General features: G+C 71.8%; 884 protein-coding genes, 10 tRNA genes, 4 pseudogenes and 1 riboswitch (1 of these 899 running past the window's edge). Of the genes and pseudogenes, 543 read left to right on the top strand and 355 right to left on the bottom strand.

The annotated features are described in order from the left end of the window. Positions 1 to 340: the beginning of a LamB/YcsF family protein gene (locus AC0HI0_RS34000; protein WP_480927565.1), read on the bottom strand. Its footprint begins 443 nt before the window's first position; 340 of the gene's 783 nt are visible here — the first part of the coding sequence; the start codon lies at positions 338 to 340; its stop codon lies off the left edge, out of view. A gap of 92 nt (positions 341 to 432) precedes the next feature. Between AC0HI0_RS34000 and AC0HI0_RS33995 the strand changes: the two genes are divergently transcribed. The 3 genes from AC0HI0_RS33995 to mctP all read left to right on the top strand — a co-directional run bounded on the left by AC0HI0_RS33995 (position 433) and on the right by mctP (position 3,146). Next, complete coding sequence (locus AC0HI0_RS33995; protein WP_480927564.1) at positions 433 to 1,131, top strand: GntR family transcriptional regulator; 699 nt, start codon at positions 433 to 435, stop codon at positions 1,129 to 1,131. 119 nt (positions 1,132 to 1,250) lie between these two features. Next, on the top strand, positions 1,251 to 1,511 hold the full coding sequence (locus AC0HI0_RS33990; RefSeq protein WP_480927563.1) for a DUF3311 domain-containing protein: 261 nt from the start codon (positions 1,251 to 1,253) through the stop codon (positions 1,509 to 1,511). Then, positions 1,512 to 3,146 (top strand): monocarboxylate uptake permease MctP, encoded by a 1,635-nt coding sequence (mctP, locus tag AC0HI0_RS33985; protein ID WP_480927562.1) that lies wholly within the window; start codon positions 1,512 to 1,514, stop codon positions 3,144 to 3,146. It abuts the gene before it with no gap. 7 nt (positions 3,147 to 3,153) lie between these two features. Here the strand turns inward: mctP and AC0HI0_RS33980 are convergent, their stop codons facing one another. The 9 genes from AC0HI0_RS33980 to AC0HI0_RS33940 form a co-directional block, all read right to left on the bottom strand. Beyond that, positions 3,154 to 4,059 carry an ROK family protein gene (locus AC0HI0_RS33980; protein WP_480927561.1) on the bottom strand — a complete coding sequence of 302 codons (906 nt, stop codon included), beginning with the start codon at positions 4,057 to 4,059 and terminating at the stop codon, positions 3,154 to 3,156. A gap of 10 nt (positions 4,060 to 4,069) precedes the next feature. After that, positions 4,070 to 5,053, bottom strand: coding sequence for a hypothetical protein (locus AC0HI0_RS33975; RefSeq protein WP_480927560.1), 984 nt, complete (start codon positions 5,051 to 5,053; stop codon positions 4,070 to 4,072). A 2-nt stretch (positions 5,054 to 5,055) separates the two neighbouring features. After that, the gene (locus AC0HI0_RS33970) at positions 5,056 to 6,036 is read right to left on the bottom strand and encodes a hypothetical protein (RefSeq protein ID WP_480927559.1); all 981 of its coding nucleotides are present in this window, start codon (positions 6,034 to 6,036) and stop codon (positions 5,056 to 5,058) included. Then, the gene (locus AC0HI0_RS33965; RefSeq protein ID WP_480927558.1) at positions 6,033 to 6,755 is read right to left on the bottom strand and encodes a nucleotidyl cyclase domain-containing protein; all 723 of its coding nucleotides are present in this window, start codon (positions 6,753 to 6,755) and stop codon (positions 6,033 to 6,035) included. The genes AC0HI0_RS33970 and AC0HI0_RS33965 overlap by 4 nt, the downstream gene beginning before the upstream one ends. Before the next feature lie 108 nt (positions 6,756 to 6,863). Further along, complete coding sequence (locus tag AC0HI0_RS33960) at positions 6,864 to 9,008, bottom strand: translocation/assembly module TamB domain-containing protein (protein WP_480927557.1); 2,145 nt, start codon at positions 9,006 to 9,008, stop codon at positions 6,864 to 6,866. A gap of 118 nt (positions 9,009 to 9,126) precedes the next feature. After that, complete coding sequence (locus AC0HI0_RS33955) at positions 9,127 to 9,915, bottom strand: amino acid ABC transporter ATP-binding protein (RefSeq protein ID WP_480927556.1); 789 nt, start codon at positions 9,913 to 9,915, stop codon at positions 9,127 to 9,129. 4 nt (positions 9,916 to 9,919) lie between these two features. Next, the gene (locus tag AC0HI0_RS33950; RefSeq protein WP_480927555.1) at positions 9,920 to 10,732 is read right to left on the bottom strand and encodes an amino acid ABC transporter permease; all 813 of its coding nucleotides are present in this window, start codon (positions 10,730 to 10,732) and stop codon (positions 9,920 to 9,922) included. 86 nt (positions 10,733 to 10,818) lie between these two features. Beyond that, on the bottom strand, positions 10,819 to 11,634 hold the full coding sequence (locus tag AC0HI0_RS33945; RefSeq protein WP_480927554.1) for an ABC transporter substrate-binding protein: 816 nt from the start codon (positions 11,632 to 11,634) through the stop codon (positions 10,819 to 10,821). A gap of 156 nt (positions 11,635 to 11,790) precedes the next feature. Then, complete coding sequence (locus AC0HI0_RS33940; protein ID WP_480927553.1) at positions 11,791 to 14,457, bottom strand: MGH1-like glycoside hydrolase domain-containing protein; 2,667 nt, start codon at positions 14,455 to 14,457, stop codon at positions 11,791 to 11,793. A 90-nt stretch (positions 14,458 to 14,547) separates the two neighbouring features. Here AC0HI0_RS33940 and AC0HI0_RS33935 point away from each other — a divergent pair, with 90 nt between their 5' ends. After that, positions 14,548 to 16,614, top strand: coding sequence for a hypothetical protein (locus tag AC0HI0_RS33935; protein ID WP_480927552.1), 2,067 nt, complete (start codon positions 14,548 to 14,550; stop codon positions 16,612 to 16,614). An 18-nt stretch (positions 16,615 to 16,632) separates the two neighbouring features. On the opposite strand, the gene AC0HI0_RS33930 is transcribed toward AC0HI0_RS33935, so the two are convergent. After that, entirely contained in the window at positions 16,633 to 18,045 is a 1,413-nt protein-coding gene (locus AC0HI0_RS33930; RefSeq protein WP_480927551.1) for a M20/M25/M40 family metallo-hydrolase, read from the bottom strand. Between the two features lie 452 nt (positions 18,046 to 18,497). On the opposite strand from AC0HI0_RS33930, the gene pdhA reads away from it, so the two are divergent. Genes pdhA through AC0HI0_RS33915 form a run of 3 tightly spaced genes read left to right on the top strand, consistent with a single transcriptional unit; the run spans position 18,498 to position 22,129 of the window. Then, positions 18,498 to 19,694, top strand: coding sequence for a pyruvate dehydrogenase (acetyl-transferring) E1 component subunit alpha (pdhA, locus tag AC0HI0_RS33925; RefSeq protein WP_480927550.1), 1,197 nt, complete (start codon positions 18,498 to 18,500; stop codon positions 19,692 to 19,694). Between the two features lies 1 nt (position 19,695). Further along, positions 19,696 to 20,718 carry an alpha-ketoacid dehydrogenase subunit beta gene (locus AC0HI0_RS33920; RefSeq protein WP_480927549.1) on the top strand — a complete coding sequence of 341 codons (1,023 nt, stop codon included), beginning with the start codon at positions 19,696 to 19,698 and terminating at the stop codon, positions 20,716 to 20,718. A 13-nt stretch (positions 20,719 to 20,731) separates the two neighbouring features. Continuing rightward, a complete protein-coding gene (locus tag AC0HI0_RS33915) occupies positions 20,732 to 22,129 on the top strand; it encodes a dihydrolipoamide acetyltransferase family protein (protein ID WP_480927548.1) in 1,398 nt (465 codons plus the stop codon). Here the strand turns inward: AC0HI0_RS33915 and AC0HI0_RS33910 are convergent. After that, on the bottom strand, positions 22,123 to 23,445 hold the full coding sequence (locus AC0HI0_RS33910; RefSeq protein ID WP_480927547.1) for a pentapeptide repeat-containing protein: 1,323 nt from the start codon (positions 23,443 to 23,445) through the stop codon (positions 22,123 to 22,125). The genes AC0HI0_RS33915 and AC0HI0_RS33910 overlap by 7 nt on opposite strands. Positions 23,446 to 23,519: 74 nt before the next feature. On the opposite strand from AC0HI0_RS33910, the gene AC0HI0_RS33905 reads away from it, so the two are divergent. Continuing rightward, the gene (locus AC0HI0_RS33905) at positions 23,520 to 24,422 is read left to right on the top strand and encodes a helix-turn-helix domain-containing protein (RefSeq protein ID WP_480927546.1); all 903 of its coding nucleotides are present in this window, start codon (positions 23,520 to 23,522) and stop codon (positions 24,420 to 24,422) included. A gap of 19 nt (positions 24,423 to 24,441) precedes the next feature. Here the strand turns inward: AC0HI0_RS33905 and AC0HI0_RS33900 are convergent, their stop codons facing one another. The 3 genes from AC0HI0_RS33900 to AC0HI0_RS33890 form a co-directional block, all read right to left on the bottom strand. After that, positions 24,442 to 24,810, bottom strand: a complete 369-nt coding sequence (locus AC0HI0_RS33900; RefSeq protein WP_480927545.1) for a VOC family protein — start codon at positions 24,808 to 24,810, stop codon at positions 24,442 to 24,444. Between the two features lie 66 nt (positions 24,811 to 24,876). Next, positions 24,877 to 26,091: an acyl-CoA dehydrogenase family protein gene (locus AC0HI0_RS33895; RefSeq protein WP_480927544.1), complete on the bottom strand. Its 1,215-nt coding sequence runs from the start codon at positions 26,089 to 26,091 to the stop codon at positions 24,877 to 24,879. Between the two features lie 7 nt (positions 26,092 to 26,098). Next, a complete protein-coding gene (locus AC0HI0_RS33890; protein ID WP_480927543.1) occupies positions 26,099 to 26,749 on the bottom strand; it encodes an SCP2 sterol-binding domain-containing protein in 651 nt (216 codons plus the stop codon). A gap of 97 nt (positions 26,750 to 26,846) precedes the next feature. Between AC0HI0_RS33890 and AC0HI0_RS33885 the strand changes: the two genes are divergently transcribed. Next, the gene (locus AC0HI0_RS33885; protein WP_480927542.1) at positions 26,847 to 27,560 is read left to right on the top strand and encodes a TetR/AcrR family transcriptional regulator; all 714 of its coding nucleotides are present in this window, start codon (positions 26,847 to 26,849) and stop codon (positions 27,558 to 27,560) included. 13 nt (positions 27,561 to 27,573) lie between these two features. On the opposite strand, the gene AC0HI0_RS33880 is transcribed toward AC0HI0_RS33885, so the two are convergent. After that, positions 27,574 to 28,386, bottom strand: coding sequence for a MaoC/PaaZ C-terminal domain-containing protein (locus AC0HI0_RS33880; RefSeq protein WP_480927541.1), 813 nt, complete (start codon positions 28,384 to 28,386; stop codon positions 27,574 to 27,576). Continuing rightward, positions 28,386 to 29,708 carry a 3-oxoacyl-ACP reductase gene (locus AC0HI0_RS33875; RefSeq protein WP_480927540.1) on the bottom strand — a complete coding sequence of 441 codons (1,323 nt, stop codon included), beginning with the start codon at positions 29,706 to 29,708 and terminating at the stop codon, positions 28,386 to 28,388. The genes AC0HI0_RS33880 and AC0HI0_RS33875 overlap by 1 nt, the downstream gene beginning before the upstream one ends. A gap of 84 nt (positions 29,709 to 29,792) precedes the next feature. Between AC0HI0_RS33875 and AC0HI0_RS33870 the strand changes: the two genes are divergently transcribed. Continuing rightward, the gene (locus AC0HI0_RS33870) at positions 29,793 to 31,070 is read left to right on the top strand and encodes an acetyl-CoA C-acetyltransferase (protein ID WP_480934451.1); all 1,278 of its coding nucleotides are present in this window, start codon (positions 29,793 to 29,795) and stop codon (positions 31,068 to 31,070) included. Between the two features lie 9 nt (positions 31,071 to 31,079). Here AC0HI0_RS33870 and AC0HI0_RS33865 read toward each other — a convergent pair whose 3' ends face one another. Continuing rightward, positions 31,080 to 31,706 (bottom strand): SIMPL domain-containing protein, encoded by a 627-nt coding sequence (locus tag AC0HI0_RS33865; protein ID WP_480927539.1) that lies wholly within the window; start codon positions 31,704 to 31,706, stop codon positions 31,080 to 31,082. Between the two features lie 132 nt (positions 31,707 to 31,838). On the opposite strand from AC0HI0_RS33865, the gene AC0HI0_RS33860 reads away from it, so the two are divergent. The 6 genes from AC0HI0_RS33860 to AC0HI0_RS33835 all read left to right on the top strand — a co-directional run bounded on the left by AC0HI0_RS33860 (position 31,839) and on the right by AC0HI0_RS33835 (position 35,817). Next, a complete protein-coding gene (locus tag AC0HI0_RS33860; protein ID WP_480927538.1) occupies positions 31,839 to 33,032 on the top strand; it encodes an AAA family ATPase in 1,194 nt (397 codons plus the stop codon). A gap of 226 nt (positions 33,033 to 33,258) precedes the next feature. After that, entirely contained in the window at positions 33,259 to 33,405 is a 147-nt protein-coding gene (locus tag AC0HI0_RS33855) for a hypothetical protein (RefSeq protein ID WP_015105690.1), read from the top strand. A gap of 452 nt (positions 33,406 to 33,857) precedes the next feature. Next, positions 33,858 to 34,232: an NYN domain-containing protein gene (locus tag AC0HI0_RS33850; protein ID WP_480927537.1), complete on the top strand. Its 375-nt coding sequence runs from the start codon at positions 33,858 to 33,860 to the stop codon at positions 34,230 to 34,232. A 232-nt stretch (positions 34,233 to 34,464) separates the two neighbouring features. Further along, a complete protein-coding gene (locus AC0HI0_RS33845; RefSeq protein ID WP_480927536.1) occupies positions 34,465 to 34,890 on the top strand; it encodes an Imm1 family immunity protein in 426 nt (141 codons plus the stop codon). Between the two features lie 176 nt (positions 34,891 to 35,066). Further along, positions 35,067 to 35,711 (top strand): GNAT family N-acetyltransferase, encoded by a 645-nt coding sequence (locus AC0HI0_RS33840; protein WP_480927535.1) that lies wholly within the window; start codon positions 35,067 to 35,069, stop codon positions 35,709 to 35,711. Then, positions 35,671 to 35,817: a hypothetical protein gene (locus tag AC0HI0_RS33835; protein WP_480934561.1), complete on the top strand. Its 147-nt coding sequence runs from the start codon at positions 35,671 to 35,673 to the stop codon at positions 35,815 to 35,817. The genes AC0HI0_RS33840 and AC0HI0_RS33835 overlap by 41 nt, the downstream gene beginning before the upstream one ends. A 1-nt stretch (position 35,818) precedes the next feature. Here AC0HI0_RS33835 and AC0HI0_RS33830 read toward each other — a convergent pair whose 3' ends face one another. Further along, complete coding sequence (locus tag AC0HI0_RS33830; protein ID WP_480927534.1) at positions 35,819 to 36,385, bottom strand: PIN domain-containing protein; 567 nt, start codon at positions 36,383 to 36,385, stop codon at positions 35,819 to 35,821. 3 nt (positions 36,386 to 36,388) lie between these two features. After that, positions 36,389 to 36,871 (bottom strand): helix-turn-helix domain-containing protein, encoded by a 483-nt coding sequence (locus AC0HI0_RS33825; protein WP_480927533.1) that lies wholly within the window; start codon positions 36,869 to 36,871, stop codon positions 36,389 to 36,391. Positions 36,872 to 36,968: 97 nt separating this feature from the next. Here AC0HI0_RS33825 and AC0HI0_RS33820 point away from each other — a divergent pair, with 97 nt between their 5' ends. The 4 genes from AC0HI0_RS33820 (at position 36,969) to AC0HI0_RS33805 (ending at position 42,378) form a co-directional block, all read left to right on the top strand. Then, positions 36,969 to 38,798 (top strand): NHL domain-containing thioredoxin family protein, encoded by a 1,830-nt coding sequence (locus AC0HI0_RS33820; RefSeq protein WP_480927532.1) that lies wholly within the window; start codon positions 36,969 to 36,971, stop codon positions 38,796 to 38,798. Positions 38,799 to 38,846: 48 nt separating this feature from the next. After that, positions 38,847 to 39,140, top strand: a complete 294-nt coding sequence (locus tag AC0HI0_RS33815) for a GroES family chaperonin (protein ID WP_480934450.1) — start codon at positions 38,847 to 38,849, stop codon at positions 39,138 to 39,140. 636 nt (positions 39,141 to 39,776) lie between these two features. Then, positions 39,777 to 41,513 carry a VanW family protein gene (locus tag AC0HI0_RS33810; RefSeq protein ID WP_480934449.1) on the top strand — a complete coding sequence of 579 codons (1,737 nt, stop codon included), beginning with the start codon at positions 39,777 to 39,779 and terminating at the stop codon, positions 41,511 to 41,513. A gap of 76 nt (positions 41,514 to 41,589) precedes the next feature. Beyond that, complete coding sequence (locus AC0HI0_RS33805) at positions 41,590 to 42,378, top strand: DUF1206 domain-containing protein (protein ID WP_480927531.1); 789 nt, start codon at positions 41,590 to 41,592, stop codon at positions 42,376 to 42,378. Between the two features lie 85 nt (positions 42,379 to 42,463). Here the strand turns inward: AC0HI0_RS33805 and AC0HI0_RS33800 are convergent, their stop codons facing one another. Both AC0HI0_RS33800 and AC0HI0_RS33795 read right to left on the bottom strand, forming a co-directional pair. Continuing rightward, a complete protein-coding gene (locus AC0HI0_RS33800; RefSeq protein ID WP_480927530.1) occupies positions 42,464 to 44,302 on the bottom strand; it encodes an acyl-CoA dehydrogenase in 1,839 nt (612 codons plus the stop codon). Positions 44,303 to 44,416: 114 nt separating this feature from the next. Next, positions 44,417 to 45,040 (bottom strand): response regulator transcription factor, encoded by a 624-nt coding sequence (locus AC0HI0_RS33795; protein WP_231904873.1) that lies wholly within the window; start codon positions 45,038 to 45,040, stop codon positions 44,417 to 44,419. Between the two features lie 521 nt (positions 45,041 to 45,561). Here AC0HI0_RS33795 and AC0HI0_RS33790 point away from each other — a divergent pair. From AC0HI0_RS33790 to AC0HI0_RS33770, 5 genes are all read left to right on the top strand, one after another. Next, positions 45,562 to 45,858: a hypothetical protein gene (locus AC0HI0_RS33790; protein ID WP_480927529.1), complete on the top strand. Its 297-nt coding sequence runs from the start codon at positions 45,562 to 45,564 to the stop codon at positions 45,856 to 45,858. 143 nt (positions 45,859 to 46,001) lie between these two features. Continuing rightward, positions 46,002 to 46,382, top strand: a complete 381-nt coding sequence (locus AC0HI0_RS33785) for a hypothetical protein (protein WP_480927528.1) — start codon at positions 46,002 to 46,004, stop codon at positions 46,380 to 46,382. Positions 46,383 to 46,396: 14 nt separating this feature from the next. Then, a complete protein-coding gene (locus AC0HI0_RS33780) occupies positions 46,397 to 46,843 on the top strand; it encodes a MarR family winged helix-turn-helix transcriptional regulator (protein ID WP_480927527.1) in 447 nt (148 codons plus the stop codon). Next, complete coding sequence (locus tag AC0HI0_RS33775; RefSeq protein ID WP_480927526.1) at positions 46,840 to 47,241, top strand: DUF5313 family protein; 402 nt, start codon at positions 46,840 to 46,842, stop codon at positions 47,239 to 47,241. Before AC0HI0_RS33780 ends, AC0HI0_RS33775 begins: the two co-directional genes overlap by 4 nt. A 74-nt stretch (positions 47,242 to 47,315) precedes the next feature. Beyond that, positions 47,316 to 47,723, top strand: a complete 408-nt coding sequence (locus AC0HI0_RS33770; protein ID WP_480927525.1) for a hypothetical protein — start codon at positions 47,316 to 47,318, stop codon at positions 47,721 to 47,723. 177 nt (positions 47,724 to 47,900) lie between these two features. On the opposite strand, the gene AC0HI0_RS33765 is transcribed toward AC0HI0_RS33770, so the two are convergent. The 3 genes from AC0HI0_RS33765 to AC0HI0_RS33755 form a co-directional block, all read right to left on the bottom strand. Then, positions 47,901 to 48,215, bottom strand: a complete 315-nt coding sequence (locus tag AC0HI0_RS33765) for a Uma2 family endonuclease (RefSeq protein ID WP_480927524.1) — start codon at positions 48,213 to 48,215, stop codon at positions 47,901 to 47,903. Between the two features lie 1,933 nt (positions 48,216 to 50,148). Next, complete coding sequence (locus tag AC0HI0_RS33760; RefSeq protein ID WP_480927523.1) at positions 50,149 to 52,377, bottom strand: KAP family P-loop NTPase fold protein; 2,229 nt, start codon at positions 52,375 to 52,377, stop codon at positions 50,149 to 50,151. A gap of 501 nt (positions 52,378 to 52,878) precedes the next feature. After that, positions 52,879 to 54,090, bottom strand: a complete 1,212-nt coding sequence (locus AC0HI0_RS33755) for a helix-turn-helix transcriptional regulator (RefSeq protein WP_480927522.1) — start codon at positions 54,088 to 54,090, stop codon at positions 52,879 to 52,881. A gap of 908 nt (positions 54,091 to 54,998) precedes the next feature. Between AC0HI0_RS33755 and AC0HI0_RS33750 the strand changes: the two genes are divergently transcribed. Then, positions 54,999 to 55,532: a bifunctional DNA primase/polymerase gene (locus tag AC0HI0_RS33750; protein ID WP_480927521.1), complete on the top strand. Its 534-nt coding sequence runs from the start codon at positions 54,999 to 55,001 to the stop codon at positions 55,530 to 55,532. Then, complete coding sequence (locus tag AC0HI0_RS33745) at positions 55,525 to 55,857, top strand: hypothetical protein (protein WP_480927520.1); 333 nt, start codon at positions 55,525 to 55,527, stop codon at positions 55,855 to 55,857. The genes AC0HI0_RS33750 and AC0HI0_RS33745 overlap by 8 nt, the downstream gene beginning before the upstream one ends. 288 nt (positions 55,858 to 56,145) lie before the next feature. On the opposite strand, the gene AC0HI0_RS33740 is transcribed toward AC0HI0_RS33745, so the two are convergent. Next, positions 56,146 to 56,216 (bottom strand) — tRNA-Gly (locus AC0HI0_RS33740). A gap of 38 nt (positions 56,217 to 56,254) precedes the next feature. Here AC0HI0_RS33740 and dcd point away from each other — a divergent pair. Further along, a complete protein-coding gene (dcd, locus tag AC0HI0_RS33735; RefSeq protein WP_480927519.1) occupies positions 56,255 to 56,842 on the top strand; it encodes a dCTP deaminase in 588 nt (195 codons plus the stop codon). 24 nt (positions 56,843 to 56,866) lie between these two features. On the opposite strand, the gene AC0HI0_RS33730 is transcribed toward dcd, so the two are convergent. After that, a complete protein-coding gene (locus tag AC0HI0_RS33730) occupies positions 56,867 to 57,874 on the bottom strand; it encodes a cation diffusion facilitator family transporter (RefSeq protein WP_480927518.1) in 1,008 nt (335 codons plus the stop codon). A 119-nt stretch (positions 57,875 to 57,993) separates the two neighbouring features. On the opposite strand from AC0HI0_RS33730, the gene AC0HI0_RS33725 reads away from it, so the two are divergent. Continuing rightward, positions 57,994 to 59,265, top strand: coding sequence for a hypothetical protein (locus tag AC0HI0_RS33725; RefSeq protein ID WP_480927517.1), 1,272 nt, complete (start codon positions 57,994 to 57,996; stop codon positions 59,263 to 59,265). 37 nt (positions 59,266 to 59,302) lie between these two features. After that, the gene (locus AC0HI0_RS33720) at positions 59,303 to 59,683 is read left to right on the top strand and encodes a phage holin family protein (protein WP_480927516.1); all 381 of its coding nucleotides are present in this window, start codon (positions 59,303 to 59,305) and stop codon (positions 59,681 to 59,683) included. 66 nt (positions 59,684 to 59,749) lie between these two features. On the opposite strand, the gene AC0HI0_RS33715 is transcribed toward AC0HI0_RS33720, so the two are convergent. Then, entirely contained in the window at positions 59,750 to 61,981 is a 2,232-nt protein-coding gene (locus tag AC0HI0_RS33715) for a (Fe-S)-binding protein (RefSeq protein WP_480927515.1), read from the bottom strand. Positions 61,982 to 62,111: 130 nt separating this feature from the next. On the opposite strand from AC0HI0_RS33715, the gene AC0HI0_RS33710 reads away from it, so the two are divergent. From AC0HI0_RS33710 to AC0HI0_RS33695, 4 genes are all read left to right on the top strand, one after another. Continuing rightward, entirely contained in the window at positions 62,112 to 62,444 is a 333-nt protein-coding gene (locus AC0HI0_RS33710; protein WP_480927514.1) for a DMT family transporter, read from the top strand. Beyond that, complete coding sequence (locus AC0HI0_RS33705; RefSeq protein WP_480927513.1) at positions 62,425 to 62,964, top strand: TetR/AcrR family transcriptional regulator; 540 nt, start codon at positions 62,425 to 62,427, stop codon at positions 62,962 to 62,964. The genes AC0HI0_RS33710 and AC0HI0_RS33705 overlap by 20 nt, the downstream gene beginning before the upstream one ends. Positions 62,965 to 62,987: 23 nt before the next feature. Continuing rightward, a complete protein-coding gene (locus AC0HI0_RS33700; RefSeq protein WP_480927512.1) occupies positions 62,988 to 63,560 on the top strand; it encodes a hypothetical protein in 573 nt (190 codons plus the stop codon). A 110-nt stretch (positions 63,561 to 63,670) separates the two neighbouring features. After that, positions 63,671 to 64,477 carry a DUF4097 family beta strand repeat-containing protein gene (locus tag AC0HI0_RS33695; RefSeq protein WP_480927511.1) on the top strand — a complete coding sequence of 269 codons (807 nt, stop codon included), beginning with the start codon at positions 63,671 to 63,673 and terminating at the stop codon, positions 64,475 to 64,477. Here the strand turns inward: AC0HI0_RS33695 and AC0HI0_RS33690 are convergent. Next, positions 64,474 to 65,037, bottom strand: coding sequence for a DUF5655 domain-containing protein (locus AC0HI0_RS33690; protein ID WP_480927510.1), 564 nt, complete (start codon positions 65,035 to 65,037; stop codon positions 64,474 to 64,476). The two genes, AC0HI0_RS33695 and AC0HI0_RS33690, sit on opposite strands and share 4 nt — an antisense overlap. A gap of 168 nt (positions 65,038 to 65,205) precedes the next feature. On the opposite strand from AC0HI0_RS33690, the gene dnaK reads away from it, so the two are divergent. From dnaK to AC0HI0_RS33670, 4 genes are read left to right on the top strand one after another with little or no spacing between them, the layout of a single operon-like run. After that, entirely contained in the window at positions 65,206 to 67,062 is a 1,857-nt protein-coding gene (gene dnaK, locus AC0HI0_RS33685) for a molecular chaperone DnaK (RefSeq protein ID WP_480927509.1), read from the top strand. Then, positions 67,059 to 67,718 carry a nucleotide exchange factor GrpE gene (gene grpE, locus AC0HI0_RS33680; protein WP_480927508.1) on the top strand — a complete coding sequence of 220 codons (660 nt, stop codon included), beginning with the start codon at positions 67,059 to 67,061 and terminating at the stop codon, positions 67,716 to 67,718. The genes dnaK and grpE overlap by 4 nt, the downstream gene beginning before the upstream one ends. A 17-nt stretch (positions 67,719 to 67,735) precedes the next feature. Further along, positions 67,736 to 68,905 carry a molecular chaperone DnaJ gene (dnaJ, locus tag AC0HI0_RS33675; RefSeq protein ID WP_480927507.1) on the top strand — a complete coding sequence of 390 codons (1,170 nt, stop codon included), beginning with the start codon at positions 67,736 to 67,738 and terminating at the stop codon, positions 68,903 to 68,905. Further along, entirely contained in the window at positions 68,902 to 69,330 is a 429-nt protein-coding gene (locus tag AC0HI0_RS33670) for a heat shock protein transcriptional repressor HspR (protein WP_480927506.1), read from the top strand. The genes dnaJ and AC0HI0_RS33670 overlap by 4 nt, the downstream gene beginning before the upstream one ends. Before the next feature lie 154 nt (positions 69,331 to 69,484). Here AC0HI0_RS33670 and AC0HI0_RS33665 read toward each other — a convergent pair whose 3' ends face one another. The 3 genes from AC0HI0_RS33665 to AC0HI0_RS33655 all read right to left on the bottom strand — a co-directional run bounded on the left by AC0HI0_RS33665 (position 69,485) and on the right by AC0HI0_RS33655 (position 71,908). After that, complete coding sequence (locus tag AC0HI0_RS33665; protein ID WP_480927505.1) at positions 69,485 to 70,588, bottom strand: FAD-binding oxidoreductase; 1,104 nt, start codon at positions 70,586 to 70,588, stop codon at positions 69,485 to 69,487. A 497-nt stretch (positions 70,589 to 71,085) separates the two neighbouring features. Next, a complete protein-coding gene (locus tag AC0HI0_RS33660) occupies positions 71,086 to 71,466 on the bottom strand; it encodes a VOC family protein (protein WP_480927504.1) in 381 nt (126 codons plus the stop codon). A gap of 64 nt (positions 71,467 to 71,530) precedes the next feature. Then, positions 71,531 to 71,908 carry a VOC family protein gene (locus tag AC0HI0_RS33655; protein WP_480927503.1) on the bottom strand — a complete coding sequence of 126 codons (378 nt, stop codon included), beginning with the start codon at positions 71,906 to 71,908 and terminating at the stop codon, positions 71,531 to 71,533. A gap of 166 nt (positions 71,909 to 72,074) precedes the next feature. Here AC0HI0_RS33655 and clpB point away from each other — a divergent pair, with 166 nt between their 5' ends. The 3 genes from clpB to AC0HI0_RS33640 all read left to right on the top strand — a co-directional run bounded on the left by clpB (position 72,075) and on the right by AC0HI0_RS33640 (position 76,343). Next, positions 72,075 to 74,657, top strand: coding sequence for an ATP-dependent chaperone ClpB (clpB, locus tag AC0HI0_RS33650; protein ID WP_480927502.1), 2,583 nt, complete (start codon positions 72,075 to 72,077; stop codon positions 74,655 to 74,657). 214 nt (positions 74,658 to 74,871) lie between these two features. Then, the gene (locus AC0HI0_RS33645; protein WP_480927501.1) at positions 74,872 to 75,567 is read left to right on the top strand and encodes a type III secretion system chaperone family protein; all 696 of its coding nucleotides are present in this window, start codon (positions 74,872 to 74,874) and stop codon (positions 75,565 to 75,567) included. Beyond that, positions 75,564 to 76,343 (top strand): SDR family NAD(P)-dependent oxidoreductase, encoded by a 780-nt coding sequence (locus tag AC0HI0_RS33640; protein ID WP_480927500.1) that lies wholly within the window; start codon positions 75,564 to 75,566, stop codon positions 76,341 to 76,343. The genes AC0HI0_RS33645 and AC0HI0_RS33640 overlap by 4 nt, the downstream gene beginning before the upstream one ends. An 11-nt stretch (positions 76,344 to 76,354) precedes the next feature. Here AC0HI0_RS33640 and AC0HI0_RS33635 read toward each other — a convergent pair whose 3' ends face one another. After that, on the bottom strand, positions 76,355 to 77,167 hold the full coding sequence (locus AC0HI0_RS33635) for a tetratricopeptide repeat protein (protein WP_480927499.1): 813 nt from the start codon (positions 77,165 to 77,167) through the stop codon (positions 76,355 to 76,357). Between the two features lie 115 nt (positions 77,168 to 77,282). Between AC0HI0_RS33635 and AC0HI0_RS33630 the strand changes: the two genes are divergently transcribed. Beyond that, on the top strand, positions 77,283 to 78,518 hold the full coding sequence (locus tag AC0HI0_RS33630) for a helix-turn-helix domain-containing protein (RefSeq protein ID WP_480927498.1): 1,236 nt from the start codon (positions 77,283 to 77,285) through the stop codon (positions 78,516 to 78,518). A gap of 69 nt (positions 78,519 to 78,587) precedes the next feature. On the opposite strand, the gene AC0HI0_RS33625 is transcribed toward AC0HI0_RS33630, so the two are convergent. Beyond that, positions 78,588 to 79,085 carry a hypothetical protein gene (locus AC0HI0_RS33625; RefSeq protein ID WP_480927497.1) on the bottom strand — a complete coding sequence of 166 codons (498 nt, stop codon included), beginning with the start codon at positions 79,083 to 79,085 and terminating at the stop codon, positions 78,588 to 78,590. 233 nt (positions 79,086 to 79,318) lie between these two features. On the opposite strand from AC0HI0_RS33625, the gene AC0HI0_RS33620 reads away from it, so the two are divergent. Genes AC0HI0_RS33620 through AC0HI0_RS33610 form a run of 3 tightly spaced genes read left to right on the top strand, consistent with a single transcriptional unit; the run spans position 79,319 to position 81,026 of the window. Continuing rightward, positions 79,319 to 79,672, top strand: coding sequence for a hypothetical protein (locus AC0HI0_RS33620; RefSeq protein WP_480927496.1), 354 nt, complete (start codon positions 79,319 to 79,321; stop codon positions 79,670 to 79,672). Beyond that, positions 79,669 to 80,601 carry a WXG100 family type VII secretion target gene (locus AC0HI0_RS33615; RefSeq protein WP_480927495.1) on the top strand — a complete coding sequence of 311 codons (933 nt, stop codon included), beginning with the start codon at positions 79,669 to 79,671 and terminating at the stop codon, positions 80,599 to 80,601. Before AC0HI0_RS33620 ends, AC0HI0_RS33615 begins: the two co-directional genes overlap by 4 nt. Then, positions 80,598 to 81,026 (top strand): hypothetical protein, encoded by a 429-nt coding sequence (locus AC0HI0_RS33610; RefSeq protein ID WP_480927494.1) that lies wholly within the window; start codon positions 80,598 to 80,600, stop codon positions 81,024 to 81,026. The genes AC0HI0_RS33615 and AC0HI0_RS33610 overlap by 4 nt, the downstream gene beginning before the upstream one ends. A 10-nt stretch (positions 81,027 to 81,036) precedes the next feature. Here AC0HI0_RS33610 and AC0HI0_RS33605 read toward each other — a convergent pair whose 3' ends face one another. Beyond that, complete coding sequence (locus AC0HI0_RS33605; RefSeq protein WP_480927493.1) at positions 81,037 to 81,603, bottom strand: hypothetical protein; 567 nt, start codon at positions 81,601 to 81,603, stop codon at positions 81,037 to 81,039. A 53-nt stretch (positions 81,604 to 81,656) separates the two neighbouring features. On the opposite strand from AC0HI0_RS33605, the gene pyrE reads away from it, so the two are divergent. From pyrE to AC0HI0_RS33575, 6 genes are all read left to right on the top strand, one after another. After that, positions 81,657 to 82,211 carry an orotate phosphoribosyltransferase gene (pyrE, locus tag AC0HI0_RS33600; RefSeq protein ID WP_480934448.1) on the top strand — a complete coding sequence of 185 codons (555 nt, stop codon included), beginning with the start codon at positions 81,657 to 81,659 and terminating at the stop codon, positions 82,209 to 82,211. Position 82,212: 1 nt separating this feature from the next. Further along, positions 82,213 to 82,902, top strand: coding sequence for a hypothetical protein (locus AC0HI0_RS33595; RefSeq protein WP_480927492.1), 690 nt, complete (start codon positions 82,213 to 82,215; stop codon positions 82,900 to 82,902). 63 nt (positions 82,903 to 82,965) lie between these two features. After that, positions 82,966 to 83,352: a DUF2784 domain-containing protein gene (locus AC0HI0_RS33590; protein WP_480927491.1), complete on the top strand. Its 387-nt coding sequence runs from the start codon at positions 82,966 to 82,968 to the stop codon at positions 83,350 to 83,352. Between the two features lie 206 nt (positions 83,353 to 83,558). Further along, positions 83,559 to 84,404, top strand: coding sequence for a hypothetical protein (locus AC0HI0_RS33585; protein WP_480927490.1), 846 nt, complete (start codon positions 83,559 to 83,561; stop codon positions 84,402 to 84,404). A 134-nt stretch (positions 84,405 to 84,538) separates the two neighbouring features. After that, on the top strand, positions 84,539 to 85,225 hold the full coding sequence (locus AC0HI0_RS33580) for a TrmH family RNA methyltransferase (protein ID WP_480927489.1): 687 nt from the start codon (positions 84,539 to 84,541) through the stop codon (positions 85,223 to 85,225). A gap of 25 nt (positions 85,226 to 85,250) precedes the next feature. After that, a complete protein-coding gene (locus tag AC0HI0_RS33575; RefSeq protein ID WP_480927488.1) occupies positions 85,251 to 86,336 on the top strand; it encodes a glycoside hydrolase family 76 protein in 1,086 nt (361 codons plus the stop codon). Here AC0HI0_RS33575 and AC0HI0_RS33570 read toward each other — a convergent pair. Both AC0HI0_RS33570 and AC0HI0_RS33565 read right to left on the bottom strand, forming a co-directional pair. Beyond that, on the bottom strand, positions 86,317 to 87,087 hold the full coding sequence (locus tag AC0HI0_RS33570; protein ID WP_480927487.1) for a sugar phosphate isomerase/epimerase family protein: 771 nt from the start codon (positions 87,085 to 87,087) through the stop codon (positions 86,317 to 86,319). The two genes, AC0HI0_RS33575 and AC0HI0_RS33570, sit on opposite strands and share 20 nt — an antisense overlap. Positions 87,088 to 87,099: 12 nt before the next feature. Further along, entirely contained in the window at positions 87,100 to 88,056 is a 957-nt protein-coding gene (locus AC0HI0_RS33565; RefSeq protein ID WP_480927486.1) for a LacI family DNA-binding transcriptional regulator, read from the bottom strand. A gap of 77 nt (positions 88,057 to 88,133) precedes the next feature. On the opposite strand from AC0HI0_RS33565, the gene AC0HI0_RS33560 reads away from it, so the two are divergent. Both AC0HI0_RS33560 and AC0HI0_RS33555 read left to right on the top strand, forming a co-directional pair. Then, on the top strand, positions 88,134 to 88,967 hold the full coding sequence (locus AC0HI0_RS33560) for a PfkB family carbohydrate kinase (RefSeq protein WP_480934447.1): 834 nt from the start codon (positions 88,134 to 88,136) through the stop codon (positions 88,965 to 88,967). After that, positions 88,964 to 89,584, top strand: a complete 621-nt coding sequence (locus AC0HI0_RS33555) for a nucleoside/nucleotide kinase family protein (protein WP_480927485.1) — start codon at positions 88,964 to 88,966, stop codon at positions 89,582 to 89,584. Before AC0HI0_RS33560 ends, AC0HI0_RS33555 begins: the two co-directional genes overlap by 4 nt. Positions 89,585 to 89,600: 16 nt before the next feature. On the opposite strand, the gene AC0HI0_RS33550 is transcribed toward AC0HI0_RS33555, so the two are convergent. Next, positions 89,601 to 90,242, bottom strand: coding sequence for a DedA family protein (locus AC0HI0_RS33550; RefSeq protein ID WP_480927484.1), 642 nt, complete (start codon positions 90,240 to 90,242; stop codon positions 89,601 to 89,603). 177 nt (positions 90,243 to 90,419) lie between these two features. On the opposite strand from AC0HI0_RS33550, the gene AC0HI0_RS33545 reads away from it, so the two are divergent. After that, positions 90,420 to 91,790 (top strand): FAD-binding oxidoreductase, encoded by a 1,371-nt coding sequence (locus AC0HI0_RS33545; protein ID WP_480927483.1) that lies wholly within the window; start codon positions 90,420 to 90,422, stop codon positions 91,788 to 91,790. A gap of 79 nt (positions 91,791 to 91,869) precedes the next feature. Here the strand turns inward: AC0HI0_RS33545 and AC0HI0_RS33540 are convergent, their stop codons facing one another. The 5 genes from AC0HI0_RS33540 to AC0HI0_RS33520 all read right to left on the bottom strand — a co-directional run bounded on the left by AC0HI0_RS33540 (position 91,870) and on the right by AC0HI0_RS33520 (position 95,675). Further along, a complete protein-coding gene (locus AC0HI0_RS33540) occupies positions 91,870 to 92,583 on the bottom strand; it encodes a DedA family protein (protein ID WP_480927482.1) in 714 nt (237 codons plus the stop codon). A gap of 9 nt (positions 92,584 to 92,592) precedes the next feature. Continuing rightward, a complete protein-coding gene (locus AC0HI0_RS33535; protein WP_480927481.1) occupies positions 92,593 to 92,787 on the bottom strand; it encodes a hypothetical protein in 195 nt (64 codons plus the stop codon). A 4-nt stretch (positions 92,788 to 92,791) separates the two neighbouring features. Beyond that, positions 92,792 to 93,943, bottom strand: coding sequence for an N-acetylglucosamine-6-phosphate deacetylase (nagA, locus tag AC0HI0_RS33530; protein WP_480927480.1), 1,152 nt, complete (start codon positions 93,941 to 93,943; stop codon positions 92,792 to 92,794). Further along, positions 93,940 to 94,854, bottom strand: a complete 915-nt coding sequence (locus AC0HI0_RS33525) for an ROK family protein (protein ID WP_480927479.1) — start codon at positions 94,852 to 94,854, stop codon at positions 93,940 to 93,942. Before AC0HI0_RS33525 ends, nagA begins: the two co-directional genes overlap by 4 nt. A 242-nt stretch (positions 94,855 to 95,096) precedes the next feature. Then, positions 95,097 to 95,675, bottom strand: a complete 579-nt coding sequence (locus AC0HI0_RS33520; protein ID WP_480927478.1) for a SigE family RNA polymerase sigma factor — start codon at positions 95,673 to 95,675, stop codon at positions 95,097 to 95,099. A gap of 66 nt (positions 95,676 to 95,741) precedes the next feature. On the opposite strand from AC0HI0_RS33520, the gene AC0HI0_RS33515 reads away from it, so the two are divergent. Beyond that, positions 95,742 to 96,026 (top strand): YciI family protein, encoded by a 285-nt coding sequence (locus tag AC0HI0_RS33515; RefSeq protein WP_480927477.1) that lies wholly within the window; start codon positions 95,742 to 95,744, stop codon positions 96,024 to 96,026. On the opposite strand, the gene AC0HI0_RS33510 is transcribed toward AC0HI0_RS33515, so the two are convergent. Both AC0HI0_RS33510 and AC0HI0_RS33505 read right to left on the bottom strand, forming a co-directional pair. Then, positions 96,023 to 96,940: an SDR family oxidoreductase gene (locus tag AC0HI0_RS33510; RefSeq protein WP_480927476.1), complete on the bottom strand. Its 918-nt coding sequence runs from the start codon at positions 96,938 to 96,940 to the stop codon at positions 96,023 to 96,025. The two genes, AC0HI0_RS33515 and AC0HI0_RS33510, sit on opposite strands and share 4 nt — an antisense overlap. Before the next feature lie 37 nt (positions 96,941 to 96,977). Then, the gene (locus AC0HI0_RS33505) at positions 96,978 to 97,916 is read right to left on the bottom strand and encodes an aldo/keto reductase (RefSeq protein ID WP_480927475.1); all 939 of its coding nucleotides are present in this window, start codon (positions 97,914 to 97,916) and stop codon (positions 96,978 to 96,980) included. 111 nt (positions 97,917 to 98,027) lie between these two features. Between AC0HI0_RS33505 and AC0HI0_RS33500 the strand changes: the two genes are divergently transcribed. Next, positions 98,028 to 98,855: a TIGR03620 family F420-dependent LLM class oxidoreductase gene (locus tag AC0HI0_RS33500; RefSeq protein ID WP_480927474.1), complete on the top strand. Its 828-nt coding sequence runs from the start codon at positions 98,028 to 98,030 to the stop codon at positions 98,853 to 98,855. A 49-nt stretch (positions 98,856 to 98,904) separates the two neighbouring features. Here the strand turns inward: AC0HI0_RS33500 and AC0HI0_RS33495 are convergent, their stop codons facing one another. Further along, positions 98,905 to 99,189, bottom strand: coding sequence for a DUF427 domain-containing protein (locus tag AC0HI0_RS33495; protein WP_480927473.1), 285 nt, complete (start codon positions 99,187 to 99,189; stop codon positions 98,905 to 98,907). 95 nt (positions 99,190 to 99,284) lie between these two features. Between AC0HI0_RS33495 and fbaA the strand changes: the two genes are divergently transcribed. Further along, positions 99,285 to 100,319 carry a class II fructose-bisphosphate aldolase gene (gene fbaA / locus AC0HI0_RS33490; protein WP_480927472.1) on the top strand — a complete coding sequence of 345 codons (1,035 nt, stop codon included), beginning with the start codon at positions 99,285 to 99,287 and terminating at the stop codon, positions 100,317 to 100,319. Between the two features lie 77 nt (positions 100,320 to 100,396). Here the strand turns inward: fbaA and AC0HI0_RS33485 are convergent, their stop codons facing one another. Both AC0HI0_RS33485 and AC0HI0_RS33480 read right to left on the bottom strand, forming a co-directional pair. Further along, positions 100,397 to 101,581, bottom strand: a complete 1,185-nt coding sequence (locus AC0HI0_RS33485; RefSeq protein WP_480927471.1) for a serine hydrolase domain-containing protein — start codon at positions 101,579 to 101,581, stop codon at positions 100,397 to 100,399. An 85-nt stretch (positions 101,582 to 101,666) separates the two neighbouring features. Further along, entirely contained in the window at positions 101,667 to 102,803 is a 1,137-nt protein-coding gene (locus AC0HI0_RS33480; protein WP_480927470.1) for a hypothetical protein, read from the bottom strand. Between the two features lie 313 nt (positions 102,804 to 103,116). Here AC0HI0_RS33480 and AC0HI0_RS33475 point away from each other — a divergent pair, with 313 nt between their 5' ends. Together AC0HI0_RS33475 and AC0HI0_RS33470 are read left to right on the top strand one after the other, a co-directional pair. Continuing rightward, positions 103,117 to 103,524 carry a DUF3151 domain-containing protein gene (locus AC0HI0_RS33475; protein WP_480927469.1) on the top strand — a complete coding sequence of 136 codons (408 nt, stop codon included), beginning with the start codon at positions 103,117 to 103,119 and terminating at the stop codon, positions 103,522 to 103,524. Between the two features lie 12 nt (positions 103,525 to 103,536). Further along, the gene (locus tag AC0HI0_RS33470) at positions 103,537 to 104,670 is read left to right on the top strand and encodes an FUSC family protein (RefSeq protein WP_480927468.1); all 1,134 of its coding nucleotides are present in this window, start codon (positions 103,537 to 103,539) and stop codon (positions 104,668 to 104,670) included. Here the strand turns inward: AC0HI0_RS33470 and AC0HI0_RS33465 are convergent. The 3 genes from AC0HI0_RS33465 to AC0HI0_RS33455 form a co-directional block, all read right to left on the bottom strand. Next, positions 104,667 to 104,915 (bottom strand): hypothetical protein, encoded by a 249-nt coding sequence (locus AC0HI0_RS33465; protein WP_480927467.1) that lies wholly within the window; start codon positions 104,913 to 104,915, stop codon positions 104,667 to 104,669. The two genes, AC0HI0_RS33470 and AC0HI0_RS33465, sit on opposite strands and share 4 nt — an antisense overlap. Continuing rightward, positions 104,915 to 105,553, bottom strand: a complete 639-nt coding sequence (locus tag AC0HI0_RS33460) for an HNH endonuclease family protein (protein ID WP_480927466.1) — start codon at positions 105,551 to 105,553, stop codon at positions 104,915 to 104,917. Before AC0HI0_RS33460 ends, AC0HI0_RS33465 begins: the two co-directional genes overlap by 1 nt. A 107-nt stretch (positions 105,554 to 105,660) precedes the next feature. After that, positions 105,661 to 106,338: a hypothetical protein gene (locus AC0HI0_RS33455; RefSeq protein ID WP_480927465.1), complete on the bottom strand. Its 678-nt coding sequence runs from the start codon at positions 106,336 to 106,338 to the stop codon at positions 105,661 to 105,663. Positions 106,339 to 106,424: 86 nt separating this feature from the next. Here AC0HI0_RS33455 and AC0HI0_RS33450 point away from each other — a divergent pair, with 86 nt between their 5' ends. The 6 genes from AC0HI0_RS33450 to AC0HI0_RS33425 all read left to right on the top strand — a co-directional run bounded on the left by AC0HI0_RS33450 (position 106,425) and on the right by AC0HI0_RS33425 (position 111,631). Next, a complete protein-coding gene (locus tag AC0HI0_RS33450) occupies positions 106,425 to 107,714 on the top strand; it encodes an adenylosuccinate synthase (RefSeq protein WP_480927464.1) in 1,290 nt (429 codons plus the stop codon). Between the two features lie 149 nt (positions 107,715 to 107,863). Beyond that, the gene (locus AC0HI0_RS33445) at positions 107,864 to 107,944 is read left to right on the top strand and encodes a putative leader peptide (RefSeq protein ID WP_148303519.1); all 81 of its coding nucleotides are present in this window, start codon (positions 107,864 to 107,866) and stop codon (positions 107,942 to 107,944) included. Positions 107,945 to 107,993: 49 nt separating this feature from the next. Next, the gene (locus AC0HI0_RS33440) at positions 107,994 to 108,818 is read left to right on the top strand and encodes an ABC transporter permease (protein WP_480927463.1); all 825 of its coding nucleotides are present in this window, start codon (positions 107,994 to 107,996) and stop codon (positions 108,816 to 108,818) included. Further along, the gene (locus AC0HI0_RS33435; protein ID WP_480927462.1) at positions 108,803 to 109,519 is read left to right on the top strand and encodes an ABC transporter ATP-binding protein; all 717 of its coding nucleotides are present in this window, start codon (positions 108,803 to 108,805) and stop codon (positions 109,517 to 109,519) included. Before AC0HI0_RS33440 ends, AC0HI0_RS33435 begins: the two co-directional genes overlap by 16 nt. After that, the gene (locus tag AC0HI0_RS33430; protein WP_480927461.1) at positions 109,503 to 110,492 is read left to right on the top strand and encodes an ABC transporter substrate-binding protein; all 990 of its coding nucleotides are present in this window, start codon (positions 109,503 to 109,505) and stop codon (positions 110,490 to 110,492) included. The genes AC0HI0_RS33435 and AC0HI0_RS33430 overlap by 17 nt, the downstream gene beginning before the upstream one ends. Further along, positions 110,489 to 111,631 (top strand): LLM class flavin-dependent oxidoreductase, encoded by a 1,143-nt coding sequence (locus AC0HI0_RS33425; protein WP_480927460.1) that lies wholly within the window; start codon positions 110,489 to 110,491, stop codon positions 111,629 to 111,631. Before AC0HI0_RS33430 ends, AC0HI0_RS33425 begins: the two co-directional genes overlap by 4 nt. Before the next feature lie 88 nt (positions 111,632 to 111,719). Here the strand turns inward: AC0HI0_RS33425 and AC0HI0_RS33420 are convergent, their stop codons facing one another. Together AC0HI0_RS33420 and AC0HI0_RS33415 are read right to left on the bottom strand one after the other, a co-directional pair. Beyond that, entirely contained in the window at positions 111,720 to 112,829 is a 1,110-nt protein-coding gene (locus AC0HI0_RS33420; protein ID WP_480927459.1) for a glycerophosphodiester phosphodiesterase, read from the bottom strand. Between the two features lie 155 nt (positions 112,830 to 112,984). After that, positions 112,985 to 114,541, bottom strand: coding sequence for a Na+/H+ antiporter (locus AC0HI0_RS33415; protein ID WP_480927458.1), 1,557 nt, complete (start codon positions 114,539 to 114,541; stop codon positions 112,985 to 112,987). On the opposite strand from AC0HI0_RS33415, the gene AC0HI0_RS33410 reads away from it, so the two are divergent. The 14 genes from AC0HI0_RS33410 to AC0HI0_RS33345 all read left to right on the top strand — a co-directional run bounded on the left by AC0HI0_RS33410 (position 114,540) and on the right by AC0HI0_RS33345 (position 127,518). Then, positions 114,540 to 114,830: a UBP-type zinc finger domain-containing protein gene (locus AC0HI0_RS33410; protein WP_480927457.1), complete on the top strand. Its 291-nt coding sequence runs from the start codon at positions 114,540 to 114,542 to the stop codon at positions 114,828 to 114,830. The two genes, AC0HI0_RS33415 and AC0HI0_RS33410, sit on opposite strands and share 2 nt — an antisense overlap. Before the next feature lie 774 nt (positions 114,831 to 115,604). Beyond that, entirely contained in the window at positions 115,605 to 117,584 is a 1,980-nt protein-coding gene (locus AC0HI0_RS33405; RefSeq protein WP_480927456.1) for a TRAP transporter permease, read from the top strand. Continuing rightward, positions 117,577 to 118,557: a TAXI family TRAP transporter solute-binding subunit gene (locus tag AC0HI0_RS33400; RefSeq protein ID WP_480927455.1), complete on the top strand. Its 981-nt coding sequence runs from the start codon at positions 117,577 to 117,579 to the stop codon at positions 118,555 to 118,557. Before AC0HI0_RS33405 ends, AC0HI0_RS33400 begins: the two co-directional genes overlap by 8 nt. A gap of 28 nt (positions 118,558 to 118,585) precedes the next feature. Continuing rightward, complete coding sequence (purD, locus tag AC0HI0_RS33395) at positions 118,586 to 119,842, top strand: phosphoribosylamine--glycine ligase (RefSeq protein WP_480927454.1); 1,257 nt, start codon at positions 118,586 to 118,588, stop codon at positions 119,840 to 119,842. Between the two features lie 166 nt (positions 119,843 to 120,008). Further along, complete coding sequence (locus AC0HI0_RS33390) at positions 120,009 to 120,461, top strand: hypothetical protein (RefSeq protein ID WP_480927453.1); 453 nt, start codon at positions 120,009 to 120,011, stop codon at positions 120,459 to 120,461. Further along, positions 120,448 to 121,050, top strand: coding sequence for a DUF3558 domain-containing protein (locus AC0HI0_RS33385; protein ID WP_480927452.1), 603 nt, complete (start codon positions 120,448 to 120,450; stop codon positions 121,048 to 121,050). The genes AC0HI0_RS33390 and AC0HI0_RS33385 overlap by 14 nt, the downstream gene beginning before the upstream one ends. Positions 121,051 to 121,060: 10 nt before the next feature. Then, positions 121,061 to 122,341 (top strand): PPE domain-containing protein, encoded by a 1,281-nt coding sequence (locus AC0HI0_RS33380; RefSeq protein ID WP_480927451.1) that lies wholly within the window; start codon positions 121,061 to 121,063, stop codon positions 122,339 to 122,341. Then, positions 122,338 to 123,111, top strand: coding sequence for an ESX secretion-associated protein EspG (locus AC0HI0_RS33375; RefSeq protein ID WP_480927450.1), 774 nt, complete (start codon positions 122,338 to 122,340; stop codon positions 123,109 to 123,111). The genes AC0HI0_RS33380 and AC0HI0_RS33375 overlap by 4 nt, the downstream gene beginning before the upstream one ends. A gap of 92 nt (positions 123,112 to 123,203) precedes the next feature. Beyond that, positions 123,204 to 123,719 carry an ESX secretion-associated protein EspG gene (locus AC0HI0_RS33370; protein ID WP_480927449.1) on the top strand — a complete coding sequence of 172 codons (516 nt, stop codon included), beginning with the start codon at positions 123,204 to 123,206 and terminating at the stop codon, positions 123,717 to 123,719. Between the two features lie 39 nt (positions 123,720 to 123,758). Then, on the top strand, positions 123,759 to 124,064 hold the full coding sequence (locus AC0HI0_RS33365) for a hypothetical protein (RefSeq protein ID WP_480927448.1): 306 nt from the start codon (positions 123,759 to 123,761) through the stop codon (positions 124,062 to 124,064). A 4-nt stretch (positions 124,065 to 124,068) separates the two neighbouring features. After that, the gene (locus AC0HI0_RS33360) at positions 124,069 to 125,244 is read left to right on the top strand and encodes a transglycosylase SLT domain-containing protein (protein ID WP_480927447.1); all 1,176 of its coding nucleotides are present in this window, start codon (positions 124,069 to 124,071) and stop codon (positions 125,242 to 125,244) included. Between the two features lie 9 nt (positions 125,245 to 125,253). Further along, complete coding sequence (locus AC0HI0_RS33355; RefSeq protein ID WP_480927446.1) at positions 125,254 to 126,423, top strand: pyridoxal phosphate-dependent aminotransferase; 1,170 nt, start codon at positions 125,254 to 125,256, stop codon at positions 126,421 to 126,423. A 62-nt stretch (positions 126,424 to 126,485) separates the two neighbouring features. Beyond that, complete coding sequence (locus tag AC0HI0_RS33350) at positions 126,486 to 126,662, top strand: hypothetical protein (RefSeq protein WP_480927445.1); 177 nt, start codon at positions 126,486 to 126,488, stop codon at positions 126,660 to 126,662. A 46-nt stretch (positions 126,663 to 126,708) separates the two neighbouring features. After that, positions 126,709 to 127,518 (top strand): potassium channel family protein, encoded by an 810-nt coding sequence (locus AC0HI0_RS33345; RefSeq protein ID WP_480927444.1) that lies wholly within the window; start codon positions 126,709 to 126,711, stop codon positions 127,516 to 127,518. On the opposite strand, the gene AC0HI0_RS33340 is transcribed toward AC0HI0_RS33345, so the two are convergent. Together AC0HI0_RS33340 and AC0HI0_RS33335 are read right to left on the bottom strand one after the other, a co-directional pair. Then, entirely contained in the window at positions 127,496 to 128,089 is a 594-nt protein-coding gene (locus AC0HI0_RS33340) for an HAD family hydrolase (RefSeq protein ID WP_480927443.1), read from the bottom strand. The genes AC0HI0_RS33345 and AC0HI0_RS33340 overlap by 23 nt on opposite strands. Further along, positions 128,086 to 129,105 carry a threonine aldolase family protein gene (locus AC0HI0_RS33335; RefSeq protein ID WP_480927442.1) on the bottom strand — a complete coding sequence of 340 codons (1,020 nt, stop codon included), beginning with the start codon at positions 129,103 to 129,105 and terminating at the stop codon, positions 128,086 to 128,088. Before AC0HI0_RS33335 ends, AC0HI0_RS33340 begins: the two co-directional genes overlap by 4 nt. A gap of 152 nt (positions 129,106 to 129,257) precedes the next feature. On the opposite strand from AC0HI0_RS33335, the gene AC0HI0_RS33330 reads away from it, so the two are divergent. The 7 genes from AC0HI0_RS33330 (at position 129,258) to purB (ending at position 135,705) form a co-directional block, all read left to right on the top strand. Further along, on the top strand, positions 129,258 to 129,776 hold the full coding sequence (locus AC0HI0_RS33330; RefSeq protein WP_480927441.1) for a SigE family RNA polymerase sigma factor: 519 nt from the start codon (positions 129,258 to 129,260) through the stop codon (positions 129,774 to 129,776). 17 nt (positions 129,777 to 129,793) lie between these two features. Then, the gene (locus tag AC0HI0_RS33325) at positions 129,794 to 130,540 is read left to right on the top strand and encodes a hypothetical protein (RefSeq protein ID WP_480927440.1); all 747 of its coding nucleotides are present in this window, start codon (positions 129,794 to 129,796) and stop codon (positions 130,538 to 130,540) included. 211 nt (positions 130,541 to 130,751) lie between these two features. Beyond that, positions 130,752 to 131,075 (top strand): DMT family transporter, encoded by a 324-nt coding sequence (locus AC0HI0_RS33320; protein ID WP_480927439.1) that lies wholly within the window; start codon positions 130,752 to 130,754, stop codon positions 131,073 to 131,075. 13 nt (positions 131,076 to 131,088) lie between these two features. Further along, positions 131,089 to 131,676, top strand: a complete 588-nt coding sequence (locus tag AC0HI0_RS33315; protein ID WP_480927438.1) for a TetR/AcrR family transcriptional regulator — start codon at positions 131,089 to 131,091, stop codon at positions 131,674 to 131,676. Positions 131,677 to 131,833: 157 nt separating this feature from the next. Further along, positions 131,834 to 132,364, top strand: a complete 531-nt coding sequence (locus tag AC0HI0_RS33310) for an RNA polymerase sigma factor (protein WP_480927437.1) — start codon at positions 131,834 to 131,836, stop codon at positions 132,362 to 132,364. Then, positions 132,361 to 133,266 carry a hypothetical protein gene (locus AC0HI0_RS33305; protein ID WP_480927436.1) on the top strand — a complete coding sequence of 302 codons (906 nt, stop codon included), beginning with the start codon at positions 132,361 to 132,363 and terminating at the stop codon, positions 133,264 to 133,266. Before AC0HI0_RS33310 ends, AC0HI0_RS33305 begins: the two co-directional genes overlap by 4 nt. A 1,008-nt stretch (positions 133,267 to 134,274) precedes the next feature. Further along, the gene (purB, locus tag AC0HI0_RS33300) at positions 134,275 to 135,705 is read left to right on the top strand and encodes an adenylosuccinate lyase (protein WP_480927435.1); all 1,431 of its coding nucleotides are present in this window, start codon (positions 134,275 to 134,277) and stop codon (positions 135,703 to 135,705) included. Here purB and AC0HI0_RS33295 read toward each other — a convergent pair. Genes AC0HI0_RS33295 through AC0HI0_RS33280 form a run of 4 tightly spaced genes read right to left on the bottom strand, consistent with a single transcriptional unit; the run spans position 135,702 to position 138,607 of the window. Continuing rightward, positions 135,702 to 136,127 (bottom strand): hypothetical protein, encoded by a 426-nt coding sequence (locus tag AC0HI0_RS33295; protein ID WP_480927434.1) that lies wholly within the window; start codon positions 136,125 to 136,127, stop codon positions 135,702 to 135,704. The genes purB and AC0HI0_RS33295 overlap by 4 nt on opposite strands. A 49-nt stretch (positions 136,128 to 136,176) precedes the next feature. Further along, positions 136,177 to 136,926, bottom strand: a complete 750-nt coding sequence (locus AC0HI0_RS33290) for an amino acid ABC transporter ATP-binding protein (RefSeq protein WP_480927433.1) — start codon at positions 136,924 to 136,926, stop codon at positions 136,177 to 136,179. Continuing rightward, on the bottom strand, positions 136,923 to 137,756 hold the full coding sequence (locus AC0HI0_RS33285; RefSeq protein ID WP_480927432.1) for an amino acid ABC transporter permease: 834 nt from the start codon (positions 137,754 to 137,756) through the stop codon (positions 136,923 to 136,925). The genes AC0HI0_RS33290 and AC0HI0_RS33285 overlap by 4 nt, the downstream gene beginning before the upstream one ends. Continuing rightward, a complete protein-coding gene (locus AC0HI0_RS33280; protein WP_480927431.1) occupies positions 137,753 to 138,607 on the bottom strand; it encodes an ABC transporter substrate-binding protein in 855 nt (284 codons plus the stop codon). The genes AC0HI0_RS33285 and AC0HI0_RS33280 overlap by 4 nt, the downstream gene beginning before the upstream one ends. A gap of 110 nt (positions 138,608 to 138,717) precedes the next feature. On the opposite strand from AC0HI0_RS33280, the gene AC0HI0_RS33275 reads away from it, so the two are divergent. After that, positions 138,718 to 139,605 (top strand): phosphoribosylaminoimidazolesuccinocarboxamide synthase, encoded by an 888-nt coding sequence (locus AC0HI0_RS33275; RefSeq protein WP_480927430.1) that lies wholly within the window; start codon positions 138,718 to 138,720, stop codon positions 139,603 to 139,605. 216 nt (positions 139,606 to 139,821) lie between these two features. Next, on the top strand, positions 139,822 to 140,541 hold the full coding sequence (locus AC0HI0_RS33270) for a DUF2334 domain-containing protein (protein ID WP_480927429.1): 720 nt from the start codon (positions 139,822 to 139,824) through the stop codon (positions 140,539 to 140,541). Here AC0HI0_RS33270 and AC0HI0_RS33265 read toward each other — a convergent pair. Continuing rightward, a complete protein-coding gene (locus AC0HI0_RS33265; RefSeq protein ID WP_480927428.1) occupies positions 140,463 to 141,074 on the bottom strand; it encodes an MBL fold metallo-hydrolase in 612 nt (203 codons plus the stop codon). The two genes, AC0HI0_RS33270 and AC0HI0_RS33265, sit on opposite strands and share 79 nt — an antisense overlap. Positions 141,075 to 141,187: 113 nt before the next feature. Between AC0HI0_RS33265 and AC0HI0_RS33260 the strand changes: the two genes are divergently transcribed. Continuing rightward, positions 141,188 to 142,315, top strand: a complete 1,128-nt coding sequence (locus AC0HI0_RS33260) for a trypsin-like serine peptidase (RefSeq protein ID WP_480927427.1) — start codon at positions 141,188 to 141,190, stop codon at positions 142,313 to 142,315. A gap of 33 nt (positions 142,316 to 142,348) precedes the next feature. Here AC0HI0_RS33260 and AC0HI0_RS33255 read toward each other — a convergent pair whose 3' ends face one another. Continuing rightward, the gene (locus tag AC0HI0_RS33255; protein WP_480927426.1) at positions 142,349 to 143,317 is read right to left on the bottom strand and encodes an NAD-dependent epimerase/dehydratase family protein; all 969 of its coding nucleotides are present in this window, start codon (positions 143,315 to 143,317) and stop codon (positions 142,349 to 142,351) included. A 162-nt stretch (positions 143,318 to 143,479) separates the two neighbouring features. Between AC0HI0_RS33255 and AC0HI0_RS33250 the strand changes: the two genes are divergently transcribed. The 5 genes from AC0HI0_RS33250 (at position 143,480) to purL (ending at position 147,767) form a co-directional block, all read left to right on the top strand. Then, positions 143,480 to 144,019 carry a hypothetical protein gene (locus AC0HI0_RS33250; protein WP_480927425.1) on the top strand — a complete coding sequence of 180 codons (540 nt, stop codon included), beginning with the start codon at positions 143,480 to 143,482 and terminating at the stop codon, positions 144,017 to 144,019. A gap of 137 nt (positions 144,020 to 144,156) precedes the next feature. Continuing rightward, positions 144,157 to 144,450, top strand: a complete 294-nt coding sequence (locus tag AC0HI0_RS33245) for a hypothetical protein (protein ID WP_480927424.1) — start codon at positions 144,157 to 144,159, stop codon at positions 144,448 to 144,450. Between the two features lie 151 nt (positions 144,451 to 144,601). Continuing rightward, positions 144,602 to 144,841: a phosphoribosylformylglycinamidine synthase subunit PurS gene (gene purS / locus AC0HI0_RS33240; RefSeq protein WP_360727202.1), complete on the top strand. Its 240-nt coding sequence runs from the start codon at positions 144,602 to 144,604 to the stop codon at positions 144,839 to 144,841. Further along, the gene (gene purQ / locus AC0HI0_RS33235; RefSeq protein WP_480927423.1) at positions 144,838 to 145,509 is read left to right on the top strand and encodes a phosphoribosylformylglycinamidine synthase subunit PurQ; all 672 of its coding nucleotides are present in this window, start codon (positions 144,838 to 144,840) and stop codon (positions 145,507 to 145,509) included. Before purS ends, purQ begins: the two co-directional genes overlap by 4 nt. Next, entirely contained in the window at positions 145,506 to 147,767 is a 2,262-nt protein-coding gene (purL, locus tag AC0HI0_RS33230; RefSeq protein WP_480927422.1) for a phosphoribosylformylglycinamidine synthase subunit PurL, read from the top strand. The genes purQ and purL overlap by 4 nt, the downstream gene beginning before the upstream one ends. Before the next feature lie 65 nt (positions 147,768 to 147,832). Here the strand turns inward: purL and AC0HI0_RS33225 are convergent, their stop codons facing one another. The 3 genes from AC0HI0_RS33225 to AC0HI0_RS33215 all read right to left on the bottom strand — a co-directional run bounded on the left by AC0HI0_RS33225 (position 147,833) and on the right by AC0HI0_RS33215 (position 150,461). After that, positions 147,833 to 148,624, bottom strand: coding sequence for a lysozyme (locus AC0HI0_RS33225; protein ID WP_480927421.1), 792 nt, complete (start codon positions 148,622 to 148,624; stop codon positions 147,833 to 147,835). Positions 148,625 to 148,737: 113 nt separating this feature from the next. Next, positions 148,738 to 149,535, bottom strand: coding sequence for a lysozyme (locus AC0HI0_RS33220; protein WP_480927420.1), 798 nt, complete (start codon positions 149,533 to 149,535; stop codon positions 148,738 to 148,740). An 80-nt stretch (positions 149,536 to 149,615) separates the two neighbouring features. After that, a complete protein-coding gene (locus AC0HI0_RS33215) occupies positions 149,616 to 150,461 on the bottom strand; it encodes an aldo/keto reductase (protein WP_480927419.1) in 846 nt (281 codons plus the stop codon). A gap of 157 nt (positions 150,462 to 150,618) precedes the next feature. On the opposite strand from AC0HI0_RS33215, the gene AC0HI0_RS33210 reads away from it, so the two are divergent. From AC0HI0_RS33210 to AC0HI0_RS33190, 5 genes are all read left to right on the top strand, one after another. Next, on the top strand, positions 150,619 to 150,834 hold the full coding sequence (locus tag AC0HI0_RS33210; RefSeq protein WP_480927418.1) for a hypothetical protein: 216 nt from the start codon (positions 150,619 to 150,621) through the stop codon (positions 150,832 to 150,834). Between the two features lie 26 nt (positions 150,835 to 150,860). Beyond that, positions 150,861 to 151,046, top strand: coding sequence for a helix-turn-helix domain-containing protein (locus AC0HI0_RS33205; RefSeq protein ID WP_480927417.1), 186 nt, complete (start codon positions 150,861 to 150,863; stop codon positions 151,044 to 151,046). After that, positions 151,046 to 151,702, top strand: a complete 657-nt coding sequence (locus AC0HI0_RS33200; protein ID WP_480927416.1) for a DUF5753 domain-containing protein — start codon at positions 151,046 to 151,048, stop codon at positions 151,700 to 151,702. The genes AC0HI0_RS33205 and AC0HI0_RS33200 overlap by 1 nt, the downstream gene beginning before the upstream one ends. An 11-nt stretch (positions 151,703 to 151,713) precedes the next feature. Continuing rightward, complete coding sequence (locus AC0HI0_RS33195) at positions 151,714 to 151,905, top strand: DUF397 domain-containing protein (protein WP_480927415.1); 192 nt, start codon at positions 151,714 to 151,716, stop codon at positions 151,903 to 151,905. Between the two features lie 72 nt (positions 151,906 to 151,977). Further along, positions 151,978 to 152,169 carry a DUF397 domain-containing protein gene (locus tag AC0HI0_RS33190; protein ID WP_480927414.1) on the top strand — a complete coding sequence of 64 codons (192 nt, stop codon included), beginning with the start codon at positions 151,978 to 151,980 and terminating at the stop codon, positions 152,167 to 152,169. Here AC0HI0_RS33190 and AC0HI0_RS33185 read toward each other — a convergent pair. Both AC0HI0_RS33185 and AC0HI0_RS33180 read right to left on the bottom strand, forming a co-directional pair. Further along, positions 152,166 to 153,122 carry a pentapeptide repeat-containing protein gene (locus tag AC0HI0_RS33185; protein ID WP_480927413.1) on the bottom strand — a complete coding sequence of 319 codons (957 nt, stop codon included), beginning with the start codon at positions 153,120 to 153,122 and terminating at the stop codon, positions 152,166 to 152,168. The two genes, AC0HI0_RS33190 and AC0HI0_RS33185, sit on opposite strands and share 4 nt — an antisense overlap. A gap of 5 nt (positions 153,123 to 153,127) precedes the next feature. Continuing rightward, the gene (locus tag AC0HI0_RS33180; RefSeq protein WP_480927412.1) at positions 153,128 to 154,174 is read right to left on the bottom strand and encodes a pentapeptide repeat-containing protein; all 1,047 of its coding nucleotides are present in this window, start codon (positions 154,172 to 154,174) and stop codon (positions 153,128 to 153,130) included. 247 nt (positions 154,175 to 154,421) lie between these two features. On the opposite strand from AC0HI0_RS33180, the gene AC0HI0_RS33175 reads away from it, so the two are divergent. Beyond that, positions 154,422 to 155,243, top strand: coding sequence for an SAM-dependent methyltransferase (locus tag AC0HI0_RS33175; RefSeq protein ID WP_480927411.1), 822 nt, complete (start codon positions 154,422 to 154,424; stop codon positions 155,241 to 155,243). A 93-nt stretch (positions 155,244 to 155,336) separates the two neighbouring features. Next, a complete protein-coding gene (locus tag AC0HI0_RS33170) occupies positions 155,337 to 157,496 on the top strand; it encodes a putative bifunctional diguanylate cyclase/phosphodiesterase (protein WP_480927410.1) in 2,160 nt (719 codons plus the stop codon). A 13-nt stretch (positions 157,497 to 157,509) separates the two neighbouring features. On the opposite strand, the gene AC0HI0_RS33165 is transcribed toward AC0HI0_RS33170, so the two are convergent. After that, on the bottom strand, positions 157,510 to 158,631 hold the full coding sequence (locus tag AC0HI0_RS33165) for an alcohol dehydrogenase catalytic domain-containing protein (RefSeq protein ID WP_480927409.1): 1,122 nt from the start codon (positions 158,629 to 158,631) through the stop codon (positions 157,510 to 157,512). A 68-nt stretch (positions 158,632 to 158,699) separates the two neighbouring features. Next, a complete protein-coding gene (locus AC0HI0_RS33160; RefSeq protein ID WP_480927408.1) occupies positions 158,700 to 161,312 on the bottom strand; it encodes a glycosyl hydrolase 2 galactose-binding domain-containing protein in 2,613 nt (870 codons plus the stop codon). A gap of 143 nt (positions 161,313 to 161,455) precedes the next feature. On the opposite strand from AC0HI0_RS33160, the gene AC0HI0_RS33155 reads away from it, so the two are divergent. From AC0HI0_RS33155 to AC0HI0_RS33140, 4 genes are all read left to right on the top strand, one after another. After that, positions 161,456 to 162,043, top strand: a complete 588-nt coding sequence (locus AC0HI0_RS33155; RefSeq protein ID WP_480927407.1) for a DUF3558 domain-containing protein — start codon at positions 161,456 to 161,458, stop codon at positions 162,041 to 162,043. 117 nt (positions 162,044 to 162,160) lie between these two features. Next, the gene (locus tag AC0HI0_RS33150; RefSeq protein WP_480927406.1) at positions 162,161 to 162,544 is read left to right on the top strand and encodes a transcriptional regulator; all 384 of its coding nucleotides are present in this window, start codon (positions 162,161 to 162,163) and stop codon (positions 162,542 to 162,544) included. 84 nt (positions 162,545 to 162,628) lie between these two features. Continuing rightward, a complete protein-coding gene (locus AC0HI0_RS33145) occupies positions 162,629 to 163,903 on the top strand; it encodes a PPE domain-containing protein (RefSeq protein ID WP_480927405.1) in 1,275 nt (424 codons plus the stop codon). Positions 163,904 to 164,013: 110 nt separating this feature from the next. Then, positions 164,014 to 164,820, top strand: a complete 807-nt coding sequence (locus tag AC0HI0_RS33140; RefSeq protein WP_480927404.1) for an ESX secretion-associated protein EspG — start codon at positions 164,014 to 164,016, stop codon at positions 164,818 to 164,820. Positions 164,821 to 164,866: 46 nt separating this feature from the next. Here the strand turns inward: AC0HI0_RS33140 and AC0HI0_RS33135 are convergent, their stop codons facing one another. Then, entirely contained in the window at positions 164,867 to 165,328 is a 462-nt protein-coding gene (locus AC0HI0_RS33135) for a hypothetical protein (RefSeq protein ID WP_480927403.1), read from the bottom strand. A 223-nt stretch (positions 165,329 to 165,551) separates the two neighbouring features. On the opposite strand from AC0HI0_RS33135, the gene AC0HI0_RS33130 reads away from it, so the two are divergent. Further along, positions 165,552 to 165,938: a sterol carrier family protein gene (locus AC0HI0_RS33130; RefSeq protein ID WP_480927402.1), complete on the top strand. Its 387-nt coding sequence runs from the start codon at positions 165,552 to 165,554 to the stop codon at positions 165,936 to 165,938. Between the two features lie 52 nt (positions 165,939 to 165,990). After that, a complete protein-coding gene (locus AC0HI0_RS33125) occupies positions 165,991 to 166,329 on the top strand; it encodes a hypothetical protein (RefSeq protein WP_480927401.1) in 339 nt (112 codons plus the stop codon). A gap of 45 nt (positions 166,330 to 166,374) precedes the next feature. On the opposite strand, the gene AC0HI0_RS33120 is transcribed toward AC0HI0_RS33125, so the two are convergent. After that, on the bottom strand, positions 166,375 to 168,357 hold the full coding sequence (locus tag AC0HI0_RS33120) for an alpha/beta hydrolase (protein WP_480927400.1): 1,983 nt from the start codon (positions 168,355 to 168,357) through the stop codon (positions 166,375 to 166,377). After that, positions 168,354 to 168,659: a hypothetical protein gene (locus AC0HI0_RS33115; protein ID WP_480927399.1), complete on the bottom strand. Its 306-nt coding sequence runs from the start codon at positions 168,657 to 168,659 to the stop codon at positions 168,354 to 168,356. Before AC0HI0_RS33115 ends, AC0HI0_RS33120 begins: the two co-directional genes overlap by 4 nt. Before the next feature lie 133 nt (positions 168,660 to 168,792). Between AC0HI0_RS33115 and AC0HI0_RS33110 the strand changes: the two genes are divergently transcribed. From AC0HI0_RS33110 to purM, 3 genes are all read left to right on the top strand, one after another. After that, on the top strand, positions 168,793 to 169,524 hold the full coding sequence (locus tag AC0HI0_RS33110; RefSeq protein WP_480927398.1) for a maleylpyruvate isomerase N-terminal domain-containing protein: 732 nt from the start codon (positions 168,793 to 168,795) through the stop codon (positions 169,522 to 169,524). A gap of 106 nt (positions 169,525 to 169,630) precedes the next feature. Further along, the gene (gene purF, locus AC0HI0_RS33105) at positions 169,631 to 171,163 is read left to right on the top strand and encodes an amidophosphoribosyltransferase (protein WP_480927397.1); all 1,533 of its coding nucleotides are present in this window, start codon (positions 169,631 to 169,633) and stop codon (positions 171,161 to 171,163) included. 19 nt (positions 171,164 to 171,182) lie between these two features. Beyond that, the gene (purM, locus tag AC0HI0_RS33100) at positions 171,183 to 172,256 is read left to right on the top strand and encodes a phosphoribosylformylglycinamidine cyclo-ligase (protein ID WP_480927396.1); all 1,074 of its coding nucleotides are present in this window, start codon (positions 171,183 to 171,185) and stop codon (positions 172,254 to 172,256) included. 52 nt (positions 172,257 to 172,308) lie between these two features. On the opposite strand, the gene AC0HI0_RS33095 is transcribed toward purM, so the two are convergent. Beyond that, positions 172,309 to 172,788: a hypothetical protein gene (locus AC0HI0_RS33095; protein WP_480927395.1), complete on the bottom strand. Its 480-nt coding sequence runs from the start codon at positions 172,786 to 172,788 to the stop codon at positions 172,309 to 172,311. Between the two features lie 188 nt (positions 172,789 to 172,976). Here AC0HI0_RS33095 and AC0HI0_RS33090 point away from each other — a divergent pair, with 188 nt between their 5' ends. From AC0HI0_RS33090 to arfB, 5 genes are all read left to right on the top strand, one after another. Continuing rightward, positions 172,977 to 173,843, top strand: coding sequence for a helix-turn-helix domain-containing protein (locus tag AC0HI0_RS33090; RefSeq protein WP_480927394.1), 867 nt, complete (start codon positions 172,977 to 172,979; stop codon positions 173,841 to 173,843). After that, a complete protein-coding gene (locus AC0HI0_RS33085) occupies positions 173,840 to 174,025 on the top strand; it encodes a DUF397 domain-containing protein (protein WP_480927393.1) in 186 nt (61 codons plus the stop codon). Before AC0HI0_RS33090 ends, AC0HI0_RS33085 begins: the two co-directional genes overlap by 4 nt. Before the next feature lie 102 nt (positions 174,026 to 174,127). Further along, on the top strand, positions 174,128 to 174,622 hold the full coding sequence (locus AC0HI0_RS33080) for a SigE family RNA polymerase sigma factor (protein WP_480927392.1): 495 nt from the start codon (positions 174,128 to 174,130) through the stop codon (positions 174,620 to 174,622). After that, positions 174,619 to 175,377 carry a hypothetical protein gene (locus AC0HI0_RS33075; RefSeq protein ID WP_480927391.1) on the top strand — a complete coding sequence of 253 codons (759 nt, stop codon included), beginning with the start codon at positions 174,619 to 174,621 and terminating at the stop codon, positions 175,375 to 175,377. Before AC0HI0_RS33080 ends, AC0HI0_RS33075 begins: the two co-directional genes overlap by 4 nt. Before the next feature lie 10 nt (positions 175,378 to 175,387). Beyond that, positions 175,388 to 175,816, top strand: a complete 429-nt coding sequence (gene arfB / locus AC0HI0_RS33070) for an alternative ribosome rescue aminoacyl-tRNA hydrolase ArfB (RefSeq protein WP_480927390.1) — start codon at positions 175,388 to 175,390, stop codon at positions 175,814 to 175,816. A 10-nt stretch (positions 175,817 to 175,826) separates the two neighbouring features. On the opposite strand, the gene AC0HI0_RS33065 is transcribed toward arfB, so the two are convergent. Further along, entirely contained in the window at positions 175,827 to 176,444 is a 618-nt protein-coding gene (locus AC0HI0_RS33065; RefSeq protein ID WP_480927389.1) for a TetR/AcrR family transcriptional regulator, read from the bottom strand. Positions 176,445 to 176,532: 88 nt separating this feature from the next. Between AC0HI0_RS33065 and AC0HI0_RS33060 the strand changes: the two genes are divergently transcribed. After that, on the top strand, positions 176,533 to 177,261 hold the full coding sequence (locus AC0HI0_RS33060) for an SDR family NAD(P)-dependent oxidoreductase (RefSeq protein ID WP_480927388.1): 729 nt from the start codon (positions 176,533 to 176,535) through the stop codon (positions 177,259 to 177,261). A gap of 514 nt (positions 177,262 to 177,775) precedes the next feature. Further along, the gene (locus AC0HI0_RS33055) at positions 177,776 to 180,856 is read left to right on the top strand and encodes an RNA polymerase sigma factor (protein WP_480927387.1); all 3,081 of its coding nucleotides are present in this window, start codon (positions 177,776 to 177,778) and stop codon (positions 180,854 to 180,856) included. 47 nt (positions 180,857 to 180,903) lie between these two features. On the opposite strand, the gene AC0HI0_RS33050 is transcribed toward AC0HI0_RS33055, so the two are convergent. Continuing rightward, on the bottom strand, positions 180,904 to 181,125 hold the full coding sequence (locus tag AC0HI0_RS33050; RefSeq protein WP_480927386.1) for a hypothetical protein: 222 nt from the start codon (positions 181,123 to 181,125) through the stop codon (positions 180,904 to 180,906). Between the two features lie 183 nt (positions 181,126 to 181,308). Between AC0HI0_RS33050 and AC0HI0_RS33045 the strand changes: the two genes are divergently transcribed. Further along, positions 181,309 to 181,614, top strand: a complete 306-nt coding sequence (locus AC0HI0_RS33045) for a hypothetical protein (protein WP_480927385.1) — start codon at positions 181,309 to 181,311, stop codon at positions 181,612 to 181,614. On the opposite strand, the gene AC0HI0_RS33040 is transcribed toward AC0HI0_RS33045, so the two are convergent. The 3 genes from AC0HI0_RS33040 to AC0HI0_RS33030 form a co-directional block, all read right to left on the bottom strand. Beyond that, positions 181,605 to 182,009: a hypothetical protein gene (locus AC0HI0_RS33040; RefSeq protein ID WP_480927384.1), complete on the bottom strand. Its 405-nt coding sequence runs from the start codon at positions 182,007 to 182,009 to the stop codon at positions 181,605 to 181,607. The genes AC0HI0_RS33045 and AC0HI0_RS33040 overlap by 10 nt on opposite strands. Continuing rightward, positions 182,006 to 182,812, bottom strand: a complete 807-nt coding sequence (locus tag AC0HI0_RS33035) for a hypothetical protein (protein ID WP_480927383.1) — start codon at positions 182,810 to 182,812, stop codon at positions 182,006 to 182,008. The genes AC0HI0_RS33040 and AC0HI0_RS33035 overlap by 4 nt, the downstream gene beginning before the upstream one ends. A gap of 113 nt (positions 182,813 to 182,925) precedes the next feature. Beyond that, on the bottom strand, positions 182,926 to 183,612 hold the full coding sequence (locus AC0HI0_RS33030) for a Crp/Fnr family transcriptional regulator (protein WP_231904865.1): 687 nt from the start codon (positions 183,610 to 183,612) through the stop codon (positions 182,926 to 182,928). A gap of 348 nt (positions 183,613 to 183,960) precedes the next feature. Between AC0HI0_RS33030 and AC0HI0_RS33025 the strand changes: the two genes are divergently transcribed. Next, positions 183,961 to 185,022 (top strand): NADH:flavin oxidoreductase/NADH oxidase, encoded by a 1,062-nt coding sequence (locus AC0HI0_RS33025; protein WP_480927382.1) that lies wholly within the window; start codon positions 183,961 to 183,963, stop codon positions 185,020 to 185,022. 69 nt (positions 185,023 to 185,091) lie between these two features. Here AC0HI0_RS33025 and AC0HI0_RS33020 read toward each other — a convergent pair whose 3' ends face one another. After that, positions 185,092 to 185,280, bottom strand: coding sequence for a DUF3073 domain-containing protein (locus AC0HI0_RS33020; RefSeq protein WP_480927381.1), 189 nt, complete (start codon positions 185,278 to 185,280; stop codon positions 185,092 to 185,094). A gap of 162 nt (positions 185,281 to 185,442) precedes the next feature. Here AC0HI0_RS33020 and AC0HI0_RS33015 point away from each other — a divergent pair, with 162 nt between their 5' ends. Further along, entirely contained in the window at positions 185,443 to 186,324 is an 882-nt protein-coding gene (locus tag AC0HI0_RS33015; protein ID WP_480927380.1) for a DUF8083 family protein, read from the top strand. Positions 186,325 to 186,558: 234 nt separating this feature from the next. On the opposite strand, the gene AC0HI0_RS33010 is transcribed toward AC0HI0_RS33015, so the two are convergent. The 5 genes from AC0HI0_RS33010 to AC0HI0_RS32990 form a co-directional block, all read right to left on the bottom strand. Continuing rightward, complete coding sequence (locus AC0HI0_RS33010; protein ID WP_480927379.1) at positions 186,559 to 187,731, bottom strand: MFS transporter; 1,173 nt, start codon at positions 187,729 to 187,731, stop codon at positions 186,559 to 186,561. 313 nt (positions 187,732 to 188,044) lie between these two features. Continuing rightward, the gene (locus AC0HI0_RS33005; RefSeq protein WP_480927378.1) at positions 188,045 to 188,626 is read right to left on the bottom strand and encodes an RsiG family protein; all 582 of its coding nucleotides are present in this window, start codon (positions 188,624 to 188,626) and stop codon (positions 188,045 to 188,047) included. Between the two features lie 60 nt (positions 188,627 to 188,686). Beyond that, a complete protein-coding gene (locus tag AC0HI0_RS33000) occupies positions 188,687 to 189,535 on the bottom strand; it encodes a beta-keto acid cleavage family enzyme (protein WP_480927377.1) in 849 nt (282 codons plus the stop codon). 38 nt (positions 189,536 to 189,573) lie between these two features. Then, entirely contained in the window at positions 189,574 to 190,665 is a 1,092-nt protein-coding gene (gene ygfZ / locus AC0HI0_RS32995; RefSeq protein ID WP_480927376.1) for a CAF17-like 4Fe-4S cluster assembly/insertion protein YgfZ, read from the bottom strand. Further along, entirely contained in the window at positions 190,662 to 191,096 is a 435-nt protein-coding gene (locus AC0HI0_RS32990) for a Fur family transcriptional regulator (RefSeq protein ID WP_480927375.1), read from the bottom strand. The genes ygfZ and AC0HI0_RS32990 overlap by 4 nt, the downstream gene beginning before the upstream one ends. A gap of 34 nt (positions 191,097 to 191,130) precedes the next feature. Between AC0HI0_RS32990 and AC0HI0_RS32985 the strand changes: the two genes are divergently transcribed. Then, positions 191,131 to 191,973 (top strand): aminodeoxychorismate lyase, encoded by an 843-nt coding sequence (locus tag AC0HI0_RS32985; RefSeq protein WP_480927374.1) that lies wholly within the window; start codon positions 191,131 to 191,133, stop codon positions 191,971 to 191,973. Between the two features lie 51 nt (positions 191,974 to 192,024). On the opposite strand, the gene AC0HI0_RS32980 is transcribed toward AC0HI0_RS32985, so the two are convergent. The 11 genes from AC0HI0_RS32980 to AC0HI0_RS32930 all read right to left on the bottom strand — a co-directional run bounded on the left by AC0HI0_RS32980 (position 192,025) and on the right by AC0HI0_RS32930 (position 201,022). After that, the gene (locus tag AC0HI0_RS32980) at positions 192,025 to 194,577 is read right to left on the bottom strand and encodes a glycosyl hydrolase family 18 protein (RefSeq protein WP_480927373.1); all 2,553 of its coding nucleotides are present in this window, start codon (positions 194,575 to 194,577) and stop codon (positions 192,025 to 192,027) included. A 110-nt stretch (positions 194,578 to 194,687) separates the two neighbouring features. Next, on the bottom strand, positions 194,688 to 195,569 hold the full coding sequence (locus tag AC0HI0_RS32975) for a 5-oxoprolinase subunit C family protein (RefSeq protein WP_480927372.1): 882 nt from the start codon (positions 195,567 to 195,569) through the stop codon (positions 194,688 to 194,690). Next, positions 195,566 to 196,171, bottom strand: a complete 606-nt coding sequence (gene pxpB / locus AC0HI0_RS32970; protein ID WP_480927371.1) for a 5-oxoprolinase subunit PxpB — start codon at positions 196,169 to 196,171, stop codon at positions 195,566 to 195,568. Before pxpB ends, AC0HI0_RS32975 begins: the two co-directional genes overlap by 4 nt. Before the next feature lie 103 nt (positions 196,172 to 196,274). Next, entirely contained in the window at positions 196,275 to 196,892 is a 618-nt protein-coding gene (locus tag AC0HI0_RS32965; protein ID WP_480934446.1) for a heme-binding beta-barrel domain-containing protein, read from the bottom strand. 266 nt (positions 196,893 to 197,158) lie between these two features. Next, positions 197,159 to 197,458: a DUF1416 domain-containing protein gene (locus AC0HI0_RS32960; RefSeq protein ID WP_480927370.1), complete on the bottom strand. Its 300-nt coding sequence runs from the start codon at positions 197,456 to 197,458 to the stop codon at positions 197,159 to 197,161. Next, positions 197,458 to 198,303 carry a sulfurtransferase gene (locus AC0HI0_RS32955; RefSeq protein ID WP_480927369.1) on the bottom strand — a complete coding sequence of 282 codons (846 nt, stop codon included), beginning with the start codon at positions 198,301 to 198,303 and terminating at the stop codon, positions 197,458 to 197,460. The genes AC0HI0_RS32960 and AC0HI0_RS32955 overlap by 1 nt, the downstream gene beginning before the upstream one ends. Before the next feature lie 31 nt (positions 198,304 to 198,334). Next, positions 198,335 to 198,772 carry a DUF4395 domain-containing protein gene (locus AC0HI0_RS32950; protein ID WP_480927368.1) on the bottom strand — a complete coding sequence of 146 codons (438 nt, stop codon included), beginning with the start codon at positions 198,770 to 198,772 and terminating at the stop codon, positions 198,335 to 198,337. Between the two features lie 105 nt (positions 198,773 to 198,877). Next, entirely contained in the window at positions 198,878 to 198,955 is a 78-nt protein-coding gene (locus AC0HI0_RS32945) for a putative leader peptide (RefSeq protein ID WP_408005351.1), read from the bottom strand. 66 nt (positions 198,956 to 199,021) lie between these two features. Then, entirely contained in the window at positions 199,022 to 199,459 is a 438-nt protein-coding gene (locus tag AC0HI0_RS32940; RefSeq protein ID WP_480934445.1) for a TlpA family protein disulfide reductase, read from the bottom strand. Positions 199,460 to 199,484: 25 nt separating this feature from the next. After that, positions 199,485 to 200,291 (bottom strand): LmeA family phospholipid-binding protein, encoded by an 807-nt coding sequence (locus tag AC0HI0_RS32935; RefSeq protein ID WP_480927367.1) that lies wholly within the window; start codon positions 200,289 to 200,291, stop codon positions 199,485 to 199,487. Beyond that, on the bottom strand, positions 200,288 to 201,022 hold the full coding sequence (locus AC0HI0_RS32930) for an alpha/beta hydrolase family protein (RefSeq protein ID WP_480927366.1): 735 nt from the start codon (positions 201,020 to 201,022) through the stop codon (positions 200,288 to 200,290). The genes AC0HI0_RS32935 and AC0HI0_RS32930 overlap by 4 nt, the downstream gene beginning before the upstream one ends. Positions 201,023 to 201,196: 174 nt before the next feature. Here AC0HI0_RS32930 and AC0HI0_RS32925 point away from each other — a divergent pair, with 174 nt between their 5' ends. The 10 genes from AC0HI0_RS32925 (at position 201,197) to AC0HI0_RS32880 (ending at position 210,532) form a co-directional block, all read left to right on the top strand. Continuing rightward, positions 201,197 to 201,949, top strand: coding sequence for a winged helix-turn-helix domain-containing protein (locus tag AC0HI0_RS32925; RefSeq protein ID WP_480927365.1), 753 nt, complete (start codon positions 201,197 to 201,199; stop codon positions 201,947 to 201,949). 33 nt (positions 201,950 to 201,982) lie between these two features. Next, complete coding sequence (gene mshD, locus AC0HI0_RS32920) at positions 201,983 to 202,864, top strand: mycothiol synthase (protein ID WP_480927364.1); 882 nt, start codon at positions 201,983 to 201,985, stop codon at positions 202,862 to 202,864. A 195-nt stretch (positions 202,865 to 203,059) separates the two neighbouring features. Then, positions 203,060 to 204,178, top strand: a complete 1,119-nt coding sequence (gene pstS, locus AC0HI0_RS32915) for a phosphate ABC transporter substrate-binding protein PstS (RefSeq protein ID WP_480927363.1) — start codon at positions 203,060 to 203,062, stop codon at positions 204,176 to 204,178. A gap of 34 nt (positions 204,179 to 204,212) precedes the next feature. Further along, on the top strand, positions 204,213 to 205,271 hold the full coding sequence (gene pstC / locus AC0HI0_RS32910) for a phosphate ABC transporter permease subunit PstC (protein ID WP_480927362.1): 1,059 nt from the start codon (positions 204,213 to 204,215) through the stop codon (positions 205,269 to 205,271). Then, a complete protein-coding gene (gene pstA, locus AC0HI0_RS32905; protein WP_480927361.1) occupies positions 205,268 to 206,182 on the top strand; it encodes a phosphate ABC transporter permease PstA in 915 nt (304 codons plus the stop codon). Before pstC ends, pstA begins: the two co-directional genes overlap by 4 nt. Positions 206,183 to 206,192: 10 nt before the next feature. Next, complete coding sequence (gene pstB, locus AC0HI0_RS32900) at positions 206,193 to 206,969, top strand: phosphate ABC transporter ATP-binding protein PstB (RefSeq protein WP_480927360.1); 777 nt, start codon at positions 206,193 to 206,195, stop codon at positions 206,967 to 206,969. Between the two features lie 248 nt (positions 206,970 to 207,217). After that, on the top strand, positions 207,218 to 207,577 hold the full coding sequence (locus tag AC0HI0_RS32895; RefSeq protein WP_480927359.1) for a hypothetical protein: 360 nt from the start codon (positions 207,218 to 207,220) through the stop codon (positions 207,575 to 207,577). Positions 207,578 to 207,605: 28 nt separating this feature from the next. Continuing rightward, positions 207,606 to 208,142, top strand: a complete 537-nt coding sequence (locus AC0HI0_RS32890; RefSeq protein ID WP_480927358.1) for a DUF3558 family protein — start codon at positions 207,606 to 207,608, stop codon at positions 208,140 to 208,142. A gap of 15 nt (positions 208,143 to 208,157) precedes the next feature. Further along, positions 208,158 to 209,738, top strand: coding sequence for a hypothetical protein (locus AC0HI0_RS32885; RefSeq protein ID WP_480927357.1), 1,581 nt, complete (start codon positions 208,158 to 208,160; stop codon positions 209,736 to 209,738). Further along, a complete protein-coding gene (locus AC0HI0_RS32880) occupies positions 209,735 to 210,532 on the top strand; it encodes an ESX secretion-associated protein EspG (protein ID WP_480927356.1) in 798 nt (265 codons plus the stop codon). The genes AC0HI0_RS32885 and AC0HI0_RS32880 overlap by 4 nt, the downstream gene beginning before the upstream one ends. A gap of 71 nt (positions 210,533 to 210,603) precedes the next feature. Here AC0HI0_RS32880 and phoU read toward each other — a convergent pair whose 3' ends face one another. The 5 genes from phoU to dusB form a co-directional block, all read right to left on the bottom strand. Further along, positions 210,604 to 211,269 (bottom strand): phosphate signaling complex protein PhoU, encoded by a 666-nt coding sequence (gene phoU, locus AC0HI0_RS32875; protein ID WP_480927355.1) that lies wholly within the window; start codon positions 211,267 to 211,269, stop codon positions 210,604 to 210,606. Positions 211,270 to 211,372: 103 nt separating this feature from the next. After that, positions 211,373 to 213,154: an LCP family protein gene (locus AC0HI0_RS32870; protein WP_480934444.1), complete on the bottom strand. Its 1,782-nt coding sequence runs from the start codon at positions 213,152 to 213,154 to the stop codon at positions 211,373 to 211,375. 2,064 nt (positions 213,155 to 215,218) lie between these two features. After that, positions 215,219 to 216,076 carry a GGDEF domain-containing protein gene (locus AC0HI0_RS32865; protein WP_480927354.1) on the bottom strand — a complete coding sequence of 286 codons (858 nt, stop codon included), beginning with the start codon at positions 216,074 to 216,076 and terminating at the stop codon, positions 215,219 to 215,221. Between the two features lie 225 nt (positions 216,077 to 216,301). Continuing rightward, positions 216,302 to 216,748 (bottom strand): hypothetical protein, encoded by a 447-nt coding sequence (locus AC0HI0_RS32860; RefSeq protein WP_480927353.1) that lies wholly within the window; start codon positions 216,746 to 216,748, stop codon positions 216,302 to 216,304. A 4-nt stretch (positions 216,749 to 216,752) separates the two neighbouring features. Continuing rightward, the gene (gene dusB, locus AC0HI0_RS32855; protein ID WP_480927352.1) at positions 216,753 to 217,889 is read right to left on the bottom strand and encodes a tRNA dihydrouridine synthase DusB; all 1,137 of its coding nucleotides are present in this window, start codon (positions 217,887 to 217,889) and stop codon (positions 216,753 to 216,755) included. Between the two features lie 322 nt (positions 217,890 to 218,211). Here dusB and AC0HI0_RS32850 point away from each other — a divergent pair, with 322 nt between their 5' ends. Beyond that, positions 218,212 to 218,424 (top strand): hypothetical protein, encoded by a 213-nt coding sequence (locus tag AC0HI0_RS32850; RefSeq protein ID WP_480927351.1) that lies wholly within the window; start codon positions 218,212 to 218,214, stop codon positions 218,422 to 218,424. A gap of 359 nt (positions 218,425 to 218,783) precedes the next feature. Here AC0HI0_RS32850 and AC0HI0_RS32845 read toward each other — a convergent pair whose 3' ends face one another. Beyond that, positions 218,784 to 219,269: a GNAT family N-acetyltransferase gene (locus AC0HI0_RS32845; RefSeq protein ID WP_480927350.1), complete on the bottom strand. Its 486-nt coding sequence runs from the start codon at positions 219,267 to 219,269 to the stop codon at positions 218,784 to 218,786. 194 nt (positions 219,270 to 219,463) lie between these two features. Here AC0HI0_RS32845 and AC0HI0_RS32840 point away from each other — a divergent pair, with 194 nt between their 5' ends. Next, entirely contained in the window at positions 219,464 to 220,945 is a 1,482-nt protein-coding gene (locus tag AC0HI0_RS32840; RefSeq protein ID WP_480927349.1) for an alkaline phosphatase family protein, read from the top strand. Here AC0HI0_RS32840 and lysA read toward each other — a convergent pair. Continuing rightward, on the bottom strand, positions 220,942 to 222,192 hold the full coding sequence (lysA, locus tag AC0HI0_RS32835) for a diaminopimelate decarboxylase (RefSeq protein ID WP_480927348.1): 1,251 nt from the start codon (positions 222,190 to 222,192) through the stop codon (positions 220,942 to 220,944). The genes AC0HI0_RS32840 and lysA overlap by 4 nt on opposite strands. A gap of 160 nt (positions 222,193 to 222,352) precedes the next feature. On the opposite strand from lysA, the gene AC0HI0_RS32830 reads away from it, so the two are divergent. Then, positions 222,353 to 222,428 (top strand) — tRNA-Lys (locus tag AC0HI0_RS32830). Between the two features lie 40 nt (positions 222,429 to 222,468). Here AC0HI0_RS32830 and AC0HI0_RS32825 read toward each other — a convergent pair. Further along, positions 222,469 to 222,765: pseudogene (locus AC0HI0_RS32825) on the bottom strand (tyrosine-type recombinase/integrase); the annotation flags it as partial. Positions 222,766 to 223,160: 395 nt separating this feature from the next. Continuing rightward, a complete protein-coding gene (locus AC0HI0_RS32820) occupies positions 223,161 to 223,745 on the bottom strand; it encodes a hypothetical protein (RefSeq protein ID WP_480927347.1) in 585 nt (194 codons plus the stop codon). Positions 223,746 to 224,045: 300 nt separating this feature from the next. On the opposite strand from AC0HI0_RS32820, the gene AC0HI0_RS32815 reads away from it, so the two are divergent. Then, on the top strand, positions 224,046 to 224,894 hold the full coding sequence (locus AC0HI0_RS32815; protein WP_480927346.1) for an exodeoxyribonuclease III: 849 nt from the start codon (positions 224,046 to 224,048) through the stop codon (positions 224,892 to 224,894). Between the two features lie 18 nt (positions 224,895 to 224,912). Here AC0HI0_RS32815 and AC0HI0_RS32810 read toward each other — a convergent pair whose 3' ends face one another. Then, positions 224,913 to 225,956, bottom strand: coding sequence for an FAD-dependent oxidoreductase (locus tag AC0HI0_RS32810; RefSeq protein WP_480927345.1), 1,044 nt, complete (start codon positions 225,954 to 225,956; stop codon positions 224,913 to 224,915). Positions 225,957 to 226,012: 56 nt separating this feature from the next. On the opposite strand from AC0HI0_RS32810, the gene AC0HI0_RS32805 reads away from it, so the two are divergent. The 5 genes from AC0HI0_RS32805 (at position 226,013) to AC0HI0_RS32785 (ending at position 235,385) form a co-directional block, all read left to right on the top strand. Continuing rightward, positions 226,013 to 226,567: a TetR/AcrR family transcriptional regulator gene (locus tag AC0HI0_RS32805; RefSeq protein WP_480927344.1), complete on the top strand. Its 555-nt coding sequence runs from the start codon at positions 226,013 to 226,015 to the stop codon at positions 226,565 to 226,567. Between the two features lie 72 nt (positions 226,568 to 226,639). Beyond that, entirely contained in the window at positions 226,640 to 227,872 is a 1,233-nt protein-coding gene (locus AC0HI0_RS32800) for a hypothetical protein (RefSeq protein WP_480927343.1), read from the top strand. A gap of 90 nt (positions 227,873 to 227,962) precedes the next feature. Then, complete coding sequence (locus AC0HI0_RS32795) at positions 227,963 to 228,523, top strand: hypothetical protein (protein WP_480927342.1); 561 nt, start codon at positions 227,963 to 227,965, stop codon at positions 228,521 to 228,523. Further along, a complete protein-coding gene (locus AC0HI0_RS32790; protein ID WP_480927341.1) occupies positions 228,523 to 230,529 on the top strand; it encodes a flotillin family protein in 2,007 nt (668 codons plus the stop codon). Before AC0HI0_RS32795 ends, AC0HI0_RS32790 begins: the two co-directional genes overlap by 1 nt. Further along, positions 230,526 to 235,385, top strand: a complete 4,860-nt coding sequence (locus AC0HI0_RS32785) for a DNA repair ATPase (protein ID WP_480927340.1) — start codon at positions 230,526 to 230,528, stop codon at positions 235,383 to 235,385. Before AC0HI0_RS32790 ends, AC0HI0_RS32785 begins: the two co-directional genes overlap by 4 nt. Here the strand turns inward: AC0HI0_RS32785 and AC0HI0_RS32780 are convergent. Further along, the gene (locus AC0HI0_RS32780; RefSeq protein WP_480927339.1) at positions 235,382 to 235,897 is read right to left on the bottom strand and encodes a hypothetical protein; all 516 of its coding nucleotides are present in this window, start codon (positions 235,895 to 235,897) and stop codon (positions 235,382 to 235,384) included. The two genes, AC0HI0_RS32785 and AC0HI0_RS32780, sit on opposite strands and share 4 nt — an antisense overlap. A 212-nt stretch (positions 235,898 to 236,109) precedes the next feature. Here AC0HI0_RS32780 and AC0HI0_RS32775 point away from each other — a divergent pair, with 212 nt between their 5' ends. From AC0HI0_RS32775 to AC0HI0_RS32765, 3 genes are all read left to right on the top strand, one after another. Then, positions 236,110 to 236,949 (top strand): oxygenase MpaB family protein, encoded by an 840-nt coding sequence (locus AC0HI0_RS32775; RefSeq protein WP_480927338.1) that lies wholly within the window; start codon positions 236,110 to 236,112, stop codon positions 236,947 to 236,949. Positions 236,950 to 237,113: 164 nt separating this feature from the next. Next, positions 237,114 to 237,941: a glutamate ABC transporter substrate-binding protein gene (locus AC0HI0_RS32770; RefSeq protein WP_480927337.1), complete on the top strand. Its 828-nt coding sequence runs from the start codon at positions 237,114 to 237,116 to the stop codon at positions 237,939 to 237,941. Positions 237,942 to 238,159: 218 nt separating this feature from the next. Next, positions 238,160 to 238,363: a cold-shock protein gene (locus tag AC0HI0_RS32765; protein WP_015105489.1), complete on the top strand. Its 204-nt coding sequence runs from the start codon at positions 238,160 to 238,162 to the stop codon at positions 238,361 to 238,363. Positions 238,364 to 238,579: 216 nt separating this feature from the next. Here the strand turns inward: AC0HI0_RS32765 and AC0HI0_RS32760 are convergent, their stop codons facing one another. From AC0HI0_RS32760 to AC0HI0_RS32745, 4 genes are all read right to left on the bottom strand, one after another. Continuing rightward, positions 238,580 to 238,888, bottom strand: a complete 309-nt coding sequence (locus AC0HI0_RS32760; RefSeq protein WP_480927336.1) for a hypothetical protein — start codon at positions 238,886 to 238,888, stop codon at positions 238,580 to 238,582. 199 nt (positions 238,889 to 239,087) lie between these two features. Continuing rightward, complete coding sequence (locus AC0HI0_RS32755) at positions 239,088 to 241,280, bottom strand: heavy metal translocating P-type ATPase (protein ID WP_480927335.1); 2,193 nt, start codon at positions 241,278 to 241,280, stop codon at positions 239,088 to 239,090. Continuing rightward, on the bottom strand, positions 241,280 to 241,489 hold the full coding sequence (locus AC0HI0_RS32750; RefSeq protein ID WP_480927334.1) for a heavy-metal-associated domain-containing protein: 210 nt from the start codon (positions 241,487 to 241,489) through the stop codon (positions 241,280 to 241,282). Before AC0HI0_RS32750 ends, AC0HI0_RS32755 begins: the two co-directional genes overlap by 1 nt. A gap of 43 nt (positions 241,490 to 241,532) precedes the next feature. Beyond that, positions 241,533 to 241,931: a hypothetical protein gene (locus AC0HI0_RS32745; RefSeq protein WP_480927333.1), complete on the bottom strand. Its 399-nt coding sequence runs from the start codon at positions 241,929 to 241,931 to the stop codon at positions 241,533 to 241,535. Between the two features lie 165 nt (positions 241,932 to 242,096). On the opposite strand from AC0HI0_RS32745, the gene AC0HI0_RS32740 reads away from it, so the two are divergent. The 5 genes from AC0HI0_RS32740 to AC0HI0_RS32720 all read left to right on the top strand — a co-directional run bounded on the left by AC0HI0_RS32740 (position 242,097) and on the right by AC0HI0_RS32720 (position 243,842). Continuing rightward, positions 242,097 to 242,339 (top strand): hypothetical protein, encoded by a 243-nt coding sequence (locus AC0HI0_RS32740; RefSeq protein ID WP_360941108.1) that lies wholly within the window; start codon positions 242,097 to 242,099, stop codon positions 242,337 to 242,339. Positions 242,340 to 242,539: 200 nt separating this feature from the next. Next, entirely contained in the window at positions 242,540 to 243,175 is a 636-nt protein-coding gene (locus AC0HI0_RS32735) for a ScbR family autoregulator-binding transcription factor (RefSeq protein ID WP_480927332.1), read from the top strand. Positions 243,176 to 243,570: 395 nt separating this feature from the next. Beyond that, a tRNA-Glu gene (locus AC0HI0_RS32730) sits at positions 243,571 to 243,643 on the top strand. A 13-nt stretch (positions 243,644 to 243,656) separates the two neighbouring features. Next, a tRNA-Asp gene (locus AC0HI0_RS32725) sits at positions 243,657 to 243,730 on the top strand. Between the two features lie 35 nt (positions 243,731 to 243,765). Continuing rightward, a tRNA-Phe gene (locus tag AC0HI0_RS32720) sits at positions 243,766 to 243,842 on the top strand. A 47-nt stretch (positions 243,843 to 243,889) separates the two neighbouring features. Here AC0HI0_RS32720 and AC0HI0_RS32715 read toward each other — a convergent pair. Next, entirely contained in the window at positions 243,890 to 244,630 is a 741-nt protein-coding gene (locus AC0HI0_RS32715; protein WP_480927331.1) for a protein phosphatase 2C domain-containing protein, read from the bottom strand. Between the two features lie 63 nt (positions 244,631 to 244,693). Between AC0HI0_RS32715 and AC0HI0_RS32710 the strand changes: the two genes are divergently transcribed. Next, positions 244,694 to 244,906, top strand: coding sequence for a helix-turn-helix domain-containing protein (locus AC0HI0_RS32710; protein ID WP_041315643.1), 213 nt, complete (start codon positions 244,694 to 244,696; stop codon positions 244,904 to 244,906). Next, positions 244,903 to 245,436 (top strand): Clp protease N-terminal domain-containing protein, encoded by a 534-nt coding sequence (locus AC0HI0_RS32705; RefSeq protein WP_480927330.1) that lies wholly within the window; start codon positions 244,903 to 244,905, stop codon positions 245,434 to 245,436. Before AC0HI0_RS32710 ends, AC0HI0_RS32705 begins: the two co-directional genes overlap by 4 nt. On the opposite strand, the gene yczE is transcribed toward AC0HI0_RS32705, so the two are convergent. Then, on the bottom strand, positions 245,405 to 246,043 hold the full coding sequence (gene yczE / locus AC0HI0_RS32700; RefSeq protein ID WP_480927329.1) for a membrane protein YczE: 639 nt from the start codon (positions 246,041 to 246,043) through the stop codon (positions 245,405 to 245,407). The genes AC0HI0_RS32705 and yczE overlap by 32 nt on opposite strands. A 53-nt stretch (positions 246,044 to 246,096) precedes the next feature. On the opposite strand from yczE, the gene yczR reads away from it, so the two are divergent. Continuing rightward, complete coding sequence (gene yczR / locus AC0HI0_RS32695) at positions 246,097 to 247,557, top strand: MocR-like transcription factor YczR (protein WP_480927328.1); 1,461 nt, start codon at positions 246,097 to 246,099, stop codon at positions 247,555 to 247,557. Positions 247,558 to 247,885: 328 nt separating this feature from the next. On the opposite strand, the gene AC0HI0_RS32690 is transcribed toward yczR, so the two are convergent. Further along, positions 247,886 to 248,131 (bottom strand): hypothetical protein, encoded by a 246-nt coding sequence (locus AC0HI0_RS32690; protein ID WP_480927327.1) that lies wholly within the window; start codon positions 248,129 to 248,131, stop codon positions 247,886 to 247,888. Next, the gene (locus AC0HI0_RS32685) at positions 248,128 to 248,769 is read right to left on the bottom strand and encodes a hypothetical protein (protein ID WP_480927326.1); all 642 of its coding nucleotides are present in this window, start codon (positions 248,767 to 248,769) and stop codon (positions 248,128 to 248,130) included. Before AC0HI0_RS32685 ends, AC0HI0_RS32690 begins: the two co-directional genes overlap by 4 nt. Positions 248,770 to 249,008: 239 nt before the next feature. Between AC0HI0_RS32685 and AC0HI0_RS32680 the strand changes: the two genes are divergently transcribed. Further along, positions 249,009 to 250,094, top strand: coding sequence for a S8 family peptidase (locus tag AC0HI0_RS32680; protein WP_480927325.1), 1,086 nt, complete (start codon positions 249,009 to 249,011; stop codon positions 250,092 to 250,094). A gap of 114 nt (positions 250,095 to 250,208) precedes the next feature. Here AC0HI0_RS32680 and AC0HI0_RS32675 read toward each other — a convergent pair whose 3' ends face one another. The 7 genes from AC0HI0_RS32675 to AC0HI0_RS32645 form a co-directional block, all read right to left on the bottom strand. After that, positions 250,209 to 252,335 (bottom strand): CHAT domain-containing protein, encoded by a 2,127-nt coding sequence (locus AC0HI0_RS32675; RefSeq protein ID WP_480927324.1) that lies wholly within the window; start codon positions 252,333 to 252,335, stop codon positions 250,209 to 250,211. Next, complete coding sequence (locus AC0HI0_RS32670; RefSeq protein ID WP_480927323.1) at positions 252,332 to 252,754, bottom strand: hypothetical protein; 423 nt, start codon at positions 252,752 to 252,754, stop codon at positions 252,332 to 252,334. Before AC0HI0_RS32670 ends, AC0HI0_RS32675 begins: the two co-directional genes overlap by 4 nt. After that, positions 252,751 to 253,314, bottom strand: coding sequence for an RNA polymerase sigma factor (locus tag AC0HI0_RS32665; protein WP_480927322.1), 564 nt, complete (start codon positions 253,312 to 253,314; stop codon positions 252,751 to 252,753). Before AC0HI0_RS32665 ends, AC0HI0_RS32670 begins: the two co-directional genes overlap by 4 nt. 111 nt (positions 253,315 to 253,425) lie before the next feature. Beyond that, entirely contained in the window at positions 253,426 to 255,678 is a 2,253-nt protein-coding gene (locus AC0HI0_RS32660) for an FtsX-like permease family protein (RefSeq protein ID WP_480927321.1), read from the bottom strand. 189 nt (positions 255,679 to 255,867) lie between these two features. Further along, positions 255,868 to 258,186: an FtsX-like permease family protein gene (locus tag AC0HI0_RS32655; RefSeq protein WP_480927320.1), complete on the bottom strand. Its 2,319-nt coding sequence runs from the start codon at positions 258,184 to 258,186 to the stop codon at positions 255,868 to 255,870. 313 nt (positions 258,187 to 258,499) lie between these two features. Further along, positions 258,500 to 259,177: an ABC transporter ATP-binding protein gene (locus tag AC0HI0_RS32650; RefSeq protein ID WP_480927319.1), complete on the bottom strand. Its 678-nt coding sequence runs from the start codon at positions 259,175 to 259,177 to the stop codon at positions 258,500 to 258,502. Then, entirely contained in the window at positions 259,174 to 259,707 is a 534-nt protein-coding gene (locus tag AC0HI0_RS32645; protein ID WP_480927318.1) for a PadR family transcriptional regulator, read from the bottom strand. Before AC0HI0_RS32645 ends, AC0HI0_RS32650 begins: the two co-directional genes overlap by 4 nt. 213 nt (positions 259,708 to 259,920) lie before the next feature. Between AC0HI0_RS32645 and AC0HI0_RS32640 the strand changes: the two genes are divergently transcribed. Next, positions 259,921 to 260,385, top strand: a complete 465-nt coding sequence (locus AC0HI0_RS32640; protein WP_480927317.1) for a CGNR zinc finger domain-containing protein — start codon at positions 259,921 to 259,923, stop codon at positions 260,383 to 260,385. A 24-nt stretch (positions 260,386 to 260,409) separates the two neighbouring features. On the opposite strand, the gene AC0HI0_RS32635 is transcribed toward AC0HI0_RS32640, so the two are convergent. Then, on the bottom strand, positions 260,410 to 261,615 hold the full coding sequence (locus AC0HI0_RS32635) for a DUF445 domain-containing protein (RefSeq protein ID WP_480934443.1): 1,206 nt from the start codon (positions 261,613 to 261,615) through the stop codon (positions 260,410 to 260,412). 80 nt (positions 261,616 to 261,695) lie between these two features. On the opposite strand from AC0HI0_RS32635, the gene AC0HI0_RS32630 reads away from it, so the two are divergent. Then, positions 261,696 to 262,868 (top strand): pyridoxal phosphate-dependent aminotransferase, encoded by a 1,173-nt coding sequence (locus AC0HI0_RS32630; RefSeq protein ID WP_480927316.1) that lies wholly within the window; start codon positions 261,696 to 261,698, stop codon positions 262,866 to 262,868. Here AC0HI0_RS32630 and AC0HI0_RS32625 read toward each other — a convergent pair. After that, positions 262,857 to 264,782 carry an NACHT domain-containing protein gene (locus tag AC0HI0_RS32625; RefSeq protein WP_480927315.1) on the bottom strand — a complete coding sequence of 642 codons (1,926 nt, stop codon included), beginning with the start codon at positions 264,780 to 264,782 and terminating at the stop codon, positions 262,857 to 262,859. The genes AC0HI0_RS32630 and AC0HI0_RS32625 overlap by 12 nt on opposite strands. A 73-nt stretch (positions 264,783 to 264,855) precedes the next feature. Between AC0HI0_RS32625 and AC0HI0_RS32620 the strand changes: the two genes are divergently transcribed. Beyond that, positions 264,856 to 265,266 (top strand): TFIIB-type zinc ribbon-containing protein, encoded by a 411-nt coding sequence (locus AC0HI0_RS32620; RefSeq protein WP_480927314.1) that lies wholly within the window; start codon positions 264,856 to 264,858, stop codon positions 265,264 to 265,266. Between the two features lie 18 nt (positions 265,267 to 265,284). On the opposite strand, the gene AC0HI0_RS32615 is transcribed toward AC0HI0_RS32620, so the two are convergent. Next, the gene (locus AC0HI0_RS32615) at positions 265,285 to 266,394 is read right to left on the bottom strand and encodes a methyltransferase domain-containing protein (protein ID WP_480927313.1); all 1,110 of its coding nucleotides are present in this window, start codon (positions 266,392 to 266,394) and stop codon (positions 265,285 to 265,287) included. Between the two features lie 113 nt (positions 266,395 to 266,507). Here AC0HI0_RS32615 and AC0HI0_RS32610 point away from each other — a divergent pair, with 113 nt between their 5' ends. From AC0HI0_RS32610 to AC0HI0_RS32590, 5 genes are all read left to right on the top strand, one after another. Continuing rightward, complete coding sequence (locus AC0HI0_RS32610) at positions 266,508 to 266,918, top strand: helix-turn-helix domain-containing protein (protein ID WP_480934442.1); 411 nt, start codon at positions 266,508 to 266,510, stop codon at positions 266,916 to 266,918. Between the two features lie 5 nt (positions 266,919 to 266,923). Continuing rightward, entirely contained in the window at positions 266,924 to 267,592 is a 669-nt protein-coding gene (locus AC0HI0_RS32605) for a hypothetical protein (protein WP_480927312.1), read from the top strand. Between the two features lie 107 nt (positions 267,593 to 267,699). Then, positions 267,700 to 267,993, top strand: a complete 294-nt coding sequence (locus AC0HI0_RS32600) for a DUF2516 family protein (protein WP_480934441.1) — start codon at positions 267,700 to 267,702, stop codon at positions 267,991 to 267,993. Further along, the gene (locus AC0HI0_RS32595; protein WP_480927311.1) at positions 267,987 to 268,649 is read left to right on the top strand and encodes an alpha/beta fold hydrolase; all 663 of its coding nucleotides are present in this window, start codon (positions 267,987 to 267,989) and stop codon (positions 268,647 to 268,649) included. The genes AC0HI0_RS32600 and AC0HI0_RS32595 overlap by 7 nt, the downstream gene beginning before the upstream one ends. A gap of 9 nt (positions 268,650 to 268,658) precedes the next feature. Further along, the gene (locus AC0HI0_RS32590; protein ID WP_480927310.1) at positions 268,659 to 269,204 is read left to right on the top strand and encodes a type 1 glutamine amidotransferase domain-containing protein; all 546 of its coding nucleotides are present in this window, start codon (positions 268,659 to 268,661) and stop codon (positions 269,202 to 269,204) included. Positions 269,205 to 269,235: 31 nt separating this feature from the next. Here AC0HI0_RS32590 and AC0HI0_RS32585 read toward each other — a convergent pair whose 3' ends face one another. After that, a complete protein-coding gene (locus tag AC0HI0_RS32585; protein WP_480927309.1) occupies positions 269,236 to 269,997 on the bottom strand; it encodes a MerR family transcriptional regulator in 762 nt (253 codons plus the stop codon). Between the two features lie 71 nt (positions 269,998 to 270,068). Here AC0HI0_RS32585 and AC0HI0_RS32580 point away from each other — a divergent pair, with 71 nt between their 5' ends. After that, positions 270,069 to 270,623 (top strand): YbaK/EbsC family protein, encoded by a 555-nt coding sequence (locus tag AC0HI0_RS32580; RefSeq protein ID WP_480927308.1) that lies wholly within the window; start codon positions 270,069 to 270,071, stop codon positions 270,621 to 270,623. A gap of 1 nt (position 270,624) precedes the next feature. On the opposite strand, the gene AC0HI0_RS32575 is transcribed toward AC0HI0_RS32580, so the two are convergent. The 9 genes from AC0HI0_RS32575 to AC0HI0_RS32535 all read right to left on the bottom strand — a co-directional run bounded on the left by AC0HI0_RS32575 (position 270,625) and on the right by AC0HI0_RS32535 (position 278,871). Then, positions 270,625 to 271,698, bottom strand: a complete 1,074-nt coding sequence (locus AC0HI0_RS32575; protein WP_480927307.1) for an LOG family protein — start codon at positions 271,696 to 271,698, stop codon at positions 270,625 to 270,627. Next, positions 271,617 to 273,116: a neutral zinc metallopeptidase gene (locus AC0HI0_RS32570; RefSeq protein ID WP_480927306.1), complete on the bottom strand. Its 1,500-nt coding sequence runs from the start codon at positions 273,114 to 273,116 to the stop codon at positions 271,617 to 271,619. Before AC0HI0_RS32570 ends, AC0HI0_RS32575 begins: the two co-directional genes overlap by 82 nt. Beyond that, the gene (locus AC0HI0_RS32565) at positions 273,116 to 274,048 is read right to left on the bottom strand and encodes a hypothetical protein (RefSeq protein WP_480927305.1); all 933 of its coding nucleotides are present in this window, start codon (positions 274,046 to 274,048) and stop codon (positions 273,116 to 273,118) included. Before AC0HI0_RS32565 ends, AC0HI0_RS32570 begins: the two co-directional genes overlap by 1 nt. Positions 274,049 to 274,171: 123 nt before the next feature. Continuing rightward, positions 274,172 to 275,047 (bottom strand): formyltetrahydrofolate deformylase, encoded by an 876-nt coding sequence (purU, locus tag AC0HI0_RS32560; protein ID WP_480927304.1) that lies wholly within the window; start codon positions 275,045 to 275,047, stop codon positions 274,172 to 274,174. Between the two features lie 12 nt (positions 275,048 to 275,059). After that, positions 275,060 to 275,794: a maleylpyruvate isomerase family mycothiol-dependent enzyme gene (locus tag AC0HI0_RS32555; RefSeq protein ID WP_480927303.1), complete on the bottom strand. Its 735-nt coding sequence runs from the start codon at positions 275,792 to 275,794 to the stop codon at positions 275,060 to 275,062. A gap of 93 nt (positions 275,795 to 275,887) precedes the next feature. Further along, on the bottom strand, positions 275,888 to 276,928 hold the full coding sequence (locus tag AC0HI0_RS32550) for a CU044_5270 family protein (RefSeq protein WP_480927302.1): 1,041 nt from the start codon (positions 276,926 to 276,928) through the stop codon (positions 275,888 to 275,890). Further along, on the bottom strand, positions 276,921 to 277,460 hold the full coding sequence (locus AC0HI0_RS32545; protein WP_480927301.1) for an RNA polymerase sigma factor: 540 nt from the start codon (positions 277,458 to 277,460) through the stop codon (positions 276,921 to 276,923). Before AC0HI0_RS32545 ends, AC0HI0_RS32550 begins: the two co-directional genes overlap by 8 nt. Before the next feature lie 131 nt (positions 277,461 to 277,591). Then, the gene (locus AC0HI0_RS32540) at positions 277,592 to 278,395 is read right to left on the bottom strand and encodes a class I SAM-dependent methyltransferase (protein WP_480927300.1); all 804 of its coding nucleotides are present in this window, start codon (positions 278,393 to 278,395) and stop codon (positions 277,592 to 277,594) included. Then, a complete protein-coding gene (locus tag AC0HI0_RS32535) occupies positions 278,374 to 278,871 on the bottom strand; it encodes a DUF2505 domain-containing protein (RefSeq protein ID WP_480927299.1) in 498 nt (165 codons plus the stop codon). Before AC0HI0_RS32535 ends, AC0HI0_RS32540 begins: the two co-directional genes overlap by 22 nt. Here AC0HI0_RS32535 and AC0HI0_RS32530 point away from each other — a divergent pair. Next, positions 278,858 to 279,988: a UDP-N-acetylmuramate dehydrogenase gene (locus AC0HI0_RS32530; RefSeq protein ID WP_480927298.1), complete on the top strand. Its 1,131-nt coding sequence runs from the start codon at positions 278,858 to 278,860 to the stop codon at positions 279,986 to 279,988. The genes AC0HI0_RS32535 and AC0HI0_RS32530 overlap by 14 nt on opposite strands. Positions 279,989 to 280,106: 118 nt before the next feature. Then, on the top strand, positions 280,107 to 281,063 hold the full coding sequence (locus AC0HI0_RS32525) for a chymotrypsin family serine protease (RefSeq protein ID WP_480927297.1): 957 nt from the start codon (positions 280,107 to 280,109) through the stop codon (positions 281,061 to 281,063). 403 nt (positions 281,064 to 281,466) lie between these two features. On the opposite strand, the gene AC0HI0_RS32520 is transcribed toward AC0HI0_RS32525, so the two are convergent. After that, positions 281,467 to 282,198, bottom strand: coding sequence for an SDR family NAD(P)-dependent oxidoreductase (locus tag AC0HI0_RS32520; protein ID WP_480927296.1), 732 nt, complete (start codon positions 282,196 to 282,198; stop codon positions 281,467 to 281,469). 79 nt (positions 282,199 to 282,277) lie between these two features. Here AC0HI0_RS32520 and AC0HI0_RS32515 point away from each other — a divergent pair, with 79 nt between their 5' ends. From AC0HI0_RS32515 to AC0HI0_RS32490, 6 genes are all read left to right on the top strand, one after another. After that, entirely contained in the window at positions 282,278 to 283,423 is a 1,146-nt protein-coding gene (locus AC0HI0_RS32515; RefSeq protein WP_480927295.1) for a L,D-transpeptidase, read from the top strand. Between the two features lie 177 nt (positions 283,424 to 283,600). Further along, positions 283,601 to 284,389, top strand: coding sequence for an alpha/beta fold hydrolase (locus AC0HI0_RS32510; protein WP_480927294.1), 789 nt, complete (start codon positions 283,601 to 283,603; stop codon positions 284,387 to 284,389). Continuing rightward, on the top strand, positions 284,386 to 285,639 hold the full coding sequence (gene mshA / locus AC0HI0_RS32505) for a D-inositol-3-phosphate glycosyltransferase (RefSeq protein WP_480927293.1): 1,254 nt from the start codon (positions 284,386 to 284,388) through the stop codon (positions 285,637 to 285,639). Before AC0HI0_RS32510 ends, mshA begins: the two co-directional genes overlap by 4 nt. After that, positions 285,636 to 286,118 (top strand): type III secretion system chaperone family protein, encoded by a 483-nt coding sequence (locus AC0HI0_RS32500; RefSeq protein ID WP_480927292.1) that lies wholly within the window; start codon positions 285,636 to 285,638, stop codon positions 286,116 to 286,118. The genes mshA and AC0HI0_RS32500 overlap by 4 nt, the downstream gene beginning before the upstream one ends. A gap of 97 nt (positions 286,119 to 286,215) precedes the next feature. Further along, positions 286,216 to 287,088: a DUF4349 domain-containing protein gene (locus AC0HI0_RS32495; protein WP_480927291.1), complete on the top strand. Its 873-nt coding sequence runs from the start codon at positions 286,216 to 286,218 to the stop codon at positions 287,086 to 287,088. A 415-nt stretch (positions 287,089 to 287,503) separates the two neighbouring features. After that, positions 287,504 to 289,066 carry a 4-coumarate--CoA ligase family protein gene (locus tag AC0HI0_RS32490; protein WP_480927290.1) on the top strand — a complete coding sequence of 521 codons (1,563 nt, stop codon included), beginning with the start codon at positions 287,504 to 287,506 and terminating at the stop codon, positions 289,064 to 289,066. Between the two features lie 471 nt (positions 289,067 to 289,537). Here the strand turns inward: AC0HI0_RS32490 and AC0HI0_RS32485 are convergent, their stop codons facing one another. Next, a complete protein-coding gene (locus tag AC0HI0_RS32485; protein ID WP_480927289.1) occupies positions 289,538 to 290,050 on the bottom strand; it encodes a GNAT family N-acetyltransferase in 513 nt (170 codons plus the stop codon). Positions 290,051 to 290,524: 474 nt separating this feature from the next. Here AC0HI0_RS32485 and AC0HI0_RS32480 point away from each other — a divergent pair, with 474 nt between their 5' ends. Then, entirely contained in the window at positions 290,525 to 290,713 is a 189-nt protein-coding gene (locus AC0HI0_RS32480; protein ID WP_480927288.1) for a hypothetical protein, read from the top strand. Between the two features lie 232 nt (positions 290,714 to 290,945). Continuing rightward, positions 290,946 to 291,695: a phosphoglyceromutase gene (locus AC0HI0_RS32475; protein ID WP_480927287.1), complete on the top strand. Its 750-nt coding sequence runs from the start codon at positions 290,946 to 290,948 to the stop codon at positions 291,693 to 291,695. Positions 291,696 to 291,708: 13 nt separating this feature from the next. Here the strand turns inward: AC0HI0_RS32475 and AC0HI0_RS32470 are convergent, their stop codons facing one another. After that, positions 291,709 to 292,338 (bottom strand): DNA-binding response regulator, encoded by a 630-nt coding sequence (locus tag AC0HI0_RS32470; protein WP_480927286.1) that lies wholly within the window; start codon positions 292,336 to 292,338, stop codon positions 291,709 to 291,711. Positions 292,339 to 292,404: 66 nt separating this feature from the next. On the opposite strand from AC0HI0_RS32470, the gene AC0HI0_RS32465 reads away from it, so the two are divergent. From AC0HI0_RS32465 to AC0HI0_RS32405, 13 genes are all read left to right on the top strand, one after another. Next, a complete protein-coding gene (locus tag AC0HI0_RS32465) occupies positions 292,405 to 293,214 on the top strand; it encodes an oxidoreductase (protein ID WP_480927285.1) in 810 nt (269 codons plus the stop codon). A 108-nt stretch (positions 293,215 to 293,322) separates the two neighbouring features. Next, entirely contained in the window at positions 293,323 to 294,516 is a 1,194-nt protein-coding gene (locus AC0HI0_RS32460) for a sensor histidine kinase (RefSeq protein ID WP_480927284.1), read from the top strand. Next, positions 294,513 to 295,193 carry a response regulator transcription factor gene (locus AC0HI0_RS32455; RefSeq protein WP_033436599.1) on the top strand — a complete coding sequence of 227 codons (681 nt, stop codon included), beginning with the start codon at positions 294,513 to 294,515 and terminating at the stop codon, positions 295,191 to 295,193. The genes AC0HI0_RS32460 and AC0HI0_RS32455 overlap by 4 nt, the downstream gene beginning before the upstream one ends. 27 nt (positions 295,194 to 295,220) lie before the next feature. Then, the gene (locus tag AC0HI0_RS32450; RefSeq protein WP_480927283.1) at positions 295,221 to 296,243 is read left to right on the top strand and encodes a Ppx/GppA family phosphatase; all 1,023 of its coding nucleotides are present in this window, start codon (positions 295,221 to 295,223) and stop codon (positions 296,241 to 296,243) included. 376 nt (positions 296,244 to 296,619) lie between these two features. Then, positions 296,620 to 297,522, top strand: coding sequence for a hypothetical protein (locus AC0HI0_RS32445; RefSeq protein ID WP_480927282.1), 903 nt, complete (start codon positions 296,620 to 296,622; stop codon positions 297,520 to 297,522). Then, positions 297,519 to 298,304, top strand: coding sequence for a sugar phosphate isomerase/epimerase family protein (locus AC0HI0_RS32440; protein WP_480927281.1), 786 nt, complete (start codon positions 297,519 to 297,521; stop codon positions 298,302 to 298,304). The genes AC0HI0_RS32445 and AC0HI0_RS32440 overlap by 4 nt, the downstream gene beginning before the upstream one ends. Before the next feature lie 40 nt (positions 298,305 to 298,344). After that, the gene (locus AC0HI0_RS32435; protein WP_480927280.1) at positions 298,345 to 299,265 is read left to right on the top strand and encodes a proline dehydrogenase family protein; all 921 of its coding nucleotides are present in this window, start codon (positions 298,345 to 298,347) and stop codon (positions 299,263 to 299,265) included. Between the two features lie 8 nt (positions 299,266 to 299,273). Then, positions 299,274 to 300,080: a thioesterase family protein gene (locus AC0HI0_RS32430; RefSeq protein ID WP_480927279.1), complete on the top strand. Its 807-nt coding sequence runs from the start codon at positions 299,274 to 299,276 to the stop codon at positions 300,078 to 300,080. Between the two features lie 52 nt (positions 300,081 to 300,132). Then, positions 300,133 to 300,945 (top strand): pyrroline-5-carboxylate reductase, encoded by an 813-nt coding sequence (gene proC / locus AC0HI0_RS32425; RefSeq protein WP_480927278.1) that lies wholly within the window; start codon positions 300,133 to 300,135, stop codon positions 300,943 to 300,945. A gap of 120 nt (positions 300,946 to 301,065) precedes the next feature. After that, on the top strand, positions 301,066 to 301,275 hold the full coding sequence (locus AC0HI0_RS32420) for a helix-turn-helix domain-containing protein (protein WP_015105423.1): 210 nt from the start codon (positions 301,066 to 301,068) through the stop codon (positions 301,273 to 301,275). Positions 301,276 to 301,400: 125 nt separating this feature from the next. Further along, positions 301,401 to 301,502: a 30S ribosomal protein bS22 gene (locus AC0HI0_RS32415; RefSeq protein WP_015105422.1), complete on the top strand. Its 102-nt coding sequence runs from the start codon at positions 301,401 to 301,403 to the stop codon at positions 301,500 to 301,502. 223 nt (positions 301,503 to 301,725) lie between these two features. Next, positions 301,726 to 302,763, top strand: coding sequence for an NAD-dependent epimerase/dehydratase family protein (locus AC0HI0_RS32410; RefSeq protein ID WP_480927277.1), 1,038 nt, complete (start codon positions 301,726 to 301,728; stop codon positions 302,761 to 302,763). Between the two features lie 20 nt (positions 302,764 to 302,783). Further along, a complete protein-coding gene (locus AC0HI0_RS32405) occupies positions 302,784 to 303,821 on the top strand; it encodes a lysophospholipid acyltransferase family protein (RefSeq protein WP_480927276.1) in 1,038 nt (345 codons plus the stop codon). Positions 303,822 to 303,826: 5 nt separating this feature from the next. Here the strand turns inward: AC0HI0_RS32405 and AC0HI0_RS32400 are convergent, their stop codons facing one another. The 4 genes from AC0HI0_RS32400 to AC0HI0_RS32385 form a co-directional block, all read right to left on the bottom strand. Next, on the bottom strand, positions 303,827 to 304,225 hold the full coding sequence (locus tag AC0HI0_RS32400) for a hypothetical protein (RefSeq protein WP_480927275.1): 399 nt from the start codon (positions 304,223 to 304,225) through the stop codon (positions 303,827 to 303,829). Next, positions 304,218 to 305,108 carry an HAD family hydrolase gene (locus AC0HI0_RS32395; protein WP_480927274.1) on the bottom strand — a complete coding sequence of 297 codons (891 nt, stop codon included), beginning with the start codon at positions 305,106 to 305,108 and terminating at the stop codon, positions 304,218 to 304,220. The genes AC0HI0_RS32400 and AC0HI0_RS32395 overlap by 8 nt, the downstream gene beginning before the upstream one ends. A gap of 39 nt (positions 305,109 to 305,147) precedes the next feature. Continuing rightward, positions 305,148 to 306,230, bottom strand: coding sequence for a DUF5667 domain-containing protein (locus AC0HI0_RS32390; RefSeq protein WP_480927273.1), 1,083 nt, complete (start codon positions 306,228 to 306,230; stop codon positions 305,148 to 305,150). Positions 306,231 to 306,339: 109 nt separating this feature from the next. Further along, a complete protein-coding gene (locus AC0HI0_RS32385; protein WP_480934440.1) occupies positions 306,340 to 306,939 on the bottom strand; it encodes a sigma-70 family RNA polymerase sigma factor in 600 nt (199 codons plus the stop codon). Positions 306,940 to 307,155: 216 nt separating this feature from the next. Here AC0HI0_RS32385 and AC0HI0_RS32380 point away from each other — a divergent pair, with 216 nt between their 5' ends. The 20 genes from AC0HI0_RS32380 (at position 307,156) to AC0HI0_RS32285 (ending at position 323,999) form a co-directional block, all read left to right on the top strand. After that, positions 307,156 to 308,625, top strand: a complete 1,470-nt coding sequence (locus AC0HI0_RS32380; protein WP_480927272.1) for an AMP-binding protein — start codon at positions 307,156 to 307,158, stop codon at positions 308,623 to 308,625. Positions 308,626 to 308,647: 22 nt separating this feature from the next. Continuing rightward, a complete protein-coding gene (locus tag AC0HI0_RS32375) occupies positions 308,648 to 308,884 on the top strand; it encodes a glutaredoxin family protein (RefSeq protein ID WP_480927271.1) in 237 nt (78 codons plus the stop codon). A 73-nt stretch (positions 308,885 to 308,957) separates the two neighbouring features. Then, a complete protein-coding gene (locus AC0HI0_RS32370; RefSeq protein WP_480927270.1) occupies positions 308,958 to 310,448 on the top strand; it encodes a molybdopterin-dependent oxidoreductase in 1,491 nt (496 codons plus the stop codon). A 76-nt stretch (positions 310,449 to 310,524) separates the two neighbouring features. After that, the gene (locus AC0HI0_RS32365; protein WP_480927269.1) at positions 310,525 to 311,175 is read left to right on the top strand and encodes a fasciclin domain-containing protein; all 651 of its coding nucleotides are present in this window, start codon (positions 310,525 to 310,527) and stop codon (positions 311,173 to 311,175) included. A gap of 358 nt (positions 311,176 to 311,533) precedes the next feature. Next, complete coding sequence (locus AC0HI0_RS32360) at positions 311,534 to 312,304, top strand: redox-sensing transcriptional repressor Rex (RefSeq protein WP_480927268.1); 771 nt, start codon at positions 311,534 to 311,536, stop codon at positions 312,302 to 312,304. Positions 312,305 to 312,383: 79 nt separating this feature from the next. After that, a complete protein-coding gene (locus AC0HI0_RS32355; protein ID WP_480927267.1) occupies positions 312,384 to 313,706 on the top strand; it encodes a glutamyl-tRNA reductase in 1,323 nt (440 codons plus the stop codon). Next, on the top strand, positions 313,703 to 314,644 hold the full coding sequence (hemC, locus tag AC0HI0_RS32350) for a hydroxymethylbilane synthase (protein ID WP_480927266.1): 942 nt from the start codon (positions 313,703 to 313,705) through the stop codon (positions 314,642 to 314,644). The genes AC0HI0_RS32355 and hemC overlap by 4 nt, the downstream gene beginning before the upstream one ends. A 14-nt stretch (positions 314,645 to 314,658) precedes the next feature. Beyond that, positions 314,659 to 316,191 carry a bifunctional uroporphyrinogen-III C-methyltransferase/uroporphyrinogen-III synthase gene (locus AC0HI0_RS32345; RefSeq protein WP_480927265.1) on the top strand — a complete coding sequence of 511 codons (1,533 nt, stop codon included), beginning with the start codon at positions 314,659 to 314,661 and terminating at the stop codon, positions 316,189 to 316,191. Positions 316,192 to 316,252: 61 nt separating this feature from the next. Further along, positions 316,253 to 317,230 (top strand): porphobilinogen synthase, encoded by a 978-nt coding sequence (gene hemB, locus AC0HI0_RS32340; protein WP_480927264.1) that lies wholly within the window; start codon positions 316,253 to 316,255, stop codon positions 317,228 to 317,230. After that, on the top strand, positions 317,227 to 317,778 hold the full coding sequence (locus tag AC0HI0_RS32335) for a hypothetical protein (protein ID WP_480927263.1): 552 nt from the start codon (positions 317,227 to 317,229) through the stop codon (positions 317,776 to 317,778). The genes hemB and AC0HI0_RS32335 overlap by 4 nt, the downstream gene beginning before the upstream one ends. 42 nt (positions 317,779 to 317,820) lie before the next feature. Continuing rightward, positions 317,821 to 318,420 carry a hypothetical protein gene (locus AC0HI0_RS32330; protein WP_480927262.1) on the top strand — a complete coding sequence of 200 codons (600 nt, stop codon included), beginning with the start codon at positions 317,821 to 317,823 and terminating at the stop codon, positions 318,418 to 318,420. A 182-nt stretch (positions 318,421 to 318,602) separates the two neighbouring features. Then, the gene (locus AC0HI0_RS32325; RefSeq protein ID WP_480927261.1) at positions 318,603 to 319,142 is read left to right on the top strand and encodes a hypothetical protein; all 540 of its coding nucleotides are present in this window, start codon (positions 318,603 to 318,605) and stop codon (positions 319,140 to 319,142) included. Next, positions 319,139 to 319,516: a hypothetical protein gene (locus AC0HI0_RS32320; protein WP_480927260.1), complete on the top strand. Its 378-nt coding sequence runs from the start codon at positions 319,139 to 319,141 to the stop codon at positions 319,514 to 319,516. The genes AC0HI0_RS32325 and AC0HI0_RS32320 overlap by 4 nt, the downstream gene beginning before the upstream one ends. Before the next feature lie 21 nt (positions 319,517 to 319,537). Continuing rightward, the gene (locus AC0HI0_RS32315) at positions 319,538 to 320,155 is read left to right on the top strand and encodes a hypothetical protein (RefSeq protein WP_480927259.1); all 618 of its coding nucleotides are present in this window, start codon (positions 319,538 to 319,540) and stop codon (positions 320,153 to 320,155) included. Further along, a complete protein-coding gene (locus AC0HI0_RS32310) occupies positions 320,152 to 320,703 on the top strand; it encodes a hypothetical protein (RefSeq protein ID WP_480927258.1) in 552 nt (183 codons plus the stop codon). The genes AC0HI0_RS32315 and AC0HI0_RS32310 overlap by 4 nt, the downstream gene beginning before the upstream one ends. Next, on the top strand, positions 320,703 to 321,158 hold the full coding sequence (locus AC0HI0_RS32305; protein WP_480927257.1) for a hypothetical protein: 456 nt from the start codon (positions 320,703 to 320,705) through the stop codon (positions 321,156 to 321,158). The genes AC0HI0_RS32310 and AC0HI0_RS32305 overlap by 1 nt, the downstream gene beginning before the upstream one ends. Before the next feature lie 12 nt (positions 321,159 to 321,170). After that, complete coding sequence (locus AC0HI0_RS32300) at positions 321,171 to 321,503, top strand: hypothetical protein (RefSeq protein ID WP_480927256.1); 333 nt, start codon at positions 321,171 to 321,173, stop codon at positions 321,501 to 321,503. A gap of 11 nt (positions 321,504 to 321,514) precedes the next feature. Continuing rightward, complete coding sequence (hemL, locus tag AC0HI0_RS32295; protein ID WP_480927255.1) at positions 321,515 to 322,804, top strand: glutamate-1-semialdehyde 2,1-aminomutase; 1,290 nt, start codon at positions 321,515 to 321,517, stop codon at positions 322,802 to 322,804. Then, entirely contained in the window at positions 322,801 to 323,427 is a 627-nt protein-coding gene (locus AC0HI0_RS32290; RefSeq protein WP_480927254.1) for a histidine phosphatase family protein, read from the top strand. The genes hemL and AC0HI0_RS32290 overlap by 4 nt, the downstream gene beginning before the upstream one ends. Further along, positions 323,424 to 323,999, top strand: a complete 576-nt coding sequence (locus tag AC0HI0_RS32285) for a TlpA disulfide reductase family protein (protein ID WP_480927253.1) — start codon at positions 323,424 to 323,426, stop codon at positions 323,997 to 323,999. Before AC0HI0_RS32290 ends, AC0HI0_RS32285 begins: the two co-directional genes overlap by 4 nt. Positions 324,000 to 324,041: 42 nt before the next feature. On the opposite strand, the gene AC0HI0_RS32280 is transcribed toward AC0HI0_RS32285, so the two are convergent. Then, on the bottom strand, positions 324,042 to 325,004 hold the full coding sequence (locus AC0HI0_RS32280; protein WP_480927252.1) for a M64 family metallopeptidase: 963 nt from the start codon (positions 325,002 to 325,004) through the stop codon (positions 324,042 to 324,044). Between the two features lie 155 nt (positions 325,005 to 325,159). Between AC0HI0_RS32280 and AC0HI0_RS32275 the strand changes: the two genes are divergently transcribed. The 4 genes from AC0HI0_RS32275 (at position 325,160) to AC0HI0_RS32260 (ending at position 330,032) form a co-directional block, all read left to right on the top strand. Next, positions 325,160 to 325,939 (top strand): cytochrome c biogenesis CcdA family protein, encoded by a 780-nt coding sequence (locus AC0HI0_RS32275; protein ID WP_480927251.1) that lies wholly within the window; start codon positions 325,160 to 325,162, stop codon positions 325,937 to 325,939. Continuing rightward, complete coding sequence (gene resB, locus AC0HI0_RS32270; RefSeq protein WP_480927250.1) at positions 325,939 to 327,477, top strand: cytochrome c biogenesis protein ResB; 1,539 nt, start codon at positions 325,939 to 325,941, stop codon at positions 327,475 to 327,477. The genes AC0HI0_RS32275 and resB overlap by 1 nt, the downstream gene beginning before the upstream one ends. Next, entirely contained in the window at positions 327,478 to 328,440 is a 963-nt protein-coding gene (gene ccsB, locus AC0HI0_RS32265) for a c-type cytochrome biogenesis protein CcsB (RefSeq protein ID WP_480927249.1), read from the top strand. A 101-nt stretch (positions 328,441 to 328,541) separates the two neighbouring features. Beyond that, complete coding sequence (locus tag AC0HI0_RS32260) at positions 328,542 to 330,032, top strand: MinD/ParA family ATP-binding protein (protein WP_480927248.1); 1,491 nt, start codon at positions 328,542 to 328,544, stop codon at positions 330,030 to 330,032. 83 nt (positions 330,033 to 330,115) lie between these two features. Here AC0HI0_RS32260 and AC0HI0_RS32255 read toward each other — a convergent pair whose 3' ends face one another. Beyond that, entirely contained in the window at positions 330,116 to 330,292 is a 177-nt protein-coding gene (locus AC0HI0_RS32255; RefSeq protein WP_480927247.1) for a hypothetical protein, read from the bottom strand. Positions 330,293 to 330,344: 52 nt separating this feature from the next. Beyond that, positions 330,345 to 330,563 carry a BldC family transcriptional regulator gene (locus tag AC0HI0_RS32250; protein WP_231904860.1) on the bottom strand — a complete coding sequence of 73 codons (219 nt, stop codon included), beginning with the start codon at positions 330,561 to 330,563 and terminating at the stop codon, positions 330,345 to 330,347. 150 nt (positions 330,564 to 330,713) lie between these two features. Here AC0HI0_RS32250 and AC0HI0_RS32245 point away from each other — a divergent pair, with 150 nt between their 5' ends. Then, the gene (locus tag AC0HI0_RS32245; protein ID WP_480927246.1) at positions 330,714 to 331,181 is read left to right on the top strand and encodes an Lrp/AsnC family transcriptional regulator; all 468 of its coding nucleotides are present in this window, start codon (positions 330,714 to 330,716) and stop codon (positions 331,179 to 331,181) included. Between the two features lie 29 nt (positions 331,182 to 331,210). Then, on the top strand, positions 331,211 to 331,459 hold the full coding sequence (locus tag AC0HI0_RS32240) for a DUF4229 domain-containing protein (protein ID WP_480927245.1): 249 nt from the start codon (positions 331,211 to 331,213) through the stop codon (positions 331,457 to 331,459). Positions 331,460 to 331,463: 4 nt separating this feature from the next. On the opposite strand, the gene AC0HI0_RS32235 is transcribed toward AC0HI0_RS32240, so the two are convergent. From AC0HI0_RS32235 to AC0HI0_RS32225, 3 genes are all read right to left on the bottom strand, one after another. Next, positions 331,464 to 331,793: a hypothetical protein gene (locus tag AC0HI0_RS32235; RefSeq protein WP_480927244.1), complete on the bottom strand. Its 330-nt coding sequence runs from the start codon at positions 331,791 to 331,793 to the stop codon at positions 331,464 to 331,466. After that, the gene (locus tag AC0HI0_RS32230) at positions 331,790 to 332,134 is read right to left on the bottom strand and encodes a PadR family transcriptional regulator (protein ID WP_480927243.1); all 345 of its coding nucleotides are present in this window, start codon (positions 332,132 to 332,134) and stop codon (positions 331,790 to 331,792) included. The genes AC0HI0_RS32235 and AC0HI0_RS32230 overlap by 4 nt, the downstream gene beginning before the upstream one ends. Before the next feature lie 87 nt (positions 332,135 to 332,221). Then, positions 332,222 to 333,226, bottom strand: a complete 1,005-nt coding sequence (locus AC0HI0_RS32225) for an ADP-ribosylglycohydrolase family protein (protein ID WP_480927242.1) — start codon at positions 333,224 to 333,226, stop codon at positions 332,222 to 332,224. Positions 333,227 to 333,294: 68 nt separating this feature from the next. On the opposite strand from AC0HI0_RS32225, the gene cds1 reads away from it, so the two are divergent. Both cds1 and AC0HI0_RS32215 read left to right on the top strand, forming a co-directional pair. Further along, positions 333,295 to 334,341, top strand: a complete 1,047-nt coding sequence (gene cds1, locus AC0HI0_RS32220; protein ID WP_480927241.1) for an L-cysteine desulfhydrase Cds1 — start codon at positions 333,295 to 333,297, stop codon at positions 334,339 to 334,341. Positions 334,342 to 334,444: 103 nt separating this feature from the next. Further along, positions 334,445 to 334,816, top strand: a complete 372-nt coding sequence (locus AC0HI0_RS32215; RefSeq protein WP_480927240.1) for a hypothetical protein — start codon at positions 334,445 to 334,447, stop codon at positions 334,814 to 334,816. Between the two features lie 67 nt (positions 334,817 to 334,883). On the opposite strand, the gene AC0HI0_RS32210 is transcribed toward AC0HI0_RS32215, so the two are convergent. From AC0HI0_RS32210 to AC0HI0_RS32195, 4 genes are all read right to left on the bottom strand, one after another. After that, entirely contained in the window at positions 334,884 to 335,756 is an 873-nt protein-coding gene (locus AC0HI0_RS32210) for a 1,4-dihydroxy-2-naphthoate polyprenyltransferase (protein ID WP_480927239.1), read from the bottom strand. 49 nt (positions 335,757 to 335,805) lie between these two features. Next, a complete protein-coding gene (locus AC0HI0_RS32205; protein ID WP_480927238.1) occupies positions 335,806 to 337,020 on the bottom strand; it encodes a hypothetical protein in 1,215 nt (404 codons plus the stop codon). Between the two features lie 126 nt (positions 337,021 to 337,146). Further along, the gene (menE, locus tag AC0HI0_RS32200; RefSeq protein ID WP_480927237.1) at positions 337,147 to 338,517 is read right to left on the bottom strand and encodes an o-succinylbenzoate--CoA ligase; all 1,371 of its coding nucleotides are present in this window, start codon (positions 338,515 to 338,517) and stop codon (positions 337,147 to 337,149) included. A 16-nt stretch (positions 338,518 to 338,533) separates the two neighbouring features. Then, complete coding sequence (locus tag AC0HI0_RS32195; RefSeq protein WP_480927236.1) at positions 338,534 to 339,445, bottom strand: 1,4-dihydroxy-2-naphthoyl-CoA synthase; 912 nt, start codon at positions 339,443 to 339,445, stop codon at positions 338,534 to 338,536. 162 nt (positions 339,446 to 339,607) lie between these two features. On the opposite strand from AC0HI0_RS32195, the gene menD reads away from it, so the two are divergent. Beyond that, the gene (gene menD, locus AC0HI0_RS32190; protein WP_480927235.1) at positions 339,608 to 341,227 is read left to right on the top strand and encodes a 2-succinyl-5-enolpyruvyl-6-hydroxy-3-cyclohexene-1-carboxylic-acid synthase; all 1,620 of its coding nucleotides are present in this window, start codon (positions 339,608 to 339,610) and stop codon (positions 341,225 to 341,227) included. Between the two features lie 56 nt (positions 341,228 to 341,283). Further along, positions 341,284 to 342,780, top strand: coding sequence for a M1 family metallopeptidase (locus AC0HI0_RS32185; RefSeq protein WP_480927234.1), 1,497 nt, complete (start codon positions 341,284 to 341,286; stop codon positions 342,778 to 342,780). A gap of 228 nt (positions 342,781 to 343,008) precedes the next feature. Here the strand turns inward: AC0HI0_RS32185 and AC0HI0_RS32180 are convergent, their stop codons facing one another. Further along, positions 343,009 to 344,238, bottom strand: a complete 1,230-nt coding sequence (locus AC0HI0_RS32180) for an isochorismate synthase (RefSeq protein ID WP_480927233.1) — start codon at positions 344,236 to 344,238, stop codon at positions 343,009 to 343,011. Between the two features lie 12 nt (positions 344,239 to 344,250). Here AC0HI0_RS32180 and AC0HI0_RS32175 point away from each other — a divergent pair, with 12 nt between their 5' ends. Genes AC0HI0_RS32175 through paaE form a run of 6 tightly spaced genes read left to right on the top strand, consistent with a single transcriptional unit; the run spans position 344,251 to position 348,414 of the window. Then, the gene (locus tag AC0HI0_RS32175; protein WP_480927232.1) at positions 344,251 to 344,733 is read left to right on the top strand and encodes a DUF3592 domain-containing protein; all 483 of its coding nucleotides are present in this window, start codon (positions 344,251 to 344,253) and stop codon (positions 344,731 to 344,733) included. Positions 344,734 to 344,775: 42 nt separating this feature from the next. Then, complete coding sequence (paaA, locus tag AC0HI0_RS32170) at positions 344,776 to 345,720, top strand: 1,2-phenylacetyl-CoA epoxidase subunit PaaA (RefSeq protein WP_480927231.1); 945 nt, start codon at positions 344,776 to 344,778, stop codon at positions 345,718 to 345,720. Next, the gene (paaB, locus tag AC0HI0_RS32165; protein ID WP_447004590.1) at positions 345,717 to 346,001 is read left to right on the top strand and encodes a 1,2-phenylacetyl-CoA epoxidase subunit PaaB; all 285 of its coding nucleotides are present in this window, start codon (positions 345,717 to 345,719) and stop codon (positions 345,999 to 346,001) included. Before paaA ends, paaB begins: the two co-directional genes overlap by 4 nt. After that, positions 345,998 to 346,879: a 1,2-phenylacetyl-CoA epoxidase subunit PaaC gene (paaC, locus tag AC0HI0_RS32160; RefSeq protein ID WP_480927230.1), complete on the top strand. Its 882-nt coding sequence runs from the start codon at positions 345,998 to 346,000 to the stop codon at positions 346,877 to 346,879. Before paaB ends, paaC begins: the two co-directional genes overlap by 4 nt. Next, positions 346,876 to 347,379, top strand: a complete 504-nt coding sequence (paaD, locus tag AC0HI0_RS32155; RefSeq protein WP_480927229.1) for a 1,2-phenylacetyl-CoA epoxidase subunit PaaD — start codon at positions 346,876 to 346,878, stop codon at positions 347,377 to 347,379. Before paaC ends, paaD begins: the two co-directional genes overlap by 4 nt. Next, the gene (gene paaE, locus AC0HI0_RS32150) at positions 347,380 to 348,414 is read left to right on the top strand and encodes a 1,2-phenylacetyl-CoA epoxidase subunit PaaE (protein WP_480927228.1); all 1,035 of its coding nucleotides are present in this window, start codon (positions 347,380 to 347,382) and stop codon (positions 348,412 to 348,414) included. Between the two features lie 20 nt (positions 348,415 to 348,434). Here the strand turns inward: paaE and AC0HI0_RS32145 are convergent, their stop codons facing one another. Then, the gene (locus AC0HI0_RS32145; RefSeq protein ID WP_480927227.1) at positions 348,435 to 349,328 is read right to left on the bottom strand and encodes an IS982 family transposase; all 894 of its coding nucleotides are present in this window, start codon (positions 349,326 to 349,328) and stop codon (positions 348,435 to 348,437) included. Between the two features lie 94 nt (positions 349,329 to 349,422). Between AC0HI0_RS32145 and AC0HI0_RS32140 the strand changes: the two genes are divergently transcribed. Further along, positions 349,423 to 350,055, top strand: a complete 633-nt coding sequence (locus tag AC0HI0_RS32140; RefSeq protein ID WP_480927226.1) for a hypothetical protein — start codon at positions 349,423 to 349,425, stop codon at positions 350,053 to 350,055. Positions 350,056 to 350,062: 7 nt separating this feature from the next. Here AC0HI0_RS32140 and AC0HI0_RS32135 read toward each other — a convergent pair whose 3' ends face one another. Next, entirely contained in the window at positions 350,063 to 350,887 is an 825-nt protein-coding gene (locus AC0HI0_RS32135; RefSeq protein WP_480927225.1) for an inositol monophosphatase family protein, read from the bottom strand. 155 nt (positions 350,888 to 351,042) lie between these two features. On the opposite strand from AC0HI0_RS32135, the gene AC0HI0_RS32130 reads away from it, so the two are divergent. The 20 genes from AC0HI0_RS32130 to AC0HI0_RS32035 all read left to right on the top strand — a co-directional run bounded on the left by AC0HI0_RS32130 (position 351,043) and on the right by AC0HI0_RS32035 (position 372,765). Continuing rightward, positions 351,043 to 352,146: a glycosyltransferase family 4 protein gene (locus AC0HI0_RS32130; protein WP_480927224.1), complete on the top strand. Its 1,104-nt coding sequence runs from the start codon at positions 351,043 to 351,045 to the stop codon at positions 352,144 to 352,146. Positions 352,147 to 352,162: 16 nt separating this feature from the next. Further along, a complete protein-coding gene (locus tag AC0HI0_RS32125; protein WP_480927223.1) occupies positions 352,163 to 353,272 on the top strand; it encodes a glycosyltransferase in 1,110 nt (369 codons plus the stop codon). A 148-nt stretch (positions 353,273 to 353,420) separates the two neighbouring features. Beyond that, a complete protein-coding gene (locus AC0HI0_RS32120) occupies positions 353,421 to 354,125 on the top strand; it encodes a demethylmenaquinone methyltransferase (protein WP_480927222.1) in 705 nt (234 codons plus the stop codon). A 155-nt stretch (positions 354,126 to 354,280) separates the two neighbouring features. Next, positions 354,281 to 355,558: a geranylgeranyl reductase family protein gene (locus tag AC0HI0_RS32115; RefSeq protein WP_480927221.1), complete on the top strand. Its 1,278-nt coding sequence runs from the start codon at positions 354,281 to 354,283 to the stop codon at positions 355,556 to 355,558. Between the two features lie 347 nt (positions 355,559 to 355,905). Then, on the top strand, positions 355,906 to 356,271 hold the full coding sequence (locus tag AC0HI0_RS32110; RefSeq protein ID WP_480927220.1) for an NADH-quinone oxidoreductase subunit A: 366 nt from the start codon (positions 355,906 to 355,908) through the stop codon (positions 356,269 to 356,271). 12 nt (positions 356,272 to 356,283) lie between these two features. Continuing rightward, positions 356,284 to 356,832: a NuoB/complex I 20 kDa subunit family protein gene (locus tag AC0HI0_RS32105; RefSeq protein ID WP_480927219.1), complete on the top strand. Its 549-nt coding sequence runs from the start codon at positions 356,284 to 356,286 to the stop codon at positions 356,830 to 356,832. 79 nt (positions 356,833 to 356,911) lie between these two features. Continuing rightward, positions 356,912 to 357,595, top strand: coding sequence for an NADH-quinone oxidoreductase subunit C (locus AC0HI0_RS32100; RefSeq protein ID WP_480934439.1), 684 nt, complete (start codon positions 356,912 to 356,914; stop codon positions 357,593 to 357,595). Continuing rightward, complete coding sequence (locus AC0HI0_RS32095) at positions 357,592 to 358,980, top strand: NADH-quinone oxidoreductase subunit D (RefSeq protein WP_480927218.1); 1,389 nt, start codon at positions 357,592 to 357,594, stop codon at positions 358,978 to 358,980. The genes AC0HI0_RS32100 and AC0HI0_RS32095 overlap by 4 nt, the downstream gene beginning before the upstream one ends. Continuing rightward, entirely contained in the window at positions 358,977 to 359,729 is a 753-nt protein-coding gene (gene nuoE, locus AC0HI0_RS32090) for an NADH-quinone oxidoreductase subunit NuoE (protein ID WP_480927217.1), read from the top strand. The genes AC0HI0_RS32095 and nuoE overlap by 4 nt, the downstream gene beginning before the upstream one ends. A gap of 12 nt (positions 359,730 to 359,741) precedes the next feature. Continuing rightward, positions 359,742 to 361,040: an NADH-quinone oxidoreductase subunit NuoF gene (gene nuoF, locus AC0HI0_RS32085; protein ID WP_480927216.1), complete on the top strand. Its 1,299-nt coding sequence runs from the start codon at positions 359,742 to 359,744 to the stop codon at positions 361,038 to 361,040. Next, positions 361,037 to 363,490, top strand: coding sequence for an NADH-quinone oxidoreductase subunit G (locus AC0HI0_RS32080; protein WP_480927215.1), 2,454 nt, complete (start codon positions 361,037 to 361,039; stop codon positions 363,488 to 363,490). Before nuoF ends, AC0HI0_RS32080 begins: the two co-directional genes overlap by 4 nt. Next, the gene (gene nuoH / locus AC0HI0_RS32075; protein ID WP_480927214.1) at positions 363,487 to 364,848 is read left to right on the top strand and encodes an NADH-quinone oxidoreductase subunit NuoH; all 1,362 of its coding nucleotides are present in this window, start codon (positions 363,487 to 363,489) and stop codon (positions 364,846 to 364,848) included. Before AC0HI0_RS32080 ends, nuoH begins: the two co-directional genes overlap by 4 nt. After that, positions 364,835 to 365,371, top strand: coding sequence for an NADH-quinone oxidoreductase subunit NuoI (gene nuoI, locus AC0HI0_RS32070; protein WP_480927213.1), 537 nt, complete (start codon positions 364,835 to 364,837; stop codon positions 365,369 to 365,371). The genes nuoH and nuoI overlap by 14 nt, the downstream gene beginning before the upstream one ends. Then, positions 365,368 to 366,201, top strand: coding sequence for an NADH-quinone oxidoreductase subunit J (locus AC0HI0_RS32065; protein ID WP_480927212.1), 834 nt, complete (start codon positions 365,368 to 365,370; stop codon positions 366,199 to 366,201). Before nuoI ends, AC0HI0_RS32065 begins: the two co-directional genes overlap by 4 nt. Then, positions 366,198 to 366,374, top strand: a complete 177-nt coding sequence (locus AC0HI0_RS32060) for a hypothetical protein (RefSeq protein WP_480927211.1) — start codon at positions 366,198 to 366,200, stop codon at positions 366,372 to 366,374. The genes AC0HI0_RS32065 and AC0HI0_RS32060 overlap by 4 nt, the downstream gene beginning before the upstream one ends. Further along, positions 366,371 to 366,670 carry an NADH-quinone oxidoreductase subunit NuoK gene (gene nuoK, locus AC0HI0_RS32055; protein ID WP_015105349.1) on the top strand — a complete coding sequence of 100 codons (300 nt, stop codon included), beginning with the start codon at positions 366,371 to 366,373 and terminating at the stop codon, positions 366,668 to 366,670. The genes AC0HI0_RS32060 and nuoK overlap by 4 nt, the downstream gene beginning before the upstream one ends. Positions 366,671 to 366,680: 10 nt before the next feature. Then, positions 366,681 to 368,612 (top strand): NADH-quinone oxidoreductase subunit L, encoded by a 1,932-nt coding sequence (gene nuoL / locus AC0HI0_RS32050; RefSeq protein WP_480927210.1) that lies wholly within the window; start codon positions 366,681 to 366,683, stop codon positions 368,610 to 368,612. Next, positions 368,609 to 370,174, top strand: coding sequence for an NADH-quinone oxidoreductase subunit M (locus tag AC0HI0_RS32045; RefSeq protein WP_480927209.1), 1,566 nt, complete (start codon positions 368,609 to 368,611; stop codon positions 370,172 to 370,174). The genes nuoL and AC0HI0_RS32045 overlap by 4 nt, the downstream gene beginning before the upstream one ends. 1 nt (position 370,175) lies before the next feature. Then, positions 370,176 to 371,744 carry an NADH-quinone oxidoreductase subunit NuoN gene (gene nuoN, locus AC0HI0_RS32040; protein ID WP_480927208.1) on the top strand — a complete coding sequence of 523 codons (1,569 nt, stop codon included), beginning with the start codon at positions 370,176 to 370,178 and terminating at the stop codon, positions 371,742 to 371,744. A gap of 67 nt (positions 371,745 to 371,811) precedes the next feature. Further along, on the top strand, positions 371,812 to 372,765 hold the full coding sequence (locus AC0HI0_RS32035) for a polyprenyl synthetase family protein (RefSeq protein WP_480934438.1): 954 nt from the start codon (positions 371,812 to 371,814) through the stop codon (positions 372,763 to 372,765). A 14-nt stretch (positions 372,766 to 372,779) separates the two neighbouring features. Here AC0HI0_RS32035 and rarD read toward each other — a convergent pair whose 3' ends face one another. Then, positions 372,780 to 373,706 (bottom strand): EamA family transporter RarD, encoded by a 927-nt coding sequence (gene rarD, locus AC0HI0_RS32030; protein WP_480927207.1) that lies wholly within the window; start codon positions 373,704 to 373,706, stop codon positions 372,780 to 372,782. A gap of 195 nt (positions 373,707 to 373,901) precedes the next feature. Here rarD and AC0HI0_RS32025 point away from each other — a divergent pair, with 195 nt between their 5' ends. Further along, positions 373,902 to 376,196 (top strand): sunset domain-containing protein, encoded by a 2,295-nt coding sequence (locus AC0HI0_RS32025; protein WP_480927206.1) that lies wholly within the window; start codon positions 373,902 to 373,904, stop codon positions 376,194 to 376,196. Positions 376,197 to 376,365: 169 nt separating this feature from the next. Here the strand turns inward: AC0HI0_RS32025 and AC0HI0_RS32020 are convergent, their stop codons facing one another. From AC0HI0_RS32020 to AC0HI0_RS32005, 4 genes are all read right to left on the bottom strand, one after another. Then, the gene (locus AC0HI0_RS32020) at positions 376,366 to 377,418 is read right to left on the bottom strand and encodes a 2-oxoacid:ferredoxin oxidoreductase subunit beta (RefSeq protein WP_480927205.1); all 1,053 of its coding nucleotides are present in this window, start codon (positions 377,416 to 377,418) and stop codon (positions 376,366 to 376,368) included. After that, entirely contained in the window at positions 377,415 to 379,316 is a 1,902-nt protein-coding gene (locus AC0HI0_RS32015; RefSeq protein WP_480927204.1) for a 2-oxoacid:acceptor oxidoreductase subunit alpha, read from the bottom strand. The genes AC0HI0_RS32020 and AC0HI0_RS32015 overlap by 4 nt, the downstream gene beginning before the upstream one ends. Before the next feature lie 228 nt (positions 379,317 to 379,544). Then, positions 379,545 to 380,306 (bottom strand): enoyl-CoA hydratase, encoded by a 762-nt coding sequence (locus tag AC0HI0_RS32010; RefSeq protein ID WP_480927203.1) that lies wholly within the window; start codon positions 380,304 to 380,306, stop codon positions 379,545 to 379,547. 61 nt (positions 380,307 to 380,367) lie between these two features. After that, positions 380,368 to 380,808, bottom strand: a complete 441-nt coding sequence (locus AC0HI0_RS32005; RefSeq protein ID WP_480927202.1) for an Lrp/AsnC family transcriptional regulator — start codon at positions 380,806 to 380,808, stop codon at positions 380,368 to 380,370. Positions 380,809 to 380,883: 75 nt separating this feature from the next. On the opposite strand from AC0HI0_RS32005, the gene ddaH reads away from it, so the two are divergent. Both ddaH and AC0HI0_RS31995 read left to right on the top strand, forming a co-directional pair. Then, positions 380,884 to 381,762: a dimethylargininase gene (gene ddaH / locus AC0HI0_RS32000; RefSeq protein ID WP_480927201.1), complete on the top strand. Its 879-nt coding sequence runs from the start codon at positions 380,884 to 380,886 to the stop codon at positions 381,760 to 381,762. 737 nt (positions 381,763 to 382,499) lie between these two features. Then, positions 382,500 to 382,643, top strand: coding sequence for a hypothetical protein (locus tag AC0HI0_RS31995; RefSeq protein ID WP_480927200.1), 144 nt, complete (start codon positions 382,500 to 382,502; stop codon positions 382,641 to 382,643). 171 nt (positions 382,644 to 382,814) lie between these two features. Here the strand turns inward: AC0HI0_RS31995 and AC0HI0_RS31990 are convergent, their stop codons facing one another. Beyond that, positions 382,815 to 383,852 carry a LysR family transcriptional regulator gene (locus tag AC0HI0_RS31990; RefSeq protein ID WP_480927199.1) on the bottom strand — a complete coding sequence of 346 codons (1,038 nt, stop codon included), beginning with the start codon at positions 383,850 to 383,852 and terminating at the stop codon, positions 382,815 to 382,817. A 241-nt stretch (positions 383,853 to 384,093) separates the two neighbouring features. Between AC0HI0_RS31990 and AC0HI0_RS31985 the strand changes: the two genes are divergently transcribed. The 4 genes from AC0HI0_RS31985 to htpX are packed head-to-tail and all read left to right on the top strand — an operon-like array spanning position 384,094 to position 386,426. Continuing rightward, positions 384,094 to 384,513, top strand: a complete 420-nt coding sequence (locus AC0HI0_RS31985; RefSeq protein WP_041315569.1) for an NADH-quinone oxidoreductase subunit B — start codon at positions 384,094 to 384,096, stop codon at positions 384,511 to 384,513. Then, the gene (locus AC0HI0_RS31980; protein ID WP_480927198.1) at positions 384,510 to 385,079 is read left to right on the top strand and encodes an NADH-quinone oxidoreductase subunit C; all 570 of its coding nucleotides are present in this window, start codon (positions 384,510 to 384,512) and stop codon (positions 385,077 to 385,079) included. Before AC0HI0_RS31985 ends, AC0HI0_RS31980 begins: the two co-directional genes overlap by 4 nt. Beyond that, positions 385,072 to 385,548 carry a 4Fe-4S binding protein gene (locus AC0HI0_RS31975; protein WP_480927197.1) on the top strand — a complete coding sequence of 159 codons (477 nt, stop codon included), beginning with the start codon at positions 385,072 to 385,074 and terminating at the stop codon, positions 385,546 to 385,548. The genes AC0HI0_RS31980 and AC0HI0_RS31975 overlap by 8 nt, the downstream gene beginning before the upstream one ends. A 20-nt stretch (positions 385,549 to 385,568) precedes the next feature. Then, positions 385,569 to 386,426, top strand: a complete 858-nt coding sequence (gene htpX, locus AC0HI0_RS31970; protein ID WP_480927196.1) for a zinc metalloprotease HtpX — start codon at positions 385,569 to 385,571, stop codon at positions 386,424 to 386,426. On the opposite strand, the gene rfbA is transcribed toward htpX, so the two are convergent. Both rfbA and AC0HI0_RS31960 read right to left on the bottom strand, forming a co-directional pair. Further along, a complete protein-coding gene (gene rfbA, locus AC0HI0_RS31965; RefSeq protein ID WP_480927195.1) occupies positions 386,423 to 387,295 on the bottom strand; it encodes a glucose-1-phosphate thymidylyltransferase RfbA in 873 nt (290 codons plus the stop codon). The genes htpX and rfbA overlap by 4 nt on opposite strands. Next, the gene (locus AC0HI0_RS31960; RefSeq protein ID WP_480927194.1) at positions 387,292 to 387,783 is read right to left on the bottom strand and encodes a YajQ family cyclic di-GMP-binding protein; all 492 of its coding nucleotides are present in this window, start codon (positions 387,781 to 387,783) and stop codon (positions 387,292 to 387,294) included. The genes rfbA and AC0HI0_RS31960 overlap by 4 nt, the downstream gene beginning before the upstream one ends. Before the next feature lie 123 nt (positions 387,784 to 387,906). Here AC0HI0_RS31960 and AC0HI0_RS31955 point away from each other — a divergent pair. Both AC0HI0_RS31955 and AC0HI0_RS31950 read left to right on the top strand, forming a co-directional pair. Further along, positions 387,907 to 387,987: transfer RNA gene (locus AC0HI0_RS31955), tRNA-Tyr, on the top strand. A gap of 195 nt (positions 387,988 to 388,182) precedes the next feature. After that, entirely contained in the window at positions 388,183 to 389,115 is a 933-nt protein-coding gene (locus AC0HI0_RS31950) for an HNH endonuclease (protein WP_480927193.1), read from the top strand. Here the strand turns inward: AC0HI0_RS31950 and AC0HI0_RS31945 are convergent. Both AC0HI0_RS31945 and AC0HI0_RS31940 read right to left on the bottom strand, forming a co-directional pair. Then, positions 389,108 to 389,419: a hypothetical protein gene (locus AC0HI0_RS31945; RefSeq protein WP_480927192.1), complete on the bottom strand. Its 312-nt coding sequence runs from the start codon at positions 389,417 to 389,419 to the stop codon at positions 389,108 to 389,110. The genes AC0HI0_RS31950 and AC0HI0_RS31945 overlap by 8 nt on opposite strands. 141 nt (positions 389,420 to 389,560) lie before the next feature. Next, a complete protein-coding gene (locus AC0HI0_RS31940; protein ID WP_480927191.1) occupies positions 389,561 to 389,803 on the bottom strand; it encodes a hypothetical protein in 243 nt (80 codons plus the stop codon). Between the two features lie 271 nt (positions 389,804 to 390,074). Between AC0HI0_RS31940 and AC0HI0_RS31935 the strand changes: the two genes are divergently transcribed. Then, on the top strand, positions 390,075 to 390,611 hold the full coding sequence (locus AC0HI0_RS31935; protein WP_480927190.1) for a hypothetical protein: 537 nt from the start codon (positions 390,075 to 390,077) through the stop codon (positions 390,609 to 390,611). Here AC0HI0_RS31935 and AC0HI0_RS31930 read toward each other — a convergent pair. After that, positions 390,597 to 391,403, bottom strand: coding sequence for a GNAT family N-acetyltransferase (locus AC0HI0_RS31930; RefSeq protein WP_480927189.1), 807 nt, complete (start codon positions 391,401 to 391,403; stop codon positions 390,597 to 390,599). The genes AC0HI0_RS31935 and AC0HI0_RS31930 overlap by 15 nt on opposite strands. A gap of 22 nt (positions 391,404 to 391,425) precedes the next feature. On the opposite strand from AC0HI0_RS31930, the gene AC0HI0_RS31925 reads away from it, so the two are divergent. The 7 genes from AC0HI0_RS31925 to AC0HI0_RS31895 all read left to right on the top strand — a co-directional run bounded on the left by AC0HI0_RS31925 (position 391,426) and on the right by AC0HI0_RS31895 (position 396,424). Beyond that, the gene (locus AC0HI0_RS31925) at positions 391,426 to 392,193 is read left to right on the top strand and encodes a PhzF family phenazine biosynthesis protein (protein WP_480927188.1); all 768 of its coding nucleotides are present in this window, start codon (positions 391,426 to 391,428) and stop codon (positions 392,191 to 392,193) included. Positions 392,194 to 392,368: 175 nt separating this feature from the next. Beyond that, positions 392,369 to 394,972, top strand: coding sequence for a putative bifunctional diguanylate cyclase/phosphodiesterase (locus tag AC0HI0_RS31920; protein WP_480927187.1), 2,604 nt, complete (start codon positions 392,369 to 392,371; stop codon positions 394,970 to 394,972). Between the two features lie 74 nt (positions 394,973 to 395,046). After that, positions 395,047 to 395,122 (top strand) — tRNA-Thr (locus AC0HI0_RS31915). A gap of 46 nt (positions 395,123 to 395,168) precedes the next feature. Then, positions 395,169 to 395,241 (top strand) — tRNA-Met (locus AC0HI0_RS31910). A gap of 79 nt (positions 395,242 to 395,320) precedes the next feature. Continuing rightward, positions 395,321 to 395,485 carry a 50S ribosomal protein L33 gene (gene rpmG, locus AC0HI0_RS31905; protein ID WP_015105301.1) on the top strand — a complete coding sequence of 55 codons (165 nt, stop codon included), beginning with the start codon at positions 395,321 to 395,323 and terminating at the stop codon, positions 395,483 to 395,485. Between the two features lie 73 nt (positions 395,486 to 395,558). Next, positions 395,559 to 396,008, top strand: coding sequence for an FAS1-like dehydratase domain-containing protein (locus AC0HI0_RS31900; RefSeq protein ID WP_480927186.1), 450 nt, complete (start codon positions 395,559 to 395,561; stop codon positions 396,006 to 396,008). Further along, positions 396,005 to 396,424, top strand: coding sequence for a MaoC/PaaZ C-terminal domain-containing protein (locus AC0HI0_RS31895; RefSeq protein ID WP_480927185.1), 420 nt, complete (start codon positions 396,005 to 396,007; stop codon positions 396,422 to 396,424). Before AC0HI0_RS31900 ends, AC0HI0_RS31895 begins: the two co-directional genes overlap by 4 nt. Before the next feature lie 103 nt (positions 396,425 to 396,527). On the opposite strand, the gene AC0HI0_RS31890 is transcribed toward AC0HI0_RS31895, so the two are convergent. The 3 genes from AC0HI0_RS31890 to AC0HI0_RS31880 all read right to left on the bottom strand — a co-directional run bounded on the left by AC0HI0_RS31890 (position 396,528) and on the right by AC0HI0_RS31880 (position 399,124). After that, entirely contained in the window at positions 396,528 to 396,938 is a 411-nt protein-coding gene (locus AC0HI0_RS31890) for an MmpS family transport accessory protein (RefSeq protein ID WP_480927184.1), read from the bottom strand. Between the two features lie 163 nt (positions 396,939 to 397,101). Then, the gene (locus tag AC0HI0_RS31885) at positions 397,102 to 397,728 is read right to left on the bottom strand and encodes an MmpS family transport accessory protein (protein WP_480927183.1); all 627 of its coding nucleotides are present in this window, start codon (positions 397,726 to 397,728) and stop codon (positions 397,102 to 397,104) included. Positions 397,729 to 397,879: 151 nt separating this feature from the next. After that, positions 397,880 to 399,124 (bottom strand): pyridoxal phosphate-dependent aminotransferase, encoded by a 1,245-nt coding sequence (locus AC0HI0_RS31880; protein WP_480927182.1) that lies wholly within the window; start codon positions 399,122 to 399,124, stop codon positions 397,880 to 397,882. A 184-nt stretch (positions 399,125 to 399,308) separates the two neighbouring features. Between AC0HI0_RS31880 and AC0HI0_RS31875 the strand changes: the two genes are divergently transcribed. The 5 genes from AC0HI0_RS31875 (at position 399,309) to rplA (ending at position 402,086) form a co-directional block, all read left to right on the top strand. Further along, a tRNA-Trp gene (locus AC0HI0_RS31875) sits at positions 399,309 to 399,381 on the top strand. Positions 399,382 to 399,425: 44 nt separating this feature from the next. After that, on the top strand, positions 399,426 to 399,839 hold the full coding sequence (gene secE / locus AC0HI0_RS31870) for a preprotein translocase subunit SecE (RefSeq protein WP_480927181.1): 414 nt from the start codon (positions 399,426 to 399,428) through the stop codon (positions 399,837 to 399,839). 75 nt (positions 399,840 to 399,914) lie between these two features. Next, positions 399,915 to 400,784 carry a transcription termination/antitermination protein NusG gene (gene nusG, locus AC0HI0_RS31865; RefSeq protein ID WP_480927180.1) on the top strand — a complete coding sequence of 290 codons (870 nt, stop codon included), beginning with the start codon at positions 399,915 to 399,917 and terminating at the stop codon, positions 400,782 to 400,784. A gap of 78 nt (positions 400,785 to 400,862) precedes the next feature. Continuing rightward, entirely contained in the window at positions 400,863 to 401,297 is a 435-nt protein-coding gene (gene rplK / locus AC0HI0_RS31860) for a 50S ribosomal protein L11 (protein ID WP_184689328.1), read from the top strand. Positions 401,298 to 401,369: 72 nt separating this feature from the next. Continuing rightward, complete coding sequence (gene rplA, locus AC0HI0_RS31855; RefSeq protein WP_480927179.1) at positions 401,370 to 402,086, top strand: 50S ribosomal protein L1; 717 nt, start codon at positions 401,370 to 401,372, stop codon at positions 402,084 to 402,086. 79 nt (positions 402,087 to 402,165) lie between these two features. Here the strand turns inward: rplA and AC0HI0_RS31850 are convergent, their stop codons facing one another. Further along, a complete protein-coding gene (locus tag AC0HI0_RS31850; RefSeq protein WP_480927178.1) occupies positions 402,166 to 402,930 on the bottom strand; it encodes a hypothetical protein in 765 nt (254 codons plus the stop codon). A 260-nt stretch (positions 402,931 to 403,190) separates the two neighbouring features. Here AC0HI0_RS31850 and rplJ point away from each other — a divergent pair, with 260 nt between their 5' ends. From rplJ to AC0HI0_RS31760, 18 genes are all read left to right on the top strand, one after another. Then, positions 403,191 to 403,745: a 50S ribosomal protein L10 gene (gene rplJ, locus AC0HI0_RS31845; protein ID WP_480927177.1), complete on the top strand. Its 555-nt coding sequence runs from the start codon at positions 403,191 to 403,193 to the stop codon at positions 403,743 to 403,745. A 60-nt stretch (positions 403,746 to 403,805) separates the two neighbouring features. Further along, a complete protein-coding gene (rplL, locus tag AC0HI0_RS31840; protein WP_480927176.1) occupies positions 403,806 to 404,192 on the top strand; it encodes a 50S ribosomal protein L7/L12 in 387 nt (128 codons plus the stop codon). A gap of 400 nt (positions 404,193 to 404,592) precedes the next feature. After that, the gene (locus tag AC0HI0_RS31835; RefSeq protein WP_480927175.1) at positions 404,593 to 405,669 is read left to right on the top strand and encodes an ABC transporter ATP-binding protein; all 1,077 of its coding nucleotides are present in this window, start codon (positions 404,593 to 404,595) and stop codon (positions 405,667 to 405,669) included. Positions 405,670 to 405,719: 50 nt separating this feature from the next. Beyond that, positions 405,720 to 406,451: an MlaE family ABC transporter permease gene (locus tag AC0HI0_RS31830; RefSeq protein ID WP_480934437.1), complete on the top strand. Its 732-nt coding sequence runs from the start codon at positions 405,720 to 405,722 to the stop codon at positions 406,449 to 406,451. Between the two features lies 1 nt (position 406,452). After that, positions 406,453 to 407,292 carry an MlaE family ABC transporter permease gene (locus AC0HI0_RS31825; protein WP_480927174.1) on the top strand — a complete coding sequence of 280 codons (840 nt, stop codon included), beginning with the start codon at positions 406,453 to 406,455 and terminating at the stop codon, positions 407,290 to 407,292. A 37-nt stretch (positions 407,293 to 407,329) separates the two neighbouring features. Then, on the top strand, positions 407,330 to 408,670 hold the full coding sequence (locus tag AC0HI0_RS31820) for an MCE family protein (protein WP_480927173.1): 1,341 nt from the start codon (positions 407,330 to 407,332) through the stop codon (positions 408,668 to 408,670). Beyond that, positions 408,667 to 409,695: an MCE family protein gene (locus AC0HI0_RS31815; protein ID WP_480927172.1), complete on the top strand. Its 1,029-nt coding sequence runs from the start codon at positions 408,667 to 408,669 to the stop codon at positions 409,693 to 409,695. The genes AC0HI0_RS31820 and AC0HI0_RS31815 overlap by 4 nt, the downstream gene beginning before the upstream one ends. Beyond that, positions 409,692 to 410,717, top strand: a complete 1,026-nt coding sequence (locus AC0HI0_RS31810; protein WP_480927171.1) for an MCE family protein — start codon at positions 409,692 to 409,694, stop codon at positions 410,715 to 410,717. The genes AC0HI0_RS31815 and AC0HI0_RS31810 overlap by 4 nt, the downstream gene beginning before the upstream one ends. Before the next feature lies 1 nt (position 410,718). Beyond that, entirely contained in the window at positions 410,719 to 411,888 is a 1,170-nt protein-coding gene (locus AC0HI0_RS31805; protein WP_480927170.1) for an MCE family protein, read from the top strand. Continuing rightward, a complete protein-coding gene (locus AC0HI0_RS31800; protein ID WP_480927169.1) occupies positions 411,885 to 413,093 on the top strand; it encodes an MCE family protein in 1,209 nt (402 codons plus the stop codon). Before AC0HI0_RS31805 ends, AC0HI0_RS31800 begins: the two co-directional genes overlap by 4 nt. Further along, a complete protein-coding gene (locus AC0HI0_RS31795; RefSeq protein WP_480927168.1) occupies positions 413,090 to 414,319 on the top strand; it encodes an MCE family protein in 1,230 nt (409 codons plus the stop codon). Before AC0HI0_RS31800 ends, AC0HI0_RS31795 begins: the two co-directional genes overlap by 4 nt. Positions 414,320 to 414,334: 15 nt before the next feature. Then, positions 414,335 to 414,841, top strand: a complete 507-nt coding sequence (locus tag AC0HI0_RS31790; protein WP_480927167.1) for a hypothetical protein — start codon at positions 414,335 to 414,337, stop codon at positions 414,839 to 414,841. Between the two features lie 16 nt (positions 414,842 to 414,857). Next, a complete protein-coding gene (locus tag AC0HI0_RS31785) occupies positions 414,858 to 415,835 on the top strand; it encodes a hypothetical protein (RefSeq protein ID WP_480927166.1) in 978 nt (325 codons plus the stop codon). A 1,638-nt stretch (positions 415,836 to 417,473) separates the two neighbouring features. Beyond that, a complete protein-coding gene (gene rpoB / locus AC0HI0_RS31780) occupies positions 417,474 to 420,956 on the top strand; it encodes a DNA-directed RNA polymerase subunit beta (RefSeq protein WP_480927165.1) in 3,483 nt (1,160 codons plus the stop codon). A gap of 113 nt (positions 420,957 to 421,069) precedes the next feature. After that, positions 421,070 to 424,966, top strand: a complete 3,897-nt coding sequence (locus tag AC0HI0_RS31775) for a DNA-directed RNA polymerase subunit beta' (RefSeq protein WP_480927164.1) — start codon at positions 421,070 to 421,072, stop codon at positions 424,964 to 424,966. A 310-nt stretch (positions 424,967 to 425,276) separates the two neighbouring features. Next, a complete protein-coding gene (locus AC0HI0_RS31770) occupies positions 425,277 to 425,807 on the top strand; it encodes a hypothetical protein (protein WP_480927163.1) in 531 nt (176 codons plus the stop codon). 287 nt (positions 425,808 to 426,094) lie between these two features. Continuing rightward, positions 426,095 to 426,877: a L,D-transpeptidase gene (locus tag AC0HI0_RS31765; protein ID WP_480927162.1), complete on the top strand. Its 783-nt coding sequence runs from the start codon at positions 426,095 to 426,097 to the stop codon at positions 426,875 to 426,877. Further along, a complete protein-coding gene (locus AC0HI0_RS31760; RefSeq protein WP_480927161.1) occupies positions 426,874 to 427,602 on the top strand; it encodes a choice-of-anchor P family protein in 729 nt (242 codons plus the stop codon). The genes AC0HI0_RS31765 and AC0HI0_RS31760 overlap by 4 nt, the downstream gene beginning before the upstream one ends. Before the next feature lie 47 nt (positions 427,603 to 427,649). Here AC0HI0_RS31760 and AC0HI0_RS31755 read toward each other — a convergent pair whose 3' ends face one another. The 5 genes from AC0HI0_RS31755 to AC0HI0_RS31735 form a co-directional block, all read right to left on the bottom strand. Beyond that, positions 427,650 to 428,084 (bottom strand): hypothetical protein, encoded by a 435-nt coding sequence (locus AC0HI0_RS31755; RefSeq protein WP_480927160.1) that lies wholly within the window; start codon positions 428,082 to 428,084, stop codon positions 427,650 to 427,652. Then, the gene (locus tag AC0HI0_RS31750; RefSeq protein ID WP_480927159.1) at positions 428,081 to 428,527 is read right to left on the bottom strand and encodes a hypothetical protein; all 447 of its coding nucleotides are present in this window, start codon (positions 428,525 to 428,527) and stop codon (positions 428,081 to 428,083) included. The genes AC0HI0_RS31755 and AC0HI0_RS31750 overlap by 4 nt, the downstream gene beginning before the upstream one ends. Positions 428,528 to 428,650: 123 nt before the next feature. Continuing rightward, on the bottom strand, positions 428,651 to 428,947 hold the full coding sequence (locus AC0HI0_RS31745; RefSeq protein WP_480927158.1) for a TFIIB-type zinc ribbon-containing protein: 297 nt from the start codon (positions 428,945 to 428,947) through the stop codon (positions 428,651 to 428,653). A 38-nt stretch (positions 428,948 to 428,985) separates the two neighbouring features. Next, positions 428,986 to 429,855: a phosphotransferase family protein gene (locus AC0HI0_RS31740; protein ID WP_480927157.1), complete on the bottom strand. Its 870-nt coding sequence runs from the start codon at positions 429,853 to 429,855 to the stop codon at positions 428,986 to 428,988. Between the two features lie 54 nt (positions 429,856 to 429,909). Further along, a complete protein-coding gene (locus AC0HI0_RS31735) occupies positions 429,910 to 430,389 on the bottom strand; it encodes an LppU/SCO3897 family protein (protein ID WP_480927156.1) in 480 nt (159 codons plus the stop codon). A 425-nt stretch (positions 430,390 to 430,814) separates the two neighbouring features. Between AC0HI0_RS31735 and rpsL the strand changes: the two genes are divergently transcribed. The 39 genes from rpsL to truA all read left to right on the top strand — a co-directional run bounded on the left by rpsL (position 430,815) and on the right by truA (position 456,080). After that, positions 430,815 to 431,189: a 30S ribosomal protein S12 gene (gene rpsL, locus AC0HI0_RS31730; protein ID WP_030473471.1), complete on the top strand. Its 375-nt coding sequence runs from the start codon at positions 430,815 to 430,817 to the stop codon at positions 431,187 to 431,189. Then, complete coding sequence (gene rpsG, locus AC0HI0_RS31725; RefSeq protein ID WP_360738675.1) at positions 431,189 to 431,659, top strand: 30S ribosomal protein S7; 471 nt, start codon at positions 431,189 to 431,191, stop codon at positions 431,657 to 431,659. The genes rpsL and rpsG overlap by 1 nt, the downstream gene beginning before the upstream one ends. Before the next feature lie 99 nt (positions 431,660 to 431,758). Further along, entirely contained in the window at positions 431,759 to 433,861 is a 2,103-nt protein-coding gene (gene fusA, locus AC0HI0_RS31720) for an elongation factor G (protein ID WP_480927155.1), read from the top strand. A gap of 136 nt (positions 433,862 to 433,997) precedes the next feature. Then, positions 433,998 to 435,191, top strand: coding sequence for an elongation factor Tu (tuf, locus tag AC0HI0_RS31715; protein WP_480927154.1), 1,194 nt, complete (start codon positions 433,998 to 434,000; stop codon positions 435,189 to 435,191). 327 nt (positions 435,192 to 435,518) lie between these two features. Continuing rightward, on the top strand, positions 435,519 to 435,824 hold the full coding sequence (gene rpsJ / locus AC0HI0_RS31710; protein ID WP_003938093.1) for a 30S ribosomal protein S10: 306 nt from the start codon (positions 435,519 to 435,521) through the stop codon (positions 435,822 to 435,824). A gap of 28 nt (positions 435,825 to 435,852) precedes the next feature. Continuing rightward, entirely contained in the window at positions 435,853 to 436,503 is a 651-nt protein-coding gene (gene rplC / locus AC0HI0_RS31705) for a 50S ribosomal protein L3 (protein WP_015105264.1), read from the top strand. 2 nt (positions 436,504 to 436,505) lie between these two features. After that, positions 436,506 to 437,192 carry a 50S ribosomal protein L4 gene (gene rplD / locus AC0HI0_RS31700; protein WP_480927153.1) on the top strand — a complete coding sequence of 229 codons (687 nt, stop codon included), beginning with the start codon at positions 436,506 to 436,508 and terminating at the stop codon, positions 437,190 to 437,192. Continuing rightward, a complete protein-coding gene (gene rplW, locus AC0HI0_RS31695; protein WP_015105262.1) occupies positions 437,189 to 437,488 on the top strand; it encodes a 50S ribosomal protein L23 in 300 nt (99 codons plus the stop codon). Before rplD ends, rplW begins: the two co-directional genes overlap by 4 nt. Positions 437,489 to 437,510: 22 nt before the next feature. Next, positions 437,511 to 438,347 (top strand): 50S ribosomal protein L2, encoded by an 837-nt coding sequence (gene rplB / locus AC0HI0_RS31690; RefSeq protein ID WP_015105261.1) that lies wholly within the window; start codon positions 437,511 to 437,513, stop codon positions 438,345 to 438,347. Positions 438,348 to 438,365: 18 nt separating this feature from the next. Beyond that, on the top strand, positions 438,366 to 438,647 hold the full coding sequence (rpsS, locus tag AC0HI0_RS31685) for a 30S ribosomal protein S19 (RefSeq protein ID WP_015105260.1): 282 nt from the start codon (positions 438,366 to 438,368) through the stop codon (positions 438,645 to 438,647). A 36-nt stretch (positions 438,648 to 438,683) separates the two neighbouring features. Then, positions 438,684 to 439,085 carry a 50S ribosomal protein L22 gene (rplV, locus tag AC0HI0_RS31680; protein WP_096497127.1) on the top strand — a complete coding sequence of 134 codons (402 nt, stop codon included), beginning with the start codon at positions 438,684 to 438,686 and terminating at the stop codon, positions 439,083 to 439,085. Then, on the top strand, positions 439,085 to 439,906 hold the full coding sequence (gene rpsC / locus AC0HI0_RS31675; protein ID WP_480927152.1) for a 30S ribosomal protein S3: 822 nt from the start codon (positions 439,085 to 439,087) through the stop codon (positions 439,904 to 439,906). Before rplV ends, rpsC begins: the two co-directional genes overlap by 1 nt. Positions 439,907 to 439,909: 3 nt before the next feature. Then, positions 439,910 to 440,329, top strand: coding sequence for a 50S ribosomal protein L16 (gene rplP / locus AC0HI0_RS31670; RefSeq protein ID WP_015105257.1), 420 nt, complete (start codon positions 439,910 to 439,912; stop codon positions 440,327 to 440,329). Beyond that, positions 440,329 to 440,577: a 50S ribosomal protein L29 gene (rpmC, locus tag AC0HI0_RS31665; RefSeq protein ID WP_360738655.1), complete on the top strand. Its 249-nt coding sequence runs from the start codon at positions 440,329 to 440,331 to the stop codon at positions 440,575 to 440,577. The genes rplP and rpmC overlap by 1 nt, the downstream gene beginning before the upstream one ends. Beyond that, positions 440,574 to 440,858, top strand: a complete 285-nt coding sequence (gene rpsQ, locus AC0HI0_RS31660; protein WP_015105255.1) for a 30S ribosomal protein S17 — start codon at positions 440,574 to 440,576, stop codon at positions 440,856 to 440,858. Before rpmC ends, rpsQ begins: the two co-directional genes overlap by 4 nt. A 66-nt stretch (positions 440,859 to 440,924) precedes the next feature. After that, on the top strand, positions 440,925 to 441,293 hold the full coding sequence (gene rplN / locus AC0HI0_RS31655; protein ID WP_033436721.1) for a 50S ribosomal protein L14: 369 nt from the start codon (positions 440,925 to 440,927) through the stop codon (positions 441,291 to 441,293). Positions 441,294 to 441,295: 2 nt separating this feature from the next. Then, the gene (gene rplX / locus AC0HI0_RS31650; RefSeq protein WP_015105253.1) at positions 441,296 to 441,610 is read left to right on the top strand and encodes a 50S ribosomal protein L24; all 315 of its coding nucleotides are present in this window, start codon (positions 441,296 to 441,298) and stop codon (positions 441,608 to 441,610) included. Next, on the top strand, positions 441,610 to 442,173 hold the full coding sequence (gene rplE, locus AC0HI0_RS31645; protein ID WP_480927151.1) for a 50S ribosomal protein L5: 564 nt from the start codon (positions 441,610 to 441,612) through the stop codon (positions 442,171 to 442,173). Before rplX ends, rplE begins: the two co-directional genes overlap by 1 nt. Before the next feature lie 2 nt (positions 442,174 to 442,175). Further along, on the top strand, positions 442,176 to 442,361 hold the full coding sequence (locus tag AC0HI0_RS31640; RefSeq protein WP_015105251.1) for a type Z 30S ribosomal protein S14: 186 nt from the start codon (positions 442,176 to 442,178) through the stop codon (positions 442,359 to 442,361). A gap of 114 nt (positions 442,362 to 442,475) precedes the next feature. After that, the gene (gene rpsH, locus AC0HI0_RS31635) at positions 442,476 to 442,874 is read left to right on the top strand and encodes a 30S ribosomal protein S8 (RefSeq protein ID WP_015105250.1); all 399 of its coding nucleotides are present in this window, start codon (positions 442,476 to 442,478) and stop codon (positions 442,872 to 442,874) included. A gap of 16 nt (positions 442,875 to 442,890) precedes the next feature. Further along, positions 442,891 to 443,430: a 50S ribosomal protein L6 gene (gene rplF, locus AC0HI0_RS31630; RefSeq protein ID WP_480927150.1), complete on the top strand. Its 540-nt coding sequence runs from the start codon at positions 442,891 to 442,893 to the stop codon at positions 443,428 to 443,430. A 1-nt stretch (position 443,431) separates the two neighbouring features. Further along, positions 443,432 to 443,845, top strand: a complete 414-nt coding sequence (gene rplR / locus AC0HI0_RS31625) for a 50S ribosomal protein L18 (protein WP_480927149.1) — start codon at positions 443,432 to 443,434, stop codon at positions 443,843 to 443,845. A gap of 34 nt (positions 443,846 to 443,879) precedes the next feature. Next, complete coding sequence (rpsE, locus tag AC0HI0_RS31620; protein ID WP_121224926.1) at positions 443,880 to 444,485, top strand: 30S ribosomal protein S5; 606 nt, start codon at positions 443,880 to 443,882, stop codon at positions 444,483 to 444,485. 3 nt (positions 444,486 to 444,488) lie between these two features. Next, a complete protein-coding gene (rpmD, locus tag AC0HI0_RS31615; protein WP_015105246.1) occupies positions 444,489 to 444,674 on the top strand; it encodes a 50S ribosomal protein L30 in 186 nt (61 codons plus the stop codon). Further along, the gene (gene rplO / locus AC0HI0_RS31610; RefSeq protein ID WP_480927148.1) at positions 444,671 to 445,114 is read left to right on the top strand and encodes a 50S ribosomal protein L15; all 444 of its coding nucleotides are present in this window, start codon (positions 444,671 to 444,673) and stop codon (positions 445,112 to 445,114) included. The genes rpmD and rplO overlap by 4 nt, the downstream gene beginning before the upstream one ends. Positions 445,115 to 446,533: 1,419 nt before the next feature. Beyond that, positions 446,534 to 447,139 (top strand): LysE family translocator, encoded by a 606-nt coding sequence (locus AC0HI0_RS31605; protein ID WP_480927147.1) that lies wholly within the window; start codon positions 446,534 to 446,536, stop codon positions 447,137 to 447,139. Between the two features lie 332 nt (positions 447,140 to 447,471). After that, entirely contained in the window at positions 447,472 to 448,782 is a 1,311-nt protein-coding gene (gene secY, locus AC0HI0_RS31600) for a preprotein translocase subunit SecY (RefSeq protein ID WP_480934436.1), read from the top strand. Next, positions 448,782 to 449,333 (top strand): adenylate kinase, encoded by a 552-nt coding sequence (locus AC0HI0_RS31595; protein WP_480927146.1) that lies wholly within the window; start codon positions 448,782 to 448,784, stop codon positions 449,331 to 449,333. Before secY ends, AC0HI0_RS31595 begins: the two co-directional genes overlap by 1 nt. Positions 449,334 to 449,383: 50 nt before the next feature. Next, positions 449,384 to 450,157, top strand: coding sequence for a type I methionyl aminopeptidase (gene map / locus AC0HI0_RS31590; RefSeq protein ID WP_480934435.1), 774 nt, complete (start codon positions 449,384 to 449,386; stop codon positions 450,155 to 450,157). Positions 450,158 to 450,233: 76 nt separating this feature from the next. Continuing rightward, positions 450,234 to 450,683, top strand: coding sequence for a DUF1707 SHOCT-like domain-containing protein (locus AC0HI0_RS31585; RefSeq protein ID WP_480927145.1), 450 nt, complete (start codon positions 450,234 to 450,236; stop codon positions 450,681 to 450,683). Further along, positions 450,680 to 451,024, top strand: coding sequence for a DUF1707 SHOCT-like domain-containing protein (locus AC0HI0_RS31580; RefSeq protein WP_480927144.1), 345 nt, complete (start codon positions 450,680 to 450,682; stop codon positions 451,022 to 451,024). Before AC0HI0_RS31585 ends, AC0HI0_RS31580 begins: the two co-directional genes overlap by 4 nt. A gap of 324 nt (positions 451,025 to 451,348) precedes the next feature. Beyond that, entirely contained in the window at positions 451,349 to 451,570 is a 222-nt protein-coding gene (gene infA / locus AC0HI0_RS31575) for a translation initiation factor IF-1 (protein ID WP_005166804.1), read from the top strand. A 58-nt stretch (positions 451,571 to 451,628) separates the two neighbouring features. After that, entirely contained in the window at positions 451,629 to 451,742 is a 114-nt protein-coding gene (gene rpmJ, locus AC0HI0_RS31570; protein WP_010148647.1) for a 50S ribosomal protein L36, read from the top strand. A 215-nt stretch (positions 451,743 to 451,957) separates the two neighbouring features. Then, positions 451,958 to 452,338, top strand: a complete 381-nt coding sequence (gene rpsM, locus AC0HI0_RS31565) for a 30S ribosomal protein S13 (protein WP_480927143.1) — start codon at positions 451,958 to 451,960, stop codon at positions 452,336 to 452,338. Positions 452,339 to 452,372: 34 nt separating this feature from the next. After that, on the top strand, positions 452,373 to 452,780 hold the full coding sequence (gene rpsK / locus AC0HI0_RS31560) for a 30S ribosomal protein S11 (RefSeq protein WP_015105236.1): 408 nt from the start codon (positions 452,373 to 452,375) through the stop codon (positions 452,778 to 452,780). Between the two features lie 23 nt (positions 452,781 to 452,803). Next, on the top strand, positions 452,804 to 453,409 hold the full coding sequence (rpsD, locus tag AC0HI0_RS31555) for a 30S ribosomal protein S4 (RefSeq protein ID WP_015105235.1): 606 nt from the start codon (positions 452,804 to 452,806) through the stop codon (positions 453,407 to 453,409). Between the two features lie 149 nt (positions 453,410 to 453,558). Beyond that, a complete protein-coding gene (locus AC0HI0_RS31550; RefSeq protein WP_480927142.1) occupies positions 453,559 to 454,611 on the top strand; it encodes a DNA-directed RNA polymerase subunit alpha in 1,053 nt (350 codons plus the stop codon). A 57-nt stretch (positions 454,612 to 454,668) separates the two neighbouring features. Continuing rightward, the gene (gene rplQ, locus AC0HI0_RS31545) at positions 454,669 to 455,232 is read left to right on the top strand and encodes a 50S ribosomal protein L17 (RefSeq protein ID WP_480927141.1); all 564 of its coding nucleotides are present in this window, start codon (positions 454,669 to 454,671) and stop codon (positions 455,230 to 455,232) included. Between the two features lie 56 nt (positions 455,233 to 455,288). Then, positions 455,289 to 456,080: a tRNA pseudouridine(38-40) synthase TruA gene (gene truA / locus AC0HI0_RS31540; RefSeq protein WP_480927140.1), complete on the top strand. Its 792-nt coding sequence runs from the start codon at positions 455,289 to 455,291 to the stop codon at positions 456,078 to 456,080. Positions 456,081 to 456,085: 5 nt separating this feature from the next. Here the strand turns inward: truA and AC0HI0_RS31535 are convergent, their stop codons facing one another. After that, the gene (locus AC0HI0_RS31535) at positions 456,086 to 457,099 is read right to left on the bottom strand and encodes a lysylphosphatidylglycerol synthase transmembrane domain-containing protein (protein ID WP_480927139.1); all 1,014 of its coding nucleotides are present in this window, start codon (positions 457,097 to 457,099) and stop codon (positions 456,086 to 456,088) included. Next, a complete protein-coding gene (locus AC0HI0_RS31530; RefSeq protein WP_480927138.1) occupies positions 457,096 to 457,833 on the bottom strand; it encodes a PIG-L deacetylase family protein in 738 nt (245 codons plus the stop codon). Before AC0HI0_RS31530 ends, AC0HI0_RS31535 begins: the two co-directional genes overlap by 4 nt. 49 nt (positions 457,834 to 457,882) lie before the next feature. On the opposite strand from AC0HI0_RS31530, the gene AC0HI0_RS31525 reads away from it, so the two are divergent. Then, positions 457,883 to 458,971: a glycosyltransferase family 4 protein gene (locus tag AC0HI0_RS31525; RefSeq protein WP_480927137.1), complete on the top strand. Its 1,089-nt coding sequence runs from the start codon at positions 457,883 to 457,885 to the stop codon at positions 458,969 to 458,971. A gap of 608 nt (positions 458,972 to 459,579) precedes the next feature. Here the strand turns inward: AC0HI0_RS31525 and AC0HI0_RS31520 are convergent. The 3 genes from AC0HI0_RS31520 to eccE all read right to left on the bottom strand — a co-directional run bounded on the left by AC0HI0_RS31520 (position 459,580) and on the right by eccE (position 463,410). Next, entirely contained in the window at positions 459,580 to 461,136 is a 1,557-nt protein-coding gene (locus tag AC0HI0_RS31520; RefSeq protein ID WP_480927136.1) for a S8 family peptidase, read from the bottom strand. A gap of 253 nt (positions 461,137 to 461,389) precedes the next feature. Next, the gene (locus AC0HI0_RS31515) at positions 461,390 to 462,118 is read right to left on the bottom strand and encodes a hypothetical protein (protein WP_480927135.1); all 729 of its coding nucleotides are present in this window, start codon (positions 462,116 to 462,118) and stop codon (positions 461,390 to 461,392) included. After that, positions 462,115 to 463,410, bottom strand: coding sequence for a type VII secretion protein EccE (eccE, locus tag AC0HI0_RS31510; RefSeq protein WP_480927134.1), 1,296 nt, complete (start codon positions 463,408 to 463,410; stop codon positions 462,115 to 462,117). Before eccE ends, AC0HI0_RS31515 begins: the two co-directional genes overlap by 4 nt. Before the next feature lie 172 nt (positions 463,411 to 463,582). On the opposite strand from eccE, the gene eccB reads away from it, so the two are divergent. The 3 genes from eccB (at position 463,583) to AC0HI0_RS31495 (ending at position 466,761) form a co-directional block, all read left to right on the top strand. Next, positions 463,583 to 465,217, top strand: coding sequence for a type VII secretion protein EccB (gene eccB / locus AC0HI0_RS31505; RefSeq protein ID WP_480927133.1), 1,635 nt, complete (start codon positions 463,583 to 463,585; stop codon positions 465,215 to 465,217). A 63-nt stretch (positions 465,218 to 465,280) separates the two neighbouring features. Then, positions 465,281 to 465,631, top strand: coding sequence for a hypothetical protein (locus tag AC0HI0_RS31500; RefSeq protein ID WP_480927132.1), 351 nt, complete (start codon positions 465,281 to 465,283; stop codon positions 465,629 to 465,631). Positions 465,632 to 465,639: 8 nt separating this feature from the next. Beyond that, a complete protein-coding gene (locus AC0HI0_RS31495) occupies positions 465,640 to 466,761 on the top strand; it encodes a WXG100 family type VII secretion target (protein WP_480927131.1) in 1,122 nt (373 codons plus the stop codon). A 78-nt stretch (positions 466,762 to 466,839) separates the two neighbouring features. Here AC0HI0_RS31495 and mycP read toward each other — a convergent pair whose 3' ends face one another. Together mycP and eccD are read right to left on the bottom strand one after the other, a co-directional pair. After that, positions 466,840 to 468,276 carry a type VII secretion-associated serine protease mycosin gene (mycP, locus tag AC0HI0_RS31490; RefSeq protein ID WP_480927130.1) on the bottom strand — a complete coding sequence of 479 codons (1,437 nt, stop codon included), beginning with the start codon at positions 468,274 to 468,276 and terminating at the stop codon, positions 466,840 to 466,842. A 5-nt stretch (positions 468,277 to 468,281) separates the two neighbouring features. After that, the gene (eccD, locus tag AC0HI0_RS31485) at positions 468,282 to 469,676 is read right to left on the bottom strand and encodes a type VII secretion integral membrane protein EccD (RefSeq protein WP_480927129.1); all 1,395 of its coding nucleotides are present in this window, start codon (positions 469,674 to 469,676) and stop codon (positions 468,282 to 468,284) included. Between the two features lie 256 nt (positions 469,677 to 469,932). Here eccD and eccCa point away from each other — a divergent pair, with 256 nt between their 5' ends. After that, positions 469,933 to 473,937, top strand: coding sequence for a type VII secretion protein EccCa (eccCa, locus tag AC0HI0_RS31480; RefSeq protein WP_480927128.1), 4,005 nt, complete (start codon positions 469,933 to 469,935; stop codon positions 473,935 to 473,937). 120 nt (positions 473,938 to 474,057) lie between these two features. Here eccCa and AC0HI0_RS31475 read toward each other — a convergent pair whose 3' ends face one another. After that, positions 474,058 to 474,735, bottom strand: a complete 678-nt coding sequence (locus AC0HI0_RS31475) for a hypothetical protein (protein WP_480927127.1) — start codon at positions 474,733 to 474,735, stop codon at positions 474,058 to 474,060. 488 nt (positions 474,736 to 475,223) lie between these two features. On the opposite strand from AC0HI0_RS31475, the gene AC0HI0_RS31470 reads away from it, so the two are divergent. The 11 genes from AC0HI0_RS31470 (at position 475,224) to AC0HI0_RS31420 (ending at position 485,403) form a co-directional block, all read left to right on the top strand. Further along, positions 475,224 to 477,011: a type VII secretion-associated protein gene (locus tag AC0HI0_RS31470; RefSeq protein WP_480927126.1), complete on the top strand. Its 1,788-nt coding sequence runs from the start codon at positions 475,224 to 475,226 to the stop codon at positions 477,009 to 477,011. A gap of 22 nt (positions 477,012 to 477,033) precedes the next feature. Then, a complete protein-coding gene (locus AC0HI0_RS31465; RefSeq protein ID WP_480927125.1) occupies positions 477,034 to 477,462 on the top strand; it encodes a hypothetical protein in 429 nt (142 codons plus the stop codon). Between the two features lie 154 nt (positions 477,463 to 477,616). Then, positions 477,617 to 477,934 carry a WXG100 family type VII secretion target gene (locus AC0HI0_RS31460; RefSeq protein ID WP_480927124.1) on the top strand — a complete coding sequence of 106 codons (318 nt, stop codon included), beginning with the start codon at positions 477,617 to 477,619 and terminating at the stop codon, positions 477,932 to 477,934. Between the two features lie 82 nt (positions 477,935 to 478,016). After that, on the top strand, positions 478,017 to 478,304 hold the full coding sequence (locus tag AC0HI0_RS31455; protein WP_480927123.1) for a WXG100 family type VII secretion target: 288 nt from the start codon (positions 478,017 to 478,019) through the stop codon (positions 478,302 to 478,304). A 395-nt stretch (positions 478,305 to 478,699) separates the two neighbouring features. After that, positions 478,700 to 479,143 (top strand): 50S ribosomal protein L13, encoded by a 444-nt coding sequence (rplM, locus tag AC0HI0_RS31450; protein WP_015105213.1) that lies wholly within the window; start codon positions 478,700 to 478,702, stop codon positions 479,141 to 479,143. 14 nt (positions 479,144 to 479,157) lie between these two features. Beyond that, on the top strand, positions 479,158 to 479,742 hold the full coding sequence (rpsI, locus tag AC0HI0_RS31445; RefSeq protein ID WP_480927122.1) for a 30S ribosomal protein S9: 585 nt from the start codon (positions 479,158 to 479,160) through the stop codon (positions 479,740 to 479,742). Positions 479,743 to 479,861: 119 nt separating this feature from the next. After that, a complete protein-coding gene (gene glmM, locus AC0HI0_RS31440; RefSeq protein WP_480934434.1) occupies positions 479,862 to 481,196 on the top strand; it encodes a phosphoglucosamine mutase in 1,335 nt (444 codons plus the stop codon). A gap of 23 nt (positions 481,197 to 481,219) precedes the next feature. Then, complete coding sequence (locus AC0HI0_RS31435; protein WP_480927121.1) at positions 481,220 to 481,540, top strand: hypothetical protein; 321 nt, start codon at positions 481,220 to 481,222, stop codon at positions 481,538 to 481,540. A 172-nt stretch (positions 481,541 to 481,712) separates the two neighbouring features. Then, positions 481,713 to 482,015 (top strand): hypothetical protein, encoded by a 303-nt coding sequence (locus tag AC0HI0_RS31430; protein WP_480927120.1) that lies wholly within the window; start codon positions 481,713 to 481,715, stop codon positions 482,013 to 482,015. Further along, on the top strand, positions 482,015 to 484,936 hold the full coding sequence (locus tag AC0HI0_RS31425) for a WXG100 family type VII secretion target (protein ID WP_480927119.1): 2,922 nt from the start codon (positions 482,015 to 482,017) through the stop codon (positions 484,934 to 484,936). The genes AC0HI0_RS31430 and AC0HI0_RS31425 overlap by 1 nt, the downstream gene beginning before the upstream one ends. Next, positions 484,933 to 485,403: a hypothetical protein gene (locus AC0HI0_RS31420; RefSeq protein WP_480927118.1), complete on the top strand. Its 471-nt coding sequence runs from the start codon at positions 484,933 to 484,935 to the stop codon at positions 485,401 to 485,403. The genes AC0HI0_RS31425 and AC0HI0_RS31420 overlap by 4 nt, the downstream gene beginning before the upstream one ends. Positions 485,404 to 485,808: 405 nt before the next feature. Here AC0HI0_RS31420 and AC0HI0_RS31415 read toward each other — a convergent pair whose 3' ends face one another. Beyond that, positions 485,809 to 486,642, bottom strand: a complete 834-nt coding sequence (locus AC0HI0_RS31415; protein WP_480927117.1) for a dienelactone hydrolase family protein — start codon at positions 486,640 to 486,642, stop codon at positions 485,809 to 485,811. 134 nt (positions 486,643 to 486,776) lie between these two features. Here AC0HI0_RS31415 and glmS point away from each other — a divergent pair, with 134 nt between their 5' ends. From glmS to tsaE, 5 genes are all read left to right on the top strand, one after another. Further along, a complete protein-coding gene (gene glmS, locus AC0HI0_RS31410; protein ID WP_480927116.1) occupies positions 486,777 to 488,639 on the top strand; it encodes a glutamine--fructose-6-phosphate transaminase (isomerizing) in 1,863 nt (620 codons plus the stop codon). A gap of 96 nt (positions 488,640 to 488,735) precedes the next feature. After that, positions 488,736 to 490,136 (top strand): NAD(P)H-hydrate dehydratase, encoded by a 1,401-nt coding sequence (locus AC0HI0_RS31405; RefSeq protein ID WP_480927115.1) that lies wholly within the window; start codon positions 488,736 to 488,738, stop codon positions 490,134 to 490,136. A gap of 53 nt (positions 490,137 to 490,189) precedes the next feature. Continuing rightward, a complete protein-coding gene (gene alr, locus AC0HI0_RS31400) occupies positions 490,190 to 491,290 on the top strand; it encodes an alanine racemase (protein ID WP_480927114.1) in 1,101 nt (366 codons plus the stop codon). Continuing rightward, the gene (locus AC0HI0_RS31395; protein WP_480927113.1) at positions 491,287 to 492,390 is read left to right on the top strand and encodes an alpha/beta fold hydrolase; all 1,104 of its coding nucleotides are present in this window, start codon (positions 491,287 to 491,289) and stop codon (positions 492,388 to 492,390) included. The genes alr and AC0HI0_RS31395 overlap by 4 nt, the downstream gene beginning before the upstream one ends. 11 nt (positions 492,391 to 492,401) lie before the next feature. Further along, positions 492,402 to 492,839 (top strand): tRNA (adenosine(37)-N6)-threonylcarbamoyltransferase complex ATPase subunit type 1 TsaE, encoded by a 438-nt coding sequence (tsaE, locus tag AC0HI0_RS31390; RefSeq protein WP_480927112.1) that lies wholly within the window; start codon positions 492,402 to 492,404, stop codon positions 492,837 to 492,839. Between the two features lie 73 nt (positions 492,840 to 492,912). On the opposite strand, the gene AC0HI0_RS31385 is transcribed toward tsaE, so the two are convergent. From AC0HI0_RS31385 to AC0HI0_RS31375, 3 genes are read right to left on the bottom strand one after another with little or no spacing between them, the layout of a single operon-like run. Beyond that, positions 492,913 to 494,253: an acyl-CoA synthetase gene (locus tag AC0HI0_RS31385; RefSeq protein WP_480927111.1), complete on the bottom strand. Its 1,341-nt coding sequence runs from the start codon at positions 494,251 to 494,253 to the stop codon at positions 492,913 to 492,915. Positions 494,254 to 494,287: 34 nt separating this feature from the next. Next, positions 494,288 to 494,593, bottom strand: coding sequence for a thioredoxin family protein (locus tag AC0HI0_RS31380; RefSeq protein ID WP_480927110.1), 306 nt, complete (start codon positions 494,591 to 494,593; stop codon positions 494,288 to 494,290). Next, positions 494,581 to 494,952 carry a MerR family transcriptional regulator gene (locus AC0HI0_RS31375; RefSeq protein ID WP_480927109.1) on the bottom strand — a complete coding sequence of 124 codons (372 nt, stop codon included), beginning with the start codon at positions 494,950 to 494,952 and terminating at the stop codon, positions 494,581 to 494,583. The genes AC0HI0_RS31380 and AC0HI0_RS31375 overlap by 13 nt, the downstream gene beginning before the upstream one ends. A 71-nt stretch (positions 494,953 to 495,023) precedes the next feature. Between AC0HI0_RS31375 and tsaB the strand changes: the two genes are divergently transcribed. Genes tsaB through tsaD form a run of 3 tightly spaced genes read left to right on the top strand, consistent with a single transcriptional unit; the run spans position 495,024 to position 497,198 of the window. Continuing rightward, on the top strand, positions 495,024 to 495,698 hold the full coding sequence (gene tsaB, locus AC0HI0_RS31370; protein WP_480927108.1) for a tRNA (adenosine(37)-N6)-threonylcarbamoyltransferase complex dimerization subunit type 1 TsaB: 675 nt from the start codon (positions 495,024 to 495,026) through the stop codon (positions 495,696 to 495,698). Positions 495,699 to 495,709: 11 nt separating this feature from the next. Continuing rightward, positions 495,710 to 496,153: a ribosomal protein S18-alanine N-acetyltransferase gene (gene rimI, locus AC0HI0_RS31365; RefSeq protein WP_480934433.1), complete on the top strand. Its 444-nt coding sequence runs from the start codon at positions 495,710 to 495,712 to the stop codon at positions 496,151 to 496,153. Further along, positions 496,146 to 497,198 carry a tRNA (adenosine(37)-N6)-threonylcarbamoyltransferase complex transferase subunit TsaD gene (tsaD, locus tag AC0HI0_RS31360; RefSeq protein ID WP_480927107.1) on the top strand — a complete coding sequence of 351 codons (1,053 nt, stop codon included), beginning with the start codon at positions 496,146 to 496,148 and terminating at the stop codon, positions 497,196 to 497,198. Before rimI ends, tsaD begins: the two co-directional genes overlap by 8 nt. Positions 497,199 to 497,463: 265 nt before the next feature. Here tsaD and AC0HI0_RS31355 read toward each other — a convergent pair whose 3' ends face one another. Together AC0HI0_RS31355 and AC0HI0_RS31350 are read right to left on the bottom strand one after the other, a co-directional pair. Continuing rightward, complete coding sequence (locus AC0HI0_RS31355; RefSeq protein WP_480927106.1) at positions 497,464 to 497,883, bottom strand: helix-turn-helix domain-containing protein; 420 nt, start codon at positions 497,881 to 497,883, stop codon at positions 497,464 to 497,466. A 308-nt stretch (positions 497,884 to 498,191) separates the two neighbouring features. Then, on the bottom strand, positions 498,192 to 501,131 hold the full coding sequence (locus tag AC0HI0_RS31350; RefSeq protein ID WP_480927105.1) for an AfsR/SARP family transcriptional regulator: 2,940 nt from the start codon (positions 501,129 to 501,131) through the stop codon (positions 498,192 to 498,194). 99 nt (positions 501,132 to 501,230) lie between these two features. Here AC0HI0_RS31350 and AC0HI0_RS31345 point away from each other — a divergent pair, with 99 nt between their 5' ends. Continuing rightward, positions 501,231 to 502,094, top strand: coding sequence for an NAD(P)-dependent oxidoreductase (locus AC0HI0_RS31345; RefSeq protein WP_480927104.1), 864 nt, complete (start codon positions 501,231 to 501,233; stop codon positions 502,092 to 502,094). A 47-nt stretch (positions 502,095 to 502,141) separates the two neighbouring features. Here AC0HI0_RS31345 and AC0HI0_RS31340 read toward each other — a convergent pair whose 3' ends face one another. Then, a complete protein-coding gene (locus AC0HI0_RS31340; protein WP_480927103.1) occupies positions 502,142 to 503,659 on the bottom strand; it encodes an alkaline phosphatase D family protein in 1,518 nt (505 codons plus the stop codon). A 298-nt stretch (positions 503,660 to 503,957) separates the two neighbouring features. Between AC0HI0_RS31340 and groES the strand changes: the two genes are divergently transcribed. Then, positions 503,958 to 504,251, top strand: a complete 294-nt coding sequence (groES, locus tag AC0HI0_RS31335; protein ID WP_158844728.1) for a co-chaperone GroES — start codon at positions 503,958 to 503,960, stop codon at positions 504,249 to 504,251. A 91-nt stretch (positions 504,252 to 504,342) separates the two neighbouring features. Continuing rightward, positions 504,343 to 505,965, top strand: a complete 1,623-nt coding sequence (gene groL / locus AC0HI0_RS31330; protein WP_480927102.1) for a chaperonin GroEL — start codon at positions 504,343 to 504,345, stop codon at positions 505,963 to 505,965. Between the two features lie 229 nt (positions 505,966 to 506,194). Here groL and AC0HI0_RS31325 read toward each other — a convergent pair whose 3' ends face one another. Then, positions 506,195 to 506,491 (bottom strand): WhiB family transcriptional regulator, encoded by a 297-nt coding sequence (locus AC0HI0_RS31325; protein ID WP_360940659.1) that lies wholly within the window; start codon positions 506,489 to 506,491, stop codon positions 506,195 to 506,197. A gap of 189 nt (positions 506,492 to 506,680) precedes the next feature. On the opposite strand from AC0HI0_RS31325, the gene AC0HI0_RS31320 reads away from it, so the two are divergent. The 5 genes and pseudogenes from AC0HI0_RS31320 (at position 506,681) to AC0HI0_RS31300 (ending at position 511,065) form a co-directional block, all read left to right on the top strand. Further along, positions 506,681 to 507,703: a MerR family transcriptional regulator gene (locus AC0HI0_RS31320; RefSeq protein ID WP_480934432.1), complete on the top strand. Its 1,023-nt coding sequence runs from the start codon at positions 506,681 to 506,683 to the stop codon at positions 507,701 to 507,703. Positions 507,704 to 507,746: 43 nt separating this feature from the next. Further along, entirely contained in the window at positions 507,747 to 508,646 is a 900-nt protein-coding gene (locus tag AC0HI0_RS31315; RefSeq protein ID WP_480927101.1) for a hypothetical protein, read from the top strand. Positions 508,647 to 508,726: 80 nt separating this feature from the next. Beyond that, a pseudogene (locus AC0HI0_RS31310) lies at positions 508,727 to 509,322 on the top strand (response regulator transcription factor). A 234-nt stretch (positions 509,323 to 509,556) separates the two neighbouring features. Further along, on the top strand, positions 509,557 to 510,129 hold the full coding sequence (locus tag AC0HI0_RS31305; protein ID WP_360731249.1) for a sigma-70 family RNA polymerase sigma factor: 573 nt from the start codon (positions 509,557 to 509,559) through the stop codon (positions 510,127 to 510,129). Further along, the gene (locus AC0HI0_RS31300; protein ID WP_480927100.1) at positions 510,130 to 511,065 is read left to right on the top strand and encodes an anti-sigma-D factor RsdA; all 936 of its coding nucleotides are present in this window, start codon (positions 510,130 to 510,132) and stop codon (positions 511,063 to 511,065) included. Positions 511,066 to 511,229: 164 nt separating this feature from the next. Here the strand turns inward: AC0HI0_RS31300 and AC0HI0_RS31295 are convergent, their stop codons facing one another. Then, positions 511,230 to 511,679: a DUF5319 domain-containing protein gene (locus AC0HI0_RS31295; protein WP_480927099.1), complete on the bottom strand. Its 450-nt coding sequence runs from the start codon at positions 511,677 to 511,679 to the stop codon at positions 511,230 to 511,232. Positions 511,680 to 511,747: 68 nt separating this feature from the next. Between AC0HI0_RS31295 and guaB the strand changes: the two genes are divergently transcribed. From guaB to AC0HI0_RS31280, 3 genes are all read left to right on the top strand, one after another. Then, positions 511,748 to 513,259 (top strand): IMP dehydrogenase, encoded by a 1,512-nt coding sequence (guaB, locus tag AC0HI0_RS31290; protein WP_480927098.1) that lies wholly within the window; start codon positions 511,748 to 511,750, stop codon positions 513,257 to 513,259. Positions 513,260 to 513,304: 45 nt separating this feature from the next. Then, positions 513,305 to 514,438, top strand: coding sequence for a GuaB3 family IMP dehydrogenase-related protein (locus AC0HI0_RS31285; protein WP_480927097.1), 1,134 nt, complete (start codon positions 513,305 to 513,307; stop codon positions 514,436 to 514,438). Between the two features lie 205 nt (positions 514,439 to 514,643). After that, entirely contained in the window at positions 514,644 to 516,356 is a 1,713-nt protein-coding gene (locus tag AC0HI0_RS31280) for an FAD-dependent oxidoreductase (protein ID WP_480927096.1), read from the top strand. A 1-nt stretch (position 516,357) separates the two neighbouring features. On the opposite strand, the gene AC0HI0_RS31275 is transcribed toward AC0HI0_RS31280, so the two are convergent. Next, positions 516,358 to 516,684: a hypothetical protein gene (locus AC0HI0_RS31275; RefSeq protein ID WP_480927095.1), complete on the bottom strand. Its 327-nt coding sequence runs from the start codon at positions 516,682 to 516,684 to the stop codon at positions 516,358 to 516,360. Positions 516,685 to 516,785: 101 nt separating this feature from the next. On the opposite strand from AC0HI0_RS31275, the gene AC0HI0_RS31270 reads away from it, so the two are divergent. Together AC0HI0_RS31270 and AC0HI0_RS31265 are read left to right on the top strand one after the other, a co-directional pair. Then, entirely contained in the window at positions 516,786 to 517,745 is a 960-nt protein-coding gene (locus tag AC0HI0_RS31270; protein WP_480927094.1) for an MBL fold metallo-hydrolase, read from the top strand. Next, positions 517,742 to 519,199 carry an FAD-dependent monooxygenase gene (locus tag AC0HI0_RS31265; RefSeq protein ID WP_480927093.1) on the top strand — a complete coding sequence of 486 codons (1,458 nt, stop codon included), beginning with the start codon at positions 517,742 to 517,744 and terminating at the stop codon, positions 519,197 to 519,199. Before AC0HI0_RS31270 ends, AC0HI0_RS31265 begins: the two co-directional genes overlap by 4 nt. On the opposite strand, the gene AC0HI0_RS31260 is transcribed toward AC0HI0_RS31265, so the two are convergent. Continuing rightward, positions 519,180 to 520,532 (bottom strand): cytochrome P450, encoded by a 1,353-nt coding sequence (locus tag AC0HI0_RS31260; protein WP_480927092.1) that lies wholly within the window; start codon positions 520,530 to 520,532, stop codon positions 519,180 to 519,182. The genes AC0HI0_RS31265 and AC0HI0_RS31260 overlap by 20 nt on opposite strands. Next, on the bottom strand, positions 520,532 to 521,323 hold the full coding sequence (locus tag AC0HI0_RS31255; RefSeq protein WP_480927091.1) for an SDR family NAD(P)-dependent oxidoreductase: 792 nt from the start codon (positions 521,321 to 521,323) through the stop codon (positions 520,532 to 520,534). Before AC0HI0_RS31255 ends, AC0HI0_RS31260 begins: the two co-directional genes overlap by 1 nt. Positions 521,324 to 521,499: 176 nt before the next feature. Here AC0HI0_RS31255 and AC0HI0_RS31250 point away from each other — a divergent pair, with 176 nt between their 5' ends. Next, positions 521,500 to 522,084, top strand: a complete 585-nt coding sequence (locus AC0HI0_RS31250) for a TetR/AcrR family transcriptional regulator (RefSeq protein ID WP_480927090.1) — start codon at positions 521,500 to 521,502, stop codon at positions 522,082 to 522,084. On the opposite strand, the gene AC0HI0_RS31245 is transcribed toward AC0HI0_RS31250, so the two are convergent. Beyond that, entirely contained in the window at positions 522,081 to 523,526 is a 1,446-nt protein-coding gene (locus tag AC0HI0_RS31245; RefSeq protein ID WP_480927089.1) for an aldehyde dehydrogenase family protein, read from the bottom strand. The two genes, AC0HI0_RS31250 and AC0HI0_RS31245, sit on opposite strands and share 4 nt — an antisense overlap. Positions 523,527 to 523,572: 46 nt before the next feature. Between AC0HI0_RS31245 and guaA the strand changes: the two genes are divergently transcribed. Next, complete coding sequence (guaA, locus tag AC0HI0_RS31240; RefSeq protein ID WP_480927088.1) at positions 523,573 to 525,138, top strand: glutamine-hydrolyzing GMP synthase; 1,566 nt, start codon at positions 523,573 to 523,575, stop codon at positions 525,136 to 525,138. A 151-nt stretch (positions 525,139 to 525,289) separates the two neighbouring features. Here guaA and AC0HI0_RS31235 read toward each other — a convergent pair whose 3' ends face one another. Both AC0HI0_RS31235 and AC0HI0_RS31230 read right to left on the bottom strand, forming a co-directional pair. After that, positions 525,290 to 525,493, bottom strand: a complete 204-nt coding sequence (locus tag AC0HI0_RS31235; protein WP_480927087.1) for a hypothetical protein — start codon at positions 525,491 to 525,493, stop codon at positions 525,290 to 525,292. Further along, on the bottom strand, positions 525,486 to 526,697 hold the full coding sequence (locus AC0HI0_RS31230) for a PspC domain-containing protein (protein WP_480927086.1): 1,212 nt from the start codon (positions 526,695 to 526,697) through the stop codon (positions 525,486 to 525,488). Before AC0HI0_RS31230 ends, AC0HI0_RS31235 begins: the two co-directional genes overlap by 8 nt. A 110-nt stretch (positions 526,698 to 526,807) precedes the next feature. Here AC0HI0_RS31230 and AC0HI0_RS31225 point away from each other — a divergent pair, with 110 nt between their 5' ends. Next, a complete protein-coding gene (locus AC0HI0_RS31225) occupies positions 526,808 to 528,208 on the top strand; it encodes a PspC domain-containing protein (RefSeq protein ID WP_480927085.1) in 1,401 nt (466 codons plus the stop codon). Next, a complete protein-coding gene (locus tag AC0HI0_RS31220; RefSeq protein ID WP_480927084.1) occupies positions 528,205 to 528,870 on the top strand; it encodes a response regulator in 666 nt (221 codons plus the stop codon). Before AC0HI0_RS31225 ends, AC0HI0_RS31220 begins: the two co-directional genes overlap by 4 nt. A 30-nt stretch (positions 528,871 to 528,900) precedes the next feature. On the opposite strand, the gene AC0HI0_RS31215 is transcribed toward AC0HI0_RS31220, so the two are convergent. After that, positions 528,901 to 529,794 carry a LysR family transcriptional regulator gene (locus tag AC0HI0_RS31215; RefSeq protein WP_480927083.1) on the bottom strand — a complete coding sequence of 298 codons (894 nt, stop codon included), beginning with the start codon at positions 529,792 to 529,794 and terminating at the stop codon, positions 528,901 to 528,903. A gap of 75 nt (positions 529,795 to 529,869) precedes the next feature. Here AC0HI0_RS31215 and AC0HI0_RS31210 point away from each other — a divergent pair, with 75 nt between their 5' ends. Next, positions 529,870 to 530,793: a DMT family transporter gene (locus AC0HI0_RS31210; RefSeq protein ID WP_480927082.1), complete on the top strand. Its 924-nt coding sequence runs from the start codon at positions 529,870 to 529,872 to the stop codon at positions 530,791 to 530,793. Positions 530,794 to 530,976: 183 nt separating this feature from the next. After that, positions 530,977 to 531,387 carry an SsgA family sporulation/cell division regulator gene (locus AC0HI0_RS31205; RefSeq protein ID WP_015105167.1) on the top strand — a complete coding sequence of 137 codons (411 nt, stop codon included), beginning with the start codon at positions 530,977 to 530,979 and terminating at the stop codon, positions 531,385 to 531,387. A 316-nt stretch (positions 531,388 to 531,703) separates the two neighbouring features. On the opposite strand, the gene AC0HI0_RS31200 is transcribed toward AC0HI0_RS31205, so the two are convergent. The 6 genes from AC0HI0_RS31200 to AC0HI0_RS31175 form a co-directional block, all read right to left on the bottom strand. Further along, on the bottom strand, positions 531,704 to 533,290 hold the full coding sequence (locus AC0HI0_RS31200) for a serine/threonine-protein kinase (protein WP_480927081.1): 1,587 nt from the start codon (positions 533,288 to 533,290) through the stop codon (positions 531,704 to 531,706). Between the two features lie 115 nt (positions 533,291 to 533,405). After that, the gene (locus AC0HI0_RS31195; RefSeq protein WP_480927080.1) at positions 533,406 to 534,725 is read right to left on the bottom strand and encodes a serine/threonine-protein kinase; all 1,320 of its coding nucleotides are present in this window, start codon (positions 534,723 to 534,725) and stop codon (positions 533,406 to 533,408) included. Positions 534,726 to 535,085: 360 nt separating this feature from the next. Continuing rightward, positions 535,086 to 535,904 (bottom strand): hypothetical protein, encoded by an 819-nt coding sequence (locus AC0HI0_RS31190; RefSeq protein WP_480927079.1) that lies wholly within the window; start codon positions 535,902 to 535,904, stop codon positions 535,086 to 535,088. 159 nt (positions 535,905 to 536,063) lie between these two features. Beyond that, positions 536,064 to 536,795 carry a hypothetical protein gene (locus AC0HI0_RS31185; RefSeq protein WP_480927078.1) on the bottom strand — a complete coding sequence of 244 codons (732 nt, stop codon included), beginning with the start codon at positions 536,793 to 536,795 and terminating at the stop codon, positions 536,064 to 536,066. A 299-nt stretch (positions 536,796 to 537,094) separates the two neighbouring features. Continuing rightward, positions 537,095 to 538,060, bottom strand: a complete 966-nt coding sequence (locus AC0HI0_RS31180) for a hypothetical protein (protein WP_480927077.1) — start codon at positions 538,058 to 538,060, stop codon at positions 537,095 to 537,097. Positions 538,061 to 538,259: 199 nt separating this feature from the next. After that, entirely contained in the window at positions 538,260 to 538,580 is a 321-nt protein-coding gene (locus AC0HI0_RS31175; protein ID WP_480927076.1) for a hypothetical protein, read from the bottom strand. 64 nt (positions 538,581 to 538,644) lie between these two features. Between AC0HI0_RS31175 and AC0HI0_RS31170 the strand changes: the two genes are divergently transcribed. After that, positions 538,645 to 539,712, top strand: a complete 1,068-nt coding sequence (locus tag AC0HI0_RS31170; protein ID WP_480927075.1) for an arginase family protein — start codon at positions 538,645 to 538,647, stop codon at positions 539,710 to 539,712. On the opposite strand, the gene AC0HI0_RS31165 is transcribed toward AC0HI0_RS31170, so the two are convergent. Beyond that, positions 539,681 to 539,950 (bottom strand): chorismate mutase, encoded by a 270-nt coding sequence (locus AC0HI0_RS31165; protein WP_480927074.1) that lies wholly within the window; start codon positions 539,948 to 539,950, stop codon positions 539,681 to 539,683. The two genes, AC0HI0_RS31170 and AC0HI0_RS31165, sit on opposite strands and share 32 nt — an antisense overlap. Positions 539,951 to 540,181: 231 nt before the next feature. Between AC0HI0_RS31165 and pcrA the strand changes: the two genes are divergently transcribed. Beyond that, positions 540,182 to 542,500 carry a DNA helicase PcrA gene (gene pcrA, locus AC0HI0_RS31160; RefSeq protein ID WP_480927073.1) on the top strand — a complete coding sequence of 773 codons (2,319 nt, stop codon included), beginning with the start codon at positions 540,182 to 540,184 and terminating at the stop codon, positions 542,498 to 542,500. Here the strand turns inward: pcrA and AC0HI0_RS31155 are convergent. Next, entirely contained in the window at positions 542,463 to 543,806 is a 1,344-nt protein-coding gene (locus tag AC0HI0_RS31155; protein ID WP_480927072.1) for an MFS transporter, read from the bottom strand. The two genes, pcrA and AC0HI0_RS31155, sit on opposite strands and share 38 nt — an antisense overlap. Before the next feature lie 54 nt (positions 543,807 to 543,860). On the opposite strand from AC0HI0_RS31155, the gene AC0HI0_RS31150 reads away from it, so the two are divergent. After that, entirely contained in the window at positions 543,861 to 544,274 is a 414-nt protein-coding gene (locus AC0HI0_RS31150; protein ID WP_480927071.1) for a winged helix-turn-helix transcriptional regulator, read from the top strand. A gap of 322 nt (positions 544,275 to 544,596) precedes the next feature. On the opposite strand, the gene AC0HI0_RS31145 is transcribed toward AC0HI0_RS31150, so the two are convergent. Both AC0HI0_RS31145 and AC0HI0_RS31140 read right to left on the bottom strand, forming a co-directional pair. Continuing rightward, on the bottom strand, positions 544,597 to 545,355 hold the full coding sequence (locus AC0HI0_RS31145) for a M23 family metallopeptidase (protein ID WP_480927070.1): 759 nt from the start codon (positions 545,353 to 545,355) through the stop codon (positions 544,597 to 544,599). Positions 545,356 to 545,613: 258 nt separating this feature from the next. Beyond that, positions 545,614 to 546,645: an alpha/beta fold hydrolase gene (locus tag AC0HI0_RS31140; RefSeq protein ID WP_480927069.1), complete on the bottom strand. Its 1,032-nt coding sequence runs from the start codon at positions 546,643 to 546,645 to the stop codon at positions 545,614 to 545,616. Between the two features lie 99 nt (positions 546,646 to 546,744). Between AC0HI0_RS31140 and AC0HI0_RS31135 the strand changes: the two genes are divergently transcribed. The 7 genes from AC0HI0_RS31135 to purH all read left to right on the top strand — a co-directional run bounded on the left by AC0HI0_RS31135 (position 546,745) and on the right by purH (position 555,549). Then, positions 546,745 to 548,379, top strand: a complete 1,635-nt coding sequence (locus AC0HI0_RS31135; protein ID WP_480927068.1) for a hypothetical protein — start codon at positions 546,745 to 546,747, stop codon at positions 548,377 to 548,379. A 370-nt stretch (positions 548,380 to 548,749) separates the two neighbouring features. Beyond that, positions 548,750 to 549,919 carry an ADP-forming succinate--CoA ligase subunit beta gene (sucC, locus tag AC0HI0_RS31130; RefSeq protein WP_480927067.1) on the top strand — a complete coding sequence of 390 codons (1,170 nt, stop codon included), beginning with the start codon at positions 548,750 to 548,752 and terminating at the stop codon, positions 549,917 to 549,919. 2 nt (positions 549,920 to 549,921) lie between these two features. Beyond that, entirely contained in the window at positions 549,922 to 550,812 is an 891-nt protein-coding gene (sucD, locus tag AC0HI0_RS31125) for a succinate--CoA ligase subunit alpha (protein ID WP_480927066.1), read from the top strand. 175 nt (positions 550,813 to 550,987) lie between these two features. Then, on the top strand, positions 550,988 to 551,644 hold the full coding sequence (locus tag AC0HI0_RS31120; protein ID WP_480927065.1) for a DUF5336 domain-containing protein: 657 nt from the start codon (positions 550,988 to 550,990) through the stop codon (positions 551,642 to 551,644). Between the two features lie 103 nt (positions 551,645 to 551,747). After that, positions 551,748 to 553,277, top strand: coding sequence for a cell division protein PerM (locus tag AC0HI0_RS31115; RefSeq protein WP_480927064.1), 1,530 nt, complete (start codon positions 551,748 to 551,750; stop codon positions 553,275 to 553,277). A gap of 56 nt (positions 553,278 to 553,333) precedes the next feature. Then, complete coding sequence (purN, locus tag AC0HI0_RS31110; protein ID WP_480934431.1) at positions 553,334 to 553,969, top strand: phosphoribosylglycinamide formyltransferase; 636 nt, start codon at positions 553,334 to 553,336, stop codon at positions 553,967 to 553,969. Then, a complete protein-coding gene (purH, locus tag AC0HI0_RS31105) occupies positions 553,966 to 555,549 on the top strand; it encodes a bifunctional phosphoribosylaminoimidazolecarboxamide formyltransferase/IMP cyclohydrolase (protein ID WP_480927063.1) in 1,584 nt (527 codons plus the stop codon). Before purN ends, purH begins: the two co-directional genes overlap by 4 nt. A gap of 51 nt (positions 555,550 to 555,600) precedes the next feature. Here purH and AC0HI0_RS31100 read toward each other — a convergent pair whose 3' ends face one another. Then, on the bottom strand, positions 555,601 to 556,383 hold the full coding sequence (locus tag AC0HI0_RS31100; protein ID WP_480927062.1) for a hypothetical protein: 783 nt from the start codon (positions 556,381 to 556,383) through the stop codon (positions 555,601 to 555,603). 192 nt (positions 556,384 to 556,575) lie between these two features. On the opposite strand from AC0HI0_RS31100, the gene AC0HI0_RS31095 reads away from it, so the two are divergent. From AC0HI0_RS31095 to AC0HI0_RS31080, 4 genes are all read left to right on the top strand, one after another. Continuing rightward, complete coding sequence (locus AC0HI0_RS31095) at positions 556,576 to 557,253, top strand: hypothetical protein (RefSeq protein WP_480927061.1); 678 nt, start codon at positions 556,576 to 556,578, stop codon at positions 557,251 to 557,253. A gap of 67 nt (positions 557,254 to 557,320) precedes the next feature. Continuing rightward, on the top strand, positions 557,321 to 558,895 hold the full coding sequence (locus AC0HI0_RS31090; protein WP_480927060.1) for a DNA polymerase Y family protein: 1,575 nt from the start codon (positions 557,321 to 557,323) through the stop codon (positions 558,893 to 558,895). Then, positions 558,895 to 559,056, top strand: a complete 162-nt coding sequence (locus AC0HI0_RS31085) for a hypothetical protein (protein WP_480927059.1) — start codon at positions 558,895 to 558,897, stop codon at positions 559,054 to 559,056. Before AC0HI0_RS31090 ends, AC0HI0_RS31085 begins: the two co-directional genes overlap by 1 nt. A 1-nt stretch (position 559,057) precedes the next feature. Then, the gene (locus AC0HI0_RS31080) at positions 559,058 to 562,354 is read left to right on the top strand and encodes an error-prone DNA polymerase (protein WP_480927058.1); all 3,297 of its coding nucleotides are present in this window, start codon (positions 559,058 to 559,060) and stop codon (positions 562,352 to 562,354) included. A gap of 292 nt (positions 562,355 to 562,646) precedes the next feature. On the opposite strand, the gene AC0HI0_RS31075 is transcribed toward AC0HI0_RS31080, so the two are convergent. Next, a complete protein-coding gene (locus AC0HI0_RS31075; protein WP_480927057.1) occupies positions 562,647 to 563,066 on the bottom strand; it encodes a hypothetical protein in 420 nt (139 codons plus the stop codon). Between the two features lie 180 nt (positions 563,067 to 563,246). Next, a complete protein-coding gene (locus tag AC0HI0_RS31070; RefSeq protein WP_480927056.1) occupies positions 563,247 to 563,807 on the bottom strand; it encodes a dihydrofolate reductase family protein in 561 nt (186 codons plus the stop codon). A 64-nt stretch (positions 563,808 to 563,871) separates the two neighbouring features. On the opposite strand from AC0HI0_RS31070, the gene AC0HI0_RS31065 reads away from it, so the two are divergent. Next, positions 563,872 to 564,435: a TetR/AcrR family transcriptional regulator gene (locus AC0HI0_RS31065; RefSeq protein ID WP_480927055.1), complete on the top strand. Its 564-nt coding sequence runs from the start codon at positions 563,872 to 563,874 to the stop codon at positions 564,433 to 564,435. Here the strand turns inward: AC0HI0_RS31065 and AC0HI0_RS31060 are convergent. From AC0HI0_RS31060 to AC0HI0_RS31045, 4 genes are read right to left on the bottom strand one after another with little or no spacing between them, the layout of a single operon-like run. Continuing rightward, on the bottom strand, positions 564,432 to 564,725 hold the full coding sequence (locus AC0HI0_RS31060) for a DUF3017 domain-containing protein (RefSeq protein WP_480927054.1): 294 nt from the start codon (positions 564,723 to 564,725) through the stop codon (positions 564,432 to 564,434). The genes AC0HI0_RS31065 and AC0HI0_RS31060 overlap by 4 nt on opposite strands. A gap of 20 nt (positions 564,726 to 564,745) precedes the next feature. Continuing rightward, positions 564,746 to 565,603 (bottom strand): bifunctional methylenetetrahydrofolate dehydrogenase/methenyltetrahydrofolate cyclohydrolase, encoded by an 858-nt coding sequence (locus tag AC0HI0_RS31055; protein ID WP_480927053.1) that lies wholly within the window; start codon positions 565,601 to 565,603, stop codon positions 564,746 to 564,748. Positions 565,604 to 565,626: 23 nt separating this feature from the next. Further along, positions 565,627 to 566,562, bottom strand: a complete 936-nt coding sequence (locus AC0HI0_RS31050) for a DMT family transporter (protein ID WP_480927052.1) — start codon at positions 566,560 to 566,562, stop codon at positions 565,627 to 565,629. Beyond that, complete coding sequence (locus AC0HI0_RS31045; protein ID WP_480934430.1) at positions 566,555 to 567,709, bottom strand: MFS transporter; 1,155 nt, start codon at positions 567,707 to 567,709, stop codon at positions 566,555 to 566,557. The genes AC0HI0_RS31050 and AC0HI0_RS31045 overlap by 8 nt, the downstream gene beginning before the upstream one ends. A gap of 173 nt (positions 567,710 to 567,882) precedes the next feature. Here AC0HI0_RS31045 and AC0HI0_RS31040 point away from each other — a divergent pair, with 173 nt between their 5' ends. From AC0HI0_RS31040 to AC0HI0_RS31015, 6 genes are all read left to right on the top strand, one after another. After that, positions 567,883 to 568,392: a YbaB/EbfC family nucleoid-associated protein gene (locus AC0HI0_RS31040; protein ID WP_480927051.1), complete on the top strand. Its 510-nt coding sequence runs from the start codon at positions 567,883 to 567,885 to the stop codon at positions 568,390 to 568,392. Next, positions 568,389 to 568,706, top strand: a complete 318-nt coding sequence (locus AC0HI0_RS31035) for a WXG100 family type VII secretion target (protein ID WP_480927050.1) — start codon at positions 568,389 to 568,391, stop codon at positions 568,704 to 568,706. Before AC0HI0_RS31040 ends, AC0HI0_RS31035 begins: the two co-directional genes overlap by 4 nt. Positions 568,707 to 568,730: 24 nt before the next feature. Continuing rightward, positions 568,731 to 575,147: a WXG100-like domain-containing protein gene (locus AC0HI0_RS31030; RefSeq protein WP_480927049.1), complete on the top strand. Its 6,417-nt coding sequence runs from the start codon at positions 568,731 to 568,733 to the stop codon at positions 575,145 to 575,147. Continuing rightward, entirely contained in the window at positions 575,110 to 575,580 is a 471-nt protein-coding gene (locus AC0HI0_RS31025) for a hypothetical protein (RefSeq protein WP_480927048.1), read from the top strand. Before AC0HI0_RS31030 ends, AC0HI0_RS31025 begins: the two co-directional genes overlap by 38 nt. Then, the gene (locus AC0HI0_RS31020; RefSeq protein WP_480927047.1) at positions 575,577 to 577,085 is read left to right on the top strand and encodes a TNT domain-containing protein; all 1,509 of its coding nucleotides are present in this window, start codon (positions 575,577 to 575,579) and stop codon (positions 577,083 to 577,085) included. Before AC0HI0_RS31025 ends, AC0HI0_RS31020 begins: the two co-directional genes overlap by 4 nt. A gap of 83 nt (positions 577,086 to 577,168) precedes the next feature. Beyond that, positions 577,169 to 579,883: a TNT domain-containing protein gene (locus AC0HI0_RS31015; RefSeq protein ID WP_480927046.1), complete on the top strand. Its 2,715-nt coding sequence runs from the start codon at positions 577,169 to 577,171 to the stop codon at positions 579,881 to 579,883. Positions 579,884 to 579,921: 38 nt separating this feature from the next. Here AC0HI0_RS31015 and AC0HI0_RS31010 read toward each other — a convergent pair whose 3' ends face one another. Then, positions 579,922 to 580,509 carry a pentapeptide repeat-containing protein gene (locus AC0HI0_RS31010; RefSeq protein WP_480934429.1) on the bottom strand — a complete coding sequence of 196 codons (588 nt, stop codon included), beginning with the start codon at positions 580,507 to 580,509 and terminating at the stop codon, positions 579,922 to 579,924. 167 nt (positions 580,510 to 580,676) lie between these two features. Here AC0HI0_RS31010 and AC0HI0_RS31005 point away from each other — a divergent pair, with 167 nt between their 5' ends. Both AC0HI0_RS31005 and AC0HI0_RS31000 read left to right on the top strand, forming a co-directional pair. After that, positions 580,677 to 581,666: a malate dehydrogenase gene (locus AC0HI0_RS31005; RefSeq protein ID WP_480927045.1), complete on the top strand. Its 990-nt coding sequence runs from the start codon at positions 580,677 to 580,679 to the stop codon at positions 581,664 to 581,666. Between the two features lie 61 nt (positions 581,667 to 581,727). Further along, on the top strand, positions 581,728 to 582,543 hold the full coding sequence (locus tag AC0HI0_RS31000; protein ID WP_480927044.1) for an inositol monophosphatase family protein: 816 nt from the start codon (positions 581,728 to 581,730) through the stop codon (positions 582,541 to 582,543). Here the strand turns inward: AC0HI0_RS31000 and AC0HI0_RS30995 are convergent. Then, positions 582,540 to 583,445, bottom strand: a complete 906-nt coding sequence (locus AC0HI0_RS30995) for an NAD-dependent epimerase/dehydratase family protein (RefSeq protein ID WP_480927043.1) — start codon at positions 583,443 to 583,445, stop codon at positions 582,540 to 582,542. The genes AC0HI0_RS31000 and AC0HI0_RS30995 overlap by 4 nt on opposite strands. Before the next feature lie 79 nt (positions 583,446 to 583,524). On the opposite strand from AC0HI0_RS30995, the gene AC0HI0_RS30990 reads away from it, so the two are divergent. Further along, positions 583,525 to 584,202: a TetR/AcrR family transcriptional regulator gene (locus AC0HI0_RS30990; RefSeq protein ID WP_480927042.1), complete on the top strand. Its 678-nt coding sequence runs from the start codon at positions 583,525 to 583,527 to the stop codon at positions 584,200 to 584,202. Here AC0HI0_RS30990 and AC0HI0_RS30985 read toward each other — a convergent pair. From AC0HI0_RS30985 to AC0HI0_RS30960, 6 genes are all read right to left on the bottom strand, one after another. Then, positions 584,199 to 584,390 carry a DUF1918 domain-containing protein gene (locus AC0HI0_RS30985; RefSeq protein ID WP_480927041.1) on the bottom strand — a complete coding sequence of 64 codons (192 nt, stop codon included), beginning with the start codon at positions 584,388 to 584,390 and terminating at the stop codon, positions 584,199 to 584,201. The two genes, AC0HI0_RS30990 and AC0HI0_RS30985, sit on opposite strands and share 4 nt — an antisense overlap. A 105-nt stretch (positions 584,391 to 584,495) precedes the next feature. Further along, entirely contained in the window at positions 584,496 to 584,894 is a 399-nt protein-coding gene (locus AC0HI0_RS30980; RefSeq protein ID WP_480927040.1) for a bacteriophage spanin2 family protein, read from the bottom strand. A gap of 40 nt (positions 584,895 to 584,934) precedes the next feature. Next, positions 584,935 to 585,891 (bottom strand): ABC transporter ATP-binding protein, encoded by a 957-nt coding sequence (locus tag AC0HI0_RS30975; RefSeq protein ID WP_480927039.1) that lies wholly within the window; start codon positions 585,889 to 585,891, stop codon positions 584,935 to 584,937. Next, positions 585,888 to 586,685, bottom strand: coding sequence for an ABC transporter permease (locus AC0HI0_RS30970; protein WP_480927038.1), 798 nt, complete (start codon positions 586,683 to 586,685; stop codon positions 585,888 to 585,890). The genes AC0HI0_RS30975 and AC0HI0_RS30970 overlap by 4 nt, the downstream gene beginning before the upstream one ends. Next, positions 586,678 to 587,391: an ABC transporter permease gene (locus AC0HI0_RS30965; RefSeq protein WP_480927037.1), complete on the bottom strand. Its 714-nt coding sequence runs from the start codon at positions 587,389 to 587,391 to the stop codon at positions 586,678 to 586,680. The genes AC0HI0_RS30970 and AC0HI0_RS30965 overlap by 8 nt, the downstream gene beginning before the upstream one ends. Positions 587,392 to 587,507: 116 nt before the next feature. Next, positions 587,508 to 587,822, bottom strand: a complete 315-nt coding sequence (locus AC0HI0_RS30960; RefSeq protein WP_480927036.1) for an ArsR/SmtB family transcription factor — start codon at positions 587,820 to 587,822, stop codon at positions 587,508 to 587,510. A 79-nt stretch (positions 587,823 to 587,901) separates the two neighbouring features. Here AC0HI0_RS30960 and AC0HI0_RS30955 point away from each other — a divergent pair, with 79 nt between their 5' ends. Beyond that, positions 587,902 to 589,095 (top strand): MFS transporter, encoded by a 1,194-nt coding sequence (locus tag AC0HI0_RS30955; RefSeq protein WP_480927035.1) that lies wholly within the window; start codon positions 587,902 to 587,904, stop codon positions 589,093 to 589,095. Here the strand turns inward: AC0HI0_RS30955 and AC0HI0_RS30950 are convergent. After that, positions 589,035 to 590,648, bottom strand: coding sequence for a protein kinase domain-containing protein (locus tag AC0HI0_RS30950; protein ID WP_480927034.1), 1,614 nt, complete (start codon positions 590,646 to 590,648; stop codon positions 589,035 to 589,037). The genes AC0HI0_RS30955 and AC0HI0_RS30950 overlap by 61 nt on opposite strands. A 122-nt stretch (positions 590,649 to 590,770) precedes the next feature. After that, a complete protein-coding gene (locus tag AC0HI0_RS30945) occupies positions 590,771 to 591,352 on the bottom strand; it encodes an HhH-GPD-type base excision DNA repair protein (protein ID WP_480927033.1) in 582 nt (193 codons plus the stop codon). A gap of 127 nt (positions 591,353 to 591,479) precedes the next feature. Between AC0HI0_RS30945 and AC0HI0_RS30940 the strand changes: the two genes are divergently transcribed. The 3 genes from AC0HI0_RS30940 (at position 591,480) to AC0HI0_RS30930 (ending at position 592,498) form a co-directional block, all read left to right on the top strand. After that, complete coding sequence (locus tag AC0HI0_RS30940) at positions 591,480 to 591,743, top strand: hypothetical protein (protein WP_480927032.1); 264 nt, start codon at positions 591,480 to 591,482, stop codon at positions 591,741 to 591,743. Positions 591,744 to 591,907: 164 nt separating this feature from the next. Beyond that, on the top strand, positions 591,908 to 592,243 hold the full coding sequence (locus tag AC0HI0_RS30935) for a hypothetical protein (RefSeq protein ID WP_480927031.1): 336 nt from the start codon (positions 591,908 to 591,910) through the stop codon (positions 592,241 to 592,243). 24 nt (positions 592,244 to 592,267) lie between these two features. Then, a complete protein-coding gene (locus tag AC0HI0_RS30930; RefSeq protein ID WP_480927030.1) occupies positions 592,268 to 592,498 on the top strand; it encodes a hypothetical protein in 231 nt (76 codons plus the stop codon). Positions 592,499 to 592,651: 153 nt separating this feature from the next. Here AC0HI0_RS30930 and AC0HI0_RS30925 read toward each other — a convergent pair whose 3' ends face one another. The 3 genes from AC0HI0_RS30925 to AC0HI0_RS30915 form a co-directional block, all read right to left on the bottom strand. Next, positions 592,652 to 593,632 (bottom strand): Fic family protein, encoded by a 981-nt coding sequence (locus tag AC0HI0_RS30925; protein WP_480927029.1) that lies wholly within the window; start codon positions 593,630 to 593,632, stop codon positions 592,652 to 592,654. An 820-nt stretch (positions 593,633 to 594,452) separates the two neighbouring features. Beyond that, positions 594,453 to 595,208 carry a hypothetical protein gene (locus AC0HI0_RS30920; RefSeq protein WP_480927028.1) on the bottom strand — a complete coding sequence of 252 codons (756 nt, stop codon included), beginning with the start codon at positions 595,206 to 595,208 and terminating at the stop codon, positions 594,453 to 594,455. 244 nt (positions 595,209 to 595,452) lie between these two features. Beyond that, positions 595,453 to 596,631: an LLM class flavin-dependent oxidoreductase gene (locus AC0HI0_RS30915; protein ID WP_480927027.1), complete on the bottom strand. Its 1,179-nt coding sequence runs from the start codon at positions 596,629 to 596,631 to the stop codon at positions 595,453 to 595,455. Between the two features lie 513 nt (positions 596,632 to 597,144). Here AC0HI0_RS30915 and AC0HI0_RS30910 point away from each other — a divergent pair. Beyond that, the gene (locus AC0HI0_RS30910) at positions 597,145 to 597,852 is read left to right on the top strand and encodes a ParB N-terminal domain-containing protein (RefSeq protein ID WP_480927026.1); all 708 of its coding nucleotides are present in this window, start codon (positions 597,145 to 597,147) and stop codon (positions 597,850 to 597,852) included. A gap of 168 nt (positions 597,853 to 598,020) precedes the next feature. Here the strand turns inward: AC0HI0_RS30910 and AC0HI0_RS30905 are convergent, their stop codons facing one another. Next, positions 598,021 to 599,124, bottom strand: coding sequence for a J domain-containing protein (locus AC0HI0_RS30905; protein WP_480927025.1), 1,104 nt, complete (start codon positions 599,122 to 599,124; stop codon positions 598,021 to 598,023). Between the two features lie 121 nt (positions 599,125 to 599,245). Between AC0HI0_RS30905 and AC0HI0_RS30900 the strand changes: the two genes are divergently transcribed. Together AC0HI0_RS30900 and AC0HI0_RS30895 are read left to right on the top strand one after the other, a co-directional pair. Then, a tRNA-Gly gene (locus AC0HI0_RS30900) sits at positions 599,246 to 599,319 on the top strand. Positions 599,320 to 599,415: 96 nt separating this feature from the next. Continuing rightward, positions 599,416 to 599,673, top strand: a complete 258-nt coding sequence (locus AC0HI0_RS30895; protein ID WP_480927024.1) for a Prokaryotic metallothionein — start codon at positions 599,416 to 599,418, stop codon at positions 599,671 to 599,673. A gap of 18 nt (positions 599,674 to 599,691) precedes the next feature. Here AC0HI0_RS30895 and AC0HI0_RS30890 read toward each other — a convergent pair whose 3' ends face one another. Both AC0HI0_RS30890 and AC0HI0_RS30885 read right to left on the bottom strand, forming a co-directional pair. Beyond that, a complete protein-coding gene (locus AC0HI0_RS30890; protein WP_480927023.1) occupies positions 599,692 to 600,168 on the bottom strand; it encodes a hypothetical protein in 477 nt (158 codons plus the stop codon). A 108-nt stretch (positions 600,169 to 600,276) separates the two neighbouring features. Continuing rightward, positions 600,277 to 601,083: a metal-dependent hydrolase gene (locus AC0HI0_RS30885; RefSeq protein WP_480927022.1), complete on the bottom strand. Its 807-nt coding sequence runs from the start codon at positions 601,081 to 601,083 to the stop codon at positions 600,277 to 600,279. 136 nt (positions 601,084 to 601,219) lie between these two features. Between AC0HI0_RS30885 and AC0HI0_RS30880 the strand changes: the two genes are divergently transcribed. The 17 genes from AC0HI0_RS30880 to yhjD all read left to right on the top strand — a co-directional run bounded on the left by AC0HI0_RS30880 (position 601,220) and on the right by yhjD (position 614,755). Then, the gene (locus AC0HI0_RS30880; protein ID WP_480927021.1) at positions 601,220 to 602,440 is read left to right on the top strand and encodes an NADP-dependent isocitrate dehydrogenase; all 1,221 of its coding nucleotides are present in this window, start codon (positions 601,220 to 601,222) and stop codon (positions 602,438 to 602,440) included. Positions 602,441 to 602,513: 73 nt separating this feature from the next. Beyond that, positions 602,514 to 602,993: a hypothetical protein gene (locus AC0HI0_RS30875; RefSeq protein ID WP_480927020.1), complete on the top strand. Its 480-nt coding sequence runs from the start codon at positions 602,514 to 602,516 to the stop codon at positions 602,991 to 602,993. 36 nt (positions 602,994 to 603,029) lie between these two features. Next, positions 603,030 to 603,263 (top strand): hypothetical protein, encoded by a 234-nt coding sequence (locus AC0HI0_RS30870; RefSeq protein ID WP_480927019.1) that lies wholly within the window; start codon positions 603,030 to 603,032, stop codon positions 603,261 to 603,263. 133 nt (positions 603,264 to 603,396) lie between these two features. Further along, positions 603,397 to 603,708, top strand: a complete 312-nt coding sequence (locus tag AC0HI0_RS30865) for an SH3 domain-containing protein (protein WP_480927018.1) — start codon at positions 603,397 to 603,399, stop codon at positions 603,706 to 603,708. Between the two features lie 61 nt (positions 603,709 to 603,769). Further along, a complete protein-coding gene (locus AC0HI0_RS30860; RefSeq protein ID WP_480927017.1) occupies positions 603,770 to 605,086 on the top strand; it encodes a cytochrome P450 in 1,317 nt (438 codons plus the stop codon). 7 nt (positions 605,087 to 605,093) lie between these two features. Continuing rightward, positions 605,094 to 605,315 carry a hypothetical protein gene (locus AC0HI0_RS30855; RefSeq protein ID WP_480927016.1) on the top strand — a complete coding sequence of 74 codons (222 nt, stop codon included), beginning with the start codon at positions 605,094 to 605,096 and terminating at the stop codon, positions 605,313 to 605,315. 11 nt (positions 605,316 to 605,326) lie between these two features. After that, positions 605,327 to 606,130 (top strand): exodeoxyribonuclease III, encoded by an 804-nt coding sequence (locus tag AC0HI0_RS30850; protein WP_480927015.1) that lies wholly within the window; start codon positions 605,327 to 605,329, stop codon positions 606,128 to 606,130. A gap of 34 nt (positions 606,131 to 606,164) precedes the next feature. After that, positions 606,165 to 606,473, top strand: a complete 309-nt coding sequence (locus AC0HI0_RS30845; protein WP_480927014.1) for a nucleotidyltransferase family protein — start codon at positions 606,165 to 606,167, stop codon at positions 606,471 to 606,473. Then, a complete protein-coding gene (locus AC0HI0_RS30840) occupies positions 606,463 to 606,618 on the top strand; it encodes a HepT-like ribonuclease domain-containing protein (RefSeq protein ID WP_480927013.1) in 156 nt (51 codons plus the stop codon). The genes AC0HI0_RS30845 and AC0HI0_RS30840 overlap by 11 nt, the downstream gene beginning before the upstream one ends. Beyond that, positions 606,615 to 606,809, top strand: a complete 195-nt coding sequence (locus tag AC0HI0_RS30835; protein WP_480934428.1) for a HepT-like ribonuclease domain-containing protein — start codon at positions 606,615 to 606,617, stop codon at positions 606,807 to 606,809. Before AC0HI0_RS30840 ends, AC0HI0_RS30835 begins: the two co-directional genes overlap by 4 nt. A 149-nt stretch (positions 606,810 to 606,958) precedes the next feature. Further along, entirely contained in the window at positions 606,959 to 607,255 is a 297-nt protein-coding gene (locus AC0HI0_RS30830) for a hypothetical protein (protein WP_480927012.1), read from the top strand. Then, positions 607,242 to 607,532 (top strand): chorismate mutase, encoded by a 291-nt coding sequence (locus tag AC0HI0_RS30825; RefSeq protein ID WP_480927011.1) that lies wholly within the window; start codon positions 607,242 to 607,244, stop codon positions 607,530 to 607,532. The genes AC0HI0_RS30830 and AC0HI0_RS30825 overlap by 14 nt, the downstream gene beginning before the upstream one ends. Before the next feature lie 112 nt (positions 607,533 to 607,644). Continuing rightward, entirely contained in the window at positions 607,645 to 609,366 is a 1,722-nt protein-coding gene (locus tag AC0HI0_RS30820; protein WP_480927010.1) for a TIGR03767 family metallophosphoesterase, read from the top strand. 116 nt (positions 609,367 to 609,482) lie between these two features. After that, the gene (locus AC0HI0_RS30815) at positions 609,483 to 612,002 is read left to right on the top strand and encodes a bifunctional FO biosynthesis protein CofGH (protein WP_480927009.1); all 2,520 of its coding nucleotides are present in this window, start codon (positions 609,483 to 609,485) and stop codon (positions 612,000 to 612,002) included. A gap of 161 nt (positions 612,003 to 612,163) precedes the next feature. Next, the gene (locus AC0HI0_RS30810) at positions 612,164 to 612,487 is read left to right on the top strand and encodes a hypothetical protein (protein WP_480927008.1); all 324 of its coding nucleotides are present in this window, start codon (positions 612,164 to 612,166) and stop codon (positions 612,485 to 612,487) included. 162 nt (positions 612,488 to 612,649) lie between these two features. Then, a complete protein-coding gene (trpS, locus tag AC0HI0_RS30805) occupies positions 612,650 to 613,696 on the top strand; it encodes a tryptophan--tRNA ligase (RefSeq protein ID WP_480927007.1) in 1,047 nt (348 codons plus the stop codon). Between the two features lie 60 nt (positions 613,697 to 613,756). Then, positions 613,757 to 614,755 carry an inner membrane protein YhjD gene (gene yhjD / locus AC0HI0_RS30800; protein ID WP_480927006.1) on the top strand — a complete coding sequence of 333 codons (999 nt, stop codon included), beginning with the start codon at positions 613,757 to 613,759 and terminating at the stop codon, positions 614,753 to 614,755. Positions 614,756 to 614,768: 13 nt separating this feature from the next. Here yhjD and AC0HI0_RS30795 read toward each other — a convergent pair whose 3' ends face one another. Next, positions 614,769 to 615,116 (bottom strand): hypothetical protein, encoded by a 348-nt coding sequence (locus tag AC0HI0_RS30795; protein ID WP_480927005.1) that lies wholly within the window; start codon positions 615,114 to 615,116, stop codon positions 614,769 to 614,771. A 25-nt stretch (positions 615,117 to 615,141) separates the two neighbouring features. Continuing rightward, a complete protein-coding gene (locus tag AC0HI0_RS30790; protein ID WP_480927004.1) occupies positions 615,142 to 615,366 on the bottom strand; it encodes an SCO4848 family membrane protein in 225 nt (74 codons plus the stop codon). A 60-nt stretch (positions 615,367 to 615,426) separates the two neighbouring features. Here AC0HI0_RS30790 and AC0HI0_RS30785 point away from each other — a divergent pair, with 60 nt between their 5' ends. Together AC0HI0_RS30785 and AC0HI0_RS30780 are read left to right on the top strand one after the other, a co-directional pair. Beyond that, complete coding sequence (locus AC0HI0_RS30785; protein ID WP_480927003.1) at positions 615,427 to 616,710, top strand: D-alanyl-D-alanine carboxypeptidase family protein; 1,284 nt, start codon at positions 615,427 to 615,429, stop codon at positions 616,708 to 616,710. Positions 616,711 to 616,724: 14 nt separating this feature from the next. Beyond that, on the top strand, positions 616,725 to 616,898 hold the full coding sequence (locus AC0HI0_RS30780; protein WP_480927002.1) for a hypothetical protein: 174 nt from the start codon (positions 616,725 to 616,727) through the stop codon (positions 616,896 to 616,898). Positions 616,899 to 616,961: 63 nt separating this feature from the next. On the opposite strand, the gene AC0HI0_RS30775 is transcribed toward AC0HI0_RS30780, so the two are convergent. From AC0HI0_RS30775 to AC0HI0_RS30740, 8 genes are all read right to left on the bottom strand, one after another. Beyond that, a complete protein-coding gene (locus tag AC0HI0_RS30775) occupies positions 616,962 to 617,744 on the bottom strand; it encodes a succinate dehydrogenase iron-sulfur subunit (RefSeq protein WP_480927001.1) in 783 nt (260 codons plus the stop codon). After that, positions 617,744 to 619,495, bottom strand: a complete 1,752-nt coding sequence (gene sdhA, locus AC0HI0_RS30770; RefSeq protein ID WP_480927000.1) for a succinate dehydrogenase flavoprotein subunit — start codon at positions 619,493 to 619,495, stop codon at positions 617,744 to 617,746. Before sdhA ends, AC0HI0_RS30775 begins: the two co-directional genes overlap by 1 nt. 22 nt (positions 619,496 to 619,517) lie before the next feature. After that, complete coding sequence (locus tag AC0HI0_RS30765; RefSeq protein WP_480926999.1) at positions 619,518 to 619,928, bottom strand: succinate dehydrogenase hydrophobic membrane anchor subunit; 411 nt, start codon at positions 619,926 to 619,928, stop codon at positions 619,518 to 619,520. 2 nt (positions 619,929 to 619,930) lie between these two features. Next, positions 619,931 to 620,353 (bottom strand): succinate dehydrogenase, cytochrome b556 subunit, encoded by a 423-nt coding sequence (gene sdhC / locus AC0HI0_RS30760; protein WP_480926998.1) that lies wholly within the window; start codon positions 620,351 to 620,353, stop codon positions 619,931 to 619,933. A gap of 209 nt (positions 620,354 to 620,562) precedes the next feature. After that, positions 620,563 to 621,828, bottom strand: coding sequence for a toxin glutamine deamidase domain-containing protein (locus tag AC0HI0_RS30755; RefSeq protein WP_480926997.1), 1,266 nt, complete (start codon positions 621,826 to 621,828; stop codon positions 620,563 to 620,565). 55 nt (positions 621,829 to 621,883) lie between these two features. Further along, positions 621,884 to 642,244, bottom strand: coding sequence for a toxin glutamine deamidase domain-containing protein (locus AC0HI0_RS30750; protein ID WP_480926996.1), 20,361 nt, complete (start codon positions 642,242 to 642,244; stop codon positions 621,884 to 621,886). Between the two features lie 44 nt (positions 642,245 to 642,288). Beyond that, a complete protein-coding gene (locus AC0HI0_RS30745; RefSeq protein WP_480926995.1) occupies positions 642,289 to 643,962 on the bottom strand; it encodes a hypothetical protein in 1,674 nt (557 codons plus the stop codon). 17 nt (positions 643,963 to 643,979) lie between these two features. Further along, positions 643,980 to 644,483 (bottom strand): YbaB/EbfC family nucleoid-associated protein, encoded by a 504-nt coding sequence (locus AC0HI0_RS30740; RefSeq protein WP_480926994.1) that lies wholly within the window; start codon positions 644,481 to 644,483, stop codon positions 643,980 to 643,982. Positions 644,484 to 644,925: 442 nt separating this feature from the next. On the opposite strand from AC0HI0_RS30740, the gene AC0HI0_RS30735 reads away from it, so the two are divergent. The 7 genes from AC0HI0_RS30735 to AC0HI0_RS30705 all read left to right on the top strand — a co-directional run bounded on the left by AC0HI0_RS30735 (position 644,926) and on the right by AC0HI0_RS30705 (position 653,207). Further along, on the top strand, positions 644,926 to 646,059 hold the full coding sequence (locus tag AC0HI0_RS30735; protein WP_480934427.1) for a BMP family lipoprotein: 1,134 nt from the start codon (positions 644,926 to 644,928) through the stop codon (positions 646,057 to 646,059). Between the two features lie 84 nt (positions 646,060 to 646,143). Then, the gene (locus AC0HI0_RS30730) at positions 646,144 to 647,706 is read left to right on the top strand and encodes an ABC transporter ATP-binding protein (RefSeq protein WP_480926993.1); all 1,563 of its coding nucleotides are present in this window, start codon (positions 646,144 to 646,146) and stop codon (positions 647,704 to 647,706) included. After that, entirely contained in the window at positions 647,706 to 648,773 is a 1,068-nt protein-coding gene (locus AC0HI0_RS30725) for an ABC transporter permease (protein ID WP_480926992.1), read from the top strand. Before AC0HI0_RS30730 ends, AC0HI0_RS30725 begins: the two co-directional genes overlap by 1 nt. A 73-nt stretch (positions 648,774 to 648,846) precedes the next feature. Then, a complete protein-coding gene (locus AC0HI0_RS30720; protein ID WP_480926991.1) occupies positions 648,847 to 650,112 on the top strand; it encodes an ABC transporter permease in 1,266 nt (421 codons plus the stop codon). Next, entirely contained in the window at positions 650,105 to 650,506 is a 402-nt protein-coding gene (locus AC0HI0_RS30715; RefSeq protein ID WP_480926990.1) for a cytidine deaminase, read from the top strand. The genes AC0HI0_RS30720 and AC0HI0_RS30715 overlap by 8 nt, the downstream gene beginning before the upstream one ends. Beyond that, positions 650,503 to 651,777: a thymidine phosphorylase gene (locus tag AC0HI0_RS30710; RefSeq protein ID WP_480926989.1), complete on the top strand. Its 1,275-nt coding sequence runs from the start codon at positions 650,503 to 650,505 to the stop codon at positions 651,775 to 651,777. The genes AC0HI0_RS30715 and AC0HI0_RS30710 overlap by 4 nt, the downstream gene beginning before the upstream one ends. A gap of 77 nt (positions 651,778 to 651,854) precedes the next feature. Continuing rightward, entirely contained in the window at positions 651,855 to 653,207 is a 1,353-nt protein-coding gene (locus tag AC0HI0_RS30705) for a hypothetical protein (RefSeq protein ID WP_480926988.1), read from the top strand. Between the two features lie 66 nt (positions 653,208 to 653,273). Here the strand turns inward: AC0HI0_RS30705 and AC0HI0_RS30700 are convergent, their stop codons facing one another. Continuing rightward, a complete protein-coding gene (locus tag AC0HI0_RS30700; protein ID WP_480926987.1) occupies positions 653,274 to 654,575 on the bottom strand; it encodes an apolipoprotein A-IV repeat region-like domain-containing protein in 1,302 nt (433 codons plus the stop codon). A gap of 398 nt (positions 654,576 to 654,973) precedes the next feature. Between AC0HI0_RS30700 and AC0HI0_RS30695 the strand changes: the two genes are divergently transcribed. Continuing rightward, a complete protein-coding gene (locus tag AC0HI0_RS30695; RefSeq protein WP_480926986.1) occupies positions 654,974 to 656,038 on the top strand; it encodes an adenosine deaminase in 1,065 nt (354 codons plus the stop codon). 56 nt (positions 656,039 to 656,094) lie between these two features. On the opposite strand, the gene AC0HI0_RS30690 is transcribed toward AC0HI0_RS30695, so the two are convergent. The 5 genes from AC0HI0_RS30690 to AC0HI0_RS30670 form a co-directional block, all read right to left on the bottom strand. Next, positions 656,095 to 657,306 carry a primosomal protein gene (locus AC0HI0_RS30690; RefSeq protein WP_480926985.1) on the bottom strand — a complete coding sequence of 404 codons (1,212 nt, stop codon included), beginning with the start codon at positions 657,304 to 657,306 and terminating at the stop codon, positions 656,095 to 656,097. A 66-nt stretch (positions 657,307 to 657,372) separates the two neighbouring features. Continuing rightward, complete coding sequence (locus AC0HI0_RS30685; protein WP_480926984.1) at positions 657,373 to 657,903, bottom strand: YbaB/EbfC family nucleoid-associated protein; 531 nt, start codon at positions 657,901 to 657,903, stop codon at positions 657,373 to 657,375. Further along, the gene (locus tag AC0HI0_RS30680; protein ID WP_480926983.1) at positions 657,900 to 658,280 is read right to left on the bottom strand and encodes a hypothetical protein; all 381 of its coding nucleotides are present in this window, start codon (positions 658,278 to 658,280) and stop codon (positions 657,900 to 657,902) included. The genes AC0HI0_RS30685 and AC0HI0_RS30680 overlap by 4 nt, the downstream gene beginning before the upstream one ends. A gap of 4 nt (positions 658,281 to 658,284) precedes the next feature. Further along, positions 658,285 to 659,442, bottom strand: coding sequence for a C40 family peptidase (locus AC0HI0_RS30675; RefSeq protein ID WP_480926982.1), 1,158 nt, complete (start codon positions 659,440 to 659,442; stop codon positions 658,285 to 658,287). 1 nt (position 659,443) lies between these two features. Further along, positions 659,444 to 659,767 carry a hypothetical protein gene (locus AC0HI0_RS30670; RefSeq protein ID WP_480926981.1) on the bottom strand — a complete coding sequence of 108 codons (324 nt, stop codon included), beginning with the start codon at positions 659,765 to 659,767 and terminating at the stop codon, positions 659,444 to 659,446. Positions 659,768 to 659,926: 159 nt separating this feature from the next. On the opposite strand from AC0HI0_RS30670, the gene AC0HI0_RS30665 reads away from it, so the two are divergent. The 5 genes from AC0HI0_RS30665 (at position 659,927) to AC0HI0_RS30645 (ending at position 662,912) form a co-directional block, all read left to right on the top strand. After that, positions 659,927 to 660,463 carry an SMI1/KNR4 family protein gene (locus AC0HI0_RS30665; RefSeq protein WP_480926980.1) on the top strand — a complete coding sequence of 179 codons (537 nt, stop codon included), beginning with the start codon at positions 659,927 to 659,929 and terminating at the stop codon, positions 660,461 to 660,463. Between the two features lie 66 nt (positions 660,464 to 660,529). After that, a complete protein-coding gene (locus AC0HI0_RS30660; protein ID WP_480926979.1) occupies positions 660,530 to 661,120 on the top strand; it encodes a type II toxin-antitoxin system antitoxin SocA domain-containing protein in 591 nt (196 codons plus the stop codon). Continuing rightward, positions 661,117 to 661,695: a Fic/DOC family protein gene (locus AC0HI0_RS30655; protein ID WP_480926978.1), complete on the top strand. Its 579-nt coding sequence runs from the start codon at positions 661,117 to 661,119 to the stop codon at positions 661,693 to 661,695. The genes AC0HI0_RS30660 and AC0HI0_RS30655 overlap by 4 nt, the downstream gene beginning before the upstream one ends. Positions 661,696 to 661,707: 12 nt before the next feature. Then, entirely contained in the window at positions 661,708 to 662,535 is an 828-nt protein-coding gene (locus AC0HI0_RS30650; protein ID WP_480926977.1) for a carbohydrate kinase family protein, read from the top strand. A 65-nt stretch (positions 662,536 to 662,600) separates the two neighbouring features. Beyond that, complete coding sequence (locus AC0HI0_RS30645; RefSeq protein ID WP_480926976.1) at positions 662,601 to 662,912, top strand: AraC-like ligand-binding domain-containing protein; 312 nt, start codon at positions 662,601 to 662,603, stop codon at positions 662,910 to 662,912. Between the two features lie 285 nt (positions 662,913 to 663,197). Here the strand turns inward: AC0HI0_RS30645 and AC0HI0_RS30640 are convergent, their stop codons facing one another. Genes AC0HI0_RS30640 through AC0HI0_RS30625 form a run of 4 tightly spaced genes read right to left on the bottom strand, consistent with a single transcriptional unit; the run spans position 663,198 to position 667,163 of the window. Further along, positions 663,198 to 664,064 carry an aldehyde dehydrogenase family protein gene (locus AC0HI0_RS30640; protein ID WP_480926975.1) on the bottom strand — a complete coding sequence of 289 codons (867 nt, stop codon included), beginning with the start codon at positions 664,062 to 664,064 and terminating at the stop codon, positions 663,198 to 663,200. After that, positions 664,057 to 665,484, bottom strand: coding sequence for an aldehyde dehydrogenase family protein (locus AC0HI0_RS30635; protein WP_480926974.1), 1,428 nt, complete (start codon positions 665,482 to 665,484; stop codon positions 664,057 to 664,059). The genes AC0HI0_RS30640 and AC0HI0_RS30635 overlap by 8 nt, the downstream gene beginning before the upstream one ends. 3 nt (positions 665,485 to 665,487) lie before the next feature. Further along, positions 665,488 to 666,453, bottom strand: coding sequence for a deoxyribose-phosphate aldolase (gene deoC / locus AC0HI0_RS30630; protein WP_480926973.1), 966 nt, complete (start codon positions 666,451 to 666,453; stop codon positions 665,488 to 665,490). Between the two features lie 56 nt (positions 666,454 to 666,509). Beyond that, the gene (locus AC0HI0_RS30625; protein WP_480926972.1) at positions 666,510 to 667,163 is read right to left on the bottom strand and encodes a DUF1707 SHOCT-like domain-containing protein; all 654 of its coding nucleotides are present in this window, start codon (positions 667,161 to 667,163) and stop codon (positions 666,510 to 666,512) included. 224 nt (positions 667,164 to 667,387) lie between these two features. Between AC0HI0_RS30625 and AC0HI0_RS30620 the strand changes: the two genes are divergently transcribed. Continuing rightward, on the top strand, positions 667,388 to 667,744 hold the full coding sequence (locus tag AC0HI0_RS30620) for an effector-associated constant component EACC1 (RefSeq protein WP_480926971.1): 357 nt from the start codon (positions 667,388 to 667,390) through the stop codon (positions 667,742 to 667,744). Here AC0HI0_RS30620 and AC0HI0_RS30615 read toward each other — a convergent pair. The 3 genes from AC0HI0_RS30615 to AC0HI0_RS30605 all read right to left on the bottom strand — a co-directional run bounded on the left by AC0HI0_RS30615 (position 667,741) and on the right by AC0HI0_RS30605 (position 670,428). Further along, positions 667,741 to 669,810, bottom strand: coding sequence for a caspase, EACC1-associated type (locus AC0HI0_RS30615; RefSeq protein WP_480926970.1), 2,070 nt, complete (start codon positions 669,808 to 669,810; stop codon positions 667,741 to 667,743). The two genes, AC0HI0_RS30620 and AC0HI0_RS30615, sit on opposite strands and share 4 nt — an antisense overlap. A 64-nt stretch (positions 669,811 to 669,874) precedes the next feature. Continuing rightward, positions 669,875 to 670,027: a DUF397 domain-containing protein gene (locus AC0HI0_RS30610; RefSeq protein ID WP_480926969.1), complete on the bottom strand. Its 153-nt coding sequence runs from the start codon at positions 670,025 to 670,027 to the stop codon at positions 669,875 to 669,877. Then, positions 670,024 to 670,428 (bottom strand): DUF5753 domain-containing protein, encoded by a 405-nt coding sequence (locus AC0HI0_RS30605; RefSeq protein WP_480926968.1) that lies wholly within the window; start codon positions 670,426 to 670,428, stop codon positions 670,024 to 670,026. The genes AC0HI0_RS30610 and AC0HI0_RS30605 overlap by 4 nt, the downstream gene beginning before the upstream one ends. 286 nt (positions 670,429 to 670,714) lie before the next feature. Between AC0HI0_RS30605 and AC0HI0_RS30600 the strand changes: the two genes are divergently transcribed. Next, positions 670,715 to 670,960, top strand: a complete 246-nt coding sequence (locus AC0HI0_RS30600) for a hypothetical protein (protein WP_480926967.1) — start codon at positions 670,715 to 670,717, stop codon at positions 670,958 to 670,960. Here the strand turns inward: AC0HI0_RS30600 and AC0HI0_RS30595 are convergent. Continuing rightward, positions 670,921 to 676,254: a trypsin-like peptidase domain-containing protein gene (locus AC0HI0_RS30595; protein ID WP_480926966.1), complete on the bottom strand. Its 5,334-nt coding sequence runs from the start codon at positions 676,252 to 676,254 to the stop codon at positions 670,921 to 670,923. The genes AC0HI0_RS30600 and AC0HI0_RS30595 overlap by 40 nt on opposite strands. Before the next feature lie 11 nt (positions 676,255 to 676,265). On the opposite strand from AC0HI0_RS30595, the gene upp reads away from it, so the two are divergent. Continuing rightward, on the top strand, positions 676,266 to 676,889 hold the full coding sequence (gene upp, locus AC0HI0_RS30590; protein ID WP_480926965.1) for a uracil phosphoribosyltransferase: 624 nt from the start codon (positions 676,266 to 676,268) through the stop codon (positions 676,887 to 676,889). Between the two features lie 7 nt (positions 676,890 to 676,896). Here the strand turns inward: upp and AC0HI0_RS30585 are convergent, their stop codons facing one another. Further along, positions 676,897 to 677,745, bottom strand: a complete 849-nt coding sequence (locus AC0HI0_RS30585) for an NAD(P)H-binding protein (protein ID WP_480926964.1) — start codon at positions 677,743 to 677,745, stop codon at positions 676,897 to 676,899. Between the two features lie 223 nt (positions 677,746 to 677,968). Between AC0HI0_RS30585 and AC0HI0_RS30580 the strand changes: the two genes are divergently transcribed. After that, a complete protein-coding gene (locus tag AC0HI0_RS30580; protein WP_480926963.1) occupies positions 677,969 to 679,252 on the top strand; it encodes a glycoside hydrolase family 18 protein in 1,284 nt (427 codons plus the stop codon). Positions 679,253 to 679,421: 169 nt separating this feature from the next. Here the strand turns inward: AC0HI0_RS30580 and AC0HI0_RS30575 are convergent, their stop codons facing one another. Then, on the bottom strand, positions 679,422 to 680,015 hold the full coding sequence (locus AC0HI0_RS30575) for a TetR/AcrR family transcriptional regulator (RefSeq protein ID WP_480926962.1): 594 nt from the start codon (positions 680,013 to 680,015) through the stop codon (positions 679,422 to 679,424). A 74-nt stretch (positions 680,016 to 680,089) separates the two neighbouring features. On the opposite strand from AC0HI0_RS30575, the gene AC0HI0_RS30570 reads away from it, so the two are divergent. The 4 genes from AC0HI0_RS30570 (at position 680,090) to AC0HI0_RS30555 (ending at position 682,920) form a co-directional block, all read left to right on the top strand. Further along, on the top strand, positions 680,090 to 680,296 hold the full coding sequence (locus AC0HI0_RS30570) for a type II toxin-antitoxin system VapB family antitoxin (protein WP_015105038.1): 207 nt from the start codon (positions 680,090 to 680,092) through the stop codon (positions 680,294 to 680,296). Between the two features lie 372 nt (positions 680,297 to 680,668). Further along, entirely contained in the window at positions 680,669 to 681,052 is a 384-nt protein-coding gene (locus AC0HI0_RS30565; RefSeq protein WP_480926961.1) for a type II toxin-antitoxin system death-on-curing family toxin, read from the top strand. A 528-nt stretch (positions 681,053 to 681,580) separates the two neighbouring features. Next, a complete protein-coding gene (locus tag AC0HI0_RS30560; protein ID WP_480926960.1) occupies positions 681,581 to 681,964 on the top strand; it encodes a MerR family transcriptional regulator in 384 nt (127 codons plus the stop codon). 47 nt (positions 681,965 to 682,011) lie between these two features. After that, the gene (locus AC0HI0_RS30555; RefSeq protein WP_480934426.1) at positions 682,012 to 682,920 is read left to right on the top strand and encodes an aldo/keto reductase; all 909 of its coding nucleotides are present in this window, start codon (positions 682,012 to 682,014) and stop codon (positions 682,918 to 682,920) included. A gap of 53 nt (positions 682,921 to 682,973) precedes the next feature. On the opposite strand, the gene AC0HI0_RS30550 is transcribed toward AC0HI0_RS30555, so the two are convergent. Both AC0HI0_RS30550 and AC0HI0_RS30545 read right to left on the bottom strand, forming a co-directional pair. Beyond that, complete coding sequence (locus AC0HI0_RS30550; protein ID WP_480926959.1) at positions 682,974 to 683,528, bottom strand: RBBP9/YdeN family alpha/beta hydrolase; 555 nt, start codon at positions 683,526 to 683,528, stop codon at positions 682,974 to 682,976. Between the two features lie 78 nt (positions 683,529 to 683,606). Beyond that, positions 683,607 to 684,056 carry a flavodoxin family protein gene (locus AC0HI0_RS30545; protein ID WP_480926958.1) on the bottom strand — a complete coding sequence of 150 codons (450 nt, stop codon included), beginning with the start codon at positions 684,054 to 684,056 and terminating at the stop codon, positions 683,607 to 683,609. A gap of 304 nt (positions 684,057 to 684,360) precedes the next feature. On the opposite strand from AC0HI0_RS30545, the gene AC0HI0_RS30540 reads away from it, so the two are divergent. Next, positions 684,361 to 684,684 (top strand): hypothetical protein, encoded by a 324-nt coding sequence (locus AC0HI0_RS30540; protein ID WP_480926957.1) that lies wholly within the window; start codon positions 684,361 to 684,363, stop codon positions 684,682 to 684,684. A gap of 40 nt (positions 684,685 to 684,724) precedes the next feature. Here the strand turns inward: AC0HI0_RS30540 and AC0HI0_RS30535 are convergent, their stop codons facing one another. The 3 genes from AC0HI0_RS30535 to AC0HI0_RS30525 form a co-directional block, all read right to left on the bottom strand. Then, complete coding sequence (locus AC0HI0_RS30535) at positions 684,725 to 686,335, bottom strand: phospho-sugar mutase (protein ID WP_480926956.1); 1,611 nt, start codon at positions 686,333 to 686,335, stop codon at positions 684,725 to 684,727. Beyond that, positions 686,332 to 687,135: a purine-nucleoside phosphorylase gene (locus AC0HI0_RS30530; RefSeq protein WP_480926955.1), complete on the bottom strand. Its 804-nt coding sequence runs from the start codon at positions 687,133 to 687,135 to the stop codon at positions 686,332 to 686,334. Before AC0HI0_RS30530 ends, AC0HI0_RS30535 begins: the two co-directional genes overlap by 4 nt. 742 nt (positions 687,136 to 687,877) lie before the next feature. Beyond that, a complete protein-coding gene (locus AC0HI0_RS30525) occupies positions 687,878 to 689,539 on the bottom strand; it encodes a serine/threonine-protein kinase (RefSeq protein WP_480926954.1) in 1,662 nt (553 codons plus the stop codon). Between the two features lie 116 nt (positions 689,540 to 689,655). On the opposite strand from AC0HI0_RS30525, the gene AC0HI0_RS30520 reads away from it, so the two are divergent. The 7 genes from AC0HI0_RS30520 (at position 689,656) to AC0HI0_RS30490 (ending at position 698,156) form a co-directional block, all read left to right on the top strand. After that, positions 689,656 to 691,428, top strand: coding sequence for a methylmalonyl-CoA mutase family protein (locus tag AC0HI0_RS30520; protein ID WP_480934425.1), 1,773 nt, complete (start codon positions 689,656 to 689,658; stop codon positions 691,426 to 691,428). Further along, positions 691,425 to 693,596, top strand: coding sequence for a methylmalonyl-CoA mutase (gene scpA, locus AC0HI0_RS30515; RefSeq protein WP_480926953.1), 2,172 nt, complete (start codon positions 691,425 to 691,427; stop codon positions 693,594 to 693,596). Before AC0HI0_RS30520 ends, scpA begins: the two co-directional genes overlap by 4 nt. A gap of 7 nt (positions 693,597 to 693,603) precedes the next feature. Next, on the top strand, positions 693,604 to 694,617 hold the full coding sequence (gene meaB, locus AC0HI0_RS30510) for a methylmalonyl Co-A mutase-associated GTPase MeaB (protein ID WP_480926952.1): 1,014 nt from the start codon (positions 693,604 to 693,606) through the stop codon (positions 694,615 to 694,617). Positions 694,618 to 694,657: 40 nt separating this feature from the next. Further along, the gene (locus AC0HI0_RS30505; RefSeq protein WP_480926951.1) at positions 694,658 to 694,960 is read left to right on the top strand and encodes a hypothetical protein; all 303 of its coding nucleotides are present in this window, start codon (positions 694,658 to 694,660) and stop codon (positions 694,958 to 694,960) included. Positions 694,961 to 695,158: 198 nt separating this feature from the next. Next, the gene (locus AC0HI0_RS30500) at positions 695,159 to 696,325 is read left to right on the top strand and encodes a M20 family metallopeptidase (RefSeq protein WP_480926950.1); all 1,167 of its coding nucleotides are present in this window, start codon (positions 695,159 to 695,161) and stop codon (positions 696,323 to 696,325) included. Then, complete coding sequence (locus AC0HI0_RS30495; protein ID WP_480926949.1) at positions 696,322 to 697,593, top strand: amidohydrolase; 1,272 nt, start codon at positions 696,322 to 696,324, stop codon at positions 697,591 to 697,593. Before AC0HI0_RS30500 ends, AC0HI0_RS30495 begins: the two co-directional genes overlap by 4 nt. A 305-nt stretch (positions 697,594 to 697,898) precedes the next feature. Then, entirely contained in the window at positions 697,899 to 698,156 is a 258-nt protein-coding gene (locus tag AC0HI0_RS30490; RefSeq protein WP_480926948.1) for a hypothetical protein, read from the top strand. On the opposite strand, the gene AC0HI0_RS30485 is transcribed toward AC0HI0_RS30490, so the two are convergent. Next, positions 698,137 to 699,873 carry a glycerol-3-phosphate dehydrogenase/oxidase gene (locus tag AC0HI0_RS30485; protein ID WP_480926947.1) on the bottom strand — a complete coding sequence of 579 codons (1,737 nt, stop codon included), beginning with the start codon at positions 699,871 to 699,873 and terminating at the stop codon, positions 698,137 to 698,139. The two genes, AC0HI0_RS30490 and AC0HI0_RS30485, sit on opposite strands and share 20 nt — an antisense overlap. Positions 699,874 to 700,059: 186 nt before the next feature. On the opposite strand from AC0HI0_RS30485, the gene AC0HI0_RS30480 reads away from it, so the two are divergent. Next, complete coding sequence (locus tag AC0HI0_RS30480) at positions 700,060 to 700,800, top strand: MIP/aquaporin family protein (RefSeq protein ID WP_480926946.1); 741 nt, start codon at positions 700,060 to 700,062, stop codon at positions 700,798 to 700,800. Between the two features lie 19 nt (positions 700,801 to 700,819). Further along, the gene (gene glpK, locus AC0HI0_RS30475) at positions 700,820 to 702,325 is read left to right on the top strand and encodes a glycerol kinase GlpK (protein ID WP_480926945.1); all 1,506 of its coding nucleotides are present in this window, start codon (positions 700,820 to 700,822) and stop codon (positions 702,323 to 702,325) included. Positions 702,326 to 702,369: 44 nt separating this feature from the next. Here glpK and AC0HI0_RS30470 read toward each other — a convergent pair whose 3' ends face one another. Beyond that, entirely contained in the window at positions 702,370 to 703,773 is a 1,404-nt protein-coding gene (locus AC0HI0_RS30470) for an NAD(P)H-quinone dehydrogenase (RefSeq protein ID WP_480926944.1), read from the bottom strand. A gap of 117 nt (positions 703,774 to 703,890) precedes the next feature. On the opposite strand from AC0HI0_RS30470, the gene AC0HI0_RS30465 reads away from it, so the two are divergent. Next, a complete protein-coding gene (locus AC0HI0_RS30465; RefSeq protein WP_480926943.1) occupies positions 703,891 to 704,340 on the top strand; it encodes a gamma-glutamylcyclotransferase family protein in 450 nt (149 codons plus the stop codon). Positions 704,341 to 704,446: 106 nt separating this feature from the next. Here AC0HI0_RS30465 and AC0HI0_RS30460 read toward each other — a convergent pair whose 3' ends face one another. From AC0HI0_RS30460 to AC0HI0_RS30415, 10 genes are all read right to left on the bottom strand, one after another. Continuing rightward, the gene (locus AC0HI0_RS30460; protein ID WP_480926942.1) at positions 704,447 to 705,250 is read right to left on the bottom strand and encodes a hypothetical protein; all 804 of its coding nucleotides are present in this window, start codon (positions 705,248 to 705,250) and stop codon (positions 704,447 to 704,449) included. 39 nt (positions 705,251 to 705,289) lie between these two features. Then, positions 705,290 to 706,090, bottom strand: coding sequence for an ESX secretion-associated protein EspG (locus tag AC0HI0_RS30455; RefSeq protein ID WP_480926941.1), 801 nt, complete (start codon positions 706,088 to 706,090; stop codon positions 705,290 to 705,292). Then, complete coding sequence (locus AC0HI0_RS30450; RefSeq protein ID WP_480926940.1) at positions 706,090 to 707,367, bottom strand: PPE domain-containing protein; 1,278 nt, start codon at positions 707,365 to 707,367, stop codon at positions 706,090 to 706,092. The genes AC0HI0_RS30455 and AC0HI0_RS30450 overlap by 1 nt, the downstream gene beginning before the upstream one ends. A gap of 28 nt (positions 707,368 to 707,395) precedes the next feature. Then, positions 707,396 to 707,722: a transcriptional regulator gene (locus AC0HI0_RS30445; RefSeq protein ID WP_480926939.1), complete on the bottom strand. Its 327-nt coding sequence runs from the start codon at positions 707,720 to 707,722 to the stop codon at positions 707,396 to 707,398. Between the two features lie 190 nt (positions 707,723 to 707,912). After that, a complete protein-coding gene (locus AC0HI0_RS30440; RefSeq protein ID WP_480926938.1) occupies positions 707,913 to 708,482 on the bottom strand; it encodes a DUF3558 domain-containing protein in 570 nt (189 codons plus the stop codon). A gap of 21 nt (positions 708,483 to 708,503) precedes the next feature. Then, positions 708,504 to 708,944 carry a GNAT family N-acetyltransferase gene (locus tag AC0HI0_RS30435; RefSeq protein ID WP_480926937.1) on the bottom strand — a complete coding sequence of 147 codons (441 nt, stop codon included), beginning with the start codon at positions 708,942 to 708,944 and terminating at the stop codon, positions 708,504 to 708,506. 11 nt (positions 708,945 to 708,955) lie between these two features. After that, on the bottom strand, positions 708,956 to 709,201 hold the full coding sequence (locus AC0HI0_RS30430) for a hypothetical protein (protein ID WP_480926936.1): 246 nt from the start codon (positions 709,199 to 709,201) through the stop codon (positions 708,956 to 708,958). Then, positions 709,194 to 709,787, bottom strand: a complete 594-nt coding sequence (locus AC0HI0_RS30425) for an HAD family hydrolase (RefSeq protein ID WP_480926935.1) — start codon at positions 709,785 to 709,787, stop codon at positions 709,194 to 709,196. Before AC0HI0_RS30425 ends, AC0HI0_RS30430 begins: the two co-directional genes overlap by 8 nt. After that, entirely contained in the window at positions 709,784 to 710,176 is a 393-nt protein-coding gene (locus AC0HI0_RS30420; RefSeq protein ID WP_480926934.1) for a DUF1707 SHOCT-like domain-containing protein, read from the bottom strand. The genes AC0HI0_RS30425 and AC0HI0_RS30420 overlap by 4 nt, the downstream gene beginning before the upstream one ends. Before the next feature lie 10 nt (positions 710,177 to 710,186). After that, a complete protein-coding gene (locus tag AC0HI0_RS30415; protein WP_480926933.1) occupies positions 710,187 to 711,950 on the bottom strand; it encodes an acetyl/propionyl/methylcrotonyl-CoA carboxylase subunit alpha in 1,764 nt (587 codons plus the stop codon). 116 nt (positions 711,951 to 712,066) lie between these two features. Here AC0HI0_RS30415 and AC0HI0_RS30410 point away from each other — a divergent pair, with 116 nt between their 5' ends. Beyond that, complete coding sequence (locus AC0HI0_RS30410; RefSeq protein ID WP_480926932.1) at positions 712,067 to 712,738, top strand: hypothetical protein; 672 nt, start codon at positions 712,067 to 712,069, stop codon at positions 712,736 to 712,738. A 646-nt stretch (positions 712,739 to 713,384) separates the two neighbouring features. Here AC0HI0_RS30410 and AC0HI0_RS30405 read toward each other — a convergent pair. Together AC0HI0_RS30405 and AC0HI0_RS30400 are read right to left on the bottom strand one after the other, a co-directional pair. After that, positions 713,385 to 714,722, bottom strand: a complete 1,338-nt coding sequence (locus AC0HI0_RS30405) for a dicarboxylate/amino acid:cation symporter (protein WP_480926931.1) — start codon at positions 714,720 to 714,722, stop codon at positions 713,385 to 713,387. A gap of 177 nt (positions 714,723 to 714,899) precedes the next feature. Next, a complete protein-coding gene (locus AC0HI0_RS30400; RefSeq protein ID WP_480926930.1) occupies positions 714,900 to 715,505 on the bottom strand; it encodes a Maf family protein in 606 nt (201 codons plus the stop codon). Between the two features lie 94 nt (positions 715,506 to 715,599). Here AC0HI0_RS30400 and AC0HI0_RS30395 point away from each other — a divergent pair, with 94 nt between their 5' ends. Then, on the top strand, positions 715,600 to 716,046 hold the full coding sequence (locus tag AC0HI0_RS30395; protein WP_480926929.1) for a hypothetical protein: 447 nt from the start codon (positions 715,600 to 715,602) through the stop codon (positions 716,044 to 716,046). 73 nt (positions 716,047 to 716,119) lie between these two features. Here AC0HI0_RS30395 and AC0HI0_RS30390 read toward each other — a convergent pair whose 3' ends face one another. Continuing rightward, on the bottom strand, positions 716,120 to 716,335 hold the full coding sequence (locus AC0HI0_RS30390) for an acyl-CoA carboxylase subunit epsilon (protein WP_480926928.1): 216 nt from the start codon (positions 716,333 to 716,335) through the stop codon (positions 716,120 to 716,122). Next, complete coding sequence (locus tag AC0HI0_RS30385; protein WP_480926927.1) at positions 716,332 to 717,963, bottom strand: acyl-CoA carboxylase subunit beta; 1,632 nt, start codon at positions 717,961 to 717,963, stop codon at positions 716,332 to 716,334. Before AC0HI0_RS30385 ends, AC0HI0_RS30390 begins: the two co-directional genes overlap by 4 nt. Positions 717,964 to 718,135: 172 nt before the next feature. Between AC0HI0_RS30385 and AC0HI0_RS30380 the strand changes: the two genes are divergently transcribed. Genes AC0HI0_RS30380 through AC0HI0_RS30365 form a run of 4 tightly spaced genes read left to right on the top strand, consistent with a single transcriptional unit; the run spans position 718,136 to position 720,949 of the window. Next, positions 718,136 to 718,918, top strand: coding sequence for a biotin--[acetyl-CoA-carboxylase] ligase (locus tag AC0HI0_RS30380; RefSeq protein ID WP_480926926.1), 783 nt, complete (start codon positions 718,136 to 718,138; stop codon positions 718,916 to 718,918). A gap of 33 nt (positions 718,919 to 718,951) precedes the next feature. Next, a complete protein-coding gene (locus AC0HI0_RS30375; protein WP_480926925.1) occupies positions 718,952 to 719,482 on the top strand; it encodes a PH domain-containing protein in 531 nt (176 codons plus the stop codon). Then, positions 719,469 to 720,398: a hydroxymethylglutaryl-CoA lyase gene (locus AC0HI0_RS30370; protein WP_480926924.1), complete on the top strand. Its 930-nt coding sequence runs from the start codon at positions 719,469 to 719,471 to the stop codon at positions 720,396 to 720,398. Before AC0HI0_RS30375 ends, AC0HI0_RS30370 begins: the two co-directional genes overlap by 14 nt. Further along, the gene (locus AC0HI0_RS30365) at positions 720,395 to 720,949 is read left to right on the top strand and encodes an N-acetyltransferase family protein (RefSeq protein WP_480926923.1); all 555 of its coding nucleotides are present in this window, start codon (positions 720,395 to 720,397) and stop codon (positions 720,947 to 720,949) included. Before AC0HI0_RS30370 ends, AC0HI0_RS30365 begins: the two co-directional genes overlap by 4 nt. A 26-nt stretch (positions 720,950 to 720,975) precedes the next feature. Here the strand turns inward: AC0HI0_RS30365 and AC0HI0_RS30360 are convergent, their stop codons facing one another. Then, positions 720,976 to 721,386: a DUF6069 family protein gene (locus tag AC0HI0_RS30360; protein ID WP_480926922.1), complete on the bottom strand. Its 411-nt coding sequence runs from the start codon at positions 721,384 to 721,386 to the stop codon at positions 720,976 to 720,978. Between the two features lie 240 nt (positions 721,387 to 721,626). On the opposite strand from AC0HI0_RS30360, the gene AC0HI0_RS30355 reads away from it, so the two are divergent. From AC0HI0_RS30355 to AC0HI0_RS30340, 4 genes and pseudogenes are all read left to right on the top strand, one after another. Further along, positions 721,627 to 722,082 carry a YbaB/EbfC family nucleoid-associated protein gene (locus tag AC0HI0_RS30355; RefSeq protein ID WP_480926921.1) on the top strand — a complete coding sequence of 152 codons (456 nt, stop codon included), beginning with the start codon at positions 721,627 to 721,629 and terminating at the stop codon, positions 722,080 to 722,082. Continuing rightward, positions 722,079 to 722,387, top strand: coding sequence for a WXG100 family type VII secretion target (locus AC0HI0_RS30350; RefSeq protein ID WP_480926920.1), 309 nt, complete (start codon positions 722,079 to 722,081; stop codon positions 722,385 to 722,387). The genes AC0HI0_RS30355 and AC0HI0_RS30350 overlap by 4 nt, the downstream gene beginning before the upstream one ends. Before the next feature lie 16 nt (positions 722,388 to 722,403). Next, entirely contained in the window at positions 722,404 to 725,064 is a 2,661-nt protein-coding gene (locus AC0HI0_RS30345; protein ID WP_480926919.1) for a TNT domain-containing protein, read from the top strand. Beyond that, positions 725,061 to 725,309: pseudogene (locus tag AC0HI0_RS30340) on the top strand (hypothetical protein); the annotation flags it as partial. The gene AC0HI0_RS30345 and the pseudogene AC0HI0_RS30340, both read left to right, overlap by 4 nt. Before the next feature lie 118 nt (positions 725,310 to 725,427). On the opposite strand, the gene AC0HI0_RS30335 reads toward AC0HI0_RS30340, so the two are convergent. Continuing rightward, the gene (locus AC0HI0_RS30335) at positions 725,428 to 726,702 is read right to left on the bottom strand and encodes a sensor histidine kinase (protein WP_480926918.1); all 1,275 of its coding nucleotides are present in this window, start codon (positions 726,700 to 726,702) and stop codon (positions 725,428 to 725,430) included. A 1-nt stretch (position 726,703) separates the two neighbouring features. Then, entirely contained in the window at positions 726,704 to 727,369 is a 666-nt protein-coding gene (locus tag AC0HI0_RS30330) for a response regulator transcription factor (RefSeq protein ID WP_480934424.1), read from the bottom strand. Between the two features lie 38 nt (positions 727,370 to 727,407). Here AC0HI0_RS30330 and hisN point away from each other — a divergent pair, with 38 nt between their 5' ends. Beyond that, positions 727,408 to 728,184 (top strand): histidinol-phosphatase, encoded by a 777-nt coding sequence (gene hisN, locus AC0HI0_RS30325; RefSeq protein WP_480926917.1) that lies wholly within the window; start codon positions 727,408 to 727,410, stop codon positions 728,182 to 728,184. A gap of 33 nt (positions 728,185 to 728,217) precedes the next feature. On the opposite strand, the gene AC0HI0_RS30320 is transcribed toward hisN, so the two are convergent. From AC0HI0_RS30320 to AC0HI0_RS30310, 3 genes are read right to left on the bottom strand one after another with little or no spacing between them, the layout of a single operon-like run. Continuing rightward, entirely contained in the window at positions 728,218 to 728,763 is a 546-nt protein-coding gene (locus AC0HI0_RS30320; RefSeq protein ID WP_480926916.1) for a GtrA family protein, read from the bottom strand. Between the two features lie 36 nt (positions 728,764 to 728,799). Beyond that, positions 728,800 to 729,318: a GtrA family protein gene (locus AC0HI0_RS30315; protein WP_480934423.1), complete on the bottom strand. Its 519-nt coding sequence runs from the start codon at positions 729,316 to 729,318 to the stop codon at positions 728,800 to 728,802. A 35-nt stretch (positions 729,319 to 729,353) separates the two neighbouring features. Continuing rightward, positions 729,354 to 731,645 (bottom strand): sigma-70 family RNA polymerase sigma factor, encoded by a 2,292-nt coding sequence (locus AC0HI0_RS30310; protein WP_480926915.1) that lies wholly within the window; start codon positions 731,643 to 731,645, stop codon positions 729,354 to 729,356. 146 nt (positions 731,646 to 731,791) lie between these two features. Here AC0HI0_RS30310 and AC0HI0_RS30305 point away from each other — a divergent pair, with 146 nt between their 5' ends. Next, entirely contained in the window at positions 731,792 to 732,625 is an 834-nt protein-coding gene (locus AC0HI0_RS30305) for a GGDEF domain-containing protein (protein ID WP_480926914.1), read from the top strand. Positions 732,626 to 732,709: 84 nt separating this feature from the next. Here AC0HI0_RS30305 and AC0HI0_RS30300 read toward each other — a convergent pair whose 3' ends face one another. Genes AC0HI0_RS30300 through AC0HI0_RS30290 form a run of 3 tightly spaced genes read right to left on the bottom strand, consistent with a single transcriptional unit; the run spans position 732,710 to position 734,624 of the window. After that, positions 732,710 to 733,336 carry a hypothetical protein gene (locus AC0HI0_RS30300; RefSeq protein ID WP_480926913.1) on the bottom strand — a complete coding sequence of 209 codons (627 nt, stop codon included), beginning with the start codon at positions 733,334 to 733,336 and terminating at the stop codon, positions 732,710 to 732,712. Further along, on the bottom strand, positions 733,333 to 733,980 hold the full coding sequence (locus tag AC0HI0_RS30295) for a hypothetical protein (protein ID WP_480926912.1): 648 nt from the start codon (positions 733,978 to 733,980) through the stop codon (positions 733,333 to 733,335). Before AC0HI0_RS30295 ends, AC0HI0_RS30300 begins: the two co-directional genes overlap by 4 nt. Further along, positions 733,977 to 734,624, bottom strand: a complete 648-nt coding sequence (locus tag AC0HI0_RS30290; protein ID WP_480926911.1) for a hypothetical protein — start codon at positions 734,622 to 734,624, stop codon at positions 733,977 to 733,979. Before AC0HI0_RS30290 ends, AC0HI0_RS30295 begins: the two co-directional genes overlap by 4 nt. Before the next feature lie 202 nt (positions 734,625 to 734,826). Here AC0HI0_RS30290 and AC0HI0_RS30285 point away from each other — a divergent pair, with 202 nt between their 5' ends. The 6 genes from AC0HI0_RS30285 (at position 734,827) to AC0HI0_RS30260 (ending at position 740,216) form a co-directional block, all read left to right on the top strand. After that, complete coding sequence (locus AC0HI0_RS30285; RefSeq protein WP_480926910.1) at positions 734,827 to 735,231, top strand: GntR family transcriptional regulator; 405 nt, start codon at positions 734,827 to 734,829, stop codon at positions 735,229 to 735,231. Continuing rightward, positions 735,228 to 736,103, top strand: coding sequence for an ABC transporter ATP-binding protein (locus tag AC0HI0_RS30280; RefSeq protein WP_480926909.1), 876 nt, complete (start codon positions 735,228 to 735,230; stop codon positions 736,101 to 736,103). The genes AC0HI0_RS30285 and AC0HI0_RS30280 overlap by 4 nt, the downstream gene beginning before the upstream one ends. After that, positions 736,100 to 737,122, top strand: a complete 1,023-nt coding sequence (locus AC0HI0_RS30275; protein WP_480926908.1) for an ABC transporter permease — start codon at positions 736,100 to 736,102, stop codon at positions 737,120 to 737,122. The genes AC0HI0_RS30280 and AC0HI0_RS30275 overlap by 4 nt, the downstream gene beginning before the upstream one ends. A 142-nt stretch (positions 737,123 to 737,264) precedes the next feature. Beyond that, complete coding sequence (locus tag AC0HI0_RS30270; protein ID WP_480926907.1) at positions 737,265 to 738,452, top strand: 5-(carboxyamino)imidazole ribonucleotide synthase; 1,188 nt, start codon at positions 737,265 to 737,267, stop codon at positions 738,450 to 738,452. Positions 738,453 to 738,469: 17 nt separating this feature from the next. Next, a complete protein-coding gene (gene purE, locus AC0HI0_RS30265; RefSeq protein WP_480934422.1) occupies positions 738,470 to 738,937 on the top strand; it encodes a 5-(carboxyamino)imidazole ribonucleotide mutase in 468 nt (155 codons plus the stop codon). 115 nt (positions 738,938 to 739,052) lie between these two features. Beyond that, on the top strand, positions 739,053 to 740,216 hold the full coding sequence (locus AC0HI0_RS30260) for an acyl-CoA dehydrogenase (protein ID WP_480926906.1): 1,164 nt from the start codon (positions 739,053 to 739,055) through the stop codon (positions 740,214 to 740,216). A 179-nt stretch (positions 740,217 to 740,395) separates the two neighbouring features. Here the strand turns inward: AC0HI0_RS30260 and AC0HI0_RS30255 are convergent, their stop codons facing one another. The 4 genes from AC0HI0_RS30255 to AC0HI0_RS30240 all read right to left on the bottom strand — a co-directional run bounded on the left by AC0HI0_RS30255 (position 740,396) and on the right by AC0HI0_RS30240 (position 743,160). Next, positions 740,396 to 741,808 (bottom strand): hypothetical protein, encoded by a 1,413-nt coding sequence (locus AC0HI0_RS30255; RefSeq protein ID WP_480926905.1) that lies wholly within the window; start codon positions 741,806 to 741,808, stop codon positions 740,396 to 740,398. Further along, positions 741,781 to 741,930, bottom strand: coding sequence for a hypothetical protein (locus AC0HI0_RS30250; protein ID WP_480926904.1), 150 nt, complete (start codon positions 741,928 to 741,930; stop codon positions 741,781 to 741,783). Before AC0HI0_RS30250 ends, AC0HI0_RS30255 begins: the two co-directional genes overlap by 28 nt. A 422-nt stretch (positions 741,931 to 742,352) precedes the next feature. Then, entirely contained in the window at positions 742,353 to 742,832 is a 480-nt protein-coding gene (locus AC0HI0_RS30245) for an SRPBCC domain-containing protein (protein WP_480926903.1), read from the bottom strand. Continuing rightward, a complete protein-coding gene (locus tag AC0HI0_RS30240; RefSeq protein ID WP_480926902.1) occupies positions 742,822 to 743,160 on the bottom strand; it encodes an ArsR/SmtB family transcription factor in 339 nt (112 codons plus the stop codon). Before AC0HI0_RS30240 ends, AC0HI0_RS30245 begins: the two co-directional genes overlap by 11 nt. A gap of 141 nt (positions 743,161 to 743,301) precedes the next feature. On the opposite strand from AC0HI0_RS30240, the gene AC0HI0_RS30235 reads away from it, so the two are divergent. Next, complete coding sequence (locus tag AC0HI0_RS30235; protein ID WP_480926901.1) at positions 743,302 to 743,700, top strand: DoxX family protein; 399 nt, start codon at positions 743,302 to 743,304, stop codon at positions 743,698 to 743,700. Positions 743,701 to 743,768: 68 nt separating this feature from the next. Here AC0HI0_RS30235 and AC0HI0_RS30230 read toward each other — a convergent pair whose 3' ends face one another. The 3 genes from AC0HI0_RS30230 to AC0HI0_RS30220 all read right to left on the bottom strand — a co-directional run bounded on the left by AC0HI0_RS30230 (position 743,769) and on the right by AC0HI0_RS30220 (position 747,270). Then, positions 743,769 to 744,464, bottom strand: coding sequence for a TIGR03089 family protein (locus tag AC0HI0_RS30230; RefSeq protein ID WP_480926900.1), 696 nt, complete (start codon positions 744,462 to 744,464; stop codon positions 743,769 to 743,771). Positions 744,465 to 744,507: 43 nt separating this feature from the next. After that, a complete protein-coding gene (locus AC0HI0_RS30225) occupies positions 744,508 to 745,668 on the bottom strand; it encodes an LCP family protein (protein ID WP_480926899.1) in 1,161 nt (386 codons plus the stop codon). A gap of 117 nt (positions 745,669 to 745,785) precedes the next feature. Next, positions 745,786 to 747,270, bottom strand: coding sequence for an LCP family protein (locus tag AC0HI0_RS30220; protein ID WP_480926898.1), 1,485 nt, complete (start codon positions 747,268 to 747,270; stop codon positions 745,786 to 745,788). Between the two features lie 211 nt (positions 747,271 to 747,481). Here AC0HI0_RS30220 and rfbB point away from each other — a divergent pair, with 211 nt between their 5' ends. After that, entirely contained in the window at positions 747,482 to 748,471 is a 990-nt protein-coding gene (rfbB, locus tag AC0HI0_RS30215) for a dTDP-glucose 4,6-dehydratase (RefSeq protein WP_480926897.1), read from the top strand. Continuing rightward, positions 748,471 to 749,361 carry a dTDP-4-dehydrorhamnose reductase gene (gene rfbD / locus AC0HI0_RS30210; protein ID WP_480926896.1) on the top strand — a complete coding sequence of 297 codons (891 nt, stop codon included), beginning with the start codon at positions 748,471 to 748,473 and terminating at the stop codon, positions 749,359 to 749,361. The genes rfbB and rfbD overlap by 1 nt, the downstream gene beginning before the upstream one ends. Positions 749,362 to 749,404: 43 nt before the next feature. Here the strand turns inward: rfbD and AC0HI0_RS30205 are convergent, their stop codons facing one another. The 8 genes from AC0HI0_RS30205 to AC0HI0_RS30170 all read right to left on the bottom strand — a co-directional run bounded on the left by AC0HI0_RS30205 (position 749,405) and on the right by AC0HI0_RS30170 (position 760,309). Then, entirely contained in the window at positions 749,405 to 749,845 is a 441-nt protein-coding gene (locus tag AC0HI0_RS30205; RefSeq protein WP_480926895.1) for an Imm1 family immunity protein, read from the bottom strand. Between the two features lie 444 nt (positions 749,846 to 750,289). After that, positions 750,290 to 750,475 carry a DUF397 domain-containing protein gene (locus AC0HI0_RS30200; protein WP_480926894.1) on the bottom strand — a complete coding sequence of 62 codons (186 nt, stop codon included), beginning with the start codon at positions 750,473 to 750,475 and terminating at the stop codon, positions 750,290 to 750,292. Next, positions 750,457 to 751,308, bottom strand: coding sequence for a DUF5753 domain-containing protein (locus tag AC0HI0_RS30195; RefSeq protein ID WP_480926893.1), 852 nt, complete (start codon positions 751,306 to 751,308; stop codon positions 750,457 to 750,459). The genes AC0HI0_RS30200 and AC0HI0_RS30195 overlap by 19 nt, the downstream gene beginning before the upstream one ends. A 181-nt stretch (positions 751,309 to 751,489) precedes the next feature. After that, the gene (locus AC0HI0_RS30190; RefSeq protein ID WP_480926892.1) at positions 751,490 to 752,581 is read right to left on the bottom strand and encodes a glycosyltransferase family 4 protein; all 1,092 of its coding nucleotides are present in this window, start codon (positions 752,579 to 752,581) and stop codon (positions 751,490 to 751,492) included. After that, a complete protein-coding gene (locus AC0HI0_RS30185) occupies positions 752,574 to 755,066 on the bottom strand; it encodes a glycosyltransferase (protein WP_480926891.1) in 2,493 nt (830 codons plus the stop codon). Before AC0HI0_RS30185 ends, AC0HI0_RS30190 begins: the two co-directional genes overlap by 8 nt. 47 nt (positions 755,067 to 755,113) lie before the next feature. After that, positions 755,114 to 755,509 (bottom strand): CU044_2847 family protein, encoded by a 396-nt coding sequence (locus AC0HI0_RS30180; protein WP_480926890.1) that lies wholly within the window; start codon positions 755,507 to 755,509, stop codon positions 755,114 to 755,116. A 1-nt stretch (position 755,510) separates the two neighbouring features. Beyond that, on the bottom strand, positions 755,511 to 759,389 hold the full coding sequence (locus AC0HI0_RS30175) for an nSTAND1 domain-containing NTPase (RefSeq protein ID WP_480926889.1): 3,879 nt from the start codon (positions 759,387 to 759,389) through the stop codon (positions 755,511 to 755,513). 8 nt (positions 759,390 to 759,397) lie between these two features. Beyond that, the gene (locus tag AC0HI0_RS30170; RefSeq protein WP_480934421.1) at positions 759,398 to 760,309 is read right to left on the bottom strand and encodes a glycosyltransferase family 2 protein; all 912 of its coding nucleotides are present in this window, start codon (positions 760,307 to 760,309) and stop codon (positions 759,398 to 759,400) included. Positions 760,310 to 760,335: 26 nt separating this feature from the next. Here AC0HI0_RS30170 and AC0HI0_RS30165 point away from each other — a divergent pair, with 26 nt between their 5' ends. The 4 genes from AC0HI0_RS30165 (at position 760,336) to AC0HI0_RS30150 (ending at position 763,956) form a co-directional block, all read left to right on the top strand. Further along, a complete protein-coding gene (locus AC0HI0_RS30165; protein ID WP_480926888.1) occupies positions 760,336 to 761,385 on the top strand; it encodes a glycosyltransferase in 1,050 nt (349 codons plus the stop codon). Between the two features lie 67 nt (positions 761,386 to 761,452). Beyond that, positions 761,453 to 762,577, top strand: a complete 1,125-nt coding sequence (locus AC0HI0_RS30160) for a glycosyltransferase family 4 protein (protein WP_480934420.1) — start codon at positions 761,453 to 761,455, stop codon at positions 762,575 to 762,577. Positions 762,578 to 762,647: 70 nt separating this feature from the next. Then, a complete protein-coding gene (locus AC0HI0_RS30155; protein WP_480926887.1) occupies positions 762,648 to 763,091 on the top strand; it encodes a DUF4396 domain-containing protein in 444 nt (147 codons plus the stop codon). A gap of 10 nt (positions 763,092 to 763,101) precedes the next feature. Continuing rightward, positions 763,102 to 763,956 (top strand): glycosyltransferase family 2 protein, encoded by an 855-nt coding sequence (locus tag AC0HI0_RS30150; protein ID WP_480926886.1) that lies wholly within the window; start codon positions 763,102 to 763,104, stop codon positions 763,954 to 763,956. Between the two features lie 189 nt (positions 763,957 to 764,145). On the opposite strand, the gene AC0HI0_RS30145 is transcribed toward AC0HI0_RS30150, so the two are convergent. Continuing rightward, positions 764,146 to 765,036 (bottom strand): DNA-3-methyladenine glycosylase family protein, encoded by an 891-nt coding sequence (locus AC0HI0_RS30145; protein ID WP_480926885.1) that lies wholly within the window; start codon positions 765,034 to 765,036, stop codon positions 764,146 to 764,148. Further along, positions 765,029 to 766,108: a mannose-1-phosphate guanylyltransferase gene (manB, locus tag AC0HI0_RS30140; RefSeq protein WP_480926884.1), complete on the bottom strand. Its 1,080-nt coding sequence runs from the start codon at positions 766,106 to 766,108 to the stop codon at positions 765,029 to 765,031. Before manB ends, AC0HI0_RS30145 begins: the two co-directional genes overlap by 8 nt. A gap of 159 nt (positions 766,109 to 766,267) precedes the next feature. Here manB and AC0HI0_RS30135 point away from each other — a divergent pair, with 159 nt between their 5' ends. Beyond that, a complete protein-coding gene (locus AC0HI0_RS30135) occupies positions 766,268 to 766,651 on the top strand; it encodes a hypothetical protein (RefSeq protein ID WP_480926883.1) in 384 nt (127 codons plus the stop codon). A gap of 125 nt (positions 766,652 to 766,776) precedes the next feature. Here the strand turns inward: AC0HI0_RS30135 and AC0HI0_RS30130 are convergent, their stop codons facing one another. The 4 genes from AC0HI0_RS30130 to AC0HI0_RS30115 all read right to left on the bottom strand — a co-directional run bounded on the left by AC0HI0_RS30130 (position 766,777) and on the right by AC0HI0_RS30115 (position 770,517). Beyond that, positions 766,777 to 767,316, bottom strand: coding sequence for an NUDIX hydrolase (locus AC0HI0_RS30130; RefSeq protein ID WP_480926882.1), 540 nt, complete (start codon positions 767,314 to 767,316; stop codon positions 766,777 to 766,779). Beyond that, positions 767,313 to 768,680, bottom strand: coding sequence for a coenzyme F420-0:L-glutamate ligase (locus tag AC0HI0_RS30125; RefSeq protein WP_480926881.1), 1,368 nt, complete (start codon positions 768,678 to 768,680; stop codon positions 767,313 to 767,315). The genes AC0HI0_RS30130 and AC0HI0_RS30125 overlap by 4 nt, the downstream gene beginning before the upstream one ends. After that, complete coding sequence (gene cofD / locus AC0HI0_RS30120; protein ID WP_480926880.1) at positions 768,673 to 769,638, bottom strand: 2-phospho-L-lactate transferase; 966 nt, start codon at positions 769,636 to 769,638, stop codon at positions 768,673 to 768,675. The genes AC0HI0_RS30125 and cofD overlap by 8 nt, the downstream gene beginning before the upstream one ends. 126 nt (positions 769,639 to 769,764) lie before the next feature. After that, positions 769,765 to 770,517, bottom strand: coding sequence for a site-2 protease family protein (locus AC0HI0_RS30115; RefSeq protein WP_480926879.1), 753 nt, complete (start codon positions 770,515 to 770,517; stop codon positions 769,765 to 769,767). A 271-nt stretch (positions 770,518 to 770,788) separates the two neighbouring features. Between AC0HI0_RS30115 and AC0HI0_RS30110 the strand changes: the two genes are divergently transcribed. The 3 genes from AC0HI0_RS30110 (at position 770,789) to AC0HI0_RS30100 (ending at position 774,555) form a co-directional block, all read left to right on the top strand. Then, entirely contained in the window at positions 770,789 to 771,097 is a 309-nt protein-coding gene (locus AC0HI0_RS30110) for a WhiB family transcriptional regulator (RefSeq protein WP_360730873.1), read from the top strand. A 108-nt stretch (positions 771,098 to 771,205) separates the two neighbouring features. Continuing rightward, positions 771,206 to 773,956, top strand: coding sequence for a glycosyltransferase family 2 protein (locus AC0HI0_RS30105; RefSeq protein WP_480926878.1), 2,751 nt, complete (start codon positions 771,206 to 771,208; stop codon positions 773,954 to 773,956). Then, the gene (locus AC0HI0_RS30100) at positions 773,953 to 774,555 is read left to right on the top strand and encodes a hypothetical protein (RefSeq protein ID WP_480926877.1); all 603 of its coding nucleotides are present in this window, start codon (positions 773,953 to 773,955) and stop codon (positions 774,553 to 774,555) included. The genes AC0HI0_RS30105 and AC0HI0_RS30100 overlap by 4 nt, the downstream gene beginning before the upstream one ends. 455 nt (positions 774,556 to 775,010) lie before the next feature. Here AC0HI0_RS30100 and AC0HI0_RS30095 read toward each other — a convergent pair whose 3' ends face one another. Next, complete coding sequence (locus tag AC0HI0_RS30095; protein ID WP_015104952.1) at positions 775,011 to 775,457, bottom strand: metallopeptidase family protein; 447 nt, start codon at positions 775,455 to 775,457, stop codon at positions 775,011 to 775,013. A 126-nt stretch (positions 775,458 to 775,583) separates the two neighbouring features. Here AC0HI0_RS30095 and AC0HI0_RS30090 point away from each other — a divergent pair, with 126 nt between their 5' ends. From AC0HI0_RS30090 to AC0HI0_RS30065, 6 genes are all read left to right on the top strand, one after another. Next, on the top strand, positions 775,584 to 775,943 hold the full coding sequence (locus tag AC0HI0_RS30090) for a DUF3499 domain-containing protein (RefSeq protein ID WP_480926876.1): 360 nt from the start codon (positions 775,584 to 775,586) through the stop codon (positions 775,941 to 775,943). Positions 775,944 to 776,021: 78 nt separating this feature from the next. Beyond that, entirely contained in the window at positions 776,022 to 777,374 is a 1,353-nt protein-coding gene (locus tag AC0HI0_RS30085) for a phosphomannomutase/phosphoglucomutase (RefSeq protein WP_480926875.1), read from the top strand. After that, the gene (locus AC0HI0_RS30080) at positions 777,371 to 777,577 is read left to right on the top strand and encodes a Trm112 family protein (RefSeq protein ID WP_480926874.1); all 207 of its coding nucleotides are present in this window, start codon (positions 777,371 to 777,373) and stop codon (positions 777,575 to 777,577) included. Before AC0HI0_RS30085 ends, AC0HI0_RS30080 begins: the two co-directional genes overlap by 4 nt. A 6-nt stretch (positions 777,578 to 777,583) precedes the next feature. Then, positions 777,584 to 778,660 carry an SIS domain-containing protein gene (locus AC0HI0_RS30075; RefSeq protein ID WP_480926873.1) on the top strand — a complete coding sequence of 359 codons (1,077 nt, stop codon included), beginning with the start codon at positions 777,584 to 777,586 and terminating at the stop codon, positions 778,658 to 778,660. A 13-nt stretch (positions 778,661 to 778,673) separates the two neighbouring features. Continuing rightward, positions 778,674 to 779,885 carry a mannose-6-phosphate isomerase, class I gene (manA, locus tag AC0HI0_RS30070; protein ID WP_480926872.1) on the top strand — a complete coding sequence of 404 codons (1,212 nt, stop codon included), beginning with the start codon at positions 778,674 to 778,676 and terminating at the stop codon, positions 779,883 to 779,885. 71 nt (positions 779,886 to 779,956) lie between these two features. Next, positions 779,957 to 780,877 (top strand): cation diffusion facilitator family transporter, encoded by a 921-nt coding sequence (locus AC0HI0_RS30065; protein WP_480926871.1) that lies wholly within the window; start codon positions 779,957 to 779,959, stop codon positions 780,875 to 780,877. 346 nt (positions 780,878 to 781,223) lie between these two features. On the opposite strand, the gene AC0HI0_RS30060 is transcribed toward AC0HI0_RS30065, so the two are convergent. Beyond that, on the bottom strand, positions 781,224 to 782,747 hold the full coding sequence (locus AC0HI0_RS30060; protein ID WP_480926870.1) for an amino acid permease: 1,524 nt from the start codon (positions 782,745 to 782,747) through the stop codon (positions 781,224 to 781,226). Positions 782,748 to 782,939: 192 nt separating this feature from the next. On the opposite strand from AC0HI0_RS30060, the gene AC0HI0_RS30055 reads away from it, so the two are divergent. After that, complete coding sequence (locus AC0HI0_RS30055; protein WP_480926869.1) at positions 782,940 to 784,211, top strand: glutamate mutase L; 1,272 nt, start codon at positions 782,940 to 782,942, stop codon at positions 784,209 to 784,211. Here AC0HI0_RS30055 and AC0HI0_RS30050 read toward each other — a convergent pair. After that, entirely contained in the window at positions 784,208 to 786,640 is a 2,433-nt protein-coding gene (locus AC0HI0_RS30050) for a hypothetical protein (RefSeq protein ID WP_480926868.1), read from the bottom strand. The two genes, AC0HI0_RS30055 and AC0HI0_RS30050, sit on opposite strands and share 4 nt — an antisense overlap. An 83-nt stretch (positions 786,641 to 786,723) precedes the next feature. On the opposite strand from AC0HI0_RS30050, the gene ahcY reads away from it, so the two are divergent. From ahcY to AC0HI0_RS30035, 3 genes are all read left to right on the top strand, one after another. Next, positions 786,724 to 788,187, top strand: coding sequence for an adenosylhomocysteinase (gene ahcY, locus AC0HI0_RS30045; RefSeq protein ID WP_480926867.1), 1,464 nt, complete (start codon positions 786,724 to 786,726; stop codon positions 788,185 to 788,187). A 125-nt stretch (positions 788,188 to 788,312) separates the two neighbouring features. Next, positions 788,313 to 789,650: an SNIPE associated domain-containing protein gene (locus AC0HI0_RS30040; protein ID WP_480926866.1), complete on the top strand. Its 1,338-nt coding sequence runs from the start codon at positions 788,313 to 788,315 to the stop codon at positions 789,648 to 789,650. A 4-nt stretch (positions 789,651 to 789,654) separates the two neighbouring features. Beyond that, positions 789,655 to 790,224 (top strand): DUF2510 domain-containing protein, encoded by a 570-nt coding sequence (locus tag AC0HI0_RS30035; RefSeq protein WP_480926865.1) that lies wholly within the window; start codon positions 789,655 to 789,657, stop codon positions 790,222 to 790,224. Positions 790,225 to 790,234: 10 nt separating this feature from the next. On the opposite strand, the gene AC0HI0_RS30030 is transcribed toward AC0HI0_RS30035, so the two are convergent. Further along, entirely contained in the window at positions 790,235 to 791,203 is a 969-nt protein-coding gene (locus AC0HI0_RS30030; RefSeq protein ID WP_480926864.1) for a hypothetical protein, read from the bottom strand. Positions 791,204 to 791,342: 139 nt separating this feature from the next. On the opposite strand from AC0HI0_RS30030, the gene AC0HI0_RS30025 reads away from it, so the two are divergent. The 7 genes from AC0HI0_RS30025 (at position 791,343) to secA (ending at position 802,241) form a co-directional block, all read left to right on the top strand. Continuing rightward, positions 791,343 to 791,984, top strand: coding sequence for a dTMP kinase (locus tag AC0HI0_RS30025; RefSeq protein WP_480926863.1), 642 nt, complete (start codon positions 791,343 to 791,345; stop codon positions 791,982 to 791,984). 185 nt (positions 791,985 to 792,169) lie between these two features. After that, complete coding sequence (mtrA, locus tag AC0HI0_RS30020) at positions 792,170 to 792,847, top strand: MtrAB system response regulator MtrA (RefSeq protein ID WP_015104936.1); 678 nt, start codon at positions 792,170 to 792,172, stop codon at positions 792,845 to 792,847. 10 nt (positions 792,848 to 792,857) lie between these two features. After that, positions 792,858 to 794,585, top strand: a complete 1,728-nt coding sequence (gene mtrB, locus AC0HI0_RS30015; RefSeq protein WP_480926862.1) for an MtrAB system histidine kinase MtrB — start codon at positions 792,858 to 792,860, stop codon at positions 794,583 to 794,585. 73 nt (positions 794,586 to 794,658) lie between these two features. After that, on the top strand, positions 794,659 to 796,401 hold the full coding sequence (locus AC0HI0_RS30010) for an LpqB family beta-propeller domain-containing protein (protein ID WP_480926861.1): 1,743 nt from the start codon (positions 794,659 to 794,661) through the stop codon (positions 796,399 to 796,401). Between the two features lie 84 nt (positions 796,402 to 796,485). Beyond that, positions 796,486 to 797,121, top strand: a complete 636-nt coding sequence (locus tag AC0HI0_RS30005) for a ComF family protein (protein ID WP_480926860.1) — start codon at positions 796,486 to 796,488, stop codon at positions 797,119 to 797,121. Between the two features lie 429 nt (positions 797,122 to 797,550). Continuing rightward, complete coding sequence (hpf, locus tag AC0HI0_RS30000) at positions 797,551 to 798,255, top strand: ribosome hibernation-promoting factor, HPF/YfiA family (RefSeq protein WP_480926859.1); 705 nt, start codon at positions 797,551 to 797,553, stop codon at positions 798,253 to 798,255. A 1,106-nt stretch (positions 798,256 to 799,361) separates the two neighbouring features. After that, positions 799,362 to 802,241 carry a preprotein translocase subunit SecA gene (gene secA, locus AC0HI0_RS29995; RefSeq protein WP_480926858.1) on the top strand — a complete coding sequence of 960 codons (2,880 nt, stop codon included), beginning with the start codon at positions 799,362 to 799,364 and terminating at the stop codon, positions 802,239 to 802,241. 120 nt (positions 802,242 to 802,361) lie between these two features. Here secA and AC0HI0_RS29990 read toward each other — a convergent pair whose 3' ends face one another. Then, positions 802,362 to 802,700, bottom strand: coding sequence for an Rv3235 family protein (locus AC0HI0_RS29990; protein ID WP_480926857.1), 339 nt, complete (start codon positions 802,698 to 802,700; stop codon positions 802,362 to 802,364). Positions 802,701 to 802,751: 51 nt separating this feature from the next. Between AC0HI0_RS29990 and AC0HI0_RS29985 the strand changes: the two genes are divergently transcribed. Continuing rightward, positions 802,752 to 803,165, top strand: a complete 414-nt coding sequence (locus AC0HI0_RS29985) for an HAD-IA family hydrolase (protein WP_480934419.1) — start codon at positions 802,752 to 802,754, stop codon at positions 803,163 to 803,165. 394 nt (positions 803,166 to 803,559) lie between these two features. Here AC0HI0_RS29985 and AC0HI0_RS29980 read toward each other — a convergent pair whose 3' ends face one another. Further along, entirely contained in the window at positions 803,560 to 804,303 is a 744-nt protein-coding gene (locus AC0HI0_RS29980; protein ID WP_480926856.1) for a TrmH family RNA methyltransferase, read from the bottom strand. Between the two features lie 286 nt (positions 804,304 to 804,589). On the opposite strand from AC0HI0_RS29980, the gene AC0HI0_RS29975 reads away from it, so the two are divergent. Genes AC0HI0_RS29975 through AC0HI0_RS29965 form a run of 3 tightly spaced genes read left to right on the top strand, consistent with a single transcriptional unit; the run spans position 804,590 to position 807,130 of the window. Beyond that, a complete protein-coding gene (locus AC0HI0_RS29975) occupies positions 804,590 to 805,246 on the top strand; it encodes a phosphotransferase (protein WP_480926855.1) in 657 nt (218 codons plus the stop codon). Between the two features lie 10 nt (positions 805,247 to 805,256). Further along, the gene (locus AC0HI0_RS29970) at positions 805,257 to 806,642 is read left to right on the top strand and encodes a WS/DGAT/MGAT family O-acyltransferase (RefSeq protein WP_480926854.1); all 1,386 of its coding nucleotides are present in this window, start codon (positions 805,257 to 805,259) and stop codon (positions 806,640 to 806,642) included. After that, complete coding sequence (locus tag AC0HI0_RS29965) at positions 806,639 to 807,130, top strand: DUF6912 family protein (RefSeq protein WP_480926853.1); 492 nt, start codon at positions 806,639 to 806,641, stop codon at positions 807,128 to 807,130. Before AC0HI0_RS29970 ends, AC0HI0_RS29965 begins: the two co-directional genes overlap by 4 nt. A gap of 6 nt (positions 807,131 to 807,136) precedes the next feature. Here the strand turns inward: AC0HI0_RS29965 and AC0HI0_RS29960 are convergent, their stop codons facing one another. After that, a complete protein-coding gene (locus tag AC0HI0_RS29960) occupies positions 807,137 to 807,505 on the bottom strand; it encodes a VOC family protein (RefSeq protein WP_480926852.1) in 369 nt (122 codons plus the stop codon). A gap of 37 nt (positions 807,506 to 807,542) precedes the next feature. Here AC0HI0_RS29960 and pruA point away from each other — a divergent pair, with 37 nt between their 5' ends. Next, positions 807,543 to 809,168, top strand: a complete 1,626-nt coding sequence (gene pruA, locus AC0HI0_RS29955) for an L-glutamate gamma-semialdehyde dehydrogenase (protein ID WP_480926851.1) — start codon at positions 807,543 to 807,545, stop codon at positions 809,166 to 809,168. A 60-nt stretch (positions 809,169 to 809,228) separates the two neighbouring features. Next, positions 809,229 to 809,528 (top strand): hypothetical protein, encoded by a 300-nt coding sequence (locus AC0HI0_RS29950; RefSeq protein ID WP_480926850.1) that lies wholly within the window; start codon positions 809,229 to 809,231, stop codon positions 809,526 to 809,528. An 18-nt stretch (positions 809,529 to 809,546) separates the two neighbouring features. Here the strand turns inward: AC0HI0_RS29950 and rsgA are convergent, their stop codons facing one another. Beyond that, positions 809,547 to 810,554 (bottom strand): ribosome small subunit-dependent GTPase A, encoded by a 1,008-nt coding sequence (gene rsgA, locus AC0HI0_RS29945; protein WP_480934418.1) that lies wholly within the window; start codon positions 810,552 to 810,554, stop codon positions 809,547 to 809,549. Between the two features lie 2 nt (positions 810,555 to 810,556). After that, positions 810,557 to 811,822, bottom strand: a complete 1,266-nt coding sequence (gene aroA, locus AC0HI0_RS29940; protein ID WP_480926849.1) for a 3-phosphoshikimate 1-carboxyvinyltransferase — start codon at positions 811,820 to 811,822, stop codon at positions 810,557 to 810,559. Positions 811,823 to 811,906: 84 nt separating this feature from the next. On the opposite strand from aroA, the gene AC0HI0_RS29935 reads away from it, so the two are divergent. After that, positions 811,907 to 812,668: an SOS response-associated peptidase gene (locus AC0HI0_RS29935; RefSeq protein ID WP_480926848.1), complete on the top strand. Its 762-nt coding sequence runs from the start codon at positions 811,907 to 811,909 to the stop codon at positions 812,666 to 812,668. Next, on the top strand, positions 812,665 to 813,282 hold the full coding sequence (locus tag AC0HI0_RS29930; protein ID WP_480926847.1) for an alpha/beta hydrolase family protein: 618 nt from the start codon (positions 812,665 to 812,667) through the stop codon (positions 813,280 to 813,282). The genes AC0HI0_RS29935 and AC0HI0_RS29930 overlap by 4 nt, the downstream gene beginning before the upstream one ends. A gap of 20 nt (positions 813,283 to 813,302) precedes the next feature. Here AC0HI0_RS29930 and ybaK read toward each other — a convergent pair whose 3' ends face one another. Next, a complete protein-coding gene (gene ybaK / locus AC0HI0_RS29925) occupies positions 813,303 to 813,779 on the bottom strand; it encodes a Cys-tRNA(Pro) deacylase (RefSeq protein WP_480926846.1) in 477 nt (158 codons plus the stop codon). 237 nt (positions 813,780 to 814,016) lie between these two features. Here ybaK and AC0HI0_RS29920 point away from each other — a divergent pair, with 237 nt between their 5' ends. Next, on the top strand, positions 814,017 to 814,628 hold the full coding sequence (locus tag AC0HI0_RS29920; RefSeq protein ID WP_480926845.1) for a sigma-70 family RNA polymerase sigma factor: 612 nt from the start codon (positions 814,017 to 814,019) through the stop codon (positions 814,626 to 814,628). After that, on the top strand, positions 814,625 to 814,909 hold the full coding sequence (gene rsrA, locus AC0HI0_RS29915) for a mycothiol system anti-sigma-R factor (protein WP_480926844.1): 285 nt from the start codon (positions 814,625 to 814,627) through the stop codon (positions 814,907 to 814,909). The genes AC0HI0_RS29920 and rsrA overlap by 4 nt, the downstream gene beginning before the upstream one ends. A 113-nt stretch (positions 814,910 to 815,022) precedes the next feature. On the opposite strand, the gene AC0HI0_RS29910 is transcribed toward rsrA, so the two are convergent. Continuing rightward, a complete protein-coding gene (locus AC0HI0_RS29910) occupies positions 815,023 to 815,097 on the bottom strand; it encodes a 50S ribosomal protein bL37 (protein ID WP_096498094.1) in 75 nt (24 codons plus the stop codon). Positions 815,098 to 815,264: 167 nt separating this feature from the next. Between AC0HI0_RS29910 and AC0HI0_RS29905 the strand changes: the two genes are divergently transcribed. Beyond that, entirely contained in the window at positions 815,265 to 816,743 is a 1,479-nt protein-coding gene (locus AC0HI0_RS29905; protein WP_480934417.1) for a histidine kinase N-terminal domain-containing protein, read from the top strand. Between the two features lie 133 nt (positions 816,744 to 816,876). Here AC0HI0_RS29905 and AC0HI0_RS29900 read toward each other — a convergent pair whose 3' ends face one another. Together AC0HI0_RS29900 and AC0HI0_RS29895 are read right to left on the bottom strand one after the other, a co-directional pair. Next, on the bottom strand, positions 816,877 to 817,131 hold the full coding sequence (locus AC0HI0_RS29900; RefSeq protein ID WP_015104912.1) for a WhiB family transcriptional regulator: 255 nt from the start codon (positions 817,129 to 817,131) through the stop codon (positions 816,877 to 816,879). A 269-nt stretch (positions 817,132 to 817,400) separates the two neighbouring features. Then, on the bottom strand, positions 817,401 to 818,345 hold the full coding sequence (locus AC0HI0_RS29895; protein ID WP_480926843.1) for a diacylglycerol/lipid kinase family protein: 945 nt from the start codon (positions 818,343 to 818,345) through the stop codon (positions 817,401 to 817,403). A 254-nt stretch (positions 818,346 to 818,599) separates the two neighbouring features. On the opposite strand from AC0HI0_RS29895, the gene AC0HI0_RS29890 reads away from it, so the two are divergent. From AC0HI0_RS29890 to AC0HI0_RS29880, 3 genes are all read left to right on the top strand, one after another. Then, on the top strand, positions 818,600 to 819,001 hold the full coding sequence (locus AC0HI0_RS29890; RefSeq protein WP_480926842.1) for a hypothetical protein: 402 nt from the start codon (positions 818,600 to 818,602) through the stop codon (positions 818,999 to 819,001). A 128-nt stretch (positions 819,002 to 819,129) separates the two neighbouring features. Next, a complete protein-coding gene (locus tag AC0HI0_RS29885; protein WP_480926841.1) occupies positions 819,130 to 819,873 on the top strand; it encodes a S1 family peptidase in 744 nt (247 codons plus the stop codon). Between the two features lie 234 nt (positions 819,874 to 820,107). Then, positions 820,108 to 820,884, top strand: a complete 777-nt coding sequence (locus AC0HI0_RS29880) for an SAM-dependent methyltransferase (RefSeq protein WP_480926840.1) — start codon at positions 820,108 to 820,110, stop codon at positions 820,882 to 820,884. Between the two features lie 143 nt (positions 820,885 to 821,027). Here the strand turns inward: AC0HI0_RS29880 and AC0HI0_RS29875 are convergent, their stop codons facing one another. The 3 genes from AC0HI0_RS29875 to AC0HI0_RS29865 all read right to left on the bottom strand — a co-directional run bounded on the left by AC0HI0_RS29875 (position 821,028) and on the right by AC0HI0_RS29865 (position 822,613). After that, a complete protein-coding gene (locus AC0HI0_RS29875; protein ID WP_480926839.1) occupies positions 821,028 to 821,393 on the bottom strand; it encodes a DUF5684 domain-containing protein in 366 nt (121 codons plus the stop codon). Between the two features lie 136 nt (positions 821,394 to 821,529). After that, positions 821,530 to 822,018, bottom strand: coding sequence for an N-acetyltransferase family protein (locus tag AC0HI0_RS29870; protein ID WP_480926838.1), 489 nt, complete (start codon positions 822,016 to 822,018; stop codon positions 821,530 to 821,532). Next, on the bottom strand, positions 822,011 to 822,613 hold the full coding sequence (locus AC0HI0_RS29865; protein ID WP_480926837.1) for a histidine phosphatase family protein: 603 nt from the start codon (positions 822,611 to 822,613) through the stop codon (positions 822,011 to 822,013). Before AC0HI0_RS29865 ends, AC0HI0_RS29870 begins: the two co-directional genes overlap by 8 nt. 112 nt (positions 822,614 to 822,725) lie before the next feature. On the opposite strand from AC0HI0_RS29865, the gene AC0HI0_RS29860 reads away from it, so the two are divergent. Further along, positions 822,726 to 823,508 (top strand): MrcB family domain-containing protein, encoded by a 783-nt coding sequence (locus tag AC0HI0_RS29860; protein WP_480926836.1) that lies wholly within the window; start codon positions 822,726 to 822,728, stop codon positions 823,506 to 823,508. Next, positions 823,498 to 824,361: an aminoglycoside phosphotransferase family protein gene (locus tag AC0HI0_RS29855; protein WP_480926835.1), complete on the top strand. Its 864-nt coding sequence runs from the start codon at positions 823,498 to 823,500 to the stop codon at positions 824,359 to 824,361. Before AC0HI0_RS29860 ends, AC0HI0_RS29855 begins: the two co-directional genes overlap by 11 nt. 54 nt (positions 824,362 to 824,415) lie before the next feature. On the opposite strand, the gene AC0HI0_RS29850 is transcribed toward AC0HI0_RS29855, so the two are convergent. The 4 genes from AC0HI0_RS29850 to AC0HI0_RS29835 all read right to left on the bottom strand — a co-directional run bounded on the left by AC0HI0_RS29850 (position 824,416) and on the right by AC0HI0_RS29835 (position 828,611). Next, the gene (locus tag AC0HI0_RS29850) at positions 824,416 to 825,162 is read right to left on the bottom strand and encodes a lasso peptide biosynthesis B2 protein (RefSeq protein WP_480926834.1); all 747 of its coding nucleotides are present in this window, start codon (positions 825,160 to 825,162) and stop codon (positions 824,416 to 824,418) included. After that, positions 825,144 to 826,970, bottom strand: a complete 1,827-nt coding sequence (locus AC0HI0_RS29845) for an albusnodin/ikarugamycin family macrolactam cyclase (protein WP_480926833.1) — start codon at positions 826,968 to 826,970, stop codon at positions 825,144 to 825,146. Before AC0HI0_RS29845 ends, AC0HI0_RS29850 begins: the two co-directional genes overlap by 19 nt. A 4-nt stretch (positions 826,971 to 826,974) precedes the next feature. Next, on the bottom strand, positions 826,975 to 827,166 hold the full coding sequence (locus AC0HI0_RS29840) for a lasso RiPP family leader peptide-containing protein (RefSeq protein WP_480926832.1): 192 nt from the start codon (positions 827,164 to 827,166) through the stop codon (positions 826,975 to 826,977). A gap of 257 nt (positions 827,167 to 827,423) precedes the next feature. Further along, positions 827,424 to 828,611 (bottom strand): ROK family protein, encoded by a 1,188-nt coding sequence (locus AC0HI0_RS29835; RefSeq protein WP_480926831.1) that lies wholly within the window; start codon positions 828,609 to 828,611, stop codon positions 827,424 to 827,426. Positions 828,612 to 828,887: 276 nt separating this feature from the next. On the opposite strand from AC0HI0_RS29835, the gene AC0HI0_RS29830 reads away from it, so the two are divergent. The 3 genes from AC0HI0_RS29830 (at position 828,888) to AC0HI0_RS29820 (ending at position 831,324) form a co-directional block, all read left to right on the top strand. Continuing rightward, complete coding sequence (locus tag AC0HI0_RS29830) at positions 828,888 to 830,423, top strand: NsdA family TPR-like regulatory protein (RefSeq protein WP_480926830.1); 1,536 nt, start codon at positions 828,888 to 828,890, stop codon at positions 830,421 to 830,423. 183 nt (positions 830,424 to 830,606) lie between these two features. After that, a complete protein-coding gene (locus AC0HI0_RS29825; RefSeq protein ID WP_480926829.1) occupies positions 830,607 to 830,900 on the top strand; it encodes a hypothetical protein in 294 nt (97 codons plus the stop codon). A gap of 43 nt (positions 830,901 to 830,943) precedes the next feature. Beyond that, entirely contained in the window at positions 830,944 to 831,324 is a 381-nt protein-coding gene (locus AC0HI0_RS29820; protein WP_480926828.1) for a hypothetical protein, read from the top strand. Between the two features lie 1,178 nt (positions 831,325 to 832,502). Here AC0HI0_RS29820 and sodN read toward each other — a convergent pair. Then, entirely contained in the window at positions 832,503 to 832,916 is a 414-nt protein-coding gene (gene sodN, locus AC0HI0_RS29815; protein ID WP_480926827.1) for a superoxide dismutase, Ni, read from the bottom strand. 79 nt (positions 832,917 to 832,995) lie between these two features. On the opposite strand from sodN, the gene AC0HI0_RS29810 reads away from it, so the two are divergent. After that, positions 832,996 to 833,316 (top strand): S26 family signal peptidase, encoded by a 321-nt coding sequence (locus AC0HI0_RS29810; protein WP_480926826.1) that lies wholly within the window; start codon positions 832,996 to 832,998, stop codon positions 833,314 to 833,316. 51 nt (positions 833,317 to 833,367) lie between these two features. On the opposite strand, the gene AC0HI0_RS29805 is transcribed toward AC0HI0_RS29810, so the two are convergent. Then, on the bottom strand, positions 833,368 to 833,964 hold the full coding sequence (locus AC0HI0_RS29805) for a dTDP-4-dehydrorhamnose 3,5-epimerase family protein (protein ID WP_480926825.1): 597 nt from the start codon (positions 833,962 to 833,964) through the stop codon (positions 833,368 to 833,370). Between the two features lie 287 nt (positions 833,965 to 834,251). On the opposite strand from AC0HI0_RS29805, the gene AC0HI0_RS29800 reads away from it, so the two are divergent. Both AC0HI0_RS29800 and AC0HI0_RS29795 read left to right on the top strand, forming a co-directional pair. After that, positions 834,252 to 835,436 (top strand): NAD(P)-dependent malic enzyme, encoded by a 1,185-nt coding sequence (locus AC0HI0_RS29800; protein ID WP_480926824.1) that lies wholly within the window; start codon positions 834,252 to 834,254, stop codon positions 835,434 to 835,436. 225 nt (positions 835,437 to 835,661) lie between these two features. Next, complete coding sequence (locus AC0HI0_RS29795; protein WP_480926823.1) at positions 835,662 to 838,841, top strand: sensor domain-containing protein; 3,180 nt, start codon at positions 835,662 to 835,664, stop codon at positions 838,839 to 838,841. Between the two features lies 1 nt (position 838,842). Here the strand turns inward: AC0HI0_RS29795 and AC0HI0_RS29790 are convergent, their stop codons facing one another. After that, positions 838,843 to 839,556 (bottom strand): hypothetical protein, encoded by a 714-nt coding sequence (locus AC0HI0_RS29790; protein ID WP_480926822.1) that lies wholly within the window; start codon positions 839,554 to 839,556, stop codon positions 838,843 to 838,845. A gap of 74 nt (positions 839,557 to 839,630) precedes the next feature. After that, on the bottom strand, positions 839,631 to 841,151 hold the full coding sequence (locus AC0HI0_RS29785; protein WP_480926821.1) for a bis-aminopropyl spermidine synthase family protein: 1,521 nt from the start codon (positions 841,149 to 841,151) through the stop codon (positions 839,631 to 839,633). Positions 841,152 to 841,269: 118 nt separating this feature from the next. On the opposite strand from AC0HI0_RS29785, the gene AC0HI0_RS29780 reads away from it, so the two are divergent. The 4 genes from AC0HI0_RS29780 to AC0HI0_RS29765 are packed head-to-tail and all read left to right on the top strand — an operon-like array spanning position 841,270 to position 844,583. Continuing rightward, the gene (locus AC0HI0_RS29780; RefSeq protein WP_480926820.1) at positions 841,270 to 842,310 is read left to right on the top strand and encodes an ABC transporter ATP-binding protein; all 1,041 of its coding nucleotides are present in this window, start codon (positions 841,270 to 841,272) and stop codon (positions 842,308 to 842,310) included. Continuing rightward, positions 842,303 to 842,962 (top strand): ABC transporter permease, encoded by a 660-nt coding sequence (locus AC0HI0_RS29775; RefSeq protein WP_480926819.1) that lies wholly within the window; start codon positions 842,303 to 842,305, stop codon positions 842,960 to 842,962. The genes AC0HI0_RS29780 and AC0HI0_RS29775 overlap by 8 nt, the downstream gene beginning before the upstream one ends. After that, positions 842,959 to 843,678, top strand: coding sequence for an ABC transporter permease (locus AC0HI0_RS29770; RefSeq protein WP_480934416.1), 720 nt, complete (start codon positions 842,959 to 842,961; stop codon positions 843,676 to 843,678). The genes AC0HI0_RS29775 and AC0HI0_RS29770 overlap by 4 nt, the downstream gene beginning before the upstream one ends. A gap of 20 nt (positions 843,679 to 843,698) precedes the next feature. Next, complete coding sequence (locus AC0HI0_RS29765) at positions 843,699 to 844,583, top strand: ABC transporter substrate-binding protein (RefSeq protein ID WP_480926818.1); 885 nt, start codon at positions 843,699 to 843,701, stop codon at positions 844,581 to 844,583. 488 nt (positions 844,584 to 845,071) lie between these two features. On the opposite strand, the gene AC0HI0_RS29760 is transcribed toward AC0HI0_RS29765, so the two are convergent. Next, positions 845,072 to 845,872: an IclR family transcriptional regulator gene (locus AC0HI0_RS29760; RefSeq protein WP_480926817.1), complete on the bottom strand. Its 801-nt coding sequence runs from the start codon at positions 845,870 to 845,872 to the stop codon at positions 845,072 to 845,074. 67 nt (positions 845,873 to 845,939) lie between these two features. Between AC0HI0_RS29760 and AC0HI0_RS29755 the strand changes: the two genes are divergently transcribed. The 7 genes from AC0HI0_RS29755 to hutI all read left to right on the top strand — a co-directional run bounded on the left by AC0HI0_RS29755 (position 845,940) and on the right by hutI (position 854,220). Then, positions 845,940 to 846,419, top strand: coding sequence for a SigE family RNA polymerase sigma factor (locus tag AC0HI0_RS29755; RefSeq protein ID WP_480926816.1), 480 nt, complete (start codon positions 845,940 to 845,942; stop codon positions 846,417 to 846,419). Continuing rightward, positions 846,416 to 847,420: a hypothetical protein gene (locus tag AC0HI0_RS29750; RefSeq protein ID WP_480926815.1), complete on the top strand. Its 1,005-nt coding sequence runs from the start codon at positions 846,416 to 846,418 to the stop codon at positions 847,418 to 847,420. The genes AC0HI0_RS29755 and AC0HI0_RS29750 overlap by 4 nt, the downstream gene beginning before the upstream one ends. Before the next feature lie 82 nt (positions 847,421 to 847,502). After that, positions 847,503 to 849,008 (top strand): histidine ammonia-lyase, encoded by a 1,506-nt coding sequence (gene hutH / locus AC0HI0_RS29745; RefSeq protein ID WP_480926814.1) that lies wholly within the window; start codon positions 847,503 to 847,505, stop codon positions 849,006 to 849,008. Then, positions 849,008 to 850,651: a urocanate hydratase gene (gene hutU / locus AC0HI0_RS29740; protein ID WP_480926813.1), complete on the top strand. Its 1,644-nt coding sequence runs from the start codon at positions 849,008 to 849,010 to the stop codon at positions 850,649 to 850,651. The genes hutH and hutU overlap by 1 nt, the downstream gene beginning before the upstream one ends. Further along, positions 850,644 to 851,819, top strand: coding sequence for an allantoate amidohydrolase (locus tag AC0HI0_RS29735; protein WP_480926812.1), 1,176 nt, complete (start codon positions 850,644 to 850,646; stop codon positions 851,817 to 851,819). The genes hutU and AC0HI0_RS29735 overlap by 8 nt, the downstream gene beginning before the upstream one ends. Further along, positions 851,816 to 853,081 (top strand): formimidoylglutamate deiminase, encoded by a 1,266-nt coding sequence (locus AC0HI0_RS29730; RefSeq protein WP_480926811.1) that lies wholly within the window; start codon positions 851,816 to 851,818, stop codon positions 853,079 to 853,081. The genes AC0HI0_RS29735 and AC0HI0_RS29730 overlap by 4 nt, the downstream gene beginning before the upstream one ends. Continuing rightward, the gene (hutI, locus tag AC0HI0_RS29725; protein ID WP_480926810.1) at positions 853,078 to 854,220 is read left to right on the top strand and encodes an imidazolonepropionase; all 1,143 of its coding nucleotides are present in this window, start codon (positions 853,078 to 853,080) and stop codon (positions 854,218 to 854,220) included. The genes AC0HI0_RS29730 and hutI overlap by 4 nt, the downstream gene beginning before the upstream one ends. 191 nt (positions 854,221 to 854,411) lie before the next feature. Here hutI and AC0HI0_RS29720 read toward each other — a convergent pair whose 3' ends face one another. Continuing rightward, positions 854,412 to 854,777, bottom strand: a complete 366-nt coding sequence (locus AC0HI0_RS29720) for a hypothetical protein (protein ID WP_480926809.1) — start codon at positions 854,775 to 854,777, stop codon at positions 854,412 to 854,414. Beyond that, positions 854,750 to 854,995 carry a hypothetical protein gene (locus AC0HI0_RS29715; RefSeq protein WP_480926808.1) on the bottom strand — a complete coding sequence of 82 codons (246 nt, stop codon included), beginning with the start codon at positions 854,993 to 854,995 and terminating at the stop codon, positions 854,750 to 854,752. The genes AC0HI0_RS29720 and AC0HI0_RS29715 overlap by 28 nt, the downstream gene beginning before the upstream one ends. Before the next feature lie 356 nt (positions 854,996 to 855,351). Here AC0HI0_RS29715 and AC0HI0_RS29710 point away from each other — a divergent pair, with 356 nt between their 5' ends. Further along, on the top strand, positions 855,352 to 855,654 hold the full coding sequence (locus tag AC0HI0_RS29710; RefSeq protein WP_480926807.1) for a hypothetical protein: 303 nt from the start codon (positions 855,352 to 855,354) through the stop codon (positions 855,652 to 855,654). 114 nt (positions 855,655 to 855,768) lie between these two features. Here AC0HI0_RS29710 and AC0HI0_RS29705 read toward each other — a convergent pair whose 3' ends face one another. Together AC0HI0_RS29705 and AC0HI0_RS29700 are read right to left on the bottom strand one after the other, a co-directional pair. Further along, a complete protein-coding gene (locus AC0HI0_RS29705; RefSeq protein ID WP_015104865.1) occupies positions 855,769 to 855,951 on the bottom strand; it encodes a DUF6104 family protein in 183 nt (60 codons plus the stop codon). Positions 855,952 to 855,957: 6 nt separating this feature from the next. After that, the gene (locus AC0HI0_RS29700; RefSeq protein ID WP_480926806.1) at positions 855,958 to 859,653 is read right to left on the bottom strand and encodes a multifunctional oxoglutarate decarboxylase/oxoglutarate dehydrogenase thiamine pyrophosphate-binding subunit/dihydrolipoyllysine-residue succinyltransferase subunit; all 3,696 of its coding nucleotides are present in this window, start codon (positions 859,651 to 859,653) and stop codon (positions 855,958 to 855,960) included. Positions 859,654 to 860,126: 473 nt separating this feature from the next. Between AC0HI0_RS29700 and AC0HI0_RS29695 the strand changes: the two genes are divergently transcribed. Together AC0HI0_RS29695 and AC0HI0_RS29690 are read left to right on the top strand one after the other, a co-directional pair. After that, on the top strand, positions 860,127 to 860,486 hold the full coding sequence (locus tag AC0HI0_RS29695; protein WP_480926805.1) for an ArsR/SmtB family transcription factor: 360 nt from the start codon (positions 860,127 to 860,129) through the stop codon (positions 860,484 to 860,486). Continuing rightward, positions 860,483 to 860,968, top strand: coding sequence for an SRPBCC family protein (locus AC0HI0_RS29690; RefSeq protein WP_480926804.1), 486 nt, complete (start codon positions 860,483 to 860,485; stop codon positions 860,966 to 860,968). The genes AC0HI0_RS29695 and AC0HI0_RS29690 overlap by 4 nt, the downstream gene beginning before the upstream one ends. 545 nt (positions 860,969 to 861,513) lie before the next feature. On the opposite strand, the gene AC0HI0_RS29685 is transcribed toward AC0HI0_RS29690, so the two are convergent. The 6 genes from AC0HI0_RS29685 to ald all read right to left on the bottom strand — a co-directional run bounded on the left by AC0HI0_RS29685 (position 861,514) and on the right by ald (position 869,605). Further along, entirely contained in the window at positions 861,514 to 865,263 is a 3,750-nt protein-coding gene (locus AC0HI0_RS29685; protein ID WP_480926803.1) for an ABC transporter ATP-binding protein, read from the bottom strand. A 104-nt stretch (positions 865,264 to 865,367) separates the two neighbouring features. Further along, positions 865,368 to 866,243 carry an ABC-2 transporter permease gene (locus tag AC0HI0_RS29680; protein ID WP_480926802.1) on the bottom strand — a complete coding sequence of 292 codons (876 nt, stop codon included), beginning with the start codon at positions 866,241 to 866,243 and terminating at the stop codon, positions 865,368 to 865,370. Then, the gene (locus AC0HI0_RS29675) at positions 866,243 to 867,505 is read right to left on the bottom strand and encodes an ABC transporter ATP-binding protein (protein ID WP_480926801.1); all 1,263 of its coding nucleotides are present in this window, start codon (positions 867,503 to 867,505) and stop codon (positions 866,243 to 866,245) included. Before AC0HI0_RS29675 ends, AC0HI0_RS29680 begins: the two co-directional genes overlap by 1 nt. A 47-nt stretch (positions 867,506 to 867,552) precedes the next feature. Further along, entirely contained in the window at positions 867,553 to 867,954 is a 402-nt protein-coding gene (locus tag AC0HI0_RS29670) for a hypothetical protein (protein WP_480926800.1), read from the bottom strand. A gap of 2 nt (positions 867,955 to 867,956) precedes the next feature. Then, positions 867,957 to 868,139 (bottom strand): hypothetical protein, encoded by a 183-nt coding sequence (locus AC0HI0_RS29665; protein WP_041315353.1) that lies wholly within the window; start codon positions 868,137 to 868,139, stop codon positions 867,957 to 867,959. 359 nt (positions 868,140 to 868,498) lie between these two features. Then, on the bottom strand, positions 868,499 to 869,605 hold the full coding sequence (gene ald, locus AC0HI0_RS29660) for an alanine dehydrogenase (protein WP_480926799.1): 1,107 nt from the start codon (positions 869,603 to 869,605) through the stop codon (positions 868,499 to 868,501). 221 nt (positions 869,606 to 869,826) lie between these two features. Further along, positions 869,827 to 869,918, top strand: a riboswitch (glycine riboswitch). Between the two features lie 116 nt (positions 869,919 to 870,034). Here ald and gcvH point away from each other — a divergent pair. The 3 genes from gcvH to AC0HI0_RS29645 are packed head-to-tail and all read left to right on the top strand — an operon-like array spanning position 870,035 to position 872,231. Then, on the top strand, positions 870,035 to 870,415 hold the full coding sequence (gcvH, locus tag AC0HI0_RS29655) for a glycine cleavage system protein GcvH (RefSeq protein ID WP_480926798.1): 381 nt from the start codon (positions 870,035 to 870,037) through the stop codon (positions 870,413 to 870,415). Positions 870,416 to 870,420: 5 nt separating this feature from the next. Further along, the gene (locus AC0HI0_RS29650; RefSeq protein WP_480926797.1) at positions 870,421 to 871,785 is read left to right on the top strand and encodes an L-serine ammonia-lyase; all 1,365 of its coding nucleotides are present in this window, start codon (positions 870,421 to 870,423) and stop codon (positions 871,783 to 871,785) included. Positions 871,786 to 871,832: 47 nt separating this feature from the next. Continuing rightward, positions 871,833 to 872,231, top strand: a complete 399-nt coding sequence (locus AC0HI0_RS29645; protein WP_480926796.1) for a hypothetical protein — start codon at positions 871,833 to 871,835, stop codon at positions 872,229 to 872,231. A 57-nt stretch (positions 872,232 to 872,288) separates the two neighbouring features. Here AC0HI0_RS29645 and AC0HI0_RS29640 read toward each other — a convergent pair whose 3' ends face one another. From AC0HI0_RS29640 to AC0HI0_RS29630, 3 genes are all read right to left on the bottom strand, one after another. Further along, entirely contained in the window at positions 872,289 to 872,774 is a 486-nt protein-coding gene (locus tag AC0HI0_RS29640) for a glutathione peroxidase (RefSeq protein WP_480926795.1), read from the bottom strand. A 320-nt stretch (positions 872,775 to 873,094) separates the two neighbouring features. Continuing rightward, positions 873,095 to 875,017, bottom strand: a complete 1,923-nt coding sequence (locus tag AC0HI0_RS29635; protein ID WP_480926794.1) for an ABC1 kinase family protein — start codon at positions 875,015 to 875,017, stop codon at positions 873,095 to 873,097. A gap of 382 nt (positions 875,018 to 875,399) precedes the next feature. Then, positions 875,400 to 875,753 (bottom strand): SSI family serine proteinase inhibitor, encoded by a 354-nt coding sequence (locus AC0HI0_RS29630; protein WP_480926793.1) that lies wholly within the window; start codon positions 875,751 to 875,753, stop codon positions 875,400 to 875,402. A 228-nt stretch (positions 875,754 to 875,981) separates the two neighbouring features. Here AC0HI0_RS29630 and AC0HI0_RS29625 point away from each other — a divergent pair, with 228 nt between their 5' ends. Then, on the top strand, positions 875,982 to 877,289 hold the full coding sequence (locus AC0HI0_RS29625; RefSeq protein ID WP_480926792.1) for an MFS transporter: 1,308 nt from the start codon (positions 875,982 to 875,984) through the stop codon (positions 877,287 to 877,289). On the opposite strand, the gene rdmE is transcribed toward AC0HI0_RS29625, so the two are convergent. Together rdmE and AC0HI0_RS29615 are read right to left on the bottom strand one after the other, a co-directional pair. Further along, on the bottom strand, positions 877,286 to 878,848 hold the full coding sequence (gene rdmE, locus AC0HI0_RS29620) for an aklavinone 12-hydroxylase RdmE (protein WP_480926791.1): 1,563 nt from the start codon (positions 878,846 to 878,848) through the stop codon (positions 877,286 to 877,288). The two genes, AC0HI0_RS29625 and rdmE, sit on opposite strands and share 4 nt — an antisense overlap. A 26-nt stretch (positions 878,849 to 878,874) precedes the next feature. After that, on the bottom strand, positions 878,875 to 879,894 hold the full coding sequence (locus AC0HI0_RS29615) for a Gfo/Idh/MocA family protein (RefSeq protein ID WP_480926790.1): 1,020 nt from the start codon (positions 879,892 to 879,894) through the stop codon (positions 878,875 to 878,877). Between the two features lie 175 nt (positions 879,895 to 880,069). On the opposite strand from AC0HI0_RS29615, the gene AC0HI0_RS29610 reads away from it, so the two are divergent. Together AC0HI0_RS29610 and metX are read left to right on the top strand one after the other, a co-directional pair. After that, positions 880,070 to 881,401: a bifunctional o-acetylhomoserine/o-acetylserine sulfhydrylase gene (locus AC0HI0_RS29610; RefSeq protein WP_480926789.1), complete on the top strand. Its 1,332-nt coding sequence runs from the start codon at positions 880,070 to 880,072 to the stop codon at positions 881,399 to 881,401. 46 nt (positions 881,402 to 881,447) lie between these two features. Beyond that, positions 881,448 to 882,530 carry a homoserine O-acetyltransferase MetX gene (gene metX, locus AC0HI0_RS29605; protein ID WP_480926788.1) on the top strand — a complete coding sequence of 361 codons (1,083 nt, stop codon included), beginning with the start codon at positions 881,448 to 881,450 and terminating at the stop codon, positions 882,528 to 882,530. Between the two features lie 84 nt (positions 882,531 to 882,614). Here metX and AC0HI0_RS29600 read toward each other — a convergent pair whose 3' ends face one another. Then, a complete protein-coding gene (locus AC0HI0_RS29600; protein ID WP_480926787.1) occupies positions 882,615 to 884,183 on the bottom strand; it encodes a cellulose binding domain-containing protein in 1,569 nt (522 codons plus the stop codon). A gap of 80 nt (positions 884,184 to 884,263) precedes the next feature. Then, the gene (locus tag AC0HI0_RS29595; RefSeq protein ID WP_184689941.1) at positions 884,264 to 884,764 is read right to left on the bottom strand and encodes a hypothetical protein; all 501 of its coding nucleotides are present in this window, start codon (positions 884,762 to 884,764) and stop codon (positions 884,264 to 884,266) included. 181 nt (positions 884,765 to 884,945) lie between these two features. Here AC0HI0_RS29595 and AC0HI0_RS29590 point away from each other — a divergent pair, with 181 nt between their 5' ends. From AC0HI0_RS29590 to AC0HI0_RS29575, 4 genes and pseudogenes are all read left to right on the top strand, one after another. After that, positions 884,946 to 886,079, top strand: coding sequence for a sensor histidine kinase (locus AC0HI0_RS29590; protein ID WP_480926786.1), 1,134 nt, complete (start codon positions 884,946 to 884,948; stop codon positions 886,077 to 886,079). Further along, entirely contained in the window at positions 886,076 to 886,723 is a 648-nt protein-coding gene (locus tag AC0HI0_RS29585; RefSeq protein ID WP_480926785.1) for a response regulator transcription factor, read from the top strand. The genes AC0HI0_RS29590 and AC0HI0_RS29585 overlap by 4 nt, the downstream gene beginning before the upstream one ends. Before the next feature lie 63 nt (positions 886,724 to 886,786). Beyond that, on the top strand, positions 886,787 to 887,464 hold the full coding sequence (locus tag AC0HI0_RS29580; RefSeq protein WP_480926784.1) for an alpha/beta hydrolase: 678 nt from the start codon (positions 886,787 to 886,789) through the stop codon (positions 887,462 to 887,464). After that, positions 887,461 to 888,318: pseudogene (locus tag AC0HI0_RS29575) on the top strand (acyltransferase family protein); the annotation flags it as partial. The gene AC0HI0_RS29580 and the pseudogene AC0HI0_RS29575, both read left to right, overlap by 4 nt. Here AC0HI0_RS29575 and AC0HI0_RS29570 read toward each other — a convergent pair. From AC0HI0_RS29570 to AC0HI0_RS29555, 4 genes are all read right to left on the bottom strand, one after another. Continuing rightward, on the bottom strand, positions 888,289 to 890,475 hold the full coding sequence (locus tag AC0HI0_RS29570; protein WP_480926783.1) for a phospholipase A2: 2,187 nt from the start codon (positions 890,473 to 890,475) through the stop codon (positions 888,289 to 888,291). The pseudogene AC0HI0_RS29575 and the gene AC0HI0_RS29570 sit on opposite strands and share 30 nt — an antisense overlap. Positions 890,476 to 890,576: 101 nt before the next feature. Continuing rightward, a complete protein-coding gene (locus AC0HI0_RS29565) occupies positions 890,577 to 890,777 on the bottom strand; it encodes a hypothetical protein (RefSeq protein WP_480926782.1) in 201 nt (66 codons plus the stop codon). A 104-nt stretch (positions 890,778 to 890,881) separates the two neighbouring features. Then, positions 890,882 to 891,844, bottom strand: a complete 963-nt coding sequence (locus AC0HI0_RS29560) for a pentapeptide repeat-containing protein (RefSeq protein WP_480926781.1) — start codon at positions 891,842 to 891,844, stop codon at positions 890,882 to 890,884. A 30-nt stretch (positions 891,845 to 891,874) separates the two neighbouring features. After that, the gene (locus AC0HI0_RS29555) at positions 891,875 to 892,459 is read right to left on the bottom strand and encodes an SACE_7040 family transcriptional regulator (protein WP_480926780.1); all 585 of its coding nucleotides are present in this window, start codon (positions 892,457 to 892,459) and stop codon (positions 891,875 to 891,877) included. A 191-nt stretch (positions 892,460 to 892,650) separates the two neighbouring features. Between AC0HI0_RS29555 and AC0HI0_RS29550 the strand changes: the two genes are divergently transcribed. The 4 genes from AC0HI0_RS29550 to AC0HI0_RS29535 all read left to right on the top strand — a co-directional run bounded on the left by AC0HI0_RS29550 (position 892,651) and on the right by AC0HI0_RS29535 (position 898,269). Next, positions 892,651 to 893,445, top strand: coding sequence for an SGNH/GDSL hydrolase family protein (locus AC0HI0_RS29550; protein WP_480926779.1), 795 nt, complete (start codon positions 892,651 to 892,653; stop codon positions 893,443 to 893,445). 139 nt (positions 893,446 to 893,584) lie between these two features. Beyond that, a complete protein-coding gene (locus AC0HI0_RS29545) occupies positions 893,585 to 895,189 on the top strand; it encodes a carboxyl transferase domain-containing protein (RefSeq protein WP_480926778.1) in 1,605 nt (534 codons plus the stop codon). Between the two features lie 5 nt (positions 895,190 to 895,194). After that, a complete protein-coding gene (locus AC0HI0_RS29540; protein WP_480926777.1) occupies positions 895,195 to 897,111 on the top strand; it encodes an acetyl/propionyl/methylcrotonyl-CoA carboxylase subunit alpha in 1,917 nt (638 codons plus the stop codon). A 3-nt stretch (positions 897,112 to 897,114) separates the two neighbouring features. Continuing rightward, positions 897,115 to 898,269 (top strand): acyl-CoA dehydrogenase family protein, encoded by a 1,155-nt coding sequence (locus AC0HI0_RS29535; RefSeq protein WP_480926776.1) that lies wholly within the window; start codon positions 897,115 to 897,117, stop codon positions 898,267 to 898,269. Here AC0HI0_RS29535 and AC0HI0_RS29530 read toward each other — a convergent pair. Further along, positions 898,255 to 899,280, bottom strand: coding sequence for an NAD(P)H-dependent flavin oxidoreductase (locus tag AC0HI0_RS29530; RefSeq protein WP_480926775.1), 1,026 nt, complete (start codon positions 899,278 to 899,280; stop codon positions 898,255 to 898,257). The two genes, AC0HI0_RS29535 and AC0HI0_RS29530, sit on opposite strands and share 15 nt — an antisense overlap. After that, positions 899,277 to 899,897, bottom strand: coding sequence for a flavodoxin family protein (locus tag AC0HI0_RS29525; RefSeq protein ID WP_480926774.1), 621 nt, complete (start codon positions 899,895 to 899,897; stop codon positions 899,277 to 899,279). Before AC0HI0_RS29525 ends, AC0HI0_RS29530 begins: the two co-directional genes overlap by 4 nt. 65 nt (positions 899,898 to 899,962) lie before the next feature. On the opposite strand from AC0HI0_RS29525, the gene AC0HI0_RS29520 reads away from it, so the two are divergent. Both AC0HI0_RS29520 and AC0HI0_RS29515 read left to right on the top strand, forming a co-directional pair. After that, positions 899,963 to 900,559 carry a TetR/AcrR family transcriptional regulator gene (locus tag AC0HI0_RS29520; protein ID WP_480926773.1) on the top strand — a complete coding sequence of 199 codons (597 nt, stop codon included), beginning with the start codon at positions 899,963 to 899,965 and terminating at the stop codon, positions 900,557 to 900,559. Between the two features lie 125 nt (positions 900,560 to 900,684). Next, positions 900,685 to 901,191 carry a hypothetical protein gene (locus AC0HI0_RS29515; RefSeq protein ID WP_480926772.1) on the top strand — a complete coding sequence of 169 codons (507 nt, stop codon included), beginning with the start codon at positions 900,685 to 900,687 and terminating at the stop codon, positions 901,189 to 901,191. Positions 901,192 to 902,053 lie beyond the last annotated feature (862 nt).

The following is a 902,053-nucleotide window of genomic DNA, read 5'->3' as shown; positions in this document are numbered from 1 at the left end:
CGTGCGGCTTCACGTAGGACACCCGTGTCCCGGCGGCCCGCGCACAGGCGTCCAACCCGCCCAGTTGGTAGAGCACGTCCGCGGTGAGTTCCGCCGGCGGGACGTCCACGAACCGCCGCCCGAACCCCGCGAGATCCCGGTACCCGACGTGCGCCCCGACCGCGACGCCCGCCGCAGTGGCGGTCTCGCACGTCCGGTACATGATCGACGGGTCGCCGGCGTGGAACCCGCACGCCACGTTCGCGCTGGTCACCAGGCCCAGCAGGGCCGCGTCGTCGCCCACCGACCAGCGGCCGAAGCCCTCGCCCAGGTCTGCGTTCAGGTCCACGGTCCGGGTCACTGGACCCACCTCCCTCCCCGTGCGTTCAATGTAGGGATTGTTCAACAATCCCTCAATACTCCGTTTGACTTGTAGGGCACTAGACTCGCGCCATGACGAGCGTTGACGCCGAGGACTGGCTCCGGGCCCTGGCCAAGGACCGGGCCGACATCGACCGCTCCAGCACCGCCGAGCGGGTCGCCGACAAGCTCCGCACCAGCGTCCTGGACGGCGACATCAAGCCGGGCCGGCAGCTCAACGAGAAGGCCCTGGGCGACGTCCTGCGGGTCTCCCGCAACACCCTGCGCGAGGCGTTCCGCCTGCTCACCCACGAGCGCCTGCTGGTGCACGAGTACAGCAAGGGCGTGTTCGTCCGAAAGCCCGACCGGCACGACATCGTGGACCTCTACGCCGCCCGCCGGATCATCGAGATCGGCGCGCTGCGCTGCTGGCCGCACGCCGCGGACAAGGTCCGGCGCCCCGTCCAGGAGGCCGTCGACCTGGGCCTGGCCAGCGCGGAGCAGCAGGACTGGACGACCGTCGGCACCGCGAACATCCGGTTCCACCAGGCCATCACCGGCCTGGCCGGCAGCACCCGGCTGGACGAGGAGATGCGCCGCCTGCTGGCCGAGCTGCGCCTGGCCTTCCACGTCATGGGCGACCCGCGCGGCTTCCACGAGGAGTACCTGCCGCTCAACCGCCGGATCAGCGCGCACCTGCTGCGGGACGAGCCCGACGCGGCCGAACGGGCGCTGGCCGACTACTTCGACCGCGCCGAGCGGCACCTGGTGACCGGCCTGCGCGGGGAGTGAAAAACGGTCACGATTCCACTACGCAACCGGTCGGCAACCCACCGGACACCGTGACGGCCGTCCCCTCCCGGGCCTAGCATCCTGCGACACCCAGTCATCAGGGCCGCACGGAGGGCCACATGCCTCGAAAATCCAGCCTGCGCTGGAGCAACTGGAACCTGCTGCTGCTGATTCCGCTGCTCATGCTCGTCACGCCGTGGTTCAACTTCGACGGCCCGCGGCTGTTCGGTCTGCCGTTCTTCTACTGGTACCAGTTCGCCTGGGTACCGGTCGGCGTGGTCTGCGTCGGCCTCGTCTACGTGATGACCAGAGGTGAACCGGTCGTGAAGGACAAGCCCGACCTGCTCGGCGTGGACGACCTGGACGAGGGGGCGAAGTAGATGCAGTGGACCGAGTTGGTCGTGTTCAGCGCGCTGTTCCTGCTCGTCACCGTCCTGGGCTTCATCGCGGCGAAGTGGAAGTCGGGCAACACCCTCGACCACCTCGACGAGTGGGGCCTGGGCGGGCGCAAGTTCGGCTCGTGGATCACCTGGTTCCTGGTCGGCGGCGACCTGTACACCGCGTACACGTTCGTCGCGGTGCCCGCCCTGGTGTTCGGCGCGGGCGCGACCGGGTTCTTCGCGCTGCCCTACACGGTGATCCTCTACCCGATCGTCTTCCTGCCGCTGGTCCGCATGTGGTCGGTGTCGCGCGTGCACGGCTACGTCACGCCGGCCGACTTCGTGCGCGGCCGGTACGGCTCGCACTGGCTGGCGCTGATCATCGCCGTCACCGGCATCGTCGCGACCATGCCGTACATCGCGTTGCAGCTCGTCGGCCTCGAAGCGGTGCTGCGCACCATGGGGCTCAACGGTTCCGGCATCGCCGGTCACGCGCCGCTGCTGATCGCGTTCCTCATCCTGGCGCTCTACACCTACCAGTCCGGGCTGCGCGCGCCCGCGCTGATCGCGTTCGTCAAGGACACGCTGATCTACATCGTGATCCTGGTGGCGGTGATCTACCTGCCGAGCAAGTTCGGCGGCTGGGGCGCCATCTTCGACACCGCGCAGGCCAAGTACGACGCGACGCCCGCCAAGTCCGACGGCATCCTGCTCACCGGTGCCAACCAGCTCCAGTACGCGACGCTCGCGCTGGGTTCCGCGCTGGCGCTGTTCCTCTACCCGCACTCGCTGACCGGGATCCTCGCCTCGCGCGGCCGCAACGTCATCAAGCGCAACATGGTGGCGCTGCCCGCGTACTCGCTGCTGCTCGGCCTGCTGGCAATGCTCGGGTTCGTGGCGATCAGCGCGGGCGTCACGCCGATCACCAACCAGGCCACCGGCCGCCCCGACACCAACACCATCATCCCGGTGCTGTTCGGCGCGGAGTTCCCGTCCTGGTTCGCCGGGATCGCCTTCGCCGCGATCGGCATCGGCGCGCTGGTGCCCGCCGCGATCATGTCCATCGCGGCGGCGAACCTGTGGACCCGCAACATCTACAAGGAGTACGTGAAGAAGAACGCCACGCCGGCGCAGGAGGCCAAGCAGGCCAAGCTCGCCTCGCTGGTGGTGAAGTTCGGCGCGGTCGCGTTCATCGTGTTCATCGACCCGCAGTTCTCCATCGACCTCCAGCTGATCGGCGGCGTGATGATCCTCCAGACGCTGCCCGCCGTGGCGATCGCCCTGTACACCAGGTGGTTCCACGTCTACGGGCTGGTCGTCGGGTGGGTCGTCGGCATGGGCTGGGGGATGTACCTGCTCTACGACATCCCCAGCGCGGACGGCAAGCGCCCGCACTTCGGCGGCTCGGCGCTGGCGCTGGACAAGCTGTCGCTGCTGGGCTGGCACCCGTTCGCGGGCTCGACCGTGCAGATCTACGTCGGCATCGTCGCCGTCGTGGCCAACCTGGTCGTCGCCGTGCTCGTCACGCTGATCGCCAAGCAGCTGCGGGTGTTCAACGGCACCGACGAGACCTCGGGCGAGGACTACCACGTGGACGAGGACAGCCCCCGGGTCAGGCCGGTGGCCGCGCACTGAACCGGGATCAGGGCCGCAGCACCAGGGCGGCCGCGCCGACGAGTCCCGCCTGGCCGCCCAGCCGGGCGGGCTCGACCCGCAGACCGTCCAGGTAGGACAGTCCACAGTGGTCGGACACGGTCCGCCGGATCGGGTCGAACAGCAGGTCTCCGGCCTGCGCCACGCCGCCGCCGACCACCGCCAGGTCCAGGTCGCACACCGCCGCCGTCGCCGCGATGGCCAGGCCGACCGCGCGCCCGGCCCGCTCGAACGCCGCCCGGGGCAGCTCCTGCCCGGCCAGCGCCGCCGCCGCGAGGTGCGCCGCGTCCGCCTCGTCCGGGCCCTGCCACCCCTGCCGGCGCGCCCAGTCGACCATCCTGGGCCCGCCCGCGACGGTCTCCGCGCAGCCGCGCCCGCCGCACGTGCACGGCTCGCCGTCCGGCTCCACCACCACGTGCCCGACGTGCCCGGCGTTGCCGGTCCGCCCGCCGAACGGCCGCCCGCCCAGCACCAGCCCGCCGCCCACCCCGGTCGACACCACCAGGCCGACCATGAACCGGCTGCCGCGCCCCGCACCCTGCCAGTGCTCGCCCAGCGCCATGCACGCCCCGTCGCCGGCCAGCTCCACCGGGACGCCCGGCACCAGCGCGGCCACCCGCTCACGCAGCGGGAATTCCTGCCAAGCGGTCACGTTGATCGGGCTCGCGGTGCCGCGCGCGGCGTCCACCGGCCCGGCGCAGGCGACGCCCACCCCGGCGACCAGCTCGCCTTCGAGCACCTGCCCGACCACGTCGGCGACCGCCCGCCAGACCGACTCCGCGTCGTCGGCGGGCGTGGCCACCCGGACCGCCCTGCGCACCGCGCCACCGCGGTCCACCAACCCGCCGGCGATCTTGGTGCCGCCCACGTCCAGTGCCAGCACCAGGTCCGTCACCCGGCCAACCCTAGGTGACCCCGAACTTGTGGCCGCCGAACAGGTCGCCGTCCACCCGCACGGTCGAGTCGGTGATGATCACGCCGTGCGTCCCGGTCCGCTCGGGCGGCGGCTCGACCAGCGGGAAGCCCGCGACGCGCCCGGCGGGCAGCCACACCGCGCGTGCCGCCTCGGCCGGGTCGGCGAGTTCGCGCAGCAGGTCCAGCGCCGCCGGCAGCTCGTGCGCGACCGGCCGGTGGTCGGCGTTGAGCGCGGCGGCCAGCCGGTCGACGTGCGCCGGATCCGCGCCCGCCACGCCGATCCGCACCCGGAACACCCAGCCCCGGTAGCGCGCGGCGGCGTCCCGGTAGAGCGGCGCGGCCTGGACCGCGAACGGCTCGGCGGCCAGCTCGACCGGTGCCGCGTACAGCCCGCCGGTGCGGAACACGGTCGGCGTGGCCAGCCGGTCGTACTGGCCGGCGACCCGCTCCAGCAGGGCCCCGAAGTCCGGCCGCACCCAGTGCGGGCGCAGCTCGACGGCCAGTTCGGCGTCACCGAGCAGGCCGGGCAGCGCCGCCGGGTCGGACCACAGCGGCGGCACGGCCAGGTAGTACCGCACACCGGCGTCCGGCCGGGCAGGCGCGCTGAACACGGCCCGCTTGCGCAGCAGCACCTCGGCTCGCACCGCCGGCGGGTCGTACTCCTCGGCCGTCACGTGCGCCGGCACGTCCAGCAGCCGGGCGAGCGCCGCCTCGGCCGCCGCCACCGCCCGCTCGCGCTCGGGCCGCCGCACGGTGCCCGCGATGCTCACCTCGGACCCGCGCCGGCGGACCTCGTGCACCACGCTCGGGTCCCCCGCGCACAACCGCCCCAGGTAGGCCGCGTCCTCTTCACGCGCCCGGTGCAGCCGCTGCACCGCCGACCCCTCGACGTACCCGACCAGCCGGTCCAGGTCGACGGTGGCCGTGACCCGGACACCGAACCGCACGGTCCAGCCCTCGGCGGTCCGGGTCACAGCTACCACTGGACCGCCGCGCGGTCCTTGATCAGCGCCGTGCTGCCGGAGCCGTCACGCAGCACCACGCCCGCTTCGTCATCCGATACGACTTCGTACATCACTCCAGGTTCGGCGTGTCCGAGAAGGTCGTTGTCGGCCGAGAATGCCTCCGCCGGGTACTGCACCGTGACGCGACGCGACGCCCCGTTCGGGGTTTCCCCCGGAACGCCGTGTCCGAACGTTTCCCGGAGCGGGATGCTCTTCCCCGTGACGCCTGCCTCGATAGCCTGTCTCAGCGCGTTGTGCACGGCTTCCCGCATCGCCTTGATGGGCTCCATTTCGATGGCGCCCGAGTAGCCGGGGTCGCCCCGGAACAGCGAGCCCATCCAGCGCAACACCACGCCGATCGGGAGTTGCCTGCGCCAGAGGGTCCAGCCCAGGTAGAGATCGTGTCCGAATGCGAATACCGACACGTACGAGTAGTACTTGCCGAGCGAGATGTGCAGCATATTGCGCACTCCGCGCACCGGTGGCCCCACGTCGACGCGGCGAGGCGACACTCCCACCGGAGTCCGCCGGTCGACCGTCAGCGAGCGCCAGACCACGCCGTACGCGGTGTCCGCGAGGTCGGCTTGGCCGTCCAGCAGAAGGTTCCAGTCGCTGAGCACGTCCACCTCGGGGACGAACAGGACCACGACGAGCCACATCAACGGCCCGACGATGGCCACGGCCAGGAGGAGCCCGCTCAGGAGCCCGGCGAAGCCACTGCCCGTGCCATTCGCCGCAACGACCGCGACGGTCATTCCCACCCCGACCAGGAGGGAAAGCACAGCCGAGGCGAAGCCGATCAGCAGGGAGCCGAGGATGGCCCGCTTGAGGATGCGCCTGGCATCCGCACCGTTGACCACGTCGTTCAGCCTGACCTCGACCTCGCCTGCCTGTCGAAACAGCAGGCGTTGGCCGATGTAGGTCTCGTTCTGCCCGGTGGGAGCTGGTATCACGATCCGTCAGAGTAATTGTACTTGTCGCCGCCGAAAAGGTCACCGCCGATTTTTATGTCCGATCCGGTGATGCTCACTCCACCGGACCCGCCTTCAGGGGGTGCTTTTTCCGCAGATTTGCGGAATTGCGAGGAATGGGGCGTGGTATGTCCCGGAACGTGCAGCCAGGCGCGTGTTTCGGTTTCCTTCTCGCGCACCTGGACCGGGGTGAACAGGTCCGGGTCGATGCCCCGGTGGCCCTGGCTGACCACGTCCTCGTAGAAGTGGTCGGACACCAGCAGGGCGATCGTCGCCGTGGGCGGCGCGGCGGCCAGCGCCTCGCGCAACGGCGTCGACCCGAGCAGCCGCGCCAGGTGCGTCTGCGGACGCCCGGTCGTGCCGTAGTCGTCCACCAGCAGGTCCCCGGCGTGCACCGCCACCCGCACCCGCAGCCGCACGTTCTCCGCCGCCTGCCGGTTGTGGTGGCGCAGGCCCTCCGCCAAGTGCCCGAGCAGCGGGTGGATCAGGTTCCGCTTCGGGAACTCCGGCGGCACGATCACCACCATCTCGTCGCCCGCGGTCTCCGTGGCGCACAACGCCCACGGGATGCCGCTGGCCTCGAACGCCTCGCGCAACTCGCCGAACAGCACCCGTCGCGACTCGACCACCGCGTGGTTGTCCCGCTGCCCGGACCCCTCCAGGTCGACCGCGAGCAACGCGCGGTGCACCGGTGTGGCCATCCCCGTCCCCCTGTTCACCGCACGTCGGTGGGTTCGTCCGGTACCCCACCACCCGATCGTCCGATGTGGAATCCCCCGATCCGGCACTTCCCGCCCGCAATCCGGCGGTCAGCGCTTGAGCATCCGCGTCAGGCCCGCCGCGACCGTCGTGGCCAGCACCCACCCGGTGACGATCAGCCCGGCCGCGATCCACTGCGACGCGCCTTCGGTCTGCCACCGGTTCTTGTTGCCCAGGTCCACGATCGGCACCACCAGGTCGATCGTGTACAGCCAGGCGTCGAAGTGCATCCGGTCGTCGGCGTTGATCACCTCCAGCGGCTTGCCGACGGTGAACCAGAGGCTGCCGAGCACCCACGACACCACCAGCCACGCCAACGCGCGGGCCGGCCGGTACCCGTAGCCGACCATGGACCGCTGCAGCCAGCTCCACAGCAGCACCAGCGGCCCCAGCCACCGCCTGCCCTCGGCCACCGCCCGGTAGCGCAGCCGCTGCTTCTCCACCAGGACGGTCGCCGCGTGCTCGTCGTTGCCGCCGGCCCGCAGCATCTCGGCGAGCTGGTCGTAGGGACCGGGCCGGTACGTGCGCCGCGTGGCCTGGCGCAGCCAGCGCAACCGGCGCTCGATCTCCCGGTCGTCGCGCAGGTCGATCGGGTTGCGCAGCGAGTCGTAGCGGAACTCCTCCAGGTCGATCCAGCCGGTGGCCGACCAGAACGTCTCGTTGTCGTCCAACGACGTGCAGCGCACCTGGCGCAGCGTGACGTCCCCGCGCGGCGGGCTGATCGGGGTCAGCACGAGTTCCTGCACCTGCATGCCGAGCAGGTTCAGCGCGTGGCTGTCGAGCTTGTCGCCGAGCACCGCGCCCGCGAAGTTCGCCATCCGGCCGACCTGCGCCCGCCGGGCCCGCACGCCGCCGTGCGCCACGAACTCCTTCGCGCCGCCCGCGCAGATCAGGTCGCGGCCGATCACCGCGCCGCCGACGTCGAGCGACGGCTTGCCCGCCGGCATGTGCCGGTAGCGGCCGGGCCGGGTGATCCGGCTGCCGCGCAGGTCGAGGTTCGCGCCGATCTGCACGCCGCGCAGCTCCAGCCCGCCCGCCACCTCGACCTCGCGCAGCGTGAGGTTGCTGCCGATGTGCGACCGGTTGCCCAGCAGCGCGTCCGCCCGGGGGTTGTCCACCGCGGACCCGTCGAGGGTCAGGCTGCCCTTCACCTGGACGTCGACCATCCGGATCTGGCCGCGCACCTGCGCCTGGCGGGCGATCACGTCGCCGCCGATCCGCGCCCCGTCCAGGTGCAGCGCCCGGCCGTGGCCGGTGGGGTCGGTGCCCTCGGGCGGGTTCAGCGCGTCGAACCGGCCGCCGGACAGCGACAGCGTGCCGCCGAGCGCGGCGTTGACCATGCGGACCGTGCCCGCGCCGGTGAAACCCCGGTCGAGGTGCACGTCCCCGGCGACGGTGATCCGGTCCAGCACGACGGTCGAGGACGGGTCGGCGTGCGGGTCCAGCGCGGCGTCGACGTCCTCGCGGCCGTCGGACGCGGTCGCGCCGCGCAGGGTGAGTTCGGCGTCGACCCGGGCGCTGGCCAGCAGGACCGTGCCGCGGATCGCGGCGTTGCTCAGCAGCAGGCTGCCGCCGACGTGCGCGTTGGTGCCGAGCACCGCGTAGCCGCCGGGGTTGTCCAGCACGCCGCCGGAGAAGTTGCAGTAGCCGCCGACCTGGGCGCTCGCCATCCGCAGCTCGCCCACCACGGACACGCCCTGCGCCAGCAGCGCGCCCGCCAGCTTCACCCGGTCGGCCTGCACCGCCACGCCGCCCGGCACGCGCAGCGCGCTGCGGCGCAGCGACAGCGACGCGGCGATGTCGGCGTCGGTCAGGTCCACCCGGCCCTCGACCGTGCTGCCCTCCAGCGACACCTCGTTGGCGCTGCTGAGGTTGCGGGCGCGCAGGCCGGGCAGCCGGCAGTCCGCGAACTCGACCCCGGCCAGCCGGGCCTGCCGCAGGTCCGGCGGCTCCTCGAACCGGCAGCGGACGAACTCCAGCAGGTAGCTCAGCTCCACCCCGCGCAGGTCCAGCGGCCCGGTCAGGAACCGGTCGACCACCCGGATCACCGGCGGCACGTTGGGCCTGCGCCGGGGCAGCAGCCGCCCGCCGTCCGCCTCGCCCACCCCGCGCAGCACGTCGGCGGCCGGCATCCAGTGGGTGCGCGGCGGGCTGGGGTCGAACACGTCCAGCCCGCGCGCCCCCGTCTCGGTCATGTGATCGACAATGCGGGTTCGGCGGCGGCTCCCGCAAGCAGATCAGCGCAAATGCTCCGTTCGCGGCCCGCGATCTTCCCGGGTCCCGGGCGGCCGCGGCGTCGCGCGGCGGGCGCGGTCAGTCGCCGGGACCCTGGTGGGTCGGGTCCAGCACGCGGGCCAGGAACGACTGGGTGCGCTCGTGCTGGGGGTCGCCGATGACCTGCGCCGCCGGCCCCTCCTCCACCACGTACCCGCCGTCCATGAACAGCACCCGGTCGGCCACCTCGCGGGCGAACTGCATCTCGTGCGTGACGACCAGCATGGTCATGCCCTCGTCGGCGAGCTGGCGCATCACGCCCAGCACGTCGCCGACGAGTTCGGGGTCCAGTGCCGAGGTCGGCTCGTCGAACAGCATCACCGACGGGTCCATGGACAGCGCCCGCGCGATCGCCGCCCGCTGCTGCTGCCCGCCGGACAGCTGCGCCGGCATGGCGTTGACCTTGTCCGACAGCCCGACGCGCTCCAGGTTGCGCAGGGCGATCTCCTGCGCCTGCGCGGGCGGGCGCTTGAGCACCTTGCGCTGCGCCACGGTCAGGTTGTTGAGCACGTTGAGGTGCGAGAACAGGTTGAACCCCTGGAACACCATGCCGATCCGGGTGCGCACGGCGTCGATGTCGACGTCCGGGTCGGTCAGCTCGACGCCGTTGACCACGATCCGCCCGGCGGAGGGCTCCTCCAGCAGGTTCACGCACCGCAGCAGCGTCGACTTGCCCGAGCCGGACGGCCCGATGATGCACACCACGTCACCGCCGCGCACCGCCAGGTCGATGCCCTTGAGCACCTCCAGCGGCCCGAACGCCTTCTTCAGCCCGGTGACCTCGACGGCCAGGCCCGGCTCGGCGGAGCCTGCGACTTCCTCGGACATCGCCCTACACCCCCGTCGATTCCGGCGTGCTCAGCTTCTTGCCGCCGGTCTGCCGCTCCAGGTACCGCGAGAGGTGGCCCAGCGGCAACGTGATGATCAGGTAGCACATGCCCGCGATCAGCAGCGGCGTCAGCGACGGCGACCGGCTCAGCGTCTCGCGGCCGAACTTGGTCAGCTCGTACTCCGCCGCCGTCAGCCCGACCACGGAGATCAGCGACGAGTCCTTGGTCAGCATGATCAGCTCGTTGGTCAGCGGCGGCAGGATGATCCGGAACGCCTGCGGGATCACCACGGTCGCGAGCGTGCGGCCCTGGGACATGCCCAGCGACCGGGCGGCCTCGATCTGGCCCTTGGGCACGGCCTGGATGCCCGCCCGGATCGTCTCGCCGATGTAGGCGCTGCCGACGATGCCCAGCGCGAGCCCGGCGGTGGAGTTGATGTCGAACTTCAGGCCGAACGCGAGCGGCACCGCCACGCTCAGCGCGACGAACACCAGCAGGGCCGGCACGCCGCGGAAGAACTCGATGTAGATGGTGGCGATCCAGCGCCACGGGGCGACCGGCGACAGCTTCATCAGCGCCAGCAGCAGGCCCAGCCCCAACCCGATCGCGAACCCGAACGCGCTGTAGATCACGGTGTTGACCAGCGCGGTCGAGATGACCGTGGGGAACATCTTCTGCGCGGTTTCGAGGTCGAAGAACGACTGCTTGATCTCGCCCCAGTCCGCGAGGAACGCGATCAGCAGGACGAGCACGATCAGGAGCGCGTACTGCGCGCGGCGGAAGGCGATCGCCCGCCGTCGTTTGGACATGGCCATGTTCGGGGCCTCTCGCGGGAGGGTCGGGCCGGTTCGGACAGGGGACGGGGCCGGTGTCCGTGAACACCGGCCCCGCGGTCAACCGGTCACTTCTTCTCCGGCTTCTTGCCGAACCACTTCTCGTAGATCCGGTCGTAGTCGCCGTTGTCCTTGGCCGTCTTCAGGACCGCGTCGATCTTGGTCTTCAGGGCGGTGTTGCCCTTCTTCAAGCCGATGCCGTAGGACTCGCCGGTGGCGAACTCCTTGGTCACCGCGGTGTCCGGGTACTCCTTGATGTAGTCGTAGAGCACGCCGTTGTCGTTGATCGCCGCGTCGACCGCGCCGGTCCGCACGGCGGTCTCCATCAGCGGCAGGTCCTCGAACTGGACGACGGTGTAGCCGTTGGCCGCGGAGTTCTTGTTGGCGTACTCCTCGCCCGTGGTGCCCTGCTGGACGCCCAGCCGCTTGCCCTTGAGGTCGGGCAGGTCCTTGAGCCCGGAGTCCTTCTTGACCAGCAGCGCCTGCGAGGCGTCGAAGTACGGTTCGGAGAAGTCGATCGCCTTCTTGCGGTCCTCGTTGATGGTCATGCCGGCCGCGGCGACGTCGCACTCGTTGGTGGTGAAGACCGTGCCCGAGGTGATGTTCTCGAACGGCGTGTCGAAGATCTCCTGCGTGACCTTGAGTTCCTTGGCCACCAGGTCGACCAGGTCCACGTCGAAGCCGACGGTCTTGTCGCCCTCGGTGTACTGGAACGGCTTGTAGGACAGGTGCGTGCAGGTGACCAGCTTCCCGCTCTTGACCAGGGTGATTCCCGACCCGCTGTCCTGAGGGGTGCCGGTGTCGACCTTGGTCGCGCACGCCGTCGCGGCGAGCGCTAGGACGGGCAGCATGGCGAGCACAGCGTGCCTGGTACGACGGGCCACGGCGTCACTCCTCGTAACTGTGTCGGTCGAGTGTCCGGCATACTGCCACTTGGGTGACGTGGTGCACAGCACGTCCGTGTTACAGCCCGAAGTGGCGCACGAATCTTGCGTCACACCGCCCACCAGGCCGCAATATGTTCAGGCGTTTGGTCCAAATCACCCAACAGCTGCGCCGCCGGCGCCCGTTTGTCGACGATCCGTCAGCAGGCTCGCCACCAGGGCGGTCCACCCGGTCTGGTGCGTCGCGCCCAGGCCCTCGCCCGTGTCGCCGTCGAAGTACTCGCTGAAGGTGACGTGCTCGCGCCACAGCGCCGAGTCCGTCGACTCCACCCGCTTGCCGTCGGCCGGGCGGCGGCCGTCGTGGTCGGGCAGGAACAGCGACACCAGGCGGCGGACCAGCTCGTCCGCCGCCCGCCCGGCCGTCACGTGCCGCTGCGAGCGGGTGGGAAGTTCCACGTGGAACCGACCGCCGTGGAACGACTCGACCGTCCGCAGGGCCTCCACCAGCAGGGCGTTGGTCGGGAACCAGACCGGGCCGCGCCAGTTCGAGTTGCCGCCGAACATCGGCGTGCGGGATTCGCCCGGTTCGTAGCCCATCCGGTGCTCCTGGTCCGCGACCTGCACCTCCAGGCCCTCCCGGTGCGCGGCGGACAGGCTGCGGATCCCGTGCGGTGACAGGAACTCGCCCTCGTCGAACATCCGGCCGAGCACCCGGCGCAGCTTGTCCTCGTCCAGCACGGCCAGCAGCACCCGCCCGTCGCGCCTGGTCAGGAAGCGGCCGAGTTCGGGGCGGCGGGCCAGCAGGTGCTCCAGCCGCTGCGCGAACCCCGGCAGCTCCTCGAACACCCACGGCTCCAGCACCGCGCAGGCCAGCACCGGGATCAGGCCCACCATCGACCGCACCCGCAGCGGCTGGGACTCGACCGAGCCGTCCGGCAGCCGGCGCGAGGCCACGTCGTAGCAGAAGCCGTCGGTCTCGTCCCAGATCCCGCGCCCGCCGGAGCCGAACCGGGTGGACGCCTCGGCGATGCTCAGGAAGTGCTCCACGAACTTCGTGGCCACGTCCTCGTACGAGTCGTCGTGCCGGGCCAGCTCCAGCGCCATCCGCATCAGGTGCAGGCTGTAGGCGGCCATCCAGGACGTCGCGTCGGACTGCTCCAGCCGCCACTGGCCGAGCATCGGCTCGGACCGGTTCACCGGCCCGATGTTGTCCATGCCGAGGAACCCGCCCTCGAACAGGTGGCTGCCGTCGGCGTCCTTCCGGTTGACCCACCAGGAGAAGTTCAGCAGCAGCTTGTGGAAGACCTTGGCCAGGAACTTGCGGTCCGGGTCGATCGCGAACACCTGGAGCGCCGCCCACGCGTGCACCGGCGGGTTCACGTCGCCGAACTCCCACTCGTAGGCGGGCAGCTGGCCGTTGGGGTGCATCAGCCACTCGCGGCACAGCAGCAGCAACTGCTCCTTGGCGAACGCCGGGTCGACCCGGGCGAACGGCACGGTGTGGAACGCCAGGTCCCACGCCGCGAACCAGGGGTACTCCCACTCGTCGGGCATGGAGATCACGTCCGCCACGTCGAAGTGCCGCCAGTGCGCGTTGCGGGCGTGCGGCGACCGCCGCGACGTCGGCGCGGCGGGCTGCGCCGGGTCGCCGTCGAGCCACTCCCGGGTGCGGAAGCGGTAGTGCTGCTTGGTCCACATCAGGCCCGCCAGCGCCCGGCGGACCACCTTGTCCCGCACCGGGTCCAGGTCGGTCCGGTGGAACGCGTCGGCGTCCGCCCGGCGTTCGTCCACAGTGGACTGGAAGGACGGGCCGAACGCGTCGGGGTGGCCGTCGCCCGCGACCAGCCGCAGCCGGACGGCCACCGCCTCGCCGGGCTCGACCGGGTCGAACGAGTACCAGGCGGCGGCCTTCGTGCCGATCCCGCCCTCCTCGTCCGGACCGGTGACCCGGCACGCCTTGGCGTCGCCGCGCACCACGTACCGGTCGATGCCGTCCTTGGTGTGCGGGGCCGGGTTGTCCGCCGCGTCGAACAGCTCGACCTCGTTGGTCTCGTTCTCGGTGACCAGCAGCGTCGGCGTGCCCTCGACGTGCAGGGTGTAGCCGCCCAGCGCGCCGTGCTCGGCGGCGATCCGCCGCCAACCGCCCTTCGTGGACGCCTGCAGCCGAGGCCGGCGGTCGTCCCGGCCCCACGCCCACGTGTTGCGGAACCACAGCTGCGGCAGCAGGTGCAGCGGCGCCGGGTCCGGGCCGTGGTTGGTCGCGGTGATCTCGACGCAGATGTCGGTCGGCGACGCCTTCGCGTAGGTGACCTGGACGTCGAAGAACCGGTTCTCGTCCAGCACGCCGGTGTCCGACAGCTCGGGCTCGCGCCCCTCCCGCCCGGCGTTGGTGGCCAGCTCGCGCAGTTCGCGGTACGGGAACTCGGCCTGCGGGTAGCGGTAGACGACCCGCATCCACGAGTGCGTGGGCGTGCCGTCGGTCACCCACCAGTGCTCTTTGACGTCCTCGCCGTGGTTGCCCTCCTCGTTGGCCAGGCCGAAGTAGCGCTCCTTGAGGATCGGGTCCCGGCCGTTCCACAGGGCGAGCCCGAGGTTGAGGAACCCGTGCACGTCGCAGATGCCCGCGATGCCGTCCTCGCCCCAGCGGTAGGCGCGCGACCGGGCGTGCTCGAACGGGAACGACGTCCACGCGTCGCCACCCGCCGAGTAGTCCTCCCGGACCGTGCCCCACTGCCGTCCGGCCAGGTAGGGGCCCCACAGCCGCCACGGCGAAGTGGGCGCGTCGGACTCCGCCAGCCTCGCCTGCTCCCGTTGCTCGTCCACCGGGCCAGTGTGCGGCATCGATCCAGTAAGTCGGGTTACCGGCGGGTTGTCGTCACACCGGGAGGTGCTGTTCGGGCAGCATTTCCCCTCATGGTGGAGCACAGACCGTGGCGTGACGGCACCGACGGCCGCGAACACGTGCTCGCGCGCGTCGTGGACGAGGTGTGGACCGACGACGGGTTCCGCGCCGCCGCCGTCGCGGCCGACCTGACCAGCCAGGACCTGCTGGAAGCGGCCCAGGAGTCGCGGGACGCGGTGTTCGTGGCGGCCAAGGCGGAGGAGCTGCGCTACCGGGCGTCGGTCGGCCCGTGGTGGGGCAACGCCTACGCGCGGGTCTGGACCCTGGTGGGCTTGCTCACCGTCACCGGCGTCCCGGTCGCGGTCACGGTCTATCAGCTGTTCGCCGTCTTCCTGCTCGACAGCCACGCGTTGGGGGCCACGCCGATGCGGCTGATCTCCGGCTCGATGCTGGTGATCGTGGCGGCAGGCGCGGTGCTCGGGGCGTTCATCGGCAGGGTGTCGTGGGGGATGGCCGCGCTGGTGGCACCCCTTCCGCTGGCGGCACTCGTGGTGGTGGCCGTGAACGCGTCCACGGTGCTGGTGTACGCCGTGCTGGTCGCGGTCGCCGCCTCGGGTGCCGTGGCCTGGGGGTTCATCCACGCCGTCGTCGCGGCGTGGTCGGGTTCGACGGCCGACATGCGGGACCGCTTCCAGGCGTGGACCGTGGTCCTGCGGCGCGACGGAGTGCTGCCGGTGCTCTACGCGCGGGTCAACGAGGCCACCGAATCCGTCTACTCGACCAGGCTGACCGTGCGCGAGGCGTCCGCGCTGCGCAGCGTCGACCAGGTCCGGATGCACGTCGCGACCCCGGCCGCCGTCGAGCTGGCCCGGCTGCTCGGCCAGTGGGGCGGTGGCAGCTTCGCCGTCGCCGGCGCGCGCGGGGCGGGCAAGACCAACCTGCTGCGGGCGTTCCGGGCCGGCCGGTACCGGGAAGCCGACCGCTTACCGGACCTGGCCGTGCTGGTGTCCGCGCCGGTCGACTACCTGCCGCAGGAGTTCCTGCTGCACCTGTTCGCGGAGACCTGCGAGGTGGCCATCGCCCACCTGCCGGCCGCCGAACCGCAGCGCGGCCTGGCCAAGCTCCGCCGCAAGGCCGTGCCGCCCCGGCTGGTCGCCGCCGCGAAGGAGAACCTGCTGGCGATCAACTACGTCCGCTCGGTCAACCACGAACTGGCCGGCAAGGGCGGCTACTTCGGGCTGGAGCTGAGCGGGAAGCGGGCGACCACGCTGGCCGGCCGCGCGTTGAACCACCCCGAGCTGGTCAAGCGGTTCCGGGAGTTCCTGTCGCTGGCCGTGGCCGAGCAGACCGCGTCGGCCGAGCGCGCCGACCGCAAGCCCGGCCGGGTGATCATCGCGGTGGACGAACTCGACCGGATCGGCACCGGCGAGCCCGCCCGGCGGTTCCTCAACGAACTCAAGGCCATCTTCGACGTGCCCGGCTGCCACTACCTGGTCTCGGTCTCCACCGAGGCCCAGCACGACTTCGACCTGTCCGGCATCGGCCTGCGCAGCGTGTTCGACAGCTCCTTCGACGAGGTGGTCCGGGTCGACTACCTCGACTTCGACAACGCCAAGAAGCTGCTGCGCCGGTACGTCCTGGGCCTGTCCGAGCAGTACCTGGCGCTGGCCTACGCGTTCTCCGGCGGCCTCGCCCGGCAGCTCGTGCGCACCACCCGCGCGATCGTCGACCTCGGCCGCGACCACCCGGACCGGCCCATCGAGGAGGTGGTGGGCGCGATCGCCGACGCTGAACTGGACCGGGCCCGCCGGGGCACCGCCGAAGCCCTCACCACCGTGGACGACCGGGCCGGCGCGACCGCGTTCCTGCGCCTGCTCGACGAACCCGCACCCACCGCCGACCGCGTCCTCAACGCCTACCAGGGCTTCTCCGCGCAGGTCGGCGAGCTGCGCGACCTGCTCGGCGCGCGCATCCGGTTCCTGGAGACCGCGCGGCGGGTGTTCACCGCCGAGTTGGACGAGGCGCGCACCCGGGCCGCCGACTTCGACCGGCTGGCGCGGGCCCGCCGGCACATCGGCAGCAACCCGGCAGCCGGCCTCGCCCTGCTGGCGGACCTGCGCGCGGACCCGGCCCGGTGAGCCGGGCCCGCGAGGGGCTCAGCGCCGGGTGTGCGCGTCCAGCACCACGGCCACGGCCTCGGTGATCCGGGCCGCGTGGCCCAGGTGCAGCCACTCGTCGGGCACGTGGCAGTTGCTGTCCGGCCCGACCGCGCCGGTCACCAGGAACTGCGCGTCCGGGTAGGCGTCGTGCAGCAGGCCCATGAACGGGATCGAGCCGCCCAGCGACACGGTCCGCCACGGCGCGTCGAACACCTCCTTGCCGACCACGTCGAGCGTCTCGCGCAGCCACGGCGCGAGGTCCGGCGCGTTCCAGCCGTCCGCGTGCTCGACCCGCGACAGCTCCACGACGGCCCCGTAAGGCACGTCCGTGGTCAGCAGCCGCTCGACCGCCGCGACGGACGCCTTCGCGTCGGCCGTCGGCGGCAGGCGGAAGCTCAGCACCAGCGTGGTGAACGGCCGCAGCACGTTGCCGGCGTCCTCCGGGGCGGGCAGGCCGTCCGCGCCGGTGATCGACAGCGTCGGCCGCCAGCCCGCGTTCAGGCCCAGCTCGACCTCGTCCGAGGTGACCGGCCGGACGCCGGGCGCCCACGGCACCGAGGAGATCTGCACGCCCGGCGCGCTGGCGATCGCCTCGCGCACCTCGGCGACCCGGTTCTCCGGCACCTCCACGTGCATCTCGCGGATCAGCACCTCGCCGGTCGCCGAGTCCTCCAGCCGGTCCAGCAGCTGCCGGGCCACCCGGAACGAGCTGGGCACGATCCCGCTGGCCATGCCCGAGTGCAGGCCGCTCTCCAGCACCCGCACGGTCAGCGTGGCCTGCGCGAGCCCGCGCAGCGACGTGGTCAGCCACATCCGCTGGTAGTCGCTGCCGCCCGAGTCCAGGCAGACCACCAGCGACACCTCGCCCAGCGTCGGCCGCAGGTGCTCCAGGTAGGCGGGCAGGTCCGGGCTGCCGGACTCCTCGCCGGTCTCCAGCAGCACCACGCACCGCGCGTGCGACCCGCCGGCCGCCCGCACACCCTCGATCGCGGCGATCGCGGCGTACCCGGAGTAGCCGTCGTCGGCCGCGCCCCGGCCGTAGAGCCGGCCGTCCCGGACGACCGGCGTCCACGGGCCCAGCCCCTCGGACCAGTTCGCCACCGGCGGCTGCTTGTCCAGGTGCCCGTAGAGCAGCACGGTGTCGGTCGCGTCCCCGGTCGCGGGCACGTCGACCACCAGCAGCGGCGTGCGCTCGGGGAGTTCGACCACCTCGATGGTCGCGCCCGGCAGGTCGCGCCCGGCCAGCCAGCCGCGGACGTGCTCGATCGCGGCGGCCAGGTGCCCGTGCTCGGCCCACGCGGGGTCGAACGCGGGTGAGATCGCGGGCACCGCGACCAAGTCGGACAGGCTCGGGAGGATCTCGTCGTCCCAGAGGCCACGGACGGTACGGGTCAGCACTGAACGGTCCACTCCCCGATACTCGCACGCGCGCCGGCGGTACCGGGTGGTGGACAAGCCCCGGGCCACCGATGGTCGGACGTCCACGGGTGCCCGGCCGGCGGGACCGGTCAACCCCCGAGGTCGCGCGCGCACGACTGCGCCAACCGGGTGTGTCCGGAGGCGTACGGACTGTCGTTAACGATCGGTAACCGGGACAGTCCCGTCCGCTGTACGAACGGCCTAATCGGACTGCCGAAGATTGGCCTTCCTACCGTTGTGCCTGTTCAGGAGCGTGCGGGCACCATCACAAACTGGGACGGGACTCACCATCCCGGGTGAACGCGTGTCAGGATGTGGATGAGAAGGACCGCCAGCGCCGACGGTTGCCCGACCACCCTCACCAGGGGGCGGCGACTGGCGGTGCCGCCGCGCATGGTCGTCACGAGCGACTTGGCGGCCTCGTAGACGAGGAGTAAGGCGCAATGTCGTCCCCAGAGAAATGGACGCAACCGGGGCCGGACAGCCCGCCGGCCACGGCCGCCACCCCGACCGCGGAACAGGTGATCGCAGGCTTGCGAGCGACGGACGAGGGCGGGGCCGACCTGGTGCAGCTGCTCACCCCCGAGGGCGAGCGGGTCACGCACCCGGACTTCGACATCGACATCTCCGCCGAGGAGCTGCGCGGGCTGTACCGCGACATGGTGCTGGTGCGCCGCGCGGACCGCGAGGCCAACGCCTTGCAGCGCAAGGGCGAGCTGGGCCTCTGGGTGCCGCTGCTCGGCCAGGAGGCCGCGCAGATCGGTGCGGGCCGCGCGCTCCAGCCCCAGGACATGGCCTTCCCGAGCTACCGCGAGCACGGCGTGGCCTGGTGCCGGGGCATCCAGCCGCACGAGATCCTGGGCATGTTCCGGGGCACCGACAACGGCTCGTGGGACCCGGTGGAGCACCGGTTCCACCCGTACACGATCGTCATCGGCAACCAGGTGCTCAACGCCGCCGGCTACGCCATGGGCCAGAAGTTCGACGGCAAGGTCGGCGACGACGCCGACAGCGAAGCCACCATGTGCTTCTTCGGCGACGGCGCGACCAGCCAGGGCGACGTGCACGAGGGCTTCGTCTGGGCCGCCGTGTACGACGCGCCCCTCGTCTTCTTCTGCCAGAACAACCAGTGGGCCATCTCCGAGCCCACCGAGCGCCAGTCGCGGCTGCCCCTCTACCAGCGGGCGCGCGGCTACGGCTTCCCCGGCATCCGGGTCGACGGCAACGACGTGCTGGCCACGCTCGCCGTCTCGCGCTGGGCGCTGGAGGAGTGCCGCCAGGGCAACGGCCCGATCCTCATCGAGGCGTTCACCTACCGGATGGACGCGCACACCACCTCCGACGACCCGTCCCGCTACCGGCTCTCCGACGAGCTGGAGCTGTGGAAGCTCAAGGACCCGATCGAGCGGGTCAAGGTCCACCTGGTCAAGCAGCAGTGGGCCGACCAGGAGTTCTTCGACTCGGTCGAAGCCGACGCCGAGCAGCTCGCCATCACCATGCGCGAGCACTGCGTCAACCTCCAGACCCCGCCCACCGAGCGGATGTTCAGCAACGTCTACGCCGAGGGCAACCCGGTGCTGGACGCCCAGCGCGACGAGTTCCTGGCCTACCACGCCGGATTCGCGGGAGGTGAGCACTGAAATGGCTGCTCCGACGATGGACCGACGCACCTCCGACGCCACCGCCCCGGTGCAGACGCTGACCATCGCCAAGGCGATCAACAACGGCCTGCGCGCGGCGATGGAAGCCGACCCGAAGGTCCTCGTGATGGGCGAGGACGTCGGCAAGCTCGGCGGCGTGTTCCGGATTACCGACGGTCTCCAGAAGGACTTCGGCGAGCAGCGGGTGCTGGACACCCCGCTGTCCGAGTCCGGCATCATCGGCACCGCCGTGGGCCTCGCGATCCGGGGCTACCGGCCGGTGTGCGAGATCCAGTTCGAGGGCTTCATCTTCCCCGGCTTCGACCAGATCGTCAGCCAGGTCGCCAAGCTGCACTTCCGCACCCAGGGCAAGCTCAAGCTGCCGATGGTGATCCGGGTGCCGTTCGGCGGCGGCATCGGCGCGGTCGAGCACCACTCCGATTCGCCCGAGTCGTACTTCGCGCACACCGCCGGCCTCAAGGTCGTGGCGTGCTCGAACCCGGCCGACGCCTACTGGATGATCCAGCAGGCGATCGACTCCGACGACCCGGTGCTGTTCTTCGAGCCCAAGCGGCGCTACTACGAGAAGGGCGAGGTCGACACGACGGTCGCCCCCGCGCCGCTGCACTCGTCCCGCGTGCTGCGCACCGGCACGGACGCCACGGTCGTCGCGTACGGCCCGATGGTCCGCGTCTCGCTCGACGCCGCCGCGGCGGCGGCCGAGGAGGGGCGTTCGCTGGAGGTCGTCGACCTGCGCACGCTGTCCCCGCTGGACCTCGCGCCGGTCTACGACTCGGTGCGGCGCACCGGCCGGCTGGTCGTGGTGTCCGAGGCGCCCGGCGAGTCGTCCATCGCCAGCGAGATCGCGGCCAAGGTGCAGCAGGAGTGCTTCTACTCGCTGGAAGCGCCCGTGCTGCGGGTGACCGGTTTCGACACGCCGTACCCGCCGTCGAAGTTGGAGGAGGAGTTCCTCCCCGACCTCGACCGGGTGCTGCACGCCGTAGACCGCTCTCTGGCCTGGTAAGGGGACCGCCGCGATGCCGCAGTTCAAGCAATTCCCCCTGCCGGACACGGCGGAGGGGTTGACCGAGGCCGAGATCCTGACCTGGCACGTGGGTCCGGGCGACGCGGTCAAGGTCAACGACATCATCGTGGAGATCGAGACCGCCAAGGCGGCCGTCGAGCTGCCCTGCCCGTGGGACGGGGTGGTGACCGAGCTGCTGGTCCAGGTGGGCCAGACGGTCGAGGTCGGCGTCCCGATCATCACCATCGACGTGGACCCGTCCGGTGCCGCCGCGCCGGCCGCGCCGGAGACCAACGGCGTGGCCGCCGAGGGCGAGGGCCGGGTGGCCAACCTGGTCGGGTACGGCCCGAAGTCCGGTCCGGCCAAGCGCCGGGCCCGCCGCGACGCCCCGGCTCCCGCTCCCGTGGCGGCCTCCTCGGTCGCCGTGGCCCCGCCGCCCCCGGTCGTCACGGCCCCGCCCGCGCCGGTCGCCCCGCCCGCTCCCGTCGCGCCCCCGGCTCCGGCCCCGGTCGCGCGGCCGGGCGGGTACGTGCCGCCGGCCAAGCCGCCGGTCCGCAAGCTGGCCAAGGACCTGGGCGTGGACCTGCACGGCCTGGCGGGCAGCGGTCCCGGCGGGGTCATCACCCGCGAGGACGTGGAGCAGGCGCTCACCGCGCCGGCCCCGGTGGCGGCCACCGCGGCGCCCACTGCGGACGCCGGCTACCCGGCGGGCGCGCGCGAGCGCCGGGTGCCGATCAAGGGCGTCCGCAAGGCGACCGCGCAGGCGATGGTGGACAGCGCGTTCACCGCGCCGCACGTGACCGAGTTCCTGACCGTCGACGTGACGCCGATGATGGAACTGCGCGCCCGGCTCAAGGGCAGCGCGCAGTTCCGCGACGTCAAGCTCACCCCGCTGGCGTTCGCGGCCAAGGCCGTGGTGCTGGCGACCCGCCGCACGCCCGACGTGAACGCGACGTGGGACGCGGCGGCCGGCGAGATCGTCTACAAGGACTACGTGCACCTGGGCATCGCGGCCGCCACGCCGCGCGGCCTGGTCGTGCCCAAGGTCCGCGACGCCGACCGGATGTCGTTGCGGGAACTGGCGATCGCCCTGGACGAGCTGGCGACCGTGGCCCGTGACGGCAAGACGTCCCCGGCGGACATGATGAACGGGACCATCACCATCACCAACGTCGGCGTGTTCGGCGTCGACACGGGAACCCCGATCATCAACCCCGGCGAGTCCGCGATCCTCGCCCTGGGCGCGATCAAGGACATGCCGTGGGTGGTGGACGGCCAGGTGGTGCCGCGCAAGGTCTGCCAACTGGCGCTGAGCTTCGACCACCGCGTGGTCGACGGCCAGCAGGGCTCCCAGTTCCTGGCCGACGTCGGCGCGCTCCTCGCCGACCCGGGCGTCGCGATGACCTACTGATCGACCGCACCCGCCGCGGTGCGACGCCGGGCACCTTCGGGTGTCCGGCGTTTTTTCATGCGCCGCAACGCTTCCGCGAACTCCTCGGGCCGCACGTCGACCACGCTCAGCTCGGCTTCGGCGGCCACCACGCCGTCCGCCTCCAGCACGCAGTCCGCGAACCGCGCGCCGTCGAGGTGCAGCCGGATGTGGGTCAACCGGCTGCCGGCGAACCTGATCGTGCTGCGCTCGGCGTCCAGGGAGCGCAGCACCACCGACGACCCCCGGCCGCCGGCCGGCGGGTCGACCGGCGCGGTGTCCACCCCGGAGAAGTCCAGGGTCGTCCCGCGTACCGCGCACCCGGTCAGGTCGATTTCGGATTCGGTGAGCCGCGCGCCGCCGAAGTCCAAGAGGTCGCCGCTGAACTCCGCGCCGGTGAACGACAGCGTGCAGTGGCGGGCGGTGATCTCGGCGAACGACGTCTCGCCGGCCGCGAACCGCGCGCCCCGGAACGTCACGCTGCCCCGGAAGGTCGCGTCGCGGAAGTCGGTCAGGTCGCCGTGGAACGTGGCGTTGTCGAACACCTGGTCGCCGGTGAAGGTGTGGCCGGAGAGGTCGAGGTTCTCGAACTCCACGCCCCGGAAGTCCATCCGCAGGACGCGTGATTGCCAGTCCTGGCCGAGCAGGGTGGTGATGATCGCCTGGCGCACCTCGCGCTCGGTGCGGTCGTCGCGGGGGTAGGGCGTGCGCAGGTAGCCGCACAGCACGTCCACGCAGGTCTGACGCTGTTGCGGCCAGTCCGTCGCCAGGCCCGCCATCGCGTACACGCCCGCCAACCGCACCGCGAAGCTGTCGTGCCCGAGCTGTTCGGCGGCCTTCCCGTAGCGCTCGTTGAAGAACTTGGTGGACTCGCGTTCGTCCTGGCGCGTCGCGATGGTGTGCGCGGCCTCCGACACCTGCTGCTTGCGGTAGGCGACCGCGAGCGCGACGACCGCGCCCAGCCCGCCCACCACCGCGAGGCCGATCTTGAGCAGGTCGAGCAGTTCGGCCGTGGAGAAACTGGCCGCCGAGGGCAGCGAAGGCCGACCGAGCAGCCAGAACAACCCGAACCCGGTCGCGCCCGCGAGGACGACGGCCAGCAGCAGCCACCGGACCACGGCCCACGCCATCGAGCCGCGCGCGCCGTCGGCGCGGACCCGTTGCCCCGGCTCCTCGTAGACGTCCTGGCCCGACCACACCCGGAACGCGGAGCGGGCCAGGCGCCAGGCCGCGAGCAGGGTGAGGAAGGCCAGCAGGGCCGGCCAGTACGCGTCGAACAGCCGCAGCGCCTCGTGCACGAGGGGTGATGCTGCCGGATGATCGCCGAAAAGAGGTTGAAGTTCCAGTAACTGGAGAGTTCAAGGTGGTCCCCGTGACGCACTACTCGATCGGCCAACTGGCGCGGCTGACCGGCCTGTCCACCCGGACGATCCGGTTCTACTCCGACTCCGGCCTGATCCCCGTGGCGGGGCGGACGGCGGGCGGGTTCCGCACCTACGACCTCGACGGGTTGGCGCGTCTCAAGCTCGTGCGGACACTGCGCGACCTGGGCGTCGACCTGCCCACCGCGCAACGGGTGCTCGCACGTGAGGTGTCCGTGGCCGAGGTGGCCCGGACGCACGCGGAGGCCATCGACGCGCAGATGCGCACGCTCCGGCTGCGCCGGGCCGTGCTGCGCGTGGTGGCCCGGAACGGGGAGGTGGAGGCGGTGCACGAGTTGGCGAGGCTGTCCGAGGAGGAGCGCCAGGCGATCCTGGACGACTTCTTCGACGAGGTCTTCGGCGGTCTGGACATGGAACCGGCGTTCCGCGACCGGATGCGGTCGGCGAAGGTGGAACTGCCGGACGACCCCACGGCCGAGCAGCTGGAGGCGTGGGTCGAACTGGCGAACCTGGTGCGCGACCAGGACTTCCGCGCGTCGATCCGGCGGATGTCCGTGCGGCACCAGGAGTTGCGCGCGCAGGGCGTGGACATGTCCGGTCCGGGGCCGGAGCAGATGGCGGCGTTCCAGTACGCGATGGACCAGGCCGCCGAGGCGCTGGCGGCGGGCGTCGAGCCGGGGTCGGCCGAGGCCGCGCGGTTCGTCGCGCGGATCGACGCGAAGTGGCAGGAGGTGCCGAACCTGCCGAGCGGCCCGGAACTGGCCCGCTGGCTGGGCGAGTTCGGCGACCCGAGGTCGGAGCGCTACTGGATCCTGCTCGCGATCATCAACGGCCGGCCGCCGGTGCCCGACACCTCGTCCCAGCGCACCTGGCTGGCGGCGGCCATCCGCTGAGCGGCCGGTGCCGGAGCGGTCAGTGCCGGACCAGGCAGAACGGGTGGCCCGCCGGATCGGCGAACACCCACCAGCCGTCCGGCGAGTCGTCCAGCAGGACGCCGCCCGACCGCAGGACCTCGGCCTTGCCCAGGCCGAGGTCCGCGACGGTGATGTCGAGGTGGAACTGCTGCGGCCGGGTCGAGTCGGGCCAGGTGGGCGGCACGTGGTCGGCCACCCGTTGGAAGCACAGCACCCCGTTCGCGGTGTGCAACGTCGACCAGTCGGGGTCCAACGACCACCCGCGCCCCGGCACGTCCACCTCACCCCCGAGGATCCCCCGGTAGAACTCGGCGAGCGCCTTGGGCTCCGGACAGTCCAGCACGACGCACTGCAACGTCCCGATCATGCCCGCGACCCTAACCGGGGCGGGGTCGTCCGCGCCCGGAAAAGACCCCGCCCCACCGTGATCGACTCACTTGATGTGGATGCCGGAAATGGCCCTGGCCACCACCAACCGCTGGATCTCCGACGTCCCCTCGAAGATGGTGAAGATCTTCGCGTCCCGGTGCATTCGCTCGACCGGGTGGTCACGGGTGTAGCCGGCACCGCCGAGGATGTGGATCGCGCGCTCGGTCGCCCAGACCGACACCTCGCCCGCCTTGAGCTTCGACATCGAGCCCTCGCCGGCGGTGAACGGGACGTTGTTGCGGCCCATCCACGCCGCCCGCCAGACCAGCAGCCGGGCCGCGTCGATCTCCATCTTGACGTTCGCCAGGTCGAACGCGATCGACTGGTTCTCGATGATCTTGCGGCCGAACGCCTCGCGGTCCTTCGCGTACTCCAGCGAGTACTCGTAGGCCGCCCGCGCCACGCCGACCGCCATCGCGCCGACGGTCGGCCGGGTGGTCTCGAAGGTGGCCATGGCCGCCTGGCCGCCCGCCCGCTGCCCCTCCCGCGCCCGCGCCAACCGCGCGTCCAGCCGCTCCTTGCCGCCCAGCAGGCACCGGCCCGGCACGCGCACGTCGTCCAGGAACACGTCGGCCGTGTGCGACGCCCGCATGCCGTGCTTCTTGATCTTGCCCGGCGACGACAGGCCCTTCGTGCCCGGCGGCACGACGAACCCGGCCTGGCCGCGCGACCCGAGCGCGGGGTCCACCACCGCGGTCACCACGTGCACGTTCGCGATGCCGCCGTTGGTCGCCCACGCCTTCTGGCCGTTGATCACCCACTCGTCGGTGGCCTCGTCGTACACCGCGCGGGTGCGGTAGCCGGCGACGTCGGAGCCCGCCTGCGGCTCGGACGCGCAGAACGCGGCCAGCTTCGGCTCGTCCTCGGTGCCGAAGCACTCCGGCACCCACTCGGCGAGCTGCTCGGGCTCGCCGGACGCGAAGATGCCCGCCGCCGCGAGCCCGGTGCCCATCAGCGCCAGCGCGATGCCGGCGTCACCCCAGAACAGCTCCTCGGTGGCGATCGGCAGCGACAGCCCGATCGGGTCGGCGAACCAGGTGGCCAGCGCCTCGAACCCGTACAGGCCGATCTTCGCCGCCTCCTGGATCACCGGCCACGGGGTCTCCTCCCGCTCGTCCCACTCGGCCGCCGCCGGGCGGATGACCTCCTTCGCGAACCCGTGCACCCAGTCCCGGAGGTCTACCTGGTCCTCGTTCAGCTCCAGCGAAAAGCCGCCCATGTGATCCTCACGCTTTCGGGATGTCGAACAGGCTCATGAACCCCGCCGCGAAACCGAGGTCCCCCTTGACCTTCAGCTTGCCGGTCATGAACAGCACGGGGGCGGACGCGTTGCCGGTGGCCAGCTTGAGGAACTCGACCGGACCCAGCGTGACCGTCGCGCGCGACTCGCGGGTGGCGCCCTTGTTGATAGTGCAGGCCGCGTCCTCGATGATCGCCTCGTACACGTCGTGTCCGCCGTCGCCGAAGCCGCCGGACAGCCGGAAGTGCACCACGGCACGAGTGGCGCCCGCGCGGTCGCTGCGGAAGTGGACCTCCATGCGCCGGAACACCTCGTCGAGCACCCGCTCCCGCAGGCCGGGGCGACCGGTGACGGCGTCGATCTGCTCCTTCGACGCGCGCGAGATGATCCGGGCGAAGTTCTGCGGGTCCATCCTGGCCAGGTCGAGGTCGGCACCCCCGTCGGCGAGGTCGCCGAGCGCGCCGAGCAGGTCGGCGAACTCGTCCTTGCCGAGCTTCTTCGGGTCGATGCCGCGCGCGATGACGTCGATGTCGACGTCCTTGAGCGCGGGGTCCCCGGGATCGACCTGCTTGAGCGTCGAGATCAGCTCCTGCGGGCCGAGCTTCGCGATCGCCTCGGTGGTGAGGTCGACGGTCATGGTGGCACCTCCACTACCTACTCGTAGGTAAGACTACTGGTGAGTAGGTAGTGCGGCAAGGGGTCCGATAATCTTGTCCCAGCCTTCAGGGGGTGTGATGCACGCAGAACAGCCGGTCCGCACCGGTCGGGCCAAGAGACTGCCGCGCGCGGTGCGCGAGCGGCAGATCCTGGACGCGGCCGTGGACGTCTTCTCGCGGCTGGGGTTCCACGCCGCGTCGATGGACGAGATCTCCGAGGTCGCGGGCATCTCCAAACCCATGCTGTACGCCTACCTGGGCTCCAAGGAGGAGCTGTTCGCCACCTGCATCCGGCGCGAGGCCACCCGCATGATGGAGGCCATCGCGAACGGCGTGGAGGCCGACCAGCCGCCGGACGTCCAGCTGTGGAGCGGCCTGCGGGCGTTCTTCGGGTTCGTCGGCGGCAACCGGCCGAGCTGGCAGGTGCTGCACCGGCAGGCGTCCTCGCAGGGCGGTCCGTTCGCCGCGGAACTCGCCGACATGCGCGGCCGGGCGATCAGCCTGGTGGCGGCGCTGCTGGTGCACTCGGGCGAGTTCCCCGACGTGCCCCGGGCGGGTGACAAGGAGGCCGAATCGCTGGCCGCCGCCCTGGTCGGCGCGGGCGAGTCGCTGGCCGACTGGTGGCTGGACAACCCCGAGGAACCCGCCGGCGTGGTCGCCGCCCGGCTGATGAACCTGGTCTGGATGGGCTTCGGCGACCTGGTCGCGGGCAACGTCTGGCACCCGCCGACCCGACGGGCGCCCGAACCGCCTGAACCGCCGGAGGAGCCCGGGGCCGCGAAGCTGCCCTGATCCCGGCGCGGTCCTAGCCGCGCAGCTCGCCCTCCAGGTGGGGGCGGTGCGACCACAGCGCGAACCGCCACCCGTCACCGGTCGGGGAGGCGGAGAAGTCGACCGACCCCGGCAGCGGGATCGGGGCCTTGAAGCGCACGTCCACCGCGCAGGCGTCCGGCAGCCTGCCCTCGAACGCCGCCACGCAGCGCGCCTTCGACCACATCCCGTGCGCGATCGCCCGGGGGAAGCCGAACGCGCGCGCGGTCAGCGCGTGCAGGTGGATCGGGTTGCGGTCGCCGGACACGGCCGCGTACCGCCGGCCGGTGTCGCCGGGCACCCGCCACCGCCCGGTCGGCGCGGGCGGCTCCGGGCGCTCGCCCGAGGACTCGCCGGACGACCCGCCGCTCCCGCCGTCGCGCCGGAGATATGTCGACACGTCGACCCAGACCTCCTCGCCGTCGACCGACGCCGTCGAGCGCACGTCGAACTGCTGCCCGCGCTCGTGCGGGCGCAGGTTCGCCAGCGACACGCGCACGTCCAACGGCTCGTCCGCGCGCAGCGGCCGGGTGCGGGTGATCCGGTTCGCCACGTGCACCAGGCCCGGCAGCGGGAACGGGAACCCGCGCCCGGTCATCAGCTCGACCTGGGCCGGGAACGCCAGCACGTGCGGGTAGGTCAGCGGCAGCTCCTCGCCCACCCCGAACCCGCAGACCTGGCCGTAGGCGGCGAGGTGGGCGCGGTCGACGGTGGTCCGGAACGACTTCTCGGCGGTGGGTAGCGCGGACCCGCGCCGGGTGAACCCGGTCAGCGCGGCCTTCGCGTACAGCCAGGTCAGGTTCGCCATCACGCCCCCAGCAGGCTCTGCCCGCAGACCCGCACGACGTTGCCGTTCACGCCCGCCGACGCGGGGTGGGCGAACCACGCGACGGTCTCCGCGACGTCCACCGGCAGCCCGCCCTGGGACAGGCTGTTCATCCGCCGCCCGGCCTCGCGGATGAACAACGGCACGGCGGCGGTCATCTTCGTCTCGATGAAGCCGGGCGCGACCGCGTTCGCCGTCGTGCCGGTGCCCTCGACCTGCTCGGCCAGCGCGTCCACCAGGCCGATCACGCCGGCCTTGGTGGTGGCGTAGTTGGTCTGGCCGACGTTGCCCGCGATGCCCGCGATGGACGAGACGCCGACGACCCGCCCGTTCGGCCGCAGCACGCCGCCGTCGAGCAGCGCCTGGTCGACCCGCTCCTGGCAGGCGAGGTTCACCTGCACCACGGCGTCCCAGCGCTCCTCGTCCATCCGGCCGAGCGTCCGGTCCCGGGTGATGCCCGCGTTGTGCACGACGACGTCCACGCCGCCGTGCCGCTCGGTCAGGTGGCCCGCGATCCGCGCGGGCGCGTCGGGCGCGGTGATGTCGAGCTGGAGGGTCGAACCGCCGATCCCGTTGGCGACGGCGGCCAGCTCGGCGCCCTGACCGGGCACGTCGAGGCACACGACGTGCGCGCCGTCGCGGGCCAGCACCCGGGCGATGGCCGCGCCGATGCCCCGCGCCGCGCCGGTGACCAGCGCGACCTTGCCCGCGAGCGGCGTCGACCAGTCGTCGGGGGCCTCGACCGGGCCCGCGCCGATCCGGATCACCTGGCCGGACACGTACGCCGAGCGCCCGGACAGCAGGAACCGCAGGGTCGACTCGACGTTGCCCTCCGCGCCCTCGGCGACGTAGACGAGCTGCGCCGTGCCGCCGCGCTTGAGTTCCTTGCCCACGCTGCGGGTGAAGCCCTCCAGCGCGCGCTGCGCGATCCGCGAGGCGGCCGACGCGGGTGGCGTGCCGAGCACCACGACCCGTCCGCACGGGCCGAGCGAGCGGATCACCGGGTGGAAGAAGCCGTGCAGGTCGCGGAGGTCTTCGACGCGCTCGATGCCGGTCGCGTCGAACACCAGCGCGCCGGGCCGCCCGGCGCTGTCGGCCGTGGCGGCGGTGACGTCCAGGCCGGTGGACGCCAGGGTCGCGCGGACCGGCTCGACCAGCCGTCCCCGGCCGCCGAGCAGCACCGGGCCGTCGAGCGCGGGGCCGGCGGGCGTGTGCCGGCGCAGCGGGTGGGGGTCGGGCAGGCCGAGCTTGCCGACGACGAACCGTCCGATCCCGGACCTGGCGAACGACTGGTAGCGATCCATGCGCACATCACACTCCCTACTCGATAGTAAGTCTACTGATGAGTAGGTAAGATGGTCGTCACACGACCGCACCTGGAGGACGACATGGCCGACATCCGGAGGGTTGCCGTCCTCGGCGGCAACCGCATCCCCTTCGCCCGTTCCGACGGCCCGTACGCCGTCGCGTCCAACCAGGACATGTTCACCGCCGCGCTCGACGGCCTGGTCGGCCGCTTCGCGCTGCGGGGCGAACGCCTCGGCGAAGTGGTCGGCGGCGCCGTGCTCAAGCACAGCCGGGACTTCAACCTGGTGCGCGAGTCGGTGCTGGGCAGCGCGCTGTCGGCCGAGACCCCCGGCTACGACCTCCAGCAGGCGTGCGGCACCGGGTTGCAGGCGGTGATCGCGGTGGCGAACAAGATCGCGCTCGGCCAGGTCGAGTCCGGCATCGCGGGCGGGGTCGACACCACCAGCGACGCGCCCATCGGCGTCAACGAGGACCTGCGCGGCGTCCTGCTGGAGTTCAACCGGGCGCGCGGCGCGGTGGCCAGGCTCAAGGCGGTGGCCAGGTTGCGGCCCGGGCACGTCGTGCCCGACATCCCCCGCAACGGCGAACCGCGCACCGGCCTGTCCATGGGCGAGCACGCCGCCATCACCGCGCGCGAGTGGGACATCGCGCGCGAGGAGCAGGACGAACTGGCCGCCGCCAGCCACCGCAACCTGGCCGCCGCGTACGACCGGGGCTTCTTCGACGACCTGGTGACCCCGTTCCAGGGCCTGACCCGCGACCAGAACCTGCGCCCGGACTCGTCGGTGGAGAAGTTGGCGAAGCTCAAGCCGGTCTTCGGCCGGGGCGAGGGCGCGACCATGACGGCGGGCAACTCCACGCCGTTGAGCGACGGGGCGTCCACGGTGCTGCTGGCGAGCGAGGAGTGGGCGGCGGCCCGCGGCCTGCCGGTGTTGGCGTACCTGACGTTCACCGAGACCGCGGCGGTCGACTACGTGCACGGCGGCGAAGGTCTGCTGATGGCCCCCGCGTACGCCGTGCCGAAGATGCTCGCGCGGGCCGGCCTTTCGTTGGGGGACTTCGACTTCTACGAGATCCACGAGGCGTTCGCGTCGCAGGTGCTGGCCACGCTCAAGGCGTGGGAGGACGCGGACTTCGGCAAGGCCAGGCTCGGCCTGGACGGCCCGCTGGGCTCCGTCGACCGCGCGAAGCTGAACGTCAACGGCTCGTCCCTGGCGGCCGGCCACCCGTTCGCGGCGACCGGGGCGCGAATCGTGGCCACGCTGGCGAAACTCCTGTCCGAACGCGGCTCGGGCCGGGGCCTGATCTCCATCTGCGCGGCCGGCGGCCAGGGCGTGACGGCCATCCTCGAACGCTGACCGGCCCGGCTAGCTGAGCAGGACCCAGGTGGCCGTGCAGCGGACCGTCACGACGATCTGCTGCGCCTCCAGGTTCAGCTCGTCCATCCGGGGCCCGTCGCCGACCGAACCGCCGTAGGCCGCCATCGCGCGCCCCGGCGACGCCTCCGCCGCCCACGCCTCCCCGTCGCCGTCCGAGATGCGCAGCAGCGATCCCAGCCGCGCGCCCAACGCTTCCGCGTACCCCTCGGCCCGCCGGCGGTTGTCGGCCACGGCCTCGCGCTGCGCCTCGCGGATCGCGTCGGCGTCGTCGGCGAGCTGCCAGCTCGGCCCGTTCAGCCACGTCGGCTCGGCGGCGACCAGCGTCGCCAGCACGTCGTCGAGCTGGGTCAGGTCGTCGACGCGCAGCACGTACTGCTGCGCCGCGCGGCTGCCCGCCCGCTGCTGCCCGTCCCAGTTGTCGTGCACGTTGAGCTGCCGCGAGCGCACCTCCACGCCCGGCCGTTCCAGCGCCGGTTCGACGGCCGCGACCCGCCTGGTCAGCAGGTCCACCGCCTCGTTGCGGGTCGTGCCCACGGTCTCGAAGTTCACCTGCACCTCGGCCCGGTCGGCGGTGCGCTCTACCTTGCCGGTGCCCTTGGTCACGACTTCAGCCACGGGGCCCAGCCAACCCGCCCACCGGAGCATGCGCAACGATAAGCAGATCTAGTCAATTCACTAGACAACCGGATACGACGGGACACGCGCCGAGTATTGGATCCGCCGTAGACACCTCGATACCGTCCGAGGATGGACCCGGTCCGCAACCCGTTCGCCCCCGGCGCGGGGCAGCGCCCGCCCGAACTCGCCGGGCGGGACAAGGAACTCGGCGCGTTCGACGTCGTCCTCGAACGGGTGGCGCGGGGCCGGCCGGAGCGCAGCCTCGTGCTCACCGGCCTGCGCGGCGTCGGCAAGACCGTGCTGCTCGGCGAGTTGCGCTCGATGGCGGTCAAGCGCGGGTGGGGCGCGGGCAAGATCGAGGCGCGGCCGGAGGCGGGGCTGCGCCGCCCGCTGTCGGCCGCGCTGCACCGGGCGATCCGGGACCTGGCCGTGCGGCACCGCGCGCCGGACCGGGTGGAGGCCGTGCTGGGCGTGCTGAAGGCGTTCGCGCTGCGCGCCAACCCGGACGACGCGAAGCTGCGCGACCGCTGGCAGCCGGGCATCGACGTGCCCGCCGCGCAGGGCCGGGCCGACTCCGGCGACATCGAGATCGACCTGGTGGAGCTGTTCACCGAGGTCGCGGAGCTGGCGCAGGACGTGGGCACGGGGGTCGCGCTGCTCATCGACGAGATGCAGGACGTGCCGCCGGACGACATCTCGGCGCTGTGCGCGGCCTGCCACGAGCTGTCCCAGTCCGGTGCGCCGCTGGTCGTCGTCGGGGCCGGGCTGCCGCACCTGCCGGCCGTGCTGTCCGCGTCCAAGTCGTACTCCGAGCGGCTGTTCCGGTACGTGCGGATCGACCGGCTGTCCCGGGAGGACGCCGACCGGGCGGTGCTCGCGCCCGTGGAGCGGGAGGAGGCGGGCATCGCGGAGGAGGCGCTGGACGCCCTGTTCGACGCCTCCGGCGGCTACCCGTACTTCATCCAGGCGTACGGCAAGGCCGCGTGGGACGCCGCGCCCGCCGACCCGATCACGCCGCTGGACGTCGCGGTGGCCGCGCCGGAGGCGGACGCGGAGTTGGCGGTGGGGTTCTTCGGGTCGCGCTACGAGCGCGCCACGCCCGCCGAGCGGGAGTACCTGCGGTCGATGGCGGAGCTGACCGACGGCAAGGACGCGGGTGTGAACACCGCGCAGGTCGCCGAGCACCTTGGTCGCAAGCCGTCGTCGTTGTCGCCCGCGCGGGACAGCCTCATCAAGAAAGGGCTGGTCTACAGCGCGGAACGCGGCCAGATCGCGTTCACCGTGCCGCACTTCGGGCGCTTCCTGCTCGGGCGCGAGGACTGATCCGGGACTGCGCTGCGCTCCCCGGCGGGCACGCTGGGTGGCGGTCTTCGAGCTGTCCGGTCTAGCTAGGTGTCTGCCAGGCGAATCGTAGGGGCCGTTCAGGTAGCGACCGGAGATTCATCGGTATGTGCCCCACCTCACCGGATAATCGGGTGCTTTTGCTGCTCGGAGGGTGCATACTTGAGGCACACCACCGAGAGAGACCGTTGAGAGGGATGAACCCCCGATGAACTTCACTGCGAAGCTCCGCGCTCGTCGTGTCGAGGCTCGCAACCGCAAGGCTGTCGCCCGTGCGATCGAGATGGCGCCCACCCCGGCGATGCGTCACGAGCTCATGGCGATCGCGCAGTCCCAGGTGACCACCCTCCGCTGAAACCTCCGCGCTGAGCCGGCAACCCGATCGACACCGGGTACACGCCCCGCCGGCTCGCGCGCGTGGCGAAGGGGGAACGTCGAAGGCCCTGTCGCACCTCCCGCGCGACAGGGCCTTCGACTATCGTCGAGCCAGTTGAAACGTGATCTGTGTCACACTCGATAGGGGGTGTAACAGTCCACGATCGTGTCTCGATGTTCCTGGTGACCCCGCGATGCTGTCGGACCCCCGACCTGGCAGCACCGCGGGGTTTCCCATATCTCCCCCGACTGCTCTTCGCTAGGACATGTCCGGACTACTTGGACGTGGCAGAGCCGGTCCAGGTGTCGTCCTGTCTACGGGCACGCCTCATCATCACTATCCCCCTGAATGTGTCTTGTCCCCCATGGACACCATCCATGGTGCCACCGGGGTACGACAGTTTTTTGAGGGTTTGCTGAGAGCATGGGCCGATGAGCCTCCCGCTCTTGGTGGTTGACGCCGCAAATGTCATCGGATCCGTGCCCGACGGCTGGTGGCGCGACCGCGCCGCAGCGGCCGAAAAACTGCGAAACGCCCTGGTGGAAGTGGGTGCGCAGGGGGTCCCGGGGTTCGCCACCGGACCGCTGGAGGTGGTCCTCGTGGTGGAAGGCAAAGCCCGCCACGTGCAGTCGATACCCGGCGTCCGTGTGGTCTCCGCCACGTCCTCCGGAGACGACGCCGTGGTCGATGTAGTCCGTTCCGAAGCCCCCGACCGCCTTACTGCGGTCGTAACGGCGGACCGCGAACTCCGCCGCCGGGTCACCGAACTCGGCGCGTCCGTCCTGGGTCCACGTTCCGTGCGCTGACGACCCCGCTCCGCAACAATGCGACGCAGGCCACACCCCTTCTCGGAGATACCCGGGCACGCGCAGGTTCCGCGTTTTCCCAGTGCCTTCCGCGCCACTTCTTCGCGCTCGCCGAACGCCCGTCGAAGGCGACCGGACCGCGCGCGGACTTCGGCATCACGCAGAAGCCCGGCCCGCCCGTCCGCCGTGCGAGGCTTGCCCGCCGGCCGACCACGAGCTGCCGAGGAGAGGGATGGGCTTCACCGCGACCTGGGTCGTCTACGACCCGGCGGAGGTACCCGAGGACGGCGACCTGTTCGCCGAAACCCCACAGGACGTGGACCGCCTGGTCACCCTGCTGTCCGACCCGAACGCGGGGGCCGCGATGGTCGTCCACGCGCACCGGCCGCCCGTGGTGTCCGAGTTCAGCGGCAACGTGGTCCCGGACCACCTGCTGTGGGCACTGGTCCACGGCGGCTTCGGCTACCTCGTCCACCACGACGCCGACCACACCCCGTGCGCGCTCGTCGGCGACCCGACGTCCGCGCCGCACCACTACGACTACACCGACTTCGAGGCGGGCACCGGCGTCCCGCTAGCCCTGTTCGCCCGTGCCCTCAAGGAGTTCCTGGCCACGGCCGAACGTCCAACCTGCGTCGAGTGGCGGGAAACCGACTAGCGGCGGTGGTCCTCCGGTTGCGGCGAGGCCCCTGTCGATCGCCCGTGGACGGACGGGGGTCGGCTCAACACCGGTGGCACAGAGTTGGTGCCAGGCCCAGCGTCCTGCTTGCCTGCCGACTCGGCGTGCCCACCGTGACCATCCGTAGCCGGGGCAACGCAAGCCGGAATTGTCGGATGCCGTTGTTACGTTGCCCCGCCAGGCAAAGCAGCGTGAGGGGAGCACCAGTGGTACAGGTGGCACTGCGGTTGATCGAGGACACGGACCTCGACACGTTGTTCGACCAGATGCGTGACCCGGAGTCGGTCCGGATGGCTGCCTTCACCGCCGAGGACCCCGACGACCGCGAAGCGTTCGACGCCCACATGTCGAAGTTGCGGACCTCTCCCGACATCACCCTGCGCGCGGTGACCAGTGACGGGCGGCTCGTCGGCAGCATCTCCAGCTTCGTCATGGAGGGCGACACGGAGATCACCTACTGGATCGACCGTTCGGCGTGGGGACGAGGGATCGCCAGTCGAGCCCTCACCCTGCTCCTGGAGACGGTTGCGGTCCGGCCCGTGTACGCCCGCGCCGCCGCCGACAACCCCGGATCACTCAGGGTCCTGCAGAAGGCGGGCTTCGTGATCATCGGCACCGAGATCTCCTACGCCCCGGCACGGAACGCCGAAATCGAGGAAGCCGTCCTGCGTCTCGACCGGTCACCAGGCCGGTCCTCGGCGGTCTCCCAGTCGACGGGAGCGGGAGCACCGGGTGCGGGGTCTCGTGTTGACTGTCGGTGTGACGTCGGCAAAGCGCCGCGCGAGGGTTCGCGCACCTGAACTCGTCGGTCGTGGCTGGCTCAACACCGGCGGGCAGGAGGTCCGCCTCAAGGACCTGCGCGGCAAGGTCGTCCTGCTCGACTTCTGGACCTTCTGCTGCCAGTAGGTCAACTTCTCCAATCGGGGAGGTCCTGCCGGCACGTCGCCGCGAACCTGGCGCATCCGTGTCCCTCGCCGGCGAGCACGTCCAGCAGGTCACCCACGGATCGTGGATGCCGTCGGTAGCGGGACACCTGTCGCCGCAACGACGAGTGGATCACGTTCGGGTACAAGTCCAGCTGATCCAGCAGGAAGTCGTCCTGATGTACGGCCGTGAGGTTGTACGGTCGGAGCGCGCCTTCTGGGAAGTCCTTCAGGTTCTCCGTCACGAGGACTTCGGCGCCGCCCCGGACCGCTGCCGCCAGGACGTGCCGGTCCTTGGGGTCGTTCTCCATCGAGTCGATCAGGTGCTCGTAGCCGAGGACCTTGGCATCGGGGAAGTGGGCGGTCATCTGGTCGATGCGATGGGCCACCTGGCTTGCGGTCGCGCCGCGCTTGCGCAGGTTGCGGTCGAGTTCGGTGAGCACCCCCGCCGACCAGAGCGGTCGGAAAGCCCCGCACTCGGCGACGCTCAGGAGCGTGTCGCACAGGTAGGGCTTGAGCAGCACACAGGTGTCGAGGAAGACGGGGAACAAAGATCACCTGTGCTCGTCCATCGGCATCCGCTCGAACGGAGTGTCCAAGGGCAGGTCGTACAAGCCGTCGTCCTCGCCGTCCCGGACCATCTCGTCCAAGCCGACCGCGCGTGCGCGGCGCGCGCGGTCCCGGTACGCGAGCAGGTCCGCCAGCAGGATCCGGCGATGGCGGTTCGGCTGCTCGTACGGGATCTCTCCCGCTTCCAGCAGGCGCACCAGCGTCGGCCGGGAGACCCCCAGCAGTTGCGCGGCCTCGCTCGTGGTCAGCACGGTGTGCTGGGGGGCCACTGTGATCGCCAGCCCCTGGGACATCGCGGTCACGACGCTGCGGAGCACGTCGAACACCTCGGACGGCAGGTCCAGGCGAGTGCCGTCCGGTGCGAGCAGAGCGGCGGTCCCCGGGCGCGCCAGGGCTGCGACCCAGGACGACAGCGCTTCCGGCTTCGTCGGCGGCAGCAGCGTGCGTTCCCCCACGGTGGCTGTCATGTTCCCAGGCTAGCGCAAAACGAACAAAACGAAAGCAGTGTCATTCACATGGTGGACGCCGAAATACCGGCAAGTGGACCTGGTGTTCACTTCCGATGTGACGACCGCACACCGACGCCGTGCCCGTGTCCGCGCCCCCGAACTCGTCGGCCGCGCCTGGCTCAACACCGGCGACCGGCCCGTCACCCTCGCCGACCTGCGCGGCAAGGTCGTCCTGCTCGACTTCTGGACCTTCTGCTGCATCAACTGCCTGCACGTCCTGGACGAACTGCGCCCCCTCGAAGCCGAGCACCCGGACGTCCTGGTCACCATCGGCGTCCACTCGCCGAAGTTCGTCCACGAAGCCGACGCCGACGCGCTCAAGGCCGCCGTCGAGCGCTACGAGGTGCACCACCCCGTCCTGGACGACCCCGACCTCACCACCTGGCAGAACTACGCCGTCAAAGCCTGGCCGACGCTCGTCGTGGTCGACCCCGAGGGCTACGTGGTGCACGTCGCCGCCGGCGAGGGGCACGTCGACGCCCTGCGCCAGATCGTCGGCGAACTCGTCCGCGAGCACGAGGCCAAGGGGACGCTGCACCGCGGTGACGGTCCGTACGTCCCGCCGGCCCCAGCCGACACCGAACTCCGGTTCCCGGCGAAGGCCCTGCTCACGCCCACCGGCACGCTCCTGGTCAGTGACTCCGCCCACCACGGTCTGGTCGAGCTGGACACCGACGGCGAAACCGTCCTGCGCCGGATCGGCACCGGCGAGCGGGGGCGTCGCGACGGCCTCGCACCGACCTTCTCCGAGCCCGCCGGCCTCGCGCTGCTCCCGCCGCACGTCGCCGCCGCGGTCGGCTACCACGTGGTGGTCGCCGACACGGTCAACCACCTGCTGCGCGGCCTGAACCTGGACACCGGCGAGGTCACCACCGTCGCGGGGACCGGCGAGCAGTGGCGCGACGGCGCGACGGGCGGGCCCGCGCTCGACGTCGACCTCACCAGCCCGTGGGACGTGGCCTGGTGGGAGCCCGCCGGGGGCGTGGTGGTCGCGCTGGCCGGCAACCACACGCTCGGCCTGTTCGAGCCGCTGGACCAGCGCGTGCAACGGCTCGCGGGCACCACGGTCGAAGGGCTCGCCGACGGCCCGTTCGCCGACGCCTTCTTCGCCCAGACCTCCGGCCTGGCCGCCGCCGGCGACCGGCTCTGGCTGGTCGACTCCGAGACCTCCGCCCTGCGCTACCTGGAGGACGGCCGGGTGCACACGGCCGTCGGCAAGGGCCTGTTCGACTTCGGCCACCGGGACGGCGAGGCCGACCAGGCGCTCCTCCAGCACCCGCTGGGCGTGGCGGTGCTGCCGGACGGCTCGGTCGCCGTCGCGGACACCTACAACGGCGCGGTCCGCCGCTACGACCCGGCGACCGGCGAGGTCGGCACGGTCGCCGCGGACCTCGCCGAGCCGTCCGACGTGCTGTTCGTCGACGGCGAACTGGTCGTCGTCGCCTCCGCCGCGCACCGCCTGGAACGGCCTGTCGCCCCCGGCACGAAGGTGCTCGGCGAGGCGCACAAGGTGCGCCGCCCGCCGACCGCGCTGGCCCCCGGCGACCTGGAGCTGACGGTGGTGTTCACCCCGCCGGCGGGTACCAAACTGGACGACCGCTACGGCCCGTCCACCCGCTTGGAGATCACCAGCTCGCCGCCGGAGCTGCTGGCCGCCGGCGCGGGCGCGGGCACGGACCTGACCCGGTCGCTGCGCATCGCGGAGGGCTTCACCGAGGGCGTGCTGCACGTCGTGGCGCAGGCCGCGAGCTGCACCGACGACCCGTCCGTGGAGCACCCCGTGTGCAAGCTCACGCGTCAGGACTGGGGTGTTCCGGTCCGCATCAGTGCGGACGGCCCCCACCGGCTGCCCCTGATGATGGGCGGGCTGGACGAGGGCGCCTGACGCGGCACGTAGACTCTGCTGGTGCCCGATGTCAAGCTTGAGATCCAGATGCTGCACGACCGCGTCATGGTGCGGATCTCCCCGGAGGACGGTGAGCGCCGCAGCAGCGGCGGCATCGTGATCCCGGCGACCGCGCAAATGGCCAAGCGCCTGGCTTGGGGCGACGTCCACGGCGTCGGCACGAACGTGCGACACGTGAAGGTGGGCGACCGGGTGCTGTTCAACCCGGAGGACCAGTACGAGGTCGAGGTGCAGGGCGCGACCTACCTGGTGCTCCGGGAACGGGACGTGCACGCGATCGCGAGCGAGCGGACCGACCACAGGTCCGGTCTCTACCTCTGAACCACCCTGAAGTGACCACCCAGAAGTGATCGACGCGTGACGCCGGTCGGGTAAGCAGTCCCGGGAACTTGCGGAGAGGCAAGAGGGGGAGCGGTGCCGGAGAACCAGCGACCGGAGTACGACGCTGAGCGGACCAGGGCGTTCGAGCCCGTCCGCCCGTCGGGCACCGCTTCGGAGCGCACGACGCAGATCGCCGCGTCCTCGGTCCAGGAGGCCGCCTGGCCGACCGAGGACGCGTGGCCGCAGGAGGAGCCGGACGAGCCGGCCCCCACGCCGTCGAGGCCGTCGTCCGGGCCGAGCGCCGACCCGTCGGACGCGCGGTCCTCCGCCCCGACGGTGCGCAACGTGCCGCCCTCGGACGCGACCCGGATCCTGTCCGACGAGTCGACGCGCAACCTCACGCCGCCCGACGCGATCACGCACAAGCTCACCCCGCCCGCCGAGCCCGCCCGGACCCCGGTGCCGGCCGCCGAGGAGACCCGGGCGATCCCGCCGGTCGACGCGACCCGGGCGTTCCCCGCCGGGAAGGTCTCCGAGAACGCCCGCGCGGACAACCCGCGCAACCCGACGCCGTCGGAGGAGACCACGGTCTTCGCCGCGCCGGTGTCCGCGCCCGAGGCGACCGTGCTCGGCCCGATGATGGTCGACGAGGAGACCGAGGCCGAGGAGACCGACCAGCGCCGCAAGAGTCGCCGCAAGCTGATCATCGTCGCGGCGGGCGTGCTCGGCTTCCTGGCTGTGCTCTACGGCGCGGACATCGCGCTGTCCAGCGGGAACGTGCCGCGCGGGGTCACCGTGGCGGGCGTCGACGTCGGAGGGATGAGCCACAGCGCCGCCGAGCAGAAGCTGCGCGACCAGATCGGCCCGCGCCTGGCGCAGCCGGTGAAGACCCAGGCGGGCGACGTGAGCACCGAGTTCGACCCCAAGGCCGCGGGCCTGGAGCTGGACTGGAACGCCACCCTGGACCGCGCCGGCGACCAGCCGTTGTCCCCCGTCACCCGGGTGACCTCGTTCTTCACCTCGCGCGAGGTCGGCATCGCGACCCGCAGCGACGGCGCCAAGCTGACCGCCGCGCTGGAGGCGCTGCGCGCCAAGACCGACCACGACCCGGCCGAGGGCACCATCCGGTTCGAGGGCGCGAGCCCGGTGGCCGTGGACCCGAAGCAGGGCCAGAAGCTGGACGTGACGGCCGCGTCGGAGAAGCTGCTGGCGTCCTGGGCGGACGGCGGCACGGTCGACCTGCCGGTCGGCACGACCCCGGTGAAGACGACCAAGGAAGGCGTCCAGAAGGCGCTCGAAGAGGTCGCCAAGCCCGCCACCGCCGCGCCCGTGCTGATCAAGGGCGAGGGCAAGGACGCGACCCTCACGCCCGAGCAGCTCGCCGCGACCCTGGTGTTCGAGCCCGCCGAGGACGGCGGGCTTACCGCCAAGGTCGACAACAACAAGGTGATCGAGGCGGCCGGCCCGCAGCTCAAGGACACCGAGAAGGAGGGCAAGGACGCCGAGATCGTGTTCGACGGCGGCCGGCCCACCGTGAAGGAGTCCGTGGACGGCCTGGGCGTCGACTGGGACAAGTCCCTGGCGACCTTCCTGGACGTGCTCAAGAGCAAGGACAAGCGCGAGATCAAGGCGGAGTACAAGCACACGCCCGCCAAGGTCACCACCGAGCAGGCGAACAAGATGGGCATCAAGGAGGTCATCGGCGAGTTCCAGACCGGTGGCTTCGCCGCCGACTCGGGCACCAACATCCGGGTCGTCGCGGAGAAGGTGAACGGCGCGATCGTCAAGCCGGGCGAGACGTTCTCGCTCAACGAGTACACCGGCCCGCGCGGCACCGCCCAGGGCTACGTCGAGGCGGGCATCATCGAGAACGGCGCCCCGGGCCGCGCGGTCGGCGGCGGCATCTCGCAGTTCGCCACCACGCTGTACAACGCGGGCTACCACGCGGGCATGAAGGACGCGGGCCACAAGGAGCACAGCTACTGGATCTCGCGCTACCCGGCGGGCCGCGAGGCCACGGTGTTCATGGACAACGCGGGCAACAGCCTGATCGACATCAAGTTCGCCAACCCGGACGACACGGGCATCGCGATCCAGACCATCTGGACGCCGTCCTCGATCAAGATCGTCCTGTGGGGCACCAAGAACTACGACGTCTCGGGCTCCACCAGCGAGCAGTCGAACTTCACCGACCCGAACGAGATCAAGAAGGCCACCACGCCGTGCGTGGCCAGCGCCGGCGCGCGCGGCTTCACGGTCACCGACACCCGGACGATCAAGGACCGCCGCACCGGCCAGTCCCGCTCGGAGTCGCGCACGGTGCGCTATGACCCGTCGCCGAAGATCGTCTGCGAGGCCCCGCCCGCGGGGTAGCCGGGCCGCTCACCCGACCGGCCCCGGTTGGGGCTGGTCACGAGCGGGTATTCACCCGATCGTGAACGTGCATGAGGTGAGACGCCACCCGGCCGTGCAGGTGCTCGGGCGGGCGGGAATGGTGTGCTACGGGCTGGTGCACGTGCTGCTGGCCGCGTTGACCGCCCAGGTCGTCTTCGGCGACAGCGGCGAGCGGACCGACCAGAAGGGCGCGGTCGCGACGCTCGCCCAGACCGGTTTCGGGCCGGTGCTGCTCTGGGTCGTCGGGGTCGGGCTGTTCGCGTTCGCCGCGTGGCAGCTGGTGATGGCCGTGTCGGGCTACCAGTGGGTGCCCGCGGGCCGCAAGCGGATCACCCGCCGGATCGGGTCGGCGGCCCGTGCCGTGACCGGGGTCGCGATCGGTGTCGCGGCCATCGGGTACGCGGCGGGCGAATCGCAGTCCGACTCGAACGAGCAGCCGCAGTCGTGGACGGCCAAGGTGCTCGCGCTCCCGCTGGGCCAGGTCCTGGTCGGGATCGTGGCGCTGGCGGTGGTCGCGCTCGGCGTGGTGGTCGCGCGCAAGGGGTTCAAGAAGGCGTTCGAGGACGACCTCGACATGGCCGAACTGCCCGCCGGCACCCGGAGCTGGGTCGAGCGGCTGGGCCGGATCGGCTGGATCGGCAAGGGGATCTCGTACGCCCTGATCGGCGTCCTGGTCGGGTTCGCCGCGATCAACGCCGACCCGTCGCAGTCCGGCGGCCTGGACAAGGCGCTGCACACGCTGGCCGCGCAGCCCTACGGCGTGTTCCTGCTGGCCGTGATCGCGTTGGGGTTCCTGGGTTTCGGCGCGTACTGCTTCGCCGCCGCCAAGGCGCACAAGGTCTGATCCGCGCGGGGGCCGACCCGCACGAGGTCCGGACGGCGGAAGGGCGGCACCCCACCCGGGGTGCCGCCCTTCCGCCGTCGTCGGCTCAGAACGCGGCTTCGTCCACGTCCATCAGCGAGTTGTCGGTGGTCTCCGCGATCTTCCGGCGGGCCGACAGCTCCGGCAGCACGGACTTCGCGAAGAACGACGCCACGGCGACCTTGCCCTCGTAGAACGCCTTGTCGCGGGCGGACACCTGGCCGTCGAGCTTGGCCAGCGCCACCTCGGCCTGGCGCAGCAGCAGCCAGCCCACCAGCACGTCACCGGCGGTCATCAGCAGCCGGACGGTGTTCTGCCCGACCTTGTACAGGTTGCGGACGTCCTCCTGCGCCGTGGTCAGGTAGCCGACCAGCGCGCCGAGCATCCCCTGGAGGTCTTCCAAGCCCTGCTTGAGCAGCGCCCGCTCCTCCTTGAGCCGGCCGTTGCCGCCCTCGTTGTCGAGGAACTTCTGGATCTCGCCGTTGATGAACGTGAGCGCCTGGCCCTGGTCCCGGATGATCTTGCGGAAGAAGAAGTCCAGCGACTGGATCGCCGTGGTGCCCTCGTACAGCGAGTCGATCTTGGAGTCCCGGATGTACTGCTCGATCGGGTACTCCTGGAGGAAGCCCGAGCCGCCCAGGGTCTGCAACGACTGCGCGAGCTGCTCGTAGGCCCGCTCCGAGCCGACGCCCTTGACGATCGGCAGCAGCAGGTCGTTGACCTTCTCGGCCAGTTCCCGGCCCTCGCCGCCCAGGGCGATCCGGTCCTGGAACGTCGCCGTGTACAGGTACACCGCGCGCAGGCCCTCGGCGTACGCCTTCTGGAGCATGAGCGAACGCCGCACGTCCGGGTGGTGCGTGATGGTCACGCGGGGCGCGCTCTTGTCCGTCATCCGGGTCAGGTCGGCGCTCTGCACGCGCTCCTTGGCGTAGGACAGCGCGTTGAGGTAGCCGGTGGACAGCGTGCCGATCGCCTTGGTGCCGACCATCATCCGGGCGTACTCGATGACCTGGAACATCTGCGCGATGCCGTTGTGCACCTCGCCCAGCAACCAGCCCTTGGCGGGCACGCCGTGCTGGCCGAAGGTGAGTTCGCAGGTCGTGGAGACCTTGAGGCCCATCTTGTGCTCGACGTTGGTCACGAAGGCGCCGTTGCGCTCGCCGGTCGACTCGCCGGTCTCCGGGTCGAAGTGCCACTTGGGCACCAGGAACAGCGACAGGCCCTTGGTGCCCGGCCGCGCCTCGATGCCGGGGCCCTCGGGCCGCGCCAGCACCAGGTGCATGATGTTCTCGGTCAGGTCCTGGTCACCGGAGGTGATGAACCGCTTCACGCCGTCGAGGTGCCACGAGCCGTCCTCCTGGAGCACGGCCTTGGTGCGGCCCGCGCCCACGTCCGAACCGGCGTCGGGCTCGGTGAGCACCATGGTGGCGCCCCAGCCGCGCTCGATCATCAGCTCGGCCCACCTCTTCTGCGCCTCGGTGCCGTTGCGGTGCACGACGGTCGCGAAGTTGGGGCCCGCCAGGTACATGTAGGCGGCCGGGTTCGCACCCAGGATCAGCTCGGACGCCGCCCACTGCACCGACGGCGGGATGCCGAAGCCGCCCAGGTCGTTGGGCAGCGACAGGCGGTACCACTCGCCGTCCCAGAGGGCCTGGTAGGACCGCTTGAAGGACTCGGGCAGGGTGGCCGAGTGCGTCTTCGGGTCGAAGACCGGCGGGTTGCGGTCGGAGTCGGCGAAGGACTCCGCCAGCGGGCCCACCGCGAGGTTGTTCAGCTCGGCGAGCACGCCGCGCGCGGTGTCCTCGTCCGCCTGCTCGAACGGCCCCGTGCCGAGGTGGTCCTGCACGTTGAAGACCTCGAACAGGTTGAACTCGAGGTCCCGGACGTTGCTCTTGTAGTGACCCATCTCGTCTCACTCCATGAAAATCGGGGCTGTCCCCTACTGGCCGGTAACAACAGGGTATTACCTGTCAGTAACCCCGGCAAGGCCGGCCACCCGGTTGTGGCACACGAGACGAGATCACTTCATGTTGCTGCTGAGCAGTCCTGCCTGGTAGGCCAGCGAAACGGCGTGCGTGCGGTCCCGCGCGCGGAGTTTGCGCAGGATGTTCTTCACGTGGGTGCGGACGGTCTCCACCGAGACGTACAGCTCGTTCGCCACCGCCTGGTTCTCCAGGCCGTCGGCGATGAGCTGGAGCACCTCGTACTCGCGCCGGGACAGCGCGCGGCGCGACCCGGCTTCGGCGGTCGGCGTGAACCCGGCGGCCAGCGGGGCGAGCGTCGGGTCCAGGTACATCCGCTCCTGGTGGCCGCGCACGATCGCCTGGAGCACCTCGCCGATCTCGCCGGCCCGGGGCACCATCCCGCGCACGCCCGCGGCCAGGGCGGCGCGCACGTACTTCGCGGTCCGGTGCGGTTCCCGGACCAGCGAGATCACCAGCAGTTGCGGGTCGTTGCCGACCAGCAGCGTCGCGAGGTGACCCTGCGGGTCGAGCACCGAATCGATCAGCAGCACGTCCGGCCGCAGCCGTTCGTGCAGGCGGACGGCAGTGTGCAGGTGGCCGGTCGAGCCGAGCCAGTGCAGCCCCGGTGTTCGTCGCACGACGGCCGAGAGGCCCTCGCGGAACAGCGGTATGGGGTCCACCAGCGCGATTCCCGGCCCCGAGACATGCCGACCTGCGCCCGCCGCGGACGACGGACGCGCGTTGACACCGGTTCGCATGTGGGTAGGAGTCGCGAAACGCGCAGACATGACGGAGATTCGCGGAAAAACTTTGGGTATGTGCCGGTCAGGTACGTGAACGGCAGTCACAGCTGTGATCGGCGTGCCTGGCGGGGCCGAACCACGTGACGGGCTTCACGGCGTCGATATCCCGTGGCACAGTTGATCAACGGTTGCTACGTTGGAGGTGTCAGCGGACCTCGCGACCAGGCCCCGCAACTGCCGCCTCTCGTCGCCGCGGTCCACCTCTGACGATCGTCACGGGCAACACTTCGCAGCGGACACGTCGCACCAGACCGGTCTTCGGACGAGGTCGCACTGAGCCACCCGCGCTGACGAATCACGCCCTCTGGAGAGCTGAGTGAGCCAAGGGGAGTCATGTCGACCGTCAGCCGTCCCCGATCACCGAACGACGGCGATCGGGGTTCTCCGAGGAGTGCGCAGTGTCAGACGTCATCCACGAGGAAAAGATCGACGAGCAGCAGTCGGCGAGCGGATTCCTGAAGTTCGAGGTGCCCGATCGGGCGAGCCTGTCGGCGGGCGTGGTCGTGGCCCACGCCTACCTGCCCCGCGTGCTCGACGTCGTCCGGTTGAGCATCGCCGGAGCGCTCGTCGTGTTCGGTGTGCCTTACACCGCAGTGCAGATGGGGTCGGCGTCCCAGCCGGTGTGGCTGGTCGCGGGTGCCGTCCTGGCGCAGATCGGCGCGCTGATCTGGCTGGGCCGGACGTCCGTGCGCTGACCGAGCCGTGGCGGCGGCCCCTCGGTGGGCTGCCGCCACGTTCGCGTTCCGGCGGGTTCACCTCCTGTCCGGCACGTGTCCGGTCGCGCGTTGTGGGCAGTGTCATGAGGTTTGCCCGACTCGGCGGCCCCACAGTGGAGTGCATGAGTTCCTGGGAGCCGAGGGACGAGACCGAGTCGGCCGCCGGGTGGCGCCTGTGGCTGGCGTTGAGCACGCGGGTGTGGCCGGACCGGGGGTGGGACGGCACGCCCGCGTCCGCCGTGGCGGGGTTGCAGGAGGTCGTGCGGGCGTGCAACGCGATCCGGTCCGCGTGCCCCGGTGACGCGCCGGTGTTGCGGCTGGTCGACTCGGTGGTGTTCGTGGTGAGCCTGCCGCTGGAGCTGTGGCGCGACGACCGGGAGCCGGTCGACGCGGACCGGGCGGCGTTGCTGCACGGTGACCTGGCCGGTGTGGTCGAGCACGCGGCGGGCGTGCGGGCGGTGCTGGCCTCCGGTGGGGGCTGGGCGGAACTGGAGTCGCGGTAGTACTGTGTGTACTAATGATTAGTGCACAAACTATTGAGGGCGACCCGCTGGCCCTGGACCGGCAGGTCTGCTTCGCGCTCTCGATCGCGTCCAGGAACGTGGTGGCCCTCTACCGGCCGCTGCTGGAGCCGATGGGTCTCACCCATCCGCAGTACCTGGTGATGCTGGCGCTGTGGGGCAGCGAACCGCTGTCGGTCAAGGAACTCGGCCGCCTGCTCGCGCTGGAGCCCGCGACGCTGTCGCCGCTGCTCAAGCGCCTGGAGGCGATCGGGTACGTGACGCGCGGGCGCGCGTCTTCGGACGAGCGGCAACTGGCCGTGGCGTTGACCGAGGAGGGCGCGGCGTTGCGCGAACGGGCGTTGGCCATCCCGCCGGCCGTGGTCGAGAAGCTGGGGATGACGTTGAAGGAACTGGAAGACCTGCACCGCGTCCTGACCCGCGTGATCGCGGCGACGTCATGACCAGCCCAGCGCTGCCGTTGCGCGCCTGGTACCTGGTCGGCGGACGCCTGCCGATGAAGTACCGCGAGTGGGTGTTCCACCAGGCCACCAAGCCGACGTGGCTGGCGTGGTTCATGGTCAGGGCGTTCCTCCAGGTCCTGCCGCTCACCGTGATCATCACCCTGGCCCTGGTGTGGGGCCTGGGCTCCCCCCTGCCGCTGGCCGTGGCCTGCGGCTCGCTGGGCCTGGTGGTCGGCGTGTACTTCGCGGTGTCGTACGCGATCGAGTCCACCGACCACCGCATGACCAAGTACGGCTACCCCCGGGCATCCGCCAGCACGTTCCGCAACGACCGCAACACCGAGACCGACCGTGAACGCGAACGCCGCTACAACGAGGCGTGGCGACAGCAGGGCTGAGCCTCGTGCGGTGGTTCCGGTGATCGGTCCGGTCGGGTTTCGCCGGCGACGATCGCCGGCCGATCATGGTCGTCGTGACCCGTGAGTCGAGACTGGCAGCGGCACGGCGGGCGGTCCGGGAGGCGCGGCAGGCGTCGCAACGGCCTTGGTGGGTCAAGCGCGTGGTGACGGCGGTGGTGCGTGCGCCGTTGCTGGCCGCACGGGCGGTCGGCGGGTTTCTCGTGGAGATGTTCGGGGAGCTGGCCGTGATCCTGTTCGCGTGGCTGCAACTGGCGGCGGTCGGCCTGGCGGTCTACTGGGGGCTGACCACGTCGCCGGTCGTGACGGCGGTGCTGGTGGTGGCGGTGGTCGCGGTCCTGGCCCGGGGCCGGGTGGAGGCGCGACGCGAACCCCCGCGCGGCATGTTCGCCCGGATCGCGGTGGGCGCGTACACGTGGGTGAAGGTCTGGAGCAGCGCGTTGCTCGCAGCGGGGTTGCAATGAGTCGATCACGACGAAGGCCCAGCTCGCTGACTCCGCCCTGGGCCTTCGTGCGCTGAGCGGGTGACGGGAATCGAACCCGCCTCTACAGCTCGGGGATCTTGGGAGGTGGCACCGCCGAGGTCTGTCGCGATCAGGAGCCGGGGCGACGTGAGCCGATCAGGTCGGCGGGGTCGACCGTCACGGCCATCCCGCCGGGGACGTCGGCCGTCCCGACAGCGCCGCCCGCAGTGTCGCCACCTCCACGTACACGTCCTGGTCCAACCGGTAGCAGTAGATGACCGGACCATCCGCGCGTCCGATCTCGACCCGCCAGAAGGCAGGCACCCCGGCTGCGGCGAACGCGGCGGGCTTCTCCAGCCGATCGCGACGAGCCGTGGACGGGCTGACCACTTCGACCGCGAGCGCGACCAATTCGACGCGGTGGCCTTCTTCAGGCTCCAGGCGCTCCCAATCGTCCAACGTGTAGCCGGCCAAGCGGCGTGCCCTGGTCATGGTCTCGGCCTCCGGGGTGCAGCTTGTCGACACGCGTCGAGGAGGACCCGTCGACCTGCGTTGTGGATCACGACGAGCAGGTCCCGCCGTGGCGGGGCCGCATGTCCCGGTCGGGTTCGTCATCAGGGCGGATCGCCCCCGCCGGCGCGGGGAAGACTGTGCACGATCTATCCCACCAGGGGGTGCGGGCCGTGCGATGTGCGCGCGGCGTTGCCGTCCCCGGAGTGGCGGTCCCGCCTCCCGCCGCGATCTTCGCTGCGGCTTCGTCGCCCGGATCGCGGTGGGCGCGTACACGTGGGGCGAAGGTCTGGAGCAGCGCGTTGCTTGCTGCTGGGTTGCCGTGCGCCGGTCACGACGAAGGCCCAGGTCGCTGACTCCGACCTGGGCCTTCGTGCGCTGAGCGGGTGACGGGAATCGAACCCGCCTCTACAGCTTGGGAACCCGAACTTGTCCCCCTGGTAGGTGCCTCGACCTGCGGTTGAACCTAGCCCCACCAAGCCGGTGATGACCGCTGTTGACCAGGGCTTACAGCACGCGAACAGCACGACGCGCTTGGTTCCGCACCACTACGCACAGGACACCCGAACCTGTGGCCCAGCCTGTAGACCGACAGCCTGGCAGGCACGCGAATCCTGAACCCGCGGATCGCAAATCTTGCCTCAGCAACACCTGCCGAAACCTGTCGCCATCACCCGTTACCTGCGTGATTCCCGATCGCGAACGACCGTAGCGAATGGTTCGGCACGGCAACTTGCCGTCGATTGTCGGGAATATATTGGGGCTACGATCTTGAACTAGTGAGCCAATACGTTGTGCATAGCCCTCATTGATCTTGCTCCAGGTAGGACTCACAGGCGCGGCCATCGAGCGCACTCTCGCCACGGCCACTAGGGCGTCGCCCTCTCGGGCGTAGCGCGGCCATCCCACAAGCGGCACACTCCAGGTGGGCCAGGCCGGATCCTTTCCGGCCTGGCCACCCGGATCAGTCCCTGTGGTGGATCACGGACATGAGCAACCACAGGCCGATCCGTACCACGAGGCCGGGAAGCGCTAGCACCGCCTGGCGGCGCAAGCGCTTCCCGCGCCCACGACGCCTACGGCGCTCCCGCCTGCCGCCCTTTCCTTTGTTCGCCACTCTGCTCCCTTCCTCACGACGCCTGCAGACGTCTCTCTGACTGGCCGGTCAAGTCAGAGCTCGTACGGGAGCAACAGCTGTGGACAACGTGAGTGTGCTGGACCCGCGCGCCCATGACGATCGGCCACACAGGGAATACCAGGCGTTGACAAATCACTCACATGTGATCCAGCTCATACTGACACAGGGTTACCGCGCTGCACGTGCAGGTGTAGATGCAGGCGTGGAGTACAACTCCCGAACCGACACCACATCATCTGAAAACACCGACCAGATCACTCGAACAGGCAGCTAGGCCAACTCTCAAGCCCTACTCAGCGCCACCATTGTGATCGTATTTCGACCACCGCCTCCTGCGCACAGGCAGTGCCGTCGTATTCGTTCGCAAGACGGACAGTTCACAATCTGCAACAGATGCTCCGTCTGCCCCGGCCAGTTGGTCCTGCCACGAAGAACACGCTCCCGACCCAGCAAACGAGCTACACTGGTCCCGGAACTTAGGCAGCCTGCGAAGGGTCGATCACTCCCACAGGAAGGTACTTGACCGCAACGTAGCACTGGCACACGGACCGGAAAGCGCTCACGCGGAGCGCCTCAAACCCGCGGATTCCCAAATGATCTTTCACGCAAGTTGGCGTCACCGCTGAACACCACCCACTAGCTGCGCCAACCCACGGTCCGACCGACCACAATGGACCAAGCCCATCCGTCACCTATCGACGTTTTGTGCGGGTAGAGTGTGGCGTTGATCTTCAGGCGAAGGACACAGCTACCGCACTCCGTCATCTCTCGCATCATCTATTCATCTTTAATTGAACTCTGACGACGTTCGCGCAAGAAGCGTATCATGGCTTTTTGACGATTCTCTCGGGTGGCGACCTCGCCCAGTACAAAGTCGGGCGAACCAGCTTCCCCGTCGATTGTATGACCGATTCTATCAATAATGTAATCCAAGCCAATGAAGTTCTCTACAGTTACGGCATCGATCTGGCCAACGCGCCAAGTCATACTTGGATCGCCATACAACATCTGACGCGGAGTCAGCAGCGAAACGAATTCGAGCGGGGTCCAAGGCCCTTTATCTAGCTTGCCGTGCAGCCACTTTTTCCGATCATCATAATTCGTCAGCTCCGCCACCCAAGTGACCAGGTTGAAGTCGTCATCAGTCACGTCGCTAAGCGGCATTTCAGATAGTATTTCGACCCTTGCGCCTAGCTTTGGCACAAGGTCCGCCACGTAAGATTTCCTCCAAGTCGATGTCTCTTCTTTTTTTGCAACCCTGCCAGCCACACGTACTGCAAGGTGCAATTCATCGGCAACAAGAAGCATTTTATAGTGCCGAAGGGCATCTACAGTAGCGGTCGAATCGAGAGCTATAACGATGAGTCTTTCAATAAGCACGCGCGGCGAACCCCAAAGAGTGCTGCCTTCTTTGGCTTGACGATACCCGGCTATAAGCCAAGCGAGAAGCGGTTCGACGGTAGAATACCGAGCAGTAGCCAATAGGTCTTCGATCTTGTTCAGCACCGCTACCGGGTCTTGCCCGAAACGACGGTTCAGCTCTTTGAAAGCGTCATTGTAATCACGGCCTCCTACCAGGTAGGCCAACGCATTCCCTGCAAGAACGTCTGACACATCAGACGATGGAACACCAAAATTGAAGTATCTGTCAAAGTAGGAGGAGCTTCCGGCACGCTTTTCGTGAACATAACCGGAAACGAAATCGCTGCCGTAAGCCATCCTATCGCACACTGAGCGGAGCGGCAGAAAAAGGCTAGAAAGGAAAACAATCGCACTGTCCACTCGATCTTCATCGACGAAACGCAATAGTCGTTTAGACCATTTAGTTCTCTCATCATCGACTTTGAACGACTGAAACCCGTAGCCTCCCGCATCAACGAGTTCTGCCCTGTAAGCTGGCAGAGCCGCGTAAAGCGAGCTGTCAAAAACGCGAAGATAAGTGAGAAGAAGGAAGTCGGTATAGTCGACCTCATCTTTCAACACCGGGAAAAGTGCGTCAACCTGCGCAAACAGTTTGCGAACCGCGCGGGGCGTGGCTAGCCCTTCGCGCATAGATGAATCTAGAGCACTTGACAGTCTTCGTTGCTGTTCAGAGTTCAAACCTTGACCGTATTTTTCCAGGGAACGCCCCAGATGCGCTTCGAAGAAACCTTCGATCAAGCCTGTTGCCAACGTAGGAAGATCAAAACGTATCTGGACTATCTTTTCGAGATAAGCACGCGCTCGGTCTCGATTCCCTTTTGCAAGGTCCGTAGAAGAAAGAACGTCGATGAGTGTTAGCTCATCATATGCGAGCAAGTAGTAGACATTCGGAAATGACGCGACGGACCGAACCATCTTGAGAACCAGCAACAACTCGTCCGGCTGCAACCTGTCAACATCGTCCACTACAAAGAGCAGCCGCCTGTCCGATTTGCCGAGAGTTCGCTTTACTGCCTTCGCTGTGGCTTCAACCGACTCATCACCCCTCAATATATTAGCCATTGCCTCAATAGCTTTGTCAATACCAGTGAGCGGCACAACTTTGCCACCAGGTGAAATGTTCTTGAGATGCCTCGCCAAGCTAACTCGAATTTTCCGCTTGCGCCTACCGGGGAGTTGCTCGGCCAGAGTGGCAAAAAAATCCCGAAGAAGTGCCTCTACGCTCGAAAACTGCCAAGGACTAAAGCGTGCTATACGCCAACCTTTGTCCAGACCTTCGATTTTGGAGATTGTAAGATTTAGTGCAGATGTCTTCCCGCTCCCCCAGGGGCCGACGATGCTCAAGGTCGAACTTCCGGCTTGATCGGCAACTTCGTCAATTACGTTGGCGACACGGAGGCAGAATTCTTGACGACCGAGATTGTCGAGAACGGGATCAACAATCGGTTCATCGACATACGGCCGCGACACGTCAAAGGCGCTCAAGTCTGCCATTTCGCCTCCAGTAGCTACGCTGACATCAATTATCAGTTGATTGTGGCAGATGACCACCCGTCTCGGGTCTTCGACCCCGTCCAGCTTCATGCGTCATCCCATCACAAGGCCTTTGGCAACCCAGGTCCGAAACAGCGTGATCTGTACCAGTGGTTAGGTGCGAGGAGGCCAGTAGGCATCGGCAAGCCTGTGGGCTGATCGATGCCGCCAAGGCGTCGAGCTGCCCACAGGCGCGGCAGCCGAGCGCCAAGACCACCCTGCTAAGTCGACCACCACGCGCTCGTCCCAAGCCCAGAAGCCGGAAATGCTTCCCGCCTGACAAGGAACAAGTCCGATCACGCGGTTCCCTGTGGGTGCCGCTGGCCGTGTCCTCCGGCTGTTGCGGGCGGGCTCCGGTGCCTCGCGTGTCGCGCCCGTGGGCCGCCAGGCCCACGTTGGCGCGACCGAGGACATCGCCGGAGCCTGCCCGCAACAGCCTGAACAGGCACGAACGGCCAGCGGCCCCCGCAGGGGGCCGCCTTGACCAAGAAAAGAAACTCTGAACACACCTGCGGCCCACGGACATCGCTCGAGTTGGGACATGCCGTCCGGCTACGCGGTGCTGGGGTCCTGGCGGCGCATGGTCTCGAACGCTTCGCGCAGGTCGGAGGCTTCGGGTAGACCCTTGGCTTCGACGGCGTGAACGACCTCGGCGGCTCGCCACTGATTGGACGGGACCACGCGGCCTGAGGTGATGGCTTGCAGGGTGTGGTTGAAGGCCTCGTCCAGGCGGTCACTGACGAGTAGGGACAGGGAAAGGTCGATGTTCGCTGAGGCCACGCGGCGGGGCCAGGTGCTGGGGTCGGCACTGGCTCCTAGTCGACGGATTACCTCGCGGGCGTAGTCCTCGGCGGCCGGGTCGCCCGCCCACGCCAGTGTGGTTGCGGTGTAGGCGACCGACTTGTCCGGGTCGTAGCGGTAGTGGTGTTCGGGGTTGTCGGGCCTGGGCATCGGGGCCACCAGCTCGTGAACCTCGTGAATGGCCGCATAGGTCTCGCGACGTCGGCCTAGGCGAGCGCTGGCCCGACCTTCCTGGGCGGTGGCTTGGATTGCCACCGAACTGCCTGCGGGGGCGATGGTCTTCGCAGTCTGGGACAGCTCCAGTGCCCTGGCGTAGTCGCCTTCGGTGAGGACACGCCAAGCCTCTGTCTCGTAGGCCCACGCGTGGATCTCGTCGTGATCGGTGTGGGTTGCGAGGTTGGCCGCAGTCTTGAGGCGGGCTGTTGCTGCGTTCGCCTGGTTCAGGTCGATGTGGACGGTTGCGGCAAGCAGCGAGAACCAGCCCCCGACAACCAACAGGCGTCGGTGTTCTGCGAGTGTCTTTCGGGCATCGAGTAGCCGGTTCACGTACGCGAGATGCTGCCGGATTCGACCCAACAGGATCTTTGGTGGTGTCTTGGGGTAGGCGATCGCGAGTTCGTCCACCATTGATTCGAGGCGGAGGAGCGTTTCGTTCCCCACGTCGCTGGCGTTGATCCGCCTCACCAGCTCCAGCGCATCCTGCTCGTCCTCATCCGAAGCAGCGGGTGCGGGCCAGGGCTGGATTGCGGGGCTGGGGACGTGGTCGGGAAATGGAGGCGGTAGGAGTTCTTGCAGCTCGCGCATGCTGACTTCGAGCAGCCTGGCCAGCCTGGGGCGAAGGTACGGCAGTGGCCTGCTTGTTCCGGACTCCCAGCGTGCGACCGTCGAACGGTCTACTCGCGCGGCTTCTGCGAACGACTCCTGAGTGAACCCGGCCGCGTTCCTGGCTTCGGCCAGCCTCATCCGCCGTACTGCCATCGGGTGACCTCCCGGCATGTTCTGCCACACGTACCCCAGCACATCCTCGCAGGTCAAGCATACCGGTGAGACAGTCGCAGGTCATTCACGCCACATTCTCGCTCTGGTTGACATTCCCCGCCTTGGATTGAGTGGCCTGGAATACCGGAATTTTCACGGCGCACAAGATCCACGAGAGGTGGATGGGGAAGTGATCGGACATGATGGCCGACCAGCGGTGGTTCGAATCGCTTGGCATCGCATTGTGTGCGATTTCGCTCGTCGGGTTGAGTTGGGCACTGGCCATCGTGCTGCGGCGCAGGAAGTATGAGAAGTAATTTAGATGATGTTCACCGTGAAGCTCTGTACGGAAGTATTCGCCAGATCCGCGCTGCTGGCAGGCTTTTCCTCCGACTACTCACTTGCAAGAGCGATGGGCATTCACCGATCTACGTTGAAGCGGGTGACTCATGGCGAGTTGCAACCTGGTCCGGCTTTCATCGGAGGCGCACTGACGGCATTGGCCCCGATGAGGTTCGATGACCTGTTCGAAGTTGTAGACGATACAGATAGGGGTCGGCAACGTGGATAGGGAGGCAGACGAATTCAACGCCTTGCTAGCAGACCTCAACCACCGCCTTGGACGCTACGTCGTCCGGTTGCTGGATGAGGACAACCCCTTCTGCACCGGCGAATACACCGTGCCGTTGGCTGAGGTGGAGTGCCGGCTGAGCAATGACCTCAGGGCTGCGGCCGACGCCCTGGCGGACAAGGCTGCTGGACGGCCTTATCTGGTCCAGCCCGCAGGCGCTCAGACGTGCACCGATCGGTCACACGGGATCCCTCACTTCGAATCGAGGTAGGAAATGACACTTACAAGCTCCGCCCCTCAGACCCTGGCCACAGTCGGCGAGATGGCAGTCGGCTACGCCGAGATGGGCTGGCTGGTGATTCCTGGCGCGGTGGGTGAGGATGGTGCGTTCGTTCACCCAGTGACCGGCGAGGTGCTGGAGACGGTCGAGTTGCATCCAGTCGCCGAGGCGACCACAGACTTGAGCGTGGTGCGTCAGTGGTGGGCAGGAGCGGGCGACTTCAGCCCCACCATCCTCGGCGTGACGAACGGTTCGTTCGGCGTCGTCTCGGTTCGGCACCGCCAGACCACGGAAATCCTCGGTCATCAGTGGTTCTCCACTCGACCGACGCCTGTGCTGTCTTCACCTGACCTGCCCATCATGCTGTTCGTCGTGCGGCCTCCGTTCCTGGTCGACCTCGACCGGGACGAAGTCCGGGTTTTCAGCGACGGTTCGGCGGTTCCTCTTCCGGCAGACGCAACCGGCGACGAGGTGGCACGTTGGCTGGTCTCGCCGACGCAGACCATCCGCGCACTGCTCACAGCAGACGAGTTCACCGAACTCATCACCAGCATGGAGACCCAGCGGCATGAGTGACCACGGCATCGGCGAACCGCTCTGGGACCCAACGGAGTTCATGGCCTTCCTCCGGTGCCTGGCCGAGGATGACGCGCCGCGACTGTTCGCCGTCGGCTTGGAGTACGGCCACCGCCATGACGGGCACGTCGCGGCCTACGGCATGGCCTTTGACGGGCACGCGGAGATCGTGTCCCGCGACGGCACCTTCCGGGTGCAGACCACCCGTCCCGAGGATGCCCTGCGCTACTTCGAGGAGGAGAGCGCGAGTACCCACGTCGTGTGGCTGTCCGGGGCACCCAGCACCGATCTCAACTCAGCAGGTGAGCCCTCACGCGTGAAATGATCGAGAGCGAGCACCAGGCGAAGGGCCGACGGCATGACGGCGCGGATGGGGCATGACAGCCCCTGGGCGACATCGATCCACCGGCGGGCGACCAGCGAGGCAGTTCGGGAGATCGCAGACGGGCTCAGCGGGTTGGTGGACCGGGAGCGTTCGGGTGCCGGTGACCACCAGCACGACGATGGCGCGGCGGGTGGCCTGGCTCCGGTCGGGTGAACAGCACGGTGACGTCGTGCCCCACCTACGACGAAGGCCCAGGTCGCTGACTCCGACCTGGGCCTTCGTGCGCTGAGCGGGTGACGGGAATCGAACCCGCCTCTACAGCTTGGGAAGCTGTCGTTCTACCAATGAACTACACCCGCGTGCGGTGCGGGTCCGATCATACACATAGGCTGTCGGCGTGTTGTTGAGTGACCGCGATCTACGCAAAGAGGTCGACTCGGGCCGCCTGGTGCTGGAGCCGTTCGACGACGTCATGGTGCAGCCTTCCAGCATCGACGTCCGACTCGACCGGTTCTTCCGGGTGTTCAACAACACCCGGTACACGCACATCGACCCGGCGATGCAGCAGGACGACCTGACCTCGCTCGTGGAGGCGGAGGACGGCGAGCCGTTCGTCCTGCACCCCGGTGAGTTCGTGCTCGGGTCGACCTTCGAGCTGGTGACGCTGCCGGACGACCTCGCGGGCCGGTTGGAGGGCAAGTCGTCGCTGGGGCGGTTGGGGTTGCTCACGCACTCGACCGCCGGGTTCATCGACCCGGGGTTCTCCGGGCACATCACGCTGGAACTGTCGAACGTGGCCAACCTGCCGATCACGTTGTGGCCCGGCATGAAGATCGGGCAGCTGTGCCTGTTCCGGCTCAGCTCGGCCGCCGAGTTCCCGTACGGCTCGACGCAGGCCGGGTCCCGCTACCAGGGGCAGCGCGGGCCCACCCCTTCGCGCGCCTACCTGAACTTCCACCGCAGCGACACCCGGCGTCCGAGCTAGGGCCCCGGACCGGCGAGCCCCGGGCTAGAAGACGTCGCCGTACCTGGCCAGGACTCGTTTCCTCAGCTGGGGATCGGTCCTCGGCACGGGCTCCAGGAACACCTCGTCCAGGTCCGGCCACCTGGCCCTCAGCTCGCCGTCGATCCGCACGCACGCCCGTTCCAGGTCCGCCGCGGACAGGGCGTCGTCGAAGTCGAGCCGCGCGCACAGCAGCACCCGGTCCGTGCCGACGGCCATCGTCAGCAGGTCGACCACCTGCTCCACCTCGGGCACCTCGCGCAGGTAGTCCCACACCGCCTTCACCAGCTTCGGGTCCGCTTGACGGCCGATCAGCAGGCCGCGGTTGGTGCCCGCGAGCACGTACGCGCAGAACGCCAGCAGCACGCCGATCAGCAGCGACGCCACCCCGTCCCACACCGACGAACCGGTCAGGTGGTGCAGGCCCAGGCCGCCGAACGCCAGCAGCAGGCCCACCAGCGCGGCCGAGTCCTCGAAGAACACCGTCTTCACGGTCGGGTCGTCGGACATCCGCAGGAACGCGACCACCGACCGCCCCTCCTCCCGCGCGCCGCGCCGCACCTGCCGGAACGCCTGGGTGAACGACACCGACTCCAGCGCGAACGCGATCGCCAGCACCAGGTACCCGACGCCGGGGCTGGTCTGCTCGGTCGGCTCGCCGAACACCGTGTGCACGCCTTCGTAGAACGCGAACACCGCGCCCGACACGAAGATCGACACCGCCGCGAGCAGCGACCAGAAGTACCGCTCCTTGCCGTAGCCGAACGGGTGGCGGCGGTCCGCCGGGCGTTCGGACCTCCGCAGCGCGGTGAGCAGCAGGCCCTCGGTGAACGTGTCGGCCACGGAGTGCGCGGCCTCGGCGAGCATCGCCGCCGATCCGGTGATCGCGCCGGCGATCGCCTTCATGATCGCGATGGCCAGGTTCACCGCCAGGGCCAGCAGCACGGTGAGCGTGCTCTCCCCGCCCTTGGGCGTCTCGGCCGCGGACGTCTCCGCAGCGCCGGTGGATGTCATGGGTCCGACCGTAGGTCCACGGACCGCCCAGCGCGCGTCACGGGTGTGATCCACATCTCGAAACATCACCTGATGGGTGGTCGATAGCCCCGCATACGGCGATTTCTGGGGGACGACGAGTGAAGAACGCACGATGGGCGGCCGTGGGCGCGGTCGCCCTCTCGGTGGTGCTGCCGGGTCTGGCGCACGCCCAGGACGGCACCACGTCGATCACCGGCCTGGTGTGGTTCGACCGCAACGAGAACGGCGTGGTGGACCAGGGCGAGCCGCCGCTGGCGAACGGCCGCGCGGTGCGCGTGTTCGACGGGGCCACCAAGGAGTTCATCGGCGAGTTCGGCACCGACGACACCGGCCACTACCGGGCGGACGTGCCGGACGGCCCCCTGGCGATCTACAACCACAACACCGACGTGTACCGGGCGACCACGGCCTCCTCGTTCTTCCCGAAGGAGGGCGGCGGGACGTTCGACTTCGGCATCCGGGGCGCGACGGTCTGGGGCTACAGCTTCTGGGACGCCAACCTCGACACCGTGAAGCAGGACGACGAGCGCGCCCTCCCCCGACCCGGCACCGGCCGGACCTACTCGCTGACCGGGCCCGTCGCGCTGACCGCCGACCACCCCGGCCCGGACGGGATCCAGCGCGTGCACGACGTGCCGGACGGCGAGTTCGTCTTCTCGCCGGGCACGCCCGGTCCGGCCGAGGACCTGGTCCTCGCCCCGCCGGAGCACCCGCACGACGTGGACTGGGTCGAGCCGGCGCGCAAGATCACGATCGCGGGCGGGCAGGACGTCCGGCTGGACGCGCGGTACTTCCACGCCGAGTACGACTTCGCGACCGGCCCGCTCGCGGTGACCCCGGTGCGGGACGCCTACCGGGTGGGCGACGTGCTGGAAATCGTCGTCCCGCTGGTGAACCGGAGCATCCCGCCGGTCCGGGTCGGGCTGGTGCCGACGTCTCCCCTGGCGGTGCTGGGGGTCGCGGGCGCCGAGCCGTGGGACGGGAAGTGGCGCACGCCGAAGCACGTCATGGGCGGTGAGCGGGTCGAGGTCACGGTCACCGTGAAGCTGACCGAGCGGGTGGACCGCATCGGCTTCCGGGTCGTGACGACCGAACCCGACGCCGTCCCGGCCAACGACGAGTCGTCGGTGCGGATCACCGTGGTCGACCCGACCACGACCACGACGCCGACCAGCCCCACGACCAGTCCGACGACCACGGCACCGACCAGCACCACGCCCGGCACCACGACGACGGTCGTCCCGGTGGTGGCCGACGGCGGTGGGCTGGCCGGGACGGGCGCGTCGCCGGGGGCGTTGCCGCTGATCGGTGGGCTGCTGGTGGGCGGCGGCGGGTTGACCTGGTTCGCGGCGCGCAGGCGTCGCGCCTGACCCGGTCCGAGCGCGGTCAGCGACTAGCCTGCGCGGCATGGGCTTTCTGGTGCAGGTGCTGTTGACCGCGGTGGCGGTCTGGGTCTCCACGGTCATCCCCGGCATCGACCTGGGTGACGGCTCGACGCCGGCGAAGATCGGCACGCTGCTCGGCGTGGCGCTGCTGTTCGGGCTCGTCAACGCGGTCGTGAAGCCGGTGGTGAAGTTCTTCGGCTGCGTGTTCTACATCGTCACGCTGGGCTTGATCGGGCTGGTGGTCAACGGCCTGATGTTCTGGCTCACCGGCTGGATGGCCGAACGGCTCGGCCTGCCGTTCCAGGTCACCGGCTTCTGGCCGGCGTTCTGGGGCGCGATCATCGTGGCGTTGACGAGCTGGGTGCTGAACCTGGTCTACGACCGGATCGCGGACGACGACTGACCCGCGACGACGAGACGAGGCCCCCTCCCGCAGCCCGCGGAGGGGGCCTCGCCCGCGTTCAGGGGGTCACGCGTCGGCGTTCTCCGGCTCGACGGCCGCGGGCGCGCCCTGGCCCCGGCGGACGGCGGTGAGCAGGAGCTGCGCCACGTCCACGACCTCGACGTGCGCACCGGCCTGGCCCTCGTTCTGCCGGGCGGTCACGCCGTCGGTGAGCATCACGCGGCAGAACGGGCAGCCGGTGGCGATCTTCGACGGCGCGGTGCCCAGCGCCTCGTCCACGCGGTCGACGTTGATGCGCTTGCCGATCCGCTCCTCCATCCACATCCGCGCGCCGCCCGCGCCGCAGCACATGGACCGGTCGCCGTGCCGGGGCATCTCGCGCAGGTTCGCGCCGGACGCGCCGACCAGCTCGCGCGGCGCCTCGTAGACCTTGTTGTGCCGGCCCAGGTAGCACGGGTCGTGGTAGGTCACGTCCTCGGTGACCTCGGCGACCGGCACCAGCCGGCGCTCGCGCACCAGGCGGTTGAGCAGCTGGGTGTGGTGCACGACCTCGAACTGGCCGCCCACCTGCGGGTACTCGTTGGCCAGCGTGTTGAAGCAGTGCGCGCAGGTCACCACGATCTTGCGGCGGCCCGCCTCCCTGCCCTCGAAGACCGTGTTGAGCACCTCGACGTTCTGCTGGGCCAGCATCTGGAACAGGAACTCGTTGCCCGCGCGCCGCGCCGGGTCGCCGGTGCAGGTCTCCTCCGGGCCGAGCACGGTGTAGGAGACCCCCGCGGTGTGCAGGAGTTCGGCCACCGCCCGGGTGGTCTTCTTGGCCCGGTCCTCGAACGCGCCCGCGCAGCCGACCCAGAACAGGTACTCGGTGTCGCCGAGTTCGCCGTCGAACACCGGCACCGGGAAGTCCAGGCCGTCGGTCCACGCCAGGCGGTCCTTGGCGTTCTGGCCCCACGGGTTGCCCTTGTTCTCCAGGTTCTTGAACATGCCGCCCAGCTCGGACGGGAAGTTCGACTCGATCAGCACCTGGTAGCGGCGCATGTCGACGATGTGGTCGACGTGCTCGATGTCGACCGGGCACTGCTCGACGCACGCGCCGCAGGTGGTGCAGGACCACAGCACCTCGGGGTCGATGACGCCCAGTTCCGCCGCGCCGCCGACCAGCGGGCGCTCGGACTCGGCCATCGCCAGCACGTCGACGGACTCCAGGCGCTTCTTGTAGTCCTCGTACTTGTCCTCGGTCAGGCCGACCTCGTCGCCCGCCATGTCCTTGCTGCCGCCGGCCAGCAGGTACGGGGCCTTGGCGTAGGCGTGGTCGCGCAGCTGCGTGATGACCAGCTTGGGCGACAGCGGCTTGCCGGTGTTCCACGCCGGGCACTGGGACTGGCAGCGACCGCACTCGGTGCAGGTGCTGAAGTCCAGCCAGCCCTTCCAGGTGAAGTCCTCCACCTTGCCGACGCCGAAGGTGTCCTTGTCCGGGTCGGCCTCTTCCAGGTCGAGGACCTTGCCGTCGCTCATCATCGGGCGCAGCGCGCCGAGGGCGACGCCGCCGTCGTCCTCGCGCTTGAAGTAGATGTTGAAGAACGCGCTGAAGCGGTGCCAGGCGACGCCCATGGTCAGGTTCCGGGCGACGACGACCAGCCAGACCATGGCGGACATCAGCTTGATGATCGCCATGATCGAGACCCAGTCGGGGTTCGCCGGCAGCAGGTGGCTCAGCGGCAGCGTCACGAACGACGACCACAGCGGCATCTCCTCCAGGCCGGAGGACAGCTTGAACGCCTTCACGCCGAGGATGCCCAGACCCTCGATGATCACGACCGCCTCGACGAAGTAGGCGGCCTTGAAGTCCGAGCCCGCGAACCGGGAGATCCGGTCGGCGCGGCGCGGGTGGTTGAGCTGGCGGATGACCACCAGCGCCACGCCGCCGACCACCGTGCCGAGGCCGAGCAGCTCCACCAGCAGGCCCCACACCGGCCACGAGCCGATGACCGGCCAGTGGAAGGCCGGCTGGAACACCTCGCCGTAGGCTTCGAACAGCGCGGCGGAGCCGATCAGGAAGCCCCACATCACCATCCAGTGCCAGGGGGCGACCTTGCGGAACTTGGCCATCCGGGTGTGCGCGACGAACTCCACGACCAAGGTGCGCAGACGCGGCACGAACGGGCCGTTGCGCGTCGCGTCGGGACGGCCCAGTCGGATGATCTTGATCATCCGGACCACGCCGGCCACGAACAGGCCCCAGGCGAACACGCTGACGGCGACGCCGACGGCGCCGAGGGTGAGCTGGAGGGCTCCCATGTGGTGGCGGCCTTTCTCGTCCGGTCTCCTGGCTGGGCACATTACGCCCGACTACTCACGGGTAACCACCTGAGCGTGGCCGATCACATAAACTAGTGGGACGTCCGTCCAACTAGTTGGAGGCTCACCGGTGGTCTACCTGCTGCTCGCCCTGGCGATCGCCGGCGAGGTCGCGGCGACGGTGTCGCTCAAGCTCTCCGAGGGCTTCACCCGGCCGTGGCCGATCGTCGTGGTGGTCGTCGGCTACCTGGTCGCGTTCACCGCGCTCGGGTTCGTGCTCAAGATGGGGATGCCGATCGGCGTGGCCTACGCGATCTGGTGCGCGTTCGGGATCGCCGCCGTCGCCACGATCGGCGTCGTGCTGTTCAAGGAGCCGGTCAACCCGCTGATGATCGGCGGGCTGGTGCTGGTCGTGCTGGGCGTCGTGGCGATCGAGCTGGGCAGTGGTCAGACCACCGGCTGACGGGCGGCGGGCGCGCGGCGAGCGCCGTCGGCGGGAACTGCTCGCGGCCACGCTGCGGGTGATCGAACGCGACGGCGTCTCGGGCGTGTCGCACCGGTCGGTGGCCCGCGAGGCGGACCTGCCGGTGTCGTCGTCCACCTACTACTACGCGACCCTCGACGACCTGCTGATCGCCACGCTCACGTGGTCCGCGCGCGAGATGGCGCTCGGGTTCGGCGCGGTGAAACCCACGCCGGGCTCGGTGGCCCGGTTCCTGGCCGAGGCGGTCGGGCCGAACCGGAGCCGCACGCTGGCCGAGTACGAGCTGTACCTGCTCGCCGCCCGGCGGCCGGAGCTGCGGCCCGCCGCGCGGCGGTGGATCACCCTGCTGTCGTCGGTGTTCGGCACCATGCAGCCGGCCGCGTTCCTCGGGTTCGTCGCGGCCCTCGACGGGCTGCTGATCCAGGGCCTGATCGCGGATTTCCCCCCAACGGCCGAGCAGTTGGAGCCGGTCGTGTCCCTTCTGATGCCTTCACGATGACCTTCACGCGGGACACTGGGGCAATGAGGTTCGCCGGACGTGAGTCGTGGCAGGTGTCGCACGGGACGAATCAGTCGGTCAACACCGCGCTGTTCCTGCGGGACACGCTGGCGCTCTCGGTCGACACCGTGCCGGAGCTGCCGGGGCTGGACCCGTCGGTGCCGGTGTTCGTGCCGCCCGGCGTGGACCGGGCGGGCGCGGCCGAGGAGTGGCTGGGCTGGTGGGCCGACGTGCTCGACCACGCGCGGACCGAGCAGGCCGCGCCGACGCCGGTCGACCCGGACGGTCCGTCGCTGACCGTCCGGCCGTGCCTGCGGGCGGCCGTGATCGCGTTGCGCGGCCCCGCCGCCGAGTACGAGCGGCTGCACACCGGCCGCTCGCCCGGCGCGCTGCCGATCGGCGAGGTGGTGCGCGGCGTGGAGAGCCGGATCGGGCGGTACGTGAAGCCGTTCCGGCTGACCATCACCGTGGTCCCGGTGCAGGGCCTGGTGTGGGAGCGGATGACGGAGTCGCACGTGATCGCGTCCGACCGGTTCCTCAACGACCCCGCCCGGTGCGCGCCCGCGCTGCGGGCCGTGGTGGAGGCGCTGGCCTGACCCCGCCGGCTCCGCTGACAAACGGGGTAGGGACAACCCCCGTATCCGGTCGGGGGCTTCCCCCGTGGGCCGGCGGGCCCCGTGCCCCTAGTTTTAGGGCAATGACCTTGATGCCTGAGGGGGCAGTGGTGGTGAAGCGGATCGCGTTGGCGTCCGTCGCGGCGGTACTCGTCGCCGGAACGCTGTCGTCCTGCGTGCGGCTGGTGGAGAACAGCTTCAGTGACACGTCCGACATCACCGACGCGGTCTCCACCGTGCGCATCCAGAACGGCGCCGGCAACGTCCGGGTGCGCAGCGCCGAGGGCGCGTCCGGCACCCAGGTGATCCGGAAGATCGAGTACCCCAAGGACGCCGACAAGCCCACCGGCGCGACGCACCGCCTGGAGGGCGACGTGCTCGTCCTCGACGGCTGCGGCAGCCGGTGCACGGCCAACTACGAGGTCACCGTGCCGTCCAAGAACGTCAAGGTCACCGGGGACAACAGCTCCGGCGACGTGACGCTGGAGGGCGTCGCGAGCGTCGCGGTCACCATCGGCTCGGGCAACTCGACCGTGCGCGACGTCGCCGGCGCGGTGCGGGTGGAGAACAACTCCGGCGACCTGGTCGCCTCCGACATCGGCGGCGAGTTCAACGGCAAGATCGGCTCCGGCAACGCGCGACTGTCGAAGATGCGCGGCCCGGTGGTGATCGACGACAACTCCGGCGACATCGACGTCGAGCTGGCCGTGCCGCAGTCGGTGCGCGCCAACGCCGGGTCGGGCAACCTGACCGTCCGGGTGCCGCAGGGCTCCTACAAGATCGACGCGGACGCGGGCAGCGGCGACAAGAACCTCAACGGCGTCAAGAACGACCCGAACGCGTCGGTCGTGCTGGTGCTGCGCTCGGACAGCGGCGACCTGACGGTCCGCACGGCCTAGCCGTTCTGCTCGTAGGCGGCCCGCAGCAGGGCCTCCACCTCACCGTCCACCTGGTCGGCCCCGGTCAGCGACAGCCTGTGCGTCGACTGGCCGGGGCCGCCGGGCGTGAGCCGGTCGGACGCGGGCGGGTCGGTGAACCGCAGGCCCACGTCGACCCGGCCGGCCAGCGCCTGGACCGCCGCGAACTGCCGGCCCCGGACGAACGGCACGTAGGTCGAGCGGCCCTCGGCCCGGACGTCCTCGCCCAGCGCGAGCGCCAGCACCGCCACCCGGTCGTACACCGGTCGCAGGTTCGCCTTCCGCCCGGTGTACTGGGACTCGATGTACTCGGTGAGCGTCGGTTCCGCCCAGCCCGCACGACGTGCGGCTGCGTCGGCGATCGCCCACTGGGTGTTCTGCTTCACCCCGTGCGCGTCTCTCAACCACGCGCGGACGGCCCGCTGGTCCAACGGGTCCACACCCGAGGTGGCCACGAGGTCGAGCCACTCGTCCAGCGTGCGACCGGTGCGGTCGAGCATCGAGCCGGTCACGGCGGCCGTCATGTCGCCCGGTGAGTCCATGTCCGCAGTGTCCCGGATCACGCCCCGCCGGGAACACCGGACGCTCCCCGGTCGTTGGACAGGCAGAAAGGTTGAGCCGAGTGGACTCAAGTCCGCCGAACCTGGCAAACTTGAGCGCACACCGCTCAACGCGGGGCTCTCACACACGTACTACCAGGAGGAATCCAAATGGCGCGAGCGGTCGGCATCGACCTGGGGACGACCAACTCCGTCGTCGCGGTTCTCGAAGGTGGCGAGCCGACGGTGATCGCCAACTCCGAGGGGTCGCGGACCACCCCGTCCATCGTCGCCTTCGCCAAGAACGGCGAGGTGCTCACCGGTCAGCCCGCCAAGAACCAGGCGGTGACCAACGTCGACCGGACCATCCGGTCGGTCAAGCGGCACATCGGCACGAACTGGACGACCGACGAGATCGACGGCAAGAAGTACACGCCGCAGGAGATCAGCGCGCGTGTCCTGATGAAGCTCAAGCGCGACGCCGAGGCGTACCTGGGCGAGGAGATCACCGACGCGGTGATCACCGTCCCGGCCTACTTCGAGGACGCGCAGCGGCAGGCCACCAAGGAGGCCGGCCAGATCGCGGGCCTCAACGTGCTGCGCATCGTCAACGAGCCCACCTCCGCCGCCCTGGCCTACGGCCTGGACAAGGGCGAGAAAGAGCAGACCATCCTGGTCTTCGACCTCGGTGGCGGCACGTTCGACGTCTCCCTGCTGGAGCTGGGCGACGGCGTGGTCGAGGTGCGCGCGACCTCGGGTGACAACCACCTGGGCGGCGACGACTGGGACCAGCGGATCGTCGACTGGCTGGTCGAGCGGTTCAAGCAGTCCAGCGGCATCGACCTGACCAAGGACAAGATGGCGCTGCAGCGGATCCGCGAGGCCGCGGAGAAGGCGAAGATCGAGCTGTCCAGCTCGAACAACGCCACCATCAACCTGCCCTACATCACCGTCGACGCGGACAAGAACCCGCTGTTCCTCGACGAGACGCTGTCGCGCGCCGAGTTCCAGCGGATCACCAACGACCTGCTGGAGCGCACCCGCGCGCCGTTCAACAACGTGATCAAGGACGCCGGCATCTCGGTCGGCGACATCGACCACGTGGTGCTGGTCGGCGGTTCCACCCGGATGCCCGCGGTGGCCGAGCTGGTCAAGGAGCTGACCGGCGGCCGCGAGCCGAACAAGGGCGTGAACCCGGACGAGGTCGTCGCGGTCGGCGCGGCGCTCCAGGCCGGCGTGCTCAAGGGCGAGGTCAAGGACGTCCTGCTGCTCGACGTCACCCCGCTGTCCCTGGGCATCGAGACCAAGGGCGGCGTGATGACCAAGCTCATCGAGCGCAACACGACGATCCCGACCAAGCGGTCCGAGATCTTCACCACGGCCGACGACAACCAGCCGTCCGTGCAGATCCAGGTGTTCCAGGGCGAGCGCGACTTCGCCGCGGACAACAAGAAGCTCGGCATGTTCGAGCTGACCGGCCTGCCGCCCGCCCCGCGCGGCGTCCCGCAGATCGAGGTCACCTTCGACATCGACGCGAACGGCATCGTGCACGTGTCCGCCAAGGACATGGGCACCGGCAAGGAACAGCGGATGACGATCACCGGCGGCTCGGCGCTGCCGAAGGACGACATCGACCGGATGATCAAGGACGCCGAGGCGCACGCCGAGGAGGACAAGCGCCGCCGCGACGAGGCCGAGGTCCGCAACCAGGCCGAGACGCTGGTCTACCAGACCGACAAGGTGCTCAAGGAGAACGACGAGAAGATCCCGGCCGAGGTCAAGGACAAGGTCAAGGCCGCGCTGGAGGAGACCACCGAGGCGCTCAAGGGCACCGACATCGCCAAGGTCCGGGCCGCGGTGGAGAAGCTCGCCACCGAGTCGCAGGCGATCGGCCAGTCCCTCTACGCCAACACCGGGGCCGCCCCCACCGCCGACGCCCCCGCGGGTGACGCGGGCGCGGCCGGCCCGAAGGCCGACGACGTGGTGGACGCCGAGATCGTGGACGAGGACGAGGACAAGAAGAAGTGACCCAGTCGGAAGAGCAGCCGCACGTGGTGGTCAACGACCGCCGCCGCATCGACCCGGAGACGGGCGAGGTGCGTCCTCCCGCCGAGGAGGCCGCACCGGCTCCCGCTTCCGACGAGGTCACCGGGACCGAGGAGGGCGGCCGCCACGCCGCCGCCGAGGCCGGGTCCGCCGACGCGGGGTCGGTCGAGGCCGACCCCGCGGCCGAGCTGAAGGCCCAGTTGGACGAGCGGACGGCCGACCTCCAGCGGCTGACCGCGGAGTACGCCAACTACCGCAAGCGCGTCGAGCGCGACCGGGAGCTGGTGGTCAACACGGCCAAGGCCAACGTCGCCGGCGAACTGCTCGGCGTGCTGGACGACATCGAGCGGGCGGGCGCGCACGGCGACTTGACCGGCGCGTTCAAGGCGGTGGCCGACAAGCTGGTCAGCGCCCTGAGCGGCACCGGCCTGGAGCCGTTCGGGCACGAGGGCGAGCCCTTCGACCCGGCGGTGCACGAGGCCGTGCAGCACGGCACGTCCCCGGACGTGACCGGTCCGACGGTGACCGCCGTGCTCCGGCGCGGCTACCGGTTCGGCGAGCGCGTGCTGCGGCCCGCGCTGGTCGCGGTGACCGATTACGAACCGGCCGGCGACGCGCCGGTCGACCAGCAGGACTGAAGGGGAGGGGGCGTCCGGTGAGTGCCCGGGATTGGATCGACAAGGACTTCTACCGGGAGCTGGGCGTCTCCTCCGACGCCTCGGCCGACGAGATCAAGAAGGCGTACCGGAAGCTGGCGCGGGAACTGCACCCCGACGCCAACCCCGGCGACGCCAAGGCCGAGGCGCGGTTCAAGGCGGTGTCCGAGGCGTACGGGGTGCTCTCGGACGCCGCGAAGCGCAAGCAGTACGACGAGGCCCGCCGCCTGTTCGCGGGCGGCGGGGGCTTCCCCGGCGGCTTCGGCCAGGGCGGCGGCTTCGACGTCGGCGACCTGTTCAACCGCCAGCAGCAGGGCGGCGGCATGGGCGGTGGCCTCGGCGACCTGCTCGGCGGCCTGTTCAACCGGCGCGGTGGCGGCCCGCAGTCGTCGGCCACCCGCCCGCGCCGGGGCGAGGACGTCGAGACCGACGTCCGGATCGACTTCACCGAGGCGGTGAAGGGCGCGACCGTGCCGATGCGGCTGTCCAGCCCCGCGACCTGCGCGACCTGCGCGGGTTCCGGCGCCCGGCCGGGCACCTCGCCGCGCACCTGCCCGAACTGCGGCGGGGCCGGCCTGGTCACCCGCAACCAGGGCGCGTTCGCGTTCTCCGAGCCGTGCGCGGACTGCCGGGGCACCGGTCGGATCATCGACGACCCGTGCCCGGACTGCGGCGGCGAGGGGGTCAGCACCAAGACCCGCACGCTGACCATCCGCATCCCCGCCGGCGTGGACGACGGCCAGCGCATCCGGCTGGCCGGGCAGGGCGAGCCGGGGCGCAACAACGGGCCCAACGGCGACCTCTACGTGCGCGTGCACGTCAACCCGGACCCGGTGTTCGGGCGCACGGGCAACAACCTGACGCTGACCGTGCCGGTGACGTTCCCCGAACTGGCGCTGGGCACCACGTTGACCGTGCCCACGCTGGAGGGCAAGGTGACCGTGAAGGTGGCCGCGGGCACGCAGTCCGGTCAGGTGCTGCGGGCCAAGGGCAAGGGCATCGCCAAGCGGGACGGGCAGGTCGGCGACCTGCTGATCACGTTGCAGGTGGCGGTGCCGAACAACACGGACGCCGCCGCGCGCGAGGCGTTGGAGGCGTACGCGTCGACAACCGCCCAGCACGACCCGAGGGCGGACCTCAACGCCTTGGTGGAGAAGAGGTCGACATGACGTTCCCGTTCCCACCGGGCACTGACGAGGACACCCCGTTCTTCGTCATCTCGGTGGCGGCGCAGCTGTCCGGCCTGCACGCGCAGACCCTGCGGTCCTACGACCGGATGGGCCTGGTGTCGCCGGGCCGCACGTCCGGCGGGGGTCGGCGGTACTCGATGCGCGACATCGTGGTGCTGCGCGAGGTGCAGCGCCTCTCCCAGGAGGAGGGCGTCAACCTCGCGGGCATCAAGCGGATCATCGAGCTGGAGAACGAGGTGGGCGCGTTGCGCGCGCACGTGGCCGAGCTGACCGAGCAGCTGGCGTCCGCGCTGGCCGCCGCCGAGCACGCCGCCGCGTCCGTGCACGCCTCGCTGCGGCGAGACCTGGTCCCGGTCCGCCACGAGACCGCCCTGGTCGTCTGGAAGCCCAACAGGCAGCGCTGACGTCACGCACCACCACGGCACCGGTCCGGCTTCCCCGCCGAACGGTGCCGTCGTCGTTCCACGCCGGGGTTCGCCCGCACGGCGTCGGCCCGGTTCGGACCCGTCACCCGGTACGCCCCCGCCACCGGCCCGCACGCCGGTCGGCGGAGCCGCGTCAGTCCAGGGTGAACGGGTCGTACTTGATCCGGTCCAGCGGCGTGCCGGCGACGAGCATCCGGGACACGGTGGCGCGGATCATCGACGGCGAGCCGCAGACCAGCACGTCGCGCTCCTCCCACGCCCCGTACCGGGTGACGACGTCGGCCAGGGTGCCCTGCTCGACGCCGCGCGCGCCGGGGTCGGACTCCAGCACCGGCACGACGGTCAGCCACGGGTTGCTCCCCGCGACCCGCTGGAGGTTGTCCAGGTCGTAGAGGTCCTCGCGGGTGCGCCCGCCGACGAACAGGTGCACGCGGGGGTTCTCGCCCCACTGCGCCATCTCGTCGATGATCGCGTGCATCGGCGCGACGCCCGTGCCGCCGGCGACCATGAGCACGTCGCGGCCGGCCTTCCGGTCGACGTGCAGGCGGCCCATCGGCGGCCCGATGCGCCACACGTCACCCGGTTGGGTGTGACCGACGACCGACCGGCTGACCCAGCCGCCCTCGACGGACCGGATGTGGAACTCGATGATGCCGTCCTCGCGCGGGGCGTTGGCGGGCGAGAAGTACCGCCACAGCCGGGCCCGTTGCGGCGTCTCGACGCTCACGTACTGGCCGGCGCGATACCCGATCGGGTGATCCGGCTGGAGCCGGACCACGGCCAGGTCCCAGCTCACCCGCTGGTGCTCCAGCACGGTCGCGTGCCAGTAGGCCGGGCCGTCGTCGGCGGCCGCCGCCTCCTGCATGGCGCGCGCCATGATCGTGTACGCCTCGGCCCAGGCCAGTTCGACCTGCGGCGTCCAGGCGGTGCCGGCGAACTTCTTGACGGCCGCGAGCAGCGCCGTGCCGACCGACTCGTAGTGGACGTTGACCACGCCGAACTTGCGGTGGTCGCGGCCCAGCTGGCGGAGGAACGGGATCAGGTCGTCCGGGCGGTCCACCATCTGCACGACGTGGACCAGTGCCCGCAGCAGCCTGCTCCGCTGCACCTCCATGTTCGCGGGGAACATCTCGCGGGTGGCAGGTGCCAGGCTGAACAGCATTCCGTAGAAGAACTTGGCGACCTCTTCGGAGCGCGGCTCCACGACCGCGAAGCTCTCCCGGATCATCCGCACCATCGCGGTGACACCCGGAGGAGGTTCTCGGTGAGGAGGGCTCGGGATGGGGCTCAACACAGCGTTCGCAGTCATGGTCCGGGCGCAGTCTCCACGTTTCTGGCGGCGCCAGCAAGGCGCTACGTCCTCGTCAAGCTTCCATCCCCGACGATGGGAGGCTAACCCGTCAACTGGCCGGTTGACTCCTTGATGCCACCTTCGAGTGCAGTGGGTTCACACAGGGTCACGATACGTTCCGACCTTCGGATGAACATTCCGGCTGACGTGTACCGGGTTCGCGGATTGCGCCCCACCGACAGGCGAGCGGCCCCGCCGAACTGGTGTTTCCGGTGCCGGCACCCGCCCCGCCCGGCCGGGCGAGGCGGGCGTCTCACCCGGCCGGCGGCCGGCGTTCCGCACTCCTGCGGTGTGCCGTGACCACCTGTGGATTCACACCTGGGGATTGTGGATAACTGCCCCTGCGATGTGGACAACCGATTGCGACATGTGGGTGACCTGCGTCAGGAGGTCGCCGCCCGCTCGGCTGCGCTGCGTTCCACGCAGAACTCGTTGCCCTCCGGGTCGGCCAGCACCACCCAGCCGGTGCCGTCCGGGCGGCGCTGGTCGTCGAGCAGGGAGGCGCCGAGGGCCAGCAGCCGCTCGACCTCCTCGTCCCGCGCGGTGTCGGGCTGGAGGTCCAGGTGCACCCGGTTCTTGACCGTCTTGCCCTCCGGGACCTCGATGAACAGCAGTCCCGGGCCGGACGGGAGCGCGACCAGCACCTCCGGGTCGCCGGGCCGGTCGTCGGCCGAGACCGGCCGTCCGGTGACCCGGCTCCAGAACGTGGCCAGGGCGTAGGCGTCGCGGCAGTCGAACGTGATGTGGTGCACGAGTGAACTCATGACCCGGATGGTCGGGTGCGCCCCCGGTCGGGCGCACCGGGATTTCGACCCCGTGATCCCCGTCTCATCCGCCGTAGGGGACGGTGAGGATCTCCAGCCGGTGGCCGTTCGGGTCCTCGAAGTAGACGCCCCGGCCGCCGTCGTTGGTGTTGATCTCGCCGGGCCGCCGCTGGAACGGGTCGGCCCAGTAGGACAGCCCGCGCGCCCGCACGCGGCCGAAGATCTCGTCGAACTCGGCCTCGGAGACCAGGAACGCGTAGTGCTGCGAGCTGATGTCGTCGTCGGTGGCCAGCACGTCCAGGGTGACCTCGTTGGCGGTCGCCACGGTCAGGAACGGCCCGAACGCGACGGCGGGGGCCAATCCGAAGACCTCGACCAGGAAGTCGGCGGTCGCGCGGGCGTCGTGAGCGGAAACGATGGTGTGGTTCAGCTTCACGGTCATGTCACTTACGGTAAAACCTCAAGTATTGTCGAGGTCAAGGCGTGGCCCACGACACACCGATTCGACTAGGTTGAGCGGAACCGGCTCAACTTTTCTGACGTTGAGCGGGATGGCGGCCGGTTTGCCAGGCTGGCCCCAGGCAGGGAACCACCGACCGAGGTGAGGAATGGACGCTTTCAACCCGACCACGAAGACGCAGCAGGCCGTGTCCGCGGCGGTGCAGGCCGCGACCGTCGCGGGCAACCCCGACGTGACCTCGGTCCACCTCCTCGGCGCGCTCCTCGCCCAGGGCGACGGCTTGACCGCCCCGCTGCTGTCCGCCGTCGGCGCGGACCCCAAGCTCGTGCACAAGGAGCTGGAGCAGTTGGCCCGCGCCCTCCCGGCGGCCAGCGGCTCCTCGGTGTCCGCGCCCCAGCTCTCCCGCGACGCCGTCCGGGTGCTGGGCAAGGCCCAGGAACTCGCCACCGAGATGGGCGACGAGTACGTCTCCACCGAACACCTGCTGGTCGGCCTCGCGCAGCACGGCGGGCAGGTCGCCGACCTGCTCGGCCGGCACGGGGCCACCCCGGACGCGCTCAAGGACGCGTTCGGCAAGGTCCGCGGCTCGGCCCGGGTGACCAGCCCCGACCCGGAGGGCACCTACAAGGCGCTGGAGAAGTTCGGCGTCGACCTGACCGAGCGCGCCCGCAAGGGCGAACTCGACCCGGTGATCGGCCGCAACACCGAGATCCGCCGGGTCGTCCAGGTGCTGTCCCGGCGCACCAAGAACAACCCGGTGCTGATCGGCGAGCCCGGCGTCGGCAAGACCGCGATCGTGGAGGGCCTGGCCCAGCGGATCATCGCGGGCGACGTGCCCGAGTCGCTGCGCGGCAAGCGCGTGGTCGCCCTCGACCTGGGCGCGATGGTCGCCGGCGCGAAGTACCGGGGCGAGTTCGAGGAGCGGCTCAAGGCCGTGCTCAAGGAGATCACCGACTCGGCCGGCCAGGTCATCACCTTCATCGACGAGCTGCACACCATCGTCGGCGCGGGCGCGACCGGCGAGTCCGCGATGGACGCGGGCAACATGATCAAGCCGATGCTGGCCCGGGGCGAGCTGCGGATGGTCGGCGCGACCACCCTCGACGAGTACCGCGAGCACATCGAGAAGGACGCCGCCCTGGAGCGGCGGTTCCAGCAGGTGCTGGTCGGCGAGCCGTCCGTGGAGGACACGATCGGCATCCTGCGCGGCCTCAAGGACCGCTACGAGGTGCACCACGGCGTGCGCATCACCGACGCCGCGCTGGTCGCCGCCGCCACCCTGTCCGACCGCTACATCACCGCCCGCTTCCTGCCCGACAAGGCCATCGACCTGGTGGACGAGTCGGCGTCGCGGCTGCGCATGGAGATCGACTCCCGCCCGGTCGAGATCGACGAGGTCGAGCGGGCGGTCCGGCGGCTGGAGATCGAGGAGATGGCGCTGGCCAAGGAGTCCGACGCGGCCTCCCGCGAGCGGCTGGCCGCGCTGCGCGCGGAACTGGCCGAGAAGCGCGAGGACCTGTCCGCGCTGACCGCCCGCTGGCAGAACGAGAAGGGCTCCATCGAGAAGGTCCGCGACCTCAAGGAGCAGCTCGAAGGGCTGCGCGGCGAGTCCGAGCGGGCCGAGCGCGACGGCGACCTGGGCCGGGCCGCCGAGCTGCGCTACGGCCGCATCCCGGCGTTGGAGAAGGAGTTGGAGGCGGCGACCCGCAGCACCCAGGACGCCGCGGTGATGCTCAAGGAGGAGGTCGGCCCGGACGACATCGCCGACGTGGTCAGCGCGTGGACCGGCATCCCGGCCGGCCGCCTGCTGGAGGGCGAGACGGCCAAGCTGCTGCGGATGGAGGACGAACTCGGCAAGCGGGTCGTCGGCCAGGGCGAAGCGGTGCGGGTGGTGTCCGACGCGGTGCGCCGGACCAGGGCCGGCGTCGCCGACCCGGACCGCCCGACCGGCAGCTTCCTGTTCCTCGGCCCGACCGGCGTCGGCAAGACCGAGCTGGCCAAGGCGCTGGCCGAGTTCCTGTTCGACGACGAGCGGGCGATGATCCGGATCGACATGTCCGAGTACTCGGAGAAGCACTCGGTCGCCCGGCTGGTCGGCGCGCCGCCCGGCTACGTCGGCTACGACCAGGGCGGCCAGCTCACCGAGAGCGTCCGCCGCCGGCCGTACAGCGTGGTGCTGCTCGACGAGGTGGAAAAAGCTCACCCGGACGTGTTCGACGTGCTGCTGCAGGTCCTGGACGACGGCCGGCTGACCGACGGCCAGGGCCGGACGGTCGACTTCCGCAACACCATCCTGGTGCTCACCTCGAACCTCGGGTCCCAGGTCATCGCGGACGCCAACCTGGACGAGCGGCAGCGCACCGACGCGGTGATGTCCGTGGTCCGCACCCACTTCAAGCCGGAGTTCCTCAACCGGCTCGACGACGTGGTGGTGTTCCGGTCGCTGGCCACCGAGGAGCTGACCTCGATCGTGGACATCCAGGTCGACCGGCTGGCGCGGCGCCTGGCGCAGCGCCGGCTGACGCTGGAGGTCACGCCGAGCGCCCGCGACTGGCTGGCCATCAACGGCTTCGACCCGGTCTACGGCGCGCGGCCGCTGCGCCGGCTGATCCAGTCGTCCATCGGCGACCAGCTGGCCAAGGAACTGCTGGCCGGCGAGGTGCGCGACGGCGACGCGGTGCGGGTCGACGTGCTGGACGACCAGTCGGGCCTGATCGTCGGCCGGGTCTGAGCGGCCGGCTCCGAACAGCGCAACGCCCCGTCCCGGACCGCCGCGCGGTCCGGGACGAGGCGTGACCAGGCACGACCACCGGGCCGTCGAGGTGGGGGCGGGTGGATCGAGAAAGCCGGCGTAGCGGCGTCCCGGGTAACGGGTTGGGCCGATCATGCGAACGAGCCACCAAGTGATCTTCGTTTGGTCGCCGTCGCCCGCTACCCTCGCACTCGTGGGCATACCGGCGTGGGTCTGGTTCACCGTCGCCGCGGTCGCGGGCGTCGCGGGGTTCGCTCTGCTGGCGACCGACCGGGCGCAGCGAACCGCGCGTAACCGCGAACGGCGTCGGTGGGCGGCGTTGCGCGGGTGGCAGTTCGAGGAGACCGACCACGTGCTGCCCACCCGCTGGGAGAGCGGCGCGATCGCGTACTACGGCACGGGCGTGGCGAAGGACGTGGTGGCGGGCTCGACCTTCACCGCGGACGGCCGCCGCCAGGTGTACGTGCTCGACCACGAGACCGGCGGCAAGGTCAACTCGGTGCTGGTCGGCGTGCGCTGCCGGCGTGCCATCAGCGTGGTCGTGGAGCTGTGGCTGCCCAGCGTGCCGTTCCAGCGCGACCAGATGCCCGACCTGCTCGGCCCGGTCGGCTCGCGGTACGCGTTCGTCAGCGAGCTGCCCGCCGCCCGCAAGCTCATCACCCCGGACCTGGTCGACGCCGCCGAGGAGATCGGCGCGGACGTCACCGTGGTCTGGCTGGAGAACGACTGGGTGCTGGCGGCCGCGCCGCCGAACTCGACACCCGCCCGCCTGGAACGACTGCTGCGCGACCTCGGGGAGTTGGCTGACGTGGTCGACCCGTTCGACGCCGATCCGGACACCGACACCGGTGGCGAGGTCCACCGCCCGCAGTTCGGGCGCAAGCCGTGACCCCGCCGCTCGCCCTGGTCACCGGCGCGACGGCCGGCATCGGCGCGGCGTTCGCCCGCCGGCTCGCCGCCGAGGGACACGACCTGGTGCTGGTCGCCCGCACGCTGGACCGGCTGGAGTCCGAGGCCGAGCGGCTGAGGTCCCGGCACGGCGTCGAGGTCGAGGTGCTGCCCGCCGACCTGTCGACCGTCGAGGGCCGGGCGGAGGTCGAGGAGGTGCTGGCCGACCGCGCGTTCGACCTGCTGGTCAACAACGCGGGCTTCGCCATTTCGGGTGAGTTCTTCGCGGCGGACGCCGACAAGCTCCAGACCCAGCTCGACGTGAACGTGACCAGCGTGCTGCGGCTGACCAGGGCCGCGCTGCCCGGCATGGTCGCGCGCGGCCGGGGCGACGTGGTCAACGTGTCCAGCGTGGCCGGCTTCCTGCCGGGGCGCGGCTCGACCTACAGCGCCGACAAGGCGTGGGTGACGGCGTTCTCCGAGGGCATGGCCCAGGCGACCGCCGGCACGGGGGTCCGGGTGCTGGCCCTGTGCCCGGGTTTCGTGCGGACCGAGTTCCACCAGCGCGCGCAGATCGACATGTCGAAGAACCCCGAGTTCCTCTGGCTCGACGCGGACCGCGTGGTGCACGACTGCCTGGCCGACCTCCGCGCCGGCCGTCAGCTCTCCATCCCGGGAGCCCAGTACAAGGCGATCATCACCGCCGCCCGGCTGATGCCCCGCGCCCTCCTGCGCCGCCTCGCCTCACGGGCGGGCGGCGGCCGCAACCGCACCTAGCACCGGCGGGCCTACCCGGGACCGGCGGCCCGCACCGGCCGACCGAACTCGCCGATCCGCACCGAGGTGGGCTCCGGTGGTTCCGTCCCCGTGTCGACCGCCTGCACGAGCTGCAGGACTTCCCGTGCCGCGGCGTCGGTCAGGTACCGGAGCGCCCGGGCGAACCACTCGCGCGCCCCTGCCCGGTCGCCTCGGGCGAGACTCGCGCGTCCCAGCAGCACGTGGCACTCCGCGCGCTCTTGCGCGACCGGGAGGTCGGCCGAATCCCCGGCGTACAGCTCGTCGGCCCGGGTGAACTTGGCCATCGCGTTGTCCAGATCGCCCGCCAGGAACGCGAGCGAGCCCAACTCGCGGACCGCCCAGGCCACCCCGACCTGATTCCCGCAGGTGGCATGCCACTCGACCAGTTCGACGAGGCAGCCCGCCACCTCGTCGGGCATCGTTCGCTCCCGGTAGACGCCGGCCAACGTGTCCAACGCGTGCGCATGCCCGGCCAACGTGTCACCTGTCGGGGCGGATTGGCACCGGGCCCGCCAGACCGAGACCATTCGCGTCGCCGTTCCGGTCGCGGACAGCAGATCGCCTGCTCGTACGTAGGCGGCCGTGGCGGTGTGGAGCAGGTCCGAGACCGGTTCGGCCGGCGGGAAACGGTCGGCCAACTCCAAGCTCGTGCTGCGAAGCTCGGCCACGTCGTCGGGTGACCTGTCGACTGGGAGCGTCAGCCACAATCGGATGAGCTGCTCCGCCGCTTCGGCTACCTCGCCCTTCATCATGTGGTGCCGTGTGGTCGACAGAATGTTCGCCGAAATCAATGCTTCCTCCATACCGGCCTTGTTCGCCGGAAATCCGGTTGATCAGGTCGGTTGCGGACCGTAGGCCGGGCGATTGGCCGTAACCCCAACAAAGAGTTGGGGTTGAATCCGTCGGTACGCTGGGGTTGTGCGACCAGTTGACGACGCGTCGGTCGGTGAGCGCATCGCGTACTACCGCAAGCGCCGGTCCATGACCCAGGAAGTCCTGTGCGGGCTCGTCGGCGGGCGCACCACCGAGTGGCTGCGGCAGATCGAGAGCGGAACCCGCGAGGTCGACCGGTTGTCGACCGTCGTCGCCGTCGCCGAAGCGTTGAAGGTCAGCCCTTCCGCGCTGTTGCCCGGACCGTTCCGCGCGGTGCCCGGTCGGGTCGGGGTTCCGGACAGCGCGCCGGACGCCGTGCCCGCGATCGAGGCCGCCATGCTGCGGTACGACGGGATCGCCGGGTTGCTCGACCTGCCGGAACGACCGCGCGTGTCCGCGAAACACCTCCGGTTCCGGGTCGAACGGGCTTTTGTGTGCTCGCAAACGGAGCGGTGGTCGGAAATGGCTCCGCTGGTCCCCGTAATGATCGCCGATTCCTGGCACCTCGCCCGGCAGGCGGGATCCGATCGGGCACGCGTCGAGGCGGACGAACTCCAGGCGCTGGTCTACCGGGTGACGTCCGGAATGCTCGACCGACTCGGCGAACCGCACCTCCCCCGGGTCGCCGCCGAACGGTCGATGGCGGCGGCGGAGCGGACCGGCGACCCGTTGTTGATCGCGGGTGGGGCGTGGCGGCTGTCGGTGGTTCTGCGGCACGCGGGCAGGCTGACCGAATCCACGGACGTGCCCGTCAGCGCCGCCGACGCGCTGCGGTCGCGGCTCGGCACGCCCGAGTCGTACTCCGTGTACGGGTCGCTCATGCTCAAGGGCGCGGTCGGGGCGGCCACGCACGGCGACCACCGGAGCGTTCGCGACTACCTGGCCGAGGCGACTCGCGTGGCGGACCTGACCGGCGACCGCAACGACCACTGGTTCGCGTTCGGGCCGACCAACGTCGCCATCCACCGGGCGTGGTTGGCGGTCGAGGCGGGTGATCCGGCGCGGGCGGTCGAGTTGGCGGCCCACGTCCCGCACGACACCCTGCCGGGCGAACTCGCCGAGCGCCGGACCTCGCACCTGATCACGCTCGCGTGGGCGCACTACCTCCGCCGGCACGATCGCGAGGCGCTCGACGCGTTGAAGGACGCCCGTGCCGCCGCGCCCGAGCAGCTGATCTTCACCCGCCGCGTGCACTCGATGCTGCGCGGGATGCTCCGCCGCGAACGGAGGTCGGTGAAGCGCGACCTGCGGGCGCTCGCCGACTTCGTGGGGGTGGGCTGAGGGTCGCAGGCGATCCCCCGACCCGGGGTGGGGACTCCGGGTGCGAGGGGTCGCCTGCGGGACGTCGGGTCAGGCGGCCTGGGGAACCCAGAGCAGTTCGGTGGACCGGGTGTAGGGCGCGAGGGTCACCGGCGTGTTGTCGGCCCACGAGTCGAGCTTGAGGACCAGGTCGGTCTGCGGCACGCCGATCGAGTACAGGCCGTTGCCGGTCCGGTCGACCAGCTCCCACTCGGTCGGCTGGGAGCCGATCACGACCTGGTCGTCCACGTGGCCGAGGAACTCGCCGGACTCGGGCGAGACGATGACGACCGCGTCGGGGGAGACGGGGTCGATCCGCCACTCGGTGTCGACCCCGCTGCCCTGCTTGTGGCCGACGGCCACGCCGTCGACCGCCGTCAGGTACTGCGTCGGCCGGGCAGCGCTCTGCAGGTGGTGCTCGCCCGCCGGGGCGCTGGGCTCGGCGGTGGCGGGGGAGGTCAGGGTGAGCGTCGCGAGGGTGGCCAGTGCGACGGCGGCCAGCAGTCGCAGGAGCCGGGCGGGGGCGTGGCGGAGTGGTGCCCTGGTCATGTTCGTCCTCTTCGCATCAGCTGAACGGCCGTTCGTACGGTCCGTGCTTCTCTGACTACACGGCGTGGCCGATGGGTGCCGGCGGAGGTCGGGGGAATCGGGCGATCGAACGTGAATGGCCCTCATGGTCCAGGCGTGTTGAGACCGTTCGGGCGCTCGATCACTCTTGTGAGGGAACCTGGGTGGCGTCCGGATCGTCCCACTCCCCGACTTGGAGGAGGAGGGATCCGCCCATGGGTGAAGGCTTCAAGGTCGAGCCTGCGGAGTTGCACGGGTACGGCGAACTGCTGACCCGCAACGCGCAGCACTTCCTGACCATCAAGGACCACGCGGTCACCAAGGGCGGTGACACCTCCGGCTTCACCGGGCTGCTCGCGCTGTTGCAGCCGATCGTCACCGGGGTCGCCAACCTCTACGGCGAGACGCTCGACTTCGCCAACCAGATGATGACCAAGGAGGCCGACGGCCTGGCCAAGGCCGCCGACATGTACGCCAAGGGCGACGAGATGGCCATGAGCATCCTCGACGAGGTGCTGGCCAAGCTCGCCGAGGCCGCGAAGGCGCCCACGCTCGGGGGTGGCGCGTGACCGGGTACGCCGACGTCGAGGACCCCGCCGTCGCCCTGCGCGCCGCCGCCGAGGACCGGCCCGGTCGCCAGACGACCAAGGAGCTGATCGAGAAGGCCGGCTGGAAGATCCAGGGCGTCAACTGGATCTACCAGAAGGTCACCGGCGAGAACCTGGTCGAGTCGCTGATCAGCCCGCTGCTGGGCGACTTCGAGAAGATCGACGCCAACGCCAACGCGTGGGACCAGACCGCCAAGGCGCTCGACTCCGTCCGGCACAACGTGGGCCAGGGCGTCGAGCAGCTCGCGCCGCACTGGGAGGGCGACGCCTCGCAGGCGTTCCAGGTCCGGATGAAGACCATGTGGGTGCTCGCCATCGAGGCGGACTCGCAGGTGGCCCGGATCATCGGCAACAAGTTCCAGTCCATGGCCTCGACCTGCCGCACCGCGACCGGCCTGGCGCTGACCCTGCTCGACAAGCTGGTCACCAAGCTGATGGAAGCCGTGCTGATGGCGCCCATCCCGGTGGTCGGGTGGGGCCGCGCGGTGTGGATGGTCTACGACGCCATCCAGATCGTGGACGCCATCCGCAAGATCATCCTGTCCATCCAGACGATCATCGAGGGCGTCCAGGGGATGATCGACGGGATCGTCGCCATGGGCACCGCGCTGGCCAAGCTCAAGGACGTGCGGGACGTCAACGACCTGCTCGACGTCGTGGACGGCGTGCAGGACGGCAAGCAGAAGTTCGACAACGGCAAGTCGGCGGTGAAGTCCGGCGCGTTCAGCCTCGCCCTCGACGGGTACGGGCTCAAGGGCGCGGTCGGCGGCACCGGGCGGTACAGCGCCGGCGGTGCCGGTGGCGGTGGCGGCGGAACGGGTGGCGGCGGCGGTGGCACGGGCGGGGCACCGGCCCCGGCGCCCAGCGGCGCGGGTGGGGGTGCGCCGTGACCTTCCCCTACGACAAGGCCAGGTTGGACGCGCTGGTCGCCGACGTCGACGCGCGGATGGCCGACGCCGAGCGGGTCTCGCGCGAGGCCGCCCAGGTGCAGCTGAGGTCCAAGGGGCTGTCGCAGGCGGACTACGCGGAGATCTCGCGGTTCGCCAACAGCGCCGCCGCGCCGCGTGAGCTGCGCGACCTCGCCCGGCGGATCGACGCGGGCGAGATGACCTGGCAGGACATCGCGTCGGGCGAGCGCGCGGGCGACGAGAGCGTGCAGCGCGCGTTGCAGTCCGGCGTGCCCGAACTCCAGCGCGCCTACAACGCGATCCGCGAGGGCGACGACCCGGAGGACGTCGTCGCGGCCGGTCAGCCGCGACGGGCCCGCGGCGACGACGACGACGAGCCCGGCCGGTTCACCCAGGACGCCTGGTAGCGCGCACGGGTCAGGCGGCGGGGAAGTCGAACCCGCCGCCGCCGGTGTGGGCGGTGCCCTTGCCGCGCACCACGTCGAAGGCCAGGCCGACCGCGAGCGCGAGCGTCCGCACCGGGTCGGGCGTCGCGGGGCGCAGGCGCAGCACGTCCCGGCGCACCCGCCGGCCGTCGCGCTTGGCGATCGCGCCCTGGCTGAACCCGGCGGCGTCGCCGAAGTAGCAGATCCGGTTGCCCGCCGGGTCGAGCAGCGCGAAGTGGGTGTGGCTCTCCCGGTGCAGCGCGCCGACCGGCGTGCCGTCCGGGCGGGACACCTGGACCGGCGGCCGGCCCGGACCCTTGCGGATCAGCAGCAGCGGCCGCCCGTGCTGCGACACGACCAGGTCGAACGTCGTGCGGCCGGAGAAACCCGTGGTGCGCAGCAGTTTCCGCACCGGGCCGAGCCCGCCGCGGTCGGTCGCGGCGGCGACCGGGACGTCGTGCTCGGTGTACGCCCGCACCTGGTAGCGGGTGCCGAACAGGTGCCGGCCGGGGCCCCAGGGCTGCTCGATGACGAGCGTGTCGGTGCCGAACAGGTTCACGGTGTGCCAGCGTACGGGCGCGTATGACAGTCTTGGGAGCCGTGCGAACTGAAGTGGTTCTGGACTCCGGCGCGAAGGCCGAACTGGCCCGGCTGGTGAGCGAGTTGGCCGTCGTGCACGGCAAGGTGACGTTGTCCTCGGGCGCCGAGGCCGACTACTACATCGACCTGCGCCGCGCGACGCTGCACCACGCCGCCGCCCCGCTGATCGGCAAGCTCCTGCGGCAGCTCACCGCCGACTGGGACTACGTCGCGGCCGGCGGGCTGACCCTCGGTGCGGATCCCGTGGCGTGCGCGATGATGCACGCCGCCGCGTCGACCGGTGACGTGCTCGACGCGTTCGTGGTGCGCAAAGCCGCCAAGCAGCACGGGATGCAGCGGCGGATCGAGGGCATCGAGGTCGCCGGGCAGCGCGTGCTGGCCGTCGAGGACACCTCGACGACCGGTGGCAGCGTGCTGACCGCGGTCGAGGCGCTGCGCGAGGCGGGCGCGACGGTCGTCGGCGTGGCGACCGTGGTGGACCGCGGCACGGTGGCCCGCGAGGTGATCGAGGCCGAGGGCCTGCCCTACCGCTACCTCCTCGATCTCGCCGACCTCGGCCTGGCCTGACATGACGGCCCTCGTCCTGCTGCTGGTGATCGTGGCGATCCTCGGTGTGGGGGTCGCCGTGGGGTTGGCGCGCCGCAAGCGCAACCCGTTCACGGACCAGCGGTTCGTGAACCAGTGGGAGCAGCGGATGCGCGCGCTGGAGGCCGGTCTGGGGTGGCGGTTCGTCGCCGAGGACCAGGGCTTCCAGGAGCGCGTGCCCCAGATCGGCCGGATGCTGGAGGCCGACCGCAGCAGGGTGAGGTTCCAGATGGTCGGCCACTGGCGCGGGGTCCCCGTGCTGGCGGTCGAGGTGGTGCTGCGCACGGACAACGTGGTGGCGGCGGAGTACCGCGCGTACTCCGTCGTCGTCGTGCCCCGGCCGATGCCGGGTCCGTGGGTGCTGATCAGCCCCCGCACCGACAGCGTGTGGGGGCTGTTCGAGCAGTTCGTGGCGACCGGCGACCCGGCGTTCGACGCCCGCTACGAGGTGCGCCGCAAGAACCCGGCGTTCGCGACCGCGCTGCTCGCCTCGGGCCTGCCGCAGGCGCTGCTCCAGGACCCCCGGGCCAACGGCGTGGCGATCGCGTTCGACGAGCACAACCTGGCCGCCGCGGTGCCCGGCCCGATCCTCCAGGCCCCGCTCGGGCACCTGGCGGACCTGCTGCTCGACGTCGCAGCCCGGGTGCCGTGGCAGGCGTTGCCGCGCGGGTGACCGGCGTCATATGACGCGCGCGCTGTAGGGGTCCGTCCTACCCTGGGATCCAGGGAGGTCGCTATGGCACTGGCTTTCGCCGAACTGGTCATGGTTCTCCACTTCGGGGTGCTGCTGTTCCTGGTGGTGGGCGGTTTCCTCGCGTGGCGGTGGCCCCGGCTGATCTACCCCCACCTGGCGATGGCGGCGTGGGGCGTGCTGATCGTCGCGTTCCCGCTGGACTGCCCGCTGACCTGGGCGGAGAACGCGTTCCGCACCGCCGCCGGGCGGCCCGCGCTGGCCAACGGCTTCATCGACACCTACCTCGACGGGGTGCTCTACCCGGAGTCCGCGGCACCCACCGTGCAACTGGTCGTGGCGCTGGCCGTGGTCGGTTCGTGGGTGGGCTACCACCTGAAGCGGCGGGCTGAACAAACGTGTAATTCGGTGCAGTTCACCAATCAGCGATAAAGGCGTCATTCGCCGCTCACCGGAGTGGCCTAATCACCCTCCCCGACCGTACGAATTTCAATAGCGGCCCTCGTCGGTGCCTTACCATTCGGGTATGGGTCGGGGAGAGGCGGTCGGCGATGGGGGTGGCTCGGACACGCCTTGACGTCCGGGAATCCGGGCGGCGCGCGCGGCGGCGCGCGCCGGGTTCGTCGGTCGGTGGGCGGTTGCGCGAATACGTGGTGCACTCGGGTGTGTTCGGCCCGGTGGAGGGGGTCGCCGCGGCGCTGACGGCAGGGGGTGCGGCGCTCGCCGGGTTCGGTGAGGGGCCCCTGCGCACGGCGGGCGTCGGGCTGGTCGCGGGCGGTGCCTCGGTGCTGCTGGCAATGCTCGTGCTCAACCGGGTGGAATGGCGTCGGCGGGATCAGTCGGAGCGCGAACTGCTGCTCCGGTACTGCGACTCGCTGGAAAAGCGGCACGGCCGGAAATGGGCCGTGCAGGACTGGCTCCAGGAAGTCGACATCCGGTCGAACGGCGACGTCCGGCACCGCATCTCGTTCACCGTTGTGGTGTGCTGCGACGAACTGGACTTCGTCAGCTTCACCGACCGCGTGAACTGGGATTGGCCGGTCCGGCTCAAGCGGCGGGTGAAGGTGAAGGTGCGCAGCGTCGAGGTGGGCGGCGAGGGCGGCACCCGGTTCCGCGTGAGCACCGCGTGGCTGGACCACCGTCGGCTCAAGACCATGATCCACCTCGACGAGCCCGCGCCGCGCGACGCGGAGGTGAGCTTCGTGGTCGACGTCGAGTGGCCCGCGAAGTGCGCGCCGTTCGTGAAGGGCTACCTGCCCGACGAGTGGCTGGTGTCGTTCGGCAACACGATCGCGTGTGCGCGGTACGTGATCACGCTGCCCGCCGGGTACCACGTCCGGGTGGACAGGTTGGGACTCGTGCTGGGGCGGGACGACTACGACCTCACCCAGTCGGTGGACGACGCCGGCCGGCCGACGACGACCCTGGTGGTGCGCGACCTTCCGGCGTACCAAAAGGTCGGGATGAAGCTCGATGCGGCGTAGTAGTCTCCGCCGGTGATCAATTCGACCCCGGCAGGCATGACCACCGTTGGCGGCGAGACCGGCAGCGGTGGGGACACCGACAAGAAGTAGCGGCAGCGGCCCTGCTTGACGCGTGGGGGTGGGCAGGGTTCGCCATGGACGTCGTGCTGGAGGGGTTCCACGCGGTCAAGCACGCGCTGAGGTTCGGCGCGGTGGTGGAGCCGCTGGTCGTGCTCGACCGGGACGCGGCGGTCGCGTTCGCCCGGTCGCACGCGCCGGACCTGGTCGAGGCGTTCGAGCGGGCGGTGGTGGTCGACGCGGCCGGGTTCGCCCGGGTCGCCGGGCGGTCGCACCCGACCGGGGTGGCCGGGGTGGCGGCGCGGCCCGCGTCGGACTGGACGGCGGCCGAACCGTCCTCGCCGCTGGTGCTGCTGGACAACCCGCGCAACCTGGGCAACCTGGGCGCGGTGGTGCGGGTCGCGGCGGGGCTGGGCGCGCGGGGCGTGGTGTCGCTCGGCGACGTCGACCCGTGGCACCCCACCGTCGTGCGGGGCAGCGCCGGGCTGCACTTCGCGCTGCCGGTGGCCCGGCTGGACGGGCCGGACGTGCCGGGCGAGGTGATCGCGTTCGACGCGGACGGCGAGGACCTGCGCGGCGCGCGCATCCCGGACGACGCGGTGCTGGCGTTCGGCTCGGAGCGGCACGGCCTGTCCGACGCGGTCCGGGCGCGGGCCGACCGGGTGGTCTCGCTGCCCATGCGGCCGCTGGTGTCCAGCTACAACCTGACCACGAGCGTGGCCATGGCGCTGTACCACTGGGAGCTGTTCCGGCGAGCTTCTTGACCGATCCAGTGCGCAAGCTGGTCCGGTGACGACGCCCAAGCTGCTCGGCGCCCGCGCGGGCGTGGCCGAACGTGCTGTCGAGTCGCGCCACCTGCGCCGGGTCTGGGGCCTGCCGGGCACCGTCCTGGGCTCCGCCGGGTGGCCGGTGGACTGGCCCGGCCGCGTGCACGTCCGGTTCAACTACTGGTGGCAGGCGCACCTGCTGGACTGCGTCCTGGACGCCCAGCTGCGCGCGCCCTCGGCGGCCCGGCTCAACCTGGTCCGCCGGCTGGTGCGCGGCATCCGGGTGCGCAACGTGGTCGGCTGGACCAACGACTTCTACGACGACGTCGCCTGGCTCGGCCTGGCCCTGCAACGCGCCGAACGGGCCGGGGTGGGCAAGCCGCACGCCGTGGACGCCATCGCGCGCCGGCTGCGGTCGGGCTGGACCGACCACGGCGGCGGCGGGATCTGGTGGAAGCGCGACGACGACTTCAAGAACGTCCCGGCCAACGGACCGGCCGCGATCTTCTTCGCCCGGCTCGCCGCGACCGGCGGCGAGCGCGAGGACCTGACCCGCGCGCGGTCCATCGTGGACTGGCTGGAGGACTGCCTGCGCGACCCCGAGACCGGGCTGTTCTGGGACGGCCTGCACGTCCACCCGGACGGCTCGGTGCGCGAGGTGGAGAAGAACTTCTACACCTACTGCCAGGGCGTGGTGCTCGGCGCGTGCGTCGAACTCGGCCCGCCCTACCAGGACCTCGCCGCGCAGGTGATCACCTCGGTGGACAAGCACCTCGCGGTCCAGGGCGTGCTGCGCGGGCACGGCGGCGGGGACGGCGGGCTGTTCGGCGGCATCCTGATGCGCTACCTCGCGCAGGCCGCGCTGCGGCTGGACCGCCCGGAGGCCGCGAAGGCCGCCGACCTGGTGTTCCGGTCGGCGGAAGCGTTGTGGGGCAACCGTTCCATGGTGGTCAGCGGTCCGCTGTTCGGTCCGGAGTGGACGGAGCCCGCCGGCCGGGCGGTGCGGGGCAAGGCCGAACGCGACCTGTCCGTGCAGCTCGGCAGCTGGATGGCGCTGGAGGCCGCGGCGCTGCTGGAACGCGACGGCGTCACGCCGCCACGGCGTTGACCCACTCCAGCAGCACGGCCGCGTCCGCCCGGAACCGCTCCGGCGAATCGCCGGCCACGAACTCCAGCAGCACGTGCCGGTCCACGCCGTCGCGCGCCAGTTCGGCCAGCACCGGCTGCCACAGGTCCGCGCGCGCGGCCAGCGCGAGGCGGTCCTGCCCGCCGCCGGCACCCCACGAGAACACGTGCGCCGTGGTGAGCCTGGGCAGCAGGGTCCGGACCTCCTCGACGGCGCCGGCCACGTCCTGCGCGCCGCGCGGCTGCCAGTACGGCACCACCGACCCGTGCCCGATCTCGGCGTAGAGCCGGTTCGCCGACTCCAGCGTGTCGGTCAGGGTGTCGCGGTGGTACTCCACCGCGATCCGGATCCCGTAGTCCTCGGCGAACTCCGCCGCCTCCCGGACCGCCGCCACCACCCGCGCGCGCTGCCCGGCGGAGGTCCCCGCCGACCCGGTCGTGCCGGCCCACACCCGGATCCGGGGCGCGCCCAGCTCGCTCGCCGCGGCCACCACGGACGGCCACTCGGCCGGGTCGGTGACACCCGCCCGGTAGTAGGAGCCGTACGCCGACACGCTCAGACCCGCGTCCGCACAACGGTTGCGCGCGTCCCGCGCGCCCGCCAGGTCGTGCACCGGCACGTGCACGTCGCCACCCCACTCGACGGCCCACAACCCGCACGACCGCGCCAGGTCCACCACCTGGGGAACGGAGAGCGCGCGGAAGGTCACCGAAACCAGGCCGGGTACCAGCACCGCCCCACCGTACTAGTGACACCCGCAGGAGTGGCGGTGTTTCAACGCCGGCGGGAGCCGGATCGTCTCCGGTGCCCGCGCCGGGTCGGCGATGCGGGCCAGCAGCAGCCGCACCGCGGTCCGGCCGATCTCCTCCACCGGCTGCGCCATGGTGGTCAGCGGCGGGTCGACCAGCTCGGCCCACTCCACCTCGTCGTAGGCGACCAGCGCCAGGTCGGTGCCGATCCGCACGCCGCTCGCGCGGGCCGTCCGCAGCACGTCCACCAGCACCTGGTGGTCGCCCACCACGACGGCCGTGGCCCGGCCCAGCAGCGGGTCGAGCGAACCCGCCACCAGCTCCTCGTCCCACGCCAGCCCCGCGCGGCCCAGCCCGAGCCGGTAGCCGAGCACCCGCTCGTCGGTGGTGGCCAGCCCCGGCGTGCCGGTGACCAGCCCGATCCGCCGGTGGCCCAGCTCCGCGAGGTGCCGCGCCAGCGTGGAGGTGGCCTGCACGTTCTCCGGGCCGACCTGGTCCAGGTCCTGCGCCACGGTCAGCCGGTCCACCAGCACCGTCGGCACGCCCAGCCGGCGCAGCTCGGGCAGCGCCGCCGACCCCGACGTGGGCGTCAGCAGCACGCCGTCGACCCGCCGCGACCGCAGCATCCGCACCGCCGCCTGCTCCGACTCCGCCTCGCCGCGGGTGTCGATGAGCACCAGCGAGTACCCGGCGCGGGTCGCCTCGCTCTCGATCGCCGCGATCAGCTCGGCGAAGTACGGGTGCGACACCAGCGACACCGCCAGGCCCAGCGACTTGGTGCCCCCGGTGACCAGCGAGCGGGCGATCGCGTCACCGGTGTACCCGGTCTCGTCGATGGCCTTGAGGACCCGCTCCCGGGTGTCCGACGCGACCGACCTGGTCTCGTTGATCACGTGTGAGACCGTGGTGATGGAGACGCCGGCGAGCGCGGCGACCTCCTTCATGGTGACCATGTGCACGTCCCCGTTCGGCCTTGCGCAAGCGATTGCGGGCGACGATACCGGCTCGGAGGTGCGCGGGCGTGGCAACGGTGCTCTGTGTCGGCCTCACCACGGTCGACGTGATCCAACTGGTGGCCGAATTCCCTCTGCCGGGGCAGAAGGTCCAGTCGCTGGCCGTCCACCCGGCACCCGGCGGACCCGCCGCGAACGCCGCGCGCGCCGTGGCCGCCCTCGGGCACCGGGCCGTGCTGCTGACCGCGCTGGGCGACGAACTCGGAGGGTTCGCGCGCGGGCTGCTCGGCGGCGTCGAGGTGCACGACCTCGGGCCCGGCGGTCCGGCGCTGAGCATGGTGGCCGTGCGCGAGCGCGACGGCGAGCGGACCGTGGTGTCGCGCAACGCGCCGGCGTTCCGGCCGGCGGCCACTGTGGACGGCCGGTTGGTCGCCGAGTCCGATGTGGTCCTGGTGGACGGCCACCTCGGCCCGGTCGCGGTGGAGGCGGCCCGCGCGGCGAAGCGCGCCGGCGTGCCGGTGGTGCTGGACGCGGGCAGCTGGAAGCCTGTGCTGGACGACCTGCTGCCCCTGGTGGACGTCGCCGCGTGCTCGGCCGCCTTCGCGCTGCCCGAGCGCACGGGCGTCGCCGGGTTGCACGCGCGCGGCGTGCCGCTGGTGATCCGCACGGACGGGCCCGCGCCCGTCACCTGGTCGCTGGACGGCGTGACCGGCGAGCAGCCGGTGCCCCCGGTGGCCGACGTGGTGGACACCAACGGGGCGGGCGACGTGTGGCACGGGGCGTTGGCGGTCGCGGTGGCGCGCGGCCTGCCGGTCGCGGAGGCCGTGCGGTGGGCCAACGCGGTCGCCGCCGTGCGGGTGCGCCACACCGCGTGGGACTGGGTGGAGGAGCTGGCGCGGTGGCGGGCGTGAGGTTCGAGGAGCTGGTCGAGCGGGCGCGGGGGCTGGCCGGGCCCGGCGAGCGCCGGCTGCTGGGCATCGGCGGCGCGCCCGGGTCGGGCAAGTCGACGCTGGCCCGGCGGCTGGTGGACGCGCTGGGCGGCGCGGCGGCCCTGGTCGGGATGGACGGCTTCCACCTGGCGCAGCGAGAGCTGGACCGGCTCGGCATCGCCGACCGCAAGGGCGCGCCGGACACCTTCGACGTGCCCGGCTACGTGGACCTGCTCGGCCGGCTCAAGGCGTGCGGGCCGGACGTGGTCTACGCGCCGGAGTTCCGCCGGGAGATCGAGGAGCCGGTGGCCTGCGCCGTCCCGGTGCCGCCGGACGTGCCGCTCGTCGTGACCGAGGGCAACTACCTGCTCACCCGGCACGACCAGTGGCAGCGCGTGCGGACCGTGCTGGACGAGGCGTGGTTCCTGCTGATCGACGAGGACCTGCGGGTGGCCCGGCTGATCGACCGGCACGTCCGCTACGGCCGCCCGGTCCAGGAGGCCCGCGACCGCGTGCTGCACGGCACCGACCACCTCAACGCGGTCCTGGTCAACGCCTCGACGTCCGGTGCCGACCTGCTGATCACCGACGTGCTCTAGGCACCGGCGCGCGCGGTCAGTTGCTCTGGCTGTTGAGTTCTTCCTCGACCGGCCTGCGCATCTCCTGCCGGTAGCGGATCAGGCCGTAGGCGGTGCCGACCACGAAGAACGCCACGCTCACGATCACCGCCGCGGTCTGGAGCCACGGGACGGCGGTCAGCAGGCCCGCGCCGTAGTAGCCGGCCAGCACCAGGGTGGGCACCCAGGCGAGCGCGCCGATCGTGGTGGCCAGCATGAACCGGCGGGGGTCCATCCGGGCCGCGCCGGCGATCATCGGGGCCAGCGTGCGCACCCACGGGATCCAGCGGGCCAGCACGATCGCCCAGAAGCCGCGGCGGTCGAGGAAGTCGCGGGCCTTGGCCAGGTTCTCCTTGTTGAGCACCTTGCCGCCGCGCCGGGCGAGCAGCCTGGTCCCGGTGTGCCGGCCGACGTAGTAGCCGATCTGGTTGCCGACCACGGCCACCACCATCGCGGCGATGGACAGCAGCCACGCGCTCACCTCGCCGTCGTGCTGGGCGAGCACCACACCCGCCGCGAACAGCAGCGAGTCACCGGGCAGGAACAGGCCGAAGATGAACGCGCACTCGAAGAAGACGAAGCTCAGCGTGATGAGCCACACGGCCACCGGGCCTGCGGAATCCAGCGGGGACCACGCCATGATTTCGGACGTTGCGGACAGCACCACGGTGCCACCCTACGTGGCCGGGTGCGCTCCGCATGGCGACTCCGGGCGAACGCTTGTCGAAAGCTTGGCGACCCGGGCCCCCACCGGCCGGGCGGAGCCGGGCCGCGCGGCCTCTCGATCACCGGGGAACCGCGAGTTAGCGTGTGAGGCATGTCCCTGCTCACGGATCTGCGCGCGGCCCTCGGAACCGACGGTGTGTTGACCGATGTCGACGTCACGGCCGCCTACCAGCGCGACATGATGCCGCTCGCGCCGTACGGGCAGCCGATGGCCGTGGTGCTGCCCACGTCCACCGAGCAGGTGCAGGCGGTGGTGCGGGCGTGCGCGGCGGCCGGGGTGCCGATCGTGCCGCGCGGCGCGGGCAGCGGGCTCTCCGGCGCGGCCAACGCGGTCGACGGCTGTGTGGTGCTGGTCACCACCAAGATGAACAGCATCGTCGAGATCGACGCCGACAACCGGTTGGCCGTGGTCGAGCCGGGTGTGGTGAACCTCGACCTGCGCGGCGCGGTGGAGAAGCACGGGCTGTTCTACCCGCCGGACCCGTCCAGCTACGACTGGTGCACGATCGGCGGCAACCTGGCCACCAACGCGGGCGGGCTGTGCTGCGTGAAGTACGGCGTGACCACGGACTCGGTGCTCGGCCTGGAGGTCGTGCTGGCCTCCGGCGAGCTGCTCAAGACCGGCCGGCGGACGGTGAAGGGCGTCGCGGGCTACGACCTGGCCCGGCTGTTCGTGGGCAGCGAGGGCACGCTGGGCGTGATCACGAAGGCCACCCTCGCCCTGCGCCCGCTGCCGCAGGCCCCGTGGACCCTGGTCGCCACGTTCGACCGCACGGCCGACGCGGGCGCGGCGGTCGCCCGGGTGGTGCGCGAGGGCGTGGTGCCGTCGCTGATGGAGATCATGGACCGGACGTCCATCAAGGCCGTCGAGCAGTACCTCAAGACCGACCTGAACGCCGACGAGGCGCTGCTGATCTGCCAGTCCGACGCGGGCGGCGAGGCGGCCCGGCGCGAACTAGAGGCCATCGAGCAGGTGTGCGCGGACTCCGGCGCGACCCTCACCTACGTGACCGACGACCTGTCCGAGGGCCGCGACCTGCTGACCGCCCGCCGGTCCGTGCTGACCGCGCTGGAGGTCTACGGCGCGTGGCTGACCGACGACGTGTGCGTGCCCCGGACGAAGATCACCGAGCTGATCACCGGGTGCGAGCGGATCAGCGCCGAGGTGGGCCTGCGGATCGCCGTCGTGGGCCACGCCGGCGACGGCAACATGCACCCGACGATCGTCTACGACCCCACGTCGGAGGACGAGTTCGCGCGCGCCCGCCGGGCGTTCGACGAGATCCTGGCGGTCGGGCTGGCGCTCGGCGGCACGGTGACCGGCGAGCACGGCGTCGGCAAGATCAAGCGGGAGTGGCTGGCCAAGGAGATCGGCCCGGTCGGCCTGCGGGTGCACCGCGAGATCAAGCGGGCGCTGGACCCGGGCAACCTGTTCAACCCCGGCTCGATGTTCGGCGCGTAGCCCCGCCGGTGGTCGTCCCGCGCTGCTTGGCTTACCGCGCCCGCAGGCCGATCAAACGGGGGTTCTCGAAGCCGGCGGATCAGTCGATGCGCTTGAACTGCTGGGTGATGTCGTCGGCCTCCTGGGCGAGCAGCGCCTTCTTCTCCCGCCGGGCCTTGATCACCTCGATGACGATCGGCACCACCGAGATCAGCACGATCAGGATGAGCATCATCTCGATGTTGTTGCGCACGAACGGGATCTGGCCCAGGAAGTAGCCCAGCACGGTCAGCCCGGCCGCCCACGCGATGCCGCCGATGAAGGAGTAGGTGAAGTACTTGCGCGGGTCCATCCGGCCCACGCCCGCCATCGCGGTGATGAACGTCCGCACGATCGGCACGAACCGGGCCATCACGATCGCCCGCGCGCCGTACTTCTCGAAGAAGCCGTGCGTCTTCTCGACGTACTCCTGCTTGAAGATCTTGGACTCCGGCTTGCTGAACAGCGCCGGTCCGGCGCGGTAGCCGATCCCGTAGCCCACCACGTTGCCCAGCATCGCGCAGGCGGTGACCAGCAGGCACACCAGCCACAACGGGTAGTCCAGCAGGCCGTTGGCGACGAACAGGCCCGCCGTGAACAGCAGCGAGTCACCGGGCAGGAAGAACCCCACCAACAGGCCGCACTCGGCGAAGATGATGAAGCACAGGCCGAACAGCATGTACCCCCCCAGCCCCTGGAGGAGTACCTGCGGGTCCAGCCACTCCGGGCCGAGGGCGAGCGAGGTGGAGGCGTTCGCGAACGTCACCCGAACCACGGTACAGGCTTAACGCAGGGTGATTACCGCCACGACCGTCCCGGCGGCCAGGCCCAGCAGCACCGCGATCATCAGCACCCAGCCCGCGCCCAGCGCCGGCCGGACCGGCCTGCCCGGCGCGGACGGGGGCACGGGCAGTCCGCCGGTGCTGGTGGCCTGCGCGCGCAACGCGTCGGCCACCAGCCGCTCCTGGTCGTCGGGCACCCGGTCAGTCTTTCACCCAGGCGCCCTGGCTCATCACCTCGCGCGGCTTGAACTCCGCGTCCAGCACCACGAGGTCGGCGGCCAGACCGGCCCGGATCTCGCCCGCGGCGATGCCCAGCAGCTGCGCGGGGCGGGTCGACGCGGCGTAGACCGCCTCCTGGACGGTCAGCCCGCAGGACGTGACGGCGTTGCGGAACGCCGCGTCCATGGTGAGCGTGCTGCCGGCCAGCGACGCGCCGCCCGCGAGCGTCGGCACGCCGTCCACGACGCGGACTTCGAGCCCGCCCACGTCGTACACGCCGTCGCCCACGCCCGCCGCCGCGATGGCGTCGGTGATCAGCACCGTCCGGCCGACGCCGGCGTGCCGGGCGGCCAGCCGCACCGTCGTCGGGTGCAGGTGCACCAGGTCGCAGATCAGCTCGACGGTGACCCGCTCGTCGTCCAGCAGCGCGCCGATCGGGCCCGGTTCCCGGTGGTGCAGCGGGCGCATCCCGTTGAACAGGTGCGTCGCCACCCTCGCTCCGGCCTCCACGGCGGGCCGGATCTGGGCTTCGGTCGCGTCCGTGTGGCCGATCGCGGCCAGGACATCGTTGTCGACCAACTGGCGCACCGCGTCCACACCGTGCTCCAGCTCCGGCGCGACGGTCACCATCCGGACCATCCCGCGACCGGCTTTGAGCAGCTGGTCGACGGAATCGCGGTCCGGTGCGCACAGGATGGCGGGGTCGTGTGCGCCGCAGCGGGCCGCGGACAGGAACGGTCCTTCGAGGTGGATGCCCTGCACGACGCCGTCCTCGACCAGTTCGGTCAGCGCCTTCACCTGGTCGGCCAGCTCCGGGATCGGGCGGGACACCAGGCTCGCGAGCAGGGTCGTCGTGCCGTGCCGGCGGTGCGCGGCGGCGGCCTTGCGCACCCGTTCCGGATCGGCGTTGGTGAACGCCTCCCCACCGCCGCCGTGGCAGTGGATGTCGACGAAGCCCGGCACCAGCCAGTCCCCGCCGAGATCGGTGGTCGGGCCGTCCGGCGGCGCCCCCTCACCGACCGCGACGATCAGGCCGTCGCGCACCGCTGCCCAGCCGTGGTCGAGCACCCCGTCGGGCGTGACGACCCGACCACCGGTCAGGGCCACGTCCACCGGTCCACCCCACGTGCTCATCTCTCCTCCAGCATGTCGATGGCCAGCAACGCGGCCCCGAGGCACCCGGCCTCGTCGCCCAACGCCGCCAGCCGCAGTTCCGGACGCCGCTGGAACGTGATCAACCCGTCCAGCCGGTCCCGCAACGGGTCCACCAGCAGCGGGCCGGCCAGCGCGAGACCGCCGCCCAACACCACCGCCTCGGGCCCCAGTAGAGCCGCTACCAGCAGAATGCCCCGGGCGAGGGCGTCCACCGCCTCCTGCCACACGGTCACCGCGTCCGGGTCGCCCGCTCGGACCAGTGCGGCCACGTCCGCCGCGCCGCGGACCGGCTTGCCGGTCCGCTCGGAATACCGGCGGGCGATGGCCGCCGATGACGCCCGCGCCTCGACACAACCCGTTTGGCCGCAGCCGCACGGGTCGCCGTGCCCGACGTCGACGTGGCCGATCTCGCCCACGCTGCCGTCGCCGCGGTAGATCCGCCCGTCCAGGACGAGCGCCGCCGCGATGCCGGTGCCGATCGGCATGATCACCGCGTTCTGGAGGCCCCGCGCGTTCCCGATGCGCAGCTCGGCGAGCCCTCCGGCCCGCACGTCGTGCCCGAACGCGGTCTTCAGCCCGGTGCGGGCCTCGACCTCCTTCACGAACGGGTAGTCCTGCCACCCGAGGTTGGCGGAGTACACCCCGATGCCGTTGTCCTCGTCCACGACACCGGGCACCACCAGCCCCACGGCCTCGATCTCGGCGTCGCCGCCCGCACGCAGGTCCTCGACCAGCGAGGCCACATCGTCGACCACGGCCTCGGCGTCGCGGGTCGTCGCCCGCCGCCGTTGCCGGACCGCCCGGACGTCGAGGGCCGTCCCGGCCACCAGGGCAGCCTTGGTCTCCGTACCGCCGACGTCGACGGCTATCACGTGTCTAGTGCGCGCCACGAGGTCCGATAGTGCGGCATCCAACCACCATTGGTCTATACCAAGTGCCCGATTCCCCCACCCGGTACACGTCCGCCCACCCTTCGCACCCGCTTGACAGCCGCTCGCGGCCGGGTTTGTCCGGTGAGCGGACACCGACCGCCCGCCGGCCGGGTCCGCCGTCCACCCCGGACGGGGGCCGGGCGCGCGAAAAGGCGCGCGGACCCGTCTCACGGGTGCGCGCGCCGGCGGAGCGGGAGCGGCTAGCGGCCGGCCATGATCTTCTGGAGGGCGTCCAGCGCCCGGCTCGCGGTGCTCTTGACGGTGCCCTTGGAGATCCCGGTCGCCTCGGCGATCTCCGCCTCGGACAGGTCGCCGTAGTACCGCAGGACGAGCACCTCGCGCTGGCGCGGCGGCAGCTGCGAGAGCGCCGCGACGACCGCCTGGTGCTCGGCCGTGAGCATGGCCAGGCTCTCCGCGGAACGCGCGTTCGCGACGTGCGGCGGGGTGTAGTCGCGGGCGGTCTTGCGGCGGCGCAGCACGCTGCGGGACCCGTTGACCACCGCGGTGCGCAGGTAGCCGACGGCCGCCTGGGCGTCGCGCAGGTTCGACCAGTTGCGGTGCAGCCCGGTGAACGCCTCCTGCACCACGTCCTCGGCCGTCGCGGGCTCGTCCACCAGCAGCAGCGCGAGCCGCACCAGCCGCATCCGGTGTTGCCGGTACAGGTCCTCCAAGGTCAGCGGACCGGACGGCGCCGGTGCCACGCCGTCCTGGATGCGCAGGTTCGTCAGCGTGTCCTGCACACGCGCGATGCCGCCGCTGTTCTGCTCCGAACCGACCACGGAAATGACGGTACCTGGTCGACCGGTAGCTTCGGGCGCAGCGTAGGCGTCTCGCGGAGGTGGACTGTGGCCAGGTTCGTGGTCGAGCTGGTGTTCGGGGACAACGTGGACGATCGGCTGGCGGTCCGGCCCGCGCACCGGGACTACCTGGCGACCCTGGTCGACCAGGGCAGGCTCCTGGTGTCCGGTCCGTACACCGACCAGTCCGGCGCGGTGCTGGTGTACGAGGTCGCGGACGAGGCCGAGCTGCGCGAGGTGCTGGCCGCCGACCCGTACACGCCCGCCGGCGTGGTCGCCGAGACGCGCGTGCACGAGTGGCAGACCGTCCTGGGCAGCTGGTTGGAGAACTAACGCCGCTCGGCGCTGTCGCGCACACCGGCGGCCTGTCCCCCTGGTCCGACCAGGCCGGACCGGCCGCCGTCGGCCATCTCCCGGTCCGCGGCGGGGATCCGGCTCGCCGCCTGCCGGTCGACCACCCGGGGCGTGAGCGCGCGCAAGAGCTTGAGCCCGCCGACCCAGCCGGGCACGTGCAGCGCCTTGGACCGCTTCTCGATCCCGCGCACGACCGCGCGACCGACCGCCGAGACGGGGTACTTGCGGCCGGCCGGTCCGGGCATCCCGCTGCGCATCGGCCCGAACACCGGGTGCTCGTCGGCGCTGTCGACCATGTCGGTGGAGATCCACGAGAAGTACGCGACGCCGACGTCGACGCCCAGGTGCCGCACCTCGGCGCGCAGGCTGTCCGCGAACGCCTCGCAGCCCGCCTTGGCCGCCGAGTAGGCCGCGTTGCCGGGGATGTGCACGATGGCCGCCAGCGACGACACCACCAGGCAGTAGCCGCGGCTCGCGACCAAATGCGGCAGGCAGGTCCGCACGGTCCGCCACACGCCGAGCAGGTTGACCTCGATGACCCGCTCGAACGCGGCCGGGTCCATGGACCGGACGAACCCGGTCGCCGCGACGCCCGCGTTGGCCACCACGACGTCGATCCCGCCGAAGTGCTCGACCACGCCGGCCACCGCGGTCTCCAGCGCCCGCCAGTCGGTGACGTCGGCCTCCCAGGCCCGGCCGCCGCACTGCTCGGCGACCTCGCGGAGCCGGTCGCCCTCCAGCCCGACCAGCGCGAGCCGCGCGCCCTTGGCCGCCAGCCGCCGGGCCACCTCCGCACCGATCCCCCGAGCCGCGCCGGTGATCAGCACGACCTTGCCCGCAACGTCCACGGTGACCTCCTCGAACGGGTTCGCCAGGAGGTCACCGTAACGCAACTTACCGCGAGTAAGCTACTGCTGAGTCAAGTAGATTTCAGGCGTCGCTCGCCGCCGTCAGCCGGGCGATCTCGTCCGCCTTCAGCTCCAGGTCGAGCGCCGGCAGCAGGTCCGCGAGCTGCTCGGCGGTCCGCGCGCTGGCGATCGGCGCGGCCACCGTCGGCTGGGCCGCCAGCCACGCCAGCGCGGTCGCCGCCACCGTCGTGTCGTGCGCCGCCGCCACCTCGTCCAGCACGCCCAGCACCCGCAGGCCGCGCTCGTCCAGGTAGGCCGACGCGGCCTTCGCGCGCACGCTGTCGACCGCCACCCCCGGCCGGTACTTCCCGGTCAGGAAGCCGCGCGCGAGCGACCAGTAGGGCGCGGTCGACAGGCCCGCCGCCGTCACCGCCGCCGACAGCTCGCCCTCGTACGACCGCTCCAGCAGGTTGTAGTGCTGCTGGAGCGCCACGTACTTCGGCAGGCCCTCCCGCTCGGCCGCGGCCAGCGCCGAGGTCAGCCGCTCGGCGGTGAAGTTCGACGCCGCGACGTGCCGCACCTTGCCCGCCTTGATCAGCGCGTCGAACGCCGCCAGCGTCTCCTCCTGCGGCGTGTCCAGGTCGTCCTGGTGGGCGTAGTACAGGTCGATGTGGTCCACGCCGAGCCGGCGCAGCGAGTTCTCCGCCGCGGTGGCGATGGTGTCCGCGCGCAGGTTGTCCAGGCCGCCCACCTCCAGCATCCCGACCTTGGTGGCGATGATCACCCGGTCCCGCCCGCCGCGCGACCGCAGCCAGTTGCCGATCACCGTCTCCGACTCGCCGCCCGCGTGCCCGTCGGCCCAGGCCGAGTAGACGTCGGCGGTGTCCACGAAGTTGCCGCCGGCCGCGACGTAGGCGTCCAGCACGGCGAACGAGTCGTCCTCGCCGGCGGTCCACCCGAACACGTTCCCGCCCAGGCACAGCCGCGACACGTCGAGGTCGCCGGTTCCCAGATTCGTCATGGGGCGAACGTAACCCGGCGACCTGCGGTCGCGCCGAACGTCACAGCCAGGACTAAATGGTGGGACCCACCGGTTGCCTGTGGTCGAACGCGTAGTCCGAGAGGGGCCGAAATGACCGTTGAGCTGGGCAGGTACGGGGTGTGGGCACTCGCGGCGCGCTGGGACGGTCGCGCGGAGCGCGCGGCCGAGCTGGAAGAACTGGGTTTCGGCACGTTGTGGCTGGGTGGCGCCCCCGACGGCGGGGTGCTCGGCCTGGTCGGCGAGCTGCTCGGCGCGACCGACCGGCTGGTCGTCGCGACCGGCATCCTCAACGTGTGGACCACCCCGGCGGCCGAGGTCAACGCGGGCTACCGGGACCTGGCGTGGACCGATCGGTTCCTGGTCGGCGTCGGCGCGGGCCACCGGGAGAGCGTGGGTGAGGTGTATCACAGCCCCTACCAGAAGCTCGTGCACTACCTCGACGAACTCGACGTCCCGCGCGACCGGCTGGCCCTGGCCGCGCTCGGCCCCCGCGTGCTCCGGCTGGCCGCCGCGCGCACCAGCGTCGCGCACCCGTACCTGGTCACGCCCGAGTACACCGCGCGGGCACGGGAGGAGATCGGGGCGGCCACCGTGCTCGCCCCCGAGCAGCACGTGGTGCTGGAGGAGGACGCGCCGAAGGCGCGGGAGGTCGGCCGGGAGAACCTGGCGCGCTACCTCGCGCTGGAGAACTACACCAGGAACTGGCTGCGCGGCGGCTTCACCGAGGACGACCTGCGCGACGGCGGCAGCGACCGGCTGGTCGACGCGCTGGTCGCGTGGGGTCCGGTGGACCGGGTCGCGCGCCGGCTGCGGGAGCACCACGAGGCGGGCGCGGACCACGTGTCCGTGCAGGTCCTGGGCGACCGGCTGGAGGACTCCGCGCAGTTCCGCGACCTGGCCGCGGCCCTGGCCGACTAGCGCGGTCGGGGGCGGTCCCGGTGTCCCGGCGGACCGCCCCCGCGCGCCCTCAGTCGGAGATCTCGACGCCCTTCCAGAACGCGATGTGGTCCTTGATCCCGGCCGCCGCGTCCTTGGGCTCCGCGTAGTACCACGCGGCGTCGGGGTTCTCCTCGCCGTTGACGTGCAGGGTGTAGTAGTTCGCGGTGCCCTTCCACGAGCACACGGACGTGGTGTCCGATGGCCGCAGGTACTGGGCGTGCACCGCCTCCAGGGGGAAGTAGTGGTTCCCCTCCACAATCTCGGTCTGGTCGCTCTCGGCGATGATCTCGCCGTTCCACCGTGCGATCGCCATGGCTCCACTATGCAGGTGATCAACTTCGCCCGCCGGGCGGTGCCCGTAGGATGCTGCGCGACACCGCGTTCCGGGCACCCGAGGAGGACCACACGATGCCCATCGCAACCCCCGAGGTCTACGCCGAGATGCTTGACCGGGCGAAGGCGAACGAGTTCGCCTACCCCGCGATCAACGTCACCTCGTCCGAAACCCTCAACGCGGCCCTGCGCGGCTTCGCGGAGGCCGAGAGCGACGGGATCATCCAGGTCTCGACCGGTGGTGCCGAGTTCGCGTCCGGCACCAAGGTCAAGGACATGGTCACCGGAGCGGTGGCGCTGGCGGAGTTCGCGCACGTGGTCGCCGAGAAGTACCCGGTGAACATCGCGCTGCACACCGACCACTGCCCCAAGGACAAGCTCGACGGCTTCGTCCGCCCGCTGGTCGCGATCAGCCAGGAGCGCGTCGACCGCGGCCTGAACCCGCTGTTCCAGTCCCACATGTGGGACGGCTCGGCGGTGCCGCTGGACGAGAACCTGAAGATCGCCACCGACCTGCTGGACGCCACCGCCAAGGCGCGGATCATCCTGGAGATCGAGATCGGCGTCGTCGGCGGCGAGGAGGACGGCGTCGCCAACGAGATCAACGACAAGCTCTACACCACGCCCGAGGACTACCTGAAGACGGTGGAGGCCCTCGGCACCGGTGAGCGGGGCCGCTACCTGGTCGCCGCGACCTTCGGCAACGTGCACGGCGTGTACAAGCCGGGCAACGTGAAGCTCCGCCCGGAGATCCTCAAGCAGGGCCAGGACGTGGTGGCCGAGAAGCTCGGCCTGCCGGCCGGCGCCAAGCCGTTCGACCTGGTGTTCCACGGCGGCTCCGGCTCGCTGCTGGAGGAGATCCACGAGGCGCTCACGTACGGCGTGATCAAGATGAACATCGACACCGACACGCAGTACGCGTTCACCCGCCCGATCGTGGGCCACTTCTTCACCAACTACGACGGCGTGCTGAAGGTGGACGGCGAGGTCGGCAACAAGAAGGTCTACGACCCGCGCAGCTACCTGAAGGCGGCCGAGCAGGGCATGGCGGCCCGCATCGCGCAGGCGTGCGAGCACCTGAAGTCCTCCGGTCGGATGATCGCCGGCTGACGCCCCGCGACCGACGAGCAGCGCCCGACCGGGGTTCCGGTCGGGCGCTGCCGCGTTCTTCGAACTCCGCCGGGCCGTCAGGACTTGCCGTACATCCGGCACACGGCGGCCTCAAGGAGTTCGTCCTGCGCCGCTGCGGCGTCCGGGGCGCGCAGCGCGTACGTCGTGGTGGCCAGGATGTTCAGCGTGCGCCTCCCGGTGGCGTCGGCGTAGTTGTGGCTGCGGTAGCCGGGGAAGCCGCCGGAGTGGCCCCACACCGTGCCGCACGGCGTGTTGATCTGCATGACGCCCAGGCCGTAGCCGTTCTTGGACGTCCCGCCCTGCGGCACCGCCGTGCGCAGTTCCGCGAGTTGCGCGGCGGGCAGCAGCCGGCCGGACATCAGCGCGGACAGGAACCGGTTCCAGTCCCCCGTGGTGGACACCAACCCGCCCGCCGCCCACGCCGGGCTGAGGTTGATCGCGCTGGTGTCCACGTGCTCGTGGTGCTGCGGCCCGGCGAACCCGTCGCCGATCGGCGTGCCCGGCGGGAACAGCAGGGCCAGGTGCGCGGCGTCCGGCTCGTAGCCCACGGCGTGCCAGCCGCGGAACCCGGCGTCGGTCGGCAGGTAGGTGTCCTTGAGCCGCAACGGCTTGATGATCCGGTCCCGGACCAGGTCGGGGTAGCGCGCGCCGGCGACCTTCTCCAGCACCAAGCCCAACAGGATGTAGTTGGTGTTGCTGTAGCTCCACTGCGCGCCGGGCGTCGGGAACACCGGCGGGTGGGCGAACGCCACGGCCAGCAGCGCGGCGGGCGGCCACGGGCGCGGGTCGCGACCGGTGAGCATGCCGAGCGTGGCCGGGTCGTTGAGGAAGTCGAACAGGCCGCTGGTCTGGTTGAGCAGCATCCGCAGGGTGATCGCGGACCCGTTGGGCACCACGCCCGGCAGCCACCGCTCGACCGGGTCGTCGAGGCCGGCGCGGCCCTCGGCGACCAGTTGCAGCAGGATCGTCGCGGTCACCGTCTTGGTGTTGGACGCCATCCGGAACTCGTCGTCCAGGCGCAGCCGGTGGTCGGCCACCGTCCACGGCGCCTGCCGCACGATCTCCACCGGCCGGCCGCGACCGTCGTCCACGCGCACCGCGACACCGGGCACGCCGGCGTCGGAGAACTGCCGCACCGCTTGGGAAAGTCGGGACGGCGCGGCTTGGGCCACGCCGACCGTCGACACCGCGACCGCCACCGCCAGGACGGCGGCGGTCAACGCGTGGAATCTTCTCGTCATCAGGGGATCCCCCAGGATCGGTCGGAAGGACGTGACCAATCCTGGGGAATTCCACGCGATCCGGGAGCCCGGCCGGCACCCGTTGTCAGCGGGGGCTTGAGCCCACCTCCGCAGGGCGGGCAGACCCCGGGGCCCAGCGCCGCGCCACGACGTCGCCGACCGTCCACAGCGCCGCGAGCACCACGAACGTGATCGCCGCGGAGGCGAACAGGATCGGCGGGGCCGCGTCGGCCTGCTGCTGCAACCAGATGCCGCCGTAGCCCAGGCCCGTCACCGCCGCCGAGCCGAGCAGCGCCGCGACCGGCGCGGGCACCCGGCCCAGGTGGGCGGCGTCCACCGCGAGCCCGATCAGCACCAGGAACACCGGCACCGCCGACAGCGGGAAGTCCGCGCCCGCGAGCAGCGGCCAGATCAGGCACCGGTAGGCCACGTACCCGGCGGCGACCGAGGTGGCCGCCCACGGCCGGCCGATGGTCCGCCGCGCCACCACGAGCACCAGGGCCGCCGCGACCAGGCCCCACACCGGGTACACCCAGTCGGGGATGGGCAGCGAGAACCCGACGATCGACTCGCGGTCCACCGGCCGGCCGATCTGGTCGGCGGCGAACTGGAGCAGGATCGGCTCGGCGTACGGGTCGCCGCGGTCCCAGGACGCGATCTCCAGCACCCCGTACTCCTGGTGCTGGTTGGGGAACCACATGTTCTCCAGGAAGAAGAACCACAACGCGGCCAGGCCCGGCAGCCGCCACCTCGACTCCGGGAACAGCCGGATCCAGCCGCGCAGCGCACCCGCCAGCATGATCGCCGTGCCCAGGTAGAGCAGCGCGTGCGAGCCGCTCCACGAGGTGATGTCCAGGCCGTTGATCCGGTGGTTGATCAGGTCGATGGGCAGCGCCACCAGGAAGATCCCGGTGCCCCACTGCATCAGCCGCAACGACCGCCGGTCCGCGCCGTACCCGGTGTAGGTGTGGAACAGGGTCAGCCCGACGACGATCACCGTGCCGACCGTGTTGATCATGTGCGGCGGCGCGAGTTCGTCGCGCAGCCACTTGAAGTGCCAGGCGACGTCCCACGACGACCCGAGCAGCTTGAGCAGCAGCCCGAGCAGCCACAGCCGGTAGAGCCCGGCGACGAGCGCCGGCGGGGTCGCGCGCCCCGGCTCGCCCCGCTCCCAGTACTGGTCGCGGAACTGCGCGACGCGTTCGGTAACCCCCGTTTTCACCCGAACATGATGCGTCCCGGGTGGGCGGCCGGGAAGGGAGGGCTCCCCTGGTCTTTGCCGAGATGTCCCCTAGGGGCCGGCGGTGACCTGCACGTCCGGGGGCCGTGTGGCGCGAACGGGTGATCGGCGTTGCTCTGCATGGCTCAGCACGGAAGGGTGCTGGCCTGAGAGTTCGCTGAGAACCCGTGATCGGTCCGAGAGCAGCCGGGGAGTGTCAAAGCCATGGGCAAGAGGGTCGTCGCCGGGATCGTGGTGACCGCGGTGGTGCTGGCACTGGTCGCTGCCACCGTCCGGGTATTCCTATCCTGAGCGCATGGACAACCTGCTCGGCCCCGAACCGACGCTGCTGCCCGACCGTCCGGAGGCGCAGTCCGCCGCCGAGGCGGGCACCGACCCGGCCAAGATCGTCCGGGCCTACCCGGACTTCAGCGAAGCCTGGGCGCTGCTCGCCGAACGCGCGTTGCAGACCGGCGACCCGGTGACCGCCTACGCCTTCGCCCGCACCGGCTACCACCGCGGCCTCGACCAGCTGCGCCGCGCCGGCTGGAAGGGCTTCGGCCCGGTGCCGTGGTCGCACCGCGGCAACCAGGGCTTCCTGCGCGCCCTGGCCGCGCTGGCCCGCGCCGCCGACGGCATCGGCGAGACCGAGGAGTACGAGCGCTGCAAGAAGTTCCTCGGCGACAGCGACCCGGCCGCACCCGCCGCGCTCGGCCTGGGCTGATCCGTGGGAGCCGTGCGCGACGAGGTGGTGCGCCGGCTGCAACGCTGGCGCGGCACGGCCCTGCCGATCGGCCAGGCCGCGCTCGCCGCCGGGCTGTCGTGGCTGGTGGCGACCTCCGTCGTCGGCCACGCGCACCCGTTCTTCGCGCCGATCGCCGCCGTCGTCTGCCTGGGCGTCTCGCTCGGGCAGCGGCTGCGGCGGGTGGTGGAACTCGTCGTCGGCGTGTCCGTGGGCGTCGGCGTCGGGGACGTGCTGATCTCGCTGATCGGCTCCGGGCCGTGGCAGATCGCGCTGGTCGTGGCGCTGGCCATGTCCGCGGCCGTGCTGCTCGACGGCGGCGCGGTGATCGCGCTGCAGTCCGGCTCGTCGGCGGTGCTGGTGGCCACCCTGCTGCCGCCCAGCGCCGGCGGCGGCCTGGACCGGATGGTGGACGCGCTGGTCGGCGGCCTGGTCGGGCTGGCGGTGGCGGCGCTGCTGCCGGCGAACCCGCTGACCGTGGCGCACCGGCAGGCCAAGGTCGTGTTCGGCGAGCTGATCACGGCGTTGCGCGACATCGCGACGGCGGTGGCCGAGGAGGACGCCGTGCGGGCGGCGGGCGTGCTGGCCCGGCTGCGGTCCAGCCAGGAGGCCGTGGACGACTTCAAGACCGCGTTGCAGACCGGCGGCGAGATCGCGACCATCGCGCCGATCCGCTGGCGGCGGCGCGACGAGCTGGGCCGCTACCAGGCCACCGCGACGCCGGTCGACTACGCGCTGCGCAACACCCGGGTGCTGGCCCGGCGGGCGCTCGCGGCGCTCGGCGACGGCGAGCGGATGCCGGACAACCTGCCCGAGGTGCTGCGCGAGTACTCCGACGCGCTCGACCTGCTGCGCGTCGAACTGGCCCGCGGCGACGAACCCGTGCGGGCGCGCGCGGCGGTGCGGGACGCCGTGGCGGTGGCCACCACGCACCAGCTCGGCGGCGACGGCTTCTCCACCAGGGTGGTGCTGGCCCAGGTCCGGTCGGTCGCGGTGGACCTGTTGCAGGCCACCGGCCTGTCCCGGGCGGAGGCGGCCGGCTCGCTGCCGCCGCTGAACCGCCGCGCCGACGGCCGGGCGGCCGAACCGTCGCCGCCCCCGGCCGGCGGGGGCGGCGACGACGACTAGCCCAGGGGGCGGTGCAGGACCCCGAGGAGCACCTGGTGCACGCCGGCGTGGTCGCGCGGGTCGGCCACCCGGCACGCGGCTCCGGTCACCGCGTACCACTCGTCCGCACCCTCGTAGCGCACCTTCGCCCGCACGACGCCGTCCACGAACGTCGTGCGCAGCTCCAGGTCGCCCGTGACGACGCCGACCTCGTCGGTCATCACGCCACCGGGCCCGGCCACGATCGGAGACGAGTAGTCCGCCATCAGCACCTTCCGAGCATCGACTGCAACGCGGTCTTCTCGGTGGAGTTCAGCTTGAGGCCCCACCGGTACTTCGTGTGCACCCACATCTTGGCGTACGTGCACCAGTACGAGGTCAGCGGCGGCTTCCAGGCGGCCGGGTCCTGGTCGCCCTTGGACTGGTTGACGTTGTCGGTCACCGCGATGAGCTGCGGGCCGGCCAGGTCGTTGGCGAACTGCTCGCGGCGGGACGTGGTCCACGAGGACGCGCCGGACCGCCACGCCTCGGCCAGCGGCACGACGTGGTCGATGTCCACGTCGGACGCCGCCGACCAGGTCGCGCCGTCGTACGGGCTGAACCAGCGGCCCGAGGTGGCGGCGCACGACGAGTCGGTGACCACGTTCGTGCCGTCCCGCTTGAGCACGGTCTCGCGGGTGTTGCACGCGCCGGAGACGGTGCTCCAGTGCGGGAACTGCTCGCGCGAGTAGCCCGCCATGGACCCCTCGGTCGCCACGGTCAGCGACGCGAGTTCGGAGTTGGCCGTGGCGGTGCTCGGGATGCCGGGCGGCGTGGCGAGCGCGGGTGCGGTCAGGCCGAGGGTGAGGGCACCAGCCAGGAGCAGGGGGATCGAGAATTTGGCGGCTTTGTCAACCGTTGACATAATTCCGACCTTCCTAGTTGGAAGCTGTCGGAATTACCTTGGGCTAATTGTCCTGCCTTCTCAACACCTCTGGGTGACACACCAATGGATGGCGCACAAACCCTTGGTTATCGCAATCCTCGGACCAGCCGCAGATCCTCCGTGTGGCGGTACCAGGTCCACTTGCCCATCGGGCGCGGGTGCGCGACGCCGTCGATCGTCACCTGGACGGGCAGGCAACCGAGTTGGAACGCGCGCCCGGCGGTCGTCTTCACCTTTTTCGTGAACACCCTTTTGTGAATGACGCTCACGAGCAGGCCGAGTCCGTTCTCCGGGTCCGGCGTCACCTCCAGCCGGCTCGCCTGGCCGCGCAGCACCACCACGTCGTCGGCGTACCCGACCCCGCGCACCGGGCCGAGCGACCCGAGGCCGAGCAGCACGCCGCCCACGTCGTCGCGGACCAGCGGGATGCGATCGGGATCACCCGACAGGGCGAGATCCACCGCCCGTCCGGGGTCCGTCGGCAGGCCCCAGAGCCGGGCCACCGCGGAGTCCTCGTCGGTCGGCGCGTAACCCAGCGCGACGTCGGTCAGCCGTTCGGTCCGCAGCAGCCGCAGCACCACGGCGTTCAGGTCGGCATCCGTGCCGTGCACGATGAGACGTGCGTCACCCAAATCCGCGAAAACCGGGTCCACCTCGGCTTTTCCGGGCCTCGCGGGCACTTGGCACACCTCGAACCGGTCACCGTCAGTGATCAACGGCGACTGCGAGTTTCCGCAGGCCAACACGATTCCGCGCACGTTCATCTCCTGGTCTACCCTCAAGCACCGGCAAGTGACGGCTCAGCCGTCGTAGGCTCCGCTCTTACCCGTCGAACCGCTTGGAGTTTCACATGCCGGCCGTAGTGCTGATCGGCGCCCAGTGGGGCGACGAGGGCAAGGGGAAGGCCACCGACCTGCTCGGTGAGCGCGTCCAGTGGGTGGTCCGCTACCAGGGTGGCAACAACGCCGGGCACACGGTCGTGCTGCCCGACGGCCAGAAGTTCGCCCTGCACCTCATCCCCTCCGGCATCCTCACGCCCGGCGTGACCAGCGTGATCGGCAACGGCGTCGTGGTCGACCCCGGGGTGCTGCTCGAAGAGCTGGCCGGCCTCGAAGAGCAGGGCGTGGACACCTCCCGCCTGCTCATCTCCGCCGACGCGCACTTGATCATGCCCTACCACGTGGCGATCGATAAGGTCACCGAGCGCTACCTGGGCAAGGCCAAGATCGGCACCACCGGGCGCGGCATCGGCCCGTGCTACCAGGACAAGATCGCCCGCGTCGGCGTGCGCGCCCAGGACGTGCTGGACGAGAAGATCCTGCGGCAGAAGGTGGAAGCCGCCCTGGACTTCAAGAACCAGGTGCTGGTCAAGGTCTACAACCGCAAGGCGCTGGACCCCGAGCAGGTCGTGGACAGCGTGCTGGAGCACGGCGAGAAGTTCTCCTCCCGCATCGCGGACACCCGCCTGCTGCTCAACCAGGCGCTGGAGCGCGGCGAGACCGTGCTGCTGGAGGGCTCGCAGGGCACCCTGCTCGACGTCGACCACGGCACCTACCCGTTCGTCACCTCGTCGAACCCGACCTCCGGCGGCGCGAGCGCGGGCTCGGGCATCGGGCCGACCCGGATCACCACCGTGATCGGCATCCTCAAGGCGTACACCACCCGCGTCGGCTCCGGCCCGTTCCCGACCGAGCTGAACGACGAGATGGGCGAGCACCTGCGCAAGACCGGCGGCGAGTTCGGCGTCACCACCGGCCGTTCGCGGCGCACCGGCTGGTTCGACGCGGTGATCGCGCGGTACGCGTCGCGGGTCAACGGCATCACCGACTACTTCCTGACCAAGCTGGACGTGCTGTCCGGCCTGGAGAAGGTCCCGGTCTGCGTCGGCTACACGATCGACGGCGAGCGCGTCGACGAGATGCCGATGACGCAGACCGACGTGCACCACGCCGTGCCGGTGTACGAGGAGCTGCCCGGCTGGTTCGAGGACATCAGCCACTGCCGGACGTTCGAGGAGCTGCCCGCGAACGCGCGTTCGTACGTGGAGCACCTGGAATCCATCTCCGGCGCGCGGATCTCCGCGATCGGCGTGGGTCCGGGCCGCGACCAGACGATCGTGCGCCACGACATGCTCGCCTGACCTCCGGTTCCACGTGCCGTTCGCGGTGCGATCGCGTTGAACCCAGTGCCTCCGGTCCCGACGTTGTCGGGGTCGGAGGCACTTTCACGATCCGGGATGGTCCTGTCCACCCGTTGACTTCTGTTGGCCCGCGCCGAAAACTCGGCGGCATGAGTGGGCGGGCGTTCCTCGTGACCCGCCTGCACGTCGACCTCCGGCGGCAGGCGAGCGCGATCTGTCGCGCGCGCTGACGGACCCTCGTTCCCCGCCCCTGTTTTTCGGTGTCCCACGGGAGAAATCGTGTCGATTTCCACCGCGGGTGTCGTCGCGCGCCCAGAACCCGCCACGGCCCCGCGCGCACCCGCCAAGAACAAGCGAACCTGGCCCGACCTGGCCCGCTGGATCAGCCCGCTGGGCCTGGTCCTGGTGTGGCAGGCGGCGAGCAGCACCGGCCTGCTGCCACCCGACAAGCTCGCCTCACCGCTGACCGTCCTGCGATCCGGCTACGACCTGGTGCTGGACGGCTCGCTGGTCGACGCGTTCCTGGTCTCCCTCGGCCGGGTCGCGGTCGGCTTCGTGATCGGCGCGCTGCTCGGCGGCGCGCTCGGCCTGGCGGCCGGCCTGTCCCGCTGGGGCGAACGGCTGGTCGACCCGCCGGTCCAGATGCTGCGCACGCTGCCGCACCTGGGGTTGATCCCGCTGTTCATCCTCTGGTTCGGCATCGGCGAGGAGCCCAAGCTCGCGCTGGTCGCGGCCGGCGTGGCGTTCCCGCTCTACCTGAACCTGCACGCGGGCATCCGGCAGACCGACCCGGCGCTGCTGGAGGCCGCGCGGGTGCTCGGCTACACCCGCTTCGAGCGGGTCGCGCACGTCGTGCTGCCCTCCGCGGTGCCGCAAACCCTGGTGGGGCTGAGGATCGCGCTGGGCACCGCGTGGCTGTCGCTGATCGTGGGCGAGCAGGTCAACGCCGACGCGGGCATCGGCTTCCTGATCAACAACGCCCGCGAGTTCCTGCGCACGGACGTCGTCGTGGTCGGCCTGGTGGTCTACGCGCTGCTGGGGCTGACCACCGACGCGCTGGTGCGCGGCCTGGAGAGGAGGGTGCTGCGGTGGCGGGTGAGGTGAAGATCCGGGGCCTGGTCAAGGAGTTCGGTCCGCGGCGGGTGCTCGACGGGCTGGACCTCGACGTCGGCGCGGGCGAGTTCGTCGCGCTGCTGGGCCGTTCCGGGTGCGGCAAGTCCACGCTGCTGCGCATCCTGGCCGGGCTGGACGCGGACGTCGAGGGCTCGGTGGCGGTGCCGCAGCGGGTTTCCGTCGCGTTCCAACAACCCCGGCTGCTGCCGTGGCGCAGGGTGTGGCGCAACATCGCGCTGGGCCTGCGCGGGAGCGACGGGCGCGCGGTCGACGGGCGCGCGGTCGCGGCGAAGGCGTTGGCGGAGGTGCGGCTCGAATCGCACGCCGACGCGTGGCCGTTGACGCTGTCCGGCGGTGAGGCGCAACGGGTTTCGCTGGCGCGGGCGCTGGTGCGCGAACCGGACCTGCTGCTGCTGGACGAGCCGTTCGGCGCGCTGGACGCGTTGACCCGGCTGGCGATGCACCGGCTGGTGGAGCAGCTGTGGCGGGAGCACCGCCCGTCGGTGCTGTTCGTGACGCACGACGTGGACGAGGCGCTGCTGCTCGCCGACCGGGTCGTGGTGCTGGAGTCGGGGCGGATCGTCGCGGAGCACCGGGTGGGCACGCCCCGGCCGCGCACGCGGGCGTCCTTTGTGGACCTTCGGGCGGAAGTGCTGGCGGACCTGGGAGTGGACGATGTCGAAGCTGCTTAGCGTGCTGGCCGCGGCCGTGCTGGCGCTGTCCGGGTGCGGCGCGTCCGGGTCGTCGGGATCTGGCGAGGTCGTGCTGAAGGTCGGCGACCAGAAGGGCAATTCCAAGACCCTGCTGGCGGCGGCCGGGCTGCTGGACGACTTCCCGCACAGGATCGAGTGGTCCACGTTCACCTCCGGGCCGCCGCTGCTGGAAGCCGCCTCGGCGGGCGCGATCGACCTCGGCGCGGTCGGCAACACGCCGCCGATCTTCGCCGCGGCGGCCAACGCCAAGATCGCGATCGTGTACTCCGCCAAGGGGAACGTCGAGAGCGACGCGATCCTGGTGCCGGAGGGCTCGCCGCTCAAGACCGTCGAAGACCTGCGCGGCAGGAACATCGCGGTGGCCAAGGGCAGTTCGGCGCACGGGCAGGTGCTCACGACGTTGGGCGCGGCGGGGCTGACCACCAAGGACGTGACGCTGAACTTCCTGCAGCCGTCGGACGCGTACGCGGCGTTCCAGCAGAAGCGGGTCGACGCGTGGGCGGTGTGGGACCCCTACACGTCCCAGGCGTTGTTGGAGGCGTCGGCGCGGGTGCTGGCGAACGGCGTCGGCTCGGGCGACGGTGTCGGTGTCGGCAAGGGGAAGGGCACGGCGAACGGGTACACGTTCCAGGTCGCGGGCAAGGCCGCGCTGGACGACGCCGGCAAGAGCGGTGCGATCAAGGAGTTCCTCAAGCGGATCGGCAAGGCGCAGCGGTGGGCCGACGCGCATCGTGAGGAGTGGGCCAAGGCGTGGGCGGCGGAAACCGGGTTGAAGCCCGAGGTCGCGCGCGCCGCCGTGGACCGGGGTGCGGACCTGCCGGTCAAGCTGGACGACGTGGTGATCGCGTCCGAGCAGGAACTGGCCGACGCGTTCACCGCGGACGGGACGCTGCCGGGCAAGGTCGATTTCCGGAAGTTCGTGGACGGGCGATTCCAGGGAGAGCTGTCATGACCGTGGTGCTGCACTGGTTCCTGCCGACCTCGGGCGACGGGCGGACGGTCGTGGAGCGCTTCCACGCCAACCGGTCGCTCGGCGGGCCCGCGCTGCGCGACCCGGACATCGACTACCTGGAGCAGGTCGCGGTCGCGGCCGAGCGCAACGGGTTCGAGGGCGTGCTGACGCCCACCGGGACGTGGTGCGAGGACGCCTGGCTGGCCACCGCGGCGCTGATCTCGCGCACCGCGCGGCTGAAGTTCCTGGTGGCGTTCCGGCCCGGGGCGATCTCGCCCACGCTGGCCGCCCAGATGGCCGCCACCTACCAGCGGATCTCGCGCGGACGCCTGCTGCTCAACGTGGTGACGGGCGGGGACGCCGTCGAGCAGCAGCGGTTCGGCGACTGGCTCGACCACGACCAGCGGTACGCGCGCACCGACGAGTTCCTGCACGTCGTGCGGGCGGTGTGGTCGGGGCAGCCGGTGGACTTCTCCGGCGAGCACTACCAGGTCGTCGGCGCGACCCTGTCCGTGCCGCCGGACCCGGTGCCGCCGATCTACTTCGGCGGCTCGTCGGAGGCTGCGCTGCCGGTGGCCGCGCGGCGGTCCGACGTGTACCTGACGTGGGGCGAGCCGCCGGCGCTCGTGGCGGAGAAGATCGGGCGGGTGCGGGAGTTGGCGGGCGACCGGCCGATCCGGTTCGGCATCCGGCTGCACACCATCTCCCGGGACACCTCGGCGGAGGCGTGGCGCGAGGCGGAGAAGTTGTTGGCGGCGCTGGATCCCGGGCAGGTCGAGCGGGCGCAGGAGCAGCTGCGGGCCAGCCAGTCCGTGGGGCAGCAGCGGATGGTGGCGCTGCACGGCGGAGACCTGTCGAAGGGCGTGCGCGGGTTGGAGGTCCACCCCGGGTTGTGGGCCGGGATCGGGCTGGTGCGCGGCGGCGCGGGCACGGCGCTGGTGGGCAGCCACGCGGAGGTGGCCGACCTGATCGAGGAGTACCACGCGCTGGGCGTCGAGGAGTTCGTGCTGTCCGGGTACCCGCACCTGGAGGAGGCGTACTGGTTCGGGGAGGGAGTGCGGCCGGAACTGGCCCGGCGCGGCCTGCTCCGGGTGGAGCGGGCCGCGCCGAGGGACGTGGTGTTGACGCCGACCAGTTGAGCCGCCGGTTCCGCCTGATCCCGCCGGTTTCTTCGCCGGTTCCGGGGTGGCGGGACCGGCGGGACTGCTCGGGCCGGTCGGCTGGTGGTCAGCGGGAAGCGCGGGCTTCGACGGCGGTGTCGGGGTTGTCGGCGAACACGCCGTCGAGGCCGGTCGCGTAGAACTTCGCGTACTCCTCGAAGGCCCGGCCGTACGCGGTCGGGTCGGTCGAGGAGCGGAAGTCGGCGGGCAGGAACGTGTTCTCGTTGCGGAACGTCCAGGAGTGCACGATCAGGCCGCGCACGTGGGCGTCCTTGACCAGGGTGGTGGGTTCGAGCAGGAAGCCCTGGGCGTTGCGCGGGATGACCAGGTCCTTGGCCGCGCCGACGCCGGCCGCGTAGGTGCGGATCTCGCGCAGGCCGTCCGGCGTGACCAGGTCGCGGTAGGTGCGCTTGTCACCGGCTTTGACGAAGTCGTACGGCGCGCCGGAGGCGTTGATCAGCTGCACCAGCGGCACCCGGAGCTTCTTCTTGAGCGCCTTGAGGTTGGCCACCTCGAAGGACTGCACGTAGACCTTCGCGCCCGGCCGGTTGAGGCCGTTGCGGTCGAGCACGTCGACCAGCTTCTGCTCCAGCGGGAGCTTGATGTCCTGGAAGTAGGTGGGGTGCTTGGTCTCCGGGTAGATGCCGATGTCGCGGCCGAGTTCCCGGGACAGCCTGCGGCTGAGGTCGATGACCTCTTGGAGGGTGGGGATCTCGTAGCGGCCGTTGTAGAGCGTGTTGCGCGGGCGGACGTCCGGGATGCGCTCGGTGGCGCGCAACGTCTTCAGCTCGGCCAGCGTGAAGTCCTCGGTGAACCAGCCGGTGATCGACGCGCCGTCGATGACCTTGGTGGTCTTGCGGCCGGCGAACTCCTGCTTGGTCGAGACGTCGGTGGTGCCGCCGATCTCGTTCTCGTGCCGGGCGACCAGCTGACCGTCCTTCGTGGACACCAGGTCGGGCTCGACGTAGTCCGCGCCCAACCGGGCGGCCAGCTCGTAGGAGCCCAGGGTGTGCTCGGGCCGGTAGCCCGACGCGCCCCGGTGGCCGATGACGACCGGGCCCTTGGGCCGGTGCGCGCCCGCCGTGCTGTCGCCGTGCGCCGACGCCGAGGGCAAGGTCACCGCCCCGGCCACCGCGAGCGCTGCGAGCGCCGCCCACACGATCCTCGTGCGCACCATCGCCGACCTCCCTGTTCCGCGAACCTGACCTGCGGAGCCTTGTTGCGCACCGCGACACCTCCGTCACGTTGGGGTGAAGTGCAAACCACGTCATCGTGAACGCGTGGGTGTTCGTCTGGCCAGTGGGGAGGGGTGAGGTCGGGTCCGGGGTCGCGTCACTCGCGGGCGATGGCGGCCTCTTCGAGGTCGAGTTCGCGCAGCACGCGGAACAGCACCTCGTCGTCGATCCGGCCGCTGTCCCGGGCCTCCACGAAGACCTGGCGCTCGGCGTCCAGCATGGTGCGGCGCAGCCGGCGGTAGGAGGCGGCGGGGCTCTCGTCCTCCTGGCGGCCCAGGCGTTCCCACGCCGCGTTGCCCCGGTGCTCGGCCATGATCCGCAGGCGTTCGACGATGTGGTCGGGGGTCTGGTCGCCGCCGTCGATCATCTCGTCGAGGCGGTCCACGGCGGCCTGCGCGGCGGCGTGCTGCACCTGGGCCTCGGCGAGCGCGTCCGCCTGCTCCTCGTCGCCCTGGAAGCCGAGTTTGCGGATCACCCACGGCAGGGTGAGACCTTGCAGCAGCAGCGTGCCGACCGTGACGACGAACGCGCAGAACACGATCACGTCCCGGCCGGGCAGGTCGAGCGGGAGGGCGCTGGCGGCGGCCAGCGACACCACGCCCCGCATCCCCGCCCAGGACAGCACGGTGACCCCGCGCCAGCCCGGGGCCTGCGGTTCGCGCGTGCGGATCCGCTTGGAGAACCAGCGCGGCAGGTAGGCCGCCGGGTACATCCAGAGGAAGCGGACGGCGATCGTCGCGACCAGCACCGCCGCCGCGCCGCCGACCAGGGTCGAGGTGATCTGGACGTCCAGCACGATGGTCTTGAGCTGGAGGCCGATCAGCGCGAACACGAAGGACTCCAGCAGGACGTCCACCGAGCGCCAGACCGCGGTGTCCTGGAGACGGGTGTAGTAGGAGCTCTTCGGGGCCTGGTGGCCGATGTAGAGGCCCGCGACGACCACCGCGAGGACGCCGGACGACCCGAGTTCCTCGGCGAACAGGTAGGCGCCGAACGGGACGAGCATGCCCAGCGAACTCTCCATCACGCCGTCGTGCAGGTGCGCCCGGATCTTGCACACCCCGACCCCGATCACCAGCCCGACCAGCACCCCGCCGCCCGCGCTCACCAGGAACGTGCGGGTGCCCTCCCACCAGGTCGCCGCCGCGCCCATGGCGGCGACGATGGCGACCTTGTAGACGGTGAGCGCGGTGGCGTCGTTGATCAGGCTCTCGCCGGTGAGCAGCGTCATGGTGCGGCGCGGGAGGTTGAGCCGGCGGCCGATCGCCACCGCCGCGACGGCGTCCGGCGGCGCGACGACCGCGCCGAGCACGAGCGCGGCGGGCAGCGAGAGTTCGGGGAGTGCGAGGTGGGCGATCCAACCGACCCCGGCCGTGGTGGCGACGACCAGACCCACCGCGAGCAGGCCGATCGGGCGCATGTTGGCGCGGATGTTGTGGTACGAGCTGTCCAGGGCCGCGGAGTAGAGCAGCGGGGGGAGCACGAGGACGAGGATCAGCTCGGGTTCGAGTTCGAAGGCGGGCAGGCCGGGGATGAAGGAGACGGCCAGCCCGGTGGCCACCAGGACCAGCGGGGCGGGGGCGGCGAAGCGCCTGGCGACCGCGGTCACCAACAGCGCTCCGAGCAGGAGGAGCAGGAGTTCCGGTCCGTGCATGGCGCAATCTTGCGTGATGATGGCGGGTATGACCTGTCCTCATGTCGACACGCTGCCCGCGTCGGTCACGCCGTCCACGGTGGAAGGGTGCGCGGACTGCCTCGCCGCGGGTGAGCGGAACTGGGCCCACCTGCGGATGTGCCTCACGTGCGGCCACGTGGCGTGCTGCGACTCCAGCCCCCGACGTCACGCGACGGCCCACTTCCACGCGGAAGGCCACCCGGTGATGCGCTCGTTCGAGCCTGGTGAGGATTGGCGCTGGTGCTACGAAGACAGCCGCGTGGTGTGACCTGCGTTGTGCGTGCACTTGTGTCGTGGGCCGGTGCCGGTGCCGGGTGCTGAGAGCCGAGAGCCGGAACCAGAGCCAGAGTTGGCGTCGGTGTCGTGTCAGGCCGGTGCGCCAGTGCGGTGAGCGGTAGGCCGATGGACTGATGGCCTGCGGCGTGCGCGGTGGACCGAGGGCGCGAACCGTTGCCCTGTGCCCTGTGCCCTGTGCCCTGTGGGCCATGAGCCGTGGCCTGTGTCTTGTGGCCAGTGGGCCGTGAGCGGTGGGCTGGGAGCCCGGAGCCGGCGGGGTGAACCTGGGCCGTGAGCGGTGTGCCCCTGGGATGAGCGTTGGGGCGATCGGCGGGTGAGCCCTGGGCTGTGAGCTGTGGGTGCGTTGAGGGTGAGTTGTGGAGTTGTGGGGTGAGCTGGATTGTCGGTGGGGCGTGGGATGATGGTGTTGGGGGCCGGAGGCTAGGGGTTTGATCGTTTGCGCGGCTCTGAGCTGGGGTTTTAAAAGCGCGCTCGCCGCTGGGCAGGCCGCCGGGGGAAGAGGCCGTCGTGTTCTCCCCGTATGGCCTGTCAAAGACGACCACGCTTGGTCAGGGAGCGCAAGCGGAAAGCGTGCTTGCGCTCCCTGACCAAGCGTGGTTGCCCTGCGGGCAGGCCATACGGGGAGAACACGACTCGGGGGGCGGCGTGTCTTTACAGTCCCTTTAGACGGTGGGGCTATTGCTGTGACTGGCGGCACACGTAGGTTTGGTCGTATCGGATTTCCGCGCTGCACGAAGGGGTGCGCGTGTCGACCAAGTCGCAGGCTGATGTTTCCGAGTTGATTGCCGAGTACGACGAGGAGCGGCCTTCCCGGGTGTTGTCCCGGCGGTGGGAGGCGGGGGTTTGGGCGGCGACGCTGGGTGTTGCGTTGTTGGTGCTCAAGCAGGTTTTTTGGCCGTTTGCCAAGGGTGGCCAGTATTATTTGGTGATCTTTCTTGCGGTCACGTTGCCGTTGGTGTTCTTGTGTTATCGGGGGTGGCGTGGGGGTGGGGAGGACCCTCGGGTTGTCGATTGGGTGTTGGCGGCCTTGGCGTTCGTGGTCGGGGCTTACCCGTTGTTCGGTGGGTTTGACGCGTTTTTGGACCGGCAGGGGCAGTTGACGGATCTGGACGTGGTGGCCGGGTCTGTTCTGTTGGTTTTGGTGTTGGAGGCTTGTCGGCGGACTACCGGGTGGGTGTTGCCGGTGGTGTGCCTCGCGTTCATCGCGTTTGCCTATTATGGGGGGTATTTGCCGCCGTCTTGGGCCATTTCCCATGCGGGGGTCGATTTTGGGCAGATCATCAACGGGTTTTACAACGATGCCACCGGGTTTTACGGGACGCCGTTGGACGTGGCGGCCACTTATATCGTGCTGTTCACCATTTATGGGTCCGTGTTGAACGCTTCGGGGGCCGGGGCGTTTTTTGTCGATATCAGTTTTTCGGCGTTTCGGAGATCGCGTACGGCTCCGGGGCGTACGGCGGCTGCGGCCGGGTTCTTGCTGGGCACGGTTTCGGGGTCCGGTACGGCTACGACTGTCTCGTTGGGCGCGGTTACCTGGCCCATGTTGCAGAAGGCCGGGTATCCGAAGGAGAACGCGGGTGGGCTGCTGGCGGCTTCGGGGATCGGGGCCATCTTGTCACCGCCGACGTTGGGGGCTGCGGCGTTCATCATCGCTGAATACCTGGAGACCTCTTACCTTCAGGTGTTGATCTGGGCGGTTCTGCCCACCTTGCTCTACTACCTGGGTATCGCGTTGGCGGTGGAGATCGATGCTCGGCGGTTCGGGGCGAAGCCGGTGGACGTGGACGTGCCGGGTCCGTGGGTGTTGCTCCGGCGGGGTGGGTATCACTTCCTGTCGCTTGCGGTGATCGTGGTTTTTCTCGCTCTGGACATTCCGGTTTATTCGGCCGTCGTTTATGCGTCCGGGGTTGCTGCGGTTTTCGCGCTGGTGGCCCGGCGGGGGGATGTTCGGGGGTGGGCGCGGGCGATGGTCGATTCGCTGGCGCTCGGGGTGCGTGGTGCCCTGCCGGTGATCGCGGTGTGCGCGGCGGCGGGGGTCATCACCTCGACCATCACCAAGACCGGGTTGGGGCAGGAGCTTGCTTCGGCGCTGGTGGAGGTCGCCAAGTTTGTTTCGTCCGACCCCGGGGTCGTGTTGTTCGTGACGGTGGTGCTGGCCGCCGTCGCGGTCAGCGTCCTGGGGTTGGCGGTGCCGGTTACGGCCTCGTTCATTATTTCGTGGGTGGTCATCGGGCCTGCCTTGATCGAGCTGGGAGTGGCTCGTGAAGAGGCTGCGATGTTCATTTTCTACTACGCTGTCCTGTCCGAGGTCACGCCACCTACGGCGTTGGCGGCTGTTGCCGCTGCGGCTATTACCGGTGGCGATGTGATGAAGACGATGTGGCGTACGTGGAAATACACGTTGCCGGCGTTCCTGGTGCCGCTCGCGTTCGTGCTGACGGACCACGGGGCCGGGTTGTTGTTGCGGTCCTCGTTTGTCGACGTGGTGTGGGCGTTCGCGGTTTCGGTGGTGGGGGTGGTCGCGTTGGCGGCGCTCACCGGTGGGTGGATGTTCGGTCCGGCCCGGTGGCCGGAACGGCTGCTCTGCCTGCCTGCGGCGGTCGCGCTGCTTTTTCTGCAACCGGTTTCCGTGGCCATCGGGATCGGGTTCCTGGTGGCGGCGGTGGCGGTGCACCTGCTTTTGCCGAAAGTCCTCGTGCGGGGAAGGGAACGAGATGCGTAGCTGGAAGGTTCCGGTCGCTGTCGTGGCGGTCGCGCTGGTCGCGGCCGGGTGCGGTGGGAAGCGCGCGGCCGACGAAGGCGGGTCCGCCGCCGCTGCCTGCGAGGCGTCCGAAGGGCGGATCACGATCGCGACCGGCAACTCCGGCGGCGTGTACTACGTCGTCGGCGGCGGGCTCGCGAAGCTGATCAGCGACAACACCAAGCTCAAGGCCACGGCCGCCGAGACCGGCGCGTCCGTGCAGAACATCCAGCAGCTCGTCGCGGGCGACTACGACATGGCGTTCTCGCTCGCCGACACCGCCGCCGACGCGGTCAACGGCAAGGGCGCGTTCGACGGCAAGCCGCAGAAGGTGCAGGCGCTCACCCGGCTCTACCCGAACTACACGCAGGTCCTGGTGCGCACGTCCAGCGGCATCGACTCGATCGCCGACATGAAGGGCAAGCGGATCTCCACCGGGTCGCCCAAGTCCGGCACCGAGGTCATCGCCAACCGGCTGCTCACCGCCGCCGGGCTCGACCCCGCCAAGGACGTCGACGCCCAGCGGCTCGACCTCGCCAAGACCGCCGACGGCATGAAGGACGGCAGCCTCGACGGGCTGGTGTGGTCCGGCGGGCTGCCCACCGCGCAGATCACCGACCTCACCACGTCGCTGAAGGACCAGGTCAAGCTCATCGACATCACGCCGCTGCTGCCCAAGCTCAAGGAGGTCAACCCGGTCTACGACAAGGGCGCCATCCCCGCCGCCGCGTACGGCCAGGCCGCCGACGTGCCGACCGTCGTGGTGCCCAACGTCCTGCTGGTGCGCGCCGACTTCCCGGACGGCAGCGCGTGCGCCGTCACCCGGCTGCTGTTCGACAAGAAAGCCGAGCTGGAGAAGATCCACCCGGCCGCCCGGGACATCGTCAAGGAGAAGGCCGCCTTGACCGATCCCGTGCCGTTGCACGCCGGTTCGCTGGACGCGTTCGGCGGTTGACCGGTCGGGTCATCTAGGCTTCCCCACCGTGCGTGTCCTGGTCATCGGGTCTGGCGCCCGTGAACATGCCCTTGCCCTCGCGTTGTCGCGGGACCCTTCGGTGATCGCGCTCGCCTGCGCACCCGGCAACGCCGGAATCGCGGGCTTGGCGGAGATCTACGGGGTCGACGCGGGCGACCCCGACGCGGTCACCGCGCTGGCCAAGGAGTGGAACGCCGACCTCGTCGTGGTCGGGCCGGAGCAGCCCCTGGTGGCGGGCGCGGCGGACGCCGTCCGCGCCGCCGGGATCCCCTGCTTCGGCCCGTCCGCCGAGGCGGCCCGGATCGAGGGCTCCAAGGCGTTCGCGAAGGACGTGATGGCCGCCGCCGGCGTGCCCACGGCGACGTCCGAGGTGGTGGACAACCCCGCCCGCCTGGACGCCGCGCTCAACCACTTCGGGCCGCGCTGGGTGGTGAAGGACGACGGCCTCGCCGCCGGCAAGGGCGTCGTGGTCACCTCCGACCGCGCGGTGGCGCGGGCGCACGCCATGACGCTGCTCGACAACGGCCACCCGGTGCTGCTGGAGTCGTTCCTCGACGGGCCCGAGGTGTCGCTGTTCTGCCTGGTCGACGGGGCCACCGTGGTGCCGCTGCTGCCCGCGCAGGACTTCAAGCGGGTCGGTGACAACGACTCCGGCCCCAACACCGGCGGCATGGGCGCGTACTCGCCGCTGCCGTGGGCGTCGGACGACCTGGTGTCGACCATCGTGGCGACGTGCGTGCAGCCGGTGGTGGACGAGCTGGCCGCGCGCGGCACGCCGTTCAGCGGGCTGCTGTACGCGGGGCTCGCGCTGACGTCGGACGGTCCGCAGGTCATCGAGTTCAACTGCCGCTTCGGCGACCCGGAGACGCAGGCCGTCGTGGCCCTGCTCCGGACCCCGTTGGCCGGGCTGTTCCTGGCGGCGGCGCAGGGGTCGCTGTCGTCGGCCGCGCCGCTGGAGTGGGCGGACGGGTACGCGGTGACGGTGGTCGTCGCCGCCGAGGGTTACCCGGGGCGGCCCCGGACGGGCGACGTCATCACGGGCGGTGACGCCGAGGGCGTGCTGCACGCGGGCACGCGCCGTCGTGAAGACGGTGCCGTGGTGTCCACGGGCGGGCGCGTGCTGTCCGTCGTGGGAACCGGCGCGTCCCTGGCCGAAGCCCGCGCGGATGCGTACCGCCGCGTGGAATCCGTTCACCTGACCGGGTCCCACCACCGCACGGACATCGCGTTGCGCGCGGCGAACGGGGAGATCGAGGTCCCCTAAGCGTCCGACCACCGGGTGATCCACACCACCCGTTCTTACGACATCCGAGCGAGGGCGGAACCTGTCCGCCCTCGCTTTCGTCCAACCTCAGACCCGGTTCACGCGGTCGTTGGTAGCCTGCGAACTGGAACCAATCCGTTACCGACCGTACGGGGGATGGGGCGTCGTGGCAGAGGAGAACGGCCTACTGGGAGCCGTCGCCGGCGTGGGTGGGGCCATCGGGCGTGCGGTCGGCGAGGTGTTCGCGGCGGAGAAGCGCCTGAACGACACCTTGGCCAACGCGCCGGGTGCGGGCCAGAAATTCACCGTGACCAAGGAAACCGTCCTGCAGGCCGGTCACGTGATCGAGAGCCAACTGGAAAACCTGCGCGGCCACTACCGCGATGCGTTTCGCGACCTGCGGGTCCGGTTGGACGACTCGGACGCCGTGAACTCCGATATCGCGGCGGCCTGGAACGACCGGCTGGTCGAAGGGGAAGGCTCGTACGCGCAGCGGATTGCGGAGTACATGACCAGCCTGGAAGGGCTGATCTCCCAACTTCGGGCGACCGCGGTGCAATACGGCCACACCGAAGAAGAGGTCAAGGCGGCGATGGGGTCGGCGCGTGCGGCTGACTAAGGGAATCGTCGCAGCACTGCTCGTGACCGCTGCGGTGGCAGCCTGTTCGCCCGGCACGACTACCGGCACGCCCACCCCGTCCTCGGGGACCGGAGCAACGGGTTCACCCGGTTCCACGACGACGTCGAAGCCTCCTTCGGCTCGTCCCAAGGAACTCAAGGTCGACGGCGTGGACCCTTGCAAGCTGCTCACGGACACCCAGCAATCCGACCTCAAGATCGACGAGTTCAAGAGTGAGACCGCAGACGTGGTGAAGGGTACGGATTCGCCGTCGTGCGCTTACACGATCAACGGCTCGAAGTCCGCCAGCTACAGCGTCACCTTGATCTCGAACGAGGGCATCGACTACTGGAACGGGCCGAGCAACCTCGACGTCGTCGCCAAGAAGGTGGCGGGCTACGACGCTGCGCAGGTCACCCTGAAGGGAACGTCGACCGCGGAGTGCTCGGTCACCCTCGACGTGGCGGACGGGCAGCAGTTGTTCGTGCAGTTCCTGCCCTATTCCAGGGTGTTCACCCAGGACGAGATGTGCCAGAACGCGACCAAGGGCGCCGAATCCGCCCTCTCGACACTGCGGACCTTGAAGTGAGGGGGAAGCTGTGACCGGCTTCAGGCAGATCCAGGATCACCGCTTCGAAGGCTACGACAACCACGCGCTCGCCGACCTCGTCGGCAAGTTCGCGACCAGCGACGCCGCCCAGCAGTTCAGCAACGCCTCGCACGCCCTGCGCAGCCTCGCGGGCAGCCTCGCCGAGGTGGACGAGACGTTGCGCACCGAGTTGCGCAAGCTCGGCATCGAGTGGCAGGGCGCGGCGGGCGACAACGCCGGCCAGGCGGTCACCGTGTCGGCCGACGTGGCGACCGAGGGCGACGAGGCGGGCAAGCGGAATTCGCAGGCGACCGCCGTTCAGGGGGCCAGCTACAGCCAGTCCCGCAACGGGATGCCGGACCCGCAGGCGCTGCGCGGCGACACCGAGACGAGTTTCCTGGACGACGCGGGCGGGTTCTTCGGGTACGAGACCGATCACGCCAAAGAGGTCAAGGCGACGCAGGCCGCGCGTGAGCAGGTGATCCGCGGGTTCGACCAGTACGTCGACGCCAGCCGGGATTCGCTCAACCAGTACCAGGGCATGGGCAAGCCGCGTGAGTTCGAGGTCACCACGGCCTCCGCCGCGGTCGCCACGCCCGTCGCCCAGGTTCACCAGTTCGGCGGCGGTATCCCGGGGACGACCGGTGGGGTGCCGGGCACGTTGCCCGGTGGCGGGTCCGGGCAGGTGCCTGGTGGGTCGGTCGGGTTGCCTCCTCAGCTGCCGGGGCAGTTGCCCGGTGGGGGCAGCACGGGGGTCTCGCCGTTGCCCGGTGCGCAGAGCGGCACGTCGGGGCTCGCGCCGGTGCTGCCCGGCAAGGTCGGCGGGTCGAACCTCGGGCTCGGGCTGGGCCTCGGGCTGGCCGGTGGGGCGGCGCTCGGCGCGGTCGCGGCGACGGCTCGGGGTGGGCGCGTGGAGCGCAACCCGTCGGCGGCCGGTGGCAAGGGCGGTGCCGGCAAGCCCGGTGGCGAGGCGGTGCCCAAGGGTGGCGCCAAGGGCGCTGTTCCCGGCGCCCTGGCGGGCAAGGCCGGGATCTCGGCCACGATCGGGGCCATCGACCCGGACGAGCGGGCTGCGGCGCGGCCCGGGGCCGAGGCGCGCGGGGTCGGCAAGGGCGCGGTCGCCGGGAAGGCCGGTGCGGGTGGCTCGATGCTCCAGCCCGCCGCTCGCAGCGGCGAGGGCGAGGAGGACGGCGAGCACGTCCGCAAGTACGGCGTGGACTCCGACGACGTCTTCGGTGACGAGCGGATGGTCGTCCAGTCCGTCATCGGCGACGAGCCCGAAGTCAAGTGACCGCGGCGGGCACCGTCGTCCTGTCCACGCTGGAGTTCGACGTCGCGTGGGAGGCCGAGCGGCACCCCCGGCGCAACGTCGCGCTCGACGTGCCCAGCCCCGGCGTCACGCACGCCGAGCGGGCCGGGATCGTCGACAGTGCCTGGGAGTCGTTGGCGCGGCGCGGGTTGGCGGGTGGGCGGAGGTTGACGCCGGAACTGGCGGACACCTTCGCGCTGCTGGCCAACCCGCAGCTGTCCGTCGACCTCTGGATCTGGGTGGACCGGCGCAAGATCAAGGGTGTCGCCGCGGCCTCGGGCGAGGAGGCGATCCTGGCGGTCGTGGACGGCGACGAGGTGTGGCTGATCGAGGCGCGGGGTTCCGCGCTGGCCGAGGCCGCGGTGTCGGTCACCGGGGAGATGCCGGCGGGGTACGGGCGGTCGATCAGCCTGCCCAACGAGATGTTGCGCGCGGCCTCCGACGAGGCCGGGCGGGACGCGGAGAAGCTGGTGCTCGCGCTGGAGCGGCAGGGGTTGCCGCTGCACGAGGCGCAGGAGCTGGCCGGGATGTGCGACGGCATGGGCACGCGCGGCCAGTTCGGTGCCGAACGCGCGCAGCCCGGCGGTCCGCCGGTGCGCGCGGACCGCGTGGTCTCCTGGCACGACACCCCGTCCGGCCGCTACCTGCACCTGGTGCGGCCCAGTTCGGACGGCCGGAACTGGAGCACGATCACCCCGATCGACAACGCCCGGCTCGCGGCGTGCGTGTGGGAACTCCTCCAGGAGGTCTAGCGGGAACCGGGGCGGCGGTCGCGGCGTCAACACCGTTGGCCGGAGCAATACCCGCCGTCATTCGGGAGTGACGTCTGGTGATCACCGCGAGGTTGAGCGCAAGCGCTTTCCGCACCGCCTGGGAACACCTCGACCTCGGCGCGATGCCGATCGTCCTGCACGTGGCGGACGATCCCGCGCCGTGGTCCGAGCTGACCGCGCGGGGGCTCGCCCGCGGCGGCGAGCTGGACCCGTGGTTGGGCGCGGTCTGCAAGTTGGTCGCGAACCCGCCCAGGTCGGTCGACCTGCGGTTGGGGTTCGGCAGTTCGGCGGTGCGGGCGCTGGCCGTGTCCGCCGGTGCCGACGTGGTGCTGGTGGTGCTGTCCGGCGACGGGCTGACGGTGCGGGAGTCGGCGGTCGACCTGGCGGGCGCGCTGGTGGAACTGGTGCCCCCGCACGGGGACGGCCTGGTCGGCGGTCCCGACCTGCGCGGCCGGTTCGGCGTCTCGGTGCTCGACGCCGGGGGACGCCGGCGGCGGGCGGCCGACGTGGTCGACTTCCACGGGCCGGTCGACCCGGCGGAGCTGCGGCGCGGGATCGCCGCGCTGCTGGATGAACTTCGTCCATAGCGGGGGTGCCCGCGAACCGGAAACTCTAGGGTGTGGGGAATGGCGGTCGCGAAGTTCAACGCCGAGGCGATGGAGCAGTGCCGGAGCACGGTCGGCGCCCAGGCGGGTCAATTCGGTGCGGTGGGTGACGGGTTCGCCGGTCATTACGCCGATCCGGACATCTTCGGCAAGCTGGCGAATTCGGGCGGCCTTTCCGGGGCCGCCGCCGAACTCGACACCAAGGCCGGCACGGAGTTCGCGGCGGCGGAGACGCTGTTGGGCAAGGTGGAGCGCGCGCTGGACAAGATCCAGGGCGCGGTGGTCGACGTCGAGGACGCCAACGCGGCGTCGTTCCGGACGGTGTGAGCTGATGAGCGCGGTGGACGAGGTCGCGGCGCTGCCCGGTGGGCAGGCCGTCGCGCAGCTCGCGCAGAAGGTCGAGAAGGCGCGCCCGGAGGCCGTCCGGGAGATCGCGGCCCGGTGGCAGCAGGCCGCCGCGAAGAGCGCGGAATCGGGCAACGACATCGCGCAGCGGGTCGGTCAGCTGGACACCGCGTGGGAAGGCGGTTCCGCCGACGGATTCGTGGCCTACATGGGCGAATTCGCGAAGGGCGGCACCTCGCTGAACGACGCGCTCACCGCGGCGGCGGGCGACCTCGAATCGGCCGCGGCGGCGCTGGAATCGGCGAAAGCGTCGATCACCCGCATTTGTGAGACCTTGCTGGGACGGGTGCGCCAGTTGCGCGCGCAGAACCAGGGGATGCCGCAGGCGGACGTGGACAGCGCGATCCAGGGGCTGTGCGCGGAGGCGGCGGGCGACGCCCAGCCGGTGATCGCGCAGGCAGATTCGGCGCTGGGCACGGCGTTGGGCGCGCTGAAGGGGCGGTCCGGGGCGATCACGCCCGCGTTCTCGACCATGGCGGACCCCGGCACCCAGGCGTTCGTGCCGGCGCCGGGGCAGCCGATCGTCTGGAACCCGACGCCGGAACCGGAGACGCACACGTCGTCGGCCGAGCCGCAGCCCGCGCCGGCGCAGTCGCAGCCCCAGCCGACGGGTGGCGGCGGTGGCGGTAGCGGGTCCGGTGGTGGCGGCGGTGGTGGCGGATCGCACGGCGGTGGCGGCGGTGGTGGTGGTGGGATGAGCGGACTCGGGTCCAGTGGTGGCCCGCCGTCCAGCGGTCCGCCGCCCGGCAACGTCGACCAGTGGATCCGGGAGGCGATCAAGATCCTCCAGGCCGCCGGCATCCCGGTCACCGAGGCGAACATCAACCAGATCTGGACGATCATCGAGAAGGAGTCCGGCGGCAACCCGCACGCGCTCAACGACTGGGACTCCAACGCGGCCGCGGGCACCCCGTCCAAGGGCCTCATGCAGTGCATCGACCCGACGTTCCAGGCGCACAAGCTGCCCGGCCACGACGACATCTGGAACCCGGTGGACAACATCATCGCCGGCGTCCGCTACACGTTCTCCCGCTACGGCGGCTTCGAGGGCCACCCCGGCCTCAAGTCGATGGCGGGCGGGGGCGGCTACCAGGGCTACTAGCCTGGAGCCATGCTGGGTGTAGCCGCACGGGCCGACGTGCCGCCGTTCCACGTCATGGACATCGTGTCCGCCGCCGCGCGCCGGCAGCGGACGCACGGTGACGTCGTCTCGCTGGCGGCGGGCCAGCCGGCCGGTTCCGCGCCGGAACCGGTGCTGCGGGCGGCCGAGAAGGCGCTGCGCGAGCAGACCCTGGGCTACACCGAGCAGCTCGGGATCGTGGAGCTGCGGACGGCGCTGGCCGGGCACTACGAACGCCAGTACGGGCTCGCGGTCTCGCCGGACGACGTCGTGATCACCACGGGCTCGTCGGGCGCCTTCCTGCTGGCGTTCCTGGCCTCCTTCGACGCCGGTGCGCGGGTCGCGCTGGCCCGCCCCGGCTACCCGGCCTACCGCAACATCCTGCGCGCGCTGGGCTGCGAGGTGGTCGAGCTGCCGTGCGGGCCGGACACCCGGTTCCAGCCGACCGTCGGGATGCTGGACGAGGCCGGCCCGCTGGACGGCCTGGTCGTGGCGAGCCCGGCCAACCCGACCGGCTCGGTGCTCGACCCGGGCGAGCTGAAGGGGCTGGCCGAGTGGTGCGCCGAGCGCGGCACCCGCCTGGTCAGCGACGAGATCTACCACGGCATCAGCTACGGCGCGCCGCTCGCGTGCGCGTGGCAGACCTCGCGGGACGCGATCGTGGTCAACTCGTTCTCCAAGGCGTTCGCGATGACCGGCTGGCGGCTGGGCTGGATGCTGCTGCCGGCGCAGCTGCGGCGCGCGGTGGACTGCCTGACGGGCAACTTCACCCTCTGCCCGCCGGCGCCGGCCCAGTACGCGGCGGTGGCCGCGTTCGAGCCCGAGTCCTACGCGCAGACCGCGCGGCTGGTCGAGGGCTACCGGCGCAACCGGGACGTGCTGCTGGCCGGGCTGGCCGAGTTGGGGATCGACCAGGTCGCGCCGGCGGACGGGGCGTTCTACGCCTACGCGGACGTCTCGCACCTGACCGACGACACGATGGCGTTCTGCCGCCGGCTGCTGGCGGACACCGGTGTCGCGATCGTGCCGGGCCTGGACTTCGACCCGGTGCACGGGCACGAGTTCGTGCGGATGTCGTTCGCCGGGTCGGCGGGTGACATCGAGGAGGCGCTGCGGCGGCTCAAGGGCTGGATCCCGCCCCGGGTGGATTCGGCCCGGTAGATTCGGTCCCGGGTGTGGCCCTGATCAGGAACCCGCACGTCACGTCGTACGTTGGAGGGGACATGGTCAAGATAATCCTGTGGCTGCTGGCGGCCTGGCTGGTGCTGTCGCTGGTCGGCGCGGTCGTCAAGGGGCTGGTGTGGCTGGCGGTGATCGGCGGGGTGCTGTTCCTCGCGACGGCCGCGTACGGCGCGATCAAGAGCAGCAGCGCCCGGAAGGGCATCAAGGGGCCGCGCTAGGCCGTCCGGTCTGGAATACCGCAGGCCGAGGGGTCACCATGGGGCGGTGACCGACGAGCACCGCCTGGCGGGCTGGGAGCGGCGGGCCGAGTGGCCGCTGACGGCGTTGGCCGTCGTCTTCCTGGTGGCCTACGCCTGGGAGGTGCTCGACAACCGCGCGACGCCGGGGCTGCACGTGGTCCTGGAGGTCGTGCTGTGGGCCGTGTGGCTGGTGTTCGCGGTCGACTACGGCGCGCGGTTCGTGCTGGCCGCGGACAAGCGCCGGTTCTTCGTCACGCACCTGTTCGACCTGCTCGCGGTGTTGCTGCCGATCGTCCGGCAGTTGCGCGTGCTGCGCCTGCTCACCGTGCTGAAGGTGCTCAACCGCCGGTTCTCCGGCAGGGTCCGGCACCAGATCGGCGTGTACGTCGCCGGGGTCACGACGCTGGTGGGGTTGTGCGCGTCGCTGGCCGTGCTGGACGCCGAGCGCAACCAGGCCGGCGCCACCATCACCACGTTCGGTGACGCCGCCTGGTGGACGCTGACCACGATCTCGACGGTGGGTTACGGCGACCGGTACCCGGTGACGTGGGAGGGCCGGCTGGTCGCGGCGCTGCTCATGATCGGCGGGATCGCGCTGCTCGGCGTGATCACCGGGACGATCGCGTCCTGGCTGGTGGAGCGGTTGAGCGGGGTGGAGGGTCAGGTGGCGGAGGCCGAGCAGGCCACCCTGGCCGAGTTGCGGTCGCTGAAGGCCGAGCTGGCCGAGCTGCGGGCCGAGCTGCGGGGCGGGTCGGCGGGTGGGCCCGGGGTCGGGGCGGGTGCCCGGTCGGGCGTCGTCGAGGGGCCGCCGGTCAGCGGAGCAGGCCGAGTCTGACCAGTTCGGCGCGGGCCTGGGCGGCGTCGCGCCAGTGGACGCCGGTGAGGCCGGCTTCGGTCGCGCCGTCGGTGTTCTCCTCGCGGTCGTCGAAGAAGACGGCGTCGCGGGTGCCCAGGCGGTCGGCCAGGACGCTCCAGATCGCGGGCGCGGGTTTGATCACGCCGAGGTCGCCGGAGAACACCAGGTGCCGGAAGTGCCGCGTCCACGGCTGCTTCGAGGCGATCCGGCCGAACGACGACGGCGCGTTGGACAGCAGCGCCAGCGGCACGTCGGCGGCGGCCAGCTCCTCGATCAGCGCGATCGCGGCGGGCGAGGTCACCAGCCAGCCCTCGAAGTCCACGGCGGTCAGGTCGAGCACCAGCTCCTCGGACACCTCGCGATCCAGTTCGCGGCCCACCGACTGCCAGTACTCGACCTCGGAGATGCCGTGGTCGTAGGCGTTGCGGAACGCCCAGTAGGGGTTGGCGAACCGCTCCGGCGGCACGTCCAGCAGCCCGGCCAGCCGGTCCAGGTTGCCGTTGGCCTCGCTGATCACGTTCCCGTAGTCGAACACCACCCAGCGGCTCATGAGCTGACCGACTGGATCCGGCGCAGGGCTTCGGCCACGTCGGCGGCGTTCACGTCGCGGTGCGTCACGAATCGAACTTTCCCCGCCATCGGCCCGGCATAAACTCCGAGGTGCCGAAGTCCCGTGAGGGTCACCTCCAGGTCCGGCACGCCGGCCAGCACGATGTTGGTCGCGGGTTCGTCCACCTGCCAGCCCAGTTCGGCCAGGCCCTTGGCGAGGGTCTGGGCGTTGGCGTGGTCGGCCGCCAGGTCGTCGATCCGGTCCAGCCCGACCAGCCCGGCCGCGGCCAGGACTCCGCCTTGGCGCACGCCGCCGCCGAGCATCTTGCGGATCCGCCGCGCCTGCGCGACGAACGCCGTGGTGCCCGCCACGACCGACCCGACCGGCGCGCCCAACCCCTTGCTCAGGCACACCTGCACGGTGTCCACGCCCACGGTCAGCGCGGCCGGCGGCACGCCGAGCGCGACCGAGGCGTTCCACAGCCGCGCGCCGTCGAGGTGCACTTTCAGCCCGGTCTCGCGGGCGGCGGACACCAGCAGCGCGTGCTCGTCGGGCGGGGTCACCGCGCCGCCGGCCGCGTTGTGCGTGTTCTCCAGGCAGAGCAGGGTGGTCTTGAGGGTGTAGTAGGGCCCGTCCGCACCGGCGGCGGCGCGGACGGCGTCCGCCGTGAAACGCCCCGGCCGGTCCCATTCCAGGGGGTGCGGCATCCCGCCCGCGATCCACGCGGCGGTGCCGAGTTCGCTGTCCAGCACGTGCGCGCCGCGCGCGGCGAGGAACCGGTCGCCGGGCCGCAGGTGGGTGATGAGCGCGATCAGGTTGCCCATCGAACCGGACGGCACCCAGAGGGCGGCCTGCACGCCGAGCAGGTCGGCGACCCGTTCCTCCAGGGCTTTCATGGTCGGGTCGTGTTCGAGCACGTCGTCGGCGACCTCGGCGGACGACATGGCCAGGCGCATGTCCTGGTCCGGTCGGGTGACGGTGTCGGAGCGGAAGTCCAGGGGTGCGAGCTGGGTCACGAATGGATCACATCACACCGGGCAAGCCCTTACCGGTTGCCGCCTGTCGTACCACCATGGGGGTGACGCAAGTCTCGGTCAACCGGCGTGCAACCGTAAGACCGCCCGGTTCCGTCCGGTAAGTGCAAGCACGACGAGCGGAGAGAGTCCGCGTGGATCAGCGCGACGAGCAGGAGTTCGCGGAGTACTTCGCAGCTCGCCGGGAGGCCGTGCGCCGAACGGCGTTCCTGCTCTGTGGTGACTGGCACCGCGCGGACGACCTCGCGCAGACCGCGTTCGTCGCGTTGCACCGCAGGTGGCGCAAGATCCGGGACAAGCAGGCCCTGGACGCCTACGTCCGCCGGTCCGTGGTGCGCGCGGTGATCGACGAGTCGCGCCGGCCCTGGCGGCGGGAGCGCTTCGTGGACGAGGTCCCGGAGACGCCTTCGCACGACGGGGAGATCGCCGACGCGGTCGCCACGCGGGAAGCTCTGGTCGCGGGCTTGAAGCGGGTGCCGCCCCGGCAACGGGCGGTCCTCGTGCTGAGGTTCCTGGAAGGCTTGGACGTGGCGGCGGCGGCCGAGGCGCTCGGGTGTTCGGAGGGGACCGTCAAGAGCCAGACCTCACGGGGTCTGGAGGCCCTGCGCGAAGCGCTGGGCGACACGATCGACGACCTGAGACCTGCGTCGTGACCGGGAGGTGGAGGTAGGTGGACGAGCGCAAGATCGCAGAGCTGTTCCGCGACGCGGCCAACGGAGCGCCGCCCGCGTCCTTCGACGTGGGCAACGTCCGTTCGGAGTCCGCGCGGGCGACCGCGCGGCGGCGCACGCAGCTCGCCCTCGGGTCGGCGCTCGCGGTGGTCGTGGCGTTCGGCGGTGTCGTGGCGTACGCCAACTTGGTGCCGCGCGAGAACGTCAGTACGTCTGCGGGTTCCGCTGACAGCTACACGTCCCCTAACCTCAGCCCGTTCGCGGAAGCCGAACCGCGACAGGGTCAGACGCCCGCCGCACCGGAGATGAGCGGCGGGATGCCGCCCAAGAGCATCCCCGACGATCCGTCTACGCAGGGGGACGGGACATCGGGGACGACCGGTCGTCCGACGACCGGTGGCGCCTCCGGGTGCCAGGAGGTGGACCGGGAGCTCGCCGTCGCCCTCGCCGACGAGCTCCCGGCCGCCGAAGGTCTCCAGCCCTCGCACGCGGTGGCCAACTGCCCGACCGGGGCGCGTGGAGCCGGGTACCTGGTGCGGGACGAGCAGGGTGTCTACGGGGTCGTGTCGGTGGTGTTGGTGCCGCCGGGGGTGCTGACCCTGGCTTCCTCGTCGCCTGCCGAGGGGCGTGCGCCGGCGCGGGGCGGGACGGTGTTCGTGTTGAGCGAGCCGGCTCAGGGGTCGGCTGTCGGGCCGTTCGAGGGGCGGTTGAACGATCTCGCATCGCGGATCGCGGCGCGGTTCTGATCGGATTTCTCCGGATTCCTCGGCTCTCGTGGTTTGTCTGTCGTGGTTGGTTCTGCGTGAGTGCTGAGTGCTGAGTGCGGTGAGTGCTGAGTGCCCGGATGGGTGGCCTGGTGTTGTTCGTCGCGCGCAGGGGTGGGTGCCGGGCGCAGAGTGGTACTGATGTGCCAGTAATCTGGTACGGTCGTGCCAGTTTCGTTCGGAGGAGGTTGCCATGGCGTGGGCCGTGCTCATCGTGTCGGGGTTCTTCGAAGCCGGCTGGGCGGTTGCGCTGAAGCTGTCGGACGGGTTCAGCAGGCTGTGGTGGACGGTCGCGTTCGCGGTGTTCGCGCTGATCAGCTTCGCCGGGCTGGCGTGGGCGATGAAGCAGCTGCCGGCCGGGCCCGCGTACGCGGTGTGGACCGGCATCGGCGCGGCGCTGACCGCGGTGATCGGGATGATCTGGCTCGGCGACGGCGTGTCCACGCTCAAGCTGGTGTCGCTCGGGCTCATCGTCAGCGGTGTCATCGGCCTGAACCTGTCCGGTGGCGGGCACTAGTACCTTTCCCCGAATGACAGCCGCAACGCCCAAGGGCGAGCGTCGCCGCCAGGCGCTGGTCGAAGCCGCCGCAGACCTGTTGGTCGACGGTGGTTTCGACGCGGTCCGGCACCGCGCGGTGGCCGAGCGCGCCGGACTGCCGCTCGCCTCCACCACGTACTACTTCGACTCGCTGGACGACCTGGTCACCGCCGCGCTGGAGTTCCACGGCGAGCGCGAACTCGCCTACGGCAAGGCGCGCCTGGCCGAGTTGGACGTGGCGGCGTGCGGTGGGGACGCGTTCATCGACCTCGTGCTGGACCTGCTGCTCGGCCCGCCGGCGGGCGACCGGGACGCGGAAGCGGTGCTGCTGCGGTACGAGCGGCTGGTGGCCACCGGGCGGCGGCCGTACCTGCGGCCGTTGATGCGCCGGCTCAGCGGTGAGCTGCACGGGTTGTTGATCGAGATCTTCGAGCGGGCCGGGCAGTCGGTGGGGCGCGAGCGGGTCGAGGAGTTGATCGCGCTGGTGGACGGGGCGGTGGTCAACGCGTTGATCGAGATCAGCCCGGATCCTCGGGAGGCGGCGCGGCGGATGCTGGCCAAGTTCGTGACGCCGCGTTGAGTCCTGACCGCCGGGGTTGGTAACCGCTGGTGGCGTCGTGGTGACGCTTGGTGGGTTCGGACGGCGGTTGGTGGTGGGTGTCGGGGATTTTTGGTCGGTGGTGCAACCTGCGGGCCCCTTCGGACGTGAATAGAGGTGGGGGTCGGAAGGGGTTCGCATGCGCAGGGCCGACGAGCAGGCGTTTCGTGACTTCGCGGTCGGCCACGCCGCCGCGTTGCGCCGGACCGCGTACCTGTTCTGCGGCGACTGGCACACGGCCGAGGACCTGATGCAGGCCAGCCTGCTGAAGCTGTACCAGGCGTGGCACCGGGTGGAGTGGCGCGACCACCCCTCGGCGTACGCGCGGAAGGTGCTGCTGCGGACGTGGCTGGACGAGAAGCGCAGGCCGTGGCGGCGGGTGGAGCAGCGCGACGGCGAGGTGCCGGACGTGGCCGACTCGTCGTCGGACCCGGAGTTGGCCGGGGAACGGCTGTGGGCGCGCGACCTGGTGCACGCGGGGCTGCTGCACGTGCCGCCCAGGCAGCGGGCGGTCCTCGTGCTGCGGTACTTCGAGGACCTGCCGGTCAGCGAGGTCGCGGTGGCGATGGGGTGCACCGAGGGGACGGTCAAGAGCCAGACCGCGCGCGGCCTGGTCGCGTTGCGGGCCGCGGTCGAGGAGTTGGAGAAGGGGGTGGTGGTGGCGTCATGAGCGAAGCGGAGTTGCGCAAGAGCCTGCGTGCGGCGGTCGGCGACGAGCCACCGCTCAACTTCGACGCGGATGCATTGATCGAGCGTGCGCAGGGCGTGCGGGCCGCGCGGAAGCGGCGTCGGGCGCTGGTGGCGGTCGGGGTGGCGACGGTCGTGCTGATGGGGACGGTGTTGTCGCTGCCCGGGGTGTTCTCGGTGCGCGACGGGGGTCTCAACGGTGGTGTGATCGACGCGTTGAGCGGTCGCGACCTGACCACGTCGGTTCCCCCGTCGGTCGGGACCGTGTTGCCGGAGGCCGCGCCTACGCCCTCGGGGTCGGTGTCGACCCGGTCGCCGGGAGCGCAGGTCCCGGGAATCGGGTTTCCGGGAGGGCAGTCGTCGGGGGCGGTGGTTACCGCGCCACCGGGGTCGGGGGTGTTCGATGCGCCGTCGCCGGAGAAGTTGAAGATCTTGTCGGGGTACCTGGCGGGCCGGTTCGCGGACGTGGTGCCCGGGGTGTCGGAGGTGCGGGCGGAGTTCGCGGACGACGCCACGAAGGGCCGGTCCGGGGTGGTGAGCGGGTTTGTTTACTTCGTGGACGGGGAGGGTAGTGGTGGGGTTGTGATCCACCTGAGCAGCCCGCCGGCCGTTGTCACCGCGGACGAGTTCTGCGCTGGGATGACGTGCGAGTACAAGGAGCGGCAGTCCGATGGCACGGTGTTGGGGTTCGCGCGGTCTAGCAGCGGGTCCTCGCCGAACCTGATGAGTCTTTCGGTTGCGCACTTCCGGGCGGACGGCACGGTGGCCCAGATCACCGGCTACAACTACGACCCGGCGCAGGGCGGGAAGATCCGTGACAAGGTGCCGGTGACGGTCGATCAATTGGCTGCCCTGGTCACGGATCCCAAATTGTTCGCATTCTGACCGGCCGGTTGGTTGGGCGGCTTGGTGGTTGGTGGCTGGTCGCCCGGCTTCGGTGCGGGTGATGTGGTGTGCCTTCAGTGGACCTTTTCCCCTGGGCGGCGGGCGCAGGCTTAGAGGACTGCGTCCGTCGTCCGTCCAGGGGGCGGGCGTCATTGGGATTGACGCGCTGGTGGTTGTGGTGAATTCGGCACGGGGTTGGGTTTTGGGCGTGGGGTCGGGCTCGGAGTCGGGTGCTGGGGCGGGTTCTGGGTTGGGCTTGGCGTTGAGCTTGGTGGTGGGGTCGGTGGTGGGTTTGGTGGTGGGCTCTCAGTGTTTTCGCCTGGGAATGTCGGTCCCTCGTGGGATAATGGTGTCGGGGGCCGGAGGCCGGAGGCCACGATCGTGGCCTTTGAGGGTTCGCTGACCTGCGATTTTGCCTCTGGGTGGGTATCCGCTGCCGGTATTCGCTGCCGGCATCTGCGGCGGTGGTCGCCCGGTCGCTGGGTCGAGTTGGCTTGGTGACGGCCGGCAGTCGACAGCAGGGGTGAAAGGCAGGGGTGAAAGGCAGGGGTGAAAGGCAGGGGTGAAAGGCAGGGGTGTAAGACAGGGGTTAAAGGCGTGGGTAAGGCTGGAGATGAGGGATAAAAGCGGACGCTCGCCGCTGGGCAGGCCGCCGGGGGAGGAAAAGCGCGCCGTGTTCTCCCCGTATGGCCTGGTCTGAGACAACCGCGCTTGGCTGGGCAGCGCAAGCGAAAAGCGTGCTTGCGCTGCCCAGCCAAGCGCGGTTCGCTGCGCGCAGGCCATACGGGGAGAACACGGCGGGGGCTGGGCTTTGAAGCTGGCTGGCGGGGCGTTGTGTGGGCTTTTCTTTGTTTGCGTATGTGTGTGTAGGTTTTGCGTATGTGTGTAGTGGGGCCTGTGTGAAGTGGGCACCTGTGTGTACGCGTACACGTTTGTGTGTGCGTGTGTGTACGTGTGTGTGAGGCGCGTGTGGGGAGTGGGGGCTGGGAGGGTGGGTAGGCTTGGGCGGTGACTAGCAAGCCGCGTATCGCCAACGTCCTCGCAGGTCGCTATGCCTCCGGTGAGCTGGCCACCCTGTGGTCCGCCGAGCACAAGATCGTGTTGGAGCGGCAGCTGTGGCTTGCCGTCCTCCGGGCTCAGGCAGGGCTCGGGGTTGCCGTTCCGGTGGAAGCCGTGGCTGATTACGAGCGGGTTGTGGAGCAGGTCGATCTTGCCTCCATCGCCGCTCGGGAGCGGGTGACCCGGCACGACGTCAAGGCTCGGATCGAGGAGTTCAACGCCCTTGCCGGGCACGAGCACGTGCACAAGGGCATGACCTCGCGTGACCTCACCGAGAACGTCGAGCAGCTCCAGGTCCTCCGCTCGCTCGAAGTGGTCCGGGGCAAGGTTGCCGCTGTGCTGGTGCGGTTGGCGCGGTTGGCTGCCGAGCACACCGATCTGGTCATGGCCGGGCGTTCGCACAACGTTGCCGCGCAGGCCACGACGTTGGGCAAGCGGTTCGCCTCTGCCGCTGACGAGACGTTGGTCGCCTTCCACCGGCTCGACGAGTTGATCGCCCGCTACCCGTTGCGCGGCATCAAGGGACCGGTCGGCACGGCGCAGGACATGCTGGACCTGATGGACGGTGACCACGCCAAGCTCGCCGAGCTGGAGCAGGCCGTTGCGGGGCACCTCGGCTTCTCCAAGGTGCTGACCAGCGTCGGCCAGGTCTACCCGCGTTCGCTGGACTTCGACGTGGTGTCGAGCCTGGTCCAGCTGGCCGCCGGGCCGTCGAGCCTGGCCAAGACGATCCGGCTGATGGCCGGGCACGAGCTGGTGACCGAGGGGTTCAAGCCCGGTCAGGTCGGGTCCAGTGCCATGCCGCACAAGATGAACACGCGGTCGTGCGAGCGGGTGAACGGGTTCGCGGTGATCCTGCGCGGCTACTTGTCGATGGTCGGCGAGTTGGCCGGCGACCAGTGGAACGAGGGCGACGTGTCCTGCTCCGTGGTGCGTCGGGTGGCGTTGCCGGACGCGTTCTTCGCGTTCGACGGCCTGCTGGAGACGTTCCTGACCGTGCTCGACGAGTTCGGCGCGTACCCGGCGGTGGTGGCCAAGGAACTTGACCGGTACCTGCCGTTCCTGGCCACGACCAAGGTGCTGATGGCCGCCATCCGCCGTGGTGTCGGGCGGGAGACCGCGCACGAGGCGATCAAGGAGAACGCGGTCGCCGTGGCGCTCGCCATGCGCGAGCAGGGTGCCGACAACGATCTGGTGGACCGGCTCGCGGCGGACTCCCGGATCCCGCTGGACCGCGACGAACTCCAGGCCCTGCTGGACGACCGGTTGTCGTTCACCGGTGTCGCGGGCGACCAGGTGGCGTCCGTGGTCGCCCAGGTCGAGGACGTGGTGGCGAAGTTCCCGGCCGCCGCCGGGTACGTGCCGGAGCCGATCCTCTAGGGCCTGCCCCAGACGAGCCTGCCCCGTCGGGTCTTCTCGCACACCAGCGGGCTCCCGGCGGGGTCGACCGCCGACGCGCCTTCCTCGTCGCACGGGAAGCCCGGGAGGGCCACCGGGCCGAAGTCCGGCTTGGTGGGCTCCACCGCCGTGGGCTCGGTCGGCTGCACCTGGACGGGCGGCGGTGCCGGGGGCGGTGGCGGCGGTTCCTCGGTGGTCGGGTCGACCGTCGGTTCCTCGGTGGTGGGGATCGGCCGCACCGAGATGGAGGCGACGGCGGGGATCGAACTCGGGGTCTGCGACGTCGAGATGCTCGGGATCGGTACCGGGGGCGGGGCCGCCTCGGGTTTCGCGCACCCGCTGAGCAGCAGGCCGAGACCGGCGCTCGCGGCGGCGGTCGTCCAGGCTGCCTTTCGGGCCATCACGGGTAGCCAGGGTAGGGGGGCTGCCCCGTGATGCCCAAGAGTGGTCCGTTCACAGCCTGCCGGCGTCGATGATCCTCTTCAGGAACTGCCTGGTCCGGTCGTGTTCCGGGCTGCCCAGCACCTGCTCCGGCGGGCCCTGCTCGACCAGCTTGCCGCCGTCGAGGAAGCAGATCCGGTCCGCAACCTGGCGGGCGAAGCCCATTTCGTGGGTCGCCATCAGGATGGTCGCGCCCTGGGCGGCCAGCTCGCGGACCAGGGACAGCACCTCGCCGACCAGTTCCGGGTCGAGCGCGCTGGTCACCTCGTCCAGCAGCAGGAGCCTCGGCGAGTAGGCCAGCGCCCTGGCGATCGCGACCCGTTGCTGCTGGCCGCCGGACAGGCGGTCGGGGTAGCCGGCCGACCGGTCGGCCAGGCCGACCCTGGCCAGCAGTTCGCGGGCGCGCTCCTCGGCCTGGCCGCGCGGGACGCCGTGCACCTCGCGCGGGGCCAGGGTGATGTTGTCCAGCACGGTCATGTGCGGGAACAGGTTGAACGCCTGGAACACGATGCCCATCCGGCGTCGTGCGACGTCCGCGTCCACCCTGGGGTCCGAGACGTCCACGCCGTCGAGGTGGATCTCGCCGTCGTCCAGTTCCTCCAGCAGGTTCACGCAGCGCAGCAGCGTGGACTTGCCGGAGCCGGACGAGCCGATCAGCGCGACGACCTCGTGCTCGTGCACGTCGAGGTCGACGCCGGCGAGGACGGTGTTGTGCCCGTAGCGCTTGACGACGTTGCGCACCTTCAGCACGGGCGCGGTCATCGACCCCCCTGGCGTTGTTCGGCGCGCTTGGCCATGGCGTCGGCGAAGCGCGCGGACGGTATCGCGAGCAGCACGAACAACAGGCCCGCCACGACGTACGGGGTGAAGTTGAACGACTTGGCCTGCTCGATCTGCGCGGCGCGCACCGCGTCCACCGCGCCGAGCACGGAGATCAGCCCGCAGTCCTTCTGCAACGCGACGAAGTCGTTGAGCAGCGCGGGCGCGACCCGGCGCACCGCCTGCGGCAGCACGACCAGCCGCATCGTCTTGCGCGGCCCCAGCCCGAGCGACCGGGCCGCCGCGACCTGGGACGGGTGGACCGATTCAATCCCCGCCCGGAACACCTCCGCCACGTACGCGGTGTAGGCCAGGACCAGCGCGACACCGCCCAGGACCACGTAGTCGTTGGGCACGCCGGTCAGCCGCAGCGCGGGCAGCCCGAACCCGACCAGGTACAGCAGGATGATCAACGGCAGCCCGCGGAACAGGTCCACGTACGCCGTCGCGAGCACGCGCAGCGGGAACCAGACCGGCCCGCGCAGCGTGCGCACCGCCGCGATGCCCAGGGCCAGCACCAGGATCAGCGCGCCGCACACCAGCAGCACCCGCAGGTTCAGCCACAGGCCCTCCAGCACGGCGGGCAGCGAGCGCCAGGCGATCTCCAGGTTGAAGAACGAGTCCTGCACGCGCGGCCAGCCCGGCGCGCGGGTGAGCGTGAAGTAGGCGACGGCGGCGAACACCAGGGTCGAGAGCAGGGCGACCAGGGTCGAGCGCCGCGAGCGGGAACGCTTGTACGCCAAGCGTTCCCGCTGCAGATTGCTGATCGTCACTTCAGCTCGGGTGCGCTGCCCGCAGCCGACAGCCACTCCTGTTCGATCGCGGCGAGCTTGTTCTTGGAGCGCAGGGACTCCACGGCGTTGGACACGCAGCCGGTCAGCGCGCTGCCCTTGTCCAGCACGATGCCGAACTGCTCGGGCCGGCGGTCGGCACCGGGGATCTGGCCGATGATCTGGCCGTCGTCCATCTCCGCGGACGTGATGTAGAACGCCGTGGGCAGGTCCACGACCAGCGCGTCGATCTGCCCGGCCCGCAGGGCGGCCTTGGCGTCGTCGTTGGTGTTGTAGACCGCCACGTCCTGCTCGGTGGACAGCCGCTTGGCCGCCTCGAACGACGTGGTGCCGACCTGCGCGCCGATCTTGACCTTCTTCAGCTCGCCCAGCGTCTTCACGCCCGCTGCCTTCGACGACTTCAACGTGATCGCGACCTGGTCCACGTCGTAGTACGGCGCGGAGAAGTCGACGGCCTGCTTGCGCTCCTCGGTGATGGAGAACTCGTTGATGTCGGCGTCGTAGGTCTTCTTGCCGGGCTGGATGGCCGCGTTGAACGGCACCCGCGTCCAGACCACGTCGGCCTTGGCGTAGCCGAGTTCCTCGGCCACCGCGTAGGCCACGGCGGACTCGAAGCCCTTGCCGTTGGTCGGGTCGTCGTCGACGAACCACGGCGCGTAGGCGGGCTGGTCGGTGCCGAAGGTGATCTTGCCCGGCGTCAGGGTCGCCAGTTTGTCCTTCGAGCACGCGACGCCGTCGACCGCGGTCGGTGTCACCGGTGTCTCGTCGGCAGGGGCGCAGGCGACCGCGAACAGGGCGGCGGTCACGGTGAGTATCAGTGCGGGTGCACGCATGGGGGAAATCTTGCCGCAGGTGGGAAGACCCGCCCATGACCTGGGACGGGTCGGCTTCGGCCGGCGTCGGGGAAGCGGCGGTGGCGGGCGCGGCAAGTAGGCTGCGGGGCGTGTCGAAGCTTGCTGACTACCGCCCCGTCGCCGCCGGCAAAGTCCGCCACCTGTACGAGGTGGACGCGGAGTTGCTGCTGCTGGTGGCGTCGGACCGGATCTCCGCGTTCGACCACGTGCTGGCCTCGGAGATCCCGGACAAGGGGCGCGTGCTCACCGCGATGAGCGTGTTCTGGTTCGAGAAGTTCGCCGACCTGGTGCCCAACCACGTGGTGGCCTGGGACGACCCGAGGATCCCGGCCGAGGTGCGCGGGCGCGCCCTGCTGGTGCGCAGGCTGGACATGGTGCAGGTGGAGTGCGTCGCGCGCGGCTACCTGACCGGCTCGGGGATCGTCGAGTACCGCGAGTCCGGGTCGGTGTGCGGCGTGGCGCTGCCCGCCGGGCTGGTGGAGGCGTCGGAGCTGGAGAAGCCGATCTTCACGCCGGCGACCAAGGCCGCGCTGGGCGAGCACGACGAGAACGTGTCCTTCGAGCACGTGGCGGCGGAGGTCGGCGCGGAACTCGCGGAGCGGCTGCGGGAGGCGACGCTGGGCGTCTACTCGGCGGCCCGGGAGTTCGCGCGGTCGCGCGGGGTGATCCTGGCGGACACGAAGTTCGAGTTCGGGCTGGACGGCGCGGGCGCGCTGGTGCTGGGTGACGAGGTGCTCACGCCGGACTCGTCGCGCTACTGGCCGGCGGACGGGTACCAGGCGGGGAGGGTGCAGCCGTCGTTCGACAAGCAGTTCGTGCGGGACTGGCTGACCTCGCCCGCGTCGGGCTGGGACCGGGCGTCGGACACGCCCCCGCCGGCCCTGCCGGACGACGTGGTGGCCGCGACCAGGGACCGGTACGTCGAGGCTTACGAGCGGATCACCGGTCTGTCGTTCGGCGACTGGATCGGTGCTTAAGGGCTTGGTGGGGGGCTCTGAATGGGTGGGGGCTCTGTCGGTGTGTTAGGGCATTAAGGGTGTGTGGGGGCTCTGACGGGCGGGGAGTGGGCGGGGTGACGGTGGGCTGGCTCAGTCGTCTGTCGGGTGAAGGCGGCGCGTAAGTTCGCTCGATCGGTTACGGAATGTCACCTGGCTGTCAAGCCGGCGTCACGCCGGTGCGGCGCACTGGGTGGCATGGTCGCCACCCTCGTGGTTTCGCTGTCCGGCATCGGGCCCCGCACGCTTGGCCGGTGCGCCGACCTCGTCGCCGAGCTGGACCGGCGTTCGGTGCCGTTGTCGCTGCTCCTGGCACCGCGCAAGTTCGTGCCGGGTGAGGCGCTGGAGTGGGTCCGGGAGCGGGTTCGCGGGCGGGACGCGCTGGTCCTGCACGGGTTCGACCACAGCACCGACCCGTGTCACCGGGCGGTGTCGTTGCGCAAGCGGGCCGAGTTCTCCGCGTTGCCCGCGCACGAGGCCGGGTTGCGGCTGGTCGCGGCGCGGGCCGCGGTGCACCGGTTGGGGTTGCGCACGGACGTGTTCGCGCCGCCGAGCTGGCTCGCGTCCCCCGGCACGCTGGTCGCGCTGCGCCGGCACCGGTTCGCGGTGTGCGCGGACATGGCCGGGGTGCGCGACCTGCGCACCGGGGACGTGCGCGCCGGCCGGGTGCGGATGGTCGGCGAGCACTGGAGCCACCTGCTCAGCGTGGGCCGTGCGGCCCGGCGCGGCGGGTTCGTGCGGCTCGGCGTGGACGCCGCCGACCTGGACCGGATCGGCGTGCGTGACATGGTGCTGGAGTCGGTCGAACTGGCCCTGCACCACGGGGCCGAGGCGGTGACCTACAGCTCGACCGACTCGCCGCGCGGCAGCACCAGGAACTCCGTGCCCTCGGGCGAGGTGCCGGCCAGCACCCGGTAGTACAGGTCCGTCCGGGCCAGGATCGCCTCGTGGATCGGCACGGCGACCCGGGGCCCGACGGCGGCCAGGAAGTCGGCGGCCTCGGAGAGCTTCATCCACGGCGCGGCGGCCGGCGCGGCCAGCACGTCCACCTTCTGCTCGGGCACGGTGAGCGAGTCGCCGGGGTGGTAGAACGCGCCGTGGTCGACCAGGTAGCCGACGTTCACCGGCACCTCGATCGCCGGGTGGATCTGCTCGTGCGGCGCGTCGATCACGTGCACGGACGCGCCGGCGACGGTCAGCACGTCACCCGGCCGGGCGGGGGTCGCGCCTTCCAGTTCCTCGGCCGAGTAGAGCCGGGCCTCGGGGTTGTTGGCGAGCAGGTCGGGCAGGCGCGCGGTGTCCAGGTGGTCCAGGTGGTGGTGCGTGACGAGCACCGCGTCCAGGCCGGTGACCTCCTCGAAGCCGGTCGACCAGGTGCCCGGGTCGAACAGCAGCCGGGCCGTGCCGGTGTCCACGAGCACGCACGAGTGTCCGAAGTGGACGATCCGCATCCCTTTGTCCCCTTTGTTGCGATTTTCCGACGTTCGGCGGGCTGACACCCGCCGGTGGCGTCCGGGAGCATCACTGGTTGTAACCATCCCTGCTCACAACGTGAGGTGAACCAGTGCGAGGCACCCTGCGCCTCTTTGCTGCCGCCCTGCTCGTTGTACCCGTCCTGGCCGGAACCGCAAGCGCGGCCGAGCACTTCGAGCAGACCCGGCAGGTCGGCCAGGACGAGGTCGTGTCGACCGTCCTGGCCGGGTCGTCGCCGTCGACGACGGTCTTCCGGCCCGGCTCGTGGTACCTGAAAGCCCACTTCACCGGCCTGCGGCTGGTCGGTGGCGACGTGCTGACCGTGGCCGACCCGACGGGCGCCGAGTCCTACCGGTACACCTCGGACGTCCTGGCGTCCGGCACGGCGTCGAAGGACGCCACCGGGTTCTGGGCGATGTCGGTGACCGGTGACCGCGCCGTCGTGTCCGTCCAGGGTCGGGACGGCGGTCGCGCGCACCCCGCGTCCCGGGTCGTGCTCGACAAGATCACCCGGGGCTTCACCGAAGCCGAACTGGCCGCGTCGGTCGGGCCGCAGAGCATCTGCGGCGCGAACGACTACCAGGACGCCGCCTGCTACCAGACCAGCAACCCCACCGAGTTCGGCCGCACCAAGGCCGTTGCCAAGCTCCTGCGCAACGGCGGATCGCTGTGCACGGCGTGGCGCGTCGGGCCGAACAACAAGATGCTCACCAACAACCATTGCTTCACCAGCGGCACCGGGATCGAGGTGTGGTTCAACTACCAGTGCGCGACGTGCGGCGGCACCACCTCCGCGACCGTCACGAAGGTGCTGGTGCAGACCGTGCTGAAGACCAGCACGACCCTGGACTACACGCTGTTCAGCGTCACCGACTTCGCGAAGATCAGTTCGTTCGGCTACCTGGAGCTGGACGCGCGCGTGCCCGCCGTGGGCGAGGAGATGTACGTCATCGGCCACCCGGCGGGCAAGCTCAAGAAGCTCTCCCTCCGCGACGACCAGAACGCCGGCGGGTACTGCAAGGTGTCGGCGGTCCGGGTCAACGGCGATTCCGCGCAGTCCGACATCGCCTACCGCTGCGACACGGAAGGCGGGTCGTCCGGCTCGCCGGTGCTGTCGCGGCAGACGCACAAGGTCGTCGGCCTGCACCACTGGGGCGGCTGCCCGAACCAGGGCGTGCGGATCGACCTGATCGCCGCGCAGGTCGATCCGGTGCTGTGAGTGGCTGTGGGGCCGGCGGTCGCGTAGGCGTGATCAGCTCAGGGCGTTGAGGAGGGTCTGCTCCTCGTCCAGGGAGAGGCCCGCCCGGCGTTGGCGGTCCAGCCCGAGGCCGCGCTCGTACTCCAGCGAGTCGAGCGCGGTCTCGGCGGTCGGGCGCAGGCGCAGGCCGGCGGCCAGCGCCGGGCCCGCCTCGCGGAACATCAGGGCGCGGTGGGTCTCCGGCAGCCAGAGCGGCAGGCTGCGCGGGCCCGCCCACGGCGCGATCTCCTGCTGCTGGAGGACGGACTCCGGCACGCGCACCAGTTCGGTGCCCTGCGGCGCGACCGCGCCCGCGATCTCGCCGAGCACCAGGCTCAGCGGGTTCGCCGGGCCGATCGCGTCGAACGTGCCCGCGGTGCGGTTCTCGGCGCTGTCCACGATCCACGCGGCCAGGTCGCGCACGTCGACGTGCTGGGTGGCCTGGTCCGGCACGTCCGGCACGGCCACCCGCCCGCCCCGCGACAGCCGGTTCGCCCAGTAGCCGAACCGGTCGCTCTTGTCGCCGGGGCCGGTGATCAGGCCCGCGCGGACGATGAACGCGTCGTCGTGCGCGTCGCGGACCGCGTTCTCGCTGGCCACCTTCACCGAGCCGTACCGGTCGGGGGTCTTCTCCGCGTTCGGGTCGTCTTCGAGGGGCGGGAGGGTCCGGGTGCCGCCCGGGGTGCCGTGGTCGGCGTAGACCGAGCAGCTGGAGACGAACGTCCAGTGGCCGGCGTCGACGCTGCGCAGCGCGTCGCGGACCCAGGTGACCGACATCGTGGCGACGTCCACCACCGCGTCGAACGACTGGCCGACCAGCGACCCCAGCCCCTCGTTCCGGTCGACGGGCACGTGCACCGCGCCGTCGGGCACCGGCCCGCCCTCGCCGCGCGCCGCGCACACCACGTCGTGACCCCGCCGCACCGCCTCGGCGGCGATCGCCTTGCCGAGGAACACCGTCCCGCCCAGCACCAGGATCCGCATGATCCCAACAGTGGGCTCGATCGCGTCCGGCCGCCAGCCCGTACGCCGACAGCGAACGCCGCTCACCGGATTGCCGGGAGCGAGCCGTCGTTGCTGCAACGTGCGAACACACGTTCGAGTGGACGTGGTCCGGGCGGGTGGGCGCGGTGCCGATGCACGGACGTGACCGTGCACGCCTTCGTCGACGAATCCCGCCGAAACGACACCTATTTGCCGGCGGCGGCCGTAGTGGCCCCGGCCGAGTTGAGCAAACTGCGCACCCGCTTGCGCGGCCTGTTGTTGCCCGGACAGCGGGAGTTGCACTTCCGGCGGGAGAAGCCGGTCAGGCGGAAGTTCCTGCTGTCCCGGCTGGTGGAGTTCGGCGTCGGGGTCGACGTCTACCGTGCGGATTGCCGGGATGGCGAGGAACGCGCCAGGCAGAGCTGTCTGGCGCGGCTCGTGGACGACCTGCTCGACGTGCGCGCCAACCGGCTCGTGCTGGACAGCCGCGACGCGCGGAGCAAGCACGACCTGCGGACCGTCCGCGAGGTGGTGAACAAGCGCGGCAGCGACGTGCCCTTGGTGTACGAGCACGTCGACAGCGTGGTGGAACCGTTGTTGTGGATCCCGGACATGGTCGTCGGGTGTCACGGTGTCGGCGGCGATTGGGCCCGTCGCGCGAAGCCCGCGATCAGGTCGATCATCCGACTGGATTGGCCGTAGAAAGCGCGAAGCACGGCCGACGTCCGTCCGGACGTGGACCGTGCTCACTTCCTCGGCTTACGGGCCGAAGCTGATTGAAGGTTAGCAGCTGTGCGGGCAGAACCGCGGTTCCTGATCGGGTGAAACCAGGTGAACGTGTGCCTCCCGCCACCTGTCTCGACCTGTCCACGATCCGGCGTGTGCCGGCCAGCGCGGAGCACGGGGCCGATGTGGTGTACGAGCACCTGGACAGCACCAACGAGCCGCTGCTGTGGCCGGCGGACGCCGTGGCCTGGTGCTTCGGTGCGGGTGGGGACTGGTGCCGGCGGGCCGCAGCCGTGCTGGGCGGCGTGATCGACGTCGATGGTCCCTGGAAAGCGCGAAGCGCGGCCGCCGAACGTCCGGAGGGGTGCCGCGCTCACTTCCTCGGCTTACGGGCCGAAGCTGATTGAAGATTAGCAGCTGTGCGGGCAGAACCGCGGTTCCTGATCGGGTGAAACCAGGTGAACGTGTGCCTCCCGCCACCTGTGAAGTTGATGAACACCCAGCTCAGGTAGGCTCTGCCAGTACCGCCAGCCACCTCCTACCAGGGAGCAGCCTGTCGTGGCCCGAGTCGTCGTCGACGTCATGCCGAAGCCCGAAATCCTCGACCCGCAAGGACAGGCGGTGGCCAATGCGCTGCCCCGTCTGGGTTTCGACGGAATCACCACTGTCCGCCAGGGCAAGCACTTCGAGTTGGAGGTCGCCGACGACGTCGACGACGCCGCTCTCGCCAAGATCGCCGAGACCTTCCTCGCCAACCCGGTGATCGAGGACTTCGTCGTCAGGCGGCTCGACGCATGAGGGTCGGGGTCATCACGTTCCCCGGCACGCTGGACGACGTCGATGCCGCCCGCGCCGTCAAGTACGCCGACGGCGAGGCCGTGCCGCTCTGGCACGCCGACCACGACCTGAAGGGCGTCGACGCGGTCATCGTGCCCGGCGGCTTCTCCTACGGGGACTACCTGCGGGCCGGGGCCATCGCGCGGTTCGCGCCGGTGATGCAGGAAGTGGTCGAGGCCGCCCGCAAGGGGATGCCCGTCCTGGGCATCTGCAACGGGTTCCAGATCCTCTGCGAGGCCCACCTGCTGCCCGGCGCGCTCACCCGCAACGACAAGTTGCACTTCGTGTGCCGCGACCAGTGGCTCCGGGTCGAGAACAGCGACACCGCGTGGACCTCGCGCTACGACCGGGGGGCCGAGATCCTGGTCCCGCTGAAGTCCGGCGAGGGCGGCTACCAGGCCGACGCGGACACCCTCCGCGAGCTGGAGGACGAGGGCCGCGTGGTGTTCCGCTACGTCGGCGGCAACCCGAACGGGTCGCGCAACGACATCGCGGGCATCTCCAGCGCGAACGGCCGGGTGGTTGGCCTGATGCCGCACCCGGAGCACGCGATCGACGCCCTCACCGGCCCGACCGACGACGGCCTGGGCATGTTCCTGTCCCTGCTCGACGCGGTGGTAAGCGCATGACCCTGGACACCGTCAAGAACGCCGAGGCGACGCCCGAGCAGGACCAGCCCTACAAGGAGCTGGGCCTCAAGGACGACGAGTACAGCCGCATCCGGGAGATCCTGGGCCGCCGCCCGACGGACGCCGAACTCGCGATGTACTCGGTGATGTGGAGCGAGCACTGCTCCTACAAGTCGTCCAAGGTGCACCTCAAGTACTTCAGCGACACCACCACCGACGAGATGCGCGCCAAGATGCTCGCGGGCATCGGCGAGAACGCCGGCGTGGTGGACATCGGCGACGGCTGGGCGATCACGTTCAAGGCCGAGTCGCACAACCACCCGTCCTACGTCGAGCCCTACCAGGGCGCGGCGACGGGTGTCGGCGGGATCGTGCGGGACATCCTGGCGATGGGCGCGCGCCCGCTGGCCGTGATGGACCCGCTGCGGTTCGGGCCGGCCGACGCGCCGGACACCCGGCGGGTGCTGCCGGGGATCGTGGCGGGCGTCGGCGGCTACGGCAACTGCCTGGGCCTGCCCAACATCGGCGGCGAGGTCGTGTTCGACGCGACCTACGCGGGCAACCCGCTGGTCAACGCCCTGTGCGTGGGTGCGATGCGGGTCGAGGACCTGCACCTGGCGCACGCCTCGGGCACCGGCAACAAGATCATCCTCTACGGCGCGCGCACCGGTCTGGACGGCATCGGCGGCGTGAGCGTGCTGGCCAGCGAGACGTTCGACGACACGGCCGGCAAGCGCAAGAAGCTGCCGAGCGTGCAGGTCGGCGACCCGTTCACGGAGAAGGTGCTGATCGAGTGCTCGCTGGAGCTGTTCCGCGAGCGCCTGGTGGTCGGCATCCAGGACCTCGGCGGCGCGGGCCTGTCCTGCGCCACCAGCGAGCTGGCCTCCGCCGGTGACGGCGGGATGCGCGTGCACCTGGAGCGGGTCCCGCTGCGGGCCACCGGCATGACGCCGGCGGAGATCCTGTCCAGCGAGTCGCAGGAGCGCATGTGCGCGGTCGTGCGGCCGGAGGACGTGGACGCGTTCATGGCGGTCTGCGCCAAGTGGGACGTCATCGCCACCGAGATCGGCGAGGTCACCGAGGGCGACCGGCTGGTGATCACCTGGCACGACGAGGTCGTGGTGGACGTCCCGCCGCGCACCGTCGCGCACGAGGGCCCGGTGTACCAGCGGCCGATCGAGCGCCCGGCGGACCAGGACGAGCTGGTCGCGAACACCCCGGACGCGCTGCCCCGGCCCGCCCGGGAAGACCTGCTGGGCCTGGTCAAGACGATGGCCGCGTCGCCGAACCTGGCGTCCAAGCGGTGGGTCACCCAGCAGTACGACCGGTACGTGCGCGGTGGCACGGTCCTCGCGCAGCCGGCCGACTCGGGCATGATCCGGATCGACGAGGACACCAACCGGGGCGTGGCGCTGTCCACGGACTGCAACGGCCGCTACACCCGGCTCGACCCGTACGCGGGCGCGCAGCTCGCGCTGGCCGAGGCGTACCGGAACGTGGCGACCAGCGGCGCGACGCCGGTCGCGGTCACCAACTGCCTGAACTTCGGCTCGCCGGAGGACCCGGGCGTGATGTGGCAGTTCGAGCGGGCCGTGAAGGGCCTCGCGGACGGCTGCGTCGCGCTGGGCATCCCGGTGACCGGCGGCAACGTCTCCTTCTACAACCAGACCGGCGCGACGGCCATCCTGCCGACGCCGGTGGTGGGCGTGCTCGGCGTGATCGACGACGTCCGCCGCCGCATCCCGACCGGGGTGGGCGCGGAGGCCGGCGAGACGTTGATCCTGCTCGGCGAGACGCGCGCGGAGTTCGGCGGCTCGGAGTGGGCGCACGTCGTGCACGGGCACCTGGGCGGCGTGCCGCCGAAGGTGGACCTGGCGCGCGAGAAGCTGCTGGGCGAGGTCCTGGTGGCCGGGTCGCGGGACGGGATGCTCTCCGCCGCGCACGACCTGGCCGAGGGCGGCCTGGCGCAGGCGCTGGTGGAGACCTGCCTGATCGGCGAGACCGGCGCCCGGGTGTTCCTGGAGGGCGACCTGTTCACCGAGCTGTTCAGCGAGTCCGCGGGGCGGGTGCTGGTCGCCGTGCCGCGCACGGAGGAGCTGCGGTTCACCGACATGTGCACGGCGCGCGGTCTGCCGTGGCGCAAGGTCGGCGTGGTGGACCCGGAGTCCAACTCGCTGGAGGTCCAGGAGCTGGGTCAGCTCGACCTCGACGAGCTGCGCGCGGCCTGGGAGGGCACCCTCCCGGCCCTGTTCGACTGAGGTGGTGGGTGGTCGGGGAGCTTGCGGAGTACTCCCCGACCACCCCTTTCGCGCGGGCGGAAGCCCTAGCCGGTGGCCAGCACCCGGAGCCGGTCGTAGGCCCCGTTGAACTGGTTCTGGTCGATCGGTGACGACGTGTACTGCCAGAACGTGTGGTAGCCCCAGTCGTGGGGCAGGGTGCCGACGCCGGACGAGTAGCGCGCCACCCACAACGGGCTGGTGGAGCTGAACTCGCCGGCCGCGCACTGGTTCCACCAGTTCGTGGACGTGTAGATGACCGGCCAACGCCCGGTCCGGGCCTCGTAGCGGTCGCCGAAGGCGCGGACCCAGTCCACCATCGCCCCCTTCGACATGCCGTAACAGGTGTCGCCGTAGGGGTTGTACTCCATGTCGAGCGCGCCGGGAAGGGTCACGCCGTCCGCCGACCAGCCGCCGCCGTGGTCCACGAAGTGGTCGGCCTGGTCCTGGCCGGAGGACCGGTCGGGCAGGGCGAAGTGGTACGCGCCGCGGATCATGCCCACGTCGTACGAGCCGTCGTACTGCTGGGTGAAGTACGGGTTGCGGTACGAGGTGCCCTCGGTCGCCTTCACGTAGGCGAACCGCTTGCCCTGGCCCCACCAGTAGCCCCAGTCGACGTTGCCCTGGTGGCTGCTGACGTCGATGCCCTCGACCGACTCGCGGGCGGACCTGGCGTCGGGTGGGGGCCGCCGGTCGCCGACGCCCTCGTGCTTGGCGATCTGCGATCCCATGGCGTGGTCCTCGACGGGGGCGGGGGCCGCGGTCGCGGTGGCGGGGGTGGCGATGGCCAGGATGGCGCAGGTGGCGAGGGCGGTCGCTCCGCTCAGGAAGGTTCTCATCGAAGGCACCTTTCGAGTCCGTGCAGGGTGGCGACTCGATTTCGCAGTGTGCCGCTGTGCCAACCGGATGACCAGGGTTTGTGTAAATTGGTCACCAATCCGGCTTGTCCGGGTTACCCCAGGGCAAGGTTGAGCAACTGGTCCGGGTTGCCGTTGAAGAGGTTCTGGTCACCGGGGAACTGGCCCGCGGCCTGCCACTGCCAGATCGTTTCGTAGTCCCACCCGTTCGGCAGAGCGCCCAACTGGTCGGAGTAGTACGCCACCCACAGGGGGTTGGTCGAGCCGAACGTGGACGACCAGCCGACGCAGCGGTCCCACCAGCTCGTGGACGTGTAGATGGTGGGGTAGCGCCCGGACCGCTCCCGGACGCGGTCGCTGAACGCCCGCACCCAGGAGCCCATCTGCCCCTGGTCCAGGCCGTAGCAGGTGTCGCCGTAGGGGTTGTACTCCAGGTCGAGCGCGCCGGGCAGCGTCTTGCCGTCGGCCGACCAGCCGCCCCCGTTGTCCACGAAGAACTCGGCCTGCTCCCGGCCGCCGGACCGGTCGGGCAGGGCGAAGTGGTACGCGCCCCGGATCATGCCGACGCCGTAGGAGCCGTCGTACTGCTGCCCGAAGCGCGGGTTGCGGTACTCGGTGCCCTCGGTGGCCTTGACGTAGGCGAACCGCGCGCCGTCACCCCAGGCGCGCCACCAGTCCACGTCGCCCTGGTGGCTGCTCACGTCCATCCCCGGCACCCGGCCGTCGGGCAGCCGCGCCGGTCCGGTCCGGCCGGTCCCCTCGTGCTTGGCGATCTGCGACCCGGCGTAGTGGTCGGCGGAGCCCCCGGGCAGCGCCTGCGCCGCCGGCGCGATCGCCAGCGTGATCACCACGGCGCCGAGTCGAGTGGTCAAGGTGCGGAGTCGACGGATCATCGGCACCCCCAAAGAGCCTAGGCGATTGGTGCATCCGTACTAGATCTTCGAGCCTTTCGTCCGGTTCCGCATCCGGGGTGTCACCCGTCCAGCCGCTTCAGCTCGTCGTCGGACAGCTCCAGGTGCACCGCCGCAGCCGAGTCGCGGATGCTCTCCGGCCGCGACGAACCGGGGATCGGCACGACCGTCGGCGACTTGGCGAGCAGCCACGCGAGGCACACCTGCTGGGGGCTCACGCCGTGCGCGCGGGCCACCTCCTCGAACACCGCGAACCGCGACCCGAGGTCGCCGGCCGCGCTGATCCCGCCCAGCGGGCTCCACGGCAGGAACGCGATCCCGCGCGCCGCGCACAGCTCCAGTTCCGGCTCGGAGGACCGGTAGGCGGGCGAGAACTGGTTCTGCACGGAGGCCAGCCGCCCGCCCAGCACCTCGTCGGCCTCGCGGATCTGCGCCGGGTCGAAGTTGGACACGCCCGCGAGCCGGATCTTGCCCTCGTCCAGGAGGTCGGCCAGCGCGCCGACGGACTCGGCGGTCGGCACCTTCGGATCGGGCCGGTGGAACTGGTAGAGGTCGATCGCGTCCACGCCGAGCCGGCGCAGCGACGCCTCGCACGCGGACTTCAGGTACTCGGGCCGCCCGTCGAGGTCCCACCCGCCGCCGGCGGTGCGGGTGTGGCCGCCCTTGGTGGCGATCAGGACGCCGTCGACGCCCTTCAGCGCCTCGGCGATCAAGGTCTCGTTGTGCCCGAAGTCGTGTTCGTCGGCCGAGTACGCGTCGGCGGTGTCGATCAGCGTCACCCCGGCCTCGACGGCGGCCCGGACGGTGGCCACGGCCCGTTCGCGCGGCGGCCGACCCGTCAGCGACATCGGCATTCCGCCCAGCCCGATGGCGCTGACCCGCACGTCCCCGATCCGGCGCTGCCGCATGGTGTCCACCTCTCGTCTGGATGCATCCACCAGCAGCCTGCGCCAGGGCCGGCCGGCTGTCCATCAGAGAGCGGCGGAGGGTCGTGCGAGTGGTCGGGAGGGTGGGCAGGAGGGTGGGCAGGAGGGTGGGGTCTCAGGTGGGTGGTCAGGTGGTCGGGTGGCGCAGGGCCGCCAGTGCCGCGTCGGCCTGGCCGATCAGCTGCTCCAGCGCGCCCTCGTCGAAGATCAGCTCTATGTCGCCGCCGGGGAACGAGAACTCCGCGCCGCCGGGGACGATCCGGTGCGCGATGCGGGTCTCGCAGTCGAAGCCGATGGACAGGTGAATGGTGGTATCTCTGCCTTAGTTCATTCGATCGGGTGGCCTAGTGGCTGATCGTCCTTGCGGCACACTTTCGCACCATGGCAGTGGAACAGGAGTTCGATCCCGTCATCGCGCGGCTCCGGTTCGGGGAGTCGGCGCGGCAGTTCCGGGAGGCGGCCAAGATCGAGTTGATGGCCGCCGACCAGGCGATGGGCGGCTACCACGGCAAGCTCTCGAAGATCGAGAACGGCAACATCGGCCCGCGCCCGGACGACGTGGAGTGATGATCGGGAACTACCGCATCCCCTCGCTGCGGGCCGACGAGTTCCGGGCACTGGGTGTGGTGGCCCGGCGGCGGGCGACGCCGGCGAAGAACGTGAACACGTCCCGGCAGTACGTTTCGCTGGAACGCCGGGCGTCCGAGATCCGCATGGTCTACAACGAGATCCCCGGCCTGTTGCAGACGGCGGAGTACGCGTTCCAGGCGCTGTCGATGTCACCGGTGGTGGTGGCGTCCGACCTGGCGGGCTTGGCGGAGGAACGTGCCAAGCGTGGCCGGCGGGTGATCCGGGCGGACGGCCCGGAAGTCTGGATCGTGCTCGGCGAGGAGGTCCTGCACCGGTCCAACGGCGGCCCGGAAGTCCTTGTGCGGCAACTGGAGCACCTGCGGGACGTGGCGAGACTGCCGAACGTGCGTCTGCGGCTGCATCTGCGGTCGATCACTTCCGGGATCGTGTCGGCGCTGAGCAACCCGTTCACGTTGCTGAGTCTCGATCAAGGCAAGTCGATCGTCTACGTGGGTTCGCTGACCCGACCGGACTACATCAAGGCGACCGAACCGTACGTTGCCGCGTTCGAACAAGCCTGGGAACTAGCTGCCTCCATGCAACGGTCCGGCGAGATACTGGAAGGCAGGATCGCCGAACTCTTGGATGTTTAGGAGCATTGATCATGCCGATGGACTCTCTCAAGGGCGCACAGTGGCGTGGGAGCAGCTACAGCAATGGTGGCGGTGGCGCGCAGTGCGTGGAGCTTGCGTGTGTGGCCGAGGGTGCGGCGGTGCGGGACAGCAAGCAGCCGGAGGGTGCGGCGTTGATGTTTCCGGTGCGGTCGTTCCGGGTGTTCCTGGCGGGCGTGCGCTAGTCGTCGCGGCCCATCAGACGGGCTTGTGCGAAGGCCGGATCACCAACTTGCGGGCGACTAGGAGCAGTGATCATGCGGATGGTGTCCCTCACGGGTGCGCGGTGGCGCAAGAGCAGCTACACGAATGGTGGTGGCGACGCGCAGTGCGTGGAGCTTGCGTGTGTGGCCGAGGGTGCGGCGGTGCGGGACAGCAAGCAGCCGGAGGGTGCGGCGTTGGTGTTTTCGGCGGGGGCGTTTCGGGCGTTTCTGGCGGGCGTGCGCTAGTCGTCTCGGCCCACCAGGCGGGCTTCCTCGATACCGGTCAGCGACCAGCCGGTCGGGTCTTCCTTCACGCGCGTTCCCGGCAGCACCTTCAGCGATCCCACCAACGTCGGCGGCGTGGGCGGCATGTGGACGAACAGGGTCACTTCCGCCCCGCGCACGTCCAGCTCACGGGCGAACGTCGCGTCCTGCAGCGACAGCCCGCCCAGGAAGCGCGCCTGCTGGAAGTCGACGCGGCCGAGGAAGGCGCTGCCGGAGAACAGGGCCGGCTTGGAGAACTGGACTTCGCGGAACGCCGTGGCCCCGTGGAACCGGGTGCGCCGCGCGGTCAGCCGGCCGATCCGACGGCCCTCTAGGCGCAGGTACTCGACGTTCGCGCCGGTCAGGTCGAGGTGGTAGAGCGTCGGGTCGGTGTTCTGGCCCCACGGCAGCAGGTCGGTGATCAGGCGCTGCGCGGTCAGCCGGACCGTGCGCTCCCGGTCCTGCTCGGGGGTCGGCCGGTCCACCTTGTCGCCCGCGCGGTGGTAGGCCTGGTCGGGGTCGTCGGCTTTGATCGTGAGCGCCGGGTGCTCGAACGGTTGGCGCAGGTACGCGCACAGCACGTCGAGCACGGTCTGCCGGTACCTCGGCGTGGCCCGCGCCAGGCCCGCCAGCGCGTGCATCGCGCCGACCCGCACCTGGTCGGCGTCGTTGCCGAGCATCTCCACGGACCGCGCGAACCGCTCGTCGGCGACCTTGTCGCTCTCCAGCTCGTGCCGCGCCTCCTCGGTGCGCCGCCGCCGGTCGTTGAGCCACAGCGCGTACAGGGCCACCACGGCACCGCCCGCGAGCCCGCCGGTCTTGATCGCCTCGGCCACCGACTGCTTCGGCTCGACCCACAGCAGCACGGCCGTGGTCGCCACCGTCACCAGGATCGCGGCCACCACGCTCACCGCAAGCAACAACCGTCCGCGCACGCGGGTCAGCTCCTCACCAGGCCGGTCGCGGAGTCGCGCGGGTCGACCACCCAGCCCGCGGGCAGCGACGTCTCGTGCTCCAGGGACACCTTCATCCCGTGCGTGCGGGCCACGTTCACCTTGGCCGGCCGCAGGTCGAGGTCACCGCGGAACTCGGCCCCGGTGAAGTCGACCGGCTCGGCGAACTCCGCGTCCTCGAAGCTCACCCGGGCGTGGAAGCGGGAGCCCGCGAACTTGTTCGGGCCGAGGAACCTGGTCCGGGCGAAGTCGGTGTTCTCCTGGCCGACGAACCGGCTGAACCACGCCTTCCCGTGGAACACCACGTCGTGCAGGTAGAGCCGGCCCGTGCTCTCGGTGTCGGTGAACCACGCGCCGCCGTGCACCACGGTGTGGTGGAACGAGTTCGACTCGTCCAGCCGGGCCGCGCGGATGGTCAGCTCGCCGACCTGGCGGTGCGAGAGGTCGAAGTAGGTCAGGTACGCCCTGGTCAGGTCCAGGGTGTACCGCTCGGCGTCGGCCTGGTCGGCGGCCGGCAGCAGGTTCGCGACGAGCCGTTGCGCGCTGAGCCGGACCTCCAGCTCGCGCTCGCTGTCCTGGGTCAGCCTGCCGGCGACCTTCTCGGGCACGAACGGCCGGCGCAGGTACGCGCACAGCACGTCCAGCACGGTCTGCGTGTACTCCCCGCGCGAGCGCGCCAGGCCCGCGAGCGCGTGCATCGCGCCCACCCGGACCTGTTCCGCGTCGTGCCCGAGAAGTTCAACCGATCGGGCGAATCGTTCGTCGGCGACCCGCGACCGGTCGTGTTCGGCCCGGGAGTCCTCCAGCTTCTGCCGGGCGGTCTCGATCTCCTGGCGGCCCTCTTCGATGCGCTGCCGGGCCTCGTCGGTGCGCCGCCGCCGGTCGTTGAGCCACAGCGCGTAGAGCGCCACGACCGCGCCGCCCGCCAGGCCGCCGGTCTTGATCGCCTCGTTCTTCGGCGCGTTCGGGTCGATGACGAACAGCCAGCCGGCGACCAGCAGGAACGCGCCGATCGAACCGACCAGGGTGGGCACCAGGAGGCTCCGGGACCTCCTTTGCCGAATCACGAACAACACGGCGGCTGCGGCGACGCCCACCGCGCCCCCGATCCACAGGTACTCCACAACCGGGGGATTCTTCCCGGTGAACGTGGCCCGCGGTGGGCGTTTCGGAACGGACAGCAAACCGACGGTGTGCTAACTCACCGGATTGGCCCATGATGTGGGGGTCACCGCGACGGTGTGGAACCAGAAGACGGTGTGGAACCGTGAAGGAGACCCCGTGGACAGCGTGGAGCGGCCTACCTGGGCGCCAGGGGACATCGACCTGAGCCGCCCGAGCATCGCGCGGGTCTACGACTACTGGCTGGGCGGGGCGCACAACTTCGCGGTCGACCGGGCGGTGGGCGACAAGGTGCAGTCCGACGTGCCGATGCTGCGCACGATCGTGCTCAACCACCGGTCGTTCCTGCGCCGGGCGGTGCGCCACCTGCTGGCCCAGGGCATCCGGCAGTTCCTCGACCTCGGGTCGGGCATCCCGACCGTGGGCAACGTGCACGAGATCGCGCAGGCCGTCGACCCGACCGCGCGGGTCGTCTACGTCGACATCGACGCCGTGGCGGTCGCGCACAGCCGGGCCATCCTGACCGGCAACGAGCTGGTCGGCGTGCTCCAGACCGACGTGCGCGACGCGGAGGCCGTGCTCAAGTCGCCCGAGGTGCAGCGCCTGCTGGACTTCGACCAGCCGATCGGCGTGCTGATGGTCGCGCTGCTGCACTTCGTGCCCGATTCGCAGGACCCGCACGGCGTGGTGGGCGCGTACCACGACGCCATCCCGGCGGGCAGCTACCTGGCGATGTCGCACGCCGGGTACGAGGAGGGCGAGTGGGATCCGGCGTGGGACGACGCCAAGGGGGTGTACAACCGGGGTGTCAGCGAACTCACCTACCGCAGCAAGAGCGAGATCGAGCGGTTGTTCGAGAAGTTCGAGCTGGTCGAGCCCGGCGTGGAGCGGCTGCCCCTGTGGCACCCCGAGTCGCCGGACGATCTGGACGAGCACTCGTCGAACTTCCTGGGCTTCGGCGCGGTGGGTCGGAAGCCGTGACGGTGGTGTCGTACGAAATGGTCTGTACCTTGACGGTCGACCGCGTCGGGCGACCGGCCGTATCCTCTGGGTTGTGGCGGTAGGCCGACGGACATGACGGAACAGGTTGACCATCGGGTGGCAGCACCGGGCCGATCGAACCTCGACCCCGCCGTACTGGCCGGGGCCGAGTCGTTCGCGCGGACGTGGGCCACCGCGGTCATCGGCAGCAGCTACGTGCCGATGACCAGGGCCGAGGTCGCCGAGCACCTCCAGGCGCTGACCGAGGTGCTGGTGCACGCGCTGTACGCGAGCCCGTTCCGCACCGCACCCGGTTACGAGATCGGCGCGCGGCTGGTCGAAGCCCACTTCACCGGCACGGACACGCTCGGCCGGACCGTCCAGCTGCTCGGCGACGACCTGCTGGCCGAACTGGGCATCGCGCCCGACGAGGTGATGCGGTCGCGGCTGGCCGCGTTGCAGGGCGCGCTGTCCGCCGGGTACGCGCGGGCGCTGCGGGAGCGGACGCTGGCCGAGCAGGAGGCGATCCGGGCGGCCGTGCTGGACGCCCGTGACCAGGCCGAAGCGGCGCTGAGGGCGTCCGAGGCGCGGTTCCGCGCGATGTTCACCGAGGCGGCCATCGGCATCGGCATCGCCGACATCGAGGGCCGCATCCTGGACGTGAACCAGGCGTTGCAGGACATGCTCGGGTTCAGCGTCGAGGAGATGCGGCAGTACAACATCCGCGACCTGATGCACCCGGAGGACGGGTCCAGCGTCTGGCGGCTCTACGACCAGCTCACCGCCGGCGAGTGCGACCACTACCGGGCGGAGAAGCGGTTCCGCCGGGTGGACGGCGAGCAGGTGTGGACGCACCTGACGCTGTCGCTGGTCCGCGACGACCACGGCGACCCGCAGTACCAGGTGGCGATGATCGAGGACGTCACCGACCGGCACCTGCTGCAGAACCGCCTGCGCTACCAGGCCCTGCACGACCCGCTGACCGGGCTGCCGAACCGGGCGCTGTTCCTGGAGCGGCTGGGCCGGGTGTTCAACAACCGGGCGCGGCGCCGCGCGGGCCTGTGCTACCTGGACCTGGACGGGTTCAAGGTGATCAACGACAGCCTCGGCCACGACATCGGCGACCAGCTGCTGGTCGAGGTCGGCCGGCGGCTGGACCACTCGGTGTCCGGCGAGGGCAAGCTCGTCGCCCGGATGGGTGGTGACGAGTTCGTGATCCTGGTGGAGGGCTCGCGCGACACCCAGGACATCGTCAACGTCGCGGACCGCGTCCTGCGCGAACTGGAGTCGCCGATCCGGATCGGCGGGCACGAGCTGACCGTGTCGGCGTCGATCGGCATCGTGGAGCGGGCGCTGTCCGGCACCACCGCCGCCGACCTGATGCGCGACGCGGACATCACGCTGTACTGGGCGAAGGCGGACGGCAAGTCCCGCTGGGCGCTGTACGACCCGGAGCGCAACGCCAAGGAGGTCGCCCGGTTCACGCTGTCGGCGACCATGCCGGCGGCGCTGGAGCGCGACGAGTTCTACGTCGACTACCAGCCGCTGGTGCGGTTGGAGGACAGCACGGTCGTGGGTGTCGAGGCGCTGGTGCGCTGGCAGCACCCCGAGTTCGGGCGGCTCGCGCCCGACCGGTTCATCGAGCTGGCCGAGGAGACCGGTTTAATCGTCCCCCTGGGTCGCTGGGTGCTGCGCCGCGCGTGCGAGCAGGCCCGGCGGTGGCTGGAGGAGTTCGGCGACGCGGCCCCGTTCGTGTCGGTGAACCTGGCCGTGCGGCAGTCCCGCGACCCCGAGCTGGTGCGCGACGTGAAGCGCATCCTGGACGAGTGCGCGCTGCCGCCGCACCACCTGCAGCTGGAGCTGACCGAGAGCGCGATCATGGGCACCGCCGACGAGCCGCTGGAAGCGCTGCGGGCGCTGTCGGACATGGGCGTGCGGATCGCGATCGACGACTTCGGCACCGGGTACTCGAACCTGGCCTACCTCAAGCACCTGCCGGTGCACGAGCTGAAGATCGCCGGGTCGTTCATGGAGGGCCTGCGGGCCGCCGACGAGGAGGACCCGGTCGACGCGCAGATCGTGTCCACGCTGGTCCAGCTCGCGCACGCGTTGCAGCTCGGGGTGACCGCCGAGGGCGTGGAGACCCCGGCGCAGGCCAAGCGCCTGCACCGGATCGGCTGCGACACCGGTCAGGGCTGGTTCTTCGCCAAGCCGATGAAGCCGGAGAGCATCGACGAGCTGCTGCGTCGGTAGGGCGGTCGGGCGGTCAGGTCAGGTCCACGACCACCTTGACGTCGTCGTCGTGGCGGTCGAACGCCTCGGTGAACCGCTCCAGCGGCACCCGGCGGGTGATCAGGCCCGCCAGCCACGCCCGGTCGGCCGCGGCCAGGGCGTCGGCGGCGGCGCGGTAGTCGCGCAGGGCCGCGTTGACCGTGCCGACCACGGCCTTGTTGCCCAGCACGATCCCGTCGAACACCGACGGGTCCAGCGGCACCGGTTCGTGGTCGCCGGCCAGGCCCGCCAGCACGGCCACCGACGTGCGGCGGACCGCCTCCCACACCAGCGGCGCGACGCCCGTGCACTCGATCGCGACGTCGGCCGACACCTCGCCGGGCTCGCGGTGGTAGTGCGCGCCCAGCGCGCGGACCAGGTCCGGTTTGGGGCCGTCCCCGACGCGGTCCACGACGTGCACTTCGAGGCCGCGCTGCACCCCGAGCAACGCCGCCAGCAGGCCGATCGGCCCCGCCCCGGTGACCAGGACGGACTTCGGCGCGAGGTGCGCGCGCCGGCACATCGCCTCCGCCTGGGTCCACGCCTTGGCGACCACGGACGCCGGTTCGGTGAGCACGCCCAGGTCGCCCAGCTCCGGGTCGAGCCGCACCGCGAACTCCGGCGGCACGCTCCACCGCCGCATCCCGTAGCCGTCGAGCCCCTTGATGCCGCGCTCCCGGTACTGCCCGTTGTGGCAGAAGTCCCAGGCGCCGGCGGCGCACGCCGGGCACGGCTCCGGGTCGGGCCGGCGCACCACGCCCACCACCAGGTCGCCGGGCTCGAAGCCGGACCCGGTGGGCGCGGTGCGGACCCGGCCCAGCGACTCGTGGAACGGCACCAGCCCGTCCCGTCCGGGCGGCGGCTCGCCGAACCCGTCCCGGACGATCTCCACGTCCGTCCCGCACACACCCGCGAGCAGGCCCTCGACCTGGACCTCGTCGGAGCGCTCGACCACCTCGACGTCGACCCGGTCGAGCGAGCCGGCGAACGGCCGGTCGACCACGTCCTCGTCCCACCGACCGTCGGATTGTTCAACGATCCTCAGGTCCACCACGCGGGCCAGGTCCGGCTTGCCCGGAACCACCAGCGCCGCCCTGCCCCGCCCCGTGTCGCCCACGGGGCGAGGCTACGTTCAGAACGTCCGGCGCACGACCGGAAGGCCGGCCGCACGCCTGCGCCGCGCCGTCAGCGCACGACCCTGGACACGTTGTGCCCGAACACCTCCACGGAAGGCGTCGCGCCGCCGAGGTCCGCCGCGCGGTAACGGGCCTTGAGCGTCAGCGACTCGCCGGGCCACAGCGTCACGTAGTTGTCGCTCCAGTCCGCCGGCAGCACCTCCGGGCCGCCGGGTCCCTTGCGGATGGTGGCCCGCACGAAGAACGCCACCGACGTGCCGGTGTTGCGCAACGTCACGTCCGTCGCACCTTCGGCGGACGAGGTCGTCACGGCCACCTGCCCGGCCTTGAGCCGGTCGAGCCCCTTCAGGTCCGCGTACTCGGTCTGCGGCGTGTGGTACCAGGTCGACGCCCCGTAGTTCAGCTTGTCCGCCTTGGTGGACAACCAGTACACGTTCCGGTCCACGACGGAACCGTTGGCGTCCTTCAACAACAGCCGCGCGAAGTACGTCGTGGACAGTCCGCTCGGCTGCGGCAGCACCCCCGCGCGCACGGACCCGTTGCCGCGCGCGGTGACCGACCGCGTCTCGTCCGCCTTCACCGTGCCGTCCAGGTTGTACAGCGTCACCTGCGCCTTGAGCCCCGGCACGTCGGAGAGCCCGGTGTTCACCACCGCGAGCGACCGGTCGTCGTAGGAGTACTGGACGTGCAACGGCCGCAACGCGGTCTTGGCCCCGAAGTACGACCCGGCCGTGGCGAGGTAGTAGTCGTAGAGGTGCCAGAACATCTTCGGCCACGGGTCGTTGAGCATCCAGTAGACGACGCCCGTGGCGGGCTTGGCCGCGTCGGAGGAGTTGCGCCCGAACGCCTCGAACTGCGCGCGGTTGGTCTCGTAGTTCGCCAACTGGGCCTTGCGCACGAACTGCGCCGGTGACGACGGCCTGCCGTACCGGCCGTCCAACGCCGTGCCCCAGAAGGAGAACTTGTTGAACGTGGTCGACGGCGACAGGTGGTACTGGGTCGCGTTGTAGTCGGTCAGCTTCGCGATGTCCGCCGGCCGCAGGAACTTCTCCAGCTCGCCCAGCTCGGGGATGGTCGGTCCGGGCCCGACCTCCGAGGCGAACCCGAACGCGCCGCCGAGTTTCCGGGTGTACCAGTAGTCCGGCGGCACCCACCAGTACGGCCCGTCCATCTTCAGGCCGGGCGCGCCGAGCCGGGGCGAACTCAGCGCCTTCGCCGAGGACATCACCGGCAGGTTCCAGCCGGCCCGCTCCAGCGCGTCCAGGTAGATCTTCTCCAGCGCGGCGGGCGGCGCGGCGTCGCTGCCGATCAGGAAGCCCAGCAGCGACGGGTGGTTGCGGATCCGCCGCGCCTCGCTCTGCGCCGACTCGCCGGCGACCCGGTTGTCCTCGGCGTCGAACGACGGGTAGTTCTCCCACTTGGAGCAGCACTCCCAGCCGGTGAGCAGCATGATCCCGTACCGGTCGGCCAGGTCGTAGAACTCGTCGTTCTCCGGCTTGCCCTCCAGCCGGAGGGTGTTCAGGCCCATGCCGCGCACCAGTTTCAGCTGGTCCTCGATCTTGCGCGGGTCGGTGCGCAGGAACAGGTCCGAGGCCCACCCGGCGCCGCGCACCAGGAACGGCTCGCCGTTCACGGTGAACTGCCGCGCGCCCTGCACCAGCGCCGAGGTCACCTCGCGCACGCCGAACGAGGTGGTCGCGGTGTCCGACGCCACGCCGTCGACCGCCGCCTCCAGCGACGCCGTGTAGAGCGGCTGCTCGCCCATCTGAAACGGCCACCAGACCCGCGGCCGGTCGACGTCCTGGGTGAACGTGACCGTCCTGCTCTCCTTGGCCCCCAACGTGATCCGCTGGGCGAAGGGGGCGAGGCCGATCGTCCCGGACACGTCGGCGGTCACCGGCGCGTCGGTGTTGTTGCGCGCGTCGACCGCCACCGTCACCGCGGCCGATGCCAGGCTCGGCAGCGGCAGGTCGGCGGTGGCGCGCGGGAACCGCAGCGACACCGGGCCGTCGGCGGCGAACCGCACGTCCCGGAACAGGCCCTGGTTGGCGTCGGGCGGGAGCTGCGACCAGTCGATGAAGTGGATGGACAGGTCGTTCTTCGGGTCGGCCGACGACGCCCGGATCGCCAGGGCGTTCTCGCCGTGCCGCAGCAGCGGCGTCACGTCGAACTCGTGCGTCGGGTACGCGCCGACGACCTCGTCCGACCCGGCGACCAGCGTGCCGTTGAGCCACACCTCGCCGCGCGCGATCACGCCGCCGTCGAGCCGCAGGAACGTGTGCGACCCCGCGCGCGGCGCGGCCGTGAACACCTTGCGGTACCACCAGGGCACGGCGAAGTCGGCCCGGTCGACCTGCTTGAGGTTCTCGCCCTGGTTCACGTCGGGGTACTCGCCGTTGGCGATCAGGCCCGCCATGACGGTGGACCGGGCGGGCACGGTGAGCCACCCGGTGTCGGCGTACGAGGCGGTCGAGATGACCTCGCCGCCCTGCGTGGCGCGGGCGGCGGACCGCATCCGCCAATCGGGGACGGTGGAGACCTCGCCCGGCGTCGCGGTGACCTCGAACCGCGCGTCACCGCCGGGGGTGGGTTCGGCGACGGCGGCCGGCACGGCGAACGCGAGCGCCAGCACCGCCACGAGCGGTAGTGCCCGTGAGCGCATTGCTCCTCCCAGGGAAAAGGGCGGCGGCAGCTCTTGGTAAAGAAGGTTTCCTTTGATGCGGGCGTCCGGCAATGCGGCTGACGAGTGACGCGAGTCCGCCGATCGCGACGCTGCGTGCGCACTGATCGGATACGTTGGTGGCCATGCGCCGTGCCGTGCCGATCCTCGCCGCCGTGCTCGTCCTGACCGCGTGCTCGCAGTCCACGACCGGCTCGCCGAGCGGGACCCGGTCCGAGGCGGCCCCGGCCACGACGACCACGTCCGGCAAGCCGGGGTCGGCCACCGGGGAGCCGGCGAAGCGGCCCAAGACGATCAACGTGCGCGAGGTCGACCCGTGCACCCTGCTCACCGAGGCGCAGCGCACCCAGTTCGGCACCGACCAGCCCCCGCAGAAGGGCACGGTGGCCGGCTTCGACTGGGCGACCTGCCACTACAACCGGGCCGACCGGAAGTACCTGGTCGGGACCACGGTGATCGGCACCGAGGGCATCGAGTTCTACACCGGCAGCGCGCAGGCCGACCGGGCGGAGAAGACCGAGGTCGCGGGCTTCCCGGCGGTGCTCATCAAGGAGCCCGGCCGGGTGCCCAAGTGCACCATCGCGGTGGACGTGTCCGACGGCCAGATGGTCGACGCCGGCGTGAGCAGCTTCGGCAACGCCCCGATCGAGGAGCTGTGCCAGTTGGTCCCGCAGGTCGCAGCGGCCGTTGTGGCGAACCTCATGGCCAAATAAGACGCGTAGAACTACTCCCTTTGGCCCGGGAACCGCATACCCGCGTCACGCATCAGAGCTAGAGTCATCCCAATTGCACACGCAGGGGCATGTGTGCAGTCTCAAGGAGGGTGTGTCGTGTTCATCGCGGATGGTGGTGGTGGGGGCTCCACGCCGCCGGATTACAGCGGGAAGCCGCAGAAGCTCAGCGTCGACCCCACGGCGATCCCGGAGGCCCGAAAGGTCTTCGAGGACGCGCTGAACCGGCTGGAACCGGAGATCGACAAGGCGATGTCCGCGGTTCGCGCGCGGTCCTGGGCCGGCGACCCGGTCAGCAAGGAGACCGCGCAGGCGTTCAACCGGGACACGTTCGAGATGGGCGACTCGGCCGCGCTCAACGCCATCCTCGCCTACCGCGACCAGCTCAAGGGCTGCGTCGACCAGCTCACCGCGATCGAGGCGGACTACCGCCGGGTCGAGGGTGACAACGTCGCGGCCTGGGGCCGCATCCACAACGACTGACCTTGATCGATCACGTACCCGAGGGGGGCGAGCACGATGGGTGACCACCGCTGGCGCGGGTATGCCCACCCCGATCTGCACCGCATGATCAACGAAGGCCCCGGCGTGGCCGCCTCCCGGCCCGTCGAGGACGGCTGGAAGGGCCTGTCCGACGCGTTGGCGGAGGTCGACGAGTCGATCCACACCGCGCTGGGCAAGCTCGGCGCGAAGTGGGAGGGCTCGACCGCCGAGGAGACGCAGACCGCGCTGTCGCCGCTGGGCGCGTGGGCGGGCGACGCCAAGCAGGGCTCGGACACGATGAAGACCTCCGCCCAGTTGCAGGGCGACTACATCGCCGACGCCCGCAAGTCGATGCCCGAGCCGCTGCCGGTGACCACCGAGGCGCCGTCCACGGGCGACAAGATCCTGGGCGCGCTGACCGGCCCGGTCGGCATGATGCACGTCATCAAGCAGCAGCAGGACCACGAGGCCCAGGAAGCGGCGCAGGACAACGCCGAGGCCAAGGCCGTCGAGGTGATGAACACCTACCAGTCCAACAGCGAGTGGAACAGCGGCACGCTGGGCGAGTTCGTCCCGCCGCCGCAGGTGGTCATCGACACCCCGCCGCCGGGTGGCGCGGGCAGCTACAACCAGAGCAGCGCGAACTACTCCAGCCCGCAGCAGACCTGGACGCCGCCGAGCGAGAGCGGCACGACGAGGACGAGCTGGGCCACGCCCACGCCGACCCCGCCGGTCGCGCCGCCGCCGGCCTTCGTCCCGCCGGGCGGCACCACGCACCCGTCGTGGGTGACGCCGACCCCCACGCCGCCCCCGCCGCCGGTCCTGCCGCCGGTCGGTCCCACCCCGCCCCCGCCGGGCGGCTACCCGCCCCCCGGTGGCGGCTGGAAGCCCCCGGGCACCACGCCGCCCGGCCAGGTGCCGCCCAGGGGGCCCGGTGGCCCCGGCGGTCCCGCGCGCCCGAACCTGCCGCCGAACACCCGGATCCCCGGTGGTCCGGGCGGTCCCGGCCAGGGTCGCGGCTTCGGCCCCGGCGGTCTGCCCGGCCAGGGCGGTCCCGGTCAGGGCGTCCCCGGTGGCCAGGGCGTGCCCGGCGGCACGCCGAGCAGCAACGCGCCCGGTCGCGGCGGCATGTCGGGCGTCGGCGGCTTCGGCCCCGGTGCCGGCGGCCCCGGCGGTCCCGGAGCCCAGGGCGGTCGCCCGGGTGGTGCGCCCGGCGGTGCCGGCGGCCACGGCGGACGGCCGGGCGAGGGCGAGGACGACATCGAGCACAAGTCGGCCGACTTCCTGGTGGAGACCGACGACGTGTTCGGCGACGACCGCCTGGTGGCTCCGCCGGTGATCGGCGAAACACCGCAGTAGAGTTCGACTTTCCGGTGTCCAGGCCAGGTTCCCCGCGCGGGGGGCCTGGCCTGGACTGGCAGTGGAGGCCCCCCGTCGGCGGGCCCGCCACGCAGGACCTGGAGCACGCAGTGACCTATTTCGGGGGGCAGGCCGAGAGGGAACCGATCACCCTCTCCGGCGAGGAGTTCGACGTGCTGTGGGAGCGCCTGGACCTGGGCCCCATGCCGTTGGTGATCAAGGTCCCGTCACCGGGCAAGTCCCACCAGGAGCGCGCCGAACTCGAACGCCGGGTGTGGCACGACGTCGGTGCCCGGGGGCTGGGCGGGCCGACCGGCCTGCACCCGGAACTCGACTACCTGCTCAGGCTGTTCTTCCGGCCGGAGCGCGAGGTGGACGGCCGGGTGTGGATCGGCCGGAGCGTGCGGGTGCTCGGCGTGGCCAACGGCGACTACGGTGCCGTGGCCACGCTGGAGGACAACCGGCTGACGTTGCGCCGCGCGGCGGGCAGCGGCCTGCCGTCGGCGGTCCTGGGCACCCTGCCCGCGCACCCGGCGGGCAACGGCCACTCGGTGACCATGCCCAGCGCGGACCTGGAAGCCGCGGTGAAGAACTCGGACGGGTCGCCCAAGAGCCTGGAAGCGTCGCTGCGCAACCACGGCGTGCGCCAGGAGGACGCGACGACCCTGGTGAAGATGTTCACCGGCCTGGTGCACACCGGGAACTTCGGCGCGGCGGCCCGCGACAAGTACGGCAAGCGCTGCCGCCCGGACCGCGTGGTGGCCTTCTTCGACACCGAGGACGGCCGCTACCTCCAGCAGCGCCGCGCGTCCAACGGCACCGTCCCGTGGAGCACGTTCACCCCGACCGACGGCCGTCGCCTCACCCACCAGGTGGAAGAACTCCTGGCCGAGGCCGTGCGGGCGGCGAAGATCTGACGACCGGTCGGCCGTCGGCCCCGCCGCCTGCGCAGCAGGACCAGGGTCAGCTGTGGAAGACGTCCGCGTCCCACTCCGCCACCCACTGGCCGTCGCCGAAGTCGAGGTCGGCGGTGCACTTGTAGGTGTCGCCGTCGCACTTCAGGCTGGTCACGTCCACCGGGTCCTGGACCGCGAGGCGGTCGTGGTGGACGTCGACGTTCCACTGCGCGACCCACCGGCCGTCGCCGAACCGGAGGTTGGCGGTGCACTTGTAGGTGTCACCGTCACAGCGCAGCCGCGTCACGGGGACGGGGGCCTTCACCTCCACCCGCTCGTGGTGGACGTCGACGCTCCAGTCGGCGACCCACTGGCCGTCGCCGAAGCGGAGGTTGGCGGTGCACTTGTTGGTGTCGCCATCGCACTTCAGGGCGGTCACGTCGACCGGGGCGGCGGTCGCGCCGACGGTGCCGAGCACGAGGCAGGCGGCGACGGCGGCGAACGCGGTGATCGATTTCAGTCGGTTCATGTCCTCGATCCTGGTCGCCGGCGGGAACCTGACAAGTCGGTTCACCACACCGTGCACGCCAACCATTCCCCCAGGTCACGGACCACCGCCGGACGTTCGACGGCCGGTGACGCCGTCACCCGTCGTGTCTGTTGTGGACGGTTCCGGTCGCCGGCCGGTGTCGGGCACGTCCGGGGTAGCGGCTGGACGCCGGGGCGGACGGCCGCGCGGCTAACCTGATCGGGTGCCGTCGAAACCGGTGGACCCGCACGAGACCCGAGCCGCTGTCGCCGAGGTGCTGCCCTGGCTGGCGGGTGCCGCCGACCAGCCGCCGAGGCCGGCCCTGGCGGCGGCGGTCAGGCTGAGCCTGCGCACGTTGGAGCAGACCGCCCCGGGCCGCAGCGTGGAGGTGCGCGTCCCCCCGTTCGCGGCCGTGCAGTGCGTCCCCGGACCCCGGCACACCCGGGGCACCCCGCCGAACGTGGTCGAGACCGACCCCCGGACCTGGCTGGAACTGGCGACGGGTCGCCTGACCTGGGCGGCGGCCGTGGACGAAGCCCGGGTGACCGCCTCCGGCAGCCGGGCCGACCTCTCCGCCCACCTCCCGATCCTGCGCTTCGACCTGCCGTGAAGGTTGCCCGAACCCGCGTCCCGGCCGGGGGAAGCCGGCTAAGCTCGGCCCGGTGAAGGCGCTGAAGGCGGTCGTCGCGGTCGTGTCCGGGTTGCTGCTCACCGCGTGCGGCGGCGGGAGCGAGTGGACCGGCGAGGTGCGGTTCCAGGTCACCAAGGTCACCGAGGGCGAAAAGCTGGTCTCGGGTCAGCAGGAGCGGGGGCGGGTGTCCCTGGAACTCGACCAGGACCAGCCCGCCTCGCAGATCAGCTCGCCGTGGGCCTTCCTCGACCAGGTCCCGGCCGGCACCGCCGTCGGCGACAAGCTGGTCTGCACCGTCAAGAAGCGCGACGACAGCAAGCTCGACGACGCCGAAGCGGTGCAGACGATCACCGCGTGCCGCAAGGCGTGAGCCGAAGACCCCGGGCCCGGCCTCGACCGGGCCCGGGGGAAGTGCTCAGAACCAGGACCCGACCGTCTTGTCCCACAGGCCGCCCACGCCCTCGACCGCGTCACGGCCGAGTTCCACCGCGTCGCCGATCCCGCCGACCACCACGTCGACGGTGTCGCTGACGACCTCCTTGCCGGTGTTGAGCAGTTCGGTCCCGGCGGCCGACCAGTTGCCGTGCACCGCCTCGCGACCGGCGTCCCACAGGCCGCCACCGAGGTCGCCGACCAGGTCGGCCGCGCCCGCCACGGTCCCGCCGACGCTGTCGATCACCGGCCCGACGACCGGGAGGTGCGAACCGGGCAGCGACGGCCCCAACGGCGAGTCGTACCACTTCTGGTCGGTCACCGAACCGCCGTCGCCGTTCGCGATCCGGGCCAGGTTCTGGATCGACTCGGAACCCTTGTCGTAGTAGGCGGTGTGCGCCTCGTGGATCATCGCCGAGTCGGAGGTGCCGAACACCTTGGCCCCGAACCGGTCGTCGTACGGCCCGATCGAGGAACCGTCCCGGGTGAACCAGTCCGAACTCGTGCCCTGCACCACCGGGTCGTGCTCGGTGGCACCCGCGTAGACGTGACCGGGGCCGACCGAGAGCTGGTCGACGTTCGACGCGCCCACACCGGGCGAGCCGACGAACGCGATGTCGTCGGCGGCCAGGCCGTTCATGCCCGCGTAGCCGACGGTCGTGGAGCCGTACGAGTGGCCGATCACGGTCAGGTGCTGGCGGTTGCCGGCTGCCTCGGCGGCGGCCCGGTAGCCGTCGACGTCGGCCACCAGCCCCGCGCCGCCCTCCCGGGCCTGGGCCGGGTTGTCGACCTCGCCGGGCGACCAGCCGGGTGCGTCGTAGCCGAGCCACTGGATGGTGGCGTTGCCGTTCGCGCCCATCGCCTCGCGCAGGTTCGCCGCCTGCCCGATCGAGAAGCTGTCCAGCGCCGAACCGGTGCCGGGCACACAGACCGCGAGGTTCTTGGCGGTGTCGGGGTCGCCGTACGCGATGGCCATGCCGCCGTCGCCGCGCGCGCCGTACGGGTCGTAGGCCAGCACCCGGACGTCGCTCTCGCTCCAGCCCTTGCCGGCCGCGAGTTCCCGTGCGCCCTCCAGGCTGTGTTGCGCCTTGGTCGCGTTGTCCGCCCGGGTCGCGGCCTCCTGCCGGGCCTCGGACAGGGACGCGTACTCCTGGTCGTTCAGCAGCTTGGTCAGGTCGCCCGACTTGTTCGGGTCCAACCCGAGTTCGCGGGCGCGGGCGTCCATGTCCGCCTGGAACTGGTCGCGCTGCGCGCCGTAGCGCTGGACGTCGTCCACGATCCGGGCGCGGTTGGCCTGGTCCAGGACGCCGGACGGGAGGCCGCGCAGTCGGCCCAGTTCCTGGAACTTGGTGCGCAGGAGTCCGTCCTGCTGCTCCTTGGTCAGCGACTTCCACCAGGCCGCGACCTGCTTGGGGTCGGTGCCCGGCCCGGGGACCGTCGCCGAGGTGCGCATCTGCTGGATCGCGGTGGCCCAGCCGGCGTCCTTGCCCGCCGTCTCCTCGAAGCCGGGGCGGACCTTGCCCAGCGCCGACGCGTAGGAGCGCAGCACGTTCTCGTACCCGCTCTTGACGTTGTTGAGCTGCTCGTTGACCCGGTTCGCCAGGTCGCGGGTCTGCGCCTCGTCCAGCGCCGGCGAGCGGCCGCGCCAGAAGTCGATCAGCTGGTCGGCGCTGCCGCGCATCTGGCCGTACGCCCGCGCCGCCGCCTGCACCACGTCCACGCCGACGCCCAGGCGTTCGCCCGCGACGACCGCCGAGCGGCTGGACAGCTCGGCCCGCGCGGCGAACTTCTCCGCCGAACCGCCGTTCCACGTCGACGTCGCCGTGCCGCCGCCCGACGTCACCGCGTCGCCCGCGCGGCCCACCGCGCTCATCGCGCCGCTGATCGGGTCGGCCGCGGCCGCCACCCGTCCCGCGTCGCCGGACGCCAACTGGCCGTACAGGACCTCCGGGTCGACGTAGTTCACGCGAGACCGCCTTCCAGGCCGCGGAACGACACCGACGAGTCGTCGTCGGCGCGCTGGTACGCGTCGGCGTTCTCCGTCAGCCCCTCGCCCGCGTCGCGGTACCAGGCGGCGCCCCGGCGCAGGTCGTCGGACTGCTCGCCGGACCACTTGGCCAGCGCGTCGACGAACTCGGCGGCGGCGGGAACCTGGCCGAGGGCGTCCGCGTCAAGCCTGAGCATGGAGATCAGTTCCGCGCCGTCACCGGCCGCGTCCGCGCCGTCGTGGAACTCCTTGGACGCCGCGCGCAACGTCTCTGGTCGCACTCCGAACACGGTTCCCCACCCTTCGTGCCACTGGCCGCTGGACAGTGCGACGCACCGGGATCAACACCGGTTCCCCCGACACCGACACCGAAGTACGGCACCATGACCGGGCAGACCTGAGGAGGCAATCAGCGTGGCCGGAGGTTGGACCACCCCGAGGTGGACCGAGAAGTTCACCGAGCAGGCGGCGATGTTCCGGGCGGCGGTCGCCGAGGCCGACCCGGCGGCGAAGGTGCCCAGTTGCCCCGGCTGGACGTTCACCGAGTTGGTCCTGCACGTGGGGCGGTTCCTCCAGACGTCGTTGGAGTACCTGCGCAGCGGCAGCACGGTGCAGCTGCGGCTGCCCCCGCCGCCGGCCGGCGTCAACCCGCTGGAGTACCTGGACGCGCAGCTCGCGCTGGCCGCCGAGGTGCTGCCCGCGGTGCCCGGGAACCGGCCCGCGTGGACGTTCTCGCCCGCCACGCCGGACCTCGCGTGGGTGTGGCACCGCCGCCTCGCGCACGAACTGGACCTGCGGCGATGGGACGCGCAGGCCGCGTTGCGCAAACTCGTCGACGGCGACGCGGACTTCTCCGTGGACGGCATCGAGGAGGCGTTGGGCACGCTGGTCGCCGCCAAGTACGCCGCCGACGTGCCGCCGACGGTGAAGGGCACCGCGCTGGTCCAGCTGACCGACGTGCCCGAGGCGTGGGTGGTGAAGCTGGAGCCCGGCCTGGCCCCGGAGCTGCGCGCCGCGTGGCCGGGCGAGGAGACCGACCTCCTGATCACCGGCGAGGCGCAGATCGTGCACTACGGGCTGTGGGGGCGGCTGCCGTTGAAGACAACCGGTGACCAGAGCGTGCTGAGCGTGCTCAGGTTGGACTAGGCGAGGTGCGTTTCGTCACTACGGACGGGGCCTGATGGGGGTGGTTCACCCCCCGTTCGCCTTACACTCGGTGGTGCAGCCCGACCTCGTCGCTAGGGAGCACTCGGTGGTCACCGACCAGTCCGCAACCGGCCGATCCGACACCGAAGAGCACGAAGAGCAGGAACCCCGGGAGGAATGCGGGGTCTTCGGGGTGTGGGCCCCCGGTGAAGAGGTCGCCAAGCTCACCTACTACGGCCTGTACGCGTTGCAGCACCGCGGCCAGGAGGCCGCCGGCATCTCGGTCGGCGACGGCAGCCAGGTGGTCGTGTTCAAGGACCTCGGGCTGGTCAGCCAGGTGTTCGACGAGCAGGTGCTGCTCAGCCTGCGCGGCCACGTCGCGGTCGGCCACTGCCGCTACTCCACCACCGGGTCCACGACCTGGGAGAACGCGCAGCCGACGTTCCGCACCACGGCCACCGGGTCCGGCCTGTCGCTGGGCCACAACGGCAACCTGGTCAACACCGCCGAACTCCAGGCCCGCGCCCGCGAGCTGGGGGTGGACACCCGGCACGGCGCGACCACCGACTCCGACCTGGTGTGCGGGCTGCTCGCGGTGACCGCCGCCGACATCGGCATCGAGCAGGCCGCGCTGGAACTGCTGCCGACGCTGCGCGGCGCGTTCTGCCTGACCTTCTCCGACGAGTCCACGCTGTACGCGGCGCGCGACCCGCAGGGCGTCCGGCCGCTGGTGCTGGGCCGGCTGGAGCGCGGCTGGGTGGTGGCCAGCGAGACGGCCGCGCTGGACATCGTCGGCGCGTCGTTCGTCCGCGAGGTCGAGCCGGGCGAGCTGATCGCGATCGACGAGAACGGCCTGCGGTCCAGCCGGTTCGCCAACCCCGAGCCCAAGGGCTGCATCTTCGAGTACGTCTACCTGGCCCGCCCGGACACCACGATCGCCGGCCGCGGCGTGCACGCCACCCGCGTGGAGATCGGCCGCCGGCTCGCCCACGAGCACCCGGTGGACGCCGACCTGGTGATCCCGGTGCCCGAGTCCGGCACGCCCGCCGCGATCGGCTACGCCCAGGCCAGCGGCATCCCGTACGGGTCCGGCCTGGTCAAGAACGCCTACGTGGGCCGGACGTTCATCCAGCCGTCGCAGACCATCCGGCAGCTCGGCATCCGGCTCAAGCTCAACCCGCTGCGGGACGTGATCCGCGGCAAGCGGCTGGTCGTCGTGGACGACTCGATCGTGCGCGGCAACACCCAGCGCGCGCTGGTCCGGATGCTGCGCGAGGCGGGCGCGGTCGAGGTGCACGTCCGGATCGCGTCCCCGCCGGTCAAGTGGCCGTGCTTCTACGGCATCGACTTCGCCTCGCGCGCCGAACTGATCGCCAACGGCCTGGACGACGACGGCATCCGCCGGTCGATCGGGTCGGACTCGCTGGGCTACGTGTCGCTGGAGCAGCTGATCGCGGCCACCGAGCAGCCCAAGACCCGGCTGTGCTCGGCGTGCTTCGACGGCGAGTACCCCATCCCGCTGCCCGAGGACGCGCTGATCGGCAAGCACCTGCTGGAGGGCATCCGGGGTGTCGCGGGCTCGGCCGCTCCCGTCCTGGCGAACGGGTACGGTGCCGAGGACGCCCTACAACGGCCCTGAAATGGATGCCCGCAGAACAATGGAAGCCAGTGACGTGACCGACACCGCCAAGGCCACCTACGCCGCCGCCGGAGTAAGCATCACCGCAGGTGACGAGGCGGTGGAGAAGCTCAAGCCGTGGGCGGCGAAGGCGCAGCGTCCGGAGGTGCTCGGCGGCATCGGCGGCTTCGCGGGCCTGTTCAAGATGCGCCTGGACCGCTGGAAGGAGCCGGTGCTCGCGGCCTCCACGGACGGCGTCGGCACCAAGATCGCGGTGGCGCAGGCCCTCGACAAGCACGACACGGTCGGCATCGACCTGGTCGCGATGGTGGTGGACGACCTGGTGGTGTGCGGCGCGGAGCCGTTGTTCCTCCAGGACTACATCGCGGTCGGTCGGGTCGTCCCGGACAAGGTCGCCGCGCTGGTCAAGGGCATCGCGGAGGGCTGCGTGCTGGCCGGCTGCGCGCTGCTGGGCGGCGAGACCGCCGAGCACCCCGGCCTGATGGGCGACGACGACTACGACATCTCCGGCACCGGCGTGGGCGTGGTGGAGGCGTCCGGGATGCTCGGGCCGGACCGGGTGCGCGACGGCGACGTGGTGATCGCCATGGGCTCGTCCGGGCTGCACTCGAACGGGTACTCCTTGGCGCGGCACGTGCTGCTCGACATCAACCGGATGCCGCTGTCCGGGCACGTCGAGGAGTTCGGCCGCACGCTCGGCGAGGAGCTGCTGGAGCCGACCCGGATCTACGCCAAGGACTGCCTGGCGCTGGCCGCCGAGGCCGAGGTGCGCACGTTCGCGCACATCACCGGCGGTGGCCTGGCGGCGAACCTGGCCCGGGTGCTGCCCGAGGGCCTGCACGCCCGGCTCGACCGGGGCACGTGGTCGCCGGCCCCGGTGTTCGCCCTGATCGCCCAGCGCGGCCGGGTCGAGCGCGAGGAGATGGAGAAGACGTTCAACATGGGCATCGGCATGGTGGCCGTGGTCTCGCCCGAGGACGTGGACCGCTCGCTGGCCGTGCTGACCGCCCGCCACGTGCCCGCGTGGGTGCTCGGCGAGGTCGGCCGGTCCCACGGGACCACCTCGCTGGTGGGCGACCACCCGAGGTTCTGAGGTACTCGTTACGGACGCGGTCGGGGCACGTCCCCGGCCGCGTTCGGCGTTTTCAGACCTTGGCGGCGCGTGCGGCGACTTCGCCGGCACGGCGGACGTCGTCGGCCGCCCGGTCGGCGAGGTCGATCAACTGGAAGGCCCGCCGCACCGCGTCCTGCGCCAGGTTCGCGGCCTCCACCGCGCACCGCGCGGCCTCGACCGCCTGGTCGGCCTCGGCGGTGAACCCGGCCCGGCGCGCGGCGTCGGCGTGCTCCCGCGCGGCCTCGGCGGCGGTGCGGGCCTGCGCGCCGGCCTGCCACGCGTCGGCGACCACGTCCTCCGCCGCCTCGACGGACGCGGCGTCCCGTTCGGCGACACCGGCCTGCGCCGTCAACGCGCGCAGGTGCGACCGCTCCAGCACGATCTCGACCTCGTCGCCGAACGCGAGGAACAGCCGGCCGCCGGTGGAACCCCGCAGCACGACCGGCACGTCCTCGGTCAAGGTCAGACCCACGCTGGTCACGACCTGCCCGCGCGGCATCGCTTCATCCACGTCGTTGCTCCCTCGGCTGCGGACTTCCCGACGACCGGCCCACGAACGAGTGGCCTCCCCCATAGGCGACCTGGGTTGTGGGAGTGTTCCCGATAGTCGGTTTGATTTGTAGGGCCTACGGTAGCGTTGACTAACCCAGATGGGACTACTGAGATGGTCCGTCGATCGGGTGAAAGGAACTTGGGGACATGGCGCTGTCGACCACGCCGACGGTCATCCGGCGGTACCTCGCGTTCGAGCTGAAGAGGCTGCGCGAGGCCGCCGGTCTGCACCAAGGCGACGCCGCGAAGCGCATCGACACCACGAAGGGCCGCATGGGCCACTTCGAGACCGGCCGCAACCTGCCCAAGCTGCCCGAGGTGGAGCTGCTGCTGCCGTTCTACGGCGCGCCCGAGTTGGTCGAGACGTTCTGCGAGCTGATCGTCCAGGTCCGCACCTCGCCCGCCGTGTTCGAACCGGACGAGCTGCCCAGCCTGCCGCCCGGGTTCGACCTGTACCTGGGACTGGAACAGGGTGCGAGCCGGATCTTCACGTACGACGCCGTTGTGGTGACCGGGGTTCTGCAATGCCGCAGCTACGCCGAGGCGGCTGTTCGCGGGCACTTCGGCGAGCTGTCCGACGAGCAGCTCGCCGAAACGGTCAACCTGCGGATCCGCCGCCAGGACGTGCTTTACCGCGAAGACCGGCCGCTGGAGGTCGTCGCGATTCTGGACGAGGCCATCCTGCGCAAGGAGATCGGCGGCCGGGCCGGTGCGGTTGCCCAGCTCGACCACCTGCGGACGCTCGTCCGGCACCCCAATATCTCGGTGCGGGTGTTGCCTTACACAGCAGGGGCGCACGCGTCGTTGCACGGTTCTTTCACGTTGTTGGAGTTCCCGATCGATCGCGATCCCGGAGTCGTCTACCTGGAGGATCGCAGCGGAGGCCGGTACCGGGACGATAATGAGGACGTCGACGAGTACGCGGGCGTGGCAGACCGGCTCCTGGAGTCGGCGTTGTCCGAGCGCAAGTCGTTGTCCTTGATCGATTCCATCCGAAGGGAGCTGGCAACATGACCGAGACCGGGACTTGGCGGAAGGCGACCGGATCCGCCGGCAACGGCCAGTGCGTCGAGGTGGCGAAGTCCGCTGCGCCGGTGGTCGGGGTGCGGGACTCGAAGGCTCCGCACGCGGGCCGCCTGGTGGTGCCCGGCAGGTCGTTCACCGCGTTCCTCGACGCGATCAAGGCGACCGGCTGATCCCGCGTCCCCGTGCTCCGGTGACCTGGTCCGGCTTTCCGCCCTTCGAGGCAACCTCCTGAGGTGTTCGGCGCGTATCAAGCGACGACTGAGGGAGGGCGAGTGGAACGCGATCGCGAGTTCGGCGAGTTCGTGGACGCCCGCGCGTTGGCGCTGCGGCGGACCGCGTACCTGCTGTGCGGTGACTGGCACCGCGCGGAAGACCTGGTGCAAATCGCGCTGACCAAGCTGTACGTGGCCTGGCCCCGGGTCCGGCGGGACGGTTCGGTGGACGCCTACGCGCGCAAGATCCTGGTCCGGGCGGCCATCGACGACGCGCGTCGCGGGTTCCGCAAGCGGGAGACGGTCGTGGAGTCGCTGCCGGACGTCGCGGTGGCCGGCAACGCGCCCGCCGACTTCGACGTGCGCGACGCCCTGGCGGCGCTGCCACCGGGCCAGCGGGCCGTCGTGGTGCTCCGCTACTGGGAGGACCTGGGCGTCACGGAGACCGCGCGCCTCCTCGGTCGGACCGAAGGCACCGTGAAGAGCCAGGCGGCGAAGGGCCTCGCCGCGCTCCGGCAGCTTCTCGGCCGCCACGTATTCGAGGAGCGGACATGACCGACATCAGGCAGACCCTGGAAGCGGCGTTCGACGACGAGCCGCCGCTCAACCTCGACCTCGCCGCGATCAAGAAGGCCGGCCGCCGCCGGGCGGCGGCCCGCCGCTCGCTGGTCGCCGCCGCCGCCCTCGCCACCGTGACCGCGGTGTGCGTCCCGGCCATGCTCGGGTCCAGCGGGGGCGGTGGCGTGCAGGCGGGCGGGCAGCCGTCGGGTTCGGTGGTGGCGACCACGCCCGGCACGCCGCCGGGCGGCACCACGTCGAGCCGCGTGGTGCCGCCGACGCCGACGAACCCGCCCCGGCCGACCAGCGGGGAGCACGCCGCCGAGCTGACGTCGTTGCTGACGAAGTCGGGCGTGCTGCCGGACGTGCCGGTCGCGGGCGTGCCCGGCAACCCGGGCGGCCCGTGGGAGTTCGTGGTCAGCCAGGGCGGGTACAAGGCGGTGACCATGCTCACCGGGGACCGCGCGGGCCAGGTGCTGGTGTCCCTCTACGCGCAGGACTTCGGGTGCGCCGGCGGGGACGCGAACACCAAGTGCGACGTGCGGGTGGTCGACGGCGTCGAGATGGCGGTGGTCGACTACCGGTACGGGGCGACGCACGCGCTCACCGCGTCCACGAGGAAACCGGACGGCGCGGTGTTCTCGGTGACCGCCGTGAACAGCGACCCGAAGGCCGGCACCACCGGGACGGACGCGCCGCTGACGTTCGAGCAGCTCGCAAAGATCGCGACTTTGCCGGGGGTCTCGTTCTAACCTGTTCGGTGTGGCGGAGGACTTGATCGTGACGCGGACGCTGGTGGTGCCGGCGGCCGAGTTGAGCGAGCGGTTCTCCCGGTCGTCGGGTCCCGGTGGGCAGGGCGTGAACACCGCCGACAGCCGGGTCGAGCTGTCGTTCGACCTGGCCGCCTCGCCGTCGGTGCCCGAGTGGCTGCGCCGGCGGATGCTCGGGCGGCTGGGCAACCGGCTGGTGGACGGCGTGCTCACGGTCGCCGCGAGCGAGCACCGCGCGCAGTTGCAGAACCGCGCGGCGGCCCGTGAGCGGTTGGCCCGGCTGCTGCGCGACGCGGCCGCCGCGCCGCCGCCCGTGCGCCGGGCCACCAAGCCGACCAGGGGGTCGCAGGAGCGCCGGATCGCCGAGAAGAAGCGGCGCGCGCAGACCAAGCAGGGCCGGCGCGGGGGCGGCTGGGACTAGCCCGATCCGTCTACTGTGGACGTTCGCGGCCGGCGGGAGCGTCGTCCGCCGGTGGCACGCGTGCGTTCTCCCGGTCGTCGGGCCGGAACAGGGCGTCGGTCAGGGCGTCCAGCCCGGCTTTGAGCGTCGTGTCGCCGGATCGGCGGTGGGTCACCAGGTTGGCGGCCAAGGGGGCGAGGAGGGCGTCCGCGGTGAACGCGGCGTCCAGGTCGGGCCGCGCCGAGGCCACCAGCACCGCCAGGTGCCGGTGGTACACCTCGTACGCGCCGCCGAAGCGGGCCGACGGGCCGGCCGTCTCGGCCATCAGCAGCAGGTCCAGTTGGGCCAGCGTGCGATCGGTCAGCGCGTGCAGGAACGCGCGGATCCGGGCGACCGGCGGGCCGCCCGGCCCCAGCGGCGGCGGACCGGTGATGAACGCCTGCTGGAACTCGCGCTCCGAGTCGTCGATCAGCGCGTGCGCGAGCCCCGCGCGGTCGCCGAAGCGGCGGTACAGGGTGCCCACGCCGACGCCGGACGCCGCCGCGACCTCGGCCATGCCGAGCCCCTCGATCCCCCGCGTGGCCACGATGTCCGCCGCCGCGGCCAGGATCTTCGCCCGGTTCCGGGCGGCGTCGACCCGCTCGCTCACGGGGCCACCCTAGACGCCGTGGACAAGCGGAACCAGTTCCGCTTAAGCTGGAAAGCGGAACTGGTTCCGGATAGTGGGGGCGATCGGGATGGGACAGCTCGACGGCAGGACGGCGCTGGTCACCGGCGGCAGCCGGGGGATCGGGGCGGCCATCGCCACGCGGCTCGCGCACGACGGCGCGAACGTCGCCATCACCTACGCCAGTGCGGAAGACCGGGCGCGGGCCGTGGTCGACGCGCTGGACAACGCCGTGGCGATCCGCGCGGAGGCGACCGACAACGCCGCCCTGCGGCACGCCGTGGCCCGGACCGCGGAGGTGTTCGGCGGCCTCGACATCCTGGTCAACAACGCCGGCATCGCGGTCTTCGGGCCCTTCGACGAGACCTCCGACGACGACGTGGACCGGCTCCTCGCGGTGCACGCCCGCGCGGCGTTCGTGCTGGCCAAGGCCGCGTCGCCGCACCTGAGGGCGGGCGGCCGGATCATCACGATCGGCAGCAGCCTGGCCGAGCGGGTGCCGACGCCCGGCTGGGCCGCGTACTCGATGAGCAAGGCCGCGCTGGTCGGCCTCACCAAGGGCCTGGCCCGCGACCTCGGGCCGCGCGGGATCACCGTCAACCTCGTGCACCCCGGCTCCACCGACACCGGGATGAACCCGGCGGACGGCCCGGACGCCGCCGCCGAACGCGCTTTCACCGCGCTGGACCGGTACTGCGACCCGGAGGACGTGGCCGCGATGGTCGTGCACCTCGCCGGCCCCGGCGGGCGCAACGTCACGGGGGCGTCCTTCCTGGTCGACGCCGGCGCGGTGGCGTAGCCGGCAGGCAGCGGCACCCGGTCCGAACTGCTCCGGACGAGTGAACTCCGGCCACGGTCGGGGAGATCGCCGCGACCGGCTCCCACGTCCCTCCCGCAAGACCGATTCCGGGAGGGAACATGAGGAGAGTCCTGCCGCGCCGACCACGCCCACCTCGCCGTGCCTGGCCGACCTGCGGCCCGACGACGTGATCAGCACCGGCGCGGTCGGCCAGGTCGGCGCGTCGAGCGACAACGTCGGCGGCCGCTCGGTGACCGTCAAGGTCTACCGGGACATCCGGCTGGGTCTCGCGAACACCGGGCACAGCAACGCGTTCATCCGCGCGGACACCCGACTTCCACGCCGCCGAGAACCCCGCCGTGACCGCGTTCCTCGGCTGCGCCGCGCACGGCCGGGACTCCTCGGCCGGTTCGACGACCGGTCGATCTTCGTTCTGCAGCAACGTGATCAGGCCGGCGGACCACCCGGTCCGCCGGTCGTAACGGTTCCTCCGCGACGGGAGATGAGGTCAGTGATGGCCGACGAGGACTTACCCCTCCTGGACCGACTCCGTGCCGGCGACCACGACGCCCGGCACGAGCTGTTCGCGCGCTGCCAGAGCAAGGTCAAACCGTTCCTGCGCAACCGGGTCGACGACGCCGACGACGCCGACGACCTCGCCGCCGAGGTGGTCGTGCGGGCCCTGGAAGGGCTGCGCAACGGCCAGCGGCCCCGCGAGCTGGACGCGTGGCTGATCGGCATCGCGCGCAACGTGCTCAAAGCCCACTACACCGAGGACAGCCGCCGAGCCGACGGCGAGGTTCCCGAAGACCTCGCGGTCGAGCCGGAGGACGTGGACGACCTGGTGTCCCGCGACCGCGTGCTCACCGTGCTGACCGACTCGCTGGCCGGCGTCCCGGAGGGGCTGCGGCCGGTGATGGCCGCGCACATCCGGCTCACCGTGGGCACCGGCCGGCTGGTGGTGGGCGCGGAACTGGCCGAGGCGCTCGGCGTGCGGCGCGGCCAGGCCGACCGCCAGCTGGACCGGGCGCGCAAGGCGGCGGGCAAGGCGATCGCCGCCTACGTGGTGGCCCGCGTCGGGCGGCGGCACTGCGTCGCCCTCGCCGCGCTCACCGACCGGCCGTTCGACCCCAAGCAGCCCGACGTCGTGCTGGCGCACGCGCAGACCTGCCCGGTGTGCGCGCGCCGCCGGCAGGACGCCCACGACTACGCCCGGTGGGCGCTCGGCCCGGGCCTGCTCGGGTTCGTCGACGACGACGAGAACCGGCGCACGGCGGTCGCGTTCCTCAGCCGAGGCACCGAGATCGCCACGCCCGAGGCCGGGCTGCTGGGCACGATCGGCGCGCGCGTGGCGGGCCTGCCCGGCGTGGACGCGCTGTCCCGCGCGGTGCAGGAGAACCCCGGCGTGGTGCGGGTCGCGATCGGCGCGGTCGGCTTGGTGGCGGCGGCCGTCATCGCGGTCGTCGCCACCGAACCAGACCCGCCGGGCGTCGTCGCGCTGCCGCCGGACCCGCCGGTCGCCGGGACCTACGCGCCCGCACCGCAACCCCCGTCCGGCACGACCACCACCCCGGACGCCCCGCCGAACCCCGAAGTCGCGCCGGTCGTCGCCATCGCCACGACCACCACCGCGCCCAGGCCGACCGGTGCGCCGCCGCCGAGCACCACGCCCCGGGTCGCACCGCCGCCCACGCCGCCGTCGTCCGCGCCGCCCCGGTCGGAGCCGCCCGCGCCGCCGACCGGCACGACCCCGCCGCCGCCCGGGGTCGCGGCACCCGCGAAGTGGGCCTACGCCCGCGTGGAGCCGGCCGACTCGCCGGTCGGCGCGGAGACCGACCTGATCGCCGGGTGGCAGTGGGGCACGCCGCAGCCGATCACCGTGACCAGGCAGGACGTCGGTGTGTACCGGCTGCGCGTGCCGGGGCACGCGTCGGACAAGTCGGTCGCGCACGCCACCGTCACGTTCCACCAGGCCGCCCGGCCGGTCGGCTGCGTGGTGCGGGAGAACCGGCCGGCCGGGGCGGACCAGGTGGTCGTGGTGGCCTGCCACGACGGCGGCACGCCGGCCAACACCCGCTTCGACCTCGTGCTCGCCGAACCGGGTGAGGGCGTGGTCGTGGTCCGGCCGGACGCGCCCGTGCGCCGGCTCGGCCCCGGCCTCTACGAAGCGGACCTGGGCACGTCGACCGGCGTCGGCTACGCGCAGATCACCCCGTACGGCCCGGACGCCGTGCGCTGCCAGTCCGGCGGCGTCACCGGCTCCGTACTCCGGGTGCGCTGCACGGCCGACGCGAAGTGGGCCGCGACCTACGTCGAGGGCGTGCCCCCGGCCGGCCCGGTAGGCGCGTACGCGCAGACCACCGGCACCGCGCCGGACCTGCGGATCGACCCCGCGCGGTCGTACAACAGCACAGGCGGCGCGTTCACCCTGCACCGCCTGGGCCTGGGCCTGTACCGGGTGCTGGTGAAGGGCGTCGGCCTGCCGGGCGGCACCGTGCTGTCCGGCGCGACCCGCACCGGGTTCTGCCACACCGCGACCTGGAGCGCGTTCGCCTACCCGCTCAACGAGGCGTGGGTGGACGTGCAGTGCGTGGACGACGCCGGACGCGCGGCGGACCTGCCGTTCGGCGTCGCCGTCTACCGCAAACCGCTCGACCAGGGCGAGCGGCTCGGCCCGCTGCGGCCCGCCGACCCCGGCCCGGCGCGGCCCGGCTGGGGCTACGCGCAGGTCTACCAGTACGGGTACGCGCTCGGCGTCCCCGTGCAGCTGCACCCGAACCACCAGTGGTCGACGTGGGGCGGCACGCTGCCCGGCAACGACCCGTGGTGGGCGCGCAAGATGTCCGTGCTGCGCACCGCGACGGGCGTCTACACCGTGCGGATGCCCGGACTCGGCGTGCCGGGCACGATCGCCCACGTGACCGCGATCGCGCAGTCCGCCGACACGTGCGTGGTCCGCGACCAGGCGGTGGACGGACCGGACGGCCTGGTCGGCGTGAACTGCCACGGCCCGACCGGGCTGCCCAAGGACCTGCCGTTCCACGTCTACCTGGGTGTTCCGGAGTCCGGCGCGGTCACCTCGGAGCAGGCGGTCCGGCTCGGTGTCGGCGAGTGGCGGGTGCCCGCGACCGACATCGGGTACGTGCAGGTCACGCCCGTGGGCGGGGAGTTCGCGCGGTGCCGGGCCGAACTCGGGGCGGACATCCTGGTGCACTGCGACCGGGACGTGCGCTGGCAGCTGAGCCACGTGCGGGGCACCGGCCTGCACCAGGACGACGTGCCGGCCGCGTACCTGACCGCCGACGCCGCCGGGCAGGTCGACCGGGTGTTCGGGCCGGAGGTGCCGGCGGTCACCCGCACGGCGACCGGCCGGTACGTCGTGGCGTACGCGGCACTGGGCAACCGGACCGTGTGGCCGGCCGACTCGGTGCAGGTCACCGCGCTGGGCGCGGAGCCCCGGACGTGCCGGGCGGCGGCGCTGAACTCCTACGCCGTGCCCGGCCGGGTGCGGATCGAGGTGTGGTGCCACGACCTGGCCGGAGTTCCGGCGGACGCCGCCTTCGGCGTGGCCTACGTCCGCCCGCCGGACCGGTGAGGTGCCGGGCCGGGTCTCGCCACGAGCCCCGGCCCGCTCCGGTGGGGTCAGGGGCGTTCGGGTCGGGGCGTGGTGGTCGTGCGGACGACGAGCGACGGTTGCCGCGCTTCGGCTGCGAGCCGGCCGAACTCGTGGCGTGGCTGGTCGATCGTGGTCGGCGAGACGTGCCGGAGCACGGCCGGTGACGTGTTGTCGTAGCCGACCACGGACACGTCTGCCAGGGCGGAGATCGCGGCGGGCACGTCGCCGCCGATGCCGACAGCATCCACAGTGGACAGTTGGGAGCACCGGACAGCCAGTCCCGCTGGGGACTTCTCGGCGGTCGGCTTGATAGTTCGCGGACTTCGCCTGCGAGACTAAAAGCTTCGGCGCGTTTCTGTCCACAGTGGAGTGTGCGGAGCCGGCGTGCGCCGAGTTGCCGGTGTGGCGCGGCGATCCTCCGGACCGAGGGCGTGGCCACCACCCTGTCGGGCGACGGCTCGTACCTGATGTCGAACTCGGAGCTGTTCCCGGCAACCTCTACCGGGGGTGCCGGACCACCCGCGCGGCCCGTCGCGCACCGACTTCGCGCCGCTGGGCTGCCCGAGGCGTACCGCGGGCGCACGGCCGTGGTGGTCGTGCGTACGCACCCGGCGTCGTGGACCGAGTCGGGCGCGTGGTCGGAGATGGCCGTCCCGGACGTCGCCCACCGGCCCGAGGTCGTCGCGGCCGACGCCGACCTCCGGCGGGTGAAGTCCACCCGGGTCCGCTACCGGTAGCCGGTCGGCCACCCGGTCGGGAGCACGCCGGTGTGCTGCACGACGCCGCTCTCCCCGGTCACCCGCGGCAGGGCCGGGCTGACCGAGCCGAGCACCGCGCGCAGCGGGTCGGCGGCCTCGGGGTGCTGCCAGAGCATGGTGTGGATCGAGCCGCGCCACTCCGTGGTGAACTCGGCGCGCGCCAGTTCCAGCCGGACCGCCGGCGCGCCCACCACCCGGCTGCGCGCCTCGTCCAGCCGGGCGCTGACGAGGTCGACCAGCGTGGGCGCGAGCACCGCCACCACCCCGGCCCGCAGGTCGGTCCACAGGTCCGTGTCGACCGCCTTGGCCAGCGCGCCGGCCACGGCGCCGGCGAGCACGCGCAGCGGCTCCTCGCGCACCTCACGTCCTCTCATCGGGTCGGGTCGGCCTCCCCGCCCTTGCGGAAGCTCGGGCCGAAGTGCGAGCCGCGCTGGTCGTTGCCGTGGAAGTTCTGGATCATGTCGGCGCGTTGGAAGGTCGGCACGCTCGCGTCCCGGCCCGCCTGGATCACCGTCGACCCGCCGCTCGCCACGGCGTTCTGGTTGACCGCCGGGGTCTGGGACACCGACGGCTCGCCGGCCAGGTCCAGCGCGTGGACGTCGCCGTTTGGCAGCCACATCCAGCCGTGGCCGCGGAACGTCTTCTCCGCCACTTCGACCCGGCGGAAGTCCTTCGGGCGCAACGTGGTGTGCCCGGCCAGCACCAGCGAGGAATACACGATCTCGGAGAGCATCACGACGAGGTCCGCGTCCGGGAATTCCTCCAGCGCGAGGTGCGCCGGTTTGCTGTTGAGCAGACGTGAGACGAGCACGGAATCCTGGCCGGGAAATCCGTTCGCGCCTTCCACCACCGCGCCGTGGTGGATGGCCAGGCGCATCCGGGCGCGCGCCTCCGGAACCCGGTAGCGGTTCGCCGACGTCAGTTCCGCGTTGAGCCCGCGGACGTAGGTGTCGACGACGACGTGTTCCGGGCTGTCCGGAGGCAGCACCGCCCACTCCTCGTCGCCCTTGGCCTGGCGGTGCCAGGTGGACCGGTCCAGACCGGCCGCCGCGCCGGCCCGGTCCAGGCAGCGGACCAGCAGTTCTTGCAGCTCGCGCTGGAGCTGGTCGTCTGCCGCGCCGTAGCGCCTCAGGTCACAGCAGACCAGCAGACTGCGCCGGAAGGTGGCAGCACTCATCGACTCGCCCTTTCGACGTGGTGCGCAGGTGTGGCCGCGCGTAGTCACCGTGCAGTGCAGAGCCACTGTGGAGTACTGCACCGGGGCGAATACCGCAAAACTGCGGTCTGACCTCAGATGCCCGCGAATTTCCGCAGGCTCTCCAGGTCGGGCACCAGCACGTCACGTCGCAAGTGGCTCACGACGACCCCCGCTTTCCGCAAGTCGCTGAACGCCTTCTCCGCCGTCCGGGGCTTCATGCCGGCGATGGAGGCGAGCTCGACCTTGGTCAGCGGAATTCCGAGGGTCCAGCCCGCGGCCTCTTCCCGGCCGTAGGTCTGCACCAATTCGGCGAGCACTCGGGCCACCCGTTCGGCGGCGGGGTGGGACAGGAAATCGCGGCGGCGCTGGTTGGCCCAGCGCAGCCGGTCGTTGATCATCCCGATCAATTCCACGAACACGTCGTTGCGCCGGTGCAGGAAGCTCATCAGCTCACCACTGGTGATCAGCTTCGCCACCACGTCGCCGCACGTCACTACGGTGGCCGAGCGCGGTTTCTGGTCCAGGGCCGCCATCTCGCCCACCAGGTCGCCTGCGACCCGGATCGCGAGCAGGGCGGTGTCGCCCGTCTCGTCGGTGGTCTGCACCTTCACCACGCCGTCGAGCAGCAGAAGAACGTGAGTGTCCTTCGCGTCCTGCTCGATGACCTCCCGGTCGGCCGTGTACCGCACGACCGTGCCGATGTTCAGCAGTTCTTGTCGGGTGTTGTCGCGGAGGCGACCCAGCAGACTGTTGCTGGGCCACCCTGGATCCTGTGTCATCGTGGTCGGCATGGGCAGCATGTGGATCCTGTTACTGTCGTGACCGGCGGGAACTCAATTCGAGCCGACCTGCGTCGGGCGGCAAGTGATGGTCTCCCCGAACGTGCTGCGGACAGTACACCCGAATGGGCGTAACTGACCCTGTCTTGTAGAGCGTTTTGCGTACCGACCCCCTATTCAAGATCACGTGCTAATGCACGCGCAATACCGAATCGAATGGAATTGCGCTGCTCCCGTGCGGTGGGACGGCCGGTCCGGCGGGAACAACCTGTCCGATCCGGGACCTTGGACCTGTCGAGGTACCCCGAAGGACCCGTTGTCGTACCGGAACCACCCGAGGAGACGCATGTGAGTGCCCTGTTCAACCCGCTGACCCTCCGCTCCGTCACGCTCCAGAACCGGATCGCGGTCAGTCCGATGTGCCAGTACTCCGCCCGTGGCGGATTCCCCGACGAGTGGCATCTGGTCCACCTCGGCGCGCGAGCGCTCGGCGGGGCCGGTCTGGTGATCGCCGAGGCGACCGCCGTCCAGGCTGCCGGCCGCATCTCGCCCGCCGACACCGGGCTCTGGGAGGACGCCCACGTCGAGGCGTGGCGGCCGATCGCCCGGTTCATCCGCGAGCACGGCTCGGTGCCCGCCGTCCAACTCGCCCACGCCGGCCGCAAGGGCTCGACCCAGGCGCCGTTCGACGGGCACGGCGGCGTGGCCGACGAGGACGGCGGCTGGACCCCGGTCGCGCCCAGTGCCGAGGCGTTCGCGGACGGCTGCCGGGTGCCCGAGGCGCTCGACCGGGCGGGGATCGACCAGGTGGTGGCGGACTTCGCCGCCGCCGCGCGCCGGGCGGTCGCGGCCGGCTTCGAGGTCGTCGAGGTCCACGCCGCCCATGGTTACCTCTTGCACCAGTTCCTGTCGCCGCTGAGCAACAAACGAACCGACGAATACGGCGGTTCCCGGGAAAATCGGACCCGGTTGACCCGCGAGGTGACGTCGGCGGTGCGCGCGGCGGTCGGCGAAGACGTGCCGGTGTTCGTCCGGCTGTCCGCGACCGACTGGGTCGAGGGCGGCTGGACGGAGGAGGACAGCGTCGAATTGGCGCGCGACCTCGCCGCCCTGGGTGCCGACCTGATCGACGTCTCCACGGGCGGCAACGTGCCCAAGGCGGACATCCCCCTCGGGCCCGGCTACCAGGTGCGGTTCGCCGAGACCGTGCGGAGGAAGGCCGACGTGCCCACCGGGGCCGTCGGCTTGATCACCGAGGCCCGGCAGGCTGAGCAGATCGTCGCCGACGGATCGGCCGACCTGGTCCTGCTCGCGCGGGAGTTCCTGCGCGACCCGAACTGGCCGCTGCACGCGGCCAGGGAACTCGGAGCGCAGGTCAGTCCGCCGAAGCAGTACGCCAGGGCGTTCTAGGGGCCCGCGTCAAAGGTTGGGCTGCCGGTGCGGAACCGGCAGCCCAACCTCGTCAGCGGGTGTGATGCTTCAGCGACGGTAGTCGTCGTACTCGTCGTCCGAAGAGGCGTCGTCGTAGCGTTCATCGCTACGGCGTACGCCGCCGTCGGAATCGCCGGACAGCTCGCGTTGCAAGGCGTCAAAGTCGGTGTTGTGAGAGCTGTACTTAAGCTCCCGCGCCACCTTCGTCTGCTTGGCCTTCGCTCGGCCGCGCCCCATGGCTCGACCCCCTCGCACAGGGACGGGGGCGGCCGGGGGAACGGCGGCCCCACTCGTCTCGACAACTAGTTCCTGGTAACTACCGTACCGTGTCGAAGGGGTTCCTCGCGACGCGGTAGGCGTGACACGTGCCGCCAATCTTCCGCATGGGAGGATGCGCGCGTGCCTCGACCGTTCGTCGCCTACCTCAGGGTGTACGAACCGCTGTCGGCTCTTGACGCACCGTTGGCCGACCAGGTGCGGAAAGCCCTGGAAAACGGGGTGTTGAGCCGGGCGGACGTGGGTTCCCGCGAGCGGGAGCTGTGGTTGCGATCACAACTGTCCCGACCGCGTCGCCTGCTGCCCGGCGAGCGGTCGGACGGGAGTGTCGCGGCCGACGCCCCGATCGACGTGATGACCATCAGCCCGGCGGAAGTCCCCGGCGAGGTCGGCCCCGGCCCCCTGGTGTGCCCGCTGGACCTGCGGGCGAGGTCGGCGGCGGCCCTGGTCGGGTTCCTCGCGACCTCCAGCGGCCCGTTGCAGGACGAGGCGCTCGACGTCGAGCCGGAGGCGATCCGGGCACGGGCCTCGGCCGTGATGGCGGAGCTGACCGGCGGTGCGGTGCACGTGATCTCGACGACCTGGACCGTGCCGCTGCCGTGGTTCGCCCTGGTCGACCCGGACGCGCGGCGGATCGTCCTGGCACCCCGCGACGACCCCGAGCGCCAGGTCTCGTGGCGGGTCGCGATGAGCGACGCCCGTCACCGCGTGGCCAGGGCCCGCAAGGTCGTGTCGCGGTCGTTGGGCGACGAAGGCCCGGCGAAGGTGTTGTCCGACACAGCCCGGTGGCTCGACCACTTCTCGCCGGACGCGGCGGTGGAGCTGGACTACGGCGGCCTGGTGCAGCTGATCGAGGACAAGGACCTGCTGGAGGACTCGTCGGCGCAGGACGTGAACGCGATCGTGGACGCCCTGGAAGAGGGCGACGCCGAAGAGGTCGCCGTCCGCTACGAACGCCTGGGCGAGTTCTGGGGCGAACTGGCCCGCCGCGAACGTCACGGTTAGGACTCGACGCACCTCCGGGCGCGACAAAACTCCCGAAACGGACGTCAAGGCGCGCCGGCAACGCTCTGGAAGGGCTGCGGCCGTCCACTTGATCGACTTCCGCGCTCGGGCGTGTCGCGGCAGCCGGCGACGACCCGGCCCGGTTGGTTGCGCGCGCTGAACGCAACCGCTGTCGCGCGCCACCGCCGACTGTCCCGCTCTGGTCGATCGGCAACGCGTCGGGTCGGTGGGTGCTCAGGGGCGGGCGGGTGCCGGGGTCGGGGTCAGGAGCAGGCGGGCGGCGACCGCTGCGGCGGCGGCCACCAGGAGGGCCGTGGGCCAGCCCGTGGTGGCCGCCAGCCAGCTCGCCACCGGTGGGGTGACGGTGGCGCTGAGGTAGTTCGCGGTGTTCTGCATCCCCAGGGCGGTGCCGCTGCGGCCCTCCGGGGCCAGTTCGGCGGTGGCGGTCAGGGCCAGGCCGTTCCACGCCAGGGCGGAGGCCGCAGTCGCGATCAGGGCGGCGGCCAGGATCGGCGTGGGGGCCCGGTCGACCAGGGCCGCCGTCAGGGCGAAGCCGACGGCGATGGCGACGCTCATCGTCTTCAACGGCGTGATCCGGTCCCGGGTCCGGTCCGACCACGCCCCCGCGCCGAGCCTGCCCAGGCCGCCCAGCACCTGGGACACCGCCAGCAGCGCCGCTGCCGTGCCCACGGCCACCCCTCGGTGATCGTGCAGCAGCTCGACCATCAGAGCCGCTGCGGTGAACTGGGGCACGACCAGCAGCGCGCCGGCGGCGCTCAGACGGATCAGGGCCGGGTCCCGCAGGATCGCGCGCACGGCCGCGCCACCCTTGGCGTCGGTGGCCCGGCTCGCCCACGGGGGTTCGCGGACCAGGACGGCGATCGCCACCGCGACGAACGCCGTGAACCCCGCCAGCGCGAGGAACGCCGCCGGCACCCCGGCGCCGACCGCCACCAGGGGCAGCACTGCGGCCGTCAGTGCCGCACCCAGTGGGGTCGCCGTCTGGCGGATGCCCATGGCCAGGCCACGGCGGTCCGCCGGGAACCACGTCATCACGGCGCGGCCGCTCGCCGCGTTGACGCTGGCCCCGAACAAACCCGCCGCCACCAATGCCAGGCCCGCCACGACCGGCCCGTCCACGGCCGCCATCGCCAGGGACACCGCGGCACCCGCGCCGCCGATGGTCATCACGACGCGTTCGCCTCGGCGGTCCGCGGCGGCACCCCACGGCACCAGCGTGAGCATGGTGCCCAGGTTCACCGCGCCGAGCAGCAGACCGACCTGGGGCAGTGTCAGGTCGAAGTACTCGCGCAGCTGCGGGGTGATCGCCGGTAGTCCGAGGAACACCGCGGCGTTCGTGCCCTGTGCCAACGCGCCCACGGCGAGAACCACCCAGCGGTACCCCATGCCTGCACGCTAGGGCGACCGTTCAGGATCCGGGAGGGTCATCCCAGATGTCGGTACGTCCAAGGGCTGATCACCTCCGTTCCGGTTTCGTCGATCCGCTGCCCCTTGCACGTCCATTCTCGAACAAGAGTTCGACTGGCGGCAAGATCACGATCGGGTGGGGTTCCGGGCGCGGAAGGACGACGAATGCCGGAAACGGCGGAGCCGGAAGTGCCCGAGCGGGCGAAAAAGGGTGCGAGAGGATGAGGGGAACGAAGGGCGAAGCCGAAAGCCGGGGGTCGGGAGCGGAGGGCGAACCCCGGCGATCAGTCGGTCATTCCTTCTCGCGGTTCGGGTTCGTCGGCCAGCCGCGTTCCGCCGCCAGCAGTTCGTCCACCGACGCGCTCCCGCTCTGGTACCGGCCCGCGATCTCCGCGTTCAACCGGTCCACCACGACCTGCACCTCGCGCCGCCGCCCGGAGACCGACGCCTCCTCGTTCACGAACGTCCGCAGCGCCAGGTCGAGCTTGTCGTCCGACAGCGAGCTGACGTCCGACAGGTCCACGTCCGACACCAGCGCCTCGACGTGCCGCCGGTGCGCCTCCGCCCGCGAGGGCTCCTGCGTCTGGTAGCGCCCCAGCCCGGTCGCCGGGCCCACCGCGTTCGAGGCGAGGATCGTCGCCAGCTGGTCGACCACCGCCGACCCGCCGTCGGCCCGCCGCGCCTGCTCGGCCCGCACGATGTCGATCCGCGCGTGCAGCAGCCGCCGCAGGTACGACAGATCGGTCTCCTCCTGGGCCGCTTCGTCGCGCAGCGCGCGCACCTCGGCGAGCGGGAGCCGCTCGACCCCCTCGGTGTAGTCGGGGGCGAGCACCCGGTCGATTCGGCGGCGCCCGCCAGGACGCACCTCGATCACGTACTCATCCTGAGGTAGTTCCTGCCCACCCGCCAACACAAACCTGCTTCCAAAGTTGTTTCAAACCTGTACCGGACCGCGCACGCCGAGCAGCCCGCGCGCCTCGGCGGGTGACAGCGGCGGTCGCTGGGCGATCTTCGCGAGCCCCGCCGCGCGCGCCACGAGTTGCGCGTTGTCCCGCACCGGCTGCCCTTTCGCGTACGTGACGGTGTCCTCCATGCCGACCCGCAGGTGCCCGCCCGCGCTCAACGCCGCGAGCATCACCGGCAGCGACGTCCGCCCGATCCCGGTCGCCGAGAACGACGCCCCGTCCGGCAGCAGCCGCAGCGCGGCGACCAGCGTCTCCACGTCACCGGGCATCCCGCCCGGCACGCCCATCACCAGGTCGACGTGCACCTTCCCGCCCGCCGGCAGGCCGTGCTGGTCGAGCAGCCGGCGCAGCGACGCGAGCTGGCCGAGGTCGAAGATCTCGTACTCCGGCACGATCTCGCGTTCCCGCATGGTCTTGTGCAGCGCGACGACGAACTCCCACCGGTTGAGGAAGACGTCGTCGCCGAAGTTCACCGTGCCCATCGTGCAGGACGCCGAGTCCGGCAGGGCGTCGAGCACGCGCAACCGGTCGGCCTCCGGGTCGGTCACCGCCCCGCCGGTCGACAGCTGCACGATCAGCGACGTCTGCTCGCGCAGCGCCTGCACGGTGTCCTTGAGCCGCCCGAGGTCGAGCGTCGGACGGGTGTCGTCGCCGCGGATGTGCACGTGCACCATCGCGGCCCCGACCTGCTCGCACGCCCGTGCGGCAGCCACCAGCTCGTCCAGCGTGACCGGCAGCTGCGGGACGTCCGCCTTGGCGTGCTCGGCCCCGGTCGGGGCGACGGTGAGCAGCGTGCCGTGGGAACCGGGTCGGGACATGCCGTGATCCTGGCACAGAACACGGCGGGTCCGGGTGCCTACCGCCCGAGGTTCCGCGCGGCTTCCCGGCCGAGGCCAGGGGTGTCCGGCGGCACCGAATCGGGGTCCACCGAAGCCTGCACGACCCGGTCCCCGGTGCCCACCAGCAGCTCGGTCTCCACCGGCACCGAGCGCTTGACCAGCGCCAACGCGATCGGTCCCAGCTCGTGGTGCAACGCCACCGACCCGACCCGGCCGACCACGCGCTCGCCGACCACGACCGGATCGCCGGTCTCCGGCTGGACCTCGCGGGTCCCGTCCAGGTGCAGCAGCAGCATCCGCCGCGGCGGCCGGCCGACGTTGTGCACCTTCGACACCGTCTCCTGGCCCCGGTAGCAGCCCTTGTCGAGGTGCACCGCCGAGCCGATCCAGTTCACCTCGTGCGGGATGGTCTTCTCGTCGGTATCCACGCCCAGCCGGGCCCGCAGCGACTCCACCCGCAGCGCCTCGAAGGCCCAGCTGCCCGCCGGGCGCGCGCCCGCGTCGGTCAGCTTCGCCCACCAGGCGGTCAGCGACCCGCGCGGCACGACCAGGTCGGCGGCGTCCTGACCGGGCCACGGCATCCGCCGCACGAACCCGCCGTCCGGCAGTTCCGCGACCTTCGACGGTTCCGGCAGCGGAACACCCGATTTGGTGAACAGCTCCGGGAGTTCGGGCCCGACGACGGTCAGCACGGCCAGTTCGGCGGTGGCGTCGCGGGGCTCGACCTTCGACCAGAAGACCATCTTGGTCAGGTACGACAGCAGCGCGCCCGCCGTCTCCGGCTCGGTGTCCAGGTAGACCACGCCGCCGACGTTCGCGACCACCGCGTGGTGCTCGACCCGCCCCTGCACGTCGAGGACCAGCGCCTCGCTGCCCCCGTTCTCGCCGAGCGCCTCGAAGTGCTGGCTGGTCAGCGAGTGCAGCCAGGTCAGCCGGTCGGCGCCGGACACCGCGAGCACGGCCCGGTTCGACCGGTCGAACACCGCGACCGACCGGGCCGCCGACCGCTGCTCCGCGAACGGGTCGCCGAAGTGCCAGGGCACGCCCTGGTCGGCGGACCCCTCGAACGGCGCGACGGCGCCCGGCACGGTCAGCAGCGGTGAGGTCACGAGTTCTCCTTCAGGCAGTCGCGGCAGGTGCCGGACAGCGCGAGGTGGCTGGCATCCAGTTCGAACCCGAATTCACCCCGAAGTGTTCCGCCCAACGGGGACAGCAGATCACACGGCACCTCGTCGACCCGCCCGCACCGGTGGCACACCAGGTGCACGTGCTCGTGCTCGTCGACCGAGTAGTTCGGCGCGCCGTGGCCCAGGTGGGTGTGCCGGATCAGCCCCAGCCGCTCCAGCAGGTCGAGGGTCCGGTAGATGGTCGTGATGTTCACGGTCGGGGCCGTGACCTGCACCCGGTGGCAGATCTGCTCGGGTGTCGAGTGCCCGAGGTCGCGCACCGCGTCCAGCACCAGTTGGCGCTGCGGCGTCATCCGCATCCCGCGGTCGTGCAACGTCTTGCGCAGGGCCTTCGGGCCGCCGGCGGTGTCCACGAAAGCGATGGTAAGCCGTGAGTAGTCTCACGGTATGCGCGTGCTCGCTCTACTTGACGGAACCCTCGCCGACCCCGATTCCCCGCTGATCCGCGTGGACGACCTCGGCCTGCTGCGCGGCGACGGCGTCTTCGAGACCGTCCTGGTCGTCGACGGCAAGCCCCGCGAACTCGGGCCGCACCTGGACCGGCTGGCCCGCTCGGCGGCGATGCTGGACCTGCCGGAACCGGACCGCGCGGCGTTCGAGCGGACGGTCAGCCTGGTGCTGGACAACTGGACCGGCGGCCGGGAGATCGCGCTCAAGCTGGTCTACACCCGTGGTGTCGAGGGCGGCGACGGCACGCCGACCGGGTTCGCGCTGGGCATGGACATCTCCCCGAAGGTGGCGCGGCAGCGCGCCGAGGGGCTGGCCGCGGTCACCCTCGACCGGGGGATCGAGCCGGGGCTGGCCGAGCGCGCGCCGTGGCTGCTGCTGGGCGCGAAGTCGCTGTCCTACGCGGTGAACATGGCGGGCCTGCGCGAGGCCGAGCGGCGCGGCGCGGCGGAGGTCGTGTTCACCACGTCGTCGGGCTCGGTGCTGGAGGGCCCCACCTCGACGCTGGTCCTGGTTCGCGGCCAGGAGCTGGTCACGCCGCCCGCGACGCTGGGCATCCTGCCCGGCACGACGCAGGCCGCGCTGTTCCGGGCCGCCACGCGGGCGGGGTGGGCGGTCGTGGTCGAGCCGGTGGAGGTGGCCGACCTGTTCGAGGCGGACGGCGTGTTCCTGGTGTCGAGCGTCCGCAAGATCACCCGCGTGCACACGCTCGACGGCAAGACGCTGCCCGATTCGACGGACCTGCACGCCACGCTCGTGGACCTGTACGAGTCCGAGTACTGAACCGGGTGAACGCGGTCCCCGGCGGGACCGGGGACCGCGTTCACCGGTGGCTTACTTCAGCCCGTTGTCAACGGCGCTCATCAGGGTGCCGGTGTCGCCGGACATCTCCCAGATCATCGCGCCCAGCAGGCCGCGCTGCTTCATCCACGCGGTCTTCTTCTGGATCGACCACGTATCGTCGAACGTCCACCACTGCCCGCCGTTGCCGGTGAAGCACGAGGTGGCGACCGCCGGTTCGTCGTGGACGACGGTGCAGTTCGGCACGCTCGCCAGCAGGTTGGAGTAGCCGCGGGTGCCGGCCTCCTCGGCGAACTGGCCCGGTGCCGCACCGGTCGCCGACTGCCACTCGCCCTTCTTCCCGCCGTCCTGGACGCCCTGCCAGCCACGGCCGTAGAACGCCAGGCCCACCGTGATCTTGCGCGGGTGCACCCCGGCTTCGAGGTAGGCGTTGACCGTGTCCTCGACGCTGAAGTGGAACGAGTACGGGTCGTCCGCGTCGGCGTACAGGTTGCCCTGGTGGCCGGTGCGGTTGGGCTCCCACGAGTTGTCGCTGCCCGAGCCGTGGAAGTCGTAGCCCTGGACGTTGAAGATGTCCATGGACTGCGCCACCCGACCCAGCTCCCAGCCGGTCGCGATCTTGCCCCGGTCGGCCGGGGTGAACGCGGTCAGCTGGTAGCGCTTGCCCGACGTCTTGGTCAGCTCGTCCATCTGCTTGCGGAACTCCTCGATCAGGAGGGTGTTGTTCCGCTTGTCGTCCGGGCTGATGTGGTTGCCGGCGTGGCCTTCCGCGCCGGGCCACTCCCAGTCGAGGTCGATGCCGTCGAAGATGCCGGCCGCCGAGCCGGGACCGCCCGCCGCGTTGTAGGTCGGCAGGTTGCCCTTCAGGTAGACGTCGAGGCAGGACGCGACGAACTTCTTGCGCGCCGCGTCGGTGGCCGCGACGTCGGAGAAGTACTTCGAGTACGTCCAGCCACCCAGCGAGATCAGCACCTTCAGGTGCGGGTACTTCGCCTTGAGCTTCTTGAGCTGGTTGTAGTTGCCGCGCAGCGGCTCCCACCCGGTGTCCGCGACGCCGTCGACCGACTGCGCCGAGCTGAAGGGCCGGCTGTAGTCGGCCTCCGCGTCACCCGCGCCGTCGCCCTGGTTGGGGTCCTGCGGGTTGGCCGAGGTGCCCTTGGTGACGCCGTGCAGGCAGGTCAGGTTGACCGGGTCGATGTTGCCGAACGCGTAGTTGATGTGCGTCAGCTTCGCGGCGGCGCCGTTGGTGTCCAGGTTCTTCACGAAGAACTGGCGACCGTAGATGCCCCACTGGACGAAGTAGCCGACCTTCGCGTAGCCGTTGACGATGTCCGAAGTGGTCACCTTGACGGAGTTGCTCAGGCCGGAGACGTTGTCGTAGATGTCCCGCGCCTTGACCTGGAACGTGTACTCGGTGGACGGCGACAGGCCGTCGATCTTCGCCGTGGTCTCGGTGACCGTGGCGCGGACCGTCGAGCCCTGGTAGACGTCGTAGTTCGCGACCTTGCTGTTGTCCGTGGCCGCGTCCCACGCGAGCGTGACGCTGCCCGCGTCCTTTCCGGTGCTGCGCAGGTTGCCCGGGGTGCTCGGCGGCTGGGTGTCGTCGGCCGGGTTGTTCGTGGTGACGCTGAGGGCGTTGCTGGCCCCGGACTGGGTGCCCTTGGTGTCCTTGGCCTTCACCGTGAACGAGTACGCGGTGCTCGGCGTCAGACCGGTGACCGTGGCACTGGTGCCGGTGACCGTGGTGGCCAGCGCGGTTCCGTTGTAGACGTCGTAGCCCGCGACCGGCAGCGAACCCGCGTTGGACGCGTTCCACTGCAACGACACAGACTTCGTGGTCTTCACCGGGGAGCGCAGGTCACCGGGGACGGTCGGCGGGACGTCCGGCGATCCGTCGCAGTTCACGTTGTTGATCCGGCAGGTGACGGGTTCCACCGCGCGGCTGAGCGTGAACGTCGGGCTGTAGGGCTCGGTGGTCTTCTTGGGACCGACCGATTTGTTGTAGTGCACCGGGACCACGGTGACCGAATTGCCGGTTTGGGTGACCGTCGCGTTGTTCCCGTTGCTCGCGGTGACGCCCGCGGGCAGCGTGAACGTGATCGACCACTCGGACAACGTGGTGGTGGTGTTGTTCGCGACCACGAACTTGCCGGTGTTCCCGGACAGGCTGAAGTCGGCGGTGACCGGTGCGGGCGCCGGCGGTTCGGGACCGGTGCCGTCGCAGTTCGCGCCGTTGAGCGCGCACGACGTCGGGTCGACCGCCGAACTCAGCGTGAACGTCGGGCTGAACGGGTCGGTGTTGCGTCCCGCTTGGATGGTGCTGATGTAGTAGGCGGGGGTCAGGGTTACCTTGGTGCCGTTCTGGGTGGTGGACGCGTTCTGCGCACCGCTCACCGTCACGCCGGCAGGCAGGTCGAACTTGATCGACCAGCCGGAGATGGCAGCTGTGGTCGGGTTGTTGACCACGAACTTGGCTGTGGTGCCCGTTCGGCTGAACGTGGCGGTCAGGCCCGCTGCGGCGGTTGCCGGCGTGGCGAAGGTGGCGGTGGCGGCTAGTGCCACCAGCGCGATGGCTAGTCGGCGCATTTCGGTTGTGCCTCTCGATTGACAGGGACAGTCGAGAACCACGGCGGCCAGGTCTTGAAACTAGGTCTTCGCCACACTAATGACAATGGGTCTAGACCAATTGCGTCCGTTCAGCCGTGTGGCCGGAAGCGGACCCGGGTTCCCGGCCGCGCCTGGCCGAGCAGCGGCAGCGCGTCCGGCGGCACCACGCCTACCACCGGGTAGCCGCCGGTCGTCGGGTGGTCGGCCAGGAACACCACAGGTTGGCCGTCCGCGGGCACCTGGACGGAGCCGGTCACCAGACCCTCGCTGGGCAGTTCGCGGCCCCGGTGCGCGGCCGTGCGGACCAGCGCGGTGCCCTGGAGGCGCAGTCCCACCCGGTTGCTCCGCTCGGACGCGGACCACCGGCCGGAGCGGAGCCGGCCGACCGCGTCGTCGAACCAGTCGTCGCGCGGGCCGGGCAGGACCGGCACGACCAGCTCGTCGGGGACGTGGACCGGGAGCAGGACGTCCGCCCCGGTCGGTACGCCCGTCGGCACGCCGAGCGGCAGCTCGTCGCCGGGCCGCAGCCGGGGCGGGCCCAGGCCGGAGAGCACGTCCGCCGCGCGGCTGCCCAGCTCGGCGGGCACGGTCAGGCCGCCGGAGATCGCGAGGTAGCAGCGCAGGCCGGTGCGCGGGGTGCCGACGGTCAGCTCGTCGCCGGGGCGCAGGTGCACCGGGGAGTCCCGGAGCCGGCCGCCGACCAGGACGGGCGTGCTCGGGCCGGTGACCGCGACCGTGCACGACGCCTCGGCGCGCAGCACCAGGCCGCCGAGCAGCAGCTCCAGGCCGGCGGCGGACTCGGGGTTGCCGACCAGCCGGTTCGCCAGGCGCAGCGAGGGCTGGTCCAGCGCGCCGGACGGCGGCACGCCCAGGTGCCCGTGACCCGGCCGGCCGAGGTCCTGCACCAGCGCCAGCGGGCCGGTGCGCAGGACCGTGACGGAGCGGCGCGGCCGCCCGGCGGGCGTCGTCACGAGACCGCCCGGAAGCGGACCCGGTCACCCGGCGCGAGCAGCGCGGGCGGGTCCCGGCGCGGGTCGAACAGCGGGGCGTCGGTGCGGCCGAGCAGCCGCCAGCCGCCGGGCGTGGACCGGGGGTAGGCGGCGGTGTACTCGCCCGCCACGCCCACCGAGCCCGCCGGCACCTTCGTGCGCGGCGAGTCCAGCCGGGGTTGGCGCAGCGGTTCGGGCAGGCCGGTCAGGTAGCCGAAACCGGGCGCGAACCCGCAGAACGCGACCGTGTAGCGGGCCTCGGCGTGCAGGCGGACCACCTCGTCGGGGGTGAGCCCGGCGGTGGCCGCGACCAGCTCCAGGTCGGGCCCGTCGTAGACCACCGGGATCTCCACCTCGCGGGTCGGCAGGTCGACGGGTTCGGTCGGCCGCACGGTCGCCAGCAGCCGCCGGACCGCCGCCAGGCCGCCCGGACGGGCCGCCACCAGCACCGTGCGGGCCGCCGGGACCAACTCCACCACCTCGGGCAGCGCCGCGGCCTGGACCGCGGCGCGCACCGCCTCGACCTCGCCGGCCGAGTCGACCTCGACCAGCACCGCGTCGGTACCGCAACGTCGCAGCCGCATGTCGCCCAGGATATGTCCTCAAGTTGGATTGTTGAACAATCCTATCCGAGGACTTTTCGACGACCCGGCGTCGGGGGTGCGGCCGGCCTCGGCTCCGCGGAGGTCAGCCGACCACGCGCTTGAGGTGCGCCGACGTGTGCGGCTGGAGCGGCTGGCCCACCATCGCGCGCTCCTCGACGTAGGCGAGGTCGCCACCGTTGACGATGCCGTAGAGCCGCTGCGCGCCCGTGACGTCCTTCGCGGTCGACGTGCGGACCACCGCGTCCGTGCCCAGCTCCCACGACGTCTGGCTGCGCGGCTTGCCGTAGTACAGCTCCACGATGCCGGTGTTGTGCGTGAGCAGCACCTCGATCGTGTCGTCGGCCTGGGGACGCCAGAAACCGGCCTCCCGGGCCGCCGGGCGGATCACCGCGCCCTCGGCGTCGAGCAGCCACGAGCGGGCTTCGTAGAACAGGAACGGCCGGCCGTCGTGCGCGAACGTGACCTGCTGGCCGAACCGGTACGGGCCGTCGATCGTCGGGTAGACGACCTCGCCCTCACCGCGCCACACCCCGACCAGCGGCAGCAGCGCCAGGCACGCGTCGTGCAGCGACGGGCCCTCGCGCAGGTTCGCGGTGTCCGCCGGGATCGGCAGGTCCTCGAACTGCGGCAGGTTGCGGGCACCGGTCGTCTCGGCGCGCGTGGCGGCGGCCCGCACCGCCGCGTCGCCGCTGCCCGGCACGGGCGCGTTGTCGGTCATCAGCGCTGGTCGGAGTACAGCCGGTAGACCACGTACCCGGCGAACCAGACCACGGCCAACGCCACCACGATCATCAGGACTGTGAAGAAGTGTTCCACCCCTTCAGCTTATCGGTCGCGGCTGGTCCGGCCCGGACGCGGTGCGCAACGTGACACAAAAGCGGGATCCCCGGTGCCAGTGCGCACCGGGGATCCCGATGGGTAGCGCCGGGACGGACCCGTGCGCTCCCAAGACCTCGCGTCGAGACTTCAGGCCACCGCGACCGAGACCGCGTGCACGCCCGGACCGTCGGCGGACACCGACGCCTGGCCGTTGCCCGAGCGGTGCAGCGCGCGGATCGTCCAAGTGCCCGGGGCCGCGTAGAACCGGAAGTCGCCCTCCGGCGACGACACGACCTCGGCGGTGAACTCGCCGGTCGAGTCGAGCAGCCGCACGAAGGCGCCGCCCACCGGGCCGTCCGACGCGCTGACCTTGCCGGTCAGCACGACCTCGCCCGCGCCGACCTCCACGTCCACGCCCTGAACCGGCGCGCCACAGGTGTCGCTCATCAGTCCTCCTTGCCGCTGCCGAGCTCCACCGGCACGCCGACCAGCGAGCCGTACTCGGTCCAGGAACCGTCGTAGTTCTTCACGTCCTCGTGCCCGAGCAGCTCGTGCAGCGCGAACCAGGTGTGCGAGGAGCGCTCGCCGATGCGGCAGTACGCGATCGTCTTGCGGGAGCCGTCGAACCCGGCCTCGCCGTAGATCTCGGCCAGCTCCGCGTCGGACTTGAAGGTGCCGTCCTCGTTGGCCGCCTTGCTCCACGGCACGTTGATCGCGGACGGGATGTGGCCGCCGCGCTGCGCCTGCTCCTGCGGCAGGTGCGCCGGGGCGAGCAGCTTGCCGGAGAACTCGTCGGGCGAGCGCACGTCGACCAGGTTCTTGTTGCCGATCGCGTCGACGACCTCGTCGCGGAACGCCCGGATCGAGTGGTCCTGCTCCTTCGCCTGGTAGTTCGTCGCCTCGCGGGAGACGGCGTCCTTGTCCAGCGGCCGGCCGTCCAGCTCCCACTTCTTGCGGCCGCCGTCGAGCAGCTTGACCGCGTCGTGGCCGTAGAGCTTGAAGTACCAGTAGGCGTAGGCGGCGAACCAGTTGTTGTTGCCGCCGTAGAGGACCACGGTGTCGTCGTTGGAGATGCCCTTGGCGGACAGGAGCTTCTCGAAGCCCGCGCGGTCCACGAAGTCGCGGCGGACCTGGTCCTGGAGTTCGGTCCTCCAGTCGACCCGCACCGCGCCGGGGATGTGGCCACCCTCGTAGGCGGTGGTGTCCTCGTCGACCTCCACGAACACCACGCCGGGCGTGTTGAGGTTCTCCTCGGACCAGGCGGCGGAGACCAGGACGTCTTCACGGCTCATCGAAGCTGCTCCTGTTTCTGTGGTTCTCGTCTTACTGGGGGCGTGCGAGGGCTGGGGCGTAGCGGCGCAGGAGCAGGAACATCTCGCAGCCCAGGCACAGGCCGAGCGCGGCGTTGAGCAGCGCGGCGACCAGCGCGGCGGACGTGGCGACCACTCCGAGCGCGGTGAGACCGGAGGCGTACCCGATGGTCCCCACCAGGGCGAACACGAACCCGACGCCCTGCGCGAAGCGCAGCGGTTCAGGCGCCTCGCGTTCGGTCGTCGGCTTGATCCGGGGCTGGACGGCGAACCGGTAGACGTGCCCCCACGGGTTGAGCTTGAGCGAGATGAACGCGCACAGGCCGAACAGCACGGTCTGCGCGGCGAGCAACCGCCACGACCCGGTGAGCAGCACGGTCGCGAGGATGGCGGTGGTGATCCACGCGCTGAAGCGCGGTCCGCGCGGGTCCACGGGGACATCTCTGGGCACGACGACCTCCTGACGGTGACATGACTGGGCAGTCCGTCTTCAGGCGGTGTTAGGGGCAGTCGTGTGCGCCGGTCAAGGCTTCAGACTGCCGGGTGAACCGCCCGGTCAGCTCATCGCGCGACACAGGCTGCTGCGGACGCGGCAGAGGTCGACCGCGAGTCGCTTGGTCAGCAGCGTGTTCATGCGCACGAGGGTAGCCGCTGGTTTCTCCTGTCGGGAGTGGCGTCCACAACGTGGGAGTTCCCAGGTTCACCCGATCGGTCGAGGTAGGTAGTCGCGCAGGGCCGCAAGAAGCGCATCCCGTTTCGGCACGCCGCCGACCCGCAGCAACTCGGCCCCCCGGGCGTCCAGCGCGAGGGTCGTCGGGGTGCGCAGCACGCCCAGCCCGGCGGCCACCTCGGGCAGGTTCGTCACGTCCAGGTCGACGTGCCGCAGGCCCTCCGTGCGCTCGGCGAGATCGGCCAGCAGCACGCGGGTGTGCCGGCACGGCGCGCAGAACGTCGTGGAGATCTGCACCAGCGTGACCGGGGTGTCCGGGTCGAGCAGCTCGCGCACCGGTCCGGGCAGGTCCACGGTCGCCTCCTGGTCCTCCCGCGCCGTGCGGACCCGGCCGTCCCGGAACCGGCGCAGCCCGCCGACCAGCGCGACCACCGCGACCGCGGCGAGCAGCGCCCAGACCCCGGTCATCACGCCACTGCCGGTCATCGCGACCTCAGCCCTCGTCGAGCGGGATGTCGTTGATGGTGCCCTCGACGGTCAGTGCCCCGCTCTCCACTGTGACAGCGGTCGGCGTCACGGTGAAGGGCAGCGCACCGGGGTCGATGGTCACGCTCAACGCCTGCCGCACCACGCCCAGCACCTCCTTCAGGCCCGCCAGCGACGTGTCGTCCAGCTCCACGTCGGTCACCGACACCGCGACCTGGTGGTCGGCCACCAGGGTGACCGAGCCGTAGGCGGTGATCCGGATCTTGCGGCCGGCCACCGTGGTGTTGCCGCTGAGCTTGACCGCGGCCCGGGTCGGGTCGGGCTTCGCGGGCTTGGGCGTCGGCGTCGCCTCCGGCCGGGTGTCCGGCTCGATCGCCATGTCGGTGAACGGGGTGACCGTGTTCACCAGCCGGTTGAGGTCCTGCGCCTTGATCTTGACGCTGCCCTTGACCTGGTCGATCCGCGCGTCGCGGGTGTTGCCCGACAACAGGTCCGACAGGCCGATCCGGGTGTGGTAGAGGTTCGCCCGGATCTCCAGGTCGCGCAGCGAGTCCCGCACCGGCACGCCGGTCGCGGTGATCTCGATGTCCCGGTAGTCGCCGGTCAGCGCCTGGTAGAGGAACGGGAACCCGTTGATCCGCACGGTCGGGTCCTCGGCCAGCCGGAACTTGTCCCGCATCCGCTGCGCCACCTGGTACTCACCCGCCGCCGCGAGCCCGTAGTCGGCCGCGACCAGCAGGCCGACCAGCACCAGTCCGGCGATGATCAGCTTGCGGCCCCGGGTCGGGCGGCGTGCGGTCGGTGTGGCGGTCATCGACTTCCCTCGTCGGTCGAACGGTCGAGCCAGGTCGCGATCCGGTCTACCAGAGCCGGGGTCATCGCGGACTCCGCGTGGCGGATCCGCGGCTCCAGCCACAGGTCGCCCCACCCGTGCGCCGCGCGGTGCAACGCCCGCGCGTGCGCCGGGCCGAAGTAGTGGTCCTGCTCACCGTGCACGATCAGCAGCGGCGTGGGCGCGATCCGGTGCACCACCTCCAGCGGGCTGGGCGGCGCGATCCGCCACGGCGGACCCAGCCGGACGCCCAGCGCGCGGGCGGCGAGCCGGCCGTGCGGCTGTTCCAGCAGCCAGTGCACCCGGCGCATGGCGACGGTGTCGCGCACCCACCAGCGCGACGGGCTGCTCACCGCCGCGACGGCGTCCGGGCGGACGTCGTGCAGCGCGGCGTGGCGCAGCGCCACGGAGGCGCCCATGGAGAACCCGACGGTCACCACGCGTCGGTACCCGAGAGCGCGGGCCAGCGAAACACCGGCCGCCAGGTCGTGGATCTCGTCGTCGCCGACCGAGGACAGGCCCTGGGAGCGGCCGTGGCCCCGGAAGTCCAGCGCGACCACCCCGCCGTGCCGGGCGAACCGCGTCAGCACGCGGGACACGAACGGCTTGCGGACGTGGTTGGTGAAGCCGTGGCCGACGACGAACGCCAGGTCCGTGACGGAAGGTGACGAGGTCAGGTGCAGCCCGTGCAGGGCGATCGAGTCGTGTGACACGGAGGTAACAGGGGTGACGCTCGTGGAAACAACTGTGACGCTGTCCTGCTGACCTGGGTCTTTCGTGGTGTGCACCGGTATCGTCTCCGTCATCCGCAGGCAACGGGGCCCGGTCACCGTACTTGGCGCTGTCGGTCCGGTGACCAGACACCGGCCGATTAGGAGGGCGCCGCGATGAGTATCGACGTGCTGCTGCTGACCACCGACGCCGACCCCGAGGCGGTGCTGCCCGCGCTGTCGCTGCTCCCGCACGAGGTCCGGCCGCTGCGCCCCGAGGTGTCCGCGCTGCTGGAGGCCGGTCCGCACGACGTCGTGCTGGTGGACGCCCGCGCGGACCTGGTCGGCGCGCGCAGCCTGTGCCGGCTGCTGGACTCCAGCGGCGTCGACGTGCCCGTGGTCGCGGTGGTCACCGAGGGTGGCCTGGTCGCGGTGAACTCGGACTGGAGCGTGGACGAGATCCTGCTGCCGACCTCCGGCCCGGCCGAGGTGGACGCCCGGCTTCGGCTGGTGCGGTCCCGGCGCGGGGCCACCGCGCCCGACGGCGACGGCTCCATCCAGCTCGGCGAGCTGGTCATCGACGAGGCCACCTACACCGCCCGGCTGCGCGGTCGCCCGCTCGACCTCACCTACAAGGAGTTCGAACTCCTCAAGTACCTGGCGCAGCACGCCGGCCGGGTGTTCACCCGCGCGCAGCTGCTCCAGGAGGTGTGGGGCTACGACTTCTTCGGCGGCACCCGCACGGTGGACGTCCACGTCCGGCGGCTGCGCGCGAAGCTCGGCCCCGAGCACGAGTCGCTGATCGGCACCGTGCGCAACGTGGGCTACAAGTTCGTCCGGCCGCCCCGGCCGGGCAGCGCCCGCCGGATCGGCGCGCTCGACGCGGACACCCCGGTGGACGAGGCCGAGCTGCTGTTCCAGCACCGCTGAAATAGCGGTGACCACCCGGTAGTTTCCCCCGGTGTGGAATCGACGTGGTTCGAAGAGCTGTCCACCGGGCAGGCCGAAGAAGTGACCGACCTGCTCGACGCGGCCGCACGCGAGGACGGCGTGGCCGCCGTCGGCGAGCAGGTGCTGCTGAGGCTGCGGCCGGGCGCGAAGGGCAGCAACCACCTCCTGGTGCGCTCCGCCGACGGCACCCTGGTCGGCTACCTGCACCTCGACCTGTTCGGCGACGCCGACGACAACAAGGTGGCCGAACTGGCCGTGCACCCCGAGCACCGCCGCCGGGGCGTGGGCACCGCCCTGGTCGAAGCGGGCGCCGGACGTGCCGAGCCGTTGCGGATCTGGTCGCACGGCGGCCACCCCGGTGCGCGGGCGCTGGCCGCGAAGCTGGGCTACCGGAAGGTCCGCGAACTGCTGCGGCTGCGCCGCCCGCTGGACGACGCGCTGCCCGAGGCGGTCCTGCCCGAGGGCGTGACCCTGCGGCCGTTCGTGCCGGGGCGCGACGAGGCGGCCGTGGTGTACGTCAACCACCGGGCGTTCTCCTGGCACCCCGAGCAGGGCGCGATGAGCATCGAGGACGTCCGGCAGAAGGAGCAGGAGCGCTGGTTCGACCCGAACGGGTTCCTGCTCGCGGTGGACGGCGAGGGCCGGCTGCTCGGTTTCCACTGGACCAAGTCGCACACGCCCGACCTCGGCGAGGTCTACGTGGTGGGCGTCGACCCGGACGCGCAGGGCGGCGGTCTGGGCAAGGCGCTGACCCTGGCCGGTTTGGCGCACTTGCGTAGTTCAGGGGCCCGGGAAGTGATGCTCTACGTCGAATCCGACAACGCTGCGGCATTGGCCGTGTACGAACGGTTGGGATTCACCCGGTGGGATTCCGACGCCCAATACGCCAAGTAGTGACAAACCCATCACGTCACGCAAACGTGCAGGTCACGGTGCAACCCGATTGGCGGTGTCCCTAGTCACCTCCCGTGTGGAGTTCACCTCCCGTTCATCTCTTACTGGGCGCTTGTCCACCATCGCTGCCTACCGTCCGTGTCGAGCGGCGAGGTCCGTCGCGTCATTTCCGCTTTCGTTAGGTGGAGGACCCAGGTGAAGACCAAGCGGCACGGTGCCGTCGTCGGCCTGATCGCGGCCGGTGCGCTTCTGCTCACCGCATGTGGCAGCGACAACAACGCCGGTACCGGTGGCACGTCGAGCGCTGCGGCGTCCGGCACGGCCGTCGAGTGCGGTGGCAAGGCGAAGCTGAACGCAGAGGGCTCCTCCGCGCAGAAGAACGCGATCGACACGTTCATCCAGGCGTACAAGGCGAAGTGCTCCGGCGCGGACCTGGCCTACAACCCGTCCGGCTCCGGCTCGGGTGTGAAGAACTTCAACGCGGGCCAGGTGGACTTCGCCGGTTCCGACTCGGCCCTGTCCAAGGACAAGGGCGAGGTCGAGGCCGCCGCCAAGCGCTGCGCGACCGGCCCGGCGTGGCACCTCCCGCTGGTCTTCGGCCCCGTCGCCCTCGGCTACAAGCTCGAAGGCGTCAAGGACCTGGTGCTCAACGGCGACGTCACCGCCAAGATCTTCAACGGCACCGTCAAGAAGTGGAACGACCCGGCCATCAAGGCGCTCAACTCCAGCGCCACCCTGCCGGACAAGGACATCAAGGTCGTCTACCGGTCCGACGAGGCCGGCACGACGGACAACTTCCAGAAGTACCTGAAGATCGCCTCCAAGGGTTCGTGGACCCAGGGCGACGGCAAGCAGTTCAAGGGCGGTGTCGGCGAGGGCAAGGAGAAGTCCGCCGGTGTCGCGCAGGCCGCCGGCTCCGTCGACGGTGCGATCACCTACGTCGAGCTGTCCTTCGCGCAGGACAACAAGCTGTCCATCGCGAAGATCGACGCCGGTCAGGGTGCGGTCGAGCTGACCAACGAGACCGTGGGCAAGGCCATCGACGGCGCGAAGCTCAAGGGCGAGGGCAACGACCTGGTCCTCGACCTCGACTCGATCTACGGCACCACCGCCTCGGGCGCGTACCCGCTGCTGCTGGCCACCTACGAGATCGTCTGCTCGAAGGGCTACGACGCCGACACCGCGAAGGCCATCCGCGCCTTCCTCACCGTGGCGGCCACCGACGGCCAGGCGGGCCTCGTGGACGCGGGCTACGCTCCGCTGCCCAAGGCGTTCCAGGACAAGGTGCTCGCCGCCATCAAGGCGATCGCCTGATCCGGCCGACACACCCCCTGCCTAAGCCATAGCGATGAACGACCGCACTGTGGCCAAGCGCCCCGCGGGCACCGGTGACACCGGTGCCCGCAAGGGCGTTCCGGCCGCTCGATCCGACTCGGAGGCTCCGATTCCCCCGACCACGGAAGCCGAACAGAACGCTCCCCACGTCCGGCCGGGCGACCGGATCTTCCGCGGCCTCGCCACCGGTTCGGGCATCTTCATCGTGGTCCTCATCGGGGCCATCGGCCTGTTCCTGCTGATCCAGGCCGTCCCGTCGCTCGCCCAGGACCACGTCAACTTCCTGACCAGCCGCGAGTGGGCCACCGGGGACTCCGCGAACCTGCGGTTCGGCATCCTCGACCTGCTCCTGGTCACCGTGGTGTCCGCCGCGTTCGCCCTGGTCATCGCGATGCCGATCGCACTGGGCATCGCGCTGTTCCTCACCCAGTACGCGCCGCGCAAGCTCTCCCGGCCGTTCGCGTACGTCATCGACCTGCTCTCCGCCGTGCCGTCGATCATCTACGGCCTGTGGGGCCTGCTCGTCCTGGCCCCGGTGCTCACGCCGGTCGGCGAGTGGCTGACCAGCTCGCTCGGCTTCATCCCGCTGTTCGCCAAGGGCAACGTGAGCATCGAGCTGGGCGGCACCATCTTCACCGCCGGCATCGTGCTCGCGGTGATGATCCTGCCGATCATCACGGCGGTCAGCCGCGAGGTGTTCGACCGCACCCCGCCCGCCCACGTCGAGGGCGCCATCGCCCTGGGCGCCACCAAGTGGGAGGTCGTGCGGACCACCGTCCTGCCGTTCGGCAAGGCCGGCTACGTCAGCGCCTCGATGCTGGGCCTGGGCCGCGCGCTGGGCGAGACCATCGCCTTGATGATCATCCTGAGCGCCACGAACGAGGCGTTCGGCTGGAGCCTGTTCGACGGCGGCGCGACCTTCGCGTCCAAGATCGCGCTGGCGGCGCCGGAGTTCAACAACGCGCTGTCCGCCGGCGCCTACATCGCCGCCGGCCTGGTGCTGTTCGCGCTGACCTTCGTGGTCAACGCCATCGCCCGGTCCATCGTCGCCGGTCACAAGGAGTACGAATGACGACCGAGACGGCGGACCTGAACCGCCTCGCGACGCCGCCGACGTTCCAGAGCGTCAGCGGTGCCCGCAAGTTCAAGAACGGCTTCGCCACGGTGCTGGTGTACCTGGCGTTCGCGGTCGCCATCGTGCCCCTGGTGTGGGTGCTGTGGACCGTCGTCCAGCGCGGCCTGCCGGTCGTGCTGGACGCCGACTGGTGGCAGAAGTCGCTGTCCGGCCTGCTGTCCCGGCAGCAGGGCGGCGGTGTCTACCACGCCATCTACGGCACGCTCGTGCAGGCGCTCGTGTGCGGCCTGCTCTCGGTGCCGATCGGCCTGTTCGTGGCGATCTACCTGGTCGAGTACGGCGGCCGGTCGCGGCTGTCCAAGGCGACCACGTTCATGGTCGACATCCTGACCGGTGTGCCGTCGATCGTGGCCGCGCTGTTCGTCTACACGCTGTGGATCACCACGTTCGGCTTCGGCCGCAGCGGCTTCGCGGTGTCCCTCGCGCTGGTGCTGCTCATGGTGCCGGTGATCGTGCGGACCACCGAGGAGATGCTCAAGATCGTGCCGGACGAGCTGCGCGAGGCGTCCTACGCGCTGGGCATCCCCAAGTGGAAGACGATCGTCAAGATCGTCATCCCGACGGCGCTGTCCGGCATCCTGACCGGCGTGATGCTCGCCCTGGCCCGCGTCATGGGCGAGACCGCGCCGGTGCTGGTGCTGGCCGCGTACGCGCCGTTCATCAACTACAACCTGTTCGACGGCCCGATGGCGTCGCTGCCGCTGCTGATGGCCAGCGAGCGGAACAACCCGACGCAGGCGGGCTTCGAGCGGATCTGGGGTGCGGCGATCACCCTGGTGCTGATCATCACCCTGTTCAACCTGCTGGCGACCGTGATCTCGCGGTGGCTGGCCCCGAAGACCAAGTGAGCGGGCGGTTATGGCCAAGCGCATCGACGTGAAGGACCTCAACCTGTTCTACGGCAAGTTCCACGCCGTGGACGGAGTTTCGCTTGCCGTGCCGCCGAAGAACGTGACCGCGTTCATCGGCCCGTCCGGTTGCGGCAAGTCCACCGTGCTGCGGTCGCTGAACCGCATGCACGAGGTGGCCCCCGGCGCGCGGGTGGAGGGCAAGGTCCTCCTCGACGGCGAGGACATCTACGCCTCGACCATCGACCCGGTGCAGGTGCGGCGCACCATCGGCATGGTGTTCCAGCGCCCCAACCCGTTCCCGACCATGTCGATCCGGGACAACGTGGTCGCGGGCCTCAAGCTGGCCGGCGAGCGGAGCAAGAAGAAGCTCGACGAGGTGGCCGAGCGCTCGTTGCGCGGGGCGAACCTGTGGAACGAGGTCAAGGACCGCCTCGACCGGCCGGGCGGCGGCCTGTCCGGTGGTCAGCAGCAGCGGCTGTGCATCGCGCGGGCGATCGCCGTGCAGCCCGACGTGCTGCTGATGGACGAGCCGTGCTCGGCCCTGGACCCGATCTCCACGCTGGCGATCGAGGACCTGATCACCGAGCTGAAGAAGGAGTACACGATCGTCATCGTGACCCACAACATGCAGCAGGCGGCGCGGGTCAGCGACCAGACCGCGTTCTTCAACCTGCTGGGTGTCGGTCAGCCGGGCCGGCTGATCGAGGTGGACGACACCGAGAAGATCTTCTCCAACCCCAGCCAGAAGGCCACCGAGGACTACATCTCGGGCCGCTTCGGCTGAACCGGCCGACCCCGGTCGAGGGGCCTTCCCGCCGTTGCGGGAGGGCCCCTCGCCTTTTGTGGCCCTCATCACCCTCCAGGGTGACCAACTGCTCCCGACGTGTGACGGCTGGAACCGGCCGGATCCGGGCCTCGTCATAGTCAAGACATGTCCTGACGTGCGCGGTACCGTGCTCGGTAGGAATCGCGTGATCGCAGGGGGTAGTGGTGCCGGCAGAGGGAGCGTGGAGCGCCCAGTCCATGCGGGCCATGACGGCCAACATGCAGGGACTCAAGCAGGCGGCGGAGTCCGGCTCGTTCGCCATCAAGCAGTCGGGCGCCGATGCCTACATCAAGGCCATCGACGACGCCGAGTTCGAGCTGAACGCCATGGCGGTCTCGCTTCAGCGCGTTCAGCAGGACACCAAGCTCGGTACCAGCCCCGACGCGCAGTCCATGAGCCGCTACAACGCGGAGAGCGCGAACGGCGGCGCGGGTACCACCGGGATCGTTCCCGCGATCAACGAGTTGCGCACAGCGCTCCAGGACGCGAAGGTCGCCCTCCAGCAGGCGGTCAAGAACTACCGGGAAGTCGACGACGCGGCGGCCAGTGGCCTCAAGCGCTACTGAGATGGGAATGCAGTTGACCAGGAACCGCGTGACCCGATCGATCCTGCCGATCGCGATGATCGGTCTGGTGGTGGCGGGCTGCACGACGAAAGAGCCCGGTGACCCCACGTCGAGCGGTGCGACGGGCACGACCTCGACATCCGTGAAGCCGACCACGACGAGTTCCTCGTCGGCCGGCGGCGACCTGGCCGGCTTCGACGCGTGCGCCCAGTTGAACGCGTTGGCGGGGCAGTTCTCGCTGTCCAAGATCGAGAAGGACGGCGCGAGGGGCTGCAAGGCGCGTTGGGGCTCGACGACCACCGCGATCGGGCTGAACGTCCTGCCGGAACTCGGGCTCGACGACGTCGAAATCGGCCCGTCGGGCCGCGCCTCCAAGATCGAGATCGGTGCTCACGAGGCGAAGAAGGTCGAGGCCGGGCTGACCGCCAACTCGTGCCTGATCGCGCTCGCGGTCTCCGCCAAGTCGAGGGTCGACGTCTACGGCGAGGCCACCGGCTCGGTCGCGGAGTCGTGCGACGCCGCGAAACAGGTCGCCACCGCCGTCGAACCGAAGCTGCCCAAGTAAGTAAGGAGTAGAGCCGTGGCACCGCCCAACTCGCAGCAGCAGAACCCCAACGCGACCAAGGTCGTCTACGCCGGGCAGACCGACGCGGAGTTGCGCGCCGAGTACGACAAGGCGGTCAAGGAGAACCCCGGCTTCCTCGGCACCTTCGCCACGATCGACGACTACATCCGCTGGAAGGCGCAGTCCGCGAAGAACCAGCAGGAGCAGCAGACCCACCTGAAAGAGGTGGTCGAGAACTACCGGCCGCCGATGACGCCGTCGGGCTCCTTCTACATGGGGCGCTCGCACGAAGAGCTCAAGTCGATGGTCACCGACAACATGGCGCCCGGCACCGCCAACGAGCAGGGCGAGGCGTGGACCAAGATCGGCAACACGCTGGTCGACCTCCAGGACAACCTGAGCAAGGCGACCGAGGCCAGCAAGGGCGCGTGGCAGGGCAACGCGGCGTCGTCCGCGCAGGGCTACTTCACGAACATGGCCACGTGGTCGGGCAACGCGGCGCAGGGCGCGCAGCTCACCGGCAACAAGCTCTACGAGCAGAGCCAGGCCGCCGAGACGGCCAAGACGAACATGCCGGAGCCGGTCAAGTTCAGCACGGCCGACGCCTACAAGATGTTCTTCGCCGAGCCCAACCCGTTCAAGTGGGCCGAGACGATCGACAAGATCGAGCAGAAGTTCGAGGAGAAGCAGCAGGCGCACGAGCGCGCGGCCGAGGTCATGACGAACATGTCGACCTCGTTCCAGGAGTCCGGCTCGACGATGCCCGCGTTCTCCCCGCCGCCGCCCATGGAGGGTTCCGGCGGCGGTGACCCGGGTCAGCCCGGCAAGCCCGGCGACCCCGGCATCGGCGGACGTCCGTCCATTCCGGATGGTCCCGGCGGTACCGGCGGCACCGGGATGAACGGCATCCCCGGGCCCGGCGGCGGCACGGGTGGTGGCAACACCAACCAGTCCGGCTGGACGCCCGGCGGTGGCGGCGGCGGTGGTGGCAACGGCGGCATCCCCGGTCCCGGCGGTGGTGGTGGCGGTGGCGGCGGTCTGCCCGGCGGTGGCGGCTGGATCCCCGGTGGCGGGGGTGGCGGCGGCACCGGCGGTGGAGGCGGCGGTGGTGGCGGTGGCAACCGACCGCCCGGCATCCCCGGACCCGGCCAGCGGCCCGGCATCCCCGGTCCCGGCGGCCGGGGCGGTCTGCCCGGCGGTGGTGGCCCCGGTGGCGGTGGCGGTGGTGCCGGCGGTGGTCGTGGTGGCGGCGCGGGTGGCCTCGGCGGTGGTCCGGGCGGCATGGCCGCAGCCGGACGCGGTGGTGGTCTCGGCGGCGGGTTCGGGCCCGGTGGCGGCGCGGGCGTGCTCGGTGAGGCCGGTCGCGCGGGCGCGGGTGGCTTCGGGCCGTCCGGTGGCGGTGCCGGTGGTCTCGGCGGTGCGGGTGGTGCCGGCGGTGGTCGCGGTGGTGCCGCGGGCATGGGCGGCATGGGCGGTGCCGGGCACGGCGGCCAGGGCGAGGAGGACAAGGAGCACAAGTCCGCGTCCTACCTGGTCGAGACCGAGGACGTGTTCGGCGACGGTACGATGGTCGCGCCCCCGGTCATCGGCGGGTGACGGTGTTCTCGTTCGCCCTGTCCCACGCGGCCGCCGACATGCTCTGGGAAGACCTCAAGCTCGGCAGCCGGCCCTACCCGTTCGACTTCCCGTACCTCGGCCAGACGTTCGACGAGCGGCGCGGCATCCGCAACGCCGTCTACAACGACCTGGAGTCCCGTGGCCTGGCCCGGCGCGGCCGGGTCGCGGCCGAGGTCGAGGAGGCGCTGAACCTGTTGGTGCGCTTCGACTACTCGCTGAACGCGGTCGCGTCGCTGGACCCGAAGAACGTGGAGCGCCAGCTCCTCGCCCGCGCCGGGGCGAAGGGTGAGCTGGCGGTGCTCGCGGTGCTCGACGACCGCCAGATGAAGATCGACACGATGCGGTCGGCGGCGCTGCTGCGCGCGGTGGTGGACCTGATCCCGCAGTCCCGGCCGGGTCCGGGCCAGTCGCTCACGGTCCCGATGCCGTCCTCCGCCCCGCCGCCCCCGCCGCGCCGCGACGAGGACTTCGGCAGCGCGACGTTCACCAGCGCCATGGCCCCGAGGTCCGCCGCGACCTCGCAGGTCCGCGCGCTGGAGGCGACGTTCGAACGGCCTCGGCTGCGCGCCGGGCAGTTCGGCGTCACGGTGCGCGGCCGGCACGGCCGGGAGCAGCGCGCACCGCAGGTCGCCTGGTTCGACAACGACCAGGGCCGCTACATGTCGCAGACCCGGCAGGGCCAGGACGGCCAGAAGTGGCTCACCCACGCCCCCGCCGACAACGCGCGCATCGCCGCCCAGCTCGCCCAGGAGCTGGGTGGTCTGCTCAACTAGCCCGATCCTGGGCCCGGAAACGAAAAGTCGGCCCCGACCGGGATCCGGTCGGGGCCGACTGTCCGAAGTGGTCAGTCGTCGAGGTCGCCGCCGTAGCCGGGCATCCGGCCGGTGACGACGAAGACGGTCCGCTTGGCCACCGACACCGCGTGGTCGGCGAAGCGCTCGTAGAACCGGCCCAGCAGCGTGGTGTCCACAGCGGACGGAACGCCGTGCGGCCACTCCTTGTCCATGATCACCGTGAACAGGTGCCGGTGCAGGTCGTCCATCGCGTCGTCCGCGTCTTCCAGCGAACGCGCGCGCTCCACGTCCTGCGTGCGGATGATGTCGGTGGCCTCCCTGGCGAGGTGGACCGCGATGCGACCCATCTCGGCGAAGTACGGCTCGACGGTGTCGGACAGCACGTGGTTGGGGTGCCGGCGGCGCGCGGCCTTCGCCACGTGCAGTGCCAGGTCGCCCATGCGCTCGACGCTTTCCGCGGCGTGGATCACCGCGAGCACGATGCGCAGGTCGGTCGCGACCGGCGCCTGGAGAGCGAGCAGCGCGTACGCCTGCTCCTCGATGTTGGCGCGGACGTCGTCGATCTTGACGTCGTCGCCGATCACCTGCTCGGCCAGGCCGAGGTCCGCCTGGAGCAGCGCGGCGGTCGCGCGCTCCATGGCGTCACCGGCCATCCCGCACATGTCGGCGAGCCGGTCGGCGAGCTGTCCTAGCTGGTCGTGGTAGGCCTCACGCATGGCCGTAGCCTACGTGCAGGTTGTCGCAGTAGCGACATACCCCGGTTAACCACGGGTGAACCCAAGACGTCCAGATGGTCACTGCGGGAGTCGGGTGGTCACTCTACGGCGCGCACGGGTCCTTCCCCGCGTTCACCACGTCCAGGTCGGGTGGCGGTGCGGTCTTGCCGGGTTCGCCGTTCCCGGCCCCCTGCGGCGCGACGATCTTCTCGTCCCAGCCGGGACCGATGAGCAGCGTCACCGCCCCGCCCTGCGCCTCGTCGACCTCCAACGTGGCACCGGGGATCGCGGCCGCGAGCGTGAACGCCGTGTCCTCGCCCCCGACGCCGTACTTGATGACGGTCTTGCCGGCCGGGTCGCCGGTGCCGCTGTTGACCACGTCGAAACCCAGTTCCAGCAACGCGTTCTTGGTCCGGTTGGCGGCACCTTCGTTGTTCGCGTCGCCGTTGAACACCTGGACCTTGAGGCCCTTGGGGTCGATCACCTTGCCCTGCTTGGGGCCCGCGGGCTTGGGCGTGGTGGTCTTGCCCGGGTCGGCGGGGTTCGCGGCGGCGGGCGTCTCGTCGGGCAGCGGCGTGCCGTCGATGACCGCCTGGAACAACGCCTTGGTGGCGTCCATCTTCAGCATCTCGACGTTGTCGTTGGGCGACAGCGTCGGGCCCTCGTCGGTGTAGTGCGGCACCGTCACGAACGTGACCCGCCCGGCTTCGATGCCCTGCAACGACTGCGCGAGCGTCAGCATGTCCTTCACGCCGATGTTCTGACCCACGGTGGACGCCGCGAACGCGTTCAGGAAGCCGTTGAGCTTGCCCGGGTTCAGCAGCATCTCGGTGGACAACGCCGTGCGCAGCAAGGAGGACAGGAACTTCTGCTGCCGGGTGATCCGGTCGTAGTCGCCGAGGTCCTCGTTCTTCACCTTGCGGGCGCGCACGTAGTCGAGCGCCTTCTGGCCGTCGATCTCGTACTGGCCGGGCTTGTCGAAGATCATGCCCAGCTCGCCGTCGTCCATCACCTTCGGCACGCAGACCTTGATCTTGCCGACCGAGTCCACCATCCCCTTGAACCCGTTGAAGTCCACGGAGATGAAGTGGTTGATGGTCAACCCGGTCAGCTCGGTCATGAAGTTGGACACGCAGCGCGGCCCGCCGTCGGAGTACGCCTGGTTCGCCTTGACGCCCTTCAGCGGGGGCAGCGTCTTGCCGGTGTACTCGGCGGTCTGCGGGTTCCACTCCTCGCACTCGGGCCGGGTGATCTGGAGGTCGCGCGGCACCGACACCACGACCACGCGTTTGCGGTCGGCCGGGATGTGGGCCAGCATCAGGACGTCCGAGCGCGCGCCGGGCTCGGCTTCGGAATCGCCGACCCCGTCCTCGGCCTTCGCGCCGGCCCGGGTGTCCGACCCGACGATGAGGAAGTTCTCGTCCCCCAACTGCTTCTCGGCTTCGTGCACCGCGGCGGAGTTGGTGTTGAGGGCGTCGATCTCGGTGATCTTGCTGTCCACGTAGAACATCACGCCCCAGCCGAGGCCGGTCGCGACGAACACCAGCACGGCCGCGGTCAGCGACAGCACCTTGACCACGCGGACGATCTTGCTGTGCTTCGGGGTGCGCGCCGGGCGGCTCGGCGTGTCGGGGTCCTCACCGTCCACTGAGGACGTGTAGACGGTCGCTTCCTCGTCGTGCTCGACCTTCCACGGCATGAGCTTCTGCCGGCGCTCCTTGCGCTGGCGCTCCTGCTCGGCGAGTTCGTCGTGCACGGCGGAGAACCGGGCGAGCGTGTGGTCGACCTCGCGACGCTTCTTGACGTCGTCGCTGATGGCCTCCATCTCGGTGGTCAGGCTGGCGGGGTCGATCTGGTCCCGCCGCTCAGGTCCGCCGGCAGGCACGCTCAACCGCCCGGAGATGTCCCCTCCGGCGGGCGCACCCTCGGCGAGCCGTCGAGGCCCGGACCCGTCCGGCCCACCTTCGGCCAGGCGGCGAGGTCCGGATCCGTCGGGACCACCTTCGGCGAGTCGACGCGGCCCGGTGCCCTCGGGCGCGCCTTCGGCGAGCCTGCGGGGTCCGGATCCGTCCGGCCCGCCTTCGGCGAGTCGACGCGGCCCGGAACCGTCGGGACCACCTTCGGCGAGCCTGCGGGGTCCGCTGCCGTCCGGTCCGCCTTCAGCCGGGCGACGCGGGGCGTTGGGGCCTTCGGGGGCGAGTCGGCGCGGGCCGGACCCGTCCGGCCCGCCCTCGGGACGCCGGGGTGCGTTGGGGCCGCCTTCGGCCAGGCGGCGTGGCCCGGAGCCGTCCGGGCCGCCTTCAGGACGTCGAGGGCCGTTGGGAGCCCCCTCGGCGAGCCTCCTCGGCCCGCCGTCGGGTCCACCATCCGCAGGCCGCCGCTGAGCGGGGCCGCCTTCGGCCAACCGGCGCGGGTCGGGACCGTCGGGCGCGCCTTCGGCGAGTCGACGGGGCCCGGTGCCCTCGGGCGCGCCTTCGGCGAGCCTGCGGGGTCCGCTGCCATCCGGCCCGCCTTCGGCGAGTCGGCGAGGTCCATTGCCCTCGGGCGCACCTTCGGCCAGGCGGCGTGGCCCGCTGCCGTCAGGTCCGCTCTCAGGGAGCCGGCGCGGTCCGGTGCCGTCAGGTCCGCCTTCGGCCAGACGGCGGGGTCCGGTGTTGCCCTCGGCGGGGCGGCGACCGCCCTCAGGTCCGGCGAGCCGCCGGGGGCCGCTGCCGTCCGGTCCACCGGCAGGGCCGGGCAACGGACCGTTGGGGACGCCGTTGGTGCCAGGAGCGTGAGTGCCGGGAGCTTGGGGGCCGGGAGCTTGGGGGCCGGGAGCGCCGGGGACCGGCGGGGGCGGCAGGGGGCGGCGGCCGGTGGCCTCCGGGCGTTGCGGCTCGTCGGGCGCGTACCGCCGGCCGGGCGCACCCTCCGGCCGTGGCCGGCGACCCGTGGCCTCGGGCCGGGCCACGTCGTCCGGGCCGGGACGGCGGTTGTCGGGCGCACCGCGCCGGGCGGGGTCCTCGGGGGACGGCGCGGCGCGGCGGCCGGTGCTCTCGGGTGACGGCGTGAACGCGTCGGGCAGCGCCCGTCGCCCGGTCTCCTCGCGCGCCGGAGCGCGCCGTGCGTCGTCGACCGGGGCGAAGCCCTCGGGCCTGGCCCGACGTCCGGTGTCCTCGGGAGCGGGGCGCGACCGTCGTCCGGTGTCCTCGGGCGACACCTCGGGCCGTGCGCGCCGTCCGGTCTCCTCGGGGGTGGGCCGTGCGCGGCGGCCGGTGCCCTCGGGCGGTGCGACCGGCGGCACGGCCGGTGGCTGCGCGACCGGGGGTGGGGTGACCGGCGGAGGCGGTGCGGTCGGTCGTGCGCGGCGGCCGGTGCTCTCGGGAGGTGCGGACCTGGCACGGCGGCCGGTGTCCTCCGGGGACGCCTGGCGCGCGCGCCGGCCGGTCTCCCGGGGAGCGTCGGTGGACGGTGCGAAGTGGTCCGCAGCGCGGTGGCCGTCCTCGGGGGACGGTCCTCGGCTGTCCTCGGGCGCGGCCCTCCGCCCGGTCGGCTGCTCCGGGCCCGCGGGTTCGGGTCTGCGGCCGTCCGGCGGCACGGGACGCGGGATGTTCGTGCGGCTGTGCTGTTCGAGCAGCTCGGAAACGCTCAGACCGCCGCCGCCCTCCAGCGACCTGCGTCGACGCCCGGTCGGCTGGTCGTCCTGCGGGGGCTGCTCACCTCGGGGTCCGGGGCCGCCACGGCGGGGCTCGTCGGGCACCCGGTCTCCCTTCAACCTTGGTCAGTAGCGGGTCGTCATCACGAGTTGACGACATCAAGGACACATTGGTTGCACCAACGGCGTGTCACTTGCCTTGGCGATACTACGGATGACCGCCAGTCCTGACGACCACTCCCGGTGATACAGGGGTCGCGCCTACCCGATTGCGCGCAGCCTGCTACGCCCGAACGGGTGAGCTGCCACTACGCCTCAGTAACCGGCAACCCGCGATTCGGCGATTCCACGTCGTCCGGCGGCAGCGCCCGCGAGGCGAACCCGGCCGTTCTCCCGATAGGCGACGGCGTTCCGTCCTGACTGCTTGGCGGTGTAGAGCAGGCTGTCCGCGCGGAGCAGTTGCTGTTCGGGTGCGACCGGAGGACGCGTCGGCGAGTCCCCCGCCGGAGGCTCATAAGCCAACCCGATGCTGACGGTCACTCGCAAACCGGGTGCCAGTGAAGCCCAGGCGTGACGCTCGACACGCGTTCGCGCCGATTCGGCGATCTCCACGCCCGCTGCGGCGTCCACGCCCGGCAGCACCAGCACGAACTCCTCGCCGCCGTAACGGGCGCAGAAACCGCCCTCCGGCAGCTCCTCCTGCAACAGCTCCACCACGCGCCGCAACACCCGGTCACCCAGGAGGTGCCCGAACGTGTCATTGACCTGCTTGAACCAGTCCAGGTCGATCAGCGCGATGGCCAGCCCGGCCGCAGTCGTGCCGTGGTCGGCGACCATGCCCAGCAGCCGCTGGTCCAGGTAGCGGCGGTTGTAGCTGTCGGTCAGGCTGTCCCGGAGGCTCTGCTCGCGCGCCTCGGCGTGCTCGCGGCGCAGCCGGTCCACCTCGCGGCGCAGCTGCTCGGGCACCTGCGGCTGTTCGTCCTGGTCGGCGTAGACGAGGTCGAACGCGGACCGCAGGTGCTGGTACGCCTGCCGCCACTGGCCCCGGGAGGCGAGCAGCGCGGCGATCGACTCGTGCAGCTGCACCAGGCCGGTGCCCTCCGACGCGGGCCGGGGCCGTTCGGGGCCGCCGTCGCTGTCGAAATCGGCGACTTCGGGTCGCAGTGCGGTCATCGCGCTCACCTCCCTACTTGCCAAGGTGTCGTCTCGTAGGAGGCGGCGCTTGAGCCGGCGGGACGCGTCTCAGGGGGATTTCCCTCGACTGGTTGACCGTGCACTGCTCCGAACTGGTGACGTTCAGTGATCAACAAGCCGGAGCGTGCGCCGTGCGTGGTCGTCGGGCCCTCGGTCGCGGCGACCCCGGTGAACCGGGTCGGACGTCCAGTCTGCGCCAGACCGTCAGTCGGCGCACGGCGCGAAGCCGTAGGTCTTCCCGTTGAGCAGGACGAGGTGCTGCGAGCCGATCTGGCTGCCGACCTCGATGCCGTCCTGGAGGACGGTCACCGTCACCGCGACCACCACTACCACGCCGCGCGGGTGCCGGTCCTTGCCCGGCGGCGTCCAATCCGGGTCCAACCGCAGCGTCGACATGGTCGGCTGCACCCTGATCGTGCCGTCCGGGAGCTTGCAGGTGCCCTCGCGGAAGTCCGGGTGCTGGGTGTCGGCGAGCAGTTCGCGCTGCTGCGCCACGCCCTGCGTACCGGCCTCGTTGAGCGCGGTGAAGTAGCTGGTCACGAGGGCGCGCTCGACGTCGGTGATCTGGAGCGGTTTGGCCGTCCCGGTGACCTGCGACCCGCACCCGGCCAGCGCGAGGACGCACAGCACCGCTGTTACGACACGCGTCACCGGCTCAGCCGCCCGAGTGCATGTCTTCGGCGGACGGCGTCATCGCGTCCTCGGGGTCGTCCAGCCAGCCCTCCGGCAGCACGACCTTCGCGGGCGAGCCCTGTCGGCCGCGCGGGCCCTCGGCGTCCTGCGGGAACGGCGCGCCCGGGTCGAGCCCGCCGAGCAGGTCGTCCAGCTCGGTCAGCGTGGACACCATGGCGAGGCTGCGCCGCAGCTCCGCGCCCACCGGGAACCCCTTCAAGTACCAGGCCATGTGTTTGCGCAGGTCACGCAGGCCCTTCTGCTCGCCGAGGTGTGCCGCGAGCAGCCGCCCGTGGCGGCCCAGGATCTCCGCGACCCGCCCCAGCGACGGCCCGGCCGGGACCGGCTCGCCCCGGAACGCGGCCTGGAGTTCGCCGAACAGCCACGGCCGCCCCAGGCAGCCGCGCCCGACGACCACGCCGTCGCACCCGGTCCGGGCGACCATGTCCAGCGCGTCCTGCGCGCTGAAGATGTCGCCGTTGCCGAGCACCGGGACGGTCGTCACGGCCTCCTTGAGCCGCGCGATCGCCGTCCAGTCGGCCTGCCCGGAGTACCGCTGGGCGGCCGTGCGGGCGTGCAGGGCGACGGCCCGCGCGCCCTCGTCCTCGGCGATGCGCCCGGCGTCGAGGTAGGTGAGGTGCTCGTCGTCGATGCCGATCCGGAACTTGACCGTCACCGGCACCCCGGCGGGCTCGGCGGCCCGCACCGCGGCCCGCACGATCTGCCGGAACAACTGCCGCTTGTACGGCAGCGCCGCCCCGCCGCCCTTGCGGGTGACCTTGGGGACGGGGCAGCCGAAGTTCATGTCGATGTGGTCGGCGCGGTCCTCGCCGACGATCAGCTTGGTCGCCTCGCTCATCGACGTCGGGTCGACGCCGTAGAGCTGGAGCGAGCGCGGGTGCTCGTCCTCGCCGAACGTGATCATCTCCATGGTCTTGGAGTCGCGTTCGACGATCGCGCGGGCGGTGATCATCTCGCACACGTAGAGCGAGGTCGGGCTGCCGAACTCGCGGCAGAGCTGCCGGAACGCCACGTTCGTGATGCCCGCCATCGGTGCGAGCACGACGGCGGGATCGACCGCGTAGGGGCCGATCTTCAACGTGGGGGCTGCCGAAAGCACGTGCTCCAGGGTAGCCCGACCGGGTCGCCGTTCTGCCGATCGAACCGCAGCCGCGTGGGTGGCGTCGCCCTCGTCCGGCGGCCGGGTGTGGCGCGGCCCACGGTGGCCGGAAACGGACAGCGCCCGTCCGGCCTATCGCGGCCGGCGTCGACCCGGTGCCACGCTGGAGCGGTCCGAGTTCGTCTGCTCCTGACTCGGTGGCCGATCGGGTCGATCAGCCGGCCGTGGAGGCGCAGGCGTTCTTTCTTCCGCACGGCGGAGCGCGGGCGCGCCGGACCAGGTGCCGAGCGCGTCCCCTTCGCCATCAGAAGGAGAGCGCTCCATGCCCACCGTCACCCAACTGCTCCTCAGCGGACCTGTCCCGATCGTGACAGCGGCCGTCGTCCTGAGATACGGGCCCATCGCCGTGGTGTTCCTCGTCGCCGGGGTCGTGGCCGTGCTGGTGCCCGGCCCACGCGGCGCGCGAGCCCTGGCCGTCCTGCGGCTGCTGCGCACGACCGCCACCCGACGCACCCGCCTGACCACCACCCGCTGACGCTCCGCCGGCCGTGGTCCGGCCCGGACACAGCCCAGCCCCCGACGCCGGCCCGGCCAGCCGAAGCCGGACCTGCCGAAGCCGGACCTGCCGAAGCCGGACCTGCCGAGGCCAGGCCGGCCGGCACCCGTCAGGAGCCGGAACCGCCGCAACCCGGCCGGTCGGTGCTGTCTGCACGCCGAAGCCCCACCCGCGACGTGCCGACAGCTCTGACCACCCCGACCGCCTTACGTCTCGGTCCGCCTTACGTCTCGGTCCGCCACGCCTCGACCCACTGCCACATCCAGCGCGACTGCTCCTACGGATCCACGAACCCCCGCAGTGCCCTCAGCTCCCCATCCACCCCCTCTCCGGCGCGCTCACGGCGCCAACCCCCAGTCGTTGCACCTCATGAAGTGGCCCGGCGGGTACTCGAACTCGACCTCGCCCACCAACTCGAACCCGAGCTTGCGGCACACCGCGTTGGACGCCCCGTGATCGACGGACGGGAACGCGCGCACCCAGCGGTCCGGCGCGGTCTGCCGGGCCTGTTCCACGACGGCGGTGGCCGCGGCCACCGCCACCCCTCGGCCCTGGAACTCCGGCAGCACGCTCCACCCCACCTCGTGCACCGTCTCGCCCTGCCACTCCTTCTCCCAGAACCCCACGCTGCCCGCCGTCACGCCGTCCACCACGACGCGGTACATCTGTCCTCCGGCCGGCACCAGGTAGCGCCCGTGGCGGGAGACGACCTTCTCCTCGGGCTCCGGCCCGCCGAGGTGGGTGGTCATCTCCGGTGTGTTGAGCCGGTGCAGGAGGTCCAGGCCCTCCTCGGACCAGGGCTCGATGCGGATGTTCGCGGTCATGGGGTCACTCTGCCGGCGGGGTACGACAATCGGCCTGTTCGCGCAGTTCAGGTGCCATTTGGCGGAAACCGGACGGCAGCTCGCCGGGTGATCGCCGACCTCTCGTGGTCGGGCGTTCCGGCGGAGTTCACCGCCCGCCCCTACCTTCGACTTGACCGCAGATCGGTCTATACCTGTTACCAAAAGGAGGCAGGGTGCGAGGCAAACTCGCGTTGGTGCTGGCGTTGGCCGCCGCAGTGGTGGCCGTGCCGACCGCGAACGCCGCGCCGAAGGTCCCCAAGGTGCTCCTCATCGGCCTTGACGGTGCGCGCTACGACAAACTGCTCGCCGCCGACACCCCTAACGTGCACGCGTTGGCGCAGCGGGGCCTTTCGTCCCGCAGCGCGCTCTACGGCTCCGGTATGGCGTCCACGCTCAGCGGCCCCGGCTGGTCGAGCATCCTGACCGGCGTCTGGCCCGACAAGCACAAGGTCAAGGACAACTCCTTCTCCGGCAACGTCCTCACGAACTTCCCGAGCTGGCTGGCGCGCGCCCAGACCGCGAAGCCCGCTCTCGACACGTACGCCGCCGTCGACTGGAAGCCCATCGGCGACCGCATCCTCCGCGACGGCCAGGACCGCAAGTTCGTGCTCGACGGCGACAGCGCCGGTTACGAGGGCTCGGACGAGAAAGTCGCCGTGGACGCCGAGAAGCACCTCGCGAACGACCCTGCGGACGCGTCGTTCGTCTACTTCGGCCAGACGGACATCGCGGGCCACGACCACGGCGCGGACTCCGCTCAGTACCAGGCGACGCTGCGCACCGACGACGCGCTCATCGGACGTCTGTTGCGTGCGATCGAGTCCCGCCCGTCTTACGCCAACGAAGACTGGCTGATCATGCTCTCCACCGACCACGGGCACACGGCGTCCGGTGGACACGGCGGCGACACACCGGAAGAACGCATGACGTTCGTGATCGCCGCAGGCGGCGGTGTGCCCACGGGGACGCCTAACGCGCAACCGAAGATCGTGGACATCGCGGCGACCGCGCTGCGGCACCTCGGCGTCACCGCGTCGTTGGACGGCTATCCGCTCGGGGCAGCGCCGCCCGACCCGTTCGACTCGGCGACGTTGAAGCCGCGCCAGGACGAGACGGGCGTGCCCGCGTCCGTGCTCGGCTGGACCCACCAGGGGCCGGCCGGGTGGAGCGTGCGGACCACCGCGCCGCAGGGCGTGGCCGAGTGGCAGGGCTGGTCGTTCACCACGGACGACTTCTGGACCAGGGCCGCGCCTGGCCAGCAGCGGGAGGCGAACGTGCGGGCGCGCGGCGTGTTCGCGGTCGCCGACCCCGATGAGTGGGACGACAAGGGCTCGCCGTCGTCGTCCGGCAAGTTCGACTCGACCCTCGTGTCGCCGGGCTACGACGTCAGCGGCGCGTCCGCCGTGACGTTGAAGTTCGGTTCCCACTACCGCCAGGAGAACCCGCAGCGCGCGTCGGTGACCGTGGCGTTCGACGGTGGCGCGGAGCGCACGGTGTTGTCTTACGGCTCCGGGACGGCCGATGTGCTCGCGGGCACCGTGTCGTTGAACGTGTCGGTGCCCAGCGGCGCACGGAACATGGTCGTGTCGTGGCGCCTGTACGACGCCGGGAACAACTGGTACTGGGCCGTGGATGCGCCGAGCGTGACCCGCTAGCCCACGTCCCTGCGGAGCAGGTCGTCCTCGGTCTCCGCTTTGACGAGAACCCGCGTAAGGCCGTCCCGCACTCCGATGAGCGCGGGACGGCCCACCTGGTTGTAGTTCGACGCGAGCGAGTGGTGGTACGCACCCGTCACCGGAACAGCGACCACATCACCCGGATGAACGTCCCTCGGCAGCGGGACGTCTGCCGCCAGCACGTCGCCGGCCTCGCAATGCCGCCCGACCAGCGTCATCCGTGCGGTGGGTCCGGTCCGCAACAGTCGAGGCTGGTAGCGGGCCTGGTAGAGCGCGGGGCGGGCGTTGTCGCTCATCCCGCCGTCGACCGCCACGAACGGGTGCTTCACGCTGGTAACCCGGTAGAGGGTCACACCAGCGCGCGCCACAATCGCCCGACCGGGCTCGATGATCAGCTGCGGAACGGGCACCCGGTGTCGTGCGCACTCGTACCGGATCGCCCGCGTAACTCGATCGACGTACCCCGTCAGGTCGAAATCGGGCTCACCGCTCGTGTACGGGACGGCGAACCCACCCCCGAGGTCCAGTTCCCGAATCGGCCGCCCCAACCGGGCGATGAGCGCCACCATCCGCCGAGCCGCCTGCTCGAACGTGGCGACGTGCCGGATCTGCGACCCGACGTGGCAGTGCAGCCCCTCCAAGGTGAGGTCCGGACGTGCGTCGATCCGCCGGACCGCCTCCTCGACCTCGCTCTCCGAAAGCCCGAACTTCTGCCCGTTGTCACCGGTCGCGAGCGCCGGGTGGGTGTCGGCGGCGATCCCCGGCGTCACCCGGAGCAGGACGCTCTGGTCGGTCAGCAGGTCGAGTTCGTGCAGCGAGTCGACCACGATCCGCCCCACCCCGTAGGCGTGCGCGGCCTTGAGGTCCTCGGGCGTCTTGGCGTTGCCGTGCAACAGGATCCGCTCCGCCGGAAACCCGACCGCCCGCGCCACCGCGAGTTCCCCGGCGGAGCAGACGTCCAGCGAAAGCCCCTCCTCCAGCACCCACCGCACCACGGCCTTGCAACTGAGCGCCTTGCTCGCGAACGCCACCCGAGCCCCCGGCAACGCGTCCCGGAAGCGCCGGCACTGCTCGCGCACGACGTTCTCGTCGAGCACGTACGTGGGCGTCCCGAAGGTGGCCGCGATCCACGCCAACCGCCGATCCGACACACCGGGCCACAACCGCTGATCAACTTGAGCAGCCACCGAACACCCCAGCGAAGGCAACAACTCCGTCAACGTCATGCAGCCAGAACACCCCAGCTCAGACCACCCGCACCCCACCCCCGCACACCCTCCTGACACCCAACCCCCACATCTTGTCGCCCCCTGACACCCGTGTGGCGCACACCACGTATGTCACCACCGTCGAACCGCCCGGCCGTCTTCCACTAACCTGGACAGCGGGCCGCTAGCTCAACTGGCAGAGCAGCGGACTTTTAATCCGCGGGTTCGGGGTTCGATCCCCCGGCGGCCCACCAAAGCCCCAGGTCAGCGGCCTGGGGCTTTCGCGCGTCAAGATCACCGCCACTTTTGCCACACGGAGCGGTTCCGACTCCTCAACCGCCCGGGCCGCCAAGTCCACCGAAGGTCACAGTCCTGGGCCTCCGGACTCGGGTCATCGGTGGGTGTCCCGAAGGCCGATTCCAGCGCTTCGGCAGTCCGCCGATCGACTGCCTTCCGGCTCAGGTACACGTCCTGCGTCATCGACGGCCATGAGTGCCCGAGTTGGTCCGCGATGATCCGGGCCGTCAGGTCGGCCTCATCGAGGATGGTCGCCGCGGTCTTTCGGAACACGTGTGACGTCACCCGGTCGAACCTTGCACAGGTCCCGACAAGTGTTCGACGCCCGCCCTTCTCAACCGCCACTCGTTCGCGGCCTTCAGTGTGGCCGCAACTCCGGTGGTGAAGCGAGAATGCCCGCGGTGCCCTGGCCGGGCACCGGCCGCACTCGAATCGTGTCGAGCGAATCCGACCAGGGGCTGACCCGCAGCACTCAGCACTTTACCGGTCTTGTGATGGGTTTTCGTCAGTCCGCGCGAGCCCATCAAGTTGACCCACCGACACCCCGGATAGGCGCCAGCCCAACGTCGCCGCCAAGACCGCCAGCACAGGTAGTTGGCGTCGAAGACTTCTAATTCGCACCGTCAAGCAACGCTCTGGGAAGTTCTGTGCTGCACGCACCTATTTGTCGGCGGCATAGGTGGTGGATGTCATGAGATAACATTTACAAAGTAACCTATTACTCCGCCTACGAGGGCAGATGCAGCGGCCAGCCATATATCGTCGCGCTTTCGATCCCAGAACCCTGGAGCTTCCGCGCGCGTACGAGTAAACATAATCGCGCCTGAGCGCGACCTGGCGTTGGCGCCGAATGCTGACGATATCAAACGACTGGCGAGGGTGCTTGGCAGGAGTTCGAGCAAACGCTCGCTGGTTTGTTGAAATGTCGGAGTAAAGGTCCGACAGTCGTGTGCCAGAGCGAGCAGGCTGGCTACCATGCCTTTGGCGAGGAGATCAGGTTCTACTACATCAACAACTGCTTCTCTGGGTGCAAGGTGTAGGCGGACTCTGCCTCCGCCGGCTAGTACTGTTATTTGTTCCACGCTACCGTCAGGGTGGTCCTTTAGGTCTTCTGCGTCGCTTGCGGTGTAGTTGTCGTCAATTTGAATTAAGAGCGTCTCGCCGGGTGTGCCTTCCCGAACTATTTCTACCATTTTTGCGATATCGTCCCGCCATAGCTTCACCCAGCCCAAGGGGAAGCTTTGTACTGATGGCTTGCTCTTCTCCAACGCCATCCGTAGAGTTTACGGCCACTTGCTCATGCGTCGGTGGCGACGCGCCCGTTCTGTCGACCGGAGCGTAGGGGCATTGAGCTGGCAAGATCGAATCCCCATCGTATCTCCTGCACAACGACCACTGGCAACCGGCCCAAACCATCCGCGACCGCCGTCCGCGACTCCTTACCTCCGGGGCCGTCGAGGTGGCTGACGATCACTCGTCTTCGGCGTCCGGACCGGGGCGGGGTGGTCGGTGGACGACGCTGGGGCGCGCTCGGCCGGAGTGTGTGACGGTGGGGTGGGCGCTACGTTGGGGTGATGCGGGTGGCTACCTGGAACGTCAACTCGGTCAAGCAGCGGTTGCCTCGGTTGTTGGCGTGGCTGGACGAGCGGGCTCCTGATGTGGTTTGTCTTCAGGAGACCAAGTTGACCGATGATGCTTTTGACGCGTTGCTTGCCGCTCCCCTCGCGGAACGCGGGTATCAGGTGGCGGCGTTTGGCGAGGCCCGGTGGAACGGGGTTGCGTTGCTTTCCCGGGTCGGGTTGACGGATGTGGTGAACGGGGTGGCCGGTGCGCCCGGGTTTCCGCATCCTGAGGCACGGGCTGTTGCCGCTACGTGTGGGGGCATCCGGGTCTACTCCGTTTACGTGCCCAACGGGCGGGAGCCTGAATCGGATCATTACCGGTACAAGCTTGCCTGGTTGGCAGCGTTGCGAACGGTGGTGAACGGTGAAGGGGGCGAGGTTTTGGTGTGCGGGGACGTGAATGTCGCCCCGGCTGACGCGGATGTGTTTGATCCGGCCGCGTACGTGGGGCACACGCACGTGACCGCGCCCGAGCGTGCCGCCGTGGAAGCGTTGGGGTTGCGGGACGTCGTCCGGGAACGGTGGCCGGACGAGCGGGTTTTCACGTATTGGGACTACCGCGCCGGGATGTTCCACCAGAATCTCGGGATGCGGATCGACCTGGTGCTGGCGTCCGACCCGGTGGCTTCACGGGTCGCGGCGGCTTGGGTGGATCGCAAGGCGCGCAAGGGGACTGGGCCCAGCGATCACGCGCCGGTGATCGTGGATCTCGACACCGCGCCGGACGGGGATGTCGGGCCGATGGTGCCGCCGCCGTCTGCGCCGCGTACTCGGCGGACGGTGAAGTTGCCGCAGAGCTAGGGCAGGCGGCCGGTGTGATCAGCCTGCCAGTTCGTCGCGTTCCAGGTCTGCGCTCCAGTTGTCGTGGTCTCCGAGAGGTTTGTCGCGAGGCTTGGGGGCCAGCGCCAAGGCCGCTTTCAGGGCGGTGTCGCGGATGCCGATCAGGTGGCGGGTTCGGGCCAGGCGGTTGAGGGCCAGGGATTGGCGCACCATGCGTTGGGTTTGCCTGCGCCGCAACGTGTCGTAGGCGCGCGGGGCGGTTTTGGGGTTCGCTGCCAGGCAGGTGGTGAGGGTTACGGCGTCGATCATCGCCTGGCACGCGCCTTGACCCAGGTCCGGTGTCATGGCGTGGGCCGCGTCGCCGATCAGGACGGTGTTCCCGCTGTAGTAGGCGGGGAGTGGCGGCACGTAGTCCAACGAATGGCGCAGGGTTTCGGTCGAGGCGGCCAGGATTTCGGGGATCGGGGCGTGCCATGTGCCGAAGGTGCTTTCCAGGTCGTCGTTGGGGCCGGTCAGGGCGTACCAGTTGGTCCGGCCGTCGGCCTGCGGGGTCAGGCCGAACTTCACGCCCCTGCCCCACGTTTCGCCGCCCGCCTCGACCGGCAGGTCCGCGGTGCCGCGCCATCCGATCGTGCCGGACTGCCGGACGTCCACGCCGAACAGCGCTTGTCGTGTGGCGCTGTTGATGCCGTCCGCACCGACGACCAGGTCGGCGTCGGCGAGCTGGTCTGGGCCCGGCGCTTCTGCGCCGTAGTGGATCGTGTCAGGCGGGAGGGTGGACGCCAGGGTCGTCAAGAGGGCCGGGCGGGTCACGAGGTGGACGTCCGCGCGCAGGACGCCGATCCGCCTGCCGTCTGGTTTGCGCACGTAGCCGTCGGGTTGTCGGCGGCCGGCTCGTCGGACGGCGTCGCCCACCCCGATCCTGTCCAGCGCTTCCAACGCGTTCCGCCAGATGCCCAGGCCGGTGCCGGTGGTCGGGAGGGCGTCCGCGCGCTCGAACACGATGACCTCCCAGCCGATCCGGCGCAGGCCGATGGCGGCTGTCAGGCCGCCGATGCCGCCGCCGATGACCGCTGCTCTCATGCGATCGACCGTACTACAGATGTAGTGCCGGATACTACGGGTGTAGTGTCCCGGGTGTGACGAGGCGGCAGCTGGTGCTCGACGCGGCCATCCAGGTGCTGGGCACGGCGGGACCGCGCGGCCTCACGCACCGGGCCGTGGACACGGCGGCCGGACTGCCGCAGGGCTCCACCTCCAACCACTTCCGCACCCGGGACGCGCTGGTCGACGGCGTGGTGGAACGGCTGTTGGAACTGGAAACGGAGCTGTGGGGACGGCTCGCGGACGACGTGTCCACGCCGGAAGCGCTGGCGGTGGCCGTGGGGCGGCTGGTGGACGAACTCGCCCGCGAACGCCTGATCACGTTGGCCCGGCACGCGGTGTTCGTCGAGGCGGGCGTGCGCCCCGAACTCGGCGTCCGGATCGCCGCCGCGCACCGGCGGATCGCGGAGTGGGCGGGGCCGCTGTTCGCGGCGCTCGGCTCCGCCGACCCGATCCGCGACCTGCGGCTGATGCTCGCCGTGATCGACGGGCTGCTCACCAACCAGCTCGCCGACCCGCAGCCCGACTTCGCGCCGGCCGACGCCGTGCGGACCGTGCTGCGCGGGGTTTTCGGGCCGCCGAACACCTGACAGCGGGATTCCGCAGCCATCGCGGTCCCCGGCTTCGACATCATGTGCGGCGACCAGTCCTAGGGAGCTGCCGTGACCGATCACGTGACGCAGGCGTTCATGTCCGACGAGAGCCTGCACGGGGTGATGGAGCGGCTGGACCTCCCGCCGGCGCTGGACGCCTTGTACGGGCGCCGGCTGGTGCCGAGGCCGTTCTTCCTCGACCGGGCCACCGCCGACGCGATCACCGCCGACGTCCGGGCGATCTACGACCTGCTGACCTCGTTGCCGGACAGGCTGTTCGGCGGCAGCCTCGCGCGGTTCGCGGACGCCTTGGGCGTGCCGCCCGAGCAGGTTGCGCTGATGTCCGCGCAACGGCCCGGCTTCCACGGCCGCGCCGACATCTACCGGGTCGGCGACGGGTTCCGGTTCCTGGAGTTCAACTCCGGCAGCCAGCTCGGCAACCGGGACCTCGGCGACCTCGCCCGTGCGATCCACGAAGCGCCGCAGCTGCGGGAATTCGTCCGCGAGCACGACCTGTCGTACGTGCACCCGGTGCGGGAGCTGTTGCGCGTCACGGGGTCCGGCACGGTCGCGTTCCTCGAAGCCGGCGGGATGCTGCGGAAGTTCGAGAAGGGTTTCGCCTCGCTCAAGGAATCGTGCGCGCGGCTCGGCGTGGACATCCTGTTGGGCGAGTTGGAGAGCGTCACCGAGCGCAATGGCTACCTCTACTTGGACGGCACCCGGCTCGACGCGGTGGTCCGGTTCTTCTCGCCGCGCCAAGCGGTCGGCAAGGCCGAGGCGTTCCTCAAGGCCACCAAGACCGAGGTGTGCACGCCGCTGGAGAACTACCTGTACGGCAACAAGTCCACGCTCGCCCTGCTGTCGCTGCACCGGGACCGGTTCACCGCAGAGGAACTGGAGGTCGTGGACCGGCTGCTGCCGTGGACCCGTTACGCCGACGACGTGCCGCTCGACCATTTGCGCGAACACCGCGAGACGTTGATCCTGAAGGCGTCCGACGAGTTCGCGGGGACCGGCGTCCACGCCGGCTGGCTGCACGACGACGCGGAGTGGCGCGCGCTGCTCGACGACACGCGCGGCCGGCCGTACGTGGTGCAGGAACGGGTGCGGCCGACGTTGGACGCGGTGCCCGGCGACGAACGCCCGTGGCTCACGACGTGGGGTTGGTTCGTGACCGAGGAAGGGTTCGCGGGCATGAGCATCCGGTCCATGCCGCACGAGTCCGGAGCGGTCGTGAGCTTCGCCGGAAACCCGGCCACCAGGGTTTCCGGACTGCTCCTGCACGGGAACGGCCCCTCATGACGGATCTGTAGCCGGCCCACCGCGTTCTGTCATTACACAGCGGAAACCGCAGTTAACGGGTTAACGTGCCTCTCGACCAGAGGGGGGTGCATGGGGGACTTCTTCACGGCCGCGCTCGCCTTCCCGACCGTCGTCCTCTCGGTCCTGCTCGTCGCCGTGGTGCTGTTCTGGCTGCTGGCCGCGCTCGGGGTCGACCTGGACGGTGGCGTCGAACTCGCCTACGGGCTGGGCGGTGTGCCGACCAGTGTCGTGGTCTCGCTGCTGGTGCCGGTCGCGTGGTTCGCGTGCCTGGCCGGCACGACCCTGGTCGACGGGTTCGACGTCGCGATCCTCGCCGGGTCGCTGGCCGTCGGCTTCATCGTCGCGCGGCTGGCCGTGATCCCGCTGCGCCACCTCTACCCCACGATCCAATCCGCGTCGCGCAACGACTTCGTCGGCAAGGTGTGCGTCATCCGCACCGGCACGGTGACCGCGAGCTTCGGCCAGGCCGAGGTGACCGCGGACGACGGCTCGTCGGCGATCGTGCAGGTCCGCCAAGCCGGGCAGGACCCGTTGACGGCAGGCGTCACCGCGCTGATCTTCGACTACGACCAGGACGGCGAGTTCTTCTGGGTCGCCCCTATCCCTACCTACCCGTTGGGGGAGCACTGATGGACGTCATCACCACCGGGTTCGGCATTCTGGTCGCCGTCGCCCTGGTCGTCGTCTTCGCGCTGCTGTTCATGATCAGCCGGCTGTTCCGGAAGATCGAGCAGGGCAAGGCGTTGATCATCTCCAAGGTGCGCAAGGTGGACGTGACGTTCACCGGCGCGATCGTGCTGCCGGTGCTGCACCGGGCCGAGATCATGGACATCTCGGTGAAGACGATCGAGATCCGCCGGGCCGGCACCGAGGGCCTGATCTGCCGGGACAACATCCGGGCCGACATCCGGATCACGTTCTTCGTGCGGGTCAACAAGACCGTCGAGGACGTGATCAAGGTCGCGCAGGCGATCGGCACCGCGCGCGCCTCGGACGAGGCGACCCTCCAGGAGCTGTTCAACGCCAAGTTCTCCGAGGCGCTCAAGACGGTCGGCAAGCAGCTCGACTTCGTCGACCTCTACACCAAGCGCAACGAGTTCCGGGACCAGATCATCGAGGTCATCGGCACCGACCTGAACGGCTACAGCCTGGAAGACGCGGCCATCGACTTCCTGGAGCAGACGCCGATGGCGCAGCTCAACCCGTCGAACATCCTGGACGCGCAGGGCATCCGCAAGATCACCGAGCTGACCGCGATCGAGCACGTGCGCACCAACGAGTTCCAGCGCGGCGAGGAGAAGGAGATCACCCGCCAGAACGTGGAGGCGCGTGAGGCGATCCTCGAACTGGAGCGCCGCCAGGCGGACGCGGAGATCAAGCAGAAGCGCGAAGTGGAGACCATGCGGGCCCGCGAGGAGGCCGAGATCTCCAAGGTGCAGGCCGAGGAGCGGCTCAAGGCCACCACCGCGGCCATCCGCACCGACGAGCAGCTGGGCATCCAGCACGAGAACAAGTCCCGCGAGATCGCCGTGGCGGAGAAGAACCGCGAGCGGGTGATCGCGATCGAGACCGAGCGGATCGAGAAGGACCGCCAGCTCGAGGTGATCGGCCGCGAGCGGGAGACCGAGCTGTCCCGGATTTCCAAGGACAAGGAGGTCGAGGGCGAGAAGCGGGCCATCGCCGAGGTGGTCCGCGAGCGGATCGCGGTGGAGAAGACCGTGGCCGAGCAGGAGGAGAACATCAAGCGGCTGCGGGCGGTCGAGGAGGCCGAGCGGCTGCGCGAGACCACCGTCATCCAGGCCGAGGCGCAGGCGCAGGAGCACCTGGTCAAGGACATCAAGGCGGCCGAGGCCGCCGAGGCGGCGGCGAAGTTCAAGGCCCGCGAGGAACTCCTGCTGGCCGAGGCCCGGCAGCAGGCCGCCGAGCTGGACACCCGCGCGATGATCCGGCTGGCCGAGGGCAAGCAGGCCGAAGCCGCCGCGGCGGGGCTGGCCGACGTGCAGGTGCGGGAGCGCGACGCGGACGCGATCGAGAAGATCGGCCGCGCCGAGGCCGTGGTGGAGCGGGAGAAGGCGCTGGTGATCGCCGAGGCGATCAAGGAGAAGCTCAAGGGCGAGGCGGAAGGTCTGTCGGACAAGGCGAACGCGATGGCGGCGCTGGACGGCGCGACCCGCGAGCACGAGGAGTACCGGCTGCGGCTGGAGGCCGAGAAGGAGATCCGGCTGGCCGACATCGACGTGCAGCGCCAGGTCGCGGAGTCGCAGGCCAAGGTGCTCGCGGCGGGGCTGGAGAAGGCCGACATCGACATCGTGGGCGGGGACAGCATGTTCTTCGACCGCGTGGTGGGCGCGATCTCGGTGGGCAAGAGCCTCGACGGGTTCGTGGACCACTCCGACGTCGCCAAGACGCTGGGCGGGTCGTGGCTCGACGGCACCGCCGACTTCACCCAGGACATCGGCCGGATCCTCGGCTCGTTCGGCACCGGGGACCTGAAGAACCTCACCGTGTCGGCGGTGCTGCTCAAGCTGATCAACGCGGGTGGCCCGGACGAGGGCAAGCTGCGTGAACTGCTGGCCGCCGCGCAGCGGCTCGGTGTCGCCGAACGGCCGGTGGCCGCGCTGGCCGCCCAGTCGTGACAGCTCCCGTGGCGGCGGAGGTGTCCGCGACCTTGGACGCGGGCACCTACGAGGTGCTCAAGGCCCGGCTCGGCGAGCAGGCGGCCGGGCTGGCCCGCCGGGCCGAGGCGCTCAACGCGCGCCGGCTGGAGGTCTTCGGCAGCGCCGAGTTGACGCTGCTGGGCACCGAGCGGATCCGCACGGAGAACAACTGCGTGCCGCGCGACTGCGTGTCGGTGTCGGCCGCGGACGAGCACGGCACGGCGGTGTCCGGGCTGATGTTGTTCGGTTACAACGTGTTCATCGGCCTGAAGCCGGAGACCGCGGTCGACGACGTGTTCTCGCTGCACCGGTTCACCCGGGACGGCGACGTGTTCCGGTTCGAGGACGCGCACGACGAGCTGCCCGGCCTGCTGCGGGACCCGCAGTTCCTGCGCGACTTCGCCGAGCTGTACCGGTACTACCGGGACACCCGGTTGGTGCAGCTGCGCCGGATCGAGGGCAAGCTGCTCGCGGTGTTCCAGACCGGCGCGCGCATCGGGGACACCAAGGTGCTGCGCTGGCAGGTCAACCTCGACGGCACGGTCAAGTACCTGGACAACCGGGGCGAGCGGGACCACGTGTTCCCGCCGTCGCACGACTTCGAGTGGACGCCGACCGCGCGCGAGCACCACGTGCTGGGCCGCCACCCGCACATCTCCATCGAGGACGAGGTCTTCGTGGAGACGGTCGGCGGCGACCTCACCATCAAGGTGGAGAACAACACCGAGTCCGGCGAGGGCGTCTACCGCGAACCGGTGGACGAGCCGTTGCAGTCGCTGGCGGACGCGGACGTCGAGTACGCGCGGGTCGGGTCGCAGATCCTGCTGCGCATCCGCCCGTACAACGAGACCGCGTGGCGGCACCTGGTGTTCAACACCCGCACCAAGACCGTGGTGCGACTCGACGGCATCGGCCAGGCTTGCCAACGGCTCCCGGAGGACCAGGGCCTGATCTTCCCGGGTGGTTTCTACCTCGCCACGGGCGTCAGCAAGACCTTCGACACCGCCGTGGACGAGCTGGAGTTCGAACGGGTCATCCGGTCCACCAACGGCGAGGACGTGCTCTACGTCTTCCACGCCCGCCGCGAGGGCCGTTCGCTCCTGCTGCCCTACAACGTGATCCGCAAGGAAGTCTCGACACCGCTGTCCTGCCACGGGTACTCGCTGTTCGACGACGGCACGATGGTCGTGTTCCGCGCGGTGGACGACGAGCCGACCCGCGTGCACCCGATGCAGGTGTGGCAGACCCCGTACCTGTCCGACACCTACGCCGCCGCGCAGCCGGTCGGCACCGGGGCGCTGGAGCGGATCGGCAACGCCGACCTGGTGCGGGGCATCTCGGACTGCCTGTCGGTGAGCCGGGCGGTCGGCGAGACGGCCGCGTCGGTGGCGGTGTTCGAGGACCTGATCGCCTCCTGCACCAGGGTTTTCGACGCCTACCACTGGCTGGGCGAGCCGGACCTGGGCGACTTGCGCACCCCGTTGACCGAGCTGCGGGCGACCGCCGAACAGGTGCTCGACGAGTTCGAGACCGTGCAGGCGCTGACCGACCAGGCCGCCGCCGCGCTGGCCGAGGCGGACGCGGACGTCGCGTCGCTGATCCGGCACGCGCGCGGCGAGACGCCCGGCGGCGCGGAGGCGTGGGTGCGCCGGTTGGCGGAACTGCGTGCCGCGCAGGGGCACCTGATCACGTTGCGGGAGATGCGGTACGTCGACCTCGCCCGGATCGACGCGCTGGCCGCGACGCTGTCGGAGCAGTTGGACGACACGGCGCAGCGCGCGGTCGAGCACCTGCGCCGCGACGACGCGTTCACCGCCTTCCACGAGCAGGTCGACGTGCTGGTGGGCAAGGCGGCGGCGATCCGCACGGTCGCCGAGGCCAAGCCGGTCGCCGAGGAACTCGCCGCACGTCAGCAGGGCCTCGAAGTGCTGACCGACGTCGTCGGCTCCCTGGACATCGCGGACGCCACCGTGCGCACGTCGATCCTGGAACGCATCGGCGAGGTGCTCGGCGGCCTCAACCGGGCACGGGCCACTGTGGACGGTCGTCGGCGGGAACTGGCGGCCACCGAGGGACGGGCCGAGTTCGCCGCCGAGTTCGCGCTGCTCGGGCAGGCGATCACCGGCGCGCTCGCGGTCGCCGACACCCCGCAGCGCTGCGACGAGCAGCTGGGCAAACTGCTGCTGCAACTGGAGAACCTGGAATCGCGCTTCGGCGAGTTCGACGACTTCCTGTCCCAGCTGGGCACCAAGCGCACCGACGTCTACGAGGCGTTCTCGTCGCGCAAGCAGGCGCTGCTGGACGACCGGGCGCGGCGGGCGGACCGGCTGGCCGAGTCCGCCGACCGGATCCTGGGCAGCGTGGTGCGCCGGGTCGCGTCGCTGGGCTCGCTGGACGAGGTCAACACCTACTTCGCGACCGACCCGATGGTGGGCCGGATCCGGGCCGTGGCCGACGAGCTGCGCGACCTCGGCGACCAGGTGCGGGCCGAGGAGCTGGCCGGGCGGGTGCTGGCCGCGCGGCAGGAGGCGGGCCGCGCGCTGCGCGACCGGCTGGACCTGTTCGACGGCGAGACGATCCGGCTGGGCCGGCACCGGTTCGCGGTCAACACCCAGCCGCTGGACCTCACCCTGGTGCCCAAGGACGGCGGCCTGTCGTTCGCCATCACCGGCACCGACTTCCGCGCGCCGGTCCGCGACGAGGCGTTCGCCGCCACCCGGCCGTTCTGGGACCAGCTCGTGGTCTCCGAGACCGCCGAGGTGTACCGGGCCGAGCACCTCGCGGCGGCCATCCTCGCCGAGCACCCGCTGGACGGACTGCACGTCGCCGCCACCGACGGCCGGCTGCTCGACCTGGTCCGGCAGGTCGCGGAGACCCGGCTGGACGAGGGGTACGAGCGCGGCGTGCACGACCACGACGCGGCGAAGATCCTGGACGCGTTGCTGCGCCTGCACGCCGGCGCCGGGCTGCTGCGCTTCCCGCCGTCCGCGCGGGCCGCCGCCCAGCTGCTGTGGGCGCGCGCCGGCGAGGACGACCGCACCCGGTGGACGCGGCGGGCCGCTTCGCTGGGCCGGGCCCGCACGATCTTCGGCCACACCGGGGCGATCGACGAGCTGAGCGCCGAACTGGCCGCGCTGGCGGGCGACCCGCTGGCGGGCGAGTACCTGTTCGAGGAGCTGTGCGCCGCGCCGCCCGGGTTCGTGGCCAGTGCCGCCGCGCGGGCGCTGACCGACGCGTTCCACCGGGGTCTGGGCAACCGCAAGGACTTCGAGGACGACCTGCGCGCGTTCCCGGACCTGGACGACCGCAAGGCGCTGGTCGAGGGCTGGTACGAGGCGTTCCTGGGCGGCCGGGTGGAGCCCGACCTGCCCGAGGCGGTCGCCCTCGAACTGTGCCGGGAGCTGCCGCGCTACGAGTCGTCCGCCCAACTGGAGTCCACTGTGGACGAACTGTTGGGTGCGCACCCGAGGATCACCGGGCGCTCCATGGTCGTGCGGCTGGACGAGGTGCTGACCCGCACCCGGCGGTTCCGCACCGAGCGGGTGCCCGCGTTCCGCGAGTACCAGCGGCTGCGCAACGACCTGGTGGCGGCCGAGAAGCGCAGGCTGCGGCTGGACGAGTACCAGCCCAGGGTGATGAGCGCGTTCGTCCGCAACCGGCTGCTGGACGAGGTCTACCTGCCGCTGATCGGCGACAACCTGGCCAAGCAGCTCGGCGCGGCGGGCGAGGCCAAGCGCACCGACCAGATGGGCCTGCTGCTGCTCATCTCCCCGCCCGGCTACGGCAAGACGACCCTCATGGAGTACGTCGCCAACCGGCTCGGCCTGGTGTTCGTCAAGGTCAACGGCCCGGCGCTGGGCCACGACGTGATCAGCGTCGACCCGGCGGACGCGCCGAACGCCACCGCCCGCCAGGAGGTGGAGAAGATCTCGTTCGCCCTGGAGGGCGGCAATAACGTGCTGCTCTACCTGGACGACATCCAGCACACCTCGCCCGAACTGCTCCAGAAGTTCATCTCGCTGTGCGACGCACAGCGGCGCATGGAAGGCGTGTGGGACGGCCGGACCCGGACCTACGACCTGCGCGGCAAGCGGTTCGCGGTGTGCATGGCGGGCAACCCGTACACCGAGTCCGGGCAGCGGTTCCGGATCCCCGACATGCTCGCCAACCGGGCCGACGTGTGGAACCTCGGCGACGTGCTGTCCGGCCGCGAGGACCTGTTCGCGTTGAGCTACATCGAGAACGCGCTCACCTCCAACCCGGTGCTCGCCCCGCTGTCGACCAGGGACCGCGGCGACGTCGACCTGCTGGTCCGGATGGCGCGCGGCGAGGACGTGCGGGCCGACCGGCTCGCCCACCCGTACTCGCCGGTCGAGCTGGAGCAGGTGCTCGGCGTGCTGCGCAAGCTGGTGCGGGTCCAGGAGGTCGTGCTGGCCAACAACCGGACCTACATCGCCTCGGCCGCCCAGTCCGAGGCGTCGCGCACCGAGCCGCCGTTCCAGCTCCAGGGCTCCTACCGGAACATGAACAAGCTGGCGGAGAAGGTCGTGCCGGTGATGAACGACGCCGAGCTGATGGGCGTCATCGACGACCACTACCTGGGCGAGGCCCAGACGTTGACCTCCGGCGCGGAGGCGAACCTGTTGAAGCTGGCCGAACTGCGCGGCACGCTCACGCCGGAGCAGGGCCGCCGCTGGGCCGAGGTGAAGGCGGGTTTCCTGCGGGCACGGGCACTCGGCGGCTCCGACGACGACCCGGTGAGCCGGGCCGTGGGCGCGGTCGGGCTGCTCGCGGACCGGGTGGGCGGCGCGCTCGACCGGCTGGCGGAGCGCTAGTCGCCGCAGATCCCGCCGTCGAAGTCGTACACCCGCCCGTACGGGTCGCGGAACTGGTAGTGCGACCACCCGTGGTCGCGCAGCCACGCGCACATCTCGCGGACCGACGGCGGGAACCGCCACGGCAGGCAGATCCCGTCCGGCAGGTGGTCGAAGTCGCAGTCCTCGAAGTCCGGCCGGTCGTCGGTCGGGGTGGTCGTCGGACCGGCCGGAGCGGTCGACCCCGTCGGCGCGGTGTGCGGCGGCGCGGCCGGGGGCTCGGTGGTCGTGGTGCGCGGCGGCGGCACGGGCTGTTGCGGCGGTGGGGCGACCAGCACGGTCGTCGACGACTGGAGGACCTGCACCGTCGTGGTGTAGGTGGCGCTGAGCACACCGGGCTGCACCGGGCTCAGGTCGACCCGCCGCACGTCCACCGGACGCGGCTCGTTGACCGTCATCGCCATGGTGACCACGGCCGCTGTCGCCAGCACACCCGCGATCCCGGCGAACGCGATCCGGCCGACCCTGCTCATCCCGTTGCACCCGCTCCAGACGGCTCTCCCCGGTTGGTCACGTGGAATCGTTCGGCCCGCGGAAGGTGTTACGCGGTGCGGTTTCCCGGCGTCCCGACAGGTGTGGTCGCGCGACCACGGACCGTTCGCGCGGCGGTGATCCGCCGGTGCCGCAACACCTGCGACCGCCCGGCCGTCACCACGGTCGCCGCGCCTGTGACACGATCGGGAACATGCCTGCGGACGTGGGGATCCTGGGACCGGGCACGGTGACGTGGCAGTTGCACGCCGACCCGGCGATGTGGGTCGCGGGCATCTCCAGCCTCTACCTCCAGTCGCTGCACCCGCGCGCCGTCGCGGCCGTGGTCCAGAACTCGGACTTCCAACGCGATCCGCTCGGCAGGCTGGTGCGCACGGCGAGCTTCGTCGGCACGGTCAGCTACGGCACCACCGAAGAAGTGCACCGGGCCGCCGCGAGGGTCCGGTCGGTGCACCGGATGCTGCGCGCGAAGGACGAACACGGCCACCGCTTCCGCATCGACGACCCCGAACTCCTGTTGTGGGTGCACTGCGCCGAGGTGCACTCGTTCCTCGCCGTGGTGCGCCGCGCCGGCTACCGGCTCACCGACGCGCAGGTCGACCGCTACTACGACGAGCAGCGCCGCACCGCCGAACTCGTCGGCCTGCACGCGGACGAGGTGCCCGGCAGCGCCCGGGAGATGGCGGACTACTTCGCCGGGGTGCTGCCCGACCTGCGCCGCACCGACGATTCCGAGGTGGTGTACCGGTTCCTGCACCGGCCGCCGGTCGGCGGTGTGCTGAAACTCGGCCTGGGCGCGTACGAACCCCTGCTCGGCCACCTCGCCTACTCGGTGCTGCCGCCGTGGGCGCACGCCGTGCACGGCCACCGCCCGTACCCCGAACCCGCCGCCACCGCCTTGCTGCGCACCGTCCGCACCGCCGCTCTGCTGGTGCCGCCGCCGATCCGCTGGGGCGTGCCGGAAGGGCACGTCAACCGGGCCATCCGGCGGCTCGGCTTGGCCGCCGTGCCCCGGCGCGCGATGCTGCCCTAGCGGGCGTTGCCCGACGTCACACCGGGTACTGGGCCGTTCGGTCCAGCGGGCTGGGCCGATGAGACGTTCGTCGCAGCGGTGAACCCCTTCGCGGTGCCTAGCATGAGCAACGTCCGGTGCGCCGATCCGCACCGCGTCCCCGAAGCACCGAGAGGTTCGCAGCCATGCTGTTCCGACGACTGCTGCCCGCGATCGCGGCGGTGGCCGCCCTGACCTTCGCCGCCGCCTGCGGTGGCGCTTCCGACGACACCATCGAGGGCAAGGCCCGGGACGGGCACCTCACCATCGGCATCCGGTACGACCAACCGGGGATGGCGCAGCGCAGGATCGACGGCAAGTACGTCGGTTTCGACGTGGACGTGGCGAAGTACGTGGCCCAGCAGTTCGGGGTGCCGGAGTCCGGCATCACCTGGAAGGAAGCCAGGTCCGCCGACCGGGAGAAGCTGATCGCCGACCGGCAGGTGGACTTCGTGGTCGCCACCTACTCGATCACCGACAAGCGCAAGGAGCAGGTGGCGTTCGCCGGGCCGTACTTCCAGACCGGCCAAGGGCTGCTGGTGCGCTACACCGACGGCGACATCACCGGCCCGGAGGCGTTGAACGGCAAGAAGCTCTGCTCGGTGACCGCCTCGACCTCGGCGCAGAAGGTCAGCTCCGAGTTCGCGCGGGAGGTGCGGCTGGTGGAGTACGGCCAGTACTCGGACTGCGTGATCGGGCTGCTCGCTGGCAACGTCGACGCGGTCACCACCGACCAGGCCATCCTCGCGGGCTACGTCGCGGAGAACCCCGAGCTGCTCAAGCTGGTCGGCAAGCCCTTCACCACCGAGAAGTACGGGGTGGGGCTGGCGAAGTCGGACGCCGCGGGTCGGTCCGCGGTCAGCGCGGCCATCGAGAAGATGGTGTCCTCGGGCGAGTGGCGGCGAGCGTTGGAGCGCAACATCGGCCAGTCGGGCGTCGAGCTGCCGGACCCGCCGCAGGTCACCGAGAAGTAGCGCCCCGGTTGTTCATGCCGCAGTAGTTCAGTGGTAGTGCTGGACGTGGTCAACCGATACGCTCGCCTGCGCAGGCCGTGGTTTCTGTGTTCGTGTCTCACGCTCGCGGAACGACACGCGGGCGTGCGTTCCCTGCCGCAGCCGGCGGGGGAAACGCCGGCGGGACGGCCGGGGTTGCACGGTGTAGCCCCAAGCTTTCCTGCGATGGAGGCAGGTACATGGCACTGGGCACTGTCAAGTGGTTCAACTCCGAGAAGGGCTTCGGCTTCATCGCCCAGGAGAACGGTGGTCCGGACGTGTTCGTCCACTACTCGGAGATCCAGGGCCAGGGGTTCCGCACCCTGGAGGAGAACCAGCGGGTCGAGTTCGAGATCGGCCAGGGCACCAAGGGTCCGCAGGCCCAGAACGTGCGCAAGGTCTGATCTTCCCTTCGTGACGGCAGGCCCCCGACCGCGTGCGGTCGGGGGCCTGCCGGGTGAAGAACCTGTGGCGGCAACGGTTTCCGGGTCCGCACCGGGGCGGTGCGGGCGTCCGGGCCCGGGGGCGCGGCCGGTCGGGCCGATCGCGGAGTCGTCGGCGGGACCGGCAGCGGGGCGCCGCCGTCCGGAGGGGTGGCCCTCCGGGGAGATCCGCGGGGTCTAGAAGCCGCGCTGGCGGGCTTCCCACTCCAGGCGCTGCATGACCCACTCCGTGGCGAGCGCCTGCGGCGACGTCTGCCGTTCGGCGGCCAGTTCCTTGAGCTGTTCGTTCGCCATGAGCTGGAGGCGGAGCTGGTAGACCTGCGCGTTGCCGAAGCTGTTGCCGGCCGTGGTCTCGGCGTCCACCGTCTCGGGCGCGAGCGCCGCCAGGTACGAGGTCAGCTCCTCGTCGGGCAGGGCTTCTTCCTGCTCCTTGCCGGGCGGGCGGTGGCGGCCGGACTTGTTGCGACCTAGCGATCCAAGAGGCACCGCGCCACGATAACGGTTGCGTTGCGGAACGCGGCAAACTGTGGCCTGGGTCACAGTTGTGTGCATGGAGAGGCCCCCGCGCCAGGGGGAGGAACGCGGGGGCCGGAGGGGATCTCCACAGGCGCTGACCGGGGGTGTGTCAGCAATTCGGATTGTTGCACGCGCACGTGGGCCTGGGGAGTGGGTTGACGCGAAATCTTCAGGGAGTCGACGGCTGGAACCCGCGCAGCCGCAGGCTGTTGGTCACCACGAAGACGCTGGAGAACGCCATCGCGGCACCCGCGAGCATGGGATTCAGCAATCCGAGGGCCGCCAACGGCAAACACATAACGTTGTAGGCGAACGCCCAGAAAAGATTTCCCTTGATGGTGCGCAGGGTCCGCCGGGACAGCCGGATCGCGTCCGCCGCCGCCCGCAGGTCGCCCCGGACCAGGGTCAGGTCGCCCGACTCGATCGCCACGTCCGCGCCGGTGCCCAGCGCCAACCCGAGGTCGGCGGTCGCCAGCGCGGGCGCGTCGTTCACGCCGTCGCCCACCATCGCCACCACCCGGCCCTCGGCCTGCAGCCGGCGCACCACGTCCACCTTCCCGGCCGGCAGCACGCCGGCGATCACCTCGTCGATCCCGACCTCGCCCGCGACCGCCTCGGCCACCACCTGGTGGTCGCCGGTCAGCAGCACCGGGTGCAACCCCAGCGCGCGCAGCTCGCGGACGGCCTCGGCGCTGGTCGGCTTCACCGCGTCGGTCACCGACAGCAGGCCCAGCGGCTCGTCGTCCACGGCGACCGCGACGACCGTGCGGCCCTTGCGCTGCTCCTGCGCCGCCAGTTCCGCCAGGGAGTCCGGCAGCGCCACCAAGCTGAGACGACCGGCCGTCACGCGGCGGCCGTCCAGGGTCGCCGTGACGCCCAGGCCCTCCCGGTTGGCGAACCCGGTCACGTCGGGCAGCCGGGGCACCTCGGCCCGCGCACCGCGCACCACGGCCGCACCGATGGGGTGCTCCGACCCCAGCTCCACGGCACCGGCGACGGACAGCAGCTCCGCGCGGGTCACGCCGTCCGCCGGCAGCACGTCCACCAGCTCCAGCCGGCCCGTGGTGACGGTGCCGGTCTTGTCCAGCACGACGGTGTCCACCCGGCGGGTCGACTCCAGCACCTCCGGGCCCTTCACCAGGATGCCGAGCTGCGCGCCCCGGCCGGTGCCGACCAGCAGCGCGGTCGGCGTGGCCAGGCCCAGCGCGCACGGGCACGCGATCACCAGCACCGCCACCGCCGCGGTGACCGCGAACTCCAGCGGGCGCCCGGCGAGCAGCCAGCCCGCGAGCGTGAGCACCGCGATGCCCAGCACCACCGGCACGAACACCGCCGAGATCCGGTCCGCGAGCCGCTGCACCTCGGCCTTGCCGGACTGCGCCCGCTCGACCAGCCGCGCCATCCGGGCCAGCTGGGTGTCCCGGCCGACCTCGGTCGCCTCGACCACGAGCCGGCCGCCCGCGTTGACCGTGCCGCCGACGACCCGGTCGCCCGGTCCGACCTCCTCCGGCACCGACTCGCCGGTCACCAACGACCGGTCCACGGCGGACGAACCGTCGACCACTAGGCCGTCCGTGGCGATCCGTTCACCCGGTCGTATGACGAATCGTTGGCCCACCTTGAGCCCGCTGATCGGGACGCGGGTCTCCACGCCGTCCGCGAGCACCGCCACGTCCTTCGCGCCCAGCTCCAGCATCGCCCGCAGCGCGGCACCCGCCCGGCGCTTCGAGCGGGCCTCCAACCAGCGCCCCAGCAGCAGGAACACCGTCACGCCGACGGCGACCTCCAGGTAGACGTCGCCGGTCGTGGACGCTCGCGGCACCAGGCTGAACGCGTGCGTCATGCCCAGTGCACCGGCCTCGCCGAACGTCAACGCGTAGAGCGACCACAGGTAGGCGACGATCACGCCCATCGACACCAGGGTGTCCATCGTGCTCGCGCCGTGCCGGGCGTTCACCGCCGCCGCCCGGTGGAACGGCCAGCCGCACACCCACACCACGGTGGACGCCAGCGCCAGCGCGAACCACTGCCAGCCGGGGAACTGCCACGCCGGGACCATGCTGAGCAGGACCACCGGCGCGCCCAGGCCGGCCGCGATCGCGACCCGCTCGCCGAGTTCGCCCGCGCGGTCCTGCTCGCCGCGCTCCGGACTGGCCTGGTAGCCGGCCGCCTCGACCGCCGAGACCAGGTCCGCCACCGCCGTGCCCGCCGGGTACTCGACGCTGGCCTTCTCGGTCGCGTAGTTGACCGAGGCGCGGACCCCGTCGAGCTTGTTGAGCTTGCGCTCGATCCGGTTCGCGCACGACGCGCACGTCATGCCGGTGATGGCCAGCTCGACGCGGCCGGCGGTCGGCGCGGGCATCAGCCGACCAGCTCGTAGCCCGCCTCGGTGACGGCTGCGCCGACCTCGGCCGGGGTCAGCTCGCGGGTGCTGGTCACGGTGACCGCGCCGGTCGCGAGCTGCACGTCGACGCCGGTCACGCCCGCCACCCCGGACAGCTCCTCGGTGACGGAGGCGGCGCAGTGGCCGCAGGTCATGCCGCTGACGGTGTAGGTGGTGGTGACGGACATGTGCCCCTCGTTCCTCTCGGCGCGATCACCACCGAGGATACCCCTAGGGGGTAGGGCTATCGTCCGGCGGGGTCTCCAGCGAGGTGATCTCGCCCTCCAGCCGCACGACCAGCTCCTCCAGGCCCGCCAACATGCCGTCCAGCTCGGTCATCTTGTCGTTCATCATCGCGTCGATGTCCGCCTCGATCGACGCCAGCGACAGGCTGCCGAACAGCAGCTGCGGGTCGACCGGCGGGACCGCGCGCGCCGGGCCGGCGGCGTCGTCGGCGGGGGTGTCGACGGCGGTCTCGGCGGGGGTGTCGACGGGGGCTTCCGCCCGCGCGCCGGCCGGCGTCCCGGGCTCAGGGTCGGGGTGCGACCCGGCGGCGGGCGCGGCGGCGGCGTCGGCGGCCGTGGCCTGCGGGGACTCGGCGGGCTGCGGACGGGAGTCCGGGTCGGTCATGGGTCCACCCTCTCGTTGTTCGCGGCAAGCACATCACGGGCTGCTTGACACCAGGTCGTTAACACGGAAAGTGACACTGCGTTGCCTTGGAATCACTCTGCGGGGGGCTGCGGCGGTTCGACGGGCTCGCTTAGCCTCGCGCCAACCTCAAGTCGGGGAGGCGTCATGAGCGGGTCCCTAGAAGTACGTCAGTTCCTGTGGAACCAGGACGACATCATGTCCAGGCCGGGCGGTGGGGTGCCCGCGCAGAGGACTGGTGAACCATCGCGGATCTCGGACGAACAGGTCCACCGCGCGCGGCTGTCCGTCGCCCGCGGCGCGACCAGCGCCGAGGACTGCCGACTGCTGCTCGACATGCTCGGGCTGTCACCGGGTGAGGACGGGGGCACGCCACCGGTCCAACGGTAGGAGAGCGCCACGCGGGCGACCCATCCGAGACGCGCACCCCGCGGAGGCGCGTCTCGGGTGGGCCGCCTCGGAACCTACCGAGCGGTCTGTTCCGGGGCAATCTCCGGGCAGGGGATCCGGGCGGCGCGGGTCCTTGCGCTGCGGCGCACAGGCGCGAAGGCTGGGCGGCGCAGCGACCGCACACCCAGCCCGGAGCCGTGATGCCGCAGCAACACCGCGCTCAGGTCACCCGTGAGGCGATCCTCCGGGCGGCGGCCGAGGAGTTCGACCGACTGGGGTACGAGGGCACGCCGCTGAGCGTGATCCTCGACCGCAGCGGTGTGACGAAGGGCGCGTTCTACTTCCACTTCACGTCCAAGCAGGCGCTGGCGTCCGCGATCGTCCAGGTCCAGGACGACGCCTGGCCGAGGCTGGCGCACGCGTGGCGGGATCGCGGGCTGGACCCGCTGCGGACCATGGTCGGGCTGTTCGACGAGGCCGTGGTGCTGCTGTCCCGGGACGTGGTGCTGCGCGCCGGCGTGCGGCTGGCCGCCGATCGTGAACTCGGCTACCCGGGCCTGGCGACGGCCCACCTGCGCTGGGAGAAGGTCCTGGCGGACCTGCTCGTCGCGGCCCGGGACGCGGGCCAGCTGCGGCCCGGCGTCGACCCGGGGTCGGCCGCCCGGGTGGTCACCGCCGCGGCGCTCGGGGCCCGGCTGATCTCCGCCGCGACGTCCCGCTGCGCGGACTACCCGGAGCGGATGCGGGAGATCTGGCGGTTTTTGCTGCCGGGGCTCACCACGGAGGAGTGGTGCGTCGCGTCGGTGCGGATGTTCGCCCCGCCAGACGTTTTATGACGGTGTCGCACAACGGCCGCCGTCGCCGTCGCGGCCGGAGAACCCCAGGTCCGGCCAGGTGGCGCGGTCGTGGCCCCGGTCGAACTCACTGCCGGTGACCGCGCGGTCCGGGCGAGGTCTCGGCAGGGGTGCGCCGGCGCGGCCGGCACCTCGTGGCGCGGGCCGAGGGGCCCGCGGGCCCTCCTGGCGGGTGGGGTGACGCCCGAGAGGTGCTCCGCGGGGCCGCCCGGGAGGCTCCGGACCGACCCCGGACGGGAAGGAATCGCAGGTCAACTACGTCGACCACCCCCCGTTTTGGAGTAGATGGCACCCGTGCCCTATGCTTACGATGCTTCCACCGGACAGCGTGGAGGGCCTGGGAAGAAAGTGGCCCGAGAGGCTGCTGGAGGAACCGGGTCCCCATCGTCTAGCGGCCTAGGACCCCGCCCTTTCAAGGCGGTAGCGCGGGTTCGAATCCCGTTGGGGGCACGTAGTAAAGCAAGGCCCAGTGGCGCAGTTGGTTAGCGCGTCGCCCTGTCACGGCGAAGGTCGCGGGTTCGAGTCCCGTCTGGGTCGCAAGGCTGTTCGGCTGCACGGCCGGGCCGCTACCTGGCCAGGTAGCTCAGTTGGTACGAGCGACCGCCTGAAAAGCGGTAGGTCGGCGGTTCGACCCCGCCCCTGGCCACCAGCTCACGGAAAAGCCGCACAAGGTTCCTTGTGCGGCTTTTCCGCATTTCACCGGTCGAATCGCAGGACCGCCAGCGCTTGGTCGTCGTGCACTTTCGACCGCCGCCACCGAACCCGTCGCGGGTCATTCGCCTCCGCTTCCCGGATCTGGTCCAGGACGGCTTCCGGTCCTTTCGCGAACGTGATGTCCAACACCGATCGCCAATCCGCGAAGAGTCCGTAGTCGTCCACGCCGCACGAGACGCCGTCGGTCGCCATCAGCACGGTGTGCACCTCGTCACGTCGCCACGACCGGCGGACCGCCCGGTGCGCGGCGGCCGGGTCGGCCTCGGCGACCCAGAACCCGCCTTCGCGGTTGCGCCAGTCGGTGATCCGGCCGACCTTCCCGCGCAGGTTGCGCAGCCGGTCGTCGGACACGACCTCGGTCTTCCCGCCGAACACGACCACCGGGCTGTCCGCGAGCACCAGCGCGTCGACGGTGTCGTCGGTCCAGCGCACGATCGAGACCGTGGACGACGGCGAGTCGCCCGGGGTCAGGCCGTGCTCGTCGGCCAGGCGGGCGATGGCGGCGGCCAGTTCGTCGGCCAGGTCGCCCCGCTGGTCGAGCGCGCGGAGCTGGGCGGCGAGGTGCGCGGAGTGCCAGCCGCCGTCGCGTTCGCGCGGGGTGGGCGAGGTCGCGCCGTCGAGGAGGACGACCGCGTTCGCCAGCACGACGATCCGGTCTTCGGTGGGCCTGGGTGCGCCGTCCGGGCCGACCCCGGCGCGCTCGGCGGTGGTGATCTCGGGCATCGACTCCGAGCCTAGCGTCAACGTGGGTTGACAACTTCGGGCTTGTCAACCAGAGTTGACGCCATGACGGAGGCAACCGAACTCGCCTCGGCGGCGGGCGACCAGGACCCCAGGGTCGGGCTGCGAGCGGTCAGCGCGTTGCGCCGGCTGCTCGAACAGCTCGAAGCGGTCCAGGTGCGCAACGCCCGCGTCCGGGGCTGGTCCTGGCAGGAGATCGCGGCCGAACTCGGTGTGAGCCGACAGGCCGTCCACAAGAAGCACGGGGGGAGTCGATGATCGGCGAACGGTTCACCAGGGATGCCCGGCAGGCCGTGCACGACGCGGTCAAGGAGGCGCAGAACGCGTCCGCCGGCGAGATCGGGCCGGAGCACCTGCTGCTCGCGCTGCTCGACACGCCGGTGCTCGCGACGTTCGACGTCTCGCGGGGTGACGTCGAGGCGGCGCTGCGCGACGCCCGGCGCAAGGGCGGGCTCAGCTCGGCCGACGCGGACGCGTTGCGCGGGCTCGGGATCGACGTCGACGAGATCGTCGCGTCGGTCGAGCGGTCCTTCGGCGAAGGCGCGCTGGCCACCGGCGCGAAGCGCAAGCGGTGGCCGTTCGGGGGGCACCTGCCGTTCAACGCGGCGGTCCGCCGGACGCTCGCGCGCAGCCTCGTCGAAGCCCGCGACCTCGGCCACGGGACCCTCGGCAAGGAGCACCTGGTGCTGGCGCTGCTGTCCGGGAAGGGGCTCGTGGCCGAGGTGCTGGAGGCGAACGGGGTGCACTACCCGGAGGTCAGGAAGCGGGTCGTGAACTCACCCAGGTGACCATCGGCAGGAACGCCTGGGTGAGCGGGCCGATGGCCAGCGCGTAGAGCACCGTGCCGACGCCGATCGTGCCGCCCAGCAGCCAGCCGGCGGCGAGCACGCTGAGTTCCACCACGGTGCGGACCAGGCGCAGCGACGTGCCGGTCCGGGCGCAGAAACCCGTGGTCAGGCCGTCGCGCGGGCCGGGCCCGAGGCGCGCGCCGATGTAGACGGCGGCGGCCAGGCCGTTGAGCACGATGCCCGTGATCAGGAACACGATGCGGACCACCAGGTCCGACGGGGTGGGCAGGAACGCGAGCGTCACGTCCACGGAGACGCCGATCAGGACGACGTTCGCGACCGTGCCCACGCCCGGTTTCTGTCTCAGCGGGATCCAGCAGAGCAGGACCAGTGCGCCGACTATCACGGTGATCGTGCCGAAGGTCAGGCCGGTGCGTTTGGCCAGGCCCTCGTGCAGCACGTCCCACGGGTCCAGACCGAGCGTCGCGCGGATCTGGAGCGCCATGCACATGCCGTAGAGCCAGAGGCCCGCGATGAGCTGCGGGATGCGGCGAACGGGTGACACGGAGACGGGGACCTGAGTCAGCGCTGCGAGCATGTGGGCCATCGTCCACCCGGATTGGCTTTGTTTTCCAGAGCCAAAGTTCAATAATTGGCCTTATGAACCATGACGTCCCACCAGGTGGACGTATATCCGGCTTCCGCCTGGCCCACCAGCTCGGCGAGTGGCGTCGCCGAGGTGCCCGCCAGGGCTCCGCGGACCTGGCCGCCGCGATCCGGATGCTCGTCCTGGACGGCCGGCTGCCCGCCGGCACCCGCCTGCCCGCCGAGCGCGAGATGGCCGACGCCCTCCCGGTCAGCCGGACCATGATCACCGCGGCCCTCGACCAGCTCCGCTCCGAGGGGCTGGTGGCCAGCAAGCGCGGTGCCGGCTCGTGGATCAGCCTGCCCACCGGGTCGCTCGGGATCGTCCCGGACACCCCGCTGGTCGGGCAGAGCATGGTCGACTTCGCCCGCGCCGCGCCGCCCGCCATCCCCGGCATGCTCGCCGCGTTCGACTCGGTCCGGCTGCGGCTGCCCGAGCACCTGGTGGACCACGGGTACTACGAGCACGGGCTGCCCGACCTGCGCCGGCGGATCGCCGCCCGGTACGAGGCGCGCGGGCTGCCGACCTCGCCGGACCAGATCGTGATCACCAGCGGGGCGCAGCACGCGCTGGCGCTGGCGCTGCGGCTGCTCACCGGCCCCGGCGACCGGGTGCTGGTGGAGCAGCCGAGCTACCCGAACGCGCTGGACGCGATCAAGGCCGTGTCCGCGATCCCGGTGCCGGTCGCGATGACCCCGACCGGGTGGGACCTGCCCGGCATCGCGGCGGCGTTGCGGCAGGCCGCGCCGCGCATGGCGTACCTGGTGCTGGACTTCCACAACCCGACCGCGCACCGGCTGGACGCGGCGGGCCGGGCGGAGCTGGCGGCCATCGCGCGGCGGGCGCGGACGCCGCTGGTGATCGACGAGACGGTGGCGGAACTGGACCTCGACGGCGACCCGCTGGACGGGCCGCCGCCGATGGCGTCGTTCGCGGAGGACCTGGTCGTCACGCTCGGGTCGGCTAGCAAGGCGTACTGGGGCGGGCTGCGGATCGGCTGGATCCGCGCGTCCCCCGAGGTGGTGCACCGGCTGGTGTCGACGCGGACCGCGCTGGACCTCGGGTCGGCGGTGGTCGAGCAGATGGTGCTGGCGGACCTGATGGCCGACCCGAACGCGGCGCTGGCCGGCCGGCGGGCGTTGCTCGGGACGCAGCGGGACGTGCTGATGGCGGGGTTGCGCGAGCACTGTCCACAGTGGCGGTTCCGGCGACCGGCGGGCGGCCTGAGCGTGTGGTGCGAGCTGGACGCGCCGATCAGCACCCGGGTCGCGGTCGTGGCCCAGAACCACGGCATCCGGCTGGCGCCGGGAGCCCGGTTCGGCGCGCACGGCGGGTTCGAGCGGTGGCTGCGACTGCCGTACGTGCTGCCGGCCGACGTGCTGCGCGAAGCCGTCCGCCGGCTGGGTCTCGTGGCGGCCTCCGTCAACGGCACCACCCTGACCGGCGAGGCCGACGCGACCATCCCCGTGGCCTGACCCGGTCGGCCTCGCGGAACCGCCGGCCGGGACCGTCCCCATCGGGCTCCGGCGCAGCCCCTCGATGGCCGGAGCCCGATGGTGGTTCGTGGACCTGCGGCGGGGACGTTCCAGGGAGGGCGTCCCCGGCCGCAGGTTCCCGTTCGACCCCGTGGGCACAGGGGCAGTGTGCCTACGGGATCGTGCCCGTTCCTGTCGGGGCGCGGTCGGCAGGAACGGGAAGAATTCGGTGTGCTGAAAGGAAATCGCGTCCGCGTCGGTGCGGGACCAGGCGGAGTGCGCGTGACCGGCGGCGGTGCCGCTTCAGGGCAGGGCGGTGCCGTGCGCCTCAGTCGGGCGAAGTGCTGGGCAGACCTTGGACGCTGCCCGCGGAACGGCCGTCCTCGCGTTGCTCCACCGACCACACGGTGGGCGGGGTCAGGCCGGACTGGCCGGTCGCGAAACCGATCACGCCGCCGCGCTGGCCGTTCGAGCTGTCGTGGCCGCAGGAGGACGCCGTGGTCGGCGCGGTGGGCGCCGGGGCCTGTTGAGGTGCCGGGGCGGCGGGCGCGGGTTCCGGGTTCTCCCAGTTCACCTGGGCCTCGGGGGCGGGTTCGGGAGCCGAGTCCGCCTGCGCCGGGGGTGGGGTGTGCTGCGGGGAGGCCGGGACCGGGGGTGCGCCGGGATCTGCGGTTCGACCGGTGCCGGCGGTTCCTGCCGGGCCGGCGGGGGGTCCGGGAGCTGTTCGGCCGCTTGGCGGGCCGCCGCCTTCGCGGCGACCTTCGCCTCGTACACCGGCTCGGGCAGGGTGTTGGTCACCGTGCCCGTCCTCGTCCCGGTGCGGCTCTCGGTGCCGCCGCTGAAACTGGTCGGTTCCTCCTCGGGCACCGCGGCGGTCACCGTCACCGGGGTGGTCAGGTCGACCGACTGCGCCGGGTCCACCGTCGGGGTCAACCCGCCGGGGGCGAGAGGTGCGAGAGCCGGCGCGTCGAGCGCGGTCGCGGCGAGGTGCCCGGTGAAGATCACGTTCGCCAGCTCCGCGGTCGCGGTGCGCTGTGGCTCGATCGCGATGTTCACCACGTCGAGCGTCATCGACGCCTCGTCCGAGTGGTTCTGGCCGTCAGCGGCTGCGGCACCCGTGCCGAGCAGCCAGGCTGTCGTGGCCAATCCGCCCACCGCCAGCGCCCGGAGCAGCAGCGATCCGGTGCGGCGCACCGCGTCGGAGCCTGCCACTGGAGATCACCACCGTTCCGGGGTACGGCGAACGGGACGGACCGTTCGAGGTCGACGTTCTGCCATGTTTAGCACTGGTCCGGGCAATTTCGAACGTTCTGGCACGGAACCCACCCGGAAGGGCGGTGTCGTGCGGCTGTCCGGGTCACCGCGCCCGTCCGTGAACACCGTCCGTCGTGTTCAGCGCATCGGGTGACCACAACGAGCGTCCGGTGTGGACAGCGGGCATTTTGTCCTTTGTGGACAGCTTCGACGTCATCTCGCTGCCGGAACTCGCCGAGTCCTGGCGCGCTCAAGAGCCCGACCTGACGGTGCACGACCCCGGCGGCCCGCGCGAGTGCCTGGTCCGTTCAGGTGAACTGCTGGTCCGATCGGACGGCGTTCCGACAGCCGTGGACCGGCTGCGCCGTTGGGTGGACCGGGTGGACGAAACGGCCGAACCGGAGTTCGCCCGGATCCGGTTGCGGCCGGGCGAGCAACCGGTGCGGATCGCGGCGGACAGCGGCTTGGACGTCGCGCCCAACCACGTGCACGTCGGCAGCCCCATCATGATCGGCACCGCCCGGCCGCTGCCGGTGCCCGCCGACGCGCCGCCCCCGCCGCCGGACGAGGACTGGGCCGTCACGGTCGCCGTGCTGGACACCGGGCTCGACCCGCACCCCTGGTTCGCCGGGCGGAGCTGGTTCTCCGCCGTGCCGGAGGTGCTCGACGCGGACGGGCGGCCGGGGCAGGACCGGCAGGCCGGGCACGGCACGTTCGTGACGGGTGTCCTGGTCCGGCACGCGCCGGGGGTCCGGGTGCGCGCGCACCGGGTGCTGTCGTCGCTCGGGCTGACCGACGACGTGACGGTCGCGCGCGGTCTGCGCGCGGTGCGCGGGGCGGACGTCGTGCTGCTCACGGCGGGCTGCCACACGTCCGACGACCGGTGCCCGCCCGTGCTGCGGCACGAGGTCCGGCGCGCGGGCGGGGTGGTCGTCGCGGCCGCGGGCAACGGCGGGACGTCACGTCCGGTGTGGCCGGCGGCGTTGCCGGAGGTGGTGGCGGTCGGGGCGGACGCGGCGTTCTCCAACCACGGTCCGTGGGTCGACGCCACCGCGCCCGGCGTGGACGTGACCAGCAGTTTCGTCCGGCTGACGGCGGGGTCGGGCGGACGTGGGCCGCAGCGGCGGGAGTACGGGTTCGCGCGGTGGAGCGGCACGTCGTTCGCCGCTCCGCGCGTCGCCGCCGACCTCGCCCGGCTCCTGCACGAGGGCGCGGCCCCGGCCGACGCCGTCCGCCGGGTCGCCGGGGCGCAGGCCGTGGCCGGCGGGAACGGCCCGCGCTGACCGCCGGGACGGCCGGGCGATGCGCCGGTCGATCGGCGGCCGTGCGGTCGGGGTGCGGTCGGAAGGGTGTTCAGGTCTGTCGTCGCCAACGGATCTCGAACACCCTTCGCCCGTCTAGCCTGCGCCCACGCAGACGAAGCCCAGGTCGCCGTGCGCCGCCTGGGCTCGCGCAAGCGTTTGCGCCGGGGTGTCCAGGTGGCGGTGCAGGTCGAGCATGAGCCCGACGACGCGATCGTCCGGCACCGGTCGCACGCTGGCGATCACCGTCCGGACGCCGCGCCGCGCCAGCGTGGTCGCCAGGCCGGAATCGCAGGCCGACAGGACGACCACCGAAGGCGCGTTCCCGAGGTGGTCGAAGTCGTAACCGTGCAGCGGGCCGTCGGCGAGTTCGAGGTGGGAGAACGACGGCAGGTCTGTTCGCCGGACGCCGTGCGCGGCGATGTGCACGACGTCCGCGCGGGCCATTCCGGACAACGCCGAAGTGGACGTGCTCGCCCATTCTCCGCCGTGCCGCGCGTGCAGCGCCGCGATTTCCCGGTCGGCGCAGCGGAGGTTCGGGCCGGCCACCCACAACCGGCGGTCGGTGGTGAGCGGTTTCCGGGACGCGGCCAGCCACTCGGTCGCGGACGGGGCGACGCAGACCGGGCGGCCTCGGGCGGCGGGCAGCGCGGCCCACGGGACCCGCTCCAGCTCCGCGCTGGGCACGATCACCAGTGGACGGTCGCCGGCCGGGGCCAGCAGCGCGTCGAGGTGGTCGAGGGCGACGCGGTTCTCCTTGAGCTCCAACGATTTCGCGTGCCGGGCCGCGAGCCGCGCGTCGCCGAGGTCGTGCAGGCGGAACCGGCCGGCGGTGGCGGACACCGCGACCAGCCGGCCCCGGTGGCTGACGAAGTCGAGCAGTGCCCCGTCCCCCAGCGCCTCCGCGAGTTCGTCCAGGCGCGCGGCCGGTCGGCGGGTGGTGCCGGCGGCCAGCGCGAGCCGGCGGACCTCGCGTTCCAGGGCGACGACCTGGGCGTGGTCGCCCCCGGTCCGGGCCGCTCGCAGGCGGGCCAACGGCTCGGCGGTCTCCGGGGTCGGGGCCGGTGCGCAGGTGCGCCGGCGCTCGGACCAGCGGACGACCGCGCGGGCGTCCCGGCCGGTCAGGGCGTGGTGCAGGGCGGTGTCGGCGAGTTCGGTGCCGGGCCACGTGTCGGGGGCGTGCAGGCGCAGGCCCGCGCGGCACGCCGCCGCGGCCGCGCGTCTGGTGCCGGCGGCGCGGGCGCGGGCCAGCCAGCCGATCGCGCGGGACCTCGGGGTGCCCCGGTGGCGGGGGATCCGGTGCGGCGCGGTGGCCAGGTGCAGTTCGGCGGCCTCGTCGTGGTGGCCCTGGTCGGCGCAGGTCCGGGCGGTCCTGGCGGGGGTGCCGGGCCGGCCCGCCTGGAGCGCGGCGGCCTGGGCGGCGGGGATCCACCGGGTGCGGCGCTGGGCGGTGAACAGGGCCTCCGCGTGGTCGGCGTAGCCGCGCGCGGCGCGGGAATCGTTGTCCCGCAACGCGCACCGGGCCGCGAGCAGCAGCGCCTCGGGCAGTCGGGAGCCGCGTTCGCACCTGGTCAGCAGGGCGATCGCGGGGTGCAGGACGTCCCGCGCCTCGCGGACCAGGCCGGTGTCGAGCAGGGCCTGGGCCCGGTCCACCAGGGCTTCCGGGCGGCTCGACGTGCGCAGGCCCTCGCGGGCGGCCTGCTCGTAGTGCCGCAGGGCGGTCGGGGTGCGGCCCGCGAGCATCGCCGCGAAACCCCTGTTGTGCAGGCACATCGCGGCCCGGACCGGTTCGTCCAGCTCGACCAGGAGGGTGTGCGCGGCGGTGAAGTCGGCGTCCGAGGCCAGCAGGTCCAGCGCGTGGGCGCGGGCGATGCCCCGGCCTGTCAGTGCGTTGGCCAGCCAGCGGCGGTCGCCGTGGCGGCGCAGCGCCCGGACCGCCTCGGTCAACTCGGCGACGGCCCGGCGCGGCGTGGACTGCTGGCACAGCAGGAGGCCGCGCAGGCACTGCGCCCTGGCCTGGGCGAGGCCCGTGAACGTGGTCGCGGCCAGGTGCCGGGCGCAGGTGCGCGGGTCGCCCCGGTCGAGCGCTATCCACGCGGCGGTGAGGTGCACCTCCGGGTCGGCGGCGGCGGCCAGGGCCTCGGCGGTGAGGTGGTGGGCGGCGCCCAGCCGGCCCTGTTCGACCAGGGCCAGGGCGCGTTCGTGGTGCGGCGCGGCGGTCATGCGACGAACCAGCGGGTCGTGACGTCCGGGCGGCCCTCGTGGCGCAGCACGAACCGGACCGGGCCGGGCGGCACGTGGTCGACGTGGAACCAGCCGGCCGGGTCGACCGGGGTGGTGCGCGAGCCGCCCGGCCAGGCGGTCACGGCGTGCGTGCCGGTGCGGGCCAGGCCGGTGACGTGCAGGCCGGTCGAGGTGGGTTCCAGGCGCAGTTCCAGTTCGGTGAAGCGCAGCGTGCGGACCCGGCCGGAGCCGCGCATCCCGGTGTCGGCGGTGTGCGCGGAGTCGGTGACCAGTCGGGTCGGCAGGGCCGCGATGCGCTCGGCGAGCGCGCTGCGGGCGCGGGCGGTCAGGGTGCGCGGCAGCGGGTCGCGGCGGTCGAGCAGGTCGGCGAGCGCGGCCAGCAGCGTCCGGTCGTTCACCGGACCACCTCCATCCGGGCCAGGCGGCGGCGCAGCACCTCGATGCAGCGGCCCCGGGTGGGGCCCAGGCTGTTCGACGGGATGCCCACGGCCTCCGCCATCTGCCGGAACGGCATCTCCGGGGCGAACGCGAACAGGTGCAGGATCTGCCGGCAGCGCTCGGTGAGCGTGGTGTACGCGCGCCACAGGTGCGAGTCGGTGTCGAAGTCGACCACCAGGTCCTCCGGGGTCGGCTCCTCGTCCACCGAGTCCCACAGGTCGACCGGTTGTTCCCGGCCACGCAGGCGGAGCACGGCCAGCGACTCGCGGCGGGCGGTCGTGGTCAGCCACGAGCTCAGCCGCTCCGGGCGGCGGATCGCGGTCAGGTTCTCGGCGAGGATCAGCCAGACGGCCTGGTTGACGTCGGCCGCGTCGTCCGGGCTCAGCCGGTGCGAACGGGCCACCGCCCACACCAGGCGGATGTGCCGGTCGATGATCTCCTGCCACGCGTGCTGGTCGCCCCGGTGGGCGCGGGCCAGCAGGTCGGCGTTGTCTTCCGGGTTGGGGATTTGATCTTGCATGCCGATGTGAGGGACCCTCGGCGCGGCCGGATCCCGGTGCCGCCCGAAGGTGTGGTTCGCGGAACGACCTCCCGGACCCGCGCGTCTATGTGTGCTTTTGTCGACATGCGGTCATTCGGTGCGCAGGCTCTCCGGGCGGATCGCGTGGCGCAGGGCGGGCAGCGTGCACGACGACACCGCCAGCACCACGAACGCAGCCAGCCCGACCGTGGTGGCCAGTTCGGCCCAGTCGACCTGGAAGCGCTCGGCCGGCACCACCAGCCACGCCGTGCCCAGCCCGACCGGCACGGCCAACCCGATGCCCAGCGCGATCGGGATGACCGACTGCCACAGCGCCGCCGCCGCGAGCACCCGGCGCGGCACGCCGTTCGCGGTCAGCACGGCGGTGTGCCGGCGGCGTTCCCAGACCTGGTCGACGGCCGCCGCCGCGAGCCCCACCACCGCCAGCAGGACCAGCAGCACCGAGCCGCCGAGCACGCCGCCGCGCAGCGACGTGAACAGTTCCACCTGGAGATCGTGGTACGCCGAGGTCAGCTCCACACCCCGGTCGACGCGGCCGGTCGCGGCCAGCAGGCGGTCGGCGAACGCCTGGTCCGGGCTGCCGACCACGACCAGTTCGGACGGCGGCGCGGAGGCGAGCGCCGGGTCCGCCCCGCTCGCCACGAACAGCCCGTGCGCGAGGCCCGGCACCACCCTGGTCTCCGGCACGGTCCACGGGTGCCCGTCGATCGTCACCTGCGTGCCGACCGCGGGCACGTCGCGCCCCTCGGCCGTCCGGTACGCCGTGCCCGGCGCGCAGTCGGTGACCTTGAGGCGTTCGGCGAGTTCGACGCAGTCCGTGGCCAGCACGACCATCGACACCGGGGACGCCTGCGCGTAGGTCCGCACCTCGCTGACCCGCCGCACCCCGCCGATCAGCGCGATCGCCTCCTCCAGCGAGCGGACCGGGGTGTGCGCGGACACGTCCAGCACCCAGCGGTCCGCCGCGGCGTCCAGCGCGGACTCGGCGGTGAACCGCTCCGCGACGCCGAGCAGGACCTGCAACGCCAACGACCCGGTCAGCACCACGACCACCCCGGCCAGCACGCGCGGGATGCCGGCGTCGGACCGCAGCCCGCGCACCGCGAGCATCGGCGCGACCCCCTCCGGCCGCGCCCCCGCCGCGACCCGGCCCACCAGCCACGGCAGCACCGCGCCGGTACCGGCCAGCACCAGCGCGACGCCCAGGCCGAGCACGATCGCCGACGTCGAGTCCGCCATGGCCGCGCGGAACCCGCCCGCCACCGAGATCGCCACCAGCACCGCCACGCCGACCGCGACCAGCGCGAACCGCCACCACACCCGGCGCACCGGGACGTCGCCCGCCGTGGCGAGCGTCTTGACCAGACCGAGCGGGCCGACGTCGACCGTGCGCAGCGCGACCAGCGCCGCCACCACGGCGACCACCGGCACGCCGAGCCCGATCAGCGCGCCGAGCAGCGGATCGGGCAGCAGGTCGGTGGGGAAGAACCCGACGCCCTCGACCTCGATGAACCGGGCCAGCGGGCGGGCCGCGAAGAACAGCGCGACCCCGACGAACAGCCCGAGCACCGCGCCGGTCAGGATCTCGCCGCTGGCGATCCAGCGGATCTGCGCGCGACTCGCGCCGACCAGGCGGATCGCGGCCAGCCGGCGGTCCCGTCCGGTCGCGCCCAGCCGGGTGGCGACCAGGACGAAGATGCCCAGCGGCACCAGCAGCGCGCCGATCGCGGTGACCATCAGCAGCCGGTAGAGCGGTGGCAGCGTCGACTCCGGGCCGGTGACGCCGAAGCCCGTGACCGGTGCCGCGTCGGCGACCAGCGCGTCGGGCAGGCCCGAGTAGAACAGCAGGGACTTCGGGCGCGGCAGGCCCGCGTCGGCGATGACGCCGATCACCCGTTCCGGGAAGCGGGCGCGCACCGAGTCGTCGGTCTGGATGAGGTAGAGCAGTTCCGGCGACACCACGACCTCGCCCGGCGCGGGCAGCCGGCCGACGCCCGGCGGCGCGGGCCGGTCGGTGCCGGTGGCGGCCAGTTCCACGCCGAGGATGCGGCGGCCCTGCCAGGAGACGGTCACCTGGCGGGCGTGCAGCGGCACGGTGCCGCGCTCGGCCTCTGGCCGCCCGCCGGCGGACGGGGCCGCGTCCTTGCGGTAGTCGAGCGCGGCGGCCTGGACCCGTTCGGACTTGGCTTCCCGGGCCGGGCCGATCGACGCGGCCAGGAGCAGCACCAGAACGCCGAGGCCCACACCGGCCGCCGTCAGCGCCAGCCTGGCCCACGAGGTCCGGCCGCCCCCGACGGCCAGCCGGACCCCGAGGACCAGGTCCGCCGCCCGCTTCCGGTTCACCGGCACACGTCCGGCGTCCGGCGGGTCTGGGACGAGGGGGATTGGGGGATCACGTAGATGAAGACGGTTCAGGTGCCTGCCTGGTGGCCATGGCGGTGAAATCGGCTGCGGGAGGGGTTCGGGTCACGGGTGGCTCCGAGGAGGTGCGCCGCCGCCCGAAGGGACCGGACGGCGGCGCGTGGGGTGGGGCTACTCGGAACGCAGGCCCAGGGCCCCGGTCGCCCGCCGCATCGACGGCAGGGTCAACGCGGTCACGATGACCACCAGCAGCAGCGATGTGGCGCTGAGGATCGCGACGCCCGCCCAGTCGATGACGATCGGCTGTTCGACGATGCGCAGGAGCAGCACGCCCAGCCCGCAGCCGATGGCCACCGCCACCACCAGGGCCAGCACCAGCGGCACCGCGTTCTGCCACAGCAGCGACCGGCTCAGGGCGCCGCGCGGGACGCCGCTCGCGGCCAGCACCGCCAGCGGCCGGCGGCGCTCCCGCACCTGTTCCAGCGCCAGGATCAGCAGGCTGGCCCCGGCCAGCAGGAGCGTGATCAGCGACCCCGCCAGCAGGCCCTGCCGGATGCTCTGGAACTCCTGGATCCGCTTGCTCACGTCGACCTGGCCGAAGTAGTACGTGTAGGCGCGCCAGGTCAGCGGGGCGATGGCGTTGCCCACCTGCTCGATCATGTCGGGTTCGGACTGGTCGACGGAGACCATGATGGACCCGTGGCTGTACTCGAAGGCGAGCCCGTGCAGCGCTCCCGGGGTCACCAGCAGGCCCTGGTTGGTGAACTGGCGCTGCTGCTCGGGCGGCTGCACCACCCGGTACTCCGGGATTGTCCACTGTGGACCGGCGACCCGGGTTTCGCCGTAGCCTTTGGTGAGGGTGACGGTCGTGCCCGGCTTGAGCTTGGCCTGCTCGTGCGCGCTGCCCTCCATCGTGGGGGCGACGTAGAACGCGTCGCCGTCGCGGCAGTCGCCCAGCTCCGTCTGGGTCCGCAACGCCTCGCACGTGCCCACGGTCGCGCTGGAGTACTCGTCCTTCCCGGCGAACTCGATCTGGATCCCCAGCAGCGTCTGCACCCGGCCCGGGTCGACGGCTCGGCCGAGCAGGCCCACGGCCTGCTCGATGCCGTCCTCGGACCAGTCGGCCAGCTGCACCACCATGCGGCTGCGGTCGCCGGTGTCGATCGGGCGGTCCACGATCTTGGCCTCCGCGCTGGCCAGCACGGACTGGACGGCGATGGCACCGGCCAGCACCACGGACACGCCGCCGACCACGCGGGCCGCCGTGCCGCTGTCCATCTGGAGCCGGCGGATCGCGAGCTGCCACGACGGCGCGCCGCCGTGCACCCGGCCCACCACGCGCTCCACCACCCACGGCAGCAGCAGCGGGATGCTGAGCAGCAGCAGCAGGATGCCGCCCACCACGACCGGCTCGGACGCTTGGTGCTCGGCACCGGCCAGCAGCCCGGACTGGCTCCACAGGGCCGCCGTGCCGGCGAACACCGGCAGCGTCCGCCACCACATCACCCGGCGCACCGGCTTGGCTCGGCGCACCACGCCCAGCGGCTCGATCACCGTGCGGCGCATGGAGATCAGCGACGTCAGCACGGCCAGCACCGGCACCATGACCACGATCAGCACGGTCAGCGGCAGCGTCGGCGTGAGGTCGCTGACGAACACGCTGATGCCCAGCAGGCTGATCCGCTCCACGAACTGGCGGACCAGCAGGAACAGCGCCCCGCCGACCACCAGCCCGGTCACCGCGCCGAGCAGCGCCTCGCCCGCCGCGATCCGGCGCACCCGTTGCGCGCCCGCGCCGACCAGCCGCAGCGCGGCCAGCCGCCGGTCGCGCTCCGACCCGGCCAGCCGGGTGCTGATGCCCACGAACACCAGCACCGGGAACAGCAGCGCCACCACGCCGACCATGATCAGCAGCGACAGCACCGGGTCGAGGTTGCGTTCTTCGAGCGCGCCGCCGTAGGCGACGACGGCCTTGCGGTCCTCGCGCGGCACGGTCGCGTCCCCGGCGACGAAGGCGAGGTCGTCCGGCGAGTTGAGGCCCTGCTGGGTGATCACCTCGACCCGGTGCTGCGGGAAGCGCTCCCGCAGCAGCTCGCCCTCCGGGGAGTCGAGCAGCCGGGCCAGGGCGGGCGAGACCGCGATCTCGCCGTCGCCGGGCACCTTCGACAGGCCCGGCGGGACGGGCGCGGCCGGACCGCTCGGGAGGACGAAGTCGCCGCTGATCGACTCGCCGCGGTAGTTGGACATCCAGTCGCTCACGTAGAGCACGTCGGACGTGGGCTTGGTGTCCCGCGCCAACTCCACGCCCTTGCCGGCGGCGGTGCGCTCGGCGCGGGCGGCCAGCATGGTCGGCACGGACGACGCGGCCAGCAGCACCGCGACCCCGAACCCGATGCCCAGCCCGGTCAGGGCCAGCCGGACCCACGAGGTCCGGCCCCCGCCCAGGGCCAGCCGGATGCCCAGGGCGAGGTCGCTCAGCCACCGCGTCATCGGACCCGCTCCACGAGCCGGGCCGGCACCGACGGGAGGGCCTGCGCAGCACGGCGCAGCGGTGCGACGCGCGGGAGCCGGGAACCGGCGGGTGCCGGGTGCCGGCGGAGGGCGGCGGGGTGCGCGCTCCCGAAGGTTCGGCTGGTGGGCGCGGACGCTGCGCCGGACGCCCGGCGCGGCACCCGGCCGCCGGCGGCTTCAAGCCCCGGGCCGGCGGGTGCGGACGTGCCGGCGCTCGCGGCGAGTCCTGCGGACGGTGGGGAGTGGTGCGCGCGCCCGGCGGCGGAGCGGGGGGTGGACGGGGTCGGGTGGTTCATCGGACCGGCTCCACCTCGCGGGAACGGCCGTCGCGGACGACCACCTCGCGGTCGGAGTAGGCGGCCACCCGGGCCTCGTGGGTGACCAGGACGACGGCCGCGTCGGTCTCCTTGGCTGCGGTGGTGAGCAGCTGCATCACGCGCTCGCCGTTCAACGAGTCCAGCGCGCCGGTCGGCTCGTCGGCGAACACCACGCGCGGGTTCGTCACCAGGGCTCGGGCCACCGCGACCCGCTGGCCCTGGCCGCCGGAGGTCTCACCGGGACGCTTGTCACCCACGTCGGCCACCTCCAGCCGCTCCAGCCACTCCCGGGCGCGCGACTCCGCCTCGCGGCGCTTGAGGCCGCCCAGCCGCAGCGGCAGGGCGACGTTCTCCAGGCAGCTCAGCTCCGGCACCAGCTGGCCGAACTGGAACACGAAGCCGAACTCGGTGCGGCGCAGCTCGCTGCGCTCGCCGTCGCCCAGGGAACTCAGCTCGACGTCGCGGTAGCGGACCACGCCCGAATCCGGCGTGAGGATGCCCGCCAGGCAGTGCAGCAGGGTGGACTTGCCCGAGCCGGATGGCCCCATCACGGCGACCACCTCGCCCGCGTGCACGCGCAGACCGGCGCCGTCCAGCGCCGGGGTCGGGCCGAACGCCTTGCGCAGGTCGATCGCTTCCAGCAGGGCGTTCACGGCCGCACCCCCACGAGCTGCGCGGACAGCTGGCCGAGCCGGGCCGCGGTGAGTTCCAGCCAGCGCAGGTCGGCCTCCAGGTGGAACAGGGCGTGGTCGCAGATCAGCTGGTCGGCCAAGTCGCCGGACGCCTTGCGCCTGGTCAGCTCGCGCATGGTCGCCAGGTGGGCGGCGCGCTGCACGTCGAGCACGTCGTCCGCGCTGCGGCCGGACAGCAGGGCCAGCACGACCTTCGTGTAGAGCGTGTTCTGGAGGTAGGGCTCCGGCTTCTCGGCGGTGCCCAGCCAGTGCTCGACGTCGGTCACCCCCGCGTCGGTGATCGCGTACCGCTTGCGCTCCGGGCCGTCACCGGATTCGACGCCGGCCTCGGCCACCAGGCCGTTGCGCAGGAGCCGGGACAGCGTTGTGTAGACCTGCCCGTAGTGCAGCGGCCGGTCCTGGCCGAAGCGCTCGTCGTAAGCCTTCTTGAGGTCGTAGCCGTGCCGTGGGCCCTTTTCCAAGAGGCCGAGCAGGGTGTGTCCGATCGACATGGGACCGACTATACACACGAGGTATACACGGGGTGCATAGCCCGATCGGCGGTCAGCCGAACGGGCAGTGGGGCTAACCGGTGAAAATGATTTGACGGTTACTTCGCCACATCGTCACCCGCCGACGCCTACAGTGGTGGGGTGACTGGTCTGGCGGCCGGCTGGGACCACGCGACTTTTGCGCAGGGTCGAGCCGGCGATGCGGAACACGATGTGGAGCTGCTGCTCGCTTTCCTGAACACCCGAGATCTCGAACTCGGCACCGATGTGCTGGACCACACCGCCGCGTGGCGGGCGTGGGTGACCGAGCGCGGTCTGGGTGATGTCGGCGACCTGGCCGAGGTCCGCGCCGTCCGCACGTCGTTGCGGGCATCGCTGGGCGAACGGCACGACGGTCCCGACCCGACCCCCGCCGCGGGCCTGATCCGCGTCGACCTCAGCCACGGCGTGCCCACCATGTCCAGCGAGGACGCGCTGGGTGCGGTGCTGGGCGCGGCGGCGCGGCTGGCCGTGCTGGGCTCGTGGGAGCGGTTCAAGATCTGCCAGGCGGACGGCTGCCTGTGGGCCTTCTTCGACCGGTCCCGCAACCGGTCGCGGACGTGGTGCTCGATGCAGGTCTGCGGGAACCGCGAGAAGGCGCGCAACTTCCGGGAACGACGGGCGCTCAGCGTGTCCTAGCACCCCGGACGCCCGCGCCGGGGCTCACACCACGAGCTGCCCGACGGTGTAGATCACCAGGCCCGCCAGGGCCCCCACCACCGTGCCGTTGATCCGGATGAACTGGAGATCGCGCCCCACCTGGAGTTCGATCTTGCGGGACGTCTCCTCGGCGTCCCACCGCTCGACGGTGTCGGTGATGAGCGTGGTGATCTCGTCGCGGTAGTTGCCCACGACGTGCCCGGCCGCGTCTTCGAGCCACCCGTCGACCTTGGCGCGCATCGCGTCGTCGGCGACCAGCCGGCCGCCGAACGACACGAGCCCCTCGCGGATGCGTTTGCGCAGCTCGGACGACGGGTCCTCGGCGGCGGTGAGCAGCATGCCCTTCGCCGTGCCCCAGGCCGACCCGATCAGCCGCTGCACGTCGGGGTGGTCCACGACCTGCTGCTTGACCGCTTCGGCCCGCTGCATGGTGGCCGGGTCGGTCTGGAGGTCCTTGGAGAACTCGATCAGGAACTGGTCCAGCGCCTGCCGCATGGGGTGGTCGACGTCGGTCTTCACCGCCCACGCGAAGTTCAGCAGCTCGTTGTAGACCTTGTCGCCGAGCATCGAGTCCACGAACTTCGGCGACCACACCGGGGAGCGCTCGGTGACCAGGCCGGTGATCTTGTCGTAGTTGTCCCGCACCCAGTCGTAGGCGCGGTCGCACATCAGGTCCACCAGCTTGTGGTGCGCGCCGTCGGTGAGCACCTGCGACAGCAGCCGGCCCAGCGGCGGGCCCCACGGCTGGTCGGTCAGCCGGCGCACCACGGCCTGCTCGACGATCGCCTGCACGTCCTCGTCGCGGAGCACCTTGATCGCGCCCTTGACCACGTTGGACAGCTCGCCGGTCACCCGGTCGGCGTGCTCGGGCTGCTCCAGCCACGCGCCGACCCGCTGCGCCACGCCGACCCGCCGCAGCTTGTCCCGCACCACGTCCTCGGACAGGAAGTTCGTGCCGACGAACGACCCGAGCGCGTCGCCGAAGGTGTTCTTCCTGGTCGGGATGATCGCGGTGTGCGGGATCGGCAGTCCCAGCGGCCGGCGGAACAGCGCGGTCACCGCGAACCAGTCGGCCAGCGCGCCGACCATGCCCGCCTCGGCGGCGGCGCGCACGTACCCGATCCACGCCGGGCCGTCCGCCTCGAACAGCAGCGCCACCAGGAAGATCGCGGTCGCGGCCAGGAAGAAGCCGGTGGCGACGAGCTTCATCCGGCGCAGGTCTCGGCGCTTGAGCTGGTCAGCGGCGGTCAGTTGCTCCACGACGCCATTGTCCGTGAAGATTCGACGTTGTGCGGGTACCAGCGCTAGTCACCAGGATGCGGCCGTTCACCTCGACGATCTTCGCGGAGATGACCGCGTTGGCCACGCGCACCGGGGCGGTGAACCTCGGCCAGGGCTTCCCGGACACCGACGGGCCCGCCGGGATGCTCGCGGTCGCCAAGGAGTCCATCGACGGCGGGCTCAACCAGTACCCGCCCGGCCCCGGGATGCCGGTGCTGCGGCAGGCGATCGCGGAGCACCGCGCCCGGTTCGGCACGCACTACGACCCGGACACCGAGATCCTGGTCACAGTCGGTGCCACGGAGGCCATCGCGGCGAGCCTGCTCGCGCTGGTCGAACCGGGTGACGAGGTCGTGCTGATCGAGCCCTACTACGACTCCTACGCGGCGTCGGTGGCGCTGGCGGGCGCGACCCGCAAGACCGTCGGCCTGGTCGAGGAGCCCGGCACCGGGCGGCTCGGCTTGGACGTCGGGGCGCTGCGCGCCGCGATCGGCCCGAAGACCCGGGCGCTGCTGCTGAACTCGCCGCACAACCCCACCGGGACCGTGCTCGACCGCGCCGAGCTGGCCGAGGTCGCCCGGCTGTGCGTCGAGCACGACCTGATCGCGATCACCGACGAGGTCTACGAGCACCTGGTGTTCGACGACCTCGACCACGTCCCGCTGGCCACCCTGCCCGGCATGGCCGAGCGGACCGTGACGATCTCCGGCGCGGGCAAGACGTTCAACTGCACCGGCTGGAAGATCGGCTGGGCGTGCGGGCCCGCCGAGCTGGTCGCCGCGGTGCGCGCGGCCAAGCAGTTCCTCACGTTCGTGGGCGGCGCGCCGTTCCAGCCCGCCGTGGCGCACGCCCTGCGGCACGAGCTGGAGTGGGTCGAGGGGCTGCGCACGTCGTTGCAGGACAAGCGCTCCCGGCTGGCCGCCGGGCTCACCGACGCCGGGTTCGCGGTGCGGCCCAGCGAGGGCACCTACTTCATCACCGCCGACGTGCGCCCGCTCGGCTTCACCGACGGCGCGCAGCTGTGCCGGGAGCTGCCGGAGCGGATCGGCGTCGCGGGCGTGCCGGTGCAGGTGTTCACCGACCACCCCGAGCAGTGGCAGCACCTCGTGCGGTTCGCGTTCTGCAAGAAGGACGAGGTGCTGGACGAGGCGATCGGCCGGCTGCGCAAGCTAGGCGCCTGACCGCACCGGGACGGGCGCGCCCGCCAGCCGCTCCTGCACCAGGGCGTGCCGGAACTGGTAGGACGCGCCCGACAGGCGCAGCACGCCGAGCTTGCGGGCGTCCTCCAGGAACACGGTCAGCTCCCACGGCAGCTTGCCGCGCGCGGCCAGCCAGATCCGCGCCACGGTGAACCACCACCAGCGCAGGTGCAGCACCGACAGCGTGAACCCGAGCATCAGCCCGCACGCCAGACCCAGCCCGACCATGCCGGTCTGGTTGGGGCCGAACACCAGCCCCGCCGCCGCGCCGAACACCACGGCGAGCACCAGCGACCCGGTCCACACCGCGATCCGGTCGCGCGCCATCGTCCACTTGGGGCTGGTCGGGTGGCTCAGCTCGGCGCTGCTGCCCAGCGCGAACCGCAGCGCCACGGCCACCGCCAGGCCGAGCCCGACGACCAGGCCGGCGGACAGCCCGTACAGCGCGCCGAACACCAGGCCGACCGCCATCCCGAGCACCCCGCTGACCAGCACCAGGCTCCGCCAGACGCCCAGCCTCGGCTTCGGCGCGTGCTCCCGGGAGGCGACCAGCGCGGCCACCGCGACCGCCAGCCCGGCGGCCAGACCGGTCGCGGGCGCGAGTCTCGGCGTGCTCGCGTAGGCCATCAGCCAGCCCACGCCCAGCCCGCCGATCGTGCCCAGGACGAGTGCGCCGAGCACCGCCAGCCACCGCCTGCCGACCGAGCGGCGCAGCTCCCACCAGGCCAGGTCGGTGATGCCCCGGGTGCGCATCTCGCCCGCCAGGAACGCCAGCCAGCGCCGGGCCCGGTCGCGCGGCCACACCTGGGTGGCGCGCGCCTGGCGGGCCACCCCGCGGTCGCCGAACGCGCCGTCCACGAGCTGGTCCACCAGGTGGTCCTCGATCGACCGGCGGTCCGGGAAGCGGTTGCGGTCCAACAGCTCGCTGGGTTCGCCGTAGCCGTAGACCACGCCCGCCAGCCACACCGCGAGCGGCGTGGCCAGGGCGTCGGCCAGCCGGCCGTCCGGCTCGTCGCGCAGGTGCAGGAAGATCGGCTCCCAGCGGGCGGCGGTCACCGGGTCGGCGTGGGCGCGCAGGTAGCCCGCGATCTCCTCGTGGTCCAACGGGTGCAGGTGCGCGACGTCCGCGCCCGCGATCGGCACGCCCGCGTCCGCGAACTCGGCCGACCGGCTGGTGAGCACCAGGGGCGAGGACGCCGGGAACGCGCGGTTGATCCGGTCCAGCGCGTCCGCGCGCTTGCGCTCGGCGATCCGCTCCAGGCCGTCGAGGATCGGGAACACCCGCCGCTGCTCGATCAGCAGGTCGCCCGCGTAGCTGCCGTACAGCTCGGTGTTGCGCAGGGCCGGGTGCTCCTCGTAGAGCCGGCGGGTCATCCAGGTGCGGACGTCCTCGGTGTCGGGGTCCCAGCTGGACAGCGACAGCAGCACCGGCACCGGGCCGCCGCTGTGCCGGTCCAGCAGGCCGATGGTGAGCAGCATGGCGATGGTGCTCTTGCCCGCGCCCGCCTCGCCGAGCAGCACCATGCGCGGGTGGCGCTCGAACGCGCCCACCACGGCGTCGCTGCGGCCGGGGCGTCCGCTGTCGGAACTCCAGTGCAGGTCCAGGATGTCGTCGGCGAGCCCTCGGGCGCGGCACTCCTCGGTCCACTGCGCGTGCAGCGACGTGGCGAGCGCGCCCACCGCCGCGTCGAGGTTGGCGTCGGTCGCCAGACCGGCCGCGCGCCTGCGGTGCAGCCACGGGTCGACGGTGGCGAGGAACGCCAGGAAGCCGACCGCGAGACCGGACAGCCACAGGTCGGGCTCGATGCCGTAGTCGGTGACGAACAACCCGGCCGCCGCGAGCAGGGCGGCCACGACACAGCCGACGAGCACGGCGCGCTGACGAAATCGGGACACCTGGGCATAATGGCCCACCGATCACACCAGGTGGTGACGCGGTCACCCTCGTGTCGTGCGTACCCTCGGGTATGTGATCTGCCCCAAGTGCCAGGACCTCATGCGCACCATCACGCGCGGAGCCGTCCACATCGAGCAGTGCGACAACTGCAAAGGCGTGTTCCTGGACGGCGGCGAACTGGAACAGATCGTGGCGGCCGAGCGTGATCACTACGCCCAGGCCCCGCCGTACGCCGGCACCCCGCAGCCCTCGCCGGAAGGCGCGCCGCCGCCCTACCCCGGCACGTCGGCGGGCGCGCCGCCGCCCTACTCCGGCGCACCGCAGCCCGCGCCGGCCGGGTCGCCGCCCCCGTACCAGCCGCCGCCCGGCACCCAGCCGCCCGCCGTGCACGGCTACCCGCAGGCGTACCCGCCCGGTTACTACGGCCAGGGCCACTACGGCCACCCGCGCCGGCGCAGCTTCCTGGAGGAGCTGCTCGACTAGGCCGCGTGCGGCCGGGGTTCAGATCGGCCAGGTCAGGTCGGTGCCGTCGAGGGCGAAGTACTGGTCGTCGGCGGTCGCGGTGAAGGTGAAGCGCTGCCGCCGGGGACGTCCCAGGGCGCGCCACCGGTGGTAGGCCGCTTCGGCCTCGCGCCACAGGTCGCGCGGGCCGCCCTCGTCCACCACCGCGCCGCTGTGCCGCGCCCACGAGCCGTCCGGGTGGACCAGGCGCACCGGGTCCAGGCCGACCGCCACGTCCGGCAGCGCCAGGCCGGCGAAGAACTCGAAGCCGGACGCCGGGTCGACCACGGTCCGCGCGGTCAGCGAGGTGGTGCGCGTGGTCCCCTCGGCGTGCAGCGCGCGGTGCAGGGCCTCGTCCGCCCACTCCTGCCGGTGCGCGCGCAGCGGCATGAACCGGCCGTCCTCCAGCAGCACCCGCCCGGACGCGACGCCGTCGCGCACCTCCAGCCGGACCAGGCCCGCGCCCAGCGCCCGGTTGAACGTGGTGACGATCAGCCCGCCGTCCTCGACCTGCGCCGGCCACGCGGGCGGGATCCGGGACACCGCGCACGTGCCGAGGATCCGCGAGTAGGGGGCCCGCGCCGGGTAGCCCAGCTCGCCGTCGCCCACCACGCAGAACGGCCGCAGGCCCGCTTCCGCGAGCCGGGCCACCGCGCGGGCGTGCACCTCGGGGTCGACGTCGATCGAGGTGACCGCGTCGTCGCCGAGCACGTGCGCGAGCAGCGCGGCGTTGTACCCGGTGCCGGTGCCGATCTCCAGCACGGTGCCCCGGGCGTCCAGCGCCTCCAGCATGATCGCCATGATCGTGGGCATGCTCGACGAACTGGTCGGCACGCCCTCCGCGGCACCCTCGTCGAGTGCTTGCCGCCACGCCTGGTCGGAGCCGTCGAGCTGGGTCACGCAGACCTGGTTGCGGTAGACCAGGGACAGGAACCGCGGGTGGTCCGAGGTCACCGGGACCCAGCCGTCCGGGGTCGCCACGAAGAACCGCGACACGAACAGGTGCCTCGGCACCTCGCGAAACGCCGCCGCCCACCGGTCGTCGCCGAGCACGCCGGCGGTGACCAGCGAGTCGACCAGCTCCTCGCGCAGGTTGGCGGCCAGGTCCACCAGCCCACCGTAGCCCTGTGGGCGAGCACACGTCCGGATTGCTAGCAGAGCGCTTGCAGGAGCTAGCACCTCGGCGTACCGTCGAAAACGGATCGAGGAGGTGCCGGAAAGTGGTGGACGTACCGGACAAGAAGTCGATCGACCGGGCCGTCGCCGATCTCGGCCGCGACATCGGGGAGTACATCCGCGAGCAGCGCAACACCGCCAAGATCTCGCTGCGCCAGCTGTCGAAGCTGGCCGGGGTGTCCAACCCGTACCTGAGCCAGATCGAGCGCGGGCTGCGCAAGCCCAGCGCGGAGATCCTCCAGCAGATCGCCAAGGGGCTGCGGATCTCGGCGGAGGCGCTCTACGTCGAGGCCGGGATCCTGGAGCAGCGCGAAGGCGGCGCGCTGGCCGACGCCATCGTCACCGCACCCGACCTGACCGAGCGGCAGAAACAGGTGCTGCTCGACGTCTACGAGTCCTTCCGGCGGGAGAACACCGCCGGCCGACCTCAAGCACCGCAACCCGAGCCCGAGGAGTGAACTCCATGTCGAACCTGCCCACCACCGAGGAGCTGCGCAAGGCGGGCGAGCAGGTCGTCGCCGCCGCCCGCACGCCGCTGCTGGCCGCCCTGGGCGCCGGCGACCTGGCCGCGAAGGCCGTGATCGAGGCGCTGAACAAGACCAAGGAGCGCGCGGAGGCCGCGAGGACCGCCGCCGAGTCCGCCGACCTCAAGGACCTGCGCGACCGGTTCGAGCCGGCCGAGCTGCGCAAGATCGTGGACGCCTACACCCAGTCCGCGCTCAACCTCTACCAGTACCTCGCCGAGCACGGCCAGGAGGCGCTGGACCGGTTGAAGAGCCAGCCGCAGGTGCAGAAGGCGCTCAGCGAGGTCGAGGCGGCCGTGGAGACCGCGCAGAAGCGCACCGAGGCCGCCGCGTCCGACGCCCGCGACCTCGCCGACGACGTGCTCGGCAAGGTGACCCGCCGGACCCGTTCGGTGGGCGAGAAGGCCGCCCGCGAGGTGGACGAGGCCAGCGGGAAGCTCGCCGACGCGGTGGCCGAGGCCGGCGACGAGGTCGCGCACGAGGTGCGCAGCACCACCCGCAAGGCGGCCAACCGCACCGCGTCCGCGCGCAGCACCACCGCGCCCAGGACGACGGCCGCGCGCAAGCCCGCCGCCACCCCGAAGAAGGCCGGTGACACGGCCGAGTGAGCGCACCGTCACGGGGCGTCCTGTCCGGGACGTCCCGTTTCGGCTGTACCCCGTGCGCGCTGCGGACGTAGTCTGGGGATGTGTTCTCACCGTTTCCGGCCTTGGACCTGATCTACCTCGACGCGTGGATCATGATCGTGGCGAACTACGCCGGGCTGATCGTCGGTGTGTTCGCGTTCGTGCACGCGCTCACCCAGCGGGCCGACGCCTACACCGCGGCCGAGCGGCTCACCAAGCCCGCCTGGCTGGGCATCACCGGCGGCGGCACGTTCGCGCTGCTGCTGTTCAGCCTCAACAGCGCGGGTGCGATGTTCTGGCTGGCCGGCCTGGTCGCGGTGCTGGTGTACCTGGTCGACGTGCGGCCCCGCCTGATCGAGGTCCAGCGCGGCCCGCGGTGGTGACCTACCGGAGCCACGGCTCCGGCGCACCGGTCACCCTGGTCGGCCACGGCCTGGGCGCGACGCCCGGCGAGGCCCGGCTGCCCGCCTCCGGGCTGCCCGGCACGAAGGTCGTGGTCACCCTCCCGTCGCACGGCGACGCCCCGGACGCGCCGGCCGGGTACTGGAACTACCGGCGGATCGCCGCCGACCTGCGCCTGGTCGCCCGCGAGGTGGGCGCGACGCGGGCGATCGGCGTCTCGCTCACGGCCGGCGCGCTGATCTCGCTGCTGGCCGACGACCCGGACGCGTTCGAGCGGGTCGCGCTGCTGCTGCCCGCCGTGCTGGACGAACCCCGCAGCCTGCTCGCCCGCGAGTACGCGATCAACGTCGTCGGCGGCCCGCCCGAGTACCTGGAGGAGCGCCGGCGGGCGTTCGCCCGGCTGGACGGGGCGCTGGCCGAACTGCCCGGCCAGGTGGCCGTGCCGGACCGCGCGCTGCTGGCCGCCGTGAAGATCCCGGTGCTGGTCGTCGGCGCGACCCGGGACCCGCTGCACCCGCAGGCGATCGCCGAGCGGACCGCCGCCGCGTTCCCGGACGGCCGGCTCGAACTGGTGCCCTCCTGGTTGACCCGTCGGAGTGACGTGCGCGGGTGGTTGGGCGATTTCCTCGGCGGGTAGCCGAAGGCCATGGCCGAACCGAAGAAGATCGCATTCCTGGTCGACACGGAGGGGATCGAGCAGGTCGAGCTGACCGACCCCTGGCAGCACGTCGAGAAGGCCGGCGCGGTGCCCCGGCTGCTCGCGCCGAAGCTGGGCGAGGTCCAGGGGTTCAACCACCTGACGCCGGCCGACACGTTCCCCGTCGACGTGCCCTTCGCGCACGCCGACCCGACCGACTACGACGGCCTGGTCGTGCCCGGCGGGGTCGCCAACGCCGACTTCCTCCGGCTGGACCGCGACGCCGTGGCGCTGGTCAAGGCGCACGTCGCGGCCGGCAAGCCGATCGCGTCGATCTGCCACGGCCCGTGGCTGCTGGTCGAGGCGGACGTCCTGCGCGGCAAGTCGCTGACCTCGTTCCCGAGCCTGGCCACCGACGTCCGCAACGCCGGCGGGCAGTGGGACGACCGCGAGGTGCAGGTCTGCCACGCGAACGGCTGGACGCTCGTGACCAGCCGCAACCCCGACGACCTGCCCGCGTTCGACCGCGAGTTGCTCAAGGCGTTCGGGTTGTAGACCACGGGGAGGTGCACCTCCCCGCAGCGCCTTACAGCCGGGCGTTCGCGTAGGCCGCGATCGCGTCGCGGACCCACTCGGCGAGACCCTCGGCGTGGGCGTCGAACTGCACCTTGAAGTCCGGCGCGTCGACGTAGAGCTGCCCCAGGCCGGTGTAGGACTCCCTGTTCGGGGTCCAGCTCAGGCAGATCCACCGGTAGTGCCGGTCGGTCACGGCCAGCGCCGTCGGCGCGTCGGGCGCGGTGCCCGCGTCGAACAGGTCGGCGTACGCCTCGGCGACGGCCGTCCACTCCGCCTTGAACGAGTCCGCGTCGGACCGGGTCCAACCGCTCATCCGGCGCTTGCTGTCGTCGACGTGCTCTTGGACGCCCGCGCCGTACCGCTCGACCAGGTCCGCTTCGTAGCGGGCTTGGCGGTCGGCGTCGAAGCCGTCGAAGAGTTCTTCCATCTTCATCTCGTGCTCACCCCCTTCCAGTTCCTCGATCGTCTTGGCGACGGTGTCGGCCAGCCGGGACAGCCGGTCCCGCTCGGCGTGCAGCCACCGCTGGTGGTTGCGCAGCACGTCCACCGCGCGGTGGCGGCCGTCGAGCACCTCGGACACCGTGTCCAGGTCGAGCCCGAGATCCCGCAGCAGCAGGATCCGCTGGAGCCGCAGCAGCTGCTCGCGCTCGTAGTAGCGGTAGCCGTTGCCGCCGATCCACGCGGGCGGCAGCAGGCCGATCGAGTCGTAGTGCCGCAACGTCCGCGAAGTCACCTTCGACATCCGCGCCACCTGCGCGATCGACCAGGCCACGACCCGTCACCTCCCCTGCGCCCACCACGGTAGAGGTTGACGTAACGTCAACGTCAAGGCGAGCCGGCAGGATGGTCGGGGTGTGGACCATCGCCGGAAAGCTGACCCCCGCGCCCGTGCTCGACCACCTCGACCTGGTGGCGGGCCCGGTGGCCGCCGCGCTGCGCGCGCTGCCCGACGGGAACCGCCTCGCGGTCTCCGAGATCGACGCGACCTTGGCGGACACCGCCGAGTTCTGCGCCCACTACGGCTCGCCGCTGGACGCCTCCGCGAACTGCGTGATCGTCGCGGGCAAGCGCGGCGACACGATCCGCTACGCGGCGTGCGTCGTGCTGGCGACCACCCGCGCCGACGTCAACGGCGTCGTGCGCCGCCGGCTCGACGCCCGGCGCGCGTCGTTCGCGCCGATGGACGACGCCGTGTCGCTGACCGGCATGGAGTACGGCGGCATCACGCCGGTCGGGCTGCCCGCCGACTGGCCCGTGCTGCTCTCGCCCGAGGTCGCCGCCGCGCCGGAACTCGTGATCGGCAGCGGCATCCGGGGCAGCAAGCTGCTGGTGCCCGGCGAGGTGCTGGCCAAGCTGCCCGGGGCCGAGGTGGTCGAGGGGCTCGCCCGGCCGGCGTGAGTCAGAGCTGCGCGGCGTACTCGCCGAGGAACGCGACGGCTTCGGCCACGTCGTCGGTGACCAGGATCCAGCGCTCGGCCTCCCGGCCGCGCGCCAACTGCCGCACCAGCGGCGCGGCGGGCACCTCGGTGACCCAGAAGTCCTTGCCCAGGAACACCATCGGCGCGGCCGGGCCGACCGAGGCGTAGTGGTTCTGGGTGTAGTCCTGGAAAACCTCCTGGACGGTGCCCGCGCTGCCCGGCGTGTAGACGATCCCGCCGGTCGCGACGGTCAGCAGGCCCTCCTCGCGGACCGAGTTCGCGAAGTACTTGGCGTGCACCTCGCACGCCGGGTTGGGCGGCTCGTGCCCGTAGAACCAGGTCGGGATGCCGATCGTGCGCGGCCGGTCGAACGCCGGCAGGTCGGCCGGGAACGCCGCGAGCCACCGGCCGATCGACTCGGCGTCGCCGCCGAACTTCGGCACCCTGGCCAGGTCCCGCAGCACGGCCGCGTCCTCGCCGACCCGCACGCCCAGCGGCACGGCCTCCATCGCGCCCGGCCCGCCGCCGGTCAGCACGGTGAACCCGGCCGCGCCGAGCGCCGCGCCCAGCGCCACCGCGCGCCGGTAGCCGGCGGTGTCGCGGCCCAGCGCGTGCCCGCCCATGACGGCGACCGGCGAACCGGTCAGCACCTCGTCCAGGGCTTCGGTGACGGCGTGGTCGTGCAGGCGTTCGGCCAGCGCGTGCAACGGGTCGGGGTGGTGGCCCTGGCGCTTGCTGTGCCGGTAGATCCGGGCGTCCGGGGTGTCCGCGTAGGTCTGCGGCCGGGCCGGGTCGAACCCGGCGAACAGCTCGGCCGGGGTGTAGAGCGCGGACCGGTACACCCGGTACGGCACCTCGGGGATGTTCGGGAACACCAGCGCGCCGGCCGCGTCCGCGCGGCGCTGGCCCGAGGGCGACAGCACGCACCCCAGGAACAGCGCGCCGTCCAGCGGCACCCGCAGGTCCACCCCGCTCAGGTCGAGCCCGATGAGCACCGCGCCGCGCAGGTCGCCGGCCGCGTGGACCTGGTCCAGGTCCCTGATCTCCGTACGCACCGGCGCAGCCTACGTCCGCGGGACGCCGCGCAGACGGCCTTTCGCGCGACTGCGAAACGTGCTCGCGACGCCGTTCGCCCGGCGGTCACCGGTACTTCACCGCGCACGTGTCGGGCGAACCGGACAGGAAGCCGTCGCGGAACGCCTCCACCCGCGCGAAAACCGGACGGCACGGCCCCGCCCCGGGCGTCGGACGCGATCAGGCTGCCCGGCGAGAGCAGCTCCACGACCGCTTCGTCCAGGTCGCCCGGCGACAGCCGCAGCGCGGCGGCGTCCACCAGCCCGGCCGCCCACCGCCCGGTCAGGCACGCGGTCCGCTGGGCCGCCGCCGCCCCGGTGGTCGGCAGCCCCGCCGCGTCCTGCGCGCCCAGCGCGTACCGGGACGCGACCGCGCCGAACGCCGCGAAGTCGCCGAGCCTGCTCAGCGCCACCAGCCCCGGCAGGTCCACGCCCACCGCGGCCGGGCAGTACGCGGCCGGCGACGTGGCGCGGCACGTGGTGTCGAACCTGAGGTCCAGGCCCGGGAACGCGGCGGTCAGGCTGTCCCGCAGGCCGTCCAGCGCGCCGGGCGCGTCCACCGGGAGGTTGCCCCGGCCCAGGCCGACGTCCACGTCGGACGGTCCGAACGCGCGCTGGGTGCCGCGCCGCAGAACCTCCTCCTCGGAGATCGCCGCGCACCGCCGGGCGTCCTCGGCGAACCCGAACTGGAACGCGCTGACCCGGTCGAACGCGGTGCCGTGCGCGCCGTCCGCGTCGAACGTGGTGCCGGCCGAGTCGCGGATCGCGAACAGGGTCGCCAGGACCTGGTTCAGGCCCGGACCGGTGGACACCGCGAACCTCTTCGAGCCGCCCTCGGCGACGTGGCGGAAGTAGTTGCCCGCGTAGCAGTCCGCCTGCTGCTCCTTGACGATCGTCGGGGTGTCGCGGCCGACGCCCAGCCGGAACTGGACGGCGTGCCCGATCTCGTGGGCCAGGACCGCGACGGCCGAGATCTCGTCCAGCGACGGCAGCAGTTCGCCGCGATCCCACGCCACCAGGTCGTCCGAGCAGTAGAACGCGTTCACCAGGCCGCGGACGTCCGTGCCGCACAACGGGAAGCTGTCCGTGCGCGAGTCGTAGGACACCAGCCGCCGCACGCCCGTGAACTCCCGGCCGAACCGCTGCGGGAACTCCACCCGCCAGAACTCCGAGACGTCGGCCACGGCGCTCGCCGCGACCAGGTCGACCCGTCCGCCGTCGGTGTTCTCCACGGCCCGGCCGGCCGCCGGGGCGTCCGCCCGCAGACCCGAGTCGCCGGTGGTGATCGCCAGGCCCGCCACCCGGTCCGGGTCCGGCGCGGACACGTCGACGGCCGTGCCGGGCACGCTCGTCGCGCACCCGGCCAGCAGGAGGGCGGTGACCGCCAGGACGACCCTCATCAGCCGAAGAACACGGACTTGGGGCCGGTGGGGAAACCGAGCGCGGTCAGGTCCGCCACGTCGTCGGCCACGACCTTCGAGGTGCCCTTGCAGTTCGGCTCGGACCAGAGCTTGAGCGAGCCGTCGACGGTCAGCGACCGGAAGTCGCCGTCGGTGTTGCGGCAGCCCGGGCCGGCCAGCCCCCGGGCGAAGTTGTTGCCGCTGGTGTCGTCGAAGTTCTTGCCGGTGAACAAGGTCACCGAGGTCGCGGGCTTCGCGCCCGGCCGGCTCTGGGTGGGCTGGGTCGGCTGGGGTTGGGTGGGCTGGGGTTGGGTGGGCTGCGGGTTGCCGGCCTTCCGGCCGTCCGGGGTGACGCCGAACCACGTGCCGCCGACGCCCTGGCCGAGCGTGTCGCCGGGCTTGGTGTCCTTGCTGAACTGGTAGACCGGCCAGCCCTTGATCGTCACCTGCGACTGCCCGTCGTCCCGCTTCACCACGCCGACGTCGGACTTGCGCACGCCCGCCACGAACACCTTGCCGCCCTTGGCGACGGTGACCGGCGGCCAGGTCTTGGCGCAGTCGCCGTTGCAGGTGGCCTTGGAGGGGTTCGCGGTGTCCGGGTCGAAGCGGTAGAGCGTCATGCCCGCGCCGTTCACCACGACCGGGTCCAGGGCGCCCGCCGCGGTGGCGCGCAACTGCACCCACTTGTTCTTCACGTCCGGCGCGGCGTTCTTCGGCGCCAGGTCGCCGGCCTGCTCGTCGGCCTTGTTGGACCGGGCGGTGCCGGCCAGCAGGGACAGTTCGCCGGGCGCGCCGGCGTCGACGCCCGCCTGCTGCTCCTGCTCCTGCTGCTGCGGCGCGGGCTGGGCCGAGCCTGCGGTCCCGCAGGCGGACAACGCGACGACGCCGACCGCCATCAGGGCGGCAAGGGGCACGACATGCTTGCGCAGCATGGGAATTCTCCATTGGGTGGGATTGGTTGCGCCGGTCTTCCCGACCGGCCGACACCCATCACACGTACCGCTCCCGCGAGCGGTTCAACGAAGTTCCCGCGCGTCTCGTTTCGCCTGCGGGGCCTAGAAGATGACGGTCTGGTTGCCGTGCACCAGGACCCGGTCCTCCAGGTGCCAGCGCAGGCCGCGCGCCAGCACGACCTTCTCGATGTCCCGGCCCTTGCGGACCATGTCCGGGATCGAGTCGGTGTGGTCCACCCGGATCACGTCCTGCTCGACGATCGGGCCCTGGTCCAGCTCGGCGGTCACGTAGTGGCAGGTCGCGCCGACCAGCTTCACGCCCCGGCCGTGCGCCTGGTGGTACGGCCGCGCCCCGATGAACGAGGGCAGGAAGCTGTGGTGGATGTTCAGCGCCCGCCCGGACCACGCCGCGCACAGCTCGGTCGGCAGGATCTGCATGAACCGGGCCAGCACCACGGCGTGCGGCTGGTGGACGTCCACCAGCTGCCGCAGCTGCGCGAAGGCCGCCTGCTTGCCCTCCGGGTCGTTGGCCGGGAACGGCACGTGGTGGAACGGGATGCCGTGCGCCCGGGTGATCCCCGCCAGGTCGGTGTGGTTGCCGATCACCGCCGACACCTCGACGTCCAGCTCGTGCGCCGCGACCCGGCCCAGCAGGTCGTAGAGGCAGTGGCCCTCCTTGGACACCAGCAGCACCACCCGCCGCCGCTCGCCGGTGTCGGTGACCCGCCAGTTGGTGTGCACGCCCAGGTCCCGCGCCACCCGGCCGAACCGCTCGCGCAGCTCCTCGACGCCGAACGGCAGCGAGTCCGCCCGCACCTCCTGGCGGGTGAAGAACCAGTTGGTCGCCGGGTCGGTGTGGTAGGCCGCCTCCACGATCCAGCCGCCGTGCTCGGCCAGGAACGAGGAGATGCCGGCCACGATGCCGGTCCGGTCCGGGCACCCGAAGGTGATCACGTAGCGTCGTTCAGGCTGGGGCACGGTCCGAAGTATCTACGGTCGCGGCAGCGAGTCGAGCAGCGACCTGTCCCCGGACGCGATCGCGCCGCTGGGCCGGCCCCAGGCCACCCGGTACAGCGCGTCCGCCGTGCCCGCGACGGTGGCGTCCTGGTCGGTCGCCGAGCCGGGCGCGGGACCGGTGACCGGCGTCTCACCGGGCGTGAGCCGCAGCTCCCAGGTGCGGCCCGCGTCGGCGGCGTGCCAGAGCACCCGGCCGGACCGCTCGATCGGGCGGCTCCGGGTGGCGCGCGGCAGCAGGTAGGTGAGGAACTCGTCCACGCCGTCGGCCGCGAACTCCGTGTCGAACAGCAGCGGCGCGACCTGCCCGCCGTGCCGGGCGTGCTCGGCGTCCAGGCGGTGCACGGCCATCTCGTGCGCCTGCCGGCGGGCCCAGAACCCGGTGGTGCGGGGCCCGATGAACGTCCACGCGGGCGCGTCCGGGCCGGCGTCGGCCAGCAGCCGGTTCATCGCCGCGAACCGCTCGTCCCACCAGTCGAGCAGCTCGTCCCAGCCGTCCGGACGGGTCTCGGCGTGCGGGCGCGCGCCGTCCGGCGGGGTGGTCAGCGCGGCCAGCGCCCACGAGTTCACGCCGGCCAGGTGGTGGACCAGTTTGCGCACGTCCCAGCCGGGGCACGTGGGCACGGGGGCCTCCGGTCCGGCGGCGAGCGCGGCGGTGCGCAGCGCGCGGTACTGGAGGTGGGCCTGGTCGAGGAAGTCCTGGTGTTCCACGTGACCGAGCCTAAGGACGCGGCCGAGTGCGGTCCACGCGCCCCGAACGCGTGGACCGCACCCTGTGGAGGGGCCGGGGGGAGCCGGCCGTGGTCAGCGGGGGGCGACGCCCAGCGCGTCGGCGACCCCGATCGTGGTGGAGCTGGACTGGCGGACGGTGCCCTCCGGCAGATCCGCGTCGACCGCCAGGACCTCGCGCCGCCCGATGTAGGAGCCGGTCGCCGGGTCGATGATGATCTCGCGGAACTCGTCGGCGACCCGCACGCCGAGCGCGGTGCCGACCTCGCCGTCCAGGTTGGCCCGCTGGTCGGTGACCCGGAGGCCGGGCACGTGCGCCAGCGCCCGGTACAGGTTGGCGCGGACGGCGGCCGGGACGCGACCGCTGGACAGCGCTTCGCGGACCGCGGTCAGGACGCCGGCGTCGGTGCCCCACTTGGCGGCGTAGTCCCCCGTGTCCCGGACCAGCCGCTCGTAGAGCGCCTTCGGGTCGGTCGGCAGCTCCGCCAGGAACTCGGCCGACGGGTTGTCCCAGCCGATCCGGGTGCAGCGGTCGGGCTGGCCCGCGGCCATGTAGGCGAACGCGCCGCAGCGCGCGCGGTACTCGCTGGGGGAGGGCCGGGGGTTGCCCGGCGGCGTGCCCACCCCCTCCTTGCCGGGGAACCAGGTGGTCGTCGCGTCGTCGGCCTGCCGCTCCAGCCAGTCCTGGGTCGGGTCGGTCGGGATCCACAGCTCGTCGACCAGGCCGCTGGTGGTGGCGGTCGAGCCGTCGTCGATCAAGGTCACGCCGACGTAGCGGCTGCGCACGTAGCGGTACTGGCCGGGGCCTATGGGCTGGTCGACCACGGAGGCCGCCAGGTCGGCCGCGTGGTTCAGCTCGGCCGCTGCGGCGGCGGACGAGGTGTCCCCGACGCCCTGCCACAACAGCCCGGTCGCGGTCAGCACGGCCACGGCCGCCGCCGCGGCCAGCACGCGGCGCGGCTTCCAGGACGTCCGGCGACCGGTCGGGGGCCGCTTGAGGTCGGCGGCCAGCCGGAGCCGGCCCTGGTCGAGCTGGTCGGCGGTCGGCGCCGGCTCGTCGGCGACGGCGCGGTCCAGCGCGCCGTCGAGCAGGTGGTCCAGGGTGTTCTCACGCATCGTCTTCCCCCGATTCGATGAGGTGGTCGGCCAGGCGGGTGCGCAGCCGGGCGCGGGCCCGGTGCAGGCGGGTGCGGACGGTGGTGGCCGAGACGTCCAGCGCGACCGCGATCTCGGTGGGCGTCAGGTCGGCCCACGCGGTGAGCAGCAGCACGTCGCGCTCCTCGCGGCGCAGGTCGGCCAGCCAGCGGGTGAGCGGGCCGGCCAGGGCGTCCGCGTCGGCCACCCCGCTCGCCCGCTCGCCGACGTCCGCCACGTCGGTGCGCGCGGCGTGCTCCCGGCTCCACGCCCGCAGCTTCCGGTCCTCCGAGCGCACGTGCCGGCGCAGCAGGTTCGTGGCGACCCCGTAGAGCCAGGCGCGCAGCGTGTCCTGCTCGACCACCTGGCCCGCCCGCTGCTCCCACAACGCCAGGAACGCCTCGGACACCACGTCCTGCGCGGTGTCCGCCCCCACCCGCCGAGCCACGTACCGGTGCAACCGCGCCGCTGTCGACTCGTAGAGCGTCAACAGCGACCCCTCGTCCAGTGCCACCCGGACCGGTGGCATCGTCGGCGCCATCGGCGCTACGTCGCTTCGCACACCGGTACCTGCCCCCAGCCCCCCGCCGGCGTTCCCGATGTGTGGCCACGGGCACATCGTGCGCCCGGTCGGTGCCGGACGCGCTACGGCCGCACGGACTCCCACGGCACGGTCACTTCGCCCAGCCGCCACCGCTTCCGGTCGTCCAGCACGGGCCACCGCGCGGCGAGCAGCCGCACCGCCTCCACCCAGCGGGCGCGCGGCCCGAACGGCGCGAACGCGGCGGCGGTCGCCCAGCACGCGTCCAGCTCGGCCAGCAGGGCGTGCACCCGCTCGCCGGGCACGTTGCGGTGGATCAGCGCCTTGGGCAGGCGTTCGGCCAGGTCGCCGGGCGTCTCCAGGTCGGCGGGCAGGCAGGACAGGGTGAACGTGCGCGGCCCGTCGGCGTCGAGCGCCACCCACGAGCAGCGGCGGCCGATCTCGTCGCAGGTCCCCTCGACCAGCACGCCGCCGGGCGCGAGCCGGCCGATCATGCCCGCCCACGCCTCGTTCGCCTGCTCCTCGGTGTACTGCCGCAGCACGTTGAACGCGCGCAGCAGCAACGGCCGGCGCCCGGCCAGTTCGAACCCGCCGCGCCGGAACTCCAGCCGGGGCGGGTCGGCCGCGGCCTGGCCCGCCGCGACCCGCTCGGCGTCCAGCTCCAGGCCCAGCACGCGCAGCGCGGGGTTGAGCGGGCGCAGCCGGTTCGCCAGCTCCACGGTGGTGACCGGCGACGAGCCGTAGCCGAGGTCGACCACCAGCGGGTCCGCCGCCCGCGCCACCAGGTCGTGGCAGGTGTGCGCCAGCCACCGGTCGACCCGGCGCAGGCGGTTCGGGTTGGTCGTGCCCCTGGTCGGCAGGCCGAGCGCGCGGGCCCGGCCCGCCGCTAGGCGCGGCGGCCGAGCCATTCGGTGGTGAACTCGGCTTCCTTGTCCAGCAGCACGGCGACCTGCTCGGCGATCAGCGCCTCCAGCTTGCCGCCCATCAGCGGGATGCCCACCTTGACCTGACCCACGAGGGTGAGTTCGCTCCCGCCGCCGGCGGCGTCGGCCAGGGTGAAGGTGCCGTCCAGCCGTCCCGGCACGCCGTTCAGCGTCACCTCGACGGTGCCCGCGTACCCGGCCTCGGTCCACGACTCGGCCCGGTCGATCACCAGGTCGCCGCCCAGCAGGCCGCGCGCCACCGAGGGCAGCTTGTCCGCCGGGACGCCCTGCTTGAGCTGGTAGGACGTCGTGCCGCCGGTGGTGGTGAAGGCCACCAGCGCGGCGTCGGTCCCGCCCAGGACCGCCAAGCGGTCGCGCAGGTGGCCCTCGTCCACCAGGGCGGCGTAGACGTCCGACGCGGGCCGCGGGGACGTCGTCAGGTGCTCGATGCGGCGTGCCATGCCGCGGAGGCTACCGTTGGCGGTCGTGACCACCCCGCTGTCCAGTGCCCAGGTGCGCTCCCGCGTGCCGCTGGCCGAGCGCACCACGCTCCGGCTCGGTGGCCCGGCCGCGCGGTACGTGCGCGCCACCACGTCCGCCGAGCTGGTCGACGCCGTGCGCGCGCTCGACGCGGCCGGCGAACCCGTGCTGCTGCTCGGCGGCGGCTCCAACCTGGTGATCGCCGACGCCGGCTTCACCGGCACCGTCGTGCACGTCGGCACGCAGGGCCGCCGGCTCGACCCGCTGGGCGACGGGCTGGTGCAGCTGACCGTCGAGGCGGGCGAGGAGTGGGACTCCGTCGTCGCCGAGGCCGTCTCGCAGGGCCTGGGCGGGCTGGAGTGCCTGTCCGGGATCCCCGGCCTGGTCGGCGCGACGCCCGTGCAGAACGTCGGCGCGTACGGCGTGGAGATCTCCCAGGTGCTCACCTCGGTGGACGTGCTGGACCGGCGCACCGGCCGGGTCAACCAGACCTCCGCCGACGCGCTGGGCCTGGCCTACCGCACCAGCGTGCTCAAGGGCACCGACCAGGCCGTGGTGCTGCGCGCCCGGTACGCGCTGACCTCGGGCGGCCAGTCCGCGCCGATCCGCTACGCCGAGCTGGCCCGCGTGCTCGGCGTCGGCCAGGGCGACCGGGTGCCCGCCGACGCGGCCCGCAAGGCGGTGCTGGAACTGCGCCGGGGCAAGGGGATGGTGCTCGACCCGGCCGACCACGACACGTGGAGCGCGGGCTCGTTCTTCACCAACCCGATGCTGGACGACTCGACGCTGACCGGCGTGCTGATCCGGATCGCCGAGCGGCTCGGCCGGCACGTCGAGGTGCCCACCTACCCGGCGGGCGCGGGGCACCGGAAGCTGTCCGCCGCGTGGCTGATCGAGCGCGCCGGCTTCGGCCGCGGCCACCGCGGGCCCGGCGGGCGGGTCGCGTTGTCCGGCAAGCACACCCTGGCGCTGACCAACCGGGGCGGCGCGTCCACCGAGGACCTGCTGGACCTGGCGCGCGAGGTGCGCGACGGGGTGCGCTCGGCGTTCGGCGTGGAACTGCGCCCCGAACCCGTGCTGGTGGGCTGCGAGATCTGACGCAACCCGCCGTCCGAAGCGGACCGGGTGCACGCCGGCGACCGGCCGTTCGGGTGACTGCGTGTGACGAAACCTCACTCCTCGCGTTTCATGGTGGTAGTGGTGGTTGGAGGTCGTCATGGCAGGCGACGGGCGCGCGGCGATCAGGCCGATCAAGCGGCTGGTCGAGGACGATTTCCTGAGCCGGCCCGGGGTGGTCGGCGTCGACATCGGCCACAAGGCCGTCGGCGGGCGCTGCACGGGGGTGCCGTCGATAGTGGTCTACGTGCGGCGCAAGGGGAACGCCGCGCAGTTCACCATCCCGCCGGACGTGCTGGGCATCCCGACCGACGTGGTCGAGGACACGTTCTTCCCGCACCACACGCTCGCCTCGCCGGAGGGCGTGAGCGGCGCGGAGCGGCACGAGCTGCTGGTCGGCGGCATCGGGGTCGGGCCTAGCCGCGCGGTGCGGTTCGTGCCGCCGGACGTGCCGGAGGCGGACGACTACCTGGTGGCCGGGACGCTGGGCGCGCTGGTCACGCCGCGCGTCAAGCGCCGGACGATGGCGCTCACCGCGTTCCACATCGCGTGCGTGGACGACGCGTGGGCGGTCGGCGACCCGATGGTGCACCCGTCCCGGGTCGACGGCGGGCACCCGTACCGGGACCAGATCGGCGTGCTGGCGCGGGCGGCGCTGTCCGGGACCGTGGACGCCGCCGCGATCGTGCTCACCACGCCCCGTTCGCGGGCCGAGGTGGCGGGGATCGGACTCGTTGCCGGGCAAGGGAAAGCGCACGTCGGGCAGCACGTGCGCAAGCGCGGCCGGACCACCGCGCTGACCGAGGGCGTGGTGGCGTCCACGGACGCGGCGATCACCTTGGACTTCGGCACGGGCCTGGGCGTGCGGACGCTGCGCGACCAGATCCGGGTGGAGGGCCGGTTCGCCGACCACGGCGACTCGGGCGCGGTGCTGCTCGACGACGACAACCGCGTGGTGGGCCTGTACTGTGGCGGCAGCCGGTACCGGGGGTTCGCCAACCCCATCGCGAACGTGCTCGACCAGCTCGACGTGGACCTGCTGCTCGTGGAGCCGTGACCCGCGCGCACTGGGACCACGAGTCCTACCTCGACCTCGTCCGCCGTGCCTGCTTCGTGTGCGAACTGGTCGCCGGCAACCCGGGCCACCCGCACCACGTCGTCCACCGCGACGACGACGCCGTGGTGTTCCTGAGCAGATTTCCGTTCATGTGGGGGCACGTGCTGGTCGCGCCGACCCGGCACTGGCCGAACTCGTGCCCACCGAGCGGCTCTACCCTGCTCAGCCTGGGCAGCCAACAGGGCAACCGGCACGTGCACTGGCACCTCGCGCCGCTGCCGCCGCCCGGCGTGCCGTACGAGGAGCAGCAGCTCGCTGCGCTGCGCACGGACAGCTACCTCGACGCCCCGCAGGACGCCTTGGCCGACCTCGCCGCCCGCCTGGGGCGCGGAACTGCGCGGGATCAGCCCCGGTGGACCCGGGTCGCCGACGCCTGCGCGCGGGGCTTGAGCACGATCTGGTCCAGGTTCACGTGCGACGGCCGGGTCACCGCGAACGCGATGACGTCCGCCACGTCGTCGGCGGTGAGCGCCGTCAGGTCGGCGTACACGGCCGCGGCGCGCTCGGCGTCGCCGTCGAACCGGTTCACCGAGAAGTCGGTCTCCACCAGCCCCGGCAGGACCTCGGTCACCCGGACCGGTTGCCCGAGCAGCTCGCCGCGCAGGGTGCGGTGCAGCGCGGACTGGGCGTGCTTGGCGGAGGTGTAGCCCGCGCCGTTGTCGTACGCCTCGTACGCGGCGACCGACGTCACGGTCACCACGTGCCCGTCACCGGACTCGATCAGCCGGGGCAGCAGGGCTTTGGTGACCCGCAGCGTGCCCAGCACGTTGGTCTCCCACATCCAGCGCCAGTCGTCCTCGTCGGCGGTGAGCACCGGGTCGAGGCCGCGCGCGCCGCCGGCGTTGTTCACCAGCACGCGCGCCGCCGGCACGGCCGCCGCGAACTCCTCGACCGACGAGGGCGAGGTCACGTCGAGCGGCACGGCCGTGCCGTCCAGCTCATCCGCGATAGTCTGGAGGCGGTCGAGCCGTCGGGCACCCAGCACGACGTGGAAGCCTTCGGCGGCGAGCCTGCGGGCGGTGGCCTCACCGATACCCGCGCTGGCTCCGGTGACGACTGCGATAGGACGGGTCACGAGGGTGATCCTAGGTGTGTGATGCAGGTCACTCGCACCGAAAGCCCCAGTGCGCGTCCTTCGTTCGGGAGGTCGAACAGTGCGCAAGAGATTCACGGCCCTGCTGCTCGGTGCGGTTTTCCTGGCGGGTTGCTCCGCCCAGGTGGAACAGGGCGCGCCCAAGGCCGAGGGCGGTGACCGCCCGCCGGTGGCGAAGTTCACCACCGCGCCGGCCGACGGCGCGAAGGACGTCCCGGTGAACCAGCCGGTCCAGGTCACCGTCGCCGAGGGCACCATCGACCAGGTCACGCTGACCAACCCGGAGGGCAAGGCCGTCGCGGGCAAGGTCGCCGAGGACAAGAAGACCTGGTCCAGCACCGAGCCCCTGGGCTTCGGCAAGAGCTACAGCTACCAGGGCAAGGCCACCGGCACCGACGGCAAGAAGGTCGACCTCAAGGGCACCTTCAGCACGCTGGCCGCGGGTGCCGAGGTGCGCGCCACGCTGTTCCCCGGCGACGACCAGACGGTCGGCGTCGCGGTCCCGATCATGGTCAAGTTCGACACCGACGTGGCCGACCGGGCGACCGCCGAGAAGGCGCTGACCGTGACCAACTCCGCGAACGTCAAGGGCAGCTGGGGCTGGCTGAACTCCCGCGAGGTGCACTACCGCCCGGAGAAGTACTGGCCCGCCAACACCAAGATCCACGTCGAGGCCAAGCTCTACGGCGTGCCCTACGGCGGCGGCGCGTTCGGCATGGCTGACGTGACCAGCGACTTCACCGTGGGCCGCAACCAGGTCGTGAAGATCGACACCCCGTCGCACCAGCTCGTGGTCCAGCGCGACGGGCAGACCGTGGCGAGCTACCCGGCGTCCTTCGGCCGGGACGAGGACCCGGAGCTGACCACCCCGAACGGCACGTTCGTGGTGATGCAGAAGGACCCGCAGTTCAGCTTCGACAACCCGCGCTACGGCTACACCAACGTGCTCAAGAAGTGGGCCGTCCGGTTCTCCAACCACGGCGAGTTCATCCACGAGAACAACGACAACGCGGGCAACATCGGCAAGAACAACACCTCGCACGGCTGCGCGAACCTGCTGGAAGCCGACGCCAAGGCGTACTACGACAGCGCGATGGTGGGTGACCCGGTGGAGGTCACCGGCGCGATCACCACCCTGCCGGCCCAGTACGACTGGTACGACTGGCAGATCCCGTGGGCGCAGTGGCAGACCATGTCCGCGCTCTGAGCGTTTCCCCCGATCGGGTCGACCTCGCCGAGGTCGGCCCGATCCGTTTTTCCGGCCCTCGCGACCCGGCCCCGACCGCAAACCCCCGGTCGCCGGGTCCCCCACCAGGGCGATCCCACAGTGTGATCCAGCCTTGTATCGGGAAGCGATGAACTCTTCCGGTTGTTGAGAGTGGTCGTGCTGACTTCTCTCCTCACCGACGAGGGCGTGCGGCTGTCCGTCCGCGAGTCGGGCCCCGCGCACGGGCCGGCGGTGGTGCTGGTGCACGGCTGGGCCCAGTCCGGGGAGGTGTGGCCGCCCGCCGAGTCCTTCCACGCGTACGCGCCCGACCTGCGCGGACACGGCGAGTCGGAAGTGCCGGCGATCGGCTACCGGGACTCCGCGACGTGGGCGGGCGACCTGCGCACCGTGCTGGACCACACCGGTCCCGCCGTGCTGGTCGGCTGGTCCTACGGCGGCCTGGTGCTCACCGACTACCTGCGCCGGTACGGCACCGAACGGGTGAACGGGTTGGTGCTCGTGGGCGCGATCACCGAGATCGGCCCGGACCGGCCCGGCGGTGCCACCGGCCGGGTGATGCGCGATGCGCTGCCCGACGCGCTGTCCGACGACCCGGAGGTGGCCGTGCCCGCCCTGCTGAAGTTCAGCGCCGCCCAGGCCGCGCCGGGCGTGGACGTGCAGCGGCTGCTCGGGACCGCGCTGCGGGTGCCCGCGCGGGTCCGCCGCGAGCTGTTCCGGCGCGACGTGGACAGCTCCGAGGTGCTGAAAGCCGTCGACCGGCCGACCCTGGTGGTGCACGGGACCGCCGACGAGGTGGTCGACCCGGCCGCGGCGCGGTACGCCGCGGCGACCGTCCCCGGAGCGGAGATGCGCTGGTACGAGGGAGTGGGGCACCTGCCGTTCCGGGAACGACCGGAGCGGTTCGCCGCCGACCTGGCCGCGTTCGTCGCGGGGGCCGGGTCGTGAAGCGGGTCGCGGTGCTGTCCGTGCACACCTCGCCGCTGGAGCAGCCCGGCACCGGCGACGCGGGCGGCATGAACGTCTACATCGTGCAGACCGCCACCCGGATGGCCCGGCGCGGCATCGAGGTGGAGATCTTCACCCGGGCCACGTCCTCCGACCTGCCGCCGGTCGCCGAACTCGCGCCGGGCGTCAAGGTGCGGCACGTGGTCGCCGGCCCGTTCGAGGGCCTGGGCAAGGAGGAGCTGCCCGGCCAGCTGTGCGCGTTCACCGCGGGCGTGCTGCGGGCCGAGGCGCGGCACGACCCGGGCCACTACGACGTGGTGCACTCGCACTACTGGCTGTCCGGGCAGGTCGGCTGGCTGGCCCGGGAGCGCTGGGGCGTGCCGCTGGTGCACACCGCGCACACCCTGGCGAAGGTGAAGAACGCGAACCTCGCGCTGTGCGACACCCCGGAGCCCCGGATGCGGGTGATCGGCGAGGAGCAGGTGGTCGCGGAGGCGGACCTGCTGGTCGCCAACACCGACGTCGAGGCGGCCGAGCTGGTCAAGCTCTACGACGCGGACCCGGCCAAGGTGCGGGTCGTGCCGCCGGGGGTGGACCTGGACCTGTTCACGCCGGGCGACCGGGACGCGGCGCGGGCGGCGCTCGGGCTGCGGCCCGACGACGTGGTGCTCACGTTCGTGGGCCGCATCCAGCCGTTGAAGGCCCCGGACGTGCTGCTCAACGCCGCCGCCGAGGTGCTGCGGCAGGTGCCGGGCCTGCGCGACCGGCTGGTGGTGCAGGTGGTCGGCGGGCCGTCCGGCACCGGCGTGAAGACGCCCGAGGACCTCAAGCGGCTGGCCGGCGAACTCGGCATCACCGACGTGGTGCGGTTCCTGCCGCCGCAGGGCGGCGAGCACCTGGCGCGGGTGTACCGGGCGGCCGACGTGGTCGCCGTGCCCAGCCACAACGAGTCGTTCGGCCTGGTCGCGCTGGAGGCGCAGGCGTGCGGCACGCCGGTGGTCGCGGCGGCGGTCGGCGGGCTGCCGGTGGCCGTGCGCGACGGGGTGTCCGGCGCGCTGGTCGACGGGCACGACCCGGTGGCGTGGGCGCGGACGCTGGAATCGCTGGTGCTGCACCCCGCGCACCGGGAGGAGCTGGCCGCGAACGCGGTCGGGCACGCCCGCCGGTTCTCGTGGGACCGGACGACTGATTCCCTGCTGGCGGGGTACGCACGGGCACGGGACGTGTTCCGCGAGGAGGTTTTCGCTTGAGCCTGGACGAGGTCATCGGGTCCGCTTTGGACGAACGCGAGCTGACCTACACCCACGACGAGCCGGGGAAGTTCTTCGTCACCCTGCCGGGGACCAAGAAGCTCCAGACCAACTGCTGGCTGGTGGTCGGCCGGCACGCGGTCGTGGTCGAGGCGTTCGTCTGCCGCCGGCCGGACGAGGCGCACCAGGACGTGTACCGGTTCCTGTTGCGGCGCAACGCGAAGCTCTACGGCGTGCACTACACGATCGACACCCAGGGCGACATCTACCTGGTCGGCCGGATCCCGCCGCACGCGGTGACGGCCGACGAGCTGGACCGGGTGCTCGGCCAGGTGGTGGAGGCCGCCGACGGCGACTTCAACACGTTGCTGGAGATCGGTTTCAAGGGCGCGATCCAGCGCGAGTGGGACTGGCGGGTCTCGCGCGGCGAGTCCCTGGCCAACCTCCAGGCGTTCCGGCACCTGGTGTCCGAATCGTGATCGGTCCCGCGCAACTGCCCGCTGCCGTCCTTCCGTCCGGTGTCTGAGCGACCTGCTTCCGGCAGGTCGGCGGGGCCGGGAAGCAGGGGAGCGGAACATGGGCAGACGGGTGGGGATCGCGGTGGCGCTGGTGGGCCTGATAGCGCTGGCCGGGTGCACGTCGAGCCAGAGCAGCGGCAGCTCGCAGGCCGCCGCGCCGGCTGAGCGGCTCAACGACGCGCAGCCGGGCTCGCCGCAGGTGGGCAAGCAGACCCAGCCGCCGGGCAAGCAGGACAACACCGCCGCCGAGCCGGTCGCGCAGAACCGGCAGCTGGTGCGCACCGGGTCGATGCAGCTGCGCGCGGCGGACGTGGCGGGCACGCTGACCAGGGCCAAGGACGTCGCGATCGCGCAGGGCGGGTTCACCGGCTCGGAGGACTTCACCGACCAGCGGGCCTCGGCGACGCTGCGGGTGCCGGGCGACCGGCTGGACGCGGTGATGAAGTCGATCGGCGAGCTGCCCGACGTGGTGCTCGGCGAGCGGACCGTGCGCACCGAGGACGTGACCGACCAGGTCGTGGACGTCGAGGCGCGGCTGGCGAACCAGCGGGCGAGCGTGGAGCGGGTGCGCGGCCTGCTCGACCGGGCCGGCAGCACGTCGGAGATCACCCAGATCGAGTCCGAGCTGACCAAGCGGCAGAGCGAGCTGGAATCGCTCCAGCGGCGCTACGACTCGCTGCGGGGGCAGGTCGCCATGTCGACCTTGACCTTGACGGTGACCCGCGCGGCCGAGGCCGTGCAGAGCGCCGGGGAGCCGGAGGAGAAGAACTTCCTGACCGCGCTGGGGGACGGCTGGAACGCGCTGGCCAAGGCCGTCTCCTGGTTGCTCATCGTCATCGGGAGCGTCCTGCCGTTCGCCGCGGTGGGCGCGATCGCGCTGATCGGATACCTCGCGTGGCGTCGTCGCCGCAAAAATGCGGTTACGCCCTGACACCTGAATGAGCCACTTTTCCTGAGGAAAACTCTACTGCGAGTGGCATCGAGGGGAGCGCGGGGCGGCTTGGGAGAGAGGGGGAGTCACGAGCTCAAGCCGCCCCACGTCAGTCCCCGCTACTGGTGGATCCGGGCGGGGGGAGCCCGGGAATCCCAGCGGGCCGCGGTTCGACGGGGGGATTGCGAACCGCGGTGGTGCCTACCGGGTCGTTGGAGTGCGTGGGAGCCGACCCGTTCGGCCCTGTCAACTTGGCAGATCGCCGGCGATCACCACAAGGGCTGGCGTTGCTCCATTCGAGTGTTATTAGCCGAGGTAAGTAACGCGGTCGTGATCTTCGGGTTGCCTTGACCGGAGATGTGTGGTGGCTCACGATGTCGGGATTGTCGTTACTAGTGAGTAGTGAGGCTGCCGCATGGTCTTCCGCAGTCCGTACCCCGATGTCGAGCTGCCCGACGTGTCGCTGCACGAGCTGTTGTTCGCCGACCTCGGCGAGCGCGCGGACCGCGTGGCGCTGGTCGACGGCTCCTCGGGCGCGTCCCTCACCTACGCCCAGCTCGCCGCAGCGGTCGACCGCCTCGCCGCAGCCCTCGCCGAACGGGGCATCGGCAAGGGCGACGTGGTGGGCATCCTTAGCCCCAACACCCCGTACTACGCGGTCGTCTTCCACGGCGTCCTGCGCGCCGGCGCGACCGCGACCACCATCAACGCCCTCTACACCGCCGACGAAGTCGCCCACCAGCTGACCGACGCGGGCGCGCGGATGCTGTTCACCGTCTCCGCGCTGCTGCCCAACGCCGCACCGGGCGCGGCGAAGGCGGGCATCACCGACGTGGTCGTCCTCGACCGCGCCGAGGGCTACCCGGACCTGAGCGGGCTGCTCGCCTCCACCGGGCCGGTGCCCGAGGTGTCGGTGGACCCGGCCGAGGACGTGGCCGTGCTGCCGTACTCGTCGGGGACCACCGGCCGGGCCAAGGGCGTGATGCTGACGCACCGCAACCTGGTCGCGAACATCGTGCAGTGCGGGCCGCTGCTGAAGGTCGGCGGGAACACCCGGATCCTCGCCGTGCTCCCGTTCTTCCACATCTACGGGATGCAGGTGCTGATGAACAACGGCCTGCACGTCGGCGCGACGGTGGTGACCCTGCCGAAGTTCGACCTGGCCGAGTTCCTGCGGGTGATCCAGGACCACCGCACCGACCGGGTCTACATCGCGCCGCCGGTCGCCGTCGCGCTGGCCAAGCACCCGCTGGTGGACCAGTACGACCTGTCCGGCATCGACACGATCTTCTCCGGCGCCGCGCCGCTCGACGTCGACCTGGCCGCGGCCGTCGCGAAACGCCTGGGGTGCCGCGTGTCGCAGGGTTACGGGATGACCGAGATGAGCCCGGTCAGCCACGCCATCCCGGACGAGCGCGACGACATCTCGGTCGGCACGGTCGGCGTCATCGCCCCCAACATGGAGTGCCGGTTCGTCGACCCGGCGACCGGCGAGGACGTCGGCGTGGGTGAGCGCGGTGAACTCTGGTGCCGTGGTCCGAACGTGATGAAGGGCTACCTCAACAACCCCGACGCCACTGCGGCGACTCTGGACGACGACGGCTGGCTGCACACCGGGGACGTGGCGGTGATCGACGCCGGTGGCTTGGTGAGCATCGTGGACCGGGTCAAGGAGCTGATCAAGTACAAGGGCTACCAGGTGCCGCCTGCCGAATTGGAGGCGTTGTTGTTGACGCACCCGGAGATCGCGGACGCGGCGGTGGTCGGTGTGCGTGACGACGAGGGCGAGGAAGTGCCCAAGGCGTTCGTGGTGCGGCAGGCGGGGGCGGAGCTGGACGAGGCCGGCGTGATGGCGTTTGTGGCGGAACACGTTTCGCCGCACAAGAAGGTGCGTGTGGTGGAGTTCATCGAGACCATTCCCAAGTCGGCCTCGGGCAAGATCCTGCGCAAGGATCTACGCGCTCGTGAGGCCCGCTGACCGGGTTGTTGTGGGGTGGTCGTGCGGTGAAGGCCCGGTGGTGGTCGACTTTTGAAGAAGCGCTCGCCGCGCGGCAGGCCAACAGGATGATCGGCTTCTGCGATTGTCTTCCGACCCAGCGGTGACCGGGGTTCGTGTCATCCCGTCGACCTCCCGGAGGGCTATCACACGAGCCGGGGACCTGCGAGCCTGGCACCGTGACCGGCGGTTGGTCGGCATGTCGCAGGTCCCCGACTCGTGTGACAGGGCTGCGCCAGGTCGACGGGATGACACGAAGCCCCTCTTGAGGAAGGCAAAGGAGAGTCCCCTGTGGGGAGGGCAAAGGAGTAGGTGGCGAGGTGTCGTGGTGTCGTGGTGGTCGCGCCTTCTTTTGAGGGTGCGTTGAACCCAATCTGGGTGGTTGATTCAGGTGGAGGCCGTGCTTCTGGCGGATGTCGTCGGCAGGTGCGCTGATCCGGGTCGGCAGGTGCGCTAATCCGGGAGGTGTGCGGGGGTGATCGGTGATTCGACCGTCCACCCGAGTTTCCGGTACAGCGCGAGCCCTTCCTCGGTGGCGACCAGTACGCCGCGCACTGCGCCGCTCGCTGTCGCGACGCGCGACAGTTCGGACATGACGACGCTGCCGAGTCCGCGCCTGCGGTGCGCGGGGTCGGTTTCCACCATGTCGACGACGGCCGCGTGGCTGCGCACCGCGACCCGTCCCTTCGCTGCGCTCAGGCCGTCGGCCGCGCGGACCACGACGTCGTGGACGTTCTCGGTGCTGTGCAGTTCCACGGTGTAGGGAGCAGGGGCGTTGACGAGCGGGTGGGTCCCCAGTTCGGTGCTCATCAGGAACTCTGGTGCACGGACTGTCCACCGGGAGCCCAGAACGGGCTGCACCTGTTCGACCGGACCGCAGATCTTCAGCCAGGTCCCGGGTTCGGTGAGACCGGCGGCACGTGGGCCTACCGTGCTCGGGGCCGGGTCTGGCAGGACGTAGCGCACTTGGTGTCCGGGCAGTCCGACGTCCACGCGGTAGCCGTCGGGTTCCGTGACGGGGTCGGGGGTGCCTCGGGACAAAGCCCAACCCCACACCCAGTCGGCGACGGTTCCTGACACGTCCGACGGAGTCCGGAAATCGATCACGTCCCGATCCTGCCACGCCGGCAAGCCATTTGGAGGGCTTCGGAATCGGGATGCGGGGCTCTGAGGTGAGGAGGCGCAGGGGTGGCGGAGGGGGTGGTGGAGGGGGTGGCGCGGGGGTGGCCCGGGGGGATGGTCGCGGGGGGTGGCCCGGGGGATGGTGGAGGGAGTGGTGGAGGGGGTCGCCTGTCGGTCAGGCCCTGCGTGTCAGCCTCGGCGTGTCACGCTCTGTGTCACACGGACGGGTTGACCCTGGGGTTTCGGGTCGCGTTCGACGGTGGGGTGCCGCCAGCATCGTCGGTTGTTCGACAACACCCCCCATCGTTCGGAGTCCACATGCGCACGTTCGGCAAGCTCGTCCTCGCGACCGCCGCCGCCCTCGTCCTCACCGCTCCGGTCGCGGGTGCCTCTCCGCTCAACGGCGTCGGCGGCCCGGTCGGGCAGGTCGGTTCGGTCGGGTCGAGCGGCCCGCTCAGCCTGGTGCAGCCGGTCACGAACCTGATCGGGCTCGGCCTGCTCGGCTGACCGGAATCCCGGTGTGGAAGGCCCCCGGTTCGACTCGGCCGGGGGCCTTCCCGCGTCTCGGGGGGGCGGTGCGGAAATCGGTGCTGGACGTGGGGGCGTCGGGCGGGCACTGTCCACGTCGGCCCGGCGCGGTAGGCGGAATCTCCAGTAAGGACTAGGTTTTCTGCAACGATCCAGCGTCGGCTGTCACAGCGGATGCGACCCGGTGGGGCTCATCTGGCAGGCTTGGCGCATGGCTGTCGGAACCCTCGTGCTGCTCCGCCACGGCGAGAGCGTCTGGAACGCGGAGAACCTGTTCACCGGCTGGGTGGACGTCCCCCTGTCGGACAAGGGCGTGCGGGAGGCGACGCGCGGCGGTGTGCTGCTGCGCGAGGCGAACCTGCTGCCCGACGTGGTGCACACGTCGCTGATGCGCCGCGCCATCACCACCGCCAACCTCGCGCTGGACGCGGCCGACCGCCACTGGATCCCGGTGCGCCGCGACTGGCGGCTCAACGAGCGGCACTACGGCGCGTTGCAGGGCAAGAACAAGAAGCAGACGCTGGAGGAGTTCGGCGAGGAGCAGTTCATGCTCTGGCGTCGTTCGTACGACACCCCGCCGCCGCCGATCGAGCCCGGCTCGGAGTTCAGCCAGGACGCCGACCCGCGCTACGCCGACCTCGGCCCGGACCTGCCGCTGACCGAGTGCCTGCTCGACGTCGTGAAGCGGATGATCCCGTACTGGGAGACCGCGATCGTCCCGGACCTGCGCGAGGGGCGGACGGTCCTGGTGGCCGCGCACGGCAACTCGTTGCGCGCCCTGGTCAAGCACCTCGACGGCGTCTCCGACGAGGCCATCGCGGGCCTGAACATCCCCACGGGCATCCCGCTGCGCTACGACCTGGACGAGGCCCTCAAGCCCCTCAACCCCGGCGGCACCTACCTGGACCCGGACGCGGCGGCGGACGCGATCAAGGCCGTGGCCAACCAGGGGCGTGCCTGATCGCGAAGTCCCGCTAGACCAGGCCCAGCTCGCGGGCGCGGGCACCGGCCTGGAAACGGGACGACGCGCCCAGCGCGGTCATCAGATCGGCGACGCGACGGCGGTACGTGCGCAGGGACATGCCCAGCGCACGGGCCGCCGTCTCGTCCGTCCAGCCCTCGTTCAACGCCTCCAGCACCGCCGGTGCCACCGGCCTCAGCTCGGCCATCCCGGCGTCGTGCACGGCCAGGTCGGTCCCGCCGCGCCACGCCGCCTCGAACAGCGAACCCACGCCGTGCACCAGTTCGGGCCGGGTGATCACGGTGTAGCTGCGCAGCCCGTGCGACATGTCGCCGGCGACGATCGCGACCCGCCCGTCCAGCAGGATCGTCTCGTTCACCTCGTGCGCGCACACGCGCACTTGCGCGCCATGTGACGCCATGATCCGCGCGTGCTCGGCCCACTGCGGTTCGAGCATGGTGCTCAGCCGGAACAGCTTGCGCACTTTTTTGGGCGTGCGCTCGGGCATGGTCGTCGGGTGCGTGCCCATCCACGTGCGCAGCGCGTTGGCCGCGCACGCCAGCTCCTCGGTCGCTCCCTCGAAAAGGTGCGCCGCGCGTCGGAACAGCTCCGCTTCGCCGCGCACCACGACCACGCTCTCCATGGGGCGAGCATGGCAGCATCCGGCCATGTCGAGCGTCGATCGGGGTGTTCGACCAGAGTCGTGGCCATGCTGAACCTCAACCGCATCGGCTACGGCGCGATGCAGCTCGCCGGGCCCGGCGTCTTCGGTCCGCCCGCCGACCCGGACAACGCCAAGGCCGTCCTGCGCCGCGCCGTCGAGTTGGGTGTGGACCACGTCGACACCAGCGACTACTACGGCCCGCGCGTGGTCAACGAGCTGATCCGCGAGGCCCTGCACCCCTACGACGGGCTGACCGTCGTCACCAAGGTCGGCTTCCGCCGCACCCCGGACGCGGGCTGGGCGCCCGCCGCGAGCCGGGACGAACTGCGGGAAGCCGTGCACGACAACCTGCGCGCGCTGGGCGTGGACCGGCTGGACGTGGTGAACCTGCGGATCGCGGGGCGTGACGAGGGGTCGGTCGAGGAGCCGTTCTCGGTGCTCGCCGAACTGCGCGAGGAGGGCCTGATCGGCGAGTTGGGCCTGAGCAACATCGGTCCGCAGCACCTGGCGGAGGCGCGGGCGATCGCGCCCGTGGTGTGCGTGCAGAACATGTTCAACATCGCCGAGCGCGGCGATTCGGACGTGCTCGACCTCACTACGGCGGAACAGGTCGCTTATGTCCCTTTCTTCCCGCTGGGCGGCTTTTCGCCGATTCAGCACAATGTGATGAACGAGGTCGCGGAAAGTAACGGCGCGACCGCCCGACAGGTCGCCCTCGCGTGGCTGCTGCACCGCGCGCCGAACATCCTGCTCATCCCCGGAACGTCGTCCCTCCGACACCTGGAAGAGAACCTGGCGTCCGGTCGGCTGCGCCTGTCCGAACAGGACCTGCGTCGGTTGGACACGATTGGGTGAACTAGAGCCGTCTTGGGGGAAAACATCATTGCCGGACGGTGTCGCAGGTGTCACGAACCACGCGTGCGGACTAGGCCGCACCCGGCCTGACCTGCTTACGATGCGTCCGTGACCGCAACGGGTTACCTCGTCTTGTCGATCGGCGTTCTGCTGATCGGCGGCGCGGCCTTTTTCGTCGGGCGGGCCACCGCGCGCCCGCGCAGCGAACGGCCCGCCGGCCTCACCGTCGCCGACCTGATGGGGATGGTCGTCCAGTCCGCCCACGACGGCATAGTCGTCCTCAACGTTTTCGGGGACGTCGTGCTGCACAACCCACGTGCCGAAGAACTCGGCGTGGTCCGCAACAACCGGGTGGACGACCGCGCCCGGCGCGCGGCCGAACTCGCCCGGGAAACCGGCGAGGTGGTCAACGTCGACCTGTCCTCGTTCGAGGTCAAGGGCCGGCAGCCGGAAGCGGTGCACGCCCAGGTCAAGGTGATCACCGACGGTTTCGTCGTGGTGGACGCCTCGGACGAGTCCGAGGCGGTCCGCCTGGAAGCCACCCGGCGCGACTTCGTGGCCAACGTCAGCCACGAGCTCAAGACCCCGGTGGGCGCGCTCGCGCTGCTCGCCGAGGCCGTCCTGGACGCCTCGGACGACCAGGAGGAGGTCCGCCGGTTCAGCGCCAAGATCATGCAGGAGGCCACCCGCCTGGGCACCCTGGTCACCGAGCTGATCGCGCTGTCCCGGTTGCAGGGCGCGGAGAAGCTGCCCGAGCTCAACCGGGTGGGCGTCGACGTGGTGATCGACGAGGCGATGAGCCGCTCGAAGCTCGCCGCCGAGTCGGCCGGCATCGGCATCGCCACCGACGACCCCAGCGGGCTGGAGGTCGAGGGCGACCGGACGCTGCTGGTCACCGCGTTGAGCAACCTGCTCGACAACGCGGTCGCCTACTCGCCGCCGGGCAGCCCGGTGTCGGTGAGCAGGCGGCTGGTCGCGGGCTTCGTGGAGATCGCGGTCACCGACCGCGGCATCGGCATCGCCGAAGACCAGCAGGCCCGCGTGTTCGAGCGGTTCTACCGCGTCGACAAGGCCCGGTCCCGGGCCACCGGGGGCACCGGCCTCGGGCTCGCCATCGTCAAGCACGTCGCCGCCAACCACGGCGGCGAGGTGAAGCTGTGGAGCCTCCCGGGCACCGGTTCCACGTTCACGCTGCGCATCCCGGCACACCCCGACCGGGAAGAGCGCACCGCCGACCTGCCCAGACCGGAACTCGCTGTCCCTGTGCCGACCAGCGCGGGCAAACTCGGAGGAGAGCTGTGACCAGGGTGCTCATCGTGGAGGACGAGGAGTCCTTCGCCGATCCGCTCGCCTTCCTGCTGCGCAAGGAGGGCTTCACCGCGGCGCTCGCGGCCACCGGCCAGGAGGCGTTGGAGGAGTTCGACCGCAACGGCGCGGACATCGTGCTGCTCGACCTGATGCTGCCCGGCATGAGCGGCACCGACGTCTGCAAGCAGTTGCGCGCCCGCTCGGCCGTGCCCGTGATCATGGTCACTGCCCGGGACAGCGAGATCGACAAGGTCGTGGGTCTGGAGCTGGGGGCCGACGACTACGTCACCAAGCCCTACTCGGCCCGGGAGCTGATCGCCCGCATCCGCGCCGTGCTGCGCCGCGGCGGCGAGTCCGAGGAGCTGTTGCCGCAGGTCCTGGAGGCCGGCCCGGTCCGGATGGACGTCGAGCGGCACGTGGTCACGGTCGACGGCGGCGAGGTCAACCTGCCGCTCAAGGAGTTCGACCTGCTGGAGTACCTGCTGCGCAACGTCGGTCGCGTGCTCACCCGCGGTCAGCTCATCGACCGGGTGTGGGGTGCGGACTACGTCGGCGACACCAAAACCCTGGACGTGCACGTCAAGCGGCTGCGGTCGAAGATCGAGCCCGATCCGTCGACTCCGCGGCACCTGGTGACCGTGCGCGGACTGGGCTACAAGTTCGAGTCCTGACCCCGCCGACCGGGTACGGTGCACGCCGTGCGCCTAGGGGTGCTTGATGTCGGGTCCAACACCGTCCACCTCTTGGTGGTGGACGCTCATCGTGGTGCCCACCCGACGCCGATGAGTTCGGAGAAGTCCGTCCTGCGGCTGGCCGAGCAGCTGGACGAGGACGGGCTGCTCACCAAGGCCGGTGCGGACCAGCTGGTCCGCACGGTCGCCGCGACCAAGGCCTCCGCGGCCCGGCTGGGCTGCGAGGACCTGATGGCCTTCGCCACGTCCGCGGTCCGCGAGGCGGGCAACTCGGCCGAGGTGCTCGACCGGGTCCGCTCCGAGACCGGGGTGGACCTCAAGGTCCTGTCCGGCGAGGACGAGGCCCGCTACACCTTCCTGGCGGTGCGCCGCTGGTACGGGTGGTCCGCCGGGCGGCTGCTCTGCCTGGACATCGGCGGCGGCTCGCTGGAACTGGCGATCGGCCTGGACGAGGAGCCCGAGGAGGCGTTCTCGGTCCCGCTGGGCGCGGGCCGGCTGACCCGGACCCGGTTCCGGCACGACCCGCCCAGCCGGTCGGAGATCCGCGACACCACCGAGTGGCTGGACGACCAGCTCGCCCCGGTGGTCAAGAAGCTCCGCCGCGCCGGATCACCCGATCGGGTGGTCGCGACGTCCAAGACGTTCCGCACGCTGGCCCGGCTGACCGGCGCCGCCCCGTCGACCGCCGGGCCGCGCGCCCGGCGGGTGCTCACCCACGCGGGGTTGCGGCAGCTCACCGCGTTCGTCTCGCGGATGTCCGCGCACGACCTGGCGGAGCTGGAGGGGGTGAGCGCGAGCCGGTCCCACCAGCTCGTCGCGGGGGCCCTGGTGGCCGAGGCCACCATGCGAGCCCTGTCACTCGGAGAGCTGGAGATCTGCCCCTGGGCGCTGCGGGAAGGTGTCATCCTGCGTCGGCTGGACCACACTAACGGCCCGGACAACGGCGAGGCGCGGGAGAACCCCGCTGCCCGCACCCGTCGGCCGGGTGACACTGGACGGACTGGCCGCCACGGGGCACGGTGGAGTTGATGAGTCGAGAGAGCGAGTCCGAGCAGACCCAGCGCACGGTCGCGGAGTTGCTCGCCCAGTACGGCGCGGGCTCCGGCGAGGTGTCGCCGCGTCGCCGACGCCGTCGTGCCGAGGACGCCTCGGACACCGCTCCGCAGGCGATCATCGACCGGGTCAACTCCGACAGCGGCCGGCTGCTGCCCATCCGCGACGAGCCCGTCCCGCCGCCCGCCGCGCCCCCGCCGCCGCCCGCCGGCCCCCGCCGGGCCAGCCGCCGCGCGCGCGCCCGACCGAGCCCGAGCGCACCGCCTACCAGCAGCCCGTCCAGCCCCCGGTCCGGCCCGAGCCGCCCGTCGGCCCGCCCGGACGCCTTGACCCGCCGTCGTCGCGCCTGGACGTGCCGCAGCCGCCGCCCGGCCGGCCCGAGCCGCCGGTCCGCCCGGACCCGCGCGCCCGGCTGGACCCGCCGACCGGCCGCCGGCCCGGTCCGCCCGCGCCGCCCAGCGCGGCCGAGGAGACCCGCCAGGTCCCGCCGATCACCGACGACTTCCCGGACGACTACGACTTCGCGGCCGAGGCCGCCCGGTCGGGCCACCCCAAGCCGAACGTCCCGCCGGGCCCGCCGCCCGCCGGACCGCCGAAACCGCCGCCCGCCGAGGCGTCCCGGTCGAACCTGGTCCGCCCCGGCCCGCCGCCGGTCCGCGACCCGGCCACCGAGGTGCTGCCGCGCATCTCGGACAAGCTCACGCCCAACGTGCCGCTGGAGTCGCTGCCCACCGAGTCGGTGCTGATCGTGCCGCCGGCGCCGGCCAAGATGCCCGACCCGCTGCCCGACCAGTCCCCCGAGGACTGGTTCGGCGACGACGACGAGGAGCGCCCGGCCGAGCCGGAGAGCACCCAGTTCCACCCGTACGTCGACCTCGACGAGGAGGACGACGAGGACGACGACTACCGCCGGGCCGACCGCGCCGACTTCGACGACGAGCCCGCCGGGCTGGCCGACGTCGACGCCGACCCGGAGGAGCCGGTCGAGCGCTCGCCCGGCAAGGAGTGGCTGGTCATGATCGGCCAGCTGGCGATCGGCGTGGTCGGCGGCGCGGCGCTGTGGCTGGGCTTCAGCTTCCTGTGGCGCACGCTCGCGCCCGCCGCGCTGGTGGTGGCGCTCGCGGTCACCGTCGGCCTGGTCATGCTGGTCCGCAAGATCCGCCGCGCGGACGACCTCCAGACCACCATCCTGGCCGTGCTGGTGGGCCTGATCGTCACGGTGTCACCAGCGGCGATGCTGCTGGTGAAGTCTTGATCCCGGTCGGCCTGTCCACCGCGGCCGTGTGGCCGCAACCCGCGGGCGCGGCTTTCCAGGCCGCCGCCGAACTCGGGTACGACGGCGTCGAGGTCATGGTGTGGGCCGACCCGGTCAGCCAGGACGTGCGGGCCGTGCGCCGGCTGTCCGAGGGGCTGAAGGTGCCCGTGCTCGCCGTCCACGCGCCGTGCCTGCTGATCAGCCAGCGGGTGTGGTCGCCGGACCCGGTGGAACGGCTGCGCCGCAGCGTCCAGGCCGCGCAGGACCTGGAGGCGCGCACGGTCGTGGTGCACCCGCCGTTCGTCTGGCAGCGCAAGTACGCCGACGGCTTCGCCGACCTGGTCGCCGAGCTGGAGGACGGCTCCGGCGTGGCGATCGCCGTGGAGAACATGTTCCCGGTCCGCCGCCCGCTCGGCCGCGGCCGGTCGGTGCAGGTGACGGCGTTCCGGCCGTCCATCGACCCGACCGACGTCGGCCACCGCAACTACACGCTGGACCTGTCCCACGCCTCGGCCGCCCACGTGGACACCATGGAGCTGGCCAAGCGGATGGGCGACGGGCTCTCCCACGTCCACCTGGCCGACGGCACGGGCCTGCCGAAGGACGAGCACCTGATCCCCGGACGGGGCAGCGAGCCCTGCGCCGAACTGTGCGAGTGGCTGGTCCGTTCGGGCTTCTCCGGGCAGGTTGTGCTGGAGGTCAACACCCGCAAAGCGCGGACAGCCGCCGAACGCCGGGAACTGCTCGCCGAGTCCCTGCTGTTCGCCCGCCTGCACCTCTGACCCGCTGCTTTCCCCCCAAGTACCGACTAGGGTCTTGATCGTGAATCCGTTGCGCACGTTGATCCTCGCCGCCGCGGGCAACGATGCGGTGCGGCGGGCCGTCGCGACCGCGCCGGTCAGCCGGGACGTGGTGCGCCGGTTCGTGGCCGGCGAGACGGTTGCCGAAGCCGTCGACGCGACCGCCGACCTGGTCGAGCACGGCCTCCGGGTCACCCTCGACTACCTGGGCGAGGACACCTCGGACCGGGCCGTCGCCGAGCGGACCGTGCAGTCCTACCTGACGCTGCTCGACCAGCTGCACGAGAGCGGGCTGTCCGACGACGCCGAGGTGAGCGTGAAGCTCTCCGCGGTCGGGCAGGCGCTGGACGAGCGGCTCGCGCTGGACAACGCGTCGCGCATCTGCGCGGCGGCGGGCCAGGGTGGGACCACCGTCACGCTCGACATGGAGGACCACACCACCACCGACTCGACCCTGCGGGTGCTCGGCGAGCTGCGGCGGTACTGGCCGTCGACCGGCGCGGTGCTCCAGGCGTACCTGCGGCGGACCCTGGAGGACTGCCACGCCCTCAAGGGCGCGCGGGTGCGGCTGTGCAAGGGCGCGTACGCGGAGCCCGCCTCCGTGGCGTTCAGCGACCCGCACGAGGTGGACCTGAACTACGTGCGCTGCGCGAACGTCCTGCTGGCCGGCGACGGCTACCCGATGTTCGCCACGCACGACCCGAGGCTGGTGGAGATCGTCGCCGAGCGCGCCCGGTGGCACGACCGCGCGACCGACTCGTTCGAGTTCCAGATGCTCTACGGGATCCGCCCCGCCGAACAGGCGCGACTGGCGGCCGAGGGCCACGTGGTGCGGGTCTACGTGCCCTTCGGGGAGCAGTGGTACGGGTACCTGATGCGGAGGCTGGCCGAACGCCCGGCCAATGTGGCGTTCTTCCTGCGTTCGCTGGTCAGCCGCTCGTGAGGAGCCCCGTGTCGTTCTCGGTAGCCAGTGCCGTCCGCCCGCTCGGCGACGGCACGTACACCGCGACCCTGCCCGCGGAGTGGACCATCGGTCCCAAGCCGCACGGCGGGTTCCTGCTCGCCCTCGCGGCGCGGGCGGCCGTCCACGCGGCCGGCGGCGCGATGCCCGGCACGGAGGACCTCGCCCCGCTCGCGGTCAGCGCCCAGTTCCTGCGCGCGCCGGAGGTCGGGCCGGTGCTGCTGCGCACCGAGGTCCGCAAGGCCGGCCGGACGGCGACGGTGGTCACCTCCACGCTGGAGCAGCGCGGTCGCAGCTGCGTCGAGTCGACCGTGACGGTGGGGCGCATCCCGGTGCAGCCGCCGGACTACGCGGACCTGCCCGACGTGCCCGCCGTGCCGCCCGCCGACGCCGTCGACCTGGCCACGCTCGGGCCCGGCGGGGTCTACAAGCTCGGCTCGGTGTGCGACGTGCGGCTGGACAAGCAGGGCGCGGGCTTCCTGGCCGGGCGCTCCGGCGACCCGCTGGTCCTGCGGCTGTGGGTGCGGCCCTTCGGCGAGCGCGCCGACCCGTACTTCGCGCTGGTCGCGGGGGACATCTCGATGCCGGTCACGTTCAACCTGGGCCGGTTCGGGTGGTCGCCGACGGTGCAGCTCACCGCCCTGCTGCGGGCCGTGCCCGCGTCCGGCTGGCTGCGCGTGCAGGTGACGTGCAGCGCGGTGCACGGGCAGTGGTTCGACGAGGACGCCGTGGTGATCGACTCGACCGGCCGCCTGGTGTGCCAGGCCCGGCAGCTCGCCCTCACGCCCGCCGGCTGACACCCCCTCGGCCGGCGTCGGCCGAACGGCCCAGCCGTGGCAGGCTTGCCGCATGACGACGATCGCGGTGCTCGGGGCGGGGAAGATCGGGGAGGCGTTGCTGTCCGGCCTGTTGCAGGGCGGACGGCCGGCGGACGAGTTGGTGTTCACCGAGAAGCACCCGGAGCGCTCCGCCGCGCTGACCGAGCGCTACGGCGTGAAGGGGGTGGACGTCCCGTCCGCCGCCCAGCTCGCCGACGTGCTGGTGGTCGCGGTCAAGCCGCAGGACATCGAACCGCTGCTGGACGAACTCGCGCCCGTGCTGCGGCCCGGCGCGCTGGTCGTGTCGCTGTGCGCCGGCCTGCCCACCGCGCTCTACGAGCGCCGGCTGCCCGAGGGCACGCCCGTGGTCCGGGTCATGCCGAACACGCCGATGCTGGTCGGCGAGGCCATGAGCGCGATCTCGGCCGGGCGGTTCGCCGGGTCCGGGCACCTCGACCTGGTCGAGGAGCTGCTCGGCACGGTGGGCAAGGTGGCCCGGGTGCCGGAGAACCAGCAGGACGCCGTGACGGCGCTGTCCGGCTCCGGGCCCGCCTACTTCTTCTACCTGGTCGAGGCCATGATCGACGCCGGGATCCTGCTGGGCATCCCGCGCGAGCTGGCCGCCACCCTGATCATCCAGTCCGCGGTCGGCGCGGCCCAGATGCTCAACCAGGGCGACCAGCACCCGGTGATCCTGCGCGAGGCGGTCACCTCGCCCGCCGGGACCACCATCATGGCCATCCGCGAACTGGAGAAGCACGGCGTTCGGGCGGCCCTGCTGGCGGCCATCGAGGCCGCTCGCGACCGTTCGGTGGAGCTGGGGCAGGCCCACCAGGCGGACTGATACCGCCATTGGCCGTCGCACCAGTCCCACGAGTCCCGTTACTCTCAGGGGAGCACGTGCGTGTCGAACCGTCGGTGGGGAAGCCGACGGCACGACGCGTGTCGAAGGACACGGTGAACCATGCCGGAGGACAACGATCGAGCACCTTTGGTCCAGGTCAAGTTCCTGACCGTCGCAGAGGTGGCGCTGGTGATGCGTGTGTCGAAGATGACGGTGTACCGGCTGGTGCACTCGGGCGAGCTGACCGCGGTACGCGTGGGCAAGTCGTTCCGGGTGCCCGAGAAGGCGGTGCACGAGTACCTGAGGAACGCCTACTTCGACGCCGGGTGAGGGCACGCGCCGGCAGCCGGGTAAAGTCACAGGCCGTTCGTGCCTGGTGTCGGCGCGCCCTACCTGATGGGTGTCTCCACCGGCGCGTGGAGAACCACCCAACGTCTAGTGAGTGAGGGACCCGCATGGGCTCGGTCATCAAGAAGCGCCGCAAGCGCATGTCGAAGAAGAAGCACCGCAAGCTGCTGCGCAAGACCCGCGTCCAGCGTCGCAAGCGCGGCAAGTAGGCCTACGGGTTTTCCCGGCGCCGATCCCCGTTCCGCGGGGGTCGGCGCCTGCTTTTTTCCCGGGCGCAGCGGGTTCGGCGGGCGGTGCTCCGCCGTCGCGCGCGCCGCCATCCGGGTGAACGGCGCGGTGACCTGGGTCAAGACCCCGCTCGCGGAACGATCAGGTCTTCGAATTCGTGGGTAGCATCCACGTCGTCGCACCGCACCCCACGCACGGAGTCGCATGGCGCCCAAGGTCGTACTCGTCACCGGTTGCAGCCGCTTCCTCGGCGGCCACCTCGCCGCGCGGTTCGCCGCCAACCCCGACGTGGACCGGGTGCTCGGCGTGGACACCGAGCCGCCGTCGCGCGACCTGCTGCGCCGGATGGGCCGGGCCGAGTTCGTCCGGGCCGACATCCGCAACCCGCTCATCGCCAAGGTCATCGCCGCCGCGCACGTCGACACCGTCGTGCACGCCTCGGTGACCGCCAACCCGGCCGGACCCACCGGCCGCACGGCGATGAAGGAGATGAACGTCATCGGCACCATGCAGCTGCTGGCGGCGTGCCAGAAGTCGCCGCACGTGCGCAAGCTCGTGGTGAAGTCGACCAGCGCGGTGTACGGGTCGTCCTCGCGCGACCCGGCGGTGTTCACCGAGGACATGGGGCCCAAGGACCTGCCCTCCAGCGGGTACGCGAAGGACGCCGTCGAGGTCGAGGGCTACGTGCGCGGGTTCGCGCGCCGCCGGCCGGACGTCGCGGTCACCGCGCTGCGGTTCACCAACTTCATCGGCCCGCGCATCGACACCGTGCTGACCAGGTACTTCGCCCTGCCCGTGGTGCCGACGATCATGGGCTACGACGCCCGCGTGCAGCTGCTGCACTCCGAGGACGCGCTGGCCGTGCTGGAGCGCGCGACCCTGCACGACCTGCCCGGCGTGTTCAACGTCGGCGGCGACGGGGTACTGCTGTTGTCGCAGGCGATCCGACGGGCGGGGAAGCTGCCCCTGCCGGTGCCCAGCACGGCGGTGCCGACCGTGGGCAGGCTGTTCCGCAGCGCCCGGCTGGTGGACTTCTCGCCGGACCAGATGCGGTTCCTGAACTGGGGCCGCGTGGTCGACACCGGTCTGCTGCGGCGCGAGTTCGGGTTCACCCCGAGGTGGACCACGCAGCAGGCGTTCGACGACTACGTGAGCGGCCGGGGGATGCGGCCGCTGATCGACCCGGACCTGGTGGCGTCGGTCGAGCGCGGTGTGCTCGACGCGGCGACCAGGCTCCGGTGAACCCCGCCGAGGAGGTGGACGTGGCAGAGGCACGGGTCATCCCGCTGCACGCCCCGGACCGGGGCGCCTCCCGGCGACCCCGACCGGCGGCCGGGCAGTCGCCGGAGCAGCCCCCTGAGCCGTCCGCGGAGCCGTCCGCCGGGTCGTCTTCCGGGTCGTCTGCCGAGTCGTCTGCCGAGTCGTCTGCTGAGTCGTCTTCTGGGCAACCCGGTTCGCCGGACTGGGAGCGCCGGCTGGCCGGCCTGCTGGCGTTCGCCCGGCGGCGGTTGCAGGGCGACTACGAGGTGGACGAGTTCGGCTTCGACCCCGACCTGACCGACAACGTCCTGATGCCGCCGCTCAAGCCGCTGTACGAGAAGTGGTTCCGGGTGGAGACCATCGGGATGCACAACGTGCCCGCCGAGGGCGGCGCGCTGATCGTGGCGAACCACTCGGGCACGCTGCCGCTGGACGCCACCATGACCGCCTACGCGGTGCGCGCGGACCACCCGGCCCGCCGGCACCTGCGGATGCTGGGTGCCGACCTGGTGTTCAAGACCCCGGTGCTGGGCGCGCTGGCCCGCAAGTCGGGCCAGACCCTGGCGTGCAACCCCGACGCCGAGCGGCTGCTGCGCTCCGGCGAGCTGGTCGGCGTGTGGCCGGAGGGCTTCAAGGGCATCGGCAAGCCGTTCAAGGACCGGTACAAGCTCCAGCGGTTCGGTCGCGGCGGGTTCGTCTCGGCGGCGCTGAACACCGGCGTGCCGATCATCCCGTGCTCCATCGTGGGCGCGGAGGAGATCTACCCGATGATCGGCGACATCAAGGCCCTGGCCAGGCTGTTCGGCTTCCCCTACTTCCCGGTGACCCCGCTGTTCCCGCTGCTGGGCCCGCTCGGCGCGATCCCGCTGCCGTCGAAGTGGTACATCGAGTTCGGCGAACCGATCCGCACCGACGTGCACGGCGAGCACGCGGCCGACGACCCGATGCTGGTCTTCAACCTGACCGACCAGGTCCGCGAGACCATCCAGCAGACCCTCTACCGCCTGCTCACCCAGCGCCGGAACGTCTTCCTGGGCTGACGCCGTCAGGCGCGGGGCTTGGCCACGACCTGCTCGTCGTCCTCGTACACGATCACGCCGGGGTCGTCGGTGGTCACGCGCTCGCAGCCCACGCCGTGGGCGGCCAGGACCTCCAGGTACCCGTCGACCCGGCTGATCAGGTGCCGGGCCGACGCCTTGAACCACGCCACCGCACCGGGGTGCAGGTCGTGGTCGTACACGGTCGGGTCGACGGTGGTCGGGGTGGTGTACGCGGCGTCGTACCAGGCGTTGTTCACGCGGCGGAACTCGTCCTGCTCCGGGGTCGGCCGGCCCTCCCGCGCCAGGCCGTTGACCAGGCCGAACACCCCCGGGTGGATACCGCGCGTGTTCCGGGTCGTGGCCTGGAAGCGGACGTAACGCGGGTTCGCCGCCGGGTCAGCCACGGCGGCGGTACGCCAGGCCCGCGGCGATCGCCCCCGCGACGGCCCCGGCGCCCAGCACCGACGGCACGCCGATCTTCGCGGCCTTGCGGCCGGTCCGGAAGTCGCGGATCTCCCAGCCGCGCTTGCGGGCCGTGTCGCGCAGGCCCGAGTCCGGGTTCACCGCGACCGCCGTGCCGACCACGGACAGCATCGGCACGTCGTTGACCGAGTCCGAGTACGCCGTGCACCGCCGCAGGTCCAGGCCCTCCTTGGCGGCCAGCGAGCGCACCGCGTGCGCCTTCGCCCGGCCGTGCAGCAGGTCGCCGACCAGCTTGCCGGTGTAGACGCCGTCCTCGCTCTCCGAGACGGTGCCGAGCGCGCCGGTCAGGCCGAGCCTGCGGGCGATGATCTGGGCCAGTTCCACCGGGGTGGCGGTGACCAGCCACACCCGCTGCCCGGCGTCCAGGTGCATCTGCGCCAGGGCCTGGGTGCCGGTCCAGATCTTGTCGGCCATCAGCTCGTCGTAGATCTCCTCGCCGAGGCTGACCAGCTCCGCCACCGACCGGCCCGCGACGAACGACAGCGCCTGCTCGCGGGAGGCCTTGACGCTCTGCGGGTCCTCGCGCCCGCCGACCCGGAACTTGATCTGCTGCCACGCGAACCCGGCCAGGTCCGAGTTCTTGAAGTACTTGCGCGCGGCCAGGCCGCGCGCGAAGTGGAAGATCGACGCGCCCATCATCATCGTGTTGTCCACGTCGAAGAACGCGGCGGCGGTCAGGTCGGTGGGAGAGTCCGCGCCCGGACCGCGCACGGAGGCCAGCGCGGCCTCGGCCGAGGCCTCACCGGCCAGTTCGGCGAGCCTCTCCCGTTCCGCCGAGCCCTCCACCACACGCCTTTTCACCACGTCAGCGCCTCCCAGCGTCCGATGGGGACAGGGTAGCGATCAGCCGATGAGGCCGGGCAGCGGTGGCAGCGGGATGGGCAAGGACGGCAGCGTGATGGGCGGTTCGACGCTCGGCGTGACCGACGGGATCGGCAGGCCGGGCTTGCTGGTGCCGGGCGTGGTGCCGACGCCGCCGGGCGGGGCGGTCGGCGCGGGGGTGGTCGTGGTCGGGCCGCCGCCGGGCGCCGGGGTCACCGCGACCGACGTGGCGGGCGCCTCGGTGGCCGGCGCGCTCGGCGTGGTCGGCGGCGCGGCGCACTCGCCGGTCGCGGGCACCGGGCCGACCTCGTCGAACTGACCGGTCGTCACGGTCGCGCAGCGGGCCCGTGCGGACAGGTCCTCGGCGCGCCGCGCGATCCGGCCCAGCAGGTCCAGGGACGTGCCGGCGCGGGCCGCCGCCTCGGCGGGCAGGCGACCGCGCAGGTCGCCCAGGCGGGTCGTCTGGGAACCGGCCCACTCGCGCAGCGAGCCGAGCGTGCGCTCGTCGGCGTTCGAGCCGTGCGCGGCCAGCACGCGGGAACCGGCCGCGGCGTCGGCGTCGAAATCGGTCAACGCGGTGAGGTAGCCGCCCAGCGGGCCGCCGCCGGAGTCCTCGCGGTACCGGTCGAGCATGGTCTCCATCTCGGAGATCCGGGCCGAGGCGAACTCCAGGCGCTTGTACCCCTTGGACTCCTCGCCGAAGGTCAGGCCCAGCGAGGCCGACTCGGCGGTGCGCTTGACGCCGTAGAGCGCGTCACCGGGCAACGCGTCGCGGGACAGCAGGAGGCTCATCCCGACCAGCGAGAACACCAGGCACAACGCGGCGGCGAGGGCGACTGCTAATCGGCCGCGGGCTCCGCTGCGCGGACGCCGCCGGTCGATCTCGGCGGCCGGGGGAGGGGTCGCGCCGAGCACCCGCTCCCGCATCCGGGCCTTGGTCGCCTCGTCGGGGCCGCTCGTGACTGCGGCTTTCCGCAGCAGGGCGACGACGGCGAGTTCGTCGGCGAAGTCCGGATCGGCTTGTTCGGGCTGCGCGTCGACGGCGCGGGCGAACTGCTCGCGCTGCCTGTGACGCCCTAGCGGCGTGATCCCTCTGCCCACCATCCCGCACCGACTCGTCAGGAGTTCCTGCCCCGAGTAACGAACCCGCGGGTGCCGGGGTTACGCGGGTACGAGCGGCGCATCCCACGACCACGCGATCGTGGCGACCGGGTCACCGCAGCCAGTTCGGCAGCAGTTGGGCCAGCCTGCGCACAGCGCGGTGTTGCAGGGCCTTGATGGCGCCTTCGTTGCGACCCATCTTCGCGGCCGTTTCCGCCACGGACAAGCCCTGGATGAAACGGAGAGTGATGCATTCCCGCTGGTCGTCACCCAGTTGGGCTACACATTTGAGGAGTTCCGCGTTGGCCGCATCGGTCAGCACCTCCTGCTCGGGACCGCTCGTGACCTCGCGGTTGTCCGCCGGCTCGGCCGTCGTGACCTCCAGCCGGTAGCGGCTGGACTTCACGTGGTCGAACACGATGTTGCGGGCGATGGTGACGAACCACGCACCCACGTCCCGGCCCTGGTAGCTGATGGAGCCGATGCTGCGCAGCGCGCGGAGGAACGTCTCGCTGGTGACGTCCTCGGCCAGGGTGCGGTCGCCCACCCGGAACAGCACGTACCGGAAGACGACGTCCACGTAGCGGTCGTAGAGCGCACCGAAGGCGTCCGTGTCGCCTGCCTGGGCGGCACGCACGAGGTCCCACGGCTCTTCGACCGAGTCGTTCTGCACACCCTCGATCGTGCTGGACCGGCCGCCCGCACTCCACATCGAGCGGAGTGTCCGGTCCGTCTTGTCGCGCGCCCTTGCGGTCATCGGCTCGCGGCACCTCCACAGAGTCGCCGTCCGGGCAGCATACGTGTTGTTACTCCGTAGTAGGTAGCGGCAACCGGTCTCGAATCCACCACGCGTTCGGCGGCACTGCGTGACGCCACCCGCCCGTGACAGACTGCGCGGAGGTCCGCAGAGTTAAACCAGGAGGTCGACTTGACCGCTTCCGCACGCAACGTCGCCGACCTGGTTCGCGCCTCCGCGCACCGTGGACCCAAGCACGTGGCACTGGTGGATGTCACGACTGCGAACAGTTACACCTGGTCCGAACTCGACTCGTTCGTGGATCGCGAAGCCCACCGGCTGGTGGACGCGGGCGTCGAGCCGGGTGACCGGGTGGTCGTGCGACTGCCGACCGGGCCGGCGTTCTGCGTGGCCGTGTTCGGCGTCCTGCGCGCGGGCGGCGTGGTCGTGCCCGCCGGACCGGGCCAGCCCGCCCGCGAACTCCAGCGCCTGGTCGCCGACAGCGGCGCGCGGCTGCTGGTCGGCGACGGCGGCGGCTCGGACGCCACCGCGCTGCCCGAACCCGAACTCGTGCCCGGCGAGGAGTTCACCGCGATCGGCGCGGACGAGGACCTGGCCGTGCTCGGCTACACGTCCGGGACCTCCGGCGTGCCGCGCGGCGCGATGCTGTCGCACCGGGCGCTGCTGGCCAACGTCGACCAGTGCGCGTCCCTGCGCCCCGCCCCGGTGACCGCGGGGGACCGGGTGCTGCTGGCGCTGCCGCTGTTCCACGTCTACGGCCTGGGGCCCGGTCTGCTCCAGGTGGCGGGCGCGGGCGCGACCGCCGTGCTGCTGGAGCGGTTCGACCCGGACGCCGCGCTCACCGCGATCCGCGAGCACCGGGTGACCACGCTGGTCGGCGTGCCGCCGATGTACCAGGCGATCCTGGCCCAGCCGGTCGAGCGGCTGCGCGACGACCTGGCCACCGTGCGGCTGTTCACCTCGGGCGCCGCGCCGCTGGCGGCGGGCGTGCTCGACGGCGTGCGGCAGGCCGTGGGCCTGCCCGTGTACGAGGGCTACGGCCTGACCGAGACCGGCCCGGTGCTGACCTCCACGCTGGTCGGCGGCACCCCGAAACCCGGTTCGGTGGGGCGCGCGCTGCCCGGCGTCGAGGTGCGCCTGGTCGACACCGACGGCCGGCCGCTCGACCTGGACGAGGACGAGCCCGGCACCGGCCTGGTCGCCGCCCGCGGCGCGAACCTGTTCAGCGGCTACTGGCCGGACGGCGCGCACGGCCCGGACGCCGAGGGCTGGTTCCGCACCGGCGACGTCGGCTACCTCGACGAGGAGGGTGACCTGCACCTGGTGGACCGGGCGGGCGACCTGATCATCGTCAACGGCTTCAACGTCTACCCGCACGAGGTCGAACAGGTCGTCGGCGAGCTGGCCGGGGTGGCCGAGGCGGCGGCGGTCGGCGTGCCGGACGAGCGGACCGGCGAGTCGGTCAAGGTCGTCGTGGTGCCGGCCGAGGGCGCGGACCTGACCGAGGACGCGGTCAAGGACCACTGCGCGGCCCGCCTGGCGAAGTTCAAGGTGCCCACGACGGTCGAGTTCGCCCCGACCCTGCCCCACTCGCCCACCGGCAAACTGGCCCGAGCCCGCCTCCGCCTCCCCCTGGCCTGACCCGGCGCGCGATGATGGGCGGGTGAGCCACCACGTGACGCTGGTCAGCCGGGTCGACTGCCACGCCTGCGACCAGGCCAAGGCCGACCTCGAACGGATCTGCGGCGAACTCGGCGTGCCGTGGGACGTGCAGGACGTGGACGCCGACCGCGAGCTGCGCGCCGAGTACGGCGACCGGGTGCCGGTGATCCTGGTCGACGGCGCCGAGCACGGCTACTGGTCGGTCGAGGAAGCCCGGCTGCGCGCCGCGCTGAGCTGAGCCCGCAGCCCGACCGGGGCCGAAAGATCGCGGATTCGCCGAACCGCGGCGGGCGCGGTGTCGAATTACCCGTATGTCGCGTTGGACCGCAGCCCTGATCGGCCTCCTCGGTGTCGCCGCCGCCCTCGCGGCCGGGCACCTCGTCGCGGGGCTGGTCGGGCCCACCGCGTCGCCCTTCCTCGCGGTGGGCAACACCGCCATCGACTTCACGCCGACGCCGCTGAAGGACTTCGCCGTCCGGACGTTCGGCACCTACGACAAGCTCGTCCTGCTGGTCGGCATGGGCGCGGTGATCGCCGTCGTCGCGGTGGTCGCCGGGCTGCTGTCGCGCAAGAGCCCGCTGCCCGGCACGGTCCTGGCCGGCGCGCTCGGCGTGGTCGGCGTCGCGGCCGTGCTCTACCGGCCCGACCTCGGCCAGCTGGGCGTGCTCGCGCCGATCGCGGCCGGCGTCGTCGGGATCGTGGTCTTCCGGTGGCTGCACCGGGCGGCCACCACGCCCGCCTCGCCCGGCGAGAGCCGCCGGACCTTCCTGATCGCGGCCGGCGCGAGCGTGATCGCGGGCGTCGGCGGGCAGTTCATCGGCACCCGGACCGACGTCGAGGGCTCGCGCCGCGCGATCGGCAGCCTCAAGCCCGCCACGCCGGCGCCCGCGATCCCGGCCGGGGCGGACTTCGTCGCGGACGGGACGCCCTCGTTCATCACGCCGAACCCCGACTTCTACCGGGTCGACACGGCGCTGAGCGTGCCGCGCGTGCTGGCCGAGGACTGGACCTTGCGGGTGCACGGCCTGGTCGACCGCGAACTCACCCTGCGCTACGACGACCTGCGCGGCCGTGACCTGGTCGAACGCACGATCACGATGACCTGCGTCTCCAACGAGGTGGGCGGCCCGTACGTGTCGACGGCGAACTTCGTCGGCGTGCCGCTGCGCGACGTGCTGCTGGAGGCGGGCGTCAAACCCGGCGCGGACCAGCTGTTCTCCACCAGCGTGGACGGGTGGACCGCGGGTTCGCCGGTCGACGTCGTGATGGAACGCGATCGCGGCGCGCTGATCGCGCTGGGCATGAACGGCGAGCCGCTGCCGGTCGAGCACGGGTTCCCGGCCCGCCTGGTCGTGCCCGGCCTGTACGGCTACCTCTCGGCCACCAAGTGGGTGGTCGACCTGGAGCTGACCACGTTCGCGGACAAGCGCGGCTACTGGCTGGAGCGCGGCTGGGGCCAGAAGGGCCCGATCAAGGTCATGTCGCGGATCGACAGCCCGCAGGGGTTCGCCACGGTCCGCGGCCGGGTGGTGGTGAGCGGGGTGGCCTGGGCGCAGCCGACCGGGGTCGGGAAGGTCGAGGTGCGGTCGGACGGCGGCCCGTGGCGCGACGCCGCGCTGGCGGCCGAGGTGAACGGGTCGACGTGGCGGATGTGGCGCGCCGAGCTGGACCTGCCGCCGGGCGGGCACACCGTCGAGTGCCGGGCCACCGACCTCAAGGGGTTCACCCAGCCGTCGGCGCGGGTCGCCCCGATCCCGGACGGCGCGACCGGCTGGCACTCGATTTTTTTCACGATCGAGTGATCCGGCCGAACCGGATCGACCCCTGCTTCGAATGTCTCAGTGACTACCGATTCCGGTAAAACGAGGAGTGATCCGAGTGCGCAAGCTCGCCATCGCCGGCGTCGCCGCCGCAGCTGCCCTGTCCCTCGCGGCCTGCGGAGGTGGCACCAGCGCTTCCAGCACGAGCAGCACGGCGCCCGCCGCGACCACGACCACCACCACCGCCTCGTCGTCCGCGATGGCCGACGGCGTCACGCAGACCACCGACGTGTTCGGCCCGGGCTGCGCGAGCGTGCCGCAGGACCCGTCGAACAAGGGCTCCCTGCAGGGCATGGTCAGCGACCCGGTGGCCATCGCGGCGAGCAACAACCCGCTGCTGACCAAGCTGGTCGCGGCCGTGCAGGCGGCGAACCTGGTCGACACGCTGAACTCCAAGCCCGCGATCACCGTGTTCGCGCCGTACGACCCGGCGTTCGCCGAGCTGGGCGACGCCAAGTTCCAGGAGCTGGCGCACGACCCGGCCACCCTGGGCAAGATCCTGGCCTTCCACGTGGTCGACAAGCGCTACGACGCCAAGGGCCTGGAGTCGGCCGGCACCGTGAAGTCGCTCACCGGCCAGGACCTCAAGATCTCCGGCACCGGCGACGCGATGACCGTGAACGGCGCGCCCGTCCTGTGCGGCAACATCCCGACCAAGAACGCCACGGTGTTCGTGATCGGCAAGGTCCTGTCGCCGCCGGCGGCGTGACCCCTGATCCGGTGGGCGCGGACCTCCCCCCGGACCGCGCCCACCCCCTTCCCCGGCAGATCCGGTCAGCCCTCGGCTGGCCGGATCTCCGGCGTTTCCGGGCCGGTCGTCCGGGGGTCGCCGGGGGTTCACCCGATGGTGGGTGACGAGGTGGGCCGGCCGGGCGCGTATCCACGCGGCGACCCGGCTCCCCTTTTCCCCGGGGGGATGTTCCATGGGGGTTGACCGAGTTCAGGTGCCCACCCGGCCGGCAGGCCGCCGACTTTGTGCATACGTTCACAAGCGGTACGGTGGGTCTATCACTCCGCTGGTGACGGTGCCCGGCGGGTCAGTGCTTCGGATGTCGAGGAGAGCCAGCGTGGTGGATCGGCGGGGCGAGGGTGACGAGGTCGTGACCACCACCTCGAAGCCGCCCGCCGAGTCGGTCGCGGACGTCCGGGAACGGGCGCGCGCGATCCCGGAAGCGGCGGTCGCCCGGCTCGCGGTCTACCTCCGGGTGCTCTCCGGGATGGCCGAGCAGGGCGTGACGACCATCTCCAGCGAAGAACTCGCGGGCGCGGCCGGGGTCAACTCGGCGAAGCTGCGCAAGGACCTCTCCTACGTCGGCTCGTACGGCACGCGGGGCGTCGGCTACGACGTCGAGGTGCTCGTGAGCCACATCGAGCGCATCCTCGGGCTCACCCGCAAGCACTCGGTCGCGGTCGTCGGGATCGGTAATCTTGGTCACGCGCTGGCCAACTACGGCGGCTTCCCGAGCCGGGGCTTCCCGGTCGCGGCGCTGTTCGACATCGACCCGGACCTCACCGGAGTGCCGGTAGGCGGCATACCCGTCCACCACATCGACGACATCACGTCCATCTGCGCCGAACGAGAGGTCTCGATCGGCGTCATCGCCACACCGCCCCAGGCCGCCCAGGCGGTCTGCGACCGTTTGGTATCCGCCGGCGTGCAGTGCATCCTGAACTTCGCACCCGTCGTACTCCAAGTGCCGGACAACGTCGAGGTGCGCAAGGTCGACCTGGCGGTCGAGATGCAGATCCTGTCGTTCCACGTCGCACGACGGGCTGACGAAGCCGCCGTCGACGTGGTCAACGGCGTCGGTGTGGACGGGGTGGTGATTCGCCCGTGATCGTGCGGGTAGTGGGCCGGACGGCTCCGGTTGCGGTGACCGGGCCGAAGACGGGCCCCGGGACGGGGTCGGTGCGGTCATGAGCGTCCTCGTCGTCGGGCTGTCCCACCGCACCACGCCGGTTCCCGTGCTGGAACGCGTCGCCGTGGCCGATTCCGACCTCGGCAAGCTGCTGGACCAGCTGCTCAAGGCGCCCAGCGTGTCCGAGGCCGTGCTGCTGTCGACCTGCAACCGGGTCGAGGTCTACGCCGTCGTGGAGACCTTCCACGGTGGCATGAACGAGGTCGTGGAGGTGCTCGCCCGGCAGGCCGGCGCGGAGCCCGCGGACCTGTTCGAACACCTGTACGTGCACTACGCCGCCGCCGCCGTCGAGCACCTGTTCTCGGTCGCGGGCGGCCTGGACTCGATGGTCGTGGGCGAGGCCCAGATCCTCGGCCAGCTGCGCACCGCCTACAACCGCGCGGACGAGGCCGGCGTCGTCGGCCGCGTGCTGCACGAGCTGACCCAGCAGGCGCTGCGGGTCGGCAAGCGGGTGCACACCGACACCGACATCGACCACGCCGGCGCGTCCGTGGTGTCCGAGGCGCTGGCCGACGCCGCCACCGCGCTGGGCGGCCTCACCGGCCGCACCGCCCTGGTGGTGGGCGCGGGCTCGATGGGCGGCCTGGCCGCGGCCCACCTGCGCCGCGCCGGCATCGGCGAGGTGGTGATCGCCAACCGGACCGCCGCCAACGGCGCGCGGCTGGCGAACGCGCTGGTCGCGGACGGTGTCGCGGCCCGCTCCACCGGCCTGGACGACCTGGTGGCCGAGATCGCCGCCGCGGACGTGCTGTTCGCGTGCACCGGCTCGGTGGACGTGGTCGTGGGCGCCGAGCTGATCGGCGAGCGCGAGCCCGGCCGGCCGCTGGTCGTGTGCGACCTCGGCCTGCCCAAGGACGTCGACCCCGCCGCCGAGCTGCTGGCCGGCGTGCGCGTGGTCGACCTGGAGACCCTGCAACGACGGCTGTCCGACGCCCCCACCGGGCAGGACGCCCTGCGCGCGGCGGAGATCGTCGCCGAGGAGGTGCGCGGCTACCTGGCCGGGCAGCGCTCGGCCGAGGTCACGCCCACCGTGACGGCCCTGCGCAAGCGGGCCGCCGAGGTCGTGGACACCGAGCTGCTGCGGCTGGACTCGCGGCTGCCGGAACTCGACGCCGCGGTCCGCGACGAGTTGGCCAAGACCGTGCGCCGGGTGGTGGACAAGCTCCTGCACACGCCGACCGTGCGGGTCAAGGAGCTGGCCGCCGCTCCCGGTGGCGCGGGGTACGCCGAGGCGCTGCGCGAGCTGTTCGGCCTGGACCCGCAGAAGCCCGCGGCCGTCAGCACCCCCCATTCGACGCGACCCAAAGGTGAGAAGCGGTGAACCGCACCCTGAGGATCGGCACGCGCGGCAGTGCGTTGGCACTCGCGCAGACCGGTCACGTGGCCGACGCGTTGCGCGCCGCAGGCGCCGACGTGGAGATCGTGACCGTCTCGACCCCCGGCGACCGGTCGTCCGCGCCCATCGCCGAGATCGGCATCGGGGTGTTCACCTCGGCGCTGCGCGACGCCCTCGCCAACGGCGAGATCGACGTGGCCGTCCACTCGTACAAGGACCTGCCCACCGCGCGTGACCCGCGCCTGTCCTTGGCCGCCGTGCCGCCGCGCGAGGACCCGCGCGACGCGCTCGTCGCCCGTGACGGCCTGACCCTGGGCGAACTGCCCACCGGCTCGAAGGTCGGCACCGGCTCGCCGCGCCGCGCCGCGCAACTGGAGGCGCTGGGCCTGGGCCTGGACGTCGTGCCGCTGCGCGGCAACGTGGACAGCCGCATCCGCAAGGTGGCCGACGGCGAGCTGGACGCCGTGGTGCTGGCCCGCGCCGGCATCGCCCGACTCGGCCGCACGGCCGAGATCACCGAGACCTTGGAGCCCATCCAGATGCTCCCCGCGCCCGCACAGGGCGCACTCGCGGTGGAGTGCCGGGTCGACGACGTCGACACCGAGCACCTCCTCCAGTCCACTCTGGACGATTCGGCCAGTAGGGCCGCTGTCGCCGCCGAGCGGGCCTTGCTGGCCAAGCTCGAAGCGGGGTGCAGCGCGCCGGTCGGCGCACTGGCCGATGTGGTGGAAGACCTTGACGACCAGGGAGCGGTAGTCCTCCGCCTGTCCCTGCGCGGGGTCATGGCGACGGAGGACGGCGACCTCCTCCGTGCGTCCGCCACCGGTGACTTGACCGCAGCAGAGGAACTCGGCCGCGCGCTGGCCGTCGAGTTGCTCGACCTCTCCGGCCTCGCCGCTGCGCGGTCGGAGGGGCGTAGTTGATGGGGAGTGCCCTGATGACCCGCGCACGCAAGACCCCCGGCCGTGTCGCCTTCGTGGGCTCCGGCCCCGGCGACACCGGCCTGCTCACGGTCCGCGCCCGTGATCTGCTGGCCAAGGCGGAACTCGTGGTGACGGACCCGGACGTGCCGTCCGAGGTGGTCGCCCTCGTCCCGGACGGAGTGGAGATCCGCCCGGCGGTCGGTGATCCGGCCGACGTGGCGAAGGACCTGGTGACCGAGGCGAAGAACGGCCACGCGGTGGTCCGGCTGGTGGCGGGCGACCCGCTCACGCTGGACTCGGTGGTCAAGGAGGCGCAGGCCGTCTCGAAGACGACGATCGCGTTCGACGTGGTGCCGGGTGTCCCGGCGGGCACGGCGGTGCCCGCGTACGCGGGTGTCGCGCTCGGCGCGGTGCACACCGAGGCGGACGTGCGCGGGGTGACGGACTGGGCGAGCCTGGCCGCCGCGCCCGGCACGCTCGTCCTGCACGCCACCGGCAGCCACCTCGCCGAGGCGGCGTCCTCCCTGGTGGAGAACGGCGTCGCGCCGCAGACCCCGGTGGCGGTGACCGCGGACGGCACCGGCTTCGGCCAGCGCACCGTGGACACCACGCTGGCGTCGCTGGCGGCCGACGCGGGCGACCTGGGCGGCCCGCTGGTCGTCACGGTCGGCAGCGCCGTCGCCGGTCGCACCAAGCTGTCCTGGTGGGAGTCCCGCGCCCTCTACGGGTGGCGGGTGCTCGTGCCCAGGACCAAGGAGCAGGCGGGCGCGATGAGCGACCGGCTGCACTCGCACGGCGCGATCCCGGTGGAGGTGCCGACCATCTCGGTCGAGCCGCCGCGCAGCCCGGCGCAGATGGAGCGCTCGGTGAAGGGCCTGGTCGACGGGCGCTACCAGTGGGTGGTGTTCACCTCGACCAACGCCGTCCGCGCGGTGTGGGAGAAGTTCCGCGAGTTCGGCCTGGACGCGCGGGCGTTCTCCGGCGTGAAGATCGCCTGCGTCGGCGAGTCGACCGCGGCCAAGGTGCGCTCGTTCGGGATCATCCCCGAGCTGGTGCCCTCCGGCGAGCAGTCCTCCGAGGGCCTGCTGGCCGACTTCCCGCCGTATGACGACATCCTGGACCCGGTCGACCGGGTGCTGCTGCCGCGCGCCGACATCGCCACCGAGACCTTGGCGGCGGGCCTGCGGGAACGCGGCTGGGAGATCGACGACGTGACCGCCTACCGCACCGTGCGGGCCGCGCCGCCGCCCGCCGACACCCGCGAGATGATCAAGTCGGGCGGGTTCGACGCGGTGTGCTTCACCTCGTCCTCCACGGTCCGCAACCTGGTCGGCATCGCGGGCAAGCCGCACGCCCGGACGCTCGTGGCGTGCATCGGACCGCAGACCGCCGAGACGGCCCGCGAGTTCGGCCTGCGGGTCGACGTCCAACCGGAGGAGGCCAACGTGCCGGCCCTGGTGGACGCCCTGGCCCAGCACGCGGCCAGGCTCCGGGCGGAGGGCGCGCTGCCCCCGCCGCGCAAGACCAAGCGCCTGCGCCGTTCGTGAAGCAACCAGGTCGGGGTCTCCACCGGAGGCCCCGACCTCCTTTTTCGTAGGGAGTGCCGCTGTGTTCCCCGCCCACCGCCCCCGCCGGCTGCGCACCACGCCCGCGATGCGCCGCCTGGCCGGCGAGACCACCGTGCGGCCCCGGCACCTCGTGCTGCCGATGTTCGTGAAGGAGGGGGCGGAGGCCCCGATCCCGATCTCGTCCATGCCCGGCGTGGTCCAGCACACCCGCGAGTCGCTGCGCAAGGCCGCCGTCGAGGCGGTCGAGGCCGGCGTCGGCGGGCTGGTGCTGTTCGGCGTGCCGTCGACCCGGGACGCGGTCGGCTCCGGCGCGACCGACCCGGACGGCATCCTCAACGTCGCGCTCGCGGACCTGCGCGCCGAACTGGGCGACAGCACCGTGCTGATGTCGGACTGCTGCCTGGACGAGTTCACCGACCACGGCCACTGCGGCGTGCTCACCCCGACCGGCGAGGTGGACAACGACGCCACGCTGGAGATCTACGGCGAGATGGCGGTGGCGCAGGCGCGGGCCGGCGCGCACCTGGTCGGGCCCAGCGGCATGATGGACGGCCAGGTCGGCTTCATCCGCAAGGCGCTGGACGAGGCCGGGTACGCCGACACCGGCGTGCTGGCCTACACGGTCAAGTACGCGTCGGCGCTGTACGGGCCGTTCCGCGAGGCGATCGATTCGCAGCTCCACGGCGACCGCAGGACCTACCAGCAGGACCCGGCCAACGTCCGCGAGTCGCTGCGCGAGGTCGAGCTTGACCTCGCCGAGGGCGCGGACATGGTGATGGTGAAGCCGGCGCTGCCGTACCTCGACGTGGTGCGCGCGGTCCGGGAGATCTCCGACGTGCCGGTGGCGGCCTACCAGGTCTCCGGCGAGTACGCGATGGTCGAGGCCGCCGCGCGCAACGGGTGGATCGACCGCGACCGGACCGTGCTGGAGATGTTGACGTCGATCCGGCGCGCGGGCGCGGACCTCGTGCTCACCTACTGGGCGGCGGAGGCGGCGCGGTGGCTGGACCGGGAGTGAGCGCGCCGAGAACGGCCCCGCCCAGGCCGACCCCGCCCAAGCCGGTCGACCTGGCGCGGTGGCTGTGGATCGTCAGCGCGCTGGTCGGCCTCGGCCGGTTCCTGGTGCAGCTCGCCGACCGCAACGCGCTGATCGACATGCTGCGCGACGAGCAGCTGGCCAAGGGCGTGACGCTGAGCCAGGACGAGCTGGACGCCGGGGTGTCCGGCGGCATCCTGATGGGCCTGCTGCTGGGCGCCCTGCTGGTGCTGGTCTACGCGGTGCTGGCGAACCGGGTGGCCGGCGGCCGGAACTGGGCGCGGGTCGTGCTGACCGTGTTCGGCGGCGTGGGGATCGTGATCGGGGTCTCCCGGCTGATCCTCGTCGGATCGGGCCTGGCGGCGGTGCTGCAGCTGCCGGTGGCCACCTCGGACCTGGTGTTCGGCGCGGTCACGATGGTGCTGGACGCGGTGGCGATCGTCCTGATGTATTTGCCGTCAGTTTCCGGGTACTTCAGATCACAGCGTTCCGTCGTCGACAAACCACCGCGGGTAGCTAACGGATTGTGAATTCCGGTCGACTCGGCCTGCGCGTACTCCTACCGTCCGCGCATGACCACTCCTCAGGACCCCTACGGCCAGCAGGGCGGCTACCAGCAGCAGCCCGGTGGCTACCCCCAGCAGCCCCCGCAGCAGGGTTACCCGCAGCAGCCCGGCTACCCGCCGCAGGCGCCCCCGCTGTCCCCCGGTGAGCTGAACCGCCCGCCGCGCCCCCAGTCCGTCGACACGGCTTTCCTGCTGTGGATGGTGGCCGCGGGCGTCGGCATCGTTTCCAGCATCGTCAGCTTCATCACCGCGCAGGCGCTCTACGACGAGCTGACCAAGGGCCTCGACCCGGCGCTGCGCGGCTCCCTGGGCGGCGGCCCGGCGTACGGCAGCGCGATCTTCAGCATCATCCTGTTCGCGGTGTGGGTGGTGATCGTGCTCCAGATGCGCAACGGCGCGAACTGGGCGCGGATCGTGCTGGCGGTGCTCGGCGGTATCGGCGTCATCACCGGCCTGGTGGGCCTGGCGGGCCTCGGCCTGCTGTTCAGCATCGGCTTCTTCGGCGTGATCCAGGCGCTGCTGTCGCTGGTGTCCCTGGCGGTCACCGTCGGCGCGCTGATCTTCATGTTCAAGCCCGACGCGAACCACTACTTCAAGACCGCCTGACCCCAGGTGACCGCGTGTTGCCCGTCGGGAGGCGGGCAACACGCGATTCCCGCGACCCGGGCGGTGGAACCGACCGAAGTCGCGCGTTCGGGCGACCTTCGTCGGTGATCGGTGTCGCGGTAGGTCGCGGACCGGCCCGTCGCGGTGGACAGTGGCCCTGGGTGGTTCTAGCGTTTCCCGATGTGACGACCCCACAGGACCCGGACCGCGGGCAGCAGCAGCCGTACATCCCAGCGCCTCCGCCGCTGAGCGAGTCCGAGTTGCAGGGCACGGGTACCGCCGGCCCGGCGCTGCCGGTGCCGAAGGAGGTCCAGATCTCCTTCTGGATCTGGATCGCGGGTGCGGTGCTGTCCGCGATCGGCGGGCTGCTCGCCTTCACCCAGCGCGACGCGATCGCCGACGTGCTGCGCGGCGTGCCGCAGTACGCCAACCTCTCGCCGACCGAGTTCGACGCCCTGGTCAGCGCCAACATCATGATCAGCGCGGTAATCGGCGTGGTGTTCGCGGGCCTGTACGTGCTGTTCGCGTTCAAGGCGCGGGCCGGCCGCAACTGGGCCCGGGTCGTGCTCGCCGCGCTCACCGCGCTGGGCCTGCTGTCCACGCTGCTGGTCGGCGCGACCATCTCGGGCCTGCTCACCTCGCTGATCAGCGTGGTGGCCGTGGTCCTGCTCTACCTGCCCAACTCGAAGGCGTACTTCGACTCGGTCAAGCGGGCCAGGTGACCGCTGCGCCGACGGCGCCGCGCGCCGCCGTCGCGCTCTGGTTCGCGGTCGCGGCCTTCGGGCTGCTCGACGTCGGCTACCTGTGGCTGCGCCGGGACGACTGGGACCGCGCCGGCCAGGACGTGACCACGTGGCTGGTCGGCTTCTCGATCATCACGGTGGTGTGCGGCGCGGCCTACGCGGCGTTCGCACTGCTGCTCCGGCGGCGCGTGCGGTGGGCGCGGTGGGCGCTCACCGCGGCGGCCGCGGTGCACGTCCTGTGGATCGTGCTGACCGTGTCGGCCGGGCCGAACCTGGTGCTGTTGCTCCTGATCGGTGCCGGGTTGGCGCTCACCTGGGCGCGCGGTACGGCAGAGTGGGTGCGGCAGCACTAGCACCCCCGCCGGAGAGCGCCCATGTCCGAGCCAGACCCGTACTCCTCGCCGTTGCACCCGGTCGACCTGCCGGGGCAGCCCGCCGCGCCGGTGCCCGGCTACGCCGGCTACCCGCAGCCGATGCCGGCGGTCGATCCGGGCGGGCTCGCGCCGCGCCGGCCGACCGCGCTGACCGTCGCGTCCTGGTGCTGGCTGGCCGGTGCGCTGCTGGTGGTGGTCGGCCTGCCCGTGCTGTTCTACACCGGCGGGGACCGGCTGGCCGAGCAGCTCTACCAGGACTCGCTGGGCACGGCCACGCCCAACACCCGGGCCGAGGCGCGGCTCGGCGCGCGGGTCACGCCGGTGGTGTTCGGGCTCGGGTTCGCGGTGCTCGCCGTGCCGTACGTGCTCGGCGCGTTGAAGCTGCGCTCCGGGCGGGACTGGGCGCGGATCCTGCTCGCCGTGCTGGCCCTGCCCGCGCTGCTGCTCTGGCTGGTGGTGGTGGCCGGGTTCGAGGCCGGCGGGATGAGCGCGTACGCGGACTGGCGGGCCGGGATGGTGTGGTCCCTGCTGTTCCTGGGCGCGCTCCTGCTGGGGGCCGTGGCCATGTTCCTGCCCCCGTCGAACGACTACGTGCGGCAGCGGGTGAACCGCCGATGACCCAGCCGCCGCCGTTCGACCCGTTCGACCAGCCGATGCGGCCGGTGCACCTGCCGCAGGCCGGCCGGCAGCACCCGCCGGGCCACGGCCCGCAGCCCGGCTACCCCGGCCGGATGCGCGACGTCGACCAGCGGACCGTCGCGTCGACCCGCCCCGGCGTCGTCGTCGTGGCGTTCGTGGTGTGGCTGCTGGCGGCGCTGATCTGGCCGGTCGGCACGGTCGTGCGGGTGCTCGCCGAGCAGCACGGCCGGTTCGTCGGGTTCGGCGCGGTGATGACGCTGTTCGCCACCGGCTGCCTCGCGGTCGGCGGCGTGTGGGGCGCGGTGGCGTTCCTGGGCGGCAGCTACTACGCCCGGATCGCGCTGTGCGGCGGGTACCTGGTGATCGGGATCCTGGCCGTGGCGGCGGCGGTCGTGGCGTCCCGGTCCGGCGGCACCGACCCGGCGTCGTGGGTGGTGATCGTGCTGCGGCTGGTGCTGCCCGCCGCGGCCGGCGTGCTGAGCTTCCTGCCGGGCACCCGGCACCACTTCGCGGGGAACCTGGGCTGATGGACCAACCAGTGCTCTACCGGGAGTCCGGCGCGTCCTCGTGGCCGCTGCTGTTCGGGCCGGTGTTCGGCCTCGTCGGGTACGGCGTCGAGGCGTCGACCGGGCCGGTGTGGCCGTTGCGCTGGGTGGTCGCGGCCCTCGCGCTCGCCGGGGCCGCGCAGGTCTGGGTGCACAGCCGGCGGCGGATGCACGGCGTCCTGCTCACGCCCGCGGCGCTGCACCAGGGCCGCGAGGAGTTGCGGATCGGCGACATCGCCGAGGTGTCCGGTGTGGAGCCGCGCGCCGGCGCCCGGATCCTGGGCGGCGGCTGGACCGAGCCGCGCGGCACCGGGCCGGTGCCGATGCGGCTGGCCGACGGCACCGTCGTGACGGGCTGGGCGCGCGACCCCGACGCCCTGCGCGCCGCCCTGGACCGGCTGCTCGCGACCCGCGCTCCACGCCCCGACGGGGCGTGAGAGGCTGCACAGGTGACCGCAGCCACGTCCGAAGCACCCGCCGCAGCCGCCCCGGGACCGGGGCTGCACCAGCCGCTGCGCGCCGCTGTCGCGGCCGGCGAGGTGGTCCTCGCGGTGGGACTGGTGTTCGCCGCGGCGTGGTGCTGGAACCGGGGTGTGCTGCGCTACAGCTTCCCGGTGGAGGACCACGCGCCGCTGGAGTCCACCCGCTACCTGGGCAACTGGCTCGGCGCGGCGATCGGCCTGGGCACGGTGGCGGGCGTCCTGGTGCTCGACGCGGTCCGCCAACTGCTGCTCGCGGTCCGCACCCGTGGTCGGAAGCAGGTCGCCGAACCGGACGTGTGAGACTGGGCCTCGTGACTTCCACGCGATCCCAGGCGCTGTTCGAGCGCGCGGCGGCGGTGATCCCCGGTGGCGTCAACTCGCCGGTCCGGGCCTTCCACTCGGTCGGCGGCACGCCCCGGTTCATGGTCCGGGGCGAGGGCCCGCACCTGTGGGACGCCGACGGCAACCGGTACGTGGACCTGGTGTCCTCGTGGGGGCCGATGATCCTCGGCCACGCCCACCCGCAGGTCGTCGACGCCGTCCGCGCCGCCGCCGTGCACGGCCTGTCCTTCGGCACGCCCACCGAGGGCGAGATCGAACTGGCCGAGGAGATCATCGCCCGCGTCGCCCCGGTCCGGCAGGTGCGGCTGGTCAACTCGGGCACCGAGGCGACGATGAGCGCGATCCGGCTGGCCCGGGGGTTCACCGGGCGGCGCAAGGTCGTCAAGTTCGCCGGCTGCTACCACGGCCACGTGGACGCCCTGCTGGCCGCCGCCGGCTCCGGCGTCGCCACGCTCGGCCTGCCCACCTCGCCCGGTGTCACCGGCGCGCAGGCCGCCGACACCATCGTGCTGCCGTACAACGACCTCGACGCCGTGAAGGCCGCGTTCGCCGAGAACCCGGGCGAGATCGCGTGCGTGATCACCGAGGCGGCGGCGGGCAACATGGGCGCGGTCGCCCCGAAGCACAACGCCGGGCTGCTGGAGCTGTGCCACGCGCACGGCGCGCTGCTGGTCATGGACGAGGTGATGACCGGCTTCCGGGTCTCCCGCGCGGGCTGGTACGGCCTGGAGCAGGTGGCCGGCGACCTCTACACGTTCGGCAAGGTGATGTCCGGCGGGCTGCCCGCCGCCGCGTTCGGCGGGCGCGCCGACGTGATGGGCAAGCTCGCCCCGGCCGGCCCCGTCTACCAGGCCGGCACGCTGTCCGGGAACCCGGTGGCGGTGGCCGCCGGCCTGGCCACGCTGCGCGCCGCGACCGACGACGTGTACCGGGCGCTGGACGCCAACGCGACCCGCCTGGGCGCGCTGTTCACCGCCGCCCTGACCGACGCCGGCGTGCCGCACCGCGTGCAGTTCGCGGGCAACCTGGTCAGCGTCTTCTTCGCCGAGGACGAGGTGGTCGACTACGCGGGCGCGCAGGCCGCCCAGACGTGGCGCTTCCCGCCGTTCTTCCACGCCCTGCTGGAGCGCGGCGTCTACCCGCCGCCCAGCGCGTTCGAGGCGTGGTTCGTCAACGCAGCCATGACCGAGGAGGACTTCGCGGTGATCGCGGACGCCCTGCCCCACGCCGCCCGCGCCGCCGCGGAGGCCCAGCGGTGAAGACCGTCGTGCACATGCTCCGCCACGGCGAGGTCCACAACCCGACCGGGATCCTCTACGGCCGGCTGCCCGGCTTCCGGCTGTCCGAGCGGGGCCAGAAGCAGGCGCTGATCGTCGCCGAGCACCTGGCCGACCACGACATCGCGCACGTCGTGGCCTCGCCGCTGGAGCGGGCGCAGCAGACCGCCGCGCCGATCGTCGACTCGCACCGGCTCGACCTGGCCACCGACAACCGGCTGATCGAGGCGGGCAACAAGTTCGAGGGCCTCAAGGTCGCGGTCGGCGACGGCGCGCTGCGCTCGCCCCGGCACTGGCCGAAGCTGGTGAACCCGTTCAAGCCGTCGTGGGGCGAGCCGTACCTGGAGATCGCCCACCGGATGCTCGGCGCGGTCCAGCGGGCGCGCGCGGCGGCCGAGGGCCACGAGGCGGTGTGCGTGTCGCACCAGCTGCCGATCTGGACGCTGCGCCGGTTCCTGGAGGGCAAGCGGATGTGGCACGACCCGCGTCGCCGGGAGTGCTCGCTGGCGTCGCTGACCAGCCTGGTGTTCGAGGGCGAGGAGCTGGTCCGGGTCGTCTACAGCGAGCCCGCCGGCGCGACCAGCCCGCGGGTGACGGGCGCGTGAAGCGGCTCGCGGTGGCGCTGTCGTTGCTGGTCGCGGCGACGGCGTGCGCGACCGGCGACGACGCCGTGGTGACCGGCTCGGACTTCCAGTTCGTCGCCCCGGACGGTCAGGTGCGCATCCGCTACGACGGCGACCAGCGCAAGGCGGTCCGCGTGCTGTCCGGGCCGGACGTGCGCGAGGACGGCCGGACGGTCTCGCTGGGCGACTACCCGGGCAAGGTCGTCGTGGTCAACGTCTGGGGCTCGTGGTGCGGCCCGTGCCGCACCGAGTCGCCCGAACTCCAGAAGGTCCAGGACGAGACCGGGTCGCTGGGCGTGCAGGTGCTGGGCATCGCGGTGAAGGAGAGTTCCGCCGAGCAGCCCCGCGACTTCATGCGCGACCGCGACCTGCGCTACCCGTCGATCTACGACGAGTCCGGCCGCACGCTGCTGGCGTTCAAGGGGCTGCCGCCGAACACCGTGCCGTCGACCATCGTGCTGGACAAGCAGCACCGGGTCGCGGCGGTGTTCCTGGAGACCCTGATCGCCACCGACCTGGTGCCGCTGGTGAAGGAACTCGCCGCCGAGGCGTAGCCGAAAATCGGACCACCGAGGCGTAGCCGGGAATCGGGCCGCCTACCGACGGCCCAGCTCGGGGATCTTGGTCTTGAAGGCGTTGATCATCGCCTCGCGGCCGACCAGGTTGAACTCGCGGCCCAGCGTGCGCATGATCGAGTTCTCGGTGGGGCGGTACAGCCCGTACCGGTAGTACCGGCTGCCCTCGTACGCGCCGACCGTCCCGCCGTCGGGGGAGGTCTGCCCCAGGTAGCGGGACCACTTGGCGCCGGTGGCGTCGGCGGTCGCGTTCGGCTCGACCGGTTCGCTGCCGGAGTACCGGTCGTACGGGTAGTCGTACTCGTCGGCCAGCCCGCCGATGGAGTGCCCGAGTTCGTGCACGGCGATCTGCCCGGCCTGGGCGTTCGCGCCCGCCGCCGTCGCCACGCCGCCGCCCGCGCCGCCGTACTTCGCGGTGTTGCCCAGCGCGATGACCTGGTCGGCCTGCGGGGCGAGCGCGGCGAACCGGGTCGCCTTGTCCTGGTCCACGCACAGCAGCCGCTCGGTGTTCAGGTCCCGGCCCTGGCACCAGAAACCCATGTCCAGCGCGGTGTCCCTGGCCGATCCCAGCGCGGGGTCGTTGTCCACACCGGACTCGTTGGACACCACGTCGACCTGCCACACGTTGAAGTACTGCTTGTAGGACTTGAACGGCTCCACGGCGGACAGCTCGTCCCACTTGTCCATCACGTGCTGGTGATAGGTGTCCAGTTCGGACGCGGTGTAGCCGTCCCCGACGAACACCAGGTCGAACCGCTGGTCGGCGGGACCGGTCTGCTGCACGGGCACCACGTCGGCGGCCACCGGGGACGCCGCGGCTCGCGGCCGGGCGGCGACCGGGACGGCGACCCGGGAGATGGTGCCGTCCGGGGAGAACACCTCCTGCCACTCCACAGGGGACCCGACCGCGCCACCGCCGGCCGGGGCGGTGGCGACGACGAGTGCGACGGCCAAGACCGGCAGGGTCAGTCGGCTTACGCGCATGCCCTCACGCTATGAATCGGCTCACTCACTCACAAGGGTGGAAAGTCGGGTTTAACCGATGGGGGAACGGAGGATCTCCGGACGGGTGTGACCCAGGTCGCCGCTAAGGGAGTCCGGTGAGCGGCTCTCAGCGGCCCGTACCTACCCTGGTGGCCGTGGACCCGACGACGCAACTCGCGATGTCCGGGCCGCTGGGACTGGCCATGGGGCTGGCGGTGCTGGCCGGTGCGATCTCGTTCGCCTCGCCGTGCGTGGTCCCGCTGGTCCCCGGCTACCTCGCCTACCTGGCCGGCCTGGTCGGCGCGGAGGCGCCCGCCGTGGACTCCGCCGAGGGCCGCAAGTCCGGCCGCTGGCGGGTCGCGGGCGCGGCGCTGTTGTTCGTGCTGGGTTTCACGATCGTGTTCAGCCTGACGTCGTTCGTCGTCCTCGGGCTCACCGACACCCTCTACTTCGACGCCGACGTGTTCCAGCGCATCGGCGGCGTCGTCACCATCGCCATGGGCCTGGTGTTCATCGGCCTGGTCCCGGGGTTGCAGAAGGACGTCCGGCTGCACCGCGCCCCGCGCGGCGGGCTGCTGGGCGCGCCGGTCCTGGGCGGCATCTTCGCGCTGGGCTGGACCCCGTGCATCGGGCCGACGCTGGCCGGCGTGCTGGCCCTGGCCCGCAGCACCGAGGTCGGCTCGGCCACGGCGCGCGGCGCGGTCCTGGTGGTGGCCTACTGCCTCGGGCTGGGGCTGCCGTTCGTGCTGATCGCGCTCGGCGCGCGGTGGGCGGTGCGGGTCACCGGGTGGCTGCGCGCGCACGTCCGCCAGGTGCAGGTGTTCGGCGGCGTGCTGCTGATCGCGGTGGGCGTCGCCCTGGTCACCGGGCTGTGGGGCGATTTCGTGTTCTGGCTGCGCGACGCCGTGGTCAGCGATCTCGAACTGCCGTTGTAGTGCGCGCCCTCCTCGCCTTCCTGCGCAACACGTGGCGCGGTCTGACCGCCATGCGCACCGCGCTGACCCTGCTGTTCCTGCTGGCGCTGGGCGCGATGCCCGGCGCGCTGCTGCCGCAGCGGTCGCTGAACCCGCAGAAGGTCACCCAGTACATCGCCGACAACGGCTGGTGGGGCGAGTTCCTCGACCGGCTCCAGTTCTTCGACGTCTACGCCAGCGCCTGGTTCTCCGCCGTCTACGTGCTGCTGTTCGTGTCGCTGATCGGCTGCCTGCTGCCGCGCACCTGGGAGTACTACCGGCAGATGCGGGCCAAGCCCGTGCTCACGCCGCGCAACCTGGCCCGGATGCCGCACCACGCGTCCGCCGAGCGCGCCGCGTCGCCCGAGGACGTGGTGGCGGCGGCCAAGCGCCGGCTCAAGGGCTGGCGGCTGGTCGAGCGCGCGGAGGACGACGGCGCGCGCACGGTCAGCGCCGAGCGCGGGTTCCTCCGCGAGACCGGCAACCTGGTCTTCCACTTCTCGCTGCTGGGCCTGCTGGTGGCGTTCGCGCTGGGCAAGATGTTCGGCTACGAGGGCCAGGTGATCGTCGCCTCGCAGGGCGGCCAGTTCTGCAACTCCGGCGTGTTCAACTACGACACGTTCCGGCCCGGCCTGCGGGTCGACGGCACCGACCTCAACCAGTTCTGCGTGAAGGTCGACGGCTTCCACGCCACCTACCTGCACAACGGGCAGGCGCAGACGTTCCAGGCGGACATCCACTACCAGTCCGGCGACGACCTGGAGACCGGCACCTGGCGGCCGTACCCGTTGCAGGTCAACCACCCGCTGCGGACCGCCGGCGACCGGCTCTACCTGCTCGGCCACGGCTACACCCCGCTGTTCAAGGTCACCTTCCCCAACGGCGAGGTGCGCAACGGCTCGACCCAGTGGCGTCCGGTGAACGCGGTGACGCTGGCGTCGGAGGGCGCGACCAAGTTCGACCCGCCCGGGGTGACCGACGCCGAGCAGCGCCGCAAGAACCAGCTCGCGATCACCGGGCTGCTCGCGCCCACCGCCGCGTTCCAGGGCGAGCTGCTCGACTCGGCGTTCCCCGAGGCGCGCGACCCGGCCGTGGCCGTCGACGTCTACCGGGGCGACCTGGGCACGGACTCCGGGCGCGGCCAGTCGATCTTCTCCATCGACCAGAAGATGGTGAAGGACGGCAAGCTCGCCAAGGTCGCCCGGCAGAACCTGAAGGTCGGCGAGGAGATCAAGCTCGACGACGGCACCACCATCCGCTTCGAGGGCGTCCGGGACTGGGTTTCGCTCCAGGTGTCCCACGACCCGACGCAGGTGTGGGTGCTGGTGTTCGCGGTGCTGGTCATCCTGGGTCTGGCGGTGTCCCTGACGGTGAAGCGGCGGCGGATCTGGGTGCGGGCGACCCCCCAGGAGGACGGGCGTACGGTTGTCGAGGTCGGTGGCCTGGCGCGCACCGACCAGGCCGGGTACGGCGAGGAGTTCGGCTCCCTGTCCCGGGACCTGCTCAAGGAGGAGAGCTAGATGCCGGTCAACACGACGCTGGCCACGTTCAGCGACTGGACGTACGGCGCGGCCGTGGCGATCTACGTGATCGCCGCCGTGTTCTACCTGTGCGAGCAGGCTTTCGCGAAGAACGCCGCGAAGCCCGGGAAGGCCAAGGAGCGCGAACTCGTCGGGGCCGGGCCGCAGGTCGCGGGCACCGGCGAGGACGGCGGGTGGCAGCCCGGCCTGGTGGTGCGCACCGAGCGCCCACGCGCCGAGAAGCTCGGGCGGATGGGTGTCGCGCTGACCGTGCTCGGCGTGCTGCTGCACGGCGGTTCCCTGGTGCTGCGCGGTGTGGCGACCGAGCGCGCGCCGTGGGGCAACATGTACGAGTACACGGCGCTGCTGACGCTCGCGGCGGTCGTGGGCTGGCTGGTGCTGGTGCGGATGTTCCCGGTGCGCAAGCTCGGCGGGTTCGTGCTGACGCCGATCGCGCTGCTGATGTTCCTCGGCGGCACCGTGCTCTACGCCGAGGCCGCGCCCGTGCAGCCGGCCCTCCAGTCGTACTGGCTGGTCGTGCACGTCTCGGTGATCTCGGTGTCCAGCGGCCTGTTCCTGCTGCCGGGCGTGGCCAGCGTGCTGTACCTGCTCAAGTCCTCCGGCCGGGCGAGGTTCGCGAAGCTGCCCGACTCCGAGGTGCTCGACCGGCTGGCCTACCGCAGCACGGTGTTCGCGTTCCCGCTGTTCACCCTCGGCATCATCTGCGGCGCGATCTGGGCCGAGGCGGCGTGGGGCCGGTTCTGGGGCTGGGACCCGAAGGAGACGGTGTCGTTCGTGGCGTGGGTGGTCTACGCCGCGTACCTGCACGCCCGTGCCACGGCCGGCTGGCGCGGCCGGCCCGCCGCGTGGATCAACTCGCTGGGCTTCGCGCTGACCGTCTTCAACCTGTTCTTCATCAACCTGGTCACGACCGGATTGCACTCTTACGCGGGTGTCAGTTAGACCCCCTACCCAGTGTCGTGGAACCGCTGCGAGCCGACTACCGTCGCAATCGTGAGGTCGGGGAGTGCTCGATCCGCTCTGCTCCAGGGAGGACCCCAGCGGTGACCGGTCGCTACGAGAACCCTGAATCGTCGTGGCAGCCGCCCTCGGGCGGGGAGGGGCAGCCCAACCCGAACCAGTCGGGTGCCCATCCGGTCGAACCCGCGGCGCAGTCCCAGTACGTCGAGCCCGCGACCGTCAACTTCGACCCGGCCCAGTCCGGCCCGGTGACGGGGCCGCCCTCCGGCGGCTTCCCGGCGCAGGGCACGCCGTCGGGCGCCTACCCGGTGGCCGGGCAGAGCGGCCCGCACCAGGTCGCGGGCCAGCCCGGCCCGCACCAGTCGGGTCCGCACCAATCCGGGCAGTACCAGGTCGGCGGCCAGTCGGGCGCGTACCCGGTGCCCGGCCAGTCCGGTCCCTACCCCGTGCCCGGCCAGTCGGGGCCTTACCAGGTGGGCGGCCAGTCCGGTCCCTACCAGGTCGGCGGCCAGTACCAGGCGGGCCCGCACCAGAGCGGTGCCTACCAGGTGTCCGGCCAGAGCGGGCCGCACCAGTTCCAGGGCTCGTTCCCGAACAACTTCCCGCAGAGCATCCAGGCCCAGCAGCAGCCGCCGCAGCCGCAGCAGGCGACCGCGCACGACGTGTCGTCGCAGCAGCTGATCAAGCGCGCGAAGCGCCCGCCGCAGTCCGGCTGGCGCAGGACCGTGCACGCGGTGACCGGCGGCCTGGTGAACCTCGGCGAGAGCCCGGCGGACGTGCGGCGGCGTGAGCTGATCGCGCGGATCAACCAGCCGCTGCGCGGGTGCTACAAGATCGCGATGCTCAGCCTCAAGGGCGGCGTCGGCAAGACCACCACGACCACCACGCTGGGCTCGACGTTCTCGTCGCTGCGCGGCGACCGGGTGATCGCGGTGGACGCCAACCCCGACCGCGGCACGCTCGCGCTGAAGGTGCCGCGCGAGACCACGGCGACCGTGCGGCACCTGCTGCGCGACGCCTCGCGGATCACCAAGTACAGCGACGTCCGCGCGTACACGTCGCAGTCGCCCAGCCGGCTGGAGATCCTCGCCTCCGAGCAGGACCCGGCGGTGTCCGAGGCGTTCAGCGACCAGGACTACCTGCGCACCGTCTCGCTGCTCGAACTCTTCTACAACATCGTGCTCACCGACTGCGGCACCGGCCTGATGCACTCCGCGATGAAGGGCGTGCTCGACCAGGCCGACTCGCTGGTGCTGGTCTCGTCCGGCTCGGTGGACGGCGCGCAGACCTCCGCGGCGACCCTGGACTGGCTGGAGGCGCACGGCTACCGCGACCTGGTCGCCAAGTCGGTCGCGGTGATCAACTCGGTGCGGCCCGGCTCGGGCAAGGTCGACCTGGACAAGCTGGCCGCGCACTTCGCCCAGCGCTGCCGCGCGGTGGTGCGCATCCCGTTCGACGCGCACCTGGAGGAGGGCGCCGAGATCGAGCTGGACAAGCTCGGCCCGGAGACCCGGCTGGCGCTGCTGGAGCTGGCCGCGACGGTGGCCGACGACTTCCCGAACAAGGTCACCTGAGCGGGCCGGCGGCGCGACCTGGCGCGGGCGCCCGCGTCAACGCGACGAGGGGCCTCGGCGGAGGCCCCTCGGCACCGCGTCCGTCACTCTTCGTCCGGACGTTTCTTGCTCTGCTCACCCAGCTTGCGCAGGAACTCGGGATCGTCGTCCGGCGCGACAGCGCGGCGGCTGGGGGCGGTATCGACCCGGTCCGGCCCGAACGCGCGCCACAGCAGGACGGCGATGGTGACCGCACCGATCAGCGCGAGCACGTAGAGCATGGTCGCCACCTCCTTTGCCCCGAGATTACCCGTGTCACCGAGGTGAACGGCGTCAGTGCCGCACCGGTTCGGTCGCCTCGGTCGTCAACTGGGAGAGCAGCGCCTGGACCTCGGACTCCCGGAAGCGGCGGTGGCCGCCCGGGGTCCGGATCGAGCCGATGCGCCCCGCCGTGGCCCAGCGGGTCACGGTCTTGGGGTCGACGCGGAAGAGATTGGCCACTTCGCCCGGTGTGAGCAGCCGTTCCCCCTGGTGTCCCTGCGTCACGGTCACGGTCTTCCTCCCCGATGCCGAACAGACGTACCGGACGCATCGTGGCATCCCGACCTTCGGGTACTCGAACGCTTGGGTGATGGTAAAGAGGTAGTAAGGGACGAAGTGGGCGGTTCGGACATCGTGGTCGGTGGCCCTAGGCTAGGCCCGGTGGACGCACTTGATCGCCAGATCATCGCCGCCCTGCGCGCGAACGGCCGGGCCACCTACGCCGATCTGGGGCGCAAGGTGGGCCTGTCCGCCTCCGCGGTGCACGAGCGGGTCGGCAAGCTGGAGGCCACCGGGGTCATCGTCGGCTACCACGCCGTGGTCGACCCGAGCGCGGTCGGCCTGGGGGTGACGGCCCTGGTCAGCATCCACCCCACGGACACCGCCGACGACGACGAGCTGGCCCTGTCGCTGGGCGGGTTGATCGAGGTCGAGTCCTGCTACCGGGTGGCGGGCGACGAGTCGTTCATCGTCAAAGTGCGGGTGGCCACGGTGGACGACCTGGAGCGCTCGCTGGGCAGGCTGCGGCGCATCCCGGGGGTGGCCCGGACCCGCACCACGGTCGTGCTGTCCACCCGGTTCGAGGGGCGTCCGAACACCGAGGCGGGCGAGCCCGAGGGCAGCGCGTAGCCTGGGTAACCGTGCACCTGGGTCGTGATGTGACGTTGTACGTGTGCGCGCGGCTGGGCATGGTCGCCGCGGTCACCGCGGGGCTCGTGCTGCTCAACGTGCCGCTGCTGGTCGCCCTGGCGGTCGGCGTGGTCGTCGCGCTGCCCCTCTCGCTGTTCGTGTTCCGCGGGCTGCGGATGCGCGTGGCGCGGGGCCTGGAGGAGAAGCAGGCGGCCCGCCGGGTCGAGCGGGAGAAGCTGCGTTCCCAGCTGCGCGGCGAGCCCGGCCCGTCCGTGTGACGGCCTAGACGACCAGCAGGATCACCCCGCCGAGGTTCGCCAGCAGCATCACCGCGAGCACCGCGCCGATGTTCGTGCTCTCGCGCAGCCGCAGGGCCGGCGCCAGGACGCCGATGGGGAGCATGAGCGGTCGTTTCCGGGGCATCGCCTTCCGGGCCTCCTCTTTGCGGGACACCGCCACGCGCAGCGCGCCGAACGCGACGCCGAGCGGTGAAAGTCCCAGTTCACGGGCGCCGAGCAGGTCGGCGCGCCACTGTTCGCGGTAGCGGTCGCGGTCGTCGTCGGGGAGCAGCGCCGTCGCCAACGCGACGAGGGCGAGCGCCAGGCGCGTCATCCCGCCACCTGCGGCCCGGCCGTGCGGGGGGAGCGGGTGCGGCGGGGCGTTTCCCGGGCCCGTTCGCGGGCCGCCCGCTCGGCTGACACTTTTACCGCCTCTTTGGCTCCGTCCGGGGTGAGTACGTACATCCGGCGGCGCGGGCCTCGGCGTTCGGCGTCGTCGTCCCAGCTCGACGTCACCCAGCCCGCCCGTTCCAATCTGTCGAGCAGCGGGTAGACGCTGCCGGACGGCCGCCCGGTCAGCTTGATGATCTCCAGCCCCCAGCGCGGCCGGTCGCCGTCGAGCAGCACGTCCAGCACGTCGAGGGTGGCCTTGCCGATCCGTTCCAGCTGTTCCACCCGGCTAATGCTACCTATGTAGATTAAGGAAGTCCACGGTGCTCCGCGCCCCGGACCCCTCGGCCCCGGACCCTCGGGGCCGGAGCCTCAGCGTCCGAACACCTCGGCGGCCTCGTCGGCCAGCCGCCCGATCACCTCGGCCAGCTCCAGCGAGTCCAGCCAGTGCGCGGGCAGCGCCGCCACGCCGTCCCGCGCGCCCAGCAGGTTCCCGCACAGCGCCCCGGTCGAATCGCTGTCGCCGGAGTGGTTCACGGCCAGCAGCAGCCCGTCCGCCAGGCCCTGCGCGGCCAGCGCGGTCAGCACCGCGATCGCCAGCGCCTCCTCGCCGACCCAGCCGCCGCCCAGCGCCGTCTCGATCACCTCCGGCGTCGGCCGCACGCCGCGCGTGCCCATCTCCGCGGCCAGGTCCAGCAGCACCAACTGCTCCTGGTGGCCCTCCCAGCGCTGGAGTTCGTCACGCGCCACGTCGATCGCGCCGGTCAGCTCCGCGCCCTGCCACAGCTGCTGCACCAGCACCGCCAGCACGCCCGCCGAGAGGTAGCCGCTGGGGTGGCCGTGGGTCAGCGCACCGGTCGCCGCGGCCAGCGCGAACACCTCGTCGGCCCGGTCGGACCACAACGCGACCGGCGCGGCGCGCATCACCGCGCCACAGCCCTTCGAGTCGTTGATCGGCGACTCGACCGTGCCCAGCACCCCCGAGCGCAGCGCCGTCAGGCAGGTGTTGCCCGGCGCGCGGAGCTGGTGCAGCGCCGGCACGTCCAGCAGCCACCCGTCGGCGGCCACCTCCGGCCCGCCCTGGGTGCGCAGCCAGCGGCCGTAGGCGACCCGCACCTCGTGCACCGGGTCGCTGCCCCGCCGCCGCGCCAGCACCAGCCCCTCCAGCGTGAACAGGGTCATCTGGGTGTCGTCGGTGATCGCGCCGAGCCGCCCGTACGCGGGGGCGTAGTCGGTCAGGCCGGACGGGCCGAACCGGCCCCGGATGCGGTCGATGCGGTCGAACTCGATCGACCCGCCGAGCGCGTCGCCGACCGCGCCCGCCAGCAGGCACGCCCGCAGGGCGTCCCGCGCTGAAGTGCTCCCACGTGAGGTCACGTCGCAGAAGTTATCGTGCCGGCGTGACCATTTCGGTAGACCGATGTAGCTCACGCACCAGGGAATGGGTGTGCGAGGCCGTCTCGATCATCGAGGCGGACGCCAACCGCAGCGCCGACACCCACCTGCTGCACTTCCCCCTCCCGCTGGAGTGGGGGATCGACCTCTACCTCAAGGACGAGTCGACCCACCCCACCGGCTCGCTCAAGCACCGCTTGGCCCGATCGCTGTTCCTGTACGCGATCTGCAACGGCTGGGTGGTCGGCGGGACGCCCGTGATCGAGGCGTCCTCCGGTTCCACGGCCGTGTCCGAGGCGTACTTCGCCCGGCTGCTGGGCCTGCCGTTCATCGCCGTGATGCCCCGCTCGACCAGCGGGGAGAAGGTCGCGCTGATCGAGCGCCAGGGCGGCCGGTGCCACTTCGTCGACGAGCCCGGCGCCATCTACGACGAGTCCCGCAGGTTGGCGGCGGACCTCGACGGCCACTTCATGGACCAGTTCACCCACGCCGAGCGCGCCACCGACTGGCGCGGCAACAACAACATCGCCGAATCGGTGTTCCAGCAGATGTCCCAGGAGGCGTCGCCGGAACCCGAGTGGGTCGTGGTCGGCGCGGGCACCGGCGGCACCAGCGCCACCATCGGCCGCTACATCCACTACCGCAAGCTCCGGTCGAGGCTGGCCGTCGTGGACCCGGAGCACTCGGTGTTCTTCGACGCGTGGCGCGACGGCAACCCCGACCTGACCGGCACCCGGGGGTCGCGGATCGAGGGCATCGGCCGGCCGCGCGTCGAGCCGTCGTTCGTCGGGCCCGTCATCGACCGGATGATCAAGGTCCCGGACGCGGCGTCCATCGCCACCGTCCGGCACGTCGAGCAGGTCCTGGGCCGCCGGGTCGGCGGCTCCACCGGGACCAACCTGTGGGGCGCGTTCCAGCTCATCGCGGAGATGCGGGCGTCCCGGTCGCGCGGCAGCGTGGTGACCCTGCTGTGCGACGGCGGCGAGCGTTACGCGAACACGTACTACGACGACAAGTGGGTGTCGGACCAGGGCATGGACCTCTCCGACCACCTCGCGACCCTGACCCGTTTCCGCAGCACGGGGACTTGGTCGTAACAATCTCGGCAAGCGGGGGAACGCGGGCCGGGTGTCGTGCGTCGCAGCGTGGATCGGCCGTCGGAAGGGGTTGGGCGTGGGCATGTGGCGGACCGCGGAGGTAATGACCGCCGAAGACGTGCTGGCCAAGTCCGTGGCCGCCGCCGACCAGGCCATGCGCGACGCGGCGAAGCTCCGCTACCCGGCCCGCGAACCCTCGGCGGAGGACGTGCGCCGGGTGATGCAGTTCGCGAAGTCGAACGAGGCGTCGCCCGAACTCCAGGCGTTGCAGCGCCGGATCTCGGCGGGCTACCTGAGCTGGCGGCAAGTCCTGCTGGGCGAAGCCGCCGGCGATCGCGGCGTGCGCGCGGCCTTCGAGAAGGACCGCGACCGCCTGGCCGCGCTGTGCCGGGGCGAGGAACCCCGCATCGCCCCGCCGAAGCCGAAACGCCGCGACGACGACGAACCGATGACCTTCACCGAGGACGCCTGGTAAGGCAGCGCTCGCGGTCTGGTCGAACCTGGTCGCGACCGGGGAACGCGCGGGCCGGGCGAGGCCCGGGTCAGGCGAGGAACAGGGTCACGGTGGTGACGACCGCCCACAGCAGCATCGCCAGGCCCGTGTGCTGGAGCACCGGGATCAGGTCGCGGCCCTTGCTGCCCTTGAGCACCCGCAGCACGCCCAGCGCGACCAGCGGCAGGGCCAGGAACGCCAGCAGCGCCAGGGGGACGCGCAGGCTGATCGCCAGGGTGATCACGAACGGGATGGTCACCAGGGCCAGGTAGAGGCGGCGGGAGTCCTTGTCGCCCAACGTGGTGGCCAGGGTGCGCTTGCCCGCCTGGATGTCGGTCGGGATGTCGCGCAGGCTGTTGGCGATCATCACGCCGGTGGAGAACGAGCCCATCGCGACCGCGCCGCCGATGCCGATCCCGGTGATCTCGCCGGTCTGCACGTACAGCGTGCCGAGCACGGCGGCCGGGCCGAAGAACACGAACACGGCGAGTTCGCCCAGCCCCGAGTACCCGTACGGCTTGCGCCCGCCCGTGTAGAACCACGCCGCCGCGATGCACACCGCGCCGAACGCGAGCATCCAGTACCGGCCGGACAGGACGATCAGCGCGAGTCCCGCGACCGCCGCGACGCCCAGCGCCGCGAACGCCGCCACCCGTACCGCCTTCGGGTTGGCGGCACCGGATCCGACCAGGCGGAACGGGCCGACGCGGTGTTCGTCGGTGCCCCGGATGCCGTCGGAGTAGTCGTTGGCGTAGTTCACGCCCACCTGCAACGCCACGGACACGACGAGCGCCAACGCCGACCACGTCGCGTTGAACCCGTCGATGTGGTGCGCCGCGCCCGCGCCCACGAGGACGGGCGCGACGGAGTTCGGCAGGGTGCGGGGTCGGGTCCCCGAGATCCACTGGGCGACTGTGGCCATGCCGCTCATCCTCCGACATGGATCCGGGTGACCTCCGACCGGGTTTCGGCTAACAGACCGTGACGTCCGGGACGCCGGTCAGGTGCGCCTTCGGCAGGTACTTGTCGGCGGCGATCCGGAACCAGACGTCCGACGCGCCCCCGGTGCCCGCGACCGGCTCGCCGGTCACCGCGCACTCGATCGCGACCTGCGCGTGGTCGGCCGCCAGGCCGGCCTGGGGCGCGGCCGACGACGGGCCGCCCCGGACGTCGACCGGGCCGCCAGCGGTGCTCACGTAACCCGTCGGGCCGGAACCGGTCCACAGGTAGGTGACGGTCACCCACGCGTTGTCGGCGAGGCCGAGGCCGTCCCAGAACGTGCCGTCGGCCAGGTCGATGCCCGCCGGGTTGGCGACCCGGCGGCCGAACTGGTCCTTGCCGCCGTTGTAGGCGTCCTGGTAAGCGGCCTGCGCCTGGGGCTTGCCCTGCGGGACGTCCTGCCACATCTCGCGGACGTCCGGCGGATTCCAGTGGTCGTCCCTGGTGTTCCACGGGCCGACGTCCCACACCGGGGCCCACTCGCAGCGGCCGTTGTCGGCGCACACCTGGACGCTGTACGTGCCGTTGTCCTTCGTGGACAGGCCGCGCCGGGACGGCAGCGCCGTGAAGTGGTCGCGGTCGACGATCACGTGGCCGTTCGCGGTGGTGCCGCCCACCAGGCCCTCGCGGGTGGCGAAGATGCGGAACGCCCGGCCGCCGGCCTCGACCGGGGACAGCCTGGTCGACGCGGTGGTGGACGGGGTCAGCGCGACCTCGTGCACGGTGGGGCCGCGATCGGCGGCGGTGAGGTTCAGCCGGACCTGGACGGTGCGGACGGCGGCGGGCAGCACGGCCGGCGCGTCCGGGCCCGCCTCGACCCACTCGGTCCAGCGGTCGCCGCCCAGCGCGCCGCGCACGTCCACCGCGATCCCGCTGCCGTCCGGGACGTCACCGCGCACGGCGGCGGCGAAGGTGTTCGCGGGCGCGGCGAGGTCGTGCGGCGCGAGGTCGAGGAAGCCGGTGCGGAGCCCGGCGCGGGCGCTGGCCGGCGCCGGCGCGGAAGGGTCGAGCCGCACGGCGCGCCCGTCCGAGGTGACACCGACGTCGTCCGCGTCCACAATGGACAGATCGGCGCGCCACGAACCGCCCCCGGTGGCGACGGCCGGCGGTGCGGTGGACACGGTGGCGGAAGCCGTGGTCAGGGCGGCGGCCAAGGCCAGGGCTGTCCACACGTCGCGCCTGCGCATCGCAGCCCTCCTCGGCCGGACGGGCGAAGCGGAGGCACCGCTACCGGGCCGCCCGTACGGATGAGCTGAAGCCAAGCGCGGGAGTGGTTATCTGTCAACCAACAAGCTGCGCCGTGTGAGAAAAACTCACTCGATCGAGCGAGCCACCGACCTCCGATCCACCTTCCCGGGGCCCGTGGTCGGCAGTTCCGGCAGGAACACCACCCGCCTGGGCGCGGCCGACCGGCCCACCGCGTCCCGCACGGCGGCCGCGAGGGCCGCCGGGTCGGGCGGCGCGCCCGGCTCGGCGGGCACGACCGCCGCCACCACGACCTGCCCCCACTCGCGGTCCGGGACCCCCACCACGCACACCTCGTGCACGCCGGACTGCGCCGCGAGCACCCGCTCGACCTCGACCGGCGAGACGTTCTCGCCGCCGCTGATGATCACGTCGTCGGCCCGCCCGACCACCTCCAGCCGCCCGTCGTCGGCGAACCGCCCGAGATCGCCGGTCCGGAACCACTCGCCGAACGGCTCGCCGTGCTGGTAGCCGAGCGCCAGGACCGGGCCCGCGAGTTCGATCCGGTGGTCGGCGGTGAGGCGGACCCGGACGTCGTCGAGCGGGACGCCGTCGTAGACGCAGCCGCCCGAGGTCTCGCTCATGCCGTAGGTGGTGACGACCCGGACGCCGGCGTCGCGCGCGCGGGCCAGCAGCGAGGGCGGCGCGGCGGCCCCGCCGATCAGGACCGCGTCGAACTCGCGGACCGCCGCCAGCCCCGGCCCCTCGGTCGCGACCAACCGGGCGAGCTGGGTCGGGACGAGGGCGGTGTAGTGCGGGCCGGGACGTGCGAGGACCGGCCGGGCGGCGGTCGCGAACCCGGACGCCCGGAACCCGGTGGACAGGTCCACCACCCCCGGCTCGGTCCCCGCGACCAGGGAGCGGACCAGGACTTGGAGGCCGGCGATGTGGGTGGTGGGCAACGCGAGCAGCCAGGTGCCCGGCCCGCCGAGCCGGGCGTGCGTCGACTCCGCCGACGCGATCAGCGCGGCCGCCGAGAGCAGCACCACCTTGGGCTCGCCGGTCGACCCGGACGTCCCGACGGCCAGCGCCGCCCCGGCCTCCCACCCCCGCAGGACCCCCGGCTCCCGCCCGCCGGGCAGCGAAGCGCCGACCACCCGCGCCTCGCCGGCACCCACCGCCCGCGGCCCGGGAGCGGGCGGAGACGAGCCCGCCGCCGGCTCGCCGGAGCTGCCGGTGCCGCCACCGAGGCCAATGCCGGTGCCGGTGCCGGTGTCCGCGCCGGTGCCGGGACCGACCGCGCTGCCGCCGTTGATCGTTGCGCCGCCCGCAGGGGCGCTGCCCGCCGCGTGATCGACGGTGGTCGCGCTGGTGTCGGACGTGCTGCTGCCGGCCACGTGACCAGCGGCGGCGGCGTCGGCGGCGTCGGCTGGGGACGGGCGGGTCAGGGCGGCTTTGAGGGCGGCCAGGGTCTCGTGGGGGGTGGGAGTCGTGGTCATGGGGGGCTCGACAGGGTCAGTAGTGGTAGGGGTACGGGGACCAGTCGGGGTCGCGTTTTTCCAGGAAGGCGTCCCGGCCTTCCACCGCCTCGTCGGTCATGTAGGCGAGGCGGGTGGTTTCGCCGGCGAACAGCTGCTGGCCCACGAGGCCGTCGTCGATGAGGTTGAACGCGTACTTCAGCATCCGCTGGGCGGTCGGGGACTTGCCGTTGATCTCCTTCGCCCACTGGAGGGCGGTCGCCTCCAGCTCGGCGTGCGGGACCACGGCGTTCACCGCGCCCATGGCGTGCATTTCCGCCGCGCTGTACGTCCGGCCCAGGAAGAAGATCTCGCGCGCGAACTTCTGGCCCACCTGCCGTGCCAGGTACGCCGAGCCGTAGCCGCCGTCGAAGCTGCCCACGTCGGCGTCGGTCTGCTTGAACCTCGCGTGCTCCTCGCCGGCCAGCGTGAGGTCGCACACCACGTGCAGGCTGTGCCCGCCGCCCGCCGCCCACCCCGGGACGACCGCGATCACCACCTTCGGCATGAACCGGATCAGGCGTTGGCACTCCAGGATGTGCAGCCGGCCGGCCCGCGCCGGGTCGACCGTCTCGGCGGTCTCGCCCGAGGCGTACTGGTACCCGCTGCGGCCCCGGATGCGCTGGTCGCCGCCCGAGCAGAACGCCCACCCGCCGTCCTTCGCGGACGGGCCGTTGCCGGTCAGCAGGACGCAGCCGACGTCCGGGCTCATCCGGGCGTGGTCCAGCGCCCGGTACAGCTCGTCCACGGTGTGCGGGCGGAACGCGTTGCGCACCTCAGGGCGGTCGAACGCGATGCGCACCGTCCCCTGGTCCACCGCGCGGTGGTAGGTGATGTCGGTGAAGTCGAAGCCCTCGACCTGCTTCCAGCGGGCGGGGTCGAACAGCTCGGAGACGCCTTGATCTGCCACGGCACGGACAATATGCCCGTGCCGAAGCTGAGAACGGCGCAGCCCGCCCGGTGGTCGGGACGTGGTGTTTACGCAGTGTGATGCCCATGTGTCCATGATCCGAACTGGTGTTCGACTCAGCAAGGGGAATCACCTGTTCGTGGACTAGGCGACAATGTCCGGGTGAACCCGTCCACCGCGCAGGCCAGGGTGCTCGTCGACGAGCTCCTCCGCAACGACGTCCGGCACGTCGTGCTGAGCCCCGGATCGCGCAACGCTCCGCTGTCGTTCGCCCTGGCCGAGGCCGCGGCGGCCGGACGGCTCACCCTGCACGTCCGGATCGACGAGCGGACCGCCGGCTTCCTGGCCCTGGGCCTGGCCCGGGGCAGCGGCGAGGTCACCGCGGTCACCTGCACCTCCGGCACCGCCGTGGCCAACCTCCACCCGGCCGTGCTGGAGGCCCGGCACGCCAAGGTCCCGCTGATCGCGCTCACCGGCGACCGCCCGGTCGAGCTGTACCGGACCGGCGCGAGCCAGACCGTGGACCAGCAGCGGGTGTTCGGCATCGACACCCTCCAGTTCCCGATCGCCGAGCGCCGCACCGGCCAGAACGGCCTGTGGCGCTCCTTGGTCTGCCGTGCCGTCGCGGACGCCCGCGAGCACGGCCCGGTGCACGTCAACGTGCCCTTCCGGGAGCCGCTGGTGCCCGAAGCCGGCGAGTGGGTCGAGCCGCTGGACGGCCGCCCGTTCGACATGCCGTGGACCCGCGTGGCGACCCGCACCACGACGTCCCTGCACCCGGCCGACCACCTCGGCCCGCGCACGCTGGTCGTGGTCGGCGACACCGGCGAGGACATCACCGACCTGGCCGAACGCGCGGGCTGGCCGGTGATCGCCGAACCGACCGCGCACGGCCTGCGGCACGGTACGTTGCTGCTCAACGCGGGCGAGCTGCCCGCCGAGCTGAAACCGGACGCCGTGGTGGTGGTGGGCCGCCCCACGCTGTCCCGCGGCGTCATGAAGCTCATAGCTGCCACGAACGTGGTGCACGTGCTGTCCGACAACCCGGAGTGGCCGGATCCGCAGTTCGCCGCCACGCACACGTCCACCGGTCTGGTGCTGGGCGAGCACGAGGTGGACGACGGCTGGCTCACCGCGTGGCAGCACGCCGACAAGGCCGCCGCCGACGTGGTGGACGAGCTGCTCGCCAAGCAGCCGTGGCCGACCGGGCTCCAGGTCGCGCGCGACCTGGTGGCGAACCTGCCGGTGGGCGCGACCCTGTTCCTGGGTTCGTCCAACCCGGTGCGCGACGTCGACCTGGTGGCCGCGCCCCGCCCCGACGTCCGGGTGCACGCGAACCGGGGCGTGGCGGGCATCGACGGCAGCGTCTCCACGGCGGCCGGCATCGCGCTGACCGAGGGCCACGCGTTCGCGCTGGTCGGCGACCTGACCTTCCTGCACGACGCGAACGGCCTGCTGATCGGCCCGGACGAGCCGCGCCCGGACCTGACCGTGGTGGTGCTCAACGACGACGGCGGCGGCATCTTCACCCTGTTGGAACAGGGCGCGCCGGAACACGCGGACACGTTCGAACGGGTATTCGGCACACCGCACGGCACCGACCTGGCCGCGTTGTGCGCCGCCTACCACGTGCCGCACGAACTGATCGGGAACGCCGACCAGATGAGACGGGCGCTCACCGCGCCGAACGGAATCAAGGTGCTGGAAATTCGGGCGGAACGTGCCGAATTGCGTGATCTCCATGCCCGCCTGAAGCTCGCCGTGTCAACCGCATTCCAGTAATCAGGAACCTACGGACGGGGGTACAGCGGCACCCCGGGACGTGGCAGCTTCGCCCCATGTCCCTCAGAGCGAAGCTCATGCTAGGCACGGCCACGGCGGCTTCCCTGCTGCTGCTGGCCGGCACCGCCTCCGCCGCGGAACCGGGCGCATCGGGCATCGGCGACCCGTACTACCCGAATGCGGGCAACGGTGGTTACGACGTTTCCCACTACGACATCCGGCTCAACTACACGCCGTCGAACGACAACCTCGCCGGCACCACGACGATCCTCGCGAAAACGACCCAGGACATCACCCGGTTCAACCTGGACTTCCTGCTCAAGGTGAGTTCCATCCGGGTGAACAACAAAGTCGCCGCGTTCTCCCAGCAGGGTGGCGAACTGGTCGTCGACCCCCGGGGCAGCCTCCGCAAAGGCACCGACCTGACGATCGTCGTCACCTATTCGGACGTGCCGTCGAGCCATTCGGTGGACGGCTTCACGGCGTGGAAGCGCACCGCCGACGGCGCTCTGGCGATCAACGAGCCCGACGTCGCGCCGTGGTGGTTCCCGAGCAACAACCACCCGCGCGACAAGGCCACCTACGACGTCTCGCTGTCCGTGCCGGACGGCCTGGAAGTGCTGTCCAACGGCCAGTTCCTGGGCACCACCAAGCTGATCAACGGCCGGACGTGGTGGCGGTGGCGCAGCCTGCAGCCGCAGGCCAGCTACCTGGCGTTCGTCGCGATCGGCCAGTTCGACATCCGCCAGTCCAGCTCGCCGGGCGGCCGCCCGGTGGTCAACGCCTACTCGCCGAACCTGGGCGCCGACGACGCGGCCGCGAAGGCCAGCATCGAGCGCACCTCCGAGGTGGTCGAGTTCCTGGAGGAGAACTTCGGGCCGTACCCGTTCGAGGCGGAGGGCGGTGTCGTGGTGGCGCCGGGCCTGCTGGGCTTCGCGCTGGAGAACCAGACCCGCTCGACCTACGACCCGGCGTTCTTCCGCCGCGGCGCGAACACCTACGTCGTGGCGCACGAGAACGGCCACCAGTGGTTCGGCGACTCGGTGTCGGTGCACAACTGGCGCGACATCTGGCTGAACGAGGGCTTCGCGAGCTACGCCGAGTTCCTCTGGTCGGAGCACGTCGGCGAGGGCACCGCGCAGGAGAACGCCCAGTACACCTACGACCTGTACCCGGCGGACAGCCCGTTCTGGCAGGTCCTGCCCGGTGAGCCGGGCGTGGACCACCAGTTCGACGGCGCGGTCTACGACCGGGGCGCGCTGGCCGTGCACGCGCTGCGGGTCGCGGTCGGCGACGACACGTTCTTCAAGATCCTGAAGAAGTGGACGCAGACCAAGCGCTACGGCGACGCGACCATCGAGGAGTTCATCGCGCTGGCCGAGCGGGTGTCGGGCAAGCAGCTGGACGACCTGTTCAAGACCTGGCTGTTCACCAAGGGCAAGCCGGCCGCGGCACCGGGCGGCACCGCGCTGACCGCCGCGTCGGTGGCCGAGCCGAAGTCGTTCCAGAAGATCCGCGAGACGCACGTCCTGCTCGACCGCTCGAAGCACTGACCCTTCCGGGTACACACTTTCGAGTGGACGTGCCTGCGCGCGGGCACGACCCGAAAGAGTTACTTGAGTGCCGAGGCCGTCTCCCGCGTGGAGGCGGCCTCGGTCACGCTCAGCCGTCCTGGCCGATCCCGTCCACGACCCGGACGGTGACGGCGGTGCCCCGGCGAGGTATCGCGCAGTTGCCGGGCGTGGGCGTCGAACAGCTTCGGCGACGAGGGGCCGTGACCGTCACATGCCTTCGAGCGCCTCGCGGAACGGGCGCATCTTGGCGTGCGCCTCGCGCACCTCGGAGTCGGGGTCGGAGTCGGCGACCAGGCCGCAGCCGGCGAACAGCCGCGCGGTGCGGCCCTCGACCCGCGCGCACCGCAGCGCCACGCCCAGCTCGCCGTCGCCGTTGGCGTCGATCCAGCCGACCGGGCCCGCGTACCGGCCCCGGTCCATGCCCTCCAGCTCCTCGATCACGGCGATCGCGTCCGCGCGGGGCGTGCCGCCGACCGCGGCCGTGGGGTGCAGGGCCGCGCCCAGCGCGAGCAGCGACGGGGTGCCGTTCAGCGTGCCGATCACGTCGCTGGACAGGTGCGAGACGTTCGGCAGGCGCAGCACGGACGGGCCTTCGACGGACATCGTCGCGCAGAACGGCCGCAGCGTCTGGGTCAGCGACGCCACCGCGTACTCGTGCTCCTCGCGGTTCTTGCCCGACGACAGCAGCGCGGCGGCCAGGGCGTCGTCGGACATGCCGTCGTGCGGCCACGTCGTGCCTGCCAGCACCCGCGAGTCGACCACCCGGCCGGACCGGCGCAGCAGCAGTTCGGGGGTCGCGCCGATCAGGCCGTCCACCGCGTACACCCAGCACTCGGGGTAGCGCCGGGCCAGGCCCTCCAGCACGTACCGGTGGTCGATCGGCTCGTCGGCGACGGCCCGCAGGTCGTGCGCGAGGACGACCTTGTCCAGCTCGCCGGCGCGCATCCGGGCCACCGCCGCGCGGACCGCCTCCCGGTAGGCCGGCACCGACAGCTCGCCGTCGGAGTACCGCACGGTCTTGGGCGGGCGGATCGGCCGCACCTCGGTGGCCGCGCGGTCGCCCACGGTGGTCAGCCACGCGTCGCCGTTGCGGACGCCCACCACGACCTCGGGCACGACCAGCACCGAGTGGCCGGGCCGGTCGGCGAAGGCCATCGAGACGAACGCCACGGGCCCGCTGCCCGGTACGTCGAGGTCGTCGGTCACGTCGAGGGTCGAGGTGAAGTCCCGCCACCACCGGTCGGCCTCGGCGAACCGGTCCGGCCCGGACACCTCGAACCGGGCCGCCTCACCCCAGCCGACCAGGCCGGACCCGTCGCGCACCCAGGCCAGCGCGCCGGTCGGCGCGGGCAGCCTGCCGAGCAGGCGGGTGTCGGTGGCGCGCCCGGTGCGCACGCGCAGCCGGTGCCGGGTCCGGGAGGCGGGAGCTGAGGTCACGAGGTCGAGGGTATGGACTCGTGGCTGAGATCCCCCGTCGGGCCGGCCCTAGACTCACCGGTTGTGGCGGACAACGCAGTGCGGGTCGGCGGTCGACGGAAGGTCAGGCTGCTGGCCAGGGCGCTGCTGGTGCTCGGCGGGATCGTGACGCTGATCGGGGTGGTCCTGCTGGCCGCGTGCCTGAAGGACGACCTGACGATCGAGAAGCGGCTGGGCAAGGCGACCGCCGAGGTGGTGTCGGTGGACTTCCAGCGCACGGTGGTGCGCTTCGCGACGCCGGACGGCGCGGTGCACAGCCCGGAGCAGGGCGTGCTGTACCCGGCGGGGCTGGAGCCCGGCCAGCTGGTCCGGATCGAGTACGACACCGCCGACCCGGAGCTGGCGCGGGTCGCCGAGCGCACCTGGACGCTGGCCATCCTGCCGATCTCGACGTTCCTGCTCGCCGTGTGGGCGGTGCTGTTGCCGCTGGTCTGGTGGGTACGCCGGCGCTTGTGACACTTGTTCCCGAAAACCGTCTCCAGGTGTAACATCGGTCGCATGGACCTGGAGGCGGAGTTCGAGCGCACCGTGGCGGCGGAACACCGCGTCGAGCCGCGCGACTGGATGCCCGACGGCTACCGCAGGACGCTGATCCGGCAGATCGCGCAGCACGCGCACTCCGAGATCATCGGCATGCAGCCGGAGGGGAACTGGATCAGCCGCGCGCCCTCGCTGCGCCGCAAGGCGATCCTGCTGGCCAAGGTCCAGGACGAAGCCGGCCACGGCCTCTACCTGTACGCCGCGACCGAGACGCTGGGCGCGGACCGCGGCGACCTCACCGAGAAGCTCATCGAAGGCCGCCAGAAGTACTCGTCGATCTTCAACTACCCGACGCTGTCCTACGCCGACGTCGGCACCATCGGCTGGCTCGTGGACGGCGCGGCGATCTGCAACCAGGTGCCGCTGTGCCGCACCTCTTACGGCCCATACGCGCGCGCCATGATCCGCATCTGCAAGGAGGAGTCGTTCCACCAGCGTCAGGGCTACGAACTGCTGATGACCATGATGAGCGGCACGGACGCGCAGCGCGCCATGGTGCAGGAGTCCGTGGACCGGTTCTGGTGGCCGTCGCTGATGATGTTTGGCCCGCCGGACGCGGAGAGCGCCAACACCGAGCAGTCCATGGCGTGGCGGATCAAGCGCAACACCAACGACGAGCTGCGCCAGAAGTTCGTGGACATGACCGTGCCGCAGGCCGAGAAGCTCGGCGTCACGCTGCCCGACCCGGAGCTGGCATGGAACGCCGAACGCGGCCACCACGACTTCGGCCGGCCCGACTGGGACGAGTTCTGGCAGGTCGTCGGCGGCAACGGGCCGACCAACGCGCAGCGCGTCGCACACCGGCGCAAGGCGCACGAAGACGGTGAATGGGTGCGTGCGGCAGCCGCCGCGCACGCCGCGAAGCGCGCCGACAGGGCTCGGGTCAAGGAGGGTGCGGCGTGAGTTCTTCCTGGCCGCTGTGGGAAGTGTTCGTGCGCGGCAAGCGCGGGCTCAACCACGTGCACGTCGGTTCGCTGCACGCCCCGGACGCGGAGATGGCCGTGCGCAACGCGCGTGACGTCTACACGCGCCGCAACGAAGGCGTGTCGATCTGGGTGGTGCCCGCTGCGGCGATCACCGCCTCCTCGCCGGACGAGAAGGACCCGTTCTTCGAGCCCAGCGGCGACAAGGTCTACCGGCACCCGACGTTCTACGCGATCCCCGAGGACGTGCCGCACCTATGAGCTTCGACAACGCCTACGAGTCGCTGGTCGACCACGAGGACGCGCACTGGGCGTTCGGCACCGGGTTCGCCGAGGCGCTGGCCGGCGTCGACCGCGCGATCCCGGCCGAGGTCGACCCGGACGACCTGTTCCGGTACTGCCTGATGCTCGGCGACGACGCCCTGGTGCTGTCCCAGCGGCTCGCCGAGTGGTGCTCGCGCGGGCCCGAGCTGGAAGAGGACGTGGCGCTCGCCAACATCGCCCTCGACCTGCTCGGACAGGCCCGGCTGCTGCTCACCCGGGCCGGCGAGGCCGAGGGCGCGGGCCGCGACGAGGACGCGCTGGCCTACCTGCGCGACGAACGCGACTTCCGCAACGCGCACCTCGCCGAGATCGAGTGCGGCCCGTTCGCGGGCGGCGACTTCGCCACCACGATGGCGCGGCTGCTGGTGTTCTCGTCGTGGAAGACCGCCCAGTACGCGCGGCTGCTCACCTTCGCCGACCCGGTGGTCGCCGCGATCGCCGCCAAGGGCCTCAAGGAACTCGCCTACCACCGCGACCACGCCGCCCAGTGGGTCGTGCGGCTCGGCGACGGCACCGCCGAATCGCACGAGCGGATGCGGGCCGGCGTGCTGCGCGTGTGGCCCTACCTGGACGAACTGTTCACCGCGCACCCCGTCGAGCTGCGCCTGGGCGTCGACCCGGCCGGGTTGCGGGCCGAGGTGGACCAGGTGCTCGACGCGGTGTTCGCCGCCGCCGGGCTCGACCGGCCCGAACCGGTGCCCGCCGCGCGGGTCGACGGGCGGGCCGGGCGCGACGGCGTGCACACCGAGGCCATGGGCTACCTGCTGGCCGAGATGCAGCACCTGCACCGCTCGCTGCCGGGTGCCACGTGGTGACCGTCGCCTCCCGGACCGCGCTCGACGTCGCGTCGCGGGTGCGGGACCCGGAACTGCCCGTGCTCACCCTCGCCGACCTGGGCGTGCTGCGCGACGTCGCGGTCGAGGACGGCCGGGTGCTGGTCACCATCACACCCACCTACTCGGGCTGCCCCGCCGTCGACGAGATGGGCGCCGACCTGCGCCGATCCCTTCACGAAGCGGGGTTCGCCGACGTCGAGGTGCGGCTGTCGCTCGCGCCCGCGTGGACCACCGACTGGATCACCGACGACGGCCGGCGCAAGCTCGCCGAAGCCGGCATCGCGCCGCCGTCCCGGATCGGGCCGCGCCCGGTCGGGCCGGTGCCGTTGCAGCTCACCCCGCCCCCGTCGCGGGTCGAGTGCCCGCGCTGCGGCTCGCCGCGCACGGTCGAGCTGTCCCGGTTCGGGTCCACCGCCTGCAAGGCGCTGCGGCGGTGCGCGGACTGCGCCGAGCCCTTCGAGCACATCAAGGAGATCTAGATGGCCCGGCCGGTGTTCCACAAGCTGACCGTGGCCGCCGTCGACCGGCTGTGCGACGACGCGGTCGCCGTCACGTTCGACGTGCCCGAGGAGTCCGCCGAGGCTTTCGCGTTCCGCGCGGGGCAGTACCTGACCTTGAAGATCGGCGAGGAACGCCGGTCGTACTCCATCTGCGCACCGGCCGGTGCCGCACCCCGGATCGGCGTCCGGCGGGTCGACGGCGGGCTGTTCTCCGAACACCTCGTGGACCGGCTGCAACGCGGTGACGTGCTCGAAGTCCTGCCGCCGCTGGGCAACTTCACGCCCGTCGCGGGCGCGCACCACGGGCTGGTCGTCGCCGGGTCGGGCATCACGCCCGCGCTGTCCATCGCTGCCACCGTGCTGGCGTCGGGCGCACGCGTCACCCTCCTGTACGGCAACCGGCGCGCGGACACCGTGATGTTCACCGAAGAACTGTCCGACCTGAAGGACCGCTACCCGGCGCGGTTCCAACTCGTGCACGTGCTGTCGCGCGAGCCACGGGACGTGGAGCTGTTCAGCGGCCGTTTGGACGGCGAGAAGCTCCGCGCGCTGTTCGACACCGTGGTGCCGTTCGACTCGATCGACCAGTGGTGGCTGTGCGGGCCTTACGGGCTCGTGCGCGACGCGCAGGACGTGCTGTCGTCACGGGGCGTGGACGCCTCGGCCGTGCACCACGAACTGTTCTACGTGGACGAGCCGCCGCCCCCGCCCCGCCGTGCCGAAGAGGTCCTGGAATCGGCAGCCGAGGGCACGGTGATCCTGGACGGCCGCACCACCACCGTGCCGCTGCCGCCCGACACGCCCATCCTCGACGCCGCCCAACGGGTGCGCTCCGACCTGCCGTTCGCCTGCAAGGGCGGGGTGTGCGGGACGTGCCGCGCGCTGGTCGTGTCCGGGCAGGTCGACATGCGCCGCAACTACGCCCTGGAACCCCGCGAAGTCGCCGCCGGCTTCGTCCTGACCTGCCAGTCCGTGCCCGTGACCCCCGCCGTGACGGTCGACTTCGACGCCTAGACGAGTAATGCGTAACTTGATCAGTGGTCGTAGGCGGTCAGGGATCGGGTGACGGGTTGGCCGGTGGCACGGTTGTGCCAGATGGCGGCGGTGAGGGCGAGGAGTCGTTGCGCGATCCGGACTCCGACGCCGTCGATGGTGCGTCCACCATGCTGTTCCAGGTTCAACTGTCCTTTGAGGGTGTCGTTGACCGACTCGATCAACTGGCGGACGGACTTGAGCAGGGGTTCGCCGGGGTGCGGGGTCCGGTTGCGGTAGGACGGCCGGATCAGCCGGACCCCGCGCTCGGAGAGGAACCGGTCGAGTTCGGCCGAGACGTAGCCCTTGTCCGCGACGATCAGCAGTCCCGGCCGGTCGGCGAGCAGTCGGGGTTCGTGGTCGCAGATCGCCATGAGCACCTGCCGCTCGTCGACCTTCGGGTCGGCCAACGCCCAGGCGACGGGCAGCCCCGCCGGGGTGCAGACCAGGTGCAGGCGCAGCCCCCAGAACCAGCGGGAGTGCGATCGGCAGTAGCCGTATTTCGCCCAGCCTGCCAGCTCCGAGCGTTTCACCGTGGGCCGGGACCGGCCGCATTCGACCGGGGTGGAGTCCACGATCCAGACCGGGTCGGTCCACAGGTCGGTGTCGGCGGCCAACCAGCGCGTCACCTGTTTGACCAGTGGTAACGCGGCGCGGAGGCGGCGGTTGTAGCCGGACTGGCCGGGCAGGTACCGGAACGCGCCGGGCATCCGGACGGGCAGGAACCGCAGCCAGCGGGCCTCGGAGGTGAACCCCAGGAGTGCCTGGGCCACCGCGAGGGTGACCAGCTCGGCATCGGTGAGCCGGGGTGGCCGTCCCCGGCGGGGCCTGCCGGCGAGGCGGTCGTCGATCTTGACGTAGAGTGCGGTCAGAAGGGTGTTCAGGTCTGTCGTCACAAACGGATCTTGAACACCCTTCGTCCGTCTCCGGACACCACCCCGGACTTACGCATTACTCGTCTAGCCCGGCGCATCTGGCACGATGGGTGCCATGGGGAGATCGGTGCTGACGGGCCTGATCATCGGCACCTTGTCGGTGGCGCTGTTCCTGGTGCTCGCGCTGAGCACCACCTCGACCGGCTCCTCCGGCGGATCCGCCCTCGCCAACGTGATCGCGGTGGGCATGGTGTCGCTGTTCGGCGGCGGCATCCCCGGCACGCTGATCGGCGTCGTCGTGGGCGTCGCCAAGACCCGCCGCACCCGCGCCCTCCCGCCGCCCGTGCTGATCCAACCGATGCTGCCGCCGCCACCCCCGCCGCCACCGGTCGGGCGGGACCGCTGGGCGGCCTCGGTCGGCCGCGCCGAACTGTCCGTGCGCCGGGTGTACGCGGTGGTCGAGACCGTGCCGCCGTCACCCGCCCGCGAGTGGATGGGCCGGATCGCCGGGCAGTTCGAAGCCGAACTGGGCAACGTCCGGCGCATCGCCGACCTCGGCCGGGCACTCGACGCCGACCAGAATCACCCGGTCGGGCAGCGCCTTCACGCGGCCGTGCGGGACTTCACCGCGTTCGAGGACCAGGTGGGCAGCGTCGCGCTGCGCATGGTGGACACCACGTCACTCGACTCGGCGCGCGTTCACCTGGAAGTGCTCGAACAGCAGCTGCCCCAACTGGGCAACAGCTAGCCCCGCGCTAGCGCACCATCGACGACTGCCACCACTCCAGGACCTCCTCGGCCACCTCCGGCATCGCCACCAGCAGCCCGTCGACCGGCAGCGACGCGTCCTCACCCCGCCGGTCCAGCACCGCCGCGCCCGACTCCACCGCCAGCGCCACCGCACCCGCCACGTCCCACTCGTGGTAGCTGTGCAGCACGGCCGCCGCCGCGTGCCCCAACGCCACCTGCGCCACCGCCAGCGCCTTCGACCCCAGCACCCGCACACCCGTCCCGGACACCGCCGCCCGCGAGATGAACTCGCCCATCCCCGGCCACGGGCCCGTCCGCGTCATCTCGGTGCACACGATCGAACTCACCGCCTGGCCGCCGAGCTTCACCGGCGTCCCGTTCGCCCGCATCCCGCGCCCCCGCGCCGCCGCGTAGATCTGCGCCCGGTACGGGTCCGCCACCACGCCCACCACCGGGCCCCAGCGGTCCACCAGCGCCAGGCTGTACGCGCACCACGGGACACCCGCCACGTAGTTCGCCGTGCCGTCCACCGGGTCCACCACCCAGCGGAACTCGGCGTCGGACGGCACGTCCAAGTCGGTGTCCTCGCAGAACACCGGGATGTCCGGGAACTCCGCGGTCAACACCCGCCGGGTGTGCCGCTCCAGAGTCCGATCGGTGTCGGTCACCCAGTCGAACGGGTAGGTGTCGTCGTCGGGCTGGGCACCGCGGCCCGCCGTCGCCATGATGACGTCCGACGCGTCGTTGGCGAGGCGGCCCGCTATCTCCAGCGCGATCGACACCAGTCCGGGATCGACGGGCTGAGTGGGCCGGGACGACAAGACGGTCATGCCGCACTAGTGTCACCGCTCCTGGTGACCGCGACACGTCCTCCAGGTGAAGCGATGACGATCTCCCGGGCAACGTCAACCGTGACGCGAGGAGTTCGACCTTCGTTCCTCGATCCGTCACGCCACCGTGTCCTTGGCAGCCCATGGTTCTCGGCGTGCGTGTAGCGATCGTCACCGAGAGCTTCCTGCCCCAGGTGAACGGGGTGACCAACTCCGTCCTGCGCGTGCTGGAACACCTGCGCGCGCACGGCCACCAAGCCCTGGTCGTCGCACCCGGAGCGGGCGCCGACCAGCACCACGGCACCCCCGTGGTGCGCGTCCCCGCCGTCGACCTGCCGCGGTTCAGCTCACTGCCGGTCGGCGTGCCGACCCGCAAGGTGCTGACCGCCCTGGCCGACTTCCGACCCGACGTCGTCCACCTGGCCAGCCCGTTCGTGATGGGCGCGCGCGGGGTGTCGGCCGCGCGCCGGCTCGGACTGCCCACGGTCGCCGTCTACCAGACCGACATCGCCGGATTCGCCGGCCACTACGGGCTCGGCCTGACCGCGCGCGCCGCGTGGCGGTGGACCCGACGCCTGCACAGCCAAGCCGACCGCACCCTCGCACCGTCGACGTGGGCCGTGGAAGCGCTGCGCGAACACGGCGTGCCACGCGTGCACCGGTGGGGGCGCGGGGTCGACGTCGAACTGTTCCACCCGTCACGCCGGGACGACGCCCTGCGGCGCTCGCTCGCCCCCGACGGGCAGGTGCTCGTCGGATACGTCGGCCGGCTCTCGCCGGAGAAGCAGGTCGACCGGCTGCGCGTGCTCAACGACGTGCCCGGGGTGCGGCTGGTCATCGTCGGAGAAGGCCCGGAGGAAGCCGCACTGCGGCGCGAACTGCCCGGCGCGGCGTTCCTCGGCTTCCGAGGCGGGGTCGAACTCGCGGAGGCGTACGCGTCACTCGACGTGTTCGTGCACACCGGCCCGCACGAAACCTTCTGCCAGGCCGTGCAGGAAGCACTGGCCAGCGGGGTGCCCGTCGTCGCACCCGACGCCGGCGGACCACGCGACCTCGTGCAACCCGACACCGGGTACCTGTTCGGCAACGACGACGAACTGCGCGCGGCCATTGTCGAACTGCGTGACCCGCTGCGGCGCAAGCGGCTCGGGAACGCCGCCCGGCGATGGGTGCGCGGGCGGACCTGGGCGGCCGTGTGCGACGAACTGCTCGGGCACTACGCCGCCGTGCTCGGCCTGCCGGAGCGGCGGGCGGCATGAAGCCCACGGGGCCGCGGTGAGGATCGTCCAACTGGCCAACTTCTACGGCCCGAGGTCCGGCGGCCTGCGCACCGCGCTGCACCACCTGGGAGCCGGGTACGCGGCGGCCGGCCACCACGTCACCCTGGTCGTGCCCGGCCGCCGGCACGCCGACGAACACCTGGCCCCGAACGTCCGCCGGATCACCCTCACCGCCGCAGGCATCCCCGGCACCGGCGGATACCGCGCCGTCGACCCGTGGCGGGTCCGCGCCCTGCTCGACCACCTGCGCCCCGACCGGCTGGAGGTCTCCGACCGGTTGACGCTGCGCGGCATGGGGCGCTGGGCGTCGGCGCGCGGCGTGCCGAGCGTGGTGATCTCGCACGAACGCCTGGACCGCCTGCTGGAGCAGTTCCTCCTGCCGAGCGGGTTGGCGGTGCGGGTCGCGGACTGGGCGAACCGCCGGATGGCCGCGTCGTACGACACGGTCGTGTGCACGACCGAGTTCGCCCGCCAGGAGTTCGACCGGATCGGGGCCCGGAACGTGCGCCGGGTGCCGCTGGGGGTGGACCTGAGGACGTTCACCCCGACCCGGCACGACCGGGGCCTGAAGGCGAGCCTGGCGGACGGGGCGGACGCGCTGCTCGTGCACTGCGGGCGGCTGTCGGCGGAGAAGCACGTGGAGCGCAGCGTCGACACGGCCGCCGAACTCCACGCCGCCGGGCACCGCGTGCGCCTGGTGATCGCCGGCGACGGACCCCGCCGGGAGGCGCTGGAGCGCAGGGCGGCGGGGCTGCCGGTCACGTTCCTGGGATTTGTGGGGCAGCGGACCGACGTGGCGAACCTCCTGGCGACGGCGGACGTCTCCCTCGCCCCGGGCCCGCACGAGACGTTCGGCCTGGCGGCGCTGGAGGCACTGGCGTCGGGTACGCCGGTCGTGGTGTCGGCGTCGTCGGCGTTGCGCGAGATCGTGCGCCCGGGGTGCGGAGCGGCGGTCCCCGACCACGCCCCGGCGTTCGCGGGAGCCGTCAACGCCCTCCTCGACGACCCCGAACCAACCCGCCGCTCAGCCGCCCGCGCCCGAGCCGAGGAATACCCGTGGCAGGCGGCCATCGACGGAATGCTCACCGCGCTCCGCATCCCCTGACCCAACGACACCCGCACGCAATCGCCGCCCTCCCGAGCCCTGTGTGAACAGGTCGTCGGGCAGGGGGTTTTCGCTGGTCAGGCCACCCTTCCCGGCAATGGGCGAGGACGGGGGTGAAGGGGTTGGTGGCGTCACTTAGGCTTTCGCCATGTCGCGCGCCGGTCTGGACAAGAACCCCCGCGAGGTCGCCGAGATGTTCGACGGCGTGGCCAAGGGCTACGACCGCACGAACTCCGTCATGACCTTGGGGTTCGACCGGCGCTGGCGGGAGTGGAGTCGGCGGGTGCTCGACGCCCGCGCCGGGGAGAAGGTGCTCGACCTCGCCGCCGGCACGGCCGTGTCCACGGTGGAGTACGCCGCTTCCGGCGCGTGGTGCGTGGCGGCGGACTTCTCGCTCGGCATGCTGCTCGGCGGGGCGCACCGGCCCGTGCCCAAGGTGGCCGCCGACGCCTTGCACCTCCCGTTCGCCGACGACTCCTTCGACGCCGTCACCGTCTCCTTCGGCATCCGGAACTTCAGCGACACCGAGGCGGCGCTGCGGGAGATGGCCCGGGTGGTCCGGCCCGGTGGCCGGTTGGTGATCTGCGAGGTGTCCACGCCGACGTTCCGGCCTTTCCGGTTCGTCTACATGCGCTACCTGCTGAAGATCCTGCCGTTCATCGCGCGGTTCGTCTCCTCCAACCCCGACGCCTACAAGTACCTCGCCGAGTCCATGCGCACGTGGCCCGACCAGCGCGCCCTCGGCGAGATCATCGCCCGCGCCGGCTGGGACGACATCGCCTGGCTGAACCTGACCGGCGGGATGGTCGCGCTGCACCGGGCCGTGAAGCCGGAAGCCGCGGTCGAGGGCTGAGTCCGGGGGATCCCGGTTCCCGCGAGCGGATTCCGCGACGACGGGCGGCGTCCCGGGGCACTCGACCGGGTGCCCGCGTGGGCGACGGCGCTGCTCTCAGGTCCCCGCACGTAGACTCGGCACGGACTTTGTGAACTCACGCACAAGGAGCGGGGATGACGACTCCCAGCCGCCGCAAGGCAGGCGAGGACGCCGAGGTGATCGTGGTCGGCGCGGGTCCGGCGGGCTCGACCGCGGCCACGTACCTGGCCCGCGCAGGTCTGGACGTGTTGCTGCTGGAGAAGTCCAAGTTCCCCCGCGAGAAGGTCTGCGGCGACGGGCTGACGCCGCGCGGCGTCAAGCAGCTGGTCGACCTCGGCATCGACACCCGCGAGGAGGCCGGCTGGTTGCACAACCGGGGTCTGCGGGTGGTCGGCGGCGGCGTCACGCTGGAACTGGACTGGCCGGACCTCGCGACCTTCCCGCCCTACGGCGTGGTCCGCCCGCGCCAGGACTTCGACGAGATGCTCGCCAAGACCGCGCAGCAGGCGGGTGCCCGGCTGTTCGAGCAGACCACGGTCACCGGCGCGATCACCGAGCACGGCCGGGTCGTCGGCGTCACCGCCAAGACCGGGCCGGACAAGCGCGAGGTCACCTACCGGGCTCCGATCGTGATCGGCTGCGACGGGGTGTCGGCGCGGCTGGCGCTCAGCGTCGGCATCCAGAAGGACGACGCGAAGCCGATGGGCGTCGCGGTCCGCCGCTACTACGCGAGCCCGCGCACCAAGGACGACTACCTCGAATCCCACCTGGAGCTGTGGGACCGCGAGAACGACGTGCTGCTGCCCGGCTACGGCTGGATCTTCGGCATGGGCGACGGCACGGTGAACGTCGGCCTCGGCATCCTGAGCACCTCCAAGGCGTACGGGACTACGGACTACCGAGCCCTCCTGAAGTCGTGGCTGGACGGCACGCCCGAGGAGTGGGGTTTCCGCGAGGAGAACGCGACCGGCAAGATCGGCGGCGCGGCGCTGCCGATGGGGCTCAACCGCAAGCCGCACTACCGCGACGGCCTGCTGCTGGTCGGTGACGCGGGCGGCATGGTGAACCCGTTCAACGGCGAGGGCATCGGCTACGCGATGGAGTCGGCGCGGATCGCGGCCGAGTGCGTCGTGCAGGGGCTGGCCCGCACCGGTCCGAGCCGGGAGCGCGCGCTGCACGGCTACCCGGTGCGCATCGAGCAGGCGCTGGGCAGCTACTTCCGGATGGGGAACCTGTTCAGCCGGCTGATCGGCAACCCGACCATCATGCGGACCGCGACGAAGTACGGTCTACCTCGCAAAACGTTGATGAAACTGGTGCTGAAGCTGCTGGCGGGCCTTTACGACCCGAAGGACGGCGACTCGTTCGACCGCATCATCACCGCCGCCACGAAACTCACCCCAACGGCCTAATCGGGCTCCGCTGACCGTCGCAGCACCGGCTTCTGAGCCGGTGCTGTTTCGTTTTCGGTGTGCCCCCGTTCACCCCAGGGCCGCAAAGCTGTTGATCTGCACCGAGTAAGACCAGGTCAGAGGGTGTAAAGGGGGTGCCCGTGACGCCTGAGTGTGACGTTCTACACTGGCCCTCAGGTCTTGTGAATCAGTTCACAACCGGCTGAGATGCCTTGTGAAGTGTTTCACAAGCGACCTGCGGAAAGTTAGGTGCGCCTAACTTCCGGAGGGGCCAAGAACACCCCATAGGGTGCGCAACGGTCGGCGGTGCACCACCACCGCGACACGCGAGGAAAGGACGACGGAGAGTGCTGGACCCTTACCTCCCCCTCGTATTGATGTTCGCCCTCGCCGGCGCCTTCGCCCTGTTCTCCGTGACGGCCGCGCCGTACATCGGCCCCCGCCGCTACAACAAGGCGAAGCTCGACGCCTACGAGTGCGGCATCGAGCCGTCACCGCAGCCCGTGGTGGGCGGTGGCCGGATGCCGGTCGCCTACTACCTCACGGCGATGCTGTTCATCCTGTTCGACATCGAAATGGTGTTCCTCTACCCGTTCGCGGTCTCCGCGGACCGGCTGGGCCTGTTCGGCCTGGTGGAGATCGCACTGTTCGTCGCGACGGTCGGCTTCGCGTACGCCTACGTGTGGCGGCGCGGCGGCCTCGACTGGAACTGAGGGGGAAGACCCGTGGGTCTCGAAGAGAAGCTCCCGAACGGCATCCTGCTCGCCAGCGTGGAGAAGCTGGTCAACTGGACCCGCAAGTCCTCGCTCTGGCCGGCGACGTTCGGTCTGGCCTGCTGCGCCATCGAGATGATGACCACCGGCGGTCCGCGCTACGACCTGGCGCGGTTCGGCATGGAGGTCTTCCGCGCGTCTCCGCGCCAGGCCGACCTGATGATCGTCGCGGGCCGGGTGACCAACAAGATGGCCCCGGTGCTGCGCCAGATCTACGACCAGATGCCCGAGCCGCGCTGGGTGCTGGCGATGGGCGTGTGCGCGTCCAGCGGCGGGATGTTCAACAACTACGCGGTGGTGCAGGGCGTGGACCACGTCGTGCCGGTCGACATGTACCTGCCGGGCTGCCCGCCGCGGCCGGAGATGCTGATCGACGCGATCCTCAAGATCCACGCGAAGATCATGGACGAGCCGCTGGGGGCGACGCGGGCCGCGCTGCTGGCCGAGCAGGGCCACACGACGGACCTGATGCCGTCCTCCCAGCGCTTTGCGAAGAAGTGAGCGAGCGATGACCCAGCCTGGTGACGAGCACTCCAGCGCCGAGCGCGCCGTAGAGGGCCTCGAACCGAACGGGACCGACCTGAACGGCGCGGAGGCGAGCGCGCCGATCGTGGCCGGCACGGCCCGCAAGGGCATGTTCGGCGTGGCCGGTTCCGGCGACACGTCGGGCTTCGGCGGCCTGCGGCTGCCCGCGCACGTGGCCGCGCCCAGTGAACGCCCCTATGGCGGCTGGTTCGACGAGGTCGCCGACGAGCTGCTGGCCGCGCTGCACGAGAAGGGCCTGCCCGCCGACACGGTCCAGCAGATCACCGTGGACCGCGGCGAGATCACGTTCTACCTGCGCCGCGAGCACCTGGTGGAGGTGGCCCGGGTGCTGCGCGACGACCCGGCGCTGCGCTTCGAGCTGTGCAGCTCGGTGTCCGGTGTGGACTACGGCGAGGCCGCGCCGCAGCGGCTGCACTCGGTCTACCACCTCACCTCGATGACCTACCGCCGGCGCATCCGCCTGGAGGTCGCGGTCGACGTCGAGGACGCGCACATCCCCAGCGTGGTCTCGGTGTACCCGACCGCGGACTGGCAGGAGCGCGAGACCTGGGACATGTTCGGGATCGTCTACGACGGTCACCCGGGCCTGACCCGGATCCTCATGCCGGACGACTGGGACGGCCACCCGCAGCGCAAGGACTACCCGCTCGGCGGCATCCCGGTGGAGTACAAGGGCGCGGAGATCCCCCCGCCAGACCAGAGGCGGTCCTACTCATGACCGAACGTCTTTCCGACGTCACGACCGGCACCGACACGTCCGCGGCCGGCAGCGACAGCGACCCGTACGCCGGCGCCGGCGACCCGTACGCCAGTTCCCGCCAGACGACCGAGGGCACCGTCTACACGGTGACCGGCGGCGACTGGGACGAGGTGCTGGCCGACGCGGCGGGCGACGAGCGCATCGTCATGAACCTGGGGCCGCAGCACCCGTCGACGCACGGCGTGCTGCGCCTGGTGCTGGAGCTGGAGGGCGAGACCGTCACCCAGGCCCGCAGCGTCATCGGCTACCTGCACACCGGGATCGAGAAGAACCTGGAGTACCGCAACTGGACCCAGGGCGTCACGTTCGTGACGCGCATGGACTACCTGGCCCCGCTGCACAACGAGGCGGCCTACTGCCTCGCGGTGGAGAAGCTGCTGGGCGTCACGGTCCCGGAGCGCGCGCAGACGATCCGCGTGCTGCTCATGGAACTCAACCGGATCAGCTCGCACCTGGTCGCGCTGGCGACCGGCGGCATGGAGCTGGGCGCGCTGACCGGCATGACCGCGGGCTTCCGCGAGCGCGAGGAAGTCCTGCACCTGCTGGAGTTCCTGACCGGTCTGCGGATGAACCACGCGTTCATCCGGCCCGGCGGCCTGGCGCAGGACCTGCCGGTCGACGCGCCGCAGAAGATCCGGGACTTCATCAAGGTGATGGACTCGCGGCTGCCGGACTACGACAAGCTGCTCACCGGCCAGCCGATCTGGCGCAACCGGCTGGAGGGCATCGGCTACCTGCCGGTGGACGCCTGCCTCGCGCTGGGCATCACCGGCCCGATCCTGCGCTCCGCGGGCCTGCCCTGGGACCTGCGCAAGATCGAGCCGTACTCGGGCTACGAGAACTACACCTTCGACGTGCCGACCGCGAACGAGGCGGACTCGTTCGCCCGCTACCGGCTGCGGGTGGAGGAGATCCACCAGTCGCTGCGGATCGTCAAGCAGGCGGTGGACCGGCTGGCGCCGGGCCCGGTCATGGTGGAGGACGCCAAGATCGCGTGGCCCGCGCAGCTCACCATCGGCGCGGACGGCATGGGCAACTCGCTGGAGCACGTCCGCAAGATCATGGGCCAGTCCATGGAGTCCCTCATCCACCACTTCAAGCTGGTGACCGAGGGCTTCCACGTGCCGGCCGGCCAGGTGTACGTGCCGATCGAGTCGCCGCGCGGCGAGCTGGGCTACCACGTGGTCTCCGACGGCGGCACCCGGCCGATGCGCGTGCACGTGCGCGAACCCAGCTTCGTGAACCTCCAGTCGATGCCCGCGATGTGCGAGGGCGGCATGGTCGCCGACGTCATCGCGTCGGTGGCCTCGATCGACCCGGTGATGGGTGGTTGTGACCGATGACGCAGACCCAGGAAACCCCGAACCAGGCCGGCACCGAGGTGTTCGGCGAGGACACGGTGGCCCGCGCGCGCAACCTGATCGCGCGCTACCCGCAGTCCCGGTCGGCGCTGCTGCCGATGCTGCACCTGGTGCAGTCGGTCGAGGGGTACGTCAGCCAGGCGGGCATCACGTTCTGCGCCGACCAGCTCGACCTGACCAACGCCGAGGTCAGCGCGGTCGCGACGTTCTACACCATGTACAAGCGCCGCCCGTGCGGCGAGCACCTGGTGAGCGTCTGCACGAACACGCTGTGCGCCGCGCTGGGCGGTGACGCCATCTACGCGAAGCTGCGCGAGCACCTGGGCGCCGACGGCAAGCCGCTGGGCCACGAGGAGACCTCGGGCGAGCCGGGCGCGCCGGGTTCGATCACGCTGGAGCACGCCGAGTGCCTGGCGGCCTGCGACCTGGCCCCGGTGCTCCAGGTGAACTACGAGTTCTACGACAACCAGACCCCGCAGCAGGCGCTGGAGCTGGTGAAGTCGTTGCAGGCCGGGGAGAAGCCGCACCCGACGCGGGGCGCGCCGCTGACCGACTTCCGGCAGGCCGAACTCCAGTTGGCGGGTTTCTTCGAGGGCCGGGAGGCGGACCTGGACGGCCCGTCCGCCGCGCCCGAGACGGTGCGCGGCGCGGCGCTGGCCGCGGACCGGGGCTGGACCGCGCCGGCGACGCCGGAGAACGCCGAGTTCCCCGCCCTGCCGGAAAAGAAGTAGGGGGAGGCACCGATGGTCGACCAACTGACTCCCGTCCTCACCAAGCGCTGGCTGTCGCCGCGCTCGTGGACGCTGAAGACCTACGAGCAGCTGGAGGGGTACACGGCGCTGCGCAAGGCGCTGACCGCCCACCCGGACCAGCTGATCCAGCAGTGCAAGGACTCCGGGCTGCGCGGTCGCGGTGGCGCGGGCTTCCCGACCGGCCTGAAGTGGGGCTTCATCCCGCAGGGCGACGGCAAGCCGCACTACCTGGTGATCAACGCCGACGAGGGCGAGCCGGGGACCTGCAAGGACATCCCGCTGATGATGGCGGACCCGCACTCGCTGATCGAGGGCATCATCATCACCTCGTACGCGATCCGGGCGAACTTCGCCGCGATCTACGTGCGCGGCGAGGTGCTGCACTGCATCCGCCGGCTCAACGCCGCCGTGCAGGAGGCGTACGCGGCGGGCTACCTGGGCAAGGACATCCTCGGCTCCGGGTTCGACCTCGACGTGGTCGTGCACGCGGGCGCGGGCGCCTACATCTGCGGCGAGGAGACCGCTCTCCTGGACTCGCTGGAGGGCAAGCGCGGCCAGCCCCGGCTCAAGCCCCCGTTCCCCGCGACCGCCGGCCTCTACGCCTCGCCCACCGTGGTGAACAACGTCGAGACCATCGCGTCGGTTCCCTACATCGTCAACGGCGGCGCGGACTGGTTCCGCAGCATGGGCCGCGAGCGGTCGCCGGGCCCGAAGATCTACTCGCTGTCCGGCCACGTCGAGCGGCCCGGCCAGTACGAGGCCCCGATGGGCACCACGCTGCGCCAGTTGCTGGAGATGGCCGGCGGCATGAAGGACGGCGTCCCGCTGAAGTTCTGGACGCCCGGCGGCTCGTCCACCCCGCTGTTCACCGCCGAGCACCTCGACGTCCCCCTGGACTTCGAGGGCGCGGCGGAGGCCGGGTCCATGCTGGGCACCACGGCGTTGCAGATCTTCAACGAGACGGTGTCCGTGCCGTGGGCGGTCATGAAGTGGACCGAGTTCTACAAGCACGAGTCGTGCGGCAAGTGCACGCCGTGCCGCGAGGGCACCTACTGGCTGGTGCAGATCCTCCAGCGGATGAACCGCAACGAGGGCACCGCCAGTGACATCGAGACGCTGCTGGACATCTGCGACAACATCCTGGGCCGGTCGTTCTGCGCGCTCGGCGACGGCGCGGTCAGCCCGATCACCAGCGGTATCAAGTACTTCAAGGACGAGTTCCTGGCCCTGTGCGACCGGAACGCGTCCAAGAGCAACGAAGCCGCGGCCCTGGCAGGAGCAAGCGCATGACGATCGCGCCTGACAAGACGACCGAGCTGGTGGTGCCCGAGGGGCACGTCAAGCTCGTCATCGACGGCCTGGAGGTCGTCGCGCCCAAGGGCGAACTGCTGATCCGCACCGCCGAGCGGCTCGGCATCGTCGTGCCCCGGTTCTGCGACCACCCGCTGCTGGACCCGGCGGGTGCGTGCCGGCAGTGCCTGGTCGAGGTGGAGATGGGCGGCCGGCCGATGCCGAAGCCGCAGGCGTCGTGCACGATGACCGTGGCCGACGGCATGGTGGTCAAGACCCAGCTGACCTCGCCAGTGGCGGACAAGGCGCAGCAGGGCGTGATGGAGCTGCTGCTCATCAACCACCCGCTGGACTGCCCGATCTGCGACAAGGGCGGCGAGTGCCCGTTGCAGAACCAGGCGCTCAAGCACGGCCGCGCGGACTCCCGGTTCCACGAGCACAAGCGGACCTTCCCGAAGCCGATCGCGATCAGCACGCAGGTGCTGCTGGACCGCGAGCGGTGCGTGCTGTGCCAGCGCTGCACCCGGTTCTCCGCGCAGATCGCGGGCGACCCGTTCATCGAGCTGCTGGAGCGCGGTTCGCAGCAGCAGATCGGTGTGGCGCAGGAGAAGCCGTTCCAGTCCTACTTCTCCGGCAACACCATCCAGATCTGCCCGGTGGGCGCGCTCACCTCGGCCGCCTACCGGTTCCGGGCGCGGCCGTTCGACCTGGTGTCCACGCCGAGCGTGTGCGAGCACTGCTCGTCGGGCTGCGCGGAGCGCACCGACTGGCGGCGCGGCAAGGTGCAGCGCAAGCTGGCCGGCGACGACCCCGAGGTCAACGAGGAGTGGATCTGCGACAAGGGCCGCTTCGCCTTCCGCTACGCCACCGCCGACGACCGGATCACCCGGCCGCTGGTGCGCGACCGGGAGTCCGGCGAGCTGCGCGAGTCGTCGTGGACCGAGGCGCTGCAGGCCGCCGCGGCCGGGCTGGCCAAGGCGCGTGACGGCAAGGGCGCGGCGGTGCTGGCCGGTGGCCGGCTGACCGTCGAGGACGCCTACGCGTACTCGAAGTTCGCCCGGATCGCGTTGCGCACCAACGACGTCGACTTCCGGGCCCGCCCGCACTCGGCGGAGGAGCTGGAGTTCCTCACCTCGTCGGTGCTGGGCACGACGCCGGCCGACGGCGTGACGTTCCGGGGCATCGAGGCCGCGCCCGCCGCGCTGCTGGTCGCGTTCGAGCCCGAGGAGGAGGCGCCGATCGTCTTCCTGCGGCTGCGCAAGGCGGCCCGCGCGAAGAAGACCAAGGTGTTCCACCTGGGCCAGTTCACCTCGCCCGCGGTGGAGAAGACCTACGGGACGCTGCTCGCGTGCGTGCCCGGCGGCGAGCCGGCCGCGCTGAACGCGCTGCCCGAGCACGCCGCCGACGTGGTGGACGAGCTGGCCAAGCCGGGCTCGGTGATCCTGGTCGGCGAGCGCGCCGCCGAGGTGCCGGGCCTGTTCTCGGCGGTCGTCGCGCTGGCCGAGCGGACCGGGGCGAAGATCGCCTGGATCCCGCGCCGGGCCGGTGAGCGGGGCGCGCTGGAAGCCGGTCTGCTGCCCACGCTGCTGCCCGGCGGCCGGCTGGTGTCCGACGCCGCCGCGCGCGCCGAGGTCGAGCGGGCGTGGGGCCTGGACGCGGGCGCGCTGCCCGCGACCGCCGGCCGCGACACCGGCGCCATCCTGGTCGCCGCCGCGAGCGGCGGGCTGGACGCGCTGGTGGTCGGCGGGGTCGACCCGTTCGACCTGCCGGACCCGGCGCTCGCCGAGCGCGCACTGGACCTGACCGGTTTCGTGGTGAGCCTGGAGCTGCGGCACAGCGCGGTCACCGCGCACGCCGACGTCGTGCTCCCGGTGGCCCCGGCGGTGGAGAAGGCGGGCAGCTACCTCAACTGGGAGGGCCGGCACCGCCCGTTCCCGCTCACCCTGGAGGGCACCGGCGCGCTGCCCGACGGCCGGGTGCTGGACACCCTGGCCGTCGAGATGGACGCCGACCTGTTCACCCAGACCCCGGCCGCCGCGGCCGCGGACTTCGAACGGCTGGGCCGGGGCGCGCTCAGCGCCGCCGCGCCGAGCGTGCCCGCGCCGCTGCTGTCCCAGCCCAAGGCCGGGCAGGCCGTGCTGGCGACCTGGCGGCGGCTGCTGGACAACGGCTCCGCGCAGGACGGCGAGCCGAACCTCGCGGGCACGGCCCGGCCGGTGGTCGCGAAGCTGTCGGCGGCCACCGCGCGGCACCTCGGTGTCGAACTCGGCGGCCTGATCACCGTGTCGACCGACCGGGGCGAGGTGTCGCTGCCGGTCGAGGCGGCCGACCTGCCCGACGGCGTGGTGTGGCTGCCCGGCAACTCCGGCGCGGTCACCGTGCGGCGCAACCTGGCCGCCGGCCACGGTTGCGTGGTGGCCGTGGCGAACGCGCAGGGAGGCAAGGCATGAACACCGGACAGTTGCTCGCCGACGACCCGGTCTGGCTGGTGCTGATCAAGGTCGTGGGGATCTTCGCGTTCCTGGTCGTCATGACCCTGTTCATGATCAACTGGGAGCGCAAGGTCGTCGCCCGGATGCAGCAGCGGCCCGGCCCCAACCGGGTCGGCCCCAACGGCTGGCTCCAGTCCCTCGCGGACGGCCTCAAGCTGGCGTTCAAGGAGGACATCCGCCCGGTCCTGGCGGACAAGTGGGTGTTCTTCCTCGCCCCGGTGATCTCCTGCATCCCCGCGTTCGTCGCGTTCTCGGTGATCCCGCTCGGCGGCAAGGTCTCGATCTTCGGCGAGGAGACCGCCCTCCAGCTGGTCGACCTGCCGGTGGGCGTGCTCGTCGTGCTCGCCTGCTCCTCGCTGGGCGTCTACGGCATCGTGCTGTCCGGCTGGGCCTCCGGCTCGCCGTACCCGCTGCTGGGCGCGCTGCGCTCGGCCGCGCAGGTGATCTCCTACGAGATCGCGATGGGCCTGTCGATCGTCGCCGTGGTGATGAGTTCGCACTCGCTGTCCACCGCGGACATCGTGGGCAGCCAGTCCGGCACGATCGCGTGGGGCGCGCTACCGGCGTGGAACGCGATCCTGCTGCCGGTCAGCTTCGTCATCTACGTCATCTCCATGGTCGGCGAGACCAACCGCGCCCCGTTCGACCTCCCCGAGGCCGAGTCGGAGCTGGTCGGCGGGTTCCACACGGAGTACAGCTCGCTGAAGTTCGCGCTGTTCTTCCTCGCCGAGTACGTGAACATGGTGACCGTGTCGGCGCTGGCCACCACGCTGTTCCTGGGCGGCTGGCAGTTCCCGTTCGTCGGGCCCGACCACGTGCTCAACTCCAACGGCTGGCTCGGGCTGATCTGGTTCGTGATCAAGACCCTGGGCTTCCTGTTCCTGTTCATCTGGCTGCGCGGCACGCTGCCCCGCCTGCGCTACGACCAGTTCATGCGGCTGGGCTGGAAGTTCCTGGTCCCGATCGCGCTGTTCTGGTTCGTCGCGGTCGCCTTCACCCGCTACTTCAACCTGGAGCGCGAGGCCGACCGGCTGAGCACGGGCGTGCTGCTCGCGGTCTTCGGCGTGGTCCTGGCGGTGATCGTGCTGATCGCGTTCCTGCTGCCCGACCAGCGGGTGCAGCGCGACCCGAACGCCGTGCCGGTCACCGGCGGCGGGTTCCCGGTGCCGCCGCTCGACCTGCAAGTGCCCAAGTCGCCGCCGCGCCGGCAGGTCCCCGTGGCGCAACTGCCGTCCACGGACGCCGACGGCGATCGGACAACCGCGCCCGCGACAGCGAGTGTGTCAGCTAAGGAGGCCGGCGATGGGGATGCTTGATCCCGTCAAGGGTTTCGGGGTCACCTTCGGGACGATGTTCAAGAAGGTCGTCACCGAGGAGTACCCCGAGGTCAAGAAGGTCACCGCACCCCGGTTCCACGGGCGCCACCAGCTCAACCGGCACCCGGACGGGCTGGAGAAGTGCGTCGGCTGCGAGCTGTGCGCGTGGGCGTGCCCGGCGGACGCGATCTTCGTCGAGGGCGGCGACAACACCGAAGAGGCGCGGTTCTCGCCCGGCGAGCGGTTCGGCGCCGACTACCAGATCAACTACCTGCGGTGCATCGGCTGCGGCCTGTGCATCGAGGCGTGCCCGACCCGTTCGCTGACCATGACGAACGAGTACGAGCTGGCCGACGACGACCGGCAGAAGCTGATCTTCACCAAGGAGGACCTGCTCGCCCCGCTGCTGCCCGGCATGGAGCAGCCGCCGCACCCGATGCGGCTGGGCGAGCACGAGCAGGACTACTACGTCGACGGGCCGCGGCTGGCCGCCGAGCAGCAGGCGCGGGAGGCCGGGCGATGATGCTGTTGCTCCAGCCCGAGGACGCCGCCCGGGTGGTCGACGTCGTCACCACGGGCGAGGCCGTCGCGTTCTGGGTCCTCGGCCCGCTGGCCCTGGCCGGCGCGCTGGGCATGCTGTTCGCCCGCAACGCCGTGCACTCGGCGCTGTGGCTGGTGCTCACGATGCTCAGCCTGGGCGTGCTCTACATGGTCCAGCAGGCGCCGTTCCTCGGCTTCGTGCAGATCATCGTCTACACCGGCGCGATCATGATGCTGTTCCTGTTCGTGCTGATGCTGGTCGGCCGGGACAGCTCGGACTCGGTGGTCGAGGTGCTGCGCGGGCAGCGGCTCGCGGCGAGCGTGCTCGGCGTCGGCTTCGCCGGCCTCGTGGTCGGCTCGCTGGCGCGCGCGCTGACCGACGTCGAGCCGGTGGGCCTGGCCCAGCAGAACACCCAGAACGGCGGCAACGTCGCGAACATCGGCGAGGCCCTGTTCACCGACTACCTGTTCCCGTTCGAGCTGACCTCGGCGCTGCTGATCACCGCGGCGGTCGGCGCGATGGTGCTGGCGTTCACCCAGAACGTCGGCAAGGACCGCAAGAAGACCCAGAAGGAACTGGTCGAGGAGCGCTTCCGGGGCGACCGGGTCGGCTCGCTGCCCGGCCCCGGCGTGTTCGCCACCGCCAACTCGGTGGCCACGCCCGCCCTGCTGCCGGACGGCTCGGTCGCCTCCGAGTCGCTGTCCGAGCTGATCGAGACCACCGCCAAGGAGACCCTGGACGGCGACGTCGCCGAGGTCTCGGGCACCGGCCACCAGGCCGACGCGCACGCCCTCAAGGGGGACCAGTCGTGACCGCGCGCCTCACCGGGACCACCCGGCCCGCCGGGTTCCTGCGGCTCACCGTGCGCTCGGCGGTCGGCGCCGCCCGGTTCGCCGAGCGGGCCTCGGCCCGTCCCGCGGTCCGGCTCGGCAGGCTCGGCGCCGTGCCGGCGAACGCCCGTGCGATCGAGGGAGCGCAGTCGTGACCCCCACCTACTACCTGCTGCTGTCCGCCCTGCTGTTCAGCCTCGGCGCGGTGGGCGTGCTGGTGCGGCGCAACGCCATCGTCGTGTTCATGTGCGTGGAGCTGATGCTCAACGCGGTGAACCTGAGCCTGGTCACGTTCGCCCGGATCAACGGCGCGCTCGACGGCCAGGTCATGGCCTTCTTCGTGATGGTCGTCGCCGCCGCCGAGGTCGTGGTGGGCCTGACGATCATCATGGCGATCTTCAAGACGCGTCGCTCGGCCTCGGTCGACGATTCCAACCTGCTGAAGTACTGAGAGGTCACCGGTGACGGAACCTGTTGCCGCCAGCGGGATCGGCGGTCTCGCCTGGTTGTTGTTGGCGTTGCCCGCGTTCGGCGCGGCGGTGCTGCTGATCGGTGGCAAGCGCACCGACAAGTGGGGCCACCTGCTCGGCTGCGCGACGGTCATCGCCGCGTTCGGCTACGGCGTGGCGCTGTTCTTCGACACGATCGCGCAGACCGGCGAGCGGACCAGTGAGCTGCACCTGTTCGACTGGGTGTCGGTCAACGCGCTCAACGTCGAGTTCGCGCTGCGCCTGGACCCGCTGTCGCTGACGTTCGTCCTGCTGATCACCGGTGTCGGCGCGCTGATCCACATCTACTCGATCGGCTACATGGCGCACGAGGCCGGGCGGCGGAAGTTCTTCGGCTACCTGAACCTGTTCGTCGCCGCCATGCTCCTGCTGGTGCTGGGCAACGGATTCGTGACCCTGTACTTCGGCTGGGAGGGCGTCGGTCTGGCCTCCTACCTGCTGATCGGCTGGTACCAGCACAAGCCGGAGGCCGCGTCCGCGGCGAAGAAGGCGTTCCTGATGAACCGGGTCGGCGACCTGGGTCTGGCGATCGCGATCTTCATCCTGTTCAAGGAGCTGGGCACCACCCAGTACACCGAGGTGTTCGCCCGGGTCGGCGAGCTGTCGCCGGCCACGGTGACCGCGGTGACGCTGCTGCTCCTGCTCGGCGCGTGCGGCAAGTCCGGCCAGTTCCCGCTCCAGGCGTGGCTCCCGGACGCGATGGCGGGCCCCACCCCGGTGTCCGCCCTGATCCACGCGGCGACCATGGTCACCGCCGGCGTCTACCTGATCGCCCGGTCGAACCCGATCTACAACCTCTCCGGCGACGGCCGGCTGGTCGTCATGTGCATCGGCGCGTTCACGCTGATCATCGGGTGCATCATCGGCTGCGCGTACGACGACTTCAAGAAGGTCCTGGCGTACTCGACGGTCTCCCAGATCGGCTACATGATCCTGGCCGTGGGTCTGGGCCCGGTCGGCTACGCGCTGGGCATCATGCACCTGCTCACGCACGGCTTCTTCAAGGCCGGGCTGTTCCTCGGGGCCGGTTCGGTCATGCACGGCATGAACGACGAGGGCGACATCCGCCGGATGGGCGGCCTGTGGCGCAAGATGCCGGTCACCTTCGTCACCTGGACGCTGGGCTACCTCGCGCTGATCGGCTTCCCGTTCCTGTCCGGCTACTTCTCCAAGGACGCCATCATCGCGGCGGCGTTCAGCGAGCACGGCTGGCGCGGCTGGGTGTTCGGCGGCGCGGCGGCGCTGGGCGCGGGCCTCACCGCGTTCTACATGACCCGCCTGCTGTTCCTGGTGTTCCTGGGCAAGGCCCGGTGGACCGACCTGAAGTCCGCGGACGGCCGCGACTACCACCCGCACGAGTCGCCGCTGTCGATGACGGTGCCGATGATCGTGCTGGCGGTCGGCTCGGTCGGCGCGGGCGCGTTCTTCGCCTCCGGCGACAACCTGGCCGGCTGGCTCGCCCCGTCGCTGGGCGAGTTGCAGGAGCAGCACGGCGTGCTGGACCACACCGTGGTCAACTTCCTGGTGCTCGGCCTGTCCGCGCTCGGCGTGCTGGTGGCGTGGCTGCTGTTCGGCCGCAAGCCGCAGCCGGTGCAGCGGCCGGCGCGGGTGTCGTTCCCGGTCCGCGCCGCGCGCGCCGACCTGTACGGCAACGCGCTCAACGAGGCGCTGTTCGCGCGGCCGGGCACCTGGCTCACCCGCGCGCTGGTCTTCGTGGACAACAAGGGCGTGGACGGCCTGGTCAACGGGTCGGCCGCGCTGCTCGGCGGTAGCTCGGGCCGGCTGCGCAGGCTGCAGACCGGCTTCGTGCGCTCCTACGCGCTCTCCATGCTCCTGGGTGCGATCTTCGTCCTGGGCGCGCTGCTGATGGTGAGGTTCTCGTGAGCTGGACGCTGATCGCGCTGCTCCTGCTGCCCCTGGTGGGCGGCGTGGTGGTGGCCTTCCTGCGGGGCAACGACCGGCTGGCCAAGGTGGTCGCGCTGGCCGTGTCGCTGGTCGAGCTGGCGGTCGCGGTGGTCGCCTGGGTCGGCTACGACACGTCGTCGACCGAGCGGCTCCAGCTGACCAGCTCGGCCGACTGGATCCCGTCGTTCGGCGTGCACCTGTCGTTCGGCGTGGACGGCATCGCGCTGGTCATGATCGCGCTGATCGCCTTCCTGGTGCCGGTCGTCATCGGCGGCTCGTGGGCGGACAAGCTGCCCGAGGGCCGCAGCGCGGGCGGGTTCTTCGCGCTGCTGCTGGTCATGGAGACCGGCATGGTCGGCGTGTTCGCCGCCACCGACGTGTTCCTGTTCTACGTGTTCTTCGAGGCCGTGCTGGTCCCGATGTACTTCCTGATCGGCCGCTTCGGCGGCCCGAACCGGCAGTACGCGGCGATGAAGTTCTTCCTCTACTCGCTGCTCGGCGGCTTGGTCATGCTCGCGTCGGTGATCGGCGTGTACGTGGCCGCCGCCGACAAGCTCGGCTCCGGCACGTTCGACTGGGCGACGCTGGTCACGGTCACCCGCGAGCTGCCGCTGTCGCACCAGATCTGGCTGTTCCTCGGGTTCTTCGTCGCGTTCGCGATCAAGGCCCCGCTGGTGCCGCTGCACACCTGGCTGCCCGACGCCGGTGCCGAGGCGCCGGTCGGCGCGGGCGTGCTGCTGGTCGGCATCCTGGACAAGATCGGCACGTTCGGCTTCCTGCGCTACTGCCTGCCGCTGTTCCCGCTGGCCAGCCAGGAACTCGCGCCGCTGGTGCTGGTGCTGGCCGTGGCGGGCATCCTGTACGGCTCGCTGCTCGCGGTCGGCCAGTCCGACCTCAAGCGGTTCGTCGCCTACACCTCGATCGCGCACTTCGGCTTCATCGCGCTGGGCATCTTCGCCTTCAGCTCGCAGGCCGGTGCCGGCGCGGTGCTCTACATGGTCAACCACGGCATCTCGACCGGCATGCTGTTCCTGGTCGTCGGCATGGTGATGGCCCGCGGCGGGTCCCGCCTGATCGAGGACTACGGCGGCATGGCGAAGCTGACGCCGGTGCTCGGCGGCCTGTTCTTCGTGGCCGGCCTGTCGTCGCTGGCGCTGCCCGGCACCAACTCGTTCGTCAGCGAGTTCCTGGTGCTCGTCGGCTCCTACCCCAACCAGCCGGTCTACACGATCCTGGCCGCGCTGGGCATGGTGCTGGCCGCGCTCTACATCCTGTGGCTCTACCAGCGGGTGTTCCAGGGCCCGGTGCGCGGCACGGCGCTGATCGGCGCGACCGGCGGTCCCGGCGCGACGGTCGACCCGGAGCGCGCCCCGGTGAAGGACCTGGACAAGCGGGAACTGGCGGTGCTCGCGCCGCTGGTCGCGCTGATCCTGGTGCTCGGGTTCTACCCGAAGCCGGTGTTGGACGTGATCACCCCGTCCGTCGGGGCGACGCTCAGCGAGGTCGGGGTCGCGGACCCGGTCACGCAGGAAGGCAAGTGACGTGGAGACGTTCCTCGCTCAGACCCAGCGGCTCCAGGCCCCCGAGATCGACTACCTCGCGGTCGCGCCGATCCTGATCGTGCTCGGCGCGGCGTGCTTGAGCGTCCTGGTCGAGGCGTTCCTGCCCAAGCCGCAGCGGTGGTCCGGCCAGGTCGTGCTGACCATGCTCACGCTGGTCGCCGCGGGCGGCACGCTGGCCTGGTACGGCAGCTCCTCGGACACGCCCGCGCAGGGCAAGGTCACCCTCGCCGGCGCGATCGCTATCGACCAGCCGGTGATCTTCCTGTGGGGCACGCTGCTGCTGCTCGGCTTCGGCGCGGTGCTGCTCATCGCGGACCGCTCGGTCGAGCCCGGCGGCGCGTTCGTCGCCGACGCGGCCATCCGGCCCGGCACCGTGCAGGACCGCGCCCAGGCGGGCCGGTTCGGGATGCAGACCGAGGTCTTCCCGCTGACGCTGTTCGCGCTCGGCGGCATGATGGTCTTCGTCGCCTCGAACGACCTGCTGACCATGTTCATCGCGCTGGAAGTCCTGTCGCTGCCGCTGTACCTGATGTGCGGCCTGGCCCGCCGCCGTCGCCTGCTCTCGCAGGAGGCCGCGGTCAAGTACTTCCTGCTCGGCGCGTTCGCGTCGGCGTTCTTCCTCTACGGCGTGGCCCTGCTCTACGGCTACTCGGGCTCGGTCAAGCTCGCCGACATCGCCACCGCGACCGCCGGCACCGACCGCTCCGACACGCTGCTCTACGCGGGCTTCGGCCTGCTGGTGGTCGGCCTGCTGTTCAAGGCGTCGGTCGGCCCGTTCCACGCCTGGACCCCGGACGTCTACCAGGGCGCGCCGACCCCGGTCACCGCGTTCATGGCGGCGTGCACGAAGGTCGCCGCGTTCGGCGGCATCCTGCGGGTGCTGTTCGTGGCGTTCGAGAAGTCGAGCTGGGAGTGGAACGGCGTGCTGTGGGGCGTGGCGATCGCGTCCATGGTCATCGGCGCGGTGCTCGGCCTCACCCAGACCGACGTGAAGCGGATGATCGCCTACTCGTCGGTCGCGCACGCGGGCTTCCTGCTGGTCGGGTCCATCACGCTGACCAGCGAGGGCCTGTCCGGCACGATGTTCTACCTGATGGCCTACGGCTTCACCACGATCGCCGCGTTCGGCGTGGTGTCGCTGGTCCGCAACGCCGACGGCGAGGCCACCCACCTGTCGCAGTGGGCGGGGCTGGCCAAGCGCTCGCCGATCACCGCCGCGGTGTTCACGTTCCTGCTGCTCGCCCTCGCGGGCATCCCGCTGACCAGCGGGTTCATCGGCAAGTTCGTGGTGTTCGCGGCGGCGATCCAGAGCGGCATGGCGCCGCTGGTGGTGATCGCCCTGATCGCGTCGGCGGTGGCGGCGTTCTTCTACCTGCGGGTCATCGTGCTGATGTACTTCAGCGAGCCCGCGCCGGACGGCCCCACGGTGAGCGTGCCCGGCGCGTTCACCACCGTGGCCATCACCATGGGCGCGGCGATCACCCTCGTGCTGGGCGTCTGGCCGGCTTTCGCCCTCGATTGGGCGGGTGCCGGCGGGTTCGCCTTCTAGCGGTACGTAGGCTTCAGGCGTGACCAGTAGCGAGCAGGCGGGGACGGGGTTCCGGTTCACGGACCCCGTGCTCGCGGAGGTGGTGCAGGCCGGGCTGGCCGAGGTGGAGGAACTGCTGCACAAAGTCGTGCAGAGCGAGTTCCACCCGGTGATGGAGACCTCCCTGCACTTGGTGGACGCGGGCGGCAAGAGGATCCGGCCGCTGTTCACCATCCTGTCCGCCCAGTTGGGGTCCTCGTGGGACCGCGACAGCGTCATCAAGGCCGCGGCCGTGGTGGAGCTGACCCACCTGGCGACGCTCTACCACGACGACGTGATGGACGAGGCCACCATGCGCCGCGGCGCGGAGTCGGCCAACGCGAAGTGGGACAACAGCATCGCCATCCTGACCGGCGACTACCTGTTCGCGCACGCCTCCGCGCTGGTCGCGGACCTGGGCACGCGGGCCGCGCGGATCATCGCGGAGACCTTCTCCGAGCTGGTCACCGGCCAGATGCGGGAGACCATGGGTCCGCGCGACGGCGAGGACCCGATCTCGCACTACCTGACCACGATCGCCGAGAAGACCGGTTCGCTGATCGCCACCGCCGCCCGGTTCGGCGCGATGTTCTCCGACATCACGCCCGTCCAGGTGGAGGCGCTGCGGACCTACGGCGAGATCATCGGCGCGGCGTTCCAGATCTCCGACGACGTCATCGACATCGCGAGCCCGTCCTCGGAGTCGGGCAAGACGCCCGGCACGGACCTGCGCGAGGGCGTGAAGACGCTGCCCATGCTCTACGCGCTGGACGACGAGCCGGACTCGCGGTTGGCGAAGCTGCTGGCCCACCCGCTGACCGACGACGCCGAGGTGGCCGAGGCGCTGGACCTGCTGCGCTCCTCGTCCGGTCTGGAGCGCGCCCGGCGGACGCTGGACGACTACGCGGCGCGGGCTCGGGCCACCCTGGTCGAGCTGCCCGCCGGCACCGCCCGCGACGCGCTCGAATCGGTCAGCGACTACGTGGTGACCCGCTCGCACTGACCGCCGGTGGCGGGCTACACGACCGGCGCGAGCAGCGGCGGCCTGCGCCGGGAGCGCACCGCGTCGACGGTGAACACCACCAGGGCCGCCCACACCAGGGCGAACCCGAACCAGCGCGACGGCGGCATCGGCTCGTGCATGACGAACACGCCCCACGCGAACTGGAGGATCGGCGCGAGGTACTGGAGCATCCCCATGGTGATCAGCGGGATGCGCCGGGCGCCCGCGCCGAACAGCATCAGCGGGACGGCCGTCACCACGCCCGCCGAGACGAGGATCAGCGCGTGGCCGGTGCCGTGGTCCAGGAACGTGCCCGCCGGGCCCAGCCAGAGCAGGTAGCCGACCGCGATCGGGGCCAGCACGACGCTCTCCGCGGTCAGGCTCGCCGTGGCGTCCAGCGGCACGGTCTTCTTCAGCAGCCCGTAGAGGCCGAACGAGCAGGCCAGGACCAGTGAGATCCACGGCAGCCGGCCGTAGTCCACGGCGAGCACGACCACCGCGACCAGCGCGATGGCGATCGCCGCGAACTGCGCCCGGCGCAGCCGCTCGCGCAGCACCACGACCCCGAGCAGGACGCTGACCAGCGGGTTGATGAAGTAGCCGAGCGCGGCCTCGACCACGTGGCCGGCGTTCACCGAGTAGATGTAGACGCCCCAGTTGACCGCGATCAGCACCGACGCGGCGGTCACCATCAGCCAGCCCTTGGGCGAGAGCCGGCGCAGCCCGGCCCAGCGGCCCAGCACCGCCGTGATCAGCACCATGACCACCAGCGACCAGGCGATCCGGTGGGCCAGGATCTCCACCGCGCCGGCCGGGGCCAGCAGCGGCCAGTAGGCGGGCACGATGCCCCAGATGAAGTAGGCGCCGATGCCGAAGGCGATGCCCCGGTTCGCTTGGTTGGTTTCCGCCGCAGTGGCGGACGAGTTCGTCAACGGCGGCACGGGGACCACTGTACGCCGCCGTTTTTCCTGGTCAGTCCGGGCCGGTGGCCTAGTATTCGACCCGAGCGGGACGTCCTGGCGGCAGGGCGCGCGCGGACGGGTGGTCAGGGTAGTTTTGCAGCCGCTCCACTACCGGGTGAACCGGCAGCGGAGCGTGTCGGGGCGTGACAGGACATTGCAGTGGGAGGGTCTCCCGTGGGTTCGCTGTTCGGACAGGTCTGGCTGTGGAGCCTGCTGTCGTTCGTGGCAGGCGTCGCGCTGACCTGGCTGGTGCTGGTCCGCCCGGCGAAGAAGGAGCTGGAGGAGCTGGAGGAGCGCCTGCTCACCTCCCCGCGCCCCGCTCCGGTCGCCGCTCCCGTCGCCCCGGCGCGTGACGAGTACGACGACTGGCCGGCCGAGCCCCGTTCGCCGGTCGACGCCCTGGCGCACGACGAGCCGCCCCGCTACGACGTGGCGAACCTCGAACTCGACCGGCGCGACGAGCGCCTGGACGAACTCGACGACGAGCACCGCCCGCTGTCGGACTTCGAGGAGCGGCAGTTCCCCGAGTACGAGGAGGAGCGCCCGCGCAGCCTGTTCGAGCGGCTGACCCCCGAGGGCGACCAGGACCCGGCCCGCGGCGCGCAGCCCGAACTCCCGGCCGAGCAGACCCGCGTGCTGCCGCCGGCCGTCGCGTCCGCCGAGCCGGCCGTGCCGCAGCCCGAGCCGACCGCGCCGCCCGAGGTCGAGGCGTTCCAGCCGCGCGAGGTGTGGCGCGAGGAGCACGGCGTGCCCGAGGTGTACGGCGAGGACGCCGACGAGCCCGGCAGCGCGGCCTCGCACGAGGAGGAGGACGAGCCGGAGCGCCCCGCCGAGGCGACCTCCCTCATCCCGGCGACCGCCCTGGCCCAGGCCATCGCCGAGGTCGACGCCCGCACCGACGAGCAGTTCCGCGCCGAGGAGCAGTCCCGCGCCGACGACTTCCACGCCGAACTCGCCCGCGCCCGCGAGGACGAGGGCCGCGAGGACGCGCCCGGACGGCCGTGGACCCGCGAGCCGCACAACACGTGGCACACCGAGGACCCGCGGCCCGCGTGGCGCTCGGAAGACGCCCAGCTCTGGCCGGACCGCGACTTGACCGGCGAGTACCCGGTGATCCGCCCCGACGTCGCGCCGCCCGCCGAGTCGGGTTTCACCGAGCCGGCCCACGTCGAGCCGGCCCACGTCGAGCCGGCCCACGTCGAGCCGGTTCGGTCCGAGCCGACGCGCTCGGAGGCCGTGCGCGCCGAAGCCGACCGGCTGTCGCCGCGCACCGAGTACATCTCGCCGTTCGGCGCGGACCTCTCCGTCGACCCCGAGCCCGCCCACGCCGAGCCCGAGCCCGCGTTCACCGAGCCGGAGCCCAGGCACGCCGAAGCCGAGCACCCGGAGCCGGTGCACGTCGAGCCTGTGCATGTCGAGCCGGTGCACGTCGAGCCGGTGCACGCCGAGTCGGAGCACGCGGAGCCGGAGCGCACCGAGCTGGAACACGCGGAGCCGGAACACGTGGAGCCCGCGCCCTTCGAGCCGGTGTTCGTCGACTCCGGGCCCATCCAGCTCACGCACACCGAACCCCAGCACGCCGGACCCGAGCACGCCGAGTTCGAGCCGGCCGAGTCCGCGCAGGTCGAAGCCGCGCACGCCGAGGACCCGCAGCCGGAGGTCGGGCACGCGGAGACCGCCTACGTCGAGCCGGTGGCCGTCGAGCCCCGGCCGGTCGCGCCGAAGCGGTTCGCGCCGGAACCGTTCGCGCCCGAGCCCGGCTCGCTGTTCGGCGAGCCCGACCGCGACCCCACCGCCGAGCCGGTGTCGATGTTCACCCCGCCGGACCTGAGCGACCTGCCCGACACCGACCCCGCCGAGCGCCCCGCTCCGATGGCACCTCGCCGGGAGCCCAAGCCGGCCAAGGTGGAGCCCCGCGAGCCCGGTCGCCCGCGTTCGCTGTTCGAACCCCTGCTCACCCCCGAGGACATCGACGACGAGCCGCCGGTCCCGCCGGTCACGCCGCGCCCGTCGACGCCCGGCAACGACCAGCCGTTCGTGCCGACGCTGGCCCCGGAACTGCTGGCCTCCACGAGCAACGGCGGCCTGCCCCAGCGCCCCACCCGCTCGGCGACCGGCCCGCGCACCCCGTCGCCCGCGCCGCTCTCGCCCCAGCCGGTGCCGCCGCCGCAGCGCCCGGTCCGCCCGCGCCCGGTCGGCTTCAGCCCCAGCACGGGCGGTCGCCCGGCCGCCGGCACCACCCGCTACCAGCAGCCCGAGGGCTTCAACCCGAGGTCGCCGTTCGGTCCGGGCTCGGTGCTGCCGAAGTCCGACGGCATGGCCCCCGCGCCGGACTTCCACGTCAAGGCGACCCTGACCGGCCGCCGCTACTACACCGGCGAGTCCGCGAACTTCCGGGAGACCCGCGCCGACGTCTGGTTCCGCACCACGTCCGACGCCGAGAAGGCGGGCTTCCGGCCCGCGCCGTGACCGACCGGTCCGGTCTCCGTGGAGACCGGACCGCCGGCGTTTCACCCCCACCACAAGCGCGGCGTGGGATAGTCCTCACGGCGCCACCAGAAGCTCCCTGGGGAGGGAACGCGAAGGGCCCCTGTTCCGGGAGGCGGAACAGGGGCCCTTCCGTGTCCGGCGGGTCGTGCTAGACGACCGTCCAGGTGTCCTTGCCGCGCAGCAGCGCGCCCAGGTCCGGTGCCTTCGCCGCCTTGGCGGCCTCCACCTGCGCGCGCGCCGCGTCGTCGTACGTGGTCCGCGCGACGTTGCGGAACACCCCGGTCACGGTGTGCTGGAGGTCCTGCGTCGACAGCCGGGACAGCGCGAACGCGAGGTTCAGGTCCCCGGCGTCGTGCACCACGACGTCCTCGGCCGCCACGTCCGCGGTCTTGGCCACGGCCAGCCCGAACCCGTCCCGCACCACGGCGAACTCGCTGCCGCCGAACGTGATCGGCTGCCCGTGCACGACGTCGATGATCCGCCGCGCCGCCTCGTCGGCGTCCTTGAGCACGTCGAACGCGCCGTCGTTGAAGATCGGGCAGTTCTGGTAGATCTCCACCAGCGCCGTCCCGCGGTGCTCGGCGGCCTGCCGCAGCACCTCGGTCAGGCCCGCCCGGTCGGAGTCGACCGCGCGCCCGACGAACGTGGCCTCCGCGCCCAGCGCCAGCGACACCGGGTTGAACGGGTGGTCCAGCGAGCCCAGCGGGGTGGACTTGGTGACCTTGCCCTCCTCGGAGGTGGGCGAGTACTGGCCCTTGGTCAGGCCGTAGATCCGGTTGTTGAACAGCAGGATCTTCAGGTTCACGTTGCGCCGCAACGTGTGGATCAGGTGGTTGCCGCCGATGGACAGCGCGTCGCCGTCACCGGTCACCACCCACACCGACAGGTCGGGTCGGGCCACGGCGAGACCGGTCGCGATGGCCGGCGCCCGCCCGTGGATCGAGTGCATCCCGTAGGTGTTCATGTAGTAGGGGAACCGGGACGAGCAGCCGATCCCGGAGACGAACACGATGTTCTCGCGCTTCAGGCCCAGCGTCGGGAGGAACGACTGCACGGCGTTGAGCACCACGTAGTCGCCGCACCCCGGACACCAGCGGACCTCCTGGTCCGACTTGTAGTCCTTGGCCTTCTGCGGCTCGTCGGAAGTAGGAACGCCGACCAGGCCCCCCAGGCCCGGCAGCCCCAATTCGATGGCCGTCACGCGGACACTCCCTTGATCACATCGGCGAGCACGTCCTGCAGCTCCTCCGCCTTGAACGGCAGACCCTGCACCTTGGTGTAGCTGATCGCGTCCACCAGGTACTTCGCTCGCAACAACAACGCCAGCTGACCGAGGTTCATCTCCGGCACGACCACCTTGTCGTACCGGGCGAGCACGTCCCCGAGGTTGCGCGGGAACGGGTTCAGGTGCCGCAGGTGGGCGTGCGCCACCGGCAGGCCGAGCTTGCGCACCCGGCGGGCGGCGGCGCCGATCGGGCCGTAGGACGAGCCCCAGCCCACGACGAGCACCCGCGCCTCGCCGGACGGGTCGTCCACCACCACGTCGGGCACCTCGACGCCGTCCACCTTGCGCTGCCGCAGCCGCACCATGTGGTCGTGGTTGGCCGGGTCGTAGGAGATGTTGCCGTTCCCGTCGGCCTTCTCCAAGCCGCCGATGCGGTGCTGGAGGCCGGCCGTGCCGGGCACCGCCCACGGGCGGGCCAGCGTCTCCGGGTCGCGCAGGTAGGGCCAGAACTCGCCGTCCGGGCCGTTGGGCTCGGTGGCGAACTCGACGGTCAGGTCGGGCAGGTCCGCGACGTCGGGGACCAGCCACGGCTCGGAGCCGTTCGCGATCGCGCCGTCGGAGAGCAGCAGCACCGGCGTGCGGTAGACCAGCGCGATCCGGGCCGCCTCCAGCGCCGCGTCGAAGCAGTCCGCGGGGGACTGCGGCGCGACGATCGGCACCGGCGACTCGCCGTTGCGGCCGAACATCGCCTGGAGCAGGTCGGCCTGCTCGGTCTTGGTCGGCAGACCGGTGGACGGGCCGCCGCGCTGCACGTCGACCACGACCAGCGGCAGCTCGGTCATCACCGCGAGGCCGATGGTCTCGGACTTCAGCGCCACGCCGGGACCGGACGTCGAGGTCACGCCCAGCGCGCCGCCGTAGGAGGCGCCCAGCGCCGCGCCGATGCCCGCGATCTCGTCCTCGGCCTGGAGCGTGGTGATGCCGAAGTTCTTGTGCTTGGACAGCTCGTGCAGGATGTCGGACGCGGGCGTGATCGGGTACGTGCCGAGCACGACCGGCAGCTTCGACAGCTGCCCGGCGGCCACCAGCCCGTAGGCCAGCGCGGTGTTGCCGGTGATCTGCCGGTAGGTGCCCTGGTTGAGCTTGGCGGGCGCGACCTCGTAGGTCACCGCGAACGACTCGGTGGTCTCGCCGTAGTTCCAGCCCGCGCGGAACGCCAGGACGTTGGCCTCGGCGATGTCCGGCTTCTTGGCGAACTTCTCGCGCAGGAACCGCTCGGTGCCCTCGGTCGGCCGGTGGTACATCCAGGACAGCAGGCCCAGGGCGAACATGTTCTTGGCCCGCTCGGCGTCCTTCTTGCCCAGGCCGGTGCCCTCCAGCGCGCCGATGGTCAGCGTGGCCATCGCGACCTTGTGCACCTGGTAGGCATCCAGCGAGGAGTCCTCCAGGGGGTTCGTGGCGTAGCCGACCTTGACCAGGTTGCGCTTGGTGAACTCGTCGGTGTTGACGATCAGCATCCCGCCCTGGGGCAGGTCGCCGATGTTGGCCTTGAGCGCCGCCGGGTTCATCGCCACGAGCACGTCGGGGCGGTCGCCGGGGGTCAGGATGTCGTAGTCGGCGAAGTGCAGCTGGAAGCTGGAGACCCCGGGCAGCGTCCCCTGTGGCGCCCGGATCTCGGCCGGGAAGTTCGGCAGCGTCGCGAGGTCGTTGCCGAAGGCCGCGGCTTCGGAGGTGAACCGGTCGCCCGTGAGCTGCATCCCGTCGCCGGAGTCGCCGGCGAACCGGATCACCACGCGGTCGAGCTTCTGCACGGTGCCGGTGTCCTTGGCGTTGCCACCACCTGGCGCGGCGCCATTACCAACGTCGGTAGTCATGTCCTACGCCGATCCCTCTCTTCACGCCCGCCTGAGGGCAAGTAGCCCCTCCCCTCCGCGAGGGTAGTCGTGCCCGCCCTCGGGCCGGTTTCTCCTGTACCACTCTGCGGGACGGTTCGTCCCACCTGGTGTGACAAGGGCTAACCAGGCGGTAATCCCCGCGATTTCGGCTGTACCCGACAGTAACTGTTACCGGAAGTTACAGGTAGCGTCGGGTGCTGTCCAGGCTCACGGCCGGCCGCTGATCCGGGCCTTCATCGCGGCCAGCTTGGCGGCGAACTCCGGTGACGCGATCGAGGCGACCTGCGGGGTGATCTCGGTGTCCACGGCGTCCGCGTGCGCGTCCAGGACCGCCGTCGTCCGCATCGTGGACTTGATGGTGCGGACCAGCTCGCGCGGCGCTTCGGCCGAAGCCTTCGCGAACTCGACGGCCGAGGCGACCAGTTCGTCGTGCCCGCCGTCCACCCGGTCCCAGGCCAGCCCCGTCCGGACCGCCGCGTCGGCGTCCAGGACCTGGCCGAACAGCGTCATCGCGGTCGCCGTCTGCGGGCCGACGAGGCGTTGCAGCATCCACGTCATCCCGCCGCCGGGGTGGATGCCCAGCTGGAGGAAGCGCGCGTCGAACCGCGCCTTCGGCCCGGTCAGCCGGACGTCGCAGGCCAGCGCCAGGTTGAGCCCCGCGCCCACCGCCGCGCCGCCCACCGCGGCGATCGTCGGCAGCGCGCAGTCCGCCACCGCGAGGAACCCCGCGTAGATCCGGCGCAGCCCCTCCTCCTGGGCCTCGCCCAACGCCGTCAGATCCGCTCCCGCGCAGAACGCCGGAGGAGCCCCCGTCACCACCACGGCATGGACATCGGCGTCCTGCTCGCAGGTCTTGACGGCGGCGACGAGTTGGTCGGACAGGTCGAGCGTCAGCGCGTTGCGCCGCTCGGGGTCGTGCACGGTGATCACGCCGACCCGGTCGGAACGCTCCAGCAGCACCTCGGACATGCGGGCGACTCTAGGGCGCGCCGGAACGCGCCCGGCGTGCCGGTTGAGGTGCCGCGCCCGGTCAGGGTGCCGGCGGTCGGTCCAGCAGCCGGGAGAGCACGACCGTGGAGACCGTCCGGTCGATGATCTCGACGGCGCGCAGGCGCTCCAGGGCGGTCTCCAGGTGGTGGATGTTGGCCGCGCGGAGGTGAACGATTGCGTCGGCCGCCCCGGACACCGTGTAGGCGGCCATCACCTCGGCCATGGGTTCGAGCCGCTGCTGGATGTCGTGGGGTGCCACGTTGCCCCGGCAGTGCACCTCGACGAACGCCTCGGTACCCCATCCGAGCTGCTCAGGGTCCACGACGGCGGTGAAGCCGCGCAGCACGCCGGTGTCCAGCAGCTTGTCGACCCGGCGCTTCACGGCGGGGGCGGACAGGCCCACGGCCTTGCCGATCTCGGCGTAGCTGGAGCGGGCGTTGGCCATCAGGCACGAAATGATTCGCTGGTCAATCGAGTCCACACGCAACATTCTGCACCAACAGACGCAATACTGCGGCGTTGTTCGCTGGTCAGACGGGAATTTACCCTTCGATCCATGACCTCGGTTTCCCTCCTGGGCCCCGGCGACGAGCCGATCGTGCTGGGCGTCACCACGCCCACCGCCCCCGTGCGCGTGCCGACCACGCGCCGGTTCCTCATGTGCCCGCCGGAGTACTTCACGGTGGAGTACGCCATCAACCCCTGGATGGACCCGACCCGGCCGATCGACACGGCGCTGGCGGTCGAGCAGTGGACCGCGCTGAAGGAGGCGTACGAGCGCCTGGGCCACCGCGTGGACCTGATCGACCCGGTCCCGGGCCTGCCGGACATGGTCTTCTCGGCCAACTCCGGCACCGTCATCGACGGCCTGGTCCTGGGTTCGAGGTTCCGCGCCGACCAGCGCGTCCCCGAAGCCGACCACTTCCGCCGCTGGTTCCTGGCCAACGGCTACAAGTCCGTGGTGATGCCGGAACGCACGAACGAGGCCGAAGGCGACTTCACCTGGACCGGGAAGTACCTGCTGGCGGGCACCGGCTTCCGCACGGACCCCCTGGCCCACTCGGAGGCGCAGGAGGTCCTGGGCGTCCCGGTGATCTCGCTCCAGCTGGTGGACCCGAGGTACTACCACCTGGACGTGGCCCTGTTCGTGCTGACGGAGGACCTGGTCGCCTACTACCCGGAGGCGTTCTCCCCGGGCTCCCGAAAGGTCCTCCGCCGCCTGTTCCCCGACGCGATCATCGCGACCGAGGAAGACGCCGCCTGCCTGGGCCTGAACGCGGTCTCGGATGGTCGCAACGTGATCCTGCCGGTGGAGGCGACGGCCCTCGCCGACCAGCTCACCCGCCGGGGCTTCGACCCGGTCTTCGTGGACATCTCGGAACTCCGCAAGTCCGGTGGCGGCCCGAAGTGCTGCACGATGGAATTGCGGGACTGAAGGTCGACTGTTCCGGCGCTCTCGTTTCGTGCATGGAAGGTGCGCGAAAATGCGTGAACATGCGCGAACATGCGCGAGCACGCGTGAATATGTGACTACTGCGACGGTCTGTGTGGGTGGGGCGAGCGGTGGGTTTGGTGCGATTGAAGAAGCGCTCGCCGCGCGGCAGGCCAACAGGATGATCGGCTTCTGCGATTGTCTTCCGACCCAGCGGTGACCGGGGTTCGTGTCATCCCGTCGACCTCCCGAAGGGCTATCACACGAGCCGGGGACCTGCGAGCCTGGCACCGTGACCGGCGGTTGGTCGGCATGTCGCAGGTCCCCGACTCGTGTGACAGGGCTGCGCCAGGTCGACGGGATGACACGAAGCCCCTCTTTATCGAAGTGCGTCGTCGGCTTGACTTGGTTGGGCGTGACGAAGCTTCGCCGATGTGGAATTCCGGAATCAGGTCGACTTGTGCAGCGGGCTGGGTTCAGGGCGTTGCAAACCTGGATGGGGTGGGATTTTTCCGCCTTGGCTGAGGCTGAGGCTGAGGCTGTGGGTGTGGGTGTGGGTGTCGCTGTGGGTGTGGGTGTCGCTGTCGCTGTGGCGTGGCACGGGTGGATGCCGTGCGTCTACCAGGAAGTGCCGCGATCGAGCGGTCTGTCACCCGTTGGGCTGATCTGGCTGGCGGGTCGGCCCATGACAGTGCTCCGATCGACGGCACTCGCTGTCGACCAAGGTAGGGAGCCGCGCCATGAACGACCTCGAAGACCGGGTGCCTTCGCCTCAGCCGCGACCGGAGGAGGAACGGGTGGAACGCGACCAGACGGAGGTTCCCAAGCAGCTCACCGGCTTGGAGTGGCTGGTGCGGCAGGCGCAGCGGCAGCGCAAGGACTAGGCCGCGCGGGGCCCGTCCGCGAATGCGGGCGGGCCCGTGGGCGCGACGGGCGCGCTTGGGGGTCCGGGTGAAATCGCGGCGGTGGTCGTCGTGCGCGCATGGCCGTTCCCGCCGACCTCTCCGTGCCTGCGAGGCCGGCCCACGACCGGGTGGGTAGTGGCGCGTTCGGGGTCAGTCCGAGACCTCGCGCTGGAACGCCGCCCACAGCAGGTTCAGCGGGTGGTCGGTCGGGAACTTGGCACGCTCCTCCTTGCGCGCGAAGACTCCCACCAGCCGTTCCAGCACGGGCTTGCGGTCGTTCTTCAGCTCCACCACGCGCAGTCCCGAGCCTTCGCGCAGCTCGTTGTTCGCGGCCACGACGCCCAGGCCGGACGTGACGATCATGCAGCCCTCGACCAGGCCCGACCGCAGCAGCGACATGCCGTACTGGATCTCGTCGATCTCCGCCGCGATGTCCAGCTCGTTCTGGTAGTCCGGCCCGAACCAGCCGCGCAGGAACTCCGCGATCAGCCCGTCGCCCGGCACGACCAGCGGCAGCTTCGGCAACTCCCCGGTGCCGACGCTGTCCCCCAACCGGTGCTCGGGCAGGTTCGTGAGCAGCGCCAACCCGCCGCGCCGCCACTCGATGACGTCGAAGTCGGCGAAGCCCGACCCGTCGCCCGCCGGCGTCACCACCGACCCGCAGACGATGTCGACCTCCTTGCTCTCCAGCTTGTGCCAGATGTCCTTGGTCCGGATGTGCACCACCTTCAGCTCGACGTCCCGCTGCCGGAAGTCGTCGGCCACGTGGTGCCACGCCTTCGCCAGCGAGTCGAGCATGAACCGGGTGGTGCCCACGGTGAGGGTCGTGCCGAGCTTGCGCCGGCACTCGTGAATCGAATCCAGCCAGTGGCCCAGCGTCTCCTTCGCCAATTCCACCAACGCCTCGCCGGTCGGGGTGATCAGGACGTCCTTTCCCCGTCCCTGCTTGACGACCAGCGGCTCGCCGCAGAGCGACTTGAAGTTGCGGTTCAGCGTGTCGATCTGCTTCTGCACGCTGGACTGCTCGCGGCCGAGCACCCGCGCGGCGCGCAGCGCGGAGCGCGTCTCGTGCACCGCGATCAACGTCCTGAGCTGGTCCAACGTCGTGTCCAGCAGCAGTGGCGAGGTGTGCAGGAGTCTGCTGAGCTGGTTGCCTGCGGGGAGCAGCAGCCGGGCCGAGGTGGACATCGGGGCCTCTCGGGTCGGGGCGAAATGATCTACCGGTTAGTTGTACTGAACTTGACCACAGTTGGGCGTGAAATTATCCAAAGATCTTGATGGATTTCTCTGGACAGGTATACGCGATCCGTAAGAGACTTCTGCGGCAACCAGGTGCGAGTTCACGTGGGAGCAATCGGGGGAGTATTGGGGGGTTGGGGGCCCGCCGGGCGTGAGCCGGGCGGGCCCCCACGTATTAACCTCATCCGGTGTGACGGTTTCCACGCTCGACTGGGGTACGACATACCGGGTCACCGTGCTCGACCTCGGACTCGCCTGCTGCGGCGTCGAGGTCATGGCCGCCCTCGAAGGGGACCGGCCGCACGACCTCGCGGCGTTGGGGGTGGACGTGGCGCACGCCGCGGGCGAAGCCCACGTGCTCGTCGTCTCCGGGACGGTCACCGATGTCATGTTGCCCGCCGTGATCGCCACGTACCAGGAGATGCCGGAACCACGTTATGTGCTCTCCGTCGGAGCGTGCAGCAACACCGGCGGCCCGTACTGGGACTCCTACAGCGTGACCAAGGGCATCGACCAGGTCCTCCCGGTGCACGTCGCGGTGCCCGGCTGCCCGCCCCGCCCCGAGGCGCTGCTCGACGGCCTCGCCGCACTCCACCGGCTCGTGTCGTGACCGCCGCGTCCGCCGAACTCGCCGCCCTCGTCCCCGACGCGCAGCCCAAGACCGCGTTCGGGCAGACCACCGCGCACGTCGCCGTCGAGCACTGGCTCGCCGCCGCCCGGCACGCGCACGATGAACTGGGCTGCCTGGCGTTCGACTGGCTCGGCGTCGAGGACGCCGGCCGGCCCGGCGCGTCCGGCCTGCGGCACGCGGTCCTGCTGCACGTCGTCCAGCCCGGGACCCGGCTGGGCCTGCTGCTGCGCACCGAGGTCGGTGCCGAGCCGCTGCCCAGCGTGGCGGGCCTGTGGGCGGGCGCGGCGTGGCACGAGCGGGAGGCCGCCGAGATGTTCGGCATCGCCCTGGCCGAGCCCGTGCCGCACCTGCTGCTGCCCGACACGTTCGCCGGCCACCCGCTGCGCAAGGACTTCGTGCTCGCCTCCCGCGTGGTCCGGCCGTGGCCGGGCCGCCTCGAACCCGGCGAGGACGGCACGTCCGCGCCCAGCCGCAGGCGCACCGCGCCGCCCGGCGTGCCCGACCCCTCGTGGGGACCCCGACGTGAAGGTGAGAACCGTGCCTGACCTGCCACCACGCACCCGGGGCGTGATCGCGCTGCTGGAGGCCAACTGCACGGTGTGCATGATCTGCGCGCGCGAGTGCCCCGACTGGTGCATCCACATCGACTCGCACACCGAGACCGAGCAGCAGCCCGGCTCGGCGCGGCCCCGCGCGCGCAACGTGCTCGACCGGTTCGCCATCGACTACGGCCAGTGCCTGTACTGCGGGATCTGCGTCGAGGCGTGCCCGTTCGACGCCCTGCACTGGGCCCCGGACTTCTCCTACCCCGGCACCGGCACGCCGAGCGGGGACGGGGCGGTCGCCGAACTCGTCCACGAACGGGATGTCCTGGGCACGTGGGTGGCCCACGTGCCGCCGCCACCCGCCCTCGACCCGGCCGCCGAACCCGCCCCGGAGAGCGCCGCCACACGCCCGGCACGTGGGGGTTCCGGAACCGGGGGCCGTCCTGGCGCGTTGAGAGGGAGGACGTAAGGCACCGGAGGCGAAGCAACGTGCACAAGCACTACAACGGTTTGAAGACCGCGTTGCTGCTCGGCGCGATGAGCGCGCTGATCATCGGGATCAGCTCGTTCTTCGGGCGTACCGCCCTGGTCATCGGCGTGCTCCTGGCGTTCGGGGTGAACGCGTACGCGTACTTCAACTCCGACAAGCTCGCACTGCGGGCGATGCGGGCCCGTCCGGTGTCCGAGGTCGAGCAGCCCGCGATGTACCGCATCGTGCGGGAACTGGCGATGGCCGCGCGGCAGCCGATGCCCCGGCTCTACATCAGCCCCACGGCCGCGCCGAACGCCTTCGCGACCGGCCGCAACCCGCGCAACGCGGCCGTGTGCTGCACCACGGGGATCCTGGAGCTGCTCGACGAGCGCGAGCTGCGCGCCGTGCTCGGGCACGAGCTGTCGCACGTGTACAACCGCGACATCCTCATCTCGTGCGTCGCGGGCGCCCTCGCGAGCGCGGTGAGCACGCTGGCCAACCTGGCGATCTTCGCGGGCGTGTTCGGCGGCGACGACGAGGAGCGCCCCAACCCGATCACGCTGCTGCTCATCGCGATCCTCGGCCCGATCGCGGCCGGTATCGTGCAGATGGCGGTCAGCCGGTCCCGCGAGTACCAGGCCGACGCGTCCGGCGCGGAACTCACCGGCGACCCGCTCGCGCTCGCCTCGGCGCTGCGCAAGCTGGAGTACGGCACGCGGGCCGCGCCACTGGCCCCCGAACCCGCCGTGGTCGCCCAGTCGCACCTGATGATCGCGTCGCCGTTCCGGGCGGGGGAGAACCTCACCAGGCTGTTCTCCACCCACCCGCCGATCGCCGACCGCGTGCGCCGGCTGGAGGAGCTGGCCCGCTCCTAGCGGGACTCGCGGGCCACGTTCATCAGGTACTGGCCGTAGCCGGACTTGGCGAGCTTCTCGCCCAGCGCGTAGCACTCGTCCGCGGTGATGAAGCCCATCCGCAGCGCGATCTCCTCCGGGCACGCGATCCGCACGCCCTGGCGGTGCTCCAGCACCTGCACGAACTGGCCCGCTTCGATCAGCGAGTCGTGCGTCCCGGTGTCCAGCCACGCGAACCCGCGACCCAGGTCGACCAGCGTCGCCCGACCCTCCCGCAGGTAGGCCAGGTTCACGTCGGTGATCTCCAGCTCGCCGCGCGCCGACGGCTTGAGGTTGCGCGCGATGTCCACGACCTGGTTGTCGTAGAAGTAGAGACCGGTGATCGCCTTGTTCGACTTCGGCTCGGCCGGCTTCTCCTCGATGGAGACCAGCCTGCCGTCCGGGCCGACCTCGCCCACGCCGTAGCGCTCCGGGTCGCGCACCGGGTAGCCGAACAGCACGCAGCCGTCCAGCGTCGCCACGTGGTGCTGGAGGACCTTGGAGAAGCCCTGGCCGTAGAAGATGTTGTCGCCCAGCACCAGCGACACGTCGTCGTCGCCGACGAAGTCCGCGCCGATCACGAACGCCTCGGCCAGCCCGTTCGGGTGGGCCTGCTCGGCGTAGGAGATCCGCAGGCCGAACTGCGAGCCGTCGCCGAGCAGCCGGCGGAACAGCGGCAGGTCGACCGGCGTCGAGATGAGCAGCACGTCCCGGATGCCCGCGAGCATCAGCACCGACAGCGGGTAGTAGATCATCGGCTTGTCGAAGACCGGGAGTAACTGCTTGGACACCGCCTGGGTGATCGGGTGCAGCCGCGTGCCGCTCCCGCCCGCCAGGATGATGCCCTTCATCGGTAGTTGGTGAACTGGAGGGCGATCCCGAAGTCGTTGCCCTTCAGCAGGGCGATCACGTCCTGCAGGTGGTCCTTCTTCTTGCCGGAGATGCGCAGCTGGTCGCCCTGGATCTGCGCCTGCACGCCCTTGGGCGCCTCGTCGCGGACCTTCTTGGCGATCTCCTTGGCCTTCTCCGAGGAGATGCCCTGCACCAGGGTCCCGGTGACCTTGAACACCTTGCCGGAGATGGCGGGGTCGCCGATCTCGAACGCCTTCATCGAGATGCCGCGCTTGACCAGCTTCTCCTGGAAGACGTCGATCGCCGCGCGGCAGCGCTCCTCCGTCTCGGACTGGAAGGTGATCGCCTCCTCGCCCGCCCAGGACACCTGAGTACCGGTGCCCCGGAAGTCGAAGCGGGTGCTCAGCTCCTTGGCGGCCTGGTTGAGCGCGTTGTCGACCTCCTGCCGGTCAACCTTGCTCACCACGTCGAACGACGGGTCTGCCACGTGCCCGGTACCTCCGCGTAGGTGGGTCTGGAACCGCCCGGGAGCCTACCGGGGTATCCCGGTTGCAGGGGGCCGTGCGGGCTTATGTATTCTCTCCTCCGCACCCGGTGACACCGGGCGCGGGGCGGGTTGCCCGAGCGGCCAATGGGAGCGGACTGTAAATCCGTCGCGAAAGCTACAGAGGTTCGAATCCTCTACCCGCCACGCGAGCCAGAAGACCCTCGTGACCAGTGAGTGCCGGTCACGAGGGTCTTCTCGTCGCATCCGGTCCATTGCGCCGCCCAACCGGCCGCGCAGTGCGCTTGTCGTGACTCCGGCACCGGTAAAGCGCGGGCCTGCCGGGCGAAACGGCTTCTGGGTCGGACGGGGTCGAGTGCGGGCTGGTCACAGGGGGTGGAGATGAGGGCCTGGGCGTTTTTGTCCGTCGGTGATGAACGTCACTTCCAGGGCAACAACGGCTATCCGGACGTGCCGGAGTCGTACTACGTGTACGACTCGCCAGTCACTTATGCCGACCAGGTCGAGGTCGGGGACCTGGTGTTCGTGCGCAACCGGGACCGGGTGCTCGGATCCGCGGTCATCCGGCAGATCGACGTGGAGCACGGCGTCCAGTCGGTGCGGCGGCGGTGTCCGGAATGCCGCGACGCGAGCTTCAAACAGCGCAAGAAGCTCAAGCCCGAGTACCTGTGCCTGAAGTGCCGGCACGAGTTCGACCGGCCGGTCGAGGAGCCGATGTCGGTCACCCGGCGCATCGCCCGCTACGACACGACCTGGCACGCCTTCGCGGAGCCGTTCGCGGTCGCCGACCTGCGGCAAGCCGCGGCCAACAACTCGAAGCAGCAGTCGATCAGCCCGCTCAGGCGCAGCGCGCTGGAGGAGTTGCTGGCCGAGCGGCTGCTGGAACTCCCCGAGCCGCCGGACACCGAAGCCGCCGATCCCTCGCCAGACGGCGGCCACCGGCGCAGCCTGGTCAACGTCCGCAAGGGGCAGGGCCGGTTCCGGGCGTTGCTGCTGGCGAAGTTCGGGCAGGTCTGCGCGATCACCGGGCCGTGCCCGAAGGCGGCGCTGCACGCCGCGCACCTGCGGGCGTTCGCCGTGCACAAGAAGCACGACGTGAGCGAGGGCCTGCTGCTCCGCGCCGACATCCACCAGCTGTTCGACGCCGGGCAGATGGCGATCGACCCCGATTCGCTGACCGTCCGCGTCGCACCTGAACTGGCCGGCTATTCGGCCTACGAGGAGCTGGAGGGCCGCAGCCTCGTCGTTCCCGCCCCCGCGCACGCCGCCTTGCGCGACCACTTCGCGCAAGCCTCCGCCACCTGGGTCAGCTGACCATCGGGCTGGTCACGTACACCGCCAAGGCCACGTCCGCGCACAGCATCACCACGAACGTCGTCAAGTACCCGCGCCGCTCACTCCTCAGCGCCCACACCGCCCCCGCCAACGGGGCCAGCGCGCCGATCACCGCGATCGGCACCACCACCGGCAGGTAGAGGAACGGGACGTTCGCGTCGAGCTGGGTGACGCGGGGCAGGAAGAAGCGGGCCGGTTGCCAGGCCAGGAGTGCCGCGAGGGCCGCGCACCACGTCCACGTCAGCACCGCGCCTGTGCGGCGGTGGGCTAAGACTGCCGTCATGCGCTGATGGTGCGCCGTCCGCGCCTGTCGGCGGATGAGTAGAACTGCTCAAAGATGGGGCCGACGCGCAAGCGCTTCCTCTCGCTTGCGTGCCGGCCCCACGTCCACAGCATAACGCATCTCGAACGTGTGTTCGAGGGGTTACGCGATAGCGGCTCGTCCCGCTTCGGTCAGTTCCGCGTCCGACCGCTCGTCCAAACCCACCGCGCGTATGGCGCGCAGCAGCCCGGCGTGCACCAGGTCGTGGGTCACCATCTGGTCGCAGCACGGCAGGCCGTCGACGTAGAGGTCCGGTTCCCTCCCACCGGACAGCTCGCCCCTGCCCGCGGCCACGGCCCGCAACATCGCTTTGGCCCTGCCGGAGAGTTCCTTCGCAATGGTCATGGCGACCCCCTCGCCGTCCTTCCGTAACCCCTCGTTCTTGTAGGAGGCCCTGACCCGGCAGCTGAGTACCCCCCGAACGGGTGGTCCGCCGCGGCCGGGGCGGGGTCGACGTGATCCACCTTCCCCCGCGCGGCCGTTCGGATCACGCCGCCACGCCGACCGGTTGGGCTGTTCAGTCCAACCGAACTCGCCCCGACCTCTCGGCGCTGGGATCCGGCCGGCCGCCGTCGACCGGGCGCCGCGCCGCCCGACGGCGTCGAGACTCGAACCCATGAGCGACATCTGGACCGTCCTGCCCGCCCTCGCCGTCGGCGTCGTCCTCGGCGCGTTCGCCCGCAGCGCGTTCGTCCGGGGCGCGGTCGCCGGACGTGCGTCGAGGGCGCACCGGGAGGGCTCGGCGCCCGAGGACCGCACCCGCCTGCGCGAGCTGCTGCACGCCGCCGACGACCTGGAGTACGGCCTCAACACCGTGCTCGACTTCGGCCCGCTGTCGGCCGCCGAACTCGGCTCGGTGGACCTGCCCGCCAAGCTCGCCCGGATCGTCGCCACCCAGGCCGTGGACCGCGACGTCCTGCACGACCTGCGCACGCACACGGAGCGCGTCGCCCTGCACCCCTACCCGGAGCAGCGTGAACTGCTCACCGCCGTCCGCGAGGACGACGCCGCGGTGTGGCTGGTGCTCCGCGAGGCCGTGGGCAGCGGCGCGGCCCAGCACCAGGCGGCGACGAAGGCGCGCGAGGTGCTCGACGTCATCCGCGCCGACCTCCGCGGCGAACTGGACGCCCAGTACGAACTAGTGGCCGCCTAGCGCGGGCCTGCGCTGCCAAGTGGTCCACAACGGCCGATAGCCGTGCGAGTACCAGAAGGGCGTCGAGCGCGGGTTGGGCAACGAGTGGTGCAGCAGCGTCAGCTCCACGCCTGCGTCGTCCAGCTCTTGGTGCGCACGGGCGGCGAGCGCGCTGCCCACCCCCGTGCTCCGCGCGGCTTCCGAAACACCCAACAGCGACAGGTACGCCACGGGCGACACACACGTGAGGGGCACCATCCAGTCCGAGTGCGGCGGCACGTCGTAGTGCAGAACGCCGAGCGGTTCGCCATCACGTTCGGCCACCCACGCGCCGGGGTCGTCCCGCCCCATCCGGGCCTCGACCTCCTCGCGCAGCCGGTCACCGGTCGACGGCCGCACGGTCACCATCCCGAACCTGCCGTCGTACCGGGCCGTCTCCAGGCTGGTCGCGGCCATGAAGTCGACGTCCGCGGCACCCGCCCGGCGGACCACCACGTCGGGCGACGGCCGCCCGCCGGGACGCCCGGCCCGTCGGGCGGCGGTCACCATCAGCGGCGCGAAGCCGTGCCGGGCCAGGGCGGTCGCTGCCGCGACGGCCCGGCTGGGCACGGACACCACCGCCGCCGTCTCCCGGTCGCCCGCGCCGGTCAGCTCCCAGTTCCGCAGCTGTTCGTCGAGGTCGGCGTCGGGGTGCCACTTCAGAGAGTGCGTCCGCAGCGCGCCCCAGGTCGCGGTCAGCTCGTCGGCCGACTGCTCCCGCAACGAGTACGGGCTGTCATCCATCCGGGGGAACGCGGGCAGCAACGAGTCCATACCCGAACGTAACGTCTGCCCGGTGCGAATCCACGTGGTCGACGCATTCACGGACCGGGCGTTCGCGGGCAACCCCGCAGGCGTCGTACTGCTCGAAGAACCAGCCGAGGACGCTTGGATGCAGTCCGTCGCCGCGGAGATGAAGCACGCGGAGACGGCGTTCGTGCGCCTGGTCGACGACGGCCCGCTGCCGCTGCGCTGGTTCACGCCCCTCAAAGAGGTGGACCTGTGCGGCCACGCCACCCTCGCCACCGCGCACGTCCTCGGCGGCGACCGCCGGTTCGACACCCGCAGCGGCGTCCTCACGTGCACCGCCCGCGACGGCTGGGTGGAGATGGACTTCCCGGCCGATCCCGCCCAGCCAATTGAGATCACACCACCGCTGCGCGCGGGCCTGCCGGGCGTGACGATCACCGCCGTCGCGCGGGCCGTGTCCGACGTCCTGGTGCAGGCGGCCTCCGCCGCGCAGGTCCGCGCGCTGACCCCGGACCTCGCCGCGCTGGCCGAGGTGCCCGGCCGCGGCGTGATCGTCACCGCGCCCGGCGACCGACCCGGGCTCGACGTCGTGAGCCGCTGTTTCTACCCGTCCTACGGGGTTCCGGAGGATCCGGTGACCGGTTCCGCGCACTGCACCCTGGCCTCCTGGTGGGCGCCGAGGCTGGGCCGCGCGGAGCTGCTGGCCGAGCAGGCGTCACCCCGCGGCGGGCAGGTCCGGGCGATCTTGACCGGTGATCGGGTGCGGCTCGCCGGCCAGGCGGTGACGGTGCTGGCAGGAGAGCTGATCGTGTGAGCCGTTCTGTTACTTCTCGTGGTAATCGGCTCATCGACCTGCCATTTCGTCGCCCAACCGGGGTACATTGGCACCCCTGGAGGGGTCTCGGTCGGTGTTCGGGACCCCTCAGTCACGCCAGGAGTTCGTAGGCCGTCACCCGGCCTTCCGCGACGCAGGCCGACGAGGAGGCTGGATGTCCGACCACGCGTCGGCCACGGCGTCGAGCACGCCGACCCGGTCCACGAACCGCGCGTTCAGCGTGTTCGCGGTCCTGCTCCTCGCGGCGGGCGCGCTGTCCGCGTTCGTCGTCGGGTCGTGGCTGCCGAAGGACGACGACCGGTTCGACCTGTTGTGGGCCGGACCGCTGCTCGTGGTCGGGTTCCTGCTCGCCGAGCAGCTCGCCATCAACGTCGACGTCCGCAGCGGGGTGGCCTGGACGATCTCGTTCACCGAGATCCCGCTCGTGCTCGGCCTGCTCGTCGCGCCGTTCGAGGTGGTGCTCGCCGCGCACGTGGTCGCGGGCGTCGGCACCCTGCTCGGCAGGCGCGTGCTCGACCGCGCCGTCTACAACGCGGGCCTGATGTTCATGGAGATATCGGTGGCCTTCGCGGTCGCCCACTCCGTGAAGGAGTTCGTCGGCGACGGCGGACCGCTCTGGGCGGGCGCGTTCCTCGGCACCATCGCCGTGCCGCTGCTGGCCAGCGTGCTCGGCCTGACCGCGCTGCGGCTGATGGGCAAGGGCATGCGGGTCGGCCCGAGCCTGCGCCTGGTGCTCCAGACGCTGGTCGTGGCGCTGCTCAACACCTCCGCCGGCCTCGCCGGCTACGAGATCGCCACCAAGGCGCCGTGGGGCGGCCTGCTGATCGCCCTGGTGTTCGCCGGGATCATCGCCATCTACCTGGCCTACTCCGGTCTGCTGCGCGAGCAGCGCGACCTGGAGGCGCTCAGCGAGGTCTCGCTGCGGGTGGCCCGCTCCGGCCGGCACGCCACCGGCCCGCGCGGCGCGTCCGCCGAGGACGGCGACGGCCAGGCCGAGGACGACGAGTGGCAGCTGATCGCCGAGCGGATCCGCGAGCAGCTCAACGCCAACCGCGTGGTGCTGCGGCTGCGCACCGACCCGCAGTCCCCGATGCGGATGCTCGTCGCGGGCGAGCCGCTGCCGCACGGGATGCGCCGCGACGACCCGCGCCAGCTGCGCGAGGACGCCATGCTGCAACTGCCCGGCTCGCAGGTGCGGTACTTCCGCATCGTCGACGCCGGCGAGGACGTGTCCGAGGCCCTGGCCCGCCGCGACGCGCAGGAAGCGCTGGTGGTGCCGCTGCGCGGCGCGACCCAGCTGCTCGGCGCGGTCGAGGTGCACGACCGGCTCAGCCGGTGGCGCGGCTTCGGCAAGGCCGACCTCCAACTGCTGCGCACCCTGGCCAGCCACCTGTCGACCGCCGTGGACAACCGGCGGCTGCTCGCCCGGCTGCGCCACGACGCCTACCACGACCCGCTGACCGGCCTGCTCAACCGGCCGGGCTTCCGGGAGGCCGCGAACGAGCCGATGCGGCAGGCCGGCACGTCGGTCGTCGTGCGGATCGACCTCGACGTGCTGTCCACCGTGTCCGACGCGCTCGGCCAGGCGTGGGGCAACCGGATGGTGGTCGCCGCCGGCCGCAGGCTGCGCGACGAACTCGGCCCCGAGGTGCCGCTGGCCCGGCTGGAGGGCGGCGCGTTCGCCGCGCTGCTGCTGGACCGGCAGGCCGAGCGGATCCAGGAGATCGCCGAGCGGCTGCGCACCGCGCTGTCCGTGCCGTACCCGGTGGACCGGCTCACGGTCGAGGCGGGCGCGGTGGTCGGTTGGGCGTCGACGGCGAACTGCGAGATCGAGGACCCGGACCCGGACGCGTTGCTCCAGCGCGCGGACGTGGCGGTCCGGGCGACCAGCGAGGCCGAGCCGCTGCGGGCGTACGCGCCGTCGATGGGCCAGATCTTCCTGCGCCGCTTCCAGTTGGTGACCCAGTTCCGGTCGGCGCTGGAGAACGGCCAGGTGTCGGTGCACTACCAGCCGAAGGTCGCGCTGCCGAGCCGGCAGGTGGTCGGCGCGGAGGCGCTGGTGCGCTGGAAGCACCCGGAGTTCGGCCGCGTCGACCCGGACGAGTTCGTGCCCGCCGTCGAGGCCACCGGCCTGGTCGACGTGCTGACCGACTTCGTGATGGACAAGGCCCTCGAACGGGTCCGCCGGTGGATCGACCGCGGACTGCGGATGTCCATCGCGGTCAACCTGTCCGTGCGGACGTTGGCCGACGAGGAGTTCCCGGACCGGGTGGCCGCCGCGCTGGTCAAGCACGAGGTCCCGCCGGAGCTGCTCACCTTCGAGCTGACCGAGTCCGGCGTGATGGCCGACCCGGAGCGGGCACTGCCGGTGCTGCGGCGGCTGCACACCATGGGCGTCGTGCTGGCCGTGGACGACTTCGGCACCGGCTACTCGTCGTTGGCCTACCTGCGGCAGCTCCCGGTGGACGAGGTCAAGATCGACAAGTCGTTCGTGCTCGGCATGGGCACCGACCTCGGCGACATGGCCGTCGTGCGGTCCATCGTCGAGCTGGGCCACTCGCTGAGCCTGACCGTCGTGGCCGAGGGCGTCGAGGACGACGCCGCCCGCGACCAACTGGTGTCCATGGGCTGTGACGTCGCACAGGGCTACCTGATCTCCCGCCCGCTGTCCGAGGAGCGCTTCGAGGCGTGGCTGCGCGCGCGAACGGTGCAGGTCAGGGGAGCGCGGGATGAGACGGTGCTCACCCTGGTGCACTGATCCACCCCCCGGATTTCACTCTCGCGGGGAGGTTGTGTAGAGTTCTACTCGCTCCGCAAGGAACGAAAGAGCAAGCCCCTTTAGCTCAGTCGGCAGAGCGTCTCCATGGTAAGGAGAAGGTCTACGGTTCGATTCCGTAAAGGGGCTCCACGACTTGGCCGCGGTGCACAAGCATCTGCGGCCGGTTGTCGTGTACAGCGGTGTAGCTCAGTTGGTAGAGCAAGCGGCTCATAATCGCTGTGTCGCCGGTTCAAGTCCGGCCACCGCTACTCGACAGTTCGATCCCCGCCAGGCGGTAAGCCCGCACTGGACGCTCCGGGGCACGTGCGCTCTAGAAAGGCAAGGACCGTGGCTGCAACCGACGTACGCCCGAAGATCACCCTCGCGTGCGAGGAGTGCAAGCACCGGAACTACATCACCAGGAAGAACCGGCGCAACGACCCGGACCGCCTGGAGATCAAGAAGTTCTGCCCGAACTGCAAGACCCACCGGGCGCACAAGGAAACCCGCTGAGGGTTCCGCACAGCCGTTCCGCCGAGGCCCGTCCCTGATCAAGGGGGCGGGCCTCGTCGCGTAACCTGCTCCGGTGCCACTCGACCAGTCGTTCATCGGACGCGTGTACCCTCCCTCACCCCCTTACGAAGTCGGCCGCGAGAAGATCCGCGAGTTCGCGGACGCCGTCGGTGAGACCAGCCCGGTGCACCGCGACCCGGAGGCCGCCCGCGCGGCCGGGTACCGGGACGTCATCGCGCCCCCCACGTTCGCCATCATCGTGTCGCTGAAGGCCAACGACGTCCTGGTCGAGGACCCCGAGCTGGGCCTGGACTACACCCGCGTGGTGCACGGCGACCAGACCTTCAGCCACGTCCGCCCGATCACCGCCGGCGACCGGCTGGTGGCCGAGCTGCACGTGGACGGCATCACCTCGCGGATGGGCAACGACATGCTCGCCATCCGCGCCGAGATCAGCACCGACGAGGGCGAACCGGTGTGCACCGGCCGCTGCACCCTCGTGGTCCGCGGGGAGGACGCGTGATCCGCGCCGAAGACGTGTCCGTGGGCGACGAGCTGCCGCCGCTGTCGCTCCGGATCACCCGGGCCGACCTGGTCCGCTACGCCGGCGCGTCCGGCGACTTCAACCCGATCCACTGGAGCCAGCGGTTCGCCACCGGGGTGGGGCTGCCGGGCGTGATCGCGCACGGGATGCTCACCATGGGCCTGGCCGGCCGGATCGTCACCGAGTGGACCGGCGACCCCGGCGCGGTCGTCGAGTACGGCGTCCGCTTCGGCCGCCCGGTCCCGGTGCCCGACGACGACGAGGGCGCCCTCGTGGAGGTCACCGGCAAGGTGACCAAGGTCCTGGAGGACGGGACGTTCAAGGTCAACGTGACGGCCTCGTTCGAGGGCAAGTCCGTCCTCGGCGGGGCCTCCGCCCGCGTCCGCCTGCCCTAGCCGGTCCTGCTCGACGTGCCCGGTCGGTGGGCCCTTGAGCCCCCGACCGGGCGAGTTCGGCGTGCGCCCCGGAAGTCCGCCCGCCGGGGAATCGCGCGCGGGGTCAGAAGCCGCCGCACAGGGCGCTGGTGAGCGGGCCGGTGGCGGTCGCGGAGCGGCGCTCGACGCCGTCCACGCCGACCTTGCAGCCCACCGAGCCGCCGTCCGGGCCGATGGTCACGGTCAGCACGCCGTCCTTCACGTCGTCGCCGCGCACCCGCAGCTCGTGGTACCAGGGGAACGACGTCAGCTCGACCTCGCGGGTCGCGCTGCCGTCGCGGTCGAACGTGGAGTACGTGACGGTGGCGCTCGTCGCCTCGCCGAAGACCTCGTAGACCACGACGGCGGGCTCGTCCGGTCTGGCGACCCACAGGGCGAGCACCAGCGCGCCCAGCACCAGCACCGCCGATCCGGCGATCACCGGCCACTTGCGGGCCGGGCGTCCAGGGGGCTCGGGTAGGGCGGACTCCGTCATGCGCTGCTCTCCTCGGGCGAAGATCCGTTGATCTGAATAGACCATCGGTGTGGTTCTACCGACGGTTACAGGATTCACCCGTACGAATTACGCTGAGTGTGCGGCAAAGGCCACCCCGGCGGGTGCGGAGGGATCGCCGGAGTGGCCTTCCACGCGGAGCGGGTCAGAAGTTGCAGGTCGCCACGGCGGACGCGCCGGTCGCGGTCACCGACTTCTTCTCCACGCCGTCCACGCTGATCTTGCAGGTCACCGAGCCGCCCTCGGGGCCGGTCATCGCGGAGAGACCGGCGCCGCTGAGCAGGCCCGTCACGGTCACCTCCTTGGTCCAGGGGAGCTTGGTGATCTCTTCCTTGTTCGACGCGCTGTCGCCGCCGCTGTACGTGGTGTACGTCGCCGACGCCTTGGCCGCGCTGCCGGTGATCTCGTAGCGGACCTTGGACTCCTTGCCGGCCTGGCCCTTGAGGTCGTTCAGCGGCGGGGTCGCGTCGCTCAGCGCCTGGCTGAACACCGCCACCCAGAGCACGCAGACGACCAGGCCCGCCGCGGACAGCGCGACGCCGGTCACCGCGAGCGCCTTGCCGCCGGACCGGCGCGACCGGGCGATGCCCACGCCACCGAGCACCAGGCCGAGCAGCACCAGGGGCCAGGCGACCACGCCGATCAGCGGGATGAAGCTCGTGACCAGGCCGAGCAGGCCGAGCGCGAAGCCCGCGACGCCGAACCCGTTGCGCGGAGTGCCGGGTGCGGCGTGCTGGTGGTGTTGTGTTGTCGGCGGTTGGGGTAAGGCCATGTGGGCTCCTCGGGGGAAGGCGGCTCGGCGAGCCGGCTGGTCGGACTGTCGGACGGGTGCACGACGCGGGGGCCGCCGATTGCCCGTACGGGTCCGAACACGACGAAAGGCACCCCCAGGTGGAGGTGCCTTTCGAGGGGGTTGTGAATGTTTACAACTTGATCTCGCCGAGCAGATCCGCCATTCGGGTGATGCCCGTCTTCAGGTCGTCGTCACCGAGGGCGTAGGAGAGCCGCAGGTAACCGGGGGTGCCGAAAGCCTCGCCGGGCACCACGGCCACCTCGGCGTGCTCCAGGATCAGCGCCGCCAGCTGCACCGTGTCGGTGATCTCGACGCCGCGCAGCGTCTTGCCGATCAGCTCCTTGACCGACGGGTACACGTAGAACGCGCCCTTCGGCGACGGGCAGTGCACGCCGGGGATCGCGTTGAGCAGGTCCACGATCGTCCGCCGCCGGCGGTCGAACGCCTCGCGCATCTCGTGCGCGGCGTCCAGCGGGCCGGACACGGCCTCCAGCGCGGCGCGCTGCGCGACGTTGGAGACGTTCGAGGTGAGGTGGGACTGGAGGTTCGCGGCGGCCTTGACCACGTCGGCCGGGCCGATCAGCCAGCCCACCCGCCAGCCGGTCATCGCGTAGGTCTTCGCCACGCCGTTGAGCACGATCGTGCGGTCGGCCATCGCGGGCACGGCCACCGGCAGGGACACCGACTCGGCGCCGTCGTACACCAGGTGCTCGTAGATCTCGTCGGTGATCACCCACAGGCCGTTCGCCAGCGCCCACTCGCCGATGGCGGTGATCTGCTCGCGGGAGTACACCGAGCCGGTCGGGTTGGACGGCGAGCACAGCAGCAGGACCTTGGTCTTCGGGGTCCGCGCGGCTTCGAGCTGGTCCACGGTCACCAGGTAGTCGGTCGCCTCGTCCGCCGTCACCTGCACCGGCACGCCGCCCGCGAGGGTGATCGCCTCGGGGTAGGTGGTCCAGTACGGCGCGGGCAGCAGCACCTCGTCGCCCGGGTCCAGGACCGTGGCGAACGCCTGGTAGACGGCCTGCTTGCCGCCGTTGGTGATCAGCACCTGCGAGGCGGGCACGACGTACCCGGAGTCCCGCTCGGTCTTCCTGGCTACGGCCTCCCGAAGCTCGGGCAGGCCCGCGGCGGGCGTGTAGCGGTGGTTGCGCGGGTCGGTGCACGCGGCCTGAGCAGCGGCGACGATGGCGTCCGGGGTCGGGAAGTCGGGTTCGCCCGCACCGAAGCCGATCACCGGTCGCCCGGCCGCCTTGAGCGCCTTCGCCTTCGCGTCGACCGCCAGGGTGGCGGACTCGGCGATGCCGGAGATCCGCTTGGAGATCCGGGGGAAGTCGGAGGTGCCGGGGGCGGAGGTCGTCTCAGGTGAGGCCATGCCCCAATCGTGGCAGACGGCACAACGGCGCGAGCCGCCGGCACCCCCTCTGACCGGGCCAGTTGGAAGGAGGGGCACCCGGTGCCGTATGCTTCGAGTCCGGAACGTCCAGCCGCTGCCTCACGAGCCACGTGAGGAGAGTGGAAGACGTCCTCAGCCAGGGGTTCCCCACCGGGGATCCCAAAGGGGTGTAGCTCAACTGGCAGAGCAGCGGTCTCCAAAACCGCAGGTTGCAGGTTCAAGTCCTGTCGCCCCTGCGTCGAAGCGCGACGTGCGATCGCGATGGTGAGCGGAGGACGGCATGAGCGAGGGCCGCGAGCAGGATCAGCCGGACGAGCGCGAGAGCGCGTCCCGGCCGGTCACCGCCGCAGCGCGTCGTGAGCGTCGGGGCTCCGCGCGCCCGGCGGGCCGCAAGGACTCCGCCGCGCGTCCCGACGCGAAGAAGTCGGCCGAGGTCGACTCCGACGCCGCGGAGGACAAGAAGGGCCGTCCCACGCGCGCCAGGGGCGACCAGGAGAAGCGGGTCGGGTTCTTCGCGAAGATCGTCCGCTACGCCCGCGAGGTGGTCAGCGAGCTGCGGAAGGTCATCTGGCCGACCCGCAAGCAGATGATCACCTACACCTCGGTCGTGTTGGTCTTCGTGGCCTTCATGGTGGCGTTGGTGTTCGGCCTGGATTCGGCCTTCGCCTGGGGCGTGTTCAAGGTGTTCGCCTAGAGTCGCGAACACCCCGACCGCCGCCCGCGGGCGGCGGCGGGAGCACGTGATGCATGAAAGGAAGCGAGACCCACAGTGACCTCCGAGAACGGCGTTGACGCCCAGGAGCTGACCGACCTGACCGACGAGCGGGACCTCGACGGTGGCGTCGAGGACGTCGAGCAGGACGAGGCGGCGGAGGACACCGGGGAAGCCACCGCTTCCGACGCTGCCGTCGACTCCGACGACGACTCCGGTTCGGCCGACTCCGGCTCCGCCGACGAGACCGACCCGGCGGACGCCTCGGACACCGAGGTGGACGTGGTCGCGCTCGACACGACGCCGATCGACGAAGAGCCCGCCGACCCGGCCGCCGAGATGCGCGAAGCCCTCAAGTACGCGCCCGGCGACTGGTACGTCGTGCACTCCTACGCGGGCTACGAGAACAAGGTCAAGACCAACCTCGAAACGCGCATCCAGACCCTCGACATGGAGGACTTCATCTTCCAGGTCGAGGTGCCGACCGAGGAAGTCACCGAGATCAAGAACGGCCAGCGCAAGCAGGTGCAGCGCAAGGTGCTGCCCGGCTACATCCTGGTCCGGATGGAACTCAACGACGCCTCGTGGAGCGCGGTGCGCAACACGCCCGGCGTGACCGGGTTCGTCGGCGCGACCTCCAAGCCGTCCCCGCTGACCCTCGACGAGGTGCTCAAGTTCCTGCTCCCGCAGGTCGAGCGGGAGAAGCCGGCCGCGGGCAAGAAGGCCTCCTCCGCGCCCGCGAAGACGACCGTCGAGGTCGACTTCGAGGTCGGCGAGTCGGTCACCGTCATGGACGGCCCGTTCGCCACGCTGCCCGCGACGATCAGCGAGGTCAACGCGGACGGCCAGAAGCTGAAGGTCCTGGTGTCGATCTTCGGCCGCGAGACTCCGGTCGAGCTGTCGTTCAGCCAGGTCTCCAAGATCTGATCGGTCCCCACGCGGGATCGGCAGCCACGCTGCGGCTGGCAGGGCCGCGCGCGGACACCGCAATAAAGGAAGCTAGAGATGCCACCCAAGAAGAAGAAGCTCGCAGCGGTCATCAAGCTGCAGATCAAGGCCGGGGCCGCTAACCCCGCGCCGCCCGTCGGTCCCGCGCTGGGTCAGCACGGCGTCAACATCATGGAGTTCTGCAAGGCGTACAACGCCGCGACCGAGTCGCAGCGCGGCACCGTGGTGCCCGTCGAGATCTCCGTGTACGAAGACCGCTCGTTCGACTTCAAGCTCAAGACCCCGCCGGCCGCGAAGCTGATCCTCAAGGCCGCCGGTGTCGAGAAGGGCAGCGGCGAGCCGCACCGCGTCAAGGTCGCCAAGGTGACCATGGACCAGGTGCGCGAGATCGCGCAGACCAAGATGGTCGACCTGAACGCGAACGACGTCGACCAGGCCGCGAAGATCATCGCGGGCACCGCCCGTTCCATGGGCATCACGGTCGAAGGCTGATAGTTCACCGATCTACGTGGGAGAGCCGTCGCTTCGGCTCGTCACCACAACTGTTGGTTAAAGGACAGAGGAATGAAGCGCAGCAAGGCGTACAACAACGCGGCTGAGCTGGTTGACCGGGAGCGGCTGTACTCGCCGCTGGAGGCCGCCAAGCTCGCCAAGGAGACGTCCAAGGTCAAGCTGGACGCGACCGTCGAGGTCGCCATCCGGCTCGGCGTCGACCCCCGCAAGGCCGACCAGATGGTCCGCGGCACCGTGAACCTGCCGCACGGTACGGGCAAGACCGCCCGCGTGATCGTCTTCGCGACCGGCGACAAGGCCGCCGAGGCCGAGGCCGCCGGTGCGGACGCGGTCGGCTCGGAGGACTTGATCGAGCGCATCCAGGGTGGCTGGCTCGACTTCGACGCCGCCATCGCCACGCCGGACCAGATGGCGAAGGTCGGCCGCATCGCCCGCATCCTCGGCCCGCGCGGCCTGATGCCGAACCCGAAGACCGGCACCGTGACGCCCGACGTCACCAAGGCCGTGACGGAGATCAAGGGCGGCAAGATCAACTTCCGCGTCGACAAGCAGGCCAACCTGCACGTCGTCATCGGCAAGGTGTCGTTCGACTCGGAGAAGCTGGTCGAGAACTACGCTGCCGCGCTGGACGAGATCCTGCGCGCGAAGCCGTCCGCCGCGAAGGGCCGGTATCTGAAGAAGATCACCGTCTCGACGACGATGGGCCCGGGCATCCCGGTCGACCCGAACCGCACCCGCAACCTGCTGACCGACGAAGCCACCGTCTGATCCGGCTTCCACGCAGCTGAAAAGCCCCTCGGCCTCCCGCCGAGGGGCTTTTCCCTTGCCGCTCCGACCGCGCTCGTGGTCAGCCGGTGGGGCAGTTCAGCTTCTCGAACTTGGTGATCACCCAGTTCCCGTTGCCGAGCCTGGTGAGCGTGAACACCCCGAGGCGAGGCCCGCCGTTCACCGTGAGCTTGCAGGAGTCGACCACCACGGAGCCCGATGCCGGCAGGTTCTCGCGCATGTCGGCCGGGAACCCGATCATCGGGTACGCCGCCACATCGGTGACCTGCTTGGTCAGCTTGTGGAAAGCCGCCGCGCAGTCCTGCTCACCGAAGGTCTGGGCGAACGCGTTCCGCGTCGCGCCGTCCATGAACAGTTGGCACCCCTGCCCGGGGTTGTCGATGGCGATCTGCTTGTGGAGCAGCCCGATCGTGCCCTGTCGGCCGTAAGGCGTCACCGGGGCGATCGGGTTGCCCTCCACGCCGCCGCTGTCCTTCGCCACCGACCCGGTGTCCTGGCCGCCGAAGTAGTGGTTGTAGGCGAGCGAGAGGATGAGCAGCACGACCAGGACGTAGATCAACCGTCGGAACAGCTTGCTGCCCAACAGGATCCGCCACAGCGGCTTGCCCCTGGGCCGTGCCGGCTCGATCGGCGGCGGCGCGGTCGGCGGGGGGCCTGGTGGCAGGGCCGGGACGCCCGCGGCCGGGGTGCCCGGTGGGAGGGCTTGCGGGCCCTGGGCCTGCTGGAAGCGCTGGAACTCCTGGAACCGCTGGAACTCCTGGAACTGCCTGAGCTGTTCCGGGTCGATGTCCGGGGGTGGCGGGTTCCTCGGGGGCTCGTCGGTCACAGGTCACATCATGCCGATTTGGAGCGCGCGGGACACATCCCGTACTGTCTGTGGTGGTTCCACCGAAGACCGCTGGTCTCCTCGTGCTCTCGGGTGCGGGGACGAAGGGTTCGCATGGCGAACGGCCCGCGCAGGAGGACGAGGTTTCCAGGACGTTCCACGTCCCGACCGCCCCGTGCTGCTGTGCGCCGGGGCGTTTTTCATGCCCTCCCTTCGGTATGGCCGGTGGTCACCCCCCATAGCCCAGAGAGGAGGCGATCATGGCGAAGCCCAGCAAGGTTTCGGCCGTCGCCGAGCTGTCGGACAAGTTCCGCGGTAGCTCGGCCGCCGTCGTCACCGAGTACCGCGGCCTCTCCATGGCGCAGCTCACCACGCTGCGTCGCGCTCTCGGCGCGGGCACCACGTACACCGTCGCGAAGAACACGCTGGTCAAGCGTGCCGCTCAGGACGCCGGCGTCGAAGGTCTCGAAGACCTGCTGATCGGCCCGACCGCCATCGCCTTTGTCGAAGGCGAGCCGGTCGACGCGGCCAAGGCGCTGCGTGACTTCGCGAAGGACAACAAGGCCCTGGTCATCAAGGGCGGCTACATGGACGGCCGCCCGCTCTCGGTCGACGAGGTCAGCCGCATCGCGGACCTCGACAGCCGTGAGGTGCTGCTCGCGAAGATCGCGGGCGCGATGAAGGGCAACCTGTCCAAGGCGGCGGCGCTGTTCAACGCCCCGGCTTCGCAGGTCGCCCGTCTGGCCGCTGCCCTGGTGGAGAAGAGGACGGCGGAGGAAGCCCCCGCCGCCGCCGACGCTCCCGCCGAAAGCTGATCCACCCGACAAACTCCGCGCCCCGGCAGTTGTCGGGCGTTGAACGAAAGGACGCCGATCATGGCGAAGCTCAGCACCGACGACCTGCTTGAGGCGTTCGCGGACCTGACCCTGCTGGAGCTCTCCGACTTCCTGAAGAAGTTCGAGGAGAAGTTCGAGGTCACCGCCGCCGCTCCGGTCGCGATCGCCGCTGCCGGCCCGGCCGCCGCCGCTGCCCCCGCCGAGGAGGAGAAGGACGAGTTCACCGTCGTCCTCGAAGGCGCCGGCGACAAGAAGATCCAGGTCATCAAGGTCGTCCGCGAGGTCGTCTCGGGCCTGGGCCTGAAGGAGGCCAAGGAGCTGGTCGAGTCCGCTCCGAAGCCGCTGCTGGAGAACGTGGCGAAGGACGTCGCCGACGCCGCCAAGGAGAAGCTGGAAGCGGCCGGCGCCAAGATCTCGCTCAAGTGATCTGAGCGCCTTCGGGCGCTTCGCGCTGAACGTCCGAGAGGGCGGGTACCCACCACGGGTGCCCGCCCTTTCCGCGTGTCCGGACCGGCTACCGGCCCGCGATCTTTCAGGAAGGCGGCCTGAAAGTTCGCTGCGAATCGACCCGCCGGCCCGGCCGGCGAGAGGTCCCCGAAGCGACCCGCGGACGTGGGATGCGCTGGAACTACGACGTTTCCGCTGCTCGGAGCACGTGTGGCCGACCGGTGGACGCGGGGAGTGGCGTACGTCGCACAGTTATCGTTCCGTGACCGGTGCTAACCCAACTGGGGAGTAACCACGACGCTACGGGCTCGTTGCAGGTGTATGGCGTCCCGCTGCGCGGGGCCCGCCCTGGCGTTGTGGCCGGTGACCTGGAGGTGCGATGGGCGTCGAGGTGGTCGTCGAGGGCCTGACGAAGTCCTTCGGCAAGCAGACCATCTGGCAGGACGTCACGCTCACCCTGCCGCCGGGCGAGGTCAGCGTGATGCTCGGTCCTTCCGGAACCGGCAAGTCGGTGTTCCTCAAATCGCTGGTCGGTCTGCTGAAACCCGAACGCGGCAAGATCCTGATCAACGGCACGGACCTGGTCCGCTGCTCGGAGCACAAGCTCTACGAGATCCGGAAGCTGTTCGGCGTCCTGTTCCAGGACGGCGCGCTGTTCGGCTCGATGAACCTGTTCGACAACGTCGCCTTCCCGCTGCGCGAGCACACCCGCAAGACCGAGGCCGAGGTCCGGCGGATCGTGCTGGAGAAGATGGAGATGGTCGGCCTCGTCGGCGCGGAGAAGAAGCTCCCCGGCGAGATCTCCGGCGGGATGCGCAAGCGGGCGGGGCTGGCCCGCGCGCTGGTGCTCGACCCGGAGATCATCCTGTGCGACGAGCCGGACTCGGGCCTCGACCCGGTCCGCACCGCGTACCTGAGCCAACTGCTGATCGACCTCAACTCGCAGATCGACGCGACGATCCTGATCGTCACCCACAACATCACCGTGGCCCGGACCGTCCCGGACAACCTGGGCATGCTGTTCCGCCGCGAACTGGTCATGTTCGGCCCCCGCGAGGTGCTGCTGACCAGTGACGAACCGGTGGTCGAGCAGTTCCTCAACGGCCGCCGCATCGGCCCGATCGGCATGTCCGAGGAGAAGGACCAGGCCACCATGGCCGCCGAACTCGCGCACCGCGACGCCGGCCACTCCGACGGCTCGCCGGACGAGGACGTCCGGGGCGTGATCCCGCAGCTCGAACCCACGCCGGGCCTGCCGCCGCGCGGCGCGGTCCGCCGCCGCAAGGACCGGGTCATGAGCATCATCCACACGCTCGCCCCGGAGGCCAGGCAGGGCATCATCGCCAGCCTCACCCCCGAGGAGCAGCGGCACTACCGGGTGCTCTCCGGCCTGGACCCGGACGCCGCCGCCCGCACCGCGCCCAGCCCGTGGCCGAGGCAGGGGGGTGTGCTGTGAGCGCATCCGCGACGTTCCCCGGCGCGGGCGCGCTGCGGGAGACGGGCCGGATGTTCGCGCTCGGCATCGACGTGGTCCGCAGCGCGTTCCGCCGGCCGTTCCAGGTCCGCGAGTTCGTCCAGCAGTGCTGGTTCGTGGTCAGCGTGACGGTCCTGCCGACGGCGCTGGTGTCGATCCCGTTCGGCGCGGTGATCGCGCTCCAGATCGGGTCGCTGACCCGCCAGATCGGCGCGCAGTCGTTCACCGGCGCGGCCAGCGTGCTGGCGATCATCCAGCAGGCCAGCCCGATCGTGACGGCGCTGCTGATCGCGGGCGCGGGCGGCTCGGCGATCTGCGCGGACCTCGGCTCGCGCAAGATCCGCGAGGAGATCGACGCCATGGAGGTGCTCGGCGTCTCGCCGATCCAGCGCCTGGTGGTGCCCCGGGTGCTCGCCGCGATGCTGGTCTCCGTGCTGCTCAACGGAATGGTGAGCGTCGTCGGCGTGATGGGCGGCTACTTCTTCAACGTGATCCTCCAGGACGGCACGCCCGGCGCGTACCTGGCCAGCTTCGCCGCCCTGGCCCAGCTCCCGGACCTGTGGATCTCCGAGATCAAGGCGCTGATCTTCGGGTTCATCGCGGGCATCGTCGCGGCCTACCGGGGGCTGAACCCGGCGGGTGGCCCGAAGGGCGTCGGCGACGCGGTGAACCAGGCCGTGGTCATCACGTTCCTGCTGCTGTTCTTCGTGAACTTCGTGCTCACCACGATCTACCTCCAGGTCGTCCCGGCGAAGGGGAGCTGAGATGGCCACGATCAACAACAGGCTGCGCAAGGCGGCCAACGCGCCGCTGTCCGTGCTGGACACCCTCGGCGACCAGCTCTGGTTCTACCTGCGCGCGCTCGCCTGGACACCCCGCACGCTGACCCGCTACCTGCGGGAAACGTTGCGGCTGCTGGCGGAAGTCAGCTTCGGCTCGGGCGCGCTGGCGGTCATCGGCGGCACGATCGGCGTGATGGTGGGCCTGTCGCTGGCCACCGGCACGGTCGTCGGCCTCCAGGGTTTCGCGGCGCTGAACCAGATCGGCACGTCGGCGTTCGCGGGTTTCGTGTCGGCCTACTTCAACACCCGCGAGATCGCGCCGCTGGTGGCCGGTCTCGCGCTGAGCGCCACGGTCGGCTCCGGCTTCACCGCGCAGCTCGGCGCGATGCGGATCTCCGAGGAGATCGACGCGCTGGAGGTCATGGGCATCCCGAGCCTGCCGTTCCTGGTCACCACGCGGATCATCGCGGGTTTCGTCGCGATCATCCCGCTGTACGTGATCGGCCTGCTCACGTCCTACCTGGCCGCCCGGATCATCACCGTCGAGTTCTACGGCCAGTCGGCGGGGACCTACGACCACTACTTCAACCTGTTCCTACCGCCGATAGACGTGCTCTGGTCGTTCGGCAAGGTCCTGGTCTTCTCCGTGGTGATCATCCTGACCCACTGCTACTACGGCTACCGGGCCGGCGGTGGCCCGGCGGGCGTGGGCGTCGCGGTCGGCCGCGCGGTGCGCACCGCGATCGTCACCACCAGCCTGCTCGACTTCTTCCTGAGCATGGCGATCTGGGGCACCACCACGACGGTGAGGATCGCCGGATGACCCGCCCTCGGCCGACCCCCACCCCCCGGGCGGTGTGATGCTCCGACAACGACTCCTGGGCGTGGTGTTCCTCGCGGTGATCGCCCTGTTCCTCACCCTCACCGTGGCGCTGTACAACGACGCCTTCACCAAGGTCGTGAAGGTGACGCTGAAAACCGACCGGATCGGCAACCAGCTGCTGGTCGCGTCGGACGTCAAGGTGCGCGGCATGATCGTGGGCGAGGTCCGGCAGGTCCGCACCGCCGGCGACGGGGCCGAGCTGGAGCTGGCGATCAAGCCGGACCAGGTGGAGTTCATCCCCGGCACCGTTTCCGCCCGCCTGCTCCCGAAAACCCTCTTCGGCGAGCGGTACGTGAACCTGGTCGTGCCGCCGAAGGCCGACCTGTCCGACCACCTGGCCGACGGCGACGTCATCGAGCAGGACCGCTCCAGCAGCGCGATCGAGCTGGAACGCGTGCTGGACGACCTGATGCCGGTGCTCCAGGCGGTGCAGCCGGAGAAGCTCGCGACCACGCTCACCGCGATGTCGCAGGCGCTGGACAACCGGGGCAAGCCGCTGGGCGAGACGCTGGTGCGGCTCGACTCCTACCTGGGGGAGCTGAACCCCCAGCTGCCGCAGCTGAAAGAGGGCATCAGCCGGCTCGCGGACGTCTCGAACGTCTACGCCGACGCCGCGCCCGACCTGGTGCAGGCGCTCAGCGACGCCACCGTCACCAGCCGGACGCTGGTCGACCAGCGGGACGAGCTGCTGGCCATGTACGGCTCCCTGACGACCACCTCGATCGACGTGAACAGCTTCCTCGCGGTGAACCGGAACAACCTGATCCAGCTCGCCGACGTGTCCCGGCCGACGCTGGAGCTGCTGGCCAAGTACGCGCCCGAGTACCCGTGCCTGCTCAAGGGCCTCAGCGAGTTCAAGCCGATCATGGACCAGGTGTTCGGCAAGGGCACCGACGAACCGGGCCTGCACATCACGCTGGAGATCACCGCGAACCGGGGCAAGTACGAGCCGGGCAAGGACGAGCCGGAGTACGCCGACAAGCGCGGCCCGCGCTGCTACGACATCGTGCCCCGGCCGGACCCGTTCCCGCAGTACCCGCCGGAGGGAGCGGTGAAGGACGGTTCCACGTCGCCGCCGCCCGCGCGGGTCGCGAACGACGGCGTCCTGCCGCCCGCGACCGGCGTCAACGGCATGGGCACCACGTCCCCGTCGTCGTTCGGCGGTTTCCAGGCCCCGAGCCTGGCGAACTCCCCGGAGGAACAGGACTTCCTGGCCGCGCTGCTCGCGCCGCAGTTCGGCGTGGCGAAGCGGGAGATGCCGAGCTTCACCGCGCTCCTGCTCGGCCCGCTCTACCGGGGGGCGGAGGTGCAGGTGTGAGGTCGCTGGTCGCGCCCCTGGTCAAGCTGGGCGTCTTCGCCGTCGTCACGATCCTGGCCACGACGCTGCTCGCGGTCACCATCGCCAACACGAACTTCGCCGACGCCACCACCTACAGCGCCCGGTTCACCGACGTGACCGCCCTGAACGAGGGCGACGACATCCGCATCGCCGGGGTCCGGGTCGGCCAGGTCACCGGGATCAAGGTGGTGGACCGACGGCTCGCCGAGGTGGAGTTCAGCGTCGACGAGCAGCGCAGCCTGCCCCGGTCGGTCACCGCGACGATCAAGTACCGCAACCTGGTGGGGCAGCGGTACATCTCGCTGGAGCACGGGGCCGGCGACGCGTCCGCGCTGCCGGCGGGCGAGGTGATCCCGTTGGAGCGCACCAAGGCCGCGCTCGACCTGACCGTCCTGTTCAACGGCTTCAAGCCGCTGTTCCAGGCGTTGAACCCGGACGACGTGAACAAGCTGTCCAACGAGATCATCCAGGTGCTGCAAGGAGAAGGCGGCACGATCGACAGCCTGCTGCGGCACACCGCGTCGCTCACCCAGACCCTCGCCGCCCGGGACCGGGTGATCGGCGAGGTGATCGACAACCTGAACTCCGTGCTGGACACCGTGAACAGCCGCACCGACCAGGTGTCCACGCTGGTGTCCACGCTCCAGGAACTCACCACCGGCCTGGCGGGCGACCGGCAGCCGATCGGCGACGCGATCAGCGCCCTGGGCGACCTGACCACCACCACGGCGGGCCTGCTGGACGAGGCGCGGCAGCCGCTGAAGGACGACATCTCGCAGCTCGGCCTGGTGTCGCAGACGTTGGCCGACAACGAAGCCGTCGTGGAGGGCGTCATCCAGCGGCTGCCGAACAAGATCGAGGCCATGGCGCGCACCGCGTCCTACGGCTCCTGGTTCAACTTCTTCCTGTGCGAGGCGGGCGGCCAGGTGGCCGTGCCGCCGGTCATCACCACCCCGATCCCCATCACGGCGCTGCCCGTCACGCAAGCGAGGTGCCGCCCGTGAAAACCCCCAGCAACCCGGCCCGGCGCAACCCGGTCACCACCGGCGCGGTCGGCCTGACCGTCATCGCGCTGCTCCTGCTCGCCGCGTTCTACTCCGACGACCTGCCGATCGTCGGCGGCGGCACCACGTACTCCGCCGAGTTCACCGAGGCGGCGGGCCTGGTGCCGGCCAACGAGGTGCGGGTCGCGGGCGTGAAGGTCGGCAAGGTGACCAAGGTCCGGCTCGACGGCGACAAGGTGCGGGTCTCGTTCCGGGTCAAGGACGCCTGGGTCGGCGACCGCACCACCGCCACGATCCGCATCAAGACCCTGCTGGGCCAGAAGTTCCTCGCCCTGGACCCGCAGGGCTCGCAGCCCCTCGACCCCGGCGACCCGATCCCGCGCGAACGCACGCTGTCCCCCTACGACGTGCAGGAAGCCTTCAACGGCCTGGCGTCCACGGTCGGCCAGATCGACACCAAGCAGCTCGCGGACAGCTTCCAGGTCCTGTCCGAGACGTTCGAGGGCTCGGCGGAACACGTCCGGGGCGCGCTGGACGGCCTCTCGGCCCTGTCCAAGACGATCTCGTCCCGCGACGACCAGCTGGCCCACCTGCTCGCCAACACCAACCAGATCACCAAGACCCTGTCGGACCGCAACGAGCAGTTCGAGAAGCTCCTGGCGGACGGCAACCTCCTGCTCGGCGAGCTGCGCAAGCGCAAGGACGCCATCGGCGCGCTGCTCGCCGGCACCCGCGAGCTGTCCAAGGAGCTGTCCGGCCTGGTCGCCGACAACAGCGCGCAGCTCAAGCCCGCGCTGGAACAGCTGGACCGGGTGTCGACGATGTTGCAGCGCAACCAGGACGCGCTCAACCGCGGCCTGTCGCTGATGGCCCCGTTCTACCGGGTGTTCGCGAACACCCTGGGCAACGGCCGGTGGTTCGACGTCTACATCTGCGGCCTGCTGCCGCCCGCGGTGAACCTCGGCGTGGTCGGTTTCAACGAAGAGGGCTGCCTGCCCCCCGGCGTGCAGAGGGGGAACTGAGATGGCGACCAGTCGCGTCGGACGCGACCTCGGACGAGCCGTGGCGATCGCGTGCGTGCTCGCACTCGTCGCCGCCGCGGCGATGTGGTGGGCGTTCTCGGGCGTCAACAGCCGCAAGGTGACCGCGATGTTCGGCGCGGCCGTAGGCGTCTACCCGGGCTCCGACGTCCGGGTGCTGGGCGTGCGGATCGGCTCCATCGAGGACGTCGAACCGCAGGGTGCCCAGGTCAAGGTCACCATGTCCATCGACCGCGCGGTCAAGGTCCCCGCGAACGCGCAAGCCGTCGTCGTGGCACCCAGCGTCGTCTCCGACCGCTACGTGCAGCTGGCTCCCGTCTACACGAGCGGCCAGGCCATGGGCGACAACGCGATGATCCCCCGCGAGCGCACCGCCACCCCGGTCGAGCTGGACGAGCTGTACGCCAGCCTCGAAAAGCTGACCACCGCGCTGGGCCCCAACGGTGCCAACAAGAACGGCGCGCTGTCCGACCTGCTCAACGCCGCCGCGAAGAACCTCGACGGCAACGGCCAAGCCCTGGGCGACACCGTCCGCCGACTCGGCGACGCCACCCGAACCCTCTCCGGTTCCAAGGACGACCTGTTCGGCACGGTCGACAACCTGCAGAAGTTCACCGGCATGCTCGCCGCCAACGACGGCCAGGTCCGCGACTTCAACCGCCAACTCGCCGACGTCGCGGGCTTCCTGGCCGACGAACGCGAGAACCTCGCGGGAGCCCTCACCGAGCTGGCGAGTGCGCTGGGCCAGGTGCAGGGCTTCATCAAGGACAACCGCGCGATCCTCAAGTCCAATGTGGACAAACTGACCGGCATCACCCAGATCCTGGTAGACCAACGGGCGTCCCTGGCCGAAACCCTGGACGTGGCCCCACTCGCGCTCGGCAACCTCCAGAACGCCTACAACGCCGCGTCCGGCACCCTGGACACCCGCGCGGACCTGAACGAACTCAACCAGCCCCCCATCGTGCTGGTCTGCAAGCTCATCCAGAGCATCGAACCGGGCAAGGTACCCCTCGCCCTTTCCCAGACGTGCGGACAACTGGCCCCGATCCTCTCCGGCGCGGTCCCCCTCAAGACCCCCGCCGAGGTCATCAGCGACCTGTCCCAAGGCAAGCTCCCCCTGCCCCTCCCACTAGCGGGGGTGCCCCAATGACCCTCACCTCCAAAGCCCTCACCTCCAAAGCCCCCACCGCCAAATCCCTCCTGACAGCCCTCGCCACCACCCTCACCCTCACCCTCACCCTCACAGCCTGCGGCTCCGGCGGATTCGACGGCATCTACAACATGCCGCTCCCCGGCGGCGCGGACCTGGGCGACCGCCCCTACACCGTGAAGGTCCGGTTCAAGGACGTCCTGGACCTCGTCCCGCAGGCGGGCGTGAAGGTCAACGACGTCCCCGTGGGCCGGGTGGACCGCATCGACCTGGCCCCCGACGGCTGGACCGCCGAGGTCACCGTCCTGGTCAACGGCGGGGTGAAGCTGCCCGCCAACTCCATCGCCAAGCTGCGCCAGTCCGCCCTGCTCGGCGAGAAGTTCGTGGAACTGGCCAAGCCCGCCGAAGGCCGTGAGGAAGGCACCCTGGCCGACGGCGCGACCATCCCGGTCGAGCGCACCAACCGCAACCCCGAGGTGGAAGAGGTCTTCGGCGCGCTGTCGATGCTGCTCAACGGCGGCGGCGTGGCCCAGCTGCAGAACATCAGCCGGGAACTCAGCGCCGCGCTGGAGGGCAACGAGCCCGAGATCCGCTCCCTGCTGGGCAACCTGAACACCCTCGTCGGCGAGCTGGACGGCCACAAGACGGAGATCACCAGGGCGCTCGACGGCGTCAACCGCCTCGGCGGCACCCTCAACGCCCAGCAGCAGCAGATCACCGGCGTGCTCGACAACCTCGAACCCGGCCTGAAGGTGCTCAGCGAGCAGCGCACCCAGCTCGTCACGCTGCTCCAGTCCCTGGACGCCCTGTCCGACGTGGCCGTCGACACCGTGAACCGCTCCAAGGACGACATCGTCGCCGACCTCAAGGCCCTGCAACCGACGTTGAAGAAGCTGGCCGAGGCGGGCACCAACCTGCCCAACGCCCTGGAGCTGCTGCTCACCTACCCGTTCCCGGATTCCGCGGTGGACGGCATCAAGGGCGACTACACCAACCTCTACGCCGACATCGACCTCAACCTCGGCAACATCGTCGACAACCTGGGCAGGTCCCGCCAGAGCCCGCTGCCCTCCCTGCCCGGCATCGACGGCAACGCCCCCTCCCTGCCGCTGCCCCTGCCCAACCTGCCGCTGCCGAACCTCGGCGGCGGCAACACCGGCCTGGGCAACCTGCTGGGCGGCCTGCTGGGAGGTGGTCGCCGGTGATCCCCCGGAAGATCAAGATCCAGATCGGGGTGTTCGTGCTGGTCGCCCTGCTGGGCGTCAGCTACGTGGGCGCGCGCTACGCCGGGCTGGGCCGCTACTTCGGCTCGTCCGGCTACGTGGTGACCCTGCGACTGGCCGACTCCGGCGGCGTGTTCACCAACGCCGAGGTCACCTACCGGGGCGTCACGGTCGGCCGCGTGGGCCAGATGCGGCTGACCGCGGACGGCCTGGACGTCGACCTCGACATCGACTCGAACGCCCCCCGGATCCCGGCGGACCTGGAAGCCGTGGTCGCCAACCGCTCCGCCGTGGGCGAGCAGTTCGTGGACCTGCGCCCCCGCAAGGACCAGGGCCCCTACCTCGGCGCGGGCGCCACCATCGACCGGACCAACACCCGGACGCCGCCCCCCGTCGACGGACTGCTGACCAACCTCGACGGCTTCGCGAAATCCGTCCCGACGGACTCCCTGCGCACCGTCGTGGACGAGTTGGACAAGGCGTTCAACGGCACCGGCCCGGACCTCCAGGTCCTGCTCGACAACACCAGGGCCTTCACCCAGGCCGCCACCCAGCACCTGCCGCAGACCAAAGCCCTGATCAACGACGGCCTGGTCGTCCTCGACACCCAGGCGTCGCAGGGCAGCGCCATCCGCTCGTTCAGCACGGACCTCAAGGCCCTCGCCGAACAGCTCAAGAACTCCGACGGCGACCTCCGCGCCCTGATCGGCATCTCCCCGCAGGCCGCCGAACAGGTCTCGGCGCTGCTCAAGGAGACCGGCCCGAACCTGGGCGTCGTGATGGCCAACCTGCTCACCACCGGCAACATCCTGGTGACCAGGCTCGACGGCGTGGAGCAGATCGCCGTCACCTACCCGATCGCCGTCGGCGGCGGCTTCAGCGTCGCCAAGGGCGACGGCACCGGAGCCCACTTCGGCCTCGCGATCAACGTCTTCGACCCGCCCCCGTGCACCGTCGGGTACGAGGGCACGAAGATCCGCCAGGGCACCGACACGACCCCCGCGACGCTGAACAGCCAGGCGTACTGCGCCTTGGCGCGCGGCAGCGTCACCGCGGTGCGCGGAGCGCAGAACGCCCCGTACGGCGGCACACCCACGACGCCCGTCGGCAACGAGACGTCCCAGCCCGGCCGCGAGCCCGTCGGTCGACAGCAGGCCGAGGCCCCCGTCCTGACCAGCCTGGGACAGCTGCTCGGCTTGCCGGGCTGAGTTGGAGGAACTCCCATGCAGCGCTACTTGCTACCCGCCGCCGCCGTCCTGGCGGTGCTGGCCGCCGGCTACGCGATCTGGGCCGGGGTCTCCTGGTGGAGTTCGGCCACCAACGACTCGGTGTCGTTCTCGAAGGAACGCGAAGAAGTGCTGAGGGTGGGCCAGGTCGGCATAGCCAACTTCACCACCCTGGACTACAAGAAGGTGGACGACGACCTGAACCGCTGGCTCGACTCGTCCACCGGCGACCTCCGAACCGAAATAGAATCCGGCCGGGACAGCCGCAAGAAGCAGATCACCGACGCCAAAACCGTCACCGTGAGCAAAGTCCTGGACGCCGCCGTAACCGACCTGGACGACCGCGCCGGAAAAGCCCACCTGATCGCCGTGGTGGAAACCACGGTGACCCCGGAAGGCGCCCAACCGGTAAAAAAGGTGAACCGCTACCAAACAGACCTGACCCGCACCGACGCGGGCTGGAAACTCAGCGCCCTGGGCCCCGTGGCCGCCGGCGGCGCGTGACCGGAGGAGGAGAACAGTGCCACCGACCCGCCGCCGCCCGGTCCCGTCCACCCCGACGACCACCGGTCGCCCCCGCGTAGCCGGCCTGCGCAAACGCCCGGACCACCCCACGTCCCCCCAAGACCCGCACACCCCGGACACCACCCCGGACGACCCACGCACCCCGGACGACGTGGACACCCGGACCCAGGACGGCCCACCCCCGCCCACCACCCCGGACGTCTCCGACCTCCCCAAGCCGCCCGAGGCCCCCGACGCCCCTCCTTTCACAGAGGACCTGGACGGCCCTCCGTTCGTAGAGGACTTGGCCGAGACCCCGGAGTTCCCGGACGAGGAGCCGAAGCCCCACCCGACGCCCAGGCGCAAACGCCCGAGGCCCACCGCCAAGCCGACCCCCAGCGCCAAGCCGACCCCCAGCGCCGAGCTGACCTCTGAAGACCACCAAGACCCAACGCCGACCAGGCCGAACACGCTGCTGCCCATCGCCCTGGTGGTCGTGGCAGCCGTCCTGGTGGGCCTGGGCGTGTGGTTCCAGACGCAGGCGGGCGACGCGAAGTACAACAAGGCGCTGGTCGACAGCGCAGGCACCACGGAGGTGTCCGGCCAGGTCAGGGAGGCCGTCGAGAAAGCGTTCTCGTACAACTTCGCAGACGTGACGTCGACCGAGAAGGCCGCCGGCGAACTCCTCACGGGCAAGGCCAAGTGCCAGTACAACGCCATCTTCGGCCCGGTGAAGACCCTCGCGCCGGAACAGAAGCTGGTGGTCACCGTCAAGGCGGTCTCCAGCGGCGTCACGAGCCTCGACACCGACCGGGCCACCGTCCTGCTGTTCCTGGACCAGGTGACCACCCGCACGACCGACAACCAGTCCGGCGGCGGAATCGCGATGATGAGGGCAGGAGCCCAGAAGACAGACGGCCGCTGGAAGGTCGACAACATGGAAATGTTCGGCCAGAACGGCGACCAATCAGCAGAACTGGCGAAATGCAACTGATCCAGCCCCCGCCAGAATCCACCCGCCGCGTCGTGTCATCCCCGTATGGCCCGCGCGCAGCGAACCGCGCTTGAGTAGGGAGCGCAAGCACGCTTTTCGCTTGCGCTCCCTACTCAAGGGTGGTTGTCTCCGACCGGGCCGTACGGGGATGACACGACGCCCGCCCTTTCTTTTGTCATCCTTGGCGGCTCGCCCGTCCGGCGAGGACTCTTTAAAACCCACACCCAACCTCACCGCCGAGCACCACCGAACACCGCAGACGCTCCCTGGCAACGCCACGCCGTTCAAGGCCGCCCAAGGTTCGCCGCCCAAGGCCAGCCAGGGGTACTCCCGCGCGAAGAACCCCCGACACTCATCCAAGCAGTGGGGTACGACATTCCAGCTCGCTCCACGCGACCCCCCACCCCAGCAGCCACTCCGCACCGCCGCCACACCCCAGCCACCGTGCCACCGCTCTGCCCCACCCCAGCCACGGTGCTACCGCTACCTCTAGCCCCGCCCCGCCGTGCCGCGCAGGGCCGGGCCGGGCCGGGCCGCGCAGGGTCGGGCAACCGCTGCGTCGGGCAGGGCAGGGCAACCACTCCGCTGGGCCGCTCCGCCAGTCACGCAGGCCAGTCACACAGCTCTGGCCACCCAGCCCACGCACTCCAACCCGGCCGACGTTCCGCACCGCCGGCACCAGCAGCCTCAAACGCCAGCCGCCTCACACCCGCACCAACCACCGCTCACACCACGCGCCAAGGCCCACACCAGCCGAGCCTCAGCCGCACACGGCCGTCGCCATCGGCCGTGTCCCACTCAACGCCGCCCAACTCCGCACCCGTCCGCCGCCGTGCGCCCACTGCCGCCTCGCACCCGCTACCGCCAAACACCCACAACCACCCGCAACCCACCTGCAACGCACCCCACCGCGCCACCACGCCCAACGCCACCCAACCCACCCGCTGACGTGCTCAAACCCTTACCCGCTCACCCGCACCTCAAACCGCACCCTCACCACCCACCACACCACCCACCCGCACCCCACGCCACTCCAAACACTGCGTAGGCACACGAACACACCCAGTATCCCGACCAGGCCCCACAAAGATCAACTCGCTGAACCCCCTCCACGCCGCCCTCCACCCGCCCAACCACCGCCCCCTCCGCCGCCCCTCCGCCGCCCACCCCCGCCACCCCTCAACCCGCACTTCAGGGGTCCCGCAGGGCCGAAACACCCCCAAAAGCAACTCCCAGAACAGTGATCTCTGCCACACTAAACGGCACGTCACTGAGCGGAACCGCAGACGTCGACCGGTGGACCACGAACACCCGCCAACAGTTCACCCCCAGCCCACAGCCGTGTAATTCCGCAGGTCAGAGCGGTAACCACGAGTGAACGAGGCTTGCGCCACGAGAGTGATCGCCGCGTGGCATCTTGACTGTGGGCGTCGGCAGGGTCACTCTGTCGGTGACGACGAGAAAGGTCCTTCCAGGTGCCTCTCGACAGTTGGCGTGCGCGTGGCTAGACTGCCCCTTTGCGCTGCCCTCTTTCCGTTTGCCCTTCGCCGAGAGCTGGATTGCCGGGCATCGCCGCACCCTTGACAGCCGTGCTAGTTCCGCTGACTAGCCAGCTACCTGTCCCTGGAAGGACGCATCTTGGCGATCTCTCGCGCGACCAAGGCCACTGCTGCGACCAACTCCACGTCGGGGATTCCCGGAGCGCCGAAGCGCGTCTCGTTCGCGAAGATCCACGAACCGCTTCAGACGCCCAACCTGCTCGACCTCCAGATCCAGTCCTTCGAATGGCTCACCGGCGACGAGGCGTGGTTCCAGCGTCGCGTCGACGAGGGCGACGAGGCGCCGACGGGCGGCCTCGAAGAGGTCTTGAACGAGATTTCCCCGATCGAGGACTTCTCGGGCTCGATGTCCCTCTCCTTCTCCGACCCGCGCTTCGACGAGGTCAAGGCCTCGACCGAGGAGTGCAAGGACAAGGACATGACGTACGCCGCCCCGTTGTTCGTCACGGCGGAGTTCACCAACCACACCACTGGCGAGATCAAGAGCCAGACGGTGTTCATGGGTGACTTCCCGATGATGACCGACAAGGGCACGTTCATCATCAACGGCACCGAGCGGGTCGTGGTATCCCAGCTCGTCCGCTCGCCTGGCGTCTACTACGACACGGCGATCGACAAGACGACCGACAAGGACGTCTTCAGCGTCAAGATCATCCCCTCGCGGGGTGCCTGGCTGGAGTTCGACGTCGACAAGCGCGACACCGTCGGTGTCCGGATCGACCGCAAGCGCCGCCAGCCGGTCACCGTGCTGCTGAAGGCCCTGGGTTGGAGCACCGAGCAGATCCGCGAGCGCTTCTCGTTCTCCGAGACGCTGCTGACGACGTTGGAGAAGGACCACACCGCGGGCACCGACGAGGCGTTGCTCGACATCTACCGCAAGCTGCGTCCGGGCGAGCCGCCGACGAAGGAGTCCGCGCAGGCGCTGCTGGAGAACCTGTTCTTCAAGGACAAGCGCTACGACCTGGCCAAGGTCGGCCGGTACAAGATCAACAAGAAGCTGGGGCTGGCCTCCCCGATCTCCACGGGCGTGCTGACCGAGGACGACATCGTCACGACGATCGAGTACCTGGTCCGCCTGCACGCCGGTGAGACGACGATGCAGCCGGGCGAGACCGAGGTCCCCGTCGAGGTCGACGACATCGACCACTTCGGCAACCGCCGCCTGCGCACCGTCGGCGAGCTGATCCAGAACCAGATCCGGGTCGGCCTGTCCCGCATGGAGCGCGTCGTGCGCGAGCGGATGACGACCCAGGACGTCGAGGCGATCACGCCGCAGACCCTGATCAACATCCGTCCCGTCGTGGCGGCGATCAAGGAGTTCTTCGGCACCTCCCAGCTGTCCCAGTTCATGGACCAGACCAACCCGCTGGCGGGTCTGACGCACAAGCGTCGCCTCTCCGCCCTCGGCCCGGGTGGTCTGTCCCGCGAGCGGGCCGGCATGGAGGTCCGCGACGTCCACCCGTCGCACTACGGCCGGATGTGCCCGATCGAGACGCCGGAAGGCCCGAACATCGGCCTGATCGGCTCGCTGTCGAGCTACGGCCGGGTCAACCCGTTCGGCTTCATCGAGACGCCGTACCGGAAGGTCATCGAGGGCCGGGTCACCGACCAGATCGACTACCTGACCGCGGACGAGGAAGACCGCTTCGTGAAGGCCCAGGCCAACGCGAAGATCGACAACGAGGGCAACTTCCTCGAAGCCAAGGTCCTGGTCCGCAAGAAGGGCGGCGAGGTCGAGCAGATCGACCCGCTCGACGTGGACTACATGGACGTCTCCCCGCGCCAGATGGTGTCGGCCGCGACGGCCATGATCCCGTTCCTGGAGCACGACGACGCGAACCGCGCGCTGATGGGCGCGAACATGCAGCGCCAGGCGGTGCCGCTGCTGCGCAGCGAGTCGCCGCTGGTCGGCACGGGCATGGAGCTGCGCGCCGCGGTCGACGCCGGTGACGTCGTGGTGGCCAAGAAGACCGGTGTGGTCGAGGAGATCTCCGCCGACTACGTCACGGTCATGGCCGACGACGGCTCGCGGCAGACCTACGGCCTGCACAAGTTCCGCCGCTCCAACCAGGGCACCTGCATCAACCAGAAGCCCATCGTGAACGAGGGCGACCGGGTGCGGGAGGGCCAGGTCCTCGCGGACGGGCCGTGCACCGAGAACGGCGAGATGGCGCTGGGCAAGAACCTGCTCGTCGCGATCATGCCGTGGGAGGGCCACAACTACGAGGACGCGATCATCCTGTCGCAGCGCCTCGTCCAGGACGACGTCCTGACCTCGATCCACATCGAGGAGCACGAGATCGACGCGCGGGACACCAAGCTGGGCGCCGAGGAGATCACCCGGGACATCCCGAACGTCTCCGAGGAGGTCCTGGCCGACCTCGACGAGCGCGGCATCATCCGCATCGGCGCCGAGGTCCAGCCGGGCGACATCCTGGTCGGCAAGGTCACGCCCAAGGGCGAGACCGAGCTGACCCCGGAGGAGCGCCTGCTGCGCGCGATCTTCGGCGAGAAGGCCCGCGAGGTGCGCGACACGTCGCTGAAGGTGCCGCACGGCGAGTACGGCAAGGTCATCGGCATCCGCGTGTTCAGCCGCGAGGACGACGACGAGCTGCCCCCCGGCGTGAACGAGCTGGTCCGCGTCTACGTGGCCCAGAAGCGCAAGATCCAGGACGGCGACAAGCTCGCCGGCCGCCACGGCAACAAGGGCGTCATCGGCAAGATCCTCCCCGTCGAGGACATGCCGTTCCTGGAGGACGGCACCCCGGTGGACATCGTGCTGAACACGCACGGCGTGCCGCGTCGTATGAACATCGGCCAGGTGCTGGAGACCCACCTCGGGTGGATCGCCAAGCAGGGCTGGAGCATCAACGGCGACCCGGACTGGGCGAAGAACCTGCCCGCCGACCTCTACGACGTGGACCCCGGCACGAAGACCGCCACCCCGGTCTTCGACGGCGCGCGCGAGGACGAGATCACCGGCCTGCTCGGGTCGACGGTCCCCAACCGCGACGGCGAGCGGATGGTCAAGGAGAACGGCAAGGCGCAGCTCTTCGACGGGCGCAGCGGCGAGCCGTACCCCTTCCCGGTGTCGGTCGGCTACATGTACATCCTGAAGCTGCTGCACCTGGTGGACGACAAGATCCACGCCCGTTCCACCGGCCCGTACTCGATGATCACCCAGCAGCCCCTGGGCGGTAAGGCGCAGTTCGGTGGCCAGCGCTTCGGTGAGATGGAGTGCTGGGCGATGCAGGCGTACGGAGCGGCGTACACGCTCCAGGAGCTGCTGACCATCAAGTCCGACGACGTGCTCGGCCGCGTGAAGGTCTACGAGGCCATCGTCAAGGGCGAGAACATCCCGGAGCCGGGTATCCCGGAGTCCTTCAAGGTGCTGCTCAAGGAGCTCCAGTCGCTGTGCCTCAACGTCGAGGTGCTGTCTTCGGACGGTGCCGCGATCGAGATGCGCGACGGCGACGACGAAGACCTGGAGCGCGCGGCCGCGAACCTCGGCATCAACCTGTCGAGGTCCGAGTCGCCGTCCGTGGACGACGTCGTCAACTGACACTCGCCGGCGGTCGGGGGACTGCCTCCCGCGTTCCCCCGACCGCCGAGCCACCAGCTCCCAAGCACCGCCCGCACGCCGGGCAACCGAATCAAAAGGGGAAGAGAGTAGACGTGCTCGACGTCAACTTCTTCGATGAGCTCCGCATCGGTCTCGCGACCGCGGACGACATCCGCCAGTGGTCCTTCGGCGAGGTCAAGAAGCCCGAGACCATCAACTACCGCACGCTCAAGCCGGAGAAGGACGGCTTGTTCTGCGAGAAGATCTTCGGTCCCACCCGGGACTGGGAGTGCTACTGCGGCAAGTACAAGCGCGTCCGCTTCAAGGGCATCATCTGCGAGCGCTGCGGCGTCGAGGTGACCCGCGCCAAGGTGCGCCGCGAGCGGATGGGCCACATCGAACTGGCCGCCCCGGTCACGCACATCTGGTACTTCAAGGGCGTCCCCAGCCGGTTGGGCTACCTGCTCGACCTGGCCCCCAAGGACCTTGAGAAGATCATCTACTTCGCGGCCTACGTCATCGTCGGCGTGAACGCGGAGCTGCGCCACAACGACCTGCCCACGCTTGAGAACGAGATGCAGGTCGAGCGCAAGCGCGTCGAGAACAAGCGCGACGCCGACGTCGAGGGCCGCGCGCAGAAGCTGGAAGCCGACCTGGCCGAGCTGGAGGCCGAGGGCGCCAAGTCCGACGTCCGCCGCAAGGTCAAGGAGGGCGGCGAGCGCGAGATGCGCCAGCTCCGCGACCGGGCGCAGCGCGAGCTGGACCGGCTCGACGAGATCTGGTCCACCTTCACCAAGCTGGAGCGCGCGCAGCTCATCGCGGACGAGATGCTCTACCGCGAGCTGTACGACCGCTACGGCGACTACTTCACCGGTGCCATGGGCGCCGAGGCCATCCAGAAGCTGCTCGGCGACTACGACGTGGACGCCGAGGCCGACGTCCTGCGCGAGACGATCCGCAGCGGCAAGGGCCAGAAGAAGCTGCGCGCCCTCAAGCGGTTGAAGGTCGTGGCCGCCTTCCAGGCGACCCGCAACAACCCGCAGGGCATGGTGCTGGACTGCGTCCCGGTCATCCCGCCGGACCTGCGCCCGATGGTGCAGCTCGACGGTGGCCGCTTCGCCACGTCCGACCTGAACGACCTGTACCGCCGGGTGATCAACCGGAACAACCGCCTCAAGCGACTGATCGACCTCGGCGCGCCCGAGATCATCGTCAACAACGAGAAGCGGATGCTCCAGGAGGCCGTCGACGCGCTGTTCGACAACGGCCGCCGCGGTCGTCCGGTCACCGGTCCGGGCAACCGGCCGCTGAAGTCGCTGTCCGACCTGCTCAAGGGCAAGCAGGGCCGGTTCCGCCAGAACCTGCTCGGCAAGCGCGTCGACTACTCCGGCCGTTCGGTCATCGTGGTCGGCCCGCAGCTCAAGCTGCACCAGTGCGGTCTGCCCAAGCAGATGGCGCTGGAGCTGTTCAAGCCGTTCGTGATGAAGCGGCTGGTCGACCTCAACCACGCGCAGAACATCAAGTCCGCCAAGCGGATGGTCGAGCGCGCGCGCCCCGCCGTGTGGGACGTGCTGGAAGAGGTCATCACCGAGCACCCGGTGCTGCTCAACCGCGCACCCACGCTGCACCGCCTCGGCATCCAGGCCTTCGAGCCGCAGCTGGTCGAGGGCAAGGCCATCCAGCTGCACCCGCTGGTCTGCGAAGCGTTCAACGCCGACTTCGACGGTGACCAGATGGCGGTCCACCTGCCGCTGTCCGCCGAGGCGCAGGCCGAGGCGCGCGTGCTGATGCTGTCCTCGAACAACATCCTCTCGCCCGCGTCGGGCAAGCCGCTGGCCATGCCGCGTCTGGACATGGTGACCGGCCTGTACCACCTGACCCGGCACAAGGAAGGCGACATCGGCGAGGGTCTCGCCTACTCGTCGCCGGCCGAGGCGCTGATGGCGTTCGACCGCAAGGCGCTGGGCCTGCAGGCGATGGCCAAGATCCGGATCTCGGACAAGAACCCGCCCAAGGGCGAGGAGCCCGAGGGCTGGGAGCCGGGTCAGCCGTGGCTGGCCAAGACGACCCTCGGTCGCGTGCTGTTCAACGAGGTCCTGCCGCAGGACTACGCGTTCATCAACGAGGTCATGCCCAAGAAGCGGCAGGCCACGATCATCAACGACCTGGCCGAGCGGTACCCGATGGTCACCGTCGCCCGGACGCTGGACAAGCTCAAGGACGCCGGTTTCTACTGGGCCACCCGGTCCGGTGTGACCGTGGCGATCTCCGACGTGCTCGTGCCGGAGGCCAAGCAGGGCATCCTGGACGAGTACGAGAAGCTCGCCGACGCGGTGGAGAAGCGCTACCAGCGCGGTCAGCTCTCCTACATCGAGCGCAACAACGAGCTGGTCAAGGTGTGGACCAAGGCGACGGAAGAGGTCGCCGAGGTCATGGAGGCCAACTTCCCCGAGGACAACTCGATCCGCATGATCGTGAAGTCCGGGGCGGCGGGCAACATGACCCAGGTCCGGTCGCTGGCCGGCATGCGCGGCCTGGTGACCAACCCGAAGGGCGAGTACATCCCGCGTCCGATCAAGAACTCGTTCCGCGAGGGCTTGTCGGTGCTGGAGTACTTCATCGCGACCCACGGTGCCCGCAAGGGTCTCGCCGACACCGCGCTGCGCACCGCCGACTCGGGTTACCTGACCCGTCGTCTGGTGGACGTCTCGCAGGACGTCATCATCCGCGAGGTCGACTGCGGCACCACGCGCGGCGTGAACATGACGGTCGGCGAGAAGCTGGGCGACAAGGTCGGCCTGGCCGAGTTCGCGCAGACCTCCGTGTACGCGCGGACCATCGCCGAGGACATCACCGACGCCGCGGGCAACACCGTGCTCAACCGCGGTGACGACCTGGGCGACCCGGCGCTGGCCACGCTCGTCGAGGCGGGCGTCACCCGGGTCAAGGTCCGCTCGGTGCTGACCTGCGAGTCCGCGGTCGGCGTGTGCGCGTCCTGCTACGGCCGCTCGATGGCGACCGGCCAGCTGGTCGACGTCGGCGAGGCGGTCGGCATCGTGGCCGCCCAGTCGATCGGTGAGCCCGGCACCCAGCTGACCATGCGCACGTTCCACCAGGGTGGTGTGGCCGGCGACGACATCACCACCGGTCTGCCCCGTGTGCAGGAGCTGTTCGAGGCCCGCGTGCCCAAGGGCAAGGCCCCCATCGCGGACGTCGACGGCCGGGTGCGGATCGAGGACGGCGACCGCTTCTGGAAGATCACCCTCATCCCGGACGACGGGTCCGAGGAGATCATCTTCGAGAAGCTGTCCAAGCGTCAGCGGCTGGCCAACACGGCCACCGGCCCGCTCCAGGACGGCGACCACGTGCACGTCGGCCAGCAGCTGCTGGAAGGCACGCCGGACCCGCACGAGGTCCTGCGCGTGATGGGTCCCCGCGAAGCCCAGCTGCACCTCGTCCAGGAGGTCCAGAAGGTCTACCGGGCCCAGGGTGTGGCCATCCACGACAAGCACATCGAGGTCATCGTCCGGCAGATGCTGCGCCGGGTGACGATCATCGACTCGGGCGCCACCGAGTTCCTGCCGGGCTCGCTCGTCGAGCGCGCGGAGTTCGAGAGCGGCAACCGCGCCGTCGTGGCGGAAGGCGGCGAGCCCGCCGCCGGCCGTCCGGTGCTGATGGGTATCACGAAGGCGTCGCTGGCCACCGACTCGTGGCTGTCGGCGGCGTCGTTCCAGGAGACCACCCGGGTGCTGACCGACGCGGCCATCAACGGCCGCTCGGACAAGCTCATCGGTCTCAAGGAGAACGTGATCATCGGTAAGCTGATCCCGGCCGGCACCGGCATCAACCGGTACCGCAACATCCAGGTGCAGCCGACCGAGGAAGCCCGCGCGGCGGCGTACGCCATCCCGTCCTACGACGACGGCTACTACACGCCGGACGTCTTCGGCACCGGGACCGGCGCTGCCGTTCCGCTGGACGACTACGACTTCGGCCGCGACTACCGCTGACCGCAGTCACCCCGAACGGCCTCCGGAGCCTCCCGCTCCGGGGGCCGTTCGCTTTCCCCGTGGTGTGGCGCAAAGATCTGCGACATTCGGGTGATCCGCCAGTACGCCTCTTGCTGCACCTACTGAAAAGTAGATAGCGTCCCGATCCGACGCGATCACGCGTCACCCGGCCGCCACCCGGCCGGATCGAGGTACCTCCGCCGCCAATCGGACCCTCGACCCGATCAGGACCCCGCGATGTCCCAGTGTGCTGACGGCCATTCCACTGGGGGACCTCGGTGATCGTCACCTGATCCTGAAAGGAATTCTCTTGTCCCCCAAGGGAAACCTGACAGTGCTCGCCGTCGCCGTCGCCGTCGCCGCCGCCCTCGCCCTGGTCGCCCCGACCGCCGCGAACGCCCAGATGGCCCTGGTGGGCCCGCCCGCCGACGGCCGGGCGCGGGCGAGCGCCAACGATCTCAAGGCTCGGCTCGGATCGCTGAAAATCCCCGGAGATTCCGGTTCGCTCACCGCCGAGGCGGTCGGTGCGTCCTGTGTGGACGGTGAAGGCCGGGTGACGCTCGCCGGTGCCGAGGTGGACGCGGTGGCGCTGGAGGTCCGGCCCGGCCCGAACGCCGCCGTGGCGGTCTCGGTGCCGGCCGCGGGTTTCCCGGAGATCGACATCGCCTCCGCGACCTGCGGCAAGGCGACGGCCCACAGCGCCAACCCACCGGAGCCGACCACCGCCGCGTCAACCGCACCGACCACCCCCGAACACCCCGGCGGCCTCCGCGCCGGGCACAGCGCCGCGTCCGACTCCCGTCAACGGCCACCTGGCCGTGACGGGCTGATCGCGCGGTAGTGGGTGTGGCGGGGTCGGCCCCGACCCGGCCCCGTCACACCCGTACCCCGAGAGGGTGACGGTAGCTACCTGTAGTAGGATGTCACGTTACGTGTCGATCTTCGCTGAAATTAGAGCCGCCGGGGTAATGCGCTGCGGCATTCAGGTGCCTTGCCGTTGGGCTTCTTGCGACTGATCCTCGGAACTGGATAGCTTCCGGTCAGGCGTGATCCTGTGCCGTCCGGCCTCCGCAGGCCGTGCCGAGGCACTCCGCCGTCACTGGCCACCGAACTGATCGGGACTCCACGATGTCGCGTTCGCTGCTGCTCGCAGCCGTGTCGGCGCTCGCCGTCACGTCCTGCGCCGGCCCTTCGGACCCGCCCGCCCGGCCCGCTGCCGCGGCGACGGCGACGGCGGCCGTCGACGCGCGGTCCTTCGAGGCCCTGCCCGAAGCCACCACGTTCGCCAAGATCGACGGCCTGCCCGCCGACGACGACCTGTCGCCGACCGAGGGGCACGTGCTGCGCGCGACCAAGGGCGTGCCCGTCTACGACCGACCGGACGGCACGGCGGTCGCCCGGCTGCCCGGCACCCAGCTCGGCTCGCCGACGTGGGTCCCCGAGATCGCCCGCCGGGACGGCTGGTCGCGGGTGCTGCTGCCGTCGCGCCCCAATCGCTCCAGCGGCTGGGTGTTCACCGGTTCGGGCGATTTCGAGCGGGCCGAGAACGATTTCCTGGTCGCCGTCGACCTGGCCGCGTTCCGCCTGGAGGTCACCGAGAAGGGCCGTTCGCGCGGCGTCTGGACGGTGGGCACGGGCAAACCCGAGTACCCGACCCCGGTCGGCCGGACCTACGTCATGGCGTCGATCAAGGAGACCGTGACGACGTTCAGCCCTCACATCCTGCCGCTGGGCGCGCACTCCGACAGCCACGAGACGTTCGGCGGCGGCCCCGGCACGGTCGCGCTGCACGGGTGGCCCGACGCCAGTCCGTTCGGCGCGGCGGGCAGTGACGGCTGCATCCGCGTGCCGGACGACGCCCTCGACCTGCTGCTGACCCTCCCGCTGGGGACCGTGGTGATCGTCAAATGACCCAGAAAGGCATTTCCTTGTCCGGTAAGAAGATCCTGACCGTCTTCACCGCCGCCGCACTGGCGCTGGTCGCGTTCGCCCCGGGAGCGGCGGTGGCCGGCGAACCGGGCGCCGACGCGAGTTCCGCGTACGCGTTGGCGGCCTCCGGCCTGCTGGCCGTCGACCCGCTGCCGGCGCTCGCCGGCCACGAGGGGTTCCGCCAGGCGTCCGCGGCCTCGACACGCCTGCCGGACGCGACATCGCCGGTCCTGTCCGCCGGGGCGCTCAACACCGAGGCGGACCGGGGGAGAGCGCGGGCGAGCGTCGCGGACCTCAAGGCGCAGCTGGGTTTGCTGAAGCTCCCCGGCGACGTCTCCGCGTTGACCGCCGAGGCGGTCAGCGCGTCCTGCGTGGACGGTGAGGGCCAGGCGACGCTCGCCGGTGCCAAGGCGGGTGCGGTGCCGCTGGCGGTCCAGCCCCCGCCGAACACCGGGGTGGGCCTGCCCGGGGTGGCGTCGGTGGTGCTGAACAAGCAGACCCGGGCCGCCGACGGCACGCTGACCGTGGTCGCGATCTCGGTCGAGGTCGCGGGTCTGCAGAAGATCGACATCGCGTCCGCCACCTGCGCCAAGGCCGCCCGGACGGCCGCGCCGACGACCTCCGCCACCACCGGCCCGCCGGCCTCCGCGCCGGGCAAGGCACCGCGCCCCACCGCCGTCGAGGGTCACCTGGCCGTGACGGGCTGAGCAAGCGGTGTCCCGGTCGCGCCGAGCGCGACCGGGACACCACCGGATCACGGTCTGCGGCGCGATTTCGCCAACGCGCGGGCGCGGGCCACGAGTTCGTCCACCAGGTCCGCGTCGGCGGCCGGGGGAGTGCCGTCCGAGCAGCACGGCGGCTTGGTGCGGCGCTCGTTGAGCCGGGGCCGGACGCCCGCCAGCTCGTAGAGCGCGTCGTAGAGGTTGCGGCCCGGGTCGTCCTCGTGGGTGCCGACCAGCAGGACCCAGGCCGTCGCCGGGTCCGGGAAGGCCACGATCACCCGGTCCGCGCCGCGCAGGTGCTTCACGCACAGCCGGGGCAGCGGTTCGGGGCCGGTCACCCGGTAGCCGAGCGCGGCGCACCCGCTGTGCGCCAGTTCGTCCAGGAAGCGCTCGTAGGCATGGCGGGCCGGCCCGCGCAGGTGGGCGGCTTGGACGCCGGCCAGCGGCGTCTCCACGACGGTGATCAAGCTGAGCGGACTACCCGTCCCTCGCCCCGGCGCAGCTGCGCCAGGCTCGTCGCCAGGTCCTCGCGGTCGAGCAGGGCCTGGTCGCTCAACCTGCGGTGCACCTCGTCCAGCAGGCCGCGGGTGCGCCCGGCGCGGCGCAGCTCCGACACCACGTGCAGCACCTCGTGCAGCCGCTCGGCGTCCAGGAGCATCCGGGGTTCCTGGCTGTGGATCGCCAGCACGCCTTCCCGGGCCCACGCCTTGACCGTCTTCTCGGTCAGGTCGAGCAGTTCGCCGGCCACCACGGGCCGGACCGGCGGGGCCTTGCGCAGCGCGCGCGCCACCACCCCGTCGAGCTTGTGCCGCCGCTCGTCGTCGGCCGACAGGCTCGACGCGACCTCCTCGATCTCCTCGATCTGGTCGAAGAGATCCCGGATCAGCGCGGCCTCCGTCGCGACGGACATGGCGACCTCCCTCAGTCACTACTGAGTATCGCCCAGTTTTTCGGTAGTCGCAACGGGCTCGGCGAAACCGGACCCGGCCCTGCCGGGACCGGCTCGACGACCGTGATCAGCTCGCGGACCGGATCAGGACGAGAAGAACAGCCCGCCGAGACCGCGGTGCTTGCGGTGGCCGTAGCCGTGGCCGTAATGCGGCTGCGCACCCCAGCCCGGCTGCTGCACCGGCTGCACGTAGTGCACCTGGGCGGGAGGCGGCGCGACGGGCGGCGGGGGCGGCGGCGCGGCCATCTGGGTTTCGAGGCGGGTGATGGCCTCCAGCTCGCCGTAGTCCAGGAAGACCCCTCGGCAGCCGTCGCACTGCTCGATGTGTACGCCCATGCGGTCGAACGTGCGCATGTTCGCATGGCACTTGGGACACTGCATCGTCTGAGCCTCCTGCTCTCGGTGCGTTATGGGCGATATTAGCCGCGCGGCATGGCTCTGTGTTCCGACACGATGCGACCGCAAGCCCCGATCAGGGCCTCCTGAGCTTCGCTCATCGGCTTTCCGTCGCGCTCCGCAGCCGAGAGGGCACGCGCAGCCATCTGGACCACCAGCGCCCGCGCCGGCACCTCCAGCCGGCGCCACGGGTCGGCGCGCTCCACGGCCGTGCCGCCGGCGTCGAGGTAGGCGTCCAGCAGCCGGCTCCACGACTCCGGGTCCAGCACGCCCGAGGCGAACAGCGCGGCGGGCCGGGCCAGGTCCCACGCCGGGTCGCCCAGGCCCAGGTCGTCCACGTCGATCAGCCGCCAGCCACCCCGGTCGACCAGTTGCCCGAGGTGCCAGTCGCCGTGGATGAGGGTGTCGCCGTCGGCGTCCCCGAGCACCGGCGCGAGCGTGTCGAACGCCCGGCGCACCACGTCCGCCCCCGGCACGTCCGGCAGGTCGCGCACCGCCCGCCGCATCCTCGGCCGGGCGCCGGCGGCCGGCACCGGGTCGGCGAAGTCCGACCGGCCGAACCGGTGCAGGTCGGCCAGCAGCCGCCCGGCCGCCTCCAGCGGCAGCGCCTCGACGTCCTGCGGCACCGGCACGCCCAGCGGCCACGCCGTGACCACCCGATCCAGCACCTCCGCCGGCGGTCCGGCGGGGGCCAGCAGGAGTGCACCCAGACGTGGGTCGCCGGCCACCCGGAGCCGGGCGGCGAGCACCGCGCGGTCCGTGCCGCGCTCGTGGGCCTTCAGCACCACGTCGCCCACCCGCACCACCACGACGTCGCCGCGCACCGCGAGCACCTCGGGCCGCGCGTCCGCCGCGACCAGCGCGGCCATGCCCGCGACAAGATCGGAGTTCACCCGATCAGTGTGGGCCACCCCGCCGCGCGCCGACCCCGGCCCACGCGGCACGGCTCAGCGGTCCAGGCACACGGTGCGCGGGGGAGCGGCGTAGACGTGGGCCACCCCGCCGGCGCACGCGCCGCGATCCGCCGCGTCGACCACGCGGGTCACCCGCCGCACGTCGGCCTGGTCGCACGGCCACATGTGGAACGCCGAAACACCTTGGTACTCAACGGGCTTGAGGCAGTCGCCCGACACCACGTCGAGCGCCAGGCACAGGCCGTCGGCGGCGATGTAGTCGCCATCCGGGCACGGCCCGGCGGACACCCGGTAGGTCGCCTCGGGCGCGCCGCAGTCGATCTTGCGCACCGCCACCGGGGTCGACGGGCCGCCGGAGGTGACCACGCAGTCGCCGGCGGCCGGGTCCGAGGTGCGGCTGAGCGCGAACACCGCGCCGCCGCCGAGCAGCAGCACCACCGCCGAGACGATCACCAGGACGGTCACCGCCTTGCGGCGGCGCAGCGGGTCGGGGCCGGGCGCGAGGGGGTCCACGCCCCCCAGTGTGACCGCCGCGCCGGCCCGCCCCGGAGGTGGTCCTCGACCACCGCCCGGCCGCACCCCCGAACGGGAATTCCCCGCAGGTCAAGGGCGTTGGAAGTGAACGGCGGGAAAACCGGCGGGTGCCCCGCGCGCCCGTCCGCGAGGTGTGACGGACCCGTTTTGACCAGTGGGAAGCGGCCGGGGTATCTTTGGTACTCGTGCCCGACCCATGTCGGGCCGCTCCGCGTGCCTACGCGCCAGTAGTGCTGGATAGCCGGTCGCGGTGACCTCCACTCGTAGGGGCATCCTGGGATGTTGCCTGCGGACCTGGGGCAAAGGGCGCGACACGCCCGACCTCGGGTGCAGAGAGGGACCAGGTAAACAGTGGTCGACGTCCCCAAGACGGCGGGCACTCGAACGGAAGAAGCAGTCGGCGAATGCCAACGATCCAGCAGTTGGTCCGAAAGGGCCGGCAGGACAAGGTCGCGAAGCAGAAGACCGCGGCGCTCAAGGGCAGCCCGCAGCGGCGCGGTGTGTGCACCCGCGTCTACACCACCACGCCCAAGAAGCCGAACTCGGCGCTCCGCAAGGTCGCTCGCGTGAAGCTGACCAGCGGCATCGAGGTCACGGCCTACATCCCGGGTGAGGGCCACAACCTCCAGGAGCACTCGATGGTGCTCGTGCGCGGCGGTCGTGTGAAGGACCTCCCCGGTGTCCGCTACAAGATCATCCGCGGTTCCCTCGACACGCAGGGCGTGAAGAACCGCAAGCAGGCCCGTAGCCGTTACGGCGCGAAGAAGGAGAAGAGCTGATGCCCCGCAAGGGACCGGCCCCGAAGCGGCCGTTGATCTCCGACCCGGTCTACAGCTCTCCGCTGGTGACCCAGCTCATCAACAAGGTGCTGGTCGACGGCAAGCGCTCCGTGGCCGAGCGGATCGTGTACCGCGCCCTCGAAGGCGCCCGCGACAAGAACGGCACCGACCCGGTGGTCACGCTCAAGCGCGCGCTCGACAACGTCAAGCCCGCCCTGGAGGTCAAGAGCCGCCGCGTCGGTGGTGCGACCTACCAGGTGCCGATCGAGGTCAAGCCCGGTCGCGCGACCACGCTGGCGCTGCGCTGGCTGATCACCTTCTCCCGGCAGCGCCGTGAGAAGACCATGGTCGAGCGCCTGATGAACGAGCTGCTCGACGCGAGCAACGGCCTGGGCGCGAGCGTCAAGCGCCGCGAGGACACCCACAAGATGGCCGAGTCGAACAAGGCCTTCGCCCACTACCGCTGGTGATGTGACGCCCGGCGGGCGTCCGGAACACCCACTTGCGAGTCGCCCGCCGGGCTCTCCCGGCCCTAGTGAGCCTGCGAGCTCAAGACAGGGGAAACACCCGTGGCACAGGATGTGCTCACCGACCTGGCCAAGGTCCGCAACATCGGGATCATGGCCCACATCGACGCGGGCAAGACCACGACGACCGAGCGGATCCTGTTCTACACCGGGATCAGCTACAAGATCGGCGAGGTCCACGACGGCGCGGCCGTGATGGACTGGATGGAGCAGGAGCAGGAGCGCGGCATCACGATCACGTCGGCCGCGACGACCTGCTTCTGGAAGAACCACCAGATCAACATCATCGACACGCCCGGTCACGTGGACTTCACCGTCGAGGTGGAGCGCAACCTCCGCGTGCTCGACGGCGCGGTCGCGGTGTTCGACGGCAAGGAAGGCGTCGAGCCGCAGTCCGAGCAGGTCTGGCGCCAGGCCACGAAGTACGACGTCCCGCGCATCTGCTTCGTCAACAAGATGGACAAGCTGGGCGCCGACTTCTACTTCACCGTGCGCACCATCCAGGAGCGCCTGGGCGCCAAGCCGCTGCCGATCCAGATCCCGATCGGGTCGGAGAGCGACTTCATCGGCGTGGTCGACCTGGTCGAGATGCGCGCGCTGACCTGGCGCGGCGAGGTCCAGAAGGGTGAGGACTACACGGTCGAGGAGATCCCGGCCGACCTCGTCGAGAAGGCCAACGAGTACCGCGAGCAGCTGGTCGAGGCCGTCGCGGAGACCGACGACGCCCTGATGGAGCTGTACCTGGGCGGCGAGGAGCTGAGCACCGAGCAGATCAAGACCGGTATCCGCGAGATCGTGAAGAACCGCAGCGCCTACCCGGTGCTGTGCGGTTCCGCGTTCAAGAACAAGGGCGTCCAGCCCATGCTCGACGCGGTCATCGACTACCTGCCGGCCCCGCTCGACCTCCCGCCGGTCGAGGGCACGCTGCAGGACGGCGAGACGCCGGCCTTCCGCAAGCCCTCCGTGGAGGAGCCCTTCGCCGCGCTGGCGTTCAAGATCGCCTCGCACCCGTTCTTCGGCAAGCTGACCTACATCCGGGTCTACTCGGGTCGGGTCGCCTCCAGCTCCCAGGTCATCAACTCGACCAAGGACCGCAAGGAGCGCATCGGGAAGATCTTCCAGATGCACGCCAACAAGGAGAACCCGGTCGACGAGGCCATCGCGGGCCACATCTACGCCGTGATCGGTCTGAAGGACACGACCACCGGTGAGACGCTGTGCGACCCCCAGCACCCCATCGTGCTGGAGTCGATGACGTTCCCGGAGCCGGTCATCCAGGTGGCGATCGAGCCGAAGACCAAGGCCGACCAGGAGAAGCTGGGCACCGCCATCCAGAAGCTGGCCGAGGAGGACCCGACGTTCCGGGTCAACCTCGACCAGGAGACGGGCCAGACCATCATCGCCGGCATGGGCGAGCTGCACCTGGACATCCTGGTGGACCGCATGCGCCGCGAGTTCAAGGTCGAGGCGAACATCGGCAAGCCCCAGGTCGCGTACCGGGAGACGATCCGCCGCAAGGTGGAGAAGTACTCCTACACGCACAAGAAGCAGACCGGTGGTTCCGGCCAGTTCGCGAAGGTCCTCATCGACCTGGAGCCGCTGGAGAAGAAGGAAGACGGCGCTCTCTACGAGTTCGTCAACGCGGTCACCGGTGGTCGCATCCCGCGGGAGTACATCCCGTCGGTCGACGCGGGCGCGCAGGACGCCATGCAGTACGGCGTGCTGGCGGGCTACCCGCTGGTGGGCGTGAAGGTGACGCTGCTCGACGGTGCCTACCACGAGGTCGACTCGTCGGAAATGGCCTTCAAGATCGCCGGTTCCATGGCGCTCAAGGAAGCCGCCCGCCAGGCGAGCCCGGCCATCCTGGAGCCGCTGATGGCCGTCGAGGTCACCACGCCCGAGGACTACATGGGCGACGTGATCGGCGATCTGAACTCCCGCCGTGGCCAGATCCAGGCCATGGAGGAGCGCAGCGGCACCCGTGTCGTCAAGGCACTGGTCCCGCTGTCGGAGATGTTCGGGTATGTCGGCGACCTGCGGTCCAAGACCCAGGGTCGGGCGAACTACTCGATGACCTTTGACTCCTATGCCGAGGTTCCCGCGAACGTCGCCAAGGAGATCATCGCGAAGGCGACGGGCGAGTAACCCCAACCGGAGCACCGCAGCACCACGCGGGCTCTCCGGGGTCTCGTCCCTGGGGTCCGCACAACCCTGACGTGACGCCCGACGGGTGGCAATTCACCCGTCGGGCAAAGCAATAGAAGTCCAGGAGGACAATCCAGTGGCGAAGGCGAAGTTCGAGCGGACGAAGCCGCACGTCAACATCGGCACCATCGGTCACATCGACCATGGCAAGACGACGCTGACCGCGGCGATCTCCAAGGTCCTGCACGACGAGTTCCCGGACCTGAACCCCTTCACGCCGTTCGACCAGATCGACAAGGCGCCGGAGGAGAAGCAGCGCGGTATCACGATCTCGATCGCGCACATCGAGTACCAGACCGCGAACCGGCACTACGCGCACGTCGACTGCCCCGGTCACGCCGACTACATCAAGAACATGATCACCGGTGCGGCGCAGATGGACGGCGCCATCCTGGTGGTCGCGGCGACCGACGGCCCGATGCCGCAGACCAAGGAGCACGTGCTCCTGGCCCGCCAGGTCGGCGTGCCCTACATCGTGGTGGCCCTGAACAAGGCCGACATGGTGGACGACGAGGAGATCCTCGAACTGGTCGAGCTCGAGGTCCGCGAACTGCTCTCCGAGTACGAGTTCCCGGGCGACGACCTGCCGGTCGTGCGCGTCTCCGCGCTCAAGGCCCTTGAGGGCGACGCCGAGTGGGGCAAGGCGCTGCTCGGCCTGATGGCCGCCGTGGACGAGAACATCCCGGAGCCGGAGCGCGACGTCGACCGGCCGTTCCTGATGCCGGTCGAGGACGTCTTCACGATCACCGGCCGCGGCACCGTGGTGACCGGTCGTATCGAGCGCGGCATCGTCAAGGTCAACGAAGAGGTCGAGATCGTCGGCATCAAGGAGACCTCGAAGAAGACCACGGTCACCTCGATCGAGATGTTCAAGAAGTTCCTCGACGAGGGCCAGGCCGGCGACAACGCCGCCCTGCTGCTGCGCGGCGTGAAGCGCGAGGAGGTGGAGCGCGGCATGGTGATCGTCAAGCCGGGCACCACGACCCCGCACACCGAGTTCGACGCGCAGGTCTACATCCTGTCGAAGGACGAGGGTGGCCGCCACACGCCGTTCTTCAACAACTACCGCCCGCAGTTCTACTTCCGCACCACCGACGTGACCGGCGTCGTGACCCTCCCCGAGGGCACCGAGATGGTCATGCCGGGCGACACCACGACCATGGCCGTGAAGCTGATCCAGCCGATCGCCATGGACGAGGGTCTGCGGTTCGCCATCCGCGAGGGTGGCCGGACGGTCGGCGCGGGCTCGGTCACCAAGATCCTCAAGTGACCTCGCTCTAATTTCTCGACCCCCGATTTGGTCTGCGCACCCCGGTGTGCGACCATTGACGGGTTGCTCGTCACGGGGCGGCCGGTTCCATCGGAACCCGGCCGCTCCGTCACGAGGGGATCGAACAGCACGACAATCCCACAAGGTTTCATCAGTGGGACCGGTCTATGGCCAAGGGCGCGACACGCCCGACCGCGTGGACCGGGCACCGTGACACCGCTGAGGTGTCAGTCCTGAATAGGGGGCGGTACGCGCCGGAGGCTTGACGGCCTCATTCGGTTGCCCGCACCGCAGCGGTATCGAGAAGCAGAGGAACGGCAAGCCATCATGGCGGGACAGAAGATCCGCATCCGGCTCAAGGCCTACGACCACGAGGCGATCGACGCGTCTGCGCGCAAGATCGTCGAGACCGTGACGCGCACCGGCGCTCGGGTCGTCGGGCCTGTGCCGCTGCCCACTGAGAAGAACGTCTACTGCGTCATCCGCTCGCCGCACAAGTACAAGGACTCGCGCGAGCACTTCGAGATGCGCACGCACAAGCGTCTGATCGACATCCTCGACCCGACGCCGAAGACGGTGGACGCGCTCATGCGCATCGACCTGCCGGCGAGCGTCGACGTCAACATCCAGTAAGCGTTGGACGCGGAGAGTAACGAGACCAATGTCTGACAGGCAGGTTAAGGGCCTCCTGGGCACCAAGCTCGGCATGACTCAGGTCTTCGACGAGAACAACCGGATCGTGCCGGTCACCGTCGTCAAGGCAGAGCCGAACGTGGTCACCCAGATCCGGACCCAGGAGAACGACGGCTACTCGGCCGTGCAGTTGGCCTTCGGCGCGATCGACCCGCGCAAGGTCAAGAAGCCCGTTGCGGGCCACTACGCCAAGGCGGGCGTCACGCCCCGTCGTCAGTTGGCGGAGCTGCGCACCACGGACGCGTCCGAGTACCAGGTCGGCCAGGAAATCACCGCCGAGGTCTTCGAGGCCGGCGTGGTGGTCGACGTGGTCGGCACGAGCAAGGGCAAGGGCACCGCTGGTGTCATGAAGCGGCACGGCTTCCACGGCCTGGGCGCGAGCCACGGCACGCAGCGCAAGCACCGCTCGCCCGGCTCCATCGGTGGCTGCGCCACGCCCGGCCGCGTGTTCAAGGGCCTGCGCATGGCCGGCCGCATGGGCCACGTGCGCGTGACCACCCAGAACCTGAAGGTGCACCGGGTCGACGTCGAGTCGGGCCTGCTGCTCATCAAGGGCGCGGTGCCCGGTCCCAAGGGCGGCACCGTGTTCGTCAAGACCGCTGCGAAGGGTGGTGCCTGATCATGACGTCCGTTGAGGTCCGCACCCCGGACGGCAAGACCGACGGCAACGTCGAGCTGCCCTCGTCCGTCTTCGACGCGCAGGCGAACGTGGCCCTGCTGCACCAGGTCGTCGTGGCCCAGCTGGCCGCGGCCCGCCAGGGCACGCACGCCACGAAGACCCGCGGCGAGGTGTCCGGCGGTGGCAAGAAGCCGTACCGGCAGAAGGGCACCGGTCGCGCCCGCCAGGGTTCGACCCGCGCGCCCCAGTTCGCCGGTGGTGGCGTCGTGCACGGCCCCCAGCCGCGCGACTACAGCCAGCGCACCCCCAAGAAGATGAAGGCCGCCGCCCTGCGCGGTGCCCTCTCCGACCGGGCGCGCGCCGGCCAGGTCCACGTGGTGAGCGGTTTCGTCGCGGGCGACGCCCCGTCGACCAAGGCCGCCCGCAAGGTCCTGGAGTCGGTGACCGAGGCCCGCCGGGTGCTGGTCGTGCTGCTGCGCACCGAAGAGGTTTCGTGGGTCAGCCTGCGCAACCTGCCGCACGTGCACATCATCGCCCCGGACCAGCTGAACACCTACGACGTGCTCGTCAACGACGACGTGGTGTTCACCAAGGACGCTCTGGACGTGTTCCTGGCGAGCAAGGCCCAGCAGGGCAAGGGCTCGGCCGAGGCGGTCGCCGGTTCGTCCGAAGTGGAGGACGAGAAGTGATCCCCGACCACAGGGACATCCTGCTCGCGCCGGTCATCTCCGAGAAGTCCTACGGGCTCCTGGAGGAGAACAAGTACACCTTCGTGGTGGCCCCCGGCTCGAACAAGACCCAGATCAAGATTGCCGTGGAGAAGGTCTTCGGCGTCAAGGTCGTCAGCGTCAACACGATCAACCGCCAGGGCAAGCGCAAGCGCACCCGGACGGGCTTCGGCAAGCGCAAGGACACCAAGCGCGCCATCGTGACGCTGTCCGCCGAGAGCAAGCCGATCGAGATCTTCGGCGGCCCGGCCGCCTGATGACGACGAGGACTGCGTAGAGATGGGCATTCGCAAGTACAAGCCGACGACCCCCGGTCGTCGCGGTGCGAGCGTCTCCGACTTCGCCGAGATCACTCGGACGACGCCGGAGAAGTCGCTGGTCCGCCCGCTGCACGGCCGTGGTGGCCGCAACGCTTCGGGCAAGATCACGACGCGGCACAAGGGTGGCGGCCACAAGCGGGCCTACCGCCTGATCGACTTCCGCCGCACGGACAAGGACGGCATCCCGGCCAAGGTCGCTCACATCGAGTACGACCCCAACCGCACCGCCCGCATCGCGCTGCTGCACTACGTCGACGGCGAGAAGCGCTACATCATCGCCCCGGCCAAGCTCCAGCAGGGTGACCGGATCGAGAACGGCCCCAAGGCCGACATCAAGCCGGGCAACAACCTGCCGCTGCGCAACATCCCGGTCGGCACGGTGATCCACGCGATCGAACTCCGCCCCGGCGGCGGCGCGAAGATCGCCCGGTCCGCCGGTGCGAGCGTGCAGCTCGTGGCCAAGGACGGCCCGTACGCCCAGCTGCGGATGCCCTCGGGCGAAATCCGCAACGTGGACGTGCGCTGCCGCGCCACGGTCGGCGAGGTCGGCAACGCCGAGCACCAGAACATCAACTGGGGCAAGGCCGGCCGGATGCGCTGGAAGGGCCGCAAGCCCACCGTCCGCGGTGTGGCCATGAACCCGGTCGACCACCCGCACGGTGGTGGTGAGGGCAAGACCTCCGGTGGTCGCCACCCGGTGAACCCGGCAGGTAAGCCGGAAGGCCGTACTCGCCGCCGCAAGAAGCCAAGCGACAAGCTCATCGTCCGGCGTCGTCGCACCGGTAAGAAGCGCTGAGCAGGGAGGGAGTGAAGGATGCCTCGGAGCCTTAAGAAGGGCCCCTTCGTGGACGACCACCTGCTCAAGAAGGTGGACGTGCTCAACGAGTCGGGTAAGAAGACCGTGATCAAGACCTGGTCCCGCCGGTCGACGATCATCCCCGACATGCTGGGTCACACGATCGCGGTGCACGACGGCCGCAAGCACGTGCCGGTGTTCGTGACGGAGGCGATGGTCGGGCACAAGCTCGGCGAGTTCGCGCCGACCCGCACGTTCAAGGGCCACATCAAGGACGACCGGAAGTCGCGCCGCCGTTAAGGCGACGAACTAGAGGAAGAGCAAGGGGAAGCAGCGATGAACGCCCGTAACGAAGCCGAAGCGCCGGAGTTCCCGCGCGCCGTGGCTCGGGCTCGCTACGTCCGCGACACGCCGATGAAGGTGCGCCGCGTCGTCGAGCTCATCAGGGGCCGTAGCGCCAGCGAAGCCTTGGCCGTGCTCCAGTTCGCGCCGCAGGCGGCAAGTGAGCCGGTCCGCAAGGTGCTCGCGAGCGCCGTGGCCAACGCCGAGAACAACCTGTCCCTGGACCCCGACACCCTGTGGGTGTCGAAGGTCTACGTGGACGAGGGTCCGACCCTCAAGCGGTTCCGCCCGCGCGCCCAGGGCCGTGCGTACCGGATCCGCAAGCGGACGAGCCACATCACCGTCGAGGTGGAGAGCCGTCCCAAGAAGACCAGCGCGAAGGGGAGTGCTCGGTAGTGGGTCAGAAAATCAACCCGCACGGCTTCCGGCTGGGGATCACCACCGACTGGAAGTCCCGCTGGTACGCCGACAAGCAGTACGCCGAGTACGTGGCCGAGGATGTCAAGATCCGCAAGCTGCTCTCGCGTGGCATGGAGCGTGCCGGTATCTCCAAGGTGGAGATCGAGCGCACCCGTGACCGGGTCCGCGTCGACATCCACACCGCCCGGCCGGGCATCGTCATCGGCCGTCGCGGCGCGGAGGCCGACCGCATCCGCGGTGAGCTGGAGAAGCTCACCAAGAAGCAGGTGCAGCTCAACATCCTTGAGGTGAAGAGCCCCGAGTCGGACGCGCAGCTCGTCGCGCAGGGCGTGGCGGAGCAGCTCTCCAACCGGGTCGCCTTCCGCCGCGCGATGCGCAAGGCCATCCAGTCGGCCATGCGCTCCCCGCAGGTGAAGGGCATCCGCGTGCAGTGCGGTGGCCGCCTGGGCGGCGCCGAGATGTCCCGGTCGGAGCACTACCGCGACGGCCGCGTGCCGCTGCACACGCTCCGCGCCGACATCGACTACGGCTTCTTCGAGGCCCGCACCACGTTCGGCCGGATCGGCGTGAAGGTGTGGATCTACAAGGGCGACGTGGTCGGCGGCATCAACGCCAAGCGCGAGCGCGACGCGGCGCCGTCCGCCGAGCGGGCCCCGCGGCGTGACCGCGGCGACCGCCCGAACCGGGCGCGTCGTTCGGGCGCCAGCGGCACCACGGCGACGAGCACCGAGGCCGGCCGCGCAGCGGCCGAGGCCACGGACGCTCCGGTCGCGACCGAAGAGAAGACGGAGGGCTGAGTCGTGCTCATCCCGCGCAGGGTTAAGCACCGCAAGCAGCACCACCCCGGTCGGTCCGGTGCTGCCAAGGGCGGCACGAGGGTCACCTTCGGTGAGTTCGGCATCCAGGCTCTGGAGCCCGCTTACGTGACCAACCGGCAGATCGAGTCGGCTCGTATCGCGATCACCCGGCACATCCGCCGTGGTGGCAAGGTCTGGATCAACATCTTCCCGGACCGCCCGCTGACCAAGAAGCCGGCCGAAACCCGCATGGGTTCCGGTAAGGGTTCGCCGGAGTGGTGGGTCGCCAACGTCAAGCCGGGTCGGGTGCTCTTCGAGATGAGCTTCCCGAACGAGACGGTGGCTCGCGAGGCCCTTCGCCGCGCGATCCACAAGCTCCCGATGAAGTGCCGCATCGTTACGCGTGAGGGTGGTGAGTTCTGATGGCAGCGGGTACCACCGCTTCCGAGCTGCGTGAGCTCACCGAGGAGGAGCTCGTGCTGCGCCTGAGGGAGGCGAAGGAGGAGCTGTTCAACCTCCGCTTCCAGATGGCCACCGGGCAGTTGGACAACAACCGCCGGCTCCGCACGGTCCGGAACGAGATCGCCCGGATCTACACCGTGATGCGGGAGCGGGAGCTGGGTCTGTCGACCTCTCCCGACGCTGTTTCCACTGGTGAAGGTGCCGCATGAGCGAGAACGCTGAAGTGACTGAGACCCAGACGCGCAACGACCGCAAGGTCCGCGAGGGCTACGTCGTGTCCGACAAGATGGACAAGACGATCGTCGTCGCGCTGGAGGACCGGAAGAAGCACCGCCGGTACGCCAAGGTCCTGCGCTCCACCACCAAGGTGAAGGCGCACGACGAGCAGAACACCGCCGGTGTCGGCGACCGCGTCCTGCTGATGGAGACCCGGCCGCTGTCCGCCACCAAGCGCTGGCGCCTCGTCGAGATCCTTGAGAAGGCCAAGTAAAACCCAAGCGACCGAGCCCGCCAGGTCGGAAATCTGACGGGCCAGGAATGGTCAAGGAGTAGGTAAGTGATCCAGCAGGAGTCGCGGCTGCGCGTCGCCGACAACACCGGTGCGAAGGAGATCCTCTGCATCCGTGTTCTCGGTGGCTCGGGCCGCCGCTACGCGGGTATCGGGGACATCATCGTCGCCACGGTGAAGCAGGCCATCCCCGGCGCCGGCGTGAAGAAGGGCGATGTGGTCAAGGCCGTCATCGTCCGCACCGTCAAGGAGAAGCGCCGTCCCGACGGCTCTTACATCCGGTTCGACGAGAACGCCGCCGTGCTCATCAAGAACGACAACGAGCCCCGCGGCACGCGCATCTTCGGCCCGGTGGGCCGCGAGCTGCGCGACAAGAAGTTCATGAAGATCATCTCGTTGGCGCCGGAGGTGCTCTGACCATGAAGGTGAAGAAGGGCGACACGGTCGTCGTCATCGCCGGTAAGGACAAGGGTGCGCGCGGCAAGGTCATCCAGGCCTACCCCGCCACCGACCGCGTCCTGGTCGAGGGCGTCAACCGGATCAAGAAGCACACCCGGATCACGCAGACCCAGCGCGGTGCGCAGTCGGGTGGCATCGTGACCCAGGAGGCATCCATCCACGTGTCCAACGTGATGGTGGTCGACTCCGACGGCAAGCCGACCCGAGTGGGCTACCGGACGAACGACGAGGGCAAGCGGGTCCGCGTTTCCCGTCGTAACGGGAAGGACATCTGATGACCACGGTGGAGAAGACCATCCCTCGGCTGAAGACGCGCTACCGCGAGGAGATCGCCGCGGAGCTGCGCAAGCAGTTCGAGTACGCCAACGTCATGCAGACGCCCGGCGTGGTGAAGGTCGTCGTCAACATGGGTGTCGGCGACGCCGCCCGCGACGGCAAGCTGATCGAGGGTGCCGTCAAGGACCTGTCGATCATCACCGGCCAGCGCCCCGAGGTCCGCAAGGCCCGCAAGTCCATCGCGCAGTTCAAGCTCCGCGAGGGCATGCCGATCGGCGCGCGCGTCACGCTGCGCGGCGACCGCATGTGGGAGTTCCTGGACCGCCTGCTGACCATCGCGCTGCCCCGCATCCGCGACTTCCGCGGTCTGTCGGCCAAGCAGTTCGACGGCAACGGCAACTACACGTTCGGTCTCAACGAGCAGTCGATGTTCCACGAGATCGACCCGGACGCGATCGACCGTCCCCGCGGTATGGACATCACCGTGGTCACGACCGCGACCAACGACGACGAGGGCCGGGCGCTGCTGAAGCTCCTGGGCTTCCCGTTCAAGGAGAACTGAGAATGGCCAAGAAGGCGCTCGTCAACAAGGCCGCGGCCAAGCCGAAGTTCAAGGTGCGGGGTTACACCCGTTGCCAGCGTTGCGGTCGTCCGCACTCGGTGTTCCGCAAGTTCGGCCTGTGCCGGATCTGCCTGCGCGAGATGGCTCACCGCGGTGAACTCCCCGGTGTGAGCAAGTCGAGCTGGTAGTAGCACTTTTTTCTGAACTCCACTTCGCTGTAGGCCCGCTCACGACCAGCCGGCCGCAAGGCCGGCTCGGACCCTGACTGGGGAACCGCAGCGAGAAAGGTTGACCAGGTCACCATGACGATGACCGACCCGATCGCAGACATGTTGACTCGTCTGCGGAACGCGAACTCGGCTTACCACGACAAGGTCGTGATGCCGCACTCGAAGTTGAAGGCCAACATCGCCGAGATCCTCAAGCGCGAGGGCTACATCGCGAGCTACCGCGACGAGCAGGGCGACGTTGCCAAGAACCTGGTGGTCGAGCTGAAGTACGGCCCGAACCGGGAGCGCAGCATCGCCGGTCTGCGGCGCGTGTCCAAGCCCGGCCTCCGGGTGTACGCGAAGTCGACCAACCTGCCGAAGGTCCTCGGTGGCCTGGGCGTGGCGATCATCTCGACCTCCGGCGGTCTGCTGACCGACCGTCAGGCCAACAAGCAGGGCGTGGGCGGAGAAGTCCTCGCCTACGTCTGGTGAGGAAGGGGGATTAGGCATGTCGCGCATCGGAAAGCTGCCGATCACCGTCCCTTCCGGGGTCGACGTGAACATCGCGGGCCAGGACGTCAGCGTGAAGGGGCCCAAGGGCACCCTGTCGCTGACCATCGCTGAGCCGATCATCATCGAGAAGGTCGAGGACGGCACCCTTGAGGTGAAGCGTCCCAACGACGAGCGTCGCAGCCGTTCGCTCCACGGCCTGTCCCGCACCCTGGTGCAGAACATGGTCATCGGCGTGACCCAGGGCTACGAGAAGAAGATGGAAATCCACGGGGTCGGCTACCGCGTCGCGCTGAAGGGCTCCGAACTGGAGTTCGCGCTCGGCTACAGCCACCCGGTGAAGGTCGAGGCCCCCGAGGGCATCACCTTCGCGGTGGAGACCCCGACCCGGTTCTCGGTCGCGGGCATCGACAAGCAGCTCGTGGGCGAGGTCGCCGCGAACATCCGCAAGCTGCGCAAGCCCGACCCGTACAAGGGCAAGGGCGTGCGTTACGCAGGCGAGAAGATCCGCCGCAAGGTCGGAAAGACGGGTAAGTGACATGAGCGAGAACGCAACTGTGTCGTCCCCTTCTCGGCGGAAGCCGGTGGGCAAGGACATCTCGACCACTCGCCGCATCGCCAAGACCCGCCGTCACTTCCGCCTCCGCAAGAAGGTCAGCGGCACCGCCGAGCGTCCGCGCCTGGTCGTGCACCGGTCGTCGAAGCACATCACCGTGCAGATCATCGACGACCTCGCCGGCCACACCCTGGCGGCGGCCTCCTCGGTCGAGGCGGACGTCCGCGCGGTGGACGGCGACAAGAAGGCCCGCGCCGCGAAGGTCGGCCAGCTGGCCGCGGCCCGTGCCAAGGACGCCGGCATCACCAAGGTCGTGTTCGACCGCGGGGGCAACGCCTACCACGGTCGGATCGCCGCTCTGGCCGATGCCGCCCGCGAGGCGGGGCTGGAGTTCTGACAATGCACAACTTCCGAATTGAGAGGGACGCCTGATGCCAGGACGCACGCGTCGCGAAGGCGGCGGGGGCGAGCGCGGAGAGCGTCGCGACCGTCGTGACGGCGGCCGCGGCGGCGCGGCCCAGGAGAAGACCCCGCACCTGGAGCGCGTGGTTGCGATCAACCGCGTCTCCAAGGTCGTGAAGGGTGGTCGTCGCTTCAGCTTCACCGCTCTGGTCGTGGTCGGCGACGGCGACGGCATGGTCGGTGTCGGCTACGGCAAGGCCAAGGAAGTTCCGGCCGCGATCGCCAAGGGTGTGGAGGAGGCGAAGAAGAACTTCTTCCGCGTCCCCCGCATCGCGGGCACGATCCCCCACCCGGTCCAGGGCGAGAAGGCGGCGGGCGTCGTCCTGCTCCGCCCGGCCTCGGCCGGTACCGGTGTCATCGCCGGTGGCGCCGTTCGCGCGGTGCTGGAGTGCGCCGGTGTCCACGACGTGCTGAGCAAGTCGCTGGGCTCGGACAACGCGATCAACATCGTGCACGCCACCGTGGAGGCCCTGAAGGGTCTCCAGCGTCCCGAGGAAGTCGCGGCGCGCCGCGGCCTGCCCCTTGAGGACGTCGCTCCCGCCGGCATGCTCCGCGCTCGCGCAGGGGCGGTGTGATCCATGGCCCAGGTCAAGGTCACCCAGGTGAAGAGCAGCATCGGTACCAAGCACAACCACCGCGAGTCCCTGCGGACTCTGGGGTTGCGCAAGATCCGCCAGTCGGTGGTCCGTGAGGACACGCCGCAGGTGCGCGGCCTGATCCACGCCGTGCGCCACCTGGTGGTCGTCGAGGAGGTCCAGTCGTGACCATCAAGATCCATGACCTCCGTCCGGCCCCCGGCGCCAAGACCGCGAAGATCCGTGTGGGTCGCGGTGAAGGCTCCAAGGGCAAGACGGCAGGCCGAGGCACGAAGGGCACCGGCGCGCGGAAGAACGTCTCCCCGCGCTTCGAAGGTGGCCAGATGCCGCTGCACATGCGCTTGCCGAAGCTCAAGGGCTTCCGCAACCCGTTCCGCACCGAGTACCAGGTCGTGAACGTCGGCGACCTGGCCCGGGTGTTCCCGGACGGTGGCCGGGTCGACGTGGACGCACTGATCCACGCGGGCCTGGTGCGCAAGAACGAGCTGGTGAAGGTCCTCGGCAACGGCGACCTGAACGGCGTCAAGCTGGACGTCGTCGCCAACAAGTTCTCGGGCAGCGCCGTCGAGAAGATCGCAGCGGCCGGCGGCACCCACACGGTGCTCTGACCGCAAGCAACACCCGAAAGGCCCCCGGAGCCTCCCGCTCCGGGGGCCTTTCGCATGCCCGGACGAACACCAGACCCCGGGGGTCCCCGCACCCCGGAGTCCCGCACTCGGAAGTCGCCGCACCTGAGGTGACCGCATTCAGCAGTCGGCGCACTCGGTAGTCGGCGCACTCGGCAGTTGCCACACCCTGGAGTGACCGCACCCCGGCAGTAACCGGACCTGGAGTGACCGGACCTGGAGTGACCGCATTCGGCAGTCACCGCACCCCGGCAGTCACCGCGCCTGGAGTCACTGCACTTGGGAGTCACCGCACCTCAGACTCCAGCCAAGGCAGGAACGCGCGTAGCGCACACACCCAGCCTCGCGTCGTGTCATCCCCGTATGGCCCGCGCGCCAGCGAACCGCGCTTGGCCAGGGTGTGCAAGCACGCCCTTCGCTTGCACACCCTGGCCAAGGGTGGTTGTCTCCGACCGGGCCATACGGGGATGACACGACGCCCGCCCGTTCTTTTAGTCATCCTTGGCGGCCTGCCCGTCCGGCGAGGACGCTTTTGCATCGGCGCGACGAACACGCAGCTCGCCCACGCTCCAAACCGCTCAAAGCCGCAGCTCAGAGCTATGCCACGCCCGATCGGGCGTGGCCTCCGGCCCCCGACACCATTTTCCCAGGCACCACCGACAGTTCCGCGCTCACGAGCTGAGACAGCGCTCAGCTTTCGCGCCCGCTCGCGCCCGCTCGCGCTCAGCCGCCAAACCCGAGCCTGCGCGCAGTCGCCAAGACCTGCGCGCGTGCCCAGCCATCAAGACCTGCATCTGTGCTCAGCCGCCGAGACCTGCGGATGCGCTCAGCCGCCGTGACCTGCCCCCAGGCTCAGCCGCCGCGACCCACCCCCGTGCTCGGCCGTCGAGACCTGCGGATGCACTCAGTCGTCGAGACCCGTGCCCGTGCTCAGCCGCCGAGACCCGCAGACGTGCTCAAGCCGCCGAGACCCGCGCCCACGCTCAACCGTCGAGGCCAGGGAAGCACTCGTCCGCCCCGACCTACGGCAGAAGTGGAATCGGCCCCTGCGACCTGCGAGGACTCGGCAGGACCCAGGGGAGTCCCAGACGCAGTGCGGGCACACATCCACACATCAGGCGCGCAGCCAATCCGACTCCGCCCGCCCACCCCACTCGGCCTGCGCGCGAACTCTGCCTCAACATCGCGCCAACCCCGCCCAACACAAACCCCCACCCGCCCCACCCCACCCACCCACCCACCCACCCCGAACAAGAACACCCAGAACAACGACGTCCAGAACAACGACGTCCACCCATTCGAGACCCCGTTCGCGCAGGGCGTAACCGCGGACCAATACCCGACTCCCACCCCACCCGAGGAACGCAAAACCGCTTGCCCCCACGAACTACCGTCCCCCACATGTGGCTGGCAGTCTTCTTCGGCGCAGCGGTCCTGGTAGCCCTGACCCCCGGCGCCAACAACCTCCTCGGCATGCACCACGCCGTCCACCACGGCCCCACGACCGCGATCAAGGCCCTCGCCGGCCGGTTGGCCGCCTTCACCCTCATGATCGCCGCCGTGGTGGCCGGCCTGGGCCCGATCCTGGCCGCCTCCACCACCGCCCTGACCGTCATCAAGTGGCTGGGCGTGGCCTACCTCGCCTACCTCGCCGCGCGCATCTTCTTCACACCTACACACCACGAAACCGCACCAAAACCGGGCCACCCGCTGCGCAAGGAGTTCCTCACCGCGATCACCAACCCGAAGGCGTTGTTGATCTTCACCGCCTTCGTCCCGCAGTTCGTCGACCCCGCCCGAGGCGACCCCGCGACGCAGCTCGCGATCCTCGGACTCGTCTACCTGGCAGCGGAAACGCTGGCCGGCACGGGCTACGTGGCCATCGGCGCGATCATCCGCCGGGCCGACCTGACGGCCCGCGCCAAACGCCGACTCGACAAGGGCACGGGCACACTGCTGCTGGGGATGGCGGGTCTGCTCGCCACCAGCGCAACGAGCCGAACTTGATCCATTCGGGGGCTTGCGAACCGGAGTAGTCGATCAGGTACGAAGTGTGAAGGACGACTGGCTACGGCGATCAGCCTCGCGGCTGTTAAAGTCGCGGGCTGAACCCGGATGTCATCCGGGTCGGTCGCGGCTACCCCGCCGCGTCCGCCACCGCGGGCCTCCATCGGTCACCGCTGCCGGCCCCGGGCCGGCGGTCACGGCCGTCGGGAGCCGGCCCGGTGGAACCACGGCTAGACCAGACGCAAGACTGTGCCCGCAAGACTGTGCCGGCAACACAGCCGGTACCGCAGGATGCCGACCCCGGCGGGGCGGCAACGCTGATGGAGGTTCGCGTGCTCGGCGCATTCCGCTCGGCTCTCGCGACGCCGGACCTACGGAAGAAGATCCTCTTCACGTTGGGGATCATCGTGGTGTACCGGTTGGGCGCGACCATGCCCGCGCCGGGCGTCTCCTTCAAAAACGTCCGCCAATGTATCGACTCGGTCGACCAGCAGGGCATCTACTCGCTGATCAACCTGTTCAGCGGCGGCGCGCTCCTCAACTTGTCGATCTTCGCGCTGGGCATCATGCCCTACATCACCGCGAGCATCATCATCCAGCTCCTCACCGTGGTCATCCCGCGGTTCGAGCAGCTGAAGAAGGAAGGTCAGGCGGGTCAGGGCAAGCTGACCCAGTACACCCGCTACCTGACCATCGCGCTGGCGGTCCTGCAGTCGACCGGCATCATCGCGCTCGCCGTGCGCGGCCAGCTGTTCGCCAACTGCGAGGTCCCGGTCATCCCGGACCAGAGCGTGTGGAACCTGGTCGTCCTGGTCGTCACCATGACCGCCGGCACCAGCGTGATCATGTGGCTCGGTGAGATCATCACCGAGAAGGGGATCGGCAACGGCATGTCGCTGCTGATCTTCACCGGCATCGCGGCCCGCATCCCGGCCGAGGGCCAGGTCATCTGGAGCCGCGGCGGCCTCACCTTCTTCCTGGTCTGCGTGGCGGCGCTGCTCATCATCGCCAGCGTCATCTACGTCGAGCAGGCCCAGCGCCGCATCCCGGTGCAGTACGCCAAGCGCATGATCGGCCGCCGGATGTACGGCGGCACCTCGACCTACCTGCCGCTCAAGGTGAACCAGGCCGGCGTCATCCCGGTCATCTTCGCCTCGTCGCTGCTCTACCTGCCCGACCTGATCTCGCGGCTGACCGCCTCGACCGACGGGTCGGCACCCGGCTGGTTCGCGACCTTCGTCGCGACGCACCTGGTGACCCAGTCCAGCCCGGTGCACATCGCGCTGTACTTCCTGCTCATCGTCTTCTTCACCTACTTCTACGTCGGCATCACGTTCAACCCGGACGAGCGTGCGGACGAGATGAAGAAGTTCGGTGGGTTCATCCCGGGTATCCGACCGGGTCGACCCACCGCCGAGTACCTCCGCTTCGTCCTGGGGCGGATCACGCTGCCTGGCTCGATCTACCTGGGCATCGTCGCCATCCTGCCGAACTTCTTCCTGGACATCACCGACCAGGGTCAGAACCAGAACTTCCCGTTCGGCGGCACGGCGGTGCTGATCATGGTCGGCGTCGGCCTCGACACTGTTAAGCAGATCGAGAGCCAGCTCATGCAGCGCAATTACGAAGGGTTCCTCCGCTAGTGCGACTCGTTCTCGTCGGCCCGCCCGGAGCGGGCAAGGGCACGCAGGCCCAGGTCCTCAGCACCCAGCTCGGCGTGCCGCACATCTCCACCGGAGACCTCTTCCGCGCCCACATCAGCGGGCAGACCGAACTCGGCCGGGAAGTCAAGAAGTACCTGGACGAAGGCAAGCTGGTGCCCGACTCGGTCACCATCGACATGGTGCGGGAGCGCCTGGCCGAGCCGGACACCGCGAACGGTTTCCTGCTCGACGGGTTCCCCCGCACCACCGCCCAGGCCGACGTGCTCACCGAACTCCTGACCTCCACCGCCCAGCGCCTGGACGCCGTGCTCGAACTCGACGTCCCCGAGGACGTCGTGGTGGGCCGGCTGCTCGCGCGCGGCCGGGAGGACGACAAGGAGGACGTGATCCGGCACCGGCAGCAGGTGTACCGGTCGGAGACCGCCCCGCTGCTGGACTACTACCGCGACATCCTCCTGTCGATCGACGCCGTGGGCTCGGTCGAGGAGATCACCGAGCGCGCGCTCAAGGCGCTGCGCGCGAGCGAGTGAACGGACTGCTCGATGCTCTGCGCAACGCGTTGCCCGGCGGTCGCGACCGCATGATCGAGATCAAGAGCCGCGGCCAGCTGGAGGCCATGAGGGCCGCCGGCCTGGTCGTGGCGCGGACCTTGGCGCTGCTCGCCGAGCACGCCAAGGTCGGGGTGAGCACGGCGGAACTGGACGAGCTGGCCGAGCAGAGCATCCGCGACGCGGGTGCCGTGCCGAGCTTCAAGGGCTACCACGGCTTCCCGGCCAGCATCTGCGCCAGCGTCAACGAGCAGGTCGTGCACGGCATCCCCGCCAAGACCCAGGTCCTGGCCGAGGGCGACCTGATCTCGATCGACTGCGGCGCGATCCTGGAGGGCTGGCACGGCGACTCCGCGGTCACCCTCGCGGTGGGCGCGGTGACCGAGGCCGAGACCAGGCTGTCCGACGCGACCCGGGAGTCCATGCTGGCCGGCATCGCCGCGGCGCTGCCCGGCGGGCGGCTCAGCGACATCTCGTTCGCGATCGAGTCGGCGACCATCCTGGCCGGCGAACGCGACGGCGTGGAGTACGGGATCGTGGAGGGCTACGGCGGCCACGGCATCGGCACCAAGATGCACATGGACCCGTTCCTGCCGAACTACGGCAAGCCCGGCAAGGGCCCGAGGCTCAAGACCGGCATGGCGATCGCCATCGAGCCCATGCTGACGCTGGGCAGCGAGCGGACCGTGGAGCTGGACGACGGCTGGACCGTGATCACCGCGGACGGCTCGCGCGCCGCGCACTGGGAGCACAGCGTGGCGATCACCGACGACGGTCCGTGGGTGCTCACCGCGCCCGAGGAGTGACCTCGGGGTGGCACCACGGGCAAGCGTGGGGCTAGCCCCCTTCTTGTCGGGCGAAGATCACGCCACCATTGAGGGCGTGACGCAGCCTGTGCGGCCCGAGGACATGCGGGCTTCCGACGCCGAACGCGAACTCGTGCAGCAGTGGCTGCACCGGGCCCACGCCGACGGCAGCCTCGACCTGGCGGAGTTCGACCTGCGGGTGTCGCGCGCCTGGCAGGCCAAGACCCGGGGTGAACTGGCCCTGCTCACCGCCGACCTGCCGCAGACCGCGCTCACCCAGAGCGCCGTGCTCCGGCAGCCGCCCCCGCCGCCGCTGCCCGTCGTGCCCAAGCGCACCGGCGGCCGCACGGCGATGAGGGTGCTCACCACGATCTGGCTGAGCGTCAGCGCGCTGAACTTCGCGCTGTGGCTGCTGGTGAGCCTGCTCGGCGGCGAGGGCCTCGTGCACCCGTGGTTCCTGTGGGTGGCGCTGCCCAGCGGCTCGGTGCTGGGCGTGATCTGGCTCGCCCTCGGCCGGGACAAGTGACGGACTTCCAGCGCAACGACCGCGCGCTCATCGCCCAGGAGCTGGCCCGGGCGAGGGCGGAGGGCAGGCTGACCGAGCCCGAGTACGAGCAGCGGATCCACCTGGTGGCGGCGGCGGACAGCTACGCCGAACTGGCCGCCCTCATCGCCGACCTGCCCCGCGACGCCGTGCCCGCCGAGCCCGCCCGCCGGTCCAAGCGCAGGATGTACGCGCTCTTCCTGGCCGTGTTCTCGGTGAACTTCCTGGTGTGGGCGATCATCAGCATGTCCCTGGGCGAACCCCTGCACCCCTGGTGGGTGTGGCTCCTCTTCTGGGGCCTGCTCCTCCTGGTCATCCCCTGACCCGAGCGGCCCCACCGCGGCTCACGGCCGCGATCCCGCGAACGAGTGCACCCCGCCGGACCTCGCACGACACCCGGCCGGACACCTCGCGGACACCCGGCGGACACCCCGCCGCCACCCGGCAACCGGTCGCGAACTGGGGCGATTTGGGGTTACCCGCCGACACGCGTACTATGGACGGGTGGCGCACACGTAGCGCCGGTTCCGCCATGCCTGTGACGGTCTCGTCACGGCCGGCAGGGTTCGCAAGGGCCTTGAAGGAGTCGGGGTCACGCGTGCCCGCACCCCAAGAGGAAGTACCCACCGTCACGAAACGCGGAGGACATGGGCAAGAAGGACGGGGCCATTGAGGTCGAGGGCCGCGTAGTCGAGCCGCTTCCCAACGCGATGTTCCGCGTCGAGTTGGAGAACGGGCACAAGGTCCTGGCACACATCAGCGGCAAGATGCGCCAGCACTACATCCGTATCCTCCCCGAGGACCGGGTTGTCGTGGAGCTCTCGCCCTACGACCTGTCCCGCGGGCGCATCGTCTACCGCTACAAGTGACCTCCACGGTGTTCACGATGCCTCGGGGACACCTGGCTAGCAGCAGGAGAGCTCAGGCGTGAAGGTCCAGCCGAGCGTCAAGAAGATCTGCGACAAGTGCAAGGTGATCCGCCGTCACGGCCGGGTCATGGTGATCTGCGAGAACCTGCGCCACAAGCAGCGCCAGGGCTGATCAGCACCTAGCACTCCGTCGCGGTCCTCAACCGACGCGACAACAGCAAGCCTCTTCGCACCTGCCCGCGCACCGCTGTGCGCGGGCACACCCCCGGACTCCAGGCCGGGGCCGGGACACCGACCGCGAGAGCGGGCGGACACTGACACAGCGAGTCAGTCCCGGAATCGGGCGAGGAGCAGACCTGGAGTGAAACCGACAGGAGCAAGCGCCGTATGGCACGACTCGCTGGCGTCGACCTCCCCCGCGAGAAGCGGATGGAGATCGCGCTCACCTACATCTTCGGCATTGGTCGCACGCGCTCGAAGGAGCTGCTGACCGCCACCGAGATCTCCCCTGACCTGCGTGTCAAGGACCTGGGTGACGAAGACCTCGCGAAGTTGCGGGACTACATCGAGAACCACTTCAAGGTCGAGGGTGACCTCCGCCGTGAGGTTCAGGCCGACATCCGCCGCAAGATGGAAATCGGCTGCTACGAGGGTCTGCGCCACCGTCGCAACCTGCCCGTCCGCGGGCAGCGCACCAAGACGAACGCGCGCACTCGTAAGGGTCCGAAGAAGACCGTGGCGGGCAAGAAGAAGGCCGGCAAGAAGTAAGACCTCGCGAACTTAAGTAGGAGATCACCCAGAGATGCCACCCAAGTCCCGCACGGGCGCCGGGGTCAAGAAGGTCCGGCGCAAGGAAAAGAAGAACGTCTCGCACGGCCAGGCGCACATCAAGAGCACGTTCAACAACACCATCGTGTCCATCACGGACCCGCTGGGCAACGTGATCAGCTGGGCGTCCGCCGGCCACGTGGGCTTCAAGGGCTCGCGCAAGTCGACGCCGTTCGCGGCGCAGATGGCCGCCGAGAACGCCGCCCGCAAGGCCGCCGAGCACGGCATGCGCAAGGTGGACGTGTTCGTGAAGGGTCCCGGCTCCGGCCGCGAGACCGCGATCCGTTCGCTGCAGGCCGCCGGCCTTGAGGTCGGCACCATCCAGGACGTGACCCCGCAGCCCCACAACGGCTGCCGCCCGCCCAAGCGGCGCCGGGTCTGAGGCACGGGGAGGAGTAAGAACTCATGGCTCGCTACACCGGACCGGCTACCCGTATCTCGCGCCGGCTCAAGGTCGACCTCGTCGGTGGGGACCAGGCGTTCGAACGCCGTCCCTACCCGCCCGGCCAGCACGGCCGCGGTCGGATCAAGGAGACCGAGTACCTGGCCCAGCTCCAGGAGAAGCAGAAGGCCCGCTACACGTACGGCGTGCTGGAGAAGCAGTTCCGCCGCTACTACGACGAAGCGGTCCGCCGCACCGGCAAGACCGGTGAGAACCTGCTGCAGATCCTGGAGTCGCGGCTGGACAACGTGGTGTACCGCGCGGGTCTCGCGCGCACCCGTCGCCAGGCGCGCCAGCTGGTCAGCCACGGTCACTTCATCGTGAACGGCCACAAGGTCAACATCCCGAGCTTCCGGGTGTCGAAGTTCGACATCATCGACGTGAAGCCGAAGTCGCTGCCCACGCTGCCCTTCGAGGCCGCGCGTGCGTCGTTCGGCGACCGCCCGATCCCGGCGTGGCTCCAGGTCGTGCAGTCCAACCTGCGCATCCTGGTGCACCAGCTGCCCGAGCGGGCGCAGATCGACACGCCCGTCACCGAGCAGCTCATCGTCGAGCTCTACTCGAAGTGATCCTCCTGGAGGGCGGTCCGCAACCGGGCCGCCCTCCAGTCGGGTCCCGCGACGGCACGGAATGGTGTGCCGCACGCGTTAGCCGGTCTCCGCGACCGGCACTCCCGGCGTCAAATAGCGGTCGTCGGGTTTGAGAGAGGAAGAACCCAGTGCTGATTTCCCAGCGCCCCTCGCTCAGCGAGGAAGCGGTCAACGAGACCCGCTCCCGGTTCGTCATCGAGCCGCTGGAGCCGGGCTTCGGCTACACCCTCGGCAACTCCATCCGCCGCACCCTGCTGTCGTCCATCCCCGGCGCGGCCGTGACCAGCATCCGCATCGACGGTGTGCTGCACGAGTTCACGACCGTGCCCGGTGTGAAGGAAGACGTCACCGACATCATCCTCAACCTCAAGGAGCTGGTCGTCAGCTCCGAGGAGGACGAGCCGGTGACCATGTACCTGCGCAAGCAGGGGCCTGGTGCGGTGACCGCAGGCGACATCGTGCCCCCGGCCGGTGTCACCGTGCACAACCCCGACCTGCACATCGCGACCCTGAACGGCAAGGGCAAGCTGGAGATCGAGCTCGTGGTCGAGCGCGGTCGCGGCTACGTCCCCGCCGTGCAGAACAAGCAGGCCGGTGCCGAGATCGGCCGCATCCCCGTCGACTCGATCTACTCGCCCGTCATGAAGGTGACCTACAAGGTCGAGGCCACCCGTGTCGAGCAGCGGACCGACTTCGACAAGCTGATCCTCGACGTCGAGACCAAGCCCTCCATCACGCCGCGCGACGCCGTCGCGTCCGCGGGCAAGACCCTGGTGGAGCTGTTCGGTCTGGCGCGCGAGCTGAACGTCGACGCCGAGGGCATCGAGATCGGACCGTCGCCCGCCGAGGCCGACACCATCGCGGCGTTCGCGATGCCGATCGAGGACCTGGACCTCACCGTCCGGTCCTACAACTGCCTCAAGCGCGAGGGCATCCACACGGTGGGCGAGCTGGTCTCGCGCAGCGAGGCGGACCTGCTGGACATCCGCAACTTCGGGGCGAAGTCGATCGACGAGGTCAAGATGAAGCTCGTCGGTCTCGGCCTCGCGCTGAAGGACTCCCCCCCTGGGTTCGACCCCTCGGCCGCCGCGTCCGACTACCCCGCCGAGGGCTGGGGCGCGGACACGAGCGTGGACAGCCACGACGACGGCCAGGACTACGCGGAGACCGAGCAGCTCTGAGGCCGTCAACGGCCGGGCCGGAGCAGAGGATCAGCAAGTAATCCGAGGAGCAATACGATGCCTACCCCCACCAAGGGACCCCGTCTCGGGGGCTCTCCGGCCCACGAGCGGTTGATGTTGGCCAACCTGGCCACGTCGCTGTTCACGCACGGCCGGATCACGACCACGGAGGCCAAGGCCAAGCGCCTGCGCCCGTACGCCGAGAAGCTGATCAGCAAGGCGAAGGTCGGCGACCTGCACAACCGTCGCGAGATCCTCAAGGTCATCCGCGACAAGGACATCGTGCACAAGCTGTTCGCCGAGATCGGCCCGCAGTTCGCGGACCGCCCGGGCGGCTACACCCGCATCACCAAGACGCTGGCGCGCAAGGGCGACAACGCCCCCATGGCCGTGATCGAGCTGGTGCAGGAGCAGACCGTCACCTCCGAGGCGGAGCGCGCCCGCAAGACCAAGTTCGCCAAGGACCAGGCCCCCAAGGCCGCCGAGGTCAAGGACGACGAGGTCAAGGACGAGGCCGAGACCGCCGAGGCGACTGACGCCGAGGCGACCGAGGCCGAGGAGACCGCCGCCGACGCGTCCGACGACGCGCCGAAGGCCGAGAGCAAGAAGGACGAGTCCTGACGGACTCCTCCGCCACCGAGCCCGTCGTCCCCGCTGGGGGCGACGGGCTCGTTCGTGTGCGCCTGGACCTGGCCTACGACGGGACCGGGTTCTCCGGGTGGGCGCGCCAGCCGGAGCGGCGCACGGTGTGCGGGGTGCTGGAGGACACGATGTCCACGGTGCTGCGCGAGGACGTGAGCCTGACCGTGGCGGGCCGCACCGACGCCGGGGTGCACGCCGCCGGCCAGGTGGCGCACGCCGACCTGCCCGCCGGCGTGGACGTGGCCGGGCTGCCCCGGCGGCTGGCCCGCGCGCTGCCCGCCGACGTCCGGGTGTTCTCCGCGCGGGTGGTGCCGGCCGAGTTCGACGCCCGGTTCGCGGCGCTGCGCCGGCACTACGAGTACCGCGTCACGGACGCCCCGTTCGGCGCGCACCCGTTGCGGCGGCTGGACACCCTGGCCTGGCCGCGCCCGCTGGACCTGGGCGCGCTGAACGCCGCGTCGGCGTTGTTGCTGGGGGAGCAGGACTTCTGCGCGTTCTGCAAGCGGCGTGAGGGTGCCACGACGATCCGTGAGTTGCAGCGGCTGTCGTGGGAGCGCGCGGGGGACGTGCTGACGGCGTCGGTGTCGGCCGACGCGTTCTGCCACTCGATGGTGCGCAGCCTGGTCGGCGCGCTGCTGGCGGTCGGCGAGGGGCGCAAGCCCGTCACGTGGCCGGCGTCGCTGCTGTCGCTGACGGCCCGGTCGAGCGAGGTGACGGTGGCGCCGCCGCACGGGCTGTCGCTGGTGCGGGTCGACTACCCGCCGGACGCGCTGCTCGCCGAACGGGCCCTGGTCACCCGCAACGTCCGGGTCGCGCCGGGCGGCTGACGCGGTCAGCCCGCGGCGCGGGCGCGGCGGACCGACCAGTTGAGCCAGGCCGCGCCGCCCAGCGGGATCTCGGCCAGGAACGTGAACACCGCGAACAGCAGCACCCCGGCCACGGCCGGCGCGGCGGGCGTGCCCAGGGCGACCAGCAGCGCGATCGTGCCGTTCTCGCTGACCCCGAACCCGCCGGGCGTGATCACCGCGAGGGTCAGCAGCCGGCTCACCGCGAACGCCGCGATCAGCGCGGGCAGCGACAGCTCGGTGCCGGTCACCGCGAGGCAGCACCACAGCAGCAGGGCCTGGAGGACCAGGTAGGCGACCATGCCCAGGGTCATCTTCGACCAGCCGTTGCGGACGACCGCCGCGTTCTGCCGCCGCAACCGCACCACGAACCGGCGCGCGCGGCCCTTGAGCAGGCCGCTGAGCCACCGCAGGCGGGTCAGCCCGATGACCACCGCCGCGAGGGCGGCAGCGGTGCCCAGCGTGGCCGCCAGGACCCCCTGGCCGAACACCGCCGCGCCCTGGATGGCCAGCGCCACCAGCGGCAGCGCGACCCGGCCCAGGGCGTTCCACAGGCCGCTGACGATCGTGGACGTGGTGATCGCGCGGGCGGAGTGGCCCCAGCTCGCCGCCATCACCGCCGTCACCGCGACGCCCGCCGCCCCGCCGAAGGGCAGCATGTTGCTGACCGCGCTGCCCGCCGCGTTGAGGCTGAACGCCTGGGTGTTGCGCAGGCCGGGCATCGAGCCGGTCAGCACGTAGGTGTAGGCCCACAGGCCCGCCAGCCACAGTGCGGTGAGGCCGAGCAGGGCGACCGGGCCGACGTCGGACATCTGGTCGCCGATGGACGTCCAGTCGACACCGCTCACGGTCGGCACCAGGACCACGACCAGCCACACCGCGAGGGCGAGCGAGGCGACCGAGGCGCCCAGCCGCAGCCAGGTGCGCCACCGGGGGCCGGACCGCCGGGCGGGCGCGGGTGCGGCGGGGTGCGCCCCGGCCTCCTCCGAGACCGCGGTCACCGGGCTCGCAAGCGTTTGCGCTCCACGTACCACTCCGTGCCCATCACCAGCCGGAACAGCGGTTTCGGCAGGCTCAGCAGGGCCGTCAGGGTGCGCGGGTCCTCGCCGCCCGTGGTCTGCGTCGCGTGCGCGGCCAGCGCCGCCCGCTTCTGGTCCATGTAGCGGCGTACGTTGACCTTGTGGGTGATCTCCTCGCGAGGCGTGTAGGCCGACTTGAACGGAGTCAGGTCGAAGTCGCGCACGAGCCGCGCCAGGCGCAGCCCGCGCAGCAGCAGAGTCCGGTCGACCGTCGCCTCCCACACCCTCAGTGTGCCTGCCAGCTCCGCGGCCAGCGCGCCGACCCGGTGCACCTGGACGTGATCGGGGTGCCCGTATCCTCCGGTCGGGTCGTACGTCGTGAGCAGGTCGGCCTTCTCCTCGTGGAGCAGTTCCGCGAGGCGTCCGGCCGCTTCCGACACGTCCGCCTGGGCGAATCCTGTCGAACCGTCCAGACCAGAGTCCTCGTAGCCGAGAAACTCGACACGTGAGCAACCCAGGGCTTTCGCCGAGACGTGGGCCTCCCGTGTCCTGACCGCGCCGAGGTCGTGCCGGTCCGACGCCAGCCCGCGCTCGCCCGCGGTGGCCACGACGAGCACGACCCGGTGCCCCTCCGCGGCGAGGCGGGCCATCGTCCCGCCGGTCAGCAGGGCTTCGTCGTCTGGGTGGGCGTGGAAGAACACGCAGGTACGGCTCACAGGTGTAAGAGTGTCAGTTGGTCTGTTCGGCGGCTTGACGGGAGTCCATGTGTCGATCATCCACGTCACCGACTGCTTCCTCCCGCGGTTGGGCGGGATCGAGGTGCAGGTCGCCGGCCTCGCCGACGCACAGCGCACGGCGGGCGAACAGGTGCACGTCGTGACCGCGACCCGGCTGGCCGACCAGCCGCCGGGGTACCGGGTGCACCGGGTCGCCATGCGCTTGCCGTGGAACCTGCCAGTGCACCCGCGCGCGGGCAAGCACATTGATCGAATCCTGTCCGAAGTGCGGCCGGACGTCGTATACGCGCATGTGGGCGCGATCTCACCGTTCGCGTGGTCGGGCATCCGCGCGGCGCTGCGGCAGGGCCTGCCGACGGTCGCCGTGGTGCACAGCATGTGGGACCCGTCGGTGCAGCGCGCGTACCGCTGGCTCGACCGGGTGGGCGGCTGGACCCGCACCCCGCTCGTGCTGGGCGCGGTGAGCACGGCGGCGGCCGACCGGATGCGCGCGGCGTTGCCGGGCGTCGAGGTGTCGGTGGTGCCCAACGGGATCACGCCGGTGCAGTGGCGCGGCGGGGTGGAGCACCGGGCGGACGGCCGGGTGCACGTCGTGTCGGTGGGGCGGCTGGCCTCGCGCAAGCAGCCGATGCGGCTGCTGGAGGTGCTGCGGGAGGCCCAGCAGCAGGTCGGCAACCTGCGCGCGACCATCGCCGGCGACGGGCCGGAGATGGCGTCGATGCGGCGCTACCTGCGGCGGCACGGGATGGACTGGGTGTCGCTGCCGGGTCGGCTGGACCGGGCGGGGATCTCCCGGCTGCTGGCCCGCGCGGACGTGTTCGTGAACCCGACCGTGGCCGAGGCGTTCGGGCTGGCCACGCTGGAGGCCCGCACGGCGGGCGTGCCGGTGGTGGCCCGGCCGGGGACCGGCGTCACGGACTTCGTGCGCGACGGCGTCGAGGGCGTGCTGACCGACGACCTGGTGGGCGGGGTGGTGCGGCTCGCGGGCGACCACGACGAGCGGCGCCGGATCGCGGAGCACAACCGCGACACCGAGCCGAACTGCACGTGGCCCCGGGTCCTGGAGGCGTTGCGCGCGTGCGCGGACAAGGCCCAGTGCAACACCCCTGCGGCTTAGAGCACGAGGCGGGCGGGGTCGAACGCGACCGGGACCGGGGCGGCGGTGACGGTCGACACGTCGCCGGGCTTGAGGACGTTCTCCTCGACGTACTTGCCGTTGTCGAGGCGGTAGGCGCGCCAACGCCTCGGCGGGGAAGCCGACCTCGGCCGGCGCGCGGTTCAAGATCGCGAGGTCCGGGATCATCGCGGTCCGGAACACGGTGGAGGTCTCGATGTTCACCGTGGTGACCAGGAAGAGGTCCGGACGTCCCGCGGCGTCGAGTGCGTCCTCCAGCGGTCGCACCAGTCGCGTCGCGGCGTACTGGTGCTTGCCGGGTGGTGGCGCAGTCGCGTGCAGGTACCCCGAGATCAGTTCGATGCGTGAACCGTCCGCCGTCTGCGGCAGGTCCACCCAGTCCTCGACGGTGTGCGGGCCGATCGCCGGGTACGGCTGGTCCTGGTGCGGCTCGTACCCGTGCTCCGGTGCTGCGGGCACGGTTCCCACCTCTCGGCTCGACGCTGACCCCGGTGTTCCCTGGTCCACCAACCGGGTGGCGGCGTGAAGCGGCCCCTCACCGTCTGGCCGGTGGTGAGGGGCCGCTGTGCGCGGAGTCGGTCCGCGAGGTGTTACAGGTCGATCGTCCAGCTGTCGATGAAGCCCGTGTCCTGGGCGTACCAGTCACGGACCTTCAGCTGCCAGTTGCCGTTCGCGTTCTCGGTGGCGAGGTTGAGCGTGTACGTGGCGTCCACGTTGTCCGCGCCGTCCGCGCCGCTCTGCACCTTGAGCTGCTTGAGCGCACCGCTCGGCGCGACCAGGTCGATCGACAGGTCGCCCCGGTACGGGTGCTTGACGTGCACCTCGACGGTCACCGCCGTGCCCGCCTTGCCCGCGCAGCCCGCCACCGTGATGGTGCTGGTGCCGACGCCCTGGTCGGGCACGTTCACGTCGGTCGCGTTGGTCTTCGCCGGGCAGCCGGTGGGCGGCGGGGTGTCGCCCACGAGGCGCAGCAGCTTGTTCGGCGAGCCGGTGCCCGGGTTGCCCACGACGTTGTTGGTCGCGCCGTTCACCAGGGCGTCGCGCACCTGCTGCGGGGTGGCCGTCGGGTTCGCCGCCAGGTACACCGCCGCCGCGCCGACGACGTGCGGGGTCGCCATCGACGTGCCGCTGATCGTGTTGGTGGCGTTGTCGTCGGTGTACCAGGACGACGTGATGTTCGAGCCCGGCGCGAAGATGTCCAGGCAGGTGCCGATGTTCGAGAACGACGAGCGCGCGTCGGTGTTCGTCGTCGACCCGACGGTGATGGCCTCGACGGTGCGGCCCGGCGAGTTGTTGCACGCGTTCGCGCCGTTGTCGTTGCCCGCCGCGAGGCCGTAGGTCACGCCCGAGGCGATGGAGTTGCGGACGGCCTGGTCGACGGTGGCGTCCGCGCCGCCGCCGAGCGACATGTTCGCCACGGCCGGCTTGACGGCGTTCGCGGTCACCCAGTCGATACCCGCGATGACCCCGGCGTAGGTGCCGGAGCCGGCGCAGTTCAGCACCCGGACGCCGACCAGCTTGGCCTTCTTGGCCACGCCGTGCTTGGTGCCCGCGACGGTGCCGGAGACGTGCGTGCCGTGGCCGTTGCAGTCGGTGGCGTCGTTGTCGTTGTCGACGGTGTCGCGCCCGGAGGTGGCGCGGCCGGCGAAGTCGCTGTGCGTGAAGCGGATGCCCGTGTCGATGATGTAGGCGGTGACGCCCTCACCCTCGTTCGGGTAGGTGTAGGAGTTGTCCAGCGGCAGCGCCGCCTGGTCGATCCGGTCCAGGCCCCAGGACGGAGTGGGCGACTGGGTGGCGGAGATCCTGACCTCGGCGTCCTGCTGCACGTACGAGACCGCCGGGTCGGCGGCGAGCTTGCGGGCCTGCGCCTCGGACATGGTCGCGGAGAAACCACGGAGGGCGCTGGTGTAGGTGTGCGTGACGTTCGCCTGGTACTTGGCGCTCAACGCGTCGACGCCGGCCGTGTTCGCGTCCTTGAGCACCACGATGAAGCTGTCCTGCACGGCGTTCTCGGCACCGAGGCCGCGGATGTCGCCCTGGGCGGTCGCGGTGAAACCGGTCAACGCGGTGGACACCGCCAACGCGGCGCCGGTGGCCAGTGCGACACCGGCCAGGCGTTTCGGTCTGGACGTGTGAGCGTCTCCCATGGCAGGGGTTCCCCTCTTCGCAAGGTGTGCCCCGCCGGATTCGTCCCCCGAAACCGGTCGGACACGGTGAGTCACTTCCTAGTTCGCTCCGAGGTGCCCTGGCAAGAACCCGCCGGCAAGATCCGACGAATGGCCTCTCCACAGAATTTATTCGCCCTGTGAATGAATAGCTGCGGAGAGTGACTGGACGTCCGCGCACGAACTGTGCCCCGGACCGCCGGTCCGGGGCACAGTTCGGAACACGGGCTACGGGTCAGTCGCCGCGCCGCACGGCACCCAGGATCTGCTGCTCACCGGGGGTGGTCACCAGGCGCAGCGGGCGCCACAGGTTCGCGCCGAGGGCGATCACCTGGTCGTCCTTCAACGTGGTGAGCTGGTGCGCCATCTGCGGCGGCAGCCGCCAGATCTGGCTCGCCAACTGGGCCTGGCCGACCGGCAAGCGCTGCAACAGCACCAGGTCCGCGGTGTTCGCGGTGGTGGCCGCCTGCGGGTGCAGGTACGGCAGCACGTACATCGTGGTCTGCCACGGCGAGCGCGGCGGGAACAGCTCCTGCGGCACGTGGCCGCCGTCGTGCACCACCAGCAGCGGGCTGTCCTCGGACGGCCGGGGCAGCTCCACCGGGCTCAGCCGGCGCAGCTGCACCAGCGGCGAGGGGCGGCCGTCCTGGCCGGAGCCCGCCGCGCGCACCACCGGCTGCCACGCCTGCGGCCGGCCGGTGGCGATGGTGATCCACGCGCCGGTCGCCATGGCGCGCAACGCGATCTGCCGCGCCAGGTACAGCCCGCCGACCACGACCATGCGGGTCGGGGCGGAGCGCAGCACGGAGATCGTCAGCGGCTCGCCCTTGAGCCCCGAGCCGAGCACCATGCCGCCGCGGTCGCCCGACGGCGACACCACGTCCAGCAGTTGCGGCGAGACCAGGAACTCCGGGGCCACGCCCCGGCCCTGGCCGCGGGTGTCCAGCAGCCGCGAGTTCGTCACGCGACACCTCCCAGCGGCAGGGTGGCGGCCAGGCCCGCGACCTGGAGGCCGTTCAACGGGGTGAGGGTGATGTCCAGCTTGTCCGACAACGCCTTGAGCCGGTCGTCCGCGCGGTCCAGTTCGGACGGCGTGCGGGCGGAGACCCGCACCATGCCGCGCAGCCCGACCTGGCCCTGCTCGCTGCTCGGCGAGATGGTCATGGACAGCGTGGAGGACAGCGCCCGGACGCCGGTCAGCGCGTTCAGGTTGTTCCGCATGCCCTTGGCGGGCCAGCCGGTGATGGCGTAGGAGGCGTGGCCGACCCCGCCCGCCGTCACGCCGGACCACTTCTCGCGCAGCGACACCGAGTTGTTCGAGCCCGCCACCGAGGTCAGCTCGGCGGCCGAGATGCCGGCCCGGATCAGCTCGTCGGAGTCCAGCGGCCGGATCGCCACCCCCGCCGACTCCAGCGCGTTGCGCACCCGCGACAGCGCGCCGATCAGCGCCCGGTGCGCGCCGACGACGCCGCCGCCGCGCTCCCGGATCGCCGCCGCGCAGCGCTTGGGGTCCAGCCGGACCGCGATCCACGTGGTGCGCCGGGACGCCGCGGGCAGCGGGCCGAGCACCTCCATGTACGAGTTGAGCGCCGGGGAGTTCGAGGGCAGCGCGGCGCTGCCCGGGTAGCAGTGCCAGATCACCGAGATCGCGTCCAGCACCACGCCCCGGTCCTCCAGGGTCGGCGCGAGCGCGCCCAGCGGGAGGGCCGGCGCGCTGCCGACGGCGGTGATCAGGCCGGGCGCGGGGTCGACCAGCAGCACGGCGGTCCACGCGCCCTGGTGCCAGGCCATGCCCAGCGGGCGGCGCTCGTGGTCCACGCCCTTGGCCACCACCAGGTCCGGCATGGCCAGCCGCAGCAGGGCGACCCTCGGGTCCTCCGCGCCGATGACCGAGGTCTCCTCCTCCGACGGCGGCTTCATCTCCACCGGGCCGGAGCGCTTGGCGGTGCGCGAGTGGCCGCGGAAGTTGTAGCGGATGATCAGGCCGATCCACTGGGTCAGCCACCGGCCGCGCGAGCGGGTGAACGCCAGGATCAGCGCGACCAGCACGATCCCGCCCGCCGTGTAGAGCAGGGCGGGCGCGATCTTGTCACCGGTCGTCCCGATGGCGAGCAGGATCAGGCCGACCGCGACGCCGACCTCCAGGACCACCAGGTTGGCGACCGGGAGCGAGCCGAGACTGGCCCCCGTGGCGCGGCGACGCGCCCGGAGCAGCGCGGCGCGCACAGCGCCCCCGGCGGCTTGCGCGCGCGCCATGGCAGGGTTGGGCGGGCCCGGATGTGGGGTGGTCACGGACATCCGATCTGGTTCTCTTTCCGTCGGCGTTTCGGCGGGCGGACCTACCGGGTCTGACCAACCCGCACACGCGCCACCCGCCGTCCGGCTATCGTGCAGACCGTACCGCGACTGGGAGAGCAGCGAGCCTCGAATGGCATCAACACCCACCACCAAGTCACAGGTCCAGGCATACCGCTTCGTGCTGCGCCGGATGCAGTCCGCGCTGGTGCGCAGAGACGCGGTGATGCTGCACGACCCGATGCGCACGCACTCGCGGGCGACAGCGGTGGGCGTGATCCTCGGCGTGATCGGCCTGATCGCCTTCCTGGTGTTCGGCTTCTTCTCGCCGGACCCGAAGATCGACGGTGAGACGCAGATCGCGATCAGCAAGGAGACCGGCCAGGTCTACGTGGTCCGCAAGGACCCCGAGCAGCTGATCCCGATGACGAACCTGGCGTCCGCGCGGCTGCTGATCCTCAACCAGCAGAACCCGGACAAGGGCCAGGGTTCGGTCGGCGGCGGCGACGCGCAGGCCGGGCAGGTCAACGCCGCGCCGGCGGTCGCGGGCGGCGAGCCGAAGCTGGTCAGCGAGAAGGCCCTGTCCAAGCTGCCCAAGGGCCGGCTGACCGGCATCCCGGACGGCCCGGACATGCTGCCCGCCAAGGCCGAGGACCGGATCGGTCCGGAGTGGTCGGTGTGCGACACGCTCGACCTGGACGAGACGCTCAACAACCCCACCGCCAAGGGCAAGTTCGAGACCACGGTCCTCGCGGGCATGAGCGGCGGCCAGCTGCTGGACGGCAACAAGGCGCTGCTGGTGCGCACCGGCACCGACGACAAGCAGGCGTACCTGATCTACAAGTCGCCGGTGAACTCGAAGATCACCTCGACCTCGACCGTGCGGGCCAAGGTGGACCTGACCAAGGCGGACGTGCAGACCGCGCTGAACCTGCGCGGCAAGACCGTCCGCGCGATCAGCTCCGGCCTGCTCAACGCGATCCCCGAGGCCAAGCCGCTGCGCGCGCCGGAGATCCCGGGCCTGGGCGACCCGGTCACCTACCTCAACGGGGTGAACCTGGAGGTGGGCGACGTCATCGAGGTCGTCCGCACGGGTGCCGACCCGGTGTTCTACGTGGCGCTCAAGGACGCGTTGCAGGAGATCAGCCGCGCGGCGGGCGACCTGATCCGCGCCGCCTACGCGCAGGGCGCGGACGCGAAGCGGGTCGACATCGCCCGCATCGACACCCGCAAGCCCGCGCAGCAGCTGGACTTCCTGGACTACCCGTCCGAGGTGCCGGAGGTGCTGGAGCCCAACCAGAACAACCGGGTGGTGTGCCTGAACTGGCGCGCCGAGAACGTCAACGCGGACAACCGGTCCCAGCACACCCAGGTGACCATCGCGCCGGCGCTGCCGGTGCCCGCCGACGCCGTCGCGGTCGACATCAACCAGGTCGGCGCGACCGGCGAGGTGGTCGGCAAGTTCATGATGGCGTCGGGCAAGTCGGCCGTGGTGCGCTCGGCGACGTCCACCCAGGACTTCCGCAGCGGGCCCATCCACCTGGTCTCCGGGCGGGGCGTGAAGTACGGCATCCCGGACACCGTGGTCAGCGGCGCGCTCGGGCTGGGCGACCAGTTCACCCCGGGACCGGAGTCGATCCTGCGGCTGCTGCCCAACGGCCCGCAGCTCAACCGGACCGACGCGGTGCGCAGCTGGGACTCGATCCCGGTGCCGAAGAACCTCGGCCGGCTGCCCGAGGACCAGCAGAAGAAGGCAAGCGGCGGCTGAGTCCGCCCGTTCGGCGGAACCGCCGTGCCCCGGACACCGTCGGAAGCGGGAGGAGGTGTCCGGGTGAACGAGGTGTCACGACCCGCCGCCCCGGCGCGCACCGGTCGGATCGCGGTCGACGCGCGCTGGGTCGAGCTGTACGCGAAGCGGGTGGACGAGGCGGCCGAGGAGCTGTCCCGGGCCCGCGCCGGGCTGCGGGCCGAGCCCGTGCGGGCGCAGAGCTTCGGCGAGATCGGCCGGGCGCTGCGCAGCGCCGAGGCGTACGGCCGCGCGGCCGCGATGTTGAACCGGCAGCTGGACCGGGCGTGCGAGGTGCTCACGGCCGCGGCGCACGGGCTGCACGAGGTGGCCGAGCACTACGGCTCCCAGGAGGCCGAGGCCGTCGCGCTGATCAAGAACGCGGACCGGCGGTAGGGGGCGTGGTGCGGGGCAGGGACGGGCGGCAGATCGCCGCCGAGGTCGGGCCGGAGCTGGAGTACCTGTCCGGGATCAGCCGCCGGCTCGGCGTGCCGGACCTGGTCGAGGAGTACTTCACCCCGGTCGTCGGGTCGTGGAACGACCTGCACGACGAGGCCGAGCGGTGGCGCGCCGCCGGGCTGGTCGCCGAGCACGTGACCCGCGACCTGACCAAGCCGCTGGGCAGGCTGGACTCGGCGTGGCAGGGCAAGGACGCCGACTCGTTCGTGGCGCACATGCAGTCCGTGGGGCTCGCCGGGCACGACCTGTCCGACGCGATGCACGCCATGGGCGACGCGCTGGACCAGACCGCCGAGGGGGTCCGCGACGTCGTCGTGGACCTGTCGCGGGTGTTCGCCGAGGCCGCCGACACCGTGTCGAGCGCGGCGGCGCTGCCGCTGGACGGCGACCGGCGGGCGATCGAGGCGCTGGACGAGCTGAAGGCCCCGGTGAAGGAGCTGTACGAGTCCGTCCGGGACATCCTGGAGGCGTTCCTCAAGCTGTGCGACGGCGTGTCCGGGGCGTCGGACTTCGCCGAGGTGCGGATGGAGCACAAGTACCCCGAGCAGAACTGGTCCTACACCGCGCCCAAACCCGCCGCTCCCGCCGTCCCCGGTGCGGGTGGCGCGGTCGCGGGCTCCGGCGCGGCCGGTGGTGGCGTGGCGGGCGGTGCGCCCGGCGGTGGCGCCGGTGACGCGTCCAAGGCCGGCGGTGGCGCGCCCGGTGGCGGTGTCGGGGGCGGTGGCACGCCCGGCGGTGGCGGGAGCGTCGGCGGTGGCGGGAGCGTGCCCGCGAGCGTGACGCCCGAGCCGCAGCTCGCGCCCGGCGGGGCGGCGATGGTGCAGGACCCCCAGCCGTCCGAGGCCGCGTCGAGGCCCGCCGCGGCGGCCGGTGGCGGCGGTGCGGCGACCGGCGCGGCCGGTGGCGCGATGGGCGGCGGCATGATGGGCGGCATGGCCGGTGCCGGCGGTGGCCAGCAGGGCGGGGACAAGGAGCACAAGTCCAAGGTCCGCATCACCGGCTCCACCGAGGAGCTGTTGGGCAAGCCGAAGAAGACCGCGCCCCAGGTGCTCGGCGAAGACGACTGACCCCGGCGCGCGGGAGCGGAACGCGGAACGGGCCGCACCTCTTCGCGAGGTGCGGCCCGTTCCGCGTTCGGGGTGGCGTCAGATGACGCTGCGCTTGACCGGGGCCGCCACCCGGCGGGCCCGGTTGCGGTTGACCGTGTGGACGGTGAACAGGGTGAGCAGCAGCAGGGTCACGGCCGCGCCCGTCCCGGACAGCGCCACGATCAGCGGGGTGTGGTCGGGCGGGTTGATCGGGTCCAGGTTGGTCATCACCTGTTCCGGGTTGCCCGGCTTCTGGCCCTTCTCCGACGGCAGCTCCGCGGTCAGCGCGGCCACCGGGTTGATCATGCCCGCGCCGACCTTGTGGTCCCGGCCGTCGGGGTTGCCGGGGTGCTGCGCGGTGGCCTTGATCCGGTCCATCACCTGGCGCGCGCTCAGGTTCGGGAAGCGCTGGCGCACCAGGGCCGCCACGCCCGCCACGTACGGCGAGGCGTAGCTGGTGCCCTGGATGCGGCTGGGCGCGCCGCGCTCGTCCACGTGCACGTTGGCCAGGCCCTCGCCGGCCGGGTCCAGCGTGGTGATGTCCTCGCCGGGCGCGGCCACGCTGATCCACGGGCCCCACACCGAGAACGTCGACACCACGCCGGTCTGGCTCATCGACGCCACCGACAGCACGTTGTCCGCGTACCACGGCGGTGAGGCGATGACGTTGACCGTGTCGACGTTCTGGTTGTCGTTCTGGACGCTGCACCCCTTGCCGTCGGTGCCCATGTTGCCCGCGGCCGTGACGATCACGACGTCCTTCTCGTCGACCGCCCACTGGATCGCGGCCTGGAGTTCGCGCTCCTGGTCGCTGGGCTCGTGCGGCTGCTCGCAGGAGGTCAGCGAGATGTTGATGACCTTGGCCTCGGCGGTCGCGGCGGCCACGATGGCCTCGGCCAGCGTGCGCACCTTGCCCGCCGACGACCGGTTGTCCACCTTGGCCGGGTCGTCGAACTTGAAGTGGTCGCTGGTCTGGCGGTAGGCGATGATCTCCGCCTCGGGCGCCGCGCCGATGAACCCGGTCTGCTCGTCCCGGCTGGCCGCCGCCACGCCCGCCACCTCGGTGCCGTGGCCGTCGCAGTCGGTCGTGCCGCCCTTCTCCGTCTCGACGTAGTCGCCGCCGGAGGTCACCCGGCCCTTGAGCCTCGGGTGCCCGGCGTTGACGCCGGTGTCGATGATGGCCAGCTTCACGCCCGCGCCGGTGGCGAAGCGGTGCGCCTCCTCCAGGCGCAGCTGCATCTGGCCCCAGGGCTTGTTCGGGATCGGCTGGTTGCCGGTGTTGGACTGGAAGCAGAGCTTGCTCTGCGTGTAGTTGACGTCCTCGGCCGGCGGCTTGAACGGCTTGAGGAACTTGCCCAGGTCCACCGGCGGCGGGACCGAGTTCGGCCGCGTCGGCGCGGCGGACGTGGGCTCCTGCGCCCACGCGCCGGGGCCGGTCACCAGGATCAGCGCCACGGCGGCCGTCGCGGCGATGCCGCGTGCGGTGCGGTTCATGACGGTCAGGCCGGGATCAGCTGGCGCATGGCGACGTAGAGGTCCATCACGGCGAGCGCCAGCGGCAGCACCGCGGCGATCAGGATGGCCTCCAGCACGTCGACCGTGCGGCGCAGCACCGGGGAGAACTTCTGGTTGGGGAAGATCACCCCGAGCACCAGCGCGCCCGCGCCGACCACCACGAGGGTGCCGAACACGAACAGCAGCCGGTTCGCGGCGCTCGACTCGACCAGCCAGCCGAGCAGCACGCCCGCGCCCGCGACCATGCCGGACGCCAGCAGCGCCACGGCCTGCGCGCCGTTGGCGTAGGCCCGGCCGCGCAGCATCAGCACCAGGGCCACCACGACCGCCAGGATCGGGCCGAAGACCGTGCCGTCGCCGGCCGCGATCACCGAGAACACCGCGGCGATCCCGCCGCAGCCGATGATCATGCCGGTCAGGTACTCGTGGGCGTTCGCGGTGCGCCGCTCGATCACCGCGTACTCCGGGAAGCCGGTGTCCTCCTTGAGGTCCTCGGCACTGCCCGGCACGGTCGGCAGCGGCAGCTTGGCCAGCTGGATGGTGAGCCTGGGCAGCGCGGACAGCGCCGCCAGGGACACCGCCGCGGTCGCCGCCGCGATGCCCACCACCGGGTGGTCGACGAAGATCCCGATCAGGAACGCGATGCCGCTGAGCGCGCCCGCCGTGGCCGCCGCGATGAACACCGTGATGCCGCGCCCGATGAGCAGGATCGCGGCCGACGCGAAGATCAGCACCAGCACGCTGGCCAGCAGCAGGTTCGGCCGGCCGATCTCGCCCGGCACGGTGTACAGGCCCGCCACGTAGGCCATCGGCAGGCCGCCCGCCGCCGCGATCAGCACGCCCGTGCCGGTCGCGTCGTAGGACCGCGCGATGACCGCGCCGGCCGCCAGCGCCACGATCGCCGTCGCGCCCGCGCAGATCGCCGGCCACAGGCCGTTGCCGCCGACCAGCGGGCCGGCCAGCAGCACCGCCACGGCCGCCGCGATCAGCGCCAGCGCGCCGGCCAGGTGGCCGTAGCGGCGGGCGGTGTCCTTCGTCCACGGCCGGAAGCTGTCCGGGTCGGACTCCGCGATCGCGTCCACCACGTCGTCGTAGAGCGGTGGTGGCGGGTTCTCGTTCCGCTTGCGCAGCTGGAGCAGCTCGCCGTCCACCACGCCCAGCGAGGCCAGCGTGCGGCTCGGGTCGAGCGGGCTGTCGCCCAGCTTGGCCAAGGTCCAGCCGCCGTGCCGCACGCCGCCGTCCGGAGTGGCCTCCTTGGCCATGTCCAGCAGCATCGGCAGCAGGTCGGCCACCGCGACGTCGGCGGGCAGCGCGACGTCGATACGCGTTCGCGGCGCAACCACCGTCACCCGGCTGAACACCGTCGTACCGGTCGCCACCAGCGCCCCCTAAGTCCTGATTGCTCGTGTGCTTGTGGGCCGCGTCGACCCTATTGGTCTGCTCGGAGGCCCCTCGGGCGGCCCCAAGTATGGCCTCAACGGGTGTCTCAACAGGGCGGTTCGGCACAACACGTTCGACGGCGATTTTGCCGGACCCACCGCCGCCCGTTCTCCCGATGCGCCATAGTGTCGGTTGCGACTGGTGGGCGCACCCCCGCGTGCGTTGGGTTCGAGAGTGTGAAGAGGTGCCTGTTAGGTGAGCACGTTGCAGTTCAAGCGCACGGCACGCCTCGCTGCTCCCCGTCCGCCGGGCGGTGAGGTCCACCTCGAACCGCCGCCCGAGGTGCCCCGGGTCATCCCCGGCAACGTCATGATGAAGGCGATGCCGGCCGTCATGATCGTGTCATCCGTCGGGATGATGGTCTTGATGTTCAGCTACAGCAACAAGAACCCCGCCGCGATGATCATGCCCGGCATGATGATGATCTCCACCATCGGCATGATGGCGGGCGGCATGGGCTCCGGCAAGGGCCAGAAGAAGGCCGAGATGAACGAGGACCGCAAGGACTACCTGCGCTACCTCGGCCAGATGCGCGACCGGGCCCGCGAGGCCGCCAACGAGCAGCGCGCCGAGCGCGAGTGGGTCCACCCCGACCCGCAGATGCTGTGGTCGCTGGCCACCACCCGCCGGATGTGGGAACGCCGGCAGAACGACCCGGACTTCTGCCACCTGCGCGCGGGCCGCGGCTCGCAGCGGCTGGCCACCCGGCTGGTGCCGCCGCAGACCGGCCCGGTGGAGGAGCTGGAGCCGATCGCGACGCTGGCGCTGCGCCGGTTCGTGCGCGCCCACTCGCTGGTCCCCGAGCTGCCGATCTCGATCGCGTTGCGCGGCTTCGCCGCCGTCGGCCTGCTCGGCGAGATCGAGGAGAAGCGCGGCCTGGCCCGCGCGCTGCTGGCCCAGATGGCCACCTTCCACTCCCCGGACGACCTGCTGATCGCGGTCGTCACCACCGGCCGCACCAAGGCCCAGTGGGAGTGGATGAAGTGGCTGCCGCACGTGCAGCACCCGAACATCGTGGACGGCATCGGCCAGATGCGGATGATGGCCGGCTCCCTGACCGAGGTCGAGCAGATGCTCGACGAGCAGCTGCGCGACCGGCAGCGGTTCACCCGCAACGCGCCGCCGCCCGCCGACCAGCCGCACATCGTGATCCTGATCGATGACGGCGACGTCACCCGCGAGGAGCAGATCATCCTGGAGGAGGGTCTGGTCGGCGTCACGCTGCTGGACCTGTCCGAGTCGCTGGGCAACCTGACCGCGCGGCGCGGCCTGCGGCTGGTCATCGAGGACGGCAAGCTGGGCGCGCGCAGCGCCAGCGGCGTCGAGTGGTTCGGCGGGCCGGACTGGCTCAGCGTGGTCGAGGCCGAGGCGCTGGCCCGGCGGATCGCCCCGTACCGGGTCGGCGGCGTCGAGGCGGGCGGCAGCGACGAGGACCCGCTGTCGATGTCCAACAACCCGCCGCTGATCGAGTTCCTGGGCCTGCAGGGCGACCCGCTGACCTTCGACGTGCAGCAGGCGTGGCGGCCCCGGCCGGTGCGCGACCGCTACCGGGTGCCGTTCGGCATCGGCGAGTTCGGCCAGCAGGTCGAGCTGGACATCAAGGAAGCGGCCATGGAGGGCATGGGCCCGCACGGCCTGTGCATCGGCGCGACCGGTTCCGGCAAGTCCGAGTTCCTGCGCACGCTGGTGCTGGGCCTGCTGGCCACGCACTCCTCGACCTCGCTCAACATGATCCTGGTCGACTTCAAGGGCGGTGCGACGTTCCTCGGCCTGGACAAGGCCCCGCACGTCGCCGCGACGATCACCAACCTGGCGGGCGACCTGACCCTGGTCGACCGGATGAAGGACGCCATCGCGGGCGAGGTGTCGCGGCGGCAGGAAGTGCTGGCCAAGGGCAACTACAAGAACGTCTGGGACTACGAGAAGGCCCGGGAGAACGGCGCCGACCTCGACCCGCTGCCCGCGCTGTTCATCTGCATCGACGAGTTCTCCGAGATGCTGACGGCCAAGCCGGACTTCATCGACATCTTCCTCCAGATCGGCCGCGTCGGCCGGTCGCTCCAGATGCACATGCTGCTGGCCTCGCAGCGCCTCGAAGAGGGCAAGCTGCGCGGCCTGGACACGTTCCTGTCCTACCGGATCGGTCTCAAGACGTTCTCCGCCGCCGAGTCGCGGGCCGCGATCGGCGTGCCGGACGCCTACGAGCTGCCGCCCATCCCGGGTTCGGGGTACCTGGGCGTGCAGGGCTCGCCGCTGACCCGGTTCAAGGCGCTCTACGTCTCCGGCCCGTACCGGCCCGCCGGCATCCAGGTGGCCGGGCCCTCGGCCGTGGTGTCCAGCGACAAGCGCCCGCGCTTCTTCGTGCCGGACTACGTGGAGATCCCCAAGGAGCCGGTGAAGCCGGTCGAGCCGGTCAAGCAGGAGAAGCAGAAGGACGACAGCAACGAGCCCAGCGAGCTGGAGGTCATCGTCGAGCGCCTGGTGGGGCAAGGTCCCCCGGCGCACGAGGTGTGGCTGCCGCCGTTGAACGAGCCGCCGTCGCTGGACACGCTGCTGCCGCCGCTGCAGCCGACCGAGGACCGGGGGCTGACCTCGCCGGGGTTCTTCTCCAACGGCAAGCTCCAGGTGCCGCTGGGTGTCGTGGACAAGCCGTTCGAGCAGCGCCGCGACCTGCTGTGGGCGGACTTCTCGGGCGCGGCCGGTCACGGTGCGATCGTGGGCGGTCCGCAGTCGGGCAAGTCGATGATGCTGCGCACGATGATCACGTCGATGGCGTTGACGCACACCGCCGAGGAGGTGCAGTTCTACTGCCTGGACCTCGGTGGCGGCACGCTGGCGGCGTTGGAGAACCTGCCGCACGTGGGCGGGTTCGCGTCCCGGTTGGACGTGGACAAGGCGCGCCGGATGGTGGCCGAGCTGTCCGGGCTGATCGCGGAGCGCGAACTCCGGTTCCGGGCGCAGGGCATCGACTCGATGGTCGAGTTCCGCAACCGCAAGCGGCGCGGCGAGATCCGCGACGACGACTTCGGCGACGCGTTCCTGGTGGTCGACGGCTGGATGAACTTCCGGCAGGAGTTCGAGACGCTGGAGCCGCAGGTGCAGGCGTTGGCGGCGCAGGGCCTGTCCTACGGCGTGCACGTGGTGGTGGCGGCCAACCGGTGGGCGGAGATCCGCCCGGCGATGAAGGACCTGCTCGGCACCCGGTTCGAGCTGCGGCTGGGTGACCCGTCGGAGTCCGACGTGGACCGCAAGGTCGCGATCAACATCCCGGCCGGGCGGCCGGGGCGCGGCCTGTCGCCGCAGAAGCTCCACTTCCTGACCGCGCTGCCGCGCGTGGACGCGTCCTCGGACCCGGAGACGGTGGCGGCGGGCGTGCAGGACATGATCGCCAAGGTGTCGGCCGCGTGGCGCGGCCGGCGTGCCCCGCAGGTCCGGCTGCTGCCCGACCTGCTCCAGTACGGCGACTTCATGGGCCAGGTCCAGCAGTTGCGGCCCAACCGGGGGCACCTGGTGCCGGTCGGCGTCAACGAGGACGAGCTGGCGCCGGTCTACCTGGACTTCGACGCCGACCCGCACTTCATGTGCCTGGCCGACGGCGAGTCGGGCAAGACCAACCTGCTGCGCACGATCGTGCGCGGCATCATGACCAGCTACACCTCGTCCGAGGCGCTGATCCTGCTGGTCGACTACCGGCGCACCATGCTCGGCTTCGTCGACACCGACCACCTGCTGGCCTACGCGGTGTCCTCGGCGCAGCTCACCGACATGGTCAAGGACGTGCGCGGCTCGATGACCGGCCGGCTGCCCGGCCCGGACGTCACCCAGGAGCAGCTCAAGAACCGCTCCTGGTGGAAGGGCCCGGAGCTGTTCGTCATCGTGGACGACTACGACCTGGTCGCCCCGCAGGGCGCGCAGAACCCGCTGCAGCCGCTGGCCGAGTTCATCCCGCAGGCCAAGGACGTCGGCCTGCACGTGATCGCGGTCCGCCGGATGGGTGGCGCGTCGCGCGCCATGTACGACCCGATCCTGGGCAAGCTCAAGGAGATCTCGGCCCCGATCATGGTCGGCTCCGGCTCGAAGGAGGAGGGCGCGATCGTGGGCACCCTCAAGCCGTCGCCGCAGCCGCCCGGCCGGGGCACGCTGGTCACCCGCAAGTTCGGCCAGCAGCGCATCCAGGTCGCCTGGATCCAGCCGGACTAGCCCCGCCGCACGCCCGGAAGGCCCCGCCTCGGCGGGGCCTTCCGCGTTCGCGGGGTTCCCGGAGCCGGGGGTCGGCCGGGAGGAGAGGGGCAGCGCCCTGCGGAGGGCTCTGCGACGGGTCTAGGAGGACGCGCAGCGCACCCGGGACAGGTGGGCGGGGTCGGCGGTGCGGTGGGAGCCGAGTCGGCGCAGGCCGATGTTGAGCGAGCGGGCGGAGGTGTCCGGCGCGCGGCCGTGCGGGACGCACACGCCGTCGAACAGGACGGGGCCGCGGTAGCCCCGCACGCCGCCCGGCCCGGCGATGAGCGTGGTGCCCGCCGGGTCCAGCGGCACCACCAGGCGCAGGTCGCCGAACCGGCGCGAGTCGAGCCGGAAGTCCACGCCGTCGACGTCGTCGCGGGCGTAGTACAGCCGCAACCGGGGGCTGACCCGCAGGCCCGTGGCGGCGGCGACCAGCGCGGGCAGGTCCCAGCCGCGCACCTCGGCCAGCGTGTCCTCGCCGATGTGGGCGAACCGGGCGCCGTCGCCGGCCCGGCCGTAGCGGGAGAGCATCCGGTCCGCGTCGGCCCGGAGCCCGGCGGTGTCGGGCAGCGGCAGCGGGACCGGCAGGTCGAGCAGCCGGTCGTTGCCGAGCATCCCGGCCAGCAGCCGCAGGTCGTGGTCGGCGGGGGTGTCCGGCACGGGCAGCCGGCGCACCGACGCGACGCCGCGCAGCGCGTCGGTCCACCGGGCGGCGTGCCGGAGGGCGCGTTCGCCGGTCAGCGCGTGCGGACCGGGTAACACCTCGATCGCGGACATGGTCGGCTCCGTTCAGCCCGGAGGCGGGGCGTGGGGTCGGGGGGTCGCCGGACCCCGCTTCCGGGCGTCGTTGAGTCCATTATGTGAACTGCGGGCAACAGGCCACCCCCTGAACCGGGTCCTCTTCCGTGTGGAGGTCGACCGGGGAGGGCTGGTCCGGGGCTCCCCGGACGGGTGGCGCACGAGGCGCGCGACGGTGGTGGTCGAGGTCGTCGGGCTCATCCGTCCGGGTGAGACCCGGGTCGCCGACCTGCGGCGTTATCACGGTGGGTTACCCCAGAGCGGTACATCGCCCCCCGGCGGTCAGCAGAGCGTGATCAGGGGCCGTGCGCCGCCGCCGCGCGGCGGGCCGGATCGGCGGCGTGGCGTCCGCCACGTCCGGCCGGGTCGGGCCGGGTCGCGGGGGGTGCGGGCGAGTACCCGGACCGGGCCGTCCGGGCCGCCCGCTCCGGATACCCTCCAGGCAGCCGGTGACGAGGGGATGCCCGATGAGCTTGCGCGTGGCGGTCGACTTCGGGACGTCGAGCACCTGCGTGGCCATCTCGGTCAACGGCCGGGAGCCGCAGGTCGTCGTGGTCGACGGCCAGCCGATCCTGCCCTCGGCGGTGTTCGCCGCCGCGGACGGCGCGCTGTTCGTCGGGCAGGAGGCCGAGCGGCAGGCCGCGGTCGACCCGTCCCGCTACGAGCCGCACCCGAAGCGCCGGGTGGACGAGGGCGAGCTGCTGCTGGGCACCAGCGTGCTCAAGGTCGTGGACGTGGTGCGGGCGGTGCTCACCCGGGTGGTGACCGAGGCCCGGCACGTGGCCGGCGGCGCGCCGGTCGACCTGCTGGTGCTCACCCACCCGGCGGACTGGGGCGCGATCCGCACCAGGGTGCTCGTCGACGCCGGGCGCGGGCTGGGCCAGGAGCTGCGGCTGGTGCCCGAGCCGGTGGCCGCCGCGGTGTTCCACTCGGCGACGCACGCGGTCCAGGACGGCTCGGCGCTGGCCGTGCTCGACCTGGGCGGCGGCACGGTGGACGCCAGCGTCGTGGTCCGCCAGGGCGGCGCGTTCCGGGTGCTGGCCACCAAGGGCGACCCGACCTTCGGCGGCGCGGACGTCGACCAGGTGCTGCTGGAGCACGTCGGCTCGCTGGTGCCGCCGGGCGACGCGCAGGCGTGGCGGGAACTCGTGGAGGGCCGGGGGATGGCCGACCGGCGCAAGCGCCGGGTGCTGCGCCAGGACGTGCGGGGCGCGAAGGAGACGCTGTCACGGCACTCCTACACCGACGTGCCGATGCCGCCGCCGTTCCCGGACGCCCACGTGACCCGCACCGACCTGGAACGCCTGATCGGCCCGCCGCTGACCCGGGCCGCCGGGCTGCTGGCCGGGGCCGTGCGCGACGCCGGGCTGGACCCGCGCGCGCTGGCCGGGGTGTTCCTGGTCGGCGGCTCCAGCCGGATCCCGCTGGTCGCCCGGCTGGTGCTGGAGCAGACCGGCGTCGTGCCGACCAGCATCGACCAGCCGGAGACGGTGGTCGCGCGCGGCGCGCTGCGCGCGGTGAGCGCGGACCCGCTGCGCACCGGCGCGCTGCCCGAGCAGGCCGTGACGCACAAGATCACCGACGACGCCACCCGCAAGCTCACCCGGCGGATCACCGCCGCCGCACCCTCCCCGCCGGCGGGCTTCCCCCGGCCGCCGTACTTCCCGCAGCAGCCGCCGCCACCGCCGCCGCGACCGCGCAGCCGCGCGCCGCTGATCGTCGGCGTGTCGCTCGGGCTGGCCGTGGTGGTCGGCGGGTCGGTCGCCTACGCGCTGGCCACCCGGGGCGGCGGCGAGGCCGGGCCGACGACGTCGAGCGGCGACCCGGGCAAGACCATCGCCCAGTACGACTACCGGTTCGTCGCGCCGGCCGGCTGGAACCAGACCGGCGGGTCCGCGCAGTCCCGGCAGGTGTTCCTCAAGCCGGATTCGGCGCAGTCGCCGGACGACGTGATCACGGTGACCGAGCAGAAGCTCGACTACGACTCGTCGGCCGACCGGGCGCGGGCCGAGCGCCAGCTGCGGTCGGAGTACGACAAGGGCCGCGATCTGTCCGGTTTCGACACTTCCCGGAGCTTCGGCGGCAAGGATGTCGTTTACTACCGGGAGCGGGCGGGTACCGCGACCGTCGACTGGTACGTGCTGTTCCAGGGCGACGCCCAGGTGAGCGTGGGCTGCCAGTTCCCGGCGTCCGGGGAGGACCGCGTCCGCGCGGCGTGCGAGCAGGTGGTGCGCACGCTGACCGTGACCAACTGAAGCCGTGAGTGGGGACAGACAGATGACCGGCATCCCGGAGGCGTTCGCCCGGTTCCGCTCGGACCTCGACGCGGCCGTGACCAGGGGTCGCCGGGCCGCGGCCGACGCGGGCGCGAGGACCGAGGCGCAGCGCGGGCGCAACCGGGAGCTGGCCGACCGGGCGAGGGCCCGCGAGGTGCGGCCGGCCGGGCACGCGCCGACCTCCGGCGACCTCCAGCGGGTGGCGGCCGGGTTCCGGGCGCACCGGGGTCTTCCGGTGGAGCGGTTGCCCACCGGGGAGGAACTGCTCGCGCCGCCGTCCGGGAAATCGCATGAGCAAACGGACGCGAATGCAAATTCCGCATCCCGGCGGACTTCCCCGGGTGCGCGTCCGGTGGCCGGTCCGAGTGGCCGACTTCCCGCCGAAGTGGCCGATGACGAGGACTTTTCGCAAGCGCGAATCCTGTACTGACCCCCGATCGGGTAGTGCGCTCGTTTACTACCGCAACTACTTCCGGGGAAGTCGCGACAGCGCGGAACCGACCATGGCAGGGTCTGCGTCAGAAGCTCGAACGAACCGAGAAGGCAAGCACGCCTGGTCTCGCCGACATAGGGGGTCATACCCAATGGCTGGTTACGCAACCGGAGTTCCGGCGCTTGAGAACGCCGCCAAGGACATCATGGGCACGAACGAGAACGTCCAGGGGATCCTGAACAACCTCCGGAACACCATCGACGGCCTCGCCCCGGCGTGGAAGGGCTCGGCGGCGGACGCGTTCAACAACCTGATGGCCCGCTTCAACGACGACGCCGCGAAGCTCCAGGAGGCGCTGGTCGCGATCGCCGAGCAGATCACCGGCACCGTCCAGACCTACGTCCAGCAGGAAGAGGAGCAGTCCTCCGAGATGTCGACCATCCTCGGTCGCCTCGGCGGCGGTGCGTGACGGCGAATTCGCTGTCGCCCGCTCCAGTGCATTTCCAGAATTACCTTCCTGTATTTTTTGAATTCACCTCCAAGGGGACATCATGAACGACGAGATCAAGATCGACTTCGGCGCTCTCGGTTCGGCTGCCGGCGACATCCAGGGCCAGGCCAACAAGGTCCAGCAGGAGCTGGAGGACCTGAAGTCCCGCATCAACCCGGTCATCGCGCAGTGGGAAGGTGCCACCTCCGGCGCCTACCAGGAGGTCCAGGCCAAGTGGGACACCTCGGCCGCCGACCTCCAGCAGGTGCTGGCCGCGATCGGTACCGCCGTCGCCTCGGCCAACGACGCCTACTCCGCCGCGGAGCAGAAGAACACCTCGCGTTGGTGAATCGCGTCACCGCGTGACCCTCGCGGGCCCCGGAGCCTCACCAGGCTGCCGGGGCCCGCGTACGTGTTGCGCGGGGCGCGATCCACGCACCGGTGGTTCCCCGGGTGCGGCACCTCCCGAGGGGGTGCGTACTCTCGGGGACCTGAACGTCGCGTTACGGGCGTTCTGACGGGTCCTCCCGTCCGGTGTCCGGACCGTCTCGGCGGTCGGGGCTCCGACCCGGTTGGCGGGGGTCGTTTTGACCCGACCACGACCCAACCGGTATCTTCCTACGTTGTTGTGCGGTACCCGGTGCGCACTCGCGTGCCTCGTTCTGGTCCACTTGCCCACCTGGGGTGTCTGGCCTGAGCAGCCGCCGCAATGACCCCAGACGCAAGTGACGACGAGGTAGACCCGTGCGCACGTACAGCCCGAAGCCCGGCGAGGTGACCCGAGCCTGGCACGTGATCGACGCCCAGGACGTGGTGCTCGGTCGGCTCGCCACCCAGGCCGCGACGCTGCTGCGCGGCAAGCACAAGCCGACTTACGCCCCCCACGTTGACACCGGTGACTTCGTCATCATCATCAACGCGGACAAGGTGGCGCTGACCGGCAAGAAGCGCGACCAGGAGTTCGTGTACCGGCACTCCGGCCACCCCGGTGGTCTGCGCCAGCGGTCGTTCGGCGAGGTGCTCGACACCCGTGCCGACCGGCTGGTCGAGAAGGCCATCAAGGGCATGCTGCCCAAGAACCGCCTCGGCCGCGTGATCGCCGGCAAGCTCAAGGTCTACACGGGCCCGAGCCACCCGCACACGGCGCAGCAGCCGCAGCCGTTCGAGATCAAGAAGGTCGCCCAGTGACCGAGGAAAACGCCGTGACCACCCCTGAGGCCGAGGTCGAGGCCGACGCCGTCGAGACCGCCGAGGTCGAGGCCACCGAGACCGCCGACGCCGAGGTGACCGAGGCCCCGGAGGCCGTCGACGCCGTCGAGGCCGACGCCACCGAGACCGAGGGTGAGGACGCGGAGCCCGCTCCGGCCCCCGTCGTCCGCCCCGTGCTCAGCGCGGGCGCGCACCACCTGGCGCAGACCGTCGGCCGCCGCAAGGAGGCCATCGTCCGGGTGCGCCTGCTGCCCGGCACCGGCAAGTTCACCCTCAACGGCAAGTCCCTTGAGGCGTACTTCCCGAACAAGGTGCACCAGCAGCTCATCCGCGAGCCCCTGGTGACCACGGAGAAGCCCGAGACCTTCGACGTCATCGCGAACCTGCGTGGCGGCGGCACCACCGGCCAGGCCGGTGCGCTGCGCCTGGCCATCGCCCGCGCGCTGATCGCCGTGGACTCCGAGGACCGCCCGGTGCTCAAGAAGGCCGGCTTCCTCACCCGTGACCCCCGGGTCAAGGAGCGCAAGAAGTACGGTCTGAAGAAGGCCCGCAAGGCGCCTCAGTACAGCAAGCGCTGACCTCACGGTCGAGATTTCCGGCAGTACCCTGCGGGAGCAGCCAGTTCTTCGTCGAACTGCTGCTCCCGCAGTGCTTTTCGCCCGATGTTGTGCGGTTCATCACGGAGGTCATGGCGATCATGGGTCGGCTGTTCGGCACTGACGGCGTACGTGGTCTGGCGAACGCCGACCTGACTCCGGAACTCGCGCTCGCGGTGGCCGCCTCGGCCGCCCGGGTGCTCGCCGAACACGATCGCTCACACCGCCCGGTCGCCGTGGTCGGCCGCGACCCCCGGGCCAGCGGCGAGATGCTGGAGGCCGCCGTGGTCGCGGGCCTCACCGCCGCCGGCGCGGACGTGCAGCGGGTGGGCGTGCTGCCCACGCCCGCCGTGGCGCACCTGGTCTCCGCGCTGAACGCGGACATGGGCGTGATGATCTCCGCCTCGCACAACCCGATGCCCGACAACGGCGTGAAGCTGTTCGGCTCGGGCGGGCACAAGCTGCCCGACGCGGTCGAGGACGAGATCGAGCGCAAGATGGACGAGGTCGGCCACCGGCCCACCGGCGCGGGCATCGGCCGGGTGCACGACGTCGAGGACGCCGCGAGCCAGTACGTCGAGCACCTGCTGAAGGTGACCCCGCACCGGCTCGACGGCATCAAGGTCGTCGTGGACTGCGCGAACGGCGCGGCCTCCGCCACCGCGCCGGACGCCTACCGCCGGGCCGGCGCCGAGGTCGTGCAGATCCACGCCCACCCGGACGGCCTGAACATCAACGACGGCTGCGGCTCGACCCACCTCGACCTGGTCCGCGCGGCCGTGCTGGAGCACGGCGCGGACCTCGGCATCGCGCACGACGGCGACGCCGACCGCTGCCTGGCCGTGGACGCCGACGGCAACGACGTCGACGGCGACCAGATCATGGCCGTGCTCGCGCTGGCGATGAAGGACTCCGGTGAGCTGACCGACCAGACCCTGGTCGCCACCGTGATGAGCAACCTGGGCCTGCACCTGGCGATGCGCGAGCACGGCGTGACCTTGCGCACCGCCGCCGTGGGCGACCGGTACGTGCTGGAGGAGCTGCACGCGGGCGGGTTCGCGCTCGGCGGCGAGCAGTCCGGGCACGTGGTGCTGCCCGCGCACGCCACCACCGGCGACGGCCTGCTGACCGCGCTGCGGCTGATGTCCCGGATGGCCGAGACCGGCAAGTCGCTGGCCGAGCTGGCCGGGGTGATGCGCCGGCTGCCGCAGGTGCTGATCAACGTCGTCGTGGGCGACAAGGCCGTGGTGGCCCGGGACGCGGCGGTGAGCGAGGCCGTGGCGTCGGTCACCGAGGAACTCGGCGACACCGGCCGCGTGCTGCTGCGGCCCTCGGGCACCGAGCAGCTGGTGCGCGTGATGGTGGAGGCCCCCACCCACGAACTGGCCGAGTCGGCCGCGCGCCGGCTGGCGGGTGTGGTTTCCTCGGTGGGCTGACGGCCGACTTCGGGGGTTCTGGAATGGGTATCGGCTTCATCCCGCTGACCGTGATCGTCCTGGTCGTCGCCGCGCTCGTGGTGGCGATCGTCGTGCTGGCGAAGAAGAACAAGGGCAGCGCGCTGCCGCCCGGCCAGTACCCCTACGGCCCGCCCGGACCTGTCCCGCCCGGCCAGGTTCCGCCCGGTCAGATGCCTTACGGCCAGCCTCAGGCGCCGTACGGCCAACCGCCGCAGGGGCAGGCTCCTTACGGTCAGCCGCCGCAGTTCCCGCCGGGCGCGCCACAGCAGCAGGGGCAGTTCCCGCCCCAGCCGCCGGCCGGACCCGGACAGCCGCCCCGGTAGGCGTCACCCCTTCGCCGGTCGGGCGTTTACACCTGCAAGGAGCCGTTCGGAAATGCCGTCGGACGCCCGCGCCGGGTGTCACGATGGGAACCGGGCGCCGAAGCGTCGCGTCACAACGGACGAGTTCGGCAGAAGGTCGTGGCCGTCGCGCCACGGAGGGGAGTGGAGCGCCGTGGCCGGTTACGGCACCAGCACCGAGGCCATGCAAAAAGCCTCGAAGGGTATTTCCGACGCCGCGAAGGACACGGCGGACGATCTGAAGAAGGTCGGCCAGACCGAAACCACCGAGGGCGAATTCGGCCAGGCGCACAAACAGCACTTCGGCAAGTACAAGTCCGGGATCGAGAATTTCGGCAAGGGCATCACGAACATGGCGGGCACCCTGGGGGCGTTCGCGGGCAAGATCGCCTCCGGAGCCGCGACCTACGGTGACGTCGAGGCGCGGAACGCGCAGAACGTGGGGAGCCAGTACTGATGGCCACGCCGAGCTGGGACGACGTGAAGGCGGTCCTCGACGACCCGAACGTGTCGGAGGACAAGAAGCAGGAGTTGATGTACTCCTACGTCGCCTCCACCCCGCCGTGGGACATCCCGGACGGCGCGGACACGTACAAGGACCGGTACGACACCTCCAGCTTCTGGGACTGGGGCGGCGGCATCGACGACGAGCTCCAGGACCGCTACGACGAGGCGAAGGCCGAGGGCGACACCCAGAGCTACAACAGCCGTGAGCAGACCAAGGCGGTCAAGCAGGGCCAGACGACGCTGGACGGCAAGCAGCCGCCGACCGCGTCCGGCTCGGGCACCAAGACCTCCGACGAGCTGTTCGACGCCGGCCAGTCGGGGCTGAAGGTCTTCGAGAAGTTCCTGCCGATCTGGAACAACCGGCCCGGCGACTGCCTGGGCACCACCACGAACCTCGACTTCGGCCAGCACATCCAGACGCCGTACAACGAGCAGCGCGGCATCAACTTCCAGAAGTTCCTCGCCGAGGCCGACGAGTTCAGCACCGCGAAGTCCAAGGTCGACGAGATGAAGACCGACGTCGACGGGCAGCTCAAGACCCTCTACGGCGAGTGGGAGGGCAAGGCCGCCACCAAGTCGTACGAGCACTACACCGACCAGATCGTCCCGAAGATCACCGAGCTGGGCGACGGCCTGAGCGGCGCGGCCGACCTCACCCGGACCGCCGTCGGCGGCGTGTACGAGCTGTGCAAGGGCAAGGCCGACGAGGTCCTGGACATGTACCGGGAGCAGATCGCCAAGGCCGACACGTTCATGGCCGAGAAGGTCGTGTCGTTCGCGCGCGGCGAGGGCGACTACGGCAAGGACCGGGTGCGCGAGATCGCCGGCTGGGTCGACTCGGCGGTGCCCGGCAGCAACATCGCCGAGCGCCTGAACGACGACGACTGCTCGCTGAACGACGAGAACAAGACGTTCGCGATCAACCAGTGCAAGCGGTGGATCCAGCAGTCGTTCAACGTCGAGTTCTGGGGCCTGTACGAGCAGTTCAAGACCTGCTGCTCGGACACCAAGACGTCGGTCGACGCCAAGTGGGAGACCCTGGCGTCCTACATGGCCGGGTTCGAGAACCCGTTCCCCGCGCCCGCCGACGACAAGGGCGGCGATGACAAGGGCGGCGACAAAGGCGGCGACAAAGGCGGGGACAAGGGTGGCGAGAAGGGCGGCGGTCCCGGTGGCGGCGGCCCTGGTGGCGGTGGTCCCGGTGGCGGCGGCCCTGGTGGCGGTGGCCCCGGAGGTGGCGGTCCCGGTGGCGGCACGCCGTCCGTCCCGGAGATCCCGAAGCCGGAGAACCCGCTGGACAAGGACGGCGACGGCAAGCCCGACGACGTCAAGATCCCCGGTGACACCAACGGCGACGGCAAGCCCGACGACCTGGACGGTGACGGCAAGCCGGACGACCTCGACGGCGACGGCAAGCCCGACAAGCCCGGGGACAAGGACGGCGACGGCAAGCCGGACGGCGTGAAGGGCGAGGAAGCGCCCGAGACCGTCACCATCAAGAGCGGCGACAACGAGATCAAGATCACCGAGCCGGACGACAACGGCCACGTGCGGATCACCGTCGACACGCCGACCAGCGAGCCGAAGACCTACGACGTCGACTTCAGCAACAACCCCGACGCGCTCAAGGCCCTGACCGGCCAGAACGGCGGCGCGGCCCTCGCGTCGGCACTGGCCGGCGCGACCGCGACCCCCGGCGGCGCGGCGACGCCGGGCGCCGGCCCGGCGGTCACCGCGGGCGGTGGCGGCGTCGACGGCGCGATCCCGATCGAGGCCGGTGCGGACGGCAAGGCGCTGATCGAGCTGGACGGCCTGGCCATCACCGCCGAGGTCGACCCGCTGACCGGCGAGATCAACCTGACCGTCGACAACGGCGACGGCACCCCGGACGAGTACGGCGTCGAGTTCGGCGAGGACTCGCCCAAGGACGAGCTGCCGCCCCTGCCGGGCCGCGACGAGCCGGTCACCACCATGCCCGCGTCCGCCGACCAGCCGACCGCGCAGCCGGAACCGGCGATCGGCCGGGACCCGGTGGCCACGCCGATCGGTGCCGACGCGGGCTTCGCGCCGGGCTTCACCGAGCCGGTCCCGGCCGGTGCCGACGCCGGGTTCGCACCCGGCTTCACCGAGCCCTCCGCCGCCGTTCCCGGTGTGGACGCGGGCTTCGCGCCCGGTTTCACCGAGCCCGCCGGCGGTGCTCCGGGCGGCTTCACCGAGCCCTCGGGCGGCGCGGCCGGCGCGCCCGCGGGTGGTGTCGGGGTCGGCGGCGGACCGGTCGGTCCGGGCGTTCCCGCGGACCAGCCCGCGTTCACCACCATGCCCGCCCACGACACGGGCAGTCCCACCCCCGCCTACGGCCAGCCGGCCCAGCCGTTCGCCGGGCAGCACCACGGCGGCCAGTTCGGCGGCGGCCAGCACTTCGCCGGCCAGTTCGACCAGGGCTTCGCGCCGTCCCACGAGTCGGGCGGTACGACCAGCGCGTCCGGCGCGTCGGTGTTCGGCGGGTCCGGCGGCTTCAACGGCGCGGACTCCGTGCTCGGCGGTTCGGCGGGGTCGGACAGCACGTGGAGCAGCCCGTCCGACAGCGCCGACCAGGGGCTGAACGCGGACACCAACGCGTCCAACGCCGGCCAGGCCGGTTCGGCGAGCCTGCCGTCCATGCAGGACCAGCACGGCCAGGCGACGTCGTCGCCCGGTGGCGGCATGATGGGCGGCGGGATGATGGGCGGCGGCATGGCCGGCGGTGGTCAGCAGCAGGGCGGCGGCGACAGCGAGCGCAGCCCCGGGCAGTGGCGCACCACCGGGTCGTTGTTCGACGACGACGTGAGCCTCAGCCGCGTGCAGGGTGTCTTGGGCGAGGAGGGTCGATGAGCGTCGCGTCCGACCGGCTGGCGGCGGCCAAGAGCCGCATGGACGAGATCTCCCGGGAGCACGCGGACCGCCGCGAGCTGCGCGAACGCCGTTCCCGGGAAGCGCGGGACAAGGCGGGCGAGAGCCTGGACAAGCAGGCCGCGGTGGCCGAGAAGACCATCGAGCGGATCCAGGAGGCCGGCAAGCGCCAGAAGGCGGCCGGCGGCTGGGGCACCACGGCGGCGACGGAGAAGAAGGGCGGCGAGTTCAGCTTCGGCAGCGAGGACGACGAGCCGACCTACGAGGCCCAGGCCCCCGGCACCGGCTGGGTGGCCGGCCCGCCGGCGCCGGCCGCCGCCGCGCCGCCGCCTCCTCCGGTCGCCCCGCCGCCCCCGGTGGCCCCGGCACGGCCGGTCCGCCCGGCACCCCGCCGGCCCGCCCCGGTCGACGATGACGACGACTTCGGCGGCCAGAGCTGGCTGACCTGACCCCGGTCGGCGCACGCCGCCGACGCGGTTCGGCCCACTGATCGACGCACCTCGGCCCCGCCCCGGCTCCCGGGACGGGGCCGAGGCGCGTGCCGGCTGACGCAACACGTGTCGCGTTAAGGGAAAGCGCTTACCGCAACTGTGTTGCATTTGGCGTTCTTTACCGCAACACGTGTCGCGTTTGGGATCCTTATCGCAACACGTGTCGCGTTTGAGGTTGCTTACCGCAACACATGTTGCATTTGGCGAGTCTTAACGCAACACGTGTCGCAATGGGGGTTGGCTTGTTGCGACACGTGTTGCGTTTGGTGGCGATCTGGTGGATCCGGGGCCTGGAGGGCTCGACGGCGAGGGCGGAAAGGGCGGCGAGGGCCGGCGGTGGGGGTCGGCGGTGGGGGTCGGCGGTCAGCGGTGCGCGACGGTGGCACCTTGGCCGGTGGCGGCGCGTTGGTAGGTGAGGGGTGCGCCCTTGACGTCGTTGTCGAGCAGGGCGTCCCAGCGCTTGTCGCCCTTGAGCACCCGCAGCAGGAACGCCGTGGTGAGCGCCTTGGCGAACTTCTGCGCCGCCCGCTCACCCTTGCCGTCCAGCAGCAACTCGCTCCAGTGCCGCCCCTCGGCGAACCCGAGGTGGCTGGTCTTGGGCAGCATCCGCAACTGCACCGGCCCGCCCCACGCCTCCGCGATGGCCTCGGCGTGCCCGACCGGCGGGGCGATCCGGTCCTCGCTCCCGGCCAGGTGCAGACCCGGCGCGGTCACGCCGCGCGCGGCGTCCAGCGCCGACGGGCGGGTCTCCGACGCGGCGAACGTCACGACCGCCCGCACCCGGACGTCCTCCGCCGCCGCGAGCACGGCCGCGCCGCCGCCCATCGAGTGCCCGGCGACCGCGAGCCGTTGCGGGTCGACGCTGATGTCGCCCTCGCCCAGCCGGACCCCGGTGCAGATGTCGAGCGTGGTCCGCAGGTTCCCGGCGAGCAGCCGGGCCGACATCAGCGGCCCGCGCTGGGTGCCCGGCGCGGCGGCGACGAGGCCCCACGACGCGAGGTGCCGCAGCAGCGCCCGGTACCGCTCGACCGGCTGCAACCAGCCGTGCCCGAACGCCACCGCGGGCAGGCCGAGGCCCGCCGCCGGTGTGTAGACCAGGCCGGGCAGCCCGACCAGGGCCAGGTCGCCGCGCAGGACCGGGTGTTCGCCGGGCCTGCTGAGCTGGTCGAGCACCTGCTTCGCCGAGTAGCCGCTCACCGGCTGAACGGTAGTCGATCGCGCACCGCCGGCGCACGCCTCGATTGGTCTACACCATTCACGGCCGTGACCTGGGCAAACGTCCTTGAGTGGCCCTTTCGGGTGATGTCCCTGGTCTGGTTACGCTGTGCGGCGTGTGCGGAATCGTGGGATACGTGGGCCACCGCTCGGCGCTGGACGTAGTGCTCGACGGGCTGCGGCGGCTGGAGTACCGGGGCTACGACTCGGCCGGCGTCGCCGTCCTCGACGGCGAGGGCGGCCTGGCCGTGGAGCGCAAGGCGGGCCGGCTGGGCAACCTGGAGGCCCGGCTGGACGAGGTCGGCCGCGAGGGGTTCGCGGGCACGGCGGGCATGGGCCACACCCGGTGGGCGACGCACGGCGCGCCGGTCGACCGCAACTCCCACCCGCACCGCGACGTGACCGGCCGGGTCGCCGTGGTGCACAACGGGATCATCGAGAACTTCGCCGCCCTGCGCGCCGAGCTGGAAGCGCGCGGCGTCGAGATGAGCAGCGACACCGACACCGAGACCACCGCCCACCTGGTCGCGTTCGCCTACGGGGAAGGCGACACCAAGGGCGACCTGGCGGCCAGCGTGCGCGCCGTGGTCCGCCGCCTGGAAGGCGCGTTCACCCTCGTCGTGACGCACGCCGACGAGCCGGACACGGTGATCGCCGCCCGCCGCTCCTCCCCGCTCGTGGTGGGCGTCGGCGAGGGCGAGACGTTCGTCGCCTCCGACGTGTCGGCGTTCATCGAGCACACCCGCGAGGCCGTGGAGCTGGGCCAGGACCAGGTCGTGGTGATCGACCGGTCCGGCTACGCCGTCACCGACTTCGCGGGCGAGCCCGCCGAGGCCAAGCCGTTCACGGTCAACTGGGACCTCTCGGCCGCCGAGAAGGGCGGCCACGAGTACTTCATGCTCAAGGAGATCGAGGAGCAGCCCGAAGCCCTCGCCAACACGCTGCGCGGCCACTTCCGCGACGGCCGGATCGTGCTGGACGAGCAGCGGCTGTCCGACCAGGACCTGCGGGACGTGGACAAGGTGTTCGTGGTCGCGTGCGGCTCGGCCTACCACTCGGGCCTGGTCGCCAAGTACGCGATCGAGCACTGGACGCGGCTGCCCGTCGAGGTGGAGCTGGCCTCCGAGTTCCGCTACCGCGACCCGGTGCTGGACCGGGACACGCTGGTGGTCGCCGTCTCCCAGTCCGGTGAGACGGCGGACACCTTGGAAGCGGTAAGGCACGCCCGTGCGCAGAAGGCGCGCGTGCTGGCGGTGTGCAACACCAACGGCGCGCAGATCCCGCGCGAGTCCGACGCGGTGCTCTACACGCACGCGGGCCCGGAGATCGGCGTCGCGTCGACCAAGGCGTTTCTCGCCCAGATCGCGGCGAACTACCTGGTCGGCCTGGCGCTGGCGCAGGCGCGCGGCACCAAGTACCCGGACGAGGTGGCCCGCGAGTTCCACGAGCTGGAGGCCATGCCGCACGCCGTGCAGCGGGTGCTGGAGACGGTCGGCCAGGTGCGCGCGCTCGGCCGTGAGCTGGCCGACTCGAAGGCCGTGCTGTTCCTGGGCCGGCACGTCGGCTACCCGGTCGCGCTGGAAGGCGCGCTGAAGCTCAAGGAACTGGCCTACATGCACGCCGAGGGCTTCGCGGCGGGCGAACTCAAGCACGGGCCGATCGCGCTGATCGAGCAGGGCCTGCCGGTCGTCGTGGTCATGCCCTCGCCCAAGGGGCGCGCGGTGCTGCACTCGAAGCTGGTGTCCAACATCAGCGAGATCCAGGCGCGCGGCGCGCGGACCATCGTGATCGCGGAGGAGGGCGACGAGACGGTCCGGCCGTTCGCCGACCACCTGATCGAGGTGCCCGCCGTGCCGACCCTGCTGCAGCCGCTGATCTCGACCGTGCCGTTGCAGGTGCTGGCCGCCGAGATCGCCCGCAGCCGGGGCTACGACGTGGACAAGCCGCGCAACCTGGCCAAGTCCGTCACCGTCGAGTAGGTCGCGGTCGGCCGAGCCGCCGGTGGGCGGCTCGGCCGTCGGGAATCCGCCGGCCGGCGGTGCGCCGGCTGCGGCGAGGGGGCAGGCTGTCGCGCTATGCGGGGACTGTGGACGACTGACCGGGTCCGGGCGGCCGAGGAACGGGTCATGGCCCGGGTGCCCGCCGGGTCGTTGATGCGGCGGGCGGCGTTCGGCGTGGCCGTCGCCGCGGTCGACGTGCTCGACGGGCGTCGGCGGGTGGGGTTGCTGGTCGGGGCGGGCAACAACGGCGGCGACGCGCTGTGGGCCGGGTACTACCTGCGGCGGCGCGGGATCGCGGTGTCGGCCGTGCTGCTCGACCCGGACCGCGCGCACGCCGAGGGGCTGGCCGCGTTCCGGCGGGCCGGCGGGCGGGTGGTGGACCGGCTGCGGGACGTCGACCTCGTGGTGGACGGGATCGTCGGGCTGTCCGGGCGCGGCCCGCTGCGGCCCGTCGCGGCCGAGCACGTCGCCCACCTCGACGCGCCGGTGCTCGCCGTCGACTCGCCCAGCGGCGTCGACCCCGACACCGGGGCGGTCGACGGGCCGGCGGTGCGGGCCTCGGTGACCGTCACGTTCGGCTGCCTCAAGCCGGTGCACGCGCTGGCCGACTGCGGCGAGGTGCGGCTGGTCGACCTCGGGCTGGGTCCGGAACTCGGCGGCCCGGACCTGGTCGAACTCGACCTCGCGGACGTCGGCGCGGCCTGGCCGGTGCCCGGCCGGGACGACGACAAGTACACCCAGGGCGTGACGGGCGTCGCGGCGGGCTCGGCGACCTACCCCGGCGCGGCCGTGCTGGCCACCGGGTCGGCGCTGCTGGCCACCTCGGGGATGGTCCGGTACGCGGGCGCGGCGGCCGAGGGCGTCCGGGCGCGCCGGCCGGAGGCGATCTGCACCGGGTCGATCACCGACGCGGGGCGCGTGCAGTCCTGGGTGGTCGGGCCCGGCCTGGGCACCGGGCTCGGCGCGGAGGACGTGCTGCGCACGGTCCTGGAGGCCGGGGTGCCGGTGTGCGCGGACGCCGACGCCATCACCATGCTCGCCAACAACCCGGACCTGTGGGACGCCCGCGACCCGGACACCCCGCTCGTGCTCACCCCGCACGACCGCGAGTTCGAGCGGCTGGCCGGCGAGGTCGGGCCGGACCGGGTCGCCGCGGCCCGGCGCGCCGCCGAGCGGTTCGACGCCGTCGTGCTGCTCAAGGGGCACGCCACGGTGGTCGCCGGGCCGGACGGCCGGGTGCTGGTCAACCCCGCCCGCACGTCGTGGGCCGCGACCGCGGGCTCCGGGGACGTGCTGTCCGGGCTGATCGGCGCGTTGCTGGCGGCCGGGCTGGACCCGTTGCTCGCCGCGGGCTGCGCCGCCCGGGTGCACGTGCTGGCGGCCGAACTGGCCGCCGACGGCGCGCCGATCCCCGCCTCGGCGCTGCTGGCGGCGGTGCCGGACGCGATCCGGGCGGTGCGGCGCGCGGCGTCGTAGCCGCCGGCCGGGCACGTCCGCCGGCCGGCCCCTGTGTCACCATGAAAGGCGTTATGGCTGCTCCTCGCGCTGAGGTCGTGATCGACCTCGACAACCTCCGGCACAACGTCGAGTACCTGGACCGCTTGGCGCCCCGCGCCGAGACGATGGTCGTGGTGAAGGCGGACGGGTACGGGCACGGCGCCGTCGAGGTCGCGAGAGCGGCCCTGGACGCGGGCGCGACCTGGCTCGGCTCGTGCTCGCTGGCCGAGGCGATGGCGCTGCGCGCCGCCGGGATCTCCGCGCCGGTGCTGGCCTGGCTCGACCCGCCGGGCACGGACTACGCGCCGGGCGTCGAGGCGGGCGTGGACCTGTCGGTGTCCTCGGCGCGGCAGCTCGCCGAGGTCGCCGAGGCGGCGCGCGCGGTGGGCCGGCCGGCCCGGATCCACCTCAAGATCGACACCGGGCTGTCCCGCAACGGCTCCCGGCCCGACGAGTGGGCCGCGCTGGTCGAGCGGGCCGCGGCCACGCCGGAGGTCCGGGTGCACGCCGTGTGGTCGCACCTCGCGGTCGCCGACGAGATCGGGCACCCGGCGACCGACGCGCAGGCCGAGCGGTTCGACGACGCGTACCGCGCGGCGGTGGCCGCCGGGCTGGACCCGATCCGGCACCTGGCCAACTCCGCCGCCCTGCTGACCCGCCCCGACCTGCACTTCGACCTGGTCCGGCCGGGGATCGCGGTGTACGGGCTCAACCCCGTGCCGGAGCCGTTCGACCTGCGGCCGGTGATGACGTTCCGCTCGACGGTGGTGCTCGCCAAGCGCATCCCGTCCGGCGAGTCGGTGTCCTACGGGATGAGCTGGACGGCGAAGACCGAGACGACGGTGGCGTTGGTGCCCGTCGGGTACGCCGACGGCGTGCCGCGCAGCCTGTCCAACCGGATGCACGTGTGGCTGGCGGGCGCGCGCCGGCCCGTGGTCGGCCGGGTGTGCATGGACCAGGTGGTGGTGGACTGCGGCGACGACCTGGTGGCCGAGGGCGACGAGGTCGTGCTGTTCGGCGCGGGCGCGCACGGCGAGCCGACCGCCCGCGAGTGGGCCGACATCACCGGGACCATCGACTACGAGATCGTCACCGGCATGTACCGGCCCCGGGTGACCAGGACCTACCGGTGAACACGCTGTGGAAGGCGGTCGGCTGGGCCGGCGGCATCCTGGGCGCGGCGGCGACCGGCGTCGCGGTCGGCGTGGCCGCGAACCAGAAGAAGGTGTCCACCGAGCGGCAGGCCGACGACCCGCTGGCCGACGAGCCGCTCGGCAGGCTCACCCCCAGCCGCGAGTCGACCGTGGCCGCCGACGACGGCGTGCCGCTGTCGGTCGAGGAGGTGGACCCGGTCGACGGCGGCGAGCCGGAGCTGACCGTCGTGCTGGTGCACGGCTTCGCGCTGGACCGGCGGTGCTGGCACTTCCAGCGCCGCGACCTCGCCGAGCTGACCGCGCCCCGGGTCCGGCAGGTGCTCTACGACCAGCGCGGGCACGGCCGGTCCGGTCGGGGCGCGGCCGAGTCCGGCACCATCGAGCAGCTCGCGCACGACCTGGACTCGGTGCTGCGGGCCGTGGTGCCGGACGGGCCGGTGGTGCTGGTCGGGCACTCGATGGGCGGCATGACGATCATGGCGCTGGCCGAGGAGCAGCCGGAGCTGTTCGCCGACCGGGTGCGCGGGGTCGCGCTGATCGGCACGGCGGCGGGCGCGGTCGGCGGTGCCGGGCTGCCCAGGTCGGTGCTGTCCCGGTACAACCCGGTCACCCTGGGCGTGGGCCGGCTCGCCGGGCTCCAGCCGGGGCTCGTGGAGTGGGTGCGCCGGCGGGCGACCACGTTGACGTGGAGCGGGATCCGGGCGCTGGCGTTCGGCGACCGCAACGTCAGCGCGTCGCTGGTCGACCTGATGGAGCAGATGATCAACCGGACGTCGGTGCAGGTGCTCACCGAGTTCCTGGAGACGCTCGGCACGCACAACCGGTACAAGGCGCTGGTCGGGCTGCGGCACTGCGAGGTGCTGGTGGTCGGCGGCGACGCGGACAAGCTCACGCCGTTCTCGCACGCCGAGCGGATGGCCGAGGAGATGCCGCACGGCGAGCTGGTCCGGGCGCCCGGCGCCGGGCACATGGTGATGATGGAACAGCCGGACCTGGTCACCGGGCACCTGGTGGGCCTGCTCCGGCGCAGTGCCGTGGAACGGACGGAGAACAGGCGGCGGTGGTGGCGACGAGTGTGACCCTCCCCAGGGTGGAGGACACCGAGGACTTCGGGCGCAGGCTGGGCGGGCTGGTGCGCGGCGGCGACCTGCTGCTGCTGGCCGGGCCGCTCGGGGCGGGCAAGACCGCGCTGGTGCGCGGGCTCGCGGACGGCCTGGGGGTCGGCGGGCGGGTGAGTTCGCCGACGTTCGTGATCGCGCGCGTGCACGACCCCGCGCCCGGCGGGCGGGGCGTGTCGCTGGTGCACGTCGACGCGTACCGGCTGGGCGGCGACCTGGACGAGTTGGACGACCTCGACCTGGACACCGACCTGGTGGACGCGGTGGTGGCGGTGGAGTGGGGCGAGGGCGTCGCGGAACGGCTGTCCGAGGACCACCTGCTGATCACCCTGGAGCGCCACGACGACGACGTGCGCACCGCCCGCCTGGAGCCGCACGGCACCTGGGCGGACCGCGAACTCCCCACCTGACCCCGGCGGGGAACCGGCAGTCCGGCGCGCGCTTCCCGTTGCCGGGGAAGGATTCCCGCGCGCGCCGGCGCGTTCAGGGGCGCGGGTCCACCCGCAGTTCGCGCTTGAGCACCTTGCCCATGTCGTTGCGCGGCAACGCGTCCAGGTACCGCACCACGCGGGGCCGCTTGTGCGGGGTGAGCAGCCGGGCCACGTGGTCGGCCAGTTCCCGCTCCGTGGCCGGGGTCCCGGTCGACACCACCCACGCCACGACCCGTTCGCCCAGGTCGTCGTCGGGCTCGCCGGTCACCGCCACCTCGGCCACGCCGGGGTGCTCCAGCAGCGCGTTCTCGATCTCGCCCGCGCCGATCTTGTAGCCGCCGCTCTTGATCAGGTCGGTGGCCCGCCGGCCGACGATCCGCAGCGCGCCGTCCGGCTCCACCACGGCCAGGTCGCCGGTCCGGAACCAGCCGTCCGCGAACGCCTCGCGGGTCGCGTCCGGGCGGTTGAGGTACTCCAGGAACAGGTTCGGGCCGCGCACCTCGATCTCGCCCGGCTCGTCGCCCACCACCCGCACCTCGACGCCGTCCAGCGGCGGGCCCACGGTGCCGGGACGGCGGTCGCCGGACGCGCGGACGCTGGTGTTCATCAGGGTCTCGGTCATGCCGTAGCGCTCGACCACCCGCTGCCCGGTCAGCGCTTCGAGCCGTTCGTGCACGGTCACCGGCAGCGGCGCGGAACCCGACACCAGCAGCCGGGCCTTCGCGAACGCCCGCGCGTGCTCGGGCGCGGCCGCGATCCGGTGGTACATGGTCGGGACGCCGAACATCATCGTGCCGACGGTGTCCAGCGCCTCGGCCGCCGCCGCCACGCTGAACGACCCGAGGTGGTGCACCGTGCCGCCGCGCCGCAGCGGCCCCAGCACGCCCACGCCCAGGCCGTGCACGTGGAACAGCGGCAGGCCGTGCACCACCACGTCGTCGGCGGTCCACTCCCACGCGGTGGCCAGCGCGTCGAGGTTCGTCGCCAGCGCGCGGCGCGGCAGCACCACGCCCTTGGGCGGCCCGGTGGTGCCGGAGGTGTAGACGATCAGCGCGGGCGCTTCGCCGGCCGGCTCGGGCAGCTCGACCGGCGGCCCCGAGGGGAGCACGTCGTCCACCACGAGGTCGGGCGCGCTGTCGGCGAGGATGTGCGCCAGCTCGCGCTCGCCGAGCTTCGGGTTGAGCGGCACCACCGGGACCCCCGCGAGCAGCGCGCCCACCACCGCGACGCAGGTCCGCACGTCCGGCCGCGCCCACACCGCGATCCGCCGCCGGCCCGCCAGGCCGGCGGCGACCGAACGGGCCCGCTCGGCCAGTTCGGCGTAGGTCAGCTCGTGGCCGGGGAAGCGCAGGGCCACTTTCGCGGGCGTCGTCGCCAAGGCGGGCAGCAGCATCCGCCCACCTTGGCCGCACGGCCCGGGACGCGCATCACAAGTGTGCTTCGAGCCACGTCATGAGCTGCTGCTTCGGCCGCGCGCCGACGATCTGGGCGACCAGCTCGCCGTCCCGGTAGAACTGGAGCGTCGGCATCCCCATGACGCCCAGGTCGCGCGCGGTGCGCGGGTTCTCGTCGGTGTCGATCTTGGCGAAGTCCACCGCGTCGAGTTCCCGGTCCAGCTCGGCCAGCACCGGTTCGATCATCCGGCACGGCGGGCACCAGCTCGCGGTGAACTCGACCAGCACCGCCCCGGTGCCGACCCCCTCGGTGAACGTCTCGTCGGTCAGCGTGCGCACGGGCGTCTCCTCTGCTCGGCCTGTTCCAGTTGCGTGCGCACCCGGTCGCGGGCGGTCTCCAGCCGGGCGATGCACTCGTCCAGCTCGGCCAGCTTGCGCCGGTACACCGCCACCGAGGCGGGGCAGGCGTCGCCGCTGGTGTGACCGTCGCGCAGGCACTCGACGAACGGCCGGGTGTCCTCCAGCGCGAAGCCGATGTCGGCCAGCGAGCGGATCTCGGCGACCAGCCGCAGGTCGTCCTCTCCGTACTCGCGCTGACCGTTCGCGGTCCGCTTGGCGGTGAGCAGACCCAGGGACTCGTAGTAGCGCAGCGCCCTGGTGGTCGTCCCACCCCGCTGAGCCAGTTCACCGATGCGCACGATGCCGATCCTCCGAGTTGACGTCGACGTCAAGTCCAGTGTGACCGCGCGCACCCGTACTCTTGACGATTGTGCTCGTGCTCGCATTGGACACCGCCACGCCCGCCGTGACCGCCGGGGTGGTCGAACTGACCGCCGATTCGCCACCGCGCCTGCTGGCCCAGCGCGTGACGGTGAACGCCAAAGCCCACGGCGAACTCCTGACACCCCACGTGCGGGAAGCCATGGCCGAAGCCGGGCGCGAGCTGTCCGAACTGGACGCGATCGTCTGCGGCGCCGGCCCCGGCCCGTTCACCGGCCTGCGGGTGGGGCTCGTCACGGCCGCCGCGCTGGGGCAGGCGCTGAACCGGCCCGTGTACCCGGTGCCGACGCCGGACGCGATCGCGTTGGACGCGCACACCGGAGCGCCGCTGCTGGTGGCCACGGACGCGCGCCGCAAGGAGGTCTACTGGGCCGCCTACGACGCCGCCGGCCGGCGGACCGACGGGCCGCACGTCGACCGGCCCGCCGACGTCCTGGCGAAGCTCCGGCAGGCGCCGCAGCAGGCCGCCGGCGAGGGCGCCCGGATCTACGCCGACGTGCTGGAGCTGCCGTTGGTGGACGCGGTGCACCCGTCCCCGGTGTCGCTGGTCGCGGCGGCGGCCGAGGAGCTGCTGGCGGGCGCCCGCCCGGCCGCGCTCACCCCGCTCTACCTGCGCCGCCCGGACGCCGTGGAGCCCACCGGCCGCAAGCGGGTGATCAAGTGAGGCACAGCGAGCTGACCGTCGAGCCGTTGCGGCACGAGGACGCCGCGCGGTGCGCCGAGATCGAGCACGAGCTGTTCCCCGGTGACGACCCGTGGAGCGAGAACTCGTTCCGCGGCGAACTCGACGGCGGCAACTTCTACGTCGGCGCGTACGTCAACGGCGAGCTGATCGGCTACGCCGGGTTGGGCCTGACCGACTTCGAGTCGAGCGTGCACACCATCGCCGTGGTCTCCGGGTACCAGGGCGGCGGGGTCGGCAAGACCCTGCTGCGCACCCTGCTGGCGAAGGCCGACGAGCTGGGCCTGCCGGTGTTCCTGGAGGTCCGCACGGACAACGCGCGCGCGATCTCGCTCTACCTGGCGCACGGCTTCGAGCACCTGGGCGTGCGCCGCCGCTACTACCAGCCGTCGGGTGCCGACGCGTTCACGATGGGAAGGCCCGCGAACCGTGACTGACCGGCTCATCCTCGGTATCGAGAGTTCGTGCGACGAGACCGGCGTCGGCATCGTCCGGCTCGGCCCGGACGGGGCGCTGGAGCTGCTCGCCGACGAAGTCGCCTCCAGCGTCGAGGAGCACGCCCGGTTCGGCGGCGTGGTGCCCGAGGTGGCCTCGCGGGCGCACCTGGAGGCCATGGTGCCGACCATGCGCCGGGCCGTGGAGCGGGCCGGGATCGAGCTGTCGGACGTGCACTCGATCGCGGTCACCGCCGGACCGGGGCTGGCGGGCGCGCTGCTGGTCGGCGTGTCGGCGGCCAAGGCGTACGCGGCGGCGCTGGGCAAGCCGCTCTACGGCGTGAATCACCTGGCCGGGCACGTCGCGGCGGACACCCTCCAGCACGGCCCGCTGCCCGAGCGGTGCGTGGCGCTGCTGGTGTCCGGCGGGCACTCGCAGCTGCTGCTGATCGAGGGGCTGGCGGACAAGATCACCGAGATCGGGTCCACCGTGGACGACGCGGCCGGCGAGGCGTACGACAAGGTGGCCCGCCTGCTGGACCTGCCCTACCCCGGCGGCCCGCCGATCGACAACCTCGCCAAGCAGGGCAACGGGTGCGCGATCGCGTTCCCGCGCGGGCTGACCGGGCCCCGGGACTCGAAGTACGACTTCTCCTTCTCCGGGCTCAAGACGTCGGTGGCGCGGTGGGTGGAGCGCCGCGAACGGGCCGGCGAGGAGATCCCGCTGGCGGACGTGGCCGCGTCGTTCCAGGAGGCGGTGGCCGACGTGCTGACCGCCAAGGCCATCCGGGCGTGCAAGGACCTCGGCGTGGACACCCTGGTGATCTCCGGCGGGGTGGCGGCGAACTCGCGGCTGTCCGGGCTCGCGGCGCAGCGGTGCGCCGAGGCGGGGATCGAGCTGCGGGTGCCCCGGCCCCGGCTGTGCACCGACAACGGCGCGATGATCGCCGCGCTGGGCGCGCACCTGGTGGCGGCGGGCGCCGAGCCGTCCCGGCTGGACCTGTCCACCACGCCGGGCCTGCCGGTGGGCACGATCCAGATCGTCTAGTGCGTCGACCGCTCGGGTTCGCCGGGTTGGTCAGGCTGCCCGGGGTCGTGGTCGGCGCCGGCGCGGGTGTGCCCGGGGTTCGCGGGCGAGCACGGTGTGGTGGGGATGGTTCGGGTTGGCGATGACGAACGTCCGCAACGGGCCGCACTGTGCCTCGATCGGGTTGGCCCGGGACGCGGAGGTCGGGGTCGGGCAGATCCCGACGTTGTCGTCGGTGGCCCGGTCGAGGACCTTCGGGGTCTTGTCGGCCGACGGGTGTCCGTGATCACGTGGATCGGTGCGTCGTCGGGTCCGGCCGCTCTGATCGATTCGAGGGCGGCCAGGCCGTGCTCGCCGCCCTCGTGGCGGCGGGTGATGGCCCCGGAGCCTGTCGTCGCCGACGGAGCAGCGGCCGTGGAGGCAGCGGATGCCGTGGGTGCGGCGGTGGGTCGCGGGCAGCCGGTCGGGGTGCCTGCGCGGTGCCCGGCCGGAGCTGTGGTGCGGGCGGATCGACAGCGGCCCGAACCGGTTCGAAGGCGAAACACCGGGTCGGGAACCGGGTGAAACCCACCCCGCCCGGGCGGGGGGGGGTCTTGGCCGTCGCCACGACGAACGCGATGTCGTCGGGGCCGACCAGGCGGGGACGGCCTCCCGCCCGGCTGGGGTCCAGGGCCGCCAGGCCGCGGGCGTTGAAGTCGTGGATCACGTCCCGCACGGTGTCGGCGTCCGCCGCGACCAGCTGTCCGATCGCCGGCGCGGGGCGTTCCCGACGACGAGGCCAGGATGATCATCGCCCGGTGCATCCGGATCGTGTCCTGCCTGCCCCGACGCACGTAGTTCAGCAGACGACGGCCCTCGTCCCCGGTCAATCGACGTGCTCCGACCGGCCCGGCCATCCGTGCCTCGCATGCCGGGCGGCGACCACCTCACCACCGAGCACGAGATCGACCACGCTCCCGGTCCCGGACGCCGACCGGCGTGTCCCGAACCCGGCGAACGTTCATGGTCACCGCGCTAGGCGTCCGCGACGGCCTGGTCGGTGGCCGTCGCGCCCTCGGCGAACGCCTCCTCGAACCTCTCCGCGCCCAGCGCCGCGCGGGCCGAGCCGGTGATCCGGTCCACGTCGTAGCGCTGCGCGGGCGGCAGCGGGACGCCCGCGGACAGGCGGTTCGCGGCGGCCCGGCCGAGCAGCCGGGCGGCGGCGTGGTCGCCCGCGAGCGCCCGCGCGCCGGCCAGCCCCTCCTGGCCCAGGGCGACGGCCCGGGGGTCGCCGGTCCGGCGGGCCAGGCGCAGCGCCTCCTCCTGGAGCTTGAGCGCTTCGTCGACCTCGCCCCGGAGTTCGGCGACGAACCCGCGCTCGGCCACGACCAGCGTCGCGCCCGCCTCGAAGCCGACCTGCCGGTGCCAGTCCTGGATGCGCAGGAGGCGCTGTTCGGCCTCGTCCAGCGCGCCCTCCTGGCGCGCGCCCAGCGCGAGGCCCGTCTCGGCGTACATCTCGCCGGGGGAGAAGCCGTGGTCGGCGGCGATCCGGCGGGCCCGCTCGTGGTAGGCCCGTCCCGCCGCGAAGTCCTTGGTCAGCAGGGCCACCCGGCCCAGCCAGGACAGCGTGAACGACACCTCCGGCCACGACCGGAGTTCCTCGGCCAGCCGCAGGCCCTCGGTGTGCACCCGGGTCGCTTCCGGGTAGTCGCCGACGAGCTGGGCGAGCGTGCCCAGCGCGAACGACGACTGGAGCAGCCCCCAGCGGTCGCCGAGCGCGGTGAACAGCTCGCGGGCCCGTTCGGCGGCGTCGCGCGCCCGGTCCAGCTCGCCCCGGTGCAGGGCCTGGCTGACCCGGTCGCTGAGCGCCGCCGCCACGCCCCAGTCGTCGCCGCGCGCCCTGGCCTCGGCGTAGGCGCGCTCGGTGTGGCGCTCGCCGTTGCCCATGTCGCCGACGGTGGACAGCGCGTACCCGAGGAACCAGCCGGCGCGCGGGTCGTCCACCGGGCCGACCGGCGGGGCCGCGTGGCCGGCCAGGATGGTGAACGCGGCGTGCCACGCACCGGTCAGGTGCCGGCGGGCCTCCTGGATGCGCCCGCGCAGGAACCAGTACCAGGCCAGGTGCGGGGCCAGGCCGGGGTCGAGGTCGAGGGCGGCGCGCAGGTTCGCGGTGTCCGCGTCCAGCCGGTCCAGCCAGTCGAGCTGGTCGCGGCCGCGCAGCTCCGGGTCGGCGCGCTCGGCCAGCGACCGGTAGTGCGCCGCGTGCCGGCGGCGGACCTCGGCGAGTTCGCCGGCCTCGCGCAGGCGTTCGCGGCCGTAGTCCGACACCGATTCGAGCAGCCGGTAGCGGGCCGGTCCGGCGTGGTCGGGGGCGACCACCAGCGAGCGGTTGACCAGGCCGGCGAGCAGGTCGGCGACCTCGCCGGGCGGCACGTCCCCGCCGCCGCAGACCGCCTCGGCGGCGGCCAGGTCGCAGCCCTCCACGACGACCGCCAGCCGGCGCAGCACGGTGCGCTCCGGGTCGGTGAGCAGCTCCCAGCTCCAGTCGATCATGGCGCGCAGCGTGCGCTGCCGGGCGGGCGCGTCCCGGTGGCCGGCCGCGAGCAGCCGGAACCGGTCGTCCAGGCGGGCCAGCAGGGCGTCCACGCCGAGCGCGCGGACCCTGGTCGCGGCCAGCTCCAGGGCCAGCGGCAGGCCGTCGAGCCGGCCGCAGACCGCGGCCACGGTCGCCGCGTTGTCCGGGGTCAGCGCGAAACCGGGCGCGGCGGCCGCGGCCCGCGCGGTGAACAGCCGGACCGCGTCGGGCAGGTCCAGCGGCGGCACCGACCACACCACCTCGGCGGCCAGGCCCAGCGGCTCCTGGCTGGTGGCCAGCACCCGCACGCCCGGCGCGGCCCGCAGCAGGTCCGACACCAGCCGGGCGACCGGCTCGACCAGCCGCTCGCAGTTGTCCAGCACCAGCAGCACGTCCCGGCCGCGCACGGCGGCCACCAGCCGCTCGGCGGGGTCCTCGGCGGCGTCCTCGCGCATCCCGAGCACGTCGGCCACGGCGTTCGCGACGGTGGCCGCCCCGGGGCGGTCGGCGCGGTCCAGGCCCGCCAGCTCCACCAGCCACACGCAGTCGGCGGCGGTCACCGCGCGGGCGGTCTCCACGGCCAGCCGGGTCTTGCCGACCCCGCCCGGCCCGGTCAGCGTGACCAGCCGCGACGTGCCCAGCAGGGCCCGCACCGCGCGCACCGCGTCGGCCCGCCCGACCAGCTCGGTCACCGGCGCGGGCAGGTTCGTGCGGGGCCGCGCGACCTCCTGCGCGAGCAGTTCCCGGTGCACCTCGACCAGTTCCGGGCCGGGGTCGAGGCCCTGCTCCTCGGCGAGCCGGCGGCGCAGCGCGGCGTAGCCCTCCAGCGCCTCGACCTGCCGCCCGGCCAGGAACAGCGCCCGCAGGTGCAGGCCGTGCAGCCGCTCCCGCAACGGGTGCCGGGCCACCTCGTCGGCCAGCGACACGGGCTGCCCGGCGGCGATCCGGGCCTGCGCCCAGTCCTCCACGACGGCCAGCCGCTCCTCCTCCAGCCGGCGCGCGAACCCCACCGCGAACGGCTCGTCGGCGAACTCCGCCAGCGGGTCGCCGCGCCACAGCGCCAGCGCGCCCGCGCGGTCGCCCGCCGCGACCCGGGCCCGGAACTCCAGCAGGTCCGAGGACGCCTCGTCGACCCGCAGCGCGTACCCCGGCGGCTCCAGGGTGACCACGTCGCGGCCGAGCACCCGGCGCAGCGCGGACACCTTGGTCTGCAACGTGTTGCCGGGGTTGCCCGGCGGACGCCCGCCCCACAGCGCCGCGCCCAGCCGCTGCACCGGCACCGGCCGGCCCTCGGCGACCAGCAGGTGCGCCAGCAGCAGCCGGACCTTCGCCTCCGGCACCCGGACCGGGGTCCCGTCCGCCGCCCACACCGCCAAGGGCCCCAACACGCCGAATCGCACACCACGACGTTAGCCACGTCCGCAGCGGACCCGCAGCGAACCCGCAGCGGCGACCGGCAACCTCGGCCACACCTGACCGAGGAAAGCGAGAAACCACTGATGAGCACGCCGCTGACGCTGATCGGCCTGGGCCCGATGGGGCAGGCCATGGTCGCGAAGTACCTCGAGCACGGCCACCCCGTCACGGTGTGGAACCGCACCGCGAGCCGCGCCGACGACCTGGTGGCCCGGGGCGCGCTGCGCGCCGCCACCCCGCGCGAAGCCGTCGAGGCCAACCGGCTGGTCGTGCTGAGCCTGACCGACTACCAGGCCATGTACGACGTCCTCGACGGCACCGACCTGGCCGGGAAGACCATCGTCAACCTCAGCTCCGACACCCCCGACAAGACCCTCAAGGCCGCCGCGTGGCTCGCCGAGCGCGGCGCGGAGCTGCTGGTGGGCGGGGTGATGGTGCCCGCGCCGGTGGTCGGGGAGGAGGGCGCGTACGTCTTCTACAGCGGCCCGAAGGGCGTGTTCGAGCGGCACGCGGACACCCTGGCGGTGATCGGCCGCACCGAGTACCTGGGCGAGGACCACTCGCTGGCGCAGCTGTTCTACCAGGCCCAGCTGGACTACTTCCTGACCACGTTGGCCGCCACGCTGCACAGCGTCGCCCTGGTCCGCTCGGCCGGGGTGAGCGCCGCGCGGTTCGCGCCCTACCTCAAGGACAACGTCGAGTCGATCTGGATGTACCTGGAGGAGACGATCAACGCGGTCGACCGCGGCGAGCACCCCGGCGACCTGGCGAACATCGTGATGATGGGCGCGACCGCCGACCACGTCGTCGGCGCGAGCGAGGCGACCGGGGTGGACGCCGTGCTGCCGAAGGCCGTGCAGGACCTCTACCGGCGGGCGATCGAGGCCGGGTACGGCCGGCAGAGCTGGACCGCGCTCTACGAGGTGATCAAGCCCGCGACGAAGTAGGCCGGGGGTGACGGGGGCGGTCCGAGGGGCCGCCCCCGTCCCGGGCGTCAGGCCGGGTTCAGGCCCGGCTTGCGGTCCTCGACCACGAACGACTTGAGCGTGGTGGCCGGCGCGCCGGGCGTCCGCACGTGGGCCAGCGAGCGGAAGTCGGCCCGCAGCTCCTTGGCGGAGAACCGGGTCCGCACGTAACCGCGCCGCCGGCTGTGCAGCTTGATGTGCGGGTTGAGGCGCAGCTGCACCTCGTCCGAGGTGTCGTTGCCGTCGCCGCCGGAGGTGACCGACGAGCACACCAGCTCGGTGCCGACGGTGCGCGACGCCGGGTCGTTCCAGTCCGCCTTCACGTCGGCCGCGTAGGCGGCGTGCACGTCACCGGTCAGCACGACGGTGTTGCGCACCCGCGCGTCGACCCAGCCCCGGGTGATCCGGTCCCGCGACGCCAGGTAGCCGTCCCACGAGTCCATGGACAGCTCCTTGTCCGGACCCTCCTTGCGGTCGCGCTCGGCGAAGAACACCTGCTGCCCCAGCACGTCCCAGCGCGACCGGGACCGGCGGAACCCGTCGAGCAGCCACTGCTCCTGCGCCGCGCCGGTGATCGTGCGGTTCGGCGAGCCGGCCTCCGCGCAGGTCTTCCAGCCGTCGTCGCACGCCTGGTCGTCGCGGTACTGGCGGGTGTCGAGCATGTGGAACGTGGCCAGGTTGCCCCACCGGATCCGGCGGTAGAGCTGCATGTCGACGCCGTTGGGCCGGGCGCCGCGCCGCAGCGGCATGTTCTCGTAGTACGCCTGGAACGCCGCCGCCCGCCGCTTGAGGAAGTCCGGGTCGGGCTGTTCGGGCACCTCGTCGGCCCAGTTGTTTTCGACTTCGTGATCATCCCAGACCAGGAGCCAGGGTGCGACGGCGTGCGCGGCCTGGAGGTCCGGGTCGGTCTTGTAGAGCGCGTGCCGCAGCCGGTAGTCGGCCAGCGTGCGGGTCTCCGGGCCGACGACGGTCCGCACGTCCGACGCCTTCGCCGCGTACTCGTACTGGTAGTCGCCCAGGTGCAGGACCAGGCCCGGTTCGTCCTCGGCCAGCCGCCGGTACGCGGTGAAGTAGCCCTCGCCGTAGTGCGCGCAGGACGCGAAGCACATGGTCAGGTCCTGGCCGACCGACCACGGCTCGGGCGCGGTGCGGGTGCGGCCCACCGGCGAGACGTGCCGGTCGACCCGGAACCGGTAGAAGTACTCGCGGCCGGGCCGCAGCCCGAACGGCTCGACGTGCACGCTGTGCCCGGTCTGCGGGCGGGCGATCTCCACGCCGCGCCGCACCACGCGGCGGAACCGCTCGTCCTCGGCGAGTTCCCAGTGCACCGGCACGACCCGGGCGGGCATCCCGCCCAGACCGTCCTCGGCCAGGGGTTTCGGCGCGAGCCGGGTCCACAGCACCAGGCCGTCGTGGCTCGGGTCGCCGGAAGCGACGCCGAGCGTGAAGGGGTCGTCGAGCGAGGGCGAACCGGCCCCGGTGGTGGCCAGTACGGCACCGGCCGCCGCGCCGCCGATCAGCAGGGTCCGTCGGGTCAGGGAGGTCATGGTCCCCGACCGTCGCCGACCGGGGTTGCCCGCGGGTGAACTCGGGAGTACCGGAAAAAGGCCAGTGCGCCGCCGGTGTGCCGGCGCGGTCCGGGCCGGCCCCGGTGCGGCCCGGCGGAACGTGGCGCGGCTCACCGTGCGGGACGACTGGCCGGGGGTTCGTTGAAGCGTTGGCACTCGCATGGGTAGAGTGCTAGCTGCACGGCACCAGCAACCGCCCCGACCCCCGCGACGGCGGGGTGGCAGGAGCCGTAAACGCAACCTGCCAACGCTTTCGACGACCGTGGAGGTCAGCCCGGTGAGCGTGAACATCAAGCCGCTCGAGGACAAGATCGTCGTCCAGGCCAGCGAGGCCGAGACCACGACGGCTTCCGGCCTTGTGATCCCGGACACCGCGAAGGAGAAGCCCCAGGAGGGCAAGGTCCTCGCGGTCGGCCCCGGCCGGATCGACGACAAGGGCAACCGCATCCCCGTGGACGTGGCTGTCGGCGATGTCGTCATCTACTCCAAGTACGGCGGCACCGAGGTCAAGTACAACGGCGAGGAGTACCTGATCCTCTCCGCCCGCGACGTGCTGGCCGTCATCAACTGACTTTCGGCCGACACGCAAGACGCCCCGGCGAACCCACCGACACCGGGGGTTCCGGGGCGTTTCGCGCATCACGAGGAGAGGCTGTAGGCACATGCCCAAGCAGATCAGCTTCGACGAGGACGCTCGTCGGGCACTTGAGCGCGGCGTGAACAAGCTCGCGGACACGGTCAAGGTGACCCTCGGTCCGCGCGGCCGGCACGTCGTGCTGGACAAGAAGTTCGGCGGTCCGACGGTCACCAACGACGGTGTGACCATCGCCCGCGAGATCGAGCTGGACGACGCGTTCGAGAACCTGGGCGCGCAGCTCGCCAAGAGCGTCGCGACCAAGACCAACGACGTGGCCGGCGACGGCACGACGACCGCGACCGTGCTGGCCCAGGCCATGGTGCGGGTCGGTCTGCGCAACGTCGCCGCGGGTGCGAACCCGACGTCGCTGGGCCGCGGCATCCAGGCCGCCGCCGACGCCGTCGTGGACGCCCTCAAGGGCAAGGCCACCCCGGTCAAGGGCCGCGACAACATCGCCCAGGTCGGCACCGTCTCCTCCCGGGACGAGTCGATCGGCGCGCTGCTCGGCGAGGCCATCGAGAAGGTCGGCGAGGACGGTGTGATCACCGTCGAGGAGTCCTCGACGCTGGCCACCGAACTCCAGATCACCGAGGGCGTGCAGTTCGACAAGGGCTACATCTCGGCGCACTTCGCGACCGATCTGGAAGCCCAGGAGACGGTGTTCGAGGACGCCCGCATCCTGCTGCACCGCGAGAAGATCAGCGCCCTGGCCGACCTGCTCCCGCTGCTGGAGAAGGTCGCCGAGGCCGGCAAGCCGCTGGTCATCGTCGCCGAGGACGTCGAGGGCGAGGCGCTGTCCACCCTGGTGGTCAACGCCCTGCGCAAGACGCTGCGCGTCGTGGCGGTCAAGGCCCCGTACTTCGGCGACCGCCGCAAGGCGTTCCTGGACGACCTCGCGGTCGTCACCGGCGGCCAGGTCATCGCCGCCGAGGTGGGCCTGAAGCTGTCCGAGGCCAACCTGGACGTGCTGGGCTCGGCGCGGCGGATCGTGGTGTCCAAGGACAACACGACCATCGTCGACGGCGGCGGCGCCAAGGCCGACGTGGCCGGTCGCGCGGAGCAGCTGCGCCGCGAGATCGAGGCCACCGACTCCGACTGGGACCGCGAGAAGCTCCAGGAGCGGCTGGCGAAGCTCTCCGGCGGCATCGCGGTGATCAAGGTCGGCGCGGCCACCGAGACCGAGCTGAAGGAGCGCAAGCACCGCATCGAGGACGCGGTCGCCGCCACCAAGGCCGCGGTCGAGGAGGGCATCGTGCCCGGCGGCGGTTCGGCGCTGATCCACGCGGCCAAGGTGCTCGACGGCGGGCTCGGCCTGTCCGGTGACGAGGCGACCGGTGTCGCGATCGTCCGCGAAGCCCTCGGCTCGGCGCTGTTCTGGATCGCCGCGAACGCGGGCCTCGAAGGCGCGGTCGTGGTGAACAAGGTCCGCGAGGGCGACTGGGGCTTCGGCCTCAACGCGGCCACGCTGGTCTACGGCGACCTGCTGGAGGCCGGGATCATCGACCCGGTCAAGGTCACCCGTTCGGCGGTCTCGAACGCCGCTTCCATCGCCCGCATGGTGCTCACCACGGAGAGCGCCGTCGTGGAGAAGAAGGAAGAGGAGCCCGCCGGGGCCGGTCACGGCCACGGCCACGGGCACGGCCACTGAGGCCGGTCGGGACCGGGTGCTGAGGTTCGCGCGAACGGGCTAACCCGTGCGGGCGACCTCGCGCCCACGTGAGCGCGGAAGGGGCGGTGCCGAGGCGCCGCCCCTTCCGGCGTTCCCGGACACCCCGGCCGAGCCTCGGCCGAAGCCCCGACCAGGCCCGGAGCGCGGCGAAGGGGCGGCACCTGCGGATGCCGCCCCTTCGCCACGCTCCGACCTCGACCGGGTCCGGTCAGGTCAGCACCGGCTGTCGTTTGCGGGCCTTGATGATGCTGTCGCGTTCGGATTCCGAGAGCCCGCCCCAGATTCCGTACGGCTCCTGTACCGCCAGCGCGTGCCGGCGGCACATCTCCAGCACGGGACACGACAGGCACACGGCTTTTGCCCGTGCCTCCCGCCGCGCCCGCGCAGGTCCTCGCTCTCCATCCGGGTGGAAGAAGAACGCACTGTCCATCCCGCGGCAGGAGCCGCGCATCTGCCAGTCCCACAGATCGGCGTTGGGACCGGGAAGCCTTCGGGTGTCCGCCATCGAGACCGCCTCCTTGGCCCACTGACGTGAACTGCTCCATTCGGCTTAACGATGATCCACCGTAGAACCGCGCCAAAACTTGTTCAAGGGGGTCGGCGTCAGAAAGATGCCAATTCATTCGATGGGTGATCAGTCGAGGTCACCCCAGGAGTTGCCGGTAACGTCTCGTGAACGGACGATGTCAGCGTGATGACGCCCCCCGAGCACACCGCGGCGACGCCGGACGGCGAGCGGGAAACGGTTGCGGCAGAAGATGATCCTGCGCATTCGGTGACCTTGTCGGTGGCCGCGGTGGCCCGCCGGCTGGGCGTCGCGCCGGCCACTTTGCGCACGTGGGACCGCCGCTACGGCCTCGGACCCAGTGATCACACAACCGGGCGACACCGGAAGTACGCCCCGAAGGACGTGGCCCGGCTGGAGCTGATGCAGCGGGCCCTGCTGCGGGGCGCGTCGAGCGCCGAGGCGGCCAAGTACGCCCTCGCCGCGCCCGTGCCGCAGCCCCGGCTGGTCAGCACCACCCCGACCCGGCTCCCGGTGCTCACCGGCGGCGAGTTCGACGCCTCGTCGCAGCCCTCGGGCGGGCGCGGGCTGAAGCTGCCCGGTGCGAGCCGGCTCGCCCGGGGGGTCGGCCGGGCCGCGCTGGCGATGGACTCCTCCGCCGTCCAGCTGCTGCTGGCCGACTCGATCGCGCAGGACGGCGTGATCGCCACCTGGGACGACGTGGTCCGCCCGGTGATCGCCGCGATCGCCTCCCGCTGGGAGCACTCCGGCGCGGGGGTCGAGGTGTCGCACCTGCTGGACGAGTGCGTGCTGGCCGCGACGCTGCGGGCCACCCCGCTCGTGGCCGAGCCGCGCAACCACCGGCCCGTGCTGCTCGCCTGCATGCCCGAGGAGCGGCACAACCTGGCGCTCTACCCGCTGGCGGCGGCGCTCGCGGAGCGCGGGGTCGGCATCCGCCAGCTCGGCGCGGCCCTCCCGCTCGACGCCCTGGCCGCCGCCGTGCGCCGGACCGCGCCGGCCGCCGTCGTGCTGTGGGCCCAGCTCCCGCGCTACGCCGATCCGGGCGCGGTGTCCGCGCTGCCCCGGACGCGCCAGCAGGTGCGGGTGTTCGTCGGCGGGCCGGGCTGGGCGCGCGGCGTGGTGCCCTCGCCCGCCGAGCGGATCAACGGCCTGGCGGGCGCGGTCGACGCGATCGAGCGCGCCGTCTGCTGACCGCCCCGGCCGGGCCGGGGCGCGACCGGCGGACAATGGCCGGGTGGACACAGCGCGCGGTGCGGCGTTCGGCGACCGGCCGGGGGCGGACGTCCGGCGCGCGGCGACCGGTCCGCCCCGGGAGCGCTGGTTCGCGGCGGTCGCGCTGGGCGGCCAGGGGCACTACGCCGCCGCCGCCACCCTGCTGCACCCGCTCGTCCGGTCCGGTGATCGACTGATCGCGTCGCTGGCCGCCTCCACGCTCGCCTCGCACCGCCGCCAGCTCGGCTCGCACGCCACCGCCCGCCGGTTCGACGCGCTGGCCCTGGCCGCCGCCCCGGACTCGCCGGGGTCCGACCACGACGGGGTCGACGCGGCGGGCGCGCGGGCGGACGCCCTGCTGGGCCTGGCCGCCGACGCGCTGGGCGCGGGGCGGCTCGCGGAGGCCCGGCTGCTGCACTCGCGGGTGGTCACGCGGAGCTGGCGCAGCGCGGTCCGCGAGCGCTGGGTGGCCGCCGAGATCGAACTCGCCTCCGGTCACGCGGAGCGAGCGGTCGCGCCCGCCGAACGGGCCCTCGAACACGCCGAGGCGGCCGGTGCAACACGACACATCCTCAAGTCCCGACTCGTCCTGGGGACCGCGTCAGTGGTGTGGGGGACACCCGAAAGCGTCGATCGGGGCGTCCGTTTGCTAGAGTGTGACCTAAATCACACTGACCGCCACGGGCTTCTCTCGTTGTCCTGGCCGACGGCACTTGTGCTCCTGACCAGCCCCGTTGTCCGCAATCCTGCGGAGACCGCGAAGGTCCGGAAATCCGCCCTCAACGCTCTGAGCTGCGTGTTACGCAGAGCTGATCCGATCAGCCGACGACTCGCCGCCCACTCTCCGTGGATCCCGACGGCGCTGCTCCGTTCCGGGGAACCCCCGAACGCAGACGCTCAGACGAACTTCTTGACGGATTAAGCACCGGATCGTGTCAAGGTTCGGCCCCTAGCGTCCGATAGGGGAAGTGGAACGTCACTCGGCTGCAGGAAGGAGTCCCCGTGACCACGGTCCTTATTTGCGACGACCGGCGCAGTGTGCGGGAGGGTCTCACCCGCGTGATGTCGGCTGTCCCAGGGGTCAGCCGCATCGACTGCGTAGCGCACGGTGACGAGTTGTTGGCCCGGTTCTCTCGGCAGCCGGTCGACGTGGTGCTGGTGGGAACCCAGCGCGCCGTCCCGACCGGGGTCGAAGCGACCCGGCGACTCGTCTCGGCCAACCCGCAGGCAAACGTCATCGTGTTCGGCGCACCGGACGACGCGGGCAGCATCGCCGCGGCGATCGCCGCGGCGCCCGGGGCTACCTCCGCTGGGACGCCTCGCGCCCCGAGCTGGTGGCCGCGCTCGCGCACACGTTGGCGAGCACCTCCGTCCCCGCACCGCGCCAGCCGTCCGATCCGGGCGTCCAGCTGACGGAGCGGGAACTCCAGGTGCTGCGCGGGATGAGCCAGGGCAAGAGCAACGGGCAGATCGGGCGCGAGCTCTACCTGTCGGAGGACACCGTCAAGACCCACGCGCGCCGGCTGTTCCGCAAGCTCGGCGTCCGTGACCGCGCCCAGGCCGTCGCGCACGGCTTCCGGCGCGGCCTCGTGTCGTAAGGCCGGTCACACCAACCGGCACTCCTTCCTCCGGTCAGCCCGGTGACGCAACCGTCGCCGGGCTGGTTCGTTGTTCCGGGCGTGTCGGCAGGTCGTGGGGGGTCTTTGGACCCCTTTTGCGAACATCCGGCTCGCGGACCGGTACGGTTAGTGTCACCGGTACGGGCGACGTCGATCGTCCCGTGCCGTTCGTTGTCGGTACGCCTACACGTAACACCAGGGCTGTTGTCTGCGATGACCAACTTGGGGGACGGACTGGACGCCGAAGTGGGCGCAGCCGTCGATGGCGACCGCCACGCGATCGAGCGACTGCTGGCGTCTATACGTCCCTTGGTGGTGCGGTACTGCCGCGCCCGAGTCGGAAGGCAGGAGAGGTCTTTCGCTTCGGCGGACGACGTGGCCCAGGAGGTGTGTCTCGCGGTGCTGACGGCCTTGCCCAGCTATCGCGACCAGGGTCGGCCGTTCTTGGCGTTCGTCTACGGGATCGCAGCGCACAAGGTCGCCGACGCGCATCGCTCAGCCGCCCGGAACCGGTCCGAACCGGTCCCGGAGGTGCCGGACGCGCCGGAGACCGAAGCCGGACCGGAGCAGCGCGCCATGCAGGGCGAGCTGTCCGGGCGGATGGCCCAACTCCTGAAGGTCCTTCCGGAGAAGCAGCGGGAAATCCTGCTGCTCCGAGTGGTCGTCGGCCTGTCGGCCGAGGAGACCGCCGACGCCGTCGGCTCCACGCCGGGCGCGGTGCGGGTGGCGCAACACCGCGCCTTGGCCCGCCTCCGCAAGACCTTGGCAGCGGAGGAGGTGGTCTGAGTGGCCGACCAGCACGAGAAGGGCGATGGACAAGTCGTGCGCGGACGAGACGAGAGAACCCCGCTCACCTCGGATGACCCCCTGGTTGATCCCGGCGACGACCTCGCCGGCATCCGGGCGGACGACGCGTTGCTGGACGCGCTGGGCGGGCGTGGCCAGACCGATGCGTTGGTCGACGACGAGCTGAACGCGCTGCTCCTGGCGTGGCGGCGCGAAGTCGACAGTCGTCCCATGGGTGAGCTGGTCGACACCGATACCGCCGTGGCCACGATCGCCGCGGCCCGCCCCCAGCAGCGGGGGCGCCACCGTTTCCTGATCCCCCTCGCGAGCGCCGCCGCGGTGCTCGCCATCGCGTTCACCGGGGTCAGCCTGGTCGCCCGCGACGCCCAGCCGGGCGACGCCCTCTGGGGCCTGACCAGGGTGCTCTACTCGGACCACGCCCGGTCGGTGGAAGCCGCCGTGACGGTCCGCACCGACCTGGAGACCGCCCGCGCCGCGCTCAGCGCCGGCCGGTACGGCGAGGCCCGGGACCTGCTCAACCGCGCGAGCGAGGCACTGCCCTCGATCTCGGTGGACGACGGCAAGGCCGACCTCAAGGAGCGGCACGACTCGCTGCTGCGCGAGTTGACCAGCACCACGCCGGCCCCGACGAACACGCCCGCCGCGTCGACCTCGCAGTCGACCACCGCGCAGCCGACCACGCCGTCGGTCCAGCCGACCACGTCGCAGCCGACCACCACGGTCGAGCCGACGACGACCACCACGACGCCGACCACGACGACCAACGCGCCGCCCACCACGGACGGTTCGGTCGCGCCCCCGCCGACCGGCAGCGGCGAGTCCAGCGGCGGCGAGCAGCCCCGCAGCGACCCCGGCAGCGCGGGCACGCCCGTGCAGCCCGGCAACAACAGCCCGGCGGCGACCGGGGGCAACTGACCTCGGACCCGCACCGGATGCCCGTCACCTCACCCGAGGCGGCGGGCATCCGCCGTTCGTGGCGGGTGCGGACCGCGAGGTGTCGACGGCTGTCCGGAACGAGTGGAAGGTCCGGTTCGCCCCAGCGGGTGTGACGAGTGATCGGTCACATTCCGGGCGACGGGTCAGCGGGCGCTCTCGGTCGCCGTCACGCCGTCGGCGTACCCGCGGCAGTACTCCCAGCTGACGTACGAGGTCGGGTCCGGGTCGTAGGCCGGCTCGTGCGGCCGCATCCGGCCGTCGGCCAGCAGCTGCTCCAGGCTCGACCGCAGCAGCGCCCAGTCGTGGTAGTGCGGCTCCTGGCACTCGCCGCAGTCCACGACGATCCCTCTGACCCCGCGAGGTTCGAGCAGCGCCTGGTAGACCGCGAGGTCGCTCAGGTCGCCGACCAACTCCGCCCGCTCGACGTCGTCCATCGGCGGGTGGTCGTGGTCGTCTTCGGGCTCGCCGAGGGCCCGCGCCGGGTCCTCGGGGTCGCCCGCGAACGGGTCTGGTGGCAACGCGTCGTGCGGCACGACCACGCACGGTACCGGGCAGACCCCCGACCACGTCCAGATACCATGGGCTGAACCCATCGCCGCCTGCGGAAAACCCCATCCGCGCGCGGCGGGATCACCGCACGACGGAAGGCAAGCCAGCCGCCATGACCAGCGAGCTCAACGCTGACGGAGTCCCGCCCAAGTTCGCCATGCTGGGACTGACCTTCGACGACGTCCTGCTGCTGCCGGCCGAGTCCGAGATCGTGCCGAGCGGTGTGGACACCAGCACCAGGATCTCCCGCAACATCACCCTCCGGGTCCCGCTGGCCTCGGCCGCGATGGACACCGTGACCGAGGGCCGGATGGCCATCTCGATGGCCCGCCAGGGCGGCATCGGCGTCCTGCACCGCAACCTGTCGATCGAGGAGCAGGCCCGCCAGGCGGAGACCGTGAAGCGGTCCGAGGCGGGCATGGTGAGCGACCCGGTGACCTGCACCCCGGACGACACCATCAAGCACGTGGACGACCTGTGCGCCCGCTACCGGATCTCCGGCGTGCCGGTGACCGACGCGCAGGGCAAGCTCGTCGGCATCATCACCAACCGGGACATGCGCTTCGAGGTGGACCACTCCCGCAAGGTGAGCGAGGTCATGACCAAGGGCCCGCTGGTCACCGCGCAGGTCGGCGTCTCGGCCGACGCGGCGCTGGGCCTGCTGCGCCGGCACAAGATCGAGAAGCTGCCGATCGTCGACGGCGACAACCGGCTGCGCGGCCTGATCACGGTCAAGGACTTCGTCAAGACCGAGCAGTACCCGAACGCCTCCAAGGACCCGGACGGCCGGCTGCTGTGCGCCGCGGCGATCGGCGTCGGCGAGGACAGCTTCGCCCGCGCGATGACGCTGGCCGAGGCGGGCATCGACGTGATCATGGTCGACACCGCGCACGGCCACCAGCGCAACGTGCTGGAGATGGTCGCCCGGGTGAAGAAGGAACTCGGCGACGAGGTCGACGTGGTCGGCGGCAACATCGCGACCCGGGCCGGCGCGCAGGCGCTGGTGGACGCGGGCGCGGACGGCGTGAAGGTCGGCGTCGGCCCCGGCTCGATCTGCACCACGCGGGTGGTCGCGGGCGTGGGCGTGCCGCAGATCTCGGCGATCTACGAGGCGTCGCTGGCGTGCGCGCCGGCGGGCGTGCCGGTGATCGGCGACGGCGGCATCCAGTACTCCGGCGACATCGCGAAGGCGATCGCCGCGGGCGCGAGCGCGGTCATGCTGGGCAGCCTGCTGGCGGGCACCGCCGAGGCGCCCGGCGAGCTGGTCCTGGTCAACGGCAAGCAGTTCAAGACCTACCGGGGCATGGGCTCGCTGGCCGCGCTCCAGGGCCGGGGCGAGGCCAAGTCGTACTCGAAGGACCGCTACTTCCAGGACGACGTGCTGTCCGAGGACAAGCTGGTGCCCGAGGGCATCGAGGGCCGCACGCCGTTCCGCGGCCCGCTGTCGTCGGTGGTGCACCAGCTCGTCGGCGGCCTGCGCGCGGCCATGGGCTACACCGGCTCGAAGACGGTCGCGGACCTCCAGCTCAAGCAGTTGGTGCGGATCACCGCAGCGGGTCTGAAGGAAAGCCACCCGCACGACATCACGATGACCGTGGAAGCGCCGAACTACACCACGCGCTGAGCTAGGTTCCACGGGTAAGCCCGCTCCACGAGAGGACGAAACAAGGTGCGCGATCTGGTCGAGATCGGCATGGGCCGGACCGCGAGGCGGGCCTACGAGCTGGACGACGTCGAGATCATCCCCTCCCGCAGGACCCGGTCGTCCAAGGACGTCTCGACGGCCTGGCAGATCGACGCCTACCGGTTCGAGATCCCGCTGATCACCCACCCGACGGACGCGATCGTCTCGCCCGGCACGGCGGTGGCGGTCGGCGAACTCGGCGGGCTGGGCGTGCTCAACGCCGAGGGCCTGTGGGCCCGGCACGGCGACGTGGACGAGGCGCTGTTCCGGCTGGTGCAGTCGGTGGAGGACACCGACGACCCGGCCGCCCCGGTGAAGGTGCTCCAGGAGCTGCACTCCGCGCCGGTCCGGCTGGACCTGATCGCCGAGGCGATCAAGCAGGTGCGCGAGTCGGGCGTCACGGTGGCGGTGCGGGTCAGCCCGCAGCGGGCCGCCGAGCTGACCCCGGACCTGCTCGCCGCGGGCGTGGAGATCCTGGTCGTGCAGGGCACGATCATCTCCGCCGAACACGTCTCGCGCGACGGCGAGCCGCTGAACCTGAAGTCGTTCATCGCGGACCTGGACATCCCGGTCATCGCGGGCGGCGTCGGCGACTACCGGACGGCGATGCACCTGATGCGCACCGGCGCGGCGGGCGTGATCGTCGGCTACGGCTACACGCCGGGGGTCACCACGACCGACGCGGTGCTGGGCATCGGCGTGCCGATGGCCACGGCCATCTCCGACGCGGCGGCGGCCCGCCGGGACTACCTGGACGAGACCGGCGGCCGGTACGTGCACGTGATCGCCGACGGCGGGGTGCTGACCAGCGGTGACGTGGCGAAGTCGATCGCCTGCGGCGCCGACGCGGTGATGCTGGGCGAACCGCTGGCCGCCGCGTCCGAGGCACCGGGCCAGGGCCTGTACTGGACGTCGTCGTCGGCGCACCCGTCGGTACCGCGCAGCCACGTCTCGACCGGCGTGGACCAGGTGGTCGACCTGCGCAGCCTGCTGTTCGGGCCGTCGGTGGACCCGCGCGGCGTGACGAACCTGTTCGGTTCGCTGCGCCGGGCCATGGCCAAGACCGGCTACTCCGACATCAAGGAGTTCCAGAAGGTCGGCCTGACCGTACGGGGTTAGTACCGCGCCTGACCCACGATCCCGCGAGCCCGACCACCACGCGAGGCCGCGTCGGCCTGTCGCGCCGCCTTCCACCCCGATCACGCCCTTCGATCGGGGTGGAAGACGGCGCGATGGGCCGACTTCCCGGCGGCCGAGCCGCCGCGACGAAGTCGCGGCAATCCAGCACTAGCTGTTACTCGAAGTTACGCCTAATCTCGCGGGCATGGGTGAACTCGTCGGTAACAAGACCGATTACGACGTCGTGGTCGTGGGTTCGGGCTTCGGCGGCAGCGTCGCGGCCCTCCGGCTCACCGAGAAGGGCTACCGGGTCGCCGTCGTCGAGGCGGGTCGGCGCTTCGCCGACCACGAGTTCGCCAAGACCTCGTGGGACCTGCGGCGCTACCTGTGGGCGCCGGCCTTGGGCTGCTACGGCATCCAGCGCATCCACGCCCTGCGCAACGTGATGATCCTGGCCGGCGCGGGCGTCGGCGGTGGGTCGCTGGTCTACGCGAACACCCTGTACCGGCCGCTCAAGCCGTTCTACACCGACCGGCAGTGGGCGCACATCACCGACTGGGAAGCCGAACTCGCCCCGTTCTACGACCAGGCGAGCCGGATGCTGGGCGTGGTGGAGAACCCCACGACCACCCCGTCCGACGAGGTCATGCAGCGGGTCGCGGCGGACCTGGGGGTGGCCGACTCGTACCACGCGACGCCGGTCGGCGTGTTCTTCGGCGAGCCCGGCAAGACCGCCGAGGACCCGTACTTCGGCGGCGCGGGCCCGCACCGCACCGGGTGCGTGGAGTGCGGCGAGTGCATGACCGGCTGCCGGGTCGGCGCGAAGAACACCCTGGTCAAGAACTACCTGTACCTGGCCGAGCGGAACGGTGCGCGGGTGCTGCCGCTGACCACCGTCACCGGCCTGCGGCAGGAGCCGGACGGCACGTGGTCGATCGGCACCCGGCGCACCGGCGGCCGGTTGCGCAAGGGCCGGCGGACCATCACCGCGGGTCAGGTCGTGCTCGCCGCCGGCACCTGGGGCACCCAGCAGCTGCTGCACCGGATGAAGGCCGAGGGCGCGCTGCCCCGGCTCTCGCCCCGGCTCGGCGAGCTGACCCGGACGAACTCCGAGGCGATCATCGGCGCGGGCCGGTTCACCGTGGACGAGAACCGCAACTTCAGCCAGGGCGTGGCGATCACCTCGTCCATCCACCCCGACGAGCAGACCCACATCGAGCCGGTGCGCTACGGCAAGGGCAGCAACGCCATGGGCCTGCTCCAGACGTTGTCCACGGACGGTGCGAAGAGCACGCCGCGAGTGCTCCAGTTCCTGATCCAGGCGGTGCGGCACCCGGTGCGGTTCCTGCGGATCGTGTCGGTGCACCGGTGGAGCGAGCGGACGGTGATCCTGCTGGTGATGCAGAGCCTGGACAACTCCATCACCACGTTCAGCCGCAAGGGGTTGTTCGGTCGCAAGCTGTCCTCCAAGCAGGGCCACGGCGAGCCGAACCCGGCGTTCATCCCGGCCGGGCACGCGGCGAACCAGTCGGCGGCCGAGCACATCGGGGGCGTGGCCGGCGGCACCTGGGGCGAGCTGTTCAACATCCCGCTGACCGCGCACTTCATCGGCGGCTGCCCGATCGGCTCGGACGCCGCCTCCGGCGTGATCGACCCGTACCACCGGGTGCACGGCTACCCGGGGCTGTCGGTGGTGGACGGGTCGGCGATCTCGGCGAACCTCGGCGTGAACCCGTCGCTGACCATCACGGCGCAGGCCGAGCGGGCGTTCTCGTTGTGGCCCAACAAGGGCGAGGCGGACGGCCGCCCGGAGCCGGGCGCCGGGTACCGGCGGGTGGCGGCGGTGCCGCCGGCGGCACCGGCCGTGCCGGCGTCCTCGCCGGGCGCGCTGCGGCTGCCGATCGTGGAGGTGAAGTAGGTCAGCCGAGCAACGCGCGCAGGCCCGCCACGACGTCCGGGGCGTTGCGCAGCCGCACGCCGTCCGGGAGCAGGACCAGGCCGTCCGACCGGGCGCGCGACACGACCCGCGCCCGTTCCCAGATCAGCACGATCTGGAGCGCGACGGCCCGGTGGGCGTGGTCCGCGGCGGTCCCGCGCGGCCTGCCGAAACGGCGGCGCAACTCCTTGGCCACGGTGTTGCGCCCTTTGTAGCCGCCCAGCCCGACGTCGGCGAACACGGCGGTGAACGTGTCGGCGGCGAGCGCCACGGCGTCCTCGCGGAGCAGGGCTTCCCGGCCGTCGGTCATGCGCGGCACGGTACCGGTGCCGGTGGTGCCGGGGGTGCATATGTGTTGAGGTGAAAAGCTCGTGGGCGCGCTCTCGCCGTGCCCGTCCTATGGTTGGGGGCGTGGCAGCGAAGCCGTTTGCGTCCAGTGCCGACCTCGCTCCGAAGGACGAGGTGTTCGTCGAACTCGCGGAGGGCGTCTACGCCCTGACCGCCGAAGGCGACCCGAACGTGGCCGCCGTCGAGGGCGCGGACTTCCTGGTCTGCATCGAGGCCAGAGCCACCCCGGTGGCCGCCCGGCGCTGGCTCGACCTGCTCCGCGAGCGCACCGACAAACCCGTCCGCTACCTGGTGCTGAGCCACTACCACGCGGTGCGCACGCTGGGCGCGAGCGCGTTCGGCGCGGACGAGGTCGTCGCGCACGAACTGACCAAGGCGCTGATCGCCGAGCGCGGCGAGCAGGACTGGGCCAGCGAGTACGGCCGGATGCCCAGGCTGTTCGAGCAACCCGAGTCGATCCCCGGCCTGACCTGGCCGACGCTCACCTTCTCCGACCGCCTCACCATCCCGCTCGGCGGCGACCGGGGCGACCTGGAACTGCGGTACTGCGGGCGCGGGCACACCGCGGGCGACATCGTGGCGTGGCTGCCGCACCAGCGGATCCTGTTCGCGGGCGACCTGGTCGAGTCGCAGGCCGCGCTCTACACCGGCGACGCCTTCCACGACGAGTGGGCGACGTCCACTTTGGACAACGTGCGCGCGCTCGGCGCGGAGCAGCTCGTGGGCGGGCGCGGCGCGGTGGCGCGGGACCGGGGCGAGGTGGAGGCCGCGATCGCGCAGTCCCGGCACTTCCTGGACGAACTGCGCCGCACGGTCGGCTCGGTGCACGTGAGCGGCGGCACGGTGGCGCAGGCGTTCGCGGCCGCGCACAAGGCGCTGGCCCCGCGTTACGGGCGCTGGCCGATCTTCGAGCACTGCCTGCCGTTCGACGTGCAGCGGTACTGGGACGAGTGCTCGGGCGTGGACTGGCCGAGGGTCTGGACGGCCGAGCGGGACCGCGAGGTGTGGGCGGCGCTCCAGTGAGCCCCGCGCCCATCGGCGGCGAGGTCACCTCGGTCCGGGCGGCCGGCGACCGGCCCCGGCCCGGTGCCCTCGCGCGGGCCGCCGCGACGCCGGGACCGGCGTCCCCGGCAGGCGTCGTGCGCCCGGCGGCCGGTCGGCGTCCGGCGCGGCGCGGCGGCGACGACCCGGTGCTGGTGGTGGGGGCGGGACCGGTCGGCATGACGGCCGCGCTGCTGCTGGCGCGGGCCGGTGTGCCGAGCGTGGTGCTGGAGGCGGCCGGGCGGCGGACCGCCGCGGGCAGCCGGGCCATCTGCGTCCAGCACGACGTGCTCAACATCCTGGAACGGGTCGGCGCGGGCCGGGCGGTCGCGGACGCCGGCGTGACCTGGTACCGGGGCCGGACGTTCTACCGGGGCCGCGAGGTCGCCACCGTGGAACTGCCGCGCCGGCGGGGCTTCCCGCCGTTCGTGAACACGCCGCAGACCGAGGTGGAGCGCATCCTGGAGGCCCGGGTCCGGGAGGAGCCGCTGATCGACCTGCGGTGCGGGCAGCGGGTGGTGGCCGTCGCGCAGGGCGACCACGTCGAACTCACCACCGACACCGACACCTTCCGGGGCACGCACTGCCTGGCCGCCGACGGCTCCCGCTCCGCCGTCCGGGACCTGCTCGGCATCGGCTTCCCCGGCCACTCGTTCGACGACCTGTTCGTCATCGCCGACATCGCGGTCGACCTGGGGCACCCGGAACCCGAGCGGCTGTTCCACTTCGACCCGGACTGGAACCCCGGCCGGCAGGTGCTGCTGCACCCGCAGCCCGGCGGCGTCTACCGGATCGACTGGCAGGTGCCCGAGGGCTTCCGGCTGGAGGAGGGGCACATCCGGGAGATCGTCGGCGACCGCCCGTACGAGGTGCGCTGGCAGTCCACCTACCGGTTCCACCAGCGCCGGGCCACCGCGTTGCGGGACGGCCGGGTGCTGCTGGTGGGCGACGCGGCGCACGTGATGAGCCCGTTCGGCGCGCGCGGCCTGAACTCCGGGATCTGCGACGCGGACAACGCGGTGTGGAAGGTCGTGCTGGACCGGCGCGGCGAGGCGGGCCCGGACCTGCTGCCCTCCTACGAGCGGGAGCGCGCGGCGGCGGCCGACGAGAACCTCCGGGTCACCGGGGACACCATGCGGTTCCTGGTGCCGCGCACCGAGGAGGAGCACGCCCGCCGCCGCGAGGTGCTGGAGCGGGGCCGCGCCTCGGAGATCGACTCGGGTCGGCTGTTCGAGCCGTTCGCCTACCGCGACTCGCCGCTGACCAGCCCCGGCTGCACCGGGGAGCTGGTCGCGGACAGCGCCGGGGCGGGCCCCGACTTCACCGTCGCGGACGGCGTGCTGATCCGGCCGGACGGCCACCTCGCGGCGGTCGCGCCGACCGACCCGGCCGCCGCCCTGCGCCGGGCCAAGGGGTTCACCGGCGGCGCGGCGTGAGCCGGAAGCCCTCGGGCTTGAGCGTGAGCATCTCGGTGATCCGCAGCCGGTAGTCCGGGTCGGCGGCCAGGTCGTAGCGGCGCAGCACGGTGGCCAGCGCCAAGGTCGCCTCGTGCACCGCGAACTGCCGCCCGATGCACGCCCGCTCGCCGGTCCCGAACGGCTTGTAGCTGTGCGCGGGCCGGGCCTTGACCCGCTCGGGCGTGAACCGGTCCGGGTCGAACCGGGCGGGGTCCGGCCACACCTCGGGGTCGCGGTGCACCAGCGGCAGCAGCACCAGCGCCCACTGGCCCGCGCGCATCGGGTACCGGCCGCCCAGCACGGTGTCCGCCCGCGCCTCGCGCGCGTACCCCGGCGCGGTCGGCCACAGCCGCAACGCCTCGTCCAGCACCCGCCGCACGTACCGCAGCTTGGTGACCTGCTCGAACTCCGGCGTCTCGGCGTCGCCCCAGACCCGGTCGACCTCGTCGCGGGCGCGGGCGGTCACCTCGGGGTCGCGGGACAGGTAGTGCAGCGCGAACGAGAGCGCGCCGGAGGTGGTCTCGTGCCCGGCGATCAGGAACGTGATGACCTGGTTGCGGATGTTCACCTCGTCCAGCGCGCCCGAGGACAGCATCAGGCCGAGCAGGTCGGTGCCCGCGTCCCCGCGCCGCGACCGGATCACCTCGTCCACGACCTCGGCCAGGTAGGCGATGTCGGCGGCGTTGCGCCGCGCCGCCTCCCGCCGGGCCTTGCCGAACCCGAGCGGGGCCTGGAAGTTGCTGCGCTGCGCGTACCGCAGCGAGCCGAACATGGCCCGGACGAACGGGTGCGTCCGCTCGCGGCGGAACGAGTCGAACGAGTACCCGAACCCGACCCGGCCGATGGTCTCCAGGGTCAGCTTGGTCATGTCTGCCGACACGTCGACCTCGCCGCCCCGGTCCCACTCCGCGACCAGCTCGCCGACCACGTCGACCATCGCCGGGTGGTAGGCGCGCATCGCGCTCTGGGTGAACGCGGGCAGCAGCACGTCGTGCGCGGCCTTCCAGTTCGGCTCGTGGTTGTAGGCGGTGAACAGGCCGTCGCCGCCGACCGCGCGCAACGCGTCCACGCCCAGCGCGAGGTGCTTGGCGAACCGCGTCTCGTCGGCGAGGTCGGCGGTCAGCCCGCCGCCGGCCACGAACACCACCTCCTGGCTCAGGAACCGCCGGGTGAAGATCGGCCCGAGCCCCCGGCCGAGCTTCATGGTGTCCTGCACCGGGGTGCGGCGGCCGACGCCGATGACGTCGCCGAGCAACGGCACCCGCCGGCGCGGGTGCGGGATCGCGCGGGTGTCCATCCCCGGCGCGGGCATCAGCGCTTGGCCCGGTTCGCGGCCGACATCCGCTCCAGCACGTCGTCGGTGGCCAGCCGGCGCTGCAACCCCGCCGCGAAACCGGGGAACGCGCCGCCCAGCGTGCTCGCCGCGCGCAGCTCGACCGGGGCCACGTTGACCTCGGCGCGGTCCCGCTCGACGGCGTCCAGCACGCCCGCCGCGACCTGCTCGGGCGACACGGTCCGCATCCCGGGTGGCGGCTTCTGGCCGGTGTCGGCGAACATCCCGGCGTCCCGGACGAACCCCGGCTGCACCACGGACACGCCCACGCCGGTGCCGGCCAGGTCCTGCCGCAGCCCCAGCCCGAAACCGCGCAGGCCGAACTTGGTGGCGTTGTAGAGCGACGCGTGCGCCGAGGTCACCTTGCCCGCGAGCGAGCCGATGAGCACCACGTGCCCGCGCCGCCGGTCGACCATCGCGGGCACCAGGGCGTGGGCGAGGGCGATCGGGGCCTCCAGGTTGACCGCGAGCGCGCGGTGCACCTGCTCGGGCGTGAAGTCGGACAGCTTGCCGTTGGCGGGCAGGGCGGCGTTGGCGACCAGCACGTCCACCTCGCCGGCCTCGGCCGCCAGCCGGCGCACGTCGTCCGGGTCGGCCAGGTCGGCGACGATCGCGCGGGCCCCGGTCTCGGCGGTCAGCGCGTCCAGTTCGGCGACCTTCCGGCCGGTGAGCACGAGCTTCGCGCCACGCCGGTGCAGCGCGCGGGCGATGGCGTGCCCGAGGCCGCCGGTCGCGCCGGTCACCAGCACAGTCGTTCCTCTGACCTGCATGAACACTCCCCGGTTTCGGTCATCGGGTACCCGTGAGAGCTGGCCGGCGGGTACTGTTCGTTCGAACGAACAGTACCGTGGGGAGGGGTCGGCGTGTCGAGTCCGGACCTGGTCGGCCGCCACCGTCGGCCCGCACGGGTGGAATCGGCGCACGGGCGGCGGGGGAGAATGGCGGCATGACCAGACCCGCCGAGACCCGGCAGCGGATCATCGCGGCCGTGCTGCGGATCATCGGCGACGACGGCGTGGCGGGCGTGACCAACCGGCGCATCGCCCAGGAGGCGGGCGTTTCGCTCGGCTCGGTGACCTACCACTTCGCCACCCAGCAGGACCTGCTCAAGGCCAGCCTGCTGCACTTCGTCACCGAGGAGACCCGGCACTTCGGCGAGCTGACCCGGCAGACCCGAGGCGAGTGCGCGGACCTCCGGCAGGTCGTGCGGCTGGTCGGCCAGGTCGCCGACGCCATGCCGATGGACAGCGAGCGGATCGCGCCCTACGAGCTGTACCTGCACGCGGGCCGCGACCCGGAGCTGCGCAGCGCCGCCGCCGAGTGCTTCGCCGCCTACGACCAGCTCGCGGCCACCGTGCTGACCGCGCTCGGCGTGCCGGAGCCGGAGAAGGTCGCCAGTGCCGTGGTCGGCCTGGTGATGGGCCTGAAGCTGCGGGCCCTGGCGACCGGCTCCGACGCCGAGCACCTGGTGGACGCCCTGCTCATGCTGGCCAAGGGCGCCGAGCGGACCGCGTCCGGGACGACCCCCTAGAGGGCGATGCCGGTGAGCACCATCGTGCGCTGCTCGGTGAAGTCGTCCATCGCCGACCGCACGCCCTCGCGGCCCGTGCCGGAGCCCTTCACCCCGCCGTAGGGCATCTGGTCGGCCCGGTAGGACGGCACGTCGCCGATGATCACCCCGCCCACCTCCAGCTCGGCCGCCGCCTCGAACGCCACCGCGACGTCGCGGGTGAACACGCCGGCCTGCAAGCCGTAGTCGGTGGCGTTGGCCAGCTCGAACGCCTCGGCGGTGGACTTCACCACCGACACCGCCAGCACCGGCCCGAACACCTCGTCGCGCCACAGGTTCGCCGACGCGGGCACGTCCTGGACGACGGTCGGCTGCACCGACGTGCCGTCCCGGCCGCCGCCCAGGTGCAGGGTCGCCCCGGCGGCCACCGCCTCGGCCACCCACTCCTCGACCCGGCGCGCGTTGTCCTCGTCGATCAGCGGCCCGACCTCGACCTCGGGGTCGTGCGGGTCGCCGGTGCGCAGCGCGCGCACCGCGGCCACCAGCTTCGGCACGAACGCCTCGGCGACGTCCTGGTGCACCAGCACCCGCTGCACCGCGATGCACGACTGCCCGGCCTGGTAGTTGCCGAACGTGGCGATCCGGGACGCCGCCCAGTCCAGGTCCGGCCAGTCCGGGCAGACGATCGCGGCCGAGTTCGAGCCCAGCTCCATCAGCACGTGCTTGCGCGGCGCGGCGTCGGTCAGCGACCAGCCGACCGAGGTCGACCCGGTGAACGAGATCACCGGCAGCCGCTCGTCGGTGACCAGCGACTTCATGTCCGCGCCGCGCACCGGCAGCACGGAGAACACGCCCTCGGGCAGGTCGGTCTCGGCCAGCAGCTCGCCCAGCAGCAGCGCCGACAGCGGCGTGGCCGAAGCGGGTTTGACGATCACCGGAGCGCCCACCGCGAGCGCCGGGGCCACCTTGTGGGCGACCAGGTTCAGCGGGAAGTTGAACGGCGCGACGGCCAGCACCGGTCCGCGCGGCACCCGGCGGACCAGGGCCAGCCGGCCCTCGCCGGTGGTGTCGGTGTCCAGCCGCTGGAGGTCCCCGGTGAACCGGCGGGCCTCCTCGGCGGCGAACCGGAAGGTGTTCACCGCCCGGGTGACCTCGACGTTCGCCCACTTGAGCGGCTTGCCGTTCTCGGCGGTGATCGTCTCGGCGATCTCCTCGGCGCGGTCGGCCAGCGCGCGGGAGACCGCCAGCAGCGCCTCCGCGCGCACGTGCGCGGGCGTGCGGCGGAACTCCCGGGCCACCGAGGCCGCCGCCGCGATCGCCCGTTCCACCTGCTCGGGGCCCGGTACCGCGACCGACGCCACCTCCGTGCCGTCGAACGGGTGGTAGACGGTGATGGCCTGCGTGCCCTGCTCGGCGTGTCCGGCGATCCAGCAGGGACGTGGCTGCGGGGTGGTCGCGTCCATGCGCCCAACCTAGGCCGTTCCGCGCACCCGGTGCAGGTCTGAGACGATGTCGGCCGTGTCTGAGAGCAGCAACCGCCCAGTTCTGGTAGTCGACTTCGGGGCGCAGTACGCGCAGCTGATCGCCCGCCGGGTCCGCGAGGCGCAGGTGTACTCCGAGGTCGTGCCGCACACCACGTCCGTGGCGGAGCTGGCGGAGAAGGACCCGGCGGCCATCGTGCTGTCCGGCGGACCGTCAAGTGTGTACGAGCCGGGCGCGCCCCAGGTCGACCCCAAGCTGTTCGAACTCGGCGTCCCGGTGTTCGGCATCTGCTACGGCTTCCAGGCGATGGCCGGGGTGCTGGGCGGCACCGTCGAGCACACCGGCACCCGCGAGTACGGCCGCACCGAGCTGGACGTGACCGAGGCCGGCCTGCTGCACGAGGAGCTGCCCGGCACGCACCCGGTGTGGATGAGCCACGGCGACTGCGTGACCGCCGCCCCCGAGGGCTTCACGGTGACCGCGACCAGCGCCGGCGCGCCGGTGGCCGCGTTCGAGGACCGCGAGCGCCGGTTCGCCGGCGTCCAGTACCACCCCGAGGTCGGCCACTCGCCGCACGGCCAGGAGGTGCTGCGCCGGTTCCTGCACGAGATCGCGGGCATCCGGCCGCAGTGGACCACGTCGTCCATCGTGGACGAGCAGGTCGCGCGGATCCGCGAGCAGGTCGGCGACGGCAAGGCCATCTGCGGCCTGTCCGGCGGCGTGGACTCCGCGGTCGCCGCGGCGCTCGTGCAGCGGGCCATCGGCGACCGGCTGACCTGCGTGTTCGTCGATCACGGGCTGCTGCGCGCGGGCGAGCGCGCCCAGGTCGAGCGGGACTACGTGGCGGCGACCGGCGTGCGCCTGGTGACCGTGGACGCGCGCGAGCGGTTCCTGACCGCGCTGGCCGGCGTCACCGACCCGGAGGAGAAGCGCAAGATCATCGGCCGGGAGTTCATCCGGGTCTTCGAGCAGGCCGAGCGCGACCTCAAGGCCGAGGGCGACTACGAGTTCCTGGTGCAGGGCACCCTCTACCCGGACGTGGTCGAGTCCGGCGGTGGCGCGGGCGCGGCGAACATCAAGAGCCACCACAACGTGGGCGGCCTGCCCGACGACCTCCAGTTCACCCTGGTCGAGCCGCTGCGGGCGCTGTTCAAGGACGAGGTGCGCCGGGTCGGCACCGAGCTGGGCCTGCCGGAGACGATCGTGCAGCGCCAGCCGTTCCCCGGGCCGGGGCTGGGCATCCGGATCATCGGCGCGGTCGACGCCGAGCGGCTGGAGATCCTGCGCAAGGCCGACGCGATCGCCCGCGAGGAGCTGACCAGCGCGGGTCTGGACCGGGCGATCTGGCAGTGCCCGGTGGTCCTGCTGGCGGACGTGCGCAGCGTGGGCGTGCAGGGCGACGGCCGGACCTACGGCCACCCGGTGGTGCTGCGCCCGGTGTCCAGCGAGGACGCGATGACCGCCGACTGGACCCGCCTGCCCTACGACGTGCTGGAGCGCATCTCGACCCGGATCACCAACGAGGTGGCGGAGGTCAACCGCGTGGTGCTCGACGTGACGAGCAAGCCGCCGGGCACCATCGAGTGGGAGTGACGAGCCCCGCCTGACCAGGGGTCGCCGTACGCGTGAAGGCCACCTCGCGAACCTCGCGAGGTGGCCTTCACGACCCCCGGACTTCCCCCAGCGCCTACACCCCTGCCCCGATCTCCCCCCAGTGCTCCCGGATCCCCGGATCCCCTCCGGCTCAGCGCCTCCGGCGGGCCGAGCCCGCGAGCAGGCCCAGGCCGATCAGCATCGCGCCGCCCGCCAGGACCCACCTGAGGTCCAGGAACTCCGGCCACGACGCCCCGTCGGACAGCATGTAGGCGGCGGCGACCAGGGCGGCGGCCCCGAACACCAGGCCCACGACGTCCACGCCGCGCTTCTCGATCGTCTCCTGGTCAGCCACGGCTCACCACCACCTCTCCCACTCCGGCCCGCACGTCCAGCTCCAGTTTCAGCCCGCCCTCGCCGGCACCCTCGTCGACCACCGTCGCGGTGTTGTTCCGGCCACCCTTCTCCGGCCCCAGGCACTCGATCGAGCCGAGCCCGGTGTGGCAGGTCACGGTCACGTCCGCGTCGGCCGGCACCCGGACCTTCACACCGCCCACGCCCACCTCGACCGAGGTCTTCGCCGGCTTGTCGGTCCGCAGACCGGTCAGGTCCAGGTCGACGCTGCCCGCGTTGGTGTCGTACCGGGGCTGCAACTGCTCGATCGTCAGCGGCCGCGCGTTCACGTCCCCCACGTGGTCGGAGCCGTCGAACGTCGAGAAGTCCGCGCTGGTCAGCACCACCCCCGCGATGCTCAGCGGCACGACCAGGCCGATCAGCCCCCGGCCACCGCCGCGGAACGCGCCCACCAGCAGCCCCAGGCCCAGGGTGGCCACCACCAGGCCGGCGATGTGCGCCGCGGTGAACCAGTGGTTGTACGAGGACGCCACCAGCCCGCCCGCCAGCACCACCAGCGACAACCCGAACGTCGCGGCACCCACCCGGGACTTGCGGCGGCGGCGTTGCACCGGCCGCGCCGGCTGCTCGGCCGGCACCGCGCCGGTGGGCGTCGGCTCGGGCAGGTCCCACGCGAACGGGGCGGCACCCAGCGGGTCCCACGCCGGCGGTGTCACGCGGGCGGTCGGGGACTCGGCGGTATCCACGGGACTCACCTCGGGTGCGGAAGGTGGACGGTTGAGCGCGCCGCGACTGCGGTGCAGCAGGTAGATCGAGCCGACGGACAGCAGCACGCCGCCCACCATGGTGAAACCGCCGTCCACGAAGAAGCCCGTGGCGGGGAACACGGCCAGGCCCAGCAGCACGGTCAGCGGCACCGGCGTGGAGCTGCGGCCCCGGCCGATCAGCGCCTCGGCGGCGGACACCTCGTCGTCGGTCTGCGCCAGCCACAGCCAGCCCAGCAGGTAGATCAGGAAGCCCGCGCCGTTGCACAGGGCCATGGCCACGAACGCGACTCGGACGATGACCGGGTCGATCTGGTACCGCTGCGCGATACCGGCGGCGACGCCGGCGATCTTCCGCCCCTCGTGCGGCCGCCTGGGTCGGCTGACCCAGAAGTCCTTCAGCGTCTCCTCGACGCCGGCTGTGCTCAGGTTCCCGCTCACGGTGACGAGCATGGTTGTTCGGGGGACGATGCACATCGGGGACCCACCCTGAACCGCGCATCGGGTGGAACCCTGATGAAACCCGAAACCGCGCGTGTGACCATCAGGAGGTGAGTTCGCAGGTGGAGTCCACGCCCAAACCGGTCGACCCGACGGTGCCGAACCCGGTCGTGTCCGGCGCGACGGCGGCGCACCCCACCGTGCCGCATTCCGCTGTGCCGCATCCCGCTGGGCCGCATTCCGCTGGGCCGCACCCCACCGTGCCCAAAACGGCCTCGGGCAAGGCCGGTCGGGGGCCCGAGCCGGTGCGCAGGCGGCGGGCCGGGCGGGTGGTCGCGGGCGTGGCGGGCGGTGTCGCCGACCACCTCGGGGTCGAGGTGTTCTGGGTGCGGGCCGTGTTCGCCGCGCTCACCGCCCTCAACGGCGTCGGGATCGTGGCGTACGGCCTGCTGTGGCTGTTCGTGCCGCAACGCGCGGTGGACACCCCCGAGAAGCCCACCAAGCCCCGGGAGCGCCAGCAGGCGCTCGGCCTGGTCGCGCTGGGCATCGCCGCCGCGGTGGTCAGCGGGCTGCTGTCCGGGCCGGTCAGCGGCTGGATCGTGGGTCCGCTCGCGGTCGCCCTGGTCGGCGCGGCCGTGGTCTGGCGGGAGGCCGACGAGGCGCAGCGCCGGCGGTGGCGGGACGGGGCCAAGTCCGGCCTGTTCGGCACCGGCCGGGCCGCGCTGGTCCGGGTGCTGTCCGGGGTGGCGCTGGTCGCGATCGGCATCGGCGTGCTGCTGATCAGCAGCTACGGCATCGACCAGCTGCGGTTCGCGCTGCTGGCGGTGGTCGCCACGCTGGGCGGCGTGGCGGTGCTCACCGTGCCGCTGTGGATCAAGCTGATCAACGACCTGGGCGAGGAGCGCCGGGTCCGCATCCGCACCGAGGAGCGCGCCGAGATCGCCGCCCACCTGCACGACTCCGTGCTCCAGACGCTGGCGCTGATCCAGAAGCAGTCCGACAACCAGCGCGAGGTCAAGCGGCTGGCCCGGGGCCAGGAGCGGCAGCTGCGGGACTGGCTGTACGGGCCCGCGACGGGCGAGGACGGCCGGCCGACGGTGATGTCCGCCGCGATCGCCAAGGCGTCCGGCGAGGTCGAGGACCAGTTCGCGATCGCCGTCCAGCAGGTCGTGGTGGGCGACTGCGAGCTGGACCACAACCTGCTCGCGCTGGTCCAGGCGGCCCGCGAGGCGATGGTCAACGCGGCCAAGCACGCGGGCGTCGGCGAGATCAGCGTGTACGGCGAGGTCGAGCCCGAGCAGGTCACCGTGTTCGTGCGCGACCGGGGCAAGGGCTTCGACCCGGCGCTGGTCCCGGAGGACCGGCATGGCCTGGCCGACTCCATCCGGGGGAGGATGGACCGGCACGGCGGGGAAGTGCGGCTGCGCACCACGCCCGGCGAGGGCACCGAGGTGCAGCTGTACATGCCGAGGAAGACCGCCGGAAACCAGAAGACGGAGGCCAGGACGTGACAACCGAGAAGGCGCCGGTGCGGGTGTTCCTGGTGGACGACCACGCGCTGTTCCGGGCGGGGGTGCGCGCCGAACTCGACTCGATCACCGACGAGGTGGACGTGGTCGGCGAGGCGGGCTCGGTCGGCGAGGCGGTCGTCGGCATCGGCCACCTCAAGCCCGACGTGGTGCTGCTGGACGTGCACATGCCCGACGGCGGCGGTGCCGAGGTGCTGCGGCAGGTCCGCACGGCGCTGCCGGACGTGGTGTTCCTGGCGCTGTCGGTGTCGGACGCGGCGGAGGACGTGATCGCGGTCATCCGGGCGGGCGCGCGGGGCTACGTGACGAAGACCATCTCCAGCCAGGAATTGGTGCGCGCGGTGGTCCGGGTGTCCGAGGGCGACGCGGTGTTCAGCCCCCGGCTGGCCGGGTTCGTGCTGGACGCGTTCGCCGACCGGCCGGGCGCGGCCCCGATCAGCGACCCCGAACTCGACCTGCTCACGCCCCGGGAGCGCGACGTGCTGCGGCTGCTGGCGCGCGGCTACGCGTACAAGGAGATCGCGTCGGAGCTGTTCATCTCGGTGAAGACGGTCGAGACCCACGTGTCGAGCGTGCTGCGCAAGACCCAGCTCTCCAACCGCTACGAACTCTCCCGCTGGGCCTCCGACCGCCGCCTGGTCTGACCGGGCCCGCCCCCGCGCGGGGGCGGCGGGTCAGGCGACGGCGGCCTTGAGCGCGTCGAGCAGGGTCTGCACGGCGGGCGAGTTCAGGCTGTCCTCGCGGACGGCGGCGCAGATGGTGCGGGTCGGTTCGGGGCGGCGGAGCTTGCGGACGACCACCCCGGGGTGGATCACGCCCAGGCCCAGCTTCGGCACGATGGTCACGCCCAGCCCGGCCGCCACGAACCCCTGCGCGGTCGGGTAGTCGTCGGACTCCAGCACGAAGTTCGGCGCGAAACCGGCCGCCGCGCAGCCGTTGAGCACGATGTCGCGGCACGGGCCCGGCGGGTTCACCGCGTCCACCCACGGCTCGTCGGCCAGGTCGGCCAGGTCGAGCACCCGCTTGCGGGCCAGCTCGTGCCCGCGCGGCAGGACCGCCAGGTAGGGGTCGTCCAGCAGGTGGACCAGGTGCACCCCGCGCGGCGCCTCGGACAGCCCGTAGGCCACCGACAGCGCCACGTCCGCGCGGCCCGCCTCGATCTCGACCATCGGGTCGTCCGGCTCGGTCAGCTTCAGGTCCAGCTGCACGTCGGCGTGCCGCGCCTTGAACACGGCCACGGCCGGCGGCACGAGGGCCGCGCCCGCCGTGGCGAAGTACCGGACCCGCAGCCGCCCGGTGCGCCCCTCCCGCAGGTCGGCCAGCGCCGCCTCGGCCTCCACCAGCCGGTCGGTGATGTGGGCGGCGTGCTCGGTGAGCATCCGGCCCGCCGCGGTCGGCCGCACGCCCCGCCCGACCCGGTCCAGCAGGGGCAGCCCGGCCTGCTTCTCCAGGGCCGCGACCTGCTGGCTGATCGCCGACGGGGTGTAGCCGAGGTTCACCGCGGCGGCGGTGATGGAGCCGGTGGTGACCACGGCCCGGAGCACCTGCATGCGTCGCACGTCCAGCATCCCGCGATCGTACAGCTGAGCTTAAGCATCGTGCAGTTCTATTCACTTGTCCTGATGCTTCGCGTGCCGCAAAGTATGTCTGTGAACAGACCCGGCACGCTGGTCAGGATGGGTGTCCTCGCCCTGCTCTGGGGTTCCAGCTTCCTGTGGATCAAGATCGCCCTGACCGGGCTGTCGCCGGTGCAGATCGCGCTGGTCCGCACGGTGCTCGGCGCGGCCGTGCTGGTCGTGCTGGTCTACACCCGGGGTCAGCGGCTGCCGTCGGGCAAGGGCATCTGGGGGCACTTGGCGGTCGCCGCGGTCTTCGGCAACGTGATCCCGTTCGTGCTGTTCGCGGTGGGGGAGCAGACCGTCGACTCGGGCGTGGCGGGCGTGCTGAACGCCACCACGCCGCTGTGGGCGCTCGCCCTGGGCCTGCTGCTCGGCTTCGAGCGGCGGCGCAACACCGCCCGCCTGGCCGGGCTCGTGCTGGGCTTCGCGGGCACCCTGCTGATCTTCGCGCCGTGGGAGAAGGCCGGCCTGGCGAGCTGGGGCGCGCTGGCGTGCCTGGCCGCCGCGGCCTCCTACGCGGTCAGCTACACCTACATCGGCCGCACGATCTCCGGGCGCGGCCTGTCGTCCATCCAGCTCTCGTCGGCCCAGCTGGTCACCGCGAGCGGCCTGACCGTGCTGGTGCTGCCGGTCGGCGGCCTGGCCGAGACCCACCTGAGCTGGCAGGCGCTGGTGGCGGTCGGGATCCTCGGCGTCTTCGGCACCGGCGCGGCGTTCGTCATCAACTACCGGCTGATCGAGGACGAGGGCCCCACGAACGCCACGACGGTCGGCTACCTGCTGCCCGTGGTGTCGGTGCTGCTGGGCGCGGCGTTCCTCGGCGAGGACCTCAACGCCCGGGTCGTGGCGGGCATGGTCGTGGTCCTGGTGGGGGTCGCGCTGACCCGCCGGCAGCCCGCGACGGCGATCATCCCGGTCGAACCGGAACCCGCGACTACGCACAAGTGACCTGCGATAACCCTGGGTTACCCGCCGGTATCGGCCAACTGAGACAGCCGAACTGGGCAAACGGGTGGACCTGAGACCCAGGTCTCCCCCGATAGCGTGGTATTGGCCCGAACCACGTCCCGATCGGCCTTCTCGGACGTCTCCTCTCCAAGAGAGGGATGAACACGGGAAGGACTCCACACCATGAGCGCCGAGAGCATCACCGCGAGCACCACGTTCCACCTTCTGGTTCCGGGGGTCGCGCCGGCACCGGTGGAAGCCGAACTGCACTACGAGCCGGAGGACCCCTACGCGGTCGCCGTGCTCTTCCACACCGGGCAGGGCAAGGTCGAGTGGATCTTCGCCCGCGACCTGCTGGCGGACGGGCTGCTCACGCCGTCCGGCGAGGGCGACATCCTGGTGCGGCCGGCCGCCGACGACCCCGAGCGGGTCCTGCTGGAGCTGAACGCGCCCACCGGCTTCGCGATCCTGTCGGCCCAGGCCGAGGACATCGCCGAGTTCCTGGACCTCACCTACGACGTGGTCCAGCCCGGCGAAGAGGACCTGTGGATCGACTTCGACCGCGAGCTGGCCAAGCTGGTCTCCACCAACTGACCCGGCCGCCCGCCTTCGTTCGGGTGCGACAGGGGGCCTGGGGGACGGTAGGCGGCCGGTACCGGCCGGTCGAGCGGAACGGCGGCGGCGCGAGTGCCGCCCGGCGGGCGCGCGACGCGGTGCTGGACCGCGCAGACGGGGGTGAAGCAGCTGTACCGGCCCGGATCGGGGAACCCGGGCCGACGGGGGACGTGAGCCATCGGGGGACGTGGGCCGGAGCCCGGACGTGGCGGGCAGCGCCTACCGGGACGTGACACCGCAGACCTGCTCCGGGCAGGCCCGCGCCGCCCGTGATCGCCGTCCGGAACGACCCGCGCTACGCCTTGCCCAGTGGCTGGTCCTTGGCGATGAACAGGCCCTGGTTCTCCCACTTGAGCACGATCAGCTTGCGCTCGCGGGACACCGAGTCGTCCTTCATCCGGTACGCGACCTCGATCTCGTACGCGTACGGCTCGTTGATCTTCAGGTTGGTCAGCTCGACCGACTTGACCTGGCTCCACCAGCTCTTGTAGCCCTCAAGCCCGCCGCTGACGCCCTTCATCTCGGCGGTCAGCCGGTTGAAGCCGTCCTCCGCGTTCGCGGGCATCAGCGCGAAGTAGTCGCGGATCGCCTGCTCCTGCTGGTCCGGCGTCGGGTCCGTGGTGATCTTCGGCGGCGGGGTGGCCGCCTTCTTGGTGGTCGACGCCGACGGCTCGCCACCCGCCGCGGGCTGGGTCGCGGTCGTGGTCTGGCCGGCCTGGTTGTCGCCGCCGCCACCGCGCGACAGCATGCTCGCCAGCAGGATGCCGACCACGGCGGCGGCCGCGATGGCCAGCGCGGTGACCACGGTCGACCGCTTGCTCTTCATCGGCCCGCGACCCGCCTGCTTGGGCTCGCGACGCGGCGCGGCGGCCGGGCGCTGGGGCGGCGGCAGCGCGTTCGAGGGACGCGGCGGGGTCGGCACGGGGGCCACCCTCGTCGCGGCCGGCGCGGGCGCGACCGCCCGGGTCGCCGCGGCCTGCGGCTGCTTCTGCTGCACGGGCGCGCCCTGCCACGACGGCGGGTGGGTCTGCGGCAGCGCCACCGGGAACTCCGGCGCGGCCCGCCCGGCGGCCACCGCCGCGAGCGCCTCCTTGGCCTCGGCCATGGTCGGCCGGTCCTCCGGCTCGGCGCGCAGCAGGCGCATCAGCAGCGCGGTCAGCGGGCCGGCCTGCTTGGGCGGCGTGACCTTGCCCGACGCGACCTGGTGCAGCAGCGCGATGGTGTTCTCGTTCAGGCCGAACGGGGGCATCCCCTCGATCGCCGCGTACAGCGTCGAGCCCAGCGAGAACACGTCCGAGGGCGGGCCCGGGTCGTAGCCCTTGGCGACCTCCGGGGCCAGGTACGCGGGCGTGCCCGCGAGCATCCCGGTGGCGGTCACCGTCACGTCGCCGGTCGCCCGGGAGATGCCGAAGTCGGTGATCTTGACCGTGCCCTCGTTGCCGAGCAGCACGTTGCCGGGCTTGATGTCGCGGTGCACGATGCCCGCGATGTGCGCGGCGGCCAGCGCCGAGGCGACCTGCGAGCCGATCGACGCCACGTCGCGGGGCGGCAGCGTGCCGCGCTCGGACAGCACCGTGGACAGGCTCTTGGACGGCAGGTACTCCATCACCAGCCACGGCTGGCCGTCGTCCTCGGCCACGTCGTAGACCGCGATCGCGTGCGGGTGCTGGAGGCGGGCCGCGATCCGGCCCTCGCGCATCGCGCGCCGCTTCGCCTCGTCGGTGTCCGCCTCGGCCAAGCCGGGCTGGAGCAGCAGCTGCTTGACCGCGACGGTGCGGTGCAGGCGCTCGTCGTGCGCCTGCCAGACGATGCCCATCGCTCCGCTGCCGATCCGGTGGCCCAGTCGGTAGCGGCCGGCAACCAGGCGGCCATCGTCGGTCACAGGTGCTCCAAAGCTAGCTCGGGCTGGTCAAGGGGCGAACACCGGTGACATCGCCACTGCCGCGGGGACGTTGCTCGTCACCCGATCGGGTTCGTCGTCCACCTTACGAGGTTTGCTACCCGCCTTGGGGCTGCGCGCTCGTTGTCGTCGCGGCCGGCGGCGTCGTGGTCGACGAGGGAGTCGTCGGCTTCGGCGTCGTGGTCGTCGTCGTGGTGGTGGTCGTCGTGGTCGTTGTCGTGGTGGTCGTGGTGGTGGTCGTGGGTTCTTCGGTGGTCGTGCGCGGCGGCTCTGTGGTGGTCGTCACAGCGGCCGTCGTGGTCGTCGTCGGGGCGGTGCTGGAGGTGCTGTTGGTGACCAGCGGCGCCTGCGGGTTCTTGCTGTCGAACGCGCCGAGCAGCACCAGCAGGAAGCCGATCAGCAGCAGGCAGCCCAGCACCACGGCCGCGATCACCAGCGGCCGGGTGTTGTTCGGCTCGGGCGGCGGGGCCACCGGGGCGGTCGGGCCGACCGTGCGCGGCGCGGGCCGGACCACCCGGGTGCGGTCGGCGTCCAGCACGGTCGTCGCGCCCGCCAGGGGCATCGGCGCGGGCGCGAGGCCGCCGAGGCTGGGGTTGCGGCCGTGCGCCACCGCGTTGAGCATGTCGCGGGCCTGGGCCATGGTCGGCCGGTCCGCCGGTTCGTAGTTGAGCAGCACCAGCAGGACGTCGGCCAGCGGGCCGTCGACCGTCGGCGGGTTGATCCGGCCGGCCGCGACCGCGTGCAGCACGCCCAGGGTGTTCTCGCTCAGCCCGAACGGCGGCTCGCCCTCGACGGCCGCGAACAGCGTCGAGCCCAGCGAGAACACGTCGGAGGCGGGCGTCGGGTCCTGGCCGCGCGCGATCTCCGGCGCGAGGTAGGCGGGCGTGCCCGCGATCAGGCCGGTCTTGGTCACCGTGACGTCGTCGCTGGCCCGGGAGATGCCGAAGTCGGTGATCTTGACCAGGCCGTTGTCGGCGAGCAGCACGTTGCCCGGCTTCACGTCCCGGTGCACGATGCCCGCCGCGTGGGCGGCGGCCAGCGCGGCGGCGGCCTGCGCGCCGATCTGGGCGACCTCGATCGGATCCAGCGGGCCGTGCTCGGCCATCGTGTCGGCCAGGCTGCTGGACGGCAGGTACTCCATGACCAGGCACGGAGCGCCGTTCTCCTCCACCACGTCGTACACCGCGATGGCGTTCGGGTGGTGCAGCTTGGCCGCGATCCGGCCCTCGCGCATGGCGCGCTGGATCGCCTCGTCCTGCTCGGTGGCGTCGAGGCTGGGCTGGAGCAGCAGTTCCTTAATGGCCACGATCCGGCCGAGGCGCTCGTCCTGGGCCCGCCAGACGATGCCCATGGCACCGCTGCCGATCCGGTCCAGGAAGCGGTAGCGCTCGGCGATCAGCCGGCCGTCGGCGCTCACCCGACCACCTCGCTGGGGCGCTGCGGGACCGCGGCAAGGGCAGCAGGTCTCACGCTCGGGCTCCTCGTCGTGCGGATCGGTGCGCGGACAGCCTACCCCGGCGGTGACTACGGCTTTCGGACCGTTGCGCAGGTCACGCGAGCTACGTCCGGACCGGGAAGGGATACCCGAATACGCCGGAGGAAGCCACCTGTTCGGGTGAAGATCGCGGCATTTGAGTCCGAACGGCCCAGTCCGGGCACACCGAGCGGCCCTCGTTTTCCGGAACGTCCCCGCCCCGGATCGGGCCGGCACCGGGCCCTCGCGGGCCGGGCGCGCGCCGGGTCGGCGAGCGGGATCGCGTCCGGGCGGGCGAGGCGACTACGCGGCGGGCGAGAAGAAGTCGAAGCCGCCGAGCGGGTCGAGGATGCCGCCGAGGTCGAGGCCGATGCCGGGCGTGGAGGGCGCGGTCGAGGAGGGCGGCGTCGAGGAGGGCGGCGTGCTCACGCCCGAGGACGGGGCCGGGGTGGCGTTGCCGGAGGACGGCGGCGGGACCTCGGACGTCGTGGGCGGGGTGGTCGTGGCCGGCGGCGGCACCTGGGTGGTCGGCGGGGCCGTCGTGGTGGGCGGCTGCTCGACCGGCGGCGGGGCCTGCTCGGTCGTGGTCGTGGTGGGCGCCGGGGCGGGCTGCTGGGTGGCCCGGGGGCGCTGGGTGGAGGTCTGGGCGGGCGCGGTGGTGGTCGGCGCCTCGGTGGTCTCCTCCGCGACCGGCTGGGCCTGCTGCGGTTTCGCGGCGGCCGCGGCCAGGTCGTTGCCGAGGGTGCTGGTGCTGCGGGCGGCCTGGCGGTTGTCGTAGCGGACCTCGGCCAGCGGGCGCTCGTCGGGCGAGGTCAGCAGGTTCGTGGCGGTGAACGCGACCGCGCCGGCCAGCACCACGCCGCCGCCGGCCATCGCGACCAGCTTCGGCACCGAGAAACCGCCGCCGCGCTCCTCCTCGCCGGCGCGGCCTTCGCGGCGCAGCAGCTCGGTGATGTGCAGTTCGCGGCCGGACAGGTTCGCCTGCGGCTTGAACCGGATCGTCGGCTCGTCGGTGATCCGCGGGATCGGCTGCGTCTCCGCCTCGCGCCTGGCGATCAGGTCGGCGACCGACAGCTTGGCCGTCGTGCCATCCTGTCGACGGCGGTTGTCGTCGTTCGACACCGGAGTTCACCTTTCCCGGAAGTGTGCGTTGAGCTACCAACCGGGAACATGGATACCGAATCGTGACCGACTCCGTAACCCCTTTGGGGGAAGTTTCCTCGTCAAGAACCTTACTAATCGACGCTGAGTGAGATTCGATCTCAAGATCGTCACACAGGGTCAGCTGCGTTGGGCCGAAAGGACCTCTGTCCCGACGATGCGCGGCGGGCTCGTGTCGGTCAGCCGGAACCGCTGCTCGACCCGCAGCCACCGCCCGGACCGCTCCTGCATGGACACCGCGGCGTGCACCGCGCCGTCCGGTTGCAGGGTGGTCGACTCGATGGTGATGGCCTGGATGCCGCTCCACGACGCGACGAACTCGCGGGGGCTCCCGCCGACCAGGTCCGGGGCCAGCAGCCGGGCCGCTTCGGCGGGCTTGGCGGGCAGCAGCTCGTAGAACTGCCGCACCACGTCCACCTGCGGTTTCGACCTGGTCGCGGCCTCCCTGGGCGGCACGACGGGGCTGTCGGGCTCCATCGGCACCTCCGGCAGCTCGGCCTCCGGCACGGAGCGGGGCAGGACCGGGACGACCTCGCGCGGCCCGGCCAGGCGCGCGGCGAGCGCGTCCGGCCGCAGCGCGGAGGACCCGGTGATCTCGGCGGCCGGGGCGACGACCGGTGGTGTGGGACCGCCGTCCCGGTTCTGGACCAGGATCGCGGCGGCGGTGACGGAGACCAGCAGCACCAGCGCGCCGGTGGTCAGGCCCGCGACCCGGGCCGCCCGGTTGGACGGTCTGGGCGGTGCCTGGTGGGCGGGCTCCCCGGAGAAGTCGGCGACCAGGTCGTGGGTGGCGGTCTGGTCCCGGGCCGGCGCGCGCGACGGGGTGCGCTGCTTCCGGATGAGTTCGGCCACCGAGACCGAACCCGCGCGGCTGTGCCGGCGACCGCTCGTCGTAGGGCGCTGCACTGGCGACTCCCTCGTACCTGATGGCGTCAGCGAGAACTCATACCGCGCTTCACCAGCGGAAAGCCACGAGTACGGAGGGGTTCACCCTTTCGTGGCGGCCAGCGGTACGACGCTGTCCCTCGATCAGGCGATCAAGTACGGAGAGGTAGGGGGCTGTACGTTCGCGAACGACCGTTGGGCGTCGCCGGGAGGCCGTTCGACGTCGGCCGCCGAATTCGGTATCCGACCGCCGGCCCGGAGCCCGGCTACGCGCCGCCGACCAGCCGCTCGCCGTTGATCAACGGCTCGCCGGCCGTGGTGAAGTTCAGCTCGCGCCGCTCGGTCGTGGTGCTGCCGTCCTTCTTCGTCACGTTCAGCGTGCTGACGGTGACCCCGGACGCCGGGTCCACCGAGATCGCGGTGACCTGGATCAGCGAGACGTCCGAGAACCGCCGCTCCACCAGGGCCTCGGCGTCCGGCCGGAACACGTCGGCCACCATCGCCATCGCGGTGTTCGCGTCGGCCACCATCTGCTCGAAGAACCGCTCGGTGCGCAACGCGATCGCGGCCCCGTCGACCACCGGCTTCGCGTCGCCGGGCACCGTGGTCACGGTCGGCGCGGAGGACGGGCCGGTGGTCCCGGCGGGCTTGCCGGGCTTCCCGCCCGGACGCGCGCCGGTCGACGCGTCGCCGGCGCTGCCGCCGGGCGAGGTCGGCGCCACGGGCGCGCCCCCGGTGCCGGTGCGGCTCTCGCCGGGGGCCCGGACCACCGCCTGCTCGGCGGGCAGCCGGTCCGGCCGGACCGCGCCGGTCGGCGGCGGTGTCGTGGCGCTGGTGCCGAAACCGGTGATCAGCGGGCTCGCGGTCGGGTAGCCGGGCATCCCGATGCGCTCCTCGGGCGTGTCCGCGCCGACCAGCTTGGCCGCCGCGTACGCCAGGCCCACCAGCACCGCGGCCGACGACACGACGGCGAACCAGGCGGCCCGCTTCCAGGTGCGCGGCGGCGTCACCGAGGCGGGCACCAGGCCGATGTTGAACTTGCGCAGGCCGACCGCGTCGGTGTCGACCAGCGGGTCGCGGGTGCGCTGCGCCGGCACCGCGCCGGGCCGGACGACCGGCTTCGCGTGCGGGGCGGGCGCGCTGCCGGGCCGCCCGTCCAGCGGCAGCCAGATGGCCCCGCCCTCGTGCTCCAGCCGGTGCCTGCCAGACCGTTCCGGTTCCCCGATGTCCATACCTGTTGTGATCCCTCCCACCCCCGGACCTGACGCGACTCGGGCCGCAGTTCACCTGTTCAGGCGCAGGGAGTCGGGGGTGGGACGTCGAAAACCCCGCGCCTACCTCAGGGTAGGTGCAGGGTTCGGCGGTGGCTGGACGGGTCAGCCGGATGGCACAACGTCACACCCGACTGTGTGAAGTTCGGGTTCCAGGTCTTCAGTTCCCGCTGTTCAGCTTCTTGCGGCTGCTCTGCAACGCGTTCGTCGCGGCCAGACCGGCTCCACCGGCGATCAGCGCGCCGATGATGTCGCCGGACACGCTCCCACCCGACGTGATCAGCAGACCGATCAGAGCCACCACCGTGGTGACGCCGGCGACCGTCCAGCGACTGCGCACGTACTGCGCGATCGGCGCGCCGGCCGCCCGCTTGGACTTCGCGGCCGAACCCAGCATGGCCAGGTAGCCGTCGTGCGCGAGCGTGGCGAGCACGCCGAGGATTGCGATGAGGCCCGTGATGAGACCGATGACTCCGCCCATGTGTCCAGTGTGCCTGCGCTTTTTCGGTTTGGCCCATGGGTGATCGCCCTGATATCCCCCTGGGGTGGAGTTTTTCTGGCACGACGCCTGCTTGGCGCACGACACCGGCCGAGGTCTGTGGGAGCTGCCCGGCGACTGGGCGTGGCTGGACGTGCCCGAGGCGCACCCCGAGAACGCCGACCGGCTGCGCACCTTCCGGCACGCCCTGACCGCGGGCCCGGTCGCGCCGCACCTCACCTGGTCCGAGGGCCGGTTCGCCACCGACGAGGAGCTGGCGCGCGTCCACACGTCCGCATACCTGTCCTATCTATATGGCGCGTGCCACGAGGGCGGGCAGGTGTCCCTGGAGACCAACACGGTCGTGGGCCCCGGCTCGTGGGACGCGATCCGCGCCGCCGCCGGCACCGCGCTGGCCGCGTACGAATCGGTCGCCGCCGGGCGCACCCGCCTGGCGTACGCGCTGGTCCGGCCACCCGGCCACCACGCGCAGCAGGAGCTGGCGGACGGCTACTGCATGGTCAACAACGCCGCCCTGGTCGCCGAGACGGCCCGGCGCGCCGGGCACCGGGTCGCGGTGCTGGACTGGGACGTGCACCACGGCAACGGCACCCAGGACGTGTTCCGGGGCGTGGACGAGGTGCTGACGGTCTCCGTGCACATGCGGCACGGCCCGTGGGGCGCGAACCACGCCCAGACCGGTGGTCCGGAGGAGAGCGACCGGGGCAACCTCAACGTCGAGCTGTCGCTGGGCGCGGGCGACACCGCGTACCGGCGGGCGCTGGACGAACTCGCGCTGCCCGCGATCCGCGAGCACGGCGCGGACTTCCTGGTCTGCGCGTCCGGGTTCGACGGCTCGGCGTTCGACCCGAACGGCAGGCACAACCTGACCGCCGCCGGGTACCGCGACATCGGCCGGCGGGTGGCCGCGCTGGACCTGCCGACCGTGCTCACCCAGGAGGGCGGCTACCTGCGCGGGTACGCCGCCCTGTGCCTGCACGCGCTGGTCGAGGGGCTGGTGGGGGTCGGGCCGCTGCTGGACGACCCCCTCGCGTACCTGCCCGACGACGATCAGCTCGTGGACCTCGACCTGGCCCGCGCGGCTAGCGGCCGAGCGGGCCCCGGCCCAGCTTGAGCAGGATCATCGCCAGGTCGCGACCCTCCGGCCCGAGTTCCCGGTAGCGGTTGAGCACGTCGATCTCGCGGTTGTGCACGATCTTGGTGCCGCCGGCGGCCATCCGCGCCGCGCCGATCGTCCGGGACACCTCCACCCGCCGGTTGACCAGGCGGAGGATCTCCGCGTCCAGGAAGTCGATCTCCTGGCGCAGTGCGTCGATGTCCTCGTTGGCGGGTGCGGTGTCGGTGCTGTTCATCGCTGGTGACCTCTCGACTCTGGCTGGGGAGTCCCGGTCCGGAAGCGGCGAAGCCCCGGAATCCGAGGACTCCGGGGCTTCGTGGGTGGCTTGGCGCGCTAGCGGTCCACGGGAGCCGGAGTCCGGGTCCCGTAGAAAAACTCGAAGTTGACCGAGCGCATGGGCACATCATGCCACAGCCGGCGGATTGCGCGGAGGTCTGTCGGGGGTACCGGGTAACGTGGATCCACGATGAGCGCCTTGTTCGACTTGCCGCCAAGTCCCCCCGATTCCCGGTCCTCCCGGCTGCTGGCCGACCTCAACCCGGCCCAGCGCCGGGCGGTCGAGCACGCCGGCTCGCCGCTGCTGGTCGTCGCGGGCGCGGGCTCGGGCAAGACCCGCGTGCTCACCCGCCGGATCGCCTACCTGCTCGCCGAGCGCAAGGTGCACCCCGGCGAGATCATGGCGATCACCTTCACCAACAAGGCCGCGGCCGAGATGAAGGAGCGGGTCGCCGACCTGGTGGGCGCGCGCGCCCGGTCGATGTGGGTGTCGACGTTCCACTCCATGTGCGTCCGGGTGATGCGCCGCGACGGCAAGACCCTCGGCCTGTCGTCGAGCTTCTCCATCTACGACTCCGACGACACCCGGCGGCTCATCACCCTGGTGGCGCGCGACCTCGACCTGGACCCCAAGCGCTACCCGGCCCGCACCCTCGCCATCCACATCTCGAACCTGAAGAACGAGCTGGTGGACGTCGAGACGGCCAAGGCCCAGGCGGGCAACGACCTGGAGCGCCGGGTCGCCGAGGTCTACGACAGCTACCAGCGCCGGCTCACCGAGTCGAACTCGCTGGACTTCGACGACCTGATCATGCGCACGGTCGAACTCCTGCAGAACTTCCCGGACGTGGCCGAGCACTACCGCCGGCGCTTCCGGCACGTCCTGGTGGACGAGTACCAGGACACCAACCACGCGCAGTACACGCTGGTCCGCGAGTTGGTCGGGACGGGCGAGGGCGGCATCCCGCCGGCCGAGCTGTGCGTCGTGGGCGACGCCGACCAGTCGATCTACGCCTTCCGCGGCGCGACGATCCGCAACATCGTGGAGTTCGAGCGCGACTACCCGCAGGCGACCACCATCCTGCTGGAGCAGAACTACCGCTCCACCCAGCGCATCCTGACCGCCGCGAACGCGGTCATCTCGCGCAACCCGAACCGCCGGGACAAGCGGCTGTGGAGCGACCTGGGCGACGGGGAGAAGATCGTCGGCTACGTCGCGGACAACGAGCACGACGAGGCCGCGTTCGTGGCGCGCGAGATCGACCGGCTGGTCGACGGCGGCGACGCGACCAACGGCGAGATCGCGGTGTTCTACCGCACGAACAACCAGTCCCGGGTGTTCGAGGAGATCTTCATCCGGCTCGGCCTGCCGTACCGGGTGGTCGGCGGCGTCCGGTTCTACGAGCGGCGCGAGGTGCGCGACGCACTGGCCTACCTGCGCGCGCTGGCCAACCCGGACGACACGGTGTCGCTGCGGCGCATCCTCAACGTGCCCAAGCGCGGCATCGGCGACCGCGCGGAGGCGTGCGTGTCGACCTACGCCGAGCGGGAGCGGATCAGCTTCGCGGCGGCGCTGCGGGAGGCCGTGCGCGGCAGGGTGCCGCTGCTCAACCCCCGGTCGCAGAAGGCGATCACCGGGTTCGTCGAGCTGATGGACGAGCTGGGCGAGCTGGTGGAGCGCGGCGACGACGTGGCCGACGTGCTGGAGGCGGTGCTCGACCGCACCGCCTACCGCGCGGAGCTGGAGGCCAGCGAGGACCCGCAGGACCACACCCGGGTGGAGAACCTCAACGAGCTGGTCACGGTGGCCCGCGAGTTCACCGACCTGGGCGCGGCGGCGGAGGCCCCGACCGAGGACGAGGGGCTGCCCGCGGCGGGCTCGCTGGCCGCGTTCCTGGAGCGGGTGTCGCTGGTCGCGGACGCCGACCAGGTGCCGGACGCGGAGTCCGACGGCGTGGTCACGCTGATGACCCTGCACACCGCGAAGGGCCTGGAGTACCCGGTGGTCTTCGGCACCGGCTGGGAGGACGGCGTCTTCCCGCACATGCGCGCCCTGGGCGACCCGGTCGAGCTGGCCGAGGAGCGCCGGCTCGCCTACGTCGGGATCACCCGCGCGCAGCAGCGGCTGTACCTGTCGCGGGCGCTGGTGCGCTCGGCGTGGGGCCAGCCGTCGGCGAACCCGGCGTCCCGGTTCTTCGACGAGATCCCGGCCGAGCTGGTCGAGTGGCGGCGGGTGGAGCCCAAGCGCTCCGCGCCGTCCACCGCGACCACGTGGGGCAGCCGCCGCTCGGACGGCCCCGCCCGGCCGGCGCCCGCGAACAACCAGTGGAAGGACACGCCCGCGCTCAAGCTGGACGTGGGCGACCGGGTCAACCACGACAAGTACGGGCTGGGCAGCGTGGTCGCGGTGGACGGCTCGGGTCCCCGCGCCACCGCCACGATCGACTTCGGCAGCGCGGGGAAGGTCCGGCTCATGCTGATCGGCGGCGTGCCCCTCGTGAAGCTGTGACGGCGGCCAGCAGGGCCGCCGCGGTCGGGAACAGCACGGCGAGGCGGTAGCCCTCCAGCGGCGTGTCGCCGAGGGTCGCCAGGGCGGTCACGCCGGCCACCCCGAGCGCCGCGCCGAACTGGAACGACGTGTTGAGCAGCCCGCCCGCGAGGCCCTGCTCGGCGTCGGCGATCCCGTCCGTGGCGACGATCGTCAGCGGCCCGTAGGCCAGCGCGAAGGCGAACCCGAGCAGCAGCACGCTCGGGAACAGCTGCCAGTAGCCCCAGCCGTGGTCGATCCGCAGGAACAGCGCGAACGCGGCGGTGGCCAGCAGCAGCCCGGCGGTGATCACCCGGGCCAGGCCGAACCGGGCGACCAGGCGCGGGGTGAGCGTCGGCGCGAGCACCGAGTCGATGCCGACCACGAGCAGGGCCAGGCCGGTCTCCAGCGCGGACCAGCCGAGCACCTGCTGGAGGTAGAGCACGGCGACCAGTTGGAAGCCGAAGAACGACGCCGCGAGCAGCAGCGCGGAGACGTTCGCCCGCAGCAGCGGGCCCGAGCGCAGGATCCCGAGGCGCACCAGCGGTTCGGCGGCCCGCCGCTCGATCACCACGAACGCCGCGAGCAGCGCCAGGCCGCCGATCAGCGCGGGCCACACGCCCTCGGCGATGGCCAGCACCACCAGCACCATGCCGCCGGTGACGGTGACCGCGCCCGCCACGTCGAACCGGCCGTGCACCCGGTCGGCGCTCTTGGGGATGGCCCGCACGGAGGCCACCAGGATCACCAGCGCGAGCACGACGGGCGCGAAGAACACCCACCGCCAGTCCACCACCGTGAGCAGCCCGCCGACGACCATGCCGAGCGAGAAGCCGGCCGCGGCGACCCCGCCGTACACCAGGAGGGCCTGATCGCGCCGTGGGCCGCTGAACGTGGTCGTGATGATGGAAAGACCTGCCGGGGTGAGGAAAGCGGCGCTCAGGCCCGTCATGAAGCGGGCGGTGATCAGCACCCAGCCGTCCTGGGCGAACCCGCCGAGGCCGGAGAACACCACGAACACCGCCAGCCAGAACAGGAACACCCGACGCCTGCCGAGCAGGTCCGCCGCCCGGCCGCCGAGCAGCATGAAGCCGCCGTAGCCGAGCACGTACGCGCTCACCACCCACTGGAGGGATCCGGCGGACATGCCCAGCTCCGCCTGGATGGACGGCAGCGCGACGCCCATCATCGAGACGTCGATGCCCTCCAGGAAGATCGCGCCGCACAGCACCAGCAGCAGGCCCCACTCGCGCCCGCTCAGCCGCGCGGCGGTGTCCGTTGTCGCCACAGCTCCACCTTTCTTCTTGCATGTGCATGCAATCCTGAGGGAGGATGGCGAACCGTGGAAGACGGCACTTTCAAGTCACCGGGTTACTGCGACGAAACCGAGGCCCGGCAGTGGGACACGCGCTCGGACTGCGCGGTCCGCAAGGTCCTGGACCGGGTCGCGGACAAGTGGTCGGTCCTGGTGCTGGCCTTCCTCGCCGAGCGCGGGCACCGGTTCGGCGAGCTGTGGCGGCGGATCGACGGCGTGAGCCGGCGGGTGCTCACCGCGACCCTCCGGCAGCTGGAGCGGGACGGGTTGGTGCTGCGCACCGTGCACCCGACCGTGCCGCCTCGGGTGGACTACGCGCTGACCCCGCTCGGCGAGACCCTGCACGTGACCCTGCACAGCCTCGTGACCTGGGCGGACGAGCACGAGGACGAGGTCACCGCGGCGCGGGAGGCGTTCGACGCCCGTGCCGACGTGGCCTGAGGATCACTCTTTCGAAGTGATCCGGAACTCGTGCGCAACCCGGACGGACCACGGGCGTCTTAAGGGGTGTCACGAGCGGGATGACCGGGGCATTCGGGGTGAACCGGGCAGGACCACCGCTCGCCGGCACCACGCGGAAGCCGCTTCGGGGGCGGCGGAAGCGCGAGGGGAAACACCGCGGGGGCGGTCACGGGGGTAGTGGTGAAGGCCGGGTCGCAGGTGCGACCCGGCCTTTCTCTTCACGTGCGGAAGTCTTCCCGCGCCGGCGCTCGCCGCGTCGGGCGTGGTGACGCCGGGGGCCGTTGCGGAAGGCCGGTCCGACTCAGACGCTGACGCCCTTGGAGTTCAGCCAGCTCAGCGGGTTGATCTTCATGCCGCCCGGGTTCCAGACCTCGAAGTGCAGGTGGGGGCCGGTGGAGAAGCCCCGGTTGCCCATCCGGGCGATCTGCTCGCCGGCCTGGACCTGCTGGCCCTGGCGCACCGAGTAGGTGTCCACATGGCCGTAGACGGTGATCGTGCCGTCCGAGTGCTCGACCCGCACCCAGAGGCCGAAGCCGCTGGCCGGGCCCGCCTCGATCACGACGCCGTCGGCGGCGGCCAGGATCGGCGTGCCGATCGGGCCCGCGATGTCGATGCCGTTGTGCATGGCACCCCAGCGACCGCCGAAACCGGAGGTGAAGTCGCCGTTGGCCGGGCGGGAGTACTTGGGGCGCTTGGCCTCGGCCTCGGCCGCCTCGCGGTCCTCGGAGATCCGGGCGCTCTTGGTGAGCTTCTGGGCCTCGGCGGCGGGGTCCGCGGTCTTCGAGACCGGCAGGACGTGCGGCGCGGCGGGGCCGGAGCCACCGACGCCGAACGCGGCGGCGCCGTCGGAGGCCGCGGCGAGCGGCGTGACCTCGTCCTGGACGGGGCCGTCCGAGCCGGAGCCCAGCGCGTGCAGCGTCTGGCCGGCTCCTGCGGCGGCGAACGCGCCGACCGCGACGGCGGCGACCACGATCCGACCGCGCAGGGCGGAGGGCGGTGGCGGCAGCCGGTGCGACCCCACGTCACGCGTGGAGGCGCGGTCGACCGCCTTTTCGAGCACGTCGGTACTGCTTTGGCCGCCGGGGGAGCGGTGTCGAGAAGACAAAACCTGGCCTTCCGTCTTCGGGGAGTCCGGTCGACACCGGGCGGGGGATCCCGGTTTGAGCCAGTCGGGGTACCGGCTCGTTCTCTTGCTTGTGACCAGACCGTGACAACGGACCGGGGGACAGTAACGGGGCGGAAGCCTCGTAGGCAATCCCCGGCGGCGTTGTCTACCGATTAGCGGTGGAGGCAAAGATCGGCCGAGCGAGTGGTGACGCTAGGTCACCTCGGAGCTACTAAACCCCTCACGTACAGGCACGATGGGGTGGCTTGTACCGTCATCCGTTCGAGTGATGGCAGTCACAACCACGTGCAGAGCGCGAGTATCAACCGATAGCGAAAGGTGACCTGAATCACGTATCTGGTACTCCTCCACGCTCAACGAGGGGTGCTCCAACCGGGCGTGCCGCTGCGGGATCACCACCTGGTCCATCCCGCTCCACACCACCACGAACTTCGTGCGGCAGGGCCGGCCCGGTTCGGCCAACTCGGACAACAGGTCCGAACCGGGGCGCAGCTGGCGGGTCAGCGAGGTGGGGAAGAGGTAGGCGGCGAGCGTCCCGCCGTGCGGCGTACCCAGCGTGACCAGGGTTTTGACGCGCGCGTCCCCGTGCAGCCGCTGTACGTAATAACGGGCGATCAGCCCGCCCAGCGAGTGGCCCACCACGTGGACCCGGTCCGACCCGGTCTGCTCGCAGATCCGCTCCACGTGCTCGCCCAGCAGGGCGGCCGAGCGCCGGACGTCGCCGGTCAGCGCCGTGAGGACGCTGTAGTTCACCGCGTGCACGACGCCGAAACCGCGCCTTCGCAGCGCCCCCGACAGCACTGCGAAGGCGGATCGGTTGTCCCCGATGCCGTGCACTAGCACGATCGGGGTTCCCGCCGCGTCCATCGCCGAAACCACCAGGCCCCGCCGGCGGGGCGGCAGGCGGTCGGTCCGGTAGTGCCGCAGGTGCCCCTCGGGCCGGAACTGCCGCTCGATCGCGCCCCACGGGTAGAGCACGGTGTGCGCGGTCAGCCAGGCCGCCTCGACCACCACCCCGCGCGCGCCGCCCGGCGTCGCCACCGCGCGCGCCACCTCGGCCACGCCGCCGACCAGCCCGGCCCCGGTCCCGGCCACCTCCCGCAGCGCGCCGCCGACCCGGTCGACACCCGCGTCGACCGCCGCCCGCACCGCGCCGAACCCGGCCCGGACCGCGTCCAGGCCGCTGCCGGCCCACCCGGCGGGCCGCGCCGTGACTTCACCCATGGGGCCGAAGGTAGGTGAAACCGCCGCGGAAGTGGACTACCCGTCGCCGGCCCCGGACATCCCCGGCGGCCGGTGCGCACCCTGCTAGCGTCGCCCCCGATGACGCGAACCGCTGACCTGACGTCCCCGGCGCACACCAGGCTCCGCCTCGCGGTCGGGCTCGCCGCGGCGGGCGGCCTGTGCGGCGCGGTCGGACCCGCGATCTCCGTGGTGGACGGCAGCGCTCCTCCCGCCTACCTCGCGTGGCCCCTGCTGGCGGTGCTCGCACTGCTCCCGGCGGCCGTGTCCGGTTACTTCCTGCACCGCGGCCGGGAGGTCACCGCCGGCGCGGTGCTGGTGCCCGCCGGCGTGTTCGCGGTCGGCCGGTTCCTGATCGACCTCCAGGTCGTCCGCGACCCGCTGATCGCCGCGCGCCCCGAGCTGCTCCGCCCGGACAGCCTCGTCCCGCCGCAGCCGACGGCCGGCGCGTGGCTGCTGCTCGCCGGGCACGTGCTCGCGGTCGCGGCGGGCGTGCTCGCGGCCGGCCGCGCGGAGCCGGAGGGCGACCGGTCCCAGCGGTTCGGTCTGCCCGCCACGGCGGGCGTGGTCGCGGCCGTCGGGCTGTTCACCGCTCCTTACTCCTCCACCGACGCCTTCATCCCGGCCGCCGGCCCGCTGGACGCCCCGCTGCTGCCGCTGCTGGGCGGCCTGCTGGTGCTGCTGGCCGTGCCGGTGCTGGCCGTGCTCGCGGCCAGTTCCGCCGACGCCGACGCGCGCCGGGGCGGCCTGCTCGGCATCGCCGCGGTGCTGGTCGCGCTGGGCGTGCCGGGTCTGGCCACCGCGATCGCGGTGGACCGGGTGGACGTGACGCCCGGCCCGTTCCTGGTGCTCGCGGCGGCGGCGGCCCTGGTGTGGTCGACCAAGGAGAAGAAGGCGGAGGACGGCGAGGAGCACGACCTCGAACTGCCCGGCCGCCGCCGGCTGCACCTGATCGCCGCCGCGCTGGGCGTCGCGACCGGTGTCGCCGCCGCGCTCGGCGCGCTGGTCGACCACCTGCACGTGCCGGGCGTGGCCGCGCCCACCGACTACGCCGCCCGCCTGCTGTGGCCGGCCGCGATCGCCGTCACGCTGCTCGCGCTGCTGCCGAAGGCCCGGCCGGCGTTCATCGCGGCCACCGCGACCGTGCCGCTGGCCGCCGGGCTCGCGCTGGACGCCGCGTTCAACGCGACCCGCGTCCCGTCCGTCGAGCCCGCCGCCGGCGTCTGGTTCACCGCGCTGGCCGTGGTGCTCGCGGCGGCGGCGGCGAGCACCGCCGCGCTGGCGGGCGCCGTCGAGCGGGACGAGGAAGGAGCGGAACGGGACCAGGCGGGCGCGGACCGCGTCGCGCCGCCGTTGCCGCTGCTCGCGGTGGGCCTGGTGGCGGCGCTGCTGTCGGTCGGCGCGTTCGCGCTGCCGGTGCTCACGGCCCCGGAGTACGTGCCGATCACCGCGTTCGGCCTGCGGGTCGGGTCGTGGGGGCTGCTGATCGCGCTGGTGACCGTGCTCGCGGCGGTCTGGCTGGCGCTGGTCTCCCGGCCCGCGCGCGGCGCGGCGCTGCTGCTCGGCGCGGCCTGCGTGACCGCGACCCGGGCGTTGGAGTACCCGTTGAGCGAGTCCCGGGTGGCCGGCACCACGCCCGGCCCCGGCCTGTGGCTCGCCCTGGCCACCACCCTCGCCCTGGTGATCGCCGCCGCCGTCCGCGCCGGCCGCCCCTGATCGTCGGGCGCGGGGAATCCGGTCGGCATTCTGATTCGCCCTTTGTCGAAACAGTTCGGGGAATCGCGGCCATACCAGGTCCGATGATCGCGCGGTTGTGAGAAACGCTCGCTGGAACGGGTGAGGCTGAATCGGTGTGGTGATCGACCTCACCACCTTTATGACCGACCTCACGGGTATGGGGTGCGGACTGGTCCGCGCAGGTCGATAGTGTTCTGCGCAGCCGCGTCGAGCCGGTCCCCCCACGGCTGTGCCGGCGTTCCAGGTGATGCCTGGTACGTGTGGGCACCAGGCCCCAGCCTGGAGCGCCGGACTTATCGAGGACCGCACCAGGACGCGGTGTCCGACACCGACGTCGCAGGAGACCCGAGTGGACCTGTACGAGTACCAGGCGAAGGACCTCTTCGCCGCCCACGATGTCCCGGTTCTGCCGGGCGACGTGGCCAGCACCCCCGCCGAAGCCAAGGCCATCGCCGAGCGCTTCGGTCAGACCGTCGTCGTCAAGGCCCAGGTCAAGACGGGTGGCCGTGGCAAGGCGGGCGGCGTCAAGCTCGCCGAGACCCCGGACGAGACCGAGGCCAAGGCCGACGCCATCCTCGGCCTGGACATCAAGGGGCACGTCGTTCACCGCGTGCTGGTGACCCCCGCGTCCGACATCGCCGAGGAGTACTACTTCTCCTTCCTCCTGGACCGCGCCAACCGCACCTTCCTGGCGATGGCGTCCGTCGAGGGCGGCATGGACATCGAAGAGGTCGCCGCGACCAAGCCCGAGGCACTGGCGAAGGTGCCCGTGGACGCGGTCAAGGGCGTCGACCGGGCGAAGGCCGACGAGATCGTCGCCGCCGCGAAGTTCCCCGCCGAGGTGGCCGACCAGGTCGCCGACGTGATCGTGAAGCTCTGGGAGACCTTCGTCTCCGAGGACGCCACGCTGGTCGAGGTCAACCCGCTGGTCCGCGACCCCGAGGGCAAGATCGTCGCCCTCGACGGCAAGGTCACGCTGGACGAGAACGCCTCCTTCCGCCACCCCGCCCACGAGGAGCTGGTGGACAAGCAGGCGGAGGACCCGCTGGAGGCCAAGGCCAAGGAGAAGGGCCTCAACTACGTCAAGCTGGACGGCCAGGTCGGCATCATCGGCAACGGCGCCGGCCTCGTCATGTCCACGCTGGACGTCGTCGCCTACGCGGGCGAGAAGCACCAGGGCGTGAAGCCCGCGAACTTCCTGGACATCGGCGGCGGCGCGTCCGCCGAGGTGATGGCCAACGGGCTGGACATCATCCTGCACGACCCGGACGTGCGCAGCGTGTTCGTGAACGTGTTCGGCGGCATCACCTCCTGCGACGCGGTGGCCAACGGCATCGTCGCGGCGCTGGGCATCCTGGGCGACCAGGCCACCAAGCCCCTGGTGGTCCGCCTCGACGGCAACAACGTGGAGGAGGGCCGCCGCATCCTCGCGGAGGCGAACCACCCGCTGGTGACCGTTGTCGACACGATGGACAACGCGGCCGACAAGGCCGCCGAGCTCGCGGCTGCGGGGGTCTGACGATGGCTATCTTCATCACCAAGGACAGCAAGGTCATCGTCCAGGGCATGACCGGTGCCGAGGGGACCAAGCACACCAAGCGGATGCTGGCCTCCGGGACCAACATCGTGGGTGGTGTGAACCCGCGCAAGGCCGGCGAGAAGGTCGACTTCGACGGCAACGTGCTGCCGGTGTTCGGCACCGTGTCCGAGGCCATCGAGGCGACCGGCGCGGACGTCACCGTGATCTTCGTGCCGCCTGCCTTCGCCAAGGCCGCCGTGATCGAGGCCATCGACTCGGGCATCGGCCTGGCCGTGGTGATCACCGAGGGCATCCCGGTGCACGACACCGCGGTGTTCTGGGCGCACGCCGTGGCGACCGGCAACAAGACCCGGATCATCGGCCCGAACTGCCCCGGCCTGATCAGCCCCGGGCAGTCCAACGCGGGCATCATCCCGGCCAACATCTCCGGCGCGGGCAAGGTCGGCCTGGTCTCCAAGTCGGGCACGCTGACCTACCAGATGATGTACGAGCTGCGCGACTTCGGCTTCTCCACCGCCATCGGCATCGGCGGCGACCCGATCATCGGCACCACGCACATCGACGCCCTGGCGGCCTTCGAGGCCGACCCGGAGACCGCGGCGATCGTGATGATCGGCGAGATCGGCGGCGACGCCGAGGAGCGGGCCGCGGCCTACATCAAGGAGAACGTCACCAAGCCGGTCGTCGGCTACGTGGCGGGCTTCACCGCGCCCGAGGGCAAGACCATGGGCCACGCGGGTGCGATCGTGTCCGGTTCCGCCGGCACCGCCCAGGCGAAGAAGGAAGCCCTGGAGGCGGCCGGTGTGAAGGTCGGCAAGACGCCGTCCGAGACCGCCGCGCTCATGCGGGAGATCATGCAGTCGATCGGCTGACGTTCACCCGTACGCACAGGCCACCCCTGACTCAGGGGTGGCCTGTGCGGCATTCCGACCTGAGTCAATGCGCACATCCGGGGGAACCAGCCCGGTCCGGTCGTCGTCGGAGAGTGTGCATCGGCTAGCGTTCAGTTGTCGCCAGCAGTCCTTCGGTGGAGGAGGAGACCTCACCATGTCCGTGCCGTACGGCGCCCCTCAGCAGCAGCCGGGTCCGGCGCAACAGCCGGCGGTGGGGGTCAACCTGAACCTCATCCTCCCGCTGGTCGCGGCCGGCCTGGGGCTGATCGCCTACCTGCTCGCCTTCGCCGACGACGTGTCGTCCGGCTCCCTGGAGCACGTGCTCCTGCTCACCGCCGCCGCCCTGGCGGGTCTGACCGCGCTGCCCAAGGCCCCGAAGCTGCTGCCCGCGGCCGCGGTCCTGTCGGTGGTGCCGACGCTGCTGTTCCTCCAGGGGATCATCAAGAGCAGCGGCAGCGTCAAGGGCATGTCGATCGTCCTGCTGATCGTGGCGCTGCTGGAGACCGCGGCGATCGTGCTCAGCCTGCTGCTCGACGCGGGCGTGGTGAAGTTCGAGCCGAAGCCGGCCAACCCGTACGGCGGGCAGCCGGGCGGCTGGAACCCGCAGTCCGGCGCGTTCCCGCAGCAGGGCCAGCCGCAGCCGGGCCAGTACGGCCCGCCGTCCGGCCAGTTCGGGGCCCCGGTGCAGCCGCAGCAGCAGCCCGGCGCGCCGCAGCCGACCTCCTACATGCCGCAGCCCGGCCAGTTCAACCAGCCCGGCCAGCAGCCCGGCACCCCGCCGGGCGGGTTCGGCGGCCAGCAGCAGGGCTGACCAGAGCCGTGAGAGGGGTGGTGCCGACCTGTCGGCGCCACCCCTCTTCGCGTGCGCGGCGTGCCTCACCCGAACGGCCGATCCCTCCTGAGACAGTGGAAAGATGCCGGTGCTGCAAACGTCTTCGCACGGCGCCGTGACGGACTCCGTGCGCCCGCCCGAGTTCTCCCGCGCCGAACGGGCCCGGGTGCTCGCCATGACCGCGGCCGGCTCGGTGGTGGTCAGCTACGCCGCCGTCGCGGCCCTGCTCGCCCTGGTCTCGTCCACGGCGGCGCACGCCCAGTTCTCCACCACCGGCGTGCTGTCCGCGTCCGCGCCCGCGTGGCTGGTCGCGCACCACGTGCCGCTGCGGTTCGACGGCGGGCAGCTCGGCGTCCTGCCGCTGCTGCCGACCGTGCTGCTGATGCTGCTGATCTCCCGCGCGGCGGCGGGCGCGGCCGACCGGTTGGGGCTGTTCGAGCCGTTGCAGGCGCGCGGCGTGGTGTTGAGCATCGCCGGCGCGCACGCCGTGGTCGGCGGCGTGGTGGCGTTCCTGATGGGCGACGACGGCGTGGTGCGCGCGACGCCCGCCGTGGCGTTCTTCGGCTGCGCGGCGGTGTCCGGGGTCGCGGCGGTGGCCGGCGTGGCGCAGCGCTGCGGCCTGGTCGAGGTGGTGTTCGAGCGGATCGACCCGGTGGCCCGGCGCGGGCTGCAGGCCGGTGCGATGGCCCTGTTCGCGCTGACCGCGGCGGGTGCGCTGCTGCTGGCGTTCGGGCTGGCCGTGTCGTGGTCGGTGACCAGCGACCTGTTCGACCAGGCGGGCGGCACCCTGGGCACCGGGCTGGGGATCTGGCTGATGTGCCTGGCCTACCTGCCGAACGCGGTGATCGGCGCGCTGTCGTACGTGGCCGGCTCCGGGTTCTCCATCGGCGCGGTGAGCATCGCGCCGACCGCGTTCACCGGCGGCCCGGTGCCGGCGGTGCCGCTGCTGGCCGCGCTGCCCGAGGAGCAGTCGGCGGTCCTGCCGCTGGTGCTGGTCCTGCCCGGCGCGATCGGCGTGCTGGTGGGGCTGTCGCTGCGCACCGCCGCCGAGACGCCGCGCGCCCGGCTGCGGGCGGCGCTGGTGGCGGCGGTGACCGGCGCGGTGGGCGCGCTGGTGCTGGCCGCGATCGCGGGCGGCAGCCTGGGCGACGGCGCGTTCAACCCGGTGACCGTCCCGGCCGGGCTGCTGGCGGTGCTCACCTTCGGCTGGATCCTGCTGCCGGGCGGGGTGGTGGCCTGGTTCGCCGGGGCGCGCCCGGTGCCCGAACCCGAGCCCGTCGCCGACGAGGTCGGGGGTGTCGAGGACGTCGAGGACGTGGCCGACGTCGACCCCGACGCCGCCGACGACCCCGACGACGTCGAGGACCTGGCGGGCGAGGACGAGTTCGCCGAGGACTACGACGAGGACGACCCGGACGCGGAGTACGAGTACGACGACGAGGACGAGGAATTCGAGGACGAAGAGGACGACGCGGAGTACCGGGACGAGCTGGCCGAGGTCGAGGGCGAAGCCGAGGAGGCCGAGGACGACGACGAGTCCGGGCCCGCCGCGGCCGCCGATCCGGAGCGTGACCGGGACGACGACCAGGACCTGGCCGACAAGCGCGACTAGGCAACGCCTAGGCTGCTCCTGAGCTGCTGTGACAGTCCCCAGCAAGGAGAAGCACGCTGAGCGCCGCGACCACACTCCGGCTTCCGAACCCCGCGCGGGTCGTCGTCCTAGTCTCCGGCTCCGGCACCCTCTTGCAGGCGCTGCTGGACGCCGCCGCCGACCCCGGCTACCCGGTCGAGGTGGTGGCCGTCGGTGCGGACCGGGCCGGCATCGAGGGACTCGCCCGCGCCGACCGCGCCGGCGTGCCCGGCTTCACGGTGAAGCTGCGCGACCACGCGTCCCGTGACGACTGGGACGCGGCGCTGGCCGCCGCGGTCGCCGCGCACGAACCCGACCTGGTGGTCTCCGCCGGGTTCATGAAGATCCTCGGACCCGCCTTCCTGGCCCGCTTCGGCGGCCGGATGGTCAACACCCACCCCGCGCTGCTGCCCGCCTTCCCCGGCGCGCACGGCGTCCGCGACGCCGTCGACTACGGCGTCAAGGTCACCGGCGCGACCGTGCACCTGGTCGACGGCGGCGTGGACACCGGGCCGATCCTGGCCCAGGAGGCGGTCGTCGTCGGCGACGGCGACGACACCGACAGCCTGCACGAGCGCATCAAGGTGGTGGAGCGGCGGCTGCTGGTGGACGTGGTCGCCCGACTGGCCCGCGAGGGCTGCACCGTGAACGGACGAAAGGTGAGCATCCCGTGACCACTCCTGCCGAGAGGCGACCGGTTCGTCGGGCCCTGATCGGGGTTTCCGACAAGTCGGGGCTGCTGGAACTGGCCACCGGCCTGCACGCGGCCGGAGTCGAGATCGTCTCCACCGGCGGCACCGCCAAGGCGCTGGCCGACGCCGGCGTGCCGGTGACCCCGGTGGAGGACGTGACCGGGTTCCCGGAGGTGCTCGACGGCCGGGTCAAGACCCTGCACCCCGGCGTGCACGCGGGGCTGCTGGCCGACACCCGCCGGCCCGAGCACGTGGCCAAGCTGGACGAGCTGGGCATCGCGCCGTTCGACCTGCTCGTGGTGAACCTCTACCCGTTCACCCGGACCGTGGCGTCGGGCGCGTCGCCGGACGAGTGCGTCGAGCAGATCGACATCGGCGGCCCGGCGATGGTGCGGGCGTCGGCGAAGAACCACGCCAGCGTGGCCGTGGTGGTCGACCCGGCGCGCTACGCGTGGGTGCTGGAGCAGGTCGCGGCGGGCGGGTTCACGTTGGCCGAGCGGCAGTCGCTGGCGGCGCTGGCGTTCCGGCACACCGCGTCCTACGACGTGGCCGTGGCGTCGTGGCTGGGCAGCGCGCTCGCCCCGGACGACGAGGGTTCCGGCTTCCCCGGCTGGGTGGGCGCGACCTGGAACCGCAAGCAGGTGCTGCGCTACGGCGAGAACCCGCACCAGAAGGCCGCGCTGTACACGCAGGGCGACGGGCGCACCGGCCTGGCGACCGCGCGGCAGCTGCACGGCAAGGAGATGTCGTACAACAACTTCGTGGACTCCGACGCGGCGTGGCGCGCGGCGTGGGACCACGAGCTGCCGTGCGTCGCGATCATCAAGCACGCCAACCCGTGCGGCATCGCGGTGTCCTCAGTGGACGGTCCGGGGGCGATCGCGGAGGCGCACCGCAGGGCGCACGCGTGCGACCCGGTGTCCGCGTTCGGCGGCGTGATCGCGGCCAACCGCGAGGTGACGGTGGAGCTGGCCGAGCAGGTCGCGGAGATCTTCACCGAGGTGATCATCGCGCCGTCCTACGCCGACGGCGCGCTGGACGTGTTGTCGCGCAAGAAGAACGTGCGGATCCTGGTGGCCGACGAGCCGACCCGGGGCGGCGTGGAGATGCGCGCGGTGTCCGGCGGGCTGCTGGTGCAGACCGTGGACACCATCGAGGCGGAGGGCGACGACCCGGCCAACTGGACGCTGGCCTGCGGCACCGCGCTGGACGCGGAGGGCCTGGCGGACCTGGCGTTCGTGTGGCGGGTGTGCCGCGCGGTGAAGTCGAACGCGATCGTGCTGGCGTCCGGCGGTGCCACCGTCGGGGCGGGCATGGGCCAGGTCAACCGGGTGGACGCGGCCCGGCTCGCGGTCGCGCGGGCCGGTGACCGGGCGCGCGGCGCGGTGGCCGCGTCGGACGCGTACTTCCCGTTCCCGGACGGGCTGGAGGTGCTGCTGGAGGCCGGCGTGCGGGCCGTCGTGCAGCCCGGCGGCTCGGTGCGGGACGCGGAGGTGCTCGCGGCGGCCGAGGCGGCCGGCGCGACGGTGTACCTGACCGGCACGCGGCACTTCGCGCACTGACGTGCCGCGTGGTGGGGCTCCCCGGCGGACCGGAGAGCCCCGCCACGCGGGTCAGCGCCGGGTGAGTTCCTCGCCGGTCTTGCGGACGACGGCCTCGGCGTCCTCGACCGGGAACTCGGCGTCGGCGAAGAAACCCTTGTCCCGCCCCGAGTAGCGGATGTTCCAGACCACCGCGCCCTTGCGCACCAGCAGGTTCACCTCGGTCAGGTCGGCCTTCGCGGCCGGTGCGACCAGGATCGCCTCGTCGCCGAGGCCGGGCACCGGCTTGGCCTGCTGGCCGGACGCGTAGGTGTTCAAGCCGGCGTAGTTGTTCTTGGCCTGCTCCAGGTTCCGGTCCTGCTTGTCGGAGAACTTGGCGAAGTCGTAGACCAGGAAGCTCAGGACGCGCGGGTCCTTCCCGTCCTTGCCCTTGGTCTGCTCCCACGCGCAGTGCGTCTGCTTGAGGCCCTTCTCGCCCTCGTGCGGGGCCTGGACGAGCCGGAAGCTGCTCACGTGCGCCTGTGACCGCAGTTCCGCGCTGAGTTCGCACTGGGCGATCGGCTGCTCGCCGGGTCCGCCGCCGGGTTCCCGGCTGTAGTCCAGGTACAGCTTGCCGAACACGCCGCCCACGACCAGCACGACGGCCCCCACCGCCAGGCCGACGATCAGGCCGGTGCGCTTCTTCTTGGCCGGCGGCGGGCCGTACCCGCCGGGTCCGCCGGGTCCGGGTTGGCCCGGAAACCCTTGGGGCGGACCGTATCCGGGCTGCCCGGGAGGCGGTCCGTAGCCCGGCTGCGGGGCCTGCCCGAAGCCCGGCCGGTGCGGCTGGTTCGGCTGGTTCTGCGGTGCGTTCACGGTTCCCCCCGTGCGTTGCCGGAAGCTGCGCCGAGCAGTGTGCCAGTCACCCGGTCGTGGCCATTGACACCGGGTGGTCCGGAGGGGATAGGATCACCTCATTCGTTCGAACGTTTGTTCGACGGACAGGTCGCCGGCTTCCCACGGCGGTCCGCGCACAGGGGTGCGCGCGGATTCGTGGGAGGAGGGTTGGTGTCCAGGTCGGCAACGGCGACGTTGGTCGCGCTCGGGGTAGGCGCGGCCGGCGAGTCGGCCACGGCACCGGCTCGGGTTCTGCCGGTTCGCGGGGAACTGGCGGAGGTCCTCCCGTGGGGCGGCCTGCGGCGGGGCAGCACGGTGTTGGTGCGCGAATCGACATCGTTGCTGCTCACGCTGATGGCCGAGGCGACAGCGGAAGGGTGCTGGGCGGCCGTTGCCGGCCTGCCGCGGTGTGGGGCACTCGCGGCGGCCGAGTTGGGGGTGGCCGTCCACCGCCTCGCTCTGGTCCCTCGTCCGGGGAGGGACCGGAGCGAGGTCGAGCGGACCGTCGCGGCGCTGCTGGACGGTTTCGACGTGGTGTCGCTGGCGACCCCGGTGTCGCCCGTCACCGCGCGCAAGCTCTCCGCCCGCGCCCGGCACCGCAAAGCGGTCCTGCTGCCGTTCGGCGGCCCGTGGCCGGGGGCGGACGTCGAGCTGCGGGCGAGTTTCGGCCCGTGGGGCGGGCTGGCCCGGGGTCACGGGCTGCTCGCCGATCGCACGGTGACCGTGCGCGCCACCGGACGCGGCGCCGCCGCGCGGGAGAGGACGACGACCCTGCCCCTGCCGGGCCGGCCGACCCCCGCGCCGCGTCCGGTCCTGCGCCCCGTCCCGGCGGCGGTGGCCGGGTGCTGACCACCGCGTCCCGCTGCCGGCCGCCTTCTCCTCCCGGGTCCTGGCGCGCACCGATCCGAGGAACGAGGTGACGGCCGTGTACACGCTCGCCGTGTGGTGCCCGGACTGGCCGGTGGTGGCGGCGTCGGCGGAGGCCGCGCTGCCGCCGCACGTGCCGGCCGCCGTGGTCCGGGCGAACGAGGTGGTGGCGTGCTCGGCGGTGGCCCGCGCGGAGGGCGTGCGGCGTGGTCAGCGCAAGCGCGCCGCCCAGGGCCAGTGCCCCGGGCTGGTCGTGTTCGACCACGACGACGTGCGCGACGCCCGGCTGTTCGAGCCGGTCGCGGCGGCCGTCGAGGAACTCGCACCGGGCATCGAGGTGGTCCGGCCGGGGCTGGTCGTGGTCGCCGCCCGGGGGCCCGTCGGGTACTACGGGTCGGCCGAGCGGGCCGCCGAACGGCTGGTCGACCACGTCGCCGTGCACGCCGGGGTGGAAGCGCAGGTGGGGCTCGCGGACGGCCTGTTCGCCGCGACGATCGCCGCGCGGCGGGGCCTGGTCGTGCCGGCCGGCGGCACGCCGGACTTCCTGGCCCCGCTGGACGTCCGGGAACTCGACCCGCCCGCCGAGCAGCGCGCCGACCGCGCCGAGCTGGTGGACCTGCTGCGCCGGCTCGGCCTGCGCACGCTGGGCGCGTTCGCCGCCGTCCCGGAGCGCGACGTGGCCGGGCGGTTCGGCCGGCCCGCCGTGCTGGCGCACCGGCTGGCGGCGGGTGTGGTGCAACGTCCCAGGGTGCGCCGCCGCCCGCCCGCAGAGCTGTCCGTGAGCCAGGACCTGGACCCGCCGGTCGAACGGGTCGACGCCGCCGCGTTCGCCGCGAAGGCCCTCGCCGAGCGCCTGCACCGGGGGCTGGCCGACCGGGGCCTGGCCTGCACCAGGCTGGCGATCGAGGCCGTCACGGAGACCGGCGAGCGGTTGCGCCGGGTGTGGCGGTGCGCGGACCCCCTGACGCCGCAGGGCATCGCGGACCGGGTGCGCTGGCAGCTCGACGGCTGGCTGACCCGCGAGCGGCTCACCGCCGGCCTGCACCTGCTCCGGCTCGACCCGGAGGAGGTGGTGGACGCCGACGCGCTCCAGCTCGGCCTGTGGCCGGGTGCGGGGCAGGACCAGGGCGAGGCCGCCGAACGGGCCGCCCGTGCCATGGTGCACGTGCAGGGCCTGCTCGGGCCGGACGCCGTGCTCACCCCGGTGCCGCAGGGCGGCCGGGGCCCGGTGGAGCGGATCCGGCTGGTGCCGTGGGGTGACGAGCGGGTGCCGGAGACCGACCCGGCGCGGCCGTGGCCCGGCCGGCTGCCCGCGCCGTCACCGGCCACTGTCTTCGCGTCCCCGGAACCGGTGACGCTGGTGGACGAGGCGGGCGGTGACGTCGTGGTCACCGGTTACGCCGAACTGGTCGTCCGGCCGCACCGGATCGTGCACGGCGGTCGGACCCGGGCGGTCGTCGCGTGGGCGGGGCCGTGGCCGGTGGACGAGCGGTGGTGGGACGGAGAGCACGCGGTGCGCGCGGCCCGGCTCCAGGTGCTGGGTGCCGCGCCGGACGGGGAAGAACTGGCGTTCCTGCTGATCCGCACGGGCGGGAAGTGGGCGGTGGAAGGGGTGTACGACTGATGTCCGGAGATTTTTCCGACGACCACCAGGGCCTGGCGGACTGGCTGCTGCACGGCGAACCCGGCTCGGCCGAGGCGGGCGAGCCCGCCTACCCGGCGAGTTTCGGCTGGACGCCGCCGCTGGTCCCGCTGCCCCGCCGGGCACCGGACGAGCTGTTCTGAGGTGGGCTGGAACAACCCGCCGGTCCGCTGGTCGGAGCTGGAACGCGCGCTGTCCGGCAAGCCCCAGCGGCCCGACGGCGGCGACGGTCCGGCGTGGACCCGCCGGCGGGAGCGCTACGAGGCCCCGCCGGAGTTCGCGGTCAAGGTCGACGAGCTGGGCGCGACCCGGTCCCGGGTGCCGTACGTGGAGCTGCACTGCCACTCCAACTTCAGCTTCCTGGACGGCGCGAGCCACCCCGAGGAGCTGGTGGAGGCGGCGCAGCAGCTCGGCCTGGACGCGATCGCGCTCACCGACCACGACGGCATGTACGGCGTGGTCCGGTTCGCCGAGGCGGCCCGGGAACTCGGCGTGCGGACGGTGTTCGGCACCGAGCTGAGCCTGGGGCTGTCCGCGCCGCAGAACGGCGTCCCGGACCCGGAGGGCGAACACCTGCTGCTGCTGGCCACCGGTGCGGACGGCTACCACGCGCTGTGCCGCACCATCACCACCGGCCAGCTCGCCGACGGCGGCGCGAAGGGCCGTCCGGTGTACTCGGTGGACGAGGTCGTCGCGGACACCCGGGACGAGTGCGTCGTGCTCACCGGGTGCCGCAAGGGCGCGGTGCGCCGGGCGCTGGCGCAGGACGGGCCGGAAGCGGCGTACGGGCAGTTGCGCCGGCTGGTCGGGTGGTACGGCGCGGACCGGGTGTTCGTGGAACTCACCGACCACGGCTACCCCGAGGACGGGCCGCGCAACGACCTGCTGTGGGCGATGGCGCACGAGCTGGGGCTGCCGACCGTGGCGACCAACGCCGTGCACTACGCGGTGCCCGCGCGCGGGCGGCTGGCGGCGGCGATGGCGGCCGTGCGGGCGCGGCGCAGCCTGGACGAGATCGCGGGCTGGCTGCCGCCGGGGCGCACCGCGTGCCTGCGGTCGGGCGAGGAGATGGCGCGCCGGTTCGCGCGGTTCCCCGGCGCGGTGCACCGCGCGGCCGTGCTGGGGTTGCAGTGCCAGTTCGACCTGAAGCTGATCGCGCCCGAGCTGCCGCCGTTCGACGTGCCGGCGGGCGAGGACGAGAACAGCCACCTGCGCGCGCTCACCTACGCGGGCGCGGCCCGCCGCTACGGCTCGCCCGAGGAGAACCCCAAGGCGTACCGGCAGGTGGAGCACGAACTCCGGATCATCGAGGACCTGGGGTTCCCCGGCTACTTCCTGGTGGTGCACGACATCGTCCGGTTCTGCCGGGACAACGACATCCTCTGCCAGGGCCGGGGTTCGGCGGCCAACTCCGCGGTCTGCTACGCCCTGGGCATCACCAACGTCGACGCGGTCCGCTTCGACCTGCTCTTCGAGCGCTTCCTGGCCCCCGCCCGGGACGGCCCGCCGGACATCGACCTGGACATCGAGTCCGACCGCCGCGAGGAGGCGATCCAGTACGTCTACCGCAAGTACGGCCGCCGGCACGCCGCGCAGGTCGCCAACGTCATCAGCTACCGGGGGCGCTCGGCGATCCGGGACGTGGCCAGGGCGTTGGGCTACTCGCCCGGCCAGCAGGACGCGTGGAGCCGGCAGATCGACCGCTGGGGCCCGCTGCGGTCCACTGTGGACGAGGGCGGGATCCCCGGTCCGGTGCTGGAACTGGCCGCGCAGCTGGAGAACTTCCCGCGCCACCTGGGCATCCACTCCGGCGGGATGGTGATCTGCGACCGCCCGGTGAGCGAGGTGTGCCCGGTCGAGCGCGGCCGGATGGCCGACCGCACGGTGTTGCAGTGGGACAAGGACGACTGCGCGTCCATCGGCCTGGTCAAGTTCGACCTGCTGGGCCTGGGGATGCTGTCCGCGCTGCACTACGCGATCGACCTGGTGCGCGAGCACGAGGGCGTCGAGGTGGACATGGGCGCGCTCGACCTGGCCGACCAGAACGTCTACGAGATGTTGCAGCGCGCCGATTCCGTCGGGGTGTTCCAGGTCGAGAGCCGCGCGCAGATGGCGACCCTGCCCCGGCTCAAGCCCCGCGAGTTCTACGACCTGGTGGTGGAGGTGGCGCTGATCCGGCCGGGCCCGATCCAGGGCGGGTCGGTGCACCCCTACATCCGCCGCCGCAACGGCGTGGAGGAGTGGCAGCACGACCACCCGCTGCTGGCCAACGCCCTCGGGAAGACGTTGGGCGTGCCGCTGTTCCAGGAGCAGCTGATGCAGATCGCCGTGGACGTCGCGGACTTCACCCCGGCCGAGGCGGACGAGCTGCGCCGGGCGATGGGCGCCAAGCGCTCCACGCACCGGATGGAACGCCTGCGCGAGCGGTTCTACCGGGGTGCCAAGGCGAACGGGCTGGACGAGGAGCTGTCCGGGCGGATCTACGCGAAGTTGTTGGCGTTCGCCAACTTCGGCTTCCCGGAGAGTCACGCGCTGAGCTTCGCGCACCTGGTGTTCGTCAGCGCGTGGTTCAAGCTCTACCACCCGGCGGCGTTCTGCGCGGCGTTGCTCCGGGCGCAGCCGATGGGGTTCTACTCGCCGCAGTCGCTGGTCGCGGACGCCCGGCGGCACGGCGTCGAGGTGCTCGGCCCGGACGTGAACGCGAGCCTCCCGCACGCCACCCTGGAACTCGTCGCCGGCGCGCAGGCCGTCCGGATCGGCCTGGCCGGCGTCCGCACGGTGGGGCAGGGGGTGGCCGAGGCGATCGTCACGGCCCGCCAGGCCGGTCCGTACCGGGACCTGGCGGACTTCGGCGGCCGGGTCCGGCTGACCGCGAGGCAGGCCGAGGCGCTGGCCACGGCGGGCGCGTTCGGGTGCTTCGACCTGGACCGGCGGTCGGCGCTGTGGGCGGCGGGCGCCATCGCGGGCATCCGCCCGGACCGCTTGCCGGGCACGGTGGTGGGCACCGAGGCCCCACCGCTGCCCGGGATGGACGAGGTGGAGCTGGCGGTGGCCGACGTGTGGGCGCTGAACCTGTCCCCGGACAGCTTCCCGACCCAGTTCGTCCGGGAGCACCTGACCGGCCTGGGCGCGCTGACCACGGCGGAGCTGGCGGGCGTGCCGGACCGGGCCCGGGTGCTGGTCGGCGGTGCGGTGACGCACCGGCAGCGCCCGGCGACGGCGGGCGGCGTCACGTTCCTGAACATCGAGGACGAGACCGGCATGGTCAACGTGGTGTGCACCGCGGGCCTGTGGGTCCGGTACCGCCGGATCGCCCGGTCCAGTCCGGCGCTGCTGATCAGGGGTGTGCTGGAGAAGGCGGAGGGGGTGGTGAGCCTGCGCGCCGAACGCCTGCAGCCCCTGGCCCTGCGCATCCCCTCGCGCTCCCGCGACTTCCGCTGAGTGCGGGCGCGCCGACGTGCGGCTCTCGAATTCGCTTTTGGTCCGTCCGGGTGATCCCGGACTGAACGGACGTCGTCATCAACGTCTACAGCCTGATCGGCAACGACCGGCAGATGTGCGTCAAGCCGGGCCTCACCCGGCTCGACGCCTTCGACCGGCGGAGTTCTCGTCAGTGACTTCGACGCTGCGGAAAACCGGCTCACCGGTCCGCTGACGGCGGCACGGCCGCCCCGGCGGGCCCACCGGGACGACCGCGTCGTCACTGCTGCTCAGGCGTGGCCGGCGAGCCGGCTCACACGCAGGAGTGCCCGATCACCTGAGGCTGCTCCAGCGGGTTGCCGGGGTCCACGTAGGTGACGATGTGCACGCAGATGTGGTCGATCGCCGGCGTGGTCTGCGGGTAGACGTTGTGGTCCACCCACGAGGACCCGGCGTTGACCCACTGCGCCTCGGACGGGTTGCTGTCGGCCACGCCGCCCGCGAACACGACGACGTCGGCGTAGACGTACCGGCGGTCGGTGCAGGACACCGTCCAGTCGGCGGTCCGCGTCGACGGGACGACGGAGAGGTTCGTGGTGGTGCAGCCGGACAGCGCGGTCACCGGGCCGGTGGCCGCGACGGACGTGCCCGCCGAGACGGTCAGCGCGCCGGCCGCCACGGCCATGGCCGCGGCGGTCCGGACGATGCGCTTGCTGGTGCTGGATTTCCGCACAATGCCCCCATTGCGTGATTGGTCTGGACCTCTCCGAGGATGCCGAGGGCGCGGCCGAAGACCTACCGCCGTCCGGGGGCGTCCACCGTCACAGCGGATCCGCCTTGCCAACCGGTGTCACATATGGCAATGGGCGGTTCATGTTGTCCACAGTGGATGGTCGGGCTGGGGTTTCCCGGCCTACGGCTTGGTGAAGGTCGTGAAGACCACGCCGGAGTCGAACGACCGCGAGTCGGTCCGGGTGAACCGCGCCGCCGGGAAACCGCCGTCGAACAGCGGGATGCCGCGCCCGAGCACGACGGGGTGCACCTTGAGCACCAGCCGGTCGATCTCCGGCAGCAGCGCCGCGGCCAGCTTCCCGCCGCCGCACAGCCAGATGTCCAGCCCGTCCTCGGCCTTGAGCTCGCGGACCTTGGCGAGCACGTCGCCGGAGACGACCTCCACGTCGGCGGGCGTGTCGCGCAGCGTGGTCGACACGACGTACTGGCGCAGGTGCGGGTACGGGCTGGGCAGCCCGCCGGGCACCTGGTAGGTCGAGCGACCCATCAGCACGGTGTCGAAGTTCGGGTTCGGCCCGTCGACGCCGAGCGCTTCGCGGGCCTGGGCGGGCAGCGCGTCCGGGTGCTCCTCGACCAGCGCCGCCATGTGGTCGCCCTCGAACAGGAAGTCGCCGAAGCCGCCGTCGGGGGCGGCGATGAAGCCGTCGAGCGTGACGGCGACCAGGTAGATCAGGTTTCGCATGTGCTTCCTCTCTTAACCACTCGGACTGTAGTACTCTGCCCGTAGTGGTTGTCAAGGAGGCGGCATGGTCAGGAACGCGGCGAGGCGGACGGCGCTGGTGGACGCGGCGATCGAGGTGCTGGCCCGGGAGGGCGCGCGGGGGTTGACCTTCCGCGCCGTCGACGTGGCGGCGGCGGTGCCCGCCGGCACCGCGTCGAACTACTTCGCCAACCGGGACGACCTGCTGCGCCAGGCGGGCGAGCACATCCACGTCCGGCTCCAGCCCGATCCCGAGCGGCTGGCCCGGATCCTGCGGGAGCACCGGGACAAGGCGCTGGTCACCGAGCTGATGCGGGACATCCTGGCCCGGCTCGCGCACGACCGCGCGGGCTACCTGGCGCTGCTGGAACTGCGCCTGGAGGCGACCCGGCGGCCGGAGCTGCGGGCGGCGCTGACCGCGACGATCGCCCGCAACCTGGAGGACAACGTCCGCTACCACGTCGACCTCGGCCTGCCGGGCGACCGGTCCACCGTCGTGGCGCTCTACCTGGCGATGACGGGCCTGGTGGTCGAGCATCTGACCCTGCCCGACGTCCTGCCGCCGGACGCCCTGGACGACCTGATAGCCGTGCTGGTGGACCGGCTCTAGCGGCTCAGCGGGCCGCCGATGATGGTCATCGCGACCCCGATCACCGCGATGCCCAGGCCGGAGTACAGCAGCGCGTCCACGCCCCGGCTGCGGATCGCGATCAGGCCCGCCTGCTCGTCGGTCACCAGCACCCGCAGCAGCGCCGCGAGCAGCAGCGCCACGCCGATCAGCACCGCACCCTGCCGCCAGTGGTACTGGGCCACCCGCAGGATGCCCAGCCCGACCACGGCCAGCACCAACGCGAACGGCAGGTGCTGGCCCGCCGCCGACCGCCAGCGCTGTTCCGGCATCAGCTCCACCGCTTCCGCCCTCAGTCCGTCGCGAGGCCGCGCTCGGCCGCCTCGACCGTGTTGGTCAGCAGCATGGCAATGGTCATGGGGCCGGCGCCACCGGGGATGGGCGCCAGGAACCCGGCGACCTCGGCCACGTCCGGGTGCACGTCGCCGACCAGGCCGGACTCGGTCCGGGTGATGCCGACGTCCACCACCGCCGCGCCGGGCTTGACCATGTCCGCGGTGATCAGGCCGGGGCTGCCCGCACCCGCCACCACGATGTCCGCCCGCCGCACCTCGGCCGCCAGGTCCTTCGTGCCGGTGTGGCACAGGGTCACCGTGGCGTTCTCGCTGCGCCGGGTCAGCAGCAGCCCGATCGGCCGGCCCACCGTCACGCCGCGACCCACGACGGTCACGTTCGCGCCCGCGATCGGCACCTCGTAGCGGCGCAGCAGCTCGACCACGCCGCGCGGCGTGGCGGGCAGCGGGGCCTCGTCACCGAGGACCAGCTTGCCCAGGTTGACCGGGTGCAGGCCGTCGCCGTCCTTGGCCGGGTCGATGCGCTCCAGGACCGCGTTGGCGTCCAGGTGCTTCGGCAGCGGGAGCTGCACGATGTAGGCGGTGCACGCCGGGTCGGCGTTCAGCTCGTCGATGACGGCTTCGAGCTGCTCCTGCGTGGTGTCGGCGGGCAGGTCGCGGCGGATCGACGTGATGCCGACCTTCGCGCACGCGGTGTGCTTGCCCTTGACGTAGGAGTGCGATCCGGGGTCGTCGCCGACCAGCACGGTGGCCAGCCCCGGCGTCACCCCCCGCTCGACCAGCGCCGCCACCCGCGCGCGGAGGTCTTCGAAGATCGATTCCCGGGTTGCCCTGCCGTTGAGGATCGTCGCCGTCACGCGCCCCATCCTCCCACCACCGGCTAAGCCCGGCCGCGCCGCCGGGCGGGCAGCGCCGCGACGCCGACCGCCAGCAGGGTCGACGCCGTGCCGACGACCGTCGCCGAGGACGGCTCCGCGCCCGCCGGCACCACCACGTCCACCACGAGCGCGCCGACCAGCTGCCCGGCCACCTGGCCCAGCCCGACCAGCAGCACGCCGCTCCAGCGCACCGCCACCACCGCCGTGCCGATGGCCACGATCCCCAGCGCGCCACCCGCGTACAGCCAGGGCTCGGCGGGTGCGGCGGCGGGCAGCCCGCGCACCGCCACGTCCACCGCGCACACCACCACCAGCACGACCGCGCCGGTCGCGAAGTTCACCAGCGTGGTGACCCGCGTGCTCCGCGCGGCCTCGCGCACCAGCCCGTTCACCGCCTGCTGCCAGCCCAGCCCGATCCCGGCCAGCGCGGGCAGCAGCGCGGGCCACAGCGTCTCGGGCCGGCCGAACTGGTCGGACACCGCGATCCCGACCGCGACCACCGCGAGCGCCGCGCCGGCCACCCTGGGCGGGGTGAACGGCCGCACCCCGGCCGGCCCGATCCCCGCCCGGTCCACCAGCAGGCTGCTCACCACCTGGGCCGCCACCACGGCCACGGTGAACGTCGCGACGCCCAGCACCGACACGGTGAGCCCCTGCGCGGACACGAAGAACGCCCCGCACGCCCCGCCGACGCACTGCCACCAGCGGATCCCGCCCCGCCGCAGCTCGTCCCGCAGCCGGCGCAGCCCGGCCCGGCCGGACCGCGTCGCGGGCACCACCGCCAGCAGCACGGCCAGCCCGCCCGCGAACGACGCCAGCGCGGCGAGGAACCCGTCGCCGAACACCGACCCGAGCTGACCGTTGACCCGGCCCTGGACGGCCAGGAACACCCCGCCCGCGAACGCGACCAGCGCCCCGAGCACCCGGACGTCACCCAACGGTGTGATCCTCGGTGGTCGCCGGCGCCCGCACCCGGCTGGACAGCGCGACCCCGAGCAGCGCCGCCGTCGCACTCGCCCCGGCCGCCGCGGCGGGCCCGACGTGGTCGAGCAGCCACCCGGCGGCGGGCAGCACCAGCGCCGACCCGGCCGTGCTGAACGCGCTCATCCAGCCGAACGCCTCGGCCTTGCGCCCGTCCGGCGCGAGATCGCCGACCCGGGCGTTGTTGGCGGCGATCGCGGGCGCGATCGCCGTCCCGCCCACCGCCAGCACCAGCCCGATCAGCCACGGCGACGACGGCGACAGCACCGGCGGCAGCACCGGGACCAGGGCCACCACGCCGAGCGCGAGCAGCGCCAGCCGCCGGGTCAGCCGGAACTCGCCGGTCCACCCGCCCGCGATCAGCCCGCCGAGCACCGAACCGACACCCCAGACCGCGGTGAGCACCCCGGCCAGCGCCGGGTTGCCCTGGTCCCGGGCCCACGCGATGACCACCATGTCGATCGACACCAGCGACGCCACCACGCACAGCCCGGTGATCAGCGCGTACACCATCGACCGGTCGGCCAGCAGGGTCCGCCCGCCGGCCCGCCCCGTGCGGGCCGGCGGCTCGTCCAGCCCGGCCCGGCGCAGCGCCGCCCGGAACCCGAACGCCCCGAGCACCCCCATCGCACCGCACATCCACAGCGCGGTTCGGGGGTCCGCAACGGCGACGACGAACGCCGCCAGCGCCGGACCCACCACGTACATCAGTTCCTGCATGGACGCCTCGACGGTGAACACGGCCTGCCGCGCCGGCCCCGTCGCCAGCCGGGGGAAGCTCGCCCGGCTCAGCTGGGTGACCGGCGGCATGGACATCCCGGCCAGCACCGCCACCACCACCGACAGCGGCCACCAGGACGGCGGCAGCACCGTCGGCAGCAGCCCCGCGACCCCGCTCGCCACCCCGTACCCCACGGCGGTGACCAGCAATAATCGACTCGCCGGGTTGCGGTCCGCGGCCCGTCCGCGCAACGGGCTCGCCACCCCCAGGCCGACCGCGAACGCCCCGCCGACCAGGCCCGCCGCCGCGTAAGACCCGGTCCAGCCGGCGATCAGGAACGAGGACGCGAGCGGCGTGCCGGGTATGTGCACCCGGCCGACCATCGACCACAGCAGCAGCGACGGCAGACCGGGGATGGCCGCGAGTTCGCGGTAGGGCCGGAGCACGCGTCCCACTCTGCACCCGACCCCCGACAAAACCGTTACCGATATCCGTGGGAACCCGACGCGCTCGGTTAGCGTCAGCACCTCCTAGAGGCACGAGCGAGGGGACAGCTGTGACCGATCCCACCGGGCGCAGGGCCGAGTTGGAGGCCCGCAACGTCGCCATGCGCGAGCAGGTCGACACCCTCCTGGCCGAGCTGAAGACCAAGACGGCGGAACTGCGCGAGACCCAGGAGCGGGTCCAGGCGATCACCGCGACGGCGGTGTCCAAGGACGGATCGGTCCGCGCCTCGGTCGACTCCACCGGGGCGCTGACGTCGCTGGAGTTCTCCGCCAACGCGTTCGAGCGCACCACCCCGGACAAGCTCGCGCGGGTCGCCACCGAGACGGTCCTGCGGGCCGTGGCCCAGTCGCGCACCGAGCTGAACGAGGTGGTGGCACCCGCCCAGCAGGGCGGGAGCGTCGACCTGTCGGAGCTGCTGCCCGGCGTGCCGTCGCTGACCGACCTCATCCCCAAGCCGCCCGCCGTGCCGCAGCCGCCGTCGTCGACCCCGCGTCGTGCGCCCGCGCAGCAGCCCGACGACGAGGGCGGCGAGAGCTTCATGGACAGGAGTGGCTGGTGACCGGCGGCGGATTCCAGGTCGACCTGCCCGGCATGCGCCGGGGTGCGGCCCAGTTCAGCGCGTCGGGCGACGCGCTCGACGGCGTGTTCCGGCAGCTCGACGGCGCGTTGCGGGCCGAGGGCCAGTGCTGGGGCGGCGACGAGTCGGGGCAGGCGTTCGCCAAGAACTACGTGCCGAACTCGACGGCCACGCTGGACGCGTTCAAGAACCTCGCGAAGGCGTTGCAGGACATCCGGACGGGTGTGGACCAGTCGGCCGACACCTACGAGGGCGTCGACCAGGGCAACGCGACCGGGATCTCCCGGACCTACTGACGGACTTACTCAAGGGGCACTGCGGTGGGCATCGAGATCCCGAGCGAGGTCACCTGGCTCTTCCCGATCGTGGTCGGGCAGAGCTGGCCGGAGGGTGACGAGACGGCGTTGCGGCGCATGGCCGACGCCTACCGCACGGCGGCACAGGGCGTGAAGTCGGTGATCGACGAGGCCAACGGGGCCGCGTCGACGGTGATGGCGAGCCAGACCGGCGAGGCCGTCCAGCGGTTCGAGGAGTACTGGAAGAAGTTCGCCGACGGCGACCAGTCCTACCTGCCGAAGTTGCAGAAGATCTGCGAGCAGTTGGCGGAAAGCTGCGACAACACCGCGCTGGAGGTCGAGTACACCAAGCTCTCGATCATCGCGTCGCTGATCGCCCTGGCCATCGAAATCGCCGCCCTCGTCGCCGCCGCGTTCGGCACGTTCGGCGCGACCACCGCGGGCATCCCGATCGCCCAGCAGGCGACCCGCCTGATCGTCCAGTTCACCTTCCGGCAGCTGATCCTGGCGATCCTCAAAGAGGTCGCGATCTCGGTCGGCATCGACGCGGCCATCCAGGGCATCCAGATGCTCAGCGGCAACCGCAAGGACTGGGACTGGGGCAAGACCGGCGAGGCGGCCGTGTCCGGCGCGGTCTCGGGCCTGGTCGGCGGCGTGTCCGGCGGCCTGAAGTTCCAGGGCGGCGGCCTGGCGGGCCAGGTGGCCGTCGGCGCGACCCGGGGCGCGGTCGAGGGCGCGGTGTCCACGGTCGGCACGGCGGCCGTGATGGGCCAGGACATCAGCGCGCGCGACGTGCTGATGGGCGCGTCGGCGGGCGCGGTGTCGGGCGGCATCGGCGGCGCCAAGGAAGGCATCACCGTGGAAGCGCCGAGGGTGAACGTCGGCGGCCCGGACGGCCCGCCCGACCTCGGCCGCGTCGCACCGCCGCCGAGCCTGGGCAACCCCGCCGGCACCCCGGGCGGCACGCCCGGCGGCCCGACCCCGGGCGGCCCCACCGTCAACCGCGACGGCCTGAACCGCCCGGCCGGCGACTCCACCACGGCGTCCTCCGTGGCCGCCCCGCCCGCACCGGCCCCGTCGGTGGGCGCCCCGCCCCGGATCGGCGGCGGCGACGCCCCCGCGCCCGGTGGCACGCCGACCCCGTCCAGCCTGGCCGGCGCACCGCCGACCGCCCCGATCTCCCGTCCGGGCGCGGGCACGGTGCCGACGTCGCCCGGAACCGGCGGCAGCGCCCCGTCGATCAGCAACCGCCTGGGTTCCGGCGGCGTCCCGTCGTCCGCCGGCACTCCCGGCGGCACGTCCGCCGGCACGTCCCCGGGCAGCACTCCGCGCGTCCCCGGCGCTGCCGGCGCGACCCCGCACCTGACCGCCGGCGGCACCGCCCCGCTCGGCACGACACCGCACAGCACTCCGGGCGGCACTCCCGGCAACGCGGCCCACGGCACCACTCCCGGCACGGCTCCCGGCGGCACGCCCGGCGGACGCGCCGCGAGCGGACTCCCCGGCGGCGCGGGCGTGCCCGGCGGCAATTCGTTCAGCCCCGGCACGACTCCCGGCGGTTCCGGCGTGGGCACCACTCCCGGTGCCTCGGGCCACGGCACGACCGCCGGTGCCACCGGTCTCGGCACGACTCCGGGCCACGGCACCACTCCGGGCGGCTCAGGTCTCGGCACCACTCCGGGTGCCTCTGGTCTCGGTACGACTCCGGGCGGACCCGGCCACGGCACGACTCCGGGCGGCTCGGGTCTCGGTACGACTCCGGGTGCGCCCGGCCACGGCACGACTCCCGGTGCCGGACTCCCCGGCACCGGCACGCCGGGCGGCGCGACTCCCACGCCTGGCTCGACCCCTGGCAGCGGCCTCCCCGGCAGTTCCACCCCCGGCGGTCCCACGCCTGGCCTCGGCACCCCGGCCGGTTCGGTTCCCGGCGGTCCCACGCCGGGCGGACACGTCCCCGGTGCCGGCTCGATCCCCGGTGCCGGCTCGATCCCCGGTGCCGGCCCGGTCCCCGGTGGCGGCCCGGTCCCCGGTGCCGGCTCAGTGCCTGGCGCGGGTTCGGTGCCCGGTGCCGGTCCGGTGCCAGGTGCCGCCGGCGGACCTGTTCCGGGTGCGGCCCCGATCGCGGGTGCGGCTCCGACCAGCGGAGTGGCTCCGATGGCTCCGCCCTCCGGTGGTCCGGCCGGTGGTCCTGCGTCCGGTGGACCGGCTCCGGCAGGTCCGGGCGCGGGTTCGGCGGGCGGCATGGGTGCTCCCATGGCCGGTGGCGGCGGGTTCGCACCTCCTCCCGCAGGCGGTGGTGGCGGTGGCGGTGGGCGTGGGCCTTCCGCGCCGACGTCCTCCGGCTTCTTCTCCGACCCGAACCCCGGCGGTCACGACCAGACCGTGCACGGGACGGACGCGGTCAGCGCCAGCTCGATGACCGGAATGCCCGTCCAGCCGTTCCACGAGACCGGTCCCGCGCCGCAGCACAACACCCCGGTCATGCCCGAACAACGCGGCCCGTCCGCCCCTCCCGGAGGCGGGTTCGCCCAGCACCCCGGCGGTTTCGGCCCCCAGCCGGGCGGCTTCGGCCCCACCGGCCACCAGCCCGGTGCGGGCGCACCCCCGCACCAGCCCGGAGCGCACCAGCCCGGAGCAGGCTCCCAACCGACCCGCCCGGACGCCTCCGCCCCGGCGCAGCGCCCTCCGCAAGGCTCGGCTCCGACGTCCCCCCGCGCCGACCTGGGCACCGCCCCGCGCACGGACGGCCCTGCTTCCCGTGGCACGGAAACTCCCGCCTCCCGTGGCACGGACGCACCGGCATCTCGTGGCACCGACGCTCCCGCGTCCCGTGGCACGGAAAGCCCGGCCTCCCGTGGCACCGACCCGGCTGCCCGCACGGACGCCCCCGCGTCCCGAGGCACCGACACGCCGCCGACCGACTCCACCCCGCCGGCGGACCACCCGACTCCCGACCACCCGACGGCGGACCACCCGACCACGACGCCGGAAACGCCCCCGGTCGACACCACCCCGGTCGACACCACCCCGACCACCGACGGCCCCGCCACCGACCGGCCGACGCCGGCCACCGACGGCCCGACCCCGGACACGACCCCGGACGGCACGTCCCCCGACACCACCCCGAACGCGGACAGCCCCACGTCGGACACGGTCGGCGCGCCCGGTGACGAGCACTCGCCCGCCTCCAGCCACGAGTGGCCCACCGACACCACCGACCCGACCCCCGGCGACAGCACCCCGGGCGACAGCACCCCCGCTCCCGCGACGGACCCGTTCCCGCACAAGGGCGTCTGGGGCAACCCGGCCGGTGTCGTCCCCGGTTTCTCGCACGACGGCCCCTACCACTCCGTGCACGACAGCACCGGCCCGACGGACCGCGAAGTCGGCACCTACGACCAGCGCGCCGCCGCGATCATCGAGCCGACCTACCAGCCCTACGGCCCGCACGGCAGCTACCAGCCGTTCATCGACGCCCACTCCCACCCGGACGGCTCGATCGCGTGGCCCGCGAACCAGGGCGCGGACGGCCCCCGGGTCGTCGTGGAACTCCCCGCCGGCACGGTCCTGGACCGGTTCGGCAGCCCGAACGGCGACTTCCTCTCGCCGCTGCGCCCCGATGGTCAGCCCTACGGGTTCGGCGAGCGGGCGATCCTGCCCGACAGCATGGGCAAGGGCTACCACGTCTACGTCCTGGACGCCCCGCTCACCGTCGAACTCGCCCAGGTCGCCCCGGCGTTCGACCAGCCGGGCGGCGCGCGCCAGTTGCAACCGGTCGTCGACCCGGCGCTGATCGACCCGGCGACCGGCCAGATGAGCGTGCAGCGCCTGCTCGACCTGGGCGTGATGCGCGAGGTGGACGTCCCGCCGGCGGACGGCCGGGTGCTCGCGCCCGACTTCGGCACGTTCGACCGCGACGGCAACGTGCTGCGGCCGGACGCGGCGAGCGTCGCCGACGCCCAGCACGGCGCGTTCGACGACTACACCCCCGCCGAGGGGCCGGCCACGCACACGCCGAACCCCGACCTCGGCCCGGTCGCCCACAACGGCCCGATCCCGCTCGGCGAGGTGTCCCAGCGGGTCGACCAGGCGATCCGCAACAGCCAGGTCAACGACTCCGGCGTGGCCCTGCACACCGAGGACCGGCTGCGCGACCTGTCCGGCCGCATCCCCGGCACGGACGGCCACGCCCTGCTCGACGTGCACACCGACGGCGACGGCGTCCGGATCGGCGACACCCACTACACCCGGCCCGAGCTGGTCGAGCTGATCAACAACCACCCGGACCTGGCGAACCGGCCGATCACCTTCGTCGGCTGCGACGCGGGCGCGGGCGGCGAGCACTCGCTGGCCTCCTACGTGGCCCGGGAGACCGGTCAGCCGGTCACCGCGCCGGACACCCTGGCGTGGTCCGACCAGCACGGCAACCTCTACGCGAGTTCGCCGACCGAGACCGGCGGACCGAGGATCCCGCCGGACGGCGGCTGGCACACCTTCGAACCGGACGGCACCAGCACGCCGGTCGGCGAGCACGGGATGCCGCCCGGCCACGAGCCGAAGGGCGACCTGGCGACCGACGACCAGGCGCACCGGGGCCGGCAGGACATCGAGCCGCAGGTGCAGACCCCGTGGCAGGAGCCGGAGACCCGGCACCGCGAGACCGTCCGGCTGGACGAGAACCAGTCCCTGTTCGACGGCCGCGAGCTGCCCCGCGACACCCGCATCGAGGTGCAGAACCCGAACGGCGAGGTGCGCACGGTCGTGCACGTCGACGCCGACGGCAAGGTCCACGTCGACGCGATCGCGCCGAACACCCGGCACGGCGACAACCCGGAGGTCCTGCACCCCGCGCCGGACGCCCACTACCGGGTGGAGACCGGCCACCGCCAGGACGCGTTCGTGGCCAACGCCGACGGCACCCGGCAGACCACCCAGGACACGATCAGGATCGGCGGCCAGGAGGTCCCGGTCCAGCGGACGGTGATCATCGAGACGCCGCCGCCCCCGGCCAACGGCCGCGTGGTGATCGGCCAGGACCACCCGCTGGCCCCGAGGCCGGGCGAGGCGTTCACCGCCCGCGCGGACCTGCCCCGGGACACCAGGATGGAGGTCCACGACACCGACGGCAACTACCGGGGCACGGTGCAGACCGACGGGGAGGGCCGGCCGCACTGGATCGCCGCGCCGGAGTTCCTCGGCGACACCCGCAACCCGGAGGTCACCCACCCGATCGGCGGCGCGAACTACAACGTCGACCGGGGCCCGCTGCACCAGGAGTTCACCACCGACGCGAACGGCCACCCGCAGAACGCGGTGGACGGCGCCGCGCCGGACGCCCGGCACCAGCGGTCGGTGGCCGACCTGGCGCAGGGCGAGCCGTTCAGCCGGCCCGGCCAGGTGCACGACGCGAACACCGAGTTCACCGTCACCGACGAGCACGGCCAGCGGCGCGGCCGGTTCATCACCGACGACGCCGGTCACGTGGTGTTCGAGGAGACCCACTCGGGCCAGCGCAGCCGGGTGAACAACGAGATCGCCCAGGCCCCGGCGGGCGCGCACATCACCTCCGACGGCTTCTACGGGCTGGGCCGCGCCGAGCAGCCCGCGCGGACCTGGCCCGCGCCCACCGGCGGCGAGGTCCAGCTCCAGCAGGTGCGGACCAAGGTCGGCGGCGAGTACCAGTACTCGGTGCAGGTCGTGGGCGGTGTGCCGGCGCACTGGACGCCCGCGCAGGTGGCCGCGGTGACCGCGCCGTTCAACAACGCCAACCCGTTCTCGGCCCGGCCGGACCTGCCGCCGAACACCCGGTTCACCCTGGCCGACCACCAGAAGCAGGGCTACGGCACGTTCCAGACCGGCGGCGACGGCGGGGTGTCGCACCTGCACACCTTCCGCCCGTTCAGCCCGGACCTGAACCTGCCGCTGCCCAACGCCACGCTCACCGCCGACAACGGCATGTGGAAGGGCCGGACGAACGGCGACGGCGAGACCGTCGCCACCACCGGCCGGCCGGACATCTCCTCGGGCGGCGCGATCCGCCGGGACGGCGCCGCCCAGATCGAGGTCGGCAACCACGGCGAGGTCGACCACAACGGCAAGAAGCTGTCCGACGGCGGCCACCACCAGGGCAACGAGCTGGGCTTCCCGGGCGAGGCCGGCAACCAGTCGAGCCAGCAGCGCGACCAGAACCAGGGCAACGGCCGGCCGGCGTTCGTGTCCGAGCAGACCTGGCACCGGATGGAGCGGGACCGGTCGAAGTTCATCAAGGCCGGCGGTACCGTCGAGATCATCGACACCTTCGCCCTGCGCGACCCGCTCCAGCGCCACCCGCACACGTACCAGACCCGGTGGCGTGTGACGCTCGCCGACGGCACGACCGAGATCTACGTCAGGAGCTACCCGAATGAGCACAACGCAGCCCTCTGGCCCGCCGAATTCTGAGCAGCGGCACGACGAGCTGCTCCAGCGCATCGGCGGCCTGCTGCTGACCGCGGCTCCCGAGGACTTCCGGCGGATCGACCTGCTGGTGAAGATGACGGTCGCGGTGCAGGACCTGGCGCTGACGGTGTACCGGCCGGACGGCTCGACGCCGGAGGTGCTGCCGCCGGACGAGCTGACGCAGGCGTTCCAGGAGATGCGCCAGGTGCTGTACCAGCCCGGCCGGGGCGCGTGGTTCTCCTGCCGGTGCGTGGTCAACGCGCCGGTGCGGATCGACATCACCTACAACTTCGACCACGACCCGCGGTTCGAGCCGCCGGTCCCGGCCGCCGACTTCGCCCGTGACCTGCTGGTCTTCCCCCGTGACGAGGCCTTCGTCCCGGACTGGCTGCGGGCGCGGCTCGCCGAGGCCGCTACCGAGGAGCAGAACGCATGACCGCGCCGCAGTTGGACGTCGAGGACCAGAACGCGATCCTCGGCTCGGTCACCACGCTGCTGGTGCAGCGGCTGCCGGGCGACTGGGAGCAGCTGTTCGTGGACTTCCGGGTGGTCGGCCGGTACGTGGAGGCCGAGGCGTCCGGCCTGACCATGTTCGGCGGGTCGTTCCCGTGGCAGCTCCCGGACGAGGCGCTGCCGTTCTTCCTCCAGCTCCGCGAGGGCATGGCCCGCCCGGACCGGGGCACCTGGTTCTCGCTGAAGTTCCACCTGGTGCACCCGGACACGTACTCGGTGGAGTTCAACCGGGACCACGAGCCGGACTGGACGTCCCCGCCGCCCGCCGCCGCCTACGCCGACGAGCTGGAGCTGCACCCCCGGGAGAACGTGCCGGACTGGCTGCGCGCCCACCTCGGCGGCGCCGCGCCGGCCGAGCGGTCCGAGCTGATCGCCGCCCCGCTGTTCGACGGCGTGGACGCGGCGGGCGTGCCGACCCACGACCGGCCCCGGGTGCACCCGCAGGAGCTGGACGACGTCCTCGCCTACCTGGAGAACGCGCCGGTCGTGCTGGCCGCCCGGTCCTACGGCGCGGACGTGTTCAAGCCGGACGCGACGCCCGCCGTGCCGGTGTCGTTCCACACCGACGGCACCTGGGTGTGGCCCGGTGGCGTCGCCTACTACCTGCGCAACCACCAGGTCGCCCCGGTGCCGCAGCTGGTCCAGCACATCCGGGACAACGGCTACGCGGTGCCGCCGGTCGACCCGGCCGTCGAGACCGCCGCGACGGCCGTGGCCACCGGCCAGGCCGCCGGCGCGGCGCTGCCGGAGTACGCGCCCCGCGTGATCACCGACGTGGACCAGCGCGCGCTGGAGCACCTCAAGGCCCGCCTCGACCACTTCGGCGTCGGCGAGGACGAGTACGGCATCGTCGAGCCGAAGCCGGACGCCCTGGTGCTGGAGCCCGCGCCCGGCCCGGCCGGCTGGCAGGTCCAGTTCTGGGACGCCAACCGCGGCCCGCACGGCCGGCCGAAGGTCTACGAGCACGCCGTGGACGCGGCGAAGGCGCTGCTCGCCCAGCTGCTGTGGCGCGACGACCTGGACGCGGCCCGGTCCGGCGGCCAGGTGCGGGTGGTGCAGCCGGTGGCCGACATCCAGCCGATGGCCGACGAGCCGCCGCTGTCGCTGTTCCGGGACCGGGAATCCGTGGTGGTGCCGCCGGGCACCGAACTGGACCGGTTCGGCGCGGACACCGGCAACCTCGTCTACGCCGCCGGGACCATGTACGGCAACCGGTCGCTGCCACCTGATTGGCTGAATCGTCGCTACCACGTGTATCGGGTGCAGCAGCCGGTGCCCGCGCTCAAGGGCGTGGCGGTGCCGTGGTTCGGCCAGGTCGGCGGCGGCACCGGCTACTTCCTCTCGCGGTCCGTGCGCGACCTGCTGGCCGATGGCAGCCTGGTCGAGGTGGCCGAGGCGAGCACGGAGCCCCCGGCACCGAAGGTCTAGTTCCGGTCGCACCCCGTGGTTCGTCCGTTCGGCGCAGCGGGGTCAGGTGCGGCCACGGGGAGTCGCGGGGGAAGATGTTGCACGTGTCCGAGCCGAAGCCGTTGAACCCGACCGAGCAGGATGCGCTGGTCAAGCAGATCGGCCTGACGCTGATGCGTGCCGCACCGGATGACTGGCGGCACGTGACGGCGGAGTACCGGGCGACCGGTCGGTACGCCGAACTGGTCGCCGAGGTGCGGTCGGCCGACGGCACCATGCGCGTCTGGTCCCCGCCGCAGGACGTGGCGGCGCTGTTCGCGCGCCTGCGTGCGGGCATGTACCGGGAGGGCCGGGGCAGCTGGTCCAACGCCCGCTACCAGCTCGACCACCCGTCCAGCTACAACCTGGACTTCGACCGCGCGGAGCCCGCGTGGCAGGCGCCACCGCCGCCGCAGGCGTACGTGGACGAGATGCGGTTCTTCCCGCGCACGGACGAGAACGTGCCGGACTGGCTGCGCCGCAGGCTGGCCCAGGCCCCGGTGCCGCCGCCGGCCCCGCCGCAGCAGCAGCCACCGCGCGGGTTCCGCACGGCCCGGGTGTTCGACGGCGCGGGCCCCGGCGGCCGGCCCTCGGTGAACCGGCCGCCCGTGCCGGAGGCCGAGCGCGACCTGCTGCTGGACTACCTGGACCGCGCGCCGGTCGCGGTGGTCGGCCGGGGCTTCGACGCCGACGTGCTCAACCCGGACGCGCCGGCCGTGGTGCCGGTGGCGTTCCAGACCGACGGCCACTGGATCTGGCCCGCCGCGGTGGGCTACTACCTGCGCGCGTACGGCGTGCCGCCGGAGCCGGAGCTGGTCGAGCGGGCCAAGGCGAACGACTACGAGCTGCCCGAGGTCTCCGAGGACGCCCGGGTCGCCGCCGCCGCGAACCTGGGCGCACCCGCCGCGCCGCGCGACACCGCGCTGCCGGTGGCCGAGGTCGCCGAGCCCGAGCCGTTCGGCGCGGACCGGGAGTTCGACGGCCGCGAGTTCGAGAGCCGGGAGTTCGAGGGGCAGCGGTACGACGAGCCCGCGTTCGCCGAGCAGGACGAGCCGGTCGAGGTGGGCGCGACGGTCGCCGCCCCGCTGCCCGAGCTGCTCGCCGACGACGACGAGGCCGGCGCGCCCTCCCCCGCGGAGGAGACCGCGAACCTGACCGAGCTGAAGCCCGACGTGGTGGAGTACGCCCAGGACGGCCCGCCGTACCGGGTGCGGTTCGAGGAGGACGGCCCGGTCATCGACGACCGGTACCGGCGCGAGTCCTACGTGGACGGCATGGACCTGTTCGCGCCGGTCACCACCTACGACCGCGAGCCGGACGAGGCCGAGCAGGGCGACACCAGGGCGTGGAGCCCGTTCGCGGACGAGGAGGTCGCGGCCGAGCCCGCGCAGCACTCCGCCGAGGCCGCCGACGAGCCCGTGGTGGAGGAGCCGACCGAGGACGACCCGGACCTGGCGGACGTGCCGCTCGCCGAGGTCGCCCCCGAGGCGGGCGCCGGCGGTCGGACCGCGGAGTTCGAGGTCGACCAGGAGGAGCGGTTCCACGAGCGCTCCGACTTCGACCACCAGCAGCCCTTCGTCGAGCAGCAGCCGTTCGCGGATCAGCAGCCCTTCGCCGAGCAGCAGTACGCCGAGCAGCCCCGCTTCGAGGACCACCCGTTCGAGGAGCAGCCCCGCTTCGACGACCGCCCCCGGTTCGAGGACCAGCCCCAGCACCAGGCCCAGTTCGTGGACGAGCACTACGACGAGCCCGCCCACGCCCACAGCCACGAGCCGGCGCACGGCGTCGACCACGAGCACGAGCACGAACTCGCCCACGAGCAGCACGAGCCCGAGCCCGAGGTGGTCGAGCCCCGGCAGGTCACCCAGGACGAGGAGCGCGAGCTGACCGGCGTGCGCCGGGCGCTGGACGAACTCGACGTGCCGCCCGCCGCGTACCGCTTCGGCGAGCCGGTCGACCGCACGTGGGTGCTGCGCACCGAGGGGCAGGACTGGGAGGTGGCGTGGTTCGACCACGGCCCCACCAACCCGGTCCGCTTCGAGCGGGTCGAGGACGCCGCCGCGTACCTGATCGGCAAACTCGTCCTCACCGGTCGCCGAACACCGCGCCCGCTGCCGCCGCCCCCGCCGCGCAACCAGCCGCCGCGCCCGCAACCCGCCGAGGGCTTCCGCGAGGAGCCCCCGCGCCCGCCGGTCAACGACGGCTTCCGCGACGAGCCGCCGCGCCCGCCGGTCAACGACGGGTTCCGCGAGGAACCGCCCCGCCCGCCGGTCACCCCGCCGGTCAACGAGGGCTTCCGCGAGGAGCAGACCCGCCCGGCCGCCGAGGGCTTCCGGGAGGAGCCGCCGCGCCCGCCCGCGAACAACGGCTTCCGCGACGACCGCCGCCCGGCCGTGCCGGAACGGCCCGAGCCGCCCAAGTCGCGCAGCTGGCCGATCACCCCGATGAACGGCGAGCCGCCGCTCACCCTGTTCCGCCACAAGCAGATGGTGGAACTCCCGGTGGGCATGGAGGTCGACCGCTTCGGCGACGGCGCGGGCAACCTGGTCTACGCCGCGGGCACGCCGTTCGCGGAGCGCTCGCTGGTCCCGTCCTGGATCAACCGCCCGTACCGGGTGTACCGCCTGCGCCGCGCGGTCGAGGTGCTGACCGGCGTGGCCGTGCCGTGGTTCGAGCAGCCCGGCGGCGGCACCGCCTACCTGATGCCGAAGTCGGTGGAGGACATGCTGGCCGACGGCGTGCTGGTGGAGGTCGCGAACCAGGAGGCCCCCACCCACTGACCGCCCCCGGTGGGCCCGGCACCCGGGCCCACCGCCGGTCAGTCCACCCGCAGGCCGTGCGCGGCGGCGAAGGCGATCGCGGTGTCCACGTCGATCCGCGCTCCGCGCAGGTCGGCGGCGACCAGGCCGTCCGCGCCCAGCCGCGCCCCGCGCAGGTCGGCCCCGTCGAACTTGCACGCGCGCAGCCGCGCGCCGGTCAGGTCGGCGTCGCGCAGGTCGGCGTCGCGCAGGTCCGCCCCCTCGAAGTTGGCTTCCCGCAACCGCAACCCGCGCAGCGACGCCTTGCGCAGCAGCGCGCCGGACAGCCCGACCAGCGTGAGGTCGGTCTCCTCCAGCAGCACGGTCCGCAGCCCGCACTCCACGAACACCGACCCGAGCAGCGTGCACGACCGGAACGCCGCCGAGGCGAGCACCGCGCGGTCGAACCGGCACGAGCGGAACGCGGCGGCGGTGTGCGAAGAGTCACCCAGGTCGGTCCGGTCGAACTTGCACTCGGTGAACGTGCAGCCCGACGTCACCAGTCCCCGCAGGTCGGCTTCGGTGAAGTCGCACCGCAGGAAGGTCCGCCCCTCCCACCGCTGCCCGGCCAGCACGGCGTCGCTGTAGTCCTCGTCGGCCTCGATGATGTCCACTGTCACACCTTGTCATCGTTCAGCGGTTGGTAACCTCACCGCGTCGGGCAAACCCGCCCGATGCGCCGGTCCCGGAGTAGAGACCGCCGCTGACAGGTGCAGCCTGCCTAGTGGTCGTGCCCGAGGACTGAAGCCAGTTCGATCGTCATTCGGGAAGGCTCATGACCCGCACGCCCGTGAACGTCACCGTCACCGGTGCGGCCGGCCAGATCGGCTACGCACTGCTGTTCCGCATCGCCTCCGGCCACCTGCTGGGCCCCGACGTGCCGGTCCGCCTGCGCCTGCTGGAGATTCCGCAGGCCGTGAAGGCCGCCGAGGGCACCGCGATGGAGTTGGACGACTGCGCGTTCCCGCTGCTGTCCGGCATCGACATCACCGACGACGCCAAGACGGCGTTCGACGGCGTGAACGTCGCCCTGCTGGTCGGCGCCCGCCCGCGCAGCAAGGGCATGGAGCGGGGCGACCTGCTGGAGGCCAACGGCGGCATCTTCAAGCCGCAGGGCGAGGCGATCAACGCGGGCGCGGCGGACGACGTGCGCGTGCTGGTGGTCGGCAACCCGGCCAACACCAACGCCCTCATCGCGCAGCGGCACGCGCCGGACGTCCCGGCCGAGCGGTTCACCGCGATGACCCGCCTGGACCACAACCGGGCGCTGTCGCAGCTCGCCAAGAAGCTCGGCGTCACGGTGACCGACATCAAGAAGCTCACCATCTGGGGCAACCACTCGGCCACCCAGTACCCGGACCTGTTCCACGCCGAGGTCGGCGGCCGCAACGCGGCGCAGGCCGTGGACGACCAGGCCTGGCTGGAGAACGAGTTCATCCCGACCGTCGCCAAGCGCGGCGCGGCGATCATCGAGGCGCGCGGCGCGTCCTCGGCGGCGTCGGCGGCCAACGCGGCCATCGACCACGTCCACACCTGGGTCAACGGTACCGACGAGGGCGACTGGACGTCGGCCGCGGTCGTGTCGGACGGCTCGTACGGCGTGCCGGAGGGCCTCATCTCGTCGTTCCCGGTGACGGCGAAGGACGGCAGGTACGAGATCGTGCAGGGCCTGGAGATCGACGAGTTCTCCCGCGCCCGCATCGATGCCTCGGTGGCCGAGCTGGTCGAGGAGCGCGACGCGGTCCGGGGCCTGGGCCTCATCTGAGTTCTTCCCGACACGGGGGAGCCTCCACCACCGGGGGCTCCCCCGTGGCATGTTCGGGAGCGTGACGAAGAACCCGTGGCCCGTCCCGGAACCCCAGCTGCCCCAAGACGTGCACCCGGCGCTGGCCGCCGCCGTGCGGGCCGCCTCCCGCGCCTACCAGGAAGCCCGCCAGCTGCACACCCGCGCCGAGCTGCGCGAGGAGGTCGCGGACGGCGCGGACGGCACCCCGACCATGCGGGTCGACGCGATCGTGGAGGGCGCGATCCTGGAGGCGGCCGAGGCCGCCGGCGTGAACCTGCTGTCCGAGGAGGCCGGGTTCGTGGACCACGGCTCGGCCGCGACGCTGGTGGTCGACCCGGTGGACGGTTCGGCGAACGCGGCCGCCGGCGTCCCGCTGTCGTGCTTCGCCGGGGCCCTGGTGATCGACACCGTGCCGGTGGAGGCGTTGACGGTCTGGTTCGACACCGGCCGCGCCTGGTCGGCGAAGGCGGGCAAGCCGACGCCGTTCCGCACGTCCGGCCGGACCGGGCTCAAGGGCGCGTCGATCTGCCTGATGCGCCCCAAGCGCGGCACCGAGCAGGCGTGGACGCGGTTGGCCGACACCGCCGACCGGATCCGCATCCTGTCCACGACGTGCCTGGAGACGATGTTGGTGGCGGAGGGCTCGGTGGACGCGTTCGCGGACCCCGGCTCGGACACCCACCGGCTGATGGACCTGATCGCGGCCCTGGTCACCGTGCCCGCCGCCGGTGGCGCGCTGCTGGACCTGCGCGGCCGGCCGCTGGAGTTCGACCTCGACCTGTCCCGCCGCTGGTCCGGCATCGCCGCCGCCACCCCGGCCCTGGCCGACGAGCTGATCGCCACGGTCCTCGGTTAGCCCCGGTACCACTCGGCGGTCCGGGCGATCGCCTCCTCGTGCGGGGTCACCGGCAGCGGTCCGAACGTGCCCTCGAACGCCGAGTGGTCCACCACCCACGGCCTGGTGCGCTGGTGGTCGAGTTCGCCCATGCCCCGCAGCCGCCGGTCGAACAGCGCGCCGAGCGCCACGGTCGCCTTCGGCAGCCGCAGCGGCGTGCGGGGGTCGTCCAGCACCCGCCCGGCCAGCGCGACGAACTCGCGCACGGTCAGCGTCTCGGCGGCCGGCGTGTGCCACACCCGGCCGTCGGCGCGCTCGTCGTCGCCCAGCACGATCTGCGCGCGGGCGGTGTCACCCAGGTAGGCGAAGGTGTGCGGCACGTCCAGCGGCCCGAACCACATCGCCCGCTTGCCCAGGGCCATCGGCTTGAGCACCAGCTCGCCGGGCAGCGACCCGACGCCGCCCGGCCCGTAGTAGTCGCTCGACCGGGCGAGCACGACCGGCACGGACGCCTTCCGCAAACGCTTGCCCAACGCGCTGCGCAGCTTCTCCTTGGGCCCGACCGGGCGTTCGGGGGTCTGCTCGGTCAACGGCCCCGACACCGGCCCGTACGCGTACAGGTTGTCCGCCAGCACGAGCTTCGCCCCGGCCGACTCCGCCGCGGCGACGGCGTTGCCGAACAGCGTCGGCAGGGTGTCCGCCCACGACGTGTAGGGCACGTTCGCCGCGAGGTGCACCACGGACGCGCCGCGCGCGGCCTTGACGGCGGCCTCCCGGTCCAGCAGGTCCGCCCGCACGTCCTCGGTGCCCTCGGGCACGCCGCCGGACCGCGTCACCGCGCGGACCTCGCGCCCGTCGGCGGCCAACTGCCGGGCGATCTCCCGTCCGATACCCCGACCCGCACCCAGCACGACCACCGTCATGACAGCTCCCCTGATTGCCTCTTACTGACGTTAGAAGTTCTAACACAAGTTAGAGTGTCTTTGTCAAGGGAGGTTGGACGTGACCACGACCCGGCGTGAGCGGTACCGCGAGGAGACGAGGGACGAGGCGAAGCGCATCGCGCTGGGGCAGCTCGCCGACCTGGGCGTCGAGGGCGTCTCGGTCAACGCCATCGCCAAGCGCATGGGCATCACCGGTCCCGCGCTCTACCGGTACTTCAAGAACCGCGACGACCTGCTCACCGAACTCATCCGGGACGCGTGGCGGGACCTGGCGGAAGCGGTCGAGGCGTCCGTGCGGCGGACTCCGGGCCTACCGCCGCGCGAGCGCGTGCACGGGTTCGCGCAGGCGTTCCGGGACTGGGCCGTCGGCCAGCCGCACCGCTACCTGCTGCTGTTCGGCTCGCCGCTGCCCGGCTACCACGCGCCGGCGGACACCATCGCCCTCGCGCACCGCACGATGAGCGCGTTCATCGGCGTGCTCGCCGAGGCCCACCAGACCGCTGCGGCCCCCGCCGACCCGGGCGGCTCGACCGGCCTGGACGGGCAGTTGGCGACCTGGGCCCGGTCGCGCGGGGAGGGCGAGGTCGACCCCGCCGTGCTGCTCACCGCGCTGCGCGCGTTCACCAGGCTGCACGGCGTGCTCAGCCTGGAGGTGTCGGGCCAGTTCGGCCCGATGGGGTTCGACCCGGCGCTGCTCTACCGCGCCGAGGTGGATTCACTGGTCGCCGGCGGCTAGTCGCCCCGGCGGGGCTCCACCAGGCTGTCCGGGCCGGGGTAGACCAGCCCTTCGTGACCGTCGGAGAAGCGGACCAGGTACGGCGGCGCACCCTCCTGCCCGCGGACTTCCAGGATCTCGCCGATGTGCTCGTCGAGACCCACCGCGCGGCTGTGGACGTGCAACCGGTCGCCTGCTGTCGCGTGCATCTGCAACACCTCCGGTGCATCCCAGAGTAGGACGGTTCCGAAGGTACCGACAGCCCGGCATTTCCGCTCAACGAAGCCATTCCGCGCGACGGGGCCCGGCCCGGGTCAGCTGCCGCAGGCGGTGGCCAGCTTCGCGGCCTGGTCGAGCTTCTTCTGCGTCCAGTCGGCGAGCTTGCTCGGGTCCACGTCGCTGAGGGTCACGTTGGACATGGTGTCGGCGACGCCGTTGATGGCGTCCCGGATCGTCGCGTCGCCCGCCTTCTCGGCGAGCTTGCCCAGCTCCTCGGCCTTGGCCTTGGTCTCGTCCACGGCCTTCTGCGGGTCGGTCGCGCTGGGCGTGAACCCGGCCAGCGACACCGCGTCCGCGCACAGCTTGACCTTGTCGATCGCCTGCCCGGCCTGGTTGGCCGCGTCGGCGGCGTCCTGCACCGCGCCGCAGGCGGACAGCGCGCCGACGAGACCCAGTGCCAGCAGGGTGGCGGCGACGGGACGACCTGCGCGCATGACTTCTCCTCGGGTGGGAACGTGACCGTTTCGTCCGACTCTACCGACGCGCGTACAACCGGCGCACCACATCGTCGATCTCCGGTTCCTCGACCACCAGGTCGTGCACGTCGGCCCGGGTCGCGACGGCCGAGATCAGTGCCGCCGCAGTGGTTTCCGCCCGGCTGAAGGTGAGGTGCTGTCGCAATCCGCCCAGCTCCACGCGCACCGAGACGACCCCCGCCAAGCCCTCCAACGGCTCGGCGGGCGTCTCCAGGTCCACCACCAGCACGCGCTCGGGCGCGACCTCGGAACGCAGCTCCTCCAACGGCCCGTCCGCCAGCACGGTGCCCCGGTCGATCACCACCAGCCGGGGGCAGAGCCGCTCGATGTCGTCCAGGTCGTGGGTGGTGAGCAGCAACGTGGTGCCGCGCGTGGTGTTCAGCTCGGCGAGGAACTCGCGCAGCCGTTCCTTGGACTCCAGGTCGAGCCCGATGGTCGGCTCGTCGAGCACCAGCAGCTCCGGGCCGTGCAGCAGGGCCGCGGTCACCTCGCCGCGCATCCGCTGGCCCAGCGAGAGCTGCCGGACCGGGGTGTCCAGGAACGCGGCCAGCTCCAGCAGCCCGACGCACTCGTCCAGCCGGCGGGTGAAGTCCGCCGCCGGCACCCGGTAGATCGCGCGCAGCAGGTCGAAGCTGTCGCGCAGCGGCAGGTCCCACCAGAGCTGGCTGCGCTGTCCGAACACCACGCCGATCCGGCGCGCCAGCTCGCGCCGCGACCGGGACGGGTCGACGCCGGACACCCGGACGTGCCCGGAGGTCGGCACCAGGATCCCGGTGAGCACCTTGATCGTGGTGGACTTGCCGGCCCCGTTCGGGCCGACGTAGCCGACCGCCTCGCCGGCGGCCACGTCGAAGCTCACCGCGTCGACCGCCCGCACGGTCCGCCGGGTGCGCCGGAACCGCCCGGTCTTGCTCGTCACGGTGAACTCGCGGCGCAGGTCGCGCACTTCGATCATGACCCGGTCCCTCGGTAGTGGCGGACGGCGAAGCGCCACACCAGCCCGGCCGCGCCGGCGGCGGCGAGTGCGACGAGAGGCGAGATCCAGCCCAGGAAAGCGGGGCCGCCCAAGGGGTCCGGGCGGTCCAGCAGGGCCAGTGCGGGGTAGTAGGCGACGAACGCGCCGGGGATCACGAACGCCATGACCCGGCGCAGCCAACCGGAGTAGATGTTGATCGGGTAGGAGGCGAACGCGTTGCCGCCGTAGGTGACGCTGTTCGCCAGCTCCTGCCCCTCCACCAGCCAGAAGCACACCGCGCAGGCCGCCACCCACACCGAGGAGAAGATCACCGCCCCGGCCGCTGGTGCGACGACGACCAGCAGGGCGGTCCACGGCGACCACGCGATGTCGTTGTGCGCCAAGGCGAAGACCAGCGCGCCCAGCCCCGTGACGATCCGCCCGACCCGGTGCAACCGGACGTCGGACACCGCGATCTGCGGGAGGGTTCCCAACGGGCGCACCAGGAGCACGTCGAACTGGCCGGTCCGGATGTAGCGCGGCAGCTCGTTGAGCTGGCCCGCCGCGGTGTCCGCCGCGCCGAACGCCACCGACGCGATCGCGTACATCAGCACGACCTCGGTCGAGGAGAACCCGCCCAGCGCGTCGACCTGGGTGAACAGCACCAGGATCACCACCAGCTCGGCGCCCTGCGCGAGCACCTGGGACGTGCAGTACAGCAGGAACGAGGCCCGGTAGGAGAGCTGGCCGCGCAGCCGGGCGGCGATCAGCCTGGGGTAGATGCGCTCACCCACCGTGCACCACCACCTTGCGCACCGCGCGCCCGAGCACCAGGTGGCCGGCGGCGGCCAGGGCGGCCACCCAGAACACCTGGTGCGCCAGCGTGGTCCACTGTGGACCGTGGCCCATCCAGACGTCGATCGGGCCCTGGATGATCGCCGGGAAGGGCGTGGCCCACAACAGGGCCCGCGCCCAGTCGGGGAAGAAGGCCAGCGGCAGCGCGAGCCCGCACAGCACGCTGGACATGACCGACCAGAGGCTCATCACGCCCTGGTTGTCCAGCAGCCAGAAAGTGCTCGCGTTCAACAGGAATCGCACGCCGAAACTCACGGTGAGGGCCAGCAGCGCGCTGAGCGCGAACACCGGCCACGCGGCCGGTTCGGGCCAGTGGAAGGGGAAGACGAGCGCACCGATCGCGACCGGCGGCACGAACCGGACCAGGACCGAGTACCCGGCGCGGCCGAGGTCCGTGGCGAACAGCGCGGCCTGGAGGTGCCACGGCCGGTAGAGGTCGACCACCACGTCACCGCTGCGGACCCGTTCGGCCAGCGCGTTGTCGCCCCAGAGTTGCACGAACGCCATCAGGCCCTGCCCGACCCACACGTAGGCCACGGCCGTGGGCACGTCGTAGCCCGCCTTGGGCGCGGCGCCCACCACCGCGACCATCACCGCGGTGCGCAGCAGGCCGAAGGTGGTGTTCGCGGCGAGGCCGGCGAACATCGCTTGTCGATAGGTGGAATAACGGCGGAATCCGGCGAGCGCAAGCTGCCCGTAAGCGCGCACGTCTTACTACCCTAGGAATGACCGCAAATCATTTTGCGCCGCGTCCGCCGTCGTCAGCGGGGCGCGGCGAGCACGCCGGTGAGCAGCCCCGGGTAGAGCGCGTCCAGGTCGTCCCGGCGCAGGCTGCTGATCCGGGAGGTGCCGCGCGGCCGCACGAAGACCACGCCCGCTTCGCGGAGCGTGCGCACGTGGTGGGTCAGGGTGGAGGGGCTGATGCCGAGTTCCATCAGGCCGCACGAGATGCCGTCCGGGCGGTTCGCGAGTTCGCGGACGATCCGCAGCCGCACCGGGTCCGCGAGGGCGTGCAGCACCGCCTCGATCCGGATCTCGTCGCGTTCGGGGTGCGGCAGCGTCTGCATGGCACCCATGGTACGAGAAGTATCGAATTTTGATGATCCTCGTAGTACGGTTCGCGTCGAACCAACACTCGATCGGGGGAATCGATCAATGTCAGCCCGCACCTACCTGCTCACCGCCGGGGCGTTCGCCATCGGCACGAGCGGGTACATCGTCTCCGGCGTCCTGCCCGCCGTGAGCCGGGAACTGAACGTCACGCACGCCACGGCGGGCCAGCTCCTCACCGCGTTCGCCATCGCCTACGCCGTGTCGTCACCGCTGCTCGCCGCCCTCACCGGCCGGTGGGAGCGGCGCACCCTGCTGGTGGCGGCGCTGGCCGTGTCGGCGGTGGGCAACCTGGCCGCCGCCCTCGCCCCGAACTACCCGCTGCTGCTGGCCGCCCGCGTGGTGAGCGCGCTCGGCGCGGCGGTCTACACGCCCGGCGCGGTCCTCGTGGCGACCGTGCTCAGCCCGCCCGATCGCCGCGGCCGCGCCGTCGCGCTGGTCTTCGGCGGGTTGACGTTCTCGCTGGTCCTGGGCGTGCCGGCGGGCAACCTGCTGGGGGAGCCGCTGGGCTACCAGGGCGTTTTCGGACTGATCGCCGCGGTCACCGCGCTGGCCGCCGTCGCCGTCCGGCTCGGGCTGCCCGCGGTCGAGGCCCCGCCCACCGTCGCCCTGCGCGAGCGCTTCGCACCGGCCGCCAACCGCCGGGTCGTGATGGTGCTGGCGCTGACCGTGCTCGCCTGCCTGTCGGTGTTCGCGGTGTTCAACTTCATCGCGCCCCTGCTCACCGCGACCGCGCACGTGGAAGGCGTGGCGATCAGCCTGCTGCTGGTCGCGTACGGCGTCGGCGGCGCGTTCGGCAACTGGGCCGGCGGGCGGCTCGCGGACCGGTTCGACACCCGGAAGCTGCTGGTGGTGCTGTTCAGCTGCTTCACGGTCGTGCTCGCCACCCTGCCGCTGACCATGTCGACGGTGGTCGGCGCGGCGCTCGCGCTGTTCGTGTGGGGCGCGCTGACGTGGTCGGCCAACCCGCCCATCCAGTCGTGGCTGATCGAACTGGCGCCCGCCAACAGCGGCCTGCTGCTCTCGCTCAACGCGTCCGCGATCTACCTGGGCGTGGGCCTGTCCGGCGTGGTCGGCGGCCTGGTGATCAGCTGGGTCGGCCTGCTGCCGCTGGCCCCGATCGCAGCGTCCCTGGCGGTGGTCGCGCTGGTGCTGCTGGTGTTCGCGCTCAGGCCGGTTCAGGACCCGAAGGCGCTGGTCGTGACCTCGCCCTCGGCGGGGTCCTTCGCGAAGCAGTGAAAGTAGTTCCGGCTGCCGTCGCTGAACGCCACGGCGGTGATCTCCCAGGACGAGGTGTCCACGGCGGGGCGGGTGTTGGCCTTCATCACCTCCGCCGTGCACACGTTCTTGACCTCGGGCGCTTTGACGAACTCGTCGTTGTCGACCTGGGGGATCGCCCCGGACAGCCAGCCGCCGGAGAACGCCTCCCAGTAGTGCGGGGTCGAGCAGTCACCCGCGCGCCGGGCCGACGCCGCCTGGCCGCCGATCGACGTGACACCGTGGTAGCAGGTGGATTCGGCGATGCAGTAGCCGGTGCCGCAGGACTTGAGCCGGGGCGGCACGGTCTCCAACGCCTCACCGCTGGACGAGGGGTTCCCGCTCCCGGCGTTGGTCTGCCCGGCACCGGCGTTCTCCCGGCTGAACCACCACACCCCACCGGCCACCGCGATGGCCAACACCGCGACGACCGCGACGAGCGCCCCCGGCGTGCGCTTGGGCGGGGTCATTGGTCCGGAGTTCGCGTAGTGGACGGGCGGCCCGGAGTACTGCTGGTACTGCGGCGGCCCCGACTGCGCGTACTGGGCCCCGTACGGCGGCCCCGACGCAGCCTGCATCACCGGCTGCGGCCCTGACGCAGGCTGCAGCACCGGCAGAGGCCCCGAACCCGGCTGCTGCACCACGGGCTGCGCCCCCGGAACCACAGGCGGACCGCCCTGGTACTGGCCCTGCTGCTGGCCCCCGTGCTGCTGGCCCCCTTGCTGGTGAGCCCCTTGCTGGTGAGCCTTCAACTCGTCCCGGAGCTGCGCCGCACTCCCCGTCCGGTAGGAGATGTCCGGGACGAGCGCGCGGACGATCGTCTCGTGGAGGTCCTGGGGAACACCCGCCACCAGCGGAACCGGCGAGCGCAGCACCTCCCCGAGGTGGTCGAACGACTCGATGGGCCACGGCACGGGCCGGGGCGGCTTGCCCGCGAGCAGGTCGTACAGCGTCGCAGCCAGCGAGTACACGTCAGCTGCGGGCGTGGGCTGGGCCATCGCGAACGCCTCGGGCGAGGCGTAGCTGGGGCTCAACGCGTCCCGCGTGACGGTGGAGCTGCCCTCGGCGTCCAACAGCGCGGCCAGCCCGAAATCGGCGAGCTTGGCGGTCCCGTACCGGTCGAGCAGGATGTTGCCGGGCTTGATGTCGCGGTGCAGGACACCTTCGGCGTGCGCGGCGGCCAACGCGTCGGCGAGCTGGATCCCGATCTGGCGGACCCGCTCGGCGGGCAGCGGCCCGTCCCGCCGGATCAGATCGGCCAGCGACCCGCCCGTGCACAGCTCCATCACCAGGTAGGGAGTCCCCTGAGGGGTGAAATTGGCGTCGTGCACGGACACCACGTGCGGATGCCCGGACAACCGGGCGGCAGCCTGCGCCTCCCGCAAGAACCGCCGCCGATCCCGCTCGGTCTGGAGGACGCGGTTGTCGATCTTGACAGCGACGTCCCGCCCCAACTGGACCTGACGGGCCCGGTAGACGGTGGCGAACCCGCCCTGCCCCAAAGGTGTGAGATCAGCCAATCCCGGCAACTGCACGCGGCGACTCTAACCCGAAGGACTGACACCCCAGCCGAGGCGCTCACCACTCACGCGCCCCTCCGTCCCCCTCTCGGTGCCCCCTCTCCGTCCCTCCTCCGGGAACCCCTTGACGAGCCCGTTCAGGCCCCTTCTTTGGCCGCGGCCTTGGCCGCCTTCTTGAACTCCCGAACCTCACCCAACGACACCGCGTCCCGAACATCGGCGACACTCCGCCGCGACCCGTCCTCGCCGTACGCCCCAGCCGCTTCCCGCCACCCCTCGGGCCGCACGCCGAGCTGCTTGCCCAGCAGCGCGAGAAAGATCCGCGCCTTCTGATCCCCGTACCCAGGCAGTTCCTTGAGCCGCTTGAGCACGGTTTTGCCGTCGGGCTCGTCCCGGGTCCAGATGCCGGCGGGGTCGCCGTCGTAGTGCTCGATCAGGTATTGCGCCAACGTCTGCAGTCGCTTGCCCATGGAACCGGGGAACCGGTGGACGGCGGGGACCTCGGACATGACGGCGGCAAAGTCCTCTTCGCTCGCCTCGGCGATCCGGTGCACGTCCAGTCCGCCACCCATGCGGTCGGCGATGGCCTTCGGCCCCTTGAACGCCTTCTCCATCGGGATCTGCTGGTCGAGCAGCATGCCGAAGAGCAGGGCGAGCGGGCTGGAGGAGAGGAGTTCGTCCGCCTCGGTGTCCTGGGCGAGGCACAGCGTCGGGCTCATGGGCCACATGGTGGCATGGGTGGAGTCGAGGTGCCGGCGTCGAATCAGTTCCCGCTGCTCGTCGGACCTTACCTGCCAGCTTGACCAGGAACGGTACCCGAGTAACCTTGGGTACCGGAGGTGTCGCATGGCTGTCCAGTCTGCTCCTGTCAAGGTCGATCAAGAGACGCACGCTTTGATCGCGCATGGTGCTACCGCGCTGCACATGTCCCAGAAGGACCTGCTGGCCGCTGCTGTTCGCGAGTACCTGGGCGCGAGGCGGGAGGAGATCAACGCCGCCTTGCGTCGTACGATGGCGGCTCTCGATGGCACCCGGAGCAGTCAGGTGGCTGCTCTGACCGGAATGTCCAAAGAACGTCTCGATGAACTCGGCGGGGTCCGCGAATCCTGATGGCCGTTCGCCCGACCCTCCGCTGTCTGCGTGAGGACCTGAGTCTTGACCTGCCGCCGATCGACGAGCCCCTCGACGAAGTCGACCACCCGCTGATCAAGAAGGCCAACGAATAGTTCGCCGCTCCCACAGGTCCGCGTGAACGAATCCGATCGATCGACGACATGGTCGTGTTCAAGGTCAAGGTGCAGCGGTGGCGAGGTGCGGTTGTCGAAGCGGGTGATCCTGGTTGGTTGGTGGCGGCTGGAGTCAGGGAAGCCGGGAGTCGGGACGACTTCTACGAAGCGCTCGCGACTGACGCCACCGCCGCACGTGCCAGGTACAACGCCGAGCACGCCCCTCCCCTGAGATCGGCGACGTACTGCGATCAGTGGCTCGCGGGCGAGGATGACCACGACCGGTACCGCGCCGAGGCGGCTGTCCGAATGCTGCGCGCACTGCGGGAGACGGTGCGGCGTCTGGTGTGGGCGTCGTTGCTCGACGGGTACGAACACGTCTGAGAGGTTGCCGGCGCTGAAATCGGGGTGCTCGTCCGAGGTGTGGAGGACCGGGGCACGTACGTGGCGATGTGGATCACCGGTTCGGTACCTGACAACTTCGTCGCCGTTGTCCTCGACCTGGTTCCGGGTTGTGATCGGGACGGCTGGTACCCGGAGTTCGCCATGCTGGATCGGTCGCTGCGCCCCGGCGAACAGGTCTACTCGAACCTGATGGACCCGGAAGCTGCTGCTCGGCTGCTCGAAGAGGGCAGCTAGTCACACATCAAGAGCAGTGTGCTGGTCGAGCAGCATGCCGAACAGCAGGGCGAGCGGGCTGGAGGAGAGGAGTTCGTCCGCCTCGGTGTCCTGGGCGAGGCACAGCTTCGGGCTCATGCGCGACATGGTGGCACGGGGCGGCCGTGCTTGCCGTCAGGAGGAGGGGCCGTTGAGGCGGCGGTGGCGGTTCTGGCGGTACTCGTCGACCCAGTTCTTGCTGCTGCGCCACAGACCGTCATCGCCCTTGATCGCACGCAGGCGACCTCGCATGGAGGCCACCCGGAGTGCGTTCTCGGTCAGGTCATCGGTGGCCAGGGCGGCGAGTGGCACGAGTTTCACAGGACCGGCCACTGCCGGGATGACGAACTTGTAGAGGTTGGCGGTGACGCTGCGGGCGATCAGCTCGCCGAGGGGGCCGTACTCGCCGCGGTCCGCACGCCTCATTGCCTGTAGGTATTTCTCACGGTCCCGCTTGAAGATGATCGCGGGCGGGTAGCCGAGGCGGCCGAGCAACAGGTTGAGGACCAGGCGGCCGGCGCGCCCGTTGCCGTCCAGGAACGGGTGGATCTGTTCCAGGGAGTTGTGGGCTCGTGCCAGCGACTCGGGCAGGGGTTCATCGCCGAGGTCGCGCAGCTTGGCGGTCTCGTCGACCCAGCCGCGCATCAGGTGATCGACGTCGGTCCACGACGGTGGCTTCATGCCTCCGGGGAACGCTGCGATCTCGTGTCGGCGAAAACTCCCGGGGCTCTCGACGTCGGTCGCGTGCGGGTGGGGGTCGATTGTCCACACCGGGGTCATGCAGAGGTGGTGGATGTGGCGGACCTCCTGCAACGAGATGAGTTCGCCTGTCTGCCAGTCACCCGGATCGAGGGCTTGTCCGTAGACCCAGCGCGCCGCGTCGCCGTAGCCGCGTACCTCCATGTAGTCCCGGAGTGGTTTCGCACCCACCGCGCGGCCTTCGTCCAGGAGCCGTTCGACTTCCTGGAGGACGAGGGTGTTGCCTTCGAGCGCGGTGCTGTTGTGGGCTTCCTGGTGCCAGATGTTGGACCAGATGTCCTCGGCTTCGGCCGGTGCGGGCAGGCCGCCGAGGCGTTCCCGAAGCTCGGCGACGGCCTCATCCAGCCGTTGGTACACGACCGCTCGTGGTGGACGCCCTGCCATGCGTGTCCTCTAGTTGTTCGGTTTGCGCGGACCGAACTGTACCGAACAACTAGTACAAGTTGTTCGCGACCCGCCTAGCGAATCGAACCGAACAACTAGGGCTGCGGGAGTGTGTCCCAGGGCCTGGTCAGGCCCTGGCTCGACATGTCGTGCATCAAGCAGTGTGCTGGTCGAGCGGCATGCCGAAGAGCAGGGCGAGCGGGCTGGAGGAGAGGAGTTCGTCCGCGTCGGCGTCCTGGGCGAGGCACAGCTTCGGGGTGATGCGCGACATGGTGGCATGAGTGGAGTGGAGGTGCCGGCGTCGCGTCGGTTCCCAGGTCGTCGGAGGTCACGTGACAGCTTGACCCGGAAGAGTGCCCGAGTGACGCTGCTGTTCGCGAATACCTGAGCGCGAGATGGGGGAGAGAACAACGCCGCCTTGCGCCGCACGATGCAGATGCTCGACGGTGCCGAGAGCCGCCAGGCGGCCGCTCTGGCAGGGGCGTCAAAGGAACGTCTCAATGTGCGCCGCGGTGTTCGCGAGTCCTGACGGCTGTTCCGTCCGACCCTATCGTTCGTTTTTTCGTGAAGCTTGGCCCTATGTCCGACGCCGATTGATCAACCGTTTGATGCGTCACCACGAACTGCTTCTGCCCGTGCACACCTCCCAGGACGGAGCTGGACAGGCGCTACTCCGGCACAGTCGACCAGTCCGGTGAAGACCGGCCTGTCAACGTCGGATTCGGCAGTGGTCATGCGGCTGACCGTTGGGCTGGTGGCCGTCTCGCGAAAGACGACCACGGGCACCTGACGCTCACGCCTGGCCGACGAAAACCGCCTTGTCCGAGCCGAAATCGGGCTGGAACACGACCTGTAGCTCGCCCGGCTGCGCGCCGATCGAGTACGACGTTTCGTACGTGTAGGTCTTGCCTGGCAGGACCGTGGCACTGTCCAGGCCCCCACCGCCGCACTCGCCGTTGGAGTCGAAGATCCGCTCGGCCTTCTTGCCGTTGAACTGGGCGTCGCCGCCGATCGTCAGCACTGCGGTCTCGAACGCCTTGTCCGTGCCGTTGGTGACCGTGACGACGATCTTGACGGCCCGCTCGACGCCCTGCGGCGACGCGTACTTGCCGGGGGTGCAGGCGGCGGGTGCGGAGACCTCCACCGCCAGACCGCTCTTCCAGCTGTAGCGCTGGCCCCAGGTCGGCGGGGCCTTTGCCGCGTCTGCCTGGGTCGCTTGGCCGTTGCCCGCGTTGCCGTCACTCACCTGGCCCTGGTTGGTCGAGCCGTTGACGATCTCGTCGAGCTTCTCCACGGCGGCCTTCTGGGCGATGACCGTGAAGACGATCGCCAAGACGCACAACACCGTGCCGATGCCCGCGAGCACCTTCTTCGTGCCGAACAGCGCGATGACACCGAGCACGACCCCGACGAATGCCGCGATGGCAGTCAGGTTGTTCAGGATGATGATGGGCGAGCCGACGACGCCCACGATGCCCAGGATCAGCGCGGTCCACGCGAGCGCGCCGAACTTGTTCGGCTTGGGTTGCGGTGCGGCGGGCGCGTACACCGGAGCACCTTGCGGATAGGTCATGACGATTGCCCCTCAATTCGATGTACTCGGGAATCGTCTCCAACGGCACGGCTGTTACGGCGCTCCAGGTCTTCCAGGGGTTGCATCGAAGACCGCACGGGCCGCTCGGGCTCGGCGGGGCCTTGTCCGACTCCTCCATGGGCTGGTTGTACATCAGGCCGATTTTTGCGGTTTCCGGCAACGGGTTGAGGGTCCCGGTCGAACGGGCGTGCGGAAACTGTCAGTTGTCGAATTCCGGGATCAGGTCGCCGATCAGGCGGAGGCTGGTCATCACCGACTCGTGTGACAGGCTGCCGACCTGGTGGAACGCCATCAAGCGGTCGATGCCCAGGTCCGCGTACGTGCGCAGCTTCTTCCGGCACGTCTCCGGGCTGCCGACGATCAGCGAGTCCTGCTCGTTCAGCGCTTCGAAGATCTCCTCGTCGGGCACGTCCTCGCCTTGCAGGACCCGCCCGATCACGACCTGGGCGCGGTTCGGGCCGGTGGACGACTCCGCTTCCGCGCGCAGGAAGTCGCCGGTCAGGCCGCCGCCCGACGGGTCGGCCATGATCTCCTGCTGGTGGCGCACGGTTTCCACGAACGAGTCCGCCGCTTCGAAGAACGTCAACGCCCGGACGGTGTACCACGCCGCCGCCGCGACCGCGCCGTTGCGCACCGCCTGCTCGTCGCTCTCCGCGCAGTGCACGAACGTGAAGAACGCGACCTGGTCGTTCACGAACGCGCCGGCCGGTTCGGTGCACGCCGCCGCCGCGTCGCGGTAGAGCCGGACCATCCGCCGCACGCGCTCCGCGGACTCCCAGATCGTCGTACCCAGCACGCCGACCCCGCGCCGGCCCGCCTCCTCGAACGACGCCGGCGTCGCGGCGGCCTGCCACAGCGGCGGGTGGGGGCGTTGCAACGGCTTCGGCACGATCGGCACGTCGCGGATCTCGAAGTCCTCGCCGGAGTAGGAGAACCGCTCCTGCGTCCACATCCGCGGCACCATCTCGAACGCCTGCTGGGTCTGCCGCCGCACCTCGGCGGGGTCGATGCCGAACAGCCGCCACTCCGGCGTGGTGGAGCGGGTCAGGCCGAGTTCGACCCGGCCGTTGCTGAGGTGGTCGAGCATCGCGGCCCGCTCGGCGATCCGGATCGGGTGGTTGAACCGGGCCGGCGCGAGGACGGCGGAGTGGCCCAGGCGGATCCGCGACGTGTGCTGGGAGATGGCCGCCAGCATCAACTCCGGCGCGGACGACAGGCTGAACTCCTCCGCGCCGTGGTGCTCGACCTGCCACCAGCAGCCGTAGCCCAGTTCGTCGGCGAGCTTCGCCTGCTCCAGCGCTTCGGTGATGCGCGCGTGCTGGTGCCCTTCCCGCCACGGCCGGGGGTCCTGGATCTCGTTGAAAACGTCGACCTTCACCGGGCGCTCCTCCAACCGTCTGCGGGGTTCGCAGACCGTAGCCCGCCGACCTCACCTCGTGGCATCGTCCATTTGGTGGATCAGCTGACGGCGCGTGTGCCGTTACAGCGGGGTTGTTGGTCCGCACTATTGCGGGAGAAATTGATACCTGATCGGGTGGTCTTCTTGGCAGTATTCGGCTCGCACGTTTCGAAACCCCTGGTCGGAGGGTTGACGGCCTGGCGTCTGAGGTGTCGGTGTGGCTTGTGCGGTCGCTATTGCGGCCGGAATGATCGATCAGGGCCGCTGCTGCGGTCTGCACGGTAAGTCGGGTGCTGGGCCGATGAATAGCTACCACCGGCCCAGCACCGCTAGTCCAGGAGGTACTAGCAGGTGTTGAGCCCTGTGGGATCCGGCCGAGTCAGGTTCTCGGTCGAGCTGATCACGTCAGAGAGAGCTATCCGTGATCTCCAGCATCGGAGACCGCACAACCGGAACATCTCCAAGGCCACGGTCGCGGGGTACGTGCGAGCAATGCAGGCGGGACACTGGCGGTCGGACAACGGCATCGCGATCAAGTACAACTCAAGTGGGCAACTGATCGACGGTCAGCACCGACTGGCCGCCGTCCGTGATTACGGTAGTCCAGTCGAGATGTTGGTGGCCTACAACGTCCCAGACGACGCGATGGCGACTATCGACTACGGGCGTGGCCGCAGCATCGCCGACCACCTCACAATCGACGCTCGCATGGAGCACAGCGTCGTGGTCGCTGCCGTTACCAGGCGTGTCTGGGCATGGGAAAACGGCAAGTTCATGCAGCTCAGCGGATTCAAGTTCACACCACTGGACTCCGCTGAGGTGCTGGGCACGCATCCAGAGATCATCGACGCGGTACAGTTCTCAAGGCTGCCCGACATGGAGTCCATGCGGAAGACGCTGACAACCGCCGCGCGAGCGGCCTTTATGTCCTGGCTGCTTCGCAGTGTTGATCTAGAGGTTGCCGAGAACTTTCTCATCCGGTTGTCCACAGGTGAAGGGCTGAAGAAACTGGAGCCGGTGTACGCCCTGCGGGAGGCGCTCCTGCGGACAGAGCGCTCACAACGGTCCAAGTCGGTTGAATGGCAGCAGATCTACCTGATGGTCACCGGCTGGAACCACCATCGACGTGGAAACGACTGCAAGCTGATCAAGTCGCCAGTTGGCGTGCTGGCGTGGGAGCAATTCCCTCGTCCGATCTAGCGAGTGGAGAGGCCGGGTCGGTGCATATAGCTACTTGATGCACCGACCCGGCCTCTGGAAAAGTATCGCATGATCGAAGTCAAGATTCAAGCCGATAGCTGGGGATGAATAGATGAATCTGTTCGAACATGTGATCCGTCGGTAGTTGTCGGAAGAGTCCGACCAGTCCTACCCCGTGATCGGCACGACCTGCGCCAACAGCAGCCGGTACGCCTCGCGGTCGATGGTGGCCGGGTCCTCGGCCAGCCAGTCGCCGATCTCCTCGACGAACTGGGCCGGGGTCATCGGCGGCACGAGGGTGTCGACCTCCTCGTCCGTCGTCACCTCGCCGGCGCGGCTCGGGTACACCACCAGCACGGTGCGGATGTCCAGCCACGGCAACAGCTTCCGGTACACCGCGAGGCTGCGCGGCAGCCTCGTGCCGCCGCCCCGGAACGGGTGGCCGTTGCGCCACAGCGTCCCGTCGTCCTCGGCCGCGTAGTGCCCCGGCAGCCACGACTTGGACTCGATCAGCACCAGCCGCCGCCCGCACAGCACCGCGTGGTCGACGTCGGCGAACACCGAACCCGGCCACGCCAGGCCGTGGAACACCCGCGCGCCCGGCAACCTGGTCAGGTAGCGGGCCACCAGGTCCGCGGTGAGCCGCTCGCACACCCGGTCGTCCGTGGTGCCGTGCACGATCTCCGAGTCCACCTCGTGCGCGAACGCCCGATCCGCCCGGACGGCCGTCAAGTACCGCCGCACCAACCGGAACGCCGCCACGGCCGCCGCGCCCACCACGAGCAGCCACAGCGCCAGCGTCAGCGGTGAGAAGTCGATCGCCACCACGGGCAGCAGCAGGAAGAACCAGCCGCACACCGCGGCCAGCGCGGGCGCGTGGCCGGGACCGGCGACGGGCACGTAGCGGACCCGCTGCGCGACGTCGACCAGGTGCCACCACGGGACGTCGCCGAGATCCACTTTCGGCTTCGGGGGTACGAAGTCCGGGTCTTCGCCGAAGTTGCGCAGCCGCCCCGTGCGGCCGGTGCGCGGCGGGCGGGTGGACGTCGTGCGGGCCTGCGGCCTGCTGAACGACCAGCCCCGGTCGTAGTCGCGCCGGCGCGTCGGGTCGCGGAGCGTGTCGTAAGCCTCTTGCAGCATGCGGAAGGTCAGCGAAGAACCCCCCGCGTCGGGGTGCATGACCTTGGCCAACGACCGGTAGGCGGATTTGATCTCCGCCGTGGACGCGTTGCGGCCCACCCCGAGGAGCTCGTAGTAGTCGACCCCGCGCACGCGGCAGACCTTAGCGGGACCGTTCAGCGCACTCTGTTCGGCACTGTCTTCCGGTGCGGGCTCGTGGTTAGGGTTGTGCGGAGCCGGTTGCGCGGTGTCCGCCGCGCGGTCCGGCTCGACGGGACCTGTAGCGCAGTGGTTGACGCGCCCGCCTTCCGAGACGGGAGTACGCCGGTTCGAATCCGGCCTGGTCCGCACGGTCGCGCCCGCTGCCGTCGCGCGGTCGCGGGCCTCCGCCGGCCGGGTGACGTTCGAGTTGCCGGGCTCCCGGAGAGGCCCCACGCTGCGCGCATGGCGACTTGCGACGTCTGCGGAAACGACTACTGGATGGCGTTCGAGGTGCGCACGGTGAGCGGTGGCGTGCACACGTTCGACAGCTTCGAATGCGCCATCCAACGCCTCGCGCCGCGCTGCGAGCACTGCGACTGCCGGATCCTCGGCCACGGCGTCGAGGTGGAGGGCCGGTTCTTCTGCTGCGCCCACTGCGCGCGCAGCGCGGAGAGCCTCGGGGTGCACATCAAGGACACCGTCGGCGCGCACCCGGGCTGAGGGGCGTGCCCCGGCCGGTCAGAGGCTGAGGACCAGCTTGCCGTCGACGAACCGGGGCTGGAGGTCGCCGCGCGCGTCGACGCTCTTGACGCCGTGCGGCAGGACCTCGTCGATCGCGCTGAACGCCAGGATGTCCGACACGCCGTAGCGCCCGCGCAGGGTGCGCTGACCGGGGAACCGCAGGGCACGTCCCTCTTTGCGGTCCCGGTGCGCGAGCGCGGCTCTCAGCGCGCCCCTGGTGAGCTGTTCGGGGCCGGCCAGGCGTTGCAGGCTGCCGTTGTGCACGGCCACGCCGTAGCCGCGCTCGATCAGCGTCGACACCGTGTTCTCGGACGGGTCGTCGGTCAGCCGGAACGACATGGCGTGCCTGTCCTCCACCGCGTGCACGCACACCACGTGGGCGTGGAACAGCAGGGATTCGTACAACGCCAGAGCGGTCTGGTCCGCCGTGTGCGGGTCGTCGTGACCCGCGTTGAGGCCGAGCCAGGTTGTCATCGCACGTCCACGTGGATCTGTCCCCTCCGCCACCGGATCGCGGTTCCCGGCGAGGCTAGTCCGATCGGGTGAGGTACAGGTAGCCTACGAATGGCGGTTATCCGAAATCTAGATCGGCAGCAGGTCGAAGCCGTCCAGGAACGGCAGCAGGCCGGTCCGCTGGAGCGCCGCCGCCGAGAGCCAGACGGACAGGATCGTGATCAGCGGTCCGACGATCGCCATCTCCACGGTACCGCCGGTCTGCATCCGCATGATCTTCGGCGGGGCGACCGGGAACCACGTCTTGCCCGCCAGCGGGATCGGCCACAGGATCGGGCAGCCCTGCTCGGTGATCGCGTCGCCGAGGTAGTGCGCGACGCACCCCACCCCCACCGCGACCCCGCACGCCGCCGCGCTGGCCGACGTCTGGTCGGTCCACACCACGCACAGCACCGTGATGCCGGCGGACACACCCGTGATGAGCAGGGCGTCCTTCTGCGGGCACCAGTCGTTCATGATCCCGCGCACGGCCAGGCCCGCGAACACGAACATGAGCACCGGCAGCGCCCACTTCTGGGACTGCTGGACCACGGCCGTCGTGCCCACCGCGGCGGCCAGGGCGAACGCGAGCGTGTGCGTCAGCCCGCGGTGGCCGCCGTCACGGTTGGAGTCCTTTCGGGTTCGCGTAGTGCGGTAGACGAACGAGCTGATCGTGTTGATCAACGCCGACGCGCCCGCGCTGACCGGCCCGAAGGTGCGGGAGATGGTCGAGGACGGGTGGTCGAGGTCGGGCAGCAGCGCGGCCCCCGTCGCCAGCACCGCGCCGACCGCCCAGCTCTGCGGGCTGAGCTGACCGATGGGATGGTTCTCGGCGAGCGCGGTCACCGCCGCCCAGGCCAGTAAGCCACTCATCGCGTGCGTGGGTCCGGTCGACATGTGCCCCCTCCAAGATCGTGTGTGGAGGCTAAGGCATTGTGACCCCGTTCCCATTTAAGCCGGGTGGCCACACCCCGAGCCGGACATAGCAGTACGCTTGTCTTGCTTGCACTGTCGCGAGAGGAGCGCCCTGAGTATGGGCAAGATCAAGGTTCAGGGGACCGTCGTCGAACTCGACGGCGACGAGATGACCCGAATCATCTGGCAGTTCATCAAGGACAAGCTGATCCACCCGTACCTGGACGTCGACCTGGAGTACTACGACCTGGGCATCGAGCACCGGGACGCCACGGACGACCAGGTCACCATCGACTCGGCGAACGCCATCAAGAAGCACGGCGTGGGCGTCAAGTGCGCCACCATCACGCCGGACGAGGCGCGGGTCGAGGAGTTCGGCCTCAAGAAGATGTGGGTCTCGCCGAACGGCACGATCCGCAACATCCTCGGCGGCGTGGTGTTCCGCGAGCCGATCATCATCTCCAACATCCCGCGGCTGGTGCCGGGCTGGACCAAGCCGATCATCATCGGCCGTCACGCCCACGGCGACCAGTACAAGGCCACCAACTTCAAGGTGCCCGGCGCGGGTGAGCTGACCATCACCTTCACGCCCGAGGACGGCTCCGAGCCGATCAAGCACGTCGTGGCCAACTACGGCCCCGACGGCGGCGTGGCGATGGGCATGTACAACTTCAACAAGTCCATCGAGGACTTCGCGCGCGCCTCGTTCGCCTACGGGTTGCAGCGGAACTACCCGGTGTACATGTCGACGAAGAACACGATCCTGAAGGCGTACGACGGTGCGTTCAAGGACATCTTCCAGGCGGTCTTCGAGTCCGAGTTCAAGGACAAGTTCGCCGCCGCCGGCCTCACCTACGAGCACCGCCTGATCGACGACATGGTCGCCGCGGCGCTCAAGTGGGAGGGCGGCTACGTCTGGGCCTGCAAGAACTACGACGGTGACGTGCAGTCCGACACCGTGGCGCAGGGCTTCGGCTCGCTGGGCCTGATGACGTCGGTGCTGATGACGCCGGACGGCCGGACGGTCGAGGCCGAGGCGGCGCACGGCACGGTGACCCGGCACTTCCGCCAGCACCAGGCCGGCAAGCCGACCTCCACGAACCCGATCGCCTCGATCTACGCGTGGACCGGCGGCCTCAAGCACCGCGGCAAGCTGGACGGCACCCCCGAGGTCACCGGCTTCGCCGAGACCCTGGAGCAGGTCGTCATCTCGACCGTCGAGAGCGGCCGGATGACCAAGGACCTGGCCCTGCTGGTGGGCCCGGACCAGGAGTGGCAGACCACCGAGGACTTCCTCGGCACGCTGGACGAGAACCTGCAGAAGAAGATGGCCGGCTGAGCCCGACCGGACGCGTGCGGAGGGGACCGCTTTCGGCGGTCCCCTCCGGCGTTTTCGCGCCTAGCATGGACGTGTGCGCGTCGCCGACCACTCCGCACGGCCTCCGGGCCGGGTGTCGCGCTGGCTGCGCCGCTTCACCACCCGGTACATGCCCGCGACGGCGGTCGCCCCGGAGGTCCGGGAGCACTACCGCGCCGTGCTGCGCATGCACCGCACCGACCTGGACGAGGCGATCCAGCACCTCGACCTGGTCGCCGCGCTCTACGTCGCCCGGCCCGAGTCCACAGCTCGCCTGCGCGACCTGCGCGCGCTGTCCACGACACCGCTGGGCAAGGCGCGGGAGGCGTTGGTCAAGCTGCTGCAACGGCTCACCGACCTGTCCCGGCGGGTGCGGGAGTACCTGTCCGGCGCGCTGTTCCAGAGCTGGTTCCGGCGGCCCGTCGCCGGGGTCCGCACGACCCGGCCGCCGGGTCGGGTGCTCGTCTCCACCAGCCACGTGACGCGTGGCCCCGACGTCGCGCGGATGACCTCAGCCATGGTCGTCCGCGGGTAGCCGTGCGCTCCCGCCCTGCCCGGTCGGGAGCCCCGCATGTCCCCGGAAGTCCTGCTCGCGCTCATCGAGTCCAAGGCGTTCGTCACGCTGGTCCTGCTGGTCGGCCTGTGGCAGGTGAAGGTGCTGGTCCAGGCGTTGCCGAGGCTCGCCCTCGCGCTGGACCGGCGCCGGGCGACCCGGGAGGCGCTGCGGGCCCGCACCAAGGCCGAGCGCGAGCACGCGCGCGACGTGCTGCGGATACTCCAGGGCGATCCGCCCGAACTCGAATGACCGCCGGTCGCCGCGGGCGGTCGCGGTCACCCCATCGGTTCCCCTGCCGGGTGGATTCGGCCCGGGAACGTTCGGCGCGGCCCGTCATCGGCTATATCTGCACTTCAGGACCGGTGTTCGGGAGGGCGTGGCGATGTTCGGGATTCCTACGCGCGGGTTGATCGTGATCGGGGTGCTGGGTGCCGCGGGGGTGATGTGGGTGACCAACGGCGGCAAGCCGATGGGGTCGGAGAAGGCGGCGGCCGAGTGCAAGGTCTCGGTGACCGCCGACATCCTCAACGTCCGGTCCGGGCCGGCCGACACCCAGCCGATCGTGTCGACCATGCAGCGCGACTCGGTGGTGAAGGCCGAGCGCAGGGTGGAGAACGGGTTCCGGCTGCTGGCCGACGGGCGGTGGGTGAACAACGACTTCGTCGCGCCGACGTCGGACAGTAACTGCGGGTAAGACGTGAAAGTCGCTCAGGGAGCGGTGTCCCGACCCGCCCGGCGGTGGCACGTTGGGTGACATGGGCCGCTACCCTCCGCAGGTGTCCGGCGCGTTACCCGTGCTGGGGCACCTGGTTGAGTTCATCCGCAAGCCGGTCGAGCTGGTCGGGCGCGGCCACCGGGAAGTCGGGGACGTGTTCTCGCTGCGCCTGCCCGGCAAGCGCGCGGTCGTGCTGCTCGGCACGGAGCGCAACCGGTTCTTCTTCGGCGAGACGGACCGCAAGCTGTCGATCCGGACCGCCTACCCGTTCTTCGAGCGGATGTTCTCGCCCGAGTTCTACTTCTTCGCCGGGATGGACGAGTACCGGCGGCAGCGCGAGATCGTCGTGCCGCGCTTCCAGGGCCGGCAGCTCGACGGCTACGTCGAGGCGATGCGCGAGGAGACCGCCGCGTTCGTCGACCACCTCGGCGACGCCGGCGAGTTCGACCTGACCGCCGAACTCGGCCCGCTGGTGATGCGCATCGCCGCCCGCTGCTTCCTCGGCGAGGACTTCGGCGCGCGGATGGGCCGAGACTTCTTCGCCGAGTTCCGCCGCTTCTCCGCCGGCATGAACCCCGCCGCGCCGCAACGCATCCCGCTGCCCTCCGTGGTGCGCAGCAACCGCGCCCGCGACCGGCTGCGGGTCGCGCTCGGCGGCATGATCCGGGAACGCCGGGAACGTCCGGTGACGCCGCCGGACTTCCTCCAGACGCTGGCCGAGGCGGTCTACCCGGACGGCACGAAGGTGCCGGACCCGGTGCTGGTCAACATGATCCTGCTGTTCACGTGGGCCGGCCACGAGACCACCACCGGGCACATCTCGTGGGCGCTGGTCGACCTGCTGACCCACCCCGAGCACGTCGACCGGGTCCGCGCGGAGACCGGCGGACTCGACCTCGCGGGCGTGAAGGCGTTGGCGCACCTGGACAACTGCCTGCACGAGACGGAACGCCTGCACCCGGTCGCGCACCTGCTCGTGCGCCAGGCGGCCGAACCGATCGAGCTGGACGGCCACGAGATCCCCGAGGGCACGATGGTGATCGCCGCGCCGTCGGTGTCGCACCGGCTGCCCGAGGAGCACGCGCGCCCGGACGAGTTCTGGCCCGACCGGTACACCGAGGGCCGGGAGGGCAGGCTGGAGCGCCAGGCGCTGATCGGCTTCGGTGGCGGCCTGCACCGCTGCACCGGCGTGCACTTCGCCTACCTGGAGATGAAGCTGATCGTCGCGACCCTCTTGCGGCACTACGACTTCCGGCTCCTCGACCCCGATCCGCGGCCGGTGCCGGGGATGCACACCAAGTGGCCCGACTCGCCGTGCCGGGTCCGGTATGTCCGGCGTGTGCCGTCGGTGGTGTGATGGTGGCATGTTCCTGAGGTGGCGTTCCTCCCGGCGCGGCGCGGTGTCCACGTGCGCGTGCGCGCCCGAGTGGCCCGGTCTGCGGTCCGAGCTGGACGGGCACGAGATGCGCGGCGTGCCGTCGCCGGGCGGGTCCAGCTTCCTGGTGCTGCAACTCGGGCTGGTGGCGACGTGCACGGGCTGCGGCGCGGACTACCCGCACGGCTGGGCGCTCGCCCCGCGCGACTAGGCTGTTCGGCTGTGCTCACCGTGTCGACCGTGAACGTGAACGGCCTGCGCGCCGCCGCCAAGAAGGGCTACCTGGAGTGGCTGGCCGCGACGTCGGCGGACGTGGTGTGCATCCAGGAGGTCCGCGCGGAACCGGACCAGCTCACCGCCGAGGTGCGCTCGCCCGCCGGGTGGCACATGGCCCAGGCGCACTCGGAGCTGAAGGGGCGCAACGGGGTCGCCGTGCTGACCCGCGAGCGGCCCGAGGCGGTCCGGGTCGGGTTCGGCGTGCCGGAGTTCGAGCTGTCCGGGCGGTACGTGGAGGTCGAGCTGCCGACCGTCGTGGTGGCCAGCGTGTACGTGCCCAGCGGTGACGTGGGCACCCCGCGCCAGGACGAGAAGGACCGGTTCATGGCGGGGTTCCTGCCGTACCTGGTGGAGCTGCGGGAGAAGGCGGCGGCGGACGGGCGCGAGGTCGTGGTGTGCGGCGACTGGAACATCGCGCACCGCGAGGCCGACCTGAAGGCGTGGAAGGCGAACCTCAAGTCGTCGGGGTTCCTGCCGTCGGAGCGGGAGTGGTTGTCCAGCGTGTTCTCGTCCGGGTACGTGGACGTGGTGCGCGCCCTGCACCCGGACGTGGCGGGGCCGTACTCGTGGTGGTCGTACCGGGGCAAGGCGTTCGACAACGACTCCGGCTGGCGGATCGACTACCAGGTGGTGACGGAGGGGCTGGCGGCGTCGGCGACCAGCGCGGTGGTCGAACGTGCGGCCACCTACGCCGAGCGCTGGTCGGACCACGCGCCGGTCACGGTGAGTTTTGACTGGCCGAGGGCCTGAGATCGGGCACAATCGTGAGTGGGAGGTGACGTCCGTGCACGAGGTCATCGCGGCCAAGCGGTCCGAGGTCGAGGAGCTGTGCCGCGTGGTGGGCGTCCGTCGGCTCGACGTGTTCGGGTCCGCTGTCGGTGACTCGTTCGACGTGGTGTCCAGTGACGTGGACGTGCTCGTGGAGTTCGACGCCGGTCCGGGCTTCGACTACTTCGGCAGCTACTTCGCCCTGAAGGAAGGGCTTGAGCGGATCTTCGGACGTCCGGTCGATCTTGTGAGCGGTTCCAGCATCCGCAACCCGTACTTCCGGCAGCGCGTGATGGAAACCAAGGAACAGCTGTATGCGGCCTGATCCCCGCGCCTACCTCTGGGACGCATTGCGGGCCGTTGACCTGCTGCGCCAGTTCAGTGCCGGTAAGTCGTTCGCGGACTACGAGGCGGACGCCATGCTGAGGTCGGCGGTCGAGCGGCAGTTCGAAATCATCGGTGAGGCCTGAACCAGCTCCGCAAGGTCGATGCCGAACTCGCGTCGGCCATCCCGGACGTCAACCGGATCGTCGCGTTCCGCAACATCCTGATCCACGGGTATGCCTCGGTCGATGACGCTTTGGTCTGGCAGACGCTTGTGGACAAGGTGCCCGCGTTGGACCAGGTGCTTCGCCGGTTGCTCGATCGGGCGGGTGGCTGATGGGTTCGACAACGCGCATCCGCCGGCGGATCGACTACCTGGGGGGGTGCGTGACGTCGTGCACCGGGACTGGCCGTTCGGCGTAGTGAGCGGTGTCGGCACCGATAGGTTTCGCGTCGGCCACCACTTCGGCTGACGGATGGAGCGCGATGACCGACGACGACCGCTGCGCCAAGTGCGACTTGCTGGTCGGGCAGTGCGAGCACACCCGGACCACCGCGGCGCTGCGCGAGAACCTGCACGACCTGATCCTGATCAGCCCGTCCAAGGTCGCGCACCTGCCCGGCTGCCGGCACAACGACCCCGCCGACTTCGTGAAGAACTGGGCCGAGATCGTCGGCGACCCCGGTGCGTGGGAGCGGATCGGGAACGGGGTGGCGGTGGCGGCCACCGGTGGGGCGAAGCCGGGGCTCGTGGCGACGCGGTGCTGCAATGACTGCGGCTGAGCCCCGGTCGCTGGACGAGGTCCGGGCGCGGATCGACTCGTTGGACGGCGAACTGGTGCGATTGCTGGCCCAGCGGCAGCGGCTGGTGGAGGCGGCTGCCGGGTTCAAGGGGGACGAGCAGGCCGTGCGCGCGCCCGATCGGGTCGAGCGGGTGGTGGCCGGGGTCAGGCGGCGGGCCGTCGACGCCGGCCTGTCGCCGGTGGTCGCGGAGGCCGTGTGGCGGGCGATGATCGGGGCGTTCGTGGAACTCGAACTGGACGTGCACCGGCGCGGGTGATCGAGGGGTGGTGACGTCGTCGCTCGTTCGGCCGCATTTCACGTCGTGTTGGTGACCCCGGTCACCAATCGTGAAATTCTTTCACCAAATATCCGGGTGAGGGGAGTGTCGAATGGCGCTGAACCGACGGGGATTCCTCCAAGCGGCCGGGGTCACCGGCGCGGCCGTCCTCTGGGGCGGGCCACCCGCCTCCGCGACGACGGCGACGGCTGGGACTGCGGCGACCGCGACGGGCACCACGCTGGACAGCGCGGCCACGCCGGTCGGCCAGGCCGGGTACCGCAGGCTGGCCGCCGGACCCGGGTGGCCGCTGGTCGTGCGCGGCGACCTCGCCACGCCCGGCGCGGCCCGGCTCGACCACCGCCGCCCGCTGGCCTGCTTCGTCCAGTTCACCGACATGCACATGGTGGACACCCAGAGCCCCGCGCGCTTCGAGTACACCCACCCGCTGCTGGGCGCCGGCGCGTTCCGGGCGCACGAGACCCTCGCCCAGCACACGTCGACCGCGCTGGTGCGCAAGGTCAACGCGCTCCCCGGCGGCCCGTTCACCGGCCGCCCGATCGACTTCATGATGACCACCGGCGACAACACCGACAACCACGAGCAGGTCGAACTCGACTGGTTCCTCACCGTCCTCAACGGCGGCCGGATCACCGCCAACACCGGCGACCCGGCCCGCTACGAGGGCGTGCAGAACTCCGGCGTGACGTCCTACTGGAACCCCGGCAGCACCCTCGCCGACGACTACAAGGCCAAGGGCTTCCCGCTGGTGCCCACCCTGCTGGACGCGGTGATCCGCCCGTTCGACAGCCCCGGCCTGCGCATCCCGTGGTACTGCACGTTCGGCAACCACGACGACAGCGTGGTCGGCTCGCTCCCGGACGGCATCCCGTTCATCGACGCCCTCTACACCGGCAGCCGCAAGGTCATGGGCTTCGCCCGGGACGACTCCGCCCGGATCGCCCGCGCGATGACCGAACCCGCCCACGCGGCCGACGCGGCGGTGGTGCTGGCCGCCAACCGGGGCCTGGTCCGCACGGTCACCGCCGACCCGCGCCGCCGGCCGTTCGGCACCGCCGAGTTCGTCCGCGCCCACCTCGACCCGCGCAACACCGGCCCCGGCCCGGTCGGCCACGGGTTCACCCCGGACAACGCCGACGGCGTGGACGTCTTCTACACCTTCCGGATCGCGCCCGGCGTCACCGGCATCAGCCTGGACACCACGACCACCGCCGGCTTCGCGGACGGCTCGATCGGCCTGCACCAGTACCTCTGGCTGGAGAAGGTGCTGCGCCGCAACAGCTCCCGCTACTACGACGGGCTCGGCCTCAAGCGCACCCAGTCGGTCACCGACGAGCTGTTCGTCCTGTTCAGCCACCACACCAGCTGGACCATGGGCAACGTGCTGCCCGACCGCCGCCGCCCGCTGGACCCCCGGCTCGACGGCAACGCCCTGGTCGGCCTGCTCCAGCGCTTCCCGAACGTGGTCGCCTGGGTCAACGGGCACACCCACGAGAACCGGATCGTCCCGCACGGCACCGGCGACCGGGCGTTCTGGGAGATCAACACCGCCGCGCACGTCGACCACCCGCAGCACGCCCGGGTCATCGAACTGGTGGACAACGGCGACGGCACGCTGTCGATCTTCACCACCCTGGTCGAGGGCGACGCGCCCTACGCGGCGGACTACGACGACGCCACGCCGCGCGGGCTGGCCTCGCTGGCCCGCGAGTTCGCGTTCAACGACCCGCACGCGAACCTGAACGCGGTCGGCGCGCCGACCGACCGGAACGCGGAACTGCTGGTCGCGGGGCGTTCGCCGGTCACCGCGTGAGCCGCCTCCGCCCGCGCCGCCGGCCACCGGCGCGGGCGGAGACCCACGCCACTTGAACGTGCCTCATCTCACTCCCGGCGGCGGGTCTGGAATTTTGGCCGCCTAGGGTCGTTGACGTGGCCGTGGACATCTCGATCACCCCGCCCGAGTCCCACCCGAGTCCGGCGGCGATGCGGCGCGCCCTGCGCCGGGCCGCCGACGGCGCCGTGCTGGACGTGACCGAGGCGTCCGTGCTGCTGCACGCCCGCGGCGACGACCTCGACGCCCTGCTGGCGGCGGCGGGCCGGGTGCGCGACGCGCACCTGCTCGCCGAGGGCCGCCCCGGCGTCGTGACCTACAGCCGCAACGCGTTCATCCCGTTGACCAGGCTGTGCCGCGACCGCTGCCACTACTGCACGTTCGCGACCGTCCCGCACCGGCTGCCCGCCGCGTTCCTGGAGCGCGACGAGGTCCTCGACATCGCCCGCCGGGCCGCCGCGCAGGGCTGCAAGGAAGCCCTGTTCACGCTCGGCGACCGGCCCGAGGAGCGCTGGCCGCAGGCCCGGGAGTGGCTGGAGGCGCGCGGCTACGACTCGACCCTGGACTACGTCCGGGCCAGCGCGATCGCGGTGCTGGAGGAGACCGGCCTGCTGCCGCACCTCAACCCCGGCGTGCTGAGCTGGGAGGAACTCCAGCGGCTGCGGCCGGTGGCGGCCAGCATGGGGATGATGCTGGAGACCACCGCCGAGCGGCTGTGGAGCGAGAAGGGCGGTCCGCACTACGGCAGCCCCGACAAGGACCCCGCCGTGCGGCTGCGGGTGCTCACCGACGCGGGCCGGGTCAACGTCCCGTTCACCACCGGCATCCTGATCGGCATCGGCGAGACGGTGACCGAGCGCGCCGAGTCGCTGCTGGCCATGCGCGGGATCGCCCGCCAGTACGGGCACATCCAGGAAGTCATCATCCAGAACTTCCGGGCCAAGCCGGACACCGCGATGCGCGGGATGCCCGACGCCGACCTGCGCGAACTGGCCGCCACGATCGCCGTGGCGCGGCTGGTGATGCCGACCTCCACCAGCGTCCAGGCCCCGCCGAACCTGGTGGGCGACGAGTTCGGGCTGATGCTGCGGGCGGGCATCGACGACTGGGGCGGCGTGTCCCCGGTGACGCCCGACCACGTCAACCCCGAACGCCCGTGGCCGCACGTCGACACGCTCGCCGACCTCACCGCGACCGCCGGGTTCGACCTGCGGGAACGCCTCGCGGTCTACCCGCGCTACGTCCGGTCCGCGCCCGGCCAGTGGATCGACACCCGGCTCACCGGGCACGTCGCGGCGCTGGCGACCGACGAGGGCCTGGCCGACCCGGACGCGCCCGTGGTGGGTCGGGAGTGGCAGGAGCCCGACGGCGGCCTGGACACCTACGGCCGCGCCGACCTGCACACCGCCATCGACACCGAGGGCCGCACCGGGGACCGGCGCGGTGACTTCGACTCCGTCTACGGCGACTGGGACTCGCTGAGCGTGCCGGTGGCCGCGACCCGGCTGCCCGAGGACACCGCCCGCGCGCTCAAGCTCGCCGCCGACGACCCGGCCCGGCTGCTGGAGGACACCGACGCCGCCATGGCGCTGCTGACCGCCGACGGCGAGGCGCTGGAGACGATGACCCGGCTGGCCGACGACCTGCGCCGCGAGGTCGTGGGCGACGACGTGACCTACGTGGTCAACCGGAACATCAACTTCTCCAACGTCTGCTACGTGGGCTGCCGGTTCTGCGCGTTCGCCCAGCGCGAGCGCGACGCCGACGCGTTCCGGCTGGGCATCGACGAGGTCGCCGACCGCGCGCAGGAGGCGTGGGACGCGGGCGCGACCGAGGTCTGCATGCAGGGCGGCATCGACCCGAAGCTGCCGGTCACCTACTACGCGGACGTGGTGCGGGCGATCAAGACCCGGGTGCCCGGCATGCACGTCCACGCGTTCAGCCCGATGGAGATCGTCAGCGCGGCGGCCAAGGCGGGCGTGAGCGTCCGGGAGTGGCTCACCGACCTCAAGCAGGCCGGTCTGGACACCATCCCGGGCACGGCGGCCGAGATCCTCGACGACGACGTGCGCTGGGTGCTCACCAAGGGCAAGCTGCCCGCCGCCACCTGGCTGGAGGTCGTCGCGACCGCGCACGAGGTGGGCCTGCGGTCCTCGTCCACGATGATGTACGGCCACGTCGACCACCCCGGCCACTGGCTCGGCCACTTCCGGGCCCTCGCGCGGCTCCAGGACCGGACCGGCGGGCTGACCGAGTTCGTCGGGCTGCCGTTCGTGCACCGCAACGCGCCCATCTACCTGGCGGGCGTGGCCCGGCCCGGCCCGACCCGGCGCGACAACCGGGCCATCCACGCGTTCGCCCGGCTCGCCCTGCACGGGCGGGTCGACAACATCCAGTGCTCGTGGGTCAAGCTCGGCGACGAGGGCACCGCCGAGGTGCTCCGGGGCGGGGCGAACGACCTGGGCGGCACGCTGATGGAGGAGACCATCAGCCGGATGGCGGGCTCGGAGCACGGCTCCGCGCGGACCGCCCGGCAGCTGCACGACACCGCCGCGCTGGCCGGCCGGCCGGCCCGTCAGCGCACTACGACATATGGCCGAGTCGACCCCGTCGGGTGAGCCCCCGAGGACGATCACGGACCGTGGCGTGGTTAGTCTGCCGCCGGCCGTGTTTTCGACCCATCTCCACGCCGGAGCCCCACAGCTTCGGTAGGTTCGCGGCCGTCCGTCAACAGGGTTCACCCGTAGTGGTGACGCGGTGTTGGTGAGGAGGCTCGTCGGTGCGCGGTCGAAGTGCAGCACTGGGTGTGGTCCTGGGCACGGTGTCGCCCCTGGTCACGGCGGGTGTCGCCATGGCGGGCACGAGCACGGCCGCCCTCGGCGCGTCGTCGGTGAACACGCCGGTCGGCATCGCCGCGGTGGCGCTCGGGGTGGTCGGCCTGGTCGCGGGCCTGGTCCGCCGTCGCCGGGGCGTCGTGGTCCGCAACAAGTCCGAGGAACTCGTCACGCCGGTCGTGCCGCCTGTCGTCCCCGCTGCGGCTCCGAGCGTGGCGCTGCCCGCTGCGGCCGCCGTGCAGCCGGCAGCCCAGGCCACGCGCGCCTGACGCTCCGCAGCGGCTCTGTGTCGCCCTGAGGGCGTACGCGGCCGTTTGGGGTGCCTTACGGGTGCCGTGTGACGCGTTGCGCGTCTCGCCGCACGCAAGCCCTGTCCGCGCGGAGTGCCAACCCGGTCCCGCGCCCTCGGACGGCCCTGGGAGAATCAGGCGGTGGCTCCTGAGAACCCCGCTGAGAACACCCCCGAGGCCGGTCCGAGCGCTCCGGTGAGCCGTCCGCGCGTGCTGTCCGGCATCCAGCCGACCGCCGGGTCGTTCCACCTCGGCAACTACCTCGGCGCGATCCGCCAGTGGGTGGCGCTCCAGGAGACCCACGACGCCTTCTACTGCGTGGTCGACCTGCACGCGATCACCGTCGAGCAGGACCCGAAGACGCTGCGCCAGAACACCCGGGTCTCGGCCGCGCAGCTGCTCGCGCTGGGCATCGACCCCGAGCACGCCACGCTGTTCGTGCAGAGCCACGTCCCCGAGCACGCCCAGCTCGGCTGGGTCATGCAGTGCATCACCGGGTTCGGCGAGGCGTCCCGGATGACCCAGTTCAAGGACAAGTCCGCCCGCCAGGAGGCGCAGGTCGGCGTCGGCCTGTTCACCTACCCGATCCTGCAGGCCGCGGACATCCTGCTCTACCAGGCGCACCACGTGCCGGTCGGCGAGGACCAGCGCCAGCACCTCGAACTGACCCGCGACCTCGCGCAGCGGTTCAACACCCGCTACGGCAAGACCTTCCGGCTGCCCGAGGCGTACATCGTCAAGGACACCGCCAAGATCTTCGACCTCCAGGACCCGACCTCGAAGATGAGCAAGTCGGTGCCGACCGGCGTGGTCGAGCTGCTGGAGGACCCCAAGCGCGGCGCGAAGAAGATCCGTTCCGCGGTCACCGACACCGGTCGCGAGGTCGTCTACGACCCGGCGAACAAGGCCGGCGTGAGCAACCTGCTGGTGATCTACTCCGCGCTGACCGGCCGGACGGTGGACGACCTGGTCGCCGCCTACGACGGCAAGGGCTACGGCGACCTGAAGAAGGACCTCGGCGAGGTCTACACCGACTTCGTCACGCCGGTGCAGGCGCGCGTCCGGGAGTACCTGGCCGACCTGCCCGAGCTGGACAAGGTCCTCGCGCGCGGCGCGGAGCGGGCCCGGGACGTGGCCGGCCGCACGCTGGCCCGCGCCTACGACCGGATCGGGTTCCTGGCGGGCTGACCGGCCCGATGATCGCCCGTTCGAGATGCGGGTGATCATCCGAAGCCTTACCGTGCAACCGTGGCGGAAGAGTCGAAGCTCGACAGGCTGCGCCGCGAGCGCCCTTGGCTGGATCACCTGTTCCGCGCGGCCCAGCGCTACACCGAGCGGTACGGGTCGCACTACGCCGCCGCCGTCACCTACTTCAGCGTGCTGTCGCTGGTGCCGATGCTGATGATCGGCTTCGCGATCGCCGGTTTCGTGCTGGCCTCGCAACCCGCCCTGCTCGACGACCTCAAGAACGGCATCGCCCAGGCGGTGCCGGGCGAACTCGGCTCGACCATCAACAAGGTGGTCAACCAGGCCGTCGCGTCGAAGGGCACGGTCGGTGTGTTCGGCCTGCTGGGCGCGGCCTACTCCGGGCTCGGCTGGATGAGCAACCTGCGCGACGCGCTGACCGCGCAGTGGGGCCACGCCAAGGAAGACCTGCCGTTCCTCAAGACCGCCCTGAAGGACCTGCTCGCGCTGCTGAGCCTGGGCGCGGCGCTGGTCGTCTCGTTCGGCCTCACGGCGGCGGGCAGCGGGTTCGCGCACCTGGTGCTGGAGTTCGTCGGCCTGGACGGCGTGTGGTGGGCCGAGGCGCTGCTCAAGGTGGCCACGATCGTGCTGGCGCTGGCGGCGAACTGGCTGGTGTTCCTGTGGGTGCTGGCGAAGCTGCCGCGCAAGCCGGTGGGGTGGCGCAGCGCGCTCAAGGGCGCGGCCGCCGCCGCGATCGGGTTCGAGGTGCTCAAGCAGGTCGGGACGATCTACCTGTCCACGGTGACCGCGTCGCCGGCCGGTGCCGCGTTCGGCCCGGTCATCGGTGTGCTGGTGTTCGCGAACCTGGTGGCGCAGTTCCTGCTGTTCATCACGGCGTGGACGGCCACCGCGTCGGAGAACCTGCTCAGGGACCTGCCCGCACCGCCGCCGCCGGCGGTGATCCGACCGCTGGTCGAGGTGCACCGGGCGCCCAGCCCCCGCACCGCCGTCGGTCTGGTCGGTGCGGGGCTGCTGCTGGGCGCGCTGTTCCGGCGCAGGTGAGTCCGGCGCGGGTCTAGGTCCAGAAGACGGCGACGCCGACGTTGAGCACGACCAGGCCCGCGAGGGCCGGGGTGAGCCAGGACGCGATCTTCTGCTTGTTCAGGTTCACCGCGACCAGGCCCGCGATCACCACGACCACGAGCAGCTTCACGCCGACCTTGATGTGGTTGTAGTCCTTGTCGGTGAGCGGGGCGAGCCCGACCAGGGCGACACCGGTGAGCAGTTGCAGCGCCGCACCGTGCAGCCAGCCCTTGTTCAGCGGTCCGTCCTTCGCCGTCCGGTTCTGGACGAAGAACATGGCGACGAGCATTCCCATGCCCAGCAGGTGCAGGAACACCAGCAGCAGGCGCACGAACTCCACGGCGGAGCCTCCAATGTGTGGTGGGTTACTTGCGGCCGGCTCGGAGGCCGCGCACGCCCAGCACGCCGATGACCGTGCCGAACGTGAGTGAAGCAAGGACGAGTACCAGGTGCACGGTGAAGAACGCGGTCGGGCCCGCGTCCCACGATCGGGGGTCCTTCCAGATGTTGCCCAGGAAGGTCGGCCAGATCACCCAGGACCACACCCCGAAGGCCAGCAGGAACACGGACATGCCTCGGGAGAGCTTCACCGGGGCAGTATCCGACGTGGCGGGTGCGCAGCACTTCACCGGGGTGGATAGCCTGGACGGGTGCGTTCCTCCGCGTCCCGACGCCCCGTTGCCCTGGTGCTGGCTGCCTGCACGCTGATGGCCACCGCAGTGTTCGGCGCCTCGACCGCACAGGCGCAGTCCGCCCCGTGCGACAACCGGGTGTCACCGCCCCCGGCGGTCGATACCTCCGAACAGGTGGCTCCCGGCACCAAGCCGCCTCCCCCGTTGGAGGTACCGGAGAACCCGGTCGGCGGTGAGCGGATGGGCGAGTGCGGCATCGTGCTGCCCGCCAACGCCCAGAAGCCGCCCGAGGGCACCACCGCCAAGAGCTGGCTGCTCGCCGACCTCGACTCGGGCGCGGTCCTCGCGGGCTTCGACCCGCACGGCCGGCAGCGCCCGGCGTCGGTGATGAAGGTGCTGCTGGCGATGGTCGTGGCCAAGGAGCTGCCGACGGACGCGACGGTCGCCGCCAACGCCGACGACATCGCCCAGGAGTGCACCTGCATCGGCCTGCGCAACGGCGCGGAGTACACCGTCGAGCAGCTGCTCCAGGCGCTGGTCATGGCCTCGGGCAACGACGTGGCGCACGCCCTGGCCCGGCGGCTCGGCGGCCTGCCCAGCGCGATCCGCAAGATGAACGCGCTGGCCATGGAGCTGGGCGCGCTGGACACCCGCGCGGTCACCCCGTCCGGGCTGGACGCGCCGGGCACCAGCACCTCCGCCTACGACGTGGCGCTGATCTTCCGCGCCGCGATGAAGTACCCGGACTTCGCCAAGGCCGTGGTCACCCAGCGCATCGACTTCCCCGCGCCCAACGGCGTCGGGACCGTGCCGGTGATCAACGACAACAAGCTGCTGACCACCTACGAGGGCGCGCTGGGCGGCCGGTCCGGTTTCACCGACGACGCCCAGAACACCTACGTGGGCGCGGCGGAGCGCAACGGCCGCAGGCTCGTCGTGGTGCTGCTGCGCGGGCAGCAGACCCCGACCAAGATCACCGACCAGGCCGCGCGGCTGCTGGACTACGGCTTCGAGCTGCCCGCCGGCGAGCCGGTGGGCCGGCTGGTCGACGGCGCGCCGCAGGCCAAGAAGAAGACCCAGGACGCCAAGCCGTCGCCGACCAGCGCGAACGTGGGCCCGGTCGCGGAGTCGCACAACACGGCGAACACCGCGATGTCCAAGGCGTTCGGCAACGTCGGCGGCCCGATCACCGCCGTCGCGGGACTGGGCCTGGTGCTGGCGTTCGTGATGTACCTGCGCAACAAGAAGGCCAAGGCCGCGCGCGCCGCCCGGGCCGCCGCCCAGGCCCGGCAGTCGGGCTGAGCGGCCGGCCCCCGATGCGGATCGTCCGGCCGCTGCCGCGCTTGAGCCGGCCGCTGTGCGCCCACCTGTTCCCGGAACGGGAGCACCGCACCGGGCACGACGACCTCGTCGGCTGCGAGGACGTGGCCGGGCGTGGGGACATCGCCGTGCGTCGGGCCTGGCCGGTCCTGGTGCTCCGGCCCCGCTGAGGGGCCCGCGACGTGGAGGAGGGGCGGAACCGGCCGGCTCCGCCCCTCCTCGCCCGGTACCGCTCAGACGCGCTTGAACAGCAGCGCGCGCTTCACTTCCTGGATCGCCTTGGTCACCTGGATGCCGCGCGGGCAGGCGTCCGTGCAGTTGAACGTCGTCCGGCAGCGCCACACGCCGTCGATGTCGTTGAGGATGTCCAGCCGCTCCTCCGCGCCCTCGTCGCGCGAGTCGAAGATGAAGCGGTGGGCGTTCACGATCGCCGCCGGGCCGAAGTAGGAGCCCTCGGTCCAGTACACCGGGCACGACGTGGTGCAGCAGGCGCACAGGATGCACTTCGTGGTGTCGTCGAACCGCTCGCGGTCGGCCGCCGACTGCACCCGCTCGCGGGTCGGCTCGTTGCCGTAGGTGATCAGGTACGGCTTGACCGCGCGGAACGCCTCGAAGAAGGGTTCCATGTCGACCAGCAGGTCCTTGTGCACCGGCAGGCCCTTGATGGGCTCGATGGTGATCGTGGTCGCCTTGCCGCCACCCGCGAGCAGGTCCTTGAGCAGCACCTTGCACGCCAGGCGGTTCACGCCGTTGATGCGCATCGCGTCCGAGCCGCAGATGCCGTGCGCGCACGACCGGCGGAACGTCAGCGTGCCGTCGAGGTACCACTTCACGTAGTGCAGCAGGTTCAGCACGCGGTCCGTCGCGAGCGCCGGGATCTCGAAGGAGTCCCAGCGCGGCTCGTGGTCGAACTCCGGGTTGAACCGGCGGATCTTCAGGGTGACGGTGATCGCGCCGTCCGGGACCGGGGGCTGGGAGCCGCGCGAGCCCGTGGACACTTCAGCGGTAGCGGTCATCAGTACTTGCGCTCCATCGGCTGGTACCGGGTGAACGTCACGGGCTTGTAGTCCAGGCGGATGTCCGCCGACAGGCCCTCACCCTGCTTGTAGTACATGCTGTGGCGCATGAAGTTCGTGTCGTCGCGGTTCGGGTAGTCCTCGCGGGCGTGACCGCCCCGGGACTCCTTGCGCGCCAGCGCGCCGACGACCAGGACTTCGGCCAGCTCCAGCAGGAAACCCAGCTCCACGGCTTCCAGGAGGTCGGTGTTGAACCGCTTCCCCTTGTCCTGCACGGTGATCCGCTGGTAGCGCTCCTTGAGCGCCTGCACGTCGTGCAGCGCGGACTTGAGCGTGTCCTCGGTGCGGTACACCGACGCGTTCGCGTCCATCGTGGCCTGGAGTTCGGTGCGGATGTCCGCGACCCGCTCGTGGCCGTGCTCGGACAGCGCCAGCGCCACCTGCGCCTCGACCTGGGCGGCCGGGTTGTCCGGCAGCTCCACGTGCTCGTGCGCGTTGGCGTAGTCGGCGGCGGCGATGCCCGCGCGCCGGCCGAAGACGTTGATGTCCAGCAGCGAGTTGGTGCCCAGGCGGTTCGCGCCGTGCACCGAGACGCACGCGCACTCGCCGGCCGCGTACAGGCCGGGGATGACGTGGTCGTTGTCCCGCAGCACTTCGCCGTGGATGTTGGTCGGGATGCCGCCCATCGCGTAGTGCGCGGTCGGGTACACCGGCACCGGCTCCTTCACCGGGTCGACCGCGAGGTACGTGCGGGCGAACTCGGTGATGTCGGGCAGCTTCGACTCCAGCACCTCGGCGCCCAGGTGCGTGCAGTCCAGCAGCACGTAGTCCTTGTTCGGACCCGCGCCGCGGCCTTCCAGCACCTCCAGCGCCATCGACCGGGCCACGATGTCGCGCGGCGCGAGGTCCTTGATGGTGGGGGCGTAGCGCTCCATGAACCGCTCGCCGGACGCGTTGCGCAGGATCGCGCCTTCGCCCCGCGCGCCCTCGGTGAGCAGGATGCCCAGGCCCGCCAGACCGGTCGGGTGGAACTGGTAGAACTCCATGTCCTCCAGCGGCAGCCCCTTGCGGAACACGATGCCCATGCCGTCGCCGGTCAGCGTGTGGGCGTTGGACGTGGTCTTGAAGACCTTGCCGAAACCGCCGGTCGCGAACACCACGGACTTGGCCTGGAAGACGTGGATCTCACCGGTCGCGAGTTCGTAGGCGACCGCGCCGGTGCAGACCGGGCCGTCCTCGGTCTCGGTCAGGCAGATGTCGAGCACGTAGAACTCGTTGAAGAACTCGATGCCGTGCTTGACGCAGTTCTGGTACAGCGTCTGGAGGATCATGTGGCCGGTGCGGTCGGCCGCGTAGCACGCCCGGCGCACGGCGGCCTCGCCGTGGTTGCGGGTGTGGCCGCCGAACCGCCGCTGGTCGATCTTGCCCTCGGGCGTGCGGTTGAACGGCAGGCCCATCTTCTCCAGGTCGAGGACCGCGTCGATGGCCTCCTTCGCCATGATCTCGGCGGCGTCCTGGTCGACCAGGTAGTCGCCGCCCTTGATCGTGTCGAAGGTGTGCCACTCCCAGTTGTCCTCCTCCACGTTCGCCAGCGCGGCGCACATGCCGCCCTGCGCGGCACCCGTGTGGGAACGCGTGGGGTAGAGCTTGGTGAGCACGGCCGTGCGGGCGCGCTGGCCGGACTCGATCGCCGCGCGCATGCCGGCGCCGCCCGCGCCGATGATCACGACGTCGTACTTGTGGAACTGCATGTCGAAGACTCCCCGCGGCGGGTCAGGAGGTGATGTTCGGGTCGAAGGTGAAGATCACGTACGAGCCGAGGGCGATGATCAGCACCATCGACACGTAGAGCAGCACCTTGAGCCAGAACCGGGTGGCGTCCTTGCGGGCGTAGTCGTTGATCACGGTGCGCAGGCCGTTGCCGCCGTGGATCTGCGCCAGCCACAGCATCGCCAGGTCCCAGAACTGCCAGAACGGCGAGGCCCAGCGGCCCGCCACGAAACCGAAGTTGATCCGGTGCACGCCGCCGTCGAGGATGTTCATGATGAACAGGTGGCCGAGCACCAGCACGACCAGCGCGATCCCGGACACGCGCATGAACAGCCAGCTGTACAGCTCGCCGTTGCTGCGCCGGGCGGCGGGGCGGCGCGGGGAGCGCGGCTTCGCCAGGGTCGTCTCACTCATGGTCAGTGACCCCCGAACATCTCGGACACCGTGCGGACCATCATGAAATAGGCGCCCGGGAGCATCACGGCCACCCACACGACGAGGACCGTCCACAGCATCGGCCGCTGGTACTTCGGGCCCTTGGCCCAGAAGTCGACGAGCATCACCCGGATGCCGTTGAGCGCGTGGTAGAGCACCGCGCCGACCAGGCCGACCTCGAACAGGTTGACGATCGGGTTCTTGTAGGTCTCGATGACCTTGTCGTACGCGTCCGGCGAGACCCGCACCAGGGCGGTGTCCAGCACGTGCGCGAACAGGAAGAAGAACGTCAACACACCGGTGATGCGGTGGGCGACCCAGGACCACATGCCCAGATCGCCACGGTAGAGCGTGCCGCCTCCTTTGGAGGTGCCCGACCGCTCTGTTGCGGTGGTGCCGGCCATGCGCAACGGCCTCCAGCGTCAGTGGTGGACTGGTCTCCCCGTGGTAAAGGGGACCTTGACCCCCGGATGCTAGTCCCGGGTGGTCTGCGCGACCCAACGGCCGCCGCCGTCTGTGAGCGACGAGACATCCACCGTGCACTGGATCAATTCACCTGATGGTGTGACGTGCCCTACCTGTCCGGAGAGCCGTCCACATGAGACGCGGAACGCTACCGGTAGTGGATCACGTACAGGCCGAGGACACCCTCCTCGGTGAGTTCGACGGGCTCCCCGCGCATCCCGTCGACCAGCTCCAGACCGCCTTCGACGCGTCGCGCGTTGACCACCAGGCCCACCGTCTCGCGGCCCCGGCGGTCCCGCCGGCGGATCCAGACCAGACCCGCCGAGCCCGGCGGCAGACCGCCGAACTCCGCCAGGACGTCACTCCACCGGGTGTGCGCGCCGACCCCGGTCACCTCGCCGAGCCGGTCGGTCGTCGGCGCGAACCAGGCGGCCGGGCCGGGCGCGGGCGTCGCGGACAGGTCGTCGTCGCCCGCGTCCCAGCGCTCCAGCCACGGCCACGGGTCGGAGTTGGGCAGGCCGAACGGGACCTGCGCGCCGTCCTTGGGCACCACCAGCGCGGCGTCCAGCATCTGGTCGCGGGGGTCGCCGGAGGCCAGGTAGTCGCGCGTCGTGCAGGCGAACAACCACCCCCGGTCGAGTTCGTCGGCCGGGTCCGGGTCGACCAGCACGACCTGGTCGCCGTAGGCGTCGGCCAGGTGTCGCCGAGCCCTGCGCACGGCCTCGTCCAGCGTGCGGACCCCGGGTTCCGGCGCGGGGCGCGGCCGGTGGAAGCGGGCCAGCACCAGTTCCTTCACCGTCGCGGTCTCCAGGTCGGCCGGGCCGCCGTGCAGGCCGTCCAGCACGGCCACCCGGCCGCCGTCGTTGTGCGCGTAGAGCAGGTGCCCGGTGACCTCGACGCCCGCCAGCTCGCGGCGCACCCACACCACGCCCCTGGTGTCCGGGCCGCCGTCGCGCACCGCCGCGAGCACCTCCGACCAGTCCTGGCAGGCGGAGACCTCGGAGCGCCGGAAGTGGTTCCCGCGCAACCGCTCCCACCAGCCCGGGCGCTCGTCCCACGGCTGCCACGGCAGGGTGGAGGCGGGCGACCGGTCGACCACCGCGTCCACCACGACCACGCAGTTGCGCGCGTTGACCCGCCACACCCAGTCGCGCTCGACCGGCGCGCGCCAGTCGCCCGCGTCCTCGCCGACGCCCAGGTCGGCGAACGGCCGGTCGTTGGGCAGCGGGTAGGGCGCGTCGCCGTTGAGCGGCACGGCGAGGGCCGCCGCCAGCATCGGCTGCGACTCGTCGCGCAGCCGGCAGCCGAAGACCGCGACCCGGTCGGTCTCCAGCAGCGCGTACCGGGTCGGCTCGGCCGCGCCGCCGTAGATCCGGTCGAGCCACTGCTGGGCCGCGCCTCGTGGTTGCGTCACACGCACCTCATCGGTTGGTCGTGGTCATCGTGGTCGTCCGCCGGGTCCGTCGAGGCTAGGGCACCCGCGCCGGCCGCGCCGGGGTCGTGGCGGGCAGGTCCGGCAGGGGGATGAACCGGATGCGCACGGCGTTGTGCTCCAGCTTCGCGGGTCGGTGGGTCTGGGCGTCGTAGAACGTGATCCGCTGCCCGTCGTTCCAGCCGTTGAAGACGTGGCCGGTGCCGTCGTCGCGGACGATGCCCACGCCGACGTGCCGGCCCGGCCGCTCCCCGAGGTGGTCGGCCACCTGGTGGTAGTTCGCCACGTCCTGGAACTCGGTGCCGAAGTGGTTCTCCAGGTACCCGGCCGGTTGCGGGGCGGGCAGCGGCGACGCGGCGACCGGCCTGCCGTGCAGCGTCTCGTGGGTCGCGATGACGCAGTCGGTGCAGTTCACGTCGTTGCCGGCGACGTCCTCGCGAGGGCTGTCGTGGTTGATCCGGGCCAGCCCCGGGTAGTTGTCGTCGGCCCACTGGCGGGCCGCCGCGTCGTCGGCGAACGCGTCGCGGTGGTTGGTGTCCGCCGGCAGCCACTTCTGGATCTCGTCGTGGAAGTCGGCGGACTGACGGGTGTCGAGCCGGTCCTCCAGCAACCGGCGCTCGGCCTGCTGCCGGGTGTCCAACTGCCGTTCGACCAGGGCGCGTTCCCGCTGCCGGCGGTCCTGGAGGTCCTGCTCGGCGGCCTTGCGCTCCTGGTCCTGCCTGGCCTTGAGGTCGTGCTCCGCCTGCTGCCGCTCGGCCAGCGCCCGGTTCTCGAACTGCTGCACGGCGGCTTGGCGCTGACCCTCCCGCCAGGTGGTGAACTGCTGCTCGGTCTGCTGCCGCTCGGCCTGCTGCGCCTGCGCGACCCGCTGGTCGGCGTTGTGCCGCTCGGCCTGCTGGTGGTTGACCAGTTGCTGCCGCAACTGCTCGGCCGCGACGGGCGTCATGCCGGGCCGCGAGTTGACGTGGTCGAGGAACTGCCGCTGCTCGGCGCCCTCCCGCTGGTGCACCTCGGCGAGCACCCGCTGCCGCTCGGCGGCCTGGCGCTCGTCGAGCCGCTGGGCGACCTGCGCCTCCTCGGCGCGCATCCGGTCGGTGAACTGCCGGCCCGACTCGGCCCGCTCGTTCTGCTGCCTGGACAGCAGGTCGGCGAGGGCCTTCTTGCCCTCGGCGTCCAGCTTCGCGGTCAGCGCCTGGTTCGCGGCCTGGTACTCGGCCTGCTGCTTGGCGGCCAGGTCGTTGGTCGCCTTGGCCTTCTCCGCGGCCTGTCGCGCCTGGACGGCGTTGCGCTCGGCGGTCCGCTCGGCGAGCTGCTTGGCGGCGAGGTCGCCGACCGCCTTGTCCCGCACGGCCTTGCGCTGTTCCAGCGTGGGCGTCTGGTGGGTGGTGCCGGTCGACGGGGTGCCGTCGACCGGCGTGTCGAACCCGCTGTCGAACGCCGTCGCCGGGATGCCCCGGTCGAGGACCGGCGCGCTGCCGAACGTCTGCCCCTGCTGCCCGCCGGTGGACGTCGACCCGGACGACTCCGCGTTCGTGACCACGATCTGCGGCGTCGGCAGGACCTGTGGGAGCTGGGGCACCTGCGGGGTCTGGGGCACCTGCGGGGTCTGCCCCTGGGGCGGGTTCGGCGGGGCGGGCGGCGCGGTCGCGGCGCTGAGCTTGGTGTCGGCGTCGGTCTTGGCCGCCCACCACGCGGCCTGGGCGTCGTCGGCCTCCTGCCGGCGCTGGGCCAGGTCGTGGTTCGCGGTGACGATCTTCCCGTCGAGGTCGGCCACCTTCAGCACGGCCGCGTCGTGCGCGCGTTCCGCGTCGACCCGGGCCTGCTCGGCCAGCCGGGCCCGCTCGCGGGCCTCGCGCAGGTTCCCGTTCGCCTCGTCCAGCCGGGTGCGCCGGGCCTCGACGTCGAGTTCGGCGGTCACCAGGTCGGCCGCGGCCTGCTCGGCCGCCGTCTTGGCCTCCGCCGCCTTCCCGACCAGTGCCCCGTGCTCCTCGACCGCCAAGTCCCGGGTGGTCCTGGCCGCGTCGAGTTCGCCGGCGACCTTGGTCTGCTCGGTGCGCCACCCGTCGCGCACCTTGGTGTCGGCCTCGACGGCGTCCACCAGGCCCTGCCGCACGGTGTCGACCTGCGGCGGGGTGGTCGACGCTGCGCCCTGGTCGGGCCGCGCCGGGTGGTCCCGGTCGTAGTCGGTCAGCGCCCGGTCGGCGGTCCGCACGGCCTCGTCGGCCTTGGTGAGCAGGTTCGCCACCGTCTCGGCCCGCAGTTCCAGGGCCGCGACGTGCTCGTTCTCCAGCCGGACGTCGGCCTCGGCGTTGCGCACCGCCAGGTCGGCCCGCCGGGACGCGCGGTCCAGCTCGGCCGACGTCTCCGCCAGGCCGTCGGCCGTGGTCACGGCGGTGTCGCGGGCGTCCCGCGCGGTGTTGACCTCGCCGTCGCGGGTGCCGACCGCCTCGAACGCGACGTCCGCCGCGTCCCCCCTGGTGTCCAGGGTGGTCCGCAGGCCGGGCACGTCGCGGACCGCGGCGGCCCGGTCGGCGAGCAGGTCCTGCGCGTGGTGGCGGGCCTGCTCGACCTTGCCCTCCGCGGTCCGCCACGTCTTGGCGGTGCTCTGCACGACCGACTGCGCCGCCGCCACCCCCGGGTCGATCGCGTGGCCGAGCACGGACTCGACGTCGGCCAGCGGCATCCGCAGGTCGACCGAGCCGGGCACGGTCAGGTCGTAGACGCCGACCGTGCCGTCGACCTCGGCGACGAACCGGTACTCCACGTCGAACTCGACCAGGCCGGACCGCCCGGACGGCTTGAGGTTCTGCGCCGTGCCGCTGGTCTGCGCCCCGGAGTCGGTGGTGGCGTCCTCGGCGGCGTGCTTGAGCTCGAAGCCGGTGCCGGTGAGGTTGGCCGAGTGCACCAGGTCCGGGTTGCCCTGCGCGTCGTCGACCCGCTTGCCCAGACCGCCGGACGGCACGCCGATCACCACGTCGCCGCTGTCCGCGTGCTTGACCTCGGAGGTGGTGGAGTGCGTGGTGGACGACGGGTTCTCCAGCTTGACGCCGTCGCTGAGCGCGTCGAGCCGGGGGTTGACCAGCCGCGCGTAGACCTTGAGGTTCGCGTGCTGCGACAGGCCGAGGGTCGCCTGGTGCAGGCCCGGCACGTCCAGCGGACCGGACGTCATGCCGGGCAGCACCGACTGGAGCGTCTCCGAGCTCAGCGACGACAGCAGGGCGTTCATCGAGCCGGTGCCCTTGCCGGTGATGCCCGCGCCCGCGCCCGCCCGCTGCAGCGCCGCGACGGCGGCCAGCCGCACGTCCTGCGCGCCGCGCATCCCCTCGACCGAGGAGGTCGCGGGCGGGGTGACCGGCGCGCCGGCCTGCTGCCAGGCCGTCACGTTCGCGGGCTGCGCCTCGGTGTTCGGCCTGCTGGTCGCCTCCGCCGTGTAGGGCCGGCCGTGGTCGGTCACGCCCGGCGCGTCGACCCGCACGTTGTCGGCGTGCAGCCGGACCCGCACCGGCTTGGGCAGCGCGGGGGCCGCCGGCCCGCCGGTGTTCGCCGGCGCGGTGCCGGCGGGCGGCGGGTTCATGCCCTCGGTGGCGAGGGTGGACTTGGCGATCTCCCGGCCGCCCTTGTGCACCACCAGTTCGAACTCCATCGGCACGTCGTACTGGACGGCCGGGCCGGTGGCGGTGTGCTTGTGGCCGAACTGCTCGGTGGTGGTGTCGGTGGTGCTCTTGCTCTGCGAGCCGCCCAGGCCCGCGCCGACCGCCGCGCCGACCACCGGCGCGAGGCCGTCCTTCACGTCCGGCAGGTGCAGGCCGGCGGCCTTCGCCGTGATGCCCCACGACGTGCCCTTGGTGACCCCCGAGGAGTCCTTCTTGGACCCGGCCAGGATGTGCTCGATGTCGTAGCCGTCGTTGACCGCGCCGACGAACTTCGGCTCGCCCGCCTTCGCCCGCAGCGTGACCTGGTAGGTGTCCTTGCCGATCACCGTGCCCGGCTTGTGCAGCAGCAGCGGCACACCGCCGTCCAGGGCGCTGTCGATGAGGCCCTTCACGCTGGTCGGCGAGGTGAGGTCGACCAGGCGCTGGAGGTTGTGCATCGAGTCGTCGAGCACGCTGTCCGGGATCAGGCCGGAGCCGACCCGGCCGCGGGTCTCCGCGTTGACCCTGGTGGTCAGGTCGGCGACCACGGCGGACAGGTCGGGGACGTCGTCCACCGTGCTCAGGCCCAGCGCCGAGGGCTGCTTCGGGTCCAGCCGCTTGGGGGCCTTCATCTCGCCGAAGTCCGGCGAGGTGTGCGGCGGCACGTCCTCCAGCAGGCCCATGTCCCGCGCGACCTGCTCGCTGACCCGCACGAACACGCCGCCGGGCAGCGACACGGTCGCGCCCTGCGCGCGCGGCGTGCCGGCGTAGGCGGCGTTGCCCGACCGGCTCTCGCCGACCACCGAGAACTCGGCGTCGAGCTGCACCAGCACGGTCCGCTCGCCGGACGGCCGGACCAGCTTGCGGTCGACGTTGCCGCCGACCTCCGAGGAGGTCGTGTCGGTCCTGGAGTACGGCGTCCACTTGGCGCCGGCGCTGAAGTTCGCGCCGCCCCTCGGCGTGCTGTCGCTCGGCTTGCCGCCGAGCCCGGCACCGGCGCTCAGCTCGACCGACTTGACCTCGGCGTCGCTGCCCGCCGCCTTGAACCCGCCGCCGGTCCACACCTCGGTCGGCGTGTTGTCCGAGATGGACACCACCTTGGCGGTGGCGAAGTCGAACTGGACCGACATGCCGATCGCGCCGGTCCGGTCGGTCACCCGGCGGTCGAACCGGAGGCTGTCCTCCACGATCCCGGTCTCGGCCATCCGGCGCAGGTTCGCCTTCAGGTTCTCCGGGCTGAACATCTTGTCGATCTGGTTGCGGGCCACCGTGCCCGGCGCGGTCAGCGAGGTGTCCGGGCCGGCCGCCGCGTTCAGCACGCCCATCGCGTGGTCGCGCAGCTGCTCGGCGTTCGCGACCGCCTCGACGTGCAGCCACTCGTGCCGGGGCGGCCGGGTCGCGCCCGGCTTGAGCAGCGCGCCGATCGTGGTGTTGGGCAACGGGGTGGCGGTCGCGTTCTGCGGGGTGAAGTCGGGCGCGGTCTTGAGCGCGGACCCGTCCGACACCCACAGGTGGACCTTGCCGCCGATCCGGTCGACGACCTTCGGGCCGCCGGGCGCGGCCGGGTTGTCCGGGTCCGGCGGCCGCACGACCGTGCGCACCTCGGGCACCTTCAGGAACGGCGAGCCCGGCGTGACCCGCTTGACCCACGACCGGTTGCGGCTGAACTCGGTGATCTCGATCTCGAACTCGACGTCGTGCGCGAAGACCTGCGCCTTCGAGCTGCCGACGTTGAGCGCCACGTCGTTGACCACCGGTCCGGCGGTGGTCCTGGTGACCGCGGACCGGCTGTACTTCACCGCCGCGTTCGCGGTCGGGGCGAGGCTCGCCAGGCCCGGCTTCGCGTTCGCGCCGCCGCGCGCCTCGACGCCCGCGCTCCAGCCCTTGGTCGTGGTGGTGGCGCTGTCCAGCCGGGGCGCGGCCGAGTTCAGCCCGCGCACGTTGCGCCCGTCCGCCTCGCCGAGGTGCTTGGGCGGGCCCAGCTTGGCCCGCACGGTGACGTTGACGAAGTCGTTCGTGGTCCGGCCCTGGCGCTTGAGCTGCACCTGCACGCCGGGGCCGAGCAGGCTGTCCATCTTGGCCTTGAGCGCGGTCGGCGACAGCTCGGCGTCCAGCTTGCGCTGGTTGTTCAGCTGCTCGGCGACGTCGGCGAAGTTCTTGCCGTCGGCCCGCGCGTCGGTGTCCCGGTTCCAGGTGGGCAGGAAGCCCGCGAAGCCGGGCAGGCCCTTGAGCGCGTCCTCCACCTGGGTCTGCACGTCGGTGTCGACGGTGCTCAGCTCGCCGACCCGGATGTTGCCCGCGGCGAGCCCGGCCGACAGGTACGGCGGCTCGTGTCGGGTGTCCGCGGTGCCCGGCTTGGTGATGCCGGCCTGGGTGTTGTCCGGGGTGGGCAGGCCGTGCGCCTTCGCCTCCGGCAGGCCCAGCCGGACGTACCCGGTCGCGGGCACGGTCACCGTGTCGCCGTTGGGGGTGCGCACGTCGACGTTGACGGTCACCTTGTAGAGCCCGGTCTGGCCGCCGACCTGGATGCCCGCGCGGTTGACCGCCGTGCCGCCCGCCGACGAACTCTCCGCCGTCTTGGACGACACCGAGCCGGTGAGGCCGGCCGAGCCGATCGGGACGCCGGGCGTGCCGACGCCGCCACCGGCCGCCGCGTTCAGCTCGACGCCCGAGCTGACCGACGAGGTGACGCCGGTGGTCGTGGTCGCGGTGTGGTGCATCCGGAACTGCGCGCCGCCGTGCGTGCCGACCAGTTCGGCGTCGACCAGCGACGCCTTCATCTGCACCGCCGAGCCGTAGCTGGCGTTGGGGCTGGTCAGGTTGGGCGAGGTGACCCAGCCGTTGAGCATCACGTGCAGGTTGTCGCGGATGTTGGTGGCGCTGAGGAAGTCCCGCAGCGCGGTGCGGCCGTCCGCACCGGGCTTCACCACCGACGGGTGCAGGTTCGCCGCCACCGCGTCGAACGCCGCGTCGGCGTCGAACGTGCCGATCGCCTCGGGCACCAGGTGCTCGACCTTCGCGCCCCACTCGGTGTCCGCCGGGGTGATCTTGCCCAGCGCGTTGTCGGTGTCGGCCAGGTTGCCCAGGTCGTTGGGCACCTGGAGGGCGACCGTCGTCGGGTTCGCCGCGGTGCCCTCGATCACCGAGTTCGCCACGACCACGTTCTGCGCGTCGGTGAGCGTGACCGTGTAGGAGACCGGGACGTCGTACTTGGTCGACGATTCACCGCCGCGCACCTCGCGGTCGTCCACGGCCGTGGAGGTCGCGGTGGACGAGGAGACCGGCGTGGATAGCGTGGCCTTCACGCCGAGCGTGCCGTACGCGCCCATGCCCTGGCTCGCGGTGGCGGCGAACGACAGGTCGTTGCCGTTGCTCAGGGCGGTGGTGGTCGTGGTGGTCGTGCCGCTGTCCACCCGGCTGTCGACCTTGGCCGACGACGCCGTGCCGGTACCCGTGGCGGGACCCATCACCGCCTTGACGTTGGCGTCGTACCAGTTGCCGCCCACCTGCACCTGGAAGGTGCGGCCGTTGCCGAGGAACGACTCGAAGTCCGAGTCCAGCGCCGCGCCGATCCGGTCCACGCCGACCGGCGTGACGCCGGCGGGCGTCGGCACCAGCGCGGTGATCCCGGCGGTGACCTGGTCGACGCCGGTCACGCCGTTCGTCGCGACCGTGCCCAGCGCCTGGTTGGCCTGGAGGAACTGGGGGACCCGGGCACCGGGCAGGACCGGCGGCAGCGGGTTGGCCACCGGCAGCGGGGCGGCCGGGGTGGCGGGCGGCGGTGGCGTCCGCTTGAAGATGCCCGGCGCGTTGGGGGCCTTCACCTCCGGGGCGACCTCGACCGGGGTGGTCGGCGACCCGAGGTCGTTGAACGACACCAGGGCGTTCGCCCGGTTCTCGATCAGCCACAGGTTGCGGGGCTTGAGCGAGGCGTTGTCGGCGTCGATGCCGGCGGTCATCGGCGCGTTGTCGCCGACCACCCGGCCCTTGCCGTCCTGGTGCTGGAAGATCGGCTTGACGTCGTCGGTCTCGAAGTACTCGTCGTGCAGGCCGAGGAAGTGGCCGACCTCGTGCGCGATCCGGCGCGGGTCGGTGTCGGCGGGCCAGTCGAGCTGGTTGGCCCGGCCGCCCGGCTCGGTGACCTCGATGGTGCCGTGCGCGTCGGCCGGGTTGTCGGTGAACTCGACGGTGACGTGGAACTGGCCCTGCGAGGGCAGCCGGTTGCCCTGGTTGAACAGCTCGTCCACGCCCGCCTTGGCGCGCTCCCGCATGCCGGGCAGCGCGTCCGGGTCGCCCTTCAGGTGCAGCTTGACGGTGAAGTCCTGGACCTTCACGCCGCCGACGTCCAGCGCGCGGATGTCGTAGGCGATCGGGCCGCGCCACGCCTTGAGGTCCACGCCGTCCGGGCCGATGGTCGAGTCGGACAGCACGCCGCCGTCCTCCCCGCGCACCTTGCCGGTGATCGGCGCGTCGACCCGGGCGTTCTCGATGGTGGCGTTGGGCACCGCGCCCTTCGGGTCGAACCAGTCCGCCGACGCCTCCGCGCTGTGCCGCCACGACGGGTCGTCCAGCACCGGGTGCGGGCCCTGCGGGGCGGGCGAGGTGATCACCGTGTCGGTGACCTTGGTGCCGACCGGCGCGGCCGGCGGTGTCCAGCCCTCGGGGCGCTTGAGGTCCCAGTCGACTTTCACGTCCAGGCCGTCCGCGCGGCCGGGCGTGATCTTGGCGTCGACGCCCTTGGCGGACAACGCGTCCACGACGTTCTGGGCGTTCGGGCCGGAGACCTCGACGGCGGGCGGCAGGTACTTGCCCTCGCGCTTGGCCGTGACGTCGGCGAGGTCGTCCACCAGCGCGTCGAGTTCGGCCTGCTGCGGCCCGGTGAGCGCGGCCGAGCCGTCGGCGAAGGTGAACGACTTCTCCGGCTTCGGGTTCGGGTTCGCGTCCGGCCGGGTGGCCGGGCCCTCGACGGTCGGTGCGATGTCCGAAGTGGACAGTGCCGAGGGTGGGACGGACCGGTTCTGCGGTGCGGACGGCGGCTGCGGGCTGCTGCTGCTGCTCGCCTGGTTCGAGGCCGTGTTCTGCTTGCTGCTGCCCACGTTCGGCGGCGTGGTGAGCTTCGGCTGCTTGGTCTCGACGCTCGCCGCGGGCTGTTTGCCCGCCGACTTGTCGGTGGTCTTCGCCGGCTGCTTGCCCGCCGACTTGGCGCTCTTGGGCGCGTTGTCGCCGGTGCTCGGCGTGGTGGTGCTCGGTGTCGTGTTCGGCGTGGTGCTCGGCGGCGGCGGGGGCGGCGGCTTGGGCAGCGTGTCGTTGAAGTCCTGGATCTGCTGGTCGATCGCCATCTTGGCGTCCCACCAGTCCTGCTGCTTGCGGCCCGCCTCGGTGGCCCGGTCCGCCACGTCGAGCTTCGCCTGGTCCTTGACGTCCTGGATCTGCTGGTTCAGGCCGTTCTTCACCGCCGTGGCGTCGTCGACGGCCTGCTGCTTCCGGCCGACCACGTCCTGCGCGGTGTCCACGACGTCGTTCGCGGTGCCGAGGGCGTCGTTCGCCTTGCCCTGGTTGTCCTGGGCCGTCTCCAGCCCGGTCTTGGCCGTGTCGAACGGGCCCTGCGCGTCGGTGACCCGCTTGTTCGCGTCCGCCAGGGCCTTGTTCGCCCCGGTCTGCGCGCCCTGGGCGTCGGTGAGCTTCTGCCGGGCGTCGGGCAGCTTGGTGTTCAGGTCGGTCAGGACGTCCTGCTTGGCCTTCAGGTCCGCCTTGGCGTCCTCGACGTTCTGCGCCAGGCCGGTCTCCACCGGGTCGACCGGAGGTGCCGCCGGGGCCGGGGGCCGGCCGTCCGAGGTCGCCGGGCCCTGGGTCGGGGTCGGCTGCGGCGGCGGGCGGTTCGCGAGGTGGTCGGTCAGCGCCTGCTCGGCGGTCTTGACCGCGGTGTCGGCGGTCCCGACGTCCTGCTTGGCCTGGTCGACGTCGCCGTTGAGGTCGGCCAGCTCGTCGGTGGCGGTCTTGACGTCGGCGTCCGCGTCGGCGACCTTGCCCGTCGCGTCGGTGACGGCGTCCTTGGCGTTGCCCAGGTCGTCGGCGCGCTTGTCGAACTCCACCTGCGCGGTGTCGACCAGGGTGCCGGCGTCGGTCGCGGCCTTCGCCAGCGGCGGGACCTTCGCCTGCTCGGCGGCGAGCTTCGCCTGCGCGTCGGTCAGCTCCTGGTTGGCGGTCGCCAGGTCCTTGTCCGCCTTAGTGACCTGCTTGTCCAGGTCGGCGACGGCCGACTGGGCGTCGTGGACGACCTTCTCCACGGCGACCTCGGCGGTCCGCCAGTCGGCGGCGGCCTTCTTCACGGCGTTCTGCGTGGTGGCCAGGTCCTGGAACTTCTGGGACACGCCGGGCTTGTCGTCGGCGGCGAGCTTCGACTCGATCGCGGCCTGCGCGTCCGCCGCCGGCATCCGCACCTGGGCCGCGCCCGGCACGATCAGGTCGACGACGCCGACCTTGCCCTTGCCGAGGTCGGCGACGATCCGGTACTCGACGTCGAAGTCGACCAGGCCGGTGCGGCCCTCGCGCTTGAGGTCGTTGATCTGGTTGTTCGCCGCGCCGCCGGTCGTGGTGTCGGACACCTCGCCCGCGTGCTTGAACTCCAGACCGCCGGTGCTGAACACGACGCCCGGGTCCTTCGAGGTGAGACCGCCGGTCACCCCGCCCACCACGACGTCGTTGGTCTCGGACTTCTTGGCGTCGGCGGAGGTCGTGGAGATCGTGCTCTTGGGGTTCTCCAGCTTCACGCCGTCGCTCAGGCCGCCCAGCTTCGGGTTGACCATCTTCGCGTAGACCTTGACGTCGGCGTGCTGGCTGGTGGTCAGCGCCGCCTCGTGCAGGCCCGGCACGCTCATCGGGCCGGAGAGCATCCCCGGCAGCTGCGGCTGGAGGTTCTCCGAGCTGAGCGCGGACAGCAGGGCGTTGAGCGAGCCCGTGCCCTTGCCCGTCAGGCCCTGCTTCGCGCCTGCCTCGGTGAGCGCGTGCAGCGCGGCGGCCCGCAGGTCCCGGACCCCGCTGAGCGCCTCCACCGACGAGCCCGGCGGCAGCGCGGTCGCCTGGGTGTCGGTCTGCCACGCCGGGGCGTTCAGGCCGTCCGCCTTGGTCTTGGTCGTGCCGGTGTCCACGGGCGGCAGCTGCGGCGTGGTCGCCGGCGGCGGCGTCGTCGGGTTGGTGGCCGTCGTCGGGTTGGTGGCCGGGGTCGCGTTCGGGTCCGGGGTCGCGTTCGGGTCCGTCGAGGTCGACGGTCCGGAGTTCGGCGGTGCCGGGGTGATCTGGTCGGTGTTCGGGTTCGTCGAGCCGGACGGCGCGTTGGTCGGCGGGGTGTTCGTGGCCGGGGTGTTGGTGACGGTGGTGTTGGTGTTCGGGCTGTTCGTGACCGGGGCGGTGAACTTGTGGTTGTCGGCGTGCAGCCGCACGCCCATCGGGTCGGCCGGCGTGATCTCCGACGAGCCCACCAGGGTGTTGCCCTTGTGCACTTCGAGCTTGAACGTCACCGGCACGTCGAACTTCGCCACCGGGCCGCCGCCGACCCGCTTGTGGCCGACCACGTCGGTGGTGGAATCGGTCACCGACGTGGTGGTCGAGTGGCTCACGTTGACCGCCACCGCCGCGCCCGCGTTGCCGGACAGGGTCGGGCTGGCCGCCGCCGGCAGGCCCGCGCCCGGCACCTTGAGGCCCGCGCCCCAGCCGGTGCCGCGCCCCGTGCCGTCGGTGGTCTTGGTGCTGCCCGCGATGATCAGCTCGACGTCGACGCCGTCGTTCGCCACGCCCTTGAACTCCGGCGTGCCGGTCACCGCCGTGAGCGTGACCTGGTAGGTGTCCTTGCCGAACGTCCCCGGCTTGTGCAGCAGCAGCGGCACGCCGCCGTCCATCGCGCTGTCCATCAGCGATTTCACGCTGGTCGGCGAGGTGAGGTCGACCAGCCGCTGGAAGTTGTTCATCGAGTCGTCGAGGACCTGGTCGGGCAGCACGCCCGCGTTGTTCTTCGCCCGCAGGTCCGTGCGCAGGTCGGTGACCAGCTTCGACAGGTCGGCGGGCATCTTGTCGATCATGCCCAGGCCGAGCGAGCCGGGCTTGCTGCCGGGGCCCATGGTCTTGGGCGGTGCGATGCCGCCGACGTCCTTGGGGCTGTGGTCCGGGGTCTCGATGTCGGCGAGCACCCCCATCCGGCGGGCCACGTCCTCGCTGACCCGGACGAAGACCCCGCCTTCGAGGTCGACCTTCACCGCCGCCGAACCCGGCGTGCCCTTCAGCGCGGTGTTGCCGGTCCGGCTCTCGCCGACCACGGTCACGCTCGCGTCCACCTGCACCAGCACGGTGCGGCCGGTCGCGGGCGTGATCTTGACGCGGTCCACGTTGCCCGCGACCTCGGTGCCGGTCGTGGTGGACTTCGCCCACGGCGTCCACTTGGCCGTGACGCCCACCGCGCCCTGGCCGGTCGGGTTGTCGGTGGGCTTCGCGGGCAGGTTCAGCCCGCCGGACACGTCGAACGACTTGTTGTTCACCGTGCTGTCGCCGGCCTTGAACCCGCCGCTGGTGGTGTTCTCCATGCCGGTGCTGTCCGAGATCGACACCAGCTTGGCGTTGCCGAACTCGAACTTCACGCCCACCGCGCCGGTCCGGTCGGTGATCCGGCGGCCGTACTTCAGGCCGCCCTCCTGCACACCGGTCTCCAGCATCCGGGTCAGGTTGGCCTTCACGGCCTCCGGGCTGAACATCTTGTCGATCTGGTTGCGGGTGTTGGTGCCCGGGACGGTCAGCGACGAGTCCTTGCCGCCCGCCGCGTCGGTCAGCGCCTGGATGGCCGCGTTCTTGATCGCCTCGGTGTTCGCCACCGCCTCGACGTGCAGGATCTCCGGCGCGGGGTTGGTCGACGGCGTGGTCAGCAGCGTCTGGATGTTCTTCGGCGCGGTCGGACCGGTGAGCTTGGTGGTCACCGGGTCCTTCGGCTTGAAGTCGGCCGGGTCCTCCTTGAACGTCGAGCTGTCCGACGCCCACAGGCGCACGTCGCCCTTGATCTCGCCGATCGGCTTCACCGCGCCGGTGCCGCCGGTCTTGGCGACCGTCTTGGGCTGCGGGACCTCCAGGAACGGCGAGCCCGGCGTGACCCGCTTGACCCACGCGCGGTTGCGGCTGAACTCGGTGATCTCGATCTCGAACTCGACCTGGTGGCCGAACACCTGCGCGTTGGACGCGCCCACGTTGAGGCCGGAGCTGTTCACCGCCGGGCCGGCCGTGGTCCTGACCGACTCGCTCATGTTGAACTTCGCGCCCACGTTGGGGGTCGGCGTGAGGGTCGTCCCGCCAGACTTGGCCGGGATCGTCAGCTTGCCCTCGACCCCGATGCTGCCGCCCTTCTGGGTGGTGGTCGAGCTGTCCAGCTTCGGACCGCTGCCCGCCCAGCCGCGCACGTTGTGCTTGTCCACCTGGCCCAGGTGCGCGTCGAGCTTGGCCGCGCCGTCCGGGTCGACCAGCTTCGCCTTGACGTTGATGTTGATGAAGTCGTTGGTGGCCAGGCCCTGCCGCTTGAGCTGCACGTCTATGCCGGGGCCGAGCAGGCTGTCCATCTTCGCCTTGAGGGCGGTCGGCGACAGCTCGGAGTTGAGCTTGCGCTGGTTGTTCAGCTGCTGGACCACGTCGGCGAAGTTCTCGGTGACCTTGGGCTGCTTGGCCGCTTTGCCGTCCACCGCCGGCGTGGTGTTCGTGTTGGTCCCGGTGTTCGTGCCGGTGTTGGTGTTGGTGCCGGGGTTGGTGCCCGTGTTGGTGTTCGTCGCGGTGGGCGGGGTGGTGGTGTTGGTGTCGGTCGGCGGGGTGGTGGTGTTGGTCGTCGCGTCCGTGTTGGTGTCGGTGGACGGCAGGTCGATCTTGTCGTTCCACTTCGGCAGGAAGTCCGCGAAGCCGGGCAGGCTCGACAGCGCCTTCTCGACCTCCGCCTGGACCTTCTGCGCGGGCGCGAACTCGCCGACCTTGATGTTGCCCGCGGCCAGTTCCGAGGCCAGGTAGGGCGGCTCGTAGCGGGTCTTCTCGGTGCCCTTCTTGGTGCCGTGGTCGGTCAGCTTGTCGTTCGTGCCGTCCGGCACCGGCAAGCCCGCCGAAGACGCCTCGGGCAGGCCGATCCGCGCGTACGCGGTCACCGGGACCTGCACGGTGCCGTTCGGCGTCCGCACGTCCACGGTCGCGTTCACCTTGTACAGGCCCGTTTCGGACTTGACCTGGATGCCCGACCGGTTGCCCGAGTTCGTGCCCGCGTTGGAGGTCTCGGTGAGCTTCACGCCACCCGAGCCGACCGGCCCGATGGTCCCGCCGAGCTGGCCGGAGACCTGCACGCCGAAGCCCGCGCCCACCGTGACGTCGTACCCGCTCTTGGTGTTCGCGGTGACGCCCGTGCTGGTGTTCGCGATGTCGTGCAGGCGGAGCTGGGCGTCCTTGTTGGTGCCGAGCAGCTCGACACCGGTCACGGTCGCCTTCATCTGCACGGCCGAGGCCTTGCCCGCGTTCGTGCTCACCAGGTCCGGCGAGGTGACCCAGCCGTTGAGCATCGAGCCGAAGTTGTCGCGGATCGTGGTGGGGCTGAGGAAGTCCTGGAGCGTCGCCCGGCCCGGCGAGCCGATCTTGACCACCGAGTTGGGCAGCTTGCCCGCCACCTTGTCGAACGCGCCCTTGGTGTCGGGCAGCGCGACCGCCTCCGGCGCGATGTGCTCGATCTTCGCGCCGACGTCCGGGTCGGTCACCTCGACGTCGACGTCGGCGGTGCCCGGCGGGGCGAGGTTGACCAGCTCGTTCGGGATCTGGACGGTGGCACCGCCCTTGACCGTCGGGTCCACCGCCGGGTTCTTGGTGGTGATGTCGACGTTGTTCGAGTCGGTCACGGTGACCGTGTAGGTGACGTCGAGCTTCGCGATGGTCGAGTCCTCGCCCGACCTGATCGCGCGCTGGTCCACTGTGGACGTCTGCACGCTGGTGGACGCGGCCGGGCTCGCGAGGTTCACCTTGACGCCGGCGGAGCCGTAAGCGCCGAACGCCTGGCCGGCGGTGGCCGTGACGCCGATCTCGCCGCTGGTCGACACGGTGTTGGTGCTGGTCGCGGTCGCGCCGCTGTTGGCCGTGAAGTCGACCTTCGTCTTGACCGCGGGCTTGGTGATGTTGGCCGGGTCGGTCTGGGGTTCGAGGTGCGCCTTGACGTTCACCTCGAACCACTTGTTGCCGACCCGGACCTGGAAGTCGCGGCCACCGCCGACGAAGGTCTCCAGGTTGTTGTCCAGCGCGCTCGCGATCTGGTCCACGCCGACGGACGGCTTCTTGGCCGACGTCGGCAGGATCTCGTCGATCTTGGCCACGACGTCCGCCGAGCCCTTGACGTCGGTGACCGCGATCGTGCCCAGCGCCTCGTTGTTCTGGAAGAACTCCGGCAGGTTCTTCGACGGGATCACGTCGGCGGGCGGGTTCGGCCCGTTGTTCGGGTCGCCGCCGGGGTTCGGGTTCGCCTGCTCCAGCGGCGTGATCGCGTCCACGTCCTGGACGACCACGGCGGGCGGCTGGGGCTGGGGCTGGGCCGACGTCGAGGAGTTCGGGTCCGCCGGCTGGTTCGTGGTGGTCTGGTCGTTCCCGGTGTTCGGCTGGTTCGGGGTGTTCTGCTGGTTCGGCGTGGCCGAGGTGGTCGCGCTGCTGCCCAGCGGCTGCATCTCGGTCGAGTCGGTCTTGGGCTTGCCCGAACCGCCGAGGAACTTGGGCAGCGTGAACTTGGGCGCGTTCGGCGGCGACGGGAAGTTCGGCGTCTTGCGCTCGGGGTTCGCCTTGGTCTCGACCGCCGGGTTCGCGGTCGGGTTCGGCGACGGGAACGCGGTCGTCGGCGCGGTCGTGTTCGGGTTGACCGGCGGCGAGTCGAGGTTGGTCACGCTGGTCGGCGTGATCACCTCGGTGTTGGGGCCGCGCTTGTCGATCAGCCACAGGTCACGCGGCTTCACCTCGGAGTTCGGGCCCGCGTTGGGGCCCATGAGGCCGTTGTCGTTCACGACCCGGCCGGTGCCCACGACCTCCGTGGAGCCGTCGAGGTGGGTGACGGTCTTGCCGTCCGAGTGCTGGAACACGCTCGCGTCGGACTGGCCGACCTCGCTGTAGCTGTCGTCCAGACCGCCGAAGTGGCCGCCGACCTCGTGCGCGAAGTGCGCCGGCGTGGCGTCGATCGGCAGGCTGAGCTGGTTCGGGCGCGCGCCCGGCGGGGCGATCTCGATCCGGCCGGTGGCGTCCTTCAGGTCGGTGGTGAACTCGACGTTCACGTTGAGCTGGTCGCCCGAGGGCAGGCTCAGGCCCTTGTTCCAGAAGTCCGCCATGCCCTTGTTCGCGTTGTCCGCGAAGTCCTTGAGCTGGGCGTCGGTGTAGTCGGCCTGGTTGTCCAGGTAGAGCTTGAAGTTGTGGTCCTGCACGACGGTCGGCGGCTTGCCGTCGCCGTTCGGGAACTCGATGCGGCGCACGTCGAACGAGATCGGCCCGCCCACCGGCTGGAAGTCGAACTTCGGTCGGCCGTCCGGCCCGATGGTGATCTTGCTGTCGTTGGTGAGACCGCCCGACTCGCTGGTGAACCTGGTCGGCGGCACCTGGTCGCGGACGGCGGCGATCGCGTCCGGGTCGACCGGGTTCGGGTGGGTCGCCCACTCCGCGCCGGGGTCGCCGATGCTCTTGTCGCTGTGCCGCCAGCTCTCGTCGTTGCGGATCCGGTCGGCGTCGGTCTGCTTGGGCCCGTCGGCGTTGTCCGCCACGTCCGGGCCGTCGGTGTCGGCCTTGGTGTCGGAGTTCGCGTCCGGCGAGGACTTCGGGTCCGGGTTCGGCGCGGTGTCCGGCGCCGGGTTGGTGTTGTTGTCCGGTGCGGGACCGGGTTCGGTGTCCGGGCCGGGTTTCGGCGCGCCGTCCGGGTTGAGGTCGGACTTCGCGTCCGGGAAGTTGGGCGTCTTCTTGTTGTCCGGGTTCCAGTCGTTGACCAGGTTGTCGAAGAACTCCGCGCGCGCCGGTGCCTTCTCGCGCAGGCCGTCCGGGTCGAGGAAGTAGAACTTCGCCGTCTCCGACAGGTCTTCGTTGGGGTTCGTCGCGGCGTACGGGGTGATCGGCTGCTCGCCCTTGGTGTTGAGCGAGCCGTCCGGGTTCCAGGTGCCGACGCCCTCGTTGAACGTCGACTGCTGGTTGTCCGCGACGAGCGCGTCGAAGATCCGCTTCGAGCGCGGCCCGGCCAGGTCGGTGTCGGCCTGCTTCGCGAACAGGCCCGGGTTGTCCTGGTCGAGCTTGCTGATCACCTCGAAGTGCTTGGGGTGGTCGGTCTTGAACGACCCCGACTCCAGCACGTAGGACTTGATCGAGTTCTCGAAGTCCTCGGCCGCGGTCTTGGTCGGGGTCTTGCCCTTGGTCGTGGGGCTGTCCGCACCGTCGGCGAGCACCGGCCGGCCGTCGGCGCCCCAGTAGCCGATGTCCGCGGTGAAGCCGGGCAGGGCGTACTTCAGCAGGCCGTGCGCGACCTCGTGGGTGACCGTGCCCTCGATCTCCTTCTGGCCGCCGCCGAAGTCCTTGGAGAGGAACGCGAGCGCGTAGAGGTTCACCGAGTTGTGCGAGGAGATGAACTCGCCCGCCATGCCGAAGTCGCGCTTGCCGTTGGACAGGCCGAGGTTGGCCGTGCCGATGTTCTTGACCTCGACGTCGACGCCGGCCCGGTTGGACTTCGGCCGGTTGTCGCCGAGGATCGGGGCGTAGTGCTCCAGCGCGGCGTCGATGCCGCGCAGCTCCTCGATCTTCATCGGCCGAGTCTTGATCTTGATGCGCTCCGCGAAGCCGGCGTTGGGGTTGCTCTCCTTGACCGACTTGGCCGAGATGTCGGGGTCGATGTCGATCCCGTACTTCTCCTTGATCTTCTTGATCGTGGCCTCGGCCTCGGCCTTGATCGCCGGGCCGTTCGCGTCGTCCGGGATCGAGACGACCTGCTCCACCGGCTTCGGCGCGGGGTTGCCGGACGCGGCGGTGGCACCGCCCTTCCCGTCCTCGGGCGGGAAGTTCGGCACCTTGCGCGCGGGCTGGTCCACCGCGACGGCCGGCGGCACGACCGCGACGGCCACCGGCGGGACGTCGGTGCCGGTCTTGGCGTCCGACTTGGTGTCGGTCTTGGTGTCGGAGTTCGGTGACGTGGGCGAAGGCGGCGAAGTCGGCACGACGTTCGGCTTCGGCGTGACCGGGTTCGGCGAGCCCTGGTTCGGGGACGCCGGATTCGGGGACGCCGGGTTGGGCGACGCCGGGGTGTTGGTGTTCGGCGTGGTCCCGGTGGGCGGCGCGTTGGTCGGTGGCGGTGTGGTGCGTGGGTTGTTGGCGGCCGGGTTGGCCGGGGTGTTGGCCGCCGGTGTCGGGTTCGGGGACGTCGGGTTCGGCGACGCGGGGTTCGAGGACGTGGGGTTCGGGGACGCCGGGGTGTTGACGTTCGGCCCCGTGTTGTTCGGCCCCGGGGTGACGTTCGGACCCGGGCCGGTCGGTCCGGTGTTGCTGGGCGCGTTGGTGATCGGGGACGTCGGCTTGGGCCCGGCGGGGTTCGGCCCGGCCGGGTTGGGCGTGGTCGGGTTTGCCGTGACCGGGTTCGGGGTCGCCGGGGTGGGCGTGATGCCGGGCTTCGGCGTGTTCGGCGCGTTGGTGGGTGGCGTCGGGTTCGCCGTGACGGGTGGCGTGGAACCCGGCCGGGGAGTGGTGGCGGGGTTCGGGGTGGGGCTCGGCTGGACGGTCGGGGCCGGGTCGAGCTTGGGGGACGGCACGTTCGGCGTCTTCGTCGGTGCCGGCGGGGGCGTGGACGGGGAGGACGTCGGGGCCTTGTTGATGGTGCCGTCGCCGGCCTTGGGCGGCGGGGCGTCGAACGTGCCCTTGCCGGGGCCGCCGGTGTACTTGCTCGAACGGTCGGACGGGCCCGTTCCGCCCTGCGCACCGCCTGCCGGTGGCGCGCCGACGGGCGGCGCTCCGCCCTGCGTCGGGGACGTCGGGCCGGGAGTCGGGGTCTTGCCCGTCGACGGGTTGTTGCCCGTCGAGGTGGGGCTGGTCGGCGGGGTCGTCCCGCTGGTCGGCGCGGGGCCGGTCGGCGACGGGGTGGTCGACGGGGTGGTCGACGGGATGCCGGGCGTGCCACCGGGTTTCGGCGACGCACCGCCGCCCGGGTTCGCGCCACCTGGGTTCGCACCGCCAGGGGTGCCGCCGGTGAGCGGGGAGGTGGTGGGCTTCGGTGCCGGTGGGGGCGTGGACGTGGAGGGCGTCGGGGCCTTGTTGATGGTGCCGTCGCCGGCCTTGGGCGACGGCGAGTCGAACACGCCCTTGCCCGGGCCGCCGGTGTACTTGCTCGAACGGTCGGAGGCTCCCGCGCCGCCCGGTGCTCCCGCACCGCCGCCGCCCATCGGGGCACCGCCGACCGGCGGCGGCGTCGCGCCGCCCTTGGGTGCCGTCGACCCGCCGGGCGGGGTCGTGACGGGCGTGCCGCCCGCCGCCGTCTTCCCGCCCGGAGGCAGGTTCGTCCCGCTGGACGGCGCTCCACCGGGCACACCACCCGGAACGCCGCCGGGCACGCCGCCGCCCTTGCCGCCGCCCGGAACCCCTCCGGGGACACCGCCGCCGCCCTTGCCCCCGCCGGGGACGCCGCCACCCGGAATGCCGCCCGGGACACCGCCGCCGCCCTTGGGGCCCGTGACGGGTCCGGCCGAAGGCCCACCCGTCCCCTTGGTGCCACCCGTGGGCGCGGTGCCCGCGCCGCCCTTGGGGTTGTTGACCGGCCCGACGCCGGGTCCGCCGAGGCCGCCCTTGGGGCCGCCGCCGGGCGCGGTGCCCGCGCCGCCCTTGGGGCTGTTGACCGGTCCGACAGCGGGTCCGCCGAGGCCGCCCTTGGGGCCGCCGGACGGTCCGGTGCCGGCACCGCCCTTGGGTGCGTTGACCGGGCCGACCGCAGGTCCGCCGGAACCCTTGGGGCCGCCCGACGGTGCCGTGCCCGCGCCGCCCTTGGGCGCGTTGACGGGGCCGACCGCAGGTCCGCCGGTTCCCTTGGGGCCGCCGGACGGCGCCGTGCCCGCACCGCCCTTGGGTGCGTTGACGGGGCCGACCGCAGGTCCGCCGGTTCCCTTGGGGCCGCCGGACGGTGCCGTGCCCGCGCCGCCCTTGGGACCTTCGGTCTTGTTGACCGCCGGACCGCCGGGACCCTTCGGGCCGCCGGGTCCGCCCGGACCGCCGCCGCCCTTGGGGCCGTCGGTCTTGCTGACGTCGGGACCACCGGTCTTCGGACCGCCGGACGGGCCGCCGCCGGGCTGGCCGGGCGGGCGCTGGGCGTTCGCGTCCGGGTTGAACTTGTTGAACTCCTTCTGGCTGTTGTTGTCGGTCAGGACGTGCGTTTCCTGCGTCGCCTTGAGACCGGACTGGACGTTCCCGAACGTCCCCGCGGCCCGCTCGGCCTGCGAGACCGTGTTGTTGTTCGAGTTGTTCAGCGCCGGCACCGCGAACAGCCCGATCGGCCCGAGCGCGTTGGGGCTCAGCTGCAAGCCCCGCAGGCCGCCGGTGATGGCGTTGAGCCGCGACTGGAAGTCGCCGGCCTTGCCCTGGAGACCCTCCATGGTGGACATGTTCATGCCGAACCCGGAACCGCCCGTGGGCCCGCCGACCGGTGGTGGCGGCGGTCCGGGGGTGGACCCGGGGTTCGAGCCCGGGTTCGAGCCGGGGTTCGGGTTCGGGCCACCGGTGTTCTTGGGTGCCATGAGGGGTCTCCGGACGACTCGGCGACTAGACCTGGGACAGGGGACTAGACCTGGACGTTGGGCTTGTCGGTGCTCGGGCGGCCGTCACCGGACTTGTTGTCGTACTTGGCCTTGTACTCGTCGTACGACTTCTTCGCGTCCTGGCCCGACGTCTTGGCCTCGTTCGCCGCGGTCTCGGCGCGCTTGCCCGCCGCCTCGGCTTCGTCGGACGCCCGCTTCGCGGCGGCGATGTCGGCCTCGCTGCCGGACGCGAACGCCTTGGCGTTGGCCTCCGCGGCCTTCGCGTTGGCCTCGGTGAAGTCGACGTTGGCCTGCTCGTACTTGGCGTTGGCCTGCTTGGCGGCGTCGTTCTTCGCGCCCAGGTCCTTCTCGGCGGTGGCCTGGGCCGGGTCGCCGGGCTTGCCGTCGGAGGTGGTCTGCTTGTACTCGTCGTAGGCATTCTTGGAGGCTTCGTCGGTCGGCTTGGTGTTGTCCAGCGCCTCGTTCGACTTCTTCGACGCGTCGGCCAGGTCGCGGGCCTCCTTGGCCGAGTTCTCCGCCGCCTTCGCCGCGTCCGCGCGGGCCGAGTCCGCCTCCGCCTTGGCCGCGTCGTACTTGGCCTTGGCCTGGTCGAACGCCGCCTGGTCGCCCGACTCGGCGGCCTTGTTCAGCGCGTCGGCCGCGTCGTTGGCCTTCTTGTTCGCCTCGGCGGCCTTGTCGGACTTGTTCTTGAGGTCCTCGTTGGCGGTCTTGAGGTCCTCGGATTCCTTCTGCTCGTTCTTCTTCGCGTCCTCGTACTTCTTGTTGGCCGCCTCGGCGTCCTTGTTCGCCTTGTCGACCTTGTCCTGGGCGTCGTCGTCCTTCTTGCCCTTCTCGATGTCCTTGTCGACCTCGTTCTGGGCCTTGTAGCCCTCCCAGCCGATCTCGGCGGCGTCGGCGATGTTCTCGAACCGCTCCCAGCCCTTGCCGATCTTCTCCACGACGTCGTCCAGCTTGCCGATCCGGCCCATGTTCCGGCTCAGCGCGCCGACCAGCCGGGCGATCCGGGCGGCGACGTTGGTGGCCAGCGCGATGCCGCGGCCGACCGCGAAGCCGATGAAGCCCGCGATGGACGCGCCGAAGGTGGGGATCGCGGCGGCGGCCGCGGCCAGCGCGCCGGCCAGCAGCGAGCCGAGGAACTGGGCGATCATGTCGCGCACGATGTCGCGCAGGACCTGCACGAGCATGCCGCACACCGCGACGATCTTGGCCTTGGTCTCGATCGCGCCGGCCATGTCGTCGAGTTCTTTGCCCATCGCGTCCATGCTGGCCTTGAACCGCTCGGACGCCTGGCCGGTCCACCCGTCGAAGGTGGCCAGGCCCTGCTTGTGGTCCTCGGCCAGCACGCGCATCTCGACGGCCTGCTTCTTGGTGGCCTCGACGTTCGCGTTGATGTCGTCCGGGTCGCCCATGAGCTGGTCGAAACCCTCGCGGATGAACGAGATGTGCTCGATCAGCCAGCCGATGCCCGCGCCGAGGATGCTGCCGAACGGGTCGGTGACGAACATCGCCACCGACGACGCCGCGCCGATCGCGTTGAACGTGATGTCCAGCACGCGCTCGGTCTCGGACTCCGCGTCCTTGCCGATGGAGTCGATCAGGCCGTCGAACGCCTCGATGAACAACGAGCCCTTGAACTTGTTCTCCTCGGTGATCTCGATACCGGGAGGCGCCGCGATCGGCGTTTCGGGGGCGGTCATGGCATGGCCTTCCTAGGTCACCAGGGCTGGTTGTCGTCGTCGTCCACGTCGTCGCGGCGCGCGGGCCGGGGGGCCGGCGGGCGCGGCGGCGCGACGGGCTGGGGGCGGACCGGCGGGCGCACGGGTTCCGGGGCGGGTTCGGGCTCCGGGTCGTAGGCGTCCTCGTCCTCGACCTCGGGCTCCTCGTCGTGCCGGACCGACTCCAGGACGACCTGCATCGCCTCGGTGTCCGTGCCCATCGGCGCGAACGCCTCCACGACCTTGGCCGACGCGGCCTTCTGCGCGGCGCGGGCGGTGGTCATGATCAGCGCGGTGAGCCGGGCGGGGCCGAGGTCGCACGCGCGGTGGCCGAGTTCGAGGTCCAGCAGCCCGCCGCTGGCCCCGACGGTGATCGTGACCGCGCCGTCCGGGCTGGTGGCGGTGCCGTTCGCGGCGGCGAGGTTCTCCTGGAGTTCGTCCGACTTCTGCTTGAGGTCGGCCAGGCGCGACTCGTAGTCGTCCAGCCACTGCCGGGGGTCCAAGACTGCCTCCTGGGGTGGATACCGATGCACCCTGGAGTTCACCGAAGGTCGCCAACGCGGTCCCAACGTCACACCAACGGGGGACATTCGGCCCGACGCCTGCGGGCCCCCGAACCCGCGACCCGCCGGAGGTCTCGCGACGTGGAAAAGCAAGGGAGGCCGGGACCCCGCCGTTGGTCCCGACCTCCGAACCGGTCTACGGGAGCGACCGGCCGGCGGTTCACGTTGTGACCGTGCGTAGTCGGAGGGCACGCCCCGAAATGGGAAGATCACGCCTAGTGGTGGACTCCGGCTGGAGCACCAACGATTAGGTCACGTGCGGGCCGGTGCGTGCGCGGTCGTCGTTACCACGGGGTACGGTTCGCCACTCGGAGCCCTGACAACGCAGTCGGGGAGTTGTCTGCTCGATGAGCAGGGAGGGAGACGAGCCGTGCGTCGTCGAATGCGTGGCATCGCGGTGGGCGCGATCGCGCTGACCAGCGTTCTGTCGATGGCCGCCTGTGCCAAGGACAGCGGTGGGACCAGCTCCGGGACCACCGGCAGCTCCGCGAGTGGTTGCAAGCTGGCGGACAAGCCGCCGGCCGCCGCCGCGAACACCACCAGCGCCGCGGCCGGCGACAAGGTGGACGGCAGCGCCCTCAAGGTCGGCCTGGCCTACGACATCGGCGGGCGCGGCGACGCGTCGTTCAACGACTCCGCCGCCGCCGGGCTCGACAAGGCGAAGACCGACCTCGGCGTCAAGGAGGTCAAGGAGCTCACGGCCGCGCCGAACGAGGCCGAGGACGCCAAGCAGACCCGCCTGCGCCAGCTCGCGGGCGAGGGCTACAACCCGATCATCGGCGTCGGCTTCGCCTACGCCGAGTCGCTGAAGGTCGTCGCGCCGGAGTTCCCGAACGTCAAGTTCGCGATCGTGGACGGCGCGGTCGACGGCGCGACCAACGTGACCCCGCTGGTGTTCGCCGAGGAGCAGGGCTCCTTCCTGGCCGGCGTGATCGCCGCCTACCAGTCCAAGAGCTGCCACGTCGGCTTCGTCGGCGGCGTGAAGATCCCGCTGATCCAGAAGTTCGACGCGGGCTTCGAGCAGGGCGCCAAGGCCGCCGCGCCGGACATCAAGATCGAGAAGAAGTACCTGACGCCGGCCGGTGACTTCACCGGGTTCCAGGACCCGACCAAGGGCCAGGAAGCCGCCAAGGGCCAGATCGAGGCCGGCTCCGACGTGCTCTACCACGCCGCCGGCGCGTCCGGGAAGGGCGTGTTCTCCGCCGCCAAGACGGCCAACGTCAAGGCGATCGGCGTCGACTCCGACCAGTACAACCAGGCCACCGTCGCGGAGTCCAAGGACGTGATCATCTCGTCCATGCTCAAGCGCGTCGACGTCGCGGTGTACGACTTCGTCAAGGCCGTCGCCAAGAACGACCTGGCCAACCTGCCGAAGGTGTTCGACCTGAAGGTGGACGGCGTCGGCTACGCCACCTCCGGCGGCAAGATCGACGACAACCTGAAGGCCGTGCTCGACGGCTACAAGGCGCAGATCATCGAGGGCAAGATCAAGGTCTCGGACAAGCCGACCAGCTGATCCGGCCGCACCGCACTGGGCCTCGCGAGCTGCTCGCGAGGCCCTTGCGCGGTTTTTGACCCCGGATCCCCAGACGGAGCCTCTATGAGCACCAGCACCCCTGCCGCCGACGTCGCGCCCGCCGTCGTCCTGTCTGGCATCACCAAGCGCTTCCCCGGTGTGGTCGCCAACAGCGACGTGCACCTGACCGTGCGGGCCGGCGAAGTGCACGCGCTGTGCGGCGAGAACGGCGCGGGCAAGTCCACCCTGATGAAGATCCTCTACGGGATGCAGCAGCCCGACGAGGGCACCATCGAGGTCGCCGGCGCCCAGGTCCGGTTCAAGACCCCGGCGGACGCCATCAAGGCGGGCATCGGCATGGTCCACCAGCACTTCATGCTGGCCGACAACTTCACCGTGCAGGAGAACGTCGTGCTCGGCGCGGAGGCGCTGCACGGCATCGGCGGCAAGGCCCGCAAGGTCATCCAGGACCTGGCGAAGTCCACCGGCCTCACCGTCGACCCCGGTGTCCTGGTCGAACGCCTCGGCGTCGCCGACCGGCAGCGGGTGGAGATCCTCAAGGTGCTCTACCGGGGCGCCAAGGTGATCATCCTCGACGAGCCGACGGCCGTCCTGGTGCCGCAGGAGGTCGACGAGCTGTTCGCCACCCTGCGCGGGATGCAGCAGCAGGGCTTCACCTTCCTGTTCATCTCGCACAAGCTGGACGAGGTGCGCGCGATCGCCGACTCGGTCACCGTGATCCGGCGCGGCACCACGGTCGGCACCGCCGACCCCAAGGCGGTGAGTTCCCGCCAGCTGGCGGAGATGATGGTGGGCAGCGAGCTGCCCAGCCCGGAGACCCGCGAGTCCACCGTCACCGACCAGGTCGTGCTCCAGGTGGAGGGCCTCGGCCTGGTCGCCGAGGAGGGCACCCGCCCGGTGCTCGACGGGATCGACCTGGTGGTCCGGTCCGGCGAGATCGTCGGCATCGCGGGCGTCGAGGGCAACGGGCAGACCGAGCTGGTCGAGACGATCATGGGGATGCGCAAGGCGCACCACGGCCGCGTGCTGCTCGGCGGTCGCGACCTGACCAGGCTCGGCACGCTGGCCCGGCGCGAGGCGGGCATCGGGTACGTGCCCGAGGACCGCCACCGGCAGGGCCTGCTGCTCACCCAACCGCTGTGGGCCAACCGGATCCTGGGCTACCAGACCCGCGAGCCGGTGTCCAAGGGCGCGTGGCTGGACCTGCCCGGCGCGAAGCAGGACACCCGGCGGATCGTCGAGGAGTTCGACGTGCGCACGCCGGGCATCGACGTGCCGGCCGCCGCGCTGTCCGGCGGCAACCAGCAGAAGCTCGTGGTGGGCCGCGAGCTGTCCGGCGACCCGGTGCTGCTCATCGCGTCGCACCCGACCCGGGGCGTGGACGTCGGCGCGCAGGCGCTGATCTGGGACGAGATCAAGAACGCGCGGGCGCGCGGCCTGGCCGTGCTGCTCATCTCCGCCGACCTGGACGAGCTGATCGGCCTGTCGGACACGATCAAGGTCATGCTGCGCGGCCGGCTGGTCGCCGACGCGGACCCGGGTTCGGTCACCCCGGAGGACCTGGGCAGCGCGATGACGGGCGCGGGCGCCACGAGCGCCGCCGTCGCGGAACTGGAAGGCGAGTAATGGGAATCCTGCGCGGCAAACTGCTGCCGCCCGCACTGGCGATCCTGTTCTCCGCACTGCTGTGCGGCATCGCGCTGGTGGTGTCCGGCGCGAACCCGGCCAAGGCGTTCGGCGCGATGGTGTCGCAGGTCGGCGAGGGCACGACCGCCGTGGACATCGTCAACAGCACGGGCACCTACTACATCGCGGCGCTCGCGGTGGCCATCGGGTTCCAGATGAACCTGTTCAACATCGGCGTCGAGGGCCAGTACCGGGTCGCCGCGGTGGTCGCCGCGGTGGTCGGCGGCTCGATCGCGCTGCCGCCCGGCCTGCACGCGCTGGTGATCATCGTCGTGGCGGCGCTGGTCGGCGCGCTGTGGGCGGCGGTGCCGGCGGTGCTCAAGGTGACCCGGGGCGTCAACGAGGTCATCTCCACGATCATGATGAACGGCCTGGCGCTCGGCCTGGCCGCGTACCTGATCGGCGAGAACGTGTTCGGCGAGTTGCGGGGCAACAACATCCGCACCCCGGAGATCCCGGAGAGCGGCTGGGTGCCGGGCATCCCGCTGGGCTCCTCGGGCACGATCTTCGGCCTGGTGTTCCTGGCCGCGCTGCTGGGCATCGGCTACTGGGTGATGATGAACCGCACCCGGTTCGGGTTCGAGTTGAAGGCGTCCGGCGAGTCCGCCACGGCCGCCGCGGCGGGCGGTGTCAGCGCGAAGAAGATGGTGCTGATCGCGATGCTGCTCTCCGGCGGCATCGCCGGTCTGGTGTCGATGCCGGAGATCCTCGGCCGCGACCACACCTACAACCTGAACTTCCCGGCGGGACTGGGCTTCTCCGGCATCGCGATCGCCCTGCTCGGCCGCAACCACCCCGGCGGCATCGCGTTCGGCGCGCTGCTGTGGGCGTTCCTGGACAAGTCGGGGCTGGCGCTGGACAACGTCGGCGTGCCGAGGGAGATCGTGACGATCATGCAGGGTGCGATCGTGCTGTCGGTCGTCGTCGCGTACGAGGTGGTCCGCCGGTTCGAGCTGGCCGCCGAGCAGCGCCGGGTCGGCAAGCAGTTGGGGACGGTGGCGGCGTGAGCGAGCTTGCGAGCGAACCAATGAACACAGTGTTTCGCGCTCTTGACCCGGCGAGCGTCAGCGAGGCGGCATCATGAGCACCTCGTTGATGAACCCGTCGGAAGCGCCCTCCACCGTTCCGCCGCCCCGCAAAGCCCGCAAGATCCCCGGGTGGCTCGTCGGCGTGATCGGGGTGGCGGGCGCGGTCGTGCTGCTGTCCACGACCTCGTACCTGACCGACGTGCCGCAGCTGACCTCCACCGGCACGATCCAGACCGCCGTGCGGCTCGCGCTGCCGATCCTGCTCGCCGGGCTCGGCGGGCTGTGGGCGGAACGCGCGGGCGTGGTCAACATCGGCCTCGAAGGCATGATGATCATGGGCACGTGGGGTGCCGCGTGGGCCGGCTACCAGTGGGGCCCGTGGGCCGCGCTGCTGTCCGCCGCGGTGTTCGGCGCGCTCGGCGGCCTGCTGCACGCGATCGCCACGGTGTCCTTCGGCGTCAACCACATCGTGTCCGGTGTGGCGATCAACCTGCTCGGCGCGGGCCTGACCAAGTACCTGTCCACGCTGATCTTCTTCCCGGTGTCGCACAACCCGCGCGAGTCGCCGGCCGTGCCGAAGTTCGACACCTACTCCACGCCCGGCCTGTCCGACTGGCTGGGCGACCTCGAAGCGCAGCAGCGGGTGGGCCTGTCCGACGTGGCGGGCATCCTGCGCGGCCTGGTCACCGGCGTCTCGCCGCTGACCATGCTGGCCATCGCCCTGGTGATCGGCAGCTACCTGGTGCTCTGGCGGACCCGGTTCGGCCTGCGGCTGCGGTCCTGCGGCGAGAACCCGGTGGCGGCCGAGTCGCTGGGCGTCAACGTCTACCGGCACAAGTACATCGCGGTCATCGCGTCCGGCGCGCTGGCCGGCATCGGCGGCGCGGCCCTGGTGCTCAACCCCGGCCAGCCCGGCTACCTGGAGGGCCAGACCAACGGTCGAGGCTTCATCGGCCTCGCGGCGATGATCTTCGGCAACTGGCGGCCCGGCGGCCTGCTCGGCGGCGCGGCCCTGTTCGGCTACGCGGACGGCCTGCAACTGCGCAGCGGCGGCAAGACGTTCCTCGCCCTGATCTACGGCGCGGTGCTGCTGCTGGGCGTGCTGGTGATCTGGCAGCTGGTCCGGCGGCGCTGGTTCGCGGCGGCGGGCGGGATCGTCGCGGCGGTCGTGCTCTACGCGGTGTACTACAGCGTCGACGAGGTGCCGAGCGAACTCACCACCTACGCGCCGCACCTGGTCACGTTGATCGTGCTCGCGGTGGCGTCGCAACGATTGCGAATGCCCGCCGCCGACGGGGTGGTGTACCGCCGTGGTTGACCCCGGGGCCGGCATCGACTGGGACGACCTGCGCGCGCGTGCCGTCGAAGCCGCGAAGTCGGCCTACTGCCCGTACTCCGGGCTCCAGGTCGGCTCGGCGGCGGTGTGCGACGACGGGCGGGTGGTCGTCGGCTGCAACGTGGAGAACGCCTCGTACGGCGTGGGCCTGTGCGCCGAGTGCGCCATGGCGGGCCAGCTGCGGCTGACCGGCGGCGGGAAGTTCGTCGCCGTGGCCTGCCGCAGCGGTGCCGGCGAACTGCTCATGCCGTGCGGGCGGTGCCGCCAGGTGCTCTACGAGCTGGGCGGTCCGGACTGCCTGGTGGACACACCGTCCGGTGTGCTCCCGATGAGCCGTGTGCTGCCCGACGCGTTCGGACCGGAGGACCTCCCATGACCTACACCGCCGTGGACGTGATCCGGGCCAAGCGGGACCGCGAAGCCCTGTCCGACGCCCAGATCGACTGGGTGGTCGACGCCTACACCAGGGGCCTGGTCGCCGACGAGCAGATGTCCGCGCTCGCCATGGCGATCTACCTCAACGGCATGGACGCCCGCGAGACCGCCCGCTGGACCCGCGCCATGGTGCGCTCGGGCGATTCGCTGTCGCTCGACGTCGGCCGCCCCACCGTGGACAAGCACTCGACCGGCGGCGTCGGCGACAAGATCACCCTGCCGCTGGCCCCGCTGGTGGCGGCGTGCGGCGCGGCCGTGCCGCAGCTGTCCGGGCGGGGCCTGGGCCACACCGGGGGCACGCTGGACAAGCTGGAATCCATCCCCGGCTGGCGCGCGCAGCTGTCCGTGGACGAGGTGACCGCGCAGCTGCGCGAGGTCGGCGCGGTGATCTGCGCCGCGACCACCGGCCTGGCCCCGGCGGACAAGAAGCTGTACGCGCTGCGGGACGTGACCGGGACGGTCGAGGCCATCCCGCTGATCGCCAGCTCGATCATGTCCAAGAAGATCGCCGAGGGCGCCGAGGCGCTGGTGCTCGACGTGAAGGTCGGGTCCGGCGCGTTCATGAAGACCGAGGCCCAGGCGCGGGCGCTGGCCCGGGCCCTGGTGTCGATCGGGGTCGACCACGGGCTGGCGATCTCCGCGCTGCTCACCGACATGTCGGTGCCGCTGGGGCACGCGGTCGGCAACGCGGTCGAGGTGGCCGAGTCGGTCGACGTGCTGCGCGGCGGCGGGCCCGCCGACGTGGTGGAGCTGACCGTGGCGCTGGCCGCCGAGATGCTCGCCCGCGCCGGGATCTCCGCCGACCCGGCCGCCGTGCTGGCCTCCGGCGCGGCCTACGAGACGTGGGCGCGGATGATCCGCGCGCAGGGCGGCGACCCGGAGGCCCCGCTGCCGGTCGGCGCGCACAAGCACGTGGTCGAGGCCCCGGACGACGGCGTGCTGGTCGCCCTGGACGCGTACGCGGTGGGCGTCGCGGCGTGGCGACTGGGTGCCGGGCGGGCCCGCAAGGAGGACCCGGTGCAGGCCGGCGCGGGCGTGCTGTGCCTGGCCAAGCCCGGTGACCGGGTGGCCAAGGGGCAGCCGCTGCTGGAGCTGCACACCGACACGCCCGACGCCGTCGCCGGTGCGCTGGCGGCGCTGGCCGGCGGGTACGCGATCGGCGACACCGCGCCGGCCCGGTCGTCGCTGGTGATCGACGTCGTGCGCGGCTGATGTCCGGTAGCCGCCCGGCGTTGTCCGGTATCGCGTGAGCGGGTGTGGGCCGGCGCGCCGGCGCGTAGAACCGGGGCATGCGGAAACTCGGTGTCCTGGTCCTGGTGGTCCTGGGGTTGGTCGCTCCGGCCGTGCCCGCCACGGCGGCGGTCCGGCAGTACGAGGGTGAGATCGACGGGGCGCGCTACCGCGTGGTGGTGCCCCCGAACTGGAACGGGACGCTGGTCCTGTGGAGCCACGGCGCGTACGGTGCCGCGCCGCCCCGAATAGCGCTGACCGACCAGCCCGCGACCGAGGAGCACCTGCTGGCGCGCGGGTACGCGCTGGGCGGGTCGGCGTTCCGCCACGTCGTCGGGTGGTCCGCCGAGGACGGGCTGCGCGACCAGGTCGCGCTGCTGGACTGGTTCCGGCGGCAGGTCGGCGAGCCGCGCCGGACCGTGTCGGCGGGCGAGTCGATCGGCGGCGGCACGGCGGTCGTGCTGGCCGAGCGGAACCCGCACCGGTTCTCCGGCGTGCTGAGCCTGTGCGGCGCGGTGGCCGGCGGCGCGGCCTACTGGAACTCCGGCCTGGACGTCATGTTCGCGGTGAAGGTGCTGCTGGGCGTGGACGTCGACCTGGTGCGGCCGGTCGATCCCGAGGCGAACGAGACCAGGGCGTCCGAAGCGGTCGAGGCCGCCGGCGGCACGGCGGCGGGTGCCGCGCGGGTCGCGCTGGCCGGTGCGCTGGGCGACCTGCCGGACTGGTTCGACCCGAGCGAGCCCCGCCCGGAGGCGTTGGCCGACCGGCTGTACTGGACGCGGGTCTGGGTGCAGTACTTCAAGACCGGGGCGGTGGGTGCCGCGCGGGCCGACGTGGAGCGGTGGGCGGGCGGCAACCCGAGCTGGAACACCGGCGTGGACTACCGCGACCTGCTGGCCCGCTCCAGCGGCCGGGCGCTGGTGCGCGAGGCGTACGCGGCGGCCGGGCTCGACCTCGACGCCGACCTCGACCGGCTGGCGCGGGCACCCCGGATCGCGCCCGACCCGGCCGCCGTCGCGTACCTGGCGCGGACCGGCCTGCCGGTCGGCGTCGCGCCGTGGCCGGTGCTGACCGTGCACACCGTCGCGGACGGCGCGCTGCCGTGGTCGAACCAGTCCGCATACGCCGAACGGGTGGTGCGCAAGGAGAACCTGCGGCAGTACGCGATCGGGCGGGCCGGGCACTGCCGGGTCACCGCGTCCGAGGAGATCACCGCGTTCGCCGAGCTGTTCACCCGGCTGGACACCGGGCGCTGGTCGCCGGGCGACCCGGCCGAGCTGAACCGGGCCGCCGCCGCGCTCGGGCCGGACGCGCAGGTCGTCCGCAACCCGGTGACGAACGAGAACGTGCGGGTGCGGCCCGCGTTCACCGCCCGGACGCCCGGCCCGTACCCGCGTCGGCTGCCGTTCTAGCGGTTCCCGGGCGTTCGAGGGCGCGAAAAAGCCCGGCTCCGCGCGGGAGCCGGGCTTTCGGGACGGTCAGGCGCCCTCGGCGGCGAGGTCGTCGTCGTCGCGGTTGTCCGAGTTCTTCGGGCCGTTCTTGCGGGTGCGCCGCTGCGGGCGGGGCAGCGCGGTGGGCGGCGGGGGCGGCGTGGGGGAGCCGCCGCCGAGGATCAGCTCGGCGAAGGTCGCCATGGCCTCGTCCAGCTGGCCGCCGATGCGCAGCTCCGACTCCTGGTTGCTCTTGCGCACCATGGACGCCAGCGAGTCCGCGTCGGGGCGGGCCGACACGGTGCCCTCGACCTTGGCGATGCCCTGCTCCACGACGCCGGACAGCTCGCCCAGGCGGACCGCGAAGTCGTCCTCCACCGAGTCCAGCCGGGTGGTCATGGTGTCCAGGCGCGAGGTGACGCCCTCCAGGCGCTGCGCCAGCGCCTCCAGGCGGTCGGTCGCGTCGACCTGGTCGCGGGTCTCGTCCAGCGCGGCGTGCAGCGCCTCGCGGGCCTCGTCCAGCTTGCCGTGCACGGTGCTGCGGGTGTCGGCGAGCGAGGCCGCCAGCGACTCGCGGGTCTCGTGCAGGGAGCCGGCCAGCGAGTCGCGGGTCTCCACCACGGACGCGGCCAGGCTGTCGCGGGTCTCCGCCACGGACGCGGCCAGCTTGTCGCGGGTGTCGGCGAGGGTGCCGGCCAGCGATTCGCGGGTGGCGTTCAGGTCGCCGCGGGTCTCGTCGATGCGGCCGTTGAGCGCCGACGACGAGTCGGCCACCGAGCGCTGCAACGCCTCGCGGGTGCCGTCGAGGTGCTCGTGCACGCCCTCGTCCACCTCGTCCAGGCGACCGCGCAGCGCGGCCTCCAACGCCTCGATGCGCTCGCGCAGCGGACCGGTCACCGCCCCCGGAACGGTGTCGACCTTGGTGTCCTGCTTGTCGAGGTGGAGGTCCAGGTCGTCCAGGCGCTTGTGGATGTGGGAGAGCTTGTCCTCCAGCCCGTCCATCCGGCCCGCCACGCCCTCGAACCGGCCGGCGACGCCGTCGAGCCGGCCGTCGAGCTGGGCGAACGGCTTGGCCAGCTTGTCGACCAGGCCGTCCACGGCGCGGGTGATGCCCTGGACCGCGTTGTCCTGCGCCTCCAGGCGCGCGAGCGCCTCGTCCAGCCGCTCGGCCAGCACGCTGACCTCGGTCCGGTCGGGCAGCTCGGACAGGCGCTTGCGAACGGAACCCAGCGACTCCAGCGGGGACATCCGCGCGTGGATCTCGTCCAGTGCATCGAAGATCTGCTGCTGTTCGCTCTCACGGATCTCCGCGGCGCGCGTGAGCATGTTGCGCATCCGATCGAAGGACATCGTGGAGTTGTTGTTCTCGTTCACGGCGTTGAATGCCTTCGTCCAGGGGAGGGGAGACCTCCGGGAGCCTAACCGCGTCGGGGGTCGAGCCAGTACCACCCCCCGGCGCACACCGCCTGACTCGACCTTGTGCGTACTCCGTTCGGGTTACAACGATCGACCCTACTCGACGGTAACCGGCTGCGCACCCCCGAGTGCTTCCGGTGACCATCCGCCGGGCGGGTGACTCAAGTTCGGCGCGCAGTAGCGGAAAGTTCTGCATCACGAGTGCACAACGGCGAAAGGGCCATCCAAGGGGGTGGTTCTGCACACACCGGATGACTCCGCGCTGATCATACCGCGTCAAGATCATCCGGTTGCGGACCGGTCACGGCGTGTCGCCGGTATACGGTGAGCCAATGCCTACCCCGCTTACCCCGGAGGCCATCCGCAGCGCGCCGAAGGTGTTGCTGCACGACCACCTCGACGGTGGACTGCGCCCCCAGACGGTGATCGAACTCGCCGAGTCCAGCGGCCACCAGGGGCTGCCCACCACCGAGCCCGGCGCGCTGGGCGACTGGTTCCGCGACAACGCCAACTCCGGCTCGCTGGTGCGGTACCTGGAGGGCTTCGCGCACACCTGCGGCGTCATGCAGGACGAGGCGGCGCTGGTCCGGGTCGCGTCCGAGGCCGCGCAGGACCTCGCCGCCGACGGCGTGGTCTACGCGGAGATCCGCTACGCCCCCGAGCTGTTCACCGACAAGGGGTTGAGCCTGGAGCAGGCCGTCGAGGCGGTGCAGGAGGGCTTCCGCCAGGGCGAGGCCGAGTCCGGCAACCGGATCAAGGTCGGCACCCTGCTGTGCGGCATGCGGCAGAACGACGGCTGGCAGCGGATCGCCGACCTGGTGGTCAAGTACCGGGACGCGGGCGTGGTCGGCTTCGACATCGCGGGCCCGGAGCTGGGTTTCCCGGCCACCCGCGAGCTGTCCGCGTTCGAGTACCTGCGCCAGCAGAACGCGCACTTCACCATCCACGCGGGCGAAGCCGACGGCCTCGGGTCGATCCACCAGGCCGTGCAGTACGCCGGGGCCGAGCGGCTGGGCCACGGCGTGCGGCTGGTCGAGGACATCAAGGACGGCCAGGTCGGCCACCTCGCGGCCTACGTGCGCGACCGGCGGATCGCGCTGGAGACGTGCCCGACCTCCAACGTGCACACCGGTGCGGTCGCCTCGCTGGCCGAGCACCCCATCAAGCAGTTGGCGGACCTCGGTTTCCGGGTCACCGTCAACACCGACAACCGGCTGATGAGCGACGTGACGCTGACCGGCGAGCTGACCGCCGTGGTCGAGCAGTTCGGCTTCGGCTGGGACGACCTGCGCGCGTTCGCCGTGAACGCCGCCAAGGCCGCGTTCCTGCCGCTGGACGAGCGCCGCTCGCTGATCCAGGACGTGATCGAGCCCGGTTACGCGGCCCTGGCCGAGTAGTCCCGGGAACGTCGAAGGGGCCGGTTGCGCGCAACCGGCCCCTTCGACGTGAGCGCCTAGTGGACGTTGAGCCGGTCCTCGAACGACGCGACCAACGTCCGCCACGCGGTGACCTCGGCCTCGTACGGCGCGCTCGGCGCGAGCCGCGTCGGGTCGGGCTTGAGCACGTAGGACACCAGCCAGCCCAGCGACTCGGACTGGTTGAGCGCGACCTTCACCGCGTCGTCGCCGGCCCACTCGCCGGCGTCCTCCAGCAGTTCCACGGCGAGGTCGAGCTGGGTCGGGTCGACCCCGTCCGGGCCGTCCGCGATGTCCTCGTCCAGGCCGGTGAAGACGTAGACGTTGTCCGGGTCGACCTCGACGTCCAGGTCGCCGCCGGTCGCCTTGACCACCAGCTCGCCCCAGGTCGACACGTCGGCCAGGTCGTTGCCGTCGGCCTCGACGATGAACCGCGACAGCGCGCGCGGCGAGCCGAACACGTCGATGCGGCCCTTGCGGCCCAGGAACAGCGGCTGGTCGTCGAGGTAGCAGCGCAGCGTGTAGTACTCGCCCGCGCCGGTGATGATCTTGATCGGGTCGATGCCGACCTCGCTCCAGAAGCCGACCGGCTCGGTGCCGTCCTCGTCGTCCTCGTCGGCGTCGTCCTCGTCGGCGACCGCGTTGGCCTCCTCGAAGGCGGCCAGCTCCTCCTGGGCGACCTTGAGCGCGTCGTCGTCCACCTCGGGCGCGTTCACCACCTCGTCGATGGCGTCGAGCACCTCGTCCCACTTCTCGGCGACGACCTGCGCCAGCTCGGTCCACAGCGCCTGGCCCTCGCGGCCGGTGAACGGCAGCGTGCCCTGCGGCAGCAGCGCGAAGCCCTCCGCCGAGTCCAGCACCTCGTGCACCTTGTCCAGCTCGCACACGTCGGCCAGCGAGCGCACGATCGACACCACGTCGGCGAGTTCGCCGATCACCCAGGTGTCGGGCTCCTCGGCGACCAGCTCCGGCACGCCGACCAGGTCGAACTGGTGGTTGTCGTCCGGCGACAGCTCACCCACCGACAGGCCCGGCACCACGTGCCACGCCGGGTGGTCGGTCAGGTCGTGCTCCTCCGCCTTGCGCACGAACGCCGCCAGGTGGGCCGCGTCCGGGAAGGCGTACAGGTCTTCCTCGTGGCCGAGGAATGCCTCCCACTCCTCGCCTTCTTCCCGCCAGCGCGGGGCCCACAGGGTGACGACATCACCCTGCGTGAGCCCCAGCTCGATCGGGACGATGTCCTGTGCCATCCGTGCCTCCCGGTCACGCCAAGCCCCGTTGCCATGCGGGGGCAAGAGTACGGGGTGGATCTAGTCCTACCGCCGTTGACCACGGAATGGGTCGGCGAAGAAGTCGTCGTCGTCCTCGTCCTCGGCCGTCACGGGCCTGGGACGTGCAGGCTGCGGCCCTCGCGGGCGGCCGGCGGCCCACGGCGGGGCGGCCGGGTCCCGGGGTCCGGTTCCGGACGGCTGTCCGGAAACCGACGGTGGCGGCGCGGTCGGCCGCCCGGCCGGTTCGGCGGGCTCGGCCTGCCGGTGCAGCGGCGGCGGGCCGGCGAAGTCCTCGATCGCCATCGCCATGCTGTCGCCCAGCGTCTTGGCCAGCTCGTTGTAGCCGGTCTGCACGGCGGCGTCGGTGGCCAGCCGGGCGGTCTCGGCGACCAGCCGGCCCACCGCGTCCGGGCCCCGGCCGAGCGCCGCCGGGTGCAGCCGCACGGAACGCAGCGCACCCACCGCCGACGCCGTCACGGTGACCAGCCCGGACGGGTGCTCGGCCGTGCCGGTGACCCGGGACAGCAGGTCGGTCAGCCGGTCGGCGGCGGCGATCCGCTCCTCCCGCACGCTCATCGCGGCCCCCTCAGGTACGTGCCCCCGAAGTCGTCGTCGGCGGCCGGGTCGCCCGCCGGGAACCCGATCTCGGTCAGCGCCCGCGCGGTCGCGGGGTCCATCAGCCGCGCCAGCGACCGGTGCATCCGGGCGGCGGCGTCCCGCGCGGCGCGCTCGGCGACCCGCACGATCTCCGCGCCCAGCGCGTCCGCGCCCATGTTCAGCGCGGCGGGCGAGATCCGGATCTCGTCCGGCGGCGCGCCGGGCGCGGTCACCACGGTCACCGCGCCGTCCGAAGAGGACGCCCGCCCGAACACCGGTCCGGTGCGCGCGATGTGCCCGGAGACCTGCGCCCCCACCTCCGCGACCCGCTGGGCCGCGCGTGCCGTCTCGTCCACGTCCTCAGCCCGTCGGTCGGTAGAAACCCAGGAAACCCATGCCGATGTTGCTGGTGCGCACCGGGTTCACCTGCACCGGGTCGCCCGCCTCCACCATCTGCCCGTTGCCGATCACCATCGCCACGTGCCCGTCCCACACCACCAGGTCGCCCGGCAGCAGCTGGTCCGGCGGCACCGACGCGCCCATCGCCTGCGACGACGCCGGGCGCGGGATGTCGAACCCGGCGCCCTTGTACGCCCACTGGGTCAGGCCGGAGCAGTCCGTGCCCTGCGGCGGGTTCGCGCCACCCCACACGTACGGGGTGCCCAGCGCGGACAGCGCGTTGCGCACGGCCCGCGCGGCGGTCTCGTTGGGCGCTTCGGCCGAACTGCCGTCCGGCAGGTTCACGCCCACGCCCGTGCCGGGCTGCGGCGGGATCGCGACCGGTAACCGGGGCCCGGTCGCGTGACCGCCACCGCCACCGCCCCCGCCGCCGCCGCTGGAACCGCCGCCACCACCGCCGCCGGACGAGCCGCCCGAACCGCCGGACGAGGACGGGTCGTGCTTGCCGTCGTCACCCGCGCCGGACACCGACGTGGTGCCGCCCGAGTCCGCGCCCAGCGGGTCGCCGAGCCCGGCGAAGTCCGGCTTCGCGAGCCCCTTGAGCTGCGCCACGACCGCGGTCAGCTCGGTCCGGACCTTGTCCAGCTCCTGCTTCGACCGGCCCTCGTACTCGCGCGCCTTCGCGGTCACGTCGGCGGCCACCGCGAGCGCCGCGCCGATCCCGCCGAACAGCGACGCCGCGACGGCGGCGGCCAGCCGGGGGCGAGCCCAGCCGAGGAAGTCGTCGATGAGCCCCTGGATCGCCTTCCGGCCGCCGTCGACGGAGTTCACCGCAGTGGTGGCGGCCGTCCGGGTGGTGTTCGCGTTGCGCGCCAACGTGCCCACCCCGCCGGAGAACGTCGCCACGCGTTGCTGGAACGCGTTCGCGCGGTCGCCGTACCAGGTGCCGAGCACGGCGTTGGCCGCGCCGGTGTGCCGCCCGTCGATCTCGGCCAGCGCCGAGGAGGCTTTGCCGAAGGCGTCGGCCGCGCGCGTCGCGCCGCCGGTGTCGCCCTCCAGTTCGGCCAGGTCGTCCTTCATCGGCTGGACGAGGCCCGCCAGGAATCCCGCGACGTCCATCTCAGACCCGGTAAGCCTTGCCGAGGTCGGCGCTGTTGCGCGCCTCCTGCTCGCGGTAGGCGTCGCCGGCCTTCGACACCGCGCCGGCGAACGCCGACAGCCCGGTGGAGGCGGCGGCCACACCGTCCACTTGGGTCTGCGCCGCCTGCTGGAAGGCCGCGCCCAGGCCGACCTCGTCGCCGATCCGGCCGAAGCTGCCCGCCGCGAGCGACGTGGTGCCGGACAGCGTCGACGTGCCGACCGCGCCGACCTCGCCCGCCAACCCGGACGCCGCGCCGCTGTACGTCGACAGCGCCGCGAGATCGACGCCGAAACCCCGTTCCACTGCATCCCCCCTCGGGTACGCCTTACGGTCGCGATCCTGCACCATCGAACGGCGGCACGTGTGGCTTTGGGGCAGATCCTCCCCTGATGGGCGGTACCCCGCGAGACGTCCACACCTGATCATGTGTGTGTGGGTGCTATGCGCCATTGGGAGCGGATCATGGCGTGGCTCGACCACCACGCCCCCTTGACCGGTTCGGCGTTCATCCCCAGCGAGGACGTCGCGGCGGTCGAGGCACTGTCGGTCGCCAGCGGCCTGGAGCCGCCCGAAGACCTGCGCGCGTGGTGGGCGGTCTGCGGCGGCACCGCCGAACTGGCGTTCGCCGAAGTCCTGCCGCCGTTCTACACGCCGCTGGGCCCGAGCAACGCGCTGCGCTCGTGGCACCTCAAGCAGCGGTTCTGGCCGAAGGAGCTGGGGACCGAGGCGGGCACGCCGACCTCCGGGTTCCACCCGAGGTGGCTGCCGATCGCGTTCGACGGCTGCGGCGACGCGCTGGCGGTGGACCTGCGGCCGGGCGTGCTGTCCGGCTGCGTGGTGGAGTGGGACCGGGAGCGCGGCGAGATGCTCAAGCCCGAGTGGACCAGCCTGGACGAGATGCTCGACCAGGTGGCCACCGCGCTGGAGCACCTGGGCCGGATCGGGCACTGCGAGCCGCTGGTCACCTCCGACGGCCACCTGGGCTGGCGGACCGACTGACTTCCCGGCCGCGTTCGGGTATCCTTGAGGTAACGGGTTGTCGCAGGTCAGCGGTCTGGAGCGGGTATGGCGGACGTGCACGACGTGGCGGCGGCGGTACTCGACGCCACCGGGCCCGAATCGCCGATGAAGTTGCAGAAGCTGCTCTACTACGCCCAGGCGTGGCACCTGGCCAAGTACGACGCGCCGATGTTCGCGGCGCGGATCGAGGCGTGGCGGCGCGGACCGGTGGTGCCCGAGGTCTACCACCGCCACCGCGGCCGGACCGAGGTCGGCTCCTGGCAGGAGGGCGACCCGCGCGGGTTGACCGACCGGGAGCGCTCGGTGGTCCGCGACGTCGTGGAGCGCTACGGCGGGTTCAGCCGGCACGAGCTGAGCGACATGGCGCACGCCGAGGAGCCGTGGCGGGCCGCGCGCGGCGACCTCCCCGAGACCGAGCCCAGCAGCGCGCCGCTGTCCAACCGGGTGATGGCCCGCTACTTCCGCAGGTTGACCAGCCCGGCGGCGGACGCCTTCGCCGACGCCGTGGCGAGCGTGCGGCTGGAGGGCCTGGAGGTCCCCGAGGACACCAGGGCGACCATGCGGGCCGTCGCGGCGGGCGAGCTGACCATGGACGAGGCGATCGCGCGGGAGATCGAGGCTCTGCGGCGGTCGTGACCTTCGAAGACCCCTACACGGACCCGGACACCGGGGTCCTGATCAACAACCTGGGCCTGACCGACCGGCACGCCTGCGAGACGGCGGAAGCGCGGCTGAGCGCGCTGCGCATCGGGCAGCTGGAGATGCGCCCGTTACCCGGGCTCTACGACCTGGCGCACCTGCGGGCGTTCCACCGGCACGTCTTCGGCGACCTCTACCCGTGGGCGGGGGAGGTGCGGCGGGTGGACATCGCCCGGACCGCCGCCTTCGCGCACTGGCGGTACATCGACTCGTACGCGGAATACCTCTTCGGCGAACTGCGCGTGGAACGGCACCTGGTGGGCCTGGACCACGGGGACTTCGTCGACCGGTTCACCTACTTCTTCGCCGAGACGAACGCGCTGCACCCGTTCCGGGAGGGCAACGGGCGCGCGCAGCGGGCGTTCTACCGGCAGATGGCGCTGCACGCGGGTTGGCAGGTCGACTTCGCGCTGGTGGACGTGGAGAAGTACGCCGAGGCGTGCCGGGAGAGCATGGCCGGGTCGTCGGGCCCGCTGCGGGCGCTGCTGGAAGCGGTGATCAGCCGGGCCTAGCACAATCGGGCCATGCCCCACGTGTTCGTCGCGGGTCCCGCCTCCTGGAACCGGCTCGTCGCCCTGGACCGGCTGCCCGAGCCCCGCCCGCACACCGCGTTCGCGTCCGGGCACCGGACCGCGCTCGGCGGCACGTCGGCCGGCAAGGCGCTCAACCTGGCCGCCCTCGGCGCGCGCGTCACCCTGCGCACGGTGGTCGGGGACGACGACGCCGGCCGTTCGATCGTCGAATCGCTGGACGGCCCGGGGGTGGAGCTGATCGCCGAGGTGGTACCGGGGGCCAGCGAGCAGCACCTCAACCTGATGACGCCCGACGGCGGGCGGGTCTCGATCTACCTGGAACTGCCGAACCTGGCCGGGCCACGCCACGACGAGCGCGCCCTGGCCGCGTTGGCGGTGGCCGACGTAGCCGTGGTCGACCTGGCCGACTCCGCCCGGCCGTTCCTGGCCGCCGCGCGGGCGGCCGGCGTCCCGGTGTGGTGCGACGTGCACGACTACGACGGGAAGTCCGCGTTCCACCAGGACTTCGTGGCCGCAGCCGACCACCTGTTCCTCAACGACGACGGCATGACCGAGCCGGACCTGATGGCGTTCCTCGGCGCGCACGGCCGCACGGTGGTGGCGACCAGGGGCGCGCGGGGCGCGGTGGCGTTCGCGGCGGGTGTGCGCCACGACGTGCCGGCGGTGCCGGTGGACCGGATCGTGGACACGAACGGCGCGGGCGACGCGTTCTTCTCCGGCTACCTGGTCGCGCACTTCGCGGGCGCGGACGTGCCGGCGGCGTTGGCGGCGGGTGCCGCCCAGGCGGCCCGTTGCCTGCGTTCCCCGCACCTGGCCTAGCGGGGTCGGGTTTCGCGCGGTGGCCGGATGACGCGGCCGGCGCGATCGTCATGCGTTTGCGTCGGATGACCGCAGTGCCGGGGTTGGCCGCGTTCGCCTCGCCGACCGCGGCCGAACCCGACCGGCACCGGTCGGAACTGCGGGTCGCCGAGCTGGGCGGGACGGTGGTGAACCACCTGGCGTCGTCCGCGTCCCGCGTCGAGCGCACCGATCGCATGATCCGGCAGGCGGACCCCGACGTCGTCCGGGTGGCTCTGGTCGAGCACGGCGACGTGGTGTTCAGCCAGGGTGCGACCTCGACGGTGGTCGAGCCGCGCCGGCTGTACGTGTCGACCAGCCGGCGGCCGTTCGAGGTGCGGTGCCCGGCGGCGGCATGACCGTCGCGCGCAGCGCCGTGGTGCCGTTCGGGCGGCGGGGCCACGGCGTCGCCGACTGGATCCGCCACCGCCGGCTCGAAGCGTGCCGCCGCGACCTCGCCGACCCGCGCCACCACGCAACGCCGCACCGCCCAGGCCGCCGGACCGGGACTGGACCTCGACAGCGAGTCCGAGCCGAGCGGCACGACGGCCCACCCGGCTCGGACTCCTGCTGCGCTCAGATTCCTGCTGTGCTCAAACCCGCACTGGGCTCAAACCCGCACTGGGCTCAAACCCCCACTGGGCTCAAACCCCCACTGGGTGCCAGACGGTCTTGGACTCCAGGAACGACCGCAACCGGGCCAGGTCCGGTTCGCGGGTGAAGTCCTCGGACGCGCGCTGCCGCAGGACCCGCTTCACCGTCCCCGCCGCCGACCGCTCCAGGTCCGCCCGCAGCGACTCCGGCGCACCGGTCAGGTCCAGCGCGTTCACGTCGGCGTGCGACGCCAGCCACGGCGCGATCTCCGCCGTCCGCCCGGTCAGGATGTTGACCACCCCGCCCGGCAGGTCGGAGGTCGCCAGCACCTCGGACAGCGTGACCGCGGGCAGCGGCCGGTCCTGCGAGGTCACGACCACCGCCGTGTTGCCGGACGCGACCACCGGGGCGACCACGCTGATCAACCCGAGCAGCGACGACTGCTGCGGCGCGAGGACCGCGACCACGCCGGTCGGCTCCGGCACCGAGAACGAGAAGTACGGCCCGGCCACCGGGTTCGACGCGCCGAGCACGGTGGCGATCTTGTCCGTCCACCCGGCGTACCAGACCCACCGGTCGATCGCCGCGTCGACCAGGGACTGCGCCTTCTTCGCCGCGACGCCCTCGGCCGCCGCGACCTCCGCCGCGAACTGCTCGCGCCGGCCCTCCAGCACCTCGGCGACCCGGTAGAGCACCTGACCCCGGTTGTACGCGGTCGCGCCGGACCACCCGCCGAACGCCTTGCGGGCCGCCGTGACGGCGTCGCGGGCGTCCTTGCGGGAACCCTGCGCGGCGTTCGCCAGGAACGCGCCCTTGGCGTCGTTGACCGGGTACGACCGGCCCGACTCGGAGCGGGGGAACGCCCCGCCGATGTAGAGCTTGTACGTCTTCGCCACGGCGATCCGGTTCTCAGACATCGAGGTACGCCTCCAGCCCCGTGCGGCCGCCCTCGCGACCGAAGCCCGACTCCTGGTAGCCGCCGAACGGGGCGGTGGGGTCGAAGCGGTTGAACGTGTTGGCCCACACGACGCCCGCGCGCATCTTCTGCGCGGCCCACAGGATCCGGGAGCCCTTCTCGGTCCAGATCCCGGCCGACAGCCCGTATGGCGTGTTGTTCGCCTTCGCCACGGCCTCGTCGGGCGTGCGGAAGGTGAGCACCGACAGCACCGGCCCGAAGATCTCCTCGCGGGCGATGCGCATCGCCTGCGAGACGTTGGAGAACACCGTCGGCGCGAAGTAGAAACCCTTGTCCGGCAACGGGCACGACGACGTCCACCGCTGCGCGCCCTCGGCCTCGCCGGACGCGGTCAGCTCCTGGATCTTCGTCAGCTGCTCGCGCGAGTTGATCGCGCCGACGTCGGTGTTCTTGTCCAGCGGGTCGCCCACCCGCAGCGTCGAGACCCGCACCCGCAGCTTCTCCAGCAGCTCCTCGGCCACGGACTCCTGCACCAGCAGCCGGGAACCGGCGCAGCACACGTGACCCTGGTTGAAGAAGATGCCGTTGACGATGCCCTCGACGGCCTGGTCCAGCGGCGCGTCGTCGAACACGATGTTCGCCGCCTTGCCGCCCAGCTCCAGGGTCAGCTTCTTGCCGGTGCCGGCGAGCTGCCGCTGGATGATCTTGCCGACGTCGGTGGACCCGGTGAACGCCACCTTGTCCACGTCCGCGTGCGACACGACGGCCGCGCCGACGTCACCCGCGCCCGGCAGGATGTTGACCACGCCCGGCGGCAGGTCGGCCTGCTGGATGATCTCGGCGAGCACCAGCGCGGACAGCGGCGTGGTCTCGGCGGGCTTGAGCACGATGGTGTTGCCGCACGCCAGCGCGGGCGCGATCTTCCACGCCGCCATCAGCAGCGGGAAGTTCCACGGGATCACCTGGCCCGCGACGCCCAGCGGCTTCGGGTCCGGGCCGTAGCCCGCGTAGCCGAGCTTGTCCGCCCACCCCGCGTGGTAGAAGAAGTGCGCGGCGGCCGTGGGGACGTCCACGTCCCGCGATTCCTTGATCGGCTTGCCGTTGTCCAGCGACTCCAGCACGGCGAGTTCGCGCGCGCGTTCCTGCACCAGCCGCGCGATGCGGAAGATGTACTTCGCGCGCTCGGAGCCGGGCATCCTGCCCCAGACCCGGTCGTAGGCCCGGCGGGCGGCCTTCACGGCCTTGTCGACGTCGGCGGGCGCGGCCGTGGAGACCTCGGCCAGCACCTCCTCGGTGCCCGGGTTGATCGTCTTGAGCGGCTCGCCGCCGCCCTCCACGAACTGCCCGTCCACGAACATCCGGTAGTTCGGCTTGAGGTTCGCGATGTCCCGCGACTCGGGCGCGGGCGCGTATTCCCACATGTCTCAGTCCACCGTCACGTAATCGGGGCCGCTGTAGTGGCCGTCCAACTGGGTGCGCCGCTGCATCAGCAGGTCGTTGAGCAGCGTCGAGGCGCCGAACCGGAACAGGTCCGGGGTCAGCCACTCGGGGCCCGCCACCTCGTGCACCGCCACCAGGTACTTGATCGCGTCCTTGGTGGTGCGGATGCCGCCGGCGGGCTTCACGCCGCGCAGCTCACCGGTCTGGGTGTGCCAGTCGCGCACCGCCTGGAGCATCACGTGGGTCACCGGGAGGGTGGCGGCGGGCGTCACCTTGCCGGTGGAGGTCTTGATGAAGTCGCCGCCCGCGAGCAGCGCCAGCCACGACGCGCGCCGCACGTTGTCGTAGGTCGCCAGCTCGCCGGTCTCCAGGATCACCTTCAGGTGCGCGTCCCCGCAGGCGTGCTTGACCTGCACGATCTCGTCGAACACCTGGCCGTAGCGGCCGGACAGGAACGCGCCCCGGTCGATCACCATGTCGATCTCGGCGGCCCCGGCGTCCACCGCGAACGCGGTGTCCTCCAGCTTCACCTTCAGCGACGACCGCCCGGACGGGAACGCGGTCGCCACGGACGCGACGCCGATCCCGGTCCCACCCAGCTCGCCGACCGCCGTGGCGACCATGTCCGGGTAGACGCAGACCGCCGCGACCTTGGGCACCTCGGGGCGTTCCGGGTCGGGCCGGCGGGCCTTCGCGGCCAGCGAGCGCACCTTGCCCGCGGTGTCCGCGCCCTCCAGCGTGGTCAGGTCGACCATCGAGATCGCCGTGTCGATCGCCCACAGCTTGGCGGCCTTCTTGATGCTGCGCGTGCCGAGCCCGGCCGCGCGCTGTTCCACCCCGACCTGGTCGACCCCGGGCAGTCCGTGCAGGAAGCGGCGCAACGACGCGTCGTCGCGCACCGCGTCCGCGAGCGCCGGCGGCAGCGACGGCGCAGTCGATGTGGCAGCCATGCGACCGAGTCTAGGCGGACTGGCACGCCCGTCCTAAGTGAAGCCGTTCCCGCAGGTCAGTGCTCCAGTTCGGGGTTCTTGGACCCCTTGATCTTCTTCCTCTTGGGGCGGCGCACGTCGACCCCGGCCATGATGGCCACACCGGTGATCCGCACCACCGGACCGCCCGGCACGGTGGGCGTCTTGTGGGTGGTGTCGTCGAACGCGCCCATGATCCCGGCCCCGTCGACCCGCACGGTGACCTCCTCCGGCACGTAGATCTCGACGCCGCCCCAGAAGGCGAACACGTTGATCGTCGTCTCGGCGGACTCGAACCGCGCCTGGGACAGGTCGAGTTCCACCCCGCCCATGATCGCCACCACGGTGTGGGTGGTGGGCACGACCCACTCGCCCTTGCGGTCGACCCCGGACCAGAACGCGATCGACGTGGTCGGCCCGGTCAGCCCGCCGGTGCCGATCCGCGAGGCGGGCAGGTTCTGCGGGACGGGCGAGGGCAGGTTGGCGGCGGGCAGCCCCATGCCGAGGTCGGAGGTCAGCGGGGCCAGCTCGCCGTAGGTCTTGGCGGCGTACACGGCCCCCAACCGCTCGTCCAGCTCGTGCAGGTCCAGCCGGCCCTCGCCGTGGGCCTGCTGGAGCACCTGGGCGACCTTCTCGCGGTCGGCGTCCGAGGCGCGCATCTGACTGGGGTCGGGCACCAGCTCGTCGCTCACCCGGATGAGTTTAGGAGGTCGCGGCGCGTTTGAGCACCAAACGGCCCTGCTCGACCTCACCCGGCCGGTCGTGGGGGCACGACGGACACGGAAACGCTCACACCGCGTGACAGGACCTCACTCTTGCGGACCGACCCGGAACCGTCGACCGCTCGCGATCGCACACCCGTGTGCGGTGTCCAGTTCGGCACCGCCGTGCGCACGTTGTGGCTATCGTTCGCGGTGTGGCAGACATTTCGGTGACCGTTGAAGACGACGACCCGTCACGAGCCGACGAGGATGCCCGTTTGTTGCTGGGCGAACTCCAGGGCCTGGACGCCGAATCGGGGTTCGCGGCCGGCCCGCCCGCGCCGAACGGGTCCAAGGGCGTCGACCCGGCGACCGTCGCGACGATCGTGGTGGCGCTGAGCAGTTCGCGCGTCCTGGTCCAGCTGGGCATGGCGCTGCGCGACTTCGCCAACCGCGACCGCAACCGCAAGCTGACCGTCAAGGACGGCAAGCGCACCATCGAGATCACCGGGAAGGTGACCGCGGAACAGCAGAAGGTGGTCGAGGACTTCTTCCGCCGCGAACTCGACTAGCGGCCCGACGCCGCGCCCTTCCCGGACGGCCACAACCCCACCCCGACACCTCCCGCGCCGACGAGCCCGATCAGGCCGTGCGCCCACCACGGCAGGTCCACCTGCGTCGGGAGCGTCCAGACCACCGCGAGACCGGCGAGCAGGGCGAGCGTCAGCGCGAGCAGGATCTTCCGGTCGATCCGCCACTGCTCCTCGGGTGTCTTCGCGGGCGGCTGTGGGTGCAGGCCGGACGGCACCAGAGGGCCGGCGATCCACAACCGGACCCGGCGGTCCGAGGACGTCCCGACAGCGGACCGGTCGTCGGGGCCGAACGCCAGCGCCTTCAGCCCGACCGGCAGCACCTGGCGCAACTCGCCGGCCGCCATGTCCCACAGGTGGACGCCGGTCATGCCCGAGATCGCCAACGTCCGCCCGGACGGGCTGAACACCACCGACCCGAGCGTGTGGCCGGTCATGTCGAACGCGCGCACGCCCTGGAGGTCCGAGGCGCGCCGCAGTTCCGGCAGCCGGGTGGACAGGGTAGCGATCAGCGTGCCGTCCGGGCTCAGCGCGACGTCCCGCACCCCGGAGTCGACCCGCCGGCTGTCGCCGATCGGCGTCTTGTACTCCAGGTTCCACAACTGGAGGTCGTGCTCCTCGGTCAGGACCACCGCCGTCGCCCGGCCCGCGCTGACACCCACCGCGCGCACCTTCGACGAGCCGAGGTCGAACGACGCGAGCCACTGGCCGTCCTCGCGCGTCCACGTCCTGACCTGCGTGCCCGGCCGCCACCACAGCAGCGTGCGGCCGTCGTGGGCGAACGCGAGCCGCCCCGCCCCCGAGGGCTTGTCGAGGCGGACGACCACCTTCCAGTTCCAGGTCGAGAGGATTTCGACACCGCCGGAGCGGTCGACCGCCAGCAGCTCGCCGTCCGGGCTGAACGCCAGGTGCTTGATCCCGGTCGGGAGCGAGGTCCTGCGCTGCCACGTCGTGGTGTCCCAGATCGCGTCGGTCGTGGCCAGCAGCGCCGAGACCGGGCTGAACGCGACGTGGGTCGCGGAACCGTCCAGCACGCCGGCGGCCCGGAGCACCAGGTCCTCGTCGAGCGGCACGGCAGTCGGCGCGGCGGTCGGCGCCGGCGGCGCAACCGGGGCGGCCGACGCGATCCGCGCCGTTCTCGCGGCCCCGGCGAACTCGGCGGACCCGGCGGTGAGCACCGCCAGCGCGGCCTCGGCGACGGGATCGGCCCCGGCCCGTTCCACCAGGATCCGGATACCGGCCAGCCGGAGCGTGGGATCGTTGCTGCGCAACAGGTGCCGGACCTCGTCCGGGAGCCCGACGGGCAGCGGCGTGCCCGCGTAGGCGATCCGCAGGTCACCGCTCAACGTGCCGCTGCGGGTGGGCGTCTGGTCCGGGCTCTCGCGGCGCACCCACCGGTACACGTAGTCGTAGAGTTCCTGCGCGGTGATCTCCCCGTCCCCGTCGGCGTCCGCCTCGCCCGTCCGCAGACCCTCGATGATGGCTTTGGTGAACACCGACGGTTCCGTCTCGCCCCGCACGACGCCGTCGGGTTCGTAGGCGTACTGGATGTGGGTGGACGCCGTCATGACGGCACAGCCACGCCCCTCGTCCAGCTGTTCGACCACGTCGACCGATCCGGCCGCGCGCGGCAACATCCCGCTCGGGAACGCGCCGCCGTAACAGCAGTCCAGCCACACCACGACTTTCCGCGCCGGACTGTGGTCGATCATCTCCCGCACGAACTGCGCGGGCACGGACGTGGACGGCAGCAGGTCCCGCCGCGTGTCGCCCGCCGCGAAGTGCAGCCTGCCGGTCCGGTCCTTGACCCCGTGCCCGGACAGGTAGAGCAGCACCAGGTCGTCCGACCCGGCCCGGGAGAACACCTCGTCGATCCGTTCCCGGATGTGCTGGAACGGCGTGTTGACCAGCAGTTCGGTGGTGAACCCGCCGATCGCCGGGTCGGCCAGCACCCGGTCCAGCTCGGCGGCGTCGTGCTGGGGTGCCCGGAGCGCGCCGAACGTCGGGTCGGCGTAGGTGTCGGTGGCGACGATCAGGGCCGTGCGCATGGCGATCAGTAACCCACACGGAGCGAACCCCTTGCCAACCGATCGTGCGGATTGCCCGCGCCGATCAGCGCACGAGCCGCCGCCAGTCGACGGTGGGCAGGACGAGTACGGGGCCGTCCGGGTTCTTGGAGTCGCGGATGGCGACGGCGTTGTCGAGGTGTCGGACCTCGACGCAGTTCGCCTGGTCGGTGCTGTAGCTGCTCTTACGCCACTTCATGCCCTGCACCCCTCGCCTCGCGCCGACCCGCCGGCGAATTCCGCGATCAGCCTGCTCGACTCCTCCGGTGACAAAGCCAACCTACGCAGGGCGTCCCAGGCACCTCTAGCTCCTTCCAGGTGGACCTCTTCTTCGAGGAACGTGCTGGTGTGACGGCTCTCGACGTAGACCAGATCGGGTTGGTCGGCGAATTCCAGCCGCGCGAACGGCCCTTCAAGCCCCGGATGCGCCGGGCCGTCGAACGGCACCACCTGGATCACGACCCGCTGCCTGTCCGCCAAGGTGACCAGGTGCCGGAGCTGCCCGCGCATCATCTGCGGATCGCCGAGCGTGCGCCGCAGCGCCATCTCGTCGATGAGCAGGTGGACGTGCGTCCGGCCGAGAACCACCTGCCGCCCCATCCGCGTGGCCCCCAGTGCGTCCGACTCACCAGCGCTCAACCACCCCGAAGTCGATCAGGGTCCGGGGCTTCCCGGCGGCTTTCCGCAGATGATGCGCCGGTTTCGGGACCTTTCTGCTCGGATCGGGGCGACTGGCTCCTGCCGCAGCCTTGAGAGCGCCTGCAACCCGGTTCGCGAGTTCCGTCGACACCCGTCGTTGGCGGACGGACGCTCCCCGTCGTGTCATGGCGGAAAGCGTTCCTCCTTGCCGCGCGGGCAAGAAAGGTCTGTCACCCGAAGGAGCGCGTTGCACGACCCGCGCGCAAGGCGGGACGGTATTCCGGTGGAAAAATCCTGGAAGATCGACGGCGCGTTCGCGGACTGGCGGTTGACCGTGGCAATCGACCCGACCAACGAGGGTCGTTGCGGCAACGTACCGGAATCGAGCCTCGAATCACTGGCCGAGCACTTCCGGACCGTGGTCGAGATGGTCGAGGCCCACCGCGAACTCGATCACCTCGCCTCGGCGTCCACCCGCCGGATCTCCGGGTAGTACGGGTCCAGGTCACCCTCCTCGAAACGGCACTGGCGGACCACCCAGAACACCGCCTCGGTCGGGCCGCTCGGGCTGTCGTACGAACCGTCCGGCCAGACCACGACGTGCCGGCTCGAATCGGCGTGCACCAGCGTCGCCAGTTCGGCGCCCCCGAACGAATCCCAGCGGCGCGTGGTGCCGTCCTCCGACGCCGTGGCCAACTCCATGCCGTCCGGCGAGAACGACAGGTCCCGCACCGCCGCCGTGTGCCCGGTGAACGTCACCAGCAGTCGCCCGTCCAGCCCCCACGTCCGCGCCCGCCCGTCGGACGTGGCGGTGGCGAGGCGCCCGCCATCCGGTGCGAACTCCACGGCCCAGATCGTGCGGCCGATGGTGATCGTCAGCTTCGGCGTGCCGTCCGCCGACCACAGCATGACGGTGCCGTCCATCGACGCCGTGGCGACCAGCCCGCCATCGGGGGAGAACGCCACCGCCGTCACGTCCAACTGGTGCCCGGACAAGTCGATCCGGTTGTCGCGGTGCAAGATCCGCGCGGTGCCGTCCTCGTAGCCCACGGCGATCCGGTTGCCGTCCGGGGAGCACGCCAAGCACGTCGCGCGGTCGTCGCCGGTCGTCATCCGCTTGATCGGTGCGCCGAAATCCGCGTTCACGGGGCACTCGATCGGTATGCCGTCTGCGGTCACCCCGACGAAGGTCCGGCCGTCCGGGGTGAACGACACGGACTTGCGCGGGATGTCCGGCAGCAGCGGCGCGCTCGACCCGGTACTCAGCAGGACGGTCGCGGACGATCCGTCCTCGTGCACCACCGCGACCTCCCTGCCGTCCGGTGCGACGCCGATATCGTGGATCACCGACCGGTGGACCTGCTCGATGGTGACCCGTCCGGTGCGGGTGTCCCAGTACCTCAACGACGCCCCGTGCGTGCTCACCAGACCGTCCGCCACGAACTCCACCGTGGCCCCGTAGTGCCATTCGCTCGCCAGGACGGCCACCAAACCGCCGGTCCCGGCGTCGTAGAGCCGGGCCGAGCCCTGCTCCGAGGTCACCACGACCTGCCCGCCGTCCGGCGAGAACGCCAGCCGGTGCGAGCCGAACTCCCCGGTGGCGAACTCCACGACCACCTCACCGGCGGCGACGTCCCAGACCGTGACGACCATGTTGCGGCTCACCGCGGCCACGCGCGTGGCGTCCGCCGAGAACACGACGTCCTCCACCCTCTCGCCGCCGGCGCTCAACCCGCCCAGCAGCCGCCCCGACGTCACGTCGACCAGTTCGACCAGGCTGTTCGCGCGGCAGACGGCGACCACCGAACCGTTCGGCGACACGGCCAGGAGTTCGACGCCCTGGGCGACCCGCGCCATCCGGAGGTGGTCGCTGATCATGTCCCACACCATCAGCCTGGTCCCGGCCACCGCCGCGAGCCAGGTCCCGTCGGAGGACACCGACATCACGTCGAACGTCCCCTCCTCCATGTACGGCTGCTCGTCGATGTACCGCTGCTCGTCGATGAACACGTCGAACACGCGCAGCGAGCCGTCCACGCACAACGCGACCAGGTCGCCCACCTTGGCCTCGAATCCGACGGTCCGCACCCGCTCCGGCACGGTGTACTGGAGCCGCCCGGTCTCCGCCTCCCACACGTACGCGTGCCGGTTGGCCTCCACGGTCGCGAGCAGCCGCCCGTCAGGGGAGAAGGCGACCTGCTCCACGGCCCGTTCCCGCCGCCGCCACACCCGCACGGTCCGTCCGGCCTTGAGGTCGAACAGCTCCACCACGTGCTCGCGCGCCAACGCGACCAGCACGCCGTCCGGCGCGAACGCCACCGCCGTCACGTCCTCGCCCACCGGGCGGATCACCACCTGGGCGCGGTCCCGGTCGCTGATCGCCGCACGGGCCAGTTCCGGCTGGTCGGCCCCGGTCACGCCGAGCAGCGCCGCGCGTTCCCACCGGCTCCCGGTGAGCACCGCGCCGGTCAGGTCGCCGCCGTGCATGCGCAGGCCGCGCAGGTCCGCGCCGGTCAGGTTCGCGCCGCGCAAGTCCTGCCGCACCAGCACCAACCCGCTCAGGTCGACCCCGGTCAGGTTGGCCCCGCTCAGGTCGAGCGAACCCAGGTCGGTGGTCCGCAGGTCGACGCCGGACAGCTCCCACCGGGCGTCGGCGTTCAGCCGGTGCACGACGGCCGCCGCGTTCTGCTTGGCCGGCTCCGCCGCGTCCGGGTCGGCGAGCACGCCCCGCGCCCAGTGCACCACCAGGTCGTGCCCGGCCAGGTCGCAGAAGAAGTCCACCATCAGCCTGGACATCTTGCGCCCCACGACCGGCACCCGCTCGTGCCCGGCGAGCAGCTCGTCCGCCGCGACCTTGGCCACCAGCCACTCCATCACCGACTGGTGCACGAACGCGAAGCTGTCGTCCGTGCGCACCAGCAACGTCCCGGAGCCGACGGCCTGCGCGGCCTGGTCGATCGAGTAGCCGCGCTCGGCCAGGCGGGTCAGCGTGGCCACGACGGTCTCCGCCAGGTCCGTGGTCTGGATGGTGGCCGCCGTGGTCTCCCACAGCCGCAACGCCAGCGACGTGCACGCGGCGAGCCGTTCGGCCGCGTCGAACGACGGCGTGCCGAACCGGTGCTCCTGCCGGGTCGCCTCCAGGACCAGCCAGTAGTCGACCAGTTCCCGGTACAGCTCGGCGGCGCTGATCTGCCCGTGCTCGCGGCGGACGGCCAACAGCCGGTCCTCGTCCAGGTCCGCGATGAACGACAGCATCCGGGGGTTGCGGGACAGGCCGAGCAGGTCGCTGATCGCGCCGATGAGCGTGAACCGGCGTGCCGCGCGGTCGACGTCGCCCTGGTAGTGGCGGGTCAGGAAGTCCTCGATCTGCCCGTCGGTGAAGTCCTCCAGCACCACGCCGCGCCCGGCGGTGAGCGCGGAGACCTGCTGCCCCAACGCGGTCAGCACCTGGTTGGCGGAGCGGAAGTGCTGGGTCCGGCTGGTCAGCACGACCTTCGCCCGGTCGGTGACGGCGTGCAGCAGGGTGCCCAGGTAGTCGGCGGCGTTGTCGTAGCCGACCCGCAGCTCCAGCTCGTCGAAGCCGTCGAACAGCAGCGCCAGCCGGCCGCTGCGGATCATGTAGCGGAGTTTGGCGATGTCCAGCACGTCCACGCCCTCGCGGACCAGGTGCTGCGCCAGCAGCTCGTCCAGCGTCGGGGCCTTCTCCAGGCTGCGCAGCTCGACCAGCACCGGCAGCAGACCGGGCAGGTGCTCGGGCAGGCTGCGGGTCAGCTGCCGCAGCAGGAACGACTTCCCGCGCCCGAAATCGCCCAGCACCATCACGAACCGGGCGGCCTCGCGGCCCAGCCAGTCGATCACCTGGCCCAGCACGTCGTCTTCCACCTCGTGCGCGCCGACCACGGTGAACCGCTGCGGCACGTAGAGTTCCGGCGGGTAGACCTGGTCGCGGGCGAGCCGCTGGGCCTGCCGCTGCGCCAACGCGCGCAGGTCCAACAACCCCTGGTACTCGACGAAGCTGCGCAGCCGCACGCCCCGGCGTTGGGCGCTCGCCACGACGTCCGAGGCGGCGGGCGCTCCGCTGTAGACGAGTTCGGACGGCACCGCCGGGTCCGCCGCGGCGAACGACGAGTGCACCTGCTCGACGAACCGGTCGAGGTCCTCGGCCAGCCCCGGCCCGGCCGCGACCCCCACCGGCCACTGCTCGAAACCGCCGCCCTCACGGGGTTTCGACACCCGCAGGTACGCCTGGTCCGGGCGTGCGGTGACGGTCGCCGTCGGGTGCGACACCACGGTGGCCTCGTGCACCCGCTCGAAGAACGTGCTGCGGGTCGGGTTCCGCTGGGGCTCCACCGGGGACGCGGCCCCGAACGTCGCCCGCGCCGACTCCCACGAGACCGGCGTGCGGTCGGTGCCGCGTTCGGTCCAGCCGTCCGCGAACGCGTGGGCGGTCCGGTCGAAACCGTTGCCGTTCAGCGAAACCAGTTGGTACGAGCCGGGTTCGAGGGGCAGCAGGGGCAGGTCCGCGTCCGGGCCGTCGAGCCCGTCACCGGAGAGGCACAGGTTCAGCAGGGGGACGTCGTCGGTGACCCGCCGGTGCACCGCGCCCAGCCTGAACCACCCGCGCCGGCGGTAGTCCCGCAACAGCGAGCCGAACCGCTTCGCCTGCGGCGCACCGAGTTCGGCCCGCGAACCCAGGTGCGAGTCGTGGAAGGTCGAGTTGAGCCCGGCCACCACCACGGACAGGTCCGGCACCTCGAACAGCGTCCACGGCTCGTCCGGCGTGAACACCGCCTTGCCGTCGTAGAACTCGTCGAACGCCGCCGCGTACGCGCCCCACTTCGGCCAGTACGGCGGCGTGGGAGTCCGCTCCAGCGCCTCCTCCTGGCCGAAGTAGGACCGGCACGCCAACAGGTTCACGTCCGCCGCGCCGGGCACGACGACGACCCGTTCGCGGGGCAGTTCCACCGCCTCGGCCAGGTGCGCGAGGAACCGGAAGCCCCGTTCGAACTCGCTCGGCCGGCCGTTCTCGGTCAGGTCGCCGGTGAACACCACCAGGTCCGGTCGCCCCGCCGCCAACGACCACCGGTGCAGCGGCCCCAGCCAGCGCTCGTCGGCACCGAACCGGGTGCCGGCCACGTGCAGCACGCCGACCTCGCCGACGGTCTGGTCCGGCCGGTCCTCCCACGCCACGCGCAGCCGCTCGGCGGGGACGGCGTAGCTGTCCTGCGCCGCGGCGGTCGCGACGATGCCGACCACGCGCCCGGTCTCCGGGTCCCAGACCGGCGCGCCGCTGAACCCCGGCTGCACCCGCAACGCCGATTCGCTGTCCAGTTGCAGCAGCCGCCCGGCGACCTGGCCGCGCACCGCCGCGCGCACCCACGCCCCGTCCGGGCGGTTGGCCGGGAAGCCGAACACGTCCACCGGTCGGCCCGGCCTCGGCGCGGTGGAGATCAGCTTCGCCGGGGTGACCTCGGCGGGCACCTCCAGCCGCAGCGCGCAGACGTCCTCACCGGCCGACCCCTCCCGGGGCGGTGGCGGCGACCACAGGTGGACGGTCGCGTCGGCGGTCGCACCGGGCAGCGCCGCGAACTCGACCCGCACCGGGTCGGTCGGCCGGTCCGCGCTGCGGGGTTCGCGGCCCAACGCCAGGTTGACGACGTGGGCGCAGGTGACGACCTGGGTCCGGCCGGTCGCGACGCCCGCGCCGACCGTGCGCCCCGTGGCGTCCACGAAGCGCACCACGGAGGTCGGTAAGGAGCCGGCGGGCACCGCGTACTCGTACCACATACTGTTCGACCATGGACGTCCTCGTTGTCGAACACCCCCTGGCCAGGGCACGCCTAACGACCATGCGTGACGCGCGCACCGACAACGCGGCGTTCCGTGCCGCGCTGCACGAGTTGACCGTGATGCTCGTGTACGAGGCCACCCGCAACTCGCCCGTCGCGGAGGAGAAGGTGCACACGCCGGTCGCGCGCACCACCGGTTACCGCTTGGCGAACCCGCCGCTGCTGGTGCCCGTGCTGCGCGCCGGCCTCGGGATGGCCGACCAGGCGCACAAGCTCATCCCGGACGCGCAGATGGGCTTCGTGGGCCTCGCCCGCGACGAGGAGACGTTGCAGCCGACGCCGTACATGGAATCGCTGCCCGAATCGCTGGCCGGGCGGCCGGTCCTGGTGCTGGACCCGATGCTCGCGACCGGCGGGTCCATGGTCTACACGATCCGGCTGCTCACCGATCGCGGCGCGACGGACGTGACGGCGGTGTGCGCGCTGGCCGCGCCCGAGGGCATCAAGCACCTTGAGGACTCGAAGCTGCCGGTGCGCCTGGTGACCGCCAGCGTCGACGAGCGCCTGAACGACTCGGGTTTCATCGTTCCGGGGCTCGGCGACGCCGGCGACCGCCAGTACGGCGCGGTCTAGCGCTCGGTCAGCCCACCGCGGACAGCTCGGCGGCGTGGTCGCGCGCCCACTGGGCGAGCGTCCGGCCACGCCGGCCGACGACCTGTTCGAAGTCCGGGAAGACCGTCGGCGGCTCCTCGTCGTGCTGGGCCGCGTAACCCAGGACGTACTCGGCGATCTCCGGGGGCACGCCGACGTCGCGGATCAGCGACGCCCGCGCCTGGCCGTAGGTCTGCGCCTCGAACGCGATCGGCCGGCCGAGGCCCTCGCCGATCGCCGCAGCCTGCTGCCGGTGGGTGAGCAGTTCCGGGCCGGACAGCGCGTACGCCCGGCCCGCGTGCCCGGCGTCGAGCAGGGCGCGCACGGCGACCTCCGCGATGTCGGCCTCGTGCACCGGTGCGCCCGGCGCGTCCGGGTACGCCCACCGGACCACGTTCTCCCGCTTGATGTTCTCGGCCCACATCAGCTTGTTGGACATGAACTCGCCGGGCCGCAGGTGGGTCCACTCGACACCGGTCGCCTCGATGGTCTCCTCGACCGACAGGTGCAGCTCGTAGCTGCCCGGCCGGCGGTTGGTGACCGCGTCGCTGGACAGGAACACCACCCGGCGCAGGTCCGGCGCGTTCGCGATGAACTCCCGCGCCAGGCCCGCCGCGTCGGCGGACTCCAGCACGGCCAGCAGGAACACCGCGCTCACGCCCGCGAGCGGCAGTTCCGCGGGCCGGGAGAGGTCGCCTTTCACAGTCTGGACCCCCGCGGGCAGGCCGGCTTTGTCCGGGTTGCGGGTCAACGCCCGGAACGGCACCCCCTCCGTCACCAGTCGGCCGACCACCTGTCGGCCGACGTTGCCGGTCGCACCGGTCACCAGGATCGTCACTGTTCCCCCTCGTGGGCTGGTGTTCAAATTTGAATAACCGGACGCTAGCGCGCTTCCCGGCCCCGCCGCACATGCAAACTTTTGCAACCTCTGTGAAAAGTGAGTCCGAAGCGAACTCGCCGGTATGCGCGGATTCGGCCGTTCGGCCGTAGAGGTGGTCTAGACCTCACCCCTACCGTGGTCTGGACCACACTTCGCAGTCCCTGCCACCGCGAGGAGAAGCATGTCAAGCAGGAGATGGGTGCTCCCCGCCCTCCTGGCATCGGCCCTCGCCGTGTCGCTCGCGCCCCAGGTGGCGCAGGCCCACGGTGATCGGCACCAGCCGCGCACCGTCGGGTACTTCACCAACTGGAGCGGCTACGACCGGAACTTCCTGGTGAAGAACCTGGTCACGAGCGGGACGGCACCCAGGCTCACGCACCTGAACTACGCGTTCGGGTTCCTCGACTCGGCCGGCAAGTGCGTCAGCTCCGACCCGTGGGCCGATTACCAGCGGCCCTTCGGCGCGGAGCAGAGCGTGAACGGCAAGGCAGACGAGCCGGGCCAGCCCCTGCTGGGCAACTTCAACCAGATCAAGCAGCTCAAGGCCAAGTACCCGAAGCTGAAGGTCTACATCTCGCTCGGCGGCTGGTCGGGCTCCAAGTACTTCTCCGACGCGGCGCTGACCCCCGAGTCCCGCGCGGCGCACGTGAAGTCGTGCGTGGACCTGTGGCTCAAGGGCAACCTGGTCGGCGCGGCGCCCGGTGCGGCGGCGGGCCTGTTCGACGGCATCGACCTGGACTGGGAGTGGCCCTCCAGCGAGGGCGCGCCGGGCAACGTGATCCGCCCGCAGGACAAGGACAACTTCACCGCGCTGCTCAAGGAGTACCGCAAGCAGTTCGGCCAGCTGTCCTGGCGGACCGGCAAGACCTACGACCTGACCGCGTTCCTGCCCGCCAACCCGGGCATGATCGACCGCGGCTTCGACGTGCCCAAGGTGTTCAGCCTGTTGACGTTCGGCACCACCCAGGGCTACGACTACCACGGGGCCTGGGACCCGCTGACCAACCAGCAGTCCGCGCTGCGGACGCCGGCCGGCGACCCGACCAAGACCGACTTCAGCACGCAGGTCGTGATCGACCACTACCTGAAGAAGGGCGCACCGCGCGACAAGATCGTGATGGGCGTGCCGTTCTTCAGCCGTGGCTGGACCGGCGTGCGCAACGAGAACAACGGGCTCTTCCAGCCCGCGACCGGAGCTGCTCCGGGCACCTACGAGGCCGGGTACGAGGACTACCGGACCCTCAAGAAGCAGCTCGACAAGTTCAAGGTCCACCGCGACCCGAAGGCCGGGCACGCGTGGCTGTTCGACGGCTCGACGTTCTGGACGTGGGACGACCCGGCGGAGTTGCAGCGCAAGGGTCGTTACGTGGCCGATCGCCGGCTGGGTGGCGCGATGATCTGGTCGCTGGACAGCGACACCGCCGATGGCGAGTTGATCCGCGCCCTCAAGAACGGACTGTCCTGATCGGGGCAGTTCACCGGGGTCCGGGGAGGTTTCGCGGCGGCCGCCTCCCCGGACCCCACCTTCTCGCCACCGGCGGATCCCACTGGGGTCCGCCGGTGGCGTTCGAGGTTGTCGTTCGACTGCTTCGCGGAAACGGCGACGCCCGGCCGGCACGCGGGCGTGCGGCCCGTTACCGGCGGCGCCAGCCGTCCGCGCAGGCGCGGATCGCCCGTTCGTAGCCGGGCCCGACCTCCAGGCCCGGCGGCAGGTTGCCGTTCAGTTCGAGGCTGACCAGGCCGTGCACGATGCCCCAGAGGGCGAGCGCGACCTCGTCTCGCGGCGCGTCCACGAACTTCTGGCACTCGATGGCGCGGCCGACGTTCTCCAGCAGCGGCAGGAACGTGTCGGACGCGGCGGCGTCGGTCTCCTCCGAGGGTTCGAAGTTCGGGATCACCTTGCTGAACATCACCAGGTAGAACTGCGGGTCGGCGAGCGCGCTGGCCCGGTAGGCGAGCCCGATCCGGATGATGTCCTCGACCGGGTCGTCGGTCTTGGGCAGCGCGGCGAGCCGGTCTCCGAACCGGCGGAACGCCTCTTCGTACAGCGCGTCGAGCAGCGCCGGCTTGCCCCCGAACAGGGAGTACACGGCGGTGGTCGAGGTGTTGACATCCGCTGCGAGCCTGCGCAAGCTCAGTGCGCCCGGTCCTTCGGTGGACAGCAACTCGCCCGCGCGGTCGAGCAATCGCACCCGCAGGGCGTCGTCATGGGTTTTCGGTCTCGGCACCGCCGAATCTTATCGCAACAGTGTTATGAAACCCGGTCTGGTCAGCGTGGTATCAAGTTGGTACCGTCGTCGGCATGGCGATGACCTTGCGTCTGAGCGACGAGGAGAACCGTCGGCTCGACGAGCTGGCGGCCGCTGAGGGTCGGTCGAAACAGGAGGTCGTGCGACTGGCGCTGGCCGAGCGCTGGGCACGGCTGCAGAAGGAGGAGCAGCTGTCCGAGGTGCTGGGGCGGGTGCTGCCGAAGTACCGGGGTCTGCTCGATCGGCTGGGTTCTGCCTGAAGCGGTCGTGCGTTGCCCCGCACGGCGTACATGACTGCTCCGCACGTTCGAGTGATCCACCCTGACGTTCGAACTCGTGTTCGATAGTCTGGGTTCATGCAGCTCAATCGACGTAACCGCCGCACGCCCCTCGTCCACCGTTGCGAACACCCACGCCGATCGCCGGCGCCCCGGTATGGTGCGCCGTTGAAGATCGGGCCGCGTCCGGCGTGCACCGCCCCGGTGCCCCGCGTGGCCGACAACATCCTCGCCGCCCGACGGGCGGTCAGGCGATACAGACCTGAGGTGGTGGGCCGTGATGCCGGTGGCATCCCGGACGCGGCATGGCCGCGCCGAAGTCCTAGCCCCCCAGGACAGGGAGCGCGTCAAGCAGTGGTCAACTACCTCGACGCCGGCGACTTGCTCGTGCTGGCGACCGCCGTCACCGGTGGAGATCTGGTCGTGCGCGACTTAGGTCTCCTCGATTCCGCAGCACACCGGCCACGGGCCACAGTGCTCGGCGTCGAGGCATACGACACGCTCTGGCTGAAAGCCTCGGCCCTGCTCGACTCCATAGTCCGCACCCGGCCCCTGGTCGAGGGCAACTGGCGGCTGGGCTGGGTGGCGGCGGTGACGCTGTGCGACATCAACGGCTGGTGGGTGGACGCGGAGGAGGACGAAGCCCTCGACCTGGTCCGGGCCCTGGGCCGGGAGCAGATCGACGTAGGAGGCATGGCGGCCCACCTGGAGGCGTGGGGCACCCCCAAGAACGACTGACCCCACCGCTGCGCGCCGGCTCGCCCGCCGCAGCCGACTCATCGCCGCAGCCGACCTACCGCCGCAGCCGACCTACCGCCAGGCCCGTGAACATGCCTGCCGCCTTCGCCGGTCCTGCCCGGTGCCGGTCGTGGGGCGAGGGTGGTGGCGGACGGGTGCTGGGGGCTGAGGAGGCCCTGGGGGCTGGGGTTCGGCGGGAAGTCGTGAGCCTCGGTTCTTGTGGTTCGTGCTGCTGTGGGTCCGGCCGCTGTCCCAGCTTTTGGGTTTCGGGAGTCCGCTGTGGGGGTGCCCACCCCTGAGTTGCCGGTGGCTGGGTGTTGCCGGCGGGGTGCGGTGCCGTGGTCGAGGTGCGGGCGCGGTCTCGGCCTCCGGGGCGCGGAGCTGGAGTTACCCGAGGTCGGGGTCCCGGCCGGTCCGCCGGGGGTTGCCCGAGGGCGGTCCCGGGTCGGGCCCGGTCGCCTGAAGTCGCACGTGAAGTGGGGCGAATCGGGTTGACCTGGAGTGCACTCCAGCTCCTACCGTCGTGGGGTGACTTACTCGATCGCTCAAGCAGCCGAGCGCAGTGGGTTGTCCATAGACACGCTGCGCTACTACGAACGGATCGGGCTGGTCGACCCTCCGGCACGGGACTCGGGAGGGCGGCGCAGCTACAGCGACGACGACCTGAGCTGGCTGATCTTCCTCACCAGGCTGCGCACCACCGGGATGCCGATCCGCATGATGCGGGAGTACGCGCAGCTCCGGCACCGGGGCGCGGCCACCGCCGGCCGCCGCAAGCAGATGTTGTTCGAGCACCGGACGTCGGTGCGCGAGCGGATCGCCGAACTCCAGTCGTGCCTGGACGTGCTGGAGTACAAGATCGCGCACTACGAGCAGATCGAGCACACGTTCGTTGAAGGGATCACCGCGTGACACTGCTGGGCACCGCCCTGGAAGTCGGCCCGCAGGGCCTGGGCTGCATGGGCATGAGCCAGTCCTACGGCAAGGGCGACGACACCGAGTCCATCGCGACCGTGCACCGGGCGCTGGAACTGGGCGTGACGCTGCTGGACACCGCCGACGTCTACGGCGCGGGCGCGAACGAGGAGCTGGTGGGCCGGGCCATCGCGGACCGGCGCGACCAGGTCGTGCTCGCCACCAAGTTCGCCCTCGCCGACCCCGACCGCCGCCCGCGCGGCGACGCCGCGTACGTGCGGCAGGCGTGCGAGGCGTCGCTGCGCCGGCTCGGGGTCGACCACATCGACCTCTACTACCAGCACCGCGTCGACCCGACCGTGCCGATCGAGGAGACCGTCGGCGCGATGGCCGAACTCGTCGCCGACGGCAAGGTCCGCTTCCTCGGCCTGTCCGAGGCGAGCGCCGAGTCGATCCGCCGCGCGCACGCCGTGCACCCGATCACCGCGCTGCAGAGCGAGTGGTCGCTGTGGACGCGCGACATCGAGGAGGTCATCGCGCCGACGTGCGCCGAGCTGGGCATCGGCATCGTGCCGTTCTCGCCGCTCGGCCGGGGCTTCCTCACCGGCCAGGTGACGTCGACGGCCGGCTTCGACCAGGACGACGCCCGCCGCAACATGCCCCGCTTCGCGGAGGAGAACTTCGACCGCAACCTGGCGATCGTGCAGGCGCTCAAGGCGCTGGCCGCCGAACGCGGCGTCACCGCCGGCCAGCTCGCCCTGGCCTGGGTCCAGCACCAGGGCGACCACGTCGTGCCGATCCCCGGCACCAAGCGGGTCAAGTACCTGGAGGAGAACGTCGCCGCGGCGAGCCTGGAACTCTCCGCCGCCGACCTCCGGTCGATCGAGGCAGCCGCCCCGTCCGCCGCCGGCGACCGCTACCCGCCGGAGATGATGCGCCTGTCGAACAAGTAACCGCTCCGCCCGGCCCGTCGCCCTGGTCCGGCCTGGTGAGCCCGTCATCCGGGTCAGGCCCGGTGACCGGGGCCGGGGGTGGGTGGGCGGTGCAGGAGTGCGTCGAGGAGGTCCCGGCCCGGTGGCCAGGTGCCGGGGCCTCGGCGACGGTGAGGTGACCGACTTCGCCGACGTCCACCAGCCGCGCGCGCCACGCGTCCGCGAAGAACCGCGCCCGCTCCGGTGTTCATCCACCGGTCCGTGCGGCTCGCCGCGAGCACGGCCGGGCACGGCAGCGGGGCCACCGGCAGTGGCGCGAAGCCGCGGATGGCCGGGTCCGGGTTGCGCTCCACGTCCGCCGGCGTCACCAGCAGCGCGCCGCGCACCGGCCGGTCGGCACCTGCCGCCCAGTGCGCGACGGTCGGCACGCCGAGGCTGTGCGCGACCAGCACCGGGGGTTCCGCGCACGCCGCGATCGCCTCGTCCCGCCGGCGCACCCGGGCACCGCGCTCCGGGGTGTGCCAGTCGTCCTGCCCGACCCGCGTCGAACGGGGCAGGTCACGGCCCCACAGCTGCTGCCGGTCGCCGGGGTCCGGGCCGAACCAGCCGTCCACGAAGAGCACCGTCATGGCCGCCATTCCAGCACCGGCCGGCGACAGCGCCGGGCGCGGCCACCGGGCCCGGTGCGGAGGTGTCGGCGTGGGTGGTCACATGAGGGTGGCGGCGACGGTCGCGCCCAGCTCCCGGCACGCCCGCAGGTCGTCGCGGGACGGTTCGCCGCTGGTCAGGACGTGTTCGGCGACCTTGTGCCAACCCAGGCCCCGGACGATCCCGTCGATCGCGCGCACGGCCCCGGCGGTGTCGTTGTTGCCGTGCACGTACAGCCCGAACGGGCGGCCCTTCGTCGCGTCGAGGCACGGGTAGTACACCGTGTCGAAGAAGACCTTGAGCGCGCCGCTCATGTACCCGAGGTTGGCGGGCGTGCCGAGCAGGTAGCCGTCGGCTTCGAGCACGTCGACCGGCGTCGTCGCGAGCGCCGCCCGCCGCACCACGTCGACCCCCTCGATCTCCGGGTCCGTCGCGCCCTCGACCGCCGCTTCGAACAGGGCTTGCAGGTTCGGCGACGGCGTGTGGTGCACGATCAGCAGTCTCGACACGCCGGACACGTTGCCGGTACTCGTCGCGAGGCGCAACCGCTCGACAGCGCCCGTCAGCGGTGGGGCGTCGCGCTCGTGTGATGTGGCCGACAGCGCCGCGCGTCGACGGCTTCCGCGCTCGCCGGCGGGCTCGCGCCGTGAGGCGTGCTCGGGTGTCGGTTCTCGCTACCCTGGTCGCGGCGAACGAGCGGCGGACCGGTGGCCGGCGCGGGACCCGTGCCGGAGGTCCGCACGGGTGGTGGCCGTCCACGAGTGGAACCGAGCGGGCTCTCGTGCGTCTGGGTAAGTGATTCGGGAGGGAGACATGGACACTCGCAGCATCGCGACGATGACCCGCAACCGGAAGATCACCTGGGGTGGTGGGGTCGGCATCGGGTTGGGGCTCATCGGGTTCCCGCTGGTGTTCATCGGGGTGTGGCCCGGCGTGGACCACAGCCCGTGGGACGTCAACACGATGATCCTGGCGACCGGCGTCAGCCTGCTCACCGCCGCCTACATCTCGGTCCGCATCGCGGTCGCCGCGGCGACCGACAACCGGGTCAGCCCGCCGACCAGGCGTCCTTGGCTGGTGGCGGGCGGTGCCCTGGCGATCGCGGTGCTCTGCCTGCTGATCGCCTTCGTGTCCTAGCCGGTTGCCGCGCGGGGTGCGCGACCCGCGCGGTGAGCGACTACCGCAACAGCTGCTCGATCCGCGTGCGCAGCGCGCCCAGGCGTTCCACGGCCCGGGCGCGCGCGGCGGCCAGGTCGTCCACCGGTTCGACGACTTCCAGGTACGCCTTGAGCTTGGGTTCCGTGCCCGACGGCCGCACCACCACCCGGACGCCCTCGGCGGTCAGCCGCACGACGTCCGCGTCCGGCAGCAGGTCCTCGAAGGCGAAGCCCTCCGGCGGGTTCTGCCGCAGTTTCGCCATCAGCGCGCCGATCCGGCTCAGGTCGGTGAACCGCAACGACACCTGGTCGGTCAGGTGCAGCCCGTGGTCGACCGCCAACTGGTCCAGGGCGTCCAACAACGTCCGCCCGGACGCCTTGAGGCCCGCCGCCAGGTCGCACGCGACGACGGCCGCCGAGATCCCGTCCTTGTCGTTGACGTACTGCGGGTCGACGCAGTTGCCCAGCGCCTCCTCGTAGGCGAACACCAGCCCGGCACCGGCCCGCACCAGCCACTTGAAGCCGGTCAGCGTCTCGGCGTAGCGGGCACCGTGCGCGGCGGCGATCGACTTGAGCAGCGAGGACGACACGATCGTCGTGGCCACCAGCGGATCCGGTGCGTCCACAGTGGACAGCACCAGGGAGCCGAGCAGCACGCCGGTCTCGTCGCCGCGCAGCATGCGCCACGTGCCGTCGCGGTCCTTCACGCCCAGCGCGCACCGGTCGGCGTCGGGGTCCAGCGCGATCGCCAGGTCGGCTTCCTCGGCCTCGGCCAGCGCCAGCAGCCGGTCCGCCGCGCCCGGCTCCTCCGGGTTCGGGAACGACACGGTGGGGAAGTCCGGGTCCGGCACGGCCTGGTCGCGCACCACCCGGACGTCGGTGAAACCCGCGCGCCGCAACGCCTCCACGGCCGTCTGACCGCCGACGCCGTGCATCGGGGTCAGCGCCACCCGCAGGTCGCGCGAAGCGCCGCGCGGCAGGGACGCGACCCGCTCCAGGTACTCGTCCACCTCGGCGTCGCTCACCGGCAGGTACGCGTCCGACGTCGGCACCGACACGGCGGCGGGCACGGCGGCGATGGCGGCCTCGATCTCCCGGTCGGCCGGTGGCACGATCTGCCCGCCGCCCGCCAGGTAGAGCTTGTAGCCGTTGTCGGCGGGCGGGTTGTGCGACGCGGTGATCTGCACGCCCGCGATCGCGTCGTGCTTGCGCACCAGGAACGCGAGCACGGGCGTGGGCAGCGGTCCGGGCAGCACCCGGACGGTGAAGCCCTCGGCGGCCAGCACCGACGCGGCGGCGGTGCAGAACTCCTCCGAGCCGTGCCGGGCGTCCCGGCCGACGAACACGGTCCCGTGCTGCCCCTTGGCCTTGAGCCACGCGGCGAGGCCGGCCGTGGTGCGCACGACCACGGCCCGGTTCATGCCGTTGGAGCCGGCCCGCACCGGGCCGCGCAGGCCCGCCGTGCCGAAGGTCAGGGTGCCGGCCATCCGGTCGGCCAGGTCGTCCGCGGCGGCGGTGTCGCCGCCCATCGCGCGGGCCAGCACGCCCTGGAGTTCGGCGCGCGACTCGGGCGACGGGTCGTCGGCGATCCACCGGAACGCGGCGTCGCGCAGCGCCGGGGTCAACGTCATGCGCGCACCACCAGCTCGCGCAGCAGCGCGCCCATCCGCCCGGCGGCGGCGGCACCGGCCTCCAGCACCTCCTCGTGGTTGAGCGGTTCGCCGGTGATGCCCGCGGCGAGGTTCGTGACCAGGGACAGGCCGAACACCTCGACGCCCTCCGCGCGGGCCGCGATGGCCTCCAGCACGGTGGACATGCCGACCAGGTCCGCGCCCAGGGTGCGCAGCATCCGGATCTCGGCGGGCGTCTCGAAGTGCGGGCCGGGCAGGCCCGCGTAGACGCCCTCCTCCAGCGACGGGTCGATCTCCCGGGCGAGGCCGCGCAGGCGGGCCGAGTACAGGTCGGTCAGGTCCACGAACCGCGCGCCGACCAGCGGCGACAGCGCGGTCAGGTTGAGGTGGTCGCTGATCAGCACCGGCTGGCCGACCGACATGCCCTGGCGCAGGCCGCCGGCGGCGTTGGTCAGCACCACGGAGCGGACGCCCGTCGCGGCGGCGGTGCGCACGCCGTGCACGACCTTCTGCACGCCCTTGCCCTCGTAGCCGTGGGTGCGGCCGAGCAGCACCAACACGTTCTTGTCGCCCACGGGCACCGAGCGGATCGTCCCGCCGTGGCCGAACGCGGTGGGTGCCTCGAACCCGGGCAGCTCGCCCATGGGCACCTCGGCGGCGGGCTCGCCGATCAGGTCGGCGGCCGGTCGCCAACCGGAACCGAGCACGACGGCGATGTCGTGCCGGTCCACCCCCGTCCGCTCGGCGAGGGCTGCGGCGGCCTGGGCTTCGATCGTGCTGTTCTCACTGATGGCGGTCACGGCGGCGAGCCTAATATCCCGAGGTCCGCAGTGCTCCGGTCGGTTTCGCCCGGGTCGACGGTGCACCAGACGGCCGGGCGGTCGTGCTGCACGCCAACGGCGGCCACGGCAGGGCCCGCGTCGCCCGGCGAACTCGCCAAACGTTTGCGCGGCCGGCTCCGCACGTGGTGCGGTCCGCCCTGGTCGCGAGGGTCCGCGCCGGACCTGCTGTGGTCGGTGCCGGACGCCCAGGACACCCCGTGGCCGCTGGTGCCGGACAACGCCGACAACCCGCGCCTGCCCGGGACGGTCCTGGTGACCACCCGCGACGGCGGTGTTGACGTGTGGCGAGCGGGATCGGCACCCGGTGTCCGTGCTGTCCGACGACGCGGCGGACGTGCTGAGCGAACTCGCCCCGGAGACCGGGTCCGCCGGCGGGCGACTACCCGCGCCACCAGCGGGGCGCTTCGCCTGCCGGGCACGCGCTGGCCGTGCTGATCAACCACGGGGCCGCCGAGGCGCTGCTGCACGAGCCGGCCGAGGTCGTGTCCTGGGTGCTGGGCCTGGAGCACGCTCGTCGTCCGGCAATCCCCGCCCTGGGCGATGGCGCACCGCGACCTTCAGTGGTGCGTCAGCGTGGGCCACGAGAGCCTCCGTCGGTCGGTGCAGGACGTCGCAATCCGCACCGAACCCGGCGGCCTCCTTCATTCCAAGATCATCCGACCGGGGTGTCGGACCGTTCACAACCCCCAAGGCAGTACACCTAGCCGACGACTGAGAACGTGCTCGCGATGTCGGGGAACAGCTTGCCGCGCCCCATCTCCTCCTGCTCGGTCGGGAACACCACCTCGACCACCCACAGGTCCGTACCGCGCGGCAGGACCCGCGAGTACCGGGTGCGGCGCTGGTCGGGGCCCGCGTTGACGCCACCGCGGCCCAGGTCGGTCGCCGTCTCCACGGTCCGGTAGCTGAACTGGACGGGCGCTTCCGGCGCGCCGGGGTCGAGCGGGTCGGTCACGTCGGTGGCCTCGCCGAAGTACTGGTCCTTCGGCCAGCGGGCGCGGACCATCGCCAGGTACTCGTCCAGCGACCGCTTCGGGTAGAAGTCGGCGAACCGCTGCACGGTCACCTCGTACGTGCCGCTGGGCGCGACCAGGTGCACGACCGTGCTCGGCACCAGCCCCTTGTTCGTCCGCTGCTCCAGGAACGAGGTCCAGTCCGCGCCGACGTCGATGGTGAACGCCGCGCCCTGCTCGCCGTTCGCGGTGGCGGCGGCGGCCGTGGTGGGGCGCAGCAGCACCTCGTCGGTGACCGTCGGCAGGGTCGGCGAGCCGACCGACGGCGGGGGCAGCAGGGGCGCGCCGGCGAGCGTGCGGGTCAGCGCGAAGCCGGCGCTGCCGCCGATCGCGAACAGCACCACCGCGACCACCGCGACCAGCGCCGCCGCCGGCCGCCGGACCGGCGCGGGGGCCGGGGTGAAGGGCAGCGGGCCGGGCTCGGCGGCCAGCGGGGTGTCGGCCGGGATCGGGGCCTTGACCAGCGGCGGGCGCGCGATGTCGAGGACCGGCCGGGTCACGTCGGACGGGAACACGTCGGTGCCCGGTTCGGGCAGCAGCGCGCGGACCTTGCGGCGCACGTCGCCCAGCGGCATCCGGCCCGCCGGGTCCTTGGTCATCAGGCCGGCCACGACGGTCTCCAGCGCGCCGCACGCCGAGGCGGGCGGTGCCTCGCCGTGGATCACCTGGTTGAGGGTCTGCATGACGTTCGTGCCCTCGTAGGGCTGCCGGCCGGTCATCGCGGCGAACAGCGTCGCGCCCAGCGACCACTGGTCGGCGGCGGCCGACACCGAGCCGCCGGCGGCGACCTCGGGTGCGATGAACGCGGGCGTGCCCAGGGCGATGCCCCGGCTGGTCAGGGTCGCTTCGGCGACGTTGCGGGCGATGCCGAAGTCGGTCAGCTTGACCCGGCCGTCGTCGGCGACCAGCACGTTGCCCGGCTTCACGTCCCGGTGCGTGATGCCCGCCCGGTGGGCGGCGGCCAGCGCGGCGGCGACGGCGTCCGCGACCACCGCGCCCTGCTCCGCGTTGAGCGGGCCGCGCTGCCGGACCAGGTCGGCCAGCGACTCCGACGGCACCAGTTCCATCACCACGTACGGGTCGCCGTCGACCTGCGCCACGTCGTACAAGGTGACCACGTTGGGGTGGGTGAGCTGGGCGACCGAACGGGCCTCGCGCAGCGTGCGCTCGCGCAGCACGTCGGCCTCGTCCTCCGGCATCCCGGGCGGGACGAGCACCTCCTTGACCGCGACGTCCCGGCGAAGCACCTCGTCGTGCGCGGCCCACACCGTGCCCATCGAGCCACGTCCCAGGACGTGCCGAAGGCGGTAGCGGCCCGCGATCAGGCGTTCGGTCTCCACCCGCGCCATTGTTCATTAACAGCCAGTTATCAGTGCATGGTTAGGGTGGACCGGGCACTGCATCGTTCACGGCGGTGCAGCTCACATAGCCGTCCTACTACTACTGGGTAACACTGCGGAGCATGATGGAGCCGACTGGCGAACTGGCGCTGGCCGCCGAATTCCCCACGCCCGACCGGGAGCAGTGGCAGGAACTGGTCCAGGGCGTGCTCCGGAAGTCGGGGGCGGACTTCGAGTCGTTGGTGACCACCACCTACGACGGCATCCGCGTCCAGCCGCTCTACACCGCCGAGGACGTCGCGCCGGCCTCCGGGTTCCCGGGCCTGCCGCCGTTCACCAGGGGCGGCCGGCCGCAGGGCGCGGTCGAGGGCTGGGACATCCGCCAGCAGCACGTGGTGGCCGACCGCGAGACGGTGATGGCCGACCTGTCCAACGGCGTCACCTCGCTGTGGCTCAAGAACCTCCCCGCCGACCGGCTGGACGACGTGCTGGCCGAGGTCTACCTCGACCTCGCGCCGGTCGTGCTCGACGCGGGCGCGGACTTCCGCGAATCGGGCCGGGCCATGCTGCGGATCTGGGACGGGCGGCCCGTCCTGGCCAGTGAGGTGCGCGGCAACGTGGGCGCCGACCCGCTCGGCGTGCAGGCCCGGACCGGTGCCGCCGCCGACTTCGCCGCCCTGCACGACCTGGTGCGCGCGGCCCGCGCCTTCCCAGGGCTCCGCGTGGTCGTGGTGGACGGCCTGCCCTTCCACGAGGCCGGCGGATCGGACGCGCAGGAACTCGGCGCGTCGCTCGCGGCCGGTGTCGCGTACCTGCGCGAACTCACCGGGTCCGGGCTCTCCGCCGCGGCAGCCGCGCGGCTGCTGGAGTTCCGGTACGCGGCGACCGCCGACCAGTTCCTCACCATCGCGAAGTTCCGCGCCGCGCGGCGGCTGTGGGCGCGGGTGACCGAGGTGGCGCAGGCCCCGGGCCCGCAGGTCCAGCACGCCGTGACCTCGCCGGCGATGATGACCCGCCGCGACCCGTGGGTGAACATGCTGCGCACCACGATCGCGTGCTTCGGCGCGGGCCTGGGCGGCGCGGACGCGGTGACCGTGCTGCCGTTCGACCACGCGATCGGCCTGCCCGACGACTTCGCCCGGCGGATCGCCCGCAACACCCAGTCGCTGCTGCTGGAGGAGTCGCGGCTGGCGGGCGTGATCGACCCGGCGGGCGGCTCCTGGTACGTGGAGCGGCTGACCGACGACCTCGCGCACGCCGCGTGGGCGTGGTTCCGCGAGATCGAGGCGGCCGGTGGCCTGCCCTCGGCGTTCCCGCTGGTGGCCGACCGGATCGCGGCCACCTGGGCGGCCCGCAGCGCGAACCTGGCGGACCGCTCGGACGCCGTCACCGGGGTGAGCGAGTTCCCGAACCTGGCCGAGCCCGCCGTGCGCCGCGAGCCCGCGCCGGCCGAACCGTCCGGCGGGCTGCCCCGGATCCGGTACGCGCAGGCGTTCGAGGCGCTGCGGGACGCGGCCGACGCCGCCCCGGAGCGCCCCAAGGTCTTCCTCGCCACGCTGGGCCCGGTGGCCGCGCACACCGCGCGCGCCACGTTCGCCGCGAACCTGTTCCAGGCGGGCGGGATCGAGACGCCGAACGCGGGCCCGACCAGTACCGCGCAGGACGTCGTCGCGAAGTTCCGGGACAGCGGCGCGCGGATCGCGTGCCTGTGCGGCAGCGAGACGAGCTACGCGGAGCTGGCCGCGCCCGTCGCGGAGGCCCTGCGCGCCGCCGGGGCCGAACGGATCCTGCTGGCGGGCAAGAGGTCGGACGCGGAGATCGACGAGTACGTGTTCACGGGTTGTCCGGCGCTGCGGGTGCTGGAGCACACCTTCGAGTTCCTCGGAGTGGAGCGATGATCCCGAATTTCGCCGACATCGACCTGGGCGAACCCGCCGCCGGCACCGCCGCGCAGTGGCGGGAAGCGCTGCACGAGGCCACCGGCAAGGGCGCGGACGCGCTGATGTGGGAGACGCCGGAGGGCATCGGCGTCAAGCCGGTCTACACCGGGGCGGACACCGAGGGCCTGGACTTCCTGGGCACGTACCCGGGCATCGCGCCCTACCTGCGCGGCCCGTACCCGACGATGTACGTCAACCAGCCGTGGACGATCCGCCAGTACGCGGGTTTCTCCACCGCCGAGGAGTCCAACGCCTTCTACCGCCGCAACCTCGCGGCCGGGCAGAAGGGTTTGTCCGTGGCGTTCGACCTGGCCACGCACCGGGGCTACGACTCCGACCACCCGCGCGTGGCGGGCGACGTCGGCATGGCGGGCGTGGCCATCGACTCGATCTACGACATGCGCCAGCTGTTCGACGGCATCCCGCTGGACAAGATGTCGGTGTCCATGACGATGAACGGCGCGGTGCTGCCCGTGCTCGCGCTCTACGTCGTGGCGGCCGAGGAGCAGGGCGTCGCGCCCGAGCTGCTCGCCGGGACCATCCAGAACGACATCCTCAAGGAGTTCATGGTCCGCAACACCTACATCTACCCGCCGCGCCCGTCGATGCGGATCATCTCCGACATCTTCTCGTTCACCTCGCGGCGGATGCCGAAGTTCAACTCCATCTCCATCTCCGGCTACCACATGCAGGAGGCCGGCGCGACGGCCGACCTGGAGCTGGCCTACACGCTGGCCGACGGCGTGGAGTACCTGCGGGCCGGCCGGGACGCGGGCCTGGACATCGACGCGTTCGCACCGCGGCTGTCGTTCTTCTGGGCGATCGGCATGAACTTCTTCATGGAAGTCGCCAAGATGCGCGCCGCGCGGCTGCTGTGGGCCAAGCTGGTCAAGGGTTTCGAGCCGAAGTCGCCGAAGTCGCTCAGCCTGCGCACGCACTGCCAGACCTCCGGCTGGTCGCTCACCGCGCAGGACGTGTTCAACAACGTGGCGCGCACCTGCGTGGAGGCGATGGCCGCGACCCAGGGCCACACGCAGTCGTTGCACACCAACGCGTTGGACGAGGCGTTGGCGCTGCCCACCGACTTCTCCGCGCGCATCGCGCGCAACACCCAGCTGCTGCTGCAACAGGAATCGGGCACCACGCGGGTGATCGACCCGTGGGGCGGCAGCGCGTTCGTGGAACGGCTCACCCACGACCTCGCGCACCGCGCGTGGGCGCACATCACCGAGGTCGAGGCGGCCGGCGGGATGGCGCAGGCGATCGACGCGGGCATCCCGAAGCTGCGCATCGAGGAGGCCGCCGCGCGCACCCAGGCGCGGATCGACTCCGGTCGGCAGCCGGTGATCGGCGTGAACAAGTACCAGGTCGAGTTCGACGAGAAGATCGACGTGCTCAAGGTCGACAACGCCGGCGTGCGCGGCCGTCAGCTCGCGAAACTGGCGCGGCTGCGCGAAGAACGCGACCAGTCCACCGTGGACGGTGCGCTCGACGCGCTGACCCGCGCCGCCGACGGCGAGGGCAACCTGCTGGAGCTGGCCATCGACGCGGCCCGCGCGAAGGCCACGGTCGGCGAGATCTCCGAGGCGCTGGGCAAGGTCTGGGGCCGGCACTCGGCGCAGATCCGCACCATCACCGGGGTCTACCGGGAGGAGGTCGGCTCGGTGTCGAACGTGGACGCGACCCGCGCGGTCGTGGAGAAGTTCGCGCAGGACGAGGGCCGCCGGCCGCGCATCCTGGTCGCCAAGATGGGCCAGGACGGGCACGACCGGGGCCAGAAGGTGATCGCCACGGCGTTCGCCGACCTCGGCTTCGACGTGGACGTCGGCCCGCTGTTCCAGACCCCGGACGAGGTGGCCCGCCAGGCGGTCGAGGCGGACGTGCACGTCGTCGGCGTGTCCTCGCTGGCCGCCGGGCACCTCACGCTGGTGCCCGCGCTGCGCGAGGCGCTGGCAGGGCTGGACCGGGCGGACATCATGATCGTGGTCGGCGGGGTGATCCCGCCGCAGGACTTCGACGCGCTGCGCGAGGCCGGGGCGGCGGCGATCTTCCCGCCCGGCACGGTGATCGCCGACGCGGCGGGCGACCTGCTGCGCAAGCTCTCCGCCCAGCTCGGGCACGGCTAGGGCGGGCGTGGCGAGGGTGGTCGAGGTCGGCGAGTACGCCAAGGGCGTGCTCGCGGGGAACCGGAGCACGCTGGCGCGGGCCATCACGCTGGTCGAGTCGACCCGCGCGGACCACCGCCGGCTGGCGCAGGAGCTGCTGGTCGAGCTGCTGCCGCACGCGGGCAACGCGCACCGGATCGGCGTCACCGGCGTGCCCGGGGTGGGCAAGTCGACGTTCATCGACGCGTTCGGCTCGATGCTCACCGGGCAGGGGCACCGGGTGGCCGTGCTCGCGGTCGACCCGTCGTCGACGAGGACCGGCGGCTCGATCCTGGGCGACAAGACCCGGATGGGCCGGCTCGCGGTGGACCCGGCGGCGTTCATCCGGCCGTCGCCGACCTCCGGCACGCTCGGCGGCGTCGCCAAGGCGACCAGGGAGACCATCGTGCTGGTCGAGGCGGCGGGCTTCGACGTGGTGCTGGTGGAGACGGTCGGCGTGGGCCAATCGGAGGTGGCGGTGGCGAACATGACGGATTGTTCGCTTTTTCTGACACTCGCGCGCACCGGCGATCAACTCCAGGGCATCAAAAAAGGTGTGCTGGAACTCGCGGACGTGATCGCGGTGAACAAAGCCGACGGCGATCACGAGCAGGACGCCCGCAAGGCGGCCCGTGAACTGGCCGGCGCGCTGCGCCTGCTGCGCCCGCCGAACGCGGTGTGGCACCCGCCGGTGCTGACGTGCAGCGGGCTCACCGGGGCGGGGTTGGACACCGTGTGGGAGCAGATCGGGATGCACCGCACCGCGCTGCGGGAGGCCGGTGAGCTGGCCGAGCGGCGACGGCGGCAGCAGGTCGACTGGACCTGGGCGATGGTCAACGACCAGCTGCTGGGCGGCCTGCGCGCCGACCCCGCCGTCCGCGCCCTGGTGCCCGACCTGGAGCGGCAGGTTCGGGATGGCGAACTGACCGCGACGCTGGCCGCGGAGCGCATCCTGGCTGCGTTCACGGGCCGTGAGGCCGATCCCGGTTTGGGTGACCACTGACAGTGGTATCCGCTGTGCACGATGGCTAGTCTTTGTGATTGTGACCAAGTGGCGATCAGTGCTCATGGCGTGCCTCTTCGTGCTCGCCGGTGCACTCACCGTGACCGGAGTGGCGCAGGCCACTCCCGCAGCGCACACCGAGCAGGTCGCCGCCGCCCAGCCGACTGAATCGGTTTCACCAGGGCCGGACATCAACGCACCGCAGCAGACCGACACGGGCATCGCCACCGACACGAAGAGAAAGTTGTGGATCGGTGGTATCGCGGTAGTGCTGTTCGCCCTCGTTTACTGGCGTAACAAGAAGCGCTGGGACAAGTGGCGCAAGGGCCGGAAAGCCGGCTGAGCGGGGTCGTGGGGGCGACCTGAATCCCAGTAGTTGGGATTCGATTGTCGTTATATGGTCCTCCTGTAGGGGCCCTTGCGCGGACATGATCGGTCTGACCGAATCTCGCGCACCGCTTGGCGCAGCCGCGCGACCGGCCGGCGGTTGATCAACGCGACGAGCGACGGGGCTACTGGGGCTGATGCAGGATGGACGCAAATGGGTACCGACTTCCAGATGAGGACGCGCTCGGCCGTCGAGCGGTACTCGGACGCGCTTGTGGAGCTGTCGCACGGCATCCACGCTGAGCCGGAGTTGGCGTTCGCCGAGCACCGCAGCGCCGCCAAGGTGGCGGACCTGCTGGCGGGCGAGGGGTTCGAGGTGGAACGCGGCGTCGCCGACCTGGAGACGGCGTTCACCGCCTCCTACGGCTCCGGGGACCTGGTGCTCGGCCTGTGCGCCGAGTACGACGCGCTCCCCGAGGTCGGCCACGCCTGCGGGCACAACGTCATCGCCGCGGCCTCGGCCGGCGCGGCCCTCGCGCTGCGCGACGTCGCCGACGAGCTGGGGCTCACCGTCCGGGTGATCGGCACGCCGGCGGAAGAGGTCGGCGGCGGCAAGGTGCTCATGCTCGAACGGGGCGTGTTCGACGACGTCTCGCTGTCGATGATGGTGCACCCCGCGCCGTACGAGGCGATCGCGGTGGCCTCGCTCGCGATCACCGACGTCGAGGTGCACTACACCGGCAAACCCTCGCACGCCGCCGCCGCGCCGCACCTGGGTGTGAACGCGGCGGACGCCATCACCGTCGCCCAGGTCGCCATCGGCCTGGCGCGCCAGCACCTGGAACCCGGCCAGATGGTCAGCGGGATCGTCACCCGCGGCGGCACCGTGCCCAACGTGGTGCCCGCCCGCACGACGGCCATGTTCGACCTGCGCGCCGAGAACCTCGAATCCCTGGACCGGCTGGAGGAGCGGATCAACCGCTGCTTCTCCGCCGGCGCACTCGCCACCGGCTGCACGCACGAGGTCGTCAAGGTCTCGCCCGTCTACGCCGAGCTGACCCCCGACCCGTGGCTGGCCGACGCCTACCGGCGTGCCGTCACGGAGTTGGGGCGCACCCCGCTGAGCCCTGCCGAGGAGCAGGGCCGGCGGATCGGCAGCACCGACATGGGCAACGTGACCCGTGCGCTGCCCGCAATCCACCCGACCATCGCCATCGACTGCGGAGACGCGGTGAACCACCAAATCGAGTTCGCGACCGCCTGTGCCTCGGCTTCGGCCGACCGAGCTGTGCTCGACGGAGCGCTCGCCCTTGCCTGGACAACAATTTCCGCCGCGCGTGACGACGCGCAGCGGGACCGGCTCGTGGGCGGTGCGGCATGACGGTTCTCGACTCGCGTCCCGAGCTGCCGGGGGAGGAGGATCCCGAAGTGCTGTTGACCGAGCGCGGGGTCAGCATTGCCCCTGTGGACGATCCGGGCGAGGGGCGCGGCCCCTCCTGGCTGGACGAGTGGCTGACCGCCAACGCCTCCGAAGTGGTGGCCTGGCGGCGGCACCTGCACGCCCACCCGGAACTGTCCCGCCACGAGCACAACACCACCGAGCTGATCTGCGACGTGCTGCGCTCGGCCGGTCTCAAGCCGCGGGTGCTGCCCGGCGGCACCGGCCTGGTCTGCGACGTCGGCAGCGGCCCCCGGTGCGTCGCGCTGCGCGCGGACATCGACGCCCTGCCGATCACCGAGAACAGCGGCGCGCCCTACTCGTCCACAGTGGACGGCGTGGCGCACGCCTGCGGGCACGACGCGCACACCACCGTCCTGCTGGGCGCGGCGCTCGCGCTGGCCTCGGCGACCGAACTGCCCGGCCGGGTGCGGCTGGTCTTCCAGCCGGCCGAGGAGGTCATGCCCGGCGGCGCGCTCGACGTGCTGGCGGCCGGCGGCCTGGACGGCGTCGAGCGGATCTTCGGCCTGCACTGCGACCCGAGGCTGCCGGTCGGCCGGATCGGCACCCGGATCGGGCCCATCACCTCGGCCAGCGACCTGCTGGAGCTGCGGCTGACCTCGCCCGGCGGGCACACCTCGCGCCCGCACCTCACGGCGGACCTGGTGCACGCCCTGGGCACGGTCATCACCGGCCTGCCGGGCCTGCTCTCCCGCCGCGTCGACCCCCGGTCCGGCACCGTCCTGGTGTGGGGCGCGGTGCACGCCGGCGAGGCCGCCAACGCGGTGCCGCAGGACGGCGTGCTGCGCGGCACCCTGCGCACCGGCGACCGGGACATCTGGGCCGAGCTGGAGCCGCTGATCAAGGAGCTGGTGGGCGCGCTGCTCGCGCCGACCGGCGTCGGCTTCGACCTGCACCACCGGCGCGGCGTGCCGCCCGTGGTCAACGACCGCGAGAGCACGGTGCTGCTGCGGGCCGGCATCGAGGCCGCGCTGGGCGAGGACGCCCTGGCGGGCACCGAGCAGTCCTCCGGCGGCGAGGACTTCGGCTGGTACCTGGAGCACGTGCCCGGCTCGTTCGCCCGGTTGGGCGTGTGGGACGGCGTGGGCAAGCAGCGCGACCTGCACCAGCCGGGCTTCGACCTGGACGAGCGGGCGCTGCTGGTCGGCGTCCGGGTCATGGTGCACGCCGCCCTGGCGGCGCTCGCCTGATCCCCCCGGCCCGGCGCGACCGTCGACCGAACCCCCGAGAAGCACCGTCGAACCGCGTATTCGCGCGTGCGTCGACGGTGCTTGTCGGGCCGGTCGGCACGCCGGAACCCTGATCGCCGCGTCGCAGGCCCAGGTCGACCAGAACCCGGGGCTCTGCGGCGGCGGCAAGCAGCTCGGCGTCGACCAGGTCGAGCACCTCGGCGGCACGAACCGGTCGGCGCGGCGGGCGTGGCGAACTGCCGGTACGAGTGGGTGTGCCTGTGGACGGACACCGACTTCGACGGTGCCCGTCTCGCGGAGTACGCGTGCGAGACGTGCCGCCGGCGTTCCAGACCAGCACCGGTTCGATCCACAACAACCAGATCCCCGGCACCGAGACCGTGCTCTACAACGCGGGCGGGGACGTGCTGGACCCGAACCTCGGGCCGAGCCGGATCAACGACACCGGCGTGGGGCGTGCGGTGGCGGGCCACCGCCGCCTCCCCGGCGGTCGTGCGGACCGCACCGGGGCGGGGACGTGGCCCGCGATCGCGCGTCCGCCGGTCAGCTCACCGGCTCGGTGAGCTGGGGGCGGGCCTCCGGGGCGGCCGAGCGGACGGCGTCGGCCGCCTGGTCGTCCGGCTCGGTCTGGGACGCCCGCTCGGCGTCCACCCGCGCGGTGTAGATCTCGACCTCGCGGGCGATCCGCTCCTGGTCCCAGCCGTGCACGCGGGCCATCAGCCCGGCGACCGCCTCGGCGCAGTCGACGCCGCGGTGCGGGTACTCGATGGAGATCCGGGTGCGGCGGGTGAGCGCGTCCTCCAGGTGCAGCGCGCCCTCGTGCGACGCCGCGTAGACGATCTCGACCTGGAGGTAGTCCGGCGCGTCGGGCACCGGCTTGAGCAGTTCCGCATCGGCCGACTCCAGCACCTCGTGCACCAGCGAGCCGTACCGGTCGAGCAGGTGCCGCACGCGGTAGGGGTGCAGCCCGTAGCGGGTGGCGAGCTGGTCGACCTGGTTGACCAGCGCGTGGTAGCCGTCCGCGCCGACCAGCGGCACCTTGTCGGTGATGGACGGCTGGATCCGGCCCGGCAGGTCGACCGACGCGGCGTCCACCGCGTCCGCGCCCATCACCCGGTAGGTCGTGTACTTGCCGCCCGCGATCGCCACCAGGCCCGGCGCGACCCGGGCCACCGCGTGCTCGCGGGACAGCTTCGAGGTCGACTCGCTCTCGCCCGCGAGCAGCGGGCGCAGGCCGGCGTAGACGCCCTCGATGTCGTCGTGCGTCAACGGGGTCGCCAGGACCGTGTTGACGTGGTCGAGGATGTAGTCGATGTCGTTCTTGGTGGCCGCCGGGTGCGCCAGGTCGAGGTTCCAGTCGGTGTCCGTGGTTCCCACGATCCAGTGATTGCGCCACGGGATCACGAACAGCACCGACTTCTCCGTGCGCAGGATCATGCCCGACTCGGAGACGATCCGGTCCCGGGGCACGACGATGTGCACGCCCTTGCTGGCCCGCACCCGGAACCGGCCCCGGCTGCCGGACAGCCGTTGCAGCTCGTCGGTCCAGACGCCGGTCGCGTTGATCACGGCGTGCGCGTGCACGTCGGTCTCCCGGCCGTCCTCGACGTCGCGGATCCGCACGCCCGACACCCGGTCCGCCTCGTGCAGGAACGCCACGACCTGCGTCGACATCCGCACCACCGCGCCGTAGTGGGCGGCCGTGCGGCCCACCATCATGGTGTGCCGGGCGTCGTCGGCCTGCGCGTCGTAGTACCGGATGCCGCCGATCAGGGCGTCCCGCTTGAGCGCCGGGACCATCCGCAGGGCACCCGCGCGGGTGAGGTGCTTCTGGCCCGGCACGGACCGCGCGCCGCCCATGGTGTCGTAGAGCAGCAGGCCCGCCGCCGTGTACGGGCGTTCCCAGACCCGGTGCGTGAGCGGGTAGAGGAAGCTCACCGGTTTCACCAGATGGGGTGCAATTCTGGTGAGCATCAGCTCGCGTTCCCGCAGGGCTTCGCGGACCAGCCCGAACTCCAGCTGCTCCAGGTACCTCAGGCCGCCGTGGAACAGCTTCGACGACCGGCTGGACGTGCCCGAGGCCAGGTCACGGGCCTCGACCAGGGCCACCCGCAGACCTCGGGTGGCGGCGTCGAGCGCCGCGCCGACGCCGACCACGCCGCCGCCGACGATCACCAGGTCGAAGGTCTCCGACCCGAGCCGCTCCCAGTTGCTCTCGCGGTCTTCCGGCCCCAGTCGGCCGGGGGTGGCGGGTCCTGCCGGCGGCTTGCGCGTGGCCACTGTTCAACGCCTCCCTGATACTGACTCGTGGTCCGACCAGGACTGACTCGACCACGTTACCCGCTGGTACGCCACCGTAGACAACTGATCACCACCGGAACTAGCGTCAAAATCATTGTTGGGTGGGCAACGCCGCCGAACCCCGGAGGAGCGCGTCGCCCCCTGCCAAGGCAAGGAGGTCGGCGGATGAGCAATGGCTCGATCTTCGTGTGGGAAACCCTCGGCACCGCGATCCTGATCCTGTTGGGTGCGGGCGTCGTCGCCAACGTTGTCCTCAAGAAGACCACGGGGAACAACGGCGGCTGGTTGCTGATCAACTTCGGCTGGGGCCTCGCGGTGTTCGCGGGCGCCAGCGTGGCCGCACCCAGCGGCGCGCACCTCAACCCGGCGGTCACCCTCGGACTCGCGGTGGCCGACAAGGTCGAGTGGAGCACGGTGCCGTTCTACTTCGCCGGGCAGATGCTCGGCGCGTTCATCGGCGCGGTGCTCGCCTGGCTGACCTACAAGATGCAGTTCGACACCCACGACGACCCGCGCAACACGCGCGGCATCTTCTGCACCGCACCCACCGTGCCCGCACACGGTTGGAACCTCGTCACCGAGATCATCGGCACGTTCGTGCTGGTCGCCTGGGTCCTGCTGAGCCCCGGCGTGAAGGTGGCGCAGGACGGCATCCCGCAGTTCGGCAACTCCGCGCTGGGCTACGCGGGCGTCGCGTTCGTCGTCATCGGCATCGGTGCCTCGCTCGGTGGCCCCACCGGGTACGCCATCAACCCCGCGCGCGACCTCGCGCCGCGCATCGCCTACGCCATCCTGCCGATCCGCGACAAGGGCAGCGCGGAGTGGGGGTACTCGTGGGTGCCCGTGATCGGTCCGCTGGTCGGCGGCCTGCTCGCGGCGCTGCTGTACCTGGCCCTCCCGGTCTGACCGCACGAAAGGACGCAGCATGACCAAGTACGTGGCCGCGCTCGACCAGGGCACGACGTCGACCCGGTGCATGGTCTTCGACCACTCGGGCCGGGTGGTCGCCGTCGACCAGACCGAGCACCGGCAGATCTTCCCGCGCGCCGGGTGGGTGGAGCACGACCCCGAGGAGGTGTGGACCAACGCCCGGCAGGTCGCGGCCGGCGCGCTGGCCAAGGCCGACCTGACCATCGCCGACATCGCCGCGGTCGGCATCACCAACCAGCGCGAGACGACCGTGGTGTGGGACCGCACCACCGGCCGCCCGGTGTACAACGCGATCGTCTGGCAGGACACCCGGACGGACAAGATCTGCCAGGAGCTGGGAGCCCTGGGCGGCGGTCAGGAGCGGTACCGGGCCACGACCGGGCTGCCGCTGGCCACGTACTTCTCCGGCCCCAAGATCCGCTGGATCCTGGACAACGTGGACGGCGCGCGGGCCAAGGCCGAGGCCGGCGACCTGCTGTTCGGCAACATGGACAGCTGGGTGCTGTGGAACATGACCGGCGGCCCGCAGGGCGGCGTGCACGTCACCGACCCGACCAACGCCTCCCGCACCCTGCTGATGGACCTCGACACGCTGTCCTGGGACGCGGACATCGCGGCCGACATGGGCGTGCCGCTGTCCATGCTGCCGGAGATCAAGTCGTCCTCCGAGGTGTACGGGCACGTCCGGGAGCGCGGCGCGCTGGCCGGCGTGCCGATCTCCGGCATCCTCGGCGACCAGCAGGCGGCCACGTTCGGGCAGGCCTGCCTGTCGCCCGGCGAGGCCAAGAACACCTACGGCACCGGCAACTTCGTGCTGCTCAACACCGGCAACGACAAGGTCATGAGCGAGAACGGCCTGCTCACGACGGTCTGCTACAAGATCGGCACGGCCGCTCCGGTGTACGCGCTGGAGGGCTCGATCGCGGTGACCGGCTCGCTGGTGCAGTGGCTGCGCGACAACCTCGGCCTGATCGGCACGGCCGCCGAGATCGAGACGCACGCGCGGTCGGTGGACGACAACGGCGGCGCGTACTTCGTGCCCGCGTTCTCCGGCCTGTTCGCGCCCTACTGGCGCGCCGACGCCCGGGGCGCGATCGTCGGCCTGACCAGGTTCGTCAGCAAGGGGCACCTGTGCCGGGCGGTGCTGGAGGCGACCGCGTTCCAGAGCCGCGAGGTGATCGAGGCGATGAACGCCGACTCCGGGGTGGCGCTGACCTCGCTGAAGGTGGACGGCGGCATGGTGGTCAACGAGCTGCTGATGCAGTTCCAGGCCGACATCCTGGGCGTGCCGGTGATCCGGCCGGTGGTCAACGAGACCACCGCGCTGGGCGCGGCGTACGCGGCGGGGCTGGCGGTCGGGTTCTGGGAGTCGGAGGACGACATCCGGCAGAACTGGGCCCAGGACAAGCAGTGGGACCCGTCGATGGACGACGAGACCCGCGAGCGCGAGTTCAAGTCCTGGAAGAAGGCGGTGACCCGGACCTTCGACTGGGTGGAGTGACGCGCGCGGGGCGCCGCCGGCGGGCGGCGCCCCGGAGCACGGGGTCAGTCCAGGTCGTCGTGGCGCATCAGCTGGCGGCCGGCCTCGGTGATCGAGCCGGTCAGCGACGGGTAGACGGAGAACGTCGTCGCCAGGTCCTCGACGGTGAGCTGGTTCTGCACGGCGAGCGCGATCGGCAGGATCAGCTCGCTGGCGTTCGGCGCGACCACGACGCCGCCGATCACCACACCGGTCGCCGGGCGGCAGAACAGCTTCACGAAACCGCGTCGCAGGCCCTCCATCTTGGCCCGGGGGTTGGTGGCCAGCGGCAGCATGATCGTGCGCGCCGGGACCTCGCCGGAGTCGATCGCGTGCTGGCTGATGCCGACCGTCGCGATCTCCGGGTTGGTGAACACGTTCGCCGCGACCGTCTTGAGCTTGATCGGGCTCACGCCCTCGCCCAGCGCGTGCCACATGGCGATCCGGCCCTGCATCGCGGCGACGCTGGCCAGCAGCAGCACGCCGGTGCAGTCGCCCGCCGCGTACACGCCGGGGACCGTCGTGCGCGACACCCGGTCGACCGTGATGTACCCGCCCCGGCCGAGTTCGATGCCGATCTTGTCCAGGCCGAGGTCGGTGGTGTTGGGCACCGAGCCGACCGTCATCAGGGCGTGGCTGGCCTCGATCGTGCGACCGTCTTCCAGGTGAATGAGGACGCCGTCGCCGACGTTCTCCACCCGGTCCGCGCGGGCGTGCTTCACCACGGCGGTGCCGCGCTCGGCGAACACGTCCTCCAGCACGGCCGCCGCGTCGGCGTCCTCGTGCGGGAGCACGCGGTCCCGGCTGGACACCATGGTCACCTTGACGCCCAGCTCGGTGTAGGCGGAGGCGAACTCCACGCCGGTGACCCCCGAGCCGATCACCGCCAGGTGCTCGGGCAGCTCGGGCAGGTCGTAGATCTGCCGCCAGGTCAGCACGCGCTTGCCGTCCGGCTCCGCGCCGGGCAACACGCGCGGGGTCGCACCGGTCGCGATGAGCACCACGTCGGCCGGCAGCACCTCGGGCTCGCCCTCGCCGGTGAGCGCCACCACCCGGTGCTGGGCGAGGCCGCGCTCGTCGTCGCAGAACTTCGCGGTGCCGGTGATGATCCGCACGCCCTCGCGCTGGAGGCGGGCGCGGACGTCGGCGGACTGCGCCAGCGCGAGCCCCTTCACCCGCCCGTGGACCACCGGGAGGTCGACCGCCGCGGTCGTGTCGTCGGTGCGGATGCCCAGCTCACCGGCGTTGCTGAAGGCGCTGCGGCCACCGGCCGAGGCGATGAAGGTCTTGGACGGGACGCAGTCGTAGAGCACGCACGCGCCGCCCAGGCCGTCGGCCTCGACGATGGTCACGTCGGCTCCGTGCTGGGCCGCGACCAGCGCCGCTTCGTAACCTGCGGGACCACCGCCCATGATGACGATGCGGGTCACGACAAGTCCTCCTCGCGTTCTGCTGCGGCCGGGACAACCGTACGCGGTCGGGTTCCGGGGCGTGTCGTCCGGTCTTCCGGTCCCTCCTGGTGATCGCGGGGTCGCTAGGCTGTCGTCGTGCCGCTCTATGCCGCGTACGGGTCCAACATGGATCCGAACCAGATGATGGAGCGAGCCCCGTACTCCCCGATGGCGGGGACCGGGTGGCTCGCCGGCTGGCGACTGACGTTCGGTGGCGAGGACCTCGGCTGGGAGGGCGCGCTCGCCACGATCGTGGAGGACCCGGACTCCCAGACCTTCGCCGTGCTGTACGACGTGAGCCCGCGTGACGAATCCCGGCTGGACCGGTGGGAGGGCGCGCTCGGGCTCTACAAGAAGATCCGGCTGCGGGTGCAGACCCTGGAGGGGTCGGTCACCGCGTGGCTCTACGTGCTGGACGCCTACGAGGGCGGCCTGCCGTCCGCGCGGTACATCGGCGTCGTGGCCGACGCGGCGGAGGCGGCCGGCGCGCCGGACGACTACGTCTCCGACCTGCGCACCCGGCCGTGCCGGGGCATCGGCCCCTGAGCCCACCCACCTCGGACCGGCCGGGGCAGACCACCTGATCGGGCGAGTTCGTCCCGGGTTCGGCACCGACCCCGCGACGTCGCCGGAGCGCGGGGCCGGCACCGGGTCAGCGGTGGTCACGGCCACGTGCCGCCGGTCGTCCCGGCACCAGCCTGGCGTGCAGGCACCTGGTAATCCGCGCGATCAGGGTTGCAGGGTTCCGCAGGTCCTCGGGCCCCGCCCGCAGCAGCGTCCAGCCCGCAGCCCCTCGAACGGCGGGTGCGGGCCGGCCCGCCGCGCAGTCGAGCGCGAGTCCCGCCGCCGGCCAGGCGAAATCGGCCAGGTGGACGCCGGTCGCCGACGGCACCGGGTGGTGCTGCTCCGGGGGCGGCAGGCCCGCGTCGACCAGGGCGAGCAGCAGCCGGCCCCGGCCCGGCGACCCGCCGGACGCCAGCGCCAGCAGCGCCGGCGCGCGCCGGGTGCCGCGCGGGTCCGCGCGGGCGGCGACCCGAGCCCGCACCGCCGCCCTCACCCCGGCCCGCCGGTCCGCAGGCAGACCGGACAGCACCTCGTCCGCACAGGCCAGCGCCACGTGCCGGGCGGCCTGGCAGAGCACGTCGCACAGCGCCGCGTCCAGCGGCTGGCAGGGCAGGCCGGCCACCTCGTGCACCTCGCCCACCCGGCCGCGGTGCACCAGCACCCCGGGGTGCCGCCGGGCACCGGCCCAGTACGGCACCTGGACGTGCAGCGCGCCCACGCGGGCCGCCGCACACCCGTGCAGGCTCAGCGCCGTCTCGCGGGCCAGCACGGCGTGCGGCCCGGTGGCCAGCAACGCCGCCGCGCACCGGGCGCGGAAGTCGGACGGGGGCGGGCCGGGCTCAGGGCCGGGCCGCGGGCGGGCCCGGTGCGGGCCGGTGGGCAGCTGCGTCACGACCAACCGAGGGACGGACCCCCGGCGGCCGTACCGGTGTCACTCGGTCGGGGGAAGCAGGTCGGTCAGGTGCTGCACCAGCCGGCGCGGGTCCGTCGGGGACACCGTGCTCCACGGCTGCTGGCCCGGCGTCGCCCGGCGCAGCTGCGCGTACCGGCCGTGCGGGTTGTCGAAGAACGCCACCACGTGCTCGGGCCGCACCCGCTTGCCCCACTTGTCCCGCACCGCCGCGCCGAACTGGCCCCGGTTCCCGGCGTCGCGGAACATCTCGGCCAGCGCCTTCGCGTCCTCCTGCCGCACGCCGCGCGCGCGGAGCGCGTCCTCCAGCTTGTCCGGTGTGCCCGCCGCTGCCGCCGCCGCGTCCAGGTCGGCGCTGGGCAGCGTCACCGAGTGCCCGGGGCCGGGCGGCATGCCCGGCAGCACGCCCAGCGCCTCGCGGGGCAGGCCCTCGCTGGAAGCCGGGCGCAACGTGAGCCGGTCGCCGTCGAGCACCGCGAGCACCGCCGACTGGCCCTTCGCCGCCGCCAGCACCCGGACGCTGCGGCCCAGCCACAACCTGCCGTCGACCTCCTGCTGGGGCCGGTTGAGCAGGTGCAGCAGGTCTTCCAGCATCGGGTCGAGCGACACCGGGCGGCCCAGGCCCCGCGCGTCCAGCGCCGCCCACGCCGAGCGTTCCAGCTCCGCCCGCTCGGCGTGCGTCTTGCCGGGTGAGGGGACCTTGAGCACCAGCGGCATGGTCTCCAGGCGCAGGTGCTCCCAGAGCACGTCGAACTCCAGCGCGGAGATCGTCACCGGCTCACGCAGGTCGTTGGTGCCCAGGTCCAATCCGAAACTCGTCATCAGTGGGTGGTGCTCTCCCCGATCACCGGTGGCGAGATGATCCCGCCGATGCCGTAGATGTCGTCGGTCTCGCGCAGGTAGTCGGCGCCGTCGTGCTCGCCGTCCTCCTCCTCGTCCGCCCGCGCGCCGCCCAACCCGCCGAACGGGTCGAACGCCTGCTGCGGCGCGACGGGGACGCCGACCGTCCGCTTGTGCACGGTGTCGCCGCTGCCCTGCTGGCCCGCGCCGGGCAGGCCGCCCGCGCCCGGACCGGGGGTGCCGGTCGCGTGCTGGGCGTTGGCCGCCGCGATCGCGCCGAACTCCGCGGAGCTGGCCGACGTGGTGCCGCTCGCCCGGCCGAGCGCCTGGTCGGCGGGGTTGCCGCCACCCTGGTGCTGCTCGGCGGTCGTGGTGTCGGCGGCCCGCTTGTCCCGGTCGTTGCGGGAGCCGCCACCGCCGCCGATCACGCCGCCGGGGCCGAACCCGGGGTGCCCCGGGCCGCCCGGCACGCTGTTCGCGGGCCTGGTGTTCGAGCCGGGGCCGCCGGGCGCGCTCGTGGTCGGCGCGGTCGACGTGCCGGTGTTGCCGCCGGGCACCCCGCCGGGCCTGGGCGGCTGCTGCGGGGTCCACCCGCCGCGCCCGCCCCGGCCGCCGCCGCGACCGCCGTTCCAGCCGCCCCAACCGCGCCCGCCGCGCGGACCGCCGTGGAAGCCGCCGGGGCCGCCCATGCCGATGTTCTCGTTGCGCACCACGTCCGGTGCGTTGATGACCAGCTGCGGGGGCTGGTGGAACTGGCCCAGCGTGGTCACGTTCGACGTGGTGGACGACGCGTAGGTGGTCATCACCTCGCGGGCCCGCTGCTCGGCCGCGTTGTGCGCGCGTTCCTGCTTCTCGTAGTCCGTCTGGCCGCCCACGAGGTGGGTCAGGCCGGTCAGCAGCGCGCCCGGGTCCTCGGCGGTCATCTTGACCGGGGGCGGCATGTCGGCGCGCGCCTTGGCGATGTAGTCGGCCTGGAGTTCGGCGGACGTGCGCATGACTTCCGCACCGCCGCGGGCGTCGTCCGCCCACGCGGCCAGCGGGTTCATCCCCGTCCGGGCCTGGTCGGCCGCCGCGCCCTCCCAGGTCGCGCCGGAGCGCAGCACACCGGCGTGCAGCTCGGAGTTGATCTCGGCCAGCGCGGCCGACACGCCCTCCCAGCGCTCCACCGAGGCGTGCGAGGCCTTGGGCCCCGGACCGGAATTGATCTTCCGGTACAGCTCCTCGTGGCTGTAGCCGTTCCAGCGGTGTCCATCGGGCATGACGATTCCCCTTGCCTGCGGTCCGCGCTCAGCGACCGCCTTGCTGCTCCATCAACCCGGTGTTGTCGTCTTCGATGGACCGGTACTGCTGCTCGACCAGCGTCAGCGCGTCCATGGCTCCCTTGAGCTGCCGCTGGTAGTCGCGCAGCGCGCTCAGCGCCGAGTCGCCGGACTCCAGGGAGCGCTCGTTGAACCGCTCCGCGGCGTCCTCGCTGACCGGGTCGCCCGCCCAGGGCCGGACCCGGACCTCGGTGACCGCCAGTTCGATCTGCTGGTCCAGCTTCGTCAACGCGCCTGCGAACGCGTTGCGGAGACTGGGTATGGCGCTGGGTTCCACGTTCAAGGTGTGCGACATCGGCGGCGGCGTGCCGCCAGTGTCCGCACCACGCCCGCGGTCTTCCGACGGCATGGACGACCTCCCCGTCTGCCTCTGTCGTCTGCCTCGGTTCGACTCCCGGCCGCGCCGGCAGGTTCCCTCGGCATGGTCACTTTAGCCACACCGTCCGACAGCGGGGAGTGGGTGGAACGCACTTCCCCCGCGCGGGTCAGCCCCGTTGCAGCAATCCGGCCACCGCCGCTTCTGCCGCGCGTTGCGCCCCCTGACAGAGAATGTCTTGTTTCACCTGCGTCTTGTTGCCGCCGTCGCGGAACATCACGTCCAGGAACTGGCCGTCGGCCACGTCGACCTCGACGTTGCACACGTCGTCGAGCCCCGGCGTGCGCACGGTGAGCGCCGGGAACCCGCTCACCGCCGTCGGCCGGGCGTCGACCTGCGCGTTCTCGCTCAACCACACCTCGATGCCCTCGACCGTGACCAGCACCAGGCGCACCACGTTGCCGCTGATGCTGCTCCGAATGGTGCACGCCTTCGCGTTGCCGAAGCTCGATTCGACGTATCCGCTGGGCGGGTTGTCCAGGCTGAGCTGCATCCGCTGATCTGCGGAGAGCACCGCGCACGGGTCCAGACCGTCCAGCGGCAGCGGTCGGGGGCGGGGCGACAGCGTGATCCGCGGCGTCGTGGTCACGCTCAGTGGTTCGTCCACGCGGCCGTCAGCCTTGTTGTCGGGTAAGGGCGTGCAGGCGACGAGCGTCGACGCGGTGAGCGCGACGATCAAGCGAGCAGCCCTCATGAGCACCTACCGTAGCCGTGTCCACACGCCGTGTGGACCCCTGGACTCGAATCCGCATTTCCGCGCCAACCGCTCGCCGGCTTTGTCGGAAGGTGCGGTGGTGATGCGCGCCAGATCCAGAAAACCGAACCCGAAGCCCGTCACGGCTTGCACCGCGCGCGTGCCGATGCCTTTTCCGCGCAGTTGCGGCGTGATCCAGCAGAACAGTTCGCCGGCGGCGGAGATCGAGATCTCGCCGACCGCCGTGTTCGACAACTGTTCACACACCGCCCACGAACAGGATTCGTCCGCGTCCCACTGCCGTCGCCGCTCGGCCACGTGCGCGCCGGCCGCGTCGAGGCTGTCGAACCGGCCGCCCGCGAGCAGCGCGACCCGGTCGTCCATCCGGTCGTCCACCCGCAGTTCGCGCAGGTAGAACTCGCCCGCGTTGATCTCGACCGGCTCCATGGCCGGCGAGACTAGTCCGTCACGAACCCGTCGTGGCGTTCGGCCAGCGCTTCGAGTTCGGGACGCCGGGCGTGCGCGGGCCCGCCGTCCGGCGCGGTGCTCATCTCGACGACCCAGTCCGCGTCCTCGGCGTCGTCCTCGCCGGCCAGCAGGTCCTTGTGCACCGCGCAGGGTGCCCAACCCGCCGCGCGCAGGTCCCGGGCGAGCGCTTCGGCCTCGTCCCGGTCGTGCAGGACGAGCAGCAGGAAATCAGCCACCGAGCAGGCCCCGTCCGGCCAGCGCGGTCCGCAGCGCGGCGGTGTCGGGCGTGTGCACGCCGTCGAGCCCGGCCGCGACGGCACCGGCCGCGTTGGCCGCGTTGTCGTCGCAGAACACCGTCCCGCCGGCGGGCACGCCCAGCCTGGCCACGGCCTTGCGGAACGCCTCCGGGTCCGGCTTGGCCGCGCCGAGTTCCGCCGAGGTCACCACGTCGTCCACCTCGCGGTCCAGGCCGAGCGCGCGCAGGTCGGCCGGCAGCCGGTCGGTCGCGTTGCTGAACAGCGCCACCCGGTGCCGCCGCCGCACCACCCGGACCAGGTCCAGCGCCTCCGGCAGGACCGCGCCGAGCCGGCTCCACGCGGCCACCGCGTCCCGCGCGGTGGCCGGGCCGACGTCGGCGGCGAGCCGGTCGCGGATCGCGGCCCGCCACGCGGCGTCGGAGACCTCGCCGAGCAGCGCCGGACCGGCGAGGGAGAAGGCGAGCCGGCCGAGCGCGCCGCGCGGCAGGCCGTGCGCGTCCTCGATCGGGTCGTCCGGGCCGAACGCGCGCAGCACGCCGTCCAGGTCGAGCAGCAGCAGGGTCACCGCCGCCCGCCCATCCGGCCGATCAGCACCGCCACCAGCGGCACCAGCAGGAAGATCAGCGGGTTGCGGAACCCGAAGACGAACACCGCCACGCACGCGATGCCCACCGCGGGCACGATCGCGTTGGCCAGCCTCGGGTCCAGCCGGAACCCGCCGCGCGGCGCGGGCGCCGCCGACGGCAGGGGAGCGACCTGGGCGAACACCGGGTGCGGCGCGGGCAGGTCGCCGAACAGCGCCAGCAGGTCACCCCGGGTCTTCGCCGTGGTCACCCGGGCCGACCGGTCGCCGTACTCGTCGACGTCCAACCGGCCCTCGCCGAGGTGTTCGCCCAGCAGGCGGAGCGCCTGTTCGCGGTCCGCGTCACCGATCCGGATGTCCCGTTCGCCCACGCGGTCGAGCTTATTCCTTGATTTCGCAGAGGACGGTGCCCTGGGTGACGGTCGTGCCCGGTTCGGCGGAGAGCCCGGTCACGGTGCCCGCCCGGTGCGCGGTCACCGGGTTCTCCATCTTCATGGCCTCCAGCACGACGATCAGCTCGCCCGCCTCGACCTGCTGCCCGTCCTCCACCGCGACCTTGACGATCGTGCCCTGCATGGGCGCGGCCACCGCGTCGCCGGACACCGCCGCGCCGCCCGTGCCGCCACCGCGCTTGCGCGGCTTGGCCTTCGCGCCCGCCTTCGGGGCGGCCGAGCCGACCGCCAGGTCACCGGGCAGCGACACCTCCAGCCGCCGGCCGCCGACCTCGACCACCACGGTCTGCCGAGGCTCGTCCTCGCTCGCCTCCGCGCCGCCGGCGAACGGCTCGACGGTGTTGTCGAACTCGGTCTCGATCCACCGGGTGTGCACGGTGAACCCCTCGTCGGTGCCCACGAACGCCGGGTCGCGGACGATCAGGCGGTGGAACGGCAGGACCGTCGCCATGCCGTCCACGACCATCTCGTCGAGCGCGCGCCGCGCCCGCTCCAGCGCCTGGGTGCGGTCCTCGCCGGTGACGATCAGCTTGGCCAGCAGCGAGTCGAACTGGCCGCCGATCACCGTGCCGCTCTCCACGCCCGCGTCCACCCGGACACCGGGACCGGTCGGTGCGGCGAACGCGGTGACCGTGCCGGGCGCGGGCAGGAAGCCCCGGCCCGCGTCCTCGCCGTTGATGCGGAACTCGATCGAGTGACCGCGCGGGGTCGGGTCCTCGGTGAACCGCAGCGGCTCGCCGGCCGCGATCCGGAACTGCTCGCGCACCAGGTCGAGGCCCGAGGTCTCCTCGCTGACCGGGTGCTCCACCTGGAGGCGGGTGTTGACCTCCAGGAACGAGATGGTGCCGTCCACCGCGACCAGGTACTCGACCGTGCCCGCGCCGTGGTAGCCGGCCTCCTTGCAGATGGCCCGCGCCGACGTGTGGATGGACGCGCGCTGCTCGTCGGTGAGGAACGGCGCGGGGGCCTCCTCGACCAGCTTCTGGTGCCGGCGCTGCAGCGAGCAGTCGCGGGTGCCGACCACGATCACGTTGCCGTGCTGGTCGGCGAGCACCTGGGCCTCGACGTGCCGGGGCTTGTCCAGGTAGCGCTCCACGAAGCACTCGCCGCGCCCGAACGCGGTGACCGCCTCGCGCACCGCGCTGTCGAACAGCTCGGGGATCTCCTCCAGCGTGCGGGCGACCTTCAGCCCGCGCCCGCCGCCGCCGAACGCCGCCTTGATCGCCACCGGCAGGCCGTGCTCCCGGGCGAACGCGACGATCTCGTCCGGCCCGGACACCGGGTCCTTGGTGCCGGGCACCAGCGGCGCGCCCGCGCGCATCGCGATGTGCCGCGCGGTCACCTTGTCGCCCAGGTCGCGGATCGCCTGCGGGGTCGGCCCGATCCAGGTCAGGCCCGCGCTCAGCACCGCCTGCGCGAAGTCGGCGTTCTCGGACAGGAACCCGTAGCCGGGGTGCACCGAGTCCGCGCCCGCGCGCTTGGCCACGTCCAGGAGCTTGTCGACGGAGAGGTAGGTGTCACCCGGCGTGCTGCCGCCGAGCGCGAACGCCTCGTCCGCGAGCCGGACGAACGGGGCGTCCCGGTCGGGGTCGGCGTAGACGGCGACACTGGCCAGACCAGCGTCTTCGCAGGCGCGGATGACCCGGACGGCGATCTCCCCGCGGTTGGCGACGAGGACCTTGCGCAGCGACACGACGTCCTACCTCCTGGCAACGCTGGTGCGGAGTGGCAATGGACGGGGAGTTTAGTGACTCGCCAGTAAGTCGTGATGGAGAGACAGCTCACGTGCGGGTGGAACAATCGGCGACCGTGACCCGACCACCGGTAGCCGCGCTGCTCGTGGCCTGCCTGGCGGTGGCCACGACCGCGGCGGGAATGGTCTTCGCCTGGTCGCTGCGCCCGTCCGCGCCGGCCGCCCCGACCACCGGTCCGAGCGTGGACGACCTGAGGTGCGGGACGGTCGCGTGCCAGCCGGTCGTGCGCGCGGACGTGGGCAAGGACACCGTGGAGGTGCTGTTCGGCCAGGGCGTCGGCCGGATCCGCACGAACGGGGCGTCCGGGCGCAACATCTTCGAGCTGACCATCGCCGAGTCCGGTGCCGCGATCACGGCGGATTCGCTGGAGTGCCGGGACGCGGTGGTGTCGGTGTGCCTGGTGAGCGGGGCGGTGGGCGGCGAGATGCGCGGCGAGCTGCTGGTGCGGCGCAGCGGCGCGTGGTCGCGGGCGCAACTGCCTTACGTGGCCAGCGGCGGGTATTTGGGGCTTGAGGACGTGAACGCCGACGGGGTGGACGACGTGGTGGCGGTACAGCGGGCGTGTGGCCCGGGAGTGGACTGCTCACGTCGCTTCGCGCAGGTGTTCTCGCTGGTGGGAGCCAAGACCGAACTGGGCTGCACGACCGTGGTGGCCGACCAGGGCCTCCTGCCGGGCTGGCCCGACGTCACCCCGGCACCCGCCCAACTCCACCCGTGCGGAGCCTGACCCACCCGGCCGCGCCTTGGGAGCCGTCGGCCCGTCCCCGGATCGGACCGGTCCGTTTCCACCACTCGTTGCCGACGCCCCCGCTGCTCGGCCGCTCGCTTCCTGACGCGCGTGCTGCTGGAAGGTGCCCGCCCGGGCCGCCGGTGCCAGCCGAAAGCCGCTGCTGCCTGACCCGCTGTTTGTCCGATCCGCAGACCCGCCGACCTGGTCAACCTGCTGTCTGCCTGACTTGCTGTCCGACCCGGCTGGCCTGTCCGACCTGCTTGCCTGCCCGACCCTCCGCAGCCAGTCCGATCCGCGTCGGTCGTCTGGCCTGCTGGTTGCCCGACTCGTCGGTCGTTTGGCCCGCCCTGCCTGCCGTCCGACTCGCCGGCCGGACACCGATACCTGCCCGATTCGCCGGCAGAACGCCGCCGCCGGTCCGCACCGCCGGTCATCCGCCCCCGCCGGCCCCGGTCCGCTGCCTGCCGGACTCGCTGCCTGCCGGACTCGCCGGTCGAACAGTCGCTCGCGCGTGATTGTCGGTACCCGGTGGGATAATGATCATCGGGGGCCGGAGGCCAACGCGACTCGGCCCGAGATCCCCGGTCGGGAGCCTCGGGCCGAGTGGTGAGCAGATCAGGCCGCGCTGGTCAGTCCGCGCTGGTCAGGCGGGGCTGATGCGGCCGGTCGCGACGGGCTCGCGCGGGCCGGTGAGCAGCGGCGGCTCGCTGGGGGCGTTGAGCACCTCGTCGTCCAGGATGCCCTCCGAGCGCGCGACCAGCACCGGCACCGTGATCTGGCCCGCCACGTTGGTCGCGGTGCGGATCATGTCCAGGATCGGGTCGATCGCGTAGACCACGGCCACACCGGTCGCGATCACCTCGGGCGGCATGTTCACCGCGCCCAGGGTCAAGGTCAGCATGGTGAACCAGCCGGTCGTGCCCGCCGTCGCCAGCGCGCCGAACACCGCCACCGCCACGATCGCCACGTACTGCCACAGACCCAGTTCGACGCCGAACAGGTTCGCGATGAACACCGTGGCGATCGCCGGGTACACGGCCGCGCAACCGTCCATCTTCGTGGTCGTGCCCAGCGGCACCGCGAAGGACGCGTAGTCGTCGTCCACGCCGAGGTTCGCGGCGGTCTGCCGGCTCAGCGGCAGGGTCGCGCCCGACGAGCGGGACACGAACGCGAACTGGATCGCCGTCCACGCCTTCGAGAAGAACGTCAGCGGGTTGACCTTGCCGACGAACCGCAGCAGCACCGGGTACACCACGAACAGCACCAGCAGCGTGCCGCCGTACACGGTCGCGATCAGGCTGAACAGGGGCTGCACGAACGAGTTGCCGTAGGTCGCGAACGCGGTCCCGATCAGGCCGAACACGCCGAGCGGGGCGAGCAGCACGATCCAGCCGACGATCTTCTGCACCAGGTCGAACGCCGACTTGGTGAACGTCACGAACGGGGTGGCCTTCTCGCCCAGCGCGTACGCGGCGAAGCCGACCAGGATCGCGATGAACACGACCTGGAGCACCTCGCCCTCGGTGAAGGCGCTGAAGATGTTGGACGGCACCAGGGTGTCGAGCAGGTTGCTCCACGAGCCGCCCTCACGGGTGGACAAGCGCTTGAGCGCCGCCTCTGTCGGTGTCACCTGGACACCTGTGCCGGGCTTGAAGATCAGCGCGATCGCCAGGCCGATGAGCACGGCGATCAGCGAGGTGATCGCGAACCAGAGCAGCGTCTTGCCGCCCAGGCGCGCGGCCCGCGCACCGCCGAGCCGGCGCAGGCTGGTGATGCCCACGACGATCGCGGTGAACACCAGCGGGATGACGGTGAACTGGAGCAGGCTGGTGAACGTGCCGCCGATCTTGCCCAGCGTGGTGGTCAGCCAGGCGAGTCCGGCGGACTTGGCGAGCCAGCCCGCGAGCGCGCCCAGCACGAGCGCGACGAGCACGGTGAGGCCGAAGACCTTCGGCTTGGTGTAGGTGCGGACGAACGACATGTCGGGGCTCCGGGGGTGCGCAGGGCAGGACGGGGGGACGGCGGTCAGCCGCGACAGCCCGTGTTCGTCCTGCGCCCGAAGTCGATGTGACGGCGGCGCGTCAGCAATTCGTTCATCGGCTCCCCCAACGCCATACCTCAGGGGGAGCTTCCCGGATCAGGGCAAATGTGACAACGGCTACCAGATGTCGGACATCGCGACGCCGACCAGGCCGAGCAGCCGGCGGGTGAGCGGCAGGCTGATGCCGATCACGCTGGACGGGTCGCCGTCGATGCCGTCCACGAACCAGCCACCGCGCCCGTCCAGGGTGAACGCCCCGGCGACGCCCAGCGGCTCGCCGGAGGCCAGGTACGCCTCCAGCTCGGCCCGCGACGGCGTGCCGAACCGGACGACGGTCGCCTCGTGGTCGGCGGCGCGTTCGGAGATCCGCCCGTCGACCACGCGCAGCACGGCGTGCCCGGTCAGCAGGGTGCCGGACCGGCCGGCCATCCGCCGCCACCGCTCACGCGCCACCTCGACCGTGCCGGGCTTGCCCTCGACGTCGCCGTCCGGGGTGAGCAGCATCGAGTCGCAGCCGACGACCACGGCGTCGCGCTCGTCGCCCGCGATCGCCTCGGCCTTGGCCACCGCCAGCGCGGTGACCAGCTCGGCGGGTTCGGGGTCGGGCAGCGCGGCGGCCACCGCGTCCTCGTCCACGCCGGACACCCGGACCACGGGTTCGACGCCGGCGTTGCGCAGCACGGTCAAGCGGGCGGGGGAAGCGGAAGCAAGCACGAATCGCACGTCGGGAACCCTAACGGCCCCGATCGGGAACGCTGCGGACACCGGGCGCGTCACACCCAGGGGTGATCCAGGGGTTCGGTGCGTAGAACTACCGATGCGCCCCGCGCGCGGGTTCGGCAACCTCGGAGATGTGTTGCAGCGCCGGGCTCTGGTGGTCCGCCGGACCGATCGGGCTCGTGGTCGGCGCCGGTGGTGGTGGATCGCGCCGCTCGCCCTGCTGGGCGGGCTGGCGACGGTCGTCGTGTCCACCGACCCGGTCGGCTACGGGGTCCCCCTCTGGCCGTTCGCGAACGGCTCCGACCAGGTCGAGTACCGGATCATGGACGCGGTGACCGACTCGGCACGCGCCCAGGGCGACCCCACGCGGGTGCCGTCGGCGGTGGCTGCGGACGGCGTCGAGGTGCTCGACACCCGCCTGCACCCGCCCGGCGGCGGGGTCTGGATGAGGGTGCGCCTGCACCTGCCGGACGGCACGCGCTGCCGCGAGGTCATGGTGCTCGGCGACGGCGTCCAGGTGAACAGCCGCCGCGTCGACTGCTGACCGCTTGCCCGGGTGTTCGGGGCGCGGTGGGGCGGGCGCGGTGGGGCGGGCGGTGCGTCGAGGCCGGGTCGGTTCAGCGCGGCAGGCCGGACGCGCGCCACGCGCCCGGACCGGGCGTCAACGCCGGCCGGACCAGCCGGGAGCGGTCGGACCAGGCCGAACGGCCGGTCGGCGCGTCGGTCCCGCCGCCGCCGGCGGTGGCCAGGCCCGCCACCACGGCGGTCAGCGCGGCCAGTTCCGCGTCGTCCGGGTTGCCCCGGACGACGCGCAGGTAAGGGCGTTCGCTCATAGTGGGATGTTCCCGTGCTTCTTGGGCGGCAGCACCTCGCGCTTGTCGCGGAGCATCGACAGCGCCCGCGCGACGTACGACCGCGTGTAAGAGGGTGGGATGACGGCGTCGACGTATCCGCGTTCCGCCGCGACGTAAGGGTTGCAGAGGGTGTCCTCGTACTCCTGCTGCAACTGCGCGCGCAGCGCGTCGACGTCCTGACCCTCGTTCACGGCGTTGGCCAGCGTCTTGCGGTGCACGATGTTCGCGGCACCCTGCGCGCCCATCACCGCGATCTGCGCGGTGGGCCACGCGAGGTTGACGTCCGCGCCGAGGTGCTTGGAGCCCATCACGTCGTACGCGCCGCCGTACGCCTTGCGGGTGATCACGGTGACCAGCGGGACGGTGGCCTCCGCGTAGGCGTAGATCAGCTTCGCGCCGCGCCGGATGATGCCGTTCCACTCCTGGTCGGTGCCCGGCAGGAAGCCCGGCACGTCCACGAAGGTCAGCACCGGCACGTTGAACGCGTCGCAGGTCCGCACGAACCGGGCGGCCTTCTCCGAGGCGTCGATGTCCAGGCAGCCCGCGAACTGGGTGGGCTGGTTGGCCACGATGCCCACCGAACGGCCGTCCACCCGGCCGAAGCCGATCAGGATGTTCGGCGCGAACAGCGGCTGGACCTCCAGGAACTCCCCGTCGTCCAGCACGCGGGTGAGCACCTCGTGCATGTCGTAGGGCTGGTTCGCGGAGTCCGGGATCAGCGTGTCGAGTTCGCGGTCCTCGTCGGTGACCGCGTCCTCGACGGTGCCGGTCACCAGGTCGTCGGCGGCCTCGAACACCGGGGCGTCGGACAGGTTGTTCGCCGGCAGGTGGGACAGCAGGTCCTTGACGTAGGCGACGGCGTCCTCCTCGTCGCCCGCGAGGTAGTGCGCGTTGCCGGACTTGGTGTTGTGCGTGCGCCCGCCGCCCAGCTCCTCGAAGCCCACGTCCTCGCCGGTGACGGTCTTGATCACGTCCGGGCCGGTGATGAACATGTGCGAGGTCTGGTCGACCATCACCACGAAGTCGGTCAGCGCCGGCGAGTACACGTGCCCGCCCGCGTTCGCGCCCATGATCAGCGAGATCTGCGGGACGACGCCGGACGCGGCCACGTTGCGGCGGAAGATCTCGCCGTACAGGCCGAGCGAGACGACGCCTTCCTGGATGCGCGCGCCGCCGCCCTCGTTGATCCCGACGATCGGCCGGCCGGTCTTGATCGCCAGGTCCATGACCTTGACGATCTTCTCGCCGTACACCTCGCCGAGCGAGCCGCCGAAGACCGTGACGTCCTGGCTGAACACGCACACCGGGCGGCCGTCGACGGTGCCGTAGCCGGCCACCACGCCGTCGCCGTAGGGGCGGTTGCGCTCCTGGCCGAAGTTGGTCGAGCGGTGCCGGGCCAGCGCGTCCAGCTCCACGAACGAGCCCGGGTCGAGCAGCAGGTCGATCCGCTCGCGCGCGGTCTTCTTGCCCTTGGCGTGCTGCTTCTCCACCATCCGCGCGGACCCGGCGTGCACGGCCTCGTCGTTGCGGCGGTACAGGTCGGCGAGCTTGCCGGCCGTGGTGTGGACGTCCGGCTCCTCGCCGATGGGGGCGGTCGCACTGCTCATGACCGGGCAGCTTAACCAGGATCACACCGCGAAGTGACCCGCGAGTAGCCCACCTCACCCCCGGGGGTTGACCTCCACCGCGCTGGAGGTTGCAGGCTTGATCACGCGACCCGCCCCACCTCCACACCGCTCCGACGAAGCGCGTGGGGCGGGTCGCTCCTACGCTCCAGGGGTGAGCACGCCACTGGACGCCGCAGACCTCCGCAGCCGCCTCGTCGGCCCCTACGGGCAGCTCGACGTGGTCGCCTCGACCGGCTCGACCAACGCCGACCTGCGCGGCACGACGCGCGACCGGACCGTCCTGATCGCCGAGGAGCAGACCGCGGGCCAGGGCCGGCGCGGCCGGGGCTGGGTCTCGCCGGGCGGCGGCCTCTACCTCAGCGTCCTGTTCGCGCCCGCCGACGTGCCGCCGAGCCGGCTGCCGTGGCTGACCCTGCTGGCCGGGGTCGCCCTGGTCCGCACCGCCGCGTCGGTGGGCGTCGAGGCGAACCTGAAGTGGCCCAACGACCTGCTGGTCGGGGACCGGAAGGCGGCCGGCGTGCTGGCCGAGATCACCCAGGACCACGCGGTCGTGGTCGGCATCGGGCTCAACGTCGCCGCGCTGCCGCCCGACGTCGAACCGGGTGTCGGCGGGCTCGCCCCGACCAGCCTCGAAGAACACGCCGGCGGCCCGCTCGACCGCGCCGCGGTCGCGGTCACCCTGCTCACCGGGCTGGACCGGCTGGAACGGCTGTGGCGCGACGCCGGCGGCGACCCGGTCGGCACCGGCCTGCTCGACGAGTACCGCGCGCACTGCGGCACGATCGGCCGGTCGGTCCGGGTGGAGCTGCCCGGCGGCGAGCTGGCCGGCACCGCCCGGTCCGTCGAGGCGGACGGCACGCTGGTGCTGCGCGACGACGCCGGCCGCGACCACGTGGTTTCCGCCGGGGACGTGGTGCACCTGCGGGTACGGTGAGAGCCGGCACCCGCGCCTGGCGAAAGGACCGTCGTGGCCTACCCGGACGACCTGCTCAGCCCCAGCGAGCACGTCGTGATCCACAAGCACCCGCACTGGAAGATGCTGCTCCTGCCGGTGCTGCTGTTCCTCGTCGTGATCGGGGCGGCGTCCGCGCTGGCGGCGTTCGCGTCCGATCTGTCCTGGGCGTCCGTCGCCTGGGTCGTCATCGCCGTCGTGGCGCTGGCCCTGGTCGCGTGGTTGACCTTGACCCCCGTGGTCCGGTGGCGCACCACGCACTTCATCATCACCAGCGACCGCGTGATGTACCGGGAGGGCGTGCTCAAGCGCACCGGCCTGGACATCCCGCTCACCCGCATCAACAGCGTGCGCTTCGAGCACAGCCTGCTCGACCGGGTCCTGGGCTGCGGCACGCTGATCATCGAGTCGGCGTCGGACGAGCCGCTGGAGTTCGACGACATCCCCGGCGTGGAGCAGGTGCACTCCATGCTCTACCGGGAGATCAACGACAACCCGGACGACGATTTCCAGCCGGAGAACAGGGTCAGCGATGGGCGCGCGTGAAGTCGGGTTGCCGGACCGGGTCGGCGGCGAGGGGCTGCCGGACCGCGTCACGATCTGGGAGGTCGGGCCGCGCGACGGTCTCCAGAACGAGGACGCGATCGTCCCGGTCGAGGTGAAGCTGGAGTTCCTGGACCGGCTCGCGGACGCCGGCGGCACGGTCCTGGAGGCGACCAGTTTCGTGCACCCGAAGTGGGTGCCGCAGCTGGCCGACGCGGAGGAGCTGCTGGCCGGCCTGGCGCGCCGGCCCGGCGTCGACTACCCGGTGCTGGTGCCCAACGAGCGCGGCCTCGACCGGGCGCTCAAGGCGGGCGTCTCGCACATCGCGATCTTCGCCAGCGCCACCGAGACTTTCGCCGACAAGAACCTCAACTCGACGCTGGACGACCAGTTCGGGATGTTCGAGCCGGTCGTGGCGCGCGCCAAGGCCGAGGGGCTCAAGGTCCGGGGTTACGTGTCGATGTGCTTCGGCGACCCGTGGGAAGGCGCGGTGCCGCGCGAACAGGTCGTCGGCGTCGGCAAGCGGCTGCTGGACATGGGGTGCGACCAGTTGTCGCTGGGCGACACCATCGGCGTCGCCACGCCCGGCCAGGTGACCGGGTTGATCAGCGGGTTCGACCGGGTCGACCAGTTGGCCGTGCACTTCCACGACACCTACGGGCAGGCGCTGGCCAACACCTACGCGGCGCTGCTGGCCGGCGTGCGGACGGTCGACTCGTCGGCCGGCGGCCTGGGCGGCTGCCCGTACGCCGAGTCCGCCACCGGCAACCTGGCCACCGAGGACCTGGTGTGGATGCTCGACGGCCTGGGCATCTCGCACGGCGTCGACCTGGACAAGCTGTGCGACACGAGCGCGTGGATGGCCGCGCGGCTGGGTCGGCCGAGCCCGTCGCGGGTGGTGCGGGCACTGCGGGGGTGAAGGTCGTCGAGCTGACCGCCGACACCTGGCCGTTGCTGGAGGAGCTGTTCGGCCCGAACGGCGCGCAGGCCGGGTGCTGGTGCACGTGGTTCTTGCAGGGCAGCGCGGAGATGCGCGCCAACGGGTCGGCGGGCAACCGGGCGCTGCTGCGCGGCCGGGTGGCCGCCGGCGACCCGCTCGGCCTGGTCGCGGTGGACGACCGGCCGGTCGGGTGGGTGGCCGTCGCGCCGCGCGCCTACTACCCGAGGCTCGCGCGCTCGCCGGTCGCGGCGGTGCCCGAGGTGCCCGCCGACGTGTGGTCGGTGACCTGCTTCTTCATCCACCGCACCGCGCGGCGGCGGGGCGTGGGCGCGGTGCTGCTGGAGCACGCCGTGCGGTTCGCCGCCGAGCGCGGGGCGTCGGCCGTCGAGGGGTACCCGGTGGACACGTCGGGCGGGAAGAAGACGTCCGGCGACCTCTACCACGGCACGCTCGGCATGTTCACCGACGCGGGCTTCGAGGTCGTGGAGCGCAAGGGGGCGAACCGGGCGCTGGTGCGCCGGCCGGCGTAGCGACCGGCGTCCACGCCGGGCGGTGGTCAGGCGGACAGGCGGCGGGCGACGGTCGGGATCACGATCGCGGCGGCGACCAGGTGGGTCAGCATCAGCAGCGCCTTCGTGGCCGTGGCCGCGTCCGTCAGCACGTCCGGGACCAGCGACAGCACGGTGAGCGCGACGGTGGTGCGCACGAACACCGCGCGCGGGCCGCGGACCGTGCGGGCCAGCACCAGGGCCAGGGCGAGGCCCACGGCGGAGAAGACGAGGGTCAGCACGGCGAACCCGGGCAACGGGATCGGCGCGCCGCCGACGGCCAGGCTGATCCCGGCCGCCTCACCCGCGCCGGCCACGGCCGTGGTCGCCGCCGCGGCGACGACCGCGGCGACCAGGCCGCCGCCGACCAGGGGCTTGACCGGGGTGGTGGCGTGCAGGGGAGCGGTGGTGGTGGACATCGTGACCTCCGGTGTGCCGACCGGCCCTCGCCGGTCTCTCACCCTGACGACGAACCGGTCCGCCGCCATTCGACACAGCCGGCGGAAATTCTCGGCCGGCCCGTGCCACCCGCCGGCGTAGCGGTCCGCGTGCGTTCGGTGAAATTGCCGGCGGACGGGCGGGAACCGGGTTCGCGGTCGTAACGTCCAACGCGCGACCGACGACCATGCCCGGCGACGGCGTAGACCGGAGGTGGCCGTGTGACGACCGATCACCGCGCCCAGGTTGACGAACTGCTGGCCGACTACCGCCGCAGCCGCGACCAACTCGCGTCCGTGCAGCGCGACCTGGCCGGCATCACCGCCTCGGCCACCAGCCCGGACGGCGCGGTCACCGCGACCGTCGACGCGCGCGGCGGCCTGGCGGACCTCGAACTCACCGACGCCGCGTACCGGCTGCGCCCGGACCGGCTGGCCCAGTTGGTGCTGCGGACCGCGCGGGAAGCGGCGGCCACCGCCGCGGAGCGCACCTACCGGACGTTGAGCCCGGTGCTGCCCGCCGGCACCGACCCCGAGGCCCTCGTGCGCGGCACGGCCGACCTGCGGCCGGACGAGATCGCGCCCCCGCCGCCCAAGCGCCCCCGCGTCGTCGAGGACGACGAGGACTTCGAACAGCGCGACTGGCTCAACGTCGAGACCACCGGGGGACCGAGATGACCGGGTTCGAGACCGACCTCGCCAAGCTCGACGCCGGGGCCGCCGACTTCGGCACGTTCGCCGAGCGGGCCGGGAAGGTCTTCGGCGACCTGGGCGGTGCGCTCGACGCCGTCGGCGCGTGCTGGGGCGAGGACGCCATCGGCCGGAGCTTCGCCTCCTCGCACGTGCGGCCGGCCTCGGACGCGCTGACCCGGCTCGGCGACCTCGGCGCGGGCTTCGGCGGCGTCGGGGACCGGTTCACCGAGACCGCCCGCACCTACCGCGCCGCCGAAGACGGCAACAGCGCCGCGTTCCGCGCGGTCTGACAAAGGGGCCACCGACATGGGGATCGAGCTGCCGGCGGAACTCGCCGAGGTCGCCGCCAGAGCCGGCGTCACCTGGCCGCAGGCCGACGAGGACAAGCTGCGCGCGTCCGCCGCCGCGTGGCGGGACGCGGGCGCGAAGCTCGGCACGCTGGCCGGCGAGTCGGACGGCGCGGCCGGCCGGGCGCTGTCCGCGATGACCGGCGCGACCGGCGAGGCGGCCCGCCGCCACTGGAACTCCTTCACCGCGCCGGACGGCCGGCTCGACGACGTGCTGCGCGGCTGCACCGCCGCCGCCGACCGGCTCGACCACGCCGCCCAGCAGGTGGGCGCGGCGAAGGTCGAGCTGGTGCGCGAACTGGTGAACCTGGCCAAGAACACCGACGCCGCCAACCAGGCCGCGACCGCCGGCCACCCGACCGCCCTGCTCGGGTTGGACGCGGTGCTCAAGGGCGCGACGGCGAACGTCACCCACCTCACGACCACGCTGACCGACGCGATCCGCCTGGACTCGGGCGTGCAGATCGGCGGCCCACCCCCGGTGAACGCCAACCCCGGCGTCCACGCCCCCGGTCACGGCGGCCTGCTGGACAACCTGCTCGGCGGCGGCCACCACGGCGGCGGCGACGGCGGTCCGGGCCACGGCGGCCAGGACAGCGGTGGCCAGGGCGGCGGTGGCCAGGGCGGTGGCGCTCCGGGGCAGTCCCCGGGTGGTCGCGGGCCGCTCGGCGGGCTGCTGGGCGACGTCCTCGGCGGTGGCCAGGACAGCGGTAACCAGGGCGGCCGCGGTCCGGACGGGCAAGGCGTTCCCGGCCAGGGCGTTCCCGGCCAGGGTGCTCCGGGGCAGGGCGGTGGTGGGCTGCTGGGCAACCTGCTCGGTGGCGGCCAGCAGGGCGGTGGCCTGGTCGGTGGTCTGGTGGACGCCGTCGTGCAGCCCGTCGCGGGGATCGTGGAGCCGGTGCTCGGCACGGTCGGCGATGTCGTGGACGGCGCGGTCGGCACCGTGGACCGCGCGGTCGACACCGTCGCGGACACCGTGGACCGCGCCGTGGACACGGTCGACCGCACGGTTCAGGGTGCCGTCGACAACCTGCCCGGTCGCGGTCACGAGGGCGGCCCCGGCCACGGTCCGGGCGACGGTCCCGGTGGCAACGGCCCCGGCAACGGCCCTGGTCCCGATCGCGGTCCCGGCCTGGTGAGCCAGGTGACCGCGCCGCTCACGGGCGGGGGTCCGGTGGACGTCGGGCCGGTCGCGGAACCGGTCGTGCGGGCCGCCGACACGGTCACCTCGTCCTCGGCGGCGGTCCTGGACCGCCCGGTGCTCCCGGTCGACGCGCACGCGCCGGCCCCGCAGCCGGCCGCTCCCGCCGCGAACTCCCCGCAGGCTCCCGGTTTCGGCGCGCCCGGCGGTGTCTCGTCCGGTCCGGTCGGCGGTGCGGCCGGTGGTCCGGTGACCGGTGCGCCGGCGGCTGCCACGTCGGCGGGTGCCGCCGCGCAGTCCCAGGCCGGCCAGCAGGCCGCAGGTCAGGCGCAGCAGGCCGGTGGCCAGCGCGCGGACCAGCGCGGACCGGCGCTCGCCAAGGACGGCGGCCAGCTCCCCGGCCAGTCCGGACAGGGCACGTCGGGTCAAGGCCAGTCGGGCAACCAGAGCGGTCAGGGCAACCAGGCCCAGGCCAAGGACGCGGGCCAGGCCGCCCAGGCGAAGGACGCCGCCGCGCCCAAGGACGCGGCGCAACCGGCGAAGGACGCCGGGGCCAAGTCGCGTGACGACGCCGCGCTCGGCTTCGCGGTGCTGCCGCTGGGCTCCGGTGGCCGCGACACGCTCGTGCGCGGTGGTCCGGGCGTCCCGCCCGGTGCGGTGCCCGGCCAGGGCTTCCCCGACGCGGGCACGGTCTCCGGCGGGCGCGGGTTCGCCTCCGGCGCGGGCTTCGGACCGCTGTCCGGCGTGCTCGGCTCCGGGGTGCTCGATTCGGGCAAGGGCTCGGCGGTCGTGCCGACCGAGGTGGTCGCGTCGCGGCGGGCCGGCCAGGACGCGGAGCCGTCCGACGAGTCGGTCGCGCTGTTCCTCACCCACATGTTCGCCGGCGGCGCGCTGCCGCCCGCCCAGTCCGCGCCCGCCCGGCAACTGCCCGCGCCGCCCGAGGACCAGGACTTCGCGCCCGGCCTCCGGTTCGAGCCGCAGGGCCACCCCGACGGGCACCTGGTCGACGCGTCCGCGCGGGTCCGGCCGAGGTCGGTGCCCGGTCCCGGCGCGGTGCCGGACGCCGCGCTGACCGAGGGCTACGACCCGCAGGCCGGGATGCACGAACGCGACTGGGACCGGCGGTTCCTGGTCCGCCTCGACCCGCCGGAGTACGCGTGGCCGCCCGCCGAGCTGTTCCCCGAGGGCGGGTACGAGGCCGGGCAGCCCGGCGTGCTCGCGGCCGGGGTGGAGCTGGACCGGTTCGGCGGTCCCGAGGGGCGGGTGCTGTCCGAGGCGGGCACGCCGTTCACGAGCCGTTCGCTGCCGCCGGCCGCGCTGGACGCCGGGTACCGCCGGTACCGGGTCGCGCGCGAGCTGCCGGTCTGGTTCACGCTGTCCGCCGAGTGGTTCGGGCAGGAGGGCGGCGGCGTGCGGTACCGGACGACGTACCCGGTGGCCGAGCTGGTCGCGCTGGGCTACCTGGAGGAGATCCGATGAACGCCGAGTCCATCCAGGGTTGGCTGCTGGCCGTCGGGGTGCCCGCGGAGGTCGTGTCGGTCGGGGCGGAGGCGGACAACGCCTGGTGCCTGGTCGCCGACCCCGAGGGCTTCGAGGTGTTCTGGCGCGAGCAGGGCAACCGCTACGACTGGGCCCGCTTCACCAGCGAGGACGTCGCCTGCCACTACCTGTTCGGCCGCCTGGTGTGGGCCCAGGTCGTGCGCGGCGCGGTGGGCCTGCTGCCCCAACCCGCAGCGGAACCGCCGACCCCGGTCGAGGCCGAGCCGGCGGCCGAGGAGCCGGCCACCGGGCCGGTGCCGGTCCAGGCCGCGCCGCAGCCGGCCGTGCCCGCGGGCGACGGGGCTAGCGGGGCGTGAGGTCGGAGCGCCAGGTCACGCCCACCACGTCGTCGGCCTTGGGCACCGGCAGGTAGACGGCGAAGGTCGCGGGCCGGGCGGTGGACAGCTCCAGCCGCCCGCCGTCCGCGTCCACCAGCGCCCGCGCCAGCGCCAGGCCGACACCGGTCGACCCGCCGCCGGACACGCCGCGCTCGAAGATGTGCCCGGCCAGTTCGTCGGGCACGCCCGCACCGCCGTCCGCGACCTCGACCACGACCGTGCCCTCGTCGCTGCGCGCGGACACCACGACCTGCCCTTCGCCGTGCCGCAGGGCGTTGTCCAACAACACCCCGATCGCCTCGCGCAGCCGCGCGGGGGTCGCCCGCGCCAACAAGCCTTCGGGAACCCGAACCCGGAGCGCCCGCCCGACGCTGCGCAACGGCTCCCGCCACTCCTCGGCGATCGCGGACAGCTCGACCCCGAGGTCCAGCGGCTCCGCGCCGACCGCGCGCGCCGCGCGGGCCGCCGCGAGCAGTTCGTTCAGCACCCCGGCCAGCCGCTCGGCCTGCTCCAGCGCCGCCCGCGCCTCGGCCGCCGTCTCCGGCTCCGGGTGCTCCGCCAACGCCTCCAGCCGCAGCTGCAACGCGGTCAGCCGGCTGCGCAGCTGGTGCGACACGTCGCCCACCAGCTCCCGTTCCCGCTGCACCAGCAGCGCCAACGCGCCCGCCGAGCGGTCCAGCGCCTCCGCGACCAGGTCCAGCTCGGGCACGCCGTGCCGCCGGTCGTCGCGCCGGAAATCGCCCGCGCCGAGCCGGGCCGCGCGCACCGCCACGTGCCGCAGCGGTTTGGCCAGCTTGCGCGCCGTCACGGTCGCCACCACGGTCCCGGTGCCCACCGACAGCACCACGAGCAGCACGACCAGCGCCGCCACCTGGTACTGCGAGGTCCGCATCGGCCCGGACGAGGTCTCCAGCCGCACGGTGCCCTGCTGCGCGATCGGCACCTCGACCGACAGCGGGTCCTCGCCCGGCGACACCCCGAACTCCTGGCGGCCGTCGGTGGAGGTGACCACGAGGTACCCGCCGTTGGGCACCCCGACCTCCACCGGCTCCAGGTCGATCGGCCCGCCGGAGGCGATCTGGTCGTCGATCAGCGCCGCGATGCGCTGCGCGCGGGCGGCGAGGTCGGTGCGCGCCCCGTCGTCCACCAGCCTCAGCGCGGCGTAGCCGAGCGGGATGCCGAGCACGAACCCGGTGACCGCGACGGCCAGCAGGATCGCCCGGAGGATGCGGCTGCGCACGTCAGTCGGCCGTGTTGAACCGGAAGCCGACGCCGCGCACGGTGGCGATCCGGCGCTCCATGGACCGCACGTCGCCGAGCTTGCGGCGCAGCCAGGACATGTGCATGTCGAGCGTCTTGCTGCTCTTGAGCTCCGGGTCGTTCCACACCTCGGAGAGGATCTCGTCGCGGTGCACCACCTGCCCGGCCCGCTGGATGAGCACCCGGAGCAGCTCGAACTCCTTGTTCGCCAGCTGCACCTCCTGCCCGTCCACGGTGACCCGGCGGGCCGCGAGGTCCATCCGCACGCCGTTGACCTCCAGCGTGCCGGGCGCGCGGCGGCGCAGCAGGGCCCGGATCCGGGCCATCAGCTCGGCCAGCCGGAACGGTTTGGCGACGTAGTCGTCGGCACCCGCGTCCAGCCCGACCACGAAGTCCACCTCGTCGGACCGGGCGGTCAGCATCAGGACCGGGATGCCGCGACCGCCCGCGCGCAGCCGGCGGCACACCTCCAGGCCGTCCATCCCGGGCAACCCCAGGTCGAGCACCAGCAGGTCGATTCCCCCGTGCGCGGTCGCCTCCAACGCGCCGGGGCCGTCGCCGACCACCTGCACCTGGTACCCCTCCCGCTGCAACGCGCGGGAGAGGGGCTCCGCGATCGCCGGATCGTCCTCGGCCAACAAGACCACGCTCACGACACCCAGCGTAGGCGTGGCACGATCCCCGCGTGTCCACCGATCTGACGCTGGCCCTGCGACTGGCCGACGCCGCCGACGCCATCACCACCGCCCGGTTCCGCGCCGGCGACCTCGTGGTGGCGCGCAAGCCCGACCGCACCCCCGTGACCGACGCCGACGTGGCCGTCGAGGACGCGATCCGCGAGGTCCTGGCGGCCACCGGCGACCAGGTCGCGGGCGAGGAGCGCGGCGGCGTGGTGGGCGCGGGCCGGACGTGGGTCGTGGACCCGATCGACGGCACCAAGAACTTCCTGCGCGGCGTGCCGGTGTGGGCCACCCTGATCGCCCTGGTGGTGGACGGGACGCCGCAGGTCGGCGTGGTCAGCGCGCCCGCGCTGGGCCGCCGCTGGTGGGCCGCAGCCGGGCAGGGCGCGTTCACCCGGGACGCGACCGGGCAGCGGCGGATCTCCGTCTCCGGGGTGGCCGACCTGGCGGACGCCTACCTGTCCACCACGCACCTCGGGTCGTGGGTGGAGCACCACTCGCGGGAGGCGTACCTGCGGCTGGCGGACGCGTGCTGGGAGAACCGGGCCTTCGGCGACTTCTGGCAGCACTGCCTGGTGGCCGAGGGCGGCATCGACCTCGCGGCCGAGCCGGTGGTGAACCCGTGGGACGTCGCGCCGTTCCAGGTGCTGGTGCGCGAGGCGGGCGGCCGGTTCAGCGACCTGTCCGGGGTGGACCGGTTCGACGGCGGGAACGCGCTGTCCTCCAACGGCCTGCTGCACGACGCCGCGCTGGGCCTGCTCGGCACCGGCGACCCCGCCTGATCCCGACCCCGCCTGATCCCGAATGGGCGCGGGTCAGGAGTGGCCGAGGCTCTCGTCCTCGGCCGAGTCGTAGGCGCGCTTGGTGCGGGGCCGGGCGTCGGCCTCCGGGAAGACCCACTTCTTGTAGCCGTACCAGCGGAACGCCATCGCGATCAGGGTGCCGATGATCTGCGCGCTCACGAAGTCGGCGATCTCCTCGCCGATCCGGCCGATGTGCGGCTCCTGCAGGTGCAGCAGGTAGCGCGACACCCACAGCGGCAGCGAGTTGAGCGCGATGCCCAGGCCGTTGACCAGGAAGAACAGCGCCGCTTCGTGGTGGCGCTCCCGCCCGCCGCGGGTCTTGAACGACCACTCGCGGTTGAGCACGTAGGACACGATCGTGGCCACCAGGGTCGCCACGATCTTCGCCGTCACCGGCTTCTCGGCCAGCACGGTCGTCTTGAGCACCAGGAAGATGACGGTGTCGATCACGAAGCACGTGCCGCCGACCACCGCGAACTTCAGCAGTTCTCTGTGCTTGAGCGCCAGCGATCGCAGCGGCTCGGGCAGGCGGCGGACGACGTTCTCGACTACGGACACCCGGACGAGTGTACGGAGAACGGGCGGACGCGCTGCTCAGGCCACGTCGCGCTGGTCGTCCGAGACGACCCGCAGGGGGCGCACGTCCGGGCGCGCGTCGGCCTCCGGGAACACGAACTTGCGCATCGCCCAGTACTTGAACGCGGTCGCCAGCAGCATGCCGATGACCGATCCGCTGATGAAGTCGGCGAGTTCGCTGTGCAGGTCGAGGAAGTGCCGCGACACGGTCAGCGGCGCCAGGTTCACGCCGATGCCGATCCCGCTGACCACGAAGAACAGCGCGGCCTCGTGGTGCCGCTCACGACCGCCCCGGGTGTGGAACGACCACTCGCGGCTGAGCACGTAGGACGAGATCACCGCCACCAGCACGGCGATCGCCTTCGCGGTGACCACCTTGTCCTGGAGCACGGTCAGCTTCAGGGCGTACCAGATGCCGTTGTCGATCAGGAAGGTCGTGCCGCCGACGACGGCGAACCTGATCAGCTCCCGGTGCTTGTTGACCAGGAATCGCACGGGCTCGGGAAGGCGGCTGAAGATCCTGCGCACGAGTGGCAGCACCGGGGCAGCCTACCGACGCCGGCCGGGACCGATCACCGAGGGGGCCGGCAGAACCCCGGCGGCAGCAGGTCTCCCAGGCCAGGCGGCCACCACGGCGGAACCGGGACGCACGGGGGTTCGGTGCGCGGCGGCGGTGGCGTCGTGGTCGGCGGCTCGGTGACCGGCGGTGGCGTCGTGGTCACCGGGGGTACCGGCGTCTCGGTGGGCGGAGTGGTGGGCGCGGGCGTCGTCGGCTGCTCCGGCGGGGTGGTCCCGGCGGGCGGCTCGGTGCCGGGCGCGGTCGAGGTCGTCACGGGCGGTGCCGTGGTCGTCGTCGTGGTGGCCGGTGGCTCGGTGGTGGGCTCGCCGGGCTGCCCGACGGGCGGTTCGGGCGTCGGGTCGTCGTCGTGGCCCGGGTGCTGCCACACCGGGATGCTCACCGACTTCGAGGCCGAGCCGAGGGTGGCCGTGACGTTCACGTGCCCGCCCCGGTAAGGCAGGCCGAACGCCCACACGGACAGCCGGAACGACTCGCCGCGCTCCAGCCGCCGCTCGCACACGATCCGCTGCCGGTCGCGCTCGCAGTCCGGCCGCAGGGCGACCAGCGCGATGTCGCGGTCGGTGTCGACCACGAGCCGCAGCGTCCCGGCGCGGCCACCGGTGTTGGTGGCCTTGATGTCGATCCGGGGCTCCCAGAACCCGTGGTGCCACTTGTGGGCCTGGAGGTCCAGGCCGTCGTCGACGGGCTGGATGGCGACCTGCACCCGGATGCCGACGGAGATCGTGGTGCCGGCCGAGACCGTGCCGGTGATCGTGCCGCCCACGGCGTCGTCGGTGGCGCGCAACCGGAACAGAAAGGTGGCGGACCCGCCGGGCGCGATGCCCTGGGTCGTCGCGCAGGTGATCTCGCCCTCGCCGGCCGGGCACGACACGGTCTGGTCGGCCGCGCCGTCGAGCCGGACCAGCCGCCCGCCGGCCAGCCGGTCGGCCGGGCCCACCGACCGCACGCCGGGCGGCAGGACCAGGGCCGCACTCGCGGGCTGCGACGTCGTGCCGCCGGTGTTGCGCACGGTGATCGGCAGGTCGACCGGTGCCGAGCCGGGCGTGAGCGTGAACCCGCTGGGCACGGTCGGCACCAGGACCGCCGGCGCGGGCTGCGGTTCGGGCTCCGGCTGGGGCTGGGGTTCCGGCTGCGGTTGCGGTTGCGGCTGGGGTTCCGGGGTGGGCGCCGGGGTCTGCGCCGGCGGCGCGGGCGTCTCGGGCGCGGGTGGCGGCGGTTCCTCGGGGGCCGGTGGCGGCGGGGCCGGGGTCTGCGCCGGCGGCGGTGGCTGGGGCGGTTGCGCCTGGCTGGTCGTGGGCACCGGCGAGGTCTGGGCGACGGGCACCTCGTTCTCGCCGCCGGAGGCCAGCCCGACCGCCACGGCGATGGCCAGCGCCGCCGCCGAGGCCGCCACGCCGAACAGCTGCCGGGGCGCGGAACCGGCCGCACCGGCCGCGCCACCCGCGCCGGCGCCCACCGCGACCACCGCGGCGGCCTTGGCGGTGGTCGCGGTCGCGGCCAGGTAGCCGCCCGCGCCCAGCCCGAGCACCAGGGGTGCGACGAACGCGCGCAGCGCGCCGTTGACGTCGGCGAGTTCGGCGGCCAGGCCGCGGCAGTCGGCGCACTCGTCCAGGTGCGCCTCGACCTGCGTGGTCTCCCGCTTGGACAGGCCGCCCCGGGTCCACGCGCCCAGCCGGTCCACGGTGGCGCGGCAGCGCTCGGCCTGGGTCTCGGCCAGGTGCACCTGGAGGTAGGCCTGCTTGAGCCCTTCCCGGGCGCGGTAGGCCAGGGCGGACACGCCGTTGGCGGTCAGCCCGAGCAGCGGCGCGACCTCGGCGGGGGACTGGCCCTCGATCTCGGTGTGCCACAGGACGGTCTGCCAGCGCTCGGGCAGCCGGGCGAACGCCTTCGCGGCCAGCGACCGCTCCAGGCCGGCCACGGCGGTGTCCCGGAAGGGCACGGAGGTCGCCTCGGGGGCGGCTTCGGCCACGTCCTCGACGTGGTCGAGCTTCTTGTCCTTGCGGGTCTTGTCGTAGGCGGTGTGCCGCAGCGCGGTGAGCAGGTAGGCGCGGAACGCCGAGTCCGGGCCGCGCCCGGCGCGCAGGGTGTCGAGCACCTTCGCGAACGCGTCCGAGACCAGGTCGTCGGCCTCGGCGGCGGAGCGGGCGAGTTGGCGGGCCAGGTTGTACGCCGCGCTCACGTGGCGCTCGTAGAGCTGCCCGTAGGCGTCGATCGCCCCGCCGCGCACGGAGTCGATCAGCTCCGCGTCGCTCGGTCCCTGGACATCAGCAGGAACGGTCGCCACGTGTTTTCCCTCCCTCGCGCGCTCAGTGTGACCTACCGGGTAGCGGACCGTCACCCGGAACCCCCCAACTGGGGCCGCGGAGTGCCGTCATGGATCAGCCGCGACGACGTCCCGTATCCGTATCCCCAGGTCGAGGAGGCATCCGGGTGGGTGTGCGGGAAGCAGCCGCCGGCGAGGCCGGCAAGCCGGCGATAACCCGGCGGTCCGGCGCGGACAGGGCACGGGCGCTCAGGTCGAGGTGGCGGACGGCGACGATGGCGGCCGGGTGGTCCTACCCGGCGGACTGGCCGCTGGCCGAGATCGACGAGGTCTGCGCGGCGGTGCTGGGCACCGGGGACGCGGGCCCCGAGCTGTACCGGTTGGGCGGCGCGCGGGCCGAGGCGGGCGCGGGCCTGGCGGAGACCCTGCTGGACCTCGCCGCGCTGCACGCGGTGATCGAGGAGCCGCCGGGCTCCACCGGCATCATCTCGCCCAACGTCGACGCCATCCCGTCGCGGATGCTCCGCGCCACGGCGCTGGGCTGGGGCGACGTGATGAGCAGACAGGCGGCGAGCAGCGAGGCGGACAACCCGCTGACCGGCTTGGCGACCGGCGCGTACCTGCGCACCAGGCTCCGCGAGGTGTACGCCGAGGCGCGCACCGCCGGCCGCCAGGACTACCTGCTGGTGCTGGTGGCGCTGGACCTGAGCCGGACCTCCGGCTGGTCCCGGGTGGTGGCGATGACGCTGCTGGCCGACGCGCTGAACGAGGTGTTCGACTCGGGCCAGACGATCGCGTCCATCGGCCCGTCGCTGGCCGCGGTGCTGGTGAAGAAGGACGAACGGCTGCACCGGACGGTCGCGAACCTCCGGTTGTTGACGGCCGATCGGCTGGCCGTGGACCCCCATGTGGCCCCAACCGGGCCCGCCGAGGTTTGGCTGGAGGAATTGCCGGCCACTTATGAGCAGGCCGCCGAACTGCTAGCCGGGTTCGGGCGCTGACCTTTCCCCCTGTCCAGCGCCCGCTCGAATCTCCCCTCCCCCGAGGCCCGCGACGTGAACCCCCCACGTCGCGGGCCTCCCCTTTCAGCGGTAGGCGACGGCGATCGGGGCGGTCGTCGCGGGGTGCTTGTCGTCCAGCACCTCGACGGTCCACGGTTGGCGGGTCGTGTCGATCCCGCCCCGGACCAGTTGCCCGACGAACCGGGACCCGGCGCACGTCATCGTGATGGGGACGAGGTCGTCCGGCGGCCGCACGCCGTTGCCGACCTGCGACCCGTCGAACGGGGGACCCGTGACCGGGGTGCAGCGGTCGCCGCTCCACAGCTCCAGCATCCACGGCGGGGTCTCGCCGACCGGCGGCTGCGCCGGCAGCGGCGCGGGCAGTTCCAGCAGGGTCGAGCCGACGGGGCACGCGGCCCTGGGCTCGGTGGGGTGGGCGAAGCACGGTTCCGCGACCGCGCCGTCCAGGTGGTCCCCGACCGCGCCGTCGCCGCCCAGCCGGCACCGCCACGCGTCCGCCCGCAGCACCACCTTCGACCGCCGGTCGCAGACGCCGCCGTGCTGCCAGTAGTCGTCCACGCCGCCGTCCCGCCAGACGTCGAACACGCGGACCTCGGTCTGCCGCACGTCGTCCGGCGACGGCACGCGCGCCTGCTCGGCGGGCGCGCAGGCCGCGACCAGCGCCACCACGATCACCAGGAGTCTCTTCACCGGTAGGCCACCATGATCACCGTCGGTTCGTCGGGTCCGGGCCCGGCCGAGACCCGCAACGTCCACGGCTGGGCGGTCGTGTCGACGCCGCCCCACGCCAGGTCGCCGGCCGGCGAGGGCACCCTGGGGTCGAGCGGGTAGCACGTCATCGTGACGCCGCGACCGTCCCGCCTCGGGAAGTCCACCGGCACGTCGGGCGCGCGCACGCACCGGTCGCCGGTCCACAGCACCACCATCCACGGCGCGACCTCGGCCACCGGCGGCGTCCGGGTGGGCAGCGGTTCGGCGAGGGCCACCACCGTGAACAGGTGCTCGTCCACGCCTGCCGGGCAGGCCGCCCGCGCTTCGGTGGGGTGGGCGAAGCAGGGTTCCAGGACGCCGCCGTCGGTCGAGGGGTGGTCGTCGCGGATCCGGCACTGCCACGCGTCGGGCCGCTGCACGACCCGCGAGGGCTTGTCGCAGGTGCCCCGCCGGTCGATCACGTCGGTCACCAGCCCGTCGCCCCACGGGTCGTACTCGCGGACCTCGGTCAGCCGCACGTCACCCGGCGCGGCGTTGGGCGGGCGGACCACCGGCTCGGCGGGTGCGCAGGCCGCGACCAGCAGGACGGCCACGAGGGCCGGGTGCGCGCCGGGCCGCCTCATCGGTAGGCCACCGCGATCGCGGCCGGCACGGGGGCCTCGGAGGTCGTCGCCGAGACGAGCAGGGTCCACGGTTGGCGCGCGGTGTCGATCTCGCCCCAGCCGTGCGCGCCGGTGCGCGACCGCCGCCGCGAATCGGCCGGGGCGCACCGGGCCGTGACGGCGAGCCCGTCGCGGGTGGGCAGCCCGTCGGGCAGGTGGTGGCTGCGGATGCACCGGTCGCCGCTCCACAGCACGACCATCCACGGCGGGGCCTCCACGATCGGCGGCGAGCGCGGGGTCAGCGGGGCGTCGAGGAGCATCAGGTAGTAGGCGTCCTGCCCCTCGACGCCTTCGGGGCAGGCGGCCTTCGGCTCGGTCGGGTGGGCCAGGCACGGGTCGTGGACGCCGCCGTCGGTCATCGGGTCGTCGCCGGAGACCCGGCACTCCCAGGCGTCCGGGCGCAGCGCGACCCGGGACGGCTCCGCGCACACCGCGCGCCGCTGCACGACCAGCTTGACCAGGTCGTCGCGCCACGGGTCGTACTGCCGGACCTCGGTCCGCACGACGTCGGCGGGCGTGCCGGCCGGCGCCGGGTAGGCCGCCTCGGCCTGCGGTCCGGCGCAGGCCGTGACCAGCGCCAGGGCGACCAGGGGGAGCTTGCGCATCGGGAACCCGGCTCACTGCTCGGCGACCGCGGCGCGGTCGGACAGGGGACGCCACCGGCCCGGCGGCGTCGACGTGGCGAATCCTCGCGCATCGCGGACGTCGAGGACATGCACAACTGCGGCCACTCGACCCGGTGAATTGACAGCCATTCGGTGTTCTGGTCTTCTATTGTCTTAGTTGACTAGAACAATCTGGAGGCGGGTGGTGGAGTTCCGCATCGACCGGGCCGGCGGCCTCCCGGCGTACCTGCAACTCGTCCGGCAGGTGCGGGAGGCGCTGCGGCTGGGCTGGTTGGGGCCGGGGGACCGGCTGCCGACCGTGCGCGACGTGGTCGCGAGCAGCGGTGTCAACGCCAACACCGTGCTCAAGGCGTACCGCGAACTCGAACTGTCCGGCCTGGTCGAGGCACGCCAGGGCTCGGGCACGTTCGTGAAGGCCGGTCTGGGCTCGACCGCGCCCGAGGTGATGGACGCGCTGCGGGTGCGGCTCGCCGAGTGGGTGCGCGAGGCGCGCGCGGCCGGCCTGGACGAAGAGGACGTCGAAGCGTTGGTGCGGTCCGTGGTGACCGCGGGCCGGAGCGAGGGGGAAGGGGTGGCGGTCGGATGACCACTACCGCGGTGGAAACGATCGAGACGGCGGCGCCGGCGGTCCGCGCGGAGGCGCTGGGCAAGCGCTACCGCGCGAAGTGGGCGCTGCGCGAGTGCTCGTTCGAGCTGCCCGCCGGGCGGGTGGCGGCGCTGGTCGGCGCGAACGGCGCGGGCAAGACGACGCTGATGAGCGTGCTCGCGGGCCTGCTCACCGCCGACGAGGGGTCGGCGGGCACGGCGGGCCGGGTGGCGTTCGTGTCCCAGGAGAAGCCGGTCTACAAGCACTTCACCGCAGCCGAGATGCTGCGGCTGGGCGACCGGCTCAACCTGGTGTGGGACCAGGAGCGCGCGGAGCGCTGGCTGGAGCGGTTCGAGATCCCGCTGGACCGGGCGTGCGGCAAGCTCTCCGGCGGCCAGCAGGCTCAGGTGGCGTTCGCGCTGGCGATCGGCGCGCGGCCGGCGGTGCTGATGCTCGACGAGCCGCTGGCCAACCTCGACCCGCTGGCCCGCCGCGAGGTGACCGCCGAGCTGCTGGCCGAGGTCGCCGAGACGGGCATGACGGTGCTGCTGTCCACGCACGTGGTGGCCGAGCTGGCCGGCGTCGCCGACCACCTGCTGCTGCTCGCGCACGGCCGGCTGCTGGCCGGCGGCGACCTGGACGAACTGCTCGCCCGGCACGTCACCTACGCCGGCCCCGCGTCCGAGGCGCCGCCGGTGCTCGGCACCGTCGTGGAGGCCCGGCACCGCGGCAACCAGTCGACGTTCCTGGTCGAGCTGCCCGAGGGGCGGCCCCGGCCGGTGGTCGCCGGGCCGTGGGTCGAGCGGCCGGTGACCTTGGAGGACTACGTGCTCGCGCAGCTCGCGGCAACCCGGAAGGGGCTCGGCGGATGACCGTCACCACGTCCACCCCGGCGCGGAACAAGGAGCGGGTCGGCTGGGGCGACCTGGCCTGGCTGGCCTGGCGGCAGCACCGCTGGCAGCTGATCGTCGTCGGCGGCGTCGCCGCGCTGGCCGCGCTGCTCGTCCTGTCGATGGCGTGGACCATCCAGGCCACCGACAGCACCATGCACGAGATCCCGCTCGTCGGGTTCGGCTTCCACGGCGCGGCGCAGCTGTTCGCGATCGTCCCGATGGCGGCGGGCGGGGTCATCGCCGTGTTCTGGGGCGCGCCCCTGCTGGCCACCGAGTACGAGCACAAGACGCACGTCGTGGCGTGGGGGCAGGACGTGTCGCCCACCCGGTGGCTGCTCGGCAAGGTCGTGCTGCTGGGCGTGCCCGCGGTCGGCTTGGCGGCGGGCTTCGGCGCGGCGGTGACGACCCTGCTGCGGGTGGTCAACGACGTGACGCTGCGCGCACACCCGCAGGCGGTCGGGTACGTGCCGTTCCAGCCGTTCTCGACCGAGCCGTTCGAGGCCGTGCCGCTGGTGCAGGCGTCCTACGCGGCCTTCGGGTTCGCGCTGGGCCTGGCGCTGAGCGCGACCACCCGGCGGACGGTCGTCGCGATGGCCGGCACGCTCGGGATCTTCGTCGTGGTCCGCGTCCTGGTGGGTGCCCTGTGGCGGCCGCACTACTGGTCCGTCGAGCGGCTGCTCCAGCCGTACAACCCCGGGGGCGTCAGCACACCCCAGCGGGAGGAGCAGCTGCGCGACACCATGCGGGTGGACAGCGGCTTCGCCGACAGCTCCGGCAACGAGGTGCCCTTCCCCATGGAGTGCTCCACGAGCGCGCGCCAGGAGAACGACTACGTCGACTGCCTGCACCGCCACGACGTGGTGAACTACTTCACCGACTACCACCCCGCCGACCGGCTGGTGCCCTTCCAGCTGGCCGAGTTCGCGATCTTCACGCTGCTCGCGGCCGGGCTGGTGGCCCTGGCCTTCTCCCGGGTGCGCCGCGCGCACCGGGGGTGACCGACCCGGGCCGGCCGCACCGCGACCGGCCCTGCCGAGGGAGGTCCCGCGCACTTCGGGGGTGCGCGGGGCCTGCCTGTTTCCGGCACCGCCGGACGGTGTGGTCGGGGGCCGTCGTTTGCCCAGGTAGAATTCGCTTCCCGTGGACTCCCGAACTCGTCTCCCGATCGTCGGCATGATCGGCGGCGGGCAGCTCGCCCGCATGACCCACCAGGCCGCGATCCCGCTGGGCCAGTCGCTGCGCGTGCTGGCCGAATCGGACTCCGATCCCGCCGCCCTGGTCGCGCGGGACGTCGAGTACGGCAAGCACACCGACCTGGACGCGCTGCGGGCGTTCGCGAAGTCGTGCGACGTGCTGACCTTCGACCACGAGCACGTGCCGCAGGAGCACCTCAAGGCGCTGGTCGCGGACGGCGTGAAGGTGCACCCCGGCCCGGAGGCTCTGGAGCACGCGCAGGACAAGCTGGTGATGCGGGTCAAGCTCGCCGAACTGGGGCTGCCGGTGCCGCCGTTCAGCGCGGTGCGGGAGACGGCGGACGTGCTCAGGTTCGGCGCGGAGCACGGCTGGCCGTGCGTGCTCAAGGCGGTGCGCGGCGGCTACGACGGGCGCGGCGTGTGGATGCTGAACACCCCGCAGAGCGCCCAGCGCGTGGTGCCCGAACTGCTCGCCGCCGGCACGCCGCTGATGGTCGAGCAGTGCGTGCCGATGCGGCGCGAGCTGGCCGCGCTGGTCGCCCGCTCGCCGTTCGGGCAGGGTGCGGCGTGGCCGGTGGTGCAGACCGTGCAGCGCGACGGCATCTGCGTCGAGGTGCTCGCCCCCGCGCCCGACACCTCCGGCGAGCGGGCGCAGGAGCTGGCGCTGCGGATCGCGGCGGAACTCGGCGTCGTCGGCCTGCTGGCCGTGGAGCTGTTCGAGACCGCCGACGGCCTGGTGGTCAACGAACTCGCGATGCGCCCGCACAACTCCGGCCACTGGACCATCGAAGGGGCCCGCACCTCGCAGTTCGAGCAGCACCTGCGGGCCGTGCTGGACTACCCGCTCGGCGCGACCGACCTGGTCGCGCCCGCCGTCGTCATGGCGAACGTCCTGGGCGCGGCGACGCCGCCCGACATGGGCCCCGACGAGCGGCTGCACCACCTGTTCGCCCGGTTCCCCGACGCGCGCGTGCACCTGTACGGCAAGGCGGAGCGACCGGGGCGCAAGATCGGCCACGTGACGTTGCTCGGCGAGCGGCTGGACGAGGTGCGCGAGCGGGCGCGGCTCGCGGCGCACTGGCTGTCCGACGGCGTGTGGCTGGACGGGTACGACATCCACGGAGGACAGCAGTGACGTCAGTCGGCGTGATCATGGGCAGCGACTCGGACTGGCCGGTGATGAAGGCCGCCACCGAGGCGCTGGCCGAGTTCGACGTGCCGTTCGAGGTCAGCGTGGTGTCCGCGCACCGGACGCCGCAGCGGATGCTCGACTACGCCGCGTCGGCCGCCGGGCGCGGGCTGCGCGTGATCATCGCCGGCGCGGGCGGCGCGGCGCACCTGCCGGGCATGGTCGCCTCGGCGACGGTGCTGCCGGTGATCGGCGTGCCGGTGCCGTTGAAGTACCTGGACGGGATGGACTCGCTGCTGTCGATCGTGCAGATGCCCGCGGGCGTGCCGGTGGCGACCGTGTCGGTCGGCGGCGCGCGCAACGCGGGCCTGCTGGCGGTGCGCGTGCTGGCCGCGTCCGACCCGGCGTTGCAGGAGCGGATGGCGGCGTTCCAGGTGTCGCTGGAGCGGCTGGTGCTGGAGAAGGACGAGGCGCTGCGCGCGTCGCTGTGAGCGCGGTCGGCGAGGTCGCGTAGCCGGTTCGGGCCCTGTTGTCGACAGCACAGGGTTCAAGCCGGTGAACGCGCGCTAACATCTCGGTAGAAGCCCTACCGGGAGGTAACTTAACGTGGACCCGAGTTTCGGTACCTACCAGCTCGCGGAGGAGCACGAGGCGCTGCGCGAGGCCGTCCGGTCGCTCGCCGACAAGGAGGTCGCGCCGCACGCGGCCGACGTCGACGAGCAGGAGCGCTTCCCGGTCGAAGCGCTCAACGCCCTGGTCAAGTCCGGTTTCGCGGCCGTGCACGTGCCCGAGGAGTACGACGGCCAGGGTGCCGACTCGGTGGCCACCTGCATCGTGATCGAGGAGATCGCGCGCGCCTGCGCGTCGTCGTCCCTGATCCCCGCCGTGAACAAGCTCGGCACCATGCCGATCCTGCTCTCGGCGTCGGAGGACCTGAAGCGGCAGGTGCTGCCGTCCATCGCGTCGGGCGAGGCGATGGCGTCCTACGCGCTGTCCGAGCGCGAAGCGGGCTCGGACACGGCGTCGATGCGCACCCGTGCCCGGCTCGACGGCGACCACTGGGTGCTCAACGGCACCAAGTGCTGGATCACCAACGCGGGCGAGTCGACCTGGTACACCGTGATGGCGGTGACCGACCCGGACGCGCCGAAGAAGTCGCAGGGCATCTCGGCGTTCGTGGTGCACAAGGACGACCCGGGCTTCGTCGTGGGCTCGAAGGAGCGCAAGCTCGGCATCAAGGGCTCCCCGACCAGGGAGATCCACTTCGAGAACTGCACCATCCCCGAGGACCGCGTCATCGGCGAGCCGGGGACGGGCCTGAAGACCGCCCTGCGCACGCTGGACCACACCCGGCCGACCATCGGCGCCCAGGCCGTGGGCATCGCCCAGGGCGCGTTGGAAGCCGCGATCGCCTACGTCAAGGACCGCAAGCAGTTCGGCAAGGCGATCGCCGAGTTCCAGGGCGTGCAGTTCATGCTCGCGGACATGGCGATGAAGATCGAGGCGGCCCGGCACATGGTCTACGTCGCGGCGGCGAAGGCGGAGCGCGGCGAGCCGAACATCGGCTTCATCACCGCGGCGGCGAAGTGCTACGCGTCCGACGTCGCGATGGAGGTGACGACCGACGCCGTCCAGCTGTTCGGCGGCGCCGGCTACACCCGCGACTTCCCGGTGGAGCGCATGATGCGCGACGCCAAGATCACCCAGATCTACGAGGGCACGAACCAGATCCAGCGGGTCGTCATGTCCCGCGCCCTGCTCCAGGGTTAGATCGACGATCTCCACTCCGGTGTGGAGGCGGCGGGTTTCCGTGATCGTGCCGCCTCCACACCGTGCTCGACAGCACCGGGAGATGAGTATTCGTCGCTTTCTCGTCGCGCGGTCGCGGCGGAGACCGCATTTCGCGGGCTGCCGGCGTCGGCGCCGACCGGGGTGGTCGACGGAGAAGTTCAGCCGCCGTCTTTCAAGGTGAGGCGCGACTCGGCACCGGTGACCACGCACCGGTGCGATTCGGAGATCAGGTGGCTGATGCAGTCCTCGACCTTTTCGGTGCCGGCCGGTCGGCGGGTGTTGTAGATCGCCCCGGCCAGGTCTTCGGTGGTGTGCACGTTGATCGTGCACCCCTTCTCCAGCAGGAAGACGATGAATTCCGAGTCGAGCTTGGTGCGCCAGTTCGGTTCCATCGAGTCGACCGGCCGCTTCAATTCCGTCCACGTCGCACCGATCGTGGCCCCGTTGCTCACCAGCACGTGGCACCGGGTCAGCAGAACGCACAGGAATGAACGCACGCGGGACCACGGGTAACCGCGTGAAGGATCGTGCAAGAGGTGGTTCTGGCCCGTCTGCCGGGCCTCCTCGACGGCCTTGCGCACTCGTTCGACGGCACCGCCGAGCAGGTCCCGGACGGTGATCGAGGGCAACTCCTGGAGCAGGTTGTCCATTTCGTCGTAGACCGCCTCGCGCACCTCCTGGAACGGCCCGAAGCCGTTCGACCGGAGCACGCTGAGGTAGGAATCGCTTTCCCGGGACGTGCCGTCCGCAGGCGCTCCGCCGGTGAGCTGCGGTTCGGCGGGAACGGTCGGCGCGAAGGGCTTGGCGAGCGCCCGGCCGCGATCGGTCAGGACGATCGTGGGATTCGGCTCCGGCCCCTGCACTCGTACGAAACCTCGTTCCTGGCCGAGCGTGACCAGGATGGAGATGAACTTCTGGGCGTTCGAGAACGACCCGGTGCCGTCCTTGTCGAATTTCGGGTCGAGCTTCTTCAACTCGCCGCGCAGGTTGGTCTTGAGCTGCGAGCCGCCGGTGTTGGCAACCGCTCTGACCAGGTACTTCACCGCTTCGGACGACGGCATGAAGGACTCCTGCCAGGACGGCGGGCCGGCCGGAGCGCCGTTCTCGTTGTGCAGCACCGTGCGCAGGTCCAGGAAGTGCAGCCGGCCTTCGCCGGCCAGTGGGCTGCTGACCGTGTGGTGGCGCACGGCGGGGCTGAACGAGCCGACCGTCATGGATTCGTCCGGTGGCAGTTCGCTGAACGTTCTGGTCAAGGTGTCGAGTAATCCGTGCTCGACCTGGGCCGCGGAGAGTTCTGCGGAGAACGTCCGCACCGTCGCGCCGCCGGCCTCGTCGGTCTGGAGCTTGCCGTCGACGGTGCACACGGTGGCGGACGCGGGGGAGAAGTCCGGGCGGCTCTTGTCGATCAGTTCGACCAGCTGTGCCTCGCGGTTTCCTACGGTTCCGGTGAGATCTACGAAGTAACGCATGGGGCCGGCCTTCCGCCTGGACGTAGCGTAAAGGGTTAGGCTGGCTCGTCGCCAGCCTAACCCTTTTCCTTTGGTCAGCCCTGGTCCCGCTTGCCTGGCCACTTGATGTCCACGGTGGAGAGCAGGGCTTCGAGCACAGCTACCACGACCGCGTGCCAGAGAAACGTGCGAGTCTCCGACGGGTAGAACTCGGCGGTGTAGCTGAAGAGAATGAGGAACAGCACGCATGAGAGTGCTGTAAGCTTCTGCTTCATGGTAGGTCTCCGGTTGAGTTCAGCCACCCGCATTGGCGGGCGGCGATCAGTGCCGAAGACATGAGGCTGTTTAATTGTGGCTGAATGTCTGCCGATTATCGCGTGATGCGTGTCGTCGAAGAATTCAGGACTGACGATTGTGGAATCAGGTCTGAGTCGTGATGCGTACCGACTGTGGAGTGATGACTGCGGAGTGTCGCGGAAGGCATGCATTCGAAGATGCTGGCGGTAGCGTAGGCCGGTGCATCGGCCCGCGCAAGCAGAACGGCTGCTCCGAGTGGGCGATGTCGGGTGCCGCGGGACCGATGTGACTGGGGTGCTACCTATTCGACGTCATCATGTTGTTCGGATCGGTAACGCCGGACTTCGGCGCGGCGGAATCGACTCCGCGGTCAGCCGAGGGTGGCCAGGTAGGTCGCCAGGCGGTCGTAGCTGGTGTCGGCTCCGCCGGTCATCCCCGTCCGCATGGCGCGGTCGCGGGCATCGCGGGACGGGTACTTCATGTTCTGGATCACGAGGGTCCGCTCGCCCTCGTCGACGAAACGGGTCGTGTTCACGGTTTCCGGCCAGTCCTCGCCCCACGCCTCGGTCTGCACGGTCTCCGAGTGCGGGGTGACCGAGAGGTACGTGCCGGTCATGCTCATCTCGGTGCCGTCGGACCTGCGCCACACCATGTGCCACGTCCCGCCCGGCCGCAGGTCGACCTCGCAGACCGGCATCGTCCAGCCGTCCGGGCCGAGCATCCAGTGGACGATGTGCTCCGGCTCGGTGAACGCCTCGAACACCAGCCGTTGCGGCGCGTCGAACCGGCGGGTCACCTCGACCTCGACCTCGGACGGCGTGCTCCACGCGGAAGCGGTCTCAGTGGTCATCTTCCTGCTCCTTCATCCGTTCCAGGTACGCGTCCAGGCGGCGGTGGCTGTCGTCCCAGAACCGGCGGAAGCCGTCGGTCCACTCGGTGACCTCGCGCAACGGGGTCGCGTCCAGTGTGCGCGGACGCCACTGGGCGTCGCGACCGCTGGTGACCAGCCCCGCTCGTTCGAGCACCCGCAGGTGCTTGGAGACGGCCGGCCCGCTCATCGCGAACGGCGCGGACAGCTCCTTCACGGTGGCCGCGCCCCGGGCCAGGCGGGCCAGGATGGCGCGCCTGGTGGGGTCCGCCAGCGCGGCGAACGTGGTGCTCAGCGGGTCGTCGGCCATCGTCCACCTAACCGGTAGGTTATCTAACCAAGTGGTTTGATACGCGCCTGTCGGGATGCTGTCAACCCCGCGTGACCGCCCGGAAGTTGTTGAAGATTCATATAGCGTCGGGAAGGGAAATCCACCGACGAAGGGACGGGCATGGTTCGGGACGTGGCGGCACTGATCGGACGGATCGGCGTCGGCGTGGTGTTCATCGCGCACGGCTGGCAGAAGCTGACCGAGTGGGGCCTCGACGGCACCGCGCAGGCGTTCCAGGGCATGGGTGTCCCGCTCCCGACGGTCTCCGCCTGGTTCTCCGCCCTGGTCGAACTCGGCGGCGGCGCGCTGCTGGTCGCCGGCGCGGCACTGCCGGTCGTCGGCATCCTGCTGGCCGTCGACATGGCCGGCGCGCTGCTGATCGTGCACCTGCCCAACGGCCTGCTCGGCGAAGGCGGCTTCGAACTGGTGCTCGCGCTCGGCGTCGCCGCGCTCGCGCTGGGCTTCAACGGCGGTGCGCTCACCGTCGACCGCCTGATCCGGCGCAGGCAGACCGTCTGAGCGGACTCGACGGCAGGGCAAGGGGGCGGGCGGTCCGACGGACCACCCGCCCCCTTGCCGCGGGAGTTCTAGCCGACGAGGTCCAGGTTCGTGTGCTCACTGGCCCGCCGCGCGGGCAGCAGGTCCGCCTTCGCGTTGCTGCACTGCACGAGCGACCCGCCACCGGCCAGCACGGCCAGGAAACCGTTGAGCAGCCCGTCCGGCTGCGCCCACTCCACCGTCGACAGCACCCGCGTGTCCGGACCGATCCCCAGCGTGGCCGCGCGCTGCCGCGCCTCCGCCACCACTTCGTCCACAGTGGACTTGCCCAGCGCGGGCGTGCTGCCGGGCACCGGGCCCCACGGCGTGAACTCGTCGCCGTACACCCGCACCTCGTCCACGTAGTCGAGATCCGCGCCGCAGCCCAAACCCATGGGGTGCAAGGAAACCGTTGCCACGGAGTCCGCGCCGTCGGCCGTGCCGCCGGGTGGCGCGAACGCCACCTTCGCACCCGCCGGGTCCTCCGTCACCGCCGCGCCGCACCACCACGCGCCGAGCAGCACGCCCGCCGTCTGCCAGTGCGCGGGCAGCAGCACCGCCACCGGGTCGCCCGGCTCGACGTCGAGTTCGTCGCGCAGCCAGTTGGCCGTCTTCGCCGCCCAGTTCCCGATCGTCGCCCGCGAGAGTTCGACCCGCGTGCCCGCGGCGTCGTCGTAGTGCGTGATCAGCGGACGGCCGGGGCCCGCCGCGAACAGCGGCGTCAGCAGGGTTTCCGTGACGGTCATGCCACCCACCCTGCCATCCGCGCGCGGACCGCCCCAGCCGGGGTCAGTCGACGCAGGGCGGCCCCTGGGCGAGTTCGCGGCGCGGCCCGTCCAGCGTCAGCGGCCCGCCGCCGGCGAACCGCTTCACCGACGTGGTGGTCGGTGCCGGCGGGGGCGTCTTCGCGCCCAGCACCTCCGCCACGAACGCCTTCACCTGCTCCCGGTCCACCGTCACGATGCTCTGCCCGCGCTCGTTGCGCGCGCCGACCCCGGTCACCGGGATCGTGGTGAACTCGACGTTGCCGCCCGCCAGGCCCCGCATCTGGCCGGCCAGCGTGGCGAGGTCCAGGTTCTCGTCCACCACCACGGACTTGGACATCGCCTCCAGCAGCCCGTTGAGCTTGCCCGGGTCGGTCAGCGTCCCCGCGGACAGCAGCTTGGACACCGCCGCCTTGAGGAACACCTGCTGGCGGGTGATCCGCCCCAGGTCGCCGTTCGGGATGTTCTTGCGCTGCCGCACGAACGCCAGCGCGTCGCCGCCGGACACGCTCTGCACGCCCGCCCGGAAGTTCGCGCCCGAGTCGGGGTCGCTGGTGGCGTTGTTCAGGCACACCTCGACCCCGCCGACGACCTGGGTCAACAGGTAGAACCCGTAGAGGTTGACCTCGGCGTAGTGGTCCACCCGGACGCCGGTCAGGTCCTGCACCACCTGCACCAGCGCGCGCCGCCCGGCCTGGTCGCCGAGCTTGGAGCGCTCCTCCAGGTCGTGCCCGCCCTCGGCGGCCAGCCGCTCCATGGCGAAGAACTTGGTCACCCCGTACGCGGAGTTGATCTTCTCCTCGCCGTGGTCCGGGATCGGCACGTACGTGTCGCGCGGGATGGACACCGCGTGCGCCTTGCCGCCGTTGCGCGGCACCCGCACGACGATGATGGTGTCGGTGTTGAGCGTGTCCGTCGCCTCGGTGCGCAGTTCGCGCAGCACCCGGTCGGGCAGCGGGCGGCCCTGCGCGTCGGTCCGGCTGTCGCTGCCCACCAGCAGGATGTCCAGCGCGCCGTCGTCGGCCGGCGGCGCGTTGGGGATGTCGGACAGGGCGCTCAGCACGTCGGTCGTGTTCACGCTCTCCTGGACCCGCTTGAGCGTGACCCAGCTGTACCCCGCCACCACGAGCACGGCCGCGGACAGCAACGCGAGCAGCGTGCGTCCGGTCATCACCGCGGCCTTCACGGGCGGTCCTCCTAGTCTGGGCGGCCAGGTTCAGGTGGCCTGCTCCGCGCGGCCGTGTCCGACCAGGCTAACCACCTGCCGCCGGTCGGACGCGCCGACGGCCGTCCGGCGCGGTGTTCAGTTGACGCAGACCACACCCTGGGCGGTGATCGGCGGAGCGGACGAGGAGGTCGGCGGGATCGTGGTGACACCGCCGACCGACGAGGTCTCGGACTCGTCGGCCGGTGCGAAGTCCGCGCCCACGTAGACCTGGACCTGCCCTCTCGGCACGGAGTCGTCCTCGGTCGCCGTGACGTTACCGCCCAGGGCGGAGATCACCCTGTCGGCACTCGCCCGCTCCCCGGCCGGGTACCGCACGACGGTGCTGTCCAGGTAGTTGCCGCTGATCGCCTCGCCGCGCTTGAAACCCTTGTTCACCAACGACTCCAGCACGCCGCTGGCCTTGCCGGCGACGCCCGAGGAGTTCACCACCTGCACGGTGATGGCCGACGGCGGCGGGCCGGCCGGCGTGGTCGGCGCCGCCGACGAGCCGGACCTGGGCGCCTGGTCGACGGCCAGGCCCTTGATGAACCCGCGCACCTCGGCGGGGTTGACCGGCAGGACGTTGCCGTCACCGTAGGTGTCCATCGGGTCGCCCACCGGGATCGTGCGGAACTGGATGTTGCCCGACACCAGGCCCTGCATCTGCTCGGCGAACTCGGTGATGTTCCACCGCTCGCTGAGCACCACGGACTTCTGCACCGCGGTGACGAGCTGGCCGAGCTTGTCGAAGTCGGTCAGCGTGCCGGTGGAGAGCACCTTGCGGGCCAGCGCGCCGATGAACACCTGCTGGCGCACGATCCGGTCGAGGTCGCCGCCGGGCAGCCCGCCGCGCTGCCGCACGAACGACAGGGCCTCCGCGCCCGAGATGGTCTGCGGCCCGGCCTGGAAGTCCGCGCCCGAGTCGGAATCGCGGGTGGCCTGCTTCAGGCACACCTCCACGCCGCCGATGGCCTGCGTCACCTCGTAGAACGACGCCAGGTTCACCTCGGCGTACCGGTCGACGGTGACCGCGCCGCCGGTGAGGCCCTCGATGGTCTTGATGAGCGTGCGGCGGCCGGCCTGGGTCGACTCGCGCTCGATGCGCGCCTCGTCGGTGACGCCCTCGTTGCGCAGCCGCTGCCCGGTGTCGTTCTTCTGCCGGACCAGCGCCGAGTTCAGCTTGTGCTTGCCGAAACCGTCCGCGATCTCCACGTACGCGTCGCGCGGGAAGGAGATGGCGACCGCGCGCGTGCCGTCCTGCGGGATGTGCACGAGGATCATGGTGTCGGTGTTCAACGTGCCGTCCGCCACACCGCCGTTGAGCAGCGCCAGCACCTCGTCGGAGAGGGGCTTGCCCTGCGCGTCGGTGCGGCTGTCCACGCCCACCAGCAGGATGTCGATCGCGCCGTCGAGCGGCTTGCGGGCCGCGCCCTGCTCGGTCACCGAGGACGGGATGACGTCCGTCGTGGTGATGCCCTCGCTGATGCCCCGCAGGTAGGTCCACCCGTACCAGGACACGAACAGCACCGCGGCCGACACCAGGGCTATCAGTGAACGCCAGGTGACCACGAGAACACGCAAAGCAGCCGGTCTCGCGGCCGTTTTGGGCGGACTGGTGTCCACTGGTGGTGCCTCCCCCGTGTCCCGCGACTGCTGTCCCAGGTTAGTGGCGGGCCGGGGTTCCGGCCTGCTGTTCCACTTAATACGGGAGACGCTGTAACGACAGGGTGGGTTGCACGGGTAAATACCGTGACAGACTGCGATGGACGACTGTTGTGGAAGGGCATTGACCATGCGCGTACTGGTGACGGGTGGGGCCGGCTTCATCGGCTCGCACTACGTGCGGGAGATGGTGCGAGGCGCGTACCCGGTCTACGCGGACGCCGAGGTGGTGGTGCTGGACAAGCTCACCTACGCCGGGAACGAGGCCAACCTCGCGCCGGTCGCCGACGACCCCCGGCTGACGTTCGTCCGAGGCGACATCTGCGACCGCGGGCTGGTGGGCGAGCTGATGGCCCGAACGGACGTGGTCGTGCACTTCGCGGCCGAGTCGCATGTGGACCGGTCGATCTCCGGGTCCGCCGATTTCGTGCTCACGAACGTGCTGGGCACCCAGACGTTGCTCCAAGCGGCCCTGGAGGCGGGCGTCGCGAAGTTCGTGCACGTCTCCACGGACGAGGTCTACGGCACCATCGAGGAGGGCTCCTGGACCGAGGAGCACATCCTGGAGCCGAACTCGCCGTACTCCGCTTCCAAGGCGTCCTCGGACCTGTTGGCGCGGTCGTTCCACCGGACCCACGGCCTGCCGGTGTGCATCACCCGGTGCTCCAACAACTACGGTCCGTACCAGTTCCCGGAGAAGGTCATCCCGCTGTTCGTGAGCAATCTCATGGACGGCCGCAAGGTCCCGCTCTACGGCGACGGCCTGAACGTGCGCGACTGGCTGCACGTGGACGACCACTGCCGGGGCATCCAGCTCGTGCTGGAGGGCGGCCGGGGCGGTGAGATCTACAACATCGGCGGCGGTACCGAGCTGACCAACCGCGAACTCACCGAGCGCCTGGTGGCCGCGACGGGCCGTGACTGGTCGTTCGTCGAGCCGGTCACCGACCGCAAGGGCCACGACCGCCGGTACTCGGTCGACATCACCAAGATCGCCACCGAACTCGGCTACGCGCCGCGGGTCGACTTCGCCGCCGGCCTGGCCGCGACCGTCGAGTGGTACCGGGACAACCGGTCGTGGTGGGAGCCGCTCAAGCAGCGCGCGGCGCTGGCCGGCTGATGCCCGCGCTCCTGGTGCCCGGCGGCCGAGGACTGCTCGGGCGCGACCTGGTGGCCTCGGTCCCGGCCGACGGCCTGGTGCACGCCCCGTCGTCGGCGGAGCTGGACGTCACGGACGCGGCGGCGGTCTCCGACGCGGTGGCGTCGTTCGCCGCGACCGCGCGGGACAACGACCTCAGGCCCGTGGTGGTCAACGCCGCCGCCTACACCGCCGTCGACGCGGCGGAGACCGACGAGGAACGCGCGTTCGCGGTCAACGCGGTCGGTGCCGGCAACCTGGCCGAAGCCTGCCGCGACCACAACGTCCCGCTGCTGCACGTGTCAACGGACTACGTGTTCCCGGGCGACGGCGCGCGGCCCTACGAGCCCGAGGACGAGACGGGTCCGCGTTCGGCCTACGGGCGCACGAAACTCGCGGGGGAACAGCGGATCCTCCGGACGTGGGAACGGTCCTGGGTCGTGCGGACCTCGTGGTTGTACGGCGCGGGCGGGCCGAACTTCGTGCGCACCATCGCCCGGCTGGAGGGCGAGCGCGACGCACTGTCCGTTGTGGACGATCAGCGCGGCTCGCCGACGTGGTCGCTGGACCTCGCGGCGGGGCTGGTCGAACTCGCCGGGCAGGCGGTGCGGACCGGGCCGGCCGCGCGCGTGCTGCACGCCACGGGCGGCGGCGAGACCACCTGGTGCGGGCTGGCGCGGGCGGTGTTCGAGGAACTCGGGGCCGACCCGGAGCGCGTGCGGGGCTGCGGCACCGAGGACTACCCGCGCCCCGCGCCGCGCCCGGCCTACTCGGTGCTCTCCGGCCGCGCGTGGGCCGAATCGGGCCTGACGCCGCTGCGGCCGTGGCGGGAGGCGTTGCGGGAGGCGTTCGCCACCCGCGCCGTCCCGTGAGCGGGCGGGCGCGCGCCCGGCGTGCGCCCGCCTCCGGGCGTTGTCAGGCGGTCTGCCACCGCACGCACGTCGGACGTGCCGCCGTGGCCAGGAAGTCCTTCAGGGCCAGGCCGAGCGCCTCCACGGGCACGCCCGCGCCGGCCGGGTAGTCGACGTACTCCGAGCGGTACTCGGGGGAGTCCGGCTCGCCGACGAGGGTCGAGTAGTCGTGGTCCGGGTCGGCGTAGGTGAGGTAGCCGAAGCCGTCGCGGATCGCGGCGGCCACGTCGTGGTCCGGGATCTTGGTCCGGCCCGGCGCGCCCAGCAGGCCCTCGGTGTCGTCGAGCAGCGGGCGTTCCTGGTGCTCGATCACCGCGGGCCCGGCGCCGGGCTCGGCGAGGCGGCGCAGGAGCGCGTCCACGTCCTCCGGGCTGCCGACGGTCAACTCGTCGGCGGCCTCGGTGTCGTCCGGGTCGTTGATCGGCCACACGGCGGTGAAACTCATGGGCGGCATCATCGCAGTGAACGCGCTGAGTGACCACCTGAGACGGGTGTTGCGCCGTTGGAGTGGAGCCGGCCTCTCGCACTGGTTTTGCAGACAATCAATGCGAGAGCCTTTCCGTCATGTCCGACCACGGGCGACTTCCTGATGTCTCCGCGCAGCGCTCCGATGGCGAGCGTCAGCGCTTTCTGCGCCGTGTCTGTGCCGTGACGGGTTCGCGGCAGATCTCGTGGAGTGTCCTCACCGGCGGTGCGACGGAGCGCCCGGTGCGCACTTCCTAGCGCCGCGCGTCGGTTCAACGTTGAACGACCGCCGAACGTCCACCGCGCGGTCGACGGGTAAGCACGCGCGGTATCCCCGAGCGTCTCGATTGGCGGCCCGGTGCGGGTGCCGGACGCGTGCCCGCCGGGTGCGCGCGGCCCTCGGCGCGGGCCGCGCGGGGCCGGCTCAGCGCAGCGTCGCGAGGAAGATCGACCAGGTCACCCGGGGCACGGTGAGCCCGGCGGCGCACGGGTTCTTGCTGTCGCGGACGCCGACGCCGACCGGGGTGTGGGCCACCTCCACGCAGTCGGAGTTGCCACCGCTGAAGCTCGACTTCCGCCAGGTCCCCGAGATCAGCTCCGGCGTGCCCATTCGCTGCGCTCCTCTTCGATGTAGCGGCGAAGCAGAGCCACGGAATCCGGTTGGCTCGACGCGACACCACACAGATGTTGAAACGCAAGCCTATACCGGTCGACGTCCGGTTCTTCCTCCAAAAACAACGTTCCACTCAAGTGGTCGATCGCGACGGTTCCGTATCCGTCGTCGAATCGGAAGCACGAGAACGGAACGCCCATTGCCATGTGTTCGCCCGCGCGGTTGGGGATGATCTGGAACTGGACATTGGGCCGGGCCACCAGTTCCACCAGCCGCCGCAGCTGGGCCAGGTGCACCTCCCGGCCGCCCGTCGCGCGCGCCAGGGCCGCCTCGGTGATGATCGCCCACACGGTGAGCGTGCCGTCGAGCACGCGGTCCTGCCGCTTGCCGCGCAGTTCGACCCGCTGCGCGAGCACCTGTTCGCCCAGGTCCGGGTGGGCGGCGCGGATCACCGCGCGGGAGTAGTCCGGGGTCTGGAGCAGGCCCGGGACCAGGTCGACCTGGAACGCCGACACGCTCACCGCGTCGGTCTCCAGGTCGACGAACTCGATGTTGCCGGGGTTGGCCGCGTCGTCGTAGCTCTGGTACCAGCCCCGGGTCTTGGCGGTGCGGGCCAGGTTCACCATGCTCTCGACGGTCGCCCGGCTCGCGCCGTACAACTCGCACAGCCGCCGCACCTCGTCGGGTTTCGCGCCGAGTTGGCACAGTTCGATCTTGGTGATCTTCGGGTGTTTGCAGCCGAGGTGCGCCGCGGCGTCGTCAATGCCGACGCCCGCGTTGGTGCGCATCTGGCGCAGCCGGCGGGCGAGCCGGCGCTGTTTCGGAGTCATCCCGTCCCCCCGATCACGTGACGTTTGGAAACTCGTTCCACGGTGGATCGCTGAATTCGACCGACAGGTGCGATCGATCAGAATACTGTTCCATCAATCGAGGAAGGCTCGGCAATGGCCGGGCGGTCGCCGGTCGCCGGCCCGCCCCGGGTGGGGGTCGGCGGTCGGCGTCGGTCGGCGGTCAGCGTCGGGCGGCGGCGGCCAACCGGTAGGCGTCGACGGTCTTCTCCGCGGTCTTGCGCCAGGTGAACTCGGCCGCGTGCGCCCGCCGGGCCGCCTGGTCGCCCGGTGTGGGCGCGGTCTCCACCGCCTCCACCAGGGCCTGGCCCAGTGCCTCGGCGTCGCCCACCGGCACGTGCACGGCGTGGCCGCCGGCCACCTCGCGCAGCGCCGGCACGTCCGTGCACACCACGGGGACGTTGCAGGCCAACGCCTCCAGCACCGGCAGCCCGAAACCTTCGTCACGCGACGGCAGCACCAGGGTCGTCGCACCCGCTACTACGCTGCGTAGGTCGACGTCCTTCAAGTACCCCGTTCGCAGCACCCGGCCGTCCGTTCCGGTGTGGCCGGGTCCGGCCAGCACCAGCGGGGGCAGGGTGGGGTGCGTGGCGTGGGCCTCCATGAGCGTCGCCAGGCCCTTGCGCGGCCCGCCCGCGCCGACGAACAGCACGTACTCCGCCGGCAGGCCCAGCCGGGACCGCAGGCCGTCGCCCGGCGGCCGGGCCGCGAACCACGCCGGGTCCACGCCCAGCGGCGTGACGACGATCTTGTCCGGGTCGACCTCGAACCGCTCGGTGACCACGTTCGCCACGGCCTGGGTCGGCGTGCACACGACGTCCGCGCGGACCGCCGACTTGCGGACCAGCTCGGGCAGCCTGCGGTCGGAGTGCGGCAGGTCCTGCGGCGCGTCCAGGAACGCCAGGTCGTGGATCGTGACCACGCCGCCCGCGCGGATCGCCGGCGGCAGCACGAAGTTGGTGGCGTGCATGACGTCGGTCGGCCCGGCCAGGAACTCGACCGGCGGGAACGGGCCGCGCAGCCAGAACTGCCGCAGCAGCCGCGCCGACACCGGCAGGCCGCGCGCGGTCACGTCGTGCGGCAGCACGGTCCGCAGCGCGCGCCACCCGCGCAGGGTGAAGGCGACCGCCCGGACGTCGACCGCGTCGCCCATCGACGCCAGCTCCTCGGCCAGCGCCGAGGTGTACCGGCCGATGCCGGTCCGGTGCCCGAGCAGGGGGGTGCCGTCGATGAGCACCTTGAGCGGCTTAACCATTGCCGCGCAGCTTCTTGAGGACCCGGCCGGTGGCGCGCTTGGCGACCTCGGTCGCCCCGCCCTGGTTCAGGTACTCCCGGACCAGCCGCACGTCGCGTTGCAGCTTCTCCTTGCGCCCCAGCGGCCGGTTGCGCACCATCGGCGCGGAACCGGGCAGCCGGTCGGTGGCGGGCCGGGGGGTGCGGCAGAAGTCGACCAGCGGGGCCAGCACCGCCTCCCAGGTGAACCGCTCCCGGACGGCCGCGATCCGCTCGGTGCACCCGGCGGCGAACTCCTCGTCGTACAGGACCTTCTCCAGCGCTGCGGCCAGCGCGTCGGCGTCCTCCGAGGGCACCACCACGCCCAGCCCCTCGCGCTGCACCAGGTCGGCGAACGAGTCGCCGTCCGTGGTCACGATCGGCAGCCCGGCCCACAGGTAGTCCAGCACCCGCGTGCGGAACGCGAACGTGGTCTCCACGTGCTCGTAGTGCGTGGTCACGCCGCAGTCGGCGTCCAGCAGCCAGTTCTGCCGGTCCTGGTAGGGCACCCACGCCTCGTTGAAGAACACCGTGCTGCCGACCAGCCCGAGGCGCTTGGCCAGCGCCCGGGTCTGCCCGGTGATGCCCATGTCCGGCACCTCCGGGTTGGGGTGCTTCATGCCCAGGAACACCAGCTTGGCGTCAGGGTGCGCGCCGCGCAGCCGGTCCACCGCGTGGATCAGGGTCAGCGGGTCGAACCAGCTGTAGACGCCGCCCGCCCAGAGCACGACCTTGTCGTCCGCGTCGATGCCCAGCGTGTCGCGCAGGCCGGGTCCGGTGCGTTGCGGCGGCTTGCCGGACAGGCCGAACGGGACGACGGCGAGCAGCGACTTCACCGTGGGGTCGGTGTCGTACAGGGCGGGGGTCAACCGGCCCATGGACGCCAGGTGGCCCAGCCAGAAGTGCCGCTGCCGCTCCGAGGCGCACAGGAAGAAGTCGCCGCGCGCCAACTGGTTGTTGAGCACCCGGGTGACGCCGACCAGGTCCTTCTCGCGCTGCTCGTCGGTGGCGTCGCGGCCCTGCTCCAGCAGCTCCAGGTGCATCGGGTCGTAGATGTCGCAGACCACGACCTTGGTCGACTCCGGCGTCTTGAGCTGCGGCAGGAACTCCAGCGCGTGGCCCTGCAACACGATCACGTCCGCCCACACCAGGTGCTGGTCGGCGTCGCGCGGCTTGATGCCCAGCACCTCGAAGGGCGCGTCGGGCGGCGTGCACAGCGGGTTGATCGTCACCAGCCGGACCTGGTGCTCGTCGGAGAGCACCTCGGCCATGTTCCACGCCCGGATCGCGGGCCCGGCCATCTTCTCCGAGATGGCGTCCCCGGTCACGATCAGGATCCGGCGCGGTCGCCCGTAGAGCTCCTCGATGCCGAACACGTCGACCAGCACGTCGTGCGCGGCCAGGTACCGCTCCAGCGGGTAGGCGGGCTCCAGGGCCTTGCGCATCAACGGGACCAGGTCCGCGTCGGACACCCGGCGCGCGGCCTGCTCGACCCGGCGCGACTCGGCCAGCGACGGCAGCAGCTCCACGAACTGGTCGATCGCCAGGAACCCGGCCAGCGCCTGGCGCGACACCGGCACCGGCGCGGCGTCGGCGGCGGGGTCGGCGGGCCGCCGGGTGATCTCCAGCTGGCGTGGGTCGATCTCGCCGCGCGCGGTCGCCCGGCGGACCGCCAGGGCCAGCGCGGCGGGCAGCGCCTTGGCCAGCGTCTCGTCGGACACGTTCTTGTAGAGCGCGGCCAACGCGTTGCGCTCCAACAGGAACAGCTCACGGCTGACGTCCACAGTGGACATCGACGCGTGGTGCTTGTGGTAGGTCAGCGAGGCCGGCTCGTAGCGCACCCGCCAGCCCCGCAGGTTCAGCCGCCAGCCGAAGTCGACGTCCTCGTAGAACATGAAGAAGCGCTCGTCGAACCCGTCCAGCTCCTGGAACAGCCGGGCCCGCACGACCAGCGCCGAGCCGGTGCCGAACAGCACGTCGCGCGGCACGTCGTGGGACCCGTCGTCGGGCTGCCCGGCGTGCCGCTTGTAGCCCATGCCGAACCAGGTCAGGCCGCCGTCCACGAAGTCGATCGCGCGGCCGTCCCAGTCGAGCACCTTCGACGCCACCGCCCCCACGGTCGGCTCGGCGCGCAGCACCCGCACCGCGGCGCGCAGCCAGTCCGGGTGCGGGCGGGCGTCGTTGTTCAGGAACGCGAGCACCGCGCCGGTCGCGTGCCGCGCGCCCAGGTTGCAGCCGCCCGCGAAGCCGAGGTTCTCCGGCGCGTCGAGCACCAGCGCCTGCGGCACGGCCGCCCGGACGCGGTCCGCGCCGCCGTCGCCCGAGGCGTTGTCCACGCAGATGACCTGGAGTTTCTCCGCCGGGTAGGACAGCTCGGCGAACAGGGCGCGCAGGCAGGTGATGGTGTCGTCGGCGCCCCGGTAGTTGACCACGACCACCGACACGTCAGGCAGGCTTGCTGGCTCCACGCGCTAAGCCTGCCTCATGGCGGTCCCGGACACTTGACGAAGGTGGCCTACGCCTCCGATCCGGCCTCCCCGCCGTCGCCCTCGTCGTCCTCGTCCTCGACCGGCGGGGGCGCGGGCAGGCTGTCGCGCTGCCACTCCACGGTGACCTTGATGTGGGCCTCGGCGGAGGACTTGGCGATCGCCAGCGCGGCGCTGGAGCTGACCTTCAGGCCGATCTCCACGGCCACCTTGTCCGGCCGGGGGTTCGGCATGCTGCCGATCTTCGTGGCGACCGCCCGCGCCACCTTCTTCGCCCGCTCGATGCCCGCTTCGAGCGTCTCGTCCATCTTCTCCACGGCGGCGTCCCAGCGCCGGCCCGCGAGCACCGGGCCGTCGTAGTCCTCGTCCAGCTCGAACGGGACCAGGTCGCCGTCCTCGGTGCGCACCTCGACGTACTCCGCCACGTCACTCCTCTCGACAGACCGGGCCGGCGAACGACCCGGCGGGCACATCCCGATCATCCTGGTCCAGCCCGCTGCGGTCGACCAGGCCGCACAACGCGGCGAACCAGTCCCGAGGGGAGCCGGACTCGATCCCGCCGTGCTGGTCGCCCGCGTCGGCGTAGCCGGGCACGGCCTGGTCGGGCAGCCGGCCCACCCGCCGGTCGCTGCGGCCGATCAGCCGGGGCAGGCCCCACATGAGGTTGCGCTCCCAGCGCTGCACCGCCGTGCCGCCGCCGTCCGCGCCGTACAGGGCACCGCCGGACAGCGTCAGGTCCAGCACGTCCGGGCCCCGGAACCGCACCCGCTCCACGGTCACGTTGTCCGACACCGGCAGCCGGTCCAGCTCCTCGTGGTCGGCCAGGTCGTAGACCACCACCGACCGGCCGACCCGCACCGCGAGCAGCCCGCCGTCCTCGTCGACGGCGGCCGTGGCGGGGGTGACCGACGTGGAGGACTGCCCGACCTGCCCGCCCAGCGCGAACTCCGAGCCGGGCACCTCGCGCCCGGTCGACACGGCGTACCGGCGGGCGCGGTCGTCGAAGGTCAGCGAGACGACCTCGTCCGCGCCGGCCGCGACCAGCGTCGCGGTGCCGTGCTGCGGTGCGGCGACGGTGAACGGGACGCCCACCGGCCCGCCGGTGCGCGCCTCCCACACGCTCACCTGGTCCACCCGGCGGATCAGCAGCCGGCCGTCGTCGAGGAACTGCGGCATCGCGGACGCCCCGTCCAGCTCGGTCGGTGCGGGACCGGGCGGGCGGATCGCGCCCAGCGGTGCGAGGTCCGGCAGGTTCCACAGGGTCACCCGGTCCGCGCCCTCCCGCAGGGCGAGCGTGCGCGAGTCCGGGGTGACGGCGGAGGACGTCCGCGGTGCCGCGCCGTCGCCGGTGGTGATCCGGCCGACCCGGGCCCGGTCCGACCGCCGCCACGTCTCGACCCGGCGGTCCGCGTAGAGCAGCAGGACGTGGCCGCCGTCCGGCGTGACCCGCGCGACCACCGCGTCGTCCAGCGCCCGGTCGAGGTCGTCGCGGCGCGGCACCTCCAGCACGATCGCGGTGTTCGAGGCGCTCAGCACCACCCGGACCACGCCGGACGGGTCGAGCGCGACGTGCTCGACGTAGGAGGACTGCGGCACCTGGAGCCGGCGCAGGTCGCCGACCGGGCCCGCGCGCAGCACCGGCGGCCCGTACGGGAGGCCGTCGATCACCGCCGCCGCGCGGGCGTCCGGGCTGAACCGGCCGGACCGGCAGCCGTCGGTGGGCACCTCGGCGAGGACCGCGCCGCTGGTCGCCCCGACCCGGCGCAGCGCGCCGCCCTCGCAGGTGGACGACACCGGCTCGGCCACGCCCGGCACGTTCTCCGCGCCCGCCGGGGGCAGCTCCGGTCCGCCCGGCACGAACCGCCGGCCGTCGTGCAGGACCACCGGGTCGCCGCCGGGCAGCACGTCGTCGAGCAGGGCCGCGTGCTCGGGGGCCTGCCGGGGGTAGGACAGCTTGCCCGGCAACGGGAACCGCCGCTCGCCGCCGCGCAGGTCGAGCACGGTGAACTCGGTGGCGTCCAGCTTGCCGTGGGCGATCCACCGGCCGGTCGGGTCGGTCGTGACGACGTCCGCGTCGATCGTGCGCACCGACCGGCCGGTGCGGGCGTCCCACACCGTCACGTCGCCGTCGTTGGTGACCAGCAGGTCGTCGCCCGCCCAGCGCAGCTCGCCGGCCGCCGGAACGTCCACTGTGGACTTGTCGGTGAGGTCGCGGACCTCGGTCCGGCCGTTGCCCGCCCGCCGGGCGAGCCGCTTGCCGCTCGGGCTGGTCACGGCCTCGCCGGGCAGCACCAGGGTGGCGAACCGGAGGTCGCGGGCCAGCGTGCGCAGGGTGCCCCGGGTGTCCAGGCGGTCGACCGTCCGGTACGCGCGCAGGGCGTTGAGGAGCCGGTCGGTGTTCGTGGCACCGCGACCGAGCAGCGCGTCGGCGGCGCTGTCCGAGGCGACCTTGGTCTCCTGGCCCATGAACCGGACCACCGCGTAGGCGAGCGAGATGGTCAGGCTGATCACCAGGGCGACCGACGTCGAGCGGACCGCGATGCGGCGCAGGTTGGCGTTCACCGCCGCCGTGACGAACCGGCGCTGCTTCGGGGTGACCTCGTGCGCCTTGGTCATCTCCACGGCGGTGCGCAGCGCCTTGCCGCGTAACAGGAGCGCGCGTTCCCCCGTCTCGGCCCACGGCCGGGCGGCGCGGTCCAGGCCGTCCTGCCACAGCCGGAAGTCGCGGTCCTGCTCGACCCACCCGCGCAACCGGTCCCAGTGCCGCACCAGGGATTCGTGCACCAGCTCCACAGTGGACGGTCCGAGCGTCACCAGCCGGGTGCGGGCCAGGTCCGGCGCGAGCGGGCCGAGCCGGTCCGGCGGCACCGCGCGGCGGACGAACCCGCCCGACTCCAGCGGGCTGACCAGCTGGGTCAGCACGTGCCGCAGCTCGTCCTGGTCGAACCGGCGGGTGATCAGCTCGGCGTAGCCGGACACCGCCCCCGCCACCCCGCCCAGCTCCCGGTACGCGTGGTGGGTCAGCACCCCGCGCTCCTGCCGCTCCCACAGCAGGGTCAGGGTGAACTCCAGCAGCGGCAACGGGTTGCGCTCGCCCGCCAGGTCGTCCAGCAGCGCGTCGGCCAGGCCCTCCTGCAGGACGGGCATCCCCGGCCGGCGCAGCGGGCCCTCGACGGCCTCGCGCAGCTCCGCCGGGCCGGGTGCGCCCAGCGTCGCGGTGCAGCCCGCGACCGGGGCGAACCGGGCGTCGCCGAGCAGCCGGTTGAGCGGGTCCGACGTCGTGGTGACGACGACGTCGACCCGGGGCGCGCTGGTGCGCACCGCGCCCAGCAGCTCCTCCAGCAGGTCGGCGGCCCCTTCCGGGTGCCGGGCCAGGGCCTCGTCGAACTGGTCCACCACGACGGTCAGCCGACCCGGGGCCCGGCGCACCAGCACCCGGTTCAGGGCGTCCTCGACGTGGCCCGGCGTGACGTCCTGGTCCAGCGCGGCGGACAGCGCGGCCCACGGCGTGCTGCCGGTGGCGGGCCGCACCACGACCTGCTCGCCGGTCAGCCCGGGCAGGATCCCGGCGAGCACCAGCGACGACTTGCCGCAGCCGGACGGGCCCGCCACCACCAGCAGGCCGTCGCGGTCCAGCCGCTCGCGCAGCTCCCGGGCCCGCGCCGCGCGGCCGAAGAAGTGCTCGGCGTCCTCCGGCCGGAACGGCTCCAGGCCGCGGAACGGCGACGGCTGGGCGGCGATCGAGGCCAGCTCCGGCCACGCGTCGTGCAAGGCCGCGCCGGACAGCGCGTAGCCGGTGCGGTGCTCCCGGCGCGCCTCGACCTGGACCACCATGCCGATCACCGCGCCCAGGTCGTCGTCGAGCACCGGGCTGCCGCTGAACCCCTGGAGCATCGGCAGGCCGTGCGCCCGGTCGTCCTCGACGTGCATCCGGCCGTTCGCGATCGCGCCCCGCACCACGCCCTGCGACCACACGCCGTCCGGCCGGTTGCGCGGCACGCCGAAGGTGCGGACCCGGTGGTCGCGGACGCCGTCGTGGGCCACGACCCGGACGGCCCGCGCACCCTCCGGCGTCCGCGCCAGGCGCAGCACGGCGACGTCCGCCGCGTCGTCGCGGAACTCGACGTCCGCCGACGTCCGCTCGCCGAGCAGCGGGAAGTCGACGTCGACGGCGGGCGGGTCGGGCGGGCCGGCGGGCACCAGGTGCGCGCAGGTCAGGACCAGGCCGTCGGCCACCAGGAACCCGGTGCCGTGCGGTTCGCCGTCCCGGAACACCCTGACCAGCGCCCGTTCGGCGAGTTCCACCCGTCCCCCTACCTGCCTGCCCAGTCCCGCCACACGGCGGCGCGGGAAACCTTCGCACGGCGGCCGATCGCGATCCGCTGCGCGGTCACGGCGGGCAGCCGGAGCGCCACCTCCGCCAGCACTTGGAGGCGCAGCGGCAGCCGGAAGTTCCCCTCTTTGCGACCGGCCCGCAACGGCAGCACGGCGGTCAGCGCGGCGAACCGGGCCAGCTGGGCGACGGCGACCCGCGCCGGCGCGCAGCGCAGCAGCATGAGCAGCCGGTTGCGCTCGTTCCAGCGGTGGAACCGGTGGGAACCGGGGTTGGTGCTCGCGCCGTGCCGGTGCCGCACCCTGGCCGGCCCGACCGAGATCACCCCGTGCCCGGCCAGGCGCAGCCGGAACGCCGTGTCGGTGTCCTCGTAGTAGCAGAAGAAGCCCTTGGGCACGCCGCCGCAGGACTTGAGCACGTCGGTGCGCAGCAGCGCCGCGCCGCCGCAGAACCCGAACACCTCGCGGCCCGCGAGGACCAGGTCCGCGCCGTGGCCGTCGGCGGTCAGCCGGACCCCGACCGACTGGGTGGCACCGTCGGCGAGCAGCATCGACGACGTCGCGGCGGCGGCCTCCGGCGCGGCGCGCAGCGCGTCCTCCAGGTGCCCCAGCCAGCCGGCGTCGGGGACGGCGTCGTCGTTCAGCCAGGCGACGAACTCGGTGCCCACGTGCGGCAGCACGGCGGCCAGCGCGCCCGCGTAGCCCGCGTTGCGCGGCAGCCGGACCGTCGTCGGGGCGCTGGGGTGGGCCGCGACCAGCGCGGCGGTGCCGTCGTCGGACGCGTTGTCCAGCACGAGCGTCCGATGTGGACGTTGCTCGGCCAGTGCGTCGAGGCACGCGGTGATGTGGTCCCGGCCGCGCCACGTCACCACGACCACCGTCGTGCTCGGGATGGACACGGCGTGAGACGGTACGCGACATGCCCAACCTGGTCGTGCTGGCCGAGCAGTTGCTGGCCCCGGTGCCCGGCGGGACCGGCCGCCACACCCGTGAACTGGCCGCCGCGCTGGCCGCCACCGCCCCGGCGGGGTGGGAGGTCACCGGGGTGGTGAGCCGGCAGGCCGACGTGCGCGCGGCGGAGGTACCCGGCGTGGCCGGGCCGCGCGTGCTGCCGCTGCCCCGACGTGCGCTGATCGCCGCCTGGGAGCACGGGGTGCCCTACTGGCCGGGCGGGGACGCCGTGCACGCGCCGACGCCGCTCGCGCCGCCGCGCGGCCGGGTGGTGGTGACCGTGCACGACGTGGTGCCGTGGACGCACCCCGAGACGTTGACCGCGCGCGGGGCGGCGTGGCACCGGAAGGTGATCCTGCGGGCGGTGTCGAGGGCCGCCGCGATCGTCGTGCCGACGGCGGCCGTGGCGGACGCGCTGCGCCGGTACGCGCCCGGCCCGGCCCCGGTGCGGGTGGTGCACAACGGGGTGACGGAGTTCGCCGCCGAGCGGGCGGTGCCGGACCTGCCCGAGCGGTACGTGCTGGCCGTCGGCACGATCGAGCCGCGCAAGGGGTTCGGCCCGCTGGTCGAGGCGACGGCGGAGTTGGGCATGCCGCTGGTGGTCGTCGGACCGCAGGGGTGGGGCGGGGTCGACCTGCGCGCGCCGCACGTCCGGCTGCTCGGGCGGCTGGCCGACGCGGAGCTGGCCTACGTGCTGCGGCGGGCCGCCGTGCTGGCCGCGCCGAGCCTGGCCGAGGGGTTCGGGCTGCCGGTGGTGGAGGCGATGGCGGCGGGCGTGCCGGTGGTGCACTCGGACGCGCCCGCGCTGGTCGAGGTGGCCGCCGGGGCGGGGCTCGCGGTGCCGCGCGGCGACCGGGCGGCGTTGGTGGCCGCGCTGGGGTCGGTGTGGCGGGACGAAGGTGTCGCGAAACGTGCGATTTCATCGGGACTGGTTCGCGCGCGAGCCTTCACCTGGGAGAACGCCGCACGGGAGGTGTGGGCCGTGCACCTGGCGACAGGTGGTCCGCGTCCCGTTTGAGCCATTCGCCGGCAACCGCCAGTCCGCCACCCGTACTCTTCTGCGCGTGTCATCCGTCGAACCCAGCGTGCTGATCGACGCCACCGCCGTGCCGACGGACCGGGGCGGGGTCGGGCGGTACGTGGATTCGCTGGCGGCGGCGCTGGACGCGGACGGCGCGCGACTCAGCGTCGTGTGCCAGCCCCGCGACGCCGAGCTGTACACCCGGCTCGCGTCCCGCTCGCGGGTGATCACCGCGGCCGACGCCGTGGCCACCCGCACCGCGCGCCTGACCTGGGAGCAGACCTCGCTGCCGAGGCTGGCCACCCGGCTGGGCGTGCAGGTCGTGCACTCGCCGCACTACACCGTGCCGCTGGCGAACCGGGCGGCGTCCGTGGTGACGCTGCACGACGCGACCTTCTTCACCGACGCCGTGCTGCACTCGTCGGTCAAGGCGCGGTTCTTCCGGGCGTGGACCAGGGCGTCGCTGCGGCGGGCGGCGCTGTGCGTCGTGCCGAGCCGGGCGACGGCCGACGAGCTGGCCCGGGTCGCCGGTGCCGACCGCCGGTTGCTGCACATCGCGCAGCACGGCGTGGACACCGAGCGGTTCCACCCGCCGTCGGCCGACGAGGTCGCGGTGGTGCGGCGGTCGTTGTCGTTGGGCAGCGCGCCTTACGTGGCGTTCCTGGGCGCGCTGGAGCCCCGCAAGAACGTGCCGGCGCTGATCCGCGGGTTCGCGCAGGCGTGCCGGGGCCGGGTCGACCCGCCGACGCTGGTGCTCGCCGGCCAGCCCGGCTGGGACAGCCAGGTCGAGCGCGCGCTGGACGCCGTGCCGCACCGGATCCGGGTGATCCGGGCCGGGTACCTGCCGTTCGGGCAGCTGGCCGGGTTCCTCGGCGGGGCCGAGGTGGTGGCCTACCCGTCGCTGGGCGAGGGGTTCGGGCTGCCCGTGCTGGAGGCGATGGCCTGCGGCGCGGCGGTGCTGACCACGCGCCGGCTGAGCCTGCCCGAGGTGGGCGGGGACGCGGTCGCGTACTGCGGCGTCGGGGCCGGTGACATCGCGGCGGCGCTGGGCGAGCTGCTCGACGACCCGGCGCGGCGGCACTCGCTGGCGTCGGCGGCGCAGGTGCGCGCGAAGGACTTCTCCTGGTCGACCTCGGCCGCGCGGCACCGGGTGGCCTACGAGCGGGCCGCCCGCTCCCACCGGCGCTGATCCCGCTCCCGGGCGAGGACCGCTCGGTTCCGCGGTGCGTTCAATACCCTCAGGGGGTATCGTCTCGGCCGTGGACGCATCCTGGAAGACGGCGATCTCGGCGACCCTGCACTGCCTCACCGGCTGCGCCATCGGCGAGGTGCTCGGCATGGTCATCGGCACGGCCTTCGGCCTGCACAACCTGGCCACCGTCGTGCTCTCGGTGGCCCTGGCGTTCTTCTTCGGCTACGCCCTGACCCTGCGCGGGGTGCTGCGCGCCGGGGTCGGCTTCCGGACCGCGCTGAAGACCGCCCTCGCCGCCGACACCGTCTCGATCCTGGTGATGGAGATCGTCGACAACGCGGTGATGCTCGTCGTGCCCGGCGCGATGGACGCGGGCTTGGCGTCGTGGCTGTTCTGGGGCGCGCTGGCGTTCTCGCTGGCGGTCGCGTTCGTGCTGACCGTGCCGGTCAACCGGTGGCTCATCGCGCGCGGCAAGGGACACGCCGTCGTGCACCACGTCCACCACCACTAGGGTGGCCGGCGTGACGCGCTACGGAGACGGACTGGCGGTCGTGACCGTCACCTACTCGCCCGGTGAGACCCTCGACGGCTTCCTGACCACGTTGGCGGAGGCCACCACGCGGCCGGTCACCGTGGTGCTGGCCGACAACGGGTCCACCGACGGGGTGCCCGAGCGCGCGGCCGCCGAGCACGACCACGTGACGTTCCTGCCCACCGGCGGCAACCTCGGGTACGGGGCCGGTGCCAACCGGGGCGTGGCCTCCCTGCCCGACGACGTCGGCTGGGTCGTCGTCGCCAACCCCGACCTGTCCTGGGCACCGGGCAGCCTCGACGCCCTGCTGGAGGCCGCCGAGCGGTGGCCGCGCGGCGGAGCGTTCGGGCCGCTGATCCGCGAGCCCGGCGGCGCGGTCTACCCGTCCGCGCGGCAGCTGCCCGCGCTCGGCCGGGGCCTCGGGCACGCGGTGTTCGCCAAGGTCTGGCCGGGCAACCCGTGGACCACCGAGTACCGGCAGGAGAAGGCCTCCATCCAGGAGCGCACCGCTGGCTGGCTGTCCGGGTCGTGCCTGCTGCTGCGCCGCGAGGCGTTCGACTCGGTCGACGGGTTCGACCCGCGCTACTTCATGTACTTCGAGGACGTCGACCTCGGCGACCGGATCGGCCGCGCCGGCTGGCTCAACGTGTACGTGCCGGGAGCCGAGGTCACCCACATCGGCGGCCACTCCACGGCCCGCACGTCCACCCGGATGCTGGCGGCCCACCACAGCAGCGCCTACCGCTACCTCGCCGACCGCCACCAGGGCCCGCTGTGGGCCCCGCTGCGGTTCGCCGTGCAGACCGGTCTCGGGCTGCGGCTCAAGCTCGTCACCCGGCGCTGACCCGGGTCCGCACAGCCCGGTCGGCACTCGCGCGGCACCGACCGGGTCGTGCGGCGGTCAGCGGGCGGCCAGGTGGACCGCCGCGGTGGCCGTCCGACACGGTGGCCGTCCGACACGGCCAGGCGCTTCGGGTACAGCAGCTCCAGGATCAGCCGGAGCAGGGGCTGGTCGTCCGGTTTCGCCCCGCGACTAGATCGCGCGGTAGTCGCGGGGGGAGAAGCGCGGGCCGAAACGGGGCTTGCGCGCGCCCGACAGCTCCACGTACCGCACGGCGCGGTGGCGTTGCGGCGCGTACGGGGTCAGCAGGTCGGCCATGCCGTCGTCGTCCAGCGGCCGGCCCAGCAGAGCCCAGCCGACCAGCCCGGCCAGGTGGAAATCGCCGAAGCTGACCGCGTCGGCGTCGCCCCACGCGCGCTGCGCGACCTCGGCGGCGGTCCACCCGCCGATACCGGGCACCTTGCGCAGCAGCGCCCGACCCTCCTCGCCGCGCAGCTCGGCGGCGGCTTCGAGGCGGTGCGCCACCTGCGCGGCGGCGACCAGCGCGCGGCGGCGCGCGCCGTCCACGCCCGCGCGGTGCCACTCCCAGTCCGTGATGCCCAAGATCGCCCGAGGAGTCGGCGGCACGCGCATCCCGGCCGGTGCCGGGCCCGGCGCGGGCGTGCCGAACTTCAGGCACAGCTCCCGGTACGAGCGGTGCGCCTCGACGACGGTCACCTTCTGCTCCAGGACCGCGGGCAGCAGCGCGTCCCACACCCGGCCGGTCGAGCCCAGGCGCAGCCCCGGCCGCCGCCGGCGGGTCTGCGCGATCAGCGGGTGGTGGCACTCGAACGCCGAATCGTCGTCGTCCGCGCCCAGCAGCGCCGGCAGCCGGTCGAGCAGCCAGTCCGCGCCGTCGCCCCAGGCGTCCGCCGTCACGTCGTCCGACCTGGTCACGTGCAGCGTGGCCGGGCCGTCCGGGGTGGTGGCGGTCAGCCAGAGGCCACCCGACTCGCGGTACGCGACGTCACCCGGTCCCCGCCGGAGCGGACCGAGCACCCCGGCCAGGTCCAGCGGGAACGGGGGACGCCACGTCCTAGGCATCGGTGGAGAACCGGACCCCTGCCTCGGGCAGCACGACACCCGGCCACACCCGGGCACCGCCGATCAGCTCGCACCGCGCGCCGATCACCGCGTTGTCGCCGATCACCGCGTCCGACACCACGGACCCGGCCTGGACCAGCGCGTTCGCCCCGACCACGCTGCGCTCGACCCGTGCGCCCTCGCCGATCACGGCACCGTCGAACAGCACCGAGCCGTCGACCACCGCGCCCGCCGCGACCGTGCAGCCCGCACCGACGGTCGTACCGCCGGTCAGCACCGCGCCCGGGTCGACGCCCGCGCCCGCCAGCACGATCGCGTCACCCACCGGGGCGGGCAGCGCGGCCGACGGCGCGACCCCGCGCACCAGGTCCGCCGAACCCTGGACGAACGCCGCCGGCGTGCCCAGGTCCAGCCAGTACGAGGTGTCGACGTGCCCCTGGAGCCGCGCGCCGGACGCCAGCAGGCCGGGGAACGTCTCGCGCTCCACCGACACCGGCCGACCGGCCGGGATCGCCTCGACGACCTCGCGGCGGAACACGTAGCAGCCCGCGTTGATCTGGTCGGTCGGCGGGTTCTCGGTCTTCTCCAGGAACGCGGTCACCCGGCCGTCGGCGTCCGTGGGCACGCAGCCGAACCGGCGCGGGTCCTCGACCTTGACCAGGTGCAACGTCACGTCCGCCGCCGATTCGCGGTGGGTGTCGAGCACACCGCGCAGGTCCACACCGGACAGGATGTCGCCGTTGAACACCATCACGTCGGGCTCGCGCAGCTTGTGGGCCACGTTCCGGATCGCGCCGGCGGTGTCCAGCGGCACCTCCTCGACCACGTACTCCAGTTCCAGCCCGAGCGCCGAGCCGTCGCCGAAGTGCTCCTGGAACACCTCGGCCTTGTACGACGTGCCGAGCACCACGTGCGTGATGCCCACCTCCCGGATCCGGGACAGCAGGTGGGTGAGGAACGGCACCCCGGCCGTGGGCAGCATGGGCTTGGGGGCGGACAGGGTCAGCGGCCGCAGCCGGGTCCCCTTCCCCCCGACCAGAACCACCGCCTCGGCGCCTTGCAGCTCCGACATGCCGTTTTTCCTCCTCCGCTTACTTCCACCCGTAGATGCGAATACTCTGGCATGAGCACCTTGACGGCACGGTCCCAGGTCCGTGTCGACGAGCGTCACCGATCGGCACCGCCGGCGCGCCCTCTTCGCCGGCCCAAGGCACACGCAGGAGAGATCCGGATGGACCCCCGCGCTCGGGCCGACGCGGCGCTGGCCCGTGCTCGTGCACGTGGCATCCACGTCGTGACGCCGGACAACATGACGTCGCCGATGGACTCGTCGGCCACCCAGCAGATCCCGAGGTCGATGGTCAACGCGGCCGACCCGCGCACCGCCGACCCGGACTCGACCATGATCCTGTCGGCCCAGGTCGCCGCAGGTCGCCCGGTCCAGGCGGCACCCCCGCCCCCGCCCGAACCCCAGCCGGAGCTGCGCGTCGCGCCGGGCCCGGTGCCGACGGTGCAGCAGGTGGAGACCTCGCGGCCGACGCTGTCGCAGCGGCTGTCGGGAGGACAGGAACAGCGCCCCCAGGGCTTCTCCCAGCGGCTCAGCGGCGAGGGCTGACCCGCGCCGGCCGCACGCTCCGCCGAACGGCGTCGACGGTGCGGGCGGGCGGTGTGCTGGGCGAACGCCGGAATTGTCGGTGCCTCGTGGGATGATCGAACCGGGGGCCGGAGGCCGGCACCCGCTCAGCGCAGCCGCTCCAGCGCGGCTTCGATCATCGGGCACAGGTCGTCCACGTTCGACGGCATCGCGTCCAGCGGCCACCACTGGAGGTCGACGGACTCGGCGCTGCGCGTCGCCCGTGCGTCGACCGGCGCGCGGACCAGGAACCGGACGTCGAAGTGCCGCGTCGGCACGCCCAGCGAGCACGTGATCGGGTGCACGTCGAGGTGGATCGGGATCGGCTCGATGCGCAGCCCCCGGATCCCGGACTCCTCGGTCGCCTCCCGCAGCGCCGCCCCGGCCAGCGTCTGGTCGGTCGGCTCGCAGTGCCCGCCCAACTGGAGCCAGCGCCCCACCCTGGGGTGCAACGTCAGCAGCGTCCGCTCCCCGGTCGCGTCCAGCACCAGCGCCGACGCGGTGAGGTGCCCCGGCTCGCAGGACCGGCGGCACCCGTCCTCGCGCGCGGCCAGGAAGCCCAGGTACGCCTGGCGCAGCGCCTCCTGCCCGTGGTCGCCGGGCCGCCAGTTGGTCAGGACCGACGTGGCGTCGGCGTGCAGGCTCACAGTTCGACGAACCCTTCGTCCAGCGCCCGGGGCGGGCGGGGGGCCAGCGGCTCGGCGGGGTGCCCCACCGCGACCGCGCCCAGCGGTTCCCACGACGGCGGCAGGTCCAGCACCTCGCGCACCACGTCGGCGCAGAAGATCGTGGACGACACCCAGCACGAGCCCAGGCCCTCGGCGGCCAGCGCCACCAGCAGGCCCTGCACGGCCGCGCCGCCGGCGATCGTGAACATGGTGTGCTCGGCCGCCGCGCGAGCCGCGTCCGGGTACTCGTGCGCGCCCTCGGCGACCAGGAACGGCAGGACGACCTCCGGCGCGTCGCGCAGGAAGTCGCCGCGCGCGAGCCGCCGGGTGATCTGCGCGTCGGTGAAGCCGTCGCCGCGCAGGTCGGACGCCCACCGGTCGCGCATCGCGGCCAGCAGCGCCGTCCGCCGTGCCTTGAGGTGGACGAACCGCACCGGCCGGGTGTGGTGCGGTGCGGGAGCGGTCAGCGCCGCGCCCACTGACCGGCGCAGCGCGTCGGCGTCGACCGGCGCGTCGGTGAACGACCGCACCGACCGGCGCACCAGCACCGCCTCGGCCCGACCCTGCGCGACGGCCTCCTCGACGCCCAGGCGGAACATGTCGTCCGCGCCGGCCCGGACCAGGTCGCGCGCGGTCGAACCGTCGTCGGTGACCGCCAGGCCGCGCACCACGGCCACCGGGACGGCACCGAGCTTGCCCTTCACCAGGTCGGCGGCGGCGGCGATCTCGTCGGCCACGGCGACCTCGGTGACGACCAGTTCGTTGCCCTGCCGGTCGACCGCGCCCGCGTAGCGGTGCAGCACGGTCAGGCCGGCCGCGCCGATCGCGGCGTCGGTCTGGCCGACCCGCCACGCCCGGCCCATGGTGTCGGTGACCACCACGGCCACCTCGACGCCGAGCGCGGCCTTCAACGCGGCCCGCAACGACGCGGCGGAGCCGTCCGGGTCGACCGGCAGCAGCGCGATCTCGCCGCCGTCCACGTTCGACGAGTCGACGCCGGACGCGGCCTGCACGATGCCGAGCTTGTTCTCGGTGATCAACGTCCGACCCCGGCGGGCGACCACCCGGACCGCCTCGGACTCGACGTGGGCGCGGCGGACCGCGTCCCGCTCGTCCGGGTCGGCGGGCACCCGGACCAGGCGTCCCTCCACTTTGGACAGCACCTTGCTGGTCACCACGACGACGTCGCCGTCGGCCAGCCACGGCGCGGCGGACGCGAGCGCCCCGGCCAGGTCGTCGCCGGGGCGGAACTCGGGCAGGCCCGGCACGGGCCGCACGACGAGCGGGTCGGTCGCGGCGTGGTCGGCGGGCGTGCGTCCCGGCGCGGTGTTCTGCTCAGCCAACCGAGACCCCGGCGAGTTCCAGCGCGGCACGGGCCATCGCGGCCGTGGCGTCCACATCGGACATCAGCAGCGGCACGGCGCGCACGGCCACGCCGGGCACGTCGCAGCGGTCGCCGGTGTGCACCAGCCAGCCGTCGAGCACGCCCTTCTCGGTGGTCTTGCGCGAGCCGTAGTACCGGCCGACGGCCTCGGCGGAGGTCTCCACGCCGATCGCGCTCAGGCACGCGTCGGCCATCCCGCGCAGCGGCTTGCCGCCGACGATGGGGGACAGGCCCACCACGCCCGCCTCGGTCTTGCGCAGCGCGTCCTTCACGCCCGGCACGGCGAGGATCGTGCCGACGCTCACCACCGGGTTCGACGGGGCGATCAGCACGGCGTCGGCCTCCAGCACGGCGTCCAGCACGCCGGGCCCGGCGGTGGCGGTGTCCGCGCCGACCGACGCGAACGACTTCGCGGGCAGCCCGGCCCGGTGCTTGACCCACCACTCCTGGAAGTGGATCGCCCGGGTCTCCTCGCCGTCCTCGACCACGACGTGGGTCTCCACCCGGTCGTCGGACATCGGCAGCAGCCGCACCCCGGGCCGCCAGCGGTCGCACAGCGCCTCGACGACGGCGGACAGGGGGTAGCCCGCGCGGAGCATCCGGGTGCGCACGAGGTGCGTCGCGATGTCCCGGTCGCCGAGCCCGAACCAGGACGGCTCGGCCCCGTACGCGGCCAGCTCCTCCTTGACCGACCAGGACTCGCCGGCCCGGCCCCAGCCGCGCTCGACGTCGATGCCACCACCCAGGGTGTACATGCAGGTGTCCAGGTCCGGGGTGATCCGCAGCCCGTGCATCCAGACGTCGTCCCCGGTGTTCACCACCGCCGTGATCTCGTGCTCGGGCGCGCTCAACAACGCCTTGAGGCCGACCAGGAAACGCGCTCCGCCGACCCCGCCCACCAGTACGACAACCTTCACGGGTCGCCATCCTCCCACCGGGTGCGGGCACCGCCGTACCCGGTCCGCCTCAACGCCACCCGCCACTTCGCCGACCACACACCGACTTGACGCCGACTTGACGCCGCGCCGCCGCAGGGGCGCGGGTCAGCGCCAGAACATGAACGTCGCCTGCCCGTACTGGGCCCACAAGTCGTTGCCGCCGACCAGCGCGAACACCGCGAAGGCGAGGTCGAAGAACACCCGCGCGATGGTCGGGAAGCCGATCAGCACGGCGAACAGCACCAGCGGGGCCCACGGCCGGGCCTTCGCGCCGAACTGCTGCGCCTGGTAGGACATGAACGGCTCGACCGCGCCCCAGCCGTCCAGGCCCGGGATCGGCAGGATGTTGAGCACGAACGCGAAGACCTGCAACAGGGCCAGGTAGGACAGCGCGGCGGAGAGCCCGACGGGCGGGTCGAACAGCAGCACGGACAGGCTCAGCACCGCGCCCAGCACGAGGTTGCTCAACGGACCGGCCAGCGACACCAGCGACTCGACCCGCTTGTTGCGCAAGGCGTGGTGGTTGATCCACACGGCCCCGCCGGGCAGCGGGATGCCGCCGAACGCCAGCAGCACCAGCGGCAGCACGATGGACATGATCGGGTCGGTGTAGCGGCGGATGTCCAGCGTCAGGTAGCCCTTGGCCTTCACCGCGTAGTCGCCGCCCCGGTAGGCGACGATCGCGTGCCCGAACTCGTGCAGGCACAGCGAGACCGCCCACCCGCCGAGCACGAGCAGGACGGTGCCGCCGGTCCGGGCGGCTTCGGACTCGTCGAACAGGGTCAGCACGGCGCCTGCCACCGTCACCGCGAGCAGGCTGAGGAACAGTGGACTCGGTCGCACCGCTGATCGCTTCACCCTTCCAGTGTGGCCTCCCCGATCCGGTGCCTCATAGGGGTGGGCGTAGGCCATCCGCGCTGCCGTTATCGCTCGGCGTGCCGCCTGAATCACCGTCTGTGCTGCTAGTCAAGGGTTTTGCGGCCAACCGCGCGAATATCCCCCGTCCTGTGGACTCGGCTTGACCGGGTGTTGTGACACAGGTGTAATCACATCGGTGTCATTCGTCGTTGTGGGGACGGCGAGTGGTGTCCGCCAACCGGGGAGAGCGGAAGGCGAGGAGGCGGACGGTATGCAGGAATTCGACGGGGGTCGCAACGTGGACGGGGACGCGTCGGCACGGGAGCCGGCGGCGTTGATCGATCTGTTCGACGCGACCGATGAACAGGACTGGCAGGAGCGCGCCCTGTGCGCGCAGACCGACCCCGAGGCGTTCTTCCCGGAGAAGGGCGGCTCGACCAGGGAGGCCAAGCGGATCTGTCTGGGTTGCGAGGTGCGCTCCGAATGCCTGGAGTACGCCTTGCAGCACGACGAGCGCTTCGGCATTTGGGGCGGGCTGTCCGAACGCGAGCGGAGGAAGCTCAAAAAGCGCGCCGTGTGATCCGCTTCGTGATCGCGCCGGCTTACCGTGGGCGTTCCACGGCGTAGTCGGACGAACGAGGAGCGGCAGTTGACGAGCGGTGCCACTCCACGGCTGCGCACTGCGCCCGTGCTGGCGATTTTGGTGTGCCACGACGGGGATCGGTGGCTCGGCACGGCGCTGTCCGCGCTGCGCCGGCAGCGGCCCCGGCCGCGGCACGTGATCGCGGTCGACACGGGCTCGCTGGACCGCACGCCGAAGCTGTTGGCCGAGGCGTCCGAAGGTCCCGATCGGGTGATAGACGGCGTGCTGACGCTGCCCCGGGGCACCGGTTTCGGGGAAGCGGTGCACGCGGCGGTAGCGCACGCCGTGGAGCGGTGGGGCGATCCGGGCGCGTGGCTGTGGTTGCTGCACGACGACTGCGCGCCCGAGCCGGACTGCCTGTCGCTGCTGCTCACGGCGGCCGAGGTGTCGCCGTCCGCGGCGGTGCTCGGACCGCTGTCCCTGGACTGGGCCGACCCGAGGCTGGTGGTCGAGGCGGGGGTGTCGACGGACTCGTCGGGGCACCGGCAGACCGGCATCGGCGGGGTGGCGACGGCGTGGTCCGGGTCGTTCGAGCAGAGCACCGAGGCGCTGGCGGTGCCCTCCGCCGGGTCGCTGGTCCGGCGCGCGGTGTGGGAGTCGGTCGGCGGCTACGACCGGCGGCTGCCGTTGCTGCGCGACGACGTCGACTTCGGCTGGCGGGTCAACCTGGCCGGCCACCTGGTGCTGTCGGTGCCCGTCGCGCGGATGCGCCACGCCCGCGCGGCGGCGCGCGGGGTGCGCCGGCTGGACGCCGTCGCGGCCCGACCCGGTCCGGCGCTGCGCGGCGTGGACCGGGCGCACGGGCTGCGCACGTTCCTGGTCAACTGCGGCGCGGTGTCGTTCGTCGTCGGGCTGCCGCGAGTGGTCCTGCTCGGTCTGGTGCGGGCGCTGGGGTTCGTCCTGCTGCGGCGGTTCGCCGACGCGCACGCCGAACTCGGCGCGGTCGGCTACCTGCTCGGCGGGCGCGCGCGCCTGCGCGCGGGCCGGGCCGCGCGGCCGGTGCGGGGTGTCGTTCGTGGACTGTTCACCAGCCGGATCACCCGGCTGCGCAACGCGATCGGCAGCGCCTCGGCGTACCTGATCCGGCGGCGGGTGGAGGCGGACGCGGCGCTCGGCCGGCTGCCCGAGGACGACGTGCGCCCGGCGGTCTGGTCGGCACCGTCCGAAGTGGAGCGTCGGGCGGTCGGCCCGTCCGCGCTGCCGGCCGGCGTGCTGTCCCGCCGGCGCCCCGTCCGGGTGACCGGAGGATTGCGCCTGCCGGCCACCGCGGTGCCGGTCGAGGCGTCGTTGCCGGGCGCGTTGCGGCCGTCGCCGAGGCCGCGGCCCTCGCCCTCGCCGCGCGGGGGATCGCCGGCGGTGGTGTTCGTCGAGGTCGACCGGGCCCGGATGTTGTGGTCGCTGGTGCTCGGGCCGCCGCTGCTGCTGGTGCTGGGGCTGGCCGTGTTCGGGATCCTGGCGAACGCCGGGCGGATCGGGCTGGACCTGTCCGGCGGGCGGTTGCTGCCCGTCCAGGACCTGGGGGAGACCTGGTCGTCGTACCTGGCGTCGTGGCACTCGGTCAGCGGCGGGACCACGGCTCCGGCACCGGCGGCGTTGGCCGTGCTGGGGACGGTGGGGGTGCTGTTCGGCGGACCGCCGGCGTTGGTCGCGGTGCTGTTCATCGGGGACGCGCCGCTCGCCGGGTTGGCCGCGTACCTGGCGTCGCGGCGGTTGCCCGTCCGGCGTCCGGTGCGCGCGGTGGCGGCGGCGGCCTACGGGCTGGTGCCCGCTGCCACGTCCGCCGTGGGGCAGGGGCGGTTGGACGTCGTCGTCGTGCACGTCCTCGCCCCGCTGGTGTTCGCCGGGGTGGCGGCGGTGCTGCGCGGCGGGAGCGGGGCCTCGTGGCTGCCGGTGGCGTCCGGGACGGCGTTGGCGGTCGCCGCGCTGGGGGCGTTCTCGCCGTTGACGCACGCGCTGGTGGTGTTGGGGGCGTTGGTCGGGTTCGTCGTGGTGCCCGGGCCGGACGGGGGCGGCCGGCGGCGGGTGACCGGGTTGTTCAGCGTGGTGCTGCTGCCGATGGCGTTGCTGCTGCCGTGGCCGGCGGTGGTCTTGCAGAACCCGTCGGTCGTGCTGCACGGGGTGGGCGCGTACCTGGAGACGCCGCAGGTCGGGTTGGTCGACCTGCTGACGTTGCGGCCGGGTGGGCCGGGGGCGGTGCCGTTCGTCGGGGTGCTGGTGGTGCTGTTCGCGCTGGGCGCGCTGGTGACGCGGCCCGCTCGGGCGATGCTGCCGGGGGTGGCGGTGGTGGTCGTGGCGGGGTTCGCGGTGATCGTGCTGCGGACGGTGTCGGTCACGCCGGTGGTGGGCGGGGTGTCGTCGCACGGGTGGACGGGGGCTCCGCTGGTGGTGGCGTCGTGGGGGTTGTTGTGGGTGGTGTTGGCGGCTTGTCGGCGTGACGCGGTGCCGGTGCCCTGGGGGCGGGCGGTGGGTGTGGTCGGGGTTGTCGGTGTGGTCGGGATGGCGGGTTTGGGGTTCGCGGGGTTGCGGGGCGGGCCGTTGACGGCGTCGGCGGCGAGGTTGCCCTCGACCGTGGAGCAGGAGTTGCCGCGTACCGGGCGGTCGGTGTTGGTGTTGGGGTCGGCTGGGGTGGGTGGGGTGGCTGGGTCGTCTGGGGTCGCCGGGTCGGCTGGGGTCGCCGGGTCGTCGGGGGTGGCTGGATCTGCTGGGGTGGGTGGGGTGGGTGGGGCTGGGGGCCGGCTCGGCAGGTGGCGGGGAGGTTGCCGGCGTTCGGGGATGACGATTTCGTGCCGGTGGTGACCAGTGCTTCGCGGTTGGCTCGGTGGAACCGGGATCTGGTGTCCGGGGTCGCGGAGTCGGCGAAGGTGGCGTTGGCGCAGGCCGCGGCGTCGGGGGTGGCGTTCGTGGTGTTGCCCGACCGGGTTTCGGCTCAGCGGTTGCGGGACGCGGTCGGGGAACTGGTGGCCGTCGCGCCGCCGATGTCGGATGGGCGGCCGGTGGTGCGGGTGCAGTTGGCTGCGGGGAACGCGGTGCTGTTGTCGCCGGAGTTGGCTCGCAGGGCTCGGACCGGGGGGAATCCGCCGGATTCGCTCGGGGTGCCGGGGATCGCGCCGGTCGAGGCCGGGCCGCCCGAGGTGGGGGTTCGGGTGTCCGAGGGGCCGGAGGGGCGGTTGCTCGTCGTGGCGGCGGAGGAGGAGCCGGGGTGGAGCGCGGTGGTGGACGGGCGGGCGGTGGCTGTGGTCCGTGCTTGGGGGCACCTGGTGGGGGTGCCGGTGCCGGCCTCTGGGGCCGAGGTGCGGGTGGAGGCTTCGGGAACGTTGCGTGAACTGTTGTTGCTGGTGCAGGCGGCGGCTGCGCTGTTCACGGTGTTGACGGCGATTCCGTCGCGTCGGAGGTGACGGGGGCGTCGGTTGTGGTGGTGGGGGGTGTTCGAAGGCTGAAAAGCGCGCTCGCCGCGCGGCAGGCCGCCGGGGGGAAGAGCGTCGCTTCCTCCCGTATGACCTGGTCAAAGACAACCACATGTATCAAGGGGATCGGGTGGGCGTCGGGGCTGGTGGTGCGGTCGATCCCCTTGACACATGCGGTTCCCTGCGGGCAGGCCATACGGGAGGAAGCGCAGCTCGACGGTGGGCTGGCGCCCCGCTTGGGTGAGGGGCGCTGAGGTCGGCCGGGGTAGTTCGGGGTAGTCCGGGGTCGGCCGGGGTGGGTCTGACCGGGTGTTCGGGGGTCTGACCAGGTGTCCGGGGGTCTGACCAGGTGTCCGGAGGGCTGACCGGGTGTTCGGGGGGGCTGACCGGGTGTTCGGGGTGGGGCCAGACGGGTGTCGGAGGTCTGGTGTCCGGGTGTCCGGTGGTTACTCGCCGTCGATCACGTCGGGGTCCAGGCCGAGGTAGTTGGCTACCTGTTCGACCAGTACGTCGTGCACCAGGTCGGCCAGGTCCGCGCCGTCCTTCGCGCGTGCCTCCAGGGGGCGGCGGTAAAGGACGATTCTTGCCCTTCGGTCCGTTCCCGCTGGTAGGAGGCGTGCCAGGGGGACGTTTCCGTCTTCTACGATGTCCCCGTCTTCGGCTGCCGCCTGTACGTCCGGTACGTCGTCCACCGCCACGTCGAGTTGCGTCAGCTCCGTGCGCCACCGGGCTTCGATGGGCTCCAGGGCCTCCAGCACCAGCGCGTCGAACCGTTCCGCCCTGCTCCGCGCCGCCGGCAGGGTCGCCGGGTAGAGCGGGCCGCGCAGACCTCGGCCGTGACGGTCGCGGTTGCGTCGGCGCGGGTTGCCCTGTCGTCGCGAACCTCTGGCCATCACCACGGGGTAGAGGGTAGTTGGCGGGGGCGACAGGCTGTCGGCGACCTGCGGACTTGCCGAACTCGACCGCCGCGCCGGAGGTAATCCAACACACCTCAGCCGTGACGCGATATCGTCCCCGCCGTGCGGAGCGTGAGACGGTGCTCGCGAACCGGGTGCGCTAACCCGGCAGTCGCCACGCTCACGTACGCCTATGCGGACTCGACAGCGGTCGTCGGACCCCTTGCCACCTACTCCGAACCGCACAGCTACGACCTGTGCGAGGAGCACGCCCTGCGCCTCACCGCGCCGCGTGGCTGGGAGGTCGTCCGCTACCAGGGCGAGTTCCGGGCACCTGAACCCACCGTGGACGACCTGACGGCACTGGCCGAAGCGGTCCGGGAGGCTGGGCGGGCCGATCGGCCGGTGGACCCGCCGGAGGTTCCCGCGGGCACGGTCAGGCGTGGTCACCTGCGGGTTCTGCCCGATCCCAACGAAGACTGAATGTACCGAGCACGGCTCGCCCGCGAGCGCCGGTAGGCTTTCGACGCCCACGTCAAGAGCCAAACCGGGAGTGTGGCTGTGCGCGATCTGTCCGGCATCGTCAAGGCTTACGACATCCGCGGTGTCGTCGGGGAACAGCTTGACGCGGAGGTCGTCCGCGAGTTCGGCGCGGCGTTCGCGCGGCTGGTCGGCGGCCCCGCCGTGGTCATCGGCCACGACATGCGCGAGTCCTCGCCCGGCCTCGCCGCCGCGTTCGCCGAGGGCGTCACGCGCCAGGGCGTCGACGTGGTCGGCATCGGCCTGGCCAGCACCGACATGCTCTACTTCGCCTCCGGCAAGCTCGACCTGCCGGGCGCGATGTTCACCGCCTCGCACAACCCGGCGAAGTACAACGGCATCAAGCTCTGCCGCGCCGGCGCCGCGCCGGTCGGGCAGGACACCGGGTTGGCGCAGATCCGCGCCGACGTGGAGCAGGGCGTGCCGGACGCCGACGCGGTCGCGCTCGGGTCGGTCTCGGAGCGCGACATGCTCACCGAGTACGCGGCCTACCTGCGGGAACTGGTGGACCTGTCGGGCTCCCGGCCGTTGAAGGTCGTCGTGGACGCGGGCAACGGCATGGGTGGGCACACCGTGCCCTCGGTGTTCGAGGGGTTGCCCATCGACGTGATCCCGATGTACTTCGAGCTGGACGGCAGCTTCCCGAACCACGAGGCCAACCCGCTGGACCCGAAGAACATCGTCGACCTCCAGGCCCGGGTGGTCGAGGAGGGCGCGGACGCGGGTGTCGCGTTCGACGGCGACGCCGACCGCTGCTTCGTGGTGGACGAGCGCGGCGAGCCGGTCTCGCCCAGCGCCATCACCGCCCTGGTCGCCGTGCGCGAGCTGGCCAAGGACCCCGGCGGCACGATCATCCACAACCTGATCACCTCGCACGGCGTGCCGGAGATCGTCCGCGAGCACGGCGGCAAGCCGGTGCGCACGCGCGTGGGCCACTCGTTCATCAAGGAGGAGATGGCCCGGACCGGCGCCATCTTCGGTGGCGAGCACTCCGCGCACTACTACTTCCGCGACTTCTGGCGGGCCGACACGGGCATGTTGGCCGCGCTGCACGTGCTGGCCGCGCTGGGCGAGCAGGACGGTCCGCTGTCCGCGCTGACCTCGGACTACGCGCGTTACGCCGCCTCCGGCGAGATCAACTCCACGGTCGACGACCAGGCGGGCCGGCTGGCCGCCATCAAGGCCGAGTTCGGTGGGCGCGACGGCGTCACGCTGGACGAGTTGGACGGTCTCACCGTCGGGCTGCCCGACGGCTCGTGGTTCAACCTGCGGGCCTCCAACACCGAGCCGCTGCTGCGGCTGAACGTCGAAGCCGCCGACGCGGCCTCGGTCGCGGCGTTGCGCGACGAGGTCCTGGCGATCGTGAGGGGATGAACACCGTGGTCGTCCAACTCGACGTCAAGCTGCTGGAGATCCTGGCCTGCCCGTGCCCCGAGCACGCGCCGCTGCGACCCGGCACCGCCGACGACCCGCAGGCCGACTTCCTGACCTGCACGGCGTGCGGTCGGTCGTTCCCGGTCCGGGAGGGCATCCCGGTGCTCCTGCTGGACGAGGCTGTCACGCCGACGGCGGGGTGAACTCCGGTGCTCGACGACAGCCTCCTGGACGACCGGTCCCGCCTCACCGACGCCGACACCGGCGGCCTGCTGCGGGCTGCGGCACGGGCCGGCGCCCAGGTCCGGGCCACCGCCGAGGCGGCCGAGGACCTCGGCGTCCGGCGGGCGATGCAGGACCGCCCGCGCGCGTTGGTGCTGGTCACCCGGCCCGGCGTGGGCCACTCGGTGGCGAAGCTGGTGACCGCGCTGCTCGGGCCGCAGTGCCCGGTGCCGGTGGTGGTCTCCGACGACGTGCCGTCCTGGGTGGGTGCGCTGGACGTGGTCCTCGCGCACACCGAGGACGCCGGTGACGTGGTGCTCGCCGAAGCGGTGGACCGGGCGGCCCGGCGGGGCGCGCGGGTGCTGCTGACCGCCGAGCCCGAGGGGCCGGTGGCCGCGTCCGCCGCGCAGCACGCGCTGCTCATCCCGCCGAGGGTGCCGGTGCCGCAGGGCTTCGGGTTCGCCCGCGGGTTCGCCGCGTGGGTGCTGGCGCTCAACGCGCTGCGGCTGCTGGACGTCGACGTCCAGCAGATCGCCGACGAACTGGACCGGGAGGCCGAGCGCGACCACCCGATGCACGAGTCGTTCGTGAACCCGGCCAAGTCGCTGGCCCTGCGGCTCGCCGACCGGACCCCGCTGCTGTGGGGGCTGGACGACCCGGCGACGGCGGTCGCCGCGCACGGCGCGGGCGTGCTGGCCTGCTACGCGGGCCTGGTCAGCGACGTCGCCGGCTACCCGCAGGCGCTGACCAAGTCGGTGCTGCACCGCCGGGCCGTGCGGGGCACCTCCGGCGTGGACATCTTCGCCGACCCGGAGGACGAGCAGGACGGGCTGGTGCGCGTGCTGCTGCTGGCCGTGCGACAAGGCCGGCAGGCCGAGTACGCGCGCCGGTCCGCGATGGAGACCTTGCCGGGAGCCGACGTGCTCGAACCGGCCGAGGAAGTGACCGGCGGCGACGCGGTGTGTGCCGCGCTGCTCGCGCTGCGGTTCGAACTGGCGGCGTTGTACCTGGGCCTGGCGGCGGGAACGCTGGGCGGTCCGGGGCTCTACGCGCCGGCCGTGTGAGGGGAATCTGGCTGTGGAACTGCTGCACAACGCGGTGCGGGCGTACGCGTGGGGATCGCGCACGGCCATCGCCGAACTCCTCGGGAGGGAGGTGCCGGCCCCGCACCCCGAGGCGGAGCTGTGGATGGGCGCCCACCCGGGCGACCCGTCCCGGGTGCTCCGCCCGGACGGCGACCGCTCGCTGCTGGACCTGCTCGCCGAGGACCCGGCGGGCCAGCTCGGGGCGCGCTGCGCGGACCGCTGGGGCAGCAGGCTGCCGTTCCTGCTCAAGGTGCTGGCGGCCGACGAGCCGCTGAGCCTCCAGGCGCACCCGTCGGCCGAGCAGGCCGCGCGCGGGTTCGCCACCGAGGAGGCGGCGGGCCTGACGATGGACTCGTCGGTGCGCAACTACAAGGACCCGTCCGCCAAGCCCGAGCTGATCTGCGCGCTGACCGAGTTCCACGCACTGGCCGGGTTCCGCGCGCCGCACCGGACCGTGGCGCTGCTGCGGTCGCTGGAGGCGCCGGACTTCACCCCGTACACCGAGCTGCTGGCCGCCCAACCGGACGCGAACGGGCTGCGCGCCCTGTTCACCACGTTGATCACGCTGCCGCAGACCGCGCTGGACGCCCTGTTGCCGCAGGTCCTGGACGCGTGCGTGCTGCACGTGAAGGGTCACGGCGAGTTCGACCTGGAGTGCCGCACGGTCCTCGAACTCGGCGAGGCGTACCCCGGTGACGCGGGCGTGCTGGCCGCGCTGCTGCTCAACCGGCTGGTGCTCCAGCCCGGCGAGGCCATCCACCTGCCGGCCGGCAACCTGCACGCCTACCTGCACGGCACCGGCGTGGAGATCCTGGCGAACTCGGACAACGTGCTGCGCTGCGGCCTGACGCCCAAGCACGTGGACGTGCCGGAGCTGATGCGGGTGCTCGACTTCGCGTGCGGGGACATGCCCGTGCAGACCGGCGAGGAGACCGCGCCGGGCGTGTGGACCTACCGCACGCCCAGCCCCGAGTTCGAGCTGTCCCGGCTGGAGCTGGACGCGGGGGCGCGGTTGCGGGTCGACCACGACGGCCCGCAGATCCTGCTGGTCACGCAGGGCCGTGCCCGGCTGGCGAACTCCTCCGGCGCGTCTTTGCTGGTCGAGCGCGGCCACTCGGTGTGGCTGGCGGCGTCCGACCCGGCGGTGACGATCACCTCGGACGAGCCGACGCGTCTTTTCCGCGCAACCGCAGGCACCGATTAGGGTCACCCCACTAGGGTCACCCGCGGAACCGGGTCACTCCGACAAATCGGACTTTGGGTGAGGGAGCAGCCGTGTCAGCAGGGGGCGGTACCAAGGCCATCATCGCCGCGCTGGTGGCCAACGCCGGGATCGCGCTGGCGAAGTTCGTCGGCTTCCTGGTGACGGGTTCGTCGTCGATGCTCGCCGAGGCGGTGCACTCGGTCGCGGACACGTCCAACCAGGGCCTGCTGCTGCTCGGTCAGAAGACGTCGCGCCGCAAGGCCACCTTGAACCACCCGTTCGGGTTCGGCCGGGACCGGTACTTCTACTCGTTCGTGGTGGCCCTGCTGCTGTTCAGCCTGGGTTCGGTGTTCGCGCTCTACGAGGGCATCCACAAGCTGGAGTCGCACGAGCAGTTGTCGTCGCCGCTGGTCGCGGTGATCATCCTGGTGGTCGCGATCGGCCTGGAGACCTACAGCTTCAAGACCGCGATCGGCGAGTCGAAGCTGATCAAGGGCGACGCGACCTGGTGGCAGTTCATCCGCCAGTCGAAGGTGCCCGAACTGCCCGTGGTGCTGCTGGAGGACGCGGGCGCGCTGCTCGGCCTGGTGCTGGCGCTGGGCGGCGTCGGCCTGTCGACGGTGACCGGCGACCCGGTGTGGGACGCCATCGGCACCATCTGCATCGGCGTGCTGCTGGGCGTCATCGCGATCATCCTGATCATCGAGATGAAGTCCCTGCTGATCGGCGAGGGCGCGTCCCCGGCGGAGCTGGACACGATCGTCGACGAGCTGGCGGCGGGCAAGGTCCAGCGCGTGATCCACATCCGGACCCAGTACATCGGCCCCGACGAGCTGCTGGTGGCCGCGAAGATCGCCCTCAACCCGGGCCTCCAGGCGTCGGAGGTCGCCCAGGCGATCGACGACGCGGAACAACGCGTCCGCAACAAGGTCCCGGCCGCCCGCCTGATCTATCTGGAGCCCGATCTGGACCGCTCACTGGCCAAGTCGTAGGGCCGGCTGGTTGTCGGGGGTGGTTGGTCTGACGGATTCCACCGCACCCGGTAGGGCACGCTCGGTGCGCCGGTAGCACGACGAACGGGCCAGGTGCTTCCAGCAGTGCCCGCAGGGCGGCGGCGGTTCGGTCGTTGGGGTGGTTCTGGGGCGGGAAGGCCGTCGCCCACCGTGATCGCCGGGTGGACATCCAGGTCGAACGGATGCCACTCGGCGACCACGCGGGCTGCGGGCGTCGGCCGGGCCGGTGCGTGCGGGTGCAGGTCGGCGATCGACCCGGCTTGGATGAACCGTGGCCGCCTCGCCGGACACGTCGGTGCGCACCGGGTCGGGCACGCGACCGACGTCACGGCACCTCGTCGGGCTTCACCGCGGGCTTGGCGGTCGCGCCGTTCCGCTTGCCCAGCAGGGAGTTGCGCCTGCTGTAGGCGAAGTACACGACCACGCCCAGCGCCATCCACACCAGGAACCGGACCCAGGTCAGCGCGGTCAGGTTGAGCATCAGCCAGGCGCACGCGATGATCGCCAGGATCGGCACCAGCGGGACCAGCGGCACCCGGAAGCCGCGCTCCAGGTCCGGCCGGGTCTTGCGCAGCACCAGCACGCCCGCCGACACCAGCACGAACGCGAACAGCGTGCCGACGTTGACCATCTCCTCCAGCTTGCCCGCCGGGAAGAAGCCCGCCGCGATCGCGACCAGCACGCCGATGCCCAGGGTGATCCGGACCGGCGTGCCGCGCTTGCCGGTCTTGGCCAGGCCGCGCGGCAGCAGGCCGTCGCGCGACATCGCGAACAGCACCCGCGACTGGCCGAGCATCAGCACCATCACGACCGTGGTCAGGCCGGCCAGCGCGCCGAACGAGATGACCGTGGCGGCCCAGTCGACGCCGTTCTCCGCGAACGCCGTGGCGAGCGTGGCGCGGCTGCCGTCCGGCTGGGTCTTCAACCGGTCGTACGGCAGCATCCCGGTGATCACCAGCGACACCGCCACGTAGAGCACGGTGACGATCGCGAGCGACCCGAGGATGCCGCGCGGCACGGCCTTCTGCGGGTTGCGGGTCTCCTCGGCGGTGGTCGCGACGACGTCGAAGCCGATGAACGCGAAGAACACCAGCGACGCCGCGGCGAGCAGGCCGAGCACGCCGTACGTGCTGCCCGAGAACCCGGTGATCAGCGAGAACAGCGACTGCTCAAGGCCGCTGCCCGCGCTGCCGCCGGTCTCGGCCGGCGGGATGTACGGGCTGTAGTTCGCCGACTTGACGTACCCGATGCCGAGCACGATCACCAGCAGCACCACGGCCACCTTCACGGCCGTGATCACCGCGCTGACCCGCGACGACAGCTTCGTGCCGATCGCCAGCAGCACGGTCAGCGCGAAGACCAGCAGCAGCGAGCCCCAGTCGACCTCCAGGCCGCCGATCGCGACCGTGGTCTTCAGGTCGAGCCCCAGTTGGCCCAGCACCGTCTGCAAGTACAGCGACCAGCCCTTCGCGACGGCCGCCGCGCCGACCGCGAACTCCAGGATCAGGTCCCAGCCGATGATCCACGCCATGAACTCGCCGAACGTCGCGTAGGAGAACGTGTACGCGCTGCCCGCGACGGGCACCGTGGACGCGAACTCGGCGTAGCACAAGGCGGCCAGCGCGCAGGCGATCGCGGCCAGCACGAACGCGAGGGAGACCGACGGTCCGGCCAGGTTGCCCGCGGTGGACGCGGTGAGCGTGAAGATGCCCGCCCCGATCACCACCGCGACGCCGAAGACGGTCAGGTCCCACGCGGTGAGGTCTTTGCGCAGCTTGGTGTCCGGCTCGTCGGTGTCCGCGATCGACTGCTCGATCGACTTCGTGCGCCAAAGCCCGTTCCCCGGCACGGTGCTTCTCCTCTTCGTCGAGGGTTGTGACGGGTGTTCAGCCTAGAGGTCCGGTGGACTTCCGGTCGGTGGCCCGGCGCGGTTCGCAACTCTCCAACCACGTGGACAGCGCGTCCGGCGACGTCGACCGGACCTCCGGGCGGCGTTCGCGGACCGCCTCCGCGCGCACGGGCTCGGGTAGTTTGCACGGTCATGACGGTGCTCTGCCTGGACGTGGGCTCGACCTGGACGAAGGGCGCGTTGGTGTCCTCGGCCGGCGACCTGCTGGGCACGGCGCAGCGGCCGACGTCGCCGCCGGAGGTGCTCGACGGCGTGGCGGCGGTGTCCGGGGAGCTGGGCGGCGCGGACGAGGTGCTCGCCTGCTCGTCGGCCGGCGGTGGCCTGCGGCTCGCGGTGGTCGGGCAGGAACGCCTGGTCAGCGCCGAGGCCGGGTACCGGGTGGCGCTGTCGGCGGGCGCGAAGGTGGTGCACGTGTCGGCGGGCCGGTTGACCGGCGCGGGCGTGCGCGCGCTGCGGGCCGCGACGCCGGACCTCGTCCTGCTGGTCGGCGGCACGGACGGCGGCGACCGCTCGGTGCTGCTGCACAACGCGGCGAGGCTGGCCCGCGTGGCGTGCCCGATCGTGTTGGCGGGCAACGCCCACGCCCGGGGCGAGGCGCTGGACCTGCTCGCCGCCCGCACGGTCGTCGCGACCGACAACGTGCTGCCCGACGTCGGCGAACTGGCACCCGGCCCGGCCCGGCGGGCGATCCGGGAGGTGTTCCTGCGGCACGTGATCGGCGGCAAGGGCCTCTCCCGGGGCCGGGCGTTCCGCGACCTGGTCAAGGCCGTCACGCCGGACGCCGTCCTCGGCGGGGTGTCCAGACTGGCCGCCCAGGACCGCGAGGGCGCGGTGCTGGTGGTCGACGTCGGCGGTGCCACGACGGACGTCTACTCGGCGGTGTCCACTGTGGACGAAGGGGTCGAGCGCACGGTGGCGCTGCCGCCGGACCGGCGCACGGTGGAGGGCGACCTGGGGATGCGCTGGTCCGCACCGGGGATCGTCGCCGAGGCGGTCGCCGAGAAGCTGGTGGGCAAGGCGGAAGCCGTTGTGCTGCAACAGGAAGCTGCGTTCCGGGCGGCCGACGTGACATGGCTGCCCGACGACCCGGCGGTGGACCTCCGGCTCGCCGCCCTGGCCGCGATCCTGGCCACCCGCCGCCACCTGCGCCTGGTGGACGGCCGGTTGGGCCCGCGCGGCGCGGGCCGCCTGGTGCTGTCCGGCGGGGTCTTCCGCCACGCGCCGGACGTGGCGGAGGTCGAACGCGCCCTGCGCGCCGACCCCGTGCTGCGCCCGGTGCTGAAGTCGGCCGACATCACCGTCGACCGCGACTACGTGCTGGCCCCGGCCGGCCTCCTCGCCGCCGCCGGCCGCCCGGAAGCCGCCGACCGCCTGCTCGGCGCGCACCTGGGCCAGGACGGTTAGAGCGCCTCGGGTTCCGGTGCCCGCACCGGGGCCTGGCGGGCCGCCGGCAGCACCGGGCCGGCCGTCGGCGCGGCCACGTCCTCCAACCCCGCCGCGATGGCCACCGCCCGGTCCCACTCCGGGTCGGAGGTGTAGTCCCGGTGCCGGTTGACCCCCGCCGCCCACCGCCGCCCCGGGAACGGCCCGCGCTGCGGGTCCGGCAGCCAGTGGTCACCGCCGAGCACGAGCGCGCCGGTCGGGCCGCGCAACGCGGGCGGCAGCGCGCCGGTCGTGCCGTCGGGCAGGAAGCCGATCCCGAGCAGCATCCCGTCGAACACCTGCCGGCCCCACGTCGTCACCGCGCCGCCCAACGGGTCGGTGCCCCGGCACAACGCGCGCCACCGGCCGTCCAGCCCGCCCGCCAGCCGCGCCAGCGAGTCGTGCGGCACGACCGCCGGGAACGCCCTCGGGTACGCCCACTGCAACTGCGACCCCGCCGTCACCAGGCCCACCCGGGCCGCTTCGGACGCCGGCAGCTCCTCCAGCAGGCGCGCCGTCGCGACCGCCGCGAGCAGGCTCCCCTGGGAGTGCCCGGCGATCACCACCCGCGCGCCCGGATCGGCCAGGTGCTCGCGCACCCGCGACACCAGCTCCGGCACGACCTTCAACGCGTAGCAGGGCGGCACCACGGGGTGCGCCTCGCGCGGCCAGAACGCCGCCAAGTCCGCCAGGATCCCCAACTGCCGCGCGGTGTCCGGCCGTCGCGCCGCCAGCCACACGGCCCGCAGCAACGCCAGCGCCAGCACCGCGAGCACCACGACGCCGACCGCCGTGAACGGGCGTGACCAGCTCGGCGGGTCGACCTCGCGCAACCGCAGCACGGCCGCCGGCACCGAACCCGCCACCAGCACGCACGCCCCGATCAGCACCACGTGGTGGCTGTGCCGCCGCTTCCAGCGCGCCCACCACCACGCCCGAGCCGCCCGTTTCACGTCCCGCGCCCGCCCGGCGTGCAGCAGCGCCGCCTCGCGCGCCCACTCCTTCTCCCGCCGCAGCGAACTCCACCGCACCGCGCCGGTCGTCGCCACCACGGCGATCCCGGCCACGAACGCCAGGACCCCGGCCACGCCCCACAGCAGCGCGATGTAGTCGTACCCGCGCGGCAGCACGCCGTGCCCGAGCACCCGCCGCAACGTCAACCCGACCCCGGCCCCGAACCCGCCGCCGAGCAGCGCGGCGATCGCCAGCACCGGCGCGGCCATCCAGCCGCCGGCCCACGGCCGCAGGTCGCGCGGCAGTCCCTTCCACGTCTTGCGCGCCGACAACGCCGCCGGCACCAGCAGGAGCGCGAGCAGCACGCACACCAGCGCCACCGCCGCCGCCACCAGCTGCACGGCCAGGTCCGCGCCGGGCATCCGGGCCGGCAGCCTGGTCAGCAGGGCCGCCGACCCGAGGAACACCGCCCACGCCACGACCAGCAGCACCCGCCGGGGCCGCCGCGCCAGCGCCGCGCGCAGCCACCGCCCGCCCCGGTGCGGCGCGCCGCCGGTCGGGTCGTCCAGCAGCAGCGCGGCCAGGGCGGAGACCCCCACCAGCGCCACCCCGGCCACCCACGCCGCCTTCAGCGCGACGCCGTGCCAACCGGGCGCGACGAGCGGACCGAGCGGACCGCCCAGCCCGATCACCACCGCCGCGCCGAGCCCGGCGACCAGGTGCAGCACCCGCAGCGCGGGCACGTCCGGATCGGTCGCCACGTGCGCGCCGGGCAGCCCGGACGGCCCGATCGCCGACGCGGGCACGTGCTTGCGCTCGATCCGCCAGTCGACCGCCGACACCCGGTGCAGCACCACGAGCAGCAGCGCGACCGGCGCCAGCCCGATCACCGTCCGCGCCCACGGCACGTCCGACACCCACGACGGACCCCACAGGCACGTCGAGCCGGGCGCGAGGCACTGCGCCGCGACGAGGTCGAGGCTGATCACCGCGAGCTGGGCGACCAGCAGCACGGTCAGCAGCAGCGCCGCCAACCGGAGCAACGACCGCAGCGCCACGCCGAGCAGGTGCGCCGCCGTCGACCCGGTCGGCACCGGCGGCAGCATCCAGTGCGCCACGTTCGCCAGCGAGAACGGGAACAGCAGCGCCCACGTCGCCTTGGCCCAGCCGCCGGAGGTCATGCCGCCCCACACGTAGCCCTCGACCACGCGCGGGACCGGGCGTCCGCCCGCCTGGAGCATCGGGCCCGGCGCGGGTCTCCGAAGCCGGTCGGCGGGGCGCACGATGCGCCCCAGGCCGTCCCCGGCCACGTCCACCGCAGCCACCGCGTCCACCAGGGACTGCGGGGTCGTGCCCTGGACACCGTGCACCCGCAGCTCGACCACCCGTGTGTCGGGGCCCGGAATCAGCACAGAACCTCCAGCGAACCTCGCGTCAGCCAGGCCATAGTGGTGCATGAACACCCCAGACGCAGGCGACCCTGGCTTCCGGCGTGGCGAGCGGTAGGGTCGGACGAACCCCGAATATGGAGGAATCCGCGATGACCGCCGAGAGGCTCCAGAACCGCAACGGCATCGATTTCGCCGTCGCCGACCTCTCCCTGGCTGAGTTCGGCCGCAAGGAGATCCGCCTGGCCGAGCACGAGATGCCGGGCCTGATGGCGCTGCGGCGCGAGTACTCCGAGGTCTACCCGCTGAAGGGTGCGCGGATCTCCGGTTCGCTGCACATGACGGTGCAGACCGCCGTGCTGATCGAGACGCTGGTCTCGCTCGGCGCCGAGGTCCGGTGGGCCTCGTGCAACATCTTCTCGACCCAGGACCACGCCGCCGCCGCGGTCGTGGTCGGGCCGCACGGCACCGAAGAGGAGCCGAAGGGCGTCCCGGTGTTCGCCTGGAAGGGCGAGACGCTGGAGGAGTACTGGTGGACCGCCGAGTCGATGCTGACCTGGCCGGACGGCGGCGGCCCGAACATGATCCTGGACGACGGCGGTGACGCGACGCTGCTCGTGCACAAGGGCGCCGAGTACGAGAAGGCCGGCGTCGTGCCGCCCGCGGACGAGAACGACTCCGAGGAGTGGCAGCTCGTCCTGGAGACGCTGCGCAAGTCGCTGGCCGCCGACAACGGCAAGTGGACCAAGATCGCCGAGGGGATCCGCGGCGTCACCGAGGAGACCACGACCGGCGTCATGCGGCTCTACCAGCTGGCGGCGGCGGGCAACCTGCTGTTCCCGGCGATCAACGTCAACGACGCGGTCACCAAGTCGAAGTTCGACAACCGGTACGGCATCCGGCACTCGCTGATCGACGGCATCAACCGCGGCACCGACGTGCTGATGGGCGGCAAGGTCGCGGTGATCTGCGGCTACGGCGACGTCGGCAAGGGCGCGGCGGAGTCGCTGCGCGGCCAGGGCGCGCGGATCGTGGTGACCGAGATCGACCCGATCTGCGCCCTCCAGGCGGCCATGGACGGCTACGACGTCCAGGTGCTGGAGGACGTGCTGGACCGGGCCGACATCATCATCACGACGACCGGCAACAAGGACGTCGTGCGCATCGAGCACATGGCCGCGATGAAGCACCAGGCGATCGTGGGCAACATCGGCCACTTCGACAACGAGATCGACATGGCCGGCCTCCAGCGCTACCCCGGCATCCGGCGGATCAACATCAAGCCGCAGGTCGACGAGTGGGTGTTCCCGGACGGCAAGTCGATCCTGGTGCTGTCCGAGGGCCGCCTGCTCAACCTGGGCAACGCGACCGGCCACCCGAGCTTCGTGATGTCGAACTCGTTCTCCAACCAGGTGATCGCGCAGGTCGAGCTGTTCACCAAGTACCAGGAGTACGACAAGGAGGTGTACCGCCTGCCGAAGAAGCTGGACGAGAAGGTCGCGCGCATCCACCTGGACGCGCTGGGCGCCAAGCTCACCAAGCTCACCAAGGACCAGGCCGAGTACATCGACGTGGACGTGGAGGGCCCGTACAAGCCCGACCACTACCGCTACTGAGCTGTTCTCCCGGACGGGCCGGTGCGGCGACGCACCGGCCCGTTCCGCGTTCCGGCGATTCGTAACACCGCAATCGTCGGCCGCGATCCCCTGGTACACACCGCGTGATACAGAGGGGGCAGAGCGTGGCGTTGTTCGGGAACCGGGAGAACGCGGAGGCGGCGTCACTCCACCAGCAGTTGGTCGCGGCGCACGGCACCATCGCCGAACTGCGCGGTTGGGTGGGGCAACTGAGAGGGGCGGGTACTTCGGCGCTGGAGGCCGAGCTGCGCGATCTGCGTGCCGCCGTCGACAAGTCGAAAGCCACGTACGAAGCGTTCGGCGCGTCCCGACGTCAGCTCACGGCCGAACTCGCGGCTCTCCAATCCACGCTGGTCGAGACCCGTGAACTCGCATTGTTGCAGGAAGTCGGGGTCTACGAGTACGCGCACCCGCTGGACGACGTGCTCGCCTACAAGGATGCGCTGGCCGCGTTGAAGCAGCGGATCAAGGCAGCGGCCAAGGCGGACGCCGTCACCAGCCAGGTGAACTGGTCGGTGAACGGTTCGGTCAAGGAAGGGCAGAAGCTCGGCCGGGACATGGCCAAGTTGATGCTGCGTTCCTACAACACGGAAGCGGACAACGCGGTGCACTCGGTGAAGCCGCACACCCGTGAGTCCGTGAAGAACAAGCTCACCACCACCCGTCACACGATCGGCAAACTCGGCACGTTGATGGGGATCTCCATCTCCGCTGACTACCATCGGCTGCGCTTGGCCGAGATCGACCTGACTGCCGACTACCTGGTGAAAGCCGAACACGAGCGCGAACAGGCCCGTGAGGAGCGCGCCCGGCTGCGCGAAGAGGCCAAGGTGATGCGGGAGATCGAGCGGGAGCGGGCGCGGCTGGCCAAGGAACGGGCGCACTACGCATCCGTGGTCGCGAAACTGACCGCGAACGGCGATCTGGAGGCCCTCGGTCGAGCGCAGGAGCAGCTCGACAAGGTCGACCGGGCGATCGAAGGCGTCGAAGAGCAGGCCGCCAACGTGCGTGCCGGATACGTCTACGTGATCTCCAACATCGGGGCGTTCGGTCCCGACATGGTCAAGATCGGCATGACCCGTCGCCTGGAGCCGATGGACCGCGTGCGCGAACTCGGGGACGCGTCCGTGCCCTTCCGGTTCGACACACATGCCCTGTTCTTCTCGAAGGACGCCGTGGCGCTGGAGAGCGCGCTCCACCAGCGGTTGGCGCACAAACGGGTGAACCTGGTCAACGCGCGGCGGGAGTTCTTCTACGCGTCGCCCGCCGAGGTGAAAGACCTGCTGGTGGGGCTGGGTGACGACCACGTGCTGGAGTTCACCGAGACTGCTGAGGCCGTCGAGTGGCGGGCATCCGAGTCGGGGCGGCACGGCGAGGCGTCGCCGGGCGTGACCCTGCCCGCAGATGGTGACGGCGACCTGTCCGACGACGGGGAGGAGTGAGGGAGTGACCCAGTCGCCCGTGCGGCCGCCCGCGTGGTTGCCCGACCCGCTGGACGATGCTCTGGTCCGCTATTGGGATGGGGTGCGCTGGACGTTCCACACTGCCGTCCGCCAGGTCGCGGTGGCCACCGAACCTGTGGCCGCGCCGCCTCCTCAACCGGCCGTGCCCGCGTTGCGCCCCGATATCGAGGCGGCTTTGAACCGTGTGCGAGGTGCGCTCATGGGGTCGATGAAGGAGGTGAACCTCCTCGGCGGATACCTGCGTCCGGAGGAGCGGGTCCTCGCGTTGACCGCCGCCCAGGGAGAGGGTTTCGGCGTGCTCGCGTGCACTGACCGCCGCCTGCTGTTCCTCTTCGTCGGGGTGCTGCGCAGGCAGTTCGTGGAGGTCGATTGGAACCAGGCGAAAAACATCTTCTACGACCGGACGTCGAAGGCGTTCACCGTCTACACGACCAAGCCGACGAAGAGGGCGGTGCCGGCCATGTCGGTGCGCGTGGCACGGGTCGAGGACGCCCAGGCGGTCGCGTACGCGGCGCAGATGGCATCAGCCGCACCGCGCCTGGACATCGTCTGAGGTTCGGCGGTCAGCTCCACTCCACGCCGATGCCCGCCATGCCCGGTCCGACGTCGGTGAAGTAGGCGCTGACCACGCCGCCGAGCCCGCAGACCAGTTCCTCCACGTCCACCGGCATCGCGCCGGTGTCGACCCGGAACTGCTTGGTGCACCGGGCGGGCAGTGCGCGGCGGTTGAACGCCAGCTGCAGCAGGTACCCGCGGCACGGTTCGCGGAACGTGCGGTGGTGACCCGGGGTCGACCCGCCGGTGTCGTCCACCACGGTGAAGCTGAAGACGTGCTCCTCGCCCTCGGAGAGCCGCCGGTCGAACAGCAGCTCGAACGCCAGCCCCCGGGACGCGCTCTGCCGCCGCAGCCGTCCCTGCCGACACCCCTCCGCGGGTCTTACCAGGGCGTTGTCGATCACCGACCCCTCGTCGCCCTGGTGCACGGCCAGGTACCGGTCCGGCCCGGTGCGCAGCGCCCGCACGACCAGCCGCGTGGTGATCGAGCGCTGTTCGCGCTGCACGCCGATCAGCACGGTGTCGTGCACGGACAGCACTTCGAGGTCCGCGTTGGCCCGCGCGCTCTCCGGCACGGCCTCGAACTCGGCCAGCAGCGGCACGGTCTTGACCCACGCGTTGGCCAGCTCGGTGAACGCGGGTCTGGGCAGCCGGGGCTGCGGGCGGTTGCCGACCAGCGTGACCAGCGAGTCGGCCGGCAGCCGCAGCACGGTCTCCAGCGCCCGCACGGTGGCGATCGCGCGCGGCACTTCGGGGTGGCGCAGTCCGCGCTGCCAGTAGCTCAGCGTCGACTGCCCGACCTGCACGCCCTGCTGCTCCAGGTGGGCGCGCAGCCGGGCCAGGGACAGGCCGCGGTGGGCGATGGCGTCGTGCAGCGCCCGGTGGAACGGGCCGTAACGCAGCGTCTCGGCCAGGGCGCTGGGCAACCCTGGTGGGTGGCCCGCCGGCTGGTCAACCGGCCCGGAATCCGCGGTCACCGCGGCACCACCCTTTCGCGCGCGCCCGAATTGGGTTCACCGTAGTCACTCAATCTGGTGAGAGAAAGATCTCCAGTCACCCAACTGGGCGATGTCATGCCGCCGATCGAGGTTTGCCGCCGCCCCCTAGGGTGGTGGCGTGGGAAAACTCGTGGTGATCGAGGGATTGGACGGCGCGGGCAAGCGCACCCTCGCCAAAGCCCTCACCGACGCGCTCGCGGTCCAGGGCCGCAAGGTCGCCACCGGCGCCTTCCCCCGGTACGACGACGACATCCACGCCGAACTCGTCCGGGACGCGCTGCACGGCCGGCTCGGCGACCTGACGGACTCCGTGCACGGCATGTCCGTCCTGTACGCGCTCGACCGCCGGGCCGCCGCCGACCAGATCCGCGCCGACCTGCGCGACTACGACGTCGTCCTCCTCGACCGGTACATCGCGTCCAACGCCGCGTACGGCGCGGCGCGCCTGCGCGAGCACGCGGACGGCGAGTTCGTCGCCTGGCTGCGCGCGCTGGAGGTGGACCGCTTCGGGTTGCCGATCCCGGACCTCCAGCTCCTGCTGCGCGTGCCGAGCGCCGTCGCGCGGAGCCGCGCCGCCCACCGGGAGACGTCCGAGCAGCGCGAACGTGACGTCTACGAGTCCGACGACGACCTCCAGAGCCGCTGCGGGGCCGTGTACGACGAGTTGGCCGCCGCGCACTGGCTGTCGCCGTGGGAGGTCCTCGACGGCACCGCCGACCTGCGGATGGATGGACTACTCGACCGGTACTTCACCCGTTAGTCTCACGAAGTAACGAAACGTGACCGCCCCGCCGATGAGTCGCTGACGAATCCCGTGCGGTGATGCGAGGTGGGCACGTGGAACGGCGACCGAGACCGATGACCGAGCGGACCCGTGCGGCGACCAGCGGCGATGAGCACTGGGCGGTGCGTGGAGGTCCGACCACTAGTGGGACGATGTTGGGTATGAAGGCACGCGTGCTCGTGGTGGACGACGACCCCGCTCTGGCGGAGATGCTGACCATCGTGCTGCGGGGCGAGGGGTTCGATACCGCGGTGGTGGCCGATGGCGCCCGCGCGCTGCCCGCGCTGCGCGAGTTGAAACCGGACCTGGTGCTGCTCGACCTCATGCTCCCGGGCATGAACGGCATCGACGTGTGCAAGGCGATCCGCTCCGAATCGGGCGTTCCGATCGTCATGCTCACCGCGAAGAGCGACACCGTGGACGTCGTGCTGGGCCTGGAGTCCGGCGCGGACGACTACGTGGTCAAGCCGTTCAAGCCGAAGGAGCTGGTGGCGCGTATCCGCGCGCGCCTGCGGCGCACCGAGGCCGAGCCCGCCGAGGTGCTCCAGATCGGCGACCTGACCATCGACGTGCCCGGCCACGAGGTGCTGCGCGAGGGCAAGCCGATCCAGCTCACGCCGCTGGAGTTCGACCTGCTGGTGGCCCTGGCCCGCAAGCCGCGCCAGGTGTTCACCCGCGAGGTCCTGCTGGAGCAGGTGTGGGGCTACCGGCACGCGGCGGACACCCGGCTGGTGAACGTCCACGTGCAGCGCCTGCGCTCGAAGGTGGAGCGCGACCCCGAGCACCCCGAGGTGGTGCTGACCGTACGCGGCGTCGGGTACAAGGCGGGCCCTCCGTGATCGGTGTCCGATGAGCGTGCTTGATCCCGTGGTCCGCGAACTGCGCCGCGGGATCGAGCACGCGCGCCGGCGCGCCGCCGCGTTCGGCGACCTGTGGCGGCGTTCGCTCCAGCTGCGGGTCGTGGTCAGCACGCTGGCGCTGTCCTCCGCCGTGGTGTTCGTGCTGGGCATGGTGTTGCAGGTGCAGATCACCGGCCAGCTGCTGGACACCAAGACGCAGGCGGCGATCCGGCAGACCGAGGCGTCGGCGGCGGCCGTGCAGCCCGACCTGTCCGGCCTCAACCCCGGCCCGGACAGCGTGAAGTCGCGGTTCACCGCGGCCTTGAACAAGATCAACGCGGCCGGGTCCGGCCTGGATGCGACCTCGTCCGGCGCGGGCGCGTTCGAACCCGTGCTGTCCGACCCGGTCGGCGTCGGCTCGGACGGCCTGCCGACCGCGGTCGGCCCGTGGCAGGACGTGCCCGCGGGCCTGACCAAGGTGCTGGAGCGCGGCAGCGCCGGCTGGCAGATCACCACCGTCGAGCGCAGCACCGGCCGCACCACCCTGCTGGTGGTCGGCAAGCCGGTGAACAGCTCCGCCCGCGCGATGCACCTGTACCTGCTGTTCCCGCTGACCGGCGAGCAGTCGACCGCCGAGGTCGTGCAGTCGACGCTGGTCGTGGGCGGCCTGGTGCTGCTGTTGCTGCTGGCGGTGATCGCCAACCTGGTGACCAGGCAGGTCGTGCGCCCGGTGCGCCAGGCCGCCGAGATCGCGGAGCGGTTCGCGGACGGCAGCCTGGACGAGCGGATGCCCGTGGTCGGCGAGGACGACGTGGCGCGGCTGGCCGAGTCGTACAACGAGATGGCCGCGAGCATCCAGCGGCAGATCCACCAGCTGGAGGAGTTCGGCCAGCTCCAGCGCCGCTTCACCTCCGACGTCTCGCACGAGCTGCGCACCCCGCTGACCACCGTGCGGATGGCCGCGGACGTGCTGCACGCGTCCCGCGAGCAGTTCCCGGGCGGCCTGGCCCGGTCCACCGAGCTGCTGGTCGACGAGCTGGACCGGTTCGAGTCGCTGCTGGGCGACCTGCTGGAGATCAGCCGGCTGGACGCGGGCGTGGAGGAGCTGGCCGCCGAGCTGGTCGACATCCGGGTGCTGGCGCGCCGGGCGCACGACTCGGTGCGGGCCATCGCGAACAGCAGCGGCTCCACGATCGTCATGGACCTGCCCGAGCACGAGGTGACCGCCGAGCTGGACTCCCGGCGGGTCGAGCGGATCCTGCGCAACCTGCTCGCCAACGCCATCGACCACGGCGAGGGCCTGCCCGTCGAACTCACCCTCCGCAGCGACGGCGACGCGGTGGCGGTGACCGTGCGCGACCGCGGCGTGGGGCTGCGGGCGGGCGAGGCGGACCTGGTGTTCAACCGGTTCTGGCGGGCCGACCCGTCGCGCAACCGGCGGACCGGCGGCACCGGTCTGGGCCTGTCGATCAGCCTGGAGGACGCGCGGCTGCACGGCGGGTGGCTGGAGGCGTGGGGCGAGCGCGGGTACGGCGCGGTGTTCCGGCTGACCCTGCCCTGCCGGCACGGCCACGAGCTGACCGCGAGCCCCCTCCCGCTGGAACCGCCCGACCTGCCCGCCGTGCCGGCCGAGCCGGAGCCGGAGGAGGACGCGGCCGGGGAGGTCGAGCTGACCGAGGAGGAGATCACCTGGCAGCCCGCGCAGCCGGTGACGGGTGATCGCGAGGAAGTCCGGTGACCGGCACCCGGTCGGTGGCCGGTCCGGGCTCGGCGCGGGACGGGCGGGGAATCGTGAAGTTCCGGGAGGTCCGGTGAAGCGGCTGGTCGCGGTGGTGGCGTGCCTGTTGGCCCTGACGGGCTGCGCCGCCATCCCCACGCAGACGACGCCCATCGCGGTCAACCCCTCGGCCGGCAACGCCACCGAGGCCGCCGCCCCGAAGCCCACCAAGGGCATCGACCCGTTGAGCCTGGTCCGCGAGTTCGTCAACGCCTCCGCCAACCCCGACGCGGACTACGCGGCGGCCAAGGCGTACCTCACCGAGGACGCCAAGAAGAACTGGGACACCAAGGCGACCCCGACGGTCATCGACACGACCTTCAACACCGTGCCCACGGGCGGCGGTGACCTGCCTGTGGACGGCAAGCACCGCACGGTCCTGCTCCAGGGCAAGAACATCGGCTCGCTGGAAGTCGACAACTCGTTCGTGCAGCGCGTCGGCGACCTCACCGCGCCGGTCGGCATCGAGACCGACAAGGACGGCGAGTGGCGCATCGCCGACCCGCCGGACGGCATCTACGTGCCCCTGGTCGGCTTCCAGGCCAACTACCGCCGGGTCACCCTCTACTTCTACAACCCCGACTTCAACGTCCTGGTCCCCGACCCGCGCTACGTCGTCGTCCCGCCGTCCACGTCCATCCCCCGCCGTGTCACCGAACTGCTGCTCAAGGGCCCCGCCGTGGGCCTGCGGGGCGCGTTGGCGACCGCCGTGCCCAACGGCGCGGCGCAGCGCAAGGACACCCACGAGGCCGATGACGGCGCGTTGGAAGTCGACCTGACCAAGGTCGGCGACCTCACCGCGCAGGTGCGCAAGCTGATCGTGGCGCAGGTGGTGAAGTCGTTGGCGGGCGTGACCAGCAGCCGGATCCGGATCCTGGTGGAGGGCGCGCCGATCTCGACCGACCAGATCGAGTGGCGGCCCGCCGACGTGCAGTCCGGCGAGGCCCTGATCACGCCGGACGCCGACCTGAGCGGCCTGGTGGCGACCGGCGGCCTGGTCCGCAGGCTGGCCAACGGCGAGGCGGTGAAGGGCCCCGCCGGGACCGGCGAGTACCAGGTGGTCTCCGCCGCGCAGTCGCTCGACGGCGCGGAGCTGGCCGTGGTCAGCCGGGTGGACCCCAAGACCGTGCGGCTGCGGGTGGGCAACCTGGAGGAGGCGCTGACCCCCGTGGACCTGCCCGCGTCGACGCTGACCCGGCCGACCTGGCTGCCCAGCGGGCGGCCGGGCGACCCGAGCCCCGAGGTGTGGACGGTCGCGGACGGGGCGAACGTGGTGCGGGTCAAGAAGACCGACGCCGGGTGGACCGCGAACGCGGTGAACGCCTCCGAGCTGAGCCTGTTCGGCGGGATCACCGAGCTGCGGCTGTCCCGGGACGGCACCCGGGTCGCGGCCGTGGTCGGCGGCCGGCTCGTGGTGGCGGCCGTGGTGCGCGGGACGGACTCGTCGGTGTCGCTGCGGCTGCCGCGCAACCTCCAGCCGACCGTGCTGGGCACCTCGACCATCTCGGTGGACTGGCTGGCGCAGGACGTGCTGGTGGCGAGCACGTCGCTGGCGTCGTGGCCGATCGCCAAGGTGAACATCGACGGGCTCAAGATCGAGCGCTACAACACGTCCAACCTGACCGTGCCGGTGAGTTCGGTGACCGCCGCGCCGGGCCGCAACGTGGTGGCCGTGGACCAGAGCGGGCTGTGGAGCGCCGGCGACGTCGGCGACGTGTGGCGGGCGAGCACCGCGGTGAAGGTCGAAACGGGTGCCCAGGCTTTCTATCCGGGCTGAATTCTGAGAGTCTCCCCGTGGGGGCTCTCAGTTCGGGATTCGCGCGCCCGAAAATCGTCGTACCCCGCCGGCACCCTCGATCACGTGCTGATCAACCTGTTGTTTCCGCCCCGTTGCGCCGGCTGTCGGGCCGAGGGCGCGCGCTGCTGCGCGCGGTGCCTCGCGGCGTTCGGCCCGCCCCGCCGCGTGCCCGTGCCGGGCAAAGGCCCGCCGGTGTTCGCGCTGGCCGATTACCGGGGCCCCGCCCGGGAAGTCGTGCTCGCCCTCAAAGAGCGCGGCCGGCGTGACCTCGTGCCCGTGCTGGGGGCGTTGGTGGCGGCGGCGGTGCCGATACTGCCGGGCTATCCGGGCGGGGGCCGGAATTGGTGGCTGGTGCCCGCCCCGTCACGCCGCGCAGCCGTCCGCCGGCGCGGCGGCTCCCACTTGGTGGGAATCGCGCGGAGTGCGGGCCTGCCGCGGGCGTGCGCGCTGGCCTTCGCGCCCGGCGTGGCCGACTCGGTCGGGCTGGGCCCGGCGGCCCGGCGGGCGAACCTGGCGGGCCGCGTGCGGCTGGTCCGGGGCGGTCTGCCGCCGCCCGGCTCGGCCGTCGTGCTGCTGGACGACGTGGTCACGACAGGTGCGACGGTGTCCGCGTGCGTTTCGGCGTTGAAGATCGGCGGGTTCGGGGTACCCGCCGTCCTGACGCTGACGACGGCTCGCGGATCCCACCCACACGGGTGATTCCAGCCGGGAACCCCGTGGGCCGCTCGTCCGTTGGCCGGATATGAGGCGCGTGCGAAGGCTGTTCGGAGCAGCCACCCAGCCGACGGGTGTCGGCAGGTGGCTGGGCCGAACGGGTGAGTCTCCGGCGGCGCTTCTGCCCGGTGTGCCCGCGTGGCGCACTGCCGGTGCCGGACTTTCGTCGCGCAGCGTCACGACCAGAAAATCATGGAGTTCCCCCGCCTCGGGGGCTGTCGCAGCGGCGAATACCGGGCTAACGTGCACCGCTATCAGCGTTCCCGGCACGCGGGGAGGAGGCGAACAGCCCATGACCCTGGCGCCGGTGGAGCGCTGAGGACAACCCTCGGCGACAACTCGCGAAGGCGATCGCGGGACCGGTGCCGCAGCGATCCGAAGCCATAGCTCGCAGCAACGCGAGGGAGGTCGTGTATGGACATCGTCGTTAAGGGCCGCAACGTCGAGGTGCCCGATCACTACCGGGTCCACGTCGCCGAGAAGTTGGCCAGGCTTGAGCGATACGACCGCAAGGTCATCCGCTTTGACGTGGAGCTTTTCCACGAGCCGAACCGCAGGCAGTCGAAGAACTGCCAGCGGGTGGAGATCACGGGCAAAGGTCGTGGCCCGGTAATCCGATCCGAAGCGTGTGCGGGCGACTTCTACGCCGCCCTGGACTCGGCGGTCAGCAAGCTGGAGAACCGGTTGCGCCGCTCGCACGACCGCCGGCGGGTGCACCACGGGCGACGGGGCCCCACCTCGGTCGCCGAGGCGACCAGCGGACTGGCCTCACCACCGGTCCCGACCGAGCACGACGGACAGGCGCAGGGTCTCTGGCTGGGGCACACCGCAGTGCTCGAAGCCGCCCCGGACGCCACCGAGGAGTCCGAACTCGCCTACGTGGGCATGGCGGAAGTGCCCGCGCAGCAACGCTGGGACGAGGACGCCCATGACAACCTGCCCGGCCAGATCGTGCGCGAGAAAGAGCACACGGCCAAGCCGATGACCGTGGACCAGGCGCTCTACGAGATGGAGCTGGTCGGCCACGACTTCTTCCTGTTCTCCGACGCGGACTGCGGACGTCCCAGCGTCGTCTACCGCCGAAAGGGCTTCGACTACGGCGTGATCAGGCTGGCCTGAGGGAGCCGGCCCCCCACACACGTCCGCGACCCCCGGCGTCCTCTGCACGCCGGGGGTCGTGACCCGAATCCGCTCACCGGGGCACCGCGCCCAGCGCACCCGCCCGGCAGTCGGCGCACCTGCCGCACCAGCCCCGGCCTCCGACCCGCGCCACGCACGCCGCGCGTGACCTCAACGCGCGCCACTCCCCGCCGTGACCACGCCCTGGTGGCACCCGGGACCGACCGACGAGCCGGCCATCCGCACCGCGTTCCACCAGCGGCGCGCCACCCCGTGCCGGGCCAGGTCCGTCCGCGACGTCCCACCAGGCCGCGACCTCCACCGCCGGCCCACACCCGTGTCCCGCCGGCGTCCCGGAACGAGTGCCCGCCGCCGGCGTCCACGCCACCGTGCCGCCGGCCGGCGTTCGCACCGCACCGACGACGATCCCGCACGTGCCCGATCGACGGTCCACCGGTCGTGTCCGGTCAGAGCCACCGGCCGGCCTCGGTGCCCCGGCTCGCCCCGGGTACTCGGAGCGGTGCGGGGCGCGGGTTCGAACGGCGTCGTAGTGCGTCGACGGGACCAGTCGTGACGACACCCACGTCACCGGCCTCGGTCAACTGGTAAGTGCGCCCCGCCTGTGGCCGCCACGGCTCCGACACCGGCCGTCCGGCCGGTGGTCCGGACCGCGCCGCCACCCGCAGCACCCGCACGTCGGCGAACAGCGCGTTCGGCCCGGACTCCACCGCGTCCGGCGGTCGACTCGGCGTCCGGGTGCCGACGACCACATCCGCCGCCACCTGCGGCGACGGCACCGCCCGGGGGTAGGCGTCGGGCACCGGCACGTCGGCCGCCGGAGCGCCGGCGGGGTCGTCCGCAGCCCCACCGCGACCCGGTGGCGAGCACGGCGACATGCGCGGAAAACGGGGTGGCCGACCGGCCCCGGGACAGCGCCCGCGAGGTCGTCACGCGGTGTTCCGCACCCCTTCCTACCTGTGTCTGTGCACACACCTTCACGACTTGCCTACGATGGCGGGTGGTGTGGGTTCGCCATGGCCGTGGTGAACCGCTGGAAGGCGCCCGTACGCGGGCGCGTCGCGATGAGGTAATGAGGTCGACCCGAGATGGTGCTGTCCCGACTGCTCCGCGCCGGCGAAGGCAAGATGCTCAAGCGCCTGCGCAACATCGCAGCGCACATCAACAACCTCGAAGACGATGTCGTCGACCTCTCCGACGCGGAACTCCGCGCCAAAACGGAGGAGTTCAAGAAGCGCTACGCCGAGGGCGAGTCGCTGGACGAGCTGCTCCCCGAGGCGTTCGCGGTGGTCCGGGAGGGCGCGAAGCGCACCCTGGGCCAGCGCCACTTCGACGTGCAGCTGATGGGTGGCGCGGCGCTGCACCTCGGCCAGATCTCCGAGATGCGCACCGGTGAGGGCAAGACCCTGACCTCGGTGCTGCCGTCCTACCTCAACGCGCTCGCGGGCGAGGGCGTGCACGTCGTCACGACCAACGACTACCTGGCCAAGCGCGACGCGGAGTGGATGGGCCGCATCCACCGCTTCCTCGGCCTGACGGTCGGCGTGATCCTCTCCGAGATGACGCCGGAGCAGCGGCGCACCGCCTACCACGCGGACATCACCTACGGCACGAACAACGAGTTCGGCTTCGACTACCTGCGCGACAACATGGCGTGGAGCCGGGACGAGATGGTCCAGCGCGGCCACTTCTTCGCGGTGGTCGACGAGGTCGACTCGATCCTGATCGACGAGGCCCGCACGCCGCTGATCATCTCCGGCCCGGCGGACCAGTCCTCCCGCTGGTACGTCGAGTTCGCGCGGCTGGCCACCCGGATGAAGCGGGACGTCCACTACGAGGTGGACGAGCGCAAGCGCACGATCGGCGTGTCCGAGCAGGGCGTCCAGTACGTCGAGGACCAGCTCGGCATCGAGAACCTCTACGACTCCACCAACACGCCGCTGGTCGGGTACTTCCAGAACTCGATCAAGGCCAAGGAGTTGTTCACCAAGGACAAGGACTACATCGTCCGCAACGGTGAAGTCATGATCGTGGACGAGTTCACCGGCCGCGTGCTGGCGGGCCGCCGCTACAACGAGGGCATGCACCAGGCCATCGAGGCCAAGGAAGGAGTGGAGATCAAGGCGGAGAACCAGACGCTCGCCACGATCACCCTCCAGAACTACTTCCGGCTCTACTCGAAGCTCGGCGGCATGACCGGTACCGCCGAGACCGAGGCGGCCGAGTTCCACCAGACCTACAAGCTCGGCGTGGTGCCGATCCCGACCAACCGGCCGATGCAGCGCCAGGACCAGGCCGACCTCGTCTACAAGACCGAGGAGGCGAAGTTCGAGGCGGTCGCCGAGGACATCCTGGAGCGGCACGACAAGGGCCAGCCGGTCCTGGTCGGCACGACCAGCGTCGAGCGCTCCGAGTACCTGTCGAAGCTGCTGGTGCAGAAGGGCGTGCCGCACGAGGTGCTCAACGCCAAGCACCACGACCGCGAGGCGCTGATCATCGCCAAGGCGGGTCGCAAGGGCGCGGTCACGGTCGCCACGAACATGGCCGGCCGCGGTACCGACATCGTGCTGGGCGGCAACCCGGACATCATCGCCGACCACGAGCTGCGCGAGCGCGGCCTCGACCCGGTGGCGAACCCGGAGGAGTACGAGGCCGCCTGGTCGAAGCTGATCGAGGACATCACCACCGAGGTCAAGTCCGAGGCGGAGGAGGTCCGCGAGGCGGGCGGCCTGTACGTGCTGGGCACCGAGCGCCACGAGTCGCGGCGCATCGACAACCAGCTGCGCGGTCGTTCCGGCCGGCAGGGCGACCCGGGCGAGTCGCGGTTCTACCTCTCGCTCAAGGACGAGCTGATGCGCCGCTTCAACGCGGCCATGGTCGAGAACGTGATGACCCGCCTGCGGGTGCCGGACGACGTGCCGATCGAGCACAAGATGGTCACCCGGGCGATCCGGTCCGCGCAGACCCAGGTCGAGCAGCAGAACTTCGAGATCCGCAAGAACGTCCTCAAGTACGACGAGGTCATGAACGAGCAGCGCAAGGTGATCTACGCCGAGCGCCGCCGCGTCCTCGACGGCGAGGACCTGCGCGACCAGGTCGAGCACATGATCACCGCCGTGGTCGGCGAGTACGTGGACGGCGCCACCGCCGACGGCTACGCCGAGGACTGGGACCTCGACCAGCTGTGGACGGCGCTCAAGACGCTCTACCCGATCACGCTGGACCACAAGGCGCTGCTGGAGTCCGACGACGAGGACCTCACCAAGGAGTCCCTCAAGGCGAAGCTCCAGGCGGACGCGCTGGCCGCGTACGAGGCCCGCGAGTCCGACATCGACGGCCGGGTCGGTCCGGGCGCGATGCGCGAGCTGGAGCGCCGCGTGCTGCTGTCCGTGCTGGACCGCAAGTGGCGCGAGCACCTCTACGAGATGGACTACCTCAAGGAAGGCATCGGCCTGCGCGCGATGGCGCAGCGCGACCCGCTGATCGAGTACCAGCGGGAGGGCTTCGACATGTTCAACGGGATGCTCGACGCGCTCCGCGAGGAGATCGTCGGCTTCCTGTTCAACCTCCAGGTCGAGGCCGCCGAGCCGGAGCCCGCGCCGGAGCCCCCGGTGCAGGTGTCCATCGCGGCCGGTGCCGGCCCGCTGACCGGCAGCCGGGCCCGCGCCCGCGCCGCCGCCGCTGCCGCCGCGCAGGACTCGGCACCGCAGGACGCGCCCGCCGGGCCGGCGCTGGCGCAGCTGTCCAGCGGCGACGCGATCCCGCCCGCGCTGCGTGGCAAGGGCCTGGACCAGCGGGGCGGTGGCCAGGCGCTGACCTACAGCGGCCCGTCCGAGAGCGGTGACGCGGAGACCAGCGGCGAGGAGCAGCAGCGCGGCGGAGGCGGCGGCCAGGGCGGCACCCGCAAGGAACGCCGTGCGGCGGCCCGTGCGCAGGAAAAGGCGAACCGCAAGGGCCCGCGCCAGTAGGAGATTCCACGACGAATGCCGTCGGGCCCTTCGGCCCGGCGGCATTCGCCATTTTCCGCCCACCCCGGAGTTCTGTCGACGCGACCGCCGGGAGCCGCCGGTCGCGGTGCGCGCAATCCCTCACGGCAGCACGTGGAATTCCGTGCAGCGCCACTGGTCGTCGGTCCACTCGATGCGCGCGGCCAGCGCGCGCACCCGACCGCCCCGGTTGACCAGCACGCCGCACAGCTCGGCGGCCTGCGCGGCGGTCGGGCACAGGCGGGTCGCGCCCAGCCGCACGGTCCGCAGCACGCCCACCGCCCGCCCCACCCCGGCCGCCGCCGGCGCGGCCAGCACCCGGGCCACCTGGCGGCGGGGCCGCTGCCCGGCCACCGCCTCGACCACCGCCGCGACCAGCCGGCGGGCCCGGCGGTGCGCGGCGGACGTGCGGGCGCGCAGCACGCGGACCGGGGATGACATGCTGAACGGAGCCGCAACCGGTCGGCTGGGTACCGGGATCACCTGGTGGAGGTGGGTGTGCGCGGGTTGGTGCTGGACTTCGGCGGGGTGCTGACCGATCACGGCGACGCCCCGGTGACCGAGCCGCCGCTGGTCACGGCCACCCGGCAGGCCCGCCGGCACGGCCTGCGGACCGCGATCCTGTCCAACGCGGACGGCCTGTGGACCCCGCCCGCGCAGTGGCGCGACCTGTTCGACGTGGTCGTCACCTCCGGCGAGGTCGGCTACGCCAAACCGGACCGGCGGATCTACCTGCTGGCCGCCGCGCGGCTCGGCCTGGAACCGGCGGCCTGCGTGTTCGTGGACGACCTCGCGGTGAACGTCCGGGGCGCGGCGGCGGCCGGGATGGTCGGCGTGCACCATCGGTCGGTGCGCTCCACCCTTGAGGAACTCGAATTGCTGCTTGAGGTCCCCCTGGAGAGTTAATCGGTGACCGTCCGCTGCGATCCGACCACTCGTGCGGTGAATTGCCGGTACTCCGCGCGGCGACGTACCGTCGATTCAGTCGAATTCGACCGACATTTCCACAGCCCGGGTAACGACGAAGAGTAATTCGGTGTTCCGCCGCTTCGGGACGGCGGCGCGAAACGTGCGGTGGCGTACTGCGAAGCCGGCTTCGGCCCGTGGGAGGGGAACCGGCAACGTCGCCCCGCACCGGGTTCGCGACGTCGGTGGCGGGAGCACCGGGGGCAGGCTCGGGACGGCGCGCGTCGAGCGGCAGGGCTCGACCGGCTGCGCCGTCAGGCCGCCCACAGTGAAGCGGCGCGGGTGTCGGAGTGGCCCTCCGGTGCCCGCGCCGCAGCTGTGCCGAGCCGGGCGCTCAGCCCCGCCGGCGGACCACCTCGAAGCAGAGCACGGCCGCCGCACTGGCCACGTTCAGCGATTCGACGCCCGCCGCCATCGGGATCGACAGCCACCCGGTGACGTGCGGCCGGACGTCGTCGGAAATCCCGTCGGTCTCGCTGCCCAGCACGTACACCGCGCGCTCGGGCAGGTCGGCGCTGTAGATGGTGTCCCGCGCACCCGCGTCCAGCGCGAACACCGGGTACCCGGCGGCGGTGAGTTCGGCCGCCGCCTCGCCCGCCGTGGCGCACTTGAGCACCGGAGCCCGGAAGGCCACCCCGGCCGACGCCTTGACCACCAGCGGGTCGATCGAGGCGACGCCCCGGCGCGGCACGACGATCCCGTCCATGCCGGCGGCGGTCGCGGTGCGCAGGATCATGCCGACGTTCGCGGGCGTGGTGATGCCGTCGAGCAGCAGGATCCGGGCCGGTCGGCGCTCCAGCGCGTGCGCGAGCGGCAGCATCCGGGGCGCGACCACGTCGGCCAGCACGCCCTGGTCGTGCCGCCCGTTGCCGGCCAGCACCTTCACCCGCTGCGCGGTGGCCCGCTGCACCCGCACACCCCGCCGGCCCGCCGCGTCCAGGATCTCCTTCGCCGCCGGACCGCGCGCACCCTCCGCGAGCAGCACCTTGTCGACTTCCAGTCGCGGGTCGTCCAGAGCTTCGAGCACAGGCTTGCGGCCGTACACCGTGACGAACCGGTCCTTAGGCGAGATGTCCACTGTCACATTTTGCCCCGACTCCGTCGGGGCGGGCGTGGCCGCCTGGAAGTCGGCAGCTCGCGCCTGGTTTCACACCGATCGAAGGGCGTGATCGGCGTGAAACCAGGCGCGAACTACCGACGCGGCCACGCGGGCGGGGGTGGGGAGGAGGGACGGGTCAAGAGGGGGAGGCAGAGGGCGGAGAAGGGGAGGGCGGAGAGGGGGAGGGAGGGGCCTCGGAGGGGCGGGGAGGCACTATCAGCCGTTTGGGGCTTGCATCCAGGGCGGGAACCATGATGATCGTCACATGACCACGCGCAATGAGGCGCACCGTCTGTTGGCCTGTGGCCGGGAGGCGGACGTCTACCTGCGGTCGGACGGGTTGCTGCTCAAGCGCAGCCGTACCGGGCGCGATTTGGAGCCCGAGGCGCTGCTGATGCGCTACCTGCACGCGCGCGGCATCCCGGTTCCCAGGGTGCACGACGTCGACGGTGCCGACCTGGTCATGGAGTACGTGCCGGGGCCTCGGATGTCGCAGGAGCTGGACGCCAGGCCGTGGCGGGCGGGTGCGCTCGGTCGGGAACTCGCCGACCTGCACCGGTGCCTGGACTCGGTGGACGCGCCCGACTTCCTGCCCGGCGAGGGGTGCCTGCTGCACCTCGACCTGCACCCCGGCAACGTCGTGCTCGGCCCGGAGGGGCCCGTCGTGGTCGACTGGGCGTCCGCGCAGCGCGGCGACCGGCGGGTGGACGTCGCGCTGAGCTGGTTGGCGATGGCGGTGGCGCCGCTGCGGCCGTTCAAGCGGCTGGCCCGGTCCCGGCTGGTGCGCGGGTTCCTGTCCGGCGTGGACCGCGAGGCGCGCCGCGCGATGCCCGCCGCCGCGGAGATCCGGCTGGCCCGGCACACCCGCGACCCGATCGAGGTCAGGGCCGTGCGCAAACTGGTGGAGAGTTGCAGCGACTAGCCTGGCAGCCATGCCCGACCGCCTGTCCGCGCTGGACGCCTCGTTCCTGTACCTGGAGGACTCCACGACGCCGATGCACGTCGGTGGGGTGGCGGTGTTCCGCCGGCCGAAGGCGGGCTTCGACTACGACGGCCTGGTCGACCTGATCGAGCAGCGGCTGGGCCTGGTGCCGCGCTACCGGCAGCGGGTCGTGCACGTGCCGGGGCGGCTGGCCCGGCCGGTCTGGGTGGACGACCCGGACTTCGACGTCACCTACCACGTGCGCCGCTCGGCCCTGCCCAGGCCGGGCACCGACCAGCAGCTGCACGACCTGGTGGCGCGGCTGATGTCGCGCCCGCTGGACCACACCCGGCCGCTGTGGGAGATCTACCTGGTCGAGGGCCTGGCCCGGAACCGGTCGGCGGTGATCACCAAGACCCACCAGGCGATGGTGGACGGCATCGGCGCGCCGGAGATCGGCCAGGTCATGCTCGACGTGTCGGCCACGCCCCGGCAGCCGGTCGAGACGCTGTGGATGCCCCAGCCCGAGCCGAGCGGCCTGCAACTGGTCGCCGACGCGGTGGCCGAGGTCGTGCAGCGGCCCGGTGAGCTGGTGGAGAACGTGCGCAGCGCCGCCATGGACACCGTGGCCACGGTCCGCAAGGTCGCCGGCGCGCTGGGCGGGCTCGCGTCGGCCGTGCGCACCGCCGCCACGCCCGCGCCCGGCAGCCCCCTCAACGTCCGCATCTCGCCGCAGCGCCGCTTCGCGGTGGCCCGCACGCGGCTCGACGAGTTCCGCGCGATCCGCCGCGCGCACGGCGGCACGGTCAACGACGGCGTGCTGGCCGTGCTGTCCGGGGCGCTGCGCAACTGGCTGCTCTCGCGCGGCGAGGTGGTCACCGGGCAGACCACGATGCGGGCGATGGCCCCGCTGTCGATCCGCGACGACGACGCGAACGGCAGCCAGGTCTCGGCCTACCTGGTGGACCTGCCGGTCGGCGAGCCCAACCCGGTGGTGCGGCTGCACCACGTCAGCCACGCCATGCGCGCCCACCAGGAGTCCGGCCAGCAGGTCGCGGCGCAGACCCTGGTGAAGTTCTCCGGGTTCGCGCCGCCGACCCTGCACGCGCTGGGCGCGCGGGCGGCCAGCTCGTTCTCCCGGCGGCTGTTCAACGTGGTGGTGACCAACGTGCCCGGTCCCCAGGTGCCGCTGTACGCGGCGGGGGCGAAGATGATCGAGATGTTCCCGGTCGTGCCGCTGGCCAAGAGCCAGGCGCTGTCGATCGGCGTCACCTCGTACGACGGTGGTGTGTACTTCGGCCTGAACGCCGACCGGGACGCGATGTCCGATGTGGACGTCCTGGCGGCGATGGTCGAGGAGTCCGTGGAGGAACTGATGGGAACGGTGTCTCAATGAGGGTTTACCTCCCGGCGACCGTCGCGATGCTGCGCGACCTGGTGGAGCGCGGCGAGTTCGCGCCCGTGGGCGGCACCGGCTTCGCCCTCACCCCCGCGCTGCGCGAGTCCTACGCTTCCGGCGACACCGAGGAGCTGGAGTACTCGGCGATGCTCGACGCGTCGCGCGCGTCGCTCCGGCTGCTGTCCAACGAGGAGAAGCCGGTGCCGCGCCGGGCGGTCGTCTCGGTCGACGTGGAGGACGTGAAGCTCCGCCCGGACCTGGACTTCTCGGTGGTGAAGATCGCGGGCCCCATCCCGTTCAAGCGGATCGCGGCGATCCACCTGGACACCGCGGACGCCGAGGACGCGGTCGCGCAAGCCGTGGAGGTGGTCGACGCGGCCGACCTCGGCGACCCGGACGCGGAGTTCGCGATCGGGGAGGCCGAGGACCATGAGCTGGCCTGGTACGCGGCCCAGGAACTGCCGTTCGTCCTCGAACTCATGTAAACGGGTTCACATTCCGGGTGCGGGCTCCCACAGCTCGATCCGGTTGCCCTCGGGGTCGACCACCCAGCCGAACCGGCCGAACTCCGAGTCCTCGGTCTGCGGCAGGATCTCCACGCCCCGCTCGCGCAGCCGGCCCAGCAGCGCGTGCAGGTCGTCCACCCGCAGGTTCAGCATGGCCCGCTGGCCCGGCTCGCCGAAGTACTCGGTGTCGTTCGCGAACAGGGCGAACGTCGTCGTCTCCGCGCTCGCCCAGTGGAAGGTCACCGCGCCGTTCTCGTTCATCGGCACGCCGAGGTTCGCGCGGTACCACTCCGCCAACCGCACCGGGTTGCGGGCACGCAGGAACACCCCGCCGATGCCGGTCACTTTCGCCACGGCTGCGCACCGTACTACCGCGTGCCACGATGGCCACATGGACGCGGTCACCTCGGTACCCGAACCGGCCAACGAACCGGTTCGGGGCTACGCACCCGGCAGCACCGAACGCGAGTCCCTGCAACGCCGGATCGCCGAACTCGAAGGCGAGCGGCACGAGCTGACCCAGACGATCGACGGCGTGCGGCGGATGGCCGGCGGCGACCCCGTCGACGTCGTCCAGCCGCACGACCACCGGCACGTCCTGGGCGTCACCGGCAACGCCACCCACGAGGACGTGGCCGACGCCGTGCGGGCCGCCCGCCGGGCCGCGCCGGGCTGGCGGGAGCTGCCGTTCGACGCGCGGGCGGCCATCCTGCTCAAGGCCGCCGACCTGCTCGCCGGGCCGTGGCGGGACACCCTGAACGCGGCCACGATCCTCGGCCAGTCCAAGTCCGCCCAGCAGGCCGAGATCGACGCCGCGTGCGAGCTGATCGACTTCCTCCGGTTCAACGTGCACTTCGCCCGCCGGCTGCTCGCCGAGCAGCCCGAGTCGAGCCCCGGGGTGTGGAACCGCTTCGACCACCGCGCGCTGGACGGGTTCGTCGTCGCGATCACCCCGTTCAACTTCACCGCGATCGCCGGCAACCTGCCGCTCGCGCCCGCGCTGATGGGCAACACGGTCGTGTGGAAGCCGTCGGTGACCCAGCAGTTGGCCGCGCACTACACGATGCTGCTGCTGGAGGAGGCCGGGCTGCCGCCGGGCGTGATCAACCTGGTCACCGGCGACGGGCTCGCGGTGTCCTCGGTCGCGCTGACCGACCCGCACTTCGCCGGGCTGCACTTCACCGGCTCCACGAACACGTTCAAAGCCTTGTGGCGCACCATGTCCGACAACCTCGACCGCTACCGGTCCTACCCCCGGATCGTGGGTGAGACGGGCGGCAAGGACTTCGTGCTCGCGCACCCGTCCGCCGACCCGGCGGCGCTGGTCACCGGGCTGGTGCGCGGCGCTTTCGAGTACCAGGGCCAGAAGTGCTCGGCCGCGTCCCGCGCCTACGTCGCCCGCTCGGTGTGGACCGGGATCCGCGACCGGCTCGCCGACGTGACGAACTCCCTGACCTACGGCGACGTCACCGACTTCGCGAACTTCGGCGGCGCGGTGATCGACGCCCGCGCGTTCGCCAAGCACAAGGCGGCGCTGGAGAAGGCGCACGCGGCGGAGAGCGTCGAGGTGCTGGCCGGCGGCACGTGCGACGACGAGGTCGGCTACTTCGTGCGGCCCACCGTGCTGGTCGGCACGGATCCCGCGAACGAGGTGTTCACCACCGAGTACTTCGGGCCGATCCTGGCCGTGCACGTGTACGAGGACGACCGGTTCGCCGACGTGCTGGGCCTGGTGGACGAGTCCTCGCCGTACGCGCTGACCGGCGCGGTGTTCGCGACCGACCGCGCGGCGGTCGAGCAGGCCGGGCGGGCGCTGCGGTACGCGGCGGGCAACTTCTACGTCAACGACAAGCCGACCGGCGCGGTCGTCGGGCAGCAGCCGTTCGGCGGCGCGCGGGCGTCGGGCACCAACGACAAGGCGGGCTCGATCTTCAACCTGCAACGCTGGATCAGCCCGCGCTCCATCAAGGAGACGTTCGTGCCGCCGACCGATCACACGTACCCGCACATGGGCTGAGCCCCGCCGGCGTAGGTTCCAGGGCAGGACGTCAACCCTGCCACGGAACAGGATCACCCGATGGACCCCGTCACGCTGATCGTCGGAGCGGTCGTCGCCCTGGCCGCCTTCGGTCTCGGCCACCTGACCGGCCGCCGGCGCCCGCCGACCGGCCCCCCGCGCGCGATCTGCGAGGGCTGCGAGCACGGCCTGTCGTTCCACGACGAGCACGGCAAGTGCCACGGCACCACCAGCGCCAAGATCAAGTACGTCGGCGCGCACGCCGCGCCGTGCACGTGCGTGCAGTACGTCGGCGAGATCCCGGCCGAACGCATCCTCGCGAGCTTCAACCCGCCCACGCTGCCGCCCGACAAGGCGTGACGCGGGCCGGGCCGGTCGCTAGTCGTACTCCTCGAACTTGCCGCGCGACTCCAGCAGCCGGCGCAGCGAGGCGAGCCGGCCCGGTGACGCCTCGCCGGTGGTGACCAGTTCGTCCAGCATGCAGTCCGGGTCCTCGGGCGCGCCCAGGTGCCCGCACCCCGACGGGCACTCCTCGGCCATCGCCTTCATGTCCGGGAACGCGCCGACGATGTCGTCCGGGGTGATGTGCGCCAGCCCGAACGACCGGATGCCCGGCGTGTCCACCGCCCACCCGCCCTCGGGCAGCGGCAGCGCCACCGCCTGGGTCGAGGTGTGCCGGCCCTTGCCGACGCCGCTGACCACGCCCACCGCCCGGTTCGCGTCCGGCACCAGCCGGTTCACCAGGGTCGACTTGCCCACCCCGGAGTGGCCGATCAGCGCGGACAGCCGGTGCACCAGGCGTTCCCGCAGCGCGCCCGGGTCCTCGTCGGACCGGGTCACCACCACCGGCAGGTTCAGCTCCGCGTACGCGGCGATCAGCTCGTCCGGCGAGGCGAGGTCGGACTTCGTCAAGCACAGCAGCGGTTCCAGCCCGCCCGCGTAGGCCGCCACCAGGCACCGGTCGATGAAACCCCGGCGCGGCTGGGGGTCGGCCAGCGCGCACACGATCACCAGCTGCCCGGCGTTGGCGACCACCACCCGCTCGAACGGGTCGGTGTCGTCGGCGGTGCGCCGCAGCACGGACAGCCGGTCGTTGACCTTCACGATGCGCGCCAGCGTGTCCGGCTGCCCGGACGTGTCGCCGACCAGCCCGATCCGGTCGCCCACCACGACCGGGGTGCGGCCCAGCTCACGCGCCCGCATGGCGACCACCAGGCGGTCCGGGTCGTCGTCCACCGCGCACGTCCACCGCCCCCGGTCCACCGCGACCACCATCGCGGTCACCGCGTCGGCGTGCTCGGGGCGGCGCTTGCTGCGCGGTCGGGTGCCCTTGCCGGGGCGCACCCGGACGTCGGACTCGTCCAGCCGGTGCCAGTCGCGGGCCACGGTCAGCGCGTCCCGAGCATCGTCGCCCACATGCCCGGGAAGTCCGGGATGGTCTTGGTGGTGGACCCGATGTCGTCCACCTCGACGCCCGGCACGACCAGCCCGACGATCGCGCCCGCGGTCGCCATCCGGTGGTCGGCGTAGGCCCGCCACGTGCCGCCGTGCAGCGGGCGCGGGGTGATGACCAGTCCGTCCTCGGTCTCCTCGGCGTCGCCGCCGAGCCGGTTGACCTCGGCGGCCAGCGCGGCGATCCGGTCGGTCTCGTGGCCCCGGATGTGCGCGACGCCCCGGATGTGCGTGCGCCCCTCGGCCAGCGCGGCCAGCGCGGCGACGGTCGGGGTCAGCTCGCTCTCGTCGCGCAGGTCGACGTCCACGCCGGTCAGCCGGCGCGGCCCGCGCACGGTCAGGCCGCGCTCGTCCAGCGAGACCTCGCAGCCGAACCGCTCGAAGATCCCGCGCACCGCGCCGCCGGGCTGGGTGGTGGTCGACGGCCAGCCGGGGATGGTGACCTCGCCGCCGGTCACCGCGGCGGCGGCCAGGAACGGCGTCGCGTTCGACAGGTCCGGCTCGACGTGCCACTCCCGCGCGCCGATCGGGCCGGGTTCGACCCGCCACGCGTTCGGCTCCGCGTCGTCCACCACCACGCCCGCCGCGCGCAGCATCGACACGGTCATCTCGATGTGCGGCAGGGACGGCACGGGCTTGCCGTCGTGCAGCACGGTCACGCCGCTCTCGTACCGGGCCGCCGACAGCAGCAGGCCGGAGACGAACTGGGACGACGCCGACGCGTCGATGGTGACCTCGCCGCCGGGCAGCCCGCCCTTGCCGTGCAGGGTGAACGGCAGCGCCTCGCCGTCGAGGTCCGCGCCCAGCGCGCGCAGCGCGTCGAGGATCGTGCCCATCGGGCGGACCCGCGCGTGCTCGTCGCCGTCGAACACGACCTCGCCCACGGCCAGCGCCGCGGCCGGCGGCAGGAACCGCATCACGGTGCCCGCGAGCCCGCAGTCCACCGCCGTCGGACCGCGCAGCGCGCCCGGTGTGACCAGCCACGACCCGTCCGGCCCGTCCTCGATCCCGACGCCCAGCGCGACCAGCGCGGCGGCCATCAGGGTGGTGTCCCGGCTGCGCAGCGGGGCGTGCAGCGCGGACGGCCCGTCGGCCAGCGCGGACAGCACCAGGGCGCGATTGGTGATCGACTTGGAGCCCGGCACGGGTACCGTCGCGTGCACGGGGCCGTGGGCGGTGGGAGCGGACCACTGCGAAGTCATGTCCTGATGATTCCGCATGGGGTGGTCGGCGGCTCGCACCGGTTGTTCCCACGTGCGACGATGGCCAATCGGAGGTGATCGGTTTTGTGCGGCAGGTACGCCTCCACCAAGAACCCGGCGCTGCTGGCGGCGGAGTTCGACGCGGTGGACGGCACCGAGGGCGACGCGCCCGGCCCGGACTTCAACGTGGCACCGACCAAGTCGGTGCTCGCGGTCGTGGAGCGCCACCCCAAGGACGACGAGGGCAACGCCGACCCGGACGTGGTCGAGCGCAGCGTGCGGGTGATGCGGTGGGGTCTGGTCCCGCACTGGGCCAAGGACCTCTCCGGCGCGGCCAAGATGATCAACGCCCGGTCGGAGAGCGTGCTGGAGAAGCCCGCCTACAAGACCTCGGCGGCCAAGCGCCGGTGCATCATCCCGGCGGCCGGCTGGTACGAGTGGCAGCCCGGCGAGGGCCGCAAGCAGCCGTACTTCATCAACCCGGGCGACGACTCCAGCCTCGCCATGGCCGGCATCTGGTCGGTGTGGTGGCAGCAGGACGGCGACGAGCGCACGCCGGTCGTCACCTGCGCGGTGCTGACCGCGGACGCGATCGGCGAGATGACCCGGGTGCACCACCGGATGCCGCTGGTGCTGCCGCGCGACCGCTGGTCGGCGTGGCTGAACCCGGACAGCACCGACCCGAGCGACCTGCTGGTGCCGGACCTGGACCTGGTCGACAGCTTCGAGCTGCGGCCGGTGTCCACGAAGGTCAACAACGTCAAGAACAACGACCCGTCGCTGATGGACGCGGTGCGGCTGACCGAGGACGAGCAGCCCGAACCCACCCTGTTCGAGCCGTCATGACCTCCACCACCGTCGACACGCCGCACGGCCCCGCCCGCGCCGAGCTGCACTGCGCGCCCGAGGGGCGGGCGGGGCTGCTGCTCGGGCACGGGGCCGGCGGCGGGATCGCCGCGCCGGACCTGGTGGCGGCGACCCGTGCGGCGGTGGACGCGGGGGTGCACGTGGCGCTGGTCGAGCAGCCCTACCGGGTGGCCGGCCGGCGCGCCCCGGCACCGGCCAAGCAGCTGGACGCGGCGTGGCTGGCGGTGGCGGAAGACCTGGGCGCGCGCTGGTTCGACGAGATGCCGCTGCTGTTCGGCGGCCGGTCGTCGGGCGCGCGGGTGGCCTGCCGCACGGCGGCGCAGGGCCAAGCGGTGGCCGTGCTGTGCCTGGCGTTCCCGGTGCACCCGCCCGGCAAGCCGGACAAGAGCCGGCTGCCCGAGCTGGACGGCGTCGACGTGGCCACCCTGGTCGTGCAGGGCGAGCGGGACCCGTTCGGGCAGCCGGAGGCGGCGCACCACCGCGAGGTGGTGCTGCTGCCCGGCGACCACAACCTCAAGGCCGACCTGGAGGGCCTGCACCGGGCGGTCGGGGAGTGGCTGGACCGCATCCTGCGCCCGCTCCCGCTGGACTGAGCCGGGCCGCCGACCTCGGCCTACGCCGAGATCCGGGCCACCACGGCCCGGGTCAGCCGCACCAGGTCGGCCGGCGCGATCTCGACCTCCAGGCCGCGACGCCCGGCCGAGCAGTAGATGGTGTCGAACGCCTCGGCCGAGAGGTCGAGCACCAGCGGCAGGTGCTTCTTCTGGCCCAGCGGCGAGATGCCGCCCGCCACGTAGCCCGTCGCGCGCTCGGCCGCCGCCACCTCGGCCATCTTCGCCTTCTTGCCGCCCACCGCCGCGGCCAGCGCTTTCAGGTCCAGCTGGCCGGTGACCGGGACCACGCCGACGGCGAGCTTGCCGTCCACCTCGGCGACCAGCGTCTTGAACACCCGTCCGGGTGAAATACCGAGCGCCTCGGCCGCTTCGAGCCCGTAGGACTCGTGGCGCGGGTCGTGCTCGTACGCGTGCAGCGCGTGCGCCACCTTCTGCTTGTCCAGCAACGCCGTGGCAGGCGTCCCTCGTCCAGCCATGATCGCGCACCCTAGCCGGGGAATGCCCAGGTTGTCGCACGCGTTGTCGGTGACGTGGCAACCGAGGTGATGGAACAGCAGGTCAACAGGCCCGGTGCGGCCCGGCCGCCGCGTGGTTCGGCTCACTGCCGGCCCGGCGACCGGCGCGTATCCTCGAACGCGTCCCAGACAGTTTCAGCCACCGCGCCCGCCGGCCGGTGGGAAGGGAGCGCGGTGCCAGCCACGCGAACGCAGGACATGCCGACTGACGAGACAACGGCCGAGCGCGCCGCGCGTTTCGAGCGCGACGCGATGCCGATGCTCGACCAGTTGTACTCGGCTGCCCTGCGGATGACCCGCAACCCGGCCGATGCCGAGGACCTGGTCCAGGAGACGTACCTGAAGGCGTACGCCGCCTTCGCGTCGTTCTCCGCCGGCACCAACCTCAAAGCCTGGCTGTACCGCATCCTCACCAACACCTACATCAACGGGTACCGCAAGAAGCAGCGCCAGCCGTTGCAGCAGCCGACCGAGGAGATCACCGACTGGCAGTTGGCCCAGGCGGAGAGCCACACCTCGACCGGGCTGCGCTCGGCCGAGATGGACGCCATGGACCGGCTGCCCGACTCGGACGTGAAGGAAGCTCTCCAGCGGTTGCCCGAGGAGTTCCGGATCGCGGTGTACCTGGCGGACGTCGAAGGCTTCGCCTACAAGGAGATCGCAGACATCATGGGCACCCCGATCGGCACCGTGATGTCCCGGTTGCACCGGGGCCGCAGGCAGTTGCGCGAGCAGCTGGCCGACGTCGCACGCGAGCGCGGTTTCCTGCGCGGGCAGGAGCAGGGCCGGTCGGAGGTGGCGGGCCGATGAGCTGCGGCGAACCCCACGAGACCGATTGCTCGGAAGTGCTCTCCGAGGTGTGGTTGTTCCTCGACCACGAATGCGACGAACGGCGTAAAGCGTTGTTGCAGACGCACCTGGAGGAGTGCCACCCGTGCCTTGAGGAATACGGCCTGGAGGAGCACCTGAAGGCGCTGCTGGCCAAGAAGTGCGGCGGTGAACTCGCGCCCGAGGAGTTGAAGCAGCGACTGCGCGCGCGGATTCGCCAGGTCACCGTCGAGGTAGAGGTGCGCACCACCGGCGTCGAGTGAATTTCGCTCACGTTCAGCCCCGGAGCCGAGGTTCCGGGGCTTTTTCGCACCGGAACGCGAAAGGGCCGTCGCGGAGCGAGTGCTCCGGACGGCCCTTGACCGCACCTGTCGAATCAGGCGTTGGGGCGCTTCCCGTGGTTCGCGCCACCCTTCTTGCGGTCGCGGCGCTTGCGGGCACGCTTCGACATGGGGTTCTCCTCGTACTCAGATTGCTTCACCCCAGTGTGTCACGTGCGCCCGCGCGCCCGGCGCGCGGCCTGAACCGTGGTTGGATGGGCGGCGGACGAAGGAGTGGGATGGTCGAGCGGATCCGGGCGGCGCGCGCCGCCGCGCGCACAGCGGTGGTGGGGTAGCCCTGTCCACGCTCACCGACCTGCTCGCCGAGCACACCAGGCTCTCCGGCGCGGCCGTCGACCACCTGCAGCTCGTGGTGGCGGAGTGGCAGCTGCTCTCCGACCTCAGCTTCGCCGACTTCCTGATGTGGGTGCCGCTGGACGACACCACCTTCCTGTGCGTGGCGCAGGCGCGGCCGACGACGGCCCCCACCGCGCACCCCGAGGACGTGGTGGGCAGCACCGTCCAGGTGGACGAGCACCCGCAGCTGCGCCGGGCGATGTCCGAGTCGCGGATCTGCCGCGAGGAGGACCCGCGCTGGCACCTGGGCGTGCCGGTGCGCCGGGAGGCCATCCCGGTCAAGCGGCACGACGAGGTGATCGCCGTGCTCAGCCGCAACACCAACCTGGCCGTGCCGAGGGTGCCCAGCCCGCTGGAGATCTCCTACCTGGGCAGCGCCGCCGACCTGTGCCAGATGATCTCCGACGGCACGTTCCCGACCACCGAGCCGTCGCCCGACGTGCACACCAGCCCGCGCGTCGGCGACGGGCTGATCCGGCTGGACTCCTCGGGCGCGGTGGTGTTCGCCAGCCCCAACGCGCTCAGCGCCTACCACCGGATGGGGCACGCCTCCGACCTCGTCGGCGTGCACCTGGCCCCGCTGACCCGCTCGCTGATCGGCGACCCGTTCGACGCGACCGAGGTCGCCCAGCGGATCCGGTCCGCGCTGGACGGGCAGCCGAGCATGCGGATCGAGGCGGAGTCGCGGCGCGGGGCAGCCGTGCTGTTCCGGGCACTGCCGCTGCGGCCGAGGGGGAGCGCGGCCGGCGCGCTGGTGCTGTGCCGGGACGTCACCGAGGTGCGCCGCCGGGACCGCGCGCTGATGTCCAAGGACGCGACCATCCGGGAGATCCACCACCGGGTGAAGAACAACCTCCAGACCGTCGCCGCGCTGCTGCGGTTGCAGAGCCGGCGGACGAGTTCGGAGGAGGCGCGGGAGGCCCTGGCCGAATCGGTGCGCCGGGTCACGTCCATCGCGCTGGTGCACGAGACGCTGTCCATGTCGGTGGACGAGCGGGTCGACCTGGACGACGTGGTCGACAAGGTGATCCCGATGATGTCCGACGTGGCGGCCACCGAGTCCAAGGTGGTGGTGCGCCGGGAGGGCCCGTTCGGCATCGTGCCCGCGGAGCTGGCGACGCCGTTGGTGATGGTGCTGACCGAACTCGTGCAGAACGCGTTCGAGCACGCCTACGCCGCCGGCCAGCACGGCGAGGTCGTGGTGCACGCCGAGCGCTCCGCGAAGTGGCTCGACGTGGTGATCTCGGACGACGGGCGCGGACTGCCGCCCGGCTTCTCGCTGGAGCGCACCGACCGGCTCGGGTTGCAGATCGTCCGGACGCTGGTGGAGTCCGAGTTGCGGGGCAGTCTGAGCTTGCGGCGCCGGCCCCGAGGCGGTACAGAGGCGGTCCTGCGCGTGCCCCTCAGAGCACGGCGTTAAACTAACCCCCGTGCACACGTGACGACCTACCTCAGCGAAGTCACGTGGTCATGCGGGAGGGTGTGCAACAAGACGAAAGGCCCGACACCTGGCACGGTGTCGGGCCTTTCGTGTGCGTGTTGCGCGGCGACGCTCAGGCGTTGCTGCGAGCCCTGGTGCGGGCGTTGCGACGCTTGAGGGCGCGGCGCTCGTCTTCGCTCATCCCGCCCCACACGCCGGCGTCCTGGCCGCTCTCCAACGCCCACGCGAGGCAGTCGGAGACGACGGGACAACGGCGGCAGACGGTCTTCGCCTCGGCGATCTGAAGCAGCGCGGGACCGCTGTTCCCAACGGGGAAGAACAGCTCGGGGTCCTCGTCGCGGCAGATCGCGCGGTGGCGCCAGTCCATTGGAACTACTCCTCAGCTAGGCGCGCGCGAAGGCACGCCGGTCGTCAGCGGTCGGTTTTTGGGGTGCTTGTGAATGCTTTCACGAACGGCCAGGAAGTCAAGGGGTTAGCACTAACCCGGTGAGTGAACTCACCCGAAAGATCGACTGGGTTCATCCCGGCTTTCACCGAGCGGTGTCTTGGCAGGCCAGGACATCGCGGATGGGTAGCGCGCGGGTCACACCACGGTCACGTGCCACCCGGACGTGTTCTCCGGTGCTCACACCATGGTCACACGGCAACGGTCAACGCGCGCGGCACCGAGGTGAACTCCACCTCCGTGCAGGAGCCGAGCAGGTCCCCGTCCACCTGGAGGTTGACCGGTTCCGGACTCGTCACCCGGACGAACTCAACGTCGTCGCGGCGCAACAAGTTCCCGCCCTTGGGGTTGCCGTCGGTGGCCAGCAGGTGCGCGACGTACCGGGTGATCGTCGGCAACCCCATGGCGCGCAGCGCGAACAGGCCCAGCCCGCCGTCGAACGACGTGCTCGGGTTGAGCCGGATCGCCTTGTCCTTCAAGTAGGTCCACGGATCGGTGTTCGAGACGAACGCGAGCCGCACGTCCTCGAACGGCTCCTCGTCGGGGATGCGCACGGTCAGCTTCGACGGGTGCCGGCGCTGCGCGACGTAACTGGCGAAAGCGGTGCGCACGTAAAGGGCCGGTGAGGCGTCGCGGCCTTTCGCGCGCTGCGCCTCGACCCCGGCGACCACGTCGGCGTCCCAGCCGACGCCCGCGTTGAAGGTGAACCAGCGGTCGTGCGAGTGGCCGGCGCCCGCCGACGAGACGCGGCCGAGCCCGACCTTGCGGCTCGTGCCGTGCTCGATCGCCTGCAGCAGGCGGTAAGTGGCCTCGACCGGGTCGCGCGGCAACCCCAGCGCGCCGGCGAAGACGTTCGCCGAACCGCCGGGCACGACGCCCAGCATCGGCACGCCCGGCCCCGCGCCGTGCCGCAGCACCCCGTTGACGACCTCGTTCACCGTGCCGTCGCCGCCGTGCGCGACGACGAGGTCGTACGCGTCCAGCACGGCCTGCGCGGCGGCGTCCGCCGCGTGCCCGCGGTAGTCCGTCTCGACGATGTCGAGCTTCACGTCACTGGCCAGCGCGTGCGCCAGCACGTCCCGGCCGGCAGGCGTGGTCGCCGTCGCCTGCGGGTTGACCACCAGAAGAGCGCGCACTACTAGAGGGTAGGACAGCGCGTGACCTGGGACAGATCGCGTGTCACCCGGTAGGAGGTTCAGAGCGCACCAAAGTGGTCCAGATCTCCTTTCCCGCGTGCCGCTGCGGTGGTTCCCGGGACAAGTGCACCCCGGCCCGACCGCCGGCTCGCCAAGGAACCCCTTGATCTTCGCCCTCGCGGCGGCGGAACGGGACTCGCCAACCGGGTGGCCTACGATGCGTGACGAGTACGCACCGTGAGGAAAGGCCCAGCGTGACGCAGTCGAAGCAGGTCCCGCGCGAGGTCCGCGCCGCCGGTGTGCTGACCGCCCTGGAAGCGCTCGTCGGCCTGGGTTTCGCGGTCGTCCTGGTCGTCAACGCGTTCGACGCCGAACAGCGGGTCGTGAACGTGCTCGGCGAAGCCGCGTACTTCGTGGTGCTCTACGGGGGCGTGCTGGCCGCCGGGATCGGCCTGGTGCTCGGGAAGCACTGGGCGCGCACGCCGTCGATCGTCGTGCAGCTGATCCTGCTGGGCGTCGCCTGGTACGCGTACGGCCCGTCCGGGCAGCAGCTCTACGGCGCGCTGCTCGGCCTGTACGTGGTGGGCGTGATCGTCCTGCTGTTCACCAACCCGGTGCGGCGGTGGGCGCTCGGGGTGGACGAAACCGACGAGTAGTGCCATTCGGACGCCGACCATCGGCTGGGTGATCGCCGACTAACGGAGGGTGTTCTCGTGCACTTCCATGAGTGACGCTGCGAGTGGTGTTTTTCACCACTCCCTGCGTTCGTTGAGGTGACGAGTACATGCGATTGAACCGCGCCCTGACCGCGGTGGCCGGAGCCGCCACCGCGCTGTTGTCCGCCCTGGCGCTGACCACCCTGGCCCCCGCTGCCGCGCAGGCCCAGGACGTCCAGCCCTACATCATCGGTGGCGGCAACGCCTCCAGCGCCCCCTGGGCGGCCCGGCTGTTCCGCAACGGCCAGCAGAACTGCACCGCCACCATCATCGCCCCGACCTGGATCCTGACCGCGCAGCACTGCGTGGCCAGCTCCGGCACCTACACCTTCCGGGTCGGCAGCCTCGACCAGACCACCGGCGGCACCCTGGTCACCGCGACCAGGATCATCCAGCACCCGTCGGTCGACCTCGCCCTGGCGCAGATCGACCGCTCGGTGTCGGCCACCTACGCCCCGCTGGGCACCACCAGCGCGGTGGCCAACGGCCAGACCGTGCAGCTGTTCGGCTGGGGTGCGACCTGCACCAACCAGCCCGAGATCAACTGCCAGGCCCGCTACCTCAAGGTCGCCGACACCCGGGTGACCAACGTCAACGGGCGGGACTACCGGGGCGGCGTCGCCATCACGGTGACCCGGGTCAACGGCATCGCGGCCGGTGGCGACTCGGGCGGCCCGATGTTCGCGACCAGCCCGGTGGACGGCAAGTACTACCAGGTCGGCGTGGCGTCCACGAGCGACCGCTCCAGCACGTCGAACTACACCGCCGTCACGCGCTACCGCGACTGGATCCGCTCCTACGCCGGCGTCTGACGGACAAGGGTTTCCCGACCGAGGGGGTTGACCCCCGTTCTTCCCCCTGCATCGCCCCCTCGGTCGGGGCACCACCGGGTTTGGCTTTCGCCGCTTCACCAGTCACAATCACCCTGCGTGTTCACGTTTGGCGGATGGACACGAACGGAGTAGCCGGATACCGTCTGGCAGGCGTTCGCGCCGCTCCGGGAGCCAGGCAGGGTGAGGTGCGCAGTGCAGAACCCCCCGAGGTGGGTGTCATCTGGCAGTGATGCCGAACGCCCCAACCTGGCCCGGCTGTACGACTACTACCTCGGCGGCGCGCACAACTTCGCGGTCGACCGCGAGTTCGCCGAGCAGTCCATGAAGATCGTCCCCGCCGCGGCCATCGCCCAGCACACCCGGGCGTTCCTGCGCCGGGCGGTCCTGCGGTGCGTGGCCGACGGCGTCCGCCAGTTCCTCGACCTCGGCTCCGGCATCCCGACCGCCGGCAACGTGCACGAGGTCGCCCTGCGAGCCGACCCGGCGTGCCGCGTGGTCTACGTGGACAACGAGCCCGCGACCGTCGCCCACGGGCGGACGATGCTGCGCGACGCGCCGAACGTCGCCGTCGCGGAAGCCGACCTGCGCGACCTGACCGCCGTGCTGTGCTCGCCCGAGGTGCGCGCCCTGCTCGACCTGAGCCGGCCGGTGGCCGTGCTGATGGTGGGCGTTCTGCCGTACCTGACCGACGACGACCGGCCCGCCGACGTGGTGGCCCGCTACCGCGCCGCGATGGCGCCCGGCAGCCACCTGGTGGTCAGCCACCTGACCGCGGACGTGCAGCCCGACATGGTGGAGAAGCTGGTCGGCGTGGCGGCGGAGACGCTGACCCCGGTCGTGGCCCGGTCGCGGGCCGAGATCGAGCCGCTGCTCGCGGGCTTCGACCTGTTGGAGCCTGGCCTGGTGCTGGCCGCCAAGTGGCACGGCGAGGGCGAGGCGGCGACCGGCGCGGAGACCGTCAGCTACGGCGCCGTGGGCGTCAAGCGCTGACCGCCGCCCACCCGTCCCTTACCGCACCCGGGATGTCCTGACGCGCCAACACCTCCCGTGCTGCGGCGCGTCGGTGTTCCGGCGCGCCGGACCTCCCGGCAGTTCGGGGGACGGGAGGTCCGGCGCAGCGGTTCAGGCGCGGATCAGGCGCGGGCCGGGCCCTGGTAGCGGGCGTCGCCGAAGCCCAGGATCGGGTAGCCGATGAACCCGAACAGCCACAGGCCGACGATGCCGAACGCGCCGCTCTTGCCGAACGCCTTCGCCACGTCGAGCGACACGACGATCAGCAGGATGAAGTTCACCACGGGGATGAGGAACAGGATCAGCCACCAGCCGGGGCGACCCGCCACCTTCAGCAGCACGTAGATGTTGTAGATCGGGATGATGGCCGCCCAGCCGGGCTGACCGGCCTTGGCGAACACCTTCCACATTGCCGCGATCATCAGCACGGCGATCACCAGGCTGATGATGATCGGGACGATGCCGATGGACGCGTCGGTCTGGTTCACGACAGAACTTCCTTCCGGTCGGCCTTCGGGGCGGGAGAGTCCCGCACCGGGGATCCGAAGGCGGACACGGTCGGTGACACTGTCAACAGTCACCACACGAATGGGTGACCTTGGCCGTTTCGTGAGGCTTTCGAGATCAACTGTCGACGTTGCCGAGCAAGGCAAGCGGCTCGTCGGCGAGCCGGAACACCGTCCACTCGTCCATCGGGACCGCGCCCAGCGACTTGTAGAAGCCGATCGCGGGCTCGTTCCAGTCCAGCACCGACCACTCGAACCGCGCGTAGCCCCGTGCCACGCACTCCCGGGCGAGGGCCTGGAGCAGCGCCTTGCCCAGGCCGCCGCCGCGCTGGTCCGGCCGGACGTAGAGGTCCTCCAGGTAGATGCCGTGCGAGCCGCGCCAGGTGGAGAAGTTGAGGAACCACAACGCCATCCCGACCACCCGGCCGTCCACCTCGGCCACGTGGCCGAACAGCGCCGGGGCGTCGCCGAACAGCGCGCCGTGCAGCTGGTCGGCGGTGAGCAGGCACTCGTCGCGGGCGTGCTCGTACTCGGCGAGTTCCCGGACCAGCCCCACGATCGCCGGCACGTCGGCGGGCCGGGCCCGGCGGATCCGGGGGTCAGTCAACGTCGACCTCCCAGGCGGGCACGTTCAACCGGCGCACCTGCGGGTCGCCCCGCTCGTCGCCGAGCACGGTCAGGCCGGCCGGGTCGAGTCCGAAGTGGACGCCCTGCTCGGGCGGGAGCCCGAGCCAGGTCGCGATCAGCACCCGGCTGAAGTGCCCGTGGCCGACGAGCACCACGTCCCCGCCGGCCAGCGCCTGCCGGGCGCGGGCGACGACGCCCTCGGCGCGCACCCGCACGGCGTCGTGCGTCTCGCCGCCCGGGACGGGGTGGGTCCAGACCGTCCAGCCGGGCACCGTCTCCCGGATCTGCGGCGTGGTCAGCCCCTCGAAGTCGCCGTAGTCCCACTCGGCGAGGTCCTCGGTCCGCTCGGCCTCCAACCCGGCCAGCTCGGCCGTCCGCCAAGCCCGTTCCCGAGGACTGCTCAATACCAGGGCGGCCGGCCGATCCGTCCCCCGCAACCGGGCCAGCACCGCCCCCGCCCGCCGCGCCTGCTGAACCCCTTCACCGGTCAGGGGAATGTCGGAACGCCCGGTATGCCGCCCGCTCTCGGACCACTCGGTCTGGCCGTGGCGGAGCAGGTAAACGTGAGAGGACACCTGGCCGATCCTAGTGTCGGGACGGTGAACGTGCCTTTGCGGAAGATCACATCGACTACTTTCCGTGGTGTGCGTGACCTACTAGAGGACGTCTTACGGCTCCAGTCCGTTGATGCAGGGCTCGACCCACGTGGTGAACGGCGAGTACCGGTCACGGCCCAAGGATGAGCTGCGGCTGCGAGTCGACTGGGCGCGCAACGTGCCGGCCGACCAGCTGGAAGTGCGGCTCGACCGAGTGGACGGCTTCACCCTGCCGTCGCACAAGCGGAAGCTCGGCAGCGCCTACGAAGCGGGCATGGTCACCGCTTTCAGCTATGCCGTCGACGTCATCCCGGACGAGTCGGTCTTGGAGCGCGACCTCGCGCACATGCTGTCCATGCTCAGCGCGCTCTACCTGCAAGTCGACCTGCCGGGCGAGCCGTCGCCCGAGGTGGCGGACGCCATCCTGGCGAGCGAGCGGTCGGCGGGCCGGAGTGGTCGGCGCGGTGGGCAGGGGATGCGGCTCAACGCGCCGGAGAAGAAGGCGATCGAGCAGCGGGCCGTGAAGGTGGCCATCGCGCACCTGCGCGGCAAGGGCTACGAGGTCAAGGACGTCGGTGACCGCGAGTCGTACGACCTGGACGCCACGCGCGACCGCGAGCGCCTCTACGTCGAGGTCAAGGGGACCACCAGCAGGTGGGGGCCGACCAGCGAGGTGATCCTGACCCGCAACGAGGTCGAACTGCACGAGGACAAGTTCCCGAACACCATGCTGGCCGTCGTCCACTCGATCACCCTGACGCGTGGTGCTTCGCCCACCGCGTCCGGCGGGACGTTGCACGTCGTCCACCCGTGGCGGGTGGTGAGGGAGAACCTGGTCCCGTTGACCTATAGATACTTGGTCGATGAACGTTGACGACTTGATCGCGCGCCTGTCCCTGCGGTTCGGGCCGGAGGTGGCGGAGTGGTGTGCTGGAGTTCCGGCGCGCGCGGGGTCGTTGGCGCAACGGTGGGGGCTGGTTCTGGGGGAGCCTTACGACGACGGTGCGTCGTCCGTGGCCATCCGGTGCACGACCTCCGACGGCGTCTCGGGCGTGCTCAAGTTGACGCCGGACGAGGGGTTCCTGGACTCGCAGGTCGAGATGTTGCGCTCGTTGGCACCGTCCGGGCGGGTGGTCGGGGTGTTGGCGGCGGAGACCGGGGCGGTGTTGTTGGAGGCCGTCGTGCCGGGGGTGGAGGCCGCGCCCACGCCCGAGGAGTGGGCGGAGTTGATGACCGCGCTGCACCGGGTGCCGCCGCCGGCGGGGCCGGCGCGGACGTTGCGCGGGCGCATGGAGGAGGCGTTCGCCCGGATCGGCCGGCGGCTGGTCGAGCCCGCCATCGCGGCCCACGTCGATCGCGCCGTCTGGGATCTCGCTGTGCAGCGCTGCGAACATCTCCTCGACACTGCATCCACCACGGTTCTCCTGCACGGTGATCTGCACCCCGGCAATGTCCTGGACGGCGGCCCTCGCGGGCTCGTCGCCATCGACCCGAAGACGTGCGTGGGCGATCCGTGCTTCGACGCCATGGACTACGTGGTGGACGCGGCGGGCAAGGAGAGCATCGAGGAGCGCTGCGCCCGGGTCGCCGCCGCGTACGGCCTCGACCACGACCGCCTGCGCACCTGGTCGCAGGTGGACGCGCCGCTCCTGGTGATCGGGCACCTGACCTACGGCGGACCCGAGGGCGCGGTGGAAGAACTGCTGGCATTCGCCGCAGACCGTTAGAAGCCCCGGTGCCCGGACGGCGATTCGCGCCGTCTCCGGGCACTTCCGCGTGGCTCACACCGAGAGCACCCGGACGAACCCGCCCGCGGACCAGTCCGGAGCCCGGCCGACCATCATCCCGCCGGTCTCCACCCACGCGTGGAAGCGGCACGGGTCTTCGGCGGCACCGAGCACCCAGCGCAGCCGCCGGCGGGACAGCGCGGCGGCGACCACGGCGGCCAGCGACCGTTCCAGGCAGGCCGCCCGTCCCGGGTGCCGGTCCGCCGCCGCGTCGACCGCCGCCACCACCGCGAGCACCTCGTCCGCCGTCGCGGCCCGCGCGCACCACCGCCGGTTCAGCGCGCCGACCACCCGCAGGGTGACGTGGAACGGCAACCGCAGCAGCACCAACGCGACCAGCAGGCCCGCCCACGCCCGCACGCCCGTCGCGCGCGGCAGGTGGTCGGTGGTCAGCAGGCCCTCGGGACGGTCCCCGGCGCACGACGACGTGCCCGGCCCCGTGCCGATCGGGCCGGTCGCGACCAGCCCCCGGGCCACCATGTCCGCGATGGCCTGGCGGGCGTCCTGCCGGACCGTGTCGCCGAGGGCGTCGGGGTACCGGCTCGCCGTGGCGGCGAGCACCCGCTCCACGTCGCCCACGCTCCCCAACTCGCGCCACAGCGCGGTCGCCACCGGGTTGAGCACGTGCCACCGGCCCGACCTGGCGTTCAACAGGAACGTCGCACCGCTGGCCGCGCATGCCGCGTGGAGGTGACGCGGCACGTGCACCACGCTGCCCGCGTTCACGACGACCCCAGCCACAGGTCGTACGCGATGAGCCGGTTGAGCGCGGGCAGCGGTGCGGCGGCGCCCGCAGCGGCCCGTTCGACCGACGCGACGACCTCGCGCGGCTCCACCAGGCCCAGGTCGGCCAGGCGGGACTCCTTGAGCATGGCCCGCAGGCCGGGCGCGGCCAGCCGGAGGCCCCGGTACTCCTCGCCCAGGTAGTTGCCCTTGGTCCGGCGGTCGATCGCGGCGGCCGGCACGCGCCCGTGCAGCGCGGCGCGCAGCAGCGGTTTGACCGCCGTGCCGGCGGCCCGGTGGTGCGCGGGCCGCGCGGTGCACGCCCGGATGACGCCGTTGTCCAGGAACGGCGCCTGCGGCCAGATCCCGTACGGCCGGGCGAGGTCGCCGAGCTGCCGCTGCACCGCGCCGGACCGGCGCAGGTCGTGCCACGCGGTGAAGTCCGCGACCCCGGCGTCGGCGGTGTCCGGCGCGGACGCCGCGTGGTCGTCCACGAGGTCGACCAGCGACCGCCGTGCGGAACCGGTGAGCCAGCGGGACTCCAGCCCCGGCGCGGGCCACCACGAGATCGCGTCCACCCACTCCGGCTGCCGGGCGTCGCCGTGCCGCAGCTGCCGGGCGAACGCGCGCAGCGCCCGGCGCATCGACGTGCGGGACAGCGCGAGGGCGCGGTTGAGCACCCTGGTCGGCGAGTCCTGGCGGAACCTGGCCCACGCGTGCGACTCGGCCAGCAGCCGGCGCACCCGTCCGGCGGCGGCCAGGTCGCCCAGGTAGGACGGCGGCGCGACGAGGAGCGCGTCCGCGCCCTCCCCGCCGAGGTGTAGCCGCCCGCCCGCCTGCGCGACCCGGCGCAGCCGCAGCAGGTTGCGCTCGCGCACGGCCGCCGCGAAATCCGGCAGGTCGGTCGGCGGTGCGCCGGCGAGGTCCCGGTACGGCAGGGTGCCGGCGGCGCCGCGCACCACCTCCAGCCGCAGGCCCGGGGACGATTCGGCGTTGCGCACCGCGTGGTCGAGGTCGTCGGCGGGCACGTCCGGGTGGTGGTAGGTGAACACCGGCAGCGGCTCGGGCCGGTGAGCCGCCGCGAGCAGCGCGATGGACGTCGAGTCGAGGCCGCCGCTGAAGTCCGCCGTGACCACCCCGGTCCCGGACATCCGCGCGGCCACGGCGTCGTCTAGCGCGTCACGCAGCCGCCGCGCCCAGTCGTCGGGGGACAGCACCTCGTCGGGCGGCGGGCCGTGGCGGCCGATCACGGCCGAACCGGTGGCCGACACCCGCAGCGACTCGCCCGCGTCCAGCCTGCGCAGGCCCGCCAACGGGGTCCGGCCGTGGGTGAGCACGGGCAGCGCGGCGCAGAAGATGTCGGCGGCGGCGAAACCGGGGTCCGGCCGGTCCAGTCCGGCGGCCCACGCCGTGTGCCGGGCGCTCGTGCCGAACACGAACTCCCGGCCCGGGTGGAAGTACAGCGGGTACTGGCCGGCGAGGTCGGTGAAAGCGAAGAGTTCCTGCCCGGTCAGCACGACGGCGAGGTAGCTGCCCGGCCAGCGGGCCACCGATTCCGGCGTGCCGGCGCGCAGGGCGGCGGTGAGGTCGGTGCGCATCCGCTCGTCGTCCACCAGGCAGTCGCCCACGACGAGCACCCGGCCTTGCGCGCACCGCGCGGTGCGGAACTCCCCGACGTGCCACGGCCCCCAGGCCACCGGACCCGCCAGGTCGGGCCACACCGCCGTCGCGTGCGGCACCGCCGCGTCCGGCCGGCCGGACGGGTGCACGCCGAGCAGGCCCGGACCGCGCGGTGCGGGCGGTCGCCGAACCGGTCGCGAGACCACCGGTCTACCAGTAGTACTGGGAATTCGCGTCCGCGTTGCCGCTGGACGAACTGCCCAGCGTCACCCGCCGGACGTCGCCGAAGTCGAGCAGCACGGGCGGTTCGTAGGACGCGTCCGGCGGGCCGGCGGGGGAATTCGGGTGCGCCGGGAAATCGGTGGCGGGTGACTGCGCGCGAGGGCCGCGGAAGAAGTCCATGGTGTTGCCTTCGATCTGGCTCCGGCCGCGGTCCGGCCGGACGCGGTGGGCGAGCGGAGTACTGGTCGGGAGCGGCAGCCTAGCGCAGCGAAATAACCGTCAGCCAGCCGCCGACAGCGCACCGGTGAAAACGCCGGCGCGACCGCCGGTGGAGCGTGGCCGGATAGCTCGACCGGGTGATCCGCCGGAATCCGGAATTCATCGGGTGCGTTGCGTCGAATTGAACCCGGAACGCCTTCCGGAGGCCGGTCGGGAGTTCATTTCGACGAACGGGACCGCAGACCGAGGATCAGCGCGCCCTGCGCCTCGGTGTGCGGGCTGAGCGTGCTGGCCCGCAGCTCGAAGTCCGCCGACGGCACGACCGAGCCGGTCAGCGCGAACCGCGCGAGCTCCTGCCCGCACGGTTCCAGCAGCATGGACCGGGCCTCGGCCAGCTCCCCGCCGATCACGATCCGGTGCGGGTTGATCAGGTTGCACAGCTGGGCGAGGGCGAAGCCCAGGACCCGGCCGGCGTCGTTGAGCACGCGGGTGCACACCGCGTCGCCGTTGCGCGCCCGGAGCACGAGTTCGGCCAGCGTGGCGGGCACGTCCCGGGACGTGCCGCGCTGCGACTGCTTGACCTTGGCCAGCAGCGATTCCGCGCCGACCATGGTGTCCAGGCAGCCGCGCCCGCCGCACAGGCACATCTCGCCGCGCGGGTCGATGGTCAGGTGGCCGATCTCGCCCGCCATCCCGCGCTGCCCGCGCACCAGGTTCGAGCCCACGACGATGCCAATGCCGACGCCCGTGGACGCCTTCACGTACACGACGTGCTCGACCGCCTCCTCCGACGTGTAGGTCTGCTCGGCCAGCGCGCCGAGGTTGGCGTCGTTGTCCATCACCACCGGCACGCCGAGTTCGCCGGCCACCTCGCCCGCCGGGTCGTCCTCGGGCTCCCACGGCGGCAGGACCGGCGTGGTGAACCGCCCGGTGCGCGGGTCGACCATGCGCGGCACGCCCAAGCCCGCCGACACCACGTCGGACATGCCCTGCCCGGTCTCCTCGACGGCTTCCCGGACGAGCCGGAGCAAGGTCGGCAGCAGCCGCCGGAACCCGACGTTCGCGCCGGAGTCCTCGTGCCGCACGGTGATCCGGTCGTGCGGGTCACCGACCGGCCGGGCCACCACGGAAGTGTGGTTGAACCCGAGGTCGATGCCGACCGCCACCCCGCGCATCCGGCTCAGCCGCACCTTGCCCTTGGCCCGCCCGCCCGGCGCGTCGACCTCGACGATCCCCTCCGCGGTCAACTCCTGGACCGTCTGCGAGACCTGGCCGCCGGATAACCCGGTGCGCCGGGAGAGCTGCGATTGCCGGTCGGATTTGACCATGATCTCGATGATCAACCGGCGGCGGTTCCACTCGCGGCCCTGGGCGGGCACGTCCAGGAGTTCACGCGCTTCCCGCATGAGGGCGCCCTCTCCGCAAAAATGCCTATTCCGAAGACCCGATGAATCAGAATAGCAGCCGTTTCTTCAATCTGAAGGACGGTCGAGTTCGGATGCGCCGGCCCACGAATTCCGGAACCCGTCCGACCCGCCGGGCCGCCGGCCGGACAAGTCGATCTTGCCCGCCCACCCGGAAACGCGGAACGGCGCCGACCGGGCGAGGTTCCGCCGGCCGACGCCGTTCCGGAGTCGCCGGACTACACTCCGGATACAGGTGGGAGGACGAGGAGAGCGCTGGTGAGCACGGGCAAGCGCCGCTGTCGCACATGCGACACCTGGTTGGCCGGCGACAACCCGGGCACGCAGTGCGGCCCATGCAGCGCCGCCTACGCCCTGAAAGCCCCCATCTTGCCCGCCGAGTTCTGGGCTCAGCCGACCATCCGCGAGGCGTTCGAGTCCCGCAGCATCGGCCAGGTCTTCCGCGCCTACCGCCGGACGCAGATCCCCACGTTGCCGCAGGCCACCCTGGCCGGTTGGCTGCTCCTCACGCAGGGCCGGATCAGCGAGATCGAGCGCACCCGCCGCCCGGTCACCGACATGGAACGCCTCGAACGGTGGTGCGACGCCCTCCACGTACCCCGACACCTGCGCTGGTTCAACTGGGGAGTGCACGAAGTCCGCGATGCGGAAACCCAAGGGACGCAAGGTAAATCACTAGCCGAATTCGGACTCTCGTACGCGGCATCCCTCCCGTCTACGGTGGAAGTGGTTGCCGAACTCGGGAGGCACGACATGGAGCGCAGGACCTTCCTCACGGGCACGCTGTTCAGCGTCGCCGCATCCGTCGCCCCCAGCCGTGACTGGCTGCTCGCCACCCTGGACGAGGCCGGAGCCGCGCGAGGAAAGATCAGCAGCGAACAGGTCGAGGCCATCCGCCGCACGTTCGGCGTGTTCCAGGAACTCGACGTCATGCGCGGCGGAGGCCACGCCCGCGAACAGCTCTCCACCTACTTGACGTCCCAGGTCGTGCCGTTGTTGCGCAGCAACGACCCCGCGACGGAGAACGGCCGCGCGCTGTTCGAGGCAGCCGCGGAACAGCTCTACCTGCTGGGGTGGATGGCGTTCGACAACGGGGAGCACTCCCTGGCCCAGCGCTACCTCATTCAGTCCTTGCGCCTGGCCCAGGCCGCCGGCAGTCCCGAGCTGGGCGCGCACGTCCTGGCGGGCCTGTCCGACCAGGCCACGCTCACCGGCAACCCCGACCACGCCGTCCAGCTCGCCAAGGCCGGCCGCGCCGGTCTCGTCCACGGCCACTCCGAGGCATGCCTGGCCGACCTCTGGGCGTTGCAGGGCCGGGCCGAGGCTGCGATGGGCGACGCCAAGGCAGCGGCACGGAGCGTGCACCTGTCCGAAACGGCGTTCGCCGAGGTCGACCACGACACCGAGCCCGAGTGGGCGAGGTTTATCGACCCGGCATATCTCAACGGCGAGTACGCCCACACCTTCCGCGACCTCCAGCGCCCCGACGAGGCCGCCCACTTCGCCGGCCTCTCGATTGCAGAGTCGGAACGCCAGAACCGCGCCCGCCGAGGCTCCATGGCCCAAGCCGTCATGTCCCGCTCCGCGATCGACCGCCACGACCTGGAAGCCGCCGCATCCGCCGGCATGGCCGCCGCCAAACTCGCCGCGACCGTGAAGTCCTCCCGATCCGTCGAAGCCGTCGCGGACCTCCGCACCCGTCTCCAGGAGCACCGCGAGTCGCCCGCCGTCCGTGACTTCCTGGACGTCTCCGGCGCACTCCTACCCGCGATGGGACCACGAACCCAGGCGTGACCCCGGAACTCTTGCCGATGCCGTCCACAGGTCACCCGGCCCTGTGATCATGATCTGTAGGCGGTCGGCGTTGATCTGCGGATAGCGGCACAGCCGCTAGATCTATCGGCAATCGGGATGGAATCACCCTGTGTCGGCCCAAGAGTGTGGGTGCACCACCAGCCGACATGGAAGTAGCCTCGCATGACGTCACCACCTTGCCTGACCATCCAGGGTCCGCCGGTCATCCATGCCGTTGTGGATGAGGACAACGAGGTCGCGGCGTGGGTAATCGAAGTGTTCCCCTGGTATGCGCTGATCCTGTTCGCCGACGGGAGGTCGACCTACACCACTCACAGCACTGAAAATGTCCTCGACTTCGTCAGCAATGCCACAGCACTTGACTGCCGGCTCGTCCCGATGATCACAGGAGAGCCATCCGAAGATCATGGCGAGGGCGCGGAGCTGCGGCAGGCATGTCCACTTGTGCGCGTATGAATCCCGACAGCCTTGGTCACGCGGTCGTGGGGTGCGCTTGGCGATGACCGTTCGTCTGCGAATCGACAACTTCCGCAAAGCGTCCAAGCTCGCCGGCTACACCAGCGTCTACGGACTGGCCAAGGCCATGGAGGTCAACCGCAGCTCGCTGCTACGCGTACTTGAGGGCGTCATGCGGCCGGGCTCAGCGTTCATCGTGGGAGCGGTCAGCGTGCTCACGCCGTTCTCATTCGAGGGCCTGTTCGAGGTGGTCAAGTACGTGCCACAGAAGAAGGGTGACGGCGACCCCGACCACTGGTGGCACGCAGGGCCACCCAGGCACCAGCCCGCTTCCGCTCATGGGGCACCGCAAGCCGGACCGGGCGTGTTCAGAGTTTCTTCTCCTTGGTCAAGGCGGCCCCCTGCGGGGGCGCAACACTCCTAGAGATCAAAGACATGTCCTCGCCGGACGGGCAGGCCAACAGGATGACCGGGACCGGCGATCGACTCCCGATCCAGCGGGGGACCGGGGCACGTGTCATCCCGACGACCTTCCGGAGGACTATCACGCGAGCTGGGGGCCTGCGAGCCTGACACCGCATCCGCCGGTCAGGGTGGCATGTCGCAGGCCCCCAGCTCGCGTGACAGGGCTGCGCCAGGTCGACGGGATGACACGAAGCACCTCTGTTGAGTTGCTCGGGGTTATCGCCCTACCTACGTGTCAGTAGTTATCGCTAAGCGACGTTTTTTGAGAGCCGACCCAGAGCCCTGCTGGTTTGCCCAGGTGAGAAGGCCCATGAGCGTAGCTGTTGTCGCCATGCCTGCTAGTTGCAGCGCGTTCGGGGATTGGTTGAAGCCTGCAACGGCCGCGCCAGTGGTGGCGGCAAATGAACCGAGGGGGAAGAGTGCACGCCGAAGGGCGGAACTGCCTTGGTTCCTAGCTCGTTGCAGACGGCGAGTGCCCACTAATCGACGGTACCTGAGGCTGGCGGGTGCGGGACCGCTGCGGGACAAGTTCGCCCCCAGTACCGTTCGTCCTGGTAGATGGCTGCGGGGGTCCGCTAGCCAAACTCCGCAAGATGGCGCTTGGGTGAGAAGAGGGGGCGGCGATGGTGGACCGGGCTTCTCATCGATCGACTCAACTGGACCAATGTCAGACGGCTCGCGGGACTGTCCAACGCGTACTGCGGTGCTGCGCACATCGCAGCGCCAGTCAGTGATGGTGGACTACAAATCAGTTCGTGTGCCAATGCCGATCTGTACCGGATTTATAAAGAGGGAGTACGACGAAGACATGGCACTGGATGTGCACGTCGCGTCCAGCTTGAAGCGTGAGACCGTCAGGCCCGACGTCCGAGACCCTGGCGAAGTCTCCTCATGTTTGAGGCGAGTGGAGTCATGCTCGCTCAGCTCCATGTCGACGTGGCGCGGTCGTGTCCGGAAGCGTACCTGGGTTTGCCGGGCGGGCGTGGCCGCGATCGATGGGTCGACCATCTGTCCAAACTGGACTGACTTGGGCCGTCGTGGGGCCGTCGGAGGACGCTCGACGGCGACCGAGGACGAAGAACGGCGCTGACCAGACGGAGAAGTTCCCGCTGGTCAGCGCCGTGTTATCGCAGGTCGTCAGGCCGCGGCCTTCGTCTCCCAAAAAATCTTGTCGATCTGGGCGATCAGGTCGAGCAGCTCCTGGCCCTTCGCCGGGTCCATCGAGCCCTTCGTGCCGGACGCGCCGGCGGCCTTGGTGGCGCGGTTGAAGAGGTCGTGGAGTTCCGGGTACTTCTCGAAGTGCGGGGGCTTGAAGTAGTCGGTCCACAGCACCCACAGGTGGTGCTTGACGAGTTCGCTGCGCTGTTCCTTGATGAGGATCGCGCGCTCGCGGAACTCGGGGTCCTCGTTGGCCTGGTACTTCTCCTGGACCGCCTTGACCGACTCCGCCTCGATCCGGGCCTGCGCCGGGTCGTAAACACCGCACGGGAGGTCGCAGTGCGCGGTGGCCTCCAGTAGCGGGCGGCGGAGAATGTGCGACAGCAGTCGCATTGTTCCTCCCTGACAGTGGATGCTCCGACAGGGTCGAACCCTACTCCCGGGGCTTCGCCACGGCAGGTGGAGGTGATCGTTGGCACCGCGCGCGCACAGCCCGTTGCCGCTGGTTCGGGTGGTCGGGCCGTCCATGGTCCCGACGCTGCGGACCGGGGACGTCGTCCTGCTGCGACGATCACGCCGACCCCGCGCGAACGACGTCGTGCTGGTCCGGTGGGCGACCCGGCCGGGGCAGTTGTCGGTCAAGCGGGCGGTCCGGCCGGTCGACGGCGGGTGGCACGTCGAGGGCGACAACCCGTTCGCCTCCACGGACTCGCGCACGCTGGGCGCGGCGGAGGTGCTCGGTGTGATCCCGTTCCGCCTCTGGCCGCGCCCGCGTCCGCTCCGCCGACGGTGAACGGTCGCCGGGGGGACCGCCCCTAGGACCCGGGGGCGATCGGGGTCGCCGTCACGTCCGGGCGAGTTTCCGGTACCAGGCCGTGCATTCCTCGTACGACGGCAGCAGGCCCGCCTCCTGGGCCTCGGCCAGCGTCGGGGCCTCGGCGTCCTTCGGCGACAGCACCGGCGTCACGTCCGCCGGCCAGGGCAGGCCGAGCCCCAGCGGGCTGAGGCCGCGTTCGGCCTTCGGGTTGTAGCCCTCGGTGCACAGGTACGACGTCACCGAGTCGTCCTCCAGCGCCATCAGCGCGTGGCCGACGCCCTCGGGCACGTACACCGAGTTGAACGCCTGCTCCGTCAGCTCCACCGCGTCCCACTCGCCGAACGTGGGCGACCCGACCCGGATGTCCACCACGACGTCGAGCAGCCGCCCGCGCGGGCAGTGCACGTACTTCGCCTGACCGGGTGGCACGTCCGCATAGTGCACGCCGCGGATCACCCCGAGTCTCGACCTGCTGTGGTTGGTCTGGGCGACCCGCAGCCCGTGCCCCACGGCCTTGGTGAACGCCTCTTCCTGGAACGGGGCCACGAACAGTCCCCGCTCGTCGGGGAACACCGACGGGATGAACTCGAACGCGCCGGAAATTTTCAGCTCGCGTACCTGCATGGCGCACACCCTATGTCCAGTTCGGTCTTGACCGATCCTGCCTGCGAAAACCGACCGGTCGGTGCAGAAAACCGGACGTACGTTCTGGGAAACCCGCTCTGACCTGCGGAAAGAATGTGATCCCCGCCGCAGACACGCCTGCGCGACGCTGTCATGCTTGCCCGCACACCGCACCCGGGGGTGCCGCGCCGATCGCGCGGACGCCCCGCTGACAGGCCCCGTCGATCCGCGTGACAACGCCGGTCCCGGTGCGCCGAACGACTCGCGCACCGCAGGAGGACTCCCCAGTGACCGCATTGAACGACCAGCCCGTGACGTCCGAGTTGACCGACGAAGAGATCTTCCGCGCCCACGAGGGCGGCAAGCTCGCCATCGGCGCGACCGCGTCGCTGGCCGACCCCCGGGCGCTCTCCATCGCCTACACGCCCGGCGTGGCGCGGGTCAGCCGCGCGATCGCCGACGACCCCTCGCTGGCCGCCAAGTACACCTGGGCGCACCGCCTGGTGGCCGTGGTCAGCGACGGGACCGCCGTGCTCGGCCTGGGCGACATCGGCGCGAGCGCGTCGCTGCCGGTCATGGAGGGCAAGGCCGCCCTGTTCAAGACCTTCGGCGGGCTCGACTCGATCCCGCTGGTGCTGAACACGACCGACGTGGACGAGATCGTGGAGACGCTGGTCCGGCTGCGCCCGTCGTTCGGCGCGGTCAACCTGGAGGACGTCGCCGCGCCGCGCTGCTTCGAGCTGGAGCGGCGGCTGATCGAGGCGCTCGACGTGCCCGTCATGCACGACGACCAGCACGGCACCGCGGTCGTGGTGCTGGCCGCGCTGCGCGGCGCGAACACCGTGCTGGACAAGAACATCGCCGACCAGCGCGTGGTGATCTCCGGTGCCGGCGCGGCCGGTGTCGCGTGCGCGAAGATCCTGCTCGCGGCCGGTGTCGGCGAGGTGACCGTGGTCGACTCGCGGGGCATCGTGCACGCCGGCCGGGACGGGCTCAACCCGGTGAAGGCCGAGTTGGCCGAGGTGACCAACGGCAGCGGGCTGCGCGGCGGCATCGCCGAGGCGCTCAAGGGCGCGGACGTGTTCGTCGGCGTGTCCTCCTCGAAGGTGGGGGAGGAGCTGATCGCGAGCATGTCCGGCGACTCCGTCGTGTTCGCGCTGTCCAACCCGGACCCCGAGGTGCACCCGGAGGTGGCGGGCCGGCACGCGGCGATCGTGGCCACCGGGCGCAGCGACTTCCCCAACCAGATCAACAACGTGCTCGCGTTCCCCGGCATCTTCCGGGGCGCGCTGGACGCCGGCGCGAAGCGGATCACCGAGAACATGAAGCTGGCGGCGGCCGACGCGATCGCCGCGGTGGCCACCGACGACCTCGCCGCCGACCGGATCGTGCCCAGCGCCCTCGACCCCCGGGTCGGGCCCGAAGTCGCCGCCGCCGTGGCCTTGGCAGCTCGGCAGGACGGAGTAGCCTGACGTCCAGTCGGAGTTGGGAGACCTCCGGCCGCATCCGTCCATTCGGCTCATCGAACCACCGAAACCCCCGTCGTGTTGTTTCGTTAGCCCGAAGAGGGGTGGGCGATGACGCTCCGAAGCGATACGGTCCCTCTCCTCGGGTGAATATTGCCCGTGGAGAAGTACGCCGTTTACGGGTGCGGTCGGGCCGGTTCATCCCTGCCGTAGACACGGGAAGGTGGGACCGTGCCCAAGCGGGTTGGACGCGCTCCAGTGGTGCTCGACCCTGCGCGACCTGCGGGGTCACCCATCGCGCTCGACGGAATCCCGCTTCCCGAGGCACCCTCGCTGTTGTGCGACCTCAAAGGCGTCGTCATGCGGGCGAACGCCGCCGTCGCGCTGCTCGCGAAAGCGCATTCCTCCGATGACCTGGTGGGTCGCGCATTAGGAGATCTGCTCGTCGGTGAATCCGCAGATTTGCGGTTGCGCCAGTCGGACGGCGGTCTGCTCCCGGTCCGCGTGGTGCGCACCCAGGTACCCGGGACGGGGCTGCACGCCGTGCTCCTGGTGGACGTGTCGGACCTGGCCACGGCCGCCGACGACCTGCGCGACGAACAGCGCCGGCTGCGCACCGTGCAGCGGGTCGCCCAGATCGGCTCGTGGGAGTACGACCCGACGACCGGCGTCACGGTCTGGTCGGAGTCGCACTACGAGATGATGGGCGTGCGGCCGGGCGAGGTCGTGCCGGGCGCGCAGGCCGTGCTGGACCTGGTGCACCCCGACGACTACGACATGGTGGCCAGCTACTGGGCGAACCGGGAGCTGGACGGCAACCCGATCGACATCGTCTACCGGATCATCCTGCCCAGCGGTGAGCTGAGGTGGATCAGAGGTGTCGCCGAGGCCAAGCTGAGAGCCGACGGCCGGACCCAGTTCATCACCGGCTACATCCGCGACATCTCCGCGCAGTGGCGCTCCGACCGCGCCCTGGAGACCGAGCGCGCCCGGCTGCTGGAGGCGCAGCGCATCGCGCGCATCGGCAGCTGGAGCTACGAGGTGCCGACCAAGGCCGTGCACCGCAGCGAGGTGCTGCTGGAGATGTACGCCGACCTCGGCATCGCGCCGGACGCCGACCTGCTCTCCGGCGTGCACCCGGACGACCGGGCCGCGGTCGAGGCGCTGCGCCGGCAGCTGCTCAACGCCAAGGACGAGGAGACGTTCGAGGCGGAGGTGCGCAGCGAGTTCGGCGAGCGCGTCTACATCTGCCGGGTGCGCCCCGAGTTCGAGCGCGGCAAGCTGCACCGCTTCCACGGCACGATCCAGGACGTCACCGAGGCCCGCGCGCTGGAACTCCAGCTCCGCGACGACCGCCGCCGGCTGGCCGACGCGCAGCGCGCCGCCCACCTCGGCGTGTGGGAGTGGAACTTCGAGACCGGCGACGTGGTCTGGTCGGACATGCTGGCCGACCTGTTCGGCGTGCCGCGCGAGGAGCGCACCCGCTACCAGACCTACCTCGACCTGGTGCACCCCGACGACCGGGGCTGGGTCGACGAGCTGTGGCAGCAGCTGGCCACCGACGAGGTCCCGGTCCAGTTCGAGCACCGGATCCTGCGCCGCGACGGCAAGCTCCGGGTGTTCCGCAGCCACGGCGTCGTCGTGCACGGCCCGGACGGGCGCCCGCTCGCGGTCGGCACCGCGCAGGACATCACCGAGCAGCGCGCCGCCGAGACCCGGATGAAGCGGTCCAGCCAGCGCTTCGCCGACCTGGTGTCGCTGACGCCGGTCGGCATCGGCCTGTTCGACGAGGCCGAGCGCCTGGTGGACGCCAACGACGCGCTGTGCGACCTGCTCGGCATCGACCTGGAGCAGCTGCGCGGGATGACCGCCGAGCAGCTGACCCACCCGGACGACAAGGCGGACCGGCTCGACTCGGTGAGCCGGATGACCCAGAACGGCGCGGACCGCGTGCACAAGATCCCGCAGCGGATCCTGGTGCGCCCGGACGGCGAGCGGGTCTACTGCGAGCTGCACATCGCGCTGTCCGTGCAGGACGACGGCCGCCGGTTCTGGCTGACGGTCTTCCAGGACATCACCGAGCGCCGCCGGGCGTCCGAGGCGCTGCGCCACCAGGCCACGCACGACGAGTTGACCGGGTTGCCGAACCGGGCGCTGGTCAAGGAGTTGTTGGGCACGCTGTTGGAGTCGGAGGACCGGTCGCGGGTGGCGGTGCTGTTCTGCGACATCGACAACTTCAAGCGGGTGAACGACTCGTTGGGGCACGACGCGGGTGACGAGCTGTTGGTGGCGTTGGCGCGGCGGTTGGAGGGCGGTCTGCCGGAGGGGTGCACGGCGGCGCGGCTGTCGGGTGACGAGTACGTGATCATCTGCGAGAACATCGACCTGGTCGGCGGGGTGGACGCGCTGGCGACCAAGGTGGCGGGGCTGTTGCGGACGGCGGTGCCGGTGCACGGCCAGTTGGTGCGGGTGTCGGCGTCGATCGGTGCGGCGGTGCCCAACGGGTCGCGGGCGACCGGGAACGACCTGTTGCGGTTCGCGGACGCGGCGATGTTCGAGGCGAAGCGGGCGGGTGCGGGGCGGGTGTCGTTGGCGTCGGCGGCGTTGATCGCGTCGGCGGACCGGCAGGTGCACCTGGAGGGCCAGTTGCGCGACGCGCTGGCGCACGACGGCCTGGCGCTGCACTTCCAGCCGGTGGTCGGGGTGGACGGCGCGGTGCAGACGGCCGAGGCGCTGGTGCGCTGGCCGCACCCGGACCGGGGGCTGCTGCCGCCGGACATCTTCCTGCCCGTCGCCGAGCAGGGCGACCTGCTGCGCGAGCTGGACCGGTGGGTGCTGCGCACGGCGTTGAAGGAAGCTTCGACCTGGCCCGAGCCCAACGGCAAACCGGTGTCGGTCGCGGTGAACCTGGCCGGCCTGGTGCCGGGCGACCCGGAGTTCGTCGACATCGTCGCCAACACCATCGCCGAGGCCGGCATCCCGTGGGACCGGGTCGTGCTGGAACTGGTCGAGACCGCCCTGGTCGACCTGCCCTCACGGGTCCGCCAGTCGATGGACGAACTGGTCGCGCGCGGCATCCGGTTCGCGGTGGACGACTTCGGCACCGGCTACTCGTCGCTGGCGCGGCTCAAGGACCTGCCCGCCCAGATCATCAAGGTCGACCGGCGGTTCGTCTCCGGCGTCGGCAACGACTCCTCGGACTTCGCGGTGGCACGGGCCGTGGTGGACATGGCACGGGCGATGGGCCGCAAGTGCGTGGCCGAGGGCGTCGAGACCGCCACCCAGTTCCACGTGCTGCGCGGCGTCGGCGTGGACGCCTACCAGGGCTGGCTGTTCTCCCGGCCGGTGCCGCCCAAGGAGTTCCGGGCCGTGCTCGCACTCGGCCCGTTGCACATCCCCAAGGCCGGCTAGCTCAACGCCACTGCCGCTGGTACGGCGGCTGCTGGAACTGTTGCGGCGGCGAGGTCTTGCGGATCGCCCGGCCGACCGGCGGGAGCGCCGCGACGAACGCCGGCACCAGCCACAGCAGCAGCGCCACGAACAGCAGGATGACGTACTCGCCGCTGCCGCCCGTGTTGGTGAGCAGCCTGATCGCCGCGTAGGCGTAGTACGCGGTGCACAGCGCGCCGAGGACGGTCAACGCCCAGCGCACTCCGGGCACCCGGAACACCAGCAGCAGCGCCAGTACGAGCACGAGCGGCCCGACGATCATCGACAGCGTGATCGCGAAGTCGACGTTGCCGGTGATGTCGTGGGCGAACGCCATGCCCAGCACCGAGACGAACAGGTGGAGGGAATCCGGCCTGCCGTCCCACGAACTCGACGCCGCGACCAGGGTGTAGATCACGGCGGGCAGGAACAGCAGCCCGGCCACGACCGCCGCGCCGCCCGGCTTGTTCGGCGTCCCGTAGCCGGGCTGCCCGGGGTACGGCTGTCCCGGCACCGGCGGTCCGGGCGCGGCTTGGCCGGGGTTGGCTTGCCATGGGTCGGCTTGGCCGGGGTACGCCTGCTGCGGGTGCTGCTGGTCGTGGGGCTGCCCGTACGGCTGGTTCGGCTGACCGTAAGGCTGTTGGCCGGGCGGCGGCTGCTGACCGTACGGCTGCCCTGGTGGCCATGGTCGATTCACGTTCTGCCCCTCCCGGACCGAGTCGGAACGGAAGCTACCTGCGCCGGGGCGAGAACCGAGCGGGTTTCGCCGAACTACCCCGCCGACGCGCGGATCAGCGGCAGCAGCGCGGCGATCCGGTGCCGGGGCAGGTCGATCAGCCGGTGCTCCAGGTCGTCGTGCTCGCCGATCAGGTCCCGGGCCTCGCGCTTGGTGATCCGCAGCACGGTGGTCAGCGCCTCGCGCCACACGTTGCCGAGCTTGCCGTGCGCCCGCATCAGCACCTCACGCACGACCAGCCCGCCGGGGTCGAGGGTGCCGGCGAGCACCTGGTCGGCCACCACGACGCAGTGCTTGCCGTCCGGGGTGGAGCGCATGAAGCGCAACGCGAATCGGGTGTCCACGAGGGACGTCAGTTCCTCCTGACCGGCCGCCGATGACACGTTCGGGTGGTTGTTGGGCACCAGGGCGGCCATCCGGCCGGGCGAGCACGCCAGCAGCGTGCGCAGCAGCCACGGGCCGGGGTCGCCGGACAGGTCGACCGCCAGCGACGCCGCGCCCTTGCCGATCGGGTCGGCCCAGCCGGGCGCGCGCGGCTTGGGCGGCGGCGAGGACTCCGGCCGCGGCGCGAGGTCCACCAGGGCTTGCAGCGCCTTGGACCCCGGCCCCTCGGCCTCCACGGACTGCGGGCCGTGGGTGTAGATCGTGGTGCGCCCGACACCGACCGGCCGCCGTGCGGTGGGGCGGCACACGTAGAGGTCGGCGGCGCTGCCGATGGCCTGCGCGCCGTCGAACCGGTGGAACGCGGGCAGCACCGCCTCGAACACCAGGCCCAGCCGCAGGAGTTCCTGCTGGACCTTCAACCCGAGCGCGGGCGTCCGGTCGCTGAACCCGTAGGCGAGCAGCACCCGGCCCTGCCCGAGGTCGGCCAGGCACTCCACGGCCCGGCCGGCGAACAGCGCCATGCCCTCCGGGGTGTAGGGCGGGTCGCTGAACACCAGGTCCGCGGACTCCAGCAGGGCGGGTGGCAGGCCGAACCGGAAGTCCGCGTGCAGCGTCCGCACCCGGCCGCCGGAGCGCTCGTCGAGGTAGGCCAGGAGTCGATCGTCCACATCGACCACGACGACGGACACGTCCGGGTGCACCGCGCACACCGCGAGCGAGGTCAGGTCGTGGTCGCCCAGGCACAGCAGGGTCCGGCCGGTCAGGTCGTACTGGGCGTCCAGCCACAGCGCCCGCTTGAGCGCGGTCTCGGCGGTCGCCTGCACGTGGTCCAGGGCGGCCAGCGGCGGCGGCACCGAGGCGATGTCGGCCAGCAGCGCGCCGAGCAGCGCGCCGTGCCGCGACACCAGCGGGTCGGCCGGTTCGGGCGGCGCGGTGAACTCCGCGTACTGCGCCACCCGTCCGGGAGCGATGCGGAACCGGTCGCCGTCGGTCTCCACGTCGACGTCGAGCGCCTTCAGCAGGTCCTGCACGGTGCGCCGGGGCACGGCCGGCACCCGGACCAGATCGGCCAGCGTGTGCCAGTCGTCACCCAGCAGGGTCAGGACGCGCCGGAGTTTGCGCGCGTGCGCGCCGTGGGAACCCAGCAGCGCGCGGACTAGTTCGGTGGCCACAACCGAAGCAGCCTACTGACCGAATCCTGGAACGCCGTGCCACGGTCGGGCGAACGGGCTAGTGTCGTTCGACGCCTTAATCGACCGGCCTGATGCCACCGACGGGGAGGACCACGGGGTGATCGAGTTCCGCGGCGTGACCAAGCGGTTCGACGACGGGACGATCGCGGTGAACGGCCTGGACCTCGTGGTCGAGGCGGGCACGATCACGGTCTTCGTCGGTCCGTCGGGTTGCGGCAAGACGACGTCCCTGCGCATGGTGAACCGGATGATCGACCCGACCTCGGGCACGGTCCTGGTGGACGGCCGGGACGTGCTCACCGTGGACCCGCCGAAGCTGCGGCTGGGCATCGGGTACGTCATCCAGCAGGCGGGCCTGTTCCCGCACCGGACCGTGCTGGACAACGTGGCCACCGTGCCGCTGCTGTCCGGGTGGGCGAAGTCACGTGCCCGGACCCGCGCGGCGGAGCTGCTGGAACTGGTGGGGCTGCCCGCCGAACTCGGCCGGCGCTACCCGGCGCAGCTCTCCGGCGGCCAGCAGCAGCGGGTGGGCGTTGCGCGGGCGCTGGCCGCCGACCCGCCGGTGCTGCTGATGGACGAGCCGTTCAGCGCGGTCGACCCGGTGGTGCGCGAAGGGCTCCAGGACGAGCTGCTGCGGTTGCAGGCCGAGCTGGACAAGACGATCGTCTTCGTGACGCACGACATCGACGAGGCGGTGCGGATCGGCGAGAAGGTGGCGGTGTTCCGGGAGGGCGGCATCCTCGCCCAGTACGCGCCGCCCGCCGAGCTGCTCACCCGCCCGGCCGACGACTTCGTGGCGGGCTTCGTGGGCAAGGACCGGGGCTACCGCAGTCTGTCCTTTGTGGACTTCGCCGGGGTGGAGGTGGGTCGGGTCGACACGGTCGAGTCGTCCGCCGCCTCCGGCGCGTGGGAACTGCTGGTGGACGGCGAGGAGCGGCCCCAGGGCTGGAGCGCGCCGGACGGCGTCGTGGTGCCCGGCGGCTCGCTCTACAGCGAGGGCGGCCCGATCCGGGGCGCGCTGGACGCCGCCCTGTCCTCGCCCTCGGGCCTGGGCGTGGTGGTCGACGCCAACGGGAGGTTCGTCGGCGTGGTCAAGGCGCACCAGGTGCTCGACGTGATCGAGAGCCACCGTGGGTGACATAGCCAAGTACCTGAGCGACGCGGGCACCCGCAGCGCGCTGTGGTCGGCGCTGCTCGACCACGTCTACCTGTCGTTGGTGCCGCTGGCGATCTCGGTGGTGCTGGCCATCGTGCTGGGCCTGGTGTGCCACCGGTACCGGCGGGTCAACGGGTTCCTGGTCGGGCTGTCCAACGCGATCTACACGGTGCCGTCGCTGGCGCTGTTCGCGATCATCCCGGCGGTGATCGGCACTCAGGTGCTCGACCCGCTCAACGTGGTGATCGCGCTGACCATCTACACCACCGCCCTGCTGGTGCGGCCGGTCGTGGAGGCGCTCAACGCGGTGCCCTCGCACGTGACGGCCGCCGCGACCGCGATGGGCTTCCGGCCGTGGCGGCGGTTCCTCACCGTGGAACTGCCGCTGTCGGTGCCGGTGCTCGCGGCCGGCGTGCGGGTCGGGTCGGTGAGCAACATCAGCCTGGTCAGCGTCGGCGCGCTGATCGGCAGCGGCGGCCTGGGCACGCTGTTCACCGACGGCTTCCGGCAGCGCTACCTCGCGCCGATCATCGTCGGCATCGTGCTCACGCTGGTGCTGGCGCTGGTCGTGGACCTGGTGCTGCTGGCCCTGCGCAACGCCTTGACGCCGTGGACGAGGGCGGGACGCCGATGATCTTCGCGGACGCGCTCGCGTGGCTGACCGACCCGGCCAACTGGTCGGGCTCGACCTCGATCCCGGTGCGGATCGGCGTGCACCTGCTGTACTGCCTGGGCGCGGTGCTCGGCGCGTCGGCCATCGCGGTGCCGCTCGGGCTCTACGTCGGGCACACCGGGCGCGGCGGTGTGCTGGTGGTGGGCGGCAGCAACGCGCTGCGCGCGCTGCCCACGCTCGGCCTGGTGACGTTCCTGTACCTGGTGGTCGGGGTCGGCCAGGTCGGGGTGCTGATCGGCCTGATCGTGCTGGCCGTGCCGCCGATCCTGGCGGGCACCTACGCCGGCCTCCAGAGCGTGGACGGCGGAGTCGTGGACGCCGCGCGCGGCATGGGGATGACCGGGGCGCAGCGGCTGTGGAAGGTGGAGCTGCCCAACGCGCTGCCCCTGCTGGTCGGCGGCCTGCGCAACGCCGTCCTCCAGGTGGTGGCGACGGCGTCGGTCGCCGCGTACGTCGGCATCGAGTCGCTGGGCCGGCCGCTGATCGACGGCCTGCGGGTGCTCGACTACGGGCAGTTCATCGGCGGCGCGATCCTGATCGCGCTGCTCGCGGTGGTGGTGGACGTCCTGCTGGCGTTCGCCGGGAAACTCGTCATACCCAGGGGTTTGCGGCTGACCGCCCGGCCCCGTCGGCGCGCCAAGGCGGCCGACGTGGTCGAGGTCGGTGGAGACCGGTGAAGTGGGAGAGGGAGAACGGCATGAAGCGCACGTTGGCCGTCATCGTCGCGGCGGCAGCGTTGGTCGTCTCCGCGTGCGGGTCCAAAGAGGACCTGAGCGGGAGCAACCAGCAGTCCGCCTCGGGTGAGGTCGTGGTCGGTTCGGCCGACTTCACCGAGAACAAGATCCTGGCCGAGATCTACGCCGGTGCCCTGAAGGCGACCGGCGCGAAGGTGTCGGTGAAGTCCGGCATCGGCGCGCGAGAACTCGTGGTGAAGGCGTTGCAGGACAAGTCGCTCGGCGTGGTGCCGGAGTACACCGGCAACCTGCTGAACTACTTCGACAAGACCAACACCACCACCGCGGCCGACGACGTCTACAAGGCGTTGAAGGACAAGACCCCGTCCGGTCTGGAGGTCCTGTTCAAGTCCGACGCGGAGGACAAGGACGTCCTGGTGGTCACCAAGGAGACCGCCGACTCGGGCGTGGCCTCGATCGCCGACCTCGGTGACGGCAAGTACGTCCTGGGCGCGGCCGGCGAGTGGGGCCAGCGCTGGAAGGACAAGGTCAAGGAGCTGTACGGCGTCACGTTCAAGGAGATCAAGACCACCGACGCCGGCGGCCCGATCACCGTGGACGCGCTGAAGAACGGCACCGCGCAGGTCGCGAACCTGTACACGACGTCCGCCGACATCAAGGCGAACTCGTTCGTGGAGCTGAAGGACCCGAAGAACATGTACCCGGCGCAGAACATCATCCCGCTGCTGCGGTCCGACGCGGTCAACCAGGCGGGCAAGGACGCGCTGAACAAGGTGTCCGCCGCGCTGACCACGGTCAACCTGGCCGAGCTGGTCAAGCGGGTCGACATCGACAAGGAGACCGTGGCGAACGTGGCCGCGGACTTCCTGAAGAACGTCAAGATCTAGCCGTCCCACGGCCGAACCGCCGGTCCGCCCCCCCCGGGGTGGGCCGGCGGTTTTCGTTGTGCGCGGGCAAGCCGGTCGGGCCGCGGCCACGCGGGTTCCGCGTGGTCCCTTCGGGGGCCGAACACCACATGAAGGCATGAAGCCGGATGGCGGCCCGGTGGCCTTCGCAGCGGGCAGACGATCTTCCGGGAGGGCCGGCCGCCGGCTCGCGGACTGGCTGCTCTACCCGGCGAAGGAGGTCGGTGGGGAGGGCGACGGCGGCTGGGTCATCCGGTCGAACCTCGCCCAGCAGGACAATGGCGACCCGGATCGGCGCGTCCCGGGAGGCGGTGGACGTCGAACTCCGCCGCTTCCGCGAGCGGGGGATCGTGAGCACCGGGCGGCAGCGCATCGACAAGGCCGGGGTCACCTGGGACGACTGCCACCGCGAGGACCGCGTTGGCCGACTCGTCGGCCGTGGTGGCGCTGACCGTGTCCGGTCGAGGCCCTCAGCCCGGCTTCTCCTCGTGGCCCGCGCGGTGGCCGCCGATGCGGGCGGTCAGGGCGTCGGCGGTGCGGCGGGTCTCGGCGGCCAGGTCCGGCCAGGTCTCGCCGCACTCCTCGTCGCACACGTGGCGGAAGGTGACGGTGATCGCGGCTATCGGGCGTTCGCCGTGGTCGAAGACCGGGGCGGCGACGGAGGCGAAGCCGGCGGTCACGTAGCCGTCCTCCACGGCCCAGCCCCGGCGGCGCTCTGCGGTGAGCAGGCGGCGCAGGGCCGGGAGGTTGGCCGGGCCCCGGCCGGTCCGGTCGACGAACGACGTCACGCTCGGGAACAGGGCCCGCACCTGGGCGTCGGGCAGGCGGGCCAGCATCGCGCGGCCCGACGCGGTCAGGTGCGACGGCAGGCGCACGCCCACGTCCGAGACGATCGTGGACGGCCGGCGGGGCTGCTCGCGCACCAGGTACAGCGCCTCCGCGCCGTGCAGCACGCCCAGGTGGGCGGTCCGGCCCACGCCGTCCACCAGGCGGCGCAGCAGCGGCCGGGCGAGGCGTTCCAGCGGGTCGTGGCGCAGGTACGCCGAGCCCAGCTCGAACGCCGCCACGCCCAGCCCGTACCGGCGCTCCTCGGGGAAGTGGGTGGCGAACCCGGCGTCGGCCAGTTCGGCCAGCAGGTGGTAGGTGGTGGACCTCGGCAGGTCCAGTTCCCGCGCCACGGCGGCGGCGGACAGCGGGCCGGGGCGCCCGGCCAGCAGGCGCAGCACGGCCAGCCCTCGGCGCAACGCCGGCACGTCGCTGCTGGATCCCACCAAGTCATTCTCAACAAACCCGGCCTTCCGTGCATTGGAGGGGTATGACGACCGGCATTGGAGGGGTATGACGACCGGGTTCGAGGCGTTCGCGACCGAACAGGTCACCCCGTTGCTGCGCTACGCCACGGTGTTGACCGCAGACCCGCACCTGGCCCAGGACCTGGTCCAGGAGTGCCTGTTGCGCGCCCAGCAGCGCTGGGGGCGGATCGGCGGGCTCGACGCGCCGGCCGCCTACCTCAAGCGGATGGTCACCAACGAGTTCCTGTCGTGGCGGCGGCGGTTCAAGCCCCACCTGCCGATCACCGGCATCGACCCGCCGGTGGCCGATCCGGCGGGCGGGTACGACGAGCGGGACGCGATGCTGCGGAGGATCGCGAAGTTACCGCGCAAGCAGCGGGCCGCGGTGGTGCTGCGCTACTACGAGCAGTGCGGCGACGCCGAGATCGCGGCGACGCTGGGGTGTTCCGAGGTGACCGTCCGCAGTCACATCTCCCGTGCGCTGGCGACGTTGCGCGCGGCCGAGCAGGTCAAGGAGGCGCTGTGAACGACGTCGAGAGCGTGATCCGGCGCGCGCTGCTCAAGCAGGCCGACGCCGCACCCCCGCCCGGTCCGGTGCTGGCCGCCCTGCACCGGCGCCGGCGCAGCCGCAAGCCGCTGTTCGTGGTGCTGGTCGCCGCCGCCGCTGCGGTCGCCGCTGCGGTCGTGGCCACCACCGTGCCCCGCCAGGCCGCAGACACCCCGCCGGGCGGGTCGTCGGTGTCGCCGCCGCCCCCGGCGGTCATCACCGGCACCGGGACCCGGTCCACGCCGATCGGCCTGTCGGTGGACCTGGAGTACTCGCCCGGCTGGCTGCCGGACGGCTTCCGCGAGTGGTCGCGGGTGGTCAACGACAAGTCCGGGCTGCGCCGGGTGTGGCGCGGCGGCGACCCGAGGCAGAAGGTCGGCCCCCGGATCACGCTGCGCGTGCACGTCCAGGACGCCGCGCACCAGGCCGGCCTGCTCGCCGCCGCCCCGGCGGCGCAGCGGACCGACGTGAACGGCGCGCCCGCCTACGTCGACGACGAGAACGTGCTGTTCTGGCAGGTGAGCCCGGAGCGCGTGCTGTCGGTCGTGGTGGACGACCAGTCCGACGCGCGCGCCCTGGCCCTCCGGATCGCCGAGTCGGTGAAACCCGACACCACCGCGTGGCCGGTGCCGGTGTCGCTGGACGAGTCCACCGAAGCGACCATCGAGGTGGAGTCGGGGGACGACTGGGTCGCCTCGGGCACGGGCGCGCACGACGGCGTCCGTTACGCGTTCGCCCTGCTCACCCGCGACCCGGGGACGAGTCCGAGCGGCAAGGCGGTGACCGCGCTGGGGCGGGACGCGGTGTACGTGGCGGCTTCGGGCGGGTTCCTGGTCGTGAAGCTGGAGTCCGGCCGTTACCTGGGCATCGGGTCGGACGGCGCCACCGCGAACCGGGCGACCGCGACGGTCGAGCAGTTGACCGCGGCCCTCGAACAGCTCCGGTTCGACCCCGACCCGAAGGTCGACTGGGCACGCTGAGCCCCGGGGCTCGTCTGGGATACCAGACGGTCTCCGGGGGTCCCGGGTCGTGCGGAACCGGCGCACGGGTTGTGATGTGCACATGCAGCAACCCGTGCAGCTGGGTCCCAAAACCCTGACCCGCGAGGACGTCCACGCCGTCGCCCGTGGCGACGCGCCGGTGGAGATCACGGAGGCGGCGCGTGACGCGGTCACGGCCGCCCGTGCCCACATCGAACGCCTGGCCACGGCCGAGACACCCACCTACGGCGTGTCCACGGGCTTCGGCGCGCTGGCGGTCCGGCACATCCCGCCGGACCGCCGGGCCGCGCTCCAGCAGTCGCTGGTCCGCTCGCACGCCGCCGGCTCCGGGCCCGAGGTGGAGCGCGAGGTCGTCCGCGCGCTGGTCCTGCTGCGGCTCAAGACGCTGGCCAGCGGGCACACCGGCGTCCGGCTGGGCACGGCCGAGGCGATGGCCGCGATGCTCAACGCGGGCATCACGCCGGTCGTCCACGAGTTCGGCTCGCTGGGCTGCTCGGGCGACCTGGCCCCGCTGTCCGCCGCCGCGCTGGCGCTGACCGGCGAGGGCGAGGTCCGCGACGCGGCCGGCGCGCTGCTGCCGGCGGGCGAGGCGCTGCGCCGGGCCGGCATCGAGCCGGTGAAGCTGGCCGAGAAGGAGGGCCTGGCGCTCATCAACGGCACCGACGGGATGCTGGGGATGCTCGTGCTGGCGCTGCGCGACCTGCGCTACCTGCTGGACGTGGCGGACCTGACCGCGGCGATGAGCGTGGAGGCCCTGCTGGGCACGGACCGCGTGTTCGCGGCCGACCTCCAGGCGCTGCGCCCGCACCCCGGCCAGGGCCACAGCGCCCGCCGGATGGCCGACCTGCTGGCCGGCTCCGAGATCATGGAGAGCCACCGGGGCCCGGACTGCACGCGGGTCCAGGACGCGTACTCGCTGCGCTGCTCGCCGCAGGTGCACGGGGCGGCGCGGGACACCGTGGCCTACGCCGAGACGGTCGCCGACCGCGAGCTGGCCGCCGCCGTGGACAACCCGGTGGTGCTGGCCGACGGCCGGGTCGAGTCCAACGGCAACTTCCACGGCGCGCCGATCGCCTACGTGCTGGACTTCCTGGCGATCCCGGTGGCCGACGTGGCGAGCATCGCCGAGCGGCGCACCGACCGGATGCTGGACGTGAACCGGTCGCACGGCCTGCCGCCGTTCCTGGCCGACGACCCCGGCGTCGACTCCGGCCACATGATCGCCCAGTACACCCAGGCCGCGATCGTCAGCGAGCTGAAGCGGCTGGCGGTGCCCGCGTCCGTCGACTCGATCCCGAGCAGCGCGATGCAGGAGGACCACGTCTCCATGGGCTGGTCCGCCGCGCGCAAGCTGCGCAAGGCCGTCGACGGGCTGCGCACCGTGCTGGCGATCGAACTGCTCACCGCCGCCCGCGCGCTGGACCTGCGGGCTCCCCTGAAGCCCGCGCCGGCGACCGCCGCGGCCGTGGCGAAGCTCCGCGTGAGCGTGCAGGGCCCCGGGCCGGACCGCCACCTGGCCCCCGAGATCGCCGCCGCCGAAGAACTCATCCGGAACGGAGCACTGTGATGGTGCGAGCAGCCCGAGGCACCGACCTGACCGCCCGCAGCTGGCCGACCGAGGCCGCGCTGCGGATGTTCCACAACAACCTGGACCCGGACGTGGCCGAGCGCCCCGAGGACCTGGTGGTCTACGGCGGCACCGGCAAGGCGGCGCGGGACTGGCCGAGCTTCCACGCGATCAGCCGCGAGCTGGCCGAGCTGAAGGACGACGAGACGCTGCTGGTGCAGTCCGGCCGCCCGGTGGGCGTGATGCGCACCAACGAGTGGGCGCCGCGAGTGCTGATCGCGAACTCCAACCTGGTGCCGGACTGGGCGAACTGGCCCGAGTTCCGCCGGCTGGAGGCCGCCGGTCTGACCATGTACGGCCAGATGACCGCCGGGTCGTGGATCTACATCGGCACCCAGGGCATCCTCCAGGGCACGTACGAGACGTTCGCCGCCGTGGCCGACAAGCGGTTCGGCGGCACGTTGAAGGGCACGCTCACGGTCACCGCCGGGCTCGGCGGCATGGGCGGCGCGCAGCCGCTGGCCGTGACCATGAACGAGGGCGTCGCGCTCTGCGTCGAGGTCGACCCGGCGCGGGCCCGGCGGCGGGTGGAGACCCGGTACCTCGACGAGGTCGCGGACGACATCGACGACGCGATCGCCCGCGTGCTCAAGGCCAAGGCCGAGGGTCGCGCGCTGTCGGTGGGCCTGATCGGCAACGCCGCCGAGGTGCTGCCCGAGCTGCTGCGCCGCGAGGTGCCGGTGGACATCGTCACCGACCAGACCTCCGCGCACGACCCGCTGGCGTACCTGCCCAAGGGCGTGGACCTGGCCGACTGGTCGGACTACGCGGCGAAGAAGCCGGACGAGTTCACCGACCGGTCCCGCGAGTCGATGGCCGACCACGTCGAGGCGATGGTCGGGTTCCAGGACCGGGGCGCGGAGGTGTTCGACTACGGCAACTCCATCCGCGGCGAGGCCAAGCTCGGCGGCTACGAGCGGGCGTTCGACTTCCCCGGTTTCGTGCCCGCCTACATCCGGCCGCTGTTCTGCGAGGGCAAGGGCCCGTTCCGCTGGGCCGCGCTGTCCGGCGACCCGGCCGACATCGCCAAGACCGACAAGGCGATCCTGGAGCTGTTCCCGGACAACGAGCAGCTGGCGCGCTGGATCAGGATGGCCGGCGAGCGGGTCGAGTTCCAGGGCCTGCCCGCCCGGATCTGCTGGCTGGGCTACGGCGAGCGGCACCTGGCCGGCCTGAAGTTCAACGAGATGGTGGCCAGCGGCGAGCTGTCCGCGCCGATCGTGATCGGCCGCGACCACCTCGACTGCGGTTCGGTCGCCTCGCCCTACCGGGAGACCGAGGCGATGGCCGACGGCTCGGACGCCATCGCGGACTGGCCGCTGCTCAACGCGCTGGTCAACACCGCCTCCGGGGCGACCTGGGTGTCCATCCACCACGGCGGCGGGGTCGGCATCGGCCGGTCCATCCACGCCGGCCAGGTGACCGTCGCGGACGGCACCGAGCTGGCCGCGCGCAAGATCGAGCGGGTGCTGACCAACGACCCGGGCATGGGCGTGATCCGGCACGTGGACGCCGGGTACGACGAGGCCAAGGCCGTCGCGCGGGACAAGGACGTGCGGATCCCGATGGGTCGCGATGACTGACCTCGCGGACCTCGCCGACGTCGGCCGGGACGCCCGGCGCGGCGGCTACTCCCGGCACGGCTTCGACCGGGTCGAGCTGGAGCTGCGGGAGTGGTTCACCGCCGAGGCGACCCGGCGCGGGCTGGACGTGCGGCCGGACCGCAACGGCAACCTGTGGGCCTGGTGGGGCCCGCCGGGGCCGGACGCGGTGATCACCGGCAGCCACCTGGACTCGGTGCCCGGCGGCGGGGCGTTCGACGGGCCGCTGGGCGTCGTGTCCGCGTTGCGGGCGGTGGACCTGCTGCGGGCCAAGGGCTTCCAGCCGGCCCGGCCGCTGGCGGTCGTGGTGTTCGTGGAGGAGGAGGGCGGGCGCTTCGGCGTGGCCTGCCTCGGGTCGCGGCTGATGACCGGCGCGATCGCCCCGGACAAGGCGCTCGCGCTGACCGACCAGGACGGGGTGTCCTTCGGCGAGGCGGCCCGCGCGGCCGGGTTCGACCCGGCGGCGATGGGCCGCGACGACGAGGCCCTGGGCCTGGTCGGGCAGTTCGTCGAGCTGCACGTGGAGCAGGGTCGCGGGCTGACCGTCCCGGTCGGGGTGGCCAGTTCGATCCTGGCGCACGGCCGGTGGCGCTACACGTTCACCGGCGAGGGCAACCACGCGGGCGCGACCCTGGTCGAGGACCGGCGGGACCCGATGGTGCCCGCGTCGCGGCTGGTGCTGGCCGCCCGCGCGGCGGCCACCGGCGGCGCGCGGGCGACCGTGGGCCGGATCGTGCCGAACCCCGGCGGCACCAACGTGATCGCGTCCTCCGTCGACGTGTGGCTGGACGCGCGGGCGGCGGACGACGCGCGGACCCGCGAGGTGGTCGCGCAGATCACCGAGGCCGGGCAGGCCGCGGCCCGGGAGGAGGGCTGCGGACTGCGGGTCACCGAGGAGTCCTACGGTGACACGGTCTACTTCGACACCGGCCTGGCCGGCCGGATCTCGGACGCGCTCGGCGGCGTGCCGGCGCTGCCGACCGGCGCGGGTCACGACGCGGGGATCTTGGCGGCGCACGTGCCGACCGCCATGCTGTTCGTGCGCAACCCGACCGGGATCAGCCACGCCCCCGAGGAGTTCGCCGAGGCCGACGACTGCGCGGCGGGTGTGGTGGCGCTGGCGACGACGTTGGAGCTGCTGGCCGGATGAAGAGCTTCTGGTGTGAGAAGGCGTGGCTGCCGGAGGGCATCGCGTCCCGCGTGCTGGTCCGGGTGGACCGCGGTGCCATCACGTCGGTGTCCACAGTGGACACGATTCCGCTGGGCTGCGAACGCCTGTACGGGGTCGTGCTGCCGGGGTTCGCCAACGCGCACTCCCACGCCTTCCACCGGGCTCTGCGCGGTCGGACGCACTCCGACGGCGGCACGTTCTGGACGTGGCGCGAACGCATGTACGCGGTGGCCGAAAGCCTTACCCCCGAAAGCTACCTGCGCCTGGCGCGGGCCGCCTACGCGGAGATGGCGGTCGCCGGCGTGACGGCCGTGGGGGAGTTCCACTACCTCCACAACGGCGGCAACGAGATGGGTGACGCGCTGCGACAGGCGGCGGCCGACGCGGGGATCCGGCTCACCCTGCTGGACGCGTGCTACCTGGCGGGCGGGATCGGGCAGCCGGTGACCGGCGTGCAGGAGCGGTTCTCCGACGGCACCGGGGAGCGGTGGGCGGCCAGGGTGGCCGAGCTGCGCGAGGACGCCAACACCCGGGTCGGCGCGGCGATCCACTCCGTGCGGGCCGTGCCGCGGGAAACGCTGTCGTTGGTAGCGGGCGCTTTCCCCGATCGGCCGCTGCACGTGCACCTCTCGGAGCAGCCGGCCGAGAACGAGGCGTGCCTGGCCGCGTACGGGCTGACCCCGACCGAGTTGCTGCACGAGGCGGGCGCGCTGACCGCCCGCACCACCGCCGTGCACGCCACCCACCTGTCCACAAGGGACATCGAGCTGCTCGGGTCGACCACGACGGGCGCGTGCTTCTGCCCCACCACCGAGGCGGACCTGGCCGACGGCATCGGCCCGGCGCGGGAGCTGCGCGACGCCGGCAGCCCGCTGTCGCTGGGCAGCGACCAGCACGCGGTGATCGACCCGCTGCTGGAAGCCCGGGGCCTGGAGCACGGCGAGCGGCTGCGGACCGGTGAACGCGGCCGGTTCGCGCCGGAGGAGCTGGTGGCGGCGTTGACCAACCACGCCTCCATCGGTTGGCCCGAAGCCGGCCGGATCGAGGTCGGCGCGCCCGCCGACCTCGTCGCGATCGGCCTGGACTCGGTGCGCACCACCGGGTCCGAGCCCGGCCAGGTCCTGCTCGCCGCCACCGCGTCGGACGTCACGGTGGTGGTGTCGGGCGGGAAGGTCGTGGCGCGCAACGGTGTCCACGAAACCCTCGGCGACGTCGGGAAGCTGCTGAAGGCGGTCCTATGAGCATCCTGGTCACCAACATCGGCGAGTTGACCACCAACTCCGACCTCGGCCGGCTCGCCGGTGCCGCGCTGGTCGTCGACGACGGGCGGGTGGCGTGGGTCGGTGCCGCGTCCGCCGCCCCGGCCGCCGACGAGGTGTTCGACGCGGCCGGCCGGGCGGTGCTGCCGGGGTGGGTGGACAGCCACACCCACCTGGTGTTCGCGGGCGACCGGACCGCCGAGTTCGAGGCCCGGATGTCCGGGAAGCCCTACAGCGCGGGCGGGATCGCCACCACGGTGAACGCGACCCGCGCCGCGTCCGACGACGAGCTGGCCGGCACCATCCGGAGGCACGTCACCGAAGCCGTCGCGCAGGGCACGACGTACGTGGAGACCAAGACCGGCTACGGCTTGACCGTCGAGGACGAACTCCGCGCGGCGAAGATCGCCGCGCGGCACGCCGACGAGACCACGTTCCTGGGCGCGCACCTGGTGCCGCCCGGTGCCGACGCGGACGCGTACGTCTCCCTGGTGTGCGGCGAGATGCTCGACGCCGTCGCACCGCACGTGCGGTGGGCGGACGTGTTCTGCGAGCAGGGCGCGTTCGACGCCGACCAGTCCCGCGCGGTGCTGGAAGCCGCCGCTGCCAGGGGTTTGGGCCTGCGGGTGCACGGCAACCAGCTCGGCGAGGGCCCCGGCGTGCGGCTGGCGGTGGAACTCGGCGCGGCCAGCGTCGACCACTGCACCTACCTGTCGGCGGCCGACGTCGACGCGCTGGCCGGTTCGAACACCGTCGCGACCTTGCTGCCCGCGTGCGACTTGTCGACCAGGCAGTCGCTCCCGCCCGCGCGGGCGCTGCTCGACGCCGGGGCGACGGTCGCGTTGGCCAGCAACTGCAACCCGGGCAGCTCCTACACCACGTCGATGGCCTACTGCGTGACGACGGCCGTCCTCCAGATGCGGATGTCCGTGGAGGAAGCGGTGTTCGCGGCGACCAGGGGCGGGGCGATCGCGCTGGGGCGCGAGGACGTCGGGCACCTCGCGGTCGGCGCGCGCGCCGACCTGCACGTCCTGGACGCGCCGAGCACCACCCACCTCGCGTACCGGCCGGGCGTCCCGTTGACGTACGCGGTGTGGCGCAAGGGCGAACGCGTCCGCTAGCGACCTCCCGGCGGGCCCGACAGGTGCCCCGCCGGGAGCCGGTCTCCTGCCGGCACCGGTTCGGCGGCCCGAAGGCGAGCACCGATGGGACGAGCGCGGTACGGCCACCACAACGCCCGGACGGGCATGGCGGTGGTCGCTTTCGCTTGTGCGACAACGCTGACTGCGGGGGCGGAGAGCGGTGTCGGGCCTCACCGTCCTCGTTCGGCGAAGAGGTAGCCGATTATCGCGGTGGAGGCTGCGATCACCGGGCTGACGACGGTCTGGAGGACGGTTTCGGCGAAGTCGCGCTCGAACCAGTGCAGCGCGAGTCCGGCTCCGCACAGCGTCAGGCTGGTGAGCAACGTGAGGAAGATGCCCACCAGCACCCACCGGCGCAGGCGGTCGTCGGGCCTCGGGCGTTCGAGGTTGAACAGGCTCCCGGTCGACGGGTTCTCGTCGAACATCGCCGTCCGGGCGGGAACCTCGTCGACGACCTGGACGACCTCGGTCTCCTCCACCTCTTCCGACTCGTCCTCCCGCTCACCGCTCATCGGCGTCGACTCCGGTTCCGCCATCGGATGAGGCGCTTGACCTCGTCCACGTTCAGGTCTTCGAACACGAGCTTGACCAGGTCCTGCTCGACCTGCTCCGCGTCGGGGCCACCCAGGTAGTAGTGCACGAGAAGCTGCCGGATGCGTGCGAGCCGCTGGTTCGCGGCGGCGCATTCCTCGCACCGCGGCGGCCCGGCCTGAGCCGGGACGTCGGGTCTGGCCGGCGTGAGGGTGAAGAACATCTCCTCGGCGGGACGCTCGTTCTCATCGCCTGTCCAGGTGCCGTGTAGCTCGTTTCGGTGATCCATTCCCCGCCGTCGCGCCCTTTCTCGACACGCTCTGCCCCCGATGGACCCGAAAGAGTACCCGTGCGCAATAGTGCGGACACGACTGGGATGCGTGAGTAACCCGTCTTCCATGTTGGTCTGAACCACTTCGGATGCATGGGTAGTGTGACTTTTATGCATCATTAGCACGCACGGACGCTGCCAGGTCGCCGACGACCTGTCATACTGGGCGCGCCAGTCAGTAGTACTTGACGAAGGATGACTTGATATGTTAAGTGGCCTGTGCTGTGGACACTGGGGGGGGACCAGGTATGCCGCCACGTCGTAGGAAGAAGGAGGGCGAAGTCGTCGACGACGGCCCGGTCGAGAACCGACGAGCTCGAAATGACTCCGCGAGGCTGGCGAGCGCCACCGTCACACGCCTGACCGTGAACATCGGCCCGGCTACCGCCGAGGCGCTCCAAGTGGTGGTGGACCGGGAGGGCGTGACCCTCACCGAGGCGTTGCGGCGTCTGGTCGGCTACGGCGACCTGCTGTACCGAACCGTCAAGGTCGACAAGAAAGACGTGTTGATCCGGAGCAACAACGAGACGCAACAGGTGTTGATCGCCTGAGTGGCACTGCGCTGGTGCGACCTGGAGCCGGGGTAGTGCCCACCCCCTTCGGTCGTCGCCCGGCAAAGCGAAACGCCCCCGCGAACAGGTCGCGGGGGCGTTCGGCGTGAACGGTCAGTCCTCGGGGTCGTCCTCGTCGTCCCGGGCCAGGTAGGTGGCCAGGCGCTCGATGGGCGTCTCGAACTCGGGGTTGGCGTCCACGAAGGCGCGGAGCTTGTCGGCCAGCCAGGCGAGGCTCACTTCCTCCTCGCCCCGGCGGGCCTCCAGCTCCTCGATGCCGCGGTCGGTGAAGTACATCGCGGCCTACTCGAACGCCTTCGCGATCAGCTCGCGCTGCTCGACCTCGTGCACCTTCGACGACCCCGCGGACGGGGCGGCCATCGGGCGGCGCGAGACGCGCTTGATCGCGAACCGGCTGGGCAGCAGCTCCGGCAGCGCCAGGCCGAAGAACGGCCACGCACCCTGGTTCGCCGGCTCCTCCTGGACCCAGCGGACCTCGGTGGCGTTGGGGTAGCGCTCCAACGCCTCGGTCAGCTTCCGGGCCGGCACCGGGTAGAGCTGCTCCACCCGGACGACCGCGGTGTCCTTGCGGCCCTGCTTCTCCTGCTCGGCGGCCAGCTCGTAGTACACCTTGCCGCTGCACAGCACGATCTTCGTGACGCCCTGCGGGTCCGGCTGCGTCGGGTCGTCGATCACCGAGTGGAAGCGCTCCTCGATGAACGGCTCGACCGGCGAGGTCGCCGACTTCAGGCGCAGCATCGACTTGGGCGTGAACACCACCAGCGGGCGGTTCACGCCGTCCAGCGCGTGCCGGCGCAGCAGGTGGAAGTAGTTCGCCGGCGTCGAGGGCACCGCGATGGTCATCGAGCCCTCCGCGCACAGCTGGAGGAAGCGCTCGATGCGGCCCGACGTGTGGTCCGGACCCTGGCCCTCGTGGCCGTGCGGCAGCAGCAGCACGACGTCGGAGACCTGGCCCCACTTCGCCTCACCGGACGAGATGAACTCGTCGATGATCGGCTGCGCGCCGTTGACGAAGTCGCCGAACTGCGCCTCCCACAGCACCAGCGCGTCCGGGTTGGCCACCGAGTAGCCGTACTCGAAGCCCAGCGCCGCGAACTCGGAGAGCACCGAGTCGTAGACCATGAACTTGCCCTGCTCGTCGGACAGGTTCTGCAGCGGCGTGTACTCCTCGGAGCGCTTGCGGTCCACCAGCGTGGCGTGCCGCTGCACGAACGTGCCGCGCCGCGAGTCCTGGCCCGCCAGGCGGACCGTGCGGCCCTCCAGCACCAGCGACCCGAACGCCAACAGCTCCGCGAACGCCCAGTCGATGCCGCCCTCGCGGGCCATCTTGGCGCGCCGCTCCAGCACCGGCTTGACCCTCGGGTGCGGGGTGAAGCCCTCGGGCAGGTTGACGTGCGCGTCGGCGATGCGCTCGATCACCGAGCGGTCGATGCCGGTGGGCAGCTTGGCCGGGACCTGCTGCTCCTGCTCGATCGACGGCGACATCTTCGCCGGGTGCTTCTCCAGCTCCCGAACCTCGTTGAAGACGTGTTCGAGCTGCGAGGAGAAGTCCTGGAGGGCCTTCTCGGCCTCCTCCACCGAGATGTCGCCGCGACCGATCAGCGACTCGGTGTAGGTCTTGCGCACCGAGCGCTTGGTGTCGATCACGTCGTACATCGCCGGCTGGGTCATCGAGGGGTCGTCGCCCTCGTTGTGGCCCCGGCGGCGGTAGCAGACCATGTCGATGACGACGTCCTTGTTGAACGCCTGCCGGTAGTCCACCGCCAGCTTCGCGACCCAGTAGCACGCCTCCGGGTCGTCGCCGTTGACGTGGAAGACCGGCGCGCCGATCATCTTCGCGACGTCCGTCGAGTACTTCGAGGAGCGCGAGTTCTCCGGCGCGGTGGTGAAGCCGACCTGGTTGTTCACCACGACGTGCACCGTGCCGCCGGTGCGGTAACCGCGCACCAGCGCCAGGTTCAGCGTCTCGGCGACCACGCCCTGGCCCGCGAACGCGGCGTCGCCGTGCATCGCGACCGGCAGCACGGTGAAGCCCTCGCCGCCCATGTCCAGGGTGTCCTGCTTGGCCCGGACGATGCCCTCCAGCACCGGGTCCACGGCCTCCAGGTGCGACGGGTTCGCGGTCAGCGACACCTTGGTCTCGCCGTCGCCGAACATCCGGAAGTACTTGCCCTCGGCACCGAGGTGGTACTTCACGTCGCCGGAGCCGTGCGCCTGGCCGGGGTCGAGGTTGCCCTCGAACTCGCGGAAGATCTGCGAGATCGGCTTGCCGACGATGTTCGCCAGCACGTTGAGCCGGCCGCGGTGCGGCATGCCGATGACGACCTCGTCCAGCTCGTGCTCGGCGGCCTTGTCGAGCACCGCGTCCAGCAGCGGGATGACCGTCTCGCCGCCTTCCAGCGAGAACCGCTTCTGGCCGACGTACTTGGTCTGGAGGAACGTCTCGAACGCCTCGGCCGCGTTGAGCTTGGACAGGATGTACTTCTGCACGGTGGCCGGCGGCTTCTCGTGCGGCACCTCGACGCGCTCCTGGATCCAGAGGCGCTCCTCCGGGTCGAGGATGTGCATGTACTCGACGCCGACCGTGCGGCAGTACGAGTTGCGCAGCACGCCCAGGATGTCCCGCAGCCGCATCCGCTCCTTGCCCGCGAACCCGCCGACCGGGAACTCCCGGTCGAGGTCCCACAGGGTCAGGCCGTGCGACAGGACGTCGAGGTCGCGGTGGCTGCGCTGGCGGTAGTTCAGCGGGTCGGTGTCGGCCATCAGGTGGCCTCGGGTGCGGAACGCGTCGATCAGCTCGATCACCCGGGCGGTCTTGTCGACCGCGCCCTCGGGGATGTCGGCGACCCAGCGGATCGGCTCGTACGGCAGGCGCAGCGACGTGAAGACGTCGTCGTAGAAGCCGTCCTCGCCGAGCAGCAGCTGGTGGATCCGCTTGAGGAACTCGCCGGACTCGGCGCCCTGGATGATCCGGTGGTCGTAGGTGGAGGTCAGCGTGATGATCTTGCTGACGCCCATCTCGACCAGGGCCTGCTCGCTGGTGCCCTGGAAGTGCGCGGGGTACTCCATCGCGCCGACGCCGATGATCGCGCCCTGGCCCGCGGTCAGCCGCGGCACCGAGTGGTTCGTGCCGATCGTGCCGGGGTTGGTCAGCGAGATCGTCGTGCCGGAGAAGTCCTCGGTGCTCAGCGAGCCGGACCGGGCCTTGCGGATCAGGTCCTCGTAGGCCTGCCAGAACTGCGTGAACGTCATGTTCTCGCAGCCCTTGACCGACGCGACGACCAGCGTCCGGCTGCCGTCCTTGCCCGGCAGGTCGATCGCCAGGCCGAAGTTGACGTGCTCGGGGGTGACCACGAACGGCTTGCCGTCGACGTCGGCGAAGTGCCGGTTCATGTTCGGGTACGCCTGGAGCGCGCGGACCACCGCGTAGCCGATCAGGTGGGTGAAGGAGACCTTCCCACCGCGGGTGCGCTTGAGGTGGTTGTTGATCACGATCCGGTTGTCGGCCAGCAGCTTCGCCGGCACGGCGCGCACGCTGGTCGCGGTCGGAACGGTGAGCGACAGCTCCATGTTCTTCGCGATCGCGGCGGCGGCCCCGCGGAGCTGCTTCTGCTCCTGGCCGGCGGCCGGCTGCACCGGCGCGGCCTTGGCGGCCTGCGCGGGAGCGGGCTTGCCGGTGGTCGGCGGCAGCGTCGCCGGCTTCGCCGCAGGGGCGGCGGGCGCGGCGGCCGGCTTCGGCGCCGGCGGCTGCTTGGTGGCGGTGGCGGTCGGTGCGGCCGGGGCACCGGTGGCCGACGAGCCGCTCTCCGCCGTCGCCACCGCGGTGCCGTTGCCGGACCGCTGCGTCGACTTGTAGTCGGCGAAGAAGTCGTGCCAGGCCGGGTCTACCGACGACGGGTCGGAGAGGAACTGCTCGTACATCTCCTCGACCAGCCACTCATTGGGGCCGAACTGTGAAGCAGGACTGCTGCTGGACACGGCTGGCGCTCGCCTCTATCCATCTCGCTCTTGGTAATGACTCACTCATGACCAGGCTAGTCCCCCGTCTAGTGCACTTCATACACAGGAGGGGCCGGGCAACGAGGGCTCGATCACAGGATCGATCAGGACATCGATCACGAGGTCGATCCTGTCACGCCGGCTTGAGCGGCGCTTGAGGTGTCGACGCAGGTCCGTCCTGTCCGGGGGTCGTGCACGCCCCGTGCGGACGGCCTCGCCCGGCGTGTCGGACGGCCCCGGCGGGCGTGTGTTCGGGGTTCCGGGCGCGTTGGTGGCCCAACGGGGTGAGGGGGTTGCGCCAAGTGGCGGGGTGCTGACGTTCGTGAAGCTGTCGTGGTGCAGTGGAGCGCTGCGGCAGGTGTGCTGAGCTGTGTGTTCAATGGATCGGTTGACAAACCGGTGGGTTGAATTCTACGGTTTGTTCAACCGCAAGGTTGATTAAGGAGACGGCGATGGAGGACCGGCTTTCGCGGGTGTTCGCGGCGCTGGCCGACCCGACGCGGCGGGACATGGTCGCTCGCTTGGCGGTCGCGGACGCGACGGTCAACGAACTGGCCGAGCCGTACGCCGTGACCGTGCAGGCGGTCTCCAAGCACCTCAAGGTGTTGGAGGACGCCGGGCTGGTCAGTCGGAGTCGGGAGGCCCAGCGAAGGCCCGTGCACCTGGAAGCGGAGGTGTTCGACCTGATGACCAAGTGGATCGAGCGGTACCGGTGGGAGGCCGAGCAGCGCTACCGGCGGCTGGACGCCGTGCTCGCCGAACTCGCCACCGAAGAAGACCAGGAAGACCGGAACGAAGGAGCGGCATCATGAGCGCCACCACCCACCCCGAGGTCACCATCACGGCGGCCCCCGAGCTGCCCACGATCGAGATCGTCCGCGAGTTCGACGCGCCGCCGGCCGCCGTGTTCCGCGCGCACGTCGAGCCCGACCTGGTGAAGAAGTGGCTGGGCCCGCGCCGCGTGACGATGGACGTCGTGCGCTGGGACCCCGAGACCGGCGGTGGCTACCGGTACGTGCACCGCAACGAGGACGGCGAGTTCTGGTTCTACGGGTCGTTCCACGAGATCCGGCCCGCCGAGCGGATCGTGCAGACCTTCACGTTCGAGGGTTACCCGGACGGCGTGTGCCTGGAGACGATGACCTTCGAGGACCTGGGCGACGGCCGGACCAGGCTGCGCGGGCTCAGCGTGTTCGAGTCGATCGAGGCCCGGGACATGGCGGCGGCCAGCGGCATGAGCACCGGTGTCACCGAGGGCTACGAGCAGCTCGACGACCTCCTGGCCGGCCAGTAGCCGACGGCAGCACCTCCGATCGAGCACACCTGATCGAGCACACCTGATCGAGCACTCCCGATCGGTCGGCACGGCCTGGACGCCTCCGCGTACCGGGCCGGTCGACGTGGCGGCGCAGGACAGCCATCGCGGAGGCACTCATCGCGGAGGCACCCATCGTGGAGTGCGGATGGCCTGCCGTCGGCCGGCGGGTGATGCCTGCCGGGACAGGCGGCATGACGGCATGACGGCATGACGGAGAGGCTCGGCCATGCGGCTTGTTCGGGCCGAGGGCAGCCGACAGCCTGCGGGCGACCACTACCCGCACGAGCGCAGAACCCCACTGATCCAGCCCTCCTGCCGCAACGGCCCCAGCACCCCGGCTTCTCGAACTGACCGCCGCCATCCGGCACAACCAGCCAACCGACCGACCGGTCACTGACCGCCTACGGCCACTGAGCCGACCTGCGCACTATTCGGCCAGCAGCTAACGGCTGACGGCTGGTGGCTGGCGGTGGCGGGTGGCTGGTGGCCGGTGGGTGGAGGGGGCGGGGGTGCGTGGTGGGTCAGTGGCGGGGACGGCCGGCCGGTTGGGGAGTGGCTGTGCTGTGGGACCAGAGGCGGGCGTAGAGGCCGTTGGCGGCCAGGAGGGCTTCGTGGGTGCCCTGTTCGGCTATCCGGCCTTCGGACAGGACGACGATCCGGTCCGCCCTCGCCGCTGTGGCCAGGCGGTGGGCCACCACGAACGTGGTGCGGGAGCCCGCCAGGTGGTCGCCGGCGGAGAGGACGGCGGCCTCGGTCTGGGGGTCGAGCGCGGCGGTCGCCTCGTCCAGCAGCAAGAGGTCGGGTTGGACGAGTTCGGCACGGGCGAGGGCCACCAGTTGGCGTTGGCCCGCGGACAGGGACTGGCCGCGTTCGCCCACCTGCTGGTGGAAGGCCGCGGGCAGGGCGGCGACGGTGGGCAGGGCACCGACCGCCCGCACGGCCTGCTCCACCTCGGCCTTCGACGCGTCCGGGCGGCCGTAGGCGACGTTCTCGGCCACGTCGCCGCCGAACAGGTGGGCCTCCTGCGGCACCACGCCCAGGCGTTGCCGGAACGCCGACAGGTCGTAGTCCTTCAGGTCCACGCCGTCCACCAGGACCCGGCCGCCGGTGGTGTCGTAGAACCTCGCCACCAGCTTGACCAAGGTCGACTTGCCCGCGCCCGTCTCGCCGACCAGGGCGACCGTCTCGCCCGGTTCCACGTGCAGCGACACGTCGTCCAGGGCCGGCCGGGCGGTGCCGGGGTAGGTGAACGTGACGTGCTCCAGGACCACCTCGCCGCGCAGGCTCCGCACCGGGACCGGGTGCGGAGCCGGCGGCACGCTGGTCGGGGTGCGCAGCAGGTCGCCGATCCGGGACAGGCCGACCCTGGCCTGCTGGTAGCCGTCGAACACGCCGGAGAGCTGGAACAGCGGCGCGAAGAACAACCCCAGGTACAGCACGAACGCCAGCAGCACGCCGGGGGTCAGGGTGCCCTCCGCCACCCGGTACGCGCCGACCACCAGGATCGCGGCCTGCGCCACGCCGGACAGCAGCGCCAGGAACGGGAAGTACGTCGCGATGTAGCGCTGCGCCCGGATCCGGGACCGCCGGTAGGCGTCGCTGCGCTCGGCGAACGCCTCGGCCGAGCGCGCCTCGCGGGTGTACGCCTGCGAGACGCGCAGGCCGGAGACGTTCTCCTGGAGGTCGGCGTTCACGGCGCTCACCCGCTCCCGCGCCTCCGCGTACGCCTTGGACGACACCCGCTGGAAGATCACCGTCGCCACCAGCAGGACCGGCAGCACGGCCAGCGCGACCAGCGCCAGCGACGGGTCGGTGACCACCAGCGCCACCGCGATCCCGACCACCGTCAGCACGCTGATCACGAACGTCGTCAGCCCGGTCTGCAGGAAGCTGGACAGCGCGTCGACGTCGGTCGTCATCCGGGTCATGATCCGGCCGGCCATCTCGCGCTCGTAGTAGTCGAGCCCGAGCCGTTGCAGGTGGGCGTAGCTGCGCACGCGCAGCAGGTACAGCAGCCGCTCGCCCACCCGGGACGTCACGACCGTGCCGACCGCCGCCGACAGCCACCCCAGCAGCACCAGGGCCAGGCCGATCCCGGACGCCAGCCACAGCCGGCCGGTCGCGCCGCCGACCACGCCGTCGTCCACGCCCAGCCGGACCAGGTTCGGCAGCACGACCGCCAGCGCCGAGTCGACCAGGAGCAGCCCGCCGACGCCGAGCATCGTCCAGCGCACCGGGCGCAGCAGGCCGCGCAGCCGGAACCCCGGGTCGGGCGCGCGCGGGTCCTCGCCGCCCAGGCGCGGCGACTCCGTCGCGGGCGGCAGGGCGTGCACCCGGGCCATCAGCTCCGGGGTCGGCGGGGTGCCGCCGACCAGCGCGGACGTCCCGCCGCCGCCGCGCGGACCGCCGCTCGCGGCCCGGGACGCGTCCACCGCGCGGTTGCGCGCGCGGACCTCCAGCTCGTCCTGCTCGGACTCCGGCCACAGGTCGGCCGTCACGCCGTCCGGCCCCGGCTCCAGCGCCGCGTCGGCCCGGGGGTCGACCTGCTCGATCACCTCGCCCGGGCCGGCCAGCAGCTCCCGGTACAGCGGGCACCGCCCGGTCAGCTCCTCGTGCGTGCCCACGTCGACCACCGCGCCCGCGTCGAGCACGGCGATCCGGTCGGCCAAGGTCAGCGACGACCGGCGGTGCGCGACCAGGATCGTCGTGCGGCCGGCCGTCACCTCGGCCAGCGTCCGGTGGATCGCCGCCTCGGTCGCCGGGTCGACGGCGGAGGTCGCGTCGTCGAGCACCAGCACCCTCGGGTCCGACAGCAGCGCACGGGCCAGCGCCACCCGCTGCCGCTGCCCGCCGGACAGCGTCAGGCCGCGCTCGCCGACCACGGTGTCGTAGCCCATCGGCAGGTCGGTGATGAAGCCGTGCGCCTCGGCCGCCCGCGCCGCGGCCTCGACCTGCTCGTCGGAGGCGTCCGGCAGGCCGTAGGCGATGTTCGCCCGGATCGTGTCGGAGAACAGGAACGCCTCCTCGAACACCACCCCGACGGCCCGCCGCAGCGACTCCAGCCGCAGCTCCCGCACGTCGACCCCGCCCACCCGGATCGCGCCCTCGTGCACGTCGTAGAAGCGCGGCAGCAGCAGCGACACCGTCGACTTGCCGGAACCGGCGGTGCCCACCACGGCCAGCGTCTCGCCCGGCGCGACCGCCAACGACACCCCGGACAGCACCGGCTCGCTGCGGGTGTAGCCGAAGGTCACCCGGTCCAGCTCGACCGCCACCGGCCCGACCGGCACCTCCGCCGCGCCGTCCACCACGTCCGGCTGGGAATCGACCAGCTCGTACACCCGCTCCACGCCCGCGCGGGCCAGCTGCGCCGTCACCACCAGGCTGGACAGCAGCCGGGTCGGCCCGACCAGGTTGGCCACGTAGGTCGCGAACGCCAGGAACGTGCCCAGCGACACCTGCCCGCGCAGCGCCAGCCAGCCGCCCAGCGCCAGCACCGCCACCTGCCCCACGTAGGGCAGCGCGGTCAGCGTCGCGGTCGGCCGGGCGGTCAGCCGGGCGGCCCGCATCCGCTCCGCGAACAGCACCTGCGCCCGCGACTCCAGCCGGGCGACCTCCCGCGCCTCCTGCCCGAAGCCCTTCACCACCCGGACGCCGGTCACCGTCTCCTCGACGTGCTGCGCCACGTCCGCCGCCCGCTGCTGCGCCGACCACGTCGCCGGGAACAGCGTCAGCCGGGTGCGCGCGGCGACCAGCGCCACGGCCGGCACCACGACCAGCGCGATCACCGTCAGCAGGGGCGAGAGCCAGAACATCGCCACCAGCGCGGCCAGCGCGAAGACCACCGTGCCGAACGCCAGCGGGGTCATCGACAGCAGGCTGTTGACCAGCTGGAGGTCGGTGATCGAGCGGGACACCACCTGGCCGGTGCGCAGCGCGTCCTGCCGGGGGCCGTCCAGCCGCTGCACCGCGTGGAACACCGCCTGGCGCAGGTCGTGCTGCACGTCGACGGCCAGCCGCCCGCCCAGGAACCGCCGGGCGAACGCCGTCCCGAAGGTGAGCACCTCCAGACCGACCAGCACGGCCGCGAGCCACCCCAGCCGGTCTGTCCGGCCTGCCACCGCGTCGTCCACGGCGGCCTTGATCAGCAGCGGGGACACCGCCTGGAGGCCCACGCCCACGACGGCGGCCAGCACCGACCACACCACCAGCGAGCGGTGCTTCCAGCACGCGGTGGCGAGTCTGCGGATCCAGCCCTGGGTGTGCGTCACGGGACCCACATTAGGTCGGGGTACCGACAAGGTCGGGCCCGGAAACTGAGAGGACCGCCTCCCGATCTCAGGAGACGGCCCCTCAGCCCTGCGGTTTCACTTGATCAGGTGATGTCCTTGCGCTGGGTGACGGCCCAGCCGCCGAGGAAGAACACGCCCGTCCACACCAGGAAGATCAAACCGCTCAGCCACCAGTCGAACGCGCCCAGCGCGCCGGAGACCGCCCGCAGCACCTGCTCCAGCTCGTCGGGCACCACACCCGCCGAGGCCAGGAACAGCGAGGACGCCACCGAGCCGGTGATGCCGTTCACCGAGCCGTTGGGCAGGAAGCCGATCAGCTCCGGGATGCCCTGCGTGCTGATCACCAGCTGGATCCCGTTCTCCAGGATCAGCATGTACAGCACCAGCACCACGGTCGTGCCGACCGGGCTGGTCATCAGCGCGCCGACGCCGACGCCGAACATCGTCATCAGCACCGACGCCAGCACGCCCACACCGGCCATGGCCAGCCACCCGGACACGTCCGGCAGCGCGCTCGCGTCCGAGGTGAACGCGATGCCGATGGACACCGACGCCACGATCGCCAGGCCGTAGATCGCGCCCCAGACCAGGTACACGACGAGCTTCGCGCTCAGCGCGGACACCCGGTTCGGCGCGGTCAGGAAGGTCGTGGTGATCGTCTTGCGGTTGATCTCGTTGGAGATCGCCAGGCCGCCGAAGATCATCGGGAAGATGGTCGCGATGTTGATGCTGCGCGCCATCCCGAACAGCGACACCTTCCACTGCGCCGGGTCGATCCCCAGCAGTTCGGTGAGCTGCTGGGCGTCGCGGCCGTTGACCGTGTCCATGATGCTCTTGCCGACGTACCCGGTGCCCAGCGCCCAGCCCAGGGCGATCAGCACGGTCGGGATCATCAGACCCCACCACAGGCCGGTGGTGGTCGTCTTGCGGAACTCCGCCTTGATCAGGTTCCCCAGCATCACGCACCGCCCCCGAGACCGCTCTGACCCTGGCCGGGCTGGTAGCCGGACGGCGGGTCCTGACTGCCCGGCGGCGGTTGGTTCCCCTGGGCCGGATTCCCCTGGGCCGGATTCCCTTGGGCCGGATTCACCTGGGGACCGCCCGGCTGACCGGGCGGCGGCTGGTACGCCTGCTGGTAGCCCGAAGGCGGTTCCTGGTAGCCGGGCTGCGGCTGGTAGCCCTGCTGGTAGCCGGGCGGCGCGGCCGGCGGCTGCTGGTACTGCTGTTGGTACTGCTGCTGCTGGTAGCCCGGCGGCGGGGCGTAGTAGCCGCTGCCCTGCGGGGGCTGCTGGGCGTACTGGTTCGGGCCCGACGCGGCGTACTGGCCGCTGGTGAGCTGGAAGAACAGCCGTTCCAGGTCGGCCTTCTCCTCCTGGATGCCGTAGATCGACACGCTCGCGCCCAACGCGATGTCCGCGACCTGCTTGGCCTCCACGCCCGCGATCGCGATCCGGCCGTCGGGCAGCTGCTCGATCGCCGTGACGTTCTCCGCGTGCAACGCCGCGACCAGCGCCGCGGTGTCCGACGGCTGCACCAGCACGCGGGACTGCTGCTGCTCGCGCAGGCTGGCCAGCGGCCCGTAGTACATGGTCTGGCCGCGCGAGATGATCACCACCTGGTCCACGGTCTGCTCGACCTCGGCCAGCAGGTGGCTGGAGATCAGCACGGTGCGCCCGCTGCGCGCGTAAGACTGCAAGAAGGTCCGCAGCCAGGCGATGCCCTCGGGGTCCAGGCCGTTGGACGGCTCGTCCAGCACCAGCACCTGCGGGTCGCCCAGCAGCGCGGTGGCCAGCGCCAGCCGCTGCTTCATGCCCAGCGAGAACCCGCCCGCGTTGCGGTCGCCCGCCGCGCCCAGCCCGACCAGCTGCAACACCTGGTCGGCGCGCGAGTCCGGCACGCCGATCGCCGCCGCGTACACCCGCAGGTGGTTGCGCGCCGAGCGCTTGGGGTGGAAGCCCTGCGCCTCCAGCACCGCGCCGACCACCCGGGCCGGGTTGCCGAGCTGGTGGAACGGCCGGCCGTTGATCAGACCGATGCCCGCCGTGGGCGTCACCAGGCCGAGCAACATGCGCAGCGTCGTAGTCTTGCCCGCCCCGTTGGGACCCAGGAAGCCGGTCACCGACCCCGGTTCCACCGTGAAGCTGAGATTCTGCACCGCTGCGACCGGACCGAACTGCTTGGTCAAGTTCTGCACCACGATGCGGCCACTGCCGTCGTGCACGCGTCCCTCCCGAATGCTCTTCGGGAGGTCATCCTGCCTTAGCCAGGTCAGTCCGGTAGGGCGTGTCGGGGTTTCGACACGACGGCGGGGATCTCGGTGGTGGCCTCGACGGGGGTTTCGGCCGACGCTTCGGCGTCCCGCATCCGGCCGAACGGACCGCGCAGCGGACGCCGCCGCTCGCGGTGCGGCAGCCCCTCGCCGATCAGGTGCTGGTGGGCCATGGTCCACACCTGGCACGGCCACTTCTTGTGCCGCAGCACGCCGGGGCAGGCGCGGCAGCGGCCGTCGGAATCGGGCTGGTGCACGGTGAGCAGCAGCCGCCAGGTGTCGGCGAGGCGGTTGATCTCCGCGCGGGCCAGCGGCACGAGCGCCTCGGCCGCGCCCCGCTCGGCGACCTCTTCGAGCTGCGTGAGCCGGTGCAGCACCGCGGCGCGCAGGGTCTCGTCCACGGTCACATCCTGTCCGCGGCCTGGTCCAGCAGGCGGTGCAGCCGGCGGGTCTGGGTGACCGACATCACAGCTGATTCGCCGGGTGGGGCGACCAGCAGCACCCGGTCGTCCTCGACCAGGACGGTCATCGACCGGTCCCGGCCGAACGGGTCGTGGCAGTCGATCCAGCCCTGTGGTTCGGCCATGTGCGCTCCGATCGGAGGTCGGCGGCGGCGCGGTGGGCTCACCGCGGAGGGGCGAGCCCGCCGCGTCACCGCGCGGGTGCCTCGCTCTGTCCATCGGCCGACCGGGCGTCGTGACTTACCTGTTACGCGGTGAATTCACTCGTTTGCTTGAGGGCGGACACGGGCTGTGCTCTGCCAGGTAAAGATCTGTGCGTCAGATGGGCGGGGCGGCTGGGCAGGGCGCCCGGTTCCCCGCTAGCATTGGTGGCGCGGCCCGCTCCCAGTGACCCCCAGGCTGGTTGAGCGGGCCGCCTTTTCATGCCCGGACGTGCGAGAAGGGGCGCCCACCGTGCAGGTGGACGCCCCTTCTTCGCGGGTGCTCAGACTTCGAGCGGAGTGTGGGTGAGGCCGTGCGCCTCGGCGACCGGCTGGTTCGTCAGCAGGCCCTCGTGCACGTTCAGGCCCAGCGCGAGCGCCTTGTCCGCGCGCAGCGCCGCCTGCCAGCCCTTGTCGGCCAACGCGACCGCGTAAGGCAGCGTCACGTTGGTCAGCGCGTACGTGGACGTGCGCGGCACGGCACCGGGCATGTTCGCGACGCAGTAGAACACCGACTCGTGCACCTGGTAGGTCGGGTCGGCGTGCGTGGTGGGCCGCGAGTCGGCGAAGCAGCCGCCCTGGTCGATCGCGATGTCGACGAGCACGGAACCCGGCTTCATCTGCGACACCAGCTCGTTGGACACCAGCTTCGGGGCCTTCGCGCCCGGCACCAGCACCGCGCCGATGACCAGGTCGGCCTCGCGCACGGCCTGCTCGACCGAGTAGCGGTTGGAGGTCACGGTGCGCAGGCGGCCCTGGTAGATCGCGTCGATGTGGCGCAGCCGGTCGACGTTGGTGTCCAGGATCTCGACGTCCGCGCCCAGGCCCACGGCGATGGTGGCCGCGTTCAGGCCCGCCACGCCGCCGCCGATCACGACCACCCGCGCCGGGTGCACGCCGGGCACGCCGCCGGGCAGCACGCCCCGGCCGCCGGACGGCTTCATCAGCGAGAACGCGCCGACCTGGGGCGCGAGCCGGCCCGCGACCTCGGACATCGGGGCCAGCAGCGGCAGCGCGCCGTTCGCGGTCTGCACCGTCTCGTAGGCGATCGCGGTGGTGCCGGAGTCCAGCAGCGCCTGCGTCAGCGGCTGGTCGGCGGCCAGGTGCAGGTAGGTGAACAGGGTCTGGCCCTTGCGCAGCAGCGGGTACTCCTGCGCGATCGGCTCCTTGACCTTGAGCACCAGGTCACCCTCGGACCACACCTCCCCGGCGGTGGCCAGGACCTTTGCGCCGGCGGCCAGGTACTCGTCGTCGGTGATGGCCGAGCCGAGGCCCGCACCGGCCTCGACGAACACGTCGTGGCCGCGCAGCGTCAGCTCGTGGGCACCTGCCGGGGTCAGCGCGACGCGGTATTCGTGGTTCTTGATCTCGCGGGGTACTGAGATCCGCACGGAGGGCTCCTTCGGGCCGTTGTTATTGCCCAAGGTCCGGTACCGCCATCCGGCTGTCATCGTGCCGTTGGCACGAACGCGCCCCTGCCCGGTTGTGCCGGCCGGACAACGGCGAAGGGCGGTTGAACTCTCTGGACACGCGTTGACACCCGCGTCGCCGACGACTTAGCGTGCGTGCGTTCAACCAACTGAACATCGGCCGCGGTGTCGCAGGTGACACCGGAACCCGAGCGGGAGAGCCTCCGGCACGTCCGGAGCGCCGAAGGAGCAAGTACCCCGCACACTCTCAGGCAACGAGAACCGCTCGGGCGAGGCGACTCTGGAAAGCGTGCTGACGCGCGCACCCACGGTGCAAGCCGCAGCGCTGCGGCGAAGCTCTCAGGTCCCAGGACAGAGAGGGGACCTGGCCGCGTGGACCGAGGAGCTGACGTGACTTATCCGGAAAACCTGCTGTACACGCCCGAGCACGAGTGGGTCGACTGGGCTCCGGGTACCCAGGAGCCCGTGGCCATCGGCATCACTTCCTACGCGGCGGAGTCGCTCGGCGACATCGTGTTCGTCCAGCTGCCCACCGTCGGCGAGCGGGTCAAGTCCGGTGACGTGTGCGGCGAGCTGGAGTCGACCAAGTCCGTGAGCGACCTGTACGCGCCGGTCAGCGGCGAGGTCGTGGAGGTCAACACGGCGGCGGCCGACGACCCGTCGCTGATCAACAACGACCCGTACGGCGGGGGTTGGCTGTTCAAGGTCGCCGTCGAGGACGCGACGGGCCTGCTGACCGCCGCGAAGTACGCGGAACTGACCGGGGACTGAGCGCCGTGGCGATCAGCGTCTTCGACCTGTTCTCCGTCGGCATCGGGCCGTCGAGTTCGCACACCGTCGGCCCGATGCGCGCCGCGACGATGTTCGTGGCGCGGCTCGGGCACCGGACGACCTCGGTGGACCGCGTGCACGTCCAGCTGTTCGGCTCGCTGGGCGCGACCGGGCACGGCCACGGCAGCCCCAAGGCCGTGCTGCTGGGCCTGGAGGGGCACAAGCCGGAGGACGTCGACCCGGCCGCGGCCGACGTGCGCGTGCAGGAGATCCGGGCGACCAAAAGGTTGCTGCTGGGCGGTGTGCGGGAGATCCCGTTCACCGAGGACACCGACCTGATCATGCACCGCCGCAAGTCGCTCCCCCTGCACCCCAACGGGATGAGCTTCACCGCGTACGCCGGCGGCGAGGTGTTGGACGAGGCGGTGTACTACTCGGTCGGCGGCGGGTTCGTGGTCGACGAGACCGCCAGCGGGACCGACCGCATCAAGCCCGACGCGACGCCGATCGAGCACCCGTTCCTCAGCGGTGACGAGCTGCTGGCGCGGACCCGGGAGACCGGGCTGTCCATCAGCGAGGTCATGCTCGCGAACGAGCTGTCCTGGCGCTCCGAGGACGACGTGCGGCAGGGCCTGCTGCACATCTGGGGCGTGATGCAGGAGTGCGTGGAGCGCGGCTGCACCGAGACCGGCGTCCTGCCGGGCGGGTTGAAGGTGCGGCGGCGGGCCGCCGAGATGCGCCAACGGCTCGCGGCCGAGCACTACGCCACCGACCCGCTGCGGGTGATGGACTGGGTGACGCTGTTCGCCTTGGCGGTCAACGAGGAGAACGCCGCCGGCGGCCGGGTGGTGACCGCGCCGACGAACGGCGCGGCCGGCATCGTCCCGGCCGTCCTGCACTACTACACGCGGTTCGTGCCGGGCGCGTCCGACGACGGCGTGGTGCGGTTCCTGCTCACCGCCGGCGCGGTGGGCGTGCTGTTCAAGGAGAACGCGTCGATCTCGGGCGCCGAGGTCGGGTGCCAGGGCGAGGTCGGCTCGGCGTGCTCGATGGCCGCGGGCGGGCTGGCCGAGGTGCTCGGCGGGACCCCGGAGCAGGTCGAGAACGCCGCCGAGATCGCGATGGAGCACAACCTCGGGCTGACCTGCGACCCGATCGGCGGGCTGGTGCAGATCCCGTGCATCGAGCGCAACGCCCTGGCGTCGATCAAGGCGATCACCGCGGCGCGCATGGCGTTGCGGGGCGACGGGTCGCACTTCGTGTCGCTGGACAAGGTCATCAAGACCATGCGCGAGACCGGCAAGGACATGAAGGTCAAGTACAAGGAGACCGCGCGCGGCGGTCTCGCGGTGAACGTCATCGAGTGCTGAGGGCCGGGCCGGCCTCGACCCGGGGTGCGGCTGCGGGGGAGGGCGTCGTGCGGGAAGACCTGGAACCGTTCCTGGGCAGGTGGGTGCTGGACCCGTCGCGCACCGCCTACTCCGGCGGGGTGCCGCCCCGGGAGGGCCGGTACGAGCTGCGGGTCGAGGGCGGTCGGCTGGTGGCGGTCATCGACGGGGTCCGGGGTACCGGTGAGCCGATGCACGTCGAGTACCGCCTCGACCTCGACGGGGACACCGCGTTGGAGGGCCCCTACGACCGGGTGCGCACGATCGTCGAGCCCAACGCCCTGTGCACCGTGCTGTTCGCCGGGGAGGCCGAGGTCGCCAGGGCCTGGCGGATCCTCGGCTCGCCCGACGAGATGACGATCGTCCAGTCCGCGCCGGACGTGCACGGCGTGTGGCGGGACGACGTCTCGGTCTACCACCGGGTCTAGCGCGCCCACCCGGTCCCGGTGCCTTCACCGGGGCCGGGTCGCGCCCGGCGGCGGGACCTACGGCAGCGCCGCCTCGATCGCCTTCACCACCGACTCGTCCTCGGGCTCGGTGCGCGGCCGGAACCGGGCCAGCACCTCGCCGTCCGGGGACAGCAGGAACTTCTCGAAGTTCCACTGCACGTCGCCCGCCGCGCCGTCGGCGTCCGGGTGCGCGGTCAGCTCGGCGTAGAGCGGGTGCCGGCCCTCGCCGTTCACGTCGATCTTCTCGAACAGCGGGAACGTCACGCCGTAGGTGGTCGAGCAGAAGGTGGCGATCTCCTCCGACGTGCCGGGCTCCTGGCCCGCGAACTGGTTGCACGGGAAGCCGACCACCGAGAAACCCCGTTCGGCGTACCGGGCCTGGAGTCGCTCCAGCCCGGCGTACTGCGGCGTCAGGCCGCACTTGGACGCCACGTTCACGACCAGCAAAGCCTTGCCGCGCAACGAACCCAGGCTGCCAGGCGTGCCGTCGAGGGTGTGCACGGCGATGTCGTGGATGCTCATGCCGCCAGCCTACGTGCCGTCCGCCGACCCGTCCCGGGCCTGGTGCCCACCGGGCCGGCCATCGGCGCAAGCCAAGCCTCGGGCCGTACAACGCCGAGATCCGCCCGACCCCGATCCCCACCTCCCGGGCCAACCCCGTCAAGACCCAGTCCGGCCCCCTGCGCACAGTCGTCATCGCCAACTCGAACCACCCCCACCCCGTGGCCCAGGCCAGACGACTCCGACAACACCTCCACCAATGCAACACCAACGCACGCCACCAACGCCGGAGCCGACCCCATGCAGCCCGACCAACCCGACGAACCCAAGGGGTCGACGCACTAGGCGGTGTCGCGCGGGCGGAAGACGGTGACGACCACGCGCAGCCCCAGCAGGATGCTGATCACCAGCAGGTTGTAGCCGAACACCTGGTACAGCGAGATGTCCGGGCCGACCTGCGGGCCGCCGTCCGCGCCGAGCAGCAGCACCGCCATGATGCCGGCGGTCGCGCCGAGGACGGTCAGCATCACCTGGTGCAGCAGGGTGACGATGAAACCCCGGTCCCGCTCGTCGGCGAACAGCCGCATGGTCAAGCCGAGCCTGCCCTGCTCCAGCGCGCTGGAGATGCGCTCCAGCCGGCGCGGCAGGCGCTTGACCATCGGCAGCATCGAGTACAGCTCCTCGGTCACCGTGCGCCGCAACGACTCGGGCGTCAGGCGTTCGGTGAACTGCTTCTCCGCGAACGCCCGCGACTCGACCACCAGGTTGAAACCGGGCGACAGCGCGCCGAGCGTCCCCTCCACGGTGGCCAGCGCGCGGAACACCGCGGCGATCTCCGGCGGGATGCTCAGGCCGTAGCGGTAGACCAGGGTGAACAGGTCGCCGAACATCTCGGCGTCCGGGCGCATCCCGGCGCTCAGGTGCCGGGCCATGAACTGGCCGAGCGCGCGTTCCAGTTGCTGCTCGTCGATCTCGTCTGGCCGGGTGACCAGTTCCAGCAGCGCGTCCCGCAGGCCGGCCGGGTCGCTGCGGTCGATGGCCAGCAGCAGCTTGCCCAGCGCGGAGCGCAGTTGCGCGTCGATCCGGCCGACCGAGCCGAAGTCCAGCATGCCCAGCCGGCCGTCGTCGAGCAGCATGATGTTGCCGGGGTGCGGGTCCGCGTGGAACACGCCGTTGAGCATCACCTGGCGCAGCAGCACGTCCAGCAGCGAGCGGGCCAGCTCGTCCCGGTCGGCGGACTCCAGCGGCGCGGACCGGATCGGCTTGCCGTTCAGGCGTTCCATCACCAGGACCCGGGACGTGCAGTGGTCTTCGTAGACCTGGGGCAGCACGACGGAGGCGTCCTCGGACGCGGCGCGCACGGCCGCGAGGTTGCGCGCCTCGACCCGGAAGTCGAGTTCTTCGCGCAGTGCCGCGGAGAACCCGGCCGCCAAGTCCTTCACGCCGATCGACTTGCCCCAGCGGGTCCGCTCGTGCAGCGTCGCGGCGAGCCGGTTGACGATGTCCAGGTCGCCTTCCGCGACCTTGCGCACGCCCGGCCGCTGCACCTTCACCACGACCTCCTCGCCGGACTTGAGCCGCGCGCGGTGCACCTGCGCCACGGACGCCGCCGCGATCGGCGTCTCGTCGAACTCGGCGAACACCTCCTCCGGCGGGCCGAGTTCGGCGACCAGCACCTCCCGCACCGACGCCCAGGGCGCGGCGGGAACCTTGTCCTGCAACAGGGTCAGCTCGTCGATCACGTCGGCGGGCAGCAGGTCCGGCCGGGTGGACAGCACCTGGCCGAGCTTGACGAAGGTGACCCCGCCCTCCTCCAGCGCCTGCCGCAGCGACCGGGCCAGGCGGGTGTCGGTGCGCTCGCGCCCGCGCAGGTACGGGCCGAGGCCGTGGCGGAACGCGATGGCGCTGATCCGGGAGTACCGGCGGGCGCGGGCGATCCGGCTGCGCAGCAGCCGCCACCACTCGGTCACCGGGGGGATCGACCCGGTCGGCACGATGATCTCGGCCAGGGTGAGGATCGCGATGACCGACAGCAGCGCGATCCCGATCAGGACGGTGCCGAGCGCGGGCGTGGTGTCCGCGCCGGACATCCCGGAGAGCAGGGCCGAGGTCAGCGACAGGCCCAGCATGCAGGCCAGCGCGGTGCGCACCAGGCCGACGCGCAGGCCGAGGATTCGCCGCGCGGCCAGCGAGATCCCCAGGATCAGCGCGAGGAACGTCGCTGGCACGGCGATCGCGGACACCACGAACTGGATGAACTCCATGCTTCCCCCTACCCGTCCGCGCGGAGGATAGATCGGCCTTCCTGAGAACGCCGATCCGGAGGCGAGACCTCGGATCACTCAAGTGGCGCAACGGCGTGTGCGGAGCGTCAACCGTCTTGGCAGGGGGTCCATTTTGGAGCTATTTCGGTGATGCGGAAGGTGTTGACGGTTGTGGACGGTCGCTCTACGGTCGTACCAGAGATCCGAGGAATACTCTCACTATGAAGTGGGGTGGCCGGCGAAACGGCCGCGCTCGACGCGCACCCGGCCCCGCTTCCCCCGAGCCCCCGTCGGGGGCCACGACTTCGGCGGCGGTGTCGTGGACCCCGGCGGGTCCCACCGGGTCCGGCCGGGCCGTCGCGGGCCGAGCCCCGGGTGGGACCTAGAAGTCGAACACCGGGCCGGTGTCGGCCGTCATCAGGCACGGGTTGGCGTAGTCGGCGGTGAACTCGCGGGTCTCACCGCGCCACACGCCGACCGCGGTGACCTTCACCGGGTCGTACTGGAGCGTGCACGCGACGGCGCCGTCGGACAGGTCGGCGACCTCGCCGTCCACCGGGTCCAGGGCGTCGCACGCCGCGGCGGCCGACGGGTGGTCGCCGCCGGCCGGCGCGCAGGTGAGGTTGACGGTCTCCGTCACGCCGCCCTGCGTCCGGCTCAGCACGAGGGTGGCTTCCGGCGCGGCGACGGTGGGGATCAGCGCGGCGAACGCCGCGAGTAGGGGGAGCGGTGCCATGCGCTCACAGTGGACCGCGCGGCACCGCGTCCTCCAGCCAAGTCACCACATCGTGTGGTCTCTTCAACAGGACGGCCGAAGCGCGCGACGCTGTCAAGGCCGGCGGCCCGCAAAGCCGAAGGCTCAGGTCGAACCCTTACCCGCGAGTAGGGGGAGTCCGCACAGCTTCGGTGTGACCTGGGTCACTGTCGGGTCCTGCGCTGTCCACGTGCGGGCCAGGGTGGGCCGATGGGGAATTCCGGGGTGCGCCGGGTCGCACTGGCCAGTTCGGCGGGCAACGCGGTCGAGTTGTACGACTTCCTGCTCTACGGCACGGCGTCCGCGCTGGTCTTCGACAAGCTGTTCTTCCCGTCCTTCGACCCGTGGATCGGCACGCTGCTGGCGTTCGCCACGTTCGGCGCGGGTTTCCTGGCCCGTCCACTGGGCGGGGTGGTGATCGGCCACTTCGGCGACCGGATCGGCCGGCGCTCGATGCTGGTGCTCACGCTCACCGCGACCGGTGTCGCCACCGCGCTGATCGGCCTGCTGCCGACCTACGACTCCATCGGCGTCGCCGCGCCGATCCTGTTGGTACTGCTCAGGATCGTGCAGGGGTTCTTCCTCGGCGGCGAACAGGGCGGTGCGACCCTGATGGCCGTCGAGCACGCCCCGCCGGGCCGCACGGCGTGGTACGGCAGTTGGACCTTCCTCGGCTCGCCGCTGGGGTTGTTGCTGGCCAACGGGGTGCTCGCGGCGTCCACGGCGGCGTCCGGCGACCAGTTCCTGGTCTGGGGCTGGCGGGTGCCCTTCCTGTTCAGCCTGGTGCTGGTCGGGGTCGGCCTGTACGTGCGGCTGTCGGTCGAGGAGAGCCCGGAGTTCCGCGCGGCCCGCTCGGACCGGGGCACGGTGAAGCTGCCGGTGGTCGAGGTGCTGCGGAACTCGTGGCGCCGGGTGCTGCTCGGCGCGGGCGTGAACCTCGGGTTCAACATGTTCATCTTCGTGATCGCGACGTTCGTGGTCTCCTACGGCACCAAGCAGTTGGGGCTGCCCCGGTCCATGCTGCTCAACGCCGGGCTGATCGGCGCGACCTCGCAGGCGGTGGCCATCCTGGTGTTCGCGCGGCTGTCCGACCGGATCGGGCGGCTGCCGGTGATGCTCGGCGGCGCGGTGTTCCTCGGCGTGTTCGCGTTCCCGCTGTTCTGGTTGCTGGAGACGCGCTCCCCGGTGCTGGTGGCGGTCGCGCTGGTGATCGCGTTCGGCGGGTCCGCGGCGGTGTTCGGGCCGATGCCCGCCTACTACGCCGAGCTGTTCGGGACGCGGGTCCGGTACAGCGGGGTGTCGTTGAGCTACCAGCTCGGCGCGGTGCTCGGCGGCGGGCTGTCGCCGCTGATCGCGGTGTGGCTGCTGGAACTCACGCCCACGCAGGCGTCCTGGCCGGTGTCGCTGTACCTGGTGCTGGGCGCGGTGATCAGCGTGCTCTCGTTGCTGGCCATAGGCGAAACCCTCCGGCGGGTGCCGGAGGGTCCGGTCGGGCAGGTCGGTTCGGCGGGCAGCTAGCGGGCCGGGCTCGCCGCCGGTTGCCGGGACAGCACCGAGTCCAGCACGGACGCGACGGTCGCCGCCGGGTCGGCCGGCAGCCCGGTGGTGCGCCAGGCGACCACGCCGTCCGGGCGGACCAGGCTCGCGCCCCGGTCGCCGATGCCGTAGCGCGCGGCCAGTTCGCCGGTCTCGTCGGTGAGCGCCGGGACGTCGACCGGCGCGGACGACCACGCCGGGTTCAGCGTGATCAGGGTCCAGTCGGTGAACAGCGACACCGTCGAGGTGAGGACGCCCTCGTGCCGCACCGGGACGTGCGGCGCGCGGAACCCCGGCCGGCCGGTGGGGGCGAGCGGGTCCTCCAGCACGTCCGGCGTGCCGTCGTCGACGATCGCGCCCGACGTGCACCGCACGCCGAAGATCAGCCGCAGGTGGTCGACGCCCTCGGGCACGTCGGGGGCGGCCAGGTGGGGCGCGAGCCGCTGCACGTAGTTGTGGAACGACGCGTCGACGACCTGCCGCGCGTAGGGCCGGCGCTCGGCCTCGTAGCTGTCCAGCAGCCCCGGCCCGGCCTGGCCCTTGAGCACGGCGGCGAGCTTCCACGCGATGTCGAACCCGTCGCCCACGGCGGTGTTGCCGCCCAGCCCGCCGGTCGGCGGCGTCACCTTCGCCGCGTCGCCCACCAGGAACACCCGGCCGGCGCGGAACGAGTCGGACAGCCACGCGGCCATCTCCCACGCGGTGATGTCGACGATGTCGGGCGCCAGGTCCGGGACGTCCGTGGCGATCCGCAGCAGCTCGACGCAGCGCTCGGCCGGGAAGTCCGCCGCCGACTCGCCCCGCTCCGGGTGGTACTCGACGGTGAAGACGTTGCGGCGCTCGGTGTTGGTGCCGAAGAACGCCCCGGTGAACGCCGGGTTCTGGAAGTAGAACAGGGTTCCCTTGTCGGCGGCCAGGTGCTCGGCCAGGTCGGCGTCGAACACCACGCCGACGTGGTGGGACAGCTCGCCGTGGCCCTGCCGGCCGATGCCGAGGCTCTCCCGGACGAACGAGCGGTGCCCGTCCGCGCCGATCAGGTAGTCGGCGCGGACCGCGGAGGTCTCGCCGGACGCCCGGTCGCGCAGCTCGGCGGTGACCCCCTCGTCGTCCTGGGTGAACGACACCAGCTCGGTGCCGAACCGGATCTCCGCGCCGTACTCGCGGGCCTTGGCCAGCAGGACCGGTTCCACGTAGTCCTGGCTGCTCATGCCGAACCGCTCCGGGCTCAGGCCCACGTCGATCTCGTCCTCCTCGTGGACGATCGAGTGGAAGACCCGTCCCCGCAGGCTTTCCGCCACCTTGATGACGATCCCCGACGACACGCCCTCGCTGCCGCGCAGCACCTCGTCGGCGACGCCGGCGCGGCGGTAGATCTCCATGACCCGGTTGGTCTGGCCGGTCGCCTTCGGGTGCGGCGACGTGTGCGTGTGCTTGGCGATGCCGAGCACCTCGATCCCCTGCTGCGCCAGGAAGAGCGCGGCCGTCAAGCCGCCCAGTCCTGCCCCCGTGACCAGTACCTGAACCTTCTTGTCCCCTCGCATGGAAGGAATCTTAGCTACAAAGAGACTTAGTTGGCAAGAGAGATTGTCCGGTGGGTGGCCGCCGAGGCGAACGCCGCCTCCACCACCTCCAGGCCGGTGATGGCGTCCTGCGGGGTCACCGGCGTCCGGCCGGCCGCGATGTCCTGGTAGAAGCCCTGGTACGCGCCGGGCTCGGTGGGCGTGGGCGTGCCGGAGACCGTGCCCCACGCGGCCGGCTCCTCGGTGCCCCAACCCGGCCCGCCCGGCGTCGCCCCCGCCACCAGCAACCGCTCCTGCGGGTCCATGCCGTGCTTGACGTACGCGGCCTCGTCGCCCAGGACGCGGAACCTCGGGCCCTGGTCCTGCGCCAGCGCGGACATCCACAGGTGCGAGACGACGCCGCCGTCGTGGGTCAGCGCCAGGAACGCGTCGTCGTCCGCGCGGGCGTGCTCGCGCAGGGTGCGCACCTCCGCGTAGACGGTTCGCGGCCGGCCGAACAGCGCCACCGCCTGGTCCACCAGGTGCGGTCCCAGGTCGTGGACGATGCCGCCGAGGTCGGCCGGGTCGCCGGACTCCTTCCACGAGTCCTTGACCTGCGGTCGCCAGCGCTCGAACCGGGACTCGAACCGGTGCACCTCGCCCAGCGCCCGCTCGGCCAGCAGCCGGCGGACGGTCCGGAAATCGCCGTCCCAGCGCCGGTTGTGGAACGGGAACAGCCGCCGGCCGCGGGTCTCGGCCAGCGACGCCAGCGCCTTCGCCTGCGCCGCGCTGCCCGCGAACGGCTTGTCCACCACGGCGTCCAGGTCGTGCTCCAGCGCCGAACGCGCGTGCGAAGCGTGATACCGATTGGGTGTTGTCACCACGACGAGGTCGAAGTCCGAGGCCCGTCGCCAGACCTCCTCCGGGGTGTCCAGGACGGCCGTGCCGGGGTACCGCGCGCGGACCTGCTCCTGCCGCGCGGGATTGCCGGTCACCACCGCTGACAAGGTCAAACCCGGCGTGGTGGCGAGGAAGGGTGCGTGGAACGCGGCTCCGCCGAGCCCGTAGCCGATCAGTGCGGTGCGCATGGGGCGAACCCTAGGCTTCCCACGACGTGGACGCCCTGTCCAGAGTCGTCACGCAGCGCTACCTTCAGCGGCATGAGTCTCCTGGTGGCGCGGCGGCACGTCGACTACGTGCGCGTCACCAGCATGGCCTGTCGTCTCGGCTGATCGACCCCTCTGCGCGTCGTCCCCCTTCGTCGTGCCCGAAAAAACCTCCCAGCCCTTTGACAGGAGCACCGGCATGTCCTGGTCGTTCGAAACCAAGCAGGTCCACTCCGGAGCGTCACCCGACCCGGCCACCGGAGCGCGGGCCACCCCGATCTACCAGACCACCTCGTACGTCTTCCGGGACAGCGCGCACGGCGAGGCGCTGTTCAGCCTCGCCGAGCCGGGCAACATCTACACCCGGATCAACAACCCGACCCAGGACGTGCTGGAACAGCGGATCACCGCGCTGGAGGGCGGCGTGGCCTCGGTCGCGTTCGCGTCCGGCCAGGCGGCCGAGACCGCGACCATCCTGAACCTCGCGCGGGCGGGCGACCACCTCGTGTCGAGCGCGTCGCTCTACGGCGGCACCTACAACCTGTTCCACTACACGCTGCCCAAGCTCGGCATCGAGGTGTCCTTCGTGGACGACCCGGACGACCTCGACGCGTGGCGCGCGGCGGTGCGGCCCAACACGAAGCTGTTCTTCGCCGAGTCGCTGGCCAACCCGCGCAGCAACGTGCTCGACATCGAGGCGGTGGCCGAGGTCGCGCACGCGGCCGGCGTGCCGCTGGTGGTCGACAACACGGTGCCGACGCCTTACCTGCTCCGGCCGCTGGAGCACGGTGCGGACATCGTCGTGCACTCGGCCACCAAGTACCTCGGCGGCCACGGCACCGCGATCGCGGGCGTGGTGGTCGACGGCGGGAAGTTCGACTTCGGGGACGCGGAGAAGTTCCCCGACTTCAACGAGCCCGACCCCAGCTACCACGGGCTTCAGTACTGGCCCGTGCTGGGTCACGGGGCGTTCGCCGCGAAACTGCGGGTGCAGGGCCTGCGGGACACCGGCGCGGCGATCGCCCCGCTGACCAGTTTCCTGATCCTGCAAGGGATCGAGACGCTGTCGCTGCGGATTGACAAGCACGTGGCCAACGCGAGGACACTGGCCGCGTGGCTGGAATCGCGGGACGAGGTCGAGAAGGTGCACTACGCGGGCCTGGAGTCCTCGCAGTGGCACTCGTTGGCGCAGAAGTACCTGCCCCTGGGCGCCGGTGCGGTGGTCTCGTTCGAGCTGCGCGGCGGGGTCGAGGCCGGGCGCGCGTTCGTGGACGGGGTCGAGCTGTTCTCGCAGCTGGTGAACATCGGCGACGTGCGGTCGCTGATCGTGCACCCGGCCTCCACCACGCACAGCCAGCTGACCGCGCAGGAGCAGTTGGTCGCCGGGGTCACGCCCGGCCTGGTGCGGCTGTCGGTGGGCATCGAGGGCGTGGAGGACCTCAAGGCCGACCTGGAGGCCGGGTTCCGCGCCGCCAAGGCGGTGCAGTGAGCTTCGGTCCGGTGAGCGCCGGTCCGGTGCCCGGGACGGGCACGCGGTGACGTTCGGGTCCACTGTCGGGGAGACCCCTCCCGCCGCCGGCGGGTGGCGGGAGGGGGACCCGGAGGGGCGTCGCCGCTGGGTCGACGGCGAGCTGCCCGGCCTGGGGCTGCCGCTGCGCGTCGCTTACGAGACGTGGGGGACGTTGAACGAGGCCCGGTCCAACGCGGTGCTGGTGCTGCACGCGCTGACCGGGGACAGCCACGCGGCGGGCGTCGCCGGGCCCGGCCATCCCACCGACGGGTGGTGGGACGGCCTGATCGGCACCGGGCGGGCGCTCGACCCCGGCCGGTGGTTCGTCGTCGCGCCGAACGTGCTCGGCGGGTGCCAGGGCACCACCGGGCCGCTCTCGCGCGCCCCGGACGGGGCCGAGTGGGGTGCCCGGTTCCCGCGCGTCTCGGTGCGCGACCAGGTGGCGGCCGAGGTGGTGCTGGCCGACGCGCTGGGCGTGTCGTCGTGGGCGGCGGTGATCGGCGGGTCCATGGGCGGGATGCGCGCCCTGGAGTGGGCGGTGTCCGAGCCGTCCCGGGTCCGCTCGCTGCTGGTGCTGGCCGCGCCGGCGGCGTCCACGGCCGAGCACATCGCGCTGGCCGCGCCCCAGCTGCACGCCATCCGGGCCGACCCGGTGCCCGGGATGGGGATCGCCCGGCGGATCGCCCACCTGAGCTACCGGGGCGCGGCCGAGCTGGAGGCCCGGTTCGGGCGCGACGTGCAGGCGGACGGCCGGTTCGCGGTCGAGTCCTACCTCGACCACCACGCCGAGAAGCTGACCCGGCGGTTCGACCCGTGGTCCTACGTCCGGCTGACCGAGGCGATGAACGGCCACGACGTCGGGGCCGGGCGCGGCGGGGTCCGGGCCGCCCTGGGCCGGGTGACCGCGCGCAGCGTGGTGGCCGGGATCGACTCCGACCGGCTCTACCCGCCGGCCCAGCAGGCGGAGATCGCCGACGGCCTGGGCGTGCCGCTGCGGGTGGTCCGCTCGACGGCCGGGCACGACGGGTTCCTGCTGGAGGTCCCGCAGGTCGCCGAGCTGGTGGGCGAGCTGCTGGACGTGGACAGCCGGGTGGGCGCGGAGGGCTAGCGACGGAAGGCGGACCCGCAGGCGTGGTGCCTGCGGGTCCGCCGGGTGGTGCGGGTGTTCCTCGGCGCGGGAGGGTGGTGCGCGTCAGAACCCGGCCGTGATCCGGGTGAACTCCCAGTCGGTCTGCGGGATGCCGGAGCAGTTGCTCGACACCTGGCCGTCGCAGCCGCCCCGGTCGCGGTTGACCGCCCAGAACGAGAACCGGCCCAGGCCGTTGGCCTTCGACCAGTCGCGCAGCTGGGTCCACGTCGCCGTGGTGGTCGTCTCGCGCTGGTCGGACAGGCCGTTCATGCCGGAGATGCCCGAGTGGGCGAACGCGACCGCGTCCGACCAGCCGAACACCGCCTTGAGCTTGTCCTTCAGGGCGGTCGTGGCGTTGATCGTGTCCGTCTTGATGTCCGTGGTGCCGAAGTCGAACGGCATCAGGGTGAACACGTCGATGTCCGAGCCGATGGCCTTGCTGCGCTCGATCAGGCGGTTGCCGTGCGAGTTCGGGCCGGTCTTCGTCGTCGGGATGGTGACGATGGTCTGGATGCCAGGGTTCGTCGACTTGACGATCTTGAGGGCTTCCAGGATCCGGTCCTGCACGGTCGCGTTCTCGAACTCGTCGGTGTTCTCGATGTCGATGTCGATCGCCTTGAGCTTGTAGGCGTCGATCACCTTCTGGTACGCGCCCGCAAGCGCTTGCGGGGTGGAGCAGTTCGGGCCGAGCTTGTTGCCGCTCCAGCCGCCGAAGCTCGGCACGACGTCACCGCCGGCCGCCCGGATCTGGTTGATCGCGGTCTGGTCGATGCCGCCGGTCAGCGGGCGCTGGCTGTCCCAACTCGGGTTGCAGCCGTTCTGCGCCAGCACGAAGGCCATGGTGAACCACTTGACGCCGGTCGCGTTCATGACCGTCGCGGGTGCCGGCGGGTTGCCCCAGCCCAGGAACAGGTACGGCGCGCCACGCCCGCCGACCGGGTCCGGGTTGCCGGGCTGGGTGGTGCCGGTGACCTGGTTGGACGCGGGCGAGGTGTTGCCCGCCGCGTCCCGGGCCTTGACCGTGAACTGGTACGCGGTCGCCGGCGTCAGGCCCGACACGGTTGCGCTCGTGCCGGGCACGGTGGTGGCCACCGAGCTGCCCTGGTAGACGTCGTACGCGGTGACGCCGACGTTGTCGGTGGACGCGGTCCAGGTCAGCGACACCGAGTTCTTCGTGGTGCCGCTGACGCTGAGGTTGGTCGGCGCGGTGGGCGGGGTGGGGTCGTTCGGGCCCCCGCCGCCCGTGCAGGGGCCGCCGTTGACGGTGCAGTTGGCCGGGACGCCCGAGCCGGTGCCGACGAAGCCGAAGGTGCGGTTCGCACCCGCGGCGATGCCGCCGTTGTACTCCCGGTTGGTCGCCACGTAGTGGTTGCCGGTCTTGGTGATCAGCGCGTCCCAGTACGAGCCCACCGAGGTGCCCGCGGGCAGGTCGAACTCGACCTTCCACGTGGTGACGGCGGCCGGGCCGCCGTTGGCGATGGTGAACTTGCCCTCGAAGCCGCTGCCCCAGTCCTGGGGCTTGCTGAAGGTGGCGGTCAGTCCGGCCGCGGCCGAGGCCGCCGGCACGGACAACGCGAGCGAGCCGATGGTCAGGGCGCTCGCCGCCAGCAGTGCGCCCAATCGTCGTTTCATAGGTACTCCTCGGCGGATTGGCAGGGTAATCGCGCCCACCGGGGAGACTGGTCTAGACCACAGCTGATTGTCAATGGTCTTTACTCGTCCAGTGCTGCCTCGATCCAGGGTGCCACCGCGAGATCGCGCACCTCGCACTCCAGGGCCAGCTTCACCGTCCACCGCAGCGCTTGCAGCACCACCGTCGCCAGCTCCTGCGGCTGCCCGTTGGCCAGGGCGATCTCGATCTGCTCGGCGGCGGCCTCCTGGTCGCCGTGGACCTCGGCCAGCAGCGTCCGGATCGCGGTGCGGACCGGCGGGTCCGCGTCGTCGATCGGCACCTCCTGGCCGTCCTCGTCGAAGACCTGCATCTTGACCGGGGTCGCGCCGCCCGACCCGAGCGCGGACACCATGTCGCTGCACTCGGAGAACAGCAGCAGCACCAGCTCGCGGATCTCCTCGTTGCCCTCGGGCGAGCCGCTGAGGTAGCCGGTGACCAGGTCGACCGCGACAGCGTCCTCCCCGACCTTGGCTGCGGCCAGGGCCTCACCGGCGACGGCGGTGAGCCGTGCCCAGCGATCCGGATCCTGCTGCGGGTGCATTCAGCCATCTTCCATCACGGAGTAGGGGCGCACAGCTCTGTCGGGTACCGCTCTGTCGTACTGCCTACCCGGTGGTGTTCGGATGCCGCAACGCCTTGCCCTGTGCTTCGGGGAGTGCTACTCCGGTATGACACACCGTGGGGTCATGTGCCGCACGACGTGGGCATTTAGCATCGGGTGCGTGATCCGCCCCCTTCTCCAGGTCGTGCTGCTGCCCGATCGCACGCGGGTCTTCGCCGGCACCCGGTTCCCGAGGCTCGGCCGGGTCGGCCAGGTCGCCGTGCTGCTCTACGGGCTGCTCATCGCCATCGGCGCGGCGGCGGAGTACGTCGAGCACCAGGACCCGGACGGGTGGTGGCCGCTGCTGTTCGCCGTCGTGTTCGGCAGTTTCGCGCTGCTGCTGGTCTCGGTGGTGGGCGCGTGGCGGTTGGCGACGGCCGGGCTGCTGGTGGCGCGGCTGGTGTTCGACGCCGAGCCGGGCGTGCTCGGCAGCTGGCAGTGGTGGTGGTACCTGCCGGTCGTGCTGGCCGTGGGGCTGGTCTGCTCCGGGCGGGTCGTGGTGTGGGTGGCGCTGCTCACCACGGCGACCGTGTACTTCCTGGCGGCGTTGCGCGACCTCGACTACGCCTTCCCCACCACCGCCCTGGTGCTGCTGGCGCTGGTGCTCGGGTACGCGTTCGGGTCGCGCGGGCGCGCCGAGCGCCGGTTCCACGAGGAGCGCGACGAGAAGGCCGCCCTGGTCGAACGGGCCCGGATCGCGCGCGAGATGCACGACGTGGTGGCGCACCACATGTCGCTGGTCGCGGTGCGCTGCGAGACCGCGCCCTACCGGATCGCCGGGCTGCCGGAGGAGGGACTTCGGGAGTTCGCCGAACTGGGGGACGCGGCGCGGGCGGCGATCGCGGACATGCAGGGGCTGCTGGGCGTGTTGCGGGCCACCGACCAGCGACCGGACCGCGCACCGCAGCCCGGCCTGGCCGACGTCCGCGAGCTGGCGCCGCACGCCTCGGTCGCCGACGTGGCCGTGCCCTCGGCGGTCGGGCTGACCGCGTACCGGATCGTGCAGGAGGCCCTGACCAACGCCGCCCGCCACGCGCCGGGCGCCGACGTGTCGGTGGCGGTGTCGGTGGTCGACGGCGACCTGGAGGTGCTCGTGCGCAACTCCGCCGGCGGCCCCTCGTCGGGCGGGGGCGGTGGGCACGGCCTGGTGGGCATGGGGGAACGTGTGGCGGTGCACGGCGGGCAGTTCGAGGCATCGTCCACAGAGGACGGAGGTTTCCTCGTGCGCGCGCGGATTCCGTTGGGGGAGCGTTGATCAAGGTTCTGGTGGTGGACGACCAGGAGATGGTCCGGGAGGGCTTCTCGGCGCTGCTGGACGCCCAGGAGGACATCGAGGTGGTGGGTTCGGCGGGCGACGGCGTCGCGGGCGTGGCGCAGGTGCGGCGGCTGCGCCCCGACGTGGTGCTGATGGACGTCCGGATGCCGGAGATGGACGGCCTGGCCGCCACCCGGCTGCTGGCCGACGACCCGGTCAAGGTGCTCGTGCTGACCACCTTCGACCTCGACGACTACGTGTACGAGGCGCTGCGGGCCGGGGCGTCCGGGTTCCTGCTCAAGCACGCGCCCGCCCGGGAGCTGCTGGAGGCGGTCCGGGTGGTGGCGCGCGGGGACGCGCTGCTGGCCCCCTCGGTGACCAAGCGGCTGATCGAGGACTTCGTGAAGGCGCGGCCCGCGACGGTGGTGAAGCCCGCCGGGCTGTCCGTGCTGACCGGGCGCGAGACCGAGGTGCTGCGGCTGGTGGCCACCGGGTTGTCCAACACCGAGATCGCCGCGCACCTGGTGCTGGCGGAGCAGACGGTGAAGACGCACGTGAGCCGGGTGCTGATGAAGCTCGGCCTGCGCGACCGCGCCCAGGCGGTCATCGCGGCCTACGAGTCGGGGCTGGTGGTACCGGGGTAGTGGCCGGGAATGGCGACCGCGGGGTGACGTCGCGGGGCGGGTCGTCCTCCTAGCTTTCCGGCCATGGGGAAGACGGTCGCGGTGTTGGCCGCGTTGCTGGTGCTCGTGACGCCGGGCGATCCGCCGGAACCGGTGTGGCGCATCGAGGTCTTCGGGGACCTGCCGCACGCGCGGCACGTCGCCGTGGTCGTGCCGGGGTCCGATGTGGACGGTGACCGGTTCGACCGCACGGTCGGGCGGATGGCCCGGTCGCTGTCGGCCGAGGTGGGCCGGTCCGACGTCGCCGTGGTGGCGTGGCTGGGGTACCGGACGCCGTCCGGGGTGGGGGTGGACGCGGCCGGCGGCCGGCTGGCGCGGGCGGGTGCGCGGTCGCTGGCCGGGTACGTGCGCGGGCTGCCGGGGCAGGTGCACCTGATGTGCCACAGCTACGGGTCCGTGGTGTGCGCGCTGTCCGGGGTCGAGGTGGCGGACGTGGTGTTCGTGGGCAGCCCCGGCGTGCGGGTGTCCTCCGCCCGGGAGATCCGGGCGCGGGTGTGGGCGGCGCGGGGCGCCGAGGACTGGACGCGGTGGGTGCCGAAGGTCCGCGTCGGGGACCTGGGGCACGGGGCCGACCCGGTGTCCCCGGAGTTCGGGGCGACGGTGTTCGACCCCGGCACGGCCACCCGGCACGACCAGTACTTCGACCCCGGGACCGAGTCGTTGCGGGTCATGGCCCGGATCTCGGCGGGGGAGCGGCCGTGACGCGCGATCCGGTGGTCGACGCCGCGCGGGCGTTGGCGATCTGCGGCGTGGTGACGGGGCACTGGCTGGTCACGGCGGTGGTGTCGACCGGTTCCGGGCTCGTGGTGGACAGCCCGCTGCGGTGGCTGCCGGAGCTGTCCTGGGTGAGCTGGGTGCTCCAGACCCTGGGGTTGTTCTTCTTCGCCGGGGGCTTCGCGGCGGCCCGGTCGGGGACGCCGTGGTGGCCACGGGCCCGCCGGGTGGTGCGGCCGGTGTGCGTGCTGCTCGGGGTGTGGGCGCTGGTGCTGTTCGGGATGTCGGCGCGGGGGCTGCCGCAGCAGACCGTGCTGACCGCGGCGTTCCTGGTGGTGACCCCGCTGTGGTTCCTCGTGGTGCACCTGGTCCTGCTCGCCGCCACGCCGTTGCTGCGGCGGATGGGCGGGTGGGGCGTGGCCGTCCCGATCGCGTTGGTGGCGTTGGACGTCGGCTGGGTGAACGTGCTGGCCGTGTGGTGGGCGCCGTGGCAGGTCGGGATCCTGGTGGCCCGGCACGGGCAGCGGCGCTCGTGGGGTGCGGCGCTGTTCGTGCCGGCCGTCGTGGCGTTCGGGTTGCTGCTGCACAACGGGTATCCGTCCGGCGCGGTGGGCGTGCCCGGTGCGGCCGAGTCGAACCTGTTCCCGCCGTCGCCGGTGGCGCTCGCGTTGTCGCTGGCGCAGGTCGGGTTGGTGCTGCTGGTCCGGCCGACGTTCCGGGCACCCCGGTTGAACGCCCGCGCGCTGCCGATCTTCCTGGTGCACCAGAGCGCGTTGCTGGTCGTGACGCTGGTCGGTGCGGCGTTCGGACCGCTACGCGGACTGCACACCGTGCCCGACGACGGGCTCTGGGTGCTGGAGCGGCTCACCTGGCTGCCCGTGTTCGCCGCCGTGACCCTGGTCCTGCTTGGGTATCGCCGCGAGCAGGGCGACCACGATGGTCACGCCGTGCAGGGCGACCATCGGGCCGGTCGGCTCCAGCGCCAGCAGCGGCGGCACGCAGGCCAGCGCGGTGAGCAGCCAGGGCCGCCGGCCGTGGCAGGTGCCGGACCGGACGGTGTGCAGCAGGTACCAGCCCAGCAGCAGGTGGATCAGGTTCTGCAACGGGTCGACCTGGAGCACCACGAGGGTGGCCGACGTGCCGGCGAAGCCCGTGACGACGAACCCCAGCACGCCCAGCACGCCGAAGCCGACGCCGAGGACCGCCGCGAGCCGGGAGCGGTGGCTCTCCCGGGTGTGGCAGGCCACCAGCGCCGCGGTGCGTTCGAACCGGTGGAACGCCAGCAGGACGGGCAGCAGCAGGAGGACCAGGACGGCCAGCCAGCGCGGCCGGGCGGCGATCCAGCCGAACGCGGCGGGCGCGTCCAGCAGGCCGAGCACCCCGATCACGGCGGCCAGCGCGGTCAGGTAGCCGAGGTAGACCGTCATCGGGGCGCGGCGGGCGTAGTCGACGACCTGCCACCGGCGGCTCCCCGCGAGCCACGCTGACACCCGGTCGCGCACCGGCAGCACCGCGCAGATCTGGCCGAGCCCGAGCACCAGCAGGCACACCGTGGGCGGGCTGAGGTTGGAGCCCGGCTCGCCCGGCACGGTCATCATGGTGCTCGGGTAGCCGCCGAACGTGATCAGCGCGAGCAGCACGGGCACGGTCAGCAGCGCCAGCGCGCCGAGCACCCGGCGGGAGACCCGGGGCAGGCTGCCGTCGGCGTAGTAGAAGCCCAGCTGCTGGAGCAGCAGCGCGCCGAGCACCAGGTTGAGGTGGCCACCGACCCGCCAGGACAGGCCGATCCGCAGCACGTCCACGACGATCATCAGGCCGATCAGCGCGACCGGCGTGGCCAACCGGGCACGGCGGTGCAGCCAGGCCATCACCGGCGTGGCGGCGACCGCGACCAGGTACAGCCCGAGGAACCACAGCGGGTGCGCGATCAGCCGGCCGAACATCTCCACGCGCGATTTCGGCACGTCCAGGAATTCCAGCGGCAGCGGCAGCACCAGCCACGCCAGGACGAACGCCAGCACGGGCCGCAGCAACCAGCTGATCCGACTGGCGAGGTACCTCCCGTAACCGCCGCCGGACCGTTGCACGGCCCGCCAGCCGAGCAGGTTCGCGTGCCCGCCGGCGAAGTAGAACAGGGGGATGGTCTGCAACGCCCAGGTGAGCAGCCACAGCCAGTTCGGGCTCACGCCGGCCCAGTGCAGCACGGTCAGCAGCGACTGCCCGACCACCACCAGGCCGAGGCTGGCCAGCCGCAGGAACGCCGCGAACCGGTCCTCGCCGCCGCCGTCGGGCCGCACCGGTCCGGGGGCGGCGGCCCGCCGCCGGGGCAGCCGGGCGATGATCAGGAAGACCACCACCGCGCTGCCGAACCCCCAGGCCAGGATGGGCTCGTTGCCGGGCGGGCCCCAGCGCTGCCGCCACGAGTTGAACTCCAGCCCGGCGGCGTAGAGCCGGGCGACGGCGTGGCACTGCGCGCCGTTGCCGCGCGGGTTGATCTCGCACTGGGCGTGCATGTCCGCGTCGAGCCGGGCGTCCAGCGACTTGCGCGCCTCCGGCGGCAGCGGGCGGCCCTTCCGCTCGGCGTAGCGCAGCAGGTCGTAGCCGAGGTCGTGCGCGCGGCAGGCGACGCCGAAATCCCACTCGGTGTCCCCGGCCGGTCCGGAGCACCCGCCGGTCGGGTCGACGGCGCGGGTGGTGTCGTCCGGCGCGACCACCACGACCGGCACCCGGTCGGTCACCGCGCGGAAGTCGGCCGGGAAGGCGGTGAGCGGCGAGACGCCCATCCTCGGCTGGGCCATCGCCTCGACCGCGCGGGCGGCGACGGCGACGTCGCCGGTGAGCGGTCCGTCGTCGGCTGCGCCGGCCGGGCGGGACGCGATCACCCCGCAGACGAACACCACGAAGGCCACCACCAGCACCCGGAACCAGGCCGGCAGCCGGGTCAGCAGCCGGACACCCGGCCACCCGCTCTTGACGCTGTCCACCGAGGTGTCGCTCATCGGAAAATCAGGTTACGGATCGGCAACGCGGCACGCCAACCGATCACCCCCACCCCCGCACGGGGGCCTGCCCCCACCGCCCGACGGGGGCGCACCGGGCATCAGCGGCAGTCGCCGATCCGGGTCCAGTGCACCGACTTGCCGTTCTTCGCCGGGAAGAGCCCGCCCGGGCCGAGGCACTCGTACCCGCCCTCGCCGGAGTCCGGGTCCTTCCACCGGTACTCGCCCTTCTCGGACGGGAGCTGGTCGCCGCTCCTGGCCCCGTTCGACGGATCGGCCGCGGTCGGTTCGCCGTCGGACATGGTTGCCTCCTGGTCGTGGGTCCTGATCGGCACTGTCCATCGCACCGGGGCGGGGCGCGCGCGGTGGCCGGCGCATCGGGTGGCCGGATCTCACCCGAACGTGGTCAACGGGGGCAGGTGTTCGTGGCCGGGCGGTGGGGTTGCTCCACCGCGCCGCGCCGCAGGAAGTCGTCCCGGTCGGGCAGCACGGCCTTGCGGACGTTCGCGCCCGCGAGGTCCGCGCCGGCCAGGGTCGCGCCGGTGAGGTCCGCGCCGACCAACTGGGCACCGGTCAGCTTGGCCCCGGTGAGGTCGGCTCCGGTCAGCCGGGTGTCGGCGAGGTCCGCGCCGGTCAGGTCGGCCCCGGTCAGGGTGGCGTGGGCGAGGTCCGCGCTGCTCAGCCGGGCGTGGGCGAGGTTGGCCCGGGTGAGGTCCGCGCCGAACGGGTGCGGGTCGTCGCGCGCGTCCACGTCGAGGTGGGCGTCGACCAGCCGCGCCTCGCCGAGGTCCGCGCCGCGCAGGTTGGCGATCCGCAGCGACGCCCCCGTCAGGTTCGCGCAGTGCAGCCCGGCGGCGGGCAGCTCCACGGCGTCCAGGCAGCTGCGGGCCAGGTTGATCACGTGGCTCGCGCCGACCTCCAGCACGGTCTCCAGCGCGGCGGCCACGTCGACCGGCCAGCGGTGGAAGTCGGGTTCGCACCCGCCGGGCCCGAGTTCGCGGTGCCGCCGGACGTAGGCGGACAGCACCCGGCCGACGGTGGGCCGGTGCACGTCGGAGTCCCGCGCGATCGTGCCGAGCGCGTAGATGCCGCCGAGCCGGACGTGCGGCTTGTCGTGGCCGGTCTGGTCGACCGCCTTGGTGAACCGCTCGGCGAGCTGGGCGGTCATCGTCGCGTCGACCTGGCGGCGGGTCTCGTGCAGCGACAGGCTGGTGAACACCAGCGCCACGACCGTGACCAGCGACGTGACCAGCGCGCCCAGCTGCGCCCAGTTCCGGGCTCGGCGGCGGGTGCGGCGGCAGGTCGGGCAACGGCCGGCGGCGGCGCGGCGGCCCGCGACGGCTCTCCTGGTGATCACGACCAACGCCATCGGCCGCCGGTCGCGCCGGCTTGAGCGCGGTCAGGCGGTGGCGAGCACGCCGGCGGTGGTCAGCGAGGCGAGCGCCATCCGGGTCAGCAGGGCCGCCATCTGGTCGCGGTCGAGGTGGGAGCTGTGCGGGGTGGAGTTGATGAGCCCGAACACGGCGTGCGCGGCGGCCCGCGCGGTCGGCTCGTCCACCGCCACGGTCTCCTGGAGGGTCGTCACCCACACCTCGACGTACCGGCGCTGGAGCGCCCGCACCCGGCGGCGGTCCGGGTCGGTGAGGTTCGCCAGGTTGCGCATCTGCACGGTGATCAGCGCGGGGTCGTCCAGCGCGAAGTCGACGTGCCAGCGGACCAGGGCGTGCAGCGCGGCGACCGGGTCGGGCGAGCCGGAGACCCGGGACAGGCCGCCCTCCAGCAGGCGCTCGGAGATCGAGGTCAGCATCTCCCCGAGCATCGCGTCCTTGCTGCGGAAGTGTCGGTAGAGCGCGGGGCCGGAGATCCCGACGGCCGCACCGATGTCGTCGATGCCCACCCCGTGGAAGCCGTGCCGGGCGAACAGCTCGGCGGCCGCGCCCAGGATCTGGTCCCGGCGGGATTGCTTCACTCCATCGGCTGACACGGGCTCATCCTAAACGGGCGGACCACCGGACGTAAACGAGCGTTAACCGATCGGCTGGTGCAAGATCGCCGACCGGACCCCGAGGTGCGGAGTTAACTGTTGACGCAGTCTTTTTATATAGGGCTACCAACTGGTAACACTTGATGTGCTCCGCATCACAACCCTGCGCTTTTCCCTCTGGGAGGCTCCCGATGCGCCCCATCCGAAACCTGCTCAGCGCCGCGGTGGCCGCAGCCGCGGCGTTGCTGGTCGTCGCGGTACCCGCCCAAGCCCAGGCCGGCGCGAATTACGTCGCCCTCGGCGATTCCTACTCGTCGGGAACCGGTACCGGCAGTTATTACAGCGACAGCGGTTCCTGCAAACGCAGCCAGTACTCGTACCCCGCGTTGTGGGCCGCCTCGCACGGCCCGGCGAGCTTCAAGTTCGTCGCCTGCTCCGGCGCGCGGACCGGTGACGTGCTCAACAACCAGGTCAGCGCCCTGGGCGCGTCGACGACCCTGGTCACCATCTCGATCGGCGGGAACGACGCCGGCTTCACCGACGTGATCACCACCTGCACGTTCGGCTCCGACCAGGGCTGCGTGAACCGCGTCGACCAGGCCAAGTCCTACGCCACCGGCACCCTGCCCGGCCTGCTCGACAACGTCTACGCCCAGATCCGCGACCGCGCGCCGGCCGCCCAGGTCGTCGTGCTCGGCTACCCGCGCCTGTACAAGGTGCCGGGGTCGTGCTCGGTGGGCATGAGCGACACCAAGCGCTCGGCGATCAACTCCGCCGCGGACACGCTGGCCACGGTCATCTCCGGGCGGGCGGCGGCGAAGTCGTTCACCTTCAAGGACGTGCGCGGCGCGTTCACCGGGCACGAGATCTGCTCGTCGGCCTGGTGGCTGAACAGCCTGTCGTTCCCGACCGTGGAGTCCTACCACCCCAACCGCGACGGCCAGCGCCTCGGCTACCTGCCGCAGCTCACCGCCGTGACCGGCTGACGTCCGCCTCCGCACCGAAGGGGGTCGCCCGGGCGGCCCCCTTCGCCATGTCCGGGCCGGCCGTCCGGGCTGGTGGACGTGCGGGGTTAACAGGCGCTAACATCTCCTCAGGTTAACGACTGCTAACCGCGAGGAGCCCATGGACGCGCCCGTCCTGCGCAGTGCCGCCGACAAGTCCGGCGAGGCATTCCGGCGGTACACCGACGAGCACACCGCCCTCGTCCACGACCTGCGCGCCAAGCTCGCCGAAGCCGCCCTGGGCGGTCCGGAGAAGTCCCGCGCCCGCCACGTCGAGCGCGGCAAGCTGCTGCCCCGCGACCGGGTGGACGCGCTGCTCGACCCGGGCTCGCCGTTCCTCGAACTGGCACCGCTGGCCGCCGACGGCATGTACGGCGGCGACGCCCCGGCCGCCGGCATGATCACCGGCGTGGGCCGGGTCTCCGGCCGCGAGTGCGTGATCGTCGCCAACGACGCCACCGTCAAGGGCGGCACCTACTACCCGATGACGGTCAAGAAGCACCTGCGCGCGCAGGAGGTCGCCCTCCAGAACCGCCTCCCGTGCGTGTACCTGGTGGACTCCGGCGGCGCGTTCCTGCCCAAGCAGGACGAGGTGTTCCCGGACCGCGAGCACTTCGGCCGGATCTTCTACAACCAGGCCACCATGTCCGGCCAGGGCATCCCGCAGATCGCGGCGGTGCTCGGCTCCTGCACCGCAGGCGGCGCGTACGTCCCGGCGATGAGCGACGAAGCGGTGATCGTGCGCGGCCAGGGCACGATCTTCCTCGGCGGCCCGCCGCTGGTGAAGGCCGCGACCGGCGAGGTCGTCACGGCCGAGGAGCTGGGCGGCGGCGAACTGCACTCGCGCACCTCCGGCGTGACCGACCACCTCGCCGACGACGACGCGCACGCGCTGCGCATCGTCCGCTCCATCGTCAGCACGCTCGGCCCGCGCGCGGAGCGCCCGTGGCGGGTGGAGCCCAGCGTCGAACCCGCCGTCGACCCCGACGAGCTGTACGGCGTGGTGCCCACCGACAGCCGCACCCCCTACGACGTGCGCGAGGTGATCGCGCGGATCGTGGACGGCAGCCGGTTCCAGGAGTTCAAGAAGGAGTACGGCAGCACGCTGGTCACCGGGTTCGCCCGGATCCACGGCCACCCGGTCGGGATCGTCGCCAACAACGGCATCCTGTTCGGCGAGTCGGCCCAGAAGGGCGCGCACTTCATCCAGCTCTGCGACCAGCGCTCGGTGCCGCTGGTGTTCCTCCAGAACATCAGCGGGTTCATGGTCGGCCGCGAGTACGAGGCGGGCGGCATCGCCAAGCACGGGGCCAAGATGGTGACCGCCGTGGCGTGCGCCCGGGTGCCGAAGTTCACCGTGGTGATCGGCGGCTCGTTCGGCGCGGGCAACTACTCGATGTGCGGCCGGGCGTACTCGCCCCGGTTCCTGTGGATGTGGCCCAACGCCCGGATCTCGGTGATGGGCGGCGAGCAGGCCGCGTCGGTGCTCGCGACCGTGCGGCGCGACCAGCTCGGCGACTCGTGGTCCGCGCAGGACGAAGAGGCGTTCAAGGCCCCGATCCGGCAGCAGTACGAGGACCAGGGCAACCCCTACTACTCCACGGCACGGCTGTGGGACGACGGCGTGATCGACCCGAAGGACACCCGCACGGTGCTCGGGCTCGCGCTGTCCACGGCGGCCAACGCGCCGCTGGATCCTGTCCACTACGGCGTTTTCCGGATGTGATGGGGATGTTCGACAGCGTTCTGGTGGCCAACCGGGGCGAGATCGCGGTCCGGGTGATCCGCGCGTTGCGGCGCTTCGGGATCAGGTCCGTCGCGGTGTACAGCGACGCCGACGCCGACGCGCTGCACGTGCGGCTGGCCGACCGCGCGGTCCGCATCGGCCCCGCTGCCGCCCGCGAGAGCTACCTGTCCGCGGAGCGGATCATCGACGCGGCGCGGGAGACCGGCGCCCAGGCGATCCACCCCGGCTACGGCTTCCTGGCCGAGAACACCGAGTTCGCCCGCGCCTGCGAGAAGGCCGGGCTGGTGTTCATCGGCCCGCCCGCCGAGGCGATCGACGCCATGGGCGACAAGATCCGGGCCAAGCTCACCGTCCGCGCGGCCGGCGTGCCGGTCGTCCCGGGCCGCACCGAAGCCGGCATGACCGACGACGACCTGGTCGACGCGGCGGCCGAGATCGGGTTCCCGGTGCTGCTCAAGCCCTCCGCCGGCGGCGGCGGCAAGGGGATGCGCCTGGTGCACGAGGAGTCCGCGCTGCGCGACGCGATCGAGTCCGCCCGTCGCGAGGCGCGCAACTCGTTCGGCGACGACACGCTGCTCATCGAGCGGTTCGTGACCAACCCCCGGCACATCGAGATCCAGGTCCTGGGCGACGCGCACGGAACCGTCGTGCACCTCGGCGAACGGGAGTGCAGCCTCCAGCGGCGGCACCAGAAGATCATCGAGGAAGCGCCGTCCCCGCTGCTGACCCCCGAGGTCCGCGAAGCCATGGGGCGGGCCGCGGTGGACGCCGCGAAGTCCGTCGGCTACGTCGGCGCGGGCACCGTCGAGTTCATCGTGGACGGCACCACCGGCGACTACTTCTTCATGGAGATGAACACCCGCCTCCAGGTCGAGCACCCGGTCACCGAACTGGCCACCGGCGTCGACCTGGTCGAGTGGCAGCTCCGGGTCGCCGCCGGGGAACCGCTGGGCATCGGGGACGTCCCGCCGACCAGGTTCGCCGTCGAGGCCCGGGTCTACGCGGAGGACCCCGCGCGCGGGTTCCTGCCGACCGGCGGCACCGTCCTCGCGCTGCACGAGCCCGACGACGTCCGGATCGACTCGGCGCTGCGGGTCGGCCTCACCGTCGGCAGCGACTACGACCCGATGCTGGCCAAGGTGATCGCCCAGGGCGACACCCGCGCGGAAGCGTTGCGGCGCCTGGACTCCGCGCTCGGCCGGATGGTCCTGCTCGGGGTCACCACCAACATCCCGTTCCTGCGCGCCCTGCTCGCCGACGAGGACGTGCGCGCCGGCGACCTCGACACCGGCCTGGTCGAGCGCAAGCTGGAGTCGCTGACCCACGACGACGTCCCGGACGAGGTGTACGCCGCCGCCGCGCTGGAGCGGCAGCTCGCGCTGCGCGGCGACGACCCGTGGGAGCGGCCGGGCGGCTGGCGGATCGGCGAGCACGCCTGGACCACCTGGCGCGTCGACGACGTGGACGTGCGCGTGCGCGGCGACGAAGTCGTGGTGGGCGAAGGAGAACCGTTCCGGCTCACCGCCTCGGTCGAGGGCGGGGACCTGGTCGTCGGCGCGCGCCGGTACGCGATGGCCCGGTCGGGCAACGTGCTGTGGCTGGGCGCGGACGGCCGCACCTGGGCGTTGACCGAGACCGAGCGGTCCGAGATCTCCGCGCACGAGGCCGCCGGCAGCGCCGGGCCGGTCACCAGCCCGATGCCCGGCACCGTCCTCGTGGTGCGTGCCGAGGCGGGCGACCACGTCACCGCCGGCCAAGCCCTGTTCGTGGTCGAGGCGATGAAGATGGAGCACACCGTCACCGCACCCACCGACGGCGTGCTCGCCGAAGTGAACGTCCGAGCGGGCCAACAGGTCGCGCTGGACCAGCCCCTAGCCGTCGTCGTGCCCCACCAGGAGTGAGCGATGTTGGACTTCCGCCTTGACGAGGAATACGAGGCACTGCGCAAGACGGTCGAGGAGTTCGCGCGCGAGGAGGTCGCCCCGGTCATCGGCGACTTCTACGAGCGCGAGGAGTTCCCGTACGAGATCGTCGCCAAGATGGGGCGGATGGGCCTGTTCGGCCTGCCGTTCCCGGAGGAGCACGGCGGCATGGGCGGCGACTACTTCGCGCTGTGCCTGGCCCTGGAGGAGCTGGCCCGGGTCGACTCGTCGGTCGCCATCACCCTGGAAGCGGGCGTTTCGCTGGGCGCGATGCCGTTGTACCGCTTCGGGAACGCCGAGCAGCAGGCCCAGTGGCTGCCCGCGCTGTGCGCCGGCGAGAAGCTGGGCGCGTTCGGCCTCACCGAGCCGGGCGGCGGTTCGGACGCGGGCGCGCTGCGCACCACGGCCCGGCTGGACGGCGACGAGTGGGTGATCAACGGCACCAAGGCGTTCATCACCAACTCCGGCACCGACATCACCGGCCTGGTCACGGTCGCGGCCGTGACGGGCCGCAAGGACGACGGGCGGCCGGAGATCTCGGCCATCCTCGTGCCGTCCGGCACGCCGGGCTTCTCGGTGTCGCGCAAGTACTCCAAGGTCGGCTGGAACGCCTCCGACACCCGTGAACTGTCCTTTCAGGACTGTCGGGTGCCGGCGGCCAACCTGGTCGGCGAGCGGGGCCGGGGCTACGCGCAGTTCCTCCAGACGCTCGACGAGGGCCGGATCGCCATCGCGGCGCTGAGCGTCGGCCTGGCCCAGGGGTGCGTGGACGAGAGCCTGCGCTACGTCGGCGAGCGCGAGGCGTTCGGCCGCAAGATCGGCCAGTACCAGGCGATCCAGTTCAAGATCGCCGAGATGGAGGCCCGCACGCACACCGCGCGCCTGGCGTACTACCAGGCGGCGGCGAAGATGCTGCGCGGCGAGCCGTTCAAGCGCGAGGCGGCGATCGCCAAGCTGGTGTCGTCCGAGGCGGCGATGGACAACGCCCGCGAGGCCACCCAGATCTTCGGCGGCTACGGCTTCATGAACGAGTACCCGGTGGGCCGGTTCTACCGCGACGCCAAGATCCTGGAGATCGGCGAGGGCACCAGCGAGGTGCAGAAGATGCTGATCGCCCGGGAGCTAGGGCTCAAGTAGTTCCGCGAAGTACTCCCGCGCGCTGCGGTTCGAGGCGAGGGGAGCCGCCTGGCCGGCCCACAGGCTCATGTGGTCGGCCGGCGGCCGCTCCGCCGCGAACTCGCGCAGCGGGAGCATCAGCGCGTTCTGGAACGGGTAGGGCGGCACCACGTCCTCGAACCCGGCCAACTCCTCGACCAGGCCGTTGCGGATGCCGCGCGCGTGGCGGCCGGAGAAGATCCGCGTCAGCACGGTGAACCTGGCGCCGTGACCGCCGAGCGCGATCTTGTGCGCCTCGGGCGCGCCGGATTCGTGCGTGGCGAGGAACCCGGTGCCGATCTGCACACCGTCCGCCCCGAGCGCGCGAGCCGCGCGGACACCCCTCGCGTCCGCGATGCCCCCGGCCGCGACCACCGGGACCTCGACGGCGTCGACCACCTGCGGCACCAACGAGAACGTGCCCACCAGCGAGTGCTCGACCGGCCGCAGGAACGCGCCCCGGTGCCCGCCCGCGTCACTGCCCGACGCCACCACGGCGTCCACCCCGGACTCCGCGAGCGCGATCGCCTCCTCGACCGTGGTCGCCGTGCCGAGCACCACGATCCCCTTGGCGTGCGCGGCATCCAGCAGCCACCTCGGCGCGAGTCCCATCACCAGGCTGATCACCGGCGGCGCGGCGGCGAGCAGCGCGTCCGCCTGCTCCTCGAACACCGGCACCACCACGTGCCGGGGCGGCTCCAACCCGAACCGCCGGTACAGCGGCTCGACCCGTGCGATGTGCGGCGCGAGGTCGACCGGCTCCCGCTCGCTCGGCTGCGGCACCCACAGGTTGACCGCGAACGGCTTGTCCGTGGCACCGCGCAGGTCCCGCACGACCTCGGTGATCGCCTCCGGCCGCAAGTGGTGCGCCCCGAACGACCCGAGCCCACCCGCGTCCGACACGGCGGCCGCCAGCGCCACCGACGACAACCCGCCGCCGAACGGCCCCGGGATGATCGGGTGCTCGACCCCGAGCAGCGCGGCGAGCCTCATGCCACCCGCCCGATCCGCAGCTGCCCCGCCACCTCGGCCACCCGCCGCCCGAGGTGCGCGGCCGTCTCCAGGTCGGCCTTCGCCGGAGCCAGGTCGGGCGGCGCGTCGGCGGGCGACTGGGCCATCGCGCCGATGAACCCGCCCAACCGGTTGAGGTCGGTGGGGCTGCCGTCGGTCCGGTAGAGCCAGCCGGGCGGCAGGCCCAGCGACACCCAGTGCATCCCGTGCTGCGCGGCGAACAGCGCCAGGCCGGTGAGCGTGTTCAGCTTGTCGCCGTTGAGCCCGGCCGAGTTCGTGAACCCGGCCGCCACCTTGTCCCGCCAGCCCTGCGCGGCCCAGACCCGCACGCTCGCTTCGGCGAACGCCTGGAACGCGGCCGACCGGCCCGCCATGTAGGTGGGCGAGCCGAACACGATGGCGTCGGCCGAGTCGAGATCGGACCACAGGTCGTCGCCCAGCGCCGTCACGTCGCACAACAACGCCCGCGCCCCGGCCACCTCCCGCACCCCGGCCGCCACCGCGTCGGCCTGGCGGGCCGTGTGCCCGAACCCGCTGTGGAACGCCACCGCCACCCTCGTCGCGCTCTCGTCTCTCACCGCTGCGCTGCTCGTCGTCATGCCGGGAAAGGTAGACGACCGGTCAACTATCGAGCAATAGTTGACCGGTCGTCTAGTCTGGCGGTATGGGACGGACCAGCGACGCGCGGGAGAAGCTGCTGGACGCCGCGTGCGACCTCATGCGGGGGCGCGGGTACGGCGCGATCGGCGTCGCCGAGATCTGCGACCGGGCCGGCGTGCGCAAGGGCAGCTTCTACCACTTCTTCGACTCGAAGCAGACGCTCACCGTCGAGGCGCTGCGCGTCGCGTGGGCGGGCGAGGGTGCGATGTGGCGTGCGGCGCTGCGTGCGGACGGCGCGCCGTTCGTGCGGTTGGCGCGGCTGTTCGAGGCCCAGGCCGAGGCGCAGCACCGGAGCAAGCGCGAGGTCGGCGCGGTGCGCGGCTGCCTGTACGGCAACCTCACGCTGGAGCTGGGCAACCGGGACGAGGCCGTGCACGCGTGCCTGAAGGAGATCTTCGACGAGCAGGTCGCCCTCGTCCACGAAGTCCTGCTGGAGGCGCACTCGCACGGCGACCTGGCCGCCGAACGCGCCACCCGCCCGTACGCCCGTGCCGTGCTGGCCCAGGTGGAGGGCATGGTGCTGTTCGCGAAACTCGACAACGACCCGGCGCTGTTGGACGGATTGTGGCCGCAGATCGCGGGGCTGCTCGGCGTCGCTTAGGGCAATCGCGTGAATAAACTGTGGAAACCTGCATCCGAATGCATTCATGTGTGAAACGGTGTCGGCGCGAGAGGCTTGGACACTCGGTGAAAGCCGGGCAGATCGATTCGGGGAGGGGTCGACAAATGTCCGAACCAGTCAAGGCGAGGTCCCGGCCGTCCAAGGTGAAGTTCCGCGTCCTGGCGGCGTTGGCCACCCTGGCGCTGGTCGTGTTCGGCGCGGTGCAGGTGGCGACGGCGGGCACCGGTGCGCCGGTCCGCGGCCAGGAGCAGCCGCCGCTGAGCGCGTGGGCGCAGGAGCAGGCGAAGCTGGCCGGCGGCCCGCGCGTGCAAGCCACTCCGCAGCTGGTCTACGCCGTGGTCGACAACGGGGCGCTGACCGGTCAGAACTTCGGGGCGTCCGGCGCGACCAGGCTCGCGGTCGGCACGTACGAGGTGTTCTTCGGCAACTACAACATCACCGCGGGGTCGTACGTGGCGACCCTGGGCATCCCGGGCAACGTGGGCTTCGGCCCGCCCGGTGAGGTCACGACGGTGGGGCGGGTGACCACGACCAACGGCCTGTTCATCCACACCTACGACTCGGCGGGCGTACTGGCAGACCGGGCGTTCCACGTCCAGGTCGCCTTCTGATCCCGCGCGGGCGGTAATTCCGAGGCTCATTTCCGGGTGGTCCTCGCGTGCATTGTGGCACGCGAGGATCGCCGTTCTGCGTTGTGGGAAACTGTTTCAAGCCTCACCTGCTACGCGCCGCCGTCACGGGCACGTGTCGCACAAACGGGTGATCATCCAAGGATTCGGTACGAAAACACCGTTACCGATACTCGGTTTGATTTTGGAACCCCGCGAACCCCGCGACCACTTGACGACGACCAGCCGACCGCCACCCGACCACCTCCTGGCGACCACCCGACCAACGCACCCCAGACCCCACACCCGACCCCAACCCACACCCGACTCCGACCCCGACCCCGACCCCGACCTCACACCCGACCCCGACCTCATGCCCGACCCCGACCTCATGCCCGATCCCGACCTCATGCCCGATCCCGACCTCATGCCCGATCCCGACTACGGCCCACACCCGATCCCGACCCACCGGATCCCGATCCCGACCAAGCCAGGACCCGTCCGCCTCGGGGCGCTCGCCCCCGGCCTCAGGTGAACGGCCGACCCCCGCACCTCCCGACCATCCGCATCCTCTGGCCTCCCGCACCCTCCGACCCAGCGTCTCCCCGGAGTTGTCCGGCTCCCGCAGTTGCCTGACTCCGGCAAGCGCCGGTGCTCCGGCAGGCGCGGTGGGCCGGCGAGACCCGAGCCCGAACGCCACTCGCCGCCCCGCAGGCCCAGCCGCCGCTGGGCCTGCGGGGCACGGCATTTGGCTCAGGCGCGTGGCTGGCGCTCGGTGAGGCGGCCTGAACTGCGGCCCCTGCGGCGCAGGGAGCCTGGCGGTGCAGGGGCTCGGCGGTGCAGCGGCTCGGTGGTGGAGGCTCGG

The organism is Saccharothrix sp. NBAS 001, from assembly GCF_056640475.1.
This window is presented reverse-complemented; position numbering and strand designations above follow the sequence as displayed.

Bases quoted from the DNA above. Each gene is read 5' to 3' on its own strand.
- AC0HI0_RS33995 (WP_480927564.1), top strand. From the start codon at position 433: ATGACGAGCGTTGACGCCGAGGACTGGCTCCGGGCCCTGGCCAAGGAC.
- AC0HI0_RS33990 (WP_480927563.1), top strand. From the start codon at position 1,251: ATGCCTCGAAAATCCAGCCTGCGCTGGAGCAACTGGAACCTGCTGCTG.
- mctP (WP_480927562.1), top strand. From the start codon at position 1,512: ATGCAGTGGACCGAGTTGGTCGTGTTCAGCGCGCTGTTCCTGCTCGTC.
- AC0HI0_RS33965 (WP_480927558.1), bottom strand. From the start codon at position 6,755: ATGGCCACACCGGTGCACCGCGCGTTGCTCGCGGTCGACCTGGAGGGG.
- AC0HI0_RS33960 (WP_480927557.1), bottom strand. From the start codon at position 9,008: ATGACCGAGACGGGGGCGCGCGGGCTGGACGTGTTCGACCCCAGCCCG.
- AC0HI0_RS33955 (WP_480927556.1), bottom strand. From the start codon at position 9,915: ATGTCCGAGGAAGTCGCAGGCTCCGCCGAGCCGGGCCTGGCCGTCGAG.
- AC0HI0_RS33950 (WP_480927555.1), bottom strand. From the start codon at position 10,732: ATGGCCATGTCCAAACGACGGCGGGCGATCGCCTTCCGCCGCGCGCAG.
- AC0HI0_RS33935 (WP_480927552.1), top strand. From the start codon at position 14,548: ATGGTGGAGCACAGACCGTGGCGTGACGGCACCGACGGCCGCGAACAC.
- pdhA (WP_480927550.1), top strand. From the start codon at position 18,498: ATGTCGTCCCCAGAGAAATGGACGCAACCGGGGCCGGACAGCCCGCCG.
- AC0HI0_RS33920 (WP_480927549.1), top strand. From the start codon at position 19,696: ATGGCTGCTCCGACGATGGACCGACGCACCTCCGACGCCACCGCCCCG.
- AC0HI0_RS33915 (WP_480927548.1), top strand. From the start codon at position 20,732: ATGCCGCAGTTCAAGCAATTCCCCCTGCCGGACACGGCGGAGGGGTTG.
- AC0HI0_RS33900 (WP_480927545.1), bottom strand. From the start codon at position 24,810: ATGATCGGGACGTTGCAGTGCGTCGTGCTGGACTGTCCGGAGCCCAAG.
- AC0HI0_RS33895 (WP_480927544.1), bottom strand. From the start codon at position 26,091: ATGGGCGGCTTTTCGCTGGAGCTGAACGAGGACCAGGTAGACCTCCGG.
- AC0HI0_RS33890 (WP_480927543.1), bottom strand. From the start codon at position 26,749: ATGACCGTCGACCTCACCACCGAGGCGATCGCGAAGCTCGGCCCGCAG.
- AC0HI0_RS33885 (WP_480927542.1), top strand. From the start codon at position 26,847: ATGCACGCAGAACAGCCGGTCCGCACCGGTCGGGCCAAGAGACTGCCG.
- AC0HI0_RS33880 (WP_480927541.1), bottom strand. From the start codon at position 28,386: ATGGCGAACCTGACCTGGCTGTACGCGAAGGCCGCGCTGACCGGGTTC.
- AC0HI0_RS33875 (WP_480927540.1), bottom strand. From the start codon at position 29,708: ATGGATCGCTACCAGTCGTTCGCCAGGTCCGGGATCGGACGGTTCGTC.
- AC0HI0_RS33870 (WP_480934451.1), top strand. From the start codon at position 29,793: ATGGCCGACATCCGGAGGGTTGCCGTCCTCGGCGGCAACCGCATCCCC.
- AC0HI0_RS33860 (WP_480927538.1), top strand. From the start codon at position 31,839: ATGGACCCGGTCCGCAACCCGTTCGCCCCCGGCGCGGGGCAGCGCCCG.
- AC0HI0_RS33855 (WP_015105690.1), top strand. From the start codon at position 33,259: ATGAACTTCACTGCGAAGCTCCGCGCTCGTCGTGTCGAGGCTCGCAAC.
- AC0HI0_RS33850 (WP_480927537.1), top strand. From the start codon at position 33,858: ATGAGCCTCCCGCTCTTGGTGGTTGACGCCGCAAATGTCATCGGATCC.
- AC0HI0_RS33845 (WP_480927536.1), top strand. From the start codon at position 34,465: ATGGGCTTCACCGCGACCTGGGTCGTCTACGACCCGGCGGAGGTACCC.
- AC0HI0_RS33840 (WP_480927535.1), top strand. From the start codon at position 35,067: ATGCCGTTGTTACGTTGCCCCGCCAGGCAAAGCAGCGTGAGGGGAGCA.
- AC0HI0_RS33825 (WP_480927533.1), bottom strand. From the start codon at position 36,871: ATGACAGCCACCGTGGGGGAACGCACGCTGCTGCCGCCGACGAAGCCG.
- AC0HI0_RS33815 (WP_480934450.1), top strand. From the start codon at position 38,847: ATGCTGCACGACCGCGTCATGGTGCGGATCTCCCCGGAGGACGGTGAG.
- AC0HI0_RS33810 (WP_480934449.1), top strand. From the start codon at position 39,777: ATGATGGTCGACGAGGAGACCGAGGCCGAGGAGACCGACCAGCGCCGC.
- AC0HI0_RS33800 (WP_480927530.1), bottom strand. From the start codon at position 44,302: ATGGGTCACTACAAGAGCAACGTCCGGGACCTCGAGTTCAACCTGTTC.
- AC0HI0_RS33785 (WP_480927528.1), top strand. From the start codon at position 46,002: ATGAGTTCCTGGGAGCCGAGGGACGAGACCGAGTCGGCCGCCGGGTGG.
- AC0HI0_RS33780 (WP_480927527.1), top strand. From the start codon at position 46,397: ATGATTAGTGCACAAACTATTGAGGGCGACCCGCTGGCCCTGGACCGG.
- AC0HI0_RS33775 (WP_480927526.1), top strand. From the start codon at position 46,840: ATGACCAGCCCAGCGCTGCCGTTGCGCGCCTGGTACCTGGTCGGCGGA.
- AC0HI0_RS33765 (WP_480927524.1), bottom strand. From the start codon at position 48,215: ATGACCAGGGCACGCCGCTTGGCCGGCTACACGTTGGACGATTGGGAG.
- AC0HI0_RS33760 (WP_480927523.1), bottom strand. From the start codon at position 52,377: ATGAAGCTGGACGGGGTCGAAGACCCGAGACGGGTGGTCATCTGCCAC.
- AC0HI0_RS33755 (WP_480927522.1), bottom strand. From the start codon at position 54,090: ATGAGGCTGGCCGAAGCCAGGAACGCGGCCGGGTTCACTCAGGAGTCG.
- AC0HI0_RS33750 (WP_480927521.1), top strand. From the start codon at position 54,999: ATGGCAGTCGGCTACGCCGAGATGGGCTGGCTGGTGATTCCTGGCGCG.
- AC0HI0_RS33745 (WP_480927520.1), top strand. From the start codon at position 55,525: ATGAGTGACCACGGCATCGGCGAACCGCTCTGGGACCCAACGGAGTTC.
- AC0HI0_RS33730 (WP_480927518.1), bottom strand. From the start codon at position 57,874: ATGACATCCACCGGCGCTGCGGAGACGTCCGCGGCCGAGACGCCCAAG.
- AC0HI0_RS33720 (WP_480927516.1), top strand. From the start codon at position 59,303: ATGGGCTTTCTGGTGCAGGTGCTGTTGACCGCGGTGGCGGTCTGGGTC.
- AC0HI0_RS33715 (WP_480927515.1), bottom strand. From the start codon at position 61,981: ATGGGAGCCCTCCAGCTCACCCTCGGCGCCGTCGGCGTCGCCGTCAGC.
- AC0HI0_RS33700 (WP_480927512.1), top strand. From the start codon at position 62,988: ATGAGGTTCGCCGGACGTGAGTCGTGGCAGGTGTCGCACGGGACGAAT.
- AC0HI0_RS33695 (WP_480927511.1), top strand. From the start codon at position 63,671: ATGCCTGAGGGGGCAGTGGTGGTGAAGCGGATCGCGTTGGCGTCCGTC.
- AC0HI0_RS33690 (WP_480927510.1), bottom strand. From the start codon at position 65,037: ATGGACTCACCGGGCGACATGACGGCCGCCGTGACCGGCTCGATGCTC.
- dnaK (WP_480927509.1), top strand. From the start codon at position 65,206: ATGGCGCGAGCGGTCGGCATCGACCTGGGGACGACCAACTCCGTCGTC.
- AC0HI0_RS33670 (WP_480927506.1), top strand. From the start codon at position 68,902: ATGACGTTCCCGTTCCCACCGGGCACTGACGAGGACACCCCGTTCTTC.
- AC0HI0_RS33665 (WP_480927505.1), bottom strand. From the start codon at position 70,588: ATGGTGCGGATGATCCGGGAGAGCTTCGCGGTCGTGGAGCCGCGCTCC.
- AC0HI0_RS33660 (WP_480927504.1), bottom strand. From the start codon at position 71,466: ATGAGTTCACTCGTGCACCACATCACGTTCGACTGCCGCGACGCCTAC.
- AC0HI0_RS33655 (WP_480927503.1), bottom strand. From the start codon at position 71,908: ATGACCGTGAAGCTGAACCACACCATCGTTTCCGCTCACGACGCCCGC.
- clpB (WP_480927502.1), top strand. From the start codon at position 72,075: ATGGACGCTTTCAACCCGACCACGAAGACGCAGCAGGCCGTGTCCGCG.
- AC0HI0_RS33635 (WP_480927499.1), bottom strand. From the start codon at position 77,167: ATGGAGGAAGCATTGATTTCGGCGAACATTCTGTCGACCACACGGCAC.
- AC0HI0_RS33625 (WP_480927497.1), bottom strand. From the start codon at position 79,085: ATGACCAGGGCACCACTCCGCCACGCCCCCGCCCGGCTCCTGCGACTG.
- AC0HI0_RS33620 (WP_480927496.1), top strand. From the start codon at position 79,319: ATGGGTGAAGGCTTCAAGGTCGAGCCTGCGGAGTTGCACGGGTACGGC.
- AC0HI0_RS33595 (WP_480927492.1), top strand. From the start codon at position 82,213: ATGACGGCCCTCGTCCTGCTGCTGGTGATCGTGGCGATCCTCGGTGTG.
- AC0HI0_RS33590 (WP_480927491.1), top strand. From the start codon at position 82,966: ATGGCACTGGCTTTCGCCGAACTGGTCATGGTTCTCCACTTCGGGGTG.
- AC0HI0_RS33580 (WP_480927489.1), top strand. From the start codon at position 84,539: ATGGACGTCGTGCTGGAGGGGTTCCACGCGGTCAAGCACGCGCTGAGG.
- AC0HI0_RS33565 (WP_480927486.1), bottom strand. From the start codon at position 88,056: ATGGTCACCATGAAGGAGGTCGCCGCGCTCGCCGGCGTCTCCATCACC.
- AC0HI0_RS33550 (WP_480927484.1), bottom strand. From the start codon at position 90,242: ATGGCGTGGTCCCCGCTGGATTCCGCAGGCCCGGTGGCCGTGTGGCTC.
- AC0HI0_RS33545 (WP_480927483.1), top strand. From the start codon at position 90,420: ATGTCCCTGCTCACGGATCTGCGCGCGGCCCTCGGAACCGACGGTGTG.
- nagA (WP_480927480.1), bottom strand. From the start codon at position 93,943: ATGAGCACGTGGGGTGGACCGGTGGACGTGGCCCTGACCGGTGGTCGG.
- AC0HI0_RS33505 (WP_480927475.1), bottom strand. From the start codon at position 97,916: ATGACGAATCTGGGAACCGGCGACCTCGACGTGTCGCGGCTGTGCCTG.
- AC0HI0_RS33500 (WP_480927474.1), top strand. From the start codon at position 98,028: ATGACCGTTGAGCTGGGCAGGTACGGGGTGTGGGCACTCGCGGCGCGC.
- AC0HI0_RS33495 (WP_480927473.1), bottom strand. From the start codon at position 99,189: ATGGCGATCGCACGGTGGAACGGCGAGATCATCGCCGAGAGCGACCAG.
- fbaA (WP_480927472.1), top strand. From the start codon at position 99,285: ATGCCCATCGCAACCCCCGAGGTCTACGCCGAGATGCTTGACCGGGCG.
- AC0HI0_RS33485 (WP_480927471.1), bottom strand. From the start codon at position 101,581: ATGACGAGAAGATTCCACGCGTTGACCGCCGCCGTCCTGGCGGTGGCG.
- AC0HI0_RS33475 (WP_480927469.1), top strand. From the start codon at position 103,117: ATGGACAACCTGCTCGGCCCCGAACCGACGCTGCTGCCCGACCGTCCG.
- AC0HI0_RS33465 (WP_480927467.1), bottom strand. From the start codon at position 104,915: ATGGCGGACTACTCGTCTCCGATCGTGGCCGGGCCCGGTGGCGTGATG.
- AC0HI0_RS33460 (WP_480927466.1), bottom strand. From the start codon at position 105,553: ATGTCAACGGTTGACAAAGCCGCCAAATTCTCGATCCCCCTGCTCCTG.
- AC0HI0_RS33455 (WP_480927465.1), bottom strand. From the start codon at position 106,338: ATGAACGTGCGCGGAATCGTGTTGGCCTGCGGAAACTCGCAGTCGCCG.
- AC0HI0_RS33450 (WP_480927464.1), top strand. From the start codon at position 106,425: ATGCCGGCCGTAGTGCTGATCGGCGCCCAGTGGGGCGACGAGGGCAAG.
- AC0HI0_RS33445 (WP_148303519.1), top strand. From the start codon at position 107,864: ATGAGTGGGCGGGCGTTCCTCGTGACCCGCCTGCACGTCGACCTCCGG.
- AC0HI0_RS33430 (WP_480927461.1), top strand. From the start codon at position 109,503: ATGTCGAAGCTGCTTAGCGTGCTGGCCGCGGCCGTGCTGGCGCTGTCC.
- AC0HI0_RS33425 (WP_480927460.1), top strand. From the start codon at position 110,489: ATGACCGTGGTGCTGCACTGGTTCCTGCCGACCTCGGGCGACGGGCGG.
- AC0HI0_RS33420 (WP_480927459.1), bottom strand. From the start codon at position 112,829: ATGGTGCGCACGAGGATCGTGTGGGCGGCGCTCGCAGCGCTCGCGGTG.
- AC0HI0_RS33410 (WP_480927457.1), top strand. From the start codon at position 114,540: ATGGCGCAATCTTGCGTGATGATGGCGGGTATGACCTGTCCTCATGTC.
- AC0HI0_RS33415 (WP_480927458.1), bottom strand. From the start codon at position 114,541: ATGCACGGACCGGAACTCCTGCTCCTCCTGCTCGGAGCGCTGTTGGTG.
- AC0HI0_RS33400 (WP_480927455.1), top strand. From the start codon at position 117,577: ATGCGTAGCTGGAAGGTTCCGGTCGCTGTCGTGGCGGTCGCGCTGGTC.
- AC0HI0_RS33365 (WP_480927448.1), top strand. From the start codon at position 123,759: ATGGCGGTCGCGAAGTTCAACGCCGAGGCGATGGAGCAGTGCCGGAGC.
- AC0HI0_RS33360 (WP_480927447.1), top strand. From the start codon at position 124,069: ATGAGCGCGGTGGACGAGGTCGCGGCGCTGCCCGGTGGGCAGGCCGTC.
- AC0HI0_RS33355 (WP_480927446.1), top strand. From the start codon at position 125,254: ATGCTGGGTGTAGCCGCACGGGCCGACGTGCCGCCGTTCCACGTCATG.
- AC0HI0_RS33350 (WP_480927445.1), top strand. From the start codon at position 126,486: ATGGTCAAGATAATCCTGTGGCTGCTGGCGGCCTGGCTGGTGCTGTCG.
- AC0HI0_RS33340 (WP_480927443.1), bottom strand. From the start codon at position 128,089: ATGAGCCGCTGGGTGGTGTTCGACTACGGGAACGTGATCAGCGAGGCC.
- AC0HI0_RS33320 (WP_480927439.1), top strand. From the start codon at position 130,752: ATGGCGTGGGCCGTGCTCATCGTGTCGGGGTTCTTCGAAGCCGGCTGG.
- AC0HI0_RS33315 (WP_480927438.1), top strand. From the start codon at position 131,089: ATGACAGCCGCAACGCCCAAGGGCGAGCGTCGCCGCCAGGCGCTGGTC.
- AC0HI0_RS33310 (WP_480927437.1), top strand. From the start codon at position 131,834: ATGCGCAGGGCCGACGAGCAGGCGTTTCGTGACTTCGCGGTCGGCCAC.
- AC0HI0_RS33305 (WP_480927436.1), top strand. From the start codon at position 132,361: ATGAGCGAAGCGGAGTTGCGCAAGAGCCTGCGTGCGGCGGTCGGCGAC.
- AC0HI0_RS33290 (WP_480927433.1), bottom strand. From the start codon at position 136,926: ATGACCGCGCCCGTGCTGAAGGTGCGCAACGTCGTCAAGCGCTACGGG.
- AC0HI0_RS33280 (WP_480927431.1), bottom strand. From the start codon at position 138,607: ATGCGTGCACCCGCACTGATACTCACCGTGACCGCCGCCCTGTTCGCG.
- AC0HI0_RS33270 (WP_480927429.1), top strand. From the start codon at position 139,822: ATGGTCGCCACCCTCGTGGTTTCGCTGTCCGGCATCGGGCCCCGCACG.
- AC0HI0_RS33265 (WP_480927428.1), bottom strand. From the start codon at position 141,074: ATGCGGATCGTCCACTTCGGACACTCGTGCGTGCTCGTGGACACCGGC.
- AC0HI0_RS33255 (WP_480927426.1), bottom strand. From the start codon at position 143,317: ATGCGGATCCTGGTGCTGGGCGGGACGGTGTTCCTCGGCAAGGCGATC.
- purQ (WP_480927423.1), top strand. From the start codon at position 144,838: ATGAGGGTCGGGGTCATCACGTTCCCCGGCACGCTGGACGACGTCGAT.
- purL (WP_480927422.1), top strand. From the start codon at position 145,506: ATGACCCTGGACACCGTCAAGAACGCCGAGGCGACGCCCGAGCAGGAC.
- AC0HI0_RS33225 (WP_480927421.1), bottom strand. From the start codon at position 148,624: ATGAGAACCTTCCTGAGCGGAGCGACCGCCCTCGCCACCTGCGCCATC.
- AC0HI0_RS33220 (WP_480927420.1), bottom strand. From the start codon at position 149,535: ATGATCCGTCGACTCCGCACCTTGACCACTCGACTCGGCGCCGTGGTG.
- AC0HI0_RS33215 (WP_480927419.1), bottom strand. From the start codon at position 150,461: ATGCGGCAGCGCCGGATCGGGGACGTGCGGGTCAGCGCCATCGGGCTG.
- AC0HI0_RS33205 (WP_480927417.1), top strand. From the start codon at position 150,861: ATGGCAGTGGAACAGGAGTTCGATCCCGTCATCGCGCGGCTCCGGTTC.
- AC0HI0_RS33200 (WP_480927416.1), top strand. From the start codon at position 151,046: ATGATCGGGAACTACCGCATCCCCTCGCTGCGGGCCGACGAGTTCCGG.
- AC0HI0_RS33195 (WP_480927415.1), top strand. From the start codon at position 151,714: ATGCCGATGGACTCTCTCAAGGGCGCACAGTGGCGTGGGAGCAGCTAC.
- AC0HI0_RS33190 (WP_480927414.1), top strand. From the start codon at position 151,978: ATGCGGATGGTGTCCCTCACGGGTGCGCGGTGGCGCAAGAGCAGCTAC.
- AC0HI0_RS33170 (WP_480927410.1), top strand. From the start codon at position 155,337: ATGACGGAACAGGTTGACCATCGGGTGGCAGCACCGGGCCGATCGAAC.
- AC0HI0_RS33160 (WP_480927408.1), bottom strand. From the start codon at position 161,312: ATGCGCTCACGGGCACTACCGCTCGTGGCGGTGCTGGCGCTCGCGTTC.
- AC0HI0_RS33155 (WP_480927407.1), top strand. From the start codon at position 161,456: ATGCGCCGTGCCGTGCCGATCCTCGCCGCCGTGCTCGTCCTGACCGCG.
- AC0HI0_RS33145 (WP_480927405.1), top strand. From the start codon at position 162,629: ATGATCAACGAAGGCCCCGGCGTGGCCGCCTCCCGGCCCGTCGAGGAC.
- AC0HI0_RS33135 (WP_480927403.1), bottom strand. From the start codon at position 165,328: ATGAACCGACTGAAATCGATCACCGCGTTCGCCGCCGTCGCCGCCTGC.
- purM (WP_480927396.1), top strand. From the start codon at position 171,183: ATGGAAGCCAGTGACGTGACCGACACCGCCAAGGCCACCTACGCCGCC.
- AC0HI0_RS33090 (WP_480927394.1), top strand. From the start codon at position 172,977: ATGGCGCTGTCGACCACGCCGACGGTCATCCGGCGGTACCTCGCGTTC.
- AC0HI0_RS33085 (WP_480927393.1), top strand. From the start codon at position 173,840: ATGACCGAGACCGGGACTTGGCGGAAGGCGACCGGATCCGCCGGCAAC.
- AC0HI0_RS33075 (WP_480927391.1), top strand. From the start codon at position 174,619: ATGACCGACATCAGGCAGACCCTGGAAGCGGCGTTCGACGACGAGCCG.
- AC0HI0_RS33060 (WP_480927388.1), top strand. From the start codon at position 176,533: ATGGGACAGCTCGACGGCAGGACGGCGCTGGTCACCGGCGGCAGCCGG.
- AC0HI0_RS33055 (WP_480927387.1), top strand. From the start codon at position 177,776: ATGGCCGACGAGGACTTACCCCTCCTGGACCGACTCCGTGCCGGCGAC.
- AC0HI0_RS33040 (WP_480927384.1), bottom strand. From the start codon at position 182,009: ATGAGAGGACGTGAGGTGCGCGAGGAGCCGCTGCGCGTGCTCGCCGGC.
- AC0HI0_RS33035 (WP_480927383.1), bottom strand. From the start codon at position 182,812: ATGAGTGCTGCCACCTTCCGGCGCAGTCTGCTGGTCTGCTGTGACCTG.
- AC0HI0_RS33030 (WP_231904865.1), bottom strand. From the start codon at position 183,612: ATGACACAGGATCCAGGGTGGCCCAGCAACAGTCTGCTGGGTCGCCTC.
- AC0HI0_RS33020 (WP_480927381.1), bottom strand. From the start codon at position 185,280: ATGGGGCGCGGCCGAGCGAAGGCCAAGCAGACGAAGGTGGCGCGGGAG.
- AC0HI0_RS33010 (WP_480927379.1), bottom strand. From the start codon at position 187,731: ATGGGGTACCGCTGGGTGGTTCTCGCCGTGGGCGCGTTGGCACAGGGC.
- AC0HI0_RS33000 (WP_480927377.1), bottom strand. From the start codon at position 189,535: ATGTCCCGACCCGGTTCCCACGGCACGCTGCTCACCGTCGCCCCGACC.
- AC0HI0_RS32985 (WP_480927374.1), top strand. From the start codon at position 191,131: ATGCGCGTGCTCGCTCTACTTGACGGAACCCTCGCCGACCCCGATTCC.
- AC0HI0_RS32980 (WP_480927373.1), bottom strand. From the start codon at position 194,577: ATGCGCCGACTAGCCATCGCGCTGGTGGCACTAGCCGCCACCGCCACC.
- pxpB (WP_480927371.1), bottom strand. From the start codon at position 196,171: ATGCGGCTGCGACGTTGCGGTACCGACGCGGTGCTGGTCGAGGTCGAC.
- AC0HI0_RS32960 (WP_480927370.1), bottom strand. From the start codon at position 197,458: ATGAGCGACACCTGTGGCGCGCCGGTTCAGGGCGTGGACGTGGAGGTC.
- AC0HI0_RS32955 (WP_480927369.1), bottom strand. From the start codon at position 198,303: ATGAGCCGTGAAGACGTCCTGGTCTCCGCCGCCTGGTCCGAGGAGAAC.
- AC0HI0_RS32945 (WP_408005351.1), bottom strand. From the start codon at position 198,955: ATGAACACGCTGCTGACCAAGCGACTCGCGGTCGACCTCTGCCGCGTC.
- AC0HI0_RS32940 (WP_480934445.1), bottom strand. From the start codon at position 199,459: ATGACCGGGGTCTGGGCGCTGCTCGCCGCGGTCGCGGTGGTCGCGCTG.
- AC0HI0_RS32935 (WP_480927367.1), bottom strand. From the start codon at position 200,291: ATGACCGCCACACCGACCGCACGCCGCCCGACCCGGGGCCGCAAGCTG.
- AC0HI0_RS32925 (WP_480927365.1), top strand. From the start codon at position 201,197: ATGAGTATCGACGTGCTGCTGCTGACCACCGACGCCGACCCCGAGGCG.
- pstC (WP_480927362.1), top strand. From the start codon at position 204,213: ATGAACGACCGCACTGTGGCCAAGCGCCCCGCGGGCACCGGTGACACC.
- pstA (WP_480927361.1), top strand. From the start codon at position 205,268: ATGACGACCGAGACGGCGGACCTGAACCGCCTCGCGACGCCGCCGACG.
- pstB (WP_480927360.1), top strand. From the start codon at position 206,193: ATGGCCAAGCGCATCGACGTGAAGGACCTCAACCTGTTCTACGGCAAG.
- AC0HI0_RS32895 (WP_480927359.1), top strand. From the start codon at position 207,218: ATGACGGCCAACATGCAGGGACTCAAGCAGGCGGCGGAGTCCGGCTCG.
- phoU (WP_480927355.1), bottom strand. From the start codon at position 211,269: ATGCGTGAGGCCTACCACGACCAGCTAGGACAGCTCGCCGACCGGCTC.
- AC0HI0_RS32865 (WP_480927354.1), bottom strand. From the start codon at position 216,076: ATGACCGCACTGCGACCCGAAGTCGCCGATTTCGACAGCGACGGCGGC.
- AC0HI0_RS32850 (WP_480927351.1), top strand. From the start codon at position 218,212: ATGCCCACCGTCACCCAACTGCTCCTCAGCGGACCTGTCCCGATCGTG.
- AC0HI0_RS32845 (WP_480927350.1), bottom strand. From the start codon at position 219,269: ATGACCGCGAACATCCGCATCGAGCCCTGGTCCGAGGAGGGCCTGGAC.
- lysA (WP_480927348.1), bottom strand. From the start codon at position 222,192: ATGACGTTGACGGAGTTGTTGCCTTCGCTGGGGTGTTCGGTGGCTGCT.
- AC0HI0_RS32820 (WP_480927347.1), bottom strand. From the start codon at position 223,745: ATGGCGTTGGAGAAGAGCAAGCCATCAGTACAAAGCTTCCCCTTGGGC.
- AC0HI0_RS32815 (WP_480927346.1), top strand. From the start codon at position 224,046: ATGCGGGTGGCTACCTGGAACGTCAACTCGGTCAAGCAGCGGTTGCCT.
- AC0HI0_RS32810 (WP_480927345.1), bottom strand. From the start codon at position 225,956: ATGAGAGCAGCGGTCATCGGCGGCGGCATCGGCGGCCTGACAGCCGCC.
- AC0HI0_RS32795 (WP_480927342.1), top strand. From the start codon at position 227,963: ATGGGGGACTTCTTCACGGCCGCGCTCGCCTTCCCGACCGTCGTCCTC.
- AC0HI0_RS32790 (WP_480927341.1), top strand. From the start codon at position 228,523: ATGGACGTCATCACCACCGGGTTCGGCATTCTGGTCGCCGTCGCCCTG.
- AC0HI0_RS32780 (WP_480927339.1), bottom strand. From the start codon at position 235,897: ATGAGCAGGGTCGGCCGGATCGCGTTCGCCGGGATCGCGGGTGTGCTG.
- AC0HI0_RS32775 (WP_480927338.1), top strand. From the start codon at position 236,110: ATGCCTGCGGACGTGGGGATCCTGGGACCGGGCACGGTGACGTGGCAG.
- AC0HI0_RS32770 (WP_480927337.1), top strand. From the start codon at position 237,114: ATGCTGTTCCGACGACTGCTGCCCGCGATCGCGGCGGTGGCCGCCCTG.
- AC0HI0_RS32765 (WP_015105489.1), top strand. From the start codon at position 238,160: ATGGCACTGGGCACTGTCAAGTGGTTCAACTCCGAGAAGGGCTTCGGC.
- AC0HI0_RS32755 (WP_480927335.1), bottom strand. From the start codon at position 241,280: ATGCCCGCGCCGACCGCCGGCCGCGTCGAGCTGGCCATCACCGGCATG.
- AC0HI0_RS32750 (WP_480927334.1), bottom strand. From the start codon at position 241,489: ATGTCCGTCACCACCACCTACACCGTCAGCGGCATGACCTGCGGCCAC.
- AC0HI0_RS32745 (WP_480927333.1), bottom strand. From the start codon at position 241,931: ATGACCGACCCGGACTCCCGTCCGCAGCCCGCCGAGTCCCCGCAGGCC.
- AC0HI0_RS32740 (WP_360941108.1), top strand. From the start codon at position 242,097: ATGAGCGGGTCCCTAGAAGTACGTCAGTTCCTGTGGAACCAGGACGAC.
- AC0HI0_RS32735 (WP_480927332.1), top strand. From the start codon at position 242,540: ATGCCGCAGCAACACCGCGCTCAGGTCACCCGTGAGGCGATCCTCCGG.
- AC0HI0_RS32715 (WP_480927331.1), bottom strand. From the start codon at position 244,630: ATGCCCGAGATCACCACCGCCGAGCGCGCCGGGGTCGGCCCGGACGGC.
- AC0HI0_RS32710 (WP_041315643.1), top strand. From the start codon at position 244,694: ATGACGGAGGCAACCGAACTCGCCTCGGCGGCGGGCGACCAGGACCCC.
- AC0HI0_RS32705 (WP_480927330.1), top strand. From the start codon at position 244,903: ATGATCGGCGAACGGTTCACCAGGGATGCCCGGCAGGCCGTGCACGAC.
- yczE (WP_480927329.1), bottom strand. From the start codon at position 246,043: ATGGCCCACATGCTCGCAGCGCTGACTCAGGTCCCCGTCTCCGTGTCA.
- yczR (WP_480927328.1), top strand. From the start codon at position 246,097: ATGAACCATGACGTCCCACCAGGTGGACGTATATCCGGCTTCCGCCTG.
- AC0HI0_RS32675 (WP_480927324.1), bottom strand. From the start codon at position 252,335: ATGACCGCCGCGCCGCACCACGAACGCGCCCTGGCCCTGGTCGAACAG.
- AC0HI0_RS32665 (WP_480927322.1), bottom strand. From the start codon at position 253,314: ATGCAAGATCAAATCCCCAACCCGGAAGACAACGCCGACCTGCTGGCC.
- AC0HI0_RS32655 (WP_480927320.1), bottom strand. From the start codon at position 258,186: ATGACGCGGTGGCTGAGCGACCTCGCCCTGGGCATCCGGCTGGCCCTG.
- AC0HI0_RS32645 (WP_480927318.1), bottom strand. From the start codon at position 259,707: ATGTCGATCGGACACACCCTGCTCGGCCTCTTGGAAAAGGGCCCACGG.
- AC0HI0_RS32635 (WP_480934443.1), bottom strand. From the start codon at position 261,615: ATGAAGCTCGTCGCCACCGGCTTCTTCCTGGCCGCGACCGCGATCTTC.
- AC0HI0_RS32605 (WP_480927312.1), top strand. From the start codon at position 266,924: ATGTCGAACCTGCCCACCACCGAGGAGCTGCGCAAGGCGGGCGAGCAG.
- AC0HI0_RS32590 (WP_480927310.1), top strand. From the start codon at position 268,659: ATGGCCGAACCGAAGAAGATCGCATTCCTGGTCGACACGGAGGGGATC.
- AC0HI0_RS32580 (WP_480927308.1), top strand. From the start codon at position 270,069: ATGGTCGGGGTGTGGACCATCGCCGGAAAGCTGACCCCCGCGCCCGTG.
- AC0HI0_RS32570 (WP_480927306.1), bottom strand. From the start codon at position 273,116: ATGAGGGTCGTCCTGGCGGTCACCGCCCTCCTGCTGGCCGGGTGCGCG.
- AC0HI0_RS32565 (WP_480927305.1), bottom strand. From the start codon at position 274,048: ATGCTGCGCAAGCATGTCGTGCCCCTTGCCGCCCTGATGGCGGTCGGC.
- AC0HI0_RS32550 (WP_480927302.1), bottom strand. From the start codon at position 276,928: ATGCGTGAGAACACCCTGGACCACCTGCTCGACGGCGCGCTGGACCGC.
- AC0HI0_RS32540 (WP_480927300.1), bottom strand. From the start codon at position 278,395: ATGGCTCGGCCGCCGCGCCTAGCGGCGGGCCGGGCCCGCGCGCTCGGC.
- AC0HI0_RS32530 (WP_480927298.1), top strand. From the start codon at position 278,858: ATGCGGCGTGCCATGCCGCGGAGGCTACCGTTGGCGGTCGTGACCACC.
- AC0HI0_RS32535 (WP_480927299.1), bottom strand. From the start codon at position 278,871: ATGGCACGCCGCATCGAGCACCTGACGACGTCCCCGCGGCCCGCGTCG.
- AC0HI0_RS32525 (WP_480927297.1), top strand. From the start codon at position 280,107: ATGGCAGGCGACGGGCGCGCGGCGATCAGGCCGATCAAGCGGCTGGTC.
- AC0HI0_RS32495 (WP_480927291.1), top strand. From the start codon at position 286,216: ATGGGCAGACGGGTGGGGATCGCGGTGGCGCTGGTGGGCCTGATAGCG.
- AC0HI0_RS32490 (WP_480927290.1), top strand. From the start codon at position 287,504: ATGGTCTTCCGCAGTCCGTACCCCGATGTCGAGCTGCCCGACGTGTCG.
- AC0HI0_RS32480 (WP_480927288.1), top strand. From the start codon at position 290,525: ATGCGCACGTTCGGCAAGCTCGTCCTCGCGACCGCCGCCGCCCTCGTC.
- AC0HI0_RS32475 (WP_480927287.1), top strand. From the start codon at position 290,946: ATGGCTGTCGGAACCCTCGTGCTGCTCCGCCACGGCGAGAGCGTCTGG.
- AC0HI0_RS32470 (WP_480927286.1), bottom strand. From the start codon at position 292,338: ATGGAGAGCGTGGTCGTGGTGCGCGGCGAAGCGGAGCTGTTCCGACGC.
- AC0HI0_RS32465 (WP_480927285.1), top strand. From the start codon at position 292,405: ATGCTGAACCTCAACCGCATCGGCTACGGCGCGATGCAGCTCGCCGGG.
- proC (WP_480927278.1), top strand. From the start codon at position 300,133: ATGACGACGATCGCGGTGCTCGGGGCGGGGAAGATCGGGGAGGCGTTG.
- AC0HI0_RS32420 (WP_015105423.1), top strand. From the start codon at position 301,066: ATGCCGGAGGACAACGATCGAGCACCTTTGGTCCAGGTCAAGTTCCTG.
- AC0HI0_RS32415 (WP_015105422.1), top strand. From the start codon at position 301,401: ATGGGCTCGGTCATCAAGAAGCGCCGCAAGCGCATGTCGAAGAAGAAG.
- AC0HI0_RS32410 (WP_480927277.1), top strand. From the start codon at position 301,726: ATGGCGCCCAAGGTCGTACTCGTCACCGGTTGCAGCCGCTTCCTCGGC.
- AC0HI0_RS32390 (WP_480927273.1), bottom strand. From the start codon at position 306,230: ATGGTGGGCAGAGGGATCACGCCGCTAGGGCGTCACAGGCAGCGCGAG.
- AC0HI0_RS32385 (WP_480934440.1), bottom strand. From the start codon at position 306,939: ATGTGGAGTGCGGGCGGCCGGTCCAGCACGATCGAGGGTGTGCAGAAC.
- AC0HI0_RS32370 (WP_480927270.1), top strand. From the start codon at position 308,958: ATGTCGCGTTGGACCGCAGCCCTGATCGGCCTCCTCGGTGTCGCCGCC.
- AC0HI0_RS32355 (WP_480927267.1), top strand. From the start codon at position 312,384: ATGAGCGTCCTCGTCGTCGGGCTGTCCCACCGCACCACGCCGGTTCCC.
- AC0HI0_RS32345 (WP_480927265.1), top strand. From the start codon at position 314,659: ATGACCCGCGCACGCAAGACCCCCGGCCGTGTCGCCTTCGTGGGCTCC.
- AC0HI0_RS32330 (WP_480927262.1), top strand. From the start codon at position 317,821: ATGACCACTCCTCAGGACCCCTACGGCCAGCAGGGCGGCTACCAGCAG.
- AC0HI0_RS32315 (WP_480927259.1), top strand. From the start codon at position 319,538: ATGTCCGAGCCAGACCCGTACTCCTCGCCGTTGCACCCGGTCGACCTG.
- AC0HI0_RS32310 (WP_480927258.1), top strand. From the start codon at position 320,152: ATGACCCAGCCGCCGCCGTTCGACCCGTTCGACCAGCCGATGCGGCCG.
- AC0HI0_RS32305 (WP_480927257.1), top strand. From the start codon at position 320,703: ATGGACCAACCAGTGCTCTACCGGGAGTCCGGCGCGTCCTCGTGGCCG.
- AC0HI0_RS32280 (WP_480927252.1), bottom strand. From the start codon at position 325,004: ATGCGCGTAAGCCGACTGACCCTGCCGGTCTTGGCCGTCGCACTCGTC.
- ccsB (WP_480927249.1), top strand. From the start codon at position 327,478: ATGCCGGTCAACACGACGCTGGCCACGTTCAGCGACTGGACGTACGGC.
- AC0HI0_RS32255 (WP_480927247.1), bottom strand. From the start codon at position 330,292: ATGCTCTACGTGCTCGCGCTGATCGGTGCGGTCACCATCGCCGTCCTG.
- AC0HI0_RS32235 (WP_480927244.1), bottom strand. From the start codon at position 331,793: ATGACGCGCCTGGCGCTCGCCCTCGTCGCGTTGGCGACGGCGCTGCTC.
- AC0HI0_RS32215 (WP_480927240.1), top strand. From the start codon at position 334,445: ATGACCGCCGAAGACGTGCTGGCCAAGTCCGTGGCCGCCGCCGACCAG.
- AC0HI0_RS32210 (WP_480927239.1), bottom strand. From the start codon at position 335,756: ATGGCCACAGTCGCCCAGTGGATCTCGGGGACCCGACCCCGCACCCTG.
- AC0HI0_RS32205 (WP_480927238.1), bottom strand. From the start codon at position 337,020: ATGCGCAGGCGCGACGTGTGGACAGCCCTGGCCTTGGCCGCCGCCCTG.
- menE (WP_480927237.1), bottom strand. From the start codon at position 338,517: ATGACCACGACTCCCACCCCCCACGAGACCCTGGCCGCCCTCAAAGCC.
- AC0HI0_RS32185 (WP_480927234.1), top strand. From the start codon at position 341,284: ATGTCCCTCAGAGCGAAGCTCATGCTAGGCACGGCCACGGCGGCTTCC.
- AC0HI0_RS32175 (WP_480927232.1), top strand. From the start codon at position 344,251: ATGGACTCGTGGCTGAGATCCCCCGTCGGGCCGGCCCTAGACTCACCG.
- paaA (WP_480927231.1), top strand. From the start codon at position 344,776: ATGGACCTGGAGGCGGAGTTCGAGCGCACCGTGGCGGCGGAACACCGC.
- paaC (WP_480927230.1), top strand. From the start codon at position 345,998: ATGAGCTTCGACAACGCCTACGAGTCGCTGGTCGACCACGAGGACGCG.
- paaE (WP_480927228.1), top strand. From the start codon at position 347,380: ATGGCCCGGCCGGTGTTCCACAAGCTGACCGTGGCCGCCGTCGACCGG.
- AC0HI0_RS32140 (WP_480927226.1), top strand. From the start codon at position 349,423: ATGGGGAGATCGGTGCTGACGGGCCTGATCATCGGCACCTTGTCGGTG.
- AC0HI0_RS32135 (WP_480927225.1), bottom strand. From the start codon at position 350,887: ATGACCGTCTTGTCGTCCCGGCCCACTCAGCCCGTCGATCCCGGACTG.
- AC0HI0_RS32120 (WP_480927222.1), top strand. From the start codon at position 353,421: ATGTCGCGCGCCGGTCTGGACAAGAACCCCCGCGAGGTCGCCGAGATG.
- AC0HI0_RS32115 (WP_480927221.1), top strand. From the start codon at position 354,281: ATGACGACTCCCAGCCGCCGCAAGGCAGGCGAGGACGCCGAGGTGATC.
- AC0HI0_RS32095 (WP_480927218.1), top strand. From the start codon at position 357,592: ATGACCGAACGTCTTTCCGACGTCACGACCGGCACCGACACGTCCGCG.
- nuoE (WP_480927217.1), top strand. From the start codon at position 358,977: ATGACGCAGACCCAGGAAACCCCGAACCAGGCCGGCACCGAGGTGTTC.
- nuoF (WP_480927216.1), top strand. From the start codon at position 359,742: ATGGTCGACCAACTGACTCCCGTCCTCACCAAGCGCTGGCTGTCGCCG.
- AC0HI0_RS32080 (WP_480927215.1), top strand. From the start codon at position 361,037: ATGACGATCGCGCCTGACAAGACGACCGAGCTGGTGGTGCCCGAGGGG.
- nuoH (WP_480927214.1), top strand. From the start codon at position 363,487: ATGAACACCGGACAGTTGCTCGCCGACGACCCGGTCTGGCTGGTGCTG.
- nuoI (WP_480927213.1), top strand. From the start codon at position 364,835: ATGGGGATGCTTGATCCCGTCAAGGGTTTCGGGGTCACCTTCGGGACG.
- AC0HI0_RS32065 (WP_480927212.1), top strand. From the start codon at position 365,368: ATGATGCTGTTGCTCCAGCCCGAGGACGCCGCCCGGGTGGTCGACGTC.
- AC0HI0_RS32015 (WP_480927204.1), bottom strand. From the start codon at position 379,316: ATGACTACCGACGTTGGTAATGGCGCCGCGCCAGGTGGTGGCAACGCC.
- AC0HI0_RS32010 (WP_480927203.1), bottom strand. From the start codon at position 380,306: ATGTCCGAGGTGCTGCTGGAGCGTTCCGACCGGGTCGGCGTGATCACC.
- ddaH (WP_480927201.1), top strand. From the start codon at position 380,884: ATGACCTCGGTTTCCCTCCTGGGCCCCGGCGACGAGCCGATCGTGCTG.
- AC0HI0_RS31995 (WP_480927200.1), top strand. From the start codon at position 382,500: ATGAACGACCTCGAAGACCGGGTGCCTTCGCCTCAGCCGCGACCGGAG.
- AC0HI0_RS31990 (WP_480927199.1), bottom strand. From the start codon at position 383,852: ATGTCCACCTCGGCCCGGCTGCTGCTCCCCGCAGGCAACCAGCTCAGC.
- rfbA (WP_480927195.1), bottom strand. From the start codon at position 387,295: ATGAAGGGCATCATCCTGGCGGGCGGGAGCGGCACGCGGCTGCACCCG.
- AC0HI0_RS31950 (WP_480927193.1), top strand. From the start codon at position 388,183: ATGAGGGCCTGGGCGTTTTTGTCCGTCGGTGATGAACGTCACTTCCAG.
- AC0HI0_RS31945 (WP_480927192.1), bottom strand. From the start codon at position 389,419: ATGACGGCAGTCTTAGCCCACCGCCGCACAGGCGCGGTGCTGACGTGG.
- AC0HI0_RS31940 (WP_480927191.1), bottom strand. From the start codon at position 389,803: ATGACCATTGCGAAGGAACTCTCCGGCAGGGCCAAAGCGATGTTGCGG.
- AC0HI0_RS31935 (WP_480927190.1), top strand. From the start codon at position 390,075: ATGAGCGACATCTGGACCGTCCTGCCCGCCCTCGCCGTCGGCGTCGTC.
- AC0HI0_RS31930 (WP_480927189.1), bottom strand. From the start codon at position 391,403: ATGGACTCGTTGCTGCCCGCGTTCCCCCGGATGGATGACAGCCCGTAC.
- AC0HI0_RS31920 (WP_480927187.1), top strand. From the start codon at position 392,369: ATGTCCGACCACGCGTCGGCCACGGCGTCGAGCACGCCGACCCGGTCC.
- AC0HI0_RS31890 (WP_480927184.1), bottom strand. From the start codon at position 396,938: ATGACGGAGTCCGCCCTACCCGAGCCCCCTGGACGCCCGGCCCGCAAG.
- AC0HI0_RS31885 (WP_480927183.1), bottom strand. From the start codon at position 397,728: ATGGCCTTACCCCAACCGCCGACAACACAACACCACCAGCACGCCGCA.
- AC0HI0_RS31880 (WP_480927182.1), bottom strand. From the start codon at position 399,124: ATGGCCTCACCTGAGACGACCTCCGCCCCCGGCACCTCCGACTTCCCC.
- secE (WP_480927181.1), top strand. From the start codon at position 399,426: ATGAGCGAGGGCCGCGAGCAGGATCAGCCGGACGAGCGCGAGAGCGCG.
- rplK (WP_184689328.1), top strand. From the start codon at position 400,863: ATGCCACCCAAGAAGAAGAAGCTCGCAGCGGTCATCAAGCTGCAGATC.
- rplA (WP_480927179.1), top strand. From the start codon at position 401,370: ATGAAGCGCAGCAAGGCGTACAACAACGCGGCTGAGCTGGTTGACCGG.
- rplJ (WP_480927177.1), top strand. From the start codon at position 403,191: ATGGCGAAGCCCAGCAAGGTTTCGGCCGTCGCCGAGCTGTCGGACAAG.
- rplL (WP_480927176.1), top strand. From the start codon at position 403,806: ATGGCGAAGCTCAGCACCGACGACCTGCTTGAGGCGTTCGCGGACCTG.
- AC0HI0_RS31835 (WP_480927175.1), top strand. From the start codon at position 404,593: ATGGGCGTCGAGGTGGTCGTCGAGGGCCTGACGAAGTCCTTCGGCAAG.
- AC0HI0_RS31830 (WP_480934437.1), top strand. From the start codon at position 405,720: ATGTTCGCGCTCGGCATCGACGTGGTCCGCAGCGCGTTCCGCCGGCCG.
- AC0HI0_RS31825 (WP_480927174.1), top strand. From the start codon at position 406,453: ATGGCCACGATCAACAACAGGCTGCGCAAGGCGGCCAACGCGCCGCTG.
- AC0HI0_RS31820 (WP_480927173.1), top strand. From the start codon at position 407,330: ATGCTCCGACAACGACTCCTGGGCGTGGTGTTCCTCGCGGTGATCGCC.
- AC0HI0_RS31805 (WP_480927170.1), top strand. From the start codon at position 410,719: ATGGCGACCAGTCGCGTCGGACGCGACCTCGGACGAGCCGTGGCGATC.
- AC0HI0_RS31800 (WP_480927169.1), top strand. From the start codon at position 411,885: ATGACCCTCACCTCCAAAGCCCTCACCTCCAAAGCCCCCACCGCCAAA.
- AC0HI0_RS31790 (WP_480927167.1), top strand. From the start codon at position 414,335: ATGCAGCGCTACTTGCTACCCGCCGCCGCCGTCCTGGCGGTGCTGGCC.
- AC0HI0_RS31765 (WP_480927162.1), top strand. From the start codon at position 426,095: ATGTCGCGTTCGCTGCTGCTCGCAGCCGTGTCGGCGCTCGCCGTCACG.
- AC0HI0_RS31760 (WP_480927161.1), top strand. From the start codon at position 426,874: ATGACCCAGAAAGGCATTTCCTTGTCCGGTAAGAAGATCCTGACCGTC.
- AC0HI0_RS31750 (WP_480927159.1), bottom strand. From the start codon at position 428,527: ATGTCCGTCGCGACGGAGGCCGCGCTGATCCGGGATCTCTTCGACCAG.
- AC0HI0_RS31745 (WP_480927158.1), bottom strand. From the start codon at position 428,947: ATGCAGTGTCCCAAGTGCCATGCGAACATGCGCACGTTCGACCGCATG.
- rpsL (WP_030473471.1), top strand. From the start codon at position 430,815: ATGCCAACGATCCAGCAGTTGGTCCGAAAGGGCCGGCAGGACAAGGTC.
- rpsG (WP_360738675.1), top strand. From the start codon at position 431,189: ATGCCCCGCAAGGGACCGGCCCCGAAGCGGCCGTTGATCTCCGACCCG.
- rpsJ (WP_003938093.1), top strand. From the start codon at position 435,519: ATGGCGGGACAGAAGATCCGCATCCGGCTCAAGGCCTACGACCACGAG.
- rplC (WP_015105264.1), top strand. From the start codon at position 435,853: ATGTCTGACAGGCAGGTTAAGGGCCTCCTGGGCACCAAGCTCGGCATG.
- rplD (WP_480927153.1), top strand. From the start codon at position 436,506: ATGACGTCCGTTGAGGTCCGCACCCCGGACGGCAAGACCGACGGCAAC.
- rplB (WP_015105261.1), top strand. From the start codon at position 437,511: ATGGGCATTCGCAAGTACAAGCCGACGACCCCCGGTCGTCGCGGTGCG.
- rpsS (WP_015105260.1), top strand. From the start codon at position 438,366: ATGCCTCGGAGCCTTAAGAAGGGCCCCTTCGTGGACGACCACCTGCTC.
- rplV (WP_096497127.1), top strand. From the start codon at position 438,684: ATGAACGCCCGTAACGAAGCCGAAGCGCCGGAGTTCCCGCGCGCCGTG.
- rpmC (WP_360738655.1), top strand. From the start codon at position 440,329: ATGGCAGCGGGTACCACCGCTTCCGAGCTGCGTGAGCTCACCGAGGAG.
- rpsQ (WP_015105255.1), top strand. From the start codon at position 440,574: ATGAGCGAGAACGCTGAAGTGACTGAGACCCAGACGCGCAACGACCGC.
- rplX (WP_015105253.1), top strand. From the start codon at position 441,296: ATGAAGGTGAAGAAGGGCGACACGGTCGTCGTCATCGCCGGTAAGGAC.
- rplE (WP_480927151.1), top strand. From the start codon at position 441,610: ATGACCACGGTGGAGAAGACCATCCCTCGGCTGAAGACGCGCTACCGC.
- AC0HI0_RS31640 (WP_015105251.1), top strand. From the start codon at position 442,176: ATGGCCAAGAAGGCGCTCGTCAACAAGGCCGCGGCCAAGCCGAAGTTC.
- rpsH (WP_015105250.1), top strand. From the start codon at position 442,476: ATGACGATGACCGACCCGATCGCAGACATGTTGACTCGTCTGCGGAAC.
- rplF (WP_480927150.1), top strand. From the start codon at position 442,891: ATGTCGCGCATCGGAAAGCTGCCGATCACCGTCCCTTCCGGGGTCGAC.
- rplR (WP_480927149.1), top strand. From the start codon at position 443,432: ATGAGCGAGAACGCAACTGTGTCGTCCCCTTCTCGGCGGAAGCCGGTG.
- rpsE (WP_121224926.1), top strand. From the start codon at position 443,880: ATGCCAGGACGCACGCGTCGCGAAGGCGGCGGGGGCGAGCGCGGAGAG.
- rpmD (WP_015105246.1), top strand. From the start codon at position 444,489: ATGGCCCAGGTCAAGGTCACCCAGGTGAAGAGCAGCATCGGTACCAAG.
- AC0HI0_RS31605 (WP_480927147.1), top strand. From the start codon at position 446,534: ATGTGGCTGGCAGTCTTCTTCGGCGCAGCGGTCCTGGTAGCCCTGACC.
- map (WP_480934435.1), top strand. From the start codon at position 449,384: ATGATCGAGATCAAGAGCCGCGGCCAGCTGGAGGCCATGAGGGCCGCC.
- infA (WP_005166804.1), top strand. From the start codon at position 451,349: ATGGGCAAGAAGGACGGGGCCATTGAGGTCGAGGGCCGCGTAGTCGAG.
- rpsM (WP_480927143.1), top strand. From the start codon at position 451,958: ATGGCACGACTCGCTGGCGTCGACCTCCCCCGCGAGAAGCGGATGGAG.
- rpsK (WP_015105236.1), top strand. From the start codon at position 452,373: ATGCCACCCAAGTCCCGCACGGGCGCCGGGGTCAAGAAGGTCCGGCGC.
- rpsD (WP_015105235.1), top strand. From the start codon at position 452,804: ATGGCTCGCTACACCGGACCGGCTACCCGTATCTCGCGCCGGCTCAAG.
- rplQ (WP_480927141.1), top strand. From the start codon at position 454,669: ATGCCTACCCCCACCAAGGGACCCCGTCTCGGGGGCTCTCCGGCCCAC.
- AC0HI0_RS31520 (WP_480927136.1), bottom strand. From the start codon at position 461,136: ATGGGAGACGCTCACACGTCCAGACCGAAACGCCTGGCCGGTGTCGCA.
- eccE (WP_480927134.1), bottom strand. From the start codon at position 463,410: ATGGCGCGCGCGCAAGCCGCCGGGGGCGCTGTGCGCGCCGCGCTGCTC.
- eccB (WP_480927133.1), top strand. From the start codon at position 463,583: ATGGCATCAACACCCACCACCAAGTCACAGGTCCAGGCATACCGCTTC.
- mycP (WP_480927130.1), bottom strand. From the start codon at position 468,276: ATGAACCGCACCGCACGCGGCATCGCCGCGACGGCCGCCGTGGCGCTG.
- AC0HI0_RS31475 (WP_480927127.1), bottom strand. From the start codon at position 474,735: ATGTCCGCGATCGAGGTGTTACCCGGTCCGCACGCGCTGACCGGCGAA.
- AC0HI0_RS31470 (WP_480927126.1), top strand. From the start codon at position 475,224: ATGAGCTTGCGCGTGGCGGTCGACTTCGGGACGTCGAGCACCTGCGTG.
- AC0HI0_RS31465 (WP_480927125.1), top strand. From the start codon at position 477,034: ATGACCGGCATCCCGGAGGCGTTCGCCCGGTTCCGCTCGGACCTCGAC.
- AC0HI0_RS31460 (WP_480927124.1), top strand. From the start codon at position 477,617: ATGGCTGGTTACGCAACCGGAGTTCCGGCGCTTGAGAACGCCGCCAAG.
- AC0HI0_RS31455 (WP_480927123.1), top strand. From the start codon at position 478,017: ATGAACGACGAGATCAAGATCGACTTCGGCGCTCTCGGTTCGGCTGCC.
- glmM (WP_480934434.1), top strand. From the start codon at position 479,862: ATGGGTCGGCTGTTCGGCACTGACGGCGTACGTGGTCTGGCGAACGCC.
- AC0HI0_RS31435 (WP_480927121.1), top strand. From the start codon at position 481,220: ATGGGTATCGGCTTCATCCCGCTGACCGTGATCGTCCTGGTCGTCGCC.
- AC0HI0_RS31425 (WP_480927119.1), top strand. From the start codon at position 482,015: ATGGCCACGCCGAGCTGGGACGACGTGAAGGCGGTCCTCGACGACCCG.
- AC0HI0_RS31420 (WP_480927118.1), top strand. From the start codon at position 484,933: ATGAGCGTCGCGTCCGACCGGCTGGCGGCGGCCAAGAGCCGCATGGAC.
- AC0HI0_RS31405 (WP_480927115.1), top strand. From the start codon at position 488,736: ATGCGGGGACTGTGGACGACTGACCGGGTCCGGGCGGCCGAGGAACGG.
- alr (WP_480927114.1), top strand. From the start codon at position 490,190: ATGGCTGCTCCTCGCGCTGAGGTCGTGATCGACCTCGACAACCTCCGG.
- AC0HI0_RS31385 (WP_480927111.1), bottom strand. From the start codon at position 494,253: ATGCTGCTGCCCGCCTTGGCGACGACGCCCGCGAAAGTGGCCCTGCGC.
- AC0HI0_RS31345 (WP_480927104.1), top strand. From the start codon at position 501,231: ATGAGCACGCCGCTGACGCTGATCGGCCTGGGCCCGATGGGGCAGGCC.
- AC0HI0_RS31340 (WP_480927103.1), bottom strand. From the start codon at position 503,659: ATGACCTCCCTGACCCGACGGACCCTGCTGATCGGCGGCGCGGCGGCC.
- groL (WP_480927102.1), top strand. From the start codon at position 504,343: ATGCCCAAGCAGATCAGCTTCGACGAGGACGCTCGTCGGGCACTTGAG.
- AC0HI0_RS31325 (WP_360940659.1), bottom strand. From the start codon at position 506,491: ATGGCGGACACCCGAAGGCTTCCCGGTCCCAACGCCGATCTGTGGGAC.
- AC0HI0_RS31320 (WP_480934432.1), top strand. From the start codon at position 506,681: ATGACGCCCCCCGAGCACACCGCGGCGACGCCGGACGGCGAGCGGGAA.
- AC0HI0_RS31305 (WP_360731249.1), top strand. From the start codon at position 509,557: ATGACCAACTTGGGGGACGGACTGGACGCCGAAGTGGGCGCAGCCGTC.
- AC0HI0_RS31295 (WP_480927099.1), bottom strand. From the start codon at position 511,679: ATGGGTTCAGCCCATGGTATCTGGACGTGGTCGGGGGTCTGCCCGGTA.
- guaB (WP_480927098.1), top strand. From the start codon at position 511,748: ATGACCAGCGAGCTCAACGCTGACGGAGTCCCGCCCAAGTTCGCCATG.
- AC0HI0_RS31280 (WP_480927096.1), top strand. From the start codon at position 514,644: ATGGGTGAACTCGTCGGTAACAAGACCGATTACGACGTCGTGGTCGTG.
- AC0HI0_RS31275 (WP_480927095.1), bottom strand. From the start codon at position 516,684: ATGACCGACGGCCGGGAAGCCCTGCTCCGCGAGGACGCCGTGGCGCTC.
- AC0HI0_RS31260 (WP_480927092.1), bottom strand. From the start codon at position 520,532: ATGCCCGCGCCGGGGATGGACACCCGCGCGATCCCGCACCCGCGCCGG.
- AC0HI0_RS31255 (WP_480927091.1), bottom strand. From the start codon at position 521,323: ATGCAGGTCAGAGGAACGACTGTGCTGGTGACCGGCGCGACCGGCGGC.
- AC0HI0_RS31250 (WP_480927090.1), top strand. From the start codon at position 521,500: ATGACCAGACCCGCCGAGACCCGGCAGCGGATCATCGCGGCCGTGCTG.
- AC0HI0_RS31245 (WP_480927089.1), bottom strand. From the start codon at position 523,526: ATGGACGCGACCACCCCGCAGCCACGTCCCTGCTGGATCGCCGGACAC.
- guaA (WP_480927088.1), top strand. From the start codon at position 523,573: ATGTCGGCCGTGTCTGAGAGCAGCAACCGCCCAGTTCTGGTAGTCGAC.
- AC0HI0_RS31215 (WP_480927083.1), bottom strand. From the start codon at position 529,794: ATGCTGGACGTGCGACGCATGCAGGTGCTCCGGGCCGTGGTCACCACC.
- AC0HI0_RS31210 (WP_480927082.1), top strand. From the start codon at position 529,870: ATGTCTGTGAACAGACCCGGCACGCTGGTCAGGATGGGTGTCCTCGCC.
- AC0HI0_RS31205 (WP_015105167.1), top strand. From the start codon at position 530,977: ATGAGCGCCGAGAGCATCACCGCGAGCACCACGTTCCACCTTCTGGTT.
- AC0HI0_RS31180 (WP_480927077.1), bottom strand. From the start codon at position 538,060: ATGGACATCGGGGAACCGGAACGGTCTGGCAGGCACCGGCTGGAGCAC.
- AC0HI0_RS31175 (WP_480927076.1), bottom strand. From the start codon at position 538,580: ATGGGCGGAGTCATCGGTCTCATCACGGGCCTCATCGCAATCCTCGGC.
- AC0HI0_RS31165 (WP_480927074.1), bottom strand. From the start codon at position 539,950: ATGAACAGCACCGACACCGCACCCGCCAACGAGGACATCGACGCACTG.
- pcrA (WP_480927073.1), top strand. From the start codon at position 540,182: ATGAGCGCCTTGTTCGACTTGCCGCCAAGTCCCCCCGATTCCCGGTCC.
- AC0HI0_RS31140 (WP_480927069.1), bottom strand. From the start codon at position 546,645: ATGGGTGAAGTCACGGCGCGGCCCGCCGGGTGGGCCGGCAGCGGCCTG.
- AC0HI0_RS31135 (WP_480927068.1), top strand. From the start codon at position 546,745: ATGACGCGAACCGCTGACCTGACGTCCCCGGCGCACACCAGGCTCCGC.
- sucD (WP_480927066.1), top strand. From the start codon at position 549,922: ATGGCTATCTTCATCACCAAGGACAGCAAGGTCATCGTCCAGGGCATG.
- AC0HI0_RS31120 (WP_480927065.1), top strand. From the start codon at position 550,988: ATGTCCGTGCCGTACGGCGCCCCTCAGCAGCAGCCGGGTCCGGCGCAA.
- AC0HI0_RS31115 (WP_480927064.1), top strand. From the start codon at position 551,748: ATGCCGGTGCTGCAAACGTCTTCGCACGGCGCCGTGACGGACTCCGTG.
- AC0HI0_RS31085 (WP_480927059.1), top strand. From the start codon at position 558,895: ATGTCCGGAGATTTTTCCGACGACCACCAGGGCCTGGCGGACTGGCTG.
- AC0HI0_RS31070 (WP_480927056.1), bottom strand. From the start codon at position 563,807: ATGCGAAACCTGATCTACCTGGTCGCCGTCACGCTCGACGGCTTCATC.
- AC0HI0_RS31065 (WP_480927055.1), top strand. From the start codon at position 563,872: ATGGTCAGGAACGCGGCGAGGCGGACGGCGCTGGTGGACGCGGCGATC.
- AC0HI0_RS31060 (WP_480927054.1), bottom strand. From the start codon at position 564,725: ATGCCGGAACAGCGCTGGCGGTCGGCGGCGGGCCAGCACCTGCCGTTC.
- AC0HI0_RS31045 (WP_480934430.1), bottom strand. From the start codon at position 567,709: ATGGTCGGCCGGGTGCACATACCCGGCACGCCGCTCGCGTCCTCGTTC.
- AC0HI0_RS31025 (WP_480927048.1), top strand. From the start codon at position 575,110: ATGAGCACAACGCAGCCCTCTGGCCCGCCGAATTCTGAGCAGCGGCAC.
- AC0HI0_RS31020 (WP_480927047.1), top strand. From the start codon at position 575,577: ATGACCGCGCCGCAGTTGGACGTCGAGGACCAGAACGCGATCCTCGGC.
- AC0HI0_RS31005 (WP_480927045.1), top strand. From the start codon at position 580,677: ATGACCCGCACGCCCGTGAACGTCACCGTCACCGGTGCGGCCGGCCAG.
- AC0HI0_RS30995 (WP_480927043.1), bottom strand. From the start codon at position 583,445: ATGACGGTGGTCGTGCTGGGTGCGGGTCGGGGTATCGGACGGGAGATC.
- AC0HI0_RS30985 (WP_480927041.1), bottom strand. From the start codon at position 584,390: ATGCACGCGACAGCAGGCGACCGGTTGCACGTCCACAGCCGCGCGGTG.
- AC0HI0_RS30980 (WP_480927040.1), bottom strand. From the start codon at position 584,894: ATGCGCGCAGGTCGTCCCGTCGCCGCCACCCTGCTGGCACTGGGTCTC.
- AC0HI0_RS30975 (WP_480927039.1), bottom strand. From the start codon at position 585,891: ATGATCGAAGTGCGCGACCTGCGCCGCGAGTTCACCGTGACGAGCAAG.
- AC0HI0_RS30965 (WP_480927037.1), bottom strand. From the start codon at position 587,391: ATGTTCGCCGGCCTCGCCGCGAACACCACCTTCGGCCTGCTGCGCACC.
- AC0HI0_RS30960 (WP_480927036.1), bottom strand. From the start codon at position 587,822: ATGGGTGCCATGCAGACGCTGCCGCACCCCGAACGCGACGAGATCCGG.
- AC0HI0_RS30955 (WP_480927035.1), top strand. From the start codon at position 587,902: ATGTCAGCCCGCACCTACCTGCTCACCGCCGGGGCGTTCGCCATCGGC.
- AC0HI0_RS30945 (WP_480927033.1), bottom strand. From the start codon at position 591,352: ATGAGCCCGACGCTGTGCCTCGCCCAGGACACCGAGGCGGACGAACTC.
- AC0HI0_RS30940 (WP_480927032.1), top strand. From the start codon at position 591,480: ATGGCTGTCCAGTCTGCTCCTGTCAAGGTCGATCAAGAGACGCACGCT.
- AC0HI0_RS30935 (WP_480927031.1), top strand. From the start codon at position 591,908: ATGGTCGTGTTCAAGGTCAAGGTGCAGCGGTGGCGAGGTGCGGTTGTC.
- AC0HI0_RS30910 (WP_480927026.1), top strand. From the start codon at position 597,145: ATGCAGGCGGGACACTGGCGGTCGGACAACGGCATCGCGATCAAGTAC.
- AC0HI0_RS30895 (WP_480927024.1), top strand. From the start codon at position 599,416: ATGGCGACTTGCGACGTCTGCGGAAACGACTACTGGATGGCGTTCGAG.
- AC0HI0_RS30890 (WP_480927023.1), bottom strand. From the start codon at position 600,168: ATGACAACCTGGCTCGGCCTCAACGCGGGTCACGACGACCCGCACACG.
- AC0HI0_RS30885 (WP_480927022.1), bottom strand. From the start codon at position 601,083: ATGTCGACCGGACCCACGCACGCGATGAGTGGCTTACTGGCCTGGGCG.
- AC0HI0_RS30880 (WP_480927021.1), top strand. From the start codon at position 601,220: ATGGGCAAGATCAAGGTTCAGGGGACCGTCGTCGAACTCGACGGCGAC.
- AC0HI0_RS30870 (WP_480927019.1), top strand. From the start codon at position 603,030: ATGTCCCCGGAAGTCCTGCTCGCGCTCATCGAGTCCAAGGCGTTCGTC.
- AC0HI0_RS30865 (WP_480927018.1), top strand. From the start codon at position 603,397: ATGTTCGGGATTCCTACGCGCGGGTTGATCGTGATCGGGGTGCTGGGT.
- AC0HI0_RS30860 (WP_480927017.1), top strand. From the start codon at position 603,770: ATGGGCCGCTACCCTCCGCAGGTGTCCGGCGCGTTACCCGTGCTGGGG.
- AC0HI0_RS30855 (WP_480927016.1), top strand. From the start codon at position 605,094: ATGTTCCTGAGGTGGCGTTCCTCCCGGCGCGGCGCGGTGTCCACGTGC.
- AC0HI0_RS30840 (WP_480927013.1), top strand. From the start codon at position 606,463: ATGCGGCCTGATCCCCGCGCCTACCTCTGGGACGCATTGCGGGCCGTT.
- AC0HI0_RS30830 (WP_480927012.1), top strand. From the start codon at position 606,959: ATGACCGACGACGACCGCTGCGCCAAGTGCGACTTGCTGGTCGGGCAG.
- AC0HI0_RS30825 (WP_480927011.1), top strand. From the start codon at position 607,242: ATGACTGCGGCTGAGCCCCGGTCGCTGGACGAGGTCCGGGCGCGGATC.
- AC0HI0_RS30820 (WP_480927010.1), top strand. From the start codon at position 607,645: ATGGCGCTGAACCGACGGGGATTCCTCCAAGCGGCCGGGGTCACCGGC.
- AC0HI0_RS30780 (WP_480927002.1), top strand. From the start codon at position 616,725: ATGCGGATCGTCCGGCCGCTGCCGCGCTTGAGCCGGCCGCTGTGCGCC.
- AC0HI0_RS30775 (WP_480927001.1), bottom strand. From the start codon at position 617,744: ATGACCGCTACCGCTGAAGTGTCCACGGGCTCGCGCGGCTCCCAGCCC.
- sdhA (WP_480927000.1), bottom strand. From the start codon at position 619,495: ATGCAGTTCCACAAGTACGACGTCGTGATCATCGGCGCGGGCGGCGCC.
- AC0HI0_RS30765 (WP_480926999.1), bottom strand. From the start codon at position 619,928: ATGAGTGAGACGACCCTGGCGAAGCCGCGCTCCCCGCGCCGCCCCGCC.
- sdhC (WP_480926998.1), bottom strand. From the start codon at position 620,353: ATGGCCGGCACCACCGCAACAGAGCGGTCGGGCACCTCCAAAGGAGGC.
- AC0HI0_RS30750 (WP_480926996.1), bottom strand. From the start codon at position 642,244: ATGGCACCCAAGAACACCGGTGGCCCGAACCCGAACCCCGGCTCGAAC.
- AC0HI0_RS30745 (WP_480926995.1), bottom strand. From the start codon at position 643,962: ATGACCGCCCCCGAAACGCCGATCGCGGCGCCTCCCGGTATCGAGATC.
- AC0HI0_RS30735 (WP_480934427.1), top strand. From the start codon at position 644,926: ATGCGTGGCATCGCGGTGGGCGCGATCGCGCTGACCAGCGTTCTGTCG.
- AC0HI0_RS30730 (WP_480926993.1), top strand. From the start codon at position 646,144: ATGAGCACCAGCACCCCTGCCGCCGACGTCGCGCCCGCCGTCGTCCTG.
- AC0HI0_RS30725 (WP_480926992.1), top strand. From the start codon at position 647,706: ATGGGAATCCTGCGCGGCAAACTGCTGCCGCCCGCACTGGCGATCCTG.
- AC0HI0_RS30720 (WP_480926991.1), top strand. From the start codon at position 648,847: ATGAGCACCTCGTTGATGAACCCGTCGGAAGCGCCCTCCACCGTTCCG.
- AC0HI0_RS30710 (WP_480926989.1), top strand. From the start codon at position 650,503: ATGACCTACACCGCCGTGGACGTGATCCGGGCCAAGCGGGACCGCGAA.
- AC0HI0_RS30705 (WP_480926988.1), top strand. From the start codon at position 651,855: ATGCGGAAACTCGGTGTCCTGGTCCTGGTGGTCCTGGGGTTGGTCGCT.
- AC0HI0_RS30700 (WP_480926987.1), bottom strand. From the start codon at position 654,575: ATGTCCTTCGATCGGATGCGCAACATGCTCACGCGCGCCGCGGAGATC.
- AC0HI0_RS30695 (WP_480926986.1), top strand. From the start codon at position 654,974: ATGCCTACCCCGCTTACCCCGGAGGCCATCCGCAGCGCGCCGAAGGTG.
- AC0HI0_RS30690 (WP_480926985.1), bottom strand. From the start codon at position 657,306: ATGGCACAGGACATCGTCCCGATCGAGCTGGGGCTCACGCAGGGTGAT.
- AC0HI0_RS30685 (WP_480926984.1), bottom strand. From the start codon at position 657,903: ATGAGCGTGCGGGAGGAGCGGATCGCCGCCGCCGACCGGCTGACCGAC.
- AC0HI0_RS30675 (WP_480926982.1), bottom strand. From the start codon at position 659,442: ATGGACGTCGCGGGATTCCTGGCGGGCCTCGTCCAGCCGATGAAGGAC.
- AC0HI0_RS30665 (WP_480926980.1), top strand. From the start codon at position 659,927: ATGGCGTGGCTCGACCACCACGCCCCCTTGACCGGTTCGGCGTTCATC.
- AC0HI0_RS30660 (WP_480926979.1), top strand. From the start codon at position 660,530: ATGGCGGACGTGCACGACGTGGCGGCGGCGGTACTCGACGCCACCGGG.
- AC0HI0_RS30650 (WP_480926977.1), top strand. From the start codon at position 661,708: ATGCCCCACGTGTTCGTCGCGGGTCCCGCCTCCTGGAACCGGCTCGTC.
- AC0HI0_RS30645 (WP_480926976.1), top strand. From the start codon at position 662,601: ATGACCGCAGTGCCGGGGTTGGCCGCGTTCGCCTCGCCGACCGCGGCC.
- AC0HI0_RS30640 (WP_480926975.1), bottom strand. From the start codon at position 664,064: ATGTCTGAGAACCGGATCGCCGTGGCGAAGACGTACAAGCTCTACATC.
- AC0HI0_RS30635 (WP_480926974.1), bottom strand. From the start codon at position 665,484: ATGTGGGAATACGCGCCCGCGCCCGAGTCGCGGGACATCGCGAACCTC.
- deoC (WP_480926973.1), bottom strand. From the start codon at position 666,453: ATGGCTGCCACATCGACTGCGCCGTCGCTGCCGCCGGCGCTCGCGGAC.
- AC0HI0_RS30615 (WP_480926970.1), bottom strand. From the start codon at position 669,810: ATGCGCACGGCCCTGATCGTCGCCACCGACACCTACGCCGACCCGACG.
- AC0HI0_RS30610 (WP_480926969.1), bottom strand. From the start codon at position 670,027: ATGAAGTGGCGTAAGAGCAGCTACAGCACCGACCAGGCGAACTGCGTC.
- AC0HI0_RS30605 (WP_480926968.1), bottom strand. From the start codon at position 670,428: ATGGGGCGGCAGGTGGTTCTCGGCCGGACGCACGTCCACCTGCTCATC.
- AC0HI0_RS30595 (WP_480926966.1), bottom strand. From the start codon at position 676,254: ATGTGGTACGAGTACGCGGTGCCCGCCGGCTCCTTACCGACCTCCGTG.
- upp (WP_480926965.1), top strand. From the start codon at position 676,266: ATGGACGTCCTCGTTGTCGAACACCCCCTGGCCAGGGCACGCCTAACG.
- AC0HI0_RS30580 (WP_480926963.1), top strand. From the start codon at position 677,969: ATGTCAAGCAGGAGATGGGTGCTCCCCGCCCTCCTGGCATCGGCCCTC.
- AC0HI0_RS30570 (WP_015105038.1), top strand. From the start codon at position 680,090: ATGGCGATGACCTTGCGTCTGAGCGACGAGGAGAACCGTCGGCTCGAC.
- AC0HI0_RS30555 (WP_480934426.1), top strand. From the start codon at position 682,012: ATGGGCATGAGCCAGTCCTACGGCAAGGGCGACGACACCGAGTCCATC.
- AC0HI0_RS30550 (WP_480926959.1), bottom strand. From the start codon at position 683,528: ATGACGGTGCTCTTCGTGGACGGCTGGTTCGGCCCGGACCCCGGCGAC.
- AC0HI0_RS30540 (WP_480926957.1), top strand. From the start codon at position 684,361: ATGGACACTCGCAGCATCGCGACGATGACCCGCAACCGGAAGATCACC.
- AC0HI0_RS30535 (WP_480926956.1), bottom strand. From the start codon at position 686,335: ATGACGTTGACCCCGGCGCTGCGCGACGCCGCGTTCCGGTGGATCGCC.
- AC0HI0_RS30525 (WP_480926954.1), bottom strand. From the start codon at position 689,539: ATGGCGCGGGTGGAGACCGAACGCCTGATCGCGGGCCGCTACCGCCTT.
- AC0HI0_RS30520 (WP_480934425.1), top strand. From the start codon at position 689,656: ATGGAGCCGACTGGCGAACTGGCGCTGGCCGCCGAATTCCCCACGCCC.
- scpA (WP_480926953.1), top strand. From the start codon at position 691,425: ATGATCCCGAATTTCGCCGACATCGACCTGGGCGAACCCGCCGCCGGC.
- AC0HI0_RS30500 (WP_480926950.1), top strand. From the start codon at position 695,159: ATGGGTACCGACTTCCAGATGAGGACGCGCTCGGCCGTCGAGCGGTAC.
- AC0HI0_RS30495 (WP_480926949.1), top strand. From the start codon at position 696,322: ATGACGGTTCTCGACTCGCGTCCCGAGCTGCCGGGGGAGGAGGATCCC.
- AC0HI0_RS30480 (WP_480926946.1), top strand. From the start codon at position 700,060: ATGAGCAATGGCTCGATCTTCGTGTGGGAAACCCTCGGCACCGCGATC.
- glpK (WP_480926945.1), top strand. From the start codon at position 700,820: ATGACCAAGTACGTGGCCGCGCTCGACCAGGGCACGACGTCGACCCGG.
- AC0HI0_RS30455 (WP_480926941.1), bottom strand. From the start codon at position 706,090: ATGACGAGTTTCGGATTGGACCTGGGCACCAACGACCTGCGTGAGCCG.
- AC0HI0_RS30450 (WP_480926940.1), bottom strand. From the start codon at position 707,367: ATGCCCGATGGACACCGCTGGAACGGCTACAGCCACGAGGAGCTGTAC.
- AC0HI0_RS30445 (WP_480926939.1), bottom strand. From the start codon at position 707,722: ATGTCGCACACCTTGAACGTGGAACCCAGCGCCATACCCAGTCTCCGC.
- AC0HI0_RS30435 (WP_480926937.1), bottom strand. From the start codon at position 708,944: ATGGAGCCGGTCGAGATCAACGCGGGCGAGTTCTACCTGCGCGAACTG.
- AC0HI0_RS30405 (WP_480926931.1), bottom strand. From the start codon at position 714,722: ATGTCGTTCGTCCGCACCTACACCAAGCCGAAGGTCTTCGGCCTCACC.
- AC0HI0_RS30395 (WP_480926929.1), top strand. From the start codon at position 715,600: ATGCGCCCCGCGCGCGGGTTCGGCAACCTCGGAGATGTGTTGCAGCGC.
- AC0HI0_RS30390 (WP_480926928.1), bottom strand. From the start codon at position 716,335: ATGAGCGAACGCCCTTACCTGCGCGTCGTCCGGGGCAACCCGGACGAC.
- AC0HI0_RS30385 (WP_480926927.1), bottom strand. From the start codon at position 717,963: ATGAGCAGTGCGACCGCCCCCATCGGCGAGGAGCCGGACGTCCACACC.
- AC0HI0_RS30370 (WP_480926924.1), top strand. From the start codon at position 719,469: ATGGGCGCGCGTGAAGTCGGGTTGCCGGACCGGGTCGGCGGCGAGGGG.
- AC0HI0_RS30360 (WP_480926922.1), bottom strand. From the start codon at position 721,386: ATGTCCACCACCACCGCTCCCCTGCACGCCACCACCCCGGTCAAGCCC.
- AC0HI0_RS30350 (WP_480926920.1), top strand. From the start codon at position 722,079: ATGACCGGGTTCGAGACCGACCTCGCCAAGCTCGACGCCGGGGCCGCC.
- AC0HI0_RS30345 (WP_480926919.1), top strand. From the start codon at position 722,404: ATGGGGATCGAGCTGCCGGCGGAACTCGCCGAGGTCGCCGCCAGAGCC.
- AC0HI0_RS30295 (WP_480926912.1), bottom strand. From the start codon at position 733,980: ATGAGGCGGCCCGGCGCGCACCCGGCCCTCGTGGCCGTCCTGCTGGTC.
- AC0HI0_RS30290 (WP_480926911.1), bottom strand. From the start codon at position 734,624: ATGCGCAAGCTCCCCCTGGTCGCCCTGGCGCTGGTCACGGCCTGCGCC.
- AC0HI0_RS30280 (WP_480926909.1), top strand. From the start codon at position 735,228: ATGACCACTACCGCGGTGGAAACGATCGAGACGGCGGCGCCGGCGGTC.
- AC0HI0_RS30275 (WP_480926908.1), top strand. From the start codon at position 736,100: ATGACCGTCACCACGTCCACCCCGGCGCGGAACAAGGAGCGGGTCGGC.
- purE (WP_480934422.1), top strand. From the start codon at position 738,470: ATGGGCAGCGACTCGGACTGGCCGGTGATGAAGGCCGCCACCGAGGCG.
- AC0HI0_RS30245 (WP_480926903.1), bottom strand. From the start codon at position 742,832: ATGACCACTGAGACCGCTTCCGCGTGGAGCACGCCGTCCGAGGTCGAG.
- AC0HI0_RS30240 (WP_480926902.1), bottom strand. From the start codon at position 743,160: ATGGCCGACGACCCGCTGAGCACCACGTTCGCCGCGCTGGCGGACCCC.
- AC0HI0_RS30235 (WP_480926901.1), top strand. From the start codon at position 743,302: ATGGTTCGGGACGTGGCGGCACTGATCGGACGGATCGGCGTCGGCGTG.
- AC0HI0_RS30230 (WP_480926900.1), bottom strand. From the start codon at position 744,464: ATGACCGTCACGGAAACCCTGCTGACGCCGCTGTTCGCGGCGGGCCCC.
- rfbB (WP_480926897.1), top strand. From the start codon at position 747,482: ATGCGCGTACTGGTGACGGGTGGGGCCGGCTTCATCGGCTCGCACTAC.
- rfbD (WP_480926896.1), top strand. From the start codon at position 748,471: ATGCCCGCGCTCCTGGTGCCCGGCGGCCGAGGACTGCTCGGGCGCGAC.
- AC0HI0_RS30205 (WP_480926895.1), bottom strand. From the start codon at position 749,845: ATGAGTTTCACCGCCGTGTGGCCGATCAACGACCCGGACGACACCGAG.
- AC0HI0_RS30200 (WP_480926894.1), bottom strand. From the start codon at position 750,475: ATGGGCACGCCGGAGCTGATCTCGGGGACCTGGCGGAAGTCGAGCTTC.
- AC0HI0_RS30195 (WP_480926893.1), bottom strand. From the start codon at position 751,308: ATGACTCCGAAACAGCGCCGGCTCGCCCGCCGGCTGCGCCAGATGCGC.
- AC0HI0_RS30190 (WP_480926892.1), bottom strand. From the start codon at position 752,581: ATGGTTAAGCCGCTCAAGGTGCTCATCGACGGCACCCCCCTGCTCGGG.
- AC0HI0_RS30165 (WP_480926888.1), top strand. From the start codon at position 760,336: ATGCCCAACCTGGTCGTGCTGGCCGAGCAGTTGCTGGCCCCGGTGCCC.
- AC0HI0_RS30145 (WP_480926885.1), bottom strand. From the start codon at position 765,036: ATGCCTAGGACGTGGCGTCCCCCGTTCCCGCTGGACCTGGCCGGGGTG.
- manB (WP_480926884.1), bottom strand. From the start codon at position 766,108: ATGTCGGAGCTGCAAGGCGCCGAGGCGGTGGTTCTGGTCGGGGGGAAG.
- AC0HI0_RS30135 (WP_480926883.1), top strand. From the start codon at position 766,268: ATGGACCCCCGCGCTCGGGCCGACGCGGCGCTGGCCCGTGCTCGTGCA.
- AC0HI0_RS30110 (WP_360730873.1), top strand. From the start codon at position 770,789: ATGCAGGAATTCGACGGGGGTCGCAACGTGGACGGGGACGCGTCGGCA.
- AC0HI0_RS30095 (WP_015104952.1), bottom strand. From the start codon at position 775,457: ATGGCCAGAGGTTCGCGACGACAGGGCAACCCGCGCCGACGCAACCGC.
- AC0HI0_RS30080 (WP_480926874.1), top strand. From the start codon at position 777,371: ATGAACACCGTGGTCGTCCAACTCGACGTCAAGCTGCTGGAGATCCTG.
- AC0HI0_RS30055 (WP_480926869.1), top strand. From the start codon at position 782,940: ATGACGGTGCTCTGCCTGGACGTGGGCTCGACCTGGACGAAGGGCGCG.
- AC0HI0_RS30050 (WP_480926868.1), bottom strand. From the start codon at position 786,640: ATGCACCACTATGGCCTGGCTGACGCGAGGTTCGCTGGAGGTTCTGTG.
- ahcY (WP_480926867.1), top strand. From the start codon at position 786,724: ATGACCGCCGAGAGGCTCCAGAACCGCAACGGCATCGATTTCGCCGTC.
- mtrA (WP_015104936.1), top strand. From the start codon at position 792,170: ATGAAGGCACGCGTGCTCGTGGTGGACGACGACCCCGCTCTGGCGGAG.
- mtrB (WP_480926862.1), top strand. From the start codon at position 792,858: ATGAGCGTGCTTGATCCCGTGGTCCGCGAACTGCGCCGCGGGATCGAG.
- hpf (WP_480926859.1), top strand. From the start codon at position 797,551: ATGGACATCGTCGTTAAGGGCCGCAACGTCGAGGTGCCCGATCACTAC.
- secA (WP_480926858.1), top strand. From the start codon at position 799,362: ATGGTGCTGTCCCGACTGCTCCGCGCCGGCGAAGGCAAGATGCTCAAG.
- AC0HI0_RS29990 (WP_480926857.1), bottom strand. From the start codon at position 802,700: ATGTCATCCCCGGTCCGCGTGCTGCGCGCCCGCACGTCCGCCGCGCAC.
- AC0HI0_RS29975 (WP_480926855.1), top strand. From the start codon at position 804,590: ATGACCACGCGCAATGAGGCGCACCGTCTGTTGGCCTGTGGCCGGGAG.
- AC0HI0_RS29970 (WP_480926854.1), top strand. From the start codon at position 805,257: ATGCCCGACCGCCTGTCCGCGCTGGACGCCTCGTTCCTGTACCTGGAG.
- AC0HI0_RS29965 (WP_480926853.1), top strand. From the start codon at position 806,639: ATGAGGGTTTACCTCCCGGCGACCGTCGCGATGCTGCGCGACCTGGTG.
- pruA (WP_480926851.1), top strand. From the start codon at position 807,543: ATGGACGCGGTCACCTCGGTACCCGAACCGGCCAACGAACCGGTTCGG.
- AC0HI0_RS29950 (WP_480926850.1), top strand. From the start codon at position 809,229: ATGGACCCCGTCACGCTGATCGTCGGAGCGGTCGTCGCCCTGGCCGCC.
- aroA (WP_480926849.1), bottom strand. From the start codon at position 811,822: ATGACTTCGCAGTGGTCCGCTCCCACCGCCCACGGCCCCGTGCACGCG.
- AC0HI0_RS29930 (WP_480926847.1), top strand. From the start codon at position 812,665: ATGACCTCCACCACCGTCGACACGCCGCACGGCCCCGCCCGCGCCGAG.
- ybaK (WP_480926846.1), bottom strand. From the start codon at position 813,779: ATGGCTGGACGAGGGACGCCTGCCACGGCGTTGCTGGACAAGCAGAAG.
- AC0HI0_RS29920 (WP_480926845.1), top strand. From the start codon at position 814,017: ATGCCGACTGACGAGACAACGGCCGAGCGCGCCGCGCGTTTCGAGCGC.
- rsrA (WP_480926844.1), top strand. From the start codon at position 814,625: ATGAGCTGCGGCGAACCCCACGAGACCGATTGCTCGGAAGTGCTCTCC.
- AC0HI0_RS29900 (WP_015104912.1), bottom strand. From the start codon at position 817,131: ATGGACTGGCGCCACCGCGCGATCTGCCGCGACGAGGACCCCGAGCTG.
- AC0HI0_RS29885 (WP_480926841.1), top strand. From the start codon at position 819,130: ATGCGATTGAACCGCGCCCTGACCGCGGTGGCCGGAGCCGCCACCGCG.
- AC0HI0_RS29860 (WP_480926836.1), top strand. From the start codon at position 822,726: ATGCAGGGCTCGACCCACGTGGTGAACGGCGAGTACCGGTCACGGCCC.
- AC0HI0_RS29855 (WP_480926835.1), top strand. From the start codon at position 823,498: ATGAACGTTGACGACTTGATCGCGCGCCTGTCCCTGCGGTTCGGGCCG.
- AC0HI0_RS29840 (WP_480926832.1), bottom strand. From the start codon at position 827,166: ATGGACTTCTTCCGCGGCCCTCGCGCGCAGTCACCCGCCACCGATTTC.
- AC0HI0_RS29835 (WP_480926831.1), bottom strand. From the start codon at position 828,611: ATGCGGGAAGCGCGTGAACTCCTGGACGTGCCCGCCCAGGGCCGCGAG.
- AC0HI0_RS29825 (WP_480926829.1), top strand. From the start codon at position 830,607: ATGACGTCACCACCTTGCCTGACCATCCAGGGTCCGCCGGTCATCCAT.
- AC0HI0_RS29820 (WP_480926828.1), top strand. From the start codon at position 830,944: ATGACCGTTCGTCTGCGAATCGACAACTTCCGCAAAGCGTCCAAGCTC.
- sodN (WP_480926827.1), bottom strand. From the start codon at position 832,916: ATGCGACTGCTGTCGCACATTCTCCGCCGCCCGCTACTGGAGGCCACC.
- AC0HI0_RS29805 (WP_480926825.1), bottom strand. From the start codon at position 833,964: ATGCAGGTACGCGAGCTGAAAATTTCCGGCGCGTTCGAGTTCATCCCG.
- AC0HI0_RS29770 (WP_480934416.1), top strand. From the start codon at position 842,959: ATGATCTTCGCGGACGCGCTCGCGTGGCTGACCGACCCGGCCAACTGG.
- AC0HI0_RS29765 (WP_480926818.1), top strand. From the start codon at position 843,699: ATGAAGCGCACGTTGGCCGTCATCGTCGCGGCGGCAGCGTTGGTCGTC.
- AC0HI0_RS29755 (WP_480926816.1), top strand. From the start codon at position 845,940: ATGACGACCGGGTTCGAGGCGTTCGCGACCGAACAGGTCACCCCGTTG.
- hutH (WP_480926814.1), top strand. From the start codon at position 847,503: ATGCAGCAACCCGTGCAGCTGGGTCCCAAAACCCTGACCCGCGAGGAC.
- hutU (WP_480926813.1), top strand. From the start codon at position 849,008: ATGGTGCGAGCAGCCCGAGGCACCGACCTGACCGCCCGCAGCTGGCCG.
- AC0HI0_RS29735 (WP_480926812.1), top strand. From the start codon at position 850,644: ATGACTGACCTCGCGGACCTCGCCGACGTCGGCCGGGACGCCCGGCGC.
- AC0HI0_RS29730 (WP_480926811.1), top strand. From the start codon at position 851,816: ATGAAGAGCTTCTGGTGTGAGAAGGCGTGGCTGCCGGAGGGCATCGCG.
- hutI (WP_480926810.1), top strand. From the start codon at position 853,078: ATGAGCATCCTGGTCACCAACATCGGCGAGTTGACCACCAACTCCGAC.
- AC0HI0_RS29720 (WP_480926809.1), bottom strand. From the start codon at position 854,777: ATGGCGGAACCGGAGTCGACGCCGATGAGCGGTGAGCGGGAGGACGAG.
- AC0HI0_RS29715 (WP_480926808.1), bottom strand. From the start codon at position 854,995: ATGTTCTTCACCCTCACGCCGGCCAGACCCGACGTCCCGGCTCAGGCC.
- AC0HI0_RS29710 (WP_480926807.1), top strand. From the start codon at position 855,352: ATGCCGCCACGTCGTAGGAAGAAGGAGGGCGAAGTCGTCGACGACGGC.
- AC0HI0_RS29705 (WP_015104865.1), bottom strand. From the start codon at position 855,951: ATGTACTTCACCGACCGCGGCATCGAGGAGCTGGAGGCCCGCCGGGGC.
- AC0HI0_RS29695 (WP_480926805.1), top strand. From the start codon at position 860,127: ATGGAGGACCGGCTTTCGCGGGTGTTCGCGGCGCTGGCCGACCCGACG.
- AC0HI0_RS29690 (WP_480926804.1), top strand. From the start codon at position 860,483: ATGAGCGCCACCACCCACCCCGAGGTCACCATCACGGCGGCCCCCGAG.
- AC0HI0_RS29680 (WP_480926802.1), bottom strand. From the start codon at position 866,243: ATGCTGGGGAACCTGATCAAGGCGGAGTTCCGCAAGACGACCACCACC.
- AC0HI0_RS29665 (WP_041315353.1), bottom strand. From the start codon at position 868,139: ATGGCCGAACCACAGGGCTGGATCGACTGCCACGACCCGTTCGGCCGG.
- AC0HI0_RS29640 (WP_480926795.1), bottom strand. From the start codon at position 872,774: ATGAGCATCCACGACATCGCCGTGCACACCCTCGACGGCACGCCTGGC.
- AC0HI0_RS29635 (WP_480926794.1), bottom strand. From the start codon at position 875,017: ATGGAGTTCATCCAGTTCGTGGTGTCCGCGATCGCCGTGCCAGCGACG.
- AC0HI0_RS29630 (WP_480926793.1), bottom strand. From the start codon at position 875,753: ATGGCACCGCTCCCCCTACTCGCGGCGTTCGCCGCGCTGATCCCCACC.
- AC0HI0_RS29625 (WP_480926792.1), top strand. From the start codon at position 875,982: ATGGGGAATTCCGGGGTGCGCCGGGTCGCACTGGCCAGTTCGGCGGGC.
- rdmE (WP_480926791.1), bottom strand. From the start codon at position 878,848: ATGCGAGGGGACAAGAAGGTTCAGGTACTGGTCACGGGGGCAGGACTG.
- AC0HI0_RS29615 (WP_480926790.1), bottom strand. From the start codon at position 879,894: ATGCGCACCGCACTGATCGGCTACGGGCTCGGCGGAGCCGCGTTCCAC.
- AC0HI0_RS29600 (WP_480926787.1), bottom strand. From the start codon at position 884,183: ATGAAACGACGATTGGGCGCACTGCTGGCGGCGAGCGCCCTGACCATC.
- AC0HI0_RS29595 (WP_184689941.1), bottom strand. From the start codon at position 884,764: ATGCACCCGCAGCAGGATCCGGATCGCTGGGCACGGCTCACCGCCGTC.
- AC0HI0_RS29580 (WP_480926784.1), top strand. From the start codon at position 886,787: ATGGGGAAGACGGTCGCGGTGTTGGCCGCGTTGCTGGTGCTCGTGACG.
- AC0HI0_RS29570 (WP_480926783.1), bottom strand. From the start codon at position 890,475: ATGAGCGACACCTCGGTGGACAGCGTCAAGAGCGGGTGGCCGGGTGTC.
- AC0HI0_RS29565 (WP_480926782.1), bottom strand. From the start codon at position 890,777: ATGTCCGACGGCGAACCGACCGCGGCCGATCCGTCGAACGGGGCCAGG.
- AC0HI0_RS29560 (WP_480926781.1), bottom strand. From the start codon at position 891,844: ATGGCGTTGGTCGTGATCACCAGGAGAGCCGTCGCGGGCCGCCGCGCC.
- AC0HI0_RS29550 (WP_480926779.1), top strand. From the start codon at position 892,651: ATGCGCCCCATCCGAAACCTGCTCAGCGCCGCGGTGGCCGCAGCCGCG.
- AC0HI0_RS29545 (WP_480926778.1), top strand. From the start codon at position 893,585: ATGGACGCGCCCGTCCTGCGCAGTGCCGCCGACAAGTCCGGCGAGGCA.
- AC0HI0_RS29540 (WP_480926777.1), top strand. From the start codon at position 895,195: ATGTTCGACAGCGTTCTGGTGGCCAACCGGGGCGAGATCGCGGTCCGG.
- AC0HI0_RS29535 (WP_480926776.1), top strand. From the start codon at position 897,115: ATGTTGGACTTCCGCCTTGACGAGGAATACGAGGCACTGCGCAAGACG.
- AC0HI0_RS29530 (WP_480926775.1), bottom strand. From the start codon at position 899,280: ATGAGGCTCGCCGCGCTGCTCGGGGTCGAGCACCCGATCATCCCGGGG.
- AC0HI0_RS29525 (WP_480926774.1), bottom strand. From the start codon at position 899,897: ATGACGACGAGCAGCGCAGCGGTGAGAGACGAGAGCGCGACGAGGGTG.
- AC0HI0_RS29520 (WP_480926773.1), top strand. From the start codon at position 899,963: ATGGGACGGACCAGCGACGCGCGGGAGAAGCTGCTGGACGCCGCGTGC.
- AC0HI0_RS29515 (WP_480926772.1), top strand. From the start codon at position 900,685: ATGTCCGAACCAGTCAAGGCGAGGTCCCGGCCGTCCAAGGTGAAGTTC.